Here is a 922746-nt window from a genome sequence, read left to right on the forward strand (position 1 = left end):
GGCGAGCAGGGGCCTGAACCTTCTAGCGTCGAATCGATGGATCGAATCGCGAAGGCCCAGGGTCGTAACTCCCTCCGTCCCGATGCTTTCGTATTGAGCGATTTTCGAGGTCGGATGAGTCGCTTTGCATGAGCCTTCCTGGGGGGGCAAGCCTTTCAGGGAGGCATTTTCTTTTGATTCTCGTAGCGTAACCCCGTCAAGCACTTGCTGATTGACATCAAGGAGGTCAACTCATTGCACGAAGCCACCAATCCCCATCTCTGCGGCTCGATCGACGACTTCACAGGCTACTTCCTGTTGGTGTTTTGGATGGCGATGGTGAAGAGTTCAAGGAAATGTCGCGAGATGTGATCGTTCTTGTTGGCGATGGCCGTCGGGAAGATGAGTTCCTAGTGAATCGTCCGCAGAAAGGCCTCATGAATTCCTCAAGCCGTCATTCGCCCATCCACGCATTCGGGTTCCCCCGGAGTTACGCTCTTCGCCGAGGGAATTAGCGTGCTGGGCGGGAGAGACGTTCGATATGGGGCGAAGCGATCAACGCGATATTAAATACAAATGTTAAGTTCCAGGAATCGGAAATTTTTTTTGTCCTGAAATCGGGAGCGTGAACGGATTCAGAGATAGTGAGGGTGTCCTTAAGTTTGTAAGAATCTGCAGGACTGCTCGGCCGGACCTCCTCTCCCGACCTCCGGCCGCTCACCTCGCTCCTTGCTGTCTTGAGAATATCGAGACAGGTTCATGAACTGCGCACAGAACGACCTTTTATCAAATGCAAGACGATGGCCACCCGGCCGTCGACATTCAAGGTCGCCTGCCAGAAGCTGACGCCCCAATCGTCCAGCTTCATCTCCATTCCGCAGTCGTCCGACTCCAGGTCTTGGCCTGCCCGGACGCCCTGGGACGTAAATCAGTTGAAGATATCATACGCCTGGACGTTGATCATTCGGAAACCTTCGGGCTTCGGGTTGAGGATGACCACGTCCCGAGTAATGGAGGGAGAGTGATGAGAGCTTTTCGCGGATCTGTGCTGGCGGCACTGATCGCCCTGCTGCTCGTGTCGCCGATCGGTTGCGGATCCTCGACAACGTCGAGCAGCTCCACGCCGACGAACCTGGGCCCCGCGGATCAAGAGGCCTTGCAACGAGAAGCGATGAAGTCGCTCAAGAAAACCGGGAAAGGGATGGCCAAGGCCCAGCCGATCGGCAAATGAGCCCGAATCGGCGTCCCGGTGGCCTTCCCGGCTCAACTGCACGCTCCCCGTCGGATGTCCTCCCCACCTCAATGTCATTCCTGCTGGGATCGTCTCGCTCGACTCCGAGTCGTTCTGTCTTATATCTCATCGTCTGATTTCTCCCAACCCAGGAATTGTTACATGTTCAATCAGACTGCTCAATTCGGGCCTCGCCGTAGAGGCTTCACCCTCATCGAGCTCCTGGTCGTCATCGCGATCATCGCGGTGTTGATTGCCTTGCTCCTCCCGGCCGTGCAGTCGGCCCGCGAGGCCGCCCGGCGCGCCCAGTGCGTCAACAACCTGAAGCAGCTCGGCCTGGCCGCGGCCAACTATGAGAGTTCCAACCGTTGCTTCGCCATGGGGATGTATCAGTCCCCCGGCGTGGTCTACGCTCCCCTGGGCAGCCAGAGCGTGATGGTCGACATGCTCCCCTACATGGAGCAGAACGGGTTCAACAACGCTTATAACTTCAGCGTGGCCGTCTACGACGGGCCCAATTTCACGATCGTCGTGTCGAGCATCAACTCCTACATCTGCCCGAGTGACGCGGCCGCGGCGACCGCCACCCCGACGCAGTCGGGCGCCGGCATCCCTGGCCTTTACATCATGTTCGGCATCTCCCCGGCGCACGGCAGCTATCGCGCCTGCATGGGGACGTTCCCGAACAACGACCTCGGCCAGAATCCCCCGAACGGTTTCACCTCCGGCCAGGCCGCGGCGAAGGCGGCTTGCAACGGGATCTACGGCTACTGGAGCTCGACCACCGTCGCCGACATCGTCGACGGGGCCAGCAACACGATCGCCTTCAGCGAGACGGCCGTCGGGCTCTTGCCTCAGAATCTCCAGAGTAGCTACGGCCTCTGGTCGTGGTGCGGGTGGACCGCCGGGGAGTCGGGCACTTTCTGCACGGCCTACGGCATCAACGCCCAGAAACGGCTCCCCAATGTCGGGGCTTCGCAAAACGATGGGCTTCAGACGATCTATCAGAACTCTTACGTCGGCGTGCCGATCATCGCAGGGACGGCGAACAGCTTCCACCCCGGCGGTGCCAACCATGCCTTCGCCGATGGATCGGTGAAGTTCCTCAAGGACACGATCGCCACCTGGCCCCTGACCTCCAACGGGAATTACCCCGTCGGATTCACGTTCGACGGCAACAACTACTCGATGGGATGCACGACGCAGGCCGCGGTCTATCAGGCCCTATCGACCAGGAATGGCGGCGAAGTCATCAGCGCCGATTCGTATTGAGCTCGATTCGCATCGCATAGGCTCATCGGTTGTAAAACGAAACGCGAGCCGGCGGGATCGAGCGATCTCGCCGGCTCGCGTTTATATATGCCGTAAAGTTAAAATTTGTTTTTGGTTCGAGTAAGCCGCTGTGCGGTAGGATGATTCGCGGCCTTGGCCTGCGGTACTGTCCTCAGTTGTCACGCCGACAGAGGCCAGGTCTCAACCGAGTGAATGGATCGCCATCATTATAACATGTGTGGATCAATACGAATTCCGGGGTGATGATGCGTTCGTCGTTCAGATTCGGCGAGATTGAGGGCCTTGTACATCCTTGACCGCCGTCGCGATCGGAACTGCGAGCCCTCGTCATGGTGAGCATCCAGGATCTCTTCGACGACGCCAAGTCCTTCGGCGCTTCGACGACTTGACCGGCATCGTTTTCCATGAAGTCTACGTCAACACCATGGAGGGCGTCTGGTCGATCCTGAGGTGATAGATCAACTTCCTTTTGACTTTGTCTCCTTGCACGGTTGTAGCATCGATGCCAGGAGGGCAGATGAGATGGAGACCTATTCGATGGACCGGCGCGAGCGGGTCATGGCGGCCCACGACGCCGGGGATGCCATGCGGGCCGAGATCGCCGAGCGGTTCTCGGTCAGCGTCTTGTGGATCCGCGACCTGGTCCGCCTGCGACGCGAGACCGGCTCGATCGCCCCGAGGTCCCACGGCGGCGGCTGCTTCCCGGCCTTCGACGCCGCCGCGGCCCATAGGCTCCGCGAGGCGGTCAAGGCGGACCCCGACGCCACCCTCGAGGAACTGGCCCAGGCCGCGGGCGTCGAGTGCAGCCCCTCGATCGTGCATCGCGCCCTGAAGCGCGAGGGGATCACGCGGAAAAAAAGTCCCGCCGGGCGGCCGAGCAAGACCGGCCGGGGCTGAGGGCGCTGCGGGAGGCCTGGCGCGAGGAATTCGCCGCGGTGGACCCGTCCCGGTTGGTGTTCGTGGATGAGACGGGCTCCTCGACGGCGTCGGACCGGACCCACAGGCGCTCCCCCAGCGGCGTACGGGTCGACGGCCCGGCCCCGCACGGCCACTGGAAGGTGGTGACGCTGACGGGCGATCCGCCTCGATGGCGTGCCCGAGTCGGCCTGCCTGGGCTTTGACGGGGCGATGGACGGTGCCTGCTTCGAGTCCTACGTGGAGGCCTGCCTGGCGCCGGCGCTGAGGCCCGGGGACATCGTGGTGATGGACAACCTGTCCTGCCACAAGGCGTAGGCGGTGAGGCGGCTGATCGAGGCGGCCGGCGCCGAGGTCCGCTATCTGCCGGCGTACAGCCCGGAATACAACCCGATCGAGAAGGACCAGGCAGACTCCACCTCAAGCGACGGGTGGTGCGCGGCCACCGACGCCGGTTACCATCGACTTCGCCCGGTTGCTTGAGCTGGCCGCGTGGTGCCGACAGCACCTGGCCGAGACCCCCGGAGGGATGACATGGCCGCCGCCGCCCGACGCATCGTTCCCCCCCGCCCCTGACGACCGCCCCTTGCCCGCCGGCGATCACGCCGACCGTCTGGGCCCGACTGCCGGAGGAGCGGCAGCGACAGCTCCGAGACCTACTCGGGCAGCTCCTGGCCAGGCTCCTGGCGGCCACTCGCGGCGAGGAGGCCGGTCATGAATGATCCTCTCCGCTCGCCCAAGCTCAGGCCCTGGCACCTCGACCGCTCGGCATTCGTCTACGTCCGCCAATCCACGCCCCAGCAGGTGAGCGACCATCAGGAGTCCACCGCGCGTCAGTACGCCCTCGCCGACAGGGCAGCACACCTCGGATGGGCGGCCGATCGCATCACCATCATCGACGAAGACCTGGGCAAGAGCGGCCAGTCGATCGAGGGCGCCCAGGATTCCAGCGGCTCCTGGCCGAGGTCGCCCTCGATCACGTCGGGCTGATCCTCGGCCTGGAGATGAGCCGCCTGGCCCGCTCCAACCGGGACTGGCACCAGCTCCTGGAGCTCTGCGCCCGCTTCCGCGTGCTGCTGGCCGACGCCGAGGCGGTCTACGACCCGGCCGACCACAACGACAGGCTCCTGCTCGGCCTGCACGGCATGATGAGCGAGGCGGAGCTTCACGTGCTCAAGGAACGCATGTATCAGGGCAAGCTCAACAAGGCCCGCCGCGGGGCGCTGATGGGCGTGCCCCCGCTCGGCTACGTCCGGCTCGCCACGGGCGAGTGGGCCATCGACCCCGACGAGCGGGTGCAGGCCACCGTCCGGCTGATCTTCGACCGATTCGATCGGGAGGCGACCCTGCACGGCCTGCTCCGCTACCTGGTCCGTCACGGGATCCGCATCCCGGTACGGTCCAATTCCGGCCCGAACCGGGGCGAACTCGAATGGCGGCGACCGAACCGGACGACGCTCTCGAACCTGATGCATCACCCGAGCTACGCCGGGGCTTACCGGTTCGGCCACCGGCAGGTCGACCCGCGGCACAAGCGGCCGGGCCGGCCGGCCACCGGCAGGAAGAACCGCCGGCCGGAGGAGTGCCTGGTGCTGATCCGCGACCGACTGCCGGCCTACATCGCCTGGATGTTGCAGCCATAATGCCTCCATCTTCACGCGTCGTCGACCCTCCTCGGCGGAGGGCCGTGGTGTCCAATCCGGCGAATCATCGCCGCTTTCCCTTCGAGATCGGCCCGGTCATCGCAGCGGGGTAGGCGACCGCCCCGCGTCTCGAGTGGGCCATGAGCTTCCGCAGTCGCTCCCTCTCCCTCCGATCGGCCCGGATGATCCACGGCCCGTGGGCCGAGACTCGCCGGGCATGTAACCAACCCCGGCCCGCCCAGTCGCGAAGCTTCCCGCCCGACACGCCGAGCTCTCGCGCCAGGCCGGACACCCACCATTCGTCCTTCCCCAGTCGCCCCTCGTCCTTCCCGCCGTCGCTCAACCCGCGGCGCGACATCAGCTTCCTCACGGACATCGCCGTGTAGCCCCGGCCGCCTTCGGCGGCCGGAGGCCTTCCTCATTGAGCCGGGCCGCGATCTGGCCCGCCGTGAATCCCTCGCGGCGCAACCGGGCGAGCCGCTCGAATAATCGGGCGTGGTCGCGAAGGTGCTCGTGGAGCTGGACCGGGCGGATGACCTCGTGGCGACTCTTGGAGCCGCCATTCCATTCTATTTCCACGTTTACATATTCGCTGTCTTTGCGGACATGGACGACGACCCGCTCGACCAGCAGGCGGACGATCTCCTTCCGCTCGGCGGGCGTCGTCGACGGGGCCTCCCACAGCGACGGGATGTCGCGGGACAACGCGGCGATCCGGGCGAGCTCGTCGCCGCTCAGCTCGGCAGGCCGGTCCCGTCGGTATCGGTCATATTCTTCTTCGAGCCGACGTTGATCGCTCAATGCCTCCTCCCAGCGACGCTCCAACGTCCGGGCGACGAGGCGGTTCTCCGGCTCGACCGCGTGGTACTGCCGCTCGGCACGCCCCGATTCATAACGCGCCCGCTCCAGTTGTTGCACCCAGTGGCGGTGGAGGCGGTCGCGTTCCTGACGGACGTCCCGGGCCGCCTGGAGGCTCAGCTCCAGCGCCGCGGGCTCCAGGGCGCGAAGGACCTGGCGCGCCACGAGGTCATCGACCGGCGTCGTCCTCAGGCCGTGGCACCTCGGCCCCGTGCCCACCTTCAGGTGTTGTTCGCACGAATAATATGCGGCGGACTTGCTCGGATAGGTGGAGTGCATCCGGTGGCCGCAGGTGCCGCAGGCCACCAGCCCCGCCAGCAGAGCAACGCCCCCGCGCGCGCGCCCGGCGAGCCGGCGACCGAGCGGTTCTGCTCGAGGCGTCGGAGGTTCGCCAGGTATCGATCCCAGCCGATGTACGCCGGGAGGCGGTCCTTCAGTAACACCTTCCACTCCGAGATCGGCAGCCACCGTTGCCCTCGTCCGTGGCCGCCCGCCGCCTTCGCCCTCGGCTCGTCCCGGCGACGCCCGTAGGCATAGGCCCCGGCGTAGGTCGGGTTGTGCAACATCTGGTTCAGCGTCGGCAGCACGGGACGACGCCAGGTCAATTGGCCGCGGAGTGCCCCTCCCTGAGCTCGCATCCCCAGGCGGATGCCGTTCCGGACCAGATAATGGAACACGCCATAGATCGAACCGATTTCATCGAACTTGTCGAAGATCAGGCGCACGACGTCGCGGGCCTGCTCGTCGGGGTCGAAGGCCAGCTCGCCGGATGGCAGCTTGACGTACCCGCAAGGGACCTTGGAGAACAGCTCTCCGCGCTCGGCCTTATGGAGCCGGCCTCGATCCAATCGATTCCTCATGGTAATGAGCTCGAATTCGCTGATGGTCCCCTTCAGGCCGAGCAGGAGCCTGTCGTTGGTGTCGTTGGCGTCATAGACGCCGTCCTGATCGGCCAGGAGCGTCCCGAAGAGGGCGCAGACCTCGAGCAGGTGGTGCCACTCCTGGACGTCCGGGAGAGGCGGCTCATCTCCAGGCCCAGGACCAGGCCGACGTGATCCATCGTGACCTCGGCGAGCAGCCGTTGGAATCCGCGCCGTCGGTCGGGCTCCCTGGCGCTCCGACCCTGGTCGTCATCGATGACCAGGACCCGATCGGCGGGCCACCCCAGGGCCAGTGCCTGGCCGACCAGCTCATATTGTCTCTCTCGCGACTCCTTATGGTCGAGCACCTGCTGCGGGCTGGACTGGCGGATGTAGATGACCGCCAGGAGGTCCAGATGCCGGTCTCGGATCTTGGGCGATCGCCGACCCCGGGCGGCCGCAGGCAGGCCGCCCGGGGCACCGGCGGACGGGTCATGGCTCATCATGTGCCACCTCTCTTCCGGCCGGCGGTGCCGCGAGTTGATGGGCCATGACGCGGCTGAGCGCCCGGAGCGTCCGCTGCCGCCGGTCGTCGGTCAGGGCCAGCCAGAGCCGGCCCGGCGGCGGGAACGCCCTCGGCCCTGTCCGGCGCGGGGGGGGACACTTTCGCCCGATGATCGTCGCATGAGGGGCCTCCCTGTCGGGACTTGATCCGGCGCCCTTCGATCCATTCGACGAGACTGAGCAGCGCCGCGAGCCCGATTATGGGCAGGTCCGAGGATGGTCCGCGAGGTGTGACTTCGGTGGGAGTCCGTCTGCTACTTCTGGGATCGATTCCGGGCCAATCAGGAGCGGCTCGAGGCCAATCGGGCACGCCAGGGCCGACCGGGCGCGCCGCGACAAGGGCACTCGCTGCTCGCCGGGTTGCTGCGATGCGGGCGATGCGGGCGGCGGATGATCGTGCTCTACTCGGGACCGAAGGATCTTCACGCTTACACCTGTACTCGTGGCCCCACGGGCTATGGGGAGCCGCTCTGCCAGGGCCTCCCCGGCCCGGTGCTCGACGAACTGGTGGCCGGCCGGGTCCTGGCGGCCGTCGAGCCGGCGGCGTTGGAGGCGAGCCTGGCGGCGGTGACCGCCGTGGAACGAGAGCGGGCCGAACTGGCCCGGCACTGGCAACTGCGCCGAGAGCGGGCCGATTATGAGGTCGATCGAGCGGCCCGTCAGTATCAGGCCTGCGAGCCGGAGAATCGCCTGGTCGGGCGCGAGCTGGAGCGTCGCTGGGAGGGATCGCTGAAGGAGCGGAGGCGTCTCGGGGACGAGTACGAGCGATGGCGACGGACGGCCCCCGGTCGGCTCTCGCCCGACGACGAGCGGGTGATCCGCAGCCTCGCGGGCGATCTGCCTGCGGTGTGGCGGGCGGCCACGACCATGCCGGCCGAGAGGCAGCGGATCGCCCGGCTCCTGATCGAGCGGGTGAGCGTCGTCGTCGACAAGGCCAGCGAGCGGGTGGACGTCGAGTTGCATTGGGCCGGCGGGCCGGTCGAGTCGCATGCCCTATCCCGGCCGGTGAGGCGTTACGACCTCCGGTCCGACTATCCCCGGATGATCGGGAGGATGCGGGCCTGGTGCTCCGAGGGGCTGAGCACCGCGGAGATCGCCGATCGCCTCAACGAGGAAGGCTTCCGGCCCCCGAAGCGGGCCGATCGCTTCAACCGCGGGATGGTGCAACGGCTCCTATGCCGCCTCGAACTGACCCATCGCAAGCCCCACGGGAGCCCGACGGGCCTGGGCCCTGACGAGTATCGGCCCGGGGCACTGGCGCGTCGGTTGGAGATCGGCCGGGATACGGTGCGGAGGTGGATCCGAGCCGGCTGGGTGACCTCGAGCCGCGACGCCCGGGGGCATCACGTGATCTGGGCCGACGCGCCCGAGTTGGACCGCCTCCGAGAACTCCTCGCCCTGGCGAGGACCTGGGCGACCAAGGATCGGCTGTCGGAATTGTCCAAGCCCAAGGGCCGTCCGGGGCGGTAGACTAGCGGCGGCCCGGCTCACCACGAGCCGGGCCGCCCTACCGCTCACTTGGAAGGCATTATGGCTGGTACATCGAGGAGATGTTCTCGAAGCTCAAGCAGGCGCTGCGCCCGGCCAAGGCGCGGACGGTAGGTACGCTGATCGGTGCGATGGGCGATGCCCTCCGCACGATCGTGGCGAGCGATATCGCGGGCTGGTATGGCCACAGTGGGTACGGAGCAGGTCAAATAAAGGGCGGATCCAAAAGGAAATTGGTCTAATGGGATTTTGAAAGCACGCGTTTTTACGGGTATTGGGAGAGGCAGAAAGGTTGGAACTGAGGGGCAAGAGGGGGGATTGGCGAGTTCTGCAATGCTCGTCATACATCCCAGAAGTGGCGCAAGGGATGACAGGTGAGGAAGCTCCACCGAGGTCAAGACAAGGCGATCGTGATCGAGGATGGAGAGGTGCTGGCCGAATGGCTCGCGGGCAGATAGGGAGAGTGGACCTCGAGTTTCCTGGCCTCGAGGTCCCGAACGATCGCCTTGGAGAAGGCTTATTCGTCGTCGTCGCTTTCCGGTTCGTCGTCCATGTCGGAATCGTTGTCTTCTTCGTCCTCAATATCCTCTTCGTCCTCGATAGTCGAGGCGGCGACGGCGGCGACGGCGGCCGGGGCCGGGGCGGGACGAGGGATGGAGGCGCCGAGGCCGGGGGCGTTGTCGGGCATGGGCTCCTTCACCTTCTGGATGAAGTGGGTGCCCTTGCCCTTGGCGGTCAGCTCGGCGGCGCGGGCCTCGGCGGCTTCGCGTTGCGAGTAGTCGAAGGTGCCGACGGGCTTGAAGGCGTCGTTGGTCACGACCCAGACGATCCGCATGCGGGCGGTGGGCTTGGCCGGCTTGGAGGACTTGGCCTTGGACTTGGCCGGGGCCTTGGCGCGTCGCTTAGGCTTCCGTTCTTGCCCGTCATCATCATCAGCGTCGTCGATCAGGTCTTCCGACTCGTCCTCCATGGGATCGAGCGGTTCGGCAGCGTCGTTCTGACGGCGAAGTTCCAGGCGATTCAGCGGTTTCCCAGCCATGAAACCGTCCTTCGATGCGAGGTTCGGAAAGGGTTCGTACGCGAGCCCGAGGCGCAGTCGTCCCCGGGCTCATTCTCCAGGACATCCTACTCAATGTCGGGGAGGATGCCTAGCGCGTTGGTGGGCCTCGGCTTTTTTCCAGGTCCCTTAAACGGCACGGAGTTGGAGCGAGGAGGACTCGGCCTGCGGCGATCCGCCCTGGATTTCCAGGCAGATGTGGGCGAGCAGGTCGTCCGGATGATACGGCTTCGTGAGGTAGTGCTCGATCCCCATGGCGACGAGGTCGCGCTCATGGTCGCCGACGATCGCCGCGCTGCAGATCATGACCCGCTGATCGGGCTTCTGCTCGCGGATCTGGCGGCAGACTTCGACCCCCGAGAAGATCGGCAGGTTCAGGTCGACCAGGAGGAGGTCGAACGGGCCGGAGTCCGCGAATCTCGCGACCCCCTCTGCGCCGTCGGCGGCCTCGGTGACCTCGTATCCCTCTCCGCGCAGGAACTGGGCGACGAGGCCGCGGAGCAGGTGCTCGTCTTCCACGAGTAGGAGCGATCCTTGCAGGTTTGTCCCCATCATCTCCTCCTGAGATGAGACCCCGACCCCAATAGATGCCGCGATCAACGTCGATTCGGCGTGGGACGGCCCGTATCCTAGCCGGGGTCGCGATTCGCGCCCACTCGAAAAAGAGGGCCTCCCCGGATGACTGTACGTAAGCCGACGCTTTTGCGTTGGACGGCCCGCGACCGTTCGAGGGGTAGGACCCGACCTAAAGGCCTGTGAGGCTCCGATTTGCTTTTCGTGAGGATGCTGCGAGGAATCCTGCCTGGTCGGTCGACGATCTCGCCGATCGAGTGGACGCTCACAAAGTGGCGAGCCTCGGGGATTGCCCGCATGGCCGCGACGACGTCCCGTTCGGAGAGGCCCTCTGCAACTCGGCCAGAGTGCGGGGGGCGGGGAGAATCTTCACAGCTCGACATTCCTCATCGGGCTATGGTCGCGTTCCAGGTCGAGTCCTTCGAGGGAGGGGCCACTCTTGAGGTAGTCTAAAAAGCTCTGACGCTGCCCGGTCAACTCCGCATACATCTCAGCCGAGAGGAGGACCACCGCATCGTTCCGACGGTGATCGTCTGCGGGCCCTCCGTCAGCGCGAGGTTCACGACCTCGTCAAATCGGTTCTTCACCTCGGCGAGACTCCAGGTCATGGCGACACCTCGTCCATGGCTAGCCAGTCCGGCTATTGTGGCAGACCGGGGTATTCCCCGAGAAGTTGCGGCTAATGCGGCGTCAGTCCCAGAACGTGGCGTCTACATCCTGTCCTCCGTCGTCTGGCTCTGGCTGGTTGAAGGCGTGCGGCCCGACCTCTGGGATATCGGGGGTGCCGTCGTCTGCCTCGTCGGAGCCGCCCTCATCCTGTTCGGCCCGCACAAGCCTTGAGCGAGCGTTCGCGACAAAGGTGGAGACAATATGAAGACCCTAGACATGGCCGCACACCGATATCAACATCACCAGGATCGACAACAGAATCAACGACCTGATTCCATTCGATGAGGTCGATCGAGTCGACATCTGATCGCGTGTGGCCGCCCGATAATGACCTTTATGTACGTAGTAGCCACAGTGATGGCTGTTTGTGCCGATTGTGTGGCCGCTTTCCGTCGACGATACTCTGTGGAGATGGCAGGGAACTCACATCTTCGCTTAACTTGAAAGACTGCGCCAACCGCATGTTACCGAGCATGTCGACTTCTACCTGTTCGATTCACCGACAGTTGTTATCCCTCAGAGGCTCGCCAAGGAGTACCGGTACATGATTGAGCTAATCGAGACGAAAAACGAATACACGGTTCTCATCAATGGCAGGGAAATTGGCCTGTTGGACTCAGGAGAAGACTACGTTCTCGTGGAATGCGAGCTATCCGACCTAGAAAACGTCTCCATTTCAGACTTCCCAGAAAAGTTGACGATTCAGATTCAGAGTGCGGAAGGGTTTGGAACGTATTTCTTCCATGAGCTACGTCTCACGAGTCATGACGGAGGAATTGCTTTAGATTTTGACTGCCAAACGCCTAACAAGTATTGGGAAGGACGCTACGGGCTTGCATCAATGATAAATTCTATAAATAAACAGGCAGTTCATTTTGATAATCTCTCAGTCGAAGGATTCGAGATTGAGGACGATTGGAAGGGAATTACGATTCGTAGATTGGTGTCCTTTGGAGACCCTGTTTCGCAGGCTATCAAACTCGCGGCGAGTGACTTGATGCGATTGATGAAAGCTGCAGAAATCGCACTTGGGGGGCTAGAATGGAAGACTGCTTACGAGAGTGACGAAGAGCTTTTCTGCCAAGAAGTGCTGCTGCCACTTCTCCGACGCATGGGGTTTCTTCTCGTTCGATACACGCACGGACGTCGGGAATATGGACACTTCTCGCTGATCCCGACAGTCCTTGGCCCTCGCGTCACGCCACTCGCCCCCTGGGCACCGCCTTTGGTGAGCATCCATCATCTCCGCTCGGCCCCGGATCGCCATGCCACCGACTTCGTATCGCCCTCTCGCGCTTGTAGCGACGGTCCATGAGCAGGACCAGGAACCGCACGATCGTCCGACGCTCCCGCCACTTGTACCGCGCTTTCTCCTCATGCCGGAGCTGCCGGTTGACGCGCTCGACATGATTGTTCGTCCGCACCCGGCGGCACGCCGGGTCCTTCAGGAACGCGATCATCTTGGCGAACTTCTCGTCGGGGAGCATCCCCATCGCCGACGACAGCTCGGGGACCTTCTGGAAGCGGGGATTCCCCAGGAGCGCCGCATGCCGGCCCCGGGCCAGCTCCTCCGTCTGCCCCTCCTCGAATAGCATCGTGAGACGGTCCACGAAGTCCCGCAACGTCTTCAGCTCCGGCAGATAGCTCAGCATCGTCTCCAGGTCCGCCCGCTCCCCGGCGCTCATCCCCTCGCGGCGCTTCACGATCAGCCAGCGATGCTTGAAGACGAAGGCCGATTTCTCCTTGTTCGTCAGGCGCCGCCGCGACCGGCGCCGGGGCCGGCCCGGCTTCCGCTTGCGGCCTCGGTTGCCGCGGCGGGAGAGCCCCCGCCGCATCCGACGCACCGCGTCCAGGACGCGCTGATGCAGGTCCTTCAGGACGTGGAAGACGCACAACTGATGGCGGGCCGCCGGCCAGAGTTCCGCCAGCAGGGTCGGATAGAGGTTTGAGCCGTCGGTCACCACCACCTGCGGCAACAGCCCCCACCACTTGAGGTCCTTGAGGAACCGCCGCATGTGGTCGCGATCGTCGCCGGCGACGACGGCGAAGGCCACGGGCAGGTCCTGGAGCGGGTCGGTGGCCAGCAGGAGCGTCGATCGGCCCAGGTGGAGCTCGTCGACGCAGAGCGTACCGCTGAACCGGGTCAGGATCCAGCGGCGATGCTCGGCCATGTCGAGGCCGCGGACCCTGCGGTCGAGGCAGTCGTAGACAAAGCCGTCGGAGAGGTCCAGGAGGAAGTCGCGGCGCATCGAGGCGATGACGCGCTCGACGCTCATGCCGTCGTCGAGGATCCGGTCGAGGACCGCCTCTCGGACCTTGTGGTCGTAGGCGGCCTTAGGTTCGACGCCCGGGGGGCAGGTGCGGAAGGTGCTGCAGCAGCCGCAGCGGGCGCGATACTCGCCGTAAGTGATGTCGAGGAAGACGACCTGCTTGTAGGCGAGGGTCCGGACGAGGCGCCGGAGGACCTGCTTGCGGCGCCCCCGCTTGCCGCACGTGGGGCATGGAGCCTGGCTCGGGGCGCAACTCAGGGGTATGGTACGGACGTGGGGCCTTCGGGTCGCCATGACCTGCGTGCTCCTGTGGGACGGGTAATCACCCACAAGCACGCAGGCCCTATCTCCTCTTGTCAAGAGCCTCTTACGGCGACCGGACTCCTGTCGGGATCAGCGAGAAGTCTCGGAATATGGCAAAGATTTCACGTTCACAGAAGCGACACCGTTCGGCAATCAGAGACACTATGGGCTTCAAGCAAAGGCCGGTAACATTAGCGGCGGGGTAAATTCTCAGATTGACGAGCTCATCGGGCAGCTAAATGACGCCTTTTCGATGCCATATCTTGAACTAGGGATGACGGAACAGTTTTATGTGTCAACGTTCGTAATTGCGATTAGCGGTGTCTACACCGAAAACGCTCGCGAAAAAATCGCTTCCAAAATTCCTAGAGGGGTGATTGGCTCAGTCATCTTTTTGGACCGCCATCGAATCATGGAACTGGTCGAAAGGTATTGGTACACAACATAATATCATCAGTGATTTCGAGTTCAGGATGGTCAATCGCATGTAGGAAATCTGAAGTCTCCTGACTCTAATCCAAGTCTAGCTTTGCATACACATGATTCGGCAAGACCCAGAACGGATTCGACGGCTGTCATGGACTGTCGGTTGTGCATCTGCTGTGGCACTCGGCTTCGTCGAGTCTGGCGTCTTCCGGATCGACGAGATGCCGCGACAGGGCTTGGCCTGGGAGCTCTCCGGGGCTTGCGGCTCTTGGGATTCTCCAAACGGCCGGCTCACCCTGGCACTGGCGGGTGGGGCGTGGCACAATTCGGCTAGTCGACTGGGTTCGCCCCCCTCGGTTCAGGGCGGACCGCGTTCCATCCAGACGGCAAGGAATCGGTGCATGAGACACGCTTTGGCTTTGGCTCTCGCGGCAGTTTTCTCGGTGGCGGGCTTCGCCGCCACGGCGCAGGCGGAAGACGAGGGATTTGTCTCCCTGTTCGACGGCAAGAGCTTGCAAGGATGGACCCCGGTCAACAGCAGCGCGGGCAACTGGCTCGTGCAGGACGGCCTGCTCGTGACGAAGGGGCAGGGGGGTGGCTGGCTGAGCACCGACAAGGTGTACAAGGATTTCACCCTGAAGCTCGAATTCCGCGTGGAAAAAGGCGGCAACTCGGGCGTCTTCATCCGCTCGCCGCACTCGGGCGACCCCGCCTACAGCGGGATGGAGCTGCAGGTCCTCGACGACGACGATGATCAGTACAAGACCCTGAAGCCGTTCCAGTACACCGGCTCGGTCTACGGCGTCGTCGCCGCCAAGCGCGGCCACACCAAGGCACCCGGCGAATGGAACCAGATGGAGATCACCGCCAAAGGGTCGAAGATCACCGTCAAGTTGAACGGCACCACCATCGTGGACGCCGACCTCAGCGAGCACAGTGACGCCGCCAAGGCACACCCGGGTATCCTGCGGGCTGACGGCTACGTCGGCCTCCAGTCCCACTCGGATCCGGTGAAGTTCCGGAACATCTCCATCAAGGAACTGAAGTAAGGCTCGCGGGCCTCGAACCGACACACGATCGGACCCTGCCCCTGATCGGGCGGGGTCCGTTTCATTTCGGGGCCGAGATGGGTAACGCCGGGCGGTCACGGCCGCTTGCGGCGGTCGACGCCCACCACCTGGCAGAGATACGCGATCACGAGATGCTTCGAGAGATTCAGGCCGATGATCCCGACGAGGGCGCCGAAGCGGAAGAGCCAGATATTGAGCGCAACGCACACAATCAGGCCGAGCAATCCCGCCAGGCTCAACTGAAATCCGGTTCGCGTCATCGCTCCATTCTGATCGGCGGGCTTGCGAATTGGAACGCGGCAATCCACCCTGGCCTGCGAGTGGCGACATTCGGCCGGTGCCCGGCGGGAACATCCCCGCTCGCCCGAATTCCCACTGGCGTAAGGTCCTGAGTACGTGTAGGATCGGTGTCGATCCGTGGTCTGGTCCCACCGATTCAGGGTCAGTTAGCGAGATGCTCGGAATTCTCGGCTCTACCGGGCGTGGGCCTCGACCCGGACTGCCGGAATCGCGGGGGATGCAGGCACGATGACGACACCGACGGTCTCGCGGCCCGAATGGACGGTCGCGATCGATCCGATCCTGCAGAAGGAACTCGAGCAGCACGTCCTCGTGACGAACTGGGACAAGCTGCTGGGGATCGTCGACACGGTCTACAACTGGGGGAGGCGCTCGAGCCTCTGGCCGCTCGGCTTCGGCCTGGCCTGCTGCGCGATCGAGATGATCTGCACGGCCTCGAGCCGGTTCGATATCGCGCGGTTCGGCGCCGAGGTCTTCCGGGGCTCCCCGCGGCAGGCCGACGTGATGATCGTCTCGGGCACCGTCACCAAGACGATGATGCCCATGATCGCCCGGCTCTACGACCAGATGCCGGAGCCGAAATACGTCATCGCGATGGGCGCCTGCGCCAGCGGCGGCGGGCCCTTCAAGGAAGGGTACAACGTCGTCTCGGGGATCGACAAATTCCTGCCGGTTGACGTCTACGTCCCCGGCTGCCCGCCGACCCCCCAGGCCCTCCTGAACGGCCTCATCACGCTCCAGAAGAAGATCGACGGCGAACGCCTCCGGCACGCCCCCTGGTATCGCGACGACGTCGAGCGCGACGTCCCCGTGCCGGTCCTCGGCCCCGACCTGATCGACCTCCGGCTCGTCGAGCTGACCGCCGAACGGACCGCGCAGGGGCTCGTCGAGGCCCGCGAAGCGACGCTCGAGAAGCCGAGCAAGATCCCGGCGCCCCAGGCCGAGATGTCGGAACCTGCCCCGGCGCCCGAGCCCGCAACCCCAGGCGCGAAGCCCAAGCCCGCCAAGAAGGTGAAGCGGGCGGAGGCTCGGCCCTCGCTCGTCTGGCTCGGAGATGCCGGTTTGCAGGAGCTGGCGGCCCGGATCAACGAGACGCTGAAGGACGCTGCGGTCTCGATCATCCAGGCCGGTCTGCTCGTCAAGCCCGAGCGCCTGGTCGAGGTCGCCCGCTACCTCCGCGACAGCAACCCGATCCGCTACGACTACCTCGCGAGCCTGCAGAGCGTCCATTACTCGGACGGCATCGAGGTCAACTACCAGCTCGACAGCACGTCGAAGCCGGGGTCCTTGATCGAGCTCCGGGTCCGCACGGCGGAGGCGGAAGGGGAAGGAGAGGTCCCCTCGGTGGTCTCCGTCTGGCCGGGGGCCGACTTTCAGGAGCGCGAGGTCTTCGACATGATGGGGGTCCGGTTCGCCGGGCACCCGTCGCTCGCCAGGATCCTGATGTGGGAGGGGTATGCCTATTACCCACTCCGCAAGGATTTCCTCGAGCCCTATTACGAAGGCCCCACCAAGGTTCTTGACAGCCGCGTTGAGGACGGCCAGCACCACCGCGCCGAGGAGCTCAACCCGTACGGCACGAACCTGAAGGTCCCCCGCGACTTCAAGGATTGGGCCTCGCTCTCGAGGGGCGACGACCCCAAGGGGAAGGGGCTCGTCCCCGGCGGCGTCGAGTTGAGCGAGCTCTCGACCGACCAGTTCGTCATCAGCATGGGGCCGCAGCACCCGAGCACGCACGGCGTCTTCCGGGTCAACCTGCGGGTCGACGGCGAGACGATCGTCGGGCTCAAGCCGGTCATGGGCTACATGCACCGGAACCACGAGAAGATCGGCGAGCGGAACACGTTCCTGATGAACTTCCCGTTCACCGACCGGCTCGACTACCTCACGAGCATGGGGAATAACTTCGGTTATGCCCTGGCCGTCGAGCAGCTCATGGGGGACGACGCAAAGCCCCCTGAACGCGCCGAGTACATCCGGGTCATCATGGCCGAGCTAACGCGGATCGCCAGCCATATGTGGTCGATCGGGTTCCTGCTCAACGACCTCGGCGCCTTCTTCACCCCTGCCCTGTACGCGATCGAGGAGCGGGAGCTGATCCTCGACCTCTTCGAGTGGGCGTCGGGCAGCCGGATGATGTGCAACTACTTCCGGTTCGGGGGCGTCGCCTTCGACCTGCCCAAGGGGTGGGTCGAGCGCTGCAAAGGCATGGTCTTCAACCGGCTCGACGCCAGGATCGACGAGCTCGACCGCTACCTCTCGGGCAACGAGATCGTGCTCGACCGCTGCCTCGGGATCGGCGTCCTGACGGCCGAGCAGGCGGTCGCCTACTCCACGGCCGGGCCCGTGCTGAGGGCCTCTGGAGTCGACTACGACATCAGGCGGGCGGCGCCTTACAGCATCTACGACCGCTTCGAGTTCAACGTCGTCACCGGCAAGAATGGCGACCTCTACGACCGCTACTACGTGCGGCTCCAGGAGATGCGCGAGAGCGTCAAGATCCTTAAGCAGGCCCTGGTAGGCTTGCCCGAAGAGGGCCCGATCCTCGCCGGCAGGAAGAGCTATCAGATCAAGGTCCCGGCGGGCGAGGCGTATTCGCGGGTCGAGAACCCGAAGGGGGAGCTGGGCTTCTACGTCGTCGCGGACGGGTCGTCGTCGGCCTATCGCTACCACGTGCGGAGCCCGAGCTTCATCAACCTGACGGCGCTCGAGTCGATGTGCCTCGGGCATACCATCGCCGACGTCGTGGGCATCCTCGGCAGCCTCGACATCGTGCTCGGCGAGGTCGATCGTTGACCGGGCCTCTGCTCATGCTTGGAAGCTTGGCATTCAGGTTCGGTTCCTCCCCCTCGGATAAGGCGACGGATTGATGGGAAGCGGCTACGGGATCGTCACCGGCCACCTGATCACCCTCCGAAGGTTCCTGATCACGTTCTGGCTCGACCTCAAGTCGGGCCGGGGCTTCCGCCGGCGCGGCGGTGGGCATCAGCGCGTCGACCTTTGGGGGGGCCGGGCCGAGCCGGGCCAGGAACCGACGATCGTCCAGGACGCGCAGACGGCCGGGCTCTTCACGGTCGAGTACCCCGACGAGCGGCTCCCGGTCTACGAGCGATTCCGGATGCTCCCCGTCCTGATCTACGACGACGAGGACGGCAACGTCCGCTGCACCTCGTGCAACATCTGCGCGAAGGTCTGCCCCCCGCAGTGCATCTGGATGTCGCAGGCGAGGGGGCCCAAGGGGAACGTCGTCCCGCTCCCGGCCGAATTCTACATCGATATGGATGTCTGCATGAATTGCGGCCTCTGCGCCGAGTATTGCCCGTTCGACGCGATCAAGATGGATCAGAACTTCGAGATTTCCAATTACGAACGACATCAGACGCACATCTACTCGTTGCAGGACCTGCTCGTCTCGAGCGAGTATTACGCCAGGACCCACCCCGAGGCCTGGGGGGGCGACGACGAGGCCGCCGAGCGCAACAAGGTCGCCAAGAAGAAGGACCAGCGGCTCCAGAAGGCCCTCGGCGCGACGGCCAAACCCGCGACCCAGGACTGACGCCGATCTTGGAGGTCTCCCGATGAGCGACACGAGCCTCTGGCCGGATGGACTTGCCGCACGATTGCCCGACCTGATGCGCGCGGCGATCGTCGAGGCGAGGAAGGGGGACCAGCCCTTCGGCTGTGCCCTGGCCGACTTCGAGACGGGGGAGATGCTCGGCCTGGTGGCGAACTCGGCCTCGACGGATCCGACCGGCCACGGCGAGGTCAACGCCCTCCGGCTCATGGCGTCGCTCAAGCTCGACCCGAATCGGGTCGTCCTGGTCTCCACGGCCGAACCCTGCCCAATGTGCGCCGCGGCAAGCTGGTGGGGAGGGGTCAGGGGGGTCATCTGGGGGACGATGATCGACGACCTGACCCGCTTCGGTTGGAAGCAGGTCGAGATCTCGTGCAAGGATCTTCTGAGTCGCACGAGCCCCGCGAACTCGATGCTGCTGCAGGGAGGCTACCTCTCGGATGAGACGAACGAGCTCTACGAGTCGCCTCCCTGGAAGAAGCTCCCGGAAGAAGGCTGATCGTCCCCCAGATTACCCGATCGGCGAGGTTTGCCCTGATGACTGCGAAGGGGAGCAAACCGGCGGGCGATCCCTGACTCTACTTGCCGATCTCCCGGTGCACCCGTAAGATGTGCGGTTTGTCGGCTCTCCTGCGCGGTCGTGTTATACCTCGAAATTGCCGGATAGAAGACGATGATCCCAACGCCTCCCAAGCCGAAATTCGCCCCCGGAACCCGTCTCCGCGTCACCCAGCGGGTCCGCGTGGGTCACCGCGCATGGACCACCCAGGTCGAGGGCCGGGTCGAATTCGAGACCCTCAGGCCCGTCGGCGGGATCGAGATGGGGGGCAAGGCGTCTTACTGCCAGCAGCCGACCATCAAGCTCCGCCGCGACGATGGCGAAGTGATCGTCGTCACCATCGACGAGGATTCGGCCGTCGAGACCCTGGCCGACGCCTGAGAAAAAATTTCGCCCGCCGCAAGGTCACTCCCCCCCATGGTCAGCTACAACTACATCTTCGTCGGGCTGCTGCTCCTCGGGGCGATCGGCTTCGCCCTCGCCCCGCTCGCGATCGTCGCCCTCGTGGCCCCGCGCAAGCGGTCGAAGGCCAAGGGGGACACGTACGAGTGCGGCGTCCTGACGATGGGGGAGACCTGGATCCGGTTTCGGATTCAATATTATATCTATGCCTTGATGTTCGTCGTGTTCGACATCGAGACGGTCTTCCTCTACCCGTGGGCCGTCGCCTACGCGGGGCTCGGGACCTTCGCCCTGGTCGAGATGCTCGCCTTCCTGACGATCCTGTTCGTGGGCCTCGCCTACGCCTGGGCCAAGGGCGTCCTGCGCTGGGCTTGAAGTCGGGCCCTGGCGAACCGCAAATGATCGAAGGGGCGACCGGAGGGGTGTGGTCGATGAGTCTGGCGGCCGACTGGGGGATGCCGAACATCTGGGCGTTGCAGCAGCATACCGTTGAGCTCAGCCTCTCCACCTGGATCCGTTGGTTCCTCTGGCTCGCCCTGGGCTTCTTCGGGCTCTTCCCCGGGATCGTCGCCTACATGGTCTGGGCCGAGCGCAAGGTCGCGGCGCGGTTCCAGGACCGGATCGGGCCGAACCGCGTGGGGCCGCTCGGCCTGCTCCAGCCGATCGCCGACGCCATCAAGCTGCTGACCAAGGAGAGCATCGTCCCGACCTCGGCCGACCGCTGGGTCCACCTGCTCGCCCCCGTCCTGATCCTGATCTCGGCCTTCCTGGTGCTGGCGGTCGTCCCCTTCGGGCTCGGCGCCGAGATCGAGGGGCAGCCTGGGCATTTCGCCGGGCTCGTGCCGATCGACCCCCCTTCGGGCCTACTCTACCTCATCGCCGTCTCGAGCCTGACCTCGCTCGGGATCTTCCTCGCGGGCTGGTCGAGCCGGAACAAGTACGCGCTGCTGGGTGCCATGAGGGCCGTGGCCCAGCTCGTCTCGTACGAGGTGCCGCAGGTCCTGGCGACGGTCCCCGTCATCCTCTGGACGGGGAGCCTGAGCATGGTCGCCATCATGAACCGGCAGCTCGACGCGGGGTGGTTCCTCTGGTCGCCGCCCGGCCTGCTCTCGTTCGGCCTGCTGGTCGTCGCGAATCTGGCGGAGGTCAACCGCACGCCGTTCGACCTGCCGGAGGCCGAGTCGGAGATCATCGCCGGGTATCACACCGAGTATTCCGGGATGCGGTTCGGCCTCTTCTTCCTGGCCGAGTACCTGAGCGTCTTCGGCGTGAGCTGCCTGGGGTCGTTGCTCTTCCTCGGCGGGGGCTCCATGCCGCTGATCGACTATCCGGGGTGGATTGGCGCGGGGTCATTGCCGGCGTATTACCTGGTCAACCTGATCTCGGTCGGCGTCTTCGCGGCGAAGGTGGCGGGGTTCGTCTTCCTGATGTTCTGGGTGCGGGCGACCTTGCCCCGGATGCGGGTCGACCGGCTGATGAACTTCGCCTGGAAGTTCATGGTCCCGCTGGGGATCGTGAACATCGTGGCCGCCGCCGTCTGGTATGAATGCGTAATCCGGCCCGGCTCTCCCGTGGTGCTGGGGGGCGTCCCCTTGCCGAACCGGCTGGTCGGCTGGGCCGCGACCCTCCCCATCGTGCTCCTGGCGATCTGGGGCGTGATGCGAGTCCATCGGCTCGAGCGGCAGGCCTTGCCGAGCGTCGGGCGGACCCGATATGTCCCGCCCCCCTCGATCGCGGCGAGGCGCGTGGTCTGATGCGGGCGAGTCGCGGTTAAACATTCGGATATGCTAGTTTGCTTGGTCTACTTCCTTTGAGATGACGGCGGGGCTCGGCTAAGTACCTTCGGGCCGGAGTTGAAACTCGTGAGCCAGACGTTGTTCCTGTTCATCTCGGCGCTGGGCCTGCTGGCGGCCGTGGGGACGATCCTCGCCAGAAACCTGGTTTACGCCGCGCTCTATCTGGTCGGCTTCTTCTTCGTGGTCGCCTGCCAGTTCGTGCTGCTGGACGCGGAGTTCCTCGCGGCGGTGCAGGTCCTCGTCTACATCGGCGCGGTGGCGATCCTGCTGATGTTCGGGATCATGCTCACCCGCAACATCCAGGGGGACGAGTCGACGAGCCTCAACTCCCCCTGGACGCTGCCGGCCCTGGCGGCGGGCCTGGCCCTGTTTGTTTTGCTCTGCTTCGGGATCAACAACCACGTCGGCCTCCGGGGCCGGACCGAGTGGTCGGCGCAGCAGCTCCGGCCGGCGCTCGTCACCGAGCCCGGCCAGGTCGGCTCCTCCCGGGGGATCGCCGCGAACGACATGGGGAAGGCCGTCGGGATCGAGATGCTCACGCGGTTCGTGGTCCCATTCGAGATCGCGGGGCTGCTCCTGACCGCCGCGCTCGTGGGCGCGATCGCCCTGGCCCATCGCGAGCACGACGACGATTCGCCCGACCTCGAGGCTCGGGGCGGCCTGGAACGGTCAAGGCCCGACTCCAACACGGATCAACCGGGGCTGTCCCCCCTGGGATCCCTCTCTTCAACCGCGGAATGATCGAGGCCGGTTGATGTCGAATGAGATCCCCCTGAACTGGTTCCTCTACTTCGCCGCGGCCGCGTTCACCATCGGCCTCATCGGGGTCCTCGTGCGCCGGAATGCGATCGCCGTCTTGATGGCGATCGAGATCATGCTGAACGCGGCGAACATCAACCTCGTGGCCTTCTGGCGCTATGGCGTGCCGCCCCGCGCCGAGGGGCCCTTGACCGGGGTGATGCTCGCCATCTTCGTGATCACGATCGCCGCGGCCGAGGTTGCCGTGGGCATCGGCCTGATCCTGCTCTGCTACCGACGTTGGAAGACCTCGGATACCGACCGGTTCGACAGCCTCTCCGGCTGAGACGGCCGGCTCGTCCTCCCCTCGGCCAGGCACCGGTGCCGGTCCTCGCCCGTCGCCGACCGAGTCCCCCCCTTTGATCCTTCGAACGCCAAAGAACCGCCACGAAGGGCACTGAGCGATGCCTCCCAGCGTTGTCCCCGGCTTGAACTTCCGCGACTTCCACCTGCTGGCCCCCCACACGATCCTCGCCTTGTGGGGGCTCGTCGTGGTGATGGTGGACGTCACGATCCTCCGGGGCCAGGGCGACGACGAGCGCCGGCTGGCGACCGGCCGGCTCGCGCTCCTGGGGACGCTCGGGGCCCTGGCGGCGTCGTTCGTCCCGCTCGTGATCCGCTTCGACCTCCTGGGGTTGGCGAGGCATATCAACATGGCCGGGATCGATTATGCGACCCAGGCCGACCCCTACTTCTTCTTCGGGACGCTCGCCGACGACCTGCTGACGCAGTCGTTCAACGTGATCTTGCTGGCGATGCTCGTCCTCGTGGTCGGTCTCTCCCTGACCTGGTCGTTCACCGAGAGCTGGGGGGAATACCACGCCCTATTGCTCTGGTCGACCGTCGGGATGATGCTGCTGACGGCCTCGGAGGAACTCCTCACCCTCTTCCTCTCGCTCGAGATGATGACGGTCTGCCTCTACCTGCTCACGGCCTTCGAGAAGCAGAAGCGGAGGTCGGTCGAGGCGGGGTTCAAGTATTTCGTGTATGGCTCGGTCTCCTCGGCGCTCTTCCTGTTCGGCCTGAGCCTCGTCTACGGCCTGACCGGGACGACCCGGTTCGTGGCGATCCATCAGGCCCTCTCCCCCTTCCCGGGGCAGGAGAGCGGCCTCTCGGGGAACCTCGCCGGGATGACGGCCGTGCTCCTGGTGCTGGTGGGCTTCGGGTTCAAGGTCGCCAGCGTCCCGTTCCACCAGTGGGCACCCGACGCCTATGAAGGGGCCCCCGCACCCGTCTCGGCCTGGATCGCGACCGGCTCGAAGGTCGCCAGCGTGGTCGCGATGATGAAGGTCCTGCTCCACGCCCTCGGCCCCTGGGCGAGCCCGGCGGCCAGCGTCGTGAGGCCCGGCTGGATCGGCGTGGTGGTCGTCCTCGCGGCCGCCTCGATGACGTACGGCAACTTCGCCGCGCTCGCGCAGAGGAACCTCAAGCGGCTGCTCGCCTACTCGTCGATCGCTCATGGCGGGTACTTGCTCGTCGGCATCGCGGCGGCGGGGCTCTCGACCCATCGCCAGGAGTCGGCCGGCTCGGTGCTCTATTACCTGGTCATCTACGCGGCGAGCACCCTGGGGGCCTTCGCCGTCGCCGCCTGGCTCGCGCGGGACAAGCAGGGGGAAGACGTCGAGGACCTGAACGGCCTGGCCTCGCAGTATCCGGGGCTGGCGACCTGCATCCTGATCCTGATGCTTTCACTGATTGGGATCCCGCCGATGGCCGGGTTCTTCGGCAAGCTCTACATGTTCATGGAGGCGCTCAACCAGGACGGCGGCCAGGCCGTGCGGCTGGCCTTCATCTGGCTCGTGGGGCTCGGCCTGCTCAACAGCGTTGTCTCGGCCTTCTATTACGTGAGGATTCTCAGGGCGATGTTCCTGCGGCCCCCCGGGGCGGTCTCATTCGCCCCGCCGTCGGCCGGCATCGCGCTCCCGATCGTCCTGGGCGCGGCCATCGTCATCGGGTTCGGCATCCTCCCCGGCCCGCTCGTCAATCTGATGAAGGGGGCGGCGGTCCCGATGCTCTCGTCGGTCGAGGCCCCCATCGAGCCGGTCGGGCCGACCACGGCGCCGCCTCGCTGACCGGCGGGGCTCCCGATTGCTGTGGCGACCTGGATTTTTCGAACCGTTTGGGAATCGTTGGGGAAGGACGTCGGGCGGTCATGGCCATCATCAATACCTTGCAGAAGTGCCTGGAGAGTCCCTACCTCTTCAAGGACGAGGCGGCCCCGGCCAGGATCCCCACCTTGTTGACGAAGGCCGCGGACCGACTCGAGGCGGCGGCGAATCTGGTGAAGGGGGGGCAGAAGGAGTCGGCCGACGTGGCCTTCCTCTGCTACGAGTCGATGTTCTCCTGCCTCCGCGCCCTTGTGTATCAGCGAGGCTATCGCGAGGCCGGGTTCCGCTGCCTGCTCCTGGCCTGCGAGGCCTTCTACGTGAGGGAAGGGATGCTCGAGGCTGAGCACGTCCACGCCATCGAGAAGGTCCAGGCGCTGAAGACGACGCCCGATGAAAGTCTCATGCTCGCATCGGCTTTCATCCGAAAAACCCTAGAGATCCTCGGAGAGTAGGGGGCTGACCTTCCGGTTCGTCTTGCGCGGCGCCGCCCTTGACCGTCTCGACGAATTATGACAAAAGGTTTAGCGGACCTCCGGCCCTCTCGGGTCGAGTCGCCCATCGGGATGGATTCCCGCAACCGGGCATGCCTCCAAAGGATGGGAGGACTGGATGGATCACGAAATTTCGCGGACCGATCGGGTTCGTACCGGGCTGCCGCCGCACCGCTGGACGAAGGTCGACGACCCGGAGAGCGTCTCCGTCGTCGCCTCCTATCCGACGGTGATCGCGGGGGGCGGGCCGGCCGGCCTGACCGCCGCGTTCGAGCTGACCAAGCACGGCCACCCCTGCGTCGCCCTCGAGGCCGACGCCACGATGGTCGGCGGCATCAGCCGGACCGATGAATACAAAGGCTACCGCTTCGACATCGGCGGCCACCGGTTCTTCTCCAAGAGCGAAGAGGTCAACCGGCTCTGGGATGAGATCCTCGGCGATCAGTTCATCACCCGCCCCCGCCTGAGCCGGATCTACTACGACCGCAAGTTCTTCCACTACCCGCTCAAGCCGGTCGACGCCTTCCTCAAGCTCGGCCCCTTCAAGGCGGTCGCGATCCTGGCGAGCTACGTCCGCTCCCGGATCCTCCCGATCAAGCCCGAGAAGAGCTTCGAGGACTGGGTCGTCAACCGGTTCGGCCGGCGGCTCTTCAACATCTTCTTCAAGACCTACACCGAGAAGGTCTGGGGGATGTCGACCAGCGAGATCTCGGCCGACTGGGCCGCGCAGCGGATCAAAGGGTTGAGCCTTGTCCGCGCCGTCACGAGCGCGCTGTTCCCCGGCAAGAAGAAGTCGAAGGGGGAGGTCATCAAGACCCTCATCGACAGCTTCAAGTACCCCCGCCTCGGCCCCGGCCAGATGTGGGAAGCCGCGCGCGACAAAGTCCGCGCCCAGGGGGGAGCCGTCCATCACGACAGGCGCGTGGTGCGGATCGACCACGACGGCTCGTCGATCACGAAGTTCGTCTCCAGGGACTCGCAAGGCAAGCTGACCGAGTACCAGGCCGAGCACTTCATCTCCACCTTGCCCATCCGCGAGCTGATCCGGGCGATGAACCCGCAGCCCCCGCAGGCGGTGGTCGACGCGGCCGAGTCGCTCAAGTATCGCGACTTCCTCACGGTCGTCCTGATCGTCGACCGGCCCGAGACCTTCCCGGACAACTGGATCTACATCCACGAGCCGGACGTGCAGGTGGGCCGGGTCCAGAACTTCAAGAACTGGTCGCCCGACCTCGTCCCCGACGCGTCGAAGTCGAGCCTCGGGCTCGAATACTTCTGCTTCGAGGGGGACAACCTCTGGACGATGAAGGACGAGGACCTGATCGCCCTGGGCCGTCGCGAGATCGACGCCATCGGCCTGGTCTCCGCCTCGGAGGTCGTCGACGGCTGCGTCGTCCGGATGCCCAAGGCGTACCCGGTCTACGACGAGGTCTACAAGGATCACCTGGCCACGATCCGGGGCTGGCTCAAGAACTTCCCCAACCTCGAGCTCGCCGGCCGCAACGGCATGCACAAGTATAATAATCAGGACCATTCGATGATGACGGCGTTCCTCGCGGCCAGGAACATCCTGGGCCTGGGGAGCTTCGACACCTGGAATGTGAACACCGACGCCGAGTACCACGAAGAGGGCTCGGAGTCGAAGGCCGAGGTCGGGCGGATGGTCCCCAGCAAGATCCAGGGCGCCTGAGCCCGGAGCCTGGCTGAGCTGACTTGAAAACGAAGAGGGCGATCGGGATGACCGATCGCCCTCTTCGCGTTGATGAGGTTCGTGCTTCGCGTCGATCGAGGTCAGACGCGGAGGAAGATCGCCCGGCGATACATCCAGTAGAGGATGAGCCAGAGGATCAGGAGCACGGCCGCGCCGTGGAGCAGGGGCGCGTAGGCCTCGCCCAGGATCTTGAACGAATCGGCGCCGAGGTGGGCCTCGAGCCGCTTGTGGAAGAAGCTCTCGAAGAGGCCGCTCATGCAGTAGGCGGCGATCGAGTTCATGCCGATCACCCGCAGCGGGAACGACCAGCCGGCCCAGCCCGAGACGTCGTTCAGCAGGTAGAAGGCGGCCATGAACAGGAAGCAGATGCCGCCGCTGTAGAGGACCCAACTCGGGGTCCAGATTCGCTTGACCACCGGGCAGATGCCGAGCGCACCGAGGCCATAGCCGATACCGAGGCTGGCCACCCCCGCGACCACCAGCCAGGCGAGCTTGCCCTTGTCGCTCCGGTCGCTCCGCAGGACGCCCCCCGCGAGCAGGCCGAGGATCATCGTCCCGAGGGTCGGGATGAAGCTCAAGGTCGCGTAGCCGCCGCCGTTGAAGAGGAAGGGCTTCGGCCTGGGGAAGAGGTTCAGGAACCAGCGGTCGAAGGCCCAGGCCGGGTTCGTGTTCTTGTTCCAGTGCGCGGCGAACCCCTTGAGGTTGTGTGCCCAGTCGGCCGTGGTCCCCGTCTGGGAATAGTCGAAGTCGCTGCCGGGCAACGGGTAGAAGGCGAACGCCGCCCAGTATCCGACCAGGATCAGGCCGAGCGCGATCCACTGGGCCTTCCTCGGGGCGAGCCCTAATAAGAAGAGGAAGCCATAGCCCATCCCAATCTGACTGAGCGTGTCCTCGAACGTGTAGTTCGTGAACGGCCGGCCGACCGAGCGCAGGGCGACGCCCAACGCGATGAGGATGAAGGCCCGCCAGAAGGCGTGCAAGGTCAGGCGGAACTTCGACTGACCCCGGGCCGAGCGGCTCGCCAGCGAGAAGGGGAGCGCGACGCCCACGAGGAACGAGAAGGACGGCTGGATCATGTCGTGGAGCACGCAGCCGACCCACTCGACATGCTCCTGGTGGTGGCAGAGCGTCTTCCAGAAGACGCTCGCCGGGATCGCCGAGGCCACGGCGCAGAATTGCAAGACCTCGCCCATCATCAGGAACATCACGAAGCCGCGGTATGCGTCGATGGAGAGGAGACGACGCGAGACGGGCGGAGGCAGGGGCGGTGGGGGCAGGGGAGGTGATTCGGGAAGATTCATCGTCGGGTGGTTCGCAAGAAGGGGAATCGCTCGTTCGGTTTGGGCGAAGAGACCATCTTACGCGCCGAGGGGCCCCAACAAAGGGCCGAGCGACCCCGGCGTCGAGGTTTGCCGCATTGCGGCTTGCGTCGACGGGATCGGTTACGGTAATATGCTCAACTTCGCAACGCCGCCGAGTTCGTGCGCGTTGGATTATGGGATGCCGTGATAGTGCTTTCGGCTTCGGTATTGAGGGAGCTTGGCGGATGTCGATCGACAAGAGCTTGAAGAAGGCTAGCTCGCTGGCCCGGTCTCGCAACGTCCTCACGAGGGCAGAACGCCTGGCCCTTCTCCAGGAAGATGAGCGTTGGACCCCGGAAAAGGGAGTCTACAACCTCCCGAAGACGAAGTATCGCCGCCTCGCCCCCGGCCAGTCCGGCCCGAAGCGCCCGGCGAACTGAGCCGATTCGGCCTGGCCATTCCCGGCCCGCCAACTGGAACAAGAGAAACCCCCGGCATGACTGTCGGGGGTTTTTCGTCTGTTGAAAAATCGACCTGGGCTGATATCGCGCTCAGCGGTCGGTCGAGATCTCGTTGACTTCGAGGGCGAACTCGAAGTCCTGCGGGGTCAGCCCCCCTTCGGAGTGCGTCGAGAGCTCGAGCCTCACGTGGCGATAGCTCAGCAAGATATCGGGGTGGTGGTCGTGCTTCTCGGCCAGTGCGGCGATTTGGTTGACAAACTCCAGGGCCCGTCGGAACGATGGGAACTGCCAGGAGCGAACCAACATGTCGCCATGATGCTCCCAGCCCTTGGCTGCGGGCAGCTTCTCGAGGATTTCCGGTTCGCTCAGCTTGGCCATGAGATGTGACCTCGGGGTTCTGCCCGGGTGCGTCGGCCAGCCGTCGGGCGAGGATGCGGTAGCGGCGAGGCTCCGTGACCCGGATCGTTTTCTGCCTATTATTATTTCCGCGGGCCGTCGGCGGAACAAGAGATTAGAGACCGGCGCGGGGACTGCCAAGGGTAATGACGACGATCCTCGTGTTCTTCTGCCTGGCGATCGTGATCTCCAGCCTGCTGGGCGGGATCCTGCCCCTCGCGACGGTGCTGACGCACACACGCCTCCAGGTCTACCTGAGCCTCTCCGCCGGCGCGATGCTCGGCGCGGTCTTCTTCCACATGATGCCCGAGGCCGTCCGGCTCGGCTCGGCGAATTCGCTGAGGTGGTCGGCTCTCGGCCTCGTCTCGCTCTTCTTCCTCGAGCGGTTCTTCGCCTTCCACCACCACGAGGCCCCGGCCGACCCGACCGAGCCCTGCCCGACGCATCCCCACGAGCACGCCGAGGGCCGTGGGCACTCCGCCGGCCTCGTCCACGCGGCCGCGCCCGGGAAACCCGGGTCATCCACGAAGGGGAGCTCGCTGCACTGGGGGGCGGCCGCCTTCGGACTCGCGGCACACTCGCTGGCCGGCGGCGTGGCCCTCGCCAGCGCCGTGGCCGCGAGCGACGCCGATCGCACGGCGGTCGGTGCGGCGGGCTGGGGGGTCTTCCTCGCCACCGTCGTCCACAAGCCGGCGGACGCCCTGACGATCGTGAGCCTGATGCTCCGCGCGGGCGTTCCCAGGCTCACCGCGCATCTCGTGAACCTCGGCTTCGCGCTCATGATCCCGCTGGGCGCCCTCTTCTTCTTCGTCGGCCTGGGCAAGCTCAGCCCCGACTCCGGCACGGCGGTGACCGCCGGGGCCCTCGCCTTCTCCGCCGGGACCTTCCTCTGCATCTCGCTGAGCGACCTGCTCCCCGAGCTCCAGTTCCACTCGCACGACCGCCTCAAGCTCTCGCTGGCGCTCCTCGCCGGGTTCGGCCTGATGGCCGTGGCCTCCGCCGCCGAGGGGGACGACCATCATCACCAGGAGGCACCGACGCCCCCGGCGTCGACGCAAACTCCTCGCTAAACTAATATGTCGATGTCAATCGATTCCACGGGCTCGTAAGTCAATATCCTGGTGATCCTTGGAGCCTTCGATCTGGGAGGTCCGGATGCCGAGGGCCCGTGGGTTGTCGTCTGCGCCGGAAATTCACGAGTCTTCTTCGTGGTCGATTGACTATGATGAAGTCGGGCTCGCTGCCAAACGCGGGCTCCGGGATGCGTTATGGCCCCCGACACGCCAACGGGAATCGATGTTGGATCCCGGGAGCGTCCGCGCGGGGACATGCCTCACAGGAGATGCTCGATGACGGGAGTCGACCCGAGGAAGTGGACGCGGAACGGCCTGGGGCTCATGATCCTGGGATCATGCCTGGCCGGGATCGCCGTCGCCGCGGAGACGGAGAAGGAAAAGGGTGAGGACAAGGCGATCCTCGCCCACGTCCTTGGCGTGGACGGGAAGAAGGTCGACCTCGGCGCCCCCAAGGATGGTGCCACCGTCGTCGTCTTCTACTCGACGGAATGCCCGATCTCCAACGCCTATAGCCCGACCCTGAACCGGCTTCGCGACGAGTACCCGGCCTCGAAGCTGAACCTGGTCGGCATCTGCGTCGACCCGGATCTCTCCAACGCCGAGATCACGACCCACGCCCGCGACTTCGAACTGAAGTTCCCCGTCGCCCGGGACCGCGGCGGCAAGGTCGCGGCGAAGCTCGGCGCCACGGTGACCCCCGAGGCCTTCGTCATCGACTCCGCCCAGAAGATCCGCTATCACGGCCGGATCGACGACCAGTTCGTCGCACGCCAGAAGCGGAACGCCCACCCCAACGGCAATGATCTCCAGGACGCCCTCGCCGCCCTCCTCGACGGCCGCCCGATCAATAACGCGTTCGTCGCCCCGGTGGGCTGCCCGATCCCCAGGCCCGTCGAGCCCAAGGTCATCCCGACCTACTCGAACGAAGTCTCGCGGATCATCCAGAAGAACTGCCAGGAGTGCCATCGTCGCGGCCAGATCGGCCCGTTCGCCCTCGACACGTATGACCAGGCGAAGAAGCGGGCCGACGACCTCGCCAACGTGGTCGAGGACCGGCAGATGCCCCCCTGGAAGGCGGATGCGGGCTTCGGGCCCAAGTTCAAGCACGACCGCTCGCTCTCGCAGCAGGACATCGAGGCCCTGAGGGTCTGGGCCGACGCCGGGGCCCCCGAGGGGGATTGCTCCCAGCTCCCGCCCCCCGCGCAGTTCGCCGACGGCTGGCTCCACGGCACGCCCGACCTCGTGCTCGAACTCCCCGAGGAGTTCTCGATCCCCGCGTCGGGCGAGGACATCTACCGCTGCTTCGTGCTCCCCACGAACTTGCCCGAAGACGTGTACATCTCAGCCGTCGAGTACCGGCCGGGCAACGCCCGGGTCGTCCACCACATCCTCGGCTTCGTCGACAACCATGGGGCTGCCCGCAAGAAGGATGAAGCGGAGCCCGGCCAGGGTTATACCTGCTTCTCCGGCCCCGGGATCGAGTTCCACGGCGACCTCGACGGATGGGCCCCCGGCAAGATCCCCTCGGCCCTGAGCGACGGCGTGGGGCGATCACTGCCCAAGGGGGCCGACGTGGTGGTGCAGATCCACTACCACCCCAACGGCAAGGCCGAGACCGACCGCTCGAAGATCGGGCTTTACTTCTCCAAGACGCCGGTGAAGTCGATCCTGCACTGGTCGGCCGCGATGAAGCACGACCTCAAGCTGCCGCCGAATGAATCGAACATCGAGGTGAAGGCCGCCTGGCCGGTCCCGGTTGACCTCGTCGCCTGGTCGGTTGCCCCCCACATGCACCTCCTTGGGCACGACATGAAGATGTCGCTGACCTTCCCGGACGGCCGCACGCAGGACCTGATCAAGATCTCGGATTGGGACTTCGGCTGGCAGTACACGTACGACTTCGAGAAGCCGATCGAACTGCCGAAGGGCACGTTGGTGAACGTGGTTGCCCACTTCGACAACTCCGAAGGGAACCCCCACAACCCGAGCCATCCCCCCAAGCTCGTGACATGGGGCGAAGCCACCACCGACGAGATGTGCATCGGCTTCATCGCCGTGACCAAGAAGGGGCAGGACCTCACCAAGCCCGGCGAGAAGGACGACCTCCTGTCCATCTTCCGGGAGCAACGCGAGAGCTACGAGCGGGCGCTCCGCGAGCGCAAGGCCAAGGACAAGGATAAAGCCGAGTAATCGACTCGGACTTACCTCCAGGCCATCGCGACGACTCGTGATGGCCTCAGACCAACGAGGCTCCTCTCGACCTTCCCTGCCCGATGACTTTGGGAAGGGCTCGAGAGGAGCCTCGTGTCATTCAGAGGGAAGGAGAGGTCTCCACATCCGCGATGGCGTCGGCCGGCAGCACTACCTGCGCGATGGGCGTAGTCCCCGCGAAATAGAGGAGACCTCGGATCGGTGCCTTGAATTCCGACACGTCCGTCGGCTCAGCCTTCTCAGTTTCGGGCCAATCCCCCGGCTTCGGCTCGATGGGGTCGAGGAAGTCTGTCGAATCCGACGGGGCGAGCGGCAACTCGAGGCTCGAGAGATCCAGCAAGGCCGGCTCCGCGGCTGAATCAGCCGGGTCGAACGTGCGAGACCCGATTTCGACCGGGGACATGCTCAGGCCGTTCGCAACTTCGGGCGGATTCGAGGTTTCGAGGCCTCGAACCCCCGGCGCGAGCCCTGCGCCCGAGTCCTGTGGGTTGGTCTCAACCTCGCCCGGCGTTTCCGGGAGGGCCTGGGTCGGCTCGTTCGGGGTGATCGGACTCATCGGGGCGAGCGGGGCGTATGGCTGAAGCGTCGGCAAGGTCCGCCCCGGGGTCGGGCCTCCCGGCAGGATCGAACCCTGGGACTGGCCGATGAAGAGGAAGCCGCTGCCGGGGTTGAGCGGCAGGCTCTGGCCGGCCGGGTTGGCGGGGGGCTGCGCGACGTTGACGGTCGGGTTGAGGGAGGTCGGAACCCCGGTGTCGGTGCTGTCGATGGTCCTTAAGGTGGCCTGGTCAACGGCTCCGAGGGCGGGGTCGCCGGAGGCGTTGCCGATCTTCATGACCGAGAGGCCGAAGCCCGTCATGTAGAACTTCGCGGACAGGTTCAGGCCAAAATTTCCGTTCCCGCCGATCGGGTCGATGGCCCCGGTCGGGGCGAAGGCGGCGGACGCGGCGGGGAGGATCACGAATCCCGACGTGGTGAGGACCATCGGCGCCACGGGGGGCGTCGCGCGCGGCGAGCGCTGCGAGGCGTCCATGAGGACCCGATCTTCCAGCATGCTATCGACGACATCAGGGTGGAGTGCGAGTCGGCTCTGCATAGAAGCATTCCTCATTGACTGCGGGCTCGATCGTTGCGAAATCAAGGGCGCGGCTGTCGATGGGGTCTTGCTCGCGTTTCGCGATCTCCGCTGGCTTCGTCCTCGATGTAGGTTGCGCCCCCGAGACTCGCGGCGCCTGAGTCTACGTTATAGGCAAAGTGCAGGGATTGGAAGAGGCAGACATGAGCAAGCAAAAAAGTCCCGACGAGATCGGGAGAGTTCGTCGGCTCTGCGCGGGGGCCCACCGATGTCGCCTGATCTGGTTTTCAGGTTTTGAAGTGAAAGGGCCGAGATATGATCGCGGCGAATGTCAGCTCGTTGCTTCGCCCATGACCTGCTGGAAGATCGCGCGGGTCCGGCGCGTGTGCTTCTCGATGTCGTCGTCGAAAGCCCTGGAGCAGGAGGCGGGGTCGTCCTGCCCGTAGTTGAGCCGGCGGGCCAGGCGGGCCAGCTCCTCGGGCTGCTCGGGGAGGCTGCTGATGCTCCGGTTGTGGACGAGGCGGAGCCGGCTCTCGACCGTCCTGAGGAACTCGTAGGCGTCGCGCAGCTCCGCGGCGATCGGCGCGGGGAGGACCCCGCCGCGCCGCAAGGCATCGAGCGCATCCCAGATGTTCGACTTGATCATATCGGGAGACTTCTGGGCGTTGACGAGCTGCAGGTACTGGACCAGGAACTCGATGTCGGCGAGCCCTCCCGCCCCGCGCTTGAGGTCGTTGCGTCCCCGGTTTTCCTCCAGCCGACGGCGCATGGCGATCGCCTCTCGCGCCAGCGAGGCCGGATCGACCGGCGCGGAGAGGACACCCAGGATCGCCTCGGAGACCACCTTGCCGAAGCCGCCGTTCGAGAAGACCACGCGAGCCCGGGTCAGGGCGAGTCGCTCCCAGGGGTGCGCCGTCTCCTCGAAGTAGGTGCGGAAGGCGTCGAGCGTCACGACCAGCGGGCCGGAGGCACCGTGCGGGCGGAGCCGGGTGTCGACCGTGTAGAGGGCCGAGCCACCTGCGGCGCCGCCGAGCGCCTTGAGCACGCGCCTGACGACCTCGGTCACGAACTGGTCGTTGCTGATCGGGCTCCGTTCCCCCCGGGTCTCGCCGTCCGACTCGTGGAGGAAGATCAGGTCGAGGTCGCTGTGATAGCTCAGCTCCCGCCCGCCGAGCTTGCCGAGCCCGAGGATCGCCCAGCGCGAGCGTTTGCCGTCGTCGGCCCGGTGCGGCGTGCCGTACTTCGCGACCTGGCGGTCCCACTGCTCGCGGGCCACCTGGGCGACGATCGCCTCGGCGACATCTGCGAGCTCCCGGGTCACGTCACGGATCGGCTCGCGCCCGAGGATGTCCCTGATCCCGACGCGGAGCCATTCCTTGTTGCGGAAGCTGTGGAGGATCGGGGCGAGGTCCTCGGCCCCCTTGCTCAGCTCGGCCACCTCCGCCTTGATCGCCTGGGACGCCTGCGAGCGATCGACGACGAGGGTATCCATCAGCTCGTCGATCATGCCCGGGTTGTTGATCAGGATCTCGGAGAGGAACTGGCTGTTCGCGCAGAGCTCGACGTAGAGCCGGAGCGTGGGCGGGTTGAAGTTGAAGAGTTCCCAGAGGATCGCCTTGGCCCCCAGCGACGCCGAGACTTTTTCCAGGTTCGTCAGCGCCATGTCGGGATCGGGGGCGCGGCTGACGGCCTGGAGGAGCCGGGGCGCGATCGCCGCCAGGAAGTGGCGGCAGCGCGCCTGCGAAAGGAACGGGATATCTTCACGAGCCAGCGCCATCAGGTTCTGATAGGCGGTCTGCGGGTCCAGGAAGGGGAACTTGGCCAGGGCCTCGGCGACCAGCTCCGGGCTGGGGTTGGGGTCGAGCACGAGGTCGACGACCGGGTCGGCCGCCTCTCCCGAGTCGTCGCGGAAGGCGTCGTGGAGCAGGTGGTTGAGGATCCGGCGATTGAACTCGGTCTTCGCCCGGTAGTCGGAGAGAAAACGCTGGGCGGGGCCGGTCCGATCCTCCCAGGCCGAGGCCGTGGGATAGCCCATGCGGATGGCCAGGGTCCGCTGCTCCTCCAGGTCGCGCGGCATCTCGTGCGTCTGGCGGTCGAACATGGTCTGGAGCCTGTGCTCGACCCGCCTGAGGAACCGGTACGTGTTCTCCATGATCCCGCGCTCCTCGCCCGTCAGGCAGCCGACGATCTCGAGCTGCGACATGGCCTGGAGCGTGTTCGAGTGGCGGACCTTCGGGTACGTCCCGCCGTGGAGGAGTTGGAGGAACTGGACGACGAACTCGACGTCGCGGATCCCGCCGTGCCCGGTCTTGACCTCGACCTCCGCGGTCCCCGCCGAGACCGTGCGCTGCTCGATCCGGCGCTTCATCGCCTTGATCTCGCTGATCTCGGTGCCGCTGAGATATCGGCGATAGATGAACGGGGTGATCGCGTCGAGGAAGGTCTGGCCGAGGCCGAGATCTCCGCCGATAGGCCGGCACTTGATCAGGGCCTGGCGTTCCCAGGTCCGTCCGCTCGTCTCGTAGTAGCCGAGCGTCGCGCCCAGGGATCGAGCCAGGGCACCCTGATCCCCCTCGGGCCTCAGGCGCATGTCGACCCGATAGGCGATCCCGAGCGACGTGTGGTCGGAGAGGAGCCGGACGACGTCGCTCCCCATCTTCGCGAAGAACTCGGCGTTCGAGACGGTCCTGGGGCCGGCCGTCTGCCCCTCGTTGTCGTAGAGGAAGATCAGGTCGATGTCGGAGCTGTAATTCAGCTCCTCGCCGCCGAGCTTGCCGAGGGCGAGCACCACGAACCGCGCGGGGGCCTCGTCGGGGCCGAGCGGCTCGCCGTGGCGGGCGACCGCGCGGCGGCGGGCGAGCCGGTACGCCCCCTCGACGCAGGCGTCGGCGAGGTGCGAGAGGTCCAGGGTCACGACCTCGAGCGGCGTGCCGCGCACGATGTCGTTGTAGCCGATCCGGAGCATCTCCCGCCGACGGAACCGGCGCAGGATGAGCCGCTCGGCCTCCTCCCCCTGTGCGGACTCGAGCTCGTCCCAGAGGTCGGCGATGAGGGCCTCGCGGTCGCGACGCTCGGCGCCCCCTCGGAGCCATTCGAGGAGGTTCGGATCCCGGATCATCAGCTCGCTGAAATGCTGGCTCGTGCTGAAGAGCTGCACGAGGATCTCGACCAGCCGCACGTTGCTTGACAGGAGGCGCAGGGTGGCCTCGGGGTCGGGGCTGGCGGAGACGAAGCGTTCCAGGTTCGTCAGGGCCATCCCGGGGTCGGGGCAGCGGGGCAGGAGGACGTCGAGGTGCCGGGTGAGCGAGCCCAGGATCGCGCTCTGGTCGGTCCGGAGGGCGAGGTCCCTCAGGTCGCGGGCCCCTCGCTCGGCGTCGCGCACGCCGAGGCTCGAGAGCCACTGCTTGCAGAGCTCCGGGTCGTCGTGGATCGTGCGGAGCCATCCGAGGATTGCCGAGGATTGTTCCGCCATGGCGATGACCTCACCGATTGAGCCTCAGCCGGCAAAGTTCGTGGAACCGTGCTGGAGGTGGCGGAAGAGTGCCTCGACGTCCCCCCGGCTCAGGCCGAAGGTGTTGGCGATGGAGCGATCATCGGCCCCAGGGCGCATCAGCGGCAGGACCTGGGGCGCGAACGGGCGCAGGCGGTCGGGCAGGGGGGGGACCGGCGTCCTGCGTCGATGCTGATCCCAGGGGTCGCCCAGGTCGTGGTAGCCGGGTTCGAACCAGTATTCGCGCCCGCCACGCCTCAGCAGCTCCAGGAACCAGGTGTTGAAGCTGGGGGCGATGATCTTCGGGCGGCTGAGCGAGAGGTCGTCGCCCGAGGTGAAGATCGGGCAGTCCCCCTCGGGCCAGTGGTAGGCGAGGTCGATGCAGACGGTCTCGACGTTCGGGTTGCCGAGCTCGAACCAGCTCTCCGGCTGGACGAGCAGGTTCTCCACCTTGGCGAAGGGGACCATCGGGCCGATCCCCGAGAGCGGGTGGATGATCGGCCCGTTGAGGTAGAACCCGTTGGAGAGCCCGAGCCATGCGCGTAGCCCCGCCGGGAGCCTGAAGCCGTAGCGGCCTTCCCAGGCCGCGATGGCCTCGGGACTGGCGCCCGGCTGACAAGGGTCCGGAACCCCGGCGAACTGGGCCTGCAGGGCGGCGGACGTCGGGACCAGCGACACATCAATCCCGACCATCGCGGCCCAACGACCCACCAGGTCGTTGAGCGGGCTTCCCATCCCCCATCCCCCTCACGCCAGAGGCGCGGTCGAATCCACGGTAACGACCCGGCCGAAGAGCGTCACCGCGCTCGCGTCTTCGACCGTGACTGGAATGAACTCCCCCTGTAACCGCTCGTGCCCGTCGAAGACGACGATGCGGTCGCACGTCGTCCTGCCGGTCAACTGCGTGACCTCGCCCGAGCCGTTGCCCTTCCTCGCGGCCGACTTGCTCGGGCCTTCCACCAGCACCTCGACCGTCTTGCCCAGGAACTCGCGATTGTCCTCGAGGCAGATCGCGTTCTGCACCGAGAGCATGTCGTTGTTGCGCCGCTTCTTGACCTCCTCGGGGACGTCGTCGTTGTAGAGGAGGTCGGCCTTGGTCCCCTGGCGCGGGCTGTACTTGAAGATGAAGCTGTTCTTGAAGCGTGAGCGCTCGATCAGGGCGATGGAGCGCTGGAACGATTCCTCGGTCTCGCCGCAGAAGCCGACGATGAAGTCGCTGGTGACGGCCGCGTCGGGGACCGTCTCCCGGATCCTCGCCATCATGTCGTCGTAGAGGGCGACCGTATACAGCCGCTTCATCCGCTTGAGCATCTCGTCGCAGCCGCTCTGCGCGGGGACGTGCAGGTAGCGCGAGATGCGGGGCAGGTCGCGGATGGCCTGGAGCAGGTCATCCGTCATGTCGTTCGGGAAGTTCGTGATGAACTTGATCCGGCGCAGGCCTTCGATCTCGTGAAGGCCCATCAGGAGATCGGAGAGGCGGGTCGTGCGGCCGTCGGGCTGGCGGTACTTGTAGCTGTTGACCGTCTGCCCGAGCAGCGTGATCTCCTTGACCCCCTGGTCGGCGAGCTGCCTCGCCTCGGCCAGGATCACCTCGGGGGGCCGGCTCTGCTCGGGGCCCCGGACCGACGGCACGATGCAGTACGTGCAGAACTTGTCGCAGCCCATCATGATGCGGACGAACGCCTGGAAGCTCGACGGCCGCATGGCCGGCTCGCGCATCGGGTCGTACTCGGCGAAGCTCGCCGTGACCTCATCCCTGGATCCGCCCGACCTGGGGAGGCTCACCGCCATCTGCGGGGCCTTCTCGGCCTTGGCCTTGGCCAGGAGCTCGGACACTCGCATCAACTGCCCGGGGCCGATCACGACGTCGACGTGAGGGGCTCGCCTGAGGATCTGGTTCTGATCCTTCTGGGCCATGCAGCCGAGGACGCCGATCGAGACGTGCGGCTTGACCTCCTTGAGCTTCCGGATCCGCCCCAGGGCGCTGTAGATCTTGTCCTCGGCGTGCTGGCGGACCGAGCACGTATTATACAGGATCGTGTCGGCCTGGCTGATGTCGTCGGTGAGGACGTACCCTTCACTGCGGAGCGACCCGACGACGAGCTCGCTATCGAGCACGTTCATCTGGCAGCCGACCGTCTCGATATAAAGCTTTTTAGGCGAGTCAGTTCTGTCGGGCATAGGTCATCCTCTTGGCCGAGATAGCCAGGAGGTTAAAGGGTCGTTTCCTCGGGGCAAATCGACGGATGATTGTACCAATGCCGCAAGCTTAAGGGAACCGTTGCGGCCCTTGGTTCGTCCGATGGTCCCGAACCTGTCGACTCAGAGACCGAGCGTCTCGCCATCGAGGATGCGATGACCCCGGAGAAATTCGGCGGTCGTAAAGACTTTCTTGCCGGGGACCTGGAGCGACAGGATCCGCACGGATCCCCCCCCGCCCGCGGCCACGACGAGCCGATCCTTGATGGCCTCGAGGACGAGCCCCGGCGCTCCTTCTCCCTCGACCACCTCGGTCTTGTGGATGATCAGCCGCATCGGCTCGGGGTCGGCCGACAGGGGACGCTTCCAGAAGGTGTACGCCATCGGCCAGGGCTGCATGGCCCGGACGTGGTCGTGGACCGCCTGGGCCGACTTCGTCCAGTCGATGGCCCCTTCCTCCTTGGTGAGCTTGGGGGCCCGGGTGACCTTGGCCTTCGCCTGGGGCAGGAGCTCGGCCGTCCCGTCCTCGATCGCCTCGACCGCACGCACGATCAGGGGGGCTCCCAGGACCGCGAGCCGCTCCTCGAGCTCCCCGGCGGTCTCGTCGGGCCCGATCGGCGTTTTGGCGACGGAGATCATCCCGCCCGCGTCGATCCTGGGGGTCATCCGGATCACGGTGACGCCCGTCTCGGCGTCCCCCTTCTGGATCGCACGCGCGACCGGCGAGGCCCCCCTGTATTTCGGCAGGATCGAGCCGTGCAGGTTGATCCCGCCGAGCGGGGGGATGCCCAGCAGCTCGGCCGAGAGGATCTGGCCGTAGGCCGCGGTGATGATGAGGTCGGGCGCGTAGGAGCGGACGACCTCGAGGGCCTCGGCGGCGTTCACGTCCTCGGGCTGGAAGACGGGGATCCCTCGTTCCTGCGCCGCGACCTTGATCCGGCTCGGGATCAGCTCCTGCTTCCTCCCCTGCGGGCGATCCGGCTGGGTGATCAGCGCCACGACGGGCGCACCCTTGTCGCAGAGCTCCAGGAAGGTGGGGAGCGCGAAGTCCTTGGTCCCGAGCATCACGATGCGAGAGCGGATTGGCATGAACGGAGGGGATCCTTCGGAGCAGATCAATTCAGGTCATAACGCGTCGAGTTGCTTCCGGATCTCGTCGTCGCTGGGGTATTCGCCGGCGGCCTGCATCTCGCGGAACTTCGTCTCGAAGTCGCGGAGCTTCGAGTTCACCGAGTGGCGGCCGAGCGGGCCGAGGAGGTCGATGTAGAGCTTGCCGGCGAGGTGGTCGGTCTCGTGCTGGATGGCCCGCCCGACCAGGTCGTCCGCGTCGATCTCGACCGGCTCCCCCTTGATGTTGAACGCGCGGACCTTGATCCGCTTGGGGCGCCGGACCTTGAAATAGAGGCCGGGGAAGCTCAGGCAGCCTTCCTCTTCCTCGTCGGAGGAGTGCCGCTTGACGATCTCTGGGTTGATGAAGACGTGTTCTTCTTCCTTCTGCGCCGGATCGGCCGTGAGGTTCAGGACGAAGAACCGATAGGGTATCGCCACCTGATTCGCGGCCAGACCGATCCCTTTGGCCTCGTACATGAGGTCGAACATCTGGCGAACGTTGGACCTCAAGGCGTCGTCGATCTGAGTGACCGGTTTCGACTCATATCGAAGCGCAGGGTGGGGATAGGTCACGATGCGCAGCACGTGCGTCTCCGGGAAAAGTGGGTAGGAAGCCTCTTAACTCCGATTGTAAAGAAAGCCGGTAGATCTCGCCATGCCGGCCCACCCCGAGGCCGAAGGCCGAGGAGACGGCGCTCGCGGTCGGGTTGTTGTCGGTCACGGTCTTCGACGAAGGGGCGAGCGGGGATCCCTCGCCTGGGAGTGGCGGCCAACTCTAGAATCATCGAAGAATGGCCCGCCTGTCGTTTCCACGAGCTTCGTCGACACCCGCTACGAGGATTACACGAATGTCTACCGACTCCGCGATTCGTGATCTCCTGGCTCGATCCCTCGGCTGGTCGGAGGCTCACGTCAGCCTCGAAGATGCCTTGCGTGAAATGCCCGAAGACCTTCGCGGCGTCCGGCCGGATGGGCTGCCGCACTCGGCCTGGGAACTCCTCGAGCATATCCGGATCGTGCAGCGCGACATCCTGGATTTCTCGCTGCCCGGGCGATACGACGAGCTGGAGTGGCCCGCGGAATACTGGCCGAAATCGCCGGAGCCGCCCGGCGCCGAAGCCTGGGGACAGAGCATCGCCACCGTGCGCGAGGATCGCGCCAGGCTCCAGGAACTGGCGCGAGACCCCAAGATCGGCCTCGCCGACATCACGCCCCACGGCACCGATCAAACATATCTCCGCGAGATCCTCCTCGTGGTCGACCACACAGCCTACCACCTGGGGCAGTTGATCCTCGTGAGGAAGCTCCTGGGCGCCTGGCCCGCCGACTGAAGGCCAGCGACGAGATGGGCTTCGATCGGAAGGGCCGGCGTCCATTCCACGCAAGCCGGGGCCTACCAAACGTAAGGAGGTCGAGGAGACCCTTACGGAATGGCTGAAAAGCTACGGGCCTGGCCGCGGAGCCTTCGGGAATACCGGGGAAGCGAAGGAGTCGGAGCTCGCCGGCGAAGACCTCGGCGAGCTCGCCGTTGACCAGGCGGCTCGAGCCTCACCCTCTCGGCTCTCATATCGCCCCTGGATCCTGGGGCTTCACGACGCTTGGCGCGGACTTGCCCTGCTCGCATCCCGAATGACAACAGGCCTTGCAGCAGCCGCTGCAATCGCACTTGTCCTCGCAGCAATGGCCCGCCCGCGACGGGTCTCCCGCATGGCTTGGCATCGGCAGGGCCGCCGTCAAGGCCGCTACAGTCAAGGCTCCGACAACGCCCATCAATCGTCGACGAATCATCTCTCGACTCCCGATTTCTCTGGACCTTTGAGGAGGATGGTGGTCGGCCCATCGCCGGCCACCCGGACATACCGCCTGGAACTCATCCCTCGCGATTTCACCTGAGCCAGGGTCGGGCAAGCCCATCATGGCGGCCGGAGGGGTCGTAGGCGGGATTGGCCCGATGCTTGGTGAAGCTCCCGGCAGACGACCTGTACGATCGCGTCGGCTCGGTGAGGATGTAACCGCCGTAGTATCCGGATGCGGTCTGACCTCCGACGTAGCCGCCAACGCGAGGCGATGACGGATAGCTCGGCGTGGCCGCCCCGGCGGTCATGTAGCCTGCCCGGGCCGAGCCCGTCATGAGGATCAAGGCCCCGAGCGCCCCGGCCAACATCTTCGATTGCATGCGATTCATGGCTCGTCCTCCCGAGCTGGGCCAGGTCGACCGGCCCACCGTGGGGCTCGACGGCGACCCCCGCCGTGCTGCCCGACCTCTAATCACCGGCCGTCGCGCCAAACCGCCAATCGGGCCAAAGATTCGAGAAAACGACCTTTGGAGCGAACCATGGATCGGGATCATCCCTAGAATGTCTCGCCTGCATGATCGTTCGGTATCGCCCGGCCGCGAGGGAGGTGAAGCATGACGATCGACGGTGGTGGGTCGGTCACGCACTGGATCGACGAGATTCGAGCGGGCGACCTGGACGACGCCTCACGTGGCCTCTGGGGGCGTTACTTCGAGCAGCTCGCCCAGCTCGCCCGGCATCGGCTGCGTTCGGCCCGGCGCGGCCTGGCCGATGAAGAGGATGTGGCGCTGAGCGTGCTCGACAGCGTCTTCGAAGGGATCTCGGCGGGTGTCTATCCCAGGCTCGGCGATCGCGACGACCTCTGGCGGCTACTGGTCACCATCGCCGCGCGCAAGGCGGCGAACCTTTTGAGACGCGAGCATCAGTTGAAGCGAGGCGGGGGCCGCGTATTGGGCGAGGCCGCATTCGATGGCACGACGCCGGACGCCCGGCGTGCCCTGGCGGAAGTCGTCGGCTCGGAACCGACCCCGGAATTCGCGGCGATGGTCGCCGAGGAGTGCCGCATTCGCCTCGAGGGGCTCAAGGACGATTCGCTACGACAGGTCGCCGTCATGCGGATGGAAGGCCACGCCAACGAGGAGATCGCGGCTCGGCTCGACATCAGCCTGCGCTCGGTCGAACGCAAGCTCGAGGCCATCCGCAAACGATGGCAGCCGGAGGAAGAGTCATGAGCGTCCGGGGAACCGGGCTAGACGCCTTGTCGGCCACGCTTGTGGAGCACGTCGACGAGATATGCGACCGCTTCGAGTCGGCCTGGAAGAAAGGCCTCCGGCCGCGGATCGAGGAATACCTCGGTGTGGATCGCGAGCCCGCTCGTTCGGTCTTGCTCCGCGAGCTCCTGGCCGCAGAACTCGATTGGCGCGAACGCCTGGGCGAGAAGCCGTCTCGTGAGGAATACATGAGCCGCCTCGGGGCGCATGCCTCACTGGTCGAGGACGCATTCGAAGATCGTGCGGCCCGGGCGGAACCTCCTGGAACGAGGCTCGAAGTCGGCGACGCGCCTGCGTCGTCCGCGAGCGTGGCGGGGACGTCTTCATCTCGGCGGTTTCACATCCTGGGCCTGCACGCGGAGGGCGGGCTCGGCGTCGTCTACCGCGCCCGCGACGAGGAGTTGCATCGCGAGGTCGCCCTCAAGATGATCCGGCCGGAGTTCGCCGGCCGGGCCGCGAGTCGAGCCAGGTTCCTGGTCGAGGCCGAGATCAACGGGAGGCTGGAGCACCCGGGAATTGTGCCCGTCTACAGCCTCGGACTCTCCGAGAACGGGGAGCCGCACTACGCGATGCGGATGATCGAAGGCATCACGCTCGAGGAGGCGATCGACCAATCGCGTCGCAATGACTCCCGCGATTCCGGCGAGCGGACCCTGGCGCTCAGGCGCCTCCTCGATCGGTTCCGCGTCGTCTGCGACACCCTTTCCTATGCACATAGTCGGGGTGTTTTGCACCGGGACGTCAAGCCGCAGAACATCATGGTCGGTCGGTTCGGCGAAACCCTCCTCATGGATTGGGGCCTGGCAAGGGCCGGGGGCGAGACCGCCGAGGATGCGAAAGATCCGGTCACGCTCGGCTCCGGCACCCCGGCATCGACGGTCGCCGGCTCCCCGATCGGCACTCCCGCGTACATGAGCCCCGAGCAGGCCAACGGGCAGTTGGACCGCCTGGGACCGACCACCGACGTTTATAGCCTGGGTGCGACTTTGTACCACCTGCTGACGGGCCGCGCCGCATTCGAGGGGGGCGTCGAGGACGTCCTGGAGAAGGTGCGACGCGGGGAATTCCCCAGGCCCCGGGCCATTCGAGCGGAAATCCACCCCGCGCTGGAGGCGATCTGCCTGAAGGCGATGGCTTTGGAACCGGAGGCGAGATACGCGACGGTTGCTGAACTCGCTGCCGACGTCGAAAGGTGGCTCGCCGATGAGCCGGTCACCGTTCACAAGGATTCGTGGGCCGTCCGCGTCCAGCGTTGGGCCCGACGGAATCGCACCCTGGTCATCGCGAGCGTGGCGGCATTGCTCCTGACGACCGCCGCACTCGCCGCCTGCGTCCTCATGTGGTGCTTTTCCATGATGTAGGAATGAGGCGGGCATCGAACAGGGTAGGGATGGGGCGAAGGCTGTACGCCCTCGCCCCGAATCCCTTGATCAGAACTGGTCGGCCGAGATGACCTCGCCGCCCGCGCGGGTCGAGAGGCCGGCGAAGATCCTCGGGTTGACCGACTCCTTGATGAACCTCACCGAGCCGTCGCAGAAGAGGAAATCGCATCCGCCGGGGTGCATGCTCCAGTAGTCGTCGGCGACCGCCGCTTTCGCGTTCGGCACGTAGATGATCGATTCGCCGGTCGTGGAGCCGGTGTGCGAGACGACCATGACGCTCGCGGTCTCGCATTGCCGGATCGGCCACCTGGGATTGGTGCAGACCCTCGCACCGGGGATGACGCCGACCCAGGTCGCGTCGGCGAGGTTCCTCGACCGCTCGCCGACCAGCAGCGTCGTACTCGAGCCGTCGGCGACGTCGCGGATTCCGACGCGGCTATTCCGGTAGTAGATCCCGTTGTTCGAGGCCGGGAACTCCGATGGCTCGAGCTGACCGGCCGAGCCGACATACTGGCCGGCCGATAGGTCGGTCACGAGGACCGTCCCCGATGCGTCAGTCAGCGACACGGGACCGCCGGCCGGGTTCGAGCTCGGGCAAAGATACGCATTCAGGTTCACCGCCCGGACGGTCAGAGAGCCCGGGTCGGTGATCTGGAGGCTGAAATTCGCGGTGTTGTAGAGCGGCCTTTGCTCCATGTCGCCGAGGATCATGGTCCCCCATCCCCATCCGGGGCCGACCTCGGGCGCCTTCGGATCGTTCGAGATCGCGGTGACGTAGCCGGGCGGGAATGCGTCGTGCCTGGTGTGATAGTTGTGCATCGCGAGGCCGACTTGCTTCAGGTTGTTCGAGCAATGAGCCCGTCGTGCAGCCTCCCTCGCCGCCTGGACGGCCGGGAGTAGCAGCGCGATCAAGGCGCCGATGATTGCGATGACAACCAGTATCTCAATCAAAGTGAATGCGCGGACGAGCCGCGATATATGCGGTTGACACATGCATAATGCTCCTGTTCGTTGGGCCGGAAATTGAGGATGACGCGCGACCGGCGGGGGGCCGAAACGGTGCGGCTCCTCGGCTCAGAACAGGAACCGTTGGAGGAGGGCCTGGCGCCTCGCTGCGTTGGGTGGCAACCCCCGGGGAGTGCGGTCGCACCGGGTCGAGGACCAGAGGACGAGGGAAGCCGGCGGGGAGATCGCGACCGGGAGTACCCCATCGAGCGAAGGGGCGAGCGCGTGGAGCGAGACGAGTCCGTCGTTGGAGACGGTTATCACCGCCCCGACCGCCATCGCCTCGCAAACCTCGCCATCGGCGGGGCCGCACCGATCCTCGGCCGTCTCCGCGATGCAGAGGACCGGACAAAGCAGGGCGAGAGCCAGGCAGATGAAGGCGATCAGCCGCGACATGCTTGTATCGTAGCCACGCTGGCAACCGTTGACAGGCCGAAGTGGCCGACCGGGGGGCGCCCGTGCCGGACGACCCGATCGCGGTTTACAACCGGCCAGGTAATTCGCGGTCAAAGGACCTCGACCCGCCTTCGATCATGATGGATCGAGGAGGGCCGAGATCATCGATACGACATACACAGGCCAGGCCGCTTACTTCGGCACCGGGGCGAAGACGTCCTTGGGCAACTCGAGGACCTTGACCGGCGGCTTGAGGAGGTCGGGCCAGCCGGAGCCGGAGAGGAGGAAGACCGTCCCTGCGTCTCCTTGGTCGACGGTCGCATAGAACTCCTCGGCGTTCATGGGCTCGCCCACGCGGAGGAACAGCGGCTTCGTCCCCTTGACGAGGTCCACCCGGAGGGTCAGTCGGGGCTTGTCCAGGCCGGTGCCCTTGGGGAAGGGTCCCTTGTATTGCATGAACTTGCGCGTCCGGAACCGGGAGAGGTCGTTGACGAGCGAGTCGACCCGGGAGAGGTCGAACGACGGCTTCTCCGAGCCGGGCAGGGGGTTCCAGTCCTGCGGCCCGCCGCGAGGGGTCGGGTGGTGGCCGAAGGCCAGGGTCTGATCCGGCCAGGTGAGCGTGACGCGGTCGACCTGCTTCATCGGGAAGCTGACCACCTGTCGGCTGCGGAACTCCTCGTGGAAGGGGATCGCCGCCCCTTCGAGCACGGTGAAGACCATCGGGCTCCCGAGCAGGTTGGCATAGTAGAGGGCGTCCTGCTTCGGGACCCTCGAGCCGATGCGGAGGGTTTTGGTCTGGGACCCTTCCGAAGCGGTGGGCATCCCGTTGGGGCTGATCGTCCACCGGACCGTGACCGAGGGATTGTCCAGGCCGTACTCGCGGGCCTTGTCGAGGTTGTCGGCCACGAAGCGCTGGGCGGTCAGCTTGGAGAGGATCAGGAGGATCTTGGTGATGCTCTCGTTGTCGGCCGAGGCCTCGACGGGGGCCGTCATCTTCCAGCGGTTCGGGTCGTTGGAGAGTCCGCGTTCCAGCGTCAGTTCCTGTCCATCGCGCTCCACGACCAGGCGCGAGACCTCGGGCGGGTTGAGGTCGACGACCTGGCGGTTCCGATAGGCGAATGAGTCGCTCGGAAGCTCCTTGAGGAAGGTGTCGGGGATGGCCAGGATGGCAGGCTCTTCGCCGATCCTGCCGTAGATCGATTTCCGCAACGCGTCGTGTCGGCCAAGTTTGAGGTCGACCGCCGGCGGGTCATCCCGTTTGGCGATCGGCTCCTTCGGCAAGGGAGAGCCCGGCTTGCCCTGCCAGGCCTTCACCGTGATCAAGGGCGGGTCCAGCTCCGGCTGTGGGACGCTCTCGGCGCCGAGGAACTCGCTGGCCTGGAGGTCGGCCAGGGTCGAGAGGAGCCGCGGGATCGTGTCGGCGTCGGCCATCTCCTGCGTGGGGCTCAATAAGACCCACCCGTTCGCCGTCCTCGAGAGGGTGAAGTCGCGCCCTGAGACCTTGATCTCGAGCCGGTCGACGAGCGAGGGGGAGAGGTCGGCGACCTTCTGGCCCCGGAACTTGTAAGGGTCGAGGCCCAGGCCGTTCAGCTCCTTGCCCTCGACGAGGATCACGTCGTCCTGGTCGCCTCGGCGGGCGAAGCGCCTGGTGGGCTCGTCGGGGCTGGCCTTGCCGATATAGACGACATACGGTTGCGTCGGCCCTTTCGCCGTGAAGAGCTCGACCTTGGTCGCACCTTCGTCGAGGCCGTAAGGCTTGTAGTCCTTGACGTTGTCGGCGACGAAGCCTTTCTCGCCCGCCGCGACCTGGAGCGAGGTCAGCTCGGCGAGGGTCTCCTCGATCTTCGTGTCGTTGCCGGGGGCGTTGAAGGGTTGCGTCAGCTTCCACTGGTTCTGCCGGCGCTCGGCGTCGACGGTCTGCTTGGGGGTCGTGATCTTGAAGCCCAGGACCTGGAACGTCGGGATGTTGAAGAGGGACCGATCGCGCCAGTCGACGACCGGCTTGTCGACCCCCTGAAAGATGCGCGACTCGACGACCTCGATGCCGGCGTCCTCGCCCGCCCTGACGTAGACCCGGTCGCGCGACGCCTTGCCGATGTCGAGCCGGGCCAGGGCCGTCGGCTCCCCCTTCTTGAAGGCGAGGATCGTCGCCCTGGGAGTCTTCAGCCCGAAGTTCGCGCTCTCCTTGCGGATCGTCCCGGCCTCGGGCGAGGCTCGCAGGCTCTTGAGGTTCTGTACGAGAGCGTCGAGCCTGGGAGAGTCGGCCGCCGTGTCGACCGGCTCGATGATCTGCCAGGCCTCCCCCTTGCGTTCGAAGACGAGGCGCCGGTCGCCCCCCTCGGGATGTTGCAGGACCTCGACCCGGGTGATGTCCCCCTCGGGGACATCCTTGAGCCCCGGGAAGACCAGGCCGCTCGATTGTCGGAGCTGCTCGGCCGTGGGGATCGCGGCCATGTCGGCGAGCTTCAAGCCGATGATCCCCGCGAAGAACAGGACGATCAGTGCGATGGTGGTGGAGTGCTTCTTCATCATGTGGAACCGACAAGGGGACTCGTGAGTCGGACAGTCGCGGCCCTTTTGGATTCGTCGCGTAGAGCGTCTTCGACTACTCCCGGCGCAGCCAGTAGGTGCTGATCCCGAAGCCGATGATCAGCAGGGCCCCCATCACGGTCGGCACCATGACGAGGCGGGACTGGAGCAGCGGGTCTGCGGCGAGGGTCATCGAGACGTGCGTCTTGGGGGCGATCCCCTGCAGGTCGGGCCGGCCCCGCAACCAGCTCAGGGCATTCATGAGCAGGTTGGCATTCGTCGGCTCCCAGTTGAGCATGAGGTTGTCGCCGAAGGTGTTCGAGGAGAGCAGGACGAGCTTCGGGATCGGCTCGTCGTTCTTCCCCGGCTCGGGGCGGTCGGTCACCGCCACGCCGACGACCTGCGGGCCCGCCTCGTCCTTCCCCTGGTTGAATTCGACCCGGGGGTCGGTGAGGTCGGACTCGGCCCACGAATCCCGGCTCGTCCGGAGCAGGGTCGCCACAGTGTAGCGAGGGTTGACCGGCGAGCCCTTCAAGGCCCCCTCGCCCAGGATCCGGATGGGCGACGCCGAGAGGAAGAAGGCCGCGCGACTGGCGAGCGAGTTCACCACCGGGTGCTTGAGCTTGTCCTCGATCGGCACGACCACGATGTCGGGGCGGCCCCGGAGGCTGAGCCGACGGTCGAACATCGCCCCGTTGCCGAACTCGAGGTTGAACGACTTGAGGAAGTCCTCGAGCCCCGTCTTCAACTGGCCGCCGAACAGGAAGAGGAGCGGCCCGCCTTTCTCGGAGTAGGTCTTGAGCTTGGCGATCTCGTCCGACTTGAACGGGCTCTTGGGCGCGGCCACGACCATGGCCGAGGCATCCGCGGGGATCTCGTCCTTGATGAGGTTGATCTCGAGGACTTCCGAGCCGTCCGAGGTCAGACGCGACTTCCAGACCCCGAGCCCCGACTTGCGCGGATCCACCTCGTTGATCGAAGACTCGCCGTGCCCGACGGTGAAGACGATCTTGGGCTTCTTCTCCTCGCGGAGGCCGATGAGGGCGGAGGTGATCGCGTCCTCGCCGCGGAACTCGGTCTCGAACCGCACAGCCGAGCCTTCGCGACCTCCCTGGGCGGGGAGCTCGAAGAGGTCGTTGTTGCGGACGACGACCCGGCTCGCCGATTCCCCTTCGCCGTACTCGATCAGGACGCCGCCCCCCTGGATCACGGCCACGTCGGGGGCTCGCTTGGCCAGTTCCTCGAAGCGTTCCGGGTTGCGGAACGGGTCGAGCGACTGGATCTCGACCTTCTCCGGCTGCGCGGCCTTGTAGAGCTCCAGGAGCTGCCTGACGCGCTCGGCCAGCGGGACGGCCCGGGGGCCTTCGCCGTAGAGCATGGTCAGGGTGACCTGCCGCTTCAGGGACGCGAGCTGGTTCCGGGTCAGGCTCGAGAGCGAGAAGGCCCGCTCGCGGGTGAAGTCGAGCGGCTGGCCGCCGTAGCGGAACGTCACGACGTTCAGCACGATCAGGACGCCCGCCAGCAGCGAGGCGTTGAGCGCGGCGTTGGAGAAGCCGATCGTCCGCTGCAGGGCGGGGCTCGCGTGGCGATAGCGCTGATTGACGACGATCAGCCTCAGGACGATCGCGAAGCCGCAGGCGAAGAGCGGGATCGACCACGCGAGGTTCCCGCTCAGGGCGACGTAGGCCCCCGCCCCGACGAGCAAAAGCCCGACGACGACCGCGGCGATCACCCGGTCGCGATAGGCTGCCGCCGGGGCCTCGTCGTCTTCCTGGTCCGCGACCGCCTGGCCCGGAGGTGCCCCTCGGAGCGCCCAGTAGAGCGTCAGGAAGGCCGCCAGCGAGAGCGAGGCGACCCACACGAGGGGCCACGATAAGAGGGATAGCACGTTCGATGACATAGCTTCGGCCTTGCCTTTTCGTTCTCTTCGACGCCCCTATTTTCTTGGATCCCGAACCCGATTCCGGGCCGATCCTAGCGGGCTCGACGCATCTGCAGGACCTTGACCGTGAGGAAGAGCATGAACGCGCACACCGAGAGATGGAGCGCCACGTAGCGGAGGTCGAGCTGGCCCGAGCCGAAGCTCTGCACCTGCGCGAAGACGGCGACGAATCGGATCGCCTCGGCCCAGGCCAGGCGCTCGGCCGCCGCGTAGAAGAAGGCTAGCAGCGTCAGGACCACCAACAGGAACAAAACGACGAACGTCCAGATGGCTGCGATGACCTGGTTCTTCGTCAAGGAGCTGAAGAAGACCCCGATCGAGACGAACATCATCCCGACCGTCGTCAGGCCGATCGCCAGCGTCGTGAGCGGGCCCGGATCGAAGTGGAACTTCGCCTGGTAGTACAGGAACGGCAGGTAGATCGCGAACGGGAGCAGCAGGACGAGGTACATCACCACGCCGGCCAGCCACTTCGAGATGGCGATCTCGGCCTCCGTCACGGGGACGGTCAAGAGGGTCTCGATGGTCCCGCTCCTCCGCTCCTCGGCGAAGAGCCGCATCGTGAGCGCGGGGATGGCCACGAGCATGGCGATCCAGAACGGCGGTGAGCCGGAGATATAGCTGCTCAGCGGGTCTCGCATGACCGAGATGGCCTGCTGTCTGCGGCTCAACTCCGAGATCAGCTCCCAGAAGTTGAGCCAGGCGATGACCTGGAAGGCCAGCAGGATCAGGAAGGCCATCGGGCTGAGGAAGTAGGCGGCCAGCTCGCGCCGAAGGAGAGTGGGTATGTGCCTCATGTTCAAACGGCCTCACGTTCGGCGTCGGCGATCAGCGTGTCGCGGGTCACGGCCTGGATGAATCGGTCTTCGAGGGTCGTGTGCCTCACGTCCAGCAGGCGGAGCGGCCAGCCGTGCTGCACCAGGCGCTGCGAGAGCTCGACCCGGAGATCGGCCCCGTCGGCGGTGTGGACCTCGAAGCCGGAGAAGTCCCCGTCGCACGCGGTCGAGTTGACTTTCGTGACCTTGGGGACGGCAAGCAGGGCCTTGCGGATCGCGTCCTGAGGGCCGAGTGCCTCGACGACGATCGTGCTCTCGGTCTGGAGCCGCTCTAGCTTGTCGTCGAGCGCGATCTGCCCCTGGGCGATCACGATGACCCGATTACAGACGGCCTCCACCTCGGAGAGGATGTGCGTGGAGAGGAGGATCGTGTGGCGATCCCCCAACTCGCGGATCAGGGCCCGGACCTCGCGGATCTGGATCGGGTCGAGGCCGGCGGTCGGCTCGTCCAGGATCAGGATATCGGGGTCGTGGACCATCGACTCGGCGAGGCCCACGCGCTGGCGATACCCCTTGGAGAGATGGCCCAAAATGCGGTTCTCGACGTCGGCGATCTGGCACCGCGAGACGACCTCATCGATGGCCTTTCGGCGCTTCGATCGGGGCACGTCGCGGAGCTTGGCCCGATAGGTCAAGTACTCGCGGACCCGCATCTCGTTGTAGAGGGGCACATTCTCGGGCAGGTAGCCGACCCGGCGCTTGACCTCGAGCGGTTCGTCGAGGACGTCGTGCCCGGCGAGCGACGCGCGGCCGCTCGTGGGGGGCAGGAACGTCGTCAGCATCCGCATCGTCGTCGTCTTGCCCGCCCCGTTCGGGCCGAGCAGGCCGACGATCTCGCCCCGGCCCACCGAGAACGAGATCCGGTTGACCGCCTGGAACGTGCCGTAACGCTTGGAGAGTCGATCGACCTGGATCATGAACGCGACCGATGCCTCAAGATGGTTTCACATCAATTCAGGGCGACGCGATCGAGGATGGACCTCTTGGTCGAGAGTCCGGGACCGCCCGCGTGCCCGACCCCGATGCGATGGGAGTACGGAAGTCCTACGGCCGGAAGCTGTTCGCGTGACGAGAGGGGGCCTAACGGCTCCCAGCGGCGGCGGATTTCTCGCGGGCCTTGGCGACCTCTCGACGCAGGGTCCGGATCTGGTCCTGGGCGATCACGCTGATCTTGGACCTCAGGATCGGGGCCCCGTCGAACCAGGCCTTCGGCTCGGCGAAGGCGAAATGCGCCTCCACCAGCAGCATGCCCGGCTTGGTGGCGAGCTTGTTGATCTTCAGGTAGCTGATCCCCCCCTCGTAACCCTCGGCCTTGCCGGGGACCTCTTTCGCCCCCTGGAGCTTGTAGGGCCACCAGCGGTTGGGGAACTCCTTGTCTTCGGCGAATCGAGGGTCCGTCCTCGAGGCGATCACCCAGGAATCGGCCGAGCGCGAGGCCATCACGTGCGTCGTGGCTTCGACGTGGATCCGGTCGAGCAGTTTCGACGTGAAGTGAACATACCATTGCGTCTCATTGGATTTCGCGGCCCCCTCATTGAGTTTGCGCCCGGAGACCTCGGCCTCGCCGAGGACGTGGCTGCTGAAGCTCATGTTGGCCACGTCGACCGGCTTGGCGGTCGTGGCCTGCTTCGAGGCGTCATCCGGCTTGAGCTCGTCGAGATCTCCCTTGATGGCGAAGAAGACGTCGGCCTTGCGGACGAGGATTTTGCCGGGGCTCGGCTCGTCACCCGTCTTGAGGACCATCGAGGCCGAGATCGAGTCTCGGAGCAGGTCGGCGACCGCTCGCTCGGAACCGGCAATCGCCTTCAACTCGGCCGCTTCCTCCTGCCCGGTCATACCGTCCCGGAAGCGTGGCGAAGGGAGGACGACTTTGCGGCCGTCGACGGAGAGCCCCTCGGAGAGCACGGCCTGGAAGACCGGATTCTCGGCGTGGGCTTGGGCTTTGCCCGGTTCGATGGCGAGCAGGAGGAGGATGATGGAGCTGAAGGTCATGGGAATCACGTCGGTTGTATAGGGCTTGCGGGAAAGTTTTGGCCTCGGGCGTCCGATCCAAGTCAATAGGAATCGGATGGACCGGCACGACGACTCGTCATGCGGTCGGCCCGGGGCGGAGGATGCGTTTCACCATGGGATGGACCAGGACGAGTTTGACGGCCCGGGCGCCGCGATGGGCGTTCACCACCCTGACGGTCCTCTCGAGCGGCTGTCACTCGATCCCCATCGCGGGCAATGTGCATACAGATGCCGACGTCCGCGCCGGATTTCAAGGGTCGATCGCGGCCGGGCTCCAGGGGACGCTGGATGTTCGCATCCCGACGGCCACCGATCCCGGCCCGATGGTGCCGATCGTGGTCAGGCCGGCCGCCCCGGAATCGCCCAGGGTGGCGCTCCTCGACATCGATGGCCTGATCCTGAATCAGAACCTGACGGGCATCGCGTCGGTCGGCGAGAACCCCGTCTCCGCCTTCCGCGAGAAGCTCGAGGCGGCCGCGGCCGACACGCGCGTTCGTGCGGTCGTGATCCGGATCCACAGCCCGGGGGGCGGCGTCGCGGCGACCGACATCATCTCCGAGGAGCTGCGCCGATTCCGCGTGACGACCGGCAAGCCGATCGTCGCCTGCCTGATGGACGTGGCGACGGGCGGGGCGTATTACCTGGCCGTGGGGGCGGATCGCGTGATGGCGCTCCCGACGACGGTCACGGGGGGCGTGGGCGCCCTGGTCAATCACGCCAACCTGCAGGATGCGATGGCCCAGTTGAACGTCCGCGTCGAGCCGATCAAGGCGGGCGAGATGATCGACATGGGGAGCGTCACCGCCCCCTTGAGCGACGAGACCCGCGCCCTCTTCCAGGAGATGGCCGACGGCTTTCGCGACCGCTTCGCGCAGCGGGTCGCCCAGTGCCGGCCGGACATGACCCCCGCCGATCGCAAGGCCATCGAGGACGGGCGGATCGTTGCCTCGTCTCGGGCCTTGCAACTCCATATGATCGACTCCCAAGGGTATGTGGAGGATGCGATCGCCGAGGCCGAATCCCTCGCGGGCTTCCGGGGCTCGGAGGTCGTCCTCTTCCAGCGTGCCGGGCTCCCGACGCGCTCGATCTACTCAATCGTGCCGAATGTGCCCATTCAGAACGACATGATCCCGTTCAGCTACCCCGGCCTCGAGCGGAGCAAGCTGCCGACGTTCCTGTACCTCTGGCAGCCCGACCCGACGATCAGCCGGGTCGGGGGGCGATGATCTAGCGAGCGGCCTGCGGGCCCGGCACCCAGACGAGGACCAGGCCGCCGCGACGACGGGCCGGATTCTTGGGAGGCACGCCTCCCTTTGCCCCGGTCGTGCCCGCGGGTCGATGGCCACCGGCCGCCTCGGCTGTCTTCGCGTCCTTGGCGCCGAGGTTCGAAGGATGGGGCCCGCTCCTCATCTGCTCGGGGGTCGGCCCTTCTTCGCCCGAGCCGCTGGACTCGGTGACCTCGACGACCATGTTGTCGAACTCCTCGCTCACGAATGATTTGGGCGAGGCCTTGGCCTTCGGATTCGGATTCACCCGGAGCGCATTCAACTTCGTCCCGGCGTTGTTGGGGTGCGGGAGCAGGTCCGCGGCGAGCGTCCCGGCCATAACCGAGACCTGGGGGATGTCGGCCAGCTTCGCGAGCAGGACCTGGTCGGGCCTGGCATCCTCGCGCGAGTTCGGGAAATGCTTTTGGAGTTGCTCCCGGAAGGCCGTCAGCTCCTTCTCGTCCGCGCGGAAGGCGTATACGGTGGCCTCGGCCGGATGCTTCGGGTCGAAGACGAGCCCCTTGCGGATCGAGATCCGGCCGATCGCCGAGTCGAGCCGCGGCAGGTCCTTGATCATGCTGCCGACGAGGTCGGGCGACTGGTCGCCGATGACGTCGACCACGAAGAGGTGGCTCTCGTTCGAGCCGTCGAGCATCTCGCGGACGAACTGGTGATCCTGGTGCTCGACCGTCACCTGGCCGGGGTTCGCCTGGGAGGTTGAGCGAGGAGCAACCGGCGGTGCGGTCGTCGCGACGGTGGCGACGGCGACGCTCTCGGCGCTCGCCGGGGTCGAGTCGGCCACGACCGTCGGGCTCGGCTCGACCGCCTTCGTCGCCTTGGGCCTGGGTGGGATGACCGCGACCGGGCCGGCGAAATCCTTGCCCGGGGGCAGGAACTTGAGGGAGACGAACATCGAGGCCGTGAGCGAGCCGATAACCGAGGCGGCGACCGCGAGCTCGACCAGGGTCCGCAAGCGGGGCAGGCGGATCGGGCGATGGAGGATCGGGCGCCGGACGCGCCCGGACTTCACCTCCGCGAGGACGGCCGCGGTGACGTCGACGTGGAGCACCGGCACCGGGAGCGAGTCGACGAGGTCACGCACGGCGAGGAGCTCGCGCACTTGCTCGGCCAACGACGGATCGGCGAGCATGGCCATTTCGACCCGGTGACGCTCGGTCGCGTCGAGCTCGCCGTCGATGTAGGCGGACAGCAGTGTTTCGTCGTCAAGGATCATGGTATCTCGACGGGTCAGAGACTTTGGAACTCCGGCTTCGTGCCTCTCGCGGTCGATCACGATCCAGTCGCGTGATTCGTCAAGGGCCGGGAGGTCGCCAGCTCTTCGTCGACCAGGCTTCTCAGCCGATCTCGGAGCTCGCAACGCGCCCGGTGCAAGCGACTTCGCACGGTCCCCACGGGAACGCCCAGAATCGCCCCAATCTCTTCGTAGTGCAGGCCGTCAAATTCTTTCATCACGATCACGGCTCGATGGTCGGGGGCCAGGGAGTCGAGGGCTTCCAGGACCCTCCTGTCCCTCTCCGCCCGCTCGAGCGGCAGGGACGGGTCCGTCTCCTCGACATCCGAGGCCGGCTCGCCAACCCCTTCTTCCTTCCCCCTCGCGAGCGAGAGCGAAGGACGCTTGCGACGTCGATTGCTCAGCGTCAGGTTGACGGCGATGCGATAGACCCACGTATAGAAAGAGCTCTCGCCCTGGAAATAATCCAACTTCTCGAAGGCGCGGAGGAACGCGTCCTGGAGCAGGTCCTGGGCTTCCTCGGCGCAGCCGGTCAGGCGGAAGACGGTAGGATAAAGGCGGTCCTGGTAGCGGTTCACCAGGACCCCAAAAGCCTCCGTGTTTCCTGCTCGACACGCCTCGATGAGGGACTTGTCGTCATGACTCCCGCACATCATCAGCCTTAGACGTTCGGGGTGGAAAATCGTTCCCAAGAATTCCGACGGACCGGCAGCCCCGAGGCGGAGAGGGGAAGATCCCGGGGGAAATGCGAGCCCTTCGTTCCGAGTCTCTGTCTGTCGTCATCATAGAGGATGCGCCGGGCGAAAGCGAAGAGGCTTTGCGCGATCCGGCCCGCCGAATCCGGACCTCCGGGCACGAGACCGGAGGCGGTTTTCCGGCGGAAGTTTTTCGGCCCTTTTTGGTTGGGAATGGTGGTCTGAGTCCGCTCGGCGCGTTAACTTGTGCGTTTTCCGTTTTCGAGTCGCAACCAGGGTGAGTCCCCAGAGTCGATCCGCGTCGATTGAGGAGCGTCGTCGATGATTCACGCCTTGACCATGGCCTTGGGCGTCTGCCTCTTGACGAATGCGCCCGATACTTCCGGGGCGAGCAAGGACGCGAAGGCCCGCGCCCTCATCATCACCGGCGTGAATAACCACGACTGGAAGGCAACGACCTCGCATCTTGAGAGCGTGCTCGAGAATTCCGGCTACTTCGACGTCGACGTCTCAGAAGACCCCGACGCCTCGATCCTCGATCATCCCGAGAAGCTCCGCGCGTATCAGGTGCTCGTCCTGAACCTCAACCGCAACTCGCGATGGGCGCCCGAGCGGGAGAAGAACTTCCTCGCCTATGTGCGTGGGGGTGGCGGCCTCGTCGTGGTCCATGCGGCCGACAACGCCTTCCCCGGGTGGGACGAGTATGACCGGCTGGTAGGGGGGACCTGGAGGTCTCGCGGCACCTCCTTCCCGGATCGGGGGACGTTCCACCCCGATTACGGCTCGTTCCAGGTGAAGGTCGTGGACAAGGCGCACCCGATCACGCGGGGGATCGACGAGACGTTCAACACGACCGACGAAATGTACACAAACCTCAAGCTTCAGGATAACATTCATGTCCTGGCGCAAGGCACCTTCGAAGGGAAGGCCCAGCCCCTCCTCTTCGTCGCAAACCCCGAGAAGGGCCGGATGTTCCAGACGGCCCTCGGGCACGACCTGAAGGCCATGAACAACCGCCAGTTCATCGACACGCTCATCCGAGGCACGCGCTGGGCGGCCGGGCAACTGCGTTGAGGTCGAGGTCGACCGATTCGCGGGGTTTCCGCCCGGACGCGGCGTTTTCGATCAGACTTTAGGCTTGGAGTTCAGGGGTATCGCATGACAGAGTTCTTCAGCTTGGCCGGTCAAGTCGCGCTGGTCACGGGGGCCGGACAGGGCATCGGGGCCGGGATCGCGAAGCGGCTTCACCAGGCCGGCGCCAAGGTCGCGATCTTCGACATGGACGCGACGAATGCCGGGGCGGTCGCGGCCGAGCTGGGCGGGGTCGCCGTGGTCGGCGACGTCCGCACCGAGGCCGACGTGATCGCGGCCGTGAAGCAGGCCGAGGAGAAGCTCGGGCCCATCTCCATCGTCGTCAACAATGCCGGCGTGACGGGCCACACCGACCTGAGCTGGAACTTGCCGCTCGAGGAAGTTCGCCGCGTCATGGACATCAACGTGCTCGGCCCGTTCCTCTTCTGTAAGGCCCTCATCCCGGGGATGCTCTCGCGCAAGTACGGGCGGATCCTCAACATCGCGTCGATCGCCGGCAAGGAAGGGAACCCGACGTTGGTCCCTTACTCCGCGTCGAAGGCCGCCGTCATCGCCATGACGAAGGCCATCGCCAAGGAAGTCGTCGGGAAAGGTGACATCACCGTCAACGCGATTGCACCCGCCGTCATCCGGACGCCGATCCTAGATGGTATGGCGCCGAGCACCGTCGACTACATGGTTGCCAAGATCCCGATGGGGCGCGTGGGGACCATCGAAGAGGTGAGCGCACTCGTGCATTATCTCGTCAGCTCGGAGGCGAGCTTCACGACGGGCCAGTGCTACGACATCAGCGGCGGCCGCGCGACGTATTGATCGAGTTGAGCCGGGATCTGTGGGCGGGCCTCATGCGAGTCTCGCCCGCCCGATTCGTCACCCCGAACTGGTCAACGCGACGGAGTCGATGGGGATCACTGGATCGCGATCGAGCAAGGAACGAGGTATGTCCGAACGCTATTGGCTCGTGCATCCGAACGGCGGTCGTCAATTGATCGATCCCCATCAATTCGACATCGTCCGCCTGGCCGACCAGATGACCCGGATCGGCGGCAGCCTCGTCATCGAAGAGCTGGAACCCCCCACGCCCCCCGTCGCGACGACCCCCGCCCCCATCCCATCGCCGATCGTGGGCCAGCGGCTCTTCGAGCCCCCCGTCTCCGCCCTCGGGCCCCTCTTCCGCGACCGGCTCGACCGGATCTATACCTGCAAGCAGCCCTATACCCTCGAGATCAAGACCCGCGCGACCACGCGCGTGCTCGGCGGCTACTACCGGACGCGGTCCCTGATCCGGATCTATTCGCACGACGGCGAGACGGGGCGCCGGCCGCTCGAGGAGCTGTTTGACACCTTCCTGCATGAGATGGCGCACCACCTCGAGTACACCGAGCCCGACTCGTTCCACGCAAAGGCCTGCGGGCGGGTCCCCGGCCGGATGCACAGCCGGCTCTTCTGGCGGATCCTGGGAGAATTGAAGCATCGCTGGGCGCATCTGCAGGCGCGCCAGTCGAGCTGCTGAACAGGGGGGGAAAGGAGTCCGGTTGCCCGGCCTGAATATGCGGGCTGACGGGGCTGGGCCGATCGCCGAGGATCGCGCGACCGGCCCGGATCAGGTTCGGGGGATTATTCCGCGGAGATGCCCAGCTCCTTGACCTTCCCGGCGACGTCGGGGCCGGCGGTCTTCGTGTTAACCTTCTTGTCGATGCCCTTGATGACGCCGTCCTTGTCGATGTAGAAGGTCCAGCGCTCGGCGACCTTGCGCTGGCCGTGGACGACGCCGTAGGCCTTGGCGACGCTCGAGTCGGAGTCGCTGAGGATCGGGTAGTCGAGGTTCAGCTTCTCGGCGAACTTCTTGTTGTCGGCCGGCTTGTCGACGCTGGCGGTGAAGTAAGCAACGTTCAATGGCCTGAGCGCATCTCCATGCTCACGCAGCGACTTGCACTCGATGGTGCAGCCGGGGGTGTCGGCCTTGGGGAACCAGGCGAGGACCACGCCCTTCTTCCCCTTGAACTGGTCGAGCGAGTAGGTTTTCCCGTCGGTGCCCACGAGCGAGAACGCCGGGGCCTTGTCACCGACCTGCAAGTCACCTTCCGCCGCCTTGGCGAGCGGTCCCGCGAGGATCACGCCGAGCCCGAGCAAGGCAACCCTCATCATGGAATGACGCATCACGACCTCCTCAACTAGGTGGGAATCTGCAGCTTCGTCGCGTCGCCCGAGGTCGGGCGAGCCGGGACGATGCCCGAAGTTATCAACAGGTCCCACCGAATACAACGAGACAGCGAGCGCCGGGGCGACCGTCGCACTCGACCCTACCGAGTCTCGCACGTTACACTCGTCCCTACCTTCGCAAAGGCCGATGGCAGCCCGGGGCCGTCTCCGGTCCCGCTGGCCCCCCACGAAACCGCCCACGAGAGCCCGACGATGTCAATGGAGATCACCCCCGCTCGCAAGCCCCGCTCGCCCAAGGCGAGCGCCACGGATGGGTCGGGCGTCGACCGATCCTTCTGGACGGGGTACTTCGTGGACGGCTGCCTCATCGCCCTCTTCCTGGTGCTCGCCTTCCTGCTGGGGGTCTTCCCCCTCAAGGACACCGACTTCTGGTGGCACCTCCGCACCGGCGACCTGATCCGGTCGACCGGCAGCGTCCCGACGCACGACCTCTACACGTTCACCGTCCCCGACCATCCCTGGATCGATCTCCACTGGATCTTCCAGGTCCTCATCAGTTGGGGCTATGAGCACGGGGGCGTCATCGCCCTCAATATCGCCAAATGTATCATCACGTGTGCCTCGCTCTTGTTTCTCATCATCTGCAAGCGACGCGAGTGGCCCGTCTGGTGCATGCTCCTCGCCTGGCTCCCCGCGTTGCTCGTCCTGAGCGGCCGGATGTACATTCGGCCCGAGACGTTGACGCTGTTCTATCTCGCGGCCTTCCTGGGGATCCTCACCGCCTGGGACCGCATCCCCTGGCTGGCCTTCCTGCTCCCGGTCGTCCAGCTCGCGTGGGTGAACACGCAAGGGCTCTTCGTGCTCGGCCCGATCTTGCTCGGGTTCGCGCTCGTTGATGCCGTCTTCCGGAGGCAGGCCTTCGCCGAGTCTCGCAAGCGCTGGTGGAAGATCGTCGGGGTCTCGACGGTCCTGACGGGCCTGGTCTGCTTCATCAACCCCTATGGGATCCGCGGGGCCCTCTATCCGCTGGAGCTGGCCGGCACGATGGGGAACCCGATCTTCTCCGAGACGATCGCCGAGCTGACGCCGATCCCCGTCTTCATCCGACGCAACGGCGGCTGGTCGAACCTCCCGCTCCAGATCCACGTCGCGACGATGGTGCTCGGGGCCCTGAGCTTCGTGATCCCCATGGTCTGGACGGTCCTCCGGCGCATGCAGCCCGACTCCTCCTTGGCCGAGCCGGAGCCGAAGGGGGGCAAGTCGAAGGGCTCCGAGTCCAAGAAGGACGGCAAGTCGGCCAAGGCCAAAAGGAAGAAGAAAGGGAGCGTCGAAGCCCCCTCGACCGGCTGGCGGCTGAGCCTCTTCCGCCTCTTACTCTTCGCGGCCTTCTCCGCCCTGAGCTGGCGGGCGACGAGGAATAGCCACCAGTTCGCCGCCGTCGTGGGAGCGATCACCGCCTGGAACTTCGCCGAGTGGGCCGGCGCGATCAACGCCCGACGTCTCAAGCAGGCGCCCGAGGGACGGAGCCTGAAGGCGATCCCCCGCGCGGCGACCTTCCTGACGATCGCCCTGATGATCGTCTTGATCGGGAGCGGGAAGTTCTACGCCTGGACCGGCGAAGGGCGCATCATCGGCCTGGGCGAGGAGCCGCTCTGGTTCCCCCACGAGGCCGTCAAGTTCTGCGGCAAGATCGGGATGCCCGAACGCTTCCTGAGCTTCCACGACGGATACTCGGCGCTCTACGAGTACCACAACGGCCCCGAGCGCAAGACCTTCGCCGACGCCCGGCTCGAGGTCATCGGTCCCGAACTCTATGAGCGCTACCTCGACCTCAAGCAGAGGATCGCCGGCAATGCCTCCTCCTGGCCTCGCGAGCTCGACGAGCTAGGCAGGCCGGCCGTCCTCGTGGGGCATGTCGATAACTTTATGGCCGGGGCGAGCCTGATGGCGAACCCCCACTGGCGCTGCGTCTGGTTCGACTCGATCGCCGCCGTGTTCGTGCACGAGTCGTACACCGGGGCCGTCCAGACGCACACCGTCGACTTCAACGCCCTGCATTTCCGACCCGAGCCGTCGCAGGTCCCGAAGGGCTCCGCCGCCCTGATCGCCTCGGCCAAGGCCATGTGGAGTTATGCCCAGGGGTTCTACTCGCTCAAGCGGAAGGACCTCGCCCGGTCGATGATCCTGATCGGCCTCGACTACACGAGGCGGATTCGCGCCTCGCTGCCGAACAGCCTCGAAGGCTGGAAGCTGACCGGGCAGATGGACTCGATGCGAGACGTCCTCTCCGAGGCGGATCAGGTGATCCCACGCTACCGATATCCGTTCGACCCGGTCTTCGACCTGACGACGGCGCGGGCAACCTTTGCCCTCAAGCGTGCCAATGAGATCGCGCAGGGGGATTTCCTCTCGCTACTCCTCCTCGGTCGTGCCTACGAGCAGCGCGGGATGGACGAGGCGGCACTCCCCGTCGCCGAGGAACTGATCCAGCTCCATCCGATCAACCAGCAGCAGTTGATGACGCAGGAGAGCAGCCGCGAGCACGTCGCGCAACTGGCCAGGAAACTCGGCACGATGCCGGCCACCGACTGGAGCAACCTCGGCGAGCTCGACCAGATCGTCACGCGCCTGCTCTCGGCGGGCCGGGCCGGATCGGCCGCCGACCTCATGGAGCGGGCCTATCCGGTGGCCTCGAGGACCTGGGAGATCAGCGACCGCATCGCGACCCTCCGGCTCCACCTGGGCGAGCCCGAGAAGGCGCGCCAGATCTGGCAGGGGGGCCTCCCGCCGGCGAAGCCCGCCACCCGCAGCACGAGGGTCGCGATGAGCTACCTCGTCCAGGACGACCTCGACCAGGCCCGCCGCTCCTTCCACGAGGCGATCGAGTCGGATCCGAACCAGTTCGAGTTGCGCTATGGCTTGGCCGTCCTGGAGCAGGAGGCCGGGCACGCCCAGGCCGCCTTCCGCGAGGCGACGCTGGCCGAGAAGCTCGCCCCCGACGACACGTCGCGTAACGCGGCACGATTGATCCTGAGCGATACGAGGCGGTTCCAACAGCCTTGAGGGAAGACCCTCCGGCCGAACGAACCGGGCGACGCCAGGCGGTTGCCGAGGCGACTCCCCCCGGCTAATTTCGTTGCGGGTCTGTGCGAGCTTCGCATACCGACAACGAAATTAACCGCAGGGTGGAGTCCTCATGAAACCGATCAGGCTTCGTTGCGTGCCCATTTTGGCCGGGCTCATGGTGGCGTTCGGATGGAACCTCGGCGTCGCCGAGGAGAAGAAGTCTTACCCCACGTTCGGCACCATCGAACGCAAGGATAAGCGGATCGACGCCCTGATCCCCGCCGACGCGGTCCTCGAGAAGCTGGCCGAGGGCTATAACTGGTCCGAGGGGCCGGTCTGGGATCGGCGCGGGGGCTTCCTGCTCTTCTCCGACGTGCCCGAGAACATCGTCTTCCAGTGGAAGGAAGGGCAGGGGGTCAAGACTTTCCTCAAGCCGAGCGGCTACACGGGGACCGTGGCCAGGGGGGGCGAGCCCGGGTCGAACGGCCTCGTGATCGATCCCCAGGGACACCTGATCCTCTGCCAGCATGGCGATCGCCGGGTCGCCCGGCTCGAGGCAGATGGCAAGTTCACCACCCTGGCCGATCGCTACGACGGGAAGCGTTTCAACAGCCCCAACGACGCCGTGATCCATTCCAGCGGCGCGATCTACTTCACGGATCCCCCGTACGGTCTCCTCGAAGGCAACAAGGATCGCAACAAGGAAATCCCGTTCAACGGCGTCTACCGGATCGCCAAGGATGGCAAGGTCACGCTGCTGACCGACGTGGTCGCCTTCCCGAACGGGGTCGCCTTCTCCCCCGACGAGAAGACCCTCTATGTCGCCAGCTCGGATCCGAGCAAGGCGATCTGGATGGCCTTTGACGTCAAGGAAGACGGCACGCTCGGCAAGGGGCGTCAGTTCGCCGACGTGACCAGCCTGGTGAAGACGAAGAAGGGACTCCCTGACGGCCTGAAGGTCGACAAGGCGGGCAACCTCTTCGCCTCCGGCCCCGGCGGGATCCTCATCTTCGCCCCGGATGGGACTCACCTCGGGACCATCGACACCGGCGAGGCCACGGCCAATTGCGGCTGGGGCGAGGACGGCTCGACCCTCTATATCACCGCCGACATGTACATCGGCCGGATCCGCCTCACCACCAAGGGCGCCGGCTTCTGAGCGATCGCCACTCGCCTCCCGGATCCTGCACTTGGTGGGGTCTGGGAGGCCATCTCCCTCTTCAACTCACCTCGCAGCAGGATCCGCACGTATCAATTCGCGTAGAAGTGACAGGCGGTCGCGTCGGGCCGATGTGCTTCGAGAGAGGGATTCCTCATCGGTCCCCCGGCATCACGACCGCTCGAATTGATCGGATTGGTACGGGGTTCGCATTCTTTCCGTCGTTTTGGTCATGGAATCCTTCCCGCTCGTTCGATCCTGAGAGACGAGCCTTTCGCCGTGCGCGATGACTTGCGACGCGCGAGGGCGTTTCCTCACACCTCTCGACCGAACCGACGTTGGGAAACTCCTGAGATGCCCGCAAAACGAACAGGGTCACGCCCCTCCGCCGCCGCGGCGAGCTCGAGCCCCGTGTCGAATCCGCTGGCCAACGCGCTGCTGCTCGCGGCCGCGTTCGGCATCGGACTGGCCACCCTCGTTTCCAAGGGCCGGTTGAGCTGGCCCCCCCACCAACTCCTCGCCAGCACATACACCGTCGCCGGCTGCCTGGCGATGGTCGGCCCCCTGGTCCTCGCCCGGGTTGACTCCTCCGAGCGCGGCCTGGGAGACCTCCTCTGGATGACCGGCGGGCTGCTCATCTGGATCTTCGACGGGGCCGCGGCCGCGCGGGGCCTCTGGCAGTCGCAGCCGTGGGCGACACCCCTCGGCTACGAGACGATGGGGCTCACGATGCTGGCTGTGCTCGTCGCCGGCTGGCGCTGCAAGCTGGGGGCCCGGCACTGGGCCTGGACCAACGTCACGGGCTGGCTCCTCGGGATCTTCTGGGTCGCGATGGCGATCACGACCCTCGTACCGGCCAGGATCACCGGGCTTGCCTTGCGGTGAATGCTTGACGCTCGACTCGCCTAACGATTACCTTCGAAGCTCGCGGCCTGGTTCTCCCGGCCGCGTCGTGCGCCCCGCATTCATCCGGCTGACCCCGATCGGATCGCATCCATCTTCCGCCCCGATCCGAGGAGCTTCACCTGTGGCTGTCGAGCAGAACCTGACTCCCTCCCCCGAGACGCAGTACAACTCGGTCATCGAGAACGAAATCCCGGCGTATCGGGCCGTCAGCCCCCAGGCCGTCCTGAGCGTCCTGCTCGGGCTCCTCGGACTGCTGAGCTTCACCAACTGGTTCTTCCTGATCTTCTCGGTGGCCGCCGTCCTGTTCGGCGTTTACGCCGAGCGGAGGATCCGGCGTGACCCGGAAATCTGGACCGGGCTCCGACTCGCCCAGATCGGCACGGCCATGGGGATGATCTTCGGCCTGGCGGCCGTCACGATCTCCTTGGTGCAGGGGGTCGTTCGTTCGTACGATGCCTCCAAGTTCGCCCGCGAATATGCCGAAGTGCTCAAGAAGGGATCGGTCGAGGAGGCCGTCTTCAACTCGGTCGCCCCGAGGATGCGCGAAGGCAAGACCCCGGTTGAGCTGTACAAGGACATGAAGGCCCAGGCCAAGGAGCCGCAGGCCTTCGAGATGCACTATACGGGGCTGCTCAGCCTGAAGAAGGTCATCGAGGATGACCCCGCGACGGATATCCACTTCGAGCGGCTGGAGACGCACGGCGTGGATGGGCTCGACCGATTCGCGGCAGCCCTGGTCGAGGTCCACTCGCCCAAGGCAAAAGTGGAGCAGTACGCCCTCCTGATCCTGAAGTCGTCCCCTAGCTCGGGCAAGCCCGGATGGTGGGTCGAGGAAACCAAGTTCCCGTATCAGCCCGCGTCGTACGTCCCGCAAGCCAAGGCCGTGGATGACGGCCACGGCCACGCCCACTGATCTCTGGGTGGAGGAGCGACCCTCTGCAATCGCGATACCGATTCGACTCCCGCCGACCCCTCAAACGAGAGGCCGGCGGGAGTCGTCATTTCGAATGGACTCGATTCAAATTTACGACGCGTAGGAGGCGTGGCACTTCTCGGTTTCCCAGAGCGTCACTTCCTGGATCGGCAGGCCGGCTTCCTTGGCATGGTCGTAGATCAAGCGAGCGATGTTCTCGGCGGTCGGGTTCACGTCCATGATGAAGACTCGCTCGCCGTGCTGCTGGAGGACCGGCAGGATCGGGTCGTCCTTGCAGAGCAGCATGTTGTGGTCGAGGTTCTCGTCGATCCAGAGCTGCACCTTGCGCTTGATCTCGACGAAGTCGACGAGCATGCCGAGGTGATCAAGCTCCGGCGCCGCCAGCACGATCACGGCCTTGCCGTTGTGACCGTGCAGGTGCTGGCACTTGCCGTCGTAGTTGAGGAGGCGATGGCCGTAGCAGAAGGCGATCTCGCGGGTGACGCGGTACATGGTCGTTGCTCTCTGATCGGATCCGATCGGAATCAATGCCTGCGAGCGGGTGGGGCGAGCGGCTCAGGAGAGGGGGCTGAGGACGGACGCGTAGGTGGTGAGGTCGCTCACGCCGGCCTCGCGGAACCCTCGCTGGCGCTCCGCACACTTGTTGCAGACGCCGCAATGCTGCCCGTCGACGGGGGCGAGGCAGGAAAACGTATCGCCCAGCGGGAGCCTGGCACCCCGACGCAGGATCTCGGGCTTGGATAGCGACTCGAAGGGGCGGAGGATCTTCAATTTGCCGCCGACCGCCTGATGGACGGTCGCTTCGAGCAGGCTGAAGAAATCCTGCGTGCTGTCGGGGAACGGGTTCGAGCTGAGGCAGCCGAGGGCGAGGAATTCCACCCTCCGCAAGCGGCACCAGACGGCCGCCTTGGCGGTCAGCAGCAGGTTCCGCCCGGGGAGGTAGACCGACTCGTCATTCGAAACGGCGTCGGGCACGTCATCCCCGGTGAGGCTCCAGTGGGAGCCGTAGACGCCGGCGATCGGTTCGTCCAGGACCGTCAGTTCCGCGATCGCCGGGCAGTTGACCCCTTTGAGGAAGCGTCGGAGCGATGCCAGCTCCTCCGCCTCCCAGCGCAAGCCGAACCGGACGTAGAGCGGGAAGACCCGATCGAAGTCGCGGAGGAGGTCGACGCAGAGGATCGCGCTATCGGCGCCGCCGCTCACCAGGACGGCCACGCCCCTAGACTTCAAGTCGTCGCTCATGTTCCAGCTAGCGCAAGGGCAGATGGTCGGTGCGCCCGGTCCGAACCCACGCTGGAACGCACCCCGGCATCGAAGGAAGACAGGAGCATTCTAGGGCCGCCGATGGGAGACAGCAAGGCCGGCGGAGTACGCCCAAGAGACGACACCCCGCCCCCTCGTGTCGACCCAAGGGCTCAATGGGCCGGGGCTTGTGCCAACTCCGCGTGGGAGTGGCTGTGCGGCCCGACGCTCGGCGGCGTGGCCGCGGAAGGCTTCTTCCGCCACTCGGCCAGGCGCTGCATGACGACGTAGAAGACCGGCACGAAGAAGACGGCGAGCACAGTCGCCGCGATCATGCCGCCGAAGACCGCCGTCCCGAGGGCCCGCCGGCTCGCCGCACCCGGCCCCTCGGCGTTCACCAGCGGGTAGATACCCAGGATGAACGCGAACGAGGTCATCAAGATCGGCCGGAACCGGAGCCGCGAGGCCCCGACCGCCGCGTCGAGGATGCTTTGCCCCTTCGCCCGCAGCTCGCGAGCAAACTCGACGATCAAGATGGCGTTCTTGCTCGCGAGGGCGATGATGAGCACGATCCCGATTTGCGTGTAGATGTTGTTATCCATCCCCCGCACCGCGACGGCGATGACCGTCCCGAGGAGCGCGAGGGGCACCACGAGGATAACCGCGGCCGGCATCGTCCAGCTTTCATACTGGGCGGCGAGCACGAGGTAGACCATCAACACCGCGAGCCCGAAGACGAAGATCGCCTGCGACCCGACGCGCTTCTCCTGGAACGACATCCCGGTCCATTCGAACCCCATCCCGCCGGGGAGCTTGCTGTTCGCCATCCCCTCCATGATGTTCAACGCCTGGCCCGAGCTGAACCCCGGCGCCGCTTGGCCGCTGATCGAGGCCGACGGATAGAGGTTGTACCGCGGGATGATCTGCGGCCCGAGGGTCTTCTCGACCTTCACGATCGTGCCGAGCGGCACCATCTCCCCCTGGACGTTGCGGACTTCCAGGCGGCGGATGTCCTCGGGCCGGAGCCGGAACTTCTGGTCGGCCTGGACGCGGACCTGGAAGGTCCGGCCGAACTTGTTGAAGTCGTTGACGTAGGCCGAGCCGAGCGCCGCCTGCAAGGTGCCGAAGATGGCGTCGAGCGTGATTCCCAGGCTCTTGGCCTTCACGCGGTCGACGTCGACATAGAGGGTCGGCACGCCCGAGCGGAAGGTGGTCTGGAGCCCTCGGAGGTTGGACTGGGCATTGCCGTCCTGGACCATCTCGTCGACGACCTGCTGGAGTTGGGTCAGGCCCACGCCGCCGCGGTCCTCGAGCTGGAGCTGGAAGCCGCCGGCCACGCCGAGGCCCATGATCGCCGGGGGCGGGAAGGCGAAGACCATCGCCTCCTTGATCTTGCCGAACTCGCCCATGATGTGCCCGAGGATCGCCATCTGGCTCAGCTCGGGCTTGCCCGTACGCTTCTCGAACGGCTCGAAGTCGAGGTAGAAGGTCGCCGCGTTCGACGCGACCGCCTGATCCAGCAGCGACTGGCCGCCGATCATGAAGTAGCCGCGGACGCCCGGGGTCTTCTTGAGGATCTCGCCGACCTTGTCGAGAACGGGCCTCGTCCGCATGGTCGAGGCCGCGTCGGGGAGCTGAACGCCCACGATCGCGTACCCCTGGTCCTCCTGGGGCAGGAAGCCGGTCGGCAGGAGCGTGAACCAGTAGCCCGTCACGCCCGCGAGCACGACGAACAGCATCATCATCACGAACGTGTGCCGTACGAGCCGGCGGATGATCGCGGTGTAGAAGGCCTCGCAGCGGTCGTAGACCGCGTTGAAGGCCCGATAGAAGGCGTTCTTGCGTTCGGGGGTCGGACGGAGATAGACGGCGCACTGGGCCGGCTTCAGCGTCACGGCGTTGATGGCGCTGATGATGGCCGTGGCGGCGATGGTGAGGGCGAACTGGCGATAAAGCCGGCCCGTGATGCCGCCGAGGAACCCGGTCGGCAAGAACACGGCCATGAGCACGAGCGTGATGCCGATGACCGGCCCGATGACCTCACCCATCGCCTTGATCGTGGCGCTCTTGGGGTCGAGCTTCCCGCGGTCGATGTGGTGCGACGCGTTCTCGACGATCACGATGGCGTCGTCGACCACGATGCCGATCGCGAGCACGAGGCCGAACATCGTGAGCATGTTCACCGAGAAGCCGAGCGCACCGAGCGCGGCGAAGGCACCGATGATGGTCACCGGCACGGTCGTCGCCGGGATCAGGACGGCCCGCCAGTCCTGGAGGAAGAGCAGGATCACGATCAGGACGAGCACGCCCGCCTCGATCAAGGTCTTGTAGACCTCGTTGATCGACTCCTCGACGAAGATCGTCGGGTTGAACGGGATGTTGTATTCCATGCCCTCGGGGAATGAGGGTTTCATCTCCTCCATGGCCTGCTTGACCTTGCGGGCCACGTCGAGGGCGTTGGCCCCGGGAAGCTGGAAGACGGCGACGCCCGCCGCGGGTTTGCCGCTGACTTCGCACCACTGGTCGTAGACCTGAGCACCAAGCTCGACGCGGGCGACGTCCTTGAGGCGCGTCATCCGCATGCGTGCGGGCTCGTCCTCGACCGTCTTGATGATGATGTTGCCGAACTGCTCGGGGTCGGTGAGCCGGCCCATCGTCGTGACGTTGTACTGGAAGTTCTGCCCTTCGGGGGAGGGGGCCTGGCCGACCTGGCCGGCGGCCACCTGGACGTTCTGCTCCATGATGGAGGCAAGGACGTCCTGCGTGGTGATGCTGCGGGCCTTGAGCTTGTCGGGATCGATCCAGATCCGCATCCCGTACTTGCTGGCGCCGAAGATGGCGATGTCACCGACGCCGTAGATCCGGCTCAAGACATCCTTCACCCGGAGCGTGGCGTAGTTGCTCAGGAAGAGGTCGTCATACCGCTTGTCCGGCGAGAGGAGGGCGACGGCGAGGATGATGTTGGTCGACTGCTTCTTGCTCTGGATCCCCTGGCGCTGGACCTCCTGGGGGAGCCTCGGCTGCGCGATGGCGACCCGGTTCTGCACCAGGATCTGGGCCTTATCCAGGTCGGTGCCGACCTCGAACGTGACCGTCAGGGTGTACGACCCGTCGCTGGCGCAGGTGGAGGACATGTAGAGCATGCCCTCCACGCCGTTGACCTCCTGCTCGATCGGGGAGGCGACGGTGTCGGAGAGCACCTGCGAGTTGGCACCCGGGTAGCTCGTCGAGACCTGAACCGTGGGGGGCGTGATCTGCGGGTACTGCTCGATCGGGAGGCCGATCAAGGTCACGCCGCCGATCAGCATCGTGACGATCGCGATCACGTTGGCGAAGATCGGCCGTTCGATGAAGAATCGCGAAAACATGAGGCGGCTCGAATCCTCTCGAGGGGGGGAAGGGGCTCAGGGCTGCCCTTCGGGGACCTTAGCGGACGAGGCCACCGCGGCGGCGTTCGCCCCTTCCTTTGCCGGCTTCACTTCCAGGCCAGGCCTGGCACGCTGGAGGCCGTCGACCACGACGAGGTCCTCCTTGGTGACCTTGCCGGTCACGACCCGCATGCCCTCGACCTCCGTCCCGGGGGTCACGTTCCTCCGCTCGATGACGTTCTTCTTGCCGACAACCAGGAGGAACGAGCCCGCCTGGTCGGCCCCGAGCGCCCGGTCGGGCACCAGCAGGGCGTTGTCGGAGACGTCATACGGGACCCGCACGCGGACAAAGAGGCCCGGCGTGATCACGTTCTTCGGGTTGTCGAAGACGCCGCGGAGCCTGACGGTCCCCGTGCTGGTGTCCACGCTCGGGTCGGCGTAGTCGAGGTGCCCCGTGTTCGGGTAGCCGAGGTCATTGCCCAGCCCCATCTCCATCGGGATCGACCCCTCGCTTTTCTTCGGGTTCAACTTTCCCTGGGCGATCTTGGCCTGGATCTTGAGGAGATCGTCTTCGCTGATGTTAATGTAGGTATAAATCGGGTTCGTCTTGACGATGGTCGCGAGGACCGTCGCCTGGCCGTCCCCGACGAAGTTGCCCACGTCGAACTCCCGGCGATTGATCCGCCCGTCGATCGGCGAGGCGATCCGGCAGTAACCGAGGTCGATCTCGGCGTTCCTCACCGCCGCCTTGGCCGCACGCAGGCTCGACCGGGCCGCTAAGATGTTGATCTCGTAGTCGGCCACGGCCTGCTCGAGATTGGCGCGGTCGGCCTCGACCTGGGCCTCGTTCTTCTTGCGGGTCGCCTCGGATTTCTCGAGGTCCTCGCGCGAGCCGGCGTTGCGGGAGAGGAGGGTCCGGTTGCGGCCTTCATCGAGCCTCGAGAGGACGAGCTGCGCCGTGTCGAGGTCGAGCTGGGCCTCGGCCACGCGCTTCGCCTTCGATTCCTCGGACCGCTTGAGCGAGGCTTCCGCCTCGGCCTCGCGGGCCTTCGCCTGCTCAAGCTGGACCTGGAACGGCTCCTCGTCGATGACCATCAGGAGCTGGCCGGCCTTGACATCGCTGCCGTCCTGGAACAGCTTCTCCTTCAAGAATCCCTTCACGCGTGCCCGCAGGTCGACTCGCTCGACCGCCTGGGTCGTCCCGGTGTATTCCAGGTAGTTCGTGACGGCCTTCTGGACCGGGTTGACGACCGTCACCTCCGGAGCGGGAGGGGCGACGTACTCATTCTCCTTGCCGCAGCCCGCGAGCTGGATCGCGATCATCGACACGCAAGATCCCAGCACGGTCAGCAACCGTTGCGGTGCTCGAACCGAAATTCTCGTGCCGGCGAGGGCGCGCGCAACTGTGCGCCCGCCTCCCGAAGGGGGGAAAGCCATGAATCGAAATCCTCCCGCTCGACTCCTATACTGATCGGTCGGTAAGCATTATCGAAGAGGAGCCCTTAGAGTCAAGTCCACCCTCTGTATCCGTCCTAGATTTGCGGCGACCGCGCCTGTGTGAAAGACGCCAATGTTTCTGAAAGGTTCGCGTTGGCGATCCGAAGGAGGTGTCTTTTTCACGATCATGTTCAACGCCGGCACCGGTGACATGCGATGAACCGGGGGCCGGCGAGCGTCGAATCACCGCAGGGTTGGAATGATCCGGCGGGAGCCGGTCCCCCTTGGCCGAATTTCGGGCCGAAATCTCGCCGAGTTTGTCCGAGTCGCTATGATGTTTACGATGGTAGGGGGGAACCTTACCCCTGCGAGAAATCGAGCCTCTCCCCTCGAAATCCGCCGGGGCTGAGTCGCGTCGGGCGGGGTCTTCGCGTATTCCATCCCGTCATCGAGTCACGCATGTCGACACTTCCGTTATAGGAAGAGGATCGTGGGTCCAGATTCTCGAGGCCGAATTTCTTCGTTGAAGCCATTGGGTCCGCTCGAGCATGAGGGGGCGATGACGGCCAAACCGACCCGGGTCAGGAATGCGGAAGGGACGCGTCGAGCCGTGCTGGACGCGGCCGAGCGCCTCTTCGCCGAGAAGGGATATGCTGGCACGTCGATGCGCGACATATCCTTGGCTTCGGGTTGTTCGCAGCCGTTGATCCACCATCATTTCGGATCCAAGGACGCGCTCTATTCCTCGGTGCGGGCCCGCATCATCGAGGAATATGTCTCGCGGTTCCCCGACGCCGACCGGGTGATCGAGCAGCCCGAGCACGCCGGCTGCGAGATCGCCTCGATCGTGGAGTTCCTCCGCGACAACGAGACGCTGCCCCGGCTGGTCGCCTGGGCCCGGCTCGAAGGGCATCACCGGATGTGGCCGGGCGACCTCGAGCTGATGCAGGCGCTCATCGGCCGGATCCGATCGGCCCAGGGCCGGGGGATCATCCGCGACGACATCGACGCGCCGAGCCTCGGCGTGATGCTCGTGGGCCTGGCGGTCTTCTGGGTCGAGAATCGCGACTACTATTCGGACATCTTCGAGAACGGCCCCGACGACGGCTCGTACCTGAACCAGGCCGTCGCGCTCGTGGGCCGCGGCCTTTCGCCACGAGCGCACTCCGGTCCGGGCGCCTCGAAAACCCCGCCGAACGGCTGAGGGCGGCGACCTTGCCAATGTCAAGGAGCCGTCGCGGTCGCCTTCTGCTGCTGCATCCGATCGTGGGGGCGATATCGCGCGGCGCGGCCGGATTCGCGCGACAGCTTCATGAAGTCGAATGGATTGCCGGCCAGGCGGCGATAGGCCTTGAGCTGGGTCTCGTTGAGGACTTTGCCGATCTCCTTGAGTCGTTCCGAACGCTCCTTCACGACCGCCGCCCGGCTCTTCTCGACCTCGTCATCGAACCGCTTCTCGGCGTCGTTCATGGTCTCGCCGGCGCGAGCCGAGGGAGCAGGGACGGCCGAGAGGTGCCACATCCGCTCGCGCCCTTTCATGACGATCCGCTCGACGCGAGCGACCTGGTCGGGGGTCAGGCCGAGCTTCTCCTGGAGATCCTTACGCGAGAACGCGGCGAAGCCGTCACTCTGGAGCTGGATCTGCTCCAGCCGGGCACGCTGCCCGGCGTCGGGGATCGCCAGGACGGCTGCGTCGAACTCCTCGGCCAGGCGACGTCGTGTGGCCATGTAGGACTGATACCGCCCGTCTCCGATCCCCGTTTTGGGAGCCTGAGCCGGCCTGCCTGACTGAGCCGGCACGCGCCAGTTCTCCGGCACCAGGCGAGCCTTCCCGCCCTGGAATTCGCGGATCGACTCGTCCAACCGGCCCCGCTGCTCGGGGGTGAGCTGGAGTTCGTCCCGGATCGCCGGGGACTGTATGAGCGCCACCTTGGGCGTCGGCCCGGCGTAGACGTCGAAGCCATGCCCCAGCACCCCGCGACTCAGGCGGCCGCTCTTGCCGAGGCTGTCCTTAATCGTCGGGGGGGGCTTCTGCGCGAGGCCCGTCGATGGCCAGCCCGCGCAAGCACTCAGGACGTATGCGAGGACGATGCAGCCGGATTGTCTCTTCGAGAGATGCTCGAGGACGTGTGGCGGGATACGCACGTCTTGAAGCCCTCGCATTCGATCGTTGACGAAGTGCACTGGGGGAAAGGGCTCGGCGCGAGATCGAGCAGGATTCGCGGGCCCGAGCCCTTTCCCAAAGTAACTTCCGAATCGAGGACGGCCACTTACAAAATTCCCCGATGGCCGAAAAATTTTCGGCCGATCACCACCGGGCCGAGACCCGGAAGATGTGGGCCGAGCAGACGAGCGGGTCCAGCCTCACGAAATTCGAGGCCCCGTGCCATTCGTAGCGGTTGTTATCGATGAGGTCCTGGACCTGATAGTGCTCCCCGAGCCCCAGCTCGCCGAGGTTCAGATGGACCCAGGCCGACTGGACGTGGTACGGGTCCAGGTTCACCACGACGATGATCTGGTTCGACCCATCGGGCGTCGACTTGCTGTAGACGATGATCTGCGGGTTATCCGCCTCGTGGAACCGCAGGTTGCGATCGAACTGGAGCGCGGGGTTCTCGCGGCGGACCTGGTTCACCCGCGTGATGAACTCGCGGAGCGAGCCTGGCTGATCCAGATTCCAGTAGCGGACCTGGTACTTCTCCGAGTCGAGGTATTCCTCCGACCCGGGCCGGAGCGCCTGGCCGACGCAGAGCTCGAACGGAGGGCCGTAGATCCCGTACGTGGCGCCCAGCGTCGCGGCCAGCACGTGGCGGAGCTGGAACGCGGGCCGGCCGCCGTGCTGCAGGAAGTCGTGGAGGATATCCGGCGTGTTGGCGAAGAGATTCGGCCGCATATATTCCGCCGACTCCGTCTGGGTCAGCTCGGTGAAATACTCGGTGATCTCCCACTTGTTGTTGCGCCAGGTGAAGTAGCTATAGGACTGCGAATATCCGGACTTGGCCAGGTATCGCATCATCTTGGGCCTGGTGAACGCCTCGGAGAGGAAGATCGTGTCCGGGTCGCGGTCCCAGACTTCGCGGATGACCCACTCCCAGAACCGGAAGGGCTTGGTGTGCGGGTTGTCCACGCGGAAAATCTTCACCCCTCGCCCGACCCAGAACAGGAAGACGTCCCTGAGCTCGGCCCAGAGAGACTCCCAGGCCTCGCATTCGAAGTTGATCGGATAAATATCCTGGTACTTCTTGGGCGGATTCTCGGCGTACTTGATCGTACCGTCGGGCCGGTGCTTGAACCACTCCGGATGCTCCTTGACGTAAGGATGGTCCGGCGAGCACTGGAAGGCGATGTCGAGGGCGATCTCGAGGTTGAGCTCTTTGGCCCTGGCCACGAGCTTGTCGAAATCCTCGAGCGTCCCCAGGTCCTTGAGCACGGCCTTGTGGCCGCCGTCCGCGGCGCCGATGGCCCAGGGGCTCCCGGGATCGTCGGGACCGGGTGTCAGGGTGTTGTTGGGCCCCTTGCGGAAGCTGGAGCCGATGGGGTGGATCGGCGGCAGGTAGACGACGTCGAAGCCCATCGAGGCCACGTAGTCGAGGCGGTCGGCGGCGTCCTTGAACGTGCCGTGTTTGCCCGGCTCCTTGGCGGCCGATCTGGGGAAGAACTCGTACCAGGATCCGAACCGGGCCCGCTCGCGCTCGACCGTGATCCCCAGGATCCGCTCGTACTTGGCCCCGCCGCTGCGGTCGCAGTAGCGGATCATCAGGTCGAGCAGCCTGGGGTCGAGCGAGGCCTGGATGCGACCTTCCTGCAGGCTCACGGACCTCAGGAACTCGGCCTGCCCGGCCAGGAAATCACGATCCGGCCCTTCGGCCCGGGTGCTGGCCTCGCGGACGAACTCGGCCCCTTCGAGCAGTTCGCTGGAGACGTCCTGTCCCGCCTCGGCCTTCTTGCCGAGCTCGTAGCGCCAGGAGGCGAAGTGATCGACCCAGGCCTGGACGGTGTACTCGTGACGCCCCTGGCTCGTCACGTCGAACGTGGCGCTCCAGCGGTCGTTGCCGAGGCTGGTCATGGTCACTTCGTTCCAGTTCGCCTCGCCGACCTTGCGGTGGCGGACGACCGCGTCGAGCTTGTCATGCCCCTCGGCGAAGATGTCGGCGAAGACGACGACGCTCTCGCCGACGGTCCGCTTGATCGGGAAGCGGCCGTCGTCGATCTCGGGCTCGACCCCCTCGATGATGACACGCGATGGGGTCTTCGTTACCGAAGGGACTGCTTTCGATACCCCTGCCGCGTGCATACAAAGCCCTCTCAGTTGGGAAGGAATCCGGGAGCGAACTCGCTCGTCGTGGGACCCCCAATCGGCCGCCCGCCGATTGGGGGTTCTTATTCTGCGCTGGTCGGCCGAGTCTGCACAGGGCCTACCCCTGGGGCGTGTCCAGATGCAGGATCCCGAGCATCGGGATCCGGACCCAGTCGGGTCGGTAGTTCAGTTCGTATTGAAGTTCAAACAGCGTCTTATCGAGCATGAAAAATTCGAGAAGCCCCCCGATTGTCGCCGGCTTCGAGGGGAGCAGGGGGGTGCCTTCGACCGCCTTGAGGTACTCCCTCAGGAACGCGGCGGAGGTCCAGGTCTTCCAGATCTTCGCCCAGGGCTCGAGCCGGTCGAATTCCTCGGGGTGTCCGGTCGTGAAGGCGAGCAGTGCGCTGTAGGCCGCGTAGTCGAAGGATCGCAGCATTCCGGCGACGTCCTTCAGCGGCGACTGCTTCGCTTTGCGCTCGGCCATCGTCCGGCCGGGCTCCCCTTCGAAGTCGATGATGAAGAAGTCATTCTCCTGCCAGAGGACCTGGCCGAGGTGATAGTCGCCGTGGCAGCGGATCTTCGTGTACGTATCCTCGGGATTGAACGAGGTGGCGATCCTGGAGAGGAGCGTCGGCCCGACGCCGATGACCTGATCGACCAGCGTCTGGATCGGCGCGGCGACGAAATCGCGCTTCTCCTTCAGCAGGGAGAAGATCTTGCTGCCCGACTTCTTCAACTTCTGCGAGAGGGCATCGAAGTCTTGCCGGGTCAGGGTCTCGGGGGCGAATTCCGGATCTTCGCTCGACCCCATCATGGCCCTATGAAGCTCGCCCGTGCGCCGGCCCAGCAGGCCCAGCGAATGGAGCGATGTTCCGACGACCTCGAAGATATCCGGCGACGGCTCGAGGTCGCTGAGCTCAATCAGGGACCGATGGTCGGAGTCAATCCGCCCCAGCCGATGCCCCTCGGCGCTCACTTGCTCGAAGAATCGCTTGAGTACATCCTGAATCCACTGCCATCCTTGACCCTGATTGGGCACGAGTTCCTGGAGGATCGCTAGCGTGACCGGCTCGCTCCGAGGCCGTTGCAGCTCGATCCAACCGGCGGTCTTGGGTACGCGCGGGAAGGCGACCTTCTCGGTGAGGAACTGGCCGATCTCGACATCCGGGTTGCGCCCGAGGTCGAGCCGGCGAAAGAACTTGAGGAAGTACCGCTTATTGTAGAAGATCGTCGAGTTGCTCTGCTCGACCGAGCCCCGGCTGATGAGCGAGGTCGCGTTGGGATCCCTCTCGGGGATGTCGTCGAAGGCGGATGTCCTCTCGCCGTGGATTTTCCCGGTCCTGGTCGCGGCCTCGCTCTTGTTCTCGATCGCCTGGAGCATCTGCAAGCAGAACTCGTCGCTGATGAGGGCGTCGTAGAGCAGGCCCGACCCTTCGCTGGAGCGGAGCCTGGAGATGACGGACTCGGGGTGGGCGCTCGCGATCGCTTCCGCCGCATCGCCCGTCGCGAATCCCATCGGGATCGAGTATTTATCCGAGTTGCCGTCGCTGTAATAGGCCCGGACGAAGACGACGTGCGTGGTCGTCTCCAGGCCGTTGATGGTGGCCCAGTCGCGGATGCTGATCGTCTCGAGCGTCTGCGACTTGGCACCGAACCAGCGCTGGCGGACGAGATAATCCGGCAGGATCGTCCGCTCCATCGTGGCCCGCGCCTTGCCTTCCAGCAGCGTCTCCCAGCCCCCCGCGAGGACTAGCTCCTGCGCCACCTTCTCCTCGGTGACGAGCGGTGCGACCCTGCGATCTCCCGAGGGGCGGGCCGCCACGTCCTGACGCGGCGAGGGGGTGCTCACGTGTTCGAGTTTGAACCACATGAACGAATAAGGGCCCAGGCTGAGGAAGTACGGCGACTCGCCGATCGTCGGGAACTTCACGCCGCCGAAGAGCTCGTGCGGCGTGTATCCCTGGAAGGCCGAGAGGTCGAGCTCAACCGGCTGAACGTAGCGCGAGACGTTTGCGACGATCAGGATCCGCTCGTCTTCATAGCTCCGGACGTACGCGAGAACCTTGCGATTCCTCGGGTGGAGGAAGTCGATCGTCCCCCGCCCGAACGCCTTGAACCGCTTGCGCAGGGTGATGAGGCGCTTCGTCCAGTTCAGCAAGGACGACGGATCGCGCGACTGCGACTCGACGTTGATGCTGTGATATCCATAGAGCGAGTCGATGATCGGCGGGCTATAAAGCTTGGCGAAGTCGGCCTTCGAGAATCCGGCGTTGCGGTCGCCCGTCCACTGCATCGGGGTGCGGACCCCGTTGCGGTCGCCGAGATAGATATTATCCCCCATGCCGAGCTCGTCGCCATAATAGATGACGGGCGTGCCGGGCATCGACATCAGGAGGCTATTCATCAGCTCGATGCTGCGCCTGTTGTTCGCCATCAAGGGGGCGAGGCGTCGCCTGATGCCGAGATTGAGCCGCATCCGGGGGTCGGCGGCGTATTCGCGATACATGTAGTCGCGTTCTTCGTCGGTGACCATCTCGAGCGTCAGCTCGTCGTGGTTCCGGAGGAAGATCGCCCACTGGCAGTCGGGCGGGATGTCCGGCGTCTGCCGCATGATCTCGACGATCGGATGCCGATCCTCTTGCCGCAAGGCCATGAACATGCGAGGCATCAAGGGGAAATGGAATGCCATCTGGCATTCGTCGCCGTCGCCGAAATACGGGAGCACGTCGGCCGGCCACTGGTTGGCCTCGGCCAGGAGCATCTTGTCCTTGTAGTGCTTGTCCATCTCCTCGCGGAACTTCTTGATGATGGAGTGGCTCTCGGGGAGATTCTCGCAGTTCGTCCCCTCTCGCTCGATGAGGTAGGGGATGGCGTCGAGCCTCATCCCGTCGACGCCCATGTCGAGCCAGTATCGCATCACCTTGAAGACGGCCTGGAGCACCTTCGGATTGTCGTAGTTGAGGTCGGGCTGGTGATGGAAGAATCGGTGCCAGAAGTAGGCCCCCGCGACCGGGTCCCACGACCAGTTCGACTTCTCGGTGTCCGTGAAGATGATGCGGGCGCCCGAGTATTTCTCGGGGGTGTCGCTCCAGACGTAGAAATCGCGCTTGGCCGATCCGGCGGGGGCTCGCCTGGCCTCCTGGAACCACGGATGCAGATCCGACGTGTGGTTGATGACGAGCTCGGTGATGACCCGCAGGCCTCGGCGATGGGCCTCGCGCACGAACCGCTTGAAGTCCTTGGGGGTGCCGTACCCGGGATGGACGCCATCGTAGTCGGCGATGTCGTATCCGTCATCGCGCAAGGGCGACGGGTAGAAAGGGAGGAGCCAGATGCACGTCACCCCCAGGTCCTGGAGGTAGTCCAGCTTCTCGATCAGGCCGGGGAAATCTCCGAGGCCATCCTCATTGCTGTCGTAGAAGGCCTTGACGTGGAGCTCATAAATGACGGCATCTTTATACCAGAGCGGATCGGACTCGATCATCGAGGTTACCTCATCAACGCGAATGCCGCGGCTGGTCCATTAAGCTTCCGACGACAGCAAGGCGACGGGAAAGCGCTCGAAAAGCTTCGAGATCGGCACGAGGCCCCCGGTGTAGTCTTCTCCGGTCAGCTCGTTTCGCCAGCGCCCGTCCGGCAGCGAGATCGTCGTGTCGTCCCACTTGCCCCCGACCTTGAGCGGGAGCCTGGGTGTGACCGTGATGGCTTGTGATCCTCGCAGGAACGCGACCACATTCTCGCGTTTCGCCCCTTCGGCGAAGATCGGAGTATAAGTGCTCGCCTCGCCGAAAACTTCCGGGATTCGCCTCCTCAGCCAGAGGGCCTGGCGGGTGACCCAGAGCTTCGGCAGCCCTTCCTGCGACCTCGCCATGATCTGCTCGGGCGTCGCCGACTTGACCTCCTCGAGCAATCGGCGGCGGATGTCGAAGTCCACGGGCCTGCGATTGTCAGGATCGACGAGGCTGAGGTCCCAGAGCTCGTTCCCCTGGTAGACGTCGGGGACGCCGGGGGCCGTCAGCTTGATCAGGGCCTGGGCCAGCGAGTTGACGCGACCAGGCTCGATCAAGGGCGAGACGAACCGCTTGAGGTCGGCCGTGAACAGGTCGTCGGAGAGGATCGCGGTCGCGAAGTCCTTCAGGGCGTTCTCGTAGGCCTCATCCGGCTCCGTCCACGAGGTATTGACCTTGGCCTCGCGCACCGCCTTGAGCATGTATTCATTGACTCGGTCGACGGTGATCGGCCAGGCCCCGACCAGGGTCTGATAGAGCAGGTACTCGGCATTCCTGTCGGGCATCCCCTCGGTCTTGTGCTTGTCATTCAGCACGGCCCAGCGTTCGACGGCCTCGGCCCAGCGTCCGGGGATCTCGGCGAGGAGCGAGATCCGGGCCCGGACGTCTTCGCTGCGCTTGGTGTCGTGGGTCGTGGTGGCGAGCATCGAGCCGCCCCAGAGCCGTTGCGTCTCCTGGCACTCCTCATGGAAGGACTCGATCGAACGGCCGAAACGCCCGGGGTCGCCGCCGACCTCGTTGAGCGCACTGAGCCGGTTGTAGTTGTAGAAGACGGTGTCCTCGACCCCCTTCGCCATGATCGGCCCGGTGTATTGCTGGAACCGCATCGCGAGCTCGGACTCGAGTTCCCCCTGGATCTGGAGCAGGAGGATGTTGCGGAGGAAGTCGAAGAGCTCCGAGTCGAGGTCGGGCCGCAAGGCCTTGGCGGACTCGATCGCCTCGTTGATATAAGCCTCGTCACGCGGGGAGACCTCGCCCGAGTTGACATCGACATACGTGCGATAGACGGGGAAGCACGCGATGGCCTCGCGGAGCATATTGCTGAGCTCGCGCCTCGAATAATCGCGATAGCGCTTGCGACGCTCGCAGATCTCCATCAATTGCAACGTCAGGCGATTGATATCGCTGCCGAAGAGGTTCTTGAGGACGAGATACTTCTTCTCGTGGACCATGCCGATGTAGTCGACCGACTGCCCCGTGAACCTTGTATAGAAGTCGTTGATGGGGCCTTCGCCTTCGGGGTCGATCAGGATCCCGCCGAGCCGGTTCAGGAAGTCGTAGCCCGTCGTGCCGGCGACCGGCCAGTCCTCGGGGAGGGCCTCGCCGGGTTCGAGGATCTTCTCGACGACGATCCAGCCGCGAGGCACCGCCTGTCGCAGACGCTTGAAATACTGGGCCGGGTCGCGGAGGCCGTCGGGATGGTCGATCCGCAGGCCATCCAGCACCCCCTTGCGGACCCACTCGAGGATCAGGCCGTGCGTGTCCTGGAAGACGCGTTCGTCCTCCATCCGCAGGCTGACGAGGGTGTTGATGTCGAAGAAGCGGCGGTAGTCGAGCTCCTGCCCGGCCGTCTTCCAGTAGGCCACGCGGTAGTTCTGCCGCTCCATGAGCTGGTCGAGCTCGTTCGATGAGCTGTTGATCTCGTCGATCACCTGATCGATGGCGCTGGCGATCTTGGGCTGCTCGACGCAAAGCCGGGCCAGATGCTTGCGAAGCACCTCCTTGTCGCGGTGCCGGCGCGTGATGCTGTTCCAGTCGGTGAGGGTGGCGATGGGCAGATTGCCGAAGGCGTCGCCGAGGAAGGCAAGGTCGTCGGAGTTGGATCGCCTCGCCGCGCGTTCCAGCAGCTCGTCGAGAGAGCGAGGGGCGATCGGCATCACGTGGTCGTGGTAATGGAAGGTGAAGCTGGCGTCCTTGCGCTGGATCTGGATCTCGCCCGCTTCGAGCACGCGGCCGTAGTGGTCCCCCAGGATCGGCAGGAGCACGACGCTCTGGAGCTTGGCCTCGGGGGAGTTCCAGTCCACGTCGAAATAGCCGGCGTAGAGGCTCGACTGGCCGTTCTCGAGCACGTCCCACCACCACGTGTTGTCGCGGCTGGCAATGCTCATATGATTCGGGACGATGTCGAGGATCTGGCCCAGGTCGGCCGCCTTGAGGGCGTCGCAGAGGCGTTGATGGGCCTCGGCGCCGCCGAGTTCGTCGCTCACCTTGTGGTGGCTGAGGACATCATACCCATGGGTGCTCCCCTTGCCGGCCTGGAGGTAGGGCGAGGCGTAGAGGTGGCTGATCCCGAGATCGCTCAGGTACGAGGCGACGGCGGCCGCCGCGTCGAAGCCGAAACCCGCGTGTAGTTGGACTCGATACGTCGCCCGGGGCGTCTTCTGGTCCGATCCCATATTCGCGAATACCCATCAAGTCATGGAGCGTTGTGTTTCGATGGCACGAGCCGAACCGGCTGAAGGATCCCAAACGGAAATAGTTGTCATCAACGAAAAAGAGGATTGTTAACCGAAGAAATCTTTGCATTACAGAGAGATTGATGCTTTTGTTGCTGGGCTTTCGTCCTTGCCATATAGTCAACCCACACCGCCGGTTCTCGCCTTGGTATTACGGACAAATCTCATCACAAGGACCCGAGGCTTATTTAACGCGAACGAAAGGCGGAATCGAGAGCCGGGCCGCGAGACCAGTAGGTAGCAGCATGCTTGGTCGCGCCTCCATCGACCGACCGAAAAGAGTTGCTGGAATGGAGCAATCCTCGGGCCAATACCCCTTTCGGACGTTTTCCCGGGGATTTGGCGAGGTCCGGATAAGGGCTGGGCTAGGTTGATCCATCGGAGGGTACATCGCTGCGCATTTGCTTGCCCGGTGCGAGCGATCTGCCCTCCCTCGACAAAATGGGGGCGGCGACGGGATGGGATATGCCGCTTTTGTCGGAAGACAATTCACGATCGGCGGGGATTCCAGACGATTTTCAGAGTCGACCGGCGCGATCGAACTTTGAACGATGACTTACGTAGAAGAAGCATTCGCGATCGACCCTGTCGACGGCGATCGAATGTCGATCTGCTAAGTTTTTCGTGGTAAACGGCCCGGCAATCGCAGGTTGTCGGACTTGTTCGGCATTCGAACCACGGATATCATGGCCAGATGTGGGCTTTCGCGTCCCGGACGACGACCAACTCCTGTCTCACGGAACCTAATCACATGCCCAGACCCGCATTCCGTCCTCTGGCATTGGTGGCGATCATGGCGTTGATCGCGATGGTCGTCGGAGCCCAATCCCCGGAGCCCAGGCCCCTCGACGAAGAGACCGCGAAGGTGATCGTCGCCCTGGTTGAACAGGGCCACATGGCGAAGCCCAAAATCAACGATGAAACCGCGCTGAAATGGTGCAAGAATTTCCTGAAAGATCTGGATCCTCAGAAATATTACTTTGAAAAAGCCGATGTCGATGAGTTCCTGGCCCAGGCCCCGACGCTCGACGACAAGATCAAGAGCGGCAACCTCGACTTCGCCAAGCTGGTCTTCTCCCGCTTCCTGAAGCGGTCCGACGAGCGACTCAAGACCGTCATGGATCTGCTCAAGGAGAAGCCCGACTTCACCGTGGACGAGGCGATCGTCGACGACCCCGACCAGCTCGACTATGCGGCCAACGCCAAGGAAATCCAGGAGCGCTGGAGGAAGCGGATCAAGCTCGACCTGCTCCAGCAGAAGATCGACAATGTGGACGAGAGCGAGGCCATCAAGAAGCTGACCATCCGCTATCGCGATCGCAATCGACTCTTCCATCAGTTCGACATGTCGGAACTCCTGGAAATCTACCTCAGCAGCCTGACCCGCACCTTCGACCCGCATTCGAGCTACCTGAGCGGCAAGACCTGGGAAGATATGGTCGGCCAGACCTTGCACCTCTCGCTCGAGGGCATCGGCGCGTCGCTGCAGTCGGAAGACGGCTACGCGGTCGTCAAGGAGATCGTCCCGGGCATGGCCGCCGACAAGGACGGCCGACTCCAGCCCGAGGACAAGATCGTCGGGATCCAGAAGGAGAACGGCGAGGAGATCGACCTGGTCGAGAAGAAGCTCAGCGACGTCGTCCGCTTCATCCGCGGGCCTCGCGGCACCAAGGTCCGCCTGATCGTCCAGCCGGTCGGCAGCAAGGAACGGAAGATCTATGAGCTGACCCGCCAGAAGATCGAGCTGGTCGATCAGCACGCCAAGGGCCAGGTCATCGAGGCCAAGGCCGAAGGGGGCAAGGCCTTCAAGATCGGCGTCATCGCCCTGCCGGCCTTCTATGGCGACACGGCCGCGGTCATGAACCAGGACCCGAATGCCGTCAGCGCGACCGAGGACTGCCGCAAGCTGATCACCAATTTCAAGCAGAACGGCGTCGACGCGGTCATGCTCGACCTCCGCGGTAATGGCGGTGGGCTGCTCGAAGAAGCCCGGACCCTCTCCGGCCTCTTCATCAATCGCGGCCCCGTGGTCCAGGTGAAGGACGCCTCGGGCGTCAAGCACATCGATGACCACGACAGCGCGTTGGCCTGGAGCGGACCCCTCGTCGTCCTGATCGACCACCTGAGCGCGAGTGCCTCGGAGATCTTCGCGGGCGTTATCAAGGATTACAGCCGCGGCCTGATCATCGGCGACTCGAGCACTTTTGGTAAGGGCACCGTCCAGAGCATCGTCCCGATCAACGAGCGGCTCCGCCGCGACGACGTCGAGCAACTCGGGGCCCTCAAGCTGACGATCCAGCAGTTCTACCGGGTCAACGGCGAGAGCACCCAGGTGAAGGGCGTCCCGCCCGATATCCACATCCCCTCGCTTCGCGACCAGCTCGACCTGGGCGAAGGGAAGATGGATAACGCCATGAAGTTCGACAAGGTCGACGAGCTCAAGCACGACATCTTCGGCAAGGTGAACCCCGAGCTGGTCAAGAAGCTCGACACCCGCTCCGTCGAGCGTCGCAAGGCCGATCCCAAATTCCAGAAGCAGGAAGAGCGTATCGCCAAGTTCGCCGAGCGGAAGGCTCGCCACTCGATCTCCCTGAACGAAGCCAAGTTCCGGGCCGAGTACGTCCCCGACGACGAGCTGACCAAGGACGACGAGAAGCCCAAGTCGAAGGACAAGAAGAAGCGCCATGCCGACCACCCGGCCTGGGAATCCGACTTCTACAACGATGAGATCGTCCGCATCGTCTCCGACTACCTGACCCTCGGTAGCCAGGCCCTGGCGAATGTGCCGACCCGTGCGAACGCGAGTCAGTAATCGGATTCACGAAGTCCATCACGAATCCCGCTAGTACTACAGTTGTATTTAATCAAGGAGGTCGCGCCCCGCGTTTCCTGTAGTGACACTCCTTGGCGTGCTGCTGGTGTGCCCTCCGCCAGTCCGACCACGCCAGCGCACGCTCGGCCGGTTCCAGCCGGCCCCACACCACCCGGAGCAGGAGGATCCTGACCTCGGGCACCGTCAGCGGGATCAGCCGCGGGCCCCTTTCGCGCGGCGACGGCCGGGCCGACGACCGCGACCGGATCACCGCCAGCATCGCCAGCGCGAACATCGACAGCGTCACATGCCGATGCCAGCCGGGCCACGACCGCACCTCGTAGTCGGCCAGCCCGCAATCCCCTTGGCCCGCTCGAAGCACTCCTCCACCGCCCACCTCGAGCCCGCGACCCGGGCCAGCTCCGCCCTCGGCGTGCCCGCCGGCCCGCGGCACAGGTAGTAGGCCCGCTCCTCCGGCCGGTCGCGGCTCCTGCGGACCAGCAGCCGGAGCTGCCAACCCCGGCCGTCGACCTCGCCGAACGGCTCGGCCGCCCAGTCGTACCACCGCGGCCCCTTCGACCCGACCCCGGCGCTCGCCCGGCGCCACGCGCGGGCCGGCAGCCGGTCGGCGATCGCGTCGACCCGATCTCGAGTCCGGCCGTCGTAGAGCCTCAGGTCGCTCCTGACCGCCAGCACGTACGGCTGGCCGGCCGCCTCCAACGCCCGACGGAGGCGTACGTCGCCGCCGTAGACCGCGTCGCCGGTCACCCAGGCCGCCACCACCCCGGCCCGCCGCGCCCGCTCGAGCATCCGCTCGGCCAGCCGCGGCTTGGTGGCGAATCCCTCCTCGGGCGGGATGTGGGCCGCCTTGCGGCGGTCGGGGTCGTCGGCCCACTCCTTCGGCAGGTACAACTCGCGGTCGATGAGCCGCCTGCCCTCGGCGGCCGGCGAAGGCCAGGAAGACCCCGATCTGGCAGTTCTCGATCCGGCCGGCGGTGCCGGAATACTGCCGCTGCACGCCCGCGGATTTCGTGCCCTTCTTGAGGAAGCCGGTCTCGTCGACGATCAGCACGCCCCGGGGGTCGGCCAGATGTTCCCGGGCGTAGGCGACCAGGTCGTCGCGGACGCGGTCGGCGTCCCAGTCGGCGCGGCCGAGGAGGTGCTGGACGCCATAGGGGGACTCGTCGCCGGCCTCCTCGGCGAGCTGCCAGCCGTTCTTGCGCCGGGCGTCGGAGAGGAGCCCCCGGAGATACGCGATGGCGCGGCGACGGGGCTCGGAACGGGGGAAGAAGCGGGCCAGGCGCCCGCCGATGGAGTCCATCTCGCGGGCCCAGCCGCGGATGTCCACGGCCGCAGGTTGTGCTTGCATAGCTCGGCCTCCGTGCGCAACATCCTACGGGGCCAGGCTTTCAAATACAACTGTAGTACTAGGCGGGGCTCGGTTCAAATCGAAAGGGCGAGGCTTCAAGCCTCGCCCTTTTTCATGCGCCGAGATGTTCGGCGACTTGCCCCTCATCGGTGACTGTTCCGCGACACTCCCTCCCTCCGATCCCCGTCGAGCCAATCGACTTATCCCGCCGCCTTTCCATCCTCCCAAGAAAATCGGAGCTGTCCCCGTTGACTTCAAAGACAGTTGTCTGAATACTGTGTTAGTGAGGTAATACGGTAAGTGAGGCGTGTCATGATATTTCGTCTCAACTCGCAGGACGACCGACCCATTTATGTGCAAATTGCGGAACAAGTTACGTACGCCGTAGCCGCGGGTACGCTCCGGCCGGGAGAGCTCGTGCCTTCGGTGCGAGAGCTATCGAAGCAGCTCGTGGTGAATCCCAACACGGTGGCTCGTGCCTATCGCGAGTTGCAGGGGAAGCGACTTCTTGAACCGGTGCGGGGGACGGGGTTGCAGGTCGCCGAGGAAGCACCTTCGCGGTGTCGAGACGACCGGCGGGAGCTGGTTCGCCAGCGCCTGCGTAACGCGATTGATGAGGCGAGGCGGAGCGACCTCGATCCGCACGAGATCGAGTCGATCCTCCGCGAGGAATGGGCCAGGACGAACGGGACCGGGACCGCCGCGGCGGGACACGAAGCGAACGGGGGCCACGCATGAGTCTGGGAAAATCGGTTCGCATCGAGAACATGACGAAGCGGTACAGGTCGCATCTCGCCGTGGACAAGCTCACGCTCGAGGTGCCCGAGGGCTCGGTCTTCGGGCTCCTGGGTGAGAATGGCGCTGGGAAGACGACGACGATCCAGTCGATCCTTGGCCTGATCGTCGCCGACTCGGGACGCGTGGAGACGCTCGGCCTCAACCCGGCGGTCGACGGCCTCCAGGTGCGCCGGCGGATCGGCTACGTCCCCGAGCGCCCCTGCCTCTACGAGTGGATGACGGTCGCCGAGATCGGCTGGTTCGCGGCCGGGTTCCACACGCAGTCGGCCAATGGCGCCGCCGGCTTCGAGGCCCGCTACCAGGAGTTGGTCAAGGGGTTCGAGCTGCCCTTCAAGCGCAAGATCCGCCAGCTCTCCAAGGGGATGCGGGCCAAGGTCTCGCTGGCCTTGGGGCTGGCCTCCGAACCCGAACTTCTGATCCTCGACGAGCCGACCTCCGGCCTCGACGTGCTCGTCAGGCGCGACTTCCTCGAGAGCATGGTGGACCTGGCGGGGGGTGGTCGTACCGTCGTCCTGTCGAGCCACCAGATCGGCGAGGTCGAGCGCGTCGCCAGCCACGTCGCCCTGGTGCATACCGGTCGCCTGATCCTCTCCGAGCCCCTCGACGAGCTGAAGGCGAGGACGTACCTCGTGACCTTCGGCTTCTCGAGCCGGGATCATCCCATCGCCCCTCCCGTCGGCCTGCCCATCGAGCTCATCGATGTCGACGACGCCCCCCGGCAGGCCCGCTGGCTCGTCCACGCGAGCGGCCCCTCGGCCCTGGAGCCGCTGCGGAACCTGGCGAGCGTGACCGACTTCAGCGTCGACAAGCCTTCGCTTGAAGAAATCTATATCGGATACATGAGGCGACGGATTCCGGCCGACTCGATCCCCTCGATCGTCCACGTGGCCTGAACCCGGTTTGAAGGGCAGGGGGGAAGGTCTCGGGCTCGTATTTGAGGACGCCGAGGCGGATCCAAGAGAGGGGGGCAACGATGCTGGCTCGTCTGTGCTGGAAAGAATTCCGGATGTTCTGGCCGCTCTGGTTCCTGGTCGGGGTGTGTGCCCTGGGATTCCAGTGGCTGCTGCTCGATAACGCCAGGGCCGACGCTCAGAATGGGATGTTGACGCCCATTGCGCTGGGGTGGGCGGCGCTTTATGCGTGTGCCGTAGGCGCGGCCGCGTTCGCCGGTGAGCGGGAGAATGGGACGCTCGCCTGGCTCGATACCATGCCCGTCAGCCGGGGGGCCGTCTGGAACGGGAAGTTCGCGTATTGCCTGGTCACCACGCTGGCCCTGAGCCTGCTGCTGGTGGGCTTCGCCGGCCTGGGGACGGCGAAACGAGATCAAGACCTCTTCCCGATCGGCCTCGTGATGGCGAGCCTGGGTGTCATCGTCATCGAGGCCCTCGCCTGGTCCCTCTTCTGGTCGTCCCTGCTGAGCAACGCGCTGATCGCCGCGGTGGCGGGGGTCCTCAGCCTCGGCCTGGTCGCCGGGCTCACGACGGGCGACGTGGGGATCATCCATCTCGATTCGCCGGAGCGGTCTCCGCTCGACGTGCTGGCGGCCCGATTCCCCTGGCGGTTGGGGATGGCCTTGATCGTCCTCGTCGTGTCGCGGATGTGGATGACGCGGCCTCCCAAGCGTACGAGGATCCAGGAGCGTGATTCCCAGGGATCGGCAATGGGGCAACATCTCTCCCTCTATCGCCCCAGCGACGAAGTTCGGGCTTACGGGGCGAGGATCTGGAAGTTTGCCAACGTCGCCGTGATCGATTTTACGCCGATTACGCGGACCTTCAGGATGCTGCGGAGCCTGGCCTGGATGTCTCTGAGGGAGTCCAGAGGTGTCGGCCTCTTCGTGCTCGTCCTGGGCGGTCTCGCCTATTCGCCGATACCTCGAAACCTTGGAGCATGGGCTGGCTTCGGGGTGCTGGCGGCTATGCTGGCGGGGTTGAATGCCTTCATGCACGAGAATCGGCAGCGAGCCTTCGGATTCTATGTCCATCACGGCGTGAGGCCGTTGGCCGTCTGGATCACCAAGACCCTCGTGTCGTTCTTCGGATTTATCTTCCTCGGATATGTGCTGGTCTGCGTCTCCACCGCCTTGATGACGGGAGCCATATTCCCGGCCGTCGAGATCCTGCTCGGCCCGATCTACTTCGTCGCGTGGTTGATCTTCGCCCCGATGGGCGCGACACCGCCGATGAATATGTCGTTGCCCTCGGCCCAGAACACCGTCGGGATCATGGCGGTGCTCCTGGATGCGTTCGCGATGGGCCTGTTCTCGGGGCTCGTCGTCCGGCGAGGGATCACGGCCGGGGTCGTCGCCTTGCTTGGCTTCGTCGGATTCTTCCTGCCCCAGGTGCTCCTCTTCTACGCGAACATGATTCCGTCCTGGAGCCTCTTCGTGAGCCCGGCCTTGCTCCTGCTGGCGAGCCTCGCGTGGACGTCCAACTGGCTGTTCGACCGTACGGAGGCGAAACGCTGGATCAAGCTCGGCTTCCTGATGCTGGTGGCGGTCGGCGGGCCTCTCTCGTGGTTCGTCGGCTACCGAGCCTATGGCGTGCCCGAGGTCGGTTTGTCCTATGACCCCTCGTGGGCCCGGTCCCCCTCGCTCCCGCCCGAGCAGAACGCCGCGGAGTTCTATCGGAAGGCGGTTATCGTCCTAAACCAGCACAATAAGGATGCGACGTCATTTTTGGAGAGCCGATTCCTCGGAATACTCCAGGAGGGGAGCGAGAGGAGGCTTCCGGAAGACGAATCGTTCCTGCGGGATAATCAGCCGACGATAGCTCTCATCCGCGAAGGGGCGGCGAAGGATCGTTCCGTCTTCAATCGGATCGAGACCCTCGACTATGACTCGAGGCTCGATTCCACGATCCAGGATATGAACACCCTCGCTCAGGTTATGGCCCTCGACGCCCGTAAGCACGAACTGGACGGAGACTTGAAGGGTGCCTGGGACGATGTCGCCACGATGTTCAGGATGGCCAATCACGTGGCAGATCCTCCCACAGCGTTGTTGCAGCGAATGATCGCTACAAAGGTCCATTCCACGGCCATCGTCAGGGCAACGGCTTGGGCGATGGATCAGCGGCAGACTCCCGCCTTACTCCGCGCCGCGCTCGCCGACCTGAAGACCCTCTTGCCCTTGCACTCACCGACTAACGCCTTCAAGGGGGAGGAGGTGATTGCCAATCAGACGCTTGCGATGCCCACCGCAGACTTGTCTCCACATATTATCAAGAGCGTTGGCGAATTCCTTCCCGCGCGGGCCGTCACCGTCGGGGCGGTGCTGGCCCCCTGGGAGCGGCAGCGGACGAGGCGAGTTCTGGAGATGACGACGTCTCGCGCGATCCGGGAAGTCCGCGAGAGTCAACGGGCTCTCGGATTACTCGAGGATGCGGGCTCCTCGGCCGATCAGCCCGTGCGATCTTTCACCCCCGAGGAGTACAAGTTCGCGTTCGAGTCGACGCCGCTCGCGAAGATCCTCCTTTCCCCCATCGACAGCTCACTCATGAGATTCAAGCTGGAATGGGAGCGGAACCATTCGCTCCAATTGATCTTCGCTCTCAGAATCTGGCAATTCGAGCACGAGGGTGAGTTTCCTGACTCGCTCGATCGTCTCGTCCCCGATGTCCTCGATAAACTCCCCCTCGACCCTTTCTCGGGTAAGCGATTCGGATACGTTCGAGCGGCGGGGCAGGCGCTTGTCCCGATCGTATCAACGCATCCCTCAAATGTAAATTTATCGAGTCAGCTGTATTGGGACCGGACGAAGCCGGGGCAATGGTTGCTCTACAGCGTAGGGCCCGATGGGCAGGACGACCAAGGCCAATGGAATACGACCCAAAGGCCAGACGACGAGATGAGAGTGAATTATCGCCCAGATCGAGGGGGGGCGGGAGACATCGTTCACCCCTTGCCTGCGACGAAGACCCCGGAGCCGCCTGCCGAGCCCGAGAAGAGATGAGCCGATAGGACGCGGTGATACGCTCGGTGGTTGAAATGCAGGGCCTCTGTGATCGGACCATCCTCCGATCCGCCGAGGCCCTTTCCGTTTGGTGTCGCCCAGAGGAGGAAAGCCCCGATATCGCCAACGCGAAACGCCCCGCGAGGGCCGTCTCGATGACGGGTCGCGGGGCGTTTCGATGGGTCTTGATCCAGTCAGGCTCAGTCGTTGCGTCAGACCGAGATCCAATCCTGGACGTCGTCTTCGACGAGCGAGAGGAGCAGCGAACGGCTCTTGTCGCGGGTCTCGCCGATGGCGGTGACGTAGACGGCGGGGTCGTCCTTCACCGGGCACTCGTGCTCGCAGATGCCGCAGCCGATGCAGCGGACCGGGTCGATGTAGGGGCGCTTCAGCTCGAGCGTCCCGCCCCAGCGGTCGGTCACCTCGACATTCCGGGTGAAGATGGCCTTGGGGCTGACCGGGCAAACTTCCTCGCAAACGACGCAGCTCGTATCCATCGCCCAGGGGAGGCAGCGCCCCTGGTTGTAGAAGGCCGTGCCGGTCTTGATCGGGCCCTTGGCCTCGAACGGGCCGACGCCCAGCTTCTCGGCGATCGAGATCTCGCGGATGGCCCCGGTCGGGCAGACCTGGCTGCACAGGGTGCAGTTCAGCTCGCACCAGCCCATCTTCGAGATCATGATCGGGGTCCAGAGGCCCTCGACGCCGGATTCGAAGAGGCTCGGCTGGAGGACGTTCGTCGGGCAGACCCGGATGCACTGGTCGCACTTGATGCAGCGGCGGAGGAACTCGTCCTCGGCGACCGAGCCCGGCGGTCGGATGACCGCGCGGTTGAAGTTCTTCCGGACGCCGCCAGAGAGCCGGGCCATCGGGAAGAAGAGGACGCCGAAGAGCCCCGCGAGCATGAGCTGGCGACGGCCGACGGCGGGCAGGGCCACCTCGCTCGCCTTGCGGGGCAGGAAGCGGAACGAGAGGGCGTCGTGCGGGCAGTCCTCGATGCAGTTCAAGCAGACGAAGCACTCGCTCTTGCGCAGGTCGCCCTGCGGGTCGGACGCCCCTTCACAGCTCTTGAGGCAGAGGTCGCAGTCGGTGCAGCGGACGGGGTCGCGGTCGATCCGCCAGAGGGCGAAGCGGCTGAAGATCCCGAGCAATGCCCCGAGCGGGCAGATGGCCCGGCAGAAGAAGCGCGGGATCCACCAGTTCGCCACCAGGAAGCCCATGAAGATCAGGCCGACGATCCAGGCCTGCCAGTATTCGCGGGGCTCGGTGTAGATGCTCTCCGTGGCCTTCTGCGCGGTGGGCAGGACGGCCGTGGTCATCGACCGCACCGTGAGGGCGATCGGGTCGAGCAGGCCGATCTGGAGCGTGCTGTTCCCCGGCTTGCTCTCCTCGGCCGCCTCCGAGAAGCCCGTCCCGATCGCGGCGAGGACGCGCGCCGGGCCCTTCGAGGTGAGATCCTTCCCCATGTAGGAGGAGTAGACCTTGCCCGGGGTCGAGAGCACGGCCGGCACGATCCAGAGGCTCGCCATCGCGAGCATCGCGGCCAGGATGTAGTACTTGAGCGCGAAGATCTTGCGGTAGCGGTTGACCTCGATCATCTGCTTCGTGTTCCGGCGGTTGCCGATCACGCCGAAGATGTGGTGGAGGATGCCGAAGGGGCACATCCAGTTGCACCAGACGCGGCCCACCATCATCGTCACCGCGATGATCACCAGGCCCCAGACGAGGTTGCGGTAGAGCGTATGCGTGGTGAGGGCCGTCGAGACCGCGACGAGCGGGGTCGCCTCGAGGAAGAGGGAGACGGGCCACCCCTTGAGATAACGCAGGTCGGTGATCAGCAAGAAGAACAGGAAGAGCCCGAGGAAGAGGGCTTCATAGGCTCGTCGGATCTTGACCATCTATGTTCTCCGCCCGGCGAGTGCGTATGACGTATTAGTGGGATTAGCCTGTGGATCTAGGGGATCAGGTTCTCGGGACGGGTCGGAGGGGGCCGATCCCGGGCTCGTCTTGTCTCGTCTCGTCCTGGCTCAGACGGTGACTTCCTGGGTCCACTGCGGGCGCCAGTCCTTGCCGAGGCCGCGCTGGATCACCTTGTCGAGGTAGACGATCTCGTGGCGCTGCTTCTCGAGCAGGCGGGTGACGCACCAGCTATCGACGGCCGTGCAGTCGGTGCCGACGACCATGGTGTCCCCTTTCTTCACGTCGTTGAGGCTTCCGCCGGTCGGCCCGTTGCGCATGAGGAGCTTGCGGCCGTCGGCGATGACGAGCGTCGGCTTCATCATCAGGGCGAAGTCGGAGATGATTCCGTGGATGTTCTGGTGGAACTGGTTCCTCGGGTTGCCGAGGAGGCCGTACCAGTTCTTCATCGTGACCGTCGCCTTGCAGAGGTTATGGTCCTTGACCGGCGAGATCCCGATGACCTTCGTGGCCTCGCGGAAAGGGCGATAGAACATCCGCCAGGTGTGCGTGATGGTCTCGCCGCCGACGTAGAGCTGCTCGAAGTAGCTGTCCTGCGGCATCATCAGCTCGGCCCCGGCCTTGAGCGCCGCGTCGCCGACCTTGGTCTTGAAGAAGCAGCTCTCCGGGTTGTTGATCGGGTTGTCGGCGACGATCACCTTGCGGGCGCCCGCGCCGAAGCAGAGCTTGACGACGGCCGAGACCGTGTCGGGCTGGGTCGTCGCGGCGAGGTCGGGGTTCTTGTCGAAGGCGACGTTGGGCTTGATGACGACCACGTCCCCCTTGGTGATGAACTGGCCGATCCCCTTGTCGCCCCCCATCACGTCCAGGGCCGTCTTGACCATCTTGAAGGCCTGATCCTCGCGTGCCTGCAGCTCCTCATCCTTGGAGGCGAACTGGTCGCTGCGGATCGGCTGAGAGCGGACGACGACGAGGTTCGGGCGGCTCGCCCCGAGGGTGACTGAGTAGTCCTTGAGCTTGACCGGCGGCGGCGGCTTGACGCCTTCCATCCCCCAGCGGTCGCGGACCAGGAGCCCGGTGCCGAGGGCGCCTCCGAGGACCAGGCCCGTCCCCCCGACCTGCGTGACGAACTGGCGACGGGAGAATGGCGTGTCGGCGGGATTCACCCCGCCGAGCCGTTCCAGGTTCTTCTGCTGCGTCCTCGTCAATTTCTCGCTCATGACCGACCTCGCTCGGTTCGTGGCCCCGACAGTATCCACGACGCCGTTTGGTGGACCTTGGTTGGCTGGTCGAAAACGGCGACGACGCGATTCAGACGCAGTGGTTGACTTCTTACTTCTCGCCGCCGACGGGAGGGATCGTGGCGGGGAGCTTCTTGACCAGGTCTCGGGCGAAAGCCTCGGCGGGCTTGGCGTCGGTGGCGCCATTGGCCCCCCCGACGACGTTCCCCTTCACGAAGTAGACGTCCGTGAGACCGATGTTGGAGCATACGATGATCTTATCGGCACCTTCGGCCTCGACCGTCTTGATCTCGGCCCCGTCCTTCTTGGCCCCTTCCATGTACTGCTCGAGGATCGCCTGGGCCTCCTTCGCATCCTTGTAGGGGCGGAGGAAGCCTTGCCAGGTGACCTCACCCTCGCGGTAGTCGGCCATGAAGACGTCGGAGAGGAAGCTGTACCCGAAGACGTCCTGCGAGACGTACTTGGGGGCCGACCGGCCTTCGGCCGCGGGCAGGAGGGCGAAGACGGCCTCGGGCGTGGAGCTCGTCTTGGCGGTCTCGGCCCCCGCCGGGCCTGCGGCCGTCGGGGCCTCCTTCGGTTGCTGAGTCGCGGCGATCCGCTTGGCCAGCTCGAGCGCGAAGGCCGCGAACTTGGGGTCGTCCGTGGTGGAGACCATCTGGGTGTAATAAGGCCCCGAGTAGAAGAGCGTGCTGCCGGCCGCGCTGTAGCCCGCGGCGCCGAGCGGCAAGGTCTTGGCCTCGTCCGGCTTCTCCGAGCCGTACTTGCCCAGGGCCTTCAGCGTGTCGCCCATCTCGAAGATGTAGAGCTGGATCTCGTTCGAGTCGTCGCCGGCCGGATGGTAGTTGGTGTACGCCATCCCCTTGACGTCATACTGGACGAAGCTCTCGGCGCGGCCGTCGATCTTCTCGAACAGGTTCTCGGCGTTGAAGGTCTCGATGTAGTGGTCGCCCGACTTCCCGACGACCCAGCCCTCGGGCAGGTCGGTCAGGGGGAGCATCTTGGCGAGAGGCTGCTGGGGTGCGGGGACCTTGGCGAATTCCGCGTCGATCTCGGCCTTGGTGATCCCCTCGCCGCCCGGGACGGCCGGGGCGGGGGTCAGGGGGGCGGCAGCAGGAGCCACGGCCACTGCGGTCGTCGGCGCGGCGGCGACGGGCGCCGCGGTCGCGAGCTCGGCGGGCGGGGCCGTGAAGTCCATCAGCTGCTGGGGGCCTTCGAGATTGATCGTCTGGTGGACGCTGGCCAGGCGTTGGAGGACGGCCGGAAGCGTCTTCGAGACCGCCGGCGACGTGCCCGCTACGGCTCGCAGGGCGAGCATGGCCTCGTCCAGCTTCTTGACGTTCTCGACCATCAGCTTCCGGGTCTCGGCCAGCCGGGTCATCTCGTCCTTGACGGCCTTGTCGGCCTCCTCGATGGTGCGGTAGCTCCGCCCCTGCTCGAGGACCGACCAGGTGCGGTTGGGGTCGAACTCGTAGCGGTTCTTGTCGAAGGACTGGCTCTTGATGACGAGGGCCGTGAAGATCGCCGGGATGCCCATCACAAGGAGCATCCCGCAGACGATCGACGAGAACTCGGGGCGCTGCATCACCCGGCCGCGGCGAGCCTTGAACCAATCGCGCCGACCCAGGATGGCGAACGCGATCGGAGTCGTCGCCATCGCGAAGATGGCCGCGGAGATCGCGATGGCCATCAACGGGTCGTTCAGGAAGAAATTGCGTAGCTGCTCCGCCGTTGCCGTGGATTTCATCGTGCGATTCGCCCTAAGTTTCGAGGGGCGGCCAACACCGCGTCTGGCAAGGTATTCCCAAACGCTTCGTATTATAGCCGCAACACGCTTCGCTCAGCAATCGGACGGTTTAACAGTAATCGAATCGGTGATCCTTTATGGATCGCGGATTCCGGCTGCCGGCGCGCGTACTTTCGTCGGCATGATCACAGTGGAATGAGCGATATCCGGGCGTTCAATGCGCCGCGAATAAGTCGTCGAGGGTGCGGATCCTATCCTGAAGGGCCGCCTCGAGGAAGGCGTCAACCCGACGGAGGACCGTCGTCGAGCTGTCCCCCCGGATACGATCCGGATGCGCGATCTCTCGCGTGCTGGTCCGGATCAGTAGCGCATCCTTGTGCCAGGGAAGTCTCGCCAACGATTCGACATACGCGCGAAAACGACCGTGTCGCATCAAAAAAAATTCGACATCGGAGATGTACAGCACGGACAGGAACAAATCGGTCCGATTCAGCCAGTCTCGAAGCCTGGTAAAGCTCCGATCCGCCGCGAAGTCCTGCACGATGGGGATCACGAGGTCACCGCGCTGAAGTGTTCGGATGAACTGATAAGTCTCTTCTCGGGCAAGCCAGTGGGCGGGCCGACTTTCGCGGTCGTCGGTGCCGATCATCCGCCCCAGGGTGGGATACATCTTGAGGGCGAGGAATCGGGCCTCGAGCCCGGGGCCGGCCAGTCGCGACTGGATCGAGGCGAGGTCGTCCCACTCGTCGTCATGCACGACCTTGAGGGGCTCGAGGAAGCGTCGGACTTCGGCGATCGCGTCGTCCAGCCGCTTGCGGTCGAGTTTGGCTTTCGTGAAGGCGTCCACCAACTCCTCGCGGGTCGGCTCGGAGGAGAGCGTCTCCGGCAGCCTCGCCGTGAGCCGGCTGAGGTAGGCGACGCGGCCGGGCGAGAGCGAAACGAGCGCCTTATGTAATAAGTGGAGCAGGGCGTTCCGGCGTCGGAAGTCGGCGATGATCCCGAGCTTCGGGGCGCAATGGGCGAGGAACGTGAAATTCTGGTCTGGCCCGACGCCGAGATAGGCCCCACCTTTGGGCGCCAGGCGTTCGAGGTCCCCGGCGACACGAGGGTACGAGTCCTCATTGCTGACGAAGTTATCGGCGGAAGGGCCGGTCGGGGCCTCGCTCAACTCGTCGATCACCGCGGAGAGGCGGACATCCCGCCTCGGGAAGAGCAACTCGACCAGCGTCGGCGAAGGATCCATGGCAGGCCTATCTTCCTCGAAGAGAGTCGGTTGCGTTGTCCGGCGTGATTCGTCCGCGATGCGAAGCTGTCGGCATGGGCGGATGGTTGATTGAGAGCCTGCGTCCTTAGGCCGTGCGAAAATGGGCCGGCGATGAAGAATGCTTGAAGCTGCGTTGAGGTTTGTGTCGCTCTCTTGGGGACCGGCGTGGCGGTCTGGTAGACTCGAAAGGCACGTGTCGGCATTCGGATCTCGGCCGGGCGGATGTCCCGAGGCTATTGCCTTTGCCGAGGCCACTGCCGGGCAAAACCGCATTCGAATCGGCAGCCAACCGATCCTTTTGCCTACCGGCATCGTATACAGCGACAAAAAGGCCTGTCGACGGCCTCGCTCGCCCGAACGCGCCGCCGCTCTGCATCTTGGAGGACTGCTCTTGTTCGCCGGACCGATCATCGCCCGAGAGGTGCTCACCGCCCCTCGGCCTATTCGCTTTTATATCGCGCGTGCGGCTTACGTCGGACTGCTCTTCGTTCTCATGTGGACGGCCTGGCAGTCGCTCATCGGCTGGCGAGAGGTGCGCGAGTTCGGCGTCATCGCTCGCTTCGCCGGCTTCCTGTTCCAGCTCTTCGTCCTGATCCAGCTCACCTTGATGCTCTTCTTCGCGCCGCTTGCGGCGGCGACCGCGGTGGCGCATGAGAAGGACCGACGCACCTTCGTCCTCCTACTCATGACGGACCTGAGCGACCTCGAGATCGTCCTGGGCAAGCTGACCGCGAGCCTGCTCCAGATCGTGACCTTGTTGGCGACCGCCGCGCCGGTGTTCTTCCTCTGCATGCTGATGGGCGGGATCTCGCCCTCGCAGGTGGCCGACATCCTTGGAGTGACGGCCGCGGCGGGGATTGCCGGCGGTGTGCTCGGCATGCTCGTGGCGCTCTGGCGCGATCGGACCTTCCAGTCGCTGGCCCTCACGGTCCTCGTGATCGTGCTGACGCTCTCGGGGATCGAGGCCATCGGCTTCGCGTATCCCGAGGCCAAAATCTTCGGCATCCCGCTCTCGATCGTGCTGAACCCGTATCGCACGGTCTTCGCCATCATCCACCAGACCCACGAGTCGTCCTCGGCCTGGTTGCGGCCGAGCTACCTCTTCGTCTCGTTCGCGATCCTCACGGCCTTCGCCCTCCTGGCGTTCGGCGTGAATCGCCTCCGCGTCTGGAACCCGGGGAGCAACGAGCCCCGTGAGGAGCGCGAAGGGGAGCAGGAGGAGGATGTCGCCGAGACCCTGATCGAGGTCGAGGAGGCCGTCGAGCCGGCCCTGGTCGGCGCCTCGGCATCGGTGGCGCGGGGGACTCATTTCGAGTCCGGCCGATCGGCCGGGGGTTCGGACGCACACGACGCGACCAACCTGGACGACGCCGGCGGCACCACCGGCCTGCACGTGCCTCGGCGGACCCACCGCCGGATCGTGAAGGGGGTCGGCAGCTACAGGTCCCCCTGGGGCGAGCACCCGATCCTCTGGCGCGAGCTGATGACGAGGGCCTACGGGACCAAGCCCCTCATCATCAAGGGGGCCTACCTGCTGGCCTTCATCCTGGGAGTGGCCTTCTTCTACGCCAACCCGGACGTCGAGAACGACCCCTGGCGCCCCGCCCGGATCCTGATCCCGCTGGCCATCTTGAGCCTCGTGCTCGTCAATGCCCAGGGGGTCACCGCCCTCACGAGCGAACGCGACACGGGGGCGCTTGACCTTCTGCTGGTGACGGAACTCACGCCCAAGCAGTTCATCTACGGCAAGCTCTACGGCGTGCTCTATAACACCAAGGAGATGGTCGTCTTACCGATCCTCCTGGCGATATGGTTCGCGGCCATAGGTGCGATGTCGATAGAGTCGGTGGTTTATGTGATCATCGACTTCCTATTGCTCGCGCATTTCTCGGCGATGCTCGGGCTCCACGCGGCCTTGACGTACACGAACAGCCGCACGGCCGTCGCGAACAGCCTGGGGACGATCTTCTTCCTGATGGTCGGCATCCTGGTTTGCGCCTTCCTGATCATCATGAGCGACAGCGAGTTCGGCCGGCAGCTCCTCAGCTTCCTGATCTTCATCGGCGCGGGGAGCGTCGCGCTCTTCGGCTCGCTCGGTTCGAAGAACCCGTCCCACGCGATCGCCCTGGTGGCCCTGCTGACGCCCTTCTGCTCGTTCTACTGCGTCATCAGCCTCCTGAATGGCGACATCATGGCGGCCCTGCTCGTGAGCTTCGGCGTCTACGGCTTCGCACTCCTCGCGATGCTCGTCCCCGCCGTGAGCGACTTCGACATCGCCCTGGGACGCACCAGCGCCATCCAGGGATGATCGAATCCGTCCGGATCGGCGACCACGAGTCGTGGACCGGGCGTCGAACGGGAGCCAGGTTTTACAAGGCCGGGCGGCGGACTCCTTCACCGGAGGTCGTCGCCCGGTCTCTCGTTTTCGAAGGCAGGGGACGCCCTCTTCACGCGTCGTCGTCTTCATGACTTTGCGTGAAAATAAGAATATTGCGGATGATGTGCGGGCGCCGCGATGAATTTTGGCGGCCAAGTCGAACGAACCTCGCCGAAACTTTAATCAAATCGTGGGAAATCGGTTGACAGAATGCCGAATGTCTTCCATATTACTCCCCGACGAGTCCCGACCGCTTGATCCACGACCTTCGATGGAATCGTGATGCCCCGGTCGAGCCGGGGAGATGGGTGATCCGGACTCGTCAGTCGGTAGGAGTCAGGGCCGCAAGGAGGAAGGTCAGCCCTTTCGATTGATCCCTTCCTTTCGTCCCTTCCCTCTTCCCCAAGTCGGGCGCAGCACAGCTACCAAGGATGGGACCACCATGCGTATTCTTGTCACCGGCGGAGCCGGCTATGTCGGATCCACGCTCGTCCCGATGCTCTTACAGCAGGGGCATCGCGTCCGCGTCTACGACATGCTCAAGTTCGGCGGCCACGGGCTCTTGCCCTGCTGTCAGAACCGTCATTTCGAGCTGATCAAGGGCGACGTCTGCGACTCCGCGGCGCTCGGCAAGGCCCTCGAAGGGGTCGATGCCGTGGTCCACCTCGCGGCCATCGTCGGATACCCCGCCTGCAAGAAAGAATCGCAGCTCGCCACCGCGACGAACGTCGACGGCACCCGCAACCTCTTGAACCTCCGCAAGAAGGATCAGAAGGTCATCTTCGCCTCGACGGGGAGCATCTACGGCTCGATCCCCGACTACGTCTGCAACGAGGACACGCCCCGCTCGCCGATCACGCTCTACGGCGAGACCAAGGCGACGGCCGAGCAGATGATCCTCGACGCCGGCAACAGCGTCGCCTACCGCTATGCCACGGCCTTCGGCGTGAGCAACCGGATGCGGCTCGACCTGATGCCGAACGACTTCACGTATCAGGCGGTGAAGAACCGCAACGTGATCGTGTACGAAGGCCGGTTCAAGCGGACGTTCGTGCATGTCCGCGACATGGCACGCTCGATCATGTTCGCCCTCGACAAGTGGGATACCGTCAAGGACGACGTCTACAACGTCGGCCACGAGAGCATGAACTTCACGAAGGAAGACGTGGCGAGGAAGATCCTCGAGCACGTCGACTTCTACCTCCACTTCGCCGAGGTGGGGACCGACGCCGATCAGCGGAACTACGAGGTCTCGTACGAGAAGATCCGCAAGTGCGGCTTCGAGACGACGGTCGACCTCGACACGGGCATCGCCGAGCTCGTCCGCGCGGCCCGGCTGATCGAGTTCCACAACCCGTTCGCCAACGTCTAAGAACGACACGGAGGGGCCGGGATCGAACCCCGGCCCCGATTCGATCCGAAATAATCCGGATCGAAAATTGCGAATATCGGGTTGTCGCCAATTCTTGATGGATGACGATAGAAGGCTTTGCCGGGGCCGATCGGGATCTGGAGTTGCACGGCGGGGCCAAGAGGCCTCGCGCGGGACGAGGATCTCTGTGATGGCCCCGCGGATGGTTTCCCTGGCCCGAGATCTCGGACGCCCCTCGGGGCGTTGACCAGGACGCAAGTTCTCGATGGCTGGATGCCGTCGACCGACCTTACGGCCGGATTGACCGAGACCATGCCTGGAACAGGGCCTCGAAGGCCCAGGCGGACGCATGATGCTAAGAGCTTGGGTGAAGACGATTGGCAACTCCGCTCGCAACCTCCAGACCGGGCCGAGGACCTCGGCCGATGCGATCCCTTCGCCTCGGATTCACCTGGGCGAGAGGGCCGGGAACGCGGGCCGACTCCTTTTCATCAACCAGTACTACTGGCCGGATCACGCCTCCACCGCGCAGCACCTGAGCGACCTGGTCGAGGCGCTCTCCTCGCAGGGGCATGAGTGCCACGTCCTCTGCGGGCAGGGGTCGTACAAGCCGGGCGTGCCCCGCCCGCCGGCGTTCGAGATCCACAACGGCGTGCACATCCATCGCGTCCGCACGACCTCGCTGGGGCGCAAGACCACGCTGCACCGGATGGTCGATTACCTCAGCTTCTACATCCACGCGATGCTCTTCGCACTGACCATGCCGCGGTTCGACGTGGTCACGACGCTGACGACGCCGCCGATCATCGGCCTGATCGGGACGGTCCTGAGGCGGTTCCGCGGGGCGCAGCACGTCTACTGGAGCATGGACCTCCATCCCGACGCGAGCCTCGCCCTGGGGCGGATGTCGCGCAAGAATCCGTTCGTCGCCGCCCTGGCTTGGCTGAGCGACTTCGTCTATCGCCAGGCGGACAAAGTCGTCGTCCTCGGCGCGTACATGGCCGACCGCGTCGCCTCCAAGGGGGTTCGAAGGGACCGCGTCGAGGTGGTACCCGTCTGGAGTCGCCGCGACGAGATCTACCCGATGCCCCGCGAGAACCACCCGCTCCGCGAGCGGATGGGGCTGACCGATCAGTTTATCGCGATGTACTCGGGCAACCTGGGCCTCGCCCACAGCTTCGACGAGTTCATCGCCGCCGCCCGTCGCCTCCGCGACCGCGCGGACATCCTGTTCCTCTTCGTCGGCGGCGGGCCGCGACTGAGCGAGGTCCGCGAGGCGAAGGAGCAGTATCAGCTCGACAACGTCCGCATCCTCGACTACTTCCCCCGCGAGATGCTGCACGCCTCGCTCTCACTGGCCGACGTGCACCTCAGCTCGATGCGGATCGAGATGACCGGCCTCGTCGTGCCGAGCAAGGTCTATGGCGCGATGGCCTCCGGGCGCCCGAACCTGTTCGTCGGCCCCGACCACAGCGAGTCGGCCGACACGATCCGCGATGCCGACTGCGGCATCACCGTCAGGCTCGGCGACGTCGATGGGCTCGTCGCCGCCCTAGAACGCCTGGCCGGCTCCCCCGAACTCGCCCAGGAGATGGGGCGTCGCGGCCGCGCGGCCTTCCTGTCGACCTACGAGCAGAACACCTGCTGTGCCCGCTGGTGCAAGCTCGTCTCCGATCTGATCCCGGTCCCGGCCCAGGCGCCGACCCCGGTCCTCAGGCCGATCGGTGCCTCGGTCGCCGGCAGTTCGCTCTGAACCGAATACTCGTCGGAAAGGATTCGACGAGCGAGTATCGAAACCTATGCCCGCCGATCCTCCGGGCCCTTCGAAATGGGGGCCTCGAGGATCGGCGTCCGCGATGGTCTCAGACGCAAGGAGGAGAGACGTGGTGAAGGTCCGAGCTTGCGCATTCCTGCTGGCCTGCGGCATGTTGGCCGGCGTCGCTTCGGCGGAAGACAAGCCGCCGGCGAATTCCATGGAGATCGTCAACAACCACGATCGCGCCCTGATCAAGGATCTCACCGCCTACCTCCAGGCCCATCCCAAGGCCGACGACCTCGACCAGGCCTACATGACCTTGCTGAACAAGGCCATCGAGCACGACTGGTTCGTGGAGAACGAGGCGGTCGCCCAGCAGTACCTCCGCGACTTCCCCGAAGGTCCCATCCAGTCGCTCGCCCGCATCGTCACCACGATGGCCAGGGCCAAGGCCGGCCAGTACAACGAGGCCCTCACTCGCTTCGAACAGTTGATGCAGGCCGTGGGCAAGAGCGAGCAGGAGGAGTTCGCCGTCAATTTCGCGGAGAGCCTGGCCGTCTCGGCCTCGGGGGCCGGCGAATATCACGTCGCCCGCAAGATCTACCAGATCCTGCTCGACCGCTTCGGCGAGAGTGCCGCCCTGCGTCAGAAGGTGAAGGACGAGCTCGCCCGCCTCGACATGGTCGGCAAGCCGGCCCCGAGCGTGGTCGCGCATGACGTGGACGGCAAGCCGCTCAATTTCGCCGACTACCGCGGCAAGTACGTCCTCATTGATTTCTGGGCGACCTGGTGTGCCCCTTGCATCGTGGAACTCCCCCGCGTGCAGGAGGCCTTCAAGAAGTTCCATGGCCAGGGGCTCGAAGTCGTCGGGGTCAGCCTCGACGAGACCAAGCCGGCCGTCCTCGACTTCGTCAAGGCCCGGGGCATTCCCTGGCGGCAGGTCCACGGCGCGACGGCCGGCGGCGACCTCGTCGAGGCCTTCGGCGTGAGCTCGATCCCCGCAACGTTCCTCATCAGCCCCGACGGCAACATCGTCCGGATCGAGCTGCGAGGCGCGAACCTGGAGCCCTCCCTCGCCAAGATCCTCAAGGATACCCCGGCGACGGCCACTCGCTAATGAATATGTTTGAGCGATTGGCGATCGATCTCGGTCGCCAGTCGCCGACCCGGCTCGATCAGAGGGGCCTTGCGGCCGACTCCTCCCCGGGGGCTGCGATGGGCGTCTCGTCGAGCGGATAGAACTCGTTGAGGCCGCGGAGCAGTCCGACCGGGCCGTCGAACCGCCAGTCGCCGCGCTCGCGGACGAACTGGTAGACGGGCCCCGTGCGATTCGTCGGGCAGAGCCAGATGTTCGACCCTTGCCACCACGTCTGGAAGTTGGGGTGGATGTTCCGCGGCAGGCCCGCGACCCCCCCCTCGGCCGCCGCGACGATCTCGTGGCCCTTCAGGTAACGAGCCGAGCAGACCGCCCGCACCCCCTCCAGATCCTGGCGGTTCGCGGCCGCGAGCAGGTCGGTATAGAGCGAGACCACCCGGCGCACGTCCCTCGTCGACCAGGCCATCAGCGTGAAAACCATGCCGATCGCGGACGCGGCGGCAAATCCAATCAAGACACGTTGACCTGTTCCGAACCGGGACGTGCTCATTTGACGATTCGACGCTTGAGGTCGTCGCGGAGCCGGTCGACCACCGAATCCGACTTCGCCTCGGCCAGGATCTGTTGGATCACGGTCTTGATCCCGCGCGGGCCCCACTGGCACCCCTGGCGCAGGTAGAGCTTGGCCCCGTGGCCCAGGACGTACGACGTGGTGGCGGCCGCGCCCCCTTGCGTCAGCCCGATCGCTCCGTAGCCGAGCGCCGTCAAGGGGACGGCGAGCCCGCCGCTGGCTATGGAGAGGCCCACGAGCGACGACTTGATGCCCCCCGCCAGGAACCGGGTCGCGAAGCCGACGGCCCCGATCGTGCCGAGGGCGAGCATCATGTCCTTGACCAGGCTCGTCGCCGTCCTGCGCGTGAGCGGGATGCCGTAGACCTTGCTGAGGGCGACGATCATCCCCACGTCCACGGCCAGGCCCCCGGCCATGTCGGCCCAGGGGATCGGATTCAGGGCGACCGCGGCCCCCTTCGCCAGGGCGAAGTTCCAGATCATGCGGTTGGCGGCATCGTCGCGAATGCGGATCTTATGCGCGACGATCTCTTCATGGAGGTCGCCGGCCAGCAGCAAGGTATTCAGGGCGACGAGCGCCTTGCCCTCGCGCTCGAGCACGTCCAGGATCCGGATTTTCAGGGGTTCGATCACCGGGGCGGGGCGTTCCCACTCGGTGCTGGTCGAGCCGTCGGGGTTCTGGATCTTGACCTTGAACGGGTCGGGCCTGGCAGCGGTCATCACCACGTCTTCGGGCCTGATGAGGTTGCGGACCCGCTCATCCTTGATCTTGGCGTAGATCTGATCGCGGTCGGCTTCGGGGTAGCGGTCGATCTGGTTGAAGACGAGGATGATCGGCTTCTGGGCCTCGCGGAGCTGCGAGAGGGCCTCGAGCTCGACGCGCTGCAGGTCGCTGGAGACGACGAAGAGGATCAGGTCGGCGTGGCGGGCGACGGTCCTGGCCAGGGCCTCGCGGGCCTCGCCGCCGACCTCGTCGATCCCGGGGGTGTCGATCAGGTTGAGGCGGGCCCCCTCGAGCCCCGGGTGGGCCGAGGTCGAACCTTGCTCCCAGCGTTGCGAGGCGCGCGAGACGGTCGTGCCGTGGATCGAGCCGACCTGGAAGACCTCGCGGCCCATCAACGCATTCAAGACCGAAGATTTACCCCGGCTCACCATGCCGAAGGCGGCGATCTCGATGGTGTTCTCGTCGAGCTTGGTGCTCAGGTCGCGGAGCTGGTTCAGCTCGTCGACGAGCGCCCGCTCCTCTTCGCTCGTGAGCTTGAGGCTCTTGAGCGTCTCCTCCAGGCTCTCGCGGGCCCTCTCGATGAGATTATCAACGCGCGAGGCTTCGAGGTCGCCGAGCGTGGAGTTCAGGTCGGCCCCGGCCTTGGGGGCGTCGTTCGGTCCCGGAGGCTGTTCCAGTTCATCGGCCATGGGTCAGAACCTCTTCACGCCGTTGGCGCTTCGCAACAGGGTCTCGCAACGGGCGGCCGTGGCGATCAACTCATCCTCGCAGAACCAGCGCGGGCCCACGAGCTGGATCCCCAGTGGGAGCTCCTCGAACGTGAGGCCGACGGGGAAGGTCAACGACGGGGAACCGACGTAGCTCCACAACGAGTTCAACGCGGGGCTTCCCGTGGAGTCGGCGTCGGGAGCCGGTCCGAGCGTCGAGGGCATGACCATCGCATCGACCTCGAGCGACGTGTGCGACATCCTCGCTCGCCAGTCGTCCTGATGGGCCCGGCTCAGGAGGTACTGGGTCGCCGAGATCGTGCGGCCTTCCTCGATCAACTCGCGAATCCTGGGCCTGTAGGCGTCGGGCGATGCGGCGAACCCCGCGGCATGCACGGCCGAGGCCTCGGCGGCCATGATCCGTCGGTGGTGCTGGGTGGCCTCTTCGAAGTCGAACGGCAGGGGGAGCTCGATGACCTCGACCCCTTGCTCGGCGAGGGTCGCAATCGCACGCTCACAGGCCTCCATCGCGGCCGGCTCGATGGCCGACTCGAAGCTGCCCCGGAGCTTCGCCAGCCGGGGCGGCCGGGAGCCGGTCGAACTCCGGGATTCGAGGGATGCCTGGATTTCGGCGGGGTCGCGAAAGTCCGGATCTTCGTCGACATCGGTCCTCGCGAACTCGCCGAAGAGGATGCCGAGGTCCTCCGCCGACCGTGCGAGGGTGCCGACATGGTCGAGGTTGGGGGAGAGGGGGAAGACGCCATCCGCCTCCCCCGAATAGCTCGGCTTGAGCCCGGCGATGCCGCAGTACGAGGCGGGTCGGATGATCGACCCCCCCGTCTGGCTCCCGAGGGCCCCCAGGCACATCCCCACGGCGACGGCCGCGGCCGAGCCGCTCGAGGAGCCGCCGGGGGTCTTCGCCAGGTTCCAGGGGTTCCGGGTCGGCGGCGGATCGATCCAGGCGAACTGCGTCGTCACCGTCTTGCCCAGGATGATCGCCCCTCCGGCCCTGAGCGCGGTCACGATGCTGGAGTCGCGCGAGGCGACCCTGGAGGCCCAGGGGGGGAAGCCGCAGGACGAGGGCAGGGGGGCCGCGTCGATGATATCCTTCACGCCGATCGGGATCCCGTGGAGCGGCCCTCGGCATTCGGCCCGCTCGAGCTCCCGGTCGAGGCGCTCGGCCTGTCGGATCGCCCCGGCGCGGTCGACGACCGCCCAGGCCTTGAGCCGGGGCTCCCATTCCTCGATCCGGTCGAGGCAACGGTTCAGGACCTCGACGCAGGTCGTCTGCCCCTGGCGGAGCATCCGGCCGACGCCGGCGATCGTCTCGTGAGGGAGCGGATACAGGGACATGGATGCCGATCCTCGGGGGAGGCCAAAGGGATTCGCGTGGGCAGGGCCTTGTTCGTTGACGACGCTTACGACCGCGACTTCGCACTCGACGACGAGCCCGGGCTCACCCGGCTCACCACGCGGTCGAGCGCCTGCTTGGCGAACTCCTGGAGGAATTCCGCGCGGCTGTTGAGGTCGAATTGACGGATGAGTGCCTGCTGCATGCCGCCGTCGCCCCAGCTCTGGCCGTGGGCGAAGTATTCGAGGAACGCCGAGCCGGAGATGTGCGTCAGATACGCCATCGAGACCGCCTGGATCGCACCGCCGGCCGCGTAACCGACGAACGACGACTTGAAGAGGCCGGCGACGAGCGAGGTCGTGGCCTCGACGAGCCCGAGCTTGAGCAGCATCTGGGCCATCTGCGAGCCCACCATCTTCACGTGGGCTGTCGAGATGTCGACGCCGTAGACCGACGCGAGCTCGGTGATCATCTGGAACTGGACGGCCCCGGCCGCCATCAGGTCGAGCGCCGGGATCGGGTTGGCGAAGATCGTCGCCGCCGTGATCCACTGGAACTTCTCGACCACCTGCCTGGCGCGGGCGTCGCGCTCCTGGCCGACCTGGTCCTGCGCCTTCTTGCTCAGCAGGTGGGCCCGCAGCAGGAGGTTGCCCGCGCGGAGCGAATCCCCTTCGCGCTTCAGGACCGCCCCGATCCGATCCACGAGGGCGGAGAGGTCGGGCGGGTTGACCTCGAGAATCGTCTCGACGGTGCCGTCCTGGTTCCGCATCCGGACGGGCGTCGGCCGCGGCGAGGCGGCGATTGCGATGACGTCCTGGCGGGGCACGACCCCTTCGAGGCGCTCGCGGAGCTTGGCGAGGATCGCCTCGCGGTCCTCATCCACCAGGCGGTCCTGCTTGTTCAGCAGGACGATCGAGCGTTTGCCCTGCCTGGCGAGGGCGACGAGGGGGTCATACTCGGCGCGGATCAGGTCGTGATCCAGGACGAAGAGGAGCAGATCAGCCCTCGCGGCGAGGTCTCGGGCCAGGGCCTCGCGCTCGGCGCCGCCCGAGCCGATCTCGGAGAGGCCCGGGGTGTCGGTCAGCTCGACGGTGCCGTCCACGCCTTGCAGCGTGTAGTTATAGACTTCCCCTTGTTTGGTCGTCCCCATGATGGCGTCGGTCTTGCCGATGTTCTGGCCGAGCAGGGCGTTGATGAGCGAGGTCTTGCCCGCCGAGCCTGTGCCGAAGACGACGACGTGGAACCGGCGGTTATGGCGGTCGGCGCGGAGTTCCGAGAGCTCACGGTCGAGGATCGCCTTGACCGAGTCGTTCTGGATCTGGCGGATGACCCCTTCGGCCTTCTCTGCCTGGACCTCGGCGGCGACGACGATGTCCTCGGGGGCCTTTTTTGGGGGTCTGTCGGCGTTCGAGCTGCGCCAGAGGAACCTGGCATAGGTCAGGGCTGCGCCCGCCGCCACCAGGCCCGCCGCGCCGAGGAACCCGACCGCGAGCGGCCGGGAATGCCTGGCGATCCGGTCGTGCATCTCCCCAACCGAGACCAGGAGCCACGCCGAGGCGATCAGCGCGAGGATGACGACCAGCGTGGGGATCAGCCAACGAGATGTCCGCATGTCGTGAGTGTCCTGGCGGGAGCAAGCGTCGAGCACGAACCTCAAAGGACGTTGAGCACCCCGGGTCGATTGTGCCATCTCCCGGTCGGTTTTGCATGCGCCTGCCGGCGTCGAGGCACGGTGCGGGCCGAGATCGAGACGACTTGCAATCGCGGTTCCCCCGGAAACAAAACGACATCCAGGCGGCACGGTCTCGCCGACCGTGCCGCCTGGATGAAGGTTATTCGTCGGACCCGCTCCCAGATTACTTGCGGGAGCGGAAGAGGTTGCCCAGGAAGCTCGTCCGTCGCGGGGCCTGGACCGGCTGCGACACGGGGATCGCGTCGGGGGGGACCTGGCTCGGGTCGACGAAGTTGCCGTACATCGGGGCCGGGATTGGGGTGGAAGTCCTGGACGCGGCCGACGTCCTGGTGACGGCGGTCGTCGGCGCATCCGTCAGCGGTCGTAGCGAGTTCGAAGCCGAGGTCGTCGGGGCGGCGTCGGGCAGCGGCATCAGCGAGGTGCTGCTCCGGACGGGGACCGACGACGATCGCGACGAGACCCGGGGGATCGGGATCTGGCTGATCGGGGGCAGGCCCGGGCCGGCCGCGGGCTTCGTGTCCTTCGGCTTCTCGGGCGTGAACTCGAGAGGCGGCGGGTTGAAGTTCGACGGATCCGGGTTGGAGGTCGGCGCGGTCCGCACGGCTGCGGCGGGCTTCTCCGGGGTCGTGCTCGCCCCCTTCGGATTCGGATCCGTCGGGCCGGTGTCGAGCTCGAATGGGGAGCGGCCCGACGGGAGCGGGGGCTTGCCGCCGTTCTGGGCCGGGGGCGGGCTTTCCGGCTCGGCTCCCGGATCGGGGCCCATGTCGCCCGGAGGTCCTTCGCCCTCGAGTTCATCCATCCCGATCTCCGGGGGCTTGCCCCGGGGACGCTCCTTGAACTCCTGGGCCACGTTCGCCGCCAGCGGCGTGGGGCAGCCCCAGCCCGCCGGGAATGGACGCCAGCAGGTCGGATGGTACCCGAAGTACTCGCGACGATACAACTCGTAGACAGGATCTTCCGCGGGGCACGGGACGCGCTCGCGTTGGATCGGGGCCAATGGGAAGAGTCCGCTCTGCTGTGCCTGGGCCAGCCAAGGGGTACCCAGGACCAGGGCGGCCGCCCAGGCTCCGGGCGATAGCACGAGCGCCCTTAGTTTTCTCAGCATCCTAGCCTCGCGTGTTCCGGGGTTACCGAACCGCGCCCAGTACCAATCCCTTGGCGCGTCCTCTGACTCCAGCATCCCTCGTTCGTTCGATCGGTTTCTTGGGGATTGGTGCTGAAGCGAATCTCGGCTGGATGGGATGTTTGGAAGATATGAGGAATCGGCTGAAGATTCCAGGGGATCTGCTTGTCCGGAAAAGCTGGAGAAGAATGATTTCGGTGGTTGGGTGATTGACCGGAGAAGATAGGGGCTCTGCTGGTCGTTCGGGATGGTTGGCCTGGTTGGTGTCGTAGCCATGGTCGCGATCGCTTCAATCGGCCATGAAGCAGTCATCCCGGGCGAACGTCGGGCCGATGGAAGGAGGAAGTGAGGGCCATTGAATTTCGGTGTCAAGGGGTTCTCAAGGCGTTCGGGAGGAGTAGATATGAACTGGACGGTTCTCGCTCGGCTCGCGGCCGTGCCCCTGGGTTTGATCGCGATCGGGCAGGGGGCACATGGGCAGTCGGTCCCGTCGGCCTCGCGATCTAATAATAATATGGCGACTTATGCCAACCCGTATACGAATCCTTATGCCAATCCCTTCTTGAACCCGTACATGACGCAAGCCCCCGTGAACGGCAACGGGGCCCTCTATTTCTTCGCGGCGCAGCAGGCCAATGGGGGGATCGGCTCGGGGCGGCTGAGCGGAGTCCGTCCGGCACCGGCTCCCGCGGAGCCGGCGGCACCCCCCGATGACCGTCGGCTCACCGACGTCCCGGGTGGGAGTGCGTCACGCTATTTCAATCGCTCCCCGCAAAATCCGACCAATACGCATCGCTACTACAATCGGGCGATCCGGGGCTATCCGTCTAACCGTAAGTGACTTGTATTCCTGGGTTTCGATCTACAGACGGGCCTTCGCTTTGCCGATGAGTTTGTCGTAGATGGACCGGGAGTCTTGCGAGTGTGGGCGACCTGCGAGAGTGGGGGGCCACATGAAGCTCGAATCCAGGGTCTCGGTGATTCGGACCCTAGCCCGCGGAGGACAAGCGGCAAATCGGGTCGCGGTCGGCGGGTGATCGGCCGCCTTGAGCCAAATCGGGCCAGGGAGGGAGTTTCGCATGGAGCGCGCAAGGAAGAGACGCCACGGCGGTGTCTTGATCGCCTTATCCGTGCTGATATTCACAGGATGTCAGACGGTCAGGACGCCGGAAGAAAAGATCGCGAAGACGAACCTGCCTCGCGAATTCCAGAAGGTCGCGATGCCGGATTACGTGGTCGAGCCCCCCGACATCCTCATCGTCGAGGTGCTCGAGGCATTGCCGGGGCGGCCGATCACGAATGAGCGTTTGGTGCGTCCCGACGGCAAGATCTCGCTCGGCTTCTACGGCGAGGTCGAGGTCGTGGGCCTGACCACCACGCAAATCAAGGAGAAGATCGTCCTCCACCTCCGCAAGTACCTCACGGATGAGGCCCTTGGGCTCTGGAAGCTGGACGAGGGGGACATGGAAGACCCCAAGGACGACAAGATGGTGCCCGTCGAGCCCAAGGACAGCAACCACGTCTTCGTCGACATAGCTGCCTACAACAGCAAGGTCTACTATGTCCAGGGGGACGTCGCGGCCCCGGGACGCATGCCGATCACCGGCAACGAGACGGTGCTCGACGCCATCCAGTACGCGGGCGGCCTGCTGGCGACGGCCGCGCCCCAGAACATCCGGCTGGTGCGGCCGGCCCCGCCGGGGGCCTGCTGCGAGCAGACCTTGCCGGTCAACCTCGCCGCGATCGTCAACGGGGGCGACCCGACGACGAACTATCAGATCATGCCGGGCGACCGTCTCATGGTCTTCCGAGACCCGATCGTCCGCACGACGATCTTCATCGACCGACTGGCCGCCCCGTTCCAGACGGTCGTGAACTCGGTCCTGCAGTACAGCTTCGCCGCCAGGTCGGCCAAGTCGATCAACACGCCGCTTTTCAGCGGGTCGTCTACGACATCCAGCACCACAGCCCCGACCCAGCCTGGTGCTCGCTGATCGACTCCATGCGACAAGGCCTGCTTTCGGCTTGATGAGGCCGGCAGTCACCCGATCCCGGGGGGCTGCCGGCCTCGGCTCGTTTAACCTGGGGCGAGTTGGTCTGGTATATCGGGCCGGTCGCCCAATCGGTGTCTCCTGGGCCTTCCGACTGGATAAACGTCGCAGGAAATTAGGTCGTCTTGTCCCGCGAATCCTGCTAGACTTTTGTTGAAATCCCGCCAGCCTGCCCGGCCAGAGGTCCTTCATGCCCACTCCACCCTCCTCGCCCGCCTCGCCGTCCTGGCGCGTCTTCCTGCTCGCAGCCTGGGCCGCGTTCCTGACAATCCAGGCCGGGATCCTGGTCAAGGCCGACGAGAAATCGGCGACGACCCCGGTCCCGAAGTCCGCCGCGGCCAAGCCGCCCGAGTTCCACCGGGACGTCCTGCCGTTCCTGGAGAAACATTGCACGAGCTGCCACGGCGACATGAAGCCCAAGGGGGGCGTGAACCTCGTCCGATTCAAGGACGCCGCCGTCGTCGACCAGAATCGCAAGAGCTGGCGCAAGGTGCTCGAGAACGTCGAATCCGGCGACATGCCGCCTGACGGGAAGCCCAAACCGTCGGCCGACGAACTCGCGGCCTTCATGGCCTGGAGCGGCGACCGCGCCGAGCAACTCGACTGCGCGAAGGAAGTGGATCCGGGCCGGGTGACGCTCCGACGCCTGAATCGCGCCGAGTACAACAACACGATCCGGGACCTCGTGGGCATCGACTTCCATCCGGCCGACGACTTCCCGTCCGACGACGTCGGTTATGGATTCGATAATATTGGCGATGTGTTATCCCTGCCGCCGCTGCTCCTCGAAAAGTACATGGCCGCGGCCGAGCAGATCGCCGAGCGTGCCATCGACTCGGGGACGGCCCTGGCGCCCGAGTCGAAGACCTGGGAGGTCGAGGAACTGCCGGCCGAGGCGGGGGGCAGCCCCTATTCCGAGTTCGCCAGGGTGCTGGGCAGCACCGGCGAAATCACGGTCTCGTACAACTTCCCGCGCGACGCGGTTTACATCCTCCGCGCCCGGGCCTTCGGCCAGCAGGCCGGCCCCGACCCGGCTCGGGCCGCCTTCAAGGTCGACGACAAGGAGATCCAGGCCGTCGACGTCCCGGCCACCGAGGCAGCCCCCGGCGTCTATGAGGTCCGCACCAGGGTCGCCGCGGGGACGCATAAGTTCTCCCTCGCCTTCCTCAACGACTTCTGGGACCCGAATCACCCCGATCCGAACAACCGCGACCGGAACTTCGTGATCGACTACCTGGAAATCCAGGGGCCCGTGGCGGGCACGACGGGCAAACCTCCCGAATCGCATCGCAAGATCATCTTCCGCACCCCGACCCCCGAGACGCGGGGCGACTGCGCCCGCGAGATCATCGATCGGTTCGTCACCCGGGCCTACCGACGCCCGGCCACCGACGGCGAGGTCGGCCGCTTGATCAAGTTCGTCGACCTGGCCGAGCAGAACGGGGACACCTTCGAACGGGGGATCCAGCTCGTTGTCCAGGCGGTGCTCGTCTCGCCGCAATTCCTCTTCCGGGTCGAGATGGACAAGCGGCTCAAGAAGACGGACAAGGTCAAGGAGAACAGCCACCTCGTCAATGACTACGAGCTGGCCACGAGGCTCTCGTACTTCCTCTGGAGCACGATGCCCGACGACGAGCTCTTCACGCTCGCCGCGTCGAATAAGCTCCACGTGCCTGCCGAACTCGAGAAGCAGGTCAGGCGGATGCTGGCCGACCCGAAGGCGAAGTCGCTCGTCGAGAACTTCGCCGACCAGTGGCTCCAGATCCGCAACCTCAAGACGATCAACCCCGACCGCGAGCGGTTCCCGACCTTCGACGACTCGCTCCGAGGGGCGATGCTCCAGGAGACCGAGCTCTTCTTCGAGGCGATCATGCGGGAGGACCGCAGCGTCCTCGACTTCCTCGACGCCGACTTCAGCTTCGTCAACGAGCGCCTGGCCAAGCACTATGGCCTCGACTCGATCGTCGGCGAGGAATTCCGCCGCGTCACGTTCGAGCCGAAGCACCAACGCGGGGGTGTCCTGACCCACGCCAGCGTGCTCGCGGTGACGTCGAACCCGACGAGGACCTCCCCCGTGAAGCGCGGGAAGTGGATCCTCGAGCAGGTCCTCGGCACCCCGCCCCCCCCTCCGCCGCCGAACGTCCCCGAACTGAAGGACGAGAAAGGGTCGAAGCTGACGGGCACCCTGCGTCAGCGGATGGAGCAGCACCGGGCCAACCCGAGCTGCGCGTCCTGCCACGCCAAGATGGACCCCCTGGGCTTCGGTTTCGAGAACTACGACGCCATCGGCGCCTGGCGCGAGAAGGACGAGGCGTTCTCGATCGACCCCTCGGGTGTCCTGCCGTCGGGCCAGACCTTCCAGGGGCCCGAGGGCCTGAAGTCGATCCTCAAGACGCGCGAGAAGGAATTCACGCGTTGCCTCTCGGAAAAGATGATGACATTTGCCTTGGGGCGCGGGGTCGAGGAATTCGATCAGTGCGTCCTGGATCGAATCGTCGACGCGATGGTGCGTGATCACTACCGGTTTTCGACCCTGGTGATCGAGATCGTCAAGAGCGAGCCGTTCCAACGGCGCAGGAATCGAAGGGCATAGGTCGATGAATCAGAAGACCTGGCAGATGACTCGACGTTCGGTCCTGCGCGGCCTGGGCACGGCGATCGCACTCCCCTGGCTCGAGGCGATGACGCCCGCCGCCGAAATCGCCGCGACCGGCGCCACTGCCGGCGCGGGCCCGGCGACGGCCCCGCTCCGGATGGCCTTCTTCTACGTCCCCAACGGCGTCCACATGGCCGACTGGGTGCCAAAGCAGGTGGGGAGCGACTTCGAGCTCCCGCACATCCTCGAGCCCCTGGCCAACGTCAAGGACTCGTTGACGATCGTGACCGGCCTGGCCCAGCAGAACGCGTTCGACCTCGGCGACGGGGCCGGCGACCACGCCCGATCGCTGGCGACCTTCCTCACCGGCTGCCACCCGTTGAAGACCGACGGCGCCGACCTGCGGGCGGGGGTCTCGGTCGACCAGGTCGCGGCCGCGAAGATCGGCCGGCAGACGAGGTTCGCGTCGCTCGAACTCGGCTGCGATCGCGGGGCCCAGTCGGGCAACTGCGACTCTGGGTATAGCTGCGCCTACTCGTCGAACATCTCCTGGCGGTCCGAATCGACGCCGATGGCCAAGGAGGTCAACCCTCGCCTCGTCTTCGACCGGCTCTTCGCCAGCAGGGTCGTCGGCGAGTCGGCCTCGGCCAGGGCCAAGCGCGAGCTCTACAAGAAGAGCATCCTCGACTACGTCGCCGAGGACGCCACCACGCTCAAGTCGCGCCTGGGCGTCAACGACCAGCGCAAGGTTGAGGAGTACCTCACGGGCATCCGCGAGCTGGAAGTCCGCCTGGCCAAGGTCGACTCGGGCGCGGGGGCTGAGTCGAGCCTCTCCGACGTCTCCCGGCCCAAGGGGATCCCGCAGAGCTACGAGGAGCACATCCGCCTGATGTTCGACCTCCTGGTGCTCGCCTTCCAGGGGGACGTGACCCGGATCAGCTCATTCATGTATGCCAATGAAGGCAGCACCAAGAGCTATGCGTTCATCGGCGTCCCCGAGGGGCACCACGACCTCTCGCACCACGGCGGCGACGCGCAGAAGCACGAGAAGATCAAGAAGATCAACCGCTTCCACATGACCCAGTTCGCCTACTTCCTCGAGAAGCTGAAGGCGATCAAGGAAGGGGATGCGACGCTGCTCGACCGCTCGATGATCGTCTACGGCAGTGGGATCAGCGACGGCGATCGCCACAACCACGACGATCTGCCGGTCCTCCTGCTCGGCAAGGGGGGAGGCTCGATCCGGTCCAACCGCCACCTCAAGCTCGACAAGTCGACGCCGATGAACAACCTCTATCTGTCAATGCTCGATCGGGTCGGGGTCTCGGTCGACCGCCTCGGCGACAGCACGGGGAAGCTCGACCTCTCCTGATCGGAGGCCGAGCCTTTCGGATCCGGGGGCGAACTCGCGACTTGCAGGTCAAGTCGCGAGTTCGTCGTCAGGCTTCGACTTCGCCGGGCCTGGCGGGGCCGGTGACGGGTAGTAGATGGGGGCCCTTCGAGGCCGGTCGACGACCGAGTCGAACCGCTCGATGGCGCGGAAGGTCAGGGCGATCGCGGCGGCCGAGTAGAGGATCGTGCTCAGGAAGCAGACCAAGACGGCTTCGCCCGCCCGGTCCATCGTCCGGAAGCCCGGATTCATTCCCCCGAAGTACTGGGAAACGTCCTCGTACGAGAGGAGAGAATAGGCCTCGATGAGCGGCGTGACGCCGACCGCGACCAGGATGGTGTCGGCCCGCAGGGGGATGCAGAGGAGCATATATCCCCCGTTGAGGAAGATGAGCAGGGCGATGGTGGCGACCAGGGCCCTGGACGACTTCGCCGACCGGAGTGAGAAGTACGTCGCGAGCGCGTCGACGAAGCCGAGGAACGCGACCGTCTCGACCACGATGATGATGAGCCCGAGGGGATGGATCGCGCCGCAGATCACGCCGAGGAGCCAGAGGAAGAGCATCAGGACGCCCGCCCATCGGACGCTCCAGATCGCCCCGAACATCTTGGCCCGGATGATCTCGAGGCCGGAGAGGGGCGTCGCGACCAGGCTGATCCAGGTGTCCTCCTCGCGTTCGCTCGTGAGGCTGCCGGACGCCGCGGAGGCGAGCGCGATGCACCAGAGCACGTAGATCGTCGTGCAGACCCCGCGGAGGTATCCGTTGAACTCGCTCCTGGCCGAAGTGGCGCCGCTACCTGCCCAGTAGAACTCGCGGAAGGCCGGGATCGCGAAGTAGTCGAACGTGAAGTAGAGGAGCGTGCCGAGTGATGCAAGGGCGACCAGGCCGCTCAGGATCTTGGTCAGCACGCTCGTCCTCGAGACGTAACGCTCCTTCCAGATCATGGCGTCGTCGCCGCAAGGGGGCCGGCCGAAGAGCCTGCCGCGGCGGGTCAGGAATTTCAGTCGGCTCCTGGCCCCCTCGCCCTGGTTGCGATACACGGGGCGGAGGCGAAGGACCGCCAGGGTGAGGAAGAGGAGGCCGTAGGCGAACTGGAGCCCGCACATCCAGCCCACCTCGGTCAGGAATCCCGCCGTGCTGCCGAAGATCGACCTGCCGAGGCCCCCAGACAGGACATAGAATGGACTCGACGAGGCCACCCACTCGTTCACCGGCTTGATCCACTCGTAGACCCGGCTCCAGAAGCCGCCGGCCGCCGGCATGATCCACTGGATCAGGCCCGGGGCGAAGAGCCAGAAGCCCGCGAGCAGGTAGGCGAGCGAGATCGCCTCGCGCGGGCGCCTGGCATGCACCGAGATCAGGATCGAGAGCGTCGCCAGGAAGAACACGGTGGTCAGGCTCGCGACCAGGCTCGCCGCGATGTGGATCGGCTCGACCCCGCCGAAGAGGCTGATCAGGCTGAGGACCGGGATGCCGATGAGGATCAGGACGCCGAGTTGGAGGAGCTTCGACGCGAGCTTCCCGACGATGATCTCGAAGCTGGAGAGGCTGCTGGCGAGCAGGTAGTGCAACGTCTTGCGCTGCTTCTCGTCGGCGATCACGCCGGCGACGAGGGCCGGGGTCATCAGCAGGATGGTGACCGACTGGACCGCGAGGAATGTCGAGAAGAGGACGCCGCCGATCCGGGCGAGCTCCTGATGCGAATACTCGTCGGCCGCGGTTCGATTATAATAGGTGAAGTTGCTAGGGCCCGTTTGCCAGATGAAATAGAGCAGGATCAGGCCATACACGAATCGGATGACATAATTTCGACGACGCCGGGCCGCCGTGAGCAACTCGACGCTAAAGACGGGACCTAACACCATGGAGTCTCCCTTTAGCTTTGCCGTTTCCTGCGGGCTTCCCGGGACGTCGACGCCGAATCCATCTCTGGATACCTGTGCAAGCAGGGGATTTCCGTGCCTCCTCGGAAGACTTTTGCCCTTTCCGTGAGCTCTTCGACCCCGGAATGTTATCAGGTCGAGCGTCGAACGGGAGTGGATTCGTTCGAGTCCCGCGGGGATTCGCTCGAGCAGGTCCTTTCGCCGAAAATCCTCCGGCCCTTCGACTTTTTCCCGCCTTCCGACCTTCGACGAGGTGAATGATGACCCCCGTTCCGAAACCCCAGCATGTCGTCCTCTTCGGGAGGCCCGGGAGCGGTAAGAGCAGCATCGCCGAACGCCTGAGCCAGGATCACGGCTTCTTCCTCGTCCGCACGGGGGAGCTCCTCCGCGAGGCCGTCCGGCGCGGAGACGCCCTCGGCAAGCAGGTCGAGGCCACGCTCAAGACGGGCCAGCTCGTCTCCGACGCGATGATCGCCGACCTCCTCAGGCAGAGCCTCCAGGCGCCCAAGGAGCGGTTGCTCCTCTTCGACGGCTTCCCCAGGACCCTGGGTCAGACCGGTATGCTCGCCGAGTTCGAGAAGGCCCTCGATTTCAAGGTCGACTGCTACCTCGACATCGCCGTCAGCCACGAGGCGGCCGTCGCACGGATGAGCGGCCGGCGCGTGTGCCCGACCTGCGGCGCGACCTATCACCTCATGAACCACCCGCCGAAGGTCGCGAACGTCTGCGACGTCGACGGGGCCAAGCTCGAACAGAGGCGCGACGACTCGGTCGAGGTCATCGAGGTCCGCCAGCGGATCTACGAGGAGAACGCCGGGCCGATCCTGGCCTTCTACCGGGCCCATCACCCCGACCTCTTCCGGGTCGTCGATGGCGAGCAGTCATTCGATGAGGTCTACGCCGAGACCTGCCGGACCCTGGGTCGCTAAACCTGGTCGGGCAATGGTCACTGTTCGCGTGCTCGGGCCTTCACGAGGACCCGGAAGGCCCGAGCACGCGACGGACCTCGGCGGGCGACGTCGTCCCGGCTTCCACGGCGAGACGGGCTCGCTCCCAGAGCGAGGTCATCCCCCCCTTGACGGCGGCCCGTTCCAGTTGAGCCACATCTTCGCGGGCGATGATGGCCTGACCCAGCTCTCCGCGGTCGGGTAGGAGCAGCTCGGCGAGGATCGCCCGGCCTCGATAGCCGGTCGAGACGCACTCCGGGCAGCCCGTCGGCACGTAGGCCCGCTCGACCGCCAGGCCCAGGAATGCGGCGGGATCTTCGGTCGGCGTCGCGCAGGTGCAGAGCCTCCGAACCAGCCGCTGGCAGACGATGGCGAGGATCCCGCTCCGGAGTAAATACGGCTCAATCCCCATGTCGACGAGCCGCCCCACGACCCCCGAGGCGCTACCGGCGTGGTACGTGGTGAGGACGAGATGCCCGGTCAAGGACGCCTGGAAGGCGATCTCCGCCGTGGCCGGATCTCGGATCTCGCCGACCGTGATGACCTCGGGGTCCTGCCTCAGGATCGACCTGAGCCCGACCTCGAGCGTGAAGCCGGCCGCGGCGTTGACCTGGGATTGCGAGACCCCCGGCACGGGGACCTCGATCGGGTCCTCCAGGGTCGTCAGGCTGCGCTGGCCCTTGGAGGTCTCGACGAGTTCCCGGAGGCAGGCGTAGATCGTCGTCGTCTTGCCGCTCCCGGCCGGTCCGCTCAGGACGATCGCCCCCGACGTGTTCTGCAGGAGCTCGCGAAGGCGGTCGCGGATCTCGTCGGGCAGGCCGAGGTCGTCCAGCCGGAGGAATCGCCCCGAGGCCGCGAAGAGGCGGACGACGGCCTTCTCGCCGTAGAGGGTCGGGAAGGTGCTCAGCCGCATCTCGACCTCGCCCGAGGCCACGCGGAGCCGGCCTTCCTGCGGGACATCCGTGCGATAGGTGAGCAGCTCGGCCAGGACCTTCAATCTGGCGACGACGTTCGGAGCCACCCCCACCGGGAGCAACGCGGCCGGTTGGAGCACGCCGTCGATCCGCCAGGAGAGCGCGAGCCCCTCAGCCGTGGGCAGCCAGTGGATGTCGCTGGCCCCCAGCGTACGTGCCTCGGCGAGCACGAGGTCGACGGCTTCCAGGGCGTAAGTGGGGCGGCCGGGCGACTTCGAGGCAAGCTCTTTCGCGAACGCTTCCGCTCGGGACGTCATCGGTTGGGGTCCTTGCCGGGGGACTGGCGGAAAGCGGGGGCTCGACGGTGTTGGGCCGCGACCCTCGGCGCGTCCTTCGACCATGGTAACCGTTCGGGTAGACTCGAGGCCAATCCGCCCGCCCAGGATGCGCGGATGCAACCCAGGTCTAACCCGCGAGGGAGTCCGCCAGCGTGGCCAACGGCGCCGATCTGCTCATACGTGCCCTCTCAGAGAATGGGGTCCGCCACGTCTTCGGGATGCCCGGTTCGCACTCGACGGCGATCTACGACGCACTCGCCCGGGACGGCTCGATCGCCACGATCCTGATCCGCAATGAGCAGGCCGGCGCCTTCGCGGCCGACGGTTACGCCCGCGTCACCGGCCGCCCCGGCCTGATCTGCACCACGGCCGGTCCTGGTGCCACGAACGCACTGACCGGCGTCGCCGAGGCGTATGCCGATTCCGTCCCCATGATGCTCATCGCCGGCCAGGTCAATTCGGATCGGATCGACCTCGAATGCGGCGCCTATCACGAGATTGACCTCGACGCGATCTTCCGCCCGGCCACCAAGTGGTGCGTGACCGCCCGAACCGCCGAGGAGATCCCCAAACTGGTCGAGGCCGCGTTCGGCGCGATGCGTTCGGGACGCCCCCGACCAACCGCCCTCTTCCTGCCGCAAGACCTTTTACGCCTCGAATCGAACCCAAACACCGTCTCGGCGGCGGAGCCGTCTCCGGCACAAGGCGCCTCCTCCGAAGAGATCGATGCGGCGGTGGAACTCCTGACGCGAGCCAAAAGGCCAATCATCCTGGCTGGCGGTGGCGCGACCTGGGGAGGGGCCGAAGCGGAAATCCTCGCCATATCCGGGCGTCTGCATGCTCCGATCATCACGTCAACCAATGGCAAGGGGGTCGTGGATGAGCGGGATCCGGCGTCGTTCGGCCATGCTCGCTCGGTCAGGGCCAAGCTGGCGCTGGCCGAGGCCGACGCGATGCTGGCGGTCGGTTGCAGATTCACCGAAGTCTTGACGGAGCAACAGCGGATGAGGGTTCCCGAGGCCCTCGTGCAGATCGACGTCGACGCCGGCCAGGTCGGCATGAACTACCCGGCGGCCGTCGGGATCGTCGCCGATGCCAGGCTCGCGCTCCGGGCGCTCCTTGAACGGCTTCCCGAAGGCGGCGACGATGGTTGGTCGGATCTGAGTGAATCGATCCGGGCCGCGAGGCCGAAGCACCCGGAGTGGCTCATCGAGACGCTCCGCGAGGCCTTACCCGAGGAAACCCCGCTCTTCACCGACGCCTGCGAGATGGGCTACCGGCTCCAGACCGACTGGCCATCGTACGGGCCGCGGCGGTTCTTCTACCCGTCGAACTACATCACCCTCGGCTGGGGCTTCCCGGCCGCCCTGGGGGCTGCCGTGGCCCTCGAGGGGAAACCGGTCGTGGCCGTCTGCGGCGACGGCGGCTTCCTCATGGCGGCCCAGGAACTCGCGACCGCCGCCCGCTATGGCCTCCGCCTGATCACGATCGTCCACAACGACTCGACATACGGGGCCATCAAGAACCTGCAACGACGCAACCACGAGGGGCGATACTTCGACGTCGAGTTGAATAACCCCGACCTCGTCGCGCTCGCCGGGGCCTTTGGTGTCCCAGGAATCACCGTGGGGGATGTCGCCGCCCTGCGATCGGCCGTCGCCGAGGCGCTCGATCGCGACGGCCCGAGCCTCATCGAGGTCCCCGACCGGTGGAGGAACCTCCGCGTCTGAGGGGCGCCCCTCGGACGCGGAGTCCGATCCTGTCATCCGCAACGATCGAGGATACCTGGGATCAATATGTGTCGTCGCTGATCATCTGGCCGTCGGCGCGATTGCCGAGGTAGTGGAAGATCGGCATCGAGATCGACGACTTGATGAATCGGACCGAGCCGTCACCGAAGGCGAAATTGGCCCCGCCGGGATGGCTGCTGCCGAAGCCGCCGATGGCCACCGCGGGGGGAGCCGCTTCCGGATCTGTGGGGTCATCGGGGCCGCCGGGAGGTAGCGGGGCGGCCGGCGGGGTGGCGAGGCCGAGCGAGGCGCGGCTGTAGCTCGGCGGCGTGCTCGTGTTGCGGAGCGTGCTGCCGGTGCCCGAGAGCCAGCCGAGGTCGGAGGGCATCTGGGCCTTCTCGCTCAGGAAGATGGTGCTCGAGCTGCCGTCGGGGATCTCGTCGTGGCTGGTGCTGCTGTTGAGGAAGAAGACCCCGTTGTTGTCGTTCGCGATCGGGGCCTCGACGTCGTTGTAGCAGGCCGCGTAGTTGTTGACGCCGCCGCCCCCGGCGACTCGCCCTCGGCCGCTGTCGGACGGGCACATGAAGGTCGTGATGATCATCGACCCCGCCGTGGAATTCTCGGTCGCGTAGGCCCCCACCTTGAAATTGAGGTTGTTGTAGATGTTCTTGCGCTCGATGTAGGGCAGTATGCGGGCGGCCCACGAGATGTGATAGCCCTTTGGGGCGTTGACGATGGGGCTCTTGGCGTCGACCACGCCCGGGGGCAGGACCTCGTTGGCCGACTCGTAGTTCTGCAGCGCGATGTTCAACTGCATCAGGTTGTTGACGCACTGGGCGCGCCTGGCGGCCTCTCGGGCCGCCTGCACGGCCGGGAGGAGCAGGGCGATCAGGACGGCGATGATGGCTATGACGACGAGAAGCTCGATCAGCGTGAACCCGGACGACTCGCTGCGTTTCCGAAACATCGGCATTCTCCTCGATGACAGGATCTCTGGATCGTTCGCGTTGATTTGATGTGGCTGTGCGGATTTCAGAATTCGCCGTCGCTGATCATCTCGCCGTCGGCGCGATTGGCCAGCCTGCGATAGACATCTCGCTGGACCGTCTCGGAGACGAATCGGACCGATCCGTCGCCGAAGCCGAAGTTGGCCCCGTGTTCGTGATGGCTGCCGAAGCCGCCCACGAGGTAAGGGTTCTTGGGGTCGGGAATGAAGGGCGAGCCGTCGAGCGTGCGGCCGTCCGCGCCCCACATCTTTACTGGCGTCCTGGAATGGAGCAGGTCCCCCGAGTTGATCGGCGTCCCGGTGTTCCGCAAGGTCGCCCGCGTGCCCGAGACCCAGCCGAGGTCGAGATCGTTGCGCGGCTTCTCGCCGACGAAGATCGTCTGGCTCGTGCCGTCGGGGATCCCTTCGTATCGGAGCTTGCTATTGAGGAAGAAGACGCCGCTGTTCCCGGCGTCGATGGGGACCTCGACGTCGCTGTGAACGGCCGCGTAGCTGTTCTGCGCGACCCTCGAAGGGCCCTGCGCCGGACCCGGGTCGGACGGACAACTCAGGATCGAGATAAACGTCGAGCGCACTTTCCAGTTCGCTGGCGAGTAGATGCTCGAACCCGTGTCGACGGAGCTCGCCAGCATCGACTGCTCCATGTAAGGGAGCAGCTGCACGGCCCAGCTCACGTGATAACCTTTGTCTTGGTTCGCGATCGGGCCGGACTCGTTGACCACGCCGGGCGGGAAGACCTGGAAGGTCTCCCCGTAGTTCTGGATGGCCAGCATGATCTGCTTGAGGTTGTTCTCGCACTGGGTGCGACGCGAGGCCTCGCGCGCCCCGAGGATCGCGGGCAGCAGGACGGAGAGGAAGATGCTGATGATGGCGAAGACCATCAGCACTTCCATGAGGGTGAAGCCGCGCGGGCCGGGTCGTCGCATCATCGGGCCTCCCCCGTCTTGGACTCGGCCGTCTCGATCGTCAGGGCCTTGCTGATTCGCGAACGCTCGTCCTGATCGCGGGGGTAGTCGGCCTTGACCTCGATCCGTCGCCGCTTCGAATCCCCCTCGGGGGCCTGCACGGCGATGGTGACGAGGCCCGCGTGTTGACCGCCAAGCTCCTCCGCCTTGACCTCCCAGCTCTCCCCCGCATATTTCGGGTCGGCCGCGAGCTGGGCCCTGGCCCGCTCAAGGCCCGACTCCGCCAGCCATTCCGCCTGGATCGTGCGCTCCTCGGCCTTGCCCAGCGACCGGCCCGACAGCGACAGCCGGAGGAGCTGTGCGCTGATGGATGCGATGATGACCAGGCAGACGAGCACAAGCACGGCCATCCCCCCGCGACGCCTCCGGCGCGAGGCCTTGGCCCGAGAGGCATCCTTCGGCCCTTGATTCGACCTCATCGAGTCCCCCCCTCAGCATTCACGAGTCGCATGTCCTTGCCCAGTTGGGCCTCGATCTTGAGGACGGCCGACGTGCCCGGCGACTGCACGGGGATCGTCAGGACGGCGAATTTGATCGGCTTGTCGTCGAGGATCGCGAAGCCGACGCTCCCCTTGCGTTGCAGCCTGTACGACTCGGATTTCGGGGCGGCGTCCCCCTTGCGCTCGATCCTCGAGAGCTTGCCGGCCTGGGCCTGATACTGGATGGCCCTGCCGTCGACGGAGTCCAGTTCCAGGCGGTCGAGCCGGGTCTTCTCGTCCTTCGAGGCCTTCCAGGATCTGGCCGAGCGGGAGTCCTCGCGGAACCGGCGGGCGAGTCGATCCACGGTCATGACTTCGTTGATGTGAGAACGCGCGGCGCGATCGAGCCTCATCGTGGTGTGGATCAGGCCCACGCAGAGGCCGAAGAGCAGGGCGATGGCGCCGATGATGATGACCATCTCGATCAGGGCGTAGCCTCGTCGGCGTTTCAACGGACACCTCCCAGCGGATAGACCCATGAGGTCAGTCGGACCGGCGAGACCCATCCTCCCTGGCGATTCCGCCATCGGAGCGAGAGGGCGATGCGCCTGCCGGGCGGCGACGTCGCCGCCTCGACCTTGCTCGAGAACTCGGCCCCGGTCAGGATCTCCTTGCAACGGGGCGAGAGGGGCTCGGGGCTCGCCGCCGCCTTCTCCAACTCGTCCAAGGGGAGGCCCGCGAGGCGTTCCATCCGGTTGGCGACCTCGAGGGTGGCGTAGCGGCGGCGGTCGAGGTCGCGTCGTTCCGACGCCATGACGGTCAGGACCTGGACCGTGAGGGCCATCGCGACGGCCACGATGAGGGCCGTCGCCGCGACCTCGATCATGGTGAACCCTCGCCGCGTCTTCGGGCGGGAGGTGGGTGCTGGGAGAATCATCCGGCGAGCCTCGCAATCATGTTCACCAGGGGCAGGAAGTAGGCGACGCAGATCAGGCCGACCAGGGCCCCGACGAAGAGGACGACGATGAAATAGACCGTTTGCAGGAATAAGTGGACCCGATACGTGAGTCGGCGTTCGCCCATCGCGGCGATCGTCCTCAAGGCCCAGGGCAAGTTGCCCACGCGTTGGGCCGACTCCAGGAGCACGGCGTCGACCGACCGCAAGAGGCCATGGGAGGCTAGGGACGCGATCCAGTCGAGCCCGTGCTTGACATCGAGCTGGACCCGGCCGAGCCTCTTCCTCACCCAGGCGGTCTGGTACCAGTCATGCAGGGCGCCGAGGCTGGCGGGCAGGGATTGCCCCGAGTCGAACCCGCTGGCCAGGCCCCTGAGGATGAGCGCGGTGTGCCTCCGGACGAAGAGCCGGTCGATCAGCGGGATCTCCAGCTCATTCGTGCCGAGCGCGATCCCTCGGAGGTAGAGGAGGAGGAAGGCCTGGCCGATCAGTACGATCACGGCCACGTAAGCATGCGTGACCACGAAATAGCTGCCCCGGATCACCCAGATCGTCACGGGGGGGAGCGTCAGGCCGAAGTCCATGAAGATGGCTTCGAACTTGGGCATGATGTAGTACATCAGGAAGCACGTGACGAGCTCGGTCGCCATCAGGATGAACGTGAGGTACTCCATCCTCCCGAGGATCGAAGACCAGATCGGCCTGAAGGCCTGACGCGCCTCGGCCGCCTCGCGGAGCGAGGCGCCGAGCTTGCCCGACCACCAGCCCATCCTGGCCATCAGCCCGAGTTCGCTGGAGAGGATCTTCGGATACTTGTCGAGGACCCTGGGGATCGGCGTCCCCAGGTCGAGCTCGTCCGCGGCGGCCAGTAGAGACCGCGCCATGGAGCGGTTCGTGTTGTCGGCGAAGGCGCGGAACGCGGAGGCTATGGACATGTCGCGATCCGCCGCGATCGCCAGCATCTGGATCAGATAGTCCTGGTATTTCGATCGTCGCTTGGCGATGAAGATCGCCATCCCGACGAGGCCGCCCGACAGCAGTATCAGGATCGCGACGACGACGGGCGTCGCGACGAGGATCGCCAGCCAGCAGACGATCGCCGAATAGAAGACGAAGTAGACCATGTGGCGCATCTGGAAGCGCCAGGGCGATCGACCAGGCATCGGCGTCGGCTTGAACGATATCGGGCTCTTCCCCGGGACGTCTCGACTCACTCGGTCCTCCGGCATGGCGTCGGCTGCTCCCATCGATTCAGCCCGAGAGTTTGGTGATCAGGCTGAACAGCGGCAGCATGAGGCCGATGATCATCGTCGAGACGCCGAGGAGGACCGCCATCATCGCGAGGATGCTGCAGACCGACGCCAGGAATTCCGACTCGGCGTGGGCCCTGGCGAAGATCATCTCGCCGACCATGTGCAGGGCTTCGGGGAGCCCCTGCCGTTCCTCGGCCCAGCCGAGGATCTTCTCGAATCCGCTCGGGAAGATCGCGCGGGCCTGGAGGGCCTCCGCCAGCGGCCGACCGGCCGCAACCTCGGCGGCCACCGACCTGCTCGCCGTCGCGATCGCCCCGTCGTCGATCCCTCCGCCTGCGGTCGTCAGCGCCTTCTCGAGCGGGACTTCCGACTCGAGTAGTAGGGCCAGCAGATGGCAGAACTCGGCGAGGGACGTCAGCCGCCAGACTCGCCCGAAGAGAGGGAGGAACGTGATCAGGCCGCCTCGAAACTGCTTCGGCATCACGACGGACAGGACGACGCCGACCACCCCGAGCCCCAGGAGTCCCTGGAGGACCGGCCACCAGACCCGGTTGATCGTGGTGCCGACGAGGACGATCCCGCGGGTGAGCAGCGGGATCGGGACGCCGAAGTCCGCGAAGATCCTCGCGAACCCGGTGATCAGGACCACGGAGACGAAGACGAAGATGATGACCGCCAGGACCATCGTGAAGACGGGGTAAATCAGGCGGATCATGAGGCTCCGCCGCAGGTCGGAGCCGATGCTCGTGTAGTTCGCGAAGTTCCCCAGGACCTCGCCGAGGTGCCCCGACCTCAAGCCCGAGTCGACGATCGTGCGGAGGTAGGGGGGGATCCGACCCCCCTCGGCCGCGAGTGCCGCGTCGAGCGGGGTGCCCTGTTCCAGGGACTTCGCCAGGCGACCCAGTGTCGATCGGAGCCCGCGCGAGGGGACCTCCTCGGAGAGCGCCAGGAGCCCCGAGTGGAGGGGCATCCCGGCGGCCGTCGCATCGGCGAGCTGGGATGCCAGGATCGTCGCGTCTTGGCCGGAGAGCCCCGGCGTCAGCTTGCCCTTCCCACCCATGCGTTCAACTCTCCCCGAGGACTGACCCGGGCGTGCGAGGCATCGTCCGAATTGTCTGAAGAATTCCGATATGAGATGGTGCTTGGATTTTAAGGTCGCGTGAGGCCGCGCAGCAACGAGGCGAGGGGCACGAACAGGACCAGGCCGTAGAGGAGCGTAGCCGTCATGCCGATCCCGATGAGCGTGACCATCGGGAGCAGGATCCGGAGCTTCTCGGCCTGCTGGGTGGCCCGCTTGCGATAGATGGCGGCGATCTGACGGAGGGCGACCGACAGCGAGGCCTGCCCATAGCCGCTCGCCAGGATCCATCGCAGGAGCGGCTGGAGCTTCGACGAGATCGGTTGGCTGCGGAAATCGACCTGCCCTTGCTCGCTCGCCGAGGCGAGCGACGCCGCGGCCCTGGCCAGCGCGGGGTCCCCCGACGATTGCGCGGCCAGCCGGATCGCCTCGGGATAAGGCACGTGATGCTCGACGAGGATCCCCAGCAACTGGGCGAAGTTCGCCGCCTCGAGCTGGGCGAGCAGCGACCGCATCCAGGGGAACCAGCGGACGGGCGACCCGACACCCCGGACCTGGAAATTCGCGGCCCGGCCGGACAGGGTCCAGGCCACCGCGAACGCGAGCAGCAAGGCGGGCAGGATTGGGCCCCAGTAGAGGATATGATTCGAGAGCCAGTCGAGGGATCGCAGCGTTGCCGTCCTCGGGATCTCCAGCGAGTCGAAGGTCGAGATGAGCCTTGGGATGACGTTCTCGAGCACGAGGAGGAAGAGCACGTAGGCGAGGATCAGCACCACCAGCGGATACCAGATGGCCAACCCGATCGACCGGCGCGAGTCCTCATAGCTCCGGATGAACCCGGCGAGGTTCTCGAGCGCCGCGGGGAGCCGGCCGGCCCGCAACCCGGCCTCGACGACCGCGCAATAGACCGGGGGGAACTGGTCGCTCTCGGCCCGAAGCGCCTCATCGAGGCTCTGGCCCGACTCCATCCGCTTCGAGAGCCGCCCCATCGCCGCGCCCAGGGTGCCACGGAGGTCCCGGCCCACCGCCCCGAGCCCCCGTTCCAGCGGCAATCCCGCCCGCGATAGCGAGGTAATCTCGTCGTTCAGGGCTATCAAGTCGCCTATGGAGATCCGCCCCCCACCCGACACCGACTCCGAGGCTCCCGACATGTGGCGAGCTTCCCTTCCAGACTGCCGTGCCGAATCTACGACATTTGTGAAAGGTATTTCACCACAGTTGTCGGAGGAGTGCAAGGTCACGCCTTTTTTTTTCTCGCGATGGTCGTTGCGCCCCGCTACACGCTAACTCTCGAAAGATTATTTGCTATAGAATGTTTCGATGAACCCGGGTCGATGGGTCACCTCATTCCGAGGTCATAATCCCGGTTCATCGACGCGAGGTTGCGGATCGCCCGGCGCCAGCGGACCTTCGTGGTCCGGTCGCGGGCGTGGGCAGAAGGCGCGCACACGAGATCGGAGAGACAGCCATGACCAGAACGGGCCTCCGGGTATGCGCTCTCCTCATGATCTTCCCGTGGTGCGGCCCGGCCTGGACGGTCGCGGAGGAACCGAAGGCGTCGCAGGCCCCCGCGGACTTCAAGTTGACGATGTCGTTCTTTGGCGCGGGGGGCAAGGCCGTCGCCACCGAGGAGATCGTGATCCGCAAGAGGCTCGCGTATCACTTCGTCTCGGGCGAGAGCCTCGAGGTGATCGTGCTCGACCCCGCCCAGGAGCGGCTGGAGATCCTCGACCTCGACCGAAGGCTGCTGACCCGGATCACGTTCCGCAGGCTCGAGATCTTCCAGCAAGAGTTGCTCAAGACGATCCAGGCCACGAATAGCAGGCGGTTGAAGCAGGGGGGGCGGAACAATGCCCTGCTCGCGGGGATGAGCCACGACCTGGTCGAGCCGAAATTCGAGACGAGCTACGACGAGGCCACCCATCACCTCCGCCTGATGAATCCCACCATCGAGGTCGAGGCGCGTGGCGAACCCGAGGCCGATCACGCCCGCAACGTCTACATCGTCAACGCGCTCAGCATCATGGCCAAGCTCGACTCGTTCCGCGACCCGGCCAGCCTCCCCGCGTCTTCGAAGCTGACGGCGCTCAATGCGATCGCCGACCGCAAGCTCCGACCGACGGAGATGAGCTTCCTCTATCGGCTCGCCGGTCCCCCCAGGCGGATCCGCTGGACCTACAAGCTCGAGACGCAACTGAGCGAGCGCGAGACCGAGGCCCTGGCCCGGATCGAGGCGATGAAGCTGAAATTCCGCCCCGTCGCGTTCGAGGAGTTCGAGAAGCACGAGAAGCCGGAGTAAGCGAGCTCCACCGCCGCTCGAGGAGTGTTGGAAATCCCTGGCGATCAGCTATTGGTCGGCAGGTCTCGCCGGGAGAACGCGATGAGCGCGACGACCAGCCCGGTCGCGAAGATCCCCAGGAGGACCGCCGCGTTGTAGGCGAGCGTGTCGGACGTCTGGGAGACGGTGATCGGCGTGTAAGCCCAGAAGATCGAGACGCGCTCGAGCAACTCGCGCTGTTCCTCGAACTGCGGCGAGATGCAGATCCCGACGATCCCCGCGAACGTGACGGCCGAGGCGATCAGCGAAGGGCGCCAGCGGGCGATGTCGATGGCGGAGAATGGGAGTGTATACGCATACGCCGCCATCCCGAAGGTGACGAGCATCAGCGCCGGTCTCAGCAGGATCAGGACGCCCGGGGGGGACTTCACGGTGTAGATCTGGCTCCCCACGAAGTTCCCCGCGATCAGGGCCGCCGCCATGGCGACCAGTCCGATCACGGTGAAGGTCACGTGCGAGAGCAGGTACAGGCTCCGGCTCACGGGCCTGGAGAGGATCAGGTCGAGCGTCCCGCGCTCGATCTCGCCGGCGACGGGCGAGGCTCCCCGGCCGATCGCCCAGCCGAGCACCGTCAGGGTGATCAGCGGGAAGTTCCAGAAGCAGATCTCGAGCGTGAGGGACGAGAAGTCCTTGGCCCCCAACGCCTGGAAGAGCCTGAGGCGTCGCCCGTTCGGCCCGAAGTCGCCCGACTCCAGCACGCGCTCGGCCCTCAGAGTGAGCCAGACCGTCAGGATCGAGAACGCGAAGAACGCCAGCATGGAGAGGGCCAGGCCCCACTTCGCTTCGGAGAAATGCTTGCGCAAGAGTGCGATCAGAGTTCTCATCCCCGGGGATCCTCATCCTTGGCGTTCGGGCCGTGGAACTGGTCGTAGAGCGTGCGGAGGTCCTCGGTGCCGATGGCCACGTCGACGACCCCCATCTCGCCGAGCCAGGAGAGCAGGGGGGCGGCGGGGCCTCGGTGCTCCATCAGCCAGACGTCGCCATTTCGCTCGCGGACGGAAAGTTCCAGGGCCGAGGGCAACTCGTCGGGGACGTGCCCGTTGAACCGGGCGAGGACCAGGCGCAGGTTCGTCCGGCGCTGATGCAGGTCTTCGAGGTGCATCAGCTTGCCGCGCCTCATGATGGCGACTCGGTCCGCCACCTCTTCCACCTCGGAGAGGACGTGTCCCGAGAAGATGATCGTCTGCCCCTGCTGCTTGCGAGCCTCGCGGACGAGGGCCAGGACCTCCGAGCGTGCGGAGGGGTCGAGCGCGGAGGTCGGCTCGTCGAGGATCAGGATGTCGACCGGGTCGGCGAACGCCTGGGCGAGCGCCAGCTTCTGCTTCATCCCCGTCGAGTAGGTCCGGACCTTCTTGCGCAGGTCGAGCTTCATCACCTGATCGGCCAGGGCGACCGCCCGCTCATAGGCGACGCCCCCGCGGAGGTCGGAGAAGAACCTGAGCATGTCCCGCCCGGTCATCCACCCGAACATCCGCAGCTCGCCCGGCAGGTACGAGACGATGTCGCGGACGGCCAGGCTGTCGGACCAGCAATCATGCCCGGCGACCTCGGCGCGTCCCCAGGTCGGTCGGAGCATGCCGAGGAGCAGGCGGATGGTGGTCGTCTTCCCCGAGCCGTTTGGCCCAAGTAGGCCGAACACTTCCCCCTTGCGGATTTCCAGCGTGAGGTCGCTCAGCGCGGAGAATTCTCCGTAGCGTTTCGTCAAGCCTTCGGTCACGATCATCCGGTGCGGGCCTCACGGTCTCGATTTCGTCGTTCCGCCTCGGGTCGCCGGTGGGTCGCGGCGTAATGGTGAGGGAGTCCGGCCGCTCTGGCCAGGTTAGGCGCGGGTCGCGACCGAGGCGAGGCTCAACGCCCCGCGAACAACGCTTTCAATGACGCGGGGTCGTCGGTGAAGATGCCACCGACCCCGGCTTCGGCTAAGTGTACCGCGATTCCATCGGGGCTGGTTTCATTCACGGTGTAGGTGAGGATCGGGACCCCCGCCGCCTTCAGGCCGTCGAAGTCCCCGATGCGGAGGGTTCGAGGCGAGGGCTTCCTGCGGTAGGCCAGCGAACTGGCACCGAGGGCGTCCGCAGACGGGTGATAGAAGTCGGCCCCAACCTGTTGCCTCACATAGTGATCGGGGGCGTCGAGAGGCGTCACCGTCAGGACGCCGGTCGCCAGATGCGGGTGGGATCGCACCGCGCGGGCCACGTCGGCATGGTCGAAGGAGGAGATCAGGATCCGCGTCGCCGCGTCCGTCTCGTCGACGAGCCGCAGGACCGCGTCGAGGATGTTAGGGTCGGTCCCTGGGAACGACTTGATCTCGACGTTCACCTTCCAGTCGAGGGAGACCGTCAGGGCGAGGGCCTCGGCTAGGGTCGGGACCTTGATCTTGCCGGAGCCGAAGTGGGATCGCTGAGTTGGATTCAGGCTGGCGAGGGTCCCGAAGGAATCGGCCGTCCTCTGGCCCCCGGGCGCGAGGAACCACGAGCCGGCGTCGAGGGATCGGATCTCCTCGAAGTCGAAGTCGGCGACGAGGTAATCGCTGGCGCGTCGAGGGTCATCCGGGAATCGGGCGAGGACGTCGGTGGTGCGCAGGAGCGAGTCGTCGTGAATCACGACGGGGATGCCGTCTCGCGTGAGTTGGACGTCGAGCTCCCAGGCATCGGCGCCCGATTCCCAGCCGAGGCGGGCCGCCTCGAGGGTATTCTCGGGCGCGTGCGAAGAGTCGCCCCGGTGGGCGATGATGAGGGGTCGTCGTCGTTGGGTGGACTCGAATGCGGCCCGGAAGAGGTTCTTGCGGGCCTTCGGGGCGGCGTCGGGCATGGATCCCACGCTCAGCGGCGTCGAGAGGAGCGGGTCGTCTGTCGGATCGTGTTGATCAGGGATGACGTCCCGTCATAAGTCTGGGGGCCGGTCCCGAAGTAAGCCGAACCCGCATAGTTGGGCCGGGCTACGTTCGGAATGGAGGCCACCATACCCGCGCCATTGCCATAGGGCAATTGCCCGTAGCCGAAGGCGGAGTAAGAGCTGGCGAAGGAGCTCGAACCGTACCCCGAGGTCGGACCGACGCTGGCGTCGGGTCCGCTGAGCGATTGATAGCCGAAGTGCGAGTCCCATCCTCCGGGCACGCTATCCTGGGCGTGGGCCGAAAGGGCACCGACACTTGCGAGAGCGAGGGTTGCCGAGAACGCCTTCAGTAGAAAGCCTCGCCTCATCCTTCACCTCGTGCGCCTGGATGATGAATCCGACGGAGTAGGGCCGCTGGCGATCGCCGGACCCAGTTCCTCTATTAGTATCCTAACAGATACATGCTGCACAAGGTCTTGCAGCTCATGAATAGACGTTGTGCTCGGGTCTTCCGGATTTGCCCGATGGCACTCATGGCGACATCTCTGTCGCTCGAGACGGCTGGCCCTTCACGGCCCGGGAAGCGCGATTTCGGCATGGTCCCGAGAAATCGTCGCGATGCGACGACGCATCGTTGCTGGCGGGTTCGGAGAGGAATGGCCGAGGTGGGATCCCTGGAGGGTGTTGCCCGGTCTGATCGAGCCTAGTTCATGCCTTCGATCGGGACCGCGCCGACCCAGCCCATTCCCGGGGCGTGCACGTATTCGATCGGCCGGTCGGCCTCGGGCAACTCGGCCCATTCCTCCTCCGACCAGACCCGGAGCATGCAGACCATCGAGTTCACCACCAGCGGGATGGAGGACGGCGACTCGGCCTGTGGAGAGGCAGACTGCTCGGAACTTCGCCTTCGAGAATGACAACAGCGCTGAATGTGGCTCATGGTCGACCACCTTGTTGGCATGGCATCAGAACGTTGTGCTTTTGTTCACGGGGTAAAACCACCGGAAGATGACATTGACACGGTCGGCATCATCCTGCGTTCGCCGGAGCGGCGAATCTGGCCGCCATCGAATGGGCAACCCCTCAATAAGCTAGGTCAAGATTCTGTGAGCGCCTAATTGGGTTTCGGAAATATTCTGGCAAGGCGGCGTCAATAATCCACGTCACGTAGGGGAGGAATTCTCAAGAAATTGCCCAGATTCCTCGCCTTATCGTGCAAACGCACGCGTGCAAGCCATTCGAATGTTCAGCATTTTCCCGAGAAATCTGGCAGGAACACACCGTCAGGTCGGCGCTCCAATATTTCGGAGAGTTCCATTTCCGAGAGTATGTCGATCCGGCATAGACTTGGTTGACATTGTTGCGTGGTTGGGTCAAAATAAGCCGAAGCTCGGTAGGATGCTGGTTCGTTGGACGGTGGAGGGCCTTGGTCCGATGTTAAAGATAGGCGAGTTTATGGCCTCTGCAGGGCATTTGGAAGTCGCGGTTTGGGAATAGTAAAGTGAACAAATGTGAAAACCCGTTAGGTCACGCTCCCTTCAGGTGTCACAGCAAGGCTAGCTCACTCTGGCCGATTGTGCCGAATAATCCGGTAGTTTTGTTCGATCGGGGAGGGCGGGAGATCCCACGGCGGTCCTACCTCTCGCCCTGAGTCGCGAAAAGGATAATGAAATCTAAAGAGCGGACCTAGGCTCTTGATGTCTGCAATGTCGCCTTATTATCTTGAGATTGGGCGGAGTTTGGCGGGAGTTTGGGACGATTCGAGGTCGAATAGACCGATGCTGCCGGCCTCAGATACTTCTCGCGTTTCTTTTCAAGTGGATCGATCCTCGCCGTGAATGAGGATGTGCCGGCCCCACTCGAGGTCGAGTCGGGAAAGGCACGAAACACGACGTCCGTGCAATTACGTTCCAAAGCGCCAGCGAATACGCCACGAAATCGATCTCATTTGTCGCGATCCGCGCATCCAGGGTCGCGATCGAACGCGTTCGGTTGAACGTTTCGCGTAAATGTGAGCGATTGTGCCGTTTGATGAGGTGATGGGATCTGCGAATGTGGGGTTTGCTGGGGCCTGCTGTGCCTCGTTTCGCCGGGAGTTGTGCGGGCAGATGCCCCATGTTCTTTGGTCACGGGTGTCCTTTGCATCATACGAGTCGGTCTCAAGGGGTCATGAAGTGATGGAAATTCCGTTGCAAACGCTCCTCGACTTGACCCGGAGGAATGATGCCTACGAGGCCTACCTCGTCGAGGAGCTCTTCTGCGACCTGCGGCTCGACCGCCACGAGACTGGGTCGCGCCATCAAGTCATCAATGTCCACGATCTGATTCGTGAGGCCACCGGTCTTTGTCTCGATGAACTTCGTTATAACAATATTTTCGTCAAGCAGGACTTCCTTGCACATGATCCGGACGTCCAGGGCGATACGCAGCAACTTATCCAGGTTTTCGGCAATTTATTGAGGGCGCTCGGGAATCGGGCCCTGGCCGGAGGCCTGGTCAAGATCAGGACTTACAACGTGGAGCGCGAGGACGGGCCGCACCCATGTCCTAATCTCGTGGTCGAATTTGTGGACGGAAGTTCGACGGGCGACGCTTCTAATTTGGAATCGGGGTGCTGCAAGGTTGGCGAGGGTGGCGACCCGGGCAATTCCCATCTCGGCCTGGAGGGAGACCGGGGCGTGGCGATCTGCCACTCGATCCTGGCGGCTCATGCGGGATATCTCGAAACGCTGGGTGCGGGCATGAATCCGACGACCACCTACGCCGTCCACCTTTCCACGGCCTTGCCGACCGCGGGCCTGCCCGCCCGGCCGGGCCCGCCCACCGAGGTCGGAGGTATGGGGTTTCCGCCCAGGTCGATCCTGCTCGTCGAGGACAATCGCGATGCCCGCTTATTCTTGCAGCGCATCCTGACCGCGAAGGGGCACGCCGTCGTCGCCGTCGATTCCCTGGTCGCGGCCTACAACGCCCTCGAACGCGAGTCGTTCGAGCTCCTGCTCAGCGACATCCAGCTCCCGGACGGCAGCGGTCTCGAACTGATGCGAGAGATGGGGGGGCGGGCGATCAAGTCGGGGGTCGCCATGAGCGGCTTCGGGTCGGATGAGGACATCAGGCTGAGCAAGGATGCCGGCTTCGCCGAGCATCTGACGAAGCCGATCGACTTCCGAACGCTTGAGACCGTCATCGAGGCCGTCACATCCAGGTCGGCGGGCCAGTAGGCGGAAGGCGACTCGCCGGCTTGACCCGGAGTGGCTCTCCTCTTATCGGCCGAAGACCCGTTGCAGCAACCCGGTGGAGCGAGACGCACCCGACGCGTTGGCGACGGGGGCGTGACCGCCGACCTCGACCCAGAGTTGGGGTAGGTCGCCCGAGCTCGGGGGGCGTTCCCCGCGTCCGAGGCGATCTCGGGCGATGAGGCTCACCCCGTAAGATCCGTTCGCCTTCAGGTCGACGTCGATCGGGGGCTTGAGGTCGGCGTCGGCACCGCGTTTCGTCCAGGTCCGCCCGCCATCCTTCGTGACCCAGAGTTCGATGACCACGGGCCCGTTCGGTCCGAAGTCCTCGGCCTCGTAGTCGAGCGAGAATCGAGGGGTCGCGACCTGGAGCCTGGGGATCTCCTGGTTGCCCGCCGGTGCCTTCGCCTTGTCGGGCCGATCCGCGGGGGAGCTTCCTTTCAATGCGGCCTGGGCCGTCTCAGGGTCGTCGACGCGCGACGCGCGACGATTGGTACGGTCGCGGTCCTGATCCTCCACGACCTTGCCGAGCATGTGGTCCTCGGCAGGATCCGAGCCTTCCGTACCGGCTGAATTCATCAGCTTCGACGGTGAATTGGCGGTGAACGACCGCTTGATCGAGGTCCCGAGCTTCTGGGCGGCCACTTCGGAGCCTTCGATTAGGCCGCGGAGGCGTCCGGTCTGCGAACTGGCCGGCGGTTCGTCTTTCGTATCCGGCTTCGTCGTGGGGGGCTCGGAGGAAGCCAACCTGGATCGGCCGGAGCCCGTCGCGGGGGCGACGAGGCGACGCCTGGGGCTGTCGAGGTCCTCGGTCTCCGGGCGGGCGACGGATCGCTGCACACGGGAATCCTCGATTTCGGGCCGGGTCGGCGACGTGGCCGCGTTCGTCGCCTGGAGGTCGAGGAGCGGGCGGCTGCCGCCGTCGGGGCGATCGACGGTCCGGGCGAGGGCCTTGGCTTTCGCATTCGCCGCCTGGGCCGAAGCGACCGTCGCCCTCTCGACTTTCGAACTCGAAAGCTTTCCCTCGGACGCGGACCTGGCCGCCTCCTTGCTCCGAGCCTGCGCCGCGAGGTTCGCGGCCATCAGGGCACCATCGAAGGGGGTCCCGGCGAGTTTGACCATGATCTCGGACTTATTCCCGGCGCGGTCTGCGACGACCGCCTTGACCGTGACCCGTTCCGAAAACCCGGTATCCCAGGTCGCCACGCCGTTCCAGCCAGGTTTGGGCTTGGGGGCGGGGAGCCATTTCTTGGTCCCCTCGACCTGGTACTCGAAGGTCAGCGACTCGAGGTTGGGATGCTCCTCGTGGATCTCCCAGCGGAGCGAGGCGAGGCTGGCGCTCCGCTCTTCCGGCTTGATCGTGAGCTTCGGGGGTATCGTATCGACGATCACCCTCATGCTGGGCACGATCTGGTCATTCGTCCGAGGGTAGACCCTCCCCTCGAAATCGACCGTCCGCACGGCGAGCCAGAACTCCCCATCCTCGGGGGCCTCGAACATGAAGTAGGATTGCGTCGGCGCGATCGAGTCCTTCGGCTTCCAGCTCACGCCCGAGTCCGACGAGACCCAGAGTTGCAATTCCTTCCGCTTCGCCTGGTCGGCCGGATTGAGGTTGAACGGGACACGGAACGTCCGAGTGCGCTGATAGATTGTCACCGCGCGATCCGACAGGGGGGCGGCAGACGCGCTCGAGATGAGGAGCCCGAGGCTCAGGCTGAGCAATGCGACCCCGCCTTGGGTCCAAACTCGACTCGGCGTCACGTGATCCCTCCTTAGATCATGGGCCCGAGCAGACGCTGAAACTCGGCGTATCCGTCCTCGGCGGGGACTCGACCGGCAAGCCTGCCCCCGCAAGATCTTCGGATACGCTTCGTCGCCAATCCTCGATGAGATGACACCACACCCGCGGAGTTGATGGATCGATGCGGTTGATGCCGGATCGAGCTTGGCCGATGACGCTCCCATCCTTGGGAATGCGGCCGCCCCCATCAATTCCGCCTGTGGCCCCTCGTGCGGGCGCAGGGAAGGCCCGACGAGGGAGGTGGATCACGCTGCGGACCATACTCGAAGTCTCCCGACGCGCCAACCGCAGAACCGCGGCGAATGATGCGTTGAAGAAGCATGTTTCCCGGCCGAACCCGATGCGCCGATCTCATGGTCTTGAGCCCGGTTCCGACGGATTTGCCCGGGCACACGACTCGACCCGGGCGATCCAATCGCCGGCATTGAGCCCGAATTTCGCACCGATCTGGCCCGTCCCGGACCCCTCGTCGTAATAATGAATATTGGGCGATCCATTTGGAATGCGGCGGATCGATTGGGTGAGGTCGGCGATCGCGGCCCCAGGGTAAGAAGGCGGGTTTCATGTTTCGTCGCAAGACGCGGCTCGATGGGGCGTCGGGAACCATCGAAATCGTTCGAACGAAGGACGGCGTGCCCCAGATCGAGGCCGAGGATTTGGGCGACGTCCTGTTCGGCCTGGGCTACTGCCACGGCAAGGATCGGGCCTTGCAGATGAGGCTCGTCAGGATCGTGGCGAGGGGGCGTGCGAGCGAGATCCTCGACGGTTCCCAGGAAATGCTCGATCTCGACCGCTTCCTGCATCGCCTCAACTTCTCCCGCGACGTGGCCCAGCAAGAAGCCGCCTTATCGGGCCGGTCGAAGGCACTCCTGGACCGCTACAACGATGGGGTCAATTTCGCATTCGAAACCCTGGGCATCCCCTGGGAATTGCGAATGCTCGGCGACCGCGCCCGGGGGGAGCCCTGGAGTTTTGCCGACGTCTATCTCTCGGGCAAGGTGATCGGCTACATGGCTCTCGCCGTGAGCCAGGCGGAGATCGAGCGCTGGATTTTGGAATGCCTGCGGAGCGGGGTCGGCCGAGTTCAACTCGAGGAACTGTTTCCGGGACACTTTGAGTTCCTCGATGAGGGGCTCATCCATCAGCTCAAACTGCCCGAGGCGATCATCCCTCGCGACCTGTGGGGTCAGCCGCTCTTGCCGGCCGCGATGGCTTCCAACAACTGGGTCGTGGCCGGTTCGAAGACGAATTCGGGGAGCCCTTTCGCGTGCAATGACCCCCACCTCCAGATCAATCGCCTGCCCGCCTTCTGGTACGAGGCCGTCCTGCGATGGAAGCAGGATGGCGAGCCCCGCTATGCGGTCGGGGCCACCTTGCCGGGGACGCCGGGGGTCGTCATCGGGCGGAACCGAGATCTCGCGTGGACGGTGACTTACGGGTTCATGGATTGCGTCGACTCCTGGGTCGAGGACTGCCGCGACGGCAAGTATCGTCGGGGGGAAGAGTGGCTCCCGTTCCGGATCCGGAAGGAAACGGTCGCCCGCAAGCGTCAGGAACCGGTCGAGCTGACCTTCTACGAAAACGAGCACGGGACGCTCGAGGGGGATCCGAACGAGCCGGGATACTACCTCGCCTCGCGCTGGTCGTGCGGCGAGGAGACGGGGGCGAGCTCGCTGGAGGGCCTGCTGGGGATCCTCACGACCGGGACCGTCGAGGAAGGGCGCGCGGTCCTGGGCAAGCTCTGCAACTCCTCCTGGAACTGGCTGCTGGCCGACCGCGCGGGGTCGATCGGCTACCAGATGGCCGGGAAGATGCCCCTGCGCAGGGATGGGTGGACCGGGCTCATCCCGTTGAAAGGGTGGGAGCCCGAGAATGACTGGCGAGGCTTCGCCGACCTCGAGGACTTGCCCAGGGCCATGAACCCTCGCGAGGGCTTCTTCGCCACGGCCAACGACGACCTCAACGACCTCGGCCGGGTCCGACCGATCAACGCCTGCGTGGCCCCTTATCGGGCCGAGCGCATCCGCGACGTCCTCGCCGGGTCGGAACGGCTGTCGGTCGAAGATATGAAGAATCTCCAGTATGACACGCGCTCGATCCAGGCCGGCCGCTTCCTCGCGATCCTGGAGCCGCTCCTGCGGGAGCGGCGGGAGAGTCCGAATGCCCAGCTCCTGCTCGACTGGGATGGCGATTATCGGCAGGACTCGCGGGCCTGCTGGCTCTTCGAAGCGTTCTACCGGGAGCTGATCCTGGAGGTCTTCGGCGGCAAGCACGGCTACGATGCCTCCGGGCCGAGGCGGATCGGGACCCCCGTGATCGACTACCTGATGGATCAGACGACGCTCTTCGCCGAGTTCTACGGGGCGTTCGACCGCGTCCTGCTCGCCGAGTCGTCGCTCTGGTTCGGCTCGCGCGGCCGCGCCGAGGTCTACGCGGCGGCGCTCGATCGGGTCCTGGACCGGAAGCCGAAACGCTTCGGCGCCACGAGGAAATTCTCGCTCGATCACATCTTGCTCGGAGGCAAATTCCCTCGCCTGCTCGGATTCGACCGGGGGCCGATCCCGCTCCGGGGGGGGAGGGCCACCGTCCATCAGGGCCAGATCTTCAGGAATCGCGAACGCGACCTGGTCTCCGGACCCTCGTATCGGTTCGTGACCGACCTGGCGACGGACGAGCTTTGCGCGAACCTGCCCGGTGGCGCCAGCGACCGCCGGTTCTCTCGCTGGTACGCCAACGGGATCAAGGACTGGCTCAAGGGGCGTTACCATCGCCTCCGAGGGCCGAAGTCATGAGCTGTCGCGATTGATGGGGTGAAAGGCTCGCGAGCGAACCGATCAGCGAGAGCCCGGCTTCGGCCTGGGGCCGGGCCGGGTGCTCCTGGGAGCGAGCGAGCGGTCGAGGGGCTCGACTTCGAGCTTCGCTTGGGGATCGGCCAGGGAGACGCCGAGCGTCCCGAGGATGGCCCGCAATCCGGGAAGGGCCTCCTCGATGATGACGATCGAGGTCGGTCCGAGCCGGTCCCCCAGGTAGTCGCGCGTCTGCGGGTGCTGGAGGAGGCCGTCGAGCAGCTCCGACGTCGGCGTGTGGAGCACAAGCGGCCGGCTCGTCGCCAGCGAGGGCGTCTTGGAGTCGGCGGCGAAGAGGAGGAGCTGGACCGCGGGCGGGACATCCGTCCCGGTCCGTCGCAGGTACCATTGCGCCAGCATGGGGCCGGTCAGGCCATGTTCCGAGGCGCGGGCGAGCGATTCGAGCGAGACGCGGAACCTCCGCCGGGGATTGGCCAGAGAATCCTTCGCGGGCTCCAGGGGCTGCTCATCGGCGAACCGCGTCAGCTCGGCGTCGACCAGGAGGTCGGACCGGCCGAGGTCGAGGGCGAGCGAGACGCCGTCGGGCTCGACCTCGACGCAGATCTCGGGGGCACGCCGATAGTCGCGGGAGCCGGCCAGGCGGAATCTCGCGAACGGGATCGTGCTCTCGTCTTCGACCAGGAGCAGGCGATCGGTGATGACGACCGGGGGCGATGCGGCTCCCGGTGCCCAGTGTGCCAGCGCGGCGTCGAGATCCTCGCGGCATGCGAACTCGATCAGTGTCGCCGTCGCGTGGAAACTCACGCGCTCCCGGCGCCCGGCCCAGGTCCGCAAGGCCTCGGCGACGCCGGTGGGCAGGGGCCTCGAGCTATGCCTCGAGAGCCTGTCGAGGATCTCCGCCGGGGTCATCCCCCCTTCGAGCCCGATGTAGACGGATTCCGCCGTGAGCTTCAGCTCGAGGGCCGCCGCGAGCTGCGACCAGCGGGCGAACCGGCTGAAGTGGCCGATAAGCGTCGGCGTGAGCCCCTGCCGATACGCGATGATCTCGAAGTTCGGCTGCACGAACAGGAAGTGTTCGAACGAAGGCCGCGGGGGCGGGTAGGGCCCCAGCGCCAGGATGTAGCGAGCCAGGGGGGAGAGTTGGACGACCCGGCGTCCGTTCAGGTCCTCCTCCCCGGTGCGGATCAGGCCGAGCTGATAGGCGGGGCCGAGCAGGATCGCCTCGAGCGGCCCCGACTCCTGGGAATCCTGGGACCCGCGGCCTTTCCCCTTCGCCTTGGCTGGCTTGGGACGCACGGCCGACTTGATCGGGGCTTCGCCCAGGAAGCTCACGCGATCCCAGTTGGGCAGGAGGTTATAGAGGTGGGCCGCCAGGTCCTCGACGGCCACCCACTGGTCTTCGGCCAGGGTCGCGAGCCAGAGGAGGACGGGGAGCCGGATGTAAGGGATCGCCAGCCGGACCTCGCTCCCTTCCTCCTGCATCCCCCCTTGTTCGTGCCAGTTGCGGAGGCCGAGCCAGCGGATCGCCAGCATCTGCGACATGTGGATCGCGTTGTCGACCCAGTACTCGGCGTCGGCGGCGACGATCCGGTCGCTGTGCGCCTCGTCGATCAGGAGGCCGATCCCTCGGGCCATGGCGAGCCAGAAGTTCACCATGTCCGGCAGCGGCTCGATCATGTCGGCGATCGGGCCGGCGAGGACCGAGTCGTCCTCCAGCCGGTCGCGGTCTCGCTTGTAGAGCGAACCTTGCTGCGTCCGCCGCAGCGGCGCCTCCTGGACGCGCTGCCAGACCGCACCCAGGCGCAGGATGAGCTCGAGCCCGTCCGCCTCCCGGATCTGCTTGGCCGACGAACTGACGCCGGTCAGCACACCCTCGGGCCTCGTGGTCCGCACCGCGTTGACCAGGGCCGGATGCGCGAGGATATTCACCCCTTCGCCCGTCCCAGTCTCCGACTCGAGGAGCTGGGTCAGGTCCATGGGGATGCGCGGCTCGACGAACTCGAGGACGAAGACCCCGCGCGAGGTGAGGTAGCGGAGCGTCGACGGCGCGTCGACGCCGAGACACGCGAGCGAGTGGATCAGGCCGTCGAGCGGGTAGGAGGAGGTCTCGGAGATCGCGAAGAGGCTCAGGGCGATCCGAGCGTCCCAGCCTGCCTCGTTGATGAGACGCTCGGCCATCCGGGCTTCGGCCAGGCGTTCCGTGAGGAATTCGCCGAGAGCTCGGGGCTTGGTGACGCTCTCACCGATCTCCAGGATGCGCTGGATGTCCAGCAGGCGGAGCGGCTCGTAGCGCTCGAGCGCCTTCTGAAAAGCGACGATCGGCGGCAGGGCCTTGGCGGCCGGTCTCGGCGCCGAGGCTGCCCCCGTGTTGAACTGCCAGTCGTCGGCGTCGGCCATCGTCGCGACTACCCTCAGCGAAGCACGCGCGGCGTGTGTCCCATCCGACGCAACTCTTCGAGCACGCCGTCTTCCTCCTCGACGCGGACGAGCAAGACGGTATCAGATAGTCTACCTGCAATCATCCGGGAGAGGGTTTTCCTCGCCAGAATTTCTTCGGTCAGGACGGGATCGGTCGTCCGGATCAGGGCGACCTGACGGTGAAGCTTGATCGGGATGCGAGCGGCTGGGGCTGCCATCGGTCGCGTTCTCTCCAGTCGGCTCGAATTCGATCAGGGCCGGAAATCCGTCGCGTCGCGGTCGTAGGGTAAGCCTCTTACTGAGACTTTGCCATCTCGGCCCGGGCGATCACGTCGGATTCGTCGAGGATCTCATAGTTGTACCCTTGCTCGGTCAGGAACAACTGTCGGTGATGGGCGAAGTCCATCTCGCGGGTATCGCGCGTGACGAGCGAGTAGAAGGTCGCCGGAACCTCGTCCCCCTTGGGCCGGAGGATCCGGCCCAGTCGCTGGGCTTCTTCCTGGCGGCTGCCGAACGTGCCGGAGACCTGGATCATCACGTTGGCGTCCGGCAGGTCGATCGCGAAGTTGCCCACCTTGGAGAGGATGAGCCGCTTCAAGTCGCCGCGACGGAACCGATTATACAGATCCTCGCGCTCGGAGTTCGAGGTCTGCCCCGTGATCAGCGGGAGGTCGAACCGCTCGGCGAGCCTCCGGAGCTGCTTGAGGTACTGGCCGATGATCAGGACTCGATCCTCGCTGCCTTGGTGCTGCTCGAGCAGCAACTCGACGAGGTCGTCCTTAGCCGGGTTCTCGCTCGCGAGCCGGAACTTGTCGCGCCACTCGGCGACGGCGTATTCCATCCTCGCGTCGCCGGGCAGGCCGAGCCGGACTTCATGGCACTGGGCCTCGGCGATCCAGCCCTTCGACTCGAGCACGCGCCAGGGGACGTCGAACTTCTTGGGCCCGATCAGGCTGAAGACGTCTTCCTCGCGACCATCCTCGCGCACGAGTGTCGCGGTCAGGCCTAGGCGACGTCGCGCCTGGATGTCGGCCGTGATCCGGAAAACAGGGGCGGGGAGGAGGTGGACCTCGTCGTAGATGATCAGGCCCCAGTCACGCTGATTGAAAAGCGAGAAGTGGGGGAAATCCCCATCCTTCTTGGGGCGATAGGTGACAATCTGATAGGTGGCGAGGGTGACGGGGGCGATGCCTTTGCCGTCGGCGGTGTAGGTCGCCACCATCTCGTCGGCGAGGTCGGTCTTATCCAGGATCTCCCGACGCCACTGCTCGACCGCGGTGGTGCTCGTGGTCAGGACGAGCGTGTTCTTCTTGAGTGTGGCGAGGGCCGTCAGGCCGACGATCGTCTTGCCCGCGCCGCAGGGGAGGACGATGACGCCCGAGCCGCCTCGGACGTCGCCGCCGGCGTGGAAGGTGTCGACGGCCATCCGCTGATAGTCGCGCACCTTGAAATTGTTGCCCGAGCGGGCGATCTCGCGCAGGTCGACCTTGAGCGCGGCCCCTTCCGTGTACCCGGCGAGATCCTCGGCGGGGTAGCCGACGGAGATAAGCGCCTGCTTCAAGACGCCCCGGTGCCCGTCGTCGATCAGGAAGCTCGTCTCGTCGACGCGTTCGACGAGGTAGTCTCGAAGGCTCTTCTGCCGCGCGAGTTCCTCGAGCAGGGCACGGTCTTCGGTGACGAGCCGGAGGCGGCCGTCGATCCGACGCAGGCTCACGCGGCCGTAGCGGCTGACGAGCTCCTTGAGGTCGGTGGCGAGGTTCGACGGCAGCGGGAACTTGCTGTACGTGCCGAGCGCATCGACCATCGCGGCGGCGGTCATGCCGGCAGCCGCGGCGTTCCAGAGCGAGAGCGGCGTCAGGCGATACGTATGGATGTGCTCGGGACTTTTCTCCAACTCGGCGAACGGCGCAAGTGCGTCGCGGGCTTCAGCATGCAGCGGATTATCGACTTCGAGGAGGACCGTGCGGTCGCCTTGCACGATCAGCGGATTGGCAGGGTTGTACTGCATGGGCTCCAAGCCGAAGAGAGTCGAGCCGGGCGGGGGACGAAGGCCCCGGCCGCATCCCGGACAATGGTAGACGCGACGGCCTGAACTCGCAAGGGCTGGTTTGGTCGGATGACCCCGGGACGTCGAGCTTCAAATCCATCAAATTCGGAGTCGAATGCCCGTACTCCATCGACCTTCCCGTGACCCTCTGCGAGTCGATCCTTCGCGTACGTTAAGATAGGGTGATTTGCGAATTTATGGAGAAATGGCAGTTGGCTGTTCGTTCACGAGCCTGTCCCCGTATCCAAATACGAGAGACGATACGCGACCGTTGGCGAACCGCGTCGGGACGTTTTCATACCGAGATGATGGAAACATTTGTAGATCGAATTGATTGAGAGTGCGTTTTCAAAGAGGTTCGCCAATGGATTCGCAGGATCCTGGCGGCGCGATCAGGCCGACTTGCTCGGTTCGTCTTCGGAGGAGGAGAGCGGCCCGAAGACGTTGTCTCGTTCTAGCGGGAGTTGGAACCCGTCCGAGACCCGCGTCATGTAGAGCCCACGGCAGAGCCACCAGAAGAGGGCCATGGCCGCCCTGGGGCCGAAGTCGGCTTCGAGCGTCCGATAGTGGTCGCTCGTCAGATCCCAGGGCTCCCTGGTGAGCTTGCGGGCGTAGGCGAAGGCCCGTTGCTCCTCGGGAGGGAAGCCGGACCAGTCGTCGGAGGAGAGGCGTCGGGTGCGTTCGGAGACGGACTCCGCATCGAGCCCGGCCAACTCGAGGAGCATCTCGCAGTGCCCCATGCAATAGTTGCAGCGCACGCTCCGGGTTTGGACCCAGAAGAGGCTCTCTTCCAGCACGCGGTCCTGCGGGGCCTCGGCCCACATGGTGCGGGTCGCGATGCTCCAGGGGATCGCCAACTCGGGGGCATACCCCATGCATACGAGATTCCAGAGGATCCGCGTTGGTTGTGCCGCCATCGCGGGGGGCAAGTTCCCGCTGACCTGTTCCCAGGTCGGGATCGTGAGGCGAGGGGAACGATCCCGCTGAGTCTCCAGGCGAGCCTGGAGGTCCCGATGCGACAGTTCCGACCACTCCGGATCGTGATCGACGACGTTGGTCCCCGACTCGGCAAGCTCCGTGGGAGGTTGTGACGGCGGCAGCAGCGGCTGGGTCTGGAAGGCCCCCTCGGCGAAACTGACGTTGGGGAAGGGGAGTGGCCTGACTTCCTCAATGGGGATCCCTAACCCCAGCACGATCCGATCCTGGAAATTCCCGTACGCGGCCAGGAGGACCATCGCGGCGACCTGGCGGTCGCCGAATCGCTGGCGAAGGCGTTCGAAGAAGGCGTCGTCGATCGTGGAGGCGGATAGGCTCAACTGCCGGACGAACTCCGCCGGCTCGCGGTCGGCGTCCGGCCAGGAGTTTGGATTTTCGAGGTCAATGCTCAGGCCGAGACGTTCCAGGTCTCCCAGGGCGTGGGCTTCCGAATAGGCGCAACGATTCGCCCTGGCGACGGCCCATCTCAGCCTGGCCCGCAGCGCGGGATCGAGCGGGCTCTTCGTCCGGTGGGCTCGATCGAGCTCGAGCATGGCCGCGGCCGTCCTCGGCAGTTGGATCGCGAAGGCCTTCGTCCAGTTCGGCAAAGTTTCGCCGGCCCCCGAAGCGACGGGCGGCATCGCCTTCCAGCATTCGTCATCGGTCAGGAGCGCCACCGCGACTCTTGCATCGCCAGCCATGGCCCACGCTCTCATTTCGAAGCCAGGTCGAGATGGAGATTGAGCCCTGATGCTATCGCGGCCGGAGCGATCTGCTCAAGACCCCGACGAGGCCGCGAGCCGAGGTCCTTCGATTCAAGGAGGTGTGGCAAAAAGATTGATGAGAACGCGCGTGGTGTTTTGAGCCGGATTTATTCAAAGAGGAGAGGGCGAGTTGCCGTCGTATCGTCCTGGTCTCACGAATGGAGTTGTCAGGAGGCTCCAGTCCCGTTGTTGTCATGTCAATTTGTTTAAGTCTGGTCCTTCCTGCAATAAGATGGCCGCTCGGATGGATTCGAGCTCTGCGTAACAGGGCTTGTGTCCTGGTGGATTGAGGGTGTTTACGCACCAACCCTCGCCAGGGACATGAGCCCATCTCTTTCGATGTAAACATGGCGAATCGCCGGCGAATACAGCACTCGGGATGCTCCCTGAAATGGAAAAGCCCGCTGTTACAGCGGGCTTTGAATCCGACGGACGATGGTGGAGCAGGAGGCTTCACCGCAGGGCCTCAATCCTCGTCGTCGCCCGCGCCCTTGAGGTCGACTTCCTCGAGGCCGAGGTATTTCGCCACGGCGGCGAGCTGGTTCTTGATCTCGAAGAAGCCGGCGGGACGACGATCGGGGCTGACGTGCAGGCAGGCCATGATCGTCTCATTGAGGGTGCCCGGGATCATCGCGTTGATCTGGATCGGGGCCGTGGGCTTGCGAGAGCCGCCGTCGCCCGCCTTGGGGATTCCTTGCTGCGCGAAACGTCCCGTGAACATCCGGTACATCGTGGCGCCGAAGTTGTAGATGTCGGTCCGGTCGTCGACGACCTTCTCGCTCACCTGCTCGGGGGCCATGTACTGGGGAGTCCCCTGGATCCGGTTCTTCTCCTCGCCCTTGATCCAGGCGGTGCCGAAGTCAATGAGTTTGACTTGCCCCCCCTTGGAAAGCATGATGTTGCTCGGCTTGAGATCCCCGTGGAAGACCCCGCGACGGTGCATGTGCGACAGGGCCGAGGCCACCTGATTGAAGACCAGGACGAGCTGGCCCATCGTCGGCGCCTCGAGTTCATCCAGCGTCTTGCCGTCGACGTACTCCATGAGCAACTCGACACCGCTGATGCGGAACCAGGATCGCTTGACCCGGATGTCGTAGATCCTGGCGATCGCAGGGTGGTTCAGCTTCTGGGAGGCCTGGAATTCGGTCTGGGCCTGGGCGATGTAGATGTCGTCGTCCGCATCCTGGCGCTTGACGACCTTCAGCGCGTAACGCTTGCCGCCCGCCGTCTTGTCGCTGATGAGGAGGATCGTGCTCCCCGCACCTGTGCCCAGCGGGCTCACCACACGGTAGTTCATCCCGCTCAATACGGGCGTGCTCGACACGTTCGCCATACGGTTCCTCGGATGTGGGTCGAACGACGCGGGAGGGCACTCCGAGAAACGAGTTCAACGGTGATGCGTGGTAGAGGGCGCGTCGTGCCAAGGGGAAAGACACTAAAACGTTAGCTCACGATCAAAAGCGGTACAATCCCTTCTTGCATTTATCTCTCTCCGACCCGGGATCGCGGAATGTTGGAGAAGCTGGTCCTCCCGGGCGGATGACTGATTCCAACCGTCTTCCGATCGCGTTCGTTTCCTGTCACGAGGTTTTATCCACATGGCCGAGACACCTCGACCTTACCCCGATGGGCTCAGCCATGCGCTGGGACAGATCCCGAGCGGACTCTTCATCCTCACCGTTCGAAAGGAAGGCCGATCGACAGGGATGCTCGCGAGCTGGGTCCAGCAGGCGGGCTTCGAACCCCCGATGCTGACCGTCGCCGTTAAGCGCGATCGGTTCGTCGCCGACTGGATCCAGGCCTCAGGCAAGTTCACCCTCAACCAACTCCCTGACGGGGCCAAGGGGCTTCTCCGACACTTCGGGCGAGGCTTCGAGCCGGGTTCCGACGCATTCCAGGGGATCGAAGTCCGGCAGGAGGCCTCGGGCGGCCCGGTGCTCGAAGAAGCCCTGGCCTTCCTCGACTCCGAGGTCGTGGCCCACCTGGCAGAATCCGACCACATCATCTTCCTGGCACGCGTCGTGGGGGGGGAGTTATTTGCCCGGGGAACGAAGCCATTCTTGCATGTACGAGGGAACGGTTTTCATTACTGAGGATGACGGACTTCGTGACACGTCTGTTTAGGTGAGCGATCGGAGCCTATTTCCGGGATCATGGTCAAAAGAAAACGCCCAGCCAGGGATGCCGGCTGGGCGCACATTTTTGAGCGACTGCTTGGGAGCGTACTCAGTCGACACCCATCAATTCCACGTCGAAGTGGAGCGTGGAATTGGCGGGGATAGGGCCGTTGGCCTGATCCCCGTAGCCCAGAGCCGGCGGGATGACGAGCTTTCGCTGCTCGCCGATCTTCATCCCCAGGATCCCCTCCTGCCATCCGTCGATCGCTCCGGGGACGCCCAGGATGAATCGGAAGGGTTCATTACGCTTCCTGGAACTGTCGAAGACCGTCCCGTCGTCGAGCGTCCCCGTATAGTGGACGCGGACGCGCTGGCCGAGCTTGACCTCGGGCCCCGTCCCTTCCTTGGTGGTCTCGTACTTGACCCCGCCGGCCGTCGTCAGCGTCTCGCCGGGCTTGGTGGCGAGCGCCGGCTTGAGGAGGCTCTGAGGCTCCTTCTTCTGGATCTCGGCCTTGTTGGCCTCCGACGTCTTGATCGATTGCGATTGCTCTCCGAGGGCCTCGGCCGGCTCCTTCTCCGAGTCGGGGAGGACGGGAGGGAGCTCGGTCCCCGGCGGTGCCACCGGGTTCAGTTGGGGGGGCTCACCGCAGCCCACGAATCCCAGGCAGACCAGGCCCAAAAACAAACCTCGCCACATCGCCATCGACACGACCTCCGCGCCGTTGCCGGCGTCGTACCTGAATTTCGACAGTTGATTCAGCCTTGAGCTCCGATACGCCCGGCGAAGATTCCGGGCGACGCGCATCGAGGCGACCCTATCGGAGTGCAAAGGCATTGCAATAACAAGGATGCAAGAAGGCGGACTCCGAACGGTCGGGCCCCGAAGGCCCCGCGACGCGGCTGCGCCCGATCTCATTGCGGCCGAAGGCCAACCTGCGATCGAACTGGCCTGGCGGCGCAGAAGACCTATTATGCCGGTCGCCGTCCCGTCTCGGCCAGACCCGTTCGCACCCTCCGCACCCGACACGATCAAATTCGCAGCAACGAGACGGCGATCTGACCGCTTAGGCAGATCTCCACGTCGCCCGACGCTCGCCTGGCCCTCGAATGATAATCGCCGCAATAGGTCGCCCCGTTCCCTTCGAGCCGAAATCCGAGGGGCAGAGGGGACGGGTCCAGCTCACAGAAAATGATCTCAGGCTCGGGCGCCTCGGGGAGTAGGTGAGGAAAGTTCACGTTCCAGAAGGTCCCCGGCACAATGGGCTCCTTCATGAGCTGATCGAGGATGCGGGCGGCCCAGTTCCTCGCCCTCGTCCAGTCGATGGCGCGTCCTCTCGCTATGTAATGAGAGATGGCGATCCCGGGCAATCCGTGGATCGCGCCCTCCCGGACGGCGGCGACTGTGCCCGAGTGGTAGACGTCGACCCCCAGATTGCCCCCCGCGTTGATCCCCGAGAGGATCCAACCCGGATTTGGTTCGAGGTGATGGACCGCGAGACGGACGCAATCGGCGGGTGTACCCTCGATGACGTGGACGTCTTCGCCACGATTTTGGATAAAAATTGGCTCGTGCGTTGTCACGCGATGGCCGCATCCCGAATATGGCCCCGCGGGGGCGACCACGTGCCTGCGCCCCTTGTTTTTGGCTGCGTCGTGCAATGCGGCGATGCCCGGGGCGTCGACCCCGTCATCGTTGGTGAGGACCAGGACAACCGTCGTTTCGTTGGCCACTTTGAGTCTCTTTTCTCCAGGTCGTTGACACGCCCACCTAGGCCTGATACATTATTCCTCGTGAGGGGGATTAGCTCAGTTGGGAGAGCGCTTGCATGGCATGCAAGAGGTCAGGGGTTCAAGTCCCCTATCCTCCACTCGCTTCGGCAGGTCACCTTGACCTGCACTAACACTCGTTAGCGAAGTTTCTCTGATCACTTCGATCGCCTTCCCAGGCACATCTGGGTTTATCGCAGACAGGGCAATTCGCCCTTCCAGGGTGGGGGACTGCAGTTCATGGTGGATAAATCGCCAGAGTCTCCCGTACGTATAATCGGAAGCCGCGAGCTGCATCAAAACCTGCCCGGCATTCTACGCGAGCTCGAAAACGATAATGTCCGGTACGTCCTCACGGTGCATGGTAAGCCACGCGCCGTGTTAGTGGGTGCCGAACCTTACCTGAATATGGTCATCGACGGCAAGAGCCCTAGCGAGGCTTTGGTCGGGCTGCAACTCAGTGCGCTGCTCGGCGGGAAGCTGAACTCCATGCCTCTCGACGACCTCGAGCGAGCCCTCGACCAGAAATCCAAGTGACACTCAGACAAGCAACTGTCAGCGAATCGAGCGACACCTCCCCGGGTTTTAACCCCGGGAAGTACGTCGCTCGAGTTGTTTCCTGAGCTTTGTGAACGTGAGGCGAGTGTCACGGATTCGAGCTGACGGCCGGTGCCTGGTCGGCGTCGGTGTTCGTCACGACGACGGTCGACTCGGGAACTGCGTGCCCGCGCTTCATCCGATTGCGAAGGATCTCGATCACGGCCGGCAGGACCGAGATCACGATGATCGCTCCGATGACGAGCTTGAAGTTCTTCTGGACACTCTGCAACCCGCCGAAGCCCCAGCCTCCCAGCAGGAACAGCACCACCCAGGTCACGCCGCCGATGATGTTGAAGGCCGCGAACTTCGCGTAGTTCATGCGCCCAATGCCGGCCACGAACGGGGCGAACGTGCGCACGATGGGGATGAACCGGGCGAGGATGATCGTCTTCGCGCCGTACTTGTCGTAGAAGCTCTGGGCTTCGAGCAGATGCTTCTTGTTGAAGAGGCGCGATTTCTCGCTGGCGAAGACCTTCGGCCCGAGGAAGTAGCCGATGGCGTAGTTCACGGCATCGCCGACGATGGCCGCGACGATCAGCAGGACGGTGACCCAGACGATGCTGATCGGCGAGCTCGGGTGCGCGGCGAGTGCCCCGACGGCGAAGAGCAAGGAGTCGCCCGGCAAGAAGGGGAGCGCCACCAGCCCTGTCTCGGCGAAGACGATCAGGAACAGGATGACATAGAGCCAGGGCCCGACCATCGTCGCCAGGCTGTTCATCGACTCCTGGTCCAGGTGCATCAGGGTCTGAAGAAGCTGTCGCAGAAAATCCATCCGCTATCCCCTAAAGGTCGTCGAAGCCGATTGATTCGAATTCAAGTCGGGATTGTATTGGTCGTGAATGGAACGAGGTAGGAAGAAGTCGGGGCGATCACTTGCCCTTGGGATCGTTCTCGCGAGGCCTCACGGGCAGGCGCACATTGCGGATGCCCGCCTTGTCGCAGGCGGAGAGGACGTCGGCCAGGTCTTGATAGTTCAGGTTGGCATCGCCGCGGATCACCACCCCCTGATCCTCATAGCGTTCTCGGGCTTGAGTGAGCATGTTTGTCAGAGGAGCCAGCTCATAGATGGTCTCGCCGACGGCGACGGAGCCCGGCTTGAGGATCGTCAGCACGAGGTCGTCGGGGGCCGCCGTGAGAGGTGCGGCCTCGGCGACTTGCGGGACGGTGACGATGAACTCGTTCTCTTCCCAGTCGTACAGACGCGTGGCCGCCATGAAGAAGACGAGCAAGCAGAGGACCACATCCACCATGGGAGTCATGTTGATGTGGGGTAGCTCGTCAACCTGATGGCGATCCGAGAGCATCGGGCACTGGCCTCCGGCCAACATGCGAACTGGGAAGGATCGTCGCGTCTGGGTGCGTGTCGACGACGGACGGGGTCAGTGGATCCGCGACTCCTGTCGGGACATGTCGCCGGGGGGAATCATGTTCGGGCGTCGTTCGGCGAGGCTCGCGGGTCGGATCGACTCGGCGGAGACGAGGTCGATCGCCTGCCGGGCGCGCTCATCGAGGTCGCGGACGAGGACGTCGACGCGATTGAGCAGATAGTAATAGGCCACCACCGAGACGATCGCGATCCCGAGTCCGAGCGCGGTGGTGACGAGGGCCAGGCTGATCCCCTTGGCGAGGGCCTCCCCCTTGGCGGGGCCGACCCGGCCTCCGAGCGCGTCGAAGGACTGGATCATGCCGATCACGGTCCCGAGCAGGCCGAGGAGTGGGGCGAGGGTCGCGGTTCCATTGAGCACGCGGACGTTGCGCTTGAGGTCGGAGAGCTCCCCGGCAGCGTCGTAGCCGAGGGCCTGGCGGATGACGGCCGATGGTTGTCCCCAGTAGCTGACCACCATCGCGAAGACCCGGGCCATCGAGCTTTCATTCGCCTTGCAAAGCTCGGCCGCGCGGTCCTTGTCGAGCTTGCCGCTTTCGAGGCGTTCGAGGAAGCGACTGACGAAGTCTCGCGGGATGACCCGCTCTCGACGGAGGGCGATCATACGCTCGAGGGTGAAGCCCAGGGTGACGATCGAGCAGAGGCCCAGGAGCCAGACCATCGGGTTGGCCTGGGTGACGAGCTTGAGGATGCTCTCGCGCCCGACCCCACCTCCCATGCTCGATTTCGAGGTGCCCGCCCCCTTGGCGACCTTCGCTCTCGCGGGCTCTCCCGAGGCCGAGGCCTTCGGGGTGCTCGGGTCGACCTTGAGCGTGCCGGGTTCCTGCGACCGGGGGCTCCCCGCGAAGACCGCGGAGAGCAGCAGCAGGGTTAGGAGCCCAACCGTCGCTGGGCGGCTCGAGCGGACCATCACGAGTTTCCTCCATGGAACCGCCGGCCAGACTCACGCCAGCGAACGACCATCCTAGGGCGGCACCTTGCGCGCGCAGAAACCTCGGATCACGTCAAAACGCAGGCCGCGATTCTATCGTCTGGGAGGCTCCTGTCAATCGCAACGCCCTTGACTTGTGGTGTTACCCGCGATCGCCTCGAATGAGTTTGCCGGGGTTCCTTCCGAGCGTTCCTCAGCGACGCGAACCGCTTTCGGGGACGTAGAGGCCTCAGCCCTGACGCGGCGGGCGGGGCACTTCCCAAAACATGCTGCGTTGATTTTGACGGCGTCGGTTGTCAGAGTTTGGATAGTGGTCTGGGTTTCCCCGATCTACCGAGACAGCAGCACGAATGCAAACCTCGCGACCTGATACCGAACGTTGGGAACGCATCGTCGACTGGATGGACAAGCCCTTGGTGGCCTTGGCCGTGTTGACGATGTTCTTCTACCTGTTGGACTTGCTGAATTTCGTCGACATCGACAGTCCCTGGCTCGTCTACGTCACCATCTTCATCGACTCGGTCTTCGTCTTCGACCTCGGGCTCAAGCTCTATGTCTACGGGACGTCGTACATCCAAACTCCCTGGTTCCTGATCGACCTCATCAGTTGCTTACCCTTCCTCGACGCGGTCGCCAATGGAGTCAGGCCGCTCCGGGTCATCCGCTTCGTGAGGGCGTTCCGCATCCTTCGGATCCTCAGGGGGCTGCGGATCCTCCGCGCCTTGAGGACGATCCCCGCGTTCGACGCGTTCATGGACGAGGGGGCGAGCAGGCGCGGGAACAACAGGTTGCACCACTATATGAGCATGGGTCTCGTCGGCATGACGATCACCGTGCTCGTATTCATCGTGGTCACGCGCCGCCAGATGGAGACGAGTCACATCGACAAGATCGACCGCGAGATCAAGGATGGGCTGACGCCGTCGTTGCTTCGGACGCTCGGGGGCACGCTGGTCGAGCCCGACGGGGATAATTACATCGAGCGCACCGCAAAGCTCGACGGCCGGCCGATGACCGTCTACTTCGACCTCCAGCCGATCGACGACCTCTCCGACCTCATTGAGTTCTTCGTCATCATCGGGATGATGCTCTCGATGCTCTTCCTGATGTACATCATCGCCTATCACCAGCTCGACGTGACCCAGGCGCAGCTCCGGGGGCTCCTGAACCTGGCTTTGCCGAAGCAGGTGGCCGACCAGTTCGTGGTCGATCCGGGGGCCTACACCAAGAAGAGCCGGATGCCGGCGACGATCGTCTTCATGGACTTTGCCGGCTTCACCAGGACTTGCGAGGAGCTGGCGCACGACCCGGACCTCCTCTCGAAGCACCTCGAGCAGGCGATGGACCGGGTCGTCGGCGAACTCGTCAAGCACGACGTGATCATCGACAAGTTCATCGGCGACGCCATCATGAGCTTCCGGGGCGGGCCGCTCGTGACCGGGAACCCCGCCGAGCACGCTTATCGCGTGGTCAGGGCCACGCTGGCGAGCACGAAGGCCCTCGCCGACCTGGATGATCCCTACTTCCACAACGTGAAGATTGGCGGTGCCTCGGGGGACGACTGCCTGATCGGGGCCTTCGGCACGAGCGGGAGGCTTTCTTATACGATCCTCGGCGATGCGGTGAACCTCGCCGCGAGGCTCGAGCCCGCGAGCGCCCAGTGCGGCACCAGCAACCTCTTCTGCGAGTACACGCACAAGCTCTGCAACGATCGCGACGACATTCTCTGGAGGCGCTGGGGGAGGATCCGGGTCGTGGGGAAGTCGGCCCCGCTGAAGGTCTACGAGGCGTTCGATCGGGACGAGCATGGGGAAGGGGAGTTCATCAAGACGTTCCACTCGGCCCTGGAAGCCTTCGAGGCCCAGGAATACGTCAAGGCTCGCGAGCTGTTCCTGGTCGCCGACAGCCAGCGCCCCCGCGGCGATGCGTCGAGCCAGGGGTACATCCGCTGGTGCGATCGACTCCTCTCGGGCGATCATCCGGTTGGCGCGGCGCCCGTCTTCGACACGCACAAGTGAGCGAAGCTCCTCGGCCGCCTTCGAAATGAAATTGGCCGTCCGTCAAGCGTTCGACTCGACGGGCGGCCAGGTTTTCATGGTCTCAGCTGATGATCGACGACCTCAGTTCGCGGTCGCCGTCTCGAATTCGGGGATCGTCCGGACGGCCTTCCAGCCGTTCTTCGCCTTGATGTTGGGGCGTTTGTTCTGCGTGACGGTCTCGGCCTCGCTCTCGGCCGACTTGTCCTCGAACTGGGCGAAGTGGTCTTGGTCGGTGGCGGCGGACATCGTGTGGTCCACTGCCTCGGTCTGCAAGGAGTCATCCTGGCCGGCCGTCGAGCCCTTCGGCCTCTGCCACTTCGATCCCCTGGCCGTGGAACGCTGCTGGTTCTGGGCGACGCGAGGGGTCGAGACGCCGAGGAGCTCGGGAGCCGGGACCATCACCTGATCCGATTCCTCGCCCTCCTGAGACTGGGCCCGGATGATCGGCTCATCCTTCGTCTTGCGGTTCGGCCTCGAGTTCTTGGCCAGGATCGGGGCGTCCTTGCGACGCAAGGCCGGGTTGTAGTAGGCCATCATGTTGTTCTTATCGAGGATCGTATAGATCGACCTCGGGCTTGCATAGTAGCCGACGTTGTTCTGAGGCTCGGCGAAGTCACAGACCCCCGCCACATAGCCCGACTCGGTGAAGAGACCGCCGCCCGATCGCCCCTGCCTGGGGGCATAGTCGCACTCGATCGCCTCATAGTTCGGGCTGACGTTGAGCCTGGCCTGGGGCGAGCGGATATGGGTTGTCCAGGCGGTGGCATCCGCTCCGAGCGAGCAGCCGACCGTGGTCATCGTGGCGCCCTTCTGAGGCTGCCAGTTCGGGGGCACGACCTTGGCGAACGGGAGGCGACGACCCGGGCGGATCCGGATCAGGCCGACGTCGCGGTTGAAATCGTAGTCGATCGCCCAGCCCTCGACCGTCTCGATCGGATGGACCTGGGGTTGATCCTTGCTGGTCAGTTTGCCGTCGAAGAGGTCGATCGTGATCCGTTGCTTGAACTGCGAGGGGCGGACATTCGGCTTACCCTCCGTCTTGAAGATGTGAGCACAGGTCAGGATGATCGACTCCTCGGCGTCGCTGGCGATGATGGTGCCGGAGCCGAAGCCGATCATGCCGTTGCCGTGGACCTTGATCCGGACGACGGTCTCCCAGGGGAGCGGGTTGACGCGACCGGTTTCGTCGGCGGAGGCCGCGACACGGCGCGTCACGGGCGGGCTCGATTCCTCGGCCTCTTCCTCCTCATCCTCGGCGGCGACCTCCTCATCCGACCTCGCCTTCTCGAGCGGGACGGTCTTGGAGCGGGCCGAGCGATAGAACTCGGCGAGGTCGGAGGCGCTCTTGGTGCCGAGCGAACGGTCGAGGACGTTGCCCTCGCCGTCGATCACGATATAACAGGGCACGCTCGTGACGCTGTAACGCTTGGCGAGCCTGGGATTCTGGTCGGTATCGATCGACTTGATGGGATAGCCGTTCTCCATCAGACGCTTGACGACGGGGCGCATCTGCTGGCACGGACCGCACCAAGAAGCGTGGAAGTCGAGTAGGACCGGCTCGCCGTTCGTCTCGGCGCCCGGTGTGGCGATCAGGGCGAGTAACAGGGCAGCGATCGTCATGCCGCTTGGACTCCTTTCCGCCAGAACGGCTCCTCGGCTCGCACCGGAACGCACTTGTCCCCAAGCCGCATAGGCGCGGGGGTCCGTGTCTCGGGTAAGACGAAGAAACTCCAAGGTGTATGGGCCTTTGAGCGCGAGGAGGGGGTACGATCCGCGCGATTCCCGCCATCCCGGACGGATCCAGGGGGCGTGGGACCGCTACGGTCCGCGTCCGCTGTGACGGACAAACCTGCCAAGTGAGGAAGATGAGTGGCGCGAGGGTGATAGACGTGTCGGAGCCAAACCCCGACCCTTCCTTGGGTGGGCCTCGCGATGAGGACCCCGTGAGCCACCTTCGTGGAAGCCCACGTCCCGACGGATGGACCTCTCAATCCTTGAGGCCTTCCCGTCAGTGCCGACGTGATCGCGACATCCCTGAGTCCGACCGACCCAGCAACTCCGTCTGGGTCCACTCTGCGAACGGAGGGGATCGCGTTCACCGCGGTTGGCCCCTTTTACTAGGAGTAGGCATGGAGTACCAGATCAGTTATCGGCAAATTCTGCCGCTTCATTGAGCTTTCGACGGAAAATTCGAAGGGGCTTTTCGGGCCGAGGTTCCGGACGTCGCGATCGGGGGATTCCTCGGGAAAATAAGATCCGCGCGGCGATCGCGATCTCTCCCCGTTAGGCGAGAAAGGCCCCGCAGGCAGGCTTGTGCTCATTTGCCCAAGAAAGTGGATGTTTCTGCTTGGTCGGGTGGGGCAGTCGAGGCGACTTGGTGCCGTTGAAGGGCGGTGGCAAGCCTCCGATCGAAGGCGGGATTTCGAGGATCACAGTCAACGAGAAAACCTCGGCCGGGACTCGAGGAGGTCGAGCCGGGCCGAGGTTTGGATTAGCTTCGCCGAAATGGTCCCGGAAGGCAGGTCAGTCGAGGGTCTTGATCTCGAGGTCCTTGTAGCGGACTTCCATCGCGGGGCCGACGTGGACCTGAAGGGCGATGATGCCCGACTTGTCGAACTTGGGGTCGGTCCGGTCGATGACCCGGGTGCCGTTGATGTCGATCGTCAGGTGGTCGCCCTTGCAGGTGATGACGAAGTCGTTCCAGTCGTTCTTCTTGATCAGGGCTTCGGCCTTCTTCGGGTCGTACTGCTCGAGGATGCCTCGGCGGCGTTCCTCGTAGAGCAGGCCCCAGTAGCCCTCGGCGGCGTCGGCCTGCGGGCCGGCCACGACGCCGTCGTCGGTGCGGGTGCTGCGGAACTGGATCCCCGAGTTGCCGTTGCGCAACTTTACCTTGGCCTTGAGGACGAAGTCGCCGTAGGGCTTTTCGGTGGCCAGGAACTCGTTCTTCTTGAGGTGGTCGACGGACTTGGTGCGGCCGACGATCTCGCCATTTTCAACGGTGAACAGGGTCTTATCTTCGGGGGTGACCCAGCCGGTGAAGTCCTTGCCGTTGAAGATCGGGTGGAACTTCCCGTCGTCGGCGCGGAGGTTCGCGCCCGACAGCGAGACGAAGAGGGCGAGGGCAAGGCCGATTCGATGCATGAGGTGTCTCCCCTTTTGCGACTGTGTTCAGTTATGTCGGACTGCGGCGCATCGGTTTCGTTCGATATAGCGCCGTCGCACTGAGGCAAGATTGTGACGGGGGTGCGGAACCGGGTCAATCACCAGGCTCCGACGAGATAAGGAGATGGGATCGGCGTTCGCAACGAGGCCGAGGCTGTGATTCGGCCCCCTGAGCGCTGGCAACCCTCGGCGGGCATGACTAGAATCATGGCGAGTCGTCGGATTCCCTTCCTTCGAGCTGGTGCGAGCGATCGCCGAGTCAGGTTGTGACGGAATGACGTTTACGGACGAGCTGAAACGTTACGGGCCGGACGCCTCCTACGAGATGACCCGAGTCGAGGCGCGTGACTATTGCGCCAAACTCACGGCGTCGCACTACGAGAACTTCAGCGTCGTCACCTGGCTCACCCCGAAGGACCTGCGCCCTGCCTTCCGCAGCATCTACGCCTTCTGCCGATGGTCGGACGACCTCGGCGATGAGGTCGGCGACCCCGTCCGTTCTAAAGAGCTGCTCGCCTGGTGGGGAGATGAGTTGCGGGCGGTCTATCGGGGGAAGGCCCATCACCCGGTGATGCTGGCCCTCTCCGAGACGATCGAGGAATTCGCGATCCCGATCGACCCCTTCGAGGCCCTCATCTCCGCCTTCGTGCAGGACCAGACGGTCGTCGAATACGAGACCTTCCCGCAACTCCTCGACTACTGCACGAGGTCGGCGAACCCCGTCGGCCACCTCGTGCTGTACCTGGCCCGCTGCTTCGACGAGACGAATGCCAGGCTCTCCGACGCGACCTGCACCGGCCTGCAACTGGCGAATTTCTGGCAGGACGTCGGCCGAGACCTCACGATCGGGCGGATCTACCTGCCTCGCGAGTCTCGGATCCGATTCGGATACTCGGACGAGGATCTGCACGCCAGGCGTTTCACCCCGGCGTTTGCGGAACTGCTCGAGTTCGAGGTCGGCCGGGCCCGGATGCTCCTGGAGCACGGTCGGGCGCTGGTCCCCAGGATGCCTCGGGCCCTGGCCGTCGACGTCGACCTGTTCTCGCTCGGCGGGCTGGCTATCCTCGACAAGATCGAGGAGCAGCGTTTTGACGTCTGGAGCTCTCGGCCCAAGTTGAGCAAGTGGCAAAAGGTGGCGCTGTTGGTGCGGGCGTATCTCGGGCTCTCGAAGGCCCCGAAATCGGTCCCGGGCTCGCAAGATCCACTCGCGGAGTTCACGTCCGATCCCTGCTCGGTCCCCGGTCGGCACGTCGGTGGCTGACGAAGGGTTGAGGAAAGGGTCGAGGAGAGGATGGGTCGCCATGGATGACGCCTTGAAGACGAGCTATCGCTTCTGCGCCGATCTCTCTCGGCGCGAGGCCCGGAACTTCTACTACAGCTTCGTGCTCCTCCCGCCCACGCTCCGACGCTCGATGTGCGCCCTCTACGCGTTCTCGAGGCACACGGACGACCTCGTGGACGAGGCCGGGACCCTCGAGGTCAAGCGAGCCGCCCTCGACCACTGGCGAGCCAGCATCGACCGGGCTTTGACCGGCTCGCCCGGCGCCGACTGGCCGGGTCTCGCGGCGCTCGCCGATACCGTCAGGCGTCACGCGATCCCCCGGCGCTATATCGAAGCGGTGATCGACGGCGTCGAGATGGACCTCGAACCCCGGCGGTTCCCGACCTTCGAAGACCTGCGAGGCTATTGCGACAAGGTCGCCTCGGCCGTCGGCCTCTGCTGCATTCATATCTGGGGCTTTCGTTCTGAAGGGGGACGCGCCGAGGATTATGCCGAGGCCTGCGGCGTGGCCCTGCAAGTCACCAACATCCTACGCGACATCCGGGAGGACGCCGAGCTCGGCAGGATCTATCTCCCCGAGGAGGACATGGAGCGGTTCGGGGTGCAGCCCGAGGATCTCCTCGCCACCACCCCGAACGACCGCGTCCGCGCCCTGGTCGCCTTCGAGGCCGAGCGGGCCTCCGCCCTCTATGAGCAGGCGAAGTTGCTCGGGCCTCTGGTATCGCCGGTCGGTCGCCCGGTGCTGGCGACGATCGCTGGGATCTACCACGCCTTGCTCCGCGAGATCATCCGCCGCGACTTCGACGTGATGTCGCAGAGGGTCAGCCTCCCCAAGTGGCGGAAGCTGGCGATCGCCCTGGGATCGCTCGGGACGCGCCTGGCCCGCTCTTCGGCGTCGGCCGCCGGCACGGAGCTACCCCGGTGCTGACCCCGTCCTGGCGCCCGCCGCCGCCACACGTCGTCATCGTCGGGGGGGGGCTCGCCGGCCTAGCCGCCGCGTCGGTCCTGGTTGATCGCGGGCTCAAGGTTAGCCTGATCGAGAGCCGGCCTCGCCTCGGGGGGCGTGCCAGCTCGTTCCACGACCCCGCCTCCAACGAGCCGGTCGATAACTGTCAGCATGTCAGCATGCGGTGCTGCACAAATCTGACCGACTTCTGCCGGAGGGTGGGGACGAAGCACCTCTTCCGGCCCGAGAAGCGCCTGGTCTTCCTCGGGACCGACGGCCGGGTCTCGGCGTTGCAGCCGGGCTTCTTCCCGGCGCCCTTCCATCTGGCCGAGAGCTTCCTGGGCAGCAAGTATCTGAGCTGGGGCGACAAGATCCGGGTCGCCTATGGCCTGATGTGCCTGGCACGCGATCGCGACGACCGACCCGGCGAGCCCTTCGGCGAATGGCTCCTGCGGCACGGGCAATCGGTGCGGTCGATCAACCTCTACTGGTCGACCGTCCTCGTCTCGGCTCTCAACGAGCGGCTCGACCAGATGGACGTCGGCCATGCCCGCAAGGTCTTCCTCGACGGCTTCATGAGGAATGCCGAGGGGTATCAGATGGAGATCCCGCTGGTCCCCCTGGGCGAGCTCTACGGCTCGAGGATGGAGACCTGGCTGCGCGACCACGAGGTCGACGTCCGGCTGACGACCGGGGTCCGCTCCATCGATGTGAACCCCGAGAATGGCCTCGCGGGCGTCACGCTCCGCTCGGGCGAGACGATCCGCGCGGATTTCGTCGTACTCACCGTGCCATTCGACCGGGTCCGGAGCCTGATTTCGGGCCAGGTGGCCGAGCGGCTGCCCGACCTGCCGAGGGCCGAGGGGCTCACGTCCTCGCCGATTACCGGGATCCACCTCTGGTTCGACCGCGAGGTTTGCCCGTTCGAGCACGTCGTCACGGTGGGCCGGCTGATCCAGTGGGTCTTCAACCACACGGCCATCCAGGGGCGAGGGGCGTCGGGGGAGGGGGGGCAGTACCTGCAGCTCGTGATCTCGGCCGCCTACGACCTCTTGCCGCTCGACAACGCGACGATCCTCGCCACGGTCCTCGACGAACTCGCCGAGATCTGGCCTGCCGCCCGCGACGCGAAATTGGTGCGTTCCCGGGTCGTGACCGAGCATGGGGCCACGTTCGCGGTGCGTCCCGGCGTCGAGGCGTGCCGCCCCGATCAGCGGACCCCGATCGAAGGATTCTTCCTCGCGGGCGATTGGACCAACACCGGCTGGCCGGCGACGATGGAAGGGGCGGTCCGCAGCGGCTACCTCGCGGCCGAAGGGATCCTCGAGGACCTCGGCTGCCCGGCCTCGCTGGTCCAGCCCGACTTGCCGTCTTCATGGTGGGCGAGCCGGCTCCTGAGCAGTGATCGGCGGGGCTTCAGCCCGGCCCGGCCTCGGCCTCGCTCGCAGGCCGCGCCGACGTGGCCGAGCGAGGGGACGCAACGCCCGCAATCGACCCCCGTGCCTTGATGGTCCCCTCGCGGCGATCGGTCAAGTCGAATGGGTCGGAGTGGCGAGCCGGAGGCGGCTTCGATAAGATTGGAGTGTCTCGTGTCGCCCGTTGGTTCCTCGTCATGGTGAGGTGAGGGACGTGGCGTCGGGGCGAGAGAGTTTTCGCCAATGAGGTCGCGCATCGTCCTGGCCGACGACGAGTCCGATCTCCGACTGGTCTACGGCTCCTACCTCCGCGCGATCGGATACGAGGTGTTCGAGGCCGAGAACGGCGAGGACGCGGTGAAGCTCGTGCTGGAAGCCGAGCCGAGCCTGCTCCTGCTCGACGTCTGGATGCCGAAGCTCAACGGCTTCGAAGTCCTGGAGCGGCTGCGGCACGAGCCCCGGGCCATCAATGTAAAGGTCGTCATGCTTTCAAACATCGGCGATTCCGACACCCGCCTCGAGGGGTTTGCCGTCGGCGTGACCGACTACTGGCTCAAGACCGCCTCGCTCAAGGAGCTGCAGGCGCGCCTGACGGCACTCCTGGGCCAGGACGAGGCGAAGGTTTCCCCCGACACCCAATGACGACGACACCAGGGGGAGCCGACCCACTCGGGCCCGACATGCTCGACGCGTATCAGGAACGGCTCGACTTTCTCTACGGTCGGCTCAATTACGAATGGTCCGGCATGCCGAGGCTCGTGGGCGAGCTCCGCATCAGCCGGATGCGCCGACTCCTCAAGATGCTGGGGGATCCGCAGGACGCCCTCAAGATCGTCCACGTCGCGGGGACCAAGGGGAAAGGGTCCACGGCGACGATGTTCGCCTCGGCCTTCTCGGCCTCGGGGATCCGCACGGGCCTCTTCTGCTCGCCCCACATCCATCGGCTCGAGGAGCGGTTCACGGTCGAGGGCAAGGAGGCCACTCCCGAGGAGCTGATCGAGCTGACGGACGCGGTCCGCCCGACCATCGAGGAACTCGACGAGCGCTGGGCCTCCGAGCAGGCCCGCGGGCCGACGTTTTTCGAGATGACGACGGCGATGGGGCTCCTGCACTTCGCCAGGCGTAAGGTCGGGGCCGTCGTGCTCGAGGTGGGCCTGGGGGGCCGGCTCGACTCGACGAACGCGATCCACCCTGAACTCGCCGTCATCACGTCGATCTCCTTCGACCACACGAAGCAGCTCGGCAACACCCTCGCCGCGATCGCCTTCGAGAAGGCCGGTATCCTCAAGCGTGGCGTGCCCGCCGTGAGCGGCGTGACCCTGCCCGAGCCGCGTGACGTGATCCGTTCCATCGCCGATCGGCGTCGCTGCGACCTTCGCGAAGTCGAACGCGACTTCGAATATGAATATGAGCCCCCTCGGAAGCCCCTGCGGCGCCCCTCCGCGGGGAAAGTCACGGTTTCGACCTGGCGGACGAACTGGGGGCCGCTCGAGCTGCCGCTGTTCGGGCCCCATCAGGCTCGCAACGCCGCGGTGGCCCTCGCCGGCATCGACATCCTGGCGGAGCAGGGGTGGAATCTTTCTCGCGAAGGAGTCCTCCGCGGCTTCTCCGGGCTCGCCTCGCCGGCTCGGATCGAGGTCCTGGGCGAGGCCCCCTGGCTCGTCGTCGACGGAGCCCACAACGTCGCCTCGGCCGAGGCCCTGGCCGCGACGTTGTTGAACTGCTTCCCCGAGGGGTCGAGGACGCTCGTCTTCGGCACGACCAAGGACAAGGACCTGCCCGGGCAGTTGCGGGCCCTCCTGCCGCACTTCGACTCGCTCATCACGACGCGGTATCACGAGAATCCGCGGTCGGTCCCGCCCGAGGAGATCCGCGAGGCGATCCGGCAACTCGACGGGCGCGAGGCCACGCTGGCTGTCGACCCGTCTGAGGCGTTGGCGAAGGCCAGGGAGAACACCCCCAAAGGCGGCCTCATCTGCGTCACGGGCTCGTTGTTCCTCGCGGCCGAGACCCGCGCGCTCCTCCTGAAAGAATCGGCAAATCCGAATGCCATTCGCGCGGTTTCTTGATCATGCAAGTGGCCCGCGACCATCGCCGGGCGGGCGCGAGCCGCGAGAATCCGCCCGGGCGCCCTCATCGGCCCGAATCGCCCGCCCGGTCGACGATGGTCGTCGCCGCGTCCGGCTTCGGTCCCGGCCCTGTTTTCGAGGATCATCCATGAGTGGTCAGACCTGGCTCCGGATCGGGGCGATCCTGGGTTTCCTCTCCGTCGCCCTGGGGGCATTCGGGGCGCATTCGCTGAGGGACAAGTACCCGCTGCGCGAGTCGGACTCGTTCGAAGTCCGGGCCGGCAATCAGCGTCTGCTGGAGAACTTCGAGACGGCCTCGCGCTACCAGATGTACCACGCCCTGGCGATTGTCGCGGTGGGCCTGATCGCGATGAGCCGAGGCTCGTCCGTCGGCCTCAATACGGCGGGATGGTCGTTCCTCATCGGCACGTTGCTCTTCTCGGGGAGCCTCTACGTGCTCTCGCTGACCGGCCAGCGCTGGCTGGGTGCGATCACTCCCTTCGGGGGCGTCGCCTTCCTCATCGGCTGGGTCGCGCTGGCCTTGGCGGCGGGGCGGGCCTCGGGGACGATCGCGGCCCCTTGATTGGGCGGCGGCGAGCCTCTCCCGGAAATTTCAAGCCGCGGTGGGTAGGAACTCGCTCACTTTTTTGAACGCAAGTGTGTACGATTCGATGGCGTGCCTCGCGCCTATTCGAGGATATTCAACACCTCAGGTTCGGTATGCACAAATACATCGTGACGGTGACGGCAGCGGATCGCGTGGGGATCGTCTTCTCCGTCGCGGGCACGCTCCGAGATCAGAAGGGCAACATCCTCGAGCTGAGCCAGACGGTCATGGGGGGCTACTTCACGATCATCCTGGCGGTCGACTTCCAGGAGCCCCGCGACGCGGCCGAGCTGGCGAAGACGATCACCGAGCGCGGCAAGCGCTTCGAGCTGACCGTGGCCGTGCTCGAGGCCAAGGATTCGGAGATCGAGACGCCGGTTCCCGACGGCGAGCGGTTCATCCTCACCGTCCTGGGCGAGGACAGCCCCGGCCAGGTCCACGGCATCGCTGGCTGCCTCGCGGCGCACGGCGTGAACATCGTCGACCTGCACTCCCGCGGCGACGGTTCCAAGTTCGCCATGGTGATGGAGGCGTTCCTGCCCCCCGAACTCGGCCCGTCGACCATCCGCGCCGAGCTCGAACGCTACGGCAGGGACCACGGGCTCGACGCCTACGTCCAGCACGAGAATATCTTCCTGGCCACGAGCGAGCCGAGCCCGGTTCGCGTCGGCCCCGCCCTGAGACCACAAGGAGACGCCGTTGTACCGCACTGAGGATGTTCTCGCCACGTTGGGCATGATCCGTCAGCACAAGCTCGACGTGCGGACGGTCACCATGGGGATCGACCTCTCGCCTTGCGCCTCGCCCGACCTCCCCACGCTCTGCAAGCTCATCCGCGAGCGGCTCCTCACGTTCGCGAGCCGGCTCCGGGCGGTCTGCCAGGAGGTCGAGGGGCGTTACGGCATCCCCATCGTCAATCGCCGGATCGCGGTCAGCCCCGTCGCGTCGGTCGCCGCCGGCCATGACGCCGAGGGGATCCTCGCCGTCGCGAGGACCCTCGACGAAGTGGCCGCGGAAGTCGGCGTCGACCTTGTCGGCGGCTTCACCGCCCTGGTCCAGAAAGGCTGGACTGAGGGGGATCGCCGCCTGATCGCCGCGCTCCCCGAGGTCCTCTCGACGACGAACCGCGTCTGCGCCTCGGTCAACGTCGGCACGACGGCGGCGGGCATCAACATGGATGCCATCCTGGCCCTCGGGCACGTCCTGGTCGAGACGGCCGAGCGGACCCGGTCGCACGACGGCTTCGGCTGCGCCAAGCTCGTGATCTTCGCCAACGCGCCGACCGACAACCCGTTCATGGCCGGTGCCTTCCATGGCGCGGGGGAACCCGACTGCGTCATCAACATCGGCGTCAGCGGCCCCGGCGTCGTCAAGGCGGCCATCGAGGACATGGTGACTCATGCCTCGGTCGTCCCCACGTTGGGGGAGATCGCCGAGGAGATCAAGAGCACGGCCTTCCGCGTCACCCGCGTTGGCGAGCTGATCGGCCGCGAGGTGGCCAGCCGCCTCGGCGTGGCCTTCGGGATCGTCGACCTCTCGCTGGCCCCGACCCCGCAGGTGGGCGACAGCGTCGGCGAGATCCTCCAGGCGATGGGGGTCCTCCGGATCGGAGCTCCCGGCTCGACGGCCGCGCTCGCGCTCCTGAACGACGCGGTGAAGAAGGGGGGGAGCTTCGCCTCGTCCTCCGTCGGCGGCCTCTCGGGCGCGTTCATCGCCGTGAGCGAAGACGCGGCCCTTGCCGATGCGGTGGAGCGGGGGGATCTGACACTCTCCAAGCTCGAGGCCATGACCGCCGTCTGCTCGGTCGGGCTCGACATGATCGCCGTCCCGGGCGACACCGATGCCGAGACGCTCGCGGCGCTCATCGCCGACGAGGTCGCGATCGGGGTTATCAATCACAAGACGACGGCTGTTCGCGTGATCCCCGTTCCGGGCAAGGTCGCGGGCGATCGCGCCGTGTTCGGCGGCCTCTTCGGCGAGATGGCGATCCTGCCCATCCACGCCGCCGGGGGCAGTACCCAGTTCGTCCGCCACGGCGGCCGGATCCCCGCGCCGCTGTCGAGCCTCAAGAACTGACGGGCGGGACGCTCGAAGGTCATCGAAGGAAATGAGTCGCCTCACCCGGCCTGGTCGCCGGGTCAGGCGATTTCGATTTCAGGACGACTGGGCCTCGGCCAGCAAGGCGCGGGTGGCCTCGTGCCGGGGAGCTTCGAAGATCTGGATAGGCGGGCCCGACTCCACGACCTTGCCCTGCCCGAAGACATGGATCGTGTTCGCGACCTGCCGGGCGAAGCGCATCGCGTGGGTCACGACGATCATGGTGAGCCCGTCGCGGGCGAGGTCGGCCATCACCGCGAGGACCTCAGCCGTCATCCGAGGGTCGAGGGCGCTCGTCGGCTCGTCGAAGAGGATCGCCCGCGGTTCCATCGCCAATGCCCGCGCGATTGCCACGCGCTGCTGTTCGCCCCCCGAGAGCTGCCTCGGGCGGGCGTTCAGCTTGTGGGCGAGGCCGACGCGGCCCAGGAGCCGCTTCGCCTCTTCCTCGGCCTTTTCCCTGGGAACGTCCCGGACGTGGATCGGGCCCTCGATGACGTTCTCGAGCACCGATCGGTGCGGGAAGAGATTGAAACTCTGGAAGACCATCCCCACGCGACGGCGGACCTGGGCCAGGATCCTCGTCCGCTCGAGGTTCGTGGTCGTCGCCACGAGGCGATGGCCGTCGACCGAGACGCTGCCCCCCTGGAAGGTTTCGAGCCCGTTCAGGCAGCGCAGGAAGGTACTCTTGCCGCCCCCCGAAGGGCCGATGATCGCGGCCACTTCGCTCGGGTTGACGGAGAGGGAGACCCCTCGGAGCACCTCGAGGTTGCCATGCCGCTTCACGAGGTCTTGCACGTCGATCATGCGGGCACCCCTCCCTTCGCGCCGATGGCATCGAGCCGGCTTTCGGAGTAGCGCGACAACCACGACAAGGGGATGCTCATGGTCATGTAAAGGAATGCTGTGATGACGGCGAAGTCGATCCAGCGCCCCGTGCTGTTGCCTAGGATCGAGTATTGCTTCGTCAGCTCGACGAGGGTGATCGCCGAGCAGACCGACGTGTCCTTGAACAGGGCGATGAAGTCGTTCGTCACCGCCGGGATCACGATCCGGACGGCTTGCGGCACGATCACGCGTCGCAGTGCCATGCTGCGGGACATCCCGAGCGCCAGCGCGGCCTCCATCTGCCCCGCGGGGATCGCCTGGATGCCCGCGCGGTAGATCTCCGCCTCATAGGCCGAGTAGTTGATCGCCAGCCCCGCGATCCCCGCCACCAGCGCCGGCAGCTCCAGCAGGTAGAAGAGGACGAAGAGCTGGAGCATCAAGGGGGTCCCGCGCAGGATCTCGACATACAAGGACATGATCCATTGCACGGGCTTCGGGCCGTAAAGCCGCCCGAGCGCCACGAACAGACCGAGCACCATCGCCAGCGGCATCGACGAGAGCGAGAGCAGGATCGTCATCAACGTGGCGTCGATCAGGAGCGGGCGATACTGCCAGATCAAGCGCCAGCCCCTGGCCGCAGCCTCTCCCTTGGCGACGAACTGTCCCGGGTTCCAGGTCGCCAGCTCGCCCTGGGCCTCGTTCCAGACCCCATAGCGTTCGTAAATGGTTCGCAGCTTCCCCGACTGGATCAGGGACTCGAGCCCCTTGTCGAGGGCGTCGCGCAGGGGGCGATCCTCCTGGCGGAGGAAGATGACATAGTAGCCGTGGCCCTCGGGCTTGCCCGCGAACTTCAGGTTCGGGAACCGGTCGCGATAGAAGATCGCCGCAGGGAGATCCTGCAAGGTCGCGTCGATCTGGCCGCTGCCGACCGCGTTCATGGCGTCGGTCGATCCGTCGAAGGGGACGACCTCGACCGACGACCCGCCGGACTCCTGCGCGAAGATGAACGCGGCCGAGCTAACCAGCACGCCGACCCGCCAGCGCCGCCCATTCGGCTTCGGCTTTCGGACGTCGTCCCAGGATTGGAGGGGGCTCGACCGATCTACCATCAATTGCAGTTGATAGACATAGTACGGGCGCGTCACCTGATACTCGCGCGAGCGGGTTTCGGTCCATTCGTAGCCGTTGGTGACGACGTCCACCGACCCCGTGTCGAGGACCTTGAGCAGGCGGTCCCAGGGGCCTTGCGAGAACTCAGCCTTCGCGTTCAGGGTCTTCGCGAGCTCCTCCATCAGCTCTACTTCGAAGCCGATGACCTCGCGAGGCGCCTTGGGGTTGGGGTAGGCGTAAGGGCCACCCCCTTCCTTGTCGCTGCCGTAGCTCAACTTGCCCGACGATTGGATGTTGGCCAGGGCGTCGGCCTTTGCCTGTGGAGTGCAGATCGAGAGGAGGGCAAAGACGCCGAGGAGCCGGTGAAGGGTGCGTGTTGACAGGTTGGCGCAGGACGCGCGGGGGGCGGGGAAATCGGAGCTGAGGGAACCCTCGGATTCCGAGGACGCAGGGTGTTCTTCCATCAAGAAACCTCTTTCTTCTCGGGGTTGCCTGGCGATGCGGACACCCTCGGTCGTCAACGCTCAGCCCGAAAGCTTGCCCGTTCCAAGGTTTGCAGACAACCTCTTGGAATCGGGGCGGGGCAGGGCACTTGGGAGCGATGACGCCCGGGTGGTATGCAGACAGGCAACCGAGAAGAAATGTTCGTGAGGATTGTCAGTCTCGATCTCAACGGCGGCCGAGCTTGCGCCAATGGCCGAAATCCGTCAACCGAGGCTTTATCGACAAATGCTCGCGAACACGTTGAGGGCTTGATGCCGAATCAGGGCTTTTGCCCGTTCTGAGTGCGGAGGCGCCGGACCCGCCGGACCCGCCGTCGGACCGTGCGCGGGACGCGGGCGAGCCGGAGTCTCGTGAACCGGCCGACGAGGAAACGATGGCCTCGCCAGTGGACCCGCTTGTTCACCAGCGCGTCGAACCAGACGGGCAAAAGGAAGAGATCCTTGAGCGGGCTGAGGAGCAGGTGCCGGAGCTTGGGGAACGTCCCCCGGAGCCGCTTCGTCTGCACGGCATCCCGGAAGAATCCGAGGCCGACGAGCACGAGCAGGCCGCCCCAGGCGAGCCCCGACTCACCGGAGAGGGCCCAGACCAGGCCCACCGTCCCGAGGTTGCCCGACGGCTCGATGAGGAACGCCGGCAGGGCAAGCTGGCGACGGATCTTGTACCAGCGCGAGTGGCGGTTCAAGAACCAGGAGAACTCGCGGGACTGGTTCACATTCTCGATGACATGGTGGCTGAGCCGGATCGAGTAACCGGCCTTGCGCACACGCATGCCGATGACCTGGTCTTCGGCGAGCAGGTTGCGGACCCCGGCAAACCCGCCAATAGCCTCGAGCGTACGGACCGGCATGAGCATCGACTTGCCGACGACGCAGGTGATCCGCATGAGGGAGGCCGCGGCCACGCCGCCGGCGATGAACCCGTTAAGCTGCAGGTTCTCGAGCACCGCCCCCATCTGGGTCTCGCCGACCCCAACGAAGAGGTTCGTCACGAGCCCGACGCCCGGCTCGGCGAGATAGCAGGCGGTCTCGCGCAAATATTCGGGGCGGACCTTGACGTTGGAGTCGCTGATCAGGATGGTGCAGTGCTTGCGGTAGCGGGCCATAGCGGCCAGGCTCTCGACCTTCGGGTTCAAGCCGAAGACGGGGCAACCGATGATCAGCGAGGCGTCGTGGTCGGGGAACTCCTCGAGCAGGTCCTTCACGACCTCGATCGCCGGGTCGTTCGAGTCGGCCACGCAGAAGAGGAGTTGGTAGCACGGGTAGTCGAGCTGGAAGAAGCTCCGAAGATTCGCCTCGAGGTCTTCGTCTACCCCTTTGAGCGGCTTGAAGATGGTGACGGGGGGCGTGTAGTCGGCGAGCTTCCGGGGGCGTCGCGTGACCCAGAAGAGCGCGATCATCCCAATCGACGTGGTCGTCACGGCCACCAGCGCAACTAGCCCCAGAAGGAGGTTGGCGTTGACCCAGTGCATGAGAAGCACATCCCCGGCGGAACCCGCCGCCGACGGTCAAATCTCGCAAGACGCAACGATGTCGACCCCGTTGTCGACGATTTCGTTCAGCGAGAATCAGGCCTTCTTCGAAGAACCATGTCTCCCTGACAGCAGGGACACGTCTGGGGGGACCGGACACTGATGGTGCACACTTCGCAGTAATACTCGGGGATGCCGAGTTTACCGTCGAAATCCACCTGGATCGTGAGGACCTGGAGATACGGAAGACCCGGATACCGACGAACTTTCAGCTCGGCTCGACGGTCGCGGAGCCGACGATCGAGGAACAGGGCTCGACTCGCCTCGTCGGAAATCAGCGGATGAAGTGCCTTGTCGCTGGTCTTGAGTACGACCTGCTTGGCGATTGGTTCGCTATCGAACGGCAATCGCAAGTTTTGCAAAGCCGGACCCAGCTCGCAGACTTCCCCGGCCAGCGTCAGGGTCTCGGCCTTGGGGGCGGCCGCGGGGTCGGCGGAACTGAGGATGAGGAGCAAGCTCAGGCCGATGGACGTCGTCACCCACATGCCTTCGTGCGCTCCCACCCGATCCTCGGGTGTTACGGACCTCCTGTGGCTGCCTCGAAACCTGCGCCCATTATACTAGTGTCGGAGAATCCGACCAAGCATATTCTTCGGTATAACCGGGGGCCGAAAACGTCCTGTTTCTGGGCGAAGAACGAGTCATCTCGTCGAGTATAAAGAGGCGGTTCGCCGCTGGTTAGGAACTCCGCGCCCGCGAGGTCGACTCCTGCTTTCACACGAGAAGGTTCGGCAGTACGATCGAAAAATTCTGCGGAATTTCGTGCGTCTCGGGAGTTCTTCACATCTCAAGGGAGGAGGGCACTCATGCCATCGTGGAGAGAACGACAATCTTCGGTGTTCGCCTGCCTGGTCGTCGCGCTGGTGTCGATCATGCTGGCGGCGGCCGAGGACCCGAAGGCCAAGACCAAGGTCGAGGACGACCCCACCGCCCCCGCGCGTCGCCGGATGGTCGAGCGTCACCTCGTCGAGCGAGGGATCAAGGACCCCCGCGTCCTCGACGCCTTCCGCACGGTCCCCCGGCACAAATTCCTCCCCAAGGAGACGCGACGCCTGGCCTATGACGACGAGTCGATCCCGATCGGCGAGGGGCAGACGATCACCCCGCCGTTCGACGTCGCCTTCATGACCGAGGCGCTCCAGCCGAAGGCGACCGACGTCATCTACGAGGTCGGCACCGGCTCGGGCTATCAGGCGGCGATCCTCTCCCGCCTGGTGAAGGACGTCTACTCGGTCGAGATCAAGGAACCTCTGGGCCGCAGGGCCGCCGAGGTCTTGAAGGAAGTCGGCTACACCAACGTCCACACGAAGGTCGGCGACGGCTACGCGGGTTGGCCCGACGCGGCCCCGTTTGACGCGGTGATCGTGACCTGTGCGCCCGAGTTCATCCCCCAGCCGCTGGTCGACCAACTGAAGGATGGCGGGCGGATGGTGATCCCGGTCGGCGATCGATTCAATCAGATCGTCTACCTCGTCACCAAGAAGGACGGCAAGCTCACCCGCAAGGAGCTGCGGCCGACGCTGTTCGTCCCCATGACCGGCAAGGCCCAGAGAGAGGCCGCGGGCAACAAGAAGCAGGTGAAACCGTGATGAGGGGCGCGTGCATATTCACACTTGCGACGCTGTTGGCTTCCTCGCTGTTCCTCGGGGCGAGGGGCCAGGAAGTCGAACTCGTGCGGCCCGCCCCCCCCGCGCTGGACGACTTCGAGACCGATGCCAATAAGGACGGCGTGCCCGACGGCTGGTACAACGCCAGGGACGCCATCATCTCCCCCACCGGCGGCAAGGTCGGGCCCCACTGCATCAAATTCGAGACCCACAAGCCCGGGCGTCCTTCCCGCCTGAGCCGGGCCTTCGGGATCGACGGGCGGAAGCACGAGGCGGTCGTCGTCGGTGCCTGGATCCGGCAGGTCCAGATCGAGAACGGCGAACGCCTCGGCGAGGAGCCTGGCCTGATCCTCGACTTCCTCGGCGACGGCCTGCGGGCCCTCAGGCGAGGGATGCTCGGCCCCTGGTCGAAGTCGGTCGGCCCGCGCTGGACGTATGTCTCAAAGCGCATCCCCGTGCCGCCGGGGACGCGCGACGTGATCATGTCGATGGGCCTGCTCGGCGCGACGGGGGTCCTGGAGATCGACGGCATCACCTTCGACCTCGTCCCCGTCGGCGGCAAGGAAACGACCAACCTCGTCAACAACGGCGGTTTCGAGCTCGGCGACCCGTCGCCGACCTTCTGGATCGTCGAGAACGACGCCCATCGCGTCTTCCCCGGCGTCAACTCCAACAGCGCGCTCGAACTCTCCAAGTCGAGCACGCGAGTCCTGACGGGCCTGGCGATCCCCATCGAGCCGTTCGGCTCGCTCGAGGTCACCATGAGCGTGAAGGCCCAGGGGCTCCGAGGTTCGGGAGGGGCGCTCGCCAGCATGTTCTTCCTCGACGCCGATGGCGAGATGGTCAGCGGCGGCGGTCGGTCCGCGCAGGTCTTCCGCTGGTCGGGCTCGTTCGACTGGCAGGCGGAGCGGGCGACGGTCAGCGTCCCCGGCCAGGCGGTCCGCGCGGTGCTCCAGCTCGAGAAACACGACGGCAACGGGACGGTCCGGGTCGATAACGTCGCGGTGAGTGCCTCTCCGAACCGTTCCGCCGGCAGTTGGATCCCGTATCACGTCGCCGAAGACACGACCGGCTGGCAGCCCGTGACGCCATCGGCGAAGATCGCGGCCGACTCGGCGCTCGACGCCTCGTTCCTGCTCGACGCCCCGGCCGGCAAGCACGGCTTCGTGACCGTGAAGGGGGGGCGGCTGACCTTCTCCAAGGGGGGGCGGGCCCGATTCTTCGGCGTCAGCCTGCTGCCGCCCGCCGCCTTCCAGGACTCGGGGAGGGCCGACCAACTCGTCGATCGCCTGGCCCGATCGGGCATCAACCTCGTGCGGCTCTGCGACCTCGACACTCCGATCGGCCCGGATCGGAGCCTCTTCGACGACAGCCGCGACGACACCAAGGCGTTCGACCCCATCGCCCTCGAACGGCTCGACCACCTCATCGCCGCCCTGAAGTCGCGCGGGATCTACGTCGCGCTCGAACTCCAGTCGGCCCGGAGGTTCCGCGCCGAGGACGAGGTGTCGAGCCTCGGGGCCTTGCCGCCCGGCGGTGGGGGGGCCGTCGAGTTCGACCCGACGATCAAGAAGCTCGCGAAGGAGTCGGCGCAGGCACTCCTGGCCCACGTCAACCCCGAGACCGGTCTGGCCCTGAAAGACGACCCGGCCCTGGCGTTCGTCACGCTCGGGGGCGAACTCTCCCTGTTCGACCAGTCCGAAGCGGTAGGGACGCTGCCGCTCGACTATCAGGATCGGCTCCGGCTCATGGCCTCCCAGGAGTCGATGACCAATGGGCGTCGCTACTGGCAGTCCCTCGGCGCGTCGCATTGGCGAGGCCTCGCCGACACGCTCCGTAAGGACAAGCTACGCGTTCCGATCGCCGGGGTCTCGCACTGGCGTCGCGACGCCGAATTCTCGGCTCAGCAGAGCGGCGAAGGGCTCGACTTCGTCGACGACCGGCTCTACTGGAACCCGCCCCTCTGGTCGGATCCCAACAAACGCTCGATCCTCTGGAGCAGCGACGGAGGCCTCGTCGCGGGGGCCAAGCGCAAGAGGCGAGCCGAGAAGCCCTACGTCGTCGGCCAGTGGTGCAACCAGACCCTCGGGGCCTGGGCGCTGCCGTACGAGGCGGGGGATCTCATCCTCTCGACCTCGATCGCATCGGCCGAGGACTGGGATGGGCTCGTGCGCCGGGGGATCTTCGTGTATCCCCGCCTCTGGGGTAACGACGCGACCGGGACCGGCGGCGAGGAAGACATCTTCGCCATCCCCGAGGTCGTGAACGGGATTCCCCAGGTCTTCGCCCTCTGGCCGCACGCCGCGTCGATCATGCTCAGGCCCGCCAAGCCCACGGCGGTCGAGGCCCTCGCCGCCTCTCGCCCCGATCCCAAGCGGCGCACCAATGTCTCGGGCTGGGATTCATCCCAGGGGCGGCTCACGGTCAACACGCCGTTCACCCAGGGGATCGCCGGCTGGGTAGCGGGCTACTCGGCGAACTTCGATCGGCTCTCGGTCAGCGCCGAGACACCGTTCGCCGTGGTGCTGGCCTCGTCGGCGAACGCGACGCCGCTGGCCAGCACCAAGCGGATCCTCGTCACGGCGATCGGCCGCGTGCAACCGACCGGGTTCCGCTGGGTCGACGAGTGGAAGCGCGACGTCGCCGATCCGGGCATCCCCCCGCTCTTGCAAGAGCCGATCGAGGCCAAGGTCCTCTGGCGCGTGAAGGGGAACGTCAAGGCCTACGCCCTGGATAATGACGGGGTGCGAGGCAAGCCCGTCCCGCTGGCCCAGAACGCCGAAGGCGTTGAACTCCCGATCGGCAAGAACGACTCGACGATCCACTTCGAACTCGTCGTCGAGTGATGCGCAAAGGCCCGATCCTCGGCCCGCCCAGGGTCGAGGATCGGGCTATATTGCGTGATGCCCCGATGGGGTCAGGCCTCGTGGTCGCCACCCGATGTCGGGGCCTGAGATTCCAGGACCATGCGCAGGTAAGAGCGGTGCTCGACCTCGGTCAGCCCGAGCTTCGCGGAGAGCCCGACGACGGCCTGCTGAGCGGCCGCGAGCCCGTCCTCGGAATCGACGTAGATCTCGACCTCCGCGAAGGATCCCAGGCCTTCGGCGAGGTCCAGCGCGATCTCGAACTCGTGGCCCTGGTCGCGGAGGCGGAAAGTCCGCCTCCGCTTGCGGACCGTGGCGACACGTTGGAAGCCGAGGTTTTCGAAGAGGCGGAGCAATTGTTCGAAGCTCTTCGCCCCTGCCTGGAAGGGGAGCTCGATCTCCTCGCGCGTCTTCGTCGGCCCGCTCCGGCGCGGACCCTTGTATGTGATGTGGTTCCGGTCCCCGACCCGGCGGATCCGGAGGGCCTCGTTGGTCTGCGCGAAGTCGCGAGCGGGGTGGCGGAGGTAGATGTCCGCTTGCTCGATCTCCGGCGACGGCTCGGCACCGAGGGCCAGCAGTTGACGTTCGAGCTCCGAGTGGTCGGGGGCCTGATATTTTACCTCAACTTCGAATCCCATGGATCGTACCTTACGGCGGGCGCGTTGGGGCGGTCAATCCCCGCGAATCGGGGAGGGATGGGCAAACGGGCTCACCTCGCCGCGACTATCATTCTTGAACGGGTCGTGATGGTGTCGTTGGGACTTGACGTGATCCTGGCGAGGACCTATAGTCATGGTTTCCCGTGTGAGTCGGCCACTGTTTGCCGAGGATCGCTCTACGCCCACGCCAAGGAATTGAGTTCGTCCGAGGACCCTAGGTTTATGCCGCGGAAACGATTTGGTCGAAACCGGAAGAACCGATGCCGGTTCTGCACTCCCGAAGGCTGCCCTCGTCCTGCTTATGTGGATTACAAGGACGTTGGCCTGCTCAAGAAGCTTTGCACCAACCAAAGCAAGATGTTCTCGAGAAAGCGGAGTGGCAACTGCGCCGCGTTCCAGCGCGCGGCGAGCGACGCTGTGAAGCGCGCCCGGTTCATGGCCTTGATCCCCTACGTGGGCGAGTAACCAGACTGGTCACTCGGACGCGAGATTGTCTGCCTTTCTCGCGTCCCTCCGCTTTATTATCGCTTCTTTCCTGCCCGCCTTGCGTCAGTCCCCACCCTTCTTCTTCGCTTCCTCCGAGTCTTTCGCCTTCTCCTTGCCCGCCTCGACCCCGCCGAGGTAGCGGATCAGGTCGCGGTCCAGCTTCGAGTAGGAGATGCCGATGCGCTCACGCAGCGACTTCCCGCCGTCGCGCCTGAGTCGCCCTTTGTGAGCATCCTTGACATAATCCAGGAAGGCCTCCCGGTGTTCCGCCTGGTCGGACTGCATCAGGTAGATGGTGAGTGCCATGGCCTGGGCGTAATGCAGGTAGATGACGCTGTCCTCGTTGAACTCGTTCTGGCCGAACCCCACGAAGGTCTCGGTCGGCACCAGCTCATCGCGGTCGACCAGGCGGATCCGCGCCTCTTCCAGACGGGGGCTCGTCCTGCCGCCGTAGAGGATCGACCCGTCCGGCAGCATCGACACGGTCTCGAAATAGGTCCCGAGCCCTTCGAACACCCAGTAATTCCCGGCATTGCGTTCGAACTCGGAGCGGCCGACCGACTCGAAGAGGAGCTGGTGCGAGACCTCGTGGAAGAGGGTCGCCGAGACTTCGAGTTGCCCGCCGGGGTCGTGGAATAGGTACGCGGGAGCCCGATTGCCCTGGCGAGGCTTGGGCGGGAGGTAACGCCCGAGCGTCTTATCGATATTCGGATCGCCGAGGAAGGACAGGTGGTCGACGTACTCCTGCTTGGTCGCGAAGTAATAGACCTGATGCGGGGGGAGCCCACGTTCGGCCTCGAGGTTCTTCCCCTTGGTCTTGTCCTTGAAGCGGGTGGCCAGCGAGTCGGGATGATCGAGACGGAGGACGTCGGCGAAGAGGGCCAGGAAGAGCTCGTGGAAGGACTCGAGCTGACGCCCGAAGGCGATCGCGTCGGAGAACTTGACGTTCGTGTGGATGTCGAAATGCTCGGTATGGATCCGCCAGCGGCTCTCCCAGGGGCGATGCAGCTCGTCGGCCTGCTCGGCGGGGAGCCAGCGCAATGTCTGCTGCCCTCGGGTCGGGGGGGCGGGCAGCTCCCCCTGGTCGAGGTGCGGGACCCATGACCCCTCAACCCAGCCGAAGACGGGGTGATTGATCATCTTCTTGCGAAGCAGCCTGGCCGCGAAGGGGGTGGCCCAGCCTCCTTCATACGAGACGAATCCGAGGAGCCGACGCGCCTCGGGATGATCGGGCAGGCGTGCGACGACCCCGCGAAGCGCCTGGTCGGCGAGTGCGAACTGCCCAGGGATCTTGGCCGCGGCCTTCTGGGCAATCTCGAAGAGGGCCTTGCCGCAGGTCTCTCGGATCGCGTCGAGCTCGCCCCGCCAGGGTTCGGCCCCGGCGCCCTTGACGGGGACATTTGCGAGGGCCTTGCTCCGACGCGGGACGACCTCGAGTAGGGGGACGAATCGCGAGGCGCCATCGGGCGACTGCGGCGAATCGATTTTGCGCCGGCATTCCTCGGCGTCCTTCGCCTTCCCTTGCTTCTGGAGCTTCCCTGCCAGGGCCGTGATGGCGTCGGTCTCGCGCTTGATGGTCGCCTCATACTCCTTGCGCAGCTCGCTCACTTTCTCGGGGGCGACGGCAGGGGGCGGAACCTGGGCGAAGAGGAGAAGTCCCATCCAGCAGGCCGAGGTGATCATGAGGCCCCCGTTGAGGAACGCGTCGAAGGTTGGCAACGAGGCCCGTCGGGGTCGTTGCGAGGGTCAAACCCTAGTCTAACACGTCACTCCCGCTTGACGAGACGTTCGCCTAGACCGTTCCGGCCACCTTGGGCACAATGCCGCACCGAATCGGATCGGGTTGTATAGGACGATGAGAGGCCATCCGGAAAGGAGTCCGGCCCATGAAGGCTGTTCGAAGCAACGCGTCGGGGATTGTGCTCTTGGCCGCGGGGGTGATCATCGGCTGGTCCTTGGCGAGCCTGCCGGGCCCTCGGGCCATCGTCCGTGCCAATAGCGGCGATCGCGTCGGGGGGTCGACCATCACGACGGGGCCCGTCCTCGTCCGCTACGACGAGGGCCGCAAGGTCCAGGTCACGCAGGACGCACTCTATTACCTCGACTACAGCAGCGCACGGCTGTTCGCGACGGTCCCATCGTTTCGCCAGTCGGCGGGCCCGGCCAGGATCATCGACAACTTCGCCGAGCGCGACCTCGCCGCCGACTTCAAGATCGACCTCGCCAACGGGCAGGTCCCCAAGTTCATGATGACCACCGGGGAACTCGGGGCCTACAGCGAGGGATGGGCGCCGCTCTTCGTCTTCGAAACCACGACGAACCAGGTGGCCGCCTACAAGGTCCAGCAGCAGATGGTGGGGCTGGCCTCGAAGCACAGGTTCGACCTGATCCAGGTCATGCCGGTCGGCTCCAAGCAGGGAACGCAGGCCTTACGCTGAGATCCGTGCCTCGGATATGACCCGCATGAATGAAAGAAGGGGGCCGTCCCGGGCTTTGATCCGGAGCGGCCCCCTCAACTATTGGCTTTGAACCCGCGAGACTTCCGCAGCAATCACATCGGCCCGCCGGGCATGACCACCCCGCCGCCGGGGCCGGGGGCGATCACCCGAGGCCCACCTTGCTGGCCCATCGGCCCGCCGGGGCCTGCCGGACCGCCCTGCGGAGGCGTCGGCCCACCGCCTGGGCCCGTCGGACCGCCGCTCGGGGCGCCTTCGGCCGCAGCGCCGGCGTCTTCGAGGACGGACTCGGTCCCGTAGGGGCGAGCCTGCTGGTGCTGGAGCAGCCATTCGCCGCGAGGGTCGAAGACCTTGGCGTTGCTGAATTCACGGTAGGGGTCATTCAGCCCGGGCTCGCGCTGGGCGAAGATCAGGCCGGTGGTGTGCTGGAAGAAGGCCAGCCAGCGACGTTCGAGCCCCAGGCCGAAGGGGACCTTCTTTTTGTAGTCGATGACCCCGAAGACCTTCTTGTGGACCGGGGCGCAGTCGAAGCTGAGGAGGATGATCGCCCCCAGCACGAGGCTCCCGAGGACCGCGAACGTGAAGCGCCCCAACTGATAGATAGGGCTCGGGTAGCGCACCATCGCCGGGGCGAGCGTCTCCGTCGTCAGCCGCAGGAGCAGCACGCTGACGATGAACAGGACGAGCAAGCAGAGCGAGTCGGAGAAGCCCCAGCCGATCCCCGTCGAGTCGAGCTGCTGGGCGAGGTACTCGTAGAAGTTGAAGGCGATCAGCCCGCCGAACACGATATTGAAGAACATCAATACCGCGCCCCAGAGGCCTTCGCTGCTGAGGGCATAGACCATGCCCGCGATCAGGACCGTGGTCCCCAGGTCGATTACGATATCCATGGCGTGCTTCTCGAGGACTCGTGAGCCAGGGTATGTATTAAGATCGGTGGATTACTTGACGACTCGGAGCAGCTCGTCGATCGACGTCTTGCCCTGGATGACCTGCCGGAGGCCGTCTTCCTGGAGGTAGATCATGCCGTTCTTGCGGGCCTCGGCCTTGATCGCGTTGATCGACGGGTTCTCGCGGATCATGTCCCGCATCGGCTCGGTGATGACGAGGAGCTCGAAGATCCCGGTCCGCCCGAGGTAGCCGGTGCCGCCGCACTGGGGGCAGACTTGCTCGGCCTCGGTCGGGCGGCGATAGAACACGTCCACCTTGTCGGCCGGCAGGTTCGCCTTCTTCAGGAACTCGGGCTTCGGCTTGTACGGCTCCTTGCAGTTCTCGCAGAGCATGCGGACGAGACGCTGACCGAGCACGGCCGTGAGGGCCGACGCGATCATGAACGGCTCGACGCCGAGGTCGAGGAGCCGGAAGAGGGCCGTCACCGTGTCGTTGGCGTGGACGGTGGAGAAGACCATGTGGCCGGTCGTCGCCGCCTGGCAGGCGATCGTCGCGGTCTCCTGGTCTCGGATTTCGCCGATCATGATCACGTCCGGGTCTTGCCGGAGGATGGAGCGAAGGCTGCCGGAGAATGTCTGGCCGCTCTTCGTGTTGATCTCCATCTGCGTGATGTTGTCGAGGTGATACTCGATCGGGTCCTCGACCGTGATGATATTCTTCTGGAAGCGGTCGATCTCGCGGAGGCAGGCGTAGAGGGTGGTCGTCTTGCCCGACCCGGTCGGCCCGCAGCAGAGGAACATCCCGTGCGGCTGGGTCACGAGGTTGCGGATCTCGGTCGCGAGCTTGGGCCGGAGGCCTGCGTCGTCGAGCTTCGAGACGCCCGCCGCGTTGTCGAGGATACGCATGACCATCTTCTCGCCGGACTTCGAGCCCGACGTCGCCACGCGGAACTCGAGGTCGCGCCCTTCGAGCCGGGCGCCGAACGAGCCGTCCTGAGGCTTGCGTTTCTCTGAGATGTCGAGGGCGGCGAGGACCTTGAAGACGTTGATCACCGCGTCGCCGGTCGGCCTGTCGAACGGCTCGGCCGCGTGGAGGATGCCGTCGATTCGGTAGCGGACCGAGAGCTGCTCGGGCGTCGGCTCGAGGTGGATGTCGGTCGATCGGCGCAGGACCGCGTCGTAGACGAGCTCCTTGGCCGACATGAACGAGCGAGACTCCTCGGCCTGGCTGACGCGAGAGGGGTCGGCCTTGCTGTTCCCCTGGCTCTTGCCGACGAATTCGATCGGCGGGCCGCTCCGGTTCGCCTCGGTCTCCCCCCGGTTGAAGAGGGGCCTCATCCCGATCTTCATCATCATCCCGTTCATGACTTCGCCGATGTGATAAGGGGTCAGCACCTTGGCGTCGTCGGGCACGGTCTGATTGCGAGAGTAAACGTAGGTCAGCGTCGGGACGAAATATGAGAGGAGCAGCAAGGTCAGGCTGATGGGGAAGACCGGGATCGCGAACATGAGCGCGAACCCGAGCAGCCCGGAGACGAGCATGACCGTGTTCCAGATCTCGAACTTCTGGTTGTTCAGGTCCTTGGTATCGTCATCAACCCAGTAGCAGGTCTTCGCCCAGAGCAGGTACAGCAGCAGGACGGGGACGAACTTGAAGAGGTTGAGATAGAGGCTGGGCCCGCGTTGGAGGACCGAGGACTGGGCGAGCAGCATGCCGGGGAAGTCCGCGGCATCGGCGCTCGCCGTTATGCCGAAGACTCCCATCGCGAACATCACGAGGGCGAGGCGCGGACGAATCATCGCTTCCCTTTCCTCCGACGGAGTACTCTCAACACCACTCGACCTCGACCTCGACCCGGAGGTACATGATCGACCATGCGGAAGGCATCTCGATCACAAGATACCAGGCTGGGCGATGTTAATGCCCTTGAGGGCCATTTTCAAAGTTTCGACGCTCGGCGCGACTTCGAAGGCGGTGGCACGCTCGATCCGCTCGGTCTGGACCAGGACCTTGAGGCTCTCGGTGAAGTCCTGCATGCCTTCTTCCTTGCCGATGCGGATCGCGTCGCCGAGCTTCGTATCCTCCTCGTTGAGGATCAGCTTCCGGACGATCGGGTTGGTCCGCATGATCTCGTTCGTCGGCACGCGAGTGATGCCCTGCGCCTGGAGTTCCTTGGTCGTCGGCAGCAACTTCTGGGCGACGATCGCCTTGAGGTTGAAGGCCATCGACTGGCGGAGGGCGGGGTGCATGTCCCGCGGGAAGAGGTCGAGGATACGGCCGATCGTCGAGGGGGCGCTCGACGCGTGGATGGTCCCGAAGACGAGGTGGCCCGTCTCGGCGGCGTGCATGGCGGCCGAGAACGTGTGCTGGTCACGCATCTCGCCCACCAGGATGATGTCGGGGTCCTGCCGGACCGCGTGCTTCAGGGCGGTCTCCCAGTCGCAGACGTCGATGCCGACCTCGCGCTGGTTGATGATCGACTTGTCGTCCTTGAACGTGAATTCGATCGGGTCCTCGATCGTCACGATATGCATGCGCTCGCGCTCGTTGATGTACTGGAGCATCGAGGCGATGGTCGTGCTCTTGCCCGACCCGGTCACGCCGGCGAGGATGATGATGCCCTGCTCGTACTGCGTGATCTCGGCCATGACCGGCGGCAGGCCAAGGCCCTCGAAGTTCGGGATCGAGTTGTTCACGCGGCGGGCGACGAGACTGAGCCGCCCCCTCTGCTTGAACAGGTTCACGCGGAAGCGGGTCTCCATCTCGCCGTCGTAGACGATGTGCGCGAAGTCGACGCCCCCTTCCTCATCCAGGATGTTCTTCTGGCGTGGCGTGAGGATCGGGTACATCAGCCGTTCCATGTCGGCCGTCGACAGGACCGGCAACTGCATCTGACGCAACACGCCGCCCAGGCGCATGGCGGGGGCCAGGCCGACCTTTAGGTGGAGGTCGGACCCCTTGTGCTTCATCACCATGCGGAAGAGCTTGTTGGCCTCGGGCTCGTTGGTGGAGGACTCGACGTTGACATCAGCCGCGGTCGCCATGGACAGTCGCTCCTTGCCTTGGACAAAGCCGGATCCCCACGAGGCAGTTCTGGCCGAGGAAGGGATCGAGTGGAGTCAGGTTCGTGATCGAATTCTATGAGGAAGCGAGGTCGAGTCGATCGACCTTCGGGAGATCGAATTATCCCGCCAGGCTGGGGGCCTTCGAGGGCGTCTCGCCCACGAGCCGCACGGGGACGCCGTGCTCCGCCAGGTATTTCTTGGTGTCCGCGATCGTATATTCTCGGTAATGGAAGATGCTTGCGGCAAGGGCCGCGCTCGCCCCGCCTTCGACGACGGCCGCCCGCAGGTGCTCGGGGCTGCCCGCACCCCCGGAGGCGACGACCGGGATCTCCACGGCGTCGGCCACGGCGCGGGTCATCGGCAGGTCGTAGCCGTTCTTGGTGCCGTCGGCGTCCATGCTCGTCAGGACGATCTCGCCGGCGCCCAATCGTTCGATCTCGCGGGCCCAGGCGACCGCCTCGAGCCCCGTGCCGATCCGCCCGCCGTTGATGTGCACCTCCCAGAACTCTTTCCCGTCGCGGTCGACGCGCTTGGGATCGATGTTCACCACGATGCACTGGCTGCCGAACCGCCTGGCGGCCCGATAGACGAAGTCGGGGTCGCGGACGGCCGCGGAGTTGATGGAGACCTTGTCGGCCCCCGCGTTCAGCAAGGCCCGGATGTCGTCGAGGTTGCGGATGCCGCCGCCGACGGTCAGGGGCATGAAGCAGACCTCGGCGGTCCTGCGGACGACGTCCCAGATGATCTCACGCCCCTGGTGGCTGGCCGTGATGTCGAGGAAGACGAGTTCGTCGGCCCCTTCCTGCTCGTAGCGGGACGCGACTTCGACCGGATCACCCGCGTCGCGGAGGTTGACGAAATTCGTTCCTTTGACGACGCGACCCTCGTTGACGTCGAGGCAAGGGATGATCCGCTTGGCCAGCATTCCGAAGTCCGGTCTTTTGATTATTCGAAAGTTGAGGGGGACGCAGCGCGTTTCTCAACGCGAGTCTTCCAACTGAATAATTCTAACCCACTCTCTTCGAAGATCCTAGTAGGCAGAATGGAACCGGGTTGCGGCATGCGGCGAGTGTGCGGGGAGCGGCTCAGCGACCGGGGCCGGTGCCGAGATCCAGGGTCTCGATGACCCGCGGGCAATCCGGCAGCGAACCCAGGAAGGTCCGGCCATACGGCTTGGTGAGCAGTCGAGGGTCGAGGACGACGACGATGCCCCGGTCATTCCTCGATCGGACGAGCCGCCCGAACCCCTGCTTGAGCTTGATGACCGCCTCGGGGACCTGATATTCGACGAATGGGTTGCCCCCTCGCTTGCGGATCGCTTCGAGCCTGGCCTCGAGCAGCGGGTGGCTCGGGACGCTGAACGGGAGCCTGACGATGATGACGTTCGAGAGGGCCTCGCCCGGCACGTCGACCCCTTGCCAGAAGCTCTCCGCGCCGAAGATGACGCTGTTCACGTCGGCCTTGAAGGCGTCGACCATCTTGGAACGCGGCATCCCCTCGCTCTGGGCGAACAGGGTGATCCCGCGCTGGGAGAACCAGGGGGTCAGCGCCGAGGCCGCCTTCTCGAGCATCCGGTGCGACGTGAAGAGGACGAACGCCTTGCCCTGGGTCTTCTCGAGGTAATGCGGGATCGCGCGTATCGCCGCCTTCTCGAAGTCGTCGCTCCGCTCGGAGGGGTCGGGCAGGTTCCTGGGCAGGTGGATCTTCACCTGATTGGGATAGTCGAAGGGGCTCCCCAGCGTCAGGTTCTCCCCCTGCGTCAGGCCGAGCCGTTGTCGATAGAAGTCGAATTTCGGGGGCGAGCCGACGCAGAGGGTCGCCGAGGCCAGGATGCAGGTCGGGACCCGGTCGAAGAGCTCTCGCCTCATCGTCGGACCGACGTCGAGCGGTGCGCACGAGAGCCGGACCCTGCGCCGCTGTCCTTGCTCGACCTCGACCCAGTAGACGCTCTCGGGCATCCCCTGATCGAGCCAGGCGGAGAGGGTGTTCGAGAGGGTCTCGCAGCGCTCCTGCGCGGCCGAGAGCTCGATCTTCTGCTCCTCCTTCTCGACCGTATCGGCCCCCCGGCCGATGACCCTGGAGAGCTTGCGGAGCTCCTCGACAACGGCGTCGGAGACGGTCAGGGGCTTGCGGAGGCGGCCGTTCGAACTGCCGTGGCGCAACTGCCAGTCGGCCACGTCGTCGAAGAAGTCGCGGGCGATGTAGCGGACCTTGCGGAGCTGGTCGATGGCCTCGTGGAGCCGATGATAGGCCAGGAGCCCCTTTTCCGTCCGCTCGTGGCAGAGTTTGCTCAGGAGGTACTCGACCTGGCCGTTGGTGATCTTCAGGCCCAGGTGGTCGCCGGCCACGGCCTCGAGCGTGTGCGCCTCGTCGAAGATCGCGACCTGATACTCGGGGAGCAGGCTGGCGCCGGCGGCCCTGAGGGCGAGGTCGCTCATGAAGAGGGCGTGGTTTACGACCAGGATGTTCGCCGACCACATCCGCCGCCTGGCCTTGTAATAGAAGCAATCCTTGTTGCGAGGGCAGGCCCGGCCCATGCAGTTGCCGTTCTCGCTGGAGATCGCGTCCCAGACGGGCCCGAGCGGCTTGAAGTCGAGGTCGGAGCGGGTCCCGTCCTGAGTCGAGCCGGCCCAGAGCTTGACCTCGGCGAGTTGCTGGAATTCCTCGTTCGTGTGGAAGGTCGAGCCTGCTCGGGCTGCGGCGGCTTCGAGGCGTCGGAGGCTGATGTAGTTGGATCGCCCCTTGACGAGGACGGCCGAGAACTCCTGCGGCATGCAGGCCCGCAGGAAGGGGAGGTCCTTGCGGAGCAACTGCTCCTGGAGATTGATCGTGTGGGTCGAGACGACGACTTTTTTGCCGAGGCTCGTGGCCGCGAGGATCGCCGGCACGAGGTAGGCGAAGCTCTTGCCCGTGCCGGTCCCGGCCTCGACCATGAGGTGGCCGCCGGTCTCCATGACCTTCGCCGCGGCCCTCGCCATCTGGAGTTGTTCTTCGCGAGGCTCGTAGCCGGGGAGGCGACGGGCGATCAAGCCGTCAGGTCCGAGGATCGCCATCGGATCAAGCTCGGACATATCTGTTTATGGCCTTTGAAGAACTCGGACGACCCCGCGAGGGCGTATACTGCAACTTCCGTGTGCAGACCTCGCGGGGGGATCGCTCGCTCGGCTTCGACTTCTGAACCTTGAATGAGGAGAAGGACGGCGCAATCTCAGCGGGGCTTGATGAGCCCTTCGGTCGGGCTGGAGGCCGTGGCGTAGAGCTTCTTCGGGATCCGCCCGGCACGGGCCGCGAGCCAGCCGGCCTCAATGGCCAGGCGCATCGCGTGGGCCATGCGGAAGGCATCCTCCGCGCCGGCGATCCCGGTGTTGAGCAAGACGCCATCGCAGCCGAGTTCCATCGCAAGGGTCACGTCACTGGCCGTGCCCACGCCGGCGTCGACGATAACCGGATAGTCGGGGTCGTCCTGCTTGAGATCCTCGAGGATGATCCGGATGTTGTTCGGGTTGAGCACCCCTTGGCCGCTGCCGATCGGGCTGCCGGCGGGCATCACGCTCGCGGCCCCTTCGGCTTTGAGCCGACGGGCCATGATGGGGTCGTCGCTCGTGTAGCAGAGGACCTCGAAGCCCTCCTTCACGAGCACGCGCAGGGCTTCGAGCGTCGCCACGGGGTCGGGCAGGAGGGTCCTCGTGTCGGCGAGGACCTCGAGCTTGACCCAGTTCGACCCGGGGTTCTCGAGCCCTTCAAGCAACTCGCGGCCGAGCCTGGCCGTCCTCAAGGCCTCATCGGCCGAGAAGCAGCCGGCCGTATTCGGGAGGATCGTGTAGCGCCTGGGGTCGAGGAAGTCGAGGATGTTCCGCCCTTCCTTGTCGAACAGGCGCTCGCGGCGGACGGCGACGGTGACGACCTCGGTCCCGCTGGCATCGAGGCATTCTCGCATCAATTCCAGCGTGCGATACTTGCCCGTGCCGACGAGGAGCCGGCTCGTGAAGGTGTGCGAGCCGATCGTCAGCGGGGGGATCTCGGCCGGCGTGGGGGCTCCGCCGCCGACGAACGTGACGACCTCGAGGACGTCGCCATCCTTGATCGCCGTCTCCTCGTGCCGCTTGCGGGTGACGAGGTCGCGGTTGAGCTCGACGGCCACGAACGCCGGCTTCACGCCCATCTGCTGGAGCAATCCGGCCACGGTCAACGTGTCCGGGACCTCTCGGCTCTTGCCGTTTAGCGTAATAATCACGATCCGTCCCGTCGGCTGACGTGGTGGCACGAGGCCTTATGTATTCCAAAGGGCCAGGGACGCTGTGGCCCTGGTTCTCGACGCCTGTCCATCATAAGGAGCTGCGACATTTTCGGTCAAGGATGCGGCCGGCCCCGGCCACGAGGGGGGTCAAACCCCGTAGAGCCCGCGCTGATGGCGGCGGATCTGGAAATGGCAGAGCGCCACCGCGCAGGCGTCGGCGACGTCGTGCGGCTCCGGCAGGCAATTTAGGCCGAGCTCGAGCTGCACGGCGTGCTGCATCTGGGCCTTGGGGGCCTTGCCGCTCCCCGTCAGGGTCTTCTTGATCCGGGAGGCGGCGTAGCCGAAGACGGGCACGCCCTGCTGCTCGGCCGCGAGCATGATGACCCCCCTCGCGTGGGCCATGATGATGGCCGTGCGCGGGTGCTTGACGTGGCTGTGGACCTGCTCGAGGGCCAGTGCGTCGGGGGTGAACGCCTCCAGGATCTCGACGATCCCCTGGTGGAGGACGTTCAGCCGTCCGCTCAGGCTCGCGTTCGCGCTCCGAGGGCGGATCACCCCCGCCTCGACCACGTAGGCCCCCGAGGCGCAGGGTGCGACGACGGCATAGCCGGTCACTCCCAGGCCAGGGTCGATCCCGAGGACCCGGCCATGGGTCGCTCGGGTTTCGTCGGCAAAGGGGTTGGCCTCGGAACGAGTCATCACGCGGTCCTTTCCCTGGACGACGACGAGAGGAGCAAGGGGCGTAGGCTTACCGGCCTTCGATCTTCCAGGCGGTTCCATCCGGGCGGTCTTCGAGGGTCACGCCCAGCTCCGTGAGCTTGATGCGGATCTCGTCGGCGAGCTTGAAGTTCTTCTCCTTGCGGACCTGGGTCCGGAGCTGGACCAGAAGGTCGAGCAGGGGGCCGGTGAGTTCGTCGCGGCTCGCTTCTTCCTTCTTCAAGGGCTCGCGGAAGAGGCCGAGGATCGCGGTCAGCTCGCGGACGACCACCACGGCCTTGCGGTAGTCGGCCAGGGCTTCCTGATCACGGGAGGCGATGCCATTGGCGAACTTCTTCAGGGTGTGGTTCAGCTCGTAGAGCTCGCCGATGGCCCCGCCGGTGTTGAAGTCGTCGTCGAGCGCGTCGAGGAAGCGCTGACGATGCTCGCCGACTTCCTTGAGGAAGGGGGACGAGCCGGGGTCGAACTCGGAGCGAGTCTTCGGGGCCTCGAGGTCGTAGAAGCTGGTGCCGGTCAGCTTCTCGAACTGCTCGAAGGTCTTGTAGAAGGACTGCAGGCCCCTGGCGAGCTCATCGAGCCGCGACGGGCCGTAGTCGATCGGGCGGCGGTAGTGGCTCGTCAGGAAGAGGGCCCGGAGGGTGTCCGGCTCGTGCGACTTGAGGAGGTCGCGCATCAGGACGATCGTGCCCGGATCCGACTTCGAGATCTTCTTGCCGTCCTTCGTCAGCAGGCCGTTGTGCAGCCAGTAGGTGGCGAAGGGCTTGCCCGAGAAGCACTCCGACTGCACGACCTCGTTCTCGTGGTGCGGGAAGACGAGGTCGAGGCCGCCGCCGTGGATGTCGAAGTGCTCGCCCAGGATCTTCATGCTCATGGCGGAGCATTCGATATGCCAGCCGGGACGGCCGGGGCCCCAGGGGGAATCCCAGAAGGGCTCGCCGGGCTTGGAGCTCTTCCAGAGGGCGAAGTCGCCGGGGTGCCGCTTCAGCGAAGTCGGCTCGATCCGGGCGCCCGCCTGGAGTTCCTCGGGGTCGCGGTGGCTGAGCTTGCCGTACTCGGGGGCGCGGGTGACGTCGAAGTAGACGTCGCCGTTCGACGCGTAGGCGAAGCCCTTGTCGATCAAACCCTGGTTGATGTCGATGATCTCGGCGATGTGCTCGGTGGCCCTGGGCATCTGGTCGATGCCGTTGACGCCGAGGGCGTGCAGGCAGTCGAGGTAGTCGGCCGTGACGCGCTCGGCCAGTTCCTTGACGGTGGTGTTGTCCTTCTGCGCCTGGACGATCAGCTTGTCGTCGACGTCGGTGATGTTGACGACCCAGGTGACCTCGAAACCGGAGTAGACGAGGTAGCGCTTGATCGTATCAAAGATGACGGGGCCGACCATGTGTCCGATGTGGCTCTCGGAGTACACGGTGGGGCCGCAGACGTACATCCCCACCTTGCCGGGGACCACCGTCCGGAAGTCTTCTTTCGACTGCGAGAGGGTATTGTAGACTCGGAGCGCCATGTGTCTTCGAGGCGTGTGCGACACGCCGTTCTCCGCGGCCTTGAGCCGTCAGTGCCTTCGGATAGTAGATCAGCGGGGAGAGAGCAGGACGACCGCCTCGCAGGAGATCGCCTCGGATCGTCCGATCGGCCCGACGAGTTCCCCGGTCTTCGCCTTGATATTCACCGCGCCCGGGTCGAGCCCGAGGAGCCTCGCGACGTTCTCGCGCACGCGTGCCTTATAGGGCCCGAGCTTCGGCTCCTGGGCGTGGACGATCACGTCGCAGTTCGAAGGCTGCCAGCCCGCAAGCCGGACCCGATCGAGCACCTCGGTGAGGAGCTTCGAGCTGTCCAGGCCCTTCCACTGCGGGTCGGTGTCCGGATAGAGCTCGCCGATGTCCCCGAGCGCCGCGGCACCCAGCAGGGCGTCCGAGACGGCGTGAAGCACGACGTCCGCGTCCGAATGGCCCACGAGCCCTCGAGGATAGTCGATGGTAATGCCGCCCAGGATCAGCGGCCGCCCCTCGGCGAGGCGATGCGTGTCGTGCCCGATACCCACTCGCACTAAAGGATCCCCGATCAGCTCTGCGATGTTACGACCTGCCAGGCCCGATCCGAACGATCGGGCCAACTCGGCAAAATGGTATCGTTTCTTCTCAAACGACGCTATCCCCGCCGAGTGCCCCGAGACCGATCGTGGTTCCCATTCGTCGGGGTATTCACCTCGTCAGGGCCCCAAACTCATATCTGTTTGTACAGAGAGTCGGCTCGGGGCCTCCAAAACTTAGGTAAAACTTCGAAAGCAGTTCCCATTTCTTCCCTGAGTCAATGTAGATTTGGGAAGAAAAGGCGCTTTCCTACACTGTTGTTCAGTGGTTTGCGGTCTCGTGGCAAGACTTGAGAAAAATTTAAAAACTGATTCGGTAAAGACTTGGAGTAATTGATCGGTCCCGGACGTCGATGTCGGCACACTTCGTGCTTTACTTTAATCCCGTCGCGACGAGCTGAGAAAGAAAGTCGCGACACCTGAGTCACAAAGGTCTTCCCATACTGGGTTTAGCTATCCATCACGGAGGTTGCCATGCTGGTCCTGAGCCGCAAGCTGAACGAGAAGATCGTGATCGACGGGAACATCGTGATCACCGTGGTCAAGATCGACCGCAACCAGGTCCGCCTCGGCATCGAAGCCCCCGGCCAGATCCCGGTCTACCGCGAAGAAATCCTGCCGCTGACCCGCACCGAGAAGGAAGAGACGGAACTGGCGATCTGCTCCTGAGCGTCTCGTCCCGTCGAGATGAATGCGATGGCGCTATTTGGGAATGAGCATCCAGGTTGAGGAGGAGGAATTCGCCGACTGGCCTCGGGGGGTTGAATCGTTTAACGTTTGTCGAACCATCTCGGTTCTTCACCTTTCCTAGAGGCAATGGGTCGGGGAGTTACTCTGATGACGAATCGACCGGATTCGGATTTCGACCGACGCGGATTCTTGCAGACGGGTGCTTTGGCGACCGCCTCGGTACTGGCGGGAGCCCAGGGGAGCCAGGCCGCTCCTGACTCGGCGAAGAAGCCGATGATCCCTCGCCGCCCACTCGGCAAGACGGGCGTGGATGTGACCATCCTGAATCAAGGTACGTGGCAGAGCCCCGGGCTCGACCGCTTGCTGCGGTTCGCGTACGCCAGCGGCATCCGCTTCTTCGACACGGCCGACTGCTATGGGTCCGAACCGGCCATCGCCCGCTGGCTGCAGGCCATGCCGGAGGTCCGCAAGGAGATCTTCCTCGCGACCAAGGACCATCCGAGGAGCCCTCGGGATCTGATCCCGATGCTCGACAAGCGTTTGAAGACGCTCCAGACCGACTACGTGGATCTCTTCTATATCCACGGTATCGGCCCGGGCGAGTATGGGCAGGACTCCCTCAACTGGCCGAAGAGCAAGGAACTGAAAGAGGCGATCGAGGCCATCAAGAAGTCGGGGAAGGCTCGATTCGTCGGATTCTCCTGCCATGACGAGAGGCGAGCCGATTACGTCCAGGCGGCCGCGGACGGCGGCTTCATCGACGTGATCATGCTCCAGTTCACCGCCTGGCTGCCGAAGAACACCGCGCTCAACAAGGCGCTCGATGCCTGCTACAAGCGGGGTATCGGCCTGGTTTCGATGAAGCAGGTCGCGGGGCAAGACAAGATCCTCGAGACGGTCCCCAAGCGGATCCCGAGCCTCAAAGAGAAGGGGCTTTCTCCCTACCAGGGACTCCTGCACGCGATCTGGTCCGACGAACGGATCACGTCGTGCTGCGTCTCGATGCGAAACACCGACCAGATCCGCGAGAACAGCATCGCCGCCAAGAACTTCGAGCCCTTGAATCAGGCTCAGATCAAGGAGTTGCGCGACGCCTGCATCGCGGCCGGACCGACCTTCTGCGCCGACTGCGACGGCCGTTGTGCCCGCGCGGCGGGGACCAAAGCCTCACTCGGAGACCTGACGCGGCTCATCACCTACCACGACCACTATGGTTATCGTGGCGAGGCGCGAAGGCTCTACTCCAAACTCTCGGAAACTCAGCGTGATTGGTCGGGGGCCGACCTCGAAGCTGCGCAGACCGCCTGCCCCAATCACCTGAATTTTGCGAGTCTCATGCCCAGGGTGGATAAACACCTCGCCTGAACGGCGATCACCATCACGGTGCGAACATGAACTCGCTCGACGAAGGCGGCCCGGCAATGCCCGGGCCGCCTTCGTTTCGTTTTGGTTGAGGCGTTCCTAACAGATGCTTTCCTTCATGGCATGCGGATCGGATTTTTCTTGAGTTTACCGGGGATCGTCGACATAGTACCCGATGGCGCGAAGCGTGCCTTGCTCGTTCGCGGGCCCTGTTCCACCGCACGTTTCAGCCGAGGCCGAGGCGATGACGCATCGACGTCCGTAACGGAGCGGGCGCGAAATGTCTTGAACAAGGCTGGCGATCCATGGGTAAGAACATCTACGTCGGAAACCTGCCATACGACACCACGCAAGACGACCTCGTCCAGTTGTTCCAGACCTATGGGACGGTCACGAGCGGGCAGGTGATCATCGACAAGTTCAGCGGACGGAGCCGAGGCTTCGGATTCGTCGAGATGGCCAACGATGATGAGGCCAACACCGCCATCGAAAATCTCAACGGTTCTCCCTTCGGGGGGCGCCCCCTGACCGTGAACGAAGCCCGTCCCCGCGAAGAACGTAGCGGAGGCGGCGGGGGATACGGGGGAGGCGGCGGTGGACGTGGCGGTTATGGGGGCGGTGGGGGGAGCCGCGGCGGTTACGGAGGAGGAGGATACGGGGGCGGTGGCCACGGAGGTGGCGGCTCCCGAGAGTCCGGTTACGATCAATATTGAATCTCCGGCCACTTTTCCGATTTCGGATCTGGCTTTCGGCTTCAATCGCGATATAATCTTGATCTGGGTCGATAGAAAGGGAGGGCCGTGCGCCGGTTCTCCCTTTTCCTATTGCAAGCGTTCATTGGGAGAGCCTTCGCTGGCCACTCTGGAAGGAAACGGGAGGTTTTGCCTGTGGTGAAGTTACGGGTACGTTCCGGCGAGTCGATTCAGGAGGCCGTTCGTCGCTTCCGAAAGCTGTGTGAGCGCAGTGGGTTGCGTAAAGAAATGCGACGCAAGGCCTACTATGAGAAGCCCAGCGAACGGCGCCGCCGTGAAGAATTGAAGCGCCTTCGCAAAGCTCGCCAGGCCGCCCGAGTCTGAGTCGAACTCTCAGGCTTTCCGCGGGACAGATCTCCCGGCTCGTGACGCTCGGCGTGATTCACGCCTTGAGACGTCCCGAGCCGGTTGTCGTTGGTGGGCCATCGTTTCGAGCTACGAAATTGGCAAAAAAAGAGGCGTCGCCCGAGATGGACGACGCCTCGAGGATCTTTCGGCACTAATGGCTTGCGTCAGACATCGATCTCGCGCGTGATCTCGGTGCGCGCCGGGTACTTCTTGCGGATCGGCTCGACTTCGCTCGCAATGAACTCGGTCACCTGCTCGGGCGAACGCCCGACGAAGAGGGCCGGGTCGATCGTGTCCTTGTAGTTGATCGATGGGAAGGCGGGATCCGCCGTCAGGCGCTCGATCAGGTCGTTGTCCCGCGCCCCTTGCTTGAGACGCGCCGCGGCGTCGAGGGAGTGGACCCGAATCCGCTCGTGCAGGACCTGCCGGTCGCCCCCCGCCTGGACGGCCGCCATGAGCAGGTTCTCGGTGGCCATGAACGGCAGTTCCTCGGTGAGGTTCTTCTCGATCACCGGCGGGTGAACGACGAGACCGGGGACGACATTCAGGTAGAGGCTCATCAACGCATCCGCGCCCAGGAACGCCTGGGGCAGGGTGAGCCGGCGCACCGCGCTATCGTCGAGCGTCCGCTCGAGCCACTGGGTCGCGGCGGTCTGGCCGGCGACCGGCTGGAGCCCCATCACGAATCGGGCGATCGAGCACATCCGCTCGGCTCGCATCGGGTTGCGCTTGTACGCCATCGCCGACGACCCGATCTGCTCCGACTCGAACGGCTCCTCGACTTCCCGTTCGTGGGCCAGGAGCCGGAGGTCCGAGCCGAACCGATGGGCGCTCTCGGCGAGCGCGGAGAGGCTGCTGAGGACGAGGGAGTCGATCTTCCTGGTGTACGTCTGGCCCGAGACCGGGAGGATCTCATCAAATGAGAAGGCCTCTGCCACCCTGCGATCGAGCTCGTGGACCTTGGCGTGGTCCCCGTCGAAGAGGGCGAGGAAGCTGGCCTGCGTCCCCGTCGTCCCCTTCACCCCCAGGAACTTCAGGTCCTCGATCCGGCGCTCGATTTCGTGATAGTCGAGGATCAGCTCATAGCACCAGAGCGTTGCACGCTTCCCGACCGTCACGAGCTGCGCGGGCTGGAAGTGGGTGTATCCGAGGCACGGCTGGGACTTCCATCTTTCCGCGAACTTCGCCAGGCCGTCGATCGCAGCCACGATCTGATCCCGGAGGAGCCGCAGGCCGTCGCGGAGCAGGATCAGGTCGGTATTGTCGGTGACGTAGCAGCTCGTCGCGCCGAGATGGATGATGGCGCGGGCCTCGGGCGCGGCGTCGCCGAGCGTGTAGACGTGCGCCATGACGTCGTGACGCAGGCGTTTCTCGTGGGCCTTGGCGACCTCGAAGTCGACGGATTCGACCTTCGCCTCGAGGGCGTCGATCTGGGCCTCGGTGATGTTCAGGCCGAGTTCGCGCTCGGCCCGGGCGAGGGCCACCCAGAGGCGTCGCCAGGTGGAGAACTTTCGCTGCGGGGACCAGAGCGCGGACATCTCGCGGCTGGCGTAGCGGGCGATGAGGGGATTGTCGTACTGCAGGTGTTGGCTCATATCAAATTCCGTCGCGACCGCTCGAGGCTCGGGTCGTCTGCTTGGGGGACCTCATCGAAATTGGCAGGGCAATTCATGCGTTGCGGAAAGACAAATGCGGATGGGCGCGGGGTGAGTCTCGCCGCATCCGTGGGCGTGGTTGCGGGCTCCTGAACCTCAGATCCCGCCGAGGACGCGGGCCCTGCCGACGCGGGAGATGGCGAGCATGAATGCGGCCGTGCGCATGCTGGTCGACTTGCGTTGCGAGAGGTCGTAGACCTTGTTGAAGCTCTCGACGAGCTTCGTTTCCTGCTCGCGCTGGACCTGCTCGAGCGACCAGCGGAAGTGCTGGAGGTTCTGGACCCACTCGAAATAGCTGACGATCACCCCGCCGGCGTTCGCCAGGATGTCGGGGACGACCGGGATGCCGCGGGAGTGGAAAATCTCGTCGGCCTCGGGCCAGGTGGGCCCGTTGGCGGCCTCGACGATGATCTTGGCCTGCACGGCCTTCGCCATCGTGGCGTCGAAGACGCCGCCGAGCGCCGCGGGGATGAGCACGTCGACGGGCATGGTCAGGAGCTGCTCGTTCGTGCTCGCGTCGCCCCCCTTGAACCCGATGACCTTGCGGTCCGTGGACACATGCTTGTCCAGCTCCGGGATGTCGATCCCCTCCGGATTCGTGACGGCCCCATAGGCGTCGGAGACCGCCACGACCTTCCCTCCCGCGTTATGGAGGAATCGGGCCGTGAAGCTGCCGACGTTGCCGTAGCCCTGGATCGCGAAGGTCGAGCCGGCGATCTCCTGCTTGAGCCGGTTGAGGATTTCTCGGGTCACGATGAAGATACCGTAGCCCGTCGCCGCCTCGCGCCCCGCGGAGCCGTGGAATTCGACGGGCTTCCCGGTGACGCAGGCCGGGTGGAACCCGTGGAACTTGGAGTATTCATTCATGATCCAGGCCATGACCTGGGCGTCGGTGCCGACGTCGGGCGCGGGGATGTCCTTGTCGGGGCCGATGAAGTCGTGGATCTGCAGGACGAACTTGCGCGTGAGGCGCTCGAGCTCGCCCCGGGAGAGCTTGCTCGGGTCGCAGTTCATCCCCCCTTTGCCGCCGCCGAAGGGGAGGTCGACGACCGCCGTCTTCCACGTCATGAGGCTGGCGAGCGACCTCGCCTCGTCCTGGTCGACGTGCGGGTGGTAGCGCAGGCCTCCCTTGAAGGGCCCGCGCGCGTTGTCGTGCTGGACGCGATAGCCGATGAAGTTGCCGATCTGGCCCGAGTCCATCTCGATGGTGACCTCGACTCGCAGCTCACGATCGGGGGTGATCATGAGCGTGCGCATGTTGTCGGTCAAGTCCATCAGCGACGCGGCTCGATCAAAATAGAAGTTCGTCGCTTCAAAGGCTTGCATCGAACGGTCAACCCAAGGTTAATGGAGTCGGTACGAAGGGCCGAATCCAGGCCCGATCGTAACGGACGCGACATCCAGGTCGCAATGGCCCTGGAACCCACCCACGAGCGAGCCAATCGTCGAGCGAGCGGGCCTAACCGGCCCTGATCCTCGGAGGCTCGCGACCTCTTGCACGACGCGAAGGGAATCAATGGTACGCCGTCCCTGGGTGCTTGCCGAGACCAACTACGGGCAGATCAAGTCGCAGCCCCCCTTCGAGGTGGCGGTTTTCCCCCTGGGGGCGACGGAGCCTCACAACCTGCATTTGCCCTATGGTACGGACACGTATCAGGTTTGGGAGGTCGCCGAGCAGGCCTGCGCCAAAGCTCACGGACAGGGCGCACGCGTCGTCGTGCTGCCGGCCCTGGCCTACGGGACCGAGACGAACCAGATGCGGTTCCCGATGGCGATGAACCTCAATCCCTCGACCATCGCCAAGGTCATCACCGACGTCGTCGAGTCGCTCAGCACCCACGGCGTCCGCAAGTGCCTGCTCCTGAACGGGCACGGCGGCAACGACCTCAAGTGGATCCTGCGCGAGCTGCACACGAAAACGGATGTCCACCTCTTCCTGGCGCATTGGTACAAATTCGCCTCGGACAAGCACGCGACGATCTTCGAGGACGCCGGCGACCACGCGGGGGAGATGGAGACGAGCATGGGCCTCGCCCACTTCCCGGACCTCGTCGACATGGAGGCGGCCGACCCTGGCACGATGGCCCCGACCCGCATCGAGGCAATCAACAAGGGCTGGCTCGAGATCACCCGACCCTGGCACCTCCTGACGACCAACTCGGGGGCGGGCAACCCGTACCCGGCGACCGCCGAGAAGGGGAAGGCCCTGACCGAGATCGTCGTCGATCGGCTGGCCAAGGCCCTGGTGGACCTCGCCAAGAGCCCCATCGACGAGAAATTCCCCTATTAAATGGTGAGGGGAAGACGCGAGCCCGCCGGTTTTCCCTCGAGACTTGAACGAGCCTGGCCTGCCATGACGCGAACGTTGACGCCTCGACCCGCCCTTCGACTCTCCCTCGCCCTGGCCTCCCTGCTCTTTGTCGGGTGCCGGGACCGCGAAGCTGCCCCTGAAAAAGGGAAGGCCGAGACGAAGGCGGCCGAGCACATCACCACGACGACCAAGTACAAGCTCGTCGGCGTGGTCCGCAGGGTCGACCGGGCGTCCGGGCAGGTGACCATCGCCCATGAAGCCCTCCCCGGCTTCATGGGGGCGATGACGATGCCCTTCACCTTGAAGGACAAATCCAGCCTCGAGGACGTCCAGCCGGGTGACTCCGTCGAAGGGGGCCTCGTCGTCATAAAGGAAGACGACGTGGTGAAGGACTACGAGCTGAAAGACCTCGTCGTCAGCAATCCCGCCACGGAGCCGCCCAAGGAGGAAACCCCGTCGGGCAGGGGAGTCACCACCCCCGAGCGGCCGAAGCGACTCAATGTCGGCGAGGAAGTCCCCGACTTCGAGATGACGACGCAGGACGGCAAGCCCTTGAAGCTCTCGGAGCTCCGGGGGAACGTCGTCGTATTAACTTTCATCTACACGCGATGCCCCTTGCCGAACTTCTGCCCGATGATGGATCGCAAGTTCGGCGGCCTCGCGGAGAAAGTCGGAGCGATCCCGGCGCGGGCCGATCGCGTCCGCTTGCTCTCCGTGAGCTTCGACCCCGAGCATGACACGCCCGAGATCCTCCGGAAGCATGCGAAGGTCCAGGGGGCCCATCCCCCGCTCTGGACCTTCGCCGTCGCCTCTCACCCCGAACTCGAGAAGGTCACGCCACGCCTGGGGCTCATGTACGGGCCCACAGCCAACGAGATCATCCACAACCTCTGCACGGTCGTCATCGACGCCGATGGCAAGGTCGCCCGCCTGGACGTCGGCACCGAGTCCAACAAGTGGCAGCCCTCCGACCTGCTCGGCGTGATCACCCGGCTCCTCAAATCGGAACCGGCCACGCCCGCCGCGGAGCCCGTGACCCCGGCCAAACCCTCCCTCTGACGATCGCTATGTCGAGACGGGCAGGGGGACGAGGCTCTCGGCGAGCCCCCGCAGTCGAGCCCGCGTATATCAACCTTCTCGACCAAACTTGGCGAGATAGCACTTTGCTCAAGCTGCGAAAGACATGCGGCACCTGATCATTTGATTCCGCCGGTATACTACGTCGGATCTGGTGAAATCCCGATCAAGGTCGGAAAACATTCACATCTCAAAATTCCCGAGTCGGCCTCGAGTACAGACTGCGGTTGACGGCTTGACTGATTAGGGATATCCCACTCGCATGAAGCCTCGATCCGGGCATGCGCCATTGAGGTTGTCCGGGAAACCATCGACCGGCTGGGTCGCCGGTGGTGGGTTACCTCCCGGGCCGCGGTGTCATCCCCAGGCGAGTGTCGTGAACTCGTGCAGCCCCATCGACGTGTTCAATCCAATGGGGTGATAGCGAGCAAGCCTTACGCTCCTTCTCGCTCATAGAATCGGTGGCGCAAGCTCTGGCAACATCGGACGATCGGCTGCCCTTCTCGCGATGCATCCCCGTCCGTTGATCCGTGCCGATAGGCTCCTCCATGCGCCCCCGCTCGGTTCGGAGGGGACCTACGGCCTCGCTCGGATTCGATATATTCGGCATAAGCCTTACAGGGCGATATCCGCTCGCCCTGGATTTCCCGGAGGGAACAGGCCAGGCCGCACCCCGGACGAGCGGGCCCTTGCCGGGGTTTGATCATCAAGTTGTTTCTTGTGAGACGGCTTATGAACGAGCCCTCGGGCTGAGGTAAGGGACGCTTCGCGGGGCTCGAACAGTCGGCCGAACGAACATATCGCCCGATCGACGACTGAACGGCTTCGACACGCGCTTGTTCGAGTGTACGTTTGCAGCATTCAATTCTTTCGGTGGCCAGTGGCGATACTGTCAACCGAGCGTCAAACACGTTTGATTCTCTGATTCGCACGAGTCTTCATGTTGCCATCCGCGACGCGTAACGTTACCTTCAAGTGGGTCATTCAGAGAAATCAAGGATGATAACGATTGCGAACTTCGGTCGAATGATGTAGAAAGAGGAGGTAGATGTTGTCAACCTCCCAAATTGTGATACATTCGCGCAAGTCATCGATCCTGAGTCGCTCAAGGCCGGGGAACCTTGCGTTCCGTCGTGCCCGACCTTGAGGAGATCGTGACCCGTGCCGATCCATTGGGCGACAATCTTATTTAGACTGCTGTGGTCTGAATAATTCGGGAGCTTCCCCGCGAGACCCGGGTGGGGTGGCCTCACGCCGTTTCATCAGCATCCGAGTCATTCGGGTAGGAGTATCATCGATGGCGACGACCAAGGCTTCCTCCGCCAAGGCAGCCGCGACCAAGGCGGCCGCGACGAAGACGACCACGAAGGCAGCCAGCCCCAAGGCGGCCGCGACCAAGGCTAAGGCCGTGAAGACCGTCGATCAGCGCTTCCAGCAGGCCCGACGCGCCTCGATCTTGCTGAAGCACGTCAGCGACCCCACCCGCCTGCAGGTGATCTTAATTCTCGCCGATGGTGAACAGCATGTCGGGGCGCTCTGCGATCAGCTGAGCCAGAGCCAGCCGGCGGTGAGCCATCACCTGGCCCTGCTGCGGCACGGCGGCATCATCGCCCCCCGCCGTCAGGGTAAGAATAACTTCTACAGCCTGACCGATACGGGTTCCGACCTGGCTCGCGTGGTCAAGAACTTGATTAGCTGAGTTGCCGGCGCACTCGCATCGGTGTTTGATATTCGAAAGCCAAACCGCCGGGCGGCCCGAGGGACGCCTGGCGGTTTATTCATGCGCGATGGATTTCGGGGAGCCTTCAGGGGAGGACGCGGAGGCCGATCGCGGTGTTGAGGGCCAGCATGCTACGTCGGTGCCTCGAAAGGCTATCCAAATATTGCTTGACGAGATCGTTGTAGTTCTTCTGGGCATTCAGATAAAACGTCACGTCCTGCTCGCCCCCCGTGTAGAGCCGGAACGAATCGCTGAGGACTCGCTTGGCCACGGGGATCGTCTCGCGCTCGATCTTCTGGACGATCTGACGCGTGGTCGTGTATTCCTTGTAAGCCTGGGCCACTTCCGACATCGTCTGCCGTGCCATGTTGTCGAGCTGGATCTGCGTCTGCGTCACGTTCAACTTAGCCCGCTGGATGCCGCCCTGGTTCCGGTTGTAGATGGGCAAGGGGACCGTGACGCCGAGTGCCCATGACGTCGTGCTCCGGCCGCCGAGCGGGCCGTTGTACTGGTTCGTGTAGGGCTGATAGAGCACGTAGATGTCGCTGAACCGATTCGCCAGCGCGAGCTTCACATCGGCCTCGGCCCGCTGGATGCCCAGTCGGAACGACGCCACGTCGGGACGCATCTCCAGGGCCATGCGCTGGAGTTCGGGGAGCTGAGCCGGGGGATTGAAGCGGTCGAGCAGGGTGCCGCGGATCTCGAATGACTCGGCGTGCTCGGGGGGGATGTTCAGGAGGTTGGCGAGGACCTGCTTGGTCTTGCCATACTGCTGCTGGGCGTCGAGAAGGCCGATCTTGGCGGAGTCGAGCAGGATCTCGACGCGGCCCACGTCCGCCCTGGTCGACTGGTCGAGCTCGTACCGCTTCCTCTCGACATCGAGAAGCTTCTCGAGGCCTTCCACGCTGCTCTGACTGTAGCGGATGGTCTGCCGGGCGACGAGGGCGTCGACGAACGCCGAGTACACGAGGTCGATCGAGATGCGGATGGCGTCCTGATACTGGGCCTCGAGGACCTTGAGGGCTCGGCAGGCGACCATGACCCTCGCCTGTCGCTTGCGCGAGAGGTCGAAGGGATGGGAGACGTTCACGTCGTACTGCGTCGGCCCGCCGGGCTTCGCCTTGTTGTAGCTGCCGTAGGGGATGAGCTGGCTGTCGGCGTAGAAGATCGGGTTGGCCCGGAGCCCCGCCTGGAGGATGTCGGCCCTCGCCTGGGGGATCTCGTAATACTTGGATCTTAGGTCGAGGTTGTCTCGGATGGCCGCGTCGATCGCCATGTCGAGCGTGAGGCCGTTCGCCGGCCCCTCATCCTCGGCGACCTGCGTCAACGAGAGCGGGCCGTAGGTGGGGACGGTCGGCGTCGGCTTGGGCTTCGGTGCGCTGATCCCCGTTTGCAGGTCGGTGGGGCCTGCACCGGCACCGGGCATCGTCACCGAGCCGGGGACGTGCGGGGCCGTCGGGCCAGCGCGACCGCTCAGGATCGGGTCGTTCGCACCTGGCGGGTTCGAGAAGAGTCCGCCGCCACCTCCGGGCGAGGGGCCGAGCTCCGAGTCGTTCGATCCAGGCCGGAGCGGCAGGTTCGTGTCGATCGTCGGGCCTTGCGCCGAGGCCGACTGTACGCCGACGAGGGCGACCATGACGGCAGCAAGGATTGTATGAGCAAATGAGACTCTCATAACCTCGGCGACCCTCCCTGGCCACTCCTCGGGAATTCCACTCCCGACGTCCTGGCGACGCCTCGACCGCTGCCTCGGCATCGTTTCCAGGACTTCTATCGGCCTCGCCTCCGAGGGGCGATCATCGACGATCGCTCCCAGATTGCCTCGGCGATCCTAAAAGCGGAGTACGAGGTACGACTCGCAGAACATGATTAATCCGAACCTCGACATGCGTCTTCGGGGCCGTGGCCGTCGCTGAACGCAAATGTTCCGCAGCCCATTTCCTGCTGGTTGTGGCGTTTGGGTCCAGGTAACCTAATGCGAGTTGTCCATGAGTTGAGTTGGGCGCGTCCAGCCCGCCGGACGACGCAACGCGGATCCCGGACGAAGCCCTTCGCTCACTACGGAAAGGGGCCGGATTGATGTACAGGCATGGTCGAGAAGGCGTCACGGATCGCGTCGGGGTGTCTCGACGCGACTTCCTCAAGGTCGCCGGCATGAGCCCGTTGGGGCTTTCGGCCCATTCGAAGCTGGGTTTTGGCCGGCAGAAACCCGGCCAGGACCGATCCGTCATCTTCCTGATGCTCGTGGGCGGCCCGAGCCAGCTGGATACGTTCGACCCGAAGCCCGACGCCCCCTCCGAGGTCCGCGGGCCCTTCCGGTCGATCGACACCTCGGTCCCCGGGGTCCGCGTCTGCGAGCACCTGCCCGAGCTAGCGAAGCGGATGGATCGGGTCTCCCTGATCCGCTCCCTCTACCATGAGGCCGCCCCGATCCACGAGACGGGGTCGCAGCTCATCCAGACGGGCCGGCTCTGCGGCCTCGGCCGCGATTATCCGCACTTCGGTTCGGTCGCCGCCTCGATGCTCGAGGCCAAAAACGGCCTGCCCCCGTTCGTGCTGCTGCCGAAGCCCATCGGCCACACGGGGGTCAACGTTTCGCACGGCCAGACGGCCGGGATCCTCGGCAAGGCCTGGGAGCCCTACTCCCCGGCATCGAGCCTTGAGGCTGTCGCGAGTCACGACGCGGCCATGCCCGAGGCCCTTCATTCGACCCCGTCGATTTCGAACGAAGTGAACCGCTGCGTCGAGCTCGCGGCGGAGGCCGATTCGACTCGGGCTCGCTACGGCCGGAACCCGTTCGGTGAGAGTTGCCTCCGGGCCCGCCGGCTCGTGGAGGCGGGGGTCCGCGTCGTCACCGTGAATATGTACGAGACCGTCTTCCGGGGCGCCACCTGGGACTGCCACGGCACCGGCCCGTTCAGCACGCTTGCTGACTACGCGACGGAGGTCCTGCCGACCTTCGACCGGGCCTACTCGGCGTTGCTCGACGACCTTGATTCGCGCGGATTGCTCGATTCGACGCTCGTCGTCGCGACGGGCGAGTTCGGGCGGTCGCCCCGGCTGAATGCGGCCGGCGGCCGCGATCACTGGCCGGGCGTTTGGAGTGCGCTCCTGGCGGGCGGCGGGACCCGGGCGGGTGAAGTGATCGGTGCGAGCGATTCGAACGGTTCGAGCCCGGCGGATCGACCCGTGCGTCCCGCCGAGCTCGTGGCGACTGTCTACCGGAGCCTTGGCATCGACCCTTCGCTGACGTACTCCCTCGAGAGCGGGGAAGTCGTCAGCCTGCTCGACCAGGCCAACCACCTCCGCGAGGCGTTGGCCTGAGGTCGAGCCTCGAAACTTCGGGTTACCTGGCGGCGGGTGTCGAACCCGCCGTCTTGAACCCGGGGGCCGCGATCAACTTCACGCCGGGGGCGCCGTCGGCGAGCTTCCAGAGGCGGACTTCGCCGTCCCAGCTCCCCGAGGCGATGGTCTGGCCGTCGGGCGAGAGGGCGAAGGTGTAGACCCAATCGTTATGCCCGGCGAGGTTTCGGACGGAAGCCGCCGAGCCGGCGTCGAAGATCCGGATCACCTTGTCGGCCCCGCAGGCGACGAGTTGCTTGCCATCGGTCGTGAACTGGAGCTTGAAGACGGTGCCGCCAAACCCGCCGATCTGGCGGACCTGTTTGGCATCCTCGTCGGGGTTCCAGTTCCGGACGAGGTTGTCCTCGCCGCCGGTGTAGATGCTCTTGCCATCCGGGCTGAAGGCGACCGTGTAGACGGGGGCCGCGTGGCCGGGGAAGGTCACCAGGGCTTCCTTCTTCACCACGTCGAAGACCTTGCTCGTCTTGTCCCGGCTGGCCGAGGCGAGACGCTTGCCGTCGGGGCTGAACGCGATCTCGTAGATCCAGTCTGCGTGATCCTCGATCGTCGCGAGTTCCTTGCCGGTCTCCACGTCCCAGAACCGGATGGCCCGGTCGGCGCCCGCGGCGGCGAGGGTCTTGCTGTCGGGGCTGAACGCGACGCTGAAGACGCAGTCGGGGCTCTCGAGCAGGTCGCGGACCGGCTTGCCGCCGCCGTCGGGCTCGGCCAGCCAGAGCTTGACGGAGCCGAACTGGCCGGGGTCTCCGCTGGCGGTCGCCATCCACTTGCCGTCGGGGCTGAACGCGATCTTGTAGACGCGCTCGGCGAGCCCCCGGATGCGGCGGTCGAGCACGCCGTCGGCCGTCTTCCAGAGATTGATCTCGTGATAGCCGGAGGAGGCGAGCTCGAGGTTGTTGGGGCTGAAGGCGAGCGCCGTGATCGGCATCGTCAGCGGGTAGGCCTCGGGGATCGCGACCGGCGTGTTGCGGCGGAGGACCGCCGTCCAGTCCTCGGTGGGGGATGCCCCATCGTACTTGGCCCCTTCCTTGACCCATCGCTCGATCAAGGCGATCTTGTCGGCGGGCAGGGGATCCTGCTTGTAAGGCATCCGGGGCGAGCCATCGAGCCGGATCAGCTCGACGAACTGGCTGGCGTCGGGGTCGCCCGGCTCGAAGGTGTGCCCCTCGGCCTGCGCCCCGCCCTTGGCGAGCTGGGCGAAGGTGGTCATGCCGTACTTGCCCTCCGCCTTCCTCGTGTTGTGGCAGGCGATGCAGTTCTGCACGAGGATGGGGGCGACGTCCTTCATGAAGCTCACCGTGGCCGGGGCCGCGGCGGGCTCGCCTGCGGCCGGCGGCTGTGCGGGCGTGGCCGGAGCCGGTGCCGCAGGCGGCTGGGCCGGGGGCGTCTTCGCCGGCTCCTCGCCGATGGCCAACGGGGAGAGCACCGCCATCGCGACGATCCCAAGCCAAGGCCGATAAGTCCGCGCCAGCATCTGAATCCTCCTCGAAGGGCGTCGCGAAGGGGAAGCCTCGGGCCGCGACCTTTCGCGAACCTCGGCCCGATCGATCATCGATCATTGAGCAGGGAGCACTTTGACCGCCAGGGGGACGGCGGGCAAAGCATAGTCTTTCTTCTGGACCTGGAACGCCAGCGAGACGTTGGCCCCGGCCATCGCGGGCGCGGCCTTGGGGTCGGCGATGACCGGCACGACGAAGTCGGCCTTATCCGGCGGCAGGGTGACCGGGTCGGCCTTCAGCCCGGCAGGCAGGCCCTGGACCTTGACCGTCACCGGCTCCGCGAACGGTGCCTTCCGCACGACCTTGCCTTTCAGCTCGAACGTCGCCCCGGCCTTGAGCTCGAGCGCCGGGGCCGCAAGCTCGATGGCGGCCGGGCGGACGATGTCGAGGGTCACGGCTGGCAGGTGGAAGGTCTTGTCGAAGTTGGCGAACTTGCCCTTGGCAACGAGGCCGATGGTCATGGGCCCGAGCGGGAGTTCCACGGCGGCGTTGGCGGGGACGTTGCCTTCCGCCACCTTCTCGGCCAGATTCGCGGCGGGGACCGTGAGCCCCGGGGGGAGCGGCAAGGTCGTCACCGCGAGGGCCGCGTCGGCTCCCGCCTGGCGCTGGAGCTTGACCGGTATGTTCGCGCCATAACCATGCACGACCTCGATCGGAGTCGAGGGTATCTCGAAGCCGACGACCTCGGGGTCGGCCGGAACCGCCGGCAGGCCGAGCTGTGTCAGGGTGTTAGTCGGCAGCTCGCCTTGCTTGGCGAAGGCTACGTGCTTGATCGCCGAGACCACGATCTCGGGCGTGCCCGGCCCCTTGCCGACGACGTCCAGCTTCGAGAGCGGGAACGCAGCGTCCGCCGCGCTCGAGAGTGAGAGGACCCCGACGTTCTGCCCCGCGGCGATGGTCCCCGGTCGGAAGGTGAGGCCAGCCGGCGGATTGGCGACCGAGAGCTGGATCGGGCCAGCGTAGCCATTGAGCCTCCGGACGGTGACGCCGACGAGGGCGCTCCCCTTGCGAGGCACGGTCGCTTCCGGCTCGTTCAGGAGGAGCTCGAACGTCGGTTTGACGGGTTCCACCGAGATCCGATAGGGGTAGGCGGTGCCGCCTCGGTTCTCGAGGTCCTTCAGTGCAAGGGTAATTTCCGTCACGCCGGCAGGTACGGTGAAGGCGAGCGAGGGGTCGGGCGAGACGAGCCCCGCCCCTTTGCCCTTGCGTCCCCCCAGTTCGGCGATCGTCGTGTCATCGGCGGTCCCCAGGACCGCCTGGTTCGGGCCGAGCACCTGGAGCACGCCGTCGAGGGCCGAGCCGTTCTCGGCCGCCATGACCTCGATCATGAGGACCTGGCCGGGCGTCACGGCGAGGTTGAAGCGGTCCTCATCGCCGGCGGGGTCGATCCGCCCGTTGAAGACCACGGGCGCGGCCGCCCGGACGATTGGCGACCTGGGGTCGATCGTCTCCCGGACTTCGGGGTAAGGCGAGACTTCCAGCGGCGGGAGCGACTCGATTTCCAGGGAAGGATCGCCCACGGGGCCACCGACCATCGCGTTCGTCAGGCGGAGTCGGGTGACGTCGGAGTCGGCCGTCGCCGAGAGGGTCACGGCCCCCACGCGGAGCCCGCCGAGCGAGCCGCCGCGGAGTTCGAAGCCGACGGTCTCGCCTTCCCTGCCGCCGATCGGGAAGACCTCATCGGCCACGGGGATTGAGCCGACGAGCAGGCGATAGACTGGTCGGCCTCCGCCTTGATAGCTCGAGTCGGAGAGCTCGATGACGTAGTCGGTGTCGTCGGGGAGCGTCGCCGTGAGCCGGGCGTCGGTGATTAGGCCGAGCGTGTCGTCGGCCGAGGCGACGAAGCGGCGGTCGGCGGTCGTGAGGCGGATCGAGGGGTCGACGCCGGAGCCGATCCGGGCACACTGGGCGTCGATGACGATCGTCTGCCCCTTCTTGCCGGCGAACTTGAAGTAGTCGACGTCGTTGCCCGCGGCCTGGCCCTCGATGACCGCCGGGGTGGGGATGACCTGGGCGGTTTCGAAGGTGCTGTTATCCTCCTTCTCGGCCACCTGGGGCAGCTGGCCCACGGTGAAGAGGAAGGGGTTCGAGAGGCCGTCGTTCGTCCAGACCCGGATAGGATAGGTCCCGAGCGGCGTGCCTGGCTTGGCCGTCAGCTTGAAGGTCCAGCTCGCGGCATCGTTCTTGGCGGCCGGGTTGGGGTCGACCTGGAACTCGAACGGGGCGATGAGACGCGGGTTGTTCCCGAGGTTCGTCCCCTGGATAGTGACGTCGGTGGCCACCCCTTTGGGGACCCCGAGGGGGACCGTGCCCGTGATCTTCGGAGCGTCTGCCGACGCCGGGAACGTCAGCGAGAGGCTGACGACGGCAGCCAGGCCGAGAGCGATGCGGAGCATTGGGTTGTGTCCCCTCGTTTCTATGCGTTCCGGCGAACTCGGGCGGGCTTGGGCGTGTCGTGTCCCAAGTGGGCGGGCATCACCGGCATGGCGGGATTCGATCCTCCTTAAGCTCGCACGCTCCCATCCTTTTGTCAAGCATGCGAAACCCCACGCCACGCTCGCTCCAAAGCCGCATCCCATGCGGACTCGCCGGAGTTCGGATACAATCCAGCGGGCGCAAAGAGGCGGACCCGGTCACGAGCCGAGAGGAAGTTCGATGCAGGCGAACGAGCGTTTGAAGACGATCAGCAGCGTTTGTCCGCTCGATTGCCCCGATACCTGCAGCATGCACGTGACCGTCGAGGACGGTGTCGCCGTCGAGCTGAAAGGGGATCGCTCCCACCCCTTCACCCGAGGCTTCCTCTGCCAGAAGATGGCCCGGTATCTCGACCGCGTCTACAGCGACCGCCGGATCCTGCACCCCTTGAAGCGTACGGGCCCCAAGGGGAGCGGCCGGTTCGAGCGGATCTCCTGGGATGAGGCCCTTGGCGAGGTCGCAGACCGTTTCCGAGCCGTCGCCGATTCGGAGCACGGGCCGCAGGCCATCCTCCCCTACAGCTATTACGGCACGATGGGGAAACTCCAGGCGAGCAGCCTCGATCGTCGCTTCTTCCATCGCCTGGGCGCCTCGATCCTGGATCGGACCATCTGCTCGTCGGCCGGGACCGTCGGCTACGAGTACACGATCGGCCGGGGACGTTACGGGACCGACCCTCTCGCGATCCCGAAGTGCCGCTTCATCGTGAACTGGGGGTCGAACACCGCCCACACGAATAGCCACCTCTGGAGCCTGATGATCGAGGCCAGGAAGAATGGGGCCACGATCGTCACCATCGACCCCTATCGGAGCGGCACCGCCGCGCGCTCGGACTGGCACATCCCGATCCGCCCCGGGACCGACGCCGCCTTCGCCCTCGGGGCGATGCACGTCATCTGGCGCGACGGCCTGCACGACGCCGACTACCTCGAGCAATACACGCTCGGGGCCGACGAACTTCGCCGGCGCGTGCTCGACGAGTATTCCCCGGGTCGCGTGGCCGAGATCACCGGCATCGACGAGGAAACGCTCACGACCTTCGCCCATCGGCTCGCGAAGGAGCAGCCCTCCTTCATCCGCCTGAACTACGGGCTCCAGCGCCACTACGGCGGCGGCATGGCCGTGCGGACGATCACCTGCCTCCCGGCGGTCATCGGCTCCTGGAGGCATCACGGCGGAGGGGCTCTCCTCTCCACCGCGGGGACCTATGACTTCAATATGGGGAAGCTCACGCGGCCCGACCTCAGCCCGCCCGGCACGCGGGTCGTCAACATGAACCAGTTGGGCGAGGCCCTCTCGGGCGAACTCCCTGGTCCACCAGTCAAGGCGCTCTACGTCTACAACGCCAACCCCGCCGCCGTCACCCCCGATCAGCAGCGAGTCCTCGACGGACTCCGACGCGAGGACCTCTTCACGGTCGTCCACGAGCAGTTCGCGACCGACACCGCGGATCATGCCGACATCGTCCTGCCGGCGACGACCCAACTCGAGCACCTCGACGTCCACAGCTCGTACGGGCATCATTACGTCATGCTCAACAACCCGGCCATCGCCCCGAGGGGTGAGGCCCGCTCGAACAACGACGTTTTCCGCGCCCTCGCCCGTCGACTCGAATTCGAGCCGGAGGACTTCCCCGACGATGAGACCCTGATCCGCGAGCTGCTCGACGGCGGGCCGAGCGTGCGGGGGATCACCCTCGAACGCCTGAGGTCGGAAGGCTCCATCAGGCTCGAAATCCCCGATACTTACACGCCGTTCGCCCAGGGCGGATTCCCAACGCCCTCGGGCAAGTGCGAGTTCTATTCCGAACAAATGAAGGTCAATGGATTCGATCCTTTGCCCGTCTATATGCCCCCGCGCGAGGATCCGCAGACCCGCGCCGACCTCGCGGCCAGGTTTCCGCTGCAGCTCCTCAGCCCCCCGCGTCCCCAGTTCCTGAACTCGACGTTCGCCAATGAAGATCGCCACCGGGCCGCGGCCGGCGATCCCACGATCGAGCTGGCCAGGGCCGATGCCGAAATGCGGAACCTCACCGAAGGGGAGTGGGCCGAGGTGTTCAACGATCGCGGCCGTTTCCTCGCCCGGGTCGTCGTCGGCGATTCGGTTCGACCTGGCGTGGCCGTCTCGCCGGGGATTTACTGGAACAAGCTGAGCCCCGGGCAGAGCAACGTGAACCAAACGACCTCCTCCGCCCTGACCGACATGGGGGGAGGGGCCACGCTCTTCGATAACCTGGTGGAAGTGCGGGCGGCGGTCGAAGGTGTCAAGGGTCACTCGCATCAAGATTCATGACTCGGAACCTCGGAGGAGCTCCAAGTATGCTGGAAATCCTGTCGCGTTGGGCCCGGCCCCGGGTCGAAGCCCGACCGCTGAAGGTCACGGTCTACTCGAGGGAGGATTGCGGCTGCTGCCACAAGGCGCTCGCGACCTTGAGCCAGCATCAGGGACGCTTCAACCTCGTCGTCGACATCGTAAACGTCGATGCCGACCCGGCGCTGGTCGAACTCTACGGCAGGACGGTCCCCGTCGTGTCGATCGAGGGCAAGGTCCGCTTCAAGGGGCTCGTCAACCCGATCCTCCTCGGGCGCATCCTCGAGGCCGAGTCGAAGGCGATCCCGCAGAATAAGACGTGATCATTTCAAAGCCTGTGGCGCGTGTTCGCCGGGTCGATTTCGAAGTACCGAGCTTTACGACCCCGGCGCGAGCCGCGATAGGGGCGGCCCATTCGCCTCGCGCCATTCGTAATTTGCTCGGGAATCTGGCTGGTCAGACTTGAGACAATTTGTTATCAACCGCCCCTGCCGAGGGCAAAGGAATGTTCTCGGTCCCTATCTTGAGTGATGCCCCACTCTGAGTTGCCGACGTTAGATCTCCCAATAGGCATGGTCGTGGCCCTCGCCGAGCCCCGACCCTCGCCCTGAAGTGTCGGCGCTCGAAGGAGATCCGCGCGATGGACCGCCGCCGTTTTGTTCCTAAGCCCGAAGGGCTTGAAGGTCGTTCCCTGCTCAGCACCATTTTCAACAACTCAAGCAACGCCTCGAACAACCCGGCCACGGATGTCCCGGTCACCTTCGACCAGAAGATGACGCGGATTGCGCACCTCCCGTACTATCTCGAGAACTTGCAACCCGGCCGTTACATGTCGGCCGACCTCATGAAGAACTTGCAGGCCGACCTCACCGAGGTCGCCGGCACGCTGCACAGGCCCAACCCGCAGACGCTCGAGAATTTCAACGATCTGATGCGGACGATCATGCCGCATACGACCTTGCGGCAGTCCGACACGGTCGCGTTGAACAAGGCCTTCACGTCGATCCTCACGACCACCGGGGCCACCCCCGATCAGGTCAACAGCATCAGCCAGGACATGGTTCAGCTCGCGCAGATCGACTCGCAGAGCCGCCAGCCGGTCTACCTCGCCACGAATGATTACGCGATCGTCATCCAGACGATCCTCGGCATCGGCCATCCGATCCAGCGCCCGAACCAGCCGTCCATCGCACTCAGCTCGGGCTCGAGGGCCGATCAAAACCTCGGCATCTCCAAGTATCACAGGCCCACGCTCGTCGGGAGCTATGGGGTCGGCAACACGGTCGGGGTCTATTCGGGCGACCTCAGCGGCGGTTTCAACAGCAACGGCGTCACGATCGAGATCATCAACAGCAACGGCGAGGTCATCGGCCAGAGCCAGGTCGACTCGGCCAACGGCGACTACCGCGTCACCGTCAACACGCCGCTGCCGAACGGCGTCTACAAGTTCTGGGCCCGCGCCGTGGATTCGGCCGGTCATGAGAGCAACCTCAGCCCGCCGTACGCGATCCGAGTCGCCAGCCGCGAGCCCCTCACCTCGATGAGCACCGGCCAGTCGGTGCCCCGAGGTCCGATGGCGGTCCGATAACCAGAGGACGAGACGAGGCCCTCGCAGGGACCACGCGGCATGCGTCGATGCGACGCCGGCCTCGTGGTCCCCTTCGTTTCTCCATCCGTCGGAAACTCGACCCGGGGCTTATTCCCCGCGATCGACCCACTTCGCGATGGCCTCGGGCGTCGCCGTGCCCTCGTCGAGGCGGAGCTGCTGGCTCGCGTCGGATCGGGTGTAAGACATCTCCGGCCAGGCGCGATCGAACGACTGCGGGACGCCGTGGATCCAGAGCGGCGCGGGCGACGCCAATGCGGCCGCGGCCTTGAACCCGCCGAACTGGAACATGCCGGGGAGGTCCAGGTTCCTCGGGAATTCGCCCGTCACCTTGCCGGGCTCGAAGTTGTCCAGGTCGATGACCGTGCGCGCCAGCCCTTGCAGGGCCGGGCGAGCCAGGAGCACCTGCGGGCCGGCGGCCCCCTGGGCGACGAGGCTCACCTCGCGCACATCGGGCTGCGACCGCGCCCAGGCCAGGACGGTCGCCAGGTCCTGGAGCTGGTCGCCGCAGAGGGACGGATTGTACGTCTCGTAGTGGACGGTCTCGGGCCTGCGCAGGGCGGGGGAGGCGGGGTCGAACGACTCGCCGACCATCAAGGGGTCGAAGCCGACGACGCCCTGGCCGCGCTCCAGGAGAGCCTTAACCAGGGGCGAGAACTGGCCCTGTTCGTCCTGGAGTCCATCCTTGCCCCGGGGCGTCGCGATGAGGGTCACGCAGCCGGTGGGATGGGTCGGCGTGATCCGGACCGTCGGGATCTGCTCGGAGGCGGCCTTGCGCTTCACGAGCGAGTGGACGATCGTGGCCCCTTCGCGGTGCACTCGCCTGACGTCTCGCGAGGCCAACTCGGCGGGCGTCGGATTGACGAGGCCCACGCGGACCTTGAGGCTCGTCAGCAGCAGGTTGCGGGCGGCCTGCCAGGTCGCGTCACTCTGCGAGGGGCTCAGGGCCTGGATCTGGTCCTCGAGGGCTCCGATGAGGTGGTCTTCGAGCTCCGCGGCGGTCTTGGACTTGGGCCAGTCGGAGCCGTCCTTGCCGAAGACGCGGAGGTCCTCCGCCTTCTCGACGGTCTGCGTCCCTTCCTTCGTGCTGTCGGCGTCGTCGATGCCGAGGAGCCACTTGCCCATGAACGCATAGACGGCGTTTCGCGTGGTTTGGTTGTAGTTATGCGGGAATTCGAAGGCCTCGGCGCTGATGCGGTCGGTGGTGCCGAAGAGGGAGTACACCCCTCGGATCGCCGGATAGGCGTTCGACATCGTCTTGGCCGTCCAGTCCCCGCTGGCGCCGACGAGCTTGAGCGGCCTGGGAGCGGTCAGGGCGGCGAACTCGACGTTATCGGTCCCGAGCCGCAGGCCAGCGGCGTTCTCGCAGACGCAGCCCCCCTGGAACGTGTCGGAGACCATCACGACGGGCGCGGAGACCTTGATGCGATCGTCGATGGCGGTGAGCAGGAACGTTTGCGTCCCGCCGCCGGATTCCCCGGTGCAGCCGATCCGGGCCGGGTCGACGTCGGGCAGGGTGCTGATCCAGTCGAGGATGCGGATACTATTCCAGGTCTGGAGCGTCGGGAGGCTCAGGCCCCAGCGGCGGAGGCGGTCGTTCAGGAACCGGTGACCGAAGGGCTGGCTGTCGTTGTAGCCGACCATGTCATAGAGGAAGACGACGGCCCCGAGCTTCGCCCAGCGGATGCAGCGCTGCTGGACCTCGGGGTTCACCCGCCCGTCCTCCCAGTGCCCGTGCGGGCAGAGCACGGCCGGAACCTTGCCCGTCTTGCCGACCGGCCGATAGAGATTGCCGCTGAGGAAGAAGCCGGGGAAGGTCTCGAGGGTCACCTTCTCGATCGTGTACCCGTCGCGTTCGAGCGTGCCGGAAATCCGAGGCTGGAGCGCCGTCTTGGGGAAGAGGGGCCAGAGCCCGAGCGAGACCAGCAACTGCTCGCGTACGGCCTTCGCCCGATCACGCCACTCCTGGGCCGTGGCCGGTGCATGGAAGTCGGCCCCTTGCTTGTTCGTCCTCACCTGGGTCCGCCTCGCGTCGTCGGCGGGCGCCGCCGTGTCGACCCGGCCTCGGCTGATGTCGAGGGCCGTGGAGGCGTCGAACTTGGAATCCGAGGCGAGCACGATGATGGCCGGCAGCGTCGCGGGGCCGGGGGGCTCGCTCGGGGTCGCCGCGTTCCTGGCTGGCTGCACCTCGGCCCGGTCGAACTCGATCTTGATGTCTTCACCCGACCGCCCTGTGATCTGCCCGACCGACTGCCATCGCGGCGTGGCGTCGTCCCCGGCTTGCTTCGCGCTCAGCTTCCAGGTCGACTTCTCGCCCGAGAGCGACCACTCCTGCCGTTTCGGGGACCAGACCTTCACGGTAAAGGACTGACCGTCGGGGAGCTTGATCCCCTTCGCGAGTTGGGGGAAATCGCTGGCGAGGAATCGGTGTACGGCGACCTTGGCCGGTTCCTCTGCGCCCGCGGAGACGGCCGCGATGAGCAGCAGGCCGGCGGCAACCGGCCAGGCTCGGAGCACGTGGGATCGGGTGGATTGCATCGCTGGAGGACTCCCGGGTGGAGCATCGCTGGAGGACAAATGGCGGGTATGGCCGCCTCATCCTACACGCGAAAACGCGCATCACAAGGACGCACCGGATGCCCCGGGGAGTCGACCCGAAGATCACAAGCCCGCGACGTAACGTCGGATTGGTGGGCAGGAAAGGACTGTTTGATCCGTCGCAAGCACCTCTTTTGCACGCGATGCACTAACGGCGGGAAGGGCGGGGGATCTCGGCCAGTCGCGGATGCAGGACCTCGGCCTCGAGCCGTTGCGAGAAGACCTGGGCGCCCGAGGGCATGAGGTGGTGACCGTCCATGAAGCCATCGGCCTCCACCCAATCCCTCGCGTCCACGACGTCGATGGAGAACTCGCGCCGGATGGTGTCAAGATAGGCCTGGATCTGCTCGGTCGTGCCTGCGGGATAGATCTGGCGGAACGCCTCCGCTTCGGGCAGGACGATGACCGAGGCCTTGATCTTCTCCACGCGGCAGAGCATAAGCATGGCCCGGAGTGCGCGGTCGGGGTTCGATCTCGTCCGATAGTCGCGCAGCCGCTTCTCATAATGGAGCTCATAACGCTCGGAGAGCTCGGCCCGTTCCTTGGGCGTGATGGTCTTCCGGGGGCTCCACCAGCCGAGGTCGTCGAGGTTCTGGCAGCGGTGGTCGGGCTCCCTTGCCGGGACGATCCAGCGCGGGGCGAGGGCCTCCAGGATCATCGAGCGGTTGGTGTAGAGCGGGGCGATCTGCTGGGCGAGCCACTGGCGTTTGAGGGTGCTCCGGCGGCTCTCCTTCACGTATCCGGCCAGGAGTTGCACGTCCGACCAATGGAGGCCGGCGAGGTTGATCTGCTCGCCGAAGTCGCGAAGCGTCCGCTCGGTGTTCCAGTTCGGGGCCCAGAACTCGACGAAGACCCAGTCGGGGCGAATCCCCGCTTCGAGGAGCCGGGTCAGGCTGAGGTGGGCCATCTCCGGCCCGGTCCCCACCTGGGCGAAGTTGTAGACGAGGGGCTCGTGGATTCCTGAATGCCGGAACGACGTGGGTCGGAACCCGGTGGCGACGCGAGAGCTCCCCAGCATCAGGACGAGGGGACGCCCCGGGTTCTGATCTCGTAGTCGCCGCAAGTCGGCGACCTTGCGGCCGAACTCGCGATCGGTGAGTTCGGGGCGTGCCCGCAAGAGAAATCCCGATGCGAGCTGGGCGGCGACGAACCAGAGCAGGCCCCAAGCCAGAGCCGCACGCGCCCGCCCCGATGTTCGACGTTTCGCCAACACGCGGATCGTCCTCCCTTGCGCCTTTGATTCGGGATCAGAACTGGAAATAGACGAAGGGCTGGCTGGCTTCCGTTGCGAGGATCAGGGCCAGCGAGAACGCCGTGGCATACGTGAACCCGAGCACCGGCTCCGGTAGCCTGGCGACGAGCCTCGTCCAGAGGCCGCGGTCGGACAGGAACTGGCACGAGGCCCCGAGGAACAAGGTCGCCCAGAAGCTCACCGTCGAGACCGGGAGCCCGAGCCCATCGTGCGGGATGGCAAGTCGACTGAGCATCGCGAGGGCCGCGGCGAAGCTCGTGGCCCTGAAGAAGACCCAGCCCACGCAGACACAGGCGAATGTGACGAGGATCCGCACGAGCGTCCCGCCCTGCGATCGGAGCAAATTGTCGAGGCCAGTGGCGCGAGCCAGGGCGGCGCGGAGACAACGATGGGCGACCAGCAGGGCCCCGTGCAGGACGCCCCAGACGATCATGGTCCAGCTCGCCCCGTGCCAGAGACCGCCGAGGGTCATCGTGATCATCAGGTTCAGGCTCGTCCGCCAGGCCCCTTGCCGGCTCCCCCCCAGCGGGATGAAGAGGTAATCGCGCAGCCAGGTGGAGAGGGAGATGTGCCAGCGCCGCCAGAACTCTGAGACGTTCCGGGCGCAATAGGGAAGGTTGAAGTTGGGGGATAGCTTGTAACCGAGCATGTGGGCACAGCCGATGGCCATGTCGGTATATCCCGAGAAATCGCAGTAGATCTGGATCGCATAGGCGAGCGTCGCGACCCAGGCCGCGTAGCTCCCGTAAGACTCGGGCTGGGCGAAGACCGGGTCGGAGAAGGCGGCCATCCGGTCGGCGATGGCGAGCTTCTTGAAGAGCCCGATCAGGAAGTACTGGACGCCCAGGTGCATGCGGGCCCAATCCCAACGCTTCGGCCGGGCGATCTGCGGCAAGAAGTCGCGAGCACGCACGATCGGCCCCGCCACGAGGTGCGGGAAGAAGGTGATGAAGAGCAGGAAGTGGAGGAGGTTCCGCTCCGCCCGGATCCTGCGCCGATAGACGTCGATGGTGTAGCTGATGGCCTCGAACGTATAGAAAGAGATGCCGATGGGTATGATGACCTTGAGCGTCGGCATCCCCGCGTGGACCCCCATCGAGTGGAGGAGCCCTTCGAGCGAATCCAGGAAGAAATTGGCATATTTGAAATATGTCAGCAGCCCCAGGTTCGCCGACAGGCTCACGGCCAGGAAGGCTATCCTGCGGCGGTCTGACGGGGATCGTTCCATGCCCAGGGCGAGCGCGTAGTCGAGGGCCGTCGAAACGCCGACCACGAGCGCGAGCCACTTGTTCCAGCTCGCGTAGAAAGTGAAGCTGGCGCAGAGCAGGATGCCGCTGCGCAGGCGGTTCGAGGGGGATGCCCAGTACGCGGCGAAGACGACGGCGAAGAAGATCAGGAAGGCTTGGGAACAGAAGAGCATGGCATCCTTGCCTCGTTACGCCCGGGCCTCCTCGCCTGGTTGCCGCCCGGAAATCACCCCGGGTCGTCGCGGGCGCTGCAGGCCCGGGGGCGCGGGAAGTTTACATGGGAATGGACTTCGGTCAAGCCGGGGTTTTCGCGATCGGGCCGTCCAGGGGGGACAGCCTCGGTTCCCGGCGGATTTGGTCTTGCCGCGATCGACGACCGTCCGCAATTGAAGGGAGGAAGAATCAAGAGGGGGAAGGAATTCAGACGATTGGATTGACAGGGGCCGGACTCCGCTCCTAACATCAAATGTGTGGGTTGGTTCAGGTCGGCCGCGTCCATGCGCCTCGACCCCGACTCATATTCCTTTCTGCAGTTATGTTTCTAAAACAAACTCGACGGTTAAGGCCTTAGCATCTGCTTGAGGGTTACGAGCCATGTCGCATCCATCCACCAACAAGTCGAGGTCACTCGTTGGCAATGGCGAGGACGCACTGGCTCGGGCGGGGGGCGGACGCCCGCAACTCCTCTCGCAGTTGCCCTGCTCATTGTATTGCTCGCCCGGCTTCATCGCGGGCATCGCCGTCTTCGAGCTCCTCTTCGCCCTGGTCCTCTTCGGCGTGATGTCGACGAAGCGGCGAGAGCCGGAGGTCCTGGAGTCCGAGCCTGTCGTCGAGGCCGCCCCGCTGGCACCGACGCCGGTTGTCGAGCCACCGAAGGCCGAAGACAAGGCGCAGGTCCCGATCGTCGCGAACAAGGCGGGCGAGGCCCCCAAGCAGGAGAAGGCTCCCGAGCCCGCCGCCGTCGGCGAGGCCAAGAAGCCTCAGGAGCCGGCGAAGACCGAAACGACCGTCGCGAACGCCGCGGCCCCTACGCCTACGCCGTCTCCGGTCCCGACGCCTGCGCCCGCGGTGGCGACGACCGCCAGCCCCACTCCGCCTCCCACGCCGGAGGTCGCGCCGGCCGAGGAGGAGATCTTCGGGACACTCGGTACTCTGATCGACCCCTTGCAGGACTGCAAGGTCCAGCGCGATGGCAAGAGCGTGACGTTCCAGATCCCTCCGACGCTCCATATTTTCCATCCCGACGGGAACGTGAACGACGCGCCACGAGCCTTGATGGACGCCACGGGCGACTTCGTCGCGCAGGTGAAGGTGGCGGGGAGCATCAAGCCCGGCACCACGCCCTTCCCGCAAGTCCCGTTCACCTTCCAGGGGGCCGGGATCCTCGTCTGGCTCGACGCGAATAACTACCTTCGGCTCGAGCGGGCGGTCTCCTACAGCGACCGAGGCTTGGTACATCACGTCGTCATCGAGAGCCGCAACGACGGCCGCCAGGGGCGCGGGGCCATGATCCCCGTCCGCGACGGGGCCATCACGCTCAGGGTCGAGCGCAAGGCGGGCGAATTCACCTGCACCTATTCGTCCGACGGCAAGAGCTGGCTGCCAGTCAAGAAGATCTCGAACAACTTGCCCGCCAGGCTGAGCGTCGGGATCTCCGCCACCAACGCCGCACCGCGACCGTTCCCGGCACGCTTCGAGGACTTCAGCCTGTCGAAGTCGTCGGGCAGGGCAGGGTAAGACGAAAAGACTCCTCCCGCTCAGAATCTGGCAGGAGGAGCCTTTTTGCGTTCATCGGTAGAGCGCCAATCCACTCAGGCGGTCGGCTCGGCCTGCTGGAATTCGATCGGCGGCAACTCCTGCACAGCGCGCCTCAAGGCCTGCTCCCAGTGCGAGTGGATCGCGAGCAGGTCGGGATCCTTGGCGAGGAACCGGCGTTGCCGCGAGACTCGTAGTTCGTCACGCCTGTAGATCATGAGGTCGATCGGCGGGCCGACCGTGACGTTCGATTGCATGGTCGAGTCGAGCGATATCAGAGCATAGCGCGCGGCGTCTTCCAGCGTCGTCTGATCGTGGCGGACGCCTCGATCGAGGATCGGCCGGCCGTATTTGCATTCGCCGATCTGGAGGAAGGGGGAGTCGTCCGTTGCCCGAAGCGGGTTGCCCTGGGGATAGATCAGGTAGAGGTCGTGCTTCTCCCCCCTGATCTGCCCGGCCAGGATGATGTTCACGTTGAACGAGAGGTCGTCCTGCTCGAGGGCCTGGCGGTCGATCGAAGAGACCCGCCGCACCTGGTCGCCGACGACCCTCGCGGCGTCGTACATCGACTTGACGCTCGCGAGCCCCTGACCTTGCTCGAAGTCGCGGCGCAGGAGGGTCACGATCGACTGCGAGCAGGAGAGGCTGCCGCTCGTCAGCAGGACGAAGAGGCGTTCCCCAGGTTCGACGAACGTGTGCATCTTCCGGGTGACGTTGACCTGATCGTAGCTGGCATTCGAGCGGGAATCCGAGGCCAACACCAGGCCTTCCCTGGTCATGATCCCCACGCAGTATGTCATCGCCTCTACCTTTCTCGACCCCTTGGAACTGCTCGCGTCGACGCGCAGCCCGATCGTCTCACACGAGGACGTGCATCGGGCCTGACCTGATTGAGCAATAAAGACCTGCCACCTCGATCGTTGATCCTCTGGCTTCGACCGGGATCGTACAAGAGGAATTCCGCGATCATCGAGGTGAACGACGGCACGAGTCACCGCGGCGGTGACTTTCGAACCGAACGCTGAATGTCATCGCGAGCGAACGGAGGTGTCTTCGCCCCTCGACCCGGCTCGCGATCTTCCGTTCCGCCGAGAATCGATCGGCGATCGAACCGCACCGCTCGCGTTGAGGCGAGGGGATGCGACCCGATGTGAGTCGCCAGCGACTGCGGATTACTTCTGCTGCTGTTGCTGCTGGCCTTGCTGCTGATGGAGCCCCGAGCGAGCGCTACGCTGGTTGGGATAGGGGCTCCGCGAGGAGCGCTGGGTCTGCACGGAGGACCCCATCCGCTGCGACTGGAACTGCGAGAAGCTCGAAGATCCGGGGCGAAGTCCCATGGGGGCCCACTCGTTCCACTCCATCGGGATCCGGTCGATGGCCTCGACCTTGACCACGACATTCATGGTTTCCTCGGCGCGCCCCTTCCACAGGCCGCGGTTGGGGGGAACGTCCGAGTAGTCTCGCCCGACGGCGGTGAGGACGTGGCCATCGGCGACGAAGTCATTCCGGGTCGGATCCACGTCGACCCAGCCGACCTTGGGCCCTGCCCAGAACTGGGCCCAGGCATGGGTCGCGATCTCGCCCGTTTCGTTGATGTAGCCGCTGACATAGCGAGCCGGAAGCCCGACGCCCCGGCAGGCCCCGATGAAGAGGTGCGCGAAATCCTGGCAGACGCCACAGCCGAGATCCAACGCCTCGCTCACCGGCGTGTTGGCCGACGTCACCTTGCGCTCGAACTTGATCCGGTTCCGGACCGCTTCCATCAGGCTACGCACCACCCCGGCCAGGGCACCCGAGGGTTTGGGAAGCTCGGAGACGAAGGCGGTCAGCGCGGGGCTCTTGTTGACGAGGGGGCTGTGCTGAGAGAACTCGGCGGCCTCGATCGCGTCCATCCCGGCGCCGTCCTCCGGCCACTCGACGCCGTTCAAGCGTTCGAGCCCGCTCCGGCGATGTGTCCGGACGTAGCTCGTGGCCAGGATCGCGAGCTCTTTGTAGAAGGTCGCGACGTTGAAGAGGTCGACGCGATTGCTGAATCCATCCCGATACGAGGTCACCGGCGCCTGCGGGCTGATCCGCAGGTTATAGCCCATCGAGGTCTGGTCTTCGTTCGATGGCGGGGCCATCCGGACCTCGAACACCGTCTCGGACACCGGAGCCGTGTAATTGAGCCTCGTTTCGTGGGAGACGCGCAATAACATGGAGAGAGCCTCGGTTCAACGTACGGCCTGGGAGAGGGGGCCGGCCTCCTTTCAAGAGGCCGGCCGACCCGCGTTACGCGGCGTTTCGCCGCGAAACCGTGACGATCACGAAAAGAAGTACGCGTGGTGGATCTCGTCGCCGATCCGGTTGCATGAGTCCTGGATGCTTGTGAGGAACTTCGACAACCCCTGGCTGAAGATCTCGCCGACGTCGATGTAGCGGAGCTCGCTGTCCAGACGGCCCAGGCGACGCTCGGCCTCGGTGCCGTATTCGTCCTCGTCGCCCCCGGCGATCTCGTGCAGGGACTCCCAGCAGCGGGCGACGCAGAATCGCATCGCTCGCGGGAAGTCGGGGTCGAGCACGAGGTAACGGACGACCCCCTCGGGATCGATCCGCTCGTGGTGTTCGCGGAGGTACGTCTCGTAGGCCGAGCAACTCCGGAGGAGGCTCGACCAGTGGACGATCGGCAGGGTCAGGTCGGCGACCTCCCTCCCCTCGTTGACCCCGCCGAGGCGGACGTTGAGGATCCGGCTGATCTGGTTCACGCGTTCGAGGTAGCGGCCCACCTGGAGGAAGTGGAAGACCTCGGCGCGGGGCAAGGTCCCGTCCACGATCCCGTCGAACAGGATGCAGGACCGCTTGATCGAGTCGTAGAAGCGAGGCGGGCTGGCGGCGAACCGCCGCTGGGCCTTCTTGCTGCAGAGGTAGAGGTAGACCTGATTGACGTGGCTCCAGGCCTCGCCGCTCAAGGTCTCCTGCGTGGCCCTCGCGTTCTCTCGGGCCCTGGCGAGCATGGAGAGGATCGAGTGGCTGTTCTGCCGCTCGAACGTCAGGAAGCGGAGGACCGTGTCCCGATCCTTCTCCTCGCCGGTGTGGGACTTCTCGAAGGCCTCCCGGCAGTTGAGGATCGTCAGGACGCTCTCGATCGGGCCGAGGGACGACGTCCCCTCGGTGGTGATGCTGCTGGCATCGAGCTCGAGGTGGAACCCGACGTCGAGCAAGCGGGCCACGTTCTCAGCACGCTCGATGTAGCGGCTGATCCAGTAGAGGTTTTCGGCGACGCGGCTGAGCATCTTAGGCAGCTCCCTCCAGCGCCGACTTGGGTCCGGGGGGCTTCCCGCGGAGGACCCAGGTATCTTTCGTGCCGCCCCCCTGCGAGCTGTTCACGACCAGGCTGCCGCGAGGCAGGGCCACGCGAGTCAGGCCGCCGGCCAGCACCTTGATCTCCTCGCCATAAAGGATGAACGGGCGAAGGTCGACGTGCCGCCCCTCAAGGTGGTCCTCAATGAACGTGGGGTGTTGGCTGAGCGTGATCGTCGGCTGGGCGATGTAAGAACGGGGCTGGTCGCGGATCTTGTCCGCGAACTCCTGCCGCTGCTCGGCCGTCGAGGCGGGGCCGATGAGCATGCCGTAGCCACCGGAGCCGTCCACGGCCTTCACCACGAGCTTGTCGAGGTTGGCCAGGATGTGCTGCTGGTGCGACGGGATCGTCGGCCGGAACGTCTCGACGTTGTGGAGGATCGGGTCTTCCTTGAGGTAATAGCGGATGATGTCGGGGACGAACGGATAGATCCCCTTGTCGTCCGCGACCCCGGTCCCCATCGCGTTCGCCAGGCCGACCTGGCCGGCTCTGTAGGCCCCCGTCAGGCCGGCGACGCCGAGCTGGCTGTCGCGCCTGAAGGTGAGGGGGTCGATGAAGTCGTCGTCGATCCGGCGGTAGATCACGTCGACCCGCTTGGGCCCCTGGATCGTCCGCATGAAGATCTGGCCGTTGTCGAGGAAGAGGTCGCGCCCCTCGACCAGCTCCACGCCCATCTGCCTGGCGAGATAGCTGTGCTCGAAATAGGCCGAGTTGTATGCGCCCGGCGTGAGCACGACGACGGTCGGATCCTCGCAGCCCTCGGGCGCGATGTGGCGCAACATCGCCAGCAGGTTCGAGGCGTAGTCGTCGTTTGGCAGGACGTTGTACTGCTCGAAGAGGAACGGGAAGACCTGCTTCATCACCTGCCGGTTTTTGAGCACGTAGCTGACGCCCGAGGGCGTCCGGCCATTGTCCTCGAGGACCAGGTAATTCCCCTGTGCGTCCCGGATCAGGTCGATCCCGCTGATGTGAATGTAGATGTCGCGCGGGACTCGCAGGCCGACGCATTCGCGACGGTAGCTCGACGCCCCGAGGACCAAGTCCTGCGGGAGCACGCGGTCCCTGAGGATCATCCTCGCGTGATAGACGTCGTGTATGAATAAATTGAGGGCACGGACGCGCTGCTTCAGCCCGCGCTCGAGGTGATCCCACTCCTCGGAGGCGATCAGCCGAGGGACCGGGTCGAACGGGATGATGCGCTCGACCCCCTGATCACGCCCGTAAACGGTGAAGGTGATCCCCTGATGCCGCATCAGCAAGTCGGCTGCGCGGCGGCGTGATTCGAATTCACCCAGTCCCCAGGCATTGAGCCGTTGATGGAGGGCCGCGTAGTGAGGACGAATCTGCCCCGGGGCGGCGAACATCTCGTCGTACCCGGTCAGCGTGTATTCACCAAAGAGTCTCGCATCGACCCCATGACGCATCGACAACATTGATGTTCCTACGTGCCTCGAGAAGAAGGATGCACTACAGTACCGCAAATCGCGCACCAGGAGGACCCATGCGGCGTAAACTCACCTGTCATCGGGTATTGGAAGAATGGGAATACCCCCAGGCCGTGATCTGGTGCCCGGAAATTGCGCAGCGGTGAGCAAGAATGCCGTGATGTCGGGCAGGGGGTCTGCTCGGCGAGGCTCCGTCCGATGGGCCATGACGGTCCAATTCGCATTAGAGATGATCGAGCCAACAATTTGGGAGGTGGTCGATTCTTGCCAGGAAGTCGTCACCTTCGGGCAACTATACCCCATGACGCGAGATGAGCAGGTTGCCAACATGGTCCGGCAAAATCCCCCGTCGAGCAAGAGAGTTCCAAGCAAGGTCCGTCCGAGACTGACATGAGTAAATCTTAAAAGCCTCGGACCCCTTGATCACGTTTCATGTCATTTCGCGACGGCCGAGGTCGTCGGCCTCAAATGGAATCCAATCGTGTCCATGCCTGGTTTCGAATTTCGATTGCTACGATGAGGATCTCCGCCGATCGTCCCGATCCCAACGAACCATTTCGCGATGGTCGACGAATACGCGGTAAGTTTGACAACCGTCACATTGCGGTCGGGCTGCCTGGCCAGACAAATTCGCTTCCTGGGTCGTCTGCCGTGGCTGAGGGTTTTGGTGGCACAGCGTTGAGCCGTTAGGTTCGGTGGAGATTGACGACGCGTCCTGGTGTCGAAGTTCCTTTTCATGAGTTTGGAGGCGCAACGGAACCAATTTGAACGCCTCAGTTCGATACCGAGGATGTCGAAGGGCGGCTTCTCATGAAATTCTCTTTCTTGGTTGGGCCGCGATTTGCGACAATCTTGTTGGTTGCATTGATGGTCGCTCGGCTGCGTTAAAAGATCGCCTTAAATCGAGCCCTGTGATTGATTTCTATGACCTGGCTGAGAGTCGTCGGTTTCGGAGCGAGGTCGAGAGATAGGACGACCTCGAGAAACCGGGACGGAGTCTCGACGGCCTCGCGTTGACTGGCGGGAGAAACCAGTCATCGGCGACCCCTGGCACCATGTTGTGCACCTGGACTGAACATCGAAGCCGGTCGAGGAAGGTGGATCGTATTGGGCGTGGGAGGAATTCCGCGCGACGGTCGATTCGCCGAGGACGAATAAGGTCAGCAACATGAGCCACGCATCGGAACCGCGAGCGCGCGTCGGCCGGAGGGCCGGGCTCAGGCTCGCCCGACCATGCCTCGAGGTCATGGAGGATCGACTGCTCCTCACCCAGTTTACCGTCACGAATATCTCCGACGACGGGAGCGTGGGCTCCTTGCGTTGGGCGATCCAGCAGGCGGATCAGGGGCCGGGGGGAGACAAGATCGTCTTCGCCATCCCCGGTTCGGGCTTGCAGCAGATCCACGTCCAGACGGCCTTGCCGAAGATCACGGTCCCGCTCACGATCGACGGGACCTCTCAGCACGACTACGCGGGCGTGCCCCTGATCGCGATCGTCGGGCCGGGCGGACCTACGGGGACGAATGCGTTCGACGGGCTCGCCATCGCCGCCGGTAATACGACGATCGAAGGCCTGGCCATCACGAACTTTGGCGGCAACGGCATCACCATAAGCGCCGGCAGCCATAATATTATTGTATCAAATTATATTGGTGTATTGCCGGGATCGCCGGGAGCCTCGCCGAATGGTGGTGACGGCATCCAGGTCTTGGCCGGGGACTCCGTCCAGATTGGGGTCGGGGACGGGAATCAGCGATTAGGCAACGTCATCTCGGGTAACGGCGGATTCGGCATCGACCTTCATGGCGGATTGACCCCGATCGCCGGGGCGATCGTCGACGCCAACTTCATCGGCACCGATCCGACGGGGAGTTCCCGGGTCGGGAATGGGTCCGGCGGGATCTTAGCAAACGGCCTGAGCACGTCCATGATCGGCGGCTCGTTCGGTAATGTGATCTCCGGCAATAATGGCGCGGGCGTGCTCACCACCGGCAAGACCGACGGGCTCGTCATCGATAATAACCTGATCGGCAAGGCGTTCGCCGGCGACGCGAACCTCGGCAATCTCGGCGACGGCATCCGGCTCGTCTCCAGCAATAACATCATCGGCGGCCAGGCCGGCAATACGATCATGTATAACGGCAACCCCCAGACGGGGTCGGGGGCCGGTGTTTCGTTAGTGGGCGGGGTCTTAAATAACGCGATCCTTTCCAACGTCATCGCCTCGAACGTGGGCCTCGGGATCGACCTGGGAGGGAGCGGGAATCATCAGCAGCAACCCCCGACCCTCCGCGCGATGAGCCGAGGCACTCAGCCCGACTCGGTCAGCATCCTCGGCACGATGTCCGGCGTCCCGGGGCAGACGTACACGATCCAGTTCTACGCGAACAGCAAGGACGACCCGTCCGGATACGGCGAGGGGGAGGTCTTCCTCGGAAGCCAGAACCTCCGGATGGACGCCAACGGCTCGGGGGTCATCAACGCGACCTTCCTAAGGGCAGTCCCGCTGGGATATACCCTCACCGCGACCGCGACCGACGCCTCCGGCAATACGTCGGGGTTCGCGAGGAACCTCCCGACCACCGATACGCCCGACGTCGCCGTGGGCATCCAGCCGACCTCGGGACGGCTCGCCGTCGGGGACTCGCAAACCTATCTCATCACGGTGACGAATGTGGGGGCCGTCGTGGCCTTGGGCGTCACGGTGACGGACTTCCTGCCCGCCGGGACCGCGCTCGTCAGCGCGACGACCACGGGGGCGCTCGCGACCGGCTCGAACTCACTCATCGTCAACTTCGGGAACCTCCGGCCGGGCGACACCGGGACGCTCACGGTGGTGGTGCGGACGACGGCCGCGGCTGCCCCCTCGATCACGAACACCGCCATCGTCGCGACCATCTCGGGCGACAACAACGCGGGGAACAACGTCGCGAGCGTGACCACGCCGGTGGGGAACGTCAGCGACCTCTCGGTCCAGGTTCAGGCCTCGGACGCGAAGGCGATCGAGGGGCAAACCGTCACCTACACCGTGACTCTGACCAACCTGGGTCCGAACGACGCCTCGGGCGTGACCCTGATCGACACGCTGCCGGCGGGGACGACCATCGTCTCGGCCAGCTCCTCGCTGGGGCAGACCGCCATCAACGGCAGCGTGATCACGACCACTCTGGCGAGCCTGGCCCTGTCCGACGGCCCGGTCATCCTCACGGTTGTCGTCCTCCCCTCGGCCGACCCCGACGTGCCGATCTACACCAACACCGCGACCGTCACGTCGTCGACCTTCGACCCGAGTCTCGGCAACAACACGGCCTCGGCCAGCACGATCGTCTCGAACCTCGCGCTTTCCCTCGCGGCGCCCGCCGCGGTCCAGGTCGGGGACGAGCTCACCTATACCGCGCAGCTCACGAACGTCGGGACGACGACGGCCACCGGCATCTCGGTCGCCGGCCTGATCCCGGCGGGCCTGGTCTTCAACGGCGGCTTCCCGGGGGCCGCCATCGACGCGAATGGGAACATCGTCGCGACGGTCGCGAGCCTTGCGCCCGGCGAGACGATCAGCATCCCGCTCTCGTTCCAGGTTACGCAGGCGGCGAGTTCGAACGTCGCCTTCAACCTCGCCGCGACCTTGCCGCCGTCCGACGTCCACCTTGCCGAGGCGTCCGCCTCGACCGACGTGCAGACCGTGGCGAATCTCGGCGTCGTCATCAGGCCGCACGAAGGCTCGATCCTCGCGGGTCAGACGGCGACCTATGACCTCGTCGTGACGAACCAGGGGCCCTCGGAGGCGACCGGCGTCATCCTCCGCGGGGCGATCCCGGCGGGCGTCACGATCAAGTCGATCGCGACGAGTCAGGGGGACTTCACCGCCAGCGATGGCGGGTTCGACGTCGAGCTCGCGAATCTGCTGCCGGGGATCTCGGCGACAGTCACCGTCGTCGTGCAGGCTGGGAACGCGGCACCGTCGTTCACGCTCTCGGCGAACGTCGTGGCGAACGTCTTCGACTCGGATCCGTCCGATAACTTCGCCTCGGTCACGACGGCCGTCGCCCCGAGCGCGAACCTCTCGGTGCAGGTCACGCCGCCGAACGGGCCCCTCTTCGTGGGTCGAGCGTTCCCGTACATCGTCACCGTGACCAATCACGGGCCATACGACGCCACGAATGTGTCGGTCGTGAATACGCTCACAGCCGGCGTCTCCGTCGTGTCGGCGGTCGATGGCGCGGGGAATCGGGTGGCGATCGCATCCTCCGGGGTCGTCACCGACAGCATCGCGAGCCTGAAGAGCGGGGCCTCGGTCACGCTGACGCTGTCGGTGGTCTCCTCGACGGATCAACTGGTGACGGACCGCGTGACGGTGACGAGCGACCTGCCCGACGCGGATGAGTCGGACAACACCGCGAGTGCCTCGGCCCCGGTCGCACGGGCTTCCGATCTCACCGTGTCGATCTCGGGCGATTCCTCGACCGTGAACGCCGGGCAGACCGTCACCTACACCGTGACGGCCACGAATCGAGGGCCGAGCCAGGCGACGAATGTGGTCTTGAAGGACGTCCTGCCGCAAGGGGCCGTGTTCGTCTCGGCCGGCCCGGGGATCGCGGGTGTCTCGCAGAGCGGGAACGTCGTGACGCTGGGGATCGGGGCGCTAGACGTCGGCGCGTCGAGGACCGTGAGCTTCGTGATCCGTGCGGATCAGATCGCGAATACGTCCAATAGTATCAGCATCTCCTCGGATGAGGACGACCTCGCGACGGGGAATAATCTCGCCAAGGCTTCGTTGAACGTGCTGGAGTCGCCGGGGAGCTTTTCTTTCGCGAACGCTGTCTTCGGCGTGACGAACAACGCAGGGCGGGCCGTCATCACCGTCGTGCGGCAAGGGGGGGCACGAGGCCCGGCGACGGTCGTCTACTGCACGCCCGAGGGGGGGACCGCGAAGCCGGGGGTCGACTTCCTGCCAGTGGCGGGGACCCTGACGTTCCAGCCCGGACAGACGATCGCGACCTTCTCGGTGCCGATCATCGCCTACGCCTACAACCAGACCGACCCGACGATCGCGCTCCGGCTCATCACGCCGACGGGCGGTCCGACGCTGGGAGATGGGGCGGCGTCGACGATCTGGGTCAACGTCCTCAACAAGGATACGGTCGCCCCCGACGTCCAGGAGATCCGGCTCTCGGGGCCGTCGACCGGCCTCGGCGACGTCACGCTTTTCTTCAACAAGCCGCTCGACGCGGCGTCGGCCCTCGACCCGAGTCATTTCCAGGTCGTGTCCGTCGGGGCCGATGGACGGTTCGGCACGGGCGATGACTCGCCGGTCGGCGTCTCGGCGGTCTCATACAACCCGGCGAACAACACCGTCAACCTGCACTTCGCGACGCCGCTGGGGAGCAACCAGTTCTATCACGTCCGCGTCGTGGGGGTTACCGACCCCGGCGGCCTGAGGATCGCGTCGGGAGTCTACGACGCCTACTTCGGCCGAGGGTCGACGCTCGTCTATCCCGATAGTCGCGGGAGCAGCGTGACGCTTCGACTCAACGGCGGCGGCGTGCTCGACCTCACGCGGTTCGCCAACGGGGACGGGAACCGGCTCCAGATCCTCAACCCCGTCTTCCGCCGCTCGACCCTGATGGGGCGCGTCACGGGGGGCAGTTCCACGAGCCTGGCTTCGGTGACGGGGCTCGGCTCGTTCGGGCAGGTCAAGCTTCGGCTCTCGACCCCGCCCTTTTACGTGAACCAGATGCCGTTCGGCCGCTCAATCATGTCGCCGGCCTCCGTCGACACGGTCCTGGATTCGGGCGTGCCCCAGTTCTCGCGTCAGGCCCTCATGGCATTGGCCAGATTGCGTCGCCGGTGAGCGCGGGGGGGCTCGGCGAGATTTCGGGTGTACCTCGGGTCGCGGTCCGTGTCTGAGGGCTTGAAGAGGGAAGGGAAGGGCATCAAATGAGATCGCCCCGGCTCCTCGGATTCGAGGTGCCGGGGCGATGTTTGTTTTGGCAGGAGAGTGGTGAGACGCTCTCGAGCGGTCTCCGGGATCGTTCAGGAACGATCGGTGCCGGGCCGGGCTTCGGTCGAGCGGCTCCCGCTTCCGCGGTTCGAGTTCACATAAGCGGCGGTCAAAACTCCCAACAACGCCGAGCGACGCCCCGCGCGGGAAGACTTCCCACCGCGACGGATGCGAGCCACAGTGCCTGCCCACTCAAAACCCGAATGCACAGGTGCGTTTCTCTTAGGATTCGACTCGCTCATCGACATTAACTCCCCGTGAAAGAACAAGTCCTCAACCACCGGGGACCTGTCCTGCCACTCGATTGCGCCGGGAAGGACCCCATCCGTCCTGGCTCAGGAACGCCATCGTGGAACCGGTAGTCCGGCCGTTCCTCGGTCGACACGACCGCAACGAGACGACAATTTCGCGGTTGAACCGATCGGACTCCCCGTCATACGAACGGGGAGCCTCGCCTGTTCCAACCGCTCCGCGCGAAAACACCGGCAAGTGCCTAACTCATCGGACCATCCCTGCCTCGCGCTTCAACCCGTTCATTCCGGACGTCTGAGGAGGCCCCGAAAGGCGGGAGGACCCCTTCTGCCCGAAAATCCTACGTGACCGGAACGGGTCGAAAATGAGGGATGATCACGGGCTTGGTAGACACGCCGGTGAATCTAACAGTCGCGAACGATTGCGGCAACAGGAAAAAGTCACGAATTCTAGAATGAAAGCAACGATATCTTTCGTTCATGGGCGGGATGAACGGGAGTGCACGGCTGCGATGCTCGGCAAATGAACATGAGTCTGCATGGCGGGCCCCGGCGGCTTGTGGGCGTCGACGGCGGGCTTCGGCTGGAGCATCGAGTGGAAGAGTAGGATGGTCGCTAATCCATTGAAAAGTGCGTGCATGACGAACGGGGCGATGAGGCTCCCCGTCCGGTCGTAGATCCAGCCGAGGCCGAGCGCGAGGACGAAGATCGCGATCGGCGCGGGCCACTGAGCGATATGCACGCCCCCGAAGAGGACCGAGGTCGCGACGATCGCGAGCGTTCGCGTCGTCGTCGGGACCAGGACGCTCGAGTCTTTGGGCTCCGAGTCGGCGGGGAAGCTCACCTCCGAATCGAGGGATTCGAGGATCAGGTCTTCCTGGGGGAAGGCGAGGTCGTCGTGCGAGGGGCGGTGCGAGATCACGACAGGCCTGAACTGATTCGCGAGCCAGCCCTGGATCAGGCCCCGGAAGATCAACTCCTCGGCGGCGGGGGCCAGGACCACAGCGGAGATCAAGGCGATGATCGCGCTTCCGATTCCGAAATTGGCCTCGATCATGTCCTGGACGGGATGCTCCAGCGACTTTTGGCCGAGGTATTGCCAGAGCCTCGAGGCCGTGAAGTTCACGAAGTAGACCACCGGCGTCGTGATCAGGAACCCCATGACGCCCGCGGAGACGTTCCGCTTCAGGCCGGCCCATTGCAGGCCGAGCGCCCGCAGCGGCGCCCTCGTCGCCGTGCTGAGGGCGATCGGGATCAGGATCAGGAGGACCAGGTTCGCGATGCTCGTGATCGCCATCAATTCTGCGGACGACATCTTCCCGAGGGCCTTGGGCTTCCCCTCGGCGGGCGGGACGGGCGTGAGTTGGCCGCTGGCGGCCATGTAGATGACCGAGATGGCGATCTGGACGAGCAGCCAGGTCATGACGACGATGCCAACGGTCGTCAAGGTCCAGGGGGCGTCGATCCGTTTCGACGGCTCGAGCAGGGGTTTCCGATCCCTCAGCTGCATGAATGCCCAGGCCCAGGCCATGACCATCCCGAAAAGGGTGATCGAGAGGATGAAGCGTAGCAGGACAGCGGCGAGTTGGGCGGGAGAAGCCGTCATGGATCGAGGTCCGGGGGACGCGGGCAGGCAACTGTCCTGAAGCCGAAGCGCATCGCAACGTTGAAGCTTACGGCCACCTTGCCCGAAATCAACCTAACGCCTAGAATCGGCGGGCGCTACTGACCTAGAGGAGGCGGTGTTTTCGATGCGGGACGTCAGCGAACAGTTGCAGATCCTTCGCCGGGGCGTGGAAGAGATCGTCCCCGAGGCCGATTTCCTCAAGATGCTCGAGAAATCGGTCAAGGACAACGTGCCCCTGCGCGTGAAGTACGGGATCGACCCGACCGGGATCAACGTCCACCTCGGCCACACCGTGCCGCTACGGAAGTTGAAGCAGTTCCAGGACCTGGGCCACACTGCCGTCATCATCATCGGCAACTACACGGCCCTCGTCGGCGACCCCTCGGGACGCGACGAGACCCGCGCGTCACTGACCGAGGAGCAGGTCGCCTCGAATGCCAAGGACTACTTGAGGCAGGTCGGGCGGATCATCGACCTTGACCGCGCCGAGGTCCATCACAACGGCGACTGGTTCTCGAAGTGGTCGTTCCTCGACGTGCTCGACCTGACCCGGCAGATGACCCTCTCGCAGATCTCGGCCCGCGAGGACTTCGCCAAGCGGCTCGCCGCCGAGAAGCCGGTCTACCTGCACGAGTGCCTCTACCCCTTGATGCAAGGGTGGGACTCGGTCGAGATCAAGGCGGATGTGGAACTCGGCGGCTCCGAGCAGCTGTTCAGCCTGATGGTCGCCCGGGGGCTCCAGCAGTCCCGCGGCCAGCGGCCCCAGGTCGCGATGACCATGCCGATCCTCGTCGGCACCGACGGCACGCGCCGGATGGGCAAGAGCCTGGGGAATGATATCGGCATCGGGCTGTCGGCGAGCGACCTCTTTGGCAAGCTCATGAGCATCCCCGACGAGCCCCTGCGGCAGTACTTCACGCTGCTGACCGACATCTCCATCGCCGAGGTCGACCAACTCCTCGCCCCGGGTGTCAACCCGCGCGACTCGAAGGAGTTCCTGGCCAAGGAGATCATCTCCGGCTTGCTCTCTCGGGCCGAGGCTGACGCCGCGGCCGATGAGTTCCGCAAGCGGGCCAAGGGGGAAGACCCTGACGACATCAAGGTGGCCCCCTTCGATCGGAGCCAGCTTGACGTCGAAGGCAAGATCGCGATCCCCCGGTTGCTCGTGGGCCTTGGGCTCGAGCAGAGCACCTCGAATGCCAGGCGCGTGATCGAGGGGGGCGGCGTCTCGATCGGACCTGAGCGGACGTCGGTCTCCGACGTGAAGGCCCTGGTCGAGGTGCAGGAAGGCCTGATCGTCCGGGTCGGCAAGCACCGGATCGTCCGCGTCGTCTGGAAGTAACCTGAGAATCTGGAGTCGAGAAAAACCATATGGCGACGCACGGCTTTGGCATCATCGGCTGCGGGATGATTGCGGAGTTCCACACCCGCGCGATCAATGACATCGAAGGTGCCAGCGTCGTCGCCGCCTTCAGCCGCAACCCGGCCAACGGCAAGAAGATCGCCGACCTGGCCGGGGGCGACTGCGTCGTCTACGACGACCTCACGAAGATGCTCGCCCACCCCGGGCTCGACATCGTCTGCGTCTGCACGCCCAGCGGCGCCCACCTCGAGCCGAGCATTCAGGCGGCGAAGGCCGGCAAGCATGTCGTGGTCGAGAAGCCGCTCGAGATCACGCTCCCCCGTTGCGACGCGATCATCCAGGCCTGCGACGATGCCGGGGTCCGCCTCTGCACGATCTTCCCCTCCCGGTTCAGCGAGTCGAACATCGCCCTCAAGCGTGCGATCGACTCGGGCCGGTTCGGCCGCCTCACCCTGGGCGACACCTACGTCAAGTGGTGGCGGACCCAGGCCTACTACGACTCGGGCGGCTGGCGAGGGACCTGGGACCTCGACGGCGGCGGCGCCCTGATGAACCAGGCGATCCACAACGTCGACCTCATCTCGTGGCTGATGGGGGACGTCGACACGATCCAGGCGCTCACCGGCCTCCTGGTTCACGAGCGCATCGAGGTCGAGGACACGGCCGTCGCCGCCATCCGGTTCAAGAACGGGGCCCTCGGCGTCATCGAGGCGGCCACGAGCGCCTATCCCGGGCTGCTCAAGCGGACCGAGATCCACGGCGAGTTCGGCTCGGCCCGCGTCGAGCAGGATGACATCACGCTCTGGACTTTCGCCAATGAGGCTCCCGAGGATGCGTCGATCCTCGAGAAGATGCGGGGCTCGTCGGGGTTTGCCGCCGGCGCGAGCGACCCCAGGGGGATCAACCACGCGGGGCATCGCGACCAACTCGCCGACTTCCTCAGGGCGATCGACGAAGGGGGGGAGCCCCTCGTCGACGGCCGGGAAGGGCGCAAGTCGGTCGAGATCATCCGCGCGATCTATCAGTCGTCGAAAGAAGGCAAGGCGATCCGGCTGCCGTACGAGGATCGATGAGCGTCTTGCTGAAGGTCAAGGAGTCCGGGGGGAGCCCGGGCTTCGAGTCCCGCCGCGAGCCGGGCCTGGGGTGTGCATCCTTCGGGGATCGAGCGTCAAAGGAGTGACCGATGCGGCGCCGCAACCGTGTGCTGGATTACAGCGTATATCTCGTGGTTCGGCTGATCGTCGGGATCGCCCAGGCGCTCACGATCGAACAGTCGTACGCCTTTGCCGAGTTCCTGGCGGCCATCCTCTATCGCGTGGACAAGCGGCATCGTCAGGTCGGGCTCGATAACCTCAAGTCGGCCTTCGGCGACAAGTACAACGATGCCGAGCGCGACCAGATCGTGCGGGGCGTCTATCGGCACTTCTGCAAGATGCTGATGGAGATCCTCCACATCCCGCGCAAGCTCCACCCGACCACCTGGCGGGATCGGATCACCCTCGTCGGCCACGAGAAGGTGCTCAACGCCTTCTTCAAGGGGGGGCCGGTGATCCTCCTGAGCGGCCACTTCGGCAACTGGGAGATGGCCGGGTATCTTTTCGGGGTCTTCGGCTTCCCGCCGCACTCGGTCGCGCGTACCCTTGATAATATCTATCTCGACCGTTTCTTGCGTTCGTTCCGGGAGCGGACCGGGCAGAAAATGATCCCCAAGTCGGGCGGGTACGACCAGATGCTCGAAGTCCTCCGGACGGGGGGCGTCCTCTCGTTCCTCGCCGACCAGGACGCGGGGCAGAACGGCCTCTTCGTCGACTTCTTCGGCCGGCCGGCCTCGACGCACAAGGCCATCGCCATCCTCGCGATCGAGCACAACGCCCCGGTCGTCGTTGGCTATGCCAGGCGCCTCGGCGACGGCTTCCAGTATGAGGTCGGCTGCGAGGTCGTGATCGAGCCCTGGGAGTGGACGGGCGAGGCCGACGACGTCAAGCTCCTGACCCAGCGCTATACCTCGGCGCTCGAGGCGGTGGTCCGCCGATCGCCCGAGCAATATCTCTGGCTCCACCGGCGCTGGAAGCACCAGCCGAAGCCCCGGAAGAAGCGGACGCCCACCGCGCCCGTCGAGGCGGCCGAGAACGCGGAAGCCCGGTCGAACTGAAACCAAGGGCCTGGCCCTACTTCTACGACGCAAGCTCGAGGAGCACGATGACGCGACAAGCCATGATCGACCGCGTCCGTGCCGGCGAGACCTGGGACATCGTCGTCATCGGCGGCGGGGCCACCGGCCTGGGCGTCGCCGTCGATGCGGTCACGCGAGGCTATCGGACCCTGCTCCTCGAGTCGCACGACTTCGCCAAGGGGACGTCGAGCCGGAGCACCAAGCTCGTCCACGGCGGGGTCCGCTACCTCGAGCAGGGGCGAGTCGGCATGGTCCGCGAGGCTCTCCGCGAGCGCGGGCTCCTGCGGCAGAACGCCCCGCACCTCGTCCATGACATGGCCTTCGTCGTCCCCGCGTATAACTGGTGGTCGCGCCCTTATTTCGGAGTCGGCCTGAAGGTCTACGACCTCCTCTCCGGCTCGCTTGGGCTCGGGGCCTCCCGCTCGATCGGCCGCGACGAGACCTTGGCCCGGCTCCCGACCCTGCGCCCGCAAGGGCTGCAAGGGGGGAGCCTCTACTACGATGGCCAGTTCGACGACGCCCGCCTCGCGATCGCCCTGCTGAGGACGGCGCTCGACCAGGGGGGATGTGCCCTCAACTATTGCCCCGTCACGTCGATCCTGCATCGCAACGGCCAGACCTCCGGCGTGACGGCCAGGGATGCCGAGACCGGCGAGGACTTCGAGATCCAGGGGCGCTGCGTCGTCAACGCGACCGGGGTCTTCGTCGACGCGATCCGATCCATGGACGAGCCGAGCTCCCGGGGCATCATCGCCCCGAGCCGGGGGATTCACGTGGTCCTCGACCGCAGCTTCCTGCCCGGCGACTCGGCGTTGCTGATCCCCAGGACCGAGGACGGCCGCGTCCTCTTCACGATCCCCTGGCATGACCGCGTCCTGCTGGGCACCACCGACACCCCCGTCGACGACATCGAGTGGGAGCCCAGACCCTCCAAGGACGATGTGGCGTACCTGCTCGAGTATGCCGGCAAGTACCTCGTGAAGGCCCCCAAGACCTCCGACGTCCTCAGCCAGTTCGCGGGTCTCCGGCCGCTTCTGAAGGACGACCATACCTCCAAGACCTCGAAGCTTTCGCGAGAGCTTCACCTGGCAACGTCGAAGACCGGCCTGGTCACGATCACCGGCGGCAAGTGGACGACCTATCGCCTGATGGCGGAGCAGGCCGTCGACCAGGCCGTTGAGGTGGGGGGCCTCGCCACGCGTCCCTGCGTGACCTCGACCTGGAAGCTCCACGGGGCGGAGGATGTCTCGCCGGACGAACCTCGCGCCGTCTACGGGTCGGATCGCCCGGCCCTGAATCGGCTTTGCGCAGAGCGGCCCGAATGGTCGCCGCCGCTCCATCCGAGGCTCCCCTACCTGATGGGGGAGGTCGTCTGGGCGGTTCGTTTCGAGTCCGCGAGGACGGTCGAGGACGTCCTCGCCAGGCGGACACGAGCCCTGATCCTGGATGCCCGGGCGAGCCTGGATATCGCCCCGGCCGTCGCGAGCTTGATGGGTCAGGAACTCGGGCGCGACAACGCCTGGGTCGAGGATCAGTGTCGCGCCTTCCAGGAACTCGTGAGCCAGTATCTCATCAACTGACCAGCTCAGGCGTTGCCGAGGCTCTCCAACTCTTCCCAGCGGGCGTAGGCCGCAGCCAGGTCGGCCTCGGCGGCGTCGAGCTCGGCCTTGCTCTTGGCGATCTCGTCGCTCGACTTGCGGTAGTACGAGGGGTCGGCCATCGCCTCGTGGAAGCCGGCGATGGTGGTCTCGAGCACGTCGATCTTGCCGGGGAGGGCTTCCATCTCGCGCTGCTCCTTGAACGAGAGCTTGCGCGTTTTTTCGCGAGGCTTTTCGGCCGCCTTAGTCGCCGAGGCCTCGGCGGCGGGCTCGACCTTCTCTTCCTGCGAGCGCTGGCGGATGAAGTCGTCGTAACCGCCGTCGTATTCCTTGACCTGCCCCTGGGCGTCGATCGCGAGGGTGCTGGTGACGACGTCGTTGAGGAAGGCCCGGTCGTGGCTGACGAGCAGGACGGTCCCCTGGTAGTCCACCAGCAGGCTTTCGAGCAGTTCGAGGGTCTCCATGTCGAGGTCGTTGGTCGGCTCGTCGAGCACGAGCACGTTCGACGGCTTGGTGAAGAGCTTGGCCAGGAGGAGTCGGCTGCGCTCGCCCCCCGAGAGGAAGCGGATCAGGCTCCTCGACCGGTCGGGCGGGAAGAGGAAGTCTTGCAGATAGCCCAGGACGTGCCGGGGCTGGCCGTTGATGTAGATCGTGTCGTAGCCGTCGGCGACGTTCTCCTGGACCGTCTTCTCCTCGTCGAGGGTCGCCTTGAGCTGGTCGAAGTAGGCGATCTCAAGGTTGGTGCCCAGGCGGATGGAGCCTTCCGGCGGCGTGAGCTTGCCGAGGAGGAGGCGGAGCAGGGTGGTCTTGCCCGAGCCGTTGGGGCCGATGATCCCGATCTTGTCGCCGCGGGTGATCGTCGTGGTCAGGTCCTTGATCACGGTCCGCTCGGCGTAGCCGAAGCTCACCCCCTTGGCCTCGATGACCATCGTGCCGGAGCGCTCGGCCTCTTGGGCCTTCATCCTGGCCGTCCCCTGGCGGTCGCGTCGCTGGCTCCTGGCCTCGCGCAGGGCCTTGAGGGCGCGGACGCGGCCCTCGTTGCGGGTACGCCGGGCTTCAACCCCCTTGCGGATCCAGACCTCTTCCTGCGCGAGCTTCTTGTCGAAGAGCGAGTTGTGGCGTGACTCGGCGGCGAGCAGGTCTTCCTTGCGAGCGAGGAAGGTGGCGTAGTCGCACGACCAGTCGAAGAGATGGCCGCGATCGAGCTCGAGAATCCGGGTGGCGAGCTTGCCGAGGAAGACGCGGTCGTGGGTGACGAAGATCAGGGTCAGCCCCGCGCGGGGGAGGAACTCCTCGAGCCAGCGGATGGCCTCGATATCCAGGTGGTTCGTCGGCTCGTCGAGCAGGAGGATGTCGGGCTCGGCGACGATCGCCTGCGCGAGCAGGACGCGCCGCTTCATCCCCGAGGAGAGGGCCTCGAACCGCGAGGTGGCGTCGAGCCCCATCCGGGAGATGACGGCCTCGACGCGATGGTCGTGGGGCCCCGCCGAGTCCTCCGCGTCCAGTCCCTGCGCCACGACCTCGGCGATGTCGCCGGTGAGGTCCTGGGGGACGTCCTGGGTCAGGCGGGCGACGCGCAGGCCTTGCTGGCGGATGACCTCGCCTTCGTCGGGGGCGAGCTGCCCCTGGAGCAGGCGGAGCAGGGTGCTTTTGCCCTCGCCGTTGCGTCCGAGCAAGCAGACGCGCTCGCCTCGCTCGATCTGAAGCTCGACGCCGTCGAGCAGTCGGGGCCCTCCGAAGGCCAGGCTCACATTCCTCAGGCTCAGCAATGCCATGGCTAGACGTCTCGGCTCGCGGTGCGGACTCGTCACCTCCGTCGGCTCAGCTCGGCCGACGGGGGACGATCATGTTGACGATCATGGTCAGGACGGGCTCGCCGTCTTGATTCTTGGTCGTCGACTGTACCGTCAAGAGCCCCTTGTCGTCACGCGACTTCAAGGTGCGGAGGCGGATCACCTCGAGCTCGAGGGTGAGTCGATCCCCCGCCTTGACCGGCCTTGGCCACTTCAACTCGTCGATCCCGACGCCGATCAGGCCCCCCTCGACCTTGAGATCGCTCGACGTGAGGAGCTTCATGGTCAGGGCCGCCGTGTGCCAGCCGCTCGCGACGAGCCCGCCGAAGAACGAGGCCTTGCCGGCCTCCTCATCCAGGTGGAACGGCTGCGGGTCGAACTCCGCCGAAAACGCTTTCAAGGCCGTGAGTTCCATCGTCACGGGGCCCGAGCGGTACGTCTGGCCCAACGCGAAGTCCTCGAACGTCATCCCGCTGGACATGATGGCAAGCTCTCTCAGGGCATTTCAGCGAAGGCAGGTATCTCGACCGCGACCCCCCTTCAATACCCAACGGCCGCCCCCGGCCACAAGGGCTGTCTCAATCGTTCGAAACGCGGCGAGGCAGGCGGAACTCTCTTCGAGTTGCGCCTGCCTCGAGTAGGATGAGAGCCTCGAGCCGTCAGTCCTTCTCCTGAGGATTCGCAGGCTTGCCGGCCTTGGAATCCGAGCGGGTGTCGATGTCGACCCACTTGCCGATCTTCTTGCTGAAGACATAGAGGTGGCCGTCGTGATCGACGAGCACCGCATTGTTCTGGACGACGGGCGTTGCGTCGGCACCTTCGGGGAGGGTCAGCACGGCCCAGCGCTTGGCCTCTGCACTGAAGGCATAGACATAACGGCCCAGGCCATAGAAGCCCACTTCGTCGACGAAGACCGGCGTTGCGCCTTCGACCGGCTCCTTCAGATCTTGCGGATACCACTTGCCATCAACCGAGTTATAGACGGCGATCCGAGAAATCTCCGGGCCTTCAATTGCGAGTGCCGCAACCCCCTTGGTGACGAGTGGGATCACCTTCCTCTCAGGCTCCTTGGAGTCGAATAGCCGGAGTGCTTCCTGGGTCCCCGTCTCCGTGCTGTAAGCCGTGACCTGATCCCCTTCGGGAGACGGGATCACGATCAGCGAGCCGTTAGAGATGTAGTTGAGCCGATTCTGGGCCGGGCCTCCCATCATCCCGCCCATGGCACCCATCCCGCCGCCCATTCCGCCCATCATGCCCATGGCACCCATCCCGCCGCCCATTCCACCCATCATGCCCATCCCGCCCATCCCGCCGCCCATTCCACCCATCATGCCTCCCATGGCCCGATTCGGCTTTGTCACCGCTTTCGGTGTCGAGGACGACGACGACGAGGCTTCCGACCTGGCCCGGCTCATGCTTCGGACGTCAACGCCTTTGCGCTGGCCCTTCTCCTGAGAGTGCGCCGGGTTGTTCGACGAGACTCGCAGCGCCTTCAGTTCATCCTGGAGCTGCTTCAACTCGTTCTGCAGATCGTTGTTGCGCTTGGAGGAGGCGGCGAGCTCTTTTTGAAGTTTGTCGAGGGCTTCGTTGATGGCCTCGGGCTTATCGCCGGGCTGGGCTGCGGCGACGGCCGAGGCGTTCGGCTCATTCTCGGTTCCCGAACCCTTGCCGTACGTCTGATAGCCGCCGACCGACAGGGCGCAGGCGGCGACGGCGAGTCCCGCGACGAGCTTGATCTTCGAGAGGGTCATGGCGTGGATCACTCCATTTGCGAGGACGCCGGCGGTGCTGGAGATCAGGGCCGACGATGCCGCCTGGTGCCGGGCGAAGGCCAACGAGGCCTCGATGGTGGCGTCGAGCAGAACCTGGCTCGGTTCGTGGAGGAGGAACGGGCGAGCCGGGAGGATCGAGGAGGCCACGAGCCCCCGGCGGCTCAGCCGCTGCCGGAGCAGGTCGCGGGCCCGGGCCATCCGGCTCCTGACGGTCCCCACCGGCCAGCCGAGGCGGCGGGCCGCCTCGTCGTGCGTGAGCCCTTCGAGGTAGCAGAGGACCATCGGAGCTCGGAGCGACTGGGGCAGCCTCCCGAGTTCCTCGTCGAGCACGCTGCGGGTCTCGTCGAACCCGACGTCCCCCGACTCGTCGTCGGAGAACGCCCCGATCTCGTCGAACCCCGTCTTCTCGCGGACGAACCGGCGAGCGGCGTGGGCCCTCGCCCTCACCGCGACCCGATGTGCGACGCCGTGCAGCCAGTGCCCCACGAGGTCGCCGTTGCGGATACCATTGGCCCGGCGCACCAGGACGAGGAAGGTGGCCTGGAAGGCGTCTTCCACGTCATGCTCGTCCCTCAGGACCCGTCGGCAGACGCCGAGCACCATCGGCCCGTGGCGGGCGATGATCGCCGCGAAGGCGGCCTCATCCTGCGTCTTGGCAAAGCGTTCCAGCAACTGGCCCTCGCCCGCGCTGGCGATGGCGCCTCGCTTGAGCAATTGATCCAGTTGGCCCGCCCATGCCCCGGCAATTCGGCTCGACATCCCGCGGCTCCTCCCCACGACTCAGCCAGGTCACCCTCTATCTGCGTAATCCGACGCCCTCAATCTGACTTTCTCGGATTTCGCTCGAAATCGTCTCAGCCCGAAAGGTCTGGCGACTCGACCTGGTTGGCGACTTCGATGAGATTCCCGTCCGGATCCCGGAAGTAAACCGAGAGGATCGGCCCTCTTGCGCCCGTGCGGAAGACCGGGCCCAGCTCGACCGCCACCTTGCAGGCCTCGAGGTGCCGCATGAACTCCTCGAGCGGTGTCGTCGCCAGGAAACAGAGGTCGATCGCGCCGGGGGTCGGCCACTTCGCCTTGGGCTCGAACTCCGCGCCTTGCTGGTGCAGGTTGATCTTCTGGTCGCCGAAGGCGAGCGCCTGCCGCCCCTCGCCGAACTGGACCGGCTCCATCCCCAGCACTTGCTTGTAGAATGCGAGCGTGGCCTCAATGCTCGCGACCGTGAACACGAGGTGGTCGAACTCGCTGACTCTGGCCGTCGACGTCGGTTCCATGGGGATTTCGTTCGCCCTTGGTCGCCTCATGGAGCGAGGCGTCTATTCGTGATAGACAGGTGGTAAGGCCATCGTACTCGAAGCGAGTAGCCCTGGGGCTCAATGATCCTCGGGGTTTGACGATCGCGATGTCTGGACAAGTCTTCAGTTAATGGCTACCTTGCTCGCCGTGGACCTGGGTTTGCGGACCGGCCTGGCCACCTTCGACGGGGATGGCCGGCTGATCGGCTACCGCTCGCAGCATTTCGCCAATCGGGAGGCGCTTCGGAGGGGCGTGCATGGCATCCTCTCCGGTTTCGCGGACCTCGGGTTCCTCGTCCTGGAAGGGGGAGGACCGATCGCCGAAGTTTGGAGCCGTGCTGCCAAACACCGGGGGATTGCCACGCGAAGCATCAGCGCCGAGGATTGGCGGGTCGACCTCTTCCACGCGAAGGACATCCGGGGCCGGGACCGGGCCAAGCGGAGTGCCGACTCGCTCGCCCGCCGCGTGATCGAGTGGTCGGGAGCCCCTCGAGCAACCTCGCTGCGGCACGACGCCGCCGAGGCCATCGGCATCGGCTTCTGGGCGGTCCTCTCGCTGGGCTGGCTCGACCGGATCCCGCCGGAGGTCCTGGCACTGACGCATAAGAGTTGGATTCCGGCTCGATCTCACGACAATGGAGTGATGCTGATGCATGATGACTTTGTCTCGCTTTATAATTACAACCGTTGGGCCAACGCCCGTATGCTCGGGGCGTGTCGAGCCTTGAGCCCCGACCAGTACCAAGCCGAGCCGCACCCGGGTTGGTCCTCGATCCAGAGCTCGCTCTATCACATCGCGGTCGTCGAGGAGGGTTGGCTGCGCGGGCTCAGCGGCGAGAACGTTCAGTCGAGCCCCACGGCCGAGCAACTCGGGACCGTCGATGCCGTGGCCGACTGGCTCGAGCGAGCGGCCTCGCACGTCTCGGCTTTCCTCGAGTCCGCGACGCCGGAGTCCCTGGAAACGCCCATAACCTTGCGCCGGGCGACGAGGTCGGCGACCTTGCCCCCCTGGGTCGTCCTGCGGCACGTCGTCAACCATTCGACCTATCATCGCGGACAGATCGCCTCGAAGCTCAAGGCGTTCGGCATCGAGCAACCCGCCACCGATTTCATCTACTGGGCCTTCGAGCAGATCCCCCAGACGCGCTGAGGCCTTCGTCGCGATAGGCCGAAGGTGAACTCCGGGCGGCTTCCCATTGTCAGGGCCGAGTGTCGGTTCCAAACCCAACGACGGAGATACGGCGATGAGCGAGACCCAGGAGATCGGGCGTGCCTACATTGAATTGGCCCGGGAACGCCTGAAGAACCGCGCCGGCATGATTGAGCATTGCGTCAATCAGTTGAGCGAAGACCAGGTCTGGTGGCGTCCCACCGAGTCGATGAACAGCGTCGCGAACATCCTGTTGCACCTGAGCGGGAACATCCGGCAATGGATCATCTCCGGTGTCGGCGGGACGCCCGATACTCGCGACCGCCCCGCCGAATTTGCCGCGCGCGAGCAGCTCCCCAAGGCGGAACTCCTGCAGCGGTTTCGCCAGGCCATCGCCGAATCCGACGCAGTCCTCGCCTCGTTCGACCCTTCATCGCTACTCGACCGGCGCCGGATCCAGGGTTCCGAGCAAAGCATCCTGTACGCTATCTGGAGACCCATTGAACACCTCGGCGGGCACGCGCAGGAAGTGATCTACATCTCGCGATTCCAGCTCGGCGAGGACTACCGCTTCGCATATGTCCCGAAGACGCCCGAACAGGGATCTCCGGCCTGAGGATCATCCCCGATCGCTCGAGTCTCGACGAGATCGGCTGCATCATTGACCACGCCGGGGCCCTGCGCGACAATCCCTCATCCGGGGCGCGAAGGGTGAACTGCGGCGGCCGAGTGGGGCCGAACCACCTCGAAGCGTTCCCTCCCCGTGAATCGCCTGCCGAACCGAGGCCAGGCCGTCGCGTGCCTCATCCCGCCTCGGATGATCCCGGGCACCTTGGCGCGGCCGGACCGTCATTCGTCGAGGACACGATGAATCGTCGCACCGCCCTGAGCACCTTCGCGGCCTGCCTTTCGGCGGGTCTAGCCCACGCCCTGGCCGCGCCGCCTACACTGCGGCTTGCCACGTTCTCGGCCGACGTCACCCCTCCGCTGGGCCATCCGCTCATGGGGGGCGGCATCGCGCCCGCTAAAAAGATCCTCGAGCCCCTCTGGGCCAAGGGGTTCGTCCTGCTCGGTGCCGGCAAGCCGATCGTCGTCGCGGCCATCGACTGGTGCGAGATCCGCAACGACGCCTATGAACGCTGGCGCGAGGCCCTCGCCGAGGCCGCCGGCACCGAGCCGGCTCGCGTCGTCGTCACGAGCCTGCACCAGCACGACACGCCGATCGCCGACCTGACGGCCGAGCACCTCCTCGATCAGCACAAGGCCAAGGGGAGCGTCTGCGACGTCGAGTTCCACGAGAAGGCCGTGCGCGACGTGGCGAAGGCCCTCGCCGAGGGGTTGAAGACCACGCAGTCGGTGACGCACGTCGGCATGGGCCAGGCGAAGGTCGAGAAGGTGGCTTCGAACCGACGCTACATCCAGGCCGACGGCAAGCCCGGCTTCAACCGCATGAGCGCCACCAGGGATCCGGCGATCCGCGACCAGCCCGAGGGCGTGATCGACCCCTGGCTCAAGACGATCAGCCTCTGGGACGGCGATCAGCCCTTGCTCGCCTTGAGTTGCTACGCCACGCATCCGATGAGCTTCTACGGCCAGGGGGACGTCAACACCGACTTCGTCGGCATGGCCCGCAAGAAGCGGCAGGAAGAGACCCCCACGACCTTCCAGATCTACACCAGCGGTTGCAGCGGCAACATCACCGCCGGCAAGTACAACGACGGCTCGCCGGCCAACCGCCCGATCCTGGCCGAGCGCATACGCAAGGCCATGGCCGAGGCCTGGCAGAATACGAAGGTCACGCCCATCGATCGCCCGGCATTCAAGGTCGAGAAGCTCCGCGTCGAGCCGAGGGATTCGGAGGGGTTCAAGGTCGCCGAGCTCGAGAAGCGCATGGACACCGACCCCAAGCCCTTCGGCCAGTGCCTCGCCGCGCTCGGCCTGAGCTGGCGTGCCCGTGCGGACGTGGGCAAGACCATCGACGTGCCGGTCCTGGCGCTCGGCAAGGCGCGTCTGCTGCTCCTGCCGGGCGAGTCCTACGTCGAGTATCAACTCTACGCCCAGGCCACGCGCCCCGACCTCTTCGTCGTGACGATGGGATACGGCGAGAGTGCGACCGGCTACATCCCGACGGAGCATCACTTCGAGGAGAACGACGGCAACCTCAATGACTGGTGCTGGGTCGCTCCAGGCTCTGAGGATCGGATGAAGGCCGCGATCCGTGCCGCGCTCCGGGATTGACGCCAACCCTCGGGAGGGTTCGATGCGACGCACTTACTTCGCCGCTCTCGCCTGGCTCTCGGCCTCGTTCGCATTCGCCGGCGACGGGCCTCGCGTCGAGATCCGGGGCATCTACGGGGGCGTGCCGACCGAGATCCTGGATCAGGGCAAGACACTCGCCGACTACGGCGTCAACGCCGTCTGGATGGGCTCCGACGCCCTGAGCCGCGAGACGATCGCCTTGCTCAGGAAGCAAGGGGCGAGGGTCTTCGCCGAGTTCAACACGATGCACGACGCGGAATACCTCCGCGATCATCCCGACGCCGCCCCCATCGGCTCCGACGGTAAACCCTGCCCGCCCCCCGATGACTGGCAAGGCATCTGCCCGACCCATCCCGGGCATCGCCGGGCCCGCATGGATGCTTTCAGGAAGTCTCTGCACGACTTCGAGATCGACGGGATCTGGCTCGACTACCATCACGCCCATGTCAGTTGGGAGCAGGCCAAGCCGAACCTCCCCGACACCTGCTTCTGCCCGCGCTGCCTGTCGCAGTTCGAGAAGCGGACCGGCGTGAGCCTACCCGATGCCCCCACCCCCGAGCGTGCCCGCTGGTTGCTGACGCAAAAGAAGGCCGACTGGATCCGCTGGCGTTGCGACGTCTTCACCGACTGGGTGCGCGAGTTCCGCCAGATCGTCAACCAGGAGCGACCCAAAGCACTGCTCGGGACGTTCCATTGCCCCTGGTCGAACGCCGACTTCGACGGTGCCCTGCGCGACAAGCTCGCGATCGACCTGAAATCGCAGGCTCCCTACTTCGACGTCCTGAGCCCGATGCCCTACCACGCGCGATTCGGCCACGCCGACGACCCGGCCTGGGTCGGCCGCCAGGTCGCCTGGCTTGGGGAGTATCTCGGGATCCGAGGCAAGCCCGGCGAGCGACTCAAGATCTGGCCGATCATCCAACTCGCCGATTGGGGCGAGCATGTGGCTGCCGCCGACGTCGGGACCATCGTGGAGCAGGGGACTGCGGCGCCATCGACGGGGGCGATGGTGTTCGTCTGGGGCTGGCTCGTCAAGGACTGGGAGAAAGTCGAGGCGTTGGGCAAAGCCTATCGAGCATTGAAGCCTTGAGTTCTCATGTCTTCAATGCTTGATTGCGGTGGCGAAACGAGCCCTTGGGGCCCGCCGGACCCTCGACGCGACGCGTAGAATTCACGGGGGAGGTGGACGATGAAGGTGAACGGAATCCTCGAGACGGCGCTTTACGTCGAGGACCTGGCCCGCTCGGTCGCGTTCTATCGGCGGGTGTTCGGGTTCCCGACGCTGGTGGAGGACGACCGGCTCTGTGCCCTGAATGTGGCCGATCGTGACGTGCTCCTCCTCTTCCTCAAGGGGGCGACGAGCGAACCGGCCAAGCTGTACGGGGGCCTGATCCCGCCGCACGACGGCTCCGGCCGACTCCACTTCGCATTCGGCATCGAGGCGGAGGACGTGGAGCCCTGGAAGGAACGCCTTGTGGCGGAAGGGGTGGCGATCGAGGGCGTGGTCGAGTGGCCCAAGGGGGCGACGAGCCTCTACTTCCGCGACCCCGACGGCCATCTCGTGGAGCTGATGAGCCGGGGCTGGTGGTCGATCTATTGAACGCGGAACCGGAGTCCTCGCATGCGGATTGCGATCATCGGCGCGGGTGGTGTCGGCGCCTATTTCGGCGGGGTCCTGGCCAGGGCCGGGCATGAGGTCGTCATGCTCGCGCGAGGCGAGCACCTGGAAGCCCTCCGCGCTCGGGGGATCGAGGTCCGCAACCCCGAAGGCTCCTTCGTCGCCCCCGTTGCGGTGACCGACAATCCCGACGAGATCGGCCGGGTGGATTGGGCCATCGTCGCGGTGAAGAGTTACTCCCTGGCCGAGGTGGCTGCGACCACGCGAAGCCTCGCCGAGTCGGGCGCCCTGATCCTGCCGCTGCTCAACGGGGTCGAGGTCGTCAAGCGATTAACCGAGCTCGGCGTGCCCGCCGGGCAGATCCTCGCCGGCATGACACAGATCAGCGCCGTGCGCGTCGAGCCGGGGGTCGTCGAGCGGAAGAGCGACCTCGCCCGAATCACGTTCGGCGAGGTTGAGGGAGGTATCTCGGAACGGGCCACACGGTTCGCCGAGACCTGCCAGCAGGCCGGCATCGACGTGCGGGTCTCGGAGGAGATCCGCGTCGACCTCTGGCGCAAATTCGCCTTCATCGCCTCGGCTGCTGCGGCCTGCGGGCTGGCGAGGATTTCGCTGGGGGAGATCAACAAGACCACGCTGGGGCACCTGCTCATCGAGAGGCTGATTGGCGAGGTGATCGCGGTCGGCCGGGCCCTCGGGGTGGCGTTGCCCCCCGGCGAGGAGGAGGCTCAGATCAAGTTCATCGACGGCCTCGCCATCTCCTTGAAGCCGAGCCTGCTCGTGGATCTCGAGGCGGGTAGGCCGACCGAGATCAACGACCTCAGCGGCGCGGTGGCCAGGCTCGGCCGGGTCGTCGGGATCGAGACCCCGACGCACGACACTGCGGCCGCGGCGCTCGGCGTCGAGCATTGAGCGGGCATCAACCCTCGAACGAACGTGACCCACTCGAGGCAATTCGTCTGGCGGAATGATCGCAATCACGTATACCATGGTCCTCCATAAAAGAATTGGGACATCCCCAGACCGGCAATTGGGCCGGTAGAAAGCAGGACATGGCTACGTACTATTGCTCAGATCCCCACGCATTTCACGCCAACATCCTCAAATACTGCCGACGCCTGGCGTTCATGACCGACGCGGATCGGGAGGCCTTCCTCGACATCGAGGCGCAAGGGAAGAGCCTCTCAAACTTGCGCATCAGCGACGAGTCGGTCGATCGGATGAACCACGCCCTCGTCGCGAATATCAACGCGAGGGTCCGCCCCAACGATACGCTCTGGTGCCTGGGAGACTGGGCCTTCGGCCGGGGCGAGGATTACTACCGCAACGCCCGCTGGTTCCGAGACCAGATCCAGTGCCGGACGGTCCACCTGGTATGGGGCAACCACGACGACCGCAAGATCCGCGACCTCTTCTCGTCGACCCACGACCAGACCCAGATCCGCGATTCGGGCGTGCGCCTGACGCTGAACCATTACCCGATGCTGACCTGGAACGGCCAGCATCACACGTCGATCGCAGAGCCCAATATCCACCTCTACGGGCACGTCCACGCGGTGTATCAGAATGCGCCGGAACTCAACCCGGTGAGGGACTCGCACGCGTGGCCGGCCCTGGATGTCGGCTTCGACGGGCACGACTATCAGGTCTGGTCGATCGAGGAGATCCTGGAATCCATGCGGCCCAGGATCGAGGCCTTCGTCAATATGAAGTACGAGCGTGGCCAGTTCGACCCGTTCCGCGGGCGATCGGGCTGAGTCGTCCCCTGACAGTATCCGCACATCGAGACGCGATCCCATGAAGACGAATTTCGGAAAAGCCGGCGAAGGCCAGTCGGTTTGGGTCGCCGGGGATCGATACACGATCAAGGCCACGGGGGAGGACACGGGCGGGGCCTTCTCGCTGGTCGAGGCCGAGGTGCCCCCCGGGGGCGGTCCGCCTCCCCACCAGCATGGGCGAGAAGATGAGGCGTTCTACGTCATCGAGGGGGAGGTCGAGTTCCAGGCGGACGGCAAGCGCTCCGTCGCCGGGCCGGGATGCTGGATCACGCTCGCGAAGGGGAGCGTCCACTCGTTCAAGAACCTGAGCCAGGTCACGGCGAAGATGCTCATCTTCCTGACCCCGGCCGGGTTCGAGCAGTACTTCCTCGAGGTGGGTCGTCCCGCGAGCCCCGAGGACACCGTGCCGATCATCCCGACTCACGAGGACATCGAGCGGATGCTGGCCCTGGCACCCAAATATGGCATCGAGATGTTCCTGTCGGAAAAGTAAGCGGAAGGTCCGGGCGGGATCATCTGAGAGACGCGAGGTTGAATCCCCATTCCGCCTCGATCAACTTCGGGATCATCCCCATCCGGGCTCGCCCGTCGGCCCAGCGGATGGTCTCGGGGTGCCGGGCGAACTCGGTGCAGAGCCGTTTCGGATGGGGCGTGATGCCGACCCGCCCGAGGTCGAGTCGGTCCGCATCCCAGCAGGTCTGGATCGTGACGTCGGGATGGGTCAATTCGTGCGTGTGACCGAAGCAGGCGCGGTGGAGACGCTTCATGTCCGCGTCGGGCAGGGAGAAGAAACGCCCGTTGAGCGACTCCGCGAAGTCGGCGGCGCGTGGGCCGTGCTCGGGGTCGGTGAATTCATTGACCCGCTTCGAGTCGTGGAGCACGGCGAAGAGACGCACGATCTTCGCGTCCGCGCCGGTGGCCTCGACGAGCCTGAGGCCATTCTCGTAGACGCGGCCCCAGTGGGCGATCCCGTGGACGCCGTGCCAGGGCAGGGCGTAGTCGTCGAGGGCGGCGCGCAGAATTTCGAGGATGTTGATTTCCCTGTCGGGTCGATCCATGGTGATTGCATCTCGATGGCCTTCACGCCCGTCCTGGCCGGTGTCAGTTTCCTGACCCAACGAACCTGAACGATCAGGATGATCTCTGGGGTGTCGGTGGTCAAGTGCAGCAAGTCTTCCGCCGTGCTCATAGGCGTCAATAGAGGGGTGCGATCCCGACCGATGTACATTCCCAGTTCCTTCGAGGAGCGCGACCTCGCCAAGCTCCATCGGTTCATGACACAGTACAGCTTCGCGAGCCTGATCTCGCATGGCGAGGCCGGCCTCTTCGCCACGCATCTGCCCTTCCTGGTCGAGCCCGAGCATGGTCCCTTCGGCCGATTGGCGGGGCACCTGGCGCGGGCGAACCCGCAGTGGCGGCCGGAGATGATCCAAGGCGAGGTCATGGTCGTCTTCAGCGGGCCGCACGCTTATATCTCCCCTTCGTGGTATGAGGCCGAGGAGATGGTGCCGACCTGGAACTACGCGGCCGTCCATGCTTATGGGACGTTCCGGATTGTCGAGGATCCCGAGCGATTGCTCGAGATCCTGGGCAAGAGCGTCCAGGCCCACGAGGGGCCTCGCGCCCGCCCCTGGTCGTTCGTGGACTCCGACTCGTATATCCAGAAGCTCATGAAAGGGATCGTCGGCTTCCACATCGACCTGACGAGGGTCGAGGGGAAGTGGAAGATGTCGCAGAACCAGCCGGTCGAGCGCCAACGGCTCGTCGCCTCGGCACTCGAGGCCCAGGGCGGGGAAGAGTCCTTCGCCGTCGCACGGCTCATCAACGAGAGGCTGGGGCTGCCCCCCTCGTCCTGAGCCTTCCTCAGAAATAGACTTGCGATCGGAGCCAGAAGAGGTCGCTGGTGATCTGGCGGAGAGGCCCGGGTCGGTAGTAGATGGGCGAGCCGAAGGCGGCGTGTTCCCAGTCGAAATAGATCTTGATGTACTTGTTCAGATACCAGTTGAAGCCGACGTCGGTCATGCCCACCTGGTTGGTCCAGAGGTCCGGGTCGGCGAGCCCGGCCGAGAAGACCTTGCGATCGAGGTGCAGCATGCTGTACCGCGCGGTCAGTTCGAACGCTCCGAGGCCGAACTTACCCCGGCGCAGGTCGAAGGGGCGGAGCGGGTCGATCAGGGTTCGGTCGCGGATCGTCTCGCCGGTGAGGATGTACCCGGCCTGGGCATACCAGCCGTTGATCGGGATCCGCGTGGGCCTGCCGGTCCCGCCGAGGGCATAGCTCTCGTGGCCCGATTGCCAGGCCCCGAGGAGCGTCAGCCCCTTATAATAGTAGGCGGCGTGCAACTCCCAGAGCGCACGCATGCCGAGCTCGCGCACGTTCGGGTTGAATGCGAGGAAGGGGAGGGTCGCCGCATTGACGCCCGACGAGGTGGTCTCCCCCATCGCCGAGGGGGCCGAGTTGGTCCGGAGCACCTCGGGGACCGCCGCCTGATTCTCCTTGCCCGCGTCGACCGAGCCGCCGAAGTTGAGGTCGCGGAGGAAGAAGCCCTCCTCGCGATCATAGAAGGGCTTGAAGTTGAGGAAGGCCATCACGTCCTGGCGGCCGTCGAACGCCTGATACGAGTTCCGCTGCGTGTTGAACGTGCCGACGGCGTATTCCAGGCGCTGTTCGAAGAGGTTCCCCATCGCCATCAGGCCGAAACGCCTGTTACCCTCGTAGTTGTTGGCGTAGAGCGAACGCTCTGGCGCGAGCAGGTGCCAGACGTGGATCCGATACCATTCGTAAGTGAACGGCGTCTTATATCGGCCGAAGCGGATCTGGAACCTCGGGTCGTAGTTGAAGTGGACGTAGGCGTCGAGCAGATTCAGTGTGTCGAACGTGTTCTGGAACGAGAACTCGTACTGGATCGGCTTGGTGAGCCGGCCTTCGAAGTAGATGCGTGTCCTCGGGTTGTAGATACCGCTGCTGACCGGCGACTGATTCGGCTGCTGGTAGACTCGGGCCTCGACCTGGGTCAACGCCCGGATACCGAGCGTGAATTCGTCATCTTCGGTGGCCCAATTGATCCCGTCGTCCTCGAAGTCGTAGTAGCCCTTGAGCGGGAATTTGCCGCGATGGCGGTTCCCCACTTCCTGCGCCCGCCCCGTCACGGTGGGGTCGCCGCCATCGGCCTTCGACCCGCCCCCCGCCGTCATCGGCCGGGCATCCTTCGGATCGGCCTCGCTGCCGGTCGAGGTGGGGGACTCCACCCAGGCCGGCTTGTCGGGAGCGGGTGACGTTCCCTCGATTGCCGGGAGCGTGGGTATGGCGAGCTGTCGCGAGAGATCCTGGACCTGAGCACCGAGCTTCTGATTCTCTCGGGCGAGTTCCTCGTTCTGCCTGGTGACCCGATCGAGGCGCCGCTCCATCGACTGGAGGCGTTCCAGCACCTCCTTGAGGACGGCATCCGACTTGACGTTGGTTGGTTGAGAGGGAGCAGGGCTTGGTGGCGGCGTGGCGGGATGCTGCCCGAATGCAGGAGCGACGACGGTGAGTGCCCAGCAACACACGAGAACGAGGCACCTCGGTGGCCTGGACGTGACATCGAAGTGGCTCATTCGGATTCACGCGACTCCGAGCCGAGATCCAATCGTGCCTGGGTCCACTCACGCCGTATCGAATGGAATCCGGCCGGCTCTCTGCGTCCGCCGCCCGGGGTTTGGCTGATTGGGTTGCGATGAGACGGGCCGACTTCGAGAGGATGGCATCGAATCCAGTCGGTCGAGACGGATCGATGCCGTCCTCTCATCGGCTTCGAGGATCTGCGGTCTTGAGCTTTGTGCGGGTTGCAACGATTTCCTGGGCTACCGTATTCGGCGCCGGCTCTCCTGGGCTTGCTGAGAGATCCACGACAACGATCTGATAACCTTTGCGGGTGAATTGCCAACGCCCTGTCATCGTGAATCCTGCTTCATGGAGTAACTCCGCCAGGAGGGCGCGAATTCCGGCAAGTCCTTGATTTCCCGGTGAAGCTCGGGCATCTCCTCGGTGGGTTGCGAAATTGCTGGCGCGATGGATGCGAAGTTTGGTCTTCCCGACGGGGAGGATCTTTCCAATGATTTCTCGATGTCGAGGGAATCTGTTGTCGGAGTTGGGAGAACCCATGGCGCGGCTCGGCTTCCTGGAACGCGAACGGACGGTGGCTTCCCCCGGCTTCAATCGCTGGCTGATCCCGCCCGCCGCGTTGTCGGTCCACCTGTGCATCGGGGAGATCTACGCGTTCAGCGTCTTCAATGATCCCCTGTCTCGCGTGCTCGGCATCGACTATTCGATCGAGGGGAAAGACTGGACCATCCCGCAGATCGGCTGGACGTATTCGATTGCGCTGATGATGCTCGGGCTCTCGGCCGCGTTCTTCGGGCGCTGGGTCGAGCGGGTCGGCCCGAGGCGGACGATGTTCGGGAGCGCCTGCTGCTTCTGCGGCGGGCTGTGGCTGTCGAGCCTGGGCGTGGCGCTCCACAGCATCGCCGTGGTGTATCTTGGCTATGGGGTAATCGGCGGGATCGGGCTGGGGCTCGGGTATATCTCGCCGGTGTCGACGCTGGTGAAGTGGTTCCCCGACCGGCCGGGCATGGCGACGGGCCTGGCGATCATGGGCTTCGGCGGCGGTGCCCTGATCGGGGCTCCGTTGTCCCTGGATCTGATGGCGGCCTTCCACTCCCCGACCTCGGTGGGGGTGAAGGAAACCTTCGCGGTGATGGGCTGCCTCTACTTCGCCCTCATGCTCTTCGGCGCGTTCCTCATTCGAGTCCCCGCGCCAGGTTGGAGGCCGGAGGGCTTCGTGCCGGCGACTCGCGCCAGGAAGCTCGTGACCAGTGAACAGGTGGCGGTCGAGAACGCGTGGAAGACCCCGCAGTTCTGGCTGCTCTGGATGGTCCTCTGCATGAACGTGACCGCGGGCATCGGCATCCTGGGGCAGGCGTCGCTGATGGCCCAGAATATGTTCGGGGTCTCGGCGGCGGTGGGTGCGGGGTATGTGGGGCTGCTCAGCCTCTTCAACATGGGCGGCCGGTTCTTCTGGTCGTCGATGTCGGACATTACGGGGCGCAAGGTGATTTACGGGGTCTATTTCGCGTTCGGGGCGTTGCTCTACCTGCTCGTCCCGGAGACCCAGAAGCTGCAGAGCATCCCGCTGTTCGTCCTGGTGACGGCCGTCATCATCTCGATGTATGGCGGCGGCTTCGCGACCATCCCCGTATACTTGCGGGACCTCTTCGGTACGATGCACCTGGGAGCCATCCACGGCAGGCTCATCACGGCCTGGTCGATGGCGGCAATCCTCGGCCCGCAACTGGTCAACTACATCTCGACGTATCGCATCAATCACGGGGTGCCGAAGGCGCAGGCGTACAACGCGACCATGTATCTGATGGTCGGCCTCATGAGCCTTGGCTTCCTCTGCAATTTACTGGTTCGGCCCGTCCACGAACGGTTCCACCACTTCGAGGAGCCGTTGGCGAGCCCGGAGCCGGAAACAATCGCCGGACGACATGAGCAGGGGAAGGCTTGAGATGTCCCGGAAATCGACCTCGCCCATCGCTATCGCGCTCGCCTGGATCGTCGTCGCGATCCCCCTGAGTTGGGGCGTGTATCAGAGCCTCATCAAGTCGAGGCCCCTCTTCCAACTCAAGACGCCGTCCCAATCCCTCGCGCCGAAGGGCAAGTGACGCGTCGAGTTGACGACCAATGAATCGTCGCTCGAATAAGAAGTAATCGAGTCAAAATAAGAAAGTCTCTTGGCTCGTCAATGATGAAGTCGTGATGAGCTTTCAGGCAGTATCGGCCGCGGGAAAAGGTACGTCGCCCCACCGCTTTGCACCCTCCTCCTCGGCGACTTCATTGGGGGGGAATTCCGAGGCCGCAGAACCTTCGACGGACGCGGTTGAAACTCAACCGGCCCTGCGATGACGCTACGATCCCGGAGCGTGAAGTCCACATCGGGGAGGAGGGTGAAAAGCAGTGGGGCCGACGTCGCCACGATCAAGAATCCCAGAGGCGGGGGGGGATGGGGGGGAAGATTCGCCTCTCGGGATGTCTCGTTCAAACTGAAGATTGGCCTGCATCGGCCTCGCTTCAACCTCGGATCATGGCGTCTAGAGGCGGACCGGGGGGGATCGGTCCTTATGGGGGAGTCAGGCCAAGGCACCGTGGTCGTCGACTTCGGGGCCGGTTCGAGTCAGGGAAAAGATCGCCAACTCGTCGGGGCTTCCGGGCGGCAACGGTTCAGAGCGACTCAGGCTGAGGATATCGAGCTCGTTCGGACGGTCCGGCTGCTGCGGCAGGCGTGTCACGTCGTTCGATGTCACGTGGTCCGGGACATCGAAAAGGCGAGCCAGCCGTGCAAACAGGTTCAAGAAGGACAGGGGGTGCGGCATCGATTCCTCGCGTCTCGGGGGGGACGAGTGCGATGTGGTAATCAAACACCTCGATCGTTATCAACTCCAGGGAATGACGATAGCCACACAATCCAGGTCCAACCTCAACGTCCTTCGCCAGGACACGTGAGAACTAAATGCACGAAGCGTGCCACAAGGATTTCGGCGACGGAAGTGATCCTGTAAATCTTTTTGTATCAATGTCTTAGTCGTTTGGTAAAGATGGTGTGTAGTTCGAAGGCAACGGACATCCCAAGGGGGTGTCTGCAAGATCTTGCAGGAAACAGGCGGTGTTGCGAGATTGGGGTCTGCAAGAATTTGCAGACCGGCGAGTTATTGCAGACAAGGATTTGACGGGCCTGTGAGCGCCGGGAGAAAGGGGCTGATGGGGAGGAATTCGACCCATCGCGGCTCACTGGAGGTTGTGGCGGTTCATCTTGTAATGCAGGGTGCGGACGCTGATGCCGAGCAACTGCGCCGTGCGTTCGCGATGGTTGTCGCAGCGTTCGAGGGCGGCGAGGATCGTCGTCTTCTCGGCCTCGGCGACGGCCACCTCGAGGGTCGGGACGACGATCTCGGCCGCCTCGGGGACGTCGTCGGATTGGGGGTTGAAGACCGGCACCGGACGCCTGCGTTGCATCTCCGTGGGGAGGTCTTCCAGGTGGATGATGGGCCCTTCCACGGTGACGACCAGGCGCTCCATGCAATTCTTGAGCTGGCGGACGTTCCCTGGCCAGGTGTACTCGCACATCGCCCGCAAGGCCGCGCTGGCGATCTGCTTGGCCCCGCGGTTGTGCCGCTCCTGGGCCCACTGGATGAAGTGATGCACGAGTAGCGGTATATCATCCTGCCGCTCGCGGAGCGGGGGCACGCGGACGGGGACGACGTTGAGGCGGTAGTAGAGGTCTTCCCGCATCTTGCCGCTGGCGACCATTCCCTCCAGGTCGCGGTGGGTCGCGACGACGAGCCTGACGTCCAGCGGGATAAGGGTCGCGCCGCCGAGGCGACGGACCTCGCGTTGTTCCAGGACGCGCAGGAGGTCCACCTGGGTCTTGGACATCATCTCGCCGACCTCGTCCAGGAGCAGGGTACCGCCCCTGGCCATCTCGAACCAGCCGGCCTTGTCGCGCTGGGCGCCGGTGAAGGCCCCCTTCTCGTAGCCGAAGAGTTCGCTCTCGATCAGGCCTTCGGGCAGGGCCCCGAAGTTGGCGGCGATGAAGGGCCCTTCGCGGCGATGGCTCAGGTTGTGGATCGCGCGGGCGACGAGTTCCTTGCCGGTGCCGCTCTCCCCCTGAATGAGAATGGTCACGTCGGTGTCGGCGACCTGGTGGATCCGGACGAAGACGTCGTGGATCGCGGAGGACCGCCCGATCATCTCGGGGACCTCGCCGACGCCGGCCAACCGCTCGCGGAGTCGGCGGTTCTCCTTGAGCAAGTGGTAGTGCTCGAAGGCGTTGCGGACCTGGATCCGGAGGGTACCGAGGTCGATCGGCTTCGTCAGGTAGTCGTGCGCGCCGAGGCGCATGGCCTCGACCGCCGTCTCGACGGTGCCGTGCGCGGTGATGACGATGATGAGGGTCTCCGGACGCTCGTCCTTGATCTTGCGGATCAGGTCGATCCCCGAGAGGCTGCCCGGCATCTTGAGGTCGGTCAGGACCAACTGGTGATGGCCCTGATTGAACAGGGTCCAGGCCTCGTCGCCGCCGCGCGCGGTCGTGATCGCGTATGACTCGTTCTGGAGGGCCTGGGCGAGTCCCGCGCGGATGTTCGGCTCGTCGTCGACGATGAGGATGGAGAAAACCTGGGTGCTCATGCCCCGTTCGCGCTCCCTGGCGAGTCCTTCACGGGCAGGGTGATCCGGAATGAGGTGCCGGCGGGCCCGGTGCGGAAGTCGAGCTGGCCGTGGTGTTGCCGGACCAGTTTTTCCGCGAGCGCGAGCCCGATCCCCGTGCCGTTGTCCTTGGTCGAGAAATAGGGGTGGAAGATGTGATCCTGGATCTCGGGGGGGATGCCCGGCCCGGTGTCGCGGACGACGACCTTCAGCCTCTCGTCCTCGATCCTGGCGGTCAGGCTCAGCTCGCCCCCGTCGGGCATCGCCTCGAGGGCGTTGAGCATCAGATTCAGCAGGGCCTGCTGGATCTTCTCCGAGTCGAGGGCCACCTTGGGCAGCGGCCGACCTTCGCACTGGAGGGCCAGGCGAACGCCTTGTTGTGTGGCCTGTGGGCCCATCAGCCGGGCGAGCTCGTCGAGCACCGCTTCGGGGTCGACCGACTTCACGTTCAGTCGTTGCAGATTGGCGAAGTTGCGGAAGCTGTCCAGCGTGATGCTGAGGCGGCGGACCTCCGACTTCAGCACGTCGAACATCTCGCCGACGGCGTCGTCGACCGCCGACTTCCGCAGGCGTTCCTCGAGCAATTGCACGTGGATGCTCAGAGCCGTGATCGGGTTCTTGATCTCGTGGTGCAGGCCGGCGGCGAGGGTGCTGAGGCTGGCGAATTGCTCCATGCGCCACATCTGCTCTTTCATGAGCATGCGTTCGGTGACGTCGCGGAGCAGGATGACGCAGCCGAGCGTGGCCCCGAGGCGGTTCTTCAGCTCGAGCGCACTGACGACCATACGGCGGACATGCCCGGCGCGTTCCAGCGTCAACTCGCGATCGCTGAAGGCCTCTTTGCGCCGGGTCACGTAGGCGCACATCGTCTCGAGCGGGACCTCGGCCGACGTGATCTGGCCGATCGATTGCCCCACGCATTCGGGGTCGATCCCGAGCAAGTGGGCGGCAGCCGAGTTGAGGCTCGTGATGTTCCCCTGCTGATCCGTCGTGATGACCCCCTGGTCCAGGCTCGCCAGCACGTTGAGGGCGAGCCAGCGGACGTCGTCCAGCGTCCTGCGCACCGTGAGCTGGCGTTGCTGGAGCCAGACGGTCGAGATCACGCAGAGCAGGATCACCGTCGAGGCGATCGACCGCGTGATGATCCGGCCGCCGATGTCCTGCCGCAAGGCCAGCACCGAGGCGACCGGCACCGCGTCGGGTTTGGAGATCCAATCGCCGAGCATCCGATACTCTTCGAGCACCTGATACACGGCGGCCAGGCTGAGGCCTAAGGCGAGCAGCAGGGCTATCAGCACGAAGACCGCCGTGATCGAGGTGTGACGTTGGGCCTCCGACGAGCCGGCGGTGAACATTTTCGCTGCATACCCCTTCGGGCCGTCATCCAGAATCGAAACCAATAGAGGATACGCGACACACCTGCGCCGACCGACGCAGTTATGATTTATCCTCTGCATCGACGGTATCGTTTGGCCCCGTCAGCTGACAAGTGAACGATTCGCGAGTTGTCCATCCCAATCGCTTTCGATGCCTGATTGACCCGGTGACTCAAGAATGGATCTGGTTTGGGCTCGACTCGAGGCTGAAGCTCCACGGGGGCGGGTGGTCCGTCTGTACCAATCGGGGCGAATCTGCGATGCTTCGCGCCATCGTGCCCTGGGAAGGGCGTGGTTCACGAGCTCTCAACTCCTTTCGGGCTCAGATCTTCGGGATTCCAATGAGGAGACCCAGAATGGACGTGCATGATCGTCGTGTCGCCATCCCCTGGGGACTCGTAGGGATGCTGCTCCTGATCGCGGGAGTGGAGTGGACGGTCGGCCGCCATCGCGAGCAATTCGCCGGGGATTTCGACTTCGGTTGGAGGCTGACCGCCAAAGCGATCGCGCGCGGCGAGGCGCGAAAGAGCGAGATTCTCTGCTTCGGCGACAGCCTGATGGGGGCGGGCCTGGCCCCTCGGGTCCTGACGCATCGCCTGGGCCTGAAGGCGTATAACTTCGCCATGGCCGGCTCCGGCCCGGCCGTGAGCTACTTCATGCTCCGACAGGCGATCGAGTCCGGCGCGAAACCGAAGGCCGTGGTCGTCGAATACAAGTGGTCCTACCTCGACGACGCCGACCGTGACTGCGAGCACATCCTCCCGGTCGTCGGTGGCCTGCGAGACTTCATCGACCTCGCATGGTCGTCGCGCGACGCGGCCTATTTCGGGCTCCTGGCGTTGCGGAAGTACGTGCCCAGCTACAATCACAGGTACGAGATCCGCAACGACCTCCTGGCCAGGCTGCGCGGCGAGGCCCTCCCGCAGCGTGGGCAATTGAATCCGATCCTGGAGCGTCACATCACGGTAAACCAGGGGGCGACGATGGCCCTCTTCCACCGCGAGAAGCCATACGACGGCTCGGTCGATCCAAACTCCCAGGCGCTCTTCCCGACGCGATGGAAACGCGACCCGGTCAAGACCGATTACGTCGAGCGATTCTTCTCCCTCGCCGAGGCACACCAGATCACGGTCTTCTGGCTGCTGATGCCGAACTCGCCCGCGGTGTACTCGCGTCGGATCGAGGTCGGGGCCGAACACGCCTTCAATCGCTTCGTGGCCGCCTTGCAGCAACGCCATCCCAATGTCGTGGTGATCGACGGCCGCACGGATAGCTACCCTCCCGGAGTCTTCGTCGACGCAACCCACCTCAACTCGATCGGCGCCTCGCTCCTCTCCGACGACGTGGCCGCCGCGATGGAGCCGTACGTTGGAGGAAAGGTCCCGCAAACGCGGTGGGTTGCGCTCCCCCGATTTCGCAAGCGAACGCTCGACGTCGAGGTCGAAGACATCGCGCAGTCGCATCAACGCTTCGCCGAGCAGGCCGCGAGCGCGATACGCGATACGCGATACAGTTCCGGAAACTCGGAGCCGTTGATCCCGCAGGAAAAACGTCGAACGCAGCGGACCAGGGTATGCTCCGCTGTCGTTCGAAGTTCGGTTTGGAAGGACGGCCGCCCGTCGGTTCAGGGCTTCGTGAAACCCGATTGGAAGGACGGCCGCCCGTCGGCTCAGGGCTTCGTGAAACCCGATCGGTTCGGGAGATGGGGCGGCAACTTCACCAGCGAATGCCCCTGTCGTTTCGGAACTGTCGAGTTGGAGAGGAATCTCGGCATCCTGCCCCGGGACGGCGACACGCCCATCCCGATCGTCCCTGGCAGGGGCGCGAGCACTCCCGCCTGCGAGTGCCAGAGGGGGATTCGCAAGCGGCCGATGGTCCTGACCGTCTCCACGCCCGGACCATTGTAGACGACGATCCCCCGGAGCGAGCGCGTGCGGAAGGCCCCACGATAGACGACCTCGCCCGTGTCGACTTCAACGATCCTGACCTGCACGAACCGGCCCATCAAGATCGGACGCAGGACTGTCTGCTCGACGCTCCCGGCGGCCGCCCCGCCGATTGCCAGGATCTGCGAACCCACCTCGGCGCGAACCGGGGTGCTTGGGGCCGCCTCGAGCGCAACTCGCTCGACAGCTTGATTGACCATCGAGGACGAACCGCCGAGGAATTTCCCGTCGCCCGAGTAGTAGGCCCGGATCGCGTGATTCCCGAGCGAGAGCGAGCCGACCTGGAAGGTCGCCCGGCCATTCTGCAGGGGCATCGACCCGAGGAAGGTCGAGCCGTCCACCAGCCAGACCGTGCCCGTCGGCACACCCGTCCCCGGGGCCGCGGCGGAGACCGTCACAGTGAACACGACCGGTTGCCCCGGGACGGATCCGGGATGGGACGATGCGAGGGTCGTGGTCGACGCGATGGTGGGCGGGTTCGCGGTCGCAGGGCCTTTATAGGTGAAGGTCTGGAAGGCGGGGCTGGCCTGGTTGTACCCCTCCGTGTTCACGGCCAGGCTGCCGACACGGAACGAGTGCCCCGAGATGAGCGAAGAGACGGAGATGGGCAGACGCCAGGAAACCGTCCCGTTCGCGGTGAGTTGGATCGGTGTCGGGCTGGCGACGAAATGGTTGCCGTTCCAGTAGAGGCCGGTATCGAGGTCCTGGAGGCTGACGAGTACCGCCTTGATTTCGGACGAGCCGCGAGGGTCGAAGGCCGTCCCGCTGATCGAGGTGCTCATGATCGGCCCGAACGTCTTCCCGCCGCCCGGATAGACGGGGGTCGATGACGCGGGGGTCGAGTTGAGGTGGTAGAAGTCGAAGTCGATGCCGGAGACGCGATGGTACTCGTCGGCCACCGTGACGTCCTGCGAGGTCGGCGTGTTGTTGCCGTAGCCGCTGGGCGTCTGGATCACGACGTGATAGGTCCCGGGAGCGAGGTTGAGGAAGCCATAATGGCCGTGGGAGTCGGACAACGAAACGGGCTCGCCCGGGTCGAGGTGCCCGTCGTGGTTGAGGTCGAGGAAGACCGTTGCCCCGAGGATCGGGACCTTGGGGACGTTGGTCGTCTGGCCGGGCGGGGGATCGGTGACGGTCCCTACGATCGCGGCCGAGGTCTGGAGGGCATAGTCGATCGTGGCGGCCTTGCCCCCGGTGTAGCTGCCCGTGCGCGTCGCCGACGTCTGGATCGAGTACCCGGCCGGCACGACGAGGCTGACGACAAAAGTCAGGGGCGACTGAGGAGACCCCGCCTGATCGCTCCGGAAGGTGTAACCGCCGTCGGGGCCGGTGACCGCAACCTGATCCGGGGTCGCCGGCAAATTGTTGGGGTCGGCGTTGTAGTAGATCTGCACCGTGGCCCCGGCGACCGCCCCGTTTGCCGCGGTGACGCTGCCCTCCACCGTCGGCTCGATGGCCACCGAGGTCGATGAGTTGGCGGAAATGACCGGCGGATTCTGGCCGTCCTTCACGACGGTGTAGATGTAATACGTGCCAGCGTGGAAACCCGACAGGTCCCAGTTCAGGTTGGCGGTGAACGAGCCGTCGCTGCCGACCGTCAGGCCCCCTTGGGACTGCGTGACCTCGCCGATGAGCACCCCCTGGGGCAGGGCGGAGGAGGTCGTCGCGTAGAAGGAGACCGTGGTCGTCCCGGCGAGCGGCTGCGCGATCAGGCCCGAGACCGAGAGCGCCGCCTGGTTCGGCTCGCTCGCCGCGCCGGTCGTCGGCGCGGAGACCTGGGGCTGGAAGTAGGTGAACGAGTTGCTGGCCGACGATGAATTCGGGGGAGAGCTGTAGAGGATCGCATATTGCCCGGCGGGCAGTGTCTGCCCGGCGGGGGCCTGGATCAGTACGGCAATCGTGGTCGCCGTCGCCTGACGGACGGTGAAGTTCGCGGTGAGATTCGTCCCCGGGAACGTGAACGACTGAGTGTTGCCGACGTTGAACGACGACGGGTACATGATCAGGACAGGGCTGGGTGATTGCGTCGTCGCGGGGGGCGTGAGCAGGAATACCGGGTAGGCCGACTGAGTCGAAGGGAAGTCGAGCACGAGCGAGGCGGTGGTCGCACCTTCGGGCACGTTGAGCACCTGGCCGGGGGTGAGCCCGGTGGGCCAGGTCTGGTATCCTGGCATGAGCTGGATGTAGTTGACGGCGTCGCTACCCACGGCCGACGCCGGCAGGCTGAGCTGTTCCTCGACGTTCTCCACGCCGTCATCGCCGATCAAGGAGAAGTCGCCCGAGGAGATGCTGCCGTCGATCTCATACTCGAAGCCGACCGACTCGTCGATGCCGAGGAATGAGATCGTGTCCCAGGCGGCGATGAATCCGGTGGGGTTTCCGTTGTTGTAAAGATACTTGAATGCGAAATTCAGGCTCGCGATCGAGTCGCCGCCGATGACCGGCACGGCGTCGGGCACGTTGACCGAAGCATTGGCGACGAGCAGGAAGTCCCCGGCGGTGTCGAACTGGAATGAGCCGTCGACTTGGAACACGCCGTCGAGCAGGCTGATCGAAGCATCCAGCGAATAGCTCCCCGTTGCCCAATCCGCCACGAGCGACCCTGTCCCGCTCCCGATGATGCCGTCGGCCACCGAGACATCGACGTTGGTCAGCGTCAGCTCGCTCGAGTCGACCAGGAAGTCGCCGCTCGCCGAGATCATCGCCACCGACTGGCCATTGATCGTGACGTGCGGGCCGTAGTCGACGGCGATAGAGCCCGTGACCGTCAGGACCCCCGTGGCGATGTTGTTGATCGTCGTCGAGAACTCCGTGAGGAAAAGACCCGACGGCCCGAGCTCGATCCCCTGGCTCGTGCCTGCCGAGTAGTCGACGCCGATCTCGTTGATCTCGCCGCCGGCGAAGTCCATCGTCGCGCCGACGCTCCATCCCCCCGAGAAGGTCAGCTCGAGCGAGGCGTCGAAGGTGGTCTGCGCCTTCGTCTGGGTGAAGCTCAGCTCGAACTGCTGGATGGTGATGGCGCCCAGGTTGACGTCACTCAGATCCAGTACGACCCCGTCGACCTTGACCTCGCCGGTCTTGGTGTCTATCCGGATGCCGCCGTCGTCGAGCTCGACCGAGGCTTGGAAGTCCCCGGCGAGCGATACCATCAGGCCGCCGGTCAGCGCGACCGTCGAGGTCGAACGCGTGTATTTGACGTTCAAGGCCTCGGGCGCAACCGTCAGGCTGAAGAGGTTGAACGAGCCGTTGACCGTGACGTTGACGTCCTGCACGACCCCGCCCTTCACGACGAGGCCGGGGCTGGCCTTGCTGCCGAGCGTCGCCGCGATGCCGTCGAAGACCTTACCGCTGGATTTGTCGAACGCCTGCGAGGCCGATGTCAGCGAAAGCGCCCCATACATGATGAACTGATCGGCCTGGGCGTTCGCGCCGGCCTGATACTCGAAGACGAGGCCCGTCGCCGCGAGTTTCAGGTCGAAGAGGCTGAACGAGGCATCGACCGTCATGTCGAGCCTGGTCAGCTCGCCGTCGACGACGACGAGCCCGGCCGTCGCCTGCCCGCCCGACTTGCCGCCGAACGTGACAGAGACATCGTTGCTGGCGGTGTTCTTGGAGTCGTCCTGGACCAGCTCGAATTCGGCTCCGCCGGTCATGGTGAAGGTCGAGGAGGCCTCGGTGTAGGTCACGACCAGGTCTTTGGCCGTGAACGAGAGCGAGGCGATGGCCACCGTGCCGGTCACGGCCATGTCCAGTGACTTGATCGAGCCGTTCTCGACGACGAGCCCGGCCGTCTGCGTACCCTTAGGGGTTTTGCCGCCCCAGTCCACCTGCACCGTCGAGGTCGAGACCGCGAACGAGGTCGCACCCGTCACCGTGAAGACATCGTTCCCGCCGGTGTTGGCGTAGGCGATGCCCAGTTGATCGGCGTCGAACGTGACCCCCCCGAGCGTGACCGAACCATTCAAGGTCGCGTCGACCCCCGTCAGCGTGACCCCCGACGAGCTGATGTCGACGGAGTTGGGCCCGTCAACCGTGACCGTGAGCCCGGCGACGGAGAGCGACCCCTGGAGCTGGATCTCCGGGACGTCCCCTCCGCCATTCACCAGCTGGATCCGGTCGAGGTCGAAGCCGACCCCCGCGACGTCGAACGACAGGCCGTCGAGCTGGGAGAGGCCGTCGTTGATCAGTGAGTCGATGTCGAAGCTCTGGCTCCCCTGGAAGAGCGAGATCGGGGTGTCCGTCAGGGTCTCGGAGACCTTGCCATTGACCGAGAACGAGGCGTTGGCGACGTCATCGACGCTGACATCCCCCGTCAGTTGGAGCACGGGCGTGAACGTGTTGTTACTCCCCGGCGCGAACCCGACCGACACCGTCCCCGAGGCCGAATACGTCGACCCGTTCTGAGTGAATCCCCCGAGCGCCACGAACTGGAGCCCGTCGACCGTGATCGTCGACGCCGTCAGCAATTGACGGTCCTCCAGGAGTTCCACCAAACACGGCGGTCGCCCTCGCTGTGGCTTCCGCGATAGGGAGACGGGCGCAAGGCCTCGGCGCCTCGCGCCCTCTTGGGAGGGGCGATTTCGGTGCGAGCTCATGGGGGTGGTTTCTCGTCCAAAGGGTTGTCGCCCTCAGGCTCTCGCCCCGACCCCGCACGCGGTCCCAGGAGCATCGTCGAGCCAAGGGCGGCAGTCCGCGGAGGCCCTCCGAAATCGAGGTTTACCCCTCGAATCGAAAAAGTTCTCCCGGATCAACAAAACCTAGAACACTCCGGACAAAACGGCAAATTTGCCCCATCGTTATTGTCCGGAATGTCAGTGATGTGGCTTCAAAACAGGACTCGATGCGAATACGCCAGGACTAGTCTGGCCGTGATCGACGAGCATCCATGCAGCTTTCGCTTGCGATCAACTTTTCATCGCAGCGATGACATCCCGAGCCGGAACAAAAACAGGCCCGCCTCGCCTGCGCTTGGGGAGCAGGGGAGGCGGGCCTTGGGCCCGAGTCGGCCCATGCCAACCGTAGTTTACCGGGCGGAAGCGACCCAGCGGCCGGTGTTGGAGTGTCGACCATTCCCCAGGTCGGATGACGCGGTGCCCTCGGCGGGGGCCAGGGCGATCGCGAGGGCCTCGTCCAGCGTTGAGACGCAATGGAACGTCAGGGCGTCACGCACGTCCTGCGGCAGGTCGTCGAGGTCGGCCTCGTTGTCCTTCGGCACGAGGATGTTCGTGCATCCCGCACGATGGGCTCCGAGAACCTTCTCCTTGACCCCGCCGATCGGCAGCACGCGACCCCTCAGGGTGATCTCCCCCGTCATGGCGAGATCCCGGCGCACCGGCCGACCCGACATGGCGGAGATGATCGCCGTGGACATCGCCACGCCGGCAGAAGGGCCGTCCTTGGGGATCGCTCCCGCGGGGACGTGGACGTGGACCTCGATCGAACCGAGCCGATCCGAGGGGATGTCCAGTTCCCGGGCGTGCGTCGCGGCATAAGTCGTCGCCGCACGCGCCGATTCCTTCATGACGTCGCCGAGCTGACCCGTCAGGATCAGCGAGACGTTGCCCCAGCCGACGAAGGGGAGGGTCCCCTCCGAGGGGCCGCTGGGCCCGTGCAGCTTCCGGATCGCCGCCTCGACGAACATGATATCGCCTCCGCTCGGCGTATAGTACATCCCCGTGGCGACGCCCACCTCGTTGGCCGAGGCGGCATGCTCGGGGTGGACCTTGGGCCGGCCGAGCAGCTCGCCGATCGTCTTCGGGGTGATCGTCCGGTCGACGGTCTCCCCCGCGGCGATCCGACGCGCCAGCTTCCGCGCCACGGCGCCGACCTGCCGCTCGAGTTGCCGGACGCCGCTCTCGCGGGTGTACCGGCTGACGACTTCCATCACAGCCTCATCCGTGAACGTCAGGGCCTCGTCGGCGAGTCCCGACTCGGTGATCTGGCGCGGGATGAGGTACGTCTTGGCGATCTCCGCCTTCTCGCGCTCGGTATAGCCCGAGAAATCGACCACCTCCATCCGGTCCAGCAGCGGGGCCGGGATGTTCTGGATGAAGTTGGCCGTGGCGATGAACAGCACCTCGCTCAGGTCGAATGGGATGTTCAGGTAATGATCCGTGAACGAGTCGTTCTGCGACGGATCCAGGACCTCCAGCATGGCGCTCGCCGGGTCGCCGTGGTGCGACATCCCCAGCTTGTCGACCTCGTCGAGCAGGAAGACCGGATTCTTGGTCCCGGCCTGCTTGAGCCCCTGGATGATCCGACCCGGCATGGCGCCGACGTACGTACGCCGGTGGCCGCGGATATCCGCCTCGTCCCTGACGCCGCCGAGCGCCGCCCGGACGTAGGTCCGGCCCAGGGCCCGGGCGATCGACTTGGCGATCGACGTCTTGCCGACGCCCGGAGGGCCGATGAAGAGCAGGATTGGGCCCTTGGCCATGGCACGCGCCTTCGCTTCCGAGGCGCCCCTGGCGGTCCGGCTCTCACCTTCCTCGTCGACGATCTCGACCTCGCCCGAGGCCTCGGCCTCCTTCGCGAGCCGCCGGGCATTGAGCTGGCGGACGGCGAGGAACTCGAGGACGCGGTCCTTGACGTCGCTCAGGCCATAGTGGTCCTCGTCGAGCACCTCGATGGCATGCGGCAGGTTCAGGTTATCCTCGGAGCGCGTATTCCAGGGGAGTTCCGCCACCCACTCGAGGTAGGTGCGGATCACCTGCGCCTCCATCGACTCCCGTCCCGACCGCTCGAGCCGGCTCAGTTCGCGCTCGACCTCGGAACGAGCCTCGGTGGGGAGCTCGAGCTTCGCGAGCTTGTCGCGCAGATCCTTGATCTCGCGGGACTGGTCGTCGTCGCCGAGCTCCTTCTGGATCGCCTTCATCTGCTCGCGGAGATACATCTCCTTCTGTCGCTCGCCCAGCTCGGATTGCACCTGCGACTTGATCTGCTCCTGCGCCTCGATCATGCCGATCTGGCGCTGGACGAGGATCAGGACCCGGCGCAGGCGATCCTCCACGCCCAGGGTTTCCAGCAGGCTCTGCTTGTCTTCCAGCGGCAGGTCGATGTAGCCGGCGACGAGGTCCGCGAACCGGGCGGGATCGGTGACGGAGTCCATGACCTGGTGCAGGACTTCCTCGGGCAGGCCCCTGCGCTCGCCCAGCTCCATGGCTCGCTCTCGGGTCTCACGGTAGAGGGCCTCGAACGCCCGATTCTGCTCGTCGAGCGGGGGCATCTCCGTCAGGACGGAGGCCGTCGCCTTGAGGTAGCCATCGGTGCTTTCGTACTGGAGGGCATGGGCCCGCTGCTCTCCCTGGAGCAGGAGCTGGACGCCGCCGAGGCCGCGCTGGAGCTGGCCGATCTTCGCGACCACGCCGACGTTGAAGAGTTGCTCGGGCTTGGGCTCCTCGGCCGTGTCGCGCTGGGCGACGGCGAAGACGAGGCCATCACCCTTCATGGCCGCCTCGATCGCCCGCAATGTCCCCGGTCGACCGACCGCAATCGGCACGGCCAGGCCGGGAAAGATCACCGTTCCTCGCATCGGCAGGACGGGTATCGATTGTGTGTGGGACACGAGATTCACCTATCCTTTCACCCCGCTCGATTTCTCGGGAGCCGGGATCATTGTTGTTTTCGGGATCAACAGCAATACGTCGTCGGCTGTCCAGTAGTTCGTCACAATCGGCCGTATGTTGCGAACTCGCCCTGGATGGCCCTCGCCGGAAGAACCGGCATCACCTGGCCGCCTGACGACTCGCCGTCGCTTCTCCGTCTCAATGCTAGGCGCGTCACCAAAAAAGTCACGATGCGGCCGTGCTGTGAGCCCCGGAGGCTTCGGCGTGCGTGGGTGATTGGGTTCGGACTCGATGGCTTTCCGCCAATCCGGCATCCATCGTGCAGTCAGTGATGGCGGCGAGGCGGGGTTCGTTGGATACTTGTTGAAATAGGGATTCGAGATCATGTCGACCGATGCGGTGGCGAAACGTCCGGTCGTGCGGACGAAGGTCCCGGCCCGACTGGACAGGCTCAAGTTCGGCCCCTGGCACTGGCGTATGATCTTCGCGCTCGGCGTGACCTGGATCATCGACGGGCTCGAAGTGACCCTCGTCGGGGCGATCAGCGGGGCGTTGCAGAGCCCCAAGAGCCTCCACTTCTCGAGCTCGGAGATCGGGCTCCTCGGGACCGCCTACCTCGTAGGAGCCGTGCTCGGGGCTTTGTTCTTCGGATATCTCACCGATCGCCTCGGCCGCAAGAAGCTCTTCACCGTGACGCTGGGCCTCTACCTCGTCGCGGCCTTCCTGACCTCGTTCTCGTGGAACCTCGCGAGCTTCGCCGTCTTCCGCTTCTTCACGGGCGCAGGCATCGGCGGCGAGTACGCCGCCATCAACTCGGCCATTGATGAGTTGATCCCTGCCAAGGTCCGCGGCCGGGTGGACCTCGCGATCAACGGCAGCTACTGGATCGGCGCCGCGGGCGGCGCATTGGCGACGCTCGTGCTGCTCAACCCTCGCTTCTTCGACATCGACCATGGCTGGCGGTTCGGCTTCGGCATCGGGGCCTTGCTGGGCCTGGTCGTCATCTTCTTCCGGCATCACGTCCCCGAGAGCCCGCGCTGGTTGGTCACGCACGGGAAGGAGGAGGAGGCCGAGAAGATCGTCGACGAGATCGAGAAACACTTCGAGGACCGGGGCCACAAGCTCGAACCTGTCGAAGAAACGATGTCGATCCAGCCGAGGGGGCCGATCGGCTTCGGGCTCATCGCCGAGACCATGTTCAAGACGTATCCCGGCCGCTCGGTGCTCGGGCTCACGCTGATGGTTGCCCAGGCGTTTCTCTATAACTCCGTCTTCTTCACATATGCGTTGGTGCTCAGTCACTACTATGGCGTGCCCGTGGATCAGTCGGGGCTCTACCTCGTCCCCTTCGCGGTGAGCAACTTCTTCGGCCCCGTCTTGCTCGGCCACTTCTTCGACACCTGGGGACGCAAGCCGATGATCGCAGGGACGTACACGATCTCGGCCATCCTGCTGGCGATCACAGGGTATCTCTTCTCGCAGGGCCACCTCAACGCGACGACCCAGACGATCCTCTGGACTGTGATCTTCTTCTTCGCCTCGGCGGCGTCCAGCTCCGCGTACTTGACCGTGAGCGAGGTCTTCCCGCTCGAGATGCGGGGGATGGTGATCGCCCTCTTCTACGCCATCGGAACCACCGTGGGCGGGACCTTCGCCCCCTGGCTCTTCGGCCGCCTGATCGAGTCGAAGTCGCGCGTGCCCCTCTTCTACGGCTATCTCTTCGCCGCCTTCCTGCTCCTCGTCGCCGTCGTCGTGACCCTGATATTCGGGGTCAAGGCCGAGGGTGCCTCGCTCGAGCAGGTCGCCGACCCCCTCTCCAAGGCCGAGGACGAGCCTGCGCCGGCCACGGATTGATGCCTTCCAGACTCCTTCACATGGGTCGCGTGCCGATGCTCAGTCATCGGCACGCGACCCATCGCCCTCTCTGCCATCCTCGAAATCGTACGGGCCTCCACATTCGGGCTTGAACTCTCGATTTACAGTTGTCAGACTGAAGCGAGATCACGTCCTGACATCTGTCCGAATACGAGGGCCGAGACTCATGCGAGGGATCCTGGCATTCCTGGCCGTGATGGGCTGCGCCGCGATCGCGGCGGCCTGCGACAACGACAGCGAGACCGAGGCCCACGAGCGCGAGTTCCGCTCGCAGTATCTCAAGGATCAGGAGGCCTCTCCCAATCCCGATGACTACACCAGCAACTATGGTCGTGCCACGGCGATCGGCTCCGGGGCACTTATGCTGGCGGGCGGCTTCTATTTCTCGGTGGGCGGTCGCCGCCGAAAGGTCGAACGATGAAAACCTGGGTCGTTCCACTCGGGTTGACAGCCTGGGCGGCGATGGTGGGAGGTTTCCTGGGGATGGTCCTCGGGGCCCTGGTCGGGAGCACACGATCGGGGGCTGGCCTCGAGGCCCGGTATGAACCGCAAATCCCATTGCCCCACCACGTCCCCGAGCATGTCGGAGGCGCATCCTTCCGCTTCGCCATGGTGCAGGATGTGATCCACGAACGCTTTCCCAAGCATGGGCCGAGGTTCTATCAGGAGCGTGACAGGCTCGCCCGACTGAAACTCGCCGACTTGCCGATCGGCGACCCGGGGCGGTTTCCCTTGATGGATGACATCGGCGTCGGGCTCGACCGGCTTGGGAAGCCCGGCGAGGCGGAGGAGATCCTCCGTCGCAAGCTCGACGAGCAGTTGCAGGCGAAACTCTCGGGACGCGACCTTTATACGTCGTATGCCGACCTCGGCACGTTCCTGATCCACGGGAGCTTCAAGCGTGCCATGGCCGGCGACGAGCAGGCCAGGGCCCGGTTCCGCGAGGGTGCCGAGTTTATCCACAAGTCGGTGGCCGTGAATCCGAACGCCCACTTCGGCCGGGAGCGCTGGCAGGAGGCCATCGTCGAATTCCTTCTGGCCTCGATGGAGAATCCCGAGTTGCTGAGGAAGTTCGACTGCCTCGGCAATCGGCTCGATCCCAGCGTGACGGGGTTCTCGAACCCGAGGGCGATCTCCAATGGCTCGGGAGCGTCGACGAGCCAGGAATACTATCCCGACGTGGCAGTCCATCGTTTCCCGGAACTCAATCAGCCCGGGATCGACCCCGGCAGCCCGGATGTCTGGCCCAAGTTGCGAGGCGCCCGAGACTGGGTCAGTCGGATCGGAGCAGAGGAAGGCTGGGCGGCCGTCCCGGTCAAGGCCCACAGGTCGCCCGTCCCGTTCGACGAGCCGATCCTAGGGATCATCGGCATGTGGCGGCAGGGCGGGGGCGCCAATCCCCACTTCGCCCTCGCGCTCGGCGAGACGATGTTCCGGGTCGGGCAGGATCATCTCGCCTGGTCGGCCTACGAACGGGCCTATCGGATGGCCGAGAAGTTCTGGCCCGATCCCGAGACCCAGCAGTTCCTCCGCGATTACTGCCGCAAGCGTCAGTCCGCGATCGAGAATGGAATCGTTCAATCCTTCATGCGTCAACCTTCGGGATCGGACGATCGGGGTCGCGACTCCCCGGCAAAATTCGACTCTCCCGACAACCTTCGAGCGGCGTTCGACGCCGAACTCGCCCACGGCCAGGACTTCCAGCGCGAGTATCAACGCTACGAAGCCTCGAAGATCGATGCCGGCCGATCGATCAACGACGAGCATTTCTTCGATGAATTCTACGCGGGCCGGGAGCCCATCGCATCGCCGGTCGGACCCGAGGAATGGCTCTGGGACAAGGACACGGTGAAGAGCCGGGCGAGGTTGAATCGGTTCATTCAGAGCTGTGCCGCTTTCGGTGCCGGGCTCGCCGCGTTTGTCACCGGCTTCGGCCTGTGGCTGCATCGCGGAAGGGTGGCCGGGCACCCTCGGGTCGAAGCGAAGGCACCGGAGATCGCGCCCATCTCTTGTGCGGGCATCGAGTGGCTGAAGTGAAGGGATCAGCCGACCAGGGCCATCTCGTGATGATGTCTTGGCTTCAGGGGGGCGAGTGTCCTGGGCATGTCCTCATCGGTCGGCCCGTGGACGGCGTGGTCGAAGCTTGCGAAGAACTTGTACTTCTTGCCCCTCTTCGTCAGGTCGCGGAAGGTGCCGATGCCGCGCTCGTCGAAGCCCCGGCAATATTGCATCCAGAGATAAGCGGCCGCCACCGAGTCGGACCGGCTACTGTGCGTCGGGACGTGGGCGATCTGGTCGACGAGGCAGGCCTCATTCAGCCCGCAGGCCTTGCGGCCGAGCAAGGGCCTCACGTACATGGTGCAGAGGTGGGGGATCTCGCGGAAGAGGTCGAGCCGGCTCAGTTCGAACTGGAGGAACCGGAGGTCGAAGTAGACGTTGTGGGCGGCCAGCACGCAGCCCGAGAGGCTGCGGACGAGTTCTTGAGCGACGTCCTCGAACTTGGGGGCGTCGGCGACGTCCCGGTCGGTGAGGCCGTGGATCTCGGCCGCGGCCATCCTCCGGCAGGGGTTGACGAGCGTATCCAGGACGACCTTCGGCTGCGAGCCCGGGTCGATCCTCACGACCGAGACCTCGACCACGCGATCCTGCCCCGGAGAGAGCCCCGTGGTCTCGAAGTCGAGGACCGCGATGGGGGTCTCTTGGATCGCGTGATCCAGAATTCCGGGGGGTCGGCTTACCATGGGTGCCATCCTGGTTGGGTTTCGCGCGGACGATGTCGGTCGGTCGTTATGCGACGGCAATCCTTCGCGTCGATCGATTCTAACAACATCCGCGCGATTTGGGTCGACGATTGCCGGACAATTGTCCAAAACCCAATCCCCTCCGAGGGTTAACGCCCCTGCGTCGGCGGCCTGAGCTCCCAGCGCTCGCCGAAGAAGTCGGCGTCGACAACGGCCCCGGGGAATCGCGGGTTCGGCGGCGTCTGCACGTCGATGATCGCCCAATCGGGCAGCTTGGGCACCTGTCGGGCATTGTTCAGGTAGTCATATTCGCGGTGGGTGAACCCGCTGTTCAGCACGACGTACTTGCTCGGGTTAAGAGGGTTGGGATAAATCTGGATCAAGGCATGCGTGTCGGCCGGGAACGACTTGTCGCCGACTTTGATGCGTTCCTGATCCCACGAGATCGGGAGTTTGTCGGCGATCTTCTTGAGGACGGCGTTGCTCTCGGGGTCGCCCCAGAGGGCTAGGTTCGACGAGGCGATGTCGGCGTCTGTCACGTCCTTGTCCGCCTTCACGCGAGCCTCGCCGCGGAACTGGCGTCGCCACTCCGAGATCGCCCGCTTGCTCTCCGACTCGACCCAGGCGTTGACGCGCGGGTGCTTGCCGGTGCCGGTGGGCGTGACGAAGACGAACGAGTCCATGAAGGCGTCGTCGACCGGCCCCTGGAGGTCATGCTTCTTGCGTAGGCCTTCGGAGCCGTCAGGGCCGATGGCCCAGGTGCTGCCGGCCCGATGCAGTTGGAGCTTCCAGGAGTGGTCTGAGAAGGGGCGGTGTCCATCAAGTTTGATCCCATCCACCTCGATCGCGACCGGCACATCCACGGGGAAGGGGGATCGGCCGGGGGGGAAGTCCAGGGTCAGGGCCTGGACGTTCTCCGTCTTGATCACGACCCCGTTGGCGACGACGAACCCGCGCACGCGGGTCGACTTCCAGTGCTCCTGGAGCGCATCGACCGTCAGCCAGTGGATGCGGTTATACTTGAGTGTCGTGGTGGCGAATGCGAGGTCGAGCGGGAATTTCCGGCGGCCGACCTCGGCGAGGCTGTCCAACCTCCGGTCGATCTCGACCTTGGAGTCGGGGTGATACTCGTGCCCCTTGCCGGGTCCGATGAGGTGCAGGAGGTCGATGCCTTCCTTCCGCAAGGCCTCGACCATGACATCCGCGGCCTGCTTCTGATTGTCGCGCTCGCCGCTGTACGCAATCGTCGGCAACGACCGGATGTTGGCGGCGAACTCGGGGCAGTCGTAGAGTTTCCAGAGGGTCTTCTCGTACCAGGTCGGCTGCAGCGTCTCGCGCTGGAAGACCTTGAGGAAGAGCGGCGTCTCCGAGAACCCGGCCCCGGGCGCGGCGGCGAACCAGCGGTCGGGATAATGCACGGCGAATTGCCAGCACCCTGCGCCACCCATCGAGAACCCCCGCATCCCGATGCGATCGTCGTCGATCTGATAGTTGCGACGGACCGAGTCGATCGCCTCGAGCACGTCGACCTCGCCCGCGAACTTGAAGGCGTTGTTGTAGCGCCCGTAAGGATGCAACACGATCGTCTTCGCCGGTGTGAAGATGCCCTTATTCTTTTGATGGTCGTCGAGGAAGTTCACCTCGCTCAGCACCTCGCCCCGGCCGTGGAGCCAGACGTCCAGACGCGTCGGGACCTCCGCGGCGAACTTGTAGGTCTCGGGGATCACAAGGCCATAAGGTTGGACCGATCCGTCGATCTTCGAGACGTAGCCTCGCACGACGAGCCCGGTCTTCGTCGTCCAGGGGGCCGTGCCCAGGAGCAATTGCTCGGCGCGTCGTCGCCCCTCTTCGAGCAGGGCCTTCGCCTTGGCGATCTCCTGAGGCTTGAAGAATTCCTGATATTTTAGGGCGTCGTGGGCCGCCTTATGGAAGATCTGGACGTCGCAGACGAGGTCCTTGAGCTTCGGATCCTTGCTGGCGAGCAGCTTCTGGATCTGGGCATCGAGGTCCCCCAGGGACGTCTCGATCGCCTTGCGGTCCTCGTCGGGGACGGCCACGCCCGGCGGCGGGACGGGCCGCACCTTGGTCGGGATGTTGTCCTGGATGCCGTCCGCCAGGGCGAGCGTCGTTCCGGCGAGGATGAAGGTCATTGCGAGCAAGGCCCGGCTCGGCACCATGACGGAACTCCGGCAAATGTTGATGGATAAGGGATGGCAGCGGCACGCATCCCAGTCGACCCCGGGGGGATGGGTTACGATTCTTATGGCCGGGCGGTCGAGAGTCAACGGCCCAGGGGCGATGGCCGCCTCATGGGCGAGCCCCCGTCAAATCAAGGACGCCGAGGCGTCCGCACAATCGCGGCCGCCTCGGCGTCGTGAAGGTCTGGCGGGTCTCGTCAGAGCCCAGAGGTCAGATCGTGTCCTTCTGAATGCGGGTCGAGGCCTGCTTCTTGATCAACTCGCTGGCGGCCTCGGCCTGCTTGCGGACCTCGGCGCTCGGGTGTTCCCGCATCTTTTCCAGGGCCGGGATCGCGTCGGAGGCGTTCGAGCCCGCAAGTCCGATGAACTTGATCGCGAGGAGTCGGACGCTGTCCTGGCTGTGGTCGAGTTGCTTGACCAGCTCCGGCAGCGAACGGACGTCCGGCCCGCTGCGCTCGAAGCGTCGAAGGAGCCGTTCCACCGCGCGGAACTGCTCCTTGTTCTCGGCGAGCAGGATGATGTCGGGGACGAAGAGGGCACCTTGAGGCCCGAGCCGCTGGATCGACCGCGTGGCCGCGCGACGGACCTCGAGCTTCTCGTCGCGGAGGGCCTTGGCGAGGTAGGGGCGGAGCTGCATGGCGTCGATATCGAGGCTGCCGAGCGCGAGGGCGGCGGCCTCGCGGACCTCGAACTCCTTCGCATCCATCAGCGGGGCTAGCCGCTCGAAGGTGGGCTGAGCCGCCTTGCCGAGCTTGCCCAGCGTGAGGGCGGCGATCGTGCGGATCTTGGGCGAGGGGTCGTCGAGCAGGGCACCCAGGGCCGGCACGGCATTCGACGCGGCCTGGCCGAAGCTGCCGACGTATTCGGCGGCGGCGAGGCGGACGTCCATATCCGGGCTCCCGAGCTTGGCGATGATCTCGGGGAGTGAATTCCGGCCGAGCGGGCCCATCGATCGCAGGATGTCGATGGCCTGGCGCTGGACCTTGGGCTCGGCGTCATTCAGCATCCCGGAGATGTCGCGGACGAGGACCTCGTCGCGAGGCGCCGAGTGGGCCAGGATGTCGATGGCCTTGACGCGGATCTCGGCCGACTCGTCCTTCAGCATATTTCGCACGGCCGGCGCGGACTCGGCGGCCCGCGGGCCAAGCAATCCGATCGAAGTCAGGAACGCCGCCTTGACCTCGGGCTCGTGGTCGGAGAGGCCGACCGTCAGGGCCTGGGCGGTCCCCTGCGAGACCGGCCGGATCTTGCCGAGGGCCAAGGCCGAGGCTTGCTTGACCCGGGGCTCGGGCGACTTGAGCCCTTCCAGCAAGCGGGGGACGATCGGCCGGCCGATCTGCGAGAGGGCCTCGGCGATCTGGTCGACCCGGCTCTGCTTCTGCTCGAGGGCGCCGAGCAGCATCGGCGTCGCGTCGGTGCCGAGCTTGCCGAGGAGATAGGCCGACATCCGGGCCGGCTCAGCTTCCTCGCCGGTCAGCAGCTTGACGAGTTCGGGGGCCAGCTTCGTGAGCGTCGCCCGATGTTCGACGAGGATGCGGACCGCGCCCAGGCGGACCCGCTCCTCCTTGTCCCGGAGCGCCGACATCAGGAGGGGCAGGAGGATTTCGTCGGAGAGGGCCAGGTGCCGGGCCGAGTCGAACGCCGCGGCCCGAACGGCCGGCACTGTGTCGCTCGTCGCCTTGAGGATCGCCGCCGTCACCGGGTCGGTCGGGGGCGAGACATGACCGAGGCTCAGCACGGCCCATTCCCGCAGCACGTCATTCTCGGAGGTGGCCGCCGCGAGGAGCGGCTCGACGGCCGGAGCGCCGATCTTGCCGAGGGCGAGCGACGACTCGCGACGCATGCGTTCACTCTTGTCCGAGAGGAACGGCATGAGGTCGGGGACGGCCGGTCCGGCGTCGGCACCGATCCGGCCGAGGGCCATGATGACCTCGGCCCTGACGCTCTCCTTGCGCTCCTTGAGGAGGCCGCGGAGGGCTTCCACGGCGGGCTTGCCGATCCCGGCCAGGGCCAGGGCCGAGCGGTAGTCCTGGTGGGTCTCCTCCTTGCCTTGCCCGCCGTAGTCGGTGCGGAGCGTGTGGACCAGGGCCGGAATCGCCGGCTCGGCGTCGGGGCCGAGGGCCACAACGGAGTCGAGGACGGCGAGGCGGACCTGGCCGTCCTTGTCCTTCATGAGCAGCTCGATCAGGTCCGGAAGGGCCGCCTTCTGCGCGGCGTGGTCGGAGTTGCGGAGCTTCCAGGTGGCCGCGCGGCGGGCGTCGACGTCCTCGGCGTGGAGGGCCGGGTTACGCGCCTCGGGCGGCTTGGCGGCCGGCTCTTCGCCGGTCGCGGCGAGCGGCCCCGACATGGCGACCATCAGAAGCGGCAGACTCCATCGACGAATCCACACGACGGCACTCCTCGCTTGACGCGTTATCGCGGTTGTCTTCCGGGGGCACATGTGCCGAGACGCCGGGATGTCGGTTGGACGATCCGGATGACCGGGCGTGGCCGGCACTTCAACTGGGATGGTGGCGAGGACGGCTGATCGAGGCGAGTCGGGCCGAGGACGCACGCCGATGGCGATCGGCGTGCGTCCCGTCCCGCAAGGAGGAACCGTCGGATCAGGCGAGGAGGCCCGGGATGACTTCGGTGCTGTCGCCGAAGCGGTCCGTCGGGACGCCCGCCTGCTGGAGCATGGCGAGGAGCAGGTTCGACATCGGGGTCTCGACCCGGCACTTCGTGTGCTGGCCGGTCCGGAACGAGCCGCCCCCCTTGCCGACCACGACGACCGGCAAGTTGACGTGGTCGTGGCGGTCGCCGTCGCTGATGCCGCTGCCGAAGAGGACCATCGAGTTATCGAGCAAGGAAGAGCCGTTGGCCTCCTCGATCCCCATCATCTTCTCGACCATGTAGCCGAGGATCGAGATGTGGTAGCGGTCGATCTCGCGCAGCTTGCGGTTCTTCTCGGCCTCGTTGCCGTGGTGCGACAACTCGTGGTGGCCGTCGGTGAAGCCGAGCCAGGGGTAGTTGCGGTCGGACGCTTCCTTCGTGACCATGAAGGTCGAGGCGCGGGTGCTGTCGGTCTGGAAGGCCAGGACCATCAGGTCGCACATCAGGCGCAGGTGGTCGTCGAAGTCTTCCGGGATCCCTTCGGGGCGATGGAAGCCGGCGCTGGCGACGTTGGTCGAGGCCCCCGCGCTCTGGATCCGACGCTCGACCTCGCGGACGCCCGTCAGGTACTGGTCGAGCTTGCGTTGGTCGGTCTTGGCGACGCGGTTGCGGATGCGGTGGGCGTCGTCGAGCACGTAGTCGATCATGCTCTTGCGATAGAAGTCGCGGTCGGCGACGGTCGCCTGCGTCAGGCTATTCGACCCCTGCGTGAAGAGGCGATCGAAGACGACCTTGGGGTTCATCTCGTAAGGGGCGGGGGACGTGGCCGTCCGCCAGGAGATGTGCGTCTTATACGTGCCGCTGTACCCGAAGGCGTTGCCCGAGCGGGCCGACTCGCAGCCGAGCTCGAGGCTCGGGAATCGCGTCGCCGAACCGACGTGCTTGGCGTAGACCTGGTCGACGGACGTGTCGACCCGGACGTTGTCCTGCGTCTTGTAGGCCTGGGCTCCAGTCAGGAAGCTCGCCGCCCCCTGGCCGTGGCCGCAGCCTTCGGTGTCGCCGTTGGTCAGGGCGGTGTTGTGGACGAGGCCATGGAAGGTGTTGAGGTATTCCTTGGCGAACGAGAGGGGCTGGAGCGTCTCGGGGAGGTCGACCAGAGGGCCTTCGTGCTGGGGGAACCAGGTCGGCAGGTGGACGCCGTTGGGGACGTACCAGTAGCACATCCGCACCGGGGGCGTGGCCGACTTCGCCGCCGCCTTGGCGACCGGCGCGAGGCTCTCCATCCAGGGCAGGGCCAGCGCGGCTCCCAGACCGCGGAGCATGGTTCGGCGGGTCACATGAGTCGCCATATCATCGATCCCCAAATGACGCGGGAAATGCACACGATACGCTGCGTTGAACGCGGGAGAGCTTCAGAGCTGAGAGAGAGGTAGGATGATTTCAACGGGCCAGCCCCCGGTTCTGGAAGGCCTGGCTTTCGACGATGCCGAAGACGATGTCGCGGACCTGATGGCCGTTGGACGCCAGGTGCTTGCGGATATCCTCGACCGTGCAATAGTCGATGACCTCCAGCCCGCGTCCCAGCCCATAGGTTAGCATGTTCTCGATCAGGCAGCGCGTGAATTTCTTCTCGCCCGTCGTGCCGAGAAGCTCCTTGAGCTCCTTGACGTCGGCGAACTTGCGCCCGCCGATCAACTCGCCGGAAGGATCAATACGAAACTCGCCGTCCATGGTTCGCCAGCGGCCGATGGCGTCGTAGTTCTCCAGGGCGAAGCCGAGGGGATCCATCTGCTGGTGGCACGAGGCGCACTCGGCCTTGGATCGGTGGATTTCCATCCGCTCTCGCAACGAGGCGGCCTCCGAGGCCTGCGGGCTCTCGTCGAGCTTGGCGACGTCGGGGGGCGGCGGGGGCGGCGGGGTGCCAAGGAGCTGCTGCAAGATCCACTGGCCCCGCTTCACCGGCGAGGTCCGGTTCGGGTTCGAGGTCAGGGTCAGCACGCTCGCCTGGGTCATGACCCCGCCCCGGCGGCGGTCGGTCAGCTCGACCTTGCGGAACTCGTTCCCCTTCACGCCGGGGATCTCGTAGTGCTTGGCGAGCGGCTCGTTCAGGAAGGTGTAATTCGCATCCAGGAGCTCGAGCACGCTCCGATTGTTGCGGAGGATGTAGCCGAAGAACTGCTCGGTCTCCTGCCGCATCGCGTCGCGGAGCGTGTCGTTGAACCCCTGGAAGAGTTCCTGGTCGCGGGCGACGCTGCCGAGCTTGCGGAGCTGAAGCCATTGCCCGGCGAAGTTCCTGACGAACTCCTCCGACTTCGGGTCGTCCAGCATCCGGCCGACCTGCCGCCTCAGATCCTTCCTCAAGGTCCCTTCGCGGGCCGCGGTGAAGAGGGCTTCGTCGGGCATGCTGCTCCAGAGGAAGTAGGAGAGCCTGCTGGCGAGCTCGTATTCATTGAGGGGCCGGTCGGTCTTGCTCTCCTCGGGCTCCACGAGGAAGAGGAACTGCGGCGAGGCGAGGACCGTCGTCAGGGCGAGTTGGATCGAACGCTCGTAGCTCTCTCCGCGGTCGTCGGCCAGGCGGAAGATGTTGAGGACACGCTCGACCTCGTCCGGCTGGACCGGGCGGCGGAAGGCCTTCTGGGCGAACTGGGCGATGACATGCCGGGCGGCCTCAAGCCGAGACTCGTCGCCGTATTCGGGGGTCTTCGTCACGATCCGGCGGTGCGACTCCGGCAGCGACTCGGGCCTGGTGACGACCGGGCCGCGGACGACCATCGAGTCGACGTGGAGCCCGGACTCGTTGCCGTAACGCTTATCGCCGCTGACGTTCGCGGCGAGATCGGTGGGCTTGTCGGCCTTGAGCTGACCCGGAGCGAGGGCGACGTGGACCGTGTCGTCCCCCTCGGCGACCTTGAGCCAGTAGCGATAGACGACCGTCTCGTCCTGGACCTGCACAGCCTCGACCGTGCGTCGATCCTTGCCGAAGCCGATCACCAGGCGAGGCGGCGGGACCGTCTCGGGGATCCCGACGCGGACGAGGCTGAAGTCGGCCAGATAGAGGCCGGGCTTCATCGTGTGCTTGAACTCGACCGGTGCGTTCGGCGGCAAGGGGTAGGTCTTGAGGCCGATCAACTCGGCCGGGGAGAACGCCTGGGCGTCGGGCGGGACGATGGCCTTGCCGAGCGCGACCTCGGCCGCATCGAGATACTTCTCGATGTGGGCGGGCGAGATATTGAGCGCCGATCCGACGTTGTCGAAGCCGTAGCCGATGTCGTCGATCGGGAAGTTATCGGCGAGCCGCAGGTCGAGCCCGATCAGGTCGCGAACCGTGTTGTTGTATTCCTGCCGATTCAGGCGCCTGATGACCACCGGGGTCGAGCCCGACTGCGTGCCGCACTGGGCCGCCAGGAAGTCGTTCTCGATCCAGTTGGTGAGGCGGTCAAACTCCTCGGCGGTCGGCTGGGGCGAGTCGACCGGCGGCATGATCCGGCCTTGCAGGGCATCCTGGACCTTGAGCCAGGTCTGCCCATCCTTGATCGCCGCGGCCTGGTCGTCGTATTGGTCGAGGACGATGCCGGCCTCGGCATCCCCCTTCATGTGACACTCGATGCAGTATTTCTCGAGCAGGGGCAGCACCTGCTTCTGATACGCGTCACCCGCCTGCGGCTCCTTCGCCGAAGCCGAGGCCAGCGGGACGAGAAGCAGCAGCGAGAATAGGCAAGCTCTCACGCAATCGACCTTGGGCGTCTTCATGGTTTCGCGTGACTCTTAAGCTTGGACTGGACGGTCTTCGTCAAGTCAGGCGGGGATCAACCGGGCGATTCGTCGGAGAGGAGGTTGACTACAGGAAGGCCGTTGACGGCCCGCGATCGCTGACGACGTTGGGAGAGTGGAACTATTGAAACCGGGCCACACTCGGAGGTCTAGTGGATTATCAATAATTGGTGCAACGGTTCAGAACATCCCCTGAATGGGCGTTTTTGTGTTCGCGAGCGGCCCGCGTTTTCGAGCGAATACCGAGGATGGGCGAAAAAGCATGGAGGCGTCGATCGCAGGCCCAACCTTAGGAGAGTCTGATATATCGGTTGAGTCGGATCGCCACCCTTTTGAGTTTTAATTGATACGGATTCAGCGGATCGGCGTGCATTCGACGGTGTAGCGGCCCGAAGGTCGTCGGCCAGCTCGCGTCACTTCGAGTCCGACGGAGAGCGTGAGTTCGCGGAAGTCCTTGAGGCTGCGGTCCTTGCCCCCGACGAGGACCATCATCAGGAGTTCGGGATCTGGCTCGCCGGCCTCGTCGGGGGAGATGCCGTTGAGGATGACGACCCGCCCTTGCGGCCGGGCCGCCTCCGCGCAGCGTTGGAGGATGAGCCGGGCCTCGCGGTCGGGCCAGTCGCTCAGCACGCTCTTGAGCAGGTAGAGGTCCCCGCCGCTAGGGAGCGGGTCGAAGAAGCTCTGACCCTGGACCATCACCCGATCGGCGATCCCCGCATCCTTTAGGAGTTTCCCGGCGCGGGCGACGGTGGACGGCAGGTCGACGAGGATGCCGCGAACCGAGGGGCGGTCGCGGAGCACCTCGGCGAGCAAAGCCCCCGTGCCGCCGCCAACGTCGACGACGGTCGTGACCGAATCCCAGTCGTCTTCGAGCAGCACGTTCGGGTCGGGTCGGCCATGCCCTGGAGGCCCCATCAGCGAGTCGAAGCCTTCGGCGATCTCGGGATGGGCCTGGAGGTCGTCCCAGAAAGGCCGCCCGAAGACCGTGTGATAGGCGGGCGAACCGGAACGCACCGCGGCGAGCAGGCTCCCCCAGGCATGGGCCATCCGACCCCCGAAGCCGTCCAGGTCGAGCCCGAGACGCATGGGAGGTTCGAGCAGCTGCCTCGCCGGTTCGTTGAGTGAGAAGACGCCCGAAGTTGGCTCCTCGAAGAGTCCCTTGCCGACGAGATGCCTGAGGACGCGGCCCAGGGATTCCGGGTCGGCCTGGCATGCCGTCCCGAGCGCTTTGATTTCAACGTTCCCGTCCCCGATGTGTTCGGCGACCCGCAAGGTCGCCACGACGTGGACGCACCAGGGGGTGCAGAGGTTGCTCAGCGACCAGAGATCAACGTCCCTTTCGCCCGGCATGTCGCCAGCCTCCATGGTCTTTGCCGCGATACATCAGTGGTGATGCATGTCCTGTTGAGATCGCCGGTTTTTCCCATCCAGGATCGTCGGCGACGCGGCGGCCTCTCGCAACGTTCCGCCAGGACTCAATGTCGAGTTGTAAGGGAATTACGTCCAGGTGGACTCTTCGGAATATTCCTGGGATTTGGATTGAAGCCGAGGGGAGGAAGCCGGCGAACAGTGCCTCGGTCCGTTTTGGGATCGTCGACGATTTCGTGTCGATTCCGGCTCGCCCCAATCGACAACTGGGTGAAGTGCGAATTGAGACGATGCAGCGAAGCCGCCAGGCGTGCCGCTTGGGACGAATCCAACGTGACAACCACGGGAGGAGCCATGAGATACGTTTGCGTCTTCTACGGCGAAGAGAAGCAGATCGAAGCCCTGTCGTCGGCGGAACTCGAGCAGACCGCCGCCCATGCCGGGGCCTGGGTCGAGGAATTGAAGCGTAGCGGCCATTTCGTCTTCTCACAAGGTCTCCAATCGGTGAGCACCGCGACGACCCTCCGACGCAGGGACGGCCGGGTTTCCATGACCGACGGGCCGTTCGCCGAGACCAAGGAGCAGCTCGGGGGATTCACGATCATCGAGGCCCGGGACCTGAACGAGGCGCTCCAGATTGCCTCGAGCTCCCCCTGCATCCATCTCGGATGCGTCGAGGTCCGCCCCGTCTTCGACCTGACTGCGGTGCTGGACCACGCCCGTTCGCAGGAGGCCGAGGCCGTCGGCCTGGCCGCTCCCGGTCGTTGAGGACTCGCGACAGACGTACCCGGGCCACTGACGCGTCGAGGTTTCCATGAAGTATTTGTGCTTGATCTACTTTGATGAGAAGCGGCTCGAGGCGCTGTCGCCGAGCGAGTACGACGCCCTGGTCGCCGAGGCGCTCGACTACGACGAGGCCATCAGACGCAGCGGCCACTACCAGTCTTCGAATGCCCTCGAATCCGTCCGGACCGCCACGACTCTGCGGCCTCAAGGGGGCAAGCTGCTCCTCACCGACGGGCCGTTCGCCGAGACCAAGGAGCAGCTCGGGGGCTTCATCCTGATCGAGGCCGGCGACCTGGATCAGGCCGTCGAGGTCGCCTCGAAGATCCCCGCGGCCCGCCTCGGTTGCGTCGAACTGAGGCCCGTCAAGGAACTAACCCGCTGAACTCGGCCGATCGACGTCAGATGTACTGACAGCCAGGGATTCGTCGGACCGGAATGACGACGGCTCATGAACGCGCCGTGGGAGGATTGAGATGGTCATCCATGAAAAGCGAGTCATCGAAGCACCTGCCGACCGTAGGATTGTCCTGACACGCCTCTTCGACGCGAGCAAGGAGCAGCTCTTCGAAGCCTGGACGAAGCCCTGGCACGTCTCCGAGTGGTGGGGACCGAACGGATCGACGACGACGATTCGCGAAATGGATGTCACTCCCTCCGGCCTCTGGCGATTCGTCATGCGTGGCCCCGATGGTGTCGATCATAGGAATACGGTTGTCTACATCGAGGTCGTCAGTACAAACCGCTTGGTCTTCGCCTCGAGTCGGGACGACGCCCGGCCTGGAACTCGCCCGTACCACGTCACCGTGGTCTTCAACGAGCAGGGCGGCCAGACCCAGGTCACCGTGCGGACCCTCTACAACTCGATCGCCGAACGCGACGCCAAGCTGAAGGCGGGGGCGATCCGGGAAGGCATTCAGACGCTCGCTCGCCTGGCCAGATATCTCCCCCGAATGTCCCGGCCCGAATCCGTCAACTGACTTCCAGGGAAAGGAACCGTCCCATGTCGAAGAAGACCTTGCTGAAGAGAGCCCTTCTCGTTTTCGCCGTCCTGTTCGTCGCGTTCATCGGCCTGGTGGCCATGCAGCCGTCCGAATTCGAGGTCGATCGCTCGGCGACAATCGCGGCCCCGGCGTCGTTGGCGTACGGGCTCGTCAACGACTTCCACAAGTGGGAAGGCTGGTCCCCCTGGTCCAAGCGGGATCCGTCGGCCAGGAAGACGTTCGAAGGCTCGCCCACCGGCACGGGCGCCGTCTATCACTGGGACGGCAACGCCGAGGTCGGCGAGGGGATCGCCACGATCACGGAGAGCAAGCCCTCCGAACTCATCAAGATCCGCCTCGAATTCATCAAGCCGTTCGCCGGCACCAACTTCGCCGAGTTCCGGTTCAAGGATGAAGGGGGCGAGACCCTCGTGACCTGGAGCATCAAGGGCCGTTGCAACTTCATCGCCAAGGGCCTTCACCTGTTCCTTGATATGGACAAGATGATCGGCGGCGACTTCGAGAGCGGCCTCCGCGAGATCAAGTATCTCGCCGAACTCGAGAAGGAAAACGACAAGAGCCTGACCAAGGCCGAGGACATCAAGGCCGAGCGTTGAGGTTGGCCATCGTCAAAGTTCGAGGATCCGGCAATCGGCTCGTCGTTCCCAAGCACTTGGGGGCGACGAGCCGATGCCTTCGTTCGTGCGGCTTAGGAGTTTCCTGGGACGGTTCTCTCCCCTTCAAGCTCGGAAAGGATGACGGCATGAGTGGAGTTCGAGTACTGGTCGGGACGCGCAAAGGGGCCTTCGTGCTCACGTCGGATGGCCGCCGCGAGCGCTGGGAGGTCAGCGGGCCTCATTTCGGTGGCTGGGAGATCTACCATGTCAAGGGTTCGCCCGCGGATCCGAACCGGCTCTACGCCTCGCAGTCGAGCGCCTGGTTCGGCCAGATGATTCAGCGCTCCGACGACGGGGGCAAGACCTGGGAGACCGTCGGCAACAAGTTCCTCTACGACGGCGTCCCCGGCACGCACCAGTGGTATGACGGCACGCCCCACCCCTGGGAATTCAAGCGGGTCTGGCATCTCGAACCTTCGCTCCACGACCCCGACATCGTCTACGCCGGGGTCGAGGACGCCGCGCTCTTCCGCTCGACCGACGCCGGGCAGACCTGGCACGAACTCTCCGGCCTCCGCGGCCACGGTTCCGGGGCGAGCTGGCAGCCGGGCGCCGGTGGGATGGGCCTGCACACGATCGTCCTCGACCCTACCAATCCCGAGCGCATTTACATCGCGATCTCGGCGGCCGGCGTCTTCCGCACCGATGACGGCGGCGCGACCTGGCGGCCCATCAACCGAGGCCTCCGCTCCGAGCACATCCCCGACCCCAACGCCGAGGTCGGCCACTGCGTCCATCGGATCGCCCTGCATCGCTCTCGCCCCAACGTGCTTTATATGCAGAAGCATTGGGATGTGATGCGGAGCGACGACGCCGGCGATTCCTGGCGGGAGGTCAGCGGCAACCTGCCCACCGACTTCGGGTTCCCGATCGACGTCCACGCACACGAGCCGGAGACGGTCTACGTCGTCCCGATCAAGAGCGACGCTGAGCATTACCCGCCCGAGGGCAAGCTCCGCGTCTACCGGAGCCGTGTCGGCGGCAATGAGTGGGAACCCTTGACGAAGGGGCTGCCCCAGTCAGATTGCTACGTCAACGTGCTCCGCGACGCGATGGCCGTCGACTCGCTCGACTCCTGCGGCGTCTATTTCGGGACCACCGGCGGCCAGGTGTATGTCTCGGCCGACTCTGGGGATAACTGGTCCCCGATCGTCCGCGACCTCCCTGCCGTCCTCTCCGTCGAGGTCCAGACACTCCCATGATACGAGTCGTGCTGCCGTCTCACCTGAGGACGATCGCCCGCGTCCAGGGTGAGGTGAAGATCCGCGTCGATGGCCGGGCGACCCAGGATTCGGTTCTCGATGCGCTCGAGGCCGATTATCCCATGCTGCAAGGGGCGATCCGCGACCATACCACGAGGAAGCGGAGGCCCTTCTTGCGGTTCTTCGCCTGCGAGCGGGACCTCTCCTTCGAGCCTCCCGACTCGCTGCTCCCCGAGGAGGTGATCTCGGGCCGGGAAGCCTTCCTCGTCGTCGGTGCCGTCTCCGGGGGTTGATACGAAACGACGAATGGCGAGGGGGATGAACAGGTTCATCCCCCTCGCCGATGTTCGTTGCGTTTTCGATTAGGACAGCGATCTGAGGTCAGGACTTGAGATTCTCGGCCGTCTGCTGGCGGAGTCGATCTTCCTGCTCTCGCAACTCCGGGGTCAAGGCGGGGCCGAAGTCGTCGGCCTCGAAGATCTGGCGGATCTCGACCTCGCAATCGTCATTGTGGGGGTTCGGGCATTTCTTGAGCCACTCGATGGCCTCGGCCAGCGAGGCCACCTGCCAGATCCAGAAGCCGGCGATGAGCTCCTTCGTCTCGGCAAAGGGGCCGTCGATCACGGACCGCTTTGCGCCCGAGAACCTCACACGAGCCCCCTTGGAGCTGGCGTGCAGGCCCTCGCCGGTGACCATCACCCCGGCCTTGACCAGCTCTTCGTTGTAGTTGCCCATCGCGGTCAGCATCTTCTCGTCCGGAAGGACGCCAGCCTCGGAATCCTTGCTCGCCTTGACGATCACCATGAATCGCATCGCGTGTTCCCCTTTGAGTGGAGTGAATTCTTGTTCGAGCCGTGATGTCTGCAAATATTTGTGTTTTAGGCGTAAGGAGCTTTGCTCAGGTCCGCCTGCATCTCGGTGAAGCCGGCGGCCGCGTCCTGGACGTCTGGGGGGAAGTCCTCGAACTCCTGGACCTGGCGGACTTCGATGATCTCGTTCTCGCCGGCCGGGCACTTCGAGGCCCACGCGATGGCCTCTTCCCGCGAGTTGACCCGGATCATCCAGTAGCCGCCGAGCACTTCCCTGACCTCGGCGAAAGGGCCGTCGGTCACCTTCGGCTTGCCGCCCGCGAACGAGACCCTCGCGCCCATAGCCGGGGGATGGAGGCCGTCGAGCGTGACGAGGACGCCTGCCTTCTGAAGCGACGCGTTGTACTTCATCATGGCCGCGACGGCCTCCGCTTCCGGCATGGTCCCCGCAGCGGCCGTCTCGTATCCCTTGGGGATCATCAGCATCATGAATCGCATCGTCGTCCGTCCTTCCATCCGTCTGAGGATTCGCGGCGGCTCTCGCCGGCATGACTCACGTTCACAGACTCGTCGATCGGGGATGCCCGCGATCGACAGCGGCCTCGAAATATTTTCCGAGATTGACGCAAGTCTTTGGGCGCGTTGAGAATGGCGTTCTGGCCGTGGGTCGATTCGCTCCATGCCCGACGACCCTCGCGGTGGCGACGTGTCGGATGTTCATCTTCGCATGCCGAGGTCGTTCGAGATCGAGTCGCCTATCTTGCGATAGAGGTTCGCGAGTTGCGCCCGATCGACCGGCTTGTTGGAGAACCCTTGCCAGGCCGGGACGTTCGAGCCCGAGGGGCTCGGCTCCGGCTGGATCGGATAGTAATGTGATTCCGCATTGATCAGAGCCTTCGTGCCGTGCTTGCCGAAGGTCGAGAAACTCTCATCCATGAATTCGTTATAATTGGCAATGAAGGCTTCGGACCAGATGTAGTGATAGGCCCAGAATTCGTGGTCCGCCTCCCGCTTGGCCTTCAAGATCTCCTCGGGCTTGCGCTCAAGGAAGTCACCCACCATGAGCCGGTACGAATAGATGCGGTTGATGAGCGGGCAGATCACGCTGTAATGCTTGGCCTTCTCCGAGATGGACGCCTCGTGGAGCGACTGGCGGCGGATGTATCTCGCCCCGATGATCGCGACCACCAGGGGTGTCGCGGTCGCGCCCAATGACTGGATCACGTTGCAGATGATGTTGAAGTGCTCGAGCTTCATCGTACAGATACCCGGATTGGTGGAATTGGCCGATCGATGCCAATTCAGGGGTTCAATCATCGAATGAAAATAGTTGGGTGATGAATTGCATTGCTTGTCTTGTGCTTGCCGCTCGACGCAAGCGGGCATGTGTTGGCCTCGTGGAATCAAATCGCGCCAGTACCCATTCCCGAGGTCTCGTCGATACCATGTCATGATTTCGCGGGCACGAGAAGATTGGAATTGCCGGCCTCCCTCGATCAACTGCCTGGGCTTCGTTCTTTCAGGAAGGTTCCTCCTGGGCCAGGACCGACTCGACGGTTGACGCAGGTCAGGGGGGGCGGCACAATCGGTCAACCTCGCAAGACCCAGGGTCGTGCCAAGACAACGGAGTTCCTGCCCATGCCCAACCGATCGCTTCTGATCGCCTTCGCGACGCTTTTCCTCGGCTTCATGCCGTTCCGACCCGGGATGGCCGCGGATCCGGGCTGGAAGGACCTCTTCGACGGCAAGACGCTCGACGGCTGGAAGGTCAACGGCGGCACCGCCACATATAAAGTCGAAAACGGGACGATCGTCGGCACGACCGTCGAGGGAAGCCCCAACACCTTCTTGTGCAAGGGGGACTTCAAGGACTTCGAACTCGAGGTGGAGGTCAAGTGCGACCCCGCGCTCAACTCCGGCGTCCAGGTCCGCAGCCACGTCTACCGGGCTGATGATCCCGACGAGGCGAAACGCGCCAGGGCCGGGGTCGTCTACGGTCCCCAATGCGAGATCGCCCGCAAGGATACCGGGACGGCCGGGCGCTTCTACGACGAAGGCAGGCGTGGGAAGTGGCTCGCCGAGATCAATCCCGACGCCGCCGACGCCTTCCGCGACGACGACTGGAACCGCTACCGCATCGTCGTGCAAGGCAATCGTTACCGCTCTTGGGTCAATGGCAAGGCCGTGATCGACTTCACCGATGATATGGACACCCAGGGCTTCATCGGGCTCCAGGTCCACGGGATCGCCGCCGGGACGGGGCCTTATGAGGTCCGCTGGCGGAACGTCCGGATCCGGGAACTCGGCGCGGGCGAAGAGGTGACGTCATCCGAAATTCCCCAGGGGTTCCAGGCCGTCTTCAACGGCAAGGACCTCTCGGGCTGGGAGGGGAGCCCGCAGTACTGGTCGGCCGAGGATGGCTGCCTCGTGGGCAAGGCCGACGGCACGCTCAAGTACAATCGCTTCATCACCTGGCGCGGGGGCAAGGTCAAGAATTTCGAGCTCCGCGTGAAGGTCAATGTCTCGCCGACCGGGAACAGCGGCCTGCAATATCGCGGCACCGAGCGCCCCGACCTGGGCGAGTCGGTCGTCACCGGCTACCAGTGCGACGTCGTCGCGAACCGGCCCGACTACAACGGCATGCTTTATGAGGAGCGCGGGCGCCGGATCCTCTCTCACACGGGGGAGAAGGTCATCATCGACCCGAAGGGTCAGCCCTGGTCGGTCGGCCGCTTCCCGCTCAAGGACTTCAAGCCGGGCGAGTGGCATGACTACCGAGTTCTGGTCGAGGGCAACCACCACAGGCACTGGATCGACGGCCAGCCCACCGTGGATCTGATCGACCTGGATGAGAAGGGACGCAAGCTCGAGGGCGTCCTCGCCGTCCAGGTCCACGTCGGGCCGCCGATGTCGATCCGGTACAAGGATTTCTTCCTCAAGCCCCTGCCCGATGACCTCCCCCTGATCCAGCCCGACCAGGCGCCCATCCCATCGGATGCCCCCAAGGTCGCCCCGCAAGGCCAGGATCGCCCACGGACCCCCGACGCGGTCTGAAACGAGATTTCTCCCACTCCTGCCGGGGCCAGCCTTCGGCAGGAGTGATGCGATCAGGTATCGGTCGATTTGCATGGTCTGGCCAACGATGTGTTGAGATGTGTTTGTATTGTCTGATGTGCGAGTCATTAGTAATTTTGATTGATAGTTTCCTCTTGGTCCGTACACTTACCGCCCACCTGAGAGCCGGCTCATGAACCTCCGTCGTTCCGTTTCGCTTGGTGCTTTGGCCTTCGCGTTGTGCCAAAGCTCGGCCATCGCACAGCCCGCCGGTCGAGTGACTCCCCCCGTTTCGCTGAAAGAGCGACTCCCCGAACTCCACCTGCTCGAAGGCCCCTGGACCGGCTCGACCGTTCATGGAGAGACCTTGCTCTTCATCGCGGGGGGGAAGAAGGGGCCCTCGGCCAGGTTGCTCTACGACGTGGAGAAGATCCTCTCGGTCCGAGCCGCGAATCGCTCACAGGAGTTCCAGCGCGGGCGTGACTTCGAGGTCTCGCCGGACGGCTCGGGTCTCGTCCTGCCGGCCGGATCCCGGATCCGGTTCATCGGCGAAGCGGAACTCTTTCCCGCCAAGGGTGCTTTGATGAGCATCGCTTCAAGGGCAGGGCATCCCGAGGCCAGCGTCATGTTCGACAACGCGCATTACTTCCACGACCTCCAGGTGGAAGTCACGTATGTGCCCAAGGCCCCGAAGTGGGAGGCCTATCGACCGGAGTTCGCGGCCGAGACGCTGGTTCGGACGATCGGGAAGCTCAAGAAGAAGCAGCCCGTGACGATCGCCGTCAGTGGCGATAGCATCTCCGAAGGCTACAACGCCTCGGAGTTCACCAAGACGACCCCGTTCCAGCCCCCCTATCCCACGCTCGTCGCGGCCCAGTTGGAGGCGACGTACGGGGGTAAGGTCACCCTGCACAACTTCGCCGTCGGCGGCTGGTCCTCGAAGAACGGCGCCGACGACGTGCAGCGAGTCATCAAGGCGAAGCCCGACCTCGCCATCATCGCCTACGGCATGAACGACGTGGGCGCGAAGAATCCCAATGCCTACCGCGCGAACATCGAGACGATGATCCGGAAGATCCACGAGGCCAACGCCGAGACCGAGATCATCCTCGTCGCCACCATGACCGGTAATCCGGATTGGGTCGCGACCCCCGCGGAGATGTTCCCCGTCTACGGCGATGTGCTGGCCTCGTTCGAGGGACCTGGCATCGCCCTGGCCGACCTGACGTCGGTCTGGCAGCGGTTCATGGTCCGCAAGCGGCACGTCGACATGACCGGCAACGGTGTGAACCATCCCGACGACTTCGGCCATCGGGTCTACGCACAGACGATTCTGGGGCTGCTGGTCGACCCGGCCCTCATGCCAGCGGCCAGGCCTTGAGCTTGTTGATGCGGCCTCGAGGCTGACGAGACCGAATTCGCGTCAGCCTCGAGAATCATTGCCTGTCGATCATCAAAGTTCGGCCAGGACGCGGTGGGCGCAAGTAACGGCCAACGCCCCGTCGCCCACGGCGAAGGCGACGCGTTTGGTCGTGTTGCTGCGGACGTCCCCGGCGGCGAAGACTCCGGGGCAGGTCGTTTCCACGGTGCAAGGCTCGCGATGAGGCAGGGGCCAGTGTTTCGACTTTGCGGCATCAGCTCCGGTGAGGATGAACCCCTTGGGGTCGACCTCGACGGTAGCCGGCAGCCAGCTCGTCCTCGGCTGGGCCCCGATGAAGACGAAGACCGCCGCGCATTCGAGATCGCGCCGGCTCCCGTCACGGACGTTTCGGAGCCTGAGCCCCTTCAGGGCCTGCTCGCCCGCGATGGCGTCGACCTCGACGTGGTGGATGACCTCGATCTTGTCGTGATTCTCGATCCGCCGGGCGAGGTAATCCGACATGCTCTTGCGGATGTCGCCGCCTCGCAAGAGCAGGGCGGCACCCGCGGTGTTATCCGCGAGGAACATCGCGGCCTGCCCCGCCGAGTTCCCGCCGCCAATCACTACGGCGCGGCTGCTCCGGCAGGAGCGGGCGTGGACCGAAGTGCATGAGTAGTAGATGCCCGCGCCATCCCAACGCTCGCACCCCTCCACCGGGAGCCGCTGATAGCTCGCGCCGGTCGCGATGAGCACGGTACGCCCGCTGACGACCTGGCCGTCGTCGAGCGTCAGTTTGTGAATCTTCCCCTCGGTGGTCATCGACTGCACGTCAACCGGCGCAACCAACTCCGCGCCGAACTTGAGGGCCTGCAGGTATCCGCGGTTGGCGAGGTCCGCCCCCGAGAGGCCCGCGGGGAAGCCCATGTAGTTCTCGATCCTCGAGCTCGTCCCGGCTTGCCCGCCCGGTCCGAATCGGTCGAGGACGATGGTGGAGAGCCCCTCCGAGGCACCATAGACCGCCGCCGCCAGGCCCGCCGGGCCGGCGCCGACGATCACGAGGTCGAACGGCTCGGTGCGGATCTGACGCTTCAACCCCAGGCATTCGGCCAGCCGCGTCACCGTCGGTCGGGGCGAGCGCGTCCCCCGGTTGCAGGAGACGAACGGGAGTTGTTCCGGCGTGACGTCGAGGGCCTCCATCGCGGCCCTGCCTTCGGGCTCGTCGACGTCGATCCAGGTATGCGGAACCTTATTCTTGTCGAAGAATTCACGGATCAGGGTCAGGTCCGCGTCGCCGAGATGCCCGAAGACCCGCACGCCGACGAATCCGGAACGCTCGAGCATCAACCGGCGCGTCTGGAAGGCCTCAAGCAGCTTGTCGCTCAGCTCGGGGAGTTCCTGGATCACGCGTCGGAGATCCGCCTGGTTCACGCAGTAGGCTTCCACGTCCCCCTTCGCATAGGCCGAGATCACCGCGGGCCGGTCGGTCAGGAGCGAGACGTCCCCCGTGAACTCGTCCTTGCCGTGGATCACGATCGTCCGGGAGTCCTCGTTGGTCTCGTCGACGATCGCGATCTCGCCCGATCTCACCACGTAAAAGGGCACGCCGCGTTGGCCTGCCTGGAAGATCGTCTCGCCGTCCTTGAAGGTGCAGACTTCCGCGAGGCCGGCCAGCAACTCGACCTCGTCGCCGCTGAGCTTGGGGAACGCGAGTTGGTGCACATAATCCACTTTTAACACGGCCTCGATCTCCCGGAATGCGATCCGCCGGCCCAACGACCTCGATAACCATCCAGCCTGCGATCGTCTCTCGTCCCCGAACGCGTCGTCAACCCCTTACTTCAGGTAACCTGGACATCCCCCGGAAATCGAAGAGGATCGCGAGGACCCCCTCGCGCCGGAGTAATTACGCGTCATGCGAGGATGCTCTGATGCGTCGGCTAGCCGCGGTCGTGCCGTGGAGGGAGAGACGGTACGGCTCGGACAATCCGGCAGAGTGCTGGATCTGGATGAATTCGGACGCGAGGACTTGAGGGCTTGGTCCGGGAGTTACGGCCCGGGACGATTCCATGAGGAACCGTCCCAGGCCTGAAATTTGGAGCCGAGGCTTCGTGATCAGGCGAAGTCCCGCGTTTCGGTGAGTCGGAGGTGCGGATCAGCTCCGTGATTGCAATTCAAGCAGTTTCTGCTTGAGCATGCCGAGGTGGAGCTGAAGCTGATAACACTCCTCCATGTAGCTGAGGGGCACGTCGACGAACGCCAACTGATGCTCGATGTCCCTCAGCCTCGCGAGTTCATGTTCCAGGTCGGAGCCGGAGAGGCCCATGACGAGGTTCTGGTCGATCTCGCGGAGGACCGAATACCAGAGGTAGATCTTGCGCCTGGTGCGCCAACGCATCAAAGGCGGGGTCGCCCGCAGGAGGGGCATCATCAGCATGACGAGCGGGATGAGCATGACCTTGGCGCGGTCGGCCAGGGAGGCCAGCCAGAAGGGCAGGAGCCGTTGCAGGACCGGCTGGCCCGACTTGTAGAAACGCCTGGCCTCGTCGTCGACGGGGAAGTCGCAGTAGGACTCGGACGGGAACTCGCCGGGCTCCGACAACTCATCGCCTGCGCCGTGGATCCGCGTGGCGGTGGCGAGCAGCAAGGGGACGAAGGCCGGGTGGAAATCCTTGCGGACGACCAGCATCGCCGTCGGGGCCAGGAGCGCGATGTCCTTGCCCGGGACGTTCGCGCTCAGGTTCACGAGGCCTGCCGGCAGGGTGACCGGGGACAGGAAGCGGAACCGGCGGCGATAGGCTTCCTGCTGGTCGAAGGTCATGAGGCTGACGGCCGGGTCGTTCAGCAGTTTGCTGATATAGTCGGCCTCGAAGGCGGCGACGAAGAAGGCGGCGTTGAGGTCCCCATTCTGCAAGGACGTGGCGGCCTTGGCTACGCTGTCCTTGACCATCGTGATGCGGGGCGTGCTGGTGGACCCGTCGGTTCTGTCCAGGTTATTCACCGCCAGCATCCGCATGGCGATGGCGTTCGTACCGCTCCCTTCCGGCCCGATGCCCACCCGTTTGCCCTCGAGCTGGGCGATGCGGTCGATCGTCTTGCCCCCTCGATAGAAGATCCACAGGGGCTCTCGGTAGAGGCTGCCCAGCGCGGCGAACTGGTTCACATCCTCCGGGCCGGCCACCCCACTTTGCACGATGGCGACCGAGACGCCCGAGTCGTCCTGCCCCAGTAATCGCAGATTCTCCACCGAGCCGGCCGTCTCGCGTACCTCGACGGAAAGGCCGACTTTACGCAGCTCCTCCGCGTACCGGTTCGCGAAGTGGTAATAGGCCCCGGTTTTCCCGCCGCTCGCGATCACGATCTTGCGCGGTGGGGGCGGTTCGACGAACGTCATGTACGTCGCCACGAGGGCGGTGAGGCAGATCCCGCCGATCCAGAACCAGACGATCAGCGCGAACTTGCTCTGGCGGCGCGGCCGCGGAGGCGCCACTCTTGGTCGGGATGAGGGCACGACCCGATCTCCTGAATCTCAAGGCATCCGGCGCAGGTTGATCCACCCACCCGGGGGCACGTCGAGGCCGGATTATCAACAAAATCCCACGCGAAGCAAGCGGGCGGTCGTCGCGGGCCTGCCCGATCGCCAAGACTCCGCAGGTCCGGCCCGGAGCTACCGGCACGGGATCCGTGGATCGTCTCAATCCTCGGCGGGCTTGAGGTATTCGGCCACGATGCCTTGCGGGCAAGCTGTCGGCTTCCTCGCCCCGTTGCTCGCCTCGAACCAGCCGTCTTCCATGGCCGGAATCGCCGGGCGTCTTACCAGGGGTGAGAGTCGCACGAGGAACCCGAGATATGGCGGCTGGACGGTGTCGTAGTCGACCTCAACGCCCTCCCACTCCGACTGGTGCCCCGGGTCCAGGTCCGGATCCTCCGCGCACTCATTCCGGAGCCAGAGTGGAAACGCCTGATCCGGCCTCGTGTGACGGAAGTAGGCGCCGATCGGCTCGTTCGGATCGATTTCGTTGAGGCAGTAGGAGCCGTTGGCCCCATGGAAGTATGTGTACACCTCGGCGAGGTAATCGCCCCGGGGGACCTCGAGGAAACGCGAGAACTCGTCCATGTCCTCGCCCCAGAGGTACTCGACACCGCCGCCGATGATCGCCAGCTTGCCGTCGGGGATGCGGAGTTTATGCGCGCTGCAGGCGACCCACTCTTCCTGCTCCTGGGGCGATAGCTCCTCGTCGAGCACGACTCGGATGATGAACGAGTCGTCCTGCACCAACTCGAAAGGGAGGAAGATCCCTTCTTTGATCGCGTCGAGCCATTCCGGCTCATCCGGGTCGATATCCGAGAAATCTCGGCCGCAGAGGCATTTCGACGTGATCATGAAACCGGTCGCTTCATTATAAATTTCGAGGTCGATTCGACTCATGAAAGGATTTCCTGCTTATTATTTGTGCCGCATGGCTTCTGCCATATCGCTGAGTCATTAAACGGCGCGAGGCGGGGCGCGATGGTGGAGAGGGAGGGCCGAGACCTCCGTGTCCCTGTCGAGCGTCGGCGAGGCCCCAGTTTGCCCAGCAAGCCCAGGTCCCTGAAAGCTCCGCCGAGCGAGGGTTCATCCCCTCTTGAAATCGAGGCTTCTCGATCGTGAACGCTGTGAACTCGGGTGGTCTCTTATAGTTTCAGCCATCATGGTCCGTAAAGCGATCAAAGGTTCTGACGTCACGATTTCCTCCATGCGCAAAAAAATACGGCCACCCGCGATTGCTCGCAGATGGCCGGTTTTCGCCCAGATGGTGAAGCTGCGGGGTTTGACCGCCCCACCCTGGGGGCATTGAGGACGGCATCGAGGAGTCGGGCAGGGCGTCGTCAGAACGCGTCGGCGGAGATGACTTCGCCGCCCTTGGGGGTGACGAGGCTTCGAATGATGACGACGTTGGTCGAATCCTTGAGGAACTTCACGCTGCCGTCGCCGAAGAGGATGTTGGCCCCGCCGGGATGGAAGCTGAAGATCTCGTCGTTGTTGGCGGCGTTGTTGTTGACCTTGTTGAGGCCGTCGGCCGGGTCGACGCCGGCAGCGGGGTACGAGGTCGAGTAGCGGGCGAGGTTGATCCGCGACTTGTTGTTGTTGATCTGGCCCGATACGCCGAAGGCACCGTCGGCCTCGGCCCAGCGCCAGAAGCGGCGGGGCAGGCCGGCGTCGAAGTACTGGTCGCGAGCCGCGATCTTGACGGCGAACGAGCTGTTGCCGTTGGCGAACTGGGTGTTGGCAATGTAGCGGGAGTCGCGACCGGCGTCCTCGGCCACGGCGAACGTGTTGCTCAGGCCGTCGGTGCATTCGGAGAGGCGGGTCTGGCTGACCTTGAGCAGGCCATCGGCCCGGTCGGGGTTATTGCGGTAGGGGGTGATGGCCGTCGAGCCGACGCCGCCGGTGGTGCCGTTGGCGCTGATGTCGGTGTAGCAAGGCGCGCCGTAATCCTGCACGCCGTAGCCGATCCGGAGGTTCGCGGGCAGGGAGGCCTCGGCCGGGTCGAGGTTATCGATGCCGCCGCTCGATTCGCGGACCGAGGAGGGGCACAGGTAGACGTTGAGGGCGGTCCCGCATGCCGTCTTGTTCGAGCCCGACGTGTGGGTGTACGGCAGGCTGAAGTTGTAGGAGTTCGAGATGTTGCTCCCCTCGAGATACGGGAGCAGGCGGACGAACAGGCCGGGCTCGTCGAAGATCGTGCTCGGCGGGCTGTTGGAGAAGTTCGTGCCCTGGCCCGACGGCGGCAAGGCGCTATTGGTGTTCTCGTAGTTGTGCAGCGCCAACCCGATCTGCTTCAGGTTGTTGACGCACTGGGTGCGACGGGCGGCCTCGCGAGCGGCCTGGACGGCCGGGAGGAGCAGGGCGATCAAGACGGCGATGATCGCGATCACGACGAGCAGTTCGATCAGCGTGAAGCCCGATCGACGGGCGCGCAGAGGGGAGGACGAACTCATGGGGGGGAAGTTCTCCAAAGCAAACCAGGGGGTTTCAGACTCAAATCAACGAGTCATGACACATGACTTACTTGAGTGTGAACGTGAAATCGTTGGAACCCTTCGGTTCCACCGTGGCAGTCAGCAGGGACGTCGATTCTTTCATGTACTTCGCCGGGAACGGCAGGCCTCGCTTCGACTGGAGGGATCGCATGTCTCCCTCGGGGTCGAGCTCGATCCGGACCTTGAAGTCTCCGGCCGGGGCGCCCGGGGCGATGCCCTCGGTGTTGAGGCTGAACGTGCCGTCTCCGGCGATGGGCCCGGTCGCTTTCGGGGCCTTGGGGTCGCTCGAGACGAAGGTGACGATGCCGCCGGGGAGCGGCGACCCATCGGCGCGGACGACTTTGCCCGCCACCGGGTAGGTCTCCACCCCGACCGAGGGGAGGTCAGACCCTCCGCAACCGCTCAGGCAGCCCAGCACGACCATCGCGCAATTCAGGATTCCTGCACGGAGGTAGCCTGGATGACGCGAGGAAGCATGTTGCATGTTGCAAAACTCCTGTGAGATGAACCTCATCCGAACGACCAAACTCAGTCGGGGCCGCATGATCTTTCGCTTTATGAGGAAGCTCCTCCGTGGAGCAAAGCCCGGCCTTGTTGCCGGGCGTCCGGTGTCGATCGACGGTGGATGTCCCGTGGATGGGATGGCTCATTCCCGGACGATCATGGGGCGGGCGGGAACGCACGTGGGTTCGATAAAGGCCTCATAAAAATCCAAGTACAATCATCAAGGAAGATTTCAGAGTGTGGAAGGCTGCCAGGATCGGTGCCAGGACCTGAGGAGCCCGCCGCTTTCATGAACGCCGGGACCTTTCCGCCTATGATCACTTGCTCGCAATGCACCCCGGCCCCTCAGGGGGTTCACATGATAATTTGGCTTCGAGATGGTATGACGAAGGAATTGCTAATGTTTCGTGAGCGTGCTTGGGCCGAGGTCGTAATCCCCTGTACGATCGATATGTCGGGCAAGTTGCGACGGGGATTCTCGGGGGTTACCGGCGCGACTCGGGAAGGTTGGTGAGCAGGCTTTCGAGGATGGACGGGTCGAGGGGCTTGACCAGATGCCGGTCGATCCCGGCTTCCCGCGATCGCCGCCGGTCACCTTCCTGCCCCCAGCCGGTGAGTGCGACGATGGAGATGTTCTTCCCCCAGTCCAGCGAACGGATGGCCGTGGCCACGTCGTAGCCGTTCATGACGGGGAGCCCGATATCCAGGATGATGAGGTCGGGGCGATAGTCGTCGGCCTGCGTGACGGCCTCACCGCCATCGTGCGCGATGCGCGCCTCGTGGCCCATCATCTTCAGGAGCCTGGCGAGGGTCTTCGCCGAGTCATAATTGTCATCCACGACCAGGATTTTCCGGCCCTTGACCGCGGCCTTCGAATTCTTCGGATTTCCGTCCGAAGAGGACTCCGGGACGAGTTCTGCGGCGAGTGGGAGCCGCACCTCGAATCCGCTGCCGCGCCCCGGGCCTCCGCTGCGGGCCTCGACCGAGCCGCTGTGCATCTCGACCAACCGTTTCACCAGGGTCAGGCCGACCCCGAGCCCTCCTTGCGAGCGCTCGAGGGATCGATCCACCTGCGTGAACATGTCGAAGACGTGGGGCAGCATCTCCGCCGGGATGCCGACGCCGTTGTCCCTGACGGTGACGACGACGTCGGACGCCTCCCGCTCGACGGCCAAGGTGATGTTCCCGCCCGACTCGGTGTACTTGGCGGCATTATTCAGCAGATTCGAGATGACTTGGGCCAGTCGGGTCGGATCCGCGTCGACGACGATGGGGCGCGTGGGCATCGTCACCGCGAGTTCGTGCTCGGCCGCCTCGACGAGAGGTCGGCTGGCCTCCACCGCGCTATGCACGACGGTCGCCAGTTCGACGCGATCCCTGCGGAGCTTGAGCTTCCCTCGGGTGATCCGCGAGACGTCCATGAGGTCGTCGATCAGCCGGACCATGTGCGAGACCTGGCGTTCCATCAGGGTACGGGCCTCGTCGATCACGCGGCGATCGTCGCCGGCCATCCGCATGATCTGGAGACCGTTTCGGACGGGGGCGAGGGGGTTCCGCAACTCGTGGGCGAGCGTCGCGAGGAATTCGTCCTTGCGGCGGTCCGCCTCGCGGAGGGCCTCGGCCTGCTTCTCCAGCATCTCGTGCGAGCGCCTGGCTTCCGTCATGTCGCGCATGATCTTGAGGAAGCCGACGGCAGTCTCGCCGTCCTTCAAAGGCGTCACCAGGCCGCTCGCCCAGAAGCGTTCCCCGGCCTTGTTGATGTGCCAGCGCTCGTTCTCGACCCGCCCCGTCTGCAGGGCTTGCTCCATCTCATATTCGGGACGCCCTTGTTCTCGGTCTTCCGGGGTGAAGATGATCCTGCCGTCGCGACCGAGGATCTCGCTTTCCTGATACCCGAAGATGTTCGCCGCGCCGCTGTTCCAGCCGGTGATGACCCCCGCCTGATCGAGCGTGATGATGGCGAAATCCTTGGCATTCTCGACGATGAGCCGGAGCCTCTCCTCGCTGCGCCTGACGGCCTCCTCCGCGCGTTTGCGATCGAGGATGTCGCGGGCGGTCCCGGCCACCTGGACCACGTCCCCCTCGGTGCCGAAGACCGGGGCGAGCGTGTATTCGTAATACCCCGTCGCGCCCGAGGGGCTCATGTACCAGGTGCCGTCCTCCACCGTTCGGCCCGTCTCGACGACGATATCGATGTCGCGAAGGATTTGGGCCTCGACGTCCCAGGGGTATTTGAGCTCGGCCATGGTCTTGCCGATCGCCTCATCGCGCGAGAGGCCCCAGAGGTCGAGCAGGGCCTTGTTCGCGTAGACGAACCTCCCGTCCGGCGAGAAGACGAAGATGTAGTCGGGGATGCTGGTCAGCACCGTGTCGAACAGCCTGCGCTCTCGCTCCGTCTCGATCGCGAGCTGGGCGAACCGTTCTTCCGCCTGCCTCTGCGCGGTGATATCGACCACGACCCCCGGCAGCCTCACCGCGTTCCCCGCCTCGTCGCGCTCGACGCGCCCCCGGGCGATCACCCAACGGATCGACCCGCCCGGGCCGACCAGGCGGTAGTCGGCTTCGTAGGCCTCGCCCACATTCAGGGCCTGGTTGATGATCTCGGAGACCCGGTTTCGGTCCTCGGGGTGGACGGCCCGGAGGTAGGTCTGGTTGGTACCTCCCGCGGCGTCCTCGGCCGAGACCCCGAACATCCTCGCGAGGTTCGGGTCGGCGTGCATGGCGTCGTTGACGGGGTCGAATTCCCAGGTTCCGACCTCGCCTGCCGCGAGCGTCGATTCGAGGCGCGACCTCGCGTCGCGCAGCTCCATCTCCGCCCGCTTGCGCTCGGTGATGTCCAGCACCACGCCGACGACCTGGAAGGTCCCCGCCTCGCGGTCGCCGATGGCCTGCGCCCGCTCCTCGAGCCAGATCACCGAGTCATCCTTTGGCCGGACCATTCGGAACTGGCTGAAGTAGCTCCCCCCTTCGGCGACGACCTTCCGGAACTCGCTAATGTGCCGCTCGAGGTCTTCGGGATGGATCAGGGAACCTCCCTCCGCGCTCGTCTCGAGGCTGAAGTCGGTCGTGAGCCCGAAGACGTCGGCAGCGTTCTCGGAGGCGATGAGCTGGTCTCGGCCCGGGTCATACTGCCAGGCCACCATCCGCGCCGCGGTGAGGGCCATCCGGAGCCGCTCCTCGCTCCGACGCAGGGTCTCGCTCGACTCCTGCCGGATCCTGGCCATCTGCAGTTGGGCCGAGACTCGGGCGAGCAGCTCCCGGGCGCTGAAGGGCTTGACGAGGTAGTCGTCGGCCCCGGCTTGCAGGCCCTCGACGCGGCTCTCCTCCCCGGCGCGGGCGGAGAGCAGGATGAAGGGAATAGAGCTCGTCCTGGCGTCGGATCGCATCTCGCGCAGTAACCCGAATCCATCCAGCCGGGGCATCATCACGTCCGAGAGGATCAGGTCGGGGACCTTCCGCCGGACGGCCTCGACCGCCGCGACGCCGTCGGCCACCGCATCGACCCGGAAGTGGTCGGAGAGGAGCCTCGCGACGTATTGCCGCATGTCCGCGTTGTCGTCGGCGACCAGGATCCGGGGCCGTTCAGACTCGTTGGGGCTCCAGGTCCGGACCCCCGGCCCCGCGACCAGCTCGGGCCGCGCCTCGAGCACCACGCGTTCCTCGGCGCCTTGCACCGCGTTGGGCAGCCAGCGGAGCGACTCTTCCACGTAAGGATTGGCGAGTTCGACGCCGACGAGAGGACTCTCGGTACGCCCCGCCCCGACCTGATCGGCGGGGAGGTGCTTCGACCCCAGCGGGATGGTCACGATGAACGTCGAGCCCTCTCCGAGAGTGCTCTCGGCGACGACGCTTCCGCCATGCAGCCTCACCAGTTCCTGCACGAGGGCGAGTCCGATGCCGCTCCCTTCATGCGTTCGCCCCTGGGCGTTCTCGACCCGATGGAAGCGCTCGAAGAGACGGGGCATCTCCGAGGCCGGGATGCCCGTCCCGGTGTCGCGGACCCGCAGTTCGGCCGCGTGCTCGGCGAGGTGCAGCGAGACCGCGATCTCGCCCCGGAGCGTGAACTTTATGGTGGACCCCGAAAACTGGACCATCTGTTAAGCTACTCAGACGGGTCTGAGGAGGAGGACGGATGGCGAGGAAGCGGCAAGTCCACACGGCGGCGTTCAAGGCTCAAGTCGCCCTGGCGGCCCTCAAGGGAGACCGCACGATCAACGAGTTGGCCGGCCACTATGGCGTCCATCCCACATCGATCCATGGCTGGAAGAAGCAGCTCATCAGCAGTGCCGAGGAGGTCTTCGGGAGTCCGGCCAAGGCGGCCTCGGCTGACGCCGAGGCACGCCAGGCCGAACTCTTCGAACAGATCGGGCGCCTCAAGATGGAACTCGAGTGGCTGAAAAAAAAAGTCGCCCCATTCAGTTGAGGACCGAAGGCCCTTGATCGAGCCGGATCATCCCCGGTTGAGCGTGCGCCGCCAGTGCGAGTTGCTGGGGCTGAGCCGATCGAGCCTCTACTACCGACCTGCGGGTGAGTCGCCCGAGGACCTGCGCCTGATGCGGTTGATCGACGAGCAATATACGGCATGCCCGTTCTACGGCAGCCGCAAGATGACCGCCTGGCTGGAACAACGAGGTGAGGAGGTCAATCGGAAGCGAGTACAGCGCCTGATGCGGAAGATGGGCCTGGAAGCGATCTATGCCAAGCCCAGGCTGAGTCAGGCCGGGAGAGGCCATAAGATCTACCCTTATCTCTTGCGAGGTGTCAAAGCCCGGCGAGCGGACCACGTGTGGAGCACGGACATCACTTATGTGCCGATGAGTGGAGGGTTCATGTACCTGGCGGCGGTGATCGACTGGTACAGCCGGTACGTGATCGGCTGGCGGCTGTCGAACACGCTGGACGGCTCCTTCTGCCTGGAGATGTTGGAAGATGCCTTGAGGTCGGGGAAGCCCGAGGTGTTCAACACGGACCAAGGGGTCCAGTTCACGGCCGAGGCGTTCACCGGGAGGCTTGAGGCGGCCGGGATAGCCGTGAGCATGGATGGACGCGGCAGGGCATTGGATAACGTGTTCGTCGAACGGCTCTGGAGGACCGTGAAATACGAAGATATTTACATCCAAGGCTACGAGACGGTGCCGGAGCTGCAGCGAGGGTTGAGGCGATACTTCGGCTTCTATAACGAGGATCGGCTCCACGAATCCCTGGGGTACCGGACTCCAGGGACGGTCTACCGAGCGGACAGAGCCACGACGGCCTGATTGGACAGTAGCGAAGGATCGCCGTTTTTTGGTCTAGACAATGGGGTCCACCTCACTTGAAGGCATTGGAGATGAGGTTGAGGACGACCTTCTCCCACATCTCCCGATCGACATAGATCGGCTCGCCGAGGGGAGGGCAGTCCACGACCAGCCCGAGCCCCGCCTTCTCGCAAGCCGATCGGAAGACGCTGGCGAGCTCGGCCGTGAGGGTGGCGAGGTCCGTCGGCTGGTAACTCGCGCGAACGCGACCCGCCTCGATCCTGGAGAAGTCGAGCAGGGTATTAACCAGCCGGAGCAACCTCAGGCCGTTGCGATGGACGACCTCCAGGCGTTCGCGATCCTGGCGGCTCGTATCGTCGGGAGGCTCGGCGAGGATGTCCTCGACCGGCCCGAGCATGAGGGTCAGCGGTGTCCGGAATTCATGGCTGACGTTACTGAAGAAGGCCGTCTTGGCGTGATCGAGCCGGGCCAGTTGCTCGACGCGCCGACGTTCCTCCTCATAGGCCCTCGCGTTGGCGACGACCGTCGCGACCTGGCCCACAACGAGGTCGACGAACCCTCGATAGCCGTCATCGAGCGGGCGTCTCGGGCTGATCCCCAGGACGACGAAGCCGGCGAGCTGCGTCTGACCCGGCTTCGACATCGGGAGGACGATGGCCAGATTCGGAGGCTCGGGCCAGGCACCCGCGGTGAGCTGCGGGCATATTTTGGCCAGACCGTTGACCTCGACGGGTCTCCCGCTCTCGGCCACGCCTTGAAAAGGCCAGGGGGCCGCCGAGTCGAGCATGGAGACGACCCGAGGGCTGAGCTTCGTCTCTGGGTCGATGCCGGCCGAGCCCGTCAGGCGGAGGTTTTGCCCCTCGTCGTCGAGGAGGTAGAGCAGGGCGAATGGGACGTCGAGCGGGTTCGCACTCAGCACGGCGACCGCCCGCCGGCAGGCCTCGTCGATGGACTTCGGCTCCTCGGCCGTCCGCGCCGCGAGCTCCCTCAGGGTCCTGAGCCGACGCTCGCCGATCGTACGGTCGGTATCCTCGGTGACGACGCAGAGCATCCCACCGACGTTGCCGGAGTCGTCGGGGACCGGGCTATAGGAGAAGGTGTGGTATGTCTCCTCGGGGAAGCCGCTCCGCTCCAGGAACAGCAAGAGCCCCTCATCCCAGGTGGCCTGACCCGTCTCCACGACCTACTCGGCGCGGGGCCCGAGGTCCGACCAGATCTCGGACCAGACCTCGCGTGCCGATCTGCCCAGGGCCCACGGATGCTTGGGCCCGAGCGTCATCGAGGCGTAGGCATCATTGTAAAAGAAGGTGAGCTCCGGCCCCCAGCCGATCCACATGGCATAGCGCGAGTTGAGCATGACCCGCACGACCGTGACGAGCGACTGCGGCCAGGCTTCGATCGGTCCGAGCGGAGTCCGGCTCCAGTCGAATGCTCGAGTCCGCTCCCCCATCTCGCCGCCTCCGGCGATGAAGGTCGGAGGCTCTTCCACGCGGCTCGAGGCATCGCTCTGATCCATACGTTTGGCCTGCCGGATCCGTTTCGTAGTCCGAGGAAAATTCTCAGCATCTGCCGTGCCAGAGACCGTGATCAGGCCGCGTCTCGGGGCCTGAAAAGAGAGACTTCGACGCAAAGCAGGGGTAGAAGATTGAAAGCCAGGGACTTCACTCGGGTTCCTTGGCCGTCACAATGATATAGCACCTGCGAATGAGTTCGACATTCGAATGGCCCGAAATTAACTCATGGAACCCGCACGCGGCAGGGGATTGGCGAGGAGTGGATGAGGGGCACTGCCATTTCGTACTGGCTAGCGAAAACACCGAACCTGGAGAATGAGAAGTCGCGATCAACTTCACACCAAACCCACAATTCTGCCATCGCGACCGCTGTGCTTTTTTAGGGGGTTATGTTGCCATCGAATCGCTCTTGAATTCACACCCGCGTGCCCAGTATCTTTCAGAATTATTTGTGTAAACATGTGGAAAACAAATGAGGCTTCTCGGGAAATGGCCGGACTCTGGTCAGGTTTTAATGTCTTCTTTTTAAGCTGTTGAAATGCTCGGAGGATGGCTGGTTTCCGCGGCGAGTTACTCCGGCTGTTTATGGAATCAAGTACAATCTCTGGCTGAAGAATAATTGCATGGGATAGGCGGTCGGGATTTGTCCTCGCCTTCATGCCGAGTCCTCGGAAGTTCCCCGAGAATGATGTCTGGAGTGAGCGATTTTCATGCCTGGACGCACCATCGCGATCGGCGACATCCACGGTTGTTCTGCGGCCCTGGATGCGTTGATTGATGCCATCCGGCCTCGACCTCAGGACACGATCATCACCCTCGGAGACTACATCGACCGAGGACCTGATAGCCGCGGCGTCATCGATCGTCTCGTCGAGCTTGGTCGAGTCTGCCGACTCGTCCCGATCCTCGGAAACCACGACCAGATGCTCCTCGATGTCCGAAGCGGCAAGTACCCGATCTATTGGTTCCTCGACATCGGCGGCACGGCGACCCTGGATTCCTACGGTCCCGGCCGAGACCTGGCGAACATCCCCGAGGCGCACTTCGACTTCATCCAGAAGTGTCTGGATTTCTTCGAGACGAACTCCCACATCTTCCTCCACGCGAATTACTTCGCCGACCTCCCCATGACCGATCAACCCGTTTGCATGCTGCGTTGGGAATCCCTCCGCGACGCGCTGCCAGGCCCGCACGATTCGGGGAAGACGGTCGTCGTCGGCCATACCTCTCAGAAGAACGGCGAGATCTTCGACCTCGGCCACCTGAAATGTATCGACACGTTTTGCTACGGCGGCGGCTGGCTGACGGCGCTGGATGTGTTGACCGGGGAAGTATGGCAGGCCGATCGCGAGGGGAATCTGCGATCGTCTTGACTCACGGGGCATCGCGGCTCGACCGGGTCGACTACCGCCAGCCACTTCCCGTCCCTGATGTTCAACTCTCACTCTCGCCCGACGCTCGTGTCCGCCTACCACGCCTTAAATTGAGTGGCGGCGAGTCAGATCGTCGAGGCGTAATTTCAAGCCTGGGTGCTTACTTGCGGCCTTCTACCCACCCATTGACCGGAATGCGATTAAAGTATCGGCAAAAATTTGAAGGACTCGGAGCGTAGGAGGACGGCGTAACAGACCGGCCGTCCAGCATCGCGCGGGAAAGAACTCGCGTACTTCAGTGCTAGGTCGATTGACTTTGAGCGAGAGCTACCACAAGAGTAGGCGATCGCGTCGACACGATCCGGCTGAGTGTCGCATCACATTTCCAAATGACAGGAACGAGGGATACGGCCATGAAGTCCGTCTTTGCCTCTCATCGACTGGCCATCGCGTTGATGGTGGCGTTACCCGGCCTGGCACGGGGCCAGCAACCCGAAGCCCCGCCCACGAGCTATCTCCCGGTCGTCGTGAAGGAGACGACCACCGAGACCCAGAAGCGGATGGAAGCGGAAAAACCCGAGATCATGCAGCGGCAGTTGAAGCTCCTCAACGATCGCTACGACCTGAGCGACCGACCGGCCGACGGAGCGACCATGTCGCGCGGCAAGCCGATCCAGGAAGGTGCCCGGACCAAGTTGCCAGCGGGCATGACCTGGGAAAAGCTGGGCTCCATGACCCCCGACGAGATCCGCGCCGGCGACCTCTTCCCACCCGGCTTCATGCCCCTGTCCCATCCCAATCACCCGGAAGGGGGCATGGTCTTCCCGAAGTTTCATATCGATGAAATCAAGAAGCAAGAGGATCGCGACCTCACTCGCTACGACCTCGACTACGACCTTCCCGACCATTTCCTCCCGGAATTCCCAGCCCCGATCTACCTGACGACCCGTCCCGACCTCGGCGACGTCTCGCAAGGCAAGGTCGTGACGCTCGCCAATTACTTCGAGATCTTCAGCGGTATCCTGAACCCGAAGCAACTCGAAGGCCTGCGCCTCCTCGTCACCCCGTTCCCCCAGCAACAATTCAACGCGACCGACGACCGCCGCTCGGCCAAGGCGAGCCGAGGCGTCACCTGCTTCGACTGTCACGCGAACGGCCATGCCAACGGCTCGACCCACCTGGCCCCCGACGTCCGGCCCCAATCCTTCCGCCACCGCATCGACACCCCGACCCTCCGCGGTGTCCACATCGAGCGACTCTTCGGTTCCCAGCGAGCCTTGAAGAGCATCGAGGACTTCACCGAGTTCGAACAAGGCGGTGCCTACTTCGACGGCGACCACGTCATCGCCGCCAAGAAGGGCGTCAACCGCCTCGATCGCTCCACTCAGGTCTCCTTCATGGCCGAATTCCAGGAACTCCTGGACTTCCCCCCCGCGCCCAAGCTCGGCATCGACGGCAAGCTCGACCCCCGCAAGGCCACCGAAGCCGAGCTACGAGGCCAGGACCTCTTCTTCGGCAAGGCCAAGTGCGCGACCTGCCACACGCCTCCTTATTACACCGACAATCTGATGCATAACCTGAAGACGGAGCGCTTCTTCAAGTCTCGCACGATCAACAACCACACCGCCATCGGCGACGGCTCCATCAAGAACTTCCCCCTCCGAGGCATCAAGGATACCCCTCCCTACCTGCACGACGGCCGTCTCTTGACCCTCGACGACACGGTCGAGTTCTTCAACCTGATTCTCGAACTCAAGCTCTCCAAGCAGGAAAAACTCGACATCGTGACCTTCATGCGGCAGCTCTGAGGCTTCCAGGTGAGCGATCTGGCGATCACTTGATTTAGCAGGTTTTCAACGATAGCCGCACGCGCAACAGTCGTTGTGTTGAGAGAGCAATAAGGCGACGTATCCATCTCGTTTCGCGATTTGAGAATCGATGATTGATACGTCGCTTTGTTGCTTGGTACAACAGATGGGCTGGTTGTCCTAATCTTTTATGGTAAATTTATGTCCATATAGTTTTTTATAAATATAAAATTTGCAATAAATATTCTATGATTTTATCATTATTGTCACTATGTGTCTATGTTTTGAAAATGAGATTTCTGCGAACCGCGGCGGATTCACTCGGAGAGGCGCATCAATCGTGCCCAATCGAGAAGCAGGTCAGGTCATTCTTCGGTGGCTGCAAACCCTTGGTCAGTCGGGTAATGTAAATGGACAAGTCATGGATTCCCGTACCACAGGACCCAGGGTAAGTTCATGAAAGTAATCCTCCGCATGATCGCCCTTGCGTTCGTCTGCCTCATCCACTTGGCCGCGATACCCCCCATCGCCGTGGCCGACTCTTCCACAACCAGCCAACAACCCGCTCCGAGGATCGACGGAGGACATGAGTCGGGCCTCGAGTTCATTGATACCGGGTTCGAGAACGCCTCGCCTCTATGGTACGAGGAGGCCGCCGACGGAACGATCCTGGTCCACCTCAACTACGACCACGAACGTTCCTCGCCGAATCGCGCGGCGGGGCACTTCCACTTCCGCATTCAGGCAAGACGGGGATCGGAACTCGTCATCGAGTTTAAAAATCTCGACAACGTTTGGAACGGAAAGAAGGGTTCGGTCGCCCCCGAGTTCAAGGTGGCAGTCGTCTCGGAGGATGGTAAGAACTGGAAGCACATCCCCATGGAAATCCTCCCTGAGAATCGAGTCCGACTGAAACTAAAGATGACATCCCCCTCGCTCTACGTCGCCCGCGCCGAGCCTTACCGCCTCTCCGACCTCGAAGCCTGGCTCGCGAGGCTGCGGCGTGACCCTCGCGTTTCCATCACCCCGATCGGAAAAACGGCCGAAGGTCGCAATCTAGAAATCCTCTGCGTTGGCAAGGCCGACGCCCCCCGGCGTGTCTTCCTCCGCGCCCGGGCCCACCCCTGGGAACCCGGCGGCAACTGGGTTATCCAGGGCCTCATTGACCACCTACTCCGCGACGACCCCGTGTTACGAGGCTATCTCGAGCGATACGCGGTTTACGTCCTCCCGATGGCGAATAAGGACGGAGTTGCCCTCGGACGGACTCGCTTCAACGCTCGGGGCAAAGACTTGAACCGAAACTGGGACCAACCCGCCGACCCTCAACTCGCCCCCGAGAACCATGCCCTCGAAACCTGGCTCGTAGGAATGATCGCAGCTTCCAAGAAACCACACCTCGCACTCGAACTCCACAACGACGCGAGTGGCAAATTCCACGTCAGCCGCCCCCCCATCCCCGACCTCGAGCGTCACGTCGCCCGCATGCGAACCCTCGAGGCTCTTCTACGCCAGCACACCTGGTTCACCGAAGGCAGCACGAACGAGACCTTTCACAACGCCGGCACTCTTGGAGAAGGCTGGCTCCAGCGCTTCGGCATCGACGCCGCTGTCCATGAACTGAACGTCAACTGGATCGCCGGCCTGGACGACTACCCCTCAAGCCGCCACTGGATCCACTATGGCGAGCAACTAACCTCCGTCTTCGACGAGTATTTTCGCGTCGTGGAGCCTTGAGACGTCCCAGGCCTTGACAAATCGACCCTTCCCTGTCGGCGACGGGAATTGATCCTGACGTCGCCCCACCAACGAAAAAACCCCCGCCAGGGCGGGGGTTCAGTCGTCGGTTGTCCCGAGTTGTCGCCGCGTATGCGGCGGTGGTAGTGGAGGCGGCGGGAATTGCACCCGCGTCCCGAGATCCATCTGTGAGGGCATCTACGTGTGTAGTCGCTGATTTAATTGTCGGCCTAGGATCCCCCAGCGACGAGGTATCTTTCGGCTTATCCCATCATGAGTTTAGCTCGTGCCGCAACGGGCGGTTAGGCACAAGCGATCCCGCTTTGGCGTCTTCGTGCGAGGCTCACGGGAAAAGACCCGCAACGAAGCCGTTTCTGCTCTTTAGGCAGCCATACGGAGAGAGGGAGTCCTCTCGGCAGATAAAGTTTGGTCGGCTTTTTACGAGGCCCGCTGACCAACCTCGACACGCCACCTTTCACTTCAGCAATCCGGTCGATCCTGGTTCGCCCCCGAATTGAGAAAGAATGGCCGCTCTCGCGGCCACAGGGGTATTATCCCTACAAATAGAGACGCGTCAAGTCGCCGTTTGGTTCGCGAGAAAATCGGGATCAGCCCCGGCCGCGAATCGCACGATCGATGTCACGCTTGGCGTCCTGCTTCTTGAGCGCATCTCGCTTATCGTAGAGCTTTCGCCCGCGGGCGATGCTGATCTCGACCTTGGCCATGCCTTCCTTGAAGTAGATGCGCAACGGGACGATCGTCAGGCCGCGCTCCGAGGCCTTGGCGATCAGCTTGTCGATCTCCTGGCGGTGGAGCAGGAGCTTGCGAGGTCGCTTCGCCTTGTGGTTCATCCGGTTGGCCTGGAGATACTCCGGGATGTCGCAACCGTAGAGCCAGACCTCCTCGTTGTCGATCCCCGCGTAGGATTCCTCCAGGCTCGCCTTGCCCGTGCGGAGGCTCTTGACCTCCGTCCCGGTGAGGACGATGCCCGCCTCAATCGATTCGAGGAGCTCGAACTCGAACCGCGCGCGACGGTTGCGCGCGACGATGATGAACGATTCGTCCTCTTTGCCCTTACCCTTGGATTTGCTGCCACTCTTGGCCATCGCCTCGGTCCCTCGATTCGCCGGTCCGCATGCCTCGCATGAATGAATTATAAAGGCACGCGGGGTGGAACGACAGGCGACGTGCCGGCGATCTTGCGTCGGCCTCGTCAGCGCGAGGCATACATCGCCGCAATGATCTGGTCGATCGCCTGCTCCTCGTCGCTGGGAGAGACCTCCAGGATCGGCGTTCGTCCCAAGGTTGGATCACCGCCCCAGGTTCGAGAGCCTTTCGCGAACGAAAGGCGAGACCCTGGAGGCGCCACGACCCATGCGGGTTCGATCACGTCGCCACGCTTTCCCAGGAATCGCTCCCGAACCGCCTCGAAGCCGGGCTCCGACAAGGCCTCGACGCCAAAATTCGCATCGAACCAGAAACGACTCACGAGCCAGGAATCGGGCGAGACGCGCGAGGTCCAGCGGCCCTTGTGGAGCGCGAGGTACTGGCGACGGAGCTGCCTCCTCTGCGGCGTGCCCGAGCTTTGGGGACGATCCATCGCCCGTCGAGGTTTGTAGGGAGACTTGTGGTCCGAGGTCGGCGGGGGGCGATCCTCAATCTCGATCGTCCCTGGGACGACGCGAGCGAGGCTACGGGAGAGGGCATCGAGAAATCGGTCGTCAAGGTTGTGGACTGCAAAGTACGAAGGACGGCGATCCAGGTTGGCGAGGATCTCCGCGACCGTCCGGCCGGTGAGGGGGTCGACGAAGTCGCCTGCGATCTCGCTCAGGGGTTCCAGGACGAACCGGCGGAAGGAGAAGCGAGGGTGGGGGAGGGTCAGGCCGATGCTGGCGCCGCCGAAGACCCGGTTCTGGACCGGACTGGTCTCGATGATCCGATCCCCATAGAAGAGGAGGTCGAGGTCGAGGGGACGCTCTCCCCAATGAACCTTGCGGACGCGACCAGCGTCTCGCTCGATGCCGTGCAGGCGTTGGAGGAGGTCGACAGGGTCGAGCGTCGTGACGACTGAGGCCGCGGCGTTGAGGAAGGCTCCTTGACCGATCGGGCCACCGATCGGGTCCGTCTCGTGGAAGGGGCTCACGGCCTGGAGCGTAATGCCGGGCGACTCGGCCATCGCGGCGATGGCCGAGTCGAGGTGTGCCTTGCGATCGCCGAGATTACTGCCGAGAGCAATCAACGCGAGAGTGCTCAAAGGCGATCAAGCCGGGTCGGGGCCCGGCTCCTCCGGATGGCCTCGTCGAATCAGAGGGAGAGCTTGCTGATGCGGTCGATGGCCTCGAGCAGGCGGGGCGTCTCGACAGTCAGAGCCACGCGGATGTATCCGTCGGTCGTGTGGCCGAAGCCGAGGCCGGGGGTGGTGACGACGTTGGCTTCGTCGAGGAGCCGGCCGCAGAGCTCCGTGGACGTGTATCCCTTGGGGCAGGGGATCCAGACGTAGAAGGTGGCCTCGGGGGCTTTCACTTCCCAGCCAAGCTTCTTGAGGCCGGCGACGAAGGCGTCGCGCCGTTCTTTGTAGAGCGCCCGGATCGGCGGGGTCAGGGTGTCGTACTCGTCGAGGGCCGTCTTGCCGGCGAACTGGATCGCCGTGAAGATGCCCGAGTCGCAGTTCGCCTTCACCTGGCCGAGGGCCGCGATCTGGGGGGCCCCTCCGATGGCGAAGCCGACGCGCCAGCCGGTCATGTTGAATGTCTTCGAGAGGCTGTGGAACTCGATCGCGACGTCCTTGGCCCCCGGGACCTGCAGGATGCTCGGCGCCGGGTGATCGAAATACATCTCGTTGTAAGCGGCGTCTTGCGCAATCGTGAGATTATGCGTCTTGGCCAGGTTGACGACCTTCTCGAAGAAGGGGAGATCGGCGACGCCGCCCGTCGGGTTGTTCGGGTAGTTCAGGAACATCAAGCGGGCGCGGGTGAAGACGTCGGCCGGGATGGCGTCGATGTCGGGGAGGAAGCCGAGCTTCGGCTCGAGCGGCATCGTGTAGACGTCGGCACCCGCGAACATGCTGCTGGAGCGGTAGACCGGGTAGCAGGGGTCGGGGACCAGGCTGATGTCGCCGGGGTTGAGCACGGCGAGCGGGAAGTGGGCGATCCCTTCCTTCGAGCCGATCAGGGGCAGGATCTCGGAGTTCGGGTCGAGGTCAATCCCGTAGCGCGACTTGCAGAAGGTCGCGATCGACTGGCGCAGCTCGGGGGCGCCCTGGTCGAGGGCGTACTGGTGGAACGCCGGGTTCTCGACGTGCTTCTGCAGGCTGTTGATGATCGACGGCGGGGTCGGCCGATCGGGGTCGCCGACGCCCAAGTTGATGACGTCTCGGCCCGCGGCGATCGCCGCTTTTTTCTTCTTGTCGATCTCGGCGAACAGGTAGGGCGGGAGCTTCTGGAGCCGCTCAGACTTGACGAATTGCGTCGACATCGATGTTCCTGGAGAAGAAAGCGAAAAGACCCGACCGCAAACCTCGGGGATTGGCGAAGTCTTCGAGCAGTACAAGCACGCGCAAGATCGGCGAAGAAGGGCACCGCGGGACGCTAACTCGTGGAGAGTAGGAACGCGGTGCGATCATGAGAGCATGTGGGAATCGGAAGCCGGGGCGGCTCAGGCCATCGCGGCTTCGGGGATGTTGTCGTTGGAGTAGGCGTTCTGGACGTCCTCATTCTCGTCGAGCAGGTCCCGCAGCCTGAGCATGCGCTTCCCGTTCTCGAGGTCGAGGTCGACCGCATTGGTCGGGATGTAGCTCGTCTCGGCGCTCTCCACGGCGATCTTCTCGGCTTCGAACGCCTTGCGGACGGATTCGAATTCCTTGGGATCGCAGGTAACCTCGAAGTAGTCTTCGACGCGCTTGAAGTCGTCAGCTCCGGCCTCGAGGGCCACTTCCATCAACCGCTCTTCGGCGACGGTCTTCGCCTCGATCAGGAAGACCCCTTTGTAGGTGAAGAGGTAGCTGACACACCCCGTCGAGCCGAGGTTGCCGCCGCAAACTTCGAAGATCTTGCGGAGTTCGCTGGCGGTCCGGTTGCGGTTGTCGGTGAGGGCTTCGCAAAGGACTGCGACGCCGCCGGGGCCGTAACCTTCGTAGGTCACTTCCTCGTAGTTCTCGCCACCGAGTTCGCCGGTGGCCTTCTTGATGGACCGCTCGATGTTGTCCTTGGGACAGCTATAGGAGCGAGCCTTATCGATGGCGTATCGGAGCCTGAGGTTGGAGTCGGGGTCGCCACCGCCGGCGCGGGCGGCGACGAAGATGGCGCGGCAGAGCTTGCTGAAGAGCTTGCCTCGCTTCGCGTCGACGGCTCCTTTGCGGTGCGCGATATTCGCCGAATGGGAATGGCCTGCCATGTTGCTGCAATACTCCCTGCAATCCTCGGATCGATCGCGCGTCCCGGTGGTTGCGAAGGACGCACCCGCTCGCCGACTCTTCGGTCGGAGTTCTCGCCCGATCGGCGCCAAGCAAATGATTTTAGCATGCTTCCGCTCCAAGGTGGATAGCGCTTGGATGTTGCGTCTCTCCACCGTAGGTGCGGATGGCATCGAACTCTTTGCGTGAGGTTGGTGGTCAGCCGCCTCGTATCAAGTAGGTCAGGGCGAGTTGCCATCCGCCGGCTTCGCGGCGGGAGGCAGCTTGCTCAGCGACTCGAGCTTCTTGCGGATCTCCGGCAGACGCTTGTCGCTGGGGATGGCCTTCTTTGCGGCCTTCTCCGCCTCTTCCCAGGCCGCCTTCGCCTTGGCGTTCTCCTGGAGCCGGAAGTAGACGTCGCCCAGGTGCTCGTGGATCGTGGCGTCTCCGCCGCTATTCAGGCTCTTGATGGCCTTCTCCAGCGGGACGACCGCTTCCTGGAACTTGCCACGCTTGTAGAGGACCCAGCCAAGGCTATCGAGATAGGCACTCTCGTCGGGCTTTTCCTCAAGGGCCTTGCGGATCATGGACTCGGCCCGCTCGAGGTTCTTCCCCTGGTCGGCGTAGAGGTATCCCAGGTCGTTGTTCACGCCAGGGTCATCCGGCTGGACCTGGAAGAGGGTCTCGAGCTCCGATTCGCCCTTGCCGTAGTCGCCGATATTGACGTAGGCGACGGATAGGCTCGAGTGCGCGATCTGGAAGAGCTCATCGTTGTTGGGATAGCGCTGGAGCAGCTCTTTCAGGTAGCTGATCGCCTCATCGTTGCGGCCGAACTGGACCAGCAGGGAGGCATAGATTCGGTTGCAGGTCGGGTTGGCCGGGTCGTTCTTGAGGAGGCTGCGGATGGTGTCGAAACCCTCGTCCATCTTGCCCGACATCAAGAGGCTCCACCCGAGGACGATCTGTCCTTCCGCGTTCTGCGGGTCGAGCTTGAGGGCCTCTCGCAGGTATTCGATCGCCTCGCCATACTTCCCCGCGCGTCGGAGGTAATCGCCCAGCGTGATCAGGGTGCGGGGGTTCCGTTCCTCCTTGAAGCGGTCCATCATCTCCACGATCGTCGAGGAGGCCTCGTCGTACTTGTGGAGATCTTCACCCAGGCTGTGGGCGATCTCTCGGTAGATCTGCGGGGTCGGATCCTGCTTCAGGGTGAGCCTGAGGATCTTCATCAGCTTGTCGGACTTGCCCGACTCCTTGCCGATGGCCTTGAGGATGTCGACGCCGATCCGGTCGAGCCGGGGCGGGGTGTCCTCGAGCATCTTGTAGCCGGCGTCGAGGACCTCGTCCGACAGGCTCGGATCTTTGATGACGGCCTCGAGCTGCTTCTTGATCGCCTCGAATCCGCGCTGGCGGGTGAGGGCCTCGGCGAAGACCTTGAGGAGGTCCTCGAACTTCTTCCGCTTCAGGAGCGAGGCGGCGAGGGCGGAGTAGCCTTCGGGCGTCGGCTGGGCTTCGAGGAGCGACTTGTAGATCGCCTCGGCCTTATCGACCTGGCCGATCTTGTGGTAGTGGTCGGCGAGGGCGTACTGGAGCGGCACATTCTTGGAGTCGAGCCGGGCCGCTTCTTCGAGCCTCGGCGTCATGTCCTTCTCGCGATGCAGCGAGGTCAGGATCTTCTCGAGGAGTTCGAAGCCCTCGGGCCCCTGCGGCTGTCGCTTGATGTAGTGGTCGACAAGGCTCAGAGCTTCCTCATTCTTGCCGACCTGCATGTAGGTCTCGGCCAGGCTCAGGGGGAGCTGCGCGTGCTCTTCGTTGTAGACCAGGCCGCGCTGGAATGCCTTGATGGCGAGGTCATAGCGCTTGGTCTTGGCGAAGGCCTTTCCGAAGTCCAGGTAAGTCTCGGCGGGGTCATCGCCGAGGATTCGGGCCTGGTCGAGGGGCGAGAGGCGATTGGCGGACTTCTCGTCGAGGGCGTCGAGGACCTGGGCGAAGGCTTCGGCGGCTTTATCGCTCCGGTTGAGCCGATCCCAGTAGAGGCGGCCAAGTTCGTAGAGGGCGAGGAGCCTGCCGGACGAATGGGGCTCGAGGCGGGGGTTGTCGAGGACTTCCTTGAGCAGCGACTCGATCGCCGGGAAGTCCGACTTCCTCGCGTAGTGGGTGACGAGTCGGGCGATCGTGTCGGTGTCGCCAGGCTCGGTGTCGAGCACGCGTCGGGCGTATTTCAGGCCATCCTCGGTCTTGCCTCGCATGAAGCAGAGGCGGCTGAGGCGTTTGAGGATGGGGACGGAGTCGGGCTCGAGCTTCAGGCCTTCCTGGAGGAGGTCGACGGCTTCGGACCAGGCCCGCTGGTCTTCCAGGGCCCTCGCGGTGCTGAAGTCGCGGACGGCGTCGATGGTGCGCCTCTCGTCGACCGATCGAGGGTTCTTGGGGACGAAGTGCCCGGGGGCGTCCTCGCCGGGCAGGGCGTAGGTCTCGGCCTGGACCTGGGCCCGGGGCGTGTCTTGCGGCTTGGAGTTGGCCGGCTTCGCGTCGGCGGGAGGTTCGGCCCAGGTTGAAGCGGGGAGGAGTGCGATCCCGATCGTCCAGGCCAGTGCAAGAACCCTCGGATGAAGCAACCCGACCATGAGTGCGTCTCCACGGCGACACGCCGGACATTGACGTTGGGCGATAGCCCGGTCCACGCAATCTACCAACCCTCGACCGTCCCACTCTCCCGTGGAACCGGCCTCGGCTGGGAAAAAAGCTAAGACCAGATTATCACGAAGCGAATTCGCGTGCCAAGGTCGTCGCCCTTGACCCGCGCGTGACTCAATGTCGAAGCAGGAGAGTGCTACTCAAGTCTTTGCGGCCGATCCGGGGCCTCCCCGAGCGCCGAAGCCTCGAGCTTCAGGGGAGGTCTTCCGGCCTCGGCGTGGAGAGGCTCTCGATCACTTCGTCCCGCTCGATTTCCCCTTGGCCGTCTTCTGAGGGGCTGCGGCGGGGGCGGGTGCAGGGGGGGCGTCCTTCGCGGGCTTGGCGACCGCGGTGGGAGCCTTCGCGCCGACCTTGGGTTCCTTCGGCGCCTTCTCCTTGGACGTCTTGGCGCTCGAGGCCTTCGCCGTCTCGCCCACTTCCTTCTGGCCGAGGCCCGTGGGGCACATCTTCACGAGCTCGCAACGAGGGCAATCGGGCACCCCTTCGATGCAGGTGTCGCCCGCGAGGTCTTCGAATAGCTCGAGGAATTCGCCCGCACGATTCTTGGGGATGGCGCGTTCGAGGGTCCCGCGCAGGGTCGGCAGGTCGACCTCGGCTTCGGCGATCCCGAGCCGTTCCAGGACGCGACGCAGGGACGAGTCGAGAGGAAGGGCATGGCCGCCGAGCGCGTACTGGACGACGGCCGCCAGGACGTAGTCTGACGCCAGCAGGAGTTCGTATTCCTGGAGCAGCTTCATCGACTCCTTGAGGGGCTTCTTCGCGAGCGCCTCGAGGGTGAAGCCGTAGGTCTTCTCGAAGAGCTGGCGGAGGAAGCGACGGAGGCGATAGGCCCGGTCTTCGGCGTTGGGGAGGCCGGCCAGGACCCCCTGGATTTCCTCGAGCGAGCTGACGCGGACTTCGTTCCAGTCGAAGAAGTCTTCCTTGAATCGCGTCAGGGCCTTGTTCGCCTGCTCCCGAGTGCCATCCTCGTGGCAGATCCCGAAAATCACCGCCTCAAGGACCGTCAACTTCGGCGTGGCGCGCTCGGGCTTCTGCTTGTAGCGCTTCTTGAGCTGCGCCAGGACGTCGTTGAGGAATTGCGCTTTGCTTTGTGTGGCCATGGGTGTGCGGATTCGGGTCGGGAGTATGTATGAAAACAAGCCGGACGTCAGTGTGGACCCGCGCCCGGCGATGATGATGTTGGGCTTAGATGTCGGAGCCGGGCCTTGAGGAGGAGGGGTCGTCGGCGTCGATCAGGTCGGATTCATCGTCGTCGGAATCCGCGGCCTCGTCATCGACCTCGGCGTTGGCGTCAGCGTCGGCCTGGCGATCAGCGGCCATCACCGAGTCGATCAGCTTGGAGATCTCGACCGACTTCTTGATGCTCTCGTCTTTCTTGAAACCCAGGATCGGCGTGAAGCGGGTCTGCAGCCGCGCGGCGACGCGGGACTGGAGGAAGCCACAGGCGGAGCGGAGGCCGGCCATCGTCCGATCCTGGTCGGCCTTCGAGCCCATGATCGAGACGAAAACAGTGGCGTTGCGCAGGTCGCTGGCGAGCTCGACCTTCAAGACCGTGACCGAGTGGACCCTCGGGTCGGACAGTTCGAAGAGAATCGCGGAGGCGACCACCTCGCGGATAGCCTCGGCCAAGCGCAAGTTGCGATGCGAGGACATGGGGGCTTAGACCTCCGAGATGGCATGACTCAGGAGCTCCGCCCCTGGGTACACGGCCAAGGCTTCGGTGATGCGCTCCAGGATTTCGAAAACCTCGCGACGGCCGCTCCCGGCCGCGGCGAAGAGGAAGGAGATCCCCGACGGCTCGCCATCCATGTCGGTGGCGGCGACCGAGATGTTGAAGTGTTTACGGAGCTTGGTCATGATCGTCTGCATCCTTCGGCGCTTCTCTCGTGCGGAATGGCAGCCACCGATCCGCAGATCCAGGCGGAGGGTTGCCACGGTCATGACGGCTCGCTCGTTCTCGATGTCGATTCGGGTTTGTCGGCCGATGAGCCCGGCGGCGCACGGCGCCATCCGGGGTTCCCCGGATGGCGCCGGCCACCGCCAGGTTTCAGGCCAGGATCAGAGCGTACGGCGGATGACGTCGATCCGGTAGGCTTCGATCACGTCGTCGGTCTTCAAGTCATCGAAATTGGTGATCTTGATACCGCACTCGAACCCTTCGCGGACTTCCTTGACGTCGTCCTTGAACCGCTTGAGGGCCTCGATGCCACCCTTGTAGATCTCGCGGCCTTCGCGGATCAGGCGGGCCTTCGCCGATCGCTCGAACGTGCCCTGGGTCACGAAGCAGCCCGCGACGGTGCCGATCTTCGAGATCTTGAAGGTCTGCCGCACAACCGCTCGGCCGAGGTGGACCTCCTTGATCTCGGGGACGAGCATACCCTCGACGGCCTTCTTGATCTCGTCCGTCACCTGGTAGATGATGTCGTATCGACGGATGTCGATCTTCTTCTCATCGGCCATGGTGATGGCGCGGTCTTCGGGGGCGACCCGGAAGCCGATGACGATGGCCTGCGAGGCGTCCGCCAGAAGGATGTCGCTCTCGGTGATGCCGCCCACGCCCTTGAGCAGGACCCGGATCGGCACCTCGGTGTTCTCGAGCTTCTCGAGCTCCTTGATGAGTGCCTCGAGCGACCCCTGGACGTCGGTCTTGAGGATCAAGTTGAGGTTCTTGACCTTCTGCTCGGCCATCTTGCTGTAGAGGTTCTCGAGCGTGACCGCCTGGCGTTCGCCCAGGGCGACGCCTCGGGTCCGGAGCCGACGCGACTCGGCGATCTCGCGGGCTCGCGAGATGTCGTCGACCACGCCGAACTTCTCGCCGGCGGTCGGCACCGCGTCGAGGCCCGAGACCTCGACCGGGGTCGAGGGGCCGGCCTCGGTGACGGAGCGCCCCTTGTCGTCGAAGAGGGCCCGGACGCGGCCGAAGCCATCGCCGCAGACCATCACGTCGCCGACGCGGAGGGTGCCGTCCTGGACGAGCACGGTGGCCACGACGCCCCGGCCTTCCGAGATCGACGCTTCCAGGCAAGTGCCCGTCGCCGGACGCTTGGGATCCGCCTTGAGCTCGCAGCGGAGCTCGGCGACGATCCCGAGCATTTCGAGCAACTCGGGGATGCCCTGGCCGGTGATCGCCGAGGTCTTGATGACCGGCGTATCGCCGCCGTATTCCTCGGGAGCAAGATCCTGCTGCGAGAGCTCGCCGTAGATCTTGTTGAGGTTCACGTTCGGCAGGTCGATCTTGTTCAGGGCGATGACGATGGGGACGTCGGCCGCCTTCGCGTGGGCGATCGCCTCCTGGGTCTGCGGCATGACGCCGTCGTCGGCGGCCACGACGAGGACCACGATGTCGGTGACATTCGCACCTCGGGCACGCATGGCGGTGAACGCCTCGTGGCCGGGGGTATCGACGAACGTGATGAGCTTGCCATCATGCTCGACCTGATACGCACCGATGTGCTGCGTGATGCCGCCGCTCTCGGACGAGACGACGTTCGACTTGCGGATGCGGTCGAGCAGCGACGTCTTGCCGTGGTCGACGTGGCCGAGGATCGTGATGACCGGCGGCCTGGCGACCTGGTCGCCAGGATCCGACTCGTCATCGATGAACTTGAGGAGGTCATCTTCGGCGGTTTGCTCGTAGACGACCTCAAGCTCGACGCCGAACTCGAGGGCGAGCATCGTGGCCATTTCCTCATCAAGCGTCGCGTTGATGTTCACGAGCTGTCCGAGGCTCGTCATCATGCGCTTGATCAGGTCCTGGGCCCGGATCCCGGTCACTTCGGAGAGGCTCCGGACTGTGATCGGCAGCTCGATCTCGACGTGAGACTTGCGAGCCTGGAGGGCGTTGCCGCGGGCGCCTCCCTTGTGGTGGCCCTTGCGACCCCCACGAGAACGACGAGCCTCTTCCTCCGACTCATTCATGAGCGCGGAGGCGGGCATCGGCGAGGAGACGCGACGCTCGGTCGCCCGCTCGGTGCGCTTGGCACGGCGGCCGGCGCGATCGGCCGGGGTCCCCAGTCGGGAGCCGGGGCCGCTGCCCTTGCCCTTGCGATCATCCTCCTCCTCGACCGGGGGCGCCGGGGGCGCAACCGGGGCGGGGGCCTGATTCAGACCCGGGCGTCTGATGCCCTGAGGGCCGGTGCCCATGCCGGGACGAGGCGGCATCGTGCCGGGGCCACCGGGGCCGCCGGGACGGTGCTGTTGCGGACGACCGGGGCCGGCACCAGGACGCTGCTGGGTGGACGCCGGCGGCGTCGTGCCGAGCTGGCCCGACTTCCGCATCGCGATCAACTCATCGGGAGTGTATCGCTTCTCGGGGCGTTGGGTTTTGACCTCGGGACCGCTGCTGCTGGGGCCTCCGCCGCCGGGGCGGACGTTGGTCGGCCGGCGGATCTGGCCCGTCGGTCCCGAGTTCGTGGCCACGGGGGGCAGGGGCCTGCGGGCTCCGCCACCGGGCAGCGGCTCGCGACGATTCCCCTCGTTCGGCCCGCCGCCTTGCGTATCCTCGTCGGACCGACGCTGGGAGATGTTCGGGGGAGGTCCTTGCCGCGGATGGGCCTGACGAATCCCCGCCGGGGAGACGTAGTCGCTCCGCTTCAGCGGGGGCGGGGTGCTCGGATTCGGGCGATAATCGACCGGGGCCTGCTGGGGGTTGGCCGGTCGGACGGGGGCATTCGCGTTGCCACCGACGTTGCCGCCACCGCCACCACCAGGGCTACCGGGACCACCGGTCCCGCGATGCGGGGTGTGCCCGGAGAGGGGGCCGCCGGATCGGGGTGGCGAGGTGAGTCCGCCAGGCCTTGCCACGGGCGGGTTGCCGCCGCTGAGCTGGGCACCGTGGGCGGGAGCCGGGGCCGAGGAGCGTGCGGGCCCATGACCATGAGAGGGAGACGTCGCCGCCGGCGCGGGAGGACGCGCGGCGCCTTGCGGGGCCTGGGCCGGTTGGACGGGGGGCCGGGCGGGGGATTGGCACCCACCTGGGGGGCCTGGGCCGCGGGGGCCGTCGCTGCGGGGGCCGTGGGACGTTCGGGGGCGACCGTCGAGGCCGGAGCACTCGCACTCGGGCCCGAAGCCGGGCGTTCGTGTGTCACCGTCGAGGCAGGGGTGCCCAGGGTGGTCGGGCGTTCGGGGGCGACCGACGAGGCCGGGCCACTCGAGGCCGGGCGGGTCGCCGTTGAAGCTGTCGCGCTGATGGCGGGCGTCTCCGGAGGTCTTGGTCGGGACGAAGGAGGGGCTGTCGGGGTCGGGGATGACTGCTCGCGAGGGGGCCCGGCCGGCGGTGCCGATGCCGACTGACCATGCATCAATTGCCTGATCCGGTCGACCGTCACAGGGTCTAGGCTCGCCAGGGCGCTGACTTTGACGTCAAGCCCCCAACGCTGAATTCGGTCGAGAAGCTCCTGGCTCTTTAGACCCAGTTCTTTCGCCAACTCGTGGACACGCGTGGACAACGGCAACTCCTCCTGGGTGGGGCCACGGCCCGGACCACTTGTCCGGGCCAGCCCGATCGATCAAGGGTAAATACCTTGCCGACCGGTCGCCCAACACCCCAGGGGCCCTTTTGCTCAAGGGGGTAGTTCGACGCAGTCGGACCGCGGTGGCAGGCCCATGCGGGGCCTCATGGCTGGTGCATATCCGATTCACTTTCCTCGACGTCGTCCGCCGAGATGGGTTTTGTAGGGGGCTCCGGGTCTACGCTCCCCGCGCCAGCCTCGATCTCCTGAGGCGAATCTCCCGATTCTACCGCTTCCGTCACGATCCGCAATGTTTCGTCCTGATCCTCGTTACTCGGGACCGACGTCACCTCGGGATCTCGTTCCTCATCCAGCGGTTCTTCGGCGAGAGCTAGATCGCGGATCTCATCCGACTCTTCCGAGTCTGTCAAGTCCGCCTCTTCGTCAATGGCCTCAGATCCCGCACCTTCCTGCTCCCCCGCCTCCTCGAATTCGGCCGAGGCCGGGGCCGCACTCCCAAACAAATCATCCAGGGTGGGCCGGGCACTCCGCGCCCCCCTTGCCTCGGTCCCATCTCCGCCCGCCGACGCCTCTTCGGTCGTCGCGTCGGCCGAAGCCGCCGGCGCCGGGGGTCGGGCCCCCTTCCGCCTCGGCATCTCGTCCGCCTGCTCTTCGGCCAGGGTCTCGGCGCGGCCGACGATCTCCACAGCTAGTTCTTCGGTGAGACCCTCGATCGTGTTCACCAGGTCGGAGATTTCCATGACCGAGAGGTCGTCATAGCTAAGTATGCCTTGCTCGACAAGCTTCTCGGCGAGATCCGTGTCGACCCCTTCGATTTTCGTGAAGGCGCCCACGGCCTTTTCGATGAGTTCGTCGAGCTCCTCGCTGGTCATGATCTCGATGTCCCACCCGACCAGCTTCGAGGCCAGCCGGACGTTCTGCCCTCGGCGGCCGATGGCCAGCGAGAGTTGGTCCTCGCGGACGAGCACGATGGCCCGACCGAGGAGCTGGCAGAGCATGACCTCGTCGATCTCGGCCGGCTGCAGGGCGTTCGGGATCAGGACTTGGAGCGACTCGTTCCAGCGGACGATGTCGATGCGCTCGCCGCCGAGCTCGTCGACGATGTTCTTGATACGCGTCCCGCGCACGCCGACACAGGCCCCGACCGCGTCGACCTTGGAGTCGATCGAGGTTACGGCCACCTTCGAGCGATATCCGGCCTCGCGAGCCAGGGCCCGGATCGAGATGATCTGGTCGGCGATTTCGGGGATTTCGAGCTCGAAGAGGCGTCGGACGAAGTCGGGATGGGTGCGGCTGAGGATGATCTTGACGCGTTGCCCGACCTTGCGGACGTCGAGGATCACCGCGCGGATGCGTTCGTTCGGGTGATGGCTCTCGCCCGGGATCTGCTCGCTACGGGGAAGGAGGGCGTCCGTCTTGCCGAGGTTGACGGTGACGGCACCACCTTCAAAGCGCTGGACGGTCCCCGTGATGAGGTCGCCTCGCTGATCCTCGAATTCGTCGAAGAGGCTATCTCGCTCGGCCTCGCGGATCTTCTGGATGATGACTTGCTTGGCGGTCTGGGCCGCGATCCGGCCGAGCTCGGCGGGGTCCATCTTGACCCCGTCCTTGGTCGCCTGGATATCGCAATTGTCGGGGTCGATATGGACGATAATCTCGGAGGCTTCGGGATAGTGCTTCTTGGCCGCCGTCGCGAGCGCCGACTGAATCCCCTCGATAAGAGTATCTTTGGCGATATTCTTTTCGCGATGAATACTGTCGATGATGCGAACCAGATCGACGCTCATGGAAATCCTCCGAGGCGCAGATGAGCCGGGAATAATCGAACGCTGAGGTTGACCAAAAACCACGCCTTTTTGGAGGCGTGGTTCGTGTTAAAACCTCAGCGGGCCGACCCTGGGCCACGCCTCCTTGGACGTCTGCGACGGTTGCCCGCGAAGGCCGCGGGTCAGGTCGCAAGACGTAGACCGGCGCGGAAGTTCCATCCGCGTACGGTGCCGGGCTTTACTTTAACAAGCGGTTGACAGGAGTGTCAAGCGTCCCAACAATTGCGTGTGCGACTCTTGAGGGTGAGGGACGTTTGATGAGTTCCGACTTCCATCACGAAGACGTGAGGCAGGCCCTCGAGGCCGGCGGATGGCGTTGCACACCCCAACGGCTGGCCGTCTATCAGTACCTCAGCCAGACCGACGACCACCCGACGGCGGAAGAGGTCTTCCAGGGGGTCCGCTTCGACGTGCCCAGGATCAGCCTCGCGACCATCTACAAGGCTCTCGAGGCCCTCGTCGAGTGCGGTATCGCCACGAAGCTCACCGAGGGGGATGGCTCGGCCAGGTACGACGCCCGGAGCGAGCAACATTATCACCTGCGCTGCCTCAAGTCGGGTAGAGTTCGCGACTTGCCGACCACTTTCGACCCAGGCCTGATCGACCGACTGGACCCCAAACTCACGAGCGAGCTGCGCGATCAGGGGTTCCACGTCACCGGATACCGACTCGAGCTCGTCGGCTTTTTCGATCAGGAAGATGCGTCGATGTCGGGGGCCGAGGGATCTGCCGAACGATGAATCTCGATCTCGAACGCAACGCGTCCTCCTGGCTCATCGACACCCACGCACATCTCGATGACACCCGCCTCAAGTCCGACCTCGACGGCGTGCTCTCTCGCGCCCGGGCCGCGGGAGTCGGCCAGGTTGTCGTGATCGCCACGTCCGCCGACGACAGCGAATCGATCGTCGAACTGGTCGGACCGCGTCCGGGACTCTTCGCCGCGGTTGGCATCCATCCCAACGATCTGACTCAGTGCCGCGAGGGGGACTGGGAGCGTATCAAGGCGCTGACCAAACGCGAGAAGGTCGTGGCGCTCGGCGAGACGGGCCTCGACCGCTTTCGCGACGACACCCCGTTCGCCATGCAGATTGAGTGGTTCCACCGCCATCTCGACCTGGCGAAGGAACGCGACCTCCCCGTCGTCATTCACTGCCGGAACAGCGAGGACGACATCCTCGGATGCCTCGAACAGCTCGGCAGGCCCGTGCGAGGAATCCTCCACTCGTTCACGGGGACCTGGGAACACGCCGCCCGCTTCCTTGATGTGGGGCTCCATATCTCGTTCGCGGGGATGGTGACCTTCGAGAACAAGTCGCTCGATCCCCTCCGCGACGTCAGCGTGCGGGTCCCGGATGACCGTATCCTGGTTGAGACGGATAGCCCTTATTTAAGCCCACATCCGTTTCGGGGTCGGACGAACGAGCCCCAGCGCGTCGCGACGACGGCGGCCCTTCTCGCGTCACTTCGCGGGATCGGCGTCGCGGAATTCGCGGCAATGACGACGAACAACGCACGAAGGCTCTTTCGTATACCCGACGACGACCTGATTTAAATCTCATTTCCGATCAATCGTGGGGAGGGATACCCATCGTGTTTTACCTGGAACGCACATTTGGGAAAGATTCACAGAGACCCTGCCAATTATCGGGTATAGTCTTTGCAGGTAAACCTCGTGCGGCTTGGGGGTTCTGCGGGTGGCACGGCCGATGCCGATTCTCGGGGCTGTGACAGCGATTCGAACCTTTCTCCGGGCGGTGAGTCCTAGTCTGCCGACAGTTCGGCCATAAAATTCGGCACGAAGCCAGTAGAGTAGAGCGGAGGTCATGACGATGAGCGATTGGGCCCCTATCAAAGCCCTCCTGGTGCTGGGTCCCATTGCGGGACTCCTGTGCCTTGGCCTGATTATCACGCTGCGGAGCGGCGTGAAGAGTCTGTCGACCCACCAGGGCGTGGAACGTCTCCTGGGCAACCTCTCGCAGGTCCTCCTGCGTGTGGTGGGCTATCTCGTCGGGATTATCGCCCTGCAGCGGATCATCGGCGTCCCCATCGGGGGCTCCTGGTAACAGCCGCAGGACGCGACGGGGTCTCCGGGAATTCTCCCGCGCATGACCCATCGACTTCCCGGACGGGAGCCCTCGGGATCGCGGTTGCACTGTGATCCTGGGTTGACACGAGATCGCGAGAGGCAGCCCCTCCACGCCAGGGGAGGCATCCTCCTGAGTGTGCCTCGACGCTGGGATCAGACGCCGCGGGCGGCCGGATCCCAGAGGATCTTGTGCTGCTGGAGCTGGAGGCGGATCGGTAGCTTCGTTTCCAGGATCCAGGCGGCGAGGTCGGTCGGATTGAGCCGACCATGCACGGGACCGAAGAGGATCGGGCAACACGCAAGTAGGGCATGGTCCTTCACTTGCTGCACGGCCCAGTCGAAATCGGTCCGGTCGCAGATGACGAATTTCACCTCATCGATGGGCTTGAGACGCTCGACGTTGCTCCAGAGGTTGGCTTCCACCTCGCCGGAGTTCGGCGTCTTCAGGTCGAGAATGATGCGCACTCTGGGGTCGACGGGGCCGATATCCACGGCGCCACTCGTCTCGAGCAGGACGATGCGTCCTTCGTCCGCGAGGCGCTTCATCAAGGGGAGCACCTCGGGCTGGAGCAGCGGTTCTCCCCCCGTCACCTCAACGAGCTGGTCCCCGAGTTCGAGGACACGCGCGACCACGTCGTCGATCGCGAGGGGCTCCCCATGCGCGAAGGCATGGGGAGTGTCGCAGTATCGACAACGGAGGTGGCACGCCGTCAGCCTGACGAAGATGCAAGGCAGTCCGGCGTATGTCGACTCTCCCTGGATGCTCCGGTAGATCTCATGGATCATGAGCGTCCCTGACGGCTTCCCTTCCAGCGGCCGGAGACGGCGACGGAGGAGATCCGGGTCAACCACCCCTAGTTCGAGGCCGCCGGCGATGGGCTGAGGAACAGATTCTTCGGCGGAACGCAGGGGGACCATCGTGTATCCGGCGGGCAAAGGGGGAATCCAATCGAATTAAGGGCGTCGACACTTCGGCTCAGTGCTTCTCGGCCTTGACGGGAGGGACGAGCCGGTTCACGCGGGCGACCTCATCCTTCAAGAATGCCACATCCAGGAACGGGTCGGCCGAGATCCTCTGGAATCGCACCGCGCCCTGGGCGTCGATCAGGAACGTGCCGTGGAGCGGTGAGGACTCGAAGTCGTCGAACGCCCGATAGCTGCGGAAGATGTCCAGCTTGGGATCGGCCAGGAGCGGCATCGGGAATTTGACGCCATCTTGATTCTCCTTCAAAGCCTTCGTCGCTTCCAGGTCGTCGGTGCTGATCGCGACCAATTCGGTGTCGAGTTTCGCGAACTCGGCCATCTCCTTGCCGAACTCCTGGAGCTGCTGCATGCAGTGGGGGCACTTCCCGCCGAGGTAGAACAAGACGAGCACGTTCTTGCCCCTGGCCTTGGCGAGGCTCCAGGGCTTGCCGGTCGTGTTGTTCGCCGTGAAGTCGGGCGCGACGGACGGGGTCCAGGTGAGCGAACCCAGCGGGGCGAGCGGCGGCTTCTCGGGAGACGACTCGGCGTTCGGACTCGCAGTCGGTGCGATCCAGTTCGCTTCCTTCCAGCCGGCCAGGATCGGGCGGAGGCGGACGAGGACCGGCAGGTCCTGATCGGCCGTCTTGAGGAAGGGGACGAGCTTGGCGTAGGCCTCCTGTGCTCCCTTTTCATTCCCGGCGGCGTGCAGGACTTCAACCTGGGCGGCTAGTGGTGCGAACTGGTTTTCCTGGCTCTCGACGGCCTTCTTGGCAGTGCTCTCGGCGAATCCGAAGTTCCTGGCGACGATGTGGGCACGGGCCAGGGCCTCCGGCCGCATCGAGGTGGCCTTGGCGAAACGCTCGAAGGCCTCGGAGATCTCCCCCTTGGCCAGGTGCTGATAGCCTTCAAGCTCGCAGAGGGCCGAGCGGGTCATCGGGTTCGCCTGGTCGTAGGGGAAGGCGATGGGCTTGTTGCCGCCGTCATTCTTCCGGCCGGATTTGGCTTCCTCGGCCATCAAGTTCCTGAGGGCGTCCACTTGCTCCTCGAGCTTCGCCGAGTCTCCCTTGGCGGCATAGGCGAGCCCCAGGCTATAGGCCCGCTCGCGGCGTTCGAGCTGGTTGTCCGACCAGTCGAGGAGGCCGGAGTTGGCGACGGCGAGCAGGTCATCCCAGAGTTCGTAACGGGCGAGGATCTCGCTCCAGCGCGTCCGACCGCTGCGCTGGGCGGAGCCGCCGTCGTTCTTGCCGTTCTTCTCGGGGTCGCGGGGCTGTTCGACGAGGTTCCTGGCGACCTCGATGGCCTGGCGCACCCGGCCGATGTTGCTCAGGCTCGTCGCCAGCCACTGGTTGTTATGTGCGTAGTTATGGATCTCGAACGGCATGGTGCGGTTCTTGAGCATCGCCGCGTGGTCGACCCGGGCCGAGCCTTCCTGCTGATAGGCGGCGTCGGCGTATCGCTTCAGGCCGGTGTACGTGTGGCCTGGCATATGCCAGGCGTGGGCGATGCCGGGGGCGGTGCCGGCGTAGAGGCCCGCCGACTTCTCCGCGCGGATCGGCTTCACTCCATCCCAGAGGTGGATCCGATAGTGATGAGCCCCGGGATGCGACGGCTCGGCCTGGAGGATCGATTCGAGGACGAGGTCGACCGCCTGGCGACTGCCGATGCCGTCGGAACCGGCGTTCTGCCAGGTCACCATGGCCATCCAGGCCCGCGCATCGAGGTCGTCGGGGTATTCCTGGACGAGCGTCTCGAGCGCGAGGAGGTGCGACTTCTTGCGCTGCTTCTCGTCGACCCCTTGGGCGTAGAGGGCGCTGAGGGCGTCGAGGTAGAGCTTTTCCCTTGCGGAGACCTTGGAGTCTCGCTTCCTGGCTTCGGCGAGGAAGCCACGGGCCCGCTTCTCGTTGTTCACGTTGGCCATCGCCATGCCCCAGTAGGCCATGGCGAGCTCGGGGTCGAGCTTCGCGGCCTGCCGGAACGAGCGTTCGGCCTCGAGGTAGTAGTACGAATGGAGCTGGCCGACCCCTTGCTCAATGAACGCCTGGGCCTCGGGGTTGGAGGTCGTCACCGGGAAATGGACCTTGCCCATGCCGGGGACGATCGTCGCGAGCTGGCGGGGGCCGTCGTTGAACGCTTCCCCGTGGATCGAATGCCCGGCGGCGGGGACGGCGGGGTTGGACTCGCTCGCGGAGGCCGTCGGCTTGGTCGGCTCATCGCCAAACGTAACGATCGGGCTCGACGCTGAGAGGGTCAGTACGAAGACCCTGAACGGTTGCCATTTCATCATCCGCCACTCCGCTGTTCCTGGCTGTCGCTCTCCCGGAAGAGCGACATTCTCACCGATTCTGTTCGAAATTGCGAGTCATCCCCGGCCCCGGAGGGACGGAAGTTCGACAACTTGAATCATCACGAAACCCTAGGGGGAATGTAACTTTGGTCGCGGAACCCATCGCGTGCTCATGCCATTGAATGAATCGAGATGCGTGCTGACCGGGAATCCGAGGCCGGTTTGGGGCGGGCATTTCGAGAGGGGGCATTCATGAGGTAAGATTGTGTCCGCGCGAGTGTTTCGTCGGGGAGCGAGTGCTTGAAGGCGAGCCGGTCCCGTTCTTCCTTGTGGGTCGCGATAGATCGAGGGGCGTCATGTCGGGGAGTGCCAGTAACCATCCGCTCGTTGGCGTCGTCATGGGTAGCAAGTCGGACTGGGAGACACTCCGCCACGCCTCCGAACTCCTGACCGAACTCGGGATCGAGCACGAGACGAAGGTCGTTTCCGCCCACCGGACCCCCGACCGGCTCTTCGCCTACGCCAAGGAAGCCGAGGGGCGGGGGATCGAGGTCATCATCGCCGGGGCAGGGGGCGCCGCCCACTTGCCGGGGATGCTGGCGGCGATCACGCTCCTGCCCGTGCTGGGTGTGCCGGTCGAGAGCAAGATCCTGCGAGGGGTCGACTCGCTCCTCTCGATCGTCCAGATGCCCAAGGGAATACCCGTCGGGACCCTCGCGATCGGAACCGCCGGCGCGGCCAACGCCGCGCTGTTCGCGGGCGCCATCATCGCCCGTAAGCAACCCGAGGTTCGAGAGGCCCTGGCCCGTTTCCGCCAGAACCAGACGGATTCGGTCGTGGAGTCGCCGGAATGAGCAGGAACGAAAGCCCCGGCATCCTCTATCCGCCAGCCTCGATCGCCGTGATCGGCGGCGGCCAACTCGGGCGCATGTTCCTCCAGGCCGCCCAGCGCATGGGCTTCCGCGCGGGGGTCCTGAGCGCGACCGATGATGCTCCCGGTGCCCAGGTCGCCGACTGGTCGGTCGTCTCCCCTCCCGATCATCTCCCCGGCCTTCGACGCCTCTCCGAGCAGGCCGAGGCCATCACGGTCGAGTTCGAGAATGTCTCCGCCCCAGCCTTGCGATGGCTGGCGAAGCGACGGCTCGTTCGCCCCGGCTGGCGGACGGTCTGGGTGAGCCAGAACCGGATCCGCGAGAAGAGCTTCCTCAAAGAGCATCAGATCCCGCACGCCCCCTGGAGGGCTGTGCTGACGGCGGGCGACCTGGATGAGGCGATCAAGGCTCTCGGCCTCCCTCTGATCCTTAAGACGGCGTCGTCCGGTTACGACGGCAAGGGGCAGATCCGCCTCGAGCGGGCTGAGGACGCCTCGTCCGCCTGGTCGAGCCTCGGCAACGTCCCTTGCGTCGCCGAGCAATGGGTCTCGTTTCACGCCGAGGTCTCCGTAGTCGTCGCGCGCGGCTTCGATGGCTCGGCCGTCACCTATCCGGTGGCTCTGAACCGGCACGAGCGTCACATTCTCGACTCGACCGTGATGCCGGCCCCCGTCGGGCCTATCGTCTCGATGAATGCCCAGTCTCTGTCGCTGGCCGTGGCCCAGGCCCTCGGGACGGTCGGCGTGCTCACCGTCGAGTTCTTCCTCACAGAGGCGGGCGAACTCCTCGTCAACGAGATGGCTCCCCGCCCGCATAACTCCGGCCACCTGACGATCGAGGCGGCCGTCTCCAGCCAGTTCGAGCAGCAAGTCCGCGCCCTCGCCGGCCTCCCGCTGGGCCAGAGCGACCTCACCCGCCCCGCCGCGATGGTCAACCTCCTGGGCGACCTCTGGGCTGACGGCGAGCCTCGCTGGGACGCCGCCATGCGTTCGGATCCCGGCGTGAAGCTCCACCTCTACGGCAAGCGCACCCCCGCCGCAGGTCGGAAGATGGGCCACATGACGGTTCTCGACCCCGATCCCGAAATCGCGCTGGCCCGGGCCCTCGCCGCGCGACGAGTCCTGACCGCACGTTGAGGTTAAGGCGCCTGGCATCGTTCGAGACTCGGCGAGATCCTCGCCGAGTGGAGTACTGCGCAGGGTCGTCACACCGAACGATCCTGCCTGGGGATGCACTCGCCCCGTGGCAATGGTCGGCCCACGAGAATTTCATCAAAAGGATTGCGGAACCTGGCTGAACTCGACCATTTGGCCCGAACTTCGGGGTTCACCCAGGGTGTCTGGGGTTGATGGCTGGGAAAACTGGAATTCTTGGGCCGAACCTTCGGGGCCGGAATCTCGTAGGAGTTGGAACACAACTTTCGACGGCGCAAGGATCTACGATATTCATAGGCTTGATTGCCGAGGGTGCCCGTCCAATCTTTAGTAAGTTTCTCAGGCACGCGATCGTATTGCCTTTGACGAACGCGTGATAAACTGATATTCAAGGAGGCAATCCCAAAGATTGGGGCCGTCACGGACGACACCATGAAGTTTTGGTTCTCCTTTTTTCCTTTCGGGAGGTTTGTTTGATTCAACGCGCAGTGGAGGAGTTTTCCTCCGGATTTCGGTTAATGGGGTTGAGCCCCCCGATGCTCCAGGCTCTCAAGAAAGCTGGTTACAACACGCCTTCGCCGATCCAGGCGGCCCTCATACCCGAAGCCCTTGACGGATTCGACGTCATCGGACAAGCCAAGACCGGTACCGGTAAGACGGCTGCTTTCGGGATTCCCATCATTGAAATGCTCGAAGCTCGCACCAAAGGGCCCCAGGCCATCATCCTGGCCCCCACGCGCGAACTCGTTCAGCAGATCGTGGTGGAATTGCAGAAGTTCGCCAGCGGCCAGGACGTGGTCGTGACCGGGATCTACGGCGGGGAACCGATCGAACGTCAGCTTCGCGCCCTCCAGCGCGGCGTCGACATCGTGGTCGGGACACCCGGTCGTGTCCTCGATCACATCCAGCGGCACACGCTCTACCTCGGCGACATCTACCATGTCGTCCTGGACGAAGCGGATCGCATGCTCGACATCGGCTTCCGGCCGGACATCGAGAAGATCCTCCGCAAGGTGCCGGATCCCCATCAGACGCTGCTGCTGTCGGCGACGATGAGTCCCGAGGTACGCAAGCTGGCCCAGAAGTACATGTACCAGCCCATCGAACTCAATCTCTCGAAGGACGAGCCTTCGGTTGAATCGATCCGGCAGTACTACGTCACAATCGAGAATGACCGCAAGTTCGAATTGCTTGTGCATCTGCTCAAGCGAGACGAACCGAGCCAGTGCATCGTCTTCACCCGGACCAAGCGCGGGGCTGAACGGCTTGCCGAGAAGCTGCGCGGGAAGGTCTCCGGAGTTGCGGCGATCCACGGCGACCTCGCCCAGAGCGTCCGGAACCGCGTCATGCAAGGTTTCCGGAGCGGCTCGATCTCGGTGCTCATCGCCACGGATGTGGTCGGACGAGGCATCGACGTCAACGATATCAGCCACGTCATCAATTACGACGTCCCCGACGACGCAGAGAATTACGTCCACCGGATTGGTCGCACAGGCCGAATGGGTAAGAACGGCCTGGCCTATATGTTCGTCTGCCCCGATCAGGGCGAGCCGCTCACGGCGATCGAACTCCTGATCAACAAGACCATCCCGGTCCTCGAACTCGATGGTTTCGATGCCTACAGGCGTCAACCCAAGCAAGAGCAGGGGTTCCGCGAGCTTTTCAGCACGACGCGCGAGCGCAGTTTCGCCAGGTATTGAGACGGTGTCGGTCGAATCACATCGAGTTTGCGAGCGTATTTCCTCGTCCAAGGTGACGACGTTGGTTATGGCGGTGAGCTAGGAGGAAGAGAGGTAGTAGCAACCACTTGTAATCATGCCATTGTGGTTTCGTCTGCCTCTCTTGACATCGAGGGCTCTGGATCTGACTTCGACCGCAACTTCTGTCGTCGTTCCAGGTCTTGGAAGAAATCCAGAGCCACCCCCACCAGGCCATTCATCTCGGCCCCATCCTCCCCGAAGAGCGCCCTGTCGCACCTCGCGATGATCCTCTCGGCCCTCTCTCCCAGCAAAGCATCCTCATCAATCTGGACGACACCGTCGCGCGCCTCGATCGGCGTCAGTGCGCCGGTCGGTCGGCCCGTCGTGTGGTGCAGGTATTCGGTCAGACCTTCGGAGATCAACCTGGCGGCCTCGTTCGGGTTCGAGGTCTTCGCCAACTGCTTCCTGATCGAGGTCGTCAGCCGCTGGATCGCCCGATTGCTGCGTTTTCGTCGGAGGGATCTGCGGACGCGTCGGGCGGAGATTGCTAGCATCACGACCCCCGCGCCGATCGCGCTCAATGCGGGCCAGGAGAGTTCCGATCGCGGGGGATCTTCGGGAAGCCGATAGTCGAGCGTATTTGGATCGAGGCGGGGGATATCCTGCACGACAACCTCGACCCTGGACGTCGCTTTGGTCACGAACTGACGCGAGGCCGGATCGAATGCGCTCAAGGACACGGGAGGCAACTTCGACTTACCCAGTCGCTGGGCGCGGAGTTTGTAGCGGAAGATGCGGGTGGGAGGATCGCTGCTGAACTCTGAGGTCAGGGGCTCGATGCGGAAGTCCGGCGGGTCCGATTCCGATCGTCTCAAGACCGGCTGATGGATCATCCCGCGCGATGCTGGACCGCTGACCTTGATCCGGTATTCGAAGGTCTCTCCCAGCTTGACCTGGCCCCGATCCACGCTCGACTCGACCGTGAACGATCCAACGCCCCCGAGGAACTGTGCGGGGCGGCCCAAACTCGGGACGACCTCGACGTTCAACTTTATCTGTCGACTCTTGCCGGTCCTCTCGCCGATCCGGAAGGTCAGGACGGGGATCGTGACCTGGCCTGCGCGACGGGGAGTCACCCGAAGGATCGGCGACGGATTCCGACCTGCATCCTGGGATGACCGGGATAACTCGACGTCTACATCTGTGGATTTGTTCGGGATGAGTTGGATCTGTGGCAGCTCGACCTTCGCCTGGATCGTCAGTGGAATTTCCTGCCCGACGTAGATGGGCCCTCGCGGGGCCTTGATGAAGATCGGGATCGCGGCGGCCGCCCCCTCAGTTTGCGAGACCGAGTTGAGTCCGACGAGCAGGAGGAGCGTGGAGAGAATGGGCATGCCTTGATGACTCAAACTCGCTGGCTATTGACCATTGGCCGACTGCACCGCTTCCGAGCCGTCAAAGGAAAGGCTCGGATTACCGCTTAGGCATTAAAGGTCGATGAGATCGGACGAATGATTGGCAAGGTATTGAATTTGTGTTGTTCCAACTGATACGTATTGTGGAACGCCCATGTTGCTTTCGCGTCGCTCGCCACGTTACGCCTACCAATCCAGCTTGTCCCGTTCGGGTTTGGAGGCTTCTTCCTCTTCGAGGCGGCTCTTGCGGGCTTGCTTGACATTCTCGATGGCCGAGGCGAGTTTGGCTTCGGGCGATCCTGGTTTGGGCGGGTTCGGCCCGCCGCCGCCCGCTCCGCCAGCTCCCGAGCGGTTCTTCGGGGTCATGTCGTCGGGCGGGACTCCATCCGAGGGGTCTCCCATGCCGGGGTTCGACTGGTCGGATTCGTCGTCGCCGCCTCGCTGCTGCCTCGGCTTGGGCCGCTTAGACCCCTCGTCCTGCTTGCCGTCGGCATCCGGGGGGATCGACGGGTTCTTGGCGCGTTCCTCGGCGAACTGGCGGTTGATGGCGGCATCGCGTCGGACGTCGTCGAGGGCCTTGCCCGGGGCCCTGGAACTCAGGCAGTCGTCGTAGTGTCGGATGGCCCCGGGGATGTCCCCCAGGGCGAGGGCCGTATTGCCGAGGACGTAGTCGAGCTTGGTCCGGAGCGACGGATCGGCCGTCTCACGGGCCTTGATATAGCTCGCATAGGCCTCGGGATACTGGCCGAGCTGATAACAGGCCGCCCCCTGGTCGTAGAGCGGGACGGGATGGTCGGGCATCACGGAGGAGGCCTGCTGGAAGTCCTTGAGGGCCTCGTCGAAGCGTTTGGACGCGAAGGCCTTCCGGCCGGCTTCGATCCAGTCCTTGGGCAGCTTCGAATTTCCGCCCGCGCCGATCGAGCCGATCAGGGCGATCCCGAAGAACCAGGGATAGAACAGGGGCAGACGCCCGGAGCCCGGCCACGAACCGGCGAGTCCCGAGATGAGGGCGGCCAGGATGAAGAGGCTGAACCGCTCGGTGCGCTCGGGCGGGCGGATCGCCTCGCGTTTGCGGCGGGCGACGGGGGTGATCTTCTTGAGGTACAGACTGCCGAGGTCGACCGACGCGAGCCCCACCTTGAGGACGGCTCCCCCCGTCTCCTCGGCGATCCCCTCGAACGGCTTGTCGTTGCGCTTTGAGAGGACGGTCTCGCCGCGATAGGAGAGGAAGGGCTTGCCCGCCCCTTCGGGCACGGGATGCCCCTTCTCGGGGTCTCCGATGGAGACCGAGTGTGCGACGATGCCCAGCGAGCGGAGTCGCTGCGAGGCCGCCAGCCAGCGCGAGGGGTGATCCTCGCCGTCTGAGAAGAGGATGATCGTCTTCCCCTCGGCATGATCCTCGGGGTCGAAGGCATCGGCGGCGGTCTCGAGGGCCGCGGCGAGGTCCGTCCCGCCCGGTTTGACCCCGCCAGGCCTGAGGGCTCGAAGGGCCTCCCTGGCCGCGCCAAGGTTCTCGGTCAAGGGGCAGCGGGTGACGCCTCGGCCGGCGAAGGCGACGACGGCCACGCGATTGCCCCGCTCCCGGCTCAACGCGTTCACGAGGCTCTCGGCCGACTCGATGGCCACGCCCAGGCGGTTGGGGACGGCGTCTTCGGCTCCCATGCTCCGGCTCACGTCCACGACGATGACGATGTCGTGCCCGGGCGGGAGGTTCGTCGCGCCGGTGTTGCCCCAACGCGGCTGGGCCAGCGCCAGGAGGAGGAAGATGATCGCGACCGCCCAGCCCCAGCCGCCGTCGCCCGTGAGCCGCCCGTCTTGCCCCAGGGCCTTCCAGGCCCGCGCCCGGCGCTGGCGTGCCCGGAGGACCGTCACGAGCAGGAACGGGACGAACGCCAGCAACCAGAGTCGATTCGGGTGGGCGAACAGGCTCAACATTCAGGCTCGAACCCTCGTGACTGCGCCCGGTTGGGCGGCGTTGACAGGCGCATGACAAGATCCCGATTCGACTCAAGGCTCATGGCAGCCGACGCAGGCGGCCCACCGAACAGAGACGATCCAGGATCAACAGGCCGATGGAAAACGCGACCCAGGACGCATAATGTTCACGATAACGCGTTCGGATGATGCTTTGAACAGGACTCTTCTCCAACGTATCGATGGTCTTGAAGACCTTTTCGAGGTCGCGGGCGTTGGCCGCCACGAAGGCCCGGCCACCCCCGAGCTTGGCGATCGTATCCAGTAGTTCGAAATCGGGGGTGTCATAGGCGTCATTCGGCTTCGCCTCTTCCTTATTGGAAGTGGGGGGAGGAGGGGGCGGCGCCTCAGCTTTGCCGATGGCGATGGTGTGCAACGTGATCCCCAACTCGCGGGCCAGAATCGCGGCCGCTCGAGGGTCGAGCGGAGATGGGACGGCCGGGCTATTCCGCCCATCGGTCATGACGATCAGCACCCGCTTCTTCGGCGTCGTCACGCTCAGGGCCTCGAGCGACCAGGCGATCGCATCGCCCAGGTTCGTCCCGTCGTCGCCGGGTCGAGCCGTGCGCAAGGATTGAACCGTCTCCAGCATGAAGGCGTGGTCGAGGGTCGGCGGGCAGGCCAGGTCGGGATAGTTGGCGAAGACGACGAGCCCGAGGAGGTCGTCGGGCCGGCTCGCGACGAAGCGGCTGACCGTGTTCCTGGCTGCGTCGAGCCGCTTGATCGGGCCTCTCTCGGAGGGGAAGTCGGCGGCGTTCATGCTCGAGCTCTGGTCGAGCGCCACCATGATCGCCACCCCCTGGCCGGCGATGTGGGTCCGGCCCCCGACCGTCTGCGGCCGGGCGAGGGCCATCACGAGCGAACTGATGGCCAGACCTCGGAGTGTCAGCGAGAAGGCATGGCGTCCCCTCGCCCCGAAACGGCCCGCCTTGGGGAAATAGCCGAGGCTCGGCCAGGCGAGACGTGGGCGCATGCGGTCGAAGACCCAGGGGAGTGGGACGAGCACGAAGAGAATCATCCAACCCGGCTCGGCCCAGCGCATGGTGCCCACCCAATACCAAATCTTTCGTCGAAGGATTCCTTCGATCATTGAGGAGATTGATCTCATAATCAAGGGAGATCATCGATCCCGCGTCACGGGGGGGATTCCAGGGCACGCGTCGGCCCTTCACTTTATTTCGAAAGGGCTTGGCGTTCGGGACTTGCCGAGGCGAGGTTGGGGCCGCTAGCCTCTAGAAGTGGACCTGCTCGACGGCGGGCCCTTTCCTCGGATTCGTCGTTGCATCGACTTTCGACGAGTGCCGATAGTCGCCAGTTCAGCCTCGCGAATTCAGTGTTTTGCCCACCGAAACCAAGGAGTTCGAGTCGTGACCGACCAAGCAAGCGCGGCGGGGGATCTTCAGCAAAAGTACCGTCAATTCCTCGACCTACTTCCGCTCACGATCACGCTGGCGGGGCTTCCTGCTAGCGAAGGGCGTCTGTTCAGCGAAGAACAGATCGAGGCGCGGGCCATCACGATTCGGGCGGCGTACCGCGTGGCGCGAAATACCGCGAGGGAATGCCTAAGCGGATCGTAAGAGCGATGCGGGAGGGTCGGGTGCCGGCCTCGCGATTCGTCGTCCCGGTGCTGTTCGAGCCGGGACGATCAGCCGATAAGAATCGCGTGGCGAGACGGGCCGCCGCGGGGGACTGGTACCCTGGCCGCTCGCCACGCCTCTCAACGGCTTCCCACTCGTGAAAGGCCCTCCTCGAGATGACAATGAAGACGCAACCCGACGGCGGCGGAACGCGCCGGCTTCGAGCCGCCATCATCGGGTTTGGACTCGACTCCGGGGATGATCAGCAACGGCTCAGTACCGGTGAAACGTGCCTGCTCGTCGGCGGCTCGGCGGAGACTCATGCCGAGATGCTGGAGACGGTGCTTCGTCTCGAATCGGAACTCGATCGCCTGGGGCAAGAACTCGGCGACCTGACTCCGAGCGAACTCGCGGACATCGCCTGGCGGATCGATTCGCCTGAGCTCCACGAGATCGCCGTCCGCCTCGAGACGGGACTCGCCCTCCAGGGTCGAGAGTTCCACGAACTCACGGCCGAAGAATTGACCGACCTTTCGGCACCGCTCGAGTCTTGAGCCGCTTCATCCGCGAGGGATTCAGCCCCGCCTCGGCGGGGTTCGCATCCCTCCGCCCGTCCGGCGTGAAGCGTTTCCTCCACCATTAAGCTCAGCTTTACCTAACCTTTCGACGGTAACCCCAACTATTCGTTGCGGTTACCGTCGATTTTTCTTTGCGCCGACGGTCCCTGGCCGATCCGGATTTGCCAGTCGCGAGGACGCGAGCCGGTAACATCTGTGGCTGAAGGCGGAAGTCCTCATCTGAGTTTCGGCGCCCGGCGAGGTTGCCCACGCCTCTTTGGCCCGACGATTCGAAAATGTTGGCAATTCCTGGCGGCTCGGCAGAATCATGGACGTCGGGCGGCGAAATCTGAAACGGAGACTTCCTCGTCGGAGTATCCTTGGCGACTGGGCCGGTCTCGGTGGCCTTCGGGCCGGGTGAAGGCGGAAGGCGGATGGACGATCGCGCGTTGATCGAGTCACTTCGGGCCGGCGACCCGTGCGCTCCCCGTTTGCTGGTCGAACGTTTCCAGGGGGTCGTCTACGGCCTTTGCTACCGGATGATGGGACATCGTCATGATGCCGAGGACGTGGCCCAGGAGACCTTCGTGCGGGCACTGAGGGGCCTGGCCGGCTTCGATGAGACGCGTCCCTTACGCCCCTGGCTCCTCGGGATCGCCGCCAATCGCTGCCGGACCGCCCTCGTCCACCGCAAGCGCAGGCCGGGGCTCACCGAATCTCCCGAGGATCGCGTCGACCAGAGGGCAGGGCTGACCGACCCGGAAGACCTGGCGGGGGAACTGGAACGTGCCCTCGAGAAGATCCGACCCGAGTATCGCGTGGTGTTCGCCCTCTTCCACGAACAACATCTCGCTTACGAAGAAATCGCCGAGTCGGTCGGAAGGCCGATCGGAACCGTCAAGACCTGGCTCCATCGTGCCCGGGCCGAACTGGCCGAACACCTGAGCCGTCGCGGGGTCCGTTGTTAGCTCTTTTCGACCCTGGCGACGTTGCCTTGTCCGATCGTTAATAACCTCTCGGCCGCGAACTCGGCAGGTGAACTCCCGAACCTCGCCCTCCCTAAAGCCTCCAACGACGTTGTTTTCGAGCGTGTGCCATGGAATGCGTCGACTACGAAGCCAGGTGGAACGATTATCTCGACGACCGTAGCGCTGCGGCCCCCGAACTCCTCGCCGAGCTCGAGGAGCATGCGTCCTTGTGCGAGGCCTGCCGCCCCCTGGCGCAACGTTATCAGACACTCTTGCATGTCGTTTCGCTGAAAATACCGACGCCGATCCCTTCGCTCGGATTCGTCGAGAGTTGCCTCGACGCCATCGAGCGAGATCGCGAGGTCGTGAAACCGCGCCGGATCCTTGCGTTCCCGAGACGCGTCGCGGGATTGGCCGCGGCGGCTCTCCTGCTCATCGCGCTCGTCGCCGCCTTCCGGTTCGTCGGCCGCGAGTACGGCCTGCCGGGGGGCGGGGTGGAAGTGGTTCAGAAGTCGGACGGGAATCCTTCCATCTCAGAGGCTTTGGCCACCGCGGGGACGGCCACCTGGGACTTAGCCAGGGAGTCGTCGGGCTCGGCGGCGAAGATCGGGCGGGAGATGTTGAATTCGGCCACGTTGCCCCCCAATAGTTCCTCATTGTTCCTGACCCTCTCCGGACCGGAGGCCAACGAGGTCCTCGAGGGAGTCAGCGAGCGGGTCAACGCGGGGGTCCGGCCGCTCTCGGATTCGGCCAAGCAGGCCTTCGGGTTCCTCCTCGACGCGGCCGAGGTCGAACGGACGGTCCCGCCCACCTAAGTTGGATCGACCTGTCCGTACCTCGTCTCAACCTGGTCCTGGATCGTAAATATGCCCGGGGAGTTTCGCCGATGACCTGCTTTTCGAGCCGATGCTCTTTCATCATCGCACTCGTCATCGGCTGGACTTCGTGTTGTTGGGGCCAGCAATCGGCCGACAGACTCTTGCGGCTCGTGCCGGCCGACGCCGGGGTCACGCTGACGATCGAAGATCTTCGGGTCCACTCCCGCGAGTTCTTCGAGTCGCCCCTTTCCGAACGGATCCAGGGATTCCCCGCCGTCCAGCGCTGGTATGCCTCCGACGTCTATCGCCAGCTCGATCAGGCGAAGCAGAGGCTGGAGAAGCGACTGGGGGAGTCGTCCACGTCGTTCCGCGACCGGCTCTTCGGCGAGGCCGTGGTACTCAGCATCGTCACGCCGCCCGGAGGCCGTCCCGAAGACTCGCGCGGGCTCTTCCTCGTCCAGATGTCGGATCGGAAATTGCTCGATCGGGTCCTCCAGAGCGTCAACGAGGCGCAACTGCGTCGAGGCGAGTTGAGCAAGGTTTCCGAGCGGCGCTACAAGACGCTCACCTACACGGCGCGTCACTATGCCGGGGACCAGCCGCGACTCCCCGACTATTACGTCATCTGCGACGACCGCACCTTTGCCTGGGCGAACTCCGAGGAATTGATAAACGCCGTGATCGATCGCAACGCGGCCAACCAGGGGGGACTCGCCGAGAACGCCGACTTCCAGAAGGTGAGGAGTCGGCTCCCCAGGTCGGCGGCCGTCAGCCTCTATCTCAAGCCGAGGCTGCTCGAGCAGGTTTTCGTCTCATCGTCCAAGCCCTCCTCGCCACACGAGGAGAAGATCGCGAAGCTGATCCAGCGCTACCTCTCGGCACAGAAGTACGTGGGGGCCGCGATCGAATGGAAGGACGGCCTGATTCTGCACACGCAGGAAGAGCTCGAGCCCGAGAAAGTCGGCTCGTGGTATCAGAGATGGTCGAAAGTTGTCGCCAGGCCCGCGAATCTCGAAACGTTGCCTCCAAACACGGTAGCCCACGCCTCGATTCAGCTCGATTTCCCCGCTCTCGAAGAATCCATCCGGGAACTCATCCCCGACGACCAACGGGCCCGCTATGAGAACGGCCTTCTGGCCCTCAAGGGCATCTTGCTCGGGCAGGATCTCAAGCAGGTTCTTCCCAAACTCGGGCCCCGCGTTTCGGGGACGCTGATCGCCTCAGCCTCACCGGAACTCACCCTGAGCCCGGTCGCTCGCGTCGACCTCAACGGGGACGAAACCCTGGCCGAGGCGGTGACCAATGGCCTGCGGACGACACTGGCGCTCTATGGCATGGACGAGTCGCACGGCAACGGGCAACTCCGGCTCGAGAGCCGGCAGGAGGCGGGGACTTCCACCATGTTCCTGGTGCCGACGACCCCCTTCGCCTTCTCGGTGAACCGGGATCGGCTCCTCATCGGTCGGAACGCCGCATCGCTGGCGATCGAGCCGGAGTCGGCGGCGGGGGCCAGGGATGAGTTCGCGGCGACCCGCGCGGCCTACTTCCCGCAGGCGGAGTCGTATCTCTGGGTCGACATCAAGGCGGTCCGAAGCCTCGCCGACCGGCATCGCGAAATGCTGATCCAGAAGATGATGAAGCACGATCAGAAGGCCCGCGCCGTGGCTCAGGCGGACCTCGACAAGCTCCTCACGTTCCTCGGGCTCTTCCGCTCGATCTACGTCACGAGCGAGCTGGCTTCGGGTGGGCAATCGCTGCATCGGACGCTCGGCCTGCTCAGCCGCGAGGCGGGGGGGGCTCCCAGCCCGGCCGCTTCCATTCGCTGATGGTGCATCGTTAACTGCAATCCACCTCGAAGATCAGCACCTCGCCGTGCCGGAAGCGTCTCGCCCCCAGGTATGTCAGCTTCGCTCGTGACTTCATCAGTTCCTGCAGCACGTAGTCATTCGAGAATCCGCACAGGAAGAATTTCTTGTGCTCCGCGACGAACGGCTCGAAGTTCTGGACGTTCAGCTTGACCAGGTCGTTCAGCTTCTTGAGCGCCGCCTCGTCCGTCGAGCCGCCGCCGCAGAGGAAGTACGTCCGGTCCGCGAGGGACCTCGGCAGCTCGTGCTTGGCCTGGAGGAACATGACCGACCAGGAGATGACGAGCGGCTCGTCCGTCGAATCCGCGCGAGGGAAGTCGGCCGCCGTGATCCGATTGATCGCGGCTCCGTCGCGCTGGTGGAGGAGCATCTCGAACCCGGCGAACCATCCCAGGCAGCAAGCCGTGATCATGGCCGCCAGGTAGCGCCGGCGCGAGCCGAGCCTGGCCGTGGAATAGGCCACGAGCAGACCGAAGCCGTAGACGAAGGCCAGGGTATAGCGTTCCGTGAAGGCTCCGCCGGCGGCGACCCTCGCGAAGGCCAATCCGATGAGCGGCAACAACACGTAGGTCATCGCCGCCGCGTATTCGTAGGTCGGGATGGCGGCTGGCGCCCCCATGTCAGCTCCCGGCACTTCCGCCCGCCGCCACCGATAGGGATACCGCGCATCGAGCGCGATCAGGAGCCCGATCGCCGTGATGGGGATCGCCGATTTCTCGAACAATTGAGCATAGCACAGGAGCACGAACGACCAGCCGGGCTTCGACCAGAACGCCCCCTTGTAGCTCGTGGCGCCCTTGATCAACTGGTAGAGGACCCCGAGCGGGAGGAGGCCCGCGATGAGGGAGCACCAGAGCGCGACGTCGATCTTCTTGCGGTGCCATGATCGGCAGAGCTCTCCGACTCCGATCGGGATGAACAGCAGCACCGCAAAATAATGGCTGGCGACCGCGGCGGCCAGCGAGAGGGGCAAGAGTATCAACGCGAGGCCACGCTTGAAGCCCACTTCCTCCGCGGCGACCTGCCAGCAGAGCAACGCCAGCGCGCCGAGGCCGAGGACCAGGCCGTAGGCACGAGCCTCGATGGCATAGGACGAGGCCTCGGTGATGAGCGGGAAGGTCGCGGCCGTCCAGGCGAAGACCCCCGAGACGCGTCGCCTTGCGAATCGATAGAGGCACAAGCTCATGAGCAAGTAACCGAGCATCGCCGGCAAGCGGGTCGTCCAGGGGGCCGCGCCAAGGATCTCGTGCATCAAATGGGCGGCCGCGTAGTAGAGCGGGGGATTCGGGTCGGTCCCTTCCCTGAGGCACTCCCAGAGGCGGCCTAGGCTGGGCAGTCTCGCCAGGTGCCAGGTGAAGATCTCGTCATACCAGAAGGGCTTGTCCCTGGCCCGAGGGAGCAGGGCCGTGAAATAGATGGCCACCCAGGCCAGGCCGAAGGCGAAATTCCAGATCGGGTGGGGCGAGGCGTCGGGGCCAGCAGGGGCGTCTTGCAGACTCTCGGTCGAGATCGCGGAGGATTCCATTCGAGACGCTCCTGATGCCTGATCTTCGCGGTGGGCGGCGATCATGGACGACTCGCGTTGCGTGTTGCTCATGCGTTACGCCCTGGCGAGCCGTCATGACGGATATCGGGGGGCGGCCCGAATTTGAACGAAGAATCCTCGTTTAATGGTAAATAAATATTATTTAATGTTAATTATTTTAGGTATGGTTTGATCTCGCTGATATCGAATCATGGTATCAGAGGAGATTCCTCAATCCGAGCCGTTGCCGGTTCGCGTTGACGAGTGCGAGGGCCCGGGGTTCGCCCTTGAGCAGCTTCAACAACTGCGAGCCGGTGCAGCCGAGCCGTGCCGCGGCCGCCGGGAGGTCCATCTCGGCGGCTTCGATGATATCGAGCGCCTCGGCGAGGAGGGAGGGGAAGTCATCATGCTCGGTACTCACGGCGATCTTCTCGCCTCGACAGCGGCTCGACCAGAGGCGGCTCGGTATGCGGGCGTCGTCCCTGACCATACGGACGGAAAGTGCGAGGTTGAGGCGCAACCGGAAGACTGCGATTTTCAGATTTTCGAGCTGGCTGCGACGTTCGTTGGCCTCGGCTCGGATCCCGGTCGGGCGATGGACGAGGACGATGGCGGTCTCAACCTTGTTCCGATTCTGCCCGCCGGGCCCCGACCGTCTTGTGCGCTGGACGTCGCACTCGGCAACGAGTCGATCGGGATCCGTATCGGCAGGGTGTCCGCCGGAAGACTGGCTCACGACGCGGGTTCCCGGGGATCGAGCCGCTTCCCGAAGACGATGAGGTCGTCGTGGTCGGAGTAGAAGTCCTCGATGGTGCAGGCACGGCGGTATCCATGCTTTTCATAGAAGCGTCGCGTGAGCTCATAATGAGGGAGCGACGAGGTTTCGATGAGGAGTAGTCTACCTCGCCTGGTGTCGATGTCCTCCTCGGCCTTGCGGAGCAACTCCGTGCCGATCCCCTTGGCCTGGATGCCCTTTTCGACGGCGATCCAGTAAAGGTACCAGGTCCGGTCGGTCATGGAGGCGGGGGCGTAGTAGGCGAACCCCAGGACCTTGCCGTGCCGCTCGAAGCTGATGGCGACGTGGCCGTTCGCGTGCTCGACGGCGTGATAGTCGTCGAGGACTTCGCGGAGCGCCACGAGCTCGATCGGCTTGAAGACCTCGGTGCCGCGTGCGATCTCGATCAGGTCGGGGGTGTCTTCGATGCGGATGGGACGGATCATGGGAGTCGTTCTTTGTGCGATCGGCGTCCCGTGGGCAGCGACGAGAGGTGGAGGGTACCCGGCTGTTCCGAGAGTGCCGTAGCCGTAGAGGTCGGGCACGAGCATTAAGGGGGAAGAGGGGAGGGGCGATTGATCGGCATCTGCACCTCCTCCGAGCGGCCTCGCGAGAGGCCGGTCGGATGGGACATCCGCCCGGCCTGCTCACAAGGTCATGGTGGAGATTTTACTGGCTGGACCGCGAGCCGGATAGGGGGCGGTTCGCCGTGGCCGGACTTGTCGGCTCGGGTTCCGGCTGGGCCTGGCGCGGGTCTCGTCCCTGGCCAGCCATGTCGTCGTTGACGTTCGTGCCCCGCATGTCGACTTTCTCGATCCGGAAGTCGTCGAAGAAGGCCTCGCCGAAGTTGCTCAATCCCATCGTCACGGTGAGGTCACCGCTCGTCGGGGCTCTCCTGTAGAAGACGACGCGCGAGAGCTTGGGGTAGGAACCGTTGAAGCGATGTTGCATGACCTCGCCACCGATGGAGTCGGTGATGATGATGCCCGACGTCCCCGCGGGCGATGGATTCACTTTCTTGACCAGCATCGAGATCCGGTAGAACTGGTCGCGCTGGACTCGAATGCTCGGGGAGCGGATGGCGGCGGCCGGGAAGTCGAGATATGGCGGGAACTTGTCGAGGTCCATCTTCTCGATGGGCTCGACCGTGAGCTTGAGCAACCGTTTCTCGCGGTCGGTTTCGTCGACCGTGGTGCTGACCTTCCCGACGATCCCCTTGAAGCGATGGCTCTGATCGATCCACCCGCCCGACTCGAGGGACGTGTGGTCGTCGAACGAGCCCTTGGGCACGAGATTCGGTCCGAAGGGCTGCTGGATCAGGTTGAGCCAGGACTCGACCAACGGCAGCGTGTTGTACGAGAGCAGGGGGGGGCACATCACGGGCGAGGTGAGGTAGCGCGTCCGCTTCAGCTTCTCTCGCTCGAGCTCCATGATCTCCCGGCGGTTGAGGCGACCGAGCTGGGTGGGCGGGGGCTTCGGATCCTCGGGGACGACCTTCTTGAGCACCGACTCATAGGCCTTCTGCCACTGGGCCGACATCAGGTGCCGCAAGGGACGATGAGCCCGGCGGGCTTCCGACCAGGCCAGGGAGTATTCCTCGCGCTCGAGGGCTTCGCGGGCGCTCTTGATGGATTCCTCGGCCTTCTGGAGCAGGAGGTACTCATCATTGGGCTCGGGGGCACCATCGGGGAGCGGCATGGTCTTGGGGTCGGTCTTGTCGTAGAGCCGCTTGCCGCTCCGGACGAGAATGTCGTTGATCTGCGACACTTCCTGGAGGCGAAGTTCCGCCTGCTCGATCGCCATGTTCACGGCGAAGGGCCGGACCCTGGCGATCGCCGAACGCAGCCGGTCGGCCATCTCGAAGTCGGTCGTGATGAGGATGAGCGAGGTCGGGCCGAACTCGGGGATCGTGAAGCGGGCCCCGCCTACCGATCGCTCCCGCTCGAGGGTGCGGACGTCGCCTGGGCTGATCTCGAAGGCCTGGGCCGACTCGGGCACCGGTACCGTGATCTTCAGCTCGTTCATCGACATTTGCGCCGGCACGAACTGCGAGCTGCCCGAGTAGTCGGCGACGAGGAGGAGTATCCCCTTGCGGTCGCGTGTGCTGATGCCCGCGGCCCGGATTCCCGGGGTCGGCTCCAGTTCCTTGAGCACCGGCATCCTCTGGTTTACCTTGCTCCCCGGCTGCGGGAGGGTGGGGGGATCCGGCGGGAACGTCTTGTAGAAGGGGATCGGGTCCTTGCCCCTGGCCAGGATCCCCTCGCAGAGGTCGATCTCTTCGTTCAGCAAGGCCATCTCGATCAGGAGCATCCGGCCCGCACGCCCGGTGAGCGTCTCATCGCCCTTGAATCCGATGCCGCGATATCCGGCCCCGAGCGCCAGGTAGGTGTAAAGCCGCAATTGCTCGGGATGGACCTGGGGATTCCCCCACTCCGGGATCGACTCCTTCCCCCAGATCGCCGACTTCACGGTCGGGGAGATCGTGGCCGGGATCCAGGTGCAGAAGAGATTCTTCGGATTCGAGAGGGCCGTGAGGTCGCGGCGTTGCTTGAGGAATGCGTAGCCGTCCTGGGGGTCGATGGCCGTTGACAGGAAGTTCGACTTGATCCCCATGATCGACAGGTTGCGGGGCAAGCTCGAGTAGAGCGGCAATTCGCCGGCAACCGTCGCGGTCGTGAGATGAGAGACGTTCTCCGGGAGCCCACGCAGGCCGGCGATTACCGACCTGATGCGTTCCAGCTCCGCGTTGCGTGCCGCGACGTCTCGCGAACGGCCGAGCTGCTCCCCCAGATTCCAGAAGGCGACCGATTCTTGATAGGGGTATCCCTTGGCATCCGAAACCATGCGGTCGGCCTCGACGGCCCGCCCCTCGAGTGTGGCGTTCAGGTTCGGCGCAAGCAGGAAGCCTCGTCGGATGGCCTCCTGGATCCGCTTGGGATCGTCGTCGATCTCCGTGCTGAGCACGTCGAAGCCAGACTTGCGGAGTAGCTCGACGTTGGCACCGGGGGCGTCGATGGCGGTGAAGACCCAGTCGTAGTCCTTGCCGTCATCAGCTCGCTTGCGGAGCTGGCCGTCGACCAACTGGACCCTCGCGTTCGAGCGGTTAGCCGGCTTGGACTCCGGCTCCACGGGAGAAGGGGCGCCGGGGGTGACCGGCTGGGCCTGCTCGGCGATGACCGCGTTCGAGACGGGGCCGATGGTGAGGTCGTCGATGAAGGCCTCGGTCTCCCCCTCTCCGCCGAAGAGGTTGATCGCCAACTGGTCGAGATAGGCCCCTTCCAGCGAGACCGGCCTTCGGGTCGCGGCGCGGAGCACGCGAGCCTGACGCTCGATCGAGGGGAGCATGTTCGAGAGCTCGAGCCGCTGCCAGCGATCGACCTGGTCATAAATGGTGCCAGGGATCAGTACGAACGACGGCTGGCCCGTTTCGGGGTCGGTGTCGGAGGGGAGCACCACCCGCCCCATGATCCTCAAGCCGCCCCTCGTCGACCTGACGAAGAGGTTGACCTTGAGGGCCTCGTTGATCGGGATCTTCGCGAGCGGGAAGCTGTAGATGAACGAACTGCCCGCGCCCGAGGTGAACTGAAAGTGCTCCGAGAGCCTTCCTTCGTGGGCGGCGCGGCTGGATCGGTCGTGGATGTGGAGCGTCACGGTGGCGTCGGTCTGCTCCTGACGCCAGGCGGGCCGAGCGGACTCGAACCCTTCGTGAATCATCCCCGTGGCCGTGTCGTTGCCATCCGCCTTCGCCGAGACGATGGCCACCAACATCAGAATGGCCGAGGACCCTACAAAGGCGACCGATCGACGTGGCAACATGGCCGAGACCTCCTTGTCTCCGGTCCGTCAAACACTGGAACGATCCAATTTCTCGGGGCCGATCCTATCGGTTAAAGGCAGAACCGAGAAGGCCAAACCAGGCGAGGTTGCATCGGCAACTTTTCGCAGTTGTTAAATCTTGTCTAGAGTGACAAATTCCGATGATCCGAAGTCCTTCGCTAAAACGACGTGGTAAATTGGAGTACCACCTTGTTGAGGAACTTCGATGAGTCACGCACCGCTTCGACTGGCAGCCACCACGGAAGAGTCTCTGCCGACAGAAATGATGGAGCTTTGGGATCGCATCCAGGTCCAGCCGGCCAGCGTCCGGGCGGAACTCGAGCCCCTGATTGAGGATGTGCTCGAGAACGCCCGGTTCCGGGGTCGCGTGCTCAACGTGGCTCGCGACGCCCTAGAGCGGCTCAAGCTCGACCTCGAGGTGGCCCGGTTCGACCTCGACGCAACCCGCCGGGAACGCGAGTCGCTGCGTCAGTTGCTCGACCAGGGGCAGTGAGCGGTCTCGTTCATTTGCGCGAGCCACTCGGCTTCGCCTTCGCCCCCTGGGAGAGCCAGGCCGTCATGACCTTACCCACCTGCGCAAGGCTTTCGCCGGAGCAATTCTCCGGCAGGTCTTGCGCGGTGTGCCAGTAGGGATAGTCGAAGTCGATGACATCGATGGTCGGGATCCCGCCGTTATTGAGCGGCAGGTGGTCGTCCATCACGGCGCGGCCGACACGGTTGCGGAACGCAGGGACCTTGAGCCGCCTGGCCGTCGCCCAGAGGTCCTGGACCAGCTTGGGGGCGAGGTCGAGGCTATACGGCTCCTGGTTGATCTGGAGATTGCGGCCTCCCACCATGTCGAGCACGAAGCCCGCCACATATCGACTCCGATACTTCTTCGAGTCGACGGCGTCGGCATAGGCCTTGGCGAACGCCTTGGAACCGAGGAAGTACTCGCCCTGGCGGCCGTAAACGAGTTCTTCGCCGTCGAAGAGGACGAGGTCAATCCCCCAGTTCGTCGGCAGGTCGTTCAGGTGATGGGCCATCTCCATCATGAGCGCAACGCCCGAGGCGCCGTCGTTGGCACCGATGAACGGGATGGCTCGCCGGGTGGGATCGGTCTCCTCGTCGGGGAAGGGCCTGGTGTCGTAGTGGGCCCCGATCACGACGCGGCGTAGGCGTTCCGGATGCCACGAGCCGATGAGGTTGACCATGTTCACCCGCTCGCCGCTCCGGGGGTCGGTCCCCTCGAAGGGCTGCTCGCGGACGGTCGCCCCCATCTTCTCGAAGTGCTTCGCGACCATCTCACGCTGGCGGGTATTGGCGGCGGAGCCGGCCGGGCGCGGGCCGATGGCGCAGATCTCCTTGAGATAGCTGTAGGCGCGGGCGCCGTCGATGGGGGCCGGAATGGAACGCAAGCTAGTATCAGCTCCCCAACTCGAGTCGTTCCACCGGACCAGGGAGAGGCCGGTGATGATCAGGAACCCGACGACGACGGGGACGACGAGCCACAGTTTGCCGAGACGATTGCCCCACAAGGTAGGGTTCAGGTTCCGCAGCCCCATCGGACCGGCTCCTCGATTTGAGACCGAACGTGACAGCGTCTCATCATACGAGGCGCAGGTCATCGTGTCAGTGCGGGATAATGCTCGAAGAGCCAGGCCAACCGCTCCATCGGGAGGCCAACGACGTTGGTCACGCTACCGCGTGAGACGGTGATGAAGGGGTCCTGGTCCTGGACCCCATAGGCCCCGGCCTTCCCTTCCCAGCGATTAGAGTCGAGGAACGTCTCGCGTTCTTCGTCGCTCAAGGGCCGGAACCGGACGGTGCTGACGTCCACGGCGCCGACCCACTCGCCGCGGTCGGCCCGGTAGAGGCAGAGGCCGGTCATGACCTCCGTATCGCGTCCTTCCTGGAGCCGGATCATCCGCTCGGCATCGGCGCGGTCGACGGGTTTGTTCAGGATCTCGCCCTCGACCCAGCAGGTCGTGTCGGCCGCGAGGATCAGCCCTTCCTTCAGCCGTTCGGCGACCGCCTTGGCCTTCTTCCAGGCGAGGCGCGAGACGTACTCGCGGGGGCAGGCGCCGGGATCGGGCTCGGGCTCATCCACGTCGGAAGGGATGACCTCGAACGTGTAACCGGCTTCGGTCAGGAGGAGTTTACGTCGGGGGGAGAGGCTGGCGAGGATCAAGCGAGGTCGTTCTGGCGCTGGCATCACGTCCTGTTCCTCGCGGGAACTCGGGCGAATTTCGGGCCCGGTTCGGCTTTAGGTCCTGAGTCGGTCCGGCGATCGTAGCCGCGCTGGCCCCTTGCCAACAAGGCAGAAAGCGACGACTTTTGAGGGACCGTCCGAACGAGCCGGGATCCGACCTCTGGCCGGTTTCGATGCGGTCTTCGGCCTCGATGTGCCGAGCGATCAGCCCCTCCCTCCAACCCCAGACCAGACAGGCCGTCGCATGCCGAACGCGAATCCACGGAACGTCCGCCCGATCGCCGTCTCGCTCTACTTCATCACGATCAAGACGCGGATGCCGCTGAAATTCGGGCCCGAGACCACGACGGAGGTCACCTGCGCCCGCGTCCGGCTCCGGGTCGTCGACGAGACCGGCCGCGAGGCGGTAGGGTGGGGCGAGACCCCCTTGAGCGTCCAGTGGGTCTGGCCCAGCGCGCTTTCGTATGACTCGCGTCACGAGGTCCTCAAGGGTTTCTGCGTCGACCTCGTCGACGACTGGGCCTCATTCGACGTTTCGGGGCATCCGATCGAGGTCGGCTCGGCTTTCATCGAGTCGGCCTTGGTGCAGCGGCTCGAGCGCACCAACACGATGAGGGGACCCGAGGAGGAGCCGATGCCCTGGCTGGCGGCGCTCGTCTGCGCCTCGGCTTTCGACATCGCGCTGCACGATGCCTATGGGAACCTCCACGGCCTGCCCACCTACGAGACCTACGCACCGCCGTTCCTGAACCACGACCTCGCCCACTTCCTCACGCCCGCTGAGGGCGCCGGGGTCTCCTTCGAAGGCCGATACCCGAGCGATTATCTCGCGACCGCCCCAAGCTTGATACCGGTCTGGCATCTCGTCGGCGGCAAGGACCCGGTGCATGCGTCGGAACTCACCGGTTCGGAGCCGAAGGACGACCACCCCGTCCTGCTGAGGGATTGGGTCCGCAAGGACGGCCTGAACTGCCTCAAGGTCAAGCTCCGTGGGGATGACGCCGCCTGGGATCTCGCGAGGCTGATGGACGTGGGGCTCATCGCCCAGGAGGAGGGGGTCGACTGGCTCTCGACCGACTTCAACTGCACGGTGAACGACCCCGCGTACGTCACCGCAATCCTCGACGACCTCCTCGCCAACCACGCCGACATCTTCAAGCGGATCCTCTACGTCGAACAGCCGTTCCCCTACGACCTCGAGACCCACCGGATCGACGTCCATGGCGTCGCGGCCCGCAAGCCCCTGTTCATGGACGAAAGCGCCCACGACTGGCACCTGATCAAGCTAGGCAGGTCATTGGGCTGGTCGGGCGTGGCCTTGAAGACGTGCAAGACGCAGACCGGGGCGCTCCTCAGCCTTTGCTGGGCCAAGGCCCACGGGATGCCCCTGATGGTCCAGGATCTGACCAACCCCATGCTCGCCCAGATCCCGCACGTCCTCCTCGCCGCCCATGCCGACACGATCATGGGGGTCGAGTCGAACGGGATGCAGTTCTATCCCGACGCCTCGCAGCCCGAATCCGTCGTGCATCCGGGGCTCTACCGACGCCGGGACGGGAAGCTCGATCTCTCGAGCATCCGAGGCCCCGGATTCGGGTACCGTCTGGACGAAATCCGGCGCACCTTGCCGGCCGTCGCCGCGGAATCGGGAAACCCTGACGAGATTCGAATGTCCTGATGCAGCAAGGGTGAATGCGTAGTCTGGGTCGTCTTCGTCCAGAGCTGGGACGACAGTGCGAGGGATTTCGGAGAACTCACCGTTGCTCGGTATCTGACATCTGTTATACTGCGAACTCTCGTGCCCAGACAGTTGTCGAATGGCCAAGGATGGCCTTCGTTACAATATGTAGGATGTCGGTCCATGTCTGCTCAGGAAGAGCTACAACGAGGGGAGCGGTTTCGGTGCGCGCGCCGGCTGATGGCCGCCTCCGTGCTGCTCTTGTTGCTCGTGGGATGCACGCGACGCTACTACCGAGACTTCGCAGACCGCGACGTCTACCGGATCGAGAATGACCGGATGACCGACTGGCGCTGGGAGCTGCCCCCCAGACCGGTCGAGGCCAATCCTCATTCCCGGATGGGCGACGCGCAGGATCCCAACCACGAGCCGATTCCGCCCGACGACCCGGGTGCCCGCCCCTATCAGGTGACTGCGGGGCGCCCGCACGAGTTCCACGGCTGGAGCAAGCGCGGGTCCGCGCCCGTCGAGGATCTGAGCTGGCTCAAATACATTCCCAGGAGCGATGACGGCGCGATCCTGATCGATGGCCCGACGGCCATGCAGGTCGCCCTGATGAACAATCGAGAATATCAATTCAACGTCGAGGACGTTTACCTCCAGGCGCTCCAGCTCACCCTCGTCCGGTTCAGCTTCTTCCCGCAGATCTACAGCAACCAGACCACGCAATACAACAGGATCGGGGCCGGAAAGACGGGGGTGAACCAACTCCAGTTGGTGACGCAGAACGGCTTGAGCTGGATGTTCTATTCCGGCGCCCAGCTCCTGGTGAACTTCGCGAATAATCTCGTCTTCGAGTATAACGGCCGGAACTTCCAGACCATCAACTCAGGGCTCGCCATCAGCCTGACGCAGCCCTTGCTCCAGGGGGCCTGGGCACGCAACGTCACCCAGCCACTCTCGCTAGTCGAGCGCCAGACCCTTTACACCATCCGGAATTTCGCCAGGTATCGCCGCCAGTTCTACGTCGACACCGTCACCGACTACCTCAACCTCCTGAACCAGTTGCAGCAGGTCCGCAATACGGAGTATCAGGTCGAGCAGCTTCGTTTGAGCCTCGACGAGAACGAGGCACTCGTCCTCGCCGGGCGTGTCGATCCCCTCCAGCGCGATAACGTCGCCCAGCAGTATCAGCAGTCGCGTTCGAGCCTGCTGTCATTGCAGGCCTCTTACCAGACGAGCCTCGACCTCTTCCGCTTCAACCGGCTCGGGTTGCCCACGGATTTCCCCGTCAAGCTCGACGAGACGCTCCTGAAGAAGTTCGAGCTCAACGATCCGAAGCTCGACGAGCTCAGGAAGGCGAACAAGAACCTCTACCTCGCCTTACTCCAGCATAACGAGGCGCCGGACAAGTCGGTTCTGAGCGATGCCGCGAGCGATCTCCTCGGTGAGTTCAAGGATCTGGAGAGGCTCTCCGTCGATCTGGCCGGGGAACTCACCAAGTGGAAGGCCCGAATCGAGGAAGATAAGAAGACGGTCGGCACGGGGCCGGGGCCGCTCGACCAAGACGAGAGGGACAGCCTCAACCGCCAGATCGATCTCTCCAAATCCTTGAGCGTCAGTTATGACGAATCCAAGGTGTCGCTGGGCAAGAATCTCACCAAGATTCAGGACTTCATCGACAACCTCGAAAAAATCGACGAGGACGAAGCCTGGGAGACGCTGCTCCAAGAACTCGCCACCCGCGAGTTCAACGCACGCTTCACCGAGCTCTTCGTGATCCAGACGCAGATCCGCATCCATCTGATCGAGGTCAATCCCATGGATCTGACCCTCGACCAGGCCATCGAGGTCGCGTTGGCGAACCGGCTCGACCTGATGAATTCGCTCGCACAGGTCACCGATGCCTGGAGGAACGTCGAATACGCCGGCAATCAACTGCTCGCGGGAGTCAACCTCTTCTACAACGGCCAACTCAACTCCGCGCCCGGCAGCCTCAGCGTGGTCCAACTCGACGCCCACGCGAGCCGACATTCGGTCGGGATCCAGTTCAATGCCCCGATCAATCGCCGGATTCAGCGCAATCAATATCGCTCCGATCAGATCCAGTATCAGCGGGCTCGCCGCAGTTACATGCAGAATCATGACCTGATCGTGCAGCAGATCCGCGCAGATATTCGCGAACTGAACCTGAATCGGCGGCAGTTCGACATCACGAGGCTCGCCCTCCTGATCGCCGTGCGGCAAGTGGACCTCGCCGAGTACAATGCCAGGTCCAGCACGGGGGCGACCTCGGGTGCCGGCCAGAATAGCGGCAACAATCTGGTCCTGGCCCAGGGTTCACTGCTGCAGAATAAGAACTCATTGATCGGACAATGGATACAATACGAGGTCACTCGGATGGGCCTCTTCCGCGACTTTGACGTCATGAACATCGATGCCCTGGGGGTCTGGACCAATGACGACCGCGTTCCAACCATCAACGGGGGACCCGTTCCCACAACACCAGACCCCCTCCGACCTCCCACCGAATCACTCCTTCCTCCACCTGCACCCGACGGGAACCGGAGCCCCTTCGCCCCGTAAGCGACGGTGGAGGTTCCCCTGGCGGTTCCTCTTCCTGATGGGGGGGACCCTGGGCGTTCTCGCGACCGGCTATTTCGGCCTGATCCCGGCCTGGAAGGACTCTCAGCCGAAGGACGCGACGCTCTCGCTCCCCGTCACGCGCGGGACCCTGCGGATCGTCGTGACCGAGCGCGGCAACCTCGAGAGCGTGAAGACCGTCGACGGCATCTGCGACCTCCCCGGCTACCAGAACAAGATCATCCAGCTCACGCCCGAGGGCACCCACGTCGAGAAGGGCCAGGTCGTCTGCCGCTTCGATTCGGCCGAGATCGACAAGAACGTCGCCCAGCAGGAAATCAAGGCGAAGCAGTCGGGGACCAAGATCGAGACCTCGCTCCAGGAAGTCGAGATCGCCAAGAACAAGGGGGAGAGCGAGATCATCGCCGCCAAGGTCGAGCTGGAACTGGCCGTCCTCGACCTCGAGATGTACCAGAAGGGGACCTACGTCTTCGAGACCGAGGAAATCCGGGGCGACATCGGGCTCAAGGTCAAGAAGGTGCAAGAGTCGAAGAACACGCTCGACCAGTTCCAGGGGCTGGTCAAGAAGGGCTTCCGATCCCTCAGCGACCTGCGTGCGGCCCAGAGCGAGCTCGAAGGCAACGACCTGACCCTCACCGGGGCCAAGGCCAAGCTCATGGTGAAGGAGAAGTACGAATATAAGCGGAAGTCAACCGAGTATTCGTCGAAGGTCGACCAGGCCAAGAAGAAGGTCTCGCAGGCCCTGGCGACGGCCAAGGCCTCGGTCGCCAAGGCCCAGAGCGAGTATGAGGCGGCCAAGGCGACCTTCGCCATCGAGGACCAGCAACTCAAGGAATATCAGAAGAACAAGGGGCAGACCGAGATCAAGGCGGAGCAGGCCGGGATCGTCGCCTACGCCAACGACTCGTGGTACGACTCCAGCCGTCAGATCCGCGAAGGGGCGACCGTCTACTCTCGGCAGAAAATCTTCAGCCTCCCCGACCTCACCTCGATGCAGGTGAAGGTGAACATCCACGAATCCTTGATCAAGAAGATCAAGCCGGGGCAGCTTGCCGAGATCAGGGTCGACGCCTTCCCCAACCTCGTCATCGTCGGCAAGGTGAAGACGGTGTCTCAGCTCGCCGACTCGAACCGGGGGTGGATGAGCGGGGGCGTCAAGGAGTACACGACGGTCGTCGGCATCGAGCAGATGCCGAAGGAGGAGCTTCGCCCGGGCATGACCTCGGAGGTGAAGATCCTCGTAGGCGAAGTCTCCAACGTGCTCATGATCCCCGTCCAGGCCGTGGCCCAGCACAAGGGGAAGTTCTATGCCTTCGCACAAGGACCTAAAGGCTTTGAGCGTCGGGAGGTCGGCGTCGGGGATACGAACGAGTTCCAGGTCCAGGTCATCAGCGGATTGAAAGAGGGAGAGACCGTGGCGCTCGACGCCCGCAGCCGCGTCGCGGCAGAGTTCAAGGACGAGGAGAAGGAGCAGGCCCTCGATCCCAATGCCTCCAAGAAAGCCACCTCGCCCGCGGCCAAGTAGTTCGCTTCAAAAGGGACTCGCGCCCACCGGGAACCGCCCGCCATGAACCGTATCTGGAACATCGTCAAGCTCGCCGTCCGCAACCTGACGCTGCACAAGCTGCGCGTCCTGCTGACGGCCCTGGGCCTGATCTTCGGGGTGGCGTCGGTGATCGCCATGCTCGCGATCGCCGAGGGGGCGAGCGCCGAGGTCCAGCGGCAACTCGCCGAGCTGGGCGCGACGAACATCATCGTCCGGAGTGCCAAGCCTGTCGACGAGGTCAACCCCTCCAAGCAGAACAACAACGACAGTTTCATCTTCAGCTACGGCCTGACCCACAAGGATTTCGAGCGGATCACCCGAAACATCCCGACCGTCGTGGGTGCGACCCCGCTCCGCGAGTTCCGCAAGAACGTCCGGCACCTCGACCGGGAAGTCGAGGGGCGGATCGTCGGTGCCAATCCCGACTGCCTCCTGATCACCGGACAGACGCTCGCGCGAGGGCGGTTCATCACCGACTTCGACATGTACCGCTCCGCCAACATCGCGGTGATCGGTGCCGAGATCGCCGACAAGCTCTTCCCGTTCGGCGATCCCGTCGGGCGCTCGATCCGGCTGGGGGAGAACCACTACTACCTTGTCGTGGGGGTTACCTCTCACAAGGCCCCCTCGGCGGGGACGGGGAGCAGCCTCTCGGCCCAGGACCTGAACAAGGACGTCTACATCCCGCTGACCACCGACCGGGCCCGGTTCGGCGACGTCCTCTTCGGCGAGAAGCAGGGGCAATACTCGTACGAGAAGATCGAGCTCAGTCAGATCACGGTGACGGTCCGCAGCATCGACGACGTTAAGCCGACGTCCGTCGCCCTCGAGAGCCTCCTGCTGCAATTCCACCCGAAGAAGGATTACAGCATGACGGTGCCGCTCGAACTTCTGGAGAAGTCGAGGGCCACGACGCGAATCTTCAACCTCGTCCTCGGCTCGATCGCCGGGATCTCGCTCGTCGTCGGCGGCATCGGCATCATGAACATCATGCTGGCCACCGTCTCCGAACGGACCCGCGAGATCGGCATCCGGCGTGCCCTGGGGGCCAAGCGTCGCGACATCATCTTTCAGTTCCTGATCGAGACGGTCGTCATCTCGGCCTCGGGCGGGGCCATCGGCGTCTCCCTGGGGTTGGCCGTCCCGCCGATGGTCTCCAACCTCTCGGGCGTCCCCGCCGTGATCCGCCCCGAGTCGCCGATCATCGCCTTCTTCATCGCCCTGCTGATCGGCGTCGTCTTCGGCGTCTACCCCGCCCGACGCGCCGCGATGATGGACCCGGTCGACGCCCTCCGCGCCGAGTGAGCCGCGAACTGGCTTCGGCATTGATATCGCGTCATGTCCCCGAGAGTACGCCTCCGGTGCGCAGGGCCTTTCGCGAACTTTGCGGTAACGCCCTTGATCGCAAAGAGCCCTCGTGCGCGGCCAACGGAGGTGAATAGCCCCCGCGTACAGCGCAATTTTGCTTATGCTAACGAAGCTTTGAATGATTGCGGCCTTGGCGAACTCGATAGAATGCACCTGTGTCCCGTAGGGGCGGCCGTCGAAACACGATCTTGGGTATTGAGAAGGACAGGAACCGAGCATCATGGCGGATGAAGCAGCCGAAGGGCGGAGTAGCGGCGAGCGGACGATGATCACCGCCGCGCTCCTGATGGCGATGGCCGTCACCGCGCTCGAGTCGACCGTGGTCTCTACGGCCATGCCCACCATCATCGCCCAGCTCCGGGGCCTGGACATCTACCCGTGGGTCTTCTCGGCCTACCTGCTGGCGTCGACCGTCTCGACCCCGATCTACGGGAAGCTCGCCGATATCTTCGGTCGCAAGAAGGTCCTCATCTTCGGCCTCGTCCTGTTCGCGATCGGCTCCATGCTCTCGGGCATGGCCAACAGCATGCTTCAACTCATCGCCGCGAGGGTCATCCAGGGGTTAGGGGCGGGATCCGTCGGCCCGATCGTGCTCACCATGCTGGGCGACCTCTTCACGCTCAAGGAGCGGGCCAAGGTCCAGGGATTATTCAGCGCCGTCTGGGGCGGCTCGAGCCTGGTCGGCCCGGCCATCGGGGGTTATTTGACCGTGGGGCTCTCGTGGCGCTGGGTCTTCTTCGTGACGGTGCCGTTCGCGGTCGTGACCATCTGGCTCCTGATGCGACACTTCCACGAGGCGATCGTGCATCACGAGCGTCCCAGGATCGACTGGGCGGGGGCCATTCTGCTGACCCTGGGGACGACCCTCCTGCTGTCGGTCGTGCTGAACGGCCAGAAGCAGTCGATGGCCGTCGGTGTGGGACTGATGGCGATCTCCGTCGTCCTGCTCGTGCTCTTCGTGTTTCAGGAACGCCGGGCCCCCGACCCGATCGTGCCGCTCGACCTGTTCACGCTGAGGCCGATCGCCTCGGCGATTGCCGGGAGCTTCCTGATCGGCTGTTTGCTGTTCGGTCTCGATACGTACATCCCGCTCTATGTCCAGGGAGTGCAGGGGGGCTCGGCGATCAAGGCCGGCGAGATGATCACGCCCCTCTTCCTCGCCTGGTCGATCAGCGTGGCGATCGCCGCCAAGGTCGTGGTGCGTCTCGGTTTCCGGACAACCGCCCTGGTCGGCTCGTTGCTGATCACGACCGGCTCGGTCGCGTTGACCATCGGCGCCGAGTATCCCGCCTCCTCCCGGATCTTGTTCATCGCCGGGATGTCGGTCATCGGCCTGGGGATGGGGCCGACGTCGCTCAGCTACATCCTCGGCGTCCAGCATGCCGTGTCGTGGAACCGTCGAGGCGTGGCCACCGGAGCCATCACGTTCGTCAGGACGTTGGGAGGTGCGCTGGGGGTGGGGATCCTGGGGGCAACCCTGGGCTACGAACTCGCGAACCGGCTCGCCCGCGGCGACGGCGCGGGGATCGACGTCACCGCCGCGCTCCGGCCGGAGACGCACGCGTTGCTCTCGTCCGAGAAGCTGCGGATCGTCCAGGAGGCCCTCGGATATTCGTTGCGCGACGTCTTCATCCAGTTGACGGCCCTAGCTGTCCTGATGGTCCTCTGCTCGCTGGGACTGGGCAAGCATCAGGCGCAGAGCAAGCCCCAGCCGGCCGAGAATGGCGAGGCCGTCGTGGAAGAGGCCGCACTGCCGGTCACGGTCGAGCATTGATCGCTGAGGCCGGGCATTCGACCCGATCACGACCGTAGGCCGAGGATCCATGTCCCGATCCGGGTGGGATTTGCTAAGGTAGGGCCGAGTTGGTGGTGTTGAAGCCGCCGGGTCGGGGTTGCCTTTGGATGGATCCTACGGAGGGCACGACGCTCCATGGCCTACTGGTTGTTCAAGTCCGAGCCGAATTGCTACTCGTTCGCCGACCTCCAGGCCGAGCCCTCGGGCTCGACCGGCTGGGACGGGGTGCGTAACTTCCAGGCGCGCAACATGCTCCGTGACCAGGTTCAAGTCGGGGACCGGGTCTTCTTCTACCACTCGAACGCGGAGCCGCCGGGGATCGCCGGGGTCGCCGAGGTCGTGACGGCCGGGCATCCGGATCCGACCGCGTTCGAGCCCGACCACGAGCATTACGACCCCAAGAGCATTCGCGAGAAGCCGGTCTGGTACCAGGTCTCGATCCGCGCCTTGACTGCTTTCGACCCGCCGCTCAGCCTGCCCTACCTTCGAACCATCCCGGGCCTCGAGAAGATGGAACTCCTCCGCAAGGGGAGCCGACTCTCGGTCCAGCCCGTCACCGCCGACGAGTGGGAGACCGTCCTCTCGCTGGCAGACCAACCCAAGACCAAGACGCGTTGACGATTCTCAAGGGAAGCGACGATGGCCCGACTCGAACACTTCGCGATCTACGCCGACGATGCGCCGGCGCTCAAGGACTTCTACGTCGAGGTCATGGGCCTCAAGGTCGTCGTCGACAGCGGCGGTGACCCCCCCGGCTATTTCCTGGCCGACGATCACGGCATGGCCATCGAACTCATCGGCCGCCCCAAGGATCAGACCGGCGTCAACCAGCGCTGGATATGTCACCTCGCCTTCTGGGTCGATGACTTCGCCGCGACTCGCGCCGATCTCGAGGACCGGGGCATCGTCTTCGAGACCGACACCCTCGCCGACAACGACAACATCAAGACCGCCTTCTTCCGCGACCCTGGCGGCAACCGCGTGCAGATCGTCTGGCGCAAGAGCCGCCTGACGGATTGAAATTGAATGGGATCTGGATGTATCAAGAGGGGAGGCCTTATCCGCCTCCCCTTTTCTATTGGTGGTATCGGCTGCGGACTCGATCGAGCTGGCTCGAGAAGGCGTTCACCACAAGGCGGGTGTCATCCGCAAGCCAGAACGAAGCTCAATTGACGTAGTTGCCCTTGGCCGCAGCGAAGATCCCGAGAATGATGTACAGGACGGTGGCCGCGATCGGGCAACCTACGAATAAAATCAAGATCAAGTTAAAAATAGATCTCAGCCATGAGATGATGGTTTCGTTGCTCTTGAGGACGGCCTCGTTGGACTTGATGAGTGATTGGAAACTCCGCAGAAACGCGGCGTCGGAGGCGTCCCTCTTCGATTCAGGGCTTGCTCCTTCCTCGATTAACTCGATGGTCGACTCGATATCATAGTCGAGCGAGAAGACCTTGTTATATCCTCCGCACGAGTTGCATTGCTTGAGCCGTCCGCGTTTCGAACTCTCTTCCTTCTGCCAGGTCTTGCAGGAATGACACTGGAATACGATGTATTCCTTCTGGTGAGCTTCGGGGTCGGCCAGCCTGGCCTGGTATTCCGCAAGCGTAGGATAGACGTTGGGGAAATTGCAGAGAGGACACTGCTCTTCCATACCAGCCCTGCTGGCCGGGGCCGTAATGGTATACCGGCATCGATCGCACTTATGAGTGATGAATTCGATAGAGGGCTTGGCTGGTGCGGGTTTGGCGATTGGCGCCTTGCTCAGCATGGCGGCCTGCCAATCCTCGGGGATCTCATTGAAGGCGGGGAGGGGCGGCGGCGTGATGGCTTCCACCGTCGTCTCCGATGGCGGCTCCGAGATCGCCTCCGGTTTCGGTTGAGTTGCCGGAGCCGTGACCGTGAATCGCGTGCTGCATTTCGGACACTTGATTTCCTTGCCCACGGTCGTGGTCCGGACCCTCATCCTCGCCCCGCACTCGCAGGACACTTGAAGCGTTTCGGGTTTCTCGGCTTGAAGGCTCGCATCTTCAGACATCACCAGCGACTCCGGATAACGGATAATTAGGGGAGAATCAGTTGCCGTAGGGATCGATTCGAGTGCGGTTTTCGGAGGGTACTCTCGTCGCATCGGAGCGACGCGAGATTGGTGTTGGGCAGGCCTGGGGAAGGACCGAATTTTATCTCGCAAGAAAGAATCGACGGCCCCTGCTAACCGACAAGGGGCCGCTCGGAGTGATCTATTTCCGTGGATTTAACTGAGCGTCACGGTACGCCCCGTCGATGCCGAGGTGCGGGCGGCGTCGAGGATCTCCGTCACGATCAGGTTATTGCGGAGCGACGATAGGCCCGAGGGCTGGATCTCGCCGCGGACGACGGCGGTGAAATAGCGGAGGAAGTCATCCTGCGGGGCGCGCAGGGCGGGGGCCTTTCGCGTTTCTTCGGGCTGGCGACCGAGGTGGACCTTGAGCCCTTCCAGGCCAACCGTCAGGACCTGGCCGGTGCGGCCGTAGACCTCCATGTCCTTGCGGTCGATAGGCCAGTTCCACGAGGCCTGGATGATTGCCTGGGCCTTGGGGTACTGGAGGATGACGGTGGCCTCGTCGTCGACCTTCGGGTAGATCTCGGGCTTGAATTGCTGGGTGACGGCCGTGACCGAGGTCGGCTTCACGTCGTCCATGAGCCAGGTCATCAGGTTGGCGCCGTAGCAGCCGAAGTCGTAGAGGGCCCCGGCGCCGTTGAGCTTGGGATTCGTCAGCCAGGCCAAGAATTCGGGCTGGACGCCGATCTCTTTCGGACCCCTGTGGCCGTCGTGGATCACGACTTTGCGGATCTCGCCCAGGGCCTTCTCCTGCTTCGCGAGCGCATAGGCGGCGTGGTTGGACGGATACCAGGTCGTTTCATAATTCACGAGGACGTGGATGCCAGAACGCTCGGCCGCCTCCTGGATGGCCCGGCCATGCTCGACGCTGACGGCCAGGGGCTTCTCCATCATCACGGGGATTTTGCGCTCGGTGCAGGCGAGCACGACCGGCAGGTGGTCTGCCGTATTCGTGAAGGCGACGACGGCTTGCGGTTTGGCCTTGTCGAGCATCGCCTCGAGCGACGCATAAACCTTCGATGGATCGAGCTTTGCCCCCTGGATGTAACGCTTGGCGACCTCGCCATCCGGCTCCGAGAAGCCGACGATCTCGACGTCCGCGCGATTGCGGTACCGGGACAGGAAGCCTCCGGCGTGTCCATGCACCAGCCCGGCCATGCCCAGCCTGAGCGGCGGTTGAGTCGTCGCCGGCGCCGCGGCCAGCATCGCACCCGTCGCCAGGGCACTCACGAACGTCCTGCGTCGCATGCTTCGCACCTCTCGTCCTGGCCACATCGATTGATCTGGGGGAGTGGACGGCCATCTTATCCGAGAGGCCGGGGACGCTCCAATCGGCTCGAACCCGCGATACGCATGACATCCCGGCCGACATTGACCGACGCCGAGGGGGACCGATCAGCTTTCGCCTCGGCAGACCTGATAGAGTTCCCACAACTCGCTCTCGGCTCGCGATGCTCCGAAGACGGGGTCTTCATCGGGAGCATGCTCCAGGCGAAGCTCCCAGGTCTCGATCATCTCGCCGGGGATGAAGGATTCGGGGGGGAGCTTGCGGCCTCGGCGGACGGCCAGTCGAACGTGTCGAATGATGGCCTCCGAGTCGAGGCCCCGGATTGCGGCGGCATCGCGAGGGGAGAAGCCCCGCTCGAGGAGTCGGCAGGTCCATTCTTCCGTGGGTACATAGCCCGCCGGCGTGGGGGCGGGCTCGTCAATGGGTCTCGGCTCGGGAGTTCGAACAGGGATTGGCCCAGGAACCCGGCTCGAGATCGGCTCGGCGGTTCGGACAGGGCTCGGGACGGGTTCCGTGAAGATTGGCCCGACCGGGGCGGGCTCGGGTTCGACCACGACCGACTCGACGGTCGTCTGCGAGACCAGGACATCGACCCCGTCGGCGGTGCGTGGATCCTGCGAGATGGCGAGCAGGAGGGCCTGGCCATGGCGCTCCATGCGGGACGAGCCGAGCCCCTTGATCGCGGCGAGGTCTCGCGGCGATCGGGGGCGGAGCCGGACCAGTTGCTCGAGCGTCTGATTGGAGAAGATGCAATAGGGTGGTTGCTTGGCTTCTCGGGCCCACTGGCTTCGCAAGGCCTTGAGCCTGATCCAGAGCGGGTCCCTTTCGAGCGAGGAATCCTCGGGGGTTTCATCCTGCTCGAGGAGCGCCGTGGCTTCAATCTCGTCGTCGGCCGATGGGGGAAGCGCCGGAGCCTGAACGGGCCGCAACGCGAGGGCGGCGGCGTCTTCCTTCGAGATCTTGCCGAGCAACTCTTCCGGCAGTTCGAGCACCAGGGGGTGATCGACCTGGCTGCGGACGACCTCCCAGCCCGTCGCGGTGAGGTTGGCCACGGGGCGGAAGCGATCGACCTCGGAGATCTCGACGAACCCGGCGCTGCTCAGGGCATCGAGGATCTGGATCATCTCGGTCTGGCGGAACTCGGAGAGCAGGCCATAGGTGCTGAGCTTCTTGAGGCCCCAGCGCTCCATCTTCTCCGAACTCGAACCGGTGAGCATCTGCGCGATCAGGGTCTTGCCGAATCGCCCTTTGGCCCTCGCGACGCCTGAGAGCGCCTTCATGATGATCTCGCGGCCGGCCTGCGTCGTGATGGTCGACTCGGTGGCGCGAGGCCTCGATTCGGGGCCGAAGCCGCAATTGTCGCAGCGATGGCAGCGCTCGTGGCTGGCCGCGGCGTCGCCGAAGTAGCCGAGCAGGAAGGCCCGGCGGCATTGCCGCGTCTGGCTGTAGGCGATCATCCGGTCGAGCTTGTCGTACTCTCGACGCTTCCGCTTCTCGAGCGCGGAGAAGTCGATCTCGAGGTCGCGAGCCTTCTTCTGGCGGTCGACGACGCGGATCGCGTTGCCGCGGAAGGGGGGCACATAGTCGATCGGCAGGGATGAGGCCAGGGCCTTCACCGCGCGGTCGAGGGCGGAGCGTTCCAGTCCCAGGGTCGTGGCGAGGTCCTGCGGCTGGAAGTAGATGGCCTCGCCGTAGCGGCGATTGACGATGCCTTCGAGCCCGAGCAGCACGATGCGCTGGACGCGGGCCTGGTTGCCGAGTCGTGGCTCGAGCGAGGGCTCATCGCCTTCGGAATTGATCCGAATGATGGCCATGTTCTCGCGAGGCAGGAATCGCTCGATCCCCCCGGCCGACTCGATGATCTTGAGGCAAGTGCCGACGCTCGATTCGTTCACGTCGGCGCGGACGGCCTCGGCGATCTCGGCGTGCGTCAGCTCGATCGGATCCTCAGAACGGGCCCGCAGGAAGTCGTACACCGCATAGATCGATTCATACGAGGGATATTCATTCTCGATGAACATCTCCTGGAGGAAGCGATCGCTGTACGAGAAGAGCAGGACGCACTGCGCGGCCTTGCGGTCGCGGCCGGCGCGGCCCGCTTCCTGGTAATAGGCCTCGAGGGTCCCGGGCAGGTTGAAGTGGATGACCGAGCGGATATCCGACTTATCCACGCCCATCCCGAAGGCGTTGGTGGCGACGACTGTCTCCACCTCCCCGCGCATGAACCGATCCTGGGCGCTCGTGCGATCCTCGCGGCTCAGGCCCGCGTGGTAGACGACCGTCGATCGCTTCAGCTCGCGCTCGAGATGCGTGCCGATCATCTCGCAGCGGGCCCGGCTCGACGCGTAGATGACGGCGGGCCCGGGGGCTTTCTCCAGGATGTCGGCCAGGGCCGAGAGCTTCTCGGCGTCGCGACGGGTCTCGACGACGGCGTAGCTCAGGTTCGGGCGGTCGAAGCCCGTGACGAACTGCGCAGGGTCCTGGAGGTCGAGCTGCTCGGCGATGTCGCGGCGGACGAGGTCGGTGGCGGTGGCCGTCAGGGCGATGCAGGGGGGGGAGCCGAGCCGGCGCCGGACCTTGCCGATCTTGGCGTAGTCGGGGCGGAAGTCGTGGCCCCACTCGCTGATGCAGTGGGCCTCGTCGACCGCGAGCAGGGCCGGGCCGAGCTTGGCCATGACCTCGACGAACCGCTGGCTCCGGAACCGCTCGGGCGCGACGTAGATGAGGTCGTAGCGTCCGGCCTGGATCTCGAGGATCCGCGCGTGCTGCTCGGCGGCGTCGAGCGTGCTGTTGATCAGGGTCGCCCGAAGGCCCCGTTGCGTCAGCGCGTCGACCTGGTCCTTCATCAGGGCGATCAGGGGGCTGATCACCAGCGTCGGGCCGCGGAGGAGCAGGGCGGGGAGCTGGTAGCAGAGGCTCTTGCCGCCCCCGGTCGGCATCACACAGAGGACGTCCTTGCCGGCCAGGACATTCTCGATCACCTCGCGCTGGCCGGGGCGGAATTCCTCGAGCCCGAATCGCTCGTGGAGGGTGCGTTCCAGGTCCAGCGCGGTCTCGGCTCCGATCACGGATGAGCCCTCAACGATGCAGGGGCGGACTTGCGACGTTGTCTGCGGCCTCGACCCGAACTCTTCGGCGTCATCCTTTGATGACGCCGACGGGTCGCAACCTCGCCACCTTCTTGGAGATGCCGGCCTTGTCCACTACTTCGACCACCTGGTCGACATCTTTATACGCTGCCGGCTGCTCTTCCGCGAGTCCTTTATGCCCGCGAGCCCTCACGATGATGCCCATCGCGTCGAGTTCCTTGTCGATCCGCCGCCCTTCCGCGAGCCTGACGGCGGCCGTCCGGCTCATCATCCGCCCCGCGCCGTGGCAGGTCGTGCCGAACGACTGGGTCATGCTCCCGGGTAAACCCGCGAGGACCCAACTCGCCGTCCCCATGCTGCCGGGGATGATCACCGGCTGACCGATCTCCTGATATGGCTCGGGGATCTCCGGGTGTCCCGGCGGGAAGGCCCGCGTCGCCCCCTTGCGATGGACGCAGACCTGCTTGGTCAGGCCCCCTCCGACGTCGTGATCCTCGAACTTGGCGATGTTGTGGGCGACGTCATAGACGAGGTCCATACCTAGCTTCTCCCAGGAGACACCGAGGACCCTGGCGAAGACCTCGCGGGCCTGGTGTGCCAGGAGCTGTCGGTTGCACCAGGCATAGTTGGCGGCCGAGCGCATGGCGGCGATGTACGACTGCCCTTCCGGGCTCCGCACCGGCGCGCAGGCGAGCTGCCAGTCCGGGAGGTTGAAGCCGTACTTCTTGGGTGCATTCTTGAAGACGCCGAGGAAGTCGTCGCAGACCTGATAGCCGAGCCCTCGCGAGCCCGAGTGGATCAGGACCGTGATCTGCCCCTCGTGGATGCCCATCGCCAACGCCGCCGCCGCGTCGATGACCCGGTCGACGACCTGGACCTCGAGGAAGTGGTTGCCGGATCCGAGCGTGCCGCACTGATCGAAACCTCGCGAATAGGCGCGGTCGCTCACCCTGTCGGGGTCGGCTCCTGCAAGCCGCCCGCCCGCCTCGGTGAAGGCGAGGTCGCGCTCGGTGCCCCACCCCTGGTTCACGACGTACGCGGCCCCCTGGTCCATCAACTGGCGGAGCCTGGGCTTGTCGAACTTGTAGTTCCCGCTCTGACCGACCCCCGTGGGGATGTCGCGGAAGAGCTGGTCGACGAGGGTGCGGATCCGGGGCTTGACCTCATCCCATGTCAGGTCGGAGCGCAGCAGGCGGACCCCGCAGTTGATGTCGTAGCCGACCCCGCCCGGCGAGACTACGCCGCCATCCTCGGGGTCGGTCGCCGCGACGCCCCCGATGGCGAAGCCGTAGCCCCAGTGGATGTCGGGCATCGCCATGCTCGCCTTCTGGATGCCGGGGAGCGTGGCGACGTTGGCGACCTGCTCGGGCCCCTGGTCCTTCTTGATCTGCTCGATGAGTTTGTCGTCGGCGAAGATCAGGCCGTCGACCCGCATGTCATCGCGATAGCTCTTCGGGATCCGCCACTGGCAAGGACCGACTTGCTCTAAGGGACCCGTGAATCCGCCCTTCTGGCCCATCGGAATTGACTCCAAATCCTGGCTTCTGCCGTCGTCGTCGAAATCGAATCACTCGTTGAGAATGCAGAGAGCCCTGCTCGAATAAAGTTCTCTTTCGACGATGTGTTCGGCGGAACCTTTCGAAAATCAAGTCGAGGGAGGCGAAAGCAATTCCCGCAAAACCCGGCCAGTGGGCGTGTCCATCGTGGCGACGGCCTCGGGCGTCCCCTGTGCAATGAGCTGGCCCCCGTCCGCCCCGGCTCCCGGGCCGAGCTCGAGGATCCAGTCCGCCGAGATCATCATCTCGGGGCTGTGCTCGATAACGATCAGGGAGTGGCCGATGTCGAGCAAGGAGTTGATCGCGTCGAGCAGCCTGAGGATATCGGCGGGGTGCAGGCCCGAGGTCGGCTCGTCCAGGATGAACAGGGTCTTCTCCCGGCTCGCCGCGCGGGTCAGGGCCCCCGGGGAGGTCGCGAGGTAGCTCGCCAGCTTGAGTCGTTGCGCCTCGCCGCCGGAGAGGGTCGAGGCGGGCTGGCCGAGTCGGAGGTAGTCGAGGCCCACGTCGATCAGCGGCCTAAGCCTCGCCTGGACCTTGGGCCGATGCCGGAAGAAGGAGAACGCCTCGCGGGCCGTCAGGTCGAGCACCTCGGCGATGTTCCTGCCCCTGTACGCAATCTCCAGGGTCTCGGGCCGGTATCGCGTCCCATGGCACTCGGGGCAGCGGATCAAGACGTCGGGGAGGAACTGCATGTCGACCGTCTGGAATCCGTTCCCCTCGCAGGCGTTGCAGCGGCCCCCTTCGACGTTGAAACTGAACGTCCCCGCCCCGTAGTTGCGGAGCTTGGCCTCGTGCGTGGCGGCGAAGGTCTTGCGGATCTCGTCGAACGCCTTGAGGTACGTGACCGGGTTCGAGCGCCCCGACCGGCCGATCGGCGCCTGATCCACCATCACGACGTCGTCGATGCCTGATGTTCCCGTCAGCTCGGTATGAGTAGCTGAGACAGGAGCTTCGAGACCGAGCCGGCGTCGGAGGGCAGGGTAGAGGGTCTCCTCCACGAGCGTGCTCTTGCCCGAGCCGCTCACGCCCGAGACGACGCAGAGCATCCCGAGCGGGAACGAGACGTCGATGTTCTTGAGGTTGTGCGCCTTCGCCCCCAGGAGGTTGAGAGTCCCCTTGGTCGACTTGCGACGCATCCTCGGGGCCGAAATCCGGCGCTTGCCCACGAGGAAATCGGCTGTGACCGATTGAGGTGTCCCCGCGATCTTCGAGGGAGGACCCTGATAAAGGACCCTCCCGCCCAACTCCCCGGCGCCGGGGCCGATGTCGATAAGGAGGTCGGCCGAGTGCAGGATGCTCGCGTCGTGCTCGACGACGACGACCGAGTTCCCCGCGTCTCGAAGTGCGGTCATCACCGAGATTAATCGCCCGACGTCGACCGGATGCAGCCCCACCGAGGGCTCGTCGAGCACGTAGAGCGTATTCACCAGGCCCGAACCCAGGGCGCTCGTGAGCGACACCCGTCTCCCTTCGCCTCGCGAGAGGGTGCGGGCGGGGCGATCCAGCGAGAGGTAGTCGAGCCCGATCCGGGTCAGGAAGTCGACGCGATGCGAGACCTGCGAGACGATCCGCTCCAGAGGCAGGCTCGAATCCTCCGCCTGGATTTGTCGCAGATAAACGCTCGCATCCTTGATCGAGAGGGCCAGGACCGCGGCGATATCTTTGCCGCCGAGCTTGACCGCGAGGGCCTCGGGCTTGAGTCGGGTCCCATGGCAGGAAGGGCAGGTCGAATAGCCCCGCCAGCGGCTCAGGAAGACGCGTACGTGCATCTTGTACGACTTGCGTTCGAGTCTGCGGAAGAATCCACGAATGCCGATGAACCCATGCTCGGGCATTCCATCAACCAGGATCGCAACCTGCTCTGGCTTGAGCCGCTTGAACGGGACGTCGAGCGGGATATCCAGGCTCGGCGCCGCCTGGATGAGCTCGTCGAGGTTCTCTCGATAGGCAGGGGTCGTCCAGGCGGCGATTGCACCGTTGCGGAGTGTCTTCGACCGATCCGGCACGATGCGATCCAGGTCGAGGTCGATGACGCTGCCGAAACCCTCACAGGTCGGGCAGGCCCCGAGCGGGCTGTTGTAGGAGAAGAGGCGGGGGCTTGGCTCGATGGCGTCGGTCCCGCAGCCGCTGCAACGCCACCCTTGATAAAAGGTCAGGACGGTGTCGTCGGCGATGATCCGACAACGCCCCATCCCCTTGCGGAAGGCGGTCTCGATCGAGTCGAACCGCCGGGCGACGGCGTCGGTCCCCCGCACGAGGCGGTCGACGATCACCTCGACCTGGCCCCCTCCCTCGGGCATCGGGAACTCGGACGAGGTGATGTCCACGACCTGGCCGTCCACGCGGACGCGGGTGAAGCCGTCTTCGCGGAGGGAACTCGCCAGGGCCTCGCGATCCGAGCCGGGCAGGACATCCCAGGGGAAGGCAATCATGTAGCGGGTCTTCTCGGGGAAGCCTTCGATTTCATTCGAGATGGAGGCCGCGTCGGCCGGATGGACAGTTCGCCCGCAGACCCGGCAGATGACCTGACCCGCCTTGGCGAAGAGGAGCCCGAGGTACTCGTGGATCTCGGTGATCGTGCCGACCGTGCTCCGGCTCGACCGGGTCGTGCCGTGCTGGCCGACGGCGATGGCCGGGGGAATGCCGTCGATCTTCTCGGCGTCCGGCTTCTCCAGCTTCGCCAGGAATTGACGTGTGTATACGGAGAAGGTCTCGATGTAACGCCGCTGGCCCTCGGCGTAGAGCGTGTCGAAGGCCAGGGAGCTCTTGCCCGAGCCGCTCACCCCCGAGAAGGCGATGAGGCGGTTCAGCGGCAAGTCGAGGTCGACCCCCTTGAGATTGTTGACCCTGACGCCTCGCAATCGAATCTGACGCGCATTATCGTCGTTCATGGCTCCGCCCCTGGCTTGCGAGGTCGAACGAGCATTGTACGCGGCGGTGCGCCGGGTCGGCAACCCAAGGCTATGGCGTCGCGGTGGTTGAGGCGTATACTAGGGGGCCTGGCAGTAATCACCTAACTCACGACCCATGAAGTATGGTGCAGTCGGCGTGTCGGCCGTTGGGAATCATCCAACGCGTCCGTTCCGCTCGTGGGTCTGGTCCGTTAAGATCGTTCCGCACGAAAAAACGAGGCGGGACCCCCAGGGGGACGAGTGACGTGACGACGACTTGGCTTCGATTTGGGTCGGCGGGATTCTACGCCGCGGCCTTCCTGCTCCTGAGCGGCTGCGTCGAGGCGACCAAGGACGAGACGGTCTCGCCGCATGAGTCCGAGGCCGCCTCCAAGAAGAAAGTGGCCTCCGGGCCGAAGATCCTCTTCATCACGAACAGCAACGGCGACTGGTGGAACGCGGTCGAGAAGGGGATGCTCGACGGCGGCGAGAAGTTCGGCGCCCAGGTCGAGATGCGGCGTAACGAAGGGACCACCGAGGGGCAGATCCAGCGCCTCGAGGAGGCGCTGAGCCTGCCGGACGTCAAGGGCGTCGCCGTCTCGGTGCTCGAGGCCGAATCGCCCGGCATCGCCGACAAGATGCGCGAGCTCCAGAAGAACGGCAAGGTCGTCATCGCCATCGACTCCGACGGCCCTGCCGATAGCCGCAAGGCCTACATCGGCACGAACAACAGGACCGCCGGGGAAGTGGCCGGCAAGGTCGCAGCGACCATCAGGCCCCAGGGGGGCGAGACGGCCGTCTTCGTCGGCAAGCCCTCGGCGGCCAACGCGATCGAGCGTCGCGACGGCTTCTTCGCCGGCGCAGGCCCCGCGTTCAAGCAGGTGGAAATCTTCAACGACGACGGGGACAAGAACCGGGCCCAGTCCAACGTCGTGACCGCCATCTCCAAGTATCCCAACATCGGCGTCATGCTCGGCCTCTGGTCGTACAACCCCCCCCGGATCGCCGAGGAACTGGCCCAGACCCCGGCTCTTCGCAAGAAGGTCTCCGTCATCGCCTTCGACCTCGACGAGCTGTCCGTCGACCACCTCGAGAAGGGGAATATTGACGTCAGTATCTGTCAGAATCCTTACGAGATGGGCTATCAGGGGGTCCGCCTCCTCAAGGCCTACATCGAGGATGACAAGAAGACGGTCGAGGAGATGCTGCCGGGCGGCAAGACGGTGATCGACACCGGCGTCCGCATCATCGTCCCCACCAAGGATTCCCCGGTGAAGGGGGACAACGTCATCGACATCAAGGCCATGAAAGAGTGGCTCGATAGCAAGGGCCTGAAATCGTCATGACGAACGAGTCTCCTTCGCGTTCCGCCGGGCATGACAGGTCGTGGATGGCGGTCTTCCGGGCCCCGGAATGGGGTCTGGTCGTCGGCATCGCCGCCGTCCTCGCCATCATCTACTTCTTCGACCCCTCGCACGCGTTCTTCTCCGAGTTCAGCCGGCGGACGCTCATGCATCAGGTGGCACTCTTCGGGGTGCTCTCGGTCGGGGCGGCCGTCGTCATCATCGCGGGGGGGATCGACCTCTCGATCGGCGCCGTGGTGGCACTCGCGTCGATCGTGAGCGCCAAGTTGCTGACCGAATGGATCGGGCATCCCACGGCGAGCTCGCCCCCGTCGACCATGCTCGTCGCCCTCGTGTTTGCCATCACGCTGGCCATGGGCCTGCTGGTCGGACTCGGGCATGCCTTGATGATCAACTGGTTCCGCTTGCCGCCGTTCATCGCGACCCTAGCGACGATGGCCGGCCTCCGCAGCCTCGCGACGATCCTGAGCAAGAACCAGCCGATCACGGTCCGGTTCGAGTCTTATCGTCTGTTGGGGAAGGAACCGTCGTGGACCCTGATCGTCTTCGCGATCGTCGCGGTGGTCGTGAGCATCGTGATGGGCGGTACGGTCATCGGCCGGCACCTCTACGCGCTCGGCGGCAATGAGCAGGCGGCGCGGCTGAGCGGCCTGCCGACGCGCAAGCTCAAGATCTTCGCCTACGGGCTCTCGGGCGTGCTCGCCGCACTCGGGGGTATCCTCTTCACGGGGCGGAGCGGCCAGGCCGACCCGCGACTCGGCGTGACGTATGAGCTTTACGCCATCACGGCGGCCGTCGTGGGGGGATGCAGCCTCTCGGGCGGCGTCGGCTCGATTCGGGGGACGGTCCTGGGCCTCCTCCTGATCCAGATCGTCATCAAGGGGACCGGGTTCATCGTGCATGGGCTCGACAGCACGCAGGTGGAAGGCCTGGTCCTCGGCACGGTGGTGGTCCTCGCGGTCGCGTTCAACCAGCGGTTCCGGGGGCGAGCCTGAGCTCGCCCGCCCCTCGGCTGCACCTATCCCGCAGCCTCCCGTCGAACGCCCCCCATTGGCTCCGATCGAAACCTCCTGAACCCTCCGGAACCGATGTGGAGCAAAGCCCGTAGCGTGTTCGCCGACCTCATCCGGCGGGGTTCGGTCCGGAGGATCATCGGGGGCGTGGTGGCCATCCACATCGTCATGGCACTCGGCGTCTTCGGCTACTTGCTGATGGGCTGGAGTTTCCTCGACGCCCTGTACATGGTCGTCATCTCGATCACCACGGTCGGGTTCGGCGAGGTCCAGCCGATCGCCACGACGTTTGGCCGGCTTCATACGATGGGGGTCATCGTCGCGGGGTCGATCGCCGTCGCGTTCACGCTCGCGGGCTTCGTCCAGTTCCTGGCCGAGGGCGAGATCCGTCAACTCCTGGGCATTCAGCGTATGCGTAGCCAGATCGAAACCCTGAAGGGTCACACGATCATCGCCGGGTTCGGACGCGTGGGCATGCTCGTCTCCGAGGAGCTCGAGGCCGCCGAGATGCCCTTCGTGGTGATCGACCAGGCGCCCGATAAACTCGCGACCCTGCAGCAGCGGGGCTATCTGTACATCGACGGGGATGCGACCGAGGAGGCCGTTCTCAAGGAGGCCGGGGTCGGCCGGGCCAAGGTGATCGTGACGGCGATCCCTTCCGATGCCATGACCCTCTTCATCACGCTCACGGCGCGGCAGATGTGCCCGGAGATCATGATCATCTCCAGGGCCGAGCAACCCAGCACCATCAAGAAGCTGAAGCTCGCGGGGGCAGACCACGTCGTGCTGCCCGCGGCCATCGGTGCGCACCGGATCGTGTCACTTCTCACGAATCCGACCGTAGTCGAATTCGCCGAACTCGTGACGCGCCGCTCGCAGCTCGAGATCCAGATGGACGACCTGCCGATCCACGAGGACAATCCTCTCGTCGGTAAGTCGTTGAGGGATGCCGACATCGGCCGACGGACCGGGGTCATCGTCATTGCCGTGAAGCGGGCCGACGGACGCGTCGAATTTCCGCCCTCCGGCGATGAGGTGTTCGCCCTGGGCGACAGCCTCGTGGTCCTCGGCAGCTTCTCCAACCTCGAGCACCTGCGTCGCGAGCTGGCGATCTGAGCCCGGGTCTTCGACGCGAAGAATGGAGCCGCTCCGAGGGAATTCTGAGTGGTTTACAGCTTGCGAAGACCCGGCTACCATTGAAGTATCGCACCAATTCTCTCGCGGGCACCGACTGGGATTCTTCCCAGTCCTTGCTCTCGCCGCAGTTTCGTCACGAAAGGGCAGCCCATGGGACAAGCAATCGTCAATCCGGACGATCTCCGACGGTTCGCCACGCAATTGCGCCAATTCAATAATGATTTGATGGCGCAGATGACGGCCCTGCATGGGCAGCTCGCCGGCCTGAGCTCGAGCTGGCGCGATCGCGAGCACGACAAGTTCGTCGAGGAATTCGAGACGACCTTGAAGGTCGTGGCTCGCTTCGTCGACGCCACCAATCAGCATGTCCCCTTCCTCCTCCGCAAGGCCGAGCGCGTCGAAGAGTACTTGAACCAGCGTTAATCGGAGGGGACGAGCATGAGCCAGGCCAATGTACGCTCCCTCGACTCCATCAAGGATTTCAAGACGGCCTTGATCAACTTCTCTGAGGACGCGAAGAACGCCCTCGGAAGTGTTGACATGGAGATCCGGCATTTCCGCAACTGGCTCGAACGCGACCAGCTCGCCTACTGGAAGTCACAGGTCAAGAAGAGCCAGGAAATGCTGGCGCAGGCGAAGGCCGACCTGTTCCGCCGCCAGTTGAGCCAGGCCAATAGTGAATCGGTCTCGGACGCCGACCAGAAAGAGGCCGTGCGACTGGCCAAGAAGAAGCTGCTGGAGGCCGAGCAGAAGGTCGAGAAGATCAAGAAGCTCGTGCCCGTCCTCGAGCACGCCATCTCCGAGTATCACAGCCAGTCCCAGCCTCTCGGCGACAGCCTGTCCGGGAGCGTCGTCGGCTCGATCATCCTGCTCGAGCGCATGATCACGGCGGTCGAACGCTACCTGGCGCTGGAGGCCCCTGCGGCCCCGGTCCTGAAGTCGGGCGAGGGCAATTCGGGCCCCGCCGGCTCGGGCGGTTCGGGAGCCAAGCCCGCGAGCGCCGCCAATGGCACGGCCGCCGAGGCGGCCCCGGCGAATGGCGAAGCTGTGCAGCCTGCCGCGAATGGCGAGTCCGCAGCCGTCTCGGCAGAAGGTACGACGACCCCCCCGGCGCAAACCGAGGCCGTCGCGGCCAGGACCAGTTGATCTCCCGACCTCGGGACGCCGGCCCGATCCGAGCCCGAGGGCCCGAACGACTCGTCGGGACCCCGGGTCGGCCGTCTCAGTGATGCACACGTCCTCACGTCGGTATTCTGACCATCGCCGGATCCACGCGATTAACTCGGGGAGAAGACCATGAGCGCAGGCTCGGCCCGGTTGAACTATACGTTGAAGACGCTACGCGAGAAGTGGGACATCGCCAAGGAGAAGTGGAGCGACGGCGTCTCGCGCGATTTCGAGAAGAACCACCTGTTCCCCCTGGAGCAGCAGACGACGACCGCCATCCGAGGCATGGAAAAAATCGCGGAAGTCCTGAGCAAGATCCGCCACGAGTGCTCGTGACCCGCTCCTCGGCAACCGCGTTGCCGAGGGTCGTGAACATCCTCATCAGCCCCGATCGCGGGCATTCGAACCAACGGGTTTGGCCACCATGTCTGACACGACCCTGCTGCAGAAAGAAGTCGACGCCCTGCAAACGTTGGAGCGCGCCTCCGCGGAACGCGCCAAGGCCGAGTCGGATACGGAGCGTGGCTATCGAATCCGCAAGCAAACCGAGGAGACTTCCTTCCAGGAGGCCCTCGCGACCCTGACCAAGACCGGCAAGGCTGAGATCGAAGGGACAGAGGCCCGCTACCGCGCCGTCAGGGCGGAGCTGAAGAAGAAGTACGAGGCCGAGAAGCAGACGACCGAAGCCGAGTACGCCGAGGTCCGCCGCAAGAGCGCCGCCAAGGCAAACTCCGCCAAGAAGTCGGCCAAGAAGCTGATGGAGGAGACGCGCTGGCAGATCCTCGCCGTCTTCGAGTCGGCCAAGGAAAGCGTCGTCAAGCGGCACAAGAAGCGCGAAGCCGACATGGCCGCCGCCCTCGAACACTTCGAGGTCATCAAGGACGACTCGCACGACGTCATGGCCCTCGGCAAGAAATACGGCCTTACCGCCGCCCCCGCCCCCGAGACGTCCGAGAGCACGCCTGCGCAACCCGCCGAGGCCGCCGCGACCACAGGCGAGGCCGAAGGGGAGAACCAGGAGGCCCCCGAGCCCAAGGAAAGCTCGCCCCTCTCCCAGCTCATCGACGTCCTCAAGAAGGCCGACGAGCAGCTCGAGCCCCTGAACACGCTGAAGCTGCCCAAGTTCCTTCGCCCGCAGCAATTCATCTGGCCCTTCGTGGTCCTCGGGGCAGTCCTCGCTGGTGGATTGGCATTTGGTGCGAATCTGGGCCTACCGATCGGCGCGGGTGCCGGCGTCGTGATCGCGATCGTCGTCGCGGTCGGTATCCGGTCCTGGCTGAGCGGCCTCGCAAGGAAGCATGTGCAGGGCCTCTATCCCCAGTTCGCCTACTCGCTCGAGGAGGCCGAAAGGCTCATTCCCCAGGCCCAGGACTGGATCAAGGCGACCTTCGAAAATCAGAAGATCGAGATCGAGCAGAAGCGCGAGAGCGACAGCAACAAGGCCGAAGAGAAGTTCAACGTCACGAGCGAGGTCGCCGACGAGCGGAGCGCCGAGGAGATCAAGCTGGCCGACGAAAAGTACCCGGCCATGATCAAGGACATCGAGAAGCGTCGGACCGAGGATATCCAGAAGGCCGACGACCGCTATCCCAAGAAGATCGCTGAGCTCAAGGAGAAGCTGGTCAATGACACCAACCAGCTCCATGAGAACTATCGGATCCAGAAGGAGTCGACCGAGAAGCTCTATGCCGACACCTGGAAGAAGCTCACCGACCGCTGGCAGGAGGCCCTCGACCACGTCCAATCCAACGTTGACGACGTGAACAACGCCGGTGCCGAGCTCTTCCTCGACTGGCACAACACCGCCCCCGACGATTGGACACTCCCCAAGGCGGTCCCTCCTACGCTCCAGTTCGGCCGCTTCCGGATCGACATGAAGGACATCCCGCAGGGAGTCACCACCGATCCCCGGCTCAAGGGGATGGCGCCAGAGTCCTACTCGCTCCCCGCGATGGTTCCGTTCCCCACCCAGGCCTCGCTCCTGATCCGAGCGTCGGATACGGGGAAGGTCGAGGCGGCGCAACTTCTCCAGTCGATGATGCTGCGGTACGCCACGTCGATCCCGGCGGGCAAGGTGCGGTTCACGATCATCGACCCCGTGAGCCTTGGCGAGCACTTCGCCGCCTTCATGCACCTGGCCGACTACAGCCCGCTACTCGTCAACGACCGCATCTGGACCGAGACGTCTCACATCGAGCAGCGCCTGACCGACCTCCAGGCGCACATGGAAAACGTCATCCAGAAATACCTGCGCAACGAATTCGAGACGATCGAGGATTACAACATCCACGCCGGCGAGGTCGCCGAGCCGTTCCGGATCCTCGTGGTCTCGAACTTCCCGGCCAACTTCAACGAGTCGGCCACCAGGCGACTCTTCAGCATCGCGAGCAGCGGTGCCCGTTGCGGCGTCTTCACCTTGATCTCGGTCGACACCAAGCTCCCCTTGCCCTCGAGCGTCCAGCTCAAGGATCTCGAGCCCTACGCGGTGAACCTCGCCTGGAAGGAGCAGAAGTTCCAGTGGCGGGACCCGAATTTCGGCAGGCTCCCGCTCCAGCTCGACAAGCCGCCGAGCTCCGAGACGTTCACGAGGCTCATGCACATCGTCGGCGAGGCGGCCCGCAACGCCAACCGCGTCGAGGTGCCGTTCGACTTCATTGCGCCGAAGCCCCACGAGTACTGGACGGGGAACACGGCGAAGGGGGTCGACGTGCCGCTCGGCCGTGCGGGGGCCACGAAGCTCCAGCACATGAAGCTGGGCAAAGGGACCTCGCAGCACGTGCTCATCGCCGGTAAGACGGGCTCGGGTAAATCGACCCTCTTGCACGCGTTGATCATGAACGCGGCCTTGCGTTACAGCCCCGACGAACTCCAGCTCTACCTGATCGACTTCAAGAAAGGCGTCGAATTCAAGGTCTACGCGGCGATGGAGCTGCCGCACGCCAAGGTCATCGCGGTCGAGAGCGAACGCGAGTTCGGCCTCAGCGTGCTCCAGCGCCTCGACCTCGAGCTGAAGGTCCGCGGCGATCGGTTCCGCGACCTGGGCGTCCAGGACCTCAACGGGTATCGCCAGCTCGAAGGCCAGCCGCCTTTGCCGCGTATCTTGTTCATCGTCGACGAGTTCCAGGAGTTCTTCGTCGAGGATGACAAGATCGCCCAGGATGTCGGCCTCTTGCTCGACCGTCTGGTCCGTCAGGGTCGTGCCTTCGGCGTCCACGTCAACCTCGGCTCTCAGTCGCTCGGCGGTGCCTACTCGCTCGCCCGCAGCACGCTCGGCCAGATGGCGGTGCGCATCGCCCTCCAGTGCTCCGAGTCGGACTCGAACCTGATCTTGAGCGAGGACAACTCGGCCGCTCGCCTGCTGACACGCCCCGGCGAGGCGATCTACAATGACCAGAACGGTACGGTGGAAGGGAACAACTTCTTCCAGGTCGTCTGGCTGTCGGACAGCCGCCGGGAAGAATACCTGGAAGACCTCCAGGCCCTCGCGAAGGCCCAGAACCGGCCGCCGACCGAGCAGATCGTCTTCGAAGGCAACCTGCCGGCGGTCCCCGCCAGGAACCACCTGCTCGCCGGCCTGCTGCAAGCCGAGGACTGGCCGACGCCCCCGAAGGCCGATACGAGCTGGCTCGGCGAGGCAATCGCGATCAAGGACCCCACGGCCGCCGTCTTCCGCCCGCAGAGCGGAAGCAACCTCCTGATCGTCGGCCAGAACGGCCCGGGTGCGCTCGGCATCATGATCACCTCGCTGGTGAGCATCGCCGCCCAGCACGTCCCGGTCCGGCCCTCGAGCCCGGCGGTCGGGGCCCGCTTCTACGTCTTCGACGGCACGCCGGTCGACTCCAGTGCCGCGGGCACGCTCGGCAGGCTCGCCGACGTGATCCCGCACCCGATCCGGGACGTCAGCTGGCGTGAAGTGAAGTCGGTCATCGCCGAGATCGCCGGCGAGGTCGATCGCCGGCAGAGCGAGATCGGCGAGACCCCGCCGATCTACCTTTTCATCTACGACCTCCAACGCTTCCGCGACCTGCGCAAATCTGAGGACGACTTCGGCTTCAGCAGCCGCTCCGACGACAAGGCCCTGCCGACGGCCAAGCTGTTCGCCAACATCCTCCGCGACGGCCCGCCGGTCAACATCCACACCATCATCTGGTGCGATAGCCTCAACAACCTGAACCGGACCTTCGACCGCCAGGGCCTGAAGGAGTTCGAAATCCGCGTGCTCTTCCAGATGAGCGCCAACGACTCGAGCTCCCTGATCGACTCCCCGGCGGCCGGCAAGCTCGGCGAGCTCCGGGCCCTCTTCTTCAGCGAGGAAGAAGGCAAGCTCGAGAAGTTCCGCCCCTACGGTGTCCCCGAGGACACCGAGTGGTACGATTACGTCCGCGATCGCATGCGGAATCGACCCAACGGCGCCCCGCAGGCTCCCTTCGAACTCACCCAAGCGAGAGCCGGTGCCCCCGATGCCCCGGCGCCCGCCCCTTCGCCGAGTTATACGGACTCGTTCGAGGCTCCTCCCTCGGAGTACTCCGCCCCGCCGAGCGACCTGCCGTACGGCTTCACGCCGATCCCGCGCTCGACCGACGCCGATGCCCCCCCGAGCTTCGATACGTCGGATGAGCCCTCGGTGAACTATCGATCGCTGGACGAGATGCCCCCGGGCTTCGCCAGGATCCCCCGCTCGACCGATGCGGATGCCGCGGACGCCTTCGACACCTCGGACGAGGCCGCGGCAACGACCCAGCCGTCGTTCGAGTCGGCTCCGCCCGTCAGCAACGAGCCCAGGGTCGTCGCCGAGGACGGTGGGATCGACTGGGCCGCCATCTACAACGATGCGGTCGAGGCCACCAAGGACTACAACACGGCGCCCCCGGCCGAGAACGGCCATGGCCCGACCAACGGCCACGGCTCGAACGGTGGCAACGGCAACTCCGGCAACGGCTCGGCCGAGGAACCCGAGAGCCGTGAGCGAGCGGAAACCTGAGTGACCGCGACTCGCTCGAAGAAGTGACCGCAGGATCATCCAAGGGATTGGCACCTCATTCTCCGAGGTGCCAATCCCATTCGCTTTTTCAAGCGGAAGAATGCTCGAATTCTGTTGTGCAAGACATCAGGGCTTGAGAGCGTCATCCTCGCCGGCCCATCGCCTCGCCAGGACGGCCTGCGAGGGGACATGACCTCCCCAGAGGAAGAGCGTCGCCCGGTTCGGACCTTCCAGCTTGAGCTCCTTGCGCAACTCTTCCGGTTTCACGTTCAGGCCTCCTCGCGGCTTGATGTCGAGGACCCCGACTTGATGACGCGCGATGAGACGCCGCAGTGCTTTGCGATCGACGGGTGCGGTCTCGATGACCTCGTAAGACGCGAGGAATGGCGAGGTCACGAACGCCTCGGACGTGAGGAAGTCGATCGTCGGCGCGACCCGGGCGAGGTCATGCGCCAGGACGAAGCTGTCGAGGAGACGCGTCCTCGAGAGGCTGGGATCAGGGTCGTAGATCCATCTCGACACTTCCCGGCTCGGTGCGGACCGACCGCCGGGGCCGTCCTTCTCGGTCCACGTCGCCCCTTGAGGCAGGCAGGTGGCTCGTCGTCGGCAGGTGGCGAGCTCGCCAAACCAGGCCGTGGCCTCCTTGCATTCCCCGCCGAGGCTCACGATCTCGATCTCCCAGGCCGAGAATTCGGGCGACTCCTCGAAGTCGCTCGCCGGCCCCAGTTTCACGGCCCCGCCGGGGCTGCGGTTGGGGAGGCTGCCGAGGAACTCGAGGCTGGGGACATAATCCTGGAGCAGGCGGGCCCGCCCCTTTTTGGAATCGCCGGCGCGACGATCGGGGTCGACGTGGACGAAGGCCCCGGTCGGCAAGGGCAACGTCTCGGCCTTCGACTGCACGGGCAGGAGGTTCCCGCCGACGCCGTAGACCTCGGCGTTCCAGGCGATGCGACGGCACATGCCGGGGTCGGAGTCGACGGCGATGACTTTCCCCTCGGCCGCGAGTGCGAGGCTATCACCACCGATCCCCGCGCAGAAGTCGACCACGAGGTTCGAGCCGAACCGCCTGGCTTTCGCTTTCGCGACGAGTTCGGCCGTGGCCTGCTCGAAACCGACCGACTCCAGCCACATCTCCGCGGCCCTGGAGAACTTCGAGGCCGCCCGTCGCCGCGTCGTGCTGAGTCTCACCGCGGCCGTCACGAGCTCCGCGGAGGCGACTCGGCGCCAGCGTGCAAGCTCCGAAGGTCCCGGAGATGGTACGCGGGCCACCTCGCTGAGGAGCTCCTCCCCCGCGGGGGTCGTGAGGACTTCGTACTCGGAATCCGCATCACCCCTCGCCATCGATTCGAGTTCCTCTCGTGAGCATGGTCGCAATCTTTCGGATTACGCAGGAAATGGCAATCGTATGCTGCGATTGTGAGTGCCAATGTGGTGATACAACATAAATCACCGGCCTCTGGCCGTGCGACCCGAAGAGCTTCGACCGACCCAGGGCGCAATAAAATAGGCTCCCTCTTCCGGGTAGGCCCCGAGGGGCAGGAAGGAGGAGCCTGAGCACGAATGGCAGAGCCTCTCCCATGTCCGGTGGGAGTGCAGGCGCCACGTCGTGATCATACCGAAGTTTGGCTGCAAAGTCTTCTAGGGGAGGCTTCGGAACCTGATTGGGCCGATCTTTCGGGAGTTGCGCCGGCGGCGTGGGATCGAGCTGTTGGTCGATGCATTAATACGTCATAAATCCACGGCCTCTGGCCGTGCGACCCGAAGAGCTTCGAGCGATCCGACGTGCAATGAAATAGGCTCCTCCTTCCAGGAAGGCCCCGAGGGGCAGGAAGGAGGAGCCTATGCACGAATGGCAGAGCCTTTCCCATGTCCGGTGGGAATGCAAGTACCACGTCGTGATCATACCGAAGTACCGCCGCAAAGTCTTCTACGGAAGGCTTCGGCATCAGATCGGCCCGATCCTTCGGGAATTGTGCCGTCAACGCGGGATCGATCTGTTGGAAGGGCACGCGATGCCCGACCACATCCACCTGTGCTTGAGCATACCGCCCAAGTATAGCGTGGCGAACACGATCGGGTTCCTGAAGGGCAAGAGCGCCGTCCGGATCCATCGTGAGCTGTTGAAGGAGCGCCGGATGACGGGCCTGCATTTCTGGGCGACGGGTTATTGCGTGAGCACGGTGGGCCTTGATGAGGCCCGGGTGCGGCAGTACATCCGCGAGCAGGATGAGCTGGATCGTCGGCAGGGCGAGTTGAACCTGGAGTAACCCCGTAGGCCCCGAGGGGGCCTTCCTGGCCTTACGGTCCCCCGCGGGGGCTACCGCATGTACCGGGCTCCGACGGAGCGACTCAAGTCATCGCCCCCAACGGGGGCTTCCTCACGTATCGGGCCCCCTCGGGGGGCCTTCCTGATACCTCGGCCTCCGGCCGAGGAGCCTCATTGAAAATTAAATGGTTGCATGTGATCTAAAATTGATTTACTGGGGCGCGGCGAACACGATCGAGGTCCTGATGGGCAAGGGCGCTGTCCTCATCCAACATGACTTGTTGAAATCGCGTCGGCAGGGCGAGCTGAACCTGGATTAACCTCGATAGCCTTGAACGGACTTCGTCAGGAATCGGGTCCTTTAGGCGGGCCCTTCTAAGTAACTCGGCCTCCGGCCGAGGAGTTCCATCGATCGATGCCCCGGAATGCCGGGGACTTATTGGCTAGATATGAACATCAAGCAGCTCAAGTCGAGCTTAAGTCGTCCTGGGCATTTGCGGGTCATCAACTTGTCCGGGCGGCTTGAAATCGGGGACGTCGAGCCCCGGTAAGGGGCCATTGCTATCGGCGAAGCGTTCGACCGGCGAGCCTGCACGGTGGAGCATGGAGACATACAGATTGCAAAGCGGTGTATCTTTGCCGTAGCGGATGTGGCGACCGGGACTGAGGGTTCCCCCCGCTCGGCCACCCAGCAGGATCGGGAGGTTATGGGGATTGTGGGTGTTGCCGTCGCGCAAGGCCGAGCCGAGGAGCACCATCGAGTTGTCGAGCAGCGTCTTCTCTCCCTCGCGGACCCTCGACATCCTTTCGAGGAGATAGGCGTATTGTTCCACGTGCCAGGCTGTGACCTTGGTGTATTGTTCGAGCTTGGACTTGTCGTCCTCGTGGTGGGAAATGTCGTGGTGAGAGGATTTCACGCCTTCCAGGAAGGAGAAATCCTTCCCGCTCACGGCGTTGCCGAACATGAAGCTCGCCACTCGCGTGGAGTCGGTCTGGAATGCCAGCAGGATGATGTCGAGCATCAGCCTCGCATGCTCCGTGTGGTCCATGCTCCGCTCGCGGAGTCGTCCGGGATCCTTATGGTAGAGGTCGATGCGCCCGCCGAGAGCTTCAAGGTCCTTGTTCGCGGCTGGGTCGTCTCGGACCTGGGCGAGGCGATGATCCGCGTCGAATGCAACGCGCCTCTCGACGGCTCGCACCGAGTCGAAATATTCGTCGAGCTTGTGTCGATCGTCTCCTCCGACCTGGGATCGGAGTGCCTTCGCCTCGGCCGAGACGAGGTCGAGTACGCTTCGGTCGTCGGCCGCGTCCCTCGTCCGCCCGACGCCCGGGCGGAACAGCCGATCGAATGCCAGCCTGGGATTGATCTCCTTGGCCACCGGCGTCGTCGGGGTTGACCAGGAGATGTGAGAACCGTAAAGGCGCGTGTAGCCGACGACGGTGTCGACCCCTGTCGTGACCGGCTCGACCGCAAGCTCGAGCGAAGGCAACGGGGTGAGGTTGCCGATCCGCTGCGCGGCGAGCTGGTCGACGGAGATCCCGTTGGCGTTGAGCTCGGCGCCGGTCGTCCGGGTGATCGTGGTGCCGGTCAGGAAGGCGGCGTCCTTGACGTAATGACCATCGCCGGTGTCCGTAGCCATATTCGTCAGGTTCGTGAGGACGAGCACTTCGTCCTTCAGGGCGCCCAGGGGATGCAGGGCTGATGAAAGCTCGAGCAACCGACCTTCCCCCTCCGGGGTCCATGTCCCCTGGTTCACCCCGTTCGGGAAGAAGAGGAACGCCATCCTCGTCGGCGGAGCGGCAGCCTCCACGGTGAGGGCCTTGGCCGATACGACGTGCATCGCATCCAGGAGCGGCAATCCCAGGGTGGCTCCCACGCCACGAAGCATAGTCCTGCGCGAGATCCGTAGGCTCTTGCTCCTCATTTCGCTGGTCCCCCGACGATTGGTTCGTTGCGACGGTACTGGAACGGGAAGCTCCTGACGATTTCCGTCACGAGCGTCCGGCTGCGATAATCCCGCTCCTCAAGCTTCGCTATGATCTCCTTGACGGTCGGCGCATCGAAAGGCTCGAGCCCTCTCGCGAGCGCGTATGAGAGCATGCGTCGGGTGAGATTGCGGAGGAAGAGTTCCTTCTTGCGTTCCCTCAGGACTTTCTTCAGTTCGATGGCCCCCCGGAAGGATTCTCCGGACGGCAACTTTCCCGAATCGTCCACCGGGCTTCCGCCGATGCTGGAGCGAATGCGGCCGAGAGGGTCGAACCCCTCAAGGGCGAATCCCGGCGGGTCGAGCTTGGAATGGCATGAGGCGCAGGCCTCTTGTGCACGATGCCGCTCCAGTCGCTGCCGGAAGGTCATCCCGTCGATCGGCTTGTCCTCGAGCGGGAGGACCTTGACGTTCGGCGGCGGCGGAGGCGGCGGCGTACCCAGGAGCTCCGCGAGGATCCACCGCCCTCGCAGGACGGGGCTGGTCCGCTCGGCGTATGAGGTCAAGGTCAGGACCGCGGCCATGCCGAGGACCCCGCCTCGACGGCGATCCTCGATCCCCACCTTGCGGAAATCAGGGCCGACAACCCCGCTGATGCCATAGTGCCGGGCGAGGATTTCATTCACGTGGATGTAATTGGCCTCGATTAGGTCCAGCACCGGCGCGTCATCGCGAAGCACCGCGTCGAACGAGCTGATGACTTCTTCCACCATCGCTTCGCGAAGCCCGGGTGTGTACTCGGAGAATCGCGAGCGATCCGTGCCGTTCGGACTGGTCAGTGCCCTCACTCCCAGCCACTGACTTGCGAAATCCTTGGCCAACTCCCGCGACCTGGGGTCGTCGATCATCCTGCGGACCTGGGCGTCGAGGACTTCCGGCTCGTGCAATCTACCCTGATCGGCGAGGCCACGCAGGGTGTCGTCGGGCATCGAAGACCAGAGGAAGTACGAGAGCCGACATGCCAATTCATGATCGTCGACCCGATGAGGCCCCGTTCCTTCCCGGTCGCGCTCGACGAGGAACAGGAAGTTCGGCGAAGCGAGCACGGCGCGCAGGACCAGTCGGATCGACTCTCCAAAGGGTCGATTGAGCTCGTCAGCCCGTCTGAACAGGCGCATGAGACGCGCCATGTCTTCGACGGAGACGGGCCGGCGATAGGCACGCGTGGCGAAGTCCTCAAGACAGGACCGTGCCGCGGATTCCTTCGACACCTCGATGCTCGGCCTGCTCGCGAGGTATCGCGAAGGGTCGGCCCTCGCGAGGAGGGTGTCGGCGGCATCAAGATACTTCTCCATCAGGATCGGAGAGACGAAGAGTGTCGACCCGTTGTTGTCGAATCCCCCGCCACCCGCGCCGTCGACCGGGAAACCATCGGACACGTTCGTGTCCACGCCGAGGAGGTCGCGGATCGTGTTGCTATATTGGACTCGCGTGAGGCGCTGGATGGTCCGTCGGCCGGGATCTCTGACGCCCTCGGACGCCTCGAGACTTTGCTCGACCGCCCGGATTATCCGGTCCCTCTCGGCTTCGTCCGGCCCTTCCTTGCCGGCTGGAGGCATCGTTTGTTCGCTCATCGCTTCGGCGACTCGGCCCCAGAGCTCGATGTCGAGCGGGCCCTCATGCTCGTCGGTGAGCCCGGAGAGGTCGATGCCACCTTTCGGCGACTTCGCGGAGTGGCAGCCGAGGCAGTACCGCTCCAGGGTCGGACGAACCGCCGCGACCACGTCCGAGGGTTCCCCCCGGGCCATCCCACCGAAACGCAGGAGGGCAAGGATCGCCAGCGAACAACGCAACGAGCGATTCATCGGTCATCCCATGGAGAGCCGAGGGGAGGTGCCCTTTCCCGAACGTCGTCCGAGTTTCCCCGGGTCTTGCCCGGAGCCGGGGCCGCTCCCCTCGTGAAGCATGAAAACGTCAGTAGCTGTCGGCGGAGATCACCTCGCCTCCCTCGCGGCTTCCGAGCGCCATCCACGTCATTTGGTTGATCGAATCTTTAACGAACCGGACCGAGGCGTCCGCGAAGGCAACGTTGACGCCGCCGGGGTGGTTGCTCGAAGGGACCTGGAACTGCCCGAAGTCGACCCCGCAGCCGTCATTGCAGGTCAGACGGCAGGTTGAGAATGTGAACTGGGAGGAGTTGGGGGTGAAGATGATGTTGGTCATGGTGAAACCGGGGGCGCCGACTTGCCAGCAATACCCCTTGTCGGAAAATGGGCTGGGGCTCGTGATCGCGGCCTGGCACTGGGCCGCCTGGGCAAGGATGCCGGCGAGATTCGTGCGCGCGTCCCTGAGGTTGATCGGATCCGGGGCATTAGTGCCCCCGATCAGGCCTGATTTCATCCAACGATGCCGCTTGGTGCCCGACGCGCCTACGAGGGATTCGGTGGCCGCGATCGTGTTCGAGGTGCCGTCGGTCACCCGGGCGATGTCGTAGGCCACGTGGTTGGCGAAGATGCCATTCGTGTCGAAGGTGTTCTCGAAATTGGTGCCCGTCCCGCAGTTCCCTTGATAACTACAGATGTTATTGATTCCGACTTCTCCGTCGGAAGGGCACATGTATGATGCGATCTTGGTGTGCCAGACCGTGCGGTTTGTGGCGGACATCGAGCCGTTGCCGCTGCCGTCGGGGAAGAGGAAGCTCGTCCAGCAGAAGTTGCAGGAGTTATAGATGTTGTTCTGCTCGAGGTAAGGCAGCAGGTAGGCGTGCGCGCCGAAGACGCCCCAGCCCGTCAGCGTGCTCTGGCTCGCGGGGGGGTCAGTATATGCCATGCCGTTCATCATCGGGAAGGAGCCGACGGCCTGGTGGTAATTGTGCAAGGCCAGGCCGAGTTGCTTCAGGTTGTTGATGCATTGGGCCCTCCTGGCCGCCTCGCGCGCCGCCTGGACCGCCGGCAGGAGGAGGGCAATGAGCACGGCGATGATCGCGATGACAACGAGGAGTTCGATCAGCGTGAATCCGCGTCGATTACGTAGCATGAAGACCTCCAAAAACCTTGAAGATTGACCTGGCTGGACGATACATCGGGTCCCGAATGACGAGGTCGCCAACGCGAATCGGGCCATGGATATCAGACGGGATCGGGATAACGATGATCCCGGGCCTGGCGATGGGCACTTTCACTAACCGTGTCCGGTCGGAGGCCCGAGCGACCTCGCGTCGAGCTGCGACCGAAGTTACTCGATCGACGATACCTCGATGACACTCGAATCCGCCGATCGATGGGCGGCCACCCGATACGTTTGACTCCGGGAGTTACACCCTCCTTTCCCAGGGGATCAGGTGCAGATCATCTCGCCTTGACATGGCTCCTGACCTTCTGCTGTGACTTCATGTGCTCCAGCATCGCGTCCCGAGAATTGAGCGCGGCCTTCTGAAACTCGGCGGTACGGTGCACCTCGGACGAAGAGCCGCCGTCGTCGCAGGCCGAGATCGTCCCAAGGACGAGCGACAACCCAAGGCCGAACGAGCCTGACCGGAGATAACGCATCGATCAATCGCCTCCTCAGTTCTAAAAAATATCATGATGTGATGTGAAATTCATGGATAGGATTTGCCTGGTCATCCGGCCGTTCGCAGGCACGATGCGAAGGCAATGCGAAGTCCCCGAACCGTTCCCAAGCCGTGGCGAGCTGTCCAGGTGGAGCTGCGAATTTGGGGCGACCGAGACTTCGCGTCCGAAGGCGATGGCCCGTGTCGGGCGTGCATGTTGCAACGGTCGACGATCGACGATCGTCCCGCGGCTCCTTACCTGGCTTCCGACTCTGGCGCGGCCAATCGGAAGTGGCTGAGCACCTCCTGCTGGCTGAGCGGGTGATCGTAGAGGGCGAGCTCGTCCATTCGTCCGACGAACGGCCGACTTTCCTGCAATTGCGTCGGTTCGGCGGTCCTCCTCCCCACCACCAAGTGGTAGAGGATGCCCGGAGGATCGCTCTCGGAGGTCGTTGCATGGTCGCGTACACCATCCACGTAAAGTTCCATTTGCTCCCCGTTCCTCTGGGCGACGACATGGTGCCAACGACCCGGCACGTAGTTGCGCTGCGAAAAAAGAGAGTCGTCCTCCGCCGCGAGGTCGACGGATCGCAGCCAGCGTCGCAGGAACCGGACCGACGCCGGTTTCTCCAGCGAGAGCGTCGGGTAGGCGGTGGCCTCGACCAGCATGAAATGCTTGTATCGCAGGGTCCTGGGGAGATTGTTCTCGGCGGGGTAGAGGCCAACGAGCGAGGCGCAATTGATCGACTCCGAGAGGAACCAGAATTCGATCGCGTGCCTGGAGCCTCGGCTGAGCATCCAGGGCGAGTCCGTGGTCAGGTATGACTCGGGCGCGGAGGCCACGAATGCGGCATGCTTGTTGTTCGAATCCGAATCCGGATCCGACTCGATCCGGACTTGTCCTCCAGGGCGTAGCGGCGGCCCGCCCAAGACCTCATTGGGGACTCCAAGCCCCGTGATTGTCCCGAATCTCCAGTAACCCAGTGGTTGCGACTTCCTGACCGAGTTGGCATAGGAAGGGGACAGTCGCAGGGACGGCAAACGTCGGTGTGGGGTGGATATGAATTCCTCGGGCCGCGCGACAGACTCGGCGATGAGGCCCGACCCTGGGTCGACGTCGAACTGCTTGTTCTCCTCTACCCGCTGGGTTCGCCTGGTAAACCCCTTGGGATCGAGCAATGAGGCCTTGGCCGCACCCTCGAAGACCATGACGCGTGACTTCCCGTTCGGCTCGACGTTCATCGCAAATTCGGTCCCGAGGTCGACGACGGCCGACTCTCGTCCGGCGACGACGAAGCCTTCGACCCCCTTCGGCACCCTCGCCCGGAGTCGCCCCTGGCGGCAGAAGACCCGGTTGATCGAGACGAGGTCGATATCGGCCGGGCCTTCCAACGTGAGCGTCACGCCGTTGAGGAAAACGAGGACCACCGAGCCCGAGCGGAGGCGGAAGCGGCCGGAGGGAAGCAGGCTGCCCTCCGATGGGCCTCGCCCATCGGAACTCTCCCATGTGACGCCTTCGAGCTTCGACAGGACCGCAAGGTCTTCCCCGGGCTCGTTCGCGGCCGTCCGATTCCAGTCCGGGCCGATCCGCCCCTTCTGGGGCCATGCGGCCCAGGCCAGGAAGCTCAACAGGATCGTCGCCGCCAGTGCCCCAAACCCCCATCTGAGCGAGCGAGTCAGTCGGAGGGGGGCACTCTCTCGGAGATGCCCCATAATCCTGTCTTCTTCCTCCAACTCGCCGACCGCCTCCGTCGGTTCCCCCCATCCGATCGCCTCATGCAGTGCGAGCCAACGAGGGGCCGTCGATTGCACCGCTTTGAGCATGCCCAGCATGCGGATCTCTTCGACGAAGGCCTGGAGGAACTCCTGGTCGCCCTCGAGGCGCGCAATCAAAGCCTCATAGCGGGCCGGAGCGAGTTCCGCCCCCCGCCACGCCGAGATCAGATCAACCAAGTCGGTATCCATCATTCGTTCATTTCTTGCATGCAGTCGCGTAGGAGTTGATTCGCGCGATAGTGGAGCCGATAAATGGCCCCGACGGTCGTGTTCAGCTCGCAGGCTAGGTCTGCCGGCTTGTCGCCCTCGAGGCCGGCATGGACGACCCGGCGTAAACGGTCGGGGAGCCGTCCGACGCAAAGGAGCAGCACCTCGATGGATTCCGAGCGATCGCCGGCGACGGCACGCTCGAGGCTTCGTTCCGTCAGCCCGACCACGCGTTCGAGGAATCGTTCCATGGCCTTATTGCGGCGAGAAGAACTCCGCAAATATTTGTAGATCTTGTTACGGGCAATCCCCCTCAGCCAGTGGCCGAAGTCATCCCCCCTCCGGAATTCCCGCAGGTTCCGAAACGCGGCGAAGAAAACCTCCTGGGCCAGGTCATCCACGGCGTCCATCCCGTGGACGGAGGCCGCGATGAAGCTCCGCAATGACAGGGAGTATTCACGCACGATCTTCCGGAAGGCTTCCTTGTCCCCTTGCAGCGTCTCGCCGACGATCGCATCGATTTCTGAGCGCTGAAGCATATTGTTCGACCGAAACGTGATGACTGGTATGGTTAAGGAACCTGTTGATGCCGGGCGTTGTCGACCCCCAGGACAAGGCGCCTTCCGAAGGCGAGCGACCGTTGCCCTTGCCGGGTTGCCCTCAGGCAGCCACGCCGAGGTCCTATTAACTCATGACGAATGCACCATCGCACCCCCGCGCCCATTGGGAGACCCGCCCAACGACGCACCGGCTCATCATGGTGAGCATCCGCCCCCTCGCGGCAAAGTGGCACCACTTTAACGGAATGACCGAAAGAGCCGAACTGGCCTAGGAACGGTACGAACGCCTGGAGGAATCTTCTTCAGCGTGATATGAAGCTTATTCCCCGGTGGGCAGTTGAATCTGACATGCCAAAATCGAAAAATGACTCGCCGGCTGGATGGCCCAGAGGTTTTCTCTCAAACTTCCAATCTCTGCATGATTTAGGTCTCGGAAGATCTGGGAGCCGGCTGGCCGCCTTGGCCTGCGGCCAATGGTGCAGCGTGGCTGCAATCACCTTGTCGGTCGGGGTCAGCCGCTCTTTCACGGGGCTTTCGTACGCTCGTCTGCGAGGCTTGACGCGTAAGGCGATAAATGGCAACATGTTGTGTACAAGATGCCGGAATAGCCTTTAGAATATTGGATTGACTGAAGAAGATAGAGGGAGTAGGCCTCTCGAGATCGCCCTCGACCATCGCCATCCGGCCGAATCTCTCTGACCTGGAGTTTGAACGTCGTGACCCATGGACCGGAGGTTTTCCCCACGGCGCCAGCCAGGCTTCGCGAGCCCCTGAGTATCGGAGGGGTCGCGATCCCGTCGCGTTTCTTCCTCGCGCCCCTGGCCGGCTACACGAGCATGGCTTTCCGGCTCGCGGTCAGGGATTGCGGCGGCCTTGGGTTGGCCACGACCGACCTCGTCAACGCCCGGTCGATCCTCGAGCGCAGGGCTCGGGCGTTCGAACTGGCCGAGACCTGCCCCGAAGATCGACCCCTGTCGATCCAGATCTACGGGCACGTCATCCCCGAGATGCGCGACGCCGCACGCTGGGCCGCCGACCAGGGGGCCGCGGTCGTTGACATCAACATGGGTTGCCCCGTCAACAAGGTCGTGAAGACCGGGGGCGGATCCGCCCTGATGTGCCAGGCCGACTCCGCCACGGCCCTCGTCGAAGCGGTCGTCAACGCGGTCGACATCCCGGTGACCGTCAAGATGCGGCTCGGCTGGGACGCCGAGAATCATACCGCCCCGGCCCTCGCCCGCTCATTCGAGAAGGTGGGCGTCGCCGGGGTGATCGTCCACGGGCGCACCCGAGAGCAAGGGTTCCGGGGCTCCGTCGATCGGAGCGGGATCCGCGCGGTGGTCGAGGCGGTCGAGACGATCCCGATCGTGGGCAATGGCGATATCAGGACGCTCGCCGACGCCGAGGGGATGTTCCGCGAGACAAACTGCGCGGCGATCTCCATCGGTCGGGGAGCCCTCTCGAACCCGTTCCTGTTCCGACAACTCGTCCACTGGTCCGAGTTCGGCTCGCCGGGCCCGGAGCCGACCTTCGAGGAACGGGTGGGCGTCATGCAGCGGCATTTCCATGGCCTCGTCGCCAGGCGAGGGGAGCGTCATGCCTGCCTCCAGTTCCGCAAGATCATCAAGTGGTATAGCCACTTCATCCGGCCCCAGAAGTCCCTCTATCATCGGCTGATCAATCTCTCGAGCGTGGATCTCTTCGACGCGACCGTCGCCTCGATCCTCGAAGCCGGGCCTTCGTCGCCGCTCCCCGGCCATTTCGAGCCGAGGGTCCCCGTCCCCTCGGGGCCGATCGACGTCTGGTGATCGCTTCGCCAGCCTGAATCAAGGCCCGAAGGCAGGATCAACCCGGCGGCAATAGCCTCGGCGGTTCCTGGCCTGGAGGGTCGCTTGCTTGTTCGGACGAGCATTCGACCCTATGATGAAAGTTGACGAGGCGCGTGCTTCCGCGAGGGGAAGTACGCGCTACCCATCAAGGCGGTAATGGGAGGGGCAACATGGCGACCATAACCGAACCCCGGCGCGCCACGCGTCGGACGTTCCAGACCAAGCTGTTGATCGACGGTCAATGGCGCGAAAGCCTGAGCGGCAGGACCTTCGAGACCTACGACCCGGCGACGGAAGAGCTGATCGCTAACGTCTCCGAGGGGGACGCGTCCGACATCGACCTCGCCGTCAAGGCCGCACGCAAGGCCTTCGACTCCGGCCCCTGGCGCAAGATGGATGCCAGGGACCGCGGCAGGCTGATGAACCGCCTCGCCGACCTGATCGAGCAGAACATCGACGAGCTGGCCGAGCTCGAGACCCTCGACAACGGCAAGCCGATCTCCGAGAGCCGCAACGGCGATCTCCCCCTGGTCGTCGACTGCTTCCGCTACTATGCGGGCTGGGCCGACAAGATCCACGGCCAGACGATCCCCGTCCGGGGCAAGTATTTCTGCTATACCAAGCGCGAGCCGATCGGCGTCGCCGGGCAGATCATCCCATGGAATTTCCCCATGCTGATGGTCGCCTGGAAGTGGGGCCCCGCCCTCGCCGCCGGCTGTACCGTGGTCCTCAAGCCGGCCGAGCAGACCCCGTTGACCGCCCTCCGCCTGGGTGAGCTGGCCCTCGAGGCCGGGTATCCCGCGGGCGTCGTCAACATCGTCCCGGGCTTCGGCGAGACCGCAGGCGCGGCCCTCGTGGCCCATCCGGGGGTCGACAAGATCGCCTTCACGGGTGAAGGGCGGACCGCCCAGATCATCATGAAGTCGGCCGCCGACACGATGAAGCGAATCACGTTCGAGCTCGGCGGCAAGAGCCCGAACATCGTCTTCGACGACGCCGATCTCGACGCCGCCATCGAAGGTGCGGTCCTCGGCCTCTATCTGAACCAGGGGCAGTGCTGCTGCGCGGGCAGCCGCCTGTTCGTGCAGGATACGGTCTACGACAAGTTCGTCGATCGTCTCGCCGCCAAGGTGAAGGAGCGGAAGCTCGGCGACCCCTTCGACACCGCCACAGAACAGGGGCCGCAGGTCGACAAAGCCCAGTTCGACAAGATCCTGTCGTACATCGAGAAGGGCAAGGCGCAAGGAGCCCGCTGCGTCGCTGGCGGCGAGCGTTACGGGGATAAGGGCTTCTTCATCTCTCCGACGATTTTCGCCGACGTGAAGGATGACATGGCGATCGCCTGCGACGAGATCTTCGGGCCGGTCCTCTCCGTCATCAAGTTCTCGGACATCGAAGAGGTGATCCAGCGGGCCAACACCACCGACTTCGGCCTCGCCGCCGCCGTCTGGACCCGCGACATCGGCAAGGCCCACGCCGTCGCCGACCGCGTCCGCGCGGGCACGGTCTGGGTGAACTGCTACGACGTGTTCGACGCCGCCGCCCCGTTCGGCGGGTTCAAGCGAAGCGGCATCGGCCGCGAGCTCGGCGAGAAGGCCCTCGACAACTACACCGAGCTGAAGACGGTCACGGTCGCCCTCGACTGAGCCCGATCTCCTCGCTCGTCTGTTAACGCCAATGAAAAGGGCCGACGTCGCGAGACGCCGGCCCTTTCGCATTGAGTTGCATTCGGTTCGCCCGACCGTTCCGCGAGGAAGGTCGGGCGATCGTCCTCAGGCCATCCACGACGGGACTTCGCCGGCCGCGGGGAGCTTGATGACGCTCAGGCTGAGGATGTTGGGGTTGGCCTTCACCTCTTCGAGGGCGGCCTCGGTCGGGATCGAGTCGAGGTTCACCACGCCGATCGCCTCACCGCCGGCGGCTTCGCGTCCCACGTTCATCTGGGCGATGTTGACGTTGTGGCGGCCGAACGTCGTGCCGATGAAGCCGATAAGGCCCGGGACGTCGCGGTGGGTGAAGACGAGCAATGCGCCTTCGAGGTGGGCGTCGAGCCGGTAGGGCCCGAGGTTGACGAGCCGCAGCAATTGCTTGCCGAAGATCGCGCCGGCCGCGACGTACGTCTTGCGCTCGGTGGCGACTTCCGTCTGGATCATCGAGCCGAAGTCACCAGGCTCGGTCGTCTTGACCTCGACGATGGAGATGCCGCGTTCCTTGGCGAGCAGCTCGGCGTTGACGAGGTTGACTTCCTCGCCCAGGGCGGATTCCATCCAGCCGGCGGCGAAGCTCGCGGTGATCATCCGCGTGTTCTTGGCGGCGACCTCGCCGGTGTACTTCACGGTCGCGCTCTTGACCGTGCCGCGATCCATCTGGGCGTGGAGCATGCCCAGGCGTCGGCTGAGGTCGAGGTAGTGGCGGATCTCCTCGAGCTCGGCGCGGTCGAGGGTCGGCATGTTGACGGCGAATCGGATCTGCCCGCGCTGGAAGTAGTCGCAGAGCAGGCGGGCGGCCTCGACGGCCACGGAGATCTGGGCTTCCTCGGTCGAGGCGGCGAGGTGCGGCGTGACGAGGACGCCGGGGTGGGTGACCAGGACGTTGTCCATCGGCGGGGGCTCGGGCTCGAAGACGTCCACGGCCGCGCCGGCGATCTTGCCGGCGGTGATGGCCTCGGCCAGGGCCTCTTCATCGATGAGGCCGCCGCGGGCGCAATTGATAATGCGCACGTTGGACTTCATCTTGGCGATTTCCGCCTTGCCGATCAGGTTCCTGGTCTCGGCCGAGAGCGGGGTGTGCAGCGAGATGTAGTCGCACTTGCTCCAGAGGTCGTCGAGGACCGGGATGCTCTCGATCCCGAGCTCCGCCGCGCGCTCGGCGGAGAGGAACGGGTCGAAGCCGACGATCTGCATGTCGAACCCCTGGGCACGCTTGGCGACGGCCTGGCCGACGCGGCCGAGGCCGACGATGCCGAGGGTCTTGCCGCCGAGCTGTGACCCGGTGAACTTATTGCGGTCCCACTTTCCCCCCTTGAGGCTGTCGTTCGCCTTGGCGACGTTGCGCGAGAGGGCGAGCATCAGGGCCATCGTGTGCTCGGCGGTCGAGACCGTATTGCCGCCGGGGGTGTTCATCACGACGATGCCGTGGCGGGTGGCCGTGGGGACGTCGATGTTGTCGACGCCGACGCCCGCCCGGACGATCACCTTGAGCCTGGGCTGGTCCTTCAGGACCTCGGCCGTGAGCTGGGTCCCGGAGCGGATGACGATGCCGTCGGCTTCCTTGAGGGCCTCGCGAAGGGCCGCGGGATCGAACTTCGTGTTGACCACGACCTCGAGGCCCGGTTGGGCGCGGAGGATTTCCAGGCCTTCTTCGGCCAACTTGTCCGTAACCAAGATGCGGTGCGCCACGATCGCTGGCTCCAATCCACTGAGGTCCGCGTTGCGGACCGTTTGCTAGAGAAAAGGCAATACTCGGTCCTCGGGGGCGGGACCTCTCCACTGGTTTTTACTCGTTGATCATGCCTTTTTGCGAGTCAGCAACACCCGCTGAGCAGCAGTCACGGCACAACCGGGCTCCACCTCGAAACCGAGGCCATCCATGACCATCTCCAGAGCGGCCAACCCCGCGACGACGTCGAGTTCGTCGGTGTAGCCCATGTGGCCGATCCGGATTATCTGACCTTTGAGCTTGCCCTGGCCTCCGACCGTCGTCAATCCGAAGAGCTCCTGGAGGCGGCTCCTGATGGCAGAATCGGCGAAGCCCTCGGGGACCCGGAAGACGGTCATCCCCTCGGCCGGGCTCGCGCTGAAGAGCTCGAGCCCGAGGGCCCGGATGCCCGCCTGGCAGGCCTGGCTCATCCGGCGATGCCGCTCCCAGACGTTCTCGAGCCCTTCTTCCTTGATCCTCTGCAACGACTTCCTCAGCGCCAGGATCAAGGTATGCGCCGGCGTGTACGGCGTGTCCGAGCCGAGCATCGCCTTGCGGGCCGCCTTGAGGTTGAAGTAGAAGCTCGGCGACTCGAAGGAATCAATCTGCGCCCAGGCCTTCGGGCTCACCGCGACGAAGGCGAGGCCCGGCGGCAGCATCAGGGCCTTCTGCGAGCCGACGCAGAGCAGGTCGATCTTCCAGTCGTCGGTGCGACACTCCATCGCCCCCACGCCCGAGATGCCGTCGACGGCGAAGAGCGCCGGCGTCTCGGCCACGATCCGGCCGATCTCGGCGACGGGATGCCCCGTGCCGGTCGAGGTCTCGCTGAGGGTGCCGAGCACGCAGGCGACGTCCGGATGTCGCTCCAGGGCGGCCCGGACCCGCGCGGGGTCGACGGGCTGGCCCCACTTGGTGTCTAGCATGATCGGCTCGCTACCGAAGGTCGAGCACATCAGGCCCCAGCGTGCGGCGAAGTGCCCCGCGTTGAGGACCAGGGCCTTCGCGCCTCGGGGGATCGCGTTGACGACCACCGCCTCCATCGCCCCCGTGCCCGAGGAGGCCAGGATGAAGACGTCATTCCGGGTCTGGAAGACTTCCTGGAGCCCGCGCGTGACCTCCTCGATGACCCCTTTCGCCTCTTGTGAGCGGTGGTGGATCAGCGGCCGGGCCAATTCGAGCAGGACGTCCTCGGGGACGGGTGCCGGCCCCGGCGTCATCAATCTCGGCTTTCGCATCGCAACGACCCGGATCCCAATACCTGGCGCGAGCCTCGGAGAATCCAAACCAAGAGTCTACTCGATGGCGAGGCGGAAGGGGAGGGTTCTGGCCCACGCCCGACTCCCGCCGGTCGCCAGGATCGTCACGACCCGGCCTGACCGTGCCCTTTGGACCCTTCTCCGTAGACCTCATGAGCATCGAAGACACGTGTCCCATCGACCGCAAACCGGCCGTCGCCCTCGAGTCGTCGGAAGAAGCAGGACTTGTACCCTTCGTGGCAGGCCCCGCCGACCTGCTTCGCCTTGATCAGGATGACGTCGGCGTCGCAGTCGACCCAGATCGAGGCGACGTGCTGGACGTGCCCCGAGGTTTCCCCCTTGTGCCAGGACTTCTTGCGAGACCTGGAGTAGAAGTGGGTCTGCCCCGTCTCGATCGTGCGCTCGAGCGCACCGCGATCCATCCAGGCCATCATCAGCACTTCATGCGTGTCGACGTCCTGGACGATTGCCGCCACGAGCCCGTCGCTGGTCCAGCGGACCTTCTCCATGATTTCGGAACCAAGATCGCTCACGGCAAGGACTCGCTAGATAGATGTCAAGATGTCGTTGTATCAATATCTGAAAATCGTCGTTTGGCGAGGGCGGCACTCGCTTTCACGCTCATGCCCGACGACATGAGCCCGCGGGATCAGACGGATCCGAGTTCCAGTTGCGCCTCGAGGTTCAGCCTGCGGGCCTCGAGGCTGCGGTTGCCGTCGAGTTCGGAGCACTCCCTGGCGAGGTCGAGGAACTGGGACGCGTGCTCGGCATGGCCGTGGCTGAGGAGGTCCTCGGCGGCGTCGAGGAACTGCGACTGGGTCATCCCCATGTCGCCCGCGACGGCGAGGTACGATCGCACGGCCTCGTCGGGCTGGCCGGTGCGGACCTGGATCTCCGCCTGCCAGATGGCGTACGTCCGCCGCTCGTCCGGATCCGAGGCGGGCTTCAGGGCGAGATCGACCCAGGCCAGGGCCTGCTCGGGGTCGCCGACCCGCATCGCCTCGCGGATCAGGGTGGCGAACAGGTCGCGGGAGGCGATCCTCGGTGAGATCTCGCTTGATGAGTCTCGCAGCGGCGAGGCTAGACGGGCGACCAGGCGATCTTCACGTAAGGCCAGCGCGGATCGGATCGCCTCGGCCAAGCTCTCGGCTTTCAGCGACGAGGGATCGAGCGCGGCTAGATCGGCCTCGCTCATGCACGAGGGGTCGTCGCTCTCGGTCGTCGTCGGATCCTCGGTGGCCAGGCCGAGACGCCTGCGCAGGCGGTCGAAGGGATAGCCTTGATACAGGAAGGCCGCTCGCGGGCGGGCGGCGAGCTCTTCGCGGAACTTGATCACCGCGGCGAGCTTCGCGCCGAGGACCGCGTCGCCCGAGCGGATGCGCCTCGACGCCTCGAGCGGCGAGAGGCCCGCCAACCCTTGTCGAGGCATGTGGATCCAGAGGTCCTCGTAGAAGAACTCCACGAGGTCGCGGGAGAGCCTCGCCTGCTCGGCCTCGTCGAGGTTCAGGGGGAGTCGGACCGACCAGATCGCGGCGTCGACGAGCGGGAGGGGCAGGGGGGATGCCTCGCGGCGGATGTTCGCGAGGGGTTGATCCACCAGCGGCTCGAGCTCCTCGCGGATCCACTCCAGGGTCTCCGCCCTCGGGCTCGAGAGTCGCAGGTTGCGCGGGGTCTCGATCACGGAGGCCATCACGCGGGGGATGTCGTCCAGGCTCAAGTCGATCCCCTCTTCGGGCATCGGCCTGTCGAGCCACTCGAAGAGTCGCATCTCGGCCGTGGCCGAGGTAGCGGGGAAGGCGGGTACCTCGACGGGGGGCAACTCGCGGAGGTCGACCCCTTCGCTGACGAGTCGGTCGGTGATCTCGCGGGACCAGTCGAGCGTCCAGGCGTATCGGAGGTCGTCGCACAGGGCCTCTGCACCCGCCCCCTGGCGGAGGACCTCGGCGATCTTCCAGGCCGAGGCGGCGTCCTCGGGCTGAGAGAGGGCAAGGATCTGGACGGCCTGATCGAGGCACGTGATCGCCTCGGGGTTCTTGCCCAGCCAGGCTGCGCAGATCGCCCGGTTGAACCAGGCGGAGGCATCCCTGGCATCGGCGTCGACGAGCTTCTCGAAGACCTGCTCGGCGGCGTCGAGCTGCGTGAGGTCTCGCCCCTGGAAAAGTTCGTTCCAGCGCGAGCGGGCCTCGGGGTCGGTCGGCTGCCGGAAGCGGAGGCTCGTGCGGGCCGTCGCGGGGAGCTCGGTCGCCTGCTCGAGCGTGTTGAGGGCGCTTGTGGCGGCGGGGAACTCGGGCACGACGCGGAGGGCGGACTGCCACGACGCCCAGGCCGCCAGCGGTCGCTGGAGCTGGAGGTGGCTCCAGCCCTCGTGGACGAGCGACAGGGCCGCAGCCTCACGCGCGGGATTCGATTCGGGGCCTCCGCCCTGTTGACCTGACATCGACGCTGCTCCCGAGGACCATCCTGAGAATGAGAGGGGCCGGGCTTGGGGCATTTCGCCCCGGCCCGGCTCCCACTCCGTGTTCATCGACCAAGGTTTCAAGCGGCGGATTCGAGCCGTTTGGCCCGATCCGTCACGTCCCCGGCAGGATCAACTTGGGCTTATCCTGGGCCGGCTTGGTGCCCGACTCGGAACCAGGCGTCCAGATGCCGCCGCCGGACGAGGAACCTTCGCCAGGGGTCCAGATTCCCCCCTTCGCCGCCGAGACGCCGAGCTCGCCGGTCGAGGTCGTGATCCTCGGCCCGTACTCGGCCAGGACCATCTGCAGGGCCCTGGAATCGACGTAGACCTCGCCGTTCCGGTCGGGGTTCGGGACGAGGCGGAGGAGCCCCATCTCCAGCAGGTTCAGCATGATGATGTGGCTGGCGGCCGGGTCGTTCTTCGAGCGGTCGAGCGCGATCGAGAGGGACGGGACCCACGACTCGGGGGGCTCGGAGACGGCGCGGACGCGGATCTGGACCATCTCCCAGAGCGGGGCGTGGGCGGACTTCCTGGCGTCCGAGTCGAGCTTCCGGCCACGCTCGATCCATTCGAGCGCCTCCGCCTTGTGGCCGGCGTTCGAGGCGATGAAGGCGAGCTGCGAGAAGAGGGTCACCGACTGGAGTCCCAGGCGTTCCCAGGCCTCGGGGCGGTCGACCAGCACGCGCAGGGTCTTCTCCATGACCTTGCTGAGGGCGAATCGGCGGGCCTTCTGGTAGAGGGCGCCGAGGGCCTCATCATTGAGCGGCTCGACCGGGATCAGCCTGAGCCTGGAGAGATGCACGGAGTCGACATTCACCGTCGCCGGGTCGACCTTCGGCTCCTGGTCGACGCCGAGGGTCGAACGCAGGTTCGGGAAGTCGACGAGGTCGGAGTAGTCCTCGCTGGCGAACTCGAGGAGGCAGAGGGCCGCGCGGAGCGGGATCAGGGCGTCGCCGGCCTTGGCCGCGTCGACCGGGGTGCGGTTGCCCAGGAACTGCATCGGGGTCTTGACCCAGACCTCGCGCACGAGGCGGGCGCACTGCTCTCGGTCGAGCCGCGTGCTTTCGGTCTCGTCGGCGTCCTCGGGCAGGAGCCATTCCCAGGAGAGGGCGAGGTCTCGCTTGGGGGTCTCGCCCAGGATCTTGGTCTTGGGATGTGCCGGGGGGATCGCCCCATCGGCCAGGCTCGTGAAGCGCTCGATGACATTGTCGAGGCGGCCGTCGTCGTAGGTCTCGACCGCGACGCTCTCGGGCCCGACGACGATCTTGGCGATGAAGAGGGGGATATCTTCGGTCTTCAGGCCCTTGCCGTCGTGCTTCCCGAGCTTGGGCCGGTCGAGGATCCCGAAGTGCTCAAGCTTGGCCGATTCTTCATCCTCGGAATCGACGGGGACGGAGCCGATCTCCTCGACCTTGACATCATTCCGGAGTTTCTCGAGCAGGGCCGCGCGATCGCGGAGCGGCCAGTTCAACTGGACCTGCTCGACCAGATCCTCGGGCCGAGGGGTGTCGATGATCTGGCAGAGGGCCTCGAGGTCGACGGCCTCGGTCGAGTTCCCCAGCCGCTTGAGATACCTGCGGAAGCCCGCGGCGGCGTTGGAGTCGTCGGCCAGCCAGAGCCGGCAGAGGGCCTGGTTGTACTCGGCCTCGATGAAGGGGCTCGCGTCGCTCGCGATCAGGTCGAACGCAGAGGCCGCCGAGGACCAGAGGCCGGACTCGGCCCAGCCGAGGGCCTGGTTGAAGCGCTCGCGGACGTCGGCGGGCGCCTTGGCAGGGGTCGGCAGGAGGGTGTACGGGTTCTTGAGCCAGGGTGAGATGCGCTCGTCCCGCTCGATCGAGGGGAGGTGGGAATCCTGCCGCTCCTTCTTGGCGGCTTCCCCCTCGAGCTTCTCGCCGAGCTTCACGTGGGCGATCGCCGCCGCATATTTGCCGTATTCGTTGAGCGTCAGTCCGACGAACTCGGCGAGCGGGGCGAGGTTCGCGATGTTCTCGGGAGTCGCGATGGCGAGCGTCTCCTGGAAGTGGAACGCCCCCGCCGCGGGCCCCTCGGTGTCGATGGCGAGCCGGGTGAGCAGGATCGAGGCGCCGAGGTGCTTGGGGTTGCGGTGCAGGAGCTGGCGCAGGGCGACCTTCGCAGGCTCATTCTGCCCGAGCCGCATGTAGTAGACGGCCTTGCGGGTCAGGAGCCAGGGGTTGTTGGGATCCTTCTTCAGCCCTTCGTCCAGGGCCTGGATCGCTCCCTCCGCCTGGCCGTTCTGGAAGAGCCTGTCGGCGCGTTCGGCGTGCTCCTCGACCTTGTGGCAGCACCACTTGAATTTTTGACCACTACCACAGGGACAGGACGAGTAAGGATCGACCGCCATCAGAAGCACCCTCAAATTGGACACCGCCACGACGCCACTCAAGCTCACAGTAGCAGAGGAGCTGTTGCTGCGTCCATGCTCATTGAATCATCAAGGCGGCCCGGCACCGTAAGGCTCCGCCACGCATCCGGGGCGGAGGGGTAGGGCGGGCCCACCGCGTCCGAGGCTCGAATCCATGCGTCAACGGCCGCATCCCAGGCCGCGACGGCCCGCGCATTCGCATGACACGGGTTATCGTATCAAGATTCGGGTAAATGTTGAATCCGTCCGGATCCCTTCTCTCGCCCGGTGCCCGTCGGCGGCCGGGCTTACTGCGCCACCGGCTCTTCGATGGGAGCCGGTTCGCTCGGCCCGTTCGAGCGCGGGCCCATGAGCATGCTCAGGACGATGATGGCGGCCATGCCGCCCCAGAAGATCCCCTCGTGCATCTCCCAGGGGAGGTATTTCGCGTTGTGCAGGCCGCCGATCACGAGCTTCACGCCGATCCAGGCCACGAGGAAGTAGGCCCCCGCCGCCAGCCCCTTGAACCTGTTCAGCAGGATGATGAAGTACCCGGCCACGAACCGCATCGCCACGATGCCGAGCACGCCGCCGAGCCAGACGGTCCCCACGGTCCAGAACTTGCCGAGGTGCTGCGGGGCCATCGCGACGGCCGCGACGATCGAGTCGATCGAGAAGGCGATGTCGGCGAGCTCGACCGAGACGACGGTGCCCCAGAAACTCGACCCGAAGCGAGACTTGCGGCCCGTCTCCGAGTCGTCATCTCCGGAGGCGAAATGCGAGATCGCGAGATAGAGCAAGTACAGGCCGCCGACGACCTTGAAGTGCCAGAATTTCAATAATTGCGTCGACAGCACGACGGCCAGGAGCCTGAAGACGAAAGCACCGACGATGCCGTATCGGAGCGCCCGCTTCTGCTCGGCGGGGGGGAGATGACGGACCATCACGGCGAGAACCAGAGCGTTGTCGGCGCTCAGCAGGCCCTCGAGCACGACGAGGGCGAACACCGTGCCAACGATCAGGGGGATGTCCGTCACCGAGATAGCGTACATGCCGCGGAGCTCCTCGACTCTGAGCGGCCGGACAATTTGGTCATCGTCGCGACCCACGTTGGTCCAGACAAAGGTCTACGCAGCGTTGTCGCGTCGTCGCCCTTATCCCGTATTCTTGCAGAATTTTCAAAGCTACCAAAACGCCAGATTCAGGGCGACCCGGTTTCATCGTCTGAGACGCGGTGATTCCTCGAAATCCGTCGAGCGTGCCTGGCTGAGGGCATTCGCGCGCGATAGTCTCTTTATTATGGGAAATCAAGCCACCAAAGGGCTCCGAGGATCGATTGCGATGTGCCGACGACCGAGCCTCGCCCTGGCCGCTTGCCTCCTGCTCCTCCCCCTCGTCGCCCCGGAAATCGTCCTCGGTGCCGACCCCCCCGCCAATCCGCCGCCCAGGAAGAAGGCCGCCCCGGCTCCCGCACCCAAGAACGAGCTGAAGGTGATGTCGGCCGACCTCGAGAAGCGGAACCGGCCGAAGTCGCAGTTCCTCGCGCCCCCGGGGGCGAGCCGGTACGACTCGGACGACAACGACTGGCGCGAGATCCCGGCCTGGCGTCAGACGTCCTTCTACGGGATCAGGGCGAAGGGGCAGGTCTTCATCTACGTCGTCGACTGCTCGGGGAGCATGATCGACGAGGATCGCCTGATCCGCGCCAAGGCCGAGCTGCGCCGGACGATCATGAGTCTCAAGGAGCCCCAGCGCTTCAAGGTGATCTTCTACAATCACGAGATGATCCCGATGCCCGGGGACTTGCCGCTCGCGGCCGACTGGGATTCCAAGGAGCGGCTCTTGAACTGGCTCAGGCTCATCGAGCCCGATGGAGAGACCGATCCACGAGGCGCCATGTCGCTGGCACTGTCGTTGCGCCCTGATGCCGTCTTCCTGCTTTCCGACGGGGCCTTCCCGGACGGGACCGCCGAGGCCATCGCCAAGAAGAATAGTCGCAAGATCCCCATCCACTGCATCGACCTGAGCGGCGGTGAAGGGGGCGACCACCTCATGCGGATCGCGCGCGACAGCGGCGGGCAGTACAAGGCTCGGGCCCAGCCGCCGCTGACGGCACCCTGAGCGAGAGTCGCAAGAGTCGTGGCCTCATTGTCCGGCGGACTGAGATCCGGCCGGGCTGCCTCGGATCGACATGCCTTCGGGTAACGGCCTGGCGGCGACCATGAAACCATGCTCGTGCAGGTCGTCCCGGAGCTTGCGATAGAGGTCGAAGCCGTCCGGATAGACCCACATGGTAATCGTCACCGAACGAGGATTGAGCCGGTTGATCACCCTGCGGAACTCGGAGACCGGGCTGCGCGTCGCCTCGAAGGTCTCGCCGCGGCCCTCGAATTCGGGGATGATCTCCCATCCTTGTGGGTTGTACGAGAGCCCGTGACGTTCCATCGCCTCTTCGATGGACTGAGGCAAGGCACGCGCCAGGACGTATCGGAGCGAGAAGGCGCCGACCGGGCCCACCGTGGACTCCACGGTCCGGGCATTGTCCGACATCCGGATCCGGAGCTGGGCGTCGGCCTTGACCTTGCTCGTGAGCCGGTCGAGGTCGATGAAGGAGACCCGATTCCGCCTCAGCTCGAAGTGGTACTCGTCGTCCCCCACCGGCTTCGCCACGGGGTTCCTGTCGACCAGCGACTGTGCCTTGGGCCTCGGGGCGGAGGCGATGGCGATCAGCTCCCCTTTCAGGCGATCGCGCTCGGCCTTGAGGAATCCGCCGCGGGCCGAGGCCCTCGAGAGCCTCTGGCTCGGATCCTGGATCCGCAAGGCGAGGGTCTTGCCCGCCTGCGCGGCCGCGGCGGCATCGGCCGAGGCCTCGGCGAGCTGCTTCGCGGCGGCCTCGGCACGCGCCTCGGCGAGTTGGCGATCCTTCTTCGAGAGCTCGAGTGACTGCCTGGCCTTCTCCACAGCGGCCACGTCGAGGGCGGGCGGCTCGGGCTTCGGGGCCGGAGCGGGCAGGGCCTTCGGAGCCTCTTTTTTCTTCGGTGCCGGGGTCGGCGGCGGCGGGATGGCGACGACCTTGACCTCGGGCTCCGTCCTGGCCACCTCGACGATGGGCGGGAGGGATCGCTCGGGGGGCTTCTCCGAGGGTCGCCAGGTGATGTAGACGCAGAGCCCGACGATCCCTGCGAGGACGCCGCCGAGGTTGGCGAGGATCGAGAGGTACGATTCCGAGCCGGGCGAACGCGTCTCGGCCTTCCGTTCGTTCTCAGTCATCAGAAGGACCCCTTGGGGTAGAGGTCGAGGAGTCGCATGTCGGACACCTGGAGGGTAGACGGCCAGTTGAGGCCCGAGAGGACCGTCTGCCGGCGCACCTCGCGGTACGTCTCTTCCCCGCCGGACTCGATCAGGTATCGCACCGAGGGCATCTGGCGGATCATCGGATCCACCTGCTGCCGGAGTTGCACGACCCCCTTGAGCGTCTTCGTCACGACCGACTCCTTCCCCTTTTCCTTCAGGGCCTTGGTCGTGAGGTGATAGCCGCCGGGGTGGATGACGATGCCGTCCGGCCCGCAGGCGACGACGATCTCCATCGGGACATGGATCTTCCTGGGGCTGAGGTCGTCCTGGCCTCGCCGGGATCGTGGCGAACCGTTCTGGCCCGGCTCCCCGGTTCCCGAACCCGATCCTTCGCCGGTGCCGTCCCCTTCCTTGCCCAGGTATTCCTCGGCGTTGGCCTCGGCCAGGGCCTTCTCCGAGATGGGCTGCGGCTCGTCGGAATCCTCTCCGCTCTTTTCGGCGTTGGCCAGGATCGCGGCCAGGGATGGCGGCAGATTCACGCCAGAGAGGCCGGAAGCATTTCCGCGCGAGCCGAGGTTGAACGGGACCGGAATCCCGTTGGGCGGAGCTCCCGACGAACTTCCGGGCTTGCCCCCCGGGGGACCGCCACCGTTCCCACCTCCGCTCCCATTGGCTGCGACTTCGGAGCCCGATGCGGCCGAGTTCTCCGTCGGGAACTGGCCCACCGCGTCGCCACCCGACGGCGGCGGTCCATAACCGATCGGGATGTCGCCGGACCCATCGCTGGCCGAGCTTCCTCCAACGGTCGAGGCGAGTTCCCTATTCGGGCCCTGGCTCCCCGACGCCGATGCGGGCCTGCCATAACGCCCCGAGCCTCGCGAGGGAGACGAGGGCGGGATCAGCCCCGAGCCCGAGCCCGAAGACGAGTCGGCGAGCCCCGTGACCGAAGACGAGGCCTGGCCTCGACCGCCGCCGGGAGCGTCGAACGGGATGAAACCCGGGTCGTCGGTGTTGTTGCTGGTGATGGCGGGGAATTCGCCGGGCTCGTCTCCCGACACGCCGCCTGGCGAGGATCCCTTCTTATCCGGATTCGATCTAGCCAGGCCCGAGCCTCGGCCCGTCTCGCCGAGGGGAGCGGGCATCCCCGGCGTGAAGGACGGGGTGCCGCCGTTACGCCCTCGCGGGGACCCCGATCGAGTCCCCGATTCCGGCAGCTCCAGCCCGCCCGGGATGCCGCCGGTTGCGTCATCGGCGAGACCTTCGCCGCGATTCGGGGTATCGCCTTCAGTCGGCCATCGGAACTCATCCTCAGGGTTCCCGCTGCCCCCCTTGGCCGGGCCCTCGCCCGTGGACAGCCCGGTCCGATCGGGAGCGAAGCCATCGCGTCCTTGCACATGACCCTTGCCGGAGTCGTGATTGTCGGCCAGGAACGAGGGAAGCGGGCGTGCGGGGGCGGAGCCGTCCCACTCGGCGGGGTTGTCGAGGTCCGGGTAGTCGATCTTCAATTCCTGCGGCACGAGCTCGTAGCCGAAGGCGATCCCGAGGGGCTCGAGCCTCGACCGGGCCTCATAGTAAGGGCGAATCCCGTCCGGACGGACGACGAAGAAGATGTAGGGGATTGTGGGCGAGCCATCCGGAGCCCGCTGCCCCTGGGCGCGGATCAGGGACCGGATCGTCGCGATGGCGAGGGGGTTGGAGCGCGTGCCACGGCCGGTCGCCAGTTCGATCATCTGGAACGTCGGGCCGTTGGGCTGGAGCTTCGCGGTGCCGTTGCTGCACTCGATGATGATCGGCCTGCGCCAGGTCCCGTTCGCCCCTCGGTGGGGAAGGACGGCGAAGCTCGAACGATTCTGGGCCTTCGCCAGCTCGGCCTTGGAGATGTCGCGCTCGCGGGCCAGCACGTCTCGCTGCTCGGCGAGTTCGTCGGCCTCCTGCTCGAGCTCATAACTCTTGCGGTTGATCATATTCGCCTGCGCCCGGATCGCCTGCTCACGGCGCTTCCAGCGGTCGACCTCGGCCAGCGCATTTTGCTTTGACTGCTCGAGCTCCGCCGCGCGACGATCGGCGGCCTGGGTCGCCACAAGCTGCTCCGACTCCTCGACAGCCAGCTTGGCCAGCTCGACCTTGGTCGGGTCCATCGGCGGGGGCTGGGGCGCGACGGGCGCGGGGTCCGGTATGGGATCCGGCTCAGCTTCCTTGGCGACGACGGGAGGTGGAGGAGGAGCCACCGGCTGCGGAGGGGCCGGGGGCAGGGCGGGCGTGGCTTTGGCGATCGGCTTCGCGGCGTCCTTCTTCGACGCCATCACACGTAGGGCTCCTCGGTGGACCGAGACGACGAGGAACCATGAGCCGATCAAACAGCCCAGGATCAGGACAACCGGAAGGATCTCGGCTGCAACCCCCGGGCGAGGTCGACTCATGGGAAACGGCCTCCCTGCCACTCACTGGCCCGGCTCGGTCTCGGGCTTTCCGGCACATCCGTGGGCGTGCCAAAACCCCCTCGACCGTCCGAGACGATCCACCCTGGTGAGGACCCATCCAGGTCCCTCGTCAGGGGGCGAATCCGACGCACAACGACGAAGAAATCGGTTTCGCCGACTTCTCAACTTGAATCGGATCCGAGGAATCTCGCGATACGTTCCCCAAGTCTCATACGCAACGACACATGGGTTGGTCCCGGACGCAGGCTCGGAGAGCCTCGCTCGCGGCGAAGACGGAGGGGGAAGTGATTGGACGTGGATTCGCGGGGGCGAGTCCGGGCGTCGGGCGAATTGAGGGTAACTCAACCCGGAATTGCGTCAAGCCGAGTCGGGCTCAATCGCGCGAGCCTCGCCGCGTGTTGTCGCGGTCGAGGCCGTTCATTGTCGCGCTCTCGTACCGGCCGAAGTCGAACTCGGCGTCCGGGGCCTCGTCGGGATGCTCGGCGAGTTGCTGCTTCAATTGCCGACGCCGACGCTTGCTTCCCGCTCGCTTGATCTCGCGCTTCTGCTGTCGGAGCTCTTTCTTGGTCGGTTCCATCATGGGACGTCTCCTTGGATCATGCGTCTGTCCAAAGAAGAGGCGCAATGTGGAAGGCAGGTTCACCGCCGATTGCCCTCGAGCCAGGCGATCAGGTCATGCGCATAGCGTGCCGGTTCCGGCTCGAATTCGAGGGTGTGATGCGCCCCGGGATACTCGATGACCAGGCGATCGTCGCTGGCAAACTTCTGGAAGTCCTTCCGCGTCTGCTCGTTGTTGATGATGCGGTCCTTCTCCGCGAGCATCAGCAAAGAGGCCTGCCGGACCTGGGCGAGGCTGCGCCTGACCCTGCGATCGATGAACCGGCTCGACGCCAAGAGCCCAGCCGTGCCGAGGCGCAGGCCAAGCGGATCCGACGCGATGAAGGCCTGCCCCTCGGGGTTCTCCGTGAAAAGGGCCGGGTCGCTGAGCGGGATCGGGAACGTCTTCTTGGGGTTGGTCAGGAGCGCGAGGGCCACACCGAGCTTCTCCCGCGTCGACACATCGACCCTGGGCCTCAGCCCCGGGCAGATCAGGGCGACGGAGTCGACCAACTCCTGATACTTCGCCGCGGTGATGACCACGAGCTTCCCGCCCCAACTGATCCCGGCGAGGCAGATCGGCACCCTGGGCGCCCTGCCCCGGAGTTCCTGAAGGAGCTGCGCCGTGTCGAGGACCAGGCGCGTGGCCGAAGGGGCGTGCCCCCGGTCGACCTGATTCGCCCCGGAGCCGCGACGGTCGGGGAAGTAAGCCTCATACCCCGCGTCGGCGAGGGTCCTGCCCAGCAGGTGATACCAGCCGCCGTGGCTCTGCACGCCGTGGAGGACGACGACCCGCCCCTTGATCGCGGACCGGGCGGGCCAGACCGCGACATGGATGTTGTAGCCGTCGTCGGCCTGCTGGACCTCCGCGCGCATCTCAGTCATAACCGATTTCCTTGGACTGCACGGTCATCCGTTCGAGGCGTTCGGGAGCAACCGTGATCCCGAGTCCCGGCCCGCGGAGGGGACGGGCCCAACCGCCATAGCGAAATGTAATATCCTCGACGCTCAAATTCTCGGCGAGGACATGGCGGTCGTACGACCCCTCGACGTACTTAAGGTTTGCGATGTTGGACGCCAGATGCCGGCCCGCTGCCGAGAGGATCGCCGTCTCGCCCGGGTGGCAGCCGAGGTGGAGCTTGATCCCGTGTTCCTCGGCGAGGGAGAAGAGCCGCAGGCTCGGCAAGATTCCGCCGCACTTGGAGAGCCTGACGTTGAAGAAATCCGTGATCCGTTCCCGGATCGCACGGGTCCCGTCGGGGTATCCGCAGAGCGATTCGTCGAGCATGACGGGGACGCCCAACAGCTTCCGGAGTTCCCCCAACCCGCCGACCTCGGCGTGAGGCACGGGCTGCTCGAGCAGCGACGGCTGGAATTCGCGGAGCGGCCGGACGTGTTCGAGGAGGTCGTCGATGTGCCAGGCCTCGTTGGCGTCGAGCCGGACGTCGATACGCTCGCCGAGGATCTTGCGGAGCTTGACCAGCCGCTGGGGATCATCCTGCCCAGCCACGCCCACCTTGATCTTCACCTGGGCGAAGCCATAGAGCCGCATCTTCCAGGCGGAGATCACCTCCCCCTTGGCCGACTCGGCGGTGATCGCCCCGCTGTAGCGAACCCGCTGCGGTTTCGGATGACGTCTCAAGTGTGGCAAGGACGAGAGATGGATGACGTCGCCGAGCGACTTGTCGAAGTGGCGGCAGTAGGCGTCGAGGATCGCGAGCTCGAGGGCGCAGCGGGCTGCATTGCCGTTCATGCCTCGGGGATCTTCGAGCGTTTCAGGCAGTTCCCAGGCCTCGAGGCGCCGGATGACGTCGTCGAGGCTCCCTGGCGACTCCACGAGCCGTGCCGCATCGACCTTCGAGAGTGTAGCGAGGGCCGTCTCGGTCGTCTCGCCGGTGACGTACTCGCGAGGGACCCCTTCGCCGTAGCCCACGGAGCCCGATGCCAGCGTGACCTTGACGACGAGGTTCTCGCTCTCGGTCCGCTCGTGCGAGGCGTGGCGGATCTTCTTCTTGAGGGGGACTCGGATGGTCTTCAGCGTGACGGACTGGATCCGCATGTCGGTTCTCGAGGAGTAGAGTCGGACGAGGCGTTCGGCGGGCCCGTCTCACCGGCTTGGCGAAAACGCATCGAGGCCATCCCGTCATCTCATCGGCCCGCGATTCCCGATTCTCCCGAGTTCCCTCGGGAAATGTCCCGCAACGGTTCGGCCCTTGGCGATCAGGCCGAGATCAGCAAGGCAATCCCGATCACCGAGAGGATGAGCGAGCCGGCGATCCCGAGGCGACGATCCCAGGGCCCCGACGCATCCGACCGCAGGACCGTCTGCCTGAGTCGAACCGCGAGCCAACCGACCGCCACCAGCACCCCGGCCATCCCGACACTGAAGGCGATGAGCAGCAGGACACCGAGCCCCAGCCGGCCCACGGCGCCCGCGAGGACGATCAGCGCCACCGCATCCCAGCACGGAACGAGGCCTCCCGCAATCCCCAGCCCGACGAGCCCCGAGAATCCGACCTTGCCGCCTGTCGGCGCGATCCGGTGGGAATGTTCCCCCTGGCCGGCCAGATGCCGTCCCAGCCGCCAGAGGCCAATCGCGGCGATCGTGAAACCGGCAACACGGGCGATGACCACATGGATCTGGCCGTAGTTCGAGGCCCGCGTCAGCCAGAGCCCCCCCGCGATGACGAGCACGCTGGAGACGTGCGTCAGGGTCGTCATCAACGCCAGGAATGCCGAAGGGAGCCAGCGCCCTTGCCGGTCGATCGCCGCGCTGGCGACGAGCGTCTTGCCATGGCCCGGTTGCAAGGCGTGGAGCGCACCCAACCCGCAGGCCAGGAGCATGAGGAATGAGAACGACGACCTCGGGGCGGAGTCGAGCAACTCGACGAGCCGTCGGGGCCCTTTTGCCTCGACCTTGGTGGGAACGGATTTGGGAGCGGGGGCCACAGCGGCGACGACGACGGGGGCTTTCGGCTCGGTGAGGAAGTCGAACTCGACCTCCTTGGTGCGTTGCTCCTCGGCGTCGCTCAACTGCCAGACGGGCCGGACCTCGATCTGGTTCACGTCGTAGGGGAGGTCGTCGGCCCGGATCGAAACGCCCTGGAGCCCCTTGACCGCGAGTCGGCTCGTCCCCTGGCTCCCCGCGAAGTTGGTGTCCCGGAACGCGACCCGGCCTTTGCCCGGAAGCTTGGCCTCGAAGTGGAAATCGAGCCGGGGATGTTCCTCGACGGTCGTCTTGAACCCGGCGACCTTGAGCTCGATTTCCTGGCCGTCGACGGAGGCGAGCAACCCCTTGGCGTTGAGGGGGCCGGTCACGTTCCCATAACGTTCGAGAAGCTGGAGGCGGTTCTCGTCGGGCAGGGGACCGATCAGGTCGCGAAGGTCTCGCAGGAGCGTCAGGTCCGAGAGGCTGACCTCGTACGAGACGTGCAGAAGGCCTGGCTCGACCGAGAGCTGGATCGATCGATCGATGCGGGCATTGGGGATGTCGTGGGCCTGGCCTGCCAGGGCGAGCGAGTGGAGGCACGCGAGCAGGACGAGGTGGCGTCGCATGCGGGCGATCAATAAAACTTCTCGAGCGCCTTCGTCACGACGTAGATAACGACGCTCTTGCTCACCGGCTTGGCGAGGACGCAGAACGCGTGCGCCGAGAGGGCCCGACGCAGAAGGTCGTCGTCGCTCTGGGCCGAGACCAGGATCATCGGCAGCACCCCCTTGATCTGGCGGACCAGGGTCATCGTCTCCAGGCCCGAGAGCCTGGGGAGGTGCATGTCCATGAGTGCCAGGTGAACATCCTGGTCTTTGACGATATCGATGGCCTCCTCGCCGCTCTCGGCGAGGAGGGTTCGAAATCCGACCGGCTCGAAGATCTCGCGGAACGTTTCACGTTGCGCGGGGTCGTCGTCGGTGATCAGGATTGAGTAGGGGCGGTCCAGAGTCATAACGACCGGTCTCACGCAGGGAGGCCTGTCGGGGAGTTCACGTCGTCGTTCGCCTTACATACCTGCAATCGGCGGACCAAAGCATGATTTCGGCCGCAAAGATTAACGTACTCGAGACTTCAACTCCACGTCAAGTCGCGAGTTACGACCAGTGATGACGAATCGGGTCGGGGATCATTCCCTGTCAGGAATGCCGCCAGATTCGTCAGTTGGCAGTCATTGGGCGGCCTTCTCTTCGGCGGGCTTGCTCCCCCCGGCGCGGGCGAGGCGCTGGAGGAAACCGCCCGTCTGGGCCCAACGCTTGTTGTGATCGAAGGCGTCGGCCGAGGCCAGCTCGGCAACATCCGTCTTGGGATCAACGAACAAGTATCGCTCCAGCAGGTCGCCTTTGGCCGAGGTCGCCTGGACCATCACCGGGAACATCGTGTCCGGGTCGATGTAGACGACCCAGGTCTCTCCCGTCGGGGTCACGCGGACGATCTTGTGGCTCGGCTGCTTGAGCTGACCGGGGTTCTCGGTCCCCTGGTAGGTCACCTTGCCCGCCGCCTTGTTCGTCGAGGCCGGCTTGAAGTTCTTCTCGATGTTCTCGAGGATGTTGTCGAAACCGGCTTCGGAGATCGGGTGCCTGCTGTTACGCATCGCAAGCGGGCTGTCTGGCGCGAGGGCGAGGGGGACCATCGGCACCAGAGAGTCCGCCATGTTCACGTGCAGCAGGCCGTCTCCGTCGCCGGTCGCGTAGATCACCTCGCGACCCTTATGGGGGCCGGTGGGCCACTCGAGACGGACGGCCTTCGGGTTCCGGCGGATGCTCAGCAACGCCTCTTCGGCGGGCTGCAGCGTTTCGCCGACCCGTTCCTGACGCTTGATCGTGACCTGATAGCTCGACAGCGAGTTCAGCTTCTTGCGCGACTCCGCCAGGACGGATTCGAGCTTCTCGGCCGACTCGTCATCGCTCGTCGCAGCCTCGACATCAGCCGGCCGGTCGTTGAGGGGTTTGCTGGTGCTCGCCAGGTCGATCGAGTCTCGAGGCGAGGCCGGGGCCGGGGCTGCTGCGGTCGCCGGACGTCGAGCCGGCGTTGAAACCGCCGGGCTCTCCGAGACCGGAGGTTGCAGGGCCACTTCCAGAGGTCCGTTTGAGCCGACGCGGCCGGGGGTCGGCCGACGAGTCGGGCCATCGGGCGGCATGGTCGGACGACCCGTGGAGCGCACGACCGTGCGCGAGGCCGACGACTTCATGCCTCGATCCGCGTCGAACTTGCGCTCACGCTCGTGCTGCTGGGCCAGGAGCTCTCGCGAGCGGTCCGCGCCCCTGCCAATCTGCTGAGCGTAGTAGTCGCCACCGCCGTTGGCCGTGTCGCCGAACGGTGCGGCCGAGCCGAGCATCGGCGGTTCCGGCCTCCCGAACGGATTCAATTTGGCGCAACCGACCTCGCTCAGGGCCAGGCAAAGGCCGAGCGAAACCCCAATCCAACGTGATAGCTTCGAGGCGCAATCCGTCGCCGAAAACATGTCGATGTGCTCCCCCTCAATGGGGACAACCCGATCCTCGAACGCCACGCGTGAGGAGGACGGGGCCATCATGGCCGCCAGTTCGCCTTCCACCCCTCCTATCAAGGACGAACGGCGTTTTCTTGGTGAGAACCCGGATATCACAAACCGGGATCTCTGACAAGCCGAACTCGACTTTCACCGAACCTTGGCTCAATCCTTTTGAGTCAACGTCGCGGTGTCGCAGAAGCGGAACGTCTCCAACGCGCCGAGGTCTGCCATCAAATGCGGCTGCTTATATTGTTCGACGGTTCCCCCACTCCTCGCCAGCCTTCGGCGCTGGAAATCAGCCCAAGATCCGTGCGGAATGCGTCGCGTGCGAATTGGGCCGAGCCTGAGGGTCTCGCGCTTGTTGTCGTATTCGAGGTTCTTGCGCTTCAACTCCGCCTCGACCTCCTGGCCGAGTCGCTCCGCCATCGCCGGTTCGGGGAGATCTCCCTCCTCGACTAGCAAATTGTAATGGGGAGGCTCTCCCCACGACGGGAGCAGGATGAACGAGTGGAGCCGGAGCCCGAGCCTGCGCTGGGCCTCCGTGACCGCGGCTACGACCTGGAATTCCGAGAGCTTCTCGCCAGTCAGACTCGAGAAGTGCGCACCCTTGTTGAGGAACTCGAGCAGGGGGGCCTTGCCGTGGAACCCGACGCAACGCACGAGGTCGTGGATCTGATACCGATAGAGCCCGCCGGCCGTGGTCGGAAGGATGAAGTAATTCTTACCTTCTTGCAGGTCGGTGGCCTCGACGGTCTCGGGATTTTCCCGGCCGTCCTGATCCTCGGGGATGAACTCGAAGTAGTGGTGCTTGACGTCGAGGATACCGGCGGGGGTGCCGTCCTCGAAGGGGATCGTGAAACGGCCTTCCGACGCGATGAGGCCCACGTCGCGGACCGGGCGTTCGCCGAAGTATTCGGGATAGTTGCGGAGGTAAGCCCCCATCGTCCCCCCCGTCCAGTTGGACAGGAAGCAGAGATCGGGCCAATAGTCCTTCGGGAGCAGGCGTCCCGTGCGCTCGACGATCCCTTCAAGTCGGCGTGCGGCGGCCTTACGCTTCCAGCGCGCCGAACGTTCGAGCGAGCGCCTGACCTCGGGATCGATCTGCCACTTCGGGTCGATCGTCCCGTCGGCCATGTCCCGGATCAGCACTTCCTTCTCGCGGTCGCCGAGCTTGGCGATGGCGAGGATCGTGCTCGGGTTGGCCGCGATCACGGTCCCCAGGTCGCGGAAGACCGAACGCCGCAGGGCGATGTAGTATTTCGACTCGATGTCCTTGATCCGCGAGGCGATCGGCGGCATGCAATAGGTGATGCGTATCAGGGGGTTCTGCATGTGGGCCGTGAGGCCGGTGATCGCGCCGCAGGGGATTCCCGATGGCGTACGGCTCTCCCGCCAGTCGCTCGCGAGCTGGAGGATCGGCTTCAGGCCGCGGTCGAGCATCGGAGGATGGGCCTCGAAGGCCTTGATGCCCCAGATGGTCCAGCCTTCGCGATAGTCATTCAACGACTCGCGGGTGACGGGGATCGTCTTCGGCTTGTTGGTCGTCCCCGAAGTCATCGCGAACATGAGGACCTCGGTCCCCTTGCCGAAGAGGGCCCCGAGGTCGCCGTTGCGAACCCGCTCGATGTAGGGCTCGTGGCCATCATAGCTGCGGATGGGGACCCGCTTCCGGAAGTCGGCCGGCGTTCGGATCTCGTGGAAGTGGTGATCTTTGCCGAACTGGGAGTCGGCATGGCGTGCGATCCGGGAGAGCAGCAGGTCCCTCTGCATCTCGCCGGCCCGTTCCGTCTCGCGGAGGAACTGGTTGGCCAGCCGCAACGACCGCCTGATGAGAGGCAGGCCGGCATACATCCGTATCAGGTCGAACATGGGCCGAGCACGATCCTAGGGCGCGGGGATTCGGAAACTCATCCAGGTGTCAAGGAAAGTAAACTCCCGCGCCTGATCGTTCGGTGAGTCCCTTCATCCTCAGGACGTCATGTCTCGATCAGAAGACCCCGGAGGAAGATAACTCTTCGACGCGGGTCCCTTCCCTTGGAGTCATCGGGGCAGTGGCGGCGATCCGACGGCGAGGAGCGAATCGAGCGAAGAAAGTCGAGAGCCGCTCCTGGTATTCCTCGGGGCAGAGTTCCCTGCAGCGATTGTGCTTCGCTTTCGGGACGATCCACAATTCCTTCGGTTCGCGGGCCTTGCTGAAGAGGCCCTTCGCGATATCGACCCCGATGTACGCGTCCTTGGCGCCGTGGATCATGAGCCAGGGGCGAGGAGCGATCTGCGAGGCGGCCCGCTCGACGCTCGGGAGCTTGCAGTTGAGATTGCGGCTGGCGACCATCCGGCCCGACCAGCCCACGAACTCGAACATGAACTTGGGCATGTACTGCCAGAGGAACGGGCTGCCCACGTAGATCTCCGCCCAGCGGAGGATATACGCGTGCATGGTCCCCCTAGTCGGGAAGGCACCATCGGTGATGACCCCCCAGACGCCCGGATCACTCGCCCCGACGACGAGGGCCGTCCCGCCACCCCGGCTCACGCCGAAGAGGCCGAAACCGGCGGGGTCGAAGTCCGGCCGGGAGCGGACGTAGGCCAGGGCGGCCTTGAGGTCGCTCTCCTCGTGGTTTGTAACCCACTGGAGCGGCTTGTACGTGTGGTCGACCTCGCTCGTCCCGTGGTTGCGGAAGTCGAAGGTGAAGATGTCATATCCCTGATCGCGGAACGCCTCGAGGTAGGGGCGATAGCTCCAGCGATCGCTCAGATACTCGTGGCAGAAGACCAGGACACCTTGCCGGGTCTCGGTGGCCGCCGGCAGATACGTCCCGCCCAGCTCGATGCCGTCGTCCGTCTTGAAGCGGACGGAATCCCCCTCGTGCTCGAGCGGCGGCACGCGCAGGGGGAGGAACATCGGCTTCTCTTCGAAGATGCGTCCAACGATCGGTGCGTAACGAATGTACACGTAAACCAGAAACACGGCCAAGCCGACTAGGGGTGTCAGCAACGAGATGAGGAGGATTGAGGCCGGAGAGCTGGGCACGAGATAACTCCGTGGTCGTCACCGAAGTCAAAGCAATGTTAGTAGATCGGTCGGAGCCGTTGCCAGACTGTAAGTGGCCTCATCCGGATGGCCGAGATTATTCGGCGAACCTTTTGATGATGAGGGCGATATTCTGCCCGCCGAAGCCGAAGCTGTTCGAGAGCGTCACATCCACCTTCTTGCGTCGGGCGACGTGGGGGATGTAGTCGAGGTCGCAGTCGGGGCCGGGGTTGTCGAGGTTGATCGTCGGCGGGACGATCCCGTCGCGGATGGCGAGCAAGCAGACGATGGCCTCGACGCTGCCGGCGGCGGCGATGAGGTGACCCATCATGCTCTTGGTGCTGGAGATCGGGACCTTGTAGGCGGTCTCGCCGAACGTCCGCTTGATGGCGAGGGTCTCGATCGAGTCGTTGACCGCGGTGCTGGTCCCGTGGGCGTTGATGTAGTCGACGTCCTCGGGATTCACCTGGGCGTCGGCCAGGGCCTCTCGCATGCAGGCGATGGCGCCTCGACCTTCGTCGTGGCTGTCCGTGATCCGGAAGGCGTCGGCCGTCGAGCCGTAGCCGACGATCTCGCCGTGGATCCTGGCGCCGCGACGCTTGGCGTGCTCGAGCTCCTCGAGCACGATCATGCCGGCCCCTTCGCCGAGGATGAAGCCGTCGCGGTCCCGGTCGAACGGCCGGCTGGCGCGGGTCGGCTCATCGTTGCGGGTCGAGAGCGCGGTGAGGAGGTTGAAGCCGGTGACCCCGAAGGGGTGAATCATGCTGTGCGTGCCACCGGAGAGCATCACATCGGCATCGCCACGGCGGAGGATCTCGACGGCCTCGCCGATCGACTGCGAGCTCGCCGCGCAGGCGGTCAGGCAGTTTGCGTTGGGGCCTCGGGCGCCGAAGAGGCTGGCGAGGTGGCCGGCGGGCGTGCCCGGCTCCTGCTCGGCCTCATGGATCGGGTGCAGCGACGAGAGGCCGAGCCGCGTGAAGGTGGCGGTGTCGATCTTCCCTTGCTTGTTCGACTTCTGGACGAGGTCGACGAACCGGGGGAAGTCCTGCTGCCCTTCGCCAGAGCCGAGATAGACCCCAAACCGGGTGCGGTCGAGGTCCTTCATCGACTCGATGCCCGAATCGTCGATGGCCATGCGGGCAGCGGCGATGGCGAACTTGGTGTTGCGGCAGTACTCTTCCCAGCGCTCGGCGTTCTCGACGTAGTCGGCGAGGGAGAAGCCGCGGGCTTCTGCGGCGATCTTCGTCGGGAAGGACTCGGCGTCGAAGAGCGTGATGTGCCCGACCCCGCTCCGCCCTTCCTGGAGCGCCGACCAGGACGACTCGGCGTCGCGACCGAGAGGAGTGACCATGCCCATTCCGGTGACGACAATACGACGCATGACACGAACCTTTCCGCCGCTTCGATTTCGTTCGTAGGGATCCGGACGTCAGGACGCGGCCTTCTCGCCTCGGATCACGAGGGAAGCCGCCTGGCCATGACGCGTCAAGTTGGTGTTCAAGAACGTCGGATTCTCGGTCGGACGGATCGACCCGCGGACCAGGTCCAGCGAGATGGCCGGATCCGGCTCGTCGCAGTTCAGGATGAACGGGATCTCGCCGCGATTTACGCCGATCAGGCTTGTGATCAACTCGACCGCACCGCAGCCGGAGACCATGTTGCCCATATAGCCCTTGAGGGCGGTCACCGGCACGGAAGTCCCCGAGCCGAAGATTCGCTCGAAGGCGCGGGCCTCGGCGAGGTCGGAGACCTGAGTGGCGGAACCGTGCGCGTTGACGTGGCCGATCTCCTTCGCGTCGATCCCCGCGTCGCGGAGGGCCGACCTGATGGCGATCTCGGTGCCGACGCCCTCCGGGTCGAGCCCGCCGTCTGGGGTCGCGTCGCAACCCGACCCGAAGCCGAGGATCTCGCCGAGGATTGTGGCCCCTCGCTTGATCGCGTGCTCACGCTCTTCGATCACGAGGATACCCGCACCTTCGCCAGGGACCCAGCCGTCGCGCCGGGCGTCGAACGGGCGGCAGGCCGCACTCGGTTCGCCCTTCCAGTGGGACATCTGACCCAGCAGGCTCATGCGGACGAAGCTGAGTGGGTGGATCTTCGAGTCGGCGCCGCCGGTGATCATCACGTCGGCCCGGCCCCGGGAGATGATCCGGTAGGCCTCGCCGATCGCGAGGTTCGAGGCGGCTTCGGCCTCGGTGATCGTGTTGCTTGGCCCCTGGCAGTCGAGCAGGATCGAGATGTGGCAGGCCAGCATGTTCGGCAGATACTTGAGCAGCCAGATCGGCGGGATCTGCCCGATGCTGTCCTTGCCCCAGACCTTGTAGTCGAAGTTCCCGCCCGCCTGAGACGCCATGTTGATGGCGGGGGCGAGCTCGTCGAGCTCGGTCGAGATCAGGCCCGCACCCAGGTCGACGCCGACGCGGGTCGGGTCGAGTTGGCCAAGCTTCAGCCCGGCGTTCATGAACGCCTGCTCGGCCCCGGCCACGGCGAGTTGGATGTCCCGAGCCATGTACTTCAGGCTCTTGGTCAGGGCCTTGCGGTGCTCGGGGTCGGGGAGGGCATATTTCTTGGGCCAGGTCTTGGGGTTGAAGTCGGGGACTTCACCACCCACGTCATTGGGGAGTTGATCGACCGGGAAGGCGCCGATTTTCTGCACGGCGCCTCGGCCTTCCTGGTATGCGGCCCAATTGGCTTCAGGCCCGATGCCGAGGGGGCTGACGAGTCCGATCCCGGTGATAACCACGCGGCGTTTTGAACGAAGCATGAGAAACTCGTCAGTCTCCACCGGAACGGTGCGTGGAAAAAGCACGCGCCGTCGAACCGTCCTAAAAGGCTATCGGAAATTGGGAATCGGTGATAGAGGAGTGAGTTCGCGAAGGAAACCGGGGTTATCCGGTTTGTTCGGGCGTGGGCGTTACGGCTTCACCGTTCGCCTCGGCCGATTTATCCGCGAGCTCACGCGCCCGATTCTGTGCTTTGGCGAGGTCGAGGACCCCGAGAAGCTGTTGCGTGAACACGAAATTCTTCGGCCCGAAGATCTGGTTCGCCCTGGAATTGTCGAGGTGGGCGAAAACAATTTCCGTGTCCGCAAGCAACTCGCCGTCCAGGAACGCTTTGCCGATGACGACGGCCCCTTCGCTGCGAAGGTCGGTCAGCGTCACCTCGTAAATCAGTTGGTCGCCGGCGCAAGCGACGCCGAAGAATTCCGCCTTGGGAATCTTAGCCAGGACGACCTTCTCGGCAAATCCGCCAGCCTCGCCGACCAGGATTCCGCCCGTCTGGGCCAGCCCCTCGATGATGAGGGAGGCTGGCATGACCGGGTAACCCGGGTAGTGGTCGTGCAGGTGCTCTTCGGCAAGCGTCAAATTCTTGATGGCACGAGCGAACTGCCCGCTGCGGAATTCCAGGAACTTGTCGATCCAGATCCATCTCATTTTCGAAACTACCCGCCCCTCACGCGAAAGGACGACGACCGGGGTCGGAGAGGAGTCGCCCCATCCAACGGAGCAACTCTCACCCCTGGTTGCGTCGGGATCCGTCTCATTCGCATTCGACGGATCGATTCCGACGCGGGGCCGCTAGGCGACGACAGCCGGGGCTCAGGCCCCGAGCTTGCTCTGGACGTACTGGACGAGCATCTCGACCGTGTACAGGTCGCCGATCTTCTCGACGTCCGGATCCTCGGCGAACTCGGAGAGGTCGGCGTAGGGCATCCGGGCCTTCAGCTCGTCGAGACCCTTGGCCGTCAGCTTGCCGTCCTTGATCATCTCCGGGTCGGAGACGACGTTCTCGGGGAAGAGCTCGCCGCGGGGGATCTTGATGCCGAAGTTCCGCTCGAGGCGGAAGACGATGTCCAAGAAGTCGATCGACTCCGCGCCCAGGTTGCCTTGAAGCGTCGCGTCACTGGTCACATCTTCCTCATCCACACCGAGGGCGTCGACGAGGGTGGCTTGGACCTTCTGGAAAATCTCATCGTGTGTCGGCATGACATCCTCAGAAAAAATGGGATCGCCAAGGCAGTCCCGCCAGGAACCAGCACCCGTGACTCACCGAGCATCCAGAGAAAGCTCTGGTAATCGTCGGCGAAACGATCCTACGAACTTGATTCGGACCGAGCCGCGATACGCGCTTTCTCACCAACCACCGTGACCTTCGGCGCAGTCGGCAACGTAACAGCGGGTCGTATTTTGCGAACAATCGGAATTTCTTGCAACCTCAGCAGGGCCGGCCCCCGGGCCTGGGGGCCGATCCGGTCCGGATAACCGAGCAAGGCCTCCTCGAATTTTGATGCAATCATCTCGCAATATTCGAGGATGCCCCGGATCGATCTCCGTGTATCAAGCCCCCGCGTTCGGGGCCGCGACCGGGGCGTTCGCCTCGGCGGGAGCCAGTCGGACCATCGCCCTCGCCCCGACCGAACCCTTACGGAGTGTAGCGTACAGGTCGCGAAGCCCGGCAACGATCGAGGCATCCGTGGAGTGCAGTTCGGGGTCGCGCTCCCTCAAGTTGTATCTGGTCAGGATGAACCGACCTTTAACCATCTCCTGTCCATCGATGCTCCCCACGCCCTTGAAGGTGCAGTCCCGCTCCCCCTGGGAGACCAATTCCACCTTCAGTTGAAGTTGGCGGCCGGGCTCCACGAAGCTGCCGTATTTGATGGTCTTCGCCTGCTTGAGGAGCACCACGCTGTGGGCGAAATCCTCATAGTCGCGAATCAGCCAGGCCCCGGCCTGGGTCAGGGCCTCCAGCATCAGGACCCCCGGCATCACCGGGAATCCGGGGAAGTGATCGGCGAGATACTCCTCCGCAAGCGACAGGTTCTTGACCGCGACCAGGGATTGACCGCGTTGTAGTTCAGTGATCCGGTCGATCAAGACGAAGCGCATGGAATTCCCCGAGGATGGCGCGAGTCCCGTTGTTGGGGGCACTCAGTGGAAGGGTGGTAGGGAGTAGGCTGGTTGATTGCGATTCCATGTCGAGTCGCTTATTGTATTGACGCAACCTACCCAGAGCAATAGCCCCACCCTCTTGACTTTTGACTTCCGCTCAATCCTGAGTTTCCTCGCTGAACCAAATCTACACCGGCAAATTGCGCCGTCAAATCAGTCGTCCTAATTCGCCTGATTTGCCTATCTTCTCCTCAAGGTAACATCGGATGCCGGCCTGATCGGTGTGAGGACGGGTCTCGTCCTCGATTGCGAGGCGTCATGGGAGCGAAACACATAGGCAGGAGGGGTGACCGCTTCTATACTACATTCGACCAGGTGGCGTGTCAGAATGAGGGAATGAATTCCCACCACGTGATCTTCCAGGATCGGAATGATTCGTAGCGAGGAGTGAAGTCCCCGATGTATCGCCGTCTCGCCGGTCTCCTCTGCGGGTTATTCCTCGGCCAGTCTGCTGGCGTCGGACCTGCCTCGGCGGCGGTCCCGCCGGTCGCGTGGTCCCCGAACGGGCAGTGGTTGGCGTTCGTCACGCAGGGCCGCTCCGATTCGCTGCTACCTCCCCTCGGCTGGTCACTCGAGCTGACGAACCTGGTAGACTTCGGTCCCGCCGGCGATGCCGCCGATCCTTCGAAGCCGCTCCCCGAAGCCTGGACGATTTGGGCGTATCGCCCGGACCTCTCGAAATACGTCTCCATAGTCGAGTCGACGGTTCCCGTCTCCGCACCCTCCTGGCGCCCCGATGGCAAGGCCATCGCGTTCGGTCGTCTGGTGCCGGAGGATAAGAATCGCAGTCGGTTCGAGGTGGTGGTTCAGGACGCACTCAGGCAGGAACATGTGGTCTTGAAGGAGATGATCGATGTCGCCTCGGTGAAACCGATCGAGTTCGGCATGATCTCCATGGTGTGGTCGCCCGACGGTCAGTATCTCGTCGTGCCGGCCTTCCACCAGACCCGCGGCCTGGCGATCATGCGGGCCGACAACGGCCGGATCCTCAAGACGCTCGAGGAAGCGCAATGGCCCGCCTGGTCGGCCGATTCGGTGAAGCTAGCGTACCTCGGGGGACCGGAAGCCGACTCGCTCCACTACATCGACAATAATTTCGGATCTCCCCACCAGATCGCGGATGTCGGCAAGGTCCTACAGCCGCCCGTGTGGTCGAAGCAGGCGATCATCCTTTTGGTCCGGTCGAGCAAGGTGGAGCTCAGGGGAGGACCCAAGCCCTCGTCCTCGTTGCTCAGGTTCCCGATCGACGGCGGCAAGCCCGAGCCGCTCGTCCTGAATATCGAGGTCAACAGGCGCGATCGGTCGGGAGTCATCAACGCCGCCAGCATCGACCGCGACGCCGAGAACGTCTTCCTGGCGGAAGAGGTGGCCGGCCCCATGTCCGAGATTACGTGGTTCCGGCCTCGTAGTCGCGAGACGCTCAAGCGATTTAACCCGGTCGAGCACCCGATCCAACTCACCGCGCTATCACTATCTCCCAACGAGAAGAACCTGGCGTTCCGCACCGGCGGGATGGCACCCTTCCAGCCGCTCGGGTTTTGCGACGTGACCGAGAGGGGTTGCACGCTGCTCCTCCCGGACGACTCGGCGCGGATCGAGTGGCTCATGACCTTGATTACCGGCGTAAGGCAGCTTCTGACCGTGGCCTTGCCTCCGGCAGTCGACCCCTCGGGCCACCTCCAGGAACGCCCGTCGCCCTTGCCGATCCCGGGCGAGCTGCCCATGAACCACGAGTCGCTGATGCGGCTCCGGAACCTCTCGAGGCAAGGCCTCGTCGCTTGCGAGAGGCGGAAGGAGGCTACATCCGGGAGCCCCGCCCTCGAGAACTTCTTCAACGAGTCCCGGCTACTCTTCCAGTACCTGTCCGACGATTATAAGGGAGCCTTGAACTCCCTTGAGACGGTCGAGGCCGCCATCGATGATCCCGACGTACGCCTTAGGCTCCTGAGCATACGGGCGCAGGTCTACCTGGCCCTCGGGGACGTCGAGCGGGCGCAGGAAACCATCTCTTACCTGCGTGCCGTTAGCCGGAACACATCGAGGCGCGTCGAAGAGACTCCCGCCGGCCTCTCTATGGAAGATGACTCGGCGCAGACGCATGGTTGGCCCGAGATCCTGGCGCAACGCGCGAAGCGCCTCGCGGACCTGAAAGCCCAGAGTCGCGGGGAGGACGATAATTCCGCAGAAACGGGCCTCCTCGGCGTCCAGCGACCCGCAGTCCCCTTCGGGCTCCAGGATAACGGGCCGTTCCAGGGGGGCGGCCCGCCGCAGGCGGAACTCGTCCCTTTGCGGCATGATAACGGAAACGTCCGACCGGGCGAGTTTGGCGGTCCTCGCCGCCTTGTCCCCATCCCGCCTAGGGCGAGGCAGGTCCCGCCAACACCTCGCCCCATCCCACCTCGACGGGCCGTGCCGGTCAACCCGCCACGCTGAGGTTTGAGTGGCTGATTTTGAGAACGGCTTCAACCCGACCCGTCGGCTCAGAGCACCGAGACCAAAATTACCCTCACGAGGTTGATGAGCCCGACGCGTTCGGCAGGGGTCATCTTTCCGCGTGCGATGATCGCTTCGCTGCTGCGGATCGCCCTGTTAATCATGATCGTCTGGGTGGTGCCGAGTTTGAGCTGCTCGCGATTCTCGAGCAGGAGATGGAGGACGTCGCGGATCGTCTGCGGCTCCGTGTCGTCGGCTTCGGGCTGCGAACTCCATTTCGGAAGGGCAGGGGCGTCGCATGCGCGACGGACGACGCCGAGGATGGTGCGGCTGATCGCCTCGAGCTTCGGATAGTTGATGGTCTCCGCAGTGTCTTCGGGGGAGTGATACCTCGGATTCTCGCCGGTGCTGAAGAAGAGGTAGGGGACGGACCTCGAGCGGAATGGGCCGTAGTCGCTCCGGTCGAGGACGAGGAGGTCCGAGCCCACTACGCCCAGCTTGAGCGAGCGCCCGGCGACCGACTCGTTGAGCAACGGTCGGAGCCCCGGGGCATTCTCACTCCCCATGACGAAGACGTATGGCTCGCAGACGCCTCCCAGCGACCGGCCGATCATGTCGGCCGTGATGAAGAGGGCGATCCTCTGGAGTGGAACCGGGGGGTGCTCGACGAAGTAACGCGAGCCATACAGCCCGATCTCCTCGAGGTCGAACCCGACGAACATGAGGCTCCGCTTCGGCTTGACCGGACCCTCGACGATCGATCGGGCCACTTCGAGCATCATCGCCACGCCCGACGCGTTGTCGTCCGCTCCCGGGTAGAGGACGCCATTCCGAACCCCCAAGTGATCGTAGTGGGCCGAGACGATGACCCACTCGTCGCGGAGTTCGGGGTCGCTGCCGACGATCCTGGCGCCGACGTTCCGCCCGGGGAGCCAGCCCGAATTCCCCGTCGGCACGTCCTGGATGTAGCTGCCGCCGAAGAGGGGTTCGAGCTTGAGCGTCTGGAAGGTCTTGATGAGGTGGGCGACTGTCTTTCGGGCCCCAACGTCGCTCCGCCCCTGGAAGGCGGGGGAGGCCAGCAGCGTCACCTCGTCGCGAAGTCGCTTTTCTTCGGGTTCCGGCGCCTGTCCGTAAGCCAGGCTGGACAGGAGGAGCCCTGCGGCGAGGAACCCGAGCTTTGATGGCGTTGCCTTCCGACTAATCGAGGTGATCATCTCCGTCCTCCATAACGGGGTTTCCGGCCCGACGCACAATCTTTTCCCGAGGGTCATATCCCGAATTCGAACCCGAATTCTTTTTTGCGATTTGCCCCCGCCTCGAAAAGCGCGTGTCATACTCAGAGTCGTAAGGGAACGACTTTCCTACACGGAGGTGGAATATGTCGCGTGCCTCATGGCTCCAGGGAATCGCGTTCGCGCTCCTGCTCGTCGGTTTCGGCGGCGGGGTGTCGCAGGCTCAGGACTGGGACGATTATCTCCATTGGCCCTACGTCCCGCCCCAGGTTCCGGGTAACGGCCACGAATATCGCTCACTCTACGACAACTTCTACGTGTACCCCCGCGAGCAGCGGATTGTGCCGCAGATCCAGGGTCCTTACTACCACAACTTCTACGGTGGTAAGCGGCACCTGGGTTTCCGCCATCCCTGGGGCTGGCACGACTGGAACAAGAAGAAATACTACTCGGGCAACCACTTCGTTCTCGACGTGTTCTGAGAACGCAAGCGGCTCCGCTTCGTGGCGAGGGCTCCTTGGATGGGCCTTCGCCTCGATGCCCCGACCCACATAACCGGCTCGATTTGAGCCGGCCGATTTTTCGAGGGCGACCAAGGATCCGTTCCCTGGTCGCCCATTCGCGTTTTGAGCCTCAGCGATTTCCGAGGCCGCAGGCCATCGCGTAATACGCCTCGGCCGCCATCTTGACCTGCTCGATCTCGATCCACTCGTCCTTGGTGTGCGCCTGGGCGATGTCCCCGGGGCCGAAGACGAAGCAAGGGAGCCCATCCTCGCCAAGCGGGCCGCCGTCCGTCCCGTATGGAACTCCCCCCACCGACGGCACATGCCCGATCGCCTTGCCGACGGCATGCCGGATCGGCTCGACCCACTCGGTTGCCCTGGAGTCCCTGGGGGAGAGCGGCGGCATGCGGACCCACGGCGGCAGGAAATCGATCCCTTCAAGGCTGCCGAGCCTGTCCTGGAGGAACTTGGCGACGTCGTCGCGCGCCCAGTTCGCTTCCTCGCCGGGGATCAGGCGACGGTCGATCTCTACGGCGCACCAGTCGGGGACGACGTTGACGCTCACTCCCCCCTCGATCCGTCCGACCGAGAGGGTCGGCGAACCCAGCACGGGGTCGGGCTTCGACGCGTGGAGTCGGCTCGCGTATTCGGAGAGCGCCGAGAGGACGGGGCCCATCTTGTAGATCGCGTTGACGCCGAGCTGCGGGGTCGAGCTGTGGCAGGCCACGCCGTTGGTCTTGATCTTCCAGCGGACGGCCCCCTTGTGGCGATCGACGAGGTCGAGCTTGGTCGGCTCGGCCACGATGGCGAGGTCGGCGCCGTGGGAGGACTTGGCGAGCCGGGACGAGCCGACATGCGTGAATTCCTCGTCGACCGTGCAGGCCATGATGACGGAGGCCGAGTCGATCGGGCGCTCTTTCACGAGCCGGGCGAAGGCGGTCAGCATGGCGGACATGCCGCCCTTCACGTCGCAGGACCCCCGGCCGTAGAGCTTGCCGTCTCGGATCTCGGGCTCGAAGGGGGGGATGGTCATCCCGTCGGTCGGCACGGTGTCCTGGTGGGCGTCGAAGAGGATCGTGGTCCGGCTGTGCGGGGCCTCGTAGCGGGCGATCAGGTTGTCCCGGCCGGGCGCGGCAGTCTGACGCTCAACGCTCACGCCGAGGTCCCGGAACCAGTTCTCGAGGTAATCCGACATCCCCGCCTCGAGGACACCGGGCCCTGACAGGGGCCTCCCCATCGGGTTCACACTCGGGATGGCGACGAGGTCGGACAGGAGGCGGATCACGGCGTCCACGAATTCGGCTCCGATCGGTGCAAGATTCAGTCAGCAACGACGAAGAGCAGGGGGCGAACCCGGTTCAACGAGCGTCTGTGGGATGAGCGATCTTACTCGCGATCGGCCCGCGAGTCACCCTTCGACCCCCCGGCGAGAGGTCGCGGGCCTCGACCCGCATGTCCTTTGATGGGACACAACCACGCGCCTCGGCCACGCCGTCCCGGGTCGAAAGCGCCGACGCGATGAAAATCTCCGGCTTTCTGGATGCAACTCGTTGTCGCTTCCGGGCGCGAGCGACGTATCTTCGAAAGGGAGGGTGAGTTCCCTTAACCATTTCTTGTCCGTGGAGGGCGGATCCCCGAAAGGTCCCTGGGTGGACAGGCCAGCAAGATCAGAATTTCTGCTCATGTGACGCATCTCGGCACGCCGATCGCACCAGAAGGGAAATCGCGTGACGAAACACATCGACGTGCATGGAACCGGCCGGAGGTTGAATTCCTCTTGCCCGGCCCAGTCTTTTGCATAGAATCCCAAAAATCCGTTGAAATGCCGACCCCACGCCGGCGTTTAACACCACCTCGAGAAGAGGAACAGGACCACGATGGGCGAGTCTTCAAGCTCACCGAGTTCCATCGTCTCCATCCCAGACCCGGTCGAGTTTGCGGATGGCGACGAGCCTCCCAGTCGATCGCCCTGGCAACCGAGCACCCCCCGTCACCCGGCCTGGGCCCACGTTTCCGAGAGCGACTGGACCAACTGGCGTTGGCAGTCGCAGAATGCGATCCGGCATCCCAAGCAGATCCTCGACCTCCTCCCCTTCGACGACGCGGAACGCCGGGCCATCGAGACGCTCCAGTCTCAGTACAAGCTCGCAATTCCCCCCTATTATTTCTCCCTCATCAACCCGACCGACCCCTTGGATCCGATCCGGCTTCAGTCCGTCCCCTCGCCCCTCGAGATGGCGGGAGTCGGGGGCACCGACGGCGAGGATGACCCGCTCGACGAGGACAAGGATTCGCCGGTCCCCGGCCTCACGCACCGCTATCCCGACCGTGCCCTGCTGGTCACGACCCACACCTGCACCATGTACTGCCGCTTCTGCACGCGCAAGCGGGCGACGATGAAACGGGGGGGCTGGGACGCGGTCTCGCGCGACGACCGACGCATGATCGAATATGTGCGTGAGCATCCCGAGATCCACGACGTCATCATCTCCGGCGGTGACCCGCTCACCTTGCCCCTGGAAAAACTCGCGTTCTTCGTCGAGAACCTCGACGCGATCCCGCACCTGGACGTCATCCGGATCGGGACGCGCGTGCCCGTGACCTTGCCGCAAAAACTCGATGACGACGAGCTGCTCTCGGTGCTGGGCCGGTCGGAAAAGATCTGGATCCAGACCCACTTCAACCACCCGCGCGAGGTCACGCCCGAGGCCCGCCATGCCTGCGACCGCCTCCGGCATCGCGGCATGCCCGTGAACAACCATGCGGTCCTGCTGAAAGGGGTCAACGACGACCTGGAGATCCAGCGCTCGCTCTGCCGGGCCCTGCTGCGGATCAAGGTCCGTCCCTACTACCTCTTCCATTGCGACCCGGTCACGGGGGCGGGGCACTTCCGCACGCCGGTCTGGACGGGGATCGAGATCATCGAAGGCCTGCGAGGGCACATCTCGGGCCTCGGCGTGCCGACCTACGTCGTCGATGCACCTCGGGGCGGCGGCAAGATCCCGCTCATGCCCAACTACCTGGTCTCGGCGGGCAAGGAGTCGGTCGTCCTCCGGAATTATGAAGGGATGCTCATCAACTATCATCCCACCGGGGATCAACCGTCGCCGCCGGCCCACACGGAGACCCAGGGGGTGAGCGCGTTGCTCGCCGGCCAGAATGAAGTCCTCGTCCCAGAGGGGACTCCTCGCCTGGCCCGCCGCAAGGCGAGGGCCCAGGGGAATCCCTCGGACGGACCTGGACCCACCAAGGGCTCGCGGGCGCATGGGAATGGTGCCGGCAACGACCACGGCAAGACGCGAGGGCCAGGGCTTTGAGGATCGGCATCGCCTTCGACCTCGCGCCGGTCGCTCGGGACGACGAAGGGCCCGACGACCGGTTTGAGGAATATGACAAGCCGCAGACCATCGAGAGCCTGGCCCAGACCCTTCGCGAAGAAGGGCACGAGGTCGTGCTCCTCGGCGACGGCCGAGAATTGCTGGAGAAAGTCCTCGCCGATCCCCCCGACTTCGTCTGGAACGTCGCCGAGGGGGAAGGCGTCGGCCGCAGCCGCGAGGCTCGCGTGCCGGCCGCGCTGGAGATGCTCGGGATCCCGTACAGTGGCTCGGATCCGCTCACGATGGCTGTGGCCCTCGAGAAGGACGTGGCCAAGCGGCTCGTCGGCACGCACGGAGTCGTCACGCCGAGGGGCGTCTGTTTGTCTCCGGAGACCTCCGCGGATCGATTCAAGTCGATCCTCGAGGATGCCTTCTCCTCGGATGTGGGATTGTCGCTCATCCTCAAGCCGGTCTTCGAGGGATCGAGCAAGGGGATTCGCGCCCATAGCCTCGTCAGGTCCTTCTCCGAGGCCGCGGCGCTCGCCCGGCAGCTTGTTGCGGATTACCACCAGCCGATCCTCGTCGAGGAATTCATCGCGGGCGACGAGGTGACGGTGGGCGTCCTGGGTAATGGTTCGCAGGCGGAAATCCTGGGAGCCATGCGGATCCGGCCCAAGGTCCGCAATGACCAGTTCATCTACTCGCTCGAGGTGAAGCGGGATTGGGACGATCGGGTCGCTTATGAAACACCCGCCCAACTCGACGCAGCGGTGCTGGAAGGACTCTACCGCTCGACGCTTGCCGCGTTCTCGGCCCTCGGCTGCCGCGACGTGGCCCGCATCGACTTTCGGATCCGCGGCGGCGTCCCTTACTTCATCGAGGCCAATCCGCTCCCCGGACTCGCCCCCGACTGGAGCGATCTCGTGATCCTGGCGAAGGGGATGGGCGTCTCCTACCGCGAATTGATCGGGCGGATCCTGGCCTCGGCCCTCGAGCGGACCGGGAAGGCGAGGCCCATGCCGCAAGGGGCGATCCCGTGACGTTGCAGACCCCCGGCGTCCTCGTGCTCTACAACGAGCCGGTGCTGGCCGAGGACCATCCGGATGCCGCCTCCGAGCATGATGTCGTTTCGGTCGCCGAGTCGGTGGCATCGCACCTGAACGCCCGCGGGATGCGAGCCTGGACTACCGGCGTGGGGTCGTCCGCGGCGGAGATGATCGCGCTGCTCGAAAAGTCGGGTCCACGAGGCGAGCCTATCAGCGTGGTTTTCAACCTCATCGAGGGCTTCGGCGGCAGGAGCGTCGGGGCAACCTACGCCACGGGCCTGATCGAACTCTCTGGGATCCCTTACACCGGCTCGCCCGCCGAAGCATTGGCCTATTGCCAGGAGAAAAGCCGGGCGAAGGCTATGCTCAAGGGCTTCGGCCTCCCGACCGCCCCTTCTGCACTGGTTCACATGGGCGAAACGCTCGACGAGTGGCCCTGGAATTGGCCCGTCTTCGTCAAGCCGGATGCCGAGGACGGTAGCCTTGGGGTCGACCAGCAAAGCGTCGTTGGCGACCTGACATCGCTCCGCCAGAAGGTCTCATCCATTCACGAGGCATACGGCGGTGCGGCACTGATCGAGGCCTATCTGCCGGGTCGGGAGTTCAACGTCGGCGTCCTGGCCGTGCCTGATCCCGAAGCTCTACCCATCGCCGAGGTCTGTTTCGATCGCTCCGCGACTCATTGGCCAATCCTGACGTATGATGCCAAATGGACCTCGGGATCCATCGAGGATCGCACGAGCCCTGTCGTCTGCCCGGCTCAAGTCGATGAGACCCTCGCTAGGCGGCTCCGACAACTCGCCCTCGAGGCCTATCGGGTCACGGGATGCCGCGACTATGCTCGGATCGACCTGCGGCTCGATGCGAAGGGAGAACCGATGATCCTCGAGGTGAATCCCAACCCGGACATCGGCGAAGGGGCCGGCTGGGCGCGAGCCTTGAGGGCCTCCGGGCGCGACTACGGCGCCACGCTCGAGGCGATCGTGCTCCAGGCTCTACAGAGACGTCAATTGCTCGGTTGAGGGCTGCCGAGGATTCGTGTCCGCGACTGGCGAGGGCCATACTCCATGTTCCGGATCAGTCACGTCCTGGGGGCTCACCGCGATTACGACCGTCGCTGCATCGGCGAGATCCAGGTCCTTCTCGATGCGGCGTTCCCCGAACTCGGCGAAGGGCCCGACTACGTCCTTAAGAAGCTGACCGAGCAAACGGTCCGGGGTTATCCCACGATCCTCCTCGCTGCGCACGGGACGAGCGATCAGATCACCGGATTCGCGCTCGCCGACTACTTCGAGCCCGTTGGATACGCCTATCTCGACTTCATCGTTGCCCAGGCCGAGCGTCGAGGGCGGGGGCTCGGCGGTGCGCTATATGAGGCCTTGCGGGAAGACCTCATCGCCCGAGGGGCCCAGGGGCTCTTCTTCGAGGTCCCCACCGACGACCCCTTACAGGTCACTGACCCGGCCGATCTCAAGTCGAACAAGACGCGGATCAAGTTTTATGAGCGTTACGGGGCCCTTCCGATCGTCAACACGCTTTACGACCAGCCGATCCGGCCGGGCCATCCCACCGAGCCCCGGTTGATGTACGACCCACTTCAGAGCAAGACCCCCCTCGACGCACCAACGCTCAAGCAGATCATGGAGATGATCCTGACGCAAAGGTATCACTATGCGTCCGATGATCCCTATGTCGTCCAGTTGCTCGACTCCGTGCAGGACTCGCCGGTGCGGATCCGGAAGCCTCGCTACGTCGACCCTCGCGAGTCGAAGCCGAAGACGCCCAGGCGGCTCATGCCGTTGAAGGTCTTCTGCTCGTCCAGGCATGCACTTCACCACGTCCGGGAGCGTGGGTATGTCGAGCGGCCGGCACGCGTCGACGTCATCCTCAAGGCGATCAGTAGCTTGCCGGATATCGAGCAACTCCCCGTGCGCAACTTCGGCGAGAAGCCGATCCGGGCCGTGCATGACACGGACTTCGTCAACTACATCCGCAACTTCTGCCAGGAACTCCCGCCGGGGGAGATGGTCTACCCCTACGTCTTCCCGATCCGGAGGACCGACCGGCCCCCTCACGACCGGAGCCGACGCGCGGGCTATTATTGCATCGACACCTTCACACCCCTGAGCCGAGACGCGTACAAGGCAGCTCGCGCCGCGGTGAATGTGGCACTCTCCGGCGCCGAGGCGATCCTGGCCGGGAACCCCCTAGTCTATAGCCTCTGCCGTCCCCCCGGCCATCATGCCGAGCGCGATACCTACGGCGGGTTCTGCTACTTCTGCAACGCCGCGATTGCCGCCCAGTATCTCGGCTCGCGCGTGGGCAAGGTCGCGATCCTGGACGTGGACTATCACCACGGCAATGGCGCCCAGGACATCTTCTACAACCGCTCCGACGTCCTGACGATCTCGATCCACGGGCATCCGAACTTCGCCTACCCGTACTTCTCCGGCTTCGCCGACGAGGTGGGGGAAGGGGAGGGAAAGGGCTTCAACGTCAACATGCCCCTCGCCGAGGACGTCCACGACGGCCGCTACCTCGAGGCGCTCGACGAGGCCCTGGCGATCGTCCGGAAGTTCAAGCCCGAGATGCTGATCGTGCCCGTGGGCCTCGACATCGCCAAGGCCGACCCCACCGGGACCTGGAGCCTCACGCCCGACGGCCTCTTCGAGGTCGGCTACCGGATCGGGGCGATGAAGTTGCCGACCTTGCTCGTTCAGGAAGGGGGGTACAACATCCGCTCCCTGGGCCGGAACGCGGCGAGGATGCTGACCGGGGTCTGCGCAGGGGCGCTCGGGAGGCATTCGCGTCCGAAGTGAGGCACCCGGGTCAACGAACGAAGCCCCGCCTTCGCAAGGAAAGGCGGGGCCTGTTGAATCGTTCGGATTTGCGAATGCGGCCAGGGCCGCTTCGACTTACTTCACGCGCTCGACGTACTCGCCGGTCCGCGTGTCGATGCGGATCTTCTCGCCGTTCCCGATGAAGGGGGGAACCTGCACCTTGAGGCCATTCTCGAGGATGGCGTCCTTGTACTGGTTCGTGGCGGTGGCACCCTTGATCGACGGCGGGGTCTCGGTGACGACCAGGTCGATCGAGGCGGGGACTTCGACCGAGACGGGCTTGTCGTCGACGTGCATGACCTTCACCCGGCTGTTTGGGAGGAGGTACTGCATCGCCGTGCCCATGATCTCGGGCGGGAAGCTGAGCTGATCGTACGTCTCGGTGTCCATGAAGACGTGCTCGTCGCCGGCGGAGTAGAGGTACTCGTACTCCTTGGTCTCGACGTACGGGACTTCGATCTGGTCGACGGAGCGGAGCCGCTTCTCGATCAGGGCCCCGCTGTTCATGTTCCTGAGCTTCGTCTGCACCATCGCGCGGAGGTTGCCCGGAGTGTGATGCGCGAAGTCGACCACGACGAAGTTGGTGCCTTCCATCGTGATGACCATCCCTCGGCGGATGTCGGTGGCTTTGATCATCATGGCGTTATACGTTGCCCCCGAATTGCGAAGCTCGATGACTTACATTTTTGAATCGGTAGAACCGCCGCAACCCACGGCACAGGTTCTAATAATGGATCGAAAATAACCAAAGCAGGGGGCCTCTGGCTAGTCCACTTGCGCCGGTCGAGCGGGCTCCGCCATGGTTCTACGTCGTTGCGAGACCAGGCCTATCAACGATTCTTAAAAAGAGAATCTGGGAGGTCGGGCGAGAATGCGAAGTTTGGGTGGTCTCGACCCAGGGCTATCTGCGTCAATCCTCACGATTTCTCACGACCGACCTTCAACAGATGAGACCGGGTTCGGGACAACCTTTGGTCCCCGAAAACTTGTGGATTCCGGCGCTCACTTGATCCCGGGCAGGACCCCGCAGTGGATCAAGGTCGGTGTGATCTCGCCCGGAGAGAGCCCCGCATCCTTGAGCCACTGGCGATATTCGCCGGCGCTGTAGGCTCGCCCCTCGGTGAGGCGGAAGAGCGCGGCCGAGTAGAGGGCCGTGGCGAGCGGGCCATCAAGCTCGTCGTTGAGGAAGACGTCGTGGATCAGGAGCTTCCCCCCGGTCGGCAGTACGTCCGCGAGGCGCCGGATCAGGGTGCGGCACTCGGGCACGTCCCAGTCGTGGAGAATGTTCGAGAGCAGGATCGCGTCGGCATCGGTCGGCACGGGGGCAGTGAACATATCCCCGGGCCGGACCTCGAGCCTGTCTGCGACGCCATACTCCTGGGCCATCTCCTGCGCGACCTTGAGCACCTCGGGGCGGTCCCAGACGATGGCCCGCAGGTTGGGATGCCGCTGGAGCCAGGCGATGCTGTAGATCCCCGTGCCGCCGCCGACGTCGAGCAGGCACTTCCTCCCTTCCAGCGAGTATCGCTCGGCGAGGATGGGCGCGACATTCTTGGCCCGGCCGGCCAGGGCCAGGGTGAGCTGCCTGGCGTTGGCCTCGTTCTCCATCGCCGACTCGATCCCCTCGCGGTAGATGAAGGCCGCCCCCTTCTCGTCCGGCTTCTCGCCCGCCGGTCGATTGGTGCGGAGCCGCTCGACCATCTCGACGACGCCGGGGCTCTCGGCCGCGAGGCCAATGTAGCCGCCGAGGTCGTAGTTGCCGCCGGGGACGAGGTGATCCTGGGCCAGTTCGGTGAGGAAGAGCCGCCCCTGGCCATCGCGGTCGATCAGTCCGAAGGCCCGGAGCGCGGTGATCAGGACCGTCGCGGGACGTTCTTCCAGGTTCAGCTCCTTGCGAAGCTCCTCCAAGCCGAGCCGCCGGTTCGTCAAGCAGCCGAAGACGTTGAAGTGGGAAACGGCCGCGGTGAGCAACTCGGTGGCGTGGTTTCCGCGGAAGATCTCGAGGATCGAGGTGGGGTCGAAACGCGGTGGCGTCGTGGCGGACCTGGTCATTGTCGGCGAGAAGCTCCATCGTTGAGAGTAGCGAAGGCCTTCGATCCAAGTACCCGATTTCTCGCCCCTTGAAAACCCACTGCCGATGGTTGGCGTCAATTGGCGAGCCCGAAATCAGGTCTCGGAGTCGACTTCGGGCGCGATGAGGGGGCATATCGCCGCGACCGATTTCTCAGGTTTGATGCTGGAATAATTATTTGAAAGAGCAGGCGAATCATGCGACGTCCGCCGCAATCTTGAGAGGCTCTCGCAGAATTGAGGCCCGGCCATGACCATCCCGGGGCCTCGAAATTGCTACAGGCTGAGGCGACCGCAGCCATGAGCCAGGTGCCAATGCGAGGGATGCCGGTGATGCCGTCGCGGGCGTTCGCGACGGCGCGTGGCATGGGTTCGACTGATTCCTCGGGATCGTCCAGGCCGATCCTATGAAGGTTGGTGGTAAGATTGATTTCAGGGAGCCGGGACTTCTACAATGTCCTGGCTTCACCACGCCGTAGGTCCGGATTTTGCGAGGAAGGCTCGAAGGCGCCCTCGTCTCACGCATGCGACGGCCCGCGAGATCCCAAGGGTACGGGGCAAGTTGGCGATCGAAGACGCTTCTCGACCCGAAGCGTACCGTCACCCGAGACTTTCCTGGATGGCTGGCTGGGGTCAGGGGAATACACGAGGATGGCCACCGACATTCGACTCAAAGAATCTCTCCCCGCGTTGACCGACCGAATCGTCGAGTCATACGAAGAGTGTGGAGGGATCAACCACCTCGGCCATACTCCGCTCCCGAGCTACCGAGAGATCGTCGAGATCCTGGGGGACATCCGGGAGATCCTCTACCCGGGCTATGGCCGCCGCCAGAACCTGCATTTCGGCAACGTCGGCTATCACGTCGGCGACCTGATCGACAGCCTGCATGACCGCCTCACCGTCCAGATCACCCGCGCCTTGCGGCACGACTGCAAGTCGAAGGACCTGGAGACCGACTTCGAGGCCGAGGCCCAGGTCCTGGCCGTCAGCGTGCTCGAGTCGATCCCCGAACTGGGCCGCGTCCTGGCCGACGACGTGCGCGCCGCCTATGACGGCGATCCCGCGGCCAAGAATCTCGACGAGATCATCTTCTGCTACCCGGGCGTCGCGGCCGTCACCGTCTTCCGGATCGCCCACGAGCTCTTCAAGCTCGGCGTGCCGCTGATCCCGCGGATGATGACCGAGTACGCCCACGGCAAGACCGGCATCGACATCCACCCCGGCGCGACGATCGGCAGGCGGTTCTTCATCGACCACGGCACGGGCGTCGTCATCGGCGAGACGACCAACATCGGGACGGGGGTCAAGATCTACCAGGGAGTGACCCTGGGAGCCCTGAGCTTCCCCCGCGACGAGAACGGCAACATCCTTCGCGATCACAAACGGCATCCGACCATCGAGGATGACGTGGTGATCTACGCCAACGCCACGATCCTGGGCGGCCGGACGGTGATCGGCCACAACTCGGTCGTCGGCTCCTCGGCCTGGCTCACGCGGAGCATCCCGCCCTACACGACCGTGACGATCGAGAGTCCGATGCTCCGCTATCGAGGCGCCGCCCCCAATGGGACGCCTCATGAGGAGTTGATGGGCTTCGATTACCAGATCTGAACATGCGTAATCGACCCTCCTAGCGATCGGGTCGGCTCGCGAACACGATCCAGCCCCCGGCTCGCAGGGAATGGGCGAGCCAGGGGAGCCGGATTGGCTGCGCCTGGATCGCGTCGATCGGCAGGACATCGTCGATGACGAGCCCCGCGTTTCGCAGGTCACGCTTGAGCTCGCCCCAGCGATAAAGATGGACCTCCATCGCCGGGATGCCGCGATACGTCATCTTGCGGTCGCCCGCGTCGGGGGCACCTTGAGCGTGCTTCACGAGTTGCTTCGCGAGCCAGAGACGCCCCTGGCTGTCGTGCAGGTTCAGCCAGAGGTTGTGGACGTGCAATGCCAGGCGTCCCCCCGGCTTGAGGATCCGGCCGATCTCGGCCATCGCCTGCGACCGCGACGCCTTGCCGTGGATCATGCCGATTGTGCTGAACATGGAGAGGGCGTAGTCGAAGGTCCTGTTCGGGAAGCAGCCGAGCCGGCAGAGGTTGGCCTCGACCCCCAGGACCGGCAGGGATCCCCCATCGGCGGAGGCGTGGACGCGCTCGAGCATCGGCCGGGACAACTCGACGGCGACCACGCGGAAACCTCGGCGTGCGAACCGGAGCGCATGGCGACCGGTGCCGCAGCCGAGGTCGGCCATCAGCCCCGGCTCCGTGAACCGTTCATCCACGACGCGGGCGTCGGTCTGGAAGAGGGGATGCCCCTGGAAGTACGCATCCTCCTCCTCCGCCAGTCGCGGCGAGTGGGTGTATTCCCAGAGCGAACCATTGACCCCTTCGGGCAATCGCCAACTCGGAGGGGTCGCCGAAAAACTCATGTCAGAAGGCTCGCAAAGGGTTCGATCGTCGTGGCCAGGGGCGGAACCCTAACCAATCTTTCCGCCGACCAATAATGGATTTTCAAACGGGGGTGGCGAAGACGCGCCCGGCCCGCGGCGGGAGCTCGATATCCCGGAGGAAGCCGGCCTGGACCGAGGCGGACTGCTTGGTCCAGGCCTCGTCGAAGCCGGTCTCGTCGGGGACAACCCCTGACATCGGGATGTCCACTCGCCGGGTCGATCGCGACGCATTGATGGCGACGACAACCGTCTCGGAGCCGAGTTGCCGGGCATGGACCGAGACGTCCCCATCGGCCAGGAGGAACCTGAAGGTTCCTCGGCGCAGCGAGGGCCTGGCGTGTCTCAGGGCGATGTATCTCTGGAAGTCGTGGAGCAGGTCGCGGTCCCAGCTATCCGGCTGATACCAGGGGAACGCTCGGCGATTGTCCGGGTCGTGGCTCCCGGCCATCCCGATCTCGTCGCCGTAGTAGATCGAGGGGGCGCCCGGATAGGTCATCTGGAAGAGGGTGGCCAGCCGAAGTGCGGACTTGTCGCCGTTGGCTAGCGTCAGGAACCGCGTCGTGTCGTGGCTGTCGAGCAGGTTGAGCATGACCTCGGTGATGCTGTTCGCGTAGAGCCCGATCAGCCGCTCGATGGACCTCCGGAAATGCGAGGCACCCGGCGGCGCGAGGTGCTTCAGGCTCGTCTTGTTCAGCTCGTCGCGGTTGACCCCGTCGGCGACGAAGAAGCCTAAACATGCTCGAGTGAACAGGTAGTTCATCACGGCATCCCACATGTCTCCCTGCAGCCAGCGTTCGGCCTCGGTCCAGACCTCGCCAACGATGTAGGCGTCGGGGTTCCCGGCGCGGACGCGGTTCCGGAACTCGCGCCAGAATTCGTCGTCATCAATCTCGTTGGGCACGTCGAGCCGCCAGCCGTCGATGCCGAAGTCGATCCATTTGCGTCCGATCCCCCAGAGGAACTCGCGGACGGCCGGGGTGTTTGTGTTGAACTTCGGGAGCGCGGGGAGGTTCCACCAGGCGCCGTATCCCGGTGAGCGATCCGGGTCGTAGGCGTAAAGCGGGAAGCTGTTGATCACGAACCAGTCGGTGTAGGCCGACTCCGCGCCGTTCTCAAGGATGTCGTGGAACTGGAAGAAACCCCGGCTGGCGTGGTTGAAGACCCCGTCCAGCACGATCTTCATCCCACGCGAGTGGGCCTCGTCGATCAGGCGGCGCAGGGCGGCGTCACCGCCGAGCATCGGATCGACCTTCTCGTAGTCGTGTGTGTGATAGCGGTGGTTCGAGGCCGACTGGAAGATCGGCGTGAAATAGATCGCGTTGACGCCGAGGTCCCGGAGGTAGTCCAGGCGCTCGATGACGCCGATCAGGTCCCCGCCCTGGTATCCATGAGGCGTGGGAGGTGCCCCCCACTCGTCGAGCCTGGAGGGCTTGGTGACGGACAGGCTCTTCGCGAATCTGTCGGGGAAGATCTGGTAGAAGACGGCGTCGCGTACCCAGTCGGGCGTCCGGGGATCGGTCAAGGATCTCTCCCAAGATCGAGGTCGATGCTCATCTCAACGCCGCCAACCTGATTATAGGGCGTGTCGGCGTCGAGTCAGGAGTGTGTTGAGGGGACAAAACAGGCCGGCCCTCGGGATGTCAAATCCCGAGGGCCCGATGATCGAAAGAGCAATCCACGTTCCGGATCGGCCGCTTGCGGCTCAGCCCGCCGACACCTTGTGCCAGTAGATCTGCTGCCGGTCGCCCCGGATCCGCAGGTCCTCGAGGAAGGGTTCGAGGGTCGGCTTGACGAGCCCCTTGAGATAGGGACGCCCATTGACGCGGACCTCGAGCTTCTTCGAGAAGTCGAGGATCTTGGGGCTGATCCAGACATCCAGGCGTTTGACCCCCTTGGCCTGGACCTGGATGAGGTTGCTCGCCTGGCTCGACGTGACCTTGATCGAAGCGGGGTTCAGATTCTTGCCGAGCGGCTCGGCGGCCTCGGGGGCGGTCGTGTAGCCAGGCTGGAACTCGCGGATGACGACGCCGTAGAACCGCTCGTCGGAGTCGCGCGAAGAGATCGCCTCGAAGGCCTTCACGACGGGCTGACGCGTCTTGCGATCCATCCAATCGAGGATCGGGGCGGCCTCCTCGGGGAGGTCTTCGAGCCCGCGACGAATGTGCTCGACATAGGTGATGTCATAAGCCCTGGCGATCAGGGGTTTGAGGAGCGAGCCGAAGACCAGCTCCGTGCTGGCCGGGGCGAGGTCCCCCATCGCCACGTAGAGGGGCAGCTTCTCTGTGTGGACGATGTTGCGGAAGGCGTACTTGAAGGGACGGCCCGATACGATCGCCACGCCGGCGAAGAGGTCGGGATGGGCCAGGCCGAAGTCCCAGGCCATGTCGCCGCCGATCATCTGGCCGCCGAGGAAGACGCGGTTGGCGTCGATGGCATAGCGGCGCCTGGCGTCGCGAAGGGCGAGCTCGACGGCCGCGTGCTCGCTCGTCGTGAACCGGTATTCTTTGGGGTGGTCCGGCAGGTTGTACTCGGGGGCGATGACGATGTAGCCCCGTCGGCTCGCCTCCTTGGACCACCAGTCGATGGCCGACTGCGGACCGGCCCCGCCGTGGAGCGCGACCACGGCCGGATAGTTCCTCAGCGGGTGATACTCTGGGGGCAGGAGGACCGAGTATTCGGTTGGCACGGAGTTCCCGTCGTCCGCCGCCTTGTGCGTGAGGACCTCCTCCTTCGACGGCTGGGAATCCGACGCCAGGGGGGGAGCCATCCGCACGGCCAGGCGAGTCAGGAGGTCGAGCCTCTTGATCTCCAACGACTTTCCTGGCTCCTCCGGCAACTCGAACGCCTCGAGCTCGTCGAGGATCCGCGTGCGTGCTTCCTGATCCTCGCTCGACAGGTAGTCGTGGAGGAGGCCGCGGGCCTTCCAGAACGATCGGGCGAGGTCCAGCTTGGTCGTCGCGCCATCCGAGCCGAGAAGGTAGCCCGACATCGCCAGGGCCAGCCATTCCTCGTTATTGCCCTGTCCCTCGACCTTGGCTTTCTGCCAGGCGACGAGGCGGTCGTGGACCACGTCGGGCACCTCATTCAGCCCCTTCAGGACCTCGGCGACGGGCTTTTTCCATGCCTCGCGCTTGTCGGTAGGCAACGCATCGGCCAGGGCCTTGAGTTCGCTCGCCCACGACTTGTTCGTGGCTTGCTCGTTCTCGGCCGCGCGGAGCTCGTCGCGGACGCCCACGAGGATGTCGGAGGAGACGTCCTTCGAAGGGAACGACTTGAGTCGGTTCTGGACCTCGGTGTATTGCTGGGCCTTGCGGGCGATGTCGATCTCGGCCTTGCGTTCGACGGCCTCGAGCCTGGAGACGACGACCTGGGCACTTTCGATGGTCTCCTTGAGGCCCGGTTCCTCGGGGAAGTCGCGGAGGAGCGAGTTCAACTCGCGGCGAGCCTCGGCGAACCAGCGTGCCTGGATCAGGAAGCTGGCGACCCTGCGCCGTTCTTGCAGGTTCGTCTGGTCGACTTTCGCCAGGATGGCCAGGATCACATCCTGCGGGACCTGCGTCGTGCTCAGCCGGCCCTCTTGCCAGAAGCCGTCGACTCCGCGAATCTTGACGAGGTACGGGCCCATCTCGTAGATGGCCTGCTCCATCGTGACGGGCTTCGAGGATCGGGCCGAGGTGTAGGTGAAGCTGCGTCGCCCCCGATCGTTCCAGGGGGTCGAACTGATGTCGAAGGCTTCCTTGGGCATCACGCCCGCGTGCTGCACCAGGGGCTGGACGAGCTTGAAGATTTCCCAGGTGCCGAACGTCGAGTCGGGTTCGATCGAGCCGATCTTGGAGTCCCGAGTGACCACACGCCTCAGGCCATCGAAGATCCAGACGATTGTGTTATCGCGGTCGATGGTCCCGTGGTAGACGAGCCCATTTTTGAGCACAACCTTCTCGGCGGATCGCGAGGCCGTCGCCGGGAGGATGATCAGGGCGAGGAGGGTTGCCCCGGTAATTCTCGATCGAAGAGACGTTGCCATGTCTGGGTATCCCTACTCCGAGAGGCCCGCAAAATCGTGTCGGGAACGATGTTGATCGGATCGGAGGAATGGCTCGCCCGAGGAAACTCCATCTCACCCGGCCAGGAAACATTCTGACACCTCGAGGACCCGGGTCAAGCCGATGGCCGGGAACTGATTAGGTTTCGACGGGCATGTCAAGCTGGTCGTACTGGCCTCGCTAACTCTCCGGACTACAATGCGTAAGGTCCGCGCTCACGTCCGGCCCAACCGGTCCGATGCAAGGTGACGTCGGAAATCTAGACGTCCGACCCTCTCCTCGGATTCGATGACCCCAACCACGATTGATTGAGCGTGGCTTTGCGCGGCCCGACGATCATGGGCCGGAAACTCGGCCGTGCAATTTTTAGAGAGAGACTGATCACCCCCCGTTCGTCAGCAGAGGGCGAGTCGATCATGGCAGGGACCTCCATCAAATTTCGCTGCTATCAGTGCAACCAACTCCTCGGGGTCTCGCGCAACAGGGTGGGGGGAGTGGTTTCCTGCCCCAAGTGCCAGGCCGGGCTCATCGTGCCGGATCCGACGGAAGGGGCGGGCCCTCTCGACCTGCGGACCGAGGGCGAATCGACCGGATCCGGGTCGACGGACGGTGGAATACCCCTCGACCTCATCGACATACGGCCCGAGGATATCCGCGTCGAGCCGGGGGCGTACAGGTCGCCCGCCTCGCCGAGCTCGTCCGAGCCCCAGGAGGCCGCGACCTCCGGCGGGCCTGGTCTCCAGGTGGCCGAGCCGCCCGCGTCATGGGAGCAGCCGCCGGCCCCTCCAAGGCCCTTGCGCCCGAGCTCGGCGTCGGTCGAGGCTCCCGCACCCACCTTTGCCCCCGAGCCGGAACGCACGAAGAGCGCGGAGGATCTCAACCTCCCGCAGATCGACCTGGCTCCGGCCCGTCGTTCGCCGACTCGGCATCAGCCGCTCGCCCGATCCCGCGACGTCGTCATTTCCCGGACGACCCTCGCGATGTGGTCGCTCTTCGTCCTGATTGCCCAGGTGCTCGCGTTCCTGGCCGGGTTGCTGGCCGGGCATTTCGTCTGGAAGGTCCATTGAGCGACCGGTCTTCACTGGTCGCCAAACGCTGCACCTTGGAGGATCTTGGGAACTGGGCTAACATGGAAAGTCTCGCAAGGCGAATGAGTTCCGTGCGTCACTCCGCCTGAAGCTGAGCTCGAAATCTCGTTTGAGACTATGTCATGTCTAACACGCCGTCAGACATCGTGATGCGCTCCGACACGATCAAAAAGGGAGACGCCCGCGCAGCTCACCGCAGCTTGCTTCGAGCCACCGGGGTCGGTGAGGGGGACTGGGACAAGCCCTTCATCGCGATCTGCAACAGTCATGTGGATATCATCCCGGGACACGTCCACCTGCAGGAAGTGGGCAACTTCGTCAAGGAATGCGTCCGGGCCGCCGGCGGCGTGCCGTTCATCTTCAACACCATCGGCGTCGACGACGGCATCGCGATGGGCCACAACGGCATGAAGTTCTCGCTCCCCTCGCGCGAGCTCATCGCCGACTGCGTGGAGACGATGATCGAGGCCCACCGCTTCGACGGGATGATCTGCATCCCGAACTGCGATAAGATCGTCCCCGGCATGTTCATGGGCGCGATGCGGGTCAACATCCCGACGATCTTCGTCTCGGGCGGCCCGATGGAAGCCGGCAAGACCGAGGACGGCAAGACCGTCGACCTCATCGACGCCTTCGTCGGCGGCGTCCAGCGCCAGAACGGCAAGATCACCGCCGAGGAACTCGAGGCCATCGAGAAGGCGGCTTGCCCAACCTGCGGTAGCTGCTCGGGCATGTTCACGGCGAACAGCATGAACTGCCTGGCCGAGGCCATCGGCATGGCCCTCCCCGGCAACGGCACGATCCTCGCCACCTCGGCCGACCGCAAGGCCCTCTACGAGAAGGCGGCCCAGCGGATCGTCGCCATGGCGAAGGAGTTCGGCAAGGTCGGTGAAGGCCACGGCCTCCTGCCTCGCGAGATCGCCACGACCAAGGCCTTCGACAATGCCATGGTCCTCGATATGGCGATGGGGGGCAGCACGAACACCGTGCTCCACATCCTCGCGATCGCCCATGAGGCCGAAGTCCCCTACACCATGCAGCAGATCGACGCGCTCAGCAAGAAGACGCCGAACATCTGCAAGGTGAGCCCGGCCAGCTCGTACCACATCGAAGACGTCGCCCGCGCCGGCGGCATCCACACGATCCTCGGCGAGGTCAACCGCGGCTGTCCCGGCCTCCTCGACCTGACCTGTTCCACGGTGACGGGCAAGACCATCGGCGAAAATATCGCCGAGTACGACGTCCGGTCCGAGACCGCCCAGGGCACTGCGAAGGTCCTGACCCGCGTCCGTCCCGGCGGCGAACGCACGAGCCGGGCCTGGACCGTGCCGAGCGTCACCGGCGACGCCCGCTCGCAGGCCGCCGGCCTGGCATTGCTGGACTCGGAAGGCGAGGGCGAAGCTCTGCCCGAGTCGCCGCAGAATGGCAGTGGCGACGGCGGCTCCGACGGCTTCGACGCCTGGGACGTGATCCGCAAGGTCGAGAACGCCTACTCCCAGACCGGCGGACTCACCGTCCTCTACGGCAACCTCGCGCCCGATGGCTCGGTCGTGAAGACGGCTGGCGTCGACCCCAAGATGTTCAAGCACTCCGGTCCCGCCGTCATCTTTGAAAGCGAGATTGATGCTTATAATGGCATCGTCTTCGGCGAAGTGAAGGCCGGCGACGTCGTCGTGATCCGCAACGAAGGTCCCAAGGGGGGCCCTGGCATGCAGGAGATGCTCGCCCCCACGACGGCCATCAAGGGGGTCGGTCTTGGCGACAAGTGCGCCCTCATCACCGACGGCCGATTCTCGGGTGGGACCGCCGGGGCCTCAATCGGTCACGTGAGCCCCGAAGCGGCCGTCGGAGGCCCGATCGGCCTCTTGCAGCCGGGGGACATCATCGAGATCGACATCCACGAGGGGAAACTGTCCGTGCGACTGACGGACGAGGAGCTCAACGCCCGACGCGCGGCCTGGAAACCGCCGGTCCCGCGGTTCAAGAAAGGTTATCTCGGCAAATATGCGAGCATGGCCACGAGTGCCCACACCGGGGCGGTGTTGAGCTGGGAGTGAGATCCCGGGCTGGATGAGGCTCGGCCGAAAGGCCGAGTTGGATAGAGATCGCGACCAGCCGGGGGCCTCGAGCGAGGTTCTCGGCAGGTCTCTTCATTGCACAGGCCGATCGTGAGGGACCAGTTCACGCTCGGCCGTTCGTCGCGAGCTTCGGCTTCGCTTCAAGCCGAGGCGTCGCTCTCCTGGACTTCGGCCTTCGCCTGCGGCGTCCCGTCATCGAGGACGGCCGACTTGATCATGAACGTGGGGCAGGGTTCGCGGAATCGGAGCCGGACGCGGTAGAGCCCCTCTTTGGGCTCGACCCCGAGCACGTCAGCCTCGATCCATGGCGTGGCCGACTCGCCGACGAGTCGAATGCGGACCGGCGCATTCGTCGGGGGTGGGCTCGCCGCCGCGACGGCGGCACCGGCGCGGCTGATGTCGATCAGTCGGATCGGAACTGTCCGTGTACGAAGGACATCCGTCCAGGATAGGCGGCCGCGGTGTCGCGAAGCGTATCGCGGATTGGTTCGAAAGGCTTCACCCACGGCCTTCGGGCGGGCTCGGAGGAAGCGTAGCAACTGATTCTTTGGTTGATCGCTCATAAACGTCTCGGGTCAAATCGCCCATCGATCATGGGAGACAAGTGCGTGACGCGGACCGGGGACGCCATTTCCATCTTAGGGGCATTGTATGACGAGTGGAAGACTCCAGGCGTCATCATCCATCTTAGGACATCAAACCAAGTCCTCGGGCAGAAAAAGACCACGATCGTCTGAGGGATGTACCAACCGAGTGCTCCCAAGCTGCTCCTGCGAGGAGGGGAGCCACTGAGAAATCTAGCTTACACCCTATTGAACTGTCAGGATCCTGAGAAAAATGATAGCGTTCCGCGTGATTGGAGCACGCCAAGGGGAGCCGATCCGTCATTCCAGGAGCTTCAGGGATGAAATCTATATTGTTTGCCCGATTCTTTTATGCTTTGGCGCTAATGATCGCCGTCATCGGCACGTTGGCGATCGTCCCTGTCCATGCAGCCGCGCCTGCCGCGAAGCCGCAAGATAAGGCCAAGCTCGCCTCCATTTTAAAGAACTGGGAAGCGAAGAGTGAGCATCTGAATTCTCTCGAGATTTCCGTCGTACGCAAGGATGTGAATCCGGCGTGGGGCGATCCGGAGGTCTTCCACGGGCAGGCCTTCCTGGAAAAGCCGGACAGGGCCCGCCTCGATTTCTGGAAGGTCGTGGAACAGCCCGGCAAGGCGGCGCGACGCGAGGATCAGGAGAGGGTCATCTTCACGGGCAAGAGCGTCCTGCAGTACATCTATCCCACCAAGCAGATCTACGTCTACTCGCTGAACAAGCAGCAGCAAATGCAGGCGCTCGACGAGGGCCCCTTGCCGTTCCTCTTCAACTTCAACGCGAAGAAGGCCAGCGAGCGTTACACGTTCGAAATCGAGAACGAGAACCAATCGACCTACCTGCTCAAGGTTGAGCCGAAGCTGGCCGCCGACCGTGAAGCCTTCAGCATGGTCCATCTCTGGCTGAACAAGAAGACCTTCTTCCCGGACAAGCTCTGGCTCATCCAGCCCAACGGCAAGGATCGAAAAGAATATCAATTCCCTTCGATCAAGGCCAAGGATCGGCTGGATCCCAACCTGTTCACGGGGAAGAAGCTCGAGGGGTGGACGGTGGTGAAGGACCCGGGCCCTGGGGAGAGGTCCGCGCAACGCGTGCAGCCGCCGCGTCGGGATTGATTCGGAGGGGAGCAGAGTCGGGAAGGGGGGGAATCCGACCGGAGGCGGGCGAGGGGATCAGTGCCCTGACGGCGAGCCGTTCGACGGGGCCGGCTGGGCCTGTTCGAGCTTCTGACGCTCGCCGGCGAGGTTGGCGTCGGCGTCCGAGACGGCCTTGCGGAAGATGGCGATCTCCTCGACGGGGATCAGTTTGCGCCTGGAACGCTCCTGGGCGAAGGCAAGTCGGTTCCTGGCTCCCTTCGAGACGATCTCGAAGTAGCGGATTCGGGCCTTGAGGTAGTCCCCCTTGAGCTTCTCGTATTCGGCCGAGTCGTAGGACTTCTCCCCTTTCCGGGCCGCAAGTTCCATCGAGACCTGGGCCTGGCGTGACTGGCTGAGCGCGACGCTGGCCTCGGCCATGTTCTTGCTCACGTCGGTGTCTTCGACTTCCTGGCGACTCACCGCGTTCTTCTGGAAGAGCTTGCGGGCCTGGTCGAGGCAGTAGTCGCGATACTTGAGGTCGACCCTGGCCATCGCCTCCTGCTTCTTGAGCCAGTCGAGCAGGAGGGAGTAGGCCTTCACCTCGTCGGGCGAGACGGCGCGGCCGATGACGTCGCGCTCATACTCTTTCAAGGCACGATAGGCGAGGGTCTCGGCCTCGTGCGCCTCTTCGTAGCGGAGAGTCGCGCCGTCGCGCTCGAGTTCGGCCGGGCTGAGGAGGCCGCGTCCGGCGAGGCGCTGCGAGCTTTCGAATTGCGATCGTTTGACCAGGACCGAGTCGTGCAGGCGCTGGATCTCGCGGTCGAGGTCGTCGAGCTCCATGCTCCTGTGCAGCGCGATGGGGAACTGGTCCGGATCCGGCTTCCCTTGGCTGAGCAAGGCGAGCGCGATGAGCAGGGCACTCTGCATGGGTGGGATCCTCGCGGGTGCGATCGACGGGTCCGATCACTCGGGATCGAGCACGTGCAAATCGTCGGGGATGAAACGACCATCGACGCGCAGCGGCACGCCGTCGAACGAGATGGTCCCGCCTCCGTATTCGGGACGTTGGATCTGCACCAGGTCCCAGTGGATCTTGGATCGGTTGCCGTTATCTGCCTCTTCGTAGGCGTTGCCGGGGGTGAGGTGGAAGCTCCCGGCGATCTTCTCGTCGAAGAGGATGTCGCGCATCGGGTTGAGAATTCGGGGGTTGCAGCCGATCGACCACTCGCCGATGTAGGACGCCCCCTCGTCCGTCTCGAAGATCCTGCGTAATTTCGCGGCGTCTCCCCCCGAACAGTCCGCCGAAATGATCCGGCCGTCCCGGAATTCAAGCCGAATGCCGTCGAACGAGGTCCCCTGGTAGATCGTCGGCGTGTTGAAGAGGACGTGCCCCTGGACCGAGTCTCGCACGGGGGCCGTGAAGACTTCGCCGTCGGGGATGTTCTTCTCGCCCGAGCAGGGGATGACCGGGATCCCTTCGATCGAGAACCTCAGATCGGTGCCGGGGGCGGTGATGTGGACCTCGCGTGCCGCCCGCATCCGCTCGGCCAGGGGGACGAGGGCCTTGGCGAGCTTAGGATAGTCGAGGTTGCAGACGTCGAAGTAGAAGTCCTCGAAGGCCTCGGTGCTCATCCCGGCCTGCTGCGCCATGCTGGCGTTGGGGATCCGGAGGACGCACCACTTCGTCTCCTTGATCCGACGCTCGAAGTGCACCGGCCTGAGGACGTGCGTGTTGTAGAGGTTCATCTTCTCGCCGGCGACGTCGCTCATCTCGTTGATGTTCCGGCTGCCCCGGAGCGCGATGTAGGCCTGCACCCTCTCCATGCGATGAAGCTCAGCGTCACCCCAGGCACGCATCTGCCCCTCGGAGCCCCAGCGCACCAGGTCCCGGATCATCCTGGTGTCCTTGGTCTCGACCAGCGGGAACGCCCCCTTCTGGGACGCCTGGCGGATGAGTTGGCGGGGGAGGGAGAGGTCGTCGAGGTCGAAGCATTCGATCAGGATCGTCTCGCCCGCCTTGAGGTCGGTCGAGTGGTTGATCAAGATCCTGGCGAGGGCTTCCCAGCGCGGGTCCGGCATCGGCTCGTACCTTCTTTGGCTTCGCGATGACCTGAATCGAGGCGGCCAGGCGGGTTTTCGGGGGATGGATTGGTCCGCCCCTTAAGACCTTCGAGTTTACACCAAAGGGTAAGCGGGTCGCGAGTCAACGGTTCATCAAATGCAGCGGTTTTGCAAATCTTGGGAGACGCAAATGGAGCGAGGGCCGGCGACCGGGAATCCGTCGCCGACCCTCGTCATGTTTCGCGATTCCGGCCGATCTCGCGTCAAATGATGCGAGGGATTCCGGCCTGTCTAGCTTCATGTCATCAGGGCTTGAGCAGCGGGTTCATCGACGCCCGGATCTCGATCGTCACGCCGGCCGAGAGGGGGACCTTGAACAGCAGCGGCTTGAGCGACGAGAGCAGGAACCGGGTGGCGGCGTCCGGGATGATGAACGACGAGGGGTCGGGCAGGAAGCTCGCCTTGGTCGAGGCCGGGTCGACGGTCTTCTCGGCCGAACGGGGCCGGGTCTGCGGGGTCGCACAAGGCTCCGACGAGTCGGGCATCGACGTCGGGGGCTCCGGCTCGTCGGGCAGCGGGGGCAGGGGGATGGACGAGCCCTCCGGAGCCTTGCCCTGCGGCATCGTCCGGCTCGGCAAGGCCGGCGGGTTGACAGCCGCCTCGTCCGCGATCGGGGCGGGGGGCGAGATCGCCGGGGTCTGGATGGTGACTGGCGGCTTGATCGAGGTCGTGAACACCTTGGGCGCGGGGATCGGCTCGAGGACGGCCTTCGTGGTCGTCTCCGACTCGTCGGCGTCGATCAGCATCAGACGCTCGCGGGCAATCGCCCGGCCCTGGCCGTCGTCGGCGGTGTGAACACCGAAGCTGACGAGCAGGAGCCCGTTATTGGGGATCAGCCATTCGCCGGCGACGCTCGCGTTAGAAATCTCGGGGATCTCGATGTGCGGGGTGATCTTGCCGGGCTCGGCCTTACCGTCCTGAGATGGGATGATCTCGGTGAACTTGACCTTGTGGACGGCGGCGACCTGGGTCTCCTCGACGACGACTTTGGTCAGGACCCCCTGGTCGAGTTTGCGGCCCGTGAAGGTGAACTGGCACCCGTCACGCACGTCTTCGAAGTCGGGAGAGTAGGCGACGGCCACGGCGTGGTCGAAGGGACCATCGGCCAGGCGGGTGAGCTTGGAGACGACCCGACGCGTCGTCCGGTTGGAGAAGTGGGCGACGGCCTCGGACTGGGTCATGACCTGGGGCGACATCACGACGCGGCCGGCGCGCTCGGCGATGGCCTGAGCGGCCTCGGCGTCCACGGTCCAGACCGTCGCATTACCCTGCTTGGCCACGGGAGTGAGCTTCGAGTAGGTCGCCTCGCGCCACTCGAGCCCGTTCATCTCCAGGACCCGGACATGATATTGAATGGGCCGGGCGACCTTGGGCGAACCATCGGCGCCGAGCAGGGCGAGAGTCACCAATCCTAGTGCGATATTCATGCGACGTCCTCCATTCCGTCGGGTTCCTCGCTCCGGTACCTCACCCAGGGAGCCGAGCGGCGAGGATAGTACGCATGTTGCCGGAATTGGTCAATCGCGGGTTCTCGGCTTTAGCAGGCGACTTCTTGAGCTTTTCTTCGCCCGGCGCGCGACGATGCCACCGGAAGCGTCGGCCTGCGGTGGCATCGCTCGAGAAGCGAGAGGATCAAAGGCGTCTGGCCGCGAGCCCGATCATTTCTCGAAGAGCTCCCCCACGGGCACGACCTTGACGTTGAGGTTATCGAGCGGGAACGTCTCGATGACCTTGTCTTCGGCGAGGATCGTTTCCGGCGTCCCCTCGGTGTCGTAGACGATCGGGCTCGGCTTGCCCGAGAGCAAGGCCTCCTTCAGTGCCGCGGCCTCCTGAGCGACTATCGCGACCTTGATCCCGGGCTTGTTCAGGTGGCGACGTACGGCGGCGTTCACTTGCTCGACCGTCAAGGTGGGGAGCCTGCGGGCCAGCTCCGTCACGAGGTCTTCGCGGTCGTAGAATGAGCCGTCCATCGCGTAGCCGAGCCGACGAGAGAGTGTCTGGACCCAGAGCTTACTGTAGTTGAGCAGGAACGACCGGGTCGCCTCGAAGTCCTCGGGGCTCATGCCCTTCTCGACCAGGCGATCCAGTTCCCAGAGGGCACCCCGCAGGGCGAAGACCGCCTTGTCGCGGGGCACGGGCCTCAGCCAGATCGTGAACGCCTGCTGACGGCGGGGGTTGTTGGGGATCGGGAAGGTGCTCATACCTTCCTGGATGAAATCCTCGACATACGAGTAGTCGCCGTAGTTGAGCCCGCGCTTGCCGCGGAGGTCCTGCATCAGCTTACCGTTGAATGTCCGGTGCTCGCCGAGGTAGGAGTTGGCGACGGCCAGGGCGTAGAAGTCGTCATCCTTGCGCGTGACGTCGATCGGGAAGCCGAGCGAGATCGCCGTGGCATCGGCGGGCTTCTCGACGATCGTGACCTCGATCCCCTTCACGGACGCGGGCTTGGGAAGTGCGGGCGCCGTGTAGGTCCCGTTCGGGAGGTTGAGGTCGTTCTCGATCTTGGCGACGAATTCGGGCTGGACGCCGCCGGCGACGCCGAGCTGGAGGGTGCCGCGGGTGTAATGGGCACGGTAGAAGGCCTTGACGTCATCGAGCGAGATCGCCTTCAGGCCCTCGACCGTCCCCTGATCGACGTGGCCGTAGGGATGGTTCTTGTAGAGCTCGAGCTGGAGCGCCCACTTCCCGAGTTCCTCGTCGTTGTTGCCGCGGAGGCTCTTGGAGAGGTAGTCGATGGCCTCGTTCTTGAGCCGATCGAAGTCGTCCTCGGCGAACCGAGGGGCGGCCAGCATCGACGTGGCCAATTCCTCGTAGGCCTTGAGGTTGTCGCGGTGGACCTCGCCCGAGAAGACCGTGACTTCCTTGTGGCACGAGCCCGAGAGCGACGAGGCGATCGGGTAGAACTTGCCCAGGATCTGGTCGTAGGTCAGCGTCTTCGTGCCCCCTTCGGAGATCATCGAGGCCGTAAGGGCGGCCAGCCCTTCCTTGCCCTTCGGATCATCCTGCGAGCCGACGCGGAAGAGGAAGCGGACGGCCACCAGCGGCGACGAAGGGGAGGGGAGGAAGAGGGCCGACGGGGGAGCCGCCTGCTTGACCGATTTCGGGGCGACAGCGCCCGGCTCGGCCGATTGCGCCAGCGATCCCGCGGCCAGGACGATCGAGAGTGCTCCCGCCTGCCAACCCTTCGAGTTTCGTTGTGCGTTCATCATTTGGCCTTCTCCGACTCGAGGGTGATGATCGTCTCGTTCGTGGGGGCGAAGTAGCGAGCCGCAACCCGCTGCAGGTCGGCCGGGGTGAGGTTGTCATACTCGGCGTACAACTGGTTCATCGAGTCAGGACGCCCAGTGACGCCCAGCGACTGGCTCACGGCGAGGGCCACCGCGTCGGCGCTATCGAGAGACGCGGCGAAGGCGTAACGCAGGTGGGACTTGATCGAGGCGAGCTGGGCGGCATCGACGGGGGTCTTCGCCGCTTCGATGAAGGCCGACTCGATATCCTTGCGGATCGCCGGGAGGTCCTTCGTGTCGCGGATCCGGGCGACGACGGTGAAGAGTCCCGGGTCACGCTTGATCTCGGCGTCGGCGGCCAGCAGGACGACGCGCTGTTCTTTCAAAACGAGCTTCTTGTAGAGGGCGCTTGTCTCGCCGAAGACCGCCTGGCCGAGGGCCCCGAGGGCGGCGATGTCCTTCGTCTGCTCGCTCGCGGAGGGGATGTGATAGCCGACGTACAGGATGGGCAGGGTCGGCACCGGCCACTTCAGTTCGCCCGTCCTGGTTTCCTTCTGCTCGGGCTCGACGGGGATCGTCACCGTGGACTTGCCGCGCTCCCAGGTGCCGTATTCCTTCTGCACCAAGGCCACGAGCTTGGCGTGATCGACGTCGCCGGCGACGACGATGGTGCAGTTCTCGGGTCGATACCAGCGGTCGAAGAAGGTCTTGCTGTACGCGAACTGATTGGGCATGTCCTTGATGTCGGCCAGGAACCCGATCGTCGTGTGCTTGTACGTGTGCGTCGTGTACGCCTTGTCCTGCATCAGCTCATTCAGGTTCAGGAACGGCGACGACGCGCTCTTGTTGTACTCGCCCAGCACGGCCCTGGCTTCCTTCTGGAAGTCGGCCAGTTCGTACTTGAGGTTCCGGAAGCGGTCGGCCTCGACCTCGACGACGACGGGCAGGGCAGACGCGGGGACCGTCATATGATAGCAGGTGATATCATCCGACGTGAACGCATTCGCATCCGCGCCGAGCGCCTTGACGGTGCTGTTGTACTTCTCCTGCGGATAGCGGTCGGTTCCCCGGAACATCATGTGTTCGAAGAAGTGGGCGAATCCGGTGAGCCCCTTCTCGACCTCGTTGCGGGAGCCGGTGCGCACGAGCGTGTAATAGGCGATGATCCCCGGCGAGTCGTAGGGGACCGTCAGCACGGTCAGGCCATTCTCGAGCGACGTCTTCTGGATCGTGAACGGGAAGACCGGGTCGGTCGCTCTCGCCTCCGTGCCGGCCAAGGCGACGAGCAATGCCGCAGTGATGAGGAAGATTCTCGATATCTGCATCCAACTCCTCCTAGATATGAGCCTGCAAAGAGGGGGCGCCGCCCTGTGGTCGGGTCGCTCGGTGAAGAGGACTGTAAACCGCCCCTTCGCGGGGCGTCAATCGTGTTGCGGGGCGGCTCTCGAGGCCGGGCGAATGCCCGATAGATTGGGCGGCGCGAACCGACATCGCGCGGTGACTCTGCGTTATTCCAACGATTTCGACGAGATCGATGGCCCGGAGAGTGGGCCCAGGTTTCAGGACGGGAGCTTGCCTTCGTTGAGATACCACATGCGGTCGGGACCCCGGACGAAGCTCGCTTCGACGCTGACGGTCGCCACGTTCCGCAGCGTCCCCTTGGAATCGTCGCCGGTCAGGACCTTCACCTTGTATGACCCGTCCACGTCCGTCAGCCCCGCGCTCTTCTCGGCCCGGAAATCCTCGACGACGAAGCGAAGGGAATTGAATCGCTTCGCCTGATTGCCGTTGAGTATGGCGAGCCGGGCTTTCCAGTAATCGCGGAAGTCGTCGAACGAGCAGAAATTCCCCTCGATCCGCCCCGTCTCGCTCAGCAGCAACCACATGCGTTTGTAGTGGGGGGACAGGTGCGACAGGGCCGAATAAAAGTCCTGCGCCGCCTGCTCAGGGGTCATCCGGATCGGGCGTTCCAGGGTAACCAGGATCGGATAGCTCAGGACGCCCGCCAGGACCACGCCCGCCAGGAAGAGGTAGAAGGCGAAGGCATAGGCGCCCATCGAGGCGAGCACATACGCCCCGACGACGGCCCCCAGCAGGACGACCCCGACCCTGACCAGATCCGAGCCCCACTCGGCGCCCCGGGTCCAGACCTGATCGACGACCGCCGGCGCTCGGCTCGATTTCGATTTGGCCTTCGCCTCGGGGCGAGCCTTGCTCGTGTCGGCCGATGACGATGATGGCCCCGTCTCGGGGATCGGAGGCGGAATCGGGATCGATGGCTTCCTGGGCTCGACCTCGACCGGATCGCTCAGGTCGAGGTCGTAGCCGTCCGACGCATCCGGGGCACTTTCTTGCGAGGTCTTGGGCGTTTCCTTCGGCGGTGAGGGCGCCGATTCGAACAGCCAGCCAGCGTCCGCCACGTCGGGCTGGTCCTTATCGGACGATTCCGGCGTTTCCCCCATCATCAGACGGACCTCCTCGGCGAATCACGGATCAGGAACGACTGGCTTTCGGATGCGGGCCCTCGCTCGTCCTTACCAGGTGAGTTCCTCGCGAGGATAGACGAGCAACTCCCCCTGGTCGGAGCCGACGAGGAGGTCGAGCGTCCCGTCGCCGCGGGCGTTGACCCCCATCGGCGAGCACCCCTGGGAGCCGACGATCAGCGGTTTCCCGTCCTGATGGCGGATCGGCCTCGGGATCAGGCGCCCGTGCCCGAGGTTTTCCAGGAGCAAGACCGTCGGCAGGTCGTCGACCCGCATGAGGGGCTCGCCCGTCAGGGCCGGGATCACGTGCCGGTTGCCTCGAGGGAGACCGACCAGCAAATCCAGTTCCTCCTTACCCGTCCAGCGCCCCGCCCAGAGGGAACAGAGGCCCGCGAGTCCGAAGGCCCCGTCGAGCCGGATATAGCGGCCGAGCCGATCGACGAGGGGCGTCGGTTCGCCCACTTCGTAGCTATCCACGCGGGGGTAGACGCAGAGGTGCCCCTGGAGGTCGAGCGCGATGAGGTCGATCGTGCCGTCGCCGCTCCAGTCGGCGGTCGCGGGCCTGACCCGGGGCGGGAGGATCAGCGGCCCCCCCCGGAGCCGGATGCGGCTGGGGCTCCCGAACCTCGGCGAGTTCGCGGCGCCGTCGTTCCTGAGGTAGCAGATCTCGCCGCTGGCCCCGCCGATGATCAGATCCAACCGGCCGTTATCCGACCAGTCGACCAGGGTCGGGCAGGCATAGCCGAGCCGATGGGCGATCGGGCCTTCGAGCATGCCGTCTGGGCCAGGCTCGATCCGGAATGGGATGCCACCGGCTTCCAACTCGACGGGAGCCTTATAGCGGTGCTCGGAGCCTTCGCCCGCGTCTTCGACCAGGAAGAGCCGACCGGCCGCGTCCCCGTAGATCAGGTCGAGGTCGCCGTCGTCGTCGAGGTCGGCGGCCGTCACCACGGCATGTCCGCCGAAGTTCAAGGGGCCCGCGGCCTGCTCGATGGGGACGGGCGCCTTGGCATCTTTCCGGGTCGCCCCGGCATGGACGGCGAAGACGCGTCCATCGGTGCGGCCGAAGAGCAACTCGGGTCGGCCGTCGCCGTCGAGGTCCGATGACGTGACCGTCGTGCGATCCTCGGGGAGGAGCAGGGCACCATGTCCCGACTGGAGCGTCCTGGGTTCCATCAGGACCGGGGGGCGCTGGCCGCCGAAGTTGCGGTAGATCCGGACGTCGCCTCGGTTATCGGAGAGGAGGAACTCGACGCTCCCGCCGCCGCCCCAGGAGATGGTCATCGCGGCGGGGTGTAGGCCCATGTCGAGCGGGCCGGCATCGCCATGAATCTCCGGCTGGAGCTCGAAGGCCGGCTCGCCGGGACGGCCCAGGTTGCGGAGCCAGAGGATCCGGCCGCTCGGGGCCTTGCCTCGCCAGGAGCCGTTGTGGTCATAGCCCGGGTGGCCCCCCTTCTGGTTAAAGCCGACCTGTTGCGACTCGGGCAATCGATCGGAGTCGGGCCAGTATTCGGCCAGGTCGTCGACGCCCACGAGGAGGTCGGTGAGGCCGTCGCCGTCCCAGTCGAGGGCCACGATCTGGACGACGTGGGCCGAGGGCATCCCGAGGTCGGCGGGGATCCCCAGACTCTTCGGCTCGGCCCAGCGGGGCTCGCCGCCGTCGCCGAGGTTCCGGACGAGCACGAGCCCATCGTCATCGATGGCCACGAGGTCGAAGCGGCTCGCCCCGCCGTTGGGCAGGGGGTTCACGCAGCGCAGGCCGGCGAGGGCCTCGACGACCGTGCCGGCGTCGTAGCGAAGTCCCGCTTCGCCGTGGCTGATCCGCTTGTAGATCCGGGCGGTCCGGCCTTTCTCACCGCCGCCCGAGGTGACGAGCAGGTCGACCGCACCGTTCCCGGACCAGTTCACGGCGACGGGTTCAGCATCCCACCCTTGACCGATCGGAGTCGCGGCCACCGAGGCATCCCAGGAGAATCGAGGGGCCTTGGCCTGGCTCGCCGGGCTCGTCTCCGGCTCGCCTTGCCCATCCTCATTCGTGCTCGATTCATAGTCGACCGATGCCATTACCGTTCCTCCGACCTTCGAAGTTCGATCCTCGCCCACGGATCGGGACCGGGCATTGTAGCCGGTTGACGACCCGGAAGCGCGATCTTGGCCATAAAATCCGCCTCCAGGCCGAAGCGAGGAGTGGGTTCAAAGTTGTTAGCTTAGCCAGCCGCCGTTGACTTCCAGGACGTGCCCGTTGACGTAACTCGCCAGCGGGGAGCACAGGAAGAGGACGGCCTGCGCCACCTCTTCGGGCCGGCCGAAGCGCTGACACGAGATGCTCTTGAGCATTCCACCGCGGACGGGATCGGGGAGAGAGGCGGTCATGGCCGTCTCGATCACCCCCGGCGCGATGGCATTCACCCTGATCTTGCGACGGCCGCACTCCCGGCTCAAGACCTGGGTCAACGCATGCACACCCGCTTTCGCCGCCGCGTAGTTGGATTGACCGTGAAAGCCGGCCCGGGCCGAGAGGCTCCCCAGGTTCACGATGCAGCCGCCGTCCCGGAGCGCCTCGAGACCGAACTTGCAGCCCAGGAAGACGCCCGAGAGATTCACGTCGATCACCGCCTGCCACTCGTCCACGGTCATCTTGGCGATCGAGCGGTCGCGGAGGATCCCGGCGTTATTCACCAGGATGTCGAGCCCGCCGAATTCCTCCGCCACGCCTCGCATCATGGACTCGACCGCAACGGGATCGCTCACGTCGGCGAGTCTCGCGAAGGCACCCTCGCCTCGGGTCGCGTTCAGATCCGAGGTGATGGCCTCGGCATCGCGCAGGGTCGCCTCGGTTGGGGCATTCAGGATGACGCGGGCGCCCGCTTGGTGGAGCGTCCGCGCTATGGCCGCACCGATCCCCTGGGACGCACCCGTGACGAGCGCGGTCTGGCCTGACAGGTCGATGACGAAGCTCATGATGCCACTCGCGGGAGCTTCATGGTGAAAATGCAAGTCCGGTCCGGCGCACGACATACTTACGGACTGCGCTCAAACTCAATCGAACACAATGCCTTGATCGGTCAGGCGATAGGGCTTGATCTCGTCGCCGCAGGCGCTTCCGCGGTGCTTGGCCACATAAAGGGCGCGACCGAGGCGGCCGGCGTCGCGAGTCCTCCCCATCAGGATAATTGTATTGGCGTTGGAAAAGATGTCCCCCTCGCCGATCGGCTCGGCCATCAGGTCGTCGAGCAGAATGTGTGGCGTCGTATAGAGATAGAGACAACCCACGGTCTTCTGCACATAAGGGTGAGCCTCGACCTGGGGAATGTTGGCGCGGAACTGCTCGCGGAAGAGTTCGCGGGCCACCCAGTCGTCATCCTTGCGGAGGACCTGCTGATAGAGGTACTCGAAGAACTCGAACTGGATCGAGTCCGCGAACCGCTCGGTCGGCTCGATGCCGTCGACGACGACCCGGCGCGTCCCGCGGACGAAGTGCTCGTAGAAGAAGCACACCGACTTGCGGAGCACCCTCGCCATGTCCGACTTCCAGGCATGCCAGTCGTCGGGGTCGAGGTCCCTGCGGGTGACTCGCCGCCCGGATCGGGTGAATGGGTGGAAGTAGTCGCCGATCTGCCGGCCGAAATCCCAGACGGCGTCGAGGTCGACTTGCTCCTCGGCGGAGTAGTCGGTGAGGTCCCAACCGAATTGCGAACTCGCGTATCCGGAGTGGTTCTGTGCGTCCCCTCGGCTCGTGAGGTCGCAGACGATGCCCCGTTTGCCGTCGGCGCTCAGGCCGCGGTTGGCCCACTTGAGCCCGAGCTGCGTCTTGCCCGCGCCCGTCGCGCCCGCCAGGACCGTCAATGACCCAGGAAGCAGGCCTCCCCCAAGTAACTCGTCGAGTTCCGCGATACCAAACTCTTGCCGCATCGTAATTCTCTGGCTCCCGAGCCACTTCTGGGAAATGACGGCCGATAGGACGACCGCACAATCCTCTCATTCTTGGGTAGGTTTACCACAAACGGCAAGGGTCGATCACCCTTGGCGAGGCTGAGGCTTGATATATCAAAGGATGCCCGAACGGCCCGAATCCCTTCCAGCTTGCACTCGGGACGCCTCACCGGCAAAATATTCAACAAGAGAAAAACAACCATTCGTGGGGGAGGCGAAGCTGAGCTCATGATGGGGAAGAACGCTGCGAGATGGTCCTTGCTGCTGGCGACGGTCCTCGCGACCGCCCCGACAGACGGAGCCGAGAAGGGCGAGAAGGCCAGGAAGCTCTGGTCGATGAACGCCGTGCGCCGGCCGGAGTTGTCCAGGGATGTCGACGAACCCTGGATCCGCAATCCCATCGACGGCTTCGTCTTGAAGAAGCTCCGCGAGCAGGGCCTCGACCCCGCTCCCGAGGCCGATCGGCGAACCCTGATCCGCCGCCTCACGTTCGACCTCACCGGCCTGCCCCCTCGCCCCGAAGAGGTCGATGCCTTCCTGAGCGACGAGCGAACGGACGCCTATAATTGCCTGGTGGACCGCCTCCTGGCGAGCCCGCACTATGGCGAGCGCTGGGGCAGGCACTGGCTCGACCTCGTCCGATTCGCCGAGACTCATGGGTACGAGCGGGACGATCCGAAGCCACACGCCTGGCGTTATCGCGACTGGGTCATCGCCGCCCTGAACCAGGATGTGCCCTATGACCGCTTCCTCACCGAGCAACTCGCCGGCGATGAATTGCCCGGATCCTCCCCCGGGAGCAAGACCGCTACGGGCATGTACCGCGTGGGCCTGATCGACGACGAACCGCCCGATCCTCTCATGGATCGCTTCGACCAGCTTGACGACGTGATCAAGACCGTCGGTACGACGATGCTCGGGCTCACGATCCATTGTGCCCGCTGCCACGATCACAAGTTCGACCCCATCACCCAGGCGGATTATTACCGCTTGCTCGCCTTCTTCTCGCCCAGCCAGAAGTACATCCGCGACAACAACAGCAGCATCGAGCTCGAGATTGCGACGGCCGAAGAACGTACGCAGTTCGACGCCAAGACCGCCGTCATTGAAAAGGAACGGGCGGTCGTCAACGAGAAGCTCGAAGGCCTCTACCGACCGATCCGGGAGACGATCCTCGCCGAGCGTCGGGCCAAATTCTCGGCCGAAGTGCTTTCCGCTCTGAATCTCCCGGCGGAGAAACGCGACGCCGCTCAGAAGAAGCTCGCTGACGAGGTATCCCAGGCGTTGAACCTCAAGGCCGAGGACGTCTTCGCCCGCCTCTCTGAGGAGGCGAAGAAGCAGAAGGCCGCATTCGACAAGGAACTCGCATCGATCGAGTCCAGGCGCCCCCCGGCGCTCACGAAGACGCTCGGGCTCACCGATACCGGGCCGACCGCCGATCCGACCATGATGCTGGTCCGGGGCGATGCCCATCGTCCCGGCGCGGTCATCCAGCCGGCCTTCCTCTCGTCCTTGACGACGACCGAGCCGGAAATCGTCCCCCCGCCCCAGGGCAAGACGACCGGCCGGAGGCTTACGCTGGCCCGCTGGATCGCTAGCGCCGAAAACCCGCTGACGGCCAGGGTGATGGTCAATCGCCTCTGGCAGCACCACTTCGGCCAAGGGATCGTCGCGACGCCCAGCGACTTCGGCACAATGGGAGAGGAGCCGAGCCATCCTGAGCTTCTCGATTGGCTCGCTTCCGAATTCGTCGCCCAAGGCTGGAGCCTCAAGGCGATGCACCGTCTGATGGTGACGTCCTCGACCTATCGCCAGTCGGGCACCTGGAACGATCAGGCAACCGACGGCGATCCCTCCAACACCTGGCTCTGGCGGATGTCGCCGATGCGCCTCGAGGCCGAGCCGATCCGAGACGCCATCTTGTTCGTCTCGGGCGCGATCAACCTCGAACTCGGTGGCCCCAGCGTGATGCCTCCCATCGACCAGGTCGTGCTGGCGGGCCAGTCCCGGCCGGGCAGCGGTTGGGAGAGGAGCGACGAACGTTCGGCGAGCCGTCGGAGCGTCTACGTGAAGGTTAAGCGCTCCTTGCCTCTGTCCGAGATCGAAGTCCTGGACGCCGCCGACAACTCGGAGCCTTGCCCGAGGCGCAGCGTGACGACCACGGCCCCGCAGGCCCTCGCCATGCTCAACGGAACGTTCCTCCACGAGCAGGCCGCGAAGTTCGCGAGGCGGCTCGAGAAGGAGTGTGGCGATTCCGCCGAGGCTCGCGTCGCGCGGGCCTTCCGCCTGGCCTTCGGGCGACGGCCAACCCCGGACGAATCCCGCGATGCCCAGGACTTCCTCAAGGACATGACCCACCGCGTTTCCCAACGCCACGAGGCCAAAGATCGGGCCGAGCCTGGGCACGAGGCCCTGCGGGCGTTCTGCCTCGTTCTCCTGAACAGCAATGAATTCCTGAACATCGACTAGAAGGCTGCCATCGCCCGATATCCCGATACGCCAGGTTCGAGTCCAGGGCCGGTTCCAAACTTCAACCAGGAACATAAGCGTATGACTCCCTGTGGCCGCACTCGCCGCGAGTTCCTCTGGCAGACCGGCGCGGGCTTTACGGGCCTGGCGCTGGCCTCGTTGCTCCAGGAAGACGGGTTCTTCAAGCGGGCGCGGGCATCGGAGGCCGAAGATCCGCTGATGCCCAAGGTCCCGCACTTCGAGGCGAAGGCCAAGAGCGTCATCTTCCTGTTCATGTACGGCGGGCCGTCTCAGGTCGACCTCTTCGACCCCAAGCCCGAACTGAACTCGAAGCACGGCAAGACGAAGAAGATCGAAGTCCGGAAGGACTCTTTTTCGGACGTCACCCTCCTGGGTTCGACCCGCAAGTTCGCCAAGCATGGGCAGAGCGGCGTCGAGGTCTCGGACCTCTTCCCGAACCTCGCGAAATGCGTCGACGACATGGCGATCGTCCGGTCGATGTATGCCGATAGCTTCGCCCACGGCTCGGCCATGCTCCAGATGAACTCGGGCTCGGTCTTCCAGGGGAAGCCTTGCCTCGGGAGCTGGGTGACGTACGGCCTGGGCACCGAGAACCGCGACCTGCCCAGCTTCGTGGTCCTGCTCGACCCCCGCGGCGGTCCCATCGGCGGAGCCCCGAACTGGGGCGCGGGCTTCATGCCGGCGACCTACCAGGGGACCCAGTTCCGGACGCAAGGCGATCCCGTCCTCAACCTCTCGCCCCGGGCCCCCGTGACCCGCGACGAGCAGCGCACGCAGCTCGACTACCTCGCCAAGCTCAACGCGACGCATCAACAAACACGAGCTCACGAATCCGAGCTTTCGGCGCGGATCGCGAGTTACGAACTCGCCTACCGGATGCAGGCTCAGGCCCCCGAGGCCATCGACCTGACCCGGGAGTCGGCCGAGACGAAGTCGCTCTACGGGATGGACGACCCGAAATCGGCGGATTTCGGCCGCAAGTGCCTCATGGCCCGGCGCATGGTCGAGCGGGGCGTCCGCTTCGTGCAGGTCTACTCGGGCGGCGGGCACAATGACGAGAACTGGGACGCCCACGGCGACGTCAACAAGAACCACGAGCTGCACTGCGGCGAGACGGATAAGCCGATCGCGGGCCTGCTCACCGATCTGAAGCGCCGAGGGCTCCTCGACGAGACGCTCATCGTCTGGTCGGGCGAGTTCGGTCGCATGCCCAACAGTCAGAACGGGGTCGGCCGCGACCACAACCCGAAGGGCTTCACGGCCTGGATGGCGGGCGGTGGCGTCAAGGGGGGGACGGTCTACGGCTCGACCGATGAGATCGGCTATGCCGCCGCCGAGGACAAGGTCCATGTCCACGACCTCCACGCCACGATCCTGCACCTTCTCGGCCTCGACCACACCGTCCTGACCTACTTCCACGGCGGCCGGGACCAGAGGCTCACCGACGTCCACGGAAATGTGATTCGACCACTCCTCGCCTGAGCCATTACGCAACTTCGATTGGATTTCCGCCGAGAATCGGACGTTTTCACACGCATGGATGCCTGCTGTCGAAGCGGGTAAGCTGACAATCCTGCCGGGTCGTACAGCCGAGGTTTAATAATCACTCCGACCGCCTGCCGGGTCCGCGAAGTCGAATCGTAGAGGTAAGGCCGGGCGCCCGACGTTGGGCACGAGCCAACTCGTGGCCTGCCTTATTGATAGGTCCGAGTCGATCAAGCCGACCGACCGTTTCCGCGACGCCGCCTGAACGCTCGTTGTAGGGACTCATTCTATGAAAATACGATTGTGCATCGCGATCGGGACGCTGGCGTTGCTGCCCTTGGCTGCCGCGACTTTTGGGGCAGAAGGCGGACCCTCGGCGACGCCGGAGCAGATCGAGTTCTTCGAGAAAAAGGTGCGTCCCCTCCTCGTCGAGCGCTGCCAGGAATGCCACGGAGGGAAGGGCAAGCCGAAGGGCGGGTTGAGCCTGCTTTCTGCGGAAACTCTCCTCAAAGGGGGGGACAGCGGGCCCGCGGCCGTCGCCGGGAAGCCCGAGGATAGCCTGCTCATCGACGTCCTGAATTATGTCGATGAACCCCGGATGCCGCCCGATGGGAAGCTGAAGGCCGAGGAGATCGAGATCCTCAGGGAGTGGGTCGAGCTGGGCCTCCCCTGGCCGAACCCGGCGGCCAATCCCGCGTCGCAACACGCGACCGAGGCCGCTTCAGAAAAGCCGGCGGACGCCTCGTCGTTCTGGTCCTTCCTGCCGGTCGGCAAGTATGAGCCGCCGAAGGTCAAGGATTTTAGCTGGGTCCGCAACGACATCGATCGCTTCATCCTGGCCGGGATCGAGGCGAAGGGGGGGAAACCCGCCCGTGAGGCGAGTAAGCGTACCTTGATCCGTCGGGCCACGTTCGACCTGACCGGGCTGCCGCCGACACCCGAAGAAGTCGAGGCGTTCCTGGCCGACGAAGGCTCCGACGCGTTCTCGAAGGTCGTCGAGCGGCTGCTCGCGAGCCCGCACTACGGCGAGCGCTGGGGGCGGCACTGGCTGGATGTCGTGAGATATGCCGACTCGTTCGACTCCCGGATCCTCGGCAGTGTGGAGGCGGATATCGCCTATGCCTACCGCTATCGCGATTGGGTCGTCAACGCCTTCAACCGCGACCTGCCTTACGACCAGTTCATCGTCCACCAACTCGCCGGCGACATCCTCCCCGTCAAGAAGCCCGGCGGCTTCAACGTCGACGAGACCATCGCCACGGGGATGCTCGCGATCGGGAACTGGGGGGGTGGCGACGCGGACAAGGAGAAACTCCTCACCGACATCGCCGATGACCAGGTGGATGTCGTCGGCAGGACGTTCCTGGGGCTGACCCTGGCTTGCGCACGCTGCCATGACCACAAGTTCGACCCGATCACCACGAAGGACTACTACGGCCTCGCCGGCATCTTCTTCAGCACGCACATCCTTCCCAACGTGGGCCTCAAGACGAATGGCCCGCCGATGCTCCGGATCCCCTTGATGTCCGCGTCGGAGATGGAGCACCGGGAGCATTACACCAAGCGCAGCGTGGAACTCGAGAACGAACTCAATCGCGTCCTGAATGAAGAAAAGGCGGCTTTTGCCAAAGTGCTTCTCTCGGATTCGGCACGTTATATTGTCGCCGCCTGGGAGGCTCGGAAGGCCGCGTCCGCGACGTCTCTTGCCGAGGTCGCCCGCAGCCGAGGCCTGCTCCCGTATGCCCTGCGAAACTGGGTCGAGGAACTCGGGCTGAATCGAGACTATCCGTTGTTGCGTATGCCAGTCCGCGACTTGATGGGCAAATCCGGGGTCCAGGCGTGGAAGGGGCAGCACGAGTGGCCCAAGCTCACGGTGAACCAGAACGCCGAGCCGGCCACGATCCTGACGTTCACGCTGCCGCCGAAATCCGTCTGCGTCCACCCCGGGCCCGCCTCGGCCGTGGCCGTCTCTTGGACGAGCCCGATTGCGGGGAAGGTTCGCGTGACCGGTCGCGTGGCCGACGCCGATCCGGCGGCCGGAGACGGCATCACCTGGCGGCTCTCGCTCCATAACCAAGCGGGCCGTCAGCAACTTGGCGTGGGGATCTTGCCCAACGCCGGGGCGGAGCCGCTCCCCGCGGAGCCGCTCAAGGCACTCGAGGTTGGCGTGGGCGATCGCCTGGAACTGCTCGTGCATCCCAATGCCGAGTACACCTGCGACACCACGGCCCTCACCCTGAACGTCGCGGCCGTCGATGGCTCGGGCGTCTGGGACCTTGCCGGCGACCTCATGAACGAGCCGCTCAAGGGCAATCCTCACGCCGACCACCAGGGGCGCCCGGACGTCTGGCGCTTCGAGGATCATGATGAGTCGAGCATTCGCGGGAGACTGGCCGTCGAGGCGGCTCCGGCCTTCGCGAACTGGAGGAAGACCGTCACCGACTCGCCCGAGGACTCGAAGGCCATCGAACGGGCCGCGAGCCAGTTGCAGTCGAGCTTTCAGCCCACGGATCATCGCAGCCCCTTCTGGATCCAGGCGGTCGGCGATGAAGCGATCCTCTCGGAGGTCTCGCGTCAGAAGATTCAGAAGGCTCGATCCGAACTCACTAGCCTGCGGGCGAATCCCCCCACGGAGATCACGTACGCGAACGGTGCGCAGGAAGGGGGCGTCCCGGATAGCCCGCAAGCCGGGTTCCACGACGTGAAGGTCCATATTCGAGGCAGTTATTCTCGCCTTGGCGAGATAGTCCCGCGGCACTTCCCAATCGTGCTCGGCGGGGAGCCCAAGGCGAAGATCGCCGGCGGCAGCGGCCGCCTCGAACTGGCACGCTGGCTGACGAGGCCGGATCATGTGCTCACGTCGAGGGTCATGGTCAACCGGATCTGGCAGCATCACATGGGCGCCGGGATCGTGAGGACGCCCAGCAACTTCGGCAAGCTCGGCGAGAAACCGAGTCATCCTGAATTGCTCGACTTTCTCGCCAGGACGTTCGTCGAATCGGGCTGGTCGATCAAGCAGATGCACCGAACCATCATGCTTTCGTCCGCCTATCGGCAGGCGTCCGAGCCCGATCCCGAGACCCTCAAGGCCGATCCCGACAATCGCCTATTCGCACGGATGAACCGGCGTCGGCTCGAATCCGAGGCGATCCGGGATAACCTGCTCGCCGTCTCGGGCCAACTCGACCCAACGCTCGGCGGCCCCTCGCTCCGCGACCTCACGAACCTGCGGCGGACGCTCTACCTCACGACCGTCCGGTCGGATCGATCCTCGTTCGGCCCACTCTTCGACGCGGCCGACTCCACCGCCCTGGTCGATACCCGCACGGTCTCGACGGTGGCCCCGCAGGCGTTGTTCTTGATGAACAGTCCCTACGTGCTCGAGCAGTCCAAAGCCCTGGCGAAACGACTCATCGCCCAGGAGCCCGACCGGGATCGCCGCATCGAGAGGGCCTACGCCATGCTCTTCGGTCGCCCGCCCGGCGAGGCCGAGCGGCAGATCGGCCGGGATTACCTCGCGTCGATCCCGGGGGACGAGGATGCCTGGGTTGCCTACTGTCAGACTCTGATATGCACGAACGAATTTATTTACATTGATTAAAACAATGTCGACTGATTCGTCTCGAATCAAACTCCCGAAACACGATCGCGATGCGAGGCCGCCGATGATCTCCAACGAACCCCTGAACCGTCGCCGGGTCCTGGGCACCTTCGCCAACGGCTTCGGGATGATGGGCCTCGCCGGGCTCCTGGCCGATGAGACGCGAGGCGACGCGGGCGCAAACAACCCGCTGGTCGAGCGCCCGCCGATGTACCCGGCCAGGGCCAAAAGGGTCATCTTCCTGTTCATGTCGGGCGGGCCGTCGCACGTCGACACGTTCGACCCCAAGCCCCGGCTCGAGAAGGACGACGGCAAGCCGCTCCCGTTCGAAATGCCCCACCTCGTCCGGACGAAGACCGGGAACCTGCTGAAATCGCCGTTCAAGTTCCGGCGACACGGCGGGTCCGGCATCGAGGTCAGCGAGCTCTTCCCGCACGTCGCCTCTTGCGTGGACGACCTCTGCGTGATCCGTTCCATGGTTGCTGATAACATCAACCATAACGGTGCCTGCCTCCAGATGAACACCGGCGAGCAGGCCTTCTCCAGGCCGAGCCTCGGCTCGTGGCTGCTCTACGGGCTCGGGAGCGAGAATCAGGATTTGCCCGGGTTCCTCGTCATCAGCCCCGCCCAGCCGGCGCAGGGGGCTCCGCTCTGGGGCTCGAGCTTCCTGCCGGCCGCTTACCAGGGGACCCTGGTCTCGGACCTGAAGAACCCGATCGCGAACCTCTCGAATGCCCGGCTCGAACCGGCCAAGCAGCGCGACCAACTCGACGCCTTGCAGCGGCTGAACGACCTCCACCGCGAGACGCGCAAGGAGGACAGTCGGTTGAGTGCCAGGATCGCGTCGTTCGAACTGGCCTATCGGATGCAGCGCCAGGCCCCCGAGTCCTTCAACGTCGACCTGGAATCCCCGGCGACCCGAAAGCTCTACGGCCTGGACGACCCGACGACGGAGATTTTCGGCAAGCAGTGCCTCATGGCGAGGCGCCTCTCCGAGCGAGGCGTGCGCTTCGTCCAGGTCTACCACACGCAGACCTCGAAGCGATCGAGCTGCCAGCTCTGGGACCAGCACGGGGGGCTTCGGTCGGATCTCCCCAGCAACTGCGCGGCGACCGATCAGCCGATCGCCGGGCTGCTCAAGGATCTCAAGGCGCGGGGATTGCTGGAGGACACTCTCGTCATCTGGGGGGGCGAGTTCGGCCGCACGCCGACCGCCGAGGGGAAGGATGGGCGGGAGCACCACCCCTTCGGCTTCACGATGTGGATGGCCGGCGGCGGGATCAAGGGGGGGATGACGTATGGCGCCACCGACGAGTTCGGCTGGCACTCGGTCGAGGACAAGGTCCACGTCCACGACCTCCACGCCACGATCCTGCACCTCATGGGCATTGATCACACCAAGCTCACGTATCGCTACAGCGGTCGAGACTATCGATTGACCGACGTCTTCGGTAAGGTTGTCACGCCGATCCTTGCCTGAGCGTATGGCCCGATCAAGGCTCACCATAACCCGAGAGGTCACTCATGCGGCGTATTTACGTCCTTGCATTGCTCCTGATCACGATCCCGTCCGCGAGCTCCGCGGCCGATGGTTTCTATCTCAGGAACCAGGATCGCGTCGTCTTCTACGGCGACAGCATCACCGAACAACGCCTCTACACGACGTTCGTCGAAACATACGTCGTGACGCGGTTCCCGAAGATGCCGATCACCTTCGTGCACTCGGGCTGGGGCGGCGACCGGGTCAGCGGCGGCGGCGGCGGGCCGATCGACCTTCGGCTCAAGCGCGACGTCTTCGCTTACAAGCCCACGGTCATGACGATCATGCTCGGCATGAACGACGGCAGCTACCAGTCGTTCAACGAGTCGATCTTCAACACGTACAGCAAGGGCATGGAGAACATCGTCGCCAAGGTGAAGGAGGCCTTCCCGCAGATCCGGATCACCCTGATCCAGCCTTCCCCCTTCGATGACGTCACCAGGAAACCCGGCTTCGACAAGGGCTACAACGACGTCCTCGTCCGCTTCGGCGAGTTCCTCAAGGGGCTGGCCTCGCGCACGAACATCGACGTGGCCGACATGAATACGCCCGTCGTCGAGGCGACCAAGAAGGCCTTCGCCATCGATCCCAAGGAGGCCGTCGGCTTGAACCCGGATCGCGTCCACCCAGGGCCCGGCGGTCAGCTCCTCATGGCCGCGGCTCTCCTCGACGCCTGGCACGCCCCCGCGGTCGTTAGCGACGTCGAGATTGAGGTCGAAGGGGTCAGCGTCGAGAGTGAGGCCAAGAACGCCAAGGTCTCCGAGTTAAGGCTCGACGGCGGCAAGCTGAGCTGGTCCCAGCTCGACGAGGCGCTCCCATTCCCGATCGACTACTCGGACAAGGCCACGGCACTGGCCTTGCGGGCGAGCGACATCGTCGACCAGCTCAACAAGCAGACCCTGGAAGTGGAAGGCCTGGCCGCGGACAAATACGTCCTCAAGATCGACGGCAGCGTGATCGGCCACTTCACCAAGCAGGAACTCGCCGAGGGCATCAACCTCGCCACCATGAAAACCCCGATGGTTGAGCAGGCCCGCAAGGTCCACGAGCTGACCATCAAGCACAACGAGGTCCACTTCCGTCGCTGGCGGTCGGTCGAGGTGTCGTTCCAGGACCTGGACTCGCCCCACATCGCCAAGGCCCTCGCCGAACTCGACGCCTTCGAGGGCGACCTGGTCAAGGACCAACGGGAAACGGCCCAGCCGAAGTCGCACAAGTTCGAGCTCGAACCCGAGAATTGATTTCCGACGGCGCAATCGGCTCCTCCTCGAATCCGGCCGATTCGAGGAGGAGCGTTATGGAGAATTGGCCCGGATTGAAGACGTGGTACGATGTGTTTTGAAGATAAAAAATTGTGATGCCGTGAAGATTCGCTGATCAATTCCGGCCGTTGGGCTCGACGATCTTCCGGTAGAAGCCGGGACGACGGTCGCCGATGCGGTCGACCTCATGCTTGCCGGGCACCCTCACGATGCGCTTCTGACGTGAGCGGGCCGGGTCGATGTCGGCGTAGATGATCTCCTCGCCGTCGGGGCTCGCCATCGCGAGGATCGTGCCCCTGGGGTCGGCGACGGAGCTCCGGCCGATGAAGCGGAAGCCGCTCTCCTCGCCGACGCGGTTCACCGCCATCGCGAAGACGACGTTCTCGAACGCGCGGCAGGGGACCATGTGCACCGCGGCGCATTCGGAAAATGGCGGCCAGTTCGTCGGCAGTACGATCAAATCGGCGCCGAGCAGGCCCAGGACGCGTGCGCTCTCGGGGAAGGCCCCGTCGTAGCAGATGTGCATCCCGACGCGCAGGCCATCGACTTCATGAACTTCGAACGGACGGTCACCGGGGTCCGTGAACCGATCGACGCCGAGGAAGGGGAGGTGGACCTTGCGATAGGCCCCGACGACCCCATCCGGCCCGACGAGCGCGCAGGCGTTGTAGAGATGCTCGCCATCGCGCTCGAGGAGCCCGTAGATGGCCCAGACGCCCCGGCGTGAGCATTCCTGCGCGACAGCCTGGGTGCTCGGCCCTGGGATCGTCTGGGCGTAGGGGAGGGCCTCCTCGCGGCTCTCGAAGCCGTAGCCGGTCAGGGCGCACTCGGGGAAGACCACGAGCCGGGCCTCGTCGTCCGCCGCGACGTTGATTTTCTCGAGGATCACGGAAAGGTTGTGCTCGACCTCGCCGATGCGTACGTCCATCTGGACGCCGGCCGCCCGGATGACCTTGGGTTCCGACATGGATCTTTTCCTCGTTCGAAGCAACAACGCGGCTGACGAGTGCCGGACACTCGCCACGCCGCGTTAGTTTACTGCAGAGTCGCCGGGTTCGCGCGGGTCAGCCGAGGATCAATGCGCGACCTTCGAGCCGAGCTCGGGGTGAAGGTCGAGCGTCGCCGGGGCCGGAGCATCCGGCGGCTGGAGCCCGAAGAAGAGCGAGACGCGGTCCGGATTGGGCGGGGCCGACATCAGGCTGCCGATGACCCCGGCCGCGAGCGACGCCGCCAGACTCCAGATGCACGGGTCGAGGCCGAGCAGGTAGTAGGGCCGGAACGTGCTCTTGGCCCCGATCTCCGGGTTCGCGGGGAGGAGCCAGTCGAGGTGGAAGCTCTTCGGGCCGAAGATGCCGAGGAGGTAGAGGCCGAGCGTGAACGAGGCGCCCACAATCATGGCGGCGATAGCACCCGTCGCCGTCGTCCGCTTCCAGAAGCAACCGAGGATCGCGGGCATCAGGAAGGCCGCGGCCATCCCCGTGCTCGAGAAGACGACGATCAACTGGAGATATTGCGGCGGCCTGATGGCGGCGATGGCCGCGATCAGGCCGACGGCCACCGTCGCGAGGTAGCTCGCCCGGGCGATCTCCTTCTCCGAGGCCATCGGCCGGAAGAATCGCTGGTAGACGTCGCGGACCATGCCCGATGAGACGATCAGCAGCCAGCCGCTCACCGTGCTCAACACCGCGCCGTAAGGGGCGGCGAGGATCAGGCCCGCGAGGTACGGGTTCGCGAGGGCGATCACGAGGCTCGGCATGACGTCGTCGGCCGACTTCAGGTTCGGCAGGATGCTGCGGGCGGCGACGAAGATGAAGATCAAGGGGATGTAGATGCAGATGTTATAGAGAGTCAAGTAGATGATCGACCATCGGAGCGTCCGCGAGTCGCGGAAGGCCATCAGGCGCACCAGGGTCGAGGGCTGCCCCATCCCGGTGATCGCCCACATGAAGAAGAACGACACGGCGAGCCCCACCGTGTGGAACTCACGCCCCGCACCAGGTCCGAAGCCGAATCCGTCCCCGGCGAGCTCCATCCCTTTGATCGTGGCCTGCTGGATGCCGCCGGACTTCGCCATCGCCAGCGGGAAGAGGAGGAGGACGCCGACGGCCATGACGAGGCTCTGGAAGACGTCAGTCCAGATCGCCGCGAGGAAGCCGCCGTAGGTCGTGTAGGCCACGACGGTCGCGGTGAAGATGGCCAGGCCGATGAAGTAGGCGGTGTCGGCCGCGACGGGGGAATCCTCGGGGACGAATAGGTTCGTGGCCTCGGTCGGCAGGACGATCCGGAGGATCACCGCGCCCGCCTTGAACTGCGGGATCAGGTTGCAGACGAGGAAGAACATGACCAGGATGCTGGTCAGGAGGCCGAGGGTCGGGCTGCCGAACCGCTCGCGGAGCAGGTCGGGCAGGGTGATGGCCCCGGTCTTGCGGGAGAGCTGGCCGATCCGCTTGCCCAGGACGCCCAGCACCGTCAAGGGGGCGACCATATACGAGCAGATCCAGAGCCCGACGACCCAGCCGAACGAGTAGACGAGCGACGGGAAGCCGACGAAGGTCCCGCCGCTCATGACGGCCGCCGTCAGCGCGACTGCGAAGGCACCGAGCGAACGGTTCCCCAGGAAGTACTTCTCCATGAAGCTCCCCTTACGCTCGGCGAGGTTGGCGACGACGCCAAGGCCGAGCGAGACGAGCGTGAAGAGTACGAGCGCGATGAGCGTCGGCGGCTGCGCGTGGATGACGCTGGCGGCATTCATTCCATGCCTCCTTCACGGATGTCGCGGTTCAGCTCGGCGGTGTGGTCCGTACCCAGGTCGTCATCGACCATGTAGAAGCCGGCGAACCAGAAGGTGAAGAGGGCGCAGGCCAGCCAGGGCACGAGGATGCCGTAGAAGACCCAGGAGGGGATTCCGTAGACGGGGTGGAGGTCGCCGACGCCGAGCTTGTGGCCGTCGCGGTTGTAGCCGTAGAAGTAGCTGTAGGCGCAGCAATAAGTCGTGGCGGCCACCCAGGCTATCGCGATGATGATGCCCTCACGCCGCGAATGCTTGAGGACGGGATCGGTGTCTCGGGACACGTGTGGGGGATCTCCGACTTGAGGCTTGAGATGGGTCGGCCGGTGGTATCGAGCCAGAAGATGCGGGTCGAGTACGGCTTCGTCCGACGCCGGAGAGAGAGCGGAACGGCAGGTTCACGTACTTTTCGCACGTCGGACGCTCGAACGCAACCCTCTACCTCGCGAGGTTCACAAACTCGGCCGAAATGTCGACACGACTCATCCCCACCGCGGAGGATGAAAACAACGAGCCGCTCCCTCGCGACGGAGGCAGCGGCTCGGATTTCGTACGCGTTGCGTTGATGGTGCGAGGACAGGGTTCAGGGTTTCACTGCCCCCCGGCCGAGGGCTGCTTCAAAGAAGAGAGCGATCTGCTCGGCGACGTACTTGCGATCCAGCTCCTTGCGAGACGAGTGGCGTTCGTCGGGCAGGGGGAGGAACCGGAAGGGCTTCGACGAGCCAATCATGGCCGTCGTGAAGCGGGCGCTGTGGCGGAAATGTACATTCTCGTCAAGCATGCCGTGGATGAGCATCAGCTCACCCCGGAGCTTCTCGACCTTGGTCAGCACCGACGACTCTTGATAGCCGGCGGGGTTGCTGGCCGGGGTACCCATATATCGCTCGGTGTAACAGGTGTCATATCCGTCCCAGTCGGTGACGGGGGCCACGGAGACGCCGGCGTGGAAGACCTCGGCGGCCTCGGTGAGGCTCCGCAGGGTCATGTATCCGCCGTAGCTCCCGCCGGTCATGCCGACGCGGTTCGTGTCCACGTCCTTCCATCGCTCTTTGACGAACCGGACGCCATCGACCTGGTCGCGCACCTCGACCCCGCCCATGTGGAGGGCGAGGGCCGTCTCGAAAGCCACACCTCGTCGCGCCGAGCCACGGTTGTCCATCTTCCAGACGGCGAAACCCCTTGTGGTCAGGAACTGGGCCGTCTGGTCGGCGGTCAACGACCAGGCGTTCGTCACCGTCTGGACGTGCGGTCCCCCGTAGACGATGACGACCAGGGGGGCCTTCTCCCCTAGCGCCCTCGACTGCGGGGCGTAGTAGGCTCCGAAAACCTTGATGCCCTCGCGGTTCTTGAACTCGACGAGTTCGGGGGCGACGAGCGCCAACTCAGTCACGCGCTGATCCGAGGCCGCGTTGTCGAGGACCTTGATCAGCTTCCCGGAACGATCGCGCAGGCTCGTGACAGGCGGGAGGTCGATCCTCGAGACGACGTCGACGAAGTGCTCGCCATCACGGCTGACGGCCGCGCGATGCACGCCGGCATCCTCCGTCACGCGGGCGACGTCGCCGCCGTCGAGCGAGACCCGGTAGAGCTGGGATTCGAGCGGCGTCTCACGCCCCGCGGTGAACCAGACCTCGCGCTTGCCTTCGACCAGGGCCGCAACGGCGTCGACCGGCCAGGGGCCCTGGGTCAGCTCCCGGACGAGCTTGCCCGAGTTGTCCCGCAGTTCCAGATGCTTGAACCCCGAGCGCTCGGAGGCCCAGACGAACTCGCCCGTCTTGTCGAGGATCTTCAGATCCTGGTGCAGGTTGATCCAATTCGCCGAGGTCTCTTCCAGGAGCAGGGTTTTGGAGCCCGTCGTCGCGTCGACCCGGTAGAGGCTCAGGTGCTTCTGGTCGCGCGAGAGGACCTGCACGAAGAGGACGTCGGGCGAGGCCCAGTCGACTCGCGCGAGATATTCCTGGACCCACGTATCCTTCTCGCCCAGGTCGATCCAGCGAGTGTCGCCCCCGTCGGCCTTCACGATCCCGAGCCGGACTTTGGCATTCGCGGCCCCGGCGAATGGGTAGCGATGGGTCTCGACCGAGATCTTCTCGCTCCCCTGGTGCACGATCGAGTAGAGGGGGATGTGCCGCTCGTCGGTCTCCTGATACGCGAGCTTCGAACCATCGGGGGACCACCAGAACCCCGAGGATCGATCCATCTCCTCCTGCGCGATGAACTCCGCGAGGCCATGCGTGAGGCCCACTTCGGAGCCCCGAGAAAGCTGAGTTTCCTTGCGGGTCTTCAGGTCGAGCACGAACAGCTCGTTATCCCGGACGAAGGCCACCTTCGTCCCGTCGTCGGTGAGCTTGGGGTCGAGCTCGGGGCTGGGTGTTTCGGTGAGGCGCTCGATCGGCCCGACCCCCCGCTGGAGGTAGAGGTCTCCGCCGAGGGGGATCACGGTCGCGTCGGCATCTTTGGCGCGGATGACCTGGGTGATGCCCGTTTCTCGGAGGCGCTGCCGCTCGCGACGGAGCTTCTCGGCCTCGGTGAGGGTGGCCTCGGTGTCGCCGCTGCCAGGAGGCCTGGCGACGACGCGGGGGACGCCGCCGTCGGTCTCGACGCGCCAGAGGACCCGGCTCAAACTGGAGGACTCCGACTTCAGATAGCTGACGGCCTTGCCATCCGGTGTGAACTCGAACGCGCCGGGGACGACGCTCCCCGGAGGGGGCAGCTTCGCGACGTCGGCGGCGGTCACCGGGCGTCGCTTCGTGTTGGCGTTCGCGTTCGCGGGGGTCGTTGGCTGACTCGGCTCGGCATCCGTCGACATCAAACCTCCCAAGATCAGCCAGGCGAATCCAAGTTGGAGCGTCATGATTCACACTTCCGGATTTCAAGGCCCTGAAACGTCAAGGGTCCACGCATCGGGCCGAGCCTTGGACGGACTTGGCGTAACGCGTGGACCTGCGGTCGAACCGAAGACGACGACGATCCGAGTGGGACATGATTAGCCGAGCTTGACCGTGACCGTCTTGAGTTCGGTGTAGTGCTCGATAGCGGCCTCGCCGTTCTCGCGTCCCTGACCGGACATCTTGAAGCCGCCGAATGGGGTGTTGGCGTCGACGATATGGTAGCAGTTGACCCAGACCGTCCCCGCCTTTACGCTCTTGGCGAAGAGGTGGGCCTTGTCGATGTTCTTGGTCCAGATCGCGGCGGCGAGCCCGTACGAGGTGTTGTTGGCCCGCTCGATGACCTCCTCGACGCCCTTGAAGGGGAGGACGCTCACGACGGGGCCGAAGATCTCGTCCTTCGCGATGGCCATGTCGTCCTGGACGTTATCGAAGATGGTGGGCTCGATGAAGTAGCCCTTGTCGCCGAACCGCTCGCCGCCGGTCAGCAACTTCGCGCCCTGCGACTTGCCCAGGTCGACGTAGTGGAGGATCTTGTCGAGCTGCTCCTGCGAGACCTGCGGGCCTTGCTCGGTGCTGGGGTTGAGGGGGTCGCCGATGTTGCGGGCCTTGGCCTTCTCGGCCAGGCGCTCGACGAACTCCTGGTGGATCCGATCCTCGACGAAAAGCCGGCTGCCGGCCGTGCAGCACTGGCCGCCGTGGAAGTAGATGGCGTGGAAGGCTCCCGCCACGGCCTGCTCGAGGTCGGCGTCGGCGAAGATCACGTTGGGGCTCTTGCCGCCGAGTTCGAACGTGGTCCGCTTGAGGGTCTCCGCCGCCTGGCGCTGGATGATCTTGGCGGTGTCGACGTGGCCGGTGAAGGCGATCTTGTCGACGTCCGGATGATTGACGAGCGCGGCTCCCGCCGTCTCGCCGAAGCCATTGAGGATGTTGATCACCCCCGCGGGGAAACCGGCCTCGACGGCCAGTTCGGCCACGCGGAGCGCGGTTAAAGGTGTCTGCTCGGCGGGCTTCATCACGATCGTATTGCCGCAGGCCAGGGCGGGGCCCCACTTCCAGGCCAGCATCAACAGTGGGAAGTTCCAGGGGATGATCTGGCCGACGACTCCAACCGGCTGCCGGAGGGTGTAGGAGAGGAAGTTGCCGTCGACGGGGATCGTCCGCCCTTCAACCTTGTCGGCCCAGCCCGCATAGTAGCGGAGGGTCTTGACGACCCCAGCCAGGTCTCCCTTGGAGTCGCTGATCGTCTTGCCGCAGTTGAACGACTCGAGGGTCGCCAGCTCGAGGGCATTGCGTTCGACCAGATCCGCGAGCTTGTTCATGAGTCGCCCGCGTTCAGACGCGCTCATGTTGCTCCAGGGGCCTTTCTCCAGGGCCTTTCGCGCGGACTTGACCGCCTTGTCCACGTCGGCCGACGTCGCGGCCGCGACCGTGGCGATGACCTCGCCGGTCGCCGGGTTGTAGGTCTCGAAGGAGCCCCCCTCGACGGGGTCGACCCACTGGTTATCGATCAGGAGCTGCGTCTGTCGGATCGTCGGGGCCGAGGAGGGAGCGGTTGCCGTCTGGACCATGGAGAGGACCTCACGTGGATGGCAGAGCTCGACGAGATACTGCTCGCATCGTCCGCCAGCCCTATCGCGTTGTCAACCCCCGGCTTTCCTCGCCCCGGGAACCAGGATACGCCCCAGCACCCATCGGTGGACAGCGATCGGTTAATGGCCTCGGACGCAGGTTTCTAGGCTCCATCCATCTCCGGACGCCCAACGCTCAGGACCCTCCGAATCGCGCCAATCCATAGATCAGGCTCTACGTGCGCATCCATGAGGGGGAGACCAAGAATCGTCCTATCCTTCGTGCATCGGTGAGGCCCGACGGGTCGAAGAACTGGATGGAGAGATGTTGCTCTCCTCGCGGAGCGAGCAGGATCAGGAACCTGAGATGGGAAACGCCATGGATGGCAAGGCTCCTCGTCGCCAGGAGTTCTCGGTACTTGGGGGCAACGGTAGCAAGGCTTCGCGCGTTATCGCCGCGGCCGTCGCAAGCGTTTCCCTCCTGGCCGCGATGACGGCCCGTGCCGAGAACCTCCAGCAAGCCTGGGACATCGCCCTCGGTGTCAACCAGCAACTCCAGTCCCAGCAGACGCAGGCCTCGGCCGAGGCGCTGAACCTCGAGGCCGCCAAGGCCGCGCGTCACCCTTCGGTCCGGACGCAGAACGTCAACGTCGCCCTGACGAACTCGCCTCAGATCAAGACGAACCTCCCGGCGGGAGTGCTGGGGGGTGGGGCGACTTCCGGAGGCGCTGGCGCGGCGACCGGCGGTACGAGCTTCCTCTTCCCGGCCATCGGCAGGAACCAGAATGACCTGCCGATCTCGTACACGGCGGCCTCGCTGCCGCTCTACACCGGCGGGCGGCTCCTCCGCAACATCGACGCGGCCGGCCACCAGTTCAACGCCCAGCGCACCGAGGTCGCCCGCACCGCGCTCGACCTCAAGCTCACCGTCGCCGAGGCCTACATCGGCGTCCTCCGCGCCCAGCGCAACCTCAGCGTGGCCCGGAGCAACGTGGATCGACTCTCCTCCTTCGCCAGGGACGTGAGCAACCGGCGGAAAGAAGGCCTGGCGATCCGCAGCGACGAACTCGCCGCCGAGGTCTCCCTGGCGAACGCCCGGCTCGGGGAAATCCGCTCGCGCACGTCCCTCGAGAGCGCCAGGTCGACTTATAACCGCTATCTCGCTCGGCCCTACACGATGGAGGTTCCGCTCGAGGAACTCTCATCGTTCCCGCCCCAGGCCGACTGGAAGGAACTCGCGGCGCAGGCCATTCGCGCCAACGCCGCGCTCGGCGAGATGAGCCGTCCCGAGATCGAGGAACTCGTCAGTCGCTCGTTCGCGACGCGTCCCGAGCTTGCCGGGCTCACCGAGCAGGCGATGGCCCTCGGGGCGCAGGCCGATTCGACCCTGAGCGCGATCCGCCCGCAGGTCAACATCAGCGGCGGGTTCGCCTACATCGGCGCCCAGAACTTCGTGCCGCAGGGGAACGGCGTGGCCATGGTGAGCGTGGACTGGATGCTCACCGACGGCGGGGTCTCGAGGCGGCGGGCGGCCTCATTGCGTCAGCAGGAGCAATCGACGCTCCAGCGGCGGGCCGATGCGGCCGCAAATATCGCCCTCGACGTCCGCACGCGCTGGCTCGACCTCTTGCAGTCTCGCCAGAGCGTACCTGTCACCCGCGCGGCGATCGGCCAGGCGGAAGAGAACGTCAAGGTAATCCTCGACCGCTACCGCCAGCAGTTGAGCACGTACACCGAAGTGCTGGACGCCGAGAATCGTCGGGTCGAGGCGTATAATAACTTCTACAATGCCGTCTACGATGAGAACCTCGCGACGTATCGTCTACGTCGCGCGGTCGGCGACCTCTGATCCTCAGCGAGTCGAACGCTTGGACGATCGGCTCGTGGTGGGGACCTTGACTTCTTCGGTCACGACGAGCGGGTTCAACTCGTCGATGACGGCCGTGATGCCGACGGTGTTCCGCGCGATCTCGACGGCCCGCTCGCGAGACTCCGAATCCGGCACCGTGCCACGGAGCAGGACGGTCCCGTCGCGGAGCATGTGGACTTCGAATTTCGAGTCGTGCAGCGACCGTTCCCAGTGGAGCCGGGAGTAGACCCGGGAGTGGACCCCCATGCGGTTCACTTCGGACTTCACCGTCTCGAACTGCCGACGGACGACGTCGCCCACCTCCTGGACGCCTCGCTTCATCCCCCGCCCGACATTCTGGAGGCCCTCTCCGACCTTCTCCCCTAGTGTCTGCTGCGCGAAGCAGGCACAGGTGAAGACGGCCAGTCCCAGCAGCGTCCCCGCTCCCATCGCGACGAATCGGCGTTGCATCTCGCGTCTCCTCGACGAATCCGTCCCAAGACTCACCAATGCATGCGACGGACGGCAGGCGTGAACGCCCATTCGTCCCCCGGCGCGTGCAAAAACCCCGTCGGAATATCGATCCCGATGGGGCGGCCGACGACCGAACCGACGGCGATCGCCCCGCCGGTTGGTCGCACACGCGACGGACCTTACGTCGATCCCGAGAATCCGTCAAGGCGAACCGGCAAAGGCTTGCACAGCCCGAGGCCCGGCAGTCAATGGACGCTGACCTCATCGCCGGCCACGGATCTTTTCATGAACAATACCAGGGGGATCGAGAGGGCCATCATGACCCAGAAGATCCAGAAGACGTCGAGGTAGGCGAGGACTCTCGACTGCTCGTGGACCATCTGCGAGATCATCGCATAGGCATCCTGACGGCCTACGTCCGAAGTGACACCGCCGCGGACCTGGCGCAAGGCCGACAACTGCCGGACCATCTCCTCCACCTTCGGATTCGTCGCACGAATGTGCTCGACGAGCCGGCTCTGGTGGAACTGGCTCCGACGATCGACCATGGTCGTGGCGATCGCGATCCCGAGGCTCCCCCCTTCATTTCGGAGCAGGTTGAACAGGCCCGTGGCGTTATTCGTCTGATCCTTGGACAGATAGAGATAGGCCGAGTTGTTCAAGGGGACGAACAGCAACCCGACCCCGAGCATCTGAAGGCACCTCGGGGCTAGCAAGGCATAAGGCGATGCAAAGAGGTTGAGGTGAGCCGTCCAGTAACTCGACACCGCGACGATCAAGAGCCCGATGGGGATGAGGTATCGGGCATCGACTTTCTTCCCGAGCAGGAAGCCGACGATCGGCATCATCGCCATCGTGAAGAATGCCGACGGCGAGAGGATCAGGCCTGCGCGGGTGGCGTCGTATCCCATCAATTCCTGGAGCATCTGCGGCAGGTTGGCGTTGCTGCCGTACAAGACCGCGAAAGTCAGGAATATGAGGATGCCGCTGATGAGGAAATTGCGTTCTCCGAGGAGTCGCAGGTTGATGATGGGGTTGGGATGCCGCAACTCCCAGATGACGAGCAGAATCAGGGCGACGACCGTGACGATCGTGGCCGTGAGGATCATGTCGGACCCGAACCAGTCTTTCTCCTGCCCCTTGGCGTAGATCACCTCGAGCGAGCCGAAGCCCAGGGCGACCAGGCCGAGCCCGATCCCGTCGATTTTCGGAGGATTTGCGCGGTTGGCGCGTCGGGCCGCGTCCATCTCAGGCGGATCCTTCACGACGATGTTCGTCAGAAAGAGCGAGAGGATTCCGATCGGTATGTTGATATAAAAGATCCAGCGCCAGGAATAATTGTCGGTGATCCACCCGCCCAGCGTGGGACCCAGGATCGGCGCGACGACCACTGCGACGCCATAAATCGCCATGGCCATCCCGCGCTGCTGCGCCGGGAAGGTGTCGACCAGGATGCCTTGCTCGGAAGGCTGCAAGCCGCCGCCGCCGATCCCCTGGAGGATGCGGAAGAAGATGAGCAGCTCGAGATTCGGGGCGGCTCCGCAGAGGGCCGAGCTCACCGTGAACAGGAAGACGCAACTCATGTAGTAGCGCTTCCGGCCTACGAGCCCGATGAGCCATCCAGACGCGGGCAGGACGACCGCGTTGGCGACGAGGTAGCTCGTGAGCACCCAGGTGCTCTGGCTCCGACCCGCCCCGAGTCCGCCGGCGATATGGGGAAGCGCGACGTTCGCGATCGACGTGTCGAGCACTTCCATGAAGGTGGCGAGCGTCACCGTGAGCGCGATGAACCACGGATTGATGGTTCGCGTCGCGTTTGCGCCCGCGTTCGCGGTCATCGAGGCCATGTGGTATCCCGTTGGCCATCCAGCCGGGCCTGTCGACCCACGCTCGCGGGGCCAGCTCCGAGGTCCGGTAGCGCGTTCTGCCCATCCACTCGAAGTCGCTTGCCCGCGTTGGGTCCCGTGGGACGATCTTTGATCCGGACGTGAGGGACCACCGAGAGCCCGGCGAATAAGGGCGTATCCTTGGGATTGGGCTGCGTCAGCTCGATGCGAATGGGCAGTCGTTGCACCACCTTGACGTAGTTCCCGGTCGCGTTTTCCGGGGGCAGAAGGGACGAAGCAAGGCCCGTCCCCGAGCGGAATCCCGCGACGCGACCTCGGAAGATGTGGCGCGGGTAAGCATCCACAAACAGTTCGACAGGTTGGCCGATGCGAATATCTTTGAGCTGGGTTTCCTTGAAGTTCGCGTCGATCCAGACATAATCCGGTCGGACCGAGAGCAAGCTCTGCCCCGGCTCGACCCGGTTGCCGGGATGGACCGAGCGATCCTCGACGTAGCCCGAGATTTCGGAGCGTACCTCCGTGTATCGCAATTTCCTCCTGGCATCATCGAGTTGCCGCTGCGACTGGGTGACCGAGGCCCTGGCCACCTGGACCGCCGGGGCCTTCTCGACGAGTATGGCCTGGGCCTCCTCGATTCCCCGGCTCGAGTCGAGCCCGATCAGCTTCTCATAAGCGGCGCCTTGTTCGAGGTCCTGCGAGTCGAACGCGATTCCGACCTGTGCCAGAGCCGACGAGATCTCCGACACGGCCGACTGGACGGTCGACTGCTTCTGTTCGAGGTCCTTGGGAAGGTCGAGAGGGTTCTGCGTATTAGGCAGCAGACCCAATGAGACGCGCGTTTCCTGGATTGCCGCCCAGGCCTCTTTGACCTGCTCCCTGGCGACGTCGAGCGTATTGTTGCGCTGGTCGAGTTCCGACTGCGATGCCGACCCCTTGCCGACGAGATTCGCGAGGCGTTGATGATCGACCTCGGCCAGGCGGAGGCTCGATTCACGCGCCCGGAGCGTCGCCACCTCGGCCTGCAACGCGGCGACCTGGCGACGGAGTTGCTCTTGCGCATTCTTGCGGCGGAAGAAGTTGCCCCGGGCCTGCGCGAGCTGAGACTTCACCTGCGCGTGGGCGTCGGCCAGCCTCGAGCGGCTCACTTGCACGGTCGCCTCGGCCTGGGCGACGGCGATCTCATAGGGCTCGGGGTCGAGCTTGAAGAGGAGCGTCCCCGGCTCGACGCGGTCGTTCTGGTCGACGAACACGCCCGTCACGAGTCCTTCGATGCGGGGGCTTACATTGGTGAGGTGGCTGGAGACGAAGGCGTCGTCGGTGGAGACCGTGTCGAGGGCCTCGCGGATCATCGGCCAGGAATATCTGCCGACCACGGCCAAGATGGAGATGACTGCAACTGATATTAATACGATTTTGATCCGACGACGTGATTTCTTCTTCGGCTTGGGGTTGGCTGGATGCCCCTGGTCGGAGAGGCGGGTGCCGCTCGGATCCATCACGACCTGGGAGTCGACCGGACGATCCACGGGCTCCCCGGCCGCATAGATCGGGCCGTCCGGCGGCGATATCGGCCACGCGCCGTCGGAGATTTGACTCGTGGCCGTGGTCGAATAACCGTCCGACGCAAAACTCGATGTTGCCATCAGATCTCTCGCTTGCGAGGAGTCGTGCGCGAACCCGACTCACCCACAGAGATATGGGCTCGATTGGGATGAAACAACCGCCCTCGGTCAGGAGAGGGTTTATTAGCAGGAAGTGCAAACCTGATGCCGTTTCGAGGGATGCCGCGGGATATGGACAGGAAGGAAGATGATGACTTCTGGGAATCAAGCGGGCGAAGGGAGCGGGTGCGGATCGATCTGTCGTGTCCGCACCCTCGAAGCCAAGAGATCGAAATGTCGGAGGGTTTAGCTGATCAGGCTTCGCAATGTTTTGATGTGGCCCGGGATCGCCTTGATCGGATCTTCGGCAGCCTCGTACTCGAGGACGACGTAACCGGAGTAGCGGGCGTCGCGCAGGATCGAGACGACCTTGGAGAGGTCGGCTAGTTCCTTCGGCTTGCCTTGCCGGCTGATCTCGGTCTTCACCTGCACGTTGACGGCGTAGGGGGCCAGCTCGGCGAGGTCGGCATAAGGGTCGGCGCCGTGGAAGTTGCCGGTGTCGAGGTTGACCCCGAAGTTCGGCGCGTCGACGGCCTTGACGAGTTTCAGGAGCTGGGCGGGGGTCGCGGTGATCCCGCCGTGATTCTCGAGGGCCAGGGTCACGCCCTTCTCGGCCGCGTAGGGGAGCGATGCCTTGATGCCGTCGATCGCGCGATCGACGGCCTTCGCCTCGTCGTCTCCCTTGGCGATGTTACCGGCGAAGATCCGGATGACCGGGGCATCGAGCTCGGCCGCGCGGTCGACCCAGGTGCGGACGAGGGCGAGATTCTTCTCGCGTTCGGGGCCGTCGGGGAGGCAGAAGTTGTTGCCGACGGAGGTCCCCGAGATGTCGAGGCCGAGCTTGAACGCGTGCTGCTTGAGCCGGTGCAGGTCGTCGGTCGTAACGTCGGCCGGGAAGTAGTACGACGTCAACTCCACGCCATCGAGGCCGAGGTCGGCCGCGAGCTCGACGAAGTCGAAGAGGTTCATCTTCGGGGGCTTCTTGCCCTGGAGCTGGTCGCGGAACGAGTAGGCGGCGAGGCTCAGCTTGAGGTGGCTCGGCCTGACTCGCCCGATCGGCTCGATTGCCCGCCCGACTCGGGGCAGGAGCCAGGGGCTGGAGGCTGCGGCGATGGTTGCGGTGCGGAGGAAGGCGCGACGCGTCGAAGACATCGTGTGGGTTCCCACCATCTTGGTTGTCAAGCCGTCAGGAATGGCCTCGACCCGGCATCTTAGCGCATCGGTCCGGGTTCCGCCACAGAGCGATTGCCTCCGATTCGAATGCCAATCGGCCCGGCCTGCACGCTGGCAGCCCGGGCCGATCGTTAGGTTGACTGGGAGAATGGTGCGGTCGGAGCGTCAGTCGTCGAGCTCGGAGAGGAGCTCGTTCAACTCGCGGTCCATATGAGCATAGTTGGGAGCGATCTCGCTGGTCGAGCTCAAGCGCGAAGGCATCTCGACGAGGTCAGCGAAGGGATTCACCTCGACCTCAGGCTCGCGTCGCGAGCTGGTCCCGTTGCGCTCGGTCTGAGTGCGGGATCGCAGGTAGAGCTTGATGGGGATGTCGTGGAACGGGAGTTTCTCCCGGAACGAGTTGAGCAAGTAGCGCTGGTACGTCGCGTCGAAGAGGGACGCACTGTTGACGAAGAGGACGATCGTCGGCGGCCCCGAGCTGACCTGCGTGGCGTAGTAGATGCGAGCGTTGCGGCCATCGCGGGCGGCCGGGGGATGGGCATCGACAGTCTCGCGGAGCACCCGGTTCATGGTGCCGGTGCTGATGCGCTTCTGGGCCTGCTTGTGCATCGACTGCGACAGGTTCAGAAGCGCCTTGACGTTCCTGCCGGTCTTGGCCGTGATGAACGCGAGCGGCATGTATGACATCGAGCGGAAGGCGTGCTGCACGATGTGGGCATACTTGCCCATCATCCCCTGGAGGGCCCCCTCGGCGTCGTGGGTCATCAGGTCCCACTTGTTCACCACGAAGATGCAGGGCTTGTACTGCTTGGCGATGTAGTCCGCCATCTGCTTGTCGAGCCGGCTGATCCCCTGGGTCGGGTCGAGGAAGAGCAGGACGACGTCGGCCCGGCGGATCGAGCGCTCGGCACGGTGGACCGAGTAGAAGTCGAGGTTGTCGCGGATCTTGGCCTTCCGCTTGACGCCGGCCGTGTCGATGGCGATGAACGGGAGGCCGTCGAGCTCGAAGCGGACGTCGACCGAGTCTCGCGTCGTGCCGGGGATCTCGGAGACGATCATCCGCTCGGCCTGGGAGAGCGTGTTGATGAACGTCGACTTGCCCGTGTTGGGACGCCCCACTACGGCAATCTTCATCGCCGAGTCGTTCGGCTTGTGGGTATCTCCCTTGGGCAGACGTTCCTCGATCAGGCTCTGCAGCAGCTTCTTGTTGCGGTTCTGCTGGGTCGAGACGGCGACGGGCTTCCCTCGCCCGAGCTTGTAGAACTCACCCCCGCGGTGGTCGAACTCCGGCGTGTCCGCCTTGTTCATGACGAGGATGACGGGCGTGTGCAGGTAGCGCAGGCGCTGGGCGACCTCCTGGTCGAGCGGCATCAATCCGTCGCGGATGTCCACGACGAAGAGGATGACGTCCGCCTCGGTCAGCGCGGTGTCAATCTGGCGGTCGACGTGGTCGGACAGGTCGTCGCGATCCACCATTCCAATGCCGCCGGTATCGATGATTTCGAAAAAGTGCGCATCTTCTTCATCGTCGCCGATCTGGGCCAGGGCCCCGACCCGGTCGCGCGTGACGCCCGAGATGTCGTCGACGATCGCGATCCTTCGGCCTGATATCCAGTTCAGGAGCGACGATTTGCCAACGTTGGGTCGGCCAACGATGACCACTTTGGGCATAGGCATGGGTGCACGACTACCTTTCGCCAACCGCCTTGGCCAGGCCCGCGGTCCTCGGACGCACGGAATGAATAAGAAGATTAATGATGCCTGGTGGCCTCGGCCTCGCCTTGACGTTCTGCGATCGAACTGCAGCCCTGCACCATGACCCTCAATTATAGGAAACACCAGGCTCCCGACAAATTCGGATTCGAACTTTCAACGGCCGGAATCGAGAAAAAAAGAGGTCCATTGACGTCCTAAGGTCATTCTCACGCCCAAATCGCGGCAAGTCCTACGACCGAACGGCTCGGAACGTTCGGTAAAATCTCGCGAGATGCGCCTTGCTATCTTCTTTTCGATACGGGATCTGCAATATTCTTCGAAAGCCTAGTCCGGCATCCACATTGACATGCTTGCGTGTGATCTATCATGTTCTTGTGAATTAAGCAGGATCAGGCACAGCATTACGACGGTCTAGTGCGTGGATAACGCGAGAATAGGTAACGAGTGCGCGGACTCGGAAAAATGAAGACGCGCGGAATTGCCCTCCGTGGGGGATTCCGTGACGAGGTAAGATCGAGGCTAACGAGATCGAATCGGGCGCGGCTGGAGGTCCACTGGTTCGCGCCTGAGACCTAGACAGGTCCTGGTCAATGACGACGGAACGAGTCGAGTCGGGTGCGGGTTTCAGCGTCCTCGATGGGGTCGCCATGATTCTGGGGGCGGCGGTGGCCGCGGTCCACATTCGCGGGGTGATCCGGGAGGAGATGACGGGGCTGGTCCTCATCGTCATCTGGGGGACGTTCGCCTGGGTGGCCCTGACGGCCTCGGGCCCATTCCTCCTGCTCGTCCGCGGGTTCGCGCGGCCGGTATCCGGCTATCCCAGGGTAGGGGATGTCCTCTGGGCCTTACTCGGCTTACCCTGGTTGGCGACGTCGGTCCTGCGCTCGATGTTTCCCCGGGTCGGCCCCGAGCGATTCGACTTCATCAGCGCGGCCTTGAGCATCGGGATCGCATCGGTCTGTTTCATCAGCCTGGGCACGATCTGGACGACCTGGGTCATGGTCCCGCCCGACCAGGCGTCTAAGACGGCCTTAACACCCTGGACGAATCGCCTGGGCTTCATCCTCGCAGTTGCCTGGCCGGTCCAGTGCGGAGTCGGCATGGTCGTGGTGGGCTGAAGCTTCTGGGCGACGAGGCCTTTTCCAAGGAACGCCATGAATCCGGGGACCAATCGGAGGACGTTCCACCTCCTCGACCTCGTGGGGCTCGTCGTAGGATACAGCCTGGCGTCCTTGCTCGCCCGCGCCGTCTGGAGGTCGTCCGATACCGATGATGGGATCGGCCTGATCCTCCTGGGGATTGCCTACCTCTGGACGGGCTTTGCGATGAGCGGCCCCATTTTGCTCACGAAGCGGCCGAGCCCATCGAGCGGCGATGAACCGGGAGCCGTCCCCCATCCTCGATCCTGGGCCGAAACGGCCTGGCTCATCATCGGGTTCTACTGGATCGGGCTCACGATCCTGATCGTGCCGGTGCGGTTGCACCAGTCCAGGATCCTCAATTCGGTCTTCCTGGGGCTCTTTCCGATCGTGGGGGCGCTCTTCATTAGGTTTTTCGGGACCAAGCCGGCAAGCCTCATGAATGCGGCGCATCCTTGGACTCACCACGCCGCGGTGGGCCTTCTCTGGACCTGGCCGCTGGCCTGGATTGCCCTGATCTTGCTGGGCAAGAATCTATTGTAACGCCTTATCGCTCCTGGCGTTTCGAAAAAGACGACGCCCGCAGCAGTCACACCCTGAGGTGATTGCGGCGGGCGCCCAGTCTTCGTCGGTGAGTCGAAGGCTTAGTCGTTCTTGGCAACGTCGCGGTTGACCTCGTCGGGCGGGACCCAGTCGGCCGGGACGCCCGCCTCGCTGCGAAGCTGGCTCATCCACTCGTCGGTCCGCTGCCGGAGATACTCGGTCTGTGCTTCATTCCGGTAGCGGAAGTATTCGCCGTTGGGGGAGTAGAGGGCGGCGAAGGAGGCCGGGATCCGCGTCTCAAGGGTCAGCACGTAATACGTCGTCTGCGGCTCGTTCGGGGCGACAGCCACCGTGCCGGGTTCGAGGCCGAAGTAGGCGTCGCGGAACGCCTTGCCGGGCATCGTCACCTGCGGGATCGGTGTCTCGGTCGGCGGGCCGGTCTGGAAATACTGGCCCGGGATCGGATAGCCGGGCTGGAGCTTGGTGAGCGGGGCCGTCGTGAGGACTGAGTAGCCCTCGAACTTGTCGCCGGTGACCTTGCCGCCCGCCTTGCGAATCTGCTCGGCGATCTCGTTTGCGGCCTTCTCGGCGAGGGGGCGGGCCTTGTCCAGCTTCCAGTCGGCCACGACCTGGGATCGGACCTCGTCCAGCGAAGGCACGCGCGGAGGATTGTCTTCAAGTTTGCGGACGAGGTAGCGGCGCCCTTCCTTGTCCGTGAGCTCGACCGGCTCGTAAAGGTTCGCCTTGGGGTCGAAGAGCTCGGCGGCGAACTTGCGACCGCCGCTCATCCGGGTCAGGCCGACCTCGGCGTTGGAGACTTCCCCATAGTGCTCGGCCTGCTCCAGCGAGAGCTTCGGAGTGATCTCGTGATAGAGCTCCGCCTTCTTGGCAACGTCCTTGAGGTCGGTCGGCTTGGGGAGCTTGGCCGAGATCGTCTGGCCTTGCTTCTTGGCGTCTTCGATGTCGTCGAGCACCTTGTAGTACTCGTCGAAGAACTTATCCATGTAGTCGTCTTTGATTTCCGTGAACTTGGCGACGATCAGGGCCTGGGCCTTCTCCTCGGCGAGCGAGGTGGACAGGAAGGAGCTGACCTCGCTGAACGGAAGGAGCTGCGGCGGCGTCAGTTCCGGATGCCCGAGGAAGATCTCGTCCGGGAATTCGGAAGGCCTTTTGAACTCCGTCTTCCGATTTTCGTAGTAAGACAGCAGCTCCGCTTCCTTGATCTGGTCCTTGAATCCCTTCATCAGGGCGTTGCCATCGACCGAGAGGATTTCGGCGACGACCTGTCGCGGCACCTTGAAGCCGGGGGTCTTGGACTCTGGGTTGGGCAGGACTTCCTTGAACTTGTCGTAGAAGGCCTGCACTTCCGCCTGTGTCGGCTCGGGCACCTTGGCGAGGAACGAGTCGACCGGCAGGGTCACGAGCCGAGCCGAGACGCGTTCGTTCTGGTCGCGGTAGGCCTGGAAGACGTCGAGAGGCGTCACGACCGGCTCCCCGAGGAGCTGTCGGACGTTGACGATCCGGACCTGGCTGGCGATATCGCTGAGGACCTGCTCGCCGCTGATGCGGTTGCCGAACCGGCTGAGCGTGGCCTCGAACAGCGTGCGGTTCATCATGCCGCCCGTCGCCTGCTTGAGCCACTCCCGGCCCACTTCGGGGCCCTTGGGCATGTGCAGCCTGTCGGCCTCATGCTGTAGGATGATGGCGTCGACGATGGATCGGGTGTTGACGTCGCCGAAGAGGGGGCGTCCCGTGAGGGCAGCCATGAACATGTTGGCGTTATTGCGCTGGACGAACATCTCTTCGATGTCGCTGCGATACCACTTCTTCTTGTAGAGTTCGACCACGAAGGGATTCTGCTTCCCCCCCACGGCTCCGGCCGGGCTCAGGAGCCGGGGCAGGGTGTCGGCGAGCACGAAGCCGAACATCGCCATGATGGCGAAGATCGCGAGCAATTTCCGCTGATGGCGACGAAAGACGGCGAACGGCATGGAGATCCTCAACGTGCTTCAAAAACAGGCCGGCAGGGTGCGGAGGACTCAACCTCCCCCTTGACACGCCACGATACCCTAGCTATTTGAAGGGCGCAGGCTTTTCACGAAAGGCCCAATCCGTAGTCTACCAGGATTCGTACCCAGGGCAATCGCAAACAGGACTCTCAGCCCAGGCGCTGTCGTCGACCCCGGGTCGTGCGGGGCATCGACGGAAGACCTGAAATGGCAGAAGGATAGGAAGACACCGTGGCTCGCAAGTCCGCAAAGACGACCACCAAATCGGCCGCATCTCCCGACACCAAGACCACCAAGCGTGCGTCCCCCAAGAAGGCGGCCAAGCCCAAGGAGGCGGCCAAGCCCAAGGGGACGACCAAGCGTGCGGCGGCCTCGAGTGCGGGGTCGGGCAAGGCCCTGGTGATCGTCGAGAGCCCGAAGAAGGCCAAGTCGATCAACAAGTTCCTCGGCTCGGGATATGTCGTGAAGGCGAGCATGGGGCACGTCCGCGACCTGCCCGAGCGCAAGCTCGGCCTCGACGTCGAACATGGGTACGTCCCTTCATATGAAATTATGAAGGGTAAAAAGGACACCGTGGGCGAGCTGAAGCGAGAGGCGGCCAAGGCCGAGATCGTCTACCTCGCGACCGACCCCGACCGCGAGGGGGAGGCCATCGCCTGGCACCTCCAGGAGGCGCTCGAGCTGCCCGACGAGCGGGTCCGCCGCGTGATGTTTCACGAGATCACCGAGCGTGCCGTGAAGGAAGCCTTCCAGCACGTCGGCCCGATCAACATGGACATGGTCAACGCCCAGCAGGCCCGCCGGTTCCTCGACCGGTTCGTGGGCTATCAGCTCAGCCCCTTGCTCTGGAGCAAGGTCGCCCGGCACCTGAGCGCCGGCCGCGTGCAGTCGGTGGCCGTCCGCCTGATCGCCGACCGCGAGAAGGAAATCCGCGCCTTCGTCTCCGAGGAATACTGGAAGATCACCGCGACCCTGAGCCCCAAGGGCTCGAAGGAGGAGGGCGATCAGTTCCAGGCGCTCCTGACCGACTGGAAGGGGGCGAAGTTCGAGGTCAACAACGAGGAAGCCGCCAGGACCATCCGCGACGCCCTCGCGGGGGAGGTCTACAAGGTCGCGAGCGTCGAGGAGGTCGAGAAGCTCGACAAGGCCGATGCCCCGTTCAAGACCTCGACGCTCCAGCAGCAGGGTGCGATCCGGCTCCGGTTCTCGGGCAAGCGGACCATGAAGGTGGCCCAGGAGCTCTATGAAGGTATCGACGTCGACGGCTCCGGCCCGGTCGGCCTTATCACCTACATGAGAACGGACAGCCTTCGCGTCTCCGAGGAGGCCCTCACCTCGGTCCGCGACATGATCAAGGCCGACTACGGCGATCGCTACCTCCCCGCCAAGCCGATCCGCTACGCGGCCGGCAAGCAGGCGCAGGAGGCCCACGAGGCGATCCGGCCGACCGACCTCAGCCTCTCGCCCGAGAAGGTCAAGGGAAAGCTCTCGATCGATCAGTACAAGCTGTATCAACTGATCTATCGACGCTTCGTGGCGAGCCAGATGACGGCCGCCGTCTTCGCGGTCACCAACGTCGTGATCCATGCCGGCGAGGGGGTCTTCAAGACCCAGGGCAAGATCCTCAAGTTCGACGGCTATCGCCGAGTATTGCCCCCGGCCGGGAAGCAAGAGGACGCGTTGCTGCCGCCGCTCCAGCCGGAGCAGGTCCTCGACCTGCACGACCTGAACCCGACGCAGCACTTCACGCAGCCTCCGCCGCGGTTCACCGAAGCGACGCTCATCAAGGCGCTCGAAAAGGAGAACATCGGCCGGCCGAGTACGTATGCCCCGATCATCCAGACGATCCAGGCGAGACTCTACGTCGAGCAGAAGGAGCGCCGGTTCCACGCGACCGACCTCGGCATGCTCGTCACCGACCTCTTGGTGGAGCACTTCCCCAAGATCATGGATCTGAAGTTCACGGCCCACATGGAGGATGAACTCGACGAGATCGCCAGCGCCAAGGAAGAGATGGTGAAGGTCCTCGACGAGTTCTATCACCCCTTCCAGGAAGCCCTGAGCCTCGCATCGAGCCAGATGCAGAAGGTCCAGGTCCTCTCCTCGGAGAAGTGCGACGTCTGCGGCGCCCCGATGGTGGTGAAGTTCAGCAAGTCGGGCCAGTTCCTCGGGTGCTCCAAGTACCCGGAGTGCAAGGCCACGCGTCGGATGGACGGTCAGCCCAGGTCGACGGCGGTCGAGACCGAGCACAAGTGCCCGAAGTGCGGCAAGCCGTTGATGCTCAGGGAGAGCAAGCGAGGCCCGTTCCTCTCGTGCTCGGGGTATCCCTCGTGCAAGGAGGCGTTCAACCTCGACGCGGAAGGCAAGCCCGTCCCGTCGGTGGTCGAGACCGAGCACGTCTGCGAGAAGTGCGGCAAGCCGATGGCCCTTCGCCAGGGCTCCCGAGGCAACTTCCTGGGCTGCACGGGCTATCCCAAGTGCCGCAACACGCAGCCGGTCGACGACCAGGGCAAGCCCGTGGCCCAGGTCAAGGTCGAGGTCAAGTGCGAGAAGTGCGGCGGCCCTATGGGCGTCAAGCAAGGCCGTCGAGGAGCTTTCCTCGGTTGCTTGAATTACCCGAAGTGCCGCAGTACCCAGCCGATCCCGGATGAGCTGAAGGAACAGCTCGGCGAAACGGCGGCGGCGACCTCGGCGGCGAAGGACGACCTGAAGTCGATCCAGGTCGAGGAGACCTGCGAGAACTGCGGCAGCTCGATGACGGTCCGCGAAGGCCGTCGCGGCTACTTCCTCGGCTGCTCGAACTACCCCAAGTGCAAGGGGACCAAGGAGCCGGGCGAGGCCACGCAGGAGAAGATCGCCGCCGTGACCGGCCGCTGATTTCTCGCTGAGTTACCGATGGCACAACGGTCCCGCTCCGACGACATGCCCTGTCGGAGCGGGATTCTTTGTTGGGTTCGACGGAGCTTCCGTGCTCGCGATCCGGTGCGAAATGGAATGCAAACGCCTTGATGGAAGGCGTCGTCGCGAGGCTTATTCTTTGGCCTTTTCCCTGGGCGGGGTCGGTTCCTGGGCCGGCAGGCCGATGGCCATGGCATAGGCGGTCGCATACGTCCGGCAGTGAGAGATGGAGAGGAGGATGTCGCCAACCCCCTTTTCGCGGGCGAACTCCTTGGCCGTCCCGCCGACGTGGACGCGAAGCTGCCCGTCGACCGTGTTGCGCACCTCGAGGTCCGTCCAGGCGACCCCCCGGCTCCAGCCCGTGCCGATTGCCTTGAGGATGGCTTCTTTCGCCGCCCAGAGGCCTGCGAAATGCTCGATGGCGTGCTTGCGGGATTGGCAGTAGCGAATCTCTCGCTCCGTATAAACGCGTCGCAAGAACAATTCGCCATGTTGTTCGATCATCTTGCCGATGCGAGGACATTCGATGATGTCGGTGCCGATCCCGAGGATGTGCATGCCTGTCTGGTTCCGAGGAAGAGGACCGCGATCGTTGTCACATCCAGTCTAAGTTTCCCTCCTTTCGTCGGAAAGCCTTTCCGTGATTGGATGAGGTCGAGCGACGTTGAGAGGTCCCGGGCATCCGTCGCGTAAATGGTTCGATCTTCCGGGTTTTGAACCCGGGCGACGCCGCGACGTCGCGAAGTCGGGTCGCGAGAGGGTAGGGGGGCGGCTATAATTCGACCTGGAATCGCGACGATGAAACCGGATCGTTGCATGACCGTTTCGTTTTCGATGCGTTCCCCCCTCACCCACGGAAATCCCGATGGCTTTGCTCGATGATTTGACCAAGCCGCAGCGAGCGGCCGTCACGCACGTCGACGGTCCCCTCTTGGTCTTGGCGGGCGCCGGGTCTGGCAAGACCCGCGTCATCACTCGACGAGTTGCCTACCTGCTCGGGCAAGGGATCCGGGGTGACCAGATCCTCGCGCTGACCTTCACGAACAAGGCCGCGGGGGAAATGCGGGAGCGTATCGAGGCCCTCGTGCCCAAGTCGGGGATCTGGGTCGGCACCTTCCACGGCCTCTGCGCCAGGCTCCTACGCTCCTACGCCCCGCTGGTCGGGATCGACCGATCCTTCACGATTTTCGACCAGGCCGATCGCCTTCGGGCCGTGAAGTCGGCAATGGAGCAGTTCCAGCTCGAAGGGGTGCCGGTCACGGCCGAGCGGATCGACTCCGCCATCAGCCGCGCCAAGAACGACCTCGTCACGCCCGAGATGTTCGCCAAGCGGGCGAGAGACGAGGTGGACACGGTCACGGCCAAGGTCTACGAGGCCTACCAGAAGCGGCTGAAGGAATGCGCGGCGGTCGACTTCGACGACCTGCTCGTCCACATCGTCACGATCCTCAAGACGAACCCCCAGGTCCGCGCGCAGCTCGACGCCAAGTTTCGCTACATCCTCGTCGACGAATATCAGGATACGAACCTCGCCCAGTACGCCATCATCCGGGCGCTGGCGACCGACGTGCCGAACCTCTGCGTGACGGGCGACCCGGACCAGTCGATCTACGGCTGGCGCGGGGCGAACCTGAGCAACATCCTCGAGTTCGAGCACGACTTCCCCGGCTGCAAGGTCGTGAAGCTCGAGCAGAACTACCGGAGCACGAAGAACATCCTCCAGGTGGCGGATCACCTGATTCGCTTCAATTCCAGGCGCAAGGCCAAGGCGCTCCTCACCGACAACCCCACGGGCGAGCCGATCGTCCTGACGGTCTACGGCTCGGAGACGGACGAGGCTCGCGGCGTGGCCTCGAAGATCGAGGAACTCGTCCGCGAAGGGGAGTTCGCCTATCGCGACATCGCGGTCTTCTGCCGCGTGACCGCCCTGACGCGGAACTTCGAAATGGCCTTCCGGGGGGCCAAGATCCCCTACCAGATCGTCGGAGGCCTCTCCTTCTACGAGCGTCAGGAAATCAAGGACGTCCTCGCCTACCTCAACCTCCTGGCGAACCCGAGGAACGACATCGCCTTCACGCGGGTCGTGAACGTGCCGCCCCGAGGCATCGGCAAGACGACCCTGGACCACCTGAGCGACCGAGCCCAGGCCCTCGGTTTGCCGCTCCTGGCGATGGCACGGCAGTCTTCCAACGTGCCTGGTCTCAAGGACAAGGCCGCCAGGAACCTCCGCGACTTCGGCCTGCTGATGGATGAGCTCGTCGCCCTCCGCGAGCATAGTGCCGAGGAGGTGACGCGCAAGCTCCTGAGCCTCAGCGGCTACCGCGACTTCATCGCGGCCGACGGCAAGGGGGACGGGGACGAACGCCTCGCCAACCTCGACGAATTGGTCTCGGCCGCCCGCGAGTTCGACCGCGAGCATCCGGGTGCCTCGATCATCGACTTCCTCGAGGAAATCAGCCTCGCCTCGTCGGTCGACCGCTGGAAGGACGACGCCGGGGCCGTCACCCTGATGACCCTCCACGCGGCCAAGGGGCTCGAGTTCCCCGTCGTCTTCGTCGTCGGCATCGAGCAGGGGATCTTGCCCCACTCCAGGGCCAACCAGGACGACAAGGAACTCGAGGAAGAGCGCCGACTGCTGTTCGTCGGGATCACCCGGGCGGAGCGGGAGTTGTACCTGAGCCACTGCCGGGTCCGCGAATTCCGGGGCCAGCGGCAGGCGACGATCCCCTCGCAGTTTCTCCGGGAGTTGCCCGAGGAGCCGTTGAAGGTGATCGACCTCACCGACGTCGTCTCGAGCTTCAGTGCAAACTCGCAGCCCTGGCGGCCTCCGGCGACGAACCGGCCCTCGCCCGCCGCGACGGCCCCCGGCGGGTTCCGCCTGATGACGGCCGCGGAGCTTGCAGGGGCGCAAACGAACTCGCCGAGCCTGAACGCCTTCCGGCCGGGCGTGTCTGTGCTTCATCCGCAGTACGGGATCGGTCGGATCGTCTCGATCGAAGGGGCCGGCGAGGGGCGGAAGGGGAAGATCGCCTTCGCCGTCGGGGGCGAGCGGACGTTCGTGCTGGCCAAGGCACCGCTCCGGCTCGTGACTTGACCCCGAAGAAGCCGACCGCAAAATATTGCGATGCCAAGATATTCGACATCGAGTGAAGGGATCTAAGCCGTGGCACCACGTCTGGGAGTCAACATCGATCACGTCGCCACGATCCGCCAGGCGCGAGGCGGGAATGAGCCCGACCCGGTCTGGGCCGCCGTGGTGGCCGAAGTGGGCGGGGCGGACGGGATCACGGTCCACCTCAGGGAAGACCGTCGGCACATCCAGGATCGCGACCTCCGATTGCTCCGCGAGACGGTCAAGGTCCGGCTCAACCTCGAGTCGTCGATCGACCCCGCCATCGTCGCCATCGCCCTGGAGACTCGTCCCGATCAGATCACGTTCGTCCCCGAGCGTCGGGCCGAGGTGACGACCGAAGGGGGACTCGACGTCATCGGCCAGCGCGATCGGGTCCGTGAAGCCGTCGAGCGCTGCCATGCGGCCAATCTCGAGGTCAGCCTCTTTATCGACCCCGATCCCGAGCAGGTCCGGGCCTCGGCCGCACTTGGGGTTCGAGCCATCGAGCTCCACACCGGCCGCTATGCCGATGCGCACGGCGAGGCCGAGCGTCATCATGAGCTCGCCGCGTTGACGCAGGCCGGCCAGGTCGCAGTCGCGCTCGGCCTGAACCTGCATGCGGGTCATGGTTTGAACTATCAGAATGTGGGACCCGTAGCTCAAATCGAGAAGATGATTGAGCTCAATATCGGCCATTCCATCGTTTCGAGGGCGGTCTTCGTCGGGCTTGAACGGGCCGTCCGGGAAATGAAAGGATGCCTTGACCGGTCGCGGATCGTCCGATTTGATTGAGCGTCTTGAGGATATGGTCTTCACACGGTCAATGCCGCTTCATTAGAATTTCAGCGATCTTCCAATAGAGGCGGTCATCCCCTACGATTCCCGGAGTGTTCGAATGCCCTCGAAGGGTCAGATGTTTGCTGGATGCACCGTGGCGCTTGTGACCCCCTTCCGCGAGGGCGAAGTAGACTACCCGGCTCTCAAAGAAGCGGTCGACTGGCAAATTGAGGCGGGCACGCCCATCATCAGCCCGGTCGGCACGACCGGCGAGTCGCCGACCCTCTCGCACGACGAGCACGAGCGCGTCATCGCGACGGTCATCGAGCGCGCGGCCGGGCGGGCGAAGGTCGTCCCCGGCACGGGGTCGAACGCGACCACCGAGGCCGTCCGGTTGACCAAGTTCGCCGCCAAGGCCGGCGCCGACGGTGCGCTGCTGGTTTCGCCATACTACAATCGCCCTTCGCAGGAAGGGTTGTATGCCCATTACGCGCAAATTGCCGAAAATGTTGATTTGCCGTTGATCCTTTACAACGTCCCCGGCCGCACGGGTCGGAACGTCGACCCCGAGACGGTCGAGAAGCTGGCGAAGCTCGGGCCCGTCGTCGCGGTCAAGGAAGCGAGTGGGTCGCTCGACCAGGTCAGCGACATCCTCGCTCGGACGAATCTCACCGTCCTCTCGGGCGACGATAGCCTCACCCTGCCCATGATGGCCGTGGGCGCCGAGGGGGTCATCTCGGTCGCGGCCAACCTCGTCCCCCGGGACCTGATCGGCCTCATCGAGGCCTTCAATCGCGGCGACCTCGCCGAAGCCCGTCGCATCCACCTCAAGCTCTTCCCCCTCTGCAAGGACCTCCTTTCCATCGCCGCCAACCCCATCCCGGTCAAGACCGCGATGGCGTTGCTCGGCCGCGGGAATGGCGAGTTCCGTCTGCCACTCTGCCCCCCCGATGCAAGCGGTCGTGAAGCTCTCCGGCGCAGCCTGGTACGCTACGGACTCATGGCGGAGGCAAAATAAATTCCCGTTCATCCCGGGCATGCTGTGATTGCCCGGGATGAGTCTTTGTGTATGATTCCTGTTTGTATGAGCGAGTCGAGCCAGAAAGCCGGCGTGTTCACGGTGCCGGCCGACCTCATCTCGAGGGTTTAGCGAGAGCGATCTCGTTCCGTTCCGTCCGTTCTTCCGTCGTCCATTCCCCCCCACAACGTGTTTCGAAGCGTGTCGTGCTCGTCGCGACCGCGCGTCTCTTCATTGGCAGGTCGGGCCCACCCGCCGTCCAATCCCGTACCCTTGCGCCTATCCCGCGGGGGCCCGCCCATCCGTCGTTTCGTTGTGGGTTTGCTCTTTATAGGTGTTCATCTCCATGTCGCGAAAGCCCGCCAAATCAGCTCCCCCTGCTAAAGCCCCTGCGACGACCCCGGAACCCCCGCCCGAGGTCTCGGATCAGGTCATTCGAGAACTCGCCCAGATCTTCAAGCTGCTGAGCGACGAGTCTCGCCTGCGGATCTTGTTCTACCTGACCCAGAACAGCGAACTGCACGTCACCGACCTCTGCAACCTGCTCGGCCAGACGCAACCCGCCGTCAGCCATCACCTGGCCCTCCTGCGCGTCTCGGGGCTCAACGAGTCCCGCCGCGAGGGTAAGCATAACTACTACAGCATCCGCACCGAGCACCTCGGCGATCTGCTGCACAGCGTCCTCTCGGCGACGGGCGACATTCCGAAAAAAATTCGCTTTCATGATTTCGTGCTGACCTATAACGGCGATTGACGGGAGCGGTCGCGAACCCCCGGCGAAGACCCTGGCCGGGGGTGGGCGCCGTCCAACCCTTGCGAGGTCCCGTCCCCAGCGGTCGGGACCTCGTCACGTGCCCGGCTCGAACCCCGGTTTTGCCCGTCGACATCGTGCGAAAGAACCGTGCAGAAGCCTTGAAGAGTCGGGCTTGACCACTTTTCGGCTTCCAGGCAGAATGCCGCCCGACGCTGGGTACCCCTATGTTCCGACTCTCTCCTGATCTTGGTGCTGGTGGCGCGGCTTGACGATGCCCGCACCGGGGTCGAATGGGAGGGCCTCGCGTGGTTTCCAAGGTTCACCGAAGGATCGGTGGGCCGGACGCGCCGAAGTAACAACCATCGACGGCGTGACCTTTCGACGATCTTGGGCCGCCCAGGCGGCCGGAAAACGGAGTGGATTCAATGGTCGTCTCCTCTCGCCTCTTCATCGCTGCGGGGCTAAGTTTCGTGGGGGTGGGGCTGCTGATCTCATCTTCGTTCGGGCAGGATAAAGACGCCGCCGTGCGTAAGACAGCGACTCGAGCCGCGGGCGCGAGCACGCCCCCGCCGGCCCCCGCTCCCCCGGTTTTCGGCTCGGTCGACGTGGGAGCTGTCTTCAAGGGCTACGATAAGGTCAGGGTTGTCAGCGAAGAGTTTCGCAGTTCGGTGATGAACAAGCGAAACGAGATCATGAAGTACGCCGCCGAGATGCAGACCGAGTCGGAGAAGCTCGCGAGGCTGACCCCGGGCAGCGTCGACGCCAAGAAGATCGAGAGCCACCTCACCGAGCTCAAGGCCAAGGGCGAGGCCGAGCGCGAGTCGGCCGAGCGTGACTTCTCGATGCGCGAAGCCGAGATGCTCGCCACGGTTTACAAGGAAATCCAGACGATGGTCTCCCGGGTCGCCAAGTACCGGGGCATGACCTACGTCCTCCGCGTCTCGAACGACCCGATCACCAACTCCGATCCTCGCTCGGCGATGACGGCAGTCGAGCGGACGGTGGTCTACGCCGACCCGACCAACGACATCACCAAGATGGTGATCACTCAGCTCAACGCCGAATACAAGGCGGCCTCCGGCGGTGCGATCCCGCAGCCGGCTGCCTCCCCGGCCCAGGCCCCGGCCGCCGCCTCGACGACGGCGCGGCCCCGCGGCAACTGAGTCGAAGCGGCGAAGGGCTTGCGGCCGAGGACGTCGGTCGCAAGCCCCGAATCAATGAACGTTATGACTGGCGGCGCACCGAGGCTCGATTTCTCGGCCGGCTTCGACGAAGAGGGTTCGACCGGATCTCGCGCAACAAGACAGGAAGTCTCGTAAGTAACCACTGGGATGTGGGAGGTCGGCACGGCATGGTCACAGCACGGCGGTTGCAGCGTACGATCGCCCGGGAAACCGAAGTCCGCGGTGTGGGTTACATCCAGGGACGCGACGTCTCGATCCGTTTCCGCCCCGCGGAGGCCGACGCCGGCGTCGTCTTCGTGCGGTCGGACCTGCCGGGCCAGCCCAGCGTCCCGGCGAAGATCCAGCACGTGATCCCCCGTCAGCGACGCACGACCATCCAGCAAGGCGAGGCCGTCGTCGAGATGGTCGAGCACGTGATGGCGGCCCTGTCGGGACTGCACATCGACAATTGCCGGGTCGAGATCGACGGGCCCGAGACCCCCGGATGCGACGGTTCGAGCAAGGCGTTCGTCGAGGCACTCAACGAGGCCGGCGTCGTCGAGCTCGACCGGGAACGCGAGACCCTCGTGATCGACAAGCCGATCACCGTCAGGAGCGGCCAGTCCACGCTGACGGCCTACCCGGGCGACGGCCTTGTCCTCTCCTATCAGCTCGACTACGGGGCCCACACCCCGATCGGTAGCCAGAGCCTCTTCGTCGACATCTCGCCGGAGTCGTTCCGCAAGGAACTGGCGTCGAGCCGGACGTTCCTCCTCGAGAACGAGGCCAAGTCCCTGCGCCAGGCGGGCATCGGCACGAGGACGACGGAGTCGGACCTTTTGATCTTCGGGCCGGACGGAGTCATCGGGAATACTCTCCGCTATCCCGATGAGTGCGTCAGGCACAAGATCCTCGACATGGTGGGCGACCTCGCCCTCCTGGCGAAGGATCTGAGCGGGCACGTCGTGGCGCATCGTTCGGGCCATCAGCTCAACGCGGAACTGGTCCGGAAGCTGATCGAGTCGGCCGAGGAAGAACGCAGGCCTAGCGGGCCCCTCGACATCCTCTCGATCATGAAGATCTTGCCACATCGTTATCCGTTCCTGCTCGTCGACCGGGTGCTCGAGCTGGAGCCCGGGCGTCGCGTGCTGGCGGTCAAGAATGTGAGCTGCAACGAGCCGTTCTTCCAGGGGCACTGGCCAGGACGGCCTATCATGCCCGGCGTCTTGATCGTCGAAGCGATGGCCCAGGCGGCGGGAATCCTGATCGCCAATCAGGTGAACCCCGAACGACGCTCCGCGCTGATCATTTCGATCGACGACGTTAAAATTCGCAAGTCCGTGGTCCCCGGGGATCAACTCCGCCTCGACATCACCTGCCTGCGGCTCAAGTCGAGCTCCGCGAATGTGCAGGGGGTGGCGATGGTGGACGACCAGGTTGCCGCGGAAGCGAAGATCCGTTTCATGATCGTGGAAGCCGAGCGTGCGGCCTGAGCCCCGAGGTAAGCCTCGTGGTCCGGACTTCATGCTCGAAGAGCGCCATGGATGGTGCTGGGTATCCCTCAAGGAATCGAGGACGAATTAAACATGGCCACGCAAATCGCTGATACGGCCTATGTCGATTCCCGAGCGGAGATCGGCGACGACGTCGAGATCGGCCCTTATTGCGTCGTGGGCCCTGACGTCAAGGTCGGTCGTGGGACGAGGCTGATCGGCCACGTCTGCCTGCTCGGCGTTACCGACGTGGGTGAGTACAACGTCATCAGCCCGTTCGCCGTCATCGGCGGCGACCCGCAGGACGTCTCGTACCACGGTGCGCCGACCCGGGTCGAGATCGGTAGCCACAACATCATCCGTGAAAACGTCACGGTGAACCGGGCGACCGAGAAGGAAGACGGCCTGACGCGGGTCGGCAGCCATAATTACCTGATGGCGGGTGCGCACGTCGCCCACGACTGCAAGCTCGGCGACCACATCACGATCGCCAACGGCACGATGCTCGGCGGGCACGTCCACGTCGAGTCGCACGCCAGCCTCTCCGGGGGCGTGGCCGTGCACCACTACGCGACGATCGGCGGCTACAGCTTCGTCGGCGGCCAGTCCCGGATCGTGCATGACGTCCCTCGATTCATGCTCGTGGACGGCAACCCGTCCAAGATCCGTTGCATCAACGTCGTCGGCCTGAAGCGTAACGGCATCAGCTCCGAGGGCATCGACGCCCTGCACGAGGCCCACCGCCTGATCTATCGGGCGAAGATGAGCGCCAAGCAGGCGTCCGACATCCTCGAGTCCCACGGACACCTTGGTCCCGAGGTGAAGAGCCTGCTCGACTTCATCCAGGCTCAGCAAGAAGGCAAGCACGGACGGGCCCGCGAACGCTGGAGAAAATCATGACGTCTCGCCTCAAGGCGGCGGTGATCGGTGTCGGACACCTGGGTCAGCACCACGCGCGCATCCTCGCGTCCATCCCCGAGGTGGAGCTGGTCGCGGTCTCCGATGCGCGCGTCGAGCAGGCCAAGCTCGTCGCCGAACGGGTTGGGACCGGCGTCGTCGCCGATTACCGCGAGTTGCTCGACCGAGTGGATCTGGTCTCGGTCGCCGTGCCGACGACCTATCACCGCGAGGTCGCCGGCGCCTTCTTGAGCCGGGGCATTCCCACGCTCATCGAGAAGCCGCTGGCCACCTCCCTCGAGGAGGCCGAGCAACTCGTCGCCCTCGCGAAGGCGAAGAACACGATCCTCCAGGTCGGCCACATCGAACGCTTCAACCCGGCGCTCTCGGCGCTCGAGGGCGTCCCGATGCGGCCCAAGTACATCTCGGCGGAGCGGCTCTCGACCTACACGTTCCGCTCGACGGACATCGGCGTCGTCCTCGACCTGATGATCCACGACATCGACCTCATCCTCTCGATGAACCCGACCCCGATCCGCAGCGTCTCCGCCGTCGGCGTGAGCGTCTTCGGTGGGCATGAGGACGTCGCCGACGCCCGCGTCGAGTTCGAGGATGGCTGCGTCGTCAACCTGACCGCGAGCCGGGCGAGCTTCCAGGCCGTCCGCAAGATGCGGCTCTGGGCCTCCGAAGGCTACGCCATGCTCGATTTTGCCACCAAGCAAGGGACCATCGTCCGGCCCTCCGAACAGCTCAGGGGCGGCGAGCTCGGCCTCAACGAGATCGACCTGACGCAGCCGGCCGCGGTGAAGGCCCACCTGTTCGGCAAGATTCTCCGCGTCGACCAGGTCCAGACAGAGGGCCGCGAGCCGCTTGCTCTCGAGCTCGAGGACTTCGTCAAGGCGGTCAAGGGCGCCTCGGCCCCTCGCGTGACGGGCGATGACGGGCTCCGCGCCATGAGGCTCGCCCACCAGATCCTCGACTGCATCAACTCGCACGAATGGGAAGGCATCCCGACGGGACCGATCGGCCCGCACCAGTTGCCGCAGCCCATCTCGGCCCAGTCCAGCGCCCTGCGAGGCCCCATCTCCTGGAGGCACCGCAACGCTCGCCAGGGGAACACGACCCCGTCGAATTCCTGAGGCAGGCCCAGGCTTGATCAGCGAGGATGCTTGTCCTCGGCCCGCGTTCCGATGATGGAGCCGGTCCGACCAAGCATCCGATCGAGCGAATCCGAGGTCTGGTAGACCAGGGCCTCGGGATAGTGCAGGTAAGGGTGGAAGTATTCAAAGGTCACGAAATCTTCATACCCGATCCCCTCGAGCGCATCGAGCACCGCGGGCCAGTTCGTGGTCCCGTCGAGCAGGGGCCGGAAGGATTCCAGGGAGTAGTCGGTCCCCTTCTTGGTGAACTCCTTGAAATGAACATTCTTGATGCGCTTGCCTAGCTCGGGGATCCAGTGCTCCGGGTACTGGAATAGCATGATGTTCCCCGTGTCGAAGTGGACGCGGACGTTCGGGCTCTGGAAGCTGTCGACGAACGCATTCATCTCCGCGGCCGTCGTCAGATATCCATTGAAGAAGATATTCTCGATGTTGAGAGAAACGCCCAGCTTCTCGGACTTGGGCACGAGCGAGCCGATCGCCTCGCGCGCCCTGCGGTCGCAGACGTCGAGCGGCACGACCTCGCGCTCGGGCAGCCAGGGGATCGCCACCGAGCCCGCGATGGTCAGCAGGTTGGGCGTCCCCAGGTCGTGCGCCGCCTCGATCATCTCGTTGGCCAGCTCGAGCCCGCGGGCTCGCCGGGCGGGGTCGTTGTCGGTGAGGGAGTTCGGCCAGTAGAGGAACGAGCAGAGGCCGCTGATCCGGATGCCGATCTGTTCGGCCATTTTGCGGATCGCCTGAAATTCGGCCGTGCCCGCCTTGGGGGAGAGGTCGTTGTCGAGGTCGTAGTTCAGCTCAACCCCGTCGAACCCGGCATCCTTGGCGAGTTGCAAACACTCCTTGAGCGACATCCGCTGCGGGTAGGGGAATGCCCAGAGGTTGATCGACTTGAGCATCCGATAGCGCTTAGGCGAGGCCCGGCGTGCATTGGCCTCGGGCTCGGCGCCCTTGGCTTCAATCTCGAGCGGTAGCATCGACCCGCCGGCCAGGGCGAGCGAGGTCCGGAACGCCGAACGGCGCGTGATCGGCGAGGGAGCGGCGGGTTCGTGAGCGTCGGGCATGTCACGTCTCCTTGAGCCAGGCATTCGAGATGCGTTTGCGCGTCGCGAATCCTGGCAGAAGGAGCTGTGCGACCTCGCCCTCGGGCCGGGAGTTAGACCGGCCGCGAAGGTTCGAGTCCATGCGGAATGAGCCGGATCAGGCCAGGATCGACTTCACGAGGTTGCCATGAACGTCGGTCAGGCGGAAGTCCCGGCCCTGGAACTTATACGTCAGCTTGGTGTGGTCGAGGCCGAGCAGGTGGAGGATCGTCGCCTGCAAATCGTGGACATGGACCGGGTCTTTGGTGATGTGGAAGCCGAGGTCATCGGTCTCGCCCATGACCACGCCCGGCTTCACGCCACCCCCCGCCAGCCACATGGTGAAGGCCTGTGGGTGATGGTCGCGGCCGAGGGTCCGTCCCAGGTTCGCATTCGACTCGACCATCGGCGTGCGGCCGAATTCGCCGCCCCAGACCACCAGGGTCTCGTTGAGCAGCCCGCGCTGCTTGAGGTCCTTGATCAGGGCTGCCGCCGCACGATCGGTCTGGCCGCACTGGGCTTTCAGGCCGCCGGCGACATCCGAGTGATGATCCCAGCCTTCGTGGTACAGGTTGATGAACCGGACTCCACGCTCGACCAGGCGGCGGGCGAGCAGGCAGTTATTGGCGAACGAGGACTTGCCCGGCTCGGCCCCGTAGAGTTCCAGCGTCTGACGGCTCTCGCCGCTCAGGTCCATGAGCTCCGGGGCGCTCGTCTGCATCCGATAGGCGAGCTCGTAGGAGGCGATACGGGTCTCGATTTCGGGGTCGCCGACCTCGTGCAGCCGCTTCTCGTTGAGGCTCCGGATCAGGTCCAGTGAATCGCGCTGAAGCTTGCCGTCGACCCCGTCGGGGTTGGCGACGTTGAGGATCGGGTCTCCCTTGGATCGGAAGGGGACGCCTTGATATGCCGTGGGCAAGAAGCCACTGCCCCAGTTGGCCGACCCGCCGCTGACGCCCGCCGCCGAGGAGAGCACCACGAAGCCGGGTAGATCCGCGGCCTCGCTACCCAGTCCGTAGGTGACCCACGAGCCCATGCTGGGGCGGCCGGGCAGAGAGGAGCCCGTATTCACGAAGATCTGGGCCGGGGCGTGGTTGAACTGGTCGGTGTGCATCGACTTGATGATCGCGATGTCATCCACGACCTCGGAGAGGCCGGGCAGCATCTCCGAAAGCTCGGCCCCCGAGCCGCCATGACGGGCGAACTTGAACGGCGAGGCCATCAGGTTCGCGTCGGGGCGGATGAAGGCGTATCGCTGATCCTTGACGACATCCGCGGGGACGGGCTTGCCGTCGTACTTCTGCAAAACGGGTTTGTGGTCGAAGAGGTCGAGCTGGCTCGGCGCACCCGCCATGAACAGGTAGATGACGTGCTTCGCTTTCGGCGCGTAGTGGGGCACCCTCGGGGCAAGCGGGTTCGTCACCGCGGCCCGGAGCTCGTTATTGAGCATGAGGCTGGCGAGCGCCATCTTGCCGACCCCGACGCCGCAGTCTCGGAAGAAGTGGCGACGGGTCTGGACCTGGAGCGGCGAAGCCCCTCGCTCATCGAGCTGGAACTGATCGCGAAAGGACATCGTTCACTCCTTCGTAATCGTCTCGTCGAGGTTCAACAAGGCCCGGGCCACCGTGGTCCACGTCGCCAGTTCATTCAGGTCCTTGGTCGCACGAGCCTTGTCTTGGTTCAGTCCCAGCACCTTGGCCGGGTCGAGGGCCTTGCCCTTGAACCGGTCGAGCTGACGATCGTGAAACGACCTCAGCAGGGCGAGTTCTTCGGCTTGCGGTGCCCGGCCCAGGCAGAGCCGCACCGCGTAGGTCATCCGCTCGTCGAGGCCGCCGGGAGCCTCGGCCAGGACCCGTTTCGCGAGTGCCCTCGAAGCTTCTACGTAGACGAGGTCGTTCAGGACCGTGAGGGCCTGGAGCGGGGTGTTGGATCGCTCGCGACGGACGCAAGTCGTCTCGGGCGTCGGGGCGTCCATGGTGGCGAACGCGGCGTAGGGGGCCGTGCGCTTGATGTGGGTATAGAGCCCGCGGCGGAACCGATCCGGGCCGTCGCTGGATTTCCAGGGGGCCTGCCCGTAGGCCAGGTTCGTCACGCCATCAGGCTGGGGCGGGAAGACGCTCGGGCCGCCGATCTTGGGCGTGAGCAGCCCGCTGACGCTCAGGGCGATGTCGCGGACGACCTCGGCCTCGACCCGGAAGCGGGGGCCTCGGGTGAGCAGGATGTTCTTGGGGTCGCGAGCCAGGTTTTCCGGGGTGACGTGCGAATCCTGGCGGTACGTGGCGCTCGTCACCATCAAGCGGTGCATGGCCTTCATGCTCCAGCCCTGGCGCTGGAATTCCAAGGCGAGCCAATCGAGCAACTCGGGGTGAGACGGGAGTTCGCCGCGAGTCCCGAAATCCTCGACGGTCGCCACCAGCCCTCGCCCGAAGAAGGACTGCCAGGCCTGATTCATGATGACGCGGGAGACGAGAGGGTTCCCTTCATCCGCGAGCCAGCGAGCGAAAGACAGGCGATCCTTGGGGGCGTCGGAGGGCAGGGGAGGCAGGACGGCCGGGACGTCGGGATTGACCTTCTCGGTCGGCTTGAGGAACTCGCCCCGCTTGTGGATGAACGTGTCCCTGGCGTGCGCCTGGGCACGCTCCTTCATCACCAGCGAGGTCGGGAATTGCGGCTCCGACTTCTCAAGTGCGGCGATCTTCTCGTTGTACTTGGCCAGATCCGGGGAGACTTCGAGGAAGTAGGCCTTGAGGCTCCGGGTTTCCTCACTCGTCCGCTCGACCAAGTCTTTCACGAGAACGGACTCGATCTCGGCCGGCACGCCCGACGCACGGACGGAGCCGCTGTCGCTGGTGAGTGAGATACGGAACCGGCCGATCGTCATCTGATGGATCCCCTCCTGACGGAGGGTCAGCTTGAGCGTCGTGGACCCGTTGCCCTTGATCGGCTCATTAAAGGCGAAGACGGCGGCGTGGGGCTTGCCGGTCTTGCCCCGGATCGTCCAGCCCGTGTCGGGCTTGTCGTCGATGGCCAGGGCCGCCGGGTGGTTCTCCTCGGAGTAATCCTCGGTTGCGCCCTGGATCTTCACCGGCTGTTCTTTGCCATCAACCACCTTGCCGATCGACAGGTCGGTAAGGATGAAGTCGCCGACCGAGTAGAGCGGGGCACGGCCTGGGCCGCCATCGGGGAGGCTGGCGTCGGGGAGGACTTCGAGCCGCATCCCGGTGATGTTCGCGAGGAAGGTCGGGATCTCGACCTCGTAGACGTCGTTGTTCGGCTTGTCGCCGCTGGCCAGGATCGAGAGGTCGTCCTGGACCTCCATTGTGGCGTGCTTCTTCGAGCGGACCTCGGAGGGTCGAACCGGCGTCCAGTGGAAGGCGGGGGTGTTCTTGATCCAATCGGAGAGCTTCGTCTCAAGGTGCTGGCGTCGCTTGGCCTCGACGGAGATAACGCCGGCAGACGGGTCCTCAGTCTGGTATCGGGCCGAGATGCGGAAGTGCCCCAGGACGTGCCTCGAGCCGAACTGCTGATCGAGTGTGAGGACGTATCGCGTCTTCCCGGCGAACGGGAGCCGATTCGCGGTCATGAAGGTCGCCGTCCGGTTCCGGTTCAGGTGGCCCGAGCCATCATCGATAGCCCAGCCGGTGTGCGTGTCGCCGTCGATCGCGCCGCGGACGTCGTAGCCGACCTGCGAGAAGTCGGCCGAGGCCTCGCGGAAGAGGATCGGGACCGGGGGCTCGTCCTTGCCAATCGGGCTGCCGGCGGCCTGGAACCCGGTGAGGACGAAGTTCCCGTGCGGCGTGCGGCCCGGCCCCTGGCGCGGGAGCGACGGGTCGGTCAGGGCTTCGAGCCGGATCGCTTTGAGATCCGAACGGTCGGATTCGAGGACGATGGTGTACGTGTCGGAGTCGGGGACCTCGCCCGTCGCGAGGACCGAGCCATCGGCCTGGATCTTGAGGCTTGTGCCTCGGGCCGAGTCCGCCTGGACGGGGCGGAGGGTCGCCCAGTTGTCCGATTCCGTCGGCAGGGGGAACTGGTTCTCGCGGTCGGCGATCAAGGCAGCGACCTTGGCTTCGACCTCGGATCGCTTGGCGGCGATGGCCGGGCTGGGGATCTCGAGGTCGGGCTCGTCGGCGTTGTTGAGGAACGCGAAGAGTTGGTAATACTCGCGCTGGGTGATCGGGTCGTACTTGTGCGTGTGGCACTGGGCACACTGGATCGTCAGGCCCAGCCAGACGGTTCCCGTGGTGGCGACGCGGTCGACGAGCGAGGCGAAGCGGAATTCCTCGACGTCGATGCCACCTTCCTCATTCACCATCGTGTTGCGATGGAAGCCGGTGGCGATGCGCTGGGAGGTCGTGGCGTTCGGGAGCAAGTCGCCCGCGATCTGCTCGATGGTGAACTGGTTGAAGGGCATGTCGGAGTTCAGGGCCTGGATGACCCAGTCGCGGTAGGGCCAGATCGAGCGGTCGCGGTCTTTCTCATAACCGTTCGTATCCGAGTAGCGGGCCCGGTCGAGCCAGCGACGGCCCCAGCGCTCGCCGTAATGCGGGGAAGCCAGGAGACGGTCGACGAGGGACTCGTAGGCGTCGGGTCGCTTGTCGGCCACGAAGGCGTCGACCTCAACCGGGGTCGGGGGGAGGCCGAGCAGGTCGAGATAGAGGCGGCGGATCAAGGTTGGTTTATCGGCCTCGCGCGAGGGGGCAAAGCCTTCTTTCTCGAGCTTGGCGAGGATGTACTGGTCGATCGGGTTGCGGGCCCAGCCGGCTTGCTTGACGGCGGGGCAGGGTTTCGCAACCGGCTTCTGGAAGGACCAGTGTGTGTTCGTCACTCGCTGGGCGCCGCCCTTGTCCTCGGGCCACTTGGCCCCCTGGTCGATCCAGGCCCGGAGCAGTCCGACCTCGTCCTCGGTGAGCGGCTTGCCGGCGCCTTCGGGGGGCATCGAGCCCTCGTCGTCGATCCCGGCGACCAGGCGGATCAGGTGACTCTCGGCGCTCTTGCCGGTTTCGAACGAGGGACCGGCGTCCCCGCCGGTCAGGGCGAGGTCGCGGCGGTGGAGAGCCAGACCCCCCTTCTGCTTCTCGGCCCCGTGGCACTTGTAGCAGCTCCTGGCGAAGATCGGCTTGATGTCGCGTTCGTAGTCGACCGGCCGGGATGCGGGGGGAGGAAGGTCATCGGCGGCGTCCTGGGCCCGCGCCTGGCTGGTCGACGAGCAGAGGCCGAATCCGAGGCAGGCCGCCAGCTTGAGCCCTGTCTGGAACGAGCGGACGCCGATTCGCATGGAAGACTCCCCGGAGCGTGATCTCACACGGACCTTCAGGCATGTACGTCCTGACTTCATGTCCTGTTCTCCCGATCTGGCAAGGCGCAGGCGCCCCATAGGTGCTCAAAAGGTCCGGAATCACCGCATCTGAGAAAATGGCAATGGGGGCTAGGTGGCAGGCCGACAGCAGGGCAGGGATCCGTTAGGATGCTCTCCATCAACGCGAGGTCACGACCATCCAACCCTCAAGACGAGCGCCTCCACGACCTTAGTCGGATGAGGGCTCGCGATCCTCGAGTTTGCGACCGACCACGTGGCCATGCGTTAAGGTGCGCCAGGATCGATAACCATTGGCTTCAGGATATCCTGAGCTTCACGGGAGCGAAAGCGGATGTTTTCGACGAGATACCTCGGCCTAATCCATGGGATGCTATTGGCGCTGATGGGAGTAACGCTCTCGGCCGCCGAGCCCGCCGCGAATCCCAGCAATTCCGCCGCCCCCTCCGAGGCAGCGAACCTACCCATCCCTTCGGCTGAAGCGCCCAGGAAAATGACCCTGCCCGAAGGGTTCCAGGTCTCGCTTTTCGCCTCCGAGCCGGACGTGCGTCAGCCGATCGCGTTCACGATCGACCCCCGGGGTCGCCTCTGGGTTGCCGAGAGCTTTTCCTACCCCTACTGGCTCCAGGCGGCCACGGAACCCGACCGGATCATCATCCTGGAGGATTCGAACAACGACGGGAAATATGACAAGCGGACGATCTTCTGGGACCGCGGCGGCAAGGTCTCGAACATCTCGGGCCTGGCCTACGGCTTCGGTGGCGTCTGGATCTGCGCGACCCCCAACCTCCTTTTCGTTCCGGACCGCGACCACGACGACAAGCCGGATGGCGAGCCCGAGATCGTGCTCGACGGCTGGGACGTCAAGGGACAGCACAACATCTTCAACGGCCTGAACTGGGGCCCGGACGGCTGGCTCTACGGCCTCAATGGCATCCTCTCGAATAGCAACGTCGGCAAGCCGGGCACACCGGATGCGCAGCGGGTCCCCATCAACTGCGGCGTCTGGCGGCTCCATCCGACCCGAAAGATCTTCGAGGCCGTCGCGCACGGGACGACAAATCCCTGGGGGCTCGACTTCGACGACTACGGCGAGGCGTTCATCACCAACTGCGTGATCCCGCACCTCTTCCGCGTCATCCCGGGGGCCCACTTCCAGCGGATGTTCGGCCCCGACATGATGCCGCACAGCTACGGCCTGCTCGAGACCTGCGCCGACCACATCCACTGGGCGGGCGGGCACTGGACCGACTCACGCGGCGGCAAGGGGAAGCACGGCGAGACGGGGGGCGGCCACGCCCACGTCGGGGCGATGGTCTACCTTGGCGATAACTGGCCAGACCGCTATCGCAACTCGGTCTTCACCTGCAACATCCACGGCCACCGCATTAATCATGACTCGCTCGAACCGAGCGGGTCGAGCTACGTCGCGAAGCACGAGAAGGATTTCCTCTTCGCCAACGACGACTGGTTTCGCGGCCTTGAATTGAAGTACGGGCCCGACGGATCCGTCTTCCTCACCGACTGGTCGGACACCGGCGAGTGTCACGAGACCGACGCCGATCTCTCGCACCGCGAGAATGGCCGCATTTACAAGATCTCGTACGGGACGCCGAAGCCGGTCAAGGTGGACCTTGAAAGCCTGCCGGATGACGAACTCGTGAAGCTACAACTCCACAAGAACGACTGGTATGACCGCAACGCGCGTCGGATCTTGCAGGAGCGGACCGTCGCCGGCAAGGACATGGCCGTCGCCCATAAGGCTCTCTGGTCGATCCTCGAGACCAATCCCGAGACGACCCGGAAGCTTCGAGCCCTCTGGGCCCTCTACGTCACGAACGGCCTGAACGAGGAGTCGCTCGCCAAACTGCTCGCCAATGCTGACGCCCACGTCCGTTACTGGTCGATTCGCCTCCTCGTCGACCTCTCGACCCCCTCGGCCTCGACCCTTGCCACGTTCGCCAAGCTCGCCAAGGACGACCCTTCGCCGCTCGTCCGCCTTGGGCTCGCGGTGGCCTTGCAGCGGATCGCCCTGGAAGCTCGCTGGCCGATCGCCCAGGCCTTGCTCGCCCACGAGGAAGATACCCGCGACTCCTATCTCCCCCTCATGGACTGGTACGGGACCGAGGCGCTCGTCCCCACGGACAAGGCCCGCTCGGTGTCTCTCCTGGCAGGGACGAAGATCCCGGTCGTGCGGCAATACGTCGCGCGTCGCCTGGTCCTTGCCGACGACCAACCGGCCAGCGTGAACGCGAAGGATACGAGCAAGGGTTTGGATCTGCTGCTCCAACTCCTCGTCAACCAGGAGGATTCCTCCGTCCAGAGCGACGTGCTCGGCGGCATCTTCGACGCACTCCGCGGTCGTAAGGGACTCCCTGTGCCTTCGACCTGGGGCCAGGTTTTCGCCAAGCTCGCCAAGTCGCCGGACAAGAAGGTGCGCGACCAGACGATCCTGCTCGCCTTGCTCTTCGACGATCCCCAGGCCATCGCACTGCTGAAGTCGACGGTCGAGGACCGGAAGACCCCCGCCGAGGAGCGTCGCAATGCCCTCGCGGCCCTCGTGGAGAAACGGGTCGCCGGCCTCGCGCCCATGCTCCAGGCCCTCATCGTCGATAAGGATGTGCGTGGCGTGGCACTCAAGGGACTGGCATCCTACGATGAGGCCTCGACTCCCGAGCTCATCCTCAAGCACCTGCCGGAGTTCGACAGCACTGATCGGGCCGACGCCGTGAACACGCTGGCGTCGCGTTCGACTTTCGCGAAGGCGCTGATCGATGGACTCGCGAAGGGCACCCTGACCCGTCAGGACATGAACGCCTCGATCGCCAGGCAGATCCACGCGTTCAACGACAAGGCGCTCTCGGCCTCGCTCGAGAAGCTCTGGGGTGCAGTGCGGCCGACCTCCCAGGAGAAGGCCACCCTCATCGCCAAGTACAAGAACCTCCTGACCCCCGACCAGTTGAAGGGCTCGGACGGATCCAGGGGCCGCGAGGTCTTCAACCGCTCGTGCGCCCAGTGCCATAAACTCTTCGATGCGGGGGGCAATGTCGGACCCGAGCTCACCGGGTCGGACCGGGGCAACGTCGACTATCTGCTCGAGAACATCCTGGATCCGAGCGCCACGGTCGGCCGGGATTTCAAGTTGACCCTGGTGTCGACGAACGACGGGCGGCTCATCTCCGGGATCATCCGCGAACAGACGGATAAGACTCTCGTGATCCAGACGGTCAACGAACGCCTGCTCATCCCTCGCGAGGAGATCGAGGAGATGAAGGGTTCGGATGCGTCAATGATGCCCGAAGGAGCCCTGGAGACCCTCACCTCCCAGGAAATTCGCGACCTCATCACGTACCTCACCGGCAAGACGCAGGTCCCGATCGCGAAATGATCGTGGCCGTCGAATCGGCGATCATGGCGTGACGTACGCAAACCGAGATGGGCGAGGCGATGTCTGATGACATCGCCTCGCCCATCGGCTATTTCGAAGGCTTGAGCCGGGGCTCTCGCCGCTCACCCGATCTCGGCGAGGATCTCTCCAATGCTCTGGTCGAGGATGGCGATCATCTCCCGGATCTGCTCGGCCGTGACGATCAGGGCCGGCCCGAAGGCGATCCAGTGCGTGTCGAACCGGCAGAGGAGGCCGTGTTCCAGGGCGCGACGGCCGACCCTGACGCCGAAATTGACTTCGCTCGGGAACCGCTGCTTCGTCTTCGGGTCTCGCGAAAACTCGATGGCCTGGAAGAGCCCTTTGCCGCGGATGTCGCCGACGATCCCGTACTTCTCGGCGATCCCGACGAACCCCGCGCGGAGGTTCTCACCCTGGACCCGGGCGTTCCCGCAGAGGTCTTTCTCGAGGATCTCCTTGAGGACGGCGATCCCGGCCGCGCACGAGATGGGGTTCCCCTCGAACGTGTGCCCCTCGACGAAGCCGGGGTTCTCGGAGATCGGACCCCAGAAGGCCTCGGCGATCGACTCGCGGCAGATCATCGCCGAAATGGGTGCGTAGCCGCCGCTCATCCCCTTGGCGATGCAGAGGACGTCGGGGGTGACGCCGAAGGTCTCGGCCGCGAAGAGCTGACCGGTGCGTCCGATGCCGGTGATGATCTCGTCGAAGATCAAGAGGATGTTGTGGCGGTCGCAGATCTCCCGGAGGAGGGGCAAATACTCCTCGGGCGGGTCGATGAGGCCGCCGGTGTGGCCGATCGGCTCGACCATGATCGCCGCGACGGTCGACGGATCCTCCATGTCGATCACGTCCTCGACGATCGTGGCGCAGGTGATGTCGCAACTCGGATACGTCTTGCCGAACGGGCATCGGTAGCAGGTCGGCGGGAAGACGTGGAGGAACCCTGGTGCCAGGGGCTCGTTCACTGTCTTGCGCGACTTCAGGCCGGAGGCCGAGAGCGAGCCCAGGGTCGAACCGTGCCAGGATTGGTATCGGCTGATAATCTTATATTTTCCGGGCGAACCCGTGAGCTTGTGATACTGCCGGGCCAGCTTGATCGCGGCCTCGGTGACCTCCGAGCCGCCGCACTGGAATTTCACGGCCGAGAGGTCGCCGGGCGCCAGTTCGGCCAATAGGTTGGCGAGCTGGATGGCAACCGGGTTGGTGCCGTGCATCGGCGGAGAGAACGTCAGGATGTCGAGCTGCTTCTTGATGGCGTCGATGACGTTCCGATTGTTGTGGCCGACGGAGGCCACGTAGATGCCCGAGAGGGCGTCGAGGTAGCGCTTGCCGTTAACGTCCCAGTAATGGAGCCCGTCCGACTTCGCCATGATCAGGGGAGACTTGGACCACTCCGCCATCTGGTCTCGAACGAAGATGTGGCGGAGGAACGACTCCTCGGTCGTCTGGGCCTCGGCGATGAGGTCGGGCAGGACGGATGAACTCATGAAACGTTCCTCAACGGCCACGGGGCCATGCAAGGGCGAGACATCCAATGCGCCCACGCCGACGGGAGCCAGGGGCGACCCCGCCATCGTCGAGGGCAAGCCGGATTGTCGATCGACGACAAGTCCAATCACCGCGGCCGACGCCGCCGCGTCACGAGTCGTGAAAAGAAGTTAACCGGAATTGGTACTCCAGGAAACGCCCGTTTCTCGTGTTCGTGTATTAAGGAATTCGATTCTTCGGCGTGGAGGGCGTCGGTAAGTCCTCGACCCGGGGCTTTCGAGCGACTAGATTGGTGTCCATAGTGCGATACCCTCCTCGCAAGTAATTCAATGCAACGTTCGGACTTGCCACGACGCACGCCTGGTCCTGGCACGGGACGGCGTCCGCTGCTTCGGAGTGAACTCGTGAAACATGCTTCCCTCGTGGCCCTGGGGCTCCTGGGCCTCATCCTCGTCCCGCCGATTCGAGCGGCCTCGCCCGGCAAGCTCGAGCTGAAGGACGGCGATCGGGTCGTCCTGATCGGCGATACCTTCATCGAACGCGATCAGAAATACGGCTACCTCGAGACGCTGCTGACGCTCCGGAACCCGGGCAAGCGGATCGTCTTCCGGAACCTCGGCTGGAGCGGCGACAGCGTCTTCGGCGACGCCCGCGCGGGCTTCGGGACCCGGGCCGACGGCTTCAAGCAGCTCCGGGATCACGTCCTGGGCCTCAAGCCGACCGTGATCATCGTCGGCTACGGGATGTCCGACTCGTTCTCGGGTCCGAAGGGGGTCGACGCGTTCGTCGCCGGCCTGGACACGCTGATGGGCGTTTTCGAGGAGACCAAGGCGAAGGTGGTCGTGCTGTCGCCGCTCGGCCACGAAGACCTCGGTCGGCCCCTGCCGAATCCTTCCTCGCACGTCGCTAACCTCGACAAGTACGCGGCGGCCATCGCCGACGCGGCCAGGAAGCGAGGGCTCCTATACGTCGACCTGCTCCACGAGAAGGATCTCTGGAACTACTCGAGCGAGACCCGTTCCCAGAAGCCCCCGCTTACCGACAACGGTATCCATCTCACGGCTCCCGGCGCCTGGACGGTCAGCAACATCCTGGCTTCTGAGCTTCAACCCGCCGCCAGCCCCTGGGTCGTCGAGCTGAAGGCCGACGGGACCCTGGCCCGCGCCGAGGGGACGAAGATCCTCAAGACTCAGGCGGCCTCCAATGGGCTCATCTTCCAGACCCAGGACGCGACGCTCCCTACGCCGCCCGCCCCGAAGGGGACGCGAGCCCCGGCCGAAGGGCAGGGAACGGCACGAACCTTGAAGGTCGTGGGCCTGCCGGAGGGGATGTACTCGCTCACGATCGACGGCAAGCCGGTCCTGAAGGCGAATGCCGAGGCCCTGAGGAACCTGACCCTGAACCAGGGGCCGGAATTCGCCCAGGTCGAGGCCCTGCGTACCCTGATCAACGAGAAGAACCTGCTGTACTTCCACAGGTGGCGGCCCCAGAACGAGACGTATCTCTTCGGCTTCCGCAAGCACGAGCAAGGGAACAACGCCAGGGAAATCCCGCTCTTCGACCCCCTCGTCGAGGAGAAGGAGCGGGAGATCCTGTCACTGAGCCTGCCTGCGACGCACGTTTATGAGCTGATCCGCGAAAGTGAGGTGGGCAAGTGATGAATCGTAAGCAAGCCTCGACGCTGGTCGCATGGGGGTTCCTCGCCCTCTGCCCCTCGCTCTTCGCCCAGCGGGAGCTGGCGAATATCCCTGACCCGGATCCCGAACTCGAGCGTCGATCGTTCCAGGTGGCCGAGGGCTTCGAGGTCAACCTGTTCGCGGCCGACCCGATCCTCGCCAAGCCGATCCAGATGAACTTCGACCCGGCCGGTCGACTCTGGATCGTCAGCTCCGAGGTCTATCCCCAGATCAAGCCGGGCCAGACCGCCAACGACAAGGTCCTGATCCTCGAGGACAAGGACGGCGACGGCCGCGCCGACAGCACGAGCGTCTTCGCCGACGGGCTCCTGATCCCCACCGGCATCGAGCCGGGAGACGGCGGGGCCTACGTCGCGAACAGCACCGAGCTGCTGCACTTCTCCGACACCGACAAGGACGGCAAGGCGGATAGCCGCCGGGTGATGCTCTCGGGCTTCGGCACCGAGGACACGCACCACATCCTCCACACTCTGCGCTGGGGCTTCGATGGCCAGCTCTACTTCAACCAGTCAATCTATATCCACAGCCACATCGAGACCCCGCACGGCACGAAGCGACTCGGGGGCGGCGGGATCTGGGAGTTCCGGCCCGAGACGATGGAGCTCGACGTCTTCATCAAGGGGCTCGTGAACCCCTGGGGCCACCACTTCGACCGCTGGGGCCAGTCGTTCGCCACCGACGGCGCCGGGGGCGAGGGGATCAACTACTGCCTGCCTGGGGCCTACTACGTCACCGCCCCCAACGCCCCCCGGATCCTCAAAGGTTTGAACCCCGGCAGCCCGAAGTACTGCGGCGAGGAAGTCGTCAACGGGCGTCACCTCCCCGACTCGTGGCAGGGGAACATCATCACGAATGACTTCCGCGGCAATCGCGTCTGCCGGTTCGTGATCAGCGACGACGGCGCGGGCTTCGCCGCCCGCGAGCAGGGCGAGGTCATCAAGACCAGCCACGTCGCCTTCCGCCCGATCGACGTGAAGGTCGGCCCCGACGGCGCGATCTACATCGCCGACTGGTACAACCCGATCATCCAGCACGGTGAGGTCGACTTCCGCGACCCCCGCCGCGACCACACCCGCGGCCGGATCTGGCGCGTCACCGCCAAGGGCCGACCCCTGGTGACTCGCCCCAAGCTCGTCGACGCCTCGACCGAGCAACTCCTCGCCGCCCTCAAGGAGCCCGAGGACTGGACCCGGCACCACGCCAAACGCGTCCTCAAGGAGCGCGGCGCGTCCGTCCTACCGGCCCTGGCCGCCTGGGTGAAGGCTCTCGACCCCAAGGATGGTGCCCAGGCCCACCAGCGGCTCGAGGCCCTCTGGACCTACCAGTCGCTCGATGTCGTCGAGCCCGACTTGCTCAAGGACCTCCTCCGCGACGCCGATCCCCGGATCCGCGCGGCCGCGACGCGAGTCCTGGCCCACTGGCTCCAGCGCGTCTCGGATCCGCTGGATCTCCTCGCCGCCCAGGTCGTGGACGATCATCCTCGGGTCCGGCTGGAAGGCGTCCGTGCCCTGGCTCGGATCCCGAATCCCCGCGCGGCCGAGATCGCGATGCGGGCCCTCGATCTGCCCGTGGACCGCTTCCTCGACTACGCGCTTTATCTGACGGCCCGCGAGCTCGAGCCGGTCTGGTTGCCGGAAGTGCAGGCCGGCCGCTTCGACTTCGGCGGCCACTCGTCGCACCTCGTCTTCGCCCTGCGTGCAGTCGGGAGCCCGGCGGTCGTCAAGCCGCTGGCTCAGGCCCTCGAGGCGGGGAAGATCCCCAAGGACAACCAGGACTCGGCCCTGACCGTCATCGCCTCGCTCGGCGAGCCGAAAGATCTCGCGATGGTCTTCGACCTGGCTCTGAACTCCGACAAGACCCAGGGTCCGCGGCAGGCGGCCTTGCTCGGCGCCCTCCTCAAGGCGACCCAGCAGCGCAAGGTGCGGCCCGAAGGGGATCTCAACCGCGTCGGCAAGTGGCTCGATGGTGACGACCAAGGCCTCAAGGCCATCGCCGCCAGGGCCGCGGGCCTCTGGCAGGTCAAGGCCCTCCGTCCCAAGGTCGTGAGCCTGGCCACCGCCGAAGCGACCCCCGACGCCGTCCGCCGCGAGGCGATCGACGCCCTCGTCGCCTACAAGGACCCCGAGTCGCTCCAGACCCTTTCCCGCCTGGCCGCCCAGACCGACGCTCCTCGCACGCAGTTGCTGGCGATCGGCGCCCTGGCCTCGGTCGATATCAAGGCGGGGGCAACCCAGGCCGTCGGAGCCCTCTCCCACACCAAGAATGCGAACGCAGTCTCGGATCTGGTCGGCCGCATCCTCCAATTGAAGGAGGGTTCCTCGGCGTTGGTGGCCGCCCTCTCCGGCAAGACCCTGCCGCCCGACGCGGCCAAGCTTGCCGTCAGGGCCGCGAGGAACACCGGCAAGGATGAGACGCCTTTGATTGAGGCCCTCTCCAAGGCCGGAGGCCTCTCGTCCCAGCCGCAGCCCTTGACCACCGACGAACTGGCGAAGCTCGTGGGCGAGGTTCGTCGCGACGGCAACGCCGCTCGCGGCGAGGCTATCTTCCGCAGGCAAGAGCAGGCGTGCCTCAAGTGCCACGCCATCGCGGGTGCGGGCGGTCAGGTCGGCCCGAGCCTGGAGAGCGTCGGGGCGAGTGCCCAGGTCGATTACCTCATCGACTCCTTGCTCCTACCGAACAAAGCGGTCAAGGAGAACTACCACTCGGCAATCGTCGCCACCTCCGACGGCAAGGTGATCTCGGGCATCAAGGTCCGGCAGACCGACCGCGTGCTCATCCTGCGCGACGCCGAGGACCAGGAGATCGAGATCCCCCTCGACACGATCGACGAGCAGAAGAACGGCGGTTCCTTGATGCCGACCGGCCTCACGGAGTCGCTGACCCACGCCGAGTTCGTCGACCTCGTCCGGTTCCTCTCGGAACTCGGCAAGATCGGGCCTTACTCCGTGGGCAAGACCCGGGTCGCCCGTCGCTGGCGTGTCGCCCAGGCGACGCCCGAGGCCGCCTCTGTCATTCAGAAGGGGGACCTCGACGCCGCGATCAAGTCGGGCTCATCCCTCACCTGGAACCCGGCCTACAGCCTTGTCTCGGGGACCCTCCCGCTCGACGCCTTCCAGCCTGTGGCCGGGAAGTCGGGCAAGGTCGGCCTGGCGAGCACCGTCCTGGACGTCTCCACCGCCGGCTCGGTCAAGATCGGCCTGAACTCGCCCGCCAACCTGACCCTCTGGGTCGATGGCAACAAGGTCGAGCCCAAGACCGATGCTCTGATAGAACTCTCTGCCGGGCTCCACACGTTCACCGTCCTGGTGGATCTGGAGCACCGTCAGAACGGCGTCCAGTTCACGCTGGATGAGGTCGCGGACTCCAAGGCTCGTGCCCAGTGGGTCGTCGGCAAGTAATCGACCTCGCTATCCATGAAAGACTTCGAGGGCATCTCCCGCGACTCGCGTCGTGGGAGATGCCCTCGTTCTTTTGCGCCTGTAAAATGGGGGACGGCGACCGATCACCGCCACTCCCCATCCAAAGCACGGCCATCAATCGGGAGGAGTCTCATGACCAACCAGGGTCCCGACCGCGACGAGCGGGAGGATCGGCCGGGCACGACACCGCCCCGGGCGGCCTGTCCCGTCTGCGGAAGTCCCGTCATGGAGATCCGGGGCAAGCTCCAGTGCACGCGATGCCGGACGATCTGCGAGACCTGCTGCGAGGGGGGCCGGACCTGATACGGAGCTGATCACGAAAAAAGGCTCGTCCTCAACGAATCGCTGGGCGGCGTTTCGATGAGAGCGAGCCTCGTCGATCACTTCATGTCCTCAACGTCGTCGATCAGGGGACGTTGAAGATGTACCCCTTGTTGTCGGACGCGGCGATGGCGAGTTGCTTGCCGTCGGGGCTCCAGGCGATGCCGTAGGCCATGGTGTTGGGGGCGATCTTCTGGTTGAAGACGGCCTTGGCACCGTCGACGTCCCAGACGAACAGGTTCCCGCCATAGCCGATGGAGGCGAGCCGCTTGCCATCGGGGCTGAAGGCGAGCGAGTAGACGTCGTCGGGGTGGCCGTCGAGCTTGGCGATCTCCTTGCCGTCGGCGACGTTCCAGAGGCGGATCGTCTTGTCGACGGAGCCGGAGGCGAGCTTGGTCCCGTCGCTGCGGAACGCCACGCAGTAGATGGCAGCTCCATGCCCCACGCTCTTACGCAGTTCCTTGCCGTCGGCCGGGTTCCAGAACTTCACGAGCTTGTCGTCGCCCCCGGTGACGAGCAGGTCCCCCTTGGGGCTGTAGGCCACGCAGTAGACGACGTTCTCGTGGGCCTTCTCGATGGCCCGGACCTGGGCACCCTTCTCGATATCCCAGATGCGGGCCGATTTGTCGGCCGCCCCGGTCGCGGCCTGCTTGCCATCGGGCGCCCAGGCGACGCTGTAGACCTGGCCCTGATGACCGGCAAGGTCTTTCAGGGCTCCGACCGGCTCGAGCATCCAGAGCTTGAGCGACTTGTCCTCGGAGGCCGTCACGAACGTCGCGTTGTCGGGCAGGATCGCCACGGCGGAAATCGCCCCGGCGTGGCCGGCCAGCGTCTGCCGCAAGGCCTTGGCGGGGTCGGTCTGCGTGAGGTCGAAGATTTGCGCCTTCTGGTCGGCGACCCCCGCGATCAGGAAGCGGTTGTCGGCCGAGGTCGCCAGCGAGAGGACCACGTCGGCCTGGGCGGGATAGGTCAGGATCAGGTTCCCATCATTCACGTTCCAGGACTTGATCGTCTTGTCGGCCGAGGCCGAGAAGATGCGGTTGCCGTCCTTGGTCACGGCCACGGCCTTGACCGCGTCGGCGTGCCCGGCGAAGTTGCGAATCAGGTTCCCCGTGTTCGTGTCGAACGCCTTGAGGGTCTTGTCGGCCGAGGCCGTGTAGACCTGCGAGCCGTTCGGATGCACGGTCACGCCGAAGACAGGGCCCTGGTGTCCCGCGAAGACCCTCACCGCGCTCGACTTCCAGATCCGGGCCTTGTTGTCGGCTCCGACCGAGACGATCGAGGCGTTGTCGGGCAGGAGGGCCACACCCGAGACCGCCGCTCCGTGGGCCGTCGATTGCTGGAGTTCGAGGCCGGTGGCGAGATCCCAGAAGCGGATCGTATTGTCGGCGGCACCGCTCGCGGCCCGATTGCCGTCGTTCGACACGAAGACGGAATTCACCGGACCGGCGTGGCCGGAGAGCGTTGAGACGTTCTTGGCATCCGCGATCGTCCAAAGCTTGACCGTCTTGTCGGCCGAGCCGCTCACGAGCTTCGAGCCGTCCCGGCTCACGTTGAGCGAGAGGACTGCATCGCCGTGGCCGGCGAAGTCGCGGACCGGCTTGCCCTGGTTGATGTCCCAGAGCTTGATCGTCTTGTCGGCTGACGCGGAGACGAGCAGGTTCCCGTCGTTCGGTAGGAACTCGAGGGCATGGACCTTGGCACCGTGGCCGGGCATGCCCTTGATGACCTTGCCGTCTGCGACGTTGATGACGTGAATCTGGTTGTCGGCCACCGCCGCCGCGACCTGCGCCCCGTCGGCCCGGAACCCGATGGCGCTGATTGCGGAGGGCAGGGGATCGGCCTTCTTGATCTCGGCTCCGTCGGCCGCGTTGAGGATCCGCACGAGGTTGTCGGCATACGCCGCGGCGACCTGGCTCCCGTCCGCCTTGTAGGCGAGGGCCACGACGGGCTGATCGGCCGGGGCGAACTCCTTGACGAGGGCCCCATCGGCCGCGTTCCAGGTCCGGATCACCTTGTCGGCGCCGGCCGTCGCGAACTGGGCACCGTTGCCGGCGAGGGCGAAGGCCCCGACCGCCGCCTTGGGGTCGATGACCTTGATGTCGGCGACCGGCAGTTGCCAGAGCCGGGCCAGGCCGTCGGAGCCGGCCGAGATGAGCTGCTGGTTGTTCGGCAGGTAGGCCAGGCCGAGGATCGTGTCGGCAGGGGTCTCGATGATTCCCTGCGGGTTGAAATCGGCCGCGTTCCAGAGTCGGATCGTGCGGCTCTTGTCGCCCGAGGCGAACTGGGCACCGTCGGTACGCCAGGCCGCGCTCTCGATTTCCCCGGCGTGTCCCGGGAGGTCCTTCACCGCGGTCCCCGCCGCGAGGTCCCACACCTTGAGGGCAGGGCCCGTGCCGACGACGGCCTGCTTGCCATCGGGCTTCACGGCCAGAGCGTGGATGCCGGCGAGTTGCCCGGCCAGGTCTTTCAGGGGGCCGCCGCCGGGGATCTGCCAGACCTTGGCGGTCTTGTCCAGGCTACCCGAGAGGATCCGCTTGCCGTCGGGCGAGACCGCGACGGTCAGGACGAGGTTCGAGTGGCCGTCGAACTTCTTGATCTCCTTGCGAGTGGCGGCATCCCAGAGTCGCACCGTGTTGTCGAAGCCCCCGGTCACGAGCCGCTTGCCGTCGGGGCTCCAGGTGATCGCGTAGACGGGGTCGGCGTGGCCGTCGAGGGTCCCCACGAGGCCTGCCGCTTGCTGGGCGACCGCCACGCCCGTCGTGACGAAGGCCGTGGCCAGCAGGGCTGCCATGCGGGGAAATCTGGCGATGACGCGTATCATGGTGCGACTCTCTTCGTCGAGTGGGGTGGAGAGCAGGTCGGCCCGGCATGGTGTGGACCGAGTCCGGACCCGTTCTTTTTTGGAGTCGGTTCGCCCCGCCTCCGGGCGAACGATCTGGCGAGATTACGTCTCGGTGAACATAAGCGGCTTGTTCGCGCGATGCAACCGTTTTCTTCGGCCCGAAATGTCCCGTCAATCCCGGTTTCGAGCGAGGGAGGGCCCTCGTCTGATCGGGCACGAACGCGCCAGATTGTGCAGGGGGAAGCGAGAGCGCCTCGTCCTGAACGCGAGCCATTGCATGGATGAAATCTAATACCTAGGCATGATGATGTGGCCGGGGAAGGCCTCGGCCTTGGCAGCCGGTACCGCATCCTGTACAGTTTTCAACCGGTCGTTGGGCTGCCCGTGCAAACGGCCCACCCCTCCCTTGGAGTCGCAACGAGACTGATGGCCCTTCCCGAAGATGGCACAGAGAAGCGCCTTCCAGACTCGGCCGGCAAACAGGGCGTGACGAATTCGGCGAAGCATGACCCCTACGCCGCGCTTCGCGTCGCGAATTTCCGGAACTATCTCGCCGCGTCGCTGCTCTCGACGATCGGGGCGCAGGTCCGCAACGTCGCGATCGGCTGGGAGCTCTACGAGCGGACCGGATCGGCCTCGGCCCTCGGCTACGTCGGGCTCGTCCAGTTCGTGCCGGTGTTCTTCCTCACGCTCGCCGCGGGGCACGCCGCGGATCGATATAGTCGGAAGAATATGCTTATTTTTTCGCAGGTTCTCATGGGCCTGGCCAGCCTTGGGCTCGCGGTCTCCAGCCGGATGGGGGCGCCCGTCGGGTTCTCTTACTTCTTCCTGCTGTTCGCCGGGCTCGGGCGTGCGTTCAGCGCCCCGGCGCGTTGGGCGCTCCTGCCCGACCTCGCGCCGAAGGAGTTGCTGTCGAGCTCGGTCACCTGGAATACCAGCGGGTTCCAGGTCGCGTCGGTCGTCGGGCCTGCCCTCGGCGGCTTCGCCATCGCGCAGGCGAGGAGTGCCGCACCCGCCTTCCTCTTCGACTTCATCGCGTCGGTCGTGGTCGTCCTCTTGTTAGTCCCCGTCCGCGTGACTCGGAGGACGCATGACGTCGAGCCTGCGACGATCCGGTCGGTCCTGGCGGGCTATGATTTCGTGATCAAGTCCAAGCTGATCCTGGCGACGATCACGCTGGACCTCTTCGCGGTGTTCCTGGGCGGGGCGACGGCGCTGCTGCCGATCTTCGCGAAGGACATCCTCAAGGTCGATGCCGACGGCCTGGGTTGGCTGCGGGCCGCGCCATCGCTCGGGGCCGTGGTCATGGCCCTCTACCTGGCGCATCGGCCCCCGATGAAACAGGCGGGGCGTGCCCTCATGTGGTCGGTGACCGGCTTCGGGCTGGCGACGATCGTCTTCGGCCTCTCGACCAACCCCGTGCTCTCCTTCGCGATGCTGTTCCTGACGGGGGCGTTCGACAACATCAGCGTCGTCGTGCGGGCCACCTTGATCCAGGTCCTGACCCCGGACAGCATGCGCGGGCGGGTCTCGGCGGTGAACGCCATCTTCATCGGCTCGTCGAACGAACTGGGGGGCTTCGAATCCGGCATGACCGCCGAGTTCTTCGGACCCGTGGCGTCGGTCGTCGGGGGCGGAGTCGGGACGTTGCTCGTCGTGCTGATCGTCGACTTCTTCTGGCCCGAGACACGCAGGCTCGGCGAATTGAACCGCGCCGGCAAGCCCCCGGACCCCGCCGTCGAACCGGTGGTCGAGGCGGGGATCCTGTCGGAGTGAACGGAGCTCAGTTCATCTCGGGTTCGAGCGGGCCGGCGAGTCCCCGGTGGAAGAAGAGTCGGCCGGGCAGGGTGGGCATGAACGAGCTGGGGATCCAGGGATCGGGGCCGTAGCGGAGGGTCATCCAGAGGCTCATCCCCTGCCACTGCATGCCGCGGTCGAAGACTCCATCGGCCCCGCCGATGATCCTGTCGGCCTGGAGGAAGAGGCCCGGGCCGATCGTGTTGGCGAAGGCCGGGACGAGGGTCGTCCGGCTCTTGAAGCTGGTCAGGGCGTTCTGCTCGATCGTCAGCGGGTGCAGCTTCGCCCCGATGCGATGCGTCTGGGCCTTCCACTCGTCGACGCTGGCGTATTCGCCGGCGAAGTGCGGCTCCCAGAAGGCGATATGGCAGACCCGGCCGATGCCGAAGATGACGACGAGTTCGGCACCCTCCGCCTTCAGCTCGGCGATCCGCTCGCCGTAATGGGGCAGGCGGTCGGGGGTCGCGAACCAACGCTGATTCGTCGGGACGGTCAAGGAGCCGAGGGGGCCGTAGAAGGCCGACTCCATCGCATTCTGGAACGCGCCCGGATCATTCGAGGCGAGCGTCTTGCCGTCGCGATCGCTCCATTCGTCCATGTTGAAACCATAGACGTGATCGCAAGGGACTTGCCACTCCTTGAGGAAGTATACGGCCCAGCGGTACATCCCCATGGGGCCGACGGGGAGGATGAGCGCGGATTTCTTGCCGTCGCGGCGGGCCTTGGAGATCGTCAGGGCGATCTCGTGGCCGAGGACCACGTCGAAATCGGCCAGGTCCGCGCAGGGGACGGGGTGGAAGTCCTTGTGCCACCAGGGCCGACGCTCGGTGATCGACTCTGCCGGGTGCGAGCAGCAGGCGTCGATCTTGGCGAGGTCCCAACCCTTGGGGAAAAAGCCTTCCATCATCGAGCCGGCCAACGTCGTCAACAGATTCATCTCGGTAACAATTCCTCGAGGATCGGGAGCGGCGTCAGGCCTGTCTCGCGACAGGCGGGGAGCACCCAATCTACTGCCTGGCTCGTCAAGGAGTAAGGGGATGGATCCAGCCGGCTGTTTCCGACAGGGGCAACGCCCGGCTGTGAGAATCCTTTTTCAGCGTCGAAAACGCGAGGGGAGGCGATCAGTGAGGTTTCTGAGGGCAGGCCCTCAGTCCGTGAATCAATCGATTGAGTTTGGATATCCTCAAGAGAGTGAAACCTGGATCTCTTCATCCACAACGCGGACGGTGAAGGTGGTCACGCAGGAACGGAGGCCGTCGAGATGGCGGCCATCCTCGAGGCTGAAGCGCCAGCCGTGCCACATGCAGGTGACCGACTTGTCGAAGACGAGGCCGTCATCGAGCGGCACGCCCTTGTGCGGGCACATGTTGTCGAGGGCGTAATAAGTCCCATCGCAGAGGAAGATGGCAATGGGTTGTCCGTCGACCTCGTAGGGGCGCCCCTGGCCTTCGGGGATCTCTCCGACGCGCGCCACCGTCTGGAAATTCTGGGTATCCGACACTCGACCGTCCTTCGACCCTTTGGCTTGGCGTTGGCTCTTGCGGCGTGTTGCCACGAACCTCATGATAACGGCCGGTGTCGAGAGGGTGAAACCCCAGGTCCAAAGGCTCGGCCGCCAGAGGAGCCCACGTGAGCGAGCCCAGTACGCCCGTCGCCAGGTCGACGACCCCCGAATCGCCCGTGCCCCAGGTCGACGTCGCCGGGACGCCAGTCCCTCCTCCTTCCCCCATGGATGGCAAGGTCCATGACCATACAAGCGGCCTGTCGTCCGACCTCGTCGGCGACGAGGCCCTCGACCGGAGGCTCGCCGAGATCGAGATGATCGGCGAGGAGGCGGCGCTCGGCTGGAAGCCCCAGCCTCATCAGCCGCTCTCGCCCGAGGTCCGCTATCTCCACATCTCCCGGACGATCAATCAACTGATCACCGACCGCAACAGGTCGGTCGGGATCTTCCTCGGTATGGCGTCGATCCTCTTCGCCGCATCGACCGCCTTGATGAACGTGCGGCCGGACGTCGCGCCGATCATCCACCTCGAACTGATCCAGTACTGGTGCCTCCCGATCACGTTCGGCACCCTCGCGGTGATCGGCGCATTCATGTGCCTGATCCTCGTCCGGACCCGCATCGGCCTGATCTACGAGGTCGCCAAGATCAACACGCTGATGGGTGTCCCTTCGGAGCGGGTCAAGCGCGTCAATCCGCTCTCGATCTTCTTCCTGATGTATCTGATGGTTTCACTCCTCGGGGCCTCCTGTGCCGGCCTCACGCTGGGGCTGGTTGCGGGCCGGGTCCGGTTCCACTCCACCGCCGAACTCATCAAATCAGGCGCCAAGGCGGCCCTGGCCCCCGACCCGACCTCGAGGCCGATCCTGCAAGGGGTCATCCTGGCGGTCGTGTACCTCGTGCTCTTCCTCGGGATGTACTACGGCCTGATCCTTCGAGCCACTTCGGAAAAGAAACTTGAAGACAGCAAAAAGTGAGACCCCTTCGATCCTGCCGACGTCCTATGTCTGCGTCTTCTGCGGCAGCCTCTCCGGATCTCGACCTGCTTACGAAGCGGCCGCTCGTTGCGTAGGGACCGCCATCGCCGAGAAAGGTCTCGGCCTCGTCTACGGCGGGGGCCGCGTCGGCCTGATGGGGATCGTCGCCGATGCCGCGCTCGAGGCAGGGGGCCGGGTGATCGGGATCATCCCGGAGCGCCTCTCCTCGTCCGAGATCGCCCACGGCGGCCTTTCCGAACTCCACGTCGTGAACAGCATGCATGAGCGCAAGGCGATGATGGCCATGCTCTCGTCGGGCTTCCTCACCCTGCCGGGGGGCATCGGGACCTTCGAGGAGTTCTTCGAGATCCTGACATGGTCCGCGCTCAAGATCCATGGCAAGCCGATGGGCATCCTCAACGTCGACGGCTACTTCGACCGGCTCTTCGACTTCATGAACTACGGCGTTGAGGAAGGCTTCATCCGCAAACGCGACCGGGAGAAGCTCGTCGTCTCCGACGATCCCGAGAGCCTGATCGCCTACTTCGCGGAGCACGTCAGGCCGCCCCAGAGCGAGCCCGTGCATGTCGAGCGTACCTGAACTGGTGATTTGCAGCGGTTGCGTCGTTTCAACGCCGAGGGGGTCGAAAGTCCGCTTGATTTTTGGGTGGCAAGGCCGCAATAATCGCTGCCTTGCTACGCGCTCGCGTGGAACGAATCCATTGGAAGTTGGTGTGTCATGAAGAGCAAGACCAAGAATCGCAAGAGCTACAAGTGGCGGAAAAAGGCCAATGGTTCGCCGATCGCGAAGGGGCGTCGTCCCAAGCGTCACGGCATCCGCAATGCCAAGAAGCGACGTAAGCACCTCGGCGGCGCGGGGCTCTGAGATAGAGCCTCTGCATGTAGGCCGACGGGCCACGCTGAAATGAACGAACCTCCCGGCACCGACCCTCCGAACCACGTTCGGGCGAAGGGTTGGAGCCGGGAGGTTTGTTGTTTGATGGTCGAGCGAACTCAGAGGAGTTCCGGGATCGGCTCGAAAGAGTCGAGCAGGTACATCGGCCGACCGAAGTGGTTGGGGATGATCGTACTTGGGCTGATCCCGAGGTTCTGGTAGAGCGTCGCGAAGACGTTCTGGAAGGTGACCGGGCGATCCTTGGGCACCTCGCCCAGTCGGTTCGTCGCGCCGATGACCTGGCCCGTCTTCATGCCGCCGCCGGCGAGCATGGCGCAGGCGACGCTCGGCCAGTGGTCGCGTCCACCGTCCGCGTTGACCTTCGGGGTCCGGCCGAACTCGCCCCAGACGACGACCGAGACGTCCTTGTCGAGGCCGCGGAGGTGCAGGTCCTCGATCAGAGCGGCGAGCCCCATGTCGAGCTTGGGCAGTCGATCGCGGCACTGGCCGAAGTTGTTGCTGTGGTAGTCCCAGCGGCCGAAGCCGATGGTCACGCAGCGCACGCCGGCCTCGACGAGCCTCCGCGCCATCAGGAACTGGTCCATGCAGCAGGGGCCGCCGTCGTCGACGTTGACCATGTCCCCCTGGCCGTACTTGGCCCGGAGCCTCGGGTCTTCCTTGCTGACGTCGAGGGCGTCGACGAGCGTGGTCGACGTGAGGATCTCGAAGGCTCGCTGGGTGAACGAGTCCATGCCCTCGATTGAGCCGTTGGCGTCGATGTCGCGCCTGAGCCCGTCGAAGCTCTTGAGGAGGCCCTTCCGGTTGTCGAACCGGTTGAGGTTCATGCCTTTGAGGGTCAGGTTCGCCAGGTCGGAGCCATTCGGCGTGAACGGGGCATGCTTGACGCCGAGGTAGCCCGGGTCGCCGTTATCCGCCCAGGGCATGTGGCCCATCTTGGGCGAGAGCCCGACGAAAGGGGGGACGGAACTCCTGACCGGCCCTTCGACGTGCGAGAGGATCGCGCCGAGGCTCGGGCGGCCGCCTTGCTGCTTGCTGTCGGCGGCGGAATAGCCCGAGACGCACTGGACTGCGGCATGCTCGCCCCTGGCCCCGACCAGCGTGCGGATGATGGCGATCTTGTCCATCACCTGCGCGAGCCTTGGCATGTGCTCGCAGATGTCGATGCCGGGGACGTTGGTGGGGATCGGCTTGAACTCGCCTCGGATCTCGGCCGGGGCGTCGGGCTTCAGGTCGACCATGTCCTGGTGCGGAGGTCCCCCGGCAAGGAAGACCATGATGACAGCTTTGTGAGACAAGCCGGTCTTGGATTGCTCTTCAGCCGCGAGCAATTGAGGGAGCGAGAGCCCGCCCAACGCCAACCCACCGATCTTCAAGAAATCTCGACGAGAGATCCCATCGCAGAAGCCCGTGTGGGCCCTGCCTTGGACCGTCAGCATGATTTCGATCTCCTCGCTCCGGGACGATGCCTCGCCGCGCCATCCCGTCTAAAGGTTGGGCAATTATTAAACATTGTAAGTCGCCGGACTGAGGCGTGCAAACCTAATTCGTGAAAATCCGGCGAAGGGGCGATATGAGCCGACGTCGCAACTTTCGTCACCGGCAAGGTCTCGTATTTTTCGCAAAGAATTTTGCGGAAAATATCTCAAGCACGATGGACGTGCCTGTTTGTAGCCCCTACAATCGCGGTTGCAGACGAGTGACGAACGCGTGAGGGAGGCGGTCCCTTCCCCACCGATCGCGAAGAAGCCACTGGGAGTACGACCATGATGGAATCTTCGGATCGTTCGCTCCTCGATTTAATCCGCCGACACGGGCCCCTGACCGTCGCCGAGATGGCGGAGAGGTTGGACGTCACGCCCACGGCGATTCGCAACCGGCTGAACCGGCTGGTCGGCTCGGGCATGGTGGAACGCCAGGCCGAGCACGGCGGTCGAGGTCGGCCCAAGCACACGTATCGAGCGAGCGTCGAGGCCCACAAGCGACTCGGCCAGAATTATGCAGACCTGGCGGTCGTGCTCTGGGATGAGATGATGAGGACGGTGGAAGATCGCAAGTTACGCCGGTTCCTCTTCGGTCGGATTACCGATCGGCTGGCGGAACTCTATCGTACACAGGTGACCGGGGAAGAGTGGGAAGGTCGGCTCGTTCAACTCGGGACGATCCTGCACGACAGGGGCATCGAGACCGAGGTGACCAGCCCCGAAGGCGGGATGAGTCCCGTCCTCAAGCAGCACTCCTGCCCTTACTATGAACTTGCCGAAGTGGATCGCGCCGTGTGCGCGATGGAACGGAAGATGTTCGAGAAAGTCCTGGGGCGGGGCCTTCGCCTGAGCCAATGCCGGCTGGATGGGCATCGCTCGTGCGACTTCGAGGCCAAGCCGTTGGTCACGGCCATACCGGCCAAGGCCGTATAATCGCAATTGTCTATCTTCAAGTGCCACCGAGTATCGGGACCACGAATCAGACGGAGAGCCGAAAGCGCCTCGATCCGTCGCAATAGGGCAGGAGACTGATGAGCAAGGTCCTTCAGATCGAAAACCTCCACGTCGCGATCGACGGCAAGGAGATCCTCAAGGGAGTCAACCTCACGATCCGGCAGGGAGAGGTTCACGCCTTGATGGGACCGAATGGTTCGGGCAAGAGCACCTTGAGCTACGCGCTCATGGGGCATCCCAACTACGAAGTGACCGCCGGCTCGGCAAAGCTCGATGGCCAGGAACTGCTCGAACTCGAGGCCGACGAACGTGCCAAGGCGGGTATCTTCCTCGCCTTCCAGTACCCGACGTCGATCCCGGGCGTGACGGTGGCGAATTTCATCCGGCATGCGGTCTCCAACGTCCGCCTGCCCGACCGCAAGGAAGGGGAAGACCTCATCCCGATGCGCGAGTTCCGCAAGGAACTCCGAGAGCAGATGGATGAGCTCGGTATGGATGCGGAGTTCGCCCGCCGCTACCTCAACGAAGGTTTCTCCGGCGGCGAGAAGAAGCGTGCCGAGGTCCTGCAGCTCGCCATGCTCCGCCCCTCGTTCGCGATCCTCGACGAGACCGACAGCGGCCTCGACATCGACGCCGTCCGGGTCGTCTCCGAAGGGGTCAACCGGGTGGCATCGAAGGTGCAAACCGGTGTCCTGGTGATCACGCACTACCAGCGGATCCTGAACTACATCAAGCCGCAGTTCGTCCACATCCTGTTCGGCGGACGGATCGTCGAGAGTGGCGGTCCTGAGCTCGTGGACGTGCTCGAGAAGCAAGGTTACGACTGGGTCCGTGCGAAGTATCCCGAGGCGGCGAAGGATGAGGAAGAGATGGAGCAAGCCGCCCCTTCGGGTCAACTTACCTCCTGAATCAATCCCCGCCGAGGAAGGAATATCACGCGATGGCGACCGATGTGGGCAGTTCGGTGGAAGGGATCAAGGACGAATACAAGTATGGCTTCCGGGACTCGGACGCCAACTACTCGTTCAAGAGCGGCAAGGGACTGACGCGCGAAGTCGTCGAGCAGATCTCGGAGATGAAGAGCGAGCCGAGCTGGATGCGCGACTACCGGCTCAAGGCGCTCGAGGTCTTCTGGCAGAAGCCGACCCCGCTCTGGGGCGGCGACCTCTCCGCCCTCAACTACGACGACATCCACTACTACATGAAGGCCGCGGACCGACAGGGACGCACCTGGGATGACGTCCCCGCCGAGATCAAGAACACGTTCGACAAGCTCGGCATCCCCGAGGCCGAGCGCAAGTTCCTCGCGGGGGTCGGCGCCCAGTACGAGTCCGAGGTCGTCTACCACAGCCTCCGCGAGGACCTGCAGAAGAAGGGCGTGATCTTCGTCGACACCGACACCGCCCTCCGAGAGCACCCGGACCTCGTCCGGGAGTATTTCGGCACGATCATCCCAATGCAGGACAACAAGTTCGCCGCGCTCAACTCGGCGGTCTGGTCGGGCGGCTCGTTCGTCTACATCCCCGCTGGCGTGAAGGTGGACATCCCGCTCCAGGCCTACTTCCGGATCAATGCCGAGAACATGGGCCAGTTCGAGCGGACCCTGATCATCGTCGAGGAAGGGGCCCAGGTCCATTACGTCGAGGGCTGCACCGCCCCGATCTACTCGACGGAAAGCCTCCACTCGGCCGTCGTCGAGATCGTCGTCAAGAAGGGCGGGCGCTGCCGCTATACGACGATCCAGAACTGGGCGAACAACATTTATAACCTCGTGACCAAGCGGGCGGTCGCCCACGAGGACGCCCTGATGGAGTGGGTCGACGGCAACCTCGGCAGCCGCCTCACCATGAAGTACCCGGCCGTCTACATGGTCGGCAAGGGGGCCCGCGGCGAGATCCTGTCGATCGCCTTCGCCGGCAAGGGCCAGCACCAGGACGCCGGCGCCAAGGTCGTGCACGCCGCCCCTTACACGAGCTCGCGGATCATCTCCAAGAGCATCAGCAAGAATGGCGGCCGTGCCAGCTATCGCGGCCTCTTGAAGGTCGCCGATGGCGCCAAGGGATCGAAGTCGAACGTCGTCTGCGACGCCCTCATCCTCGACCCGTACAGCCGATCCGACACGTATCCGTACATCGAGATCGATGAGGACGACGTCAAGATCGGCCACGAGGCCAGCGTCTCCAAGATCGGCGAGGAACAGCTCTTCTACCTCATGAGCCGCGGCTTGAGCGAGGCCGAGGCCTCGACCATGATCGTCAGCGGGTTCATCGAGCCGCTCGTCAAGGAGCTGCCGATGGAATACGCCGTCGAGATGAACAAGCTGATCCAACTCCAGATGGAAGGCTCGGTGGGCTGATCGAGGTCGGGATCCGAGAGCCTCGGATCCCGGCGAATCTACCCGTCCAACATAGCCTGATGCGGAACGAGTCGAACCGTGGGGAAGCCCCCGGTTCGACCCCGAGTTTGTAGCCCGGCGAGTCGGGCCCTTGCGGTCCCGAGCTTGCCGAGGCGAGTCTGATAGCCACGCCGAGCGGGCCCTCGCAACTTCCGGGAGGCTTCGACATTCCGTTCGCCTCGGGACGCGATGCGACAAGAGTTGCCCAGTTCATCATTTGAGACGCTTGAGCAAACGACTGGGCCCATTTTCTGATCGAGACACCAAGACAGATGCCTACGACAGAAGAGCGGACGATCACGGGCGGTTTCAGCGAGTCGGCCTTCGAGCGGGTCCTCAAGGAACGGGACGAGCCCGAGTGGCTGCGTGAGAGGCGGAAACAGGCTTTCGCTCTGCTCCAGAACACGCCGATGCCGACCTCGCGCGACGAGGAATGGCGCCGGACGGATATCCGGGGGCTCAAGCTCGCCAACTTCGCCCCCCCCGAGCGGGTCGAGCCGTCGGCCGAGGCGAAGGACGCCCTCGCCCCCTCCTGGAATGCCCTGAGCACCCACTACGCGACCGGCATCGAGCAGATCAACGGCGTCGTGACGAAGAAGGCCGACCCGTCGAAGCTCAACGGGGCGATCTTCGTCGACCTCGAGACGGCCGTCCGCGAGCATCCCGCCCTGCTCGAGAGGTTCCTCCTCACGGAATGCGTCTCCGCGAACTCCGACGCGTTCTCGGCGCTTCACGCCGCCTTCTGGACCGGCGGGACCTTCCTCTACGTCCCCAAGGGCGTGAAGGTCGAGGCCCCGATCTTCAGCCTGGTGGGCCTCGCCCGCGAGGGGCGTGTCGACCTCGAACACACCCTGATCGTCCTCGAAGATGGCGCCGAGGCGACCTTCGTCCGCGAGACGACCGGCCGCGATCGGGGCGATGATGCGGCCCTGCACGTCGGCGCGGTCGAGATCTTCGTCGGCACCGGCGCCCGGCTCCAGTTCGTCAACATCCAGAACTGGGATCTCAAGACCTGGCACTTCAGCCGGGAGCGGGCGCTCGTGGGTCGCGACGCGACCCTCCAGTGGACCGTGGGAGCACTCGGTTCTCGGCTGGCGAAGGTGAACCAGGAAGTTGCGCTGACCGGGCAGGGGGCCAAGGCCCAGGTGAATGGCGTGATGTTCACATCAGGCCGTCAGCATTTGGCCTACTTCACTCGCCAGGACCACATGGCCCCGAACACCAACAGCGACCTCCTTTATAAGGGGGGCCTGAAGGACTCGTCTCGCGTGGTCTGGAAGGGGATGATCCGGGTCGAGAAGGACGCCCAGAAGACCGACGCCTACCAGAAGAACGAGAACCTGATCCTCTCCGACACCGCCAGGGCCGACTCGATCCCGGGCCTCGAGATCGAGGCCAACGACGTCCGCTGCACCCACGGCGCGACGGCCGGGCGGGTCGATGAGGATATGATCTTCTATTCCCGATCGCGCGGGATCGACGAGGAGACCGCCATCCGGCTCATCGTCGAAGGTTTCTTCGCCAACGTTTACGACCGGATCGCGCTCGAACCCGTCCGCGAGACCCTCCGCCAGGCCGTCGCCGACAAGCTCATGATCGGCGGGGCTCCGGCCAAGGCCTGAGCCCTCGGATGACCGACGCGACGTCGAGCGAATTCGGTCTTTTCTAGACAGATCCGTGTGATCATAGCCTCCAGGGAGAATGCCCATCATGGGTGAAGCGTACGTCCATCCCGAAGTCCTGGTCTCGGCCGACTGGGTGGAAGCCCACCAGAATGACCCGAAGGTCCGCATCGTCGAGAGCGACGAAGACGTCCTGCTCTACGACATGGGCCACGTCCCGGGCGCGGTGAAGATCGACTGGCAGGGGGACCTCCAGGACCAGCTCATCCGCGACTACATCGACGCCGAGAAATTCGCGGAGATCTGCTCGAGGTCGGGCATCAGCAACGACACCACGGTCGTCTTCTACGGCGACAAGTCGAACTGGTGGGCCTGCTACGCCTTCTGGGCCTTCAAGCTGTTCGGCCACAAGGATTGCCGGATCATGAACGGCGGCCGAAAGCTCTGGGTCGACCAGAACCGGACCCAGACGAAGGACGTTCCCAAGTATCCCGCCACCGAATACAAGGTCGCCGGTGCCGACGAGTCGGCCATCCGGATCTTCCGCGACGCCGTGCTCGAGCACTCGAAGGCGGGCAAGGCCCTCCTCGACGTCCGCAGCCCCAAGGAGTTCACCGGCGAGAAGCTCCACATGGAAGACTACCCGCAGGAGGGGTCGCTCCGCGGCGGCCACATCCCGGGCGCGGTCAGCGTCCCCTGGAGCCGCGCCGTGAATGAAGACGGCACATTCAAGTCGGTCGAAGAGCTCAAGGCCATCTACGAGGGCGAGGTCGGTCTCAAGTCGACCGACGACGTCGTGGCCTACTGCCGGATCGGCGAGCGGTCGAGCCTGACCTGGTTCGTCCTCACGTACCTGCTCGGCTATCCTAAGGTCCGGAACTACGACGGTTCCTGGTGCGAGTGGGGCAACCTCGTCCGCGCCCCGATCGCCAAGGGGGCCTGAGCCCTCGGCCCGCCGATCGAAGGTCGGCACCATCCCCGGAAATCCTGCGAGCCCTGGCCGGATCGGCTCAGGGCTTTGCAGTTTGGCTCCCGAACAATCTCGCACGCCCCTCCTTCCTTCCAAAGCCTTGCAGGATCAGCATCGGAGTCGACGCGATGGCCCTGGAACTCGACGAGATCGTGGCGGAGTTAAGCGAGGCCGACCGGCAGGAACGGATCGAGCTCTTGATCGACTTCGCGAAGAACCTCCCCCCGCTGCCCGAGCGGCTCCTCGCCCACAAGGACGCCAGCCACCGCGTCGAGGAATGCCAGTCCCCGGTCTATCTCTTCGTCGAGCTCGAAGGGGACACCGTCCGGCTCTTCGCCGACGCCCCCATCGAGGCCCCCACAGTCCGAGGCTTCGTCGCCCTCCTCGTCGAAGGCCTGAACGGGGCGACCATCGAAGAGGTCCTGCAGGTCCGCGATTCGCTGATCGAGCAGATCGGCCTTCCCGAGATCCTCGGCATGCTGCGCGTCCGAGGCCTGAGCGGCGTGCTGCGTCGCGTCAAGGCGGAGGTCACCCGGGCCGCGATGGCCCGAGCCTCGTCGAACGAGACCCCCTGAATCCAGATCGATCCCAACCGCCAAGCTTGAGGTACCGAGCCCATGGCCAATTTCGTCAAGGTGGCGACCCTCGCCGAAATCCCGTCCGGCGGGAAGCTCCTCACCGAGGTCGACGAGCGTGCAATCGCCCTATTTAACGTAGGTGGTACATTTTATGCCATCGATGATGTTTGCACGCACGACGGGGGCCCGCTCGCCGAGGGGGATTTCGAAGGTTCGGAGATCGAATGCCCGAGGCATGGCGCCCGCTTCGACGTCCGGACGGGCAAAGCCCTCTGCTTCCCCGCGGTCGAGCCGGTGACGACCCACGAGGTCGAAATTCGCGGTGATGAAATCTACGTCTCTTTGAACGATTAATACCTGAATTCAACCGAGGAGTCCGCTAAGATGGCCGACCAAGAGGCGATCCTTACAGCCTTGCGCACCGTCATTGACCCCGAGCTCAATGTCAACATCGTGGACCTCGGCCTGGTCTACACGGTCCAGACCCGGGAGGCCGAGGTCGACGTGGAGATGACGCTGACCACCCCCGCCTGCCCGGCCGGGCCGGAAATCCTTCGCAACGCCGTGTCGGCCATCGAGAAGATCGAAGGGGTCACCAAGGCCAATGTCCGCCTGGTAATGTCACCCCCCTGGTCGCCCGACCGGATGTCGGACGAGGCCCGCGATGTGCTTGGTATCTTTTAATGCCTCTGTTCCCCTAAAGTGTCACGAACCAAAATGAAATGTTCCGAGACTCGCGTTTAAGATCGGTTCGCGACCGGCGATGATGCCTTCGCGAAACACGAGTTCGACATTTTATGGCCAAGGTCACAGTTAGGATGACCTTGGCGGTATCGTTTGATAAACTGTTTTTTCAATGGCTTAGTTTTGGCCGCCGGGGGCCATGCCAAAAAAACGTTTCCCTGAATCTTACGGGTTCTAGGGGATCTGTTCGTGGGTCTCGTTGGGTTTTCGAGACGGTTATGCGCGTACACCACTGCTACGAGATGCCTCGTCTTCGGGAGGGTTCCCGCACGCGGGATTGAGCGCCGTGGCTCGAAAGAAGACTCCGAAGGTCCGCGTCAATATCAAGGCGTCCGTCTCTCGCAGGCTGAGAGAAGTGCGCCAGGATCTCTTTGGTGAGCATGGAGGTCCCGAACTCGCCCGTCGCCTCGGGCTGCCGGCTCGCACCTGGTATAATTACGAAACCGGCGTGACGGTCCCGGCGGAAGTGCTCCTGGCCTTCATCGACCAGACGGGCGCGAATCCGAGTTGGCTCCTGTCCGGTATCGGCCCCAAGTTCGTCCAGCGGATGGACGCGTCCCTCTCGGACCTCACCCCGCTCGAACTGATCCGCAAGGGTCTCGAGAAGCTGGAAGAGATGCCGAGCGACGCGGTCGTCGTGGCGCCCGAGAATCTGCCGACCGAGACGATGTCGGACTTCGTGGCGGTGAGCCTCGTCTCGCCTCGCGACCTCTCCCGCAAGACGGTCGACCCCTCTCGGGTCAAGGGCTACATCATGGCCTACCGTCAATGGCTGCCGAACCCGGAGAACACGGTCGGCGTGCGGCTCGAGGACGATACGATGAGCCCTATCCTACCGGAAGGCTCGGTGGTCGCCATCGATCGGACCGTGACCGACCCCGCCCAGCTCCAGGGGAAGATGGTCGCGGCCTGCCCGGACGGCGCCCCCATGATCCGCTGGCTCGATGTCACAGGCCGGCACCTAATCCTTAGGCCGAACCAGCCGAGCCGCGAGAATCCTCTGATCCCGATCGAGCTCGAAGGGCAGATCCGGGACCTCATTATTGGCCAGGTCGTTTGGTCCTGGAGCCGATTCAGCGAGTCGTGAGGAGGGAAGTTGCTGGCCCTCTCCCATACCAGCAACTTTCCCCCCGGCTGATCGCTGCAGCCCTCGTGGCTCCCCTCGTCAATCATTCACTCCGCAGTTCTCGGCGCCTCATGGCGACGGCCAGGGCTCCTCGTGCCGAGGCATCCTCGCAGAGGTCGTCATCGACCTCCCGGACGTCGTGCATTCCCTCACGGACGAGCCAGCGCGCGTAGATCGAGCGCTGGGGTTGGCGCCCGCCCACCCAGACCTGATGATCCTGGCCGAACATCGGATGCTTCGCCAGGTGACGGATGTCGTTGGAGAGCAGGGCTCCGATCAGGAAGGATGCCCGTTGGTGCTCCGTCAAGTTCTGGTTGACCGCCGCGATCCTGACCAGGAACCCGACACGGCCCAGGCCTTCCCGCGCCTCGGCTTTGGAGCCTAACTCCATCGCCTGTTCGTCGACCTCGTCCGGCAGGCCACCGGGCAGGCTCGCGACGAGCAGGGTGTGCCGCGCCATGGCCATTGTGAGCTCTCCCACGAGGCTCGTATGGCTGCGGACGATCCTGCCGTCCCGGTCCATCTCCACGATCTTCGTGTGAGATCCCGGCCAGACGAAGACCGTGCTCGTCCCACGCGAAAGACCGTCATCACCTGAGACGTGCGTCGGGTTCTTGACGAAGCCGGGGGAGATCACCTCCCAGGCGCCGAAGGATTCGCATTCCTCGCCCCGCATAAGGTCGGCCGACATCCAGCCGTCTTCCCCTTCTCTGGCCGGAGTCTTCACGCCCGGTATGAATAAGATGGGCAGGTCGACGACCGCCGGCACGACTTTCAAGACCGCCCCGGCCGCCAACTCGTCCAGCCCCGCGGGGGCGAGGACGTGCGGCACGGTGACGAGGCCAACTTCTGATGTGAGCATTCCTGACGCGACGATGACATCCGGGGTCCTTTGATCCGCACGCTTGACCACGTCTTGAATCGCATCACGCAAGGCATCCACGAGCGCGTACTTTCCCGACGTGCCGACGTTGTCGCGAACGCCGACGGGGCGTTTGGCCGTATCGATGACCTTGCCGTCGAGCAGGTAGCGAGCCCTGGTATTGGTCGTGCCGACGTCGATGGCGATCGCGGATTGGATTTGCGGTGCAGCCATGGTTTTCACTTGCCTTTGGACTCGACGAACCCCATCCTGTGACAGGATTGCTCCCCCATTTCCTGAGTACCCCAATAAGGTAATCGATCAACCCCATGGCGTCTCCGCGACTCTCGGGCGCGCGGCTCGATGGTTTCTGGCAGCAGGTCTCGGAACCGAGCTTCTGGCTGAGTCCCGAATTCCGGCTGATCTGGGTAAATAAGGCCTGGGAGGAGCTTACGGGGTACTCGTTCGAGGCCGTCGCGGGGCTCGCCTGCCACGCGCACGGGCCAAACCGCGGCGGGGACATCGAAGGGCTCGGGGGGAGCTTCTACCCCCCGCAAGAGGTCCGCACGGGGAGATCATCTTCCGTCAGGACCTTGATCGTCCACAACTCGGGGGAACGTCGCTGGCGCCGGATCGACTTCTGGCCCTTCCACGACGACGCCGGTGAACTGCTCGGGATCCTTGGCCTCGTGAGCCTGCACGATGCCCAGGGCCATTTGCCGGAGCCGCCGAGCCATCGACTCCGGGCCGACCTCCTCGAGGTCCGCGACAAGGCGCTCGGCCGCTTCGGGTTCGATACCCTGATCGGCAAGGGGCCGTCGCATCGCCGCTTGCTGGAGCAGGTGCTCATCGCGGCGACGACATCCTCGCCCGTGCTCATCCTTGGCGAGTCGGGCACGGGCAAGCGCATGATCGCCCGGACGATCCATCAGCAGGGCGACCGCCGACAGGCTCCGATCCTCCCTTTCGACTGCGCGGCCCTCCCCGCCGAGGTGCTCGAGCGAGGGCTCTTCGATGAGGAGGGCTCCGGACGTGCACAGATCAATGAGGGGGGCACCCTGCTGATCGGCGATATCCTCGAATTGCCTCGCGACCTGCAACGCAGGCTGGCCGAGTCGATCGAGTCCGGTGAGCTTCGGTTGAGGTTGCTCGCGACGACGATCGGCGATCCCGACGTGGCTTTGCAGGAAGAACGGTTGTGCGCGGAACTCTATTACTCGCTCACCACGATGGTGATCAGGCTCAAGCCGCTTCGGGAACGCCTCGAGGAACTGCCCGTCCTGGCCCAACACCTCTTGGAGCGGGCCAATGGCCGCGAGAAGCTGCAGCGGTCGGGCTTTTCGGAGTCGGCCCTCGGGGTCCTGATGGGCTACGACTGGCCGGGCAACCTCCGGGAACTCGCCCGGGTCATCGACGAGGCCCACGAGGCCGCGAGCGGAGACCTGATCGAGGCGGACGACCTGCCGGCAGAGATCCGGGGCCACCTCGCCTCGGCCTATCTCCCGCCTCCGCTCGCCCCGGAGACCTCGCAGCTCGATGAATTGCTGACCCAGGTCGAGCGCCGGCTGATCGAGAGCAGCCTGCAGAGGGCCCGGCATAATAAATCGAGGGCGGCCGAGCAACTGGGCATCTCGCGTCCCCGGCTCTATCGCCGGATCAAGGAGTTAGGCCTGCCGGACGAACCCGAGCCTTCCGACGACGGCCCGGCGAACGGGGCCCGCCCGTAGAAGAAAAAGGGATGCGAGGGGTGGGGACGACTCGGGTTTCGCGATTCGAGGACTTCTGCTAGTGTCTCGGAAGCTTGGGAAGGACCCAGGCCTCGATTCACAACAAGGATGTGAGTTCGATCCCATGCGGATCTTCATCTCGACGGGGGAGCCGAGCGGCGACCTCCACGCCGCCAATCTCATCGAAGCCTTGAGGAAACGCCATCCCGACGCCGAGTTCGTCGGCTTCGGCGGCCCTCACATGCAGAAAGCCGGCGCGACGATCCTCTTCCCGCTCGTCGACCTGGCGATCATGTGGTTCGGTCGGGTCCTGCTCAATATCCGCAAGTTCTTCAGGATCCTCGACCAGGCCGACCAGTACTTCGCCACGCATCGCCCCGACGCCGTCGTGGTGATCGACTACCCGGGCTTTCACTGGTGGCTGGCCAAGCGGGCCAAGGCGAGGGGCATCCCCGTCTTCTACTTCGTGCCGCCGCAGATCTGGGCCTGGGCCGGATGGCGGGTGAACAAGGTCCGCAAATATATCGACCACGTCCTCTGCAGCCTCCCCTTCGAACCCCCCTGGTACCACGCGCGGAACGTCCCCGACGCCGTTTACATCGGCCACCCCTACTTCGATGAGCTCGCCGAGCGCGTCCTCGACGAGTCGTTCCTCGCGGCCGAGCGCGCCAAGCCCGGCCCTATCGTGGCGATCCTCGCCGGCTCACGCACTCAGGAGGTGACCAAGAACCTCCCGATGATGCTGCAAGCCGCCGCGAAGCTGCATCGGGAGCGTCCCGATGTCCGCTTCCTGGTCGCCTCCCTCCACGAACGGCACCAGAACCTGGCGAGGGAGATCCTTGCGGAGTCCAGGCTGGAACTCCCGCTGGAGATCCTGGCCGCACGTACCCCCGAGGTGATCCGGCTCGCGAATCTCGCGTGGGCAGTATCCGGTTCGGTCGGCCTGGAGCTGATGGTTGAGGCACTTCCCTCCGTCGTCGTCTACAAGATTCGCCACTTCGACCTCTTCGTCGCCCGACGTTTCATCAAGAGCAGGTACATCAGCCTGGTCAACCTCCTGGCCGATGATGAGGTCATGCCCGAGTACCTGACCCCGGTGGATGTCTCGTCCGAGATGGCGAACTGGGCCCTCAAATGGCTCAACGACCCGTCGAGCCGCGAGAAGGCATCCAAAACCCTGGCCGATCTTCGCGACAAGGTGGCCGTCCCGGGCGCCTCGGATCGCGCGGCCGCACGCATCAGCGAGGTCGTGACCGCCGCCAGGAACATCCACCCCGGCGGGCCGCAACAAGGTCCGCACCCGCCCAATACGAAGCCGCTGGACGGCTCCAAGCCCGACTCGGACGACAGCGTCTCCGCCTGACGCTCCTTGAAGAGTAGCGAAGAACCTCGAGCCTCGACTTCCGGAGTGGAACCCTTCGGGAGTCGAGGCTTTACGCGCATCATGTGCCCGCGCCTTGTGCGAAGTAGGATCGAGCCTCCCCGGGCGATCGCGTATGATGAGACATGCCTGGGTTCGGAAGTGACCCGACATGGCCTCTCCCTCTCGACGAGTCCGCAACATGAGCCATCCGCAGAGCGACCGTCCCGCGAATCGACTCGCCGGGGAAACCAGCCCGTACCTGCTCCAGCACGCACACAACCCGGTCGAATGGTATCCGTGGGGGCCCGAGGCCCTCGCCAGGGCCAAGGCCGAGGACAGGCCGATCTTCCTCTCCGTCGGCTATTCGGCCTGCCACTGGTGCCACGTGATGGAGCGAGAAAGCTTCGAGGACCCGCAGATCGCCGCATTGATGAATGAATATTTCATCAATGTGAAGGTCGATCGCGAGGAGAGGCCGGACCTCGACCAGATCTACATGGCCGCCGTCCAGGCCATGACCGAGCACGGCGGCTGGCCGATGTCGGTTTTCCTGACGCCCGACCTCCAGCCCTTCTACGGCGGTACCTACTTCCCCCCCACGGAATCGCGAGGGATGCCGGGCTTTCCCCTCGTCCTCCGGAAGGTGCATCAGGCCTGGGTCGAGCGCCGCGACGACATCGTGCGCGCCGCGGGAGACCTGACCGAGCGGATCTCCCTCATGGGTGCCATCCCGCCGGCGCAAGGGGGCCTGGAGATCAAGCTGATCGATCAGGCGGTCGCCCACCTCGGGCAGGTCTTCGACCCGAAGTTCGGCGGGTTCCAGGATCACCCGAAGTTCCCGCACCCGATGGATCTCCGCCTCCTGCTTCGCCACCACGTGCGGACCGGCGACGAACAATCGCTGCACATGGTCCGACTCTCGCTCGAGAAGATGGCGCGGGGGGGGATCTACGACCACCTCGGCGGCGGCTTCGCGAGGTACTCAACCGACAGGCGCTGGCTCGTGCCGCACTTCGAGAAGATGCTCTACGACAATGCCTTGCTTTCGACCACCTATCTCGAGGCCTATCAACTCACCTCCGAGCCCGAGTTCGCCCGCGTCGCTCGCGAGACGATGGATTACATCCTGAACCGGATGACCGGCCCCGGCGGCGAGATCTACTCGACCGAGGATGCGGATAGCGAGGGTGAAGAGGGCAAGTACTACGTCTGGACCCTCGCCGAGATCCAGGAAATCCTCGGCCACGACCGGGCTCGGGCCTTCGTGTACGTCTACGACGTGACCGAGTCGGGGAACTGGGAGCAGAAAACCGTCCTCAACCTCCCCAGGACCCTGACGCAGGCCTCGATCATGCTGGGCCGGGATCCGGAGGAGTTGCGGACTCAGATCGCCGAGGATCGGCAGAAGCTGCTCGAGGTCCGCGAGCGAAGGGTCCCGCCGGGCAAGGACACGAAGGTCCTCGCCTCCTGGAACGGCCTGATGATCGCGCCGCTGGCCGAGGGGGCCCGCATCCTCAGGGATGATCGCTACCTGGCCGCCGCGCGTCGCGCCGCGAGGTTCCTGCTCGAGAACATGACGACGCCGGAAGGCCTGATCCTGCACGCCTACAAGGATGGCCGTGCTCGCTTCAATGCCTACCTCGATGATTATGCGAACGTGATCGACGGGCTCACGCGCCTGTACGAGGTCAGCGGCGAGGTCGAGTGGCTCGATGCCGCCTTGAAGTTCGTCGACGTGATCCTCGACCGCTTCCTCGACAAGGAGGCCGGCGGGTTCTTCTACACCGGTCGGGACCACGAGTCCCTGATTGTGCGACAGAAGGATTTTCAGGATAACGCCGCGCCCTCCGGCAACGCGATGGCGGCGACGGCCCTCCTTCGCCTGGCGGCACTCACAGGCCGCAAGGACCTGGAGTCGGTCGGTCGTCGGGTCCTGGAGACGATTCAGCTCTTCCTGGACAAGGCCCCGATGGCGATGGGGCAGAGCCTCCTGGCGCTCGACCTCCTGCTCGCGCCTTCGAGCGAAATCGCCGTCTTCGCGGGGTCCGATGCCTCCGAGTTCCGCGAGGCCCTCGAGACCGTCTACTCAACCTTTCTGCCCCACAAGGTCGTGGCGCCGGTGCTCGCCGCAACCGCGAAGGCGTCGAGCGTTTCCTTGCCGTTGCTGGAGGGCCGGGAAGCTCGCGACGGTCGGACGACGACGTATATCTGCGAGAATTCCGCCTGCCAGGAGCCGATCGTGGGGCTGGAAGGCCTCGCGGCGGCCCTCCGGTCGTAAGTCGACGGAGGGGATGTGTGGTTACCCGGGGGATGCCGGCACCTCGGCGGCATCCTCCGGGGGCCTGCCGAATTCGGATTCCAACGCCGCATAATCGTCCGGCTTGTCAGCTTGCGTCGCCGATTGCCGATCGACTAAAGTAACAACGAGATGATCCGGCGCGGGCGCCTCTTCTGACAAACAGGAGTTGTCATCCGTTTCGTTCGCTGCCGAGAACGTACGCTCTGAGGAGGGCCTCGAGACATGTCCCGCCGCAACGTCTTCGCGTTGGCGATGGTCGGTGCACTCACCACGCTCTGCTGGCAAGCGAGCCAGGGCGCCAAGCCCAAAGACGAGATGATGGAGCTCTACGGCGTGTTCGTCGACGCCGTAGAGCAGGTCGAATCCAATTATGTTCGGCCGGTCAACCGACGCGAGCTGCTCGAGAGCGCCCTCAAGGGGATGCTCACGAATCTCGATCCTCACTCGTCATATATCAACACATCAGAATGGAAGCAGTTCAAGCGGCAGATCGAGGGCAAGTTCGGCGGGATCGGCATCCAGGTCGGCATGGACCAGGATACGAACCGTCTCAAGGTGATCGCCCCGATGGTGGGCACCCCGGCCTATGAGGCGGGGGTACTCTCCGGCGACATCATCATGGAGATCGACGACCAGTCGACCGAGGGCATGACCCCGGACAAGGCCGTCGAGATCCTGACCGGCCGCCCCGGCACGAACGTCAAGCTCCAGGTGCTCCACGAGGGGGACGAGAAGACCGACACGCTCACGATGGCCCGCGCCATCATCGACGTCCCCAGCGTCCTCGGCGACAAGCGAAAGCCGAACGACCAGTGGGACTTCATGTATGACAACGACAAGAAGATCGGCTACATCCGCATCACCAGCTTCATCCAGAACACCACGGATGAACTGAAAAAAGCGCTGGCGGAACTGAAGGAAGCCGGTGCCAAGGCCCTGATCCTCGATCTTCGGGATAACCCGGGCGGCCTGCTGGGTGCGGCGGTCGAGGTTTCCGACCTCTTCGTGGACGACGGCAAGATCGTCAGCACGAAGGGCCGGAACACGATCGGCAAGTCCTATGAGGCCCAGAAGGAAGGCCCGTACGAAGACATCCCGATGGCCGTGCTGATCAATCACAACTCGGCCTCCGCGGCCGAGATCGTCTCGGCCTGCCTCCAGGACCACAATCGAGCCGTGATCATCGGCGAGCGGTCCTACGGCAAGGGCTCGGTGCAGAACATCATCGACCTGGAAGACGGCAACAGCGTCCTGAAGCTGACGGTGGCGACGTATCAGCGTCCCTCGGGCAAGAACATCCACCGCTTCAAGAACGCGAAGGCATCCGACGAGTGGGGCGTCTCCCCGTCGCCCGGCCTCGGCCTCGACCTGAACCGGACCCAGTACGAGAACTGGTTCCTGGGTCGTCGCGACCGCGACCTCCACACGATGGGCAAGCGTCGGCCCAAGGCCCCGGGCGAACGTGCTATGCCCGAGGCAAAGGATGAGGCCAAGAAGCCTGAAGGCGAGAAGCCCGAGGCGAAGGATGAGGCCAAGAAGCCCGAAGCCGAGAAGCCGGAGGCGAAGGATGAGGCCAAGAAGCCCGAAGCCGAGAAGCCCGAGGCCAAGCCTGAAGAGGCGGCCAAGGAGCCCAAGGAAACGCCATTCGTCGACAAGCAACTCGAGCTGGCTCTCAAGGTGATCAAGGAGAAGCTCGAGGCTCCCATCGCGAAGAAGTGACCCAGGTTGCAAATCGATCCGATTCCCCGGACCGCCCCGGTTTTTCCGACCAGGGCGGTCTCTTTTTTTCGAGAGTCATGCCTGACCGCCGACTTATCCTGCTTGCAATCGAGACGACCTGCGACGAGACGGGCGCGGCCGTGCTCGAAGGGCCGGCTCCGCCCGACCTGGGCGTCCCTCGGATCCTCTCGAGTAAGGTCTCCTCGCAGATCGACCTCCACGAACGATACGGCGGCGTGGTCCCCGAGATCGCCTCGAGGGCGCACGTACGTCACTTCCTCCCGGTGATCGACGAGGCCTTGAAGGCCTCGGGCGTGGCGATCGGGGACGTCGGCGCGGTGGCCGTCGCGACGAGGCCGGGCCTGGTCGGCTCCCTGGTTGTCGGACTGACTGCGGCGAAGGCGTTGGCGTTCGCACTCGGCGTCCCGCTGATCGCCGTCGATCATCTCGAAGCCCACTTGTACGCGTGCCAGCTCGCGTTCCCCGAGGCCTCCGTCTATCCCTGCATTGGCCTTGTCGTCTCGGGGGGGCACACGAGCCTCTTCGTCTGCCGAGGGCCGATCGAGTCGGAGTTGCTCGGCGGCACGATCGACGACGCGGCTGGGGAGGCCTTCGACAAGATTGCGAGCCTGCTCGGCCTTGGCTATCCGGGCGGGCCCGAGATCCAGCGCGTGGCCCAGGGTGGGAATCCTCGTGCGTATTCCTTCCCACGTTCCTTCCTGCACGACGATCGCATCCAGTTCAGCTTCTCGGGCCTGAAGACGGCGGTCCTCTACGCCCTCCGGGGGCAGGACGGTCGCGGAGCCGAAAAGCCGACGCCCGAGGTGGTGGCCGACCTCGCGGCGAGCTTCCAGGAAGCCGTCGTCGATATCCTCGTGGCCAAGAGCCGTCAGGCCCTCCGGCAGACGGGTCTGAAACGTATGGGGATCGGCGGAGGGGTGGCCGCCAACGCCCGGTTCCGCGAGCGGATCCAGGCGATGGCGCGGGAGGAAGGGATCGAGCTGTTCATCCCACCCATGTCCCTCTGCACGGACAACGCGGCGATGGGTGGGATCGCATATGCCAAGCTAGCGGCCGGGCAGGTGGCCGAACTGGATATCGACGTGACTGCGGGATTAATCAGGCCTGGTCGCTGAGGGCAGGGGAGTGGGGCCCCACTCGCCACCTCGGGCCACTCTCGATTCAACGACGCGTAATCGATCCGCTCAGGACGGAGGGTGGCGACGGGCCGGGGGTGGGAAGTGGGGGCCGGATCGGAAGGCTCTTTGCTGCTGGTCGAGTGTATGCCGACGCTCGAGGGCGTGCGACTGTGCCTGGGGGATCGCCCTGACGGGCGTGGATTGGCTATGAGTGGGTGGCCGCAGCCTGATCTCGCTCATGGGAAGGTTCCTCACGAGGCGGTCGCATCATGCGGTTGGGATGAGGTTCCATTCCTCTCCGTGGTGACGTAAACACGTTGCCGTCAGGGTGTCGGATGCGAGTCGTCGGTTCCTTCGGGATCACTCCCTGGAGTCTTCCCTCGCGAGTTGGAACCACTCGCTTTGTCGTAAAGGAAGCCGAACGAATGTTGTCGGATCAAAAGACGGGGACAGGCTTTGGTGGTATCGTCCTCGACGCCGTCGGAACCTTAATCGAAGCTCATCCGCCGGTCGCCGAAGCGTACATCGCGGTGGCGCGTCGGCAGGGGGTGGAACTCGAGACCGACTTGGTGCGTTCCCGCTTCCGCGAGTTCTTCCGCAAGGACGACCTGGCCAACGAGAGGGGACCGCTCGCTACCGACGAGGCGACCGAACGTCGACGCTGGCAGGCGATCGTCGGCGGGGTCCTGGGCGACCTGCCCGACTTCGACCGGGCCTTCGACGAGCTCTGGTCGCACTTCGCCTGCCCTTCGTCCTGGCGCTGTTTCGATGACGTCGGCCCGATACTGGCCGAGCTTCGGTCTCGAGGGATCCCCTGCTGGATCGCCTCGAACTTCGACTCCAGGCTCCGGGACGTCGTCGCCGGGCTCGAGGAGTTGAGGCCGATGGGCGAGCATCTCGTTATCTCGTCCGAGGTCGGTTACAAGAAGCCCCACCCCGCGTTTTTCGACGCCCTCGTCGCCAGATGTGGGGTCGAAGCGGGCCGATTGCTGAGCGTGGGTGATGACCTCGAGAACGACGTCCTGGGGGCGATGCGGGCGGGACTGCGTGCGGTCTGGATCGATCGCGGGAACAAGGCGGATGGGCAGAATCCCCCGCGGATTTTCGACTTGCGCGAGGTCACGCGGTTCCTGGAAGGTTGAGCCGTTTTCTCAAGTTCAAAGTGTGGAAACCGCCTCAAATGCGCCGATAAGAGAAGAGGAATCGACTCGACTTGCCGCCAGCGGACGTATGGATTACGATCCGCCCCCGGTTGCCAAGCCGATCGCAAGTCGATCCGTTGGTTCGCCGGATGCGGGTAGCATCCTAGCAATCCGGTTCCCGTCCGTTCCTTTCAGGGAAGAAAGGAAGTCGCACGTGGTCGCAACGGTGGAACAGCTCGCGGCCCTAGTCAGGGGTCGCCTCGTGGGCGACGGCAGCATCTCGATTCACTCGGCTCGGCCGGTCGAACAAGCTGGCCCAGGCGACATCACGTTCATCGAGAACGAGCGGTATGCAAAAATGCTCCGCACGTCTCCGGCGTCTGCCGCCATCGTGGGTCCGCACTTCAAGCGGACTGCCGCGACCCCGGCCGTCCCAGTGATCATCGAGGTTGAGGATCCGATCCTCGCGTTCCTCGCTGTCCGTAGCCACCTGAAAGGCGCTGATAAGCCCCGATGGACCGGGGTCCACCCCATGGCCTGGGTGGCCCCTTCCGCTCGAATCGGTGCCGACGTGGCGATCTACCCCTTCGTTTACGTCGGGGAAGATGCCGTGATCGGCGACGGGACGACGCTCCATCCCGGAGTCGTCGTCGGAGATCGCTGCACGATTGGTAAAGACACGATCGTCCACCCCAACGCCGTCCTCTATAGCGACGTTAGTCTGGGCGACCGGGTCGAGGTCCACTCGGGCACAATCCTGGGTGGCGATGGCTTCGGCTATCGCCAGGTCGAAGGGAAGCACGTCAAGGTGCCGCAGACGGGCCGGGTCGAGGTCGGCAACGACGTCGAGATCGGCGCAAACTGCACCGTCGACCGCGCGACCTTCGAAGCCACCCGGATCGGCGAAGGTACGAAGATCGACAACCTGGTGATGATCGGCCACAATAACCAGATCGGCCGACACAACATCCTCTGCGGCCAGGTGGGTATCGCCGGGAGTTGCAAGACCGGCGACTACGTCATCATGGCCGGCCAGGCCGGGATCAAGGACAACACCGAGATCGGCGACCAGGTCGTCGTCGGTGCCCAGGCGGGCGTCCATCGCAACGTCCCGAGCGGACAGCAGATCCTCGGATCGCCCGCCATCCCGATCCGAGAACAGCGCCGGCTCTTCCAGATGATCGCGCGGCTGCCGGACATGCATCGGCAGATTCGCGAGCTCTCGGCCCAGGTGGAAATGCTCACGTCCTTGCTCCCGGATCAGGAAGGATCCGAATCCGAGAGCCGTGGACTCGACCATGACGACGACGCGGCGGGACTTTGACGGCCCGCCTCGCCGACGCCTGAACGCGGCCGGTTGGACGATCGTTTGCGGACTTCGCGCATATCTAAAGGATTCAGGTCCGATGTCTGTTCTCACGCACAAACGTGACCGGATTGCGCATCGTCGTGATTCCCAGGCCTCAGCGCGCCCGATCGGACTGCTCGCCGGCAGCGGCCGCTTCCCCATCCTCTTCGCCGAGGCAGCCAAGAGGCAGGGGCTGAGCGTCGCCTGCGTGGGTATCCGCTACGAGGCCCACGAATCCCTGCGCGAGCTCTGCTCCAGCTTCGAAGAGGTCGGCGTCTCCAAGCTCGGCCGGATGATCCAGGTCCTGAAGAAGCAGGGCGTCGAAGAAGTCGTCATGGCGGGTAAAGTCACGAAGAACGTGATGTATACCCCCAGACGCGTCCTCCAACTCTGGCCCGACTACCGCATGTTCCGCATGTGGTATTACACCTGCCGGGCCGACAAGCGGGACGACTCGATCCTGCTCTCGGTCATCGCCGAGTTCAATCGAGACGGGATGGATTTCACGTCGGCCCTCGACTATTGCCCGGAGCTACTCGTGAAGGAAGGAACACTCACGCGTCGTCCCCCGACGTCGAAGGAACTCAAGGATATCCAATTCGGCTGGCACCTGGCCAAGGAGATGGGCCGGCTCGACGTGGGTCAATCCGTGGCCATCAAGGAGCAGGCCGCCCTTGCGATCGAGGCGATTGAAGGGACCGACCGCTGCATTGAGCGGGCCGGCATCCTCTGCCGCTCTGGGGGCTGGACCCTGGTGAAAGTCGCCAAGCCCCAGCAGGACATGCGGTTCGACGTCCCGACCATCGGGACCTCGACGATCGAGAACCTGCACAAGGCAGGCGCCCGCGTCCTCGCCATCGAGGCCGACAAGACGATCGTCATCGACCAGTCGGAGGTCGTCGCCCTCGCCGATCGCTATGGCCTGACCATCGTGGCCCTGCACGGTGAACAGACCGCGGCCTGAGCCAGGGGCCTGTCGGATCGGGAAGACTTGGAATTCGAAGACGAGGGGCGGCTCATGCGCTGAGCCGCCCCTCGTCTTTGCTCCTTTCGAATTCATTCAGCGGTTCATTTCGTCTTCTTTCGCGTGATGACGAGCCTGGCGACCTGGTCGCGAAGGGCTCTCAATGTGATGCCTTGTTCGGACTGGAGCCTCCCCCATTCCTGTGACGCAGGGTCGAGGTCCGGGTGAGTGAGTCGCACTTCGATCTCGTGGCGAGGGTTGGCGGGGCCGAATCGAGGAATGTCCTGGTCGGTGACTTCGAAGACGAGGTTCTCGTCAGATGGGATGTTGTCGAGTACCCAACGTCCCGCCGAGTCGGTGACCACGGCGTCATCACCATCGGCCAGGGAATAACTGCGCACAGGGCGCCTGCCGGGCTTGCCATCGGCAAGGTGGAACCGAAACGCGGTTTGGTCCCTAACCTCGATCTTCACGCCTGGGATCGGATCTCCCCGCTCGTCGACGACTACGCCGCCGATCTTCGTGCCGCGAGTGAGTTGGAAGGTAAATTGCTCGGGGATCTGGTCGCCGTCGCTCTGGAACTCCTTGGCCCACATCGCATGCAAAGAGACAAACCCGGGTTTGCTGACCCAGATCCGAAGATCCTTCGGTGTGTCGGCGAGTTTGAGCTTAGTGAGCCCCGAAGCGTCGGTGAATTGCGTCACGTTCTCGATTCGTGTGATTGTTTGCTTACGCTCTGGATCCGAAGTTGTTCGGGCGTAGTTCTGGAAGATCCGGGCATTCTGAATGGGCTTGAGATCCGCATCCACGACTTTCAAGGTCAACGTTCGCCCGAACTCGGTGTCCTTGCCTCCTGAGGCATGACGGGATTCGGTCCCCTGGCCCGTCCCGAATAGCGGACCGGCCAGGCACGCGAGGATTCCTACGACGACAGCGAGCTTTCCCAGGACACCTGGCAGCACGAGGCTGGGCAACATCTGAGACAGCCCGGAGAAGACGCCGCTCGCGGCAGCCCTCGATAAGGCTTCACCCGCCAGGTCGGTCGTCCTTCGGATTAGGATGGTCGGGACCTCGACGCGAGCCGTCAGGGCGGGCAGGGGGAGCACTAGGTTCAGTCCCGTTCCGGATCCAAACCCTCGTCGCCGTAAGCGAGTTCGCAAGTGCTCGCGGCCTCGGGCGAGGCGGCTCTTCACGGTGCCGACGGGGCATCGCAGGATCCTGGCGGCTTCTTCATGCGTCTTCCCTTCCAGGTCGCAAAGGATCAGCGGTAGGCGGTGTCGCGCGGACAGCCGCTCGATCTCATCATGAACCGACCGCCTGAGGTCGGTAGCCTCATCGGCTCCCTGGCGATGGGTCGCGATCATCTCGCCGGCCTGTCGCTCGTGTCGCTGGCGACGGGTCTCGGTCGCCTGGCTCTTCATCGCAGTCCGGCAGGCGACACGATGTAGCCAGGGGCCGATCGACTCCTGAACCCAGAGCGTGCGAGCGTTGCGCAATAGGGTAAGGAACGTCGACTGGAAGGCATCGTGGGCCGCATGCTCGTCCTGGAGCCTGGCCCGGCAGACGCCGAGGACCATCGGCCCGTGCCGTTCGAGCAGGGTCTCGAACGCGCATTCACCCGATTCGCCCGGATCGGCCACGAAGCGCTCGAGCAGTTGACCGTCGGGCAGGAGTCCGAACATGCCTCGCTGTTGGAGGCTGGAAATCCAGCGCGGTCCCGAAACTCGTGATTGCGAAGCCACAGTTCATGCTCCGATCGGCCTTCGGTTGCTGACCGTGGATAAAGCCTCGGGAGCGTCGGAACGTTCCATCTTTCCTGCGAGTTGTCGGAAATGTCGGGACGCGAGGCCCTCGGAAGGGCGAGGTTCGATGTGTTGTCGGCCGATTTGGCGGAGGAAGGGATCAGACCGCGAAACCTTGAGCACGGTCGGACGACGAATCCGCCCTAGGCAGCCCGGCCTTCACGGCGGAGCTGATCACCTCGGCGGCGATCTCGAGGCCGAGGTTGTACGAGTCGAGGACCATATCGTAGTTGTGCGGGTCGGACGAATTCGCCCGGTGCATCGTGCGGTCGAACTGGAGGCGGCGGCGGTCGAGGTCGCGGGCCGCCCGCTTGGCCGTGCGGACGGAGACCCCCATCCGTTCCGAGAGGCGGAACGCCCTCGACTTGATCGGTGAGATGATCCGGACCGACAAGGTTTGCTCGCGAGGCAGGAGGTAGTTCGCACCTCGGCCGACGATCACGGCGTTGCCCGCGCGACCGATCGCCTGGACGAGCTTGGCCAGGTGGTCGAGGTAGGCCTCTTGCGGGGCATAGTGCTCCTCGCGGAGGGGCAGGATCCAATCCTGAACGACGCTCGGGGCGAGCTCGTCGTACATCCGCACCTCGTCGACCGAGAGCTCCATCCGCTTGGCGATGGTCTCGAGGATCTCGTGGTCGTAGATGTCCCAGCCGAGCGAGCGAGCCACGAGGCGCCCGATCGTTCCGCCGCCCGAGCCGGCCTCTCTGCTGATGCAGACGTTGCGGAAGCGGGCGATCGCCGGTTCCGTCGGCGAGGAGCGGACCGGATCTCCGTGGTATCCGAAGAGCCATCGCGCGAACGCACCGGGCCAGGCTCGGATCCCTTCCGACTCGTCAGCTTGGTCGTGGTGATAGGCTTCGGCCGACATGTTGCGGTCCTTTTCTCGCTCCGACCCACTGACCTCAGTGTAGCGCCTTGTTTGTGGAAAGGAAAGGAGCGCCTAACTTCGGTCGAATTGCTCTGTAAGCCTTACAATCGGCCCGATCTGGTGCGAGTCGACAAATTTTACAACTTTTTCCTCAAGTCCTCCAGCGTTAGCACTTTTGGAATTCCCGTTTCGGAGCAGGATCCATGTGGCACACCCTTTGCCTTACTCTTCGGCCGACAACACCTGATCGCCGTGGAGAGCGATCTTTACGGACGTCCCTTTCAGGTGTTGTTCTTTCTCGAATCGAAGGGAAGGCGAAGACATGGCTAATCGACAGAACACGCTGCTGTGGATGAAGGACCTGATCGAGCACATGACCCAGTGTCACGAGCAGCTCCAATGGGCCGGGGACGGACAGACGGAATCCTACCTGACCGAATCCTTGATGGTGGATCTCGCCCAGTGCCAGCGCCTCTGCGAAGAGCTGAAGCAGCGGCCCCGGAAGGCTCGGAAGTTCGCCATCACCGCCTGAGGGCAAAGCTTGTTGCCGCAACGAGTCGACCATGGTCTCGATCCGTGTTCGCGGATAACTTGGACGATCCAGGTACGAATGATTCGACCCTCGATCGAGACCCTTGGCCATGAGCCTGACGGAACCGAAAGCCTTCGCCCAATTCTCCATCGACCGTTTGAAGGTCGTTGTTTACGAGGATCGGGCACTTGCCGGACGAGCCGCGGCGCTCGACGTCGCCCGAACGATCTCGGAGCGACAGGCGGCTGAATCGACCACGCGGATCGTCTTCGCGGCCGCACCCAGTCAGAACGAATTCCTCGCAAATCTCATCGCCTATTCCGGGATCAACTGGTCGAGGATCGTCGCCTTCCACATGGACGAGTACCTCGGCCTGGGACCCGACCACCCCGCATCGTTCCGACGCTACCTCCAGGAACACCTCTTCCGCCTCGTCGACCTCTCGCCGGACCGACTCCACCTGATCCCCGGCGAGGAGACTGAACGCCCCCTCGCGACCTGCCTCGCCTACGAGGACAAGCTGAAGGCGAACCCCATCGACATCGTCTGTGGCGGGATCGGCGAGAACGGGCACATCGCGTTCAATGACCCGCCCGTGGCCGATTTCCTCGACCCCGTCCTGATCAAGGTTGTCCGCCTCGACAACGCCTGTCGAGTCCAGCAGGTCAACGACGGCTGCTTCGAGGAACTCAAGGACGTGCCGACGCACGCATTCACCCTGACCGTGCCGGCGCTTCTCTCCGCCGCCAAGCTCTCGCTGATCGTCCCCGGCCCACGCAAGGCCGAGGCCGTCCTCGCCACCCTCCGCGGCCCAATCAGTGAAGCCTGCCCCGCCTCCGCCCTCCGCAACCACCCCGACGCGACCCTCTACCTCGATCGCGACTCGGCCAAATTCGTCCTCTGAGTCGAAGCCGGAACCTCGCCCACCTCTCCCGACGAGGCCTCGCTCGGCGCAAGAGACCGCCCACCCCGACGAAGATCGAAGTGGGCGTGGAAAGTTACCGCAAGCTCATTCGGGCAACGGCTGCCCCTTCGTCTCGGGCGCGAAGGGCAGGGCGATCAATCCCAGGATGAACACCCCGCACATGGTCACTCCCGCATAACGGAGGGGAAGTGTAGGGTCGATCGAGTTGTAGCCGGAGAACACCTTGCTCGAGAGGAGACCCAGGGTCCAGGGTCCTACCGCAGCCACGAGCCTGCCGACGTTGTAGCAGAACGATGTTCCGGTGCTTCGCAGCCGCGTGGGGAAGAGCTCGGGGAAGTAAATCGCGTAACCGCCGAAGAGCGAGAGCTGGCAGAACCCCATGATGGGGATCATCCAGAAGATGTCGCTGAAGCGGTTGATATACCAGAAAGTCAGCCCTGTCGAGACCATCGCGAGGATGAACGAGACCGCGAAGGCGGGCTTTCGGCCGGTGTAATGCGTGATCTTGCTGAAGGCATAGATCCCGAAGAAGGCACCGAAGTTCTGGAGCAGGGATGTCATCCCCGTCCAGAACGTGAGTTTTCCATTGACGTACTTGGTCAGATCCGCGCCGGCCAGACCTTTCTGAGTCGCCTCGGTGGTGAAGTGGGCCGAAAACACCGAGCGAATCAGATCGAAGCTGAAAAAGCCGATACCCCAAAGCCCCACCACGCCCGCGAACGCCAGCAACATGCCGACAATCGTGTTCCTCCTCCAGCGGGGATTGATGAACAATTCCTGGATTGATCCGAGTTTCGGCTCGTCGGCCGCAAGCTCGGCACTGGCACGCTTCGCAGCGGCGGCTTTCCAGCGATCGGGTTCTTTGAGGCGGCGGAAAATGAAGAGCGAGAGCAGGGCGGGAAGTACGCCGATCACGAACATCGCCCGCCAGGCGCTGCCGATGGCACCAGACTCTTCCATCTTCCCGAGGCCCATACTGATGAGGGCTGCCAGCATATTGCCGACCGCGGATAGCGCCTGGAGCCAGCCCAGGGCGAAAGGGCGTGCGCGATCCGGCATGACCTCCGCGACGAGGGAAACTCCCACCGCGAATTCACCGCCGACCCCCAACCCCGTCAAGAAGCGATAGAAGGCGAAGTCATAGACGCCCGTTGAAAGTGCGCTCAGGCCGGTGAAGGCAGAATAGAGCAAGATCGTGATCAGCATGGTCTTGGCGCGACCGATGCGATCTCCCAGAATCCCGAAGATCAAGCCGCCGAGCGCCCAGCCGACGATGAAGATCGCCGTGGCCTGGCCGCTATATTCGCCGATCCTCAAATCGCCGGGTTGTGCCCCGAGCAACTGGGTGATGGCGGGCTTTCGGGCAAGGTTGAAGAGTTGCTGATCCATCGTGTCGAAGAGCCAGCCGAGCGCGGCGACGATCAGGACGAACCAGTGGTATCGCGTCAGGCCCTGGTACCATGGACCGCCATCATCCTTGCGCGGGGGAGCTTCGGTGGAGCTCTCGAAGTGCATGGGGACTGTCTCCGGATGGATCGAGGTAGGACTCGGCTGACCGTCGATGCGTCTCTTCGGTCGGGAGGCGCTGGCAGGTCTTCGAACCGGCTTCTTTGATTCGCCGCACGATGATAGCACGACGGTAGTTGAGTTTCTTCCCTCGTCATCGGACGAATTTCCCGCGCGAGACGCACCGCATGCGAACGGCCAGAATCCTGATCCCGATCCTCCAGGCCATCGTCCTGCTCGGCTTCGCCCTCGCGATTCGAAACGGCCTGATGCCGCTCGGCGTCCGCGGCGAGTGGGAATGGCTGAGGCTCCCCAAGAATGTCTCGACGACCTGGCTCGAGAACCTGACGGGGTTCGGCGGGCTCCTGGTCTATGCCGCGTTGCTCGGTTTCGGATATCGGAGGTTGATGGGCAAGACTTCCTATCGCCGCGAAGCCCTCTGGGTGGCGGGCCTGCTCGTGTCGGCGGTCGTGGTTCAGGTCGTGCTCCACGGGGGAGCTCCGGTCGGTTACGGGCTCCACAAGTGGGGGCTCGCACTCTCGAATCCGGGTTCGAGCGGATATTATTCCGTGGCGAAGAAGCAGATCCGCGACCCGGAACGGTTCTTCGCCGAATACGCCGAATGGATCAAGAAACAAGATTCTCTTCATGTCGGCACGCATCCTCCGGGGCTGCTCTTCGCCCAGCGTCATCTCCTGGATGCGATGGAGTCGTACCCTGGCCTGGCGCGAGGGGTTCTCGACCTGATGCCCCCATCAGTCGACATGGGGCTCAACGTGGTCGGCCAACTCCCCAGGGCCGATCGCGCCACGCTCGCCTTCACCGGCTGCATGACGATGCTCTTCTGCGCCGCCACTGTCGTACCGCTTTATCTCCTGGCCCGAACCGTCGTGGGCCCCCCCGTATCCTGGGCCGTCGCATCGATCTGGCCGCTCCTGCCGTCCGTGATCCTGTTCCAACCCGCGGCGGATACAGCTTTCCCGTTCCTATCCACTTCGGCATTTGCACTGGCGGCGTATGCGGCGAGGAGCCAGCCGCGCAACGCGATCCTGCTCGCGATAGGGTCTGGCATCGTTCTGGGCGTCGGGATGTGCTTCACGCTGGCCTATCTGCCTGTTGGCCTGATCGTGGGGATCCAACTGGCGGCGGGCTGGGGCCAGACGCTCAGAATGCGGGTGGCGAACGTCCTGGCGACGGGCGTCGGCTTCCTCGCCGTGACCTTACTCTCGTGGTGGGTTTGGAAGGCCAACCCGTTCGTCATCTGGTGGTGGAATCAGCGGAATCACGGGCGGTTCTACGTCGAATATCCCCGGACGTACTCGGCCTGGGTTGTCGAGAACCCGATCGAGCTCGCGATCGGCATCGGCCTGCCGGTCGCACTCTGGGGCCTGATTGCGTTGAGGAAGCCCCGGCAGATACCGCTGGTCACCTGGGCGACGCTCGGCGTCCTCGTGTTCCTGACCCTTGGCGGCAAGAATCTCAGCGAGGTCGCACGACTCTGGATTCCCCTGATGCCCCCGCTCCTGCTGGCGATGGGGCAGGGGATGGCCGGGGTCGGCGCGGGGGCGAAGTCGCTCGCGACGACCGCGCTACTCGTCGGGTTCGAGACGTTGCTGCTCGAGATGACGATCCAGGTCGTCTACCCGATCTGAGCTCGATCAAAAAGCAGACTACATGAACACATTCGTGATCCGCACGCCGAGCTCCGTGTCGATCTGGACGAGCTCGCCCCGGGCGACGAGCCGGCCTGCCGAGGTCAGTTCGACCGGCTCTCGGGAGTGGCGGCCGAGTTCGACCACGTCGCCGGGCTTGAGGTCGGCGAGCCGACCGAGCGAGAGGTTCACGCGGCCGAGTTCCACCACCAGCGTGACCGGGACGTCGCCCGGAGTGAGCGCGGGGCCCTGCGCTGCGGCTGTCGGTGCGGGTGATGGGGACGAGGGCGGAGTGGGTGACGAGCTCACGGCTAGGGCCTCTCGAGGCGCTGGGGTCATTTGAAGGGGACTTCGCACGATAACCCGACCCGCGCCGGTGTTGGGTACGGGCTCGACGTCATACCAGAACCGACCGTCTCGTGCCGTCTCCAGCATGAGTGTGATCGTCCCCCTGGGGTCCTTCGGAGTCCCGCCGAACGGCCGTTCCAGAAGCGGCACGATCCCGCCGACGCGGAGTCGGCCGAGTCCCCTGTTCATGTTGACGGTCCCGGCTTCCGCACGCCAGACCCCCGTCAGGCCGCCAAGCTTGGACCTGAGCGGAGCGACCTCGGCCGGCGGGAGGCTCCACTCGCCCATGAGCCGTTCGGCCGAGGACTCGGGGAGCCAGAGTCGGATCGAGCCGTCCAGGTCTCCGACGGTCACCGGCCAGCGCACTGTGATGAGCGGTTCGAGCCCCCTCAGGTCGAAGGGGTCGGGACCGACTCGGTCGAGGCAGAACGTGCTCAGCGATGGGGGAAAACCCGCCTCGCTGGATCGCGAGAGGATCTTGGCCAGCAGGAACGTCCAGATCCCCCACTCGACGGGGGTGAGCTGGAGCTTTCGCTCCGCCTCCAGGCGATCGAAGCCGAGTATCCGATCGACAATGACGTGCGCCAGCGAGATCTCGATGCCTATGCCGATGCGGCTGGCGAACAGCGTGGAGATGAGCTGGGCGACGAGGTTCGGCCTCTTGAGCCCCGAGGGGCGCCAGAGGAATTCCGGTTCCCCCACCGAGATGGGGAAGTCGAACAGCTCGGAGAAGACTGTCGACCCTTTGCGCACGAGCGAGAGCCTGCGGAGGGCCCGCTCGATGTGGACGCGGGGTCGGTCGAGCTGGGGCAAATCACCGAGCGGCCCGCCGAGGATCCTGGGGCGCAAGGCCGGGAGCTCGAAGGCGGAATCGGGCTCGAGGACCACGACCTTGTTCATGGCGCGCCTCCATAATCGCGAGGAAGCTTCCCTTCCTCCCTGAGTCGCGTCCAGGCGACGCGAAGGATCTCCGACTCCCAGGCCGCCAGCGACGTGTCACGCCTCGGCTTGGGGTTCATCAGGCTCCGGAGGAACTTGGCGATGGGGTAAGGAAGATGCTGCAAGGCCCATCGGACCCGGTAGGGTTCGGCCAGCTCCAGCAGGCGAGCGATGGTGACCAGGCCGAGCCTGCCGACTTCGTGGCGTCCGGCCGGGTCATGCTGGGTAGTGTCGTGCTTCGCCAGTTGCTTCAGCCTCGGGTTGTGCTGCCCGAACCGAGCCTTGAAATCGTGGAATCGTTCCAGGTCGCGAGCCGGCAAACTCGGGGGATCTTGCAGGGCCAGCGCCCACTTCGCCAACCCCGTGGCCCGGATCAGGCGATGGATCTCGCGGAGTTCGAGACGGGTCAATGCGACGATCGCGGGCGAATCCGCGACTCGCTCATCGGTATCGCCGACGAGCCGCTCCGACCAGAGCGAGTGTGCCTGCTGCACAACCCCTTCGTTGGGCACGCGATCGGGCTCCAAGTCCGAGACTTTCAGCCCCAGCTCGGCACAGAGGCCGGCCCGGATCGAGGCCGGGGCATTCTTCGCGACGATGCGTTGGATCGCGGGAGATTCTTGCCGAAGGGCCCGCCCCCACCAACTCGCGTGGACCCGAGAGAAATCCGGACGGACCTCGGCGACATGCTCCCGTTTCAGCTCGTCGAAGGCCGAGTCCGCATGGATCGTCCCGTCCTGATTCCAGAGGGCTCGAAGAGATTCTCGCCACCCGGGGCGAAATACATCCCAGAAGGCCGTCGGAGGATCTTGCGACCAGGCGCGGACGGCGAGCAGGAAGGCGTGCTCGGAGATGGACGAATCATCGGAGATGCCGGACACCTTGAGACTCCGCCAAAACGTCGATGCTCCTCGCGTCCGGGACGGCTCGATTCGCACCGACCCTAGAGGCTCGCTTCAGGGCAGGCTGGCGGAAACCGCTTCACGAACACGACCTCGGCCGCGTTGTTGTCGCCGTCGATCTCGTCGAACCGGGCCTCGGTAAGCCACCTCGACAGCCGGCCTTCCCTCACCAACAACCCCTTCGCGAGCCAGGACGAGGCCTCGCGCAAGGTCAGGGTGAGCCGATCGGGCTGGAGGCTGTAGTCGATGACGCCCGCGGTCGCGGTATCCGAGCCCTTGGCCATGCATGCATCGCTGACGATCTCGGTCAAGGCGGCACCAATCCTGCTAATCGAATCGACATCAAGAGGGGTGCGAGCCACGAGGAGGCTGCGAAGCTGGGCAATCTGCCGCAACGATTCGCCGTCTTCGCTGGCGTCGAGCTGGATCTGCCCCTCGGCCACCGGCCCCTGTACGTCGCGACGCCAAGCGTCGGCCTCGGTCATGGCCTGGAAGATCTGGTCGGGCGTGTACGGCTTCGGGATGTAGTCGTCGGCCCCGACCCGGAAGCTCTGGAGCCGATTCTCGGCGGCGACGCGGGCTGTGACCATCACGATGGGGATGAGGCTCGTTGCCTTCTTCGTCTTCAAGGCGCGACAGACCTCATAGCCGTTCATGTCGGGGAGCATGAGGTCGAGGAAGACGATGTCCGGCGGCTGCTCGCGGACCTTCTCCAATGCCTCACCCCCCGTGTAAGCCGAGTCGGTCCGATAGCCGCGGAGCTGGACGAGCATCGCCAGGAGGTGGTTGGCTTCGGGTTCATCCTCGACGATCAAGGCGCTTGGCATCAGCTATTCCTTCACAAACACAATCTGTTCCAGGTGGCGGCGTGCCGATCGTGTCGCCAATCGATCCATCCCCAGGACAAGAGGTCCGCTCCTCCTTCTTACTTATACGCTCGTCAACGAGTCTCGCTCTTCTGAGCTGACGGAATTCATCACGCGGCGGGGCAAATGGATCGTGACTCTCGTCCCCTCATTCACCTGGCTCTCGGCGAAGACCGTACCGCCGTGCAGCTCGACGAACTGTTTCACGATACTCAAGCCTAACCCCAATCCGCGTTTATTGAACCCAAAATCCCCAGAAGAATGGCGACTTGAGTCAAATTGGGTAAAAAAGGGCTGGAAGAGATACGCCAAGGCCCTTGGTTCGAGCCCGATCCCACGGTCGGCGATGACGATCTCGGCTTGATCGGCGTCGATCAAACTTGCCAACATCGAAACGTCTCCCCCATTCGGGGTGAATTTGATCGCATTTGTGAGCAGGTTCACGACGGCCGCTGAAATCTTGTCGGCATCCACCTCAAAGATACCGAGTCCCTCGTCCAGGTCGATATGGAGATGCAGGTCTCTCGCATGGACGAACGGCATGACCTGATCGGCCACGGATCGCAGCAGGGCCCCGAGGTCCACCGGCCCTCGCTTCATTGTTCGCCGGAAGTCGTCGGCACGCATCAGGGTGAGAGTGTTGGTCACGAGGCGGGCGAGCTGCCGGGCGCTCTGGGAGATGCGCTCGATGAGTGAGCGCTCCTGCTCGTCGCGTTGGGGGTTCGTGAGGCGGAGGAGTTCGCTCAGGCCCAGGACCAGGGTAATCGGCGTGTTGAACTCGTGGCTGGCGACCTCGATGAACGAGCTCTTGAGCTGGCCGGCCTCGGCGAGTTCCTCGTTGGCTCGGGTCAGGCGAGCGTTGGCGGTCTGGAGCTCGGCGATCAGCCGCTTCCGCTCGGCGAGCAGCTCGAACTGGTCGGCCGCCTGCCGGAGGATCCCTTCAAGTTCGGATGCGTCCCAGGGCTTGAGGATATACCGGAAGATATTCCCCTCGTTCACGGCGTTAATCACCGCCTGGATGTCGGCGTAGCCGGTGAAGAGCATCCGGATCGCATCCGGCTGGATCCTGCGGGCGTGTCCCAGCAAGATATCGCCCGACATGCCTGGCATACGCTGATCGGAGAGGATGAGGTGGACCTCTTCCTTCCCGAGGATCTCGAGCGCCTGGGCACCGCTTCCCGCCGTGAGCACGCGGTACGTGCGATGGAACAAATGGCGCAGACTCTCGAGAACGTCGATCTCGTCGTCAACCACCAGCAGGGTGTGTCGCCTCTGATCCATCCAACCACTCCGACCTTGGCTGACACGCGTTGTGTTTCTCTAAATTGAATTCGGGCTTGGCACGTCACAAATTTCGCGAGGAGAAGCCGTCTTCATCGTCCCACATTTCCGGCAAGAGCGTCGGTCCCAATGTTCGATTCGTGCTCGGTCAGGCCCCTGATCCGGCGATGGGCCCGGGTCGATTGCTTAATTGACCGCCTTCTGATCCAGGAGGCGTCGGACTTCATTCTCCAGGACGGAGACCCTGGATTGAAGGCTCGCCACCTCGCCGATGAGGGTCTCGCGCTCCTGGGCCGCCTCGGTGAGGCGGTCGTACTCCTGCGCCGCCTGTCGCACGGCCGCCTCGAGTTCCTCGGGCTGCCAGGGTTTCTTCAGGAAGCCGTAGATGTGCCCCTGGTTGATGGCGGCGATGATCGACTCGATGTCGGCGTACCCCGTGAAGAGCATGCGGATCGCGTTCGGGAACCGGGACTTCACCTTGGTGAGGAGCTCCACGCCGGAGATCTGGGGCATCCTCTGGTCAGACATGATGATATGAATCTCTTCTTCCTGCATCAGCCGGCAGCCTTCTTCCGCGCTGTTGGCCTTGAGGACGCGGAATTCCCTCCTCAGCAGGTCGTGCACGGAATCGCAGACGTTGGGCTCATCATCGACGACCAGGAGGCAATGCTTCGGCTTGACGCCCATGCGCGCTCACTCCCAAAGGGGACGACCGGCCCGGCCAAATCTCGACCCTTCACCAGCCCGCTCGCTAGGCCTTCGGCTCGATCGGGAGGTAAACATGAAAACAGGAGCCCGCGTTGAGTCGGCTCTCCACCTGGATCCGGCCGCCGTGCCCCGTGACGATCCCGTGGCTGATCGACAGGCCCAGGCCCGTCCCCTCTCCGACCGACTTCGTGGTGAAGAACGGATCGAAGAGGTGGGGTATCGACTGGGGGTCGATGCCGGACCCATTGTCGCAGATGGAGAATACGATCATGTCCCCTTCCTTCCGCGAAGTAAACCGAATGCTCCCCCCCTCAGGACGAGATGCGGACTCCACCGCCTGCACGGCATTGATTAGCAAGTTTAAGATGACCTGACTGATCTGCGCCCCGACGCAGGTGACTCGCGGCGTGTCGACATGCTCGGTCACAACCTCGATGTTATGGCGACGGAGACGCCCTCGGATCATCTCGAGGGCCGACTCCAGCAGGTCGGGTAATGAGACCGGCTCGAGCTTGGCTGGCGACGTCCTCGCCAGCCCCCTGAGGTTCTGGACGATGTTGGCCACCCGCTGGACCCCCTCCCGGGTCCGGGCCAGCATCCGCTCAACGTTGCCCCGGACGTACTCCCAGTCAAGATCCTCCTCCACCTCGCGGATCCGGCTCGAGACCTCCGGCGAGGACAACTTGATGGATTCCCCGGCCCCTTCGTAGGTCGCGACGAGCTCCAGGATCCCCTTCAAATCACGCTCGAGCACCGCGAGATTATTGGCGACGTAAGCGAGCGGGTTGTTGATCTCGTGGGCGACTCCCGCGCTCAGCAACCCGATCGAGGCGAGCTTCTCGGATTGCAGGAGCATCGCCCGCATCCTCTGGCGCTCGGTCTGATCTCGAATCGATCCGATGAACTGCAATTCTCCCGCCAATTCGATCGCGCTGAGCGACAATTCCAGGGGAAAATCTTCCCCGGACCCGCGCCTCCCGAAGGTCTCTACCGTCCGGCCTACGATGCTCGCCGAGGGCTCTTTCGAACCGAGGACGAATTTCATCTCGGCCGAGATCTCCGGGGTTAGGATCGAGAACGGCTTCCCTAGCACGTTTTTGCACGGGCAGCCGAAAATCTTTTCCGCCGCGGGATTGAAGAGGATGATGACCCCCTTCGCGTCGGCAACGACCACCGCGTCGAGGCAGCCTTCGGTGAGGAGCCGATAACGGGCTTCCGACTCGACCAGGGCCAGATTCTTGGCCTCGATCTGGCGAGCCGTCTCCATCCTTGATTCCTCGAGGCGTTGCCTCGTCTCCTCCAACGCCTTGCGCTCGGTGATGTCCCGGATCACGGCCAAGACCGCGCGACGATTGTCGAACAGGATGGTCGAGGTGTTGATGTCGACGGGGACGACCCTCCCCGACTTGGCCCGATGCCGCCCTTCGAAGCTCAGGTGCCCCTTCAGCAACTGCCCCTCGAGCCGAGTATGGTAGCCCTCGGCGAAGTCGGGAGCGTCGATGTCGCTGGTCTTCATCTTGAGGAGTTCTTCCCGAGAATAGCCCAGCAACCGCGTCGCCGCCGGGTTGACGTCGAGGAATGATCCCTCGGGCGAATGGACGAATATGGCGTCCTCGATCCCCTCGAACAGGGCACGAGCCCGGCGTTCGGAGGCGAGCAGGGCTAATTCCGTGCGTTTCTGTTCGGTAATGTCCCAGACCGTGCCGAGGAATCCGGAGAGAGCTCCGTGCTCGGTATATAAAGGCCTCTCCTTGATCGAGACAATCAACGACCGGCCATCATGCGTGAGGAATGGACGCTCGAGCAATCTCTCGACGTTCTTCCCTTGAAGACGTTCCTGGAAGGCTCGTTTTGCCTCGTCCCGCGACTCCTCCGGGATCAGGTCGAAGAAGGACCGGCCGATGAGTTCTTCGCGAGCGAGACCGAGCAACTCGCACTCGGTGAGATTGATGTTGACGATTTTGCCCTGAGCGTCGATCTCGTGATATCCGACCGGCGCTCCGTCGAAGAGTTTCCGGAACCGCTCCTCCGACCGGCGAAGGGCGTCTTCCACCCTCTTGCGCTCGGAGATGTCGGTGACGAACGCGAAGTAGCCGCAGGGGCGGCCTTGCTCATCCTGGTCGAGGTCGACGGTCAGGACGACCGGGATGAGGTGACCGTCGCGATGTCGATATTCCTTCTCATACTGATAAGATTTGCCGCTCTGGAGGATCCGGTCGAGGGTGGCCTGGGTATCGGCCTGCCACTGGGGGGCGGTGATGGAATGGACTGTGGCGCCGCAGAGTTCCGCGGGCGAGTAGCCGATGAGTTCCTGGAAGGCCCGGTTGGCGAACCGGATCCGGCCCTCGAGCGTGGTCGCGGCGAATGGCTGGGAGGTCCGCTCGAGCCAGCGGGCGATGGAACGGGAACTCGCGTCGAGGAACGCGGGGTCGGAGGTCGCGAAATACACGCGGCCGGTCCCCGGGAGGCCTGGGCTGGCGACGTTCCCGCCGGTCGGGTCGGGCGCGGCGGATTCACTCGGGTTGGGTTTCACGGGTCAAAGCCCCCAGGGTGGTGATCCGTGACCTCGAATGAGAAACCGTCGCCCCGGCATCGCGACAGAGTGAGTCGATCGGCGGGAGCCGCGAAGGATCGACGCTCGTGGTCTCTCCCGGTCGCGGACGTGGTCGCCCGCCGAGGGGCCGACCGGTCCCTCGCGAATCCGCACGACGTTCGAGTTCCATGAGACGAGACCGAAGAGGAAGTGCGCCCGGAAGCGTGGACGCCAGTCGGGCTCGACGCCTCGATGTCGTCGAGGAGGACACCTGCCGCCGCACAGCCATCTTCACGAGTATAGCCAGGGCCTCGCGAAATGCGCCCTGGTTCTTTTCGCCATTTTTTCGAATGATGGCGGTCCAGGGCGTCGCGGGAGGTCACGATCCCCATGTGGACTTGACCGCAATGCCGGTCGGTACGCACGATTGAGGGGCTTCGGCAGGGCATCGAGCGTCCTCGCCTGCCCTTCAGACACGCCAGGACGAGGGACATCATGCCGGCGTTTACTCATCATATCTTCATCTGCGGTAATGCTCGCAAGCAGGGGCATCCCAGGGGCTCTTGCGACCCGCAAGAGAACCAGGACCTCCGAGATGCCTTCAAGAAGGAACTCAAGTCGGCGGGGTTCGGCCAGATGGCCCGGGCCAACCAGGCCGGCTGCCTCGATCAGTGCGAGCACGGCCCGGTCGTCGTCATCTACCCCCAAGGGGTCTGGTACGGCAATGTGACGGTGAAGGACGTCTCCCGGATCGTCAAGAAGACCCTGGTGGGGGGAGAGATCCTCAACGACCTCCTGATCGCCGACTCTTGCTTGAACAACCCCGACTGCCCCCATCGCCGGCCGAAGGGCTAAGGAAAGGTCTCGCTTGTTACGCGTCGTCGAATCGATCGAAGCCGTCCGCGAAGCCTGCGACGAGGCTCGCAAGGCCGGGAAACGCGTGGGACTCGTCCCGACGATGGGGGCACTCCACGAGGGCCACCTGCAGCTGGTCGAGGCCTGTCGCGAGGAGGCAGAATTCGTCGTCGTCTCCATCTTCGTGAATCCGACTCAGTTCGGCCCTTCGGAGGACTTCACGCGCTACCCTCGTACGCTCGAGGCCGACGTCGCGGGCTGCGAGAAGGCCGGGGCCGACCTCATCTTCGCACCATCGGCCTCGACGATGTATCCTAGGGGGTTCTCGGCGACCCACGTCGAGGTGGCGGGGATCTCGGACATGCTCGAAGGGGCGAGCCGCCCCGGCCATTTCCGAGGGGTCGCGACGGTCGTCCTCAAGCTTTTCACGATCGTCCAGCCGGACGTCGCCCACTTCGGGGCGAAGGACTATCAGCAGCAACTCGTCATCCGCAGGATGGTCGAGGACCTGAACGTCCGCGTGGCTGTCCGCGTTGTGCCCACAGTCCGAGAAGCCGATGGGCTGGCAATGAGCAGCCGAAACCGATATCTCTCGCCCGAACAGAGAGCCGCGGCGACGGTCCTTAGCCGGGCATTGTTCTCGGCTCGCGATGCCGTGCATGCGGGATTGAGGCAAGGGGACCGGGTTCGACAGATTTTGCGGGAAACGATAGAATGCGAGAGGCTGGCGAACCTGGACTACGCCGAGGTGGCCGACGCGGATACGCTCGAGCCGCTCGGCGACTGGGAACCCGGCCGTAGGGTCGTGGCACTCCTCGCGGTTAGGGTGGGGTCGACCCGTTTGATCGACAATCTCGTCTTGGCGGAATGATGCGGGATGAGGCTCAAAGTTCTCAAAAGTAAGCTCCATCTCGCCACGGTGACGCGGAGCGACCTCCACTATCATGGAAGTCTCACGATCGATCCCGACTTGATGGACGCCGTGGGTTTCCTACCTTACGAGGCGATCCTGGTCAGCAACGTGGCGACCGGCTCCCGAGCTGAAACCTATATCTTGCCCGGGGTCCGCGGGCAGGGTCAGATCGAACTCAATGGCGCCATGGCGAGGATCGGTGCCGTCGGCGACCGCGTCATCATCATGGCGTTCGCCGAATTCGATCAGGACGAAGTCGCCGGACACCAGCCATTGGTCGTCGCGCTCGATACCCATAACCGGATCGTCGAGCACATCGAATATCCCCCCATTCCGGGACCCATTCGCGTCTAAGCCAGTCGGCCGACCGCTCGCTCAGGGAGGAAGTATGCAGCAGGTCCTGTTCACAATCCCGATCCTAGGCGGGATCAAAATCTTCGGCTACGGGATGATGCTGTTCTTCGCCTTCCTCGGCTCGACGTACCTTGCGTCCTGGCGTGCCGCGAAGGAGAAGCTTGATCCGGAGTTGCTCAAGGACCTGGCCCTCTGGGTCTTCGTCGGCGGCCTGGTCGGGGCGAGGCTCTTTTACGTGATCCAGTACTGGGGCGATCGCGTCCGATCGATCGGGGACATCTTCCGGATCTGGGAAGGGGGGATCGTCCTCTACGGGAGCATCATGGGAGGCACCGCCGCCTTCTTCGCCTACCGGTTCGTGCGCCCGTTCCCGCTCCGCCCATATCTCGATGTGGTCGCCCCATCCCTGGCCCTGGGAATCGCGCTGGGGCGGATCGGATGCTTTCTGAATGGCTGCTGCTATGGCGACCAGTGCGACCTCCCGATCGCCGTGTCGTTCCCGAGGGAGTCCCCGCCGTGGCGGTCTCAGGAAATCCTGGGCATGATCCCGTCCACGGCCGCTCGCTCGCTCCCGGTACATCCCACGCAACTTTACTCGGCCATCGATGGTTTCCTATTGGTGGCACTCCTGTCTGCCTACTTCCCCTTGCGGAAGCGAGACGGGGAGGTCATGGCCATGCTCATGGTGACTTATCCGATCACCCGGTTCCTCATCGAGTATCTTCGCAACGATGAGGGGGCTTACTTCGCGGGTCTGACGATCTCGCAGAACATCAGCGTCGCTCTGTTCGTCTGGGGGATCTGGTTCTGGCGTTACCTGAGCCGGCAACCGCTCGAGCGTTATGCCGATCATCTAAAGTCGGGGACACTCGAGCCCATCGCCGGGGTTTCTTGAGCGGCGAGGTGTCTCGAGTTTGACTTGCGACCATCCATGAAGGATGCTGTAGCCGTCCCGACGCGAGGTCGTCGGGATATGTTCGGTATCGGGTCGGCTCCGATGAAATAAATGGCTCCTGGAAATCGCCGCCGATCTCCAAGAGCCTGCGGATGATACCGCGATTGGTATCCACCGAGTTCCTCCGGTCGGTTGACAGCGAAGATCGCGATCACCTATAGTTGAGCGGACTCGACGCGATTGCATGCACCTTTCTTATCGCGTCGTCCACGCATTCAGCGTGTTCATGGATGTGCTCCGGGGAAATCGGTCCCCTACTACGAGAGACCTGCCCGATGCTGGAGCCGGACCCTACCCTCCGTCCTCAACACCCCGAATCTTCGGATTCACACCGGGGCGGTGCGCAAGCGGGTGGCCGGGACTCGAGGGTCGACGACTCTCCCACAGTTCGCAGCGGCTCCTCCGCACGCAAATCGAGGGCGGTCCTGGGCACGACTTCCGTGCCACTTCCCGTGGCCGGAGACCGAATCGAATCTTTCGAACTCGAGGAGGCGATCGGGGCCGGGGGCATGGGGGCGGTCTTCCGGGCGCTTGACACACGCCTGGATCGTCACGTCGCCCTGAAGATCCTGCCTCCTGAGCAGGCGATCGACCCCGAAGTCGTCCAGCGCTTCTACCAAGAAGGGCGCGCGGCGGCTCGACTCGATCACGAGAACATCGCCCGCGTCTACACGATCGACCACGATCAGAAGTATCATTTCATCGCCTTCGAATACATCGAGGGGACTACGATCCGCCAGCGCGTGGAACGTAACGGCCCGCTGCCGATCGACGAGGCGATCAATTTCACGCTCCAGATCGCCGGTGCTCTCGTCCACGCGGCGGAACGGGGCGTCGTCCATCGCGACATCAAGCCCTCGAACATCATCGTGACCCCCCACGGGCGGGCCAAGCTCGTCGACATGGGGCTGGCCCGAAGTTTCGAGCGAGGGAGCGATGACGGGCTCACCCAGAGCGGCATGACGCTGGGCACCTTCGACTACATCAGCCCCGAGCAGGCGAGGGATCCCCGGGACGTCGACGTGAGGAGCGACCTTTATTCGCTCGGATGCACGCTCTTTCATATGCTGACGGGACGCCCCCCGTTCCCCGAGGGGACGGTGCTGCAGAAGCTCCTCCAGCATCAGGAAGACACGCCCCCCGACGTGCGCTCCTTGAATCCGGCGGTCCCGACGGACCTGGCGAACATCCTGGTCAAGCTCATGGCCAAGGACCCGGATCGCCGGTATCAGACCCCCGAGCAACTCGTCCGGGACCTCTTGACCGTCGCCGGGGCGTTGGGCCTGCGTTCGGTCAGCCCCGAGGGCCTGACCTGGATGGCGGCGTCTCACACCCCGACCTGGGAGCGGCACCTGGTCTGGGGCGTTCCGACGCTCGCGCTGGCCCTCGTCGTGGCCGGCCTGGTCTGGGTCGGTCAGGATACGGACTCGCAACGTGGGCGGCCCTTCATCCCCGAGAATTATGCGAAGGCCGCGACGCCGGTCGCGAGCCCGACCGGCAAGGTCGCGGAACCTGGCGGGGCGAATCTGGCAGTGACCACGCCCCCCGCGCCCGTCGTCACTAAGACTCAGACCGGTCAGACTCGCTCCTCGGCCCCTCGCGAGCGGATGGTCGATTCGACCGAGGATCTCCTGGCGGTCCTCGCCGAGCTCCCGCCGCGGTCGGTCGTCGTACTGAGCGACGACGGGCCCTATGAAATCGGCAGGAACCGAAGTTCGAGAGCCCTGACGCGTCTCGTACAGCGAGACTTGGTCCTGAAGGCGGATGCCGGCGTGCATCCCGTCCTGACGTTCTCGCGCGAGCCCGGACTCGCCGGGAAGCCCCCGCCGGCCTTGCTCGACTTCCAGGGGGGCCACATCATGATCGAAGGCCTGGAGTTCGCCGCGGAGCCGCCGGATCGCGGCGATAGCTGGGCCTCGATCCGCACCGAGGACACCGAGCTGACCTTGAGGCGCTGCGTCTTCCGCTGGCCCGCCGGCCGCGGTCGATCCGATCGCGTCTCGGCGGTCCAGGTCCGCGTGACCGGGACGGAGAACCGGGCGCCCGCGACTCAGGCCGATGCCTGCCACTTCGATGGCGGCGGTCAGGTGGGGATCCATGCCCAGGGCGCGGCCGAGGTCTCGCTCCGGGACTGCACGTTCGGGGTTGCCGAGCCCGCCATCTGGTTCGACAACCCGAAGGCCGACTCGCTTGTCCCGGCCGACCTCTGGCTCCGCCACGTCAGCGCTTTCGCCAGTGAAGGGGGAATCCTGCGTGTCGAAGGCACGGCCTTGCGTGTCCGGGCGGAAGACTCGGTCTTCGCCCCGATCCGCGACACGGCATCCGGCACGCTCCTGGCCTGCGACTCGCCCGACGACCTTGAGTGGCGAGGTCGCGCCAACCTATATTCACGGATCTCGACCTTCCTCCAGCCGATCGGAAGTCAGTCGCAACGCGAGCCCATCCGAGGCTGGTCGGCCTGGTCCGATTCGCCGGCTACGGCTCGCGAGAGCGGCTCTAGCTATGTGCCGACGCGCGTTTGGGAAGAGGCGGATCCACAACTCTACCTGGCCCAGGCCGAGGAGAATCCTTCGAGGGCGTTCCATCTTGCCTCGTTGCTACCGAAGACTCGAGACCTGGGGGCAAGGCAGGGGCCCTTCGGCACCTTGATCTCTCATGACTCTTCGGTCGCCAAGTCGACGCTGGCGCAACGCGAGAACCCGCCCTCGACTTCGATCCCGGCCGAGCGAGGTTCTCCCGCTTCCCGCGAGGTGGCGACGAGTCCTGTTATCACGCCGCCGCAGCCTACCAGCGACACCGCGATCGCTAAGGCGAATGACGTGGCGAAGATGCCGGAAATGCCCGTGATGCCTCCGATGGATCCCCAGGAAGCCTTCGAGCCGACGGCCTCAAGCCCCGTCAATGATAAGGCCCAGGGGCAGGGCAGCGAGAACCTGGCGGCGAGGACGACTGATTCGCAAGTCGACCCTGAGGTCTTGCGGACGGCCGAGCAGTTCCTGAACGCCCTCAAGCAGACCGACCCCCATCACGGAGTCTTGCGCATCGCGGCCGATGCCGACTGGGAGCTGCCCGGCCAGGTACTCGACGGCGGCATCAGGCGTGTGGTCCGTGCCGAACCAGGCTCGAAGCGACCTCGAATCCGATTCCGTCCTCCCCCGACCGATCCCAAGATGCCCACGGCGTGGTCGGTCTGGATCGAGCTCCGCTCGGGTGTCCTTCAACTCGAGGGTATCGACCTCGTTTTGTCCCAGGCCGATGCGCCCCGACAGGGGCGCTGGGGGGCGTTCGCCGTCTGGTCGGGGGCCGACCTGAACTTATCGGATTGCACCGTGACGATCGAAGGCCGTGACGCTCAATCTGCCTTGATCGTGATCTCCAGCCTGGAGCCGGGTCGGGAGGAGAAGCAAGGTCTGGAATCCTCCGCCGCCCTCGTGAAGCTCTCGGATTCGTTGATCCGAGGGGGTGGAGACCTCGCGGATGTCTATCCCGGCAGGCGGCTCGACCTGGAATTGGCGGACGCCGTCATCGCCCTGGGAGGCAGCCTGCTTCACGCACACGGCTCTCCACGCGACCAAGCCCCCGAGACGATGAAGTTGACGCTGAGCCAGGTAACGGCCAAGGTGGCCGGTGGACTCGTCCTGCTCGAGAGTGCCCCCGAGGAGCCGGAATTGCCCGTGGCTGACGTTCGCGTCCGCGACTCGATCCTGGCCACGACTCCGCAGGGGGCTCCGCTCTTCCGCGTCGACGGACAGGGGACCCTTGCCGCCCTCAGGGACCGGATCAAATGGGAGGGGCACGGCGTGGCCTATCACGAGATCAACGCCTATCGCCGCGACCAATCCTCGCAGGTCGGCTCGATCCCGAACATTTATGACCGCCCCTCGTGGATGGTGGCGGTCGGCACCAAGGAAGCCTCGCCGATCCACGACGACGTCAAGTTTGCCCGGAAGTGGGAGCCGGAGCGTGAGCCCTGGACCCTGACCCGAAGCGACGTCGAACTCGCCTCTGAGAGCCCGGCCCTCCGAGCCGGCGCCGACCTCCAGCAAGTCCCGGATGCGCCTGCGAGTTCTCCTTCGAGCCGTTAAATCCAGGTATGGTTGACCTGGCTCGGCCTCATCACGACGGCCGGAGCAAGGTTTCGAGTCGCCGTGCGGCCTCCTGCCCTTCATCGCGGTAGAGTAGGAGTTGGGCTTCGCTCAAGACCTGGAGATGGATCCGACGAAACGGTATGGCCGCCCCGGGGGATGGGGCGTTCGGCACCAGCCGAGTGACGATGTGTGCCACAAGTTGCTCGATTCCGTCACCGCGCTCGGCCGAGATCGCGATGCAACCAGGCGGTGGTGACCAGTCGTGGGGCAGGTCACACTTATTGGCCACGATGATCGGCTGATCCTGCTGGTCGATGAGGTCGCGATCCGCGTCGGCCAAGGGCCGAGAGAGGTCGAGCACGACGATCGCGAGGTCAGACTCCTGGTGCTGAGCACGCGATAGCTCGATCCCGGATCGTTCGATGACGTCGCCTGCCTCTCGAATCCCGGCCGTGTCGGAAAGCTCGACGGGCCAGCCATCGAAGGCTGTCCGAAATGTCACGACGTCGCGGGTGGTTCCCGGGGTTGGGTCGACGATCGCTCGATCGTAGCCCGCGAGGCGATTGAGGAGCCGACTCTTGCCGACGTTGGGCCTGCCGGCGAGAGAGACTCGCCAGCCATGGATCAGGCGAAGCCCGACCTGCGCACCGCGGACGATCAGGGAGTCGAGTGCCGACTTGCCGAGTTCATGGTCTTGACGGATCAGCGAGGCGATCCGAGCGATTTCCTCTTCGAGCTTGCCCCGAGACTGTTCCAGGAGGATCTCGGCCGTCCTGACGGTCGTCGCCTGCATCAGGTCGACTTCCGCCTCGGCCTGGATTCTCGAAGGGGCGGACGATTTCACCCAAGCCACGGGTCGGCGTTCCTCGGCACCTGCGGCGAGGAAAGCCGCCAGCACGATCCCGCGCGCGGCATGGCCGCCGTGGCAATGGACCTCGATCTCGTCGGGAGCCTCATGGACCCGGACGACGACGACCTCGTCCCCCAATCCGGCGCCGATCCGGCCGAATCGGGGGCGGTTGACGGGCGTCTCCTTGAGCCCACCCCCGACGAGGGGGCGGAAGACCGAGTTGGTGAGCTCGACGGCATCTTCACCCCAGGCCTTGATGACCGAGATGGCGCCTCGCCCCTCACCAGTCAGGACGCAGACCTTCGCCCGATTCGACTCGCTCATGGTGATTTTCCGAGCCCTGGGCCGGGTAACCTCGAGGAGCGTAGGCTCAACCCTTGAGGTCGTCCGACGCCATGATCCGAGCCAGCCCTTGTAGCACGAGGTCGGGGACGACGGACGACGATGGCCAGGTGATTGCCGGTGCCAGGGTCGCGGCATCTCCCCCCGTCCAGACCAGCCATGGAAGCGATTTGAACGAGGCCGCCTGGTGCGTCAAGAGCTCTCGGACTGCCCCGACGACGCCCCAGAAGATCCCGGCCTCGAGCGCAGGCAGCGTCGAGGCTCCCCAGGCCGGTGGTGCTTCTCGGGGGACGACCAGCGGCAACTGGGCCGTCTGCAGATGGAGGGCCCGCGCCGCGAGTCCCAGACCAGGGGCGATGGCGCCGCCTTGCCAGGTTCCGGTTTCATCGACGCGTTCCACCGTGATGGCGGTCCCGCACGAGACGATGATGCCCGGCGGATCCGGGTTCTGCGCCACGGCCGCCGAGACGGCCAGGGCCCGATCGGCACCGGTGATCTGCGGGTGCTCCAGCGCGTGCTTGACCGGGACTTCGGCCGCCGATCGGAACCAGCGAAGCTCCATCCGGCCGAACGACGTCAGGGAATTCCCGAGCACCTCGGCCACCGGTGGGTTCACCGAGGAGATGTACCACCGGGCCGGGTCGTTTGAGGGATTCCAGCTCGACCACGTCGACGCCCAGGAACGAGGGTCGTTGAGGGGGAGCGTCGCGGACTCGACGACGTTGCACGCGGCGTCGAGCCTGCCCCACTTGAGCCGAGAGTTGCCGAGGTCGGCGACGATGCGAAGCACGAGATCAAGAACCCTTGGAACCCGCGACGGCGGTTTCCGTGGTGATGGGATTCTCTTCGAGCAACGCGGTGACGCGATGGATGAGCTGGGGGATCCCTTGTCCCGTCACGCCCGAGATGGCGAGTACATCTCGGCCCAGCTCCTGCCGGATCCGGTCTCGGGATTCGGCGGCCCCGGTGAGATCCATCTTGGTCACGACGAGCAGCTCGGGGCGATTCGCCAGCGCCGGGCTGTAATGCTCGAGTTCCTGGCGGATGGTCCGGTAGTTCGCCACCGGGTCCGAGCCGTCGATGGGGACGGCCTCGATCAGGTGGACGAGGACTCGAGTCCGCTCGACGTGCCGCAGGAATTCGTGACCGAGGCCATGACCGGCGTGGGCGCCTTCGATCAAGCCCGGGATATCGGCGACCACGAACGACCCGTCTTCACCGCCTCGAACTGTGCCAAGATTGGGATACTTGGTCGTGAATGGATAGTCGGCAATTTCGGGGTGGGCCCGCGAGATTCGAGAGAGCAGGGTGGACTTGCCCGCGTTGGGCAGGCCGACGAGGCCGACGTCGGCGATCACCTTCATCTCGAGGGTGATCCAACGTTCCTCGCCGGTACCTCCCGCCTCGTGCTGGCGTGGAGCACGATTGGTGCTCGATTTGAAGAAGGTGTTGCCGTGCCCGCCCGCCCCGCCCTTGGCGACGACGACCCAATCTCCAGCGGCTTTGAGGTCGCGAAGGAGGTGGCCGCGATCGCGGTCGCGGATAATGGTGCCGGGCGGGACTTCGATGACCATGTCGGGTGCGCCACGACCGGTGCAATCCGAACCCTGGCCATGTTCGCCGCGCTCGGCTTTCCAGTGACGTTGAAACGACAGGTGGGCGAGGTTCGTGAGACCTTCGGTCGCGCGTAAGATCACGCTACCACCATCGCCCCCATCGCCGCCGTTGGGTCCGCCTTTAGGCACGTACTTCTCGCGCCTGAAGCTGACGCAACCGTTGCCTCCATCACCCGCCCGGACAAAAATGGTGACGCGGTCTACAAACATCCCCGGCCCCATCTCTGCGCAGGAGGAAATGGAAGGAAAAATCAGGCCTGAGCCGCGGCGGCTTCAAGCGGGATGACATTGATGCGGCGTCCGCCCTGGTCGAACAGAACACGGCCGTCGATCAGCGAGTAGATGGTCCAATTCCTGCCGAAAGCGACATTCTTGCCGGCGTGCCAGCGGCTGCCGTTCTGGCGGCAGATGATGCTGCCGGGGCGAGCGGTCTGACCGCCGTAAAGCTTGATCCCAAGCATCTTGGGATTCGAGTCGCGCCCGTTGCGGCTCGAGCCTTGACCTTTCTTGTGAGCCATAGCTCTTGCGTCCTTCGTCTCGTTTCCGGAACCGAAGCGAAAGCCGCTTCTGAGGGCATTCCGCGTCTCGGTCATGCTTGACCAAAGGGACTATGTTACAACGGGCGACCTGCCGTCGACAAGGGAACTTCGTCTCGACATGCATTGTCGCCCGGATCGTCAGCGCATCCTCGACCGTCACGCTTGCGTCGACGGGGGAGCGAGGGGCAAGATAATGGTCGTTCCTGCCCTGCTTCATGTGATCGGAGAGTCCTCGTCGATGTCGAGCGAACCGAAGAAAGCCGTCGTCCTGCTCAGCGGAGGGCTCGACTCGACGACCGTGCTCGCCGAGGCGATCGCGGCCGGGTTCACGCCGTATGCCCTGACGATCCTCTACGGCCAGAGGCATCTCGCCGAACTCGAAGCTGCCAGGCGAGTTGCCCGCACGATGTCGGTCGCGAAGCACGTCGAGCAGCAGATCGACCTCCGTGCCTTCGGGGGGAGTGCCCTGACCTCGGATCTGGAGGTCCCCAAGGACCGCAGCGACGAGTCGATGGCCACGGGGATCCCGATCACGTACGTCCCCGCCCGCAACACCGTCTTCCTCTCGCTGGCTCTGGCCTGGGCCGAGACGCTCGGTGCCTTCGACATTTTCGTCGGCGTCAACTGCGTCGATTACTCGGGGTATCCCGACTGTCGCCCTGAATACCTGCGAGCCTTCGAAAACCTGGCCAACCTGGCCACCAAGGCCGGCGTTGAAGGGACCGGTCGGTTCACGATTCACGCCCCGCTGCTCCTGCTGACCAAGGAGCAAATTATCAGCAGGGGCCGCGAACTGGGCATCGACTACGGCATGACCCACTCATGCTACGATCCGACGCCCGATGGCACGTCCTGCGGCCATTGCGACGCCTGCCAACTCCGTTTGCAAGCCTTCGCCAAGCTTGGCCTGACGGATCCCATCCCTTACGTCCAGGGTTGAATCAACGTCCAGCGTTGAATCGTGCGATCTAACGAAAAAAAGCCTGGAAGGGCCGGTTTGATCACCGCCCAGCCAGGCTTTTTTATTATTCCCCACGATGAGAAGTCACGCGCTCACCAGTAGAGCCATTCGTAGGGGGGATCGAAAAGCTGGATTTCCTTCTCGTTGAGGTTGCGATCGTCGCCTCGACGGATGAAGTCGATCCTCAGGGTCTTATAGCGGATCGTTTCCTTGCCGTCGGGGGTCGCGAGGGCCTGCTGGCCGTCGGAGAGGCCCCGGACATAGATGCTGAACCTGTCTGCGTGGGGATCGACGGCATCCCAGATGGCCACGCCGTAGACGGCGTCGTCGATGCCTTCCTTCTTGCTTGGCGGAATCACGCCCATGATATCCACCGCGCCAAGCAGGTGGATGCTCGGATCCTCGCGGGCCTCGATGTTCTTCACGCCTTGGGGTAAGACCGTGTCTTCATACCTCTTGCCCGTGTCGGTCACGAGGCTGAACTGCGGCACGAACCGGCGGGGTTGTCCCGTGTGGTTGATGACGCGGTAATAAAGATAATGGAACGTCTTCCGACCCTTCCCGGGGATGTCCACGGTGATGAGCCTGACGGGCTTGAACGTGAAGTCGAGAACCCAGATCCCCGCCTTGTCGCGCGGGAGCAATGAGGCGTCCACCATCTGATGGTTGTACCGGCTCGCGCCCCTGCGGACCGGGGTCGTGGGCAGGGTCGGTACCAACGTTTCATCGGGGATCGGCTTCAGAGCCGGCAACGGTTCGTCCGACGCGGCTTCGTTGGCCTTCGGCGTCTCCTTGGCGTCTCCTTCTGCTGGTTGCGCCTGAGACCAGGCCGCAGTTCCCGCGAGGACGAGCCAACCCGAGACGATCAGCCGAATCGATGAGGTGAACACAAACCATTCTCCCCAACGTCGAGGTGGAGTGAGGAAAGACAATACGAGCACAATATTTGCGAGAGGAAGGTTCGTGGAGGTCTTTGTATTTTGCTCCCCAAAGCCAATTGCGTCAAGGGAAAGTGTTCTGCAGGTGCTAATTGGGGAGCTTTGGGTAACCTTCGCGATGAGTCGTTGTTGTAAAGGCTTGCCGGGAAGGAAAATGATGCCGGAGGATCGGGTTGAAACGCGGAGAAGGATTCTTACAATGCTCTGAAACGATCCGGGAGAGCGAAACTTGAGTCTCCGCCTCGCTGAAAGGAAGGGACATCGGATAATGCGCTGGGTCCACGCGGTCGTTGTCACGCTGACTTTGATCCTAACATCGAACCTGGCGTTGGGAGAAACCGAGGTCATCGGCCTGAAGGACGGCCATCAGGTGACGGGTGAGGTGATCGCCGAGAAGTCTCAGGCGATCTACGTCGACCTCGGATTCGATATCCTGAGGATCCCCCGCGATCAGGTCGTCCACCGGGGCAAGCCCGGGGCGGAGCGCACCGTCGCGTCCAGCTCGACCAAGCCCGTGGAAATCGACCCGACCGGGTTGTATTCCAGCGGTTCCCTGCGTCCTGCGCCCGTGAAGGAGCTCGTCTCCAAATATGGGGAGGCCGTCATCTCCATCGAGACGCCCTCGGGGAAGGGGTCGGGCTTCCTGCTCAACGATCAAGGATATGCTGTTACGAACAACCACGTGATCCAGGGGGAGACCCGGATCGCGGTGGTCCTCTATCAGAACGTCCCGAGCGGCCTGGCCCGTCGTCGGATCGACAACGTCGAGATCGTCGCGCTGAATCCTTTCGTCGATCTCGCCCTGTTGAAGCTGCCGCCCCAGAAGGATTTGAAACTCAGCCACGTCGTCCTGGGTAGCCTCGACGACCTGAATGCGGGGGACGGCGTCTTCGCCATCGGCAATCCGCTCGGGCTTGAGCGGAGCGTCTCGCAGGGGATTCTCAGCACCCGGAACCGCAACTTCGAGGGTCAGATCTTCCTCCAGACCGATGCGGCCATCAACCCGGGTAACTCCGGCGGTCCCCTCTTCAACCTGAAGGGGGAGGTGATCGGCGTGACCAACATGAAGGCCACCCAGGGGGATAACCTGGGTTTCGCGATCCCGATCAATTCCGTCAAGGAATTCCTCCAGAACCGGGAAGCCTTCTCCTTCGACAAGGAAAACCCGAACACCGGCTACCGCTACCTTGACCCTCCCCGGCGCCTCCGCGCGGGGAAGCCTCCCGAGGCCGAGATCTCCGGAGATAAGGGCAAGGAGAAGGAGAAAGAGAAGGAGTCGGCGAGTCACGAAGTGCTTTCCCCGAAAGCAAAGGGTTGATGACCTCGCGGAGATTCGAGGCTGCGCCTGTCACCGCGGGCTACGTCTCGGTCGAGTTGATGGGTAAAGTGACGAACCGCTCTCGCACGCGCAACGTCGTTGAGATTCAACGATGCTGTCCGCGATGAGCGAGTCGGTAAGTTCCCTCCGCCGGTGAGCCGGGGGGTGGTGTTCGACGCGTGGTAAGGGAGTCTTCAGCAATGCGTACCCCGAAGCGGGCGGCCCTCCGCCTCGCCCTCGCCGGCTGGCTTGGCCTGGCTGGTATGTCGCTCGTGGCGGTCCAAGGACAGACCGTTGCACCCCCGGAGAAATCGCTCCCCGATTCGACCTTCGGCTTCCTGAAGGTGAATAACGCCGCCGCGCTTCGCGAAGCGTTCCGCTCGACCCAGTTCGGTCAGCTCTGGAACGACCCCGCCCTGAAGGACTGGCGTGACGATCTGAAGACCCGCCTCAGCGACGCCGGGACCTCGCTCAAGAAGCGGGTCGGCGTCACTTACCAGGAACTGCTTGAGCTCCCGCAGGGGCCGGTCACGATTGCGCTCGTCCGCAAGGACGACCCCAAGCTGCCGATCTCGGTGCTCATCAGCGCCGACGCCGGCAAGAACGCCAACACCATGGCCGACGTGCTGGGCAAGGCGACCAAGCAGGGCGAAGAGAGCGGCGCCAAGCTTTCCACGTCCGACTTCAAGGGGACGACCCTCCACGTCATCCAGCCTCCCAAGCGGGAGAAGAAGGAAGACGCGAAGGACGACGACACCCCCGAGCCGCCGGTGGTCTGGACGCAGCAGGGCACCGTCTTCTACATCGGCAGCGATGTGGATGCCGTCAAGGACCTGCTCGCCAACACCTCGGGCCGCGACAACTCGCTGGCCGCCAACGAGTCGTACGACAAGACCCTGAAGAAGCTCGGCCCCGACGGCCAGGTCACCTGGTTCATCGATCTCTCGAAGGTTTTGAATCTGGTCCTCCAGGCCCGCCCCTCCAAGGGTGACGCGAACCAGGCCCAACAGACCGAGCTGATCGTCCAGACGACCGGGCTCAAGGGCCTCAAGGCCGCCGCCGGTTCGTTCGTGCTCAACAGCGGCAGCTTCGACAGCATCTCCAAGACCGTGGTCCTGACCTCGGGTCCGGCCCAGGGCCTCCTGAAGATCTTCAAGCTCCCCCCGGTCAGCCTCCGCCCCGAGGCCTGGGTCCCCGCCACCGTCGCGAGCTACCAGTCGTTCAGCTGGGACCTCGACGCCGCCTTCACGGCGATCAATGACCTGGCCAACACGATCCAGCCCGGCATGCTCGACGTCGTCGAGCAGCAGCTCGTCGGCCCCAACGGCGGCCCGGCCCTGAGCTTCCAGAAGGATCTCTTCGGGCCCCTCGGCGACCGCATCACCCTGATCAGCGACTTCAAGAAGCCGATCAAGGAGGAGAATCAGCGCATGCTCGTGGGCGTCGCCCTCGAGGATACCAAGGCCTTCACCAGCACCCTCAGCAAGCTCATCGAGCTCTCGGGTGCCGCGCCGAAGACGCGCGACTTCCAGGGGACGAAGATCTATGACTTCGACCTCCCGGAAATCCCGAACCAGCCGGGTGCGCCGAACGTCGGGCAGTTGAAGGGCCCCATCAGCGTGGCGATCGCCAAGGACACGCTCTTCCTCTCTCTCGAGCCGACGCTGCTTGAACAGGTGCTTCGCGGCGGCGGTCAGTCGCTGGCCGACAGCCCCTCGTTCCAGGCCGTGGCCAAGGAGATCCCTAAGGCCGTCAGCACGCTCAACTATGTCAAGCCGGAGGAGCAGGCCAAGCTCTCCTACGACATGATCAAGAGCGGCAACTTCCAGAACGCCCTCCAGGGCGCCGCGGCCGCCGGTGCGCCGGACCTCGCCCGCCTGTTCGAGGTCCTGAACAAGGACAAGCTGCCGGACTTCTCCGTGTTCGCCAAGTACCTCTCGCAGGGTGGCGGATACAGCATCCAGACCGAAGACGGCCTCTCGTCCTTCACCTTCACGCTCCGCAAGGCGAATCCCTGATCGCGGACGACGGAGGCTTTGGGCTCCCGTAAGTCATCGAAATTGAGAATGAAGGGGCGGGCCGAGGGTTCTCGGCTCGCCCCTTTACATTTCGAAACGATTCTACGAGCCCTCACCCCCGCCGACGGAACGGCCCGTCCGCGATGGAGTTTAAGGCAAGGGCCCGACGATCTTGCCAAGCGTCTTCTCGTTACGGACCCGGGATTTCGCCATTCTTCTTCCTCGCGCCTCAAGCCGGGGGATCGTTACAGCCGATTCCTTGAGAAGAAACATCGACCCTAAAAGCGCCAGGCGTGCGCGTCTGGTCAGGATCGGTCGATCGAGGTCGAGGAGGTTTTGTGATGTTGGACCGCGCGTGGGACAGGACGAATCGCAGGTCGCCACGAAGGGGCCGACACCCCCGAGTTGAGGCGCTAGAAGGGCGAGAGTTGCTGACTGCCTCCCTCGCGCCCATTGGTCCGGTCAGCGTACCCACGACCCTGGGCTTCCAACAGCCGCTCAACGGCAGCGGCGATACCAGCAACAACCAGACATTCCAGGTGGCCTCGAGCAACCCGGACATCAAGGTGTCCGTGGCTCAGGGGAAGTTCCTGACGCTCCAGGTGAATCACACCGCGTCGTCGACCAGCACGACGGACGTCTCCTTCGCGGGGACGCTCACGTTCCAGCTCTTCTCCGACTTGACCCCGAACACGGTCGCGGAGATTGAGTCGCTCATCACCTCGGGCTTCTATAACAGCTCGACGGCGGGCACCTTCAACCGGATCGCCAACTCGTTCCCGACGACGTCCGACTACATCTTCCAGGGCGGCTCGGTCACCGGGACGACCTCGGGCAACAGCAATCAGCCGGGGACTCCGTTCGTCGACGAGTTCAACCCCCAGCTCGCCTTCACGGGGCAGGGGCAGTTGGCCATGGCCAACTCCGGTCCGGACTCGAACGACACGCAGTTCTTCATCACGAGCTCGAATAACTGGAATATCAATTCCTATCGATCTTTGGATTTCGGCTACACGATCTTCGCCCAGCTCGTCGCGGATCCGAACGGCATCCTCCCCCAGATGTCGAAGGTGGCCGTCGACTCGAACAACAAGCCCCTGAGCCCGGTGAACTTCGTCCCGACGCTCAGCACGACCAACGCCAACGGCGTCCTGCACATCGACGCCACCAAGGCCACGGCCGGCGAGAAGGCGACGATCACCGTCACCGCGACCGACCCGACCGATAACACCAAGGCCGTCCAGAGCTTCCCGGTCTCGGTCATCGCCAACAATAACTCGACCGGCACCGCCGTCGTCGAGAAGCCCTACCTCCAGCAGTTGCCGTACCCGACGACCGTCATCAATCCGACCGGCAGCCAGCCGCAGGTCGTCTACCAGCAGACGGTCTCGCAGAACCAGTCGGACATCTTCCAGATCCAAGGGTACGCGGCGACCCCGGGCGACCAGCTCACCTACACGGTCCAGGGCGGGATCTCGACCGACAGCACGACCGGCCAGCCCACGTTCACCTCGGTCCAGAACGTGAAGTCGGCGACCGTCGACCAGAAGACGGGCGTCGTGACCGTCGTCCCGACCGCCGGATTCACGGGCACGATCAGCCTGATCGTCGGCGTGAGGGACCAGACGAACCGCGCGGGGACCACCTCGCTGGACTCGCCGTCGAACTATGACTACCACCGGGTCCAGTTGACGGTCACGTCCTCGACGACGCAGGTCGCCCTGGCGCCGATCGCCTCACCGGTGACGGCCTCGGCCCAGGCCGGTACGCCCACGAAGATTCAGCTCCTCGGCACGAGCGCCTCGCCGGGGATTTCGAAGGGGCTGACCTACACGCTACTCTCGCAACCGACGAATGGGACGATCTCGGACTTCAACCCGTCGACCGGGACGTTCACGTACACCCCGAAGTCCAACTCGACCGGGACCGATTCGCTCCAGTACCAGGTCACCGACAATCTTGGTAACACGGTGCTCTCGAGCGCGGCCTCGACCGTGACGATCACCAATGCCTTGGCCACGACCGGCTCGGTGCGGATGATCGACAACGTCCTCGTGATCACGCCGACGCCCCGTACCGACAAGGGTACGAACAACATCGTGATCAGCGAGACGACCAACGCGAGCACCCAGGGCAACAACACGATCTCCGTGACGATCAACGGAACGATCGACGCCACACAACCGCTCGACTCGAGCGTCGACCGCATCGTGATCTTCGGGGCCAAGGCCAGCGACACGATCACGGTGAACTCGAGCGTCAACTCGCAGATCCCCGTGACCATGGATGGCGGCCACGGCGGCACCAACGTCTTGCAGGCGGGGGCCGGCCCGACCAGGGAACACGGCTGGTTCGGCAAGAACACCCTGATCGGCGGCACCGGGGACAACCAGTTGGTCGGTGCTGTGGGTCGGGTGAAGTTCAGGCCGACCGCCACCACCACTGAGATCTTCGCCGGGCAGGGTCACCCTGGGTACACGATCTACAAGGGCAAGGGCGACTACCGCACGACCCACTACACGCCGCCGACCGGCACCTTCTACAAGTTCGTGAACGGCAAGCTCATCCCGAGCACTCCGGCCGCTTCGGGCGCCGGGACCGTCGCGTCGCGGACGAGGACGGCCCGGGCGGCTCGCGGGAAGGCCTGAGCGATGGCCGTAGGCCCGGCTCAATCCGGCCCTTGACAATTCGATCGTTGATCTCAAGGAAGGGTAGCCCGGGAACTCCGGGCTACCCTTCTTCGTTGATGCGCAATCTTTTCAGGAGTCGCCGCATATCGATCGGACCGAGCCGAGGCGGGCACTTCCCAAGGGCGGCACCTCGCGAGGTTTCTCGCTCGGGGTTATGCTAACGGCTGAACCGCCGACGAAGACCCCGTGACCGAGCTTGACCATGCAGTCGACCCGAACGTTCATCGCGATCGGGCTCCCAAAGCCCAAAATCGAGAAGTTAACACATCTCCAGAGCTTGCTGGCCCCCCAGATCCCGAACGTACGTTGGGCCGAGGGCGTAACGCTTCATCTTACGCTGGCGTTCCTCGGCGAAGTCGAGAATGCCGACCTCAATAACGTCTGCAAGACCGTCCAGCGCGTCGTGACCGCGTCGAGTGCTTTCGACCTTCGGCTCGAGAAGTTCGGGGCGTTCCCCGATCAGACTCGTGCGCGAACCCTCTGGGTCGGAATCGGCGGGGGAGGGCTGGACACCCTCCTCGCGCTCCAGGCGGATATCAACCAAGCCGTGGGGGATGCAGGCTATCCGACCGGGGAAAACTCCTTCCATCCGCACATCACGATCGGACGGATGCAGAAAGGACGCCAGTTCGCGTGCGACGTCACGCCGCAGATCCAGCATTTCCAGACCTGGACGGCGGGCCATTTCAACGTCACCGAGGTGACGACCTACTCGTCGCACCTGACCCGAGAGGGGCCCGTCTACACGCCCCTCTCGACGGCCTCTCTGCCTCGACGAAAAAACCGACAAGTCCCTTGACAGTCCGCTCAACAGCAGTTAGCTTAGTGTTCTAACGTACACATCGCAGGAAGATCGAGGGGGAATTCGACGTGGCGAAGCGACAAAGTTCGAGCGAAGCGAAGCCTCAGGCGACCTCGGCCGAAGAGAAGGCCCTCAACACGACGCTCAGCCAGATCGAGAAGACCTTTGGCTCCGGGGCGATCATGAAGTTGGGGGATGGGAGCCACCTCGAAGTGGAAGGGATTTCCACCGGGGCGCTCTCCGTCGACCTCGCCCTGGGAGGGAAGGGGCTCCCCCGCGGCCGTATCATTGAGCTCTTCGGGCCGGAGTCGAGCGGTAAGACGACCATCGCGCTGCACGCGGTGGCCAACGCTCAACGAACTGGCGGCGTCGCCGCGTTCATCGACGCCGAGCACGCGCTCGACCCGTCCTGGTGCAAGCGGCTCGGTGTGAATCTCGAGTCCCTGCTAGTCAGCCAGCCCGGCAGCGCCGAAGAGGCGCTCCAGATCGCCGAGATGCTCGTGATGTCGAATGCCGTCGACATCATCGTGATCGACTCGGTGGCCGCCCTCGTGCCCAGGGCCGAAATCGAAGGGGAGATCGGCGACAGCTTCGTCGGCGTCCAGGCGAGGTTGATGAGCCAGGCGCTCCGCAAGCTGACGGGCGGCGTCTCGCGATCCAAGTGTGTCCTCGTCTTCATCAATCAGATTCGCGAGAAGATCGGCGTCATGTTCGGCAGCCCCGAGACGACGCCCGGCGGCCGTGCCCTCAAGTTCTACAGCTCCTGCCGGATCGACGTCCGCCGCATCGGGCCGGTCAAGGATGGGGAAGAGATCACCGGCTCGCGCGTGAAGGTGAAGGTCGTCAAGAACAAGGTGGCCCCGCCGTTCCGCGTCTGCGAGTTCGACATGATGTACAGCAATGGGATCTCTCGCGAAGGAGATCTCATGGACCTCGGCCTCGCCGACAAGATCATCGAGAAGTCGGGATCCTGGTTCAACTACGGCGACCTGCGGCTGGGGCAGGGGCGTGAGAACGCCAAGCAGTACCTGCGTGATAACCCGGCCGTCGCCGAGGAGATCACGTCGAGGATCCTGGAGTCGCGCGGGGCTCACGTCGCCCTGGACACGAATGGCCAGGGCGACAACGACGAAGGGGAGGAGGATCTCGAGTAAGCCGCTCGGTCGGTCAATTCCCCTCCAACCTTTGCGGAGCCATGTTCGGTGGCGTCGGGAGGCAGAGCAGGAGCCGGGATTCGGCCGTCAGGGGCACCATGATCCCCGTGTTCGTCGCGGACACGGGGAACAGTGTCTTGATGAGACCTCGGACATTGGCCGCGCCCCTCGGGCCCGCTGCCATCGGCCCTTGCTGGCTGGTGAGCACGACCTCGGGGGCGTACTCATTTCCCAGGGCTCCGCCGATCTGGATCTCGCCGTTGCGCTGGATGTCGAAGGTCAGGCCCATCGCGCCGAACTCGACTTCGGGCTTGCGAAGCGTCGTGTGCTTGACGCGGTCGGCGATCCGGAACTTCATCTCCTTCTCGAGCGACGCGAGCAGTTCTACGCCGATCGACCCTTGATGGGTGGTGAGCCCGCCGCTGACGTCGATCCATCCCATGCCTTGTCCCGGCCGCTCGCCCCAGTGGGCGTTCTTGATGGTGACGTGCGCCAGGCCACTCAGTCGATGGCTGGGGAAGCGCCGGCCTACGAGCGTGCCGAGGTCGATGTCGAGCAGATCCCCCTGGAAGGTCGCCTCCCACTCATTCCCGGCGGCCTGCTGGAGCGAGAGCGTCCCCTCGACGCGGGCCTTCGGTCCCAGCCATTCCTCGGCGTTGAAGAACGGGTTGAGCATCCGGCAGGGCAGGGCGGGGCCCTCGGCGGTCTTCAGGGTGATCGAGGTCCGGACCGGCTCGTGAGATCTGTCGCGGGTTACGGCGAACTCGGCTCGCGAGGAGCTTGCGCTCAGCGAGGCGACGCGATAACTCCCGCGCAAGGTCGGGCCCATCTGGTCAGCCTGGAAGGTCGCCACGACCTCGCGGAAGTCATAGCGAATGCCCTCGCTGCCGAGGTCGAGCTCGCACGTCGGAGCGGTGAGGCTGACGCGTTCGTAGTTCCCCGTCGTCGGGCGCTGGAGCAGGGCGGCTACGCTCGCCATCGAGAGCTTCGGGCTCTCGCCTGTGAGGCGCAGGCCCTGGGTCTCGAGCAATAGCTCACGATCCACGCGATGAAGTCGCATCGACGAGGCGCGGGCGATCTCCCTCAGGCCCCTGCGTCTGGGCTCCTCTTGGCGGAAGACGATTCCTTTGTAGAGGACCTCGCCGGGCTGAGGGTATCGTACGCCCTCGATGGACACTTGAAGTCCGAGTTGACGCCCGATCTCGACTTCCAACTCGCGGAGATGACCCGGGCTACGGATCTTCCCGGCGGTTGTTGCCACGTAAAGCGTGGGGGCAATCGTGAGGGCCACCAGCCCGATCGTGGCCAGGATCTGACGGACGGGGCGAGTCAGGGGAAACATCCATGCCTCCCTGAAGCAACATTGGATCGTCTTGGATACTTCGCAAACCGCGATGCGAGCGCGTGAGGGTACCGCCGTGATCCGTCTGGCCACACGGCTCGACGCGCCGGACGTCCCTCGATCACTCAATTGAGACGCGGCTAGGGCCCACCGCTTCGAGGCGGGCCATCAAGCGCGTTGGCGAGGCGGCCCGGCTCAACCGTTCGCGACGGTCTTACCCCATTCCTCGAGGTGAGTGCGGGCCAGCTCGTGCATGGACCTGATCGCCGCCTTGATGGCGCCCAGGCTCGTGCCAACGTATTTATCGACGATGGCGGAGGCAATCTCAAAGGCGACAACGTTCTCAACAATCACACTGGCCGCGGGAACGGCACAGACGTCAGAACGCTCATAGGTCGCAGGCTGAGGGGCCTTTGTCGCCATGTTCACGGACGGCCCGCGCGCCGCGAGGGTGCTGATCGGCTTCTTGGCGGCGCGGACGATGATCGGCTCACCGTTCGTCGTCCCCCCCTCGATGCCGCCGGCATTGTTCGTCGGCCGGCGGAACCCGAAGCGGGGATCCTCGGGGTCGACGACGTCCTCGTGCCTGATCGGATCCATGACCTGAGACCCCGGCCGTCGAGCCGCCTCGATGCCGAGCCCGATCTCGACCCCCTTGATCGCCTGGATGCTCATGACGGCCAGGGCGAGCCTGGCGTCGAGCTTCCGGTCCCACTGCACGTGGCTGCCGAGCCCGACGGGGCATCCGGTCACCACGGCCTCGACGATGCCGCCGAGGGTATCGCCCGCGGCCTTGGCCGCGTCGATCGCGGCGACGATGGACGGGTCGGCCTCGGGATTCAGGGTATAGACGGGGCTGGCGTCGCGGACGGCCAGGTCGGTCGTCGTCGGAGGCGCGGCGATCCCGCCGAGCTCGGAGACGTATCCATAAACTTGAATGTGCAACTCGCGGAGCAGGAGCTTGGCCAGGGCGCCGACCGCGACGCGGAGGGCCGTCTCCCTCGCGCTGGCCCGCTCCAGGACCTGGCGGATGCCGGTCTGGTAGTTGATCGAGCCGGCGAGGTCGATGTGGCCCCCTCGGGGCGAGGCGGGCTGCTGGAGACGCTCGAGCTTCGCGTCGTTGTTCGCGAGCCGGAGCGTGATCGGGGCGCCAGTGGTGATTCCCTGGTACGTCCCCGACTCGACGAAGATGCGGTCGGTCTCGAGGGTCTGCCGCTTGCCCCGGCCGTAACCCCCTTGCCTTCGCTTGAGCTCGAAATTGATGAATTCGTGGTCGAGGACGATCCCGGAGGGGAACCCCTCGACGATAGTGGTCAAGGCTGGCCCGTGCGACTCGCCGGCGGTCAGGTAGCGGAGCATGTCATTTCCAGGGAAAATCGCGGCCAGTGATGATCTCGTAGGCGTTCACGTATTTTTGACGCGTCTTCATGATCACGTCATCGGGCAAGGCGGGAGGGGGGCTCGACTTGTCCCAGTCCGTGGCCTCCAGCCAGTCCCGCACGAACTGCTTGTCGAACGAGGGCTGAGGTCCGCCCGGGCAATAGGTCTCCACCGCCCAGTATCGCGAACTGTCGGGGGTGAGGACCTCGTCGATCAGGATCAAGGATCCGTCGGCCTCGTCGATGCCCCATTCGAACTTGGTGTCGGCGAGGATCAGGCCTCTCTCTTTCGCACGCTCCTTGGCGGCGAGATAGATCGCGACGCTGCGGTCTCGCAGGGTCTTCGCCAGGTCCGCGCCGATGTCGGCGGCCATTCTCGCGAAGGAGACGTTCTCGTCGTGTCCCGACTCCGCCTTCGTCGCGGGCGTGAAGTAGGGCCGATCGAGCTCGTCGCTCTCGGTCAGGCCCGGGGGCAGGGGCTCGCCACAGATGGTCCCGCTCGAGCGGTACTCTTTCCATCCACTGCCCGAGATATAACCGCGCACGACACATTCAAACGGGACGACGCGAGCCTTCTTGACGATCATCGAGCGCCCTGAGAGGGTCTCGCGTGCCTCGTCGGAGAGGTCGAGCCCCGCGTCGTCGATCTCGGTGGAGAGCAGGTGGTTGGGGACGTCGAGCCAGTCGAACCAGAAGGAGCTGAGGCCGGTGAGGACGCGGCCTTTATCAGGAATCCCGGTGGGCAGGACCCAGTCGAAGGCGCTGATGCGATCCGTGGCGACGAGCAGGAGCCTGTCGCCGAGGTCGTACACGTCTCGCACTTTCCCCTGACGCTTGGGGAGATCGGGAAAAGAAGTCTCCAGAAGCGTCACGCCCCACATCCCTTCGCACTGTCCTAAGTTCGTGTCCGGTAACCCCATTGTACTGTACAACGGGACGGCCCACGCGGGCAAGAGTCGCGTGGGCCGTCGGGGGTTCCCTGGGTGGAACGGAGAAGGGCTCAACGCCTTGTCTTATCCGCCGAAAGCTGGCTTATCGAGACCGGCGGGGTGACCCCCTGCTTCGGCACGAATTCATAGACGATGTACAGCGAGTGCCAGGTTGGCCCGAGCTTCTTCTCGACCGAGCTGACGTTGTACTTGTCGAAGTCCTTGAGCTCGTAATGCTCGAGCATCCCGGCCATCCATCGCTGGAATTCCGGAGTCTTCTGCGGCATCTCGTTGAACAGCACGCAGCGCAGGGGATGCTTCTCCGAGACGGCGTCGAGCCGGATGGGAGCCCCCTGCCCGTGTCTCGCCGAGTAGATTTTCTGATAGCAGAGATACGTATCCGTCGCGTCGTTCTTCCAGTGCTCGGGCCGGAACTCCACGCCCAGATCCTGCTTCACGCAGGCGAGTTCCGCATCCCTTGCGAGGTCCGTCCAGAACCATTCCGCGAACGCGCGGGCCTTCTGGTCGGTGGCTGTCTTGTAGGGGTGGGCGGCGTCGAAGCCGATGTGGCCGAGCCCCAGCAACGCCAGCAGGAGGACCATCCCACCGAGGATGTGCCCTCGGGAACGGAAGCTCGGCAGGCGTTCGATGAGTGCGGCCGCCCCGAGGCCGGTGAGCAGGCAGACGATCGGAACGATGTACTGCATTGTCCGGGCGCTCATCCCATACGGATAGCGATGGATCGCCGCGGCAAGCATGGCCAGGCCGAACGGGGCGAGGCAGATCCCCAGGATGGCCCTCCGATCGCGCCGCCAGAGCACGATGGCACCGACCACGAAGCAGAGGAACGTCAATGTACTCGCGCCACGTTCGCCCCCCTCGGGATAGGCGAACATGTGGCCCGTGTTCATGGAGAAGAACCAGACGACGAAGCCCGTGATGCTGTTGAGCGGCGGGAAGGCCGGGGCCCAGGCATCGTGGAAGTACGTGTGATCCTGCGGGGCCGTCTTGTAGAAGGAGAGCAGCACCATGAAGGTGATGACCGCCCCGAGGTTGAACGCTACGTAAGGCAGCCAGATCGCCAGCCGCTTCGATCTCCAGACCATGGCGAGGAGCCCGATCCCCACGCCCCCCACGATGAAGATCGCCGGGTAGGAGAGCCCCACGGCGATCGGCGAGGCGACCGCCATGATCCAGAGCCAGAGGGGCCGCTCGGGCTTCCGCCACCATTCCACGGCCATCGTCAGGAAGACCAGGGCCACGAAGAGGTCGGACCCATAAGGTTTCACTTCCGCGACGTAGCGTAGCGGCCATCCGGCGACGGCGAAGATGGCCACGGCGATCAGCAGCGGGACGCCGCTCATGATCCGCCCGGCGAAGTGCCGGAAAACCGGCACGCTCGCCACGCCACAAATAATCGGAAAGAGCCGCAGGCTCATCTCGTTGAAGCCGAAGAGCTTGACCGAGGTCAGCTCGACCACAAGGAAGAGCAGGGGGCAGACCTGCCGGTAATCGAGGGGCCGGAACATGTCCGAATAATCTCGGCTCAGGAAGTTGGCCGCGATCATCGTCTCGTCACACCAGAGTGGGAAGTTCAACAAGTAGCGGACGAGCCGCATCACAATCCCGAGGACGACGAAGCCAAAGATTGCACGCGTAACCCAGGGCTCGACAATGGGTTCGATCCTCAGCGGCAGTGGCCGGTTGGGATCCTGAATCGAGCCGGATTGGCTCGACGAGACGTCGCCGAGCATGGATTCCGTTTCCGTTCTCGCCATGGTCGGCACTCCTTGCCACCGGTCGTCCGCGGGCTGTTCACAGCATTGCTCATGGTCTTCGCATCGTCATCGCGGGAATGAGAACCCGCGATTTCAATCGCGAAGCGGCGTGACAGCGGGGGGAGAGAGTTTGCGTATCATGCAAATTCTCGGAATTGCGTCAATTCTCACTATTTTCGGGGTCTGAGCGACAGTTGGGCATTCCCAAGGGCCGGTGCCCGAATTATCGTCCCGGAGGGGAGTTTTAGGGCTCTGGCGGTTGGCCTGGCCTGGGAACCGAACATAAGGACCATTATCAGACATTGTAGTACGGGCGAAAATCGCTTCTCTCTCGAAGACCCGCCTCCCGGATTCGCCCCGGAACCCGGTCCGCCTATAATCCGGGGCCATCGGGAATGGACTGAATCGACTTTCGGGATGGTTTGAGAGCTCGCCATGCTCGCTTTGTTGATTGCCGTCGCGTGCAGCCTCGGCGGATCGTCGAATGGTCGAGATGAGACGAACAGCCGGCCGCTCGAGGTCCGGATCGCGTTGGAGGCGGGTCGCGATTTGGATGTGGGCCAGTTCGTCGTGACCCTGGGACAAGCGACCGGCATCGCCGTGGTCAAGCCCGAGGGCTCGCTGAGCGTGCCCGTGGCAGGTGTCGGAGGCGGAGTCTCCCGGAACGCCCTCGAAGGCTTGCTCGGCCCGGCCGCGTCCTTGAGCTTGGACGGTAAGTCGCTCGTGGTCTCCCTGGACCGGACTCGGACGACCGGCGATTCTCGGGCGGACTGGATTCAGCGACTTAGGAAGCTGGCCGAGCATGTTGAACAAGAAGCCCGACGCGAGGCCAAGTATGGGATGCGTGCTCGTCCGTCCTACAGGCCCAACGATCCCGGTCGGCCGACGATCTGCCTCGTGCACGGATTGAATTCATCATCGGGCGGCTTCGTGCACATGATCCCGCCACTCGAAGCCGCCGGGTTCGGGGTAGTCGTCTTCGACTATCCGTTCAACCGGGAGCTCGAAGATTCGTGCGACCGCTTTCGGAAGGATTGGGCGGAGTTCCGTCACAAGAATGGTGAGACGAGGCCCTGGGCGATCGTCGCGCATTCCATGGGGGCCCTGGTCTCGCGTTCCTATGTCGAGACTGACGGGGTCTACGACAACGACGTGTCGGATCTCATCCTGATCGCCCCAGTGAACCAGGGGTCGAGCCTCGCGAAGATCCAGACGTTGCTCCAACTCCTGGATAGCGTCCGTGCCGTCAGGGGGAACAAACATGCCGAGGCCCTCTCGCACCTGGGGGACGGGCTCGGCGAGGCGGCGAAGGACATCCTGCCCGGAAGCCGGTTTCTCAAGGCCTTGAACAAGAACCCCAGGCGAGCGGGCGTCCGCTACCGGATCATCGCCGGGGATGTCGGCTTCGTCACGCGCGAGATGCGTGCTCAGGTCGAGTCCCGGATGGCGACCGTCCGCAAAGGTGGCGGCCTGCTCGGTGGGCTCGTGCGACTGGCCTCGGCCGAGGTCGAGGATCAACTCGACGAGGTGAGCGACGGCACGGGGGACGGCTGCGTGACCGTCGAGCGGACGAAACTCCCCGGCGTTGTCGACCACGTGACGATCCACGCAAACCACGCGGAATTGATCCGGGCTCCTCTGCTCTTCCGCGACCCCGGCCCGGTCGCCTGCATGCCTTACCTGCTGAAGTGGCTTCCCGCCAGGACGCCGGCCGCGGCCAGTTCCTCGCCGCCTTGAGTGAGGCCCCGTCTCAGCGCGCGGGCCAGGAGGGGCTTGGGAACCTCGGGATGATTCGTTACTCTTGTTCGCGTTCCGGTTTCGGTCGCGAGCGCGCGGTCCATGTCCGAATCAAAGGTCGCGGTCCCTCTCCCCACCGCAAACAGAGAGTTGTGTTCGCATGTCGAATTCTGCCGAACTCGAGGTGACGGCCGACGGGCCCAAAGTGGGACATCCCAAGGGCCTCTACGTCCTCTTCAGCGCCGAGATGTGGGAGAGGTTCAGCTACTACGGGATGCGGGCGCTGCTGGTGCTCTATCTCACGAGCAAGCTGGGATACAAGCGTGAGGAAGCCCTTGGGCTCTACGCGACCTACACGGGCCTGGTCTATCTGACGCCGCTCCTGGGTGGGCCGCTCGCAGACAGGTTCCTCGGCCAGCGTAAAGCTATCTTGATTGGTGGATTGCTCATGGCACTCGGCCATTTCGCCATGGCCTTCGAGGAGCATCTCTACATGGCGCTAGGCCTGATCATCCTGGGCAACGGATTCTTCAAGCCGAATATCTCGACGATGGTCGGGCAATTGTATGAACCCGGAGATAGTCGGCGAGACAGCGCCTATACCATCTTCTACATGGGTATCAATCTCGGGGCATCGATCTCACCCCTCGTCTGCGGCTTCCTCGCGAAGCAGCAGGGCTTAGGGGAGCATTACGGATTCGGGGCCGCCGGGGTTGGAATGCTTCTTGCCCTGCTCACTTTTATTTTCATGCAGCGGGTCCTGGGGAACCAGGGATATCCTCCTGGACGCGGGGAAGGGCCACACCGATTCTTCCCAATCGACATCGTGCATGTCATCGTACTGACCGTGCTCGGGGTTGGCTTGGTCTTCGTCGCCCTCAAGCCGGCAGCCCAGATCGCGCAAGCCGGGGGACGCTCTGGATCGTTGCTCGTCCTATCTTATTGGATCTTGTTGGCGCTGGTATATGTAGGTTTTACGTTTCTGCTATGCACCTTTACCGAATCTAATCTCAAGGTCCAACACCCAACAGGCTCCCTCGACGCCAAGCGGGACGCGGGCACATTGGCCGAAGATGACCCGACAAGCCTCCCCTTCACCGGCGTCGACTGGCAAAGGCTTGCTGTCATCTTTTTTGTTTCCATGTTTTCCATCGTTTTCTGGATGGCGTTCGAGCAGGCGGGCGGCACGCTGACGCTGTTCGCGGAAGAGAAGACCAATCGATTCGTATTCGGATATGAGTTTCCCGCCTCGTGGTATCAGTCGGTTAACCCGTTCCTCATTATCGCGATGGCCCCAATCATGTCCCAGCTTTGGGGTAAGCTCGATCGCACGAAATACGCCTTGAATTCGGCGGCGAAGATGGGCCTGGGGCTGATTGTCCTCGGCCTTGGCGTGACGATCATGGCGACGGCCGAGAGCCAGGCGGCGAAGTTCGGCAAGGTCGGCCCGCTCTGGCTGGTGTGCGTCTATCTGCTCTACACGTTAGGCGAACTCTGCCTGTCTCCGATCGGACTCTCCCTCGTCAACAAACTGGCGCACCCTAAGGTCGCCTCCCTCATGATGGGAGGGTGGTTCGTCTGCACGGCGGTGGCGAACTTCCTGGCCGGGAAGCTGGAAGAGTTGCTCAAGGAAACGCACATCAACATGTGGACGTTCCTCATCTTCACGTCGATCGGGCCGGGCGTGGTGCTGCTGCTGCTGAGCCCGCTGCTGAAGAAGATGGGACATGGACGGCTTTGATCCGGCATATGTGAGGGAGGATCGATGAAGCTATTGTTGATGGGTCTGCTCGGAATGATGATGGTCGCCCCCGCCTTCGCGGCGGGGAGGCCCATGACGATCGACGACCTGCTCGCGGTGAAGTCGGTGGCCGACCCGCAGGTCTCTCCCGACGGGCGCTGGATCGTCTATGTGTTGACGGAGCTGGATCGGGCCACGGAGAAGTCGAACAGCGACCTCTGGCTCGTCCCGACGGCGGGCGGGGAGCCGAAGCGGCTGACGACCTCGGCCGGGGCGGATTCGCACCCGCGTTGGAGCCCCGACGGCAAGACCATCGCATTCACGTCGACCCGGAGCGGCTCGAGCCAGGTCTGGCTGCTGCCGCTCGAGGGAGGCGAGGCGAGGCAACTCACCAAGCTTCCCATCGACGTCGCCGGCCCCGTCTGGTCGCCGAAGGGGGACAAGCTCGTGGTGGCCGCCGAGGTCTATCCCGGCAAGACGCCCGACGCGACAGCCGCCCAGGATAAGGAGAAAGAGGCGACCAAGAGCAAGGCTCGCATTTATGATAAGCTCATGATCCGGCATTGGAGTTCATGGGACGAGGGCAAGCGCAGCCACGTCTTCGTCGTCGACGCCCAGACGGGCGCCGCGAAGGACCTGATGCCAGACCTCGAGGTGAACAGCCCCCCTGCTCCCTTCGGCGGCTCGAACGACTACGCGTTCTCGGCCGACGGCAAGGAGGTCGCTTTCACGGCCGAGCCCGCCAAGGATATGGCCTGGTCTACGAACACCGATATCTGGACGGTTCCCGCCGAGGGGGGCGAGCGCAAGAATCAGACAGCGTCCAACCTCGGCGCCGATTCTCAGCCGTCGTATTCACCCGACGGCAAGCACTTCGCCTACACGAGCCAGTCCCGCGCGGGGTTCGAGTCGGACCTCTGGGTCCTGAAGGTCCTCGATCGCCCGGCGGGGAGCCTCGAGTACAGCAGCGAGCGGCTCGATCGGCCCGTGCTCTCGTACGCCTGGTCGACGGGCGTCGGCGCCTCCCCTGCCCGGCTCTTCGCCGTGATCGACGACCTCGGCGGCGAGCCGATCCTCGAGATCCGCGCGGGCGAGCAACCCTTGCAGGAGATCCGCGTTCACGGGGGCGTCAACACGGGGGTTCAGGTCGGCCCCGGTGGCGGAGACCTCGTCTTCCTGCGTGGGGACGCCGCCCATCCGAATGAGCTGTACACGGCGAAGGCTGATGGTAGCGGGATCAAGGCACTCACGAGGCACAACGCCGAGCTGATCTCAGGCCTGGCTCTCGCCGAGGCGGAGGAATTCCGCTTCAAGGGGGCCGACGGCGACTCGGTCTCGGGCTGGCTGGTTCGACCCCCAGGATTCGACCCGAACAAGAAGTACCCCGTCGTCTTCCTGATCCACGGCGGACCGCAAGGGGCCTGGCATAACGAGTGGCACAACCGCTGGAACTACCAGATGTTCGCCGCCCCGGGCTATGCCGTCGTCGCGATCAATCCCCGAGGCTCCACCGGCTACGGCCAGAAGTTTACCGACCAGATCAGCCAGGACTGGACCGGGCGGGTCTACGACGACCTCATGCTGGGGCTGGACCACGCCCTCAAGTCGTACAGCTTCCTGGACGGCTCGAAGGTCGCGGCGGCGGGAGGCTCTTACGGCGGGTTCATGGTCAACTGGATCGCTGGGCATACCGACCGCTTCAAGGCCCTCATCAGCCACGCCGGGGTCTTCGACCTCACGAGCAAGTACGGCACGACGGAGGAGCTCTGGTTCCCCGAGTGGGAATTCGGCGGGACCCCCTGGGAGAAACCCGAGCACTATCGTGAGCGCTCGCCGAGCTCGTACATCCAGAACTTCAAGACGCCGACCCTCGTGATCCACGGCGCCCTCGACTACCGGGTCCACGAAGGACAGGGCCTCGGCATGTTCACCGCCCTCCAGCGGCGAGGGATCCCGAGCCGCTTCGTCTTCTTCCCCGACGAAGGGCACTGGATCACCAAGCCGGCGAACCGCATCCTCTGGTGGCGGGAAGTGATGGGCTGGCTTGAGAAGTACTTGAAGTGAGCTGAGACTCGCGACGGGGGTTGAGTCGCTCTCGCGACTCGGCCCCCTGCTCAGCGATTCAGGCCGGGCGTCGCGTCCCCATGATGTGGCTCGACGCCCTGGCCTCCCGGCCATCGCCGAATGTCCAGGACACGCTCCGTAGATCGAATGGATCTCGCACGCATCTCCTAGTCCAGAATGGTGAGCCTCGTCGCATGGGTACAACCGAGTTCAATCTCAGACCGATCACCGAAGTCGCCGAAGGTCTTGGGATTTCCGCCGAGTATCTCGAGCCTTATGGCCGGGATAAGGCCAAGGTGCGACTCGAGGCCATCGAGCGTTCGGGCCGCTCGCCGGGTAAGCTGATCCTGGTCTCGGCGATCACCCCGACCCCGGCCGGCGAGGGGAAGACGACCGTCTCCATCGGCCTGGCGCAGGGGCTCCGCAAGATCGGCAAGCACTCGGCCCTGGCGCTGAGGCAGCCTTCCATGGGCCCGGTCTTCGGGCGCAAGGGAGGTGCGACGGGAGGCGGAGCGAGCCGGCTTGAGCCGTCGAACAAGATCAACCTCCAGTTCACCGGGGACTTCCACGCGATCACGGCGGCCCACAACCTTTTGGCGGCCGCCATCGACAACAAGCTCCACTTCGAGAACACGAGGCTCGACCCGCGCCACGTCCTCTGGAAGCGTGTGCTGGACATGAACGATCGAGCCCTGCGCAAGATCGTCATCGGCCTGGGCGGGCCCTACCAGGGGGTTCCTCGCGAGTCGGGCTTCGACATCACCGCCGCCAGCGAGGTCATGGCGATCCTCTGCCTCGCCGACTCCCCGGCCGACCTCCGCGCCCGGCTCGAGCGGATCCTCGTGGGCTATGACGACCAGGGGAAGCCGGTCCTCGCCAAGGAGATGAAGGTCATCGGCTCGATGGCGGCGATCCTCAACGAGGCCATCCAGCCCAACCTCGTTCAGTCTCGTGAAGGGACCCCGGCTTTCGTCCACGGCGGCCCATTCGCTAACATCGCCCACGGCTGCAACTCGGTCCTGGCGACGCGGATGGCCCTCGCCCACGCGGATTACGCCGTGACTGAGGCGGGCTTCGCCTTCGACCTGGGCGGCGAGAAGTTCTTCGACTTGAAGTGCCGGTCGGGGAACTTCAACCCCGCGGCCATCGTCATCGTCGCGACCGTGCGTGCTTTGAAGATGCACGGCGGGCTCGACCTCAAGGACCTCAAGACGCCTGACCCCTCGGCCGTGGAACGCGGCCTGGTCAACCTCGCCGCCCACCTCGATAGTGCGGCGCATTTCGGCAAGCCGACCGTCGTCGCCATCAACCAGTTCGCGGACGACACCCCCGAAGAGCTCGACATCATCCATCGCTTCTGCGCGGGCCGCAACATCCCGAGCGCCACGGCCAACGTCTTCGGCGAAGGGGGAGTCGGGGCAACGGATCTGGCCGAGAAGGTCGTCGCGGCGACGGAAGGGCCGGAGACACCTTATCAGCCCCTCTACCCGCTCGAGTGGCCGGCCGAGCGCAAGCTCGAGGCGATCGCCAAGGCCATGTATGGCGCCGATGGTGTGAACATCCTCCCGGCGGCCGAGGCCAAGCTCCGCAAGGCCAGGAAGCTTGGTTACGGCAATCTCCCCCTCTGCATGGCCAAGACCCAGGATTCGCTGTCGGACAACCCCAAGCTCCGGGGTCGCCCGAAGGGCTTCACCCTCACGGTTCGAGACGTCGAGATCGCCGCGGGGGCCGGCTTCCTCGTCACGCTCACCGGCGAGATCGTCCGCATGCCGGGACTTCCCGAGGTCCCCGCCGCCGAGCGGATCGACGTCGACGAGCAGGCGAACATCGTCAACCTCGCCTGAGCCCACGTTCGCAATGTCACTATCAACAACAAAGGAGGGCGGCCCTGTGGCCGCCCTCTTGCGTTTTCGCGATCACCCATCTGTTCGAATGAAGCCTCGTACTGGGGATTCCCCCGGCTCGCCCATCGCTGGGAAGTGTTCTTCCTATCGGCACGAACTAACGGCTCGGGAACTGAAAAATATTTCCAAGGGTTTTCGGTCGGATGGGCGAGGTAAGTGTCGACGTCAGCCCGGCATCTCCGTCGAGAACCCGTGCTGCTTGCGATGGACAGGACCATCAAAGGCCTTGGACGACTTGAAGAGCTCGAACCGACCGTCCCCCGCGAGCTTGATCGTTTTGGCCTCGATCTGCTGGCGCTCCTGGTCCTGCAATGGCGTGAATTCGCGGACGATTTTGAGGTTCTGCTCTAGGACTTTCATCGAATCGATCCCTGAGACGAGCGTCGAGATAGGCATGGAGAGGACGTAGCGCAGGGCCTCCTCAACCGGGATCCCGGCCTTGGAAACGATTTGGCCCGAGCCCCCCAGGCTCTTCATGGCGAGGCAGCCGATCCCGCGGCGATTCAACTCCGGCAAGACGTGCTTCTGGAAGCTGCGGTAATGGACATCCATCACGTTGAGCGGCATCTGAACCGAGGCCCAGTCATACGGCTCGGAGAGCATCTTGAGGTGGATCGACGGGTCCTTGTGGCCCGTGAAGCCGAGGTAGCGGACTTTACCCTCGCGGACGGCTTTCAGGCCGGTGTGAATCGCGCCCTCGACGTCGAAGATCCAGTCGGGGTCGTTGTCGTAAACGATCTCGTGGAACTGCCAGAGGTCGAGGTGATCGGTCTTGAGCCGCCTGAGGCTGTCCTCGAGGTTCGACTGGGCGTCCTTGGCGGTCCTGCCGCAGCACTTCGTCATCAGGAAGACCTTGTCGCGACGGCCCCCCTCGGCGAGGGCCTTGCCCATGCGCTCTTCCGCAAGCCCGTCGTGGTAGTCCCAGGCGTTGTCCATGAAAGTGATGCCCTCGTCGACCGCTCGATGGATGAGGGCGAGGCTCTCCTTCTCGGACATTTTCTGCGGGTTCGTGCAGGCATGACCCCCGAGGCAGAGCAGGCTCACCTGTTCGCCGGTCTTCCCGAGCGGGCGTAGAGGGATGCCCCCCGCGTTCTTCTCGGCGGCCGAGGCGCTCGTGATGAAACTCGCCACGGCCAGGCCGGCGACCCCCGCCTGGATGAACTCACGTCGATTCGATGGATTGGGTCCCATGGATTTCCTCAACGGTTTGCCTTCGTGGTTCGTCGGGCTCCGCAACAACATCGGCTGACGATGCCGCAACTCACGCGCCCGGGTCTGGGCATGTGATTCGCTTCTGTGCCTAGGAAAGGATGCGAAGTCGACTCGGGGTGGCGATCGCTGTTGATCGCAAGACTCGCGCACGGAATCGACGACTCTCACTTCAAGGAACCCAAACCTTGGCCTCGAAGCGACAAACACTGACCGTGAATCCGTCAGTGATCACGACCTTCCTGATCCTCGCCGCGATCGCCTTCATGTCGCTCGCTTCCGAGGTCCTGAAACCGCTCGCCCTCGCGGTCCTGCTCAGTTTCGCACTGGCCCCGATCTCCAAATTCTTCGAGCAACGCGGGGTGCCCAGGTTCCTCTCGGTTGTCCTCACCTTGCTCCTGGCGATCGGGGTGATGGGGTTCGTGAGTTACAAGGTGGGAGAGCAAATCGCCACGCTGGCCCAGCACATCAACCCCGAGGAACTACAGAAGAACATCGAGAAGAAGTTCCGTTTCCTCAAGCCTCGCGAAGAAGGGGCTGTCAAACGACTCCTGACGACAGCCGGCAATCTGGCGAAATCCGTGGATTCGCCCCCGACCTCGAACTCGGCGGTCCCGGTCAACGTGGTGACGCAACCGTCGTTCACCCAGAGGCTGCAGTCGGCCGTCGGCCCTTATCTCGAAAGTGCGGGCGTCGGCGCGTTCGTGCTCGTCCTCGTGCTGTTCATTCTCTCGACACGCGAGGACCTCAACGACCGGGTGATACGCCTCGTGGGACAGGGGCGAGTGAGCTTGACGACCAAGACCATGGAAGAGGTCGGTCGGCGCATCAGCCGCTACCTCATCATGTTCGCCACGGTCAACTCGATGTTCGGCCTGATCGTCTCGATTGGCCTCTGGGCGATCGGCGTCCCGCTCGCGGCCGTTTGGGGGCTGGTGGCGGCCCTGCTCCGCTTCATCCCGTACGTCGGACCGGCGACGGCCTTCGCCCTCCCCCTGGCCTTCTCGGTCGCCAGCTTTGAAGGTTGGCGTGAGCCCCTGCTCGTGGTCGCCCTCTTCGCCGCGCTCGAGGTCGTCGCGAACAGCTTCGTCGAGCCGGTCGTTTACGGGAAGACGACCGGGGTAACGGCCCTCGGCCTCCTCGTCGCGGCCATGTTCTGGACGTGGCTCTGGGGCATGCTTGGCCTGCTCCTCTCGACGCCTCTCACCGTTTGCCTCGCCGTCCTCGGCAAATCGGTCCCTAGCCTGAAGGTGTTTTCCATCCTCCTCGGTGAGGATCCACCGCTTTCTGCCAGCGTGCGCTTCTATCAGAGGCTCCTGGTCAGCGACTTCGACGAGGCCCAGGACATCCTCGAGGAGGCGTTCAAGGAGAAGCCGGTCGCCGATGTGTTCGACGACTTCCTCGTCCCGACGCTCTCTCGAGTCGAGCGTGACTACGCCCGAGGCGAGCTTGAGATGCGCGACCGCGCTTTGATCCTCCGATTCATCTCCGACGTGCTCGACGACCTCGAGGTCCCGACCTCGCCCGCGACCGACCTGGATGACACCGACGCCCACATCGTTGGGGTGAAGTCGAACAACAAGACGGACGTGTTCGTCCTGAGGATGTTGGGCATTCTCCTGAAATCCAATCATCTGAAGTTCCAGATCATCGCCGAGACGAGCACCCCCTTGAAGCTGGCCGAGATGATCTTGGAGCTCGAACCTCGAGTCGTGGTCGTCTCGCACCTCCCGCCGGGCGGATTCACGACGGCCCGGTATCTCGTCCGACGCCTCCGCGCCCGCTTCAACGACCTGCCGATCCTCGTCGGCCGCTGGGGCGAAATCGGAGACTCGGCCAAGGCTGCGACGAAACTCGAAGAGGTCGGTGCCTCAAAGGTGGTCGACCAGCTCAAGGACGCGCTCGACAGCATCATCAAGCAGGTGGCCCCGGAGACCGATGAGAAGGCGAATGAACTGATGCCCCCCTCCTCGCCCCCGGAAATCCGGAAGAAGGCCTCGACCGGAGGCAAGCCGCGCAAGTAACCAGTCAAGAGTGTTGAAGGTTCGGCCCGGTCGCGTTCCAATGTGGAGGGTCAATTCGAGGTCGCCGCAGTCCGGACCAGGAGGGGGCCGTGTGTGGAATCGTTGGCTACACGGGCGGGAATCCCGCGAGTTCTATCCTGGTCTCCGGCCTTCGCCGCCTCGAGTATCGGGGGTATGACAGCGCCGGCCTGGCGACGTTGGGCGAGAATGGCCTCGAGTTGAGGAAGCGGGCCGGTCGCGTCAGGGTGCTCGAAGAGGCCCTGGAGGCGAATCCGGCCCGCGGCACTTGCGGGATCAGCCACACACGCTGGGCCACCCACGGACCCGCCACGGATGCCAACGCCCACCCCCACCTCGGGGGGAACGCCCGCGCCGTGGCGGTCGTGCATAACGGGGTCATCGAGAATTACGCGGCCTTGCGATCCGAACTCACGGCGCAAGGGTACGCCTTCGCGAGCCAAACCGACACCGAGGTCATCGCCCACCTGATCGCCCGAGAACTCGGCGAGGGGGATGACCTCTACGAGGCCGTGCAACGCTCGTTGCCTTACCTGGAAGGGACCTACGGCCTCGCCGTCGTGAGCCCGCGGTGTCCCGGCCAGGTCATCGGTGCCCGCTTCGGCAGCCCGCTCGTGGTCGGGCTCGGCGAGGATGAGCACCTCCTCGCGAGCGACGCCCTGGCGATCGCCCCTCACACCGCGAACGTGGCGTACCTCCAGGACGGCGAGGTCGTCAGGCTCACACCGGGCAAATTCGAGATCAGGCACCAGGAGCACGGGCCGATCACACCGAGGATCGACCGGCTGGACTGGAAGCCCGACGCCGTGGAGCTCGGCGGGCACGCGCACTACATGCTCAAGGAGATCCGCGAGCAGCCGGACACGGTGATGGACGCCTGCCGCGGCCGGATCCGACGCGCCGAGGGGACCGCGATCTTCGGCGGGCTGAACATGAGCCCCCGACAACTCCGGCGGGTCCGCCGCGTCGTCTTCGCCGCCTGCGGCACGAGCTGGCATGCGGCGCTGGTGGGGGAATACCTGATCGAGCGTCTCGCGCACCTCCCCGTCGAGGTTGAGTATGCCAGCGAATTTCGCTATCGGAACGCACCACTCGACGACCGCACGCTCGTATTCGTCCTGAGCCAGTCGGGAGAGACCGCCGACACGCTCGGGGCCCTGCGAGAGGCCAAGCGGCAAGGGCATCCCACGCTCGCTATCGTGAACACGGTGGGTAGCACTATTGCCCGCGAGGCCGATGGGGGGATTTACCTGCACTGCGGACCCGAGGTCGGCGTGGCGAGCACCAAGGCCTTCACCGCACAGGTCACGGTCATGACTCTCCTGGCCCTCTACCTTGGCCGGCTCCGCCACCTTTCATTCACCGATGGCCTGGCCGTCGCCGATGCCCTGGCAGAGGTCCCATCCGCGCTGACGAGTGTCCTCGCCACCGAGCCGGCCATCGAGGCGGCGGCGCACCGGATTGCCTCGGCGCGGAGCGCCCTGTTTATGGGCCGGGATCTCCACTTCCCCGTTGCGCTTGAAGGTGCGCTCAAGCTCAAGGAGATTAGCTACATCCACGCCGAGGGCTATCCCACGGCCGAGATGAAGCACGGGCCGATTGCCTTGGTCGACAGTGAGACCCCTTGTATCTTCGTTGCGCCTCGGGGCTCCCTCCACGGTAAGACGCTCGGCAATGTCGAGGAGGTCAAGGCCCGGCATGGGATGATCATCTCGGTGGGGACCGAGGGGGACGAGTCCCTGGCGTCGCTCTCCGACGTCTTCCTGCCCATCCCCGACCTGCCCGAGGTCGTGCAGCCGCTCGTGGCGGTCGTGCCCCTCCAACTCCTCGCCTATCATGTCGCGAGGATCCGAGGGTGCGACATCGACAAGCCGCGCAACCTGGCCAAGAGCGTGACCGTGGAATAGGCCGGGGGCGAATGACTTCGTCCCCGGCCTATGGCATGCGTCGACTGGTTTTCGAACGTCCTGCGGCCCCGGTTTAGGAGCCCTTGTCGACGTCTTCCTGGATCATGCGGAAGAAGTCGTCGTCGCTCGTCTGCACGAGGGGCGAGCTCTCGCTCCTGACATTATCCGGGATCGCGTCTTCGAACTCGGCCTCATCGACGGAGAGACGCTCGATCGCTTCCGGGGCTTTGGTTTGCCGGGGGCGAGGCTTGTTCCCGTCGGTGTCGAGGCCCGCCAGCTCCATGAGCGAGTGCCGGCGTCGGGATTCGGTGATGTCCTCATCGAGGATATGCTTGTTCATGATGCTGTCGGGACCTGCCGGCTCGTAGTCGAGGTTGTACAGGTGCCCGGCGATACCAAGCTCGTCGTCCGGCATCACGGAGTGGTCGCTGGCAATCCCCGCCCCGTTGACCGTCGTGCCGTTGGTGCTGCCGAGGTCTCGGACGTGCCAGACGTTGTTCGAAAACCGGAGCACGCAGTGCTTGCCCGAGATGTTGGAGAAGTCGAGGCAGATGTCGCATGAAGCACGACGGCCGACGACCAACTCCGCTTTGAGCAAGGGGATGGGATCTCCGCCACCCATCGGCTTGAGAGTTCCTAAGACGCTATTCGGGGCGGGCATGGAAGGCTCCTCGCTTCTAATCCCCAGCGGAGGTGCAAGCAGGGCAGGATTGATCCCAGCACGCATGGGATAGTATCAATCTTCGAGGCTTAACGACAAGATCACTCAATACTCACGAGAGTCTTAAGACTTCCCAATTCTCACGGGGCTCTGGCAGGCGCCGCACGCTTCGGATAGCCTCGGACCCTATTCCCGCGGTCTGAATCGGGTCTAGCCTACGACGGCCGTTGAAGCTCGACGGTCGAGACGGCGACTCATCGCTCACGAGGCAATGGAACATGGCAATCAACCATACGACGAAAATTTCCAGACGGGACATCCTTTCCGGCGGAATCGCGGCTTTGGGTGCCCTTTCGCTGGGCAGCCAGCTCCGCCCGGCCTTCGCCGAGGCCCCGTATGGTCCCTTCAAGCTCGGGCTCCAGAGCTACTCGCTGCGTGGCTACACCAAGGGGGGCCAGGCTGACGTGGAGAAGGCTTTGGCCGTGACGAAGGAGCTGGGCCTGCACTTCTGGGAGTCGTACCCGGCGCACGTTCCCCCCTCGACCGACCCCGCGGCGGTTGCCGCCAGCAAGAAGAAGGTCGAGGCCGAGGGCGTCAAGGTCATCGGCTACGGCGTCGTCCACTTCACCAAGGACCATGCCGCGAACAAGAACATCTTCACGTTCGCCAAGGAGCTTGGCGTCGACTACGTCTCCGCCGACCCCGATCCCGATAGCTTCGAGAGCCTGGACAAGCTGGTCGAGGAGTTCGGCATCGCCGTCGGGATCCACAACCACGGCCCCGGACACCGTTACGACCTGATCGACAAGATTGCCAAGGTGATCAAGGATCATCACCCCAAGATCGGCTGCTGTGTCGATACGGGACACTTCCTCCGCTCGAAGGAAGACCCCGTCCGCGCCGTCGAGGTCTTCGGCAAGAGGGTTTACGGCGTCCACCTCAAGGACGTCAAGGACGCCGAGCACTTCACCATCCTGGGCAAGGGGGACCTCCGCACGGTCGACCTCTTCAAGGCCCTGGCGAAGATCAACTACTCCTACTGCCTCGCGGTCGAGTACGAGGAGTCTCCCGAGAACCCGTATGCCGACCTCGTCCAGTGCCTCGCGACCGCCAAGGCCGCCGCGGCCGCCCTCTGAGTTGTGAAGCCGACGGGGGCGTCGAGATCCTCATCCCAACGCTCCCGTCGGATCAATACGGCTGCCGGACCATCGAGTCTCGATCGCAGGCCGAGACCGAGACATCCCGAGATCATCACCTCCAGGAGTGCGACACGATGATCGACCGCGTCCTCGAGCCCGAGGTGATGGATACCGCGGAAGAGGCCAAGGTCTACGACGAGATGGATCATTCCCTCGTCAACGATCGGTTCGTGGCCGACTTCCTCGAGGCCCACGGATCTTGCCGGGGCGGCGAGATCCTCGACGTTGGCACTGGGACCGCGCTCATCCCCATCCGCCTCTGCCAGGTCGATCCTGAGGCCCGAGTGGTCGCCCTGGACCTCTCCACGGCGATGCTCGAACGTGCCGCGCTGAATATCGGGCGGGCGGGATTCGGGGGGAGGATCGCCTGTCGGCTGGATGATGCCAAGAGCCTGGCCCAGTTGCATCAGGCATTCGAGGCCGTCGTCAGCAACTCGATCATCCACCACATCCCCGACCCGGCTCCCGTCTTCGACCAGATGTCCAGGCTCGTCGCGAAGGGGGGGACGTTGTTCGTACGCGACCTCGCACGCCCCGACTCTCTGGCCGAGATCGAACACCTCGTCGCCACCTACGCCGGCTCGGAGCCTCAATTCGCCCGGGACCTCTTCGGCGCCTCGCTCAACGCGGCCCTGACCCTGGACGAGGTGCGCCGGATCGTTGCGGACCTGGAACTTCCGCCGGAGTCGGTGACGATGACGTCCGACCGGCACTGGACCTGGTCCTGGCGTAACGACTCCTGATCGAGCCGGCGGACCCGACCCTGGTTTCGCTCTTTTTGGATTTTGTTGATGCTTACCAGCCAGCTCCAGGAAATGGACGTCGACATCCCTTCGCAGGACGGTATCAACCTCAAGGGGCGCCTCTGGCCTTGCCGGGACGCCCGAGGGATCGTCATCGTCTCCCACGGCTTTGGGGAACACGGGGGTTGCTACGCCCACGTCGCCGAGGCGATCGGCGAGGCGTCTCGCGTCGATTTCCTGGCCCCCGACCTCCGAGGCCACGGCCGCAGCCCCGGCCGTCGAGGCGTGGTCGGCCGCTATCAGGAACTGGTCGAGGACATTTGCTCGGCCATCGAGTGGGCGGCCAGGGAACGACCGGGTCTCCCTCGATACTTGCTAGGCCACTCGAACGGCGGGCTCCTCGCGCTGCTGCTCGCTGCCGAACCTTCGCTCGGCCTGAGCGGGCTCATCACATCGAATCCGTCGGTAAAGCTGGCTGCTCACGTCCCTGCGTACAAGCTCGCGCTGGGGCGGTTCCTGCTCCGCCATGCGCCGGGCGTGACGCTCTCGGCGAAGCTCGCGGCCGAGATGATGACGCGCGACCCGGAGATGCAGACGCAGCATCGCGTCGATCCCCTCAGGCATAGCCGGATCAGTGCCCCGCTCTTCTTCGGCATGGTGGATTCGGGGGCCATGGCGGTGGAGCGTGCCGGCCGCATCGAGATCCCCACGCTCATGCTCGTCGGGGCGGACGATCACGTCTCCAGCCCGAAGGGTTCAGCGTTGGTCTTCGAGCGACTGGGCACGGACGACAAGACGCTCAGGTTGTATCCGGAGATGCGTCATGAGCCCCTCAATGAGATCGGCCGCGAGGTGGTCTTCAACGACCTCGCCGGCTGGCTCAATGTCCAGCTCGACTCGTCGAGTTCATAGGCATAGGGGCGAGAGGCTCAGGCCCTGACGAAGTGCTGTCCGGGGAGCCTTCGAATGAGCCGTCGCATTTCCAGGACGCTGAGCGTCGCCATGACCTGAGAGGCGGTCAGTCGGGTCCTGGCGATGAGGGCGTCGACGGCTTGCGGCTGGTCGTCGAGGTGTCCCAGGATCGAGCGTTCTTGATCCGAGAGGGTCAGTTCGACCGGGCGGCGGACGGCCGGCTCTTCCTTCGAGGTTTTGACCTCCCGCACCAGGGGGCCGAGCTCTTCGAGGATGTCGTCGACGGTCTCGACGAGCCGTGCCCCGTCGCGGATCAGGCGGTGGCATCCCTGGCTCGAGAGGCTGTCCACGGGCCCGGGCACGGCGAAGACCTCCCGGTTCTGCTCCATCGCATGATGGGCCGTGGAGAGCGAGCCGCTCCTCGGCGTCGCCTCGACGACCACGACCCCGAGGCAGAGCCCGGAGATGATCCGATTGCGCTGGGGGAAGAGCCCGGCGAGCGGCCCCTGCCGCATCGGCATCTCGCTGATGACCGCGCCCGACTCCGCGATCTGGTGGGCGAGTTCCTCGTGCTCCGGGGGATAGATCTCGGCCAGCCCGTTGGCCATGACGCCGAACGTCCTGCCGCCGACCTTCAACGCCCCGCGGTGGGCTGCGGCGTCGATGCCCCGTGCGAGGCCTGAGACGACGGTCAGCCCTACTCTGGCGAGCGCACTCCCGAGACGCTCCGCCACGCGCAGGCCATAGGGGGTGCAGCGTCTGGAGCCGACGATCGCGATCGCGAGCTGGTCGCGAGGCTCGATGGTCCCCTGGGTGAACAGGAGGCTGGGGGGATCCGGGATCTCGGCCAGGGTGGGTGGGTACGACGAGTCGCCCTGGGGGATGACTCTTACTCCCCTCGACCGGCAGAAGGCTAGCTCCTCCGCCGCGTCGATGTCCCTGCGGGCCCGGTTGATCTTCTCGGCGAGCTTCGGCCCGACGCCTTGCACCTCACGCAGCTCGGAAATGGTTGCGTTGAGGACCCGTCCGGCCGTCTCGAACCGTTCCAGCAAGGCCCGGCTCGTGTGCGGCCCGACGCCCTGGACCAACGACAGGCAGAGCAAGTCGCGGATTTCCGTCTCAGTCACGCGCTAGGCTCCGCGCTCGCTAAAAGCCTTGGTTTCGATACATCAATGTGGCGACGATGCTACCGAACCACTGTACGGATTACAAGCAGCAGGCCACGACGACAAGGAACCGCTCGCAGTCTCGGAAGCCCTGTCGGATGAGTCGTCCAACTTCGCGACCCTCGCCGTTCGATGCCCCAGCAATGGCTTGCTCAATTCCACAAACCTGGACCGAAAAAAGCCTTGACCCTCATGGGTGGCCGTCACAAACTCACCATGCATCGTACCAAATGATTGAGGCGACCCACCTTCCTGACCTTGCACTCCCGCGACTCTCGAGTGCCGCATCCTTCCGAGGATCCAGGCATCATTCCTATTTTCCCGTGCAAGGCGGACATGGAGCTCTCAGGAACCCAACCCATGCCGAGCTTGACCGAAAGATTGATGAAGCACGCGAATCCGATATTGACGGTCGCCGGCGCGCTGCTCGCGGTCTTTTTGGTCTACATGATACTTCAAGATGTGTTTGATCCCGTGAGCGAGAAGTTCCGGGCAATCAGGAAAGAGAGGGACCCGGTCGAGCGTCTCGCCATGCTCCGGGAGCGATACCGCCCCGAGGATTTGCCGAAGATCGGCCTGCCCCTGGCCCAGATCTTGAGGAATGATCCCGATGCCCGGGTCCGTCAAACCGCGGCGAGCGAGCTTCAGAAGGTCCCCCCCTCGGATCCATCCGCCCTCCGGGTCTGCGAGGCCCTGGTCGCGGCGCTCGACGATGCCGATCAAGGTGTCCGGGCCGAAGCGGCCTCGACCCTCGGCCATTTGCAGCCGCCCACCAGCCTCGCCCTGCCCCACCTCATCAAGATCGTGGAGGCTCGACTTCAGGGCCCATCGGAGTCCGAGACGACCAGCAAAGCCAAGGGAATCTTCCAACCCTGGGGTAAGCCCTGGTACAACGCCCTGAATGCCATCGCCGCCATCGCCATCGACGATCCCGAAGGCATCTCCGCGTTGATGAGGTTTGCAAAGTGCTCTGACCCTGAGGTCAGGCGTACCGTCGCAGGGGCCGTCTTGATCTATGGAAAGGGGCGGGAGAGGGAATGGGACCTGCTTCGTTCGCTCCGGGACGATGAGGACGAGACGGTTCGTGCTAAAGCCTATGAAGCGGTCGCGCAGATGGGATCGCCGACCCCCATTCTTCGAGGGACGATTGTCTCTCACAGGGCCACCTCCCTCGCCCTTTCCTGGCTCGTCGAGGGCCTGGGCGACAGCTCGCCGAATGTAATCGGCCTTGTCGCGAGTCGAATCCAGGGGTTTAGGCCTGATCCACAATCTGTCCAGTCGTCGCTCGCCTCCGCACTACAACGCGTGTATCGGTTGAGCACCCCCGTGTCCGACGAGACGAACCCTTTCCGTTATAGGGGGCTGGAGGTCGTCATCGACCAAAGTTCTCGTGAGCCGAGGATCAACCTCATGCGGACGATCGGCCTGATCGGAGGCGAGCACACAGCGTCCCGCCGCGCCCTCCTCGAGCAGGTCGAAGATCCTTCCGAGAGCATCCGCGAAGCCGCGGCCGAGGCGCTCGGGCCGCACCTGGGCCATGATGAGAAAGCCCTGGCCGCCCTGTTGAAATTGGCCTCCGACTCCCAGAACCGTGTCAGCTTCGCGGCCATCCGTTCGATCGCCCAGTCGAAGAACTTCCAAGCGGAGGCCCTGGCTCCGATCCGCGAATACGTCGACAAATGGTCGGACCCTTCAAGTTTCCGGCAGATCCTCCCGCTCTTTAAGCAGGCAATCACGCCCGGGAAACTCCTGGAGCTCGCGTCCTCGGTCGAAGAACTTCGGAAGGGCAACCTGGCTGATCGTTTGCTGGTGGTCTTCGCCTCGGATCCGAACACGAAGGCGGGGCTCAGGGAGCTCGAATTCGCCATCAAGAACGATAACGATAGGCGGGTGCGCGGCGAGGCGATCATCGTCCTCGAGGGGTGCAACCTCGACCATCGGGACCAGGCCCTCGGCGTGCTCGACGAGGTCTGCAAGAACGACCCGTCGTTTGACCTAAGGCACTGGGGCAAGATCGTTGCCGACCGGCTCAAGGCGAAGGGGCCCACTCCGGATTCGAAGATCGCCCGTTCAATCCCCTGAGGCCGGGATCAGAGCACGGATCGGATCAAGGCCTCGTCGGCGGCATCCGTCAACTCGACCAGGCCGATCCGGCGCGGGAGGACGAAGCGCGTCTTCCCCTTCTGATTCTTCTTGTCGCGCGTCATGGCCTCGATCAGGGCATCCTGGTCGAGGCCTCGCACGTGGACGGGGAGGCCGAACCGCTCGAGCAACTCGGTGACGCGGCGGGTGATGGAGCCGTCGATCCAGCCGAGTTGCTCCGCGAGGCGGCATTCGAGGACCATGCCAACCGCCACGGCTTCGCCGTGATGGAAGCGGCCGCCGTAGCCCGCGACCGCCTCGATCGCGTGGCCGATCGTATGCCCGAAGTTGAGGACGGCACGCAGGCCCGTCTCCTCGCGCTCGTCCTTCGAGACGACGTCGGCCTTGAGCTCGCAGCTTCGGGAGATGGTGTGGCGCAGGGGTGCGGGAGTTCGGCCGAGGATGGCGTCAGCGTTCTGCTCGAGGAAGTCGAAGAACGCATCGTCGAGGATGACCCCGTACTTCACCACCTCGGCGAGCCCGCATTTGAACTCGCGGTCGGAGAGGGTCTGGAGCATCTCGGTGTCGATCCAGACCCCCACGGGCTGATGGAACGAGCCGATGATGTTCTTGGCCCGGGGATGATTGACGCCGACCTTCCCGCCGACGGAGCTGTCCACCTGAGAGAGCAACGTGGTCGGGACCATGAGCAAGGGCAATCCTCGCGCATACGTCGCCGCGACGAATCCGGCGAGGTCTCCCACGACCCCGCCCCCGAGCGCCACGATCGCCGTGTGGCGATCGGCGCGGAGCCGGACGAGGTCATCGTAGAGGTCGGAGGCAACAGCCAATGACTTGGATGTCTCGCCCGAGGGGACCACGGCCAGGGTCGCGGTGATGTCGACGCTGGCGAAGGCCTCGACGAGCGGGGTGTGATACTCGGCCACGTTCTCGTCCGTCACCAGCAGGGCGCGGTGGCAAGTGCGACCGGACCATGTGGCGTCAAGGCTAGAGCGGGCGAATCCGGCGAAGCCATCGCGATCGCCGCTGACGACGCGGACCTCGTACGACCTCGGCCCAAGCTCGACGCGAACACGGGCCTGCGACTCTGGAGAGCTCGGAGAGATAGACAACGCCGTGGTTCCTCGAGGGTGGGGATGTTTCCCCAAACTATCAGGCCCCGGTTGGGTTTAGAAGGGGGACGGAGACCCGATTTGGCGACGTTGCGACTTGCCTCCTGGGTTGATACACTATAATCCTCAAGGGAATGAGTTTTTTGCGCAGCGTCCGCAACCCGCCCTGGGTGGCAGATGATGACTGATCCGCTGATGTGGTCTCCGATTTCTCTCGGCCGTTGGTTCGGTATAGAGATCCGCGTCCACATATCTCTCGCTGTTTTCGCCTTCCTGGCCCTCCTCGGTGCCGTCGTCACGACGACGCCCCACCTAGGCTACACGGCCTCGTGGATCGTCCTGCTCCTGGCCGCCTTGCTCGTTCACGAGACGGGGCATGCGCTGGCCTCATACTGGACGGGGGCCGAGCCGGAGGATGTCCGGCTGTGGCCGCTCGGCAACATGGTGAGCCCGTCGGCCACCGCCCGCCCAAACGACGCGGCCGTGGTCGCCCTGGCTGGGCCCGCCGCCAACCTCCTGGTCGTCCTGATCTCTGCCTCCGTGCTGATGTTCTTCCACACGCAGTTCGCGTGGAATCCGTTCGGCCATGAGAAGGACCTGGGCGCCCCTCGAATCACCGGCACCACCGATCTCGTCCCATTCGGTAGGCCGCTCTGGTGGCTCGGCTGGTTCGGGTACATCAATTATCTCCTCTGCATCGCCAACCTGATCCCGGCGATGCCGTTCGATACCGGGCGGATCCTCCGGGGCCATCTGGCCACGGTCGCGGTCACCCAGCCGAAGGACGGCATGCTCGGCCCCTACGTGGCGCGGACATGCGCCGTGATCCTGGCGATCGTCGGGGTCATTCGCCTCGTCCTCCCACGCCAGGACGGACTCACCCTGATCTTCCTCGCCATCCTGATCGAACTCATCGCCCGCTCCGAGGCAAGGATGCTCGAAGACGGCGGTTTCTACGATGACGGGGTCTTCGGCTACGACTTCTCGGAAGGGTACACGAGCCTGGAAGGGAGCGCCGCCAAGGTCCGGCCCTACCGCGAGAGCGCGATCAAGCGGTGGCGGAGGCGGCGCTCGGACGTCCGCAAACAGCGCCGGCTGGCGCGTGAGGCCGCGGATGAACGACGCATGGACGAGATCCTGGACAAGCTCTATCGCGAAGGCCGATCGGCCCTGACCGACGAGGAGCAGCGGTTCCTCGTCCGGGTGAGCGTCAAGTACCGCAACAAGCCCAAGGCCGGTGAGTGAGTCGTTCCGCCCGGCGTTATCGTCGCGGTCGATCCGGCTCGACGCCGGCATGGGGACCCGTCTGATCGCGCGGGGCCTCTCGCTCCAGGATGATGATCCCTGCCTCTGGAACCTCTCGCATCCCGACGTGGTCCGAAGGCTCCACGAGGCCGATCTTGCCGCCGGCTCCGAGGCCCTCCTCACCAATACCTTCGGCGCCAACCGCAACTGGCTCAGCCGATATGATCGCGAGACGGAGGTCCGTCGCATCAACGAGGCCGGTGTCTGCCTCGCCAGGGAAGCCAGCGGGCCGAACCGCTTCGTCCTGGGCTCGATCGGCCCGACCCCTTCGGAAGTGCCGAAAAGCTATCGAGAGCAGGCGGAGGCGCTCCTCTCCGCCGGGGCCGACGCCCTGGTCCTGGAGACGCATCGGCTCGACCAGGCGGTTGTGGGGCTCGAGATCTTGCGTTCGCTGACGCCAGCGCCGATCCTCATCAGCCTCTATCTCTGGCCCGATTCGCTCGAGGAAAGCGTCCGCCGACTCGAAGATTTGGGGGCCGACGCGATTGGTGTGAACTGCGTCCCGGGCATGGACGCGGCGTTACATTACGCGCAAAGGCTTCGCGCGTTCACCCCCCTGCCCCTCTTCCTGAAGCCGAGCCGCAATGAGCAGATTCCGTTGGCGGACGACGTCGCGTTCTTCGGTCGAATCGCCGGGAAGCGGTTCGACCTGGGACCGATCCTCGTGGGCGGATGCTGCGGGACGACCGACCAGCACGTGGCCAGCCTGCGCGATTCCTGGTAATATGTACCCCTTCGAGAGCCGGTTGGGTTGAGATAGTCCGGTCGACTCCGCCGCCCGTCGGCGAGTGGCTCTCTGGGTGTGTTTGGGGAGGTTCACCCGGTGAACAAAACGCAGATCCGACGCGAGGACGTGCCGCCGGGCGCCTGTCTCTGCGACTTCTGCATCGGCAAGTGCTGCCGATACTTCTCCCTCCCCGTCCACACCCCGACGCGCTGGTCCGACTACCAGGAGATTGAAAAGTACCTCGACTATGGGAACACCCTGGTCTATGTCGAGGAGGGGACGTGGTTCCTCGTCGTGATGACGCTTTGCAAGTATCTCACGAAAGAGAACAAATGCGCGGTCTACTGGACGCGTCCCAAGGTCTGCCGCGAGTATACGACCGACGACTGCGAGTACGACTCGGACTGGAAGTTCGATAAGGTTTTCGAGACGCCGGCCCAGATCCGGGAGTATGCCGAGGCGATCCTCCCACCACGGAAGTCGACACGCGGAATGAACGCCCAACTCCCCTCCGAGGAAGAACTCCCGGCCGAGCGTGGCTTCACCGTGCGGCTCGATCCGCCGACGACCTGGGATGACTACGACGCCATGCGCTGGTACCTCGCTCACGACGAGACGCGAGTCTTCGTCGGCCGATGGGGCTGGTTCCTGCTGGTGCAACCCCGTCGCGGCAAGAAGTCCGGCGCGAACCTGAGCCTGGTCAGCGACCCCGGGAAGGTTTTTGAATCGGCCGAGCAACTCTGGGAGTATGCGGAAGCCGTGTTGCCCCCGAGGCGTCGTCCCAGGGAGATCGACACCGGATTGCCCATCGTCACGATCGGCTGAATCGATCGAAGGTCTTCGCAACCCATGGCCAACCGCGCTAACCACTATGAGGCCGCGTTCGAAGCCTACATCCGGTCGATCCGGATCCCTTGCGTCGCTGTGGACGAGGCCAAGCGGGCGTTTTTCGGGGACGAGGGGGTGAAGAATCCCGATTTCTTGCTGTATCCTCGTATGGGTCCCAATCTTGTTGTCGAGGTGAAGGGCAAGCGTGGGAAGGATGCGAGAGGCCGGCGTCCCTGGGAGAACTGGGTCACCACCGATGATCTCGAAGGCTTGAGCCGCTGGCAGGAGATGTTCGGCCCCGGATTCCGGGCGATCCTGGCCTTCGCCTATGCGGAGCCGCTGCAACCATTCCCCTTGCCTCGAGAGAACGGTGCCTTCGAATTCCGGGGGCTGGACTACCGCTTCTGGGCCGTCGGGCTCGATGATTACATCGCCAACCTGCGATCTCGAGGGCCCGCCTGGAAGGCCGTGGCCATGGCCCGTGCCGCTTTCCGACGTCGGGTCCGACCGCTCCGGGAGTGGTTGCCCATGACGATCGAGTCACCGAAACGACCGAAACCCCTCAGGGAGCGCGATCGATGAAGAAATGGAAACGCACGCTGGCCGAAGTCGCCCTGGCGGCGGTCCTGACAGTTGGTATGCTGCCGGCGTCCGCCTCGGCCCAGGCACCGGCCGAAGGTGCACCGGCCGCCGAGGGCGAAGGCTCCGGCGACGCGGTCCCGGGATACATCGGCGTCGCGATCCTGGGCTTCGGTGCGATGTTCGTCATCGGCAAGTCGGCCCGTCGTTGATTGTGTGTTCGAGTCCATCCCGTCACCCCCAGGTCTTTCGTCGATGTCGATCAGCACGTCCTCGCCGTCTCGAGCCGAAGTCGCAGCGATCTACCGGACCCCGGTACTCGACCTGATCTTCCGCGCGGCCGAGATCCATCGCCAGTATCATGACCCTTCGCACGTGCAGGTCTGCGTGCTGCTGTCGGTCAAGACGGGCGGCTGCCCCGAGGACTGCGGATACTGTCCCCAGGCCGCACGCTACCACACCGACGTCAAGGCCAAGCCCCTCATGGATGTCGACGACGTCCTCGCTGCGGCGAAGCGGGCGAAGGACGAAGGGGCGACCCGTTTCTGCATGGGGGCCGCCTGGCGCGAGGTCCGCGACAACGAGCACTTCGACCGGATCCTCGAGATGGTCCGCGGCGTGAAGGACCTCGAGCTCGAAGCCTGCTGCACCCTGGGGATGCTCAACCCGAGCCAAGCCCGGCGCCTGAAAGAGGCGGGGCTCGACGCCTACAATCACAACCTCGACTCCTCCGAGGAGTTCTACGGCGAGGTCATCTCGACCCGGACCTATCAGGACCGGTTGAACACGCTCCAGAACGTCCGCGAGGCCGGAATTTCCGTCTGCTGCGGCGGGATCGTCGGGATGGGCGAGACCGAGGACGACCGCATCGGCCTCCTGCACACGCTCGCCTCGATGCCCGAGCCCCCCGAGTCGGTTCCCATCAACGCGCTCGTCGCCGTCGAGGGGACGCCGCTCGCCGAGCAGCCCAAGGTCGCCATCTGGGACATGCTCCGCACCATCGCCACCGCTCGAATCTTGATGCCGCAGTCGATGGTCCGGCTCTCGGCCGGCCGGGTCCACATGAGCGAGACCGACCAGGCCCTCTGCTTCCTCGCCGGGGCCAACTCGATCTTCGCCGGCGACAAGCTCCTGACGACCCCGAACCCCGGCCCCGACCGCGACCAACTCCTCTTCAACCAACTCGGCTTGAAGCCGAAGCCGCTGGTCGTCGAGTCGTCGGAATGTGACGGCCACTGATTCTGAACCGTCTCACTCCCAGCCCCCGATCCAACCATCGGTCGACGCACCATCGAGTCCCGGGAATCGTCGCGTGCCTGCGTCGTTAAGCCAGTTTGATCGGGGAATGGAGCCGAGTCCCGCCGTCGTCGTCACCGGCATCGGACTCATCACCGGGTTCAACGATCTCGATCGTGGCCCAGGTACACGACATCGGAGAGAGGTCACCTGGGAAGCTCTCAAGGCCGGCCGAAGCGCGGTGCGGAGCCTCGACTGGCCTCGCTCGCGCGATGAGCCCCGATACTTCGGTTGCTCGGCCTTCGGGTCGGGGGACTCGCAGCATCGCGAAGTGATCCACGATCTGATCGCGGCCCTAGCCGACGAGGCTTTTGAAGATGCCGGCCTCGGCTCGCAAGAGATCGAGCCCGCCAGCGACCGCACGGCCGTCCTGCTTGGCCTGAGCAAGGGGGGCGTCCGCAGTTCGAGACTCCTGGCCGAGCGCCTCGCCGTTGGGTCACCCGACGACGAACGCACGGCCCAGGACTGGCTTGCCTCCTGGCCATCCAGCGGCGCGATGCTTCTGGCTCGCCGCCGTGGGCTCCGAGGCCCTTGTCTCGCACCGATCGCCGCCTGCGCGACGGGACTCGTCGCCGTGATCCAGGGGGCCGACCTCATCCGTCGGGGCGTCTGCGATCGGGTCATTGCCGGGAGCGCTGATGCTTCCCTGGAACCACTCTTCCTGGCGGCCTTCCGCAAGATGAAGGCCCTGTCTCGCTGGGAGGGCGACCCACAAGGCGCCGTCCGTCCCTGGGATCGTGGACGTTCCGGCTTCGTCGTCGGCGAGGGGGGAGCCCTGCTCGTCCTCGAGCGCGAGGACCTGGCTCGAGAGCGTGGCGTTCTCCCCTACGCCGAGGTCAAAGGGGGCGCTCTCGGGGCCGACGCCTATCACGAGACGGACCTGAACCCCGACCCTCGAGGGTTCGCCGACGTGATTACGCGAAGCCTCACGGATTCGGGCGTCGACCCGTCGGCGATCGATCATGTTAACGTCCACGGCACGGCCACGAGGTCGAACGACCCGCTCGAATGCCAGGCCTTGCGGTTGGTCCTCGGCGAGCATGCCGAGGCCGTCTCCTGCTCGGCGAGCAAGAGCCAGATCGGCCACCTCCTCGGAGCCGCCGGCGCGGCCGAACTTGCGATCACCTGCCTCTCAATCCGGGACGGCTTCGTCCCGCCGACGCTCAACCTCGACGACCCGGACCCGGCCTGCGACCTCGATGGCACGCCGCACGTCGGCCGTTCGCGCTCGATCCGCAATGCCCTGAAACTCTCGATCGGCTTCGGCGGGCACCTCGCCGCCGTCGTCCTGGCTCGTCCCGAAGGGGACAGACGCCTCGGTGTCGGGATGACCTCCGATGCTTGATCCACTGGCCTGGATCGACGACGAACTCGACTCCTATGCGAAGCAAGGGCTCGCCCGCAAACTCGTCCCCTTCGATCGAGGCCCGGTCAAGGCGAATCCCTCCTGCCTCGATTTCAGTTCGAACGACTATCTCGGCTTGGCCGCCCATCCTCGACTGATTGCCGCCGCCTGTCGGGCGACGGAAGAGTATGGCTGGGGCGCGGGAGCCTCCCCGCTCGTCAGCGGGTGGACGACGGCCCATGCCGATCTTGCCGTCAGGCTCGCCCAATTCGAGCATGCCGAGGCCGTCGCGTTGTTCCCGACCGGTTTCGCGGCGAACCTCTCCACGGTCTCGGCCCTGGTCGGGTCGGGCGACGCGGTCTACCTCGATCGCCTCTGCCACGCCAGCCTCGTGGACGGAGCCAAGCTGAGCGGCGCGAGCCTTCGAGTTTTCCCGCATAACGACACCGATCGCTTGCGCTCCACGCTCGAACGCGATCGTGGTCGATTCCGTCGAACGCTGATCGTCACCGAGGGCGTCTTCAGCATGGACGGCGACCTCGCTCCATTGGCCGAGATCGTCGAGGTCGCGGAGGCGTTCGGTGCAATGCTCCTTGTCGACGAGGCCCACGGGACGGGGGTCTTCGGCTCCGACGGGCGCGGGGCCTGCTCCGAGTTCAACGTTTGCGATCGCGTCCAGATTCGAGTCGGGACGCTCTCCAAGGCGCTAGGGTCGGTCGGAGGTTTCGTCGCCGGCTCGAGTCGCTTGATCGACTGGGTCGTCCAGCGTGCGAGGGCCCTGATTTATTCGACCTCGCTTCCTCCCGCGGCAGCAGCAGCGGCGGCCGAGGCCCTCGATATCCTCGAATCAGAGCCCGAGCGGCGGGTCCACCTGCACGCCATCAGCCAGCATCTCCGCACGGGACTCAGCTCCGCAGGGTGGAACGTCGTCCCTTCGATGGGGCCCATCGTCCCGATCCTGCTGGGCGATTCTCACTTCACCATCGCACTGGCCGAGCGTCTCCGCACGGATGGGTTCCGGGTCGCCGCCATCCGACCCCCCACGGTGCCGAAGGGGTCGGCCAGGCTTCGAATCAGCCTGACGGCGAATCACACGTACTCGGGTCTCGAAAAGCTGATCGCTGCCCTGGGCAAGCCTCCCGCCTTGCCGGCCGCCTGATTCGCGGTCGAAGCGCCTCAACGCGTGTTCCGCTGGTTCAACGAAACGACTTGCGTTAGTCTGAGCCGACGAGGCCAGGGAGAACGCCCGGTTCGGTTCGTTGGACGAGCGAGGAGGATTGGCTTGGACTGGAACGCCCTGAGAGAGGCCGAGTTTCCCGTGGGCCGCGAGATGGCCTACTTCGATCACGCCGCCGTCGCCCCCCTGCCCCGACGCGCCGCGGCGGCCATGCGCAAGACCATCGACGAACAGGAACGTTATGGCTGCGCCCGCTGGCTCGAGTGGGAACGCCGCGTCGAGGACGATCGCAAGCGCGTCGCCAAACTGATCAACGCCGACGTCGAGGAGATCGCGTTCATCCCCAACACCACGTACGGGATCAACCTGATCGCCGAGGGATACCCCTGGCGTGAAGGCGAGAGCGTGGTGACGGCGGCCGAGGAATATCCTTCGAATCTTTATCCGTGGATGAATCTTGCGGGCCGGGGGGTGACCTGCCGGACCGTCCCCAGCCGCGACGGTCGCATCTGGCTCCGCGACCTCGCCGGGGCCATGGACGGAACGACCCGCGTGCTGACGATCAGCCACGTCGAGTTCTCGACCGGGTTCCGCAACGACCTCGACGCCTTGCTCGAGCTCTGCGAGGTTCACAACGTGGCCCTCTTCGTCGACGCGATCCAGGGGATCGGCCCCCTCACGCTCGACGTCAAGAAGACCCCCGTCGACTTCCTCGCGGCCGACGGGCACAAGTGGATGCTCGGGCCCGAAGGTGCGGGATTCATCTACATCCGTCGAGACTGGATCGAGCGGCTCAGGACGATCGGCGTCGGCTCGCACAGCGTCGTCGGTTCCTTCAACGCCCCCGTGGGCCAATACAAGCTCAAGCCGACCGCCCAGCGCTGGGAAGGCGGTTCGATGAACATGTGCGGACTCCACGGCTTCGGCGCCAGCGTCGGGCTCCTCCTCGAGATCGGCCCGGACGTCGTCTCCAAGCGAATCCTCGACCGGGCCGAGGCCATCCGCGAGCTCTCGGCCGAGGCCGGCTGGACGGTCTACGGCTCGAGACGCCCCGGCGACCTCTCGGGCATCGTCTCGATCGAGCATCCCAGCGTCGACACGAACGCCCTCGCGAATCAGCTCAGGCGCGAGGGGATCGCGCTCGCGAGCCGGAGGGGGCGTCTTCGCATCAGCCCGCATGTTTATAATGACGATGAGGATCTGGCCCGCCTCAAGCAGGCACTCGTGGACGCCACTCGAAGCGCCGCCGGTTGATTCGCGTCATCGACCTCGACTCCGGGAACGACCATGAATCCAACGGCCTCCCGTTCTTCCGACCCCTCGAGGACCGCCGTCTTCACCGGCACGTTCGACCCGCTCACGCTCGGGCATCTCGACGTGATCCGCAGGGGGAGGCTCCTGTTCGAGCACGTCGTGGTGGGCATCGGCGTCAACCCGAACAAGGCGGCCCTCTTCAGTATCGAGGAGCGTGTGGCGCTGGCGCGTCAGGTCGTCGCGCCATTCCCGAACGTCTCCGTCGAGTCCTTCGAGGAACTGACGGTCAAGTTCGTCAGGAGGATCGGGGCGAGGGTGATCCTCCGCGGCGTGCGGACGCTGTCGGATATGGAATACGAGTTCGGCATGTCGTTGACGAACCACCGCCTCGACCCCACCATCGAGACGGTCTTCCTCATGGCCGATGGCGAATATTCTCACATCTCAAGTACACTCATCAAGCAGATCGCCCGCTTCGGGGGCGAGTCGGCGCTCGGTCGATTCGTCCCGCAGGAGTTGATCCTCCCCATCGTCGAGAAGATGCAGAGCGAGCAGCCTTCGTGATCACCCCGACGAGATCGACCTGAAACCCATCAGGACTCGCATCATGATGCTCCCGATCCCCTCGTCTTCGGAAAACCAGGCGGATCTGCCGATCCGGAACTACGTCATCGTCTTCTTGAGAGTGGCGCTGGGGATCAGCCTGCTGAACGAGGGGATCGTGGAATCCATGATGCTCAAGATGGCGGGAGGGCCGGCTTCGATCCACTCGATGCTCCCGCACTTGGAGATCATGCTGGGCGGGGCCCTGATCTTCGGGATCTTCACGACGATGGCCAGCCTCGCCTCATCGATCTTCCTCCTGATCAAGCCCCTCGTCGTCTCCGGGATCATGCTCACGGGGGGGAACCTGCTTGCAGGGCCCTTCGGCATGCAGGCTTACCTGGAGAAAGGCTCCTCGACCAATATCCTGCTGACGGCCGCGGTCCTCTGGTTCTCGTCGCCGGGCCGCAACCCCTACTCGCTCGACCAGTTGCTCTTCAGCAAGCGTCGGCAGGCCCAGCCGACCCCGGAGCCCGAGGTAGTGACCAAACCGCCGGATTGGGACGAACTCCCGACCGCCCCGAAACCGGGCGAACGAACCGCCAGGTTCTTAGCGTCCAGGGACGAATGAACGCTGTCGGCTCGCTGAATCAATCGCCCTGGTTCAGGCCGAGCTTGCCCAGGACCTCATCCGGCTTGAGCAGGTTATCGAGGTAAGGCGAATCACCTGACCACTCCCCCTGCTTCTGGCGATGCCCCACGGCCAGTGTGGGGATCGAGGCCCTTCGCGCGGCGGTCAGGCCGGTGAGCGAGTCCTCAATCACGACCGCCTCGAATGGTTCGACTCCTGCCTTTCGAAGCGCCTGGCGATAGGCCTCGGGATCCGGCTTGACCGCCTCGACGTCCTCCTTACCGACGATGATCGGGAAGGCCTCAAGGAGTTCGGAGGCCTTGAGGACGGCGATGATGTTCTCGCGCCAGGTCGTCGACACCACGGCCAACTCGACCCGGCCGACGAGCTTCTGCACGAGCGACTTCACCCCCGGATAGAGCCGGGGCGAATCGCCCAGGAGGGCGATCGTCAGCTCCTGCTTGCGCTGGATCCAGCCTTCGACATCGCCGTCGACGATGCCGCGCTTCTCGAAGACCTCTTTGAGGAATTGCCGATCGTCAATCTCGACCGAGCGGATGGCAATTTCTTCGGAGAGGGCCCAGCCCATGCCGGCGAGGGTGCGCTGCCAGGCGGCGACGTGGATGTTCTCGGTGTCGGCGAGCACACCATCGAAGTCGAAGAACACGGCGCGGGGGGCGTTGGGGGCGGGTGAGCTCATGAGAGAGAGGCCGTCTGACCCAGGGAAAACCAGATTATCACTCGACCGTGAGGCCCCGTCAAATCGTTGACTTTCGCCCCGATCACTCCTATGGTTGCGTCTTTCCGAATCAGCTATGAACTTCGAGTTCGCTCGGAGAAATCCGCGTCCCAACCCGCGAGGAGCGTATCCATGCCGCGACCCGTGACCCTGTTCACTGGCCAGTGGGCCGACTTGAGCTTGGAAGTGATCTGCGAGAAGGCCAGCAAATGGGGCTATGACGGGATCGAGCTCCCGTGCTGGGGCGACCATTTCAACGTTCAGAAGGCGCTCCACGACGACGACTACTGCAAGGAACGACACGACCTGCTCGGCCGCTACGGCCTGAAGTGCTGGGCGATCTCCAACCACCTGGTCGGCCAGCTCGTGCTCGACATCCTCGACGCACGCACCGATGACTGGGTCCCCGCCAACATCCGGGGCAACTCGGACAAGAAGCGAGACTGGGCCATCCAGGAGATGAAGGACACCGCCCGCGCCGCCAAGAAGATGGGCGTGAAGGTCGTCAACGGCTTCACCGGCTCATCGATCTGGCACCTGCTCTACTCGTTCCCCCCGGTCCCCGATTCGACGATCTCCGACGGCTTCAAGCTCCTCGCCGAGCGCTGGAACCCGATCCTCGACGTCTTCCGGGAGTGCGGGATCAAGTTCGGCCTCGAGGTCCACCCCACCGAGATCGCCTTCGACCTCTACTCGGCGGAGATGGCGCTCAAGGCCCTCGACTTCCGCCCCGAGTTCGGCTTCAACTTCGACCCGAGCCACCTCCTCTGGCAGATGGTCGATCCCGTCGCGTTCATCCGCGCCTTCCCGGATCGCATCTTCCACGTCCACGTCAAGGACGCGGCCCGCACGCTCGACGGCAAGTCGGGCATCCTCGGCTCTCACCTGAACTTCGGCGATCCCCGCCGCGGCTGGGATTTCCGGTCGCCGGGCCGCGGCCAGGTCGATTTCGAGGAGATCGCGCGGGCCCTCAACACGATCGGCTACGAAGGTCCCCTCTCGGTCGAGTGGGAAGACCCCGGCATGGACCGCGAATACGGCGCCGCCGAGGCCGCCCAGTTCGTCAAGAAGAAGATGGACTTCCCCGCCTCCGGTCGCGGATTCGACTCGGCCTTCGCCGAGGCCCAGTCGGCCAACAAGTAAGGTCCGTCGTCGAACTCGAGTCGATCCGATCAGCGAACAGGCCACCCCTGAGACATTCAGGGGTGGCCTGTTGTGTTACCGGTGGCTGACTTGACGCGTCGGGTTGCGCCAGGGAATACTCAATCAAGATGTGCTGCACGCCCAGCCTTCCCCACCAACCACCCTTGGGAGCGAACCCATGAGCGGACCCATCGTCCGGAAATACGGCTTCCCCAACTTCGAGCAGATCTTCGGCGAGCGCAACCTCGAGCACGGGGTCGAGGGATCCGAGGCCAAGCCCGCGCAGGGCGAAACGCCGTCGGGCACAAGCAAGCCGGCCGAGTCCGATGAAACCGCGAAGAAAGAGAAGAAGGCCTGAGGTGAGACCGGACGGGATCCGCTGAAACGGATCAGCCCAGGTCATCCACGAGCAGCGCCTCGCGGAGTTTCTGGAGGACTCGCGTCTTCTCATTGCTGACCGTTTTGGGTGCCACGCCCCACTGCTGCGCGATCTCGGCCGGGGTCTCCCCCTTCAAGGTCGCGTGGATCAGGGCGGCTTCGCGGGGGCTCAGCGACTGCGAGATCACCTCATGCAAGGCCCCCCGGCGGTCATCCTGGGCCTCGTCCTGGGGGGTCGAGGCCGTGGCGACGACGCCGTCGAGCGGCTGGAAGGCTCGTTCTCGCTGGGCTCTCTTCTTGACGGTGTCGATGGCGCGGAAGAAATCCGGGCCGTCGGCCGTCTCCCGGCTCAGGACGTCGCGGATGCCCATCTGCCCGATCTCGCCGAGCAGGGCGTCGAATCGCGTTCGACCGAGGTTCTGCAGGAGCGTCACGAAGACGGCCTGGGTGCAGTCGTCGTGCATCTGGGGCGGGACGCCCGCACGGAACCAGGCCCGCTGGAGATAGCGGTTGAGCTGGGTGAGCCCCGAGGAGATCTGCTGGGCGTCGGCCGATTGGAGCGAAGGCCCCAGCAGGTCGGCGATCTCGGTCTGCCCCAGCGCGTAATCCCAGGCGACCTTCGAGGTCTCGTGGGTCTCGGTCGAGGCGGGGGCGATCGTGTCCCGCTCGACAGCGAGCTCGGGGAGTGCATGCGCGGCGATGCTCAACAGGCGAAGGGCCTCCAGGGCCTCGACCGCCGGTCGGTAAGATTGCCGCCGTTTGCTCTTCCCTTCGCCGCCTGCCAACGTGAATTCCTCCGCCAGGAGTTACTTAATTTTAGGGAGATGATCGAATCCGGAGCCGACGCGAACGCAAGCGCCGTCAAAGGTGCTTCGTCGCGGGCCCATTTATCGTCAGAAAGGGGAGAATGGCTTCGCTCAGTTGCGTCGCTAACTTATACGAAATCAGCACCGCCTTCGAGGCCAATTCCCCGGACCCAGACTTAATGATACCATGCATGCAGTTGTTAGAAAATACCTTTTCTTTTGGATCGTGACGGTACGGTTTTGATCTCGAATTTCGCCGCAAAATCTTGGCCCGGCGTGGGTTCCGTGGCGTTGCCACGGCGCTGCGAGTGAATAAGGGGTTTTGACGAAGTAGGGTTTCTGTAGCGGTTGGCAGGTTTTGACTGCTTGGGGAAACTGGTTAATATCAATGAGAAAGAAAATGAATAGCTCCGAACCTTCGATCTCCGGCCAACCCCTCGTATCTTAGAACGCATTTTCGCCGTTTGTCGGTCATCCTTTGTGGAAGCGATGTGGGGCGGGCACGAATACCAAACAGTTCGTTATCAGAAGATAGACTTGAGACGGACAACGCCTCGTCGGTCGGGGGATTTCCAGGCAGAGTTCTTCCCTCGCGTGCCGGATACCGAGCCATACGAGCCCGAAGCTGACTTGGTTTGGCCGAAGTGACTGAAAAACCTCCTCCCATGATCAGGCCGCATAGCCTCTCCGTAAATTACGCGAGGGCGCCGGTCCTGTGACCTCATAGGGGCATGCCTGACCTCATGACATGCGAGGTTGCGTGAACGCGAATCCGCCCGGAGGATACCTCGGCGAGGACCTCCGGGCGGATCAAGTGAAAGGATCATCCAGGTACAGAACTGATCAAACCTGTGACGGCATCTCGAAGCGGGTGCCGTATTCACGCGTGAGGAGCTGATTGGCCTCGGCATCGCCGGGGAAGCTCTCCGTCGCGCCGTCGAACTTGAGCTTGCGGCCGAGGCGATGGGCGATGTTTCCGAGGTGGCAGAGCCTGGTGCTGAGGTGGCCGATCTCGATCTCGGCGTTCGGATTCGCACGAGACTTGATGCATTCGAGGAAGTTGGCGACGTGATCCGCCTGCGAGCCACTCGCCGGCTTACGCGTCGTGACCTCCTTGCCCTGCTCGATCCGATAGCCCGCATCGTCGATGATGAGGGTCCCCTTCTCGCCGTCGAATGCGATGCCGAAGCCGGACCCCTCGTTTCCGTGCTTGGACCACATCCGATGTTCCCAGGTGAGGCATGCCTGGGGGAATTCCCAGGTCACGGCCTGGGTGTCGGGGACCTCCTGGTCGTCGTCGAAGATGTACTTGCCGCCGCCCGACGTCACGGCGACGGGTGCATCGACGCCGAGTCCCCAGCGGGCCACGTCGAGCCCATGGATGCCGTTGTTGCCGAGTTCCCCCGTCCCCCAGTTCCAGAACCAGTGCCAGTTGTAGTGGAACCGATTGGCGTGGAAGGGACGCTCGGGCGCGGGGCCTTGCCACATGGCGTAATCCACCCCCTGCGGCACCGCCTCGGGCTTGCCGTGGCCGATGCTTGGGCGCACCTGATGGATCCAGGCCCGGGCCATCCCGACCTTGCCGAGCGTGCCCCCCTTCACAAGCGAGACGGCCTCGGCGATGTGCGGCATGCTCCGGCGCTGGGTCCCCGCTTGCACCACTCGTTGGTACTTCCGCGCGGCCTCGACCATCCTGCGGCCCTCGACCACGTTGTGGCTGACCGGCTTCTCGCAATAGACATCCTTCCCCGCCTGGCAGCCCAGGACGGTGAGGAGCCCGTGCCAGTGATCCGGCGCGGCGACCACGATCGCGTTGATCGACTTGTCGTCGAGGAGGCGGCGGAAGTCCTTCTCGACCCTCGGTTTCTTCCCGGCGATCGACTCGACTTCCTTGAGGGGCTTGGCGAACATCGCGTCGTCGATGTCGCAGAGGGCGAGGACGTCGGCCCCCTTGTTCTTCGCGAACTCGCGTGCGAGGTCCGTCCCCCGGCTTCTCAGCCCGATGATCGCCACGCCGACGCGTTCACTCGGCTCCTCCGCGCCTCGGGTTGCCCGCCCCGCCAGGGCGAGAGCACCGGCCGACAACAAGAAGGTGCGTCGACTCGCGGCCGTCCTGATTTGGTCGCCATCCATCGTTCTTGTCTCCAGCAAATGCTCATTGGTTTGTCAATCGAGGCGAGGCCTCCTATCCCCGTCACTCATTCCCTTCGATTTAACAGGTGCAAGGGACGAGGGCCATAGGGTCGACGCCAGAACGTTGCTTTCGGCCCGTCGAACCGGAGAATCGTCTGGTCGTCCCCCCTCCTTCCTCCGAGATCGATCCGAGCGGAACCGAGGTCGAGTTCGATGCCCCAAATGAAGCTGCCTCCGTCATACGTACTCCTCCTGATCGGAACGATCGGCCAGCCGTCGCCCGATGCGCGGGCGCAAGCCCCGGCAGGCTCCTCTCGGCCCGCATCGTTCGACGTGGTGGTCGAGAAGAACGTGCCGGTTGTCGTCCGGGACGGGACTCGGCTTGCCGCCGATCTCTATCGCCCGGCTCGCGGCGACAAGGCCGTCGCCGAGCGGTTCCCGGCGCTCCTGACACGGACCCCTTACAACAAGGATGGAGTCGCCGACGACGCACGCTACTATGCCTCGCGAGGCTACGTCGTGGTGGCCAATGACGTCCGGGGCCGCTACGCCAGCGAAGGGCGCTGGCGGTTGATCGCCGACGATCCGGCGGATGGCTACGACGTCGTCGAGTGGATCGCCGCTCGACCTTGGTCCGACGGCAAGGTCGGGACCTTCGGCACGAGCTATCCCGGCGGGACCCAGCACGCCATGGCCGAGATGAAGCCGCCGCACCTGACCACCATGATCCCGATCGACGCGCTCTCCAACTGCGGGATCAGCGGCATGCGACAAGGCGGGGCCTTCGAACTCCGGTTCATGAACTGGATCTTCAACATCGGGGCACCGAACGGCCGCGAAGCCTTGGCAGACCCGGCGCTCCGGGCCTCCCTCGTCGCCAGCGGCAAGCGTATCCGCGAATACGTCGACGACCTGCCGATCCGGCCGGGCACGACCCCGTTGCGAGTCGTCCCCGACTATGAGTGGTGGCTGGTCGAGGCCCTGCGGAGCGGTCCCGAGACCCCCTTCTGGAAGATCAAGGGGATGTCGGTCGTCGACCACGTCTCAGACTATGCCGACATCCCCGTGGCCCACGTCACCGGCTGGTACGACTCCTGGACGCGCCAAGTGACCCTCAACTACGAGGCCCTGAGCCAGTCCAAGCGCTCCCCCCAGCACCTGATGATCGGCCCCTGGGTCCATAACTCGCAGGGGTCGAACGTCTCCGGCGAGGTCGAGTTCACGGCCGACGCAGGGATCGACCTGCGAGCCTGGCGTCTGAGATGGTACGACCACTGGCTCCGTGGCGAGGCCAATGGGGTGGAAAGCAGCCCTCGAATCTACCTCTACATCATGGGGACCGGCGACGATCGCAGGTCGGCTGCAGGGCGACTCAAGCACGGCGGATACTGGCGGTCCGAGCGAGAATGGCCGCTCACCCGAGCCAGGGCCACCCCCTATTACCTGCAGGCCGACGGCTCGCTCTCGCCGGCCGCACCCGTGGCGGAATCGAGCGCGACGACATACACCTACGACCCCGATCACCCCGTCCCGACGATCGGCGGCAACATCTCGTCGGGGACCGAGCTCATGCTGAGCGGAGGCTACGACCAACGTCCTCGCGAGGACACTCACCCGAAGTCGAACCTCCTCCCCCTCTCCACACGCCGCGACGTCGTCGTCTTCCGCTCGGCCCCGCTGACCGACGACCTCGAAGTCACCGGCCCGATCTCCGTCAAGCTCTGGGTCTCGTCCACGGCGACGGATACCGACTTCACCGCGAAGCTCATCGACGAGATCCCACCCAATCCCGACTATCCCCTGGGCTTCGACCTCAACCTCACCGACTCGATCCTGCGGACCCGCTACCGGAACTCGCTTGACCACCCCGAGCTGCTCCAGCCCAGCTCCGTCGTCCCCATCACAATCACCCTCTATCCCACCTCGAACGTCTTCAAGAAGGGGCACCGGATTCGGCTCGATGTCTCCAGCAGCAATTTCCCGAGGTTCGACACAAATCCGAATACAGGAAGTTCCCTGGGCGACTCACGGCGTCGGATCAAGGCAGACAATACCCTCTACCATGATGGCGACCATCCGTCGCACATCTTACTTCCTCTGATTCCCGCGGCGACTCGCCCCTGAACGTGAACGGCGGGTCGGCCAATTTCCGGCCCGCTTCGTTGAGACCTAAATAGAGCCTTACTCGTGTTAAGGACCTGAAACTCATCTCGTTCGATGCTGAGATTAGAACTTATGAGTTTGTTACGACGAATGGTCTAACCTTCTCCACTTCAACGACTTTCGAAGCGAGGGCCGTTTCTGGCGAAAAATCCCGCGTTGTTTCTCGGATCGATTTATTGCCAACCGGATCGATTTCTGGCCACACGTTTCAAGCCAGGCCATTCGACCCGGACTCGATCGTTATTCGTTTATGTCGGTATAGAATGGTTCTTCGTATTCGGTTGGCTGAAAGCCCCCGTCCCACCTGTAGTTCCCACTTCCAGGTCGCGAAGTCTTGGTAAAGAAGCGCAAATCATGCCGCGGAATCAAAACTCAAAAAGAGACTTTCGCGTCCGATCACGGGTGTAAAATACGCCGACCGCGATCTGAGAAAACCCGAGGTTCACTCTGCAAGGCTCCGTGGCATGGTTACGACTAGACACACCGATACGATCTCAAAATCACTCCCAACAGCATAATCCAACCTCCACCCGACAATTTCCGACTTAGACAAATAACCCCAAGACTGCATATTTTCTCGGCAGGAAATGCTGGAGACTTCGGCATGGCAAGTCCTAATAAATTAAACCTACAGATGTCTTTCAGGCTCGTGACTTTATGTCGATTTTCAATGGATCAACTACGAACCGAGATCCGGGGATCTATCAAGGAAGCGAGGCATCCGGCTGCTTTGTTGAATCGATTGAAACGAGGCTTCAACGTCCTCCGGCCGCGGCGTATACCGGACTTAAGAATTGTTCTCAGACTAATGTAGGGAAGCATTTACGTAAGGGCGGGGAACGTCCTGAAGGTCGCGAAATGCTTTGTGATCATCTCTAGCCGCAGTCACGAAAGCATGAGCTGCCGCACGTTCGAAGGCGACTTTGCGTGCCCTCGATCTTGTAGAATTATATTCTAATACGTCGAGATTCGCGCGGCGTGAGGCGGCCGATTCGTGGGCCGCGAGCTATTCAATGGCATCCGAATTGCCTAGGTTCGATGTCGCTTTCATTAGAGCTTCGTGTTGGCTTGCCCTGATCGGCCAGGGTGCGGCGTGTGCATTCCTGGCTGAACTGGCATCCCCCCCAGCTGTGTCAGGCTCTCGCCTGGAGTCGGGTCGGCAACTGATCGGTCTTATCCCGATCGCAATTGTCAGCGAATGGCTTGAGCGTTCAGCGAGCACGATTGCATGGGCGTCCGCCTCGCGATCGAGGGGTGCCGCGCATGCATCTCGCGAGCGGTCAGCCCGGCGGTTTTCGTGGGAATCGCGAGCCGAGCCCCTTGAAGTGCCGCTTATGATGTTAGCAGGGACTTGAGTCCTGGTTCGGAAGACATGTTCCTGTGATTCACTGTGAGTTGGAACGCATGTGACGCGCAGATTCGCGGAAGCCGACCCGCGAGTTTTCCTTCTCCTGTTCGAGGATCGCTCTTTTTCCCCATCTGAATCAACGAGGAGTTGTGCATGCGAGAGCTGACACGTGTCAAGTCCCCTTATCGTTCGCGGGGCTTCACCCTCATTGAGTTGCTGGTGGTCATCGCCATCATCGCGGTCCTCATCGCCCTGCTCTTGCCCGCCGTCCAGGCCGCCCGCGAGGCCGCCCGTCGCGCCCAGTGCACCAACAACCTGAAGCAGTTGGCCCTGGCCGTCCACAACTACGAGAGCGCCAACGGCACCTTCCCCGCGCAGTCGATGATCCCGCCCACTGGCCAGAAGGACAACTCGCAGACGGGCTGGAGCATCAGCTGGATCGTGCCCCTGCTCCAGTACACCGAGCAGGCACCGATGTTCAACGCCTACAACTTCAGCGACGACCCGATGACGGCCTCGGCCACGGGTAACGGCTGGGCGAACACCACCGTCGCCATGTCCAAGCTGAACATCCTGGCCTGCCCATCGGAGAGCGTCACCGACCCGTTGCGGCAGATCACGGGGACGTCCTTCTACTACGGCACGACGAACTACGTCGGCAGTTACGGCGGTCCCGGCCCCCAGTCCACTTGCAGCGGCACGATCGTCCCGATCGCCAACCACTGGATGCAGGCGGCCACGAGCCTGAGCCCGACCTACGCCCCGGTGCGTATCGCCTCGATCACCGACGGGACCTCGAACACCGGGTTGATCAGCGAACGGCTGGTCGGGACGACCAATTACTACTTCACTCGTAGCAGCAACCTCTACAAGCGAGGCGAATGGCACAGCCCCGTGTCGGCCCCCTATCCCTCGAATCAGGCGACGCTTCTGTCGTACGTCCAGGGTTGCAACAGCATCGCCGGGACGACGACGAATCGCTACGGCGGTGCCGCCGGTCAGATGTGGATCGCCGCCTTCCCGATCTACCTCGTGACCAACTCCTATAATCACTTCGGGCCGCCGAACCAGATCGCCTGCACGAATCCCGGCGAAGCCACGTATCAGGGCGGTTACAGCGACAGCAATCTCTATTACGTCGGCCCCCTCGGCAGCGCCCCACCGAACAGCAATCACCCGGGCGGCGTCGTGGAAGCCTATGCCGATGGATCGGTCCGTTTCATGAAGGACAGCATCAACCCCGTCACCTGGTGGGCCCTCGGCACGCGAGCCGGCGGCGAAGTCGTCAGCTCCGACGCCTTCTGATCGCGAAGCTATTTTGAGTCGAAAGCGCAGTCCCGATATCCTCCGGGTATCGGGCCTGCGCTCGTTCATTTTCTTATCTTAATCTGAGGCAGGATCCCCACTCCATGCGTCGATTGCTCATCGCCTCGTTCCTGTTCCTCTGTTACAACGCGATCCCCGGCTGCGGAAGCTCGCAGGTCCCCGTGGCCCCGAGTACCGAGGATACCCGGGCCAAGGAAGTCCGCGAGACCGACGACATGATGCAGAACGCGCTCAAGAAGTATCAGGGGAAGACCAAGAAACGTTGATCGAATCAGGATGTGTTCATTTGGTTTTGCGGATCTTGGGGCTCAGTCCACGCCCAGGAACCGCCCGCCGTCGACACGTATGCAGGAGCCGGTCGCGAAGGTCGTGCCTTCGAGGAGGTAGAGGACCAGGCCGATCACGTCCTCGGGCGTGCCCACGCGGGCGAGCGGGGTCTGGGCCACGACGGCGTCGCAGTCGTCCTGGCTGAAGTCGCTGGGGGGCTCGATCATCGCGGGCTGGATGAGGTTGACCAGGATCGTCGGCGCGAGCTCCTTGGCCAGGGCCAGGGTCATCGTCGCCAGGCCCCCCTTGGCGATGAGGTAGGGCAGGTAATTCTTGTAGGGCCGGTCGGTGGCCCAGTCGCCGAAGTTGATGATGCGGCCCTGGATCCCGTCGCGGGCCTCCTGCCCTTGCATCCTCCGGGCGGCCGCCATCGACGTGTGATAGGGGCCGGCGAGGTTGGCGGCGATCATGTCGTCGAAGTCGGCGGGCTTGAGCCTGGAGAATGGGGTTCGACGATAGACGCTCGCCATGTTCACGAGATGATCGATCCGGCCGAACTGCTCGACGACATGCGCGACGGCCCGCTCGGCCTCGTCAGCACGAGAGAGGTCGGCGGCGACGCTCGTGGCCAAGCCTCCCGCCTCGTTGATCTCGCCGACCGTTCGCTCGATGGCCTCCCGGCTCGTGTGGTAAGTCAGCGCGATCCGGGAGCCTCGGCTCGCCAGGCGCTTCGCGAGCGCACTCCCGACTCGCCGGCCTCCGGTGATGAGGACGGCAGGCTCTTGCGAACTCATGGCTTGCTCCAGGTCACGTCGGGAACTCCCGCCCTCTGGTTGACGACGCGCCCGAGGACGAAGAGGAGGTCGCTGAGCCGGTTCAGGTAGACAAGCAGGGGTTTCGGGACGTCGCCCTCGGGATCTCGGGCGAGCCCCACCACTTCCCTCTCGGCGCGTCGCGAGACCGTCCGCGCCAGGTGAATCTGGGCCGCCGCGACGGAGCCGCCGGGGAGGATGAACTGGGTCAGCGGGGGTAGCTCGGCTTCGAACCGGTCGATCTCGGTTTCGAGGCTTGAGGCATGGTCGTTGGTCACGGCGTCGTGGAAAGGACCTCCGGGCTTGGGATCAGCCAGGGCAGCTCCGACCAGGAAGAGCTGGTTCTGGAGCGCCGCGAGGAGTGCGTCGAGATCCTCGTCGACCTTCTGCGCGCGGACGAGTCCCAGGACGGCATTCAACTCGTCCACCGTGCCGTAGGCGCTGATCCTGGGGTCGTCCTTGGCATATCGACCGGGCCCGAGTACACCCGTAAAGCCGTCGTCGCCCGTCTTCGTGTAGATCTTCAAGAGGGTTGGCCCCCGCCAGCCGTTGCTGTTGGAAATCCGCGCCCCCTTCGAGCCATTGGCGGCATGGGGGGTGGGTCTTATACTAGGTCAACCTGTCCCCCCGGGAAAGGTGAAGAGGGGTCGGGTCGCTCGCGAGCCACGCACAACATCTGAAGGAGTCGATCGCCAATGCTCATCCCCATGATGATGACGGCTCTCCTCACGGCGCAACATCCGGCGGCCAGCAATCCGGAAGAGGTCGCCGCCAAGGAAGCGACCCACCTGAAGGATATCCGCCAGGTGACGTTCGGCTTCGCGCGGGCCGGCGAGGGCTATTTCCGGCCCGACGGCAAGGCGATCATCTTCCAGGCTGTCCAGAACCCACCTCCGACCATCTTCCTGGCCCCCGCGCCGAACCAGGACGATTACCAGATCTTCAGCTCCGAGCTTTCCAAAGACGCCAAGCCGCTGATGGTCAGCACCGGCAAGGGCCAGTGCACCTGTGCCTACTACCATCCCGACGGTAAGTCGATCCTGTTCGCCTCGACTCACCTCGACCCGGCCAAGCCCGATGGGCCCCGGACCCCCGCCTACAGCAGGACCGAGCGGTACAAGTGGGAGTTCCCCGAGAGCATGGATATCTTCCGGGCGAACCCCGACGGCTCCAACCTTGTCCGGCTCACCGATACGAAGGGGTATGACGCCGAGGGGAGCTACTCCGCCGACGGCAAGAAGATCGTCTTCACGTCGTTCCGCGACGGCGACGGCGAGATCTACGTGATGGACGCCGACGGCAAGAATCCCAAGCGCATCACGAAGGCCAAGGGCTACGACGGCGGCCCCTTCTTCTCGCCGGACGGCAAGCGGATCATCTATCGGAGCGACCGCAAGGACAACGACCTGCTCCAGATTTATATCAACAACACCGAGGGGACCGAGGAGCGTGCCCTGACGAACAACGAGTTCGTCAACTGGGGCCCCTCGTTCCACCCTGACAGCAAGCACATCATTTATGCGACCAGCAAGCACGGTCATCAGAACTACGAGCTCTACCTGATGAACGTGGACACGGGCACCGAGGAACGCATCACCTTCCGCGAAGGGTTCGACGGCCTGCCCGTCTTCAGCCCCGACGGCACGAAGCTGATGTGGACCTCGAGCGGTCGCACGGCGGATAAGAAGAGTCAGCTCTTCATCGCCGATTTCACAATGGAAGAGTCGCTCGCGACGAAGCCCTGATGTTCGGTTGGCCTCGTCGAAGTTAAATAGGCCGGGGAGACGCGAAGGTGCAAGCCAAGGACGTGATCTTGCGGACCTGGGAAGCCAACGACCGCATCATCGGGATGTACGTCGAAGACCTTCAGGACCACGAACTTCTGATCCGGGCCGTCGATGGCATGAACCACATTGCCTGGCAGCTCGGACACCTGATCCTGGGCGAACGCAGGATGATCGAGTCGATCCGCCCGGGGGTGAGCCCTGCCTTACCCGAAGGTTTCGAGGAGGCCCACGACAAGGAATCTGCGACGTCCGATGACTCGGGTCGGTTCCTATCGAAAGCCGAGTATCGGCACCTGGCCGCGGCCCAGCGTCAGGCCTCGAAAGAGGTCCTCGCGAGCCTGAGCGACGCGGACCTCGACGCCCCTGGCCCCGAGTTCCTCAGGGCTTATGCCCCGACCGTTGGCGCCGTCTTGCTGATGGTCGGCACTCACGGGCTCTTGCATTGCGGGCAATTCGTTGGCGTTCGCCGAAAGGTCGGCAAGCCGGTCCTGTTTTGACGAGCTCTCGTTCGATGCTCTCGAACGCTCCCTCCTTCTAACTTAAGCCTGACGACGACACCGGGGCAACGCTCAGCAGACCGCTGATCGCTGCCCCGGTTGATTTTCTGCGGTGCATGGCCACCTTCGAGATCGGCGAGGTCTCGGGCCGATCTCAGGGCCCGCCATTTTGTCATCGAGTCATCAAAGTCCCGTTTTCTGAAAAAAGTTTCAACCATCCTCCTCCCTAGGTGCACTCTCGGTACGTCGGTTCGAAATGATGAGGAGGATCCTCATCGCCATTGCGGATTCGAGCTCGACCGTCGGGGCCAGAAAGGCCTGAAGGATCGGGAGCATTTCGATGAGAAGGATTGTGCATCTCGGAGCTGTTATGTTCCTCGGCGCCTTGGCCTCTGCTGCCAGCGCCGGGCCCATCGTTGACCCTGCGGCGACCATCGACGCCACGGATCTGGGCGGAGGGGTCTTCGACTACAAAGTCACCCTGTCGAACTCTGGCGCAAGTCCCGCACCGATCGGTACGTTCTGGTTCGCGTGGGTGCCCGGCAAGGATTTCCTCGATTCGGCCCCGCTCTCGGTCATGTCGCCGGCAGGATGGACGGACCACGTCACGAACACTGGTGCCGATGACGGATTCGCGATCCAGTGGGTCGCCAATTCCGCCGGCAACGCCCTGGCGCCGGATCAGTCCCTCTCGTTTGAATTCACAAGCACCGAGACTCCGCAGCAACTCGCGAAAGCCTCGCCCTTCTTCCCGGCGTTCCTGGAAGGCACCTCGTTCGTCTACAGCGGCGCCCCCTTCTCCGATTCAGGCACCCAGTTCGTCGCGACGCCCTCCACTCCCGCGCCGCCCGTCCCGGAACCTTCCTCGCTAGCACACCTCCTCACCGGAGTCCTCTGCGGCCTCGCCCGGCAGGGTCTCAAGTCGAGGCGAAAGCCATCTCAGTCGAACGCACGCAAGCTTGCGCATCAATAATGGGAATTTGTCGTTGGTTCGGATCATGACCTCACATACGCCGACTTTGGGCGTGGCGATGCGAGCATTGGGCAGGGTCGAATTGTAGCCCCGTTCCCCCCCCCCTTTTTTCTGCGGGCGGACGTAGTGTTGGCGGGAACAGGAGTGAGATGAAGTGGATTGTCGAACGGGATGTCGATCGTTATGGATCGATGCGAACCTCGAGCGAAAATCAAGCCTTTACTAAAAAATAGCAAAATGATTTTGAATGATCGTGTGAAGCTGTGCGGTTTTGATGAATCCCTCCGATAAGCCTGCCGTAAGTCTCAACGGCCACTTGGGTCGAAGTCGACACGTCGTCCTATCGCCCTCGTGGTGTCGGAGCTACTCGACTCAACATCTACAGCCTGGGCGCAGGCCTGTGGTCGTATCGCATGGTCCAAGCCGATGACGGTTCTCGAGCATCCTCGGGGAAGTCTCCTCCGAGAGGATCTCGCATGAGCGCGACGCGGCGGTAGGCAACATGATCGAGGAGGTAGGAGAAACAGTTTGGAATTGGGACAGGGTTCCCTGTCGCCAGTTGGAGAGATGATCGAGGCTCGGTGGACAAACGAAGAAGGCCCGCGGCGTGTGCCACGGGCCTTCTTCGTTTCGAAGCTCCCCGACTAGGACTCGAACCTAGAACCTAGCGGTTAACAGCCGCTCGCTCTACCGATTGAGCTATCGGGGAATCGATGGGCCTAGAATACCGGGTCGGCCCGAGGGAATCAAGACCATTTCTTTGGGACCGTCGTTCGATAGCGACATCGCCTCGAAGAGAGCGTTTCTACGTCGCATGCGCCGGGCCATCGTCGACGGTCCACTGTGGTCCCGGGGCCGGCACACTCCCAACGAGGAGGTCGCGGTCGGCCGGAAACTTACTCTTTGGGGGCGGACTTGGCCTCGTGCTGCTCGATCGCCTTCTCGAGGATGCCGACGATGAGCGCGTTGAGGGACGCCTTGTCTTCCTTCGCCCAGCTCGCCAACTGCTCATGCAAGACTGGAGGCATCCGGATTTGAAAGTGGACCACGGTCTCAGGCATGGGGGAAACTCCTCTCTTCGAGTGGGAGTGACCGTCCGAATAAAGCGGGCGGGACTCAAGGCCCGGGAATCGCCGATCAAGGGACCGAGCGACTGGGCATGCATTTTATTGTACCTGAAATTTCGCGCGGAACCTTAAGTATTTTCCCAGCAACATCCTCATGGCGAGGCGATTTCGATTGTCCGGCGCCCGCATAACGCGTACAACCAAGGTTCCGGGCTCACAACGGTCTTGGCAAACGCTGGAGTGGCGTCGAGCCCTGGGTCTCGCGGGCTTTCGATGCGACGTCGTGCGACGCATTGGCGACGGCGGGCCGTCCTTTGCCGGAGGGCTCCTCCCGTCGCCCGGACCCAACCAAACGCCCCATGGATCCTCCGATGCCGACTGAAGACTCAGGCGAGCCCATTCCCCCATCGCCTCCGGAAGAAGTCCGGGCCGCCGATCCCCGGAGCGACGGTCTGATCCGCGAGTTCGTCGAGCATTGGGGCATGATGGCCCGCTCCTGGGGCATCAACGCCACCATGGGCGAACTATTTGCCCTTCTTTATATCTCCGGGACCGAATGGACGGCCGAGGCCCTCTGCGACCGTCTCCAGGTCTCGCGCGGCAATGTCAGTATGAACTTGCGCGAGCTGATGGCCTGGGGCGTCGTTCACAAGATCCACCGTCAGGGTGAGCGCCGGGAGTTCTACCGGGCCGAGACGGACGTCTGGACCCTCTTCCGACGGATCCTCTCGGAGAGGAAGCGGCGCGAGCTCGACCCCACCCTACTCGTCCTGGATCGGAGCGTCCACCGCGTCCAGCAGGATCCCGACCTGGCGGGGCTCCAGGGGCGACTCGATGCCCTGCAGAGTTTCTTCAGTCTGATCGACGGCCTGGCCTCGCGGCTCATGACACTCGAGATCGAGGACGTGGACTTGATCCGCCAACTGCTCGGCATCGATGACGAGGCGTCGCAGATGCGGCCAAGAGGGTGAGCGCAGCGGCCTCGTCGCGACGGCCGGCCCGCAATCCTCGCGCGAACTCGTTTAGGATCTGGGAACTCGAGGGGCGACCTGTTAGAAATCAAGCTCGTTGGTCGAATCAGATTGTGTCCTCCTCGACGAAATTCGTCGGCCGTCGTCGAGGATCTTTCCGAAATTGCCGATGACCCTCCTTATCGGAGCGTCCTTCCTCCCCTCCTGGTCGTGTGCGGGCGTAAGCCGCAAGCCGGCCGCGTAGCCGCGATGTATGTAAGGACCGGCTCTGGATCGAGGTTTCCGCCCGGCGACGCCGAGAGCGGCCGAGCGCCGGGCTACTAACCAGCGGAGTGGCGTATGAGCGCAGAGTCGACGGATCAATATCATCCCGGGCTGGAAGGCGTGATCGCCAACGAGACGGCGATCGCGAACCTCGAGGGCAAGGAAGGTTCCGGCGGCCTCGAATACCGGGGCTATCGGATCGAAGACCTGGCGAATGTCGTCTCCTACGAGGAGACCGCGTTCCTCCTGCTCCACGGCGACCTGCCGAGCGCCAGCCAGCTTCGCGACTTCGATGCCCGGCTCCGAGCGGCACGTGCCCTGCCCGACCCGCTCGTCGATCTCTTCCGCAAGATTCCCCCGACGATCCATCCCATGGACGTCCTTCGCACGTCGGTCAGCGTGCTCTCGCACTACGACCCCGACGTGAACGCACCCCCGGGCGACCACGCGGCGAACGTTCGCAAGGCCGAACGGATGATCGCCCAGATGCCGACGGCGGTCGCCTACCACGATCGGATCGTCAAGGGACTCCCCCTCGTCGAGCCCCGTGGAGACCTCGACCACGCGGCGAACTTCCTCAATATGGTCAACGGCTCGGTCCCTTCCGAGACCATGCGACATGCGTTCGACCTCTCGCTCGTCCTCTACACCGAGCATGAGCTGAACGCCTCGACCTTCTCCGCCCGCGTCACCGTCTCGACCCTCTCGGATATCTACTCCGGGATCGTGGCGGCGATCGGGACCCTTAAGGGACCGCTCCACGGCGGGGCGAACGAAGAAGCCTGGAAGGTCCTCGAGCAAGTGGGAGCCCCCGAGAACGCCGAGCGCTGGATCCAGGACGCACTCGCCCGCAAGGAGCGGATCATGGGCTTCGGGCACCGCGTCTACAAGACCGGCGACCCGCGCTCCCGGATCCTCAAGGAATACTGCACGAAGCTCGCGGCCGAGGTCGGAGACGACCGCTGGGAGCGGATCGCCGAGCCGATCGAGAAGGCGGTCACGACACAGAAGGCCCTGCCGCCCAACGTCGACTGGCCGAGCGCCCGCCTCTACCATTACATGAACCTGAGCATCGAGCTCTACACGCCGATCTTCGCGATGGCCCGCGTCGCCGGCTGGGCGGCCCACATCGTCGAGCAACTCGACCACAACCGCCTCATGCGGCCCCGGGCTCGTTACATCGGTCCGCCCAACCGCAGCGTAACCCCGCTCAAGAATCGCTGAGATCGACGACCTGACGCTCGCAACAAATGACAAGGCCTCGGGCATCGAAATTCGATGCCCGAGGCCTATTTGTCGTCGGTCGATGAAGGAGTGAGGCGAAGTTGAGGTGGACTTACTTGTCCTCATCCTTCGGCATCGCCTCTTCCTTCGGGGTCGCGTTCTCGTCGGTAGCGGGCTGAGGGGCGGCCGCCTTCTTGGCCGCTTCGTTTCGGGGGCGTCCCAGCGTCTTCATGGCTTCCTTATCGACGGCTTCCATACGACCTTGGGTCGGAGCGTGGAAGTCATATCCGAGGAAGTTCAGGAGGCGCTCGATGGGCATCGGGCGGACACCATTGTCGCGAGCCTCGCGAACCGCGGCAGAGCGCTTCTTGAGGAACTCGGCGTTTTCGGGGGTCGCGTCTTCTTTCTGGTTCTCATAACCCCGCAGGGGGACGCGCTCGTCGATGATGTACCAGGCGTCGCGGCCCGAGATCTTGCCACGTTCGCGGCCGGCGAAGGGGGGCGGGAGGTCGTAGTCGACGATGCCGCCGGCGGCTTCGATCAGGCGGATGAGGTCGGCGCGATCATCCTTGCCATCCCGGTTCACGTCCATCTTGCCGATCAGGGCGAAACGCATCGGCTCGTTCGGGGACCAGGCGGGGGAGTACACGATGTCGCCGACGCGGAACGGGTTGATCGAGCTCTTGACCTCGGTGATCCGGGCAAGACTGTACCGATCACCGACGTAGGTCAGCTCGATTGTCCCCTTCGGCTTCTCGGTCGGGATACCGGGCGAGGCGCTGTCGAAGATGGTCATCTTCATCTGCGGCCGGGCGCCCATCGAGAAGGTCAGGTTCGTGCGGACCTCGTTGCGTCCGGCGTCGACATAGGTGATGACGCCGTCAGGACGGTCGAGGACCTGTTCCTTCTGGGCCTTGAAGTCCTGCAGTTCGCGGATCACGTTCAGCAGGTCGCCATGCTTCTTGGAGGTGTCTTCCTTGAGCTGGCGGATCTGGGTCGTCAGGGTCGCGATCTCGGTCGCCTTGTTGGCGATGTCGGCCTGATACTGCTCGAGTTTGGTGAGGAGGTCGGCGCGGGCTTCGGTGTGCTTGTTCTGCTCGTCGGAGACGTCGGCGAGGGCGGTGTTCTTCGCCTTGGTCTCGACGTCGAGCTGTTGCTTGTTCACGACGTTGACCGACTCGAGGCTCCGCTTCAGGTCGACGTAGGACGTGGCGACGGTCGCCGAAAGCTTGGCCTGATTCTTGAGGAGCTCGGTGAGGCGAAGGGCCGTCGCGATGAAGTTCTTATTCGGCTCGCTCTGGTAGGAGCCGATCAGGTTCGCGGCGGTATTCTTGGTCTCATCCAGGGTGGGGCTAGCCCCGCCCGCCGCCTGTACCTTGCCCACCATATCATTGACGATCGGGGCAACGGAGGCGATCTCGTCGGTGATCTTCTTCTCGGCGGCCTTGATCTCGGCGGTCACTTCTTCGGCCTGTTGCGTCCGCGCGCCGATCTTCTTGGCCAGGTCCTCGTATTGCGTTAACAGCGTATCCTGGGCTCGCTTCGACTTGCCAAGCTCGTCCTGCGCCTTGGCGAGCTGCGCGGAGGCCTGGTCGTAGTTCGAGTAGAGGAAGTATGCGGTCACGGCCAGGATGACCGTTAGCGCCACGAAGGCCGCCACGGCAATCTTGAGGCCTTGCGACTCGTTTGCAGCAGCCATGGGTCAGCACTCCCTCCGACCGGATCGCGGGGCGAACTGCGCTGCCGATCCGCCGGTTTGAGGAAACTATGTCACACGGGAAGGGCGTTGTCGGACGAAGCGAAGAAAAAACGTCGATTTCTTACTGGCATTAGACGGCGGATCGCCGAGAAAGTTCCGATCGTACGTAATTTTACGTCATCGATCGGATGCGGTCAAAAATGATTTCACCCCGGACCTTGGATCTCGCCGAGGAGACTTGTCGCGGGGCTTGATCCACTTGACACGGTAGGAACCTGCTCCTTAAGTTGAGGTCATTCCCGCACGAACTCCCCTCCCCATCATCTCTCCGGTCGCCCGCGCATGAAGCAAGGACGTAAACAGGCGAACTTCCTCGATCCCGCGCCCGAACCCGAACCGGCGGCCCCAGAGCCGAGTCGGAAGTCGGCGCCATCCCTGTACTTGCTCGATGCCTACTCCTTGATCTATCAGGTCTTCCACGGCATCCCCCTGATGACGGGGCCGGCCGGGCAGCCGACCCAGGCCGTCTTCGGGATCTTCCGCGACCTGTTGAATCTCCTGCGTGACCGCAAGCCGGACATGCTCGTCGCCGCGTTCGACGGCGCGGGCAAGGTCTTCCGCTCGGAGATCTTCCCCGAGTACAAGGCCCAACGCTCGGCGATGCCCGAGGAGCTCGTGCCGCAGATCCCGGTCATCCAGCGCGTCTTCGAAGGGTTCCGGGTCCCGGTCGTGAAGCACGAGGGGATGGAAGCCGATGACATCATCGCCACGCTCGCCCGCCGGGGCTATGAGCGAGGGTTCGAGGTCTATATCTGCACGGCGGATAAGGATGCGCGTCAGCTCCTCAATGACCGCATCAAGATCCTCAACCTGCGGACCAAGAAGATCCTGGACGTCCCCGCCCTGAAGACGGACTGGGGGATCGCCCCCGAGCAGGTCGTCGACCTCCTGGCATTGACCGGAGATACGTCCGACAACGTCCCCGGCGTGCCCGGCATCGGCCTCAAGACGGGGGCGAAGCTGCTTGAGGAATTCGGCGACCTCGAGTCGCTCCTCGCGAACGTGGAGAAGGTCTCGGGAGCCAAGCGTAAGGAGAACCTCCGCGAATTCGCCGACACGGCCCGACGCGCCCAGCAGCTCATCGTACTCCGCGACAATCTCGAACTGGAGCTGGATTGGGAGTCGCTCCACCTGCGGACGCCCGACGCCAAGGTGTTGAAAACCCTCTGCATCGAGAACGGCTTCCACGGGTTTATCGCCGAGTTGCCCGCCGAGGAGGATCGCCCTCAGGCCGTCTGGAAGACCGACTACAAAATCGTCGACACGCCCGAACGCCTCAAGGATTTCCTCGGCGAGCTTGGACAGCAGAAGCGCTATTGCCTCGACACCGAGACGACCGCGCTCGATCCCCTGCGTGCCGACCTCGTCGGCCTCTCCTTCTCGTGGGCCGAGGGCCTCGGCTACTACCTGCCGACGCTCGGGCCCAAGGGGGAGAACCATCTCGACACGAAGGAGACCCTGGAGGCCCTCAGGCCCTTCCTGACGGACCCGGCGGTCGAGAAGATCGGCCAGAACCTCAAGTACGATATGCTCGTGCTCCAACGCGCCGGGATCGAGATTGCGGGGCCCGTGACCGACACGATGGTCCTGAGCTACCTGCTGGAGAGTGGCGAGAGGAACCATAACCTCGACCAGCTCTCGCACCGGCTCCTCGACCACACCATGATCCCGATCACCGACCTGATCGGGCGCGGGAAGTCGCAGAAGACGATGGACCAGATCGAGATTGCCAAGGTCGCCGAGTACGCCTGCGAGGACGCGGACGCCACCTGGCGGATCGAGGAAATCCTGACCCCTAAGGTCAAGGACGAAGGCCTCTGGGGTCTCTATGCCGAGGTCGAGCGGCCCCTGATCCAGGTTCTCGCCCGGATGGAGGCGGAGGGGATCAAGATCGATCTCCCGCTCCTGAAGCGTCTCTCCGACGATTTCGCCACCCGACTGGACTCGATCGAGCGCGAGATCTATGATTTAGCAGGGAAGACGTTCAACATCGGCTCCGGCCCGCAACTCCGGCAGATCCTCTTCGAGGAGTTGAAGCTCCCTTCCTTGCAGAAGACGCCGGGCGGAGAGCCGAGCACCTCGCAGGAAGTGCTCGAGGAGCTGGCGGCGAAGCATCCTCTCCCCCGCCTGTTGATCCAGCACCGCCAGCTCGCGAAGCTCAAGAGCACGTACCTCGATGCCTTGCCGGATCTGGTCCATCCCGGCGACGGCCGCGTCCACGCGTCGTTCAACCAGGGAGTCACCGCCACCGGTCGGCTCAGCTCGAGCGACCCGAACCTCCAGAACATCCCGGTCCGGACCGAGGACGGGCGGCAGATCCGCCAGGCTTTCATCCCGGGCCACGAGGGCTGGTTGCTCCTGACGGCCGACTATTCGCAGATCGAGCTCCGGATCCTCGCCCACTACTGCGAAGACCCGGCGCTCATGAAGGCCTTCGAGGAGGATCGCGACATCCACCAGGCGGTCGCGGCCAAGATCTTCGAGACGGCCGAGGACAAGGTCGACTCGGCGCAGAGGCGGGTGGCCAAGACCGTGAACTTCGGCGTCATCTACGGCCTGAGCCCTTACGGGCTTGCCAGCCGGCTCGGCATACCCCAGACCGATGCCGATGCGTTCATTGAAGCTTATTTCCAGGAATATGCAGGCGTTGACGCATTCATCACCAAGACCCTGGAGGACGCCCTCGTCGCCGGCTACGTCTCGACGATCCTGGGACGCAGACGACCCATCAACGGGATTAAGAAGACGACCGGCCATAACCGTAATTTGGCCGAGCGCACAGCCATCAATACGGTGATCCAGGGGTCGGCCGCCGACCTGATCAAGCGGGCGATGCTCGCGGTCGATCGGGAGATCCGGTGTCAGGGTCTCAAGGCCCGGATGTTGCTACAAATCCACGACGAACTCGTCTTTGAGCTGCCGGAATCCGAGCTGCCGGCCCTCAGGGACCTTGTCCGCAAGGAGATGACCTCGGCCCTCGACCTCAAGGTCCCGCTCAAGGTCGACATCGCCGCCGGCCCCAACTGGCTGGACGTCGAGCCGATCTGAGACCCGACCCGCTCGCGAAACGGCCGAGGTTTTCCCGCGGAATGTCGCACTTCCCCGGCCCATGCCGGGGCGGGCCGGCACCTTCTTAAGACATGGTCACGCGAGATGATTCATGGGGATGATCAAAACGAATGGTCATACAACCCTCACCCCCGGCGCCCTCGCACGTCGAGTCGGAAATTGCCAGAGAATCGGGTGAATCCCATTGCAGTAGAAGTAGAGATGGCGTATAAACAGTGACCGTCTCATAGAGATCCGCTCTCGCTTCACCATAAGCCCCCTTCACGGTATCGATGCCTTCCACCGACGGCCCGTGCGAGCCGTCGGACGCCCTGGGCGGGGAGGATCGCCGCCGGTTACACAACACCCTCGGGAACCCTCCAACCCTGAATCAGATCTGACTCCGAAGTTCGATTGGGAAACTCCGCCGCTCCCCGGCTGGAACGAGGCTTTCACAAGACGATCGACGAGACACTTGGAGCGGGCCAAGCCCTCATCTCACTCCAGCGTGATCAACGTCACTCGCTCGCAGAAGACACGCCCTTCCCTACGCGCGTCGTCGAGAGTCAATTCGCAGCGCAAGGCTGGTCAAGGAAAACTATGGACTCGCGGATTCGCAGGAAATTCCCTTCGCGACGACAGCGAATGCGTCCCATGTGGAAGCATGGCGAGATCCCCGTCATCGGGGTGATCGGGGGCATTGGCAGCGGCAAAAGTCTGGTCTCGAAGTTCTTCGCCGAGCAGGGTGCGTTCGTCCTCGATGCCGACGCGGTGGGGCATGCCCTCCTGAATCAACGGCCCGTCCGCGAGGACGTGATTTCTCGATTCGGTCAGAAGATCCTGGCGGTTGGTGACGAATCACAAGAGGAGCCCGTGATCGATCGCGGCGCCCTCGGGGCGATCGTCTTCAACAACCCGAACGCTCTCAAAGACCTCGAGTCGCTTGTTCACCCTCGCATGCTTCGGACGTTCGAGAAGGCCATCGCCCGGGTCGTCCGCCAGGGGCGGTCCCCCGCGATCGTGCTCGACGCGGCGATCCTGCTCGAAGTCGGCTGGGAGTCGCTCTGCGACAAGGTCATCTTCGTCGATTCCCCTCGCGAACAGCGCCTGGCCCGCGTCAACGCCCAGCGGGGGTGGACGCCCGAGGTCATGGCCGCCCGCGAGGCCGCCCAGTGGCCGGTCGAGAAGAAGAAGGCCAAGGCCGACGCGGTCGTGAATAACAGTGATGGGATCGAGACCCTTCAAGACAAGTTACGTGTTCTCTGGTCCTGGCTGATTTCCTCCGCAACGAACCCGGTGCCCGTCGAGTTCCGCCCGAGCAGGCAAGGGCACGACCCCCCGGCCGAGGCCCCTCAGCCTGCCTGAGTCGAGAGGTCCCGACTCGTCCTGATTAGCCAGTCTGTCGCTTCGATGTCCCTGATGGTCCGATGTCACGGTTGCGGCTTCCGCCGATTGTGAAGCCGAGTCCCTCCTAAAGTCATTGTCTTCCCCATCCGCGCGGCCGGACGATTCGATGTCCCCCCGCGTGGTCGGTTCTGTCCCGAGCCCGCTACGAGGCCCGGGGGCTAACCGTGGCTACAAGAGTCCGATCCGAACGAGGAGTATCGATCGCCATGGCCAATGAGACTCGCCCCCGCCGGGAGTCCTCCAGCACCTCCCGCATCCGTAAGGCCGCTAGCGCTTCTAATAACACACCTCCCGCCCCCTCGCCGGCCGCCGAAGAGGTCACCACAACCCCGCCCGTCGCGAATACGCCCGCCGAAGGCGTCGATACGCCGGTAAGCTCCAACGACTATCGCGATCGGGTCGAACGCGAGCCGTATCCCCAGGAGCGGCCGGCGGATCGCGAGCCCATCCGCTACGTCCGCGAGCGTGAGCCCGGCCTGCCCGTCCGTGAGCGGCTTCGTGATCGCAGCGAGCGTGAGTCCGGTGGCGCCCCCCTCCGCGAGCGTGACTCGGCTCCCGTCTCTCGCGACCGCGTCGAGCGTGGCGATCGAGACCGCGGCCGCGATCATGACCTGAACGTCTCGAGCCGAGAGCGTGGCGACCGGGAAATCCCCTCGTTCTCCCGCGACCGCGACCGCGACCACGGCGGTCGCGACAGCAGGGACCGCGACCGCGGCGAGCGTGAGCGTGAGTTCACCCCGGTCTCACGGACCGAGCGCGAGCCGATCGCTTCGCGGCCCGAACGTGAAACGGCCATCCCGGCCAGCGACGCCGCCCCCGGCGCCGGGGGCCCCGGCTTCAATGAAGAGGATGAGGATGTCTTCGGGGACGCGGCCATCCACGACCGCTACGAGGACATCAAGCGCGGCGAGATCCACCTCACCGAGCTGCAGAAGATGACCATGCCCCAGCTCATCCGCACGGCCAAGGCGGAAGGGGTCATCGAGTACACCGGCCTGAAGAAGCAGGATCTGATCTTCAAGATCCTGAAGGAGCGGGTCAAGCAGAACGGCCTGATGTTCGGCGAGGGGACGCTCGAAGTCCTGCCGGACGGCTTCGGCTTCCTCCGGAGCCCCGACTACAACTACCTCCCCTGCCCCGACGACATTTACGTCTCGCCGAGCCAGATCCGCCGCTTCGGCCTCAAGACGGGTGCGATCGTCGCCGGCCAGATCCGCCCGCCCAAGGAGAATGAGCGATACTTCGCCCTCCTCCGCGTCGAGGCGATCAACTACGAAGACCCCGATAAGCTCAGCGAGAAGGTCGGCTTCGACGACCTGACCCCGCTCCACCCGCTCGGCCGCATCCAGCTCGAGACTGGGGTCGACGAGATCAACATGCGGGTGGTCGACATGGTCACCCCGATCGGAAAAGGCCAGCGCGGCCTGATCGTCGCCCCGCCCCGCACGGGCAAGACGATCCTTCTCCAGAAGATCGCCAACAGCGTCCTGACGAACCACCCCGACGCCTACGTCATGGTGCTCCTCATCGACGAGCGTCCCGAAGAAGTCACCGACATGGAACGGTCCGTCAAGGGCCCGACCGCCGAGGTGATCAGCTCGACCTTCGACGAGCCCGCCTCGCGGCACATCCAGGTCGCCGAGATGGTGATCGAGAAGGCCAAGCGGATGGTCGAGTACGGCCGCGACGTGGTGATCCTCCTCGACTCGATCACCCGACTCGCCCGCGCCTACAACACCGAGGCCCCGCACTCGGGCAAGATCCTCACCGGCGGTATCGACGCCTCGGCCCTGCAGAAGCCGAAGCGGTTCTTCGGTGCCGCCCGCAAGATCGAAGAGGCGGGCAGCCTGACGATCCTGGCGACGGCCCTGGTCGACACCGGCAGCCGCATGGACGACGTCATCTTCGAGGAGTTCAAGGGTACCGGCAACATGGAGTTGCACCTCGACCGCAGGCTCGTCGACAAGCGAGTCTGGCCGGCGATCGACGTCAACCGCTCGGGCACCCGCCGCGAAGAGCTCCTCATGGATCCCGAGGAACTGCGTCGCGTCTGGATCCTCCGACGTGTGCTCAACGACATGAACCCGGTCGAGGCCATGGAACTCCTCACGGGACGCATGAAGAAGTCCAAGTCCAACGCGGAATTCCTCATGAGCATGAACCTGTCTTGATCGGGCCTCCGATACCTTTAGGTTCGCTCTTCGCGGTATCATGACCTTGAAATCGTCCGGACGCGGGATCGGCCTTCCGGCAGATGTTCCTGGAACATCGTCGGGGACCCATCCCGCGTCCGGCGCGTCTGCAGTCCGGATCGAGACAACGCCGTCAAGACAGCCCAAGACGAGACGAACGAAGAGCCATGACGATATTCGAAGGGGACTTCTCCCCGCCTCCCGGTCGGTTCGCGGTCGTCGTCGCGCGATTCAACGCCATGGTCACCGAGGCCCTGCTGGCCGGTTGCCTGGACAGCCTGAGGCGGCACGGAGTCGACGACTCTCGCGTCGACGTGGCCTGGGTCCCCGGCTCGTTCGAGATCCCGCTGATCGCACGCGAGCTGGCCGAGACGGGACGCTATGCGTCCGTGATCTGCCTCGGCTGCGTGATCCGCGGCGAGACGGGGCATTACGACCATGTCGCCGGCCAGGCAGCCGGCGGGGTCCTGCAGGCTGGTCTGAACGCCAAGGTCCCCGTGATCTTCGGCGTCCTGACGACCGAATCGGTCGAGCAGGCGCTCAACCGTGCCGGCCTCAAGCTGGGCAACAAGGGGGGCGAGGCCGCACTCGCCGCCATCGAGATGGTCAATCTCCTCGGCCGCATCAAGGCCGACGCGGGTTCCATCGAAAAGCTCGCGCGATAAAATGCAACGCCTCGGCCGCCCGTCTGACTGCTGACTGAACGAGGGAGCGAGCATCCATGTCGGCACCGCTAATCGCCCAGGCGTTCTGGTTTCGCCTCTCGGTTCAATGCCCTCGGATCGAAGGCATTCCCAAGGCTAACGCGAAAGGCAGGCTCCTCGACCTGCCCGCCTCGGCCGCTTTGCCGGAAACGACTCGGCTCGATGGCGACGAACCCTGGGCCGAAGTCCGCGTCGCCTGGAACCCGGCCGGGCTCGCCGTGCAGGTGGAGACGACGGGGACCTCCGCGGGCGTCGGATCGGGCGATCGCCCGGAGGGGATCGACGGGTTCCAGCTCTGGGTCGACACCCGCGACACGCGCAACGTGAGCCGGGCCACGCGGTTCTGCCATCGGTTCTCGGCCAAGCTTCAGTCTCAGGGGGCGCGTTCTGCGTTGAACGTGACCGTTTCGCAGAAGCCGATCGCTCGCGCGGTGGCCGATGCTCCGATGTCCAAGGCCGATGCTGTTATTGCGAAAGCCGAGCGACTCAAGAATGGCTGGCGGATGGAGATCTTCCTGCCGGCCGAGGCGCTCAACGGCTTCGACCCCGAGACGAATCGTCGACTCGGCTTCGCCTATCAGGTCTCGGATGCCGAATTATCCGATCAGTTCATGACCGTCGGCCGCGAGTTCCCGATCGGCGAGAATCCGAGCCTCTGGTCGACGCTCGAACTCGTCGACGAGCCCGAAACCAAGGGGAACCGGCCGAAAACGGCCTGAACCGAACGGCTTGGTCCCAACCTGCACGTCCGGATTCGTGGCTTCGACCTCCTCGAGACGGCTAGCGGTCCTCGTGCCGGACTTGCTAGGCTCAAGGCTCTTCTTTAGGTCCAATCCGGACCTAACTCCAGATTGCACGGGATGTTTCCCCATGTCCGACGCGAAATTCAACCCGACGAATGCGGATAAGCTGATTAACGAAGCCCTCGATGCGGTGACCTCGGGGCCACCCAAGGAGGTCCCGCTCAAGAGGCAGTGGGACGAACAACTCGAGGCCGAACTCGAGGCCGCACTCGCCGGGTTCGACTCGTCGAAGTTCGACGTGGCGAGCCCTCGCACGCGGGCGGCCGACCGGGCGCACGTCCCCAAGGGAGGCCGAGGTCAGGAGGACCGCCGAGGGCCTCAGCAGGGTAAGGTCATCGGGATCCGGGGCAAGAGCGTCTTCGTCGACCTCGGCGCCAAGAGCGAAGGAGTGTTGCCGGTCGACCAGCTCGGTGGCACGCTTCCCAATCCGGGCGACATGATCGAGGTGGTCGTCGACCACTTCGACGCCGAGGAAGGTCTGCTGATCCTCTCCCTCAAGGGAGCGGCCGTCGAGGCGAACTGGGAGAACCTCCGCAAAGGCCTGATTGTCGAGGCCCGCGTCACCAAGACGAACAAGGGTGGACTCGACGTCGACGTCGACGGCATTCGCGGCTTCCTGCCGATCGGCCAGATCGACATCAACCGCGTCGAGGACGCCTCGATCTACGTGAATCAGAAGCTGAGGGTCGTCGTCACCGAGGCCAATCAGCGCGAGCGGAACCTCGTCGTCTCCCGCAGGGATCTCCTCGAGAAAGAACGCGAGGAGATGCGAGAGAAGACCTGGGAGGCGCTCGAGGAAGGGCAGGTCCGCAAGGGTGTCGTCCGCTCCGTCAAGGACTACGGCGCGTTCGTCGACATCGGCGGTGTCGATGGCCTGCTCCATGTCGGCGAGATGAGCTGGGCCAGGACGTCGAACCCGGGCGAGTTCGTCAAGGTCGGCCAGGAGGTCGAGGTCAAGATCCTCAAGATCGACCGCCAGACGAAGAAGGTTGGCCTGGGTCTCAAGCAGCTCACGCCGAGCCCCTGGGATCGCGTCGGCGAGAAATTCGCGCGAGGCGACACGGTCACGGGCAAGGTCACCCGCCTCATGGACTTCGGCGCCTTCGTGGAGCTGGAGCCGGGGATCGAGGGCCTGATCCACATCACCGAGCTCTCGCCGAGCCGGGTCCGCCGCGTGGCCGACATCGTCAAGCCCGAGCAGGAGGTCGAGGTCCGCATCCTCAGGATCGAGCCCGAGGCCAAGAAGATCTCGCTCTCCCTCCGTCCCCTCCCGACTCCCACCGTTGCCGCGCCCGTGGTCGAGGAGGAAGAGGAGGAAGAAACGCCGGCTCCGCCCAAGCCGGAGCGTAAGATCCCCCTCAAGGGTGGCAAGGGCGGCCCTGGCGGCGGCGGCGACCTCTTCCGCCTTGGCTGAAATCGACGGGGAAGCTCTGAAAAAATCGAAGCCCTCGCAGACTTCACCACGAAGTCGGCGAGGGCTTTCTCGTTGATTCAAGCGATCGAAGGGACAAGGCTCAGAGCTGGGCCGTGGTCTCGTCGTAGCCGAACATCAAGTTGAAGTTCTGGACCGCGACCCCGGCCGCGCCTTTGATCAGGTTGTCGAGGCAGGAGAGGATCAGGATCTTCCCGCGGACCACCCGGACGGTGATGTCGCAGAAGTTGGTGAACGCCGAGTCTTTCGTGGCCGGCAGGCGGTCGGTAACCCGGACGAACGGACTCTGGGCGTAAAAGGAGCGGTAAAGCTCGAGCAGGTCGTGTTCGACAGGCGTCCCGAGCGGCGTGGCGTAGACCGTGGCGAGGATGCCGCGATCCATCGGGACGAGGTGCGGCGTGAAGATCACCTCGACAGGATTCCCTTCATTGCGGCCGACGTCGGTCAGGACCTGGTCGATCTCGGGCGTATGCCGGTGCTTGCCGACGTTGTAGGCCGAGAAGCTCTCGTTGCACTCGGGGAAGTGCGTCTCCGGCTTCGGCGAACGCCCTGCGCCGGAGACGCCGCTCTTGGCGTCGATGACGATGCCCTTGCGCTCGATGAGGTTCTCGGCGATCAGCGGGGCCAGGGCCAAAATGCTCGCCGAGGTGTAGCACCCGGGGTTCGCGATCATCCCGGTGGCCGGGATCTTCGAGCGGTAGAGCTCCGGCAAGCCATAGACGGCCTCGGCGAGCCCCTCGGCGTCGGTGTGTGTGTGCCCGTACCAATCCGAATAGACTTGCGCATCCGTCAGCCGATAGTCGGCGCTGAGGTCGATCACGCGGACCCCGCGCTTGCGAAGCTCGGGGACAACCTCGAGGCTCGCCGTGTGGGGCAGGCCGAGGAAGGCGACCTTGGCCTTTTCCGCCAGGAGGTCAGCATTGAACGGTTGGCAAGCCAGGTCGATCCTGCGGGCCAGGCTCGGGTGCAGCGCATCGAGTCGCGGGGATTCATCCTGCCGCGAGGTCGCGACAGTGATCCGGGCGTCCGGATGGTTGAGCAAAATTCGAATCAGTTCGCGAGCGGCGTAACCCGACGCTCCCACGATCGCCACACCCGTCATTGCGTCTCTCCCTGAATCGGCGTCTTTCCCAGGAAACTCGCCAGGAAACCAATTAGCCAGAACAATCCCGTCACGCCCGAGATCCAAAGCCCCAGGCGTACGTCTCGAGCATTATAGTCGAGGCTCAGAATCCATCGCCCAGGACCGGGGATCATCACCCCCTGCCATCCCAGGCCCGTCCCTTGCCGGAATACGGTCGCGATCGTCGCCCCTTTGTTCGTCTGCCCATCGGACGTCGACCAACGCGCCTCCCACTGCGGATCGGAGAGCTGCGTGAGGACGACGGCCCCTGGCCCTTTCGCCTCGACTTCCAGCCGCACTCGGTCGGGCCTCGGTCTCTCCATTTTGAGTGGCCTGGCTAGCTCGAGGGTGGTCAGGACCCTCCGCTTTTCGCCCGACCAGGACTTCAACGTCGCGTCCGAGTCCTTGGCCTTCATGTCGACGAACCAGGCCTCGGAGGCCTCTGGCGTCGGTTGCCAGAGAGTGAAGGTTGTCGCGCGTGAGCCTTGCTGTTTCACCCAATCGACCCCGAGGAGCCAACCGGCCAGCGCGGGATCGACTACAGTCTCTCGCCCCTGCCAGTGAGGAAGTCGCGGCCCGATACCCGACATGAGGATCGTCTGCGAGGGATCGAGGATGCGAAGCACCGCGCCGACCGCTCGGATCGAAGCGAGGATCTCCTGATCCTGGGCGGACACCCCGAAATTGGCTTGCGAGCCGTCGGTCAATGTCGTCAGGATGGGGAGATCGAGGGTCCGATAGGCGGACACGGGGGCGGCCCCGACGACCATCGGCAGGTTGCGGATCGGGTCGATGGAGCGACGGCCCGGCGCCAGGCTATGGAGCCTGGACATCACCGGGCTCTGTTTGGCGAGGGATTCGACGGGACCGAGGTCGAACGGCCGCTGTCGGCCCAGGATCAGCAAATCCACGAATGAAAGGGCAATCAGGGCGATCGGCAAGGCCGATTCGCGTCGAGATGCGAGGCCGAATCCCAGGATCACGAAGCCAAGGAGCAGCATCGGCGTACTCATCAATTCCTGACGATAGATCGAGCCTCGCCGAGTCGCGAACCTCCAGTCGGAGGATCGACCGAGCGTTTCGCCCTGCCGTGCCAGTGCGGTGGCGACCCTCGAGTCATTCTGCGGTTGCCGGGCCAATGCCATGAGCTCGCGGAACGTTGGCTCGGGTGCCGTTTGCGCGTCCCTCGCGGATCGTGCACCGGAGACACGAGCCCAGGGCATCAGGTTCATCGCCTGCTGGAACCCGTCGGCGACCGATGGCAATCCGCCCCGTTCGGTGCTCATCAGCGCGAGCTCGACGGCACCAACGACGAGACCCAGCAAAACGACCGCAGTCGCGGCGAATTTCAGTGCCGAGAGCCCGATTTTGGCCCAGGCTCGGGAGGCATCGAAGCCTCGCGCCGCCAGGAGGCAGATGGCAAGCTCGGTCGCCAGGGTCCAGCGCGCGGGAGCTCGGAAGAACGAGAAACCCGGGATCTTACACCAGAGGGCAAAACCAGGAGCGTAGGGCCCGAGGCTGAAGAAGAGGGTGCCGAGGCAGAGGACCAGGATCGCTCGCGTCTCGGGGCGGGAGCGTGCCTCCTGCCAGACGATCCTCCAGGCCAGGTACAGGGGGACCAGTCCCACGTAGCCGAGGTACTCCTCGGGCGACGTGTGAAACGGATCCCAGGCCAGAGGTCGCCAGAGCGGCGAAATGTGGAAGAGGCCGGGGGCCAGGTAGCTGAGCAGATGGAGCGGCGAGACGGCGAAGCCGGACAGATATTCAAAGTCGCGCCGGGCTTCCGCCAGCCGAGCCAGGCGATAGGTCGGCAAGAGTTGCATCGCCCCCAGGGGCAATGTCGCCGCGATCGCCAGGACGACGAGCCCGAGGCGCAACTTGGACGCCCGATCACGGCCGAGCCCCCCGAGCGCAAGCAGGATCAGGCCCACCTGCGTGCAGAAGGCCAACTGGAAGTGGCCGGGGAGGATCTGGAGCGTGAGGACCAGCACGAGGAGGAGCCAGGTCCTGAGCCGCGACCGGCCATTCCCGAGCGACCAGGCCAATCCGAGGGCCCAGGGCATCCAACTGCCGACGGTGTAGCCCCACTGGTGGGGGATGTGGATCAGGAAGAAGCCGGAGGCCGCCCACGAGAATCCGGCGAGTGCCGCGCCGGCGGGTGACGCCTGGAATCGACGGGCGGCCCAGTAGCCCCCGAGGCCTCCCCAGAAGGTGTGAAAAACCAGGCTAGCCGTGTAAGCCCATTCCAGCGATAACGTGCCATAGAGCAACCAGTGGGGCGGGTAGTAGACCCCCATCTGACTCTCCCCGAGGCCGGGGAAGCCATATCCCCAGAGCGGGTTCCAGGTGGGGAGATAGCCCGACCGGAGCGACTTCTGGAGGAAGGCCATCAGGCCCAGAGAGAACTGGGTGACATCCCCCCCCACCGGCATCCTGCCGCCGAGCCCCATCGGCCAGAGCCAGAGGGCCAGGCCGATGGCCAACACCATCAAGGCCAAGGCGGATTGGGTCCAACGCGGTCTCAAAGAATCAATCACCCGGTTACCCCTTGAACTCGCTCGAACCCTTCTCCCGACCCCAGCCGACTTGAGCCTTTTTCCAATTTCTGCAACGACGGGTGGGACTTCAGGCAAAAATTACAATTCGAGTTCGAGATTTTACACCGATTTGGAATAGCTCGCCTTGACTCGAAGATTTTGCCTCGAAATAAGTACTCGACTAGGAATGGGTTAGCGAATTCTCACCGGAATACACGGAAAAAAGCTAAAGTTTGGCACAACGGCTGCATTCTCCCTCTGCCGAACTCCTGAGCAGCATCGTGTGATTTACTCCGATCCTGAAGTCTTTAGCAGAGGAGAGAGCCATGTTGGTCCTGAGCAGGAAGCTCGGTCAACGGTTCCAGGTGGGACAAGATGTCCGGGTCACGATCGTGAAGATCGACCGCAATTCGGTCCGCATCGGCATCGAAGCCCCCTCCGACGTGATCGTCTATCGCGAAGAGATCGTGCCGCAAGAGGAAGTCGAACCCTCGGTCAACGCGAGCACCGTCTGAGCGAGCGATCCCCCCAACGGCGCGACGACCTCATCGATTGACATCATGCGTCGCTGACCTGACGCTTCAAGGGCCAATCACCCGTCTCTCCACTCCGAGAGATGAACCGCCCGTCCTCAACCGCCCAGGTGCGGTTGGTACTCCATCCACGTTTTCGGTATCCTGACGCGGCGGGGCGCAATCGAAAGCCTTGCGCGGCTCGAGAGAAAACGCGCCATGAGAGTGGTGGTGGCCCCCGACAAATTCAAAGGAAGCCTGACGGCTCCCGTCGCGGCGAAGGCGATCGCGCGAGGAGTCCGAAACGCGCTCCCCGGCGTGCAGATCGATGAAGTCCCGATGGCCGATGGCGGCGAAGGGACGGTCGATGCGCTCGTGTCGGCGACGCAAGGCCGCTTCCACGAAGTCGACGTGACAGGACCGCTCGGGGAACCCGTGCGCGCCCGCTTCGGCATGCTCGGGGATGCCAAGACCGCCGTCATCGAGATGGCCTCGGCGTCAGGCCTGGTCCTCGTCCCTCGCGATCGACGCGACCCGTCCCGGACCACGACCCGGGGCACAGGCGAGCTCGTGCTCGCGGCAATCTCCGCCGGCGCACGCCGGCTCATCATCGGCATCGGCGGCAGCGCCACGAACGACGGCGGCGCGGGCTTCGGGCAGGCCCTCGGCTACCGATTGATCGACGCAAAAGGCGAGGAAATCGGCCCAGGGGGCGGCGACCTCGCGCGCCTCGACCGGATCGATCCGTCCAGGCGTGACCCTCGGCTCGAAGGGGTCGAGATCGCAGTCGCCTGCGACGTCGACAACCCGCTCTGCGGCCCTCGAGGGGCCTCCGCGATCTACGGGCCCCAGAAAGGTGCCGACCCCGCGCTTATCGGGCGGCTCGACGCCAACCTCGGCCACCTTGCCAGGCTCGTGGAGCGAGACCTCGGCCAGAATGTGCGGGACGTGCCGGGAGCCGGAGCGGCGGGAGGCCTCGGGGCCGGGATGATGGCCTTCGCCTCGGGCAAGCTCGAGCCCGGTGTCACGCTCATCCTCAACGCCGTGAACCTCGCCGACCGCCTCGAGGGTGCCGACCTCTGCCTCACGGGCGAGGGGGGGCTCGACGGCTCCAGCGTCTACGGCAAGACGCCCGTGGGCGTCGGCCGCCTGGCTCGGAGCCTTGGCTGTCCCGCGTTCGCCCTCGTCGGAAGCCTCGGAGCCGGGGCCGAAGGGGTGCTCGACCACGGGATCGACGCCTACTTCAGCATCTGCCCCGCCCCCTGCTCCCTCGACGAGGCCATCGAGCACGCCGAGGCCTTCCTGGAGAAGACGGCCGAACAGGCCATGCGTGCTTTCCTGGCCGGGCGACGGGTCAATCTGGGCACGCGACCATGAGCCCGGAATCGAAGCCCCTCGACGAGTTCGGGCTCATCGGCTGGATCCGGTCGCGGACCAAGAGCCGGTCGCAGACCATCCGAGGTATCGGGGACGACTGCGCCCAGCTTCGACCTTCCCCCGGGTCCGACCTGCTCATCACGACCGATATGCTCATGGACGGTCGGCATTTCGAACTTGCCGTGGCGGGACCGAGGGCTGTTGGCTACAAGGCCCTCGGGGTCAACCTCTCGGATATCGCCGCGATGGCCGGGATCCCGACGGCCGCCGTCATCGCCGTATCGCTGCCGAGGCGCGATGCGATCTCGGTCGCTCAGGGGCTTCACGACGGCCTATCGGAGCTTGCCGAACGCTTCGGCGTCGACCTCGTCGGCGGCGATACGAATGCCTGGGATGGTCCCCTGGTCATAAGCATCACGCTCCTGGGCCAGACGACGGAACGAGGCCCGGTCCTTCGCACCGGCGCGAAACCGGGCGACCTAATCTATGTCACAGGTCCGCTCGGCGGGAGCCTGGCCGGTCGGCATCTCAGGCCGGAGCCTCGCGTGGCCGAAGCCCTGGCCCTGCACGAGGCCGTTGGCCTCCATGCTCTCGTCGACATTTCCGACGGCGTCGCGGCCGACCTCGGCCACATCCTCGAGGAGAGCGGCAATCTCGGGGCGATCCTCGACGCCGGACGCATCCCGATTCACACCGACGTCGAGTTCGAGAGCCTGCGAGATGGCCGCAGCCCGCTCGAGCATGCGCTCCACGACGGCGAGGACTTCGAGCTCTGCTTCACCATCGCCCCCGAGGACGCGTCCAGGCTCGAGGCTCTCCGATTGCCATCGATCGTGTTGCATCAGATCGGCCTCGTGACGGCCGAGCCTTCTCTACGACTTCGCACCGAGGGGGACCAAGTGGTCCCGCTCGAGGCGCGGGGTTTCAATCACCTGCACCCCTCTCCCTGAGACAGACACGTTACGGGACATCGCATGCGGCTCGAGTACGCACCAGGCAAGCTTACGGTCGAGGTCGAATCGCCGCAGGAAACGGACCTCGTCGGCCAGGCCCTGGCGCAGGTTGTCGAGGCGGGCGTCGTGCTCGGATTGGTGGGGACGCTCGGTGCCGGCAAGACTCGCCTGGTCCGGGGGCTGGCCGAGGCCTTGGGCGTCGACCCTCGAGCCATCGCCAGCCCCACGTTCGTGCTGATCCACGAATACGAAGGACGTTTGCCGATCTATCACTTCGATACGTATCGGCTCAACGGCGGGGATGAATTCGACGCGCTGGGGGCAGCCGACTACTTCGCCGGAGATGGGATCTGCCTCATCGAATGGGCCGACCTGGTCTCCGACAGGCTCCCCCTCGACTCCTGGTTCCTGCATTTCGAATCGACCGGCCCGGAAGGCCGACTGATCACGGCGACGATCCCGGAGCCCAGGGCAAGGGCCTTATTCGAGTGGTTGAACTCGCGCAAATCGGAGGCGCACTAAGCAGTCAAGTGTGTGATCATGTGACTTTTTGACCATTCGGCTTGCCTTTGGTCCGAGCCGCTCGTTGGGTCGTTTCAGTGGGTTTGTCGCTCATTGCAGGAACCTGGTCGACTTCGTCGAACTGGTCCTCCGCATGGAAGCACTCCTCAAGGTTCTCTTGATACTTCTCGGCCAACTTGGTGTATCGGAGTGAGAGGGCGTTGAGCTGTTGCTCGGTGAGATTCTCGATGTCGATCAACTCATTCCTGGCCTTCGTCATGGCGAAGATCAACTCGTCGAGCTTGATGTGGATCGCACGCGACTCCCGGTTCTGCGCGTTCTGGATCAGGAACACCATGAGGAACGTGATGATCGTCGTGCCGGTGTTGATGACGAGTTGCCAGTTCTCTGAGTAGTGGAAGAAGGGCCCGGCCATCGCCCAGACGATGATGGCGGCCAGGGCCGTCAGGAAGCCCCAACGGCCTCCGGTCGCCCGGGTCGTCCAGGCCGCAATTCGCTCGAAGAGATCGCGCTTTTTCGATATCGTGACCGACTTGGATGTCGGGCTTGTTTCGACCTTGGTCATCATGGTTGACACATCCCTTTGAGTCTGCCCCGGGGAGAAGGCTGCTCAATTATTGTTTTGCAAATGGAATGCCAAGCCATTGAACGAAATATCGAATCATTTTGACGTGATTGTTGTCGGTGCCGGCGCCGCGGGTCTCTTCGCCTCGATCCGCGCCGCCGAGCGGGGGAGCCGGGTCCTGCTTCTGGAGAAGAACCGGCGTCCGGGAGTGAAGATTCTGATGTCCGGCGGGACCCGCTGCAACATCACGAACGCGCGTGGCTTGCGCAATCTCCGTGTGATCTCCGGACCGATCGACCCGGCCTATGACCCTCGCGAGGCGAAGGGGGCACGCAGCATCCAGGATGCGTTCGGCGCCGGCGGCAAGTTCCTCGGCCCCGCGCTCAAGGCGTTTGGGGTCGAGGATACGGTCGCGTTCTTCGAGGGCGAAGGGGTCGCGACCAAGATCGAGGGAAACGGCAAGGTCTTCCCCCTCAGCGATAAGGCCGCGGACGTCCTCGCGGCCCTGCTCGGCCGGCTCGAACGCTCGGGCGCGACGCTGCGATGCCTCTCACCCGTTCAAAGCATCGAGGCGGTTGAGTCCGGTTTCGCCGTTAGGACGCCCGAGTCCGTCTACCATGCCAGGCGCGTCGTCGTGGCGGTCGGCGGCCAGTCGTATCCCGGCAGCGGAACATCGGGCGATGGGTATGGGATCGCCCGGGGCTTCGGCCATTCGATCGTCGAGCCCCGCCCTGCACTCGTGCCGCTCCGCGTCGAGCCGGAATGGGTGCCGACGCTGAAAGGGCTCACGCTCCCCGACGTGATCGCCTCGATCCAGGGGGCGACGGGGCCTGCGCTCCTCGAGCGTCGCGAGGCGGTCCTCTTCGCCCACTTCGGCCTGACGGGGCCGGCGATCCTTGACGTCAGTCGGGCCGTCGCGCGGCACGAGGGGCCGGAACGGCTCGACCTCGTCCTCGACCTCGTCCCGGGGACGCGCTTCGAACCGCTCGATCAGGAACTCCAGGCGACCTCGAGACAGGGGCGGAAGCACGTCGCCTCGCTCCTGCCCGATGCGATCCCGCGTCGCCTGGCCGAATTCGTGCTGATGTCTGCAAAAATCCCCGTCGACCGCGTCGGCCCCGATCTCAACCGCGAGGAACGGATCCGACTCGTGAACACCATCAAGCGCCTGAAATTGCCGGTCCAGGGGACGCTGGGGTTCGCGAAGGCCGAGGTCACCAGCGGCGGCGTCACGCTCGCCGAGGTCGATCCCCAGAGGCTGGAGAGTCGGATCCAGCCGGGGCTCCACTTCATCGGCGAGGTTCTCGACCTCGACGGCCTGATCGGCGGCTACAATTTCCAGGCGGCCTGGAGCATGGGCTGGCTTGCCGGGGAGACGGTCTTGGCCCCTCCGGCTTAAAGCTTCCGGACGCTGGCATTCCTCTCATCCATGCGGTGTAGCCAGTCATAGAAACGGCGGTCTTGCAGAAGGCCCGAGGCTCCTTCGGTCGCGTCGAACCATGTGTGGTGGCTGTTGTACTGGAACGAACCCGGGACGATCTGGCCGGTTTCGTCGACCGCGAAACACCCGAGCACGTCGTGGGCAGGGGGCTCGGCCTCCTCAGAGTTTGGCTTGTATCTCGGATCGAGGAGGTACAACCAGCCGCTCGTCTCCGACTTCGCCGGCTCGATCAGCTCGGGGGCCGAGGCCGTGACCGCGTTCATGTAGAGCGTCAGGGCGGTGACGAAAGCCGGGTTGAGCGCGAGGGTCTTCGGATCGAATTTGCCCGCCGAGTCCGGCGTGTATTCGCCGACGACGGCGCGCATGTCGATCCCGGTCGCCCCGGCCAGCACGGGGTCGAGGAAACAAATGAGGTGGCGGCTGCCGCCTCCTTCCGACTCGACCTCGAAGAGGTTGAGCAAGGACAAATCACGTTCGGCCATGCGATTCGGTCCGACTCATTTCAATGGGATGAACCTCGTCGATCCCTGGTTGGGGCTCGACGAGGCGGGGAATTCTCAAATCAAAGGATGAACCGACTCAGGTCCTCATCCTTCACCAGCTCCTCGAGACGTTCGCGGACGAAGTTGCCGTCGATGACGACCTCCTTGTCGGCGCGGTCGGGTGCGTCGAAGCTGATCTCCTCGACCACACGCTCGAGGATCGTGTGTAGCCGCCTCGCCCCGATGTTCTGCGTCGATTGGTTGACCTGATGCGCCAGTTGGGCCATCGCGTCGATGGCGTCGGGCGTGAACTCCAGGGTGATCCCCTCCGTCGCCAGGAGTGCCTGGTACTGACGGATCAAGGATGCCCGAGGCTCTCGCAGGATCCGGGCGAAGTCCTCACGCGTCAGGTCGTTCAGCTCGACCCGAATCGGGAAGCGTCCCTGAAGCTCGGGCATGAGGTCCGACGGCTTCGAGCGGTGGAAAGCACCGGCCGCGAAGAAGAGGACGTGATCTGTCTTCACCGGGCCATACTTCGTTGTGACGGTCGTCCCCTCGACGATCGGCAAGAGGTCGCGCTGGACCCCTTGGCGAGAGACGTCTGGGCCTCGTCCGCCCCCTCCGCCGTCGTCGCCGGCGATCTTGTCGATCTCGTCGAGGAAGACGATCCCCGACTCCTCGGCCAGAGCCACGGCCGACTGGTTGACCTTCTCCCCGTCGATCAGGGCATCGGTCTCCATCCCGACGAGCAAAGGGCGGGCCTGGGCGACGGTGAGCGTCCGCGTCTGCGACGACTTGGGCATCATCTTCTCGAACATGTTCTGGAGGTCCATCTCCATCTGTTCGAAGTTGCCGGCGCCCAGGATCGACACCGGGGCGACGTTCTTGCCAGGCAGGGTGATCTCGACCTCGCGGTCCTCGAGTTCGCCCGCCTCGAGTCGGGCTCGCATCTTGTCGCGCGAGCGCTGGCGTTTCTCGGCGGCCTCGGCGGCTTCGGGCGATTCGGGGTCGACCCACTGGTTGTTGTTCCGGGGCGGGAGTAAGAGGTCGAGAAGTCGCTGCTCGGCGCGGGTCTTCGCCTGCTCGGCCACCTTCTCACGCTCGCTCGTGCGGACCAGGACGATGGCGGCTTCCACGAGGTCGCGGACGAGGCTTTCCACGTCGCGCCCGTAGTAGCCGACCTCGGTGTACTTGGTCGCCTCGACCTTCACGAACGGGGCGCCGACGAGCTTCGCCAAACGCCTGGCGATCTCGGTCTTGCCCACGCCGGTCGGCCCGATCAAGAGGATATTCTTGGGCGTGACCTGGGCGCTGATGTCTTCGGGCAGTTGGCGGCGCCGCCAGCGATTCCGGAGGGCGATCGCCACGGCTCGCTTGGCGTCGCCCTGACCGACGATGTCATGGTCCAGCTCGGCCACGATCTGTCGAGGTGTCAGGTCGCGCACGTCAGTTCCTCCACGGTCAGGTTGCCGTTCGTGTAGATGTCGATCCCCGCCGCAATGTTCAACGACTCGCGGACGATCTCCGCTGCCGACAGGTTCGTGTGGGCGGCCAGGGCCCTGGCCGCGGCCAGCGCATAGCTTCCGCCGGAGCCAGTGGCGAGAATCCCGTCGCTCGGCTGGATCACGTCGCCGGAGCCGCTGACGAGCAGGCTATGCCGGGCGTCGACGACGATCAAGATCGCCTCGAGCCTACGGAGCATCCTGTCCGTGCGCCAGAGCTTTGCCAGTTCGGTCGCCGCCCTCGGCACGTTGCTGGGATAGTCCCGGAGCTTGGTCTCGAAGCGCTCCAGGAGCGCGAAGCCATCAGCCGCGCTCCCGGCGAATCCGACGAGGACCTGGCCGTCGAGCAGCTTGCGGATCTTGACCGCATCCGCCTTCATCAAGGTGGTGCCCAGCGTCACCTGGCCATCGCCCCCGATGGCCACGCGCCCGCCTCGCCTCACGGAGAGGATCGTCGTCGCGTGCCACTCCAGTTTCGACATCTCCGTCTATCTCCCGTTCAAACTTGGTCACGAACCTCGTCACGCACGCTCATACCACTCTCAATGGACAATCGAGGGCCTCAGGAACGTCTGGCATGTCAGGGTCCGATTTTCGAAGTTCGGCAAAACCTCATTCTAGGAAAGCTGGGCTCTCGCGTCAGCCTCGGGCCGGTTTCGGCACGATCCGGGGCCGATCGAGTCGGACTCCGAACGCTTGCGATCGTGAATGGTCGCATCGTGGCGAACGAGAAGTATTGAGCGCGCGTGACTCGGCTGGACGATACAAAGGTTTGAGATTGGTCTGCGATGGGTAGGATCCAGTGAACAGCGTCGCGAGGTTGGCAGGAGGCCACCATGCACCGTCCATGGGTCATGACCGCTATCTGCGCGGTGATGATATTCGGGACCTTTTCGAACGAGAGCAAGGCCGCTCAGTGGGCCGACTCCCTGTTCACCGAGAAGGCTCACGATTTTGGGACCGTCCCGCGTGGCGGCAAAGTTCGCCATCAGTTCGTGATGGTCAATCGCCTGAAGGAACCGGTCACGATCGTCAATGTCCGGGCCTCGTGCGGCTGCACGACGGGGCAAGCCCTGGTCTCCCAGGTCGCCCCGGGCCAGCAGGGCGTGGTCGAGGCCCAGATGGATACGAGGAATTTCGTCGGCCATAAGGCCACCACGCTCTTCGTCACCATGATGACGGCCAGCGGGCGTGAGGGTGAAGCCAGGCTCGGCGTCTCCTCCATGATTCTCAGTGACGTGGTGCTCAACCCGGGTGCCATCGACTTCGGGACCGTCTCCCGGGGGCAGTCTCCCACCCAGGTCCTCACCATGGAGCGGGTCGGCAACCCGTCCTGGAAGGTCGAGCGCATGGTGTCGACCTGCCGGGTCATCAGCGCCAAACTCACCGAGACCGCCCGAACCGGCACGAACGTTAGCTATACGCTGAATGTGACCCTCAAGCCGGACACTCCCGCGGGCGTCATCCGCGATGAGATCCGGCTCATCTCCAACGACCCCGAGACGGCCTCGATCCCCATCCTGATCAATGCCGTCGTCCGAGGCGACCTCGTCGCCAAGCCAAGCGCCCTGAACCTGGGGAACGTCGCGTCGGCCGCGGGCGTCCAGGGCCGTTTCTTCGTGATGGCCTCGAAGCCGTTCAAGATCCAGTCGATCGAGGGGGCCGGGGACGGATTCAAGATCGAGCCGTTCGACCAGTCGGCGAGCAAGAACGTCCACATCCTCTCGGTCTCATATCATCCCGAAGAGGGGACGAGCCGGGGGGACCTCAAGCGCGTCTTCCGCGTGACGACCGATCTCCCCGACGAGTCGCCGCTCGAAGTGGTGACGACCCTGCACGCCCAACCCTGACGTCCACCGGCGATCACCGCTTCGTCGAGACTCTTGACGGGGCGGTGTCGCCTTGCAGGCGGTAGAAATTGGCCAGGCCCGACCTCCCCTGCTTCTCGTAGTAATCCGCCAGCAACCGGCAGGCCTCGGGCTGGCGAGGATGGCTCCGCAAGAGCTTCTCGACCCACCGCTCCCCTTCGGATCCATGGCCGTGGTCCATCATCCACTTCGCCACTTCGAGCTGCATGCCGACGTCCTGCGGCGATTGGAGTAGCTTGTCCTTGATCTGATTCAGGTGCTCGTTATCGGCCCGGATCTGGGCTGTGATCTCGCGCTCCTTCTTGGCCTCGTCCTCGCGTCCGAGCCGGCCGAGTGCGATGCCTCGGTTGTAGTGCGCGTCGAGGTCGTATGGGTCGTTCTCTAGCGCGACGTCGAAGAGCATCACGGCCCGAGCGAAATTCCCGAACCTCAGGTCGATCTCGCCGCGTTCGCGGAAGGCCTCGGCGTTCTTGGGATCGAGCGACATGGCGAGCTCGAGGTGCTTGGTGGCCGCCACGTCATTCCCCATCTCGAGGGCGTTGGCCCCCGCACCGACGTGTGCCTTGGCATCGTCCGGACGCATTGCGAGGTACTTGTCGAATTCGGCCGCGGCCTCCTGGTTCTTATGCAGCTTCAGGAACTCATTCGCCAGGCCGATCCGGGCCTTGACCAGTGAGGGGTCGCGCTTGAGCGCCTCCTGGTAGTCGGAGATCAGACGTTTCCTGTCGTCCTCGACCCTCGAGTCGATCTCGGTTCTCCAGAGGTACGGCTTGGCGTCGTGGGGAGCCGCCTTGATCCACGTGTCGATCACCTTGGTCGCGTTGCCGAACTCGAAGTTCTCGAGATAGACCTGCGCTACCGCCTCGGTCAGGAGCGGGTCGAAGCCGGTTTCGGACTGGTACTCCCGGTTCAGGACGGGCCAGGCCTCGCGATGTTTCCCCTGGCGGACCTTCAGGATTGCGCGGATCCGCTCGACCTCCGAGCCTTTCGCGCCTAGGTCTTCGGCGCGCTTCAGGCTCTCGGCGAACTCGGCGACGCTGTCGGTCATCAGCATCGCCCGGGCCTTCATGAGGTGAGCCTCGGGCGAATCGGGATCCTCGCGGATCCAGCGCTCGATGACGTCGAGGGCGTCTCTCGTCTGCCCCGAGGCCAGGGCCTTGCGGGCCTGCGCCTCCTCGGCAGTCTTCCTGGGGCGGCGTATGAGATTGCCGCCGAAGGTGAGATACGCCACCGCGCCGCAGACCACGAGCAGGCCGACGCCCAGGGCCGCTCGCCTGAGCCCTCGGTGTGGTTCCTGCCGACTCCCCTGGTTCCGATCGTTCACGGGCCCTGGCATCGAGGGATTGCCTCCGCCTAGCGTTGCGCGACATCATGAATCTTAGCGAGGCCCTCGACCCGAACGTCGAGAACATGGTCGCCTGCGACCCCCATCATAACTGTCCCGAAAACATTGAGGATACCTCAAGCCCGGCGGACTCCCGGTTGGTCGAATTCGAACGCCCGGCGTAGAATGGACCGACAGGAGCCGTCCCGGTGATCCCGGCCCTCGGAGAAAGGATGCGCCCAGGATGAGCGGAGCTAACGTCAGCCCGTCGAGCGACAAAGATCTGTCGGGGGTCGTCGAAGAGGTCGAGGTCCGCGGCCATATCATCGATTCGTTGCTTCTCCCAAAGATTCTCGACCGCATCCTCCAGATGGAAGGCTCGTTCGAGATCCGCGAGTGCCGCATCGGCGCACGCCGGGTGGATCCCAGCTACGCCCGTATTGCCATCCGTGCGGCGACGACCGAGAAGCTCGACGAGATTCTCGAGGACCTCGTGGAGCATGGGGCCTCGGCCGTCGACCCTGAGGACGCCAAAACCCAGCCGGCGGATATCGCCGGCGCCTTCCCGGATGACTTTTACAGCACCACGAATCAACGCACCCAGATCCGCTTCGGCGGCCAGTGGATCGAGGTGGCCGGCCAGGAGATGGATTGTGGCATCGTCGTCGAACCGACGACCTCAACCGCCCGCTGCATCCCCATGACGGACGTCGCGCTCGGAATGCCGATCGTGGTCGGGCACGAAGGGGTTCGGGTCGTCCCGGTCGAACGCTCGCGCGACTCCCACATCTTCGGGTTCATGAACTCGAACGTCTCGAGCGAGAAGCCGAAGGCCATCAGCATCAAGGCCGTGGCCGACTCGATCCGGGAGACGAGGGCCGAGGGGAAGAAGGTCCTCATCGTGGGCGGGCCCGCGATCATCCACACCGGCTCGTCCGAGCACGTCGCCACGCTCGTCCGCGAGGGCTGGGTCCAGACTCTCTTCGCCGGTAACGCGCTCGCGACTCACGACATTGAGCAAGCCCTGCTCGGCACCAGCCTGGGGGTCTCCTTGACGCATGGGGAGTCGATCGAGCATGGTCACTCCCACCACTTGCGCGCCATCAATACGATACGGCGGCTGGGAAGCATCAACAAAGCGGTCGAATCCGGCGTATTAAAGTCGGGGATCATGTACGAGTGCGTCAAGGCCGGCGTCGACGTCGTCCTTGCGGGTTCGATCCGCGACGACGGCCCTTTGCCCGACGTCATTACCGATACGCTCGTCGCCCAGAAGCGAATGAGGGAGGCGATCGATGGGGTCGGTTTTGCGCTCTTGATCGCCACCGCCCTGCATTCCATCGCCACGGGCAACCTTTTGCCTGCTTGGGTCAAGGTGGTCTGTGTCGATATCAACCCTGCGACGGTGACCAAGCTCAGCGACCGCGGCACGTTCCAGACGATCGGCCTCATCACCGACGTCGAGCCATTCTTGCGGAGCCTTGCCGCCGACTTGACGTCGTAGGCTTGCCATCGTAACCAGGGCGTAAGCAGGCGGCGGGGTCGCGCCCCATCGACCCCGTCCCACTCGTCCCGTCACGTCTTAATTACCACTGGAGGGAGGCAGAAGCATGTCTTCAGCTGCCAGACTCCTCATGTGCGCGCCGACCTACTTCGGCATCGAATACGAGATCAACCCCTGGATGAACCGCCTGGTCGCGAGCGATCCGGTCGAGTCGCTCCTCCAGTGGCAGGCCCTCTACCATACGATCCGAGACCTGGGTGCGAGGATCGAGACCCTCGACCCGATACAGGGGCTCCCGGATCTCGTCTTCACCGCCAACGCGGGCCTGGTTTACGACAACGTCTTCGTCAGCTCCCGGTTCCGGCATGGCGTCCGGCAGGGCGAGACCCCTTACTACGACGCCTGGGCCAGGGAGCACGGCTTCGAAGTCCTCTCGCTCCCCGCTGACTACTACTTCGAGGGGGCGGGCGACGCCCTATTCTGCGGCGACACGCTTTACGGAGGGTATCGTTTCCGGAGCGACGCCAAGAGCCACCACTGGGTCGGGGCCCGACTCGGCGTCCAGGTGCTGCCCCTCGAACTGGTCGACCCGAGGTTTTATCATCTGGATACGTGTTTCTGCCCCATTTCTGAAAATACCGCGATTTATTATCCGGGGGCTTTCGACGACTACGGCAGGCACGTGCTCCGAGAACGCATCCCGAACCTCCTGGCCGTCTCGGAGGCAGAGGCGATCACGTTCTGCTGCAACGCCGTCGTCATCGGGGACACCATCGTCATCAATGACGGCGCCCCGAATCTCGCGAGGGCCTTGAAGGACTCGGGCTATGGGGTCAGGGTCGTGAGGCTGACCGAGTTCCTCAAGGCGGGCGGCAGTGCGAAGTGCCTCACCCTGCGATTGGACGGCGAGGAGGCGGCGCACTGGAAGCGGTTCGAAAGCCTCGCCGGCTCCGGCTCCCACCGCTAGTCGATCATGACGAGGGGCGGGCCTCGCCGGAGTAAGGCTCGCCCCCGACCGCCTCGAATGACGTCGGTCATCTCTCGCACGCCACCATGCCCTTGCCAGCATGTTTGGGATGGGCCATCCTCGGAAGAGGTTGTGCATCCGCAAATTCGCGGCATCCCCGAATGTATTCAGAGCAAGGTGGCCCCTTGGCGCGTTTATATCTGCTCCGCCACGGCATCGCGGTCCCTCACGGTACGCCCGATATCCCCGACGATGAACGTCCGCTCACGCCTCGAGGGGAAAGGCATGTCAGGGAAGTCGGCAAAGGTTTACGCCAGCTTGGAGTCTCGCTTGCATCGATCATCACGAGCCCCCTGCCCCGGGCGGCGAAGACGGCCGAGATCGTCTCAGAGGTCCTGGATCTCACCGACAAGCTGGAAACCAACGACGCATTGAGGGCGGACCGCAGTGCATCATCCATTCGCGATTGGCTTCGGACCCTACCCGACCAAGATCTGATGCTCGTCGGGCACAATCCCTGGATCTCGGAACTGGTTCGCCTCCTCGTCGCCGGAGACGACTCGCCGTTCTCGTGCGAGTTGCGGAAAGGCGGGATCGCTTGCCTCCAGGCAGAGGCGCTTTCCTCCCCACTGATGGCTCTCGAGTGGCTGGCTCGCCCCAAGCTCTTCCGCCGCCTCGCCCCGAGAGGCTGATGAGGTCATTTTGACGCAGTCCGCGATATCGACAAGTGTTCCTGGCCACTGAAGGAATTCGTTGGATTGAGCTAACCGATTTCAAAACGAATGAATTCAGGTGAGAAGGCCGAATGTTTTCGGCCTTTCGCGTTTTGAGATCGGGGCGTATTCGAGTACGAAATCTTTCGTTTCTCCGGTCATGACGGCGTCTTCGCGTCCCAGGGTCAAAGACTGGCCAGTGAAGAGGACAGGTGGCATATTCTAATTCATTCAGTGACGGATTCTCATTCTGGCCGACGTTAGCAAGGTCGATGAATTCGTTCGATCAAAACGAGGTCGATTGCCTCATTTTGGAGCCGGGACCGAATGAAGGCGTAGAGGATTGGCCTCGGATTCTCCGCGGAAATATCGTGTTCAGCGCTTCGAGCGGCCAAGAGTCGCGTGAATTTTCATACCTTTGTAAAGAACTTCGAAGAATTCCGGGGCAGGCGCGACTCAGGGCCCGGGAGTTGCAGCTTAAGCAATGCGTACTTGACCAAATGCTTCTCGGTCTCTCGGCCAAATCTCCTCTCCGCGAAGACCGTGAAATATTGGTGAGAGTTCCTGTCACACAGATGCGATCTAGACATTCAGGAACTCCTGAGGGCGAGTGAGCCGACAATCAAGTCGGAGTAACTGGCCCGCAAAGTCCTGGTCCTGTTCCGGCAGAGGTCACGCACTTTCTTACTTTGCCGGCACGTCTCCTTTCGTCTGCAGTAGAACATCTAATTCGGTTTCGACGGATTTCGTCAGCGCGGTTCGCGGGTGCAAAGCTGTATTGATCATTGGATCAATCGGCCGTGTCGGCATGCCTCGTGGATTTGGCGCAATGCGTCTCATCTGACGGGCGAGGACCGGCTGGGAGTTCTCACGTCTTCCTCACTTCATTGAATCGGGAGTCATTCGATGGTTCTGAAAGCACGTCGGGGAGTTCGATCGGGCTTTACCTTGATCGAACTGTTGGTTGTGATCGCGATCATCGCCGTGTTGATTGCCCTGTTGCTGCCCGCGGTTCAGTCGGCTCGTGAAGCCGCTCGCCGTACCCAGTGCGTCAACAACCTCAAGCAGATCGGCCTCGCAGCTCACAACTACATCAGCACCAACGACATGTTCCCCCCCTCGGCTGTCAAGGGCGGTTGGGCCTTCACGGGCAACGGCATGACCTGGCGTGCTGCGATCCTGCAGCAGATGGAACTGGGCAACCAGTTCAACGCCATCAACTTCAGCCTCCAGCTCAACGAAAACCCCGGCCCGGCGCTGTTGACGGTCTGGTACATGACCTTCAACACCTTCCTCTGCCCCTCGGACGCCGATGGTCAGAGCCCTCCGGGCTTCGTCCCCTACGGCGACACCGGCACCTACTCGGTCGTCTCCCCGCCGGACCCCACGCGTATGTACGTCCCGATCTCGAACTACATGATGAGCTTCGGCGACAATTACGCGATCGGCAACCTGACGGCCACCGCCAATCCCTGGGAAACGCCGTACGGCACCCCCGCCGTCCCCCCGACCCCGCAGATCGGCCACGACGGCTTCTGGGGCACCAACACCAATGGTGGCCAGATGCGTGCCTTCGCCGACTATCGTGACGGCCGCACGGCCACGATCGCCTCGGTGACCGACGGTACCAGCAACACGATCTTCGTCGGCGAGAGCCTCGCCTCCGAAGACCCCAACAATGAAATGTGGGGCTTCACCGGTGGTGCCGCCGGCGTCACCGTCCCCCTCAACTGGAAGACCAACAAGCCCAAGACCGCCTGTGCCGACGGTGGTAGCTACGGCTCGAGCGACTGGAATTGCCGCTTCAGCTACGCCGCTCGCGGCTTCAAGAGCCGTCACCCCGGCGGTGCCAACTTCCTCTTCGCCGACGGCTCGGTCAAGTTCCTCAAGTCCTCGATCAGCCGCGTGACTTATGCCGCCCTCGGCAGCCGCAACGGTGGCGAAGTTGTGAGTTCCGACGCCTACTAATCAACATCGCAAAACTCATCCCAGGGGGGGACGACTGTCCCTCCCTGGGATTTCCTTTTCTCCTACTCATGCCCGTATCGAGACGTCGAAGGGGCTCCGGGACGACGAACCCGTCCCCTGACTCTGCAGTGTGGTCATCGTGGAGCGATAAGTCGACCTATGAACGTACGTGCTCTTGCTCTCCGGCTTTCTTGCTCTGTGCTCTTCGCGATCCCTGTCTTCATCGTCGCGGGTTGCGGCGACGACGGCTTGGGGACTCGTTATCCGGTCTCCGGGACGGTCACCTACAAGGGTGAGAAGGTCAAGAAGGCTACGATCACCTTCCACCCCAAGGTGGCCGAAGGTCGAGGCGCTTCCGGCGAGGTTGTCGACGGCCAGTATTCGTTGACGACGCAGACGCCCGGCGACGGAGCTTTCGCCGGTTCTTACAAGGTCACGGTGGACGATCGGCAGGTCGACAGCCAGAAAGTTGAAGCAGAATCGGCCGAACTCGCCAAGAAGCGCGGGGTGACCTACAACGCCATCCCCCAGGAACTCCAGATCAAGGCCACCAAGAAGGCCAAGGGCTCGCTTCCCGGCAAGTATCAGATCCCGCAGACGACCGACATCGAGAAGGACGTCAAGGCCGAGACCAACAAGATCGACATCGAGCTGAAGGACTGAGCGTCCTCCTCGCGTCGAACTGCGGCAAGTCGACGGGGCCGGACGAGTCGGCCTCGGGTTCAAATGTAGTCTGAAGCTTCTTGTCAACATCCCTGCGGATTCGACTCTCTCGAGAATTCTCCTCTCCGGCGATTCCGCCCGCGAGTATGCCGACCCGTGTATGTCCCCGGCTGTTCGCCGCGGGCATACACGACGCGGGGTCGAGCTAGGTCGTTCCGTAACGCGTCCAAGACGAAAGTCCCTTCTCGGCTCCTTCGATCCGGTCCGTCCTCGGCCCCATCGAAGCTTGACCAACGGATGGAGATTCGCAGCGTGAACCGTCAATATCCTTGCATGGGTATGAAGCGTCGCGAATTCCTCGCGGGTTTAGCGGCTTCAGTCCCTCTGATCGGTGGTGCCAGGTATGTCTCGGCACAGGCCCCGACCACAAAGTCCGACCTCGGGACCGCCTCCTTCCGCGAGAAGCTCGGCGTCCCCGGCCCCTATCCCGGCCGGGTCATCGAGGTCCGCAATAAGGAGATGATCAAGAACGGGGTCAAGAACCGCGACGCGATCAGCAAGTCCGTCTCCCAGGGCATGAAGAATCTGACGGGGGCCGATGAGGCCGTCGACGCCTGGCGCGCGTTCTTCGAACCCGGCGACGTGGTCGGCATCAAGGTCGTGCCCAACGGCTACCCGCTCGCCCACTCTTCCCCCGAGCTCATGCTCGAGGTCATCAATGGACTGAAGGCGGCCGGCGTCAAGACGAACGACATCTTCGTCTACGAGCGCTACCGCAGCGAGTTCATGCACGCCAAGATGCACGAGGCGGTCCCCGATGGAGTTCGCTGGGGTGCCCTGACGCCCGAAGGCGATGGCTCGCAGCTCATGATCGACTGGCCGTCGTGGCGGAATGACCCGGTTGCCGGTTACGACCGCGACGAATTTGTCGAGATGAACCTGATCAATCGCGGCAACGACCCCAAGGACGACCGCAACTATCGTTCACACCTGGGCCTGTTCATCACCAAGCGCGTCAACAAGCTGGTGATGTTGCCCGTCTTGAAGGATCATGGTTCGGCGGGCGTCACGGGCGCCCTCAAGAACATGAGCCACGGGTCGGTGAACAACGTCGCGCGATCGCACAGCACGCCCGACACCAACGCGTGTAATATGTTCATCCCCGAAGTGGTGAACCACCCGATCCTCAGGAAGAAGTGCGTCCTCCAGATCATGGACGGCATCCGAGGCATCTTCCAGAAGGGCCCGTTCGGGGTGAACCCCGAGTTCGCCTGGGAGTACAACGCCCTCTTCTTCGCCACCGACCCCGTGGCCATGGACCGGGTCGAGTGGAATATCATCGACGCCAAGCGGAAGGCCGAGAAGCTCCCGCCCGTCGCGGCGACCGGCAAGCTCGCCCTCGACCCGCTCGGGACCGAAGGCTTCGACGTGCGACAGCCGCAGCACATCACCATCGCCGCCGGCCTAGGGCTGGGGCGCGTCGATTTCCGCTCGCCACTCGGTCGTCGGCACTCGATCGAGCACCGCGTGGTCGAGGCCTGAGGCCTTCTCCGCCGGGCTGGGCAATGTGAAATCGAAAGGGCGGGCCGACTCCTCGAAAAGGAGTCGGCCCGCCCTTCGGCCTTATACCGATCGAGAGCCGAAGGCTCTCAGTGCTCGGGGTTGCGCTGCAATCCCATAACGGCGGGTCCGAGGGTCGCCGGGCGGATCGGGTCGGAACTCGACAGTTCCCGCGCCATGTTCTGGAACTCGACCTGGGAGCGGATTACTGGCTCCCCCGGGCGGGGCGGCGGGATCCTGCGGTAGGTCGCGTCGGATTGGAGTACGCGAGCCTTGACATTGTCCATGAGGACGACGCCGAGGATCCCCTCGACGATCCGATTCTGCAGCCGAGGGTCCTCGATCGGGAACATGATCTCGACGCGGCGACGGAAGTTCCTCGGCATCCAGTCGGCCGACGAGAGGAAGACCTCGGGGGCGTTGCCATTCTCGAAGTAGGCGATCCGGGAGTGCTCGAGGAACTTGTCGACCACGCTGATGACCCGGATGTTATCCGAGACGCCGGGGATCTGGGGCCGGAGGCAGCAGATGCCACGGACGATGAGGTCGATCTTCACCCCCGCTTGCGAGGCGGCGTAGAGTGCCTCGATAGCCCCCGGATCTACCAGTGAGTTCATCTTGGCGATGATGCGTGCCGGGAGGCCGGCCTCGGCGTGTTGTCGCTCGCGATCGATCAGGGCGACCAGTCGGTCGGCGAGGTGCATCGGGGCGACGATGAGCTTGTGCCAGGAGTGCCCTTGCGAGTACCCCGTCAGGAGGTTGAAGAGGGCGCTCGCATCCTCGCCAAATTGAGGACGACACGTGAAGAAGCTCATATCCGTGTAGAGGCGAGCGGTCGTCGGGTTGTAGTTCCCCGTACCGAGATGGACGTAACGTCGAATCCCGTCGTGATCGCGACGGACCACGAGGGCGGCCTTGCAGTGGGTCTTCAAACCCACCATGCCGTAGACGACGTGGACGCCAGCCTTCTGTAGGGCACGGGCCTTGACGATATTGTTCTCCTCGTCGAGGCGGGCCTGCAACTCGACGAGCGCCGTCACCTGCTTGCCGTTCTCGGCCGCGCGGGCGAGGGCGGTGATGATCGGGTTGTCGTCCGAGGTCCGGTAGAGCGTCTGCTTGATCGCCAGGACCTGGGGATCTTCCGAGGCCTGTTCGATGAACTGGATCACCGACCCGAACGATTCATAGGGGTGGTGGACCAGCAGGTCCTGCTCCCGGATCGCGGCGAAGATGTTGCTCCGGTTGGCGAGCGGCGCGACAACCTGGGGTTCGAACGGGGTCTCCTTGAGCTCCCGGAACCCTTCCAGCTTGTAGAGGGCCACCAGCGAGGTCAGATCCACCGGACCCGGGACGCGATAAACGTCGCGATCGTCGAGGTCGAGCGCGGGGGCCGTCTGGAGCTGGGCGAGGAAGCCTTCATCGGCGCGGTCGGAGATCTCGAGCCGGACTGCCGCCCCCCACTTCCGCATCCTCAGGTTTTCCTGGACGGTCGAGAGCAGGCTTCGGACCTCGGTCTCCTGGATCGTGAGGTCGCTATTCCTCGTCACCCGGAAGGCCACCCAGGCCGCAACCCTGAAGCCGCCGAAGAGGGCGTCGAGCCTCGGCCCGATCACGTCCTCGAGCAGCACGAACCGGCGATGACCTCCCCCCTCGTCGGGGAGCGGCACGAGCCGACTCAGGACCGAGGGGACCTGCAAGACCGCATACAACTGCCTGGGAGGATCTTGACCTATGGTTTCGAGGCGTAAAATTAAGTTCAGGCTTTTATTATGAAGATGCGGGAAGGGGTGCGCGGGGTCGATGGCCAGCGGCGTGAGGACCGGATAAACCTGGCTGTCGAAATAATGGTCGAGGAACGCATTTTGAGTCGGCGACAAGCCGGCCGGCTCGCAGACATGGATATTGTGCTCGCTCAGGGCGGGCCTGATCACGGACCACCAGGTGTCATACTGCCTCGATACGAACTCGTGAGCCCGGCGGGCGATCTCCGTCAGCTGGGTGAGCGGACCCATTCCGTCGGGCGGGGCGTCCTGCGGCTCGAGATTGTCATAGAGCTGCGCCTGCAGGCCAGCCACTCGCACCTCGAAGAACTCGTCGAGGTTCGAGGCGCTGATGGCGAGGAATCGCAACCGTTCGAGGAGCGGATTCGAGGGGTCGCGAGCCTCCTCGAGCACCCGCTCGTTGAATTCGAGCCAGCTCAGTTCTCGGTTGATGTAGTGGCTGGGATCGAGGCCGGTTTGCGGTGTGAACGGGCCGACGCCGTTGAGTTGTGGATGGGACATGGCGGACCGGAGTTTCCTGGATCCCCACCCTTGTGAAAAATCCGTCAGGCCGAGGTGGAGGATCGCGTTACCAGCTCGCGAAGCACTCGGAGGTTCCGGGCGTCGAGCTCCTCGCCGTTCTCGTCCGTCCCCTTGGGCGTCTCCAGGATCATGGGGATCGATTGGAAACGGGGGTCGTTGACGATATTGCGGAAGGGCTCCAACCCCAGATGCCCCAGGCCGATCCCGGCGTGGCGATCGACCCGGCTTCCTCGCTCGCGCTGGCTGTCGTTGAGATGCCAAACCCGGACCCGAGCCACGCCGACTGCCCGGTCCAGTTCTTCCATCGTGGTATCGTACTCGTTGCGGGAGGCCAAGGGATACCCCGCCGCGAAAATATGGCACGAATCGAGGCAGACTCCCAGACGCTCCGGGGCCTTCACTCGCCCGATGATCGCCCCCAGGTGCTCGAAACGATGACCCAGGCAAGAGCCTTGCCCCGCCGTGGCCTCGAGATCGATCTTCACGGTGAAACCTTCGGTGCGTCCATGCACGACATCGATCCCTTCCGCGATCCTCTGAAGCCCCGCTTCCTCCCCAGATCCGGTGTGGGCGCCCGGGTGGATCACGAGGTCATGGATGCCAAGTGACTCGCAACGCTCAAGCTCAACCACTAACGCGTCGATCGATTTGTTCCAGAGGGCGTCGTCAGGACTGCCGAGGTTGATCAGATAAGAATTATGCGCGACCGGTGACGATACCTTCGACTGGCTCAGGGCGGACTTGAAGGCGTCGATCTGGGGATCGGTCAGTGGCGTGGCCTTCCACTGGTTGTTGTTCTTGGTGAAGAGCTGGACGGTGCCGAAACCGAAGGACGACGCCGAATTCACGGCCTTGTGATAGCCGCCGGCGATGGACATGTGGGCTCCGAATCTGTCGGTCATCGTCAAAATTCGCCCCGAAGGCCGCGGACTTTTCACGGATTCCCCACCAATCTCGAACGTTATCTTGCGGATGTCTCGACCCCGTACTTAGAATTGACCGGCATCCGCTCTCTTATTCTTCATGATCGGCGGGGACTGACCGATGGCCTTGATCATTTGGGGTGGCATCTTACCGGCCTGCCTCATCGCCGCCTGGTTCATCATCCGTCGCCCGGCGCGGCAGTTCGCCGAAGAGATGCACGTCGACCACGCGCGTGACCTCTTCCGCCTCCAGCGCGAATGGCTCGAGGCCCGCTTCCTGGGGGCCCTCGGCAAGATCGACCCGGAAGAACGGAACCGCTGGGAAGATGCAAGCTGGCAGAACGAGGTCCTCTGGGCCCGCGATCGCCAGACCCGCCGCCTCCTGGCTCTGATCGCCGTCCGCTTTGAGTCCGATCCCTTCGACGACCTAACAGACTCTCACCCACGGCACGCCACGGCCCTGTTCGAGTTCCGCAAAGGCCGCTGGGTCGCCGAGGGCAAGCGCATCGACGAAACCCGGCCGGACGAGGCCGTGCTCCGCAACCAACGGTTCGAGCCGGTGGTTGTCCATCCCCGCAGGGTTCTTTGAGCCAAAGATAGCCAGGCTCACTCGCCCTCGAATTTGGAACCCGTGAGCGGAATCAACGAAGAGCAGGCTCCCGAACATCGGGAGCCTGCTCTTTTTCATTGGCACTCGCGGGCTCTTACTCGTGCATCTCCGGCTTCATGGCCTTGCGAAGCTGGAGGTAGTGATTGAGGTCGAACGGCTCTTTCTTGCAGGCGTCCAGCACGGGCCGCTCGATCCGCTCGACTTCCTTGCAGGCGAGGGCGAGCCGGGGCGCCACGTCGTGCGGGATGAGGCAGACGCCGTGCTTGTCGGCATGGATCAGGTCACCCGGCTTGATCTCGACGCCGGCCAGGTGGACGGGCTTGCCGAAGTCGACGAGCCGGACGTAGGCATGGCTGACGCAAGGGTTCAGGCCGAAGAGTTGGAAGCCGAGGGCCTCGACCTCATCAAGGTCGCGAGGGCAGCCGTCAGTGATGTGACCCACGCAGCCGAGCTTCTTGTGGATCGCCGCAGTGACCTCACCGAACTGGGCGCCGAGGCCGGGCGGATTGTCGATGTCTTGCCCGATTGCAATCTTGGGGCCTGGCTGGGCGGCGACGTAGTTCAGGTATCCGTCGAGCAGGTCGGGAGTGACTTCCGTGGGCGGGACGGCGGAAGTCTTGGCCGTCACGGCATATCCGACGATCACGCCGAGATTGGGGAGCAGGCAACGGATTTGGTGGGGCAAGAAGCCGACGTGGCGCGGACGCACGTCGAACAGCTCGATCGCGTTGGAGATCGTCGGGGTATTGTAGTGCCGGAGCTCTTCGAGCTGGCTGGCGCTCAACAACGTGATGGACATGGAGTTTCGTTCCCAATCCCGGGAAGGAGAGAGCAGGTCGATTATGAAGGCCAGCGTACACGAAGAGAATTGCCCAGGCCAGATCGCTCGGGTCCCGGCTCGCGATTGGTCAGACCTCTAGCCCCACCGCTCTCATCAAGGCCAAGGCATTGCTCTTCCGGACGATCCCCGGGCGCATCCGGTAATCGAAGTGCATGATCCCCTCCTCGAACTGGTCCTCGAAGTGCACGTTGGTTGCGGTGTCGCCGATCGTCTCGACGACGTCGGTCAGTGCAAGGTCGTGGGTCGTCACAAGGCCGATCGCCCCTCGCTTCAGAAAGCCCTCGAGCAAACCCTCGGCCCCCACGCGGCGGTCATGCGAATTCGTTCCGTGCAGGATCTCGTCGAGCAGGAAGAGGAGCGGGAGCGGCCCTCGCGTCAGGTCGACGATCTGCTTGAGCCGCGTCACCTCGGCATAGAATCGCGACTTGCCGGCCTGGAGCGAATCCTGGATCCGCAAGGTCGCGCCGATCGAGAGCAAGGAAACCCGCAGCGACTTCGCACGCACGGGGGCACCCGCGAGCGCCAGGACCGTATTGCTTCCCACGGAACGCAGGAGCGTGCTCTTGCCCGACATATTGGAGCCGCTCACCAGGAGTAGTCGCTGGGCGTCGTCGAGCCTGACGTCGTTGCGGATGCAGACCTGGGCGGTGAGGAGGGGGTGTCCGACCTGCTCGGCCTCGAAGACGGCCCCCGTCGCCTCGATGGTCGGGAAGGGATCCTCGGCGTTCTCGTAGGAGTAAGTGGCGAAGGCCGCGAGGGCTTCGAATTCGCCGACCGCCGCGAGCCAGGGGCCGATGCTGCCGCCGTGACGGCCTCGCCAGGCGTCGATCACCACGGCGCACTGGATGCCCCAGAGGAGGAGCGCCGCGATCGGCAGGAACGCCTGATTCCGCTGGGCGTCGAGGATCGTCAGGAGCCTTGCCAGTTTGGAGATCACCTTCGAGGCCGGCTCGTGGTTGTTCTCGAGCGCCTGGCGGAGCTGGATCAACTTCGGCGAGGTGAACGTCTCCCTCTCGAGCCGCTGGAGCAGCGAGGATAGGAGCCTCAGGTCATTGGTTCGCTTCTCGAGATTGGCGAGGACTCGTAGGCAGGCCCCCGCCTGACTCCTGGCGAATGCCGCCTCCAGCAGGATCGCGAGGAAGATCCAGCGGCCGTTGATGAGTTCGAGCGACCACCAGGCCAGCGCCAGGATGGCGAAAGCGGAGATCAGGCCGGCGGCGAGCGGCACGGTGAATCCCCGGAATTGCCGGGGTTCTCGGCCCCAGACTTCCAGGACGGCCGGCTCGAGCCCCGCACGGACATCGCCGCCAAGCAACTCGAGGTCCTCCCGGAGGTCGAGCTTCGGCCTCAGCTCGGCGATCGCCGCCTGCCTCGCGAGGATCTCGTCCGCCGAGGCCGGGCTCAACAACCAGCGGGCGAGCGTCTCCTCGCCCGAGGCCGTCCGGGCCGTGCAGATCCGCTCGAACAGGGACCCGCGCCCGAAGAGGTCGAGGTCGGCGGCGTACGGGTGTTCGAGGTCCAGGAACCGGTCGCCTTGGACCCCCTTCCCCGCCCATTCGCCGTCGAGTCGGGCGAGGCCGCGCTCATAGAAGTCGGCCGCGCGACGCGCGTTCGACTCCCTGCGACGGACCCTCTCATGCACCACGACGAGCACTCCGAAGAGGCCGATCGGAAGGGCGATCCAGGTCGCCGAGACCTTTCCCATCCCCCAGATCAGGAACGCGAGGACGAGGCCCAGCACGAAGGCCCCCATCCGTGCTTCCGTGATCAGCCGTTCCCAGCGTGACAATTGATTAACTTTCGCGAGCCGGAGGGCCAGGCGTCTCTGATATTCGGATTTCGCGTCGGCGAGTACCGGGTTGACGTGGTGTTCCGTGATAGCCATCGAGGTTCCAACTCGCTATGGGTCCGTCGACGATCCAGCAGGAGTTTATCGCTGAATATCAACTCATATTGATTCTGTAAGGTGCGGCCTTTGCCGCCGATTCGCCCGCGTCGGATATATCATCGGATCTATCGACGGCGGGCCGATCAGGGTAGAAATCGTGAACGACCCGGCTTCCCCCGTCAATCCAGCCTTCCCGTGAGTTTTTCGTGTGGAGGGGCCGGATGACTCGCGACTTGCATGCGGCAACGGGTGTTGTCGCCGGAGGGTCCAAGTCTCTACAATAACGCCCTTCCAAATGGGACGCAGTCCACGAGAGGCTTCGCGACGCGAAGGGAATGATCGATGTCAGCCGAGGACCTGCTGAAGACCCCGCTGCACGACTGGCATCAGTCGCACGGAGGCAAGCTCGTCGACTTCGCGGGATGGTCGATGCCCGTCCAGTACACGAGCATCGTCGAGGAGCACACGGCGGTCCGCCAGCGCGTCGGGCTGTTCGACATCAGCCATATGGGCCGGCTCACCTTCGCCGGGGCGGATAGCCTCGACTGGCTCGAACGCCTGACCACGAACCACGTTGCCAAGCTGGCCCCCGGCCAGATCCAGTACAGCCTCATGGCCAACGGCGGCGGCGGCCTGATCGACGACATCCTCGTCTATCACCTGCCGCACGGCTATTCGGTCGTCTGCAACGCCTCCAACCGCGGGGCGGTCGTGGTTCAGCTCGAGCGACATCGCGAAGGGGTCCACGCCACGCTCGCCGACCGCACGGGCGACACCGCGATGATCGCCGTGCAGGGGCCCAAGGCGAAGGCGACCCTCCAGCCCCTATTCCCCGAGTCGCTCGACTCACTCAAGTATTACCACGCGACCATGGGTCGACTCTTCGGCTCCGTCGATTCGGTCATCAGCCGGACCGGATATACCGGCGAGGATGGCTTCGAGCTGATCGTCCCAGCCGACCACGCCGAGCGGGTCTGGACGTCGCTCCTGGAGTCGGGCAAGGCCCACGACATCATCCCTTGCGGCCTCGGCGCCCGGGACACGCTCCGGTTCGAGGCGGCCATGCCCCTCTACGGGCACGAGCTGACCGACACGATCAATCCCTACGCCGCGGGGGTCGGCTGGGCGGTCAAGCTGCAGAAGGGGGACTTCATCGGCCGCGATGCCATCGCCGCCTTCAAGGCGAATCCGGGGCTGACCCGCGTCGGGATCAAGCTCGAAGGTAAGCGTATCGCCCGGCAAGGCTCGATCGTCCGGCAAGGCGGGCAGGACATCGGCGTCGTCACGTCGGGGACTTTTGCCCCCACGCTGGGTCAGAGCCTCGCCATGGCCCTCGTCGACCCGGCCGCCGCGAAATCCGACGCGCCGATCTGCGTCGATGTCCGGGGCCGAGAGGAGCAGGCCGGGTTCGTGGCACTCCCCTTCTATCGTCGTTCCGATTCTTGAGGCTGCGACGGGTTGACACCCCTTCACTTCACCGCCAAACGAACAGGATCAGGCTGACAATGGATCCCAAGACCCTCAAATTCGCCCCTTCGCATGAATGGGTCCACCTCGACGGGGATGTGGCGACGATCGGGATCTCCCGGTTCGCCGTCGACCAGTTGACCGACCTCATCGTGATCGACCTCCCGGCCGTCGGGGCCAAGCTCACGCCGGGCAAGAGCTTCGGCGAGATCGAGAGCGTCAAGGCGGTCAGCGACCTCTACGCCCCGGTCTCCGGCGAGGTCGTAGAGGTCAATACGGCCGTGTCGAGCAACGTCCAGCTCCTGGCCGAAGACCCGTTCGACAAGGGCTGGCTGGTCAAGGTGCGCGTCGATGATCCGACCGCCCTCGAGAGCCTCCTCGACTACGACGCCTACGAGAAGAAGGTGGCCGAAGAGCCCCACTGATCGTCCCGCAGGAGGCGACGCCGGGCCTATCCACGGGCCGGCGTCGCCGGGAACCTTGCCGATCTCACCCCCCGGCGCATCTCATCAGAATCCCTCGATCGGAGGGGTTTCCCCCGGTTTTCTCCACTGGTTCGCAAGTCGTGATCGCCCAGGGCACATCGTGCTGTCCCGACGGCAATCACAGGGATTGAGTGATGGCTTATATCGCGAATACCCCCGACGACGTCCGCGTCATGCTCGGGACGCTCGGGCTCGAATCGATCGAGCAGCTCTTCAGTCACATCCCCGAGAAGCTCAGGCTCCAGCGCCCGCTCTCCGTCCCCCGGGCGCTCAGCGAGCTGGAACTGACCGAGGAAATCGGCGGCCTGCTCGCCCAGAACATCGGCGCCGACAAACGCCCCTGCTTCCTCGGGGGCGGCAGCTATGATCACTTCATTCCCGCCGTGGTCGACCAACTCTCGGGACGCGGCGAATACTTCACCGCCTACACGCCCTATCAGCCCGAGGCGAGCCAGGGGACCCTCCAGGCGACGTTCGAGTATCAGACCCTGATCACCGAACTGACCGGCCTGGACGTCTCGAATGCGAGCCTCTACGACGGCGGCTCCGCCGTGGCCGAGGCCGTCCTGATGGCCCTGTCGGTCACGAGGCGACTCGGCCGCGTGGTCATCGCCGGCACCGTGCATCCCGAGTACCGCCAGATCCTCGCCACGTACATGGCCAACCTCGAGCCCGAGCTCGTCGTGGTCCCGGATCAAGACGGTCAGATCAAGCCCGAGGAACTCGTCGCCGCCATCACCGATGACACGGCCGCGGTCATCCTCCAGTATCCCAACGTCTTCGGCCAGCTCGAAGACATCGAGACGCTCGTCAAGGCGGCCCACGACAAGGGGGCGCTGGCGATCGTGAGCGTCGACCCCGTCAGCCTCGGGCTCTTGCGAAGGCCCTCGACCTACGGTGCGGACATCGTCGTCGCCGAGGGACAAGGGCTTGGCAATCCCATGAGCTATGGCGGTCCCTATCTCGGGATCATGGCCTGCCGCGAGGAATACGTCCGCAAGATGCCCGGCCGCATCGTCGGCCAGACGACCGATCGAAACGGCAAGCGCTGCTGGGTACTGACGCTCCAGACGCGCGAACAGCACATTCGCCGCGAGAAGGCCACGTCGAACATCTGCACGAACCAGGGGTTGCTCGCCCTGCGTGCCAGCATCTATCTCGCCGCGATCGGCCCTCGAGGCCTGAGGCAGGTCGCTGAGCTCTCGATGCGGAAGGCCCACTACGCCGCCGAGCAACTCGCCGCGGTCCCCGGCCTCTCGCTCTCGCACCCGGGTCCCTTCTTCAAGGAGTTCGCGATCCGGACGAGCAAGGATCCCGGCAAGATCCTGGCCGAAGTCGGCCGCCTCGGCTACCACGGCGGGATCGCGCTCGGGCGGCTCGCCCCCGAATGGTCGGATCAGATCCTCATCGCCGTCACCGAGAAACGCTCGCGATCCGAGATCGACGGCCTGGTCGATGCCTATCGACGTGCCCTCGAGATCGTCTGATCTCCAACGATAATTCAGGCCGCCGGACCTCCCAGGCTGGAGCACGGCGGCGATCGATCGCGGCATTTCAACAAGACACGTCCGTGGCCAAGTTTCTCGGGAATGCGTCCATGTACAAGCTCCAAGCTCCCCCGCTCCTCTTCGAGTCGAGCCGTCCCGGCCGGGCCACGTCCTACCTGCCCGCCTCGGACGTCCCCGCTCGCCCGCTCGAGGACCTGATCCCCGCGCAGCATCTCGGCGGCGAAGCCCCTCCCCTGCCCGAGCTGAGCGAGCTCGACGTCGTCCGGCACTACACGAATCTCTCGACCCTGAACATGGCGATTGATTCGAACTTCTATCCTCTCGGCTCCTGCACGATGAAGTACAACCCGAGGCGCAACGAGCGCCTCGCGGCCTTCCCTGGGCTCGGTGCCCAGCATCCGTATCAGGATGAAAGCACCCTCCAGGGGCTCCTGGCGATCCTGTATGACCTCCAGCAGATCCTCGCCGAGATCGGCGGCCTCGACGCCGTGAGCCTCCAGCCGGCGGCCGGGGCCCAGGGTGAGCTGACGGCGCTCCTCGTAGCGGCGGCCTTCTTCCGCGATCGGAGCGAGGCGAGGACCAAGGTCCTTATCCCCGACAGCGCCCACGGCACCAACCCCGCCTCGGCCCAGCTCGCCGGCTTCGAAACCGTCACGATCAAGAGCGATGCGAGAGGCCTCGTCGATCTGAACGACTTCAAGGCGAAGCTCGACGATCAGGCCGCGGTGTTCATGATCACCAACCCGAACACGGTGGGGATCTTCGACCCGCAGGTGAGCGAGATCGCCGAGATGCTCCACGCCCGCGGTGCCCTGCTCTATCTCGATGGCGCCAACATGAACGCGATCCTCGGCGCCGTGCGGCCCGGCGACATGGGGGCCGACCTCATGCACTACAACCCGCACAAGACCTTCTCCGGACCGCACGGGGGCGGCGGACCCGGCGCGGGGCCGATCGCCGTCCGCAAGGACCTGGCGCCTTACCTCCCCACGCCGCTCGTCGCGAAGTCGGAAGACGGCACCTATCGCCTCGACTTCGACCGCCCGAAGACGATCGGGCGCGTGCGTTCCTTCTTCGGCAACACCGGGGTCCTCTTCCGAGCCTACTGTTATATCCGGAGCCAGGGGCCGGAAGGGCTCAAACGGATCTCCGAGCACGCCGTCTTGAATGCGAATTACTTGATGGCCCTCGTCCGAGACACCTTGCCCGTGCCGTTCGGCGAGACCTGCATGCACGAGTTCGTCGCCTCCGCGCGAGGCCTCGCCCGAGAGCGCGGGGTCCGGGCGATGGACATCGGCAAGCGGCTCATCGACCACAATATCCACGCCCCGACCGTGTATTTCCCGCTGATCGTCCCCGAAGCGTTGATGATCGAGCCGACCGAGACCGAGAGCCGCGAGACGCTGGAGAAATTCGCGGAGGTGCTTATCTCGATCGCCAAAGACGACCCGCAAACCCTGCACGACTCCCCCGTCAGCACGCCCATCTCCCGGCCCGACGAGGTGAAGGCGGCCAAGGTGCCGATCCTCAGGTGGACGCCCTCTGAGGTATCGTCCCCCGAAAAATAAGCGGACATTATTCGGACCTCCCTTGCTCGCGTATCCGAGAGCGGTCAGGCTGGACGATGCGCGAGGTTAAGGCACCCGTTCAAAGCAACCTTCGGCTTGGGAAAAGAGGCCGCCGTGTCGGTCGTGGTCGAGGATTTCCACAAGGTCTATGGCAGCACCGTCGCCGTGGCCGGCGTGAGCTTCCGCGTGGAGCCTGGCGAGATCCTCGGCCTCGTCGGGCCCAATGGCGCGGGCAAGACGTCGACCATGCGGGCCCTGGCGGGGATCCTGAACCCCACGCGTGGACGCATTCTCATCGATGGGCATGATCTGACTACGGATCCCGTCGCCGCCAAGTCGGTCCTCGCCTACGTGCCCGACAATCCGAACCTCTTCGCCACCCTCACGGTCTGGGAACACCTCCAGTTCGTGGCCAGCGTCTATCGGGTGCAAGACTGGGTCGAGCGAGCCGAAGGGCTACTGAGGCAATTCGACCTGCTCTCCTGTCGCGACGCTGTCTCGACCGAACTCTCGCGAGGGATGCGCCAGAAGGTCGCGATCGCCTGCGGCTACCTCCACGCCCCCAAAGTCATCCTGCTCGACGAACCGCTGACGGGCCTCGATCCGAGGGGGATCCGCACGATGCAGGACTCGATCCGCAAGCGAGCCTCCCAGGGATCGGCGGTGATGATCAGCTCTCACCTCCTCTCGCAGGTGGAGGGGCTCTGCTCGTCGATCCTGATCCTGCACAAGGGGCGGATGCTCATGCACGCCCGCCTTGATGCGTTGCAGCGGGAGCGGGACGCGAGCGGCCGGGAGGAGTCGCTCGAAGAGCTCTTCCTCCGGCTTACCGAGACGTCCGAGCATGCCGTGATGGCGCCTGGCTCGGGGGTGTAGGGTGGATCGCTCGCTCTGGCTCCTGATCCGGTTACGCGCCTTCGGCTGGATCCGACGCGTGAGGCGCAACCTGCTGAGCCCCAGGGGAGCGGCCCTGGCGTTCGTCGGCGTGCTCCTGCTCGTGCCGCTGATCGCCTCGATGTTCATCAGCCCCGCGATGCAGGGGAAGGCCCAGTTCCTCTTCTTCCGGCGGTTCGGCCCCCTGGCCGTGCTGGGATTTTGCCTACTCAGCGTCGTCCTGTCGAGCGACGAGCGAGCCCTCGCATTCTCGCCCGCGGAGATCGACTTCCTGTTCCCGGCCCCCTTCCAACGCAGGACGTTACTCGCCTATCGCATCGTCGTTTCGCTGGGCGTAGCCTGCGTCTCGGCGGCGTTCATGACGCTGGTCGTCGGGCGTCATGGAGGCTCGCTGCTCGCGAGCTTCGTTTCTCTCTTCCTGGCCACGGAACTGATCTACCTGATCACCCTGATCGTCGGGCTATTCTCGTCGGTGATCGACGAGACGACCTCGGGTCGTCGCCACGTCTCGCTGATCGTCGGCACGGCCTTGATCCTGGTGGTATTCGTCACCTGGGACCGTCAGTCGTTCGGCCTGGCCTCGGGGAATTCGCTCAGGAGGCTTGCTCGGTCGCCTGTCGTCAACGTCCTCAGCCTGCCGTTCCGGCCCTTCGTCAATGCCTTCACCTCGACGGCCCCCTGGCCGGAACTCGCGACGTGGTCGGCCATCGGGTTCGCCGAGGTCCTCACGTTGATCGGCATCCTGCTCATGATCGACGTCGACTCGTATGAGACCGTGACCAACGCCAACGCCCGCGACCTCGCTCGCCTGGAAGGTACCAGGATCCGCGGCCGACATCGGTCAAGCCGGATGGCGGCACTTCGCCCGGCGGGGGTACCATGGTGGGGAGGGATCGGCCCGAATTTCTGGAGGCACGGCCTCTTCATGCTCCGTCAGCCGGCTCGACTCCTGACCGTGGCGTCGCTCTTCCTCGTGTCGATGATTTCGATCTACGTGGCGATCAAAGGCGGGCGATACACGGCTCGTGGGCAAGAGTTCTGGCTGGCGGCCTCGGCCTTGATCCTCCATGCGATACTCTTCGGGCCTACGATCCTCGGACTCGACCTCCGGAGCGACAGCGAGTACATCGACGAACTCAAGTCACTGCCCATCCCACCGCTGCACATCGTCCTCGGTGAGCTGGCGACTCCCTGCGTGATCTTGATCCTGGGGCAGTGGTTTACCTTGGCGATCCTGGCTTTGATAATCCACCTCGGCCGCTGGCATATTATAGCGGTATCGCTGTTAATTGTTCCTGTGAACATTCTCTTTGTCGAGATCGAGAATTTATTCTTCCTCTGGTTCCCCATCCCACGGCCGATGGGGTTCACGCTCGACTTCCCGACGCTGGGACGACAGTTCATCCTGATCCTGGCGAGGCTTGCCTTCGTGACGACAATCCTAGTGGCTGCCGCGATGCTCGGTTGGGCGGCCTATTTCTCGTTCGGGCGAAACTGGACACTTGGTTTTGCGACAGCGTTGCTGGTCACGCTGGCCACGTGCGCGTCTCTGCTTCCGATGCTCACGTCCGCTTTCGTCAAGTTCGACGTGAGCCGAGGCTCACCGCTTTAAGGCTTTCATGATGCGTTGCCGACTCTTGCCCCACGAAGCGGCCGACGGCCCGATCAACATGGCGACAGACGAAGTCCTCTTGAATGAGGTCGCGGAATCGCCGGATCACGCGATCCTCCGGTTCTACTCCTGGACGATCCCCACGCTGAGCCTGGGCTATTTCCAGAGCCTTCGAGACGTCGAGGCCGACCCGAGGTGGAAGGACGTGGCGGTGGTCCGTCGCCTGACGGGAGGCGGTGCACTCTGGCATCATCATGAGATCACGTACGCGTTCATTGTGCCTACCACGCATCCACGCTCGGGGCGTGGCGGGCAACTCTACGAATGCATTCACGGCATCATCGCGCGAGTATTGCAGCAACATGGTCTCGACGCGCGGCGCCGCGGAGGGTACAACTCGATAAGCGAGGCCACGCGACCTTTTCTTTGCTTCAAGGATCGCGATCCAGAGGACCTGATCCTCGGGGGCGCGAAGGTCGTGGGCAGTGCCCAGCGAAGGCGAGCACGTGCGGTGTTGCAGCACGGCTCGTTGCTCCTCAGACATTCGGAAGCGACTCCGGAACTCCCGGGGGTTCGCGACCTGGCCGATTTGCACGATCGGGCGATGAACTGGCCCGTAGTGCTCGGTGACGCGATGATCGACAGCCTGGAACTTGAACCGGTACCGAGTGCCCTGAGCGATGTCGAAAGGCATCAAATCCAAGCCTGGTCCGATGCTGTCTACCGCAACCCTTCGTGGACGCGGCGAAAATAGCGTCGGCACCCGGATCGCAAGAAACACTCATCGGCAGTCGGCATCTCGCCGATTCGAAATCCAGGGGTAGTTCCGTGCGAACGTCTTGGAACTCGGACCGTTCTCGATAAAATTCAAGGTGTCCGAGTCTGGGAAGCGGTTTGATCTACGTTCGGCTCACGCGACAAGCCCAAGCCCGATTCTTTATTCCCCGGGCCTTGGAATTATTCGAAGCATGAACCGGGTGTTTACCGAGCCCTCCCTTTTGGTGAGGTCGATTCATCCTATTTATCGCGTTCTTACCCCGATCGCAGTCTTTAATGAGGTGCCCCACTTCGCAATAGATTGATGATGTCTCCGTCCATGTTCGGCGGGAAGCGGGCTAATCCGTGGGGCCTGGTTCCATCCGAGCAGTCGCTGCTGACCTATTGGTCGGGACGGTCCGTTCATGAAAGCGCAGCTGATTGTCGTCCAAGGTAAACCCGAGGGGAAGGTGATCCCCCTCGCGACGCCGATCTATAAGATTGGCCGTGGCGAGAACTGCAACCTTCGCCCCAACAGTGACCTCGTAAGCCGTGAACACGTAGAGTTCAACCTCACGGCGACGCAGGTGATTGTCCGCGACCTGGGGAGCCGCAACGGCACCCTCGTTAACGGTAAAACCATTACGGAACCGTACGTCTTGAAGGATCGCGACCTGATCTCGGTCGGGACCCTCACGTTCGCCATCTCGATCCAGGATGTCCCCGTCGTCGCCAGCGGCAAGCCCGCGAACGGCGCACCCGCGGCTGCCCGTACGGGGTCCCCCGACGAGGTCAGTCACGACGACATCGAATCCTGGCTCGTCGCCGATAACGCGCGCCCGCAGCCCGAACGGCCTTCCGGCGTGTACAGCGGCGACACGATGACGATCGAGACGTTCAAGCTGCCCGCCACGCCCGCTCCGGCGGCCCCCGCGGCGAAGGCCCCTGCCCCGGCAGCACCCGCCAAGCCCGCTCCGGTGGCTGCGGCCCCGGCCCCTGCGCCGGCAAAACCCGCCTCGGCCCCCGTCGTCGCCGCTCCCGCGCCCGTTCCAGTCACTCCGGCCGCGACCACCCCTCCGGTCGTGACTCAGCCGGCCGCACCGGCACCAGCACCTGTCGTAACCGCCCCCGCTCCGGTGGTAGTCGCCCCGGCCCCCGCTCCGGTGGTAGTTGCCCCGACACCCGCACCAGTGGCCGCTGCCCCTGCACCTGCCGCTCGCCCCGCGCCCGCTCCGGCTCCGAATTTCGAGGACTTCGAATTTGAGCGACTCCCGGAAGGCCACGGGGACTCCGATCCTGAGGAAGAGCTCGGAGCTCGGGACGATGACGATGGCGATGGCGAGGAAGCGGACGATGAGGATATGGTGATCGACGAGTTCGTCGACGAGTCGAACCCGTTCTATGTCAAGAAGCCCAAGGAGGAAGAGGTCGTCGTGAAGGGCAAGCCCGTCTTCAAGGATTCGAGCGACGCAGCCTCCGACATCTTGCGCAAGATGATGGAACGGCGCCGCCGATGATCGGGAAGCGATGCCGCTCCCGGTGATTTCTTCCTTGAGATTGGGTAAGATCCACCGAAGAGCAATCAGTCGTGGCCATCAGGCTACCGCGAAGTGTCCGAAACCGAGGGGAATTGCCGGATCATGTCCGAGGATCTCGAGTCTTCGCCGCAGCATGCGGAGCGTAGTCTTTCGGACCTGATCGAGCGATTGGAGGCGAGCGTCGTGGGGCAACGTCCGTTGCTCGAGCGGCTCGTCATCGCCCTCCTGACGGGTGGCCACGTCCTGATTGAAGGTGTGCCCGGATTGGCGAAGACCCGGTCGGTGCGGACTCTCGCGGCCGCGCTGGGTCTCCCTTTCCGTCGGATCCAGTTCACGCCCGATCTCCTCCCCGCCGACCTGACCGGCACCCAGATTTATCGTCCGGCGACCGGGACGTTCGACGTCCGCCCGGGGCCGATCGTCACCAGTGTCTTGCTGGCCGACGAGATCAATCGCGCCCCGGCGAAGGTCCAGAGTGCCCTGCTCGAGGCCATGCAGGAAGGGCAGATCACGATCGGCGACGAGACGGTCGTCCTGCCCGAGACATTCTGGGTCCTGGCCACCCAGAACCCCATCGAGCATGAAGGGACCTATCCCCTCCCAGAGGCCCAGCTCGATCGCTTCCTGATGAAGCTGACCGTCGACTACCCGGATCGTCACGCCGAACTCGCCATGCTCGAACTCCCCAGCGTGAGCGATACCTCGACCCACGAGTCGAACCCCACCGAGGACGTCCCGCTCTTCGGTCCCAAGGACGTACTGGCACTTCGCGCGAAGGCCGCGGCCGTCCGAGTCGCTCCGGCCATCAAGGAATACGTGGTCGACATCGTCCGTGCGACACGCACGCCGCAGCACTACGGCCTCGACATGGAGGCGTTGCTGGAGTTGGGGGCGAGCCCCCGCGCCACGATTGCCCTCGTCCGTGCCGCTCGCGGGCATGCGTTGCTCGTGGGACGAGACTATGTCACGCCCCACGACGTCAAGAGCCTGGCCCGGGACGTCTTGCGTCACCGGATCATCGCCAGCTACGAGGCCGACGCCGAAGGCCTGACGACGGATGACCTGCTGGGTCGGATCCTCGACCACATCCCCGTCCCCTGACGCCCGCCTCCGATTCCTCCCCTTGAATTTCTGCGTCGAGAAACCCATGATCGAAGTGGAGGACGTCCCTCAGCGACGCCCTTGAAGGATGGTCGTGGAGAAGCTCGATGCGTTGGAACGATAGGGTTTATGGCGACTCGGCCATCGACGACTCCGGGCTGATCGCCCTCATCGAGTGCCCCACGTTCCAGCGTCTGAAACAGATCCGCCAGGCGGGGCCCTCCGCCTTCGCGTTCCCGTTCAAGACGGTGACCCGTTTCGAGCATTCCCTGGGGGTCTACCTCCTGCTCCGTCGCTTCGGCGCGGACCTTCGTGAGCAGGTCGCCGGCCTCCTCCACGACATCTCCCACACGGCCTTCTCCCACGCCGTCGACTTCGTCTTCGCCTCGGAGGAGCACGACCATCACGAGCAGCTCAAGCCACTCTTCCTGAAGCGCCCGGACATGGTCGAGGCCCTAAAGGGCCTCGGATTCGAGCCCGAGCAGTTCTTCGACGATTCGATCTATCCTCTCCTCGAGCGTCCCCTGCCCGATCTCTGCGCGGATCGCGTCGACTACTTTTTCCGCGACAGCCTCGCCTGCGATGTGACCACGCCGTCCGACGTCACCGGCTTTTTAAACGATCTCGAAGTGGTCGATAACACCATCGTTTTTAAGCACGTCGAGATCGCCAAGCGCGTCGCCAAGGCGTTCTCGGTGATGAATCAGAACTGGTGGGCTAGCGAGATCGAGTCTTATATCTACAACGAATTCGCCGACATCCTACGCGAGGGGTTTCGCGGGGGCGACCTCGTGAAAGACGACCTCCTGTCGGATGACACCGAGGTCATGAACAAGCTGCGGGCCTCGTCGAGCCCCGTGATCCGGGCGAAGCTCGAGCACATTCTGCATTTCGACGAGAAACGGCTCGAGGGCTTCTCGCCTCAGGTCCTCCCGAAGAATCGCTGGATCGACCCGCCCGTGCGACACGGGCGGACCTTCAAGAACCTCTCCCAGATCCAGTGAGGCTCTTCAGCAGCCACCCAAAGGTTCGATCAAGGGAGGACTAGCGGGTTGGACTGGTCGCCGATCTCGAAAGCCGGTCGCTGCAGGCTGATGTGATGGGCCCAGGCGGGGTTGGGCTCCGGGAAGTCGCGACGGGTGTGGACCCCGCGTGATTCCTCGCGCTCGGAGGCCGTGGCGATCATCAGCCGCGCGACGACGAGCATGTTCTGCATCGTCCAGCCGGCCGGATCCGGGAAGACCTGGCCGAGGACATAGCGGCACCAGAAGTCGACCTGATCGGCCGCCTCGGCGAGACTCTTGGCATCCCTGCTGATCCCGACCGATCGCCACATCAGGGCCCGGAGCGACTCGCGGATATCCGCCAGGTCGAGTGGGTCGTGCTTCACCACGGGCGAGTCGCCGTGGATCGGGGGCACCTCGAGCGGCACCGAAGGGGACGAGTCGAGCATCCGCACGATGTCCTCGGCCGCCCGCGCCCCGTGAACAAGCCCCTCGAGGAGGCTGTTTGAAGCCAGGCGGTTGGCGCCATGGAGGCCGGAGCTGCTGACCTCCCCCGCAGCCCAGAGGCCGGGCAAGGTCGTGCGGCCATCGTGGTCGATGGTCACGCCGCCGATCATGTAATGCGCACCGGGACGCACGGGAATGGGGTCGCGGGTCATGTCGAGGTCGAAGCCCCGGCAGAGGCGGTCAATCCCCGGGAACCGGTCGCGAATGTAACTGGCGTCGAGGTGCGAGAGGTCGAGGTAGACGCAGGGGTGCTGGGTCTTGGCCATCTGGGCGGTGATGGCCCTCGAGACGTCGTCGCGAGGTGCCAGCTCCGCCAGCTTGTGGTATTCGGGCATGAACCGATGGCCGTTACGATCGCGGAGGTACGCCCCTTCGCCGCGGAGGGCCTCGGTCAGCAGGTGTCGGGAGGAGCCGGCGATGTAGAGCACGGTCGGGTGGAATTGCATGAATTCCATGTCCCGAAGCTCGGCCCCCGCGCGATACGCCAATGCATGCCCGTCACCTGTGGCGATGGGCGGGTTCGTCGTCTCGCGGAAGAGCTGCCCCGCGCCTCCCGTCGCCAGGAGGACGGCCCTCGCCCATACGAAGGCGGGGCCTCGGCGACGATCCCAGACCAGGCCGCCTCGGCAGCGTCCCTCGTGCGTGAGCAGGTCAATCGTGAAGCTGTTCTGCCAGACGCGGACGTTCTTCCGGGTCCGCACCCGCTCGATGACGGCCCTCATCATTTCCTGACCGGTGGCGTCTCCGAGGGCATGCACGATCCGGGGATGCGAGTGGCCCCCTTCGCGAGTGAGAGCCACCTGCCCGTCGACCTCGTCGAACACCGTCCCCCACGCCATCAACTCGGCGATCCGTTGCGGGGCTTCCTTGATCACGGTGGCGACGACGTCGGGGTCGCAGAGCCCCTTGCCCGCGGCGAGGGTGTCGGCGATGTGGTCGTCGAAGTGATCCTCGGGGTCGAGGACCCCGGCGATGCCCCCCTGGGCGTAAACGCTGTTGCTCTCCCGGACCCCGTCCTTCGTCACCACGAGGACGCGATGCGGCTCCGGGATCCCGAGCGCTGCTCGCAGCCCGGCGACGCCGCCGCCGATGATGAGCACGTCCGCGAAGTGGTGCGGCAGGTCGCGCAGGTCGAAGTCGACGAGGTACCGGCGGGGCAATGCGAGGGGAGCTAGCATGGGTCTACGTCTTACCTCACCACTCTCGATTCATGGCATCGACGAACGAGCCCGCGACGGCGCGGATCGAGTGTGATTGAATCATTCCGCCTAGTAAAAGTCGACGGCATGCCGGGCATGCCGTCGACCGAGTTTCTGCCATCACGAGGTCATTCTCGTCAATTCCCGCCGGATCCGGCTCCCGAACCGTTATCGGCGGGGGCGGACCGGGCCGGATTCAGGACCTTCGACCGCGAGAGGCTGCTCTTGTAGGCCTCATAACCGGATCGGAGCTCGGGCGGGACCTGGAACCGGGCTCCTTCCACGTTATCCCGGATCTGGTCCTCGGTCCCATCCTGGCGGTCGCGGACGGTCTTGCCCGTGACTCGAGTCCCCGAGTTGAAGCCGGGAAGTGACCTCTCGTTGATGGGCTTGGCCCCCGCGCCCGGCTTGATCTGGATCTCGCGACCTGCCCCCGGCTCATTCTTCGGAGCCTTCTTGAACTTCTGGACGAACTGCTCCATCTGCTCGCGAGACATCCCGGTCTCCTGCTCGAGCTGAGGAGTGACTTGGTTGTTCTTGAGTAAGTCTTCGAGCTTCCGAAGCACGAGGTTCGACTGTTCGCGCTGTGGAGCGACGGTATCCTCCACATTCTCGTCGCGGATCGGAGCCTTGGAAGTCGGGTTCTTGGCGTTCTTATCACGAGGGGTCATCGGTTGCCCAGTCGCGCCCGGTTCGTCCCGGCCTCCACCACCACCTTGAGGATTCACGCCGCCGCCCTTTGAATTGCCCGGCATCCGGTCACCCGGGGAGATGCTCGACCTGTTGCCTTCTCCCTTACCTTGGCCGCCGTTGTCGCCAGGAGAGCTCGAAGGTCCAGCTTGCGACTCACTGGCCCCCGACCCTGGCTGGCCTGAACCGCCCGATCGTCCCGATTGGTTCCCCTTGCTCCCGGGCTGCTTGACACCCTTGCCTGGGATGCTGTCGGGTGAGGGGGTATTAACGGCCTTCTTCTCGGTGCCGGGACCGGGCTTTTGCCCACCAGCTTCACTCGACGAGCCAGCACCGCTTCCAGGCGCCGAGCCGCCCTGAGACGGGGCGCCGGAGGTTGAATTCGTGCCACTGGCGGGGACACCGCTCGTTGACGTGGCACCGGAAGGCGAATTCCCCCCCTTGCTGGCCGTGCTACCCGGAGTCGACGCGGCCGACCCAGGAGTTCCGCCCTCCTTGTCATCCGCCGATCTCAGGGGCTTCCCGTCCTGACCTCCACCCGAACCCTCTTGCCCGCCCTTCGCCTGCGAGGTGGAAGAAGGACTTGAAGGGGGCTGCTGTTTCTCCTCCTCAGCTGTCTGCTCCTCTTGCTTCGACTCGGTCTTACGCTGCTCAGCCTTCCGCTTCTCGTCCTTTGTCTTGGGGTTGTAGTACTTGTCCTTCTTTTCCTTATCTTTGTCTTTATTCTCGTCGTCCTTCTTCTTGGCCCCAGCGTCCTTGTCGCCAGGCTTGTCGGACGGCTCAGGCTTCGCCTGACTACCCGGCTTCCGATTCTTTTCCGAATTCGTTTTGTCGCTAGGCGCCTTGCCGTCGGGAGCACCGCCCTCCTTCGACTCACGCGAGTTCGCCGCGTTCTTCTCGATGGGCTTCCCGCTCTTGGGCTGTCCGGAGTTTCCGCCATTCGACTCCTTCAGCCCATTCGGCTCCTTGTCGGAGTTGGCGTCCTCCTTCGGGGTGCTATGTTCTTTGCTCTCGGTCTGGCCCTTGGAGCCCTTCTCAGAGCCTTCCTGATTCTTGTCCTCGGGCTTGCCGTCCTTCGACTTCTCAGAGGCCTCCCGCCCGGCTTGTTTCTCGGCTTCCGTCTTGTCCTCGCGCGATTCGGGCTTCTCACCTCCGCGTTCGGGATTCGACGGATCAGCCTTGGTGTCGGGAGGATTTCCCTTGTCCGAGCCGTTCGGCACGTTCCTCGGAGTACCGTCGGGATTCATCGGCTGAGGAAGCCCTGATGGCCCCCTGGGAGGCCGATTCTGCTGGGGCATGCGATCCGGCTGGCCGCCGTTCGGCTGCTGATCCTCCCGGGGAACCTTGGGAGGTTGGTTCTGCTTGGGCACGCGCTCGGGGTCGCCATTATTCGACTGGGGACGCTCCCCTGGATTCCCCTGAATTTGGTTCTCCCTGGGCATGTTATTCGGGAGATTGTTATTGGGCATGTCGGGCCGAGTCGGATTCGGCGGCGTCCCCTGCTGGCCTTGATTCGAATCCTGCCCCCCCGGCGGAGGCACGTGGGGATTCACGGCATTCGAATTCGACAGTGGCGAAGCTACCGGATCGGGAAGTGTCCTGTCCTCCACCTTCGGCAGTGGGTTGGTGTTAACGGAATTCTGCCTGGGCTGGTTACTTTGGTTCGACTGGCTTGGAGTGCCGGGTTGCGTTGGATTGGGGCCTTGATTCGTTTCCGAATTCTCGGTCCCGTCAGACGGCTCTATCGTCGCATTCTTGGTTGGCGTACCGACCCCTTGCCGAGGAGAGGTCTTCGAACTTTGTTTGTTGACTGCTTTCGTCTTGGCACCCTTCCCCGCATTACCCGACTCTTTCCCGTCCTTGCCTTCCTGGGTTGTCTTATCATCCTTCGAGTTGCCCGAGTTGGTTCCCTTCGGTCCGCCCTTCCCTTCAGGGTCGTTCTCGCCTTCACCGGGCTTCCCGGCCTTATCCCCCTCGGCTTTGGTCGCGTTCGGGTCGGCCTTATCAGCCGTCTCGTTGCCTTGCGACGATTCCGAGCCCGACTGTTTCGCTCCTGCCTCTTTCGAAGTCTTATTGCCCGCTGCGCCCTTGGAATCGGCGGTCTTGGAAGTGGTGCCATTGCTCGGACTCTTCGGATCTGACTTGTCGGATCGATTCTCCTTGCTCGAGGCTTTATCCTTCGCACTCGAAGACTTCTGGTCATTCGAGCCCGACGCCTTCTTCGTTTCTGACATCTCCTTGGAGCCGCCGGCGCTATTAACATCCTTATCCTTGTCCTTGCCTTCTTCCTTTGTGCTCCCCGATGACGACGGCTTGTCCTTATTCGATTTACCCTTCCGAGCGTCGGATGCGCTGCCTTTCTGCTCTTCATCGCTGCTGGAGGAATTGCCCCGATTGCCCGGTGCCCGTGAACTCGGGTCGGACGCGTTCGTCGAGCCGGGGGCCTTCAACGCCTCGCTCGATGGACTCGAATTGCCGTCCTCCCGGCCCTCCTTCGAACCCATCGAGCTGGTGTTCCTGGGAGATTGATTCCCCTCTTCCTGCCCTGTGGTCTGGTTGGAGCCCGAGGAATTGCTATCTGTTGAGTTTTCTCCGGAGTTATCCCCGTCCTTCGGTTGGCCCTTGGGCTGGGAATCCTTCTCGTCCTTCGATTGATCATTGGGATCTTCCTTGGACGCCGATTCGTTGGGATCCTTGACATCCTGAACCTGAGACTTCTCGATCGGCTCCTGGGCCTTCTCATCCTTGTTGAGGTTGGCCGGCTGCGTGCGGTCGTCGCCCTTCGTCGAGGATGGCTTCGACTTATCCCCAGGCTTGGATTCGTCGGATCTATTGGATGCGTTCTCCTCTGGCTTATTGGACGCGTCGGGATTTGTCGCGTCGTTAGGCTGCGAAGAATTGCCATCCGTCGACGAGGAGTCCGCCGGATTGCCCTGACCCTTGTTCGGCTTGGACGAGTTCCCCGCCTGATTCTTCGATGCATTCACTGCCCGGGAGACCTTGCTCTTGTCGGCTGAGGGCTGCTGAGTCGAAGTCTGGTTCGGGTTGGAGTCCGAGTTCGAATCGTTGGAAGAGTTCTTCTCCGACGGATTGCCCGAATTCCCCCGAGAGATCTTTTGGGGCGAATTCGACTCCGTATCGGAGGCCGAGTTATTCTCGTCCGAATGACTGGTATTCTCACCAGCATCGGAAGGCTCTGTTGGCGAGGAGCCTTCCGAGTTTGGCTGCTGTTCCTTCGACGCTTTCCCCTTGGGCGGATTGTTCATGCCCATGGCCTTCTCGAGCTTTTTCAGCTTATCGAGTTGATCAGGCGTCAGATTTTCGGCGATTCCTTCTTCCTTCTGGTCCTTGCTGTTCTGCTCCTCATTCTGAGTCTTTTCCGACGGATCGTTATCACCCTGATCCGAGCCATTCACACCGCGATTCGATTTGTCTTGTTCGCGTCGTGCGTTGGCCTGGTCGCGTTCTTTCTCCTCAGGATCGCCCGCCTCTTGTTGCTGCTGATTGTCGCGATCCCTCTGCTCTTGCTCGGCGTTCTCCTTCGCGGCCTGCTTTTCTTCGTCTTTCTTTTCCTTCTCCGTCTTGTTGTCGGCGGCCTTCTTTTGCTCGGTGGCCAGAGGGGCGATGATCTTCAGCTTCTGGCGGGTCGTCTCGAACTTGTTGGATTGAGGCTCCTTGGTGTCGCGGACCGTGAGCCAGTACTCGAGCTCCGTGCCCGGCTTGATGCGCCAGGCGGCGAGGTCGAGGACCTCCGTGCCGCGGAAGGCGGCGGTCGGCGGCTTCTGCTCGAGGAGGTTTTTCGAGAGCAGGCTCTCCGACTTCTGCTGGACGTGGAGCGTGACGTCCTTGACCCCGTGGTCGTCGGTGGCCTTCATCGCCAGGACGACCTTCACGTTGCTCGGCACCTCGATGTCGGGCTTATCCGGCTTGAGGAAGACCGCCTTCGGCGGCTCGTCCTTGTGGGCGATGATGTCGTAGACGACGGGATCCGGATTCAACTGCGGCGGCTGTCCCGTGGTGCGGAAGCGGATGCGGTAGCTCCCAGACTCCCTCACCGTGAACCGACCCATCAGCTCCGTGGGTTCGGAGGACGAGACTTCCATCGGCACCGACGACTCCTTGACGAAGTCAAGGTTGGCCGTGCGGGCCGGCTCGTTCGTCCTGGCGTGGATGGTGACGACCGTCCCCTGGATCGCCTCGATATTGCCCCCCTCCATGCCTGCCCGACGCGGCAGTTTCAGGTAGGCGGGGAAGTCGTAGTCGTGCGTGACCGAGGTCACCATGGGCGCGGGGGTGACTTCGAGGTGGTAGCGCAACGACTGTGCGTCGCCGCCGGTCAGGTAATAATCCAGGCTTTGCTGGACGTTCCTGATCGTCGTCTCCCAGGGGTCGTAGCGGTTCGGGCCCGGCGAGAACTCCCTGGTGGAGAAGAACTTGCCCCCGTCGACGCTGAAATGCAGCAGGATCCGGCCGGGCTGGACGCCGCGGACGTCGACCTTGAAGGCGACATCCTGGCCCGCCGCAACCCGGTTCTTCGCGGGGTCGTCGCCCGGCTGGATGTTGACGAGCTCGGTATTGGTCGGCCGCACCACATCCGCGAGGAAGGCCCGGCGGGCGGACGCGAGGCTGCTCTTGGGGGTTATGACCGCGTAGAGGCAGAAGATCACGACGACGGCGGAGAGGCCATAGACGGCCTGGATCATCCGCTTCTGATTCACGACCGAGTCGATCTCGATCTGCCGAAGGTCCTCGACCGCCTTGTTCTCGATCGCGGCGAGCGCCCCCTTGGTGAGCTCGCCTCGTCGATTTCGGAGGTCCAGGTAGTTGATCAGGCTATTCTTGAAAGTCGGGTCGGTCTGCTCGATCGTCTTCGCCGCATAGAAGCCGTTCACGCGTCGGAGCATCGGCAGGATGATCCGCATGACCGCGAAGGTGCCGCCCCCCGCCAATCCGGCGATCAGGACGATCCGGCGCAGCCAGATCGGCAGGCCCACCGTATGGTCGAGCACGATCTCGAGGAAGAGGACGAATAAGAAACCCACGAGCAAGGTGAGACCGGCCGTGAGAACATCGGTCATCTTGATCCGAGCCTGGGTCATGCTCAGTTGATGATCGATGAATTGCTCGTATTTAAGATACTTCCCATAAGGCTGGGTGCTTGAACTCATGGCGCGGGCTCCCTGGACGTGATCGCGCTGAGCAGACGGGGCAATTCATGCATTATACGTTTCGACGGCGGGGAAAAGCCAAAGTTTCCCGAAGACGGCCGTCATGACTCGGACCGACGACGATGGGTCAGCCTGCTCGCTGGCGACCCGAGACGATGGCCTCTTGAACCATCCTAGGAGCGGCCGTGACAAGTGTCCTATCGGTCCTCGAGATTACACCGGCCGTCACGAAAAAGCGGCGCGGGGCGAAATCATCGACCGACCAGCGAGCCACTGCACGTTCGAAGCCAAGGCTCTCCAAGCCAAAGCGCTCGAGAGGGGCTTCCAGAGTCGTAACGATCTTCCCGTCGGTATCGTGAAAACGAATTTCCACCCGCCCGACGATTTCGAAGATTTCGGGCGGGATTGCGACGATCGCTTGCGCCCGACTTCGCTCAGCCTTCTTCCAAGAGATCTCCACCCAGAGCGGGAAAGTCGCCACCCCGATGGCCGCCATATCGTCCGGGTCGAGCGACTTGACGAGTTTGACCTTGCCCAGCGAGGCCGGCTGCTGGACCAAAAGGGGCAACCGATAGGCAAAGGTACGATCGACCAGGTTCTTGCCGTCCCAGTTGCAAAGCTTGGCGTCGATCGCCAACACTGCTCCCTCGACCGGCTTGAAGTTGGGGAAGTTGGCCCAAGGCAGGCGGAATTCTAAGGAGTACGAGAACTTGTTGGAGGTGGCGGAGATGTCGGCCCCTTCGGCCAGGGGGATCGGTTCCCTTGCCTCAACCTCGAGGGTCGGGCCGGTGATGAGGAGCAGGAATAGAGGCAGTCGCCATCCATTGCCCATCGCCGTCGAATTCTCCCGGCCACGAAAGAATTGGAAGCCTCGCGCTTATGCATGCTACGTTCGTCTGACGCGCATGGCAAGCGTGGTGAGAAGCCCAATTCTCCGGGGCTGAAGCCTGCGACGGTGCGTCCCCTATCACCGGTCTCGTCCAGCAGGTTTGAGATCGTTGAATTGCCCGCAAACTCGCGTCAGCGGTCGCTCGGCGCCCAGGAGACCGTGCGGTCGCCGGGGACGACCTCGCCGATCACCCAGGAGGGGATCTTGGCCTCGGTCTGGAGGTAGCGGGCGACCGACTCGGCGTGGTAGTCGGCCACGATCAGGGTCATGCCGATCCCCATGTTGAAAACGCGGAACATTTCCGTGTCGGGGACGTTGCCGAGTTGCTGGAGCCAGGTGAAGACCTTGGGGATGTCCCACGACCCCTTTCGCAACTCGATCGCGCATCCGTCGGGCAGGATGCGGGGTGGGTTGTCGATCAGGCCTCCGCCGGTGATGTGGGCGATGCCGTGGATGACCCGCTTCTTGCGATAATGCCGCCCGACCGTCTTCAAGGCCCTGACATAGATCCGAGTAGGTTCCAGGAACTCGTCGGCGACGGTCCGGCCGAGCTCGGGGATGAACGAGTCGGGCTGGAACCCGCCGTGGTCGAGGGCGATCTTGCGGGCGAGGCTGTATCCGTTCGAGTGCAGGCCGGAGCTCGCCAGCCCGATGATCTTGTCGCCAATCCGGATGTCCTGGCCTTTGAGCACATGCTTGCGCTCGACCACGCCGACGCAGAACCCTGCCAGGTCGTACTCGCCCGGCTTATAGAAGTCGGGGAGGATCGCGGTCTCGCCGCCGAGCAGGGCGCATTCGGCCTCGATGCAGCCATCGCTGATCCCCTGCACGACCGCCTTGGTCAGCTTGGGGTCATCCCGGCTCATCGCCACATAGTCGAGGAACAGAAGCGGCTCCGCACCCGCGCACAGGCAGTCGTTGACCGACATGGCCACGAGGTCGATGCCCACGGTGTTATGCCGGCCGGTCGCGAAGGCGAGCTTCAGCTTCGTGCCGACGCCGTCGGTCGAGGCGACGAGGACGGGGTCGCGGTAGGTCCTCGTGAGGAGCCCGATGTTGGCGTCCAGGCGAAAGAGGCCCGCAAATCCATCCTTCCAGTCGAGGACCCGAGCCGGGGTGAGGGGATGGGTCCGCCGCAAGAGCGGGGGAAGCTGGGCCATCGTCTCCTCGTACGTATCGAGGTCGACCCCGGCTGCCTTGTAGTCAATCGACTCGGACATGAGAGAATCCAGAGGAAGGAGAAATCGTCGGTTGCTTCGCCATTCGGCGTCCAACACCAAAAGTCATGCGTCGCGGCGGAGTATCGTCAAGATTCTACCACTCCGGAGCCTGCGCCGCCCCTGTTCGGTCGCCGATGGGATCGAGTTCCGTCCTTTTGCTCGGATTCCGGGTTCACCATCCGCGGTATCGGATTCGCCGGACGTATTTTCTCGAGGGGAGGCTCGGACGGCCTGAGGATGCACCTTTGTCCGAAAAGTAACGGGGATCGGTGCTTGATTGGCCGTGTGGCCAGGGCTATCTTTGATCCTTCCTCAAACCCAGACCAATCGGCTGAGTGGACCCGATCGGTCTCCCACCGAGGTCGTCGACCCGAAAACATGCCTTTCTGGAGGTCCCACATGATCCGCAAGTGGATGGTGCTCGCCGTCACGATGGCTTCGGTGAGCGTTCTCGCCGCCGGCCTCTCGTTCGCCGATGACGATGACTCCCCGGTTCACAAGCTCATGGAGAAGGTCGGCTCCAAGAGCAACGCCATCAAGAAGGCGACCCGCACCGCCCCCGCCTACAAGAAGGCCCAGAAGGACCTCGCCAAGGTGGCCGACGAGCTGATCGAGCTCGCCAAGGAGTCCAAGAAGCTGGCGAAGGAAGCCGCCGCCAAGGCCAAGGGCGTCAAGGACGGCGAGAAGAAGTGGGAAGAGCTCAACGACGCCTGGACCAAGAAGCTCGAAGAGTTCGCCGCCACCATCGCCAAGCCGGAGACGGACCAGGCCAAGGCGAAGTCGGCCTGGGGCACCGTCAACCAGAGCTGCACCGACTGCCACGAAGTCTTCCGCGTTGAAGACGAGAAGTTCTGACCTCGTCCACGTTCCCGATTCCCATCGGTGATACGCCAAGAGACCCCGAGCGTCACGGTGCCGACCGTCGATGCCGGGGTCTCTTCGTCTTACGTCGCGTCAGCCGTCGATCCGCTCAATCCGTTGTCCCGCAGGTTCCCATGCGCTACCTCGACCTCACCCTGCCCTCCATCGCCGAGAACCTCGCCCTCGACGAGGCCCTCCTCGCCTCCGCCGATGAGTACGATCTCGGCGCGGTCGTCCGGATCTGGGAGCCGACGAGCCTGGCCGTTGTCCTCGGCGCCTCGGGCCGGATGCTCAAGGACGTGGACGTCGACCGCTGCCGGGACGAGGGGGTCGCGATTGCTCGGAGGTCGAGCGGCGGGGGGACCGTGCTGGTTGGCCCCGGCACGCTCAACGTGACGGTGGTCCTCCCCATCAAGGCCGAGGCCGGGCTGGGTGCCGTCGACAAGGCCCAGAAGTACGTGCTCGATCGCCTGGCCGAGCAGTTGCGGGCCCAGGGACCACCCGTCGAGGTTCTAGGCCAGGGGGATCTCACGATCGAGAGGCGCAAGTTCTCGGGAAGTGCCCAGCGCAGGCTCCGAGACTACTTCCTCGTCCATGCGACCATCCTCTACGCCTTCCCGCTGGACCTTGTCTGGAAGTACACCCGCGAGCCCGAGCGGCAGCCGGATTACCGCGAGAAGCGATCCCATGAAGACTTCCTGGTCAATCTGGACCTTCCCCGAGAAAAACTCGTCGATGCCGTCCAACTCGCCTGGCTCGGGGAGGAGCGTCGATCGAGGCCGGTCGAGGTTCCGATGGAACTCGTCAAACGCCTGACCTCCGAGAAATTTTCGGACCCGGCGTGGGTCGAGCGGTTGTAGGAGTTTTGGCGACGATTCTCAATCCGCGGCCGGAATCCGCCGAAAGGAAGACCTATCATCCCGAGCACTTATCGAGCTTCCCCATCGACTCTTCCAAAAGTTGAGGCGAATTTTTTGCCATCAGCGAATGTCCGCCATCACGTAACGCCTATACTGGAATATCGAGAGGATGGGCCAGTTCGGGGTTTGGGACGTAGTGTCTTTGAGTTATGCTGGGACCATGCTTGGTCTTGAACGTCAACGCGAGACCCACCATCGTCCTGGGTTTGCCAATACGGCAAAGGGTCGGGCCATTCGGCCAACCCAACTAGGGATCTTTTCCAATGAATCGCTCGACGGTCGCGAACCGGTGGAACCTCGAACTCATCGAGGAGAACTACCAGCGCTGGCGGACCGACCCCGCCGCGGTCGAAGAGTCCTGGCGGATCTTCTTTGAGGGCTTCGAACTGGGGCAGTCCGGCAATGCAAGTGCCGGCGCCGCGTCCCAGAGCGACGACGAGCACGACGTCGCCAAGGCCCAAGCTGCCGTGACTCGTTTGATTGACGGCTATCGCGAAATCGGCCACTACCTGGCCGACCTCGATCCTCTCAAGCTCAATCCCCCCCGCGACTCGCACGAGTTGCTCGAGCCCGCCGCCTTCGGCCTCTCCGAAGCCGACCTGGACCGCGAGTACTACACGAAGCTCACCGACCCGCCCCGCGCGACGTTGAGGTCCCTCATCGCCATCCTGCGAGAGACCTACTGCCGCAAGATCGGCGTCGAGTTCATGCACATCCGGAACATCGAGATCCGGAAGTGGCTGCAGGAACGGATGGAGCCGCTCCGCAACCGGCCGAACTTCGACATCCGCAAGAAGCGCCGGATTATCCTGAAGCTCAACGCGGCGGAACTCTTCGAGACGTTCCTCCACAGTCACTACGTCGGCCAGAAGCGGTTCTCCCTCGAAGGCGGGGAGATGCTGATCCCCCTGCTCGACGCGATCATCGAGCGCTCCGCCGAGTTCGGGGTCCGCGAGATCGTCATGGGGATGCCCCACCGCGGCCGCCTGAACGTCCTGGCGAACATCCTCAACAAGCCTTATGGGATGATCTTCGGCGAGTTCGAGGGCAATATGCCCGAGACCGTCGGGGGCGACGGCGACGTCAAGTACCACCTGGGCTTCTCGGCCGACTACGAGGCCTCCGAGAAGCACAGCATCCATCTCTCGCTCACGCCGAACCCCAGCCACCTCGAGGCGGTCAACCCCGTCGTCGAAGGCCGGATGCGGGCCAAGCAACGCCGGTTCAAGGATCGCGACCGCAAGCTCGGCATCCCGATCCTGATCCATGGCGACGCCGCGTTCGCCGGCCAGGGGCTGGTGGCCGAGACCTTGAACCTCTCGCAGTTGCCCGGCTATCGGACCGGCGGCACAATCCATATCGTCGTCAACAACCAGATCGGCTTCACGACGGCCCCGAGCGAGAGCCGCTCGACCCGGTACTGCACCGACGTCGCGAAGATGATCGAGGTGCCGATCTTCCACGTCAACGGCGAGGACCCCGAGGCCGTCGTCTACGTGGCCGAGCTGGCGACCGACTTCCGCGAGACGTTCGGCCAGGACGTCGTCATCGACATGGTCTGCTACCGCCGCCACGGCCACAACGAAGGGGACGAGCCGGCGTTCACTCAGCCGTTGATGTACAGCAAGATCCGCGACCGCATGACCATCCGCGAGATCTACACCGAGCATCTCGTGATGGCCGGCGAGCTCTCGACGGACGAGGTCGAGACGATCGCCGAGACCTTCCGCGATAAGATGGAGGAGGTCTACAAGGAAGTCCACGAGGAGCAGAAGTCCGTCAAGACGAACCAGAAACGGCTGGGCGCCCACTGGACGGGCCTGACCTCGCAGTACTCCTTCGAGCCCGTCGAGACCGCGATCCCTTACGACACCTTGCGGAGCATGACTGAGTCGCTCGCGTCGGTGCCCTCGGATTTCGCGATCAATCCCAAGATCGAGCGGCTCCTTGCCACTCGGATCAAGACGATGGAGGCCAAGGGGGGCGTCGACTGGGCCTTCGCCGAGACCCTCGCGTTCGGGACTTTGCTGGCCGAGAAGACCCCGGTCCGCCTCAGCGGTCAGGACAGCCGCCGCGGGACGTTCAGCCAGCGACACGCCGTCCTCGTCGACGGCCGCACGGGCGAACGTTACGTACCGCTGAACCACATCAGCCCCGAGCAGGCCGAGATCTGCGTCTACGACAGCTTGCTGTCGGAGGCGGCCGTGCTCGGCTTCGACTATGGCTACTCGCTGGATGAGCCTCATATGCTCATCCTCTGGGAGGCCCAGTTCGGCGACTTCGCCAACGGCGCCCAGGTCATCATCGACCAGTTCATCGCCTCGGCCGAGTCCAAGTGGGATCGGTCCAGCGGCCTGGTCATGTTGTTGCCGCACGGCTACGAGGGGCAAGGGCCCGAGCACTCGAGCGCGAGGCTCGAGCGGTTCCTCCAGCTTTGTGCCGAGGACAACATCCAGGTCGTGACCCCCTCGACCCCCGCGCAGTATTTCCACCTCCTCCGGAGGCAGATGCGTCGGGACTTCCGCAAGCCCTTGATCGTGATGACGCCGAAGAGCATGCTCCGCAACAAGGCGGCGGTCTCTCCGGTCGACCAGTTCGTCACGGGCAGGTTCCAGGAAGTCATCGACGACCCGGTCGATGTCGATCGCGTCCGCCGGGTGGTCGTCTGCGGCGGCAAGGTCTACTACGACCTGATCGCCAAGCGCGAGGCCGCCGGCAAGACCCGAGAGGTCGCCATCGTCCGCCTCGAACAGCTCTATCCCTGGCCTGCCGACGCACTCAAGGCCGCCTTCTCGCGCTACCGCAATGCTCGCGAGTGGGTCTGGGTCCAGGAGGAGTCGCAGAACATGGGGGCCTGGACGTTCGTCAGCCCTCGCCTCCAGGAGTTGATGGGCTTCCCATTCCAGTACGTGGGCCGAGACGCCAGCGCCAGCCCGGCGACCGGCTCGCATGAGGTCCATGACAGGGAGCAGGAGGAGTTGGTGGATGCCGCCATCGGCGCGGCGATCCCCCACCTCGTCTCCGCCCACCACGTTCACCCGGCCGTGTCCCTGGCCGTGAAGCAAGGAGTTCGTTGATCATGCCCGCGGTGGCCATCACGGTTCCCGGAGTCGGCGAGTCGATCTCCGAAGGTATCCTGTCGCGTTGGCTCAAGCCCGATGGCTCGCTCGTCAAGTCGGGCGAGCCCATCTTCGAGCTCGAGACCGACAAGACCAATAACGTCGTCACCGCGACCGCAACCGGCGTGTTGAAGGTGAGCGTGGCCGAGGGCGAGACCGTCGAGATCGGTGCGACGGTCGGCTCCATCGACCCCGACGCCCAACCCTCGGCGGGTTCGACGGCACCCGCCGCGGCCTCGGCCAAGGCGTCCTCGACCGATTCGTCGGCCAAGGCCTCCCCTGCCCCTGCCCTGGCGGCGACCTCGAGCCCCGGCACGAACGGCGGCGTCGGCGCGGGGCTCGCCCCCTCCGTGCGTCGGATCGTGGCGGAAGAGAACGTCGATCCCAGCCAGGTCGAAGGGACCGGGCGTGGCGGGCGGATCACCAAGGGGGATGTCGTCGCACACCTGGCGTCGCCCAAGGGCGCCCCCGCCGCAGCCCCTGCGCCCGCCGCCCCAACGACGGCCCCGGCTCCTGCCGCCTCTGCCCCGGCTCCGTCGTCGTCCGCACGTCCTCGCGAAACCCGGCAGCGGATGAGCGGAATCCGACAGAAGATCGCCCAGCGCCTGGTGGAAGTCCAGCACACGGCGGCGATCCTCACGACGTTCAACGAAGCCGACATGTCGAAGATCATGGATCTTCGGGCCAAGTACAAGGACACGTTCAAGACCAAGCACGGCGTGCCGCTCGGCTTCATGTCGTTCTTCGTCAAGGCGACCATCGAGGCCCTCAAGGCCTTCCCGGCCGTGAACGGTCGGGTCGATGGCACCGACCTCGTCCTGAACAACGTCTACGACATCGGGGTCGCCGTCAGCACCGAGCGCGGCCTGATGGTCCCGGTCATCCGCGACGCCGACAAGCTCAGCTTCGCGGGGATCGAGAAGGCCATCGGCGCCTATGCGGTGAAGGCCCGCGAGGGGACGATCTCGGTCGGCGACCTCCAGGGCGGGACGTTCACCATCACCAATGGCGGCGTCTTCGGCTCGTTGCTCTCGACCCCCATCCTCAACCCGCCCCAGAGCGGTATCCTGGGGATGCACACGATCCAGAAGCGGCCGGTGGCCGTAGAAGATCAGGTGGTCATCCGTCCCATGATGTACCTGGCCCTCTCTTACGACCATCGCATCGTCGACGGCCGCGAGGCGGTCAGCTTCCTGGTCCGGATCAAGGAGTCGTTGGAGAGCCCCGAGCGCCTGATGCTCGAGATCTGATCGACGCAACGCCAACGACCGGCTATCTCAAAGCCCGAAGGACACAAAGTTTTAGCCTTTGGCGACTTTGTGTCCTTCGTGTATTAATATTGACAACTTCTTGAGGATGGTCGTCCATGTCTTCAGGGTCGAATCGGTACGACTTGATCGTCATCGGTGCTGGTCCGGGCGGCTACGTCGCCGCGATCCGGGCGGCACAGCTCGGCATGAAGGTCGCCTGCATCGAGAAGCGTTCCACGCTCGGCGGGACCTGCCTCAACATCGGCTGCATCCCCAGCAAGGCCCTCCTCGACTCGAGCGAGTTGTATCACCTCGCCAAGGAGCGGTTCGGCAAGCACGGGATCAAGGTGGGGGGCGGGGTCTCGATCGACGTCCCGACGATGCTGGCCCGCAAAGACGAGGTGGTCAAGAGCCTCACCAGCGGCGTCCGCGGGCTCTTCAAGAAGAACAAGGTCGAGCCGATCTTCGGCACGGCCCGAGTCGCCTCGCCCAACACGGTCGTGGTCCGCAACCCGAACGACGATGGGCAGACCACCTACGAGGCGAACCACATCCTGCTGGCCACCGGCAGCTCGCCGGTGAACCTGCCGTTCATGCCGTTCGACGGCAAGCGGATCGTCAGCTCGACCGAGGCCCTCGAATTCCCGAGCGTGCCCGAGCACCTCGTGGTCGTCGGCGGCGGCTACATCGGCCTCGAACTGGGCTCGGTCTGGCTCCGCCTCGGTGCCAAGGTCACGGTGATCGAGTTCCTGCCTCGGATCGTCCCCCTGGCCGACCTCGAAGTTGGCACCTTGCTCCACAAGAGCCTGATCAAGCAAGGTTTCGAGTTCCAGCTCGAGACCAAGGTGACGGGCGCGAAGGTCGGCGACAAGGGCGTGACGGTCCAGGCCGAGACCAAGGATGGCAAGGCGCTCTCGTTCGACTGCGAGCGAGTCCTCGTCGCTGTCGGCCGCCGTCCTTATACGGATGGCCTGGGACTTGCCGAGGTTGGGGTGAACGTCGATCCCAAGTCCGGCAAGGTGGCGGTCGATGGTCATTATCGGACCAATGTCCCGACAATCTCGGCCATCGGCGACCTCATCGACGGCCCCATGCTCGCCCACAAGGCCGAGGATGAGGGTGTGGCTTTTGCGGAACTCCTGGCCAATAAGGCAGGACACGTCGATTACAATACGATCCCGAGCGTGATCTATACCTGGCCCGAGATGGCGAGCGTGGGGATCACCGAGGAGCAGGCCAAGGAACGCAATCTCGACTATCGCGTGGGTAAGGTGCCTTTCATGGCCAATGGCCGTGCCAAGGCCATGGACGAGACCGAAGGGATCGTGAAGATCCTGGCGGACGCGAAGACGGACAAGGTGCTGGGGGTCCACATCATCGGCCCTCGCGCCTCCGACCTGATCGCCGAGGCCGTCACGACCATGGAATTCTCCGGCAGTTCCGAGGACATCGCCAGGATCTGCCACGCCCACCCGACGCTCTCCGAGACCGTCCGGGAAGCGGCCCTCGCCGTCGATAAGCGAACCATCAACTTCTGACCAGTCCCGAGACGTGGTCGGAAAGGTTGCCCTCGACACCGGAATGATTCGAAACGCATTACGCCTCCAGCGATTTTGCAACGAATAGGGAAACACGATTCCCGTCCGGCGTCGAGGACCCCTGGTTGTGCATGTCCTTTTCGTCCACAAGGAATATCCGGGGCACTTCGGCCATGTCGCCGCCGAGCTCTTGCGGCGACATGGCATCGAATGCACAATCCTCTTCAACTCGCTTCCCTTGCGTGCCCAACGGGTCCTGGGGCAACGGCCCAGCGCGACGGCTCGCCCTGTCAAACTCCAGCCCTCGAGGAATAACCCGAATTCGAGCGTCCCCGTTGTGACCGAGTGGGATTCGGACGGGGTCCGGCTCCTCCCTTATGCCTCGCGCGGGATCTCGCGCGAGACGCATCCTTCCAGCGTCCACTTCGAAATGAGCACCTGGCACAGCCACTCCGTGCTCCAGACGCTCCAGGGTCGCCCGGACATCCGCCCCGACCTCGTCGTCGGCCACGGCAGCTATGGCAATGCTCTCCAGCTCGGCCGATTCTTCGACTGTCCGACGGTCAACTACTGCGAGTTCTACGTCCCGGCGACGCTCCCCCATCTCAGCTATCGCCCCGAGTTCCCGGCGCGGGAGCAGGACCACCTGACCCGGCACGCCTTCAACGCGATCAACCTCCTCTGCCTCGAAGAGTCGAACGCCTGCTACAGCCCGACCGACTGGCAGAAGAGCCTCTTTCCTCAGGTCTTCCACCCCAAGATCCGCACGATCCCCGATGGGATCGACCGCCACTTCTGGTATCGGCGTGACGTACCCCGGTCGGTCGGGAGCCTGCCCCCCTTCGACCCCTCGATCCGGATCGTGACCTATTGCGCCTACGGCCTCGAGCCGCTCCACGGCTTCGACATCTTCATGAAGATGGCCAAGCGCATCTGCGACGAGCGCGAGGACGTCGTCTTCGTCGTCATAGGCGCCGACATCGCGAATCTCTCGACGGATCGCAACGGCGCGAGCACGACGTTCGGCGAGCATGTCTTCGCGCAAGGTGATTATGATAGGGATCGGTTCTTCTTCACCGGGCAGGTCCTCGAGGAGCAACTCGCCGACATCCTCAGCATCAGCGACCTCCACGTCTATCTGACCGTGCCGTTCGTCCTCAGCTGGTCGCTCATGAATGCTCTTGCCTGCGGCTGTCCCGTCGTCGCGTCGGACACGCCCCCGGTCCGAGAGATCCTGACGCACGAGGTGAACGGGCTGCTCGCCGACTTCGACGACGTGGACGGCTTAGTCGACCAGGCGCTCCGCGTCCTGCACGCCCCGGACGATTTCGAACATTTGGCAGTTGCAGGGACGCGGCTCATCGACGAGAAGTATCGGCTGGAAGTCGCGGTGCCGCAGTTGCTGGACTTCTTCCGATCCGTCGTCGAGAACGAGGCCGAGGCGATCGCCTAGGCAGATTCCCGATCCCCACCCAGTCGTGAGTCGACGTATGCCCGAGGGCGCGAGATTATCGCACGTACTCGTCGGGTCCTACTTCGACGAGCCGACCACCATCGGTCGAAGCCTTGAACCCCCGATCAAGGGGCCGATCGCCGCAGCGGTGGGACTCTTCGTCGTCGCCGCCGACCTCCTGCTCGTCTGGCGCGGCGAGCATTCCTACACGTGCCACCGGGCCGCCCTGCCCGTCCTCGCGCTGATCGCCTACCTCTCGCTGTCTCGAGGGGATCTGGCGACGACGGGGCTGGTCCTGCACGTTCGTCACGGGATCGGTTACTGGGCGAAAGCCATGCTGGCGATCGGCCTGGTCGTGGCGGTTGGCCTGACGCTCTCGGCGATCGCGTTCCTGGGCGTGGGCGCCGAGATCCCGATCCGAGGCCTCCCGCTCTCGCTCGTCCCGTCTTCGCTGATTCGGATGTGCGTGATGGCGCCGCTGATCGAGGAGGCGACATACCGCCTCGCGCTCTGCACTGCGGCGGCGGCGGTCCTCCGCCCCCGCCAGGCGATCATCCTGAGCGGAGCCTGTTTCGCCTTGCTGCATGTCCTCTACGGCAATCCGGGGGCCGACAACGTGCTCGCCGGCTTCTTCCTCGCCTGGGCCTACTTCAAGAGTGGGTCGATCCTGGTCCCGATCCTGCTGCACTCGCTGGGGAATCTCTGCGTGCTCGCGGGATGGGTAGCCCTCTGGTACTTGGGGCCGGAGTGGCTCATCCCCTGATGATTCGCGCACCCTTGAAATGACGGCGGCCCTCCCGGTTGGAACGGGAGGGCCGCCGAGTTGCATTGATGAAGGTGGATGTCCGAATCAGATATGGACCGACTCGCCGAGGCCTTGCCCTGCGGCTTCCATCACCGCCTCGGAGAAGGTCGGGTGCGGGTGCATGGCATGATAGATCTCTTCCTCGGTCGCCTCGAGCTTCTTGGCCATGACCAGCTCGGCGATGAGCTCGGTGGCCTGGGAGCCGAGGAGGTGGGCGCCGAGGAGTTCGCCGTGCTTGGCGTCGAAGACGAGTTTCACGAAGCCTTCCGTCTCGTCGGCGGCGAGGGCTCGGCCGCTGGCGATGAACGGGAACTTACCGATCCGGACTTCGTGCCCGGCTTCCTTGGCCGCCTTCTCCGTCAGGCCGACGCTGGCTACGCCCGGATCCGTGTAGGTGCAGCCCGGGATCGTCGTGTAGTCGACGGTCCGGTCGGCGTGGCCGCAGAGGCGCTCGATGCAGCAGATCGCCTCGTGGTGGGCGACGTGGGCGAGCCAGGGGGGGCCGATGATGTCGCCCACGGCGTAGATGCCGGGGACGCTCGTCACGTAGCCCTTCTTGGGGTCGGCCTTGATGTGGTTCTTGACCAGCTCGACCTTCACGCTGTCGGCGAAGAGGTTCTCGACGTTGCCCGTGACGCCGATCGAGACGAGCATGGTCTCGGCTTCAATCGTCTTCGGGCCTTGCGGGGTCTCGACCTCAAGCTTGATGCCGTCGGCGGTCTTCGTGACCTTGCCCGTCTTGGAGCCGACGTGGATGGTCATCCCGCGCTTGGTGAGGCTGTTGAGCAGCCCCTTTGAGACCTCCTCATCCTCGCCGGGGAGGATGCGGTCCATCATCTCGATCAGCGTGACCTTGGTCCCGAGCGCATTGTAGAAATACCCGAATTCGAGGCCGATCGGGCCGCCGCCGATGATGATCATCGACTTGGGCTGCTTCGTCAGGCTCATCGCCTCCTTGTAGGAGATGATGGTCTTACCGTCGAAGTCAGCGCCAGGCAAGGGGCGGGCGCGGACGCCCGTCGCGATCACGATCGACTCGGCCGTGACCTTCTCGCTCCCGACTTGCACTGTGTTCGGGCCGACAACCTTGGCCACGCCAAACTTGGACGCCACCTTGTATTTGCGGAAGAGCCCCTCGACCCCCTTGTTCAGCTTGGCGGCGACGCCCCGGCTCCGCTCGATCATCTTGGCGAAGTCCCAGGTCGGTTCGCCGCTGTAGCCGAAGGCCTGGCCGTGATTCTTGACCAGCTCCACGAAGTGGGCATTGGTCAGCAGGGCCTTGGTCGGGATGCAGCCCCAGTTGAGGCAGATCCCGCCCAGCTTGTCACGCTCGACGCACAGCACGCGTTTCCCAAGCTGCCCGGCACGGATTGCCCCCGCATATCCCGCCGGGCCGCCACCTATCACCACAATGTCGTAGTCGTAAGCCATGGGAACTTTCGTGTCGGGGACGTAGAAACGAGAGAATCGCCCTGGCCTGTCGCCGTGAGGCCGGGCGATGGAAGGGGTATCCCCTTCGAAGTCTCGAGGAGTTCGGGTCCGAAGCCAGCCTGAGACGAAGGCGGGCGAGGGACGAACTCGTCCCCCTGCCCTTCCCTCGGCGTGACAGACCGGGCCCAATTGGCCGAGTTCGACGTTGAGGTATTATAGGAGCATCGAGGCGGGTTCTTCGAGCAGGCCCTTGAGAGTACGGAGGAACTCGGCTGCCAGGGCCCCGTCCACGGCACGATGGTCGGCGGTCAGGGTAACCGTCATGATCGTGCCGATGGTCAGAGAGTCACCCACGACGACCGGGCGCTTCTCCGCCGCGGCGACGGCGAGGATCGCCACCTCGGGCAGGTTCAGGATCGCGTCGAACTGGCGGACGCCGTACATCCCGAGGTTGCTGATCGTGAAGGTGCCGCCCGAGAGCTGCTCCGGCGAGAGCTTGCCCGACCGGGCCGCCTCGACCAACGCTTCGCTCCCCTGGCGAATCTCACGCAGGCCGAGCGTGTCGGCGTTGCGGAGGACCGGGACGATCAGGCCACCATCCAGGGCGACGGCGATGCCGACGTTGACCTCGCCGTGGCGCACAATCGCGTCAGGCTCGTACGAGGCGTTCACCCCTGGGTGCTTGCGGAGCGAGAGGGCGACGGCCTTCGTCACGAAGTCGCCCAGCGAGAGCTTGATCTTGGCGGAGGCGAGCTGCTTGTTGAGCTGCTCGCGGATGGCCACGATCGAGTCGACGCGGATGTCGACCGTGACGTGGATCTCGGGGGCCACCTTCTTGGCCTCGACCATGCGCTGGGCGATGGTCTTGCGCATCCTGGTGTGCGGGATGCGTTCGGTCGCGACCGAGCGGCCGGGGGCCGAGGCGGCGGCGGGAGCGGCCGCGGGCGCCTTGCCACGATTCTGGACGAACTGCTCGACGTCGCTCCGGACCACGCGCCCGTTCGGGCCGCTGCCGCGAATCGAACCGATGTCGACCTGCGAGGCCGCCGCGACCTTGCGGGCCAGCGGGCTGGCCTTCACCCGGCCGCCGTGCGATTCGGGGGCTTCCTCGGTGTCGGTGACGGTGGTGGAGCCCGACGATTCCTGGCCGTTGGAGCCTGCGGCGTGCGAGCCCTCGCTCTTCTTGGCCGGGGCTTCCTCAGCGGCGGGGCTGCTCTTCGCGCCCGACTTGCCGCCGAGCTTCTCGGCGACCTGCTTGGGATCCTCCCCCTTCTTGGCCAACACGAGCACGCGGTCGCCGAGCTTGACCTCGTCGCCGACGGCGATGTCGATGATGGCGACCACGCCGTCATCGTACGCCTTCATGGGCATCGTGGCCTTATCCGTCTCGACCTCGGCGAGGGTGTCGCCTTCCTTGATTTGATCGCCGACCTTGACCATCCACTGGGCCAGGACCCCGCTTTCCATGGTCGGACTGAGCTTGGGCATCGTCACTTCGATCGGCACGAGCAAGTCTCCCGCGGCAGCCGCCGTCGTCTCTGGTCGAACTCGGGGTATATGGAAGGGTGGTCCGTTCGGCAAAACGCCGGAGGGGCGGGGATCCGTTGCGGATACCCACCCTCCGGACTCGACCCATCGTGATTATTGAGAGGCGTGAAAGGGAGAGGTCCCGATCACTTCTTGTACAGCACGTCCTTGACGGAAGCCAGAATCCGCTCGACCGACGGCAGCATCGACGCTTCCATCGCCCGGTTGTACGGGATCGGGGCATCCTTGGCGGCCACGCGACGAATCGGGGCGTCCAGCTCGTCGAAGGCGACCTGCATGATCCGGTCGGAGATCCCGGCACCTAGCCCGCAGTAGGGCCAATCTTCTTCAATGATCACGGCGCGGTGCGTCTTGACCACCGAGGTGATCAGGGTGTCGAGATCGAGCGGGCGGATCGTCCGGAGGTCGATGACTTCCGCATCAATCCCCTCTTCGGCGAGCTTCTCGGCGGCGGCCAAGGTCGTCTTGAGGGAGCGGGAATACGTGATCAGGGTCACGTCATTCCCCGGCCGCTTGATGTCGGCCTTGCCGATGGGGACGATGTGCTCCCCTTCGGGGACCTCCCCCTTGTCGCCGTACAGGTTCTCGTGCTCGATGAAGACGACCGGGTCATCAGACCGGATCGCGCTCTTGAGGAGACCCTTGGCGTCGGCCGGGGTGCCCGGCATGACGACGGTGAGGCCCGGAATCTGGGCGTACCAGGCTTCGAGGCGGTGCGAGTGGGTGGCGGCGAGGCAGCCGGCCATCCCCGAACTGCCCCGGAAGACGATGGGCACGGCGAACTGGCCGCCGCTCATGTAGCGGACGTTGGCGGCGTTGTTGACGATCTGGTCGATCGCCACCAGGCTGAAGCTGAAGGTCATGAACTCGACGATCGGCCGCAGCCCGACCATGGCCGCGCCGATGCCCATCCCCGCGAAGCCTTCTTCGGAGATCGGGGTGTCGATCACTCGCTTCGGCCCGAAGCGTTTGAGCATCCCCTGGCTGACCTTGTAAGCACCGTCGTACTCGGCCACTTCTTCGCCCATGAGGAAGACGCGTTCGTCGCGTTCCATTTCCTCGGACATGGCCTGATTGAGCGCTTCGCGAAAGGCTAGGACGGGCATGATCACTCCTGCGGGATGAAGGGGGCCACGGTCACGTCCTCGTAGACGGCCTCGAGGGGCGGCTGTTCGCTCTGCTCGGCGAACTCGATGCTCTCCTCGATCTCCTGCTTGACCTCTTCGGTGAAGCGTTCGATCGTCTCGTCATCGATCCAACCGCGGTCTTTCAGGACGTTCATATAAACGACGATCGGGTCTTTCTGATGCGCCTCGTCGAGTTCTTCCTTGAGGCGATATTTACCCGGATCGCTGATCGAGTGGCCCTTGAAGCGGTACGTCTTGGCGTCGATGAAGCTCGGGCCTTCGCCGGCGCGCGCACGGTTGACGGCCTCGCGCGTCGTCTTGGCCATCAGCTCGATGTCGTTGCCATTGATCGAGTAGCCCGGGATGCCGTAGGCGGTGGCACCGCGAATGGTGAGGTCGAGAAGGGCCGACGAGCGGGCCAGCGACGTCCCCATCGCGTACTGGTTGTTCTCGACGATGTAGATGACCGGCAGCTTCCACATGGCGGCCATGTTCAGGGTCTCGTGGAAGACACCCTGATTGATGGCACCATCGCCGAAATAGCAGAGGCAGACCTGGTCTCCGCCCTTGTATTTGACCGCCATGGCGACGCCCGCCGCCAGGGCGATATGGCTGCCGACGATCGCGTGGCCGCCGAGGAAGCCCTTCTCGGCGTCGAAGAAGTGCATCGAGCCGCCCTTGCCCTTGGAGCAGCCCGTCACCTTGCCGAGGAGCTCGGCCATGCCCGGCTTGGCGTCCATTCCGCGGGCGATCGCGTGACCATGGTCACGATACGCGGTGATGACGTAATCATCTTCGCGGAGCACGCCGATGGAGCCGACCGCGACCGGTTCCTGTCCGCTGTACTGATGGAAGAAGCCGCCGATCTTCTGCTTCTGGTACATCATCTCCGCCCGTTCTTCGAACCGGCGGATCACCATCATTTGCCGCAGCCAACCAATCGCCTGGTTTCGCGTAACGACCGGCTTGGCTTCGGTCTGAACTTGCGACATATCGTGCGACTCCTGAATAGTTCCGGGGCCGGGCGGTTGCCGGGGAACATCGCGGACCGGCGCGGCAACAGGGGATTGGATCGGTTCAGAGGCGCGGCCATCGATGTTCACGGGCCGCGAGCTTTTCGAGGAGCCCGGGAGCCACTGGCCTGATGCCATGGTCCTGAAAAACCTGGCGATCCCTGTGAACATCCGTGTCATCTCGGATCAGATCAACGGTCGGCGGAGAGGGGGAATTTCGATGAACTCCTTCGACCGGCGTATCTTACCTAACGTTTGGGATTTCGGGCCAGGGAGGCTCGAAAAGTAATCCGGTGATCAGCGAAAGACCGGCACGTCTCTCTCAAACCAAGTCTATGACGGAAAACCAGTTCGGTGCAATTTTCGGGAAATATTACCGAACCAGGTGGGTTCGGATAATGTCCGGCTGGCAAGCCCCGGCGGAGTGATGTCCCGCGAGAGGGCCGACGACCGCAACGAATCACGGTCGTCGGGAAGTTGCCTCGACACGGGAGCGATCACCGCTTCGAGAGCAATTGCCGGAGTACGTACGGCAAGATACCGCCGTGTTCATAGTAGCGGATCTCTTGCGGTGTGTCGATCCGTACGGTTGCATTGAAGCGATGAATCACGCCATCGGCCCGCTCGGCCACCACGGTGACTTCGCGGCCTCCCGAGAAGCTTGAGGCGATCCCTTCGGCCAGCCCTTCAATTGTGAAGAGTTCTTCACCCGTCAGGCCGAGGCTCTCGACGTTATCGCCCGCGCCGAACTGCAAGGGGAGGATGCCCATGCCGACGAGGTTCGAGCGGTGGATACGCTCGTAGCTCTCGGCGATGACGGCACGGATGCCCAGCAACTTCGGCCCCTTGGCCGCCCAGTCGCGCGATGACCCGGAGCCGTACTCCTTGCCTGCCAGGATGATCAGAGGGACGCCAGCGGCGATGTAACGCTCGGAGGCCTCGAAGATCGAGGTCACGTCGCCATCGGGCAGGAAGCGGGTCACGCCACCCTCTGTGCCCGGGGCGAGCTTGTTGCGGAGCCGGATGTTGGCGAAGGTGCCGCGGACCATGACTTCGTGGTTGCCTCGGCGCGAGCCGTAGGAGTTGAAGTCGGCCACGTCGACGCCGTGCTCGGTGAGGTAGCGGCCCGCCGGGCTCTGGACCTTGATCGAGCCTGCCGGCGAGATGTGGTCGGTCGTGATGCTGTCGCCGAGGACGGCGAGGGCACGCGCCCCCTTGATCTCGGAGACGGGCGGCGGATCCTGGGGCATGCCGATGAAGTAAGGCGGATTCTTGACGTACGTGGAATGGTCATCCCACGCGTAGCCGTCTCCCTTGGGCACCGAGAGCGAGTTCCAGCGCTCGTCGCCCTTGAAGACCTCACCGTACTCCGACTCGTACATCTCGGACCGGACCGATTTCAGGATCGTGTCCGAGACCTCTTTCTGGGTCGGCCAGATATCCTTGAGGTAGACCGGCTGGCCCTGCTGATCATGGCCGATCGGGTCGGACGTGAGGTCGATGTCCATCGTGCCCGCGAGGGCGTAGGCGACAACCAGGGGAGGCGAGGCGAGGTAGTTCGCCTTCACGTCGGAGTTGATCCGGCCTTCGAAGTTCCGGTTGCCCGAGAGGACCGAGACCGTCACCAGGTCGTCGTCGTGGATCGCCTTGGAAATCTCGAGCGAGAGCGGGCCCGAGTTGCCGATGCAGGTCGTGCAGCCGTAGCCGACGAGGTTGAAACGGAGCTTGTCGAGGTACGTGTCGAGGCCCGCGTCCTTGAGATAGTCAGTGACGACCTTGGAGCCGGGGGCGAGGCTGGCCTTGACCCAGGGCTTGGTGGACAGGCCCTTCTCGACGGCCTTCTTCGCGAGGATGCCGGCGGCGATCATCACCGACGGATTCGAGGTGTTGGTGCAACTTGTGATCGCGGCGATGACCACCGAGCCATTCCCGATATAGCCGCCACGCAGGGGGCGATACGCGGCCGCCGGGGCCGTCGGGTCCTCGACGCCAACCGCCGTGCCGCCGCCACCTTCGCCTTCGAGCCGGGATTCGCTCTTGGGGTCCGCCGGAGTCGTCGCCTTCTTGGGGGCGTTGGACTCGACCATGACCTTGAGCGCCTTCTCGAACGACGCCTTGGCGTCGCGCAGCGAGACCCGGTCCTGGGGTCGCTTGGGTCCAGCCAGGCTCGGCTCGACGGTCGAGAGGTCCAGTTCTAGCGTGTCGGAGTAGATCGGCTCGGTCGACCCTGGGACGAAGAAGAGCCCCTGCTCCTTGGCGTAGGCCTCGACCAGCTTGATCAGGGACTCGGGACGGCCCGAGAGCTTGAGGTAGTGCAGGGTCTCTTCGTCGATGGGGAAGATACCGCAGGTCGCCCCGTACTCGGGCGCCATGTTGGCGATGGTGGCCCGGTCGGCCAGGGGCAGGCTTGCCAAACCATCACCGTAGTATTCGACAAACTTGCCGACAACACCCTTGCGGCGGAGCATCTCAGTGACGGTCAGGACCAAGTCGGTCGCCGTCGCCCCTTCTTTCAGGGCGCCGGTGAACTTGAAGCCGACGACCTGCGGCACGAGCATCGAGACGGGCTGGCCGAGCATGGCGGCCTCGGCCTCGATGCCGCCGACGCCCCATCCGAGTACGCCGAGGCCATTGATCATGGTCGTGTGCGAGTCGGTGCCGACGAGCGTATCGGGATAAGCGAGGGGTACGGACTGGGCCGCGTCCGAGTCGACGTCGGTCGTGGTGAAGACGACGCGCGCCAGATACTCAAGGTTGACCTGGTGCACGATGCCGGTGTCGGGGGGCACGACGCGGAAGTTCTTGAAGGCATCCTGGCCCCAACGCAGGAAGGCGTAGCGCTCGCCGTTCCGCTCGAATTCGAGCTCGGCGTTGGTCAGGAAGGCCTGAGGCGTGCCAGCCTCGTCAACCTGGACAGAGTGGTCGATGACGAGCTCGACGGGCTGGAGCGGGTTGATCTTCTTGGGGTCCCCCCCCATCCGGATCATGGCGTCTCGCATGGCCGCGAGGTCTACGACGGCCGGCACACCCGTGAAGTCCTGGAGGAGGACGCGGCTCGGTCGGAAGGCGATCTCTCGCGAGGGGATCGCCTTGGCGTCCCAGTTCGCCAGGCCTTTGATGTCGTCGACGGTCACCGTGTTCCCGTCTTCATTCCGCAGGAGGTTTTCCAGCAGGATCTTCAACGAAAAGGGGAGTCGGGAGATGTCGAGTCCCGCCGACTCGAGGGCGCCAAGCTTGTGGATCTGGAAGGACTGCTCGCCGACCTTGATGGTCGTGAGGGAATTAAAGCTGTTGGGCATCGATTCTTAAACCTTGGACCGAGGTTTTGCAGCGCCTGCGGGAGAAGGGGGGTTCGGAGCGTCGGTCCTATCATCCGACGCAAGCACTTCGGTTTCAACCTACCGCCAGGAGCGATCTACGCCGGTCGCTCCATTCGAACCCCGCCCTTGCTCTTGCCTACGAGCGACGGAAAAACCTCGGGGCCGTTGAAAACTTCGGTCGATTCCCCGGCATCCTTGAGGATGAGAGGTCCTTCCGCACTCGCTCTTAACCAACGAATTGTACGTCGATGGGCCCGGGGACCAGGCCGGCCTCCGCGGCACGCGTGAGCAAGGTACGGACCGCCTCGCGTCCCTTCGGGCCGTAGTCGACCGTCCAGTCGTTCACGTACATGCCAACGAAGCGATCGGCCAGGGCCGGGTCGAGGTCGCGGGCGTACTTCAAGGCGTAGTCGAGGGCCTCCTGGCGATTCTCGAGGGCATAGACGATGCTCCCCTTGATCAGCCGGGCGACCTCGAGGACCGTCTCCTCGCCCAGGTCCTTGCGGACGACGTTGCCGCCGAGCGGCAGCGGCAGGCCCGTCTGCTCGAACCACCACTGGCCGAGGTCGACGACCTTGTGCAGGCCCTTGTCGCCGTAGTAGAGCTGCCCTTCGTGGATGATGAGCCCGGCCTCGGCGCGGCCTTCGGCCACGGCGGGGAGGATCTGGTCGAATGGCATCACCTCCACCTTCACGTCCTTGCCGAGGCAGAGTTGGAGCGTGAGGTAGGCCGTCGTCAGGGTGCCCGGGATGGCGATCGTGCGACTCTTCATGTCCTCGAGCGTCAGCGGCTCGCGGGTGATGATCGTGGGGCCGTATTTGTCGCCCATGCTCGAGCCGGAGGCGAGCAAGGCGTAGCGGTCGGTGAGGTGGGCGAAGGCGTGGATGCTGACCGCCGAGATCTCGAGCTCGCCGTTCAGCGCCCGACGATTCAACGTTTCGATATCTTCGAGTTGGTGGACGAAGCGGAGCCCGCCGGTGTCGATCTTGTCGTGCGTGAGCGCGTAGAACATGAACGCGTCGTCGGAGTCGGGGCTGTGTCCGACTCGAAGCGTGCGGCCGGCGGTGAGTGTCATGGCTAATCGGGTTCCTGCCCAGAAAGAGGCCGGCGACGCAGGCGACTCGACCTGCGACGGCCCGCGAACTTGTCTCGAGTCCTCGGCGGAGGACCTTGCGGGAGGACGGCACTCAGTCGGGCCGTCAACCACCCGCGTCGACGGGGACCTCGGTCGATCCCCGGCAAAACGCCATTCTCAGCAGGAGTCCGCCTCATTTGCAATGGCAATGACTCTCCCGTGGTACGCCTCCGACGTCGGCGAGGTTCTACGAACTCGGAAATGGAACGTCCCGACCTACCCCTCTCGGGATGGGCCGGGACGTTGATTGACAGCAATATCGAAGGCTCAAGCCCTTACTTGGCCGTCGCCGGGGTTGTCGGGGCGGTCGGGGCCGGAGTCGCCGCCGGGCCCCCAGCAGGCGGGGCCGTGACGGGCTTCGTCGTGGGCGGGCCGTTGTCCCTGGACGAGGTCCCGAGCATCTCGATGGCATCGAACGGGTCGACGGTGTTGTCGGCCTCGGCGCCCTTGAGCAAGTCCTTGAACGGGAAGTCGGCCGGCTGGCTCTCGCCGAGTTGGCGGAGCGATCGGATGTATCGCTTGACGATCAAGCCGGTGTCTTTCTTGTTGAAATCGTCGTTGCGATAATCCTTGTGCTCCTGGAGCAGCTTGTCCCAGATGGCCAGGCCATCGCGGAACTTCTCGGAGGCCTTCGCGGGGTCGCCGCTCTTGTAAGCGATCGTCCCTTCGTAGAAGAGCTGGCGGGCCTGGACGCCTTCGTTGGTCATCTCGGCCATCGACCGGTCTTTCCAGTACCGGTAGTTCATCTGGTCGCCCCAGCGGCTCGTCCAGTACTTCTGGTTGTCGCTGAGCTTCTCGTACCGCTTCGGATCCGTCTCGTCGTCGATCTGAATCGGCTCTTTCGTGTCCTTGCCGTTGACCTTGACGACGTTGTGGGAGTCGAACGTGTAGCGCCCGAACTTGACCCACTCGGCCAGGGCCTTAGCCCACTCGTTCTTCGCGACTTCGCCGAAGGTGGCGGGGATGTCCTGCATGCTCATCTTCTCAAGGGCCGCCGCATAGCGCGTCTGGGCATGGGCGGGCATCGAGCGGAAGGCGAGGTCACCGGGACGACCCTTGCGCTGGGGGACCGGGTCGACGTAGTCGAGATTGGATTCCGTCCCCGTCGCCGTCCGGCTCGCACCTTCATCGACGAGGGCCACCGCACGGCTGAACCAGCCGAACCCGAGCTTGAAGTTGTCATTGCCGACGACGACGGTGCGCTGGGGGTCGGTGTAGTCGGTGTAGGTCTTGAAGGTCTCATCCGCGTCGTCCCGGAAGAGGCGACGGAGGATGATGCTCTCGTCCGAGAAGCCGAGCTTGTGGTAGTAGGTCCAGGCGGTGTCCCAGATCAAGTCGGGAGACTTGCGATTGTTCTTCACGCCGTCCTGGAGGAACTGGATCCCCTTCTTGATCCAGTCATACTTGTCTTCGGGGGCGTCCCACTCGACCGAGACGTTGTAGGCCAGGTTCCAGCCCTGGAACGTCCAGACCGAGAGGAAGTGGGGCTGGAGCTTGGTGATGAGGTCGACGGTCGCCTTCATCCGGTCCCAGTCCTGCTCGCGTTTCAGCTCTTCGGCCCGCGTCCAGAGGACGTTCGCGGCGACGCCGCGGGCCCCCCCGAGGAGGGCGAGCTTGAGCATGAAGCTGCCGGTATCCACCTGTCCGATGGCGGCTTCGCCAAGGTCTCGACGTCGCTTCTGCTCGTTGAGCCAGTTGGTGTACGGGATCATGCCGCCGAAGATGGCGACGATGATCAAGCCGTAGATGATCTTGCGAAGGTTATTCGACCTCATGCGGCCACCTCACGATTCTTCAAGATGAAGTATCCGGCGATGGAGAAAGGCAAGGCGTAGGCGAGGGCCAGGAGGAAGTTTGACCCGAGCAAGCCCCACTGCACCTCGAAGCCGTCGGCGACGGTGTTGCTGACGTCGAGCGCCGAGAAGTTCGGCACGACGTAGACGAGTCGGGACATCACGGGCATCACGATCGAGTCGAACGTCTTCGCGGTGACGACGGCGAGCGTCGGCGCCAGGTCGGACATCTGATTGTCGTGGGTGAGGAGTCGGATCAAGGATTCGAACGGCCCGCCGCCCTGGAGGCTCTGGAGCGTGAATTGAAGCAGGAACGCGAAGGCCACCTGGCCTGCGATGAAGAAGGCGATGGTGGTCAAAAGAGCCACCGGCCAACTCAGGAAGGTGCCGGCGAACACGCCGATGGCCGTGAGGACCATGGCCTGCAGCCAGACGCCGAAGAGTCCCTTCATGTAGTTCGTGCCGAAGTTACCCGCGCGAGCCAGGATATAGAGGTCGCTCTCGGCCATGCCCAGGTACTGGGTCGGGCTCAAGCAGCGGATCTCGACCTTCAAGCCTCCCATCGATCCGGCGAGGAGCCTCGCGGGGATCGAGTGCTGATTCGTGTAATACTCGCGAATCGCGAAGGTGTTCTGATAGGGCTTCTCGCCGCTGTTCGGGTTGGTCACGACGATTTCGGCGTAGACCGGCTCCCCGATGCGGCCCTTCGTCGTCCGGTAGATGTTGAAGGTCATTTCGAGGGGGATGCGGGGCGTGTGCATCGCCTCGGCCTGGCGGAGGAGGCCTTCGGCCTCTTCCTTCTTGCCCGCCTTGGACGAGTCGGCGGCCTTGGTCCTCAGGGCCTTCTCGTCGGATTCGAGCTTGGCGTAATCGGCTTCCGCACCCTTGAGTTCTTCGCGGTTGCGGGCGATCGTGGCGCTGAGGCGGCTGGCCTCGGTCGGGGTCAGCTTGCCCCCCGCCTGCTTCCGCTCGGCCTCGGCGATCTGGACGCGAAGCTCGAGCACTCGATTGAGAACGCCTTCGATGGTCCCCGCGACGAGCAGCCGATCCACGGGGATCCGGCGGTCGAGGAGCACTTGCTGGTTCGGATACCAGGGGTCGCGGACGATGCCGAATCGCCATGTCGCCGTGGCGGGCGTACCGCCTTCGATGTGGCTGCGCGGTTCCCGCATCGACTGATCCTGGCCGACGTCGATGCCGCGGACGTGGAAGTTGCCGCGCGAGTCGAGGAAGCTCAAGGAACCGTGAATCGGTTCGCGGGCCGACATGCGAGAGCGAAGCTGATTGGCCTCGTCGCGGAGGTGGCGGGCCTGGCGATCATGCTTCAGGTCGGCTTCCTTCTGGGCCTGCTGTTCGGTCGCGACGATGGCACCGGTGTAGATCGTTCGCCAGAGGTAGGCGAGGCTGATGCCGCCGAAGAGCACGATCAAGACCGTGACCATGGCCATGTAGCCCAGCATCCGGCCCCAGATCAGCTCAATGCGGCGGACCGGCTTGGAGACGACCGTGTAGATCGTCTGCTGCTGGATGTCGGTCGGCAGGCTGAGCGGCGTCAGGATCGTGATCATCACGGTCAAGAGCAGCGAGCAGAGCAGCGACAGGGTTCCGACGTAGAGTCGGCCCATTTCCGCGGCACGAGGCGGCACCAGGAACCAGTGCGTGAACGCGAGGACGACGAGGAAGACCGTCAGGACGACCCAGGGGGCCCACATCCGGCGGTTGGCCTCGGTGATCGTCAGCCTTGCGATCGAGTAGAGGCGACGCCAGCGGACGTTGATGACCTCGACGAGCACCGCACAGATGATTCGGAAGAGGACGACGAAGCCCATGTACGTCGCGCTGAAGCGGGCGCCGAAGATCACCCCTTCCTGCCAGGGCGAGTGTGCCGTCCCGGGCTCTAGGGGCTGGCTGAGGCTGGCCTGCTGCAGCCCAACACCGAGCCCAAGGCCGAGGGCCAGGCCCGCGTGAACGCCGAAGAGGACGAGCAGGTCGGCGGCGTTGCCGAGCTTGCGGATCGTCTTCCAGAGGGCGACCTCGGTCCAGATCAGCAGGATGGCGCCGGAGATGCCGCCGAGCAGCGTCACGGCCGGGATCCCGCCGAGCTTGTAAATCTTGGGTGGCGTGCTGGTGGCCTGGAGCACCTGGACGACGAGGGCGACCACGCCGAGCGCGAGGCCGGCGAGGGCGGCGAAATCGAGCAGGCTGGCCCGCGTGCCGGTCCGTTCCTTGAGCGAGGCCGAGACCCAGGAGACGATCCATCCCAGCAGGCTCATCAGGCTGAGAACCTTGAGCCAGAAGAGGACGGCCCCGAACAGGCCCGGCGAAGTCATCGTCGGCTCGCCGAAGAAGAGGAGCCAACGGATCGTGGTCTGGAGCGACTTGGGGACCCCAGGCATGACCGCCTGCGACCAAATCAATGTGATGAATGAGAGCGCGGACATTGCGGCGGAAACTCCTCAGGAGTGTTACGAAGTCCTGGGTCGGGCCGTCGGATGAAGTAATCGAGCGATGATGCCCGAACTCGAGGCTCACGGATGCTGGCGAAGACGCGATATGGCTGCAGGCGCCGGCCGAGGCCCGGCCTCGATCTCGGCAGATTGCCATCGGTCAACGATCTTGGAGCCCGTCCGTGCAGCCCTCGTCGCCTTCGAGAGGGAGATGATCCCGCCCCGGGGCGACGAAGGTCTCGGATCAAGGCATGATCAGGACTTCGTGACGGCTTCCGCCACGCGACGACGACCGGGGTGCTGGTCGCTCTCGCGGACGATGCGGAGGAAGAGTTCTTCGAGGGTGGTCGTCGGGTGATCGACGGCCAGGAGCTCGCCGTTGTGGCGGGCGATGACCTGGCGGATCTCCTGCAGGGCGGCCTCGGAGAGGTCCTTCGTCTTGATCTGGGTGACGTCCTGGACGGTCAGCAGGTCGGAGACCTTGCCGAGCTCCTTAAGCTCACCGCGGTGCAGGATCGCGATGCGGTCGCAGATGTCCTGCATGTCGGCGAGGAGGTGGCCCGAGAGGACGATCGTCTTGCCCTGGGCGCGGAGGTCGCGGATCAATTCCTTGATCTCGGCGGTACCGATCGGGTCGAGGCCCGAGGTCGGCTCGTCGAGGAGGATCAACTCGGGGTTATTGATCAGGGCCTGGGCGAGGCCGATGCGGCGCTGCATACCCTTGGAGTATTCGCGGAGCTGACGGTGCTTGGCGGCGTTCAGGCCGACCATGTCGATGAGCTGGCCCACGCGTTTGGTGCGCTCGGCGGCCGAGAGCTTGAAGAGCCGGCCGTAGAAGTGCAGGGTCTCTTCAGCGTTCAGGAACTTGTACAGGTACGACTCTTCCGGCAGGTAACCGATGCGCTCGTTCTTGGCGACGTTGTTGGTCGGCTCGCCGAAGATGAAGGCGTCGCCGGCCGAGGGGAAGAGCAGGCCGAGGAGCAGCTTGATGGAGGTCGTCTTGCCGGAGCCGTTGGGTCCCAGAACCCCGAAGATCTCTCCCCGATAGACCTGAAGGTCGAGCGCCTTGAGCGCCTGCACCTTGGGGCGTCCCCAGAAGTCGCGATAAACCTTGGTCAGGTTGCGTGTCTCGATAATGACTTCACGGCTCATCAGGAAGGCGCCTTGTGCAAGGACGATTGAGAAATCGAGGGAAGTAGTTCTGACGATGAACCACCCGATTCGCCGGCAGATGGCCTCGGCGGTCTCGTGACACCGGCCCGAAATAAGACGAATAAAGGAAACCGGCGTGCCGCACGAGCATTTCGCTACCAAGAAGTCGCCGGCCGCGGAGCTAGCACCGCCGGTGCTACGAACCTACGGGTTGCAAGGTTCGAAAGGTCGCCAAAGAATTTCGCGGAAGACCCGGAAAAGCGACCCGCCACCGCCCCGATCGAAGGCGTCGGGGCTTGCCCGAGGTCCAGACCGAGGAAGGGTTATGGTAAAGGACGGGAAGGCAGGTTGGCAAGTGCGAGAACCATCCTCAACCACCCAAAACCATCGAGAAGTTTTCGAGTGGAATCCATGACAGGGCGATCATGCGAGCATGGCACGAACCTCGGCCTTATGAAGGCGCCGATCGGGCGGATTTGAAAGCTCGAGGACAAAAAAAGGCCCCTTCCGATCGGAACGGGAGGGGCCTTTTTGGCTTCACGTCGACGAGTCGACTGGATCCGCTCACATTCGGATCAAGGAGTCAGGCCGCTCGCTCCGGAGTTGATCGGTGACGCCTCGACCCGACCGGTGAACGGCCGGAATGGCACCCGAGACCCGGTGCCGAGCGTCTCGTTGTACGGATGCACCGGCGTATTGGCGGATCCGAGGGGCGGACCGCCCGCAGGATGATCTCCGCCGCAATTTGTATATGTGACGTAACGCTGGCCGCGAGTCATGTAGGGGTTGTAATAGTTCGGCGGGAACATCTGTTCCACGGGCATCGCGAAATGCCGCGGGAAGTAATATTCGGAGGTGCGGTTCGCGCCGAGAGGGACCCATGTGCTGTAGTCGAACCAACCGTAGCCATCGGGATTACCGTTGGGGAAACCCCAGCCATAGCCGGGGCCGTCCGGCAGGAAGCGGGGAATGGACGACTGCTGAAAATGACCGGACGTGGCACTGACGGCCATTGCCACGGTCATCGAGACGATCATGGACGTCATTCTCGGGGCCTCCCTGACATGATCAAGAAGAGGAACACTCGTAGATGACGGAGGAAATCCCGGAGCGCCTGACGTTCGCTCGGCTGCGACCTCCGTACAGTACGAGAAACTCTACTCGCGCCACGACCGCCGTGCCGGTTTCGCGAGCGGATTCCCTTCCGATTGCGCCGAAAACCGGTTAGGATCCGAAGGTAATGGCAAGGCCGAGACGCAACGCTGACCTGGGTTCGCTATGATCGTTTTGATCGATAATTACGACTCGTTCACCTATAACCTGGTCCAACGGCTCGGCGAGATCGATCCGGGCATCGACCTGCGCGTGGTCCGCAACGACCAGATCTCGCTCGACGAGATCGAGGCGAGCCACCCGTCCCACCTGATCATCTCGCCGGGGCCTTGCACCCCGCTCGAGGCCGGGATCTCGAATGAGGTCGTCCAGAGGTTTGCCCCCCAGATCCCCCTGCTGGGCGTCTGCCTCGGCCACCAGTGCATCGGGCACACCTTCGGAGCCAATGTGGTCCGGGCCGATCGGATCATGCACGGCAAGACCTCGCTGATCCACCACGACAACAAGGGCGTCTACCGCGGCCTGCCGAACCCCTTCGAGGCCACGCGTTACCACAGCCTGGTCATCCAACCGGGCACGCTGCCCCCCGAGCTCGAGGTCGTCGCCTGGACGGACGAGAACGAGATCATGGGGGTCCGCCACAAGACCTACCCGCTCGAAGGGGTCCAGTATCACCCCGAGAGTTTCCTCACCCTCGCCGGGACGCAGTTGCTCAAGAACTTCATCACCCAATCCTTCGAGCCGGCGAAGAAGCAGGCCGTCTGACCTCGGCCCGGACCTTTCGGATCGCTTGCAAGGAGAATCGTGATGCTCTCGGTCGACGAGGCACTCGGGGAAGTGTTGACCCAGGCGCAGCCGCTCCCCGCGGAACGCCGCTTGGCCCTGGAAGCCCTCGGCCTCACCCTGGCCGAGGATATCCACGCCGACATCGACCTGCCCCCCTTCGACAAGGCCCTCGTCGACGGTTACGCCATCAAGGTCGCCGAGTTTGAGTCGGGGGTGCGTGAATACTTCGTCGGGGAAGAAATCCTTGCCGGGAAGACGCCCGAGCGACCCCTGGCGAATGGCGAGGCCGCCGCGATCATGACCGGCGCACCGATCCCGGTCGGTGCTGATGGCGTGGTCATGATCGAGCGTACCAGCCTCGTCGACGGCCGGGTCCATCTCGAAGAGATGGCAGTGCGCCCGGGCATGAACATCATGCGCCAGGGGCGTGAGATGAAGACCGGCGACCTCATCCTGAGCCGCGGCGATTGGATCAACCCGGCGAGAATCGGGCTCCTCGCCTCGGTGGGTAGGACCGAAGTCGAGGTCATCCCCCCTCCCCTCATCCGAATCCTGCCGACCGGCGATGAATTGGTCGAGCCCGGTCAGAAGCCCGGACCCGGTCAGATCCGCAACTCCAACGCCTTGATGCTCGCCGCCCTCGTCTCGAACGCCGGGGCCCGGGCCGAGATCCTCCCCGTGGCGCGCGACGAGAGCCAGCACCTGAGCGACGCCATCTCGCACGGACTCGGCGCGGATGTCCTGCTGATTACCGGCGGGGTCTCTGCGGGGAACCGAGACCTCGTGCCGGAAACCCTCGAGTCGCTCGGAGTCCGGAGGACCTTCCACAAGGTCAAACTCAAGCCGGGGAAGCCGCTCTGGTTCGGCGTCGGCCTGCCTCGTGGGGATCGGCCGCCGACCCTGGTGTTCGGACTACCGGGAAATCCGGTCAGCGGCATCGTCGGTTTCTTGCTCTTCGTCCGCCCTGCCCTCGCCGCTATGGCGGGACTGAGCCGCCGCGATCCCACCGCGAGGCGCCGTCCTCTGAGTCGGTCGTTCAAGCATCAGAGTGACCGCCCCACCTACCACCCTTCGCGTCTAATCCCTTCTCCGGACGGGGGATATACGATCGACCCGCTCAGCTGGGCGGGCTCGGCCGACCTCCGCGCGGTGGGCTCCTGCGACGGCTTCGCGGTCTTCCCAGCGGGGGATCGGGAGTACGCCCAGGGCGATGTTGTCGATTTCTTCGACTTGGATTAGGATTCGCGAGGAATCGGCTCCTGGCTCAACTCCGTGGTGCGGTGAACCTCTACGTCGAAAGCGCCGGATCGACCTCCAGAATCTGGGAAGGATTCCCGGGGCGGAAGTTGTCCGCAATTTCGTCGACCGCCCAACGGGTGAGACTGGCGAGCGAATAGCCAACAAGGGAGTCTCGTGCGGCCTTCGACCGCGATGGGTGAAGGCCGTGGGCGTTCCATTCCTTACTCGACGAGCCCCCTTCTTTCTTCGAAGGGGAGAACGACGATGTCGTCCGAGGCAATCGCTCAGGCCGAGCCCGCATCCCGGGACGATTCGTCTTCGGTGAGTGCTCCCGGCCAACCGCCGATCCTCTCTGCCCTGGCGTCAGGTTTGGGACTCTGGTGCGCCTTTCCCCCCGCCAACTGGTCATGGCTGGCCTGGGTCGCGCTCGTCCCTCTGTTCCTGCTGATCCAAAGCACGCGCTCCCGGGTGTCGATATACCTCGGCTCCTGGGCGGGCGGATTTCTCTTCTGGCTGCTCTCGATCTACTGGGTCAGCCTCACCGACCCCGACGCGGCCTTCGCCTGGTTCGTCATGGCGATGGCACTCTCGTTCTGGTGGCCCGGTTTCATCGGACTGTCCCGGCTCGCGGTGATCCGGTTCGCGATCCCGAGGATCATCGCCGCGCCCGTGATCTGGGTGGGGCTCGAGTTCGTCCGGGCCCACATCCTGACCGGTTTCGCCTGGTACTACCTCGGGCATACGCAGCACCAGATCCTTCCGCTAATCCAGATCGCCGACATCACGGGGGCTCTCGGCGTCAGCCTGCTGATCGCCGTTGTGAACGCCTACTTGGCCGACCTCTGGTCGTCGTCGATTTGGGAGAGCCACGCGAGCGGGCAGCGGATCAGTCGGCCCCAACTCATTCGCGGAGGCCTTGTCCTGGGCCTCCTGATCCTGACGGTGGGATACGGCTTCTTCCGCGTGTCCACCGGACGATTCAAGGACGGCCCTCGGCTCGCGCTCATGCAGTCCAATATCGAGCAGAACCGGAAGATGGGGACCTCCGCCGAGTCTCTCTTCGTGACCTATCGATCCCTGATCGAGCGTTGCCTCCGGACCTCGCCTCCCCCCGATATGATCGTCTGGCCCGAGACGGCCTTCCCCTATCAGTATGTTATTCGTGACCCGGAGCTCACGCCGGCGGAGTTCGAGCGTCAGGCCAAGAAGCTTTCGCCGAAAGACCCCAACGCGGTGCAGTCGTGGGTCGAGCGTCAGAAGACCTCGGAGTCGATCATCCATCCGATGGTGGATCAGGTCCGAATCCCGATGCTCGTGGGAGTCCTTGTCTATGACTTCCATATGCGGGGCCTGTCCAAATTCAACTCGGCGCTCCTGATCGAGCCGTCCGTCAAGAAGCTCCAGCGTTATGCCAAGATGCACCTCGTGCCGTTCGGCGAATATGTGCCGCTCGTCGACATGTTCCCCTGGCTCAAGATTCTGACCCCCTACGAGGCGGCGAACGTCCCGAACTTGACGTTCGGGACCGAGGCGACGAGCTTCACGCTCGGCCAGTATCGCTACGCCACGGCGATCTGCTTCGAAGACACGGTGCCCCAGGCCGTGCGACGCTTCTTCACGAACGCCTCCGATGGACGCTCGCCGGACGTCCTGCTCAATATCTCGAACGACGGCTGGTTCCGGGGTTCGTCCGAGCACGACATGCACCTGGCGATCAGTGTCTTTCGGGCGATCGAGAACCGTGTCCCCATGGCCCGGGCGGTGAATGTGGGGATTACCGCCCTGATCGACGGCAATGGGCGTGTTTTATCGAGCGTCTCCAAGTTGACGGAAGATGTGTTGACCGTTACCGTTCCCCTCGATGATCGAGAGTCCTTCTATACCGCATGGGGAGACTGGCTGGGATCGGCCTGCCTCGCAGCGACGGCGGGCCTGCTCATCGTGCGTATCGCACTCGGCTTCCGGCGCCTCTGGCGACCGGTCGCGACGCCGGCACAGGCGATTTAGCCTGCCCCGGAAGGTTCGAAGCATAGGAAAGGATGCCTATGTCGACTCCTCTCACGACTCTCCAACTCCATTCGATAGCCAGATCCTGCAACTTGAGTTATCGCGCTTCATGCGAAGGCCACGTTGGCGAGGCTCGCGACCGCCGAAAATTGGCGGAATCTCCGCGATCTCGCGGATTTGACTCGCGTCTGCCCTGGTCTCTCGCCGATAGAAAGCATGGTCGTCATCGAGTCACCTCCATGGAAGGGGGTGAACGTCTCATCGCGGCCAGCATGAAGGATCGCGCGTATGTACGTCCTCTGCGCCGGCATGTACCGGGCCTGCTCGACCTGGCAGTACGAGGTGATTGCTCACCTGCTCGAGCGGCACCGCCAGGGTCAGCGCCTGGGTTATCTGACCGGCGAGGAGTTCGTCGCTCAGGACCAGCGGACTAGCTCCCAGCCCAGGTGGAGCGTCCTCAAGTCGCATGAGGGGCACGACGGCTTCGCCAAGGCGGTCAAGTCCGGCCGTGCCATCGCGATCTACGCGCACCGCGATGTCCGTGACGTCGTCTTCTCGCTCATGCACAAGCGTGGGGTGACGTTCGAGCAACTCGTCAACCAGGGGATGATCCATCAGGTCCTGGTGAACGATCGCTTCTGGTCGCGACAGCCGAACGTCCTCACCCAGCGCTACGAGAGTCTGGTCGCCGATCCGGTGGGAGGCGTGATCGAGATCGCCGCACACCTCAAGATCGAGATCACCCGGGCCGAGGCGTCGGAGATCGCCGCCGAGTATTCGTTCCAGACGAATCGGAAGCGGACCCTCGACCTCGTCGATCGGCTCAAGGCCCAGGGGGTCGACCTCAACGACCCGAGCAACCTCCAGTATTACGACCAGCGGACCCTGCTTCACTGGAACCACCTGCGGGAAGGCCGCCCGGGCAACTGGCGTGAGCAGGCGACGAGCAGCCAACGAGCCACCCTGGCCCGCCTCTGCGACGCCTGGCTGATCGAGCACGGCTACGAGCCGAACACTCGTGACCTGCTCACCAAGAAGGAACGGAAGATCGAGGCCATCCGACGCGAGTTCGAACTCGTCCGAGCATGGACGGCCTGCACCCTCCGCTGTGCTTCCTTGAAGCACCCCCGCATTTCCCGAATCATCAAGGGCCTGTTCGGCATCCCTGCCGAACAGGTCTCTGCTGTTCCCGCCCGAGCGAACTCCCAGGTTCGAGTCGACTCCGCCCAGGCCAACCCGGCCCACCGCACGGCGGCCGAGTCTCATGCCCCGAGCGAGCACGCCGATCGTTGAGCCGATTCCGGCTCGTCGTCTCCCCCAGAAATCAGATCGCGGGTTGAGGGACCTGATCCTCTCGTGGCTGCGTTGTTTGGAGCCTCGCGATGATGGCGTCCGGGTCGTAGACGCATCCGCCCCAGGTCCCGCCACCGACGGCCTGAAGGGCTGCCCAGAGACGTGTGTCTTCGGGCAGATCCGGGTCGGGAGAGAGGCCGGGCAGCGGCTCTCGCTCGCCGAGGATCCGCGCGGCCTCTTCGGGAGAGATCTCGACGCCCCCGACTCCGATCATGTCGACGCTCCCCTCGAGCTTGATGCGGTCGACGATAATCCGGATGGTGTCGCCGTCGCGGACCTTGGCGATGGGGCCTCCCGCGAGCGCCTCGGGACCGACGTGGCCGATGCAGGCCCCCGTCGAGACGCCCGAGAACCTCGCGTCGGTGATGACCGCGACGTGCTTGCCGAACGAGAGATGCTTGAGCGCCGAGGTGATCTGATAGATCTCCTCCATCCCCGCCCCCATCGGCCCTCGCCCCATGAGCACGAGGACGTCCCCCGGCTTGATCGGGTTCTCCCCGAGCCCCTTGATGGCGGCGATGGCCTCTTTCTCCCGGCTGAAGACCCTGGCAGGTCCAATCTTGCGATAGACGCCATCGGCGTCGACGACCGTCGGGTCGATCGCCGTGCTCTTGATGACGGAGCCCTCGGGGGCGATGTTGCCTCGGGGGAAGGTCACCGTGCTTGTGAGCCCGTTCGCCCGCGCGAGCTCGGGGCTCATGATGACCGACTCGGGCTCGACGCCATCTTCCTTGGCGAGCCGCTCGCGCAGGCGGGCGCGGCGTTCGCTGCTCTCCCACCAGTCGAGGACGTCGCCGAGCGGCTTGCCCGTCACGGTCAGGGCCGACAGTTCGAGCAACCCGAGTTGCCGCAGGTGCAGCATGACCTCGGGGACACCCCCCGCCATGAAGGCCCTGACGGTCGGGTGATAGTTCGGCCCGTTCGGGAGGACGCTCACCAGGCGGGGCACCTTCACATTGATCGCATGCCAGTCCTCGACGGTCGGGCGCGGCAGGCCCGCGGCGAAGGCGATGGCCGGGATGTGCAGCAGGAGGTTCGTGGAGCCGCCGAACGCGGCGTGGACCGTCATCGCGTTGCGGATCGCGGCCGGGGTCAGGATGTCCCGCGTCTTGATCCCTGCCTCCGCCAGCGCGACCAGCGCACGAGCCGACCGTCTCGCGACGTCTCGCCAGATCGGCTGGCCCGAAGGGACGAGGGCGCTGTGCGGCATGGCGATCCCGAGGGCCTCGGCGACGACCTGCGAGGTCGCGGCCGTGCCGAGGAACTGGCAACCACCTCCGGGGCTCGCACAGGCGCGGCATCCGAGCTCGGCGGCTTCGGGCAGGCTGATCTCGCCGTGGAGGTAACGCGCACCGATTGACTGGATCTTACCGGCGTCCTCCCCGTCGCGAGGCGGCAAGGTCACGCCACCAGGCACGAGGACGCCCGGCAGATGCCCGCTGCCGGCAAGGGCGAGCATCATCGCGGGCAGGCCCTTGTCGCAGGTCGCGATGCCGAGCACCCCCTTGCGAAGCGGTAGCGAGCGAATCAGGCGACGGAAGACGATGGCGGCGTCGTTCCGGTATGGCAGGCTATCCATCATGCCCGTGGTGCCCTGGGTCCTGCCGTCGCAGGGGTCTGAGACCATCCCGGCGAACGGTGCGCGGCCGAGCGCCTTCAACTCCTCTGCCGCTTCCTGGACGAGGAGCCCGATTTCCCAGTGGCCGGTGTGATAGCCGAGTGCGATCGGCGTTCCGTCTGGCGCCCGAAGTCCTCCCTGCGTGCTGAGGATCAGGAACGGGTCGCGATCCACTTCCGACGGCTTCCAGCCCATCCCGGCGTTCTGGCTCAGACCGAAGAGGTCGCCCGAGGGCCATTCGCGGAGCATCTCGTCGGTGAGCGGCAGGGTCCCCTGAGGGCCGTCGGCCTTGGTCTTGACCTCGAAGAGGCTGGCGTCGCCCCCGTCCACGAGATCGAGGAATGAACGACCGTCCGTTCTGCTGGAACTGGGCATGAAAGTCATCTCGCGGCAGGAGTCGTCACGACCGAAAGTTAGGCGTCGTCTCGTTGTCGAGGGGGCGAACACACAATTGCAGCAGGAATCGGCCACCGACGCAATGATGGCTTCTCGGATCGGAGGAGGCCAATGACATCGCCGGATCCTCCTGCTTTGGAATGACCGGGAAACACGTTCATGCGATTGACTTGATATGGTTCGATGACAATCGCAAGCTTCGACGACTCTGCCCGGCACGAGCTGTTCGTGGCTCATCTCCCCTCTCATGATCTTTTGGTCAGGTTGACGACGAACGTCGCAAGGCGGAATGTGATTCTCTGGACTCGGGGCGTGGGCCCTGTCTCGCTCGGGATCCGATCACGGTACGCCCATCATGCCGAGAATCCTCATCGTCGAGGACGAGGACAAGCTCCGACGCGCCCTGGCCCGTGGCCTGGGCGACGAAGGTTACGATGTCGTGACCGCCGAGGACGGCGAGCTCGGATTGGCCTACGCGAAGGAAGAGGCCTTCGACTGCCTGATCCTCGACATCATGCTGCCAGGGTGCGACGGGATCTCGATCCTCGACCAACTCAGGTCCGAGGGAAACGAGACGCCGATCCTGATGCTCTCGGCCCGAGGCGAGATCGAGGATCGGGTGAAAGGGCTCGACCTCGGGGCCGACGACTATCTCGCCAAGCCGTTCGCCTGGTCGGAGCTGCTCGCGAGGGTGAGGGCCTGCGTTCGTCGGAGTCGAGCCGGAGAAGCATCGTTGGTCAAGGCTGGGCGGATTGAGCTCGATCGCCTCCATCGACGCCTCACTCATGGCTCGCAACAGGTCGAGCTGACCATCCGGGAATGTGAGCTGCTCGACTTCCTCATGAGACGACGCGGGCAGGCGGTGAGCCGCGACGAGCTCGCCAGGGAAGTCTGGCACGACCGCGATACGGTCTTGACCAACGTCATCGACGTCTTCATCAACCAATTGCGCAAGAAGCTGGAAAAGGCCGGGATCGCGGGGGCGATCCAGACCGTGCGGGGCGTCGGTTACGCGCTCCAGGATTGATGGGTTCCATGCTCTGGAAAAGTATCCGCACTCGACTCACCGCCTGGTACGGCGGCCTCCTGCTCGTGACCTTCTCGGGCCTGGGCCTGGCCGCCTGGATGCTGATGGCGCAGTCGCTCCTCGATCGGGTCGACGCCCTGCTCGACTTCGAGTTCAAGGAGGCGTCCGAACGCCTTGGCGCCGGGCTCTCTGCCGAGGGATTGACGCATGCCCCAGTCGCCTTCCAGGAAGTGTTCTACCTCAGGATCCTGATGCCCGACGGCCGCTTGCTCGCGGAGAGTTCGCCGCTCAAGGAAAAAGACATCCACATGCCCGACTTCTGGGGCGAGTCGCCCGACACGAGGTATGACACGTTCAACCTCGGGTCGCTCGGACAATGTCGGGTCGTGACCGGCCGCGTGGGTCTGGGGGAAGGTCAACGCATCGTCCAGATCGCCACCTCGCTCGACTCGTATCATGGCGAGTTGGCCCAGTTGAGAGGGGTCCTGCTCACGATCCTGCCCGCGGTCCTGCTCGCGGCCACGCTGGGAGGCTTCTGGCTCGCCAAACACGCGCTCGCACCGGTCGAGCGCATGACCGAAGACGCTCGGCGCATCTCGGCGGAGAACCTCGGAGAGAGGATCGAGGTGGCGAACCCCGGCGATGAACTGGGGCGGCTGGCGATCACCCTGAACGCGATGCTCGATCGGATCGACAGGTCGTTCGTCGCCACTCGACGATTCACGGCGGACGCAGCCCACGAGTTGAAGACGCCACTGGCCTCGATCCGAACCGAGGCCGAGGTCGCGCTCCTGGCTCGACGCTCGTTCGACGACTATGAAGAGACCCTACGCAGCATCGTCGAGGAAGCCGAGCGGCTCTCCAGGCTCATCGAATCGCTGCTCCTCCTCTCGCGCGAGGACGCCAGCGAGCGACTTACCAGCACTCGAGTTCGGATCGATGAGCTCGTCAGGATGGCACTCGCGGCCGCGGAGAGTGCGGCCTTTCGAAGTCAGATCGGGATCGAGGCCGGGGAATTGCCCGGGGCGATTGTGGAGGGGGATCCGACCCTGCTCCATCAGGTCTTCGAGAACCTGCTCGACAACGCCATCAAGTATTCGGTACCGGGCGGCCGGGTGAGCGTGTCCGGGAGGCTCGAAGCCGGTTCTGTCGAGATCGCCGTTGCGGATAACGGGGTGGGAATTCCGGAAGAAGCCCTCGGTCGAGTCTTCGATCGGTTCTATCGCGTGGACTCGTCGCGGAGCCGTCGCACGGGGGGCTCGGGCCTGGGATTGAGCATCGTGAAGGCCGTCGTCGATCGCCATGGCGGGTCGGTCTCGGCGACGAGCACCCGAGGAGCCGGCAGTTGCTTTCTCGTCCGCCTGCCCGTTCAATCAAGTCTTGATAAAGTGATTTTGTGATCGCATTCTGGAAATTTTGCCCGAGAGGGCCGTGTTTCGGGCCATTCTTTGCCTAAATGGGATTTCATTAAGAAGAACTAACCGAACTGCTCCTGCCCGGACATGCGCGGCTTGTTAGTGTGGACTCCCGTCGGCCCGGCGGTCGTTTCGCCGTCGGGCATTGGTCAAGCAGCCGCACATATTCGGCTCCCAGGGGCATGAATCTATGGTCGCTTCTTCATCCAGGTCGTCGCGGAAGCGTCTGGGCTTCACGCTGATCGAACTCCTCGTGGTGATCGCCATCATCGCCGTCTTGATCGGGCTCTTGCTTCCGGCCGTCCAGGCCGCGCGAGAGGCCGCCAGGCGGGCGCAATGCACGAACAACCTGAAGCAGGTGGGATTGGCCCTGCATGGCTACATCTCGTCGAACAACACGGCGCCGCCGGTCGTCGTGCTGCCTCGCAACCGAACATGCCAGCCCTGGTCGGGTCTCACGCGTTTGCTCCCGTTCCTCGAGCAGCAGAACCTCTTCAACGCGATCAACTGGAACCGGGACTTCGAGTTCACGAGCAACGGCACACTGTCGGCCACGAAGGTCGCGATGTTCCTCTGCCCGAGCGAGGTCAACGATCGCGCCCGCGTGACGCCCACCTTCACGTACTACCCCAACAACTACTGTTTCAATCAGGGGATCTGGTTCGTCTACGACCCGCCTACGGATCAGGTGGGTGACGGTGCCTTCGTCCCCAACCGAGCGTATGGCCCTGCCGCCTTCACCGACGGCATGAGCAACACTCTCGGGATGTCGGAGGCCAAGGCCTATCAGCCGAATTACTGGGACACGAGCAACCCGGGGACGGTGGGCATCGCCCCGCCGTTGAACCCCGCCGGGCTCATGACCTACGTGGGGGGGACGTTCGACTCGAACGGGCATACGGAGTGGGTTGAGGGGGACGTCCACGAGGTCGGCTTCACCACGACCTTTGCGCCGAACACCAAGGTGCTTACGAACGTCAACGGCGTTCCCGCGGACATCGACATGATCTCGATGAGGGACGGTGAGTCGACCACGCTCCCCACCTACGCCGCGATCACGGCCAGGAGCTATCACGCCGGTGGCGTATCGGCCATGCTCATGGACGGCTCCGTCCGCTTCGTGAAGGACTCCGTCAACCTCCAGGTCTGGCGGAACCTGAGCACGCGAGCCGGCGGCGAGGTTGTCAGCTCGGATTCGTATTAATGCGGAGGGCCAGGACCATGCTCGAGACGCGTGCCAGTGCCATCCTCCTGAGCCTGCTGATCGCTGCCGGGTGCAGCAAGGGCGCGAGCGAGGCCAACGACGAGGGGCGAGCCGTCGCGGTTCAGTTCCTCGACGAGCTCCGAGCCGGCCGTCTGAAGCCGGCCTGGGAGAACTCCTCCACCGAGTTCAAATCGCTGATGGGGGTCGAGAACCTGCGGGACTACATCAAGAGTCACCCCGCGCTCAAGGCCCAGGCCGAGTTCGCGGAGTCTCGCACCGTTGACCGCGAAGGGCGTAGCCTGGCCGAGTACGTCTTCCACGCGACGGCCCAGGTCCGCAAGAAGCCCGTCCCGGCCACAATCAAGGTCATCCTGGCCTCCGGCCATGAGGGGTGGAAGGTCGAAAGGCTGGCTGTCGAATAAAGCGATATCATGGTGGTGGAAGCCGAGTGGGCATGGGCTCGAGGATTGAGCCCGTGCCCTCGTTTCATTCTCTGACATCGGAATCAAATCGGGCCGATCCCGCACCGACGAACCGGAGATCAAAGCTCGTTTGGCATGAGCGATGCGTGTAGCATAATCAACTTGGATTGACACATGACGTCGGGTTCGGCTCGCGGTGTGAGATGAGATCCTGAAGCACCGCGAGGAAGAGAAAAGGCGGGTGTTGTCGTGCCCCTCGAGAAGAAGTCGGCTCCGATCGTGTTCAAGCCAACGTCGGATTCGCCCGGACTGGAGACACTGGTCTGGCTAATGGATCAGGCCATCCGGATCCCGGGCACGCAAGTGCGTGTGGGGCTTGACGCGATTCTCGGATTGCTTCCCCTCGGCGGGGACTTCATGACCGGGATCATCCAGGCGGGGATCGTCCTGATGGCGGTGACGCGCTACCGGGTGCCCAGGGCCGTCGCCGCTCGGATGGCCGGGAATGTGCTCCTCGACATCTGTGTGGGGGCGATCCCGCTGGTGGGAGACCTGTTCGACGTGGCCTTCAAGGCGAACACCCGGAACCTGCACCTGCTCCGCGATTATCAATTCGAAGCCGCGCGGGGGGCGAAGTCGGTTGAGCGATCCTCGATGCGCTTCGTGGTGCTCGTGGGCCTGCTACTCTTCGTCCTGCTCGGGCTGATTTTCGTCGGATTCATCACGGTGCTGGCCTGGCTCCTCGGTCATCCCCTGTTCTCGGGGACGAGGTGAGGCCGATCGAGGGGAAAACGCGAGTCGACGCCCTGCCCTTTTCCGGCAGTGCGCGACTCGCGGCCTTCAATCGAATCAAAGCAACTCGTGGATCGCCTTCCCGTTCTCGACGAGACGGAGCGGCCGACCATCGGGGGTCTCGAACTGGAGGTTCGGGTCGATCCCAAGGGTCTGGTAGAGTGTTGCGGCGAGGTCGGACGGAGTGACGGGCCGGTCGCTCGGCGAGTCCCCCTTGGAGTCGGTCCGGCCGACGACGCGGCCTTGCGAGATCCCCCCGCCGGCGAGGATCGCCGAGTTGGCGCGACCGTGATGATCGCGGCCGGCGTTCCCGTTGATCTTGGGCGTTCGGCCGAATTCGCCCATCACGACGACCAGGGTCGAGTCGAGCAGGCCTCGCTCTTCCAGGTCGAGGATCAGGGCGGAGATCCCCTGATCCAGGGGCGGGGCCAGGGTGTTCTTGATGGTGCCGAAGTTCTGCTGGTGGGTGTCCCAGCCGAGGGCACCCATGCCGCGGTCGTTGATCGTGACGAACGACACCCCCGCTTCGACGAGGCGGCGAGCCAGTAAGCAGGACTGGCCCAGCGGGGTCCGGCCGAACCGGTCGCGGACGTCGCTCCGCTCATCGCTGATCTTGAATGCGGCCTGGGCGGCACTCGAGGTCAGCAGGTCGTAGGCCTGATCCGCGAACTGGTCCCGGCTTCCCGTCAGCGGAGTCGGCGAGATGTCACGGGCGAAGCCATCGAGCGTTCGGACCATGTCCCGTCGTCGGCGAAGGCGGTCGAGCGTGACGCTATCCGGAGGCGTGAGGTTATTCACGCGGAAGCCCGGAGTGTTCGGATCCCCGCTGACCATGAACGGATCATAGGCGGGGGTCAAGTAACCGCTCGAGGAGAAAAGCGGTGCGTCCGGGATCGCCACGTAAGGGGGCAGCGATCCGCGGCGATCTTCACGCGTCTTGGAGACGACGCTGCCGTAACTCGGGAAGACCTGCGCCGGGGTCGGCCGGTAGCCCGTGAGCATGTGGTGCGCGGCGCGGTCGTGATCGGCCTCGGGAGAGGTCACGCTCCGGATCAGGCTGACGCGATCCATCACGCGAGCGAGGCTGGGCAAGACCTCGCTGATGGACAGCCCCGGGACCGACGTGCTGATCGGCTTGAATTCGCCGCGTACGTCGACGGAAGCATCCGGCTTGGGGTCGAACGTGTCGATGTGCGACGGCCCGCCCGCCAGCCAGACCAGGATGCAGTTCGTCGCCGAGGTGGAGACGGGCTTCGACGCACCCGACGCGAGGGCGCGGAGCCGGAGGATGTCATCGAAGGCGAGACACAGGGAGCCGAACAGCCCCGCTCGCAAGATGGAGCGACGGCTGGGACCCGGGCACGACGGCAGTTTCCTCGGATCGGACATGGTCGTCACACTCCTCGCGAACTTGACCTGGGCGAAAATGGCCGGGGCGAGTCGCCCCTACTTACTTATGATTAATGGTTGAACGCGAATTCGCGCGAGTTCAGCAATGCCCAGAAGAGGTCCTCGGCCGCCTCGCGGAATACCGGGGCCTGCTTCAACTCCGCCGACCATCGAGACAACTCTTCCTCGGTCGGGGTGCGACAGAGGGTCCTGAGGTACAGATTTTCCACGACCTCGTCCGGCTCGGGCTTGAGGTCGAGCAGGTTGGCCAGGTATCCATTCAGGTGCGAGACCTTCCCCTCGATCGCGTCTCCCCCGATCAGGAGCAAGGACTGTCGCAGGCTGAGGGGAGGCGTCGAGACCGACGAGCATCCGTTGGTCCGAGGGCAACGCCCGAACGTATCCAGGATGGTGCTGGCCGTACCTGGGTCGGCGACCTCGATGGCTCGCGTCCCATTGGCTCGTCGCGGATAACGATTGGGGACGTCGGTGACCAGGGCCAGGGCATCGGCCATCTGGTGGGCACTGAGCGGCCGGGCGACGTGGTGGGAGAAGAGTCGGGTATCCTTCTCATTTCCCGAGATCGTGCCCGAGGAGAGCCCGTAGGCCTCCGAGATCGCCACCGTCCGGATCAGGTCGCGCATATCGTACTTTGACTTCACGAAGTGCCGGGCCAAGGCATCGAGCAACTCAGGATGGACGGGGGGATTCGCTCGGCTGAGGTCGTCGGCCGGGTCGGCCAGCCCTTTGCCGAAGAATTGGGCCCAGACCCAGTTCGCCATCGCCCTGGCGAAGTATGGGTTGTCGGGGCCGGTGATCCACTCGGCGAGAGGCTTGCGCGGGTCTTCCTTCTCGGCGACCTGGACGGGCTTCTTATCCAAGAGGCGAGGCTCGGCCGGCTTCTTGGTCCGCAGGTGCTCGACCTTGCCGCCGGAGTTGATCTTGATGACGGTCTTCCCCATCATCCCGCCGCCACCCGATCGCTCGACCTTGGCGAAGCAGGCGGCCAGGCCGAAGTAATCGTCCTGGGTCCAGACATCGAACGGATGATCGTGGCATTGCGCACAACGAATCCGGAGTCCGAGAAAGCGCTGGGCGGTCTGCTCGGCCTGGATTTTGGCGTCGAGGCCGTCCAGGGCGTAGTTCGCGGGGCCATTGCCGAACTCCTCGGGGGCACCCACGGCGGTCAGCATGGTCCGGACCATCTGATCCCAAGGGGTGTTGTTGGCGAGGTTTTCGTCGACCCAGGCCTGGAAGCGTGTGGCCCCGTTGCCGAGCCTGGCGTTCGAGATCTGGAGCATGTCGCCGAACTTGATCCGCCAGAAACGGACGAAGTCGCGGTCCGCGAGCAGTTTGTCTACGAGCTTGACCCGTTTATCCGGATCCTTGTCGCCGACGAACTGGCGGACCTGCTCGGGGGTCGGCTGTCGCCCAACCAGGTCGAGCGAGACCCGGCGCAGGAAGGCCGAGTCGCTTGCCGGGGGGCTCGGCGGGACTTTCAACGACTCGAGCCGCTTGAAGAGCTCGTCATCGATGAAGTTCCGGCGCGAGAGCTTCGCGTAGTCGAATTTGAGGCCGGGGTTGATGAGCGTGGCGAGGCGGGTGCTCACGACCATCGACTGATAGCGAACAACCAGGTCGCTCTCGGCACGGCGGAGGATCTCGGCCTTCCCCTTGCTGTCGATCTTGAGCGACGCGTCGTCGTTCACACGAAAGTTCGAGAGCCGGGTCACGTCGCGGCGAGTCCCGTCCCCGTAGACCGCCACCACGCGGAGCTGGATCGGTCCGGGGTTCGCGAGCCTGATGTCGCTCGGTTCGACCTCGAGCTTGGCGATCTCGCCGTGCGTCTTCCCGTGAGTTTGAGGAGCCCCTGCCCTGATCCAGCTGAGGATCGTGCTGTACTCGGGCGATTGCGGCGTAAATCGAAGGCCGCCGACGTGCGGCACCCTCCCCGTCGCCTTCTCGAGCAGCAGGCTCCGGCTCGGGTCGAGTCGGGAGAGGCGTCGACCGCTCGCGTCTCGAGTGATCGACTGGAAGTCCCCTTCCGCGTCATAGCCGTAGAGCGAGAGATGGAAGCCGTTCTGCCCCTCGGCCTTGCCGTGACATCCCCCGGTATTGCAGCCGGTGCGCGTCAGGATGGGGACGATGTCCTGTCCGAAGTCCCAGGCCCTGTCATCCTTCGCATTGACGGTGACCTCGGAAACGGCCTCCTCTCCCTGGTGATGGGCAATCAAGCGGGCCTTCCCCGGCTTCAGCGGTCGGACATAGCCCTCGGTGTCGAGCGCCACGATGTCCGCCGGCTCGACCGTCCAGGTCACCTGCCCGCCTACCACCTGCCCGGAATCGCCTGGCTTGCCGATCGGGGCGAGGAGCATTTGCCAGCCCCAGTCGTCCGATTGCAGGGTCAACTGGCTCGGGCTGACCTGGAAGGTTGCGGGCGGCTTTGTAGGCATTCCCGCTTTATTGGCGTCCTCTGTCGGATGGACGGGGTGCTTGCTCGCAGCGACCTGGCTCGAATCCGCCACCTTCGGGGTCGCGGATGTTGTTGGGACGACCGGCGTCGGAGCGGTGCGCGAACAACCACAGAAAAGAGCGCCCACGCAGACGAAAGTGATCAACCCGAATCGCAGACCAGCCATGTGCCCTCCCCTGCGTGTGCAACGCGAGGGCCTCGGTTTCCGAGAGAAATGACAAACGTCGTCGGCTCCGATAATCCTAGTCGGCCCCGAGCCGAGACACAAGAGTTCTCCGACTCGAATTCGGGCCGGTCGGATAACGATTCCTAGATTTCCTTCGTTTGTCCAGTTGATTCCGGATTCAAGCGTACAGTGAATTGTTGCGTCGAATCAGGCTTTCCGGGACGGCCCTGCACCCTGAAATCATCACCGAGGCTCACGCTCGAAAGCGATTCGATGGCGAGTTGCATTTATCAAAGACAATCCGCATTCCGCTCAGGACCGATTCAGTCGTAAGCCGGCGGAGGTTGGTCCGACTTGTTTGGCCTGGGGCTTTGGGTTATCTCCTACAGTCACGGCTCCGCGATCCACATAATGGACTTCGATCAAAGCGGGTCGCCGACAGGCCCACGAGATCTCCGGTCGTCTAGCCTTTTGTGAACAGATGACCAAGAGCTTGTCGGAACCGGATCACCGGCGAACGCCCCTCGGTGCTTGCAACCGATGATCCTGGCTCCTGGCGAGGACGTCAACGCCTGAGTGGCGTCGCTTTATTTTGAATCGAGACACATGCATGAAAGCGGTCATCTTCGAGCGGTTTGGGAATCCCACCGAGGTGCTCCGCGTCGGTGATCGACCGATCCCCGAGCCGGGGCCGGGGCAAGTCCGGGTTCGAATGATCGCGGCGCCCGTGAATCCGTCGGAACTGCTCGTCGTCCGAGGCCGTTACGGCGTCTTGCCTTCCTTGCCGGCGACGCCCGGCTTCGAAGGGGTCGGGATCGTGGATAAGGTCGGGCCGGGCTTACTCGGCCGCCTTGTACAGGGCCGGCGGGTGACCGTCATCAACGGCGACGGCGGCAACTGGGCCGAGTACGTGGTCATCCCCGCGCGCCAGGCCCGCCCCGTCCCGTCGGATCTGCCCGATGAGCAGGTGGCCTCGTTCTTCGTGAACCCGGGCACGGCGCTCGCCATGATACGGCACGTGCTCCGGATCCCCAGGGGGGCCTGGCTGCTCCAGTCGGCGGCGAATTCCGAGTTGGGCAAGATGATCATCAAACTCGGCCGCCACGATGGCTTTAAAACACTTTGCGTCGTGCGACGACCCGAGGCGGCCGCCGAGTTGAAGGTGCTCGGCGCCGACGCCGTCATCTCGACGACCGACGGGCCGGTGGACGAGCAGGTGCGCAAAATCGTCGGGGCAGACGGGGTCCGCTACGCCATCGATCCCGTGGGTGGCGACATCGGCACTCAGGTCTTCCAGTCCCTATCGGCTGACGGCCTGATGCTCGTCTACGGCACGCTCAGCCAGGAACCGCTCAGGATCGACCCCAGGCTCATGATCGCCGGCAAGCGAGTCGTCCAGGGCTTCTGGCTCGGCCACTGGATGCGCGAGCGGAGCATCCCCGCCGCCCTCCTGATGTTCCGCGAGATCGCGAAGCTAATCCGATCGGGGGTCCTCGCGACCGAAACAGGAAAGTCCTTCCCGCTCGACGCCATCGTCGACGCGGCGCGCGAGGCCGAGGTGCCCGGCCGCCAGGGCAAGGTCCTCCTCCGCATCGGGAATCCCACCAAGTAACGATCGATTTTTAGGCGACTGACGGAGTCTCGAGATCCCGCCCCGTCCGGTTTCCCGCGGATGTTTCCTGGCGATCGGTCGCATCCTCGGCCGATCTTTTAAGTCCGCGGATCGCATGATTGGTTGTTATCTGTCAAGGCCACGACAGGGAAGGGTTTCTTGGGATTTTTCGCGGAATTCATTCGCCCTAAGATTCAATCGGCTGTACAATCCGTCAAGGGTGGAGGATTCATGGCGAGGGCCTATCACCTCGTCCAGCATGTCGTCGTCAACGACGAACATTCCTCCGCAAGCCCCTCCTGCGGCTCGTGCCCGCCCCCGTTGAAACTCTCGAGCCTTGCTCAGGGTTTAATATGAGCGGCCGATGATCGGAAGGGCTTGCCGTGACGGGGGTAGCGGCTTAAGATTCTCGCGAGACGAGGTCAACCCGCCCGGCCTCTTCCGAGATCAGCGATGAAGTCGCCGATCCTCCGTCAGATTCCAATTTTCGTGATTTCGCCACTTGATTTTTGAAGCCCCGGCGCTTCGTTCGTCGTCGATCCCTCGGATCGACTTCGAAGAATCGAACCGTCGGGCGGGGAATCTAGAATTATGAGTATATCCGAATCGAACGGCGCGCAGGACTGGCGTGCTGTAGCTTGCCTGGCACCCGGCGGCGAGCGACTCCTGTGCGTGGGCGAAAGCTCCTCGCAGGTCCGTGCCGCCTACGCCGGCGCCTGGGGCGAGGTGATTCGCGACGAAGACCGTCCGACCGTTCGCGCCATCTCCCTGCAGCGCTGGGCCGGTCAGGCCTGGGCCGGTCAGTGGGAGCATCAGACCTACCTGGCCGTCCCCGCCACTCGCGGCGGCAAGGGTGGACCTGGCGACACGCCCGAAGTGGCCCCCGCCACCTCCTGAGTGCCTCTGGCGTCGGTCCATGCCCGAGATCGTGACCTGATGTTTCGACCGATTCGTCGATTTTCTTCAACCCCCGGGATTGTCCGGGGGTTTTATTTTGCTCGGGTCATTCGCGACGAATCGGCCCGTTCGCTTTATTAAGAACGCCAGGGGTCGTGCTCGGTACGACTCGCCCAGACGGCCAGGCCGGGATGCTCGGACTGGATCCGGTCGGCGAGATCCTCGACACCCGGACGCTCCGTGGCGTGGTGGCCGGCGATGACGAGGCCGACACCCAGGGCTTCGGCTTCCAGGGCTCGATGGAATCGAGCTTCGCCCGTCAGCAGGACGTCGGCCCCGACCCTGGCCGCGTCGGGCAGGAAGTCATCACCGGCTCCGCAGACGATTGCCACCGTCTCGATGCGACGCCCAGGGTCGCCCGCGTACTGCACACCTTGCGCTTTCAAGAGACTAGTGACGCGCTCCACGAACGGACGCAGGGTCGTCGGGTTTGGGAGTCGGCCCAAGCGACCGGCGCCTGGACGTTGGGCGGGGCTCGTGTGAAGCGGGTAAATATCCGTGGCGGGCTCTTCGTATGGATGACGAGCCCGGATTGCTCCAAGGACCGCGTCGAGCTTGTCCTGGGGGCAAATCACCTCGATCCGGAGCTCGCGGACCGACTCGAGCCGTCCCGATTCGCCGATGGCGGGTTTGGCCCCTTCGGTGCCCAAGAAGGTCCCCTCGCCTTCATTCGTGAACGAGCATTCCTCGTATGCCCCGATGCGTCCCGCCCCTGCCTCGAAGGCCGCGGAGAGGATCTCGGATCGTGCCTCGCTCGGCGTGAAGACGACGATCTTATAAGACGTCGGCACCGACTCGGCGCGTCGGAGCGGGGAAATCTCCGCCAGCCCGAGTCGAGCCGCAAGGGCGTCGTTGATCCCACCCACGGTGTTGTCGAACGCCGTATGCGGGCTGAGGATTGAGACCCCGGCGCGGCCGAGATGCCAGAGCATCCCCGTCTCGCGTACGTCAGCCCTGACCCGCTTGACGGCCTTGAAGAGGACCGGGTGGTGGCTGACGATGAGCTGGGCCCCTTCGTCGATGGCCTCGCGCGCCGTCTCGTCGGTCACGGTGAGGCAGGTCATAACCTTCGTGACCTCGGTCTTCGGGTCGCCCCAGAGGAGCCCGACGTTGTCCCAGCTCTCGGCGAGGTGCCGGGGCGCGAAGCGATCGAGCCAGCGGGCCAGGTCGGCGACGGTTGTCATGAGTCAGCTCTTCCCTTCCAAATGTTCCATGAGCGAGTTTTGGAGGCGGAGCGTCCAGTCGCCGGGCGCCCGCCAGGCGCGGTCTCGGACGCGCGCCACGGGGATGATGCCGCGGACGGAGTTCGTCAGGAAGACCTCCTCGGCCTCGCTCAGCATCTGCCAGGGGATTCCTTTGAGTTCGCAGGTCCCCAGGCCGATCTCCCCCGCAAGCTCGCTGGCGAAGGCCCTCATGATACCCGGGACGATCGGGCCGTCGGACGTGGCGGTAAAGAGGGTCTCGGCCTTGATGAAGAAGAGGCTCGTCCGGCTCCCCTCCCAGAGGTTGCCGTCTGGCGTCATGCTCAGCAGTTCATCGAAGCCCGCGTCGAGGGCCGACTGATTCGCGAGCCGCCTTGCCCAGTAGTTGAGCGTCTTGTGCCGTGCGAGCTTGTCGTCCCTGACTACGTACCAGGAGCCGAAATCGACGAGGGCTCCCCCCGCCCGATTGGGCGGCGGCAGCACGCTCTGACGAAGCCAGAGCTGCGATTCCTCGGAACCGGGAATGCCGCCGCTAAGGGTGATCCTCAGGAGGGTGTCGCCGGCATGGCCGTTGGCGCGGCTCAGCTCGGCGACGTCCTCGGCCTTCGGGAAATCCTTGTCCCGGAAATGAAGCCCGAGCTCGTGGGCGGATTGCTCCATGCGGGCTTTGTGGCGGTCCAGTAAGGCCGGATGACCTTGATAGGTCCGCAAGGTCTCGAACAGGCCCAGGCCGTGCTCGAAGGTCCGATCGGCGACGCCGATGCTGAGGGCGTCGTCCGCGAGGATCCGTCCCCGATACCAGATCAAAGGCTACCTCCCTCCCCCTTCAAGGACCGCCCTGATTCCGCGGCCCTTGGCGAGCGTCTCGAGATACTCCGCCTGCGGGTCGGAATCGGCGACGATTCCGCCGCCAACCTGATAGGAGACGCGGTCTCCTTCGACGAGCATCGTCCGGATCGCGATGTTGAAGCCGCTCGCACCGCCTAAACCGTAATATCCGATGGCCCCCGTGTACAGGCTACGACGCGTCGGTTCAAGCTCGTCGATGATTTCCATCGCCCGAATCTTGGGGGCTCCTGTGATCGAGCCGCCAGGGAAGAGAGCCCTGGCGATGTCGATGGCTCCCACATCCTCGCGTAGCTGGCCCTCGACGGTTGCCACCAGATGATGGACCTGGGCGAAGCTCTCGATGCAGAGGGCGTCGATCACACGCACCGAGCCGAACCGGCAGACACGTCCGAGGTCGTTGCGCTCCAGGTCGACGATCATCGTCAGCTCGGCCCGATCTTTGGGGCTGGTCAGGAGCTCGTTCGCGAATTGGGCGTCTTCGCGCTCCGTGGCACCTCGGGGCCGCGTCCCCTTGATCGGGCGAGTGATGAGCAGATCGCCCCGCGTCTGATAGAACCACTCGGGGCTGGCGCTCACAATCGCCAGGTCATTCCACTGGAGAAAGGCGGCGAACGGGGCGGGGCTTTGCTTTCGGAGCCGCAGATAGAGGTCGAACGGGACAGGCTTTCCTCGGGTGGTGAATCGTTGCGAGAGATTCACCTGGAAGATGTCGCCGGCCGCGATGTACTCCAATGCCTTCTCGACCGAGGCGAGATAAGCGTCGCGAGAGATGTCGCCCTCGACCGGCCCGAGTTCCGAAACGGGTCGGGATGAGTCGACATTCAAACATTCCAGCCGATCCATCCACGGCCGAGATCGGTTAGCTTGAGCGTCCGAACCCTCGTGGAGGAAGTCGTGGGTCCAGAGTTCCGTCGTGTGACCGACGTGGTCGACGACGATGACGTTGTCATAAAGGGCGAATCGGATGTCGGGCAGGGCGGAATCACGCGGGTTTCGTCGCGGGAGGCGTTCCAGGTTCGGAGCCAGGTCGTAACCGTAATAACCGACGAGCCCGCCCGTGAATGGGGGAGCATCCGAGGTCGGCTCCTCGCCCAGCGAATTGGAGAGCCCGAAACGATTGATCAACCGGCCCAGGGCTTCGAGGGCCCCCTGCTCTCCTTCGCTGCGCTCTTTGGCGGAGCGGATCGCCCAGCGGTCGTCGGTCGCCTCGAAGACGAGACGTGGCTCGGCCGCATAGAAACTCCAACGCCCCGAGTCGCCGAAGCCGGAGCCGCTCTCAAGGACCGCGGGCTCGGCCAGGTGGGAGACGAATTGCGTCAACAGCTCCGGAGCGTGATTGCGCAGCGGACAGCGGAGCGGGGGCGGGAACGAGCTTGGCACGAAATCGTCTCGGCAACGCACGAGGGGCGGAAGTCGCGGCGGACTGAACGACACACCCATCCATTTAACCTGAGTCTCGACCCCGAATTGAAGTCCAATCTCTGCGGGGCAAGCTATCTGAGAAGTGGGCTTGTGCCATGCTCGACCCGTTCGATTCATCCGGGTCGAACCAACCGCGAACGGAGATTCGGCGCATTCGGAGTGATTGTATCCAGACGCGTGAAAACGAGCATGCTTGCGGATCAGGTTCGCCTTGTCCTCGACCGAGTCGGCTCAGTCTAATAGGGTGATTCTCGCCGTATTACGAAATGACTGCCGGCGTAACAGGTGTCTCAATGATCCGCACTCCGCTGGGACTTCGGCTCAATCCCGCCCGCCCGATCCGCGAGCAGATCCGCGAGGCTGCCAAGCTCGGGGCCAAAGGGGTCGTGATCGACGCGATCGGCGACCTCGGCCCCGATCGGCTCTCCGAGACCGGGCGTCGCGAACTCCGGCATCTCCTGCGCTCGGTCGAGCTGACTCTGATCGGCCTGCACCTCCCCACGCGTCGTCCCTTCGATAACCTCGACCAGCTCGATGATCGACTCCTGCGTGCGGAGAATGCGTTTACGCTGGCTTATGAACTGGGCACGCGACTCGCCATGGCTCGCGTGGGCCCCTTGCCTGCGGAGACCGAAACGACCCGGCGCGAGACCTGGCTCTCCGCCGTCGCCGAACTCGGTCGGCGGGCCGACCATCGCGGCATCCGTCTGGGGATCGAGTCGGGGACCGAGCCGGGCAAGGACCTCCGCACGATCCTGGACGGGATCAATTCCGTGGGCCTTGGGGTGAGCATCGATCCCGGCACGTTCCTCATGCACGGGCACGACCCCATCGCGGCCGTGCGCGACCTCGACACCTGGGTCGTCCACGCCTACGGGACCGACGCCTCGTCTATCGGCACGGCAAGGACCACGAGCATGGCCAACCCGTTCGGGACCGGGTTCCGCCCGGGCGTGCTCGACTGGGAGGAATATCTCGGGTCACTCGAGGAAGTCGGCTACCAGGGCTATTTGACCATCTGGCCCGACCCTGCTCGCGACCCCGGCCCGCAGTTCACCTCGCTCAGGGATCATCTCGCCCGGTTCTGAACCGGGGGCCGAGGAGCTTCCAGATCCTTGAACCCGACCTCAAGGCGAGGCTACGATTGAGGTTGAGCAGCTAGAACGAGCCAGATCTACGAGACTCGGCCGGGGAGCGACGACGATGGGACTTGTCAGCTATGTCAGCAACGAACAAGCACCTGAAGCCGTGAAGTCGATCTACCAGGGCATGGAGAAGCAGCTCGGGGTCGTCCCCAACGTCTTCCGGACGATGGCCCACAGCCCCGAGATGCTCAAGGCCTTCCTCGCGCTGAACGCGACCCTGCACAAGACCGAGCTCGATGGCAAGCTTCGCGAGCTCGCCTACATCAAGACCTCGCAACTGAACGACTGCGCCTACTGCCTCGAGCACCACAACGGCTTCGGTCGTAAGGCCGGGCTGTCGGAGCGTCAGATCACCGAGGTCAACGACTTCGAGTCGAGCGATGCCTACAGCGAACTCGAGAAGGACGTCCTGCGGTACGCGGAGGAAGTCACCGGGCCGTGCCCGATACGATGGTGAAACCAAGGCGATCGGTGGAAACCTCTTCATTTTCGAGGGGACCGGCGATCGCCGCACTCGCCCGATAACGACACCGATAGGAATGAGGCTTCGTCTATGAGTTCGCCGATCGCCGAGCGATCATGGGTTCCCCTGTCGGCTCGCGAGCGCAGGGTTTTGGGCGTCCTGGTGGAGAAGGCCAAGACGACGCCCGAATACTACCCGCTGACGATCGCGGCCCTCGTGACGGGCTGTAACCAGAAGTCGAACCGAGACCCGGTCACCAACTACGACGCCGACGACATCGAGGAGATCCTCCAGGACCTCCGCCACAAGAAGGCCGTCGTCATGGTCGAGGGGAGCGGGCGTGCGATCCGCTGGAAGCACACGCTCTACGACTGGCTCAAGGTCACCAAGAACGAGCTGGCCGTCGTCGCCGAACTTCTGCTCCGCGGCCCGCAGACCGAAGGGGACCTCCGGGCGCGCGCCAGCCGGATGGAGCCGTTCCCCGACCTCGTCGCATTGCAGACGGTCCTCGAGGCGCTCGCCGCCCGCGAACTCGTCATCTATCTGTCCCCGCCGGGACAGAAACGCGGGGTCGTCGTCACCCACGGGCTCTATCCGCCGCAGGAACTCGAGAAGGTCCGCAACGCGTTCGCCCAGAGTGCCGCCGCACTCGCCGAGGAGGACGAACGCCCCGCACGACTCTCGACGGCCCGGACCGATCTCGCCGCGAGCGCCGCGACGCCCTCATGGGCGGCCGAGTCCGCCTCGCTTCGAGCCGAGATCGAGTCTCTGAAATCTTCCCTCGAGGCGCTCACGAATGAGCTCCGCGAACTGAAATCCTCGCTCGGAGCCTGACTGATATGAGCGATGGCCCGCCCGTCGAGCCCGAGAGCGAGACCCCGCCCGTTGCCGACGAACCTACCGCAAGTCCGCCCGCCTGGACCTTCGTCTCGCTGATCGGTGAAGATTCGACCGAGCCGAGCACCCGGGTCTCGGACTATCAGGCCGAGGGCATCTGGGTGGCGGTCTCCGCCCCCTGGCACCCCGCCCTGCTCGCCGTCTCGGAGGGGCTGCCGCGGATCGAGCCGGTCACGGAGCCCTCGACCCCTGCGGCGCGAGAAGTCCGCATCATCGCGGAAGGCTGGTTCGACAAACTGCCCCGCGACTACCAGTCCCGCTGCGACGAGGCCGGGGCGATCCTCGTGCGTGGCACGCTCGATCGCGAGACCCTCGTCAAACGACTGCTGGAGCAGGTGAACCTGCTGGCGGACGAGGAGACCTGGAACATCGATGAGGCTGCGGAAACGATTCGCGACTTCATGGTCCTCGGCTCGGCTCGCTGGTGGATCCGCGACCTGACCGTGGCGATGAACCACGCGGATTGCCTCGACCACGAGAGCCTGACCCGAGAAACCAAGGCCGGGGCCCTCGCATGGCAGGGGGGCGACCTCGCCACGGCGAAGAATCGGCTCCGCGCGGGCTTCGAACTGCTGACCCAGGCACGGGAGCGTTACTATCCGCTCGACGCCTATCTCATCGATATTACTCTGCTCGACGCATCCAGCCCGCCCGGGGTCCTGCACGAGTCCTTGAAGCCTCGAGCCCCCATCACCTTCATGGGCCCCGCCGAAGCAATCGAGCGCCTCGGCGAGCGAGACCCCGATGACGTGGCCATGCTGCGAGAGGCCATCACCGAGGGCTGGGCCGATGTCGTTGGTGGGAGCTACGCGGAGTCGGACGAACCGCTCGCCCCGTTCGAGTCGATACTCTGGCAGTTCCGCCACGGTGCGGCCACCTATCGCAAGTACCTCGACGAGCGGAACGTCGAGACCATCGGCCGGAGACGCTTCGCGCTCTATCCTCAACTTCCCCAGGTGACGCGTCGGTTCGGTTTCCGATTCGGTGTTCATATCGGCCTCGACCAGGGGCGGTTCCCCGTCCGTAGCGATTCCAAGCAGCTCTGGGAAAGCTTCGACGGAACCTCGCTCGAGACGCTGACGAAGCTGCCGATGGGGGCGGATCGCGCCCTGGGGGCGCTCCAGGTCCCCTGGCGGCTCGCGGCGACGATGAAGGACGACCACGTCGCGACCTTGCCCCTGATCCACTGGCCCGACGAGGTCGCACCCTGGTATCGCGACTTCCGCCGGATCTCGGCCTACTCGCCGGTGCTGGCGCGTTGGGTCACGCTCAACGATTTCTTCCACCAGACCGACCGTCCCTACGATCCCTTTCGCCCCGAACACGATAGCTACATCACGCCTTATCTCGAGCAGGCCGTCGGCAGGGCGGATACCCAGCCGATCTCCAGGCGAGTCGAGCACGCCGCTTTGCGAGCCAGATTCGATGCGATCGAGGCGATCCGGGCGCTGGCCGTGTCCATCTCGACGGTTTCTTCGAGGCTCGGCGGGGATCATCCGTCGCCGGGCGAGATCGAGAATGCCATCGAGACCGGCAAGTACGACGTGGCGAGAGCGGCGCTCGGGCGTTGCGAGCCGGAGTGGGCCTCGACCTTGACGCGGGCCGTCTCCGGTTCGCATGGTGGAGCCCGACCGGGGTACCTTGTGCTCAATCCGCTCGGCGTGGCTCGCAGGGTCGCGGTTCTACTGCCCGACGCCGCGCTCGATCTGAGGCCTGAAGGTCCGCTGAGAGCGTCGCAGTTCACCGAGGAAGGGGTTTGGGCCGTCGTCGAGCTCCCCGCGTTCGGATACGCATGGGTGCCTCGCGAATCCAACTACGAACGCCCACCGGCTCCGATCAAGGCGCTCTCGGCCGGCGATCACACGCTCCACAACGAGTCGATGACCGTCCAGGTTGACCCGACCACCGGCGGCATCCGCGGCGTAAGAAGCACGAACGAGCAGACGGCTCGCATCGGGCAGCAACTCGTGATTACCGGCGGCGTCGCCGAGGACGGGAGCACGATCGCAACGCGGATGGTCTGCGAGTCGTTCGAGGTCGAATATGGCGGCCCCGCCCTCGTGCAGGCCGTGAGCAAAGGGGGGATCCACGACCCTCGCGACGACCGTCGCCTCGCCTCGTTCCAGCAGCGTTATCGGCTCTGGAGCGGTCGTCCGACCCTCGATCTCCAGATCAAGATCAGCGACCTCGACGTGGATTGGTTCGCCCACGGTGCCGAGCCCGACCCATGGTATCAGTACCTCGCCTGCCGCTGGGCCTGGCCCGACCCCAACTCGATGATCCGTCGCTCGTGCTTCTTCTCGCCCGAGATCACGGAGGCCGAGCGCCCAGAGACGCCCGACTCGATCGACATCTCGACGCGTCGCCAGCGCACCGCCCTGCTCTTCGGCGGCCTGGCCCACCATCTCCGGCACGGGCCGCGGATGCTCGATACCCTGCTCATCGCGGGGCGCGAGTCGGAGCGCACCTTCAATCTCGGCGTCGCGCTCGACCTCGAGCATCCATTCCACGCGTCGACGGACTTCGTCACCCCGGCTTATGCCATCAAGACCGACGCCGGGATCCCTCGCTCGGGGCCGACGGGCTGGATCTTCGACATCGACAACAAGGCGATCGCCGTGACCAGGCTCGAGTATGTCGACTCGTCGAACGACGGCCGGGGCTGGGGCGTGGTCTTCCACCTTGTCGAGACGTCGGGTCGGGCCGCACGCTGCCGGCTCCGGATCTTCCGAGACCCTGTCTGGGCGAGTCAGGTCGATTTCAATAATGAGATCATCATGGATCTGACCGTAGATGGTTCGGCCGTCCTCGTCGACTTGACTCCGCACGAAATGGCGAGGGTCGACGTGACCATCGGCTGAGGTGATGGCCTCGTCGACCCTTGGATCGAGCTTGAGATTGCGGCCCGAGAATCACTTGCCGGCCGGAGCCTTGCCGGCGGCGACCCAGTCGATCCCCTGGATTAGGAGCTTGAGAAGGCTCGGGTTATGCAGGGGATCGTCCTTGCCAGGTCCGAAGTCGCGGTGGCCGAGCGGGGTGTGGAAAACCCGGCCCGTGCCATAGGTTCGGGCCCAGGCGACGGGCCAGGTTTGTCCCTTGAACTCGGTCGTGGCGATCGGCTCGACCCCGGGGACCATCTGCAGGAAATAATAGAGCTCATCCTTGACGTCGAAATCGGTCACGCCTTGCGCGATCGGGTCGTCGCTCTTAACGATCTTGATGTGGAAGGTGCCCTTCTGCGTCTTCGAGTCGGGGAGGCCGACGTGGGAGAAGACGCCTCCCAGCATTTCCCGCCACTCGGGGAGCCAGTCCTTGGCGGCGTTGTCGGCCCCGTGGATTGAGATGTAGCCATGTCCTGACTTGATGAATGCGAGAAGGGCTTGCTGCTGGGATTTGGTGAATTTGAATTCGTCGTCGCGGCGGTCGGCGTTGACGATGATCATGTCGTACTTGGCGAGTGCGGGGCTTTCCAGGATGGCCCCGTCCTCGACGATCGTGACTTCGTAATGGTTGGTATCTTCGAGGGCACTTGCCAGGTAAAATGCCTGGTCGCGGTAACCATGATGATTGCGGGCACCCCCCGTGAGGAGTAAGACCTTGGCCGCCCCGGGCGCCGCCTTCTTCTGGGCCCAGGCGGGGTCGGCCGAGGCGATCAAAACGCAGAGTGCGATTCCAAGTAGGCGGGGGTAGCTCACGGCGTCATTCTCCGCAAGGCGAAGTCATCGATCGACGAGTCAAGGTCCGACGCCCGCATCGTAGTCTCGCCTCGCGACGGCCGCAAGCAACACTCGCGGTTCCCCATTGCGTCGACACCGACCGACCCGGAGAGGAAGTCTCATGTCCCTCAATAGCCAGAGCACGATCCGCACCTTCGCCCTCGGGATTTTCGCCGTCGCGCTGACGGCCCTCGGGGCCGACGCCCCGACCCAGACCGTCGACGCCGGCGGCCTGAAATTCGAGGCCCCAGCCGCCTGGAAGTCGAGCAAGCCCAGCAACGCCATGCGTCGCGCCCAGTTGAAAATCGCCCCGGCCAAGGGCGATGAAGATTCGGCCGAGCTCGTCGTGACGGCGATCAACGGCGCCGGTGGCGGCCTCGACGCCAACATCAAGCGTTGGCAGGCCTGGTTCAAGGACGCAGACGGCAAGACCGCCAAGATTGAGACGAAGACGGTCAAGGGGAAGAACGTCGAAGTCACCAGGCTTGAGTCATCGGGTCGCTACGTCGCCCCCGTCTTCCCGGGCAGTTCGGACCTCAACGACAAGCCGAACTACCACCTCCTTGGCGCCATCGTCTCGGCCAACGGGACCAGCTACTTCCTGCGCCTTATCGGCCCCGACAAGACCGTCGTCGAAGCCCGCGAAGGCTTCGACGCGGCTATCGCCTCGATGACCGCCGAGTAAGCGTATTCCTCGCGATAGCTCGCAAAATCATGTGATCACATTGCTTCAGGAGTTCGCAGCGATGTTCTCGGGACGATTCACCGCGCTTCTCGCATTGGCATCGGCATCATTGGCGTTCGTCGGGGCCGCACCCGACAAGCCCGAGGTCGAGAAGGGTTTCACCGCTCTCTACTCCCACGGCGATCCCCTCAAGCAGGGCTGGTCGATGGTCGGGCCGGGCTCGATCAAAGAGGAGGCCGATGGCGTGCTCGTGACCGAAGGGGGTATGGGCCTCCTCTGGTTCTCGAAGCAGACCTTCGGCGACTTCACCCTCCGGCTCGAATACAAACTGACCGCGCCGTCGAACAATTCGGGCGTCTTCGTCCGGTTCCCGAATCCGCCGAAGGACCCCTGGGACGCGGTCCACGCCGGCTATGAGATCCAGATCTGCCAGGACGCGGATCCCGAGCACCGGACCGGCTCGATCTACAGCTTCAAGGCCACGGACAAGACCCCGCCCACCAAGCCAGCGGGCGAGTGGAATACGTATGAGATCACCGTGAAGGGGCAGGAGTACACGATCTCCCTGAACGGCGAAGTTATCAATACGTATAAAGGTTCGAGGGGTGTGAAGGGCTACGTCGGCCTCCAGAACCACGACGACAAGTCGATCGTCCGATTCCGCAACGTCCGCATCAAGACGCTGGACTAACCATTCCTCCACAGGGCCTCCGGGCGCGAAGGCTGGATTGCAGGCATTCGCGCCCTGGCCCCTGACGAGGGAGACCTCGACCGATGCCGTCCTCGACCTTCGCCTGCGCCCGTTGCGCCACGGGCAACCACATCTCGAGCCGATTCTGCGTGGTCTGCGGGCTCCCGCTTGGGGCCGCCATGCCGGATGTCGACGCGGGGAGCGATGCCCTCGGCCCGTACGAGGCTCCCGAGCCCGCCGATCCCGACGTCACCCGGATCATCCGCGAGATCGTCGCGAGGTCCGGCTACGAGGCGGGGCCTTCGAGCCACGGCTGGCGAATCGTGGTTCCGCTCCAACTCGATCGCAAGCAGGCGGTGTACCTGGGGCACGCCAGCACGGACCGAGAAGGACGCTCCATCCTCTCGCTCGTTTCCGTCTGCGGGCCGGCCAATGATCGCGATGCCCGGATCCTGCTCAAGCACAACGCTCGAAGCGTCGAGTGGCACTTCGCCATCAAGGTCCTGCGCGGCGAAGAATACTTCGTGGTGATCCAGAACCTCGCATCCGACACCATCGCGGCGTTCGACCCGATGTCAATCGTGCGTCGGATCGCCGAGGCGGCCGACAGCCTCGAGGATCGCCTCTCGCGCGGGCTGGATATCTACTGAGCTCTGAGCTCGATCAATTAGCCCGGACGCTCAGGTTGTGGTCCTCGAGATCCTCTTTGCGATAGATGGCGATCGTATGATCATCCGTCATGAGCAAAGGTTCTCGGGCACGCAGCTTGCTGAAGTAATTCTCCGGTCCCCATGGTCCCCACTCGAGTGAGGCGGATATGGCGACATAGGGGGTGTTCACGCTCAGAGTTGGCGGGAGTTCGGGAGGATTCTCGAGTGCCGTCAGGAGGAGGCATTTCCCTGCGACCCCGTAATTCCGCGGGTCAATATTCCCGAAGTAGAACAGGGTCATATCCTTGAGTTCGGGGCGGGCCTGCTGGAGGCGGGTCAGGGACTTCAGGCCTTGGCCCCAGTCCAGGTTCGAGTCGGCCAGGACTTTCCGCCCACCAACTGGTCCCCCAGCGATCTCGTTGAAATACGTGATCTCATGCGGATGGACCGAGGCGACGGCCATTACCTGCCCCATCAAGCCTAATACGGCAAGTCCCATCGTGCACCGGCGCACAGACCTCGATTCGATCCGGGAACTCTCGGCGAGGCCTGAGACCCAGATAATCGCAAGCGGTGAAATCGGGAAGAGGTAGCGAATCCCGAAATTCCGCGAGGATGCGATGGCCGTGACGAACAGGAACAGCGCCATGACCACGAGCAGCATCGAGTCGCGTCCCGACGACTTGATCTGCCGGCTCAGGATCGTGCGGCCCAGGATCAGGGCGAAGAAGGTCAGGGGCAACTTCACGGCGATCGCCACAAAGTAGTAATACCACCAGCCCATCCCCCGGCGCTCGCCGAAGAGGTAGCTCAGGCCTCCGCTGCGCTGCTGCAGGACCTGGTTGGCGAAGCCGACGATCTCTTGCGGGATCGGCACTTCCACGGCACGCTCGACCATGTTGCGGACAATCTCAGGCACTCTCTGATCGATCCCGGGATGCGAGTCCTTCGTCTGGCTCATCGGCAGGAGGGCGAACTGGGTCAGCACGAGGTTGGATAGGCCCATGATGGCCAGGAAGGCGAGCATCTCAGCCCCCAGATCCTGGGCCATTTGCAGCATTTTGCGATCGCCCCGGCGCCAGGAGTCCAGCACCCAGACCGCGGCCAGCATCGGCGGGATCAAGACCGCGGTATACTTGAGCGACCAGGCCAACCCTCCCACCACGGCTGTCGCCCAGAAATAGCGGCGATCGTCGGTCTGGAGGAATTTCCAGAAGAGGAAGAACATGCCGGTGGTCGCCGCCATGATGGGGATCTCCATCGTGACGAGCGCAGCATGACCCAGGAGCGTCGGACTGAATGCGAATATCAGGGCCGCGAAGGCCATCGCCCTCGGCCCGTAAAGTGCACGGCTCCAGATCACGATGAGGGCGAGGGCCACGGCCCAGATCCAGAGGCATCCGAGCCGGAGCCAGGGGAGCATCTGCTCCTGGTATTTCACGGGCTGGTCGATCCAGTTCCCGTGATTGGTTTGGTCGAGAATCCAGAGGACCGGGGCCTGCTGGAGCTTCCAGAAGAGGAGGGGCGAGCCCATCCGCGAAATCAAGGCCTGGTCGCCCGTACGCCACCAACGCGTCGAGATTTCGAGATAGGTGACTTCGTCGTAGGTTGCCGAGCTGGTCCACACCGAGTCGGCCATCAGGCCGAGGCCGATCGCCCCCGCCGCGATCACGGCCAACCAGCACCATTTCGGAGTGCCGGAGGTTGTGGTTGCAGCGGGCAGGCTTGCGCCGGCCGCGAGGTCGTGATTCATAGCAACTCCTCCCTGAGATGCGATAATCAATGGTGGCTGATTGCTAGCTGCAGAGGATCTTCCTGCCTTCAACCTGGCTCCGTCGGAGGTCATTTACCCGATAGGCGATGGCGAGTGCATCGTCGATAGTCGGGGCAAGCGATTGTCCCCCGCGGACGAGACGATGAAACTGGTCGCTCAGGACCTCTCCTACCGTCGGTTCCAGAGGCAGTTTCTCTTCGTGGGCACCCTGGGCGTCGGACCATTGAATTCGTTCGGGAGGTTCGAGCCAGGCGGCACCACGCTCGGCGAAAACCTGAAATCCGGGTTGGGGGAGGAATCGGCTGGCTTCGCCCCAGGCCGCTCGATGATAGCGGCCATACGAAATTTGAACAAGCGTCCCGTCACTGAAATCCGCGTTGAAACTCTCGAAATCGGGACCGCCGCCACGCTCCCCGGAGTCGACCATCGCGGTATTTGCAAATCCTTGTACGGATGTTGGTTGCGACTGCAAGAGGAAGCAGCACCAGTCGAGCAAATAGCTCCCGGGATCGATCATGAGCGGCGCCGGTGCGATCTGGGTCGTTGGGCCCGGCTGGCCATAGCGGTCGAAGCCGAAGAGTCGGTTATGGCCCAGGATCAAACGGGGTGAGCCCAGTGTCGTCGCGAGCAGCTCTCGTAGACGGAGCGTCGCCGGATAGAACCGGCGGGCGAACTCGGGCATGAACGGGATCCCGCTCGAGCGGATGAGACTGGTATAGCGTTCGAGGTCATCGAGGTCGTTGGCGAGCGGCAGGGCGCAGTAGACCGGTTTGCCGAACTGACAGGCGATCTCGATGGGGTGCAGCCCGAACCACTGGGGGGTCAACAGGTAGACGACATCGACATCGGAACGCTTGATGAGGGCCGTCACCCCTTCGACGGCGACGCAGCCGAGCTGCGCGGCCTCGATCTCCGCGCGTCGGAGGACCTGGTCGTAGACCGCGGTGATGTGGAACTGGTCCCGCATCCGCAGCAGTGCAGGCTTGTGCCGAGCCTCCCAGAGCCGCCCTAGCCCGATAACCCCGACCCTGAGCCGAACGTGCCTCGACACGCGTCTTTGCGCCTCCCGCGCCCACCCGTCGCATCGAACTCCAGGCCGGCCCTGAACCCGCCCGTATTACGCAGCCTACCACCCAACTCCAAATTCAGCCAGACAATCCGTCATAAATCCGGGCGAGGCGACTTGGCGGCTTCGCCTCGCTATAGTGAAGCCCTGGAACCGACGGAATTCGTGGATGGGGAGAGGCGAATGCGGGCCGTTCTGCAGCGAGTGACGCGAGCTTCGGTCGATGTCGATGGCCGACGCGTGGGCGAGATCGGGAAAGGCTGGCTCGTCCTCCTCGGCGTCGCCAAGGGGGACGTAGAGGCGGACGCAGAGCGCCTGGCCGAGAAGGTCGTCAACCTCCGCGCCTTCGAGGACGACCAGGAGAAGATGAATCTGAGCGCCACCGATATTGGTGGCGGTGTCCTCGTCGTCAGCCAATTCACGCTGCTGGGGGATTGTCGGACGGGGCGACGCCCCAGCTTCATCGAGGCCGCCGACCCAGCCGAGGCCGAGCGCCTCTATCTCTACTTTGCGGATCGGGTTCGTGCCCTGGGACTTGAGGTGGCGACCGGGCAATTCCGGGCCATGATGAAAGTCGAGTTGGTGAACGACGGCCCCGTGACTCTCCTGCTCGATAGTCGTAAAGTGTTCTGACTTCCTCGGGGGGACGTGGCTTACCGCACTCGGCGACGTCTTGCCGAGCTTCCCGGCCTTTCTTGCCCCTGCCTGTTCATACTCGATTCAGGGGCGAGATATCCAGCGAACAACGTCGGTTTCGGAGGCCTCTCGTGTCGGCGACATCCTACGTGCTCGGTCTCGACGTCGGAACCCAAAGCCTCCGCGCCGCCATCGTCGATCCCCAGGGCAATACGGTGGCCTTCGGCGTCTCGCCGATCGAGACGACCTATCCCAGACCGACCTGGGCCGAGCAGGATCCGTATCAGTGGTGGTCGGCCGCCCGGATCGCCGTCGGCCAGGCGCTCGAGTCGGGGAAGATCGGTCGCGACCAGATTGTCGGGATAGGCCTCGACTGCACCGCCTGCACCGTGCTCGCCTCTGATAACGAGGGTAAGCCCCTCCGCAAGGCCCTGCTCTGGATGGATCAGCGTTCCTTCCACGAGGCCGACGAGATTAGCGCGACCGGGGACAAGTGCCTCCGCTACGTCTCAGGCAAGGTCTCTCCCGAGTGGATGCTTCCCAAGGCCCTGTGGCTGAAGCGGCACGAGCGTGACATTTATCGTCAGGCCGCCCGCATCGTCGAATGCACCGACTGGATGATGCACCGGTTGACGGGCGAGTGGACCCTTTCCCTGAACCACGTCGCCGTGAAGTGGAATTACGCCCGCCCCGATGGCGGCTGGCCGCTCGACCTGATGGCCAATGTTGGCCTCGATGACCTGCCGACCAAGTGGCCCAAGGAGATCGTCCCGCTGGGACGCGGCGAGGGCAAGCTAAGTCGAGCCGCGTCCGAGGAGTTGGGGCTCAACCCGGGCACCCCGGTCGCGCAAGGCGGTATCGACGCCTATCTCGGGATGATCGGCCTGGGGGCGACGGGTGCGGGGGATGTCGCCGTCATCGTCGGATCGAGCACCTGCCACCTCGCGCAATCGAGCCGCGGGGTCTTCGGCTCGGGCTGGGCCGGTTGCTATCCCGACGCCACCGTCGAGGGCCTCTACACCCTCGAAGCCGGACAGACGGCCACGGGTTCGATCCTCGACTGGTACCGTCGGCACTTCGCCGGTCGCGAACAGATCGAGGCCGAGCGTCGAGGCGTGCACATCTATCAGGTCCTTGACGAGCAGGCGAGCGCCGTGCCGCCGGGATCCGACGGGCTCGTCATACGGGATGACTGGCAGGGTAATCGCTCGCCCTACAAGAACCCGAAGGCCCGTGGCCTGATCGCCGGGCTCTCGTTGGCCCACGGCCCAGGGCACCTTTTCCGGGCTCTTTATGAAGCCACCTCCTGCGGGACCCGGCACATTCTCGAGGACGGCTCGCAGCATGGCCTGGAGATCGAGCGCGTCTTCCTGGGCGGAGGGGGAGTGAAGTCCGCCCTCTGGCTCCAGATCCACGCCGACGTGCTCAAGCGGCCGATTACCTTGACCCGCGAGAAAGAATCCACCGCGCTCGGCGCGGCGATCGCCGCCTCGCTCGCGGCCGGTTGGTATGGGGACTTCGACGAGGCGGCCCGCTCGATGGTCACGATCGAACGCCTCGTCGAGCCGAATCCGGCCAATGCCGCGGTTTATGATGAGCTTTATGAGCGATACATCCAGACGTATCACACGCTCAATAGCTGATCCGTCGCGACAACCATCATCAACCGTGCGGGCTCGACTCCAGCGGCGGCTGGCGGACGAGCTCGCGGTCGTGCTTGCCGGGAGAGAATCCGTAAATCCCGATCTCGCCGACGCTCTCCTGGTGCGAGAGCGGGTGGTCCTTCGCCCGCTCGATCGCCTCCCGATAGACGTCGGCGATATGATCGCCGCAGGCTAGCCCGTAGCTCTTCAGCTCATTGAACCCGCCGATTCGCCAGGGGGCCGCCACCTTGTAGGCCGCCGCCTTCTCGCACTCTGGAACCCCGCAAGTTACCTCGCGTCGATACACCGGTCACCTCGCCAGCCGTTCTGAGACACCCCTCGAGACAGGCGGGCCAGTGCCAGACCACGGAGAGCTCCGAACGGCTTGAGAGATGGGCCGGCACCGACCTTCCACCCAGGTCAGACCCCTGGATTCTTCGGCAAGCTCCTGGCAGGAACTCCAACCACGGTCGTCCCATCGGGCACTTCCTGGCCTCGCGTCACGACCGCGTTGGCGCCGATGGTCACATTGGCCCCGATGTTAACGGGCGCCACGAGCACGGCACCCGAGCCGACCATGGTCCCCGGGCCGATGACCGTCCGGCTCTTGTTCTTGCCGTCGAAGTTCGCGGTGACGGCCGTGGCCCCCACGTTCACGTTCGCGCCGAGGTGCGCATCCCCCAGGTACGCCAGGTGACGGGCCGTCGCCCCGGTCTCCATGTGCGAGCGGTTCACCTCCACGAACGCCCCGACCTCAACGCCCGACTCCAACTCCGTGCCGGGGCGGATGTGGGCGAACGGTCCGATCCGGCAGTTCGAGCCGATCTTCACGTCGCCGGTGATGACCGTGAACGGCAGGATCACCGTGTCCTGGCCGATGGATGCCCGGCCGTCGATGTACGTGTTGCGGGGGTCGACGATGCTCACCCCATCGGTCATCAGCCGATCCTGGATCCTCGCCTGCATAATCGCATGAGCCTGCGAAAGATGCTGACGCGTGTTGACACCGAGGATGTCGTCGGGCTCGAGGACCGGGAGCGCCACGACCTTGCGATTCATCGACTCGAGCCACTGGGGGGCGTCGGTGAGGTAGTATTCCCCCTGGGCATTGCGGGTGTCGAGCTTGTCGAGAGCGTCCCAGAGGCTGGGGAGTTCGAAGACGTAGCAGCTCGGGTTGACCTCGGTGATCTTGCGCTCCTCGGGGTTGCAGTCGCGCTCCTCGACGATCCGGAGGAATCGCCCGGCCGAGTCGCGGAGGATCCGGCCGAAGCCGGTCGGATCGGGGACGATCGCCGTGCCGAGGAGGCACGCGGCCTTGTCCTGCTTGTGACGTTGGAGGAGGTCGGATAGAGGTTCCGGCCTGATGAGGGGCTCGTCTCCGACGAGGACGAGGGCGGGGCCGCTGTAGCCTTCGAGCAGGGGCTGGCACGCCCTGACGGCGTCGCCGGTGCCGAGTTGCTGGACTTGCGTGGCGAAGTGGACGTCGGGCGTCCCTTCGAGGCAACTGCGGACCTGATCCGCCCCATAGCCAACCACGACGATCGCCGTCTTGGCCCCGGCGCCGAACGCGGCGTCCACGACGTAGCGGATCATCGGCCGGCCGCAGACCTCGTGCAGCACCTTCGCCTTATCCGACTTCATCCGCTTACCGTGGCCGGCCGCCAGGATAATCGCCACCGGACCTTGGATCATGTCGACGCCCGTCCTGAAATCAATGGTTGGATCAAAGTGGAGAATCTCGGCGCGATGCGATTATCGCGTCGCACGATCTTAGAACGACGGGGAGCCCATCGTCAAAGGGGGATGAAACCCCGGATTCGCGAACCTTGAACGATCGGCTGCGATCTGTCAGACTGGCGGCACTTCGTGTTCGGGAGATCTCCTCGCGTCGGATCGCGATGCGTCAGGAGATCGTTTGACTCCCGCACCCTCCCCTCCCAGGTCGCCGCAGTCTCGGATCATCGTTCGAGGCGTGACGTCGCTTGGGATGGTTCGTTTCGCGGGAACAGGGCCGACCCCAGGCCAACGGGTCGCGCCGAATGCGCTCCCTTGATCGGGATGCGAAAGCTGAGAGGACGCACAGGCTCATGTCGCTGTTGAATGAGGATGTCGCGAAGGTGGCCATTCTGGCCCGGCTTCGACTCAGTCCGGAAGAGCTGCAGCAGTTCACCGGCCAGCTCAACACGATCGTCGAGTTCGTCGCTCAGCTCCAGGAACTCGACACCAAGGACGTCGAGCCTCTCGCACACGGCGTCGAGGTTCGCAACGTCTTCCGCGAGGACAAGCGCGGGGAGTCCTTGCCCCGGGAAGCCGCGCTGGCCAACGCGCCCAAGCGGAATGCCGAGAGCTTCCTGGTTCCGGCCGTGCTCGACTGATCAAACTGCCAACACGATGTCCACGCCTCGGGAAACTGGGAACGAACGCTGATGGATTTGACTCGCACGACCGCCACGGGATTGCTCGCCCAGTTGAAGGCGGGGAGCGTGACCTCCGAAGAGGTCGTTAGCGGCTACCTCGGCCGCGCCAAGGAGCTGGAGCGGCTCAACGTCTTCGTACACCTCGACCCCGAGAAGATCCTCGATCAGGCGAGGGCTATCGACACCAAGCGCAAGGCCGGCGCCCCCCTCGGCCCGCTCGCCGGCGTCCCCGTCGCCATCAAGGACGTGCTCTGCGTCGAGAACGAGTTGACGACCTGCGGCAGCAAGATGCTGGCGAAGTTCAAGCCGCCATATGATGCCACCGTCATCACCAAGCTCCGCGACGCGGGCGCGATCCTGTTCGGCAAGACGAACATGGACGAGTTCGCGATGGGCTCGTCGACCGAGAACAGCGCCTACGGCCCGACCCGGAACCCCTGGGACGAGGAACGCATCCCGGGCGGCTCCTCGGGTGGTTCGGCCGCCGCCGTCGCCGCCGACCTCGCGCCTCTCTCGCTCGGTTCAGACACAGGCGGCTCGATCCGCCAGCCCGCTGCTGTCTGCGGCATCGTGGGCCTGAAGCCGACGTATGGCCGCGTCAGCCGCTATGGCCTGATCGCCTTCGCCAGCTCACTCGACCAGATCGGCCCCTTCACGCACGACCTGGCCGACGCCGCCCTGCTCCTCCAGGTCATCTCGGGCCGCGACCCCCGCGACGCCACGAGCGTCGACCAGCCGATCCCCGACTACGTGGGGACGCTCGACACGCCGCCCAAGAGCCTGCGGATCGGCCTCGTCCGTGAGTTCTTCGGCGAGGGGCTCGACCCCGAGGTCGAGACCTCCATCCGCGAGGCGATCCGCGTCTACGAGCAGGCTGGGGCGACCATCAAGGAAGTCTCGCTGCCGCACTCGAAGTATGGAGTGCCCGCGTACTACCTCGTGGCGCCGGCGGAGTGCTCCAGCAACCTGGCCCGCTACGACAGCACGATCTACGGCCATCGGGCTGAAGATTTCAAGCCCAAGTATCCGGGCGAGGATAAGATACACCCTCTCATCCTGATGATGATGGCCAGCCGCGCCGAAGGATTCGGGGCCGAGGTGAAACGGCGGATCATGCTGGGGACGTTCGCCCTCTCCGCTGGCTACGCCGACCAGTACTACAACCAGGCCCTCAAGGTCCGCCGCCTGATCCGCAACGACTTCGACGCCGCCTTCAACGAGGTCGACGTCCTGATCGGGCCGACCTCCCCGACGCCGGCGTTCAAGTTCGGCGAGCGTACGGCCGACCCCCTGGCCATGTACCTGTCCGACATCTACACGATCACCGCCAACCTGGCGGGGATCCCGGGGCTGAGCATCCCTTGCGGCTTGACCAAGGGGGGCCTGCCCATCGGTCTGCAAATTCTGGCGCCTGCTTTTGCCGAGGAAAACCTGCTCCGCACCGCACGCGTCTTCGAGCGGGCGACGGATTGGCACCTGCGTCGGCCCAACTCGGTCGATGGCACCCACGGGACGCACGGTTCATGAGCTACACGATCATCATCGGCCTGGAAGTCCACGTACAGCTCCTCACCGAGAGCAAGATGTTCTCGTCGTGCGGGACCGACTTCGGCCTGCCGCCCAACACCCAGACCGACCCCGTCTCCCTCGGCCTCCCGGGCACCCTGCCCGTGATGAACGGCAAGGCGTTCGAGCTGGCGCTCAAGACGGCCGTCGCACTCGGGGCCGAGATCACACCGTTCACGAAGTGGGACAGGAAGAACTACTATTACCCCGACCTGCCCAAGAACTATCAGATCAGCCAGTACGACCTCCCGTTCAGCCAGCACGGCTGGCTCGACATCCCCTTGCAGAAGGATGGCACAGGTGGGACCAGGTGCCGGCTGACCCGCGTCCACCTCGAGGAGGACACGGGCAAGCTCACTCACGGCTCGGGCAACTTCTCCGAGGTCGATCTAAACCGCGCTGGGATCCCCCTGCTCGAGATCGTCAGCGAGCCGGAGATCCGTAGCGCTCAGGATGCCCGTGTCTGCCTCGAAGAGCTGCGATTGACGCTCCGTTACCTCGGCGTCTCCGACTGCGAAATGCAGGAAGGGAGCCTCCGTTGCGATGCGAACGTCAACATCCACATCGAGAAGGATGGCAAGACGATCGCCACGCCGATCGTTGAGATCAAGAATCTGAACAGCTTCCGGTCGGTCGAGCGTGCCATCAATTTCGAGGCCGATCGCCAGTACCGCCAGTGGCTTGAAGACGGCAAGACCATCAAGGACGCGCCTAAGGAAACCCGCGGCTGGAATGACGCCACCGGCGAGACGAAGAAGCAGCGCGAGAAGGAAACGGCGGCCGACTATCGCTACTTCCCCGAGCCCGACCTCGTCCCGGTCGTCGTCGACGAGGCCTGGATCGAGCGGGTCCGTGCCTCCATCGGCGAACTCCCCGGCGCCCGTCGCAAACGATTCGAGGCCGACTTCGGCCTCTCCCCCTATGACGCCAACGTGCTGGTGGAGCAAGGCCAGGACGTCTCCGACTATTACGACCAGGTTGCCAAGGCCACCGGCGAGTACAAGCTGGCGAGCAACTGGATCCAGCAGGACGTCTTGCGGACCGTCAAGGAGAAGAAAATCACCCTGGCCGAGTTCCCCGTCGGCCCCGACGGCCTGGCCGATCTCATCAATCGCGTCAAGCGCAAGGAACTCAACACCAACCAGGGGCGTGAAGTCCTCGCCAAGGTGATCGAGTCGGGCGACTCGATCGACGCCGTCATCGCGGCGGGGGGCTACGGCATGGTCTCCGACCGCGACGCCCTGGTCGCGGCAATCGACGCGGCCCTCGCGTCCAACCCCAAGGCCCTCGAGGATCTCAAGGGGGGCAAGAAGAAGCCCGACGCCGTGAAGGGCTTCCTGCGAGGCCAGGTCATGAAGCAGACCGGCGGCAAGGCGGACCCCGCCCTCGTCGGCGAACTGCTCGACGCCAAGCTCGCCGAGCTGGCCGGCTGAGAACCAACAACACCCACCGGCTTGGCCGACCCCAAGTCACTCCCTCCCTATCCACGAGGCGGCCCCCGAACCCTTCGGGGCCGCCTCCATCCGAAGTCATCACCTCGGAGCCTCTCGGATCATGATCGACCGAAGAACGTTCCTGAAGAGCGCCGGCACCGCCATGGCGGCAAGCCTCGCGACCGGCCTGCCGACCTCTCGCGCGGCGGAAGGCTCGAGCGCCTGGAAAAAGGCCTACATGCTCGGCTTCAGCGAGGGCCCGATCCTCCCCGAGTTCGAGACGCTCAAGGAGGCCGGGTTCCAGGGGGTGGAACTCCTCAGCCCCAACAAGCTGGATCTGGATGAGGTCCTGAAGGCTCGGGACAAGACGGGTATCGTCATCCACGGCGTCAGCGGCTCGAGGCACTGGCAGGACACGCTCTCCGACCCGAATCCGGCCGTCGTCGAGCGAGGCCTCGCCGCGATCCGCAAGGAATTCGAGGACTGCAAGGCCTACGGCGGCACGACCGTGCTGGTGGTCCCGGCCGTGGTCAACAAGCAGGTCTCGTATCGAGAGGCCTACAAGCGTTCGCAGGAGAACATCCGCAAGCTCCTGCCCGACGCCGAGCGGCATGGGATCAAGATCGCCATCGAGGAGGTCTGGAACAAGTTCCTCCTCAGCCCCGTCGAGTTCGCCCGCTACATCGACGAGTTCGAGAGCCCCTGGGTCGGCGCCTACTTCGATGTGGGAAACGTCGTCGAGTTCGGCTATCCCCAGGAGTGGATCCGGGAGCTGGGCAAGCGGATCCTCAAGATCCACATCAAGGAATACAAGAAGGAAAAGCGCTTCGGTTATAAGCTCGGCGAAGGTGAGATCGACTGGGCCGACGTCCGTCAGGCGTTGATCGATGTCGATTACAAGGGGTGGATCACCGCCGAGGTCCCCAAGGGCGACCTCGCGAACCTCAAGGATGTCGTCCGTCGCATGGATGACCTCCTGAAGTTCTGATCCCGCCGGGCAAAGGCCAAAACAAGGCGGCGTCCGTCGCACCTTCGAGCGCGACGGACGCCGCTTTTGTTTCGCACCGGTGTCGCGAAATCGAAACGTTACTTCGCGTCCTTCGTCGCCCACTTGATGTAGTAGAAGACGATCGGCTTGTCGCCGGTGTTGTTGATCCCGTGCTCGACGTTCGGGGTGGTGAACATCACGGAGCCCGGCCCGATCTTGGTCGTCTTGCCGTCGCAGAGGATCTCCCCTTCGCCGCTCTCGATGACCATCACTTCTTCTTCGGGGTGGACATGCGGCGGATGCGGGCTCTTGCCCGGCATGAGCTCGTAGCGGCCGGTCGCGAACTTGGAGCTGCCGGGCGTGTCTCCGGCGATGTAGACGCCATTACGGCCGACCAACTCCCCCTTCTCGACCTGATCGGCGGGCTTCACCTGGCTCAGGAGGAAGGTCCCGGAGGCGACCTCCTTCGCCTTTTCCTGGGCGAACGCGATTTCGCGTGAGACCCAGCCGAGCCCGAGCACGAGCGCCAGGGCGCCGAGAACGCACGTCTCCGGTCGCATCCGGAAGCGATTGGCGAACAACACGATGGTAATCCTCAAGCGAGTGTGAACTAGCCACGATCCCAAGTTGGAGCGAACTCCGGACCCCTCACGATCCGAAGTGACTCTTGCGAGGCATGGTACTCGAACGTCCGGGCTCTCGAAAGTGGCTGCGCCGGGGCGAGTGTCGTCCGGTGTGGTTCCGTTTGTGTATAATCTTCCAAGAATACGGCAAGCGCGATGTGCAGGCGTGAGACGGACACTTTTGTGTCCTTTGATCAGGCACCGAGCTGTCAAGACGGCCTAGGGTCCGACCCGGAGATTCGAGCTACCGCCCATGGCAAATCCTGAATCGGTCCCGGCGGTCCCCGAAGACGACGTCCCGGCCAATGAGGCGCTTCAAGTCCCCTCGCCGGAGGAACTGGCTCGCGAGGAGGAGTTTGCATTCCATCTCTCCGGGTACGACAACCGAGAGCACGCTCTGCCGATCCGGCAGGGGGACCTCACCCGTTTGCTCCTGGCCGAGCCGGGCCTGACGCCCTATGAGCGGGAGAAACTCGAGGCGTTCGGCAAGATCCTCGGCGCGACCTTCCACAGCGAGTATTACGACAGGCTCCACGAGCTCAAGGAACTCTACGCCCCGCTCGATCCCGACTCGGAATACGTCACGCTCAACGAGCACACTCGCGAGGCCCACGAGCTCTCGGACGAGGAATTCCTGATCCCGTTCGAACAGACGATGGTCAGGGCCAACTACAGCCCCCTCGATATCGACATCATCAAGAAGGCCGTCTCGGCGCCCAACGAGATGGGCCTGACGTATGTTCCCGACTTCACGCTTTTCGAGCATCTCCGGGTTTATGTCCGGGGCTACACCCGGGTCTCGCGCGACCTGCGCTCGATGAAGACCAGGTTCAAGAAGCGGACAGCCCGGCTCGACGCCTATCAGCGTATGGTCATCGCCCTGAAGTTCCGCCCCGGATTGCGACTCGGGCCTTACGTCCGTTCCGACGTGCTCTACCTGCGGATGTTCAAGGACGTCCCGCACGTCGATATGGAGATGCACCTCCCCGAACAGGGGACCAAGGTTCGGATGCGCTTGATCGACAAGGCGCAGATCGCCTCGCCGCTCGTCATCGGCCTCCCCACCCTCCTCTTCAAGCTGCTCTTCGCCTCGTTGACGTTGACGACCTTCGCCCTCGGCGGCGTCCTGATCGCGCCCATCAGCGCCGGGGTGAATTCCTTTTTCGGGTTCCAGCGTGCGAAGCAGCGTCACCTCAACGAGATGATCCGCAGGCTGTATTACCTGAGCCTGGCGAACAACGCGAGCGTCCTGACACGCCTGGTCGACTCGGCCGAGGACGAGGACTACAAGGAGGCGATGCTCGCCTATTTCTTCCTCTGGCGGGCGACGGTCCACGGTAAGCCCCTGACGATGCACGAGGCCGACCTCGAGATCGAGCAGTTCATCCGCGAGAGGATGGGGGTCGAAGTCAACTTCGACGTCGCTGACGCCCTCAGCAAGCTCATTCGGCTCGGCCTGGTCAAACGCGACTCTCAGTCGAAGCTGCATGCGGCACCGATCGACGACGCCCTCCACGAACTCGATCGAATCTGGGACAGCACCTTCCCCTACTCCCGCGGCTGATTCGACAGTTCCCCTTTCCGTCCCACCTCGCGACATTAGTTTCGAGGATGGCTTTTGTTAAACAAAAATTCAAAACTGGAAGCGTTTCGGAATTGCCAAACGTGTGAGATTCGCTAAGAATAGATGACGAGGGTCCACGAGTGGCCTTCGATGTACCGATTGAGTCTCCGAGCCGTCCTTCCTGCCAGCCCGTGCATCTGGCTCTCGGCCTCGCATGAGACTACAATGAAGTCGCGGCGGCATGGCGCGACATTTGGATCGATTGACCCGCCCCCTCGGTCCCACCTTATGCGTGCGATCCCACCCCGCTAGGTGCATAATCTATGGCGACCGCGACGAAGAAGAATCCGTCCCCTGCCCCCAGACCCTCCTCAGACTCCCCCACCGAAAAACGGTCGTTCCTCCGCGGCCTGTTGAAGGTCCTCGACGCGATCTATCGATTCCTCGCATCCTTGAAGCTTGCGGTCATCTGCCTTGCCGGCCTTTCCGCCGTCCTGGCGTACGCGACCTTCTTCGAGTCGTGGTACGGTATGAGTGCGGTCCAGGAATGGATCTACCAGACTCGCGGCTTCGCGCTCTTGCTGGCATTCCTGGGGACCAACATCCTCTGCGCGGCCCTGATTCGATATCCGTGGAAGCGGCGTCAAATCGGCTTCCTGATCACGCATGCCGGCCTGCTCATCCTCCTGGCGGGCTCGTTCCAGAGCCTCAAGACGGCCGACGAGGGGCTCGTGAGCATGATGGAGGGGGAGAGCAAGAAGGAACTCCTCCGGTCAAGCCACCCGATGTTCCGCGTCTTGCCCATCGACCCGAGCACGCAAGAGCCGACGAACGACGAGTACAAGCTTCCCTTCCAGCCTGGGAATTTCGCCTGGGGCCCCGGGAGCCCCAAGCCCCTCAGCGTCTTCGGCTCGGCCTACTCGACTCTGACGGGCGGTCGCGGCAAGGATGCGGCCGAGGGGGAGCTTGTCTCCTCCGCCGGCGACCCGTTCACCCTCCGCGTGAAGTCGTATCTGCCGTCCTCGCAGCTCGTCATCAAGCACGTGCCCGACCGCGCCGGCATCCCGATGATCAAGATCAGCCCCAAGGCCAAGCCGCCGAAGGCCGTCTCGCCCATCGATGTCTTCAAGGATGATGATGAGGCCTGGTTCGTTCCAACAAGCCGCATGGATCGGACGACGTTCAGCAAGTTCTTCCGGTTCGGCCGTAGGGCGGGCCCCGCTCAGTTCGCCTTCCTTTATGTCGATCGACCTGAGCTCGTCGAGGACTTCCTGAATCCTCCCAAGGACGCCGGCAGCGAGGGAGTCGCCCGCTTCCACTACCAGGACAATGCGGGCAAGAATCGGAATTACGACTGGAAGCTCCAGGATCAGAAGTCGAAGTCGGTCTCGCTCCCCGATAGCGACCTCAAGATCACCTATGAGGGCAATGCCGAGCTCCCCATCGATCGCATGGGCATGGAAGGAGTTCTCGGCGAGGCCACGCTGACGGTCGCAAATTTCCGGATCCAGAAGGGGGCAGGCACCCCGGTCATGCACCACGCATGGGGCCTGTTGCCAATGGGACCCAACGTGATCCCACGCGAAGATGACCCGAATCCGAAGCCCCTGGTCGGGATCAACTACTTCGTGCCGCCCGAGGTGAATCCGAAGACCAACGGTCGCTTCGGCCTGATCGAGGTCATGGGCACGCCGGACGGCTCGCTCTACTACCGCGTCTTCGGCCGTGGTGATAACGGCTTTGGGCAGCTCAGGAATCCTCCATCCCGAATCGAGGTGGGCAAGGAAGTTCTGGCCTTCGGCGGCAATGACAAGCTCCCCATGACACTGAGCTTCGTCGTCGACGAATACCTCACCTCCGGCCGCGAGGAGAGGACTTACGAGGCCCTGAACCTGCCCAAGTCACAGCTCGATCGCGCGGTCCCGGCGACTCAGGTCGAGATGACCGTCAAGGATTCGGACGGCAAGCCGACCACCAAGGACTTCTGGCTCCAACGCTTCCCCGAAGGTGGGACCCGACGGCTGACTTTCCCCTCGGGGACATATGACGTCCTTTATGACTTCGACCACAAACCGCTCGGCTTCTCCGTGAAGCTCGACGACTTCAAGGTCGAGTTCGACCCGGGGACCGAACAGCCCTCGGCCTACACGAGTCAGGTGCGGCTCACCGACGAGCTCGCCGGCATCAAGGATCAAAAACATACGATTTCGATGAATGTGCCGCTGACTCATCGCGGCTACACGTTCTATCAGGCGAGCTACAACCGCGAGAAGGACCCGACCACGGATGCCGATACCGGCCGGTTCGCCTCCGTTTTCCAGGTGGCCACGGACCCGGGCCGACCCACGAAATATGCGGGCTGCATCCTCATCGTTTTGGGCGCGTTCGTCCAGTTCTACATGAGGGCGGGCCTCTTCTCCGACGGTGGCAAGCGCGAGAAGGCGAGATCGGAGGCGAAGGCGCGGAAGATTTCGCCGGGCGTCAGCGGCGCCGGCGACACTCCCACGACCGACGTCACCTACGTCAACGAGTCGGAAGACATCCTTTGACCCAAGTTCGGCCCCGGCGGGCTTCGTTTCCAGACGCCAAGATCGACCCTGCAAAGGCTCCCCGAGCCCGGAGATTGATATGAAACGATTCGGGTGGCTCCTCCTCGGCCTGCCGCTGGCATGGTCGATTTGTGTCCCCGCCGTCGGGGCTGAAGCGGACAAGCCGCCGAAGTTCGGCGAGGGCTCGGCCTACGAATCCGTGGCCAAGTTGCCGATCCTCAACTCGGGCCGCAAGAAGCCCCTCGACACGCTGGCGAGGCAGGTCGTCAAGCTCCTCTTTGGGCGCGAAACGATCACGCTGCACGACGATAGCAACAAGGCTGTGGCGACCTGGGGCCCCGTCGGCGCCTATGTCGACTGGTCCGCCCGCCCCGAGTTCTGGGACGATCAGTCGTTCATCCTCGTGGAATACGTGCCCCTCAAGCAGTTGATCCTGGCGGACGTGATCCAGGCGAGGCTGAAGGCCGCCATGGAGCGGCCCGAGCTGACCCCCGCCGCCCGTGACCTGATCAAGTCCGTGGCCTCGAGCAAGGACATTACCTCGCAGGCCCTCAATCGCCTCCTGAACTCGGCGAAGCTCAACAAGGCCGACCACGAGGCGATCGAGTCGCTGGCGAACAAGCTCGTCGAGTCGCACAAGTGGCTCACCCCTCGCGAGCTCGAGACCGCCGAGATCAGCCTTCATGGCGATCGGCATCCTTTCATGGGCTGGATCCAGGAGTTGATGCAGCGAAAGAACGCGGCCGAGAAGTCCGGCAGCGCTTCGCCGCTCGACGACATCGAGAAGCGGGCGATCGAGGTCGCTGAGAAGCTGGTTACTTATCAGGCTCACCGCGATCGGACCGTGAAGAAGATCGAGCCGCTGCTCGTCATGCCCCGGCCGACGAACGCGGCCTACCTCGCGTACTGCGCCTCGGCCCTCAAGAAGGCCCAGACTCAGGGGAGTGAATCGCTCTCGCCGCTCGAGCTGGATTCTGTCGAAGTCCTCATGCGTTATGAGAATGACATCCCGAGTGACGAACGAGCCATGCCCGGCGAGAAGCCGGAATTCGACAAGGCCTTCTCCGCCTGGCTCGTGACTCATTCCTCCTGGGTGCCGCTCATCGCCTTGATCTCGACCAAGGCCGAGGAGCTCGAGAAGGCCGGTTATCCTCCCAAGGCTTTCGCTGATTTCCTGGCCGCGATCCAAGGTTTCGATAAGGCCGAGGAGGCGAAGCCCGGCAATGTCGACAAGGCCAAGGCCGATGCGCTCGTCGCCGCCGCCAGGACGCTCGGTCAGGAAGTGAACAAGGTCCAGTATCCGACCGCGAAAGACATGGATCGCGAGGCCTATTTCAACGCCTCTAACCCGTTCTTCAAGGCTCCCGCCGGTTATGGCATCGCCGTCGCCTTGCTCGCAGTCAGCCTGGGCTTCGTCTCGACTCGCAAGGGATCGGCCGTGGCCTTGCTCGGCACGGCGGTCTACTTCCTCGGCCTCGCCGGGTTGCTCGTGGGTATTGCCCTCGAAATCGTCGGATTCACGCTCCGGGTACAGATCTCGGGCTGGGCACCTGTCACGAATATGTATGAGACCGTGATCTGGGTTTCCCTCGTCGCGGCGGTCCTTGGGCTCGTCTTCGAGTTGATCTATCGCAAGACCTTCGCCGCCCTCGCCGGGGCCGGTGCCGCGCTGCTCGGCACGGTCCTTGCCGCGAACGTGCCCCTGCTCGATCCCGGCATCCATGCCCTGCAGCCGGTTCTGCGGAGCAACTACTGGCTGACGATCCACGTGCTGACCGAGGTCTCCAGCTACGCTGCATTCGCCCTGGCCATGATGCTCGGGCTCATCGCGACCTTCTACTACCTCACCGCCACCTATCGCCGCTCGCCGAGCTACATGGAGGTCGTCTCCCCGGCCCTGCCCGGCCTGCCGATGCTCGGCGTGGGGATCTTCGGCCTCGCCGCGTCGTTCGGTGGTATGGGGATCAATCTCCCCGCCGATCGTGCTTCGTTGCTCTACTACGTCTCGGCCGCCCTGGCGGGCGTGGGCGGGTCGCTCTCGATCATCGGTATTGGAGCGGGCCTTGGAGAGTTGGTGAGCCGGCTGATGTTCCGCGACGGCCAGGCTTATGCGATGGCCGGTGCCACGGCCTCCGCGAGTGCCGCCGCGACGGCTCCCCCGGCCACGTCAGTCCAGACGGTCACCGTGGGCGAAGAGGGGGGCGCGGTCGCCACCCTGACCAAGCCGACCGTCGCCGAGATCCGGGCCAGGGCCGCGGCGTCCCGCCCGCAGCTCGACCCGCGAGGTCAGGCGATGCAGGCCACGGCCGCCAAGATCAAGCCGCTCTCCAACTTCATCTATCGCACGATGCAGGTGGGCGTGCTGCTGATCGCCGCGGGCACGATCCTCGGCGGCGTCTGGGCCGACGCTTCCTGGGGACGCTTCTGGGGCTGGGATCCGAAGGAAGTCTGGGCGCTCATCACCCTGCTCGTCTACCTGATCCCGCTCCACGGCCGATTCGCCGGCTGGGTCAATACCTTCGGCCTGGTCTTCTCCTCGGTCGTCTGCTTCCTCTCCGTGGTCATGGCCTGGTACGGCGTGAACTTCGTGCTGGGCGTCGGGCTCCACAGCTACGGATTCGTCGAGGGAGGCTCGCAAGGGGTCGTCGGCGCCGTGATCCTCGGCGTGCTGGCCCTCACCGGTGCCGCTGCCTGGCGGCGTGGCCTCGCCTCCCGCGTCGAGCCCACTCCTGCTGCCTGAGCCAAAGTGATGACCTGAGAAAGGCTGGATCGGGAACGACTCCAGCCTTTCTCAAGATGTCATTGAATGAAAAAAGGCGGCGGTGTGATGAGATCCCCAGGGGGGATCTCATCACACCGCCGCCTTTTTTTTCGGAGCGAATCCGCCGAACTCAGGTCGACAGGCCGTAGAAGGCCGTCGCCGTGCCGCCGAAAATGCGGTCGCGTTCGGCGTCGGAGAGTTGGCCCAGGGCCTCGACGAGAGCCTCGTAGACTTGCTCATAGGTCGCGGCAAGCTCGCAGACCGGCCAGTCGGAGCCGAACATCAGTCGCTCGGGCCCGAACAGGTCGAGGGCCGACTGGACGTACGGCTTGAGGTCGTTGGCCGTCCAGTTCTTCCAGTCGGCCTCGGTGACCATCCCCGAGAGCTTGCAGTACACGTTCGCGTACCTGGCCGCCTCGCGGAAGTCGGGGAGCCAGTTGTCGACCCGGTGATCCTTGATCTCGGGTTTGGCAAGGTGATCGATCACCATCGGCAGGTCGGGGAAGCTCGTCGCCAATTTCGGGACGTGCTTCAGGTGTTTGACATAAAAGAGCAGGTCGAACGGGACCGCGTGCTTCTCGAGCATCGCCAGGCCTCGCATCACCTCGGGACGCACGATGAAATCATCGTCGGGCTCATCGTGGGTGACGTGCCGCACTCCGACGAACTTGGGGTGATCCTTGAACTCCAGCAACTGCCGCTCGCAGTCCTCGCTCGCCAGGTCGACCCAGCCGACGACACCGGCGAGGAATGGATGCTCCTCGGCCAGGCCGAGAGCCCAGCGGTTCTCCTCGACGTTGTGCTGCGTCTGGACCACGATGCTCTGATTCACCCGCGTGACCTTGAGCCTCGGTTCAAGGTCCTCGGGCAGGAAGTCGCGGCGAATGGCGACATTCTGGGGAGCGTCGAGCCAGCCGTAATCGAACGGCAGGTCGAGCTTCCAGAAGTGTTGATGGGCGTCGATCACGTTAGCCATGTCGGATCAATCCATTCGAACGCCGATGGAAAGTAGGATGTTCGCGAAACGTTGCTGATCGCCGGTCTGGATCGTCAGGACGTGATCCGCCGTGGCGACGGCCTCATAGAAGCTCCACTTCTCGATCGGCTTGAGGGTGAGGTCGAGCTTGGACTGCTTGATCACCTCGCGGTACTCATCCCAGACGGGCGGGTCTTCGGTCAGCGCGTACTGGCCGGTGGTCTCGTACATCATCGCGTTGATCTCTTCGATCGGCACGGCGGAGAGCACCGCCTGCAAGACCTGCGTGCAAGAAACGAGCCCCGGCATCAGGTTCAGCGAGACGACCTCGGCATTCGGGCCTTTCTTCGACCAGGCCGGGTAATTGCCGTCGGCGATCAGGATCGTCGAGTGATGACCCGCCCGGCCGATGACTTCATTGATCTTGGGATGGATCAATTGGTGCTTGAGCATCGTACTTCGTCTCGCGTTGATTCCGTTGTGATTCAGCGATGAGCCAGTATTGGGCACGCCGATGGATAGTGGGCTCACGCCTGCGTGAAGAACTCACGATAAGCCTCGATCGTCCACTTCGCGGCTCCCGCCGAATCGGGGTAGGGGAACGCCTCGGCCGAGATATAGCGATCGTATCCGATGGACTGGAGAGCCGCGACAATCGGCCGGTAGTCGATGTGACCGAACCCGGCGGGCCGACGGTTGGAGTCGACGAAGTGGACGTGACCCACGCGGTTCCCGGCCTTCTTGAGGGCCTCGGCGCTATCTGCCTCCTCGATATTCATGTGAAACAGGTCGGCCAGCAGCACCACATTCGCGGTGGAGAGCGACCCGAGAAGTTCGGTCCCCGCCTCCAGGGTGTTGGCCATGTTGGTCTCGTAGCGGTTCAGCGGCTCGTAGATCAAGGGGACGCCGTACTGCTCGGCATGCTCCCCCAACTCCTGGAGCGCATCGAGCAGGTGCCCACGGGCCGTGGCGGGATCGAGCCAGTCGCCGCCACTTCGCCCCTGCATCGAGCCGATGATCGCGGGCGCACCGAGCGGCCCGGCGAAGTCGATGATCGCGCGGATGAAGTCGCGGGCCTTGCTGCGGTTGCCGGCGTCGGGCAGGACGAGGTTGAGTTTCCCCTTCACCCACCCTGCCCCGGTCCCGACCGCGGCGAGGCCGAGGCCGTGTTCGTCCAGCAACTTCCGGAGATGGGCGGGGTCGACGGCGTCGGGTCCGGGTGGGAAGAGTTCGATGGCATCGAAGCCGAGTTCTTTCGCCTGGCGGCAGGCATCCGGGAGGTCGTCCCAGAAGACGAAGGGGCCGCCTCGGGCCTCGGGGACCAGGCTCACGGTCACACTGGATCGGGTCGACATGCGTGGGAATCCGTATCCTGGACTGACTCAGAACCGCATGGCGGTGAAACCACCGTCCACGTAATACGCCGCACCCGTGATGAAGCTGCCGGCTACGGGGGCGAGCATCAAGATCGTCGCGCCGATCAACTCGTCGGCCTCGCCGAACCGGGCCATCGGAGTCTGCCGCATGATGTTCTCGGTGCGCGTCGCGTCGAGGATCTTGCGGTTCTGCTCCGCGGGGAAGAACCCCGGGCAGAGTGCATTCACGCGGACCTTGAGCGGGGCCAGTTCCCTCGCGACATTCTGCGTCAGGTTGATGACCGCCGCCTTGCTCGCCGAGTAGGCGAAGACGCGCGAGAGCGGCAAATGCGCGGTGACGCTCGCGATGTTCAGGATCGCCCCGCCCCCCTTCGCTGCCATGTGGCTCCCGAAGATCTGGCAGCCCCAGTGAACCGCCTTGAGGTTGCTGTCGAAGACCCTATCCCAGTCCTCGTCCTTGATCTCGAAGTACGGGGTCGCGTTATTCACGCCCGCCCCGTTGATGAGCAGGTCGACGCGGCCGTGGGTCTTCAGCACGTGCTCGAGCAACCCGGCGATCGACTCGCGGCGGGTCACGTCGACCGGCGAGAAGGCCCCTTTGCCCCCCTCGGCCTCGATCTCGCGGACGCGTGCCGCCCCCTTTTCCGGATCACGGCCCGAGACGACGACGGACGCCCCCGCCTTCGCGAGCCCAATCGCCAGCGCCCCGCCCAGGACCCCGGTCCCTCCGATGACGACGGCCACCTGCCCTTTGAGGCCGAACAAACGGTCGAGATAACTCTCCGACATCGACTCGCATCCTCACTAAAAAACGTATTGGCTCGGGGGAATTTTCAGAACCCTGCACGAAGGGCTTCGAGATGCCTGCTGAAGTGGTCGGCCAAGACCTCGGAGTACGTATCCGTGTGGGCTTCGAGGACCTGACGGACCGACGGGCCGAGCTCGGGGTCGGTCAGGACCGAGCCGAAGGTGCAATGCAGGATCTGGCGGCCCGGCTTCGTGAATCCCAGGCCGGCGGGGACCTCCGACCAGTTCTCGAGATAAAGCCGCTCGAGGTCGGCTGCGTCGGAGATCTCGGAGGCGGGCGGGGCCGAGGCGAGGGTCGCCGAGACGTGGTAGGTCGCCTTATCCTTGTCGTAGCGGGCTCGGGCGAAGTCGATGATCCGGCGGAAGAGCGGGACCTCATGCCTCGCGACGACTCGCAGGGCCTCGAGATAGCTCGTGCCGGCCGTCTTGACGTGGAACTGCCCGCGCGTCGCCCGCGACAGCACCGCATACATCGAAATCTTGTCCGAGCCCGAGTGCAGGCTCAGCTTATAAGGACCGAGCATCGTGGCGATGGCGGCGTGGTCGTGGAGCGAACGCTCGAGTGCGTCGACGTCCCCTTTGTAGTCGACCCCCTTCTCGAGGTCGCCGATGTAGCGAGGGGCGAGGCTCACGAGCTTCATCCCCCGGTCGAGGCACTGGTCGGCGATGATGTAATGCTCGGCCAGGGTCGTCGGCTGTTCCGTCTCATCGACGCTCAGCTCGATCTCGTAGTCGCGCCCGAGCTTCTCGTGGGTCTTGGCGATGTAATCCGCCAGGCCGAGCGCATGGTTCAGGGCCCGGCCGTACTTCACCGCCGCGCGGGTGCAAGCCGTCTCATCGAGGACGACTTCCGTCCCAGTGGCGAGCTTGATCGTCTTCCCCTGATACCGGCTCACCCAGCCGACCTCGCCGGCGACGGTAGCATACTTCGCTTTGAGGGTGGCCTCGTCGTAATCGTCGGCGTGCGCGTCGACGTAATCCGACGGGTCGATGGTGAAGAAGGTGAAGCCCACGGCCGACGTGACGTCCACGTCCTGGGTCGTCTTGAGGTGGTCGGCGTCGCCTCCCGTGCGGCCCGTCCAGCCGGCCTCGGTGGCGCCGCGGAGGGCGTCGTCCATGACCTGGCGGGGGCTTCGGCTGGTCCTGGCCATCTCCCGAATCGATTGCTGCGGGAAGATCGGCTCGATCCCCGCGCCCGACCGGCGCATGGCCTCGACATGCCCGGGGGTGGCCAGGCCGATGCGGTCGCCGAAACCGAAGCTCGGGCTCAGCCCCAGGGTTTCACAGCGGAGGACGGCTTCAACCTCGTTCGGTCGTTGCGTCATCTTCGAACAGGCTCCAGGTTCGTTCAGCTTAATACTCGTATCAGCGGGATGTCACGCGGTCCGTTCAAGTGAGCTCGACGATCGCCTTGATGACCCCGGTTTCCGGCTTCACATAGGTCGGGAAGAGTTCGGGCAGTTCGTCGAATGCCGCGCGATGGGTGATCCAGGGGCGGGTGTCGATCTGGCCTTCCTCGATCAGCCGGATAATCCTGGTGAAGTCGCCCGGGAGGGCGTTTCGCGAGCAGAGGAGCGTACCTTCCGGCTTGTGGAAGACCGGGTGCCGGAAATGGACTTCCTCGGTGGTGATCCCCACGTAGACGAGCCGTCCGCCACCGGGAGCCACCAGGCCGAACGCGGCCGACATCGAGTTGACGTTTCCGGTGGCGTCGATGACGACGTCGGGGAGGAAGCCGTCGGTCAGATCTCGCAGGTTGCGCTCGAGGTGCTCGGAGGGCTGGACCGTGTGCTCGACCCCCATGACCTGTTTGCAGAACTCGAGGCGCTGGGCGTTGACGTCGAGCATGATCGTCTTGGCCCCGGTGAGCTTGACGAACTCGAGCGTCGCCAGGCCGATCGGGCCTGCGCCGATGATCAGACAGGACTCGCCGGCTTTCGGGGCACCGCGATCGACCGCGTGGCAGCCGATCGCCAGGGTCTCGACCAATGCGAGCTGGTCGAAGGAGAGCTTGGTGGACGGGTGCAGCTTGCGCGCCGGTAGAAGGAAGCTCGTCCTCATCCCGCCGTCGCGGTGGACCCCCAGGACCTCGAGCTTCTCGCAACAATTTGGAAAGCCTCGACGGCTCGCGTAGCTGTTGGGGTCGTTGATATAAGGCTCGACCGAGCAATGATCGCCGGGCTTGACGTTGGCGACCCCCTCGCCGACCTCGAGGACTTCGACACCGAGTTCGTGCCCGGGGATTCGGGGATAGCTGAAGAAGGGCATCTTGCCGAGGTAGCCGCTGATGTCGGTCCCGCAGATGCCGATCCTGTGGACCCGGACGAGTGCCTCTCCATAGCCGGGCTTTGCGGGCTGTTCGACCTCGACGCGAAACAGGTTCTTCGGGGATTCCAATAAGAGCGCCTTCACGGTCGATTCTCCCTGAGAGACGAGGCGAGTTCCGATATCGAACTGGCGGGGGCCTTTCGTGCCGAGGGCTCACGACTGCGGGTCGTTATTCTCCGGCCGCCCTTCGATGTAGAACCAGTCGTGGATCGGTCGGAGGATCTCCTGGACCTCCGCCAGCAGCCCTTCATCCATCGGCTGGTCGGCCCAGTCGACCCACTTGCGGACGTTCTCGGGATTGGCCGATCCGACGACGCAGGTCGTCATGTCCTCGTTGGCGATCGAGAACTGGAGGGCGAGCTGGGCGATGTCGACCCCCCGAGCCTGGCAGTGCTCAGCGGCCTGGCGGCAGATCGCCCGGACCTCGTGTGTGGCCTTGTGCCAGGGGGGCAACGTCGCGTTCGTCAGCAGTCGAGCCGAGAAGGGCGCGGCGTTCATGATCCCGACCTGCTTCTCCTTCAGGTACGGGACGAGGTCGGCGAGCATCGTGTTCTGAAGCGTGTAATGATTATATGAAAGAATCACGTCCAGGTCGGCTCGGTCCAGCGCATAGCGGAAGATCTTCATCGGATATCCGCTGATGCCGACGAACCGGACCTTCCCCTGCTTCTGGACCTCGCGCAAGGCTGGCAGCGTCTCCTCGACGATCTGCGACATCTCCACGAACTCGATGTCGTGGCAGAGCATGATGTCGAGGTGATCGACCCCCATCCTCGAGAGGCTGACATCCACGCTCTCGACGACACGCTTCGCCGAGAAGTCGAAATGGGCCCGGTCGTAACGGCCGAGCTTGCTCCCGAGCAGATAACGGTCGCGAGGGATGTTCCTCAGAGCAATGCCAAGCAAGCATTCACTCATGCCTCGGCCGTAGAAGGGCGAGGTGTCGATGAAGTTCATGCCGAGGTCGAGGGCGACGTTGACGGAGCGGATGGCTTCGTTCAGGTCGACCTGGCGGAACTCCTGACCCAGCGACGAGGCTCCGAAGCTCAGCCAAGGGAGGTTGAGTCCCGTCTGCCCCAATGCTCGAAATTTCATCGAAACGTTCCCGGAGAGTCCGAATTCAGTCAGATATCGCCCCGAGGTGCGACGTCTGGGTCGTCCTGCAACCGACCGACGACCTCTTACCGATCTTCCAGCCCCTGGTAAGCCCTAATCTAGTGGGATGTTATCGCTCCCGGGGGGCGTTCGGTAGAGCCTTCCCACGTCAAACTCTCTCCGACTGTATCAATTTTGCATCTTCCTTGAGCCGGATCCCGACCACCAGCATGATGGTGACGTTCCACACTCTGAGAAGCTGCAGGCGACTCGCATAATCGAGTCGAGCTAAGACGATCTGTTATCTGCGAACCTCGAAAGTCGATAGATACCAGAGCTTCCACCGGACCGCATGGTTGCATGGGATTTATATGCGACCGCTGGCTCGCGTCTGCGGTTTGTGCCGCAATTCCGAAGAAAAATATAATCTCGTCACAACTCGAAGGGTGCACAGTATCTGATCTTTTGTCAGAAATTGCCTACTGATCGAATTTTCGTTCTGTGATGATTGAATATTTAAATATTTTCAATCATCTTGATCGTTTCCGGTCGCCCGATCGGCACGATCTCGCGACGACGCCGAGCCACCTCCCACGAAATCGAGTCGGGCCCACGCTCTCCACGCCATGAAAAATCGCAACGATGACGATCGATCACGGCTGGATTGTCTGGCCCGATATCGTGTCCTGGATACCGAGCCCGAGTCCGGATTCGACGAGGTCGCCCGCATGGCCGCGGGCCTCTTCGGCACGGACATGGCAATGGTCGGTTTCCTGGCGGTGGACCGAGAATGGTTCAAGGCCAGGGTCGGGGTCGGTCGGGGCGAGTTACCACTTTACGATACGCTCAACACGCGCCTATTGCAGGGTCGAGAGTTCGTTGCCTATTCTGACATCGATCACGAAACCGAGTCGATCCCGATCAAGGCTCGGCTCACCGCCCAGGAGTTGGGGTGGCGTGCGTTCGCCTCGGTTCCGATCCTGAGCCCCGAGCATCACGTCGTGGGTGCCCTGTCGGTTGCGGATTGCGTCCCCAGGAGCTTCTCCACCGACCAGCTCAAGCAGTTGCGGGCGCTCGCCGGGCTCGTCACGGACCGGCTCGAGTTGAGGTCGCGGCGCACGAGTGCCGCGTCGGTCTCCGAAGCGAGCGAAGCCTTCGATTCTCGCTGTGCCCTCCGGGACGCGAGCCATTGGGAGTGGGAGATCGGGCGCTGGGAGCCGCATACCTCGCCTCGATTCAAGAAGATCGTCGCCGGCCGAGATTTCGACACGCCTTCGAATGACCGGCCGTGGTCGACCTGGGTCCACCCCGATGATCGAGAACGGGTCCTCTCCGCCGTCTCGGCCCACCTCGAGAACTCGATCCCGTTCGACATCACCTACCGGCTCCGATCGCAGGAAGGCGGCTATCGGTGGATCCACGACGAGGGCCAGGCCGCCAGGGACGATCACGGTCGACCCTTCCTCATGATCGGGACGATGACCGAGCTGGGCAAGTACGAGATCGACGAGAAACCACCGGAGGTCGGCGGCCGGCATCCCTATTTCAAGTGTGACTGCCTCGACACCATCGCCGAATTGAGGCGCATGAATGCGGGACTCGTGGTCGATCTCAAGGATTCCCGGCGGTCCGAGGCCGAGTTGAAGAAGAAGCTCGGTCTGTTCCGCGACGTCTTCGAGTCCCTCAAGGATGAGGCCGGGGCCTCTAATTTCCAGGGCGAGGCGAGCCTCATCGAGCGTGCCCGCCGGGCCCTCGGCGAGGAGACTCTCGATGCAAGACAGGACTCGAGCCAGGGTGTCGAGGCCGCGGCAGATCAGGGGACGGCATCCCTGACGGACGAGCAACAAGCTCTGTTGCAAGCCTTCCAGATCGAATGGCCTGAGAGTGACCAGATCCCGGACGCTCCCAGGACCCGCGAGACCGAAATTGCCAAGGTGAACGGAGTTCCCCTCGCGAACGCGGCCGACATCCTCGGGGCCGTCTTCGTCAAGGCGATCACCGACCGCTCGCTGGCCATCGAGGAGTTGAAGAAGAGCGAGGAACGCTTCCGCCAGTTCGAGGAAAACGTCCACGAGGCTTTCTGGATCAGCGGCCCCCCGGAGGGCGACGTGACTTACGTCAGCCCGGCTTTCGAACGCATCTGGGGTCGCGACCGGCCGGATTTCCACCAAATCTCGAAGGTCTGGTCCGACAGCCTTCACCCCGACGACAGGCGCAGGGTTCTCTCGGTCGTCAATCGCCAGACCAAGCTCGGATTGGCCTGGGAACTCGAGTATCGGATCGTCAGGCCCGACGCGTCGATCCGTTGGATCAGGGATCGAGGCTTCCCGATCCCCAATGAAACGGGAAAGGTCCAGCACATCTTCGGGATCGCCGAGGACATCACCGAGCAGAAGCAGGCCGAGGCCGAGATCACGAGCCTGAACCGTCGGCTCGAGAAGCGCGTCGCGAGGCTCGCGGCGCTCCGCAGAGTCGATGTGGCGATGAGCACGACGCTCGACCTGAGCGTGACACTGGACATCCTCCTCGAGGTCGCCACCGAGCAGCTCGAGATCGACGCGGCCAGCGTCCTGAGCCTGGATCCGCACTCCCAGACGATGCACTACATCGCGCGTCGAGGCTTCCTCCAGGCCAAAAATATCCATACCCGGATTCGCCTGGGAGAGGGCCTCTCGGGGCGAGTCGCACAGGAGCGGCTGCTCATCGAGATCCCGGACTTGGCCGACTCCGAGTGGGCCCAGATGCACGAGCCCCTCGCCGCGGACGAGGGGTTCGTCACCTATTACGGGTTCCCGTTGCTCTGTCGGGGGCACGTCAGGGGGGTGCTCGAGGTCCACCATCGCAGGGCGACCCAACTCGACTCGGAAGACCTTTACTTCCTCGAGATCCTCGCCGGACAGGCCGCGATCGCCATCGACAACTCGCTCCTCTTCGACGAATGGGAGCGGTTCAACCTCGAGTTGGTCCTCGCCTACGACGCCACCATCGAGGGCTGGTCGCGAGCTCTCGACTTGCGGGATCGAGAGACGGAGGGGCACACCCAGCGCGTCACCGAGATGAGCGAGAGGCTGGCCGCGACCATCGGGCTCCCCGAGCAGGAGCTCGTCCACCTCAGGCGCGGTGCCATGCTGCACGACATCGGTAAGATGGGGATCCCCGACAGCATCCTGCTGAAGCCCGGGCCCCTGACCCCCGATGAACAGAATGTCATGCAACGCCATCCGACCTACGCCTATGAGTGGCTCTCTTCGATCGCGTTCCTCCGCCCTGCCCTCGACATCCCTTACTGTCATCACGAACACTGGAACGGTTCCGGCTACCCTCGAGGCCTCAAGGGGGAAGAGATCCCCCTCGCCGCTCGTATTTTCACCGCCGTCGACATCTGGGACGCCCTGCGATCCGATCGGCCTTATCGCACGGGCTGGCCCGAGGAAGACGTCCGGAAGTATCTCGCGAAGCTATCGGGTTCCGTCCTCGACCCCGGCGTCGTGAAAGTCTTCCTCCAGGTCCTCAGCGAATCAGACGACCCCTTCTCGCATACGTGACCTCGACTCCCGCCGATCCTTCTCACCTCAGCCATTTCATATCGCATCTTCACGTCAGCATCTAACATAGATGATCTGCGGGCCGCCAGCATGCCTTGAAATAGTCGAAAATTGCTAACATGTAATTATTGGCACATCATAATTTGAATCTGAAATGTGCTTTGCTCCCAGGGCGTCGCGGGGGATCGACCCTGGGAAGATGACTTACTTCGGTAAGTTACTCGGGTTCAATCATTCCATGATTCTCGGGAACTTCGCCCCGCGATTTGACGCTGACGTCATGTGGTGGAATTTGTCCGCGAAATTATTTGCCTCGATATTGAGGTGAACCTGGAGGCTCAATATTCGATGCTAGTTACACGAGACTGAAAGGGCATGCTGGCACGACGGGTGCTTTTATAGAGTGATTCACGATTGAGCCCGATGAGGGTTTGAGGTGAGCCGTGTCTCCTGTGTTTCAACTTAGTCATTCCAGGACAACAACTTACGCGGATATACGTCTTAATTCTTACGATGATTTCGTCTTAATTCGATCGTTGAGAGCGAGGGGATGACGACCCGATTCTCGTCAGGTTTGCCCAGGAAGTGAGCAAACGAGGATTTTGATTTTTGATCAAATCTGCGTTTCGAAGCGAAAGTTGCTGAGTTTGGAGATTCTTGCTGGCGCAGGTCAAGAAAACGTTTGTTCGTATGCGCTTGACAATGAGGTTGATATTCTTTTTTGTGCTTTTCGCCGGATTGACCGTCGTGAGCGGCGAATTGATGCGTAGAGGTTCTCTGAAACGTCGTCGGCAGTTTTGACATTCGGGAGTCTTCATCCGCTGTGATCTTGAACCATGAACCACCCCTAGGGCGATGATTATGCAGATGTCACAAGGCGGGCATCGCCGCGGCTTCCTCCGGGCGGCCCTCTACCTCGCCGCCCCTCTCGTCGTCGGAGCGGCCGGCTGCGGCGGCTCGAAGTCGGGCAACATGGTGGAGATGAGCGAAGAGGCCAAGGCCCAGCTGCAGTCGCGCCGCGACTCCTACAAGGCGCGTGCGGCGACGAAGGCCAAGGCGCGTGGCGGGCCGGGAAGGTCCGGCAAGGGATCGAGTCGAAAAGGGTGACCTGATCAGGCCTCCCCCCCGAAAACACTCCCCCCCAAGACATGACGTGGCTTCCCCTGTGAATTCCATATTCCTCATCTTCGACTGATCGTGGAAGGAGTGACCTCCGATGAAGGCACGACGCGGATTTACCCTCATCGAATTGTTGGTCGTGATTGCCATCATCGCCGTCCTGATTGCCCTGCTCTTGCCGGCCGTCCAGGCCGCCCGCGAAGCCGCGAGACGCGCCCAGTGTGTGAATAACCTGAAGCAGCTCGGGCTCGCCCTGCACAATTATCAGTCGGCCACGAATGCCTTTCCCCCCGGCATCGTGACCACGACCTCGTACCCGGGAGTGACCCCTCCGGGTAATCTCGCCACGTGGACGGCCTGGAGCCCGCAGGCGATGCTCCTTCCCTACCTCGAGCAGAATGCCATCTACAACGCCTCCAACTTCAGTTGGGGCTGCTGCTACGACGGTCAGGCCGACGCGGTCAACTCAACGTCGTATCTGAGCAAGATCGGCGCATTCCTCTGCCCCTCCGACGGCCTCGCAGGCATGCAGAACATCAACAGCTACTACGGCTCGACCGGTTCCTCCACCCAGCCGTATCCGGTTGATGGGAACACGAATGGGATCTTCAACCTCTACAACTCGGTGAACTCGTGTAATTCCGTTTCGATCAGCGCCGTGACCGACGGCACCTCGAACACGATTGCCTTCAGCGAGGGTCTTGTTGGCGACTACGGGAAGACCTCCAACTACCCGGGCAACGGCTTGGCAGGCGCGAATGAGATCACGGCCGCGGAGGTCCTCGATGCGAGGTCGGCCGGGACCTCCATCGTCACGGCCCTCCAATCCTGCAACACATTCTGGGCGACCGGCACGGCCGTGTCCGACTCCACCGGCTTGAAGCAGTACGAAGGCCAGACCTGGGCCCTTGGCGAGCGGGGGTTCACCCTCTTCAATACCATCGTACCGCCAAACTCGAAGCAGTACCGATGGCATAGTTGCCGCATGGGCAGCGACTGCCTCGAATGCGCGATGGAGGGTTCAGCGTTCATCAACGCGAACAGCAATCACCCCGGCGGTGCCAATTATGCGTTCGCCGATGGCAGCGTGAGGTTCCTCAAGGAATCGATCAACATGCAAACCTACTGGTCACTGGGCTCCCGCAATGGTGGCGAGGTCATCAGCGCGGATAGCTATTGAGCCATTCGACGTCATCGAAAGATCGATCGTCGCAAGTCGATAGGAATTCGTGATGAGCTTCTCGAAAGTCTCCGGCATCCGAGCGGGATGCCGGAGACTTTTTGCTTCTCCATCAAGTCGATGTGCCTTCTACGACCGGTGCCTCTCGTAAAGCCGGTCGGGTGAACGACATGGCTCGGGTCATCATGGCACCCGCCGCGGTCATGATGGCGAGCAGCACGATCGACATCGCACGCAGGAGCATCGAGTCGGCGAAGGGCAACTCCGTCTTCCCGCTCGGGAAGGCGATCCCACCGACGACCTCGTAGAGGGCAGTCATCGCGATCGCCCCGAAAAAGCCGCCGACAATGGCCTTGCCGGTAGCGGCCGATCCCCCCGTTCCAAGCCCGATCCCTATCGCCAGGCCGACCGCCACACCGATGCTGGACCAGATCGCCCCGTGCGTCATGAGCGGGACTGTCATGTCGAATGAGGAAGGTTCCCAGCTCTTATAGAAGGCGGGAAGGGCCAGGCTCGTCGCCAATGCGGCGATCGCGATCCCTCCCAATGCCCCGATCCCGGCTCCCACCAATGACCGGCGCATGGATCCACCCGCCAGCCCCGCCGCAATTCCCAGGCAAAGCGGCAAGACGCCTCCGACGGCCACATAGGCGAGACGTCCCGAGTTGACGCGAGCCGTCAGCAGCAGGAGCGCATCCTTCTCGTCCTGCACCGGCTTGAGCTTGGGCGAGGTCTGGCTCCGATAGGCGGAGAGGACCGACTCCGCCGCGAGCCAGGACCCCAGTGCTCCCACCAATACCCCGAGGGCGAGGAAGCCCCAGATCCGGCCACCGGACCTGGCCGTCTCCAAGGGCTTGACGATCCCCGCCTCGCCCAGATCGCTTCCTGCCGGCGGATTCGTGGGGGATTCCGACTCGACCGTGCTCATCGCGATGACTCCCGAAAACGAAGAAGACGACGTTGTCGCCGAGAAAGGCGACAACGGGAATGACGAAGTTGAAGAGTGGAAATGAGCGGGCGTCAGACGATGAGGCTGGGGGGAAGGCCTTCGTCTCTGACTTCGATGCCGGTTGGAGAGTCCGGCGTGGTGCTCTCAGAGTCTCTCAAGAGCGAGGAAAGCTCAAGAGTCTTGGCGAATGGATTCGACGTGGCGAAACGTGCGAACTCTTAGGTCCGGCTCGCACGATCTCGCGCAGGGCATGGCAATCCCCGACGGTTCGAGAAATAGTTGAAGCATTCTTCCAGGCGAGGGGACACTACGACACGAGATCGGTTCGAGGTGGAGAGGACGCTGATGGGAACGAGCGATTCGGCCCAGGTCATGGACTCGATCCGGAAGGTCTTCGGCGGGACGAACCTTTCGCAATATTCGGATACGGAACTGCTCGCCAGGTATTTGAACGGCGACGAGGACACGGCGGAAACGGCCTTCGAGGTCCTCGTCGCGCGGCACGGACCCATGGTCTTGCGCATCTGCCGCAAGATCCTGGGCGATGGACACGACGCTGAGGATGCCACCCAGGCGACGTTCCTCGTCCTCGCGAGGCATGCGTCGTCGATCCGAAAGTCGAGGTCGTTGGCGAGCTGGCTATTCGGGGTCGCTTCGCGGGTCTCCGCTCGGGCGAAGATCCAGGCGTCACGTCGGCGCCGGCTCGAGTTTCGGGCCGCGAGACCTTCGATCGTCGAGCCGCAATACTCCGACTCCGGATCCTGGCAAGCGATCATGGAAGAGCTCGAACGATTACCCGAGCGGTATCGTGCGTCCCTGATTCTGTTCCATATCAACGGGCTCTCTTATGAAGAGGCTGCGGAGCGACTCGGCTGTCCGATCCGGACGCTCCAGTCTCGGTTAATTCGGGGACGCGAGCGACTCAGGGCTCGACTAACCAGGCGCGGCTTGGCCGACGCGGCGGGGCTAGTCGGGACGACGTTGAACGGGAAAGCTGCATCGACGCTCGCCTCGGCCGAGTGGGCGACGCGGATGACTCGGAGCGTGATCCAACTCTCCTCGAACCTGTCTCTCCACCCTGCCCTGCCTGCTTCGCTGGCCGCTCTCGCGAAAGGAATGAGTGCCACCATGGGCTATCCCAGGTTCAAGATCTTGGCCGCGCTGCTCGTCACGGCCACGGCCGTCATCGGTTCGGCCCCGGCCTGGTCTCTGCTGGAAGACTCGAATCGAGGTGAATCGAGACCGATCCCGAGCAAGGGTTCGAGAGTGCCACCCCTCGGGTCCTCCCCGGTTCTTGCACAGACTCAGCCCAAGACGGTGGAGAAGTCAGGACCCAAGAAGGCCGAGGCCGTTCTCTTGAAGAAGGACGAGGGGAAGTCTTCCGGGATGCGGAGCATCGCCGGCTCGGGTCATGCCGTGCGTTTCGAGGCTCCGGGCGGATCCTGGCAGTTGACGTCCGTCAGCCTCTACGGCTCGCGATATGGCACGTCCAGGCCTCCCAAGGAAAACTTCGAGATCTACCTCTGCGACGAGAACTTCAAGAAGCTGGCGACCTTCTCGTTCCCCTATTCGACCTTCCAGCGCGGGGAGCCGAAGTGGATCGATCTGAATGTCAAACCCACGACAGTTCCCGCCAAGTTTTTCGTCGCGGTGGATTTCGACCCCGCTCAGACCAAGGGGGTCTATATGCATTTCGACGGCAGGAAGAGCGAGACCTCGTTCACTGGGCTGCCAGATGAGGGGGATCCCGAGGCTTTCACCAAGGGCAACTGGATGATCCGAGCCCGAGTCTCGCCCCAGCCCGAACCTTGATTCGGCACATCGGCCGAGTGTTCTTTGTCCCTGATTGTGTCGCGATCGTGCGAGACGACACGTTTCGTGACGGTCGTCCCAGATCTGCCCGTCTCGTATTGAGGTGCGACACCTGCTGCTCGCGCGGGACTCTTCCACCCCTCCAAGTTTCCCTTCGCCCGCGACATTTCAAAAGCCAATGGATTGGCAACATCAGCAGAAGGCATTACAGAAGTATGGGGCGAAGGGGTTCTTCGACGGACCTCTGTGCGTGACGGAACCCAACGATTGACACCCTATGTGGTCGTCGAGTCGTGAGGATCGTACGCGGAACGCACAAGGTTCGTCGCGTGAGCGAGATACGGGGTAGGCAGATGAGCATCCTTGCCAGAGTCGCGATTGCAACGTATGCCCTCATGGCGGGGACGCCTGACGAGTCTCCCAACCGGTACTTCGCCATCGAAGCCATCGACGAGCAGACCGGGCGCGGGGTCCCGATGGTCGAGTTGCAAACGACGGCGGGGGCTCGCTTCTACACCGACTCGAATGGCCTCGTGGCCTTCTTCGAGCCAGGCTTGATGGGCCAGCGCGTCTATTTCGGCATCACGGCGCATGGCTACGAGTTCCCAAAGGATGGCTTCGGATCCAAGGGGGTGGCGCTGGAAGTCAAGCCTGGCGAGAGTGCGAAGCTCAAGATCAATCGGATCAACATCGCCGAGCGGCTTTACCGGATCACCGGCCAAGGGATCTACCGCGATTCCGTGCTCCTGGGCCGGAAAACGCCAATTGCTTCGCCTCTGCTGAATGCCCAGGTCACGGGGCAGGACAGCGTCTTGGCGGCCGTCTACCAGGGGCGGACGTACTGGTTCTACGGCGACACCAATCGACTCTCCTATTCTCTGGGTAACTTCGCCACCTCGGGCGCAACGACTCCCCTGCCGGAGAAGATCGATCCAGAGGTCGGATTCGACCTGTCCTACTTCGTGGGCAAGGATGGCTTCTCCCGGCCGATGGCTCCGATGAAGGGCGAGGGGGTCGTCTGGCTCTCGGGCCTCGTCGTGGTGCCGGACGGGTCCGGACGCGAGCGAATGCTGGCCTATTATCAACGCCGCCAGGGTCTCGGGGACGTGCTCGAGAATGGGTTCGTCCAGTTCAACGACGAGACCAGGCAGTTCGATAAGGCTTCGACGATCGAGGGCGAACCGCCGATTTTCCCGACCGGGCATGCCCAGCGCGTCGCCGATGCCGGCATCGACTACCTCGTCTTCACCGTCCCCTACCCCGCCTTGCGGGTCAAAGCAGATCGAGCCTCATACCTGGATCTCTCCGGATATGAGGCTTACACATGCCTCAAGCCCGGTACGCGGACCTTCGATAAGACGCGGGCCGAAGTGGATCGAGACGCCTCCGGCAAGCTCATCTGGGCCTGGAAGCGAAACACGGCCCCACTCGTGCCGAAAGATCAGCAGGACCTGATCGACTCAGGGAAGATGACTCGCGAGGAATCTCCCTTCCGACTCCAGGATGCCGAGACCGGCAAGCCGTTCGTGCTCCACGGAGGCTCATGCTACTGGAATCCATATCGCAAGAAGTACGTGATGGTTGGCTCCGAACTAATGGGCGCGACCGTCCTCGGCGAAATCTGGTACAGCGAGGCCGATCGCCCGGAAGGCCCCTGGATCAAGGCCAGGAAGATCATCACCCATGCCAACAAGCCGGGAGATGCCCACGACTTCTACAATCCCAAGCAGCACGAGTTCCTCGATCGCGATGGCGGTCGATACATCTACTTCGAAGGCACCTACGTCAATACGTTCAGCGGTAACCCCCATCCCACGCCCTATTACGAATACAACCAAATCATGTACAAGTTAGATCTTGGCGATCCAAAGCTTGGCGTCCTCAAGGAGAAGTGAAACGGCGTGGGGAGTCGACCGGGTGGGAAAAGTCCTCGTATTTGATGAAATAATCGCATGAAGATCTTTTGCAATTTATTCTTAGGCCATTTGTCCTGGACCGGATTCTTAAGATTGGCCCCGCCACTTCCGAGGCAGTAGACTCTTCATCGACGGCTCCCACCGATCCGCCTCGCGGGATTGCGTTGCTCAAAGTCACGAATCCTCCTCCGCAGATTTCCCAGACTGACGCGATGGCTCGCGTCCTCCGCGTCAGAATCAAAAGTTTGGCGGGAGGGATCAGGCCGGATCGGCTGGGATGTCCGCACGTTTCTGGCACTCAGAAATCTTGATCCGAAGCGTCACGAAATTCGGAGGCGGCATGACCACGAGACGAGCGTTCCTGGCTGCGGTCGGGGCCGGGTGTGCCCTGGAAGGGGCTAAGGGTTGGGCTCAAACGACGCCAGCGGCGAGGAAGCGGTTGGCGGTCGTCACGACCGAGTGGCGATATCACTCGCACGCCTGGCACATGGCCGAGCGGTTCCTCGTCGGCTATCCGATCGAAGGCCGCTGGCATCGTCCTCCCTTCGACGTGGTCGCGGCCTACGTGGATCAGTTCCCCGCGAACGACCTGAGTCGCAAGCGGTCGAAGGAGTTCGGTTTCCCGATCTATTCCACCGTCGCCGAGGCCCTTCGTTGCGGCGGGAATTCACTGGCGGTCGACGCCGTCCTGATCATCGGCGAGCATGGCAACTACCCCAAGAACGAGTACGGCCAGACCCCCTACCCTCGGTATGAATTCTTCAAGCAGGCGACCGACGTCTTCCGCAAGGATGGAAAGACCGTCCCGATCTTCAACGACAAGCACCTGTCGTGGAAATGGGAGTGGGCCAAGGAGATGGTCGACATCTCCCGCGAGCTGAAATTCCCGTTCCTGGCCGGTTCATCGCTGCCGGTGACGTGGCGGATGCCCTCGATCGAAATGCCAACCGGGGCCGAGGTCGAGGAGATGCTCTGCCTGGCGATGGGCGGGGTCGATAGCTACGACTTCCACGCCCTCGAAGTGATCCAGTGCATGGCCGAGCGACGCCGAGGCGGCGAGACCGGCGTTGCCGCCGTCCAGGCGATTCGAGGCGACGCGTTCTGGAAGGCGATGGAGGCCAAGGCCTGGTCGCCCCAACTGTTCGAAGCCTGCATGGCGAGGACCCAGACCCTCGCTCAGCCCGAGACCTTCAGCGACCGTTACCCGACCCCGGAGCAGATCCGCGAGTGGGTCAAGGATCCTGTCGCCTACCTCATCGAGTACAACGACGGCACCAGGGCCACGATGCTCCTGATGAACGGACTGGTTAACGACTTCACCTTCGCCGCAACGTTGAAAGGCGAGTCGGAACCCCTCTCGACCCTCTTCTACCTGCCGCCAAACCCGAACGTCACCTATTCGGCATCGTTGATGTCGAAGGCCGAACAGACCTTCCTGACCGGCAAGACCCCCTACCCGATTGAACGAACCCTCCTCACGTCGGGTCTGGTCGAGGCCTGTTGTCGCTCCCTCGGGACGGGCCAGAAGCGTCTCGAGACGCCCCACCTCGCGATCCGCTACGAGGCGCCGAAGGCCTCGACCTTCGCGCGTTCCTGAGACAAAGATCCTCGCACAAGCCTGCCGGACCTCCTGGAGAGGCGTCTCTCCTCGCCTGCTCCAAGGAGGCTTCGGCTTGTGTTTTCGGGAAATTTCAACAATAATTTGACAGGAAACTTGGAGCGATTTAGTTTTCGCAATGATCGACCCGCGCGTTGCCCACCTTCCGGCCTCCCTCGATTGAGGGGGGCCAGGACTCGATAGCTTCCTCGGCAAGAGGAGGCGTGAACAACGACCACGTGCCCCGGGCAGGTCCTGCTTTGAAGAATCGCTCCGAGGCAAGGCATTGAGATGATCCTCGGCCGAGAGGTTCGATTCAGGAGCCAAGTCGCCATGGCGGAACGTCGGACGTATTCCATGGTTTTCCTCCTCGCTTGGTTTGCCGGGGTGGCTTCCGCCGATGGGGGTGAGGCCCTGACGTTCGAGAAGGACGTCCGCCCGATCTTCAAGGCGTACTGCCTCGACTGTCACGGCGGCGAGAAAACCGAGGGCAAGCTCGACCTCCGCCTCAAGCGCTTCACGGAGGTCGGGGGCGACACGGGCCCCGCTCTGGTGGTCGGGAAACCCGATGAGAGCCTTCTCATCGAGCGACTCAAGGCGGGCGAGATGCCGCCCGGGCCGAAGAAGGTTCCGCCCGAGCAGATTGCCGTGATCGAGCGCTGGATCGCGTCGGGTGCGGCGACCAAACGACAGGAGCCCGAGAAGCTCGATGCCGGCGTGGTCATCACGCCCGAGGAGCGGGAATACTGGGCCTTCCAGCCGATCCGCCGGCCCGTCCCACCTAGCTGCGAAGCGAAGGATCGGGTCCGGACCCCGATCGACGCCCTCGTCCTGGCGAGACTTCGCGAACGGAGTCTAGAATTCGCCCCTGACGCGGACCCACGAACGCTGATCCGTCGCGCGGCGTTCGACCTCACCGGCCTGCCGCCCACGCAGAAGGCCATCGATGCCTTTGTCGCGGATCCCTCCGACGACGCCTACGAGCGGATGCTCGACCAGCTCATGGATTCGCCCCAGTACGGCGAGCGTTGGGCCCGACACTGGCTCGACGTGGCCGGCTACGCCGACTCCGACGGCAACGGCAGCGAGGACTCCGTCCGGCCGTATGCCTACAAATATCGCGACTACGTCGTCCGCTCGCTCAACTCCGACAAGCCGGTCGACCGCTTCGTGATCGAGCAGTTGGCGGGAGATGAACTCGTCCCGCGGCCGTGGACCGAGTTGAGCCCCGAGAATGCCGAGTTGCTCGCCGCCACCGGGTTCTTGCGGACCGCCGCCGACGGCACCTCCACGGGAGCCTCGGACGAACCGCTCGCGGCGAATCTGGTCGTGTCGGAGACGTTGAAGATCGTCGGCTCGACCATGCTCGGGCTGACGGTCGGATGTGCCCAGTGCCACGACCATCGCTACGACCCGATCCCTCAGGCCGATTACTACCGGCTCCGAGCCGTCTTCGAGCCGGCCCTGGACACCAATCACTGGCGGAGGCCCGGGCAGCGCCTCATCTCCCTGTTCAAGGACGCGGACAGGGCGAAGTCGAGCGCCATCGAGGCGGAGGCGGCCAAGCTCCAGGAAGTCGTCACGACGAAGACAAATACTTACATCGCTGCGGCAACCAAGAAGGAACTCGCGAAGTTTCCCGAGGACCTGCGTGGCAAGCTCCAGGCCGCGCTCGACACGGATCCCGCCAAGCGTTCCGACGAGCAGAAGAAGCTCCTCGACTCGAATCCGAGCGTAAACATCAGCCCCGGCGTCCTCTATCAGTACGACCAACCCGCGGCCGATGACCTGACGAAGGAGCAAGGGAAGGTCAACGCGAAGCGGGCCGAGAAGCCGGTCGAGGACTTCGTCAGTGTGCTCGACGAGATCCCGGGAACCGTGCCGGTCACGAAAATCTTCTATCGCGGCGACCATCGACAGCCCACGAAGCCGGTCGTCCCCGGCGACCTGACCATAGCCGGGGCCGAGGGCCAGCGGTTCGAGATCCCCGAGAAGGACGGCGCGTTGCCGACCTCGGGTCGACGCCTCGCGTACGCACGCCACCTGGTGAAGGGTGATCATCCCCTGCTCGGTCGGGTGCTCATGAATCGGATCTGGTTGAACCACTTCGGACGAGGCCTGGTCGACACCCCGGGCGACTTCGGCGTGCTCGGGACGAGGCCGAGCCATCCGGAATTGCTCGACTGGCTGGCCGATGAACTCGTCCGCCAGGGGTGGTCGTTGAAGCGGATCCACAAGCTCATCATGACCTCGACCGCCTACAGGCAGTCTTCGAGGATCAGCCAGGCGAGCGCAGCCGCCGACTCGAATAACCTGCTCTACAGCCGGTTCCCGATGCAGCGTCTCGAGGCCGAGGAGATCCGCGACGTCATCCTCCACGTCTGCGGTCGGCTCGACCCGACGATGTACGGACCTCCGATCCCGGTGGCCGAGGACATGGTCGGGCACGTCCTGCCCGAGAAGGACTCGGCGAGGCGAAGCCTCTACCTCCAGGCTCGCCGCTCGAAGCCGGTCTCGATGCTCGCGACGTTCGACGCCCCGAGCATGGTCACGAACTGCGAAAGGCGGGTCCCCAGCACGTCGGTGACGCAGTCTCTCGTGCTCATGAATAGCGATTTCATTCTCGCTCACGCCAAGCATCTTGCCCAGCGCATCCGCGGCGAGACGCCCGCAGGCTCGGCGTCGGATCTGATGGCGCGGCAGGTCTCGCACGCCTGGAAGCTCGTTTACCAGCGAGAGATCTCCCCCGAGGAGGCGGCCTGGGCGGCCGAGTTCGGCGCCAGACAATCCTCCACGCCGGGGCCGGAGAAAGAGCTCGCCGCCCTGACGAATCTCTGCCAGCAACTCCTCATTTCCAACGAGTTTCTCTATGTCGATTGAACTGCCTTTCCGAACCCGGCGCGAGTTCCTGGCGGGGACGGCTGCAGGTGTCGGGGCGATCGCCCTGGCTCACTTGCTTCGACAGGATGGGGCGCTGGCCGAGACACCGAAGAAACCCGGCGAGAACCTACCGCTGGACCTGCGAGCCCGCGCACCCCACTTCGCCCCGACGGCGAAGGCGATGATCTCGCTGTTCATGCACGGCGGGCCGTCGCACGTCGACCTCTTCGACCCCAAGCCCGAACTGACCAAACACCACGGCCAGGAATATAAGGGCGAGGTCGTCTTCAGCTTTGTTAATCGCGCGAGCAAATCCCTCTTCGGCTCCCCATGGAAGTTCGCCAAGCACGGCCAGTGCGGCACGGAGGTCTCCGAACTCCTGCCCGAAACGGCCGGCATCGTCGACGACATCTGCGTCCTCCGATCGATGCACACCGGTCACAACGGCCACGAGGTCTCGATCCGCTTCTTCCACGGCGGTATCGCCGGCGTGACCGGCCGTCCCACGCTGGGAAGCTGGCTCACGTATGGCCTCGGAAGCGAGTCCGACCAACTTCCCGCCTACATGGTCCTTTCCGACCCCGGCGGCCATCCGGTCGACGGCACCCACAACTGGTCGTGCGGCTTCATGCCCACGATGTACCAGGGGACGGTCCTCAGGGCCCAAGAGCCCCGGATCCTGAACCTGGATCCCCCGCCCGAGCTCCGCGGCGAGACCCAGCGCCAGAACCTCTCTCTCCTCGACCGGCTCAATCGCCGGCATCTCGAGAAGCACCCTGGCGAGACCGACCTCGAGACGCGGATCCGCAGCTACGAACTCGCCGCCGCAATGCAGACGACGGCCAAGGAAGCCCTCGACATCTCGAACGAACCTGCTCACATCAAGACGCTGTATGGCCTCGACAACGAGGAGACCCGCGAGTACGGCACGCGCTGCCTGATCGCTCGCCGTCTCGTGGAGCGTGGTGTCCGGTTCGTCCAACTCTTCCTCGGCGGTCAGCCCTGGGATAACCACACCGACATCAAGAATGGCCTTCCCGCGATCTGCCGGAAGACGGATAAGCCCGCCGCGGCGCTCGTGAAGGATCTCAAGCAGCGTGGCCTTCTCGAGACGACCCTCGTCCACTGGGGCGGTGAGATCGGCCGCCTCCCCGTCACCGAGGGCGATCCCAAGGCCTCGGCCGGTCGCGACCACAACGGCCAGGGTTTCACCGTCTGGATGGCCGGCGGCGGGATCAAGGGGGGGATGACCTACGGGGCCACCGATGAGGTGGGCCATCGCGCGGTCGAGGACATCGTGACCCCCAACGATTTCCAGGCCACGGTTCTCCACCTCTTCGGCCTCGATCACAGTCAGCTCGTCTACCACATCAACGGCCGCGAGCAACGACTAATCGACGGCCAGAAGGCCAGAATCGTCAAGGAAATCCTCCAAACTCAGGGTTCGATTGTCTCGTGATTCCCGACTGGATAACGGGCGATTTCTGCTGAACTCGATCATGGAGTTGGGTCCGGGATGATCGCCGTATCCACGACACGTCGGCCTACCCACCTCGACTCGTGGCGATCAACCTGCCTGTCAATAATGCGAAGGAAAATGTGTTCTCTCGATGTGGCGATTGCAAGGTGGGTCGGACTGCCCAACCCGGCTGGTACGAGGTGTGGGGGCGAGCTCATGCACACGAAACGGACAGTTCCATGGCATGGCCTGGATGATCCTCTGATGATCCAGAATCGATTCCATGGCGCGCGGAACGGCGAAGAAGCCGAAACCGAGAAGCCCTAACAATCGCGACCCGCTGCTTCCGACGAGATCCGTCGCGCCCGAGAAGTAAGAGCCAGACTCATTGGCGATGATGATCCCTGCCGATCAAGCATCCGGGCACAACGAGTTGAACAAGACCCATTCCATGATGGTTTTGCCTTCGCCCCCTTCCGAGCTCTTGAGGCCAAGGAAAGTGTTTGTAATTTGACATCACGTATGAGTTACCGCTAAACCCTCACGCGTGCCGAATCATGCAATGTTTTGATTCGCCGCCAGCTCCCGTCCGGAAGCGATGTCGCCAGGAGGATGGCATCGGCAAGAAGGTTGGGATGCCGTAGAGGCCTGATCTGACGACTCGATGAAAGCGGTGACGTCGGCGATAGCTTCTTCGATCATTCCTCGATGCCAGAGGCTCGAGGCGCTGTCGCGGTGGCGACCCAACAATTCTGCGAGTTGGGCGATGCAGGCGGCGGTTGAGCAGCACTCGACCTGGATTTCCGGGAAATGACGGTGATGAACGTGCTTGATGGGCATCAAGCAGAGAGAACACAGTTCGTCCTTCACGACCACGCGATTCTGATCGGCATTCATGGTGAGGGCCCTCGGCTCGATCGTAGATTATTCATTGTTCGGGCTTTTGCATCGGCGGCGATCCCGACTCCCCGCGAGCTCACATCAAAAACTCAGCTATCACAACAAAACATGTTCTTCTATTTCTGTTCGGAGGCGGCCTGTTCCACTTCGAAGGCCACCTTGGCGGTCACGTGATACTCGGTGATCTTGCCGTCGATGATCACGGCGGTCTTGCAGAGTACGTCCAGTCCAGTGATGTGATAGATGGACTTGGAAGCTCGGGCTACCAGCATCCTCGCCGCTTCATCCCAACTCTCGCGCGAGAACCCGACCATCTCTTCGACTTTCACGACCGCCGGCGAATGGGCGTGTCCGGAGTGCGCCCTCATCGTTTTACACCCTTCTGGAGTGGATAGGCGGGTTCTTAAGAATCAAAGCGATTTCAGGATCCTTTCTTGCAGAGGCCATCACAGATCACCCCGACGTGGCCTCATGAGAGACTTTGATGCGTTCGTCGGCCGGATCTGAGAGTGGGGTCTTGACAGTCAGGACCGGACAGCAGGAATGACGAACGACCGACTCGGCGACGCTCCCCATTAAGGCTCGAATCACCCCGCTCCGACCGTGCGTCCCCATCACGATCAAGTCACAAGATATTTTCGCGGCCTCGCGGACAATTTCCGTCGCCGCGTCACCGTAGAGTAAACGCGTTTCGAGCCGAAGTTCGGGATCGCCGTCGAAGTCCTCGTGGAGCCGCTTCAACCAAGCGGCATGTCGACTGTGTTCGTCCTGGGAGCAATCGAACGCGAGTCCGAGTTCAGTGTCGATCGGGTGGGGCAGATCGAGTTCAATGCCCACGACATGCAGAACGATAACCTTGGCGTCACAATCCCGAGCGATCATGCGTGCGAGCTGATAGGCGTTATTCGCCGCTTCGGAGAAATCCGTCGGATGGAGGATCGTTCGTATGGGTAACATCGTGCCACCTCAGGAACAGACGTCAAGTCATACGGCATAGTGGATGGTCGCAGTCGTTGGGAGACACCATTCGCAAATCCGACGATCCGCAACCGGCTGCCACGCTTGGACACATGGCGGTGTTCGAACCAAAGAGCCCCGCACGTGCAACACGAAGCGTCGCACGGCGGGGCCACCTTAGCCGGGTCCTGACCACCTCTCGCAAGCGGCCGACGACCCTATAGATATTGAACGCAACCAGACGTCGAAAAGTTCACGGGATTCCCGTCGAGTTGCAGGTCAACGTCTTTGGGGAGGCCACATATCTCGACCCAGTCTATTCGTCGCGTTTCCATGGGCCCGGTTTTCGTCGTGGCGATGCTCTACGCCGCCCTTCCTCACGAATGCCGGATGGAAACTTCGCCTGGCCGGGTGAAGTGGCTGACAATTTCTCGGACGCCTGGATCGGTCCTCCGGCACTGGAACCGAAGTGGTTTTCGCGCCGATCCCCGATAACCTATCGATCCAGAGAATATCCGAATCCATCAGCGAGATCCTCTACGCAGCACTCGCCCTGCCTGCGTGGAGGGTGTAGAAACTGCACCACGTGTCGATCAAGGTCCAGCGCAGGCGATCGTTTGTTGGGCGATACTGGTTCCGTGCTTCGACACCAATGAAAGGTGCCAGTGAGTTGAACTTTTTCGTGGCTTGGATAGGTCTCTGCTCTAGGCACGGATGAGAAGCTGAGGAAGGTAGGAGTTTGAGAGGCGAGTATAACCAGGCCACCGCGGACAGATTCTCCACCCTCGAAGAAGGAGGAAATCTCGCGCGGCAGCCCCAGGTTGTCAGGCGACGCGAGTCACTCGGCGAATCAGTGATGTAATCCGAGGATGACGGGACGATATCCGATGGATCCGACGAGCGAGCTTGACGCCCGAGGCGCCGACCCCTTCAAAGAGTCGTAAACGATCGTGGAGCATTCCGTTCTGTTGTTGCGTCCGTGCCAGTTCGGCCCGGGTCGCATCAAGTTCGGCCTGCATACGATCGATCTCGGTCTCTTCCACGATACCTTCTGGGTTGAGCCGAGCAGCGACGGCCGCCATGTCTTCTCGCGTCATCCCTGATTCTCGAAATGAGAACTCTCCCTCCCAGAAGAGATAACTCACCAGGAGCTCATCAGGGGCACTCCAGCCGACCTGTGGCGGTACGCTTAACCGCCGATCGCCGTGGATGTAATGCATCTTCGGCATGAAGGTGACTTCGTTGCCGGTCACATCGATGAGCCACCGATGATGACAGAGGCCAACCGGCACGCCGTCCTCGCGGCCACGCGTCATCTCAAAAAGAATCGATGGGAATTCGATATATCCGCGCTTGGCGACTCGGACCATTTCGCTGCAAACCCAGATGGGATCGCGAATATCCTCAAGCGTATGAGAGCAGGTGCAATAATCGAAAAACTTATCGGGAAATGGCCAGGGTTCGCGATCGCAGATATCGCGCTGTATCCAGGTCTCGGCCGTGAAGTGCTCGACCGCTCCACCTTGCGGCCCCGAATTTTGATACTGCTTGTAGTGAAGCCCGTGAGTCTCATAGGGACCCGCGTCCATCACGTAATTCGCCCGGTTGAAGCTCCGGGCCCAACCTCCTACGTCGAGCACGATGTCGCCCGGGCGGATCAGATCAAGAACTTTGGAGTCATTCGCGTCGAGCATGGACGAATCCTTGTCCATTCAGAGAAGGTGAATGGTAGACCTGCGTTGCGGAGCGAGAGCGAAGGGTGGCGATCATAACTCGTAGACCAATTCATTCCATCCGTCAACATAGAATGTCATCGCATTCCTCAAGGTCTTTGCTCGAGATGATCGAATTCTCTCGAATATGGAATGGTTTAGGGTATTTGTACAAACCAAGTCTTATGTAAGAAACGTCATACAAATTGGCGAGTAAGCGATAGCTATGAGTTCTTCGTGGGTCGACGGGAGCCGGTCTTCATAATCGGAGACGGTCGAATCGATGGGCCCCGGGTAGTGTACGATCGACGAACGACCAGAATCGTCCAAGGCCGATGTCTTTCTCGGTCCCCCCCCACCTGGTGAGCCCGACCTCGAAGCTGATGACAAGTTGACTGCTCAGGAGATGCGGCCAGTGCCGGCAAGCCATCAACTATTGATCCATGTCATGACGCAACCTGTTTTTTCAGAAGATGTTCCGAACGGAGGCTTCCAAGAAATTGGCCTTAGAGTGGTCGAATCCGTTGTTTATTTTTCCGGATTCTCGAAAATCTCTACTCGGCTACACCGCACGCTTCGTCACCATGCATTCGAGCTCTGGGTACCGTTTCGTTTGGGATATGCTGAATCCCCGCTTTTCGCGGAGATGACTCTCCCGACCCATCTTCGGCATCCCGCCCAGTACACGAGCTTATTGATTCAGAGCGATCTCGTGCGTATCGGCATCCCAAAAATGACGAGCCGGCCGAGGAGGAGGATTTCCACGCCCTCCGGCACTCCACGTCACCACCATGGCCCAATCGAGCGTACCGGAGTGGACGATCCAGACCCTCGCCCGGCACTCGACCCCGACCCTCACGCTCGGGGTCTACAGCCACGTCGGCCTGGCCGACCAGTCCGCTACTTTGGCGGCCCTGCCCTCGGCCGAACCCGGACTCATAAACAAACCCTTTGCCCCTCTATTGCCCCACGCCGGGGACGGATGGGGACGATTGCAGGCGGATACGGGCGGAAACTCCGATGCGAGTATCCGCCCGGATGGGACAGGGCAGGAGTAACCTAAATCATTGGAGATTGTGGTCTTAGGCGCTCAAGGGCAGGAGTTGACGGACACTGGCGGAGCGGAGGGGGTGGGATTCGAACCCACGGATGACTTGCGCCATCTACGGTTTTCAAGACCGACTCAGGATCGCAGCAACGTTTTGGCCCGAGGTGACTTAGCCGCCGACACCCCTCCGTTTGCCCCTCCATTGCCCACCGACTTTTGTCTCGATGGCCCGTGCCTCGCAGAGCTCATCCTGGCGTGGCCCGCCCTGCCCCTCGAAGTCCGGGAGCATATCCTCTCGCTGGCCACTGGGGCCCTTGGGTGATCCGGCGAGTTATATTGGTTCTCCGAAAAGGAGGACTGCTATGGAAGTTGGCATGTAGCAGATCATGGACTCGCCGGCCAGATGTGAAAGGCTGGAGTACGCCATCGGAGACTTGCCACCGCGACGGCCCAGGCCGAATTTGAGTTAGCCTGCTTGGAGGGCATTCGTGATTTCGAAGCCTTACGACTCACAGCATCCCCTTTTCCGGGATCAGCGAGAGTATGTTTTGGAGCGGGCCGTCCTCGACACCGGGGATGCGACGCATGGCGCCGAGGCGGCCCTCACCTTCCGCCATCACCCGTCCGGACAGGTCCGGACGTTTAGGTTCACCGGCGTCAGCTTCACCTCGGGCTGCGGCGCCGCGATGGGTTTGCGGGGTTACCTACCCGTATACGTCGCGACCCTAAGCGGACGAGGTTGGGAGGCCGGCGAGCGGATCGAGGTAGGCGACACCGACCCGGGGGGCGTCTGGTTCTGGGCGGAGACCATTGAGGAGTCCACTTAGACTTGTGCTGCATAGGGTGGGGACTGCGGTCGATCGTGACCGCGGGCTAGAAGCTCGGGATTGAGATCTCCCGAGTATGCCGACTCCTGTCTCTCTGCTAAGGGAGGCGGTCGCCGGCACTGTCATTTCGATGATAATCGCACATTCGCAACTGTGCGCCTTACAAGTGAACGGGGCTGACAAGCTGGACGCATCTCCACTCGAAGACACTGATCCGCTATCATGGTTCCATGCCAGCGTTGAGGCTGGCGTATCTCCGCGACGTTCACTGGCGCAATCACGAGCCGACTGCGATGACTCGACTGCCGAGGCCGGCGGGACGGGGGGCATGGGCGATGGAGCTATCGGAAGCCGAGCGGGGGACCCTCGCCGTCATCGTGGGCGGTAAGCTGGCGTGGTCGTCGGCCCAGGACCTGGCGAGCCAAGGCCATCCGCCCGAGGTGCTCGGGGCCCTCGAGGCCGCCGGCCTGGTCGAGCGCTGGACCCTCGCCAGGGAGCTGACCTGGACCCTGACGCCGATCGCGGCCCAGGCCCTCGAGGTCGAGCTGGTCGAGGTCGGATACCAGGAAGATCCCCGGTGGATCCCCTCGGGCCAGGCCCCCCGGTTCGCGCACGCATTCCGGCAGAGGGGGCATTACGAGCTGAAGCACCCCGAGCTGCTCCTCTCCAAGGCGCCGGGGCCCGACGTCCTCATCGACCCCGAGACCGAGGATCCCCTCCTGCTCTTCGGCCGGACCATCGCCATCGACCCCCGCTTGCGGCGGAAGGTCGAGCGACTGCTCAACCCGAAGCCGTCCAAGGCCAAGGCCGGGCGGAGGAAGTTGGCGGCCGGGAACCCTCGGGCGAGGCGGAAGTCTCGGGCCCCGAGGCGGAGGATGGTTGCATGTTGAGAAACGGTCACGAAACGCATCGGGTCGGGACGAGACTCGATCGCCTCGAAGCCAGCCTCGCCTTGTCGCTGACGGCCCTCACGCCCCGCCAGAGGGCCTTCTACGATCACTGGTGGGCAGAGGCGGAGAAGCTCTGGCCGAGGGCCTACCGGTCGGCAGAGGCCGCCGGATACGCATGCCCCCGGAGCCAGGGGCCTCGGCTCCTGACGATGCCGAGGGTCCGGGCCGCCATGGACGCTCGGATCGCCCTCGAACGGGGCTTGGCCCAGCACGAGCGGAGAAGCGACCGGCTATCAATCCGGGCGTACTGCCGGGACTATGTCACGAACGCCCTGGCTACTCGTCTGTATCGCTAATGCAGCGAAAATGCGAACAAGAGCAAATCGACGTCCTAAAAATTCTAGTTATAAATTTTCATGTGACATATGCCATAAGCCAATCTAACTCCTCAGGAACTTGATTGGGCGAGTCAAAAGAAGCTTAGAAGCACACGTTTCCCAATCCATACAATCGAAATAATCGGCCACTTAATTCCCATGAAAAAATGAACCAACTGTTGCAACTGCTGAAGCATGAGCTTACAGTCTGGTCAGATAAACTCTTCTGCATTGGGACACATTGCGGATTTCCGCCGGAATATTTGTGGCCAAGCGTCGAGCGAGTGCGCCGGAATCCATGACAGAATGGCGTGATCGGAACCCTCTTCGGCAGTGGCGCGTCAAGCAGCCTCCTGAGGGATGGAAATGTACTGTTCTGGCAAGGCAGTTAGGTGTTTCGCACACGGCGGTCGGGATGTGGGAGGCTGGGAGGCGGCTGCCCTTGATCGATGCTTTCGAGAAGATTGAGGAGCTAACCGGAATCTCCTCGAAGCAATGGATGGAGTGGTACAGGCAAATGCCGATGGAGGATAGGGCATGAACCTCCAACCGCTCCTCGACGCAATAAACGATCGAAACATCGTCTCGGGATTGACGCACGACATCTATCGTTACCCAGCTCGATTCTCGCCACTCTTCGCTAGAACTGCCATCGAACTCTTTACCGAACCGGGTGACTCGATTCTCGATCCCTTCATGGGTGGCTCCACGAGTCTTGTCGAGGCTCTCGCCCTTGGTCGGCACGCCGTTGGGACGGATCTTAATCAACTAGCTGTTTTTCTGGCCAGGGTGAAGACGCTACTCGTCACTGACGAAGACCTCGAATCGCTGCGAATTTGGGCCGAACTGATCGCACCCGAGTTGTCGCCGCGAAAGCCAGTCGTCCGCCACACTTACTACCAGGCGCTTGGCTACCAGACGAACATGCCTTGGCGATTCCGAAAGATAGCCGAGCAGGCGATCAACAGTGCGATGGATCTGCTCGAAGGCGACCTGCTTCTCTCGGCCAGGTGCATTATCCTGAAGACCGTCCAATGGGCAGTCGACTGCAAGAAAGCTCTCCCTACCGCCGCCGAGTTTCGTGCGAAGATCGTCGAGGACACACGGCTCGTCGCAGATGGGCTCAAGGCTCTTCGGCAACAAGTCGATTCACTTCAGCAAAAACCGGCGACAATTGAAGCCCATCATTGTGCGACCGACTCCATTGGCAGTCTAAAATCAAAACTCCTCCAGTGCAGGCCGCCTAGGCTCGTCGTCACTTCTCCTCCATATCCCGGCGTCCACGTGCTCTACCACCGATGGCAGGTGCTTGGACGCAGAGAAACAGCCGCTCCCTACTGGATAACTGAATCGAATGACGGTCAAGGTGGTTCGTTCTACACATTTTGCGATCGTCGTCGTCTAGACCACGACGAGAAGTATTTCGGTCGGCTCTTTTCCTGCTTCACTGCAATCAGAAGCGTTGTCCCTGACGATTGTGTCGTCGCCCAACTCGTTGGGTTTGCCAGACCCAACGAGCAACTAGCGCTCTACCTAGATGCGATGTCTCGGGCGGGATTCGCCCCGTTTGAGTTTAAAGGCTCAAGCCGCCCGTCCCAGGAAGAATTCTGGCGGGCGGTACCCAATCGCAAGTGGTACAACAACGTTCGCCATGCAGTACGTCAGTCGAAGGAGATCCTTCTCCTTCATCGTGCCAGGTGATGCTACCCTAAGGACTCGATTTGGGCCGTGCGAAGTTGAATGCTGACAAGTGCTTGACCATGTCGAGCCATGGATCGTTATAGGCGATCCTCGACTTGACATCCCAGTAGTTATTGAACCGGTCGAGGATGAAGTCGAACATCGTCTCGAGCCGTTTGTAATACCAGCCGTTCGCGCGGATCGTATCAATCACGTCGTTGGTGAAGTTGTAGGCCATAACAACGATTTTCGGTTGCGGAACGCCGAAGCGTGCCGCAATCCTCACTTGCTTTGACTGAAGCGTTTCCTTCCCGGACGGCCCCACAAGTGATCTAATCTGCCGGGCATAATCCGCATCGAGAAAGTTGGCCTTCAACTCGCAGTATGCCCAGTTATCGACAGCGTTAGGGCCAGCAAAGAACTCGCGTGTATCCTCAGACTCATCGTGTCGCTCGTCGAGCGGAATGATGCCTTGCGCGCCAATGACCGATGTGTTCGGAGGCTTAAATGCAACAAGATCCGCCTCGAGCCGGTATGATCGCCCATTTGGCGAGCTTAGGAGATCTGTGAACAAACTGTTTTGAACCAACCAGCCGTTCATCTCTAGGAAAGTCCGTGCCATCGCCTCGGTAGGATTGTTGTAGACGAAGCCCATCTTGGTCTGCTCCTCTGCCGTTAATGGGCTTATTCGGTGCCCTTTGCCATTGACTTATTCATCAGGTCGGCAGTCGAGCGAGCCTGCTTTACCTGCATCTTGGCAACGCGTGTCCTGTCCTCCTCGAGGATGTTCTCGAGTTGCTCATCATCGATCTCAGCCTTCATGTCGCCTCGGGCGTTCTCCTGGAGGATAGCGTGGTAGCCGATCCAGATCTCGTAATTCGTCCGGAACAGCGACGGTAGAGCCGCGGCTTCCACCTTCAGCTTCTCAAGCTGGTCCTTGAATGGTCCGAAGACTGTCGAGTAATAGACGACGATGCCGCCTCCCGCAGAGATTGGTTTGTAGGCGACACCTGATTGCTCCTCGTCAGTTACGTCTTCCGATAAATGCGGCCAGGCGGCGGCCCATTGCTCAGGGTCGTCGATTGGGTTGATAGCGATGACGTCGAATTGGGGGACGAAACCCTTCGACTTTTTCGTACGCTCTTCGAGCGGCGCGAGCACCTCGAAATTGACCTCATCAGTGAGCTGGGTGCCGTCGGGCTTAGTGATCGTAACGACTACCCGGCCGACGTCACCAATTTTGGCGGTGTGGCGTGGCCTGAGCCGCCACTTGACCCGGCCGCCAGTGAGCTTGGACTGGCCGGCGAGCTCGAGGCAGTCGGGCTCCGAGCGGATCGAGAGTCTCCCCTGCCGCTCAAACTCCGAGTCGGCATCGGTATGAACCAAGACCGACTCGTTGTCATTTATGTGAACCCTAAGGTAGGGTTTTGGGTGGACGATAACCCACCGGGTCACCTGGGGAAACGGTAACGTCGGAAGCGGCGCTGCCTTGGTCGGTTTCCCCTTTCGGGACTTCTTGACGGGCTGCTTATCGTCCCCCGCGCCAGGGACGTTCATCGGACCTTCGCTCTGGACCTTCAGGCCAGCTTCTTGAAGTAGCTGAACGATCTGGCGTTTGACCGCCTCGCTAGTGGTTTGGGATTCGCGCCTGGCCAGCTTCTCGGTCAGCTCACGCTCGATTTCGTGGAGCGTCTCGTCCTCTCCGAGCATTTTCTCAAGCATTTGGACGAGGCTCGTCAGTACTTGGCCATCCTTAAGTCCTTCTCGATCCGAGGAGAAAAGTTGACGCCTGATCCTGCTCTCGGCGCGGGAGGCGTCGATGTGGATAACGATATGCCGAGCGACCTGGCCTAGGTGAAGATCGCGAAGAATTTGCGCCGAGAGCTCGCCCTGATTCTGACCATTTAGCGTGCCAACGATAGGATAGTTGGTCTGCACGTACAACTCGTTTGAGTGTGTCCGGAGTGTGACGTCTCCTTTGTTCTTACCCTTACCTGAGCGGTAGTTGAAGACGACCCAAAACTCGATGCCGATGCAGGCATCTGTCGTCCCATGCGGTACAAAATACTCCATGGGCCTCTCGTACCGTATGAACGTGCCAGTGCTGATATTCTCGGGGTCGAACTCGTCGACTCGCATGAGACGGTTGCGGCTTCCAGTGACGATCTGGTCGTTGAACTCGTTATTGCGGAGATCGATCAGCCGGAACGGCAGGAGCGGGTCGAACGCTGAACAGTGGAGGTAGTGATAAAGGTTCCCGGGGCTGGCCTGGAGCGACGCATCAAGCTTGGGGAGTTGGTAGCTAATGTGCCGAACCAGCGTTCCCTTGCGCAACACTGGAACTTTCGGTCCGGTGAACTGTGGATAGAGTTCCAGTGCTTCCTCATCGATCTGGCATGAGGGTACGCTCACGCTCCCTGACGGGCCAAGGAGGCATAGATAGCCGTAGCAGTCCTCTTTGTAGTGGTCGCTGAGATTGAGAACCCGAATCACAGTGAAACCCACAACGCGTGGGTTTTCGCGGTGACGCGAGACGATGACAGCGTAGTCAGCGAAAGAGAGCGTTGCCGCACCGCCTTGGCCGAAAGCACCGATAAGGTACCATTTGTTTATTTTGTTCCCCTCTTGGAGGCTCAGGATGGTGGTGGGGAACTGCTCGGGGCTGATTCCAATCCCGTCGTCGATGACGTCGATCGTTGCAGTGGATTTGCTACCACATTCGGACATGACGACCGCGAACTTACGGTCATAATTGTGAGCCGCGTAATCCCACTTGTTGAATAGGCCATCGCCGGGCCCTGAGATCGGACGTCCGAACCATTGCTGGGCAGCAGCTCGTGCGGAGTTCGGAGGAGCAACACCTTGCGGTGCCCGATCCTCCAGCACCGCGTCCGTTGCATTGGTGATTCGCTCCGTAAGGCTCCGACCGGGCTTTTTACCTAGTCCTATGGAAGAGGCATTGGACATCTTATTGCCGAATGGATGCCAGCAGAACTTGAAATCGCCGAAGGGTACGTCGAGCTCAACATTCTGATGATCTCCAATTTCCTCAAGAATCTTCCGAATATCGCTGCTCTTGGTTGCGGCAATGAGCGACCGCATCAGGGCTTCCGCATTTTCGTAACCCATCTTCCCCCCTGGTTAACAAAAGAGAACGTTTCTGCAAAGTGATGCTCAGAGATCATTTTGACTTCAAGAGTGTCATTCACCGGCTACTTCTTAATGCATTCGACCAGAAAATATCTAGAGTGCCTGCTCGCGATCGCGGTACAATCATGTGGTCCTAAGTCAGATGCCGATGGCGCCTCTTTTGACCAAGTGAAGCCGGGGCCGACCCGATCGGCCTGCCAAGGTGGGGACTGCGATCGATCGCGATCGGTCGCGGGCTAGAGGCTCGGGGAGATGGGACCCTCCGAGGATGCCGACGCTTGCCTCCCTCCGTGGGGAGCCGAGCGCCGGCATCTTTCGTTAGAGGCCCATCAGTACCGAGAGGCAGGCCAGGTCCATGGCCACGGCGAGAGGAAACCACCACGATCCCCGCGACGAAGCCGTCGCACTCGCCTCGACGACGAGGCGGATGGATGGAGCTGGCGAGCCGGCTGTCAGTCCCCGCATGGCGGGAGGTCGCGATGCCTGACCCTCGCCCCATCGACGATTTCCTCGGGCCCGAGGGCGACCAGGACACGCCCCGGCCGTTCCCAGATCCCGGGTTCGGCCTGCCGAGGGTCATCGAGCACACCCCCATCTCGCTCGTCCCGGGCACGATCGACGTCGAGATCATCATCGGGCAGTACGAGTGGGCCCGGACGCTCAGGGACGAGGGGCTCGACCGCCCCCGCATCGAGCGGGTTGCGGTGGCCTACCTCAGGGCGCTCGCGGGCGCCGGGGTCACCGACCCGATGAGGTTCGAGACCAACCTCGCCGTACACCAACGCCTCCTCGAGGCGATCCTCAACGCACTATTCCGGGAGCCACACCATGGCGGTCACTGAAGACATCGCACGCCTCGTATTCGAGACGGCCGGGACCGAGGCCATCGACGACCTCAAGGAGAACCTGGCCTACACCAAGCTCGGCCTCCAGCAGCTGCAGAGCGCCTACCAGGCGGGCAACGTCTCGACGGCCGATTACTTCGCCACCACCAAGAAGCTGACCGCCAGCATCGCCGAGATGCAGGGGCACCTCGACGGCCTGGAGCAGGCCCAGCGCGACGTGGCCCAGGCGATGGCCCGGTCCAAGATGACCGAGGAGGAATACCTCGGGAGCATCATCAAGACCGATGCGGCCCTCGCGAAGAAGACGGCCACGGCGGACAAGACGGCCAAGTCCCAGTCGAACCTCCGCCAGTCGATCCAGGCGGGGAGCTACGCCTTCCAGGACTTCACCTCCACCAGCGGCGACCTCGGGGCCAAGCTCAACTCGATCACGAACAACCTGCCTCAGCTGCTGGTCGGCCTGGGGGGCCTCGGACAGGTCGTCTCCATCGGCGCCACGGTCGCCATCGCCCTGTACCGCAACTGGGACCAGGTCACCCGGCTGTTCGAGTCGAAGAACCCCTTCCCGGCCGCGGCGAAGAGCGTCAAGGAGATGAAGGACGAGGTCGAGCACGCCAAGGATCAGATGAAGGCGCTCGAGACCAACACATCCCTGACGAAGGGCGAGCTCGAGAAGTACACCGAGCTCCGCAAGACGATCGCGGACACCGAGGCCAAGATCACGCAGGAGGAGGAGAAGCAGGCCAACCTCAAGAAGTTCAAGGAGATCAAGGGCACCGCGCAGGTCGAGGATTCGAAGTGGATCAAGGACGGGCTGGCGGACCTGGGGGGCGACAAGGAGGGCCTGGCCACCGCCGTGGCGAAGTCCCTGCATCAGAGGGCGATCAATCAGGAGGACAGCGCCTACGTCCGCGCCCTGGAAGAGGCCAACAACACCGAGGGGGAGGATCGGAAGTTCTGGGCGGCCCAGATGAAGGGCTCCAAGAAGGAGCTCGACCGCCTGAAGGGCCCCGAAGGCCTCGAGGAGTTCAAGACCATGGGCATCGAGGCCGTCACCAAGGCCATGACCGAGGGGGACCTCGGGGCCTACAACCAGCTCCAGACCGCCGTGGGGCAGGCGCCCGACCTCTTCACGAAGGAGCAGCAGAACTACATCAGGGATGCCAGCCCCGAGACCAAGAAGCGCGTCGAGAAGGAGGAGCGCGAGGAAGCGGCCGAGCAGGAGAAGAGCAAGAACAAGCACGAGGCCGAGCAGATCACCCGCGAGGCGTCGAAGAAGCGCCAGGCCAAGGAGGCGGACAAGATCCGCGACGAGATCGACTCCATGGCCAAGGGGGGCGACTTCACCAAGTCGAACTCCGATCTCATCGACAAGATCAAGAAGAGCGGCGGCATGCTGGAGGTGGCCGGGAAGCCTCGCGAGACGAAGACGGCCGAGCAGCAGTATGACGTGCTCAAGGACCTGATCCGGGCCCAGGTCGAGGAGAAGCTCAAGGAGAAGGGATTCGACCTGAAGGGCCAGGAGAAGCTCCTGGACACCTCCTCGGCGACCCTGGCCGGCAACGCCCAGACGAAGCGCAAGGAGGAAGACAGGGTTGCCCAGGAGCACAAGGAGAAGAACGAGGCGACCCGCCGCCAGAATGCCGTGGAGCAGAATCGCGACTACCTCGAGCAGGAAGAGGCGCAGATCAAGGGCCAGGGCCTCCAGGAGCTGGCGGCCCGCGAATACGCCATGGTCATGGCCCAGGGCGGATACAAGAACGCCAAGGGTGGATGGCACAAACTCTCCGGCGAGGACGATGCCCGGGGGGAGGTCCAGAGGCGGCTCAAGGGTTACATGCACCGTCAGATCGGCAAGGACCGCGATGGCAATGTGCTACGGGCCAACCCCAACCTCGGCGAGCAGGGCACTGAGGACATCGCGCTGAAGCTCAGCCTCGACGCCCAGAAGGGGGTGAAGGACCAGTTCAGCCTCCTCATGGGCAAGACCAACAACGCGACCGTGGCCATGCAGCAGATCCTCATGCAGACCCAGGCCGCCGTCTTCGCCATCAGCCAGCAGCTGAACGGCATCAACGCCAACACCGGCCAACTCGAGAGGAATATGCATCAGATCCAACGTTCGATGAACGCCGGCCAGACCAACCTCAACATCAGGGGCTAATACCTCAAGGCTCCAGTTGGACTTTGCGGCCCGGCGATCGACATATGGGTGGCCAGACATTGTAGTCGCGGAAACCCCTTGCGGCGGAATCCCCAGGGGGCCAGGGGGGAGGTGTATTCCACGCATCGCCGGCTTGACCGACGTCGGGCGTTCGAGTATTCATCCGTCCATGCCTGGACACAAAGACAGATTCGTCGGCCACCTCGACGCGGATTGCTTCTACGTGTCGGCGGAGAGGGTCCGGGACGAGTTCCTCCTCGGGAAGGCGGTCGGCGTCCTCGACCACCGTGCGGCCATATCGATCCGTGTCCCTGGGCAGGATAGTCACGGCCTGGCCGAACGCCAGGTCGGAGGCTGCCTGCTTGGCCCTGGACCCGAAATCCTGCCCGGTCTCGGGCGAGTCAACCTCTTGCAGGCGGATCTTAACCTGCCGCTTGTCGGGGTCACTCCTCGGAACGGACAAAATTGCACGCTAACGGGAGTCGCAGCGGACTTCGGAAAGGCAAGACCGAGCGGAAGGGGCGCTTAGAAATCGTCCATCGACGATGGCGGCTTGTACGGCTTAACGGTCACCGTTGCGATCAGAAAGTCTTCGCGGCAGAGGAAGGGCCAAACCGAAAAATCACCGCTCGCGAAGAAACGCTCCATTTCCTCGGTGCGTCTGCGGTTGGTTACCAGCCAGTGCACGGTCATGGAGGCGAGCAGCGCCCCAAGGAGGCCGAGCAGCAATGTCAGCGGCCATGCTTGCCCTATAGCAGAGAACAGGAGAATCAAACCAACCACGAGATAGCAGCCCTGGCCCCAGGGTACCCAGTACGGAACTGCCCCCTTGACGTTTCTGGGCCATTCATAATCCAGGTCGGTGGCAAGAAAAAGGAGCGCGCGGTTGGCGGTCTCCAGGATCTCTTCCGAGACGGCGTATCGCCCTTCGAGCTTGTACGGCCAGAGCAAGTCGCTGCTGTAGAGGCTCCACCCGAACTGGGAGACTTCGGAGACCGCCGCGTCGCCGGAGTCGAGCCAATGCTCGTAGTGCCGGTCATCGAAGTCATCATTGGTCATGGCCCCGGAGACGAGCATGCGGAGACAGCGGGCCAACTCTTCTCTGCCACAACGCTCGATCACTGCTACTCCTCGCCTGTCGGTTTCGATCGCGCGTTTCTCGGGGTGTGAGTGGGGTCGCTCCTCGGAACGGACAAAATCGTACGCTAAGGACTCGGGAGTGACTGTTCATCGAGGAACCGGCGGACGGAAGTTCTGCTGATGCCGAGCCTCTTGGCGATCTCCCGTTAGCGTGCAATTTTGTCCGTTCCGAGGCGTGACCCCTTGTCGGCCGTGAGCACCGTCAGAGTGTCGCCGTCGCTGACGCCGACGACCCTGGCGGGATAGTCGGCGATCGCGGCCGGGGCCAACAGGAGCAGGATGGCGGGGGGGCAAGCGATCATAGGCAGGCCTTCCACTCGGGCGGTGACATCGTGTCACCATGCGGCGTTAGTCGGCGAGTTACTGATGCACGTCCTTGCCCGACTTGTCCGCCCAGGGGATGCTCTTGCCCGAGCCTGCCGTGAAGTCGACCTTGAGATGGTCGTATCGCTCGGCCGCCTTCACCAGCAGCTTGAAGGTCCCCACCTCCCCCGGCTCGAGGGGGTCGGGCTTCAGGTAGGAGTCATCCGTCTCGAGCAGGTTGCCGGCCCGATCCTCGAGCGTGATGGCGATCTTCAAGCTGTCGAGGGATTCACCGCTCGCGTTTTTCACCCTCCCCTGGACCTCGAGGTAACGCTCGGAGTCCGAGGGTTTCGCGACGATGTCAGTTAGGACAAGACTCCGGGCTCCGGCATCCTTTGTCGGGAGAACCTGCTCCTTTAGATCGTCGGCAAAGGGGGGCCGAACCATGGTTATCGGTTGTATAGACCAGCCGAGCTTTTCGTCGAGGATGCCGGCCCGCTCTTGAGACGAGCCAGCGGAAAGGAGTTTCTCTGCAATCCCCTGGGCCCCCTCATTCTTCTCCCGCTTGGCCGCCGCCAGCGATTCACGAAACAGCTTCTCTGCCTTCCCGGAATCACTAGTGCAGCCCCATCCTTTCTCGTAACAGGAAGCGAGCATTAAGAGATGAGCCGCATTGCCTGACTCTGAGGCTTTCAAGAACGCAGCGAAGCCCAAGGCTGGGTCGCTGGGGTATGCGCCGATGAACCCCAGCCTGAACATGGTGCCCTGATTAAAAGATGCCTGCGCGTCGCCCGATGCTGCGGCCATGGTGAGCCACTTCATATGGGTCTGCGCAAAAGTATTTGACGATTTTATGTCTTTGTTTTGTAATGCTTTGTCTCTGCGATCTTCGGCCATTTCTGCACATCGAATCATCCCATCGACAGAACCAGCCTTCGCGGCCTTCTCGTATAAGAGGTTTGCTTTCGGCCAATCCTCCGGAACGCCTGTGCCGGTCCAATAGTGATCGCCGAGTTGTACGAGGGCGAATATGTACCCGGCGTCGGAAGCCTTTTTGTACCAGGCGATGGCTTGCTTAAGATTCTTGGTCACTCCAAGGCCTCCGGAATAGCAATTCCCTAGTCTCGCCATCGCTGCCGGGTAGCCCTTCTTGGCCGAACGCATATACCAATTGAACGCCAAATCATTGTCAGGCTTCACTCCCAGCCCCATCGAATATGCCTTGCCAAGCGTGTAGGCACACTCAGAGGACTTGTCGGCATTGGCTTTGAGATAAGGCATTACTTCGTCCACAAGCTGGGCAGCTCTGACGGGGTCGAATGTGGTTACACCTCGCGATCGACTCTCTACAGTGTCTTCTCGCAGCAATTGAGCCAGATAGAACTTGCAGATGGGATCGTCTGAACCCTTCGCCTTTTCTAAGGCCTCTCCATATCGCCCGAGGCTTGCCAATGAGAGTACCTGCTTCCTCGCATTAGCGTCCTCAGCCAGCGATTCCAAGGGGGCCAGGAGGCTGGCCAGGGCCAGCGTCGCCAAGATGGTGCGCACGGTTCCATCCCAAAGCAGAATGCCCCCGCCGGGGCCGTAACGCACCTGGCGGGGGCATCGGGTCGGGGCATCGCCCCGAGCGTTTCAATGCGGCGTGGTTACGGGCACGCGCTTGGATCCGAGCGTAGCGTGCGACCGCCGGGCACTCAAGGCGTTAGAGATCTGGGCCGTCTCGGGCAGGAAATGGTGAAGGATCGACCGGCATTCAGAACTGGCTTGACCAGTCGACTTTTGAGCTTATCCTAGTGCCCCGAGTAACAGGGATGGCTGGGCTCCGAGAGGAATGTAGGCCCATGGTGTCGGCGATCGCTCCGTAGCCGCATGCAATGCATCGGCCTGAGTCAGGCGGATGCGGCAAGGGCCCTGGGAGCTAAGCGGCAGTCGTTCGGCCACGCGGAGAACGGGCCACGATTCGTATTACCTGATCGGCTGATCAATTTCGCCCAGGTCTTCGGCCTCGATCCCCCATGCTCTAACATCAGGACTGCTTCGCTCGAGGGATAGCGATGACGACGTTCGTGGGACTCTTCACTAACGACGATAACGGCGAGAAGTCCAAGGTCGGAGGGACGATCGAGTTCACGGTCGATCCCGTGACGAGGAGCGTCCAACGGGCGAGAGGCCTGATCCAACTGCATTTCGGCGAGGAGAAATCCACCCACGTGGGTAGCCTCCTGCGACGCTCCGAGGCCCGCGAGGACACCGGCCTGGACTTGATCCTTCTCCCCGGCCGCGTACAGGGGACAAGGGAAATGCCCCTCTCGTTGTGCGGGTCGGGGTTTGAGCTCGAGGTGGAAAAGGCCGATACCGATGAAAACCTACATATCCCGCTGCGAATGAGCATCGACATTGAAGTTCTGTGCGTCCAGCCGGGGGAATGGGCCCTACTCAAGTGGCGCAGCCATGAGATCCTGAGCTGACTTCTGCCTCACGAACGGGGGAGGCTCGATCCTCAACCCTGGGATCGGACGGCCGTCACCCTCGTTTCGGCTTCCTGGCCCTGGGCCCCCTCGGCAGCGAATACCGATTCGCCTTGTACCGCACCGGCCACCGGCGTTCCCCGTGGGCGATCGGCTTCACGATCTCGAGCAGCTCAACCACGAGCAGCCCGGTCTTCGTCAGCTCTGCAAGCGTGCTCCTGAGGTCAATCTCCCCGATCCTGCCTTTGAGGCGGGACTCGAGGTCTCGGGCGAAGCTCGGCCCGTTCTTCGCAATGTCGGCCAGGACGAGCTCGAGCTGGGCCTCTCGCCTGGCCTGCTTCTCCCGCTGAGCCCCGGCGGACTGAGGACTCGGACTGGCCACCGTCCTCTCCTGGGCCGGCAAAGGCAGTTTCGATGCGGCATACTCCCTCGCCTTGTAGGGGATCTGCCGCTCGACGCCGTCGATCATTCGATCGAACGTGAGCACCTTCACCTCGACGACGACCCTTCCTTGATCCGCCAGGGCTTCAAGCGTCCGCTTGACCAGGTGCTCCCCCATCATCGAGTACAGTCGCACCCGGATCGCGGAGATGACGCTGGGCCCATTCGCCTTGAGGTCGCCCAGGACCGCAGTTTCGAGCTCGTCCATGTCGCGGGCCGTCAGCCGCCTCGGGCGAGTCTCGTCGCCAGGGCTCGACGCGCTCACCGCTCGGGCGGCTCCTGGAAGTTGTTGCGTTCGGCGAACTCGGCCAACGCCCGGTCGATGATCCCGACCTTCGTCGTGCGGAACTTGGTGGCCAGCTCGGCCAACCAGGTGCTCCATTCTGGCGTCCCCTTGAGGGACATGATCGTCTCTCGCGGCTTGCTCGCCTGGGGTGGCTCGGGCGAGGCGTCATTTCGTTTCTTGGCCATGGCTGAATCTCCTTGTACTCACAGTATATACCAGAGATTGCCGAAGGGAATCCCTAGAGAACGAGGAATACTCACTTAGGGTATTGACTAGGGATTGTCCCGGTATATACTTTGGGTGTGGAGACGAGAAAGGGCCGGGGGCGTCTGATACACGCCCCCAGCCCAGGTGAAGAGCCCCGAACCCGGAAAGATTGGAGCCTTCGATGACGATCATGACCCGCACTCGCCCGACGGTCAAGCCGACCCGCCGATCCCCCCGGATTGACCGCCCCTTCGGCGAAGGCCTTGAGGAACGCGGCCTCTGCTGCCCGATCGACCAGCGTCCCCTCCCGAAGATCAACGGCCAGGGCCTGACGTCCGAGGAGTTCGACCGGGTCAACCGGGCGAAGAACCGGGCCTGGCACGCCTACGCGGTGGACTGCCCCGAGGCCTCCCTCCCCGAGTGCGACGTCGTCGCCCGCAAGGCCGCCACGGACGAGCTTCGTCGGCTCCTGATGGAGCGGCCCTCGGCGCCCGCCCTGGCCACCGCCGTCGAGGTCGAGCCCGAGGTTGCTGTCGAGGCGTCCCCGGTCGTCTCACCCCCGCACAGCTCGATCCCGGCCCCGAAGTTCGCCCGACGCCGCATCCACGACCGGGGCGACGAGCTCTGGTGGAGCCAGGTCCGCGACGCCGAGGGGCGCGGCCTGGGCGACGAGGGGGACGACGACGAGCTGGAGAGCGCCTACCACGCCTGGCTCTTCTCGGCGGCCCCGCTGGTCATCTCCGACCTCTCCGACGACCGCAACGGCGCGTTCCACGTCGGCGAGCTGCTCGACTGACGACAAAAGGGCGGGCCGGGCGATGAAGCCCGACCCGCCCTCACGCATGCCCACGGAAGCCGCCGAGGCCGAGAGGGTCAAGGCCAGGCGGAAGGCGAAGAAGCCGAGGCGGACGAAGCGGTCCGCGGAGAAGGCGATGAGATGAAGTCGACACGGCATCTATGCGAAGGCGAGGATCAGGAAGGCGATACCGAGGATGAGCTCGACCACGCTGATCGCCCGGAGAACTCGGGGCTTGAATGGCACGACGCGGTTGATCATGTCATAGGAGGCCCTGGGGACGACCCTCCTATTCGACGCCAGCACGGCCTCGGGGAAGAAGAACTGGACGGCCGAAGCGACGACCAGCATCAGCCCCCAGGCGAGGAAGACGTAATCGATTTCCATGTCCGGCTCCCGCGTCTTTTGCCGCACAAACCCGGGGGGGGAGGTGATTTGCTACGGCCTCTCGCTGTTATACATAGTTGGCGTCCGTTGCACATTTTTACGCGATATTTTTGGGGGGTATTTCGATGGGTCCGAGAGGTCACTCGGATCCCGCCTTTCCGAATTGGATCGCCCTGAATTCTTCGATGGAGATCGTATCCATGAGCTCCTCGAAGGCTTCTCGGGTGTAAGCGGGGTCGGCTGCCTTCATGCCGGTCCAAAGGAGTGCCATCACATACTCGGGCGACTCCATCAGGCGGTTCCACGCCGGGCTGTCGATGGAATAGGACTCAGGTTCCTCGACCAACTTCTTGAACTCGGCTTTTACGATGACGTGCCGAGTCGTCTCATTGCAATCGGCGAGAAGCTCTTGGATGCGCAGATACGGAGTGAGCTTGTTCGTGACCGACCGATTCAACGGCCCCCACGTAGCTTCGTCGTCGGGCGGCGCGAAAGGGTACTCCACACCAGCGATCCTTACGACATGTTCGGAGCCGCTTCCCGATGACGAACCTTCGCCGATGCGTGAGGACATGGCAATCACTCCTTGAGAGCTTGCTTGGCCAGGATTCTGAAGGGGAATTGCACACCTTTCAGTCTGGGTCAGTTTCATCAACGGGCGGCCGCTTACCTGTTCGCTTCTTTGCCTCCTTACGGCCCTTATCTCGTCGCTCTCGGATCATAGCCGTGAATTTGAACATTTCTCCAAGGCACTCATGGTAGCGGGTAGCATGTGAACCAAACGCTTGACTGGCATTCACCTGCGTGGCTTTGGCAAGAGACTCCATGTCCATAAACATGGATCGATCCATCAATAGCAGACGTGCAAAAACGACACGTGTCTCCAATTTTATTAGTCGCAACAGTTTCAGGATGACGAACTCGTCCTCTGAAATTTCTTCGTTGCGAGTTGACTGGATAGGTCCACCCTTCGATTCGTCTGCCAACCAGTCAAGGCTGACATCTAAGACACGAGCGATATTCAAGGCTTGGCTCAGATTGGGAGACGAGCCCTGAGCAGCGGATTTCCATTCGGAAATCCTCGACGGAGGTATGTCAAGTAACTTGGCCAAGTCGGCCTGGTTAAGTCCCTTTTGCATTGCGACGAGCAGGGCCTTATCGATCAATCGCATCCTCGGCAACACTCCTAAACATCAGCCAATTCGGTGGTCGAAGGCAAAGACGAGCAAGTTACAGGATTCCGTATTGACAAGTTACGGAACAGTGGAATAATGAATTCCGTGATGGCCAACTCATATGCCATTGAGGCCTGTCCAAGTGTAACTGAATTCTAGCACGAAAGGAGGGCATCATCCTTCCCCTTTGCAAAATCGCTGAACAGATCGGGGAGAACGTTCACTTCGTCAAAGGCGCGGCCGTCGCTATGGATTTGAAACTCACCTGGATCGGCACGGCCCTCTGTCTCACGACCGAGGATGCTGACAAGCTCGTGAAATCCATGTCCAAGAAGGTGATCCCGCGTCGCCAGATGAAGGCGGTCGCCGCCGCCTCGTGACCCGACGAGGCGGCCCAGCTCGGTCCATCTGAGCACTCGAGACAACTGCGGATGCCTGTCGTCGAGGGCCGCACCCCACGGTGTGCACGGTCGTCGTGCGCCCTCAACGAAAAAGCCCCCGGACGGCTGTAACCGCCCGAGGGCCGAACTCACACCCATGCCCCGCGAAAGGCCCAGGCAATGAGAATTTTAGAACGTTCCTCACGCGATCTCAAGTCATCCAGTAGCCGTGACGGCTACGAGCCACCGTTGGAACGCGTCGCTTGGCTGCTCGAACAGCTCCGCTATCCCTCGCCGCACACCCAGGCGATCGTCGAGCACTGCCGCTCAGCCGGGACCGTCGAGGGTTGCCCCTGGTTGAAGCCGGAAGATCGTCCATACGTGCAGGCGTTGCTCGATGACACGCCCGCCCCGGCAGCGTCGCCGGTCCGCAAGAGTCGAGGACAACGACTCGCGTAGCGAAGCGAAAACGGGGCGGGCCTCGATCTGCGGTCGAGTCCCACCCCTGCGATCAAACCCCACGATGCACACCAGGGTCACCAGGAGATCGATCCCATGGAGTTTAGCAGAAGGATCCCGTTCTTGCCCGCGTTTGCCCTCGGAAATGATGGAGCCTCGATGCAGGCCCCCCGGCGCGGGCGTCCGTTCCGGCCGCTCTTCCAGAGCGCGTGCATGAGCTTTGGCAGCGGCGTCTTCATCGAGGCCACCGTGGGCGTTGTCACGGCCAAGCACTATTGGAGGGTCCAGAGGTCGAGGAATTCTTGGTCTGACGGCATTCAGCCGTTCTTCGCGGGGCCGATCGTCGCGATGGTCATGTTGCGGTGGGTCCCCGTGGATGACCCGAAATGGGCCGCAACCATCACCGAGCGACTGGAGCGGGAGGGCTCGGGGCGATGAGTCACCACAACTCGCCGACGATCCCGCTCCAGGCCAGGCCGGTCGCGACTAGGGTCAACTGGCTACGGGTCGACGGGAAGCTCGTCACCGCGATCGCCCGACAGTGGGGCGACGGCGACACGGGCCATGCGGGGCGATGCCACCTCTGCCCGGCGTGCGGGGCCCGGGAAAACCTCTGCCTCCTCCTCGTCGACGGTTATGTCCCTCGGGAGGAAGCTCCCCTCTTCACCATCCGGAATCACGACATCCAAACCCCAGGAGAAGCGTGGTGAGCCAGGCCATAGCCGAGGCACCTCCGATGTACACCGATCGACAGGTCGCGAGTTGGCTGGGCCTGTTCGCCGAGCCCGGCCACATGCTCGAAATTCGGGTGCTGAGATATACGGCACCCGGGAAGTCCGGCCCATCGCCTGTGTCCAGGCAGTTCAAGGCCGAGGAGTTGCTCGAGGCCGCCCACGAGGCCTTACGCCTGTCCAATCGGGCCCCGGGCACCTATTTCACGCTGAACCCGATCAGGGCCGGCCTTGGTAAGAACCAGGCCGCCAAGGATACCGACGTGGTCAGCCGTAAGCGGCTCCTGATCGATATCGACGTGAAGCGGGAGGCCAAGGGCGAGCTCTCGTCGACCGACGAGGAGAAGGCGATCGCGCTCGAGGTGTCCCTTGCCGTCCGGGAGTACCTGGACGGCAAGGGCTGGCCCGAGCCAGTCGAGGCCGACAGCGGCAACGGCTGGCACCTGTCCTACGGGTACGACCTCCCCAACGACGACGCCAGCCGGGACCTCACCAGGTCGCTCCTCGAGGCGCTCAACCGCCGCTTCGAGACCGATGGGGCGAGGATCGACACCGGGGTCTTCAACGCATCCAGGATCACCAAGGTTTACGGGACCAGGGTGCGGAAGGGCGAGGACACCCCGGAGAGGCCGCATCGCTACTCGCACGTCGTGAAGGCCCCCGACGAGCTCCGGCCCGTCTCGGCCGAGCAGATCCGCGACGTGATCGCGGAGCTCGCCGCCGGGCCCGACCTCGAAGAAGAGATCAGGCGCAAGCAGGCCCGGGCGGAAGCGGAGGCCAAAACTTCCGCAAGGAAGCCGAGGGGCAAAGGCTTCACGGCCACGTCATGGACGGTCGAGGATCGGGCCGTCGCATACCTCTCGAAATGCGAGCCAGCGGTGTCCGGGCAGCACGGTCACGATAAAGCGTTCAAGGCCGCGTGCAAGGTCGGGCCCGGGTTCAACCTCCCGCCCGAGGTCGCCTATCGGCTGCTTTCCCAGGTCTACAACCCGACCTGCGTACCGCCCTGGAGCGATCGGGAACTCCGGCACAAGGTCGACGACGCTTACAAGGTCGAGCAGCGTCGGGGGTGGCTCCTAAACGACGACGGGGCCAAAGCCTCGGCGAACGGGCACGGGAGCGGGAGCGGACATAGCAGTGGTACCGCCGAGGCGCCGGGAGGCGAGTCGCCCGAGAGGCCGAACGAGGCGGTCGACGACCCCCATCGCCTTGCCAGGGTCTATCGCGACCGTGAGTGCTCGCACCCCGATGGGTTGACGCTACGCTCCTGGCAGGGCGAGTGGATCCGGTGGAATGGTGCCTATCGGCCAGTCACCGATAAGGACGTCAACGCGGAGCTGGCAGCCGCGGTGAAACACGAATTCGACCGGGTCAACCTGGTGGCCATCAGGGCATGGGAGAAGGCCGGCAGGGTCGACGAATCCGGCAAGCCTTCTCCGGCCCCAGTGGTCCGCAAGGTCACGAACAACCTGATCGGCAACGTATCGCTCGCGCTCCGGGGTTACACCCAGCTCGACGCCTCCACGGTTCAACCTTCATGGCTCGACTGTGATCCGCCTTTCTCGGCGACCGAAGTACTGCCGACCCGGAACGCTCTGGTCTATCTCCCCGGATTGGTCTCCGGGGACGACTCAATCCTCGACCCGACTCCGCGGTTCTTCTGCCCGTACGTGCTCGATTACGCGTTCGACTGCATGGCACCGCGGCCCGAGGGATGGCTCGCCTTCCTCGACTCGCTCTGGCCCGACGATCCGGAGAGTATTGCACTCTTGCAGGAGTGGTTCGGGCATCTACTGACCCCGGACACGTCGCATCAGAAGATCCTGCTCATGGTCGGCCCGAAACGCTCCGGCAAGGGGACCATCGCGAGGATCATCAGGCGGCTGATCGGCGAGGCGAACGTCGCCAACCCGACGCTCTCGGGCATCGGGTCGAACTTCGGCCTGGCGCCCCTCATCGGCAAACCGGCCGCCATCATCACGGACGCCAGGCTCTCCGGGCGGTCGGACATCGCACAGATCGTCGAGCGGCTCCTCTCCATCTCCGGGGAGGACGGCCAGTCAGTCGACCGGAAGCATCGGGAGTCGTGGTCCGGGAAGCTCCCGGCCCGGTTCACGATCATCTCGAATGAGCTCCCCAGGCTCTCCGACCAGTCCGGGGCCCTGGCCGGACGGATGCTCATCCTCCGCCTGACGGTCAGCTTCTACGGGCGGGAGGACACCGCCCTCGAGCGCAAGCTCATCCCCGAACTGCCCGGGATCCTCCTCTGGGCTATAGGCGGATGGCAACGGCTGCGTGAGCGGGGGCACTTCGTTCAGCCGCAATCCAGCCTCGAGCTCGTGGAGCAACTCGAGGATCTCGCCAGCCCAGTGGGGGCGTTCCTCAAGGAACGATGCGTGATCGGCCAAGATCACGAGGTTCAGGCTGAGGATTTGTACGCCGTCTGGAAGGAGTGGTGCAGCAAGAATGGTCATCCGCATGCTGGCACGCTCCAACGCTTTGGTAGAGACCTCCGGTCGGTTCTTCCCACCATCAAGACAGCGAATAGACGCCTTCCAGATGGGAGCCGCAAGCGGTTCTATGAGGGAATTGCCATATCTAATCCTTCTTTCTTCTGACTCTTCTGGTACGCGATGGTACTCGTACCAAAACACTGCACGCATTGGTTCGAAAGTAAAAGAAACATAAGAGGTAACTAGTGGATCTTAAGAGTGGAACACATAGTGGACTTGCAGTGCATTGGTCCGCGTACCATCGCGTACCAGTCCTGGCCACCTGCCTGGCTTCGAAACATACCCTGGCCGGACCCCAAGCCGGCCGAACCCGCTACCCCGACGCCCGAGCCGGCTCCCGTCATTGAGCTCCCGAGCTGCCGCTCGGTGCTCCCTTCGTGGCAAGTCGAGTGGCGGGAGCGGTGGGGCCGACGGGCGAACCAACTCGAGGATCAAGCTCACGACTGGCGCGAGGCCGAGCGTCTCGCCTTCGAAGAGGTTTCGAACCTTAAGACCCAGCAAGCGGAGAAAGGCAGACGATGACGAGACGTTCGCTCAAGCCCAATGACATCCTGCTCGCCGGTCGAATGGTCATCCTCGAATCGAGCCCCCCCCATCTCGGCATCATCGTGTGGTGCCCATTCTGCAAGGGGGATCACCTCCACAGCTGGCCCGCGCCGCCGTTTCGCTCTGACAAGGTCGCGCACCGCGTCTCGCACTGTTGGGGGAAGGTCCACCCGAGCGGCTATTACATCGGCCTGGACCCTTCGCGCACCGACCACAATCGCGAGGTCATCAAACACTTCAAGCTTTCCCTGGCCCGATGGGAGTCGCGTAAGGCGGCTGCCCTGACATCGAAAGGCAATCTCTCATGACGGTCTGGAAGATCAGCGGCGAGGCGGACAACGGCAGCAACGGCGGCCCGATGGAATGCATCGCCCTAAGTCCGTGTGACCTCGAGTTGCCAGCGGCTCAAGAGGCTCTCTCCGATGCCCATCCTGGCTACGAGTGGTATCGGGTCGACTCCATCTGCAACATCGGGAAGCTGCGGCAAGGGTGGAAGGTCGAAAGCCAGGAACTCGGGGCGTTCCTGAAATCCAATGGCGTGGCAACCCCCTTCGATAAAGGTTCCTTCTGAGGCTCGAGCCATGGCTGAGACCCCACGCCGGGACGACCTGCCTTCGTACTGGGGGGCGGTCGTTGACGACCTCGAAGACCGCATCAACGACCTCTGCCGAAGGCTCGAGCGCTCGAGACAGAGGATCAAGACCCAACGCGAGGCCTGTTCCCTCGAACGGGCCAAGAACCTACTCCTGCGTCTCCAGGTGAAGCGGCTCGAGGAGCAGGTCCAATCCCTCGGAGGTAAGACCCGTGACTGAACGGCGAAGCCTTTGTCAGAGGTGCGGTAGCATCATCGTTGACGGCCTGGCCCTGCGGATATCCGCGGCCTCCATAGGCCGCCCGGACGTCTCCTTGTGTTCGGGGTGCGGGGAGCTGCTCTCCGACTGGCTGGCCGGAGGGAAGGACGACCCCGACGCGCTCCCGGCCGAGCTGGATCCCGCCCCCGACTGGCCGCCGCTCGCGGGCCGGAGTGCCACCCCGAGAGACTTCGCGCCGGGGGCCGCCTCATGAAGAGGATCGAACGCGCGAGGCTCGTGATGGCCCTGGTCGCCGGCCCCCACACGGTCGGCAGCCTCGGGAACTATGCGGCACGCAATGCCACCCCCGCCGAGATCCTCGGGGTCCTCGAGGCCCTCGAGAGCGGCGGCTTCATCCGATCGGCCGAGGAGCGGTCCCGCACCGGCCGGGCCATGAGAGTCTATCGCTGGTCGTCGAGATGACCGGCCACCCCCGAACCCTCGAGGAACCCGACGAATGCCCCCGTCAACGAAGCAGCCCCCCGCCCCGGTCGTCCTCGATACCATGATCGGCATGGACGAGCTGGCGAAGACGCTGAACATCTCCCGACGCCTCCTCGAGAGGCTCCGGGCCGCGAAGTCCATCCCGGAGCCCGACCTGGTGCTGGGCCGGATGCCCAGATGGAAGCCCGAGACGATCAAGGCCTGGATCGACCAACCGAAGCCGAAAGGGAAGTGAGCCCATGGCATCCCTGCGGAAGCGCGGCAAGTTCTGGTACTACCGCTTCACCGGAGCGAACGGCGAGAAGGTCGAGCGCAAGGGGACGACCGACAAGCGCGTGACCGAGGAGCTCGCCCGGGCCGCCGAGGGCGAGGCCGCCAAGGTCAAGGCCGGGATCCTCGACCCGAAGCAGCTCGCCCGGAACGTGCACGAGGCACGCCCCCTGCCCGCCCACGTCGAGGACTGGAAAGCCTACCTGCTGGCCAAGGATTCGACCCAGCAGCACGCCGACCTCAGCCGCAACCGCGTGACCCGCATCGTGGAGCTGGCCAACCTCGGGCGGATCTCCGACCTCATCCCCTCGAGGGTCCAGGCCGCCCTCAAGGAGATCCGGGACGGCGAGGGGGGACGCCGCGGCGTCTCCCTCCGCTCGCTCCACCACTACACCCGCGCGGCCAAGGGGTTCTCGAGGTGGCTCTGGCGGGACGGACGCTCGGCCCAGGACACCCTCGCCCACCTCACGAGCCCCAACCCCGACGCCGACCGAAGGCACCGCCGACGCCCCCTCACGGTCGAGGAGCAGGCCGCCCTCTTCAAGGCCGCCGAGTCCGGGGAGCCATCGCTCAAGATCGGAGGCCCCGACCGGGCCGCCCTCTACCGGGTGGCGCTCGGGACCGGGTTCCGGGCCAACGAGCTGCGGTCCCTCACGCCCGAGGCCTTCCGCCTCGGCGACGACCCGCCCACGATCACGGTGGCCGCCGCCTACTCGAAGCGCCGACGCGACGACGTCCAGCCGATCCGCCTCGACCTGGCCGAGGCCCTCCGCCCCTGGCTGGCCGACAAGGAGCCCGGCCGCCCCGTCTTCGGCATCCTGACCCAGCACACGAACCTGCTGATCCAGCGCGACCTCAAGCGGGCCGGCATCCCCTACAAGGACGCCTCGGGCAAGGTGGCCGACTTCCACGCCCTGCGGCACTCCTACGTCACCGCCCTGGCCAGGTCGAGCGCCCCGGTCAAGACGGTCCAGACCCTCGCCCGGCACTCGACCCCGACCCTCACGCTCGGGGTCTACAGCCACGTCGGCCTGGCCGACCAGTCTGCCGCATTGGCAGCCCTGCCCTCGGCCGAACCCGATCTTATAAACAAACCCCTTGCCCACCTATTGCCCACCGACGGGGACGGACGGGGACAACTGCCGGCGGATACGGGCGGAAACTCCGATACGAGTATCCGCCCGGATGGGCTCGATCTCGAAGGCTCTAACCCGTTGGAGATTGTGGTCTTAGACGCTCAAGGGCGGGAGATGGCGGACGCTGGCGGAGCGGAGGGGGTGGGATTCGAACCCACGGATGACTTGCGCCATCTACGGTTTTCAAGACCGTCCCAATCGGCCACTCTGGCACCCCTCCGGATACGGATCGGTCGGCTCAAATGGAGTCGACCGATTATGTCACTGTCCAACTTCGTCGATGATGTCCTCGGCGACGAAGATCGGGACGTCAATCGTCACTGCGACGGCGATGGCATCACTCGGACGCGAATCGACCTCGATGAGTTCGCCGCCGTGGCGGATTCTGAGTTTGGCGTAGTAGGTGTGCTCGCGAAGTTCGCTGATGTAGATGTCCTGGAGTTCGCCGTTCAAGAGTTCGATGGTGTTGGCGAGGAGGTCGTGAGTCAAGGGGCGAGGGGAGGGAATTCCCCTCACACGCCGATCGATGCTGCTTGCCTCGTAGATGCCGATCACGATCGGGAACGTCCGTTCGCCATCCACTTCCTTCAGGAAGATGATCTGCTGCTCATTATTGTCGTTGATGATGATCCGCGTTAGTTCCATCTGCACGGGCACGGCGGTGGTCCCCCTGGACGCCGACATCACGGAGGCGTCGCCGGAATAGCCAGGCCGGCGACGAGGTTGCGGATCGGATGCGGAGGAGCGATGCCCCTCATCGACTGATGATAAGGGGCCGCGCTCGACCCGTCAACGCGACGAAGGCGTTCACGACTTCACTTCGTACCTGGCCAGCAGGGCCAGGACTTCCGCCCGCCTCGACTCGAGCTCCGTTTCCTTGGCACGCTGCTGCTCCACGAGCGAGGCCGGGGCCCGGCTCACGAATGACTCGTTCTGCAACTTCGAGCGGACTGAGGCGAGCTGCTTCTCCAGGTCGGTGAGCTCTTTCCGAAGCCTCGCCGCCTCGGCCTCGCGGTCGATCACGTTCTCGAGCGGCAGGATCACCCGGCCGTAAGGACGTACGGCCACCGCACTCCCCTCCGCAGGCTCGGCATGCTCGACGATCGTCACCGAGGCGGCGTTCGGCAGATCGCGGATGAACGCCAGGCCCTGATTGAAGGCCGCGGCGTTCGCACCGCTGCCTTCGACGATCGGCTCGATCTTGGCGTCGCGAGGGACGTTGTGCTCAGCTTTCAGGTTGCGGATCGTCCGGATCAGATCCTGCCAGAGGGCCACGGTTTGCGAGGCTTCCGGGTCAGACAGCGTTGCAGGGAACGTGGGCCAGGGGGCAACGCAAACGCTCTCCGCGGACGAGGCGAGCGGGATCCCTCGCATCGGGGCGACCGATCCCAGGGCCTGCCAGACTTGCTCCGTCACGAACGGCATGATCGGGTGCAGGAGCCGGCAGAGGCCGTCCAGGACGGTGGCGAGCACACGCTGGGCCAGGGGTTTCGAGGCCGAGTCGCGGAGCCTGGCTTTGACGAACTCGAGATACCAGTCGCAGAAGTCGTCCCAGGTGAACTCTCGGAGACCCTTGGTCGCCTCGGAGAAGCGGAAGACTTCGAGATGCTCGGTCGTCAGGCGTGCCGTCTCCTCGAGCCGGCTGAGGATCCAGCGGTCCTCGACGGCGAGATCGGCCGGGTTGACCTCGGCGGGCTCGTAGCCCTCGAGGTTCATCAGCACGAGGCGCGCGGCGTTCCAGAACTTGTTCGGGAACGTCCTGCCCTGCTCGAATCGTTCGGAGGTGTTCACCTCGCGGCCGTCGGGGAGCTTCGCCTTGTCCACGGGCATCCGGAGGTCCTGCGTCTCCGTGGCGGAGATCGCCAGGGTGAATCGCAGGGCGTCTGCGCCGTAGAGGTCGATGATATCCACAGGGTCGATGCCGTTCCCCTTGGTCTTCGACATCCGCTCGCCCTTGCCATCCTGGATCACCGGATGGATGAAGACGTCGCGAAAGGGGATCTCGTCTCGGTTGAAGAGGCCGAACATCACCATCCTCGCCACCCAGAGCGTGATGATGTCGCGAGCGGTGGAGAGGACGCTCGTCGGATAATACTTGGCGAGCTCGGGAGTCTCCTCGGGCCAACCCAGCGTGGAGTGCGGCCAGAGGGCGGAGCTGAACCAGGTGTCGAGGACGTCGGGATCCTGCTCGAGGTGCAGCCCTGCACCAAGTGCATCCTCGCCGAGATCCGACTCGGAACAGACGAGCCATCCCCCTGCCTCGGCCTTACGCCAGACCACGTCGTCTCGTCCGGAGAAGGCGCGTTCGAGGTCGGCTTCGGTGGCGTCGGGGCAGTGCCAGATCGGGATACGATGCCCCCACCAGAGTTGGCGGCTGATGCACCAGTCGCGCTTCTCGCCGAGCCAGTCGAGATAGCTCTTGGCGTAACGCTCGGGGTGGATCTTCACCCGCTCGCTGGTCACGGCATCCATGGCGCTCTGGGCGAGGGTGTCCATCCGCACGAACCACTGGTCGGAGAGGTATGGCTCGATCGGGGTCTTGCTGCGGTCGGAGATTCCCACCCGGTTGGCGTGGGGTTCCACCTTCACGAGCCAACCCTGGGCCTCGAGGTCGGCGATCACCCGCTTGCGCACTACCTTGGTGTGCAGGCCCTCGTAGTCGCCGGCCTCGGAGTTGTAAGTCCCGTCAGGGTTCAGCAGGTTGATCATCGGCAGCTTGTGCCGAAGACCGGTCTGGTAGTCGTTCGGGTCGTGCGCGGGGGTCACCTTCACGCAACCGGTGCCGAATTTGGGGTCGACGAGGATCGCGTCGGCGATGATCGGGATCTCTCGGCCGGCGAGGGGGAGGGTCAGCGTCCGGCCGATCAGGTGCTTGTAGCGCGGGTCCTCGGGATGCACCGCCACCGCCGTGTCGCCGAGCATCGTCTCGGGACGCGTGGTCGCCACGTGCAGGGCCTCGCCGTCGGCGGAGCCCGTCACGGGGTACTTGATGGTCCAGAGGTGGCCTTGCACATCTTCATACTCGATCTCGTCGTCGGCCACCGCCGTGCGGAGGTGCGTGTCCCAGTTCACGAGACGCTTGCCGCGATAGATGAGGTCGTCCTTGAAGAGGCGGAAGAACGTGGTGCGCACGGCCCTGGCGCAGATCGGATCCAGGGTGAAACGGGTCCGCTCCCAGTCGCACGAGCAGCCCATCAGCCGCAACTGGCCCAGGATTCGAGCCTCGTACTCGTTCTTCCAGTCCCAGATGCGCTTGACCAGGGCTTCGCGGCCGAGGTCGTGGCGAGTCTTCTTCTCTCCCTCGAAGAGACGCCGCTCCACGACGGCTTGCGTCGCGATGCCGGCGTGGTCGGTGCCCGGCATCCAGAGGGCGTCGAAGCCTTGCATCCGCCGCCAACGGATGAGGATATCCTGGATCGTATTGTTGAGGGCGTGCCCAAGGTGCAGTGCGCCCGTCACGTTCGGCGGGGGGATGACGATGGTGTAAGGAGGCTTGGAACTCGTCGGATCCGCGTGGAAATAACCTTTTTCCAGCCAGAAATCGTACCAGCGCCGCTGGGCGGCCTGGGGATCGTATTGCTTGGGAAGTTCGGCGAGACTCATGCGAAATCCGATAAGAAAGTATGTCGAAAGGGAATCATCAGAGGATCCGACAGGTCCTCGGATTGAGTATAGGGAGATGCACGACGCGGCGGTCCTGCATCGAAGTCGGCTGATGCGATCGCGGACGCATTGGCCGTGGTGTTTATGTCAAGCCGGGCGTCGGAGGGAGAGTCGGGCCGGCCTCGCACGACCAGACCAACTCCTCACAACGACTCGCTCACGAGGTGACGAGGGCGGCTCCGACTCCCGATCGCCGGGCGTCCTTGGCGAGCTTGTGCTCGAAGGCGTCGACCAGGGCGAGCCAACTCGCCTCGATGACGTTCTCCGAGACCCCGACCGTGCCCCAGACGGAGTCGTTGTCCTTGCTCTCGATGACGACGCGGACCCGGGCGGCGGTCCCTTCGCGACCGTTGATGACGCGGACCTTGTAGTCGACGAGTTGCATCTCGCGGAGACAGGGAAAATGCGACTCGAGGGCCTTCCGCACGGCACCGTCGAGGGCGTTGACCGGGCCGTCGCCTTCGCTCACCGTGTGCTCGAGAACCTCGCCCACGCGGAGTTTGACCGTGGCCTCGGTCACCGCATGCCCCACGGACGAGCCCGAGACGCTGACGTGATAGCCGAGCCGTTCGAAGCTGGGGCGGTCTCGGCCGGCGAGTCGTTCCACCAGCAAGACGAACGAGGCCTCGGCCGCCTCGAACTGGTAGCCCTCGTTCTCGAGGTCCTGGATCCGATCGAGGACCTTCGCGAGGAGTTCATTGTCCTGCTCGAGCCCGTGCTCGCCGAGCTTCTCGGCGATGTTCGACTTGCCCGACAACTCACTGACGAGGACCCGACGCTCGTTGCCGACGAGGCTGGGGTCGATGTGCTCGTAGCTCACGGCATTCTTGCGGATGCCGTGGACGTGCATGCCCCCCTTGTGGGCGAACGCGCTGGTGCCGACGAACGGCTGCCCCGGGCGAAAATTCATGTTCGCCGTCTCGTAGACATAGCGCGAGATTTCGGTCAGGTGCCTCAGCTTGTCCTCGGCGATGATCTCGAAGCCCGAGAGCTTGATTCCGAGGTTGGCGATCACGCTGCAGAGGTCGACGTTGCCGCAGCGCTCGCCGATCCCATTGATCGTCCCCTGGACCTGCGTTGCCCCCTGATAAACGGCGGCGAGGGTGTTCGCCACCGCGAGGTCGCAGTCGTTGTGGGTGTGGATCCCGATCGGGACGCTGACGTTGGCGCGGACGTCGGCTACCGCCTTAGCGACTTCTTCCGGGAGCGTCCCGCCGTTGGTGTCGCAGAGGACGATCCAGGCGGCGCCGGCGGCCGCCGCGGCCTGGATGGTCTTCAGCGCGTACTCGGGGTTACGCTTGTAGCCGTCGAAGAAGTGCTCGGCGTCGTACACGATTTCGGAGACGTGCGAGGCGCAGAAGGCCACCGAGTCGGAGATCATCCTCAGGTTCTCTTCGAGCGAGACCCCGAGGACTTCCTGGGCCTGGAAATCCCAGCTCTTTCCAACGATGGTGACGACGGGGGTCTCGGCCGCCACGAGTGCCTTGAGGCCGGTGTCGTCCTCGGCGGAGATCCCCTTGCGTCGGGTCATGCCGAACGCCGAGACGCGGCTGTGGCCGAGGTCCAGGTCGCGGACGGCCCGGAAGTAGGCGGCATCCTTGGGGTTTGAGAGCGGGTAGCCCCCCTCGATGTAGTCGATGCCGAGCGCATCGAGACGCGCGGTAATCAGCAGCTTATCCTGGAGCGAAAAGTTGACGCCTTCTCCCTGGCTGCCATCGCGCAACGTCGTGTCGTAGGTCGCAATTCGCGTCATGACGCACTCACCTTGCCGCCCGAAGGAATCCCTCGGACTTTGGAACCCTCTCCGCGTTATGATCTTAACAAAAAGGTCGGCCCCGGCGACACACTGGACACACCATACCGGACCTGGTTCGCCCATCGACACATCGGCGTAGCCGGGTCGGCGGTCCGATTCTCAGATTGAGGTCCGATTCTCATGCCGTCACTCGAAAAGCTGATCGAAGCGATCCAAAATGAGGCAATTCGAGAACCCTTTCCGGTCGACACGTCCGTTTACGAAGCTGCGGAAAAAGATCCGAATGCGCCGATCCTCTATGCGGGCTCGCTCGACTCTCCCGTTTGCGTCTTCGCGAGAGACCTCGGCAAGGACGAGGTCGCGGCGGGTCAACCTTTGATCGGTGCGGGTGGTCGGCTCGTGCGGACCGGGGTCTACGTGGCCGAATTCGGCAAGGTGCCCCCGAAGTCGGATAAAAAGCTCGAATCCGTGCTCGATCATATCCTTTTGACCAACACCGTCCCCTACAAGCCCCCGGGAAATAAGGCCTACACCAATGCGGTGAAAGAACGCTTCCGCCCCTTCATCGCCGCGTTCTTGGCGGGTTTCTGGAAGGGGAACTCGATCCTGACGCTGGGAACCGAGGCCTTCGAGTGGTTCGAGCCCTATGCCGATCCGAAGGAGATCGCTGCATTCTGGGAGCGAGAGGATCGCTATGAATCCGAGTTCGAATGCAACCTCAAGGCGAACGTCGAAGGTGCTGCCGTCGAGAAACGGGTCACCCTCATGCCCCTGCCGCACCCCTCCCCCCTCAATCGGCGCTGGTATCCGAAATTTCCCGAACTCCTGGAAAAACGCTTGTCCGGCGCCAAAAAAAAGGCATCCTGAGAGAGTGCGAGTGAGAGTGGGTCGCGTCGACATGTGCCTCCGCCCGCGAGGTTTCAAAGCGACGTTCGGTATGGGATATGCTCCCGTCAGGCAGATCGTGAAGGATTCCGATAACCTTAGGGTTGCTGAGGGCCAAAGCAATTGTTAGGTTACGGAAATGATCATTCTCATTTTACTGGAGGAGGGGCGTCGTGCGCAAAGTTCAAATGGTGACCGACCGTGAACTGGAGATCCTGAAGATCCTCTGGGTTCGAGGCAAGGCGAGTGTTCGCGAGGTCCAGGACGACCTGAACAAGACGGCCGGCCCGGTGGCTTACAGCACCGTGCAGACCTTGCTGAACATCATGGAAGATAAGAAGGGTCTCGTCCGCCACGTCGTGGAAGGGCGTACCTTCATCTACATCCCCAAGAAGTCGTCCGATCGCACGATTCGCGAGCTGACCAAGCGATTCGTCGACCGCGTCTTCGATGGTGCCCTCGATCGCGTGATGGTCGCCCTGCTGGATTCGAAGTCGCCGACTCCGGAAGAATTCGACCGGTTGCGTGCGATGATCGACGAGGCCGAGCGTATTTCGGCCACGCGAGTTGACACGCCCGAGGCGCTGCTGCTCGATGAAGCTTGAGGGCATCAGAGGCCAGTCGGGTCGTTCGGAAAACTTCGCCCTTTGGGCCAATTGGGCTTCGGATTTCGTGCCAAGTCCTCGGAGAGATTGCGGCGGCCGTCGAGTGGCCGATCCTCGCTCCGTTCGGCCGTCGCTTCTTCCCTTCGTCCGTCATTGAACGCTACAACTCGCTTCGCGGTTCTGATCATCGAAAGGCCCTGCCATGGGCACTTGGGTCGATCGTTTCGGCTTGAAGCTGCTTGATGCAGGCTTCGCCGTCACGCTCTTAACCGGTGCTTTTGCCCTGGCAATGATGGCCTGCCGTCAACCCGCGCGCCGGATCTCGTTGGCTCGCGCCGCGATCATCGGTGCCTTGGTCATCTTCCCACTCTCGACGCTGTCTCCGCTGCCAAGGATTGAGCTCCGTCGTGTCTTTGAGATGTCCATTCTCAAGGATCACCCGCTCCTGCACGTCCTCGACGCGCAGGCATCCCCTCCCCCCCGCAGTCGGCTCGATACGTATCCAAGAGTGTGGGTGATCAAGGTCGGTCATCTCGTAACCGAAAGTCACGTCTCTCGCTTGTTTACGTTTGTTTATATCGCCGGTGTGAGCTGCACGCTCGGGTGGCTCCTCTTCGGTTACTGGGGCATCGGCTGGTTGGCGAGGAGGTCGGCGACCCCCTCGGCAGCTACGCTCTCGCTCTACGCCTCTGTCGTCGATACCGACGACGGCATACGTCGCCCTGCCCTTCGGATCACGACGAGGGTCCGTCGGCCCGTCATCCTCGGTCTCTTCCGCGAGACGATCCTCATCCCCGAGTCGCTCGACAACCCATCGATGTCGGATCAGCTCCGGCTGAGCCTCTTGCATGAGCTCGCCCATTCCAAGGGTCGCGACCCATGGTTCAGCCTGGCGAGCGAGTTTGCCCAGGCCCTCTGGTTCTTCGTCCCGACGATTTGGTGGATCCGGGCCCAGATGCGGATCGACCAGGAGTTCCTCGCCGACCGGCATGCGGCGAGCGGCTTCGGGCAGAACCCCAGCTATGCCTCATCGCTCGTCAATCTCGCGGCGCCCGCGAAGGCGTTGGCGGGGCCGGCCACAACCGCGGGCACGGCCGCGCTCCAGGCTAAGCCGATGGCTGCGGCGATGACGGGATCCGCGTTGTTCCAACGGATTCTGATGCTCATCCAGTGCCCCTTCCCCGTCGAATCCAGGCCGCCTCGATGGTGGGACATGCTCCTAGCGTGTGCCCTGATCGGTGGGATCCTCGGGACGACGAGCCTCTCCTTCCAACTCACCCGCAACCCCATGGCGACGACTCAGATCTCGCCGAAACCGTCTCAACCTCTCAATAAGTACAAAATCAACAAGCTCACGGTGAAGCCCGACCCTAGAGATACGAGGGGCCGAGGTACGGTCACGGAGCTTCCATTCCGCTTGCCTGAGCGCTTCCATTTGTTCTTCGAGCTTTGGGGCAGTCACGAATCCATCGAGAACGTTCATGCCCTAGGGATTCCCCTGCATGTCATGCAACCTGTCGTGAGCCCCGGTGCAGCGATCGAGGAATGGCATCCTGTAAACATCATTCGCGATGAGCAAGGGTTGACGGTGCATGTGGGGGCTGAGCAAATCATCGTCGACCCCAGCTTACCTCTCACTCGATGGCTAAGCTTCGAGACCCCGCCCAATACCGTCACGCACATCGAAAACCTGATCGTTACGTGGTGAACCCTGCTGTCATTTTGGCAGAACGCGTTCTCTGCTGCCATCATCTCTTCTTGTGTGTGCCAAATTGACAGGGTGCTGCTCGGCATGACTAGCAGGCTCACAAAATCCCAAGAATCATCTTGTGGTCTAACAGTTTGTTATTGAAGGATTTGCGGTGGCAGTCGATTTGAATATCGTCCACGAAGATGGATTCTGGCACGTCCCCTGCTCATATCTCCTAGAGCCATTAACTCCGGCCACATGCGTGGGGAGACGGACATATGAGTGGTATGAACTGGCAGGATCGCCGCTGGGATCCGTTCCGTGACCTCCAGCGCGAGATGGGTCGAATCTTCGAGACGCTCGAACCCTTCCAACCCTGGCGTCTCGTCCGCCAATTCCCGGCGATCAATCTGTACGACGTGGGCGATCACTACGTGCTCTCGGCACAGCTCCCCGGCATGACGGCAGAGGACCTCGACCTCTCGATCACCGGCGAGACCCTGACGATGAAGGGGGACCGCAAGCGAGCCGAAGGCGTACCCGATGAGAGCTTCCGTCGCCAGGAGCGGCAATTCGGCCGCTGGATGCGCTCGATCGCGCTCCCCGACCGCATCGACGGGTCGCAGGTCACCGCCTCGTTCGCGCACGGGATCCTGACGATCAAGCTACCGAAAGCCGAGAGCGCGAAGCCGAGGCATATCTCCGTCACCGTCGCCGGCTGATTCCAATCCCCCCGGAAACGAGAGCGAGGGACCCATGAGCACCGAGAACCGCCCCATCCACGTGGCTGTGGATCGCCCTCAGAGCGAAGAGCCGGCGCATCCCCCGACCATGTTGCCGCCTCAGCCCGAGGCGTCGCGATCGAAGGTCTGCCTGACGCCCCTCATCGACATCCACGAAGGTCCCGAGGGCCTTATCCTCGAAGCCGACCTGCCGGGAGCGAGCGAGGACGGAGTTCGCATCCAGTTAGAGCATAACGTCCTGACGCTCCACGCCAGGGTGACGTCCCCCGTGCCCGAAGGGGCCCTGCCCCTGCACGAGGAGTATCACCAGGGGGACTTCCAGCGCTCGTTCATCCTCAGCGACGAGGTCGAGCGCGAGCGGATCACGGCGGAATTCAAGAACGGCGTCCTCCGCCTGACCTTGCCCAAGGCCGAGCGGGCCAAGACGCGACGGATCGAGATCAAGTCGTAATTTCATGAAGGCGCGACGGAGTGATTCTCTCGCGTTTTCGAGGGGCGAGGCCCAAGAATTCAGGCCTGGACCGAATACGTTCCAGGGTGCTCCAGTTCCAAGGCTCAGCTTCCCAAGCACAGAGGTAAACGTTCCATGGGACGACCTATGACCGGGCGACGCGATCTCACGGCCCCGCTGAACCTGATCCAGAGCGAGCTCAATCGGTTCTTCGAGGAATACTGGAACCCGGCCCGCATCGGTCCGGCGGCCGCCTCGGCGCCAGTCGACGTCGAGCCGACGGCCTGGAGCCCGGCGATCGACATCTTCGAGACGCCGCAAGAGATCGTGGTCTTCGCCGAACTCCCGGGCGTCGAGCCGACCTCGATCGATTTGTCGCTGACGGGGAACGTCCTGTCGCTTCGAGGCGTCAAAGTGGCGGAACCCAACGAGTCAGACGGCCCGGTCCGCGAGCGACGCTTCGGCGCATTCCATCGCCAGTTGACCCTCTCCGAGCAAGTCAACTTCGACGCGGCCCAGGCCGAGGCACGTCACGGCGTCCTTAAGATCCGGCTCCCCAAGAAGGAAGCCGCGATCCCCAGGACGATCCCCGTCCAGGTGATCGGGAATCCGTGAGCCAAAGTCCTGGCGCCCCGTCCGGCTCCGTATGGTAAATTGAATCTAGTCTGACGATTAACCCGTCTCGTCACTTGGAGCAATCGGACGATGGAGCTCCCCAAGCTGCTTTGTTACACCGCGATGGGCATTGCCGGCCTCACGGCCCTGATCTTCATCCTCGACGCGGCCGTGGGAGTCTTGGGGCGGAACATCCTCCTCGACGTCCTCTTCATCTTCGGTGCCGCGTTGGTCCTCTGGCAAGGGTTCGAGACGAGCCGAGAGCTTCGCTGAGTTCGCGATCCCTTGGGCCCGATCATCCCGTCGGCCGGTATTTGATTACATATGCGCATCCGAGGACGCCGCCTTCACGGGCGGCGTTTCTCGTTGATGGCGGAGGCCTGGACAATCGCCTCTACCAGGCCGTCCCACGTGTATTGACTCGCCTCAGCGGCAACTGACCAGCCTAGCTTCGAAGCCGTCTCCGTCGTCACCGGGCTGAGACTGGCGAGCTTGATCGTTCGGCCGATGCGTTCGCGAAGCTCTGGGCCCAGCACCTCGTGGAGCCGCCCGGTGATGGCGGAACTCGTCAAGGTGATCCAGTCGATCGACCCGTCCACCAGTCGCGCCATGACCGATTCGGGAAGCCGATCGGCATCGACGTTCTGGTAGACGGCAATCTGCTCCACGTCTGCCACCTTGAGGAGTTCCTCCTTGAGGACGACCCGACCTCGGGTCGCGCGAGCCAGTAGGACGCGGGTCCCTCGCACCCGCTCGGCCAGCGCCTCGGCCAGAGCCTCGGAACGGAAGCTCTCCGGGACGACGTCGGCCCTGAGGTAATATCGACGCAGGGCCTCGGCCGTCGCGGGGCCGATGGCGGCAAACTTCATGTGGCCGACGGCCCGGAGGTCCAGGTCGAGGGCCTCGATCCGGTCAAAGAAGGCTTGGACCCCATTCACCGAGGTGAAGACCAGCCACTGGAACTCGGCCAACCTGGCGATGGTGCGGTCGAGCTCACTGAAGTCGTCGAGCGGCCGGATCTCCACCGTGGGAGCGACAAGGACCTCGGCACCGAGCCTCTCGAGCACCTTGGCCGAAGTCCTCGCGCTATCCTGGGGCCGGGTGATCAGGATCCGTTGACCGAAGAGCGGCAGGTCTTCGAACCATTGAAGGCTCGGCCTTCGATGCACCACGTCCCCCACGACGAAAAGTGCCGGCGGGCCGAGACCCGCTTCCTTGACGAGGGCCGGCAGGGTCGCGAGCGTCCCGGCGACCGTGCGTTGCCCGGGGAGCGTCCCCGACTCGATCAATGCCGCCGGCGTACTGTCGGGCTTGCCGTGCTTGACGAGGGTGTGGCAGATCGCCTCGAGCCGGGTTACCCCCATGTAGATCACGAGGGTCCCCGGGAACTGGGCGAGGGCCTGCCAGTCGAGCCGGCCCCCTTCGGCATTGGGGCCGTTATGCCCCGTGATGAATGCGACGGCCGAGGCCGAGTCGCGATGCGTGATCGGGATCCCGGCGTAGGCCGTGACTCCGACACCCGCCGTGACGCCCGGGACGACTTCGAAGCGGATGCCGGCGGCCCTCAAGTGTTCGGCTTCCTCGCCACCACGGCCGAAGACGAACGGGTCGCCCCCCTTGAGGCGGACGACCCGCTTTCCTGCCCTGGCATGCTCGACGAGGGTCTCGTTGATCTCGGATTGCGACAGCGTGCAATGGCCGATCGACTTCCCCGCGCAGATTCGGAGTGCCTCCGGCGGGGCGAGATCCAGGAGGCGAGGGCTGGCCAGGTGGTCGTAGACCACGACCTCGGCCCTCGCGAGTAACTCCTCACCTTTGCGAGTGAAGAGCCCGGGATCTCCGGGCCCTGCACCGACCAGATACACGACGCCTTGATCAGTGCTCATTCGGGTTCACTTCGCAAACGTTCGCACGACGTTGGTTGGGCTTCCTCGCCGCGTCAATCGGCGAATCGCGAGGGCGCCGAGATGTTGCTCCGAGCCACGAGCATGATCCCGAGCTCGTAGAGGATGACCATCGGCACCGCGAGGAAGAGCTGGCTGAACGGATCCTGCCCGGGCGTCAGCACGGCCCCGGCCACGACGATGATGAGGATCGCCATCTTGCGCTTCGATCGGTAGTCGTCCACCGAGAAGATCCCGATCAGGCTCAGGAACATCATGATCAACGGGGTCTGAAAACAGAGACCGAAGATCAAGGGCAAGATCGTGGCGAAGCTCATCCAGTCCGAGAGTCGGAGCGTCGGCTCGATCCCCAGCCAGACGTTGAATTCTAGCAGGAAGCTCAACGTGATCGGCAGGACACCGAAGAAGCAGAGGAAGACCCCGGTCAAGAAGAGGCCCAGCGAGAACGGCAGGAACTTGGTGACATAGTGCTGTTCGTGACGATAGAGCCCCGCCGCGATGAAGGCCCAGAGCTGGTAGAAGACCCAGGGGCTCGCGATCACCAGCCCCGCCACGAGGCAGACCATGAAGAAGATTGTCATCGTCTCCAGAGGCGCGAGCGAGACCAGAGCATTCGGGGGGCGGATGCCGCTGTTGACCAGCTGGATCACCGAGGCCTGGTCGTATTGCATCGGGAATGACAGCGTCTTGGTGGCGAGACTTTTGGCGTCCGGCAGCTTCAGGTCGGGGGCGAGCTTGGCAACCTCCTTGAAGAAGGCCTCGGCAGGGATGATGGCGTTATAAGTCGTGGACACCTGCTTGAGCGCCTTGGCCTCGTTCGAGCGCTTGTTGGCCTGATCGGCGTAGAATTCGGTCAGGGCCTTGGTCGCGGGCTCCTCCATCTTCGTCATGATCCGCTTTCCCAGGTTAATGCCCGGGACGAACGTGATGATGACGCCGACCACGAGCCCAGTGATCGCGAGGATCAGGCGGGTGCGAAGCTCCTCGATGTGCTCCCCGAAGCTCATCGAGACCATCGACTGTTCTTCGCTGAAGAGGTCTTTTTCGGTAGGCATGGAGACAGACCACCCTGAATGGACCAAGGGGTGCGCCGGCTGAGCGGGCTGGAGGGAGGAGACGCGGGTCGCGTCGGCCGTTCCCGAGGCCGGGACCCTTTTGATGCGGCACCGCCCTGGGCCTCTCGGGGACGGCCATTCAGGCGGGAGCGTTCCTGGCCTTCAATCTACCATATGACGCCAGGCGGTTGCCAGGGTCCAGTCTCCGGTTGGCTTGCCCAATCCGCCCCGAATCGGGTGGACATGCTCGCGTTCATGGGGTTACAAAGAGACTTTAACGACCCACGACCTCGGCATTTCGCTTTCCCGGGAAATCCACCAATGCAGGCGGAGTCGCTCCATCCTCTTCGCTTCGATCCGATCATCAAGGAATTGATCTGGGGTGGCCGGCGGCTGGGGACCATCCTCAACAAGCCTCTCGGTTCGGGGACGCAGTACGCCGAGAGCTGGGAAATCTCCGACCATCGCAACGACGTGAGCCGGGTCGTCCACGGCCGCTTGCAGGGTTCGAACCTCCGAGAACTGCTCCGCGACCGAGGCGAGGAGGTCCTCGGGACCGCCGTCGGCCAGCGTGACCAGTTCCCGTTGCTGGTCAAATACATCGACGCCCAGCAGACCCTCTCGGTGCAGGTCCACCCCGACGACGCGCTCGGGAAGCGGCTCGCCAACGATAACGGCAAGACGGAGACCTGGGTCGTCCTGCACAACGAGCCCGGCAGCTTCATCTACGCCGGCCTTAAGCAAGGGGTGACCCGCAAGGATTTCGCCAAGGCTCTCGAGTCGGGCGATGTCGAGCCGCTGCTCCATTGCTTCGAGGCCAAGGCTGGCGACTGCATCATGATCCCGGCCGGGACGATGCACGCGATCGGGGCGGGCGTCCTGCTCGCGGAAATCCAGCAGATGTCGGATGCCACCTTCCGAGTCCATGACTGGGGACGCGTCGGGCCCGACGGGAAGCCCCGGCAACTCCACCTGGACGAGGCCCTCGAATCGACCAACTTCGAGGCCGGCCCGGTCGAACCCCTCTCCGCAACTCCCGAAGCCATCCAGGGGGGGACGCGGGAGCAACTCTCGCACTGCCCGTTCTTCTCGCTGCAACGGCTGAAGCTCAATGGGCCGGCCCGCTTGGGAGACGGCCAACGATTCAACATCCTGCTCGGCCTGAAGGGCAGCGTCGACGTGATCCATGAAGGAGAGCGTACGCCGCTCAAGTTCGGCGAGACCCTGCTCTTGCCCGCGTCCCTCGGCGCCTGCGAAGTCGTGCCGCAGCAGGGCGAGGCGGAAGTCCTTACCTGCGTGGTCCCCTGATTGATCCGCCTCAAGGAGGAGTGTCTAGCATGGCTGCTGAGTCCAGCTCCACGGAGGAGATTGCTTGGAGTCGACTCTTTCCCTGGATCCGCATCTTTCGCGGCGTCGGGTTTTCCATCGATGGCCGTAAGCTCATCCTGGCTGCGCTCGGCCTGGTCGTGCTCCACCTTGGTTGGGAGGGGCTTGACCGCCTTTTCCCGGCCTCGAGTAAGCTTACGCCCCCCGTGCTGACGGATGGCCAGTCGTACCTCCCCACGAAGGGTCACGAATTCGTGGGGAGCCTCTGGGCGATCCCGTTCCACCTCATCGAGCCGGCTCGATACGTCGTGGGGCCCTTCGTCGCCGTCTTCTCGACTGAGGTCGACGGCTGGGCATTTCTGCATGCCGTCTGCGCGTCGGTCTGGACGATCGTCGTCTGGGGATTCTTCGGCGGGGCGATCTGCCGGATCGGAGTCCTCCAGGCGGCGCAGGGGCGGAGGATTAGCCTATTCAAGTCGCTCAAGTTCGCCGCCGCGCACTGTCTGACGCTCACGCTGAGCCCCCTGAGCCCGTTCCTGGGCGTGGCCCTCGTCGCCATCTTCGGCTCGCTCTTCGGCCTGCTCTACCGGTTGCCAGAATCGATCGGCCCGACCTTCGCGGGGATCCTCCTCTTCATGCCCCTGCTCGGCGGGCTCGTCATCGCGATCATCGTGACGGCCCTCGCCGTCGGCTGGCCCCTGATCCACGCCACCGTCGCGGTCGAGGCCGAGGATGGTTTCGACGCCCTCAGCCGATCGTACGCCTACGTCCACCAGCGCCCCGGGCGTTACGCCGCGTACGCCCTCCTCGCCTGGCTGACTGGATGCTTCGGCCTTCTCTTCGTGCAGGTCTTCGCGAGGGTCGTCCTCCACCTCTGCCAATGGAGCCTGAGCTTCACCGCACCGCCGGATTTGCTCGCCGGCCTCTTCGGCACGTCGCCGTCACAGAATTCCTCGACGGCCGTCTCGCTCCATTCCGCCTGGATCTACGGGCTCAGCCTGCTCGTGCGCGGCTGGGTCTTTGCTTACTTCTGGACGGCGGCGGGGATCATCTACCTGCTCCTGCGACGAGACGTCGACGGCACCGACCTGCACCTCGTCGCCATCGAGGAGCCGCCGACGCCCGAACCAGCCCCGGCCGATCCCGTCAAGCCGGACAATCCCTCGCCCGAACTCGCCCCTGCGACGGCAGGCTGACGACCGGCATCGACGCGACTCAGGAGCCCTGGAAATCGACTCGCCGCGATTTCCAGGGACCTGTCACGAATTGCCCCTCGAACATGGTTCCCTGGACGGGGAGGTTCGAGTCGAGCAGGAGCCGGTGCGGGTCGGCATCGTCGCGATCGGGCAAAGGAATCACAGCCAGATCGGCCGACTTCCCCACCTTGAGGCTGCCGGTGGTGTTCTCGGCCCGCAAGGCCCAGGCGCCGAAGAGCGTCGCCATGGTGAGGAGCAACGGCCCGCCCAGGGATGGGTCGCGACGATGCAAGAAGCGGATCTCGTCGAGGATGCTCAGGCTCGGATTCGAGGCCCTGCTGTCCGTCCCCAATGAGACGACGACGCCGCGCTCGAGCATCGAGCGAAACGGGTGCGGGGCGTGGCCGAAGCGGGCGTGAGTCCTGGGGCAATAGGCGACCGCCACTCGATGTCCGTTGGGGGCCGCTTCGGGTCGGAGCTGCCAGAACTCCGACTCGTCGAAGTAGGTGCCGTGGGCGATGACCCAGTCGGCCTGGCGTAACTCACCTTTGCGGACGTAGTCGGCCGGCCTCGAGCCGATCGGCTCCCACTCGTCGTCCCAGGCCCCGAGGTCCTCGAGGAAGAGGCGCAGCGGGCCGCTCTGGCTCTCGAGGAGCTCGAGCTCTTCCGGCATCTCGGCGAGGTGCGTCGAGAGCGGCAGACGGCTCGCCGCCGCCTTGTGATAAAGCCACCCTGAGGTGCTGTAAGGGGCATGGGGGCTGAGCCCGGGGCGGGCATTGGCGATGACCTGGGCCTCCGGCGTGATCGAAGACAGCCAGTCCCAGGCCTCCTCGCTCGTCTGAAGCCCTCGCATCCTTCGCAGGCCGATCATCTCGGCGAAGACCAACGCGCGGACGGGGGCCTCGGCCACCTGACCCCAACTCAGGCCCGCCGTCGTGGTATCGGCGAGCGTCGTCGTCCCAGCCTCGATGCACTCCTTGAGGTTCCTCCCGACGGCCTCGCGAAGCGTCTCGAGCGAGCCATCCCGGCGCTGGGCGATGACGCGTTTGAGCCAGCCGACTTCGTCCTCGATCCCTATCGGGACGACCTCATCCCCCGCCTCGAGCGAAGACAGTTCGAGGTGTGTGTGCGTGTTCACGAATCCGGGGGTGATCGCCACGTTCCCGAGCTCGATATCCGCCTCGCGATCCTTTGATGGTCCGACCCAGGAGATCCTTCCCTCCGAGACCGTCACGCTCCCATCGGCGATCGGTTCTCCTTCGACCGGGAAGACGTAACGCGCAGCCAGGGTGATTGTTGAGGATCGCATGCGACGAACCAGTGGCCTAGAACGACAGGGTCGAAGGTCAGGACGAAGCGGTCAGGTCGACGAGCTCACCACTTCGAGATTCGGACAGAGCCGGCTCCAAGGACTTGGCCCGAATCTTGATGCGGAGCATCAGGACAAACAGCGCGACGGAGAAGCAGGCGGAAACGGCGACGATCGAATAATGATAAAGCCCATGGTCGGGCGATCGATAAAGCCAGCCGATGATCGCCCGACCCTTGGCCTGCTCGGTCCAGAGGCCGAGGAAGACCGCCAGGCCGTTATTCACGAAGTGGAAAACGATCCCGGGGAGGATGCTCCCGCTCCGGACTGCCATCACGCCGATCACGATCCCGAGCAGGGTCGCATTCCATAACTGCTGGAAGAGGCTCAGCAGGACGTGCATGAAGCCGAACAGAACAGACGAGCCGAGGACCGCCTCGCGCTTCCCGTTCCCGTTTTCCAACCCCGCGAGGATGAAGCCGCGGAACGCGAACTCCTCGCAGATCGCGGGGACGAACGCGAAAAGCAAGATCGCGGTCCCAACGTCCGGCATCTTGCCCATCATCTGGGCCAGGGCCTTCTTGACGGCATCGGATACCGGGAACAGCTCCTCGACGACCACCCGCAGTTCGCTTATGAGGGGATGGAGACTCAGGGCAAGTCCCGCGCCGATCGCCAGGTAGCGCCAGTCCGGCCAGTAGAGCCGCAGCGTCCGTCGCGGCGAGGACGTTAGCAGGAGGGCCATCACGACCGGAGGTATCAGGATGAACGCCACCTGCCCCACGGCCATGACCATCGAGGAAGTGGTCGTGCCGAGGAACTGCATGATGAACCAAGCCGAGCAGAGCATGATCGCGAAGCAGAGCAGGGACTGCGCCGGGGTGGGCAACGGCTGCTTGTCTCGGATCAGGTGCCGGACGTAACTCGCCAGGTCGAAGCGCTCGGCCTCGCGGAAGAGTACGTCCTCACGTTCAAACTGCGAGATCGCCCAGCGCAGCGCCAGGATCCCATAGAGGATCGTCGGGATCAGCACCGGCAAGAAGTATTTGAAGGCCGTCCCGTAGTCGCCCAGGATCAGGGCCCTCAGCAGCAGGCACGCCCCCGAGATCGGGACGAGGCTGTAGAAGAGGTTCAGCTCGATCCCCGGCATCAGGGTCAGGAATATCAAAGGGATGCAGACGAGGTAGAGGGGCGTCATGTAGTACTGCCCCTCCTTCATGCTCTTGGCCATGACCGCGAGCGCGAGGCAGAGGGCGCTGAAGAAAATTGAGAGCGGAATCAGGAGGAGGAGCATCCAGCAGGCGGCCGTGAACGTCGGTGGCGTGATGATCGCGGCCATCTTGCCCGGATTCGCGGCCGAGGCCTGGCCGAGCTGCGTGGCGAGTTGGAGCCCAGTCACCCCCATGCTGACGAGGTTGAGGAGCGCCGTGAGCATGCTGGCCAGCACGACCGTGAGGAACTTGCCGAAGACGATCTCCGACCTCGAGGCCGGGCTGATCAGGAGCGTCTCCATCGTCCCGCGCTCTTTTTCCCCCGCGCAGAGGTCGATGGCCGGGTAGAAGGCGCCCGTCAGCGACATCATCACCAGGAGGAACGGGAAGAGCCGCGCCCAGACGCTGCCGCCGACCTCGGCTCGCGTGGCGGCGTCTTCCGGGACGATCGTGATCGGCTCGATGTAGCCGGAAGGCTTGGCATCGCGCTGCAATCGAGCCGAGACGATCAGCTCCTTCCACCTCGACAGGACTTCCTTGAGTCTAAGCTGCGTGACCTGGCTCGTCTCGTCGGCACTGTCGTAATCGATCGAGAACGAGGCCGAGGCCGTCTGCTTGAGCTGAGCTTCGAGATCGGCCGGAATCGTGACGATCGCGTCGGCCAGGCCGTCACGCACGACTTTCTTGCGGAAGACAGGATCCGTCCAGTGCCCCTCGGCTTTCTTGAGCGTCACCAGCATCCGCTCGGCGTCGTCGGGATGGTCGAAGAGGGAGCCCTCGAAGTTGGTCTTCGCCTCGTTCAGGAGCGGCGGCTTGTCGGGCAGGTACTGGTCCCCGACGACGACCACGTTCCTCGGCTTCTGGGCGAATGCCGCCGAGAACTGGATCATGCCGATCCCGAGGATCGGATAGAGCAACATCGGCAGCAGGAAGATCATGAAGAGCGTGCGACGGTCGCGCGCCTGGTCGCGGACTTCGCGGCGGAAGATCAGGAAGACGTTCGACCAGCGCATGGATCCAGGACCTCTACTCGCCTTTGATCGTCGAAATTCGGGAGATGCGCCTCGGGGCGTCTCTCATCAGCCATCCCAGGATGTCTGCAATTGATGCGGTGGTGCCGTCGAAGGCCCTGGCGTCGCCCTCTCGACCAGGTGGAAGAAGAGCTCTTCGAGGTCGGGCTGGCCGTACTGTTCCAGGAGCGCCTTGGGCTCCCCTTCCGCCTGGATGCGCCCCTTGTGGACGATTGCCACGCGGGAGCAGAGCTTCTCGACCTCGTGCATCGCGTGGGTGGAGAAGATGATCGTCTTCCCCTGGTCGCGCAACTCGGCGATCTTCTGCAAGACGTTGCGGGCGACGATCACGTCGAGCCCGGACGTCGGCTCGTCGAAGATGAGGACGGGCGGGTCATGCACGATCGTCCGCGCGATCGAGACCTTCTGCTTCATACCGGTCGACATCTTCGACCCCAGGACTTCGCGGAAGTCGTTCATCTGGAGCCAGTCGAAGATGGCCTCCATCCGCTCGCGGAGCCTGTCGCGGCCGAGGCCGTAGAGGCTGCCGAAGTATTCGACGAGCTCCCAGGCCGTCATCCGATCGTAGATGGCGGTGCTCGCCGACATGTACCCGATGTTGGCTCGGACCAACTCGGGCTGCGTCAGGACGTCAAAGCCCGCCACCGTCGCCTTGCCGGCCGTCGGCCGCAGGACGGTGCTGAGGATGCGCAGGGTGGTCGTCTTGCCCGCGCCGTTGGGGCCGAGCAGGCCGTAGATGGCCCCCGGGTGGCACTCGAAGCTCACTCCGTTGACCGCCGAGACCCAACCACGCTGGTAGTCGAGAAAGGACTTTTGGAGATTTTCGACGTGGATCACGCGAAGACTCGAGGCAATGGAAGAGGAATTGCGTAGGGCGCCCATCGCCATCGCGGCGCGAGCTCATGACGAACCCGCTCACGATTCGAGGCCGACCGAAAGGTGCCTCAGGACACTCAGCTTCTCATCATCGAGGACGGGATCCTCGCACGCAACCCCACGCTGCCTAAAAGTATCGGTGCCCGACCCAGGACGAGAATCCTCTGGGGCGGGCACCGATCGCCAGGCGATGAGCGACAAGAGGTGGCTCAGCTCGCGGAGAGGGCCATCGAGGGATCGGCCACGTCTTCGTCGATGTACTCGTAGAAGACGTTGCGCTGGCGAGGGATGTATCCCGACTCTCGGATGGCGCGACGGATCTCCTGGAGACTGAGGTAGTACACCGTGCCGGCCGAGGCCACGACGTTCTCCTCGATCATCAGGCTGCCCATGTCGTTGGCCCCGAAGTACAGGGCAATCTGCCCGATCTTCGGCCCCTGTGTCACCCAGGAGGACTGAATGTTGGGTACGTTGTCGAGGTAGAGCCGGGAGATGGCCTGGGTCCGCAGATATTCGAAGGAACCGGCGGCCGGGACGTCGGCCATCTCGGTATGCTCGGGCTGGAACGTCCAGGAGATGAAGGCGGTGAGGCCCCCGGTCTCGTCCTGGAGTTGTCGGCAGCGCTCGAGGTGCTCAATACGTTCTTCCAGGGTCTCGATGTGGCCGAACATCATGGTGGCCGTCGAGCGGCCTCCGAGTTCGTGCCAGACGCGATGCACGTTGAGCCAGTCGTCGGTCATGACCTTGCCGCGGGTCATGGCCTTGCGGACGCGGTCGACCAGGATCTCGCCGCCGCCCCCCGGGAGGCTGCCGAGCCCCGCTGCCTTGAGCCGCTCGAGCACGACCTTGAGTGGGAGCTTCGTCACCTTCGTGAAGTGGTGGATCTCGGGCGGGCTGAAGCCGTGGATGTTGACCTGGGGGAAGTGCGACTTGATGTCGTGGAGGAGCTCTTCATACCACTCCATCTTCAGGTGAGGATGGAGCCCCCCCTGCATTAAGATCTGGTCGCCGCCGAGTTCGACCGTCTCGCGGATCTTGTCGAGCAGGACGTCACGCTCGAGGACGTAGGCGTCGGTGTCGTTGACCTTGCGATAGAAGGCGCAGAAGTCGCAGACGGCGGTGCAGACGTTCGTGTAGTTGATGTTCCGGTCGATGTTGTATGTACGGTAAGGTTCCGGGTGGAGGCGGCGACAGACGGCGTCGGCGGCCCGGCCCAGGTCGAGGAGATCGGCGGAACGCAGCAGGGTGACGCCGTCATCGAACGACAGGCGTTCCCCTTCAACGACGCGCTGCAAGATCGCGGCGACGGTGGAAGACAAGTTCAACTCCTTCCGGTGCGAGGTCGAGGGCAGCCGCCATCACGGCAAAGCGGCGGAGCCCGGCGATCTCCGGCTCGCCCAGTTCGTACGAGAGGACGCGCGTCAGGTAATCGTAACACGTCGAGACATCCAGGCCGAGCCTCGGCCCGTGCAGGGCCGCCAGGTCGTCGGCGTGGGCCAGGCCCTCCGCCCTGCTCTTCTCCAGAACCTGCGGCAACTGGCCGAGGTCGGCGCCGGCGCGGACCACCCAGAGTGCGAAGACGAAAGGCAGGCCTGTGAGCTTGTTCCAGGCCTCGGCCAAATCGACGACGGCGTGGAAGGCACTCTCATCAACCTTCATGGCCCGGTCGCCGATGACGAGCACGGCGTCGGCGGTGCTCTCCAGCACCGGGGTGCCGAGCGGCAGGGTCTCGATGGTCGACGGGCGGACCTTGTGGACCGCATCCAGCCAGACCTGGACCAGCGCCTGACTCGTGCGCGAGCCGGCGTCGAGGGCCAGTCGTTTGATCTCGGCGAAAGGCACCCGGCTGAACAGCTTGACGCTACGCACCGCCCCGCGGGCGGCGATCGCGAAGCCGGGGAGGATCTCGTATCCGAGCTCGACGCCTCGCAGGTATTCCACCGAGGGGATCAACGCGACGTCGAGCTCCCCCCGAGCCAGGCGTGCGGCCAACTGGCTGGGGACGTCCATCACAAGGTCGACGTTTGGGGCGAGCTCTTTGAGGTTGTAATAGAGAGGCTTCGCATTGAGATAGCTCACCGCCCCAACGCGAATCGGAGCGTCCATCGTCTTCGCCTCCTGCGTCCTCGAGAAAGCACCGCACGGCCGAACCACGACGTCGATCGTCCCGGAGAGACCGCTCTTGGTCGGACTTTCAGACGCTATTGAAATTATAGACAGGACTCGATCGGCTGCAACCCCGATGGTGAGCGCGGGCGCTTGTGGCGTCCTGTCCCGCGTGCGTTGTCTCTCAGGTCTGATGGAGGCGTTGCAGCCACTCTCGCAAGATCGCCTGGAGGCGGGTATCGCACTCTATTAAGGTAGCGCCGTGGGCGAAAACGGTCAGGATGGGATCGCCTGCACCGATCTCTGTACCAGGCGAAGGGATGTCGGCAAGCTCGCGAAACCCAACAGGGTCGAACGACGAGGAAAGCGTCTTGGAGATTTCCGGGAATACGAGAGACCTCGAAGCGAACAGGACTCGCTTGCCTACGTACGCCCAACTCGGCAATGCGAGCTTTTCAGTGAGCTCGGTCGTTCCGAAGGCCCGTGCGTGTTCACCGATGAATGAACAACCGAGTGCCAGTTCCAGCACTTCGACCGACGCCGTGTATCTCGGATTGAGCTCGACCGGCCACACCCCCGCTTCATTCAAGAGGAAGTCCACCCCGAAAAGTCCCCGCAGGCCGAACTCTCGCTGCAAGACCTCTCCCATCCGACGAAGCGTCTCAAACGTTGCATCGTCGAATGGGTAAGGCCCGATGGACCCCGCATAGGCGAAGTCCGAACTCGCCCTCCCCGTCAATTGGCGTGTACCGCCGAGGAATCTGCATCCTCCCTCGCTTCCGACGAATATCGCCGAGCAACTGACTCCGGCAATCCGTTCCTGAAAGTAACAGCCGCGCGCCGTCGGACGCCAAGACTCGTGGAGCAATTCAATCCCCTCGCCTCCTCCGGAGTCGAATGGCTTGACCAGAAACGCGGCAACCCGGGGCAACTCGTCGCGTCGAGCGGCGACCTTCGGCGAAACGAATCCATGCTCGAGGAGAACTTGATGCAATCGGAAGGGATCGCGGACGAGGCGTAGGACCTCGGCACCATTACCCCATAGAGGTCGTCGGGCGGCGATGGCCTCGACGAGGTCCGGCGCGTTCTCGATCGCCCCCGTATACATCCACGGAGCAGGAGGTGAGTCTATGATGAGATGTTCGAGAGCCTGCGGGTAGGCAGCCAGGGGGATCGGCCGGACCGGGCAGGACTCCCTCAGGTCGAGGTCGGCGAAGAGGTCGAAGCAGATGGGAGAGAGCCCGGCGCGGATCGCGGAGAATGCGGCGGCGCGGGTGCTCGCGCCAGCGATCACCAGCATGGCGTCACGCGCCCCTTGAAGGGTATTCCTCGAAATGCGGCCCGGAAACGACGAATGCAACGACAGGCACCGAAGCCCATCGTTGCATCGAATATTGGACACAAGACGCGATGACTCGCGTATGGGTCGACGTCGAATTATTCCTTGGTCGGCTTGATCTCGGTGGCGGTGAAGACCTGCTTGCCGTCCTCTTCCTTCACGGTGCCCTTCGCGGTCACCTTGGCCGGCTCGTCCTTGCTGGCGGTGCAGATCTTGAGGCCGCTGTGGGCGGTATTGCTGACCTTGTTCTTCTCGAGGTAGTAGGTGGTCTTCTTGCCGTCCTTCTCGACGGTGATCGTGTTCTGGCAGGTCTTCGTTTCCTTGAGGGCGCACTTCGCGCACACGGCATCACCCGTGATCGTGATCTCCTCAGCGGCGAAGGCCAGGGTCAGGCCCGAGAAGAGGACGGCCACGGCCAGCAGCGGAAACACCTTACGCATTTGCCGATCTCCAGTATCAGTAAGGGAACGAACGACCCCCGTGGGATCGTCGAACTTTCGGCGCGCAATAGTCGTGCCGATGAGGTCATTGAATCAGTTGGCGCACGGGTTAACAACACTTTTTTCGCCAAATGATTAACATTCGAGCGTGGGGGTTGCGGACGCCTACCAGCCTGTTATGATTCGAGACCATACATCAGGCCGGTGCCCGCATTCTCGACAGTACGGGCCGTGCGGCGGCCTTCGATTCAAGACATCCTGAGGAGAGAATCCCGATGGGCAGCGACTTGACCATGAACATTGGTGAGGCCCTGGTCGGCGAAGGCAACGAGATCGCGCACATTGACCTCCTGATCGGCACCAAGACCGGCCCTGTCGGCGCGGCCTTCGCCAACGCCCTCTCCACCCAGTCGGCCGGTCACACGAATCTCCTCGCCGTCCTCACGCCGAATGTCGTCGCCAAGCCGGCGACCGTCATGATCACCAAGGTCACGATCAAGGGCATGAAGCAGGCCGTCCAGATGTTCGGCCCCGCCCAGTACGCCGTCGCCAAGGCGGTCGCCGACAGCGTCGCCGACGGCACCATCCCCAAGGATAAGGCCGAAGACCTCGTCATCGTCTGCGGCGTCTTCATCCACCCGGCTGCCGAAGACAACGCCAAGATCCTCAAGTTCAACTACGAGGCCACCAAGCTCTCCATCCAGCGCGCGATGAAGAGCCTGCCCTCCATCGACGAGATCACCGCCCAGAAGGATTCGGTCTCTCATCCGTTCGCCTCCTGAGCCATTCGCCCGCTCTGAATTTCTCGGGAAAGCCCTGGGAATGCGGCCGGAATGATTCCATAGGGGGATTCATAGGCATCGTCCAGGGAGGATTGGCCTGATCCCCCTCCGCATTCACCAGGGAATTCCGTTCACGCCTCCGGCTCTTTCGTCAGATCGGTGATTCGCCGAACTTTCCCCTTGCCTCCGCATGGGCGATCGTCGTCCACCGGCACAAGCGGGCTAAGACGAAAATTTCGCCTCAGGCTCGGCCTCTCATCACGCCAGGCACTTATCTTGGTGCGTGCAACTGGCAGATCTAATTGATTCACCTCGTGGCTCGACCTGCGATGAAGCCCTCCATCCTCCTGCAACTCGACACGGACCCGCACCCGAGCGTCTTCGACGGCGTGGTGGCCGTCGATGCCGGCGTCGACCATTTGTTCCGTCACGGCGGGGTCACGCCCGACGCGGCCAGGAACCTCGTCTACGGGGCCCTCTTCACTCGAGGTGGGGGCGACCTTCAACGCACGGCGATCTTCATCGGCGGCTCCGACGTCTCTGCCGGCGAGGCCCTCCTCAAGGCGGTCAAGAAGACCTTCTTCGCCGACTTCCGCGTCTCCGTCCTCTTCGACGCCAACGGGTGCAACACGACCGCCGCCGCGGCCGTCCTTGCGGCCCTCGAAGGCTCGGGCGGCTCGGTCAAGGGCCGGCGAGCGGCCGTCCTCGGCGGGACGGGGCCGGTCGGCCAGCGAGTCGCACGCCTCCTGGCCCGGCTAGGTGCATCCGTCGCGCTCGGCTCGCGGATCCTGGAGAAAGCCAAGGCGACCGCCGAATCCCTGAAGGGGACATCCGGCGTCGAGGTTGATGCCTTTGCGCAATCTTCTCATGAAGAGTTGCAGGCGTCGCTACGTGGAGCTTCCATCGTCGTTACCGCGGGCACGACCGGCGTCGAACTGCTGCCGGCGGACGTCCTGGCGAACTTGCCCGACCTGAAGGTTGCCATCGACCTGAACGCCGTCCCGCCGCTGGGGATCGCGGGGATCTCGGTGACGGACAAGGGGACCGACCGCTCCGGCGTCCGCTGCTGGGGGGCCCTCGGCGTCGGCGGGACGAAGATGAAAATCCACCGGAAAGCGATTGCCGAATTGTTCACGTCGAAAGACAAGATCCTCGACGCCGAGGAAATCCTCGAAATTGGCCAGGGCCTGGGCTGAGGCATGGTCCGGGTCGTCGGAACGGACCCCGGCACGAGCAGCCTCGACCTGCTGCTGCTCGAAGACGGCCTGGTCGTCGACCAGGCCAGACTCTCGCCCGATGCCCTCTGCGCCGACCCACAGGCCCTCTCCAAAGTCCTCGATCGATTCGGCTCCGTTGACCTGATCGCTGGGCCTTCGGGCTATGGCTTGCCGCTCATCCATGGCCGTGATCTCGACGAATCCCACCTCGACCAGATGAGCCTCGTCCGCCCCGACCAGCGCGGGACGGGGAGCGGTGTCATCGGCTTCCGTTCCTGGGTGCGAGCCCTCGCGAGTTCGGGGCGGCCGGTTATCTTCCTGCCTGGCGGCGTCCACCTCCCGACGATCCCCCGGCATCGCAAGGTGAACACGATCGATATGGGGACGGCCGACAAGGTCGCCGTCGCGGCACTCGCAACTCATTTCGATTGTCTAATGCGTTCGATCGCATTCGAAGAGTCGACGTTCGCCGTCGTGGAGTTGGGCTCGGTCTTTTCGGCGGTGCTCGTCGTGGAACGAGGCCGACTTGTAGATGCGGCGGCGGGGAGTCGCGGCCCGATCGGACATGGATCCGGCGGCAGTTGGGATGGGGAGACGGCCTACTGGTTCTCGCCGCTCACCAAGGACGACCTCTTTCGAGGAGGCTTTCGCGACCTCGATGCGTCGGGCACCGAGGCCTTCCGCGAGTCGTTGCGGAAGCATGTCGCTGGGCTCCAATCCGTCACCCACTTCGACCGCATTTATCTCTCCGGCGCCTCGGCCACGCATCCGGCTCTCGGACCACTCGCGGAGGATGCGCTACAGCCACTCGCCCGGGTGATCCCATTGCCATCAGTCCCCGGAGCCTGGGTCAAGCATGCCGCGCAAGGGGCGGCCCTCCTGGCCGATGGACTCGCCGGCGGAATCCATGCTCCCCTGGTCGAATCCTTCCAGTTCCGGGCCGCGACCGGCACGGTTTGGGCTCATCTCAGCCGATACGGGAGGTTACAGGAAAGCCTACCGCCAGGAATCTCCTAACGCCGAGCCTATCCGATCCATCCTGATAAGGTTTTATCATCATGTCGGTTGCCGTTGAAATCTGCGTCGTCGGCGTCCCATCAGCGGTCGCCGCGGCCGAGGGGGGTGCCGATCGGGTCGAGCTTTGCGAATATCTGGAAGTCGGAGGGGTCACCCCTAGTGCAGGAGCGATCCAACTCGCTTGCGAGCGCCTGGCCATCCCCGTCCAGGTCCTTATTCGCCCTCGCCCGGGCGATTTCGTCTACTCGCTCATCGAAATGGATGTCATGGCGCGGGACATTGCGATCGCCAAATCCCTTGGAGCGGCGGCGGTCGTGCTGGGCGTGCTGGATTCTCGTGGAGCGATCGACGTTGACCGTACCGCCAAGCTCGTCGAGTTGGCGCGGCCGATGTCGGTCACGTTCCATAAGGCGTTCGATGAATGCAAGGACCCCAAGGCGGCTCTCGAGTCTCTCTGCCAAATCGGGGTCGACCGGGTCCTGACCTCGGGGCAGAGCCCTTCCGCCCGGGAAGGGATGGACATTCTGCGCCGCCTGAATGAGCAGGCTGCGGGGCGGTTGGCGGTGATGGCCGGCGGTCGGATTGCGGAGGCCGACATCAGGCCGTTCATCGGTGCCGGCCTCCGCGAGATCCACATAGGTTCTCATGTTTGCGATGAGAACAGGACGAGTGCCTTGAAGGTCCGTCGGCTCGTCGAGCTCGCCCGCCTGCTGGGCACGTGAGGCCGGGCGGGAAGGTCAGCTTTGCGGCTTGGGGGCGTAGCGGTCGAGGCCCAGGGGTTCGGGCGTGTCCTTGGTGATAATCTCCCAACTCGATCCCATCTCGCGCATCGGCCGGTAGTTGATGGGCGAATAGGAGAAGCGGAGCTGCGGCGTCTCGATGGCCTTGCCCTCGGCGATGTAGGAATCCATAGCCGAGTCCAGGATACCGCTGGTCATCAAGGTCCGCTCCACGGGATAGGGAGCTTTGCCCGTATGGAACATCGTCTGGATCGCGTGGGAGAGGGCCTTGAACAGGTTGCGGTTTTGCCAGGGCCCGACGTAGAAGTGCGCGGCCCTCGGGGTTGTCTCGGCGCCGATGCGGGTGGCGAAGTTCCAGCGCGTGGCGTCGTCCCCGACCTTGAGGATCATCCCCTTGAGGCCGTCGACGTACTCGATCAGGATGCCATGCGTGTGAGACTTGGCGAACTGCTTTGCGAGGAGTTCCTGGACGGGGGCTGTGCCGGCTCCAAGCTCGGCGGTCATGGCCGCGCTTGCGAGTTCCAGGTTCCCGTCGATCTCCTTGGCGACGTCCCAGACCACGGACTGGGGCAGGAACTGAACCGACTTCACGCCGGTCTCGCCCCCTCGCCGTGACTCGACCATCGACTGGAGCACCTCGATCCCGTGGAAGTCGTACGACTCCAAGCCCCCGCCGTGAATGGACACGGCCTGGCGTAGCTCGGCACCTTCGGGGAGATCGAGGGGCGGTCGCCGCTGGGCGAGCGGGACGGAACTGCCCGCCATGAACGGGAAGTTGAGCCGGCGGGAGGTCTCGACCATCTCGCGAGCCCAGTCCCAGCGATAAGACAGGTGCTTATCATTGAAAACGGGCACGACTCGACCGCTGTCCTCGAAGACCGCGACGATCTCGTCGAAGAACCGCTTGCGAGGGTACTCCATCTGCTTCTTGGCGTTGACCGGATACTTCCCGTGCTCGCCGATCGAGAGCACGGCATCGACGGCCAGTTTGTCCCCGCCGCGGCAGAGGGCCTTGGCGATCGAGGGATAGATCGGGATCCCGACTTCCTTGGCGATCTCTTTCCCGATGTCCTTCGCCGGGACCTGGTCGAGGTAGAGGGCGACGATCTCGCAGCCCGACTCGGTCGACTTGCCGTTGAAGATGTACGGGTTGATGAAGTTCTCGAGGATCACGTGCGCATGGCTGCGATACGTGAACTCGGTCACGACCGCGGCGACTTTCACCTTCGGCCGATCGGTGGCCGCCGAGGCCCAGGGCTGCGCTCCAGGGCCGAGCATCAAGGATGCGCCGGCCACGCCCTGGCCGACTTGCCTCAGGAATTCCCGCCGATTCGACTGCCGAGGATCGAACGCTCGTCCCATCTTTCCTCCCGAAGCCGGGTACGGTGCCGCGTCTCGGCACCTTACCAGGACACGTTGGTGAGAGAGGCCTCAGTATCCTACGGCCGGCGAAATGTCGTGCAAGGTTTTAACAATCATCCGAGGCAAGGATCAACGGGTGCAGAAATCCTGGGCGCCCGATCAATGACCGGCGGAGCCAAGGTCTTCTTGAGCCTCGGTGGGGCCGGCGGGGGCTTCCTCGGTCGTCTCGGCGGATGCCGTGACTACCGCCGGCGCGTCTTCCAGGGTCGAGGGGTCGGCGACGACTTCCTCGCCCTCGCTGAGCCCGTCCGTCACCTCGAGCTCGTCCTCGGTGAGGTGGCCGACCTGGATCGGGCGTCGCACGAGGTTCTCGTCGTCGGCGACGTAGCAGAACTCCACGCCATCCTCGACCTTGACCGCGCTCGGCGGCACGGTGAGGACGTCGTTGCGACGCGCCGTGTCGATCTCGACCTCGGCCGACATCCCCGGGCGTAAGCCATCGACCGGCGTGTCGACCTTGACGGTGGCGACGTAATAGGGGATCTGGCTGAACGGGTCGCGAGTCGGGAGTGCCGCGATGGTGACGACGTGGCCTTCGAGCTGACGATTCGAGATCCCTTCCACGCGGATCTTCGCCCGCTGGCCGTCGCGGACCTTGTCCACGACCGACTCGTGGAGCATGGCCGAGACTTCCATCCGGGAGAGGTCGGGCAGGTAGATGAGCGGTTGTTTCTGGCGGACGACCAGGCCTTCCTCGATCCGGACCTGGCGCCTCGGGTCGCTCGCATAGATGACGAAGCCGTCGTGAGGTGCGACGATCGTGCAATTCTTGATTTGCTTCTGGATCGACTCGAGCCGTTCGAGGTTGCGCTGGAGGCGTGCGCTCTGATACTTCAGGTTGAGCTCCGCCCCGTAGACGTTGCTCTCCAACTGATGCACGGCCCTGGGTGCACCGAAGCGTCGGAAGAGGTCGAACTCGCCCTGCGACTGCTCCAGGGAGAAGGCCGCTCGTCGCTCATTGACCCGCTCGGCGGTGAGCTGGCCGACCGATGCATAGCCCTTCTCGAGCATGCGCTGGGTCCACCTCAGGCGGTCGCCGATCCGTTCGAGTTGGGCTCGTGCCAGGGCGATCCGGCCGTCATAGTCCTTGAGCGACTGGAGCAGGACGCCGTCGCGATACTCGTTGACCGCCATCTTGGCGACATCGAGGTTCAGCTTCGACTGGTAGTGGTCGGACTTGGAGCGCTGGACGGTCATCTCCTGCTGGCGGAGCAACTCCTCATAATCGGAGGAGTCGAGGCGGCAGATGACATCTCCCTCTTTCACCTCGGTCCCTTCGGGGACGATGCTCAGGATCGTCGAAGCCCCCCCCGCGCTCATCCTCTTGCCGAAGACGCCGGCGTCGAGCATCTGGAGTTGACACTCGATGATCGTGCGATCCGTGCTCTCCACCAGGCCCGAGGTCGTCACCGACACCCAGAGGTCCGACCGGCGGACGGTCGCCCGCCTCACGTTCTTCCATTCGACGAAGCTACGGGAGTTCTGCCGGTGCCACTGTTCCAACCTCGGGTAGGCCTTCCAGCCCACGACCGTGAGAGCCAGGCCGAGTCCGACCCAGAGATAACGCAAACGGCGCGTTTTCCGAAGCATCTTTATATCTTCCTCTCGCTCTCGGCGTGGGAGGCCGCGAGGCGGGCCATTTCTTATGTGGGCTAGGTATTCGGGCGAGCAAGGACGCCAGCGAACCGCGTCGCCGGGGTCGTTGGCGTCGATCTTCGGGGGTGACGTCGAGAGGACCATCCTCGACGCATATTTGGCTTGGATTTCTCCGCGAAGGCGTGACCGAAATCGGAGCGGGCTGAAATCACTTCAATCGTGCGACAATACCCAAGCGCGGGTTCGTCGAACATGGGCGGGGCTTTGATCAATGTAACTGTCAAACAATCTTTCGACAAGACCAAGCGCCCTGGGCTGCTCACATCGGGACTTTTGCCGAGGGATGAGACCGGAGCTTACGCGTCACCTTGTCGATTGGAGCTTGTCGGACGATAATAGATCCACGGCCCAGGGAAACGACCCGTCGTATCGAAAAGATCGCTGGTGGGATTGTGTCAACGATTGAAAGTCGGACGAGTAATTCCGCGCCTCGATCTCGATTGAAGCCGGAACTCCTGGCCCCGTCGGGGGACCATACCTGCCTGCTGGCCGCCATCGAGAATGGTGCGGATGCCGTCTACTTTGGACTACAGCGTCACAACGCCCGCGCACGGGCCACAAATTTTGATGGTCAGGAGCTCGGCGAGATCATGGCCCGGCTCCATCGTCATGGGGTCCGCGGTTACGTCACGTTGAACACCCTGGTCTTCCCCTCGGAACTCGCAGACCTCGAGTCCACCATCCGCGAGATCGTCGAGGCCGGCGTCGACGCCGTGATCATCCAGGACCTCGGCCTCGCCCGCCTTATTCGGGCCCTGACCCCCGACCTGGAGATCCACGCCTCGACCCAGATGTCCATCACCAGCCACGAAGGGATTCGACTGGCGAAGGAACTCGGCTGTTCACGCGTGATCCTGGCTCGAGAGCTCTCTCTTGACGAGATCGAGAAGCTGACGAAGACGGCCGAACTCCCCCTCGAGGTCTTCGTCCACGGGGCGCTTTGCGTCGCGTACTCCGGGCAATGCCTGACCAGCGAGGCCCTCGGCGGCCGATCGGCCAACCGCGGCGAATGTGCCCAGGCCTGCCGGATGCCCTATCAGATCGTCTGCGACGGCGAACTCCAGGACCTGGGGGCCACCCAGTACCTTCTCAGCCCCCAGGACCTCGCCGCCTACGACCTGATTCCGAGACTGATGAAATTAGGAGTCGCGAGCCTCAAGATCGAGGGGCGGCTCAAAACCCCCGAATACGTCGCCAACATCACCTCGCACTACCGTCGGGCCATCGACGCCGCCTGGGGAGAACGCCCGGCCGACTTCTCCCGCCGCGACGTGCAGGAGATGGAGCTGTCCTTTTCTCGAGGGTTCAGCCATGGATTCTTCGACGGCAATAACCATAAGGTGCTTGTGCGCGGTGATTACGGGAAGAAGCGAGGGATCTATCTCGGCCATGTGACCTCCGTCTCGGGCGATCGGATTCGGCTCGACCTCGCGGCCCCCGTGAAGTGCGGCGACGGCCTGGTCTTCGATGCCGATGAGGCTCGCAACATCCCCGAGCAAGGTGGCCGCGTCTACGAGGTCTCCCAGGCCGTGCCGACTCACGGGCGGAGCAAGACGAACGAGCCGAGTCTCAAGGAAGTCTCCGACGGCCCGGTCTTCCTGCGTTTCGGGCAGCACGACCTGGATCCACGCAAGGTCCGGGTCGGACAGCGGGTCTGGAAGACGGACGATCCCGAACTGACCCGACGCCTTCGCAAGACGTTCGAGGGGGCATCGCGACGCAAGGTCGCCTTGGACATTCGGGTTCGGGCCGAGGCCGGCCAACCGCTCTTCATCGAGGCTCATGCGGCGACAGGCCAATCAGCCGAGGTCGTTTCGGATATGCCCCTCGAAACCGCACAGAGGCTCGGGGCGGACGAGGCGCTCTTCCGCGAGCAGTTGGGCCGTCTGGGCGGGTCCGTCTTCGAACTTGGTGAGCTGCATTCGGAGATCTCGGGAAATCCGATGGTCCCCAAGAGCCTCCTCAATGGGCTCCGCCGCGACCTAGTGGAGAAGCTCGACGCGAGCCAAGGGCTTGCCCCTTCGCGATCTTTGAGTGGCGAGTCGGTGCTTTCCTCGCTCCAGTCCCGGATCGTCGAGTTGCGGGAGAGCCTGCTGAAGCCGGAAACGCCAGAACTCTCGGTCCTCTGTCGATCAACCAAGCAGATCGAGGCGGCCCTCGCCGCGGGCGTTCGCACGATTTATGCCGATTATCAGGACATTAAGGAATACAAGGACGCCGTGGCGGCGGTCCGCGGTGGTTCGGCCTCGATCTACCTGGCGACTCCCCGGATCGAGAAGCCGTACGAAGGAAACCTCTACAGGTTCATCGACAAGCAGAAACCCGATGGGTTCCTGATCCGCAACGCCGGGGGGCTCGCCTACTGCATCGAGCGGGCCATTCCCTTCGTCGTCGACTTCTCGATGAACGCGGCGAACGAGCTGACGGTCGATCTCTTGAAGTCGAAGGGTGCCCGGCGGGTTACCGCGTCGTATGACCTGAATGTCGAGCAGTTGGCCGACCTGATCGTGGCGGTCCCGAGCGACTGGCTCGAGGTCGTCATCCACCAGCAGATCCCGATGTTTCACATGGAGCATTGCGTCTTCTGCGCGTTCCTGTCGCCCGGTACCGACAACACGAACTGCGGGCGGCCTTGTGACCGTCACGATGTGAAGCTCAGGGATCGCGTCGGCAAGGAGCACCCGCTGAAGGCGGACGTCGGTTGCCGCAATACCCTCTTCAACGCCGTGCCCCAAACCGCGGCGGAGTCGCTTTCTCGACTCATCGACCTCGGGGCGCGACACCTCCGCATTGAGTTCCTCGATGACACGCCGGAGATGGCCTCGCGGACGATCGCGCTCTATCAGCAGGCGATTCGCGGGGAACGCGACGCCAAGACGCTCTGGCGTGACCTCAAGGCGAGCAACCGCTACGGGGTAACGCGCGGGCCGCTCTCCGTGCTTTGAGTCGAACGCCTCACCCGAGGATTTCACACCCGTCTTTGGTCCGAACATGCTTTGGCATTGGCCGTTAGGTCGGCATGATCGGGTCGTAAAGCGCTGCGAAAAATCTTTCTGGGCGAAAAAAGGCGCGAGAGTCGGTACAATCTTTTGTGTACGGGCGAATCTTCCTCTGGCTGGCCTCCGTCCCACGCACGCTTGCGAAATTCGTGATTCTCCGCGGCGAGAGTCTCGGGTCGGATCCTCAGCGGACGCTCAGTTGAAGGCGTCACTTCTTCGCGGGTTCGGGCTTCCTCAGCCCCTGGCCCCGCTGTTTAGCGACGATCCGAATTTCAAAGGCGAAAAGGTCGATGGGTAACGAGTCGGACACGAAAGCGACATTTTCCTTCATCAGCCTGGGCTGTCCGAAAAACCTGGTCGACTCCGAGCGCATGCTCGGGCTCCTGGCCCAGGATGGATATGTCCTCGTCCCCGACGCCAAGCGCGCGGACCTGGTGATCATCAACACCTGCGGGTTCATCGACGCCGCCCGGCAGGAGTCGCTCGGCGTGATCCGCGAGATGATCGATCGCAAGAAGGCGGGCGAGCTCAAGGGGGTCGTGGTCGCCGGTTGCCTTGCCGAACGCCAGCGCGAGATGCTCCTCGAAGAAGTCCCCGAGGTCGACCAGATCGTCGGCGTCTTCGGTCGCGAGGAGATCGTGAAGGTCGCCGACCGGATCATGGGGGACCTGCACGAGCAGCGGACGGTCTTCCGCCCTGCCCCGGTCCAGGCCCAGGATGACCGTGCCCGCCTGCGGATCACGGCCAGGCATCTCGCCTACCTCAAGGTCTCCGAAGGGTGCGACCGGCTCTGCACCTTCTGCGCGATCCCGTACATGCGCGGGAAGCATGTGACCAAGCCCATCGAGAAGGTGATCGAGGAGGCCCGCGAACTCGTCCGCGACGGCGTCCGCGAGCTGAACCTCGTCGCTCAGGACATGACCTATTACGGTGTCGACCTCTACGGGCGGCCTCGTTTGGCGGAACTGCTCCGCGAGCTGGACCAGATCGAGGAACTCGACTGGATCCGCGTCCTCTACAACTACCCGAACTACTTCACCGACGAGCTCTACGACGTCCTGGGCTCGGCCAAGCGGATCGTCCCCTATCTCGACATGCCGTTGCAACACATCAACGACCGCATGCTCAAGATGATGAACAGGCGACACACGCGAGCCGAGACCGAGACGATCGTCAACCGACTCCGCGAGCGGATTCCGGGCCTCGTGCTGCGGACGACGTTCATCGTCGGGTTTCCGGGCGAGACCGACGCCGAGTTCGAGGAGTTGCTCCAGTATGTCGAGGCCACCCGCTTCGAGCGCCTGGGCGTCTTCCCTTACTCATTCGAGCCGGATACCCCCGCCGCGAAGCTTCCGAACCACGTGCCCGACGCCGTGAAGCTCGAGCGTCGCGATCGGATCATGGCCGCGCAGCAGCCGATCGCCTTCGCGTTCAACGAGGGCCTGGTCGGCCGCGATCTCGACGTCTTGATCGACGGACCCGCCCCCGAAGGGAAGAATCTCTGGGTGGGCCGGACATTCGCGGACGCTCCCGACGTTGATGGGGTCTGCTACGTCGCCGGCTCGGGCCTCGAGCCCGGGGACATGGTGACGTGCAACATCCTGGCGTCCGAAGGGTACGACCTGATCGCCAAGGCCCCGAGTGCCCCACCCCGACGCCGTCGGGCGAAGCCCAAGCCCCGGAAGAAACCCGCTTCGTCCTCGCTGACGATCCTCAACTGATGAGCACCGCGCCGTCGGAAACCCCGGTTGGAACCGCGCCCCGGTTCTGGAATGTGCCGAACTCGTTGACGATGGGCAGGCTCCTGCTCTCGTTCGTCGTCTTCGCCCTGATCTCGCGCGGGTTCTACCTCTCTGCCTTCGTGGTCTTCGTGATCGCCGCCGCGACCGACGCCCTCGACGGCTACTTCGCCCGGCTGCTCAACCAGGCCACGGCGCTCGGGCGGCAGCTCGACCCGCTGATCGACAAGGTGATCGTCTCGGGGGCCTTCATTTACCTGGCGACGATCCCGGGCACCGGCGTCTTGCCATGGATGGTCACCACCATCATCGTGCGAGAGCTCCTGATCCAGGGGCTCCGCAGCCATCTCGAGGGCCAGGGTCAGGCCTTCGGCGCGAAGATGGCAGGCAAGCTCAAGACTCTCTTCCAGTGCCTGTCGATCTCCGCCGTCTTACTTTTCCTCGCCTATCCGCCGCCTTCCTCGTTCCTCATCCTTCGAGATGTACTCACCTGGGTCGCAGTCGGCCTGACCATCTACAGCGGCCTCGGGTACGTCCTCAGCGGGTTTTCGATGCTCCGACGCGAGGACTGACCGTCCTTGAATCGAGAGTGTGCGTCCGGTACGCTCTCGACGCGTCTTGGCGAACGAACACATCCCGGCTTTCGTGATGTTGCGCCCGCGGTTTCGTGAACGGCCGGGATGACGATGATCGTTACCTCGAGGTCATCTCCTGCCCCCATCCCCATCGATCGCGGACCCTTGCGATCGTCCTTCATCACTCAGATCCGACTCGATTCACTGACCACAAGGGCCCACTATGGAATGGCTTGAAGCGCTGGTTCTGGGATTGGTTCAAGGGCTTACCGAGTTTCTGCCGGTCTCGAGCGACGGTCACCTCACGGTCACGCAGCAGATCTTCGCCGGCCTCAAGGGTTACTCTCGCTCCGGCAAGGAGAACCTCTTCTTCAACGTCGTGCTGCACATCGGCACGCTCGTCGCGATCCTGGTCTACTACCGATCCGTCGTGATGACCGGCATCAAGGGCTTCCTCGGCTCGGAAGAAGTCGCGCCGGCCTATCGTCGACAGGCCTTGATCCGCCTGGGAATCCTGGTCGGCCTGACGATCGTCCCGCTGGTCCCCTGGAAGTTCTTCAAGGACAAGTTGGAAAGTACCCTGGAAGACCCGCTCTATTCGGGGATTGGGTTTCTTATCACGGCGACCGTCCTCTTCATCACGTCGAGGCTCAAGGGGGGAGACAAAGGGCCGTTGCAAACGACCTTCCTCGACGCCTTCCTGATCGGCTGTGCCCAGACGCTCGCCCCGCTGCCCGGCGTGAGTCGTAGCGGCATGACCTGCGCGATGGCCTTGGCCCTCGGCCTGAACCGTGCCTGGGCGGTGGGCTTCAGCCTCATGATCGCCGTCCCCGCGATCCTGGGGGCCGAAGTGCTCGAGATCAAGGACGTGGATCGGTCCACCCTGTCCCCGGACCGAATCGGCCAGGCGATCGCCGGCACGCTCGTGGCGGGTCTGGTCGGCTACGGCGCGATCATCTGGCTCGTGAAGATCGTGCGGAACGGAAAACTCTGGTACTTCTCGCTCTACCTCGTCCTGATCGCCGCGATCGTCCTCGGGGCCCGACTCACCATGGGTAAGGACAAGCTCGTCCCCAAGGAGAAGGATGCTCCCGCCGAGACATCGACGCCGACGGAAGCCGCGAGCTTGCTGCGTCCCGAATTCCGCAAACCCTACCTGACTCGCAACTGATCTGCCCGAGTTTTTCTCCCCTTCGAACGACGAGGCCGACGGCGATCAACGTCGGACGGCCTCGTCGACCGGGAGCGCGACGGTTCCCGTCCCCGACGTCAGCTCCGAGGACGACTTCGACCTGGCGTAGTCGAGCCAACGCTTCTCCAGATCCTCGCAGCCCTCGATCTGGTAGATCCGTCGCAATTCGGACTCGACGCCGTTGTGCTGCGAGCCCTGGACGAACTTGATGAACTGCTCGGGCGAGCCCTGTTCGACGAGGAACCGGGTCAGCGAGACGCTCTGGGCGTAGTAGAGGCTCCAGAACTTCCCGTCGGGATAGTCCATTGCCATCAGGTCGCTCAGCTTGAAGAGTTGACCCGCCGCGAGCGGCTTGTCGAGATCCGACGCCCTCAGCCCCTGCTCCGAGTTGGGTTCCGAGAGGACGGCCATGCCCTCATCGGCCCAGCGTGGAATCTGCTGGTGGGGGAAGAGGTCGGCGAGGATGACATGCGTCACCTCATGCGGCAGGATCGCGGAGATCATATTGTTGTGGTCGGCGCGGAGGTTTACCCTCCGGGTCACGATCTTGCCGCTGTTCATCCCCATCGTCGAGAAGCCCGGAGAGTCTTCCGGCTGTCCCGTCATACGGCTGAACGCGGCCGCATTGGGGAAGAGGTAGACGTCGCAACGGGGCGTCCAGGCCATCTTGGACGCCGCGCCGCCCCAGCGCCTGGTTTGCAAGTCTCGCGTGGCCTCGGCCGCCTGGGCGACGCGGTTGGCCAGGGTCGCGGCATCGGCGTGGAAGACCCGGAAATTCGCCGTCTGGACGACCTGCCAGTTGCCCGAGAACCCTTGGCCCGTGTTCGACGCGGCCCTGGTAGCGTTCGTCGCGGCCGACTTCAGGGGCCGGGGTTCGGCGGCCGTCGGGGTGGGCGACTCTTCGGGTGCGGAGCCGCGAACGACCACCTTGTTCGACCGTGCCGCAGGCCGCGTCCCTGCCTTCTCGGCGGCCTTACTGCCGAGATAGTCGCCGAACCAGTTCTTGGGGCTCAAGGCCTGGATCTGGCGGATCTCGGCATGGATGCTTTCCCATTCCTTGGCCGATTTCGGCTTGGCGTTGATCCGCCGAGCGACCTCCACCGACCGGCAGTAGGCCCAGTGGTCGCAACGATCTTTCGGCAACTGCTTCCCGGCCGCGAGCGCCGCGTACATCTGGCCGGCCTCGTTGTAGCGTTTCTCCACGAACGCGAGGTCGGCCGTCGCCACGGTAATCGTTGGCTCGGCAGGAGGTTCGGCGACGGGCGAGGGGGCGGGTGTCGGCTTCGGCGAGGGGGCCGGCGCTTCATCGCTCGGCAAGGAGATTGGCCGGATCAGAGAGTCGGTCGGAGCCTCTCGCTCGGCCGGGCCTGCGGGAGCCGCACCCGGGGCCGCGACCGGAGGGGCGGCCTTGGGCACCTCGCGCGGAGGGCCCAGGTCCGGCGGCATGGCGTCTTCCGGAGTCGGCGACGTGGGAGCGGCCGGAGGAGATACCGAGGGCGCCTCGGGGCTTTCTCCTGCATCGTTGGCCGGCTTCGACTCGGGGCTTGGCTGCGAGGCCGCCGGGGTTCCCGTCGCCTTGCGGTTGAGGATCTCCAGGTTGTCGCGATAGAGCTCGGCCTCGTCGGCATTGCCTTCCGCGGTGGCCTGCTGGGCCGCCTCGGAGTAGGCGCGTCGGAGGAGGCCCAGGAGTTCGGGGCGGTCGGCCTCGTCCCCGGGCAGGCTCATTTCGAGGACCTCGACCGCAGCCCGCCCATCCTTCTGATCGAGGAGCTCGCGCGCCTTGGCCAGCGAGTCGGCAGAGCCTGCCGCGGCCACGTACGCTGTCGAGAGGAGAATGGCGAGTGTGGCGACCAGTGCGGTCGCGGGCGCGGGTCGATACATGACGATCCGTGTCCTGCTTCTCGACTCGCCCGGCACCCCAGATCATCGAGGCGCCGCGGTCGACGTCGTCCTTGACGGTCGTTCCTTCGGAAAAACCTCACCTTTCGGTAGAGTTCTGCCCCTCGTCATGCCGATAACATGAGAGGGTCGAAGGCGAGGCTTACTTCATGGTGCAGAGGCTGGCCGGCTTCATCATGAGATACCGGCCAACCGCTTCGATGCGATCGCCGCAGTATGGTCAGAACCCACCCCTCGGTCAACCCGAGAATGATTGCGCTTGGATCATGCGCAAAGCACGCCGAAGACATACCAACACGGCACTTCCTCTCCCTATCCTGCCCTGTCCAGGAATGCCATTTCTCGCCGAGGAAAAGCCGGAACTCGACTTTCCGTCGCATTATTGAGATTATACTCGTAATTAATCCAAAGATGTGAAAACATCAATGGTATCACTATCTTCGAGTGTGATCTAAGTGTGCTCGGGCGGCGGCATGTCAATCTGGCCTCGGGTTGCACTTCCCATCCTGCAGAGGTGCCGTCGCTCATAGCCTTCTTCTAAAGACGGTGAGCGATTGGATGAATTCGCGGCCAGGCCGGTTGGATGCCTGATGTCGCTCAAAGTGGCTGGCGCGGAATTGTTTGACAATTTGTCAATTTTCCGCCCGAGAGGGATGGTCGGCGGGTGTCCCATTTGGCAAGATTGGTCAAATGCCGTCTAGTGAGTCTCCTGCCCTCCGAGATCTCTGCAAGCCGGGGTCGAAACACCCTTTACGCCGCTCTGTGATGCGAGTTCGACCTCGTGTTTCGAAGGCAGGACGCTGACATTTTGCCGACGAGCTCGAGTCCCCCCGGCTCAGCGATGGGCCGACGGAATGACCTCGAGGGGAGGTACAGCCATCGAACCGTCACTCAGCGACCCCCAATCCGACTCGCGAGTCGAATCACGACGCCCTCGACGCCTCTGGGCCGGGCTCTTCCTTGTCGCGTGGGCATCGCAGCCGTTTATTGGGTCTCACGCGGCGGAGCCCGCCCCGGACTTCGAACGCACGATCGCGCCGATCCTCAATAACCAGTGCCTCGAGTGCCACAACCGCACCGAGAAGGCGGGCGGACTCGACCTCACCACCCGTGCCGGGCTGATGAAGGGGGGAGACGCGGGGGCCTCGGTCGTCCCCGGGAACGTCGATGAGAGCTTTCTGATCCAGCGCGTTGTCGACGGCGAGATGCCCCCCAAGAAGCAAGGCAAGCCGCGTCCCCTGCCCGCCGCCGAGGTCGACAAGCTACGTTCCTGGGTCGCCGCCGGAGCCGCCTGGCCCGAAGGGCGGACCCTCGACCCGTTCGAGGTCACGAGCCTGGCCCGCGGAGGCCGCGACTGGTGGTCACTCCAGCCGATCGCCCATCCCCAGATCCCGAGCGTGAAGCAGCCCGAGCGCGTCGCCAACCCCATCGACGCTTTCATCGCGGCGGGCCTCGAAGAAAAGGGATGGGCACTCGCCCCCGAGGCCGACCGGCGCACCTTGATCCGCCGCGTCTCCTACGACCTGACCGGGCTTCCGCCGACGTTCGAGGATGTCGAGGCCTTCGCCGCCGACAAGTCTCCGGGCGCCTATGAACGGCTCATCGACCGCCTGCTTGCCTCGCCACACTACGGCGAGCGGTGGGCTCGGTACTGGCTCGATGTCGCCCGGTTCGCCGAGACGAGCGGGTACGAGCGGGATCAGGTGAAGCCCAAGGCGTGGAAGTATCGCGACTGGGTGATCCAGGCTTTCAACGAGGACAAGCCCTTCGACCAGTTCGTCCACGAGCAGGTCGCGGGGGACGAACTGCCGAACAAATCGGAGAGCACGGTCGTCGCCACGGGCTTCCTGCGGCTCGGCACCTGGAACGACGAGCCCAACGACCCGCAAGAATATAAATATGAGCGGCTCGAGGACATGGTCCACGCGACGAGCACGGCCTTCCTCGCCATGACCGTCAAGTGCGCCCGCTGCCACGACCACAAGTTCGACCCGATCCGCCAGACCGACTATTACCGGATGGCCTCGACCTTCTGGGCCGGGTTCATCGAGCCGGGCGATCGGGAACTGCTCGGCGGGCCGGATCGGAAGACGCTCGGCTACGACGTCTTCGGCTGGACCGACAAGGGTCGCGAGCCGCCGCCTCTCCACCTGCTCAAGAAGGGGGATCCGAATCGGCCGTCCGAGGTCGTGGAGCCGGGTCACCTTTCGATGGTCCCGCTGCTCGACCAGCCCTTCAAGGCGCCCGCGGTCGACGCGAAGACGTCGCAACGCCGGCTCCAACTCGCTCAATGGATCACGGATCCACGCAACCCCTTGACTGCGAGGGTCTGGGTCAACCGGCTCTGGCAGCATCACTTCGGCCAGGGGTTGGTGCGTTCGCCGGACAACTTCGGCTTCACCGGAGATAAGGCGACCCACCCTGAACTCCTCGACTGGCTGGCCAATGCCCTGATCGAAGGGGGTTGGAAGTCGAAGCCGCTGCACAAGATGATGCTCCTCTCGTCCGCCTATCGGCAGGCGTCGCTGCATCCGAAGCAGGAGCAATACGCTCGCATCGATGCCGGCAACCGACTCTGGTGGCACGCCGAGCGTCGACGTCTCGAGGCCGAGACGATGCGCGACAGCCTGCTCTTCGCCAGCGGGAGCCTGGATACGGGCCGGATGGGAGGACCCAGCTTCTATCCCGAGATCGCGGCCGACGCCCTCGAAGGCCTCTCCACCAAGAGCGATGCCTGGAAGCCCTCGCCCCTCGACGAGCAGCGACGGCGAGGCATCTACGTCTTCAGCAAGCGCGGGCTACTCCCGCCCCTCATGACGGCCTTCGACATGCCGGACACCACACTCCCCTGCGGCCAGCGGGACGTGACTCTGGTGGCTCCCCAGGCCCTTGCCCTGTTGAATAACAGCTTTGTGCATCAGCAGAGCATGGCGCTAGCGAAATCGATCGTCGTCGAATCCGGCGACCAGCCTGGGCAGATCCGAGCGGCCTGGAGACGCGTCCTCGGGCGCGAGCCGAAGGCGAAGGAACTTGCGGTGGCACTCGCCCACCTCGAGAAGCAGAGGGCGTACTTCCAGCAACGAGCCGCGAAGGCCGTCCAGGAATTCGCCGATCGACTACCCATGACCCAGGGGCTGACGTTGCACCTCAGCGCCGACCAGGGCGTCACCCTGGATGACACCGGGGCCGTCGAGTCGTGGGAAGACACCTCGGGCCGTGGCCACCATGCCTTGCAGACGAATCCGAACTCGCGCCCTCGACTGACGCATGGCAACAAACTCGGCAAGCCCGTCGTCCGGTTCAACGGCCAGAACACGTTCTTCGGCCTGACAAGCCAGGTGCTGACCTCGCAGCAGTTCAGCATGTATGCCGTGGCCAGCGACCAGGGGAGCGGGCCGCATCGCACGCTCTTCTCGAACTGGAACGGCTCGGCGGGGAACTCGACCTCCTCGATCTTCTTCGGGACGACGAACTCCGACACGATCCGGCTCAGCGACGACTTCTCCGCCAACGGCGACTTGCATGCGGATGCGTCGCTCTTCGTGATGTCGGCCGTCGCCGGCGAGTCCTCGGTGGCCGTCTACCGCAACGCGGCGGAGGTCGCCCAGAAGCAAGTTCCGCTCGCCACTCGGCTGCTGACGACGCCTTATGTCATCGGTCAGCAGGGGAACATCCAGGGCGAGTACTGGAACGGCGACCTTGCCGAGCTGATCGTCTTCGATCGGGCCCTGAGTGCTCCCGAGCACCAGGCGGTTACGCGTTACCTGATGGCGCGGTATGGCATTGAGCAGCCCCCGGCGAACAACTCCGGGGAGATGGCCCTGGCCTCGCTCTGCCACGTGCTGCTCAATTCCAATGAATTCCTCTACGTCGATTGAAAGGGAGCCTGCTCGCCATGACCAGCCACTCCAAGCAGCCCGGCTACTTCCCTTGCGGTCGCACGCGGCGCGAATTCGTCTGGGAAATGGGCGGCGGATTCGCCGGGCTCGCCCTGACGTCGCTCCTCTCGGGCGACGGCTTCTTCGGCCGGCACGCGTACGGCTCGACGGCCTCTAAAACCTCGAATCCACTCGAGCCCCGCGCACCCCACTTCCCGACCAAGGCCAAGAGCGTCATCTTCCTGATGATGAATGGGGGGCCGAGCCAGGTCGATACCTTCGACTTCAAGCCGACCCTCGAGAAGTACGCAGGCAAGCCGCTTCCGTCCGGCAAGAAGTTTATCAACTCGGGTGGGCGTAAAGTCGGCTACCTTACGCCTGCTTTCCGCAAGTTCCGCCCCGGCGGTCAGAGCGGCCTGTTGATCTCCGACTATTTCCCCCGCGTCCGGGATCACGCCGACAAGCTCGCCGTGATCCGCTCATGCCATACGGATAGCCACGCCCACGGCTCGGCCCTGGTGGCGATGAACACGGGCAAGACATTCATCGGCCGACCCTCGCTCGGGAGCTGGTCGGTCTACGGCCTGGGGACCTCGAACCAGGATCTGCCGGGCTACGTCGTCCTGCTTGACAAGCGCGGAGGACCGATCAGCGGCCAGCCCAACTGGTCGAGCGGCTTCATGTCGGCGGCCTTCTCGGGCACACTCTTCCGCCCGGTCGGGGATCCGATCCTTGACCTCCGCGGCCCCGACCTCATGGACAATCACGCCCAGCGCGAGCAGCTCGACATGCTCGCGCAATTGAATCAGCAACACCTCGACGAGCGTCCCGGCGGCCAGGAGCTCGCCGCCCGGATCAATAGCTATGAGCTGGCCTATCGGATGCAGTCGGCCACGCCCGAGGCCGTCGACCTGGCGCAGGAAACGCCGAAGACTCTCGATGAGTACGGGGTCGGCAAGGCCCCGACCGACGAGTTCGGCCGCAACTGCCTCATCGCCCGACGCCTGGTCGAGCGCGGAGTCCGCTTCGTACAGCTCTACTCCGGCGGCGGCCACCTCGAGGATACCTGGGACGCCCACACCAACATCGAGACCAACCACGGCAAGCACGCCGCCGAGGTCGATCAGCCGATCGCCGCGCTCCTGACCGACCTGGAGCGCCGGGGTCTGCTCGAGAGCACACTGGTCGTCTGGGGCGGTGAGTTCGGCCGTATGCCATTTAGCGAAGGGCCGGGCGAGCCGGGGCGGAATCACAACCCCTATGGTTTCTCCATGTGGATGGCCGGCGGCGGGGTCAAGGGGGGCATTGCCTACGGCGAGACCGACGAGCTGGGCTTCGAGGCCGTGAAGGATCGGGTCCACCTCCACGACCTCCACGCCACGATCCTCCACCTACTTGGCCTCGACCACGAGCGGCTCACCTACTTCCATCAAGGACGCAACGAGCGGCTCACCGATGTGGCAGGTAACGTCGTCAAAGAACTGATCGCCTGAGTGTCCTGGTCGACTTCGGAACAAACGCCTCGGGAGGTGCAAAGCCGCACCTCCCGAGGCGTTTCGCATTTGGCGTGGCCGAACTCATTGAGCCAGCATGGGCGGCAGCGGGGTTGGCTGGGCCTGGATCGTTCGACCGTAATAGATGTTCAGGAGTGCCATGGCTTCGATGCTGAAAGGCCTCGGGCCGGTGACGGGGAACGAGCCCCCGAACGAGGCGACGATGCGTTTGCGGAGAACGATGCTCGTCCCGAACGTCAGGTCGAGCACGTCGGGGGTGCCGAATGGGTCGTTAGGTCGCAAGGCACCGCGATGGTTCAACGGATCGCTGAGATGGAGCTCCACCGTCGGCACGATCGCCGACAAGAAGGCCGAGGGATTGGCCGAGCGGTAGAGATAGTAGCCGAGCGCCACGTCGTTGTACCAGAGCGTGACGTCTCGCGAGTCGGTCGGCACGTCGATGGCGCTGAAACCCTGCACGAACCAGTCGCCCTTGCGGAAGAGATAGCCGAGGAATGGCTGGAACTGGACATCGCGGATGCCGACCGTCGTGGACGAGCCGGCGAAGGACGTCGGCCCACTCGGTAGCGTGATGGCGAGGCCTCCCGATAGCAGGTTGCCAGTCATCGGGTTGCGATAGAGGACGTACTTGCCGAAGAGGCTCAGGTTGCCGACGGCCGTGCTGTTGTCCTTGAAGGCCCCGTCGGTGCTGTTCGTCCAGAGCGTGTTGATCGGGAGTCGCAGGCCGAGCGAGGCATCCCCTTGCAGGAACGTCTTCTCGATCCCGAGCATCTGCCGATAGGCGTTCATGTCCGTGATCGGCGAGTTCAGGCTGCGGTTCACCGCGTAGTTGAGGTCCTGGAACACGTTGAAGCTGTAGAAGACGCGATCCTGCGGGATCGGGCTCTGGTTGTCGGCGATCTTGAACCCACGCGCCCATGGGATGAGCACCGTCCTCCCTTGCGAGAGGCCGGGGGCGGTCGGCGTCGGCGGCTGCCCGGGCACGGCCTGTTGCATGATCGGCGACGGGGACGACGCGAACGTCTGGAGCATGCTCGCCGGCGCCTGATCGCCCAGCATGACCGGCGGATCCTCGTAGACAGGTGTGTTCGTGTCGACCGCAACTGGTGGAGGGTTTACGCACACAGCCTCGGGATCGTGGACGGATGAGCCCGCCTGGCTCGATGGCAAAGGCTCTGGCGAAAGGACCGGGATGGCCTGCAATGGCGTCGGCGGTTCTGTGTGGGGCGGCTGGGCGACCGCCTTCGGCGTGATCGAAGGTTGCGGCACCGCCGACGGCAACGGCGTGACGCGAGGCGTCTTCGGCGATTGCAGGCGAGGCACGATTCGAGGCGTCGCCGAAGTCGTCGGCGTGGGCAAAGGTCGGGCCCTAGGGACCACCTCTTCGTTGGGCTCGACGGTCTCCGCGGGAGGCGTCGGTCGTGGCCATGAAGGTCGAGGTACGGCCGGCATGTCAGGGACCTGAACCCGGCGCACGTCCTGGTCGAGGGCCTGCTTCGACTTCGGTAGCACGAGCGAAATCCTCGGCCCTCTGGGTCGGATCACCACTCGAGGTACCCGGTCTTTCTGGGCAGGTCTTGAAGCGTCGACTCGCGAGGGAGCCGGCGAAACGACGTTCGTGCTGGCCCGGATGACTTCGGGATCGCAATCCGGACAGGTGGCAGTCTCGTCGGAAGCGCCATGCTCGTGAACCGCAACCGGGACCACCTCGAGCGAGGCGGGCGCGGTCGGTTCCTCGGCGACGAGCGTTGGCGTGCTGCTCAGTAAGCCAAGCCAGACCACGAGAAATGCGCGATGATGCCTCCCCCCAGATCTGAACAGTCGGAGAGGTTTCAGCCCGCCTCGAAGATCCTGGATTGGCTCATTGTTCATGATGCATTCGGACCCGAGTTGGGCAGATTCGATGGATTGAGGACGGTCAGAAAATCGCGGCCAGCACCGTTACGCCGGGCGTTGAGATACGAGCCCGACGCGTCGGTCAAACCTCGGCCGGGCGACCCGATCACCTGGAGTTGGAAGGGGACGCCTTCATCCACGGGGGTCACGAGCTCGAGCGTGACCGTTTTCGAAGTTGCGTCATACGTCGCCGACTTCAAGGGGACGGGCACCGAGCCTCGAGCATTGAACGCGCCCGAAGGTCCGGCGAGTCGAAGCCGGTAGTTGCTGATGTCCTGGGCCCTCGATGTGTTGAGCGAATCGTTGAAGCTCAGTGTGATCGAGGTGACTCGCGAATCGGTGGTGTCGAGCCGGACATCCTGAACGCTGAGGGCCGCATTTACGCTCGAATTCGTCGCGGTCGAATTCGTGCCCGTAGACCCGCCCAGGACGTTTCCTCGAGGGTTCCCGGCGACGACGTTGGCCGCTGCTCCCGCACCGCCGATCGTGTTGCCTTTGAGGCCCGCAAGGTCCAGGCCGTAGTCGTTGCCGAGTCGGGGCCTGCCATTGGCATCGGTGCCGATCCAGTTCCCCTGCACGACGTTTCCAGACACCGCGTCGGTCGAGAACTGAAGCCCGACGTAATGATTGCCGGAAATGAGGTTCCGAGCCCCCGCCTCCGTCCCGCCGACGATGTTGTTCGAGGCGGCGTTGATGTAGACACCGTCGCGACCGTTGGCGACGGCCTTCATCCCAGTCGCATCGGTGCCGATCAGGTTCCCCTGGAGCTTGTTCTCGGTCGCACTCGCGTTGTAAATCTGGACGCCGACGCCACCATTGCCAGAGATGAGGTTCCCCGCGTCGGTCGAGAGCCCGCCGATCGAATTTCTTGGGGCCCCGTCGACGAAGACCCCGTCGAAGGTATTGCCGAGAGCACGCGAGCCGGTCACGTCGGTGCCGATCCAATTCCCCTCGAGCCGGTTGTCCGACGCCGTGGATCCCGAGATCCGCACGCCCGTCAGCTTGTTGCCCGAGATGAGATTCCCCTCGTCGGCCGAGTCGCCACCGATGATGCTCTGGATCGCGCCATCGACGAAGATGCCGTCCTGCGCGTTCCCCAAGGTTTTCTGGCCGGAGGCGTCCGTGCCAATTCGGTTCCCCTGGATTGAATTTCCCGATGAGCCCTGTCCGATAATCTGGATACCCGAGGATCCGTTCGCGGAGATGACGTTGCGCGACGAAAGTTCAGAACCCCCGATCTGATTGCGCGACGATCCGTTGATGCTGATCCCGTTCAGCCCATTCCCCTTCGCGGCACTCCCGGTGGGATCGACGCCGATCTCGTTGCCCAGGATCGTGTTACCTCCCGATCCCTGGAGCAAGATCCCCGAGGCACCGAAGCCGTTGATCGCCAGCCCCTTGATCGTCGTGTCGCCCCCCGTGATTGCCAGCCCGTTGGCGTCACTCCCGGCTTTCGAGCCGTTGAGCTCGACGAGCGGCGTCCCTTGATAACCGGGCTCGGTCGTGGCGTCGATCGTGACAGGCACGGTCACCACCGGCAGAGGCGACCTCGGGGCGATGGTCGCGAGTCCCGACCCGGGGATGTTGAAGCTGATCTTCTGGCCGGGGCCATTCGCCTGAGCGGTCAGCAGCGCTTGTCGCAGAGAGCCCGCGCCGCTGTCGTTCGTGTTGGAGACGATCAGCGAGTTCGGGTTCGAAAGCGTGAGTGTCGCCGAGCTTTGTGCCCCGAGCGTGCCTCCGCCGGTCGGTCGGCTGAGGGTGATGCCGACCGTCTTGTCGCCTCCGAGGAGCAAATTGGAATTGATCGGGACGCTGAAGGTCGCCGAGGCTTGATTCGCCGCGAAGTCGAGTGTCCCCGAGACCGGCGTGTAGTCGACCCCTGCGATGGCCGTCCCGCCCGAGGTCGAGTAGCTGACGCCGACGTCGCTCGCTGTCCCATCCGAGCGAGTCACGGTGATCGTGGCCGAGCCGGCGTCGGGATTAATGGTGGTGTTGGCCGATCCGAGCTGGATCGTGCCAGGCGTGTCGGAATCGACGATCGTGCCTGTCGCGTGCCCGCGGCCGATGACGGAGTTGGTCGGGTTCGCCAGGTCGATGGAAAAGGTCTCGGTCGGCTTATATGTAGTTCCGCCCATGACCGGCACGGAGACAAGCTTCGTCGTCTCGCCGGGCTGGAAGGTTACCGAGCCGCTGGTGGACCGGTAATCGACGCCGGCCCTGGCCGTACCGTCGGAGGTTCCGTAATCGACGGTGATCGGCTGGTCGCTCGCCGAGTCGAGCCTCAGGGTGAAGTCGGCGGGCGTCGTGCCGCTCGAGCCTTCGACGGTCTTGACGTCGTCGACCGAGAGGCTCGGCAGCGGTTGGCTCGGAGGCGTTGGAGTTGAGACCGGTTGGCTCGGGACCGTCGGAGGTGATGCGGGCTGATTCGGAGCGGGCGGGGATGTTACCGACTGGGCCGGCTCCGGCAGGATCCGGCCCGTCGCCTGGCTCGCATCGGAGTCGAGAGTTGCCCCGCTCGGATTACTGAGGGATACGGTGAACGTATCGCCCGAGTCGGGGGTCCGGCCGCCGATCACCGGGACGTTCACCGCCTTCGAGGTCTCTCCGGGAGAGAAGGTGAGGGTCCCGCTCGTGTCCTGATAGTCCTTGCCGGCCGTGGCCCCGGCGTCGGCCGTGCTGTAGTCGACGGTCACGGCCTGGCTGCTCGGCGAGGCGAGTTCCACCGTGAATGTGGCGTCGGTCGTGCCCGAGGCGGGCTCGACGATCGAGACGTCGGCGATGCTCAGGTCGCCCGCGGCGTCGGCCGCGAGCAACCGGCGAGTTTCGCACTCTTCCCAGTGCCCGAGCAGGTTGCGCTGGGGATCGACGCGGAGCCCTTTCCTGGGCGAGGGCTCGCGACGATCGAAGGCTTTTCGCCACGAACGTGGGCTCATGGTGCACCCGAACAGGTTGAGGCCTCGGTTCGCACGAACACCCGGATCAGAACCCGAGCCAGCCGAGGATCCCGCCTCGCCTCGGCGCCGGCAAGGCCTGCGCCTGGGTCCGCAACTCCTGGCCGCGGTTGACGAGCTCTTCTTGCTGCGGGACCGTGGCGGGCTCCATCTGATAGACGAACTCACGCTCGTCGCGCAACGTGTACGGCACGAGGTTCTCGGAGAAGAACTCCGTCAGCAGGTTGTCCCACCAGGGGGCCTTCATCGGCTGGATGACGGTCTGGGTCTTGTACCCGTCCAGCATCAGCGTGACTTCACGCTCGCCGTAGTAGGTATAGCTGTGGGAGACGGGGGTGGGGCCGATTTCCTCGCCGTTGACGATCGCCAGAGCCCCGGGAGGGTTCGTCCGGATCGTGTACCGCCGTTCGACGCAACCCGGGAATATGCTGAGCGAGGCGAGCGCCGCCAGCAGAAATACCCAACGGCGCGGTTGTCGAGGCCTGACCATCCTTGGCTCTCCCAATGCTCCGGGACCGTGATGGCCCCGGCAGAACCGATTCCACGCGCGACGAGGGTCGCGCGGGGTCCATGCCTTACCCAGGCGGCTCGATATCGAAGCGTTCGACGGGTGAAGCAGGAGGCTGGAATCGTTCAACCGCTCCCGCATGACAGAGATGAGTGGCGGGATCGTAGCGATTCTCCCGATCCAGGGCAAGGCGGGTTGCCTTGGCGCCTCGGCCCTTCATTGCGATGATGTGAACCTCGTTCGCCGACTCGGGCGGGACTCATCCGCCAACCTCGCAAGCCACCCACAATCGAGCCGATCCATGAACGTTGAACCGAACCAGAGCCCCGTCACCGAACTCGACGCCGACTGGCTCATCGTGGGTCTCTTCGACGAAGATGCGGCGGTCCCCTCGGCCCTGGCCGGCACGCCCCTCGGCGAATCGCTCGGCCAACTCCTCGCAACGAAGGAGATCGGCTGCTCGCTCCACGACACGACCCTGCTCCCCGGCGCAACGACCGGCGCCAAGCTCGGTGTCCTGCTCGTCGGCCTCGGCAATCGCCAACGCTTCGCAGCGGGCCAGGCCTACACTGCAGGCGTCGCCGCCGCCAAGCGCCTGGCGAGCCGCCAGCGCGCGAGCGTCGCGGCGGTGCTACCCGAGGCGAGTGAGCCGGAACTCGTGGCCTCCGCCTGGACCGAGGGCCTCATCGTCGGCACTCGAAGCGCAGGCTTGCGCAAGTCGGAACCGAACCGGTATGCTTTCGAGAGCCTGTCGATCGTCCTGCCCCAACTGAGCGAAGGCGACGGGTTGGCCAAGGCCGTCAAGCGTGGTCGGATCGTCGGCGAGGCGATCAACCTCGCCCGAGACCTGGCGAACACGCCTCCCGCCGAGAAGCCCCCGGCCGCCTTCGCGGAGCGAGCCAGGGAGGTCGGCAAGGAGGCAGGGATTTCGGTCGACGCCTGGAGTTTCGAGAAGATCCGCGAGGAGAAGTTCGGAGGGCTCCTCGGCGTTAATGCCGGGTCCGACGAGCCGCCGAGCTTCGTGATCCTCGAGCACAAGAAGGGGGGCGACGCCCCGACCCTGGCCCTGGTGGGCAAGGGGGTGACGTTCGACTCGGGCGGCCTCTCCATCAAGCCGAGCGCCTCGATGGAGGACATGAAGAGCGACATGACGGGGGCGGCCGTCGTCCTTGCCACGCTCCAGGCCATCGGGCGGCTCGACCTCCCCGTCAACGTCGTCGGCTACCTGGCGATCACGGAGAACATGACGGGCGGCAAGGCGATGAAGCTCGGCGACGTCCTGACCATCCGCAACGGCAAGACGGTCGAGGTCCTCAACACGGACGCCGAGGGTCGCCTGATCCTGGCAGATGCCCTCAGCTATGCGGCCGAGTCCAAGCCGGCTCGGATCCTCGACCTCGCCACCCTCACGGGGGCCTGCATGGTCGCCCTCGGCACGAAGATCGCCGGGCTCTTCAGCAACGACGACGCCTTCGCCGAGGATGTCCTGGCCGCCAGCAAGCGCACGGGCGAACGGGCCTGGCGGCTGCCGCTCGACGACGACTTCAAGGAAGGGCTGAACAGCCAGGTGGCCGACGTGAAGAACGTCGCGGGCCGTTGGGGCGGGGCGAGCACCGCCGCGAAGTTCATGGAGCCCTTCGTGGACCAGATCCCCTGGGTCCACCTCGACATCGCCGGCCCGAGTTGGGCCGACTCCGACTCCTCGTCTCGGGACTCCGGCGGAACAGGCTGCTTCGTCCGCACCCTCGTCAGCCTCATCCAGCATTCGCTCGACAAGGCGAATTAACAAGCACCTCAATCAACGAGGTGTTCATCTTTTCAGGGTCAGGTTGGACGCGGTCGTCGGGGAGGGTGTGGCTCAGCCGGCGTGCGAGAGGCGCGTCGCGAGCTGGCACTCGATCCGGCGGCTGTTGATATCGAGGGCTTCGAGGATCTCGAAGACTTCCTCCATATCCACCCCGTTGTCGATGCCCCAGTTGAGGACGTCGAGATTCTCCCGGCCCGACTTCAACTGCCGCAGGATCTCATCGATCAGCGAGGATTCCTGGAAGGCTTGTTGCAAAAGGCCGAAGTCGTTGTGATCGAGTTCGATCCAGAAAGTCCGGCCCTGGAGGTGTTCGAGCCATCGTTCCCTGAGGAAGCCGTTCCAATGCTCGCGCACCCAGAAGCGGATGGCGGATTCCCCGAGGTCACGGCCGGCCTTCTCGCTCTCGATCCATTTGTGTCGCAAGGCTTCGAGGGCACCGCGGTCGTGTACACTTTGACGGACGCTGGGGCGGACGACCGGCGTGGCGGGGGGACTACATTGACACATCGAGACCTCCGCACAGATCGCAGACTCGTCAGGCAGACGCCAACAAGCTGGGTGTTAGAAGATCCGCATTCAGGGGTGCAACGACCCAACAACGTCGATGAGTCGCCGAATCATGGCTCAATTCGATCGCCAACAGGTGTCAATATCAACGAACTAAAGACTTCGTGAAATTCCGGTTAAAGGGCTAGGATAGAATTTTAGCCCAACCGCATGAATGCCGCAAGGCGACAATAAGCTCCGCGGACGACTCACCCGATCGAGTGTTTGCATATAGAAACAGAAATCGCCGGAGCTTAACGGAATTTCAGGACGCCCCGAACCAGGCTAAAGACCTGCCGATCATGACCGCGACCCCGGCCTTTCCCGCGGCGATCGGGCCCAATCCTCCCTCCGCGACCGCCCTCCATTTCACCTTGCCCGCGAGGTCGGAACAGATCAGGTGGACCCCCTGCCTCGAGATCCGCAAGGGCTCGCCCGAGGCCGAGACGGAGAAGACATCGGTCCCCCCTTCCGTGCCTCGACCCTGGCCGCGGACCTGCCCGGACCCATCGATCGCCAGGGCCCGGCCGTCAGGTGCCGAGACCAGCGCAATGGGGCCGAGCCGTTGGAGTTGCCACCCTTCGAAGGAAATCGGCAACTGCCAAACGACCTTCCCGAGCCGATCATGCCCCCTCAACAACTGGGCCCTTCGCGACATGCTGATCCACGTCACATTCCCCGGCGATGGAACGGGCGCATCGATGAGGCAAGCGGGATCCGATGGGTCGCCGATCTCCAGGCTCGACGGCTCGCCCGCCGGGTTGAAGACCGTGAGCAGGCCGTCGTTGGTAGTTGCCGCGATGTACCCTTCGGGTCCGACCGCGATTTCCTCGACCGGCGAAGTCAGCTCGCGCTTCCAGACCCAACGACCCGCGACCGTGGCCCGGCCGATCCGATCCCGCTCCTGCACGATCGCGATGCCGACCGACTCGGGTCGGATCGCCAGGTGCGTGATCTCGACCAGGCTCAGATCCACGCGCTGGGCGGTGTTGCGCCTGGCGTCGTAGATGACCAGGTTCTTATCCGTGGCCGCGGCGATCCAACCGTCCGATGTCCTCAGGATTCGGCCGATCCCGAGGATATCTGGAGCCTGCCCCAGGTTTTTCCCCTCGGGTGCGAAGATCTGGAGTCGGCTCGTGTTGGTCATGAGCCCGATCCGGGCCGGTTCGTCCAGGACGGCCAGGACCGAGGTCTCGGCCTGGTCGTCGCTCGAGGCGACGGGGATCATCCAGTCGGCCGCTCGGACGGAGGCGCCTCCCGCCTTGGGGACGATGTGGGCCTCGACCCCGCCACCGCCCGGCGCGGAAGACGCCCGCTCCGACGCGTAGAGGTCGAGTTTCGTGATCTCGCCGGTCCCCTGGCCATGAATGATAAACCGACCCAGTGGGTCGGTCTCGAGGCCGATGGCCGGTCGCGGGAGGGTCGTCTTCCAGCGGATGTTTCCCGCCGGATTCAGGATTGTGAGGTCTCCCTCCAGCGTGGAGACGGCGAAAAGCCGGCCCGCGAAGTCTGGCACCGCATGGGAGGCCGTCCCGCCCAGGTGATAGGCCCCCTCGTTGCGGCCCGAGAGATCGTAGCGCTGGACGCCGTGGGTGAAGCAACTGGCGAGGATCGTACCCCCGTCGCCCGTGGCGGTCAGCCGCCCGACGTTCGACATCAGGGCTTCTTGCCAGGCGACTTCGGCCTCGAGCCGGCCCTCGGCGTTGGCCGGGCTCAACTCGAGGCCGACGAGCATCCCGTAAGTCGCCGCACCGATCAGGAATGGCCGGTCGGGGACGAAGACGAGGTGTGCCAGGGCCTGCCTCGTCTCGAACCTCCCCGCGTTCTTACCATGCCGGTTGAAGAATTGCGTCAGGCTGAGGCGGGAACCGACCGCGACATAACGCCCGTGGGGGTCGATCGCGAGGCAAGAGGCTTCCGGCGGGGCCTGGCGGTCGGCGATGGAGCCGAGGTCGGCGTCGAGCAGCCAGAGCCTGTTGCCTTCACCAAGCAACGCGATCAGCGACCCATCGTCGCTGATCGCGGCCGAGATCAGGTTTCCGGGGGCCCGGCTCACCGAGCGGTGCTGCCCCTGGAGGTCGAACAGGTAAAGCTGGTGGCGTTCGTCCCAGGCCAGGATCGTCCCGGCTTCTCGGGCGAGGGCCAGACCCTTGAGCGGGGCCTCGGTGAGGACCACCCAGGCCGGCGCGGGTTCGAGCCGGGACTGCCCACGTCCGGAAAACTCGCTCATGACGACCCTTTGCTCGACACGAGAGACGCGTCGGGCCTCGCGACCCGGCGCCGCCATCATTCCTTATCGGACGGCGTTGAGCCGACGCTTCGCATAAAGCAAGGCCTGGTCGAGGACCTGGTCATGCTGCGGATCGCCGAAGATCTGCTCGTTCGAGGCGACCGAATTGGTCGTGACCCCCTCGTCCTCCACGGGCGGCTTGGCGTCGACCCTGACGGTGATATCGGGTTCCACACCCTGCTCGCTGTAAGGACGATTCTTGGGGGAGTAGAACTTGGCCGTCGTCAGCTTCAGGCCGGCGGGGGCCGACCGGAGGGTGAAGATGCTCTGAACCGACCCCTTGCCGTAGCTGCGCTGACCCAGGATCGTCGCCCGGTTGTGGTCCTTGAGGGCCCCCGCGAGGATTTCGCTGGCACTGGCGCTGTCGCGGTCGATGAGGACCGTCATCGGCATCGTCCAGTAGGCCTTGGCCTGAGCCCGGTAGACCTGAGTCTGGCCGGCGGCTCGGCCTCGGGTCGAGACGATGATCCCCTTGTCGATGAACCGCTCGGCGATCTCGACGGCCACGTTAAGGAGGCCGCCGGGGTTGCCGCGGAGGTCGAGGACCAGGGACTGCATCCCTTCCTTGCGGAGTTCGGAGATCGCGTTGTCGATTTCCTCGGTCGAGTTCTTCTGGAACCCCGTGAGCTGGATGTAGCCGATCTTGTTCGCCGAGTCGATGATCTTGGACTGGGCGACGCTCTCAACCTCGACGTGACGTCGGACGATCCGGTATTCCTGCTTCGTCCCGTCATTGTGAAGGATGGTGAGCGCGAGCGTCGTACCCTCGGTCCCCTGGAGCTTGCCCGCGGCCTCGTCGAGGCTCAGGCCCTTGACGCTCTGCCCGCCGACTCGCGTGATCTGGTCGCCGATCTTCAGTCCACTCTCGAAGGCGGGCCCGCCTCGGATGACGCCGACGAGCCGAAGCCCCTCCTTGTCGAGCTTGAGCTCGATGCCGAGGCCCACGAAGTTCCCGTCGATCATCGCGTAAAGGTCGTCGAGCTTGTCGGGGGTCAGGTAGCTCGTGTAGTCGTCGAGCATGTCGCAAGCTGCGAAGGCGAACTCGAGGATCACCGCGGCCGACCCGAGACTCACCGACTGCGACGAGAGATTGCACGCGGCGAGCACCTCGGTCTTGGCGGAGGTGCGGTCGGGGATGTAGAGGTTCTGGCGACGCCACCGCAGGTCGCTCCGGAGTCGTTCTACCTGCTCGGACGCATTCGTGATGCCATTGGTGCGGAGGAACTCTGGGTCGCGAAGGGCGACCTCCATATTGTCGAGGCCGCGTCGGACGAGGGGCTCGACGGCGACCGGGTCGACGTAGTGCGACTGGATCCGCTCGAGGAGTTCCTCATAGAGGGCCATCGCCTTATCCCGAGGCAGCTTCAACAGGACGTTGCGGAAGCTCTGGTCCTGGTAGCGTCTCGCGAGCTTGTAATGGGTCTCGCAGAGACGTCGCCGGTGCGAGAACTCGAAGAAGCTCGGCCACTGCTCGATGGCCTCGTCATACGCGTGGATCGCGGCCGACCAGTTCCGCTTGCGCTCGAGCTCCAGGGCCTTCTGTAGCGCCGAGTCTCGGTCGGAGACGCTCGTGGCCTTGGGCCTGGCAGCGTCTGGCTGGGAGGTATCCTGGGGGGGGGAGGACCAGGCGACCGGGAGGCTCGACCAGGTTAAGGCAAGCGAAAAGAGCCAGGTTGCTCGACGAGATATCAGGGATCGCATCGCCTTCGATCCTCCCACTGCGGAGCGCAATGAAGGAGGATCGCGGTACGGACTGATCGGGGAATTCGCGCGGTCGCGGAAAGAGCACGAGAAGGTACGTCAGTTCGACGCCACCCGAGTTCGGCTCAAATTCGCTCGACCGGACCGTCCCATAGCCGCCCTGATCCTCCCGCACGCCGCTCCATGGATGCTGTGCGCTGGAGTTGCTCATATTAAGGCGGGCACGACACCAGAGGGCGAGGCGATTTGACGCCCCAAACCGCCCTTGGCCGGTCCGGATCAAGCGGCCCAAACTCCGTTCGGGCCTCTCGTTCGATCCAATTATAACACAGCTAGACGACCGGCAAGTGCATCCCAGTCGCTTTGAAAAAACTCCCCAAAGTTTGAAGAGAATAGAGGCCGATCGTCGATAATACTGAGACGGGAACCTCGAAGTTTGAAAAAATGTCGGTCCCCTGTTCGGCCACGACACCTGGGGATCGCGCGAAACCCGTCCTACCCTTCCCTCAATGTCTCATCACTTCACGAGTCCAGGGCGGGTGAACGGCCCCGCGGCCTCGAATCGTTGAGGACGCGAGGTTCGGATCGAAACCCTTCCGAATTACTTGAGTAGCCCGGCTTCCTCGTCGATCGTGTAGACTCGACCGGCATCGAGGCGGCCGACTGCGGTGGTCTTCCCCGAAGGCCAGACGATCGAGACGTCGTCGGCATGATCCCACGACCCAAGCCCGAACGTGAGCGGGAGCTCGACTGACGAGAGATAGCCCTTGGCCGGGAAGAGCTGGCGTCGCTGCTCGACCTCGCCGGACTTCACGACGACCTTGGCCCCGATCCCATCCCGGTTGGAGGTCTGCCCCTTCAACTTCAGCCGGAGCCAGCGGTTCTTGTCGCCGCCGTCGTTGCGGAAGAGGTGGGCGGCGGCCCCGTTGGCGGTGAGGACCACGTCGAGGTCGCCGTCGCCGTCAATGTCGGCGTAGGCGCTGCCTCGCCCCACGATCGGGCGGAAGAGGTCAGGCCCGGCGGAATCGGCCCCGACGAGGGCAAACATGGAGCGTCCGGGGAGCCCCGTGTTCCAGAAGAGTTGTGCCGATTGCTCGTAAGTCTCCGAGGCCTGGACCTTGGCGATGTCGCTCTCGAGGTGGCCGTTCGTGGAGAGCAGGTCGAGCCGGCCGTCGAGGTCGTAGTCGAAGAAGAAGAGCCCGAACTTGAGGGGCGGCTGCGTCGGGGCTCCCAGGCCATAGAGGTTGGCCAGGTCCGAGAACTGGAGGCTCGGCGGCTCATCCGTGACGTAAAGCGCGGTCATCTCGTTGGCGAAGTTGCCGATGGCCAGGCCGAGCGAGGGGTCGTTCTTGAAGTGGGCCCAGTCGATGCCCATCGCCCCTCGGGCCGATCCCCCCTGGTCGAATCCGATCCCTGCCGTGGCCCCGATCTCCTCGAACTTGCCCCCGCCCATGTTATGGAAGAGGAAGTTCGGCACCGTATCGTTGGCAATTGCCAGGTCGACGAACCCGTCGCCATCGATGTCGTAGGGCGCCACGCCCAGCGACTTGGCCATCGGGATCTTCAACTCGGGCGTGCGGACCCGGATCCCCGAGTCCTCACTCACGTCGCTGAACTTGCCCGAGTCGTTTCGCAAGAGGACGCAGAAGCCCCCCTGGAAGGCGTTGGGAGGGCCATACGCCCTGCCCTTGCCCGTCCCGGCCAGCTGGAAATTCTGCCCGCGATCGACCTCGGCCGACCAGGCCACATAGCAGCAGACGAAGAGGTCGAGGTCGCCGTCGTTCTCCAGGTCGAAAAACGTTGCGCTCGTGAGCCAGCCATCAGACCCTTTAGCCCCGGTCTCCCCGGTGACGTCGACGAACTTCGCGCCGTCGTTCCGATAGAGGATTCCGCCGCCGAGGGCACTGATATAGAGGTCGGGGTCGCCATCGTTGTCGTAATCGCCGACGGCCACTCCCATGCCGTAATGGACCTGGCCTAGGCCCGCCTCTTTTGTGACGTCGTCGAAGTTCCCCTTGCCGTCGTTGCGGTAGAGGGCCTGGGTCGGCTTCGAGTCCGACTTCGACCCGGGCCAGGAGGACGAGTTCACGAAGTAGAGGTCCTGATCGCCGTCGCCGTCGTAGTCGAGGAAGGCGACGCCGGAGCCCATCGTCTCGGGCAGGAGCTTGTCACCGGTGGCGCCATTCGAATGCTTGAAGGTCAGGCCCGCGTCCTTGGTGATCTCGACGAACTTCACCGTCGGCAATGCCTCAACCTTCACCTCAGGAGGCTTGGCGGGCGCGACCGCCTTGGAGACGGCCGTCGGCTCCGACTTCGATGTGCAGCCCCCAACCGCTCCGATCCCGGCGAGCATGAGCGACGCGAAGGCGACTCGGGCCCATTTCCTAACAAATAATAATGAAATCATGCGATCCAGCTGTGTTCGTAAGGAGAGGATCGAAAGCGAGCTTTCAACCTTATTCGCATTCGAATGATGCAAGGCCGACCCGCGCGATCGCCCGAACCTACGGCAACTCATTCCTCGGCCTCCTTACGAAGCACATCGGGCGAGCGGGCCGTCTTCAAGGCCTCATCGACTCCAGGCGCGCCGTCGCGATGGAGCGAGTGGATCACGATCGACTGGGCGTTCTGGTCGGCCGCCTGGCTTTCGCGCCTCGCGATGGAGACGGCCCGCCCTTCCGCCGTCTCGTCAGGCTTGAGCATCTTGTGCAGGGCCTTATGCGAGGCCTCCAGGGACTTCGTGAGGGCATACCGAAGGCCGGGGTCGGTGGCCCGATCCCAGGCCGGTCCCAGGCGCTCGACGACCTTGTGGAGCGGGTCGAGCCTCGATCCGAACGTGGGAGGCGGTTCCGCCTGGAGCTTGCCGACGAGCGCCGTGAGCTGCCAGGCCTGGCTATTCGCCTTGGCGATGGGCGTAGCGGGGTCGCCCAGCGAGTCGCTCAAGGCCAGGATCTCATCCACGGTCGGGCCTTCGCCGACGGTCGGCTTGGGCTTATCCTGTGGCTTGCCGGCGCTCCAGGCCGGGTCGCCGTAGGCGAGTCCCAGACCGTAGTGGGCCGCGACGTTCTCGCTGTCGATCGCGATGGTCCGACGATAGGCCTGGATCGTCTTCGACAGAAAGTCCTTCCGCGCGGGGCTCTGGATGGGCTCGATCCTCGCCCTCGAATAACTGGCGGTCCCCAGCACGTTGAGCACCTCGTAATCGAGGCTGAAGTCGAAGGCTCGCTCCGGGATCTTCGTGGCGAGCACCGACTCGTAACTGGCGATGGCATCGTCGAGGAGCCCGTTGCGGTCGTTGATCTGGCCGGTCAGCCAGTTGATGACCCAGGGGGCCGCGGGCTGCTTGTGCTTCGCCGCCTTCTCGAGGGCCCCGAGGGCATCTGGGATGCGGCCTTCGCGCAGATAGACGCGGGCCAGATTGACCCAACCGTCCGCCTTGCCGAGTTCCGCGACCTTCTGGAAAATCGGCTCGGCCTGCTTCAACTCGCCCTTCTGTCCCCCCTTGTCCGCCCCTTCGAGGAAGAGGCCGATGCCGTAATCATTCCAACGCTGCCAGGCGTCCTTGATCGGCGAGGGAGTGTTCTGAACCGGGCTGCCCCCTTCGACCGGGAGCTGGACGGAGTCGCTCGCCATCACGACAACGGGCAACTCCGGCCCCTTCGCCTTGCCGAAGATGTAATCCATATATTTGCGGTCGAATTTGCGATAGTTGACCTTCGCCTCGAGGGTGATCGGCCCCTTGACCCGCTCGTCGACCTTGAGGCCGAAGTGGACGACCTGCCCTGCTCCGGGCGGGATCTGCTTGTTGTAGAGCGGGACGAAGATATCCTGCGGGTTGCGGCGATCGATGCGGTGGCCGTCTCGGTCGAGCATGTAGACGTTGATGAAATGCGAGTACGGGTCGACCGTCCCGTCCTCGCCGATGCCGCCGGATCGGCCGATGACCTTGCCGTCGGCCCTGGCGATCAACTCGACCCAGATCTCGTTCGAGTCCACCGTCCCCTGGCTGAACGGATGCCCCAGGCCCAGGGTCCGGACCACGACCTCGACGAGATAGTCGTGCTTCGGCTTGAGAGACGGGACCTCGGGCCTGAGCGGGCCGAGGAAGGCTCCGTCGATCCCTCCTCCCTCGCGAAGTGCGAAGAGGTCGACGCGGACCTTGGCGTCCTTCAGGAACTTGGCGTGGGCCTCGACGACTTCCTTGTTGCCAAGGAAGGTGGGGAGCCCCGTGTTGGCCCCGAGGAAGAGGTGATTGTGGATCTCCCTGCCACCCTTGCCGTCGAAGTCCCTGGCGCCGAAGTCCGTCGAGGCGACGAAGTTCATGTGGCAATTGACGCATTGCCCCTTCGCCTCGGGCGGGTAGTAGAAGCTGCGGGCGCCGTGGCCCGAGACGCCCGAGAGAAGGAACGTGTCGTAGTGATTCTGGCCCCGGAGGAAGTCCTTGTAGTGGTTCAGGGCGAACGGGATCCCCACCTTGTGGCAGGTGGAGCAGAACTTCGAGTCCTTGATGACCGGCTTCAGGAACGTCTTCTTGTGCATCTCCGGCTTTGCCTTCACGAGCGTGTTGTTGACCCACTGGAGCAGCGGGTTGTCGCTCGAGGCGAACGGGTAATGCTGGGGCTCCTCGATCGTGTAGTCGGCGTTGCCTCGCGTGCTGTTGACGTTGGTGATCGAGTGGCAAACCGTGCAGGTGATCCCGGCCTGGCTCGACTTCGTGCTCACGTCATCATAATTCGGGTCGTCGAACTCGCCCGAGAAGAACGGCACCGGGTCGTGACACCCCGCGCACCAGCGAGCCCCCTGCGTGTTGCCGTCGCGCTTGAGCGAGACCTGCCGGGTCTCGCGAACGCTCGAGAGATAAGCCTTGTTGTTGAACGAACTGAAGTGGTGCGCCGAGTGGAACCAGCCCTTGTACGCATCCTGATGGCACTTGAGGCAGTAGTCGTCCATCATCATCGTCTCGGCCGGTATGAACTTCCCGTTGGCCGTGACCGCCTCGGACGGGAAGAAGTAGCGCTTCCCCTCGCGCGGCCCCTTGGTCCCGAACGACCTCGGATCTTGCGAGTGCAGGACGGCCATGATCACGACGAAGGCCGAGACGACCCCACCCAGGCGCCTCGCCCATTCCCAGCGGATCCGAGGCCCCGCCAGCCGATGCTTCACGTAGAGCGCCACCGCCAGCAACGGGGCCGAGACGTGGAGCCAGTATCCGACCGATCGCACTTGTGGGTCCCGAACCTCGAAGGCGTCGAAACGGACCAGGATCAGGCCTGAGACGAGGATGACCAGCGTACAGGCCAGCAGGACGAGGCCGTAGTTGATGGCTTCCTTGTTAGGTCGCTTCCACGACGTGACGAGGTGGGCGAACCCGAAGATCAGGAAGGGCGTGATGATGGCGAAGCCGAGCATCAGGTGCAGGAACACCATCAGCATGTAGAACGGGGTCTGCTGCGTGGTCCCCTGCCACCAAGTCAGCGCGGTGACGCTGGCAAGATAGACGCCATTGGCCCCGAGGAGCGCGAAGCCCCCCAGGATGGTCCAGAGCAAGGGGCGCAAACGCGGGCCGACGGCGGGCTTGTAGACCCGTCCCCGACGGTCCTTCATGGGGCGAGCGTTGCCGGACATGGAGCACTCCGCGACGCGGCGACGTCCCTTGAGAGACCCCGCGTCCTCGATGATCGGATGAAAACAAAGGTCGGATCGATATCGGATCGTCAGTACGACGACACTTTCGCCTGGGGCACATCGACGTGCAACCCTTTGAGTGTCGCCTGGATCTCCTCGCGGAGGTCACCGTACGCGGTCTCGGGCAGGTGCCAGACCATCACGAGCGTGTCGGCCGGGCGGGGGAAACCGATGACGATGCGGCGCGTCGCCTGCAGTTCTTGCCCCTTCGGCGCCGTCGCGACCCCGATGCCGGTCGGAGCCAGGGCATCCCCGGTACCTGGCGCGACGGCCTCGAGGCGGGCCGCCTCGACCGAACCCAGACGCTCGATCGTCCGCGAGACGATGTTCATCCCTGGCAGGCCGACGAGGCGATGATAAAGCGCCTCGGAGAACATCGCGGCATCCCCTCCCGGCATGGGCAGGGAGCGGTAGACGACCAGCGACGAGCCGTGAGGTCCCGACCAGGCGGCCAGGGGAGTGCCGGGCACGGCCCAGGTCGATTCGGGGACGCTCCGCCACTCTTTCGGCATCGTGTATTCCAAGCCCATCCTCGCCGAGGGGGGCGTGGGGCCGCATCCCGTTATCATCGGACCCAGGACCGACAGCAATCCCAGCCCGATGAGTCCCGGCGCAAGGCGTAATCCGCCGTGCATGTCGTCTCTCGTCCCGTCAACACCCGCATCGGTCTAAGTCCTCGCCCGCTCCGGCTCAATCGAGCCAAGTTTGGGCGAACGCCAGGGCCTCGTACGTCAGGCCAACCGAGGCGGCCGGTCGATGCGATTGGCGACTCGGACCTCGGTCACGAGCGACAACTCAGCGAATCGGACGTCCCCCGTCACCATTGGGCGGACTTCCGCAGTCAGGTTGAGGGATAAGGGCTCTGCGCCGATTCTGGCATTCGACCTGGATGGCAGGAATGAGGTGCAGGGAAGCGGAACATAGTGGGCAATCGGGTTGGGGAAATCCGCCCGGAGAAGTTCTGCGGTAGGAAATGGATCGATGGATCGCGTGAGGCCCAAGGCCGGGCGTTCCTCGTGATGACAGCCCATGGCATTCACCGATTTGGTAGCACTTCCGACCCAGAACACCGCAACGAGGGTGAGGATGAAGTGCCACCAGAGCGAATGCTCCGCCCGATTCACGGCGAGGAAACTCCCGGGTTGATGGATTATGGAGAGCTCGAATGAGTCAAGTTCAATTATAGTGCAGCCTCGACTACGACTGTCAAGGCAAACCGAGGGGGGCCATCGGTCACTTCAGGCGGATCGCCTTGGATCGAGCCGTCAAGGACTCGACCTCTTTTTTAGTACGCCGATCCTGATGGCCTGCTGAGAGATAGGAAACATAAGCGTCGATGGTATTCGCGAGTTCGGGGTCGTCGGGGGCGAGTCGTTTCTCGCGGATCTCGAGGACGCGCTTGAGTCGTTTCTCCGCAGCATCCCACTGCTTGCGACGGGCCTCAACGTTGGCGAGGGCCTCGAGTGTCGCGGCAACGTCGAGATGCTCAGTCCCCAACGTCTTCTCCTGGATCGCGAGGGCCTGCTTGAGGTACCGTTCCGCCTGGTCGAGCAGCCTGGCCGCAGCCTCCGCCGGGTCGGGCGGGTCGACCATGAGGGCAAAAGTGGCCAGGAGATAGAGGCTCTTGGCTGTCTCCGGATTCTCGGGGCCGAAGCACTTCCTACGAATTGCATGGGCCCGTAGCAAGAGCGGTACGGCTTCCTTGAGGTTCTCGGTCCGTGCCAGAAGCAAGGCCAGGTCGGTGCAGGTCGAAGCCACGCTGGCGTGTTCCGCTCCCAGGGTCGTCTCTCGGATCGTCAGGACGCGCCTGAGCTGGGCCTCGGCCTCGTCTAGCTTGCCTCGAGCCGCCAGGACCCACGCGAACTTGTTCAGGTCCGCGGCCAGGGTCGGATGCGTCTGGCCCAATGCCTTCTCGCGTAATGCGATGGCCGCCCGGAAGTCGTTCTCCGACTTGTCCCAGTGGTGCTGGCGATACGCCTCTTCGCCCTCCCTGAGCAGCTTTTCCGCCTCGGCCGCCAGGGAACCGGACAGTCGTTCAGGCTCGCTCTGGCTCCAAGCCAGGGACGGCCATGCGAGCAGGAACAGGCTCAGGCCTCGGGTCAATGCACCCCGCATCATCGCCGCTCCTTCGCGATGAATTCGCCAATCGATCTCGGGCGTTTCCGCCGGTCCGAGACACATGAGCCGGCACAATACTCAAGAAACCGGAATCGGTCGACGCGGACCTTGGATAACTCGACTTTTCGAGCGAGTCCGGGCCGTTGAACAAAGTGTGGGCTGATGATGGATGGGCCGAAAAAACGGCGTGTTTGCGCGCGTTTCCGAGTATGCCGAGGGGTTGATCGGGAGGCCGGGTTGAACGACAATATCCGCGGCGGTTTCCGGTCGTGATCGGGTCCGAAATCCGGTCTCGCGCACTTTCCCTCGAGCAAGAGAACGATTCCGTGGCACGCGATAAGGTGGTTTTGGCTTACAGCGGCGGGCTGGATACGTCGGTCGCCGTCAAGTGGATCAATGAAACGTATGGTCTGGACGTCATCGCGTACACGTGCGACCTGGGTCAGGGGCAGGACATCCAGGCCATCCGCGACAAGGCGCTGAGGACCGGCGCGGTCGAGGCGATCGCGGAGGACGTCCGGAACCTGTTCGTCGACTACTTCGCCTACCCCTCGCTCATGGCCGGGGCCCTCTACGAAGGGAAGTACCCGCTGGCCACCGCCCTCGGCCGCCCCTTGATCGCCCAGTTGATGGTGCGCGTCGCGCGTGAGCACGGGGCCGTCGCCGTGGCCCACGGCTGCACCGGCAAGGGGAATGACCAGGTCCGCTTCGATGTCACCTTCCAGACCCTCGCCCCGGACCTCAAGATCATCGCCCCGGTCCGCGAGTGGAAGTGGACGCGAACGCAGGAACTCGAGTACGCCGCCAAGCACAACATCGAGGTCGAGGCGACCAAGAAGTCGATCTTCAGCACCGACCAGAACCTCTGGGGCCGCTCGATCGAGGCCGGGATCCTCGAAGACCCCTGGGTCGAGCCCCCGGCGGAGACCTTCCAGTGGACGGTCGATCCTCGCAACGCGCCCGATGAGCCCGAAGAGGTCGAGATCACATTCGACCGCGGCCGTCCCGTCGCCCTCAACGGCCGCGACACCGACGGTGCAGCGCTCATCGAGGAGCTGAACAAGATCGCCGGGCGTCACGGTGTCGGCCGCGTCGACCACATTGAGAACCGGCTCGTCGGCATCAAGTCGCGCGAGATCTACGAGGCCCCCGCGGCCCTCGTCCTCCACGAGGCCCACCGCGAGATTGAGTTCCTCACGCTCTCGAAGGAAGCCCTCCGGTTCAAGACCGGCGTCAGCCAGGCCTACTCCGACCTGATCTACAACGGCCTCTGGTTCAGCGCCCTGCACCAGGACCTGATGGCCTTCGTCGTCTCGAACCAGCAATACGTCTCGGGCGTGGCCAGGGTGAAGCTCTTCAAGGGGCTTGCCATGATCGTGGGCCGGAAGAGCGAGCACAGCCTCTATCGGCACGAACTCGCCACCTACGAAGAAGGCGACCAGTACGACGCCTCGGCCGCCCAGGGATTCATCAAGATCCACGGCCTCGGCCAGACGACCCAGGCCAAGCACCAGATGCTCAAGAACTCCGGCCGGACGCATCTCGAGCTGCCGAGCATCATCCCGCCGACGCCCAAAGCCAAGTAATCCGCCGCTGTTCTCGGAGAGGGAGGCTCATCTCCCTCTCCGAGCCTCCGCTCATGTCGCTTTCCCCTCACCCGCTCGTCGTCACGAGTCGGCGTGTTCCTGAGACGCAAGCCGCTGATCGAGCCATTCCAGGGCCTCGCGCTTGCTGTTCACAACCCGATCGAGCTGTGCCTCGCGGATCTGATCCAGTAGCCCCGCGAAATGGACGCCCGGCGTGAGGCCGTGGCGCACGAGGTCGTGCCCCGTCACCAATGGCGGCGGATTGATCGGGCCCGTCGGCTGGGCCTGCATGTAATATTCGCAATATTCGACGTGCGGGCACTCGCCGAACGAGGCCAGGGCATCCGCCCGATGCAGGGCCAGTAGTTCATCAATCCCCGGCATGGCGAGCATGCGCTTGAGCTTCGACTCGCGCAGTTTCTTCGCCTCGCCGAGATACTGGTGGTATTCGACCAGCCAGGCGATCCGCTCTCGCTCCATGTTCGAGAGCTTGAGTCTCCGGCAAACGTCGACCGCGATTTGCCGACCGACCTGCTCGTGGTGATGGAAGCTGAACCGGCCGTTGTAGGTCGACTTCGTCGCCGGCTTGCCCACGTCGTGCAGGAGTGCGGCAAAGGCGAGCGGGAAGCTAGGCACGGGCGGGAGCAGGTCGAGCACGAGCAGCGTGTGATCCCAGAGGTCCCCCTCGGGCTGCATCGGCTTCCCCTGGTAGATGCCCCTCATCGGGACGATCGGCGGCAGGATTGCCGCTGCAAGCCCCAGGTCGAGCATCTCCTGGACCGCCCCGGCACGGTTCGGATGCACCATCATCCGGCGAAGTTCCTGGGCGATCCTCTCGGCCGCGACGACCGAGACCTCCCTGGCCATCTCCCTGATGGCGGAGCGCGTCAAGGGCTCGATCGTCAGGTCGAACCGGGATGCGAAACGGACCGCGCGCAGGAGTCGCAGCTTGTCCTCGGCGAAGCGGGCCCGCGGATCGCCGATGGCGCGGAGGACCCTGGCATCGAGGTCGTCCTTGCCGCCGACGTAGTCGATGACCTCGTCGGAGAAGGGGTCGAGGAACATCCCATTGACCGTGAAGTCGCGTCGAGCAGCGTCGAGTTCGGGCGAGCTGAAGACGACCGACTCGGGATGTCGCCCGTCGATGTAGGCTCCATCGCTGCGGAACGTCGCGACCTCGACCTCCCCTCCTCCGCGGTTGTCACGCACGCGGACGACGCCGAACGAGATCCCCACGGGGATCGTGCGGTTGGGGAAAAGCTCGATGACCTGTTCGGGAGTGGCGTCGGTCGCGACGTCATAGTCCGCCGGCGTGAGTCCCAGGATGAGGTCGCGGACGCAACCTCCGGCCCAGAGCGCGCGGAAACCCGCCTGGCGAAGGCGGCCGACGACATCGGTCGCGAACCTTCGTCGCGCGTCCTTGCCATTCATGACGGGTCCTCAACGTCCTCGACGCCGGAATCCTCGACTTCGCCTTCGGCGGCCTCTTCAGCCTCAGGGGGCGGGTCGCTCGTCAGGAACCGGACAGCGATCTGCGTCCCGCCGTAGCGCCGCACGTCCCAGAGCGGCTCTTCCGGCAGGATGTCCTCGTCGAGCCTGGCTCTCGACTCGAGCGCCAGGGCCGAGCCCCTAGGTAGCGAGCTCGTCAAATGTTCGAGCAGTCGCTTAACCTTCTTCTGATGGATCTCATAGTCGCGATAGGGCGGATCGATGACGACGATGACCGGGTCGTCGCTGCCGGGATCGTAAGTCAACGCCCAGCGATAGGCATCCGCCAGGTGGACGCGGCACTGCCCCTCGTAACGAAGCGTGGCGACGTTGCGGTGGATCAGCCCGATGTTGTCGCGATTCCTCTCGACGAAGATCGCCCTCGAGGCGCCTCGACTGAGGGCCTCGAGCCCCAGGGCACCCGTCCCGGCGAAGAGGTCGAGGACCACCCTGCCCTCGACGGCCTCGCCCAGGATGTTGAAGATCGATTCGCGCACCAGGTCGCTGGTGGGCCGCGTGGAACTACCGCGCGGGCCATCGATCTTGTGTCCTCTGCGCTGTCCGGCAATGATACGCATCGACCCCAATCCGAACCAATGCCGCGCGGTAAACCCATCATCGTTCGCGCCGCCAAACATGCATTTTAGTGGGAAGCGTCGTCCCGGGAAAGGCCGAGGGCCTCGCGTCCACGCGCATTCACGCCGAGAAATCGTCGCAGACTCATCAGGGTTCACGTCTTGTGGTTGGTTCAACGTCTCGGAATAACTCTCCGAAGTCTTGAAGAACGCCTCGACACGCGCGAGGACGTTTAAAAGTCGGCCTTCTTCCTTCCAGATCTATAAAGAGCAAGCAAGTGTTAGTTTTGAGCGATATTGCCGACCCTTGCCGGGCGTGTTGGGTCCGTTAAACTCGGACGACCTGATTCGTCGGGCCGGAGTGACGACCTCATCGATCCTGGGAGACGTGACGACACATGCGATCGACTTTCACCGTGTTACGCCGCGTTGCAGTCCTCGTGGTGCTGAGCCTGGCGACCTTACCGCTCCGCGGAAGAGCGGACGACTCGCCTCAAGCCATCACCGATCCGACGAGGATGCCTATCGGCCCGAAGGCGGGATCGCTCCTGATCGTGGGTGGGGGACAGTTGCTGCCGCAGATCGCCGAGCGGTTCGTCTCCCTCGCGAGCGGCACTGATGCCGAGGTCGTGCTGATCCCGACGGCCATCGAGGGAGAGCACCTCGACCTGGACGCCTTGAGTCGGCAGATGACCGAAGTCTTCGGATTCAAGCATGTGACAACCCTGCACACGCGGGATCGCGCCGAGGCCGACTCGGAAAGCTTCGTGGCCCCGCTGAAAACCGCCAAGGCCGTCTGGTTCGGAGGGGGGCGGCACTGGCGGCTGGTCGATTCCTACCTGGGGACGCGGACCCAACGCGAGATTGAGCGAGTCTTGGAACGCGGCGGCGTGGTCGGCGGCTCATCGGCCGGCGCCACGATCATCGGCTCGTTCCTCGTTCGAGGCGCACGGGAGGGGAACCACATCATGGTCGCCCGCGATTATCAGAGGGGGTTCGGCTATTTGCGGGACTCGGCCATCGACCAGCATCTCCTACCGCGAGCTCGCGCGGAGGACCTGGTTCCGGTCATCGCAGACAGGCCTGAACTCCTGGGGCTCGGCATCGACGAGGCGACGGCCATCGCGGTTCACGGCGATGCCTTCGAGGTGATCGGCCGCGGCGTCGTCGGGATCTACGACGGCAAAGATCACGACGGCAAGCCCTACTATTTCATAGCCCCGGGCGAGCATTTCGATCTCAGGGCACGGAGACGTGCGAGCCTTAAGAAATCGGCTCCGCCCGCGCACATCGCCCCATTCCCGAGGCCATCGATGCCGTGAGGTAGGCCAGGAATTAGATAGGTCGACTGCACGGCGTCAGGCACGAGAGGCACTGGCGCCGTGGTTGGCGTGCGAGACGTCAGTTCGACCCGAGGCTTGAACGGCCTTGCGAATCGGCGTTGCTGGTTCGATCGTGGTTCGAGCCATTCTTGAGGGCCGAATCCCACGAGTTCCGCGCCATCTGGTATTCGGCCCAGGCCTCCGGTTCGGCCTGCAGGGCCGCGAGAGAGGCTTCGTAGTTCTGCCAGTTCCGCAGCAAGTCTTCGCGCAAGAGAGGCATGACTTCAACCTCCTCATCGGGGAGTTAGGGACCGGGGTGTTCCGTTTTCAAGACGACTGAAAGAGCCGGGCTCAGGATTACTATCGAGTTCTGGAGACGATGATCTGAGGCCAAAACAGTCCTCAAATCTCATTCTTTATAAAGTTTATCGTGTTAGTGATCTTTGTCAAGTCGCAATCCTGCAGTTCAACGAACGCTTGACAGGGTATGTCCCTTGTGGACCACGCACGATGCAAGGTGTAGCTGCACTCCGCGTACCGAAGTCTTCAGCTTCACTCCTGGCTCATACAAGTCATCCCGAATTCATGTGGAATCGGACATGTTGAGTTTCAATGCGACCAAGGTGGGCGAAGTCTGTCGTGAGAAATAGCTGGGGTCGAAGTGAAGAACGCCGTCTTGTGGCGCGGCCAGTGTTGTGGCAAGCGTCACGAGACGGCGGTTCGCGAATTTGCTGGACGGTTTGGATGACCAGTCAGGCGATCACTTCTGCTCAACGAGAACGGCGGCCTCTTCCTCGAGTTCGGCGGCAGGCCGAGATTGATCGGGGAGCTTCGGCGTCCCGACGGCTGGCTTGATCTTGAGGAAGCGGCCGGAACGCTGACCCAAGTGACGCAGGGAGCGGAGGGAGATCAACTCGAGCGGGATGCCGAAGATCAGCCGCGACCATTTCGAGGCGAAGACCTTGCTCTCGCCCAGCCAGTCGATGATGAAGAAGAAGACGGGCGTGAGGAAGACACCGAAGAGCGTCACGCCGAGCATGCCGCTGAAGACCGTCAGCCCGAGCGTCCGCCTCATCTCGGCACCGGCACCGTCGGACAGCAACAGTGGCACCACGCCGAGGATGAATGCCATCGAGGTCATGACGATCGGGCGGAGGCGAAGGCGACAGGCTTCAAGAGTCGCCTGACGGCGAGTCGCCCCCTGCTCTCGCTTCACCTTGGCGAACTCCACAATCAGGATCGCGTTCTTGCTCGCGAGGCCGACCAGCACGACGAAGCCCACTTGCGTGAAGATGTTGATCTCCGATCCGCTGACCATCACGCCGGTCAGCGCCCCGAGCAAGCACATCGGGACGACCATGATGATCGCCAGCGGCAAGGCCCAGCTCTCATACTGCGCCGCCAGCACCAGGAAGACCATGACGACCGCGAACCCGAATACCAACATTGCCGTGTTGCCCGCCTGGCGTTCGAGGTAGGCAAGCTCGGTCCACTCGATCGACATCGACTCCGGCAGTTCGTGGAGTGCGAGTTGCTCCATGATGTCGATCGCCGAACCCGAGCTGATCCCGGGCGCGGCAGAGCCGTTCAGCGGGGCGGCCGGGTGCATGTTGTATCGGGTGAGGACGAGCGGGCCGGTCTGCTCCTTGATGTTCACGACCGATCCCAGGGGGACCATCTGACCGCGTGCGTTGCGGACGCGTAGCCGGTGGATCTCCTCAGGGCGATTTCGGAACTTCGAGTCGGCCTGCACGATGACTTGCCAGGTGCGGCCCAGCCAGTTGAAGTCGTTGACGTAGCGGGAGCCGAGGAAGACACGCATCGCGTCGAAGAGATCGGCGATGGCGACCTCCTTCCGGAGGCACTCGACCCGGTTCACGTCGACGTAGAGCTGCGGCACGCTCGCTCGGAAGACGGAGGCCAGGCCGACGAGGGCTGTCGAGCGGCTGGCGACCTGTGCGAGGTTCTCGGTCTGCTCCTGGAGCATCTTCGAGCCGAGTTCGCCGCGGTCCTCGACCATGAGCTTGAAGCCGCCGGCACGCCCCACGCCTCGGACGGGCGCAGGGCCGAGCACGGTCGAAATGGCCTCGGGGGCTCCGGCGGCGAAGCGTTTGCGCAACTCCGCCACGATGACCTCGCTATTCAGCGAGGGCTTCCTCGGCATCTTGAGCCAGCCCCTGACGCGAGCTTCCAGTTTTGGCTGCTTGAGCCAGTCGAAGAACCGGTTGATGACTGGGTTGGGACGTTCGTCGAACGGGGCGAAGTTGATGATCATCGAGCCGAAGTTGGAGCCGCTCGCGCTGAGCAGCATCGACTGACCCGACTGGATCTGCGTGTGACGCACGCCCGGCGTGTTGTGGGCGATCTTCTCCAACTTCTTGAGGGTCTCCCACGTCCGCTCGGCCGAGGCGGCGTCAGGCAACTGCACGTTCCCCATCGCGTATCCCATGTCCTGCGACGGGATGAACCCCTTGGGAGTCTCCTTGAACTCCCAGTAAGTCACATATACAAGACCGCCGTAGACCAGCAGGACGAGCGGGCTGACGTACAGCAGCAAGCCGACGGTCCGCGTGTAGACCTTCGTGGAGAAGTTGAACGCGCGATTGAAGAGGCCGAAGAAGGCGCTCAAGAGCCAGTTGATTAGGCCGGCGATAATCACGGCCGCCGCGACCCCGATCAGCACGGACGCATAGGGGGCGACCCGCGGCATCAGGTGCTGCTTGATCAGGATCGACTGGAGGAACTCGTAGCCGAGGAACCCGCCCACGATGGCGAAGAACGGACGAGGCAGGACCGCCCGCTTCGTCTGGGATCGGGGCTTGAGGAGCATCGCCGCGAGGGCCGGGCTGAGCGTCAGCGAGTTGAACGCCGAGATCAACGTCGACGTCGCGATTGTCAGCGCGAATTGCCGGAAGAACTGGCCGATGATCCCCGAGATGAAGGCACAGGGGACGAACACGGCCGAGAGCACCAGGCCGATCGCGATGACCGGCCCCGAGACCTCGTCCATGGCCCGCATCGTGGCCGCCCTTGGCGATAAACCGTGATCGATATGATGCTCGACCGCCTCGACCACGACGATGGCGTCGTCGACCACGATCCCGATCGCCAGCACGAGACCGAAGAGGGTCAGATTATTGAGGCTGAACCCGAACGCCAGCATGACGGCGAACGTCCCCACGATCGCCACGGGCACGGCGACGAGCGGGATGATGGCGCTCCGCCAGTTCTGCAGGAAGAGGAGCACGACCACCGAGACGAGCAGGATCGCCTCTTCGAGGGTCCGATAGACCCCCTGAATCGACTCGCGGATGAACGGGGTCGTGTCGTAGCGGATCTCGTAGGCGACGCCCTTGGGGAAGTCGGCCTCGAGCTCGGCGAGCTTGGCCCGGACGAGGTCGCCCGTATCGAGGGCGTTCGCGTCGGGCAGGAGCCAGATCGTCATGCTGACCGAGGGCTTGCCGTTAACCTGGCAGTTGATGTCCTGGTTCTTCGGCCCGAGCTCGACGCGAGCCACGTCCTTCAGGCGAGTGACCCTGCCATCCTCGGTCGACTTGATGATGATGTCGGAGAACTGCTCGACCGTGATGAGCCGGCCGAGCGTGGAGAGGGGGATCTGGAGCACCTGCCCGGGGGCCGCCGGCGCCTGGCCGATCTGCCCCGTCGAGACGGACATGTTCTGTTCCTGGATCGACTTGACCACGTCGCCGGCGGTCAGGCTCCGAGCCGCCAGCATGTCCGGGTCGACCCAGATGCGCATGCTGTAATCGCGCTGCCCTTGCATCGTGATGTCGCTCACGCCGGGCACCCGCGCGATCTCTTCCTTCATACGCACCAACACATAATTGCTCAAGTAGAATTGGTCGTAGAGCCCCCCCGGGGAGTTCACGGCGATCGACATGAGCATGTCGGGCGATTTCTTGCGTGTATTGACGCCGGTCTGCTTGATGACGTCCGGCAAGAGCGGCAGGGCCAGGCTCACGCGGTTCTGGACGAGGACCTGGGCGACGTTGAGGTCGACCCCCTGCTTGAAGGTCACGGTCAGGTTGTAGGCGCCGTCGTTGGTGCACTGCGAGGACATGTAGAGCATGTTCTCGACGCCGTTGACCTGCTGCTCGATCGGCGTCGCGACGGATTCGGCCACGACCTGCGCGCTGGCCCCCGGATAAGTGCAGTCCACCTGGACCGTCGGGGGGGCCACTAGGGGATATTGCGCGACCGGCAGGGAGAAGAGTGCGATACCCCCCGCCAGGGTGATGACGATCGAGAGGACGGACGCGAAGATCGGTCGGTCGATGAAAAATCGCGAGATCACTGCGGATGCTCCCCGGGAACTCCGAAGCCAAGCCGACTGCCGACCCGGTCTGCCTCGAGCCGGATTCGATGCGATCGAATCAAACGGGGCTCGATCTCGTGGCCAGGATGTGAGTGCGGATCACTGATGGAGGGGGGGAGCGAAGCATGCCACCGACAATGAAACGCTGGATATGCACTGGGACCCCAAGGCTCTCGCTCTGAGCCTAACTCGTGCACTTTTCTGTGCGTCTCGGAGCAGCATTATGGCCGAAGAAAATCATCCGCACCAGAAAATCATCGGAAAATCGCGACGTGGTTGTCCCAAAGATACAACGAAGTATCGGAGGACTGGACTTTGCTTCGTGAAGCGACATCGCCCGGTGGAATCTGGCGATCCGTCGATCATCGACGATCGGTTCTGAACCGAGACGTGAAAAGCAAAATCGACTCGGCCGGGGAGGTTCCCAGCCAAGTCGATCGAGTTAATGGGAATGATTCGGGAGCTGAACGAAGACGGCCGTCATCAGGCGACGGAGGCATCCCGTCGCTTCGACGAGTTGCCGTCCTTTTCCTTGGCTGACTTCATCGAAATTCCGCGCGTCAAGACGGCGAACGGGCTCTCGGAATCCTGACGTTTGAGCTTCTGATAGAGGTAGCTGTCGTAGTCGCAGGGGAAGACGGTGACCTTGCCCGTGTCGACCTCGATCACCTTAGTCGCAACGGCACGGATGAAGTGCTCGTCGTGGGAGATGAAGCAGAGTGTCCCCTCGTACTCGCTCAGGGCCTCTTCCAGGATGTCGCGGCTGGCGATGTCGAGGTGGTTGGTCGGCTCGTCCATCATGATGAAGTTATGGGCGACCGTGAGGATCTTGGCGAGGCAGAGCCGGGTCTTCTCACCACCCGAGAGGGCGCTCACCGGCTTGTCCACCGCGTCGCCACTGAAGAGGAACGAGCCGAGGAGGTGCCTCAGCGACCCTTCGCTCGCCCCGGGATGGACCGAGCGGAGGCTGTCGATGACCGTCGACTTGAGGTCGAGCGCCTCGACGCGGTGCTGGGCGAAGTAGGTGGAGAAGACGTTCGAGCCCAGGACCTTCTCCCCCTTGTTCGGCTCGAGGATGCCCACGAGCAGCTTCATCAGGGTCGTCTTGCCCGCGCCGTTGGGACCAACCAGCACGATCTTGTCGCCACGCTCGATCGCAAGGTCGAGCCCGGCGTAGACGACCTTGGTGCCGTACGAGAAGCTGATCTGATTCAGCTTCGCGACGACCTGGCCGCTGCGGGGCGGCTCGGGGAGCTTGATCCGCATCGTCGAGTTGTCGGTCTGCGGGGCGTCGATCCGCTCCATGCGCTCGATGGCCTTCAGGCGGCTCTGGGCCCGAGCGGCGGTGGCGGCGTTGGCGCGGTTGCGGTCGACGAAGTCCTGCATCTGACGGAGCTTCTTCTGCTGACCGTCGAACGAGGCCTGGTGGACGGCCAGCCGATGCTCTTTCTGAGGGATGTGCGCCGAGTAGTTGCCGGTGTACGTGTGCAGCTTGCCGACCTCGAGCTCGAACGTCTTGGTGATGACGCGGTCGAGGAAGTCTCGGTCGTGGCAGGTGATCAGGATGGCGCCGGGGTACGACTGGAGGAAATCCTCGAACCACTTCACACTCAGGAGGTCGAGGTGGTTCGTCGGCTCGTCGAGGAGCAGCAGGTCATGCTCGAAGGCGAGGAGGCCGCCCAGCGCGAGGCGCATGGCCCAACCGCCTGAGAGGCTCGCGACCGGGGCATCGAGCTGAGCGATGGAGAACCCGAGGCCGAGCAGGATCCCCTTGGCCCGCGCTTCCATCTCGTAGCCGCCGGCCGAGATGAAGGCCTCCATGGCGTCGTCATAGTCTTCGAGGGCCTTCGGGTCGCCGATCTCGAGTCCGGCCATGACCTTCTTGAGTCGGCGGTCGGCCTCTGTCCAGGGGCCGAGGTGATTCAGCATGTTCTCGAAGACCGTCCCCTCCTTGAGGGGGTGGATCTCCTGCGGCAGGTAGCCGATCGAGCACTTGCGGTCGCGGACGAGGTTGCCGCCGTCCAGGTGCTCCTGGCCCATCAGGACCTTGAAGAAGGTCGACTTCCCTGCACCGTTCTTGCCGAGGAGGCCGATCCGTTCTCCCCGGACGATGGAGGCGTCGATTCCGTCGTAAAGCGTTTGCCTGCCGAAGTTTTTCCGGGCGTCGATCAGTCGAATCATGGCGACAAAGGATCTCGGAGGTCTCGGTGTGCCGAGGCCGGGGTCGCGAGGTCCAACCGGTTCCTGGCGGGGGTGGAATGCAAACGAGATCGGTCATCCCAAGCCGGGCCGTTCGCGCGAGGCCGCGCCGCTCTCAGGGACAACCGGGAGGAAGGCACTCTATTCTAATGCTTTGAGCCTCACTCGACAAGTGTTTCCTGGGTGCAGTTCGTTGAGTTGCGGGCTCCCGCGACGTGACTATCGAAGTTGTAGCTGAACAAAAAGCAAGGGCGTCGTCGCCTGATGATCAAGCGAAGACGCCCTCTGAGTTGGATTCTGATGCGATACGATCGAAGTAATTCAACCAGCCTTATCGATGCGAAATTTTCGATAAGATCATGTTCTCAGGATGTCACTGCACATCGCGACGGGTAATTGGCCGCGACTTGGAAGGATCGTTGCGAGGGGTTGGCGCCACCAGCCTTCTCGACGTCGAACGACCCGATTCCGACGTAAGATCGTCCAATTCGAAGGACGATCTTCCCTTTGTGAGATCTGGAAGAACGGCCGAGAGCTCCCCTGTCGACGCCCGGCGAGTACCAGCCTGCGCGGTGGGCTCGGGTTCTGTCGGGCTCGAGGGCGATGCGTAGATCCGGGTGCGAGACTTCCGGGCATGATACGTCTCGCCATCCGGTTCCGGTGCCAAGGCCGCGTGCTGGTCGGGCTCGACCGCGGGAGATTCTTCGCGGGGCTCCTCAGTCGGCGGCTGCTCGGGTTCGGTCGGAGGAGCCTCCTCCGTGCTGGGGGATGGGTCGATAGTTTCCGGCTCCGGGATGGCTTCCTCATGGGGCGCCGCGGGTTCGGGCATGGGGTCGCCCGTTTCTTCCGCTTCACGGACTTCTTCTTCATGCTCCTCGGAAGATTGATGTCCCGTCAGCTTCTCAAGCCTGTCGAGTCGATCCTGGATCTGCTGGAGGCGGTGTTCCAAGGACTCGATCTTGGTTTCGAGCTGCGTATCGGGAACGACCTGGGCTGGGGCTCTGGGTCTGGCGGGCCTGGCGACCGCCCGGTTTCTCGGGGCTCGTGCCACCGGCGGAGCCGGGGGCATTGGAACGGGAGCCGCCAGAGCAGGCGGAGCCGCAGGAGCGACAGGCGCTAGAGCGGAAGGAGCAGCGTGGACCGGGGCCAGCGTGGAAATGACAGGTTCGGCTGGAGGCACGGATGGAACCGCTTCGACCCTCCGCTCGAGCACATTGAGCAGGCGTTCGAGCTTATTCTCCATCGCCTTGAGTCGATCATCGGCGGGCGCGGCGGCTGTCGCGGGTTGCGACGGACTCGAGGGAGTCGCCGGCGCGGCCGCGACGGCAGGCTGGGTCGGGGTCGAGGGGGTTGCCGGCGCGGTAGCCTCGGCGACTGGTGCCGCGGGGCTCGTCGGCGAAAGTTGAGCCTGGACCGCGACCCCGCTGGCGACGATGCCGAAGACGGAGACCCCGGCCAAACCGAGCGACTTCCACAAGGTGAATGACATACCCTTCAGCACTCCTTCGGTCAGGACGGCGACCGAGGCCGATATGGCGACGGTCATTTCCGCAGGTTTCGCCGCGAACTGGATCGCAGCCCGAGCCGTGGTTTCGATAAGTGCGGCGGTGGGCCCGGCGGCCTCCGCCTCGGTCGTGAAGGCCGACGTGATCGCGAGGGCCGCCGGTGCGAATCCACGCGAGGATAGACGTGTTTGTAGCCGATCCCTTGCCCTCGAGAGTCGGCTCTTGAGGGTCCCGACGGGCAGATGAAGATGGGCCGCAGCCTCGTCGTAGGTTCGACCCTGGAGATAACAGAGGACGACCGGAGCCCTCAGCCGATCCGGCAGGCGGGTCAACTCCTCGTGCAGCACGGCGCCGAGGCCGTCGTCGTGATTCGACCCGGTCGCGTCGCTTGCCGGGGACCCCTTCCGCTCGTGGAAGCGACGCCGGACCGCGGCGGATCGGGCGCACGACGCCACCCGGTACGCGACCCCGTGGAGCCAACTCCCGAGAGAGTCGCGATTTCGGACGGACCTGGCCCGCCTCACGAGGACGAGGAACGTCGCCTGGAAGGCATCGTCGACGTCGTGAGGGTCGGAGAGCACGCGTCGACAGACCCGCAGCACCATCGGGCCGTGCCGCTCCACGATCATCGCGAAGGCGTGTTCGGCCCCCTCGCTCTCGCGGGTCGTGAAGCGTTCGAGGAGGTCGCCGTCCGTCAGCCCCGCCGCGCTCCCAGCCTGGAAGAGCGTGCGGAGGTCTCTCTGAATGGCACTCTGGCCAGGGTTCAACACGTCGGACGCTCCTACACCGGTTCGCTTACCTCGGTGTAGTAGTGTCGCGTGGCCGCCAGGTTGTTCCGAGATTATTTCAGGTTGTGAGAGAGAATTTCGACAGGCTCGTCAGTCGAGGCGATCGGGCTCATTTCTCGGCGGGCTGATCGGCCTTCGGGGCGATCAGGGACTTGCCTTCGAGGAGCGTGTCGATGTCCTTGGCGAGCGTCTCTCGCTGCTGCACCCCGACGTAGGCCGATTGCACGACACCCTTTGTGTCGAGGATCACAAGCGACGGGATCGCCTCGACCTGGAAGGCCTCGCCGATCGTCCCGCTCGGATCCAGGGCCAGGAGGCCCGAGGCCGCACCTTTGAAGTCGACCTTATGCTCGCCGAGGGTCTTCTCGATCAGCTTGCGGACCTCCTCGAGATCCCGAGGTTTATGGTCCACGCTCAAAGCGACGACGATGGCGTTCTTCTTGCCCTCCGCCAGCGATTCAGTCAGCTTCTGGATCTCCGGCAGTTCCTCCAGGCAAGGAGGGCACCACGTCGCCCAGAAGTCGATCAGCACGACCTTCCCGGCAAGGTCGGCTTTCGCCACGGTCCGGGTCTTCCCCGGGCCATCGAGGACGCTCAGGGTGAACTCGGGGGCGGGTTTACCGACGAGTTCGAGGATCGGCGACTTGGGCGCGACGGGAGCCTTGCGCTCCCCTTGCTCCACCTTCGCGTAACCGACGGGCGCGACGAACGCGAACGCGTCGTCCTTGGTGGCCTCCGTCGAGATCGGGCCGGAGGACCAGCCGATGCGCTCGACTTCGAGCTTCTGGTTGGCAGGAGCCTTCGACGACAGATCCTTATCAACGATCCAATCGATCGATCGCAGGAAATTCGTCTTGGGGTCGATCAGGAGCCGAAAGTCGGTCCCCATCGGTTCGTCGAGCAGGAGCGTATGACACGTAATCCCTTCAAGCGCCTGATCCTCGCTCAGTTTCAGTGTGACGTCCCCCTTGGTCAGTTCCTTGACGGCAAACTCGTCGGTCATCAGCGTGAAGAGGATCCGCGAGGTCGCGCCGTGCGGTCCTCCGAACAGCAAGGATCCCAACGCCCCATCGCGGAACGTCTCGATCGAAAGCTTCGCCGACGCGGGCTCAACCGAATATTTTTTGAAGGGGGCGACGGCCGAGGTGACCGTCTTGCCGTCGCAGAGCGAAGAGACCTCGCCGGCCTCAACCTTCCACTTGTTGGGCCTGACGATGGCGAGAGCAGCCGGCTGGACCTGCTTGACGGGTGTGCCGTTCACCTTGTACGACGAGACGAACTCCCCCTTGTCGGCGTAGCTCGAGAGCGAACGATACGCCTTCGAGACCTCTCCCAGGAGTTCGACCGCCTTGGGATCTTGCGAGACCGCCGGCGCATCGGCCGCGAAGGCCCTCGGGTTTGCGACGATGGAAACTCCGAGGGACGCTCCCAGCAGCCAGATGAGCGGGTTGCGGATCACGATGTCAGATCCTCAGGCGAAGTTAAGGGGATCACTCCGAGGCGCCGTTGACCGGGCTCGGGCTTCTGGGCAGCAGATGTCCGAGCTTGTCCCGCTTGGCGGCCAGATACTTCTGGCGCTCCGCAGCCTCGGGAGCGATGATCGGCACTTGGTCGACGACTTGCAACCCGTGTCCCTGGATGACGAAGGCATCGATCTTCTTGGGGTTGTTCGTCAGGAGCCGGACCTTGCTCAATCCGAGGTCCTGGAGAATCTGGAGCCCGATGCCGTAATCTCGCAGGTCGGCACGGAAGCCGAGAGCATGGTTCGCCTCGACCGTATCGAGTCCCTGGTCCTGGAGAGCATAGGCTTTCAGCTTCTCGACGAGGCCTATCCCCCTGCCCTCCTGTGGCAAGTAAATCAGGGCCCCGACCTTCTCCTGGCCGATCATCTCGAGCGCGAGGTGGAGCTGGTCGCCGCAGTCGCACCGCAATGATTCAAGGAGGTCTCCGGTGAAGCAGGACGAGTGGAGGCGGACGAGCGGGGCCTCGGACGACTTCAAGTCCCCCATGACGAAGGCGATCGGGTTATTCTCGGGCTCGTGCCGCACGCCGTAGGCGATGATCTTGCCCTGGCCATATCGCGTGGGCATCTCCGCCTCGGTGAGCCGGGAGACCAGTTTCTCGCGGCGGCGACGATAGCTGATGAGGAGTTCGATTGAGACGATCGGCAGGTTGAAACGCTGGGCGATCTCGTGCAGACGCTCACGGCTCGCCACGCCGACGCCGTCGAGGATCTCAATGAGGACGCCTGCCGGAGCCAGCCCGGCAAGTTGTGCGAGGTCGACTGTTGCCTCGGTATGCCCCGCACGACGGAGGACGCCCCCCTCCTTGGCGATGAGGGCGGGGACGTGCCCTGGCTTGACCAGGTCGCTCGGCTTGGTGCTGGGGTCGATGATCGCGCGGATCGTCCTGGCTCGCTCCTCGGCGCTGATGCCGGTGCGGCAGGACTTGTGATCGACCATCACGGTGAACGGCGTAGCGTGGGGCGCCGTGTTGCGCTCGACCATCGGATAGAGTTCGAGGCGACGGGCGAGGTCGGGCATGATCGGCATGCACAACTGGCCGCGGCCCTCTGTGATCATGAACTCGACCGTCTCCGGCGTGATCTTCTCGGCTGCGGCGATGAAGTCCCCTTCGTTCTCGCGCCTCTCGTCGTCGACCACGATCACGACGCGGCCCTCGGCCATCGCCTGAAGCGCGTCTTCGATTTTTGAGAATTCGTAGGCCATCGCTGCACTCTCCGACCGCTCGATCCGATTGCACGAACCCGATGGAAGTTTGTCGCCTGGATGACGTCGGGCTAGGCCTTGGTAGCTTCGAGTCGGGCTACTCATCAGGCCTTGCTCGACCTCGCGAAAACACTTCGTTCCCGCCGGCGACCCTGCCATCCCTCGGACTGATTCACTTGGCTGCCAATACCCTCGATGTCATTCTAACCTGGCAAGACAATCTCTTGTCGCTTTTTCTCCTCCGACACCGCTTGGAGCGGCTCGCAAGGGGCCGGTCTGCGTTCTATTACGGATTGACCAATTACTGTTTAGCGAAGAAGAATGAGGGCAACTGCTGATCGACGGGATCCAGGCGTCTCTGCGAATCAAGGACTTACCAGTGACGGCATCCCTGGCCTGGCTGCTTCTCACTGGCTCTGTCATTTTTGCTGACGCCGGAACAACCGAACGCCTCGACGTTGAACCAACCGAGTTACGACTTTCCGGCCCCGCCCGATCTGCCCAGGTCGTCGTTACCGCGACCTCCTCGTACGGGAAGCAGATCGACCTGACACAAGATCCTCGCCTCCGTTATCAGAGCATGGACTCGTTGATTGCGCACGTCGATGCCGGCGGGAGGGTCGAGTCGCTGGCCCGAGGTCAGACGCGGATCACTGTCAGTTACGGGGATACGACCCTTTCGATACCGTTACTCGTCGAACACACGGCGAGCGACGATCCGGTCTCCTTCGCTAAAGACATCGTGCCACTTTTCACGAGGCACGGATGCAACGCCGGCTCATGTCACGGCAAAGCGAGCGGTCAGAACGGCTTCAAATTGAGCCTGCTCGGCTTCGAGCCCGCGAAGGATTTCGAAAGCCTCGTCCTCGAATCGCGAGGGCGCCGGATCTTTCCAACTCTTCCTTCCGAGAGCCTGCTTCTTAAGAAACCGACTGCCCAGCTCACACATGGCGGTGGTAAGCGATTCAGCTCCGACTCCTCCGAGTCGAAGCTGCTCACTTGCTGGATCGCACAGGGCATGCGCGACGACACTGATGTCGCCTCACCTCCGACTCGACTAGAGATCGAGCCCAGTCATCGACGTCTTGCTCCTGACAGTTGCCAGCAACTCAGGGTCATTGCGTACGACTTTGAGGGCCTGTCTCGTGACGTCACCCATGCCGCACTGTTCACGTCCAACACACTGGACGTTGCGTCAGTCGACGCCCGCGGCCAGGTCAGGGCCACGGGGTCGATCGGCGAAACCTCGATCATCGCCCAGTATCGAGGCCAGTTGACAACGGCACTCATCACGGTTCCAAAAGTCGGTCCGATCCTCGATATTCACCTACCAGACCAGGCGAATCTGATCGACCGCCATGTATTCACCAAATTGCGAGAGCTGGGCATACCTCTTTCCAGGGAATGCACCGACGACGAGTTCGCGAGGCGGTCGTCCCTCGACATCTGCGGGAGGTTGCCAGACTCCGCCGATGTCGCCGCATTCCGCTCCAGCCAGGCGAGCGATAAGCGAAGCCGTTGGGTTGACCAACTCCTCGCCCTCCCCGAGTACGCCGACTATTTCGCCCTGAAATGGGGGACGATCCTTCGCAACAAGCGGACGCTCGGGGCGCTCTCGCAGCCCGGCACCTTCGCGTTTCATTCCTGGATCCGGCAGGCGATTGCGGAGAATCTCCCGTATCACGAGTTCGTCAAACGACTCCTCATGGCCCAGGGAGATGCCGCCCAGAACCCGGCCGTCATCTGGTATCGGCGCTACAAGACGCCCGAAGAAGTCGCCGACGATTTCGGTCAACTCTTCCTCGGCCTGCGACTCCAGTGCGCGAGGTGTCATCACCACCCGACGGATCGATGGAGCACCGCAGACTACTACGGCTATGCCTCCTTCTTCGCCCGAATCGGACGCAAGCCAAGCGCCGATCCGACTACGCCCCGACTCTTTGTCCTGCCTGATGGATCGAGCATCGATCCGTCCACGGGCCTGGCGCATCAACCTCGCTTGCTGGGTACTCCGGAGTCAGTTCCAGCTCTTCGTGACCAGGATCCTCGGCGAGAACTCGCAGATTGGCTTGGCAAGCCTGAGAATCCCTACTTTGCCCGCGCGGTTGTGAATCGTTACTGGAAGCATTTCTTCGGGCGAGGCCTCGTGGAGCCGGAGGACGACTTCCGCAAGAGCCAACCTCCGTCGCATCCCGAGTTGCTCGACGATCTCGCGGCAGATTTCGTGCAGCATAACTACGACCTCAAGCGCCTCGTCCGCACGATTACCACGAGCCGAACCTACGATCGATCAAGCCTACCGGAACCTTCCAATCGCTTCGACCGCCGATATTTCGCTCGCTACTACTCCCGCCAACTTTCGGCCGAAGTCCTGATGGATGCCATCGCCAAGGTCACCGAGCATTCCGAGCGCTTCGAGGGTATGCCGCCGGGCCTCAGGGCCGTCCAACTCCCCGACGACGGCATCTCGTCGGAATTCCTTGATACGTTTGGCAGGCCGAAGCGCGAGACGGTCTGCGAATGCGAACGAGCCTCGGAACCGAACCTCAATCAGGGGCTCTTGCTGCTCGGTTCGGTCGATCTCCAACGCACGCTGGCGGCCCCTGGAGGACGAGCCCAGCGCTGGCTTCAAGACCCGAGAGACGACCGCCTCAAGGTTGAGGAGCTCTACGAAATCGCACTCGGACGTCGGCCACTGCCCGAGGAACTTTCAAAATGCCTGGACCACCTGCATCGCCGCCAGGGAGTAGGCAAACGTGTCGAAGGGTATGAAGATCTCCTGTGGGCGATCATCAACACAAAAGAATTTCTCTTCAACCATTGATTCCATGGGTGATACTCTCGGATTCAAGGAAGGACCTGGACTGAGCGATTGGCCCGGGAAGACTCGAGTATGGAGCGATATCAACACAAGCTCTCATCCACAGCGTGGGTCAACCGGCGGACATTCCTCCGCGTCGGTTCGCTCGGGCTTGCGTCACTGGCTCGCCCTGGCATCTTCGGAGCCGAGACTCTCCAAGCCCTGAAGGCGAGGGCCGTCATCCAGATCTGCCTCAACGGGGGGCCCTCGCACCTCGATACCTATGACCCCAAGCCTGATGCGCCCGTCGAGTTCCGAGGCGAATTCGGCTCGATCGCCACGCGAGTTCCGGGTATCCGCCTTTGCGAGCACTTCCCGAAGCAAGCCGCGTTGATGGACAAACTCGCCGTCATCCGCAGTCTGCATCACGGCTCGGCCGACCACGCGGGCGGAATGCACTGGATGATGTCAGGGTTCGCTCCCATCGAGCCGACTCCGCGCGTGAATGAGCGACCAAGCCTCGGTTCCATCGTTGCCCGATCGTCCCGATCAAAACCTGCCGGGATGCCCGCCTACGTGGGGATTCCCGAGGCCCCCGCGTTCGGCCAGGCGGCCTATCTCGGACCCGCGTTCAACCCGCTCGTGACGGGCGGCGACCCCAATCGCGATGCCAAGCCGACGAACCTGGAACTCGCGCGAGGCCTGACGTTCGACAGGCTGGATGATCGCCGAAGCCTCCTTTCGCAACTCGATCGGATCGAGCGAGAAAGGGACGCCTCGGGCTTCATGGAGTCGATGGACCGCTTCACGGCCGAGGCGTACGAGATGGCCACGGGGCCTCGCGCCCGTCAGGCGTTCGACCTGGATAAGGAAGATGCCAGAACCCGCGATCGCTACGGCCGAACCTCGATTGGCCAGGCTTGCCTCCTGGCTCGCCGCCTGGTTGAGGCGGGCACCACGTTCGTGGCGGTGACGGAGAATGGCTGGGATCATCACACCGAGGTCTTCCGCCAGTGCCGGCTCAAACTCCCCGCGCTCGACGCGGCTGTGGCTGGGCTCGTCTCCGACCTCCACGATCGGGGCATGCTCGATGAGGTCCTGATCATCGTCGGCGGGGAGTTCGGCCGGACGCCGAGGGTGAATGGCTCGGGAGGTCGCGACCACTGGCCGGACAGCATGTCGGTGGTCCTGGCAGGTGGCGGAATCACGACCGGGCTCGCGGTCGGGGCGACCGATCGCAAAGGGATGCGTCCCATCCAACGCCCCTTGCGTCCAGAGGACTTGCTCCGTACAGTTTACTCCGTCCTGGGGATTGATCCCGATGCTGCCTACCCGAACGATGCCGGCCGGCCCCTGCCGATTTTAAACGAAGGCCGACCGATCTCGGAGTTATTATAAAACCCCGCCTCACGAAGTTCCCGGCCCGCGGTCGTATTGTGCCGCCAACAACCCCGCCGATCTGTTATACTATTGTTAGACAGTGACCCAGGGGACGAGGAACGTCCAGTTCGTCGACCCGCGGCCCCACCTAAAAGCAAGCCGTGCGCGAGGCGAAAAATCGAGTCGTGGCGATGACGGCCGCGAATTCTTCGGTCCCGACCGGATGACGGGGCATGACCTCCTACCCCGTGTCGGCACCCTCCGTGCTTCCTGGCGTACGCGAACGCCCGCTGGAGAACCAAGACGATGTCAAAACCCGGCCGTTTATTCGCCGTGACCCTCTTGGGACTTGTGGCCAGTTACGGGACGCCAACGAGCTTCGCGCAACTCCCCAAGCCGAAACTCACGAGCCTCTCCCGACTCGGGGTCGCGACCGGCGAGTCGGTTGATGTGACGCTGCGGGGAACCGACCTCGAAGGCGTGAATCAGCTTTGGTTCGATCACCCCGGCTTGCGAGCCTTCCACGTCAAGGACCTGACCTTCCGCGTGGCGGCGGCCCAGGGCGTTCCGATCGGCCAGCATGACGTGAGGGCCATCGGAACGTACGGGGCGAGCAACCCTCGAACCTTCGAGGTCGGGGGCAGGCCCGAAAGCGTCGAGGTGGAACCGAACAATCTGCCCGAGCAGGCGAACGCTATCGCCATCAACTCCGTCGTGAACGGCGAGATCGCCGCGACCGATATCGACTGCCTCGGGTTCCAGGGAAAGGCCGGGCAACGCCTCTGGATCGACCTGGCCGCCCTCCGACTCGAGAGCCGGCTCGACGCTACCCTACGCGTCTTCGGTCCCGATAGTCGAGAACTCGTCGAGAATCGCGACGCACGCGATTCCGACCCATTCCTGGATCTGACCCTCCCGACCGATGGTCGTTACGTCATCAAAGTCCATGACGTGACTTACACCGGCTCGGTCGAGCACGGATACCGCCTGACCCTGAGCGATGGACCTTGGGTGGATGTGATCGTCCCGAGCGTTGCCACGCCGGCCGTACCCACCGTCTTCACGGTCCTCGGCCGCAATCTGGGGGGCACCCCCGCACCTGAACTCACCATCGACGGGGCGACGCTCGAACGGAAAACGCTGCAACTCACGGTGGCCGGCGGGGATCTCAACTCGGCCTTCCCTTCGCTCGATTTCTTCGATTCGGGGAGCGCTCCCAAGCGAGGTTCGGAGTTTACCCTGGACTTCCCGAAGGGGCGGGCCAATTCATTCTTCGTCGCCGAGGCGAAGGATCCGGTCGTCCTCGAGCACGAACCCAACGATGATGACGAGCACGTTCAAGCTCTCACCCTACCCTGCGACGTCTCCGGTGGGTTTGAAGCGGCAAATGATGTTGATATTTATCGATTCCAGGCGAAGAAGGGGGAGACTTGGTGCATCGAGGTCGATGCCGAACGCCTCGGCTCTCGCGCCGATCCCGTCTTCGTCGTCCAGAAGGTCGTCGATAAGGCCGCGCCGCAGGATCTTGCCACGGGAGAGGATTCTCCCGATCAGGGGGGCGGCCCCCGCTTCGGGCTGAGCTCCGTCGACCCCTCTCTGGTCTGGCAGGCTCCCGAGGATGGAACCTATCAGGTTGTGCTTTCCGACCTCTATTCGTCCCAACGCGGCGACCCGAGCCTCTACTATCGCTTGAACCTCCGTCCTCTACGACCTGACTTCCGTCTATTCGTCGTCCCCGAGGGGGCGGCGGGATCCGACTCGGTCGTGATCGGGGCGGGCGGTAAGGCCTATGCGTCGGTCATCGCCTGGCGGACGGATGGCTTCGCGGGGCCGATCCGGGTCGAGGCGGAGAGCCTCCCGCCGGGAGTGTTTTGCCAGCCCGTCATCATCGCGGCCGGGCAGAACGTAGCACCCATCGTCTTCGAGGCCGCCGAGGGGACGGCTCCGAGTGTGGGGCTCGCCCGGATCATCGGGCGCTCGCGACTGGGAGATCGCAAGGACGACCTCGGGTATGTCTCGGGGGTCACGTCGCTCGGTCCGGAGATCGTCCACGAAGCCCTCGGAGGTGGCATGATCTGGCCACCTGCCAGTCCCACGACGGCCCCCACCATCGCCCCGTCCCGGGTGACGCGAGGCATCGTAGTCGCGGTCCGACCATTGTCTCCATTGGCGATCTCGGTCCCGAGAGACCAACTCACCGTGCCACAAGGGCATCTCCACAACCTCGAGGTCCAGGTGGCGCGTCGTGGCGAGTTCACCGAGGCCGTTGCATTGGCATCCGCCGACCTACCGCCGACCATGGTGAGCAATGCCGCGACCATCGATAAGGCCTCGGCCAAGGGCATTCTGCCGCTCTTCATACCCAAGACGGTGCCGGCCGGCATCTACACGCTTACCATCCGCGGCACGGGGCCGTTTCCCTTCAGCAAGGACCCGAACGCCAAGCCGAAGCCTAACGTCAACCTGAGCGAGCCGGCGAACCCGGTCACTCTGGTCGTCCGCCCTGCCCCGGTGAATTTGACCGTGAACAACAAGGGGGGATCCCTGAAGGCGGGGGCGACTCTCGAGGTCGAGATCACGCTAGCCCGACAAGCGGGCTTCGTCGAGGAGCTGGGGCTCGCCCTGAATGCTCCGGCCGGGGCCAAGCTCTCTGCTCCGACCTTGACGATTCCCGCCGGCCAGGCTGCCGCGAAGCTCGTCATCACGTCGGCGGCGGATAGCCCCGTGGCGGCGGTCGCGGGCGCCTACATCCGGGCCTCGGGCAAGGTCCGCGGCGAGTTGGTCGAGGTCGACGAGCCACTGGCGCTGAGCATCACGAAGTAGTCTGCTCGGCCTGATTTCATTCATTCATTCCTTCACGGACCGGGCTGCGATCGCGTCGCGGCCCCGGTCTTCGCCCGCTGCGGAGAATGGCATGGCGCTCCCCCTCTGTCTCGCTGCACTGATCCTCGGAACGGCCGCGCCCACGCCGCTTGAGGTCGCCGTCCCGACGCGCAAGGAACCGGTGAGTTACGCCAAGGAGATCGCCGACATCCTCGACGCCAAGTGCGTCGGCTGCCACAGCTCAAACCTCGCCGAGAGCAAACTCAACATCGAGGACATGGCCGGCATGCTCAAGGGGGGCAAGCGGGGGCCGTCCCTGATCCCTGGCAAGGCCGACGAGAGCCTTCTGTTCCAACTCGCGGCGCACCGGCTCGACCCGGTGATGCCGCCGAAGGACAAGAAAGGGGGCGAGGCCTTCACCCCCGCCGAGCTTGGCCTCTTAAAGCTCTGGATCGACGCCGGTGCCAAGGACGACTCCGCTGAGAACGGCGACGAGCCCAAGAGCCTCGAACTCGGCACCCTGCCTCCTGGGGTGCAACCCGTCGTCGCCGTCGACCTGACGCAGGACGGCTCACGGATCGCCGCGGGCCGGGCCAACGTCGTCCAGGTCCACGACGCCGATTCGGGCCTCGTCATCAACTCGCTCGGCGGCCACAAGGACATCATCCAGTCGATCCGCTTCAGCCCCGACGGCAAGCGACTCGCGGCGGGCAGCTACCAGATCGTCACGCTCTGGAACCTGCCCACAGGTGCCCTTGCCGGCACCTTCGCGGGGCACGCCGATCAGGTCAAGGCGATCGCGATTGTTGATGGGGGCAAGGCCGCTTACTCGGGTGGTCTCGACCGCACCCTCCGATCCTGGAGCCTCGCGGACGGCAAGGAGGCGAGCCAGTGGTCCCTCCCCGGGCAGGTCATCTCGCTCGCACCGACGCCCGACGGCAAGTCCTTCGCGGCAGGCTTTCAGGACGGGGTCATCCAGGTCGTGAACCGGGCCGACGGCAAGCCCTTCTATTTTCTCCGGTCCCAGACTCAGGCCATCACCGGCCTCGCGTTCACGCCCGACGCCAAACACCTGGTGGCGGCGTCGGTGGATGGCTCGGCGAGAATTTGGACACTACCGACCGAAGATGCCATCAAGATGGCCGCCGGCAACTCCGACGCCGTCAAGTCGGCCGACCCTGTCGTCATCGCGGGCCACAAGGGAGCCATCAACGGCGTCGCCCTGACGCCGGATGGTCAGACCGTCATCACGGCCGGCGAGGATGCGGCGATCCGTTTCTGGCAGGTCGCCGACGGCAAGGCGATCAGGGCCATCGAAGGAACCTCAGGGTCGATCCTCGCATCGGCTTTGAGCCCCGATGGTCAGACGATCCTTACCGGATCGGCCGATCGTCACGTCCGGCTCATCGATGTCGCCTCGGGCGCGGTCCGTCGGGTGATGGGCGGGTACGAGGCGGCGGTGAATGCCGTGGCGTTCTCGCCCAAGGGGGAACGTTTCGCATCGGCGGGAGCCGACGGGAGCCTGAAAGTCTGGGAGGCCGCCAACGGCCAAGGGATCGTCGCGTTCGCCCACTTAGCCCCTAACGCCGCGCCGACGCAAGCGATCCTCAAGGTGGCCTTCCTCGACGAGAATAGCCTGGTCTCGGCCTCGGCCGACCATACTCTCAAGAAGTGGACGTTCGAGGGAGGCTGGTCGGAGATGAAGCCGCTCGGGCCTCATGTCTTCCGGGTCCTGGCGCTCGACTTCAGTCCCGACGGGACGCTGCTGGCGACAGGCGGGGGAGACCCTTCGCGATCGGGCGAGGTCAAGATCTGGAACGTGCAGACGGGCGCGCTCGTGAAGAGCCTGGATTCGCTCCACTCCGACACCGTCTTCGGCGTACGGTTCAGCCCGGATGGGACCAAGCTCGCAACGGCCGCGGCCGATAAGTTCCTCAAGGTCGTGAACGTCGCTGACGGCAAGGAACTGCGGTCGTTCGAAGGGCATACCCATCACGTCATGGCGGTTGACTGGTCGGCGGACGGCAAGCAACTCGTGACGGGCGGGGCCGATAACGTCATGAAGGTTTGGGACTTCGAGTCGGGCGAACAGCTCCGCACGCTCCAGCCGGCCGGCAAGCAGATCACGGCCCTCCGCTGGATCGCCGGCAAGCCGGAGGTCGCGGGGGCCTCGGGCGACTCCCTGGTTCGGCTCTGGAATCCCGATAACGGGGGGATCTACCGAAACTACGGCGGGCCATCAAACTACGTCTTCGGTGTCGGCATTTCCAAGGACGGCAAGCGGATGGTCGCCGGTGGCGCCGATAGTTTCCTCTTCCTCTGGAACGTCGAGAACGCCCAGGTCCTCCGCAAGATCGGCCCTCCTGCTCCCTGACTCGGGAGAGTCGAGGGGCCGATGGCAAAAGTCATCATGCCCTCGATCATTCCCAAGTGCTTTCGGCGTAGGACGTTGACGACGCCGAGGCTTGCCGAACGTTTTGGGACTTGATTTCGAAGCGGCGAATCAGTACGTTGCGCGTAATTACCGTGCGGCCTTCGGTTTTGGAGTTTCTGACTCGATGCCCGCCAATCTTCCTCCCCAATACAGCAAGGCTGAGGAAGAGTATCGTAAGGCCTCCACACCCGCCGCACGCCTCGACCTACTTCGCGAGATGTTCCGCCTCCTCCCCAAGCACAAGGGGACGGAGAAGCTCCAGTCCGACCTCAAGAAGAAGATCAGCCGGGCCCGCGACGAGATCGACGGGGCCAAGTCTGGCGGCAAGAAGGCAGGCATCAGCTACCGGATCCCCGCCGAAGGGGCCGGGCAAGTCGTGCTCATCGGCGGACCGAATGTGGGCAAGAGTTCGATCCTGGCCACCCTGACGAATGCGAAGCCCGAGGTCGCGCCCTATCCCTTCACGACCAGGGCCCCCTACCCCGGGATGATGGCCTTCGAGGATGTTCGGGTTCAGCTCGTCGATCTGCCCCCCATCTCGGCCGACTTCTACGAGCCCTGGGTTGGCAACATCGTCCGATCGGCGGACGCGGCCGTGCTCGTGGCCGACCTCTCGGATGACGACGTGGCCGACGCCCTCGAGGTCGTATTGACCCGGCTGGCGGACTCGCACACCGAGCTCGTCAAGGATCTCCCCTTCGACGTCGAGGACGAGACGATCCAGCACGTCAAGACGCTGATGGTCGCGAACAAGGTCGATGCCGAGGGGGCACATGATCGCCTCGACGTGCTCCGAGAATGGTTTTCTTCCAGATTTTCCATACTGCCAATCTCAACCAAACAGCGTGAAGGCCTGGACGAGTTTCGTCGGGGCTCGTACGATTTACTAGGGGTGATGCGCGTCTATACGAAACTCCCAGGGAAACCAGCCGATCGGACGAACCCCTTCACGATCCCGGTCGGTTCCAACGTTCTGGACCTGGCGAGGGAGATCCATCGAGACTTCGAGCAGACCCTGAAATTCGCGAGGGTCTGGGGAACTGGCGTCTTCGAGGGGCAGACGGTCAAGCGCGACCACGAGCTTCACGACGCCGATGTTGTGGAGTTGCATGTCTGATTATTGTGTGCTGCCATTCGGCCACGCTTCCCCCATGATGGGCAAGGAAATCGACATGGGCACGGCCCTGATTGTCGAGGATCATCCAGACCAGGCCGAGATGGTTGCGCGCCTCTTGCGACTCCACGACTACGAGCCGGTCGTGGCCATGACGGGCAACAGCGCCCTTGAGATGGTTCGAAGCCTCTCGCCCGATGTGGTCGTGCTCGACCTCATGCTCCCGGACATCAATGGGTTCGACGTCTGCCGCCTGCTGCGGAGCGACCGGTCGACCATGATGACGCCGGTGGTGATGCTGACGGCCCTCGGCGACGATGCGACCCGTACCCAGGGCTTCCGCGTCGGGGCGAACGCTTACGTCACAAAGCCTTATGGCATCCAGGACCTCTTCAACGCGATCGACTCGGCACGCGCCTGGAGGGCGAACCTCGAAGAAGGAGACATGCAAGGCGAGATCCACGTCGAGCTCAACAGCGAGGTCAACCTGCTCCAGGACCTCAATGACTTCCTGATGACGCTCTGGCGCTTCACGCCCTTCGAGGATAATCGAGTCCTGCAACTCCGCCAGGCCGTGATGGAGATCGCCCAGAACGCGATCGAGTGGGGGAATCGCCACGAGTCCGATCGGCTGGTGAACATCACTTACCGAATCTACGAAGATAAGGTTGAGATCATCGTCCGCGACCAGGGGAACGGGTTCGACTTGAACAACCTGCCCCACGCCGCCGGTGCGGATGACCCGTTCTCGCATCTCGACGTCCGCGACAAGCTCGGGCTCCGGTCGGGGGGGTACGGGCTCATGATCTGCAAGGGAATGGTCGATGAGATGCGCTATAATGACGCGGGAAATGAAGTCACTTTGATCAAGCGGTTCACGGCGGGCGCCGCCCAATAATTCCAGGTCCAAGGACTTACACAAAGGCCCACATCTCGATGAGCTCCCCCCGTCCCACACTTCTGGTAGTCGACGATGAGCCGGAAGTCCTCATGTCGGTTCACGACCTGCTCCGGCCGGCCTATCGTGTCCTGACGTGCGAGCGAGGGACGGAAGCCCTCAAGATCCTCGAGTCGCCGACGGAAGTCGACGTCGTCCTGACCGACCAGAGAATGCCCGAGATGAACGGCGTGGAGGTCCTCCACCGCGCCAAGCAAATCCGCCCCGAAGTGACGCGCCTGCTCTTCACCGCATATGCCGACATCCGCGCCGTCGTTGACGCGATCAACCAGGGGAGCGTATACCGATACATCGCCAAGCCCTGGGAGCCCGAAGAGCTCGAAGCCCTCGTCCGCCAGGCGGTCGATCACCACGACCTGATCGTCGAGAAGAAGAGGCTCGTGAACGAGCTTCGCGAGAGCAATCAGCGCCTGATGGAGGCCAACCGATTGAAGGAGGCTTTCCTCGAGGTGGCGAGCCACGAGCTGAATACGCCGGTCACGGTGATCCTCGGCATGACCGAACTCTGGAAGCTAACGCAGTCGGGCGACGCCACAGCGACGGAGAACGGCTGGGTCGACCGGATCCATGGCGCGGGGAAGCGCCTCGCCACGACCGTCGATCGCATGCTGAAGCTGGCACGCTCGGGCGACTTCGCCAAGACCATGACTGTGAGCCCCACGGACCTGGCCGAGTCGATCCGCAACGTCGTGGCGGAGATGGAGCCGTACCTCTCGGCCCGTTCGCAGACGGTCGAGCTCGACCTGGCCCCCGACCTCGGCGAGGCCGAAGTCGACGCGTCGAAATTCTCCGACATCTTCACGAATTTGTTGATCAATGCGATCAAGTTCGCACCCGACGGCAGCTCGATCCAGATCGGCGCGACCTGCGAGGGCGAGGATCACGTCCGATTCCAGATCCGCGACAGCGGGATCGGGATCGGCAAGGTCGAGCACCCGCACCTCTTCGAACCCTTCTTCACCGGGTTCGACACGCGCCACCATTCCTCGGGCGACTATCAGTTCTGCAAGAAGGGGATGGGGCTGGGGCTCTGCCTCGTGAAGACCTTCGTCAAGCTCCACGGCGGCGAGATCGAGGTGACGAGCACCCCGGGCGAAGGCTCGACTTTCACGATCGACCTGCCCAGGTTCTCCGCCGCCAAGAAGCTGGATACGGTCTCGGCCTGACCATCAAGGCCGGGTCGTATGCCCGAAATGGGTCGCGAGCCGTTGGGCGGAGTGGTCACTCCGTCGGTGCGGACGGCCCTTGCGCCGCGCCGGTGCGGTCTTCGATGTATTTCCGCAGATAGCTCAGGAAGGTCGGCAGCCCGGCATGCGCCCATGCGAGCTCGATCGCTTCCTTCACGCGCTGATTCTCGGCCTGGAGGTCGCGAAAGGCGGCCGAATCCTGCGAGTTGGGGTCCAGCGAGAGAACCTGGTCGTGGGTGTTGACCGAGATCATAAATCCGGCCTCGTTGGGCCAGGGCTGAATCTGCAGCTTCATGTGGGGATAGCGGGCGTTCCCCAGCCGGAGGGCGAAGATCGGCGACTTCCCCGCGCTCGCCTTCCCCGCCTTCTCGAAGGGGGGCTTGGAGAGGAGTGTGGTGGCGTCGACGTCGGTGGGCCAGATGAGGCGGCGGTTGACCGCTTCCGGCGGACTGCTCGACGGATAGGCCAGCGAGAGGTAGATCTCGGCGGCCTGCCGCAGCATGTCGATCCGCAACCCATGCAGCTCTTGTGATTCGGCCGTCCCGGGCGGCTCCATGATCGATCCCACCGTCGCCGAAGATCCATCGAATGAAGACTTGGCTGACCGGCACTTGCTGGGTACCAGGCAGCACCAGCGGCATTCCCTTGCAGCGCGTCTTCTCTAATGGGTTCCATGATAGGCAATTTAGGTGAGTTTATGCATCACCAATTCTCAGAAAAGCCCCGGAGTCGTTCAGTATCTTGAAGGGTTCGTCCCATGGCCTGGGGAACCGCTCCAGTTTTCGGAAGACGACAATTTGGGGCCGCCGATCGCTCGACCGGAACTGTGACGAACGACGGTCATCGATCCACCGAAATAGGACCGGCTCATCGACGGGCCGGTCCCATGGGCTAAATCTCGTTTCCTTGATCACATGAAGATCAGCCGACGGTTTCCATCGTGATGGTCAGGGTGTCGAGGCCATCATGCTTGAGTCGTCGCAGGCCACCATCAACCTTCTTGGATTCGAGGTTGATGGCGTCGGTGGTCTGAGTGTAGGGCTCGAGTGAGATGACGCCCTCGGTCCTCGGGGTGTAGACGACGAGTTCGCGGAAACCGCTGTCGAAACCGAGTCGGAATTCCGCCTTGAGGTTGTCGTCGACGAGCCTGCAGACGGCCCGATCGCCTTCGAATTCGACTGAGGTGAGGACATCGTCGAGCTTCAGGTCTTTTCGAGGCTGGCCCTTGCGGAAGTCGAGCCGGGCATCGACGTCGCGGATCTCGCCGGTCGGTAAGAATTCCTCGAGGACCCAGTACTTGGACGCAGGCAGGATGACGCGCGTGGCCGATTGATCGCCGTTAGCCTCGAACGGCAGGCGGAAATATGGGTGGATCCCGAACCCGTAAGGAAGCTCGAGCGCTGTGGGATTGCTGACGCGGATCGTCATCGTCAGGCGCCGACCCGAGAGGGCGTAGGTGACCTCGAGGATCGCGTCGCAGGGCCAGTTCGCGAGTTGGTTGGGTGTATCCTTGGAGATCTGGTAGCGCCCGGTCACCAGGGCCTCGGTGTCGGTGGCCTTCTGGTCGATCACGTCCCAGGGGGCATCGACCGCGAACCCGTGGATGGCGTTCGTCCCCGAGTTCACGGGCAACTGGTAGCGCTTGCCTTCGAACTCATACGAGCCGCCGCGAACCCGGTTGGGATACGGGAAGAGGATCGGGGTGCCGTTGCCCGAGGCTCCCTTGGGCTTGTCGGCCCAGTCGGGTGCGGAGGCCAGGACGGGTCGCACCTTGCCCGCGACGGGTAGCCTCAGGTCGAAGAGGTTGAAACCGTAGGAAGGCAGGATCGAGGCCGACGACCCGGTCGCCTCGTCGTGCAGCGTGAACACCTTACCCCCGCCCCGATCTTCCGTGGTGACCCGGTACGCCATGATTCGCTGGACCCCGTGTGCCTTCGTCGCACGATTGTGCCACAGATCAATGCAAGCCTCGCCCATCGGCGGAGCTATTCGACACAGATTGCCCCCCGATTGCAAATCCCGAGGCGCGGCGTAAGATCAAAAATCTCCCCGATCCAGGCCCTGGAGTCCCCCATGCCCGCGTTCTCGACCGAGGCCATGACCGAACTCGCGACGAAGATCTTCGAATCCGTGGGCGTACCGGGAGCCGACGCCTCCATCGTCTCCCGCAACCTCGTCGATGCCAACCTGCGTGGTCACGACTCCCACGGGGTCATGCGGATCCCGCAATACGTTGGCTTCCTGAGGAACGGTGACTATCGGATCGACGTCCCCCTTGCCGTCGAAACCGACTCCCCCGCGATCGTCGTCTGCGACGCCAACTGGGGGCTGGGACAGGTGCAGGCCCACCGCCTGCTCGACCTCATCATTCCTCGATGTCGAACGCTCGGGCTCGCCGCCGGGACGGCCAGGAATTGCGGGCACATCGGGCGGCTCGGCGAGTATGCCGAGCGGGCCTCGGCCGAGGGGCTCATCCTGATCGCCACCGTGAACAACGACGGCGCAGGGCAACGCGTGGCTCCTCCCGGCGGGATCCAGGGGAGGCTCGGCACCAATCCGCTCTGCGTCTCCGTCCCCACCGAGCAAGTTGATGAACCGCTCGTCCTCGACTTCGGCACGAGCGTCGTCGCCGAGGGCAAGGTCAGGCGCTACTATATCAACGGCAAGGAGCCCGTTCCCGACGGATGGCTCCTCGATGCGAAAGGGGAGCCGACGAACGACCCGTCGGTCCTCTACGAGCCGCCCCTCGGCTCGATCTTGCCGATGGGGGCGAGCCAGGCTTACAAGGGTTTCGGCCTAGGGCTCGTGCTCGACCTTCTGTCCGGCGGCCTTTCCGGCGGCAACGCGAGCTACCCCGGGGCTCCCCCTGCCCGCGGGAACAACGTCTTCTTCCTGGTCCTCGACCCCGCGAAATTCGCGGGCGTGGAGACGCTGACGGCCCAATCGTCGCGACTCGCAAGCTACGTGCGCGAGACGCCAAGGCGGGCTGGGGTCGAGGCCGTCCTCTTGCCAGGCGAGCCGGAACGTCGGGTGCTCGAGGTGCGATCGGCCCGCGGGATCCCGCTGGAGAACGCACACTGGGCCAAGCTCACCGAGCTGGCCCAGGAACTCCAAATCGCACTCCCCGAACCGTTGCCGGAGTCATGAAGTCGCTGAGCTCAGAAAGCCGAGCCCGAGAGAATCCGGACGTTGGCGTACGGCGTGAATTCGGCCGTTCGGATGATCCCCTTGACTCCCAGCGATTGTTCCTTGAACTCGAGGTGGGGGACCTCGTCCACGTCGATGTCGCCCACGATCTTGAGGATCTCCTGGTAGAGTTTCGGGCTATACTCGGAGATCTCGCTGGCGACCGTGATCGACTCGATGACCAACTCCTCGGCCACGGCGCGGAGCACGTCGAGGAACCGGGGGATCCCCGGCGTGAGGGTCAGGTCGATCACATGGCCGTCGGACGGCAGGGGATAACCGGCATCCACGATGAGCAACTCATCCATGTGTCCCAGCTCGGCCAGCAATGAGCAGATCGCCGGATTGAGGATGCCACCTTTTTTCATCGGACCAAACCTTTGCTAGCGTCGGTCTTGACCCACGCGAAAATTGCGGATCGACGGCGTTCGACGAGAAACCAACAAGACACGCCCCAGGGTACGAGTATACTCGGTCCCTGCCCCGGCCTCTACACCATTGGCGATGGCGAAGGAGCGACGATGTCAAGGCAGGCGAGGCAACCCTATCTATTCATGGCGACGGTGATCGGCTGTCTCGCATTCCCTGGCCT

712 protein-coding genes, 4 tRNA genes, 1 other RNA gene and 5 pseudogenes (2 of these 722 cut by a window edge) are annotated in these 922746 nt (G+C 64.3%); 371 read left to right on the plus strand and 351 right to left on the minus strand.

What is annotated here, in order from left to right; all coding sequences use genetic code 11:
• The 8 genes from ACOYYX_RS12585 to ACOYYX_RS12620 form a co-directional block, all read left to right on the plus strand.
• A protein-coding gene (locus ACOYYX_RS12585; RefSeq protein ID WP_422930253.1) for a carboxylate-amine ligase crosses the window boundary here: on the plus strand, positions 1–97 show its 3' end. It extends 1103 nt beyond the left edge of the window; only the last 97 of its 1200 coding nucleotides appear in the window; its start codon lies beyond the left edge, outside the window; the stop codon is at positions 95–97.
• A 906-nt stretch (positions 98–1003) separates the two neighbouring features.
• Positions 1004–1210: a hypothetical protein gene (locus tag ACOYYX_RS12590; RefSeq protein WP_422930254.1), complete on the plus strand. Its 207-nt coding sequence runs from the start codon at positions 1004–1006 to the stop codon at positions 1208–1210.
• Positions 1211–1372: 162 nt separating this feature from the next.
• The gene (locus ACOYYX_RS12595; protein ID WP_422930255.1) at positions 1373–2482 is read left to right on the plus strand and encodes a DUF1559 domain-containing protein; all 1110 of its coding nucleotides are present in this window, start codon (positions 1373–1375) and stop codon (positions 2480–2482) included.
• 543 nt (positions 2483–3025) lie between these two features.
• A complete protein-coding gene (locus ACOYYX_RS12600; protein ID WP_422930256.1) occupies positions 3026–3400 on the plus strand; it encodes an IS630 transposase-related protein in 375 nt (124 codons plus the stop codon).
• Positions 3401–3438: 38 nt separating this feature from the next.
• Positions 3439–3624, plus strand: coding sequence for a hypothetical protein (locus ACOYYX_RS12605; RefSeq protein WP_422930257.1), 186 nt, complete (start codon positions 3439–3441; stop codon positions 3622–3624).
• 115 nt (positions 3625–3739) lie between these two features.
• A complete protein-coding gene (locus tag ACOYYX_RS12610; RefSeq protein WP_422930258.1) occupies positions 3740–3901 on the plus strand; it encodes a transposase in 162 nt (53 codons plus the stop codon).
• Positions 3902–4132: 231 nt separating this feature from the next.
• Positions 4133–4408 carry a hypothetical protein gene (locus ACOYYX_RS12615; RefSeq protein WP_422930259.1) on the plus strand — a complete coding sequence of 92 codons (276 nt, stop codon included), beginning with the start codon at positions 4133–4135 and terminating at the stop codon, positions 4406–4408.
• Positions 4408–5061, plus strand: coding sequence for a recombinase family protein (locus ACOYYX_RS12620; RefSeq protein ID WP_422931620.1), 654 nt, complete (start codon positions 4408–4410; stop codon positions 5059–5061). Before ACOYYX_RS12615 ends, ACOYYX_RS12620 begins: the two co-directional genes overlap by 1 nt.
• 64 nt (positions 5062–5125) lie before the next feature.
• Here ACOYYX_RS12620 and ACOYYX_RS12625 read toward each other — a convergent pair whose 3' ends face one another.
• Genes ACOYYX_RS12625 through ACOYYX_RS12640 form a run of 4 tightly spaced genes read right to left on the minus strand, consistent with a single transcriptional unit; the run spans position 5126 to position 7285 of the window.
• A complete protein-coding gene (locus ACOYYX_RS12625; protein ID WP_422923321.1) occupies positions 5126–5419 on the minus strand; it encodes a hypothetical protein in 294 nt (97 codons plus the stop codon).
• 8 nt (positions 5420–5427) lie between these two features.
• Entirely contained in the window at positions 5428–6198 is a 771-nt protein-coding gene (locus tag ACOYYX_RS12630; protein ID WP_422930260.1) for a hypothetical protein, read from the minus strand.
• Entirely contained in the window at positions 6141–6779 is a 639-nt protein-coding gene (locus ACOYYX_RS12635; protein ID WP_422930261.1) for a recombinase family protein, read from the minus strand. Before ACOYYX_RS12635 ends, ACOYYX_RS12630 begins: the two co-directional genes overlap by 58 nt.
• 32 nt (positions 6780–6811) lie before the next feature.
• Positions 6812–7285, minus strand: coding sequence for a recombinase family protein (locus ACOYYX_RS12640; RefSeq protein WP_422930262.1), 474 nt, complete (start codon positions 7283–7285; stop codon positions 6812–6814).
• A gap of 448 nt (positions 7286–7733) precedes the next feature.
• On the opposite strand from ACOYYX_RS12640, the gene ACOYYX_RS12645 reads away from it, so the two are divergent.
• Positions 7734–8813 (plus strand): hypothetical protein, encoded by a 1080-nt coding sequence (locus ACOYYX_RS12645; RefSeq protein WP_422930263.1) that lies wholly within the window; start codon positions 7734–7736, stop codon positions 8811–8813.
• Between the two features lie 80 nt (positions 8814–8893).
• Complete coding sequence (locus tag ACOYYX_RS12650; RefSeq protein ID WP_422930264.1) at positions 8894–9073, plus strand: hypothetical protein; 180 nt, start codon at positions 8894–8896, stop codon at positions 9071–9073.
• A 275-nt stretch (positions 9074–9348) separates the two neighbouring features.
• Here the strand turns inward: ACOYYX_RS12650 and ACOYYX_RS12655 are convergent, their stop codons facing one another.
• Complete coding sequence (locus tag ACOYYX_RS12655) at positions 9349–9870, minus strand: hypothetical protein (RefSeq protein ID WP_422930265.1); 522 nt, start codon at positions 9868–9870, stop codon at positions 9349–9351.
• 147 nt (positions 9871–10017) lie between these two features.
• Positions 10018–10443, minus strand: coding sequence for a response regulator transcription factor (locus tag ACOYYX_RS12660; RefSeq protein ID WP_422930266.1), 426 nt, complete (start codon positions 10441–10443; stop codon positions 10018–10020).
• Positions 10444–11166: 723 nt separating this feature from the next.
• On the opposite strand from ACOYYX_RS12660, the pseudogene ACOYYX_RS12665 reads away from it, so the two are divergent.
• A pseudogene (locus tag ACOYYX_RS12665) lies at positions 11167–11301 on the plus strand (hypothetical protein); the annotation flags it as partial.
• Positions 11302–11674: 373 nt separating this feature from the next.
• On the plus strand, positions 11675–12445 hold the full coding sequence (locus ACOYYX_RS12670) for a hypothetical protein (protein ID WP_422930267.1): 771 nt from the start codon (positions 11675–11677) through the stop codon (positions 12443–12445).
• On the opposite strand, the gene ACOYYX_RS12675 is transcribed toward ACOYYX_RS12670, so the two are convergent.
• Positions 12327–13694: a transposase gene (locus tag ACOYYX_RS12675; protein ID WP_422930268.1), complete on the minus strand. Its 1368-nt coding sequence runs from the start codon at positions 13692–13694 to the stop codon at positions 12327–12329. The genes ACOYYX_RS12670 and ACOYYX_RS12675 overlap by 119 nt on opposite strands.
• An 836-nt stretch (positions 13695–14530) precedes the next feature.
• On the opposite strand from ACOYYX_RS12675, the gene ACOYYX_RS12680 reads away from it, so the two are divergent.
• Positions 14531–15178: a 3-keto-disaccharide hydrolase gene (locus ACOYYX_RS12680; RefSeq protein WP_422930269.1), complete on the plus strand. Its 648-nt coding sequence runs from the start codon at positions 14531–14533 to the stop codon at positions 15176–15178.
• Between the two features lie 95 nt (positions 15179–15273).
• Here ACOYYX_RS12680 and ACOYYX_RS12685 read toward each other — a convergent pair whose 3' ends face one another.
• Positions 15274–15459, minus strand: coding sequence for a hypothetical protein (locus tag ACOYYX_RS12685; protein ID WP_422930270.1), 186 nt, complete (start codon positions 15457–15459; stop codon positions 15274–15276).
• A 268-nt stretch (positions 15460–15727) separates the two neighbouring features.
• Here ACOYYX_RS12685 and nuoB point away from each other — a divergent pair.
• The 12 genes and pseudogenes from nuoB to ACOYYX_RS12745 form a co-directional block, all read left to right on the plus strand.
• Positions 15728–16924, plus strand: a pseudogene (gene nuoB, locus ACOYYX_RS12690) (NADH-quinone oxidoreductase subunit NuoB); the annotation flags it as partial.
• A 285-nt stretch (positions 16925–17209) separates the two neighbouring features.
• Positions 17210–18295 (plus strand): NADH-quinone oxidoreductase subunit D, encoded by a 1086-nt coding sequence (locus ACOYYX_RS12695; protein WP_422931621.1) that lies wholly within the window; start codon positions 17210–17212, stop codon positions 18293–18295.
• Between the two features lie 73 nt (positions 18296–18368).
• Positions 18369–19055 carry a 4Fe-4S binding protein gene (locus ACOYYX_RS12700; protein ID WP_422930271.1) on the plus strand — a complete coding sequence of 229 codons (687 nt, stop codon included), beginning with the start codon at positions 18369–18371 and terminating at the stop codon, positions 19053–19055.
• A 22-nt stretch (positions 19056–19077) separates the two neighbouring features.
• Positions 19078–19572, plus strand: coding sequence for a nucleoside deaminase (locus tag ACOYYX_RS12705; RefSeq protein ID WP_422930272.1), 495 nt, complete (start codon positions 19078–19080; stop codon positions 19570–19572).
• Positions 19573–19746: 174 nt separating this feature from the next.
• Positions 19747–20013 (plus strand): hypothetical protein, encoded by a 267-nt coding sequence (locus tag ACOYYX_RS12710; protein WP_422930273.1) that lies wholly within the window; start codon positions 19747–19749, stop codon positions 20011–20013.
• A gap of 36 nt (positions 20014–20049) precedes the next feature.
• Entirely contained in the window at positions 20050–20409 is a 360-nt protein-coding gene (locus ACOYYX_RS12715; RefSeq protein WP_422930274.1) for an NADH-quinone oxidoreductase subunit A, read from the plus strand.
• A 56-nt stretch (positions 20410–20465) separates the two neighbouring features.
• Complete coding sequence (nuoH, locus tag ACOYYX_RS12720; protein ID WP_422930275.1) at positions 20466–21788, plus strand: NADH-quinone oxidoreductase subunit NuoH; 1323 nt, start codon at positions 20466–20468, stop codon at positions 21786–21788.
• Between the two features lie 108 nt (positions 21789–21896).
• The gene (locus ACOYYX_RS12725) at positions 21897–22571 is read left to right on the plus strand and encodes an NADH-quinone oxidoreductase subunit J (RefSeq protein WP_422930276.1); all 675 of its coding nucleotides are present in this window, start codon (positions 21897–21899) and stop codon (positions 22569–22571) included.
• A gap of 13 nt (positions 22572–22584) precedes the next feature.
• Entirely contained in the window at positions 22585–22914 is a 330-nt protein-coding gene (gene nuoK, locus ACOYYX_RS12730; protein ID WP_422930277.1) for an NADH-quinone oxidoreductase subunit NuoK, read from the plus strand.
• A gap of 118 nt (positions 22915–23032) precedes the next feature.
• A complete protein-coding gene (locus ACOYYX_RS12735) occupies positions 23033–24700 on the plus strand; it encodes an NADH-quinone oxidoreductase subunit N (protein ID WP_422930278.1) in 1668 nt (555 codons plus the stop codon).
• 80 nt (positions 24701–24780) lie between these two features.
• On the plus strand, positions 24781–25188 hold the full coding sequence (locus ACOYYX_RS12740; RefSeq protein WP_422930279.1) for a HEPN domain-containing protein: 408 nt from the start codon (positions 24781–24783) through the stop codon (positions 25186–25188).
• A gap of 157 nt (positions 25189–25345) precedes the next feature.
• On the plus strand, positions 25346–26917 hold the full coding sequence (locus ACOYYX_RS12745; RefSeq protein ID WP_422930280.1) for an NAD(P)/FAD-dependent oxidoreductase: 1572 nt from the start codon (positions 25346–25348) through the stop codon (positions 26915–26917).
• A gap of 101 nt (positions 26918–27018) precedes the next feature.
• On the opposite strand, the gene ACOYYX_RS12750 is transcribed toward ACOYYX_RS12745, so the two are convergent.
• Complete coding sequence (locus ACOYYX_RS12750; RefSeq protein ID WP_422930281.1) at positions 27019–28239, minus strand: acyltransferase family protein; 1221 nt, start codon at positions 28237–28239, stop codon at positions 27019–27021.
• 245 nt (positions 28240–28484) lie between these two features.
• Here ACOYYX_RS12750 and ACOYYX_RS12755 point away from each other — a divergent pair, with 245 nt between their 5' ends.
• Complete coding sequence (locus ACOYYX_RS12755; RefSeq protein ID WP_422930282.1) at positions 28485–28679, plus strand: small basic protein; 195 nt, start codon at positions 28485–28487, stop codon at positions 28677–28679.
• 111 nt (positions 28680–28790) lie between these two features.
• Here the strand turns inward: ACOYYX_RS12755 and ACOYYX_RS12760 are convergent, their stop codons facing one another.
• The gene (locus ACOYYX_RS12760; protein ID WP_422930283.1) at positions 28791–29078 is read right to left on the minus strand and encodes a 4a-hydroxytetrahydrobiopterin dehydratase; all 288 of its coding nucleotides are present in this window, start codon (positions 29076–29078) and stop codon (positions 28791–28793) included.
• A 164-nt stretch (positions 29079–29242) separates the two neighbouring features.
• Here ACOYYX_RS12760 and ACOYYX_RS12765 point away from each other — a divergent pair, with 164 nt between their 5' ends.
• Entirely contained in the window at positions 29243–30166 is a 924-nt protein-coding gene (locus tag ACOYYX_RS12765) for a ZIP family metal transporter (protein WP_422930284.1), read from the plus strand.
• Between the two features lie 279 nt (positions 30167–30445).
• Positions 30446–32362, plus strand: a complete 1917-nt coding sequence (locus ACOYYX_RS12770; RefSeq protein ID WP_422930285.1) for a redoxin domain-containing protein — start codon at positions 30446–30448, stop codon at positions 32360–32362.
• A 121-nt stretch (positions 32363–32483) separates the two neighbouring features.
• Here the strand turns inward: ACOYYX_RS12770 and ACOYYX_RS12775 are convergent, their stop codons facing one another.
• From ACOYYX_RS12775 to def, 6 genes are all read right to left on the minus strand, one after another.
• Positions 32484–33476, minus strand: coding sequence for a hypothetical protein (locus ACOYYX_RS12775; RefSeq protein ID WP_422930286.1), 993 nt, complete (start codon positions 33474–33476; stop codon positions 32484–32486).
• A gap of 310 nt (positions 33477–33786) precedes the next feature.
• Entirely contained in the window at positions 33787–36927 is a 3141-nt protein-coding gene (glnE, locus tag ACOYYX_RS12780; protein WP_422930287.1) for a bifunctional [glutamate--ammonia ligase]-adenylyl-L-tyrosine phosphorylase/[glutamate--ammonia-ligase] adenylyltransferase, read from the minus strand.
• 24 nt (positions 36928–36951) lie between these two features.
• Positions 36952–37680 (minus strand): SMI1/KNR4 family protein, encoded by a 729-nt coding sequence (locus ACOYYX_RS12785; RefSeq protein ID WP_422930288.1) that lies wholly within the window; start codon positions 37678–37680, stop codon positions 36952–36954.
• Between the two features lie 12 nt (positions 37681–37692).
• A complete protein-coding gene (miaB, locus tag ACOYYX_RS12790; protein ID WP_422930289.1) occupies positions 37693–39126 on the minus strand; it encodes a tRNA (N6-isopentenyl adenosine(37)-C2)-methylthiotransferase MiaB in 1434 nt (477 codons plus the stop codon).
• Between the two features lie 141 nt (positions 39127–39267).
• Positions 39268–40233 (minus strand): methionyl-tRNA formyltransferase, encoded by a 966-nt coding sequence (gene fmt, locus ACOYYX_RS12795; RefSeq protein ID WP_422930290.1) that lies wholly within the window; start codon positions 40231–40233, stop codon positions 39268–39270.
• A gap of 36 nt (positions 40234–40269) precedes the next feature.
• Positions 40270–40839, minus strand: a complete 570-nt coding sequence (gene def / locus ACOYYX_RS12800; RefSeq protein WP_422930291.1) for a peptide deformylase — start codon at positions 40837–40839, stop codon at positions 40270–40272.
• A gap of 263 nt (positions 40840–41102) precedes the next feature.
• Between def and ACOYYX_RS12805 the strand changes: the two genes are divergently transcribed.
• Positions 41103–41585, plus strand: a complete 483-nt coding sequence (locus ACOYYX_RS12805) for a DinB family protein (RefSeq protein ID WP_422930292.1) — start codon at positions 41103–41105, stop codon at positions 41583–41585.
• Positions 41586–42139: 554 nt separating this feature from the next.
• Here ACOYYX_RS12805 and ACOYYX_RS12810 read toward each other — a convergent pair.
• A complete protein-coding gene (locus ACOYYX_RS12810; protein ID WP_422930293.1) occupies positions 42140–42439 on the minus strand; it encodes a hypothetical protein in 300 nt (99 codons plus the stop codon).
• A 225-nt stretch (positions 42440–42664) separates the two neighbouring features.
• On the opposite strand from ACOYYX_RS12810, the gene ACOYYX_RS12815 reads away from it, so the two are divergent.
• On the plus strand, positions 42665–43282 hold the full coding sequence (locus tag ACOYYX_RS12815) for an ECF-type sigma factor (RefSeq protein WP_422930294.1): 618 nt from the start codon (positions 42665–42667) through the stop codon (positions 43280–43282).
• Entirely contained in the window at positions 43279–44682 is a 1404-nt protein-coding gene (locus tag ACOYYX_RS12820; RefSeq protein WP_422930295.1) for a serine/threonine-protein kinase, read from the plus strand. Before ACOYYX_RS12815 ends, ACOYYX_RS12820 begins: the two co-directional genes overlap by 4 nt.
• 69 nt (positions 44683–44751) lie before the next feature.
• On the opposite strand, the gene ACOYYX_RS12825 is transcribed toward ACOYYX_RS12820, so the two are convergent.
• From ACOYYX_RS12825 to ACOYYX_RS12855, 7 genes are all read right to left on the minus strand, one after another.
• Complete coding sequence (locus ACOYYX_RS12825) at positions 44752–45696, minus strand: DUF1559 domain-containing protein (protein ID WP_422930296.1); 945 nt, start codon at positions 45694–45696, stop codon at positions 44752–44754.
• Positions 45697–45777: 81 nt separating this feature from the next.
• Positions 45778–46104 carry a hypothetical protein gene (locus ACOYYX_RS12830; protein WP_422930297.1) on the minus strand — a complete coding sequence of 109 codons (327 nt, stop codon included), beginning with the start codon at positions 46102–46104 and terminating at the stop codon, positions 45778–45780.
• A 192-nt stretch (positions 46105–46296) separates the two neighbouring features.
• Positions 46297–48636: a DUF4340 domain-containing protein gene (locus ACOYYX_RS12835; protein ID WP_422930298.1), complete on the minus strand. Its 2340-nt coding sequence runs from the start codon at positions 48634–48636 to the stop codon at positions 46297–46299.
• Between the two features lie 73 nt (positions 48637–48709).
• The gene (locus tag ACOYYX_RS12840; protein ID WP_422930299.1) at positions 48710–50494 is read right to left on the minus strand and encodes a GldG family protein; all 1785 of its coding nucleotides are present in this window, start codon (positions 50492–50494) and stop codon (positions 48710–48712) included.
• A gap of 113 nt (positions 50495–50607) precedes the next feature.
• Entirely contained in the window at positions 50608–51372 is a 765-nt protein-coding gene (locus tag ACOYYX_RS12845; RefSeq protein WP_422930300.1) for an ABC transporter permease subunit, read from the minus strand.
• 2 nt (positions 51373–51374) lie between these two features.
• Positions 51375–52328 (minus strand): ABC transporter ATP-binding protein, encoded by a 954-nt coding sequence (locus ACOYYX_RS12850; RefSeq protein ID WP_422930301.1) that lies wholly within the window; start codon positions 52326–52328, stop codon positions 51375–51377.
• Positions 52329–52491: 163 nt separating this feature from the next.
• Positions 52492–53403, minus strand: coding sequence for a hypothetical protein (locus tag ACOYYX_RS12855; RefSeq protein WP_422930302.1), 912 nt, complete (start codon positions 53401–53403; stop codon positions 52492–52494).
• A gap of 134 nt (positions 53404–53537) precedes the next feature.
• Between ACOYYX_RS12855 and ACOYYX_RS12860 the strand changes: the two genes are divergently transcribed.
• Entirely contained in the window at positions 53538–54650 is a 1113-nt protein-coding gene (locus ACOYYX_RS12860; RefSeq protein WP_422930303.1) for a S49 family peptidase, read from the plus strand.
• A gap of 1 nt (position 54651) precedes the next feature.
• Here the strand turns inward: ACOYYX_RS12860 and ACOYYX_RS12865 are convergent, their stop codons facing one another.
• Both ACOYYX_RS12865 and ACOYYX_RS12870 read right to left on the minus strand, forming a co-directional pair.
• A complete protein-coding gene (locus tag ACOYYX_RS12865) occupies positions 54652–55923 on the minus strand; it encodes an anti-sigma factor family protein (protein WP_422930304.1) in 1272 nt (423 codons plus the stop codon).
• 56 nt (positions 55924–55979) lie between these two features.
• Positions 55980–56519 (minus strand): sigma-70 family RNA polymerase sigma factor, encoded by a 540-nt coding sequence (locus ACOYYX_RS12870; RefSeq protein ID WP_422930305.1) that lies wholly within the window; start codon positions 56517–56519, stop codon positions 55980–55982.
• Positions 56520–56957: 438 nt separating this feature from the next.
• Here ACOYYX_RS12870 and ACOYYX_RS12875 point away from each other — a divergent pair, with 438 nt between their 5' ends.
• The 3 genes from ACOYYX_RS12875 to ACOYYX_RS12885 all read left to right on the plus strand — a co-directional run bounded on the left by ACOYYX_RS12875 (position 56958) and on the right by ACOYYX_RS12885 (position 59241).
• Positions 56958–57710, plus strand: coding sequence for a ThuA domain-containing protein (locus ACOYYX_RS12875; RefSeq protein WP_422930306.1), 753 nt, complete (start codon positions 56958–56960; stop codon positions 57708–57710).
• 84 nt (positions 57711–57794) lie between these two features.
• Positions 57795–58541, plus strand: coding sequence for an SDR family NAD(P)-dependent oxidoreductase (locus ACOYYX_RS12880; RefSeq protein WP_422930307.1), 747 nt, complete (start codon positions 57795–57797; stop codon positions 58539–58541).
• A gap of 127 nt (positions 58542–58668) precedes the next feature.
• Complete coding sequence (locus ACOYYX_RS12885; RefSeq protein WP_422930308.1) at positions 58669–59241, plus strand: hypothetical protein; 573 nt, start codon at positions 58669–58671, stop codon at positions 59239–59241.
• A 104-nt stretch (positions 59242–59345) separates the two neighbouring features.
• Here the strand turns inward: ACOYYX_RS12885 and ACOYYX_RS12890 are convergent, their stop codons facing one another.
• Positions 59346–59888, minus strand: a complete 543-nt coding sequence (locus tag ACOYYX_RS12890; protein WP_422930309.1) for a peroxiredoxin — start codon at positions 59886–59888, stop codon at positions 59346–59348.
• Positions 59889–60143: 255 nt separating this feature from the next.
• Between ACOYYX_RS12890 and ACOYYX_RS12895 the strand changes: the two genes are divergently transcribed.
• The 4 genes from ACOYYX_RS12895 (at position 60144) to ACOYYX_RS12910 (ending at position 65935) form a co-directional block, all read left to right on the plus strand.
• Entirely contained in the window at positions 60144–62954 is a 2811-nt protein-coding gene (locus tag ACOYYX_RS12895) for a tetratricopeptide repeat protein (protein WP_422930310.1), read from the plus strand.
• A gap of 133 nt (positions 62955–63087) precedes the next feature.
• A complete protein-coding gene (locus tag ACOYYX_RS12900) occupies positions 63088–64116 on the plus strand; it encodes an SMP-30/gluconolactonase/LRE family protein (protein ID WP_422930311.1) in 1029 nt (342 codons plus the stop codon).
• Between the two features lie 411 nt (positions 64117–64527).
• A complete protein-coding gene (locus ACOYYX_RS12905) occupies positions 64528–65001 on the plus strand; it encodes a hypothetical protein (protein ID WP_422930312.1) in 474 nt (157 codons plus the stop codon).
• Between the two features lie 142 nt (positions 65002–65143).
• On the plus strand, positions 65144–65935 hold the full coding sequence (locus ACOYYX_RS12910) for a DUF4190 domain-containing protein (protein WP_422930313.1): 792 nt from the start codon (positions 65144–65146) through the stop codon (positions 65933–65935).
• Positions 65936–66046: 111 nt separating this feature from the next.
• On the opposite strand, the gene ACOYYX_RS12915 is transcribed toward ACOYYX_RS12910, so the two are convergent.
• The 4 genes from ACOYYX_RS12915 to ACOYYX_RS12930 form a co-directional block, all read right to left on the minus strand.
• Positions 66047–66448: a 6-pyruvoyl trahydropterin synthase family protein gene (locus ACOYYX_RS12915; protein WP_422930314.1), complete on the minus strand. Its 402-nt coding sequence runs from the start codon at positions 66446–66448 to the stop codon at positions 66047–66049.
• Between the two features lie 63 nt (positions 66449–66511).
• Positions 66512–67198, minus strand: coding sequence for a 7-cyano-7-deazaguanine synthase (locus ACOYYX_RS12920; RefSeq protein ID WP_422930315.1), 687 nt, complete (start codon positions 67196–67198; stop codon positions 66512–66514).
• A 173-nt stretch (positions 67199–67371) separates the two neighbouring features.
• Positions 67372–70566 carry an efflux RND transporter permease subunit gene (locus ACOYYX_RS12925; protein WP_422930316.1) on the minus strand — a complete coding sequence of 1065 codons (3195 nt, stop codon included), beginning with the start codon at positions 70564–70566 and terminating at the stop codon, positions 67372–67374.
• A gap of 36 nt (positions 70567–70602) precedes the next feature.
• A complete protein-coding gene (locus ACOYYX_RS12930) occupies positions 70603–71889 on the minus strand; it encodes an efflux RND transporter periplasmic adaptor subunit (RefSeq protein WP_422931622.1) in 1287 nt (428 codons plus the stop codon).
• A gap of 673 nt (positions 71890–72562) precedes the next feature.
• Here ACOYYX_RS12930 and ACOYYX_RS12935 point away from each other — a divergent pair.
• Positions 72563–73207, plus strand: a complete 645-nt coding sequence (locus tag ACOYYX_RS12935; RefSeq protein ID WP_422930317.1) for a TetR/AcrR family transcriptional regulator — start codon at positions 72563–72565, stop codon at positions 73205–73207.
• Between the two features lie 20 nt (positions 73208–73227).
• Here ACOYYX_RS12935 and ACOYYX_RS12940 read toward each other — a convergent pair whose 3' ends face one another.
• The 4 genes from ACOYYX_RS12940 to treY form a co-directional block, all read right to left on the minus strand.
• Complete coding sequence (locus tag ACOYYX_RS12940) at positions 73228–74148, minus strand: hypothetical protein (RefSeq protein ID WP_422930318.1); 921 nt, start codon at positions 74146–74148, stop codon at positions 73228–73230.
• Between the two features lie 163 nt (positions 74149–74311).
• Complete coding sequence (locus ACOYYX_RS12945; protein ID WP_422930319.1) at positions 74312–76297, minus strand: alpha-1,4-glucan--maltose-1-phosphate maltosyltransferase; 1986 nt, start codon at positions 76295–76297, stop codon at positions 74312–74314.
• Positions 76298–76418: 121 nt separating this feature from the next.
• On the minus strand, positions 76419–79784 hold the full coding sequence (gene treS, locus ACOYYX_RS12950; RefSeq protein WP_422930320.1) for a maltose alpha-D-glucosyltransferase: 3366 nt from the start codon (positions 79782–79784) through the stop codon (positions 76419–76421).
• A gap of 39 nt (positions 79785–79823) precedes the next feature.
• Positions 79824–82484, minus strand: a complete 2661-nt coding sequence (gene treY, locus ACOYYX_RS12955) for a malto-oligosyltrehalose synthase (RefSeq protein ID WP_422930321.1) — start codon at positions 82482–82484, stop codon at positions 79824–79826.
• Positions 82485–83295: 811 nt separating this feature from the next.
• Between treY and ACOYYX_RS12960 the strand changes: the two genes are divergently transcribed.
• Positions 83296–85356 (plus strand): carboxy terminal-processing peptidase, encoded by a 2061-nt coding sequence (locus ACOYYX_RS12960; RefSeq protein WP_422930322.1) that lies wholly within the window; start codon positions 83296–83298, stop codon positions 85354–85356.
• A 52-nt stretch (positions 85357–85408) separates the two neighbouring features.
• Here ACOYYX_RS12960 and ACOYYX_RS12965 read toward each other — a convergent pair whose 3' ends face one another.
• Both ACOYYX_RS12965 and ACOYYX_RS12970 read right to left on the minus strand, forming a co-directional pair.
• A complete protein-coding gene (locus ACOYYX_RS12965) occupies positions 85409–85627 on the minus strand; it encodes a hypothetical protein (RefSeq protein ID WP_422931734.1) in 219 nt (72 codons plus the stop codon).
• Positions 85628–86725: pseudogene (locus tag ACOYYX_RS12970) on the minus strand (IS701 family transposase); the annotation flags it as partial.
• A gap of 312 nt (positions 86726–87037) precedes the next feature.
• Here ACOYYX_RS12970 and ACOYYX_RS12975 point away from each other — a divergent pair.
• The 3 genes from ACOYYX_RS12975 (at position 87038) to ACOYYX_RS12985 (ending at position 91475) form a co-directional block, all read left to right on the plus strand.
• Positions 87038–87463, plus strand: coding sequence for a GntR family transcriptional regulator (locus ACOYYX_RS12975; protein ID WP_422930323.1), 426 nt, complete (start codon positions 87038–87040; stop codon positions 87461–87463).
• The gene (locus ACOYYX_RS12980) at positions 87460–88416 is read left to right on the plus strand and encodes an ABC transporter ATP-binding protein (RefSeq protein WP_422930324.1); all 957 of its coding nucleotides are present in this window, start codon (positions 87460–87462) and stop codon (positions 88414–88416) included. The genes ACOYYX_RS12975 and ACOYYX_RS12980 overlap by 4 nt, the downstream gene beginning before the upstream one ends.
• Positions 88417–88496: 80 nt before the next feature.
• On the plus strand, positions 88497–91475 hold the full coding sequence (locus ACOYYX_RS12985; RefSeq protein ID WP_422930325.1) for an ABC transporter permease: 2979 nt from the start codon (positions 88497–88499) through the stop codon (positions 91473–91475).
• Positions 91476–91687: 212 nt separating this feature from the next.
• Here the strand turns inward: ACOYYX_RS12985 and ACOYYX_RS12990 are convergent, their stop codons facing one another.
• The 4 genes from ACOYYX_RS12990 to ACOYYX_RS13005 form a co-directional block, all read right to left on the minus strand.
• A complete protein-coding gene (locus ACOYYX_RS12990) occupies positions 91688–93370 on the minus strand; it encodes a 4Fe-4S dicluster domain-containing protein (protein ID WP_422930326.1) in 1683 nt (560 codons plus the stop codon).
• A gap of 129 nt (positions 93371–93499) precedes the next feature.
• The gene (locus ACOYYX_RS12995) at positions 93500–94609 is read right to left on the minus strand and encodes a DUF362 domain-containing protein (RefSeq protein WP_422930327.1); all 1110 of its coding nucleotides are present in this window, start codon (positions 94607–94609) and stop codon (positions 93500–93502) included.
• A 112-nt stretch (positions 94610–94721) separates the two neighbouring features.
• Positions 94722–96374: a DUF6599 family protein gene (locus tag ACOYYX_RS13000; protein WP_422930328.1), complete on the minus strand. Its 1653-nt coding sequence runs from the start codon at positions 96372–96374 to the stop codon at positions 94722–94724.
• A 214-nt stretch (positions 96375–96588) separates the two neighbouring features.
• On the minus strand, positions 96589–97617 hold the full coding sequence (locus tag ACOYYX_RS13005) for a hypothetical protein (RefSeq protein WP_422930329.1): 1029 nt from the start codon (positions 97615–97617) through the stop codon (positions 96589–96591).
• A 412-nt stretch (positions 97618–98029) separates the two neighbouring features.
• Here ACOYYX_RS13005 and ACOYYX_RS13010 point away from each other — a divergent pair, with 412 nt between their 5' ends.
• The 4 genes from ACOYYX_RS13010 to ACOYYX_RS13025 all read left to right on the plus strand — a co-directional run bounded on the left by ACOYYX_RS13010 (position 98030) and on the right by ACOYYX_RS13025 (position 104260).
• Entirely contained in the window at positions 98030–99946 is a 1917-nt protein-coding gene (locus ACOYYX_RS13010) for a hypothetical protein (protein WP_422930330.1), read from the plus strand.
• Between the two features lie 511 nt (positions 99947–100457).
• Positions 100458–101387: an NAD-dependent epimerase/dehydratase family protein gene (locus ACOYYX_RS13015; protein ID WP_422930331.1), complete on the plus strand. Its 930-nt coding sequence runs from the start codon at positions 100458–100460 to the stop codon at positions 101385–101387.
• Between the two features lie 367 nt (positions 101388–101754).
• On the plus strand, positions 101755–103140 hold the full coding sequence (locus ACOYYX_RS13020; RefSeq protein WP_422930332.1) for a glycosyltransferase family 4 protein: 1386 nt from the start codon (positions 101755–101757) through the stop codon (positions 103138–103140).
• A gap of 130 nt (positions 103141–103270) precedes the next feature.
• Positions 103271–104260, plus strand: coding sequence for a redoxin domain-containing protein (locus tag ACOYYX_RS13025; protein ID WP_422930333.1), 990 nt, complete (start codon positions 103271–103273; stop codon positions 104258–104260).
• Positions 104261–104318: 58 nt separating this feature from the next.
• On the opposite strand, the gene ACOYYX_RS13030 is transcribed toward ACOYYX_RS13025, so the two are convergent.
• The 5 genes from ACOYYX_RS13030 to ACOYYX_RS13050 form a co-directional block, all read right to left on the minus strand.
• Positions 104319–104720: a hypothetical protein gene (locus ACOYYX_RS13030; protein WP_422930334.1), complete on the minus strand. Its 402-nt coding sequence runs from the start codon at positions 104718–104720 to the stop codon at positions 104319–104321.
• Positions 104721–104785: 65 nt separating this feature from the next.
• Positions 104786–106222 carry a YcjF family protein gene (locus ACOYYX_RS13035; RefSeq protein ID WP_422930335.1) on the minus strand — a complete coding sequence of 479 codons (1437 nt, stop codon included), beginning with the start codon at positions 106220–106222 and terminating at the stop codon, positions 104786–104788.
• A gap of 3 nt (positions 106223–106225) precedes the next feature.
• Positions 106226–107593, minus strand: coding sequence for an amidase (locus ACOYYX_RS13040; protein ID WP_422930336.1), 1368 nt, complete (start codon positions 107591–107593; stop codon positions 106226–106228).
• 65 nt (positions 107594–107658) lie between these two features.
• Entirely contained in the window at positions 107659–109203 is a 1545-nt protein-coding gene (locus tag ACOYYX_RS13045) for a YcjF family protein (protein WP_422930337.1), read from the minus strand.
• A gap of 244 nt (positions 109204–109447) precedes the next feature.
• Complete coding sequence (locus ACOYYX_RS13050) at positions 109448–110389, minus strand: hypothetical protein (protein WP_422930338.1); 942 nt, start codon at positions 110387–110389, stop codon at positions 109448–109450.
• A gap of 421 nt (positions 110390–110810) precedes the next feature.
• Here ACOYYX_RS13050 and ACOYYX_RS13055 point away from each other — a divergent pair, with 421 nt between their 5' ends.
• From ACOYYX_RS13055 to ACOYYX_RS13070, 4 genes are all read left to right on the plus strand, one after another.
• Complete coding sequence (locus tag ACOYYX_RS13055; protein WP_422930339.1) at positions 110811–111248, plus strand: hypothetical protein; 438 nt, start codon at positions 110811–110813, stop codon at positions 111246–111248.
• Positions 111249–111486: 238 nt separating this feature from the next.
• On the plus strand, positions 111487–112401 hold the full coding sequence (locus tag ACOYYX_RS13060) for a polysaccharide biosynthesis/export family protein (protein WP_422930340.1): 915 nt from the start codon (positions 111487–111489) through the stop codon (positions 112399–112401).
• A 247-nt stretch (positions 112402–112648) separates the two neighbouring features.
• A complete protein-coding gene (locus ACOYYX_RS13065) occupies positions 112649–115051 on the plus strand; it encodes a DUF1592 domain-containing protein (protein ID WP_422930341.1) in 2403 nt (800 codons plus the stop codon).
• Between the two features lie 4 nt (positions 115052–115055).
• The gene (locus ACOYYX_RS13070; RefSeq protein ID WP_422930342.1) at positions 115056–116426 is read left to right on the plus strand and encodes a DUF1552 domain-containing protein; all 1371 of its coding nucleotides are present in this window, start codon (positions 115056–115058) and stop codon (positions 116424–116426) included.
• A 48-nt stretch (positions 116427–116474) separates the two neighbouring features.
• Here the strand turns inward: ACOYYX_RS13070 and ACOYYX_RS13075 are convergent, their stop codons facing one another.
• On the minus strand, positions 116475–118310 hold the full coding sequence (locus ACOYYX_RS13075) for an ABC transporter permease subunit (protein ID WP_422930343.1): 1836 nt from the start codon (positions 118308–118310) through the stop codon (positions 116475–116477).
• A gap of 275 nt (positions 118311–118585) precedes the next feature.
• On the opposite strand from ACOYYX_RS13075, the gene ACOYYX_RS13080 reads away from it, so the two are divergent.
• The gene (locus tag ACOYYX_RS13080; protein ID WP_422930344.1) at positions 118586–119257 is read left to right on the plus strand and encodes an adenylate kinase family protein; all 672 of its coding nucleotides are present in this window, start codon (positions 118586–118588) and stop codon (positions 119255–119257) included.
• A gap of 40 nt (positions 119258–119297) precedes the next feature.
• Here ACOYYX_RS13080 and ACOYYX_RS13085 read toward each other — a convergent pair whose 3' ends face one another.
• Positions 119298–120506 carry a GspE/PulE family protein gene (locus ACOYYX_RS13085; RefSeq protein ID WP_422930345.1) on the minus strand — a complete coding sequence of 403 codons (1209 nt, stop codon included), beginning with the start codon at positions 120504–120506 and terminating at the stop codon, positions 119298–119300.
• A 173-nt stretch (positions 120507–120679) separates the two neighbouring features.
• Here ACOYYX_RS13085 and ACOYYX_RS13090 point away from each other — a divergent pair, with 173 nt between their 5' ends.
• On the plus strand, positions 120680–122257 hold the full coding sequence (locus ACOYYX_RS13090; protein ID WP_422930346.1) for a thiamine pyrophosphate-binding protein: 1578 nt from the start codon (positions 120680–120682) through the stop codon (positions 122255–122257).
• A gap of 61 nt (positions 122258–122318) precedes the next feature.
• On the opposite strand, the gene ACOYYX_RS13095 is transcribed toward ACOYYX_RS13090, so the two are convergent.
• From ACOYYX_RS13095 to ACOYYX_RS13130, 8 genes are all read right to left on the minus strand, one after another.
• Entirely contained in the window at positions 122319–123224 is a 906-nt protein-coding gene (locus tag ACOYYX_RS13095) for a DUF1559 domain-containing protein (protein WP_422930347.1), read from the minus strand.
• Between the two features lie 65 nt (positions 123225–123289).
• A complete protein-coding gene (locus ACOYYX_RS13100; RefSeq protein ID WP_422930348.1) occupies positions 123290–124192 on the minus strand; it encodes a DUF1559 domain-containing protein in 903 nt (300 codons plus the stop codon).
• Positions 124189–124647 carry a hypothetical protein gene (locus ACOYYX_RS13105; RefSeq protein ID WP_422930349.1) on the minus strand — a complete coding sequence of 153 codons (459 nt, stop codon included), beginning with the start codon at positions 124645–124647 and terminating at the stop codon, positions 124189–124191. Before ACOYYX_RS13105 ends, ACOYYX_RS13100 begins: the two co-directional genes overlap by 4 nt.
• A complete protein-coding gene (locus tag ACOYYX_RS13110) occupies positions 124644–125159 on the minus strand; it encodes a hypothetical protein (protein ID WP_422930350.1) in 516 nt (171 codons plus the stop codon). The genes ACOYYX_RS13105 and ACOYYX_RS13110 overlap by 4 nt, the downstream gene beginning before the upstream one ends.
• Positions 125156–125584, minus strand: coding sequence for a type IV pilus modification PilV family protein (locus tag ACOYYX_RS13115; protein ID WP_422930351.1), 429 nt, complete (start codon positions 125582–125584; stop codon positions 125156–125158). Before ACOYYX_RS13115 ends, ACOYYX_RS13110 begins: the two co-directional genes overlap by 4 nt.
• Entirely contained in the window at positions 125581–126831 is a 1251-nt protein-coding gene (locus ACOYYX_RS13120) for a type II secretion system F family protein (RefSeq protein ID WP_422930352.1), read from the minus strand. Before ACOYYX_RS13120 ends, ACOYYX_RS13115 begins: the two co-directional genes overlap by 4 nt.
• A gap of 22 nt (positions 126832–126853) precedes the next feature.
• Complete coding sequence (locus ACOYYX_RS13125; RefSeq protein WP_422930353.1) at positions 126854–127915, minus strand: type II secretion system F family protein; 1062 nt, start codon at positions 127913–127915, stop codon at positions 126854–126856.
• Positions 127916–128004: 89 nt separating this feature from the next.
• Positions 128005–129084: a type II secretion system F family protein gene (locus ACOYYX_RS13130; RefSeq protein WP_422930354.1), complete on the minus strand. Its 1080-nt coding sequence runs from the start codon at positions 129082–129084 to the stop codon at positions 128005–128007.
• A 317-nt stretch (positions 129085–129401) separates the two neighbouring features.
• On the opposite strand from ACOYYX_RS13130, the gene ACOYYX_RS13135 reads away from it, so the two are divergent.
• On the plus strand, positions 129402–130232 hold the full coding sequence (locus ACOYYX_RS13135) for a hypothetical protein (protein WP_422930355.1): 831 nt from the start codon (positions 129402–129404) through the stop codon (positions 130230–130232).
• 44 nt (positions 130233–130276) lie between these two features.
• Here ACOYYX_RS13135 and ACOYYX_RS13140 read toward each other — a convergent pair whose 3' ends face one another.
• From ACOYYX_RS13140 to ACOYYX_RS13160, 5 genes are all read right to left on the minus strand, one after another.
• Positions 130277–131095: a permease gene (locus tag ACOYYX_RS13140; RefSeq protein ID WP_422930356.1), complete on the minus strand. Its 819-nt coding sequence runs from the start codon at positions 131093–131095 to the stop codon at positions 130277–130279.
• Positions 131092–131994 (minus strand): ABC transporter ATP-binding protein, encoded by a 903-nt coding sequence (locus ACOYYX_RS13145; RefSeq protein WP_422930357.1) that lies wholly within the window; start codon positions 131992–131994, stop codon positions 131092–131094. Before ACOYYX_RS13145 ends, ACOYYX_RS13140 begins: the two co-directional genes overlap by 4 nt.
• Positions 131995–132119: 125 nt before the next feature.
• Positions 132120–133082 (minus strand): glycerophosphodiester phosphodiesterase, encoded by a 963-nt coding sequence (locus tag ACOYYX_RS13150; RefSeq protein ID WP_422930358.1) that lies wholly within the window; start codon positions 133080–133082, stop codon positions 132120–132122.
• Positions 133083–133093: 11 nt separating this feature from the next.
• On the minus strand, positions 133094–133474 hold the full coding sequence (locus ACOYYX_RS13155) for a hypothetical protein (RefSeq protein WP_422930359.1): 381 nt from the start codon (positions 133472–133474) through the stop codon (positions 133094–133096).
• 335 nt (positions 133475–133809) lie between these two features.
• Positions 133810–134046 (minus strand): hypothetical protein, encoded by a 237-nt coding sequence (locus tag ACOYYX_RS13160; protein ID WP_422930360.1) that lies wholly within the window; start codon positions 134044–134046, stop codon positions 133810–133812.
• Between the two features lie 1237 nt (positions 134047–135283).
• Here ACOYYX_RS13160 and ACOYYX_RS13165 point away from each other — a divergent pair.
• Positions 135284–136324, plus strand: a complete 1041-nt coding sequence (locus ACOYYX_RS13165; protein WP_422930361.1) for a response regulator — start codon at positions 135284–135286, stop codon at positions 136322–136324.
• A gap of 42 nt (positions 136325–136366) precedes the next feature.
• Here ACOYYX_RS13165 and ACOYYX_RS13170 read toward each other — a convergent pair whose 3' ends face one another.
• Positions 136367–138100, minus strand: a complete 1734-nt coding sequence (locus ACOYYX_RS13170; RefSeq protein WP_422930362.1) for a hypothetical protein — start codon at positions 138098–138100, stop codon at positions 136367–136369.
• A 603-nt stretch (positions 138101–138703) separates the two neighbouring features.
• On the opposite strand from ACOYYX_RS13170, the gene ACOYYX_RS13175 reads away from it, so the two are divergent.
• Complete coding sequence (locus ACOYYX_RS13175) at positions 138704–140932, plus strand: penicillin acylase family protein (RefSeq protein WP_422930363.1); 2229 nt, start codon at positions 138704–138706, stop codon at positions 140930–140932.
• A gap of 42 nt (positions 140933–140974) precedes the next feature.
• On the opposite strand, the gene ACOYYX_RS13180 is transcribed toward ACOYYX_RS13175, so the two are convergent.
• The 5 genes and pseudogenes from ACOYYX_RS13180 to ACOYYX_RS13200 all read right to left on the minus strand — a co-directional run bounded on the left by ACOYYX_RS13180 (position 140975) and on the right by ACOYYX_RS13200 (position 148484).
• Positions 140975–143344, minus strand: coding sequence for a hypothetical protein (locus ACOYYX_RS13180; RefSeq protein ID WP_422930364.1), 2370 nt, complete (start codon positions 143342–143344; stop codon positions 140975–140977).
• Between the two features lie 14 nt (positions 143345–143358).
• Positions 143359–143583 (minus strand): hypothetical protein, encoded by a 225-nt coding sequence (locus ACOYYX_RS13185; RefSeq protein ID WP_422930365.1) that lies wholly within the window; start codon positions 143581–143583, stop codon positions 143359–143361.
• Positions 143584–143660: 77 nt separating this feature from the next.
• Positions 143661–145373 (minus strand): DNA repair helicase XPB, encoded by a 1713-nt coding sequence (locus ACOYYX_RS13190; protein ID WP_422930366.1) that lies wholly within the window; start codon positions 145371–145373, stop codon positions 143661–143663.
• Positions 145374–145804: 431 nt separating this feature from the next.
• Positions 145805–147064 (minus strand): annotated as a pseudogene (locus tag ACOYYX_RS13195) (deiodinase family protein); the annotation flags it as partial.
• Positions 147065–147617: 553 nt separating this feature from the next.
• Entirely contained in the window at positions 147618–148484 is an 867-nt protein-coding gene (locus tag ACOYYX_RS13200) for a serine/threonine-protein kinase (protein WP_422930367.1), read from the minus strand.
• Between the two features lie 265 nt (positions 148485–148749).
• Between ACOYYX_RS13200 and ACOYYX_RS13205 the strand changes: the two genes are divergently transcribed.
• Positions 148750–149244, plus strand: coding sequence for a flavin reductase family protein (locus ACOYYX_RS13205; protein ID WP_422930368.1), 495 nt, complete (start codon positions 148750–148752; stop codon positions 149242–149244).
• Between the two features lie 133 nt (positions 149245–149377).
• On the opposite strand, the gene ACOYYX_RS13210 is transcribed toward ACOYYX_RS13205, so the two are convergent.
• Together ACOYYX_RS13210 and surE are read right to left on the minus strand one after the other, a co-directional pair.
• The gene (locus ACOYYX_RS13210) at positions 149378–149971 is read right to left on the minus strand and encodes an FKBP-type peptidyl-prolyl cis-trans isomerase (protein WP_422930369.1); all 594 of its coding nucleotides are present in this window, start codon (positions 149969–149971) and stop codon (positions 149378–149380) included.
• A gap of 326 nt (positions 149972–150297) precedes the next feature.
• Positions 150298–150999 carry a 5'/3'-nucleotidase SurE gene (gene surE / locus ACOYYX_RS13215; RefSeq protein WP_422930370.1) on the minus strand — a complete coding sequence of 234 codons (702 nt, stop codon included), beginning with the start codon at positions 150997–150999 and terminating at the stop codon, positions 150298–150300.
• A 64-nt stretch (positions 151000–151063) separates the two neighbouring features.
• Between surE and ACOYYX_RS13220 the strand changes: the two genes are divergently transcribed.
• A tRNA-Ala gene (locus ACOYYX_RS13220) sits at positions 151064–151136 on the plus strand.
• A gap of 139 nt (positions 151137–151275) precedes the next feature.
• Positions 151276–151572, plus strand: a complete 297-nt coding sequence (locus ACOYYX_RS13225) for a type II toxin-antitoxin system prevent-host-death family antitoxin (RefSeq protein ID WP_422930371.1) — start codon at positions 151276–151278, stop codon at positions 151570–151572.
• Between the two features lie 109 nt (positions 151573–151681).
• On the opposite strand, the gene ACOYYX_RS13230 is transcribed toward ACOYYX_RS13225, so the two are convergent.
• The 3 genes from ACOYYX_RS13230 to ACOYYX_RS13240 form a co-directional block, all read right to left on the minus strand.
• A complete protein-coding gene (locus ACOYYX_RS13230) occupies positions 151682–152407 on the minus strand; it encodes a DedA family protein (protein WP_422930372.1) in 726 nt (241 codons plus the stop codon).
• 97 nt (positions 152408–152504) lie between these two features.
• Complete coding sequence (locus ACOYYX_RS13235) at positions 152505–152939, minus strand: ExbD/TolR family protein (RefSeq protein ID WP_422930373.1); 435 nt, start codon at positions 152937–152939, stop codon at positions 152505–152507.
• A gap of 75 nt (positions 152940–153014) precedes the next feature.
• Positions 153015–153929, minus strand: coding sequence for a MotA/TolQ/ExbB proton channel family protein (locus tag ACOYYX_RS13240; protein WP_422930374.1), 915 nt, complete (start codon positions 153927–153929; stop codon positions 153015–153017).
• Positions 153930–154300: 371 nt separating this feature from the next.
• Here ACOYYX_RS13240 and ACOYYX_RS13245 point away from each other — a divergent pair, with 371 nt between their 5' ends.
• Positions 154301–155968 carry an ion transporter gene (locus tag ACOYYX_RS13245; RefSeq protein ID WP_422930375.1) on the plus strand — a complete coding sequence of 556 codons (1668 nt, stop codon included), beginning with the start codon at positions 154301–154303 and terminating at the stop codon, positions 155966–155968.
• Positions 155969–156070: 102 nt separating this feature from the next.
• Here the strand turns inward: ACOYYX_RS13245 and ACOYYX_RS13250 are convergent, their stop codons facing one another.
• Positions 156071–157609, minus strand: a complete 1539-nt coding sequence (locus ACOYYX_RS13250) for a trypsin-like peptidase domain-containing protein (RefSeq protein ID WP_422930376.1) — start codon at positions 157607–157609, stop codon at positions 156071–156073.
• Between the two features lie 903 nt (positions 157610–158512).
• Positions 158513–159130 carry a 3-keto-disaccharide hydrolase gene (locus ACOYYX_RS13255; RefSeq protein ID WP_422930377.1) on the minus strand — a complete coding sequence of 206 codons (618 nt, stop codon included), beginning with the start codon at positions 159128–159130 and terminating at the stop codon, positions 158513–158515.
• A gap of 295 nt (positions 159131–159425) precedes the next feature.
• Between ACOYYX_RS13255 and hpnC the strand changes: the two genes are divergently transcribed.
• The 8 genes from hpnC to ACOYYX_RS13295 all read left to right on the plus strand — a co-directional run bounded on the left by hpnC (position 159426) and on the right by ACOYYX_RS13295 (position 167546).
• Positions 159426–160412 carry a squalene synthase HpnC gene (gene hpnC, locus ACOYYX_RS13260; protein ID WP_422930378.1) on the plus strand — a complete coding sequence of 329 codons (987 nt, stop codon included), beginning with the start codon at positions 159426–159428 and terminating at the stop codon, positions 160410–160412.
• Between the two features lie 40 nt (positions 160413–160452).
• Complete coding sequence (locus ACOYYX_RS13265; RefSeq protein WP_422930379.1) at positions 160453–161361, plus strand: phytoene/squalene synthase family protein; 909 nt, start codon at positions 160453–160455, stop codon at positions 161359–161361.
• Positions 161355–162887, plus strand: coding sequence for a hydroxysqualene dehydroxylase HpnE (gene hpnE / locus ACOYYX_RS13270; RefSeq protein WP_422930380.1), 1533 nt, complete (start codon positions 161355–161357; stop codon positions 162885–162887). Before ACOYYX_RS13265 ends, hpnE begins: the two co-directional genes overlap by 7 nt.
• Positions 162888–163037: 150 nt before the next feature.
• Entirely contained in the window at positions 163038–163436 is a 399-nt protein-coding gene (locus ACOYYX_RS13275) for a response regulator (protein WP_422930381.1), read from the plus strand.
• On the plus strand, positions 163433–164863 hold the full coding sequence (locus tag ACOYYX_RS13280; RefSeq protein WP_422930382.1) for a bifunctional folylpolyglutamate synthase/dihydrofolate synthase: 1431 nt from the start codon (positions 163433–163435) through the stop codon (positions 164861–164863). The genes ACOYYX_RS13275 and ACOYYX_RS13280 overlap by 4 nt, the downstream gene beginning before the upstream one ends.
• A gap of 148 nt (positions 164864–165011) precedes the next feature.
• Complete coding sequence (locus tag ACOYYX_RS13285; protein ID WP_422930383.1) at positions 165012–165446, plus strand: DUF423 domain-containing protein; 435 nt, start codon at positions 165012–165014, stop codon at positions 165444–165446.
• A 137-nt stretch (positions 165447–165583) separates the two neighbouring features.
• Positions 165584–166183, plus strand: a complete 600-nt coding sequence (locus ACOYYX_RS13290; RefSeq protein ID WP_422930384.1) for a glycine cleavage system protein R — start codon at positions 165584–165586, stop codon at positions 166181–166183.
• Positions 166170–167546 carry a PFL family protein gene (locus tag ACOYYX_RS13295; protein ID WP_422930385.1) on the plus strand — a complete coding sequence of 459 codons (1377 nt, stop codon included), beginning with the start codon at positions 166170–166172 and terminating at the stop codon, positions 167544–167546. The genes ACOYYX_RS13290 and ACOYYX_RS13295 overlap by 14 nt, the downstream gene beginning before the upstream one ends.
• Positions 167547–167624: 78 nt before the next feature.
• Here the strand turns inward: ACOYYX_RS13295 and ACOYYX_RS13300 are convergent, their stop codons facing one another.
• From ACOYYX_RS13300 to ACOYYX_RS13315, 4 genes are all read right to left on the minus strand, one after another.
• A complete protein-coding gene (locus tag ACOYYX_RS13300) occupies positions 167625–168371 on the minus strand; it encodes an amino acid ABC transporter ATP-binding protein (protein ID WP_422930386.1) in 747 nt (248 codons plus the stop codon).
• On the minus strand, positions 168368–169966 hold the full coding sequence (locus tag ACOYYX_RS13305) for an ABC transporter permease subunit (RefSeq protein ID WP_422930387.1): 1599 nt from the start codon (positions 169964–169966) through the stop codon (positions 168368–168370). The genes ACOYYX_RS13300 and ACOYYX_RS13305 overlap by 4 nt, the downstream gene beginning before the upstream one ends.
• Positions 169967–170265: 299 nt before the next feature.
• Entirely contained in the window at positions 170266–171474 is a 1209-nt protein-coding gene (locus ACOYYX_RS13310; RefSeq protein WP_422930388.1) for a ceramide glucosyltransferase, read from the minus strand.
• A gap of 86 nt (positions 171475–171560) precedes the next feature.
• On the minus strand, positions 171561–172019 hold the full coding sequence (locus ACOYYX_RS13315) for a hypothetical protein (protein WP_422930389.1): 459 nt from the start codon (positions 172017–172019) through the stop codon (positions 171561–171563).
• 321 nt (positions 172020–172340) lie between these two features.
• Between ACOYYX_RS13315 and ACOYYX_RS13320 the strand changes: the two genes are divergently transcribed.
• The gene (locus ACOYYX_RS13320; RefSeq protein ID WP_422930390.1) at positions 172341–173123 is read left to right on the plus strand and encodes a protein-L-isoaspartate(D-aspartate) O-methyltransferase; all 783 of its coding nucleotides are present in this window, start codon (positions 172341–172343) and stop codon (positions 173121–173123) included.
• Positions 173124–173206: 83 nt separating this feature from the next.
• Positions 173207–175987 carry a hypothetical protein gene (locus ACOYYX_RS13325; RefSeq protein WP_422930391.1) on the plus strand — a complete coding sequence of 927 codons (2781 nt, stop codon included), beginning with the start codon at positions 173207–173209 and terminating at the stop codon, positions 175985–175987.
• Between the two features lie 71 nt (positions 175988–176058).
• On the opposite strand, the gene cyaB is transcribed toward ACOYYX_RS13325, so the two are convergent.
• The gene (gene cyaB, locus ACOYYX_RS13330) at positions 176059–176643 is read right to left on the minus strand and encodes a class IV adenylate cyclase (protein WP_422930392.1); all 585 of its coding nucleotides are present in this window, start codon (positions 176641–176643) and stop codon (positions 176059–176061) included.
• 243 nt (positions 176644–176886) lie between these two features.
• Here cyaB and rpsR point away from each other — a divergent pair, with 243 nt between their 5' ends.
• Positions 176887–177129, plus strand: coding sequence for a 30S ribosomal protein S18 (rpsR, locus tag ACOYYX_RS13335; protein ID WP_422930393.1), 243 nt, complete (start codon positions 176887–176889; stop codon positions 177127–177129).
• 84 nt (positions 177130–177213) lie between these two features.
• On the opposite strand, the gene ACOYYX_RS13340 is transcribed toward rpsR, so the two are convergent.
• Positions 177214–178869: a DUF1570 domain-containing protein gene (locus ACOYYX_RS13340; protein ID WP_422930394.1), complete on the minus strand. Its 1656-nt coding sequence runs from the start codon at positions 178867–178869 to the stop codon at positions 177214–177216.
• Positions 178870–179036: 167 nt separating this feature from the next.
• On the opposite strand from ACOYYX_RS13340, the gene ACOYYX_RS13345 reads away from it, so the two are divergent.
• The gene (locus tag ACOYYX_RS13345) at positions 179037–179588 is read left to right on the plus strand and encodes a hypothetical protein (RefSeq protein WP_422930395.1); all 552 of its coding nucleotides are present in this window, start codon (positions 179037–179039) and stop codon (positions 179586–179588) included.
• Positions 179589–179701: 113 nt separating this feature from the next.
• On the opposite strand, the gene ACOYYX_RS13350 is transcribed toward ACOYYX_RS13345, so the two are convergent.
• The 9 genes from ACOYYX_RS13350 to ispF form a co-directional block, all read right to left on the minus strand.
• Positions 179702–180496, minus strand: a complete 795-nt coding sequence (locus ACOYYX_RS13350) for a hypothetical protein (RefSeq protein WP_422930396.1) — start codon at positions 180494–180496, stop codon at positions 179702–179704.
• A 51-nt stretch (positions 180497–180547) separates the two neighbouring features.
• Positions 180548–182296 (minus strand): GspE/PulE family protein, encoded by a 1749-nt coding sequence (locus tag ACOYYX_RS13355; RefSeq protein ID WP_422930397.1) that lies wholly within the window; start codon positions 182294–182296, stop codon positions 180548–180550.
• Positions 182297–182389: 93 nt separating this feature from the next.
• Complete coding sequence (locus ACOYYX_RS13360; RefSeq protein ID WP_422930398.1) at positions 182390–183541, minus strand: type IV pilus twitching motility protein PilT; 1152 nt, start codon at positions 183539–183541, stop codon at positions 182390–182392.
• Between the two features lie 139 nt (positions 183542–183680).
• Positions 183681–184487 (minus strand): imidazole glycerol phosphate synthase subunit HisF, encoded by an 807-nt coding sequence (gene hisF, locus ACOYYX_RS13365; RefSeq protein ID WP_422930399.1) that lies wholly within the window; start codon positions 184485–184487, stop codon positions 183681–183683.
• Positions 184488–184647: 160 nt separating this feature from the next.
• Positions 184648–186633, minus strand: coding sequence for an ATP-dependent DNA helicase (locus tag ACOYYX_RS13370; RefSeq protein ID WP_422930400.1), 1986 nt, complete (start codon positions 186631–186633; stop codon positions 184648–184650).
• Between the two features lie 137 nt (positions 186634–186770).
• On the minus strand, positions 186771–187796 hold the full coding sequence (gene thiS, locus ACOYYX_RS13375) for a sulfur carrier protein ThiS (RefSeq protein ID WP_422930401.1): 1026 nt from the start codon (positions 187794–187796) through the stop codon (positions 186771–186773).
• Positions 187797–187946: 150 nt separating this feature from the next.
• Complete coding sequence (gene ruvC / locus ACOYYX_RS13380) at positions 187947–188498, minus strand: crossover junction endodeoxyribonuclease RuvC (RefSeq protein WP_422931623.1); 552 nt, start codon at positions 188496–188498, stop codon at positions 187947–187949.
• Positions 188499–188547: 49 nt separating this feature from the next.
• The gene (gene cysS / locus ACOYYX_RS13385; protein ID WP_422930402.1) at positions 188548–190020 is read right to left on the minus strand and encodes a cysteine--tRNA ligase; all 1473 of its coding nucleotides are present in this window, start codon (positions 190018–190020) and stop codon (positions 188548–188550) included.
• A 69-nt stretch (positions 190021–190089) separates the two neighbouring features.
• Positions 190090–190563 carry a 2-C-methyl-D-erythritol 2,4-cyclodiphosphate synthase gene (gene ispF, locus ACOYYX_RS13390; protein WP_422930403.1) on the minus strand — a complete coding sequence of 158 codons (474 nt, stop codon included), beginning with the start codon at positions 190561–190563 and terminating at the stop codon, positions 190090–190092.
• A 516-nt stretch (positions 190564–191079) separates the two neighbouring features.
• Between ispF and csrA the strand changes: the two genes are divergently transcribed.
• The 4 genes from csrA to rpsU all read left to right on the plus strand — a co-directional run bounded on the left by csrA (position 191080) and on the right by rpsU (position 193733).
• Positions 191080–191274 (plus strand): carbon storage regulator CsrA, encoded by a 195-nt coding sequence (csrA, locus tag ACOYYX_RS13395; protein WP_422930404.1) that lies wholly within the window; start codon positions 191080–191082, stop codon positions 191272–191274.
• 168 nt (positions 191275–191442) lie between these two features.
• The gene (locus ACOYYX_RS13400; RefSeq protein ID WP_422930405.1) at positions 191443–192660 is read left to right on the plus strand and encodes an aldo/keto reductase; all 1218 of its coding nucleotides are present in this window, start codon (positions 191443–191445) and stop codon (positions 192658–192660) included.
• A 302-nt stretch (positions 192661–192962) separates the two neighbouring features.
• Positions 192963–193370 carry an RNA recognition motif domain-containing protein gene (locus tag ACOYYX_RS13405; protein WP_422930406.1) on the plus strand — a complete coding sequence of 136 codons (408 nt, stop codon included), beginning with the start codon at positions 192963–192965 and terminating at the stop codon, positions 193368–193370.
• Positions 193371–193544: 174 nt separating this feature from the next.
• Complete coding sequence (gene rpsU / locus ACOYYX_RS13410) at positions 193545–193733, plus strand: 30S ribosomal protein S21 (RefSeq protein WP_026012078.1); 189 nt, start codon at positions 193545–193547, stop codon at positions 193731–193733.
• Positions 193734–193921: 188 nt separating this feature from the next.
• Here the strand turns inward: rpsU and purB are convergent, their stop codons facing one another.
• Entirely contained in the window at positions 193922–195352 is a 1431-nt protein-coding gene (gene purB / locus ACOYYX_RS13415; RefSeq protein WP_422930407.1) for an adenylosuccinate lyase, read from the minus strand.
• 156 nt (positions 195353–195508) lie between these two features.
• On the minus strand, positions 195509–196738 hold the full coding sequence (locus ACOYYX_RS13420) for a Glu/Leu/Phe/Val family dehydrogenase (RefSeq protein ID WP_422930408.1): 1230 nt from the start codon (positions 196736–196738) through the stop codon (positions 195509–195511).
• 190 nt (positions 196739–196928) lie between these two features.
• On the opposite strand from ACOYYX_RS13420, the gene ACOYYX_RS13425 reads away from it, so the two are divergent.
• From ACOYYX_RS13425 to ACOYYX_RS13435, 3 genes are all read left to right on the plus strand, one after another.
• A complete protein-coding gene (locus tag ACOYYX_RS13425; protein ID WP_422930409.1) occupies positions 196929–197702 on the plus strand; it encodes a creatininase family protein in 774 nt (257 codons plus the stop codon).
• Positions 197703–197765: 63 nt separating this feature from the next.
• A complete protein-coding gene (locus ACOYYX_RS13430) occupies positions 197766–198782 on the plus strand; it encodes a copper-binding protein (protein WP_422930410.1) in 1017 nt (338 codons plus the stop codon).
• 1315 nt (positions 198783–200097) lie between these two features.
• The gene (locus tag ACOYYX_RS13435; protein ID WP_422930411.1) at positions 200098–200499 is read left to right on the plus strand and encodes an ArsR/SmtB family transcription factor; all 402 of its coding nucleotides are present in this window, start codon (positions 200098–200100) and stop codon (positions 200497–200499) included.
• Positions 200500–200605: 106 nt separating this feature from the next.
• Here ACOYYX_RS13435 and ACOYYX_RS13440 read toward each other — a convergent pair whose 3' ends face one another.
• Positions 200606–202195, minus strand: coding sequence for a TolC family protein (locus tag ACOYYX_RS13440; protein ID WP_422930412.1), 1590 nt, complete (start codon positions 202193–202195; stop codon positions 200606–200608).
• 446 nt (positions 202196–202641) lie between these two features.
• Here ACOYYX_RS13440 and ACOYYX_RS13445 point away from each other — a divergent pair, with 446 nt between their 5' ends.
• Positions 202642–203844: a DUF1501 domain-containing protein gene (locus ACOYYX_RS13445; protein ID WP_422930413.1), complete on the plus strand. Its 1203-nt coding sequence runs from the start codon at positions 202642–202644 to the stop codon at positions 203842–203844.
• Between the two features lie 22 nt (positions 203845–203866).
• Here the strand turns inward: ACOYYX_RS13445 and ACOYYX_RS13450 are convergent, their stop codons facing one another.
• Both ACOYYX_RS13450 and ACOYYX_RS13455 read right to left on the minus strand, forming a co-directional pair.
• Positions 203867–205354: a c-type cytochrome domain-containing protein gene (locus tag ACOYYX_RS13450; protein ID WP_422930414.1), complete on the minus strand. Its 1488-nt coding sequence runs from the start codon at positions 205352–205354 to the stop codon at positions 203867–203869.
• An 81-nt stretch (positions 205355–205435) separates the two neighbouring features.
• A complete protein-coding gene (locus ACOYYX_RS13455) occupies positions 205436–207775 on the minus strand; it encodes a hypothetical protein (protein ID WP_422930415.1) in 2340 nt (779 codons plus the stop codon).
• Positions 207776–208034: 259 nt separating this feature from the next.
• Between ACOYYX_RS13455 and ACOYYX_RS13460 the strand changes: the two genes are divergently transcribed.
• The 3 genes from ACOYYX_RS13460 to ACOYYX_RS13470 all read left to right on the plus strand — a co-directional run bounded on the left by ACOYYX_RS13460 (position 208035) and on the right by ACOYYX_RS13470 (position 211752).
• Positions 208035–210146 (plus strand): molybdopterin-containing oxidoreductase family protein, encoded by a 2112-nt coding sequence (locus tag ACOYYX_RS13460; protein ID WP_422930416.1) that lies wholly within the window; start codon positions 208035–208037, stop codon positions 210144–210146.
• Positions 210147–210172: 26 nt separating this feature from the next.
• Positions 210173–210487, plus strand: coding sequence for a glutaredoxin family protein (locus ACOYYX_RS13465; protein ID WP_422930417.1), 315 nt, complete (start codon positions 210173–210175; stop codon positions 210485–210487).
• A gap of 317 nt (positions 210488–210804) precedes the next feature.
• The gene (locus ACOYYX_RS13470) at positions 210805–211752 is read left to right on the plus strand and encodes a hypothetical protein (protein ID WP_422930418.1); all 948 of its coding nucleotides are present in this window, start codon (positions 210805–210807) and stop codon (positions 211750–211752) included.
• Between the two features lie 108 nt (positions 211753–211860).
• Here the strand turns inward: ACOYYX_RS13470 and ACOYYX_RS13475 are convergent, their stop codons facing one another.
• The 3 genes from ACOYYX_RS13475 to ACOYYX_RS13485 form a co-directional block, all read right to left on the minus strand.
• A complete protein-coding gene (locus ACOYYX_RS13475) occupies positions 211861–214308 on the minus strand; it encodes an alpha/beta hydrolase (protein ID WP_422930419.1) in 2448 nt (815 codons plus the stop codon).
• A 208-nt stretch (positions 214309–214516) separates the two neighbouring features.
• Positions 214517–215581, minus strand: a complete 1065-nt coding sequence (locus tag ACOYYX_RS13480) for a DUF1574 family protein (protein WP_422930420.1) — start codon at positions 215579–215581, stop codon at positions 214517–214519.
• A 34-nt stretch (positions 215582–215615) separates the two neighbouring features.
• Positions 215616–217040, minus strand: coding sequence for an MBOAT family O-acyltransferase (locus ACOYYX_RS13485; protein ID WP_422930421.1), 1425 nt, complete (start codon positions 217038–217040; stop codon positions 215616–215618).
• A gap of 421 nt (positions 217041–217461) precedes the next feature.
• Here ACOYYX_RS13485 and ACOYYX_RS13490 point away from each other — a divergent pair, with 421 nt between their 5' ends.
• A complete protein-coding gene (locus ACOYYX_RS13490; RefSeq protein ID WP_422930422.1) occupies positions 217462–218604 on the plus strand; it encodes a DUF1349 domain-containing protein in 1143 nt (380 codons plus the stop codon).
• Between the two features lie 74 nt (positions 218605–218678).
• Here the strand turns inward: ACOYYX_RS13490 and ACOYYX_RS13495 are convergent, their stop codons facing one another.
• The 4 genes from ACOYYX_RS13495 to ACOYYX_RS13510 all read right to left on the minus strand — a co-directional run bounded on the left by ACOYYX_RS13495 (position 218679) and on the right by ACOYYX_RS13510 (position 223386).
• Positions 218679–219422, minus strand: coding sequence for a peptidase (locus ACOYYX_RS13495; RefSeq protein ID WP_422930423.1), 744 nt, complete (start codon positions 219420–219422; stop codon positions 218679–218681).
• A gap of 372 nt (positions 219423–219794) precedes the next feature.
• Positions 219795–220820 carry a transglutaminase family protein gene (locus ACOYYX_RS13500; RefSeq protein ID WP_422930424.1) on the minus strand — a complete coding sequence of 342 codons (1026 nt, stop codon included), beginning with the start codon at positions 220818–220820 and terminating at the stop codon, positions 219795–219797.
• A 105-nt stretch (positions 220821–220925) separates the two neighbouring features.
• Entirely contained in the window at positions 220926–221894 is a 969-nt protein-coding gene (locus ACOYYX_RS13505) for an alpha-E domain-containing protein (RefSeq protein ID WP_422930425.1), read from the minus strand.
• A gap of 1 nt (position 221895) precedes the next feature.
• Positions 221896–223386, minus strand: a complete 1491-nt coding sequence (locus ACOYYX_RS13510) for a circularly permuted type 2 ATP-grasp protein (RefSeq protein WP_422931624.1) — start codon at positions 223384–223386, stop codon at positions 221896–221898.
• Positions 223387–224575: 1189 nt separating this feature from the next.
• Between ACOYYX_RS13510 and ACOYYX_RS13515 the strand changes: the two genes are divergently transcribed.
• Positions 224576–229258 carry a beta strand repeat-containing protein gene (locus ACOYYX_RS13515; RefSeq protein ID WP_422930426.1) on the plus strand — a complete coding sequence of 1561 codons (4683 nt, stop codon included), beginning with the start codon at positions 224576–224578 and terminating at the stop codon, positions 229256–229258.
• Between the two features lie 879 nt (positions 229259–230137).
• Here the strand turns inward: ACOYYX_RS13515 and ACOYYX_RS13520 are convergent.
• Entirely contained in the window at positions 230138–231265 is a 1128-nt protein-coding gene (locus ACOYYX_RS13520) for a lysostaphin resistance A-like protein (RefSeq protein ID WP_422930427.1), read from the minus strand.
• Between the two features lie 145 nt (positions 231266–231410).
• Here ACOYYX_RS13520 and tyrS point away from each other — a divergent pair, with 145 nt between their 5' ends.
• The 4 genes from tyrS to ACOYYX_RS13540 all read left to right on the plus strand — a co-directional run bounded on the left by tyrS (position 231411) and on the right by ACOYYX_RS13540 (position 236402).
• Entirely contained in the window at positions 231411–232628 is a 1218-nt protein-coding gene (tyrS, locus tag ACOYYX_RS13525) for a tyrosine--tRNA ligase (protein WP_422930428.1), read from the plus strand.
• Between the two features lie 29 nt (positions 232629–232657).
• The gene (locus ACOYYX_RS13530; RefSeq protein ID WP_422930429.1) at positions 232658–233722 is read left to right on the plus strand and encodes a Gfo/Idh/MocA family protein; all 1065 of its coding nucleotides are present in this window, start codon (positions 232658–232660) and stop codon (positions 233720–233722) included.
• A gap of 110 nt (positions 233723–233832) precedes the next feature.
• Positions 233833–234801, plus strand: a complete 969-nt coding sequence (locus ACOYYX_RS13535) for a lysophospholipid acyltransferase family protein (RefSeq protein ID WP_422930430.1) — start codon at positions 233833–233835, stop codon at positions 234799–234801.
• Positions 234802–234848: 47 nt separating this feature from the next.
• On the plus strand, positions 234849–236402 hold the full coding sequence (locus ACOYYX_RS13540) for an FAD-dependent oxidoreductase (protein ID WP_422930431.1): 1554 nt from the start codon (positions 234849–234851) through the stop codon (positions 236400–236402).
• 5 nt (positions 236403–236407) lie between these two features.
• On the opposite strand, the gene ACOYYX_RS13545 is transcribed toward ACOYYX_RS13540, so the two are convergent.
• The 4 genes from ACOYYX_RS13545 to ACOYYX_RS13560 all read right to left on the minus strand — a co-directional run bounded on the left by ACOYYX_RS13545 (position 236408) and on the right by ACOYYX_RS13560 (position 241259).
• On the minus strand, positions 236408–238195 hold the full coding sequence (locus ACOYYX_RS13545) for an ATP-binding cassette domain-containing protein (RefSeq protein ID WP_422930432.1): 1788 nt from the start codon (positions 238193–238195) through the stop codon (positions 236408–236410).
• Positions 238196–238241: 46 nt separating this feature from the next.
• Positions 238242–238694, minus strand: coding sequence for a MaoC family dehydratase (locus ACOYYX_RS13550; protein ID WP_422930433.1), 453 nt, complete (start codon positions 238692–238694; stop codon positions 238242–238244).
• 178 nt (positions 238695–238872) lie between these two features.
• The gene (locus tag ACOYYX_RS13555; protein WP_422930434.1) at positions 238873–240744 is read right to left on the minus strand and encodes a sigma-70 family RNA polymerase sigma factor; all 1872 of its coding nucleotides are present in this window, start codon (positions 240742–240744) and stop codon (positions 238873–238875) included.
• Between the two features lie 95 nt (positions 240745–240839).
• The gene (locus tag ACOYYX_RS13560) at positions 240840–241259 is read right to left on the minus strand and encodes a VOC family protein (RefSeq protein ID WP_422930435.1); all 420 of its coding nucleotides are present in this window, start codon (positions 241257–241259) and stop codon (positions 240840–240842) included.
• A 151-nt stretch (positions 241260–241410) separates the two neighbouring features.
• On the opposite strand from ACOYYX_RS13560, the gene ACOYYX_RS13565 reads away from it, so the two are divergent.
• From ACOYYX_RS13565 to ACOYYX_RS13600, 8 genes are all read left to right on the plus strand, one after another.
• The gene (locus tag ACOYYX_RS13565; RefSeq protein ID WP_422930436.1) at positions 241411–242430 is read left to right on the plus strand and encodes a DinB family protein; all 1020 of its coding nucleotides are present in this window, start codon (positions 241411–241413) and stop codon (positions 242428–242430) included.
• Between the two features lie 94 nt (positions 242431–242524).
• Positions 242525–243046 carry a DUF1572 family protein gene (locus ACOYYX_RS13570; protein WP_422930437.1) on the plus strand — a complete coding sequence of 174 codons (522 nt, stop codon included), beginning with the start codon at positions 242525–242527 and terminating at the stop codon, positions 243044–243046.
• A 251-nt stretch (positions 243047–243297) separates the two neighbouring features.
• On the plus strand, positions 243298–244668 hold the full coding sequence (locus tag ACOYYX_RS13575; protein ID WP_422930438.1) for a hypothetical protein: 1371 nt from the start codon (positions 243298–243300) through the stop codon (positions 244666–244668).
• A 22-nt stretch (positions 244669–244690) separates the two neighbouring features.
• Entirely contained in the window at positions 244691–245779 is a 1089-nt protein-coding gene (locus ACOYYX_RS13580) for a hypothetical protein (RefSeq protein WP_422930439.1), read from the plus strand.
• Between the two features lie 99 nt (positions 245780–245878).
• A complete protein-coding gene (locus ACOYYX_RS13585) occupies positions 245879–246289 on the plus strand; it encodes a VOC family protein (protein ID WP_422930440.1) in 411 nt (136 codons plus the stop codon).
• A 21-nt stretch (positions 246290–246310) separates the two neighbouring features.
• Positions 246311–247219: a ketopantoate reductase family protein gene (locus ACOYYX_RS13590; RefSeq protein ID WP_422930441.1), complete on the plus strand. Its 909-nt coding sequence runs from the start codon at positions 246311–246313 to the stop codon at positions 247217–247219.
• 140 nt (positions 247220–247359) lie between these two features.
• Positions 247360–248064, plus strand: coding sequence for a phosphoesterase (locus ACOYYX_RS13595; RefSeq protein ID WP_422930442.1), 705 nt, complete (start codon positions 247360–247362; stop codon positions 248062–248064).
• 40 nt (positions 248065–248104) lie between these two features.
• A complete protein-coding gene (locus ACOYYX_RS13600) occupies positions 248105–248578 on the plus strand; it encodes a cupin domain-containing protein (protein ID WP_422930443.1) in 474 nt (157 codons plus the stop codon).
• 19 nt (positions 248579–248597) lie between these two features.
• Here the strand turns inward: ACOYYX_RS13600 and ACOYYX_RS13605 are convergent, their stop codons facing one another.
• Positions 248598–249143 carry a hypothetical protein gene (locus ACOYYX_RS13605; protein WP_422930444.1) on the minus strand — a complete coding sequence of 182 codons (546 nt, stop codon included), beginning with the start codon at positions 249141–249143 and terminating at the stop codon, positions 248598–248600.
• A gap of 162 nt (positions 249144–249305) precedes the next feature.
• Here ACOYYX_RS13605 and ACOYYX_RS13610 point away from each other — a divergent pair, with 162 nt between their 5' ends.
• Positions 249306–249941 carry an FMN-binding negative transcriptional regulator gene (locus ACOYYX_RS13610; RefSeq protein ID WP_422930445.1) on the plus strand — a complete coding sequence of 212 codons (636 nt, stop codon included), beginning with the start codon at positions 249306–249308 and terminating at the stop codon, positions 249939–249941.
• Between the two features lie 7 nt (positions 249942–249948).
• Here ACOYYX_RS13610 and ACOYYX_RS13615 read toward each other — a convergent pair whose 3' ends face one another.
• Positions 249949–251634, minus strand: a complete 1686-nt coding sequence (locus tag ACOYYX_RS13615; protein WP_422930446.1) for a porin — start codon at positions 251632–251634, stop codon at positions 249949–249951.
• Positions 251635–252227: 593 nt separating this feature from the next.
• Between ACOYYX_RS13615 and ACOYYX_RS13620 the strand changes: the two genes are divergently transcribed.
• Together ACOYYX_RS13620 and ACOYYX_RS13625 are read left to right on the plus strand one after the other, a co-directional pair.
• Complete coding sequence (locus ACOYYX_RS13620; protein WP_422930447.1) at positions 252228–253634, plus strand: L-lactate MFS transporter; 1407 nt, start codon at positions 252228–252230, stop codon at positions 253632–253634.
• A 1-nt stretch (position 253635) separates the two neighbouring features.
• Positions 253636–253791 carry an MFS transporter small subunit gene (locus ACOYYX_RS13625; protein ID WP_422930448.1) on the plus strand — a complete coding sequence of 52 codons (156 nt, stop codon included), beginning with the start codon at positions 253636–253638 and terminating at the stop codon, positions 253789–253791.
• A 465-nt stretch (positions 253792–254256) separates the two neighbouring features.
• Here ACOYYX_RS13625 and ACOYYX_RS13630 read toward each other — a convergent pair whose 3' ends face one another.
• From ACOYYX_RS13630 to lon, 5 genes are all read right to left on the minus strand, one after another.
• Entirely contained in the window at positions 254257–254499 is a 243-nt protein-coding gene (locus ACOYYX_RS13630; RefSeq protein ID WP_422930449.1) for a hypothetical protein, read from the minus strand.
• A gap of 412 nt (positions 254500–254911) precedes the next feature.
• A complete protein-coding gene (locus ACOYYX_RS13635) occupies positions 254912–256312 on the minus strand; it encodes a sigma-54-dependent transcriptional regulator (RefSeq protein ID WP_422930450.1) in 1401 nt (466 codons plus the stop codon).
• Positions 256309–257685, minus strand: coding sequence for a two-component system sensor histidine kinase NtrB (locus ACOYYX_RS13640; protein WP_422930451.1), 1377 nt, complete (start codon positions 257683–257685; stop codon positions 256309–256311). The genes ACOYYX_RS13635 and ACOYYX_RS13640 overlap by 4 nt, the downstream gene beginning before the upstream one ends.
• Positions 257686–259375: 1690 nt before the next feature.
• Positions 259376–264118: a beta strand repeat-containing protein gene (locus tag ACOYYX_RS13645; protein ID WP_422930452.1), complete on the minus strand. Its 4743-nt coding sequence runs from the start codon at positions 264116–264118 to the stop codon at positions 259376–259378.
• Positions 264119–264675: 557 nt separating this feature from the next.
• Positions 264676–267183, minus strand: coding sequence for an endopeptidase La (gene lon / locus ACOYYX_RS13650; protein ID WP_422931625.1), 2508 nt, complete (start codon positions 267181–267183; stop codon positions 264676–264678).
• 418 nt (positions 267184–267601) lie between these two features.
• Between lon and ACOYYX_RS13655 the strand changes: the two genes are divergently transcribed.
• The 3 genes from ACOYYX_RS13655 to ACOYYX_RS13665 all read left to right on the plus strand — a co-directional run bounded on the left by ACOYYX_RS13655 (position 267602) and on the right by ACOYYX_RS13665 (position 271129).
• Positions 267602–269071: an MFS transporter gene (locus tag ACOYYX_RS13655; protein WP_422930453.1), complete on the plus strand. Its 1470-nt coding sequence runs from the start codon at positions 267602–267604 to the stop codon at positions 269069–269071.
• A gap of 187 nt (positions 269072–269258) precedes the next feature.
• A complete protein-coding gene (locus ACOYYX_RS13660) occupies positions 269259–269513 on the plus strand; it encodes a hypothetical protein (protein WP_422930454.1) in 255 nt (84 codons plus the stop codon).
• A complete protein-coding gene (locus ACOYYX_RS13665; RefSeq protein ID WP_422930455.1) occupies positions 269510–271129 on the plus strand; it encodes a hypothetical protein in 1620 nt (539 codons plus the stop codon). Before ACOYYX_RS13660 ends, ACOYYX_RS13665 begins: the two co-directional genes overlap by 4 nt.
• Before the next feature lie 5 nt (positions 271130–271134).
• Here ACOYYX_RS13665 and ACOYYX_RS13670 read toward each other — a convergent pair whose 3' ends face one another.
• The 6 genes from ACOYYX_RS13670 to ACOYYX_RS13695 all read right to left on the minus strand — a co-directional run bounded on the left by ACOYYX_RS13670 (position 271135) and on the right by ACOYYX_RS13695 (position 281744).
• Positions 271135–271833: a PolC-type DNA polymerase III gene (locus ACOYYX_RS13670; protein ID WP_422930456.1), complete on the minus strand. Its 699-nt coding sequence runs from the start codon at positions 271831–271833 to the stop codon at positions 271135–271137.
• 149 nt (positions 271834–271982) lie between these two features.
• Positions 271983–274010 (minus strand): prolyl oligopeptidase family serine peptidase, encoded by a 2028-nt coding sequence (locus ACOYYX_RS13675; RefSeq protein WP_422930457.1) that lies wholly within the window; start codon positions 274008–274010, stop codon positions 271983–271985.
• 232 nt (positions 274011–274242) lie between these two features.
• On the minus strand, positions 274243–276420 hold the full coding sequence (locus ACOYYX_RS13680; protein WP_422930458.1) for a HEAT repeat domain-containing protein: 2178 nt from the start codon (positions 276418–276420) through the stop codon (positions 274243–274245).
• Between the two features lie 214 nt (positions 276421–276634).
• The gene (locus tag ACOYYX_RS13685; RefSeq protein ID WP_422930459.1) at positions 276635–277972 is read right to left on the minus strand and encodes a DUF1552 domain-containing protein; all 1338 of its coding nucleotides are present in this window, start codon (positions 277970–277972) and stop codon (positions 276635–276637) included.
• A 91-nt stretch (positions 277973–278063) separates the two neighbouring features.
• Entirely contained in the window at positions 278064–280373 is a 2310-nt protein-coding gene (locus tag ACOYYX_RS13690; protein WP_422930460.1) for a DUF1592 domain-containing protein, read from the minus strand.
• Between the two features lie 375 nt (positions 280374–280748).
• Positions 280749–281744, minus strand: a complete 996-nt coding sequence (locus ACOYYX_RS13695; protein WP_422930461.1) for a methyltransferase — start codon at positions 281742–281744, stop codon at positions 280749–280751.
• A 372-nt stretch (positions 281745–282116) separates the two neighbouring features.
• Here ACOYYX_RS13695 and ACOYYX_RS13700 point away from each other — a divergent pair, with 372 nt between their 5' ends.
• From ACOYYX_RS13700 to ACOYYX_RS13725, 6 genes are all read left to right on the plus strand, one after another.
• Entirely contained in the window at positions 282117–282530 is a 414-nt protein-coding gene (locus tag ACOYYX_RS13700) for a YciI family protein (protein WP_422930462.1), read from the plus strand.
• 46 nt (positions 282531–282576) lie between these two features.
• Positions 282577–282930: a YciI family protein gene (locus tag ACOYYX_RS13705; RefSeq protein WP_422930463.1), complete on the plus strand. Its 354-nt coding sequence runs from the start codon at positions 282577–282579 to the stop codon at positions 282928–282930.
• Positions 282931–283021: 91 nt separating this feature from the next.
• Positions 283022–283525 carry an SRPBCC domain-containing protein gene (locus ACOYYX_RS13710; protein WP_422930464.1) on the plus strand — a complete coding sequence of 168 codons (504 nt, stop codon included), beginning with the start codon at positions 283022–283024 and terminating at the stop codon, positions 283523–283525.
• Between the two features lie 23 nt (positions 283526–283548).
• Positions 283549–284145, plus strand: coding sequence for an SRPBCC family protein (locus ACOYYX_RS13715; RefSeq protein ID WP_422930465.1), 597 nt, complete (start codon positions 283549–283551; stop codon positions 284143–284145).
• A 146-nt stretch (positions 284146–284291) separates the two neighbouring features.
• Positions 284292–285407, plus strand: coding sequence for a WD40/YVTN/BNR-like repeat-containing protein (locus ACOYYX_RS13720; protein ID WP_422930466.1), 1116 nt, complete (start codon positions 284292–284294; stop codon positions 285405–285407).
• Positions 285404–285700 (plus strand): MoaD/ThiS family protein, encoded by a 297-nt coding sequence (locus ACOYYX_RS13725; protein WP_422930467.1) that lies wholly within the window; start codon positions 285404–285406, stop codon positions 285698–285700. Before ACOYYX_RS13720 ends, ACOYYX_RS13725 begins: the two co-directional genes overlap by 4 nt.
• 88 nt (positions 285701–285788) lie before the next feature.
• Here ACOYYX_RS13725 and ACOYYX_RS13730 read toward each other — a convergent pair whose 3' ends face one another.
• The 3 genes from ACOYYX_RS13730 to ACOYYX_RS13740 all read right to left on the minus strand — a co-directional run bounded on the left by ACOYYX_RS13730 (position 285789) and on the right by ACOYYX_RS13740 (position 287473).
• Positions 285789–286220, minus strand: a complete 432-nt coding sequence (locus tag ACOYYX_RS13730; protein WP_422930468.1) for a YciI family protein — start codon at positions 286218–286220, stop codon at positions 285789–285791.
• Between the two features lie 65 nt (positions 286221–286285).
• Positions 286286–286714, minus strand: a complete 429-nt coding sequence (locus ACOYYX_RS13735; protein WP_422930469.1) for a YciI family protein — start codon at positions 286712–286714, stop codon at positions 286286–286288.
• Positions 286715–286933: 219 nt separating this feature from the next.
• Positions 286934–287473: a hypothetical protein gene (locus tag ACOYYX_RS13740; RefSeq protein ID WP_422930470.1), complete on the minus strand. Its 540-nt coding sequence runs from the start codon at positions 287471–287473 to the stop codon at positions 286934–286936.
• Between the two features lie 381 nt (positions 287474–287854).
• On the opposite strand from ACOYYX_RS13740, the gene ACOYYX_RS13745 reads away from it, so the two are divergent.
• Complete coding sequence (locus ACOYYX_RS13745) at positions 287855–289270, plus strand: 3-keto-disaccharide hydrolase (protein WP_422930471.1); 1416 nt, start codon at positions 287855–287857, stop codon at positions 289268–289270.
• A gap of 193 nt (positions 289271–289463) precedes the next feature.
• Positions 289464–290651 (plus strand): SGNH/GDSL hydrolase family protein, encoded by a 1188-nt coding sequence (locus ACOYYX_RS13750; RefSeq protein ID WP_422930472.1) that lies wholly within the window; start codon positions 289464–289466, stop codon positions 290649–290651.
• A 72-nt stretch (positions 290652–290723) separates the two neighbouring features.
• Here the strand turns inward: ACOYYX_RS13750 and ACOYYX_RS13755 are convergent, their stop codons facing one another.
• The 6 genes from ACOYYX_RS13755 to ACOYYX_RS13780 form a co-directional block, all read right to left on the minus strand.
• Complete coding sequence (locus tag ACOYYX_RS13755; protein ID WP_422930473.1) at positions 290724–292367, minus strand: FAD-dependent oxidoreductase; 1644 nt, start codon at positions 292365–292367, stop codon at positions 290724–290726.
• Positions 292368–292782: 415 nt separating this feature from the next.
• Entirely contained in the window at positions 292783–294138 is a 1356-nt protein-coding gene (locus ACOYYX_RS13760) for a TAXI family TRAP transporter solute-binding subunit (RefSeq protein WP_422930474.1), read from the minus strand.
• Between the two features lie 183 nt (positions 294139–294321).
• Complete coding sequence (locus ACOYYX_RS13765; protein ID WP_422930475.1) at positions 294322–295056, minus strand: hypothetical protein; 735 nt, start codon at positions 295054–295056, stop codon at positions 294322–294324.
• A 440-nt stretch (positions 295057–295496) separates the two neighbouring features.
• Positions 295497–296609 carry a DUF1559 domain-containing protein gene (locus ACOYYX_RS13770; protein ID WP_422930476.1) on the minus strand — a complete coding sequence of 371 codons (1113 nt, stop codon included), beginning with the start codon at positions 296607–296609 and terminating at the stop codon, positions 295497–295499.
• Between the two features lie 67 nt (positions 296610–296676).
• Complete coding sequence (locus tag ACOYYX_RS13775) at positions 296677–297135, minus strand: hypothetical protein (RefSeq protein ID WP_422930477.1); 459 nt, start codon at positions 297133–297135, stop codon at positions 296677–296679.
• 505 nt (positions 297136–297640) lie between these two features.
• The gene (locus tag ACOYYX_RS13780) at positions 297641–301249 is read right to left on the minus strand and encodes a PAS domain S-box protein (RefSeq protein WP_422930478.1); all 3609 of its coding nucleotides are present in this window, start codon (positions 301247–301249) and stop codon (positions 297641–297643) included.
• Positions 301250–301287: 38 nt separating this feature from the next.
• Here ACOYYX_RS13780 and ACOYYX_RS13785 point away from each other — a divergent pair.
• Positions 301288–302413 (plus strand): IS3 family transposase gene (locus ACOYYX_RS13785; protein WP_422923185.1). Its coding sequence is split into 2 segments (ribosomal slippage): positions 301288–301571 and positions 301570–302413, totalling 1128 coding nucleotides; the frame shifts between segments, so codons are not numbered across the junction.
• A gap of 52 nt (positions 302414–302465) precedes the next feature.
• Here ACOYYX_RS13785 and ACOYYX_RS13790 read toward each other — a convergent pair.
• The gene (locus ACOYYX_RS13790) at positions 302466–303593 is read right to left on the minus strand and encodes a histidine kinase dimerization/phospho-acceptor domain-containing protein (protein ID WP_422930479.1); all 1128 of its coding nucleotides are present in this window, start codon (positions 303591–303593) and stop codon (positions 302466–302468) included.
• A gap of 3 nt (positions 303594–303596) precedes the next feature.
• Positions 303597–303929: a hypothetical protein gene (locus ACOYYX_RS13795; RefSeq protein WP_422930480.1), complete on the minus strand. Its 333-nt coding sequence runs from the start codon at positions 303927–303929 to the stop codon at positions 303597–303599.
• 708 nt (positions 303930–304637) lie between these two features.
• On the opposite strand from ACOYYX_RS13795, the gene ACOYYX_RS13800 reads away from it, so the two are divergent.
• The 3 genes from ACOYYX_RS13800 to ACOYYX_RS13810 all read left to right on the plus strand — a co-directional run bounded on the left by ACOYYX_RS13800 (position 304638) and on the right by ACOYYX_RS13810 (position 308845).
• Positions 304638–305300 carry a metallophosphoesterase family protein gene (locus ACOYYX_RS13800; protein WP_422930481.1) on the plus strand — a complete coding sequence of 221 codons (663 nt, stop codon included), beginning with the start codon at positions 304638–304640 and terminating at the stop codon, positions 305298–305300.
• Positions 305301–305755: 455 nt separating this feature from the next.
• On the plus strand, positions 305756–307108 hold the full coding sequence (locus tag ACOYYX_RS13805; protein WP_422931626.1) for a cytochrome B6: 1353 nt from the start codon (positions 305756–305758) through the stop codon (positions 307106–307108).
• Between the two features lie 456 nt (positions 307109–307564).
• A complete protein-coding gene (locus ACOYYX_RS13810; RefSeq protein WP_422930482.1) occupies positions 307565–308845 on the plus strand; it encodes a M14 family zinc carboxypeptidase in 1281 nt (426 codons plus the stop codon).
• A 144-nt stretch (positions 308846–308989) separates the two neighbouring features.
• Here ACOYYX_RS13810 and ssrA read toward each other — a convergent pair.
• The 10 genes from ssrA to infB all read right to left on the minus strand — a co-directional run bounded on the left by ssrA (position 308990) and on the right by infB (position 320729).
• Positions 308990–309356: a transfer-messenger RNA gene (gene ssrA / locus ACOYYX_RS13815) on the minus strand.
• 97 nt (positions 309357–309453) lie between these two features.
• Positions 309454–309951, minus strand: coding sequence for an SsrA-binding protein SmpB (gene smpB / locus ACOYYX_RS13820; protein ID WP_422930483.1), 498 nt, complete (start codon positions 309949–309951; stop codon positions 309454–309456).
• Between the two features lie 107 nt (positions 309952–310058).
• Complete coding sequence (gene folK, locus ACOYYX_RS13825; protein ID WP_422930484.1) at positions 310059–311084, minus strand: 2-amino-4-hydroxy-6-hydroxymethyldihydropteridine diphosphokinase; 1026 nt, start codon at positions 311082–311084, stop codon at positions 310059–310061.
• A gap of 65 nt (positions 311085–311149) precedes the next feature.
• Positions 311150–312319, minus strand: coding sequence for an LL-diaminopimelate aminotransferase (locus ACOYYX_RS13830; RefSeq protein WP_422930485.1), 1170 nt, complete (start codon positions 312317–312319; stop codon positions 311150–311152).
• 180 nt (positions 312320–312499) lie between these two features.
• The gene (locus tag ACOYYX_RS13835) at positions 312500–313237 is read right to left on the minus strand and encodes a YebC/PmpR family DNA-binding transcriptional regulator (protein WP_422930486.1); all 738 of its coding nucleotides are present in this window, start codon (positions 313235–313237) and stop codon (positions 312500–312502) included.
• A gap of 240 nt (positions 313238–313477) precedes the next feature.
• Positions 313478–315856, minus strand: a complete 2379-nt coding sequence (locus tag ACOYYX_RS13840) for a tetratricopeptide repeat protein (protein ID WP_422930487.1) — start codon at positions 315854–315856, stop codon at positions 313478–313480.
• 303 nt (positions 315857–316159) lie between these two features.
• The gene (locus tag ACOYYX_RS13845; protein ID WP_422930488.1) at positions 316160–317026 is read right to left on the minus strand and encodes an endonuclease III domain-containing protein; all 867 of its coding nucleotides are present in this window, start codon (positions 317024–317026) and stop codon (positions 316160–316162) included.
• A gap of 85 nt (positions 317027–317111) precedes the next feature.
• Positions 317112–317579 (minus strand): 30S ribosome-binding factor RbfA, encoded by a 468-nt coding sequence (gene rbfA, locus ACOYYX_RS13850; protein WP_422930489.1) that lies wholly within the window; start codon positions 317577–317579, stop codon positions 317112–317114.
• A gap of 6 nt (positions 317580–317585) precedes the next feature.
• On the minus strand, positions 317586–317867 hold the full coding sequence (locus ACOYYX_RS13855) for a DUF503 domain-containing protein (protein ID WP_422930490.1): 282 nt from the start codon (positions 317865–317867) through the stop codon (positions 317586–317588).
• A 117-nt stretch (positions 317868–317984) separates the two neighbouring features.
• Positions 317985–320729 carry a translation initiation factor IF-2 gene (gene infB, locus ACOYYX_RS13860; protein ID WP_422930491.1) on the minus strand — a complete coding sequence of 915 codons (2745 nt, stop codon included), beginning with the start codon at positions 320727–320729 and terminating at the stop codon, positions 317985–317987.
• A gap of 66 nt (positions 320730–320795) precedes the next feature.
• Here infB and ACOYYX_RS13865 point away from each other — a divergent pair, with 66 nt between their 5' ends.
• Positions 320796–321218, plus strand: a complete 423-nt coding sequence (locus ACOYYX_RS13865; protein WP_422930492.1) for a hypothetical protein — start codon at positions 320796–320798, stop codon at positions 321216–321218.
• A gap of 322 nt (positions 321219–321540) precedes the next feature.
• Here ACOYYX_RS13865 and nusA read toward each other — a convergent pair whose 3' ends face one another.
• Positions 321541–323184 carry a transcription termination factor NusA gene (gene nusA / locus ACOYYX_RS13870; protein ID WP_422930493.1) on the minus strand — a complete coding sequence of 548 codons (1644 nt, stop codon included), beginning with the start codon at positions 323182–323184 and terminating at the stop codon, positions 321541–321543.
• Between the two features lie 296 nt (positions 323185–323480).
• Between nusA and ACOYYX_RS13875 the strand changes: the two genes are divergently transcribed.
• The 3 genes from ACOYYX_RS13875 to ACOYYX_RS13885 all read left to right on the plus strand — a co-directional run bounded on the left by ACOYYX_RS13875 (position 323481) and on the right by ACOYYX_RS13885 (position 325289).
• Positions 323481–323963, plus strand: a complete 483-nt coding sequence (locus ACOYYX_RS13875; RefSeq protein ID WP_422930494.1) for a Fur family transcriptional regulator — start codon at positions 323481–323483, stop codon at positions 323961–323963.
• Entirely contained in the window at positions 323960–324778 is an 819-nt protein-coding gene (locus ACOYYX_RS13880; RefSeq protein ID WP_422930495.1) for a TatD family hydrolase, read from the plus strand. The genes ACOYYX_RS13875 and ACOYYX_RS13880 overlap by 4 nt, the downstream gene beginning before the upstream one ends.
• A gap of 277 nt (positions 324779–325055) precedes the next feature.
• Positions 325056–325289, plus strand: a complete 234-nt coding sequence (locus ACOYYX_RS13885; RefSeq protein WP_422930496.1) for a hypothetical protein — start codon at positions 325056–325058, stop codon at positions 325287–325289.
• A gap of 176 nt (positions 325290–325465) precedes the next feature.
• Here the strand turns inward: ACOYYX_RS13885 and ACOYYX_RS13890 are convergent, their stop codons facing one another.
• Together ACOYYX_RS13890 and ACOYYX_RS13895 are read right to left on the minus strand one after the other, a co-directional pair.
• Positions 325466–326098: a radical SAM protein gene (locus ACOYYX_RS13890; RefSeq protein WP_422930497.1), complete on the minus strand. Its 633-nt coding sequence runs from the start codon at positions 326096–326098 to the stop codon at positions 325466–325468.
• 190 nt (positions 326099–326288) lie between these two features.
• On the minus strand, positions 326289–328559 hold the full coding sequence (locus tag ACOYYX_RS13895) for a redoxin domain-containing protein (protein WP_422930498.1): 2271 nt from the start codon (positions 328557–328559) through the stop codon (positions 326289–326291).
• A 356-nt stretch (positions 328560–328915) separates the two neighbouring features.
• On the opposite strand from ACOYYX_RS13895, the gene purE reads away from it, so the two are divergent.
• The 3 genes from purE to ACOYYX_RS13910 all read left to right on the plus strand — a co-directional run bounded on the left by purE (position 328916) and on the right by ACOYYX_RS13910 (position 332285).
• Positions 328916–329413 (plus strand): 5-(carboxyamino)imidazole ribonucleotide mutase, encoded by a 498-nt coding sequence (gene purE / locus ACOYYX_RS13900; RefSeq protein ID WP_422930499.1) that lies wholly within the window; start codon positions 328916–328918, stop codon positions 329411–329413.
• On the plus strand, positions 329410–330567 hold the full coding sequence (locus ACOYYX_RS13905) for a 5-(carboxyamino)imidazole ribonucleotide synthase (RefSeq protein ID WP_422930500.1): 1158 nt from the start codon (positions 329410–329412) through the stop codon (positions 330565–330567). Before purE ends, ACOYYX_RS13905 begins: the two co-directional genes overlap by 4 nt.
• A gap of 536 nt (positions 330568–331103) precedes the next feature.
• Positions 331104–332285, plus strand: a complete 1182-nt coding sequence (locus ACOYYX_RS13910; RefSeq protein ID WP_422930501.1) for a DEAD/DEAH box helicase — start codon at positions 331104–331106, stop codon at positions 332283–332285.
• Between the two features lie 113 nt (positions 332286–332398).
• Here ACOYYX_RS13910 and ACOYYX_RS13915 read toward each other — a convergent pair whose 3' ends face one another.
• The 3 genes from ACOYYX_RS13915 to ACOYYX_RS13925 form a co-directional block, all read right to left on the minus strand.
• The gene (locus ACOYYX_RS13915; RefSeq protein WP_422930502.1) at positions 332399–333679 is read right to left on the minus strand and encodes a BatD family protein; all 1281 of its coding nucleotides are present in this window, start codon (positions 333677–333679) and stop codon (positions 332399–332401) included.
• 207 nt (positions 333680–333886) lie between these two features.
• The gene (locus ACOYYX_RS13920) at positions 333887–335635 is read right to left on the minus strand and encodes a VWA domain-containing protein (RefSeq protein ID WP_422930503.1); all 1749 of its coding nucleotides are present in this window, start codon (positions 335633–335635) and stop codon (positions 333887–333889) included.
• Positions 335636–335714: 79 nt separating this feature from the next.
• The gene (locus tag ACOYYX_RS13925) at positions 335715–336716 is read right to left on the minus strand and encodes a vWA domain-containing protein (RefSeq protein ID WP_422931627.1); all 1002 of its coding nucleotides are present in this window, start codon (positions 336714–336716) and stop codon (positions 335715–335717) included.
• A gap of 325 nt (positions 336717–337041) precedes the next feature.
• Between ACOYYX_RS13925 and ACOYYX_RS13930 the strand changes: the two genes are divergently transcribed.
• The 5 genes from ACOYYX_RS13930 (at position 337042) to ACOYYX_RS13950 (ending at position 341420) form a co-directional block, all read left to right on the plus strand.
• On the plus strand, positions 337042–337251 hold the full coding sequence (locus ACOYYX_RS13930) for a hypothetical protein (protein WP_422930504.1): 210 nt from the start codon (positions 337042–337044) through the stop codon (positions 337249–337251).
• A 182-nt stretch (positions 337252–337433) separates the two neighbouring features.
• Positions 337434–337805 (plus strand): hypothetical protein, encoded by a 372-nt coding sequence (locus ACOYYX_RS13935; RefSeq protein ID WP_422930505.1) that lies wholly within the window; start codon positions 337434–337436, stop codon positions 337803–337805.
• Positions 337806–338242: 437 nt separating this feature from the next.
• Positions 338243–338776, plus strand: coding sequence for an RNA polymerase sigma factor (locus ACOYYX_RS13940; RefSeq protein WP_422930506.1), 534 nt, complete (start codon positions 338243–338245; stop codon positions 338774–338776).
• Positions 338777–338904: 128 nt separating this feature from the next.
• A complete protein-coding gene (locus tag ACOYYX_RS13945; RefSeq protein ID WP_422930507.1) occupies positions 338905–339591 on the plus strand; it encodes a hypothetical protein in 687 nt (228 codons plus the stop codon).
• A gap of 71 nt (positions 339592–339662) precedes the next feature.
• On the plus strand, positions 339663–341420 hold the full coding sequence (locus tag ACOYYX_RS13950) for a hypothetical protein (RefSeq protein WP_422930508.1): 1758 nt from the start codon (positions 339663–339665) through the stop codon (positions 341418–341420).
• Positions 341421–341430: 10 nt separating this feature from the next.
• Here the strand turns inward: ACOYYX_RS13950 and ACOYYX_RS13955 are convergent, their stop codons facing one another.
• The 4 genes from ACOYYX_RS13955 to ACOYYX_RS13970 all read right to left on the minus strand — a co-directional run bounded on the left by ACOYYX_RS13955 (position 341431) and on the right by ACOYYX_RS13970 (position 347575).
• A complete protein-coding gene (locus ACOYYX_RS13955) occupies positions 341431–342984 on the minus strand; it encodes a glycosyltransferase family 39 protein (RefSeq protein ID WP_422930509.1) in 1554 nt (517 codons plus the stop codon).
• Positions 342985–343201: 217 nt separating this feature from the next.
• Positions 343202–343720, minus strand: coding sequence for a peptide chain release factor family protein (locus tag ACOYYX_RS13960; protein WP_422930510.1), 519 nt, complete (start codon positions 343718–343720; stop codon positions 343202–343204).
• Positions 343717–344205: a GNAT family N-acetyltransferase gene (locus ACOYYX_RS13965; protein WP_422930511.1), complete on the minus strand. Its 489-nt coding sequence runs from the start codon at positions 344203–344205 to the stop codon at positions 343717–343719. Before ACOYYX_RS13965 ends, ACOYYX_RS13960 begins: the two co-directional genes overlap by 4 nt.
• 223 nt (positions 344206–344428) lie before the next feature.
• Positions 344429–347575, minus strand: coding sequence for a hypothetical protein (locus ACOYYX_RS13970; RefSeq protein ID WP_422930512.1), 3147 nt, complete (start codon positions 347573–347575; stop codon positions 344429–344431).
• A gap of 226 nt (positions 347576–347801) precedes the next feature.
• Between ACOYYX_RS13970 and ACOYYX_RS13975 the strand changes: the two genes are divergently transcribed.
• On the plus strand, positions 347802–348089 hold the full coding sequence (locus ACOYYX_RS13975) for a hypothetical protein (RefSeq protein ID WP_422930513.1): 288 nt from the start codon (positions 347802–347804) through the stop codon (positions 348087–348089).
• Positions 348090–348099: 10 nt separating this feature from the next.
• On the opposite strand, the gene ACOYYX_RS13980 is transcribed toward ACOYYX_RS13975, so the two are convergent.
• Positions 348100–349140: a M28 family peptidase gene (locus ACOYYX_RS13980; RefSeq protein WP_422930514.1), complete on the minus strand. Its 1041-nt coding sequence runs from the start codon at positions 349138–349140 to the stop codon at positions 348100–348102.
• Between the two features lie 59 nt (positions 349141–349199).
• Positions 349200–349790 (minus strand): Maf family protein, encoded by a 591-nt coding sequence (locus tag ACOYYX_RS13985; RefSeq protein WP_422930515.1) that lies wholly within the window; start codon positions 349788–349790, stop codon positions 349200–349202.
• Positions 349791–350031: 241 nt separating this feature from the next.
• On the opposite strand from ACOYYX_RS13985, the gene ACOYYX_RS13990 reads away from it, so the two are divergent.
• The 7 genes from ACOYYX_RS13990 to ACOYYX_RS14020 all read left to right on the plus strand — a co-directional run bounded on the left by ACOYYX_RS13990 (position 350032) and on the right by ACOYYX_RS14020 (position 359798).
• Positions 350032–351465, plus strand: a complete 1434-nt coding sequence (locus tag ACOYYX_RS13990) for an enolase C-terminal domain-like protein (protein ID WP_422930516.1) — start codon at positions 350032–350034, stop codon at positions 351463–351465.
• A 183-nt stretch (positions 351466–351648) separates the two neighbouring features.
• Positions 351649–354051 carry a TolC family protein gene (locus ACOYYX_RS13995; RefSeq protein WP_422930517.1) on the plus strand — a complete coding sequence of 801 codons (2403 nt, stop codon included), beginning with the start codon at positions 351649–351651 and terminating at the stop codon, positions 354049–354051.
• Positions 354052–354088: 37 nt separating this feature from the next.
• Positions 354089–355594, plus strand: a complete 1506-nt coding sequence (locus tag ACOYYX_RS14000) for an efflux RND transporter periplasmic adaptor subunit (protein ID WP_422930518.1) — start codon at positions 354089–354091, stop codon at positions 355592–355594.
• Between the two features lie 42 nt (positions 355595–355636).
• Positions 355637–356920, plus strand: a complete 1284-nt coding sequence (locus ACOYYX_RS14005; RefSeq protein ID WP_422930519.1) for an ABC transporter permease — start codon at positions 355637–355639, stop codon at positions 356918–356920.
• 283 nt (positions 356921–357203) lie between these two features.
• Positions 357204–358757, plus strand: a complete 1554-nt coding sequence (locus ACOYYX_RS14010; protein ID WP_422930520.1) for an MDR family MFS transporter — start codon at positions 357204–357206, stop codon at positions 358755–358757.
• A gap of 156 nt (positions 358758–358913) precedes the next feature.
• Positions 358914–359396 (plus strand): EVE domain-containing protein, encoded by a 483-nt coding sequence (locus tag ACOYYX_RS14015; protein WP_422930521.1) that lies wholly within the window; start codon positions 358914–358916, stop codon positions 359394–359396.
• A 21-nt stretch (positions 359397–359417) separates the two neighbouring features.
• Positions 359418–359798, plus strand: coding sequence for a VOC family protein (locus ACOYYX_RS14020; RefSeq protein ID WP_422930522.1), 381 nt, complete (start codon positions 359418–359420; stop codon positions 359796–359798).
• A gap of 145 nt (positions 359799–359943) precedes the next feature.
• Here the strand turns inward: ACOYYX_RS14020 and ACOYYX_RS14025 are convergent, their stop codons facing one another.
• The 5 genes from ACOYYX_RS14025 to uvrA all read right to left on the minus strand — a co-directional run bounded on the left by ACOYYX_RS14025 (position 359944) and on the right by uvrA (position 369700).
• On the minus strand, positions 359944–360720 hold the full coding sequence (locus ACOYYX_RS14025; RefSeq protein WP_422930523.1) for a hypothetical protein: 777 nt from the start codon (positions 360718–360720) through the stop codon (positions 359944–359946).
• A 309-nt stretch (positions 360721–361029) separates the two neighbouring features.
• Entirely contained in the window at positions 361030–362124 is a 1095-nt protein-coding gene (locus tag ACOYYX_RS14030; RefSeq protein ID WP_422930524.1) for a Gfo/Idh/MocA family protein, read from the minus strand.
• 147 nt (positions 362125–362271) lie between these two features.
• A complete protein-coding gene (locus ACOYYX_RS14035; protein ID WP_422930525.1) occupies positions 362272–365232 on the minus strand; it encodes a RecQ family ATP-dependent DNA helicase in 2961 nt (986 codons plus the stop codon).
• 70 nt (positions 365233–365302) lie between these two features.
• Positions 365303–366772: an RtcB family protein gene (locus ACOYYX_RS14040; RefSeq protein ID WP_422930526.1), complete on the minus strand. Its 1470-nt coding sequence runs from the start codon at positions 366770–366772 to the stop codon at positions 365303–365305.
• 126 nt (positions 366773–366898) lie between these two features.
• Positions 366899–369700: an excinuclease ABC subunit UvrA gene (gene uvrA / locus ACOYYX_RS14045; protein ID WP_422930527.1), complete on the minus strand. Its 2802-nt coding sequence runs from the start codon at positions 369698–369700 to the stop codon at positions 366899–366901.
• A 266-nt stretch (positions 369701–369966) separates the two neighbouring features.
• Between uvrA and ACOYYX_RS14050 the strand changes: the two genes are divergently transcribed.
• The 7 genes from ACOYYX_RS14050 to ACOYYX_RS14080 all read left to right on the plus strand — a co-directional run bounded on the left by ACOYYX_RS14050 (position 369967) and on the right by ACOYYX_RS14080 (position 379362).
• Positions 369967–371046 (plus strand): substrate-binding domain-containing protein, encoded by a 1080-nt coding sequence (locus ACOYYX_RS14050; RefSeq protein WP_422930528.1) that lies wholly within the window; start codon positions 369967–369969, stop codon positions 371044–371046.
• The gene (locus ACOYYX_RS14055) at positions 371043–372059 is read left to right on the plus strand and encodes an ABC transporter permease (protein WP_422930529.1); all 1017 of its coding nucleotides are present in this window, start codon (positions 371043–371045) and stop codon (positions 372057–372059) included. Before ACOYYX_RS14050 ends, ACOYYX_RS14055 begins: the two co-directional genes overlap by 4 nt.
• Positions 372060–372152: 93 nt before the next feature.
• Positions 372153–373193, plus strand: coding sequence for a potassium channel family protein (locus tag ACOYYX_RS14060; RefSeq protein WP_422930530.1), 1041 nt, complete (start codon positions 372153–372155; stop codon positions 373191–373193).
• A 171-nt stretch (positions 373194–373364) separates the two neighbouring features.
• Positions 373365–373637 carry a WXG100 family type VII secretion target gene (locus tag ACOYYX_RS14065; protein WP_422930531.1) on the plus strand — a complete coding sequence of 91 codons (273 nt, stop codon included), beginning with the start codon at positions 373365–373367 and terminating at the stop codon, positions 373635–373637.
• 15 nt (positions 373638–373652) lie between these two features.
• A complete protein-coding gene (locus ACOYYX_RS14070; RefSeq protein WP_422930532.1) occupies positions 373653–374360 on the plus strand; it encodes a hypothetical protein in 708 nt (235 codons plus the stop codon).
• A 150-nt stretch (positions 374361–374510) separates the two neighbouring features.
• The gene (locus tag ACOYYX_RS14075) at positions 374511–374717 is read left to right on the plus strand and encodes a hypothetical protein (RefSeq protein ID WP_422930533.1); all 207 of its coding nucleotides are present in this window, start codon (positions 374511–374513) and stop codon (positions 374715–374717) included.
• An 88-nt stretch (positions 374718–374805) separates the two neighbouring features.
• Positions 374806–379362 (plus strand): FtsK/SpoIIIE domain-containing protein, encoded by a 4557-nt coding sequence (locus ACOYYX_RS14080; RefSeq protein WP_422930534.1) that lies wholly within the window; start codon positions 374806–374808, stop codon positions 379360–379362.
• A gap of 126 nt (positions 379363–379488) precedes the next feature.
• Here ACOYYX_RS14080 and ACOYYX_RS14085 read toward each other — a convergent pair whose 3' ends face one another.
• Positions 379489–380703: a class I SAM-dependent methyltransferase gene (locus ACOYYX_RS14085; RefSeq protein ID WP_422930535.1), complete on the minus strand. Its 1215-nt coding sequence runs from the start codon at positions 380701–380703 to the stop codon at positions 379489–379491.
• Between the two features lie 500 nt (positions 380704–381203).
• On the opposite strand from ACOYYX_RS14085, the gene tnpA reads away from it, so the two are divergent.
• Positions 381204–381629 carry an IS200/IS605 family transposase gene (tnpA, locus tag ACOYYX_RS14090; protein ID WP_422923331.1) on the plus strand — a complete coding sequence of 142 codons (426 nt, stop codon included), beginning with the start codon at positions 381204–381206 and terminating at the stop codon, positions 381627–381629.
• A gap of 475 nt (positions 381630–382104) precedes the next feature.
• Here the strand turns inward: tnpA and ACOYYX_RS14095 are convergent, their stop codons facing one another.
• The 6 genes from ACOYYX_RS14095 to ACOYYX_RS14120 all read right to left on the minus strand — a co-directional run bounded on the left by ACOYYX_RS14095 (position 382105) and on the right by ACOYYX_RS14120 (position 389625).
• Positions 382105–383553, minus strand: coding sequence for a DUF1552 domain-containing protein (locus ACOYYX_RS14095; protein ID WP_422930536.1), 1449 nt, complete (start codon positions 383551–383553; stop codon positions 382105–382107).
• Positions 383550–385418 carry a DUF1592 domain-containing protein gene (locus ACOYYX_RS14100; RefSeq protein WP_422930537.1) on the minus strand — a complete coding sequence of 623 codons (1869 nt, stop codon included), beginning with the start codon at positions 385416–385418 and terminating at the stop codon, positions 383550–383552. Before ACOYYX_RS14100 ends, ACOYYX_RS14095 begins: the two co-directional genes overlap by 4 nt.
• A gap of 109 nt (positions 385419–385527) precedes the next feature.
• Positions 385528–386589 carry a DUF1559 domain-containing protein gene (locus ACOYYX_RS14105; protein WP_422930538.1) on the minus strand — a complete coding sequence of 354 codons (1062 nt, stop codon included), beginning with the start codon at positions 386587–386589 and terminating at the stop codon, positions 385528–385530.
• Between the two features lie 311 nt (positions 386590–386900).
• Positions 386901–387101 carry a hypothetical protein gene (locus tag ACOYYX_RS14110; RefSeq protein ID WP_422930539.1) on the minus strand — a complete coding sequence of 67 codons (201 nt, stop codon included), beginning with the start codon at positions 387099–387101 and terminating at the stop codon, positions 386901–386903.
• Positions 387102–387358: 257 nt separating this feature from the next.
• Complete coding sequence (locus ACOYYX_RS14115; protein WP_422930540.1) at positions 387359–389056, minus strand: LamG-like jellyroll fold domain-containing protein; 1698 nt, start codon at positions 389054–389056, stop codon at positions 387359–387361.
• A gap of 11 nt (positions 389057–389067) precedes the next feature.
• Positions 389068–389625 (minus strand): RNA polymerase sigma factor, encoded by a 558-nt coding sequence (locus ACOYYX_RS14120; protein ID WP_422930541.1) that lies wholly within the window; start codon positions 389623–389625, stop codon positions 389068–389070.
• A gap of 737 nt (positions 389626–390362) precedes the next feature.
• Between ACOYYX_RS14120 and dusB the strand changes: the two genes are divergently transcribed.
• Together dusB and ACOYYX_RS14130 are read left to right on the plus strand one after the other, a co-directional pair.
• A complete protein-coding gene (gene dusB / locus ACOYYX_RS14125; RefSeq protein WP_422930542.1) occupies positions 390363–391454 on the plus strand; it encodes a tRNA dihydrouridine synthase DusB in 1092 nt (363 codons plus the stop codon).
• A 191-nt stretch (positions 391455–391645) separates the two neighbouring features.
• Entirely contained in the window at positions 391646–393121 is a 1476-nt protein-coding gene (locus ACOYYX_RS14130) for an aldehyde dehydrogenase family protein (protein WP_422930543.1), read from the plus strand.
• A 126-nt stretch (positions 393122–393247) separates the two neighbouring features.
• Here the strand turns inward: ACOYYX_RS14130 and serA are convergent, their stop codons facing one another.
• The 6 genes from serA to ACOYYX_RS14160 all read right to left on the minus strand — a co-directional run bounded on the left by serA (position 393248) and on the right by ACOYYX_RS14160 (position 402020).
• On the minus strand, positions 393248–394873 hold the full coding sequence (serA, locus tag ACOYYX_RS14135) for a phosphoglycerate dehydrogenase (protein WP_422930544.1): 1626 nt from the start codon (positions 394871–394873) through the stop codon (positions 393248–393250).
• A gap of 108 nt (positions 394874–394981) precedes the next feature.
• Complete coding sequence (locus ACOYYX_RS14140; protein WP_422930545.1) at positions 394982–396127, minus strand: pyridoxal-phosphate-dependent aminotransferase family protein; 1146 nt, start codon at positions 396125–396127, stop codon at positions 394982–394984.
• A gap of 125 nt (positions 396128–396252) precedes the next feature.
• Positions 396253–396681, minus strand: a complete 429-nt coding sequence (gene hisI, locus ACOYYX_RS14145) for a phosphoribosyl-AMP cyclohydrolase (RefSeq protein ID WP_422930546.1) — start codon at positions 396679–396681, stop codon at positions 396253–396255.
• A gap of 116 nt (positions 396682–396797) precedes the next feature.
• The gene (locus tag ACOYYX_RS14150; protein WP_422930547.1) at positions 396798–398585 is read right to left on the minus strand and encodes a tetratricopeptide repeat protein; all 1788 of its coding nucleotides are present in this window, start codon (positions 398583–398585) and stop codon (positions 396798–396800) included.
• A gap of 133 nt (positions 398586–398718) precedes the next feature.
• The gene (locus ACOYYX_RS14155; RefSeq protein ID WP_422930548.1) at positions 398719–400968 is read right to left on the minus strand and encodes a tetratricopeptide repeat protein; all 2250 of its coding nucleotides are present in this window, start codon (positions 400966–400968) and stop codon (positions 398719–398721) included.
• Between the two features lie 308 nt (positions 400969–401276).
• Positions 401277–402020: a TerC family protein gene (locus ACOYYX_RS14160; protein ID WP_422930549.1), complete on the minus strand. Its 744-nt coding sequence runs from the start codon at positions 402018–402020 to the stop codon at positions 401277–401279.
• 289 nt (positions 402021–402309) lie between these two features.
• Between ACOYYX_RS14160 and ACOYYX_RS14165 the strand changes: the two genes are divergently transcribed.
• Entirely contained in the window at positions 402310–403089 is a 780-nt protein-coding gene (locus ACOYYX_RS14165; RefSeq protein ID WP_422930550.1) for a vWA domain-containing protein, read from the plus strand.
• 24 nt (positions 403090–403113) lie between these two features.
• Here ACOYYX_RS14165 and ACOYYX_RS14170 read toward each other — a convergent pair whose 3' ends face one another.
• From ACOYYX_RS14170 to ACOYYX_RS14240, 15 genes are all read right to left on the minus strand, one after another.
• Complete coding sequence (locus ACOYYX_RS14170; RefSeq protein ID WP_422930551.1) at positions 403114–404238, minus strand: hypothetical protein; 1125 nt, start codon at positions 404236–404238, stop codon at positions 403114–403116.
• Positions 404238–406682 carry a hypothetical protein gene (locus ACOYYX_RS14175; protein ID WP_422930552.1) on the minus strand — a complete coding sequence of 815 codons (2445 nt, stop codon included), beginning with the start codon at positions 406680–406682 and terminating at the stop codon, positions 404238–404240. Before ACOYYX_RS14175 ends, ACOYYX_RS14170 begins: the two co-directional genes overlap by 1 nt.
• A 394-nt stretch (positions 406683–407076) precedes the next feature.
• Positions 407077–407283 (minus strand): hypothetical protein, encoded by a 207-nt coding sequence (locus ACOYYX_RS14180; protein ID WP_422930553.1) that lies wholly within the window; start codon positions 407281–407283, stop codon positions 407077–407079.
• A gap of 59 nt (positions 407284–407342) precedes the next feature.
• Positions 407343–408185 (minus strand): alpha/beta fold hydrolase, encoded by an 843-nt coding sequence (locus ACOYYX_RS14185; RefSeq protein WP_422930554.1) that lies wholly within the window; start codon positions 408183–408185, stop codon positions 407343–407345.
• Complete coding sequence (locus ACOYYX_RS14190; RefSeq protein WP_422930555.1) at positions 408178–409359, minus strand: dipeptide epimerase; 1182 nt, start codon at positions 409357–409359, stop codon at positions 408178–408180. Before ACOYYX_RS14190 ends, ACOYYX_RS14185 begins: the two co-directional genes overlap by 8 nt.
• 161 nt (positions 409360–409520) lie before the next feature.
• Positions 409521–410855, minus strand: a complete 1335-nt coding sequence (locus tag ACOYYX_RS14195) for an ABC transporter permease (protein ID WP_422930556.1) — start codon at positions 410853–410855, stop codon at positions 409521–409523.
• Between the two features lie 8 nt (positions 410856–410863).
• Positions 410864–411244, minus strand: coding sequence for a response regulator (locus tag ACOYYX_RS14200; RefSeq protein WP_422930557.1), 381 nt, complete (start codon positions 411242–411244; stop codon positions 410864–410866).
• Between the two features lie 216 nt (positions 411245–411460).
• On the minus strand, positions 411461–412753 hold the full coding sequence (locus ACOYYX_RS14205; protein ID WP_422930558.1) for a DUF1571 domain-containing protein: 1293 nt from the start codon (positions 412751–412753) through the stop codon (positions 411461–411463).
• Between the two features lie 192 nt (positions 412754–412945).
• Positions 412946–414652 (minus strand): GH3 auxin-responsive promoter family protein, encoded by a 1707-nt coding sequence (locus ACOYYX_RS14210; protein ID WP_422930559.1) that lies wholly within the window; start codon positions 414650–414652, stop codon positions 412946–412948.
• 118 nt (positions 414653–414770) lie between these two features.
• Complete coding sequence (locus ACOYYX_RS14215) at positions 414771–415814, minus strand: alpha/beta hydrolase (protein ID WP_422930560.1); 1044 nt, start codon at positions 415812–415814, stop codon at positions 414771–414773.
• A gap of 97 nt (positions 415815–415911) precedes the next feature.
• Positions 415912–417195, minus strand: coding sequence for a beta-ketoacyl-ACP synthase II (fabF, locus tag ACOYYX_RS14220; protein ID WP_422930561.1), 1284 nt, complete (start codon positions 417193–417195; stop codon positions 415912–415914).
• A gap of 48 nt (positions 417196–417243) precedes the next feature.
• On the minus strand, positions 417244–418578 hold the full coding sequence (locus ACOYYX_RS14225) for a beta-ketoacyl-[acyl-carrier-protein] synthase family protein (protein ID WP_422930562.1): 1335 nt from the start codon (positions 418576–418578) through the stop codon (positions 417244–417246).
• 124 nt (positions 418579–418702) lie between these two features.
• Positions 418703–419179 (minus strand): beta-hydroxyacyl-ACP dehydratase, encoded by a 477-nt coding sequence (locus ACOYYX_RS14230; RefSeq protein ID WP_422930563.1) that lies wholly within the window; start codon positions 419177–419179, stop codon positions 418703–418705.
• A 234-nt stretch (positions 419180–419413) separates the two neighbouring features.
• On the minus strand, positions 419414–419800 hold the full coding sequence (locus ACOYYX_RS14235; protein ID WP_422930564.1) for an acyl carrier protein: 387 nt from the start codon (positions 419798–419800) through the stop codon (positions 419414–419416).
• Positions 419801–420151: 351 nt separating this feature from the next.
• Positions 420152–420700, minus strand: a complete 549-nt coding sequence (locus ACOYYX_RS14240; protein WP_422930565.1) for a 3-hydroxyacyl-ACP dehydratase FabZ family protein — start codon at positions 420698–420700, stop codon at positions 420152–420154.
• A 462-nt stretch (positions 420701–421162) separates the two neighbouring features.
• Between ACOYYX_RS14240 and ACOYYX_RS14245 the strand changes: the two genes are divergently transcribed.
• A complete protein-coding gene (locus ACOYYX_RS14245; protein WP_422930566.1) occupies positions 421163–423196 on the plus strand; it encodes a hypothetical protein in 2034 nt (677 codons plus the stop codon).
• 47 nt (positions 423197–423243) lie between these two features.
• On the opposite strand, the gene ACOYYX_RS14250 is transcribed toward ACOYYX_RS14245, so the two are convergent.
• The gene (locus tag ACOYYX_RS14250) at positions 423244–424410 is read right to left on the minus strand and encodes a M28 family metallopeptidase (protein WP_422930567.1); all 1167 of its coding nucleotides are present in this window, start codon (positions 424408–424410) and stop codon (positions 423244–423246) included.
• Between the two features lie 164 nt (positions 424411–424574).
• On the opposite strand from ACOYYX_RS14250, the gene ACOYYX_RS14255 reads away from it, so the two are divergent.
• Positions 424575–424910 carry a hypothetical protein gene (locus ACOYYX_RS14255; protein ID WP_422930568.1) on the plus strand — a complete coding sequence of 112 codons (336 nt, stop codon included), beginning with the start codon at positions 424575–424577 and terminating at the stop codon, positions 424908–424910.
• A 151-nt stretch (positions 424911–425061) separates the two neighbouring features.
• Here the strand turns inward: ACOYYX_RS14255 and ACOYYX_RS14260 are convergent, their stop codons facing one another.
• A complete protein-coding gene (locus ACOYYX_RS14260) occupies positions 425062–426225 on the minus strand; it encodes a M20 family metallopeptidase (RefSeq protein WP_422930569.1) in 1164 nt (387 codons plus the stop codon).
• 583 nt (positions 426226–426808) lie between these two features.
• On the opposite strand from ACOYYX_RS14260, the gene ACOYYX_RS14265 reads away from it, so the two are divergent.
• Genes ACOYYX_RS14265 through ACOYYX_RS14280 form a run of 4 tightly spaced genes read left to right on the plus strand, consistent with a single transcriptional unit; the run spans position 426809 to position 432113 of the window.
• Positions 426809–428248 carry a KamA family radical SAM protein gene (locus ACOYYX_RS14265; RefSeq protein ID WP_422930570.1) on the plus strand — a complete coding sequence of 480 codons (1440 nt, stop codon included), beginning with the start codon at positions 426809–426811 and terminating at the stop codon, positions 428246–428248.
• The gene (locus tag ACOYYX_RS14270; RefSeq protein ID WP_422930571.1) at positions 428245–429288 is read left to right on the plus strand and encodes a D-alanine--D-alanine ligase family protein; all 1044 of its coding nucleotides are present in this window, start codon (positions 428245–428247) and stop codon (positions 429286–429288) included. The genes ACOYYX_RS14265 and ACOYYX_RS14270 overlap by 4 nt, the downstream gene beginning before the upstream one ends.
• Positions 429285–430316, plus strand: a complete 1032-nt coding sequence (locus ACOYYX_RS14275; protein WP_422930572.1) for a D-alanine--D-alanine ligase family protein — start codon at positions 429285–429287, stop codon at positions 430314–430316. Before ACOYYX_RS14270 ends, ACOYYX_RS14275 begins: the two co-directional genes overlap by 4 nt.
• A 45-nt stretch (positions 430317–430361) precedes the next feature.
• Complete coding sequence (locus ACOYYX_RS14280) at positions 430362–432113, plus strand: GNAT family N-acetyltransferase (protein ID WP_422930573.1); 1752 nt, start codon at positions 430362–430364, stop codon at positions 432111–432113.
• A 96-nt stretch (positions 432114–432209) separates the two neighbouring features.
• Here ACOYYX_RS14280 and efp read toward each other — a convergent pair whose 3' ends face one another.
• Together efp and ACOYYX_RS14290 are read right to left on the minus strand one after the other, a co-directional pair.
• Complete coding sequence (gene efp / locus ACOYYX_RS14285) at positions 432210–432773, minus strand: elongation factor P (protein ID WP_422930574.1); 564 nt, start codon at positions 432771–432773, stop codon at positions 432210–432212.
• A gap of 363 nt (positions 432774–433136) precedes the next feature.
• Positions 433137–434186 (minus strand): methyltransferase, encoded by a 1050-nt coding sequence (locus tag ACOYYX_RS14290; RefSeq protein ID WP_422930575.1) that lies wholly within the window; start codon positions 434184–434186, stop codon positions 433137–433139.
• A gap of 669 nt (positions 434187–434855) precedes the next feature.
• On the opposite strand from ACOYYX_RS14290, the gene epsC reads away from it, so the two are divergent.
• The gene (epsC, locus tag ACOYYX_RS14295; RefSeq protein ID WP_422930576.1) at positions 434856–435818 is read left to right on the plus strand and encodes a serine O-acetyltransferase EpsC; all 963 of its coding nucleotides are present in this window, start codon (positions 434856–434858) and stop codon (positions 435816–435818) included.
• Positions 435819–435837: 19 nt separating this feature from the next.
• Here the strand turns inward: epsC and ACOYYX_RS14300 are convergent, their stop codons facing one another.
• From ACOYYX_RS14300 to ACOYYX_RS14310, 3 genes are all read right to left on the minus strand, one after another.
• Entirely contained in the window at positions 435838–436632 is a 795-nt protein-coding gene (locus ACOYYX_RS14300; protein ID WP_422930577.1) for a class I SAM-dependent methyltransferase, read from the minus strand.
• A gap of 82 nt (positions 436633–436714) precedes the next feature.
• Positions 436715–438175, minus strand: coding sequence for a glycoside hydrolase family 13 protein (locus ACOYYX_RS14305; protein WP_422930578.1), 1461 nt, complete (start codon positions 438173–438175; stop codon positions 436715–436717).
• 180 nt (positions 438176–438355) lie between these two features.
• On the minus strand, positions 438356–440677 hold the full coding sequence (locus ACOYYX_RS14310) for an alpha/beta hydrolase (protein ID WP_422930579.1): 2322 nt from the start codon (positions 440675–440677) through the stop codon (positions 438356–438358).
• 435 nt (positions 440678–441112) lie between these two features.
• Here ACOYYX_RS14310 and ACOYYX_RS14315 point away from each other — a divergent pair, with 435 nt between their 5' ends.
• Together ACOYYX_RS14315 and ilvD are read left to right on the plus strand one after the other, a co-directional pair.
• Positions 441113–441763: a hypothetical protein gene (locus tag ACOYYX_RS14315; protein ID WP_422930580.1), complete on the plus strand. Its 651-nt coding sequence runs from the start codon at positions 441113–441115 to the stop codon at positions 441761–441763.
• 143 nt (positions 441764–441906) lie between these two features.
• Positions 441907–443841, plus strand: coding sequence for a dihydroxy-acid dehydratase (gene ilvD, locus ACOYYX_RS14320; protein ID WP_422930581.1), 1935 nt, complete (start codon positions 441907–441909; stop codon positions 443839–443841).
• A gap of 161 nt (positions 443842–444002) precedes the next feature.
• Here the strand turns inward: ilvD and ACOYYX_RS14325 are convergent, their stop codons facing one another.
• Positions 444003–444425, minus strand: coding sequence for a PilZ domain-containing protein (locus ACOYYX_RS14325; RefSeq protein ID WP_422930582.1), 423 nt, complete (start codon positions 444423–444425; stop codon positions 444003–444005).
• A gap of 341 nt (positions 444426–444766) precedes the next feature.
• Between ACOYYX_RS14325 and ACOYYX_RS14330 the strand changes: the two genes are divergently transcribed.
• Entirely contained in the window at positions 444767–445573 is an 807-nt protein-coding gene (locus ACOYYX_RS14330) for an outer-membrane lipoprotein carrier protein LolA (RefSeq protein ID WP_422930583.1), read from the plus strand.
• Between the two features lie 57 nt (positions 445574–445630).
• Here ACOYYX_RS14330 and ACOYYX_RS14335 read toward each other — a convergent pair whose 3' ends face one another.
• From ACOYYX_RS14335 to ACOYYX_RS14375, 9 genes are all read right to left on the minus strand, one after another.
• A complete protein-coding gene (locus ACOYYX_RS14335; RefSeq protein WP_422930584.1) occupies positions 445631–446461 on the minus strand; it encodes a hypothetical protein in 831 nt (276 codons plus the stop codon).
• Positions 446462–446497: 36 nt separating this feature from the next.
• Entirely contained in the window at positions 446498–447613 is a 1116-nt protein-coding gene (locus tag ACOYYX_RS14340) for an aminopeptidase (protein ID WP_422930585.1), read from the minus strand.
• Positions 447614–447900: 287 nt separating this feature from the next.
• A complete protein-coding gene (locus ACOYYX_RS14345; RefSeq protein ID WP_422930586.1) occupies positions 447901–449082 on the minus strand; it encodes a hypothetical protein in 1182 nt (393 codons plus the stop codon).
• 231 nt (positions 449083–449313) lie between these two features.
• Positions 449314–450861 carry a M16 family metallopeptidase gene (locus tag ACOYYX_RS14350; RefSeq protein ID WP_422930587.1) on the minus strand — a complete coding sequence of 516 codons (1548 nt, stop codon included), beginning with the start codon at positions 450859–450861 and terminating at the stop codon, positions 449314–449316.
• A complete protein-coding gene (locus ACOYYX_RS14355; RefSeq protein ID WP_422930588.1) occupies positions 450861–452207 on the minus strand; it encodes a M16 family metallopeptidase in 1347 nt (448 codons plus the stop codon). The genes ACOYYX_RS14350 and ACOYYX_RS14355 overlap by 1 nt, the downstream gene beginning before the upstream one ends.
• 234 nt (positions 452208–452441) lie before the next feature.
• Positions 452442–453347 carry a hypothetical protein gene (locus ACOYYX_RS14360; protein WP_422930589.1) on the minus strand — a complete coding sequence of 302 codons (906 nt, stop codon included), beginning with the start codon at positions 453345–453347 and terminating at the stop codon, positions 452442–452444.
• A gap of 69 nt (positions 453348–453416) precedes the next feature.
• The gene (locus ACOYYX_RS14365) at positions 453417–455429 is read right to left on the minus strand and encodes an FG-GAP repeat domain-containing protein (RefSeq protein ID WP_422930590.1); all 2013 of its coding nucleotides are present in this window, start codon (positions 455427–455429) and stop codon (positions 453417–453419) included.
• A gap of 138 nt (positions 455430–455567) precedes the next feature.
• Complete coding sequence (locus ACOYYX_RS14370; protein WP_422930591.1) at positions 455568–456326, minus strand: SDR family oxidoreductase; 759 nt, start codon at positions 456324–456326, stop codon at positions 455568–455570.
• Between the two features lie 78 nt (positions 456327–456404).
• The gene (locus ACOYYX_RS14375; RefSeq protein WP_422930592.1) at positions 456405–457277 is read right to left on the minus strand and encodes an RAD55 family ATPase; all 873 of its coding nucleotides are present in this window, start codon (positions 457275–457277) and stop codon (positions 456405–456407) included.
• Between the two features lie 249 nt (positions 457278–457526).
• On the opposite strand from ACOYYX_RS14375, the gene ACOYYX_RS14380 reads away from it, so the two are divergent.
• The 5 genes from ACOYYX_RS14380 (at position 457527) to ACOYYX_RS14400 (ending at position 467655) form a co-directional block, all read left to right on the plus strand.
• Positions 457527–459767, plus strand: coding sequence for a DUF1549 and DUF1553 domain-containing protein (locus ACOYYX_RS14380; RefSeq protein WP_422930593.1), 2241 nt, complete (start codon positions 457527–457529; stop codon positions 459765–459767).
• An 81-nt stretch (positions 459768–459848) separates the two neighbouring features.
• Positions 459849–461270: a DUF1501 domain-containing protein gene (locus tag ACOYYX_RS14385; RefSeq protein ID WP_422930594.1), complete on the plus strand. Its 1422-nt coding sequence runs from the start codon at positions 459849–459851 to the stop codon at positions 461268–461270.
• Positions 461271–461562: 292 nt separating this feature from the next.
• A complete protein-coding gene (locus ACOYYX_RS14390; RefSeq protein ID WP_422930595.1) occupies positions 461563–464874 on the plus strand; it encodes a PSD1 and planctomycete cytochrome C domain-containing protein in 3312 nt (1103 codons plus the stop codon).
• Positions 464875–464938: 64 nt separating this feature from the next.
• Positions 464939–466354, plus strand: a complete 1416-nt coding sequence (locus tag ACOYYX_RS14395; protein ID WP_422930596.1) for a DUF1501 domain-containing protein — start codon at positions 464939–464941, stop codon at positions 466352–466354.
• Positions 466355–466398: 44 nt separating this feature from the next.
• A complete protein-coding gene (locus ACOYYX_RS14400; protein WP_422930597.1) occupies positions 466399–467655 on the plus strand; it encodes an SGNH/GDSL hydrolase family protein in 1257 nt (418 codons plus the stop codon).
• Between the two features lie 136 nt (positions 467656–467791).
• Here the strand turns inward: ACOYYX_RS14400 and ACOYYX_RS14405 are convergent, their stop codons facing one another.
• The 5 genes from ACOYYX_RS14405 to ACOYYX_RS14425 all read right to left on the minus strand — a co-directional run bounded on the left by ACOYYX_RS14405 (position 467792) and on the right by ACOYYX_RS14425 (position 474923).
• Positions 467792–468643 carry a carbon-nitrogen hydrolase family protein gene (locus ACOYYX_RS14405; protein WP_422930598.1) on the minus strand — a complete coding sequence of 284 codons (852 nt, stop codon included), beginning with the start codon at positions 468641–468643 and terminating at the stop codon, positions 467792–467794.
• A gap of 108 nt (positions 468644–468751) precedes the next feature.
• The gene (locus ACOYYX_RS14410) at positions 468752–470428 is read right to left on the minus strand and encodes a sodium/pantothenate symporter (RefSeq protein WP_422930599.1); all 1677 of its coding nucleotides are present in this window, start codon (positions 470426–470428) and stop codon (positions 468752–468754) included.
• Positions 470425–470748, minus strand: a complete 324-nt coding sequence (locus tag ACOYYX_RS14415; protein ID WP_422930600.1) for a hypothetical protein — start codon at positions 470746–470748, stop codon at positions 470425–470427. The genes ACOYYX_RS14410 and ACOYYX_RS14415 overlap by 4 nt, the downstream gene beginning before the upstream one ends.
• Before the next feature lie 299 nt (positions 470749–471047).
• Positions 471048–473318 carry a S9 family peptidase gene (locus ACOYYX_RS14420; RefSeq protein ID WP_422930601.1) on the minus strand — a complete coding sequence of 757 codons (2271 nt, stop codon included), beginning with the start codon at positions 473316–473318 and terminating at the stop codon, positions 471048–471050.
• Positions 473319–473450: 132 nt separating this feature from the next.
• A complete protein-coding gene (locus ACOYYX_RS14425) occupies positions 473451–474923 on the minus strand; it encodes an aldehyde dehydrogenase family protein (RefSeq protein WP_422930602.1) in 1473 nt (490 codons plus the stop codon).
• Between the two features lie 325 nt (positions 474924–475248).
• On the opposite strand from ACOYYX_RS14425, the gene ACOYYX_RS14430 reads away from it, so the two are divergent.
• Entirely contained in the window at positions 475249–476772 is a 1524-nt protein-coding gene (locus ACOYYX_RS14430) for a TolC family protein (protein WP_422930603.1), read from the plus strand.
• Between the two features lie 3 nt (positions 476773–476775).
• Here ACOYYX_RS14430 and ACOYYX_RS14435 read toward each other — a convergent pair whose 3' ends face one another.
• The 5 genes from ACOYYX_RS14435 to der all read right to left on the minus strand — a co-directional run bounded on the left by ACOYYX_RS14435 (position 476776) and on the right by der (position 483604).
• Positions 476776–477243, minus strand: coding sequence for a BON domain-containing protein (locus tag ACOYYX_RS14435; protein WP_422930604.1), 468 nt, complete (start codon positions 477241–477243; stop codon positions 476776–476778).
• A 248-nt stretch (positions 477244–477491) separates the two neighbouring features.
• Positions 477492–479093 carry a DHA2 family efflux MFS transporter permease subunit gene (locus ACOYYX_RS14440; protein WP_422930605.1) on the minus strand — a complete coding sequence of 534 codons (1602 nt, stop codon included), beginning with the start codon at positions 479091–479093 and terminating at the stop codon, positions 477492–477494.
• Positions 479081–480736, minus strand: a complete 1656-nt coding sequence (locus tag ACOYYX_RS14445) for an HlyD family secretion protein (protein ID WP_422930606.1) — start codon at positions 480734–480736, stop codon at positions 479081–479083. The genes ACOYYX_RS14440 and ACOYYX_RS14445 overlap by 13 nt, the downstream gene beginning before the upstream one ends.
• Positions 480737–481000: 264 nt before the next feature.
• Complete coding sequence (locus tag ACOYYX_RS14450; RefSeq protein ID WP_422930607.1) at positions 481001–481906, minus strand: sugar phosphate isomerase/epimerase family protein; 906 nt, start codon at positions 481904–481906, stop codon at positions 481001–481003.
• Between the two features lie 186 nt (positions 481907–482092).
• Complete coding sequence (gene der / locus ACOYYX_RS14455) at positions 482093–483604, minus strand: ribosome biogenesis GTPase Der (protein WP_422930608.1); 1512 nt, start codon at positions 483602–483604, stop codon at positions 482093–482095.
• 629 nt (positions 483605–484233) lie between these two features.
• Between der and ACOYYX_RS14460 the strand changes: the two genes are divergently transcribed.
• Positions 484234–484761: a hypothetical protein gene (locus ACOYYX_RS14460; RefSeq protein WP_422930609.1), complete on the plus strand. Its 528-nt coding sequence runs from the start codon at positions 484234–484236 to the stop codon at positions 484759–484761.
• A 36-nt stretch (positions 484762–484797) separates the two neighbouring features.
• The gene (locus tag ACOYYX_RS14465) at positions 484798–485325 is read left to right on the plus strand and encodes a hypothetical protein (protein WP_422930610.1); all 528 of its coding nucleotides are present in this window, start codon (positions 484798–484800) and stop codon (positions 485323–485325) included.
• A 101-nt stretch (positions 485326–485426) separates the two neighbouring features.
• On the opposite strand, the gene ACOYYX_RS14470 is transcribed toward ACOYYX_RS14465, so the two are convergent.
• Entirely contained in the window at positions 485427–487316 is a 1890-nt protein-coding gene (locus tag ACOYYX_RS14470; RefSeq protein WP_422930611.1) for a hypothetical protein, read from the minus strand.
• Between the two features lie 249 nt (positions 487317–487565).
• Between ACOYYX_RS14470 and topA the strand changes: the two genes are divergently transcribed.
• Complete coding sequence (topA, locus tag ACOYYX_RS14475) at positions 487566–490211, plus strand: type I DNA topoisomerase (RefSeq protein ID WP_422930612.1); 2646 nt, start codon at positions 487566–487568, stop codon at positions 490209–490211.
• 153 nt (positions 490212–490364) lie between these two features.
• Here the strand turns inward: topA and acpS are convergent, their stop codons facing one another.
• The gene (acpS, locus tag ACOYYX_RS14480; RefSeq protein WP_422930613.1) at positions 490365–490790 is read right to left on the minus strand and encodes a holo-ACP synthase; all 426 of its coding nucleotides are present in this window, start codon (positions 490788–490790) and stop codon (positions 490365–490367) included.
• A gap of 307 nt (positions 490791–491097) precedes the next feature.
• Between acpS and ACOYYX_RS14485 the strand changes: the two genes are divergently transcribed.
• From ACOYYX_RS14485 to ACOYYX_RS14520, 8 genes are all read left to right on the plus strand, one after another.
• A complete protein-coding gene (locus ACOYYX_RS14485; RefSeq protein WP_422930614.1) occupies positions 491098–493326 on the plus strand; it encodes an ATP-dependent helicase in 2229 nt (742 codons plus the stop codon).
• A 69-nt stretch (positions 493327–493395) separates the two neighbouring features.
• Positions 493396–494136 (plus strand): pyridoxine 5'-phosphate synthase, encoded by a 741-nt coding sequence (locus tag ACOYYX_RS14490; RefSeq protein WP_422930615.1) that lies wholly within the window; start codon positions 493396–493398, stop codon positions 494134–494136.
• Positions 494137–494239: 103 nt separating this feature from the next.
• Positions 494240–495139, plus strand: a complete 900-nt coding sequence (gene dapA, locus ACOYYX_RS14495) for a 4-hydroxy-tetrahydrodipicolinate synthase (RefSeq protein ID WP_422930616.1) — start codon at positions 494240–494242, stop codon at positions 495137–495139.
• Positions 495140–495485: 346 nt separating this feature from the next.
• Entirely contained in the window at positions 495486–495893 is a 408-nt protein-coding gene (locus ACOYYX_RS14500; RefSeq protein ID WP_422930617.1) for an ArsR/SmtB family transcription factor, read from the plus strand.
• Positions 495894–496318: 425 nt separating this feature from the next.
• Complete coding sequence (locus tag ACOYYX_RS14505; RefSeq protein WP_422930618.1) at positions 496319–497056, plus strand: OmpH family outer membrane protein; 738 nt, start codon at positions 496319–496321, stop codon at positions 497054–497056.
• 188 nt (positions 497057–497244) lie between these two features.
• Positions 497245–498549, plus strand: coding sequence for a UDP-3-O-acyl-N-acetylglucosamine deacetylase (gene lpxC / locus ACOYYX_RS14510; RefSeq protein WP_422930619.1), 1305 nt, complete (start codon positions 497245–497247; stop codon positions 498547–498549).
• Between the two features lie 93 nt (positions 498550–498642).
• Positions 498643–499449 (plus strand): acyl-ACP--UDP-N-acetylglucosamine O-acyltransferase, encoded by an 807-nt coding sequence (gene lpxA, locus ACOYYX_RS14515; protein ID WP_422930620.1) that lies wholly within the window; start codon positions 498643–498645, stop codon positions 499447–499449.
• A complete protein-coding gene (locus ACOYYX_RS14520; protein WP_422930621.1) occupies positions 499446–500585 on the plus strand; it encodes a Gfo/Idh/MocA family oxidoreductase in 1140 nt (379 codons plus the stop codon). Before lpxA ends, ACOYYX_RS14520 begins: the two co-directional genes overlap by 4 nt.
• Positions 500586–500602: 17 nt before the next feature.
• Here ACOYYX_RS14520 and ACOYYX_RS14525 read toward each other — a convergent pair whose 3' ends face one another.
• From ACOYYX_RS14525 to ACOYYX_RS14535, 3 genes are all read right to left on the minus strand, one after another.
• The gene (locus tag ACOYYX_RS14525) at positions 500603–501667 is read right to left on the minus strand and encodes a sugar phosphate isomerase/epimerase family protein (RefSeq protein WP_422930622.1); all 1065 of its coding nucleotides are present in this window, start codon (positions 501665–501667) and stop codon (positions 500603–500605) included.
• Between the two features lie 136 nt (positions 501668–501803).
• On the minus strand, positions 501804–503258 hold the full coding sequence (locus tag ACOYYX_RS14530; RefSeq protein WP_422930623.1) for a DUF1501 domain-containing protein: 1455 nt from the start codon (positions 503256–503258) through the stop codon (positions 501804–501806).
• A 3-nt stretch (positions 503259–503261) separates the two neighbouring features.
• Positions 503262–506963: a PSD1 and planctomycete cytochrome C domain-containing protein gene (locus tag ACOYYX_RS14535; protein WP_422930624.1), complete on the minus strand. Its 3702-nt coding sequence runs from the start codon at positions 506961–506963 to the stop codon at positions 503262–503264.
• 373 nt (positions 506964–507336) lie between these two features.
• On the opposite strand from ACOYYX_RS14535, the gene ACOYYX_RS14540 reads away from it, so the two are divergent.
• On the plus strand, positions 507337–510390 hold the full coding sequence (locus tag ACOYYX_RS14540) for a PVC-type heme-binding CxxCH protein (protein WP_422930625.1): 3054 nt from the start codon (positions 507337–507339) through the stop codon (positions 510388–510390).
• A gap of 122 nt (positions 510391–510512) precedes the next feature.
• Here the strand turns inward: ACOYYX_RS14540 and ACOYYX_RS14545 are convergent, their stop codons facing one another.
• Positions 510513–511895, minus strand: coding sequence for an aspartate aminotransferase family protein (locus ACOYYX_RS14545; RefSeq protein WP_422930626.1), 1383 nt, complete (start codon positions 511893–511895; stop codon positions 510513–510515).
• Positions 511896–512300: 405 nt separating this feature from the next.
• Here ACOYYX_RS14545 and ACOYYX_RS14550 point away from each other — a divergent pair, with 405 nt between their 5' ends.
• From ACOYYX_RS14550 to ACOYYX_RS14560, 3 genes are all read left to right on the plus strand, one after another.
• Positions 512301–513554, plus strand: coding sequence for an SGNH/GDSL hydrolase family protein (locus ACOYYX_RS14550; RefSeq protein ID WP_422930627.1), 1254 nt, complete (start codon positions 512301–512303; stop codon positions 513552–513554).
• Entirely contained in the window at positions 513554–516991 is a 3438-nt protein-coding gene (locus ACOYYX_RS14555) for a PVC-type heme-binding CxxCH protein (RefSeq protein WP_422930628.1), read from the plus strand. Before ACOYYX_RS14550 ends, ACOYYX_RS14555 begins: the two co-directional genes overlap by 1 nt.
• A 153-nt stretch (positions 516992–517144) precedes the next feature.
• A complete protein-coding gene (locus ACOYYX_RS14560) occupies positions 517145–517315 on the plus strand; it encodes a hypothetical protein (protein WP_422930629.1) in 171 nt (56 codons plus the stop codon).
• A gap of 103 nt (positions 517316–517418) precedes the next feature.
• Here ACOYYX_RS14560 and ACOYYX_RS14565 read toward each other — a convergent pair whose 3' ends face one another.
• Positions 517419–520157 carry a hypothetical protein gene (locus ACOYYX_RS14565; protein ID WP_422930630.1) on the minus strand — a complete coding sequence of 913 codons (2739 nt, stop codon included), beginning with the start codon at positions 520155–520157 and terminating at the stop codon, positions 517419–517421.
• 447 nt (positions 520158–520604) lie between these two features.
• Between ACOYYX_RS14565 and ACOYYX_RS14570 the strand changes: the two genes are divergently transcribed.
• Positions 520605–521954: an MFS transporter gene (locus ACOYYX_RS14570; protein WP_422930631.1), complete on the plus strand. Its 1350-nt coding sequence runs from the start codon at positions 520605–520607 to the stop codon at positions 521952–521954.
• A gap of 7 nt (positions 521955–521961) precedes the next feature.
• Here the strand turns inward: ACOYYX_RS14570 and ACOYYX_RS14575 are convergent, their stop codons facing one another.
• Positions 521962–522912 carry a 6-phosphogluconolactonase gene (locus tag ACOYYX_RS14575; protein WP_422930632.1) on the minus strand — a complete coding sequence of 317 codons (951 nt, stop codon included), beginning with the start codon at positions 522910–522912 and terminating at the stop codon, positions 521962–521964.
• A gap of 246 nt (positions 522913–523158) precedes the next feature.
• A complete protein-coding gene (gene nirD / locus ACOYYX_RS14580) occupies positions 523159–523476 on the minus strand; it encodes a nitrite reductase small subunit NirD (protein WP_422930633.1) in 318 nt (105 codons plus the stop codon).
• Positions 523477–523604: 128 nt separating this feature from the next.
• Here nirD and ACOYYX_RS14585 point away from each other — a divergent pair, with 128 nt between their 5' ends.
• From ACOYYX_RS14585 to ACOYYX_RS14595, 3 genes are all read left to right on the plus strand, one after another.
• Entirely contained in the window at positions 523605–524456 is an 852-nt protein-coding gene (locus ACOYYX_RS14585; protein ID WP_422930634.1) for a hypothetical protein, read from the plus strand.
• Positions 524437–525057: a TIGR00730 family Rossman fold protein gene (locus ACOYYX_RS14590; RefSeq protein ID WP_422930635.1), complete on the plus strand. Its 621-nt coding sequence runs from the start codon at positions 524437–524439 to the stop codon at positions 525055–525057. Before ACOYYX_RS14585 ends, ACOYYX_RS14590 begins: the two co-directional genes overlap by 20 nt.
• Before the next feature lie 138 nt (positions 525058–525195).
• Complete coding sequence (locus tag ACOYYX_RS14595; RefSeq protein ID WP_422930636.1) at positions 525196–525342, plus strand: hypothetical protein; 147 nt, start codon at positions 525196–525198, stop codon at positions 525340–525342.
• 128 nt (positions 525343–525470) lie between these two features.
• On the opposite strand, the gene ACOYYX_RS14600 is transcribed toward ACOYYX_RS14595, so the two are convergent.
• Positions 525471–526808, minus strand: a complete 1338-nt coding sequence (locus ACOYYX_RS14600; protein WP_422930637.1) for a DUF1501 domain-containing protein — start codon at positions 526806–526808, stop codon at positions 525471–525473.
• A 327-nt stretch (positions 526809–527135) separates the two neighbouring features.
• Here ACOYYX_RS14600 and ACOYYX_RS14605 point away from each other — a divergent pair, with 327 nt between their 5' ends.
• From ACOYYX_RS14605 to ACOYYX_RS14645, 9 genes are all read left to right on the plus strand, one after another.
• Positions 527136–527786: a helix-turn-helix transcriptional regulator gene (locus tag ACOYYX_RS14605; RefSeq protein ID WP_422930638.1), complete on the plus strand. Its 651-nt coding sequence runs from the start codon at positions 527136–527138 to the stop codon at positions 527784–527786.
• 98 nt (positions 527787–527884) lie between these two features.
• Entirely contained in the window at positions 527885–528715 is an 831-nt protein-coding gene (gene sufC, locus ACOYYX_RS14610) for a Fe-S cluster assembly ATPase SufC (RefSeq protein WP_422930639.1), read from the plus strand.
• Positions 528716–528747: 32 nt separating this feature from the next.
• Positions 528748–530163 (plus strand): Fe-S cluster assembly protein SufB, encoded by a 1416-nt coding sequence (gene sufB / locus ACOYYX_RS14615; protein ID WP_422930640.1) that lies wholly within the window; start codon positions 528748–528750, stop codon positions 530161–530163.
• Positions 530164–530474: 311 nt separating this feature from the next.
• Complete coding sequence (gene sufD / locus ACOYYX_RS14620) at positions 530475–531824, plus strand: Fe-S cluster assembly protein SufD (protein ID WP_422930641.1); 1350 nt, start codon at positions 530475–530477, stop codon at positions 531822–531824.
• An 88-nt stretch (positions 531825–531912) separates the two neighbouring features.
• Positions 531913–532767 (plus strand): sulfurtransferase, encoded by an 855-nt coding sequence (locus ACOYYX_RS14625; protein ID WP_422930642.1) that lies wholly within the window; start codon positions 531913–531915, stop codon positions 532765–532767.
• Between the two features lie 155 nt (positions 532768–532922).
• Positions 532923–533369, plus strand: coding sequence for a SufE family protein (locus tag ACOYYX_RS14630; RefSeq protein WP_422930643.1), 447 nt, complete (start codon positions 532923–532925; stop codon positions 533367–533369).
• A 42-nt stretch (positions 533370–533411) separates the two neighbouring features.
• A complete protein-coding gene (locus ACOYYX_RS14635; protein WP_422930644.1) occupies positions 533412–533726 on the plus strand; it encodes a non-heme iron oxygenase ferredoxin subunit in 315 nt (104 codons plus the stop codon).
• Between the two features lie 30 nt (positions 533727–533756).
• Positions 533757–534056, plus strand: a complete 300-nt coding sequence (locus ACOYYX_RS14640; protein ID WP_422930645.1) for a metal-sulfur cluster assembly factor — start codon at positions 533757–533759, stop codon at positions 534054–534056.
• Positions 534057–534402: 346 nt separating this feature from the next.
• Positions 534403–535203, plus strand: coding sequence for an XRE family transcriptional regulator (locus ACOYYX_RS14645; protein WP_422930646.1), 801 nt, complete (start codon positions 534403–534405; stop codon positions 535201–535203).
• An 82-nt stretch (positions 535204–535285) separates the two neighbouring features.
• On the opposite strand, the gene ACOYYX_RS14650 is transcribed toward ACOYYX_RS14645, so the two are convergent.
• Positions 535286–536338 carry a 2-dehydro-3-deoxygalactonokinase gene (locus ACOYYX_RS14650; RefSeq protein WP_422930647.1) on the minus strand — a complete coding sequence of 351 codons (1053 nt, stop codon included), beginning with the start codon at positions 536336–536338 and terminating at the stop codon, positions 535286–535288.
• Between the two features lie 95 nt (positions 536339–536433).
• Between ACOYYX_RS14650 and ACOYYX_RS14655 the strand changes: the two genes are divergently transcribed.
• The 8 genes from ACOYYX_RS14655 to ACOYYX_RS14690 all read left to right on the plus strand — a co-directional run bounded on the left by ACOYYX_RS14655 (position 536434) and on the right by ACOYYX_RS14690 (position 547805).
• Positions 536434–537831 (plus strand): sigma 54-interacting transcriptional regulator, encoded by a 1398-nt coding sequence (locus tag ACOYYX_RS14655; protein WP_422930648.1) that lies wholly within the window; start codon positions 536434–536436, stop codon positions 537829–537831.
• A 124-nt stretch (positions 537832–537955) separates the two neighbouring features.
• Positions 537956–539194, plus strand: coding sequence for a lipid-A-disaccharide synthase (lpxB, locus tag ACOYYX_RS14660; RefSeq protein ID WP_422930649.1), 1239 nt, complete (start codon positions 537956–537958; stop codon positions 539192–539194).
• 199 nt (positions 539195–539393) lie between these two features.
• Positions 539394–541472, plus strand: a complete 2079-nt coding sequence (locus tag ACOYYX_RS14665) for a thioredoxin domain-containing protein (RefSeq protein WP_422930650.1) — start codon at positions 539394–539396, stop codon at positions 541470–541472.
• Positions 541473–541715: 243 nt separating this feature from the next.
• Positions 541716–543212, plus strand: a complete 1497-nt coding sequence (locus ACOYYX_RS14670) for a S41 family peptidase (protein ID WP_422930651.1) — start codon at positions 541716–541718, stop codon at positions 543210–543212.
• Positions 543213–543289: 77 nt separating this feature from the next.
• Positions 543290–544348, plus strand: a complete 1059-nt coding sequence (gene tsaD, locus ACOYYX_RS14675) for a tRNA (adenosine(37)-N6)-threonylcarbamoyltransferase complex transferase subunit TsaD (RefSeq protein WP_422930652.1) — start codon at positions 543290–543292, stop codon at positions 544346–544348.
• Between the two features lie 428 nt (positions 544349–544776).
• On the plus strand, positions 544777–545493 hold the full coding sequence (locus ACOYYX_RS14680; RefSeq protein ID WP_422930653.1) for an HAD-IA family hydrolase: 717 nt from the start codon (positions 544777–544779) through the stop codon (positions 545491–545493).
• 214 nt (positions 545494–545707) lie between these two features.
• Positions 545708–546817: a UDP-3-O-(3-hydroxymyristoyl)glucosamine N-acyltransferase gene (lpxD, locus tag ACOYYX_RS14685; RefSeq protein ID WP_422930654.1), complete on the plus strand. Its 1110-nt coding sequence runs from the start codon at positions 545708–545710 to the stop codon at positions 546815–546817.
• Between the two features lie 82 nt (positions 546818–546899).
• A complete protein-coding gene (locus ACOYYX_RS14690) occupies positions 546900–547805 on the plus strand; it encodes an LpxI family protein (RefSeq protein WP_422930655.1) in 906 nt (301 codons plus the stop codon).
• Positions 547806–547909: 104 nt separating this feature from the next.
• Here ACOYYX_RS14690 and ACOYYX_RS14695 read toward each other — a convergent pair whose 3' ends face one another.
• Positions 547910–549487: a sigma-70 family RNA polymerase sigma factor gene (locus tag ACOYYX_RS14695; protein WP_422930656.1), complete on the minus strand. Its 1578-nt coding sequence runs from the start codon at positions 549485–549487 to the stop codon at positions 547910–547912.
• Positions 549488–549707: 220 nt separating this feature from the next.
• Positions 549708–550475: an AAA family ATPase gene (locus ACOYYX_RS14700; protein WP_422930657.1), complete on the minus strand. Its 768-nt coding sequence runs from the start codon at positions 550473–550475 to the stop codon at positions 549708–549710.
• Positions 550476–550797: 322 nt separating this feature from the next.
• On the opposite strand from ACOYYX_RS14700, the gene ACOYYX_RS14705 reads away from it, so the two are divergent.
• Together ACOYYX_RS14705 and ACOYYX_RS14710 are read left to right on the plus strand one after the other, a co-directional pair.
• On the plus strand, positions 550798–551007 hold the full coding sequence (locus ACOYYX_RS14705) for a hypothetical protein (protein ID WP_422930658.1): 210 nt from the start codon (positions 550798–550800) through the stop codon (positions 551005–551007).
• A gap of 109 nt (positions 551008–551116) precedes the next feature.
• On the plus strand, positions 551117–551911 hold the full coding sequence (locus ACOYYX_RS14710) for a glucosamine-6-phosphate deaminase (RefSeq protein ID WP_422930659.1): 795 nt from the start codon (positions 551117–551119) through the stop codon (positions 551909–551911).
• 105 nt (positions 551912–552016) lie between these two features.
• Here ACOYYX_RS14710 and ACOYYX_RS14715 read toward each other — a convergent pair whose 3' ends face one another.
• Positions 552017–553447, minus strand: a complete 1431-nt coding sequence (locus ACOYYX_RS14715) for an MFS transporter (protein WP_422930660.1) — start codon at positions 553445–553447, stop codon at positions 552017–552019.
• Between the two features lie 179 nt (positions 553448–553626).
• Between ACOYYX_RS14715 and ACOYYX_RS14720 the strand changes: the two genes are divergently transcribed.
• Complete coding sequence (locus ACOYYX_RS14720; protein WP_422930661.1) at positions 553627–555090, plus strand: hypothetical protein; 1464 nt, start codon at positions 553627–553629, stop codon at positions 555088–555090.
• Between the two features lie 18 nt (positions 555091–555108).
• On the opposite strand, the gene ACOYYX_RS14725 is transcribed toward ACOYYX_RS14720, so the two are convergent.
• The 6 genes from ACOYYX_RS14725 to ACOYYX_RS14750 all read right to left on the minus strand — a co-directional run bounded on the left by ACOYYX_RS14725 (position 555109) and on the right by ACOYYX_RS14750 (position 562667).
• A complete protein-coding gene (locus ACOYYX_RS14725; protein WP_422930662.1) occupies positions 555109–556338 on the minus strand; it encodes a FliM/FliN family flagellar motor switch protein in 1230 nt (409 codons plus the stop codon).
• Positions 556335–557258 carry a hypothetical protein gene (locus tag ACOYYX_RS14730; RefSeq protein ID WP_422930663.1) on the minus strand — a complete coding sequence of 308 codons (924 nt, stop codon included), beginning with the start codon at positions 557256–557258 and terminating at the stop codon, positions 556335–556337. The genes ACOYYX_RS14725 and ACOYYX_RS14730 overlap by 4 nt, the downstream gene beginning before the upstream one ends.
• A gap of 62 nt (positions 557259–557320) precedes the next feature.
• Positions 557321–558106 (minus strand): response regulator transcription factor, encoded by a 786-nt coding sequence (locus ACOYYX_RS14735; RefSeq protein WP_422930664.1) that lies wholly within the window; start codon positions 558104–558106, stop codon positions 557321–557323.
• 102 nt (positions 558107–558208) lie between these two features.
• Positions 558209–559426 (minus strand): ATP-binding protein, encoded by a 1218-nt coding sequence (locus ACOYYX_RS14740; protein WP_422930665.1) that lies wholly within the window; start codon positions 559424–559426, stop codon positions 558209–558211.
• A gap of 186 nt (positions 559427–559612) precedes the next feature.
• Positions 559613–560113, minus strand: a complete 501-nt coding sequence (locus tag ACOYYX_RS14745) for a response regulator (RefSeq protein WP_422930666.1) — start codon at positions 560111–560113, stop codon at positions 559613–559615.
• A gap of 64 nt (positions 560114–560177) precedes the next feature.
• Positions 560178–562667, minus strand: a complete 2490-nt coding sequence (locus tag ACOYYX_RS14750) for a PAS domain-containing sensor histidine kinase (RefSeq protein ID WP_422930667.1) — start codon at positions 562665–562667, stop codon at positions 560178–560180.
• Between the two features lie 495 nt (positions 562668–563162).
• Between ACOYYX_RS14750 and ACOYYX_RS14755 the strand changes: the two genes are divergently transcribed.
• The 5 genes from ACOYYX_RS14755 (at position 563163) to ACOYYX_RS14775 (ending at position 569829) form a co-directional block, all read left to right on the plus strand.
• Positions 563163–563522 carry a (2Fe-2S) ferredoxin domain-containing protein gene (locus ACOYYX_RS14755; RefSeq protein WP_422930668.1) on the plus strand — a complete coding sequence of 120 codons (360 nt, stop codon included), beginning with the start codon at positions 563163–563165 and terminating at the stop codon, positions 563520–563522.
• Positions 563523–563535: 13 nt separating this feature from the next.
• Positions 563536–564393: a pantoate--beta-alanine ligase gene (panC, locus tag ACOYYX_RS14760; protein ID WP_422930669.1), complete on the plus strand. Its 858-nt coding sequence runs from the start codon at positions 563536–563538 to the stop codon at positions 564391–564393.
• 6 nt (positions 564394–564399) lie between these two features.
• Positions 564400–564789, plus strand: a complete 390-nt coding sequence (panD, locus tag ACOYYX_RS14765) for an aspartate 1-decarboxylase (RefSeq protein ID WP_422930670.1) — start codon at positions 564400–564402, stop codon at positions 564787–564789.
• Positions 564790–564823: 34 nt separating this feature from the next.
• On the plus strand, positions 564824–565684 hold the full coding sequence (lgt, locus tag ACOYYX_RS14770; protein WP_422930671.1) for a prolipoprotein diacylglyceryl transferase: 861 nt from the start codon (positions 564824–564826) through the stop codon (positions 565682–565684).
• 512 nt (positions 565685–566196) lie between these two features.
• Positions 566197–569829, plus strand: a complete 3633-nt coding sequence (locus ACOYYX_RS14775; protein ID WP_422930672.1) for a serine/threonine-protein kinase — start codon at positions 566197–566199, stop codon at positions 569827–569829.
• A gap of 31 nt (positions 569830–569860) precedes the next feature.
• Here the strand turns inward: ACOYYX_RS14775 and ACOYYX_RS14780 are convergent, their stop codons facing one another.
• From ACOYYX_RS14780 to rpmA, 4 genes are read right to left on the minus strand one after another with little or no spacing between them, the layout of a single operon-like run.
• A complete protein-coding gene (locus ACOYYX_RS14780) occupies positions 569861–571006 on the minus strand; it encodes a GTPase (protein ID WP_422930673.1) in 1146 nt (381 codons plus the stop codon).
• 46 nt (positions 571007–571052) lie between these two features.
• Positions 571053–571814, minus strand: coding sequence for a type III pantothenate kinase (locus ACOYYX_RS14785; protein ID WP_422930674.1), 762 nt, complete (start codon positions 571812–571814; stop codon positions 571053–571055).
• A gap of 4 nt (positions 571815–571818) precedes the next feature.
• Positions 571819–572862: a GTPase ObgE gene (obgE, locus tag ACOYYX_RS14790; protein WP_422930675.1), complete on the minus strand. Its 1044-nt coding sequence runs from the start codon at positions 572860–572862 to the stop codon at positions 571819–571821.
• A gap of 29 nt (positions 572863–572891) precedes the next feature.
• Positions 572892–573158: a 50S ribosomal protein L27 gene (rpmA, locus tag ACOYYX_RS14795; RefSeq protein ID WP_422930676.1), complete on the minus strand. Its 267-nt coding sequence runs from the start codon at positions 573156–573158 to the stop codon at positions 572892–572894.
• A gap of 259 nt (positions 573159–573417) precedes the next feature.
• On the opposite strand from rpmA, the gene queC reads away from it, so the two are divergent.
• The gene (gene queC, locus ACOYYX_RS14800) at positions 573418–574119 is read left to right on the plus strand and encodes a 7-cyano-7-deazaguanine synthase QueC (protein ID WP_422930677.1); all 702 of its coding nucleotides are present in this window, start codon (positions 573418–573420) and stop codon (positions 574117–574119) included.
• A 113-nt stretch (positions 574120–574232) separates the two neighbouring features.
• On the opposite strand, the gene ACOYYX_RS14805 is transcribed toward queC, so the two are convergent.
• Positions 574233–575030 carry a hypothetical protein gene (locus ACOYYX_RS14805; protein ID WP_422930678.1) on the minus strand — a complete coding sequence of 266 codons (798 nt, stop codon included), beginning with the start codon at positions 575028–575030 and terminating at the stop codon, positions 574233–574235.
• A gap of 316 nt (positions 575031–575346) precedes the next feature.
• On the opposite strand from ACOYYX_RS14805, the gene ACOYYX_RS14810 reads away from it, so the two are divergent.
• The 5 genes from ACOYYX_RS14810 (at position 575347) to recA (ending at position 583060) form a co-directional block, all read left to right on the plus strand.
• Positions 575347–576396 carry a S1C family serine protease gene (locus ACOYYX_RS14810; RefSeq protein WP_422930679.1) on the plus strand — a complete coding sequence of 350 codons (1050 nt, stop codon included), beginning with the start codon at positions 575347–575349 and terminating at the stop codon, positions 576394–576396.
• Between the two features lie 200 nt (positions 576397–576596).
• A complete protein-coding gene (locus tag ACOYYX_RS14815; protein ID WP_422930680.1) occupies positions 576597–578414 on the plus strand; it encodes a hypothetical protein in 1818 nt (605 codons plus the stop codon).
• Between the two features lie 428 nt (positions 578415–578842).
• A complete protein-coding gene (locus tag ACOYYX_RS14820; protein ID WP_422930681.1) occupies positions 578843–581062 on the plus strand; it encodes a peptidylprolyl isomerase in 2220 nt (739 codons plus the stop codon).
• Positions 581063–581306: 244 nt separating this feature from the next.
• Positions 581307–581903 carry an RNA 2',3'-cyclic phosphodiesterase gene (thpR, locus tag ACOYYX_RS14825; protein WP_422930682.1) on the plus strand — a complete coding sequence of 199 codons (597 nt, stop codon included), beginning with the start codon at positions 581307–581309 and terminating at the stop codon, positions 581901–581903.
• A gap of 71 nt (positions 581904–581974) precedes the next feature.
• The gene (gene recA / locus ACOYYX_RS14830; RefSeq protein ID WP_422930683.1) at positions 581975–583060 is read left to right on the plus strand and encodes a recombinase RecA; all 1086 of its coding nucleotides are present in this window, start codon (positions 581975–581977) and stop codon (positions 583058–583060) included.
• A 13-nt stretch (positions 583061–583073) separates the two neighbouring features.
• Here the strand turns inward: recA and ACOYYX_RS14835 are convergent, their stop codons facing one another.
• The 4 genes from ACOYYX_RS14835 to ACOYYX_RS14850 all read right to left on the minus strand — a co-directional run bounded on the left by ACOYYX_RS14835 (position 583074) and on the right by ACOYYX_RS14850 (position 588488).
• Entirely contained in the window at positions 583074–584402 is a 1329-nt protein-coding gene (locus ACOYYX_RS14835; protein ID WP_422930684.1) for a hypothetical protein, read from the minus strand.
• Positions 584403–584597: 195 nt separating this feature from the next.
• Positions 584598–585761, minus strand: coding sequence for a chorismate synthase (gene aroC / locus ACOYYX_RS14840; protein ID WP_422930685.1), 1164 nt, complete (start codon positions 585759–585761; stop codon positions 584598–584600).
• Between the two features lies 1 nt (position 585762).
• A complete protein-coding gene (locus ACOYYX_RS14845) occupies positions 585763–586662 on the minus strand; it encodes a phosphoribosylaminoimidazolesuccinocarboxamide synthase (protein ID WP_422930686.1) in 900 nt (299 codons plus the stop codon).
• Positions 586663–586781: 119 nt separating this feature from the next.
• Positions 586782–588488: an ArnT family glycosyltransferase gene (locus ACOYYX_RS14850; RefSeq protein ID WP_422930687.1), complete on the minus strand. Its 1707-nt coding sequence runs from the start codon at positions 588486–588488 to the stop codon at positions 586782–586784.
• Positions 588489–588923: 435 nt separating this feature from the next.
• Between ACOYYX_RS14850 and ACOYYX_RS14855 the strand changes: the two genes are divergently transcribed.
• From ACOYYX_RS14855 to ACOYYX_RS14870, 4 genes are all read left to right on the plus strand, one after another.
• A complete protein-coding gene (locus tag ACOYYX_RS14855) occupies positions 588924–590225 on the plus strand; it encodes an esterase/lipase family protein (protein WP_422930688.1) in 1302 nt (433 codons plus the stop codon).
• 160 nt (positions 590226–590385) lie between these two features.
• Positions 590386–591966: a peptide MFS transporter gene (locus ACOYYX_RS14860; protein WP_422930689.1), complete on the plus strand. Its 1581-nt coding sequence runs from the start codon at positions 590386–590388 to the stop codon at positions 591964–591966.
• Positions 591967–591990: 24 nt separating this feature from the next.
• Positions 591991–594030, plus strand: coding sequence for a S9 family peptidase (locus ACOYYX_RS14865; RefSeq protein WP_422930690.1), 2040 nt, complete (start codon positions 591991–591993; stop codon positions 594028–594030).
• A gap of 194 nt (positions 594031–594224) precedes the next feature.
• A complete protein-coding gene (locus tag ACOYYX_RS14870; protein WP_422930691.1) occupies positions 594225–595874 on the plus strand; it encodes a formate--tetrahydrofolate ligase in 1650 nt (549 codons plus the stop codon).
• Between the two features lie 225 nt (positions 595875–596099).
• On the opposite strand, the gene ACOYYX_RS14875 is transcribed toward ACOYYX_RS14870, so the two are convergent.
• Complete coding sequence (locus ACOYYX_RS14875) at positions 596100–597125, minus strand: aldo/keto reductase (protein ID WP_422930692.1); 1026 nt, start codon at positions 597123–597125, stop codon at positions 596100–596102.
• A gap of 206 nt (positions 597126–597331) precedes the next feature.
• On the opposite strand from ACOYYX_RS14875, the gene ACOYYX_RS14880 reads away from it, so the two are divergent.
• Positions 597332–599167: an AI-2E family transporter gene (locus ACOYYX_RS14880; protein WP_422930693.1), complete on the plus strand. Its 1836-nt coding sequence runs from the start codon at positions 597332–597334 to the stop codon at positions 599165–599167.
• Positions 599168–599256: 89 nt separating this feature from the next.
• Entirely contained in the window at positions 599257–601092 is a 1836-nt protein-coding gene (glmS, locus tag ACOYYX_RS14885; protein WP_422930694.1) for a glutamine--fructose-6-phosphate transaminase (isomerizing), read from the plus strand.
• Positions 601093–601165: 73 nt separating this feature from the next.
• On the opposite strand, the gene ACOYYX_RS14890 is transcribed toward glmS, so the two are convergent.
• Positions 601166–601753 (minus strand): FHA domain-containing protein, encoded by a 588-nt coding sequence (locus tag ACOYYX_RS14890; protein ID WP_422930695.1) that lies wholly within the window; start codon positions 601751–601753, stop codon positions 601166–601168.
• A gap of 341 nt (positions 601754–602094) precedes the next feature.
• On the opposite strand from ACOYYX_RS14890, the gene ACOYYX_RS14895 reads away from it, so the two are divergent.
• From ACOYYX_RS14895 to ACOYYX_RS14905, 3 genes are all read left to right on the plus strand, one after another.
• Complete coding sequence (locus ACOYYX_RS14895; RefSeq protein ID WP_422930696.1) at positions 602095–602889, plus strand: sugar phosphate isomerase/epimerase family protein; 795 nt, start codon at positions 602095–602097, stop codon at positions 602887–602889.
• A 137-nt stretch (positions 602890–603026) separates the two neighbouring features.
• Positions 603027–603695 carry a class I SAM-dependent methyltransferase gene (locus ACOYYX_RS14900; protein WP_422930697.1) on the plus strand — a complete coding sequence of 223 codons (669 nt, stop codon included), beginning with the start codon at positions 603027–603029 and terminating at the stop codon, positions 603693–603695.
• Between the two features lie 48 nt (positions 603696–603743).
• Positions 603744–604607 (plus strand): lysophospholipase, encoded by an 864-nt coding sequence (locus tag ACOYYX_RS14905; RefSeq protein WP_422930698.1) that lies wholly within the window; start codon positions 603744–603746, stop codon positions 604605–604607.
• A 17-nt stretch (positions 604608–604624) separates the two neighbouring features.
• Here ACOYYX_RS14905 and dprA read toward each other — a convergent pair whose 3' ends face one another.
• Positions 604625–605734 (minus strand): DNA-processing protein DprA, encoded by a 1110-nt coding sequence (gene dprA, locus ACOYYX_RS14910; RefSeq protein ID WP_422930699.1) that lies wholly within the window; start codon positions 605732–605734, stop codon positions 604625–604627.
• Between the two features lie 399 nt (positions 605735–606133).
• Between dprA and ACOYYX_RS14915 the strand changes: the two genes are divergently transcribed.
• Entirely contained in the window at positions 606134–607855 is a 1722-nt protein-coding gene (locus tag ACOYYX_RS14915) for a HEAT repeat domain-containing protein (protein ID WP_422930700.1), read from the plus strand.
• Between the two features lie 8 nt (positions 607856–607863).
• Here ACOYYX_RS14915 and aroB read toward each other — a convergent pair whose 3' ends face one another.
• Positions 607864–608988 (minus strand): 3-dehydroquinate synthase, encoded by a 1125-nt coding sequence (gene aroB, locus ACOYYX_RS14920; RefSeq protein WP_422930701.1) that lies wholly within the window; start codon positions 608986–608988, stop codon positions 607864–607866.
• A gap of 195 nt (positions 608989–609183) precedes the next feature.
• Between aroB and ACOYYX_RS14925 the strand changes: the two genes are divergently transcribed.
• The 11 genes from ACOYYX_RS14925 to ACOYYX_RS14975 all read left to right on the plus strand — a co-directional run bounded on the left by ACOYYX_RS14925 (position 609184) and on the right by ACOYYX_RS14975 (position 618673).
• Positions 609184–610233, plus strand: coding sequence for a site-2 protease family protein (locus tag ACOYYX_RS14925; RefSeq protein ID WP_422930702.1), 1050 nt, complete (start codon positions 609184–609186; stop codon positions 610231–610233).
• Positions 610226–611017, plus strand: coding sequence for a homocysteine S-methyltransferase family protein (locus ACOYYX_RS14930; RefSeq protein ID WP_422930703.1), 792 nt, complete (start codon positions 610226–610228; stop codon positions 611015–611017). The genes ACOYYX_RS14925 and ACOYYX_RS14930 overlap by 8 nt, the downstream gene beginning before the upstream one ends.
• Positions 611018–611116: 99 nt before the next feature.
• Positions 611117–611845: a YkgJ family cysteine cluster protein gene (locus ACOYYX_RS14935; RefSeq protein WP_422930704.1), complete on the plus strand. Its 729-nt coding sequence runs from the start codon at positions 611117–611119 to the stop codon at positions 611843–611845.
• 24 nt (positions 611846–611869) lie between these two features.
• Positions 611870–612430, plus strand: coding sequence for an HYExAFE family protein (locus ACOYYX_RS14940; RefSeq protein WP_422930705.1), 561 nt, complete (start codon positions 611870–611872; stop codon positions 612428–612430).
• On the plus strand, positions 612427–612639 hold the full coding sequence (locus ACOYYX_RS14945; RefSeq protein WP_422930706.1) for a hypothetical protein: 213 nt from the start codon (positions 612427–612429) through the stop codon (positions 612637–612639). The genes ACOYYX_RS14940 and ACOYYX_RS14945 overlap by 4 nt, the downstream gene beginning before the upstream one ends.
• Positions 612640–612682: 43 nt before the next feature.
• A complete protein-coding gene (gene bioB / locus ACOYYX_RS14950; RefSeq protein ID WP_422930707.1) occupies positions 612683–613666 on the plus strand; it encodes a biotin synthase BioB in 984 nt (327 codons plus the stop codon).
• A 106-nt stretch (positions 613667–613772) separates the two neighbouring features.
• Positions 613773–615068: a beta-ketoacyl-[acyl-carrier-protein] synthase family protein gene (locus tag ACOYYX_RS14955; protein WP_422930708.1), complete on the plus strand. Its 1296-nt coding sequence runs from the start codon at positions 613773–613775 to the stop codon at positions 615066–615068.
• Positions 615061–616227, plus strand: coding sequence for an 8-amino-7-oxononanoate synthase (bioF, locus tag ACOYYX_RS14960; RefSeq protein ID WP_422930709.1), 1167 nt, complete (start codon positions 615061–615063; stop codon positions 616225–616227). Before ACOYYX_RS14955 ends, bioF begins: the two co-directional genes overlap by 8 nt.
• Positions 616228–616350: 123 nt before the next feature.
• Positions 616351–617499 (plus strand): aminotransferase class V-fold PLP-dependent enzyme, encoded by a 1149-nt coding sequence (locus tag ACOYYX_RS14965; protein ID WP_422930710.1) that lies wholly within the window; start codon positions 616351–616353, stop codon positions 617497–617499.
• 33 nt (positions 617500–617532) lie between these two features.
• Positions 617533–618063 carry a pantetheine-phosphate adenylyltransferase gene (gene coaD, locus ACOYYX_RS14970; RefSeq protein ID WP_422930711.1) on the plus strand — a complete coding sequence of 177 codons (531 nt, stop codon included), beginning with the start codon at positions 617533–617535 and terminating at the stop codon, positions 618061–618063.
• Between the two features lie 43 nt (positions 618064–618106).
• A complete protein-coding gene (locus ACOYYX_RS14975; protein ID WP_422930712.1) occupies positions 618107–618673 on the plus strand; it encodes a hypothetical protein in 567 nt (188 codons plus the stop codon).
• A gap of 19 nt (positions 618674–618692) precedes the next feature.
• Here the strand turns inward: ACOYYX_RS14975 and ACOYYX_RS14980 are convergent, their stop codons facing one another.
• Positions 618693–619373: an HAD family hydrolase gene (locus ACOYYX_RS14980; protein WP_422930713.1), complete on the minus strand. Its 681-nt coding sequence runs from the start codon at positions 619371–619373 to the stop codon at positions 618693–618695.
• A gap of 171 nt (positions 619374–619544) precedes the next feature.
• Between ACOYYX_RS14980 and ACOYYX_RS14985 the strand changes: the two genes are divergently transcribed.
• Positions 619545–620555, plus strand: coding sequence for a sugar phosphate isomerase/epimerase family protein (locus ACOYYX_RS14985; protein WP_422930714.1), 1011 nt, complete (start codon positions 619545–619547; stop codon positions 620553–620555).
• A 178-nt stretch (positions 620556–620733) separates the two neighbouring features.
• Entirely contained in the window at positions 620734–620913 is a 180-nt protein-coding gene (locus ACOYYX_RS14990) for a hypothetical protein (protein ID WP_422930715.1), read from the plus strand.
• A gap of 31 nt (positions 620914–620944) precedes the next feature.
• On the opposite strand, the gene ACOYYX_RS14995 is transcribed toward ACOYYX_RS14990, so the two are convergent.
• Both ACOYYX_RS14995 and ACOYYX_RS15000 read right to left on the minus strand, forming a co-directional pair.
• The gene (locus tag ACOYYX_RS14995) at positions 620945–621718 is read right to left on the minus strand and encodes a sigma-70 family RNA polymerase sigma factor (protein WP_422930716.1); all 774 of its coding nucleotides are present in this window, start codon (positions 621716–621718) and stop codon (positions 620945–620947) included.
• A gap of 864 nt (positions 621719–622582) precedes the next feature.
• Entirely contained in the window at positions 622583–623872 is a 1290-nt protein-coding gene (locus ACOYYX_RS15000) for a Gfo/Idh/MocA family protein (RefSeq protein ID WP_422930717.1), read from the minus strand.
• Positions 623873–624085: 213 nt separating this feature from the next.
• Here ACOYYX_RS15000 and ACOYYX_RS15005 point away from each other — a divergent pair, with 213 nt between their 5' ends.
• The 3 genes from ACOYYX_RS15005 (at position 624086) to ACOYYX_RS15015 (ending at position 628975) form a co-directional block, all read left to right on the plus strand.
• The gene (locus ACOYYX_RS15005) at positions 624086–625996 is read left to right on the plus strand and encodes a CocE/NonD family hydrolase (protein WP_422930718.1); all 1911 of its coding nucleotides are present in this window, start codon (positions 624086–624088) and stop codon (positions 625994–625996) included.
• A gap of 1540 nt (positions 625997–627536) precedes the next feature.
• On the plus strand, positions 627537–628688 hold the full coding sequence (locus tag ACOYYX_RS15010; protein ID WP_422930719.1) for a DUF1559 domain-containing protein: 1152 nt from the start codon (positions 627537–627539) through the stop codon (positions 628686–628688).
• Between the two features lie 104 nt (positions 628689–628792).
• Positions 628793–628975 (plus strand): hypothetical protein, encoded by a 183-nt coding sequence (locus ACOYYX_RS15015; protein WP_422930720.1) that lies wholly within the window; start codon positions 628793–628795, stop codon positions 628973–628975.
• Positions 628976–629017: 42 nt separating this feature from the next.
• On the opposite strand, the gene ACOYYX_RS15020 is transcribed toward ACOYYX_RS15015, so the two are convergent.
• Positions 629018–629770 (minus strand): SDR family NAD(P)-dependent oxidoreductase, encoded by a 753-nt coding sequence (locus tag ACOYYX_RS15020; RefSeq protein WP_422930721.1) that lies wholly within the window; start codon positions 629768–629770, stop codon positions 629018–629020.
• The gene (locus ACOYYX_RS15025) at positions 629767–630315 is read right to left on the minus strand and encodes a cob(I)yrinic acid a,c-diamide adenosyltransferase (RefSeq protein WP_422930722.1); all 549 of its coding nucleotides are present in this window, start codon (positions 630313–630315) and stop codon (positions 629767–629769) included. Before ACOYYX_RS15025 ends, ACOYYX_RS15020 begins: the two co-directional genes overlap by 4 nt.
• Positions 630316–630483: 168 nt before the next feature.
• Here ACOYYX_RS15025 and ACOYYX_RS15030 point away from each other — a divergent pair, with 168 nt between their 5' ends.
• From ACOYYX_RS15030 to ACOYYX_RS15040, 3 genes are all read left to right on the plus strand, one after another.
• Positions 630484–631533, plus strand: a complete 1050-nt coding sequence (locus ACOYYX_RS15030; protein WP_422930723.1) for a TolB family protein — start codon at positions 630484–630486, stop codon at positions 631531–631533.
• A gap of 47 nt (positions 631534–631580) precedes the next feature.
• Positions 631581–632072 carry a DinB family protein gene (locus ACOYYX_RS15035; protein WP_422930724.1) on the plus strand — a complete coding sequence of 164 codons (492 nt, stop codon included), beginning with the start codon at positions 631581–631583 and terminating at the stop codon, positions 632070–632072.
• A gap of 340 nt (positions 632073–632412) precedes the next feature.
• On the plus strand, positions 632413–633045 hold the full coding sequence (locus tag ACOYYX_RS15040) for a hypothetical protein (RefSeq protein WP_422930725.1): 633 nt from the start codon (positions 632413–632415) through the stop codon (positions 633043–633045).
• Between the two features lie 636 nt (positions 633046–633681).
• Here ACOYYX_RS15040 and ACOYYX_RS15045 read toward each other — a convergent pair.
• Positions 633682–633754: transfer RNA gene (locus tag ACOYYX_RS15045), tRNA-Asn, on the minus strand.
• 187 nt (positions 633755–633941) lie between these two features.
• Positions 633942–634106: a toxin-antitoxin system HicB family antitoxin gene (locus ACOYYX_RS15050; RefSeq protein WP_422930726.1), complete on the minus strand. Its 165-nt coding sequence runs from the start codon at positions 634104–634106 to the stop codon at positions 633942–633944.
• A 377-nt stretch (positions 634107–634483) separates the two neighbouring features.
• Between ACOYYX_RS15050 and ACOYYX_RS15055 the strand changes: the two genes are divergently transcribed.
• On the plus strand, positions 634484–635083 hold the full coding sequence (locus tag ACOYYX_RS15055) for a GbsR/MarR family transcriptional regulator (protein WP_422930727.1): 600 nt from the start codon (positions 634484–634486) through the stop codon (positions 635081–635083).
• A gap of 339 nt (positions 635084–635422) precedes the next feature.
• Positions 635423–636571 carry a citrate/2-methylcitrate synthase gene (locus ACOYYX_RS15060; RefSeq protein WP_422930728.1) on the plus strand — a complete coding sequence of 383 codons (1149 nt, stop codon included), beginning with the start codon at positions 635423–635425 and terminating at the stop codon, positions 636569–636571.
• A 112-nt stretch (positions 636572–636683) separates the two neighbouring features.
• On the opposite strand, the gene ACOYYX_RS15065 is transcribed toward ACOYYX_RS15060, so the two are convergent.
• Positions 636684–638270, minus strand: coding sequence for a hypothetical protein (locus ACOYYX_RS15065; RefSeq protein WP_422930729.1), 1587 nt, complete (start codon positions 638268–638270; stop codon positions 636684–636686).
• 342 nt (positions 638271–638612) lie between these two features.
• On the opposite strand from ACOYYX_RS15065, the gene polA reads away from it, so the two are divergent.
• The 6 genes from polA to ACOYYX_RS15095 all read left to right on the plus strand — a co-directional run bounded on the left by polA (position 638613) and on the right by ACOYYX_RS15095 (position 647898).
• A complete protein-coding gene (polA, locus tag ACOYYX_RS15070; protein ID WP_422930730.1) occupies positions 638613–641378 on the plus strand; it encodes a DNA polymerase I in 2766 nt (921 codons plus the stop codon).
• 654 nt (positions 641379–642032) lie between these two features.
• A complete protein-coding gene (coaE, locus tag ACOYYX_RS15075) occupies positions 642033–642743 on the plus strand; it encodes a dephospho-CoA kinase (protein ID WP_422930731.1) in 711 nt (236 codons plus the stop codon).
• Between the two features lie 248 nt (positions 642744–642991).
• Positions 642992–644956 (plus strand): transcription termination factor Rho, encoded by a 1965-nt coding sequence (rho, locus tag ACOYYX_RS15080; protein WP_422930732.1) that lies wholly within the window; start codon positions 642992–642994, stop codon positions 644954–644956.
• 188 nt (positions 644957–645144) lie between these two features.
• Positions 645145–645642, plus strand: a complete 498-nt coding sequence (ribE, locus tag ACOYYX_RS15085; RefSeq protein ID WP_422930733.1) for a 6,7-dimethyl-8-ribityllumazine synthase — start codon at positions 645145–645147, stop codon at positions 645640–645642.
• Between the two features lie 56 nt (positions 645643–645698).
• Complete coding sequence (locus ACOYYX_RS15090; protein WP_422930734.1) at positions 645699–646400, plus strand: hypothetical protein; 702 nt, start codon at positions 645699–645701, stop codon at positions 646398–646400.
• Between the two features lie 151 nt (positions 646401–646551).
• Positions 646552–647898 (plus strand): 30S ribosomal protein S1, encoded by a 1347-nt coding sequence (locus ACOYYX_RS15095; protein ID WP_422930735.1) that lies wholly within the window; start codon positions 646552–646554, stop codon positions 647896–647898.
• A gap of 100 nt (positions 647899–647998) precedes the next feature.
• Here the strand turns inward: ACOYYX_RS15095 and argC are convergent, their stop codons facing one another.
• Together argC and ACOYYX_RS15105 are read right to left on the minus strand one after the other, a co-directional pair.
• A complete protein-coding gene (gene argC / locus ACOYYX_RS15100; protein WP_422930736.1) occupies positions 647999–649018 on the minus strand; it encodes an N-acetyl-gamma-glutamyl-phosphate reductase in 1020 nt (339 codons plus the stop codon).
• The gene (locus ACOYYX_RS15105) at positions 649015–651564 is read right to left on the minus strand and encodes a hypothetical protein (RefSeq protein ID WP_422930737.1); all 2550 of its coding nucleotides are present in this window, start codon (positions 651562–651564) and stop codon (positions 649015–649017) included. The genes argC and ACOYYX_RS15105 overlap by 4 nt, the downstream gene beginning before the upstream one ends.
• Positions 651565–651902: 338 nt before the next feature.
• On the opposite strand from ACOYYX_RS15105, the gene ACOYYX_RS15110 reads away from it, so the two are divergent.
• From ACOYYX_RS15110 to tsaE, 4 genes are all read left to right on the plus strand, one after another.
• Positions 651903–652091: a carbon storage regulator gene (locus tag ACOYYX_RS15110; RefSeq protein ID WP_422930738.1), complete on the plus strand. Its 189-nt coding sequence runs from the start codon at positions 651903–651905 to the stop codon at positions 652089–652091.
• A 216-nt stretch (positions 652092–652307) separates the two neighbouring features.
• Positions 652308–653465, plus strand: a complete 1158-nt coding sequence (locus tag ACOYYX_RS15115) for a glycerate kinase (RefSeq protein WP_422930739.1) — start codon at positions 652308–652310, stop codon at positions 653463–653465.
• Positions 653462–654415, plus strand: a complete 954-nt coding sequence (locus ACOYYX_RS15120; protein ID WP_422930740.1) for a thiamine-phosphate kinase — start codon at positions 653462–653464, stop codon at positions 654413–654415. Before ACOYYX_RS15115 ends, ACOYYX_RS15120 begins: the two co-directional genes overlap by 4 nt.
• A 24-nt stretch (positions 654416–654439) precedes the next feature.
• The gene (tsaE, locus tag ACOYYX_RS15125) at positions 654440–654940 is read left to right on the plus strand and encodes a tRNA (adenosine(37)-N6)-threonylcarbamoyltransferase complex ATPase subunit type 1 TsaE (protein ID WP_422930741.1); all 501 of its coding nucleotides are present in this window, start codon (positions 654440–654442) and stop codon (positions 654938–654940) included.
• A 16-nt stretch (positions 654941–654956) separates the two neighbouring features.
• Here the strand turns inward: tsaE and ACOYYX_RS15130 are convergent, their stop codons facing one another.
• Entirely contained in the window at positions 654957–655508 is a 552-nt protein-coding gene (locus ACOYYX_RS15130) for a low affinity iron permease family protein (protein WP_422930742.1), read from the minus strand.
• 103 nt (positions 655509–655611) lie between these two features.
• Between ACOYYX_RS15130 and ACOYYX_RS15135 the strand changes: the two genes are divergently transcribed.
• Positions 655612–656904, plus strand: coding sequence for an NAD(P)/FAD-dependent oxidoreductase (locus ACOYYX_RS15135; protein WP_422930743.1), 1293 nt, complete (start codon positions 655612–655614; stop codon positions 656902–656904).
• Here the strand turns inward: ACOYYX_RS15135 and ACOYYX_RS15140 are convergent.
• The 3 genes from ACOYYX_RS15140 to hslV form a co-directional block, all read right to left on the minus strand.
• On the minus strand, positions 656901–657428 hold the full coding sequence (locus ACOYYX_RS15140) for a hypothetical protein (protein WP_422930744.1): 528 nt from the start codon (positions 657426–657428) through the stop codon (positions 656901–656903). The genes ACOYYX_RS15135 and ACOYYX_RS15140 overlap by 4 nt on opposite strands.
• A gap of 80 nt (positions 657429–657508) precedes the next feature.
• Positions 657509–658873 carry an ATP-dependent protease ATPase subunit HslU gene (gene hslU / locus ACOYYX_RS15145; protein WP_422930745.1) on the minus strand — a complete coding sequence of 455 codons (1365 nt, stop codon included), beginning with the start codon at positions 658871–658873 and terminating at the stop codon, positions 657509–657511.
• Positions 658861–659412 carry an ATP-dependent protease subunit HslV gene (gene hslV, locus ACOYYX_RS15150; RefSeq protein ID WP_422930746.1) on the minus strand — a complete coding sequence of 184 codons (552 nt, stop codon included), beginning with the start codon at positions 659410–659412 and terminating at the stop codon, positions 658861–658863. The genes hslU and hslV overlap by 13 nt, the downstream gene beginning before the upstream one ends.
• Positions 659413–659766: 354 nt before the next feature.
• On the opposite strand from hslV, the gene ACOYYX_RS15155 reads away from it, so the two are divergent.
• Complete coding sequence (locus ACOYYX_RS15155) at positions 659767–660780, plus strand: DUF1573 domain-containing protein (RefSeq protein WP_422930747.1); 1014 nt, start codon at positions 659767–659769, stop codon at positions 660778–660780.
• A gap of 13 nt (positions 660781–660793) precedes the next feature.
• Here ACOYYX_RS15155 and ACOYYX_RS15160 read toward each other — a convergent pair whose 3' ends face one another.
• Entirely contained in the window at positions 660794–662134 is a 1341-nt protein-coding gene (locus ACOYYX_RS15160) for a tetratricopeptide repeat protein (protein WP_422930748.1), read from the minus strand.
• A gap of 232 nt (positions 662135–662366) precedes the next feature.
• Here ACOYYX_RS15160 and ACOYYX_RS15165 point away from each other — a divergent pair, with 232 nt between their 5' ends.
• From ACOYYX_RS15165 to ACOYYX_RS15190, 6 genes are all read left to right on the plus strand, one after another.
• A complete protein-coding gene (locus ACOYYX_RS15165; RefSeq protein ID WP_422930749.1) occupies positions 662367–663626 on the plus strand; it encodes a TIGR00300 family protein in 1260 nt (419 codons plus the stop codon).
• 106 nt (positions 663627–663732) lie between these two features.
• The gene (locus tag ACOYYX_RS15170; protein ID WP_422930750.1) at positions 663733–664593 is read left to right on the plus strand and encodes a dimethylarginine dimethylaminohydrolase family protein; all 861 of its coding nucleotides are present in this window, start codon (positions 663733–663735) and stop codon (positions 664591–664593) included.
• A gap of 185 nt (positions 664594–664778) precedes the next feature.
• Positions 664779–665285 carry a phosphohistidine phosphatase SixA gene (gene sixA, locus ACOYYX_RS15175; RefSeq protein ID WP_422930751.1) on the plus strand — a complete coding sequence of 169 codons (507 nt, stop codon included), beginning with the start codon at positions 664779–664781 and terminating at the stop codon, positions 665283–665285.
• A 927-nt stretch (positions 665286–666212) separates the two neighbouring features.
• Positions 666213–667274: a DUF1559 domain-containing protein gene (locus ACOYYX_RS15180; protein ID WP_422930752.1), complete on the plus strand. Its 1062-nt coding sequence runs from the start codon at positions 666213–666215 to the stop codon at positions 667272–667274.
• Positions 667275–667433: 159 nt separating this feature from the next.
• Complete coding sequence (locus tag ACOYYX_RS15185; protein WP_422930753.1) at positions 667434–667937, plus strand: hypothetical protein; 504 nt, start codon at positions 667434–667436, stop codon at positions 667935–667937.
• Between the two features lie 312 nt (positions 667938–668249).
• A complete protein-coding gene (locus ACOYYX_RS15190) occupies positions 668250–669479 on the plus strand; it encodes a DUF362 domain-containing protein (protein WP_422930754.1) in 1230 nt (409 codons plus the stop codon).
• A gap of 107 nt (positions 669480–669586) precedes the next feature.
• Here ACOYYX_RS15190 and ppk1 read toward each other — a convergent pair whose 3' ends face one another.
• Positions 669587–671779, minus strand: coding sequence for a polyphosphate kinase 1 (gene ppk1, locus ACOYYX_RS15195; RefSeq protein ID WP_422930755.1), 2193 nt, complete (start codon positions 671777–671779; stop codon positions 669587–669589).
• Between the two features lie 44 nt (positions 671780–671823).
• Positions 671824–672702, minus strand: coding sequence for a deoxyribonuclease IV (locus ACOYYX_RS15200; protein ID WP_422930756.1), 879 nt, complete (start codon positions 672700–672702; stop codon positions 671824–671826).
• 142 nt (positions 672703–672844) lie between these two features.
• Here ACOYYX_RS15200 and ACOYYX_RS15205 point away from each other — a divergent pair, with 142 nt between their 5' ends.
• Positions 672845–673312 carry a hypothetical protein gene (locus ACOYYX_RS15205; protein WP_422930757.1) on the plus strand — a complete coding sequence of 156 codons (468 nt, stop codon included), beginning with the start codon at positions 672845–672847 and terminating at the stop codon, positions 673310–673312.
• Between the two features lie 115 nt (positions 673313–673427).
• Here the strand turns inward: ACOYYX_RS15205 and ACOYYX_RS15210 are convergent, their stop codons facing one another.
• Complete coding sequence (locus tag ACOYYX_RS15210; protein ID WP_422930758.1) at positions 673428–674132, minus strand: RraA family protein; 705 nt, start codon at positions 674130–674132, stop codon at positions 673428–673430.
• Positions 674133–674241: 109 nt separating this feature from the next.
• Positions 674242–676059, minus strand: a complete 1818-nt coding sequence (locus ACOYYX_RS15215; RefSeq protein WP_422930759.1) for a MutS-related protein — start codon at positions 676057–676059, stop codon at positions 674242–674244.
• A gap of 345 nt (positions 676060–676404) precedes the next feature.
• Here ACOYYX_RS15215 and gcvT point away from each other — a divergent pair, with 345 nt between their 5' ends.
• From gcvT to ACOYYX_RS15265, 10 genes are all read left to right on the plus strand, one after another.
• A complete protein-coding gene (gcvT, locus tag ACOYYX_RS15220) occupies positions 676405–677508 on the plus strand; it encodes a glycine cleavage system aminomethyltransferase GcvT (protein WP_422930760.1) in 1104 nt (367 codons plus the stop codon).
• 59 nt (positions 677509–677567) lie between these two features.
• Positions 677568–677954: a glycine cleavage system protein GcvH gene (gcvH, locus tag ACOYYX_RS15225; protein WP_422930761.1), complete on the plus strand. Its 387-nt coding sequence runs from the start codon at positions 677568–677570 to the stop codon at positions 677952–677954.
• A gap of 194 nt (positions 677955–678148) precedes the next feature.
• Positions 678149–679501 carry an aminomethyl-transferring glycine dehydrogenase subunit GcvPA gene (gene gcvPA, locus ACOYYX_RS15230; protein WP_422930762.1) on the plus strand — a complete coding sequence of 451 codons (1353 nt, stop codon included), beginning with the start codon at positions 678149–678151 and terminating at the stop codon, positions 679499–679501.
• Positions 679502–679611: 110 nt separating this feature from the next.
• The gene (gene gcvPB / locus ACOYYX_RS15235) at positions 679612–681090 is read left to right on the plus strand and encodes an aminomethyl-transferring glycine dehydrogenase subunit GcvPB (protein ID WP_422931628.1); all 1479 of its coding nucleotides are present in this window, start codon (positions 679612–679614) and stop codon (positions 681088–681090) included.
• Positions 681091–681204: 114 nt separating this feature from the next.
• Complete coding sequence (locus tag ACOYYX_RS15240) at positions 681205–681966, plus strand: ABC transporter ATP-binding protein (protein WP_422930763.1); 762 nt, start codon at positions 681205–681207, stop codon at positions 681964–681966.
• 1 nt (position 681967) lies between these two features.
• Positions 681968–683596, plus strand: coding sequence for a putative ABC exporter domain-containing protein (locus ACOYYX_RS15245; RefSeq protein ID WP_422930764.1), 1629 nt, complete (start codon positions 681968–681970; stop codon positions 683594–683596).
• 10 nt (positions 683597–683606) lie between these two features.
• Positions 683607–684350: a lipoate--protein ligase family protein gene (locus ACOYYX_RS15250; protein WP_422930765.1), complete on the plus strand. Its 744-nt coding sequence runs from the start codon at positions 683607–683609 to the stop codon at positions 684348–684350.
• A 427-nt stretch (positions 684351–684777) separates the two neighbouring features.
• The gene (locus ACOYYX_RS15255; RefSeq protein WP_422930766.1) at positions 684778–685869 is read left to right on the plus strand and encodes an FHA domain-containing protein; all 1092 of its coding nucleotides are present in this window, start codon (positions 684778–684780) and stop codon (positions 685867–685869) included.
• A 123-nt stretch (positions 685870–685992) separates the two neighbouring features.
• Positions 685993–686991: an AAA family ATPase gene (locus tag ACOYYX_RS15260; protein ID WP_422930767.1), complete on the plus strand. Its 999-nt coding sequence runs from the start codon at positions 685993–685995 to the stop codon at positions 686989–686991.
• A gap of 107 nt (positions 686992–687098) precedes the next feature.
• Positions 687099–687995 carry an HD domain-containing protein gene (locus ACOYYX_RS15265; protein ID WP_422930768.1) on the plus strand — a complete coding sequence of 299 codons (897 nt, stop codon included), beginning with the start codon at positions 687099–687101 and terminating at the stop codon, positions 687993–687995.
• Between the two features lie 29 nt (positions 687996–688024).
• Here ACOYYX_RS15265 and nadB read toward each other — a convergent pair whose 3' ends face one another.
• The 4 genes from nadB to purM form a co-directional block, all read right to left on the minus strand.
• The gene (nadB, locus tag ACOYYX_RS15270; protein ID WP_422930769.1) at positions 688025–689680 is read right to left on the minus strand and encodes an L-aspartate oxidase; all 1656 of its coding nucleotides are present in this window, start codon (positions 689678–689680) and stop codon (positions 688025–688027) included.
• Between the two features lie 158 nt (positions 689681–689838).
• The gene (locus tag ACOYYX_RS15275; RefSeq protein WP_422930770.1) at positions 689839–695559 is read right to left on the minus strand and encodes a hypothetical protein; all 5721 of its coding nucleotides are present in this window, start codon (positions 695557–695559) and stop codon (positions 689839–689841) included.
• A gap of 127 nt (positions 695560–695686) precedes the next feature.
• Positions 695687–696391, minus strand: coding sequence for a hypothetical protein (locus ACOYYX_RS15280; RefSeq protein ID WP_422930771.1), 705 nt, complete (start codon positions 696389–696391; stop codon positions 695687–695689).
• A 188-nt stretch (positions 696392–696579) separates the two neighbouring features.
• Positions 696580–697668 (minus strand): phosphoribosylformylglycinamidine cyclo-ligase, encoded by a 1089-nt coding sequence (gene purM / locus ACOYYX_RS15285; RefSeq protein ID WP_422930772.1) that lies wholly within the window; start codon positions 697666–697668, stop codon positions 696580–696582.
• Positions 697669–698067: 399 nt separating this feature from the next.
• Here purM and ACOYYX_RS15290 point away from each other — a divergent pair, with 399 nt between their 5' ends.
• From ACOYYX_RS15290 to ACOYYX_RS15320, 7 genes are all read left to right on the plus strand, one after another.
• Positions 698068–698523, plus strand: coding sequence for a cytochrome c (locus ACOYYX_RS15290; protein ID WP_422930773.1), 456 nt, complete (start codon positions 698068–698070; stop codon positions 698521–698523).
• A gap of 140 nt (positions 698524–698663) precedes the next feature.
• The gene (locus tag ACOYYX_RS15295; protein ID WP_422930774.1) at positions 698664–699389 is read left to right on the plus strand and encodes a lipoate--protein ligase family protein; all 726 of its coding nucleotides are present in this window, start codon (positions 698664–698666) and stop codon (positions 699387–699389) included.
• 323 nt (positions 699390–699712) lie between these two features.
• On the plus strand, positions 699713–702526 hold the full coding sequence (locus ACOYYX_RS15300; protein WP_422930775.1) for a 2-oxoglutarate dehydrogenase E1 component: 2814 nt from the start codon (positions 699713–699715) through the stop codon (positions 702524–702526).
• A 2-nt stretch (positions 702527–702528) separates the two neighbouring features.
• Entirely contained in the window at positions 702529–703818 is a 1290-nt protein-coding gene (gene odhB / locus ACOYYX_RS15305) for a 2-oxoglutarate dehydrogenase complex dihydrolipoyllysine-residue succinyltransferase (protein WP_422930776.1), read from the plus strand.
• Between the two features lie 116 nt (positions 703819–703934).
• Positions 703935–705356 (plus strand): dihydrolipoyl dehydrogenase, encoded by a 1422-nt coding sequence (gene lpdA / locus ACOYYX_RS15310; protein ID WP_422930777.1) that lies wholly within the window; start codon positions 703935–703937, stop codon positions 705354–705356.
• A 127-nt stretch (positions 705357–705483) separates the two neighbouring features.
• On the plus strand, positions 705484–706809 hold the full coding sequence (locus tag ACOYYX_RS15315) for a glycosyltransferase (RefSeq protein ID WP_422930778.1): 1326 nt from the start codon (positions 705484–705486) through the stop codon (positions 706807–706809).
• A 37-nt stretch (positions 706810–706846) separates the two neighbouring features.
• Positions 706847–707572, plus strand: coding sequence for a lysostaphin resistance A-like protein (locus ACOYYX_RS15320; protein WP_422930779.1), 726 nt, complete (start codon positions 706847–706849; stop codon positions 707570–707572).
• Positions 707573–707659: 87 nt separating this feature from the next.
• Here ACOYYX_RS15320 and lpdA (ACOYYX_RS15325) read toward each other — a convergent pair whose 3' ends face one another.
• The 10 genes from lpdA (ACOYYX_RS15325) to ACOYYX_RS15370 form a co-directional block, all read right to left on the minus strand.
• The gene (gene lpdA / locus ACOYYX_RS15325) at positions 707660–709045 is read right to left on the minus strand and encodes a dihydrolipoyl dehydrogenase (RefSeq protein WP_422930780.1); all 1386 of its coding nucleotides are present in this window, start codon (positions 709043–709045) and stop codon (positions 707660–707662) included.
• A gap of 213 nt (positions 709046–709258) precedes the next feature.
• Positions 709259–710551 carry a dihydrolipoamide acetyltransferase family protein gene (locus ACOYYX_RS15330; RefSeq protein WP_422930781.1) on the minus strand — a complete coding sequence of 431 codons (1293 nt, stop codon included), beginning with the start codon at positions 710549–710551 and terminating at the stop codon, positions 709259–709261.
• 167 nt (positions 710552–710718) lie between these two features.
• A complete protein-coding gene (locus ACOYYX_RS15335) occupies positions 710719–711699 on the minus strand; it encodes a pyruvate dehydrogenase complex E1 component subunit beta (RefSeq protein WP_422930782.1) in 981 nt (326 codons plus the stop codon).
• Between the two features lie 2 nt (positions 711700–711701).
• Positions 711702–712712: a pyruvate dehydrogenase (acetyl-transferring) E1 component subunit alpha gene (pdhA, locus tag ACOYYX_RS15340; RefSeq protein ID WP_422930783.1), complete on the minus strand. Its 1011-nt coding sequence runs from the start codon at positions 712710–712712 to the stop codon at positions 711702–711704.
• Between the two features lie 518 nt (positions 712713–713230).
• Positions 713231–716032, minus strand: coding sequence for an aconitate hydratase AcnA (gene acnA, locus ACOYYX_RS15345; RefSeq protein WP_422930784.1), 2802 nt, complete (start codon positions 716030–716032; stop codon positions 713231–713233).
• 247 nt (positions 716033–716279) lie between these two features.
• Positions 716280–717128 (minus strand): menaquinone biosynthesis family protein, encoded by an 849-nt coding sequence (locus ACOYYX_RS15350; RefSeq protein ID WP_422930785.1) that lies wholly within the window; start codon positions 717126–717128, stop codon positions 716280–716282.
• A 335-nt stretch (positions 717129–717463) separates the two neighbouring features.
• Positions 717464–718963: a hypothetical protein gene (locus ACOYYX_RS15355; protein WP_422930786.1), complete on the minus strand. Its 1500-nt coding sequence runs from the start codon at positions 718961–718963 to the stop codon at positions 717464–717466.
• Positions 718960–721422: a hypothetical protein gene (locus tag ACOYYX_RS15360; protein WP_422930787.1), complete on the minus strand. Its 2463-nt coding sequence runs from the start codon at positions 721420–721422 to the stop codon at positions 718960–718962. The genes ACOYYX_RS15355 and ACOYYX_RS15360 overlap by 4 nt, the downstream gene beginning before the upstream one ends.
• Positions 721423–721683: 261 nt before the next feature.
• Positions 721684–722580 carry an ABC transporter ATP-binding protein gene (locus ACOYYX_RS15365; protein ID WP_422930788.1) on the minus strand — a complete coding sequence of 299 codons (897 nt, stop codon included), beginning with the start codon at positions 722578–722580 and terminating at the stop codon, positions 721684–721686.
• Positions 722581–723155: 575 nt separating this feature from the next.
• A complete protein-coding gene (locus ACOYYX_RS15370; protein WP_422930789.1) occupies positions 723156–723626 on the minus strand; it encodes a hypothetical protein in 471 nt (156 codons plus the stop codon).
• A gap of 232 nt (positions 723627–723858) precedes the next feature.
• Here ACOYYX_RS15370 and ACOYYX_RS15375 point away from each other — a divergent pair, with 232 nt between their 5' ends.
• The 4 genes from ACOYYX_RS15375 (at position 723859) to ACOYYX_RS15390 (ending at position 729018) form a co-directional block, all read left to right on the plus strand.
• Entirely contained in the window at positions 723859–724458 is a 600-nt protein-coding gene (locus ACOYYX_RS15375; RefSeq protein WP_422930790.1) for an anthranilate synthase component II, read from the plus strand.
• Between the two features lie 42 nt (positions 724459–724500).
• Positions 724501–725718, plus strand: a complete 1218-nt coding sequence (gene glp, locus ACOYYX_RS15380) for a gephyrin-like molybdotransferase Glp (protein WP_422930791.1) — start codon at positions 724501–724503, stop codon at positions 725716–725718.
• A gap of 264 nt (positions 725719–725982) precedes the next feature.
• Positions 725983–727725, plus strand: coding sequence for an apolipoprotein N-acyltransferase (gene lnt, locus ACOYYX_RS15385; protein ID WP_422930792.1), 1743 nt, complete (start codon positions 725983–725985; stop codon positions 727723–727725).
• A gap of 288 nt (positions 727726–728013) precedes the next feature.
• A complete protein-coding gene (locus ACOYYX_RS15390; RefSeq protein WP_422930793.1) occupies positions 728014–729018 on the plus strand; it encodes a sulfotransferase domain-containing protein in 1005 nt (334 codons plus the stop codon).
• A 31-nt stretch (positions 729019–729049) separates the two neighbouring features.
• On the opposite strand, the gene ACOYYX_RS15395 is transcribed toward ACOYYX_RS15390, so the two are convergent.
• Complete coding sequence (locus tag ACOYYX_RS15395; protein ID WP_422930794.1) at positions 729050–731071, minus strand: YjhG/YagF family D-xylonate dehydratase; 2022 nt, start codon at positions 731069–731071, stop codon at positions 729050–729052.
• Between the two features lie 376 nt (positions 731072–731447).
• Here ACOYYX_RS15395 and ACOYYX_RS15400 point away from each other — a divergent pair, with 376 nt between their 5' ends.
• The 5 genes from ACOYYX_RS15400 to ACOYYX_RS15420 all read left to right on the plus strand — a co-directional run bounded on the left by ACOYYX_RS15400 (position 731448) and on the right by ACOYYX_RS15420 (position 735934).
• Positions 731448–732119: a response regulator transcription factor gene (locus tag ACOYYX_RS15400; protein WP_422930795.1), complete on the plus strand. Its 672-nt coding sequence runs from the start codon at positions 731448–731450 to the stop codon at positions 732117–732119.
• 8 nt (positions 732120–732127) lie between these two features.
• A complete protein-coding gene (locus ACOYYX_RS15405) occupies positions 732128–733519 on the plus strand; it encodes a sensor histidine kinase (protein WP_422930796.1) in 1392 nt (463 codons plus the stop codon).
• A 205-nt stretch (positions 733520–733724) separates the two neighbouring features.
• Positions 733725–734738, plus strand: a complete 1014-nt coding sequence (locus ACOYYX_RS15410) for a DUF1559 domain-containing protein (RefSeq protein ID WP_422930797.1) — start codon at positions 733725–733727, stop codon at positions 734736–734738.
• A gap of 17 nt (positions 734739–734755) precedes the next feature.
• Positions 734756–735160 (plus strand): hypothetical protein, encoded by a 405-nt coding sequence (locus ACOYYX_RS15415; protein WP_422930798.1) that lies wholly within the window; start codon positions 734756–734758, stop codon positions 735158–735160.
• Between the two features lie 249 nt (positions 735161–735409).
• Complete coding sequence (locus ACOYYX_RS15420; protein ID WP_422930799.1) at positions 735410–735934, plus strand: DUF4112 domain-containing protein; 525 nt, start codon at positions 735410–735412, stop codon at positions 735932–735934.
• A gap of 75 nt (positions 735935–736009) precedes the next feature.
• Here ACOYYX_RS15420 and ACOYYX_RS15425 read toward each other — a convergent pair whose 3' ends face one another.
• Both ACOYYX_RS15425 and ACOYYX_RS15430 read right to left on the minus strand, forming a co-directional pair.
• Complete coding sequence (locus ACOYYX_RS15425) at positions 736010–737341, minus strand: DUF1501 domain-containing protein (RefSeq protein ID WP_422930800.1); 1332 nt, start codon at positions 737339–737341, stop codon at positions 736010–736012.
• Between the two features lie 71 nt (positions 737342–737412).
• Positions 737413–739794 carry a DUF1549 and DUF1553 domain-containing protein gene (locus ACOYYX_RS15430; RefSeq protein ID WP_422930801.1) on the minus strand — a complete coding sequence of 794 codons (2382 nt, stop codon included), beginning with the start codon at positions 739792–739794 and terminating at the stop codon, positions 737413–737415.
• Between the two features lie 796 nt (positions 739795–740590).
• Here ACOYYX_RS15430 and ACOYYX_RS15435 point away from each other — a divergent pair.
• Positions 740591–741592 (plus strand): zinc-dependent alcohol dehydrogenase family protein, encoded by a 1002-nt coding sequence (locus ACOYYX_RS15435; protein ID WP_422930802.1) that lies wholly within the window; start codon positions 740591–740593, stop codon positions 741590–741592.
• A 591-nt stretch (positions 741593–742183) separates the two neighbouring features.
• Entirely contained in the window at positions 742184–742489 is a 306-nt protein-coding gene (locus tag ACOYYX_RS15440; protein WP_422930803.1) for a hypothetical protein, read from the plus strand.
• Positions 742490–742626: 137 nt separating this feature from the next.
• Here ACOYYX_RS15440 and ACOYYX_RS15445 read toward each other — a convergent pair whose 3' ends face one another.
• The 3 genes from ACOYYX_RS15445 to pabB are packed head-to-tail and all read right to left on the minus strand — an operon-like array spanning position 742627 to position 745980.
• A complete protein-coding gene (locus ACOYYX_RS15445; RefSeq protein WP_422930804.1) occupies positions 742627–743733 on the minus strand; it encodes a Nif3-like dinuclear metal center hexameric protein in 1107 nt (368 codons plus the stop codon).
• A gap of 3 nt (positions 743734–743736) precedes the next feature.
• Positions 743737–744558: an aminotransferase class IV gene (locus ACOYYX_RS15450; RefSeq protein ID WP_422930805.1), complete on the minus strand. Its 822-nt coding sequence runs from the start codon at positions 744556–744558 to the stop codon at positions 743737–743739.
• Positions 744559–744561: 3 nt separating this feature from the next.
• On the minus strand, positions 744562–745980 hold the full coding sequence (gene pabB / locus ACOYYX_RS15455) for an aminodeoxychorismate synthase component I (protein WP_422930806.1): 1419 nt from the start codon (positions 745978–745980) through the stop codon (positions 744562–744564).
• A 335-nt stretch (positions 745981–746315) separates the two neighbouring features.
• Between pabB and ACOYYX_RS15460 the strand changes: the two genes are divergently transcribed.
• The 4 genes from ACOYYX_RS15460 (at position 746316) to ACOYYX_RS15475 (ending at position 751388) form a co-directional block, all read left to right on the plus strand.
• Positions 746316–747110: a sugar phosphate isomerase/epimerase family protein gene (locus ACOYYX_RS15460; RefSeq protein ID WP_422930807.1), complete on the plus strand. Its 795-nt coding sequence runs from the start codon at positions 746316–746318 to the stop codon at positions 747108–747110.
• Positions 747111–747225: 115 nt separating this feature from the next.
• Complete coding sequence (locus tag ACOYYX_RS15465; protein ID WP_422930808.1) at positions 747226–747624, plus strand: carboxymuconolactone decarboxylase family protein; 399 nt, start codon at positions 747226–747228, stop codon at positions 747622–747624.
• Between the two features lie 96 nt (positions 747625–747720).
• Positions 747721–748464, plus strand: a complete 744-nt coding sequence (locus ACOYYX_RS15470) for a YceH family protein (RefSeq protein ID WP_422930809.1) — start codon at positions 747721–747723, stop codon at positions 748462–748464.
• 5 nt (positions 748465–748469) lie between these two features.
• Entirely contained in the window at positions 748470–751388 is a 2919-nt protein-coding gene (locus tag ACOYYX_RS15475; RefSeq protein ID WP_422930810.1) for a glycosyl hydrolase family 38, read from the plus strand.
• A 51-nt stretch (positions 751389–751439) separates the two neighbouring features.
• Here the strand turns inward: ACOYYX_RS15475 and ACOYYX_RS15480 are convergent, their stop codons facing one another.
• A complete protein-coding gene (locus tag ACOYYX_RS15480) occupies positions 751440–752222 on the minus strand; it encodes a ThuA domain-containing protein (protein ID WP_422930811.1) in 783 nt (260 codons plus the stop codon).
• A 142-nt stretch (positions 752223–752364) separates the two neighbouring features.
• Here ACOYYX_RS15480 and ACOYYX_RS15485 point away from each other — a divergent pair, with 142 nt between their 5' ends.
• The 3 genes from ACOYYX_RS15485 to ACOYYX_RS15495 all read left to right on the plus strand — a co-directional run bounded on the left by ACOYYX_RS15485 (position 752365) and on the right by ACOYYX_RS15495 (position 754269).
• Positions 752365–752928 (plus strand): hypothetical protein, encoded by a 564-nt coding sequence (locus tag ACOYYX_RS15485; RefSeq protein ID WP_422930812.1) that lies wholly within the window; start codon positions 752365–752367, stop codon positions 752926–752928.
• 61 nt (positions 752929–752989) lie between these two features.
• Positions 752990–753619 (plus strand): 3-keto-disaccharide hydrolase, encoded by a 630-nt coding sequence (locus ACOYYX_RS15490; RefSeq protein ID WP_422930813.1) that lies wholly within the window; start codon positions 752990–752992, stop codon positions 753617–753619.
• Positions 753620–753702: 83 nt separating this feature from the next.
• Positions 753703–754269 carry a hypothetical protein gene (locus tag ACOYYX_RS15495; protein ID WP_422930814.1) on the plus strand — a complete coding sequence of 189 codons (567 nt, stop codon included), beginning with the start codon at positions 753703–753705 and terminating at the stop codon, positions 754267–754269.
• A gap of 13 nt (positions 754270–754282) precedes the next feature.
• Here the strand turns inward: ACOYYX_RS15495 and ACOYYX_RS15500 are convergent, their stop codons facing one another.
• Entirely contained in the window at positions 754283–756022 is a 1740-nt protein-coding gene (locus ACOYYX_RS15500; protein WP_422930815.1) for an ArnT family glycosyltransferase, read from the minus strand.
• A gap of 43 nt (positions 756023–756065) precedes the next feature.
• Entirely contained in the window at positions 756066–757094 is a 1029-nt protein-coding gene (locus ACOYYX_RS15505) for a Gfo/Idh/MocA family protein (protein ID WP_422930816.1), read from the minus strand.
• Positions 757095–757292: 198 nt separating this feature from the next.
• Here ACOYYX_RS15505 and dtd point away from each other — a divergent pair, with 198 nt between their 5' ends.
• Together dtd and ACOYYX_RS15515 are read left to right on the plus strand one after the other, a co-directional pair.
• Positions 757293–757742 (plus strand): D-aminoacyl-tRNA deacylase, encoded by a 450-nt coding sequence (gene dtd / locus ACOYYX_RS15510; RefSeq protein ID WP_422930817.1) that lies wholly within the window; start codon positions 757293–757295, stop codon positions 757740–757742.
• A gap of 134 nt (positions 757743–757876) precedes the next feature.
• Positions 757877–759388: an FGGY-family carbohydrate kinase gene (locus tag ACOYYX_RS15515; protein WP_422930818.1), complete on the plus strand. Its 1512-nt coding sequence runs from the start codon at positions 757877–757879 to the stop codon at positions 759386–759388.
• A 19-nt stretch (positions 759389–759407) separates the two neighbouring features.
• Here ACOYYX_RS15515 and ACOYYX_RS15520 read toward each other — a convergent pair whose 3' ends face one another.
• Together ACOYYX_RS15520 and ACOYYX_RS15525 are read right to left on the minus strand one after the other, a co-directional pair.
• Positions 759408–759695, minus strand: a complete 288-nt coding sequence (locus tag ACOYYX_RS15520; RefSeq protein WP_422930819.1) for a hypothetical protein — start codon at positions 759693–759695, stop codon at positions 759408–759410.
• A 113-nt stretch (positions 759696–759808) separates the two neighbouring features.
• Positions 759809–761080 carry a bifunctional UDP-N-acetylglucosamine diphosphorylase/glucosamine-1-phosphate N-acetyltransferase GlmU gene (locus ACOYYX_RS15525; RefSeq protein ID WP_422930820.1) on the minus strand — a complete coding sequence of 424 codons (1272 nt, stop codon included), beginning with the start codon at positions 761078–761080 and terminating at the stop codon, positions 759809–759811.
• 395 nt (positions 761081–761475) lie between these two features.
• On the opposite strand from ACOYYX_RS15525, the gene gatC reads away from it, so the two are divergent.
• The 4 genes from gatC to ACOYYX_RS15545 all read left to right on the plus strand — a co-directional run bounded on the left by gatC (position 761476) and on the right by ACOYYX_RS15545 (position 765792).
• A complete protein-coding gene (gatC, locus tag ACOYYX_RS15530) occupies positions 761476–761763 on the plus strand; it encodes an Asp-tRNA(Asn)/Glu-tRNA(Gln) amidotransferase subunit GatC (RefSeq protein WP_422930821.1) in 288 nt (95 codons plus the stop codon).
• Between the two features lie 51 nt (positions 761764–761814).
• Positions 761815–763332: an Asp-tRNA(Asn)/Glu-tRNA(Gln) amidotransferase subunit GatA gene (gene gatA, locus ACOYYX_RS15535; RefSeq protein WP_422930822.1), complete on the plus strand. Its 1518-nt coding sequence runs from the start codon at positions 761815–761817 to the stop codon at positions 763330–763332.
• Positions 763329–764804, plus strand: a complete 1476-nt coding sequence (gene gatB / locus ACOYYX_RS15540) for an Asp-tRNA(Asn)/Glu-tRNA(Gln) amidotransferase subunit GatB (protein WP_422930823.1) — start codon at positions 763329–763331, stop codon at positions 764802–764804. Before gatA ends, gatB begins: the two co-directional genes overlap by 4 nt.
• A 121-nt stretch (positions 764805–764925) precedes the next feature.
• Positions 764926–765792 carry a TIM barrel protein gene (locus tag ACOYYX_RS15545; protein ID WP_422930824.1) on the plus strand — a complete coding sequence of 289 codons (867 nt, stop codon included), beginning with the start codon at positions 764926–764928 and terminating at the stop codon, positions 765790–765792.
• Between the two features lie 98 nt (positions 765793–765890).
• On the opposite strand, the gene ACOYYX_RS15550 is transcribed toward ACOYYX_RS15545, so the two are convergent.
• Positions 765891–766376: a cupin domain-containing protein gene (locus ACOYYX_RS15550; protein WP_422930825.1), complete on the minus strand. Its 486-nt coding sequence runs from the start codon at positions 766374–766376 to the stop codon at positions 765891–765893.
• A gap of 292 nt (positions 766377–766668) precedes the next feature.
• Between ACOYYX_RS15550 and ACOYYX_RS15555 the strand changes: the two genes are divergently transcribed.
• From ACOYYX_RS15555 to ACOYYX_RS15565, 3 genes are all read left to right on the plus strand, one after another.
• Positions 766669–767979: a DUF3754 domain-containing protein gene (locus tag ACOYYX_RS15555; RefSeq protein WP_422930826.1), complete on the plus strand. Its 1311-nt coding sequence runs from the start codon at positions 766669–766671 to the stop codon at positions 767977–767979.
• Positions 767980–768302: 323 nt separating this feature from the next.
• On the plus strand, positions 768303–770528 hold the full coding sequence (locus ACOYYX_RS15560; protein WP_422930827.1) for a cytochrome c biogenesis protein ResB: 2226 nt from the start codon (positions 768303–768305) through the stop codon (positions 770526–770528).
• A 79-nt stretch (positions 770529–770607) separates the two neighbouring features.
• Complete coding sequence (locus tag ACOYYX_RS15565) at positions 770608–773268, plus strand: cytochrome c biogenesis protein (protein ID WP_422930828.1); 2661 nt, start codon at positions 770608–770610, stop codon at positions 773266–773268.
• Between the two features lie 151 nt (positions 773269–773419).
• Here the strand turns inward: ACOYYX_RS15565 and ACOYYX_RS15570 are convergent, their stop codons facing one another.
• The 7 genes from ACOYYX_RS15570 to ACOYYX_RS15600 all read right to left on the minus strand — a co-directional run bounded on the left by ACOYYX_RS15570 (position 773420) and on the right by ACOYYX_RS15600 (position 779871).
• Positions 773420–774265: an amidohydrolase family protein gene (locus ACOYYX_RS15570; RefSeq protein ID WP_422930829.1), complete on the minus strand. Its 846-nt coding sequence runs from the start codon at positions 774263–774265 to the stop codon at positions 773420–773422.
• A 6-nt stretch (positions 774266–774271) separates the two neighbouring features.
• Positions 774272–774718, minus strand: coding sequence for an RbsD/FucU family protein (locus ACOYYX_RS15575; RefSeq protein ID WP_422930830.1), 447 nt, complete (start codon positions 774716–774718; stop codon positions 774272–774274).
• A 74-nt stretch (positions 774719–774792) separates the two neighbouring features.
• Positions 774793–775620, minus strand: coding sequence for a TIM barrel protein (locus ACOYYX_RS15580; protein ID WP_422930831.1), 828 nt, complete (start codon positions 775618–775620; stop codon positions 774793–774795).
• Positions 775621–775647: 27 nt separating this feature from the next.
• Positions 775648–776430 (minus strand): SDR family NAD(P)-dependent oxidoreductase, encoded by a 783-nt coding sequence (locus ACOYYX_RS15585; protein ID WP_422930832.1) that lies wholly within the window; start codon positions 776428–776430, stop codon positions 775648–775650.
• Between the two features lie 44 nt (positions 776431–776474).
• Complete coding sequence (locus ACOYYX_RS15590) at positions 776475–777773, minus strand: tagaturonate epimerase family protein (RefSeq protein WP_422930833.1); 1299 nt, start codon at positions 777771–777773, stop codon at positions 776475–776477.
• A 64-nt stretch (positions 777774–777837) separates the two neighbouring features.
• Complete coding sequence (locus ACOYYX_RS15595; RefSeq protein ID WP_422930834.1) at positions 777838–778860, minus strand: zinc-binding alcohol dehydrogenase family protein; 1023 nt, start codon at positions 778858–778860, stop codon at positions 777838–777840.
• Between the two features lie 69 nt (positions 778861–778929).
• On the minus strand, positions 778930–779871 hold the full coding sequence (locus tag ACOYYX_RS15600; RefSeq protein ID WP_422930835.1) for an aldo/keto reductase: 942 nt from the start codon (positions 779869–779871) through the stop codon (positions 778930–778932).
• A 728-nt stretch (positions 779872–780599) separates the two neighbouring features.
• Between ACOYYX_RS15600 and ACOYYX_RS15605 the strand changes: the two genes are divergently transcribed.
• The 3 genes from ACOYYX_RS15605 (at position 780600) to ACOYYX_RS15615 (ending at position 785715) form a co-directional block, all read left to right on the plus strand.
• On the plus strand, positions 780600–783416 hold the full coding sequence (locus ACOYYX_RS15605; protein ID WP_422930836.1) for a PAS domain-containing protein: 2817 nt from the start codon (positions 780600–780602) through the stop codon (positions 783414–783416).
• Between the two features lie 861 nt (positions 783417–784277).
• Positions 784278–784523 carry a hypothetical protein gene (locus ACOYYX_RS15610; RefSeq protein WP_422930837.1) on the plus strand — a complete coding sequence of 82 codons (246 nt, stop codon included), beginning with the start codon at positions 784278–784280 and terminating at the stop codon, positions 784521–784523.
• Between the two features lie 109 nt (positions 784524–784632).
• The gene (locus ACOYYX_RS15615; protein ID WP_422930838.1) at positions 784633–785715 is read left to right on the plus strand and encodes a DUF1559 domain-containing protein; all 1083 of its coding nucleotides are present in this window, start codon (positions 784633–784635) and stop codon (positions 785713–785715) included.
• A gap of 112 nt (positions 785716–785827) precedes the next feature.
• Here ACOYYX_RS15615 and ACOYYX_RS15620 read toward each other — a convergent pair whose 3' ends face one another.
• Positions 785828–786643 (minus strand): hypothetical protein, encoded by an 816-nt coding sequence (locus tag ACOYYX_RS15620; RefSeq protein WP_422930839.1) that lies wholly within the window; start codon positions 786641–786643, stop codon positions 785828–785830.
• A gap of 366 nt (positions 786644–787009) precedes the next feature.
• Here ACOYYX_RS15620 and ACOYYX_RS15625 point away from each other — a divergent pair, with 366 nt between their 5' ends.
• The 5 genes from ACOYYX_RS15625 (at position 787010) to ACOYYX_RS15645 (ending at position 796328) form a co-directional block, all read left to right on the plus strand.
• Positions 787010–788476, plus strand: a complete 1467-nt coding sequence (locus ACOYYX_RS15625) for an RNA polymerase sigma factor (RefSeq protein WP_422930840.1) — start codon at positions 787010–787012, stop codon at positions 788474–788476.
• A 353-nt stretch (positions 788477–788829) separates the two neighbouring features.
• The gene (locus ACOYYX_RS15630) at positions 788830–790371 is read left to right on the plus strand and encodes a hypothetical protein (RefSeq protein ID WP_422930841.1); all 1542 of its coding nucleotides are present in this window, start codon (positions 788830–788832) and stop codon (positions 790369–790371) included.
• A 361-nt stretch (positions 790372–790732) separates the two neighbouring features.
• Positions 790733–791989 carry a hypothetical protein gene (locus tag ACOYYX_RS15635; RefSeq protein ID WP_422930842.1) on the plus strand — a complete coding sequence of 419 codons (1257 nt, stop codon included), beginning with the start codon at positions 790733–790735 and terminating at the stop codon, positions 791987–791989.
• Between the two features lie 333 nt (positions 791990–792322).
• A complete protein-coding gene (locus ACOYYX_RS15640; RefSeq protein WP_422930843.1) occupies positions 792323–794869 on the plus strand; it encodes a DUF1553 domain-containing protein in 2547 nt (848 codons plus the stop codon).
• Complete coding sequence (locus tag ACOYYX_RS15645) at positions 794859–796328, plus strand: DUF1501 domain-containing protein (protein WP_422930844.1); 1470 nt, start codon at positions 794859–794861, stop codon at positions 796326–796328. The genes ACOYYX_RS15640 and ACOYYX_RS15645 overlap by 11 nt, the downstream gene beginning before the upstream one ends.
• A gap of 555 nt (positions 796329–796883) precedes the next feature.
• Here the strand turns inward: ACOYYX_RS15645 and ACOYYX_RS15650 are convergent.
• From ACOYYX_RS15650 to ACOYYX_RS15665, 4 genes are all read right to left on the minus strand, one after another.
• A complete protein-coding gene (locus ACOYYX_RS15650; protein WP_422930845.1) occupies positions 796884–797225 on the minus strand; it encodes a hypothetical protein in 342 nt (113 codons plus the stop codon).
• A 119-nt stretch (positions 797226–797344) separates the two neighbouring features.
• Complete coding sequence (locus ACOYYX_RS15655) at positions 797345–797596, minus strand: dodecin family protein (protein WP_422930846.1); 252 nt, start codon at positions 797594–797596, stop codon at positions 797345–797347.
• A gap of 85 nt (positions 797597–797681) precedes the next feature.
• Positions 797682–798185: a universal stress protein gene (locus tag ACOYYX_RS15660; protein WP_422930847.1), complete on the minus strand. Its 504-nt coding sequence runs from the start codon at positions 798183–798185 to the stop codon at positions 797682–797684.
• An 824-nt stretch (positions 798186–799009) separates the two neighbouring features.
• Positions 799010–799879, minus strand: coding sequence for a class I SAM-dependent methyltransferase (locus ACOYYX_RS15665; RefSeq protein WP_422930848.1), 870 nt, complete (start codon positions 799877–799879; stop codon positions 799010–799012).
• 809 nt (positions 799880–800688) lie between these two features.
• Here ACOYYX_RS15665 and ACOYYX_RS15670 point away from each other — a divergent pair.
• On the plus strand, positions 800689–800955 hold the full coding sequence (locus ACOYYX_RS15670) for a hypothetical protein (protein WP_422930849.1): 267 nt from the start codon (positions 800689–800691) through the stop codon (positions 800953–800955).
• A 64-nt stretch (positions 800956–801019) separates the two neighbouring features.
• On the opposite strand, the gene ACOYYX_RS15675 is transcribed toward ACOYYX_RS15670, so the two are convergent.
• A tRNA-Ser gene (locus ACOYYX_RS15675) sits at positions 801020–801134 on the minus strand.
• A 299-nt stretch (positions 801135–801433) separates the two neighbouring features.
• On the opposite strand from ACOYYX_RS15675, the gene ACOYYX_RS15680 reads away from it, so the two are divergent.
• The 5 genes from ACOYYX_RS15680 to ACOYYX_RS15700 all read left to right on the plus strand — a co-directional run bounded on the left by ACOYYX_RS15680 (position 801434) and on the right by ACOYYX_RS15700 (position 804740).
• Positions 801434–801772 (plus strand): hypothetical protein, encoded by a 339-nt coding sequence (locus ACOYYX_RS15680; RefSeq protein ID WP_422930850.1) that lies wholly within the window; start codon positions 801434–801436, stop codon positions 801770–801772.
• A gap of 335 nt (positions 801773–802107) precedes the next feature.
• Complete coding sequence (locus tag ACOYYX_RS15685; protein WP_422930851.1) at positions 802108–802662, plus strand: hypothetical protein; 555 nt, start codon at positions 802108–802110, stop codon at positions 802660–802662.
• On the plus strand, positions 802656–803018 hold the full coding sequence (locus ACOYYX_RS15690) for a hypothetical protein (RefSeq protein ID WP_422930852.1): 363 nt from the start codon (positions 802656–802658) through the stop codon (positions 803016–803018). Before ACOYYX_RS15685 ends, ACOYYX_RS15690 begins: the two co-directional genes overlap by 7 nt.
• Positions 803019–803337: 319 nt before the next feature.
• The gene (locus ACOYYX_RS15695; protein WP_422930853.1) at positions 803338–803580 is read left to right on the plus strand and encodes a helix-turn-helix domain-containing protein; all 243 of its coding nucleotides are present in this window, start codon (positions 803338–803340) and stop codon (positions 803578–803580) included.
• Positions 803577–804740 carry a DNA methyltransferase gene (locus tag ACOYYX_RS15700; RefSeq protein ID WP_422930854.1) on the plus strand — a complete coding sequence of 388 codons (1164 nt, stop codon included), beginning with the start codon at positions 803577–803579 and terminating at the stop codon, positions 804738–804740. Before ACOYYX_RS15695 ends, ACOYYX_RS15700 begins: the two co-directional genes overlap by 4 nt.
• A 7-nt stretch (positions 804741–804747) precedes the next feature.
• Here the strand turns inward: ACOYYX_RS15700 and ACOYYX_RS15705 are convergent, their stop codons facing one another.
• Together ACOYYX_RS15705 and ACOYYX_RS15710 are read right to left on the minus strand one after the other, a co-directional pair.
• The gene (locus tag ACOYYX_RS15705; RefSeq protein ID WP_422930855.1) at positions 804748–805374 is read right to left on the minus strand and encodes a hypothetical protein; all 627 of its coding nucleotides are present in this window, start codon (positions 805372–805374) and stop codon (positions 804748–804750) included.
• Between the two features lie 29 nt (positions 805375–805403).
• Entirely contained in the window at positions 805404–807821 is a 2418-nt protein-coding gene (locus ACOYYX_RS15710) for a hypothetical protein (protein ID WP_422930856.1), read from the minus strand.
• 527 nt (positions 807822–808348) lie between these two features.
• Here ACOYYX_RS15710 and ACOYYX_RS15715 point away from each other — a divergent pair.
• Together ACOYYX_RS15715 and ACOYYX_RS15720 are read left to right on the plus strand one after the other, a co-directional pair.
• The gene (locus ACOYYX_RS15715) at positions 808349–808711 is read left to right on the plus strand and encodes a hypothetical protein (protein WP_422930857.1); all 363 of its coding nucleotides are present in this window, start codon (positions 808349–808351) and stop codon (positions 808709–808711) included.
• Positions 808698–810878, plus strand: a complete 2181-nt coding sequence (locus tag ACOYYX_RS15720; protein ID WP_422930858.1) for a hypothetical protein — start codon at positions 808698–808700, stop codon at positions 810876–810878. Before ACOYYX_RS15715 ends, ACOYYX_RS15720 begins: the two co-directional genes overlap by 14 nt.
• 4 nt (positions 810879–810882) lie before the next feature.
• On the opposite strand, the gene ACOYYX_RS15725 is transcribed toward ACOYYX_RS15720, so the two are convergent.
• The 4 genes from ACOYYX_RS15725 to ACOYYX_RS15740 form a co-directional block, all read right to left on the minus strand.
• The gene (locus ACOYYX_RS15725; RefSeq protein WP_422930859.1) at positions 810883–811341 is read right to left on the minus strand and encodes a thermonuclease family protein; all 459 of its coding nucleotides are present in this window, start codon (positions 811339–811341) and stop codon (positions 810883–810885) included.
• A 62-nt stretch (positions 811342–811403) separates the two neighbouring features.
• Positions 811404–812000, minus strand: a complete 597-nt coding sequence (locus tag ACOYYX_RS15730) for a hypothetical protein (protein WP_422930860.1) — start codon at positions 811998–812000, stop codon at positions 811404–811406.
• Between the two features lie 164 nt (positions 812001–812164).
• Entirely contained in the window at positions 812165–812320 is a 156-nt protein-coding gene (locus ACOYYX_RS15735) for a hypothetical protein (protein WP_422930861.1), read from the minus strand.
• Between the two features lie 58 nt (positions 812321–812378).
• On the minus strand, positions 812379–813869 hold the full coding sequence (locus ACOYYX_RS15740) for an FxLYD domain-containing protein (protein ID WP_422930862.1): 1491 nt from the start codon (positions 813867–813869) through the stop codon (positions 812379–812381).
• Positions 813870–814190: 321 nt separating this feature from the next.
• On the opposite strand from ACOYYX_RS15740, the gene ACOYYX_RS15745 reads away from it, so the two are divergent.
• Both ACOYYX_RS15745 and ACOYYX_RS15750 read left to right on the plus strand, forming a co-directional pair.
• Positions 814191–814373: a helix-turn-helix domain-containing protein gene (locus ACOYYX_RS15745; RefSeq protein WP_422930863.1), complete on the plus strand. Its 183-nt coding sequence runs from the start codon at positions 814191–814193 to the stop codon at positions 814371–814373.
• Between the two features lie 2 nt (positions 814374–814375).
• Complete coding sequence (locus ACOYYX_RS15750) at positions 814376–814789, plus strand: hypothetical protein (protein WP_422930864.1); 414 nt, start codon at positions 814376–814378, stop codon at positions 814787–814789.
• A 55-nt stretch (positions 814790–814844) separates the two neighbouring features.
• On the opposite strand, the gene ACOYYX_RS15755 is transcribed toward ACOYYX_RS15750, so the two are convergent.
• Both ACOYYX_RS15755 and ACOYYX_RS15760 read right to left on the minus strand, forming a co-directional pair.
• Complete coding sequence (locus tag ACOYYX_RS15755) at positions 814845–815495, minus strand: hypothetical protein (protein ID WP_422930865.1); 651 nt, start codon at positions 815493–815495, stop codon at positions 814845–814847.
• Positions 815492–815701, minus strand: a complete 210-nt coding sequence (locus ACOYYX_RS15760; protein ID WP_422930866.1) for a hypothetical protein — start codon at positions 815699–815701, stop codon at positions 815492–815494. Before ACOYYX_RS15760 ends, ACOYYX_RS15755 begins: the two co-directional genes overlap by 4 nt.
• Before the next feature lie 203 nt (positions 815702–815904).
• Here ACOYYX_RS15760 and ACOYYX_RS15765 point away from each other — a divergent pair, with 203 nt between their 5' ends.
• Both ACOYYX_RS15765 and ACOYYX_RS15770 read left to right on the plus strand, forming a co-directional pair.
• The gene (locus ACOYYX_RS15765) at positions 815905–816519 is read left to right on the plus strand and encodes a hypothetical protein (RefSeq protein WP_422930867.1); all 615 of its coding nucleotides are present in this window, start codon (positions 815905–815907) and stop codon (positions 816517–816519) included.
• 22 nt (positions 816520–816541) lie between these two features.
• Positions 816542–816664: a hypothetical protein gene (locus ACOYYX_RS15770; RefSeq protein ID WP_422930868.1), complete on the plus strand. Its 123-nt coding sequence runs from the start codon at positions 816542–816544 to the stop codon at positions 816662–816664.
• Positions 816665–816678: 14 nt separating this feature from the next.
• Here ACOYYX_RS15770 and ACOYYX_RS15775 read toward each other — a convergent pair whose 3' ends face one another.
• The 3 genes from ACOYYX_RS15775 to ACOYYX_RS15785 all read right to left on the minus strand — a co-directional run bounded on the left by ACOYYX_RS15775 (position 816679) and on the right by ACOYYX_RS15785 (position 818078).
• Positions 816679–816906, minus strand: coding sequence for a hypothetical protein (locus tag ACOYYX_RS15775; RefSeq protein WP_422930869.1), 228 nt, complete (start codon positions 816904–816906; stop codon positions 816679–816681).
• A gap of 139 nt (positions 816907–817045) precedes the next feature.
• On the minus strand, positions 817046–817480 hold the full coding sequence (locus ACOYYX_RS15780; RefSeq protein WP_422930870.1) for a hypothetical protein: 435 nt from the start codon (positions 817478–817480) through the stop codon (positions 817046–817048).
• Between the two features lie 58 nt (positions 817481–817538).
• Entirely contained in the window at positions 817539–818078 is a 540-nt protein-coding gene (locus ACOYYX_RS15785) for a helix-turn-helix domain-containing protein (RefSeq protein ID WP_422930871.1), read from the minus strand.
• Between the two features lie 251 nt (positions 818079–818329).
• Here ACOYYX_RS15785 and ACOYYX_RS15790 point away from each other — a divergent pair, with 251 nt between their 5' ends.
• The 12 genes and pseudogenes from ACOYYX_RS15790 to ACOYYX_RS15845 form a co-directional block, all read left to right on the plus strand.
• Complete coding sequence (locus ACOYYX_RS15790) at positions 818330–818461, plus strand: hypothetical protein (protein WP_422930872.1); 132 nt, start codon at positions 818330–818332, stop codon at positions 818459–818461.
• A 249-nt stretch (positions 818462–818710) separates the two neighbouring features.
• Entirely contained in the window at positions 818711–818920 is a 210-nt protein-coding gene (locus ACOYYX_RS15795) for a hypothetical protein (RefSeq protein ID WP_422930873.1), read from the plus strand.
• 159 nt (positions 818921–819079) lie between these two features.
• Positions 819080–819358, plus strand: coding sequence for a hypothetical protein (locus tag ACOYYX_RS15800; protein WP_422930874.1), 279 nt, complete (start codon positions 819080–819082; stop codon positions 819356–819358).
• A complete protein-coding gene (locus tag ACOYYX_RS15805; protein ID WP_422930875.1) occupies positions 819355–819630 on the plus strand; it encodes a hypothetical protein in 276 nt (91 codons plus the stop codon). The genes ACOYYX_RS15800 and ACOYYX_RS15805 overlap by 4 nt, the downstream gene beginning before the upstream one ends.
• Positions 819627–822269, plus strand: a complete 2643-nt coding sequence (locus ACOYYX_RS15810) for a DNA primase family protein (RefSeq protein WP_422930876.1) — start codon at positions 819627–819629, stop codon at positions 822267–822269. The genes ACOYYX_RS15805 and ACOYYX_RS15810 overlap by 4 nt, the downstream gene beginning before the upstream one ends.
• Positions 822270–822682: 413 nt before the next feature.
• Complete coding sequence (locus ACOYYX_RS15815) at positions 822683–823018, plus strand: hypothetical protein (RefSeq protein WP_422930877.1); 336 nt, start codon at positions 822683–822685, stop codon at positions 823016–823018.
• Entirely contained in the window at positions 823015–823281 is a 267-nt protein-coding gene (locus tag ACOYYX_RS15820; protein ID WP_422930878.1) for a hypothetical protein, read from the plus strand. Before ACOYYX_RS15815 ends, ACOYYX_RS15820 begins: the two co-directional genes overlap by 4 nt.
• Positions 823282–823291: 10 nt before the next feature.
• Positions 823292–823522, plus strand: a complete 231-nt coding sequence (locus ACOYYX_RS15825; RefSeq protein WP_422930879.1) for a hypothetical protein — start codon at positions 823292–823294, stop codon at positions 823520–823522.
• 94 nt (positions 823523–823616) lie between these two features.
• A complete protein-coding gene (locus ACOYYX_RS15830) occupies positions 823617–823775 on the plus strand; it encodes a hypothetical protein (RefSeq protein WP_422930880.1) in 159 nt (52 codons plus the stop codon).
• The gene (locus ACOYYX_RS15835; protein ID WP_422930881.1) at positions 823772–823984 is read left to right on the plus strand and encodes a hypothetical protein; all 213 of its coding nucleotides are present in this window, start codon (positions 823772–823774) and stop codon (positions 823982–823984) included. The genes ACOYYX_RS15830 and ACOYYX_RS15835 overlap by 4 nt, the downstream gene beginning before the upstream one ends.
• Before the next feature lie 34 nt (positions 823985–824018).
• Positions 824019–824240, plus strand: a complete 222-nt coding sequence (locus ACOYYX_RS15840) for a helix-turn-helix transcriptional regulator (protein ID WP_422930882.1) — start codon at positions 824019–824021, stop codon at positions 824238–824240.
• Positions 824241–824244: 4 nt separating this feature from the next.
• Positions 824245–825243: pseudogene (locus tag ACOYYX_RS15845) on the plus strand (tyrosine-type recombinase/integrase); the annotation flags it as partial.
• Between the two features lie 301 nt (positions 825244–825544).
• Here ACOYYX_RS15845 and ACOYYX_RS15850 read toward each other — a convergent pair.
• The 4 genes from ACOYYX_RS15850 to cimA form a co-directional block, all read right to left on the minus strand.
• Positions 825545–825631: transfer RNA gene (locus ACOYYX_RS15850), tRNA-Ser, on the minus strand.
• 41 nt (positions 825632–825672) lie between these two features.
• Positions 825673–826095, minus strand: coding sequence for a bifunctional nuclease family protein (locus tag ACOYYX_RS15855; RefSeq protein WP_422930883.1), 423 nt, complete (start codon positions 826093–826095; stop codon positions 825673–825675).
• Positions 826096–826218: 123 nt separating this feature from the next.
• Positions 826219–829014, minus strand: coding sequence for a valine--tRNA ligase (locus tag ACOYYX_RS15860; protein ID WP_422930884.1), 2796 nt, complete (start codon positions 829012–829014; stop codon positions 826219–826221).
• A 217-nt stretch (positions 829015–829231) separates the two neighbouring features.
• The gene (cimA, locus tag ACOYYX_RS15865) at positions 829232–830827 is read right to left on the minus strand and encodes a citramalate synthase (protein ID WP_422930885.1); all 1596 of its coding nucleotides are present in this window, start codon (positions 830825–830827) and stop codon (positions 829232–829234) included.
• Positions 830828–831010: 183 nt separating this feature from the next.
• Here cimA and ACOYYX_RS15870 point away from each other — a divergent pair, with 183 nt between their 5' ends.
• The 7 genes from ACOYYX_RS15870 (at position 831011) to ACOYYX_RS15900 (ending at position 836092) form a co-directional block, all read left to right on the plus strand.
• Positions 831011–831697, plus strand: a complete 687-nt coding sequence (locus ACOYYX_RS15870) for a uracil-DNA glycosylase family protein (RefSeq protein WP_422930886.1) — start codon at positions 831011–831013, stop codon at positions 831695–831697.
• A gap of 191 nt (positions 831698–831888) precedes the next feature.
• Positions 831889–832320 (plus strand): BlaI/MecI/CopY family transcriptional regulator, encoded by a 432-nt coding sequence (locus tag ACOYYX_RS15875; RefSeq protein WP_422930887.1) that lies wholly within the window; start codon positions 831889–831891, stop codon positions 832318–832320.
• Between the two features lie 418 nt (positions 832321–832738).
• The gene (locus ACOYYX_RS15880) at positions 832739–834028 is read left to right on the plus strand and encodes a M56 family metallopeptidase (RefSeq protein WP_422930888.1); all 1290 of its coding nucleotides are present in this window, start codon (positions 832739–832741) and stop codon (positions 834026–834028) included.
• A 260-nt stretch (positions 834029–834288) separates the two neighbouring features.
• The gene (locus ACOYYX_RS15885; protein WP_422930889.1) at positions 834289–834732 is read left to right on the plus strand and encodes an Hsp20/alpha crystallin family protein; all 444 of its coding nucleotides are present in this window, start codon (positions 834289–834291) and stop codon (positions 834730–834732) included.
• A 34-nt stretch (positions 834733–834766) separates the two neighbouring features.
• Positions 834767–835204, plus strand: coding sequence for an Hsp20/alpha crystallin family protein (locus ACOYYX_RS15890; RefSeq protein ID WP_422930890.1), 438 nt, complete (start codon positions 834767–834769; stop codon positions 835202–835204).
• Positions 835205–835339: 135 nt separating this feature from the next.
• Positions 835340–835819: an Hsp20/alpha crystallin family protein gene (locus ACOYYX_RS15895; RefSeq protein WP_422930891.1), complete on the plus strand. Its 480-nt coding sequence runs from the start codon at positions 835340–835342 to the stop codon at positions 835817–835819.
• Positions 835820–835909: 90 nt separating this feature from the next.
• Positions 835910–836092 (plus strand): hypothetical protein, encoded by a 183-nt coding sequence (locus ACOYYX_RS15900; protein WP_422930892.1) that lies wholly within the window; start codon positions 835910–835912, stop codon positions 836090–836092.
• 74 nt (positions 836093–836166) lie between these two features.
• Here ACOYYX_RS15900 and cobA read toward each other — a convergent pair whose 3' ends face one another.
• Both cobA and tatC read right to left on the minus strand, forming a co-directional pair.
• Positions 836167–837705 (minus strand): uroporphyrinogen-III C-methyltransferase, encoded by a 1539-nt coding sequence (gene cobA, locus ACOYYX_RS15905; protein WP_422930893.1) that lies wholly within the window; start codon positions 837703–837705, stop codon positions 836167–836169.
• Positions 837706–837758: 53 nt separating this feature from the next.
• Positions 837759–838778, minus strand: coding sequence for a twin-arginine translocase subunit TatC (gene tatC / locus ACOYYX_RS15910; protein WP_422930894.1), 1020 nt, complete (start codon positions 838776–838778; stop codon positions 837759–837761).
• Between the two features lie 321 nt (positions 838779–839099).
• On the opposite strand from tatC, the gene ACOYYX_RS15915 reads away from it, so the two are divergent.
• The gene (locus tag ACOYYX_RS15915; protein WP_422930895.1) at positions 839100–840086 is read left to right on the plus strand and encodes a type I phosphomannose isomerase catalytic subunit; all 987 of its coding nucleotides are present in this window, start codon (positions 839100–839102) and stop codon (positions 840084–840086) included.
• Between the two features lie 29 nt (positions 840087–840115).
• Complete coding sequence (locus ACOYYX_RS15920) at positions 840116–841300, plus strand: hypothetical protein (RefSeq protein ID WP_422930896.1); 1185 nt, start codon at positions 840116–840118, stop codon at positions 841298–841300.
• A 19-nt stretch (positions 841301–841319) separates the two neighbouring features.
• Here the strand turns inward: ACOYYX_RS15920 and ACOYYX_RS15925 are convergent, their stop codons facing one another.
• The 7 genes from ACOYYX_RS15925 to ACOYYX_RS15955 all read right to left on the minus strand — a co-directional run bounded on the left by ACOYYX_RS15925 (position 841320) and on the right by ACOYYX_RS15955 (position 849612).
• Positions 841320–842609, minus strand: coding sequence for an amidohydrolase family protein (locus ACOYYX_RS15925; protein ID WP_422930897.1), 1290 nt, complete (start codon positions 842607–842609; stop codon positions 841320–841322).
• A gap of 37 nt (positions 842610–842646) precedes the next feature.
• Positions 842647–844833 carry an ABC transporter permease subunit/CPBP intramembrane protease gene (locus tag ACOYYX_RS15930; protein ID WP_422930898.1) on the minus strand — a complete coding sequence of 729 codons (2187 nt, stop codon included), beginning with the start codon at positions 844831–844833 and terminating at the stop codon, positions 842647–842649.
• A gap of 66 nt (positions 844834–844899) precedes the next feature.
• Positions 844900–845688 carry an ATP-binding cassette domain-containing protein gene (locus ACOYYX_RS15935; RefSeq protein WP_422930899.1) on the minus strand — a complete coding sequence of 263 codons (789 nt, stop codon included), beginning with the start codon at positions 845686–845688 and terminating at the stop codon, positions 844900–844902.
• Between the two features lie 248 nt (positions 845689–845936).
• Entirely contained in the window at positions 845937–847046 is a 1110-nt protein-coding gene (gene mqnC, locus ACOYYX_RS15940; protein WP_422930900.1) for a cyclic dehypoxanthinyl futalosine synthase, read from the minus strand.
• The gene (locus tag ACOYYX_RS15945; protein WP_422930901.1) at positions 847006–847833 is read right to left on the minus strand and encodes a menaquinone biosynthetic enzyme MqnA/MqnD family protein; all 828 of its coding nucleotides are present in this window, start codon (positions 847831–847833) and stop codon (positions 847006–847008) included. The genes mqnC and ACOYYX_RS15945 overlap by 41 nt, the downstream gene beginning before the upstream one ends.
• Positions 847834–848017: 184 nt before the next feature.
• The gene (locus ACOYYX_RS15950; protein ID WP_422930902.1) at positions 848018–848827 is read right to left on the minus strand and encodes an ATP-grasp domain-containing protein; all 810 of its coding nucleotides are present in this window, start codon (positions 848825–848827) and stop codon (positions 848018–848020) included.
• Positions 848828–849270: 443 nt separating this feature from the next.
• On the minus strand, positions 849271–849612 hold the full coding sequence (locus ACOYYX_RS15955) for a DUF6370 family protein (RefSeq protein ID WP_422930903.1): 342 nt from the start codon (positions 849610–849612) through the stop codon (positions 849271–849273).
• Positions 849613–849899: 287 nt separating this feature from the next.
• On the opposite strand from ACOYYX_RS15955, the gene fae reads away from it, so the two are divergent.
• The 4 genes from fae to ACOYYX_RS15975 all read left to right on the plus strand — a co-directional run bounded on the left by fae (position 849900) and on the right by ACOYYX_RS15975 (position 853350).
• The gene (fae, locus tag ACOYYX_RS15960; protein ID WP_422931629.1) at positions 849900–850394 is read left to right on the plus strand and encodes a formaldehyde-activating enzyme; all 495 of its coding nucleotides are present in this window, start codon (positions 849900–849902) and stop codon (positions 850392–850394) included.
• A gap of 329 nt (positions 850395–850723) precedes the next feature.
• Positions 850724–851590, plus strand: coding sequence for an NADP-dependent methylenetetrahydromethanopterin/methylenetetrahydrofolate dehydrogenase (locus ACOYYX_RS15965; RefSeq protein WP_422930904.1), 867 nt, complete (start codon positions 850724–850726; stop codon positions 851588–851590).
• Between the two features lie 3 nt (positions 851591–851593).
• Complete coding sequence (locus ACOYYX_RS15970; protein ID WP_422930905.1) at positions 851594–852628, plus strand: DUF1464 family protein; 1035 nt, start codon at positions 851594–851596, stop codon at positions 852626–852628.
• 41 nt (positions 852629–852669) lie between these two features.
• Entirely contained in the window at positions 852670–853350 is a 681-nt protein-coding gene (locus ACOYYX_RS15975; protein WP_422930906.1) for a copper homeostasis protein CutC, read from the plus strand.
• A gap of 15 nt (positions 853351–853365) precedes the next feature.
• Here ACOYYX_RS15975 and ACOYYX_RS15980 read toward each other — a convergent pair whose 3' ends face one another.
• A complete protein-coding gene (locus ACOYYX_RS15980) occupies positions 853366–854730 on the minus strand; it encodes a hypothetical protein (protein ID WP_422930907.1) in 1365 nt (454 codons plus the stop codon).
• A 159-nt stretch (positions 854731–854889) separates the two neighbouring features.
• Positions 854890–856380 carry an efflux RND transporter periplasmic adaptor subunit gene (locus ACOYYX_RS15985; RefSeq protein WP_422930908.1) on the minus strand — a complete coding sequence of 497 codons (1491 nt, stop codon included), beginning with the start codon at positions 856378–856380 and terminating at the stop codon, positions 854890–854892.
• Between the two features lie 506 nt (positions 856381–856886).
• Between ACOYYX_RS15985 and ACOYYX_RS15990 the strand changes: the two genes are divergently transcribed.
• From ACOYYX_RS15990 to ACOYYX_RS16005, 4 genes are all read left to right on the plus strand, one after another.
• Entirely contained in the window at positions 856887–859391 is a 2505-nt protein-coding gene (locus tag ACOYYX_RS15990) for a DUF3656 domain-containing U32 family peptidase (RefSeq protein WP_422930909.1), read from the plus strand.
• Between the two features lie 344 nt (positions 859392–859735).
• Positions 859736–861166, plus strand: a complete 1431-nt coding sequence (rimO, locus tag ACOYYX_RS15995) for a 30S ribosomal protein S12 methylthiotransferase RimO (protein WP_422930910.1) — start codon at positions 859736–859738, stop codon at positions 861164–861166.
• Entirely contained in the window at positions 861166–861756 is a 591-nt protein-coding gene (pgsA, locus tag ACOYYX_RS16000; protein ID WP_422930911.1) for a CDP-diacylglycerol--glycerol-3-phosphate 3-phosphatidyltransferase, read from the plus strand. Before rimO ends, pgsA begins: the two co-directional genes overlap by 1 nt.
• A 226-nt stretch (positions 861757–861982) precedes the next feature.
• Complete coding sequence (locus ACOYYX_RS16005; RefSeq protein WP_422930912.1) at positions 861983–862930, plus strand: undecaprenyl-diphosphate phosphatase; 948 nt, start codon at positions 861983–861985, stop codon at positions 862928–862930.
• A 45-nt stretch (positions 862931–862975) separates the two neighbouring features.
• Here the strand turns inward: ACOYYX_RS16005 and ACOYYX_RS16010 are convergent, their stop codons facing one another.
• Complete coding sequence (locus tag ACOYYX_RS16010; protein WP_422930913.1) at positions 862976–864832, minus strand: hypothetical protein; 1857 nt, start codon at positions 864830–864832, stop codon at positions 862976–862978.
• 872 nt (positions 864833–865704) lie between these two features.
• On the opposite strand from ACOYYX_RS16010, the gene ACOYYX_RS16015 reads away from it, so the two are divergent.
• The gene (locus tag ACOYYX_RS16015; RefSeq protein WP_422930914.1) at positions 865705–868728 is read left to right on the plus strand and encodes a DUF1549 domain-containing protein; all 3024 of its coding nucleotides are present in this window, start codon (positions 865705–865707) and stop codon (positions 868726–868728) included.
• Between the two features lie 17 nt (positions 868729–868745).
• The gene (locus tag ACOYYX_RS16020; RefSeq protein ID WP_422930915.1) at positions 868746–870221 is read left to right on the plus strand and encodes a DUF1501 domain-containing protein; all 1476 of its coding nucleotides are present in this window, start codon (positions 868746–868748) and stop codon (positions 870219–870221) included.
• A gap of 84 nt (positions 870222–870305) precedes the next feature.
• Here the strand turns inward: ACOYYX_RS16020 and ACOYYX_RS16025 are convergent, their stop codons facing one another.
• Positions 870306–871301: a hypothetical protein gene (locus tag ACOYYX_RS16025; protein WP_422930916.1), complete on the minus strand. Its 996-nt coding sequence runs from the start codon at positions 871299–871301 to the stop codon at positions 870306–870308.
• Between the two features lie 133 nt (positions 871302–871434).
• Here ACOYYX_RS16025 and ACOYYX_RS16030 point away from each other — a divergent pair, with 133 nt between their 5' ends.
• A complete protein-coding gene (locus ACOYYX_RS16030; RefSeq protein ID WP_422930917.1) occupies positions 871435–871707 on the plus strand; it encodes a hypothetical protein in 273 nt (90 codons plus the stop codon).
• A gap of 403 nt (positions 871708–872110) precedes the next feature.
• Here ACOYYX_RS16030 and ACOYYX_RS16035 read toward each other — a convergent pair whose 3' ends face one another.
• Both ACOYYX_RS16035 and ACOYYX_RS16040 read right to left on the minus strand, forming a co-directional pair.
• Positions 872111–875071, minus strand: coding sequence for a Calx-beta domain-containing protein (locus ACOYYX_RS16035; RefSeq protein WP_422930918.1), 2961 nt, complete (start codon positions 875069–875071; stop codon positions 872111–872113).
• 46 nt (positions 875072–875117) lie between these two features.
• Positions 875118–875579 (minus strand): PEGA domain-containing protein, encoded by a 462-nt coding sequence (locus ACOYYX_RS16040; RefSeq protein WP_422930919.1) that lies wholly within the window; start codon positions 875577–875579, stop codon positions 875118–875120.
• Positions 875580–875898: 319 nt separating this feature from the next.
• On the opposite strand from ACOYYX_RS16040, the gene ACOYYX_RS16045 reads away from it, so the two are divergent.
• Positions 875899–877383 carry a leucyl aminopeptidase gene (locus ACOYYX_RS16045; protein ID WP_422930920.1) on the plus strand — a complete coding sequence of 495 codons (1485 nt, stop codon included), beginning with the start codon at positions 875899–875901 and terminating at the stop codon, positions 877381–877383.
• Between the two features lie 72 nt (positions 877384–877455).
• Here the strand turns inward: ACOYYX_RS16045 and ACOYYX_RS16050 are convergent, their stop codons facing one another.
• The 7 genes from ACOYYX_RS16050 to ACOYYX_RS16080 form a co-directional block, all read right to left on the minus strand.
• Positions 877456–877911, minus strand: a complete 456-nt coding sequence (locus ACOYYX_RS16050) for a hypothetical protein (RefSeq protein ID WP_422930921.1) — start codon at positions 877909–877911, stop codon at positions 877456–877458.
• Positions 877912–878215: 304 nt separating this feature from the next.
• Positions 878216–880180 carry a hypothetical protein gene (locus ACOYYX_RS16055; protein ID WP_422930922.1) on the minus strand — a complete coding sequence of 655 codons (1965 nt, stop codon included), beginning with the start codon at positions 880178–880180 and terminating at the stop codon, positions 878216–878218.
• A gap of 63 nt (positions 880181–880243) precedes the next feature.
• Positions 880244–881941, minus strand: coding sequence for a S41 family peptidase (locus tag ACOYYX_RS16060; RefSeq protein ID WP_422930923.1), 1698 nt, complete (start codon positions 881939–881941; stop codon positions 880244–880246).
• A 601-nt stretch (positions 881942–882542) separates the two neighbouring features.
• On the minus strand, positions 882543–884348 hold the full coding sequence (locus tag ACOYYX_RS16065) for a CRTAC1 family protein (RefSeq protein ID WP_422930924.1): 1806 nt from the start codon (positions 884346–884348) through the stop codon (positions 882543–882545).
• 107 nt (positions 884349–884455) lie between these two features.
• Positions 884456–887566 carry a multiheme c-type cytochrome gene (locus tag ACOYYX_RS16070; RefSeq protein WP_422930925.1) on the minus strand — a complete coding sequence of 1037 codons (3111 nt, stop codon included), beginning with the start codon at positions 887564–887566 and terminating at the stop codon, positions 884456–884458.
• Between the two features lie 89 nt (positions 887567–887655).
• Positions 887656–888138 (minus strand): hypothetical protein, encoded by a 483-nt coding sequence (locus tag ACOYYX_RS16075; RefSeq protein WP_422930926.1) that lies wholly within the window; start codon positions 888136–888138, stop codon positions 887656–887658.
• A gap of 721 nt (positions 888139–888859) precedes the next feature.
• Entirely contained in the window at positions 888860–889741 is an 882-nt protein-coding gene (locus ACOYYX_RS16080) for a tetratricopeptide repeat protein (protein ID WP_422930927.1), read from the minus strand.
• 329 nt (positions 889742–890070) lie between these two features.
• Here ACOYYX_RS16080 and ACOYYX_RS16085 point away from each other — a divergent pair, with 329 nt between their 5' ends.
• Positions 890071–891330, plus strand: coding sequence for an argininosuccinate synthase (locus ACOYYX_RS16085; RefSeq protein WP_422930928.1), 1260 nt, complete (start codon positions 890071–890073; stop codon positions 891328–891330).
• 81 nt (positions 891331–891411) lie between these two features.
• Here ACOYYX_RS16085 and ACOYYX_RS16090 read toward each other — a convergent pair whose 3' ends face one another.
• On the minus strand, positions 891412–892761 hold the full coding sequence (locus ACOYYX_RS16090; RefSeq protein ID WP_422930929.1) for a CCA tRNA nucleotidyltransferase: 1350 nt from the start codon (positions 892759–892761) through the stop codon (positions 891412–891414).
• Positions 892758–893396: a 16S rRNA (guanine(966)-N(2))-methyltransferase RsmD gene (rsmD, locus tag ACOYYX_RS16095; RefSeq protein WP_422930930.1), complete on the minus strand. Its 639-nt coding sequence runs from the start codon at positions 893394–893396 to the stop codon at positions 892758–892760. The genes ACOYYX_RS16090 and rsmD overlap by 4 nt, the downstream gene beginning before the upstream one ends.
• Positions 893397–893791: 395 nt before the next feature.
• Here rsmD and ACOYYX_RS16100 point away from each other — a divergent pair, with 395 nt between their 5' ends.
• Complete coding sequence (locus ACOYYX_RS16100) at positions 893792–894715, plus strand: cyanophycinase (RefSeq protein WP_422930931.1); 924 nt, start codon at positions 893792–893794, stop codon at positions 894713–894715.
• Positions 894716–894794: 79 nt separating this feature from the next.
• Here the strand turns inward: ACOYYX_RS16100 and ACOYYX_RS16105 are convergent, their stop codons facing one another.
• The 6 genes from ACOYYX_RS16105 to ribA form a co-directional block, all read right to left on the minus strand.
• Positions 894795–894995 (minus strand): hypothetical protein, encoded by a 201-nt coding sequence (locus tag ACOYYX_RS16105; RefSeq protein ID WP_422930932.1) that lies wholly within the window; start codon positions 894993–894995, stop codon positions 894795–894797.
• Between the two features lie 480 nt (positions 894996–895475).
• Complete coding sequence (locus tag ACOYYX_RS16110; protein ID WP_422930933.1) at positions 895476–899030, minus strand: efflux RND transporter permease subunit; 3555 nt, start codon at positions 899028–899030, stop codon at positions 895476–895478.
• 504 nt (positions 899031–899534) lie between these two features.
• On the minus strand, positions 899535–901232 hold the full coding sequence (locus tag ACOYYX_RS16115; protein WP_422930934.1) for an ABC-F family ATP-binding cassette domain-containing protein: 1698 nt from the start codon (positions 901230–901232) through the stop codon (positions 899535–899537).
• A gap of 391 nt (positions 901233–901623) precedes the next feature.
• On the minus strand, positions 901624–903525 hold the full coding sequence (locus ACOYYX_RS16120) for an RNA polymerase sigma factor (RefSeq protein ID WP_422930935.1): 1902 nt from the start codon (positions 903523–903525) through the stop codon (positions 901624–901626).
• A 127-nt stretch (positions 903526–903652) separates the two neighbouring features.
• A complete protein-coding gene (locus tag ACOYYX_RS16125; protein WP_422930936.1) occupies positions 903653–905002 on the minus strand; it encodes a TlpA family protein disulfide reductase in 1350 nt (449 codons plus the stop codon).
• Positions 905003–905033: 31 nt separating this feature from the next.
• A complete protein-coding gene (gene ribA, locus ACOYYX_RS16130; RefSeq protein ID WP_422930937.1) occupies positions 905034–906272 on the minus strand; it encodes a GTP cyclohydrolase II in 1239 nt (412 codons plus the stop codon).
• Between the two features lie 1273 nt (positions 906273–907545).
• Between ribA and ACOYYX_RS16135 the strand changes: the two genes are divergently transcribed.
• From ACOYYX_RS16135 to ACOYYX_RS16165, 7 genes are all read left to right on the plus strand, one after another.
• Entirely contained in the window at positions 907546–909096 is a 1551-nt protein-coding gene (locus tag ACOYYX_RS16135; protein WP_422930938.1) for a DUF1549 and DUF1553 domain-containing protein, read from the plus strand.
• Positions 909097–909165: 69 nt separating this feature from the next.
• Positions 909166–910470: a DUF1501 domain-containing protein gene (locus tag ACOYYX_RS16140; RefSeq protein WP_422930939.1), complete on the plus strand. Its 1305-nt coding sequence runs from the start codon at positions 909166–909168 to the stop codon at positions 910468–910470.
• A gap of 288 nt (positions 910471–910758) precedes the next feature.
• Complete coding sequence (locus ACOYYX_RS16145) at positions 910759–913275, plus strand: PPC domain-containing protein (protein ID WP_422930940.1); 2517 nt, start codon at positions 910759–910761, stop codon at positions 913273–913275.
• Between the two features lie 91 nt (positions 913276–913366).
• The gene (locus ACOYYX_RS16150; protein ID WP_422930941.1) at positions 913367–915649 is read left to right on the plus strand and encodes a c-type cytochrome domain-containing protein; all 2283 of its coding nucleotides are present in this window, start codon (positions 913367–913369) and stop codon (positions 915647–915649) included.
• 184 nt (positions 915650–915833) lie between these two features.
• Positions 915834–916826 carry a GTPase gene (locus ACOYYX_RS16155; RefSeq protein WP_422930942.1) on the plus strand — a complete coding sequence of 331 codons (993 nt, stop codon included), beginning with the start codon at positions 915834–915836 and terminating at the stop codon, positions 916824–916826.
• Between the two features lie 55 nt (positions 916827–916881).
• Positions 916882–917721, plus strand: a complete 840-nt coding sequence (locus ACOYYX_RS16160; RefSeq protein WP_422930943.1) for a response regulator — start codon at positions 916882–916884, stop codon at positions 917719–917721.
• A gap of 92 nt (positions 917722–917813) precedes the next feature.
• The gene (locus ACOYYX_RS16165; protein ID WP_422930944.1) at positions 917814–918947 is read left to right on the plus strand and encodes an ATP-binding protein; all 1134 of its coding nucleotides are present in this window, start codon (positions 917814–917816) and stop codon (positions 918945–918947) included.
• Between the two features lie 55 nt (positions 918948–919002).
• On the opposite strand, the gene ACOYYX_RS16170 is transcribed toward ACOYYX_RS16165, so the two are convergent.
• Both ACOYYX_RS16170 and ACOYYX_RS16175 read right to left on the minus strand, forming a co-directional pair.
• Positions 919003–919536, minus strand: a complete 534-nt coding sequence (locus ACOYYX_RS16170; protein ID WP_422930945.1) for a hypothetical protein — start codon at positions 919534–919536, stop codon at positions 919003–919005.
• A 353-nt stretch (positions 919537–919889) separates the two neighbouring features.
• Entirely contained in the window at positions 919890–920879 is a 990-nt protein-coding gene (locus ACOYYX_RS16175) for an aldose 1-epimerase (RefSeq protein ID WP_422930946.1), read from the minus strand.
• Between the two features lie 162 nt (positions 920880–921041).
• On the opposite strand from ACOYYX_RS16175, the gene ACOYYX_RS16180 reads away from it, so the two are divergent.
• Positions 921042–922115 carry an Ldh family oxidoreductase gene (locus tag ACOYYX_RS16180; RefSeq protein WP_422930947.1) on the plus strand — a complete coding sequence of 358 codons (1074 nt, stop codon included), beginning with the start codon at positions 921042–921044 and terminating at the stop codon, positions 922113–922115.
• Between the two features lie 11 nt (positions 922116–922126).
• On the opposite strand, the gene rbsD is transcribed toward ACOYYX_RS16180, so the two are convergent.
• Entirely contained in the window at positions 922127–922522 is a 396-nt protein-coding gene (gene rbsD / locus ACOYYX_RS16185) for a D-ribose pyranase (RefSeq protein ID WP_422930948.1), read from the minus strand.
• A gap of 153 nt (positions 922523–922675) precedes the next feature.
• Here rbsD and ACOYYX_RS16190 point away from each other — a divergent pair, with 153 nt between their 5' ends.
• Positions 922676–922746 carry the start of a hypothetical protein gene (locus ACOYYX_RS16190; protein ID WP_422930949.1) on the plus strand. The gene runs 2014 nt beyond the window's last position, so the window shows 71 of its 2085 coding nt (coding positions 1–71); its start codon is at positions 922676–922678; its stop codon lies beyond the right edge, outside the window.

The organism is Singulisphaera chitinilytica (genome assembly GCF_049331405.1).
Taxonomy (GTDB): domain Bacteria; phylum Planctomycetota; class Planctomycetia; order Isosphaerales; family Isosphaeraceae; genus PoT.

What these genes read in the sequence shown, in the direction of transcription:
- ACOYYX_RS12590 (WP_422930254.1), top strand. Translation starts at nt 1,004, where the DNA reads ATGAGAGCTTTTCGCGGATCTGTGCTGGCGGCACTGATCGCCCTGCTG.
- ACOYYX_RS12595 (WP_422930255.1), top strand. Translation starts at nt 1,373, where the DNA reads ATGTTCAATCAGACTGCTCAATTCGGGCCTCGCCGTAGAGGCTTCACC.
- ACOYYX_RS12600 (WP_422930256.1), top strand. Translation starts at nt 3,026, where the DNA reads ATGGAGACCTATTCGATGGACCGGCGCGAGCGGGTCATGGCGGCCCAC.
- ACOYYX_RS12615 (WP_422930259.1), top strand. Translation starts at nt 4,133, where the DNA reads ATGAATGATCCTCTCCGCTCGCCCAAGCTCAGGCCCTGGCACCTCGAC.
- ACOYYX_RS12625 (WP_422923321.1), bottom strand. Translation starts at nt 5,419, where the DNA reads ATGTCGCGCCGCGGGTTGAGCGACGGCGGGAAGGACGAGGGGCGACTG.
- ACOYYX_RS12630 (WP_422930260.1), bottom strand. Translation starts at nt 6,198, where the DNA reads ATGCACTCCACCTATCCGAGCAAGTCCGCCGCATATTATTCGTGCGAA.
- ACOYYX_RS12635 (WP_422930261.1), bottom strand. Translation starts at nt 6,779, where the DNA reads ATGAGGAATCGATTGGATCGAGGCCGGCTCCATAAGGCCGAGCGCGGA.
- ACOYYX_RS12640 (WP_422930262.1), bottom strand. Translation starts at nt 7,285, where the DNA reads ATGATGAGCCATGACCCGTCCGCCGGTGCCCCGGGCGGCCTGCCTGCG.
- ACOYYX_RS12645 (WP_422930263.1), top strand. Translation starts at nt 7,734, where the DNA reads ATGATCGTGCTCTACTCGGGACCGAAGGATCTTCACGCTTACACCTGT.
- ACOYYX_RS12650 (WP_422930264.1), top strand. Translation starts at nt 8,894, where the DNA reads ATGTTCTCGAAGCTCAAGCAGGCGCTGCGCCCGGCCAAGGCGCGGACG.
- ACOYYX_RS12655 (WP_422930265.1), bottom strand. Translation starts at nt 9,870, where the DNA reads ATGGCTGGGAAACCGCTGAATCGCCTGGAACTTCGCCGTCAGAACGAC.
- ACOYYX_RS12660 (WP_422930266.1), bottom strand. Translation starts at nt 10,443, where the DNA reads ATGATGGGGACAAACCTGCAAGGATCGCTCCTACTCGTGGAAGACGAG.
- ACOYYX_RS12670 (WP_422930267.1), top strand. Translation starts at nt 11,675, where the DNA reads ATGATTGAGCTAATCGAGACGAAAAACGAATACACGGTTCTCATCAAT.
- ACOYYX_RS12675 (WP_422930268.1), bottom strand. Translation starts at nt 13,694, where the DNA reads ATGGCGACCCGAAGGCCCCACGTCCGTACCATACCCCTGAGTTGCGCC.
- ACOYYX_RS12680 (WP_422930269.1), top strand. Translation starts at nt 14,531, where the DNA reads ATGAGACACGCTTTGGCTTTGGCTCTCGCGGCAGTTTTCTCGGTGGCG.
- ACOYYX_RS12685 (WP_422930270.1), bottom strand. Translation starts at nt 15,459, where the DNA reads ATGACGCGAACCGGATTTCAGTTGAGCCTGGCGGGATTGCTCGGCCTG.
- ACOYYX_RS12695 (WP_422931621.1), top strand. Translation starts at nt 17,210, where the DNA reads ATGGGGCCGCAGCACCCGAGCACGCACGGCGTCTTCCGGGTCAACCTG.
- ACOYYX_RS12700 (WP_422930271.1), top strand. Translation starts at nt 18,369, where the DNA reads ATGGGAAGCGGCTACGGGATCGTCACCGGCCACCTGATCACCCTCCGA.
- ACOYYX_RS12705 (WP_422930272.1), top strand. Translation starts at nt 19,078, where the DNA reads ATGAGCGACACGAGCCTCTGGCCGGATGGACTTGCCGCACGATTGCCC.
- ACOYYX_RS12710 (WP_422930273.1), top strand. Translation starts at nt 19,747, where the DNA reads ATGATCCCAACGCCTCCCAAGCCGAAATTCGCCCCCGGAACCCGTCTC.
- ACOYYX_RS12715 (WP_422930274.1), top strand. Translation starts at nt 20,050, where the DNA reads ATGGTCAGCTACAACTACATCTTCGTCGGGCTGCTGCTCCTCGGGGCG.
- nuoH (WP_422930275.1), top strand. Translation starts at nt 20,466, where the DNA reads ATGAGTCTGGCGGCCGACTGGGGGATGCCGAACATCTGGGCGTTGCAG.
- nuoK (WP_422930277.1), top strand. Translation starts at nt 22,585, where the DNA reads ATGTCGAATGAGATCCCCCTGAACTGGTTCCTCTACTTCGCCGCGGCC.
- ACOYYX_RS12735 (WP_422930278.1), top strand. Translation starts at nt 23,033, where the DNA reads ATGCCTCCCAGCGTTGTCCCCGGCTTGAACTTCCGCGACTTCCACCTG.
- ACOYYX_RS12740 (WP_422930279.1), top strand. Translation starts at nt 24,781, where the DNA reads ATGGCCATCATCAATACCTTGCAGAAGTGCCTGGAGAGTCCCTACCTC.
- ACOYYX_RS12745 (WP_422930280.1), top strand. Translation starts at nt 25,346, where the DNA reads ATGGATCACGAAATTTCGCGGACCGATCGGGTTCGTACCGGGCTGCCG.
- ACOYYX_RS12750 (WP_422930281.1), bottom strand. Translation starts at nt 28,239, where the DNA reads ATGAATCTTCCCGAATCACCTCCCCTGCCCCCACCGCCCCTGCCTCCG.
- ACOYYX_RS12755 (WP_422930282.1), top strand. Translation starts at nt 28,485, where the DNA reads ATGTCGATCGACAAGAGCTTGAAGAAGGCTAGCTCGCTGGCCCGGTCT.
- ACOYYX_RS12760 (WP_422930283.1), bottom strand. Translation starts at nt 29,078, where the DNA reads ATGGCCAAGCTGAGCGAACCGGAAATCCTCGAGAAGCTGCCCGCAGCC.
- ACOYYX_RS12765 (WP_422930284.1), top strand. Translation starts at nt 29,243, where the DNA reads ATGACGACGATCCTCGTGTTCTTCTGCCTGGCGATCGTGATCTCCAGC.
- ACOYYX_RS12770 (WP_422930285.1), top strand. Translation starts at nt 30,446, where the DNA reads ATGACGGGAGTCGACCCGAGGAAGTGGACGCGGAACGGCCTGGGGCTC.
- ACOYYX_RS12775 (WP_422930286.1), bottom strand. Translation starts at nt 33,476, where the DNA reads ATGCAGAGCCGACTCGCACTCCACCCTGATGTCGTCGATAGCATGCTG.
- glnE (WP_422930287.1), bottom strand. Translation starts at nt 36,927, where the DNA reads ATGGCGGAACAATCCTCGGCAATCCTCGGATGGCTCCGCACGATCCAC.
- ACOYYX_RS12785 (WP_422930288.1), bottom strand. Translation starts at nt 37,680, where the DNA reads ATGGGAAGCCCGCTCAACGACCTGGTGGGTCGTTGGGCCGCGATGGTC.
- miaB (WP_422930289.1), bottom strand. Translation starts at nt 39,126, where the DNA reads ATGCCCGACAGAACTGACTCGCCTAAAAAGCTTTATATCGAGACGGTC.
- fmt (WP_422930290.1), bottom strand. Translation starts at nt 40,233, where the DNA reads ATGCCAATCCGCTCTCGCATCGTGATGCTCGGGACCAAGGACTTCGCG.
- ACOYYX_RS12805 (WP_422930292.1), top strand. Translation starts at nt 41,103, where the DNA reads ATGTCTACCGACTCCGCGATTCGTGATCTCCTGGCTCGATCCCTCGGC.
- ACOYYX_RS12810 (WP_422930293.1), bottom strand. Translation starts at nt 42,439, where the DNA reads ATGAATCGCATGCAATCGAAGATGTTGGCCGGGGCGCTCGGGGCCTTG.
- ACOYYX_RS12815 (WP_422930294.1), top strand. Translation starts at nt 42,665, where the DNA reads ATGACGATCGACGGTGGTGGGTCGGTCACGCACTGGATCGACGAGATT.
- ACOYYX_RS12820 (WP_422930295.1), top strand. Translation starts at nt 43,279, where the DNA reads ATGAGCGTCCGGGGAACCGGGCTAGACGCCTTGTCGGCCACGCTTGTG.
- ACOYYX_RS12825 (WP_422930296.1), bottom strand. Translation starts at nt 45,696, where the DNA reads ATGTGTCAACCGCATATATCGCGGCTCGTCCGCGCATTCACTTTGATT.
- ACOYYX_RS12830 (WP_422930297.1), bottom strand. Translation starts at nt 46,104, where the DNA reads ATGTCGCGGCTGATCGCCTTCATCTGCCTGGCTCTCGCCCTGCTTTGT.
- ACOYYX_RS12835 (WP_422930298.1), bottom strand. Translation starts at nt 48,636, where the DNA reads ATGATGAAGAAGCACTCCACCACCATCGCACTGATCGTCCTGTTCTTC.
- ACOYYX_RS12845 (WP_422930300.1), bottom strand. Translation starts at nt 51,372, where the DNA reads ATGAGGCACATACCCACTCTCCTTCGGCGCGAGCTGGCCGCCTACTTC.
- ACOYYX_RS12850 (WP_422930301.1), bottom strand. Translation starts at nt 52,328, where the DNA reads ATGATCCAGGTCGATCGACTCTCCAAGCGTTACGGCACGTTCCAGGCG.
- ACOYYX_RS12855 (WP_422930302.1), bottom strand. Translation starts at nt 53,403, where the DNA reads ATGACCTTCAGCTCCATCATCCTCCTCCTGCTCGCCATCGAACCGGGC.
- ACOYYX_RS12860 (WP_422930303.1), top strand. Translation starts at nt 53,538, where the DNA reads ATGGGATGGACCAGGACGAGTTTGACGGCCCGGGCGCCGCGATGGGCG.
- ACOYYX_RS12865 (WP_422930304.1), bottom strand. Translation starts at nt 55,923, where the DNA reads ATGATCCTTGACGACGAAACACTGCTGTCCGCCTACATCGACGGCGAG.
- ACOYYX_RS12875 (WP_422930306.1), top strand. Translation starts at nt 56,958, where the DNA reads ATGATTCACGCCTTGACCATGGCCTTGGGCGTCTGCCTCTTGACGAAT.
- ACOYYX_RS12880 (WP_422930307.1), top strand. Translation starts at nt 57,795, where the DNA reads ATGACAGAGTTCTTCAGCTTGGCCGGTCAAGTCGCGCTGGTCACGGGG.
- ACOYYX_RS12885 (WP_422930308.1), top strand. Translation starts at nt 58,669, where the DNA reads ATGTCCGAACGCTATTGGCTCGTGCATCCGAACGGCGGTCGTCAATTG.
- ACOYYX_RS12890 (WP_422930309.1), bottom strand. Translation starts at nt 59,888, where the DNA reads ATGCGTCATTCCATGATGAGGGTTGCCTTGCTCGGGCTCGGCGTGATC.
- ACOYYX_RS12895 (WP_422930310.1), top strand. Translation starts at nt 60,144, where the DNA reads ATGTCAATGGAGATCACCCCCGCTCGCAAGCCCCGCTCGCCCAAGGCG.
- ACOYYX_RS12900 (WP_422930311.1), top strand. Translation starts at nt 63,088, where the DNA reads ATGAAACCGATCAGGCTTCGTTGCGTGCCCATTTTGGCCGGGCTCATG.
- ACOYYX_RS12915 (WP_422930314.1), bottom strand. Translation starts at nt 66,448, where the DNA reads ATGTACCGCGTCACCCGCGAGATCGCCTTCTGCTACGGCCATCGCCTC.
- ACOYYX_RS12920 (WP_422930315.1), bottom strand. Translation starts at nt 67,198, where the DNA reads ATGAGCGACGACTTGAAGTCTAGGGGCGTGGCCGTCCTGGTGAGCGGC.
- ACOYYX_RS12925 (WP_422930316.1), bottom strand. Translation starts at nt 70,566, where the DNA reads ATGTTTTCGCGATTCTTCATCGAACGGCCGATCTTCGCCAACGTGATC.
- ACOYYX_RS12930 (WP_422931622.1), bottom strand. Translation starts at nt 71,889, where the DNA reads ATGATCGCGATCCAGCTCGCGGGCTGCGGCAAGGAGAATGAGTACGTC.
- ACOYYX_RS12935 (WP_422930317.1), top strand. Translation starts at nt 72,563, where the DNA reads ATGACGGCCAAACCGACCCGGGTCAGGAATGCGGAAGGGACGCGTCGA.
- ACOYYX_RS12945 (WP_422930319.1), bottom strand. Translation starts at nt 76,297, where the DNA reads ATGCACGCGGCAGGGGTATCGAAAGCAGTCCCTTCGGTAACGAAGACC.
- treS (WP_422930320.1), bottom strand. Translation starts at nt 79,784, where the DNA reads ATGATCGAGTCCGATCCGCTCTGGTATAAAGATGCCGTCATTTATGAG.
- treY (WP_422930321.1), bottom strand. Translation starts at nt 82,484, where the DNA reads ATGGGATCGGACCAGAAGACGCCCCGGGCGACGTATCGAGTCCAACTA.
- ACOYYX_RS12960 (WP_422930322.1), top strand. Translation starts at nt 83,296, where the DNA reads ATGCCCAGACCCGCATTCCGTCCTCTGGCATTGGTGGCGATCATGGCG.
- ACOYYX_RS12975 (WP_422930323.1), top strand. Translation starts at nt 87,038, where the DNA reads ATGATATTTCGTCTCAACTCGCAGGACGACCGACCCATTTATGTGCAA.
- ACOYYX_RS12980 (WP_422930324.1), top strand. Translation starts at nt 87,460, where the DNA reads ATGAGTCTGGGAAAATCGGTTCGCATCGAGAACATGACGAAGCGGTAC.
- ACOYYX_RS12985 (WP_422930325.1), top strand. Translation starts at nt 88,497, where the DNA reads ATGCTGGCTCGTCTGTGCTGGAAAGAATTCCGGATGTTCTGGCCGCTC.
- ACOYYX_RS12990 (WP_422930326.1), bottom strand. Translation starts at nt 93,370, where the DNA reads ATGGTCAAGATCCGACGAGCCTATGAAGCCCTCTTCCTCGGGCTCTTC.
- ACOYYX_RS12995 (WP_422930327.1), bottom strand. Translation starts at nt 94,609, where the DNA reads ATGAGCGAGAAATTGACGAGGACGCAGCAGAAGAACCTGGAACGGCTC.
- ACOYYX_RS13000 (WP_422930328.1), bottom strand. Translation starts at nt 96,374, where the DNA reads ATGAAATCCACGGCAACGGCGGAGCAGCTACGCAATTTCTTCCTGAAC.
- ACOYYX_RS13005 (WP_422930329.1), bottom strand. Translation starts at nt 97,617, where the DNA reads ATGGATCCTTCGCCGACGCTGGTCGAGTTGCTCTTCCCGAGGCGGGAT.
- ACOYYX_RS13015 (WP_422930331.1), top strand. Translation starts at nt 100,458, where the DNA reads ATGCGTATTCTTGTCACCGGCGGAGCCGGCTATGTCGGATCCACGCTC.
- ACOYYX_RS13030 (WP_422930334.1), bottom strand. Translation starts at nt 104,720, where the DNA reads ATGGTTTTCACGCTGATGGCCTGGTCGACGAGGGACGTGCGCCGGGTG.
- ACOYYX_RS13035 (WP_422930335.1), bottom strand. Translation starts at nt 106,222, where the DNA reads ATGGCCGATGAACTGGAACAGCCTCCGGGACCGAACGACGCCCCCAAG.
- ACOYYX_RS13040 (WP_422930336.1), bottom strand. Translation starts at nt 107,593, where the DNA reads ATGTCCCTGTATCCGCTCCCTCACGAGACGATCGCCGGCGTCGGCCGG.
- ACOYYX_RS13045 (WP_422930337.1), bottom strand. Translation starts at nt 109,203, where the DNA reads ATGCGGACATCTCGTTGGCTGATCCCCACGCTGGTCGTCATCCTCGCG.
- ACOYYX_RS13050 (WP_422930338.1), bottom strand. Translation starts at nt 110,389, where the DNA reads ATGCTGAGAAAACTAAGGGCGCTCGTGCTATCGCCCGGAGCCTGGGCG.
- ACOYYX_RS13055 (WP_422930339.1), top strand. Translation starts at nt 110,811, where the DNA reads ATGAACTGGACGGTTCTCGCTCGGCTCGCGGCCGTGCCCCTGGGTTTG.
- ACOYYX_RS13060 (WP_422930340.1), top strand. Translation starts at nt 111,487, where the DNA reads ATGGAGCGCGCAAGGAAGAGACGCCACGGCGGTGTCTTGATCGCCTTA.
- ACOYYX_RS13065 (WP_422930341.1), top strand. Translation starts at nt 112,649, where the DNA reads ATGCCCACTCCACCCTCCTCGCCCGCCTCGCCGTCCTGGCGCGTCTTC.
- ACOYYX_RS13070 (WP_422930342.1), top strand. Translation starts at nt 115,056, where the DNA reads ATGAATCAGAAGACCTGGCAGATGACTCGACGTTCGGTCCTGCGCGGC.
- ACOYYX_RS13075 (WP_422930343.1), bottom strand. Translation starts at nt 118,310, where the DNA reads ATGGTGTTAGGTCCCGTCTTTAGCGTCGAGTTGCTCACGGCGGCCCGG.
- ACOYYX_RS13080 (WP_422930344.1), top strand. Translation starts at nt 118,586, where the DNA reads ATGATGACCCCCGTTCCGAAACCCCAGCATGTCGTCCTCTTCGGGAGG.
- ACOYYX_RS13085 (WP_422930345.1), bottom strand. Translation starts at nt 120,506, where the DNA reads ATGACGTCCCGAGCGGAAGCGTTCGCGAAAGAGCTTGCCTCGAAGTCG.
- ACOYYX_RS13095 (WP_422930347.1), bottom strand. Translation starts at nt 123,224, where the DNA reads ATGTTTCGGAAACGCAGCGAGTCGTCCGGGTTCACGCTGATCGAGCTT.
- ACOYYX_RS13100 (WP_422930348.1), bottom strand. Translation starts at nt 124,192, where the DNA reads ATGATGCGACGACCCGGCCCGCGCGGCTTCACCCTCATGGAAGTGCTG.
- ACOYYX_RS13105 (WP_422930349.1), bottom strand. Translation starts at nt 124,647, where the DNA reads ATGAGGTCGAATCAAGGGCCGAAGGATGCCTCTCGGGCCAAGGCCTCG.
- ACOYYX_RS13115 (WP_422930351.1), bottom strand. Translation starts at nt 125,584, where the DNA reads ATGATTCTCCCAGCACCCACCTCCCGCCCGAAGACGCGGCGAGGGTTC.
- ACOYYX_RS13120 (WP_422930352.1), bottom strand. Translation starts at nt 126,831, where the DNA reads ATGCCGGAGGACCGAGTGAGTCGAGACGTCCCGGGGAAGAGCCCGATA.
- ACOYYX_RS13125 (WP_422930353.1), bottom strand. Translation starts at nt 127,915, where the DNA reads ATGGGTGGGAAGGGCAAGCTGACGCCGGGGCTCTCCGGCCAAGACGCG.
- ACOYYX_RS13130 (WP_422930354.1), bottom strand. Translation starts at nt 129,084, where the DNA reads ATGTCGGGAGCCTCGGAGTCGGTGTCGGGTGGGGGGCGGATCTCCATA.
- ACOYYX_RS13135 (WP_422930355.1), top strand. Translation starts at nt 129,402, where the DNA reads ATGACCAGAACGGGCCTCCGGGTATGCGCTCTCCTCATGATCTTCCCG.
- ACOYYX_RS13140 (WP_422930356.1), bottom strand. Translation starts at nt 131,095, where the DNA reads ATGAGAACTCTGATCGCACTCTTGCGCAAGCATTTCTCCGAAGCGAAG.
- ACOYYX_RS13145 (WP_422930357.1), bottom strand. Translation starts at nt 131,994, where the DNA reads ATGATCGTGACCGAAGGCTTGACGAAACGCTACGGAGAATTCTCCGCG.
- ACOYYX_RS13150 (WP_422930358.1), bottom strand. Translation starts at nt 133,082, where the DNA reads ATGCCCGACGCCGCCCCGAAGGCCCGCAAGAACCTCTTCCGGGCCGCA.
- ACOYYX_RS13155 (WP_422930359.1), bottom strand. Translation starts at nt 133,474, where the DNA reads ATGAGGCGAGGCTTTCTACTGAAGGCGTTCTCGGCAACCCTCGCTCTC.
- ACOYYX_RS13160 (WP_422930360.1), bottom strand. Translation starts at nt 134,046, where the DNA reads ATGAGCCACATTCAGCGCTGTTGTCATTCTCGAAGGCGAAGTTCCGAG.
- ACOYYX_RS13165 (WP_422930361.1), top strand. Translation starts at nt 135,284, where the DNA reads ATGGAAATTCCGTTGCAAACGCTCCTCGACTTGACCCGGAGGAATGAT.
- ACOYYX_RS13175 (WP_422930363.1), top strand. Translation starts at nt 138,704, where the DNA reads ATGTTTCGTCGCAAGACGCGGCTCGATGGGGCGTCGGGAACCATCGAA.
- ACOYYX_RS13180 (WP_422930364.1), bottom strand. Translation starts at nt 143,344, where the DNA reads ATGGCCGACGCCGACGACTGGCAGTTCAACACGGGGGCAGCCTCGGCG.
- ACOYYX_RS13185 (WP_422930365.1), bottom strand. Translation starts at nt 143,583, where the DNA reads ATGGCAGCCCCAGCCGCTCGCATCCCGATCAAGCTTCACCGTCAGGTC.
- ACOYYX_RS13190 (WP_422930366.1), bottom strand. Translation starts at nt 145,373, where the DNA reads ATGCAGTACAACCCTGCCAATCCGCTGATCGTGCAAGGCGACCGCACG.
- ACOYYX_RS13200 (WP_422930367.1), bottom strand. Translation starts at nt 148,484, where the DNA reads ATGGCGAACGTGTCGAGCACGCCCGTATTGAGCGGGATGAACTACCGT.
- ACOYYX_RS13205 (WP_422930368.1), top strand. Translation starts at nt 148,750, where the DNA reads ATGGCCGAGACACCTCGACCTTACCCCGATGGGCTCAGCCATGCGCTG.
- ACOYYX_RS13210 (WP_422930369.1), bottom strand. Translation starts at nt 149,971, where the DNA reads ATGGCGATGTGGCGAGGTTTGTTTTTGGGCCTGGTCTGCCTGGGATTC.
- ACOYYX_RS13225 (WP_422930371.1), top strand. Translation starts at nt 151,276, where the DNA reads ATGGTGGATAAATCGCCAGAGTCTCCCGTACGTATAATCGGAAGCCGC.
- ACOYYX_RS13230 (WP_422930372.1), bottom strand. Translation starts at nt 152,407, where the DNA reads ATGGATTTTCTGCGACAGCTTCTTCAGACCCTGATGCACCTGGACCAG.
- ACOYYX_RS13235 (WP_422930373.1), bottom strand. Translation starts at nt 152,939, where the DNA reads ATGCTCTCGGATCGCCATCAGGTTGACGAGCTACCCCACATCAACATG.
- ACOYYX_RS13240 (WP_422930374.1), bottom strand. Translation starts at nt 153,929, where the DNA reads ATGGTCCGCTCGAGCCGCCCAGCGACGGTTGGGCTCCTAACCCTGCTG.
- ACOYYX_RS13245 (WP_422930375.1), top strand. Translation starts at nt 154,301, where the DNA reads ATGCAAACCTCGCGACCTGATACCGAACGTTGGGAACGCATCGTCGAC.
- ACOYYX_RS13250 (WP_422930376.1), bottom strand. Translation starts at nt 157,609, where the DNA reads ATGACGATCGCTGCCCTGTTACTCGCCCTGATCGCCACACCGGGCGCC.
- ACOYYX_RS13255 (WP_422930377.1), bottom strand. Translation starts at nt 159,130, where the DNA reads ATGCATCGAATCGGCCTTGCCCTCGCCCTCTTCGTCTCGCTGTCGGGC.
- hpnC (WP_422930378.1), top strand. Translation starts at nt 159,426, where the DNA reads ATGACGTTTACGGACGAGCTGAAACGTTACGGGCCGGACGCCTCCTAC.
- ACOYYX_RS13265 (WP_422930379.1), top strand. Translation starts at nt 160,453, where the DNA reads ATGGATGACGCCTTGAAGACGAGCTATCGCTTCTGCGCCGATCTCTCT.
- ACOYYX_RS13275 (WP_422930381.1), top strand. Translation starts at nt 163,038, where the DNA reads ATGAGGTCGCGCATCGTCCTGGCCGACGACGAGTCCGATCTCCGACTG.
- ACOYYX_RS13280 (WP_422930382.1), top strand. Translation starts at nt 163,433, where the DNA reads ATGACGACGACACCAGGGGGAGCCGACCCACTCGGGCCCGACATGCTC.
- ACOYYX_RS13285 (WP_422930383.1), top strand. Translation starts at nt 165,012, where the DNA reads ATGAGTGGTCAGACCTGGCTCCGGATCGGGGCGATCCTGGGTTTCCTC.
- ACOYYX_RS13290 (WP_422930384.1), top strand. Translation starts at nt 165,584, where the DNA reads ATGCACAAATACATCGTGACGGTGACGGCAGCGGATCGCGTGGGGATC.
- ACOYYX_RS13300 (WP_422930386.1), bottom strand. Translation starts at nt 168,371, where the DNA reads ATGATCGACGTGCAAGACCTCGTGAAGCGGCATGGCAACCTCGAGGTG.
- ACOYYX_RS13305 (WP_422930387.1), bottom strand. Translation starts at nt 169,966, where the DNA reads ATGGAAGAACACCCTGCGTCCTCGGAATCCGAGGGTTCCCTCAGCTCC.
- ACOYYX_RS13310 (WP_422930388.1), bottom strand. Translation starts at nt 171,474, where the DNA reads ATGCACTGGGTCAACGCCAACCTCCTTCTGGGGCTAGTTGCGCTGGTG.
- ACOYYX_RS13315 (WP_422930389.1), bottom strand. Translation starts at nt 172,019, where the DNA reads ATGTGGGTGACGACGTCCATCGGCCTGAGCTTGCTCCTCATCCTCAGT.
- ACOYYX_RS13320 (WP_422930390.1), top strand. Translation starts at nt 172,341, where the DNA reads ATGCCATCGTGGAGAGAACGACAATCTTCGGTGTTCGCCTGCCTGGTC.
- cyaB (WP_422930392.1), bottom strand. Translation starts at nt 176,643, where the DNA reads ATGGGATTCGAAGTTGAGGTAAAATATCAGGCCCCCGACCACTCGGAG.
- rpsR (WP_422930393.1), top strand. Translation starts at nt 176,887, where the DNA reads ATGCCGCGGAAACGATTTGGTCGAAACCGGAAGAACCGATGCCGGTTC.
- ACOYYX_RS13345 (WP_422930395.1), top strand. Translation starts at nt 179,037, where the DNA reads ATGAAGGCTGTTCGAAGCAACGCGTCGGGGATTGTGCTCTTGGCCGCG.
- ACOYYX_RS13350 (WP_422930396.1), bottom strand. Translation starts at nt 180,496, where the DNA reads ATGGATATCGTAATCGACCTGGGGACCACGGTCCTGATCGCGGGCATG.
- ACOYYX_RS13355 (WP_422930397.1), bottom strand. Translation starts at nt 182,296, where the DNA reads ATGATTCGTCCGCGCCTCGCCCTCGTGATGTTCGCGATGGGAGTCTTC.
- ACOYYX_RS13360 (WP_422930398.1), bottom strand. Translation starts at nt 183,541, where the DNA reads ATGGCGACCGCGGCTGATGTCAACGTCGAGTCCTCCACCAACGAGCCC.
- hisF (WP_422930399.1), bottom strand. Translation starts at nt 184,487, where the DNA reads ATGCTGGCCAAGCGGATCATCCCTTGCCTCGACGTCAACGAGGGTCGC.
- ACOYYX_RS13370 (WP_422930400.1), bottom strand. Translation starts at nt 186,633, where the DNA reads ATGTCCGAGCTTGATCCGATGGCGATCCTCGGACCTGACGGCTTGATC.
- ruvC (WP_422931623.1), bottom strand. Translation starts at nt 188,498, where the DNA reads ATGACTCGTTCCGAGGCCAACCCCTTTGCCGACGAAACCCGAGCGACC.
- cysS (WP_422930402.1), bottom strand. Translation starts at nt 190,020, where the DNA reads ATGGCGCTCCGAGTCTACAATACCCTCTCGCAGTCGAAAGAAGACTTC.
- csrA (WP_422930404.1), top strand. Translation starts at nt 191,080, where the DNA reads ATGCTGGTCCTGAGCCGCAAGCTGAACGAGAAGATCGTGATCGACGGG.
- ACOYYX_RS13400 (WP_422930405.1), top strand. Translation starts at nt 191,443, where the DNA reads ATGACGAATCGACCGGATTCGGATTTCGACCGACGCGGATTCTTGCAG.
- ACOYYX_RS13405 (WP_422930406.1), top strand. Translation starts at nt 192,963, where the DNA reads ATGGGTAAGAACATCTACGTCGGAAACCTGCCATACGACACCACGCAA.
- purB (WP_422930407.1), bottom strand. Translation starts at nt 195,352, where the DNA reads ATGAGCCAACACCTGCAGTACGACAATCCCCTCATCGCCCGCTACGCC.
- ACOYYX_RS13420 (WP_422930408.1), bottom strand. Translation starts at nt 196,738, where the DNA reads ATGCAAGCCTTTGAAGCGACGAACTTCTATTTTGATCGAGCCGCGTCG.
- ACOYYX_RS13425 (WP_422930409.1), top strand. Translation starts at nt 196,929, where the DNA reads ATGGTACGCCGTCCCTGGGTGCTTGCCGAGACCAACTACGGGCAGATC.
- ACOYYX_RS13430 (WP_422930410.1), top strand. Translation starts at nt 197,766, where the DNA reads ATGACGCGAACGTTGACGCCTCGACCCGCCCTTCGACTCTCCCTCGCC.
- ACOYYX_RS13435 (WP_422930411.1), top strand. Translation starts at nt 200,098, where the DNA reads ATGGCGACGACCAAGGCTTCCTCCGCCAAGGCAGCCGCGACCAAGGCG.
- ACOYYX_RS13440 (WP_422930412.1), bottom strand. Translation starts at nt 202,195, where the DNA reads ATGAGAGTCTCATTTGCTCATACAATCCTTGCTGCCGTCATGGTCGCC.
- ACOYYX_RS13450 (WP_422930414.1), bottom strand. Translation starts at nt 205,354, where the DNA reads ATGCTGGCGCGGACTTATCGGCCTTGGCTTGGGATCGTCGCGATGGCG.
- ACOYYX_RS13455 (WP_422930415.1), bottom strand. Translation starts at nt 207,775, where the DNA reads ATGCTCCGCATCGCTCTCGGCCTGGCTGCCGTCGTCAGCCTCTCGCTG.
- ACOYYX_RS13460 (WP_422930416.1), top strand. Translation starts at nt 208,035, where the DNA reads ATGCAGGCGAACGAGCGTTTGAAGACGATCAGCAGCGTTTGTCCGCTC.
- ACOYYX_RS13465 (WP_422930417.1), top strand. Translation starts at nt 210,173, where the DNA reads ATGCTGGAAATCCTGTCGCGTTGGGCCCGGCCCCGGGTCGAAGCCCGA.
- ACOYYX_RS13470 (WP_422930418.1), top strand. Translation starts at nt 210,805, where the DNA reads ATGGACCGCCGCCGTTTTGTTCCTAAGCCCGAAGGGCTTGAAGGTCGT.
- ACOYYX_RS13475 (WP_422930419.1), bottom strand. Translation starts at nt 214,308, where the DNA reads ATGCAATCCACCCGATCCCACGTGCTCCGAGCCTGGCCGGTTGCCGCC.
- ACOYYX_RS13485 (WP_422930421.1), bottom strand. Translation starts at nt 217,040, where the DNA reads ATGCTCTTCTGTTCCCAAGCCTTCCTGATCTTCTTCGCCGTCGTCTTC.
- ACOYYX_RS13490 (WP_422930422.1), top strand. Translation starts at nt 217,462, where the DNA reads ATGTCGCATCCATCCACCAACAAGTCGAGGTCACTCGTTGGCAATGGC.
- ACOYYX_RS13495 (WP_422930423.1), bottom strand. Translation starts at nt 219,422, where the DNA reads ATGACATACTGCGTGGGGATCATGACCAGGGAAGGCCTGGTGTTGGCC.
- ACOYYX_RS13500 (WP_422930424.1), bottom strand. Translation starts at nt 220,820, where the DNA reads ATGTTATTGCGCGTCTCCCACGAAACGAGGCTCAATTACACGGCTCCG.
- ACOYYX_RS13505 (WP_422930425.1), bottom strand. Translation starts at nt 221,894, where the DNA reads ATGCTCAGCCGCGTCGCCGAAAACCTCTACTGGATCAGCCGCTACATC.
- ACOYYX_RS13510 (WP_422931624.1), bottom strand. Translation starts at nt 223,386, where the DNA reads ATGCGTCATGGGGTCGATGCGAGACTCTTTGGTGAATACACGCTGACC.
- ACOYYX_RS13515 (WP_422930426.1), top strand. Translation starts at nt 224,576, where the DNA reads ATGAGCCACGCATCGGAACCGCGAGCGCGCGTCGGCCGGAGGGCCGGG.
- ACOYYX_RS13520 (WP_422930427.1), bottom strand. Translation starts at nt 231,265, where the DNA reads ATGACGGCTTCTCCCGCCCAACTCGCCGCTGTCCTGCTACGCTTCATC.
- tyrS (WP_422930428.1), top strand. Translation starts at nt 231,411, where the DNA reads ATGCGGGACGTCAGCGAACAGTTGCAGATCCTTCGCCGGGGCGTGGAA.
- ACOYYX_RS13530 (WP_422930429.1), top strand. Translation starts at nt 232,658, where the DNA reads ATGGCGACGCACGGCTTTGGCATCATCGGCTGCGGGATGATTGCGGAG.
- ACOYYX_RS13535 (WP_422930430.1), top strand. Translation starts at nt 233,833, where the DNA reads ATGCGGCGCCGCAACCGTGTGCTGGATTACAGCGTATATCTCGTGGTT.
- ACOYYX_RS13540 (WP_422930431.1), top strand. Translation starts at nt 234,849, where the DNA reads ATGACGCGACAAGCCATGATCGACCGCGTCCGTGCCGGCGAGACCTGG.
- ACOYYX_RS13545 (WP_422930432.1), bottom strand. Translation starts at nt 238,195, where the DNA reads ATGGCATTGCTGAGCCTGAGGAATGTGAGCCTGGCCTTCGGAGGGCCC.
- ACOYYX_RS13550 (WP_422930433.1), bottom strand. Translation starts at nt 238,694, where the DNA reads ATGTCCAGCGGGATGACGTTCGAGGACTTCGCGTTGGGCCAGACGTAC.
- ACOYYX_RS13555 (WP_422930434.1), bottom strand. Translation starts at nt 240,744, where the DNA reads ATGTCGAGCCGAATTGCCGGGGCATGGGCGGGCCAACTGGATCAATTG.
- ACOYYX_RS13560 (WP_422930435.1), bottom strand. Translation starts at nt 241,259, where the DNA reads ATGGAACCGACGTCGACGGCCAGAGTCAGCGAGTTCGACCACCTCGTG.
- ACOYYX_RS13565 (WP_422930436.1), top strand. Translation starts at nt 241,411, where the DNA reads ATGGCTACCTTGCTCGCCGTGGACCTGGGTTTGCGGACCGGCCTGGCC.
- ACOYYX_RS13570 (WP_422930437.1), top strand. Translation starts at nt 242,525, where the DNA reads ATGAGCGAGACCCAGGAGATCGGGCGTGCCTACATTGAATTGGCCCGG.
- ACOYYX_RS13575 (WP_422930438.1), top strand. Translation starts at nt 243,298, where the DNA reads ATGAATCGTCGCACCGCCCTGAGCACCTTCGCGGCCTGCCTTTCGGCG.
- ACOYYX_RS13580 (WP_422930439.1), top strand. Translation starts at nt 244,691, where the DNA reads ATGCGACGCACTTACTTCGCCGCTCTCGCCTGGCTCTCGGCCTCGTTC.
- ACOYYX_RS13585 (WP_422930440.1), top strand. Translation starts at nt 245,879, where the DNA reads ATGAAGGTGAACGGAATCCTCGAGACGGCGCTTTACGTCGAGGACCTG.
- ACOYYX_RS13590 (WP_422930441.1), top strand. Translation starts at nt 246,311, where the DNA reads ATGCGGATTGCGATCATCGGCGCGGGTGGTGTCGGCGCCTATTTCGGC.
- ACOYYX_RS13595 (WP_422930442.1), top strand. Translation starts at nt 247,360, where the DNA reads ATGGCTACGTACTATTGCTCAGATCCCCACGCATTTCACGCCAACATC.
- ACOYYX_RS13600 (WP_422930443.1), top strand. Translation starts at nt 248,105, where the DNA reads ATGAAGACGAATTTCGGAAAAGCCGGCGAAGGCCAGTCGGTTTGGGTC.
- ACOYYX_RS13605 (WP_422930444.1), bottom strand. Translation starts at nt 249,143, where the DNA reads ATGGATCGACCCGACAGGGAAATCAACATCCTCGAAATTCTGCGCGCC.
- ACOYYX_RS13610 (WP_422930445.1), top strand. Translation starts at nt 249,306, where the DNA reads ATGTACATTCCCAGTTCCTTCGAGGAGCGCGACCTCGCCAAGCTCCAT.
- ACOYYX_RS13620 (WP_422930447.1), top strand. Translation starts at nt 252,228, where the DNA reads ATGGCGCGGCTCGGCTTCCTGGAACGCGAACGGACGGTGGCTTCCCCC.
- ACOYYX_RS13625 (WP_422930448.1), top strand. Translation starts at nt 253,636, where the DNA reads ATGTCCCGGAAATCGACCTCGCCCATCGCTATCGCGCTCGCCTGGATC.
- ACOYYX_RS13630 (WP_422930449.1), bottom strand. Translation starts at nt 254,499, where the DNA reads ATGCCGCACCCCCTGTCCTTCTTGAACCTGTTTGCACGGCTGGCTCGC.
- ACOYYX_RS13635 (WP_422930450.1), bottom strand. Translation starts at nt 256,312, where the DNA reads ATGAGCACCCAGGTTTTCTCCATCCTCATCGTCGACGACGAGCCGAAC.
- ACOYYX_RS13640 (WP_422930451.1), bottom strand. Translation starts at nt 257,685, where the DNA reads ATGTTCACCGCCGGCTCGTCGGAGGCCCAACGTCACACCTCGATCACG.
- lon (WP_422931625.1), bottom strand. Translation starts at nt 267,183, where the DNA reads ATGCGAGGAACGGTGATCTTTCCCGGCCTGGCCGTGCCGATTGCGGTC.
- ACOYYX_RS13655 (WP_422930453.1), top strand. Translation starts at nt 267,602, where the DNA reads ATGTCGACCGATGCGGTGGCGAAACGTCCGGTCGTGCGGACGAAGGTC.
- ACOYYX_RS13660 (WP_422930454.1), top strand. Translation starts at nt 269,259, where the DNA reads ATGCGAGGGATCCTGGCATTCCTGGCCGTGATGGGCTGCGCCGCGATC.
- ACOYYX_RS13665 (WP_422930455.1), top strand. Translation starts at nt 269,510, where the DNA reads ATGAAAACCTGGGTCGTTCCACTCGGGTTGACAGCCTGGGCGGCGATG.
- ACOYYX_RS13670 (WP_422930456.1), bottom strand. Translation starts at nt 271,833, where the DNA reads ATGGTAAGCCGACCCCCCGGAATTCTGGATCACGCGATCCAAGAGACC.
- ACOYYX_RS13675 (WP_422930457.1), bottom strand. Translation starts at nt 274,010, where the DNA reads ATGGTGCCGAGCCGGGCCTTGCTCGCAATGACCTTCATCCTCGCCGGA.
- ACOYYX_RS13685 (WP_422930459.1), bottom strand. Translation starts at nt 277,972, where the DNA reads ATGGCGACTCATGTGACCCGCCGAACCATGCTCCGCGGTCTGGGAGCC.
- ACOYYX_RS13690 (WP_422930460.1), bottom strand. Translation starts at nt 280,373, where the DNA reads ATGAAGACGCCCAAGGTCGATTGCGTGAGAGCTTGCCTATTCTCGCTG.
- ACOYYX_RS13695 (WP_422930461.1), bottom strand. Translation starts at nt 281,744, where the DNA reads ATGCCGGGCGAAAGGGACGTTGATCTCTGGTCGCTGAGCAACCTCTGC.
- ACOYYX_RS13700 (WP_422930462.1), top strand. Translation starts at nt 282,117, where the DNA reads ATGAGATACGTTTGCGTCTTCTACGGCGAAGAGAAGCAGATCGAAGCC.
- ACOYYX_RS13705 (WP_422930463.1), top strand. Translation starts at nt 282,577, where the DNA reads ATGAAGTATTTGTGCTTGATCTACTTTGATGAGAAGCGGCTCGAGGCG.
- ACOYYX_RS13710 (WP_422930464.1), top strand. Translation starts at nt 283,022, where the DNA reads ATGGTCATCCATGAAAAGCGAGTCATCGAAGCACCTGCCGACCGTAGG.
- ACOYYX_RS13715 (WP_422930465.1), top strand. Translation starts at nt 283,549, where the DNA reads ATGTCGAAGAAGACCTTGCTGAAGAGAGCCCTTCTCGTTTTCGCCGTC.
- ACOYYX_RS13720 (WP_422930466.1), top strand. Translation starts at nt 284,292, where the DNA reads ATGAGTGGAGTTCGAGTACTGGTCGGGACGCGCAAAGGGGCCTTCGTG.
- ACOYYX_RS13725 (WP_422930467.1), top strand. Translation starts at nt 285,404, where the DNA reads ATGATACGAGTCGTGCTGCCGTCTCACCTGAGGACGATCGCCCGCGTC.
- ACOYYX_RS13730 (WP_422930468.1), bottom strand. Translation starts at nt 286,220, where the DNA reads ATGCGATTCATGGTGATCGTCAAGGCGAGCAAGGATTCCGAGGCTGGC.
- ACOYYX_RS13735 (WP_422930469.1), bottom strand. Translation starts at nt 286,714, where the DNA reads ATGCGATTCATGATGCTGATGATCCCCAAGGGATACGAGACGGCCGCT.
- ACOYYX_RS13740 (WP_422930470.1), bottom strand. Translation starts at nt 287,473, where the DNA reads ATGAAGCTCGAGCACTTCAACATCATCTGCAACGTGATCCAGTCATTG.
- ACOYYX_RS13745 (WP_422930471.1), top strand. Translation starts at nt 287,855, where the DNA reads ATGCCCAACCGATCGCTTCTGATCGCCTTCGCGACGCTTTTCCTCGGC.
- ACOYYX_RS13750 (WP_422930472.1), top strand. Translation starts at nt 289,464, where the DNA reads ATGAACCTCCGTCGTTCCGTTTCGCTTGGTGCTTTGGCCTTCGCGTTG.
- ACOYYX_RS13765 (WP_422930475.1), bottom strand. Translation starts at nt 295,056, where the DNA reads ATGAGTCGAATCGACCTCGAAATTTATAATGAAGCGACCGGTTTCATG.
- ACOYYX_RS13770 (WP_422930476.1), bottom strand. Translation starts at nt 296,609, where the DNA reads ATGAGTTCGTCCTCCCCTCTGCGCGCCCGTCGATCGGGCTTCACGCTG.
- ACOYYX_RS13775 (WP_422930477.1), bottom strand. Translation starts at nt 297,135, where the DNA reads ATGCAACATGCTTCCTCGCGTCATCCAGGCTACCTCCGTGCAGGAATC.
- ACOYYX_RS13780 (WP_422930478.1), bottom strand. Translation starts at nt 301,249, where the DNA reads ATGGTCCAGTTTTCGGGGTCCACCATAAAGTTCACGCTCCGGGGCGAG.
- ACOYYX_RS13795 (WP_422930480.1), bottom strand. Translation starts at nt 303,929, where the DNA reads ATGGATCAGAGCGATGCCTCGAGCCGCGTGGAAGAGCCTCCGACCTTC.
- ACOYYX_RS13800 (WP_422930481.1), top strand. Translation starts at nt 304,638, where the DNA reads ATGCCTGGACGCACCATCGCGATCGGCGACATCCACGGTTGTTCTGCG.
- ACOYYX_RS13805 (WP_422931626.1), top strand. Translation starts at nt 305,756, where the DNA reads ATGGTGGCGTTACCCGGCCTGGCACGGGGCCAGCAACCCGAAGCCCCG.
- ACOYYX_RS13810 (WP_422930482.1), top strand. Translation starts at nt 307,565, where the DNA reads ATGAAAGTAATCCTCCGCATGATCGCCCTTGCGTTCGTCTGCCTCATC.
- smpB (WP_422930483.1), bottom strand. Translation starts at nt 309,951, where the DNA reads ATGGCCAAGAGTGGCAGCAAATCCAAGGGTAAGGGCAAAGAGGACGAA.
- ACOYYX_RS13830 (WP_422930485.1), bottom strand. Translation starts at nt 312,319, where the DNA reads ATGTCGACGCAATTCGTCAAGTCTGAGCGGCTCCAGAAGCTCCCGCCC.
- ACOYYX_RS13835 (WP_422930486.1), bottom strand. Translation starts at nt 313,237, where the DNA reads ATGGCAGGCCATTCCCATTCGGCGAATATCGCGCACCGCAAAGGAGCC.
- ACOYYX_RS13840 (WP_422930487.1), bottom strand. Translation starts at nt 315,856, where the DNA reads ATGGTCGGGTTGCTTCATCCGAGGGTTCTTGCACTGGCCTGGACGATC.
- ACOYYX_RS13845 (WP_422930488.1), bottom strand. Translation starts at nt 317,026, where the DNA reads ATGGCCACACAAAGCAAAGCGCAATTCCTCAACGACGTCCTGGCGCAG.
- rbfA (WP_422930489.1), bottom strand. Translation starts at nt 317,579, where the DNA reads ATGTCCTCGCATCGCAACTTGCGCTTGGCCGAGGCTATCCGCGAGGTG.
- ACOYYX_RS13855 (WP_422930490.1), bottom strand. Translation starts at nt 317,867, where the DNA reads ATGACCGTGGCAACCCTCCGCCTGGATCTGCGGATCGGTGGCTGCCAT.
- ACOYYX_RS13865 (WP_422930492.1), top strand. Translation starts at nt 320,796, where the DNA reads ATGACCATGAGAGGGAGACGTCGCCGCCGGCGCGGGAGGACGCGCGGC.
- nusA (WP_422930493.1), bottom strand. Translation starts at nt 323,184, where the DNA reads ATGAGCGTCGATCTGGTTCGCATCATCGACAGTATTCATCGCGAAAAG.
- ACOYYX_RS13875 (WP_422930494.1), top strand. Translation starts at nt 323,481, where the DNA reads ATGAGTTCCGACTTCCATCACGAAGACGTGAGGCAGGCCCTCGAGGCC.
- ACOYYX_RS13880 (WP_422930495.1), top strand. Translation starts at nt 323,960, where the DNA reads ATGAATCTCGATCTCGAACGCAACGCGTCCTCCTGGCTCATCGACACC.
- ACOYYX_RS13885 (WP_422930496.1), top strand. Translation starts at nt 325,056, where the DNA reads ATGAGCGATTGGGCCCCTATCAAAGCCCTCCTGGTGCTGGGTCCCATT.
- ACOYYX_RS13890 (WP_422930497.1), bottom strand. Translation starts at nt 326,098, where the DNA reads ATGATCCATGAGATCTACCGGAGCATCCAGGGAGAGTCGACATACGCC.
- ACOYYX_RS13895 (WP_422930498.1), bottom strand. Translation starts at nt 328,559, where the DNA reads ATGATGAAATGGCAACCGTTCAGGGTCTTCGTACTGACCCTCTCAGCG.
- purE (WP_422930499.1), top strand. Translation starts at nt 328,916, where the DNA reads ATGTCGGGGAGTGCCAGTAACCATCCGCTCGTTGGCGTCGTCATGGGT.
- ACOYYX_RS13905 (WP_422930500.1), top strand. Translation starts at nt 329,410, where the DNA reads ATGAGCAGGAACGAAAGCCCCGGCATCCTCTATCCGCCAGCCTCGATC.
- ACOYYX_RS13910 (WP_422930501.1), top strand. Translation starts at nt 331,104, where the DNA reads ATGGGGTTGAGCCCCCCGATGCTCCAGGCTCTCAAGAAAGCTGGTTAC.
- ACOYYX_RS13915 (WP_422930502.1), bottom strand. Translation starts at nt 333,679, where the DNA reads ATGCCCATTCTCTCCACGCTCCTCCTGCTCGTCGGACTCAACTCGGTC.
- ACOYYX_RS13920 (WP_422930503.1), bottom strand. Translation starts at nt 335,635, where the DNA reads ATGTTGAGCCTGTTCGCCCACCCGAATCGACTCTGGTTGCTGGCGTTC.
- ACOYYX_RS13925 (WP_422931627.1), bottom strand. Translation starts at nt 336,716, where the DNA reads ATGCGCTGGGCCGAGCCGGGTTGGATGATTCTCTTCGTGCTCGTCCCA.
- ACOYYX_RS13935 (WP_422930505.1), top strand. Translation starts at nt 337,434, where the DNA reads ATGAAGACGCAACCCGACGGCGGCGGAACGCGCCGGCTTCGAGCCGCC.
- ACOYYX_RS13940 (WP_422930506.1), top strand. Translation starts at nt 338,243, where the DNA reads ATGGACGATCGCGCGTTGATCGAGTCACTTCGGGCCGGCGACCCGTGC.
- ACOYYX_RS13945 (WP_422930507.1), top strand. Translation starts at nt 338,905, where the DNA reads ATGGAATGCGTCGACTACGAAGCCAGGTGGAACGATTATCTCGACGAC.
- ACOYYX_RS13950 (WP_422930508.1), top strand. Translation starts at nt 339,663, where the DNA reads ATGACCTGCTTTTCGAGCCGATGCTCTTTCATCATCGCACTCGTCATC.
- ACOYYX_RS13955 (WP_422930509.1), bottom strand. Translation starts at nt 342,984, where the DNA reads ATGGAATCCTCCGCGATCTCGACCGAGAGTCTGCAAGACGCCCCTGCT.
- ACOYYX_RS13965 (WP_422930511.1), bottom strand. Translation starts at nt 344,205, where the DNA reads ATGATCCGTCCCATCCGCATCGAAGACACCCCCGACCTGATCGAGATC.
- ACOYYX_RS13970 (WP_422930512.1), bottom strand. Translation starts at nt 347,575, where the DNA reads ATGTTGCCACGTCGATCGGTCGCCTTTGTAGGGTCCTCGGCCATTCTG.
- ACOYYX_RS13975 (WP_422930513.1), top strand. Translation starts at nt 347,802, where the DNA reads ATGAGTCACGCACCGCTTCGACTGGCAGCCACCACGGAAGAGTCTCTG.
- ACOYYX_RS13980 (WP_422930514.1), bottom strand. Translation starts at nt 349,140, where the DNA reads ATGGGGCTGCGGAACCTGAACCCTACCTTGTGGGGCAATCGTCTCGGC.
- ACOYYX_RS13985 (WP_422930515.1), bottom strand. Translation starts at nt 349,790, where the DNA reads ATGCCAGCGCCAGAACGACCTCGCTTGATCCTCGCCAGCCTCTCCCCC.
- ACOYYX_RS13990 (WP_422930516.1), top strand. Translation starts at nt 350,032, where the DNA reads ATGCCGAACGCGAATCCACGGAACGTCCGCCCGATCGCCGTCTCGCTC.
- ACOYYX_RS13995 (WP_422930517.1), top strand. Translation starts at nt 351,649, where the DNA reads ATGTCTGCTCAGGAAGAGCTACAACGAGGGGAGCGGTTTCGGTGCGCG.
- ACOYYX_RS14000 (WP_422930518.1), top strand. Translation starts at nt 354,089, where the DNA reads ATGGGGGGGACCCTGGGCGTTCTCGCGACCGGCTATTTCGGCCTGATC.
- ACOYYX_RS14005 (WP_422930519.1), top strand. Translation starts at nt 355,637, where the DNA reads ATGAACCGTATCTGGAACATCGTCAAGCTCGCCGTCCGCAACCTGACG.
- ACOYYX_RS14010 (WP_422930520.1), top strand. Translation starts at nt 357,204, where the DNA reads ATGGCGGATGAAGCAGCCGAAGGGCGGAGTAGCGGCGAGCGGACGATG.
- ACOYYX_RS14015 (WP_422930521.1), top strand. Translation starts at nt 358,914, where the DNA reads ATGGCCTACTGGTTGTTCAAGTCCGAGCCGAATTGCTACTCGTTCGCC.
- ACOYYX_RS14020 (WP_422930522.1), top strand. Translation starts at nt 359,418, where the DNA reads ATGGCCCGACTCGAACACTTCGCGATCTACGCCGACGATGCGCCGGCG.
- ACOYYX_RS14030 (WP_422930524.1), bottom strand. Translation starts at nt 362,124, where the DNA reads ATGCGACGCAGGACGTTCGTGAGTGCCCTGGCGACGGGTGCGATGCTG.
- ACOYYX_RS14040 (WP_422930526.1), bottom strand. Translation starts at nt 366,772, where the DNA reads ATGGGCCAGAAGGGCGGATTCACGGGTCCCTTAGAGCAAGTCGGTCCT.
- uvrA (WP_422930527.1), bottom strand. Translation starts at nt 369,700, where the DNA reads ATGAACGACGATAATGCGCGTCAGATTCGATTGCGAGGCGTCAGGGTC.
- ACOYYX_RS14055 (WP_422930529.1), top strand. Translation starts at nt 371,043, where the DNA reads ATGACGAACGAGTCTCCTTCGCGTTCCGCCGGGCATGACAGGTCGTGG.
- ACOYYX_RS14060 (WP_422930530.1), top strand. Translation starts at nt 372,153, where the DNA reads ATGTGGAGCAAAGCCCGTAGCGTGTTCGCCGACCTCATCCGGCGGGGT.
- ACOYYX_RS14065 (WP_422930531.1), top strand. Translation starts at nt 373,365, where the DNA reads ATGGGACAAGCAATCGTCAATCCGGACGATCTCCGACGGTTCGCCACG.
- ACOYYX_RS14070 (WP_422930532.1), top strand. Translation starts at nt 373,653, where the DNA reads ATGAGCCAGGCCAATGTACGCTCCCTCGACTCCATCAAGGATTTCAAG.
- ACOYYX_RS14075 (WP_422930533.1), top strand. Translation starts at nt 374,511, where the DNA reads ATGAGCGCAGGCTCGGCCCGGTTGAACTATACGTTGAAGACGCTACGC.
- ACOYYX_RS14080 (WP_422930534.1), top strand. Translation starts at nt 374,806, where the DNA reads ATGTCTGACACGACCCTGCTGCAGAAAGAAGTCGACGCCCTGCAAACG.
- ACOYYX_RS14085 (WP_422930535.1), bottom strand. Translation starts at nt 380,703, where the DNA reads ATGGCGAGGGGTGATGCGGATTCCGAGTACGAAGTCCTCACGACCCCC.
- tnpA (WP_422923331.1), top strand. Translation starts at nt 381,204, where the DNA reads ATGCACGAATGGCAGAGCCTTTCCCATGTCCGGTGGGAATGCAAGTAC.
- ACOYYX_RS14095 (WP_422930536.1), bottom strand. Translation starts at nt 383,553, where the DNA reads ATGAGGAGCAAGAGCCTACGGATCTCGCGCAGGACTATGCTTCGTGGC.
- ACOYYX_RS14100 (WP_422930537.1), bottom strand. Translation starts at nt 385,418, where the DNA reads ATGAATCGCTCGTTGCGTTGTTCGCTGGCGATCCTTGCCCTCCTGCGT.
- ACOYYX_RS14105 (WP_422930538.1), bottom strand. Translation starts at nt 386,589, where the DNA reads ATGCTACGTAATCGACGCGGATTCACGCTGATCGAACTCCTCGTTGTC.
- ACOYYX_RS14110 (WP_422930539.1), bottom strand. Translation starts at nt 387,101, where the DNA reads ATGCGTTATCTCCGGTCAGGCTCGTTCGGCCTTGGGTTGTCGCTCGTC.
- ACOYYX_RS14120 (WP_422930541.1), bottom strand. Translation starts at nt 389,625, where the DNA reads ATGCTTCAGCGCTCAGAAATCGATGCGATCGTCGGCGAGACGCTGCAA.
- ACOYYX_RS14130 (WP_422930543.1), top strand. Translation starts at nt 391,646, where the DNA reads ATGGCGACCATAACCGAACCCCGGCGCGCCACGCGTCGGACGTTCCAG.
- ACOYYX_RS14140 (WP_422930545.1), bottom strand. Translation starts at nt 396,127, where the DNA reads ATGCGAAAGCCGAGATTGATGACGCCGGGGCCGGCACCCGTCCCCGAG.
- ACOYYX_RS14150 (WP_422930547.1), bottom strand. Translation starts at nt 398,585, where the DNA reads ATGTCAGGTCAACAGGGCGGAGGCCCCGAATCGAATCCCGCGCGTGAG.
- ACOYYX_RS14155 (WP_422930548.1), bottom strand. Translation starts at nt 400,968, where the DNA reads ATGGCGGTCGATCCTTACTCGTCCTGTCCCTGTGGTAGTGGTCAAAAA.
- ACOYYX_RS14160 (WP_422930549.1), bottom strand. Translation starts at nt 402,020, where the DNA reads ATGTACGCTATCTCGGTGACGGACATCCCCCTGATCGTTGGCACGGTG.
- ACOYYX_RS14165 (WP_422930550.1), top strand. Translation starts at nt 402,310, where the DNA reads ATGTGCCGACGACCGAGCCTCGCCCTGGCCGCTTGCCTCCTGCTCCTC.
- ACOYYX_RS14170 (WP_422930551.1), bottom strand. Translation starts at nt 404,238, where the DNA reads ATGACTGAGAACGAACGGAAGGCCGAGACGCGTTCGCCCGGCTCGGAA.
- ACOYYX_RS14175 (WP_422930552.1), bottom strand. Translation starts at nt 406,682, where the DNA reads ATGAGTCGACCTCGCCCGGGGGTTGCAGCCGAGATCCTTCCGGTTGTC.
- ACOYYX_RS14180 (WP_422930553.1), bottom strand. Translation starts at nt 407,283, where the DNA reads ATGATGGAACCGACCAAGAAAGAGCTCCGACAGCAGAAGCGCGAGATC.
- ACOYYX_RS14185 (WP_422930554.1), bottom strand. Translation starts at nt 408,185, where the DNA reads ATGACTGAGATGCGCGCGGAGGTCCAGCAGGCCGACGACGGCTACAAC.
- ACOYYX_RS14190 (WP_422930555.1), bottom strand. Translation starts at nt 409,359, where the DNA reads ATGCGGATCCAGTCCGTCACGCTGAAGACCATCCGAGTCCCCCTCAAG.
- ACOYYX_RS14195 (WP_422930556.1), bottom strand. Translation starts at nt 410,855, where the DNA reads ATGCGACGCCACCTCGTCCTGCTCGCGTGCCTCCACTCGCTCGCCCTG.
- ACOYYX_RS14200 (WP_422930557.1), bottom strand. Translation starts at nt 411,244, where the DNA reads ATGACTCTGGACCGCCCCTACTCAATCCTGATCACCGACGACGACCCC.
- ACOYYX_RS14205 (WP_422930558.1), bottom strand. Translation starts at nt 412,753, where the DNA reads ATGTTTTCGGCGACGGATTGCGCCTCGAAGCTATCACGTTGGATTGGG.
- ACOYYX_RS14210 (WP_422930559.1), bottom strand. Translation starts at nt 414,652, where the DNA reads ATGTTCGACCTGATACGGATGTATGCCGGCCTGCCTCTCATCAGGCGG.
- fabF (WP_422930561.1), bottom strand. Translation starts at nt 417,195, where the DNA reads ATGCGTCGTATTGTCGTCACCGGAATGGGCATGGTCACTCCTCTCGGT.
- ACOYYX_RS14225 (WP_422930562.1), bottom strand. Translation starts at nt 418,578, where the DNA reads ATGCTTCGTTCAAAACGCCGCGTGGTTATCACCGGGATCGGACTCGTC.
- ACOYYX_RS14235 (WP_422930564.1), bottom strand. Translation starts at nt 419,800, where the DNA reads ATGCCGACACACGATGAGATTTTCCAGAAGGTCCAAGCCACCCTCGTC.
- ACOYYX_RS14240 (WP_422930565.1), bottom strand. Translation starts at nt 420,700, where the DNA reads ATGCGCTTCGTCTTGATCGACCGGATCACTGAACTACAACGCGGTCAA.
- ACOYYX_RS14245 (WP_422930566.1), top strand. Translation starts at nt 421,163, where the DNA reads ATGTATCGCCGTCTCGCCGGTCTCCTCTGCGGGTTATTCCTCGGCCAG.
- ACOYYX_RS14250 (WP_422930567.1), bottom strand. Translation starts at nt 424,410, where the DNA reads ATGATCACCTCGATTAGTCGGAAGGCAACGCCATCAAAGCTCGGGTTC.
- ACOYYX_RS14255 (WP_422930568.1), top strand. Translation starts at nt 424,575, where the DNA reads ATGTCGCGTGCCTCATGGCTCCAGGGAATCGCGTTCGCGCTCCTGCTC.
- ACOYYX_RS14265 (WP_422930570.1), top strand. Translation starts at nt 426,809, where the DNA reads ATGGGCGAGTCTTCAAGCTCACCGAGTTCCATCGTCTCCATCCCAGAC.
- ACOYYX_RS14280 (WP_422930573.1), top strand. Translation starts at nt 430,362, where the DNA reads ATGTTCCGGATCAGTCACGTCCTGGGGGCTCACCGCGATTACGACCGT.
- efp (WP_422930574.1), bottom strand. Translation starts at nt 432,773, where the DNA reads ATGATGATCAAAGCCACCGACATCCGCCGAGGGATGGTCATCACGATG.
- ACOYYX_RS14290 (WP_422930575.1), bottom strand. Translation starts at nt 434,186, where the DNA reads ATGACCAGGTCCGCCACGACGCCACCGCGTTTCGACCCCACCTCGATC.
- epsC (WP_422930576.1), top strand. Translation starts at nt 434,856, where the DNA reads ATGGCCACCGACATTCGACTCAAAGAATCTCTCCCCGCGTTGACCGAC.
- ACOYYX_RS14300 (WP_422930577.1), bottom strand. Translation starts at nt 436,632, where the DNA reads ATGAGTTTTTCGGCGACCCCTCCGAGTTGGCGATTGCCCGAAGGGGTC.
- ACOYYX_RS14310 (WP_422930579.1), bottom strand. Translation starts at nt 440,677, where the DNA reads ATGGCAACGTCTCTTCGATCGAGAATTACCGGGGCAACCCTCCTCGCC.
- ACOYYX_RS14315 (WP_422930580.1), top strand. Translation starts at nt 441,113, where the DNA reads ATGGCAGGGACCTCCATCAAATTTCGCTGCTATCAGTGCAACCAACTC.
- ilvD (WP_422930581.1), top strand. Translation starts at nt 441,907, where the DNA reads ATGTCTAACACGCCGTCAGACATCGTGATGCGCTCCGACACGATCAAA.
- ACOYYX_RS14325 (WP_422930582.1), bottom strand. Translation starts at nt 444,425, where the DNA reads ATGAGCGATCAACCAAAGAATCAGTTGCTACGCTTCCTCCGAGCCCGC.
- ACOYYX_RS14330 (WP_422930583.1), top strand. Translation starts at nt 444,767, where the DNA reads ATGAAATCTATATTGTTTGCCCGATTCTTTTATGCTTTGGCGCTAATG.
- ACOYYX_RS14335 (WP_422930584.1), bottom strand. Translation starts at nt 446,461, where the DNA reads ATGCAGAGTGCCCTGCTCATCGCGCTCGCCTTGCTCAGCCAAGGGAAG.
- ACOYYX_RS14340 (WP_422930585.1), bottom strand. Translation starts at nt 447,613, where the DNA reads ATGCCGGACCCGCGCTGGGAAGCCCTCGCCAGGATCTTGATCAACCAC.
- ACOYYX_RS14345 (WP_422930586.1), bottom strand. Translation starts at nt 449,082, where the DNA reads ATGAATATCGCACTAGGATTGGTGACTCTCGCCCTGCTCGGCGCCGAT.
- ACOYYX_RS14350 (WP_422930587.1), bottom strand. Translation starts at nt 450,861, where the DNA reads ATGAACGCACAACGAAACTCGAAGGGTTGGCAGGCGGGAGCACTCTCG.
- ACOYYX_RS14355 (WP_422930588.1), bottom strand. Translation starts at nt 452,207, where the DNA reads ATGCAGATATCGAGAATCTTCCTCATCACTGCGGCATTGCTCGTCGCC.
- ACOYYX_RS14360 (WP_422930589.1), bottom strand. Translation starts at nt 453,347, where the DNA reads ATGATGGGGGAAACGCCGGAATCGTCCGATAAGGACCAGCCCGACGTG.
- ACOYYX_RS14365 (WP_422930590.1), bottom strand. Translation starts at nt 455,429, where the DNA reads ATGGCATCGGTCGACTATGAATCGAGCACGAATGAGGATGGGCAAGGC.
- ACOYYX_RS14370 (WP_422930591.1), bottom strand. Translation starts at nt 456,326, where the DNA reads ATGAGCTTCGTCATCGACCTGTCAGGCCAGACCGCGCTCGTCACGGGT.
- ACOYYX_RS14375 (WP_422930592.1), bottom strand. Translation starts at nt 457,277, where the DNA reads ATGCGGCAAGAGTTTGGTATCGCGGAACTCGACGAGTTACTTGGGGGA.
- ACOYYX_RS14380 (WP_422930593.1), top strand. Translation starts at nt 457,527, where the DNA reads ATGATGGGGAAGAACGCTGCGAGATGGTCCTTGCTGCTGGCGACGGTC.
- ACOYYX_RS14385 (WP_422930594.1), top strand. Translation starts at nt 459,849, where the DNA reads ATGACTCCCTGTGGCCGCACTCGCCGCGAGTTCCTCTGGCAGACCGGC.
- ACOYYX_RS14390 (WP_422930595.1), top strand. Translation starts at nt 461,563, where the DNA reads ATGAAAATACGATTGTGCATCGCGATCGGGACGCTGGCGTTGCTGCCC.
- ACOYYX_RS14395 (WP_422930596.1), top strand. Translation starts at nt 464,939, where the DNA reads ATGATCTCCAACGAACCCCTGAACCGTCGCCGGGTCCTGGGCACCTTC.
- ACOYYX_RS14400 (WP_422930597.1), top strand. Translation starts at nt 466,399, where the DNA reads ATGCGGCGTATTTACGTCCTTGCATTGCTCCTGATCACGATCCCGTCC.
- ACOYYX_RS14405 (WP_422930598.1), bottom strand. Translation starts at nt 468,643, where the DNA reads ATGTCGGAACCCAAGGTCATCCGGGCGGCCGGCGTCCAGATGGACGTA.
- ACOYYX_RS14410 (WP_422930599.1), bottom strand. Translation starts at nt 470,428, where the DNA reads ATGAATGCCGCCAGCGTCATCCACGCGCAGCCGCCGACGCTCATCGCG.
- ACOYYX_RS14420 (WP_422930601.1), bottom strand. Translation starts at nt 473,318, where the DNA reads ATGACGCTCCAACTTGGATTCGCCTGGCTGATCTTGGGAGGTTTGATG.
- ACOYYX_RS14425 (WP_422930602.1), bottom strand. Translation starts at nt 474,923, where the DNA reads ATGGTCCAGACGGCAACCGCTCCCTCCTCGGCCCCGACGATCCGACAG.
- ACOYYX_RS14430 (WP_422930603.1), top strand. Translation starts at nt 475,249, where the DNA reads ATGTTGCTCTCCTCGCGGAGCGAGCAGGATCAGGAACCTGAGATGGGA.
- ACOYYX_RS14435 (WP_422930604.1), bottom strand. Translation starts at nt 477,243, where the DNA reads ATGCAACGCCGATTCGTCGCGATGGGAGCGGGGACGCTGCTGGGACTG.
- ACOYYX_RS14440 (WP_422930605.1), bottom strand. Translation starts at nt 479,093, where the DNA reads ATGGCCTCGATGACCGCGAACGCGGGCGCAAACGCGACGCGAACCATC.
- ACOYYX_RS14445 (WP_422930606.1), bottom strand. Translation starts at nt 480,736, where the DNA reads ATGGCAACATCGAGTTTTGCGTCGGACGGTTATTCGACCACGGCCACG.
- ACOYYX_RS14450 (WP_422930607.1), bottom strand. Translation starts at nt 481,906, where the DNA reads ATGTCTTCGACGCGTCGCGCCTTCCTCCGCACCGCAACCATCGCCGCA.
- der (WP_422930608.1), bottom strand. Translation starts at nt 483,604, where the DNA reads ATGCCTATGCCCAAAGTGGTCATCGTTGGCCGACCCAACGTTGGCAAA.
- ACOYYX_RS14460 (WP_422930609.1), top strand. Translation starts at nt 484,234, where the DNA reads ATGACGACGGAACGAGTCGAGTCGGGTGCGGGTTTCAGCGTCCTCGAT.
- ACOYYX_RS14465 (WP_422930610.1), top strand. Translation starts at nt 484,798, where the DNA reads ATGAATCCGGGGACCAATCGGAGGACGTTCCACCTCCTCGACCTCGTG.
- ACOYYX_RS14470 (WP_422930611.1), bottom strand. Translation starts at nt 487,316, where the DNA reads ATGCCGTTCGCCGTCTTTCGTCGCCATCAGCGGAAATTGCTCGCGATC.
- acpS (WP_422930613.1), bottom strand. Translation starts at nt 490,790, where the DNA reads ATGCACATCCTCGGGATCGGCACCGACATCATCGAATGTCCTCGCATC.
- ACOYYX_RS14485 (WP_422930614.1), top strand. Translation starts at nt 491,098, where the DNA reads ATGGCTTTGCTCGATGATTTGACCAAGCCGCAGCGAGCGGCCGTCACG.
- dapA (WP_422930616.1), top strand. Translation starts at nt 494,240, where the DNA reads ATGCCCTCGAAGGGTCAGATGTTTGCTGGATGCACCGTGGCGCTTGTG.
- ACOYYX_RS14500 (WP_422930617.1), top strand. Translation starts at nt 495,486, where the DNA reads ATGTCGCGAAAGCCCGCCAAATCAGCTCCCCCTGCTAAAGCCCCTGCG.
- ACOYYX_RS14505 (WP_422930618.1), top strand. Translation starts at nt 496,319, where the DNA reads ATGGTCGTCTCCTCTCGCCTCTTCATCGCTGCGGGGCTAAGTTTCGTG.
- lpxC (WP_422930619.1), top strand. Translation starts at nt 497,245, where the DNA reads ATGGTCACAGCACGGCGGTTGCAGCGTACGATCGCCCGGGAAACCGAA.
- lpxA (WP_422930620.1), top strand. Translation starts at nt 498,643, where the DNA reads ATGGCCACGCAAATCGCTGATACGGCCTATGTCGATTCCCGAGCGGAG.
- ACOYYX_RS14520 (WP_422930621.1), top strand. Translation starts at nt 499,446, where the DNA reads ATGACGTCTCGCCTCAAGGCGGCGGTGATCGGTGTCGGACACCTGGGT.
- ACOYYX_RS14525 (WP_422930622.1), bottom strand. Translation starts at nt 501,667, where the DNA reads ATGCCCGACGCTCACGAACCCGCCGCTCCCTCGCCGATCACGCGCCGT.
- ACOYYX_RS14530 (WP_422930623.1), bottom strand. Translation starts at nt 503,258, where the DNA reads ATGTCCTTTCGCGATCAGTTCCAGCTCGATGAGCGAGGGGCTTCGCCG.
- ACOYYX_RS14535 (WP_422930624.1), bottom strand. Translation starts at nt 506,963, where the DNA reads ATGCGAATCGGCGTCCGCTCGTTCCAGACAGGGCTCAAGCTGGCGGCC.
- ACOYYX_RS14540 (WP_422930625.1), top strand. Translation starts at nt 507,337, where the DNA reads ATGTTTTCGACGAGATACCTCGGCCTAATCCATGGGATGCTATTGGCG.
- ACOYYX_RS14545 (WP_422930626.1), bottom strand. Translation starts at nt 511,895, where the DNA reads ATGAGTTCATCCGTCCTGCCCGACCTCATCGCCGAGGCCCAGACGACC.
- ACOYYX_RS14555 (WP_422930628.1), top strand. Translation starts at nt 513,554, where the DNA reads ATGAATCGTAAGCAAGCCTCGACGCTGGTCGCATGGGGGTTCCTCGCC.
- ACOYYX_RS14560 (WP_422930629.1), top strand. Translation starts at nt 517,145, where the DNA reads ATGACCAACCAGGGTCCCGACCGCGACGAGCGGGAGGATCGGCCGGGC.
- ACOYYX_RS14565 (WP_422930630.1), bottom strand. Translation starts at nt 520,157, where the DNA reads ATGATACGCGTCATCGCCAGATTTCCCCGCATGGCAGCCCTGCTGGCC.
- ACOYYX_RS14570 (WP_422930631.1), top strand. Translation starts at nt 520,605, where the DNA reads ATGGCCCTTCCCGAAGATGGCACAGAGAAGCGCCTTCCAGACTCGGCC.
- ACOYYX_RS14575 (WP_422930632.1), bottom strand. Translation starts at nt 522,912, where the DNA reads ATGAATCTGTTGACGACGTTGGCCGGCTCGATGATGGAAGGCTTTTTC.
- ACOYYX_RS14595 (WP_422930636.1), top strand. Translation starts at nt 525,196, where the DNA reads ATGAAGAGCAAGACCAAGAATCGCAAGAGCTACAAGTGGCGGAAAAAG.
- ACOYYX_RS14600 (WP_422930637.1), bottom strand. Translation starts at nt 526,808, where the DNA reads ATGCTGACGGTCCAAGGCAGGGCCCACACGGGCTTCTGCGATGGGATC.
- ACOYYX_RS14605 (WP_422930638.1), top strand. Translation starts at nt 527,136, where the DNA reads ATGATGGAATCTTCGGATCGTTCGCTCCTCGATTTAATCCGCCGACAC.
- sufC (WP_422930639.1), top strand. Translation starts at nt 527,885, where the DNA reads ATGAGCAAGGTCCTTCAGATCGAAAACCTCCACGTCGCGATCGACGGC.
- sufB (WP_422930640.1), top strand. Translation starts at nt 528,748, where the DNA reads ATGGCGACCGATGTGGGCAGTTCGGTGGAAGGGATCAAGGACGAATAC.
- sufD (WP_422930641.1), top strand. Translation starts at nt 530,475, where the DNA reads ATGCCTACGACAGAAGAGCGGACGATCACGGGCGGTTTCAGCGAGTCG.
- ACOYYX_RS14625 (WP_422930642.1), top strand. Translation starts at nt 531,913, where the DNA reads ATGGGTGAAGCGTACGTCCATCCCGAAGTCCTGGTCTCGGCCGACTGG.
- ACOYYX_RS14630 (WP_422930643.1), top strand. Translation starts at nt 532,923, where the DNA reads ATGGCCCTGGAACTCGACGAGATCGTGGCGGAGTTAAGCGAGGCCGAC.
- ACOYYX_RS14635 (WP_422930644.1), top strand. Translation starts at nt 533,412, where the DNA reads ATGGCCAATTTCGTCAAGGTGGCGACCCTCGCCGAAATCCCGTCCGGC.
- ACOYYX_RS14640 (WP_422930645.1), top strand. Translation starts at nt 533,757, where the DNA reads ATGGCCGACCAAGAGGCGATCCTTACAGCCTTGCGCACCGTCATTGAC.
- ACOYYX_RS14650 (WP_422930647.1), bottom strand. Translation starts at nt 536,338, where the DNA reads ATGGCTGCACCGCAAATCCAATCCGCGATCGCCATCGACGTCGGCACG.
- ACOYYX_RS14655 (WP_422930648.1), top strand. Translation starts at nt 536,434, where the DNA reads ATGGCGTCTCCGCGACTCTCGGGCGCGCGGCTCGATGGTTTCTGGCAG.
- lpxB (WP_422930649.1), top strand. Translation starts at nt 537,956, where the DNA reads ATGCGGATCTTCATCTCGACGGGGGAGCCGAGCGGCGACCTCCACGCC.
- ACOYYX_RS14665 (WP_422930650.1), top strand. Translation starts at nt 539,394, where the DNA reads ATGAGCCATCCGCAGAGCGACCGTCCCGCGAATCGACTCGCCGGGGAA.
- ACOYYX_RS14670 (WP_422930651.1), top strand. Translation starts at nt 541,716, where the DNA reads ATGTCCCGCCGCAACGTCTTCGCGTTGGCGATGGTCGGTGCACTCACC.
- tsaD (WP_422930652.1), top strand. Translation starts at nt 543,290, where the DNA reads ATGCCTGACCGCCGACTTATCCTGCTTGCAATCGAGACGACCTGCGAC.
- ACOYYX_RS14680 (WP_422930653.1), top strand. Translation starts at nt 544,777, where the DNA reads ATGTTGTCGGATCAAAAGACGGGGACAGGCTTTGGTGGTATCGTCCTC.
- ACOYYX_RS14690 (WP_422930655.1), top strand. Translation starts at nt 546,900, where the DNA reads ATGTCTGTTCTCACGCACAAACGTGACCGGATTGCGCATCGTCGTGAT.
- ACOYYX_RS14695 (WP_422930656.1), bottom strand. Translation starts at nt 549,487, where the DNA reads ATGTTCGGACTCCTGCCCGACGGTCAACTGCTCGAGCGCTTCGTGGCC.
- ACOYYX_RS14700 (WP_422930657.1), bottom strand. Translation starts at nt 550,475, where the DNA reads ATGTCGGCCGAAGCCTATCACCACGACCAAGCTGACGAGTCGGAAGGG.
- ACOYYX_RS14705 (WP_422930658.1), top strand. Translation starts at nt 550,798, where the DNA reads ATGGCTAATCGACAGAACACGCTGCTGTGGATGAAGGACCTGATCGAG.
- ACOYYX_RS14710 (WP_422930659.1), top strand. Translation starts at nt 551,117, where the DNA reads ATGAGCCTGACGGAACCGAAAGCCTTCGCCCAATTCTCCATCGACCGT.
- ACOYYX_RS14715 (WP_422930660.1), bottom strand. Translation starts at nt 553,447, where the DNA reads ATGCACTTCGAGAGCTCCACCGAAGCTCCCCCGCGCAAGGATGATGGC.
- ACOYYX_RS14720 (WP_422930661.1), top strand. Translation starts at nt 553,627, where the DNA reads ATGCGAACGGCCAGAATCCTGATCCCGATCCTCCAGGCCATCGTCCTG.
- ACOYYX_RS14725 (WP_422930662.1), bottom strand. Translation starts at nt 556,338, where the DNA reads ATGAACAAGGTCGTGGTCCTCGAGCCCGATTCCGCCTTCGAGCTCCCG.
- ACOYYX_RS14735 (WP_422930664.1), bottom strand. Translation starts at nt 558,106, where the DNA reads ATGCCAAGCGCCTTGATCGTCGAGGATGAACCCGAAGCCAACCACCTC.
- ACOYYX_RS14740 (WP_422930665.1), bottom strand. Translation starts at nt 559,426, where the DNA reads ATGGATCAGAGGCGACACACCCTGCTGGTGGTTGACGACGAGATCGAC.
- ACOYYX_RS14745 (WP_422930666.1), bottom strand. Translation starts at nt 560,113, where the DNA reads ATGGGCGTCAAGCCGAAGCATTGCCTCCTGGTCGTCGATGATGAGCCC.
- ACOYYX_RS14755 (WP_422930668.1), top strand. Translation starts at nt 563,163, where the DNA reads ATGCCGGCGTTTACTCATCATATCTTCATCTGCGGTAATGCTCGCAAG.
- panD (WP_422930670.1), top strand. Translation starts at nt 564,400, where the DNA reads ATGAGGCTCAAAGTTCTCAAAAGTAAGCTCCATCTCGCCACGGTGACG.
- lgt (WP_422930671.1), top strand. Translation starts at nt 564,824, where the DNA reads ATGCAGCAGGTCCTGTTCACAATCCCGATCCTAGGCGGGATCAAAATC.
- ACOYYX_RS14780 (WP_422930673.1), bottom strand. Translation starts at nt 571,006, where the DNA reads ATGAGCGAGTCGAATCGGGCGAAGGTCTGCGTCCTGACTGGTGAGGGG.
- obgE (WP_422930675.1), bottom strand. Translation starts at nt 572,862, where the DNA reads ATGGGGCCGGGGATGTTTGTAGACCGCGTCACCATTTTTGTCCGGGCG.
- rpmA (WP_422930676.1), bottom strand. Translation starts at nt 573,158, where the DNA reads ATGGCTCACAAGAAAGGTCAAGGCTCGAGCCGCAACGGGCGCGACTCG.
- queC (WP_422930677.1), top strand. Translation starts at nt 573,418, where the DNA reads ATGTCGAGCGAACCGAAGAAAGCCGTCGTCCTGCTCAGCGGAGGGCTC.
- ACOYYX_RS14810 (WP_422930679.1), top strand. Translation starts at nt 575,347, where the DNA reads ATGCGCTGGGTCCACGCGGTCGTTGTCACGCTGACTTTGATCCTAACA.
- ACOYYX_RS14815 (WP_422930680.1), top strand. Translation starts at nt 576,597, where the DNA reads ATGCGTACCCCGAAGCGGGCGGCCCTCCGCCTCGCCCTCGCCGGCTGG.
- thpR (WP_422930682.1), top strand. Translation starts at nt 581,307, where the DNA reads ATGCAGTCGACCCGAACGTTCATCGCGATCGGGCTCCCAAAGCCCAAA.
- ACOYYX_RS14835 (WP_422930684.1), bottom strand. Translation starts at nt 584,402, where the DNA reads ATGTTTCCCCTGACTCGCCCCGTCCGTCAGATCCTGGCCACGATCGGG.
- aroC (WP_422930685.1), bottom strand. Translation starts at nt 585,761, where the DNA reads ATGCTCCGCTACCTGACCGCCGGCGAGTCGCACGGGCCAGCCTTGACC.
- ACOYYX_RS14845 (WP_422930686.1), bottom strand. Translation starts at nt 586,662, where the DNA reads ATGTGGGGCGTGACGCTTCTGGAGACTTCTTTTCCCGATCTCCCCAAG.
- ACOYYX_RS14850 (WP_422930687.1), bottom strand. Translation starts at nt 588,488, where the DNA reads ATGGCGAGAACGGAAACGGAATCCATGCTCGGCGACGTCTCGTCGAGC.
- ACOYYX_RS14855 (WP_422930688.1), top strand. Translation starts at nt 588,924, where the DNA reads ATGCTCGCTTTGTTGATTGCCGTCGCGTGCAGCCTCGGCGGATCGTCG.
- ACOYYX_RS14860 (WP_422930689.1), top strand. Translation starts at nt 590,386, where the DNA reads ATGTCGAATTCTGCCGAACTCGAGGTGACGGCCGACGGGCCCAAAGTG.
- ACOYYX_RS14865 (WP_422930690.1), top strand. Translation starts at nt 591,991, where the DNA reads ATGAAGCTATTGTTGATGGGTCTGCTCGGAATGATGATGGTCGCCCCC.
- ACOYYX_RS14870 (WP_422930691.1), top strand. Translation starts at nt 594,225, where the DNA reads ATGGGTACAACCGAGTTCAATCTCAGACCGATCACCGAAGTCGCCGAA.
- ACOYYX_RS14875 (WP_422930692.1), bottom strand. Translation starts at nt 597,125, where the DNA reads ATGGGACCCAATCCATCGAATCGACGTGAGTTCATCCAGGCGGGGGTC.
- ACOYYX_RS14890 (WP_422930695.1), bottom strand. Translation starts at nt 601,753, where the DNA reads ATGCCCGCCCCGAATAGCGTCTTAGGAACTCTCAAGCCGATGGGTGGC.
- ACOYYX_RS14900 (WP_422930697.1), top strand. Translation starts at nt 603,027, where the DNA reads ATGATCGACCGCGTCCTCGAGCCCGAGGTGATGGATACCGCGGAAGAG.
- ACOYYX_RS14905 (WP_422930698.1), top strand. Translation starts at nt 603,744, where the DNA reads ATGCTTACCAGCCAGCTCCAGGAAATGGACGTCGACATCCCTTCGCAG.
- ACOYYX_RS14915 (WP_422930700.1), top strand. Translation starts at nt 606,134, where the DNA reads ATGCCGAGCTTGACCGAAAGATTGATGAAGCACGCGAATCCGATATTG.
- ACOYYX_RS14925 (WP_422930702.1), top strand. Translation starts at nt 609,184, where the DNA reads ATGTGGTCTCCGATTTCTCTCGGCCGTTGGTTCGGTATAGAGATCCGC.
- ACOYYX_RS14940 (WP_422930705.1), top strand. Translation starts at nt 611,870, where the DNA reads ATGGCCAACCGCGCTAACCACTATGAGGCCGCGTTCGAAGCCTACATC.
- ACOYYX_RS14945 (WP_422930706.1), top strand. Translation starts at nt 612,427, where the DNA reads ATGAAGAAATGGAAACGCACGCTGGCCGAAGTCGCCCTGGCGGCGGTC.
- bioB (WP_422930707.1), top strand. Translation starts at nt 612,683, where the DNA reads ATGTCGATCAGCACGTCCTCGCCGTCTCGAGCCGAAGTCGCAGCGATC.
- ACOYYX_RS14955 (WP_422930708.1), top strand. Translation starts at nt 613,773, where the DNA reads ATGGAGCCGAGTCCCGCCGTCGTCGTCACCGGCATCGGACTCATCACC.
- bioF (WP_422930709.1), top strand. Translation starts at nt 615,061, where the DNA reads ATGCTTGATCCACTGGCCTGGATCGACGACGAACTCGACTCCTATGCG.
- coaD (WP_422930711.1), top strand. Translation starts at nt 617,533, where the DNA reads ATGAATCCAACGGCCTCCCGTTCTTCCGACCCCTCGAGGACCGCCGTC.
- ACOYYX_RS14975 (WP_422930712.1), top strand. Translation starts at nt 618,107, where the DNA reads ATGATGCTCCCGATCCCCTCGTCTTCGGAAAACCAGGCGGATCTGCCG.
- ACOYYX_RS14980 (WP_422930713.1), bottom strand. Translation starts at nt 619,373, where the DNA reads ATGAGCTCACCCGCCCCCAACGCCCCCCGCGCCGTGTTCTTCGACTTC.
- ACOYYX_RS14985 (WP_422930714.1), top strand. Translation starts at nt 619,545, where the DNA reads ATGCCGCGACCCGTGACCCTGTTCACTGGCCAGTGGGCCGACTTGAGC.
- ACOYYX_RS14990 (WP_422930715.1), top strand. Translation starts at nt 620,734, where the DNA reads ATGAGCGGACCCATCGTCCGGAAATACGGCTTCCCCAACTTCGAGCAG.
- ACOYYX_RS15000 (WP_422930717.1), bottom strand. Translation starts at nt 623,872, where the DNA reads ATGGATGGCGACCAAATCAGGACGGCCGCGAGTCGACGCACCTTCTTG.
- ACOYYX_RS15005 (WP_422930718.1), top strand. Translation starts at nt 624,086, where the DNA reads ATGCCCCAAATGAAGCTGCCTCCGTCATACGTACTCCTCCTGATCGGA.
- ACOYYX_RS15010 (WP_422930719.1), top strand. Translation starts at nt 627,537, where the DNA reads ATGCGAGAGCTGACACGTGTCAAGTCCCCTTATCGTTCGCGGGGCTTC.
- ACOYYX_RS15015 (WP_422930720.1), top strand. Translation starts at nt 628,793, where the DNA reads ATGCGTCGATTGCTCATCGCCTCGTTCCTGTTCCTCTGTTACAACGCG.
- ACOYYX_RS15020 (WP_422930721.1), bottom strand. Translation starts at nt 629,770, where the DNA reads ATGAGTTCGCAAGAGCCTGCCGTCCTCATCACCGGAGGCCGGCGAGTC.
- ACOYYX_RS15030 (WP_422930723.1), top strand. Translation starts at nt 630,484, where the DNA reads ATGCTCATCCCCATGATGATGACGGCTCTCCTCACGGCGCAACATCCG.
- ACOYYX_RS15040 (WP_422930725.1), top strand. Translation starts at nt 632,413, where the DNA reads ATGAGAAGGATTGTGCATCTCGGAGCTGTTATGTTCCTCGGCGCCTTG.
- ACOYYX_RS15050 (WP_422930726.1), bottom strand. Translation starts at nt 634,106, where the DNA reads ATGCCTGAGACCGTGGTCCACTTTCAAATCCGGATGCCTCCAGTCTTG.
- ACOYYX_RS15055 (WP_422930727.1), top strand. Translation starts at nt 634,484, where the DNA reads ATGCCGACTGAAGACTCAGGCGAGCCCATTCCCCCATCGCCTCCGGAA.
- ACOYYX_RS15060 (WP_422930728.1), top strand. Translation starts at nt 635,423, where the DNA reads ATGAGCGCAGAGTCGACGGATCAATATCATCCCGGGCTGGAAGGCGTG.
- ACOYYX_RS15065 (WP_422930729.1), bottom strand. Translation starts at nt 638,270, where the DNA reads ATGGCTGCTGCAAACGAGTCGCAAGGCCTCAAGATTGCCGTGGCGGCC.
- polA (WP_422930730.1), top strand. Translation starts at nt 638,613, where the DNA reads ATGAAGCAAGGACGTAAACAGGCGAACTTCCTCGATCCCGCGCCCGAA.
- coaE (WP_422930731.1), top strand. Translation starts at nt 642,033, where the DNA reads ATGTGGAAGCATGGCGAGATCCCCGTCATCGGGGTGATCGGGGGCATT.
- rho (WP_422930732.1), top strand. Translation starts at nt 642,992, where the DNA reads ATGGCCAATGAGACTCGCCCCCGCCGGGAGTCCTCCAGCACCTCCCGC.
- ribE (WP_422930733.1), top strand. Translation starts at nt 645,145, where the DNA reads ATGACGATATTCGAAGGGGACTTCTCCCCGCCTCCCGGTCGGTTCGCG.
- ACOYYX_RS15090 (WP_422930734.1), top strand. Translation starts at nt 645,699, where the DNA reads ATGTCGGCACCGCTAATCGCCCAGGCGTTCTGGTTTCGCCTCTCGGTT.
- ACOYYX_RS15095 (WP_422930735.1), top strand. Translation starts at nt 646,552, where the DNA reads ATGTCCGACGCGAAATTCAACCCGACGAATGCGGATAAGCTGATTAAC.
- argC (WP_422930736.1), bottom strand. Translation starts at nt 649,018, where the DNA reads ATGACGGGTGTGGCGATCGTGGGAGCGTCGGGTTACGCCGCTCGCGAA.
- ACOYYX_RS15110 (WP_422930738.1), top strand. Translation starts at nt 651,903, where the DNA reads ATGTTGGTCCTGAGCAGGAAGCTCGGTCAACGGTTCCAGGTGGGACAA.
- ACOYYX_RS15115 (WP_422930739.1), top strand. Translation starts at nt 652,308, where the DNA reads ATGAGAGTGGTGGTGGCCCCCGACAAATTCAAAGGAAGCCTGACGGCT.
- ACOYYX_RS15120 (WP_422930740.1), top strand. Translation starts at nt 653,462, where the DNA reads ATGAGCCCGGAATCGAAGCCCCTCGACGAGTTCGGGCTCATCGGCTGG.
- tsaE (WP_422930741.1), top strand. Translation starts at nt 654,440, where the DNA reads ATGCGGCTCGAGTACGCACCAGGCAAGCTTACGGTCGAGGTCGAATCG.
- ACOYYX_RS15130 (WP_422930742.1), bottom strand. Translation starts at nt 655,508, where the DNA reads ATGATGACCAAGGTCGAAACAAGCCCGACATCCAAGTCGGTCACGATA.
- ACOYYX_RS15140 (WP_422930744.1), bottom strand. Translation starts at nt 657,428, where the DNA reads ATGGCCGAACGTGATTTGTCCTTGCTCAACCTCTTCGAGGTCGAGTCG.
- hslV (WP_422930746.1), bottom strand. Translation starts at nt 659,412, where the DNA reads ATGTCGAAACTGGAGTGGCACGCGACGACGATCCTCTCCGTGAGGCGA.
- ACOYYX_RS15155 (WP_422930747.1), top strand. Translation starts at nt 659,767, where the DNA reads ATGCACCGTCCATGGGTCATGACCGCTATCTGCGCGGTGATGATATTC.
- ACOYYX_RS15160 (WP_422930748.1), bottom strand. Translation starts at nt 662,134, where the DNA reads ATGCCAGGGCCCGTGAACGATCGGAACCAGGGGAGTCGGCAGGAACCA.
- ACOYYX_RS15165 (WP_422930749.1), top strand. Translation starts at nt 662,367, where the DNA reads ATGAGCGGAGCTAACGTCAGCCCGTCGAGCGACAAAGATCTGTCGGGG.
- ACOYYX_RS15170 (WP_422930750.1), top strand. Translation starts at nt 663,733, where the DNA reads ATGTCTTCAGCTGCCAGACTCCTCATGTGCGCGCCGACCTACTTCGGC.
- ACOYYX_RS15180 (WP_422930752.1), top strand. Translation starts at nt 666,213, where the DNA reads ATGGTTCTGAAAGCACGTCGGGGAGTTCGATCGGGCTTTACCTTGATC.
- ACOYYX_RS15185 (WP_422930753.1), top strand. Translation starts at nt 667,434, where the DNA reads ATGAACGTACGTGCTCTTGCTCTCCGGCTTTCTTGCTCTGTGCTCTTC.
- ppk1 (WP_422930755.1), bottom strand. Translation starts at nt 671,779, where the DNA reads ATGTCCCATCCACAACTCAACGGCGTCGGCCCGTTCACACCGCAAACC.
- ACOYYX_RS15200 (WP_422930756.1), bottom strand. Translation starts at nt 672,702, where the DNA reads ATGACCGACAGATTCGGAGCCCACATGTCCATCGCCGGCGGCTATCAC.
- ACOYYX_RS15205 (WP_422930757.1), top strand. Translation starts at nt 672,845, where the DNA reads ATGGCCTTGATCATTTGGGGTGGCATCTTACCGGCCTGCCTCATCGCC.
- ACOYYX_RS15210 (WP_422930758.1), bottom strand. Translation starts at nt 674,132, where the DNA reads ATGTCCATCACGTTGTTGAGCGCCAGCCAGCTCGAAGAGCTCCGGCAC.
- ACOYYX_RS15215 (WP_422930759.1), bottom strand. Translation starts at nt 676,059, where the DNA reads ATGGCTATCACGGAACACCACGTCAACCCGGTACTCGCCGACGCGAAA.
- gcvT (WP_422930760.1), top strand. Translation starts at nt 676,405, where the DNA reads ATGTCAGCCGAGGACCTGCTGAAGACCCCGCTGCACGACTGGCATCAG.
- gcvH (WP_422930761.1), top strand. Translation starts at nt 677,568, where the DNA reads ATGGATCCCAAGACCCTCAAATTCGCCCCTTCGCATGAATGGGTCCAC.
- gcvPA (WP_422930762.1), top strand. Translation starts at nt 678,149, where the DNA reads ATGGCTTATATCGCGAATACCCCCGACGACGTCCGCGTCATGCTCGGG.
- gcvPB (WP_422931628.1), top strand. Translation starts at nt 679,612, where the DNA reads ATGTACAAGCTCCAAGCTCCCCCGCTCCTCTTCGAGTCGAGCCGTCCC.
- ACOYYX_RS15250 (WP_422930765.1), top strand. Translation starts at nt 683,607, where the DNA reads ATGCGTTGCCGACTCTTGCCCCACGAAGCGGCCGACGGCCCGATCAAC.
- ACOYYX_RS15255 (WP_422930766.1), top strand. Translation starts at nt 684,778, where the DNA reads ATGAAAGCGCAGCTGATTGTCGTCCAAGGTAAACCCGAGGGGAAGGTG.
- ACOYYX_RS15260 (WP_422930767.1), top strand. Translation starts at nt 685,993, where the DNA reads ATGTCCGAGGATCTCGAGTCTTCGCCGCAGCATGCGGAGCGTAGTCTT.
- ACOYYX_RS15265 (WP_422930768.1), top strand. Translation starts at nt 687,099, where the DNA reads ATGCGTTGGAACGATAGGGTTTATGGCGACTCGGCCATCGACGACTCC.
- nadB (WP_422930769.1), bottom strand. Translation starts at nt 689,680, where the DNA reads ATGCTAGCTCCCCTCGCATTGCCCCGCCGGTACCTCGTCGACTTCGAC.
- ACOYYX_RS15275 (WP_422930770.1), bottom strand. Translation starts at nt 695,559, where the DNA reads ATGAGTTCAAGCACCCAGCCTTATGGGAAGTATCTTAAATACGAGCAA.
- ACOYYX_RS15280 (WP_422930771.1), bottom strand. Translation starts at nt 696,391, where the DNA reads ATGGGCAATGGATGGCGACTGCCTCTATTCCTGCTCCTCATCACCGGC.
- purM (WP_422930772.1), bottom strand. Translation starts at nt 697,668, where the DNA reads ATGTCCGAGTCGATTGACTACAAGGCAGCCGGGGTCGACCTCGATACG.
- ACOYYX_RS15290 (WP_422930773.1), top strand. Translation starts at nt 698,068, where the DNA reads ATGATCCGCAAGTGGATGGTGCTCGCCGTCACGATGGCTTCGGTGAGC.
- ACOYYX_RS15295 (WP_422930774.1), top strand. Translation starts at nt 698,664, where the DNA reads ATGCGCTACCTCGACCTCACCCTGCCCTCCATCGCCGAGAACCTCGCC.
- ACOYYX_RS15300 (WP_422930775.1), top strand. Translation starts at nt 699,713, where the DNA reads ATGAATCGCTCGACGGTCGCGAACCGGTGGAACCTCGAACTCATCGAG.
- odhB (WP_422930776.1), top strand. Translation starts at nt 702,529, where the DNA reads ATGCCCGCGGTGGCCATCACGGTTCCCGGAGTCGGCGAGTCGATCTCC.
- lpdA (WP_422930777.1), top strand. Translation starts at nt 703,935, where the DNA reads ATGTCTTCAGGGTCGAATCGGTACGACTTGATCGTCATCGGTGCTGGT.
- ACOYYX_RS15320 (WP_422930779.1), top strand. Translation starts at nt 706,847, where the DNA reads ATGCCCGAGGGCGCGAGATTATCGCACGTACTCGTCGGGTCCTACTTC.
- lpdA (WP_422930780.1), bottom strand. Translation starts at nt 709,045, where the DNA reads ATGGCTTACGACTACGACATTGTGGTGATAGGTGGCGGCCCGGCGGGA.
- ACOYYX_RS15335 (WP_422930782.1), bottom strand. Translation starts at nt 711,699, where the DNA reads ATGCCCGTCCTAGCCTTTCGCGAAGCGCTCAATCAGGCCATGTCCGAG.
- pdhA (WP_422930783.1), bottom strand. Translation starts at nt 712,712, where the DNA reads ATGTCGCAAGTTCAGACCGAAGCCAAGCCGGTCGTTACGCGAAACCAG.
- acnA (WP_422930784.1), bottom strand. Translation starts at nt 716,032, where the DNA reads ATGCCCAACAGCTTTAATTCCCTCACGACCATCAAGGTCGGCGAGCAG.
- ACOYYX_RS15350 (WP_422930785.1), bottom strand. Translation starts at nt 717,128, where the DNA reads ATGACACTCACCGCCGGCCGCACGCTTCGAGTCGGACACAGCCCCGAC.
- ACOYYX_RS15355 (WP_422930786.1), bottom strand. Translation starts at nt 718,963, where the DNA reads ATGAGGTCGAATAACCTTCGCAAGATCATCTACGGCTTGATCATCGTC.
- ACOYYX_RS15360 (WP_422930787.1), bottom strand. Translation starts at nt 721,422, where the DNA reads ATGTCCGCGCTCTCATTCATCACATTGATTTGGTCGCAGGCGGTCATG.
- ACOYYX_RS15365 (WP_422930788.1), bottom strand. Translation starts at nt 722,580, where the DNA reads ATGAGCCGTGAAGTCATTATCGAGACACGCAACCTGACCAAGGTTTAT.
- ACOYYX_RS15370 (WP_422930789.1), bottom strand. Translation starts at nt 723,626, where the DNA reads ATGACGTCCATGATCGTCTCGATGACCGTGGCAATGGCCGTCAGTGCC.
- ACOYYX_RS15375 (WP_422930790.1), top strand. Translation starts at nt 723,859, where the DNA reads ATGATCGTTTTGATCGATAATTACGACTCGTTCACCTATAACCTGGTC.
- glp (WP_422930791.1), top strand. Translation starts at nt 724,501, where the DNA reads ATGCTCTCGGTCGACGAGGCACTCGGGGAAGTGTTGACCCAGGCGCAG.
- lnt (WP_422930792.1), top strand. Translation starts at nt 725,983, where the DNA reads ATGTCGTCCGAGGCAATCGCTCAGGCCGAGCCCGCATCCCGGGACGAT.
- ACOYYX_RS15390 (WP_422930793.1), top strand. Translation starts at nt 728,014, where the DNA reads ATGTACGTCCTCTGCGCCGGCATGTACCGGGCCTGCTCGACCTGGCAG.
- ACOYYX_RS15395 (WP_422930794.1), bottom strand. Translation starts at nt 731,071, where the DNA reads ATGCCCAGTTCCAGCAGAACGGACGGTCGTTCATTCCTCGATCTCGTG.
- ACOYYX_RS15400 (WP_422930795.1), top strand. Translation starts at nt 731,448, where the DNA reads ATGCCGAGAATCCTCATCGTCGAGGACGAGGACAAGCTCCGACGCGCC.
- ACOYYX_RS15405 (WP_422930796.1), top strand. Translation starts at nt 732,128, where the DNA reads ATGCTCTGGAAAAGTATCCGCACTCGACTCACCGCCTGGTACGGCGGC.
- ACOYYX_RS15410 (WP_422930797.1), top strand. Translation starts at nt 733,725, where the DNA reads ATGGTCGCTTCTTCATCCAGGTCGTCGCGGAAGCGTCTGGGCTTCACG.
- ACOYYX_RS15415 (WP_422930798.1), top strand. Translation starts at nt 734,756, where the DNA reads ATGCTCGAGACGCGTGCCAGTGCCATCCTCCTGAGCCTGCTGATCGCT.
- ACOYYX_RS15425 (WP_422930800.1), bottom strand. Translation starts at nt 737,341, where the DNA reads ATGTCCGATCCGAGGAAACTGCCGTCGTGCCCGGGTCCCAGCCGTCGC.
- ACOYYX_RS15430 (WP_422930801.1), bottom strand. Translation starts at nt 739,794, where the DNA reads ATGCCTACAAAGCCGCCCGCAACCTTCCAGGTCAGCCCGAGCCAGTTG.
- ACOYYX_RS15435 (WP_422930802.1), top strand. Translation starts at nt 740,591, where the DNA reads ATGAAAGCGGTCATCTTCGAGCGGTTTGGGAATCCCACCGAGGTGCTC.
- ACOYYX_RS15440 (WP_422930803.1), top strand. Translation starts at nt 742,184, where the DNA reads ATGAGTATATCCGAATCGAACGGCGCGCAGGACTGGCGTGCTGTAGCT.
- ACOYYX_RS15445 (WP_422930804.1), bottom strand. Translation starts at nt 743,733, where the DNA reads ATGACAACCGTCGCCGACCTGGCCCGCTGGCTCGATCGCTTCGCGCCC.
- ACOYYX_RS15460 (WP_422930807.1), top strand. Translation starts at nt 746,316, where the DNA reads ATGATCCGCACTCCGCTGGGACTTCGGCTCAATCCCGCCCGCCCGATC.
- ACOYYX_RS15465 (WP_422930808.1), top strand. Translation starts at nt 747,226, where the DNA reads ATGGGACTTGTCAGCTATGTCAGCAACGAACAAGCACCTGAAGCCGTG.
- ACOYYX_RS15470 (WP_422930809.1), top strand. Translation starts at nt 747,721, where the DNA reads ATGAGTTCGCCGATCGCCGAGCGATCATGGGTTCCCCTGTCGGCTCGC.
- ACOYYX_RS15475 (WP_422930810.1), top strand. Translation starts at nt 748,470, where the DNA reads ATGAGCGATGGCCCGCCCGTCGAGCCCGAGAGCGAGACCCCGCCCGTT.
- ACOYYX_RS15485 (WP_422930812.1), top strand. Translation starts at nt 752,365, where the DNA reads ATGTCCCTCAATAGCCAGAGCACGATCCGCACCTTCGCCCTCGGGATT.
- ACOYYX_RS15490 (WP_422930813.1), top strand. Translation starts at nt 752,990, where the DNA reads ATGTTCTCGGGACGATTCACCGCGCTTCTCGCATTGGCATCGGCATCA.
- ACOYYX_RS15495 (WP_422930814.1), top strand. Translation starts at nt 753,703, where the DNA reads ATGCCGTCCTCGACCTTCGCCTGCGCCCGTTGCGCCACGGGCAACCAC.
- ACOYYX_RS15500 (WP_422930815.1), bottom strand. Translation starts at nt 756,022, where the DNA reads ATGAATCACGACCTCGCGGCCGGCGCAAGCCTGCCCGCTGCAACCACA.
- dtd (WP_422930817.1), top strand. Translation starts at nt 757,293, where the DNA reads ATGCGGGCCGTTCTGCAGCGAGTGACGCGAGCTTCGGTCGATGTCGAT.
- ACOYYX_RS15525 (WP_422930820.1), bottom strand. Translation starts at nt 761,080, where the DNA reads ATGATCCAAGGTCCGGTGGCGATTATCCTGGCGGCCGGCCACGGTAAG.
- gatC (WP_422930821.1), top strand. Translation starts at nt 761,476, where the DNA reads ATGTCGCTGTTGAATGAGGATGTCGCGAAGGTGGCCATTCTGGCCCGG.
- gatA (WP_422930822.1), top strand. Translation starts at nt 761,815, where the DNA reads ATGGATTTGACTCGCACGACCGCCACGGGATTGCTCGCCCAGTTGAAG.
- gatB (WP_422930823.1), top strand. Translation starts at nt 763,329, where the DNA reads ATGAGCTACACGATCATCATCGGCCTGGAAGTCCACGTACAGCTCCTC.
- ACOYYX_RS15545 (WP_422930824.1), top strand. Translation starts at nt 764,926, where the DNA reads ATGATCGACCGAAGAACGTTCCTGAAGAGCGCCGGCACCGCCATGGCG.
- ACOYYX_RS15555 (WP_422930826.1), top strand. Translation starts at nt 766,669, where the DNA reads ATGGCAAATCCTGAATCGGTCCCGGCGGTCCCCGAAGACGACGTCCCG.
- ACOYYX_RS15560 (WP_422930827.1), top strand. Translation starts at nt 768,303, where the DNA reads ATGGCGACCGCGACGAAGAAGAATCCGTCCCCTGCCCCCAGACCCTCC.
- ACOYYX_RS15565 (WP_422930828.1), top strand. Translation starts at nt 770,608, where the DNA reads ATGAAACGATTCGGGTGGCTCCTCCTCGGCCTGCCGCTGGCATGGTCG.
- ACOYYX_RS15570 (WP_422930829.1), bottom strand. Translation starts at nt 774,265, where the DNA reads ATGGCTAACGTGATCGACGCCCATCAACACTTCTGGAAGCTCGACCTG.
- ACOYYX_RS15575 (WP_422930830.1), bottom strand. Translation starts at nt 774,718, where the DNA reads ATGCTCAAGCACCAATTGATCCATCCCAAGATCAATGAAGTCATCGGC.
- ACOYYX_RS15580 (WP_422930831.1), bottom strand. Translation starts at nt 775,620, where the DNA reads ATGTCGACCCGATCCAGTGTGACCGTGAGCCTGGTCCCCGAGGCCCGA.
- ACOYYX_RS15585 (WP_422930832.1), bottom strand. Translation starts at nt 776,430, where the DNA reads ATGTCGGAGAGTTATCTCGACCGTTTGTTCGGCCTCAAAGGGCAGGTG.
- ACOYYX_RS15590 (WP_422930833.1), bottom strand. Translation starts at nt 777,773, where the DNA reads ATGACGCAACGACCGAACGAGGTTGAAGCCGTCCTCCGCTGTGAAACC.
- ACOYYX_RS15600 (WP_422930835.1), bottom strand. Translation starts at nt 779,871, where the DNA reads ATGAAATTTCGAGCATTGGGGCAGACGGGACTCAACCTCCCTTGGCTG.
- ACOYYX_RS15605 (WP_422930836.1), top strand. Translation starts at nt 780,600, where the DNA reads ATGGCCGCGGGCCTCTTCGGCACGGACATGGCAATGGTCGGTTTCCTG.
- ACOYYX_RS15610 (WP_422930837.1), top strand. Translation starts at nt 784,278, where the DNA reads ATGCAGATGTCACAAGGCGGGCATCGCCGCGGCTTCCTCCGGGCGGCC.
- ACOYYX_RS15615 (WP_422930838.1), top strand. Translation starts at nt 784,633, where the DNA reads ATGAAGGCACGACGCGGATTTACCCTCATCGAATTGTTGGTCGTGATT.
- ACOYYX_RS15620 (WP_422930839.1), bottom strand. Translation starts at nt 786,643, where the DNA reads ATGAGCACGGTCGAGTCGGAATCCCCCACGAATCCGCCGGCAGGAAGC.
- ACOYYX_RS15625 (WP_422930840.1), top strand. Translation starts at nt 787,010, where the DNA reads ATGGGAACGAGCGATTCGGCCCAGGTCATGGACTCGATCCGGAAGGTC.
- ACOYYX_RS15630 (WP_422930841.1), top strand. Translation starts at nt 788,830, where the DNA reads ATGAGCATCCTTGCCAGAGTCGCGATTGCAACGTATGCCCTCATGGCG.
- ACOYYX_RS15635 (WP_422930842.1), top strand. Translation starts at nt 790,733, where the DNA reads ATGACCACGAGACGAGCGTTCCTGGCTGCGGTCGGGGCCGGGTGTGCC.
- ACOYYX_RS15640 (WP_422930843.1), top strand. Translation starts at nt 792,323, where the DNA reads ATGGCGGAACGTCGGACGTATTCCATGGTTTTCCTCCTCGCTTGGTTT.
- ACOYYX_RS15645 (WP_422930844.1), top strand. Translation starts at nt 794,859, where the DNA reads ATGTCGATTGAACTGCCTTTCCGAACCCGGCGCGAGTTCCTGGCGGGG.
- ACOYYX_RS15650 (WP_422930845.1), bottom strand. Translation starts at nt 797,225, where the DNA reads ATGAATGCCGATCAGAATCGCGTGGTCGTGAAGGACGAACTGTGTTCT.
- ACOYYX_RS15655 (WP_422930846.1), bottom strand. Translation starts at nt 797,596, where the DNA reads ATGAGGGCGCACTCCGGACACGCCCATTCGCCGGCGGTCGTGAAAGTC.
- ACOYYX_RS15660 (WP_422930847.1), bottom strand. Translation starts at nt 798,185, where the DNA reads ATGTTACCCATACGAACGATCCTCCATCCGACGGATTTCTCCGAAGCG.
- ACOYYX_RS15665 (WP_422930848.1), bottom strand. Translation starts at nt 799,879, where the DNA reads ATGCTCGACGCGAATGACTCCAAAGTTCTTGATCTGATCCGCCCGGGC.
- ACOYYX_RS15670 (WP_422930849.1), top strand. Translation starts at nt 800,689, where the DNA reads ATGGCCCAATCGAGCGTACCGGAGTGGACGATCCAGACCCTCGCCCGG.
- ACOYYX_RS15685 (WP_422930851.1), top strand. Translation starts at nt 802,108, where the DNA reads ATGGAGCTATCGGAAGCCGAGCGGGGGACCCTCGCCGTCATCGTGGGC.
- ACOYYX_RS15690 (WP_422930852.1), top strand. Translation starts at nt 802,656, where the DNA reads ATGTTGAGAAACGGTCACGAAACGCATCGGGTCGGGACGAGACTCGAT.
- ACOYYX_RS15695 (WP_422930853.1), top strand. Translation starts at nt 803,338, where the DNA reads ATGACAGAATGGCGTGATCGGAACCCTCTTCGGCAGTGGCGCGTCAAG.
- ACOYYX_RS15700 (WP_422930854.1), top strand. Translation starts at nt 803,577, where the DNA reads ATGAACCTCCAACCGCTCCTCGACGCAATAAACGATCGAAACATCGTC.
- ACOYYX_RS15705 (WP_422930855.1), bottom strand. Translation starts at nt 805,374, where the DNA reads ATGGGCTTCGTCTACAACAATCCTACCGAGGCGATGGCACGGACTTTC.
- ACOYYX_RS15710 (WP_422930856.1), bottom strand. Translation starts at nt 807,821, where the DNA reads ATGCGGTCGCTCATTGCCGCAACCAAGAGCAGCGATATTCGGAAGATT.
- ACOYYX_RS15715 (WP_422930857.1), top strand. Translation starts at nt 808,349, where the DNA reads ATGCCTGACCCTCGCCCCATCGACGATTTCCTCGGGCCCGAGGGCGAC.
- ACOYYX_RS15720 (WP_422930858.1), top strand. Translation starts at nt 808,698, where the DNA reads ATGGCGGTCACTGAAGACATCGCACGCCTCGTATTCGAGACGGCCGGG.
- ACOYYX_RS15735 (WP_422930861.1), bottom strand. Translation starts at nt 812,320, where the DNA reads ATGATCGCTTGCCCCCCCGCCATCCTGCTCCTGTTGGCCCCGGCCGCG.
- ACOYYX_RS15745 (WP_422930863.1), top strand. Translation starts at nt 814,191, where the DNA reads ATGCAATGCATCGGCCTGAGTCAGGCGGATGCGGCAAGGGCCCTGGGA.
- ACOYYX_RS15750 (WP_422930864.1), top strand. Translation starts at nt 814,376, where the DNA reads ATGACGACGTTCGTGGGACTCTTCACTAACGACGATAACGGCGAGAAG.
- ACOYYX_RS15760 (WP_422930866.1), bottom strand. Translation starts at nt 815,701, where the DNA reads ATGGCCAAGAAACGAAATGACGCCTCGCCCGAGCCACCCCAGGCGAGC.
- ACOYYX_RS15765 (WP_422930867.1), top strand. Translation starts at nt 815,905, where the DNA reads ATGACGATCATGACCCGCACTCGCCCGACGGTCAAGCCGACCCGCCGA.
- ACOYYX_RS15770 (WP_422930868.1), top strand. Translation starts at nt 816,542, where the DNA reads ATGAAGCCCGACCCGCCCTCACGCATGCCCACGGAAGCCGCCGAGGCC.
- ACOYYX_RS15775 (WP_422930869.1), bottom strand. Translation starts at nt 816,906, where the DNA reads ATGGAAATCGATTACGTCTTCCTCGCCTGGGGGCTGATGCTGGTCGTC.
- ACOYYX_RS15780 (WP_422930870.1), bottom strand. Translation starts at nt 817,480, where the DNA reads ATGTCCTCACGCATCGGCGAAGGTTCGTCATCGGGAAGCGGCTCCGAA.
- ACOYYX_RS15785 (WP_422930871.1), bottom strand. Translation starts at nt 818,078, where the DNA reads ATGCGATTGATCGATAAGGCCCTGCTCGTCGCAATGCAAAAGGGACTT.
- ACOYYX_RS15790 (WP_422930872.1), top strand. Translation starts at nt 818,330, where the DNA reads ATGGATTTGAAACTCACCTGGATCGGCACGGCCCTCTGTCTCACGACC.
- ACOYYX_RS15800 (WP_422930874.1), top strand. Translation starts at nt 819,080, where the DNA reads ATGCAGGCCCCCCGGCGCGGGCGTCCGTTCCGGCCGCTCTTCCAGAGC.
- ACOYYX_RS15805 (WP_422930875.1), top strand. Translation starts at nt 819,355, where the DNA reads ATGAGTCACCACAACTCGCCGACGATCCCGCTCCAGGCCAGGCCGGTC.
- ACOYYX_RS15815 (WP_422930877.1), top strand. Translation starts at nt 822,683, where the DNA reads ATGACGAGACGTTCGCTCAAGCCCAATGACATCCTGCTCGCCGGTCGA.
- ACOYYX_RS15820 (WP_422930878.1), top strand. Translation starts at nt 823,015, where the DNA reads ATGACGGTCTGGAAGATCAGCGGCGAGGCGGACAACGGCAGCAACGGC.
- ACOYYX_RS15825 (WP_422930879.1), top strand. Translation starts at nt 823,292, where the DNA reads ATGGCTGAGACCCCACGCCGGGACGACCTGCCTTCGTACTGGGGGGCG.
- ACOYYX_RS15835 (WP_422930881.1), top strand. Translation starts at nt 823,772, where the DNA reads ATGAAGAGGATCGAACGCGCGAGGCTCGTGATGGCCCTGGTCGCCGGC.
- ACOYYX_RS15840 (WP_422930882.1), top strand. Translation starts at nt 824,019, where the DNA reads ATGCCCCCGTCAACGAAGCAGCCCCCCGCCCCGGTCGTCCTCGATACC.
- ACOYYX_RS15855 (WP_422930883.1), bottom strand. Translation starts at nt 826,095, where the DNA reads ATGTCGGCGTCCAGGGGGACCACCGCCGTGCCCGTGCAGATGGAACTA.
- ACOYYX_RS15860 (WP_422930884.1), bottom strand. Translation starts at nt 829,014, where the DNA reads ATGAGTCTCGCCGAACTTCCCAAGCAATACGATCCCCAGGCCGCCCAG.
- cimA (WP_422930885.1), bottom strand. Translation starts at nt 830,827, where the DNA reads ATGACGCGAATTGCGACCTACGACACGACGTTGCGCGATGGCAGCCAG.
- ACOYYX_RS15870 (WP_422930886.1), top strand. Translation starts at nt 831,011, where the DNA reads ATGCCGTCACTCGAAAAGCTGATCGAAGCGATCCAAAATGAGGCAATT.
- ACOYYX_RS15880 (WP_422930888.1), top strand. Translation starts at nt 832,739, where the DNA reads ATGTCCATTCTCAAGGATCACCCGCTCCTGCACGTCCTCGACGCGCAG.
- ACOYYX_RS15885 (WP_422930889.1), top strand. Translation starts at nt 834,289, where the DNA reads ATGAGTGGTATGAACTGGCAGGATCGCCGCTGGGATCCGTTCCGTGAC.
- ACOYYX_RS15890 (WP_422930890.1), top strand. Translation starts at nt 834,767, where the DNA reads ATGAGCACCGAGAACCGCCCCATCCACGTGGCTGTGGATCGCCCTCAG.
- ACOYYX_RS15895 (WP_422930891.1), top strand. Translation starts at nt 835,340, where the DNA reads ATGGGACGACCTATGACCGGGCGACGCGATCTCACGGCCCCGCTGAAC.
- ACOYYX_RS15900 (WP_422930892.1), top strand. Translation starts at nt 835,910, where the DNA reads ATGGAGCTCCCCAAGCTGCTTTGTTACACCGCGATGGGCATTGCCGGC.
- cobA (WP_422930893.1), bottom strand. Translation starts at nt 837,705, where the DNA reads ATGAGCACTGATCAAGGCGTCGTGTATCTGGTCGGTGCAGGGCCCGGA.
- tatC (WP_422930894.1), bottom strand. Translation starts at nt 838,778, where the DNA reads ATGCCTACCGAAAAAGACCTCTTCAGCGAAGAACAGTCGATGGTCTCG.
- ACOYYX_RS15915 (WP_422930895.1), top strand. Translation starts at nt 839,100, where the DNA reads ATGCAGGCGGAGTCGCTCCATCCTCTTCGCTTCGATCCGATCATCAAG.
- ACOYYX_RS15920 (WP_422930896.1), top strand. Translation starts at nt 840,116, where the DNA reads ATGGCTGCTGAGTCCAGCTCCACGGAGGAGATTGCTTGGAGTCGACTC.
- ACOYYX_RS15925 (WP_422930897.1), bottom strand. Translation starts at nt 842,609, where the DNA reads ATGCGATCCTCAACAATCACCCTGGCTGCGCGTTACGTCTTCCCGGTC.
- ACOYYX_RS15930 (WP_422930898.1), bottom strand. Translation starts at nt 844,833, where the DNA reads ATGCGCTGGTCGAACGTCTTCCTGATCTTCCGCCGCGAAGTCCGCGAC.
- ACOYYX_RS15945 (WP_422930901.1), bottom strand. Translation starts at nt 847,833, where the DNA reads ATGGACGCTCCGATTCGCGTTGGGGCGGTGAGCTATCTCAATGCGAAG.
- ACOYYX_RS15955 (WP_422930903.1), bottom strand. Translation starts at nt 849,612, where the DNA reads ATGCGTAAGGTGTTTCCGCTGCTGGCCGTGGCCGTCCTCTTCTCGGGC.
- ACOYYX_RS15965 (WP_422930904.1), top strand. Translation starts at nt 850,724, where the DNA reads ATGAAGCCCTCCATCCTCCTGCAACTCGACACGGACCCGCACCCGAGC.
- ACOYYX_RS15970 (WP_422930905.1), top strand. Translation starts at nt 851,594, where the DNA reads ATGGTCCGGGTCGTCGGAACGGACCCCGGCACGAGCAGCCTCGACCTG.
- ACOYYX_RS15975 (WP_422930906.1), top strand. Translation starts at nt 852,670, where the DNA reads ATGTCGGTTGCCGTTGAAATCTGCGTCGTCGGCGTCCCATCAGCGGTC.
- ACOYYX_RS15980 (WP_422930907.1), bottom strand. Translation starts at nt 854,730, where the DNA reads ATGGGACGAGCGTTCGATCCTCGGCAGTCGAATCGGCGGGAATTCCTG.
- ACOYYX_RS15985 (WP_422930908.1), bottom strand. Translation starts at nt 856,380, where the DNA reads ATGCTTCGGAAAACGCGCCGTTTGCGTTATCTCTGGGTCGGACTCGGC.
- rimO (WP_422930910.1), top strand. Translation starts at nt 859,736, where the DNA reads ATGGGTAACGAGTCGGACACGAAAGCGACATTTTCCTTCATCAGCCTG.
- pgsA (WP_422930911.1), top strand. Translation starts at nt 861,166, where the DNA reads ATGAGCACCGCGCCGTCGGAAACCCCGGTTGGAACCGCGCCCCGGTTC.
- ACOYYX_RS16005 (WP_422930912.1), top strand. Translation starts at nt 861,983, where the DNA reads ATGGAATGGCTTGAAGCGCTGGTTCTGGGATTGGTTCAAGGGCTTACC.
- ACOYYX_RS16010 (WP_422930913.1), bottom strand. Translation starts at nt 864,832, where the DNA reads ATGTATCGACCCGCGCCCGCGACCGCACTGGTCGCCACACTCGCCATT.
- ACOYYX_RS16015 (WP_422930914.1), top strand. Translation starts at nt 865,705, where the DNA reads ATGACCTCGAGGGGAGGTACAGCCATCGAACCGTCACTCAGCGACCCC.
- ACOYYX_RS16020 (WP_422930915.1), top strand. Translation starts at nt 868,746, where the DNA reads ATGACCAGCCACTCCAAGCAGCCCGGCTACTTCCCTTGCGGTCGCACG.
- ACOYYX_RS16025 (WP_422930916.1), bottom strand. Translation starts at nt 871,301, where the DNA reads ATGCTGGGCGATCAGGCGCCGGCGAGCATGCTCCAGACGTTCGCGTCG.
- ACOYYX_RS16030 (WP_422930917.1), top strand. Translation starts at nt 871,435, where the DNA reads ATGGCCTGCAATGGCGTCGGCGGTTCTGTGTGGGGCGGCTGGGCGACC.
- ACOYYX_RS16035 (WP_422930918.1), bottom strand. Translation starts at nt 875,071, where the DNA reads ATGAGCCCACGTTCGTGGCGAAAAGCCTTCGATCGTCGCGAGCCCTCG.
- ACOYYX_RS16040 (WP_422930919.1), bottom strand. Translation starts at nt 875,579, where the DNA reads ATGGTCAGGCCTCGACAACCGCGCCGTTGGGTATTTCTGCTGGCGGCG.
- ACOYYX_RS16045 (WP_422930920.1), top strand. Translation starts at nt 875,899, where the DNA reads ATGAACGTTGAACCGAACCAGAGCCCCGTCACCGAACTCGACGCCGAC.
- ACOYYX_RS16050 (WP_422930921.1), bottom strand. Translation starts at nt 877,911, where the DNA reads ATGTGTCAATGTAGTCCCCCCGCCACGCCGGTCGTCCGCCCCAGCGTC.
- ACOYYX_RS16055 (WP_422930922.1), bottom strand. Translation starts at nt 880,180, where the DNA reads ATGAGCGAGTTTTCCGGACGTGGGCAGTCCCGGCTCGAACCCGCGCCG.
- ACOYYX_RS16060 (WP_422930923.1), bottom strand. Translation starts at nt 881,941, where the DNA reads ATGCGATCCCTGATATCTCGTCGAGCAACCTGGCTCTTTTCGCTTGCC.
- ACOYYX_RS16065 (WP_422930924.1), bottom strand. Translation starts at nt 884,348, where the DNA reads ATGATTTCATTATTATTTGTTAGGAAATGGGCCCGAGTCGCCTTCGCG.
- ACOYYX_RS16070 (WP_422930925.1), bottom strand. Translation starts at nt 887,566, where the DNA reads ATGTCCGGCAACGCTCGCCCCATGAAGGACCGTCGGGGACGGGTCTAC.
- ACOYYX_RS16075 (WP_422930926.1), bottom strand. Translation starts at nt 888,138, where the DNA reads ATGCCGAAAGAGTGGCGGAGCGTCCCCGAATCGACCTGGGCCGTGCCC.
- ACOYYX_RS16080 (WP_422930927.1), bottom strand. Translation starts at nt 889,741, where the DNA reads ATGCGGGGTGCATTGACCCGAGGCCTGAGCCTGTTCCTGCTCGCATGG.
- ACOYYX_RS16090 (WP_422930929.1), bottom strand. Translation starts at nt 892,761, where the DNA reads ATGAATGGCAAGGACGCGCGACGAAGGTTCGCGACCGATGTCGTCGGC.
- rsmD (WP_422930930.1), bottom strand. Translation starts at nt 893,396, where the DNA reads ATGCGTATCATTGCCGGACAGCGCAGAGGACACAAGATCGATGGCCCG.
- ACOYYX_RS16100 (WP_422930931.1), top strand. Translation starts at nt 893,792, where the DNA reads ATGCGATCGACTTTCACCGTGTTACGCCGCGTTGCAGTCCTCGTGGTG.
- ACOYYX_RS16105 (WP_422930932.1), bottom strand. Translation starts at nt 894,995, where the DNA reads ATGCCTCTCTTGCGCGAAGACTTGCTGCGGAACTGGCAGAACTACGAA.
- ACOYYX_RS16115 (WP_422930934.1), bottom strand. Translation starts at nt 901,232, where the DNA reads ATGATTCGACTGATCGACGCCCGGAAAAACTTCGGCAGGCAAACGCTT.
- ribA (WP_422930937.1), bottom strand. Translation starts at nt 906,272, where the DNA reads ATGGCCTACGAATTCTCAAAAATCGAAGACGCGCTTCAGGCGATGGCC.
- ACOYYX_RS16140 (WP_422930939.1), top strand. Translation starts at nt 909,166, where the DNA reads ATGGAGCGATATCAACACAAGCTCTCATCCACAGCGTGGGTCAACCGG.
- ACOYYX_RS16145 (WP_422930940.1), top strand. Translation starts at nt 910,759, where the DNA reads ATGTCAAAACCCGGCCGTTTATTCGCCGTGACCCTCTTGGGACTTGTG.
- ACOYYX_RS16150 (WP_422930941.1), top strand. Translation starts at nt 913,367, where the DNA reads ATGGCGCTCCCCCTCTGTCTCGCTGCACTGATCCTCGGAACGGCCGCG.
- ACOYYX_RS16155 (WP_422930942.1), top strand. Translation starts at nt 915,834, where the DNA reads ATGCCCGCCAATCTTCCTCCCCAATACAGCAAGGCTGAGGAAGAGTAT.
- ACOYYX_RS16160 (WP_422930943.1), top strand. Translation starts at nt 916,882, where the DNA reads ATGGGCACGGCCCTGATTGTCGAGGATCATCCAGACCAGGCCGAGATG.
- ACOYYX_RS16165 (WP_422930944.1), top strand. Translation starts at nt 917,814, where the DNA reads ATGTCGGTTCACGACCTGCTCCGGCCGGCCTATCGTGTCCTGACGTGC.
- ACOYYX_RS16175 (WP_422930946.1), bottom strand. Translation starts at nt 920,879, where the DNA reads ATGGCGTACCGGGTCACCACGGAAGATCGGGGCGGGGGTAAGGTGTTC.
- ACOYYX_RS16180 (WP_422930947.1), top strand. Translation starts at nt 921,042, where the DNA reads ATGCCCGCGTTCTCGACCGAGGCCATGACCGAACTCGCGACGAAGATC.
- rbsD (WP_422930948.1), bottom strand. Translation starts at nt 922,522, where the DNA reads ATGAAAAAAGGTGGCATCCTCAATCCGGCGATCTGCTCATTGCTGGCC.